This is a genomic window from Bacillus sp. NEAU-CP5 (assembly GCF_026420705.1).
Lineage (GTDB): Bacteria > Bacillota > Bacilli > Bacillales > Bacillaceae > Bacillus > Bacillus velezensis.
In genome coordinates this window covers 57,426-959,803 of the sequence record NZ_JAPMOV010000002.1, presented here as the reverse complement: position 1 = coordinate 959,803, position 902,378 = coordinate 57,426, and the positions used below count along the sequence as shown (strand labels likewise).

Genomic DNA, 902,378 nt, shown 5'->3' with positions numbered 1-902,378 from the left:
CATTCCGCAAGGAAGTAAGATCCCTGAAAGATGATCAGGTTGATAGGTCTGAGGTGGAAGTGTGGCGACACATGGAGCTGACAGATACTAATCGATCGAGGACTTAACCAATTTGAATGTATGCTTACTGTTATCTAGTTTTGAGAGAACACTCTCAATGGTTTGGTGGCGATAGCGAAGAGGTCACACCCGTTCCCATGCCGAACACGGAAGTTAAGCTCTTCAGCGCCGATGGTAGTCGGGGGTTTCCCCCTGTGAGAGTAGGACGCCGCCAAGCCATTACACGCAAGTGTAATATATGGAGGATTAGCTCAGCTGGGAGAGCATCTGCCTTACAAGCAGAGGGTCGGCGGTTCGAGCCCGTCATCCTCCACCATTCCTATCATACATAAGTTGGCTTATTAAGCCGGTGTAGCTCAATTGGTAGAGCAACTGACTTGTAATCAGTAGGTTGGGGGTTCAAGTCCTCTTGCCGGCACCACCTTTATATGTTATACTATATAAGTCTCTTGTAATAAGAGCCATTAGCTCAGTTGGTAGAGCATCTGACTTTTAATCAGAGGGTCGAAGGTTCGAGTCCTTCATGGCTCACCATTTTTTTCTTGCGGATGTGGCGGAATTGGCAGACGCGCTAGAATCAGGCTCTAGTGTCTTTACAGACGTGGGGGTTCAAGTCCCTTCATCCGCATTGCCAAACGCGGAAGTAGTTCAGTGGTAGAACATCACCTTGCCAAGGTGGGGGTCGCGGGTTCGAATCCCGTCTTCCGCTCCAACTATACTATACCATCCATGCCGGGGTGGTGGAATTGGCAGACACACAGGACTTAAAATCCTGCGGTAGGTGACTACCGTGCCGGTTCAAGTCCGGCCCTCGGCACTTATTGTTGCGCCCGTAGCTCAATTGGATAGAGCGTTTGACTACGGATCAAAAGGTTAGGGGTTCGACTCCTCTCGGGCGCGCCATACATACTTTTGAAAACGGGAAGTAGCTCAGCTTGGTAGAGCACATGGTTTGGGACCATGGGGTCGCAGGTTCGAATCCTGTCTTCCCGACCATTTTGGGGCCTTAGCTCAGCTGGGAGAGCGCCTGCTTTGCACGCAGGAGGTCAGCGGTTCGATCCCGCTAGGCTCCACTTGATTTTAATTGTTTTTTGGCGGTGTAGCTCAGCTGGCTAGAGCGTACGGTTCATACCCGTGAGGTCGGGGGTTCGATCCCCTCCGCCGCTACCATTGGACCTTTAGCTCAGTTGGTTAGAGCAGACGGCTCATAACCGTCCGGTCGTAGGTTCGAGTCCTACAAGGTCCACCACTTATACGGAGGAATACCCAAGTCTGGCTGAAGGGATCGGTCTTGAAAACCGACAGGGGTGTCAAAGCCCGCGGGGGTTCGAATCCCTCTTCCTCCGCCATATCTAATTTAATTATCATCGCGGGGTGGAGCAGTTCGGTAGCTCGTCGGGCTCATAACCCGAAGGTCGCAGGTTCAAATCCTGCCCCCGCAACCAAAAAATGGTCCGGTAGTTCAGTTGGTTAGAATGCCTGCCTGTCACGCAGGAGGTCGCGGGTTCGAGTCCCGTCCGGACCGCCATTTATAACAAGGCTCGGTAGCTCAGTTGGTAGAGCAACGGACTGAAAATCCGTGTGTCGGCGGTTCGATTCCGTCCCGAGCCACCATTTAATTTAATATTGTTTTGGCGGTTGTGGCGAAGTGGTTAACGCACCAGATTGTGGCTCTGGCACTCGTGGGTTCGATTCCCATCAATCGCCCCAAACAACATGCGGGTGTAGTTTAGTGGTAAAACCTCAGCCTTCCAAGCTGATGTCGTGGGTTCGATTCCCATCACCCGCTCCATTTTTATATTGTCATGGGCCTGTAGCTCAGCTGGTTAGAGCGCACGCCTGATAAGCGTGAGGTCGGTGGTTCGAGTCCACTCAGGCCCACCATGATGATTTTTCCACAGTAGCTCAGTGGTAGAGCTATCGGCTGTTAACCGATCGGTCGCAGGTTCGAATCCTGCCTGTGGAGCCATATGGAGAAGTACTCAAGTGGCTGAAGAGGCGCCCCTGCTAAGGGTGTAGGTCGTGTAAGCGGCGCGAGGGTTCAAATCCCTCCTTCTCCGCCATAAGGCCCGTTGGTCAAGCGGTTAAGACACCGCCCTTTCACGGCGGTAACACGGGTTCGAATCCCGTACGGGTCATTAAAAAAACCTTGCATACTATGCAAGGTTTTTTCTTATGCGTTCATAGCGTAAATGGTAAAAGACAGGTATGTGGCAAAAGCGCTCCATAATAAATAAGGAACCAGAAGCCAGGCTGAAGCCTTACTGTATTTACCGGCAATGAGCAACAGAATGAGTGTTGTCACCGCCACAAGCAGGCAATCGATAGATGCAGCAAGCAAATTTTTCTTTGTGAATTGAAAATAGCTGAACCCTTGATTCACGATATAATTGATGAGAAGCATCACCCAAAAAGCTTTGGATTCTTTACATGAAAACTTTGCGTATATCAAGGCTGCTGAGAGCGAAATAAGCGCAAACAAAACCGCCCATATGATGCCGATCACTGATCTGCTCGGCGTCCAGTCAGGTTTTTGCAGCGCGTCGTACCATTCCCGGTCGATGGGAAAGAGAAACCCCGCTAAAGAAAACAAGACATATGTAATGATAAATACAATAATCGCACCGATATACTTCTTTTTCATTTGTTCCCTCCGCCATTCAATGTCAATACATTAGTTCCCTTTTTTGGAAATCTTAAACCTTTTAAAAGGTTCATGCACCATTAAGTGTATGAGTTTTCAGTGTGAAAATGCAGCAAACCATTTATTTGTATTCAAAAACCCCGGCAGGCCGGGGTTTTAATCAGCATGAAGATCGCCAAAGGTCGTCATAATTCCTTCTTCGTCCAGTTCCTCTTCATATTTTTCGTGTGCTTTGCTTGGATACACGGAAATGTTTTTTCCGGTAATATCTGTCGCGATAAAGTTTTCATAATCCTCAGCATAGCCGATGTTTTCTTCTGAGTTCATTGTCATATCCCCATAGCTGAGCGGCGGATCCTCTAAATCCTGAGGCGTTTCTGAGTTTCCGTATTCCTCAACATCCTGATAAGCATCTTCACTATCGTAAGCCGCCCGGATTGATTCATCATCATCAAATTCAAACTGTCCGAACGGTGTTTCCTCTTCAATCGGCCTGTCTTTGGAAACGGCATCCTGCGAGGAATATTCCGCCAATGTCGTAGCCGTCGGCAGAGCTTCGAGTCTGTCATAAGGAATGTCCTTGCCGCTGACTTCACATGTGCCGTATGTGCCGTTTTCAATTTGTTTCAGAGAGTAATCAATGTCGCGAAGGTGCTCCCGTTCATGGTCGAGCAGAGCCAGGTCTTTTTCCCGCTCGTATAATTCGGTCGCCTGATCGCCGGGATGATTGTCATAGGAAGACAATTCGCCGGATGACTGATACGGGAATTCATCAGTTAACTGAAATTGGTCATTTTCTTTAAAGCGGCTTAAAATATCATGTCTGGCTTCTTCCAATTCTTTTTTTAAGTGTGTGATCTGTTCGTTTGTAAGCACATCAATCCCTCGTTTCTATGTGATGCTTACTGTTAGTATGAACGCTTTTTCGCAGAAAAATGGTGGATAAAAATAGTCATTTTCCCATGAGGAAGTAAAAGCATACAGTGATTGCCGAGAGTGGGGAAAGAAAATTCAAGTTTGTTTCTTTATTCATTTGCGCAAAAAGGTTTATAATAAGAAATGCAGGCATTTTGTCGTGCTCAAATCTGTGTGTTTGACACAAAGTCATCACAGGTGTATTGTATTAAAAGCATTTAACGGATTATGGAGGAATGTCTCATGGTGACAACGGTGCAGCATACGTTCCGAGAGGAAGCAGATCATGCATTACATAAAGCCAAACAAGTCAACCATGCTGTCTTATTGAGCTATTCAAGACGTATTGCGTCTTTAGACCCTCTATCATTTTTCAAAGACGGAGCAAAAAAATATAAAGGCAAACGATTTTTTTGGTCAGAACCCGGTAGTGAATTAACAATAGTCGGTCTTGGCACAGAAGCGCTGTTCCAATCGAATGAAAAAAATGGAAAGCGTTATCACGACGTTTTTGAACAATGGGAGCGCTTTAAAAAGACGGCTTTTCATATTCATGAAGAAGAAGAGGCGGCGCATACCGCGGTCGGCCCTGTCTTATTCGGCGGTTTTTCATTTAATCCCGCTGAAGAGAGAGGAGACGAATGGAACGGGTTCGAAGAAGGACTGTTCTTTATCCCCTCACTCATGCTGACAAAGACGGCAGATGGTGATTATTTAACCGTCAATCAATGGGCGGCAGACGGTAATCAAGCAGAAGATACGCTGAAACGTCTGAAATCTTTTTCGGGTGCTTTTTCAGTTTCTTCAATCGAGTATGAAGAATATCCTGTTTTAACAAAAGCCGAAGAACTTGATGTGGAAAACTGGCTTGAAGCCATTAAAACAGCAACAAATGATATGAAAGCAAATCAATATGATAAAGTCGTGCTGGCAAGGGAAGTCGTTTTGTCATATGATGGGCCTATTCCGACAGAGAGCGTTGTCCGCAAGCTTTTGAAGGACCAAACGACAAGCTATGTTTTTGCGATTGAGCAGGGAGATAAATGCTTTGTCGGCGCTTCACCGGAACGGCTGATCAAAAAATCCGGCAAAGACGTTATGTCCACCTGTCTGGCAGGTTCAATTAAGCGCGGAGAAAATCAACAAGAAGATGACCGTCTCGGCAAAGAGCTGCTGCATGACGAAAAAAATCTCGCGGAACATGATTTTGTGGTTCAGATGATACACGATTCTTTCTTGTCGAGCTGCAGCGATGTGAAAAAGCCTGCAGGTCCGCAATTATATAAAACAAAAAGTGTTCAGCATCTATATACACCGATCACAGGCCATCTTAAAACGTCCGCTTCGCTGTTTGATTTAATTGAAAAGCTGCATCCCACGCCGGCATTGGGCGGAGCTCCCCAGCAGAAAGCTGTTGAAGTTATCGCTGATATTGAACCGATGACACGCGGATGGTATGCGGCTCCGATCGGCTGGATGGACGGCAGGGAAAACGGAGAATTTGTCGTGGCTATCCGATCAGGGCTGATTGAAGACAAAAGTGCGCGGCTTTTCGCAGGCTGCGGCATTGTTGAAGATTCAGATCCGCAATCAGAATATGAAGAAACACAAATTAAACTAAAGCCGATGATCTCTGCTTTAGGAGGTGAAAGGCTTTGACAAACCCGATTACACATTATATCGGAAGCTTTATTGATGAATTCGCTCTATCGGGTGTCACCGACGCGGTTGTTTGCCCGGGGTCGAGGTCAACTCCCTTGGCGGTTTTGGCGGCGGCCCACCCGGATATTCAAGTCCATATACAGATTGATGAACGATCCGCAGGTTTTTTCGCACTCGGTCTTGCAAAAGCCCACCAGCGTCCGGTGGTGCTGATTTGTACGTCAGGAACGGCAGCGGCTAACTTCTATCCGGCCGTGATTGAAGCTCATTATTCAAGAGTGCCTCTTATTGTCCTGACTGCAGATCGGCCCCATGAATTGAGGGAAGTGGGGGCGCCTCAGGCGATTAACCAGCATTTTCTGTTCGGTAACTTTGTTAAGTTTTTCACAGACTCGGCTCTGCCTGAAGAAAATCCTCAAATGCTGAGCTATATCAGAACATTGGCCGGCAGAGCCGTAAGTGAAGCCGGGAAGCGCCCGATGGGGCCAGTCCATATCAATGTGCCGCTCAGAGAGCCTTTGATGCCGGATTTATCAGCCGGACCTTTTGAAAGAATGAGAAAGGGGCGGCACGTCTCAGTCACAACAGGGATTCAGTCAGCTGATCAAGATTCTCTCTGTCATATTACTGAGCGTCTTGCGGGGACCGAAAGAGGTATGATCGTCTGCGGCGAAATTCACGGTGAAGCAGAAAAGCAGCAAATCATCGCGCTTGCCGAGATGCTTCAGTTCCCGATTTTAGCTGACCCGCTTTCAAACCTCCGAAACGGGGAGCATGATAAGACGCTGATTATTGATGCTTATGACTCGTTTTTAAAAGATGAGGAAATAAAAGAGGCGCTGCGCCCGGACGCTGTGATCCGCTTCGGCCCGATGCCGGTTTCCAAACCGCTCTTTTTATGGCTCAGAGATGATCCTGCCATTGAGCAGTTTATCGTCGATGAAGACGGAGGATGGAGAGATCCCACCCAGGCCGGCGCGCATATGATTCATTGCCATCCGTCTGTGTTTTTGGAAGCGGTCCGTTCAGCTGAAACCGGAAAACGGCCGTCCGGATGGCTTGAGAAATGGCAGTTTGTCAATGAGCGGTTCCGGAGTCATTTACAGGCCGCGAGCATGGATGACTTATCATTTGAAGGAAATGTATATCGTCAGCTTCAGCATCTTGTCCCTGAAGGCAGTTCGATTTTTGTCGGCAACAGCATGCCGATTCGCGACGTGGATACTTTCTTTGAAAAACAAGATCGTTCCTTCCGTGTTTATGCCAACCGCGGCGCTAACGGCATTGACGGGGTTGTCTCCTCGGCTATGGGACTGTGTGAAGGTACAAAAGCTCCTGTCACGCTTGTAATTGGAGATTTATCGTTTTACCATGATTTAAACGGGCTGTTAGCGGCTAAAAAACTTGGAATTCCGCTTACGGTTATTTTAATAAACAATGATGGCGGCGGGATTTTCTCGTTTTTGCCGCAGGCATCTGATAAGACTCATTTTGAAGAACTGTTCGGTACGCCGACGGGCCTTGATTTCCGGCATGCCGCCGCACTGTACGGCGGGACGTATACTTGCCCTGAGACATGGGAAGCATTTAAGGATGCGTATCAGCCGCAGGCGGACAAGCCCGGACTTCATATAATCGAGCTGAAAACAGATCGGACATCAAGAGTTCAATTCCATCGCGATCTGCTGCAGGCCGCAGTGCGGGAAGTGAAAAAAGAATGGAAACTGTAACTGTTAAAACGTCCGACGGCGTGTGCTATCGGGCTGCTGATAGCGGTCACGAATCATCTGAAGCTATTGTTTGTCTGCATGGATTTACGGGCAGCAAAGAATCATGGATGTTTTTACGCGGCATGTTTCCCGGTGAACGAATGGTGATGGTTGACTGCCTGGGTCACGGGGAGACAGACGCGCCTGTGCAAGCGGCAAGGTACAGTGCGAGCCGGCAGGTTGCGGACCTTGCCGCCGTTTTTGATCAATTAAAACTTCACAAAGTGAAACTTATTGGTTATTCTATGGGGGGAAGACTTGCGTATTCCTTTGCACAGGCATTTCCGCATCGGGTGTCAGCGCTTGTTTTGGAAAGTACAACCCCGGGCCTCAGCACGCTTCAGGAACGCAAAAAGCGGATTCAGTCAGACCGGAAGCTTGCTGACTTTATATTGCGGGAAGGTATAACATCGTTTGTCGATTATTGGGAGGGCATTCCGTTGTTTGCCTCGCAGCTTTCTCTGCCGGACAGCGTAAAGGCGTCCATCCGCGCCGGCAGGCTGAAAAATAATCCGTCCGGACTTGCAGGCAGCCTGCTCGGAATGGGGACGGGCTCACAGCCTTCCTGGTGGGAGGCATTACACCGCATCAAGGCGCCCGTCCTGCTCATATGCGGTGAATGGGATGAAAAGTTTTGCGCTATTAATCAAAAGGTGCATAACCTGCTCCCATCAAGTAAAATAGAGGTTGTCAAACAGGCGGGGCACACGGTACATGTGGAACAGCCGCGAATTTTTGGTAAGATAGTAAGTGAGTTTTTATACGGCTTGTAAAGCATAAAGAAAATAGCTTTTCGGCCGGACTCAGGCAAAAATGAAGGAGGTCATATCAATGGCTGCAGAATGGAAAAGTGAACGTCAGTACGATGAAATCCTGTACGAGACGTATAACGGTATTGCAAAAATAACAATTAACCGCCCGGAGGTACATAACGCATTTACTCCTAAGACGGTATCAGAAATGATTGACGCGTTTGCTCGTGCACGTGATGACTCCAATATTGGTGTTATCGTTCTTGCGGGAGCGGGAGATAAAGCATTCTGTTCAGGCGGAGACCAAAAAGTCCGCGGTCACGGCGGATATGTCGGAGACGATCAGATCCCTCGTCTGAATGTGCTTGATCTTCAGCGTTTGATCCGTGTTATTCCTAAACCGGTCGTAGCGATGGTATCAGGCTATGCCATCGGCGGAGGACATGTGCTTCATATCGTCTGTGATTTAACGATTGCGGCCGATAACGCGATTTTCGGCCAAACCGGACCGAAAGTGGGAAGCTTTGATGCCGGTTACGGCTCAGGTTACTTGGCGCGTATCGTCGGACATAAGAAAGCCCGTGAAATCTGGTACCTATGCCGTCAATACAATGCGCAGGAAGCGCTCGACATGGGGCTTGTCAATACAGTTGTCCCATTAGAGAAACTTGAAGAGGAAACAATTAAATGGTGTGAAGAAATGCTTGAGAAAAGCCCTACAGCCCTTCGTTTCCTTAAAGCGGCATTTAACGCTGATACAGACGGCCTCGCCGGAATTCAGCAATTTGCAGGAGATGCAACGCTTCTTTATTACACGACTGACGAAGCGAAAGAAGGCCGTGATTCCTTTAAAGAGAAACGCAGTCCCGATTTCGGTCAGTTCCCTCGTTTTCCGTGATCAGATGACACTACGAAACAGCTTGAGCCGCTCTGGTCCAAGCTGTTTTCTTTTCAAAAAAAGTACTTTTACCTCGGAGATGATAACATGCTGACAGAACAGCCGAATTGGCTCATTCAAAGGGCTCAGCTGACACCAGAGAGAATCGCTCTCATATTTGAAAACAAACAGATGACATTCAGAGAATTATATCATGCTTCTAAACAAATGGCCGCGCGGCTGTCCAAATACTGCTCGCTTAAAAAAGGAGACCGCGCTGCGATTTTGCTTTCTAACAGACCGGAAATGGTTTATGCCGTTCACGCCTGCTTCTTATTAGGGGCGGAAGCTGTGCTGTTGAATACGAAGCTCTCAAAACAGGAACGGTTGTTTCAGCTCGAAGATTCACAGGCAAAGCTTTTATTGACGGAGGACGATTTTTGCCGCGAAGAATATGAATCTGCGGTCGCCACCGCAGATGTGGACGAGCTGCAGGCTGAAGAGGCGGGTGATATGGAGCCAGAAGCTTATGTAACGCTTGATGATACGGCGACTCTTATGTATACGTCAGGAACAACAGGAAGGCCGAAGGGGGTGCAGCAGACTTTCGGTAATCATTATTCCAGCGCTGTATCGTCTGCGCTGAATCTGGGGGTCACGGAGCGGGACCGCTGGCTTATTGCGCTGCCGCTGTTTCATATCAGCGGTCTGTCTGCGCTGTTTAAGTCGGTCATTTACGGCATGCCCGTCGTGCTTCATCAAAAATTTTCTGTCACTGATGTGCTTGACAGCATCAGCTCCCATCAGGTCACGATCATTTCAGCGGTGCAGACCATGCTTTCGGGCCTGCTTGCGGAAACTGAACAATGTCCTGAATCACTGCGCTGCATTTTGCTTGGCGGGGGTCCTGCACCGCTGCCGCTCCTTGAAGAATGCCGTAGGAAACAATTTCCGGTATTCCAATCTTACGGCTTGACTGAAACCTGCTCACAGATTGTCACGCTTTCTCCGGAATTCAGTATGGACAAGCTCGGCTCGGCCGGTAAACCGCTGTTTTCATGCGAAATTAGAATTGAAAAAGACGGAAACCCTTGTGCGCCGTTTGAACACGGTGAAATTACGGTGAAAGGCCCGAATGTAATGAAAGGGTATTACCATCGTGATGACGCAAACCAGGCCGCTTTTCATAATGGATGGTTTAAAACGGGCGATCTTGGCTATTTGGATGATGAAGGGTTTTTATACGTGCTGGACAGGCGGTCGGACCTCATTATTTCAGGCGGAGAGAACATCTACCCGGCAGAAGTGGAAGCGGCGCTGCTTGCCCATCCGGCTGTAGCGGAGGCAGGTGTTTCGGGAGCCGAAGATCCGAAGTGGGGGAAAGTGCCGCATGCTTTTCTCGTGCTGACTTCTTCTGTCAGTTCTGAGGAGCTGACCGCCTTTTGCCGTGAGCGGCTTGCAAAATATAAAATACCGGCTGCTTTTTTCGAGGTTGACGGGCTCCCGCGGAACGCGTCCAATAAACTGATGAGGCATCGGCTGAATGAGCTTCGTAAAGGAGAATTGTCATGATTAAGATTGAAAAAATCACCCTTTATCATGTAAGTATGAGGCTGAAAAAACCGTTTAAAACAAGTATTGAAACGCTGCAGGACCGTAAATTTTTGATCGTGGAAGCGATCGATGAAACCGGGAGAACCGGCTGGGGGGAGGTATCGGCGTTTTCTTCTCCGTGGTATACAGAAGAAACGATTCAGACATGCGCGCATATGCTGAGAGATTTTTTTATCCCGAATATCGTAGGCCGCGAGTTTTTCCATCCGTCAGAAGTGCCTGACAGTCTCGCGCGTTTCAAAGGAAACCGCATGGCAAAAGCGGGGCTTGAATCAGCCGTGTGGGATCTATATGCCAAGAAAAAGGGGATATCTCTCGCAGAAGCCTTAGGGGGAAAAAGAGATAAAGTGCCCGCCGGCGTGGCGGTGGGTCTGGCTTCGGCTGATGAGATGCTTCGGGAAATTGAGCAATACGTAAAAGAAGGTTATCAACGTATAAAAATAAAAATTCAGCCCGGCCATGACGTTGATCTGGTCAGAGCCATCCGCAGCCGTTTTCCGAACGTACCGCTGATGGCGGATGCCAACTCGGCATATGAACTGAAAGACATCAGCAGGCTGAAAGAGTTGGATGAATTCCAGCTCATGATGATAGAACAGCCGCTTCAGGCAGATGATATTGTCGATCACCGCCACCTGCAGAAACACTTGAGAACCGCGGTATGCCTTGATGAAAGCATTTGCTCATATGATGACGCGAGGCGGGCGATTGAGCTTGGGAGCTGTAAAATCATTAACATAAAACCAGCGCGTGTAGGAGGCCTGACAGAGGCTTTAAAAATACATGACTTATGCAGAGAGCATCACATGCCGGTTTGGTGCGGCGGAATGTTTGAAACCGGCATTTCGAGAGCGCAGACAGTCGCGCTCGCTTCGCTGCCGCAATTTACGATACCGGGTGACATTTCCTCATCAGACCGATACTGGGAGGAGGATATTGTCACTCCTGATATCCGTATCGAAGAGGGGTTCATCTCTGTTCCGGACGGTCCCGGACTGGGTGTCGAAGTCAATCAGGAAATAATGAGAAAATACGTCACCCAAATGGACGTTTTTACGACAAACAACTGATAAAAAGACATTTCAGCGAGTTGAGCTGCCTGTATGCTGCTGTTATATTGAAACTGTTCATCATCACCCCTTCCCCAGTTTGAACCGGCTGTATCAGCCGGTTTTTTTAATAGGTGAATGCGATGATTTTTTTATTCTTCAAACAGCGCGCAGGTGTTGCTTTCTGGCTTGGGCCAAGATGTACATCTTGATAAAAAATTATGTGCTTCATGAATGCGATATTGTACTGTCTGCCGCCTATATTTGCCGACGAACCGCCTTTTCGCCATGCTTCTCATCCGCGCGGTTTTCTCCGGCTCAGGGGCTGATTTCAAAAAGGCTTGCGGCGCGGAAATGAAAAAGAGCTGTATAAAACAGCTCTTTTTTTTATAAATCATGCGGTTTAAAGGTTTTGCAATCCGTTTCTTCACTTTTTTCAGCGGTTTCGCCTGTATGGCTGACCACATAAATAGCGTCGGCCGTGCATTTGTTTCCTCTGCCCCAATATGAACAGTTATTGACTTCACACAGAATTTTTTGGTCCATGCTGGCTCCCCTCCAAGATAAAAGGTACGCCATTAGTATGAGCCGCCCTGATTTTTGTTATTCCTCCTGGCGGATATAACGTCTGTCTTTCATAAAGAGCTTCCAGAAGAAATAAAACCCGGGAAACAAAATGATGAAAGCGACGATATACGTCATAAACAGCGCCCTGAAGGTTGCCGGCTCCGTAAATCCTGACATGACCGTAATATCCGGATAAATCATATAAGGAAGATGCGCCCGTCCGTATGCATAGCTTGCCAGAAAGTATTGAAGCGCAATGGCGATCATGGCGATTCTTGGTTTGCCGAGGTTGCGGCCGAAGCGTTTATTCGGCAAAAACAGAGCCACGCCGGCAATGATAAATGTAATGACAGACAGAATGAGCCATGTCTTGTCTTTCATCATCCCCGTATACAGCCAGCCGGCTTCAGAGCGTAATGTCAGCATAATGAAGAAGGCAAAAAGAAGCGACAGCGGCCCTGTTATTAAAGAGCTCCGTCTGTAGATGCGGTACGCATGCTCCTCTTCCGCAACATTTGAAAAATCGGCCAGAAGCAGTGAAGATAAAAATAAAGTGCTTAAAATGGCAAAGCCGATAAACGCATACGCATTAAGGCTTGTAAAGACATTTGCCAAATTCAGGTGATACACGCCGCCCGTCTTATCAATAAATCCTCCGTGTGTGACCGGAAGGACCAAAATCAGCACAGCGGGAATAATGAAGCCCGAAATTCCGGAGATATATCTCATGATTTTTCTTTCCTTCGCCGTATTGGAGAAGACGAGAAAGCCGCTGCGGATGGCTAAAAGCAGCAAAATAATACTCCCCGGGATCAATAAAACGGTTCCCAGCACGAAGGTTGCCCCTGGAAAGAAGCTGAATAGGGCGACAACGATTGCGACGATAAAGACGTTGGTCACTTCCCATGTCGGGGACAAATAACGGTTGGCGATGTTTGTCGCCTTTGTTTGTTCTCTATTTAAATAAATCATCGACCAAAAGCCGGCTCCGAAGTCCATCGTTGCCATGACCGCGTAGATAAACACGAAGCCCCATACGATTGATATCGCAATGAGAGCATCCATGGTAATGTCCATTTCAATTCAGCCCTTTCTATTGTTAGGATTCCGCCGCTTTTACATCCTCCTCAACGGGATGTTTGCGGAAATAATAAAGCAGCACATAAATGACTGCGGCTGCCAAAATGGCGTAAACCACTGTAAACAGGATGAACAGCAAACCGATTGAACCGGTTGTCGTGACGACATCAGACGTTTTCAGGAGATGGTAAATCACCCATGGCTGCCGCCCCGTACAAGCGAATATCCACCCGAATTCAATTCCGATCAGACTGAGCGGTCCTGCGGTTAAAAATAAAATCAAAAGCCAAGTCGGAAAGCTGTCTTTCTTTAAAATTTTTCTCCACACGATGCCGATGATTGAGTACAAAATGAGCAGCATTCCGATGCCGACCATTCCGTTAAACAGTGTATGGATGAATAAAGGCGGCCACTCGTCTTTCGGAAACGCGTTCAATCCTTTGACGACGGTATCAAAGCTGTTTGCAGCCAAAAAGCTTAAAGCCCATGGCACTTCTATCGCCCATTTTACTTTTTCTTCTTTTGCATCAGTAAAACCCCCGATCGCAAGCGGAGCGTGTGATCTAGTTTCAAAAAGCCCTTCTGCGCCCGCAAGCTTCTCAGGCTGGTATTCGTAAAGAAGCTGGGCTGACTCGTGACCGTTTAAAGAGGCAATAATGGAGAATATCCCTCCGATCGTTAAGGCGAGCAGCAGCGCTTTTCGGTGAAAGCGGTATACCTGCTCCTGTTTTCTCGTTCTCAGCATTTTATAAGCCGCAACTGACGCAACGATAAATGCACCGGTCATGAAAGCCGTCAGTACGACATGGCCCGCGGTGGTGAAAAAGCTTGGATTAAAAAACGCTGCCCAAGGTTCGACGTCAGTGATTTTGCCGTTTAAAATTTTAAAGCCGGCCGGCGTTCCTTCAAATGCGTGAACATTTGTGATTAAGACGGCGGATGCCGCGGCGCCGATCAAAACGAAAATAACGGCAATGATGCGCATAGCCGGAGTCAGCCGGTCAGCGGCGTAGACATAAATGGACATAAACAGCGCTTCGATAAAGAAAGCATAAATTTCAATCTGAAACGGGAGGGACATCACCCTGCCGATGACTTCCATGAATCCGGGCCACAAAAGGGCAAGCTGTGTACCCGCGATCGTTCCGGTCGGTATCGCCACGCCGAGCAGAACAGCCTGCGCCTTCGTCCACCTTTTCGCCATAATGGCATAATGCGGATCTTTTGTTTTTTGATAAATCAATTCAGCCATTAAAATCATCAGAGGCAAGCCGACACCAAGCGTCGCAAAAATAATATGAAAGCCCATGGTTGTCCCGAACAGGCTTCTGGCTAACACTAAATCATCCACGATCATAAACCGCCTTTCTAAATTACCGTTTTATGTAATGTGGTTATATTATTTGCTGAAGCGATTAGATTATTCTTCCGATTCCATATATGTGCAGGGTTTAGAAATCAAGGGATCGGGGCATATATGATTGACAAGCGGTTATTTAAGGTTTAAAATAAAACGTAATTATTACGATTTGAGAAAGGGAGATCAGCATGAAAAAAGATATTCATCCGGATAACCATCAGGTGATTTTTCAAGATGTGAACAGCGGCTATCGCTTTTTAAGCCATTCTACGAAAAAATCAGAGGAAACGGCAGAGTGGGAAGACGGAAAGACATACCCGCTGATTAAAGTGGAAGTCAGCTCAGATACGCATCCGTTTTATACAGGCCGCCAAAAATTCAACGAAAAAGGCGGGAGAGTCGAACAGTTCAACAAAAAATACAATATGGGGAAATAAGACAAGCCCAATGGGGCTTGTCTTATTTATTGAGCACTTTGTCATCCGTGCGGGGAGTGACGAAATGACCCGTCTTATGTTATATTGTGAATAAAAAAGCAGAAAGGAAACACCAAGATGAGTCTTCTAAACGATATCATGCAATTTAATGAGCAGTTCACTAAAAACAAAGATTATGAAAAATACCAAACATCTAAATTCCCGGATAAAAAGATGGCGATTTTGTCCTGTATGGACACACGTCTTGTAGAATTGCTTCCGCATGCGATGAACATGCGAAACGGCGATGTGAAAATTATTAAAAGTGCCGGCGCGCTTGTCGCCCACCCGTTCGGAAGCATCATGCGCAGCCTTTTAGTGGCCGTATACGAATTAAACGCTGATGAAGTCTGCGTCATCGGCCACCATGATTGCGGCATGAGCAAAATCAACAGCGAGGATATGCTTGATAAAATTATCGACCGCGGTATTCCGAAAGAGCGGATTGACATGCTGAAGCACTCAGGAGTTGATCTTGATCAATGGCTGAAAAGCTTTGATTCAGTAGAAGCGAGTGTTACAGACAGCGTAAACGTCATTAAACACCATCCGCTATTCCCTGACAATGTGCCGGTGCACGGTCTGGTGATTGATCCTGAAACGGGTAAACTTGATCTGGTGATCGACGGCTACCAGCATATGGACTAATGTTTTTCTTTTTTGTCCGGTACGGGATCAACACCGCCCGGATGAAAAGGGTGGCACTTTAAAATCCGCTTCAGTGTCAGCCATCCGCCTTTTAATGCGCCGTGAGTCTTGACGGCTTCGATTCCGTACTGCGAACAGGTCGGATAAAAGCGGCATGACGGCGGCGTCAGCGGAGAGATGAACTTCTGGTATCCGCGGATTAAAGCAATCATTATGGTTTTCATCAAAATACCACCTTTCTGATGCTAGTATAGAAAAAAAATTTCAGATTGAAAAGCTTCCGCCACAATTCTTATCGGAAAACTGTGTTATAATGGATGCATATTCTGAAAAAAAGGGAGTGCTATTATGCCTTCAGTAGAAAGTTTTGAGCTTGACCATAATGCGGTTGTGGCTCCGTATGTAAGACATTGCGGAGTGCATAAAGTCGGAACAGACGGCGTCGTGAATAAGTTTGACATTCGCTTCTGCCAGCCGAACAAACAGGCGATGAAGCCGGATACGATTCATACGCTTGAGCACTTGCTTGCGTTTACGATTCGCACACATTCTGAGAAATACGATCACTTCGACATCATAGATATCTCACCGATGGGCTGCCAGACAGGCTATTATCTTGTTGTCAGCGGCGAGCCGACAGCGGAAGAAATTGTAGACCTGCTTGACGCTACGCTGAAAGAAGCCATCGATATTACGGAGATTCCGGCGGCCAACGAAAAACAGTGCGGCCAGGCGAAACTTCATGATTTAGAAGGCGCGAAACGTCTGATGCGTTTCTGGCTGTCACAAGATAAAGAAGATTTGCTGAAAGTGTTCGGATAAAAAACAGGCCTTTTTGCTGACATGCAAAAAGGCTTTTTTACATATTTCTAAAAAATGTCACACCTTATGTGTAAGCGTTTGCTAAAATAGAAGCAAACATGAAGGAGTGATGGGATGAAACGGGCTGTATTGGCAGGTATGTGCGGTATGATATTTCTATTATCTTCCTGCGGGGGCAATTCGGACAAAACCTCCGCGGATGAAGAGCCTAAAGCGCTTGAGGTCAAGCTTACAGGACCGGAAACGGCAGCACCGCATGAAAAAGCGGAATACAAGGCGGAGGTTTTTTACGGCGGCAAGCGTGTCACGGATGCGGATGAAGTCATGTTTGAAGTATGGAAAGAAGGAAAAAAAGGCAGCAGCAAAACAAGCAAGGCCAAGGAGGAAAAAGGGGCGTATCACCTGCGGACTGAATTTGATGAAGAGGGTGTGTATACCGTTCAATCCCACGTAACGGCAAAGCAGCAGCATAATATGCCGACTGTAAAAGTGCGTGTCGGGGATGCTGAAGCTGCCGATGATTCCTCCGGCCATGAGGAACAGGCGCATCATCATTAAGGATTTTTTTTATCCGTCAAGCCTTTTGATGCGTCCTCCGGCGGGTCAATCGTATGTTTTACATTATAAGCTCTTACAGTCGACCAGATGGATAAAAGCAGCACGGCGAGCACGATAAGAAAGCCGAAGCTCAGAAGAAGCAGCATGAAATCCCTCCTTTTTAACAAATCATAACATATTTTCCATTCGTAAAATCAAGGGCTAAAAATTTATGTTTTAACACACGATATATAGGGTATATCAATAATAAACCAAAGGAGGAAGATAGGCATGTCAGAAAAACTATTGGATGCAGTCAATAAGCAAGTTGCAAACTGGACGGTCATGTATGTGAAATTACATAACTATCATTGGTACGTCAAAGGGAAGGACTTTTTCACATTGCATGAAAAGTTCGAGGAGCTGTATAACGAAACGGCTACATATATTGATGATCTGGCAGAACGTCTGCTGGCATTAAACGGCAAGCCGATCGGCACAATGACGGAATCATTGAAGACAGCGTCTATAAAAGAAGCGGAAGGCAATGAGAGCGCAGAACAAATGGTACAGAACATTTATGATGATTTCACTGTCATTGCGGAAGAGCTGAAAAGCGGCATGGACCTCGCAGATGAGGTCGGAGACGAAACGACCGGTGATATGCTGCTTGCTATTCACCAGAATATCGAAAAACATAACTGGATGCTGAAAGCGTATTTAGGATAATCAACAAGGGAAGACCGGGGCTGTAAAGCACTCGGTCTTTTATTTGGCTGCCGAAGTGAGGTGTTGTCCATTTTTCTGAAAAATCCAGTCCGTTCCATTCACTTTTCATAGAATAATGTAAGGCCGTTTCTGTGAAAGGATGTTGGATCAAGTGGGCAAAGACTTTGGCATCTTTTCGTTTTTTGCAGTGATCGTGTCGGCAGCGGGGTTTTTCTTCGGAGGTTTTCAGTATTCGTTTCTGATTTTGCTATCGGTCATGGCGATTGAGTTTATCAGTACAAGCTTAAAAGAATCTCTTTTGCAGCAGCTGAGCGCAAGAAAGCTTTTTGCGCGGCTGGTCAAAAAAATCGTGACCCTGGCATTAGTCTCAGTTTGCCATTTTTTTGACCAGCTGCTTCATACCGAAGGCGCCATCCGTAATTTGGCTATCATGTTTTATATCTTATACGAATCGGTTCAGATCGTGATTACGGCAAGCTCGCTGGGCATACCGGTCCCGCAGGTGCTCGTCGATCTATTGGATACCCTGAAAAATAAATTCAAGCGCAAACCGTAACATTTGCTTCAAAGGAGGCTATACTAGCGGGTATGATGGTTTTCCTCTGAATTTTTGATAAAGGGCTTCCGAACAAACGCAACTGTGGTATGATGTATGGAAGATATGAAGGAACGGATTAGAGGGATAAACATGTACGAGTTTAAAGACTATTATCAGAACACTGTTCAGCTCTCCTTTGAACACCAGCCTTTTTCAGACAGCCCGAAGCACGTATGGGTCATATGCCGATACGGAGATAAGTGGCTTTTGACTGAGCACGAAGACCGGGGGTTTGAATTTCCGGGCGGAAAAGTGGAGCCGATGGAATGTGCGGAGGAAGCGGCCCTGCGCGAGGTGAAAGAAGAAACCGGTGCCGCGGTAAGACATCTGAAGTACGTCGGACAGTATAAAGTTCTCGGCAGGGAAAAGGTAATCGTGAAGAATATTTATTTTGCCGATATTGAAAAGCTTGAAAAACAGGCTGACTATTTTGAAACAAAGGGGCCGGTGCTGTTCAGCGAACTGCCGGAGAATCTCCCCCGAAATAAAAAATTCAGTTTCATTATGAAAGATTCGGTGCTTCCGATCAGTCTGAAAAAGCTGAAAGAGGACGGCGTATTTCAATCATAAAAAACGGAGACCCGGCGCTTACGCACGGGTCTTTTTTATAATTTTCCTTTCGTCCATTTTCTTTCTAACAGTTCGACTCCCTGATACATCAATGTCGCAAAAATCGCGATGATCAGAAGGCTTAAGAACACAAGAGTGAAATTGAAGACCTGGAATCCGTAAATGATCATGTAGCCCAGACCTTTTTCGGAAACGAGAAACTCGCCGACGATGACACCGACCCAGGATAAACCGACGTTCACTTTAAGCGCGGAAATAATAGCAGGGGCGCATGCCGGCAGAATGACTTCTTTAAACATGATGCTTCTTTTCGCTCCGAAGGTTTTCATCACCTTAATATAGTTTTCATCCACTTCCTGAAAAGCCGTAAAGACGACGATTGTCGTGATAATGACACTGATGACTGCTCCCATGGCGACAATGCTTGTGAAATTCGGTCCGAGTGCCACGATGAGAATCGGTCCGAGTGCGACCTTCGGCATCGCGTTTAAAATGACGAGGTACGGGTCTAAAACCCGGGCGAGCCTGTTTGACCACCATAACAGAGCGGCGAGGCATGTGCCGAGGAGCGTGCCGAGCAAAAAGCCGAGAACGGTTTCTCCTAAGGTTACGCCGATGTGCGCCGCAAGGGATGCGTCCGCAATCTTTTCAACTAAAAGCCTGCAAACGGCGGAGGGTGAGCTGAAGATTAACGGATCGATCCAGCCCGCCCTGCTCGATATTTCCCATCCGGCAAAAAATACGATGAAAATGGCGGTCTGATACGCACGGATCCGGAGCTTTTCTTTTTGGTGTCTTTTCTTAAACTGCTGATGAAGCTGTTCAATCGTGCCGCTGCTGTTTTTCAAGGGAATTCAGCTCCTTCCATATGGTTTGAAACAGCGGCTGAAAGGCCGGATCCTGACGCGCGTCAAACGGATCTAAAGCCGCGAGCTCCTTAGGCACGGTGAATATTTGGTGGATGGTGCCCGGCTGATTCGAAAATAAATAGATCGTATCGCTCATGGCGATGGCTTCACCGATATCATGGGTGACGAGCACGGCGGTTTTTTGAAAATCCTTTAATGTTCTGAAGACAAGGTTTTCCAAAGAAAGCTTCGTTTGAAAGTCCAGCGCGGAAAACGGTTCATCAAGGAGCAGCAGTCCCGGGTCCGGCGCAAGAGTTCTGGCAAGTGCCGCCCGCTGCCGCATTCCGCCTGACAGCTCTTTCGGGTATTTCTTTTCAACGCCGATTAATCCGAGCTTAGGCAGAAGGCTGAGAACTTCAGCTCTTTTTTCTTCTGTTAATGTTTTTGAAATGTGTAAACCGAGCAGCACGTTTTCCTCAATTGATTTCCAAGGAAATAAATAATCCTGCTGAAGCATATAACCGATTTGGTGTTCTTTATGGTTCGGCACGCTTCCTTCAATCAGCACCCGGCCTTGCGCAGGGGTGATAAGGCCGGCCAGAATGGACAGGAGTGTTGTTTTTCCGCATCCGCTCGGCCCGAGAAAGGAGATGAAATCCCCTTTTTCAATCTGAAAATGTATATCTTTCACGGCAGTTGTTCTTTCTTTCAGCGAGAAATAAGTATGTGTTACATGATCGACATGTAAAAAAGACATTCATGTTCCTCCTATTGTTCTGAGGTGACTTTTTTGGCGATTTTTGTGTTGACGAGTTTGCTGTACGGAATATGTTTCGGGAGCTCTCCTGCTTCATCCATAATAGATTGAAGCTGTTCCCATTCATCCTTTTGCAGAACTGGGTCTGCAGAGAATGACTTTTGTTTTTTATAGCGCTCTATTGATGTTTCGATTATGGCCGGATCGGTATCGGCAAATTCCTTCTGAATCGTTTTTGCGATGTCTTTGGCCGGATGGCTTTCCACCCATTGCTGGGCGCGATAGATGGCGCGGGTGAATTTTTCCGCCGTCTTTTCATTGGTTTTCAAATAACTTTCTTTTGCCATAAAGGTTGTGTATGGCACTTGGCCGGAAGCTTCTCCGAAAGATGCGACGATATGGCCGATGCCTTCTTTTTCAAATTGGGATGCCGTCGGTTCAAACAGCTGCACATAATCACCCGTTCCGGATGCGAATGCGTTGGAAATATTGGCGAAATCAATGTTTTGAACGAGGTTAATGTCTTTTTTCGGCTCTATGTGATTCTTTTTCAGGACGTACTCACCAGCCATTTGGGGCATGCCGCCTTTTCGCTGGCCGAGAAATGTTTTTCCTTTTAAATCGCTCCATTTGAATGATTTCTCATCCTTCCGCGACACGAGAAATGTGCCGTCCGTCTGTGTCAGCTGCGCGAAGTTGATGACCGGATCTTTTGCTCCCTGCGCCTCCACGTAAATGGATGTTTCAGAACCGACCAGCGCGATATCAGACCCGTTTGACAAAAGCGATGTCATCGTTTTGTCTCCGCCCCATGTTGTTTGAAGTGACACTTGGAGCCCTTCTTTTTTAAAGAAACCTTTTGCTTCAGCGACATACATAGGCGTATAGAAGATGGAGTGTGTGACTTCCGCCACCTTTACCTTCGTCAGACTTTCTTCCTGTCTGCAGGCCGGAAGAATGAGCAGGAAAAAGGCGCATATGACAAAAACGCAGCCCGTTTTGAGCCATTTGTTCACGGTGTAACCTCCTTGTTTTAAGCGTTAAAATAACCTTTTCTGCTTTACATATCGTATGATGGGTATAAAAAATGTGTGAGTGCCCATATTCACGTTGGGAAAGAATAAAAAAACTGATGATATAAGGAGGCTCATTGTTTTGCTGGTAGAAAAGAAAAGGTTCCCGTCTCCGAGTCCGCATGTCCGCCTCTTTGCGGTATGCTATGAGTCAGAAGGGCTGAAGGTAAAGGGGCTCCTTGCCGAGCCTGCGGCGCCGGGCACATATGACGGTTTTTTATATTTGCGCGGCGGCATAAAAAATGTCGGCATGGTACGCCCCGGAAGAATCGTTCAATTCGCTTCCCAAGGCTTTGTCGTGTTTGCGCCTTATTACAGAGGCAACCAGGGCGGCGAGGGAAATGAAGATTTTGCGGGAGAGGACAGAGAGGACGCGTTTTCCGCTTTTCGCCTGCTTCGGGAGCATCCGAACGTCAGGGAAGGGCGGGTGCATATTTTCGGTTTTTCCCGGGGCGGAATCATGGGGCTTTTGACCGCGATTGAAATGGGGCATCAAGCGGCTTCGCTCGTATCATGGGGCGGTGTGAGCGATATGGTGCTTACTTATGAAGAGCGGAAGGATATGCGGCGGATGATGAAGCGGGTGATCGGCGGCACGCCGAAAAAGGTGCCGGATGAATACAGATGGCGTTCGCCGTTTGAAAACGCAGACCGCATTCAGGCCCCTGTGCTGCTCATCCATGGAGAGAATGATGAGAATGTTTCGATCGAACACGCCCGGATGATCGAGGACAAGCTGAAAGAGGCGGGGAAACCGGTGGAAACTTGGTATTACAGCGGTTTTACGCATTATTTTCCGCCGCAGGAAAACAGACGCATTGTCCGGCGGCTGGCGGAATGGATGAAGACACGGTAAGATGTCTGATTTATGATATGATAATAAAGAATAAGAGAATGAAAGGGGATTTTCATTTTGGGAATGCCTGTTGAATTTAATACCATGATTGTGACAAAAGGCAATGAAAAACGGATAGAGGAAAATATCTTTTTATTGGAGAAAGAGGGCTACCGCGTCTATCCTCTTGATATTCCGATGGACGTGCGCAAAACGAAAACCGGCGAGAAATCCGGCACCGGCGAGGTCCAAAAGCTCGAATGGGCGAACGGCCGGACAAGCATTACATACAAACTCACGTCGCTTCATTCGACAAACTGAAAAAACAAAAGCCGAGGGCATAAACGCCCTTGGCTTTTTTGATTACACGAGAGGTCCGCCGGCTTTGGCAATCGAGTCTGCATGGGAAAACTTTTTAAAGTTTTCTTTAAACTCATTGGCTAAAAACAGCGCTTTTTCGTTGTATGCTTGTTTATCGCTCCATGTGTTTTCAGGCTGAAGAACTTCATCCGGAACGCCCGGAACATGAACGGGGCTGTGCAGGCCGAAAATGCTGTCTGCCGTCATGTCAGTCTGGTTCAGTCTGCCTTCAATAGCGGCCTTAACCATCGCTCTTGTATACGAAAGTTTCATCCGTTCTCCGACTCCGTACCCTCCGCCGGTCCAGCCTGTGTTGACCAGGAAGACTTGAACGCCGTGTTTGTCGATTTTATGCCCGAGCATTTCGGCATATACATGCGCCGGAAGCGGAAGGAACGGTGAACCGAAGCACGTCGAGAAAGTCGTTTGCGGAGTTGTCACGCCGCGCTCGGTTCCCGCGAGTTTACTGGTGTACCCGCTTAAGAAATGATACATCGCCTGTTCCTTCGTCAGTTTGCTGATCGGAGGAAGCACGCCGAATGCGTCTGCCGTTAAAAAGACGATCGCCTGCGGATGGCCGGCAATGCTCGGCTGCACGATATTGCCGATCATCTCAATCGGATATGCGGCTCTTGTGTTTTCCGTGTAGAAGGAATTGTCGTAATCCGCTTCACCCGTTTTTTCATCAAGCACGACATTCTCAAGAACAGACCCGAAGCGGATCGCACGAAAAATCTGCGGTTCTTTTTCCTCGCTCAGATTGATACATTTAGCGTAACATCCGCCTTCAATGTTGAAAACGCCGGAATCTGACCAGCCGTGCTCGTCATCACCGATCAGTTTGCGGTCCGCATCGGCTGAAAGCGTCGTTTTCCCTGTGCCGGAAAGGCCGAAAAACAGGGCGACATCGCCTTTTTCACCGACGTTGGCTGAGCAATGCATCGGCAGTATATCCTGCTGCGGAAGCAGGAAGTTCATAATGGAGAATATTGATTTTTTCATTTCTCCGGCGTATTCGGTGCCGCCGATTAAAATGACGCGTTTTTCGAAAGAGACAATGATAAATGTTTCCGAATGCGTGCCGTCCGTCTCCGGATCTGCTTTAAAATGCGGAGCCGAGAGAATGGTGAAAGGCTGCGCTTGCGGATCTCTTTCATCCGTCTCCGGTCTGATAAACAGCTGGCGCGCGAATAAATTGTGCCACGCAAATTCATTTACGACCGTAATCGGCAGTCTGTATTTTTCATCCGCTCCCGCGAATCCTTCAAAAACAAACAGTTCATCCCGCTGTTTTAAGTAGCTGACGACTTTGGCGTACAACTTTTCAAACGCCTCTTCAGAAATGGGCTGATTCACCGCGCCCCAATCAATTTGATTTTCTGTGCTTTGTTCACGGACGATAAATTTATCTTTAGGTGACCGGCCTGTATATGCGCCGGTGGTGGCGCGTACGGCACCCGTTGATGTCAGCGTTCCTTCATTTCGGCTGATCACTTTTTCGGTAAGTTTTGGAGCCGATAAATTATGATGCACATTCGGACTTGCAAGTAATGCTTGAAGATCTGCGGTTAAATCAACTAATTTCATAAAAACCTTCCTTTGCCGGTTTATTTGTATTTCGCTGAATGTGGAATTAGTATAACATATATCTGAAAATAGTCTATACTATTTGAGGTTTTTTGTTTGTGTTTTTCCATTGCTTCCCGAAATAAAGGCGCGTAATCGCTTTAATTCATATTGACACTTTCCGCCCTTTTACGATAAGATATTTCATTGAGCGGATACTCTTATCCCGAGCTGGCGGAGGGACAGGCCCGATGAAGCCCAGCAACCGGTTTCTCTGTAAAAAAGCAGGTGAACACACTGTGGGAAACCAAGGTGCTAACCTGATGCAAGGTTTAATATTTTCCTTGAGCGATAAGAGTGAAAGGCACACAGACCAAACCCTTTCCTCGAGTGGAAAAGGTTTTTTTATTTCATAAAATATGCCAATTAACATTCTCTGATATAGTATGACATTGTATTAAGAGGGAGCGAGTTCCGTATCATATGAGAAGGTCTTGCAAAAGATCTTTTTTCAGGAGGAAAAGTGAATGAGTAAAAACCGTCGACTATTTACATCTGAATCTGTTACTGAGGGTCATCCGGACAAAATCTGTGACCAAATTTCTGACAGTATCTTAGATGAGATTTTAAAAAATGACCCGAACGCGCGCGTGGCCTGCGAAACATCTGTAACGACAGGACTTGTGCTGGTAAGCGGAGAGATTACTACATCAACATACGTTGACATTCCGAAAACAGTCCGTGAAACGATTAAAGAAATCGGCTACACACGCGCCAAATATGGATTTGATGCGGAGACTTGCGCTGTTTTAACATCAATTGATGAACAGTCTGCGGATATCGCGATGGGTGTCGATCAGGCTCTTGAAGCGCGTGAAGGCACAATGAGCGATGCTGAAATCGAAGCAATCGGAGCGGGAGACCAAGGCCTGATGTTCGGTTATGCGTGTAACGAAACGAAAGAGCTTATGCCGCTTCCGATCTCTTTGGCGCATAAATTAGCCCGCCGTTTGAGCGAAGTCCGCAAAGAAGACATTCTTCCGTACCTTCGCCCTGACGGCAAAACGCAAGTTACCGTTGAATATGATGAAAACAACAAGCCGGTCCGCATTGACGCGATCGTTATTTCAACTCAGCACCACCCGGAAATTACGCTTGAGCAGATTCAGCGCAATCTGAAAGAGCATGTCATTAACCCTGTCGTGCCTGAGGAACTGATCGATGAAGAGACAAAATACTTCATCAACCCTACGGGACGTTTCGTAATCGGCGGACCTCAAGGTGATGCGGGTCTGACCGGCCGTAAAATCATCGTTGACACATACGGTGGATATGCACGCCACGGCGGCGGTGCATTCTCCGGTAAGGATGCGACGAAGGTAGACCGTTCTGCGGCATACGCTGCGAGATACGTAGCGAAAAACATCGTGGCAGCAGGCCTTGCTGATTCTTGTGAAGTGCAGCTTGCATACGCAATCGGCGTGGCACAGCCTGTTTCTATTTCCATCAATACATTTGATACAGGAAAAGCTTCTGAAGAAAAACTGATCGAAGTCGTACGGAATAACTTCGACCTGAGACCTGCCGGCATTATTAAAATGCTTGATCTGCGCCGCCCGATCTATAAACAGACTGCTGCTTACGGCCATTTCGGACGTCATGATGTGGATCTTCCTTGGGAGCGTACTGACAAGGCGGATGCGCTTCGCAAAGAAGCACTAGGAGAATAATTTTATAGCCGCTTACTTAAGCGGCTTTCCCTTTTTGTAGATGCTGCCATGCTTATTTTTTACATAGCGTGAAACCAATGGCGTAACAAAGCGTCTATAAAAAGGGGGTCCAATTAGAAAATTACACTTATGGAGGCTATACTATGTGTGGATTTGTCGGTGTTTTTAATAAGCATCCATTAACTCAAACCGCAGATCAAGAAGAGCTAATCAAACAAATGAACCAAATGATCGTTCACCGCGGTCCTGACAGCGATGGGTATTATCATGACGAGCACGTCGGATTCGGCTTCAGACGGCTCAGTATTATTGACGTAGAAAACGGCGGACAGCCTTTATCATATGAAGACGAAAAATATTGGATCATTTTTAACGGCGAAATCTATAACTACATTGAATTGAGAGAAGAGCTTGAAGCGAAAGGCTACACTTTCAATACAGATTCCGATACCGAAGTGCTCCTTGCGACATACCGTCATTATAAAGAAGAAGCTGCTTCAAAGCTTCGCGGAATGTTTGCGTTTTTAATCTGGAACAAAGCTGACCGCGTCATGTACGGCGCGAGAGACCCGTTCGGCATTAAACCGCTGTATTACACAACCATCGGGGACAAAGTATATTTTGCATCTGAAAGAAAAAGTTTAATGGCCGCTCAAAACGGCATTGATCTTGATACAGCTTCTTTACAGCAATATATGTCTTTCCAATTCGTTCCTGAACCGAGCACGCTTGACGCTGAAGTGAAAAAAGTCGAGCCGGGCAGCCAGTTTACGATCCGCCCGGAAGGCGACATCGCGTTTAAAACATATTTCAAAGCGAACTTTAAGCCTGTTCAGTCTGATGAAGATAAATTGGTGAAAGAAGTCAGAGACGCAATCTTTGACTCTGTCAAAGTCCACATGAGAAGTGACGTGCCTGTCGGTTCGTTTCTATCCGGCGGTATCGACTCTTCTTTTATCGTCTCAGTTGCGAAAGAATTTCACCCGAGCCTTAAAACATTTTCCGTCGGTTTTGAGCAGCAGGGCTTCAGTGAGGTTGACGTAGCGAAGGAAACGGCTGCCGCGCTCGGGATTGAAAACATCAGCAAAGTCATTTCTCCCGAGGAGTATATGAACGAGCTTCCGAAAATCGTCTGGCACTTTGATGACCCGCTTGCAGATCCGGCGGCGATTCCTTTGTACTTTGTCGCGAAAGAAGCGAAAAAACATGTAACGGTCGCGTTATCCGGGGAAGGCGCGGACGAGCTGTTCGGCGGGTACAATATTTACCGCGAACCGCTTTCGCTTAAACCGTTTGAACGCATTCCGTCCGGTCTGAAAAAAATGCTTCTTCATGTGGCGTCCGTCATGCCTGAAGGAATGAGAGGGAAAAGCCTCTTAGTCCGCGGCTGCACACCGCTTGAGGAGCGCTATATCGGTAATGCGAAGATTTTTGAAGAGCCCGTGAAAAAACAGCTGCTCAAACATTACAATCCAGAGCTTTCATACCGTGATGTCACGAAGCCGTACTTTACGGAAAGCCGTTCATACAGCGACATTAATAAAATGCAGTATGTTGACATCCATACGTGGATGCGCGGCGACATCCTGTTAAAGGCTGACAAAATGACGATGGCCAACTCATTGGAACTGCGCGTGCCGTTCCTTGATAAAGTCGTGTTTGACGTGGCTTCTAAAATTCCGGATGAACTGAAAACGAAAAACGGCACGACGAAATACCTTCTGCGCAAAGCTGCTGAAGGGGTAGTGCCTGATCATGTGCTTAACCGCAAAAAACTCGGCTTCCCTGTGCCGATCCGCCACTGGCTGAAAAATGAAATGAACGAATGGGTTCGCAACATCATTCGTGAAAGTGAAACAGATGCTTATATTGAAAAGGATTATGTCCTTCAGCTTCTGGAAGATCATTGTGCCGACAGAGCGGACAACAGCCGCAAAATCTGGACCGTGCTGATCTTCATGATCTGGCACAGCATCAATGTCGAAAAAAGACTGGTGCCGGAAGAGCTGAATCATCAGCCGAAAGAAGTCATTTTCGTTTAATCCAAAAGGCTTTCGATGTTATCGAAAGCCTTTTTTCTATTGTCTTTTGTAAACCGTCTATTCCGCTCTGTTTTCGACAAAGTATTACGCAATATTCAGAAAAAGGTTATAATAGGACTAATCGGGTAGATTCCGGAAAGTGTTTTCTGGCTATTTCGTCTCGGTTTGTTGTTTCTTTGTCAAAATCAGGGGGAGGGAGAGTTATGCAAAACAAAGAAAAAACGCTTCACCGCGGCTTGGAAGAGCGGCATATCTCGCTTATGTCGTTGGGCGCCGCGATTGGAGTCGGGCTGTTTCTCGGGTCGGCTTCTGCCATAAAGCTTGCCGGGCCGGGGATTTTAGCCGCTTACGCCTGCAGCGGGCTGATTATGTTTTTTATTATGCGGGCATTAGGGGAAATGGCGATTCAAAAGCCTGTAGCCGGCTCATTCAGCCGGTATGCCAGAGATTATCTCGGTCCGCTTGCCGGGTTTTTAACAGGCTGGAATTATTGGTTTTTATGGGTTGTTACCTGCATGGCGGAAATCACCGCAGTTGGCATTTATATGGGCTACTGGTTCCCTGACGTGCCGTCATGGATCTGGGCGCTTTGTGCACTCGTCATTATGACGGCTGTCAACTTTCTGGCGGTCAAAGCGTACGGTGAGCTTGAATTCTGGTTTGCGCTCATTAAAGTCTTGGCGATTCTGTCAATGATCGCGATCGGTCTGGTGATGATCGTATTCGGTCTCGGAAACGGAGGCGTTGCGCTCGGAATCAGCAATTTATGGAGCCACGGCGGCTTTTTCCCGAATGGGATTAAAGGGGTGCTGCTGTCGCTTCAAATGGTCATGTTTGCCTATCTCGGGATTGAGCTGATCGGTGTCACAGCCGGTGAGGTCAAAAATCCGGAAAAATCACTGGCGCGGGCCATAGATACTGTTTTTTGGCGTATTCTCATTTTTTACGTCGGAGCTTTGTTTGTCATTATGTCAATTTATCCGTGGCAGGAAATCGGTTCAGGCGGAAGCCCGTTTGTTTTGACATTTGAAAAAATCGGAATTCCCGCAGCGGCCGGAATCATTAATTTTGTCGTTTTGACGGCGGCTCTTTCTTCCTGCAACAGCGGGATCTTCAGCACGGGGCGCATGCTGTTTAATCTCGCGGAGCAAAATGAAGCCCCGAAAGCATACGGTACGGTCACAAAAGGCGGCGTGCCGGGAAAAGCGGTATTGGTTTCAGCGGGTGCGTTATGCATCGGCGTTCTGCTGAACTACGTGGTGCCGGCGAAAGTGTTTACGTGGGTGACAAGCATTGCGACGTTCGGAGCAATTTGGACATGGTCGATTATTTTGCTTTCCCAAATGAAATACCGTAAAAGTTTACAGCCGGAACAACGGAAAAAACTGAAATATAAAATGCCTTTATACCCTTTTTCCTCATACATCTCACTGGCTTTTCTCGCATTTGTCGTTGTGCTGATGGCTTTTGATGCAGAAACCAGGGTGGCTGTCATCATCGGCCCTGTCTGGTTCGGCATTTTATTAGCAGCCTATTACGGGAAAGGCTTCCACAAAAGAAAACACATAAACCTGGAAAACGGACAGACATTCGCCGAAAAAGCGTAAAAAAAGAGCCCGCTGAAATGGGCTCTTTTTTCATAGGATCGGGTAAAAGGGGGAAGAATAAAACAAATTCCTGAACATTTTGCTACTGTTTCCTGACAATCAGCGGAACGCAAATGGTTATTACTTAAATAATATTTTGAAAAATGGTACAGTAGTAAAACAAAGCTGATCTATTTTTATTTCTCTTGCAGTGTTTTATAGTATCGGCCTTTTTCAACATATTCCGTTCTGATTCTTTCCATGTCCCGTATGTCTTCTTCTGTCAGCCGGCGGATAACCTTTGCGGGCCGGCCGAACGCAAGACAGCCGGGAGGAATGGTTTTGCCCGGAGGAACGAGACTTCCGGCGCCGATAAATGCGCCTTCTCCGATTTCCGCCCCGTCAAGAATGACGGAGCCCATACCGATTAAAGCATTCTTTCTGATGATTGCGCTGTGCAGTGTAACCTGATGGCCGATCGTGACGTCATCTTCAATAAGAAGCGGGCGGTTCGGACTTTGATGCAGACAGCTCAAGTCTTGTATGCTGACTCTTTTTCCGATCCTTGTCGGCGCAACATCCCCCCGGATGACGGCTGAGAACCAAATGCTCGATTGTTCTCCGATCACGACGTCGCCCGTAATGACGGCGTTATCCGCAATGAACGCTTCAGGATGTATGTCAGGCGTAAATTGTTTATAAGGGTAGATTATCATGTCTCATCCTTCTTTCTCTAAATTTATGTAAGAGGTGAACTGCATGTGGACTTGGAAAGCAGACAGGCCCGTCGGTACCATTGTCATTATCCACGGGGCGAGCGAATACCACGGGCGCTATAAATGGCTCGTTGAAATGTGGAGATCTTCCGGATATAACGTGGTGATGGGCGATTTGCCCGGTCAGGGAACGTCGACCCGCGCCAGAGGGCATATTCGCTCTTTCCAAGAATACATTGATGAAGTAGATATATGGATTGATAAAGCGAGAACGCTTGAAGCGCCCGTTTTCCTTTTGGGCCACAGCATGGGCGGACTGATTGCGATAGAATGGTTTAAGCAGCAGAGAAATCCCCGCATTACGGCACTCATTTTATCATCACCTTGTCTGGGTCTGCAAATAAAAGTCAATAAAGTCCTTGATTTTGCGTCTAAAGGACTGAACGTCCTCGCTCCGTCCCTCAGAGTGGATTCCGGCTTATCACCTGATATGGCAACGAGGAATGCGGATATGATTGAAGCGGATCAAAATGATTCTTTATATGTCACGAAGGTATCCGTAAGATGGTACAGAGAGCTTTTAAAAACCATTGATGCCGCTATGGTGCCGACTGATGCGTTTTTAAAGGTGCCGCTTTTGCTTATGCAGGGCGGTGATGACAAAATCGTCGATAAAATGAAGGTCCGCAAATGGTTTTCCGGTGTGGCTTCCCATAATAAATCGTACCGGGAATGGGAAGGGCTTTATCATGAAATTTTTAATGAACCGGAAAGAGAAACTGTGTTTAAGGCGGCAAAAGCCTTTACAGATCAGTATATTTGAATTCGCTGGGGGTGCATATGTTGACAGTACCGGAACATCCTTTTAACCTTATGGCAAAAGTGTATCGGGAAATTTTTCCGCTCGTTCATCAGGAATTGAACATGTGGCGGGAAAAATCAGATTCCATTAAAAATACCGAACTGCGGCAGCAGGCGGCCGCAAGTATCCGCGATAAATCGTTTCATTGTGAAGGCGGCGGCATTTTAGCCCTGCTTTCGGGAGAGCAGAAACAGAAATGCGTGCAATTTATCATCGCGTATCAGACAATCAGTGATTATCTGGACAATCTGTGCGACCGCAGCACCTCGCTTGATCCCGAGGACTTCCGCATGCTTCATCTCTCCATGCGTGACGCGCTGACGGTCGGCGCCGAGGTGCGGCCGTACTATCAGTACAGAGACGAGCGGGATGACGGCGGTTATCTTCATGAGCTGGTGAGAACATGCCAGCGGGTGCTCGGGTCAATAGAACATTACGGTATCATTAAACCTTATTTGCTTGAGCTGTGTGATTATTATTGCGACCTTCAGGTTCATAAGCATGTCGTTGAGCATGAACGCGTGCCGAGGCTTAAAGGCTGGTTTGAGCAGTACCGGTCACAGCTTCCGGAAATGGAGTGGTTTGAGTTCTCGGCCTGCGCCGGATCGACGTTAGGCATTTTCTGTCTCGTTGCTTACTCATTCCAGCCTGATTTTAACGAACATACCGCTGAGAAAATCCGCAGCAGTTATTTTCCGTACATACAAGGGCTGCACATACTGCTCGATTATTTAATTGACCAGGAAGAGGATCTGCTTGAAGGCGATCTGAATTTCTGTACGTATTATCAGTCTCATGAAGAAATGATGCAGAGACTGCAGCATTTTATTGAAAAAGCGGATGAACATTTGCAAGGCATTCCGCATGAAAATTTTCACCGGCTGATCAACAGGGGGCTGCTCGGCGTCTATTTATCTGATGACAAAGTCGCCGGCCAAAAAGAAATGGGCCGCCTCGCGCGAAAGCTGATCAGGGCAAGCGGAAAAACGTCATTTTTCTTTTATATTAACGGAAGAGCCTACCGCAAATTTCAGAAGATGGCTTGGACGAAAAGTTCGTAATGGGTGAACTGCGCCTCTCGTGTAAATCATGACGGCGCAGTTTTTTTATTTATAACGTGAAGAATGAAACATTGTTTGCGCCTGCAGAATATGATACTTTAATTTTATGAAAAAATTAAAGTATTTAGCGGTCATAGCATTACTTTCCATTTCCGGAGGCTGCTCCGTCATCCATGCTTCCGCCGGCTATCATCCTGTCTTGATAGCGCACAGGGGCTCTTCTGCGATTGAGCCGGAACATACAGCTTTGTCTTATGCGCGTGCCATTAAAGACAAAGCAGATTATATTGAGATAGACTTACGGGAGACAAAGGACGGCCATCTGATTGCAATTCACGATAAAACGGTAGATCGGACAACAGATGGTAAAGGGATGACAGATGATCTGTCTTTGGCTCAGATTAAGAAACTGAATGCGGGAAAAGGAGAAAAGATTTTAACATTAGAAGAAATCATACAGAAATTCGGACAAACTGCCAATTACTATATTGAGACAAGAGAAAGCAACGGCAGCCTGATGATGGAAAAGAAACTGATTGACATATTACAAAAACATAAGCTGATTACCAGCCATAAAGCAGTCATTGAGTCTTTTAGCGGGAAGAGCTTAAAGAAAGTTCGATCTATGAATAAAAAAGTTCCTCTTGTTCGATTATTAAAAGATAACGAGGCTGAGGAGATAAATGATAAGCAGCTGCAAACCATCAGAACGTATGCTGATACAGTCGGGCTCAACGCCAAATTGGCAAATGAAGCAGTCGTGAAGCGCATTCATCACAATAAGATGAAAGTGCACGTGTTTTTTGATAAGGAAGACGAGCATACGCTGACGCCTATTATGCTGAAACAAAAAGCAGATGGTATCTTTACAAACAATCCCGCTTATACACGCAGCGTGCTGCAAAACAGTAAATAAAAAGAGACATGCGCATTTTACGCTGTCTCTTTTTTTAACGGTTTCTTTTTTGCCGCAAGGTGCATTGCGAATTTGCCGATCAGCCCGATGACAAAAAATGCAGCAAACCACCAGTAATAGGTTTTCGCGAACTCAAATCCTAAATGTCTTGATAAAATGATGACGAACATCACATAGGGAACACTTGAAAATATGATGCGAAGAATATTCAAACTGCCGCTCCTCCCAGATGTTACACTTAAAAGATGAACTTTTTTCCATTATTTCATAGTAATTGATTTTTCAGAAAAAGTAAACACAAAAAGAGTCGGCCCGCTTATGACAGGCCGATTCTTTATTTGCCGGCAGATTTCTTTTCAATCGCTATAATAAACGGCGGGTCGTTTCGCTGGTTGAGAAAGCCGTAGCTCAGCACGCGCGCTTTTTCCTGATCAAGATTGCTGCAGTACTCCAGTAATGCACTTTTTTCCGTCTTGCCTTCAGGATGCCCGTGGTACACAACGAGAACGATCAGCCCGTGCTCCTTCAGCAGTTCAAGGAGCTGTTCGATCGCGGAAATGGTTGAGTGGCCGTTTGTCGTAATGCTTTTATCTCCGCCGGGCAGATAGCCGAGATTAAACACGGCGCAAGCCACACGACCGTGCGCATCTTCAGGCAGCGATGCCTTTATTTGATCATGGCTCTTATGGTGAAGCGTGACGCGCGGGCCGAAGTCGGCACCGAGCCGCTCCTTCGTTTTAGCCAGTGCGTCCGCTTGAATATCAAAGGCATGGACATGTCCTGTCTCACCGACAAGGCCGGCCAGGAAATATGTATCATGTCCGTTGCCCATCGTCGCGTCAACCGTGATATCACCTTCCTGTGCGGCGGACTTCAGCAATTCTTTACTGAAAGGGAGGATGTGCATCAAGGTCATAGGGCGGTCTCCTCCTCGATCTTTCTGAAGAGCTTCCCTTGATAGCTTCCCCGTGTTTCCAGCTCTTTTTGAATGGCGCCCAGTACTTCCCACTTATTGACGCTCCACATCGGTCCGACCATTAATTCGATCGGCCCGTCTCCCGTAATGCGGTGAACGATCATTTCCGGGGGAATGATTTCGAGCTGATCACATACAAGACTTACATATTCTTCTTGAGAAAGGAACTCCAGCTTTCCTTTTTCATATTGCTTCACCATCGGTGTGCCTTTTAATAAGTGAAGCAGGTGAATTTTAATGCCTTGTACATCCAAATCAGCGACGGCTTTGGCCGTCTCCATCATCATGTCCCTGTTTTCAAGCGGAAGCCCGTTAATGATATGGGAACAAACGCGGATGCCGTGTTTTCTCAGTTTATTGACACCCTCAACATAGCAGTCAAAATCATGGGCGCGGTTGATCAGAAGGGCGGTCCGCTCATGCACGGTCTGCAGCCCGAGTTCAACCCACAAATAGGTCCGCTCATTCAGTTCGGCCAAATATTCCACGACATCGTCCGGCAGGCAGTCCGGACGGGTCGCGATCGACATGCCGACAACGCCGTCAAGCTTGAGGACGGATTCGAATTTTTCACGCAGCTCCTCTACCGGAGCATGCGTATTCGTGAACGCTTGGAAATATGCGATATATTTGCCGTCTTTCCACTTTTCGTGCATGCGGTTTTTGATATCGTGAAATTGCGTGAGTAAGTCATCGGCCCGATTGCCGGCAAAATCGCCGGAGCCCGCCGCGCTGCAGAATGTGCAGCCTCCGTGTGCAACCGTGCCGTCCCGATTCGGGCAGTCAAAACCGCCGTCAAGCGCGACTTTAAACACTTTATGCCCGAAATGCTCCCGCAGATGATAATTTAATGTATGGTACCGTTTTTCCGTATTTGAATAAGGAAAAGGGTTATTCTCGTTCAATGTTCAAAAAGCCTCCCTCACATCAGATGCATCCTAAAATTGTAGCATGAATGATCGAGCGGAACAATGAAACAATTATGGAACGGTCAAGACGTAATATCTACCTGGTTTTTCTGTTGTTGTTTTAAACGTTTTGGAGAAATATCACTGAACAATGCAAAAATAATTCCTAAAATAAGAATTACACTGCCTACTTTGAATGTATTATTAAAACTGTCACTTATTTTTTCATTATATAAATTTGAAATTTTTTTCTGGATAACCATAACTTCCTTCTTTTGAATATTGAAGCTTTTTTGTACTTTTTCTTTATACGAATCCGGGGTTATAGAGAGAATTTCTTCCTCTTTTTTGTTTAATTCAGCAATACTTTTGCTTCGATCGAAACCTTTACTGTCTGAATGCTTTAAGTGAGTTATTATCTCGTTCTTTGCATTTTTATCAAAAACCTGATTGCTTTCCACAATTTTAATGGCTTCTTTTTTCGCAGTAGCTGTGTGATCATTTATATTCATTGTAAGCACAGATGTAAGTATGGCAATGCCTAGCGCTTGTCCAACTGTCCGCATCATATTAAGAATACCCGAGGCAATTCCTACTTTCTCAGGAGGAATAAGCCGTATCCCTGAACTCATTGCCGGTCCTATCACAAGCCCTAAAGCTAAGCCGGTCAAACATAACAGAATAATTACTGGTGTTATAGAAGTGTCGTATCGTATGTATCCATATAAATATGTTGTGATTGTTAAACCTAGCATACCTAGACCCGAAAGCCAAATGCCCCCGAGTTTATCAGATAGCTTTCCAGAAAGTACAGAGGTAAACATAGATGATAGAGCTAATGTAGAAACAATTAACCCCGCTTCTAATTCGGTTTTTCCCATTAAATTCGTGAGGAGTAAAGTAATAATAAGGGTACCGCTTGTTAATCCAAGGCCCTGCATAAAGAGGGTGAAAGAACTGAAACTAAACGTACGTATCTTCAGCATGGATAAGGGAATCATCGGGTTTTTAATTTTAGATTCAATAAAGAAAAACAAACAGAATAATAATACAGAGATTACAAAAAGAGAGATAATTACTGGTGATGACCAGCCTAAGTCAGATACTTTTGCAAAGCCAAAGGTTAAACAGAAGAGAGCTCCGGATAAAATAAGAATCCCCATGTAATCAATTTTTTTGCTCACTGTTTCATCATAACTCTCAGTAATAAAAAATGCTGCTAAAAACAGAGAAATCAGACCTAAAGGAATATTTATGAAGAAGATAGCTTGCCAATTAAAATTTTCAGTTAATAATCCTCCAAGTACAGGTCCTAAAGTAGCTGCTAATCCTGAGAAAGCACCCCAGATTCCAATGATCATTCCTTTTTTATTTTGAGGAACGATGGCCAAAGCAATAGGCATTGTAACAGGTACAATAAAAGCAGCAGATAGTCCCTGAATCACTCTAATTGCGATAAGCATTTCAATTGAAGTGCTCAAACAGGCAATAACTGATGTCAAAATAAAAAGTGCTAATCCAAATATAAAAGCTTTTTTTCTCCCAAAATGGTCTGCCAGTTTTGAGGCACCTACTAATAATACTGCAAAAGCTAAAGTATAACCTGTAGCCACCCAAGCTACTTGAGAAAGGTTGCTCGAAAAGTAATCCAGCATCTTAGGTAAGGCAATATTTACTATAGTGGTGTCCATTACTGAAATGAATGTACCTAATAATAATGCAGATAACATGATTATTTTTTTGAAATTCAATATACTTACATCTCCTTTTAGAAAACGATCTAATTAAAACTTTGACATATGTCTAAAAACATAATAAGAAAAAAAATCATTTGTGTCAATATTATTCATAATATGTTTATTAGACCCAATATATTATAAAATAACAAATGTATTAAGATAACCATTACTTTAAATCTATTAAAATTCCAAATTAATACTTTACAAATAGACAATAATTCCTTATTATTATTTAAAAGTTGGTTTTTCATGGTTTTTTTTGAAAAAGGAGGAGCTAATGACCCATCCAATTAAACTTTTTTGCATTCCGCATGCTGGAGGATTGTCAAGTATTTATAGTGAATGGAGTAACTCAGTTGGACCAGAAATTGAACTAATACCTGTTGAACTAGCAGGAAGAGGCTCTAGATTTTCTGAAAATCCCTACAAAACAATAAATCAGGCTATAGATGATATTACAGAATTAATATTAAGAAAATGTGATAATAAGTGCTATGCGATTTACGGCCATAGTATGGGTGCATATATATCGTATGAAGTAATACTTAAATTAATGAAGCTTACAGATAATCTTCCTCAGCATTTATTTGTATCTGGAAAAGGCGCACCTTATTTAACTAAGGAAACATTTATAAGCGGTCTTCCTGATAAACAAGTTATTCAATGGTTAAACAAATTAGGGGGAATTCCCAAGGATCTTATCGAGAATTACGAACTAATGAAACTATTTCTTCCAGTAATAAGGAATGATTATAAACTAATAGAAAGTTACAACCACAACATCAAAAAAAAATTATCAAATGTTACGTTAACTGTTTTAACGGGCAAGTTTGATGAATCAATAACTATAGGAGAAGTTGAAGGGTGGAAAGAATATTCAGAAAAGGAGGTTGATGTATACCAGATTAGCGGAGGGCATTTTTTTATTAATGAATCCGTTACAGAAGTTATATCAATTATTAAAGATAAATTATTGGTTTAAGTTTAGTATGGAGGTTTTTAACGTGAAAAAATACTTTTGGGCTCCTCATGTTCACTGGAGAAATGAAAATAACCATATTATTATTAATGATTTTCAATTTAGAGGGAAAGTAGTTGAACTTTTTCCTGATATTTATTTTCATTTTCAAAAAGGCATTTCTTTAAGCGAAATATATGTTATTTTTAAAGACTTTAATCCAAAGATTTTAAAAATGTTTCTAAAAGATTTAATACGTAATAGAGTTTTAGTTTGCAATGTAAGCACACCGACAGAGCTTTTCGAAACGCAAAACAAATTTGTTTATCAAGAATATGACGATGAGTTTTTTTTATACAAAGAAAATATAGAATCTTATAAGAAGAAACAATTAACTAGGTTTATGTCAAAGAATACTCTTCAATCAATTGATTTGGAGGAATGCTCAGATTTGCCCTCTTTAGTTCAAAATAGAAAAAGTACTAGGAATTTTGATACTAGTAAAATGATGAAATTTTCTAAGTTTAGTCGGTTGTTAAATGTCTTTAAACAGTCTCCAATTCAAGAGGGTATTAAATATTTCTACCCAAGTGCAGGAGGACTGTATCCTGTCAACATATATTTGTATATTAAAGATGGGAGAGTCGAAAATCTTGAGGAAGGGATATATTTTTATAATCCTCACAGCCACTCTATCAATTTACTTAATAGAGTAAAACTGGCTGAAAAAAAATATCATTATTTTATAAACCACAGTGCATTTAATACTTCGAATTTCTCTATCTTTTTCACCCTTGATTGTGATGTAATCATGCCCAAATATAAGGGTGCGGGGTATTACTATGGTATTCTTGAATGTGGTGTTATGTCAGCTACATTGGCTAATATAGCAGAATATTTTGATGTTGGATCGTGCTCCATAGGAGAAATAGACTTCGATAAAATTAAAGATGAATTTAATTTGAATAGCAATGAAATCTATTTACATTCGGTAGAGGTAGGACTAAAGAATAAGGAGGTAAATCATTGATTAATAACACGCTAGTAACGAGTAATAAATTTAAAGAGATTTCTAACTTTATAATAAAAAAAATTCGTGAATTAAGTAAAGATGATTCAGTTGATTTAAGAACTAATATTTTTGATTATCAAATATCTTCTATTAATATATTAAAATTACTTGGAGCCATTGAAGATACATATAATATAAATATTGAATTTTATGATTATATTGACAACCCAGATGTACTGTCATTTTGTCAAGTTGTTTATGAAAAGTTTCAGTTATTAGATAATGAAAAAGAGTATAATATATTACATTTATTAAACGATGAAGAAAATGCCTATAAAGAATTTGATCTTACAAATGTTCAAGTTGCTTATTTATCTGGAAGAGACAAGCAATTTGAACTGGGGGGAACTTCCACCCATGCTTTTGTAGAATTTGAGGCTGAACTAGATATTGAAAAATTCAATAAAAGTGTTCAAGCTGTGATAGAGCGTCAACACATGCTACGTGCAGTTTTTTTATCAAATGGTAAGCAAAAAATACTTGAACACGTACCGAATTATAAATTAGCTATTCAAGATGTGAGTTATCTTAAAAAATCAGACCAAGAAGACAAAATATTAGAAGCAAGAAAAGTAACTAACGAACGAATCTTCGATCCATACCAATGGCCATTGTTTGAATTTAAAGCTTTAAAAATCAGTGATAAACTATATAGAATATTCTTTGATATCGATATGTTAATAGCAGATGGAGCTAGTATCCAGCTTTTATTTAAAGAGATATCTGAATTGTACAATGGAAAGATTCAAGAGCCTTTAGAAGTATCCTATAGAGATTATATGTTAGTTTATAACAAATTAAAGGGAAATCATAAATATCAGGATGACAAGGAATATTGGTTAAATAAACTTAAAAGTTTTCCTTCAACACCAGCTCTGCCAGTAAAAGTAGATTTAGCATGTATAAAAAAACCTACTTTTAAAAGAAAGAAAAAAATTATTGAGAAAAGAAATTGGAATCAATTTGTGAATTTATGCTCTCGGAAGAATATTAGACCTAGTATACTACTTTTGGCTATTTATTCAAAAGTGTTGTCTAAATGGAGTAATCAGCAAAATATTGCGTTAAACACTACATTATTTAAAAGAAGACCTTTGCACAAGCAGATTAATAACGTTATAGGCGATTTTACAGAAATTATGATATTTGATGTATGCTTCAATAATTTAAATCATTTTTGGGAAGAAGTAAAAAATATTCAGGATAACTTCTTTAAATGCTTATCACATAATGATTTTGATGGAATAGAGTTTACCAGAGAATACTGTGAATTTAATGATATAGATAGAAGGAAAGCTGTTTTTCCGATTGTTTTTACAAGTATGTTATTTGAAAACGAATTAAACTATTTAGATTCTCTAGGAGTTTTTATAGAGAGTATCAGCCAGACATCACAAGTTTATCTGGATCATCAAGTGATAGAGCTCAATGATGGAGTCATGCTTAGTTGGGACTATGTTTCGGAGGCTTTTGAAAATGATGTAATTGAGTCAATGTTTGAGGAATATACCCACATTATTGACCAATTAACGTCCGGTGAGATGATGTCTTCTGAAGACACAGCACTGGAACAAGCAATTACTGATTATAATCAAACTGAGAAGGCTATCAAGCCGGATACTTTATATCACTTGTTTGCGAGACAAACAATAAAAACACCTGAGAATCTTGCGATTGAGTGTCAAGGAAGAGCAGTTACCTATCAAGAGTTACAAGTTATGTCCAACCGCATATCTAGTTTTTTGGAAGAGAAGGGAATTCAGCCAAATGAGTATGTTGGGGTTATTGTTGATCGTGAGATCGAGACAATCGCCAGTATCCTCGCAGTGTTAAAAATTGGAGCTGCCTATATCCCAATTAATCCTGAATTTCCAAAAGAAAGACAATCATATATTGTGAAAGATGGTAATTGTAAAGTTGTATTAACAGCTGAACTGGCAAAAACTATTGTGTCAAGCTATAAAGAGTCTAAAAGAGAAAGTGTGGCAGTGCCGGAACAAATAGCTTATGCGATATACACTTCAGGAAGTACGGGAAAACCTAAAGGTGTAATTATAAAGAATGAGGCTGTAACTAATACTATATTAGACATCAATGAAAAATACAGTGTGAATGAAACAGACCGGTTTATCGGATTATCATCTATGTCCTTTGATTTATCAATATATGATATTTTTGGTGCTTTTTCTGCAGGAGCAACATTAGTAATGATCGAAGATCAGAGAGATATTAAAAAGATTCATGACATCGTAAAAGAGGAAAAAATTACAGTCTGGAACTCCGTTCCCATGATCATGGAAATGTTAGTAAACTATATGGATGAAACAGAAAGCAAATCTAACGCTGGAGTTATTAACTATGACGAGCTTCCTGAATTAAGACTGGTATTATTAAGCGGGGATTGGATACCTGTTCATCTTCCTGAGAGGATTAAGGATCACTTCGTTGAAAGTGAAGTCATAAGCTTAGGCGGGGCTACTGAAGCGTCTATTTGGTCGATTTATTATCCAATTAAAACAGTCAAGGATGAATGGACCAGCATTCCTTACGGCTATCCATTATCAAATCAAACTTACTATGTTTTAAACTATGAAAATGATCCTTGTCCAATCGGAGTGAAAGGTGAACTTTACATAGGGGGAAAAGGCGTAGCAGAAGGCTATTTAAATGATAAAGAAAAAACTGAAGCGTCATTTATTGATCACCCAGATTTCGGAAGAATTTACCGTACGGGGGATATGGGGGTCTTGACGCAAGAGGGTTATATTGAGTTTTTGGGACGGAAAGATCATCAGATTAAAGTTCGTGGATATCGCGTGGAGTTAGGTGAAATAGAAAGTGTAATATTAGAGCACCGACAGGTGAGAAATGCGGTAGTCATTAATCAAAAGGATGCCAGAAATCAAGATGTGTTATATGCGTACGTAGCGGGGCACCAATCCTTACCGCCAACTGATCTGAAAGAGTTTTTAAGCCTGAAAGTGCCGGAATATATGATACCTAGCTATATCGTACAGATTGAAGAGGTTCCTTTAACAAGTAACGGGAAAGTTGATCGTAAAAAACTACTGGCTCTAGACGTTACAGATCAAGCATCGATTGGAAGGAAAATCAAAGAGCCTCGAACAGAAATTGAGAGAGATTTAGTTGATATCTGGAAAAGCGTTCTGAAAACAGACGAAATCAGCATAGATGACAACTTTTTTGAATTAGGCGGCAATTCCATATTGATCATTAATTTAATTACTGCTATTGAGGATCGTTTATTTATTAAATTAGATTTTAAAAATTTTATATCCAACAGTACCATTGAGAAACTAGCAAAAGTAATCAGTGTCTCTGAAAGAAAAAGTAAAACAAATAGTAATGTGATGGAAATTAAAGCTGATATCAAGCATAAAAATACGGAATTCGATTTAACTAACGTTCAAATGGCTTATCTTATGGGAAGAGATAAACAATTTGAACTTGGTGGCACCTCAACGCATGCTTATTTAGAAATTGAGACTGAGCTGAATATTGAAAAACTCAACAAAAGTTTACAAAAAGTAATAGATCATCAAGACATGCTGCGCGCGGTCATTCTTCCGAATGGAAGGCAAAAGATTCTTCAACAAGTCCCTCAGTATGAAATATCTGTACAGGATATTAGTCAATTAAGTGATATAGAACAAGAGAAGAAAATTGCAGAAGAAAGAGACAGAACATCACATCATATCTTTAATCCAAATGAGTGGCCTTTATTTGAATTCAAAGCCTTGAAAATTCAAGGGGATAAACATAGATTATTTTTCGACATCGATATGTTAATAGCTGATGGAGCCAGCATCCAGCTTTTATTTAAACAGATATCTGAATTGTATAATGGAAAAGATGAAATGGTACCATTGGAAATAAGCTATAGAGATTATATGTTAGCATACCAAAAAGTCAAGACCACTCAAAAATATGAAAATGATAAAGCCTATTGGTTAAGTCAGCTCGAAGATTTTCCAAAAGCACCTGCGGTGCCATTAAAAGAAAGATTAGATGCAATAAGCAAGCCAACTTTCAAAAGAAAATCTAAAATAATTGACAAGCTTCTATGGGAAACACTTTGTAAAAAAGCTGCAAGCTATAATATTACACCTGCAATAATATTATTTACAGCCTACGCAAAAGTGTTGTCGAAGTGGAGTAACCAACAAAACTTAGCGGTAAATACAACAGTATTTAATAGACAGCCTCTCCATAAACAAGTTAATGATATAATAGGTGATTTTACATCGCTGATTATGTTAAAAGCGAGTTTTGAGAAAAAAATGAACTTTTGGGAGGAGGCAAAAAAGGTTCAGGTTACTTTCATGGAAGCGCTTGAACATAGAGACTATGATGGAGTTGAATTTATAAGAGAATATGCTAGATATAATAATCTAAAGCACAAAAGTGCGACAATGCCAGTAGTGTTTACCAGTATGTTATTTGGAAACATGTTTAATCTTAATAATAATGATCTATTGAATATTGGTGAGTTAAAAATGGCAGTCAGCCAGACATCACAAGTTTATCTGGATCATCAAGTGATAGAGCTCAATGATGGAGTCATGCTTAGTTGGGACTATGTTTCAGAGGCTTTTGAAAATGACGTAATTGAGTCAATGTTTGAGGAGTATATCTACATTATTGACCAATTAACGTCCGGTGAGATGATGTCTTCTGAAGACACAGCACTGGAACAAGCAATTACTGATTATAATCAAACTGAGAAGGCCATCAAGCCGGATACTTTATATCACTTGTTTGCGAGACAAACAATAAAAACACCTGAGAATATTGCGATTGAGTGTCAAGGAAGAGCAGTTACCTATCAAGAGTTACAAGTTATGTCCAACCGCATATCTAGTTTTTTGGAAGAGAAGGGAATTCAGCCAAATGAGTATGTTGGGGTTATTGTTGATCGTGAGATCGAGACAATCGCCAGTATCCTCGCAGTGTTAAAAATTGGAGCTGCCTATATCCCAATTAATCCTGAATTTCCAAAAGAAAGACAATCATATATTGTGAAAGATGGTAATTGTAAAGTTGTATTAACAGCTGAACTGGCAAAAACTATTGTGTCAAGCTATAAAGAGTCTAAAAGAGAAAGTGTGGCAGTGCCGGAACAAATAGCTTATGCGATATACACTTCAGGAAGTACGGGAAAACCTAAAGGTGTAATTATAAAGAATGAGGCTGTAACTAATACTATATTAGACATCAATGAAAAATACAGTGTGAATGAAACAGACCGGTTTATCGGATTATCATCTATGTCCTTTGATTTATCAATATATGATATTTTTGGTGCTTTTTCTGCAGGAGCAACATTAGTAATGATCGAAGATCAGAGAGATATTAAAAAGATTCATGACATCGTAAAAGAGGAAAAAATTACAGTCTGGAACTCCGTTCCCATGATCATGGAAATGTTAGTAAACTATATGGATGAAACAGAAAGCAAATCTAACGCTGGAGTTATTAACTATGACGAGCTTCCTGAATTAAGACTGGTATTATTAAGCGGGGATTGGATACCTGTTCATCTTCCTGAGAGGATTAAGGATCACTTCGTTGAAAGTGAAGTCATAAGCTTAGGCGGGGCTACTGAAGCGTCTATTTGGTCGATTTATTATCCAATTAAAACAGTCAAGGATGAATGGACCAGCATTCCTTACGGCTATCCATTATCAAATCAAACTTACTATGTTTTAAACTATGAAAATGATCCTTGTCCAATCGGAGTGAAAGGTGAACTTTACATAGGGGGAAAAGGCGTAGCAGAAGGCTATTTAAATGATAAAGAAAAAACTGAAGCGTCATTTATTGATCACCCAGATTTCGGAAGAATTTACCGTACGGGGGATATGGGGGTCTTGACGCAAGAGGGTTATATTGAGTTTTTGGGACGGAAAGATCATCAGATTAAAGTTCGTGGATATCGCGTGGAGTTAGGTGAAATAGAAAGTGTAATATTAGAGCACCGACAGGTGAGAAATGCGGTAGTCATTAATCAAAAGGATGCCAGAAATCAAGATGTGTTATATGCGTACGTAGCGGGGCACCAATCCTTACCGCCAACTGATCTGAAAGAGTTTTTAAGCCTGAAAGTGCCGGAATATATGATACCTAGCTATATCGTACAGATTGAAGAGGTTCCTTTAACAAGTAACGGGAAAGTTGATCGTAAAAAACTACTGGCTCTAGACGTTACAGATCAAGCATCGATTGGAAGGAAAATCAAAGAGCCTCGAACAGAAATTGAGAGAGATTTAGTTGATATCTGGAAAAGCGTTCTGAAAACAGACGAAATCAGCATAGATGACAACTTTTTTGAATTAGGCGGTAATTCAATTTCACTTTCAAATATATACACTAAAATAGAAAAAAAATATTCAGATTTGAATATAGTTGATTTATTCAAGTATCAAAAAATTAGTGAATTATCACATTTTATTAGTGTTATGAAAGAGGAGAATAAGAATTTAAAATTAAAATCAGTAAAATTGCCTCCAAAAATTCTTGCTAATAGAAAAGATAATAAAAATGAAAAGACAATAATTTTAGAAAAACAGTTAAAAATTAAGTTTAACTTAGAAGTAAGTAATAAAGTAATAAATACATTTTTATATTTATTTAGCAACTTTATAGAAAACGATGAATATTATGTATCCCTTTTAAAATCAAGCTATATAGATTTGGAAAAAATAAATATAGAAGAGTATAGTGATTTAACCGAGTTTATAAAAAACATAGAGGAAAATAAGATAAAAAGAAAGACAGTATCCAAAATAAATTTGCGTAGCAACCTGGGTTTAGAGAGAGATAATGCTCATATTAATGTTTTAATAATAGATAAACAAAAAGTCAAAAATAATATTAGCGAATCTTATGAATTTATATTTAGTTATTTAGTTAATGATAACAATATAAATCTCGAATTAATATTTAAAAATAATAAGTTGCGGGAAATCTCAGTAGAAAAGTTTTTTAATACTTATATAAATATTATTTCTGATTTAATATAAAAGTAGAAAGAGCACCTTTTTCAGGTGCTCTAAAAAGGTGAGTGATGTTTTTATGTTTAATGTTTTTGAACAACTAGATAAAAACGAAATTAAGTTCACTAAAAAAGAAATAGAAACCAAAGTCGCTATAATTGGAATAAGCTCGAGATTACCTAAATCAAATAACTTTAGAGATTTTTGGGGTAATTTGGTTAATGGAGTTGATTGTATTGGAGAAATAGATAGCCAGAGAAAAAAGGATTGCGATTATTTTTTTGAGAATAAAGGTATAGATACGAAAAAAATAAACTATCAGCAAATGGCTTTTGTAAACGATGTGGATAAATTTGATTACAAATATTTTAATATTCCTTATCAAGAAGCATCTTTGATGGACCCTCGTCAAAGATTATTTTTAGAGTCAAGTATTCATGCATTATTGGATGCAGGATACCCAGAAAAAAAAGTTAACGGAAGTAATATTGGTGTATACGTTGGTAGCAGTAATAGTGATTCAATATATAATTATGATAAGGTTATATATGATTCATCTATTCGAAATCCTGTAAGTATTGTTAATAATCTTCCTTCAATGATTGCTAGTCGGGTTTCTTATTATTTAGATTTAAAAGGACCTAGTATGACTCTAGATACTTCTTGTTCCTCCTCTCTTGTAGCAGTTCACGAAGCATGTAAAGCTATAATTCATAATGAATGTGAGATGGCTATTGCAGGGGGATGTAACTTAAATCTTATTCCTCTTCAGCATGAAGTAAGGCTCGGCATTGAATCGAGTACTTTTAGAACGAGGGCTTATGACAATGACTCAGATGGAACAGGATTTGGAGAAGGTATTATTACATTTATTTTAAAACCTTTATTCAGTGCTTTAAGAGATAATGATAACATTTATTCTGTGATAGAAGGAAGTAGTGTTAGTAATCAAGGGTTTTCTTTTGGGGTTGCTACTCCAAGCATTGAAGGACAGGAAAACCTTATTTCGGAAAATATTAGCAAGTCCAATATAGATATCAATGACATTTCGTTTATAGAAGGGCATGGAACAGGAACTGCAATTGGAGATGTAATAGAGATAGAAGCAATCAATCGTGCTTTCTCCGAAATTAACAAAAAAAATTATTTGCCTATGGGGTCTGTAAAAAATAATATAGGTCATTTATTAAGTGCATCCGGAGCTGCTGGATTATTAAAAAGCGTGCTTGCATTAAAAAATCAAATGTTTCCCCCAACGATAAATTATAATACTCCTAATAAAAATATAGATTTTAGTAACTCACCTGTGTTTATTAATACTGAGAAAGTAGAGTTACATAAAAAAGAATTGCTGTTAGGATGTATAAGTTCATTTGGTATGAGCGGAACTAATTGCCATATGATTATTTCTAATTACGACAAAAAAAGAACTATTCCAAATGAGGATTGTTTAGAGCCTCAAATATTCACATTTTCTGCAAACGATTTGGATACTTTAACTTTTCTATTAAGTGATTTATATAATTTTCTTCTTGAAGAGAATCTGATGCTACTAAGTGATATTGGATATACATTGAATTGCAGAAGAGATCATTTAGCAAATAGAGTGGCTATAATAGCATCATGTAAGGAAGATTTATTAGAAAAATTAAAAGAAGCATTAAATAAGATTCAACAAGGAAATAAAATTATTAAAGATAGTGAAATTTTTTTTAACGTTAGTGATATAACCTCTAATGTAAAAGAATTGTCTTTAGGAGATGAGTCTCAAGACGATTTAAGGCAAATTTGCAGAAGGTATATTATGGGCGGTGAAATAAGTTGGGACATGTATTATAAAGAACATAATCAAGTTGTTTCTTTGCCTGTTTTCACCTTTAAGAAAACTCGGTGCTGGTATAGTGAAGAAAAAATAGACTTTGTCTTAAATGACGATGTTATTTTAAATGAAAAAGAAAAAATTGTAGTTGAAACATGGGCAAAACTATTTGGCCTAAATAAAATAGACTTTTCTCAAGATATTTACCAAGTAGGTGGAGATTCCTTGAGCTTGGTAAGTATGTATCATGAAATAGAGTCGAAAATACCCAATATTTCATTAGAAGTGTTTATAGAAAAAGAAACATTAAATGAAATTCTAGATTACGTTAATGAAGCATCACAAAAAAATAATGAAACAGATGAATTAATTTTTGAAAAGAATAATTGTAAAGTTTATAAATTCTCGAATGGAATAAATAATTCAAACACGTATTTAATTTGTAATCGTCATAAGAGTATCCTTATTGATTCTGGAGTTAGTTTAGAATATTTAACAGAGTTCTGTGAAAGATTGAAATTGAATCGAATAGATTATATTGTTCTTACACATGCTCACTTTGATCATACTTATTCTGCAAATGAAATAAAAGAAAAATTCAATTGTAATTTCATAATTCATGAAAGAGAAATAAATTTTGCGAGAGATATCATAAATAATGGACTTGCCCTTCTTGGGAAAAGTTTTACGTTTGAAAGCGATGATATCCTAATTAAAGATAAATATACTGTTTTAAACATTGGAGATATTAGCCTCAAGATAATTCTCAGTCCGGGTCATACAACAGGTAGCGTATGCGTGCTTTATGACAAACTTTTATTTACAGGTGATACTATTTTTAAAGATAAAAAAGCAAAACCCGATAAAAAAACAGGAAATGAAGATTATTTAAAGAAATCCATTTCTTATTTAATTAATAATACTGAAGATAATACTATAATATGCCCTGGCCATGAAGATATTGCAACAATTTCATTTGTGAAAAAAAGAATTTATGATTTTTGATTTTATTTTATGAGGTGTTTAGATGTGAAGTTGGTGATTAGTGACAGTGTTTCGGATTTTTTTGATAAGATTTCTTCTCTGCTTTTCTTAAAACACGAAGGATTCTTCAAAGATTATAGCATTAAAATGGGTATAAAATTAGATAATGAATATTTTGTATTACTAGATGATCTTAAAAGAATAAAAGAGTTAGATAATGAGTTTTTAAATTTTTATTTTGGCAGCTTTTGCGACTACAAAGATGTTAGGAATGCAAATATTTTTTGTTTAGCCACAACATTTTTTAAAATACCACAAATTTATACGAAAGGTTTTTTTGAAATTATTGATTATTTGTCTGCAGTTACAGAAGAAGAGATAAGAAAAAATATTTTAGAGTCTCTAATTTATTTACAAGGAGATCTTAAAACCGAAACATCTACCCAACAGTATTTAAATGATAGGGAAAGTTTATTTGAGCTACTTAATAATCTAAATATAAAGCCCGAATACAAGTGGATCATATTTAAGGTAATGAAATCTCCTAAAACTTATGTAGATCAATTTTGCAATAAATTAATGTTGGTGAATGGTTATCTTAACGAGGCGATTTATAATTTAATTAAATTTAGAGATGAGTGGATGAATCAATTAAAAAACATAAATATGGATTTTCCAAAAAAGATAATCAGTACGTTAAAAGGTAAGGAATACTTATCTTGTAATTATATTAATATATATCCAACACTTTTACCTTACACTGCAACTATTACGAAAAGTGAAGATAACATTTATGTTGGACTGGGTTATAAAGTTGATGAAATTTTTGAAAATACATTGGAGAAAGCAGAGATTAATCACATCATTGATTTTTTGAAGCTTTTATCGGATAAAAGTAAGTTCAAGATATTAATCTTACTTAGTCATAAAAAAATGTATGCTAATGAGATTGCTGAACAACTAAATTTAACCAACGCAACGATTTCACACCATATGAGAATTTTGACATTGCAAGGTTTAGTTGAGAGTACGAGAAATCAAAATAAAACATACTATTATCTTAATTCTTCTAAATTTCATTCTCTTCTAAATGGATTATTAGGGAAATTTAAGTCTGCTTTAATTTTAGAGAAAGAGGAGTAAAATTAAGTGTATAAAACAGTTTATGATTTTATAGTTGATGCTGAAAATCGAGATGATAAAGGAATTACATTTATAAATGGATCCGATAATGAAGTATATATTTCTTATGCTCAATTATTTGAAAAATCCAGAAAAGTATTAGGTGTTTTGCAAAAAAAGGGTTTAAAAAAGAAAGATGAACTAATTATACTAATTGAGGATAATGAACAATTTATTAAAGTTTTTTGGGCGTGCATATTAGGTGGAATCATACCTATTCCTTTAAGTGTGGGGTATAATGAAGAGCATAAACAAAAAATACTTCGTATATGGAGTATTCTTAATAATCCTTATTGTATTTCTGATCAAAGAACATTACATTCACTTGAGAAAGTTGCGGATGCAGAAACTTATTCATCAATTGTAAAACACTCAATTTATTTAGATGAAATTAAGAATTCTAATGAAGTGGGTGAATTAATTTCCCCGAAACCAGAAGAAATTGCTTTTATTCAATTCTCTTCTGGTACAACTGGAAATCCTAAAGGTGTAATATTAACACATAAAAATCTTATTACTAATATATCAGCATTAAATGAGGCTTGGGAGACATCGGAATCCGATTCCTCACTAAGCTGGATGCCTTTAACTCATGATATGGGCCTCATTGCTATTCACTTAGCATCAACGTATAAAAAAATTCAACAATATATAATTCCAACCTCCGTTTTTATCCGAAGACCGACTTTGTGGTTATTGAAAACACATCAACACCGTGTTACACAATTATATTCCCCTAACTTTGGATATAAGTTTTTGTTGGATAACTACAAAAAAAATCAAATCTATAACTGGGATTTAACTTGTGTTAGATTATTAGCTAATGGAGCAGAACCGATTTCTACTTCTTTGTGCCAGAGATTTTTAGAGGAAATGAAACAATTCGGATTAAAATATGAAACCCTAAATACTGTATATGGTTTAGCTGAGGCTACAGTTGCTGTTAGTGTCCCAAAATTAGGAAACCCTTTTGTTCCTGTAACCCTTAATAGGGAAGCTTTAGAAGTAGGTCAAAAAATTCAAAAAACTGTTGAAGAAGAAGAGGGAATAACTTTTGTTGAAGTTGGCCCAGCTGTACGTCATTGTTCTTTCCGTATATGTGATTCTAATAATCACGTTCTGGATGATGATTTTATAGGTCATGTGCAAATAAAGGGGGAAAACGTAACGTCTGGGTATTACAATAATGAATCTGCTACCAAAGACGCTATAACTGCAGATGGATGGTTAAATACAGGAGACCTTGGGTTTATACATAATAATAGTTTGGTTATTACCGGAAGAACAAAGGATATCATTATAAAGAATGGCCAAAATTATTATTCACATGATATAGAGAGAGTAGCAGAGAATGTAAAGGATATTGAATTAGGTAATGTTGTGGCATGCGGGGTCCCGAATGAAACAAAGGCGGAAGAAGATATTGTGTTATTTGTAAAATGTAAGAAAAGTTACGATATTACAACAGCAGAGAAGGAATTGAAAAGAGAATTAACAAAACAATTGGGTTTGAATGTACATCAAGTTATACCTGTTAGGAAAATTTTCAAAACTACAAGCGGTAAAGTGCAACGTTCTAAAATGGCGGATTTTTATAAAGAGTTAATTCTGTCTTGATTAAGTTTTACATTTAATCGTATTTTATACCGTTTCTGTCTTGTGTATGAATTACCTGATATTTCTTGTGAGAATTTATTTGGAATAAGAAATACTATTGATATGACATTATCAATAGGAGGACTGTTTAATGGCAACAAGACAATCAGTAGATGAACATCTCCAAAGAAGCGAACAGGCGTATGAATTTGCGAATGAGCAATTTATGACCGCTTCGAAACAAGAGCATTATAATGATAATGAGTACAGTGAAGCGCAAATGATGCTTGAAAACGCCGTGAATGAATTAAACAAGCTGTCATTATCTGCGAATGATCAGCAAAGAGAGCAGCTTTACCGAATGAGATTGCAGCTGCAGACCTTGCAAAACAATATGATTTTGCAGCGTAATTTTGATTACTGACCGCGCCGTTTCAAATGGTTCAGCAAACCTGCCGGAATCCCGGCGGGTTTTTTTGTATTTCTTTTAAAAAAAGAATTGACAATAGGGCGGAGTGTGTTTATTGTATTACGTGTACTACTTGATGTAATACACATAAAACACTCGAAAAATGAAATCGACATATAAATGTTAAGCATAGGGAAGGGGAACTTTCATGAAAAACAAAAGATCCGTAAAACAAGATGTGCCTCTTATTATCGCCGCCTCGGTTTTGGCCAGCAGTCTGTTTGTCGTTCTTGTCGTCATCGGTTTTCAATGGCAGAACATTTAAAGAAAGAGAGCAGCTCGTAAAAGAAAGAAGGGAAGTAAATGATTCAAATCGATCCGAGAAGCTCAACTCCGATTTATGAGCAGATCATACAGCAACTGAAAGAGCTTTGTTTAAAAGGGATCATGAAGCCGGGGGATAAACTTCCTTCTGTCAGGGAATTGGCAACGATCATTATCGCCAATCCGAACACAGTCAGTAAAGCATACAAGGAGCTCGAACGCGATGGTGTCATTGAAACGCTGAGGGGAAGAGGAACGTATATATCGGAGAATGCAAAAACGACATTGGTTGAAGGGAAGATGACGATGATAAAAGAGCAATTGAAACAGCTCATCATCGATGCCCATTACGCGGGAGTTGAGCTGGAGAAGCTGCAGGAATGGATAAAGGAAATCAGCGCTGATGTGAAAGGAGGCAAGGATCATGATTGAATTGCGGAATCTCTCAAAAACGATAGACGGTAAAGAAGTGCTCAAGGATATTTCGCTCACCATCGGAAAGGGGGAAATTTTCGGGCTGCTCGGGCGAAACGGATCAGGGAAAACAACACTGCTCCGGCTCATTCAGCAGATTCTGCTGCCGGATCAAGGGACGGTTTTATTTAATCAGGTGGAAATAAAGCGGCATCCGAAAGTAAAACAGAACATCATTTATATGCCTGTTGAAAATCCTTTTTATGACAAGTATACATATAAACAGCTTGTTGCGATTGTAAGCAGAATCTATCCGAATTTTGATGTGACTTACGCCAATGAGCTGATGAACAGGTACGGCATTCCGGAAACGAAGAAATACCGTGAATTATCGACAGGCCTGAAAAAACAGCTTGCGCTCGTCCTTGCCTTTGCTTCACGCCCGGCACTTATTCTTTTGGATGAACCGACGGACGGAATTGACGCCGTAACGCGTCATGATGTGCTTCAGCTTATGGTGGATGAAGTGGCTGAACGGGAAACGAGCATTCTGATTACTTCACACCGTTTAGAAGATATTGAGCGAATGTGCAACCGGATCGGGTTTTTGGAAGGAAATCAGCTGACGAATGTGATGGACTTGGATGATATGAAGGAAGAGTACATGAAAATCCAAATGGCATTTGAAGAGGACGTCGCCTTGAAGATCAGAGAACAAAACATACCGATTCTCGACCATGCCGGTGTGTTTTATACGGTGCTGATTCAAAAGAACGATGAGAAGAAAAAGAACTTTCTGCAAGAGCTGCAGCCGAAAGTATGGAACGAACTTCCTGTGAACTTAGAAGAAGTCTTCATCGCGAAGTTTGGAGGGAACCGGAGATGGTAGACAGGGGATTGCTGTACAGGGAATGGATGCAGAATCGAACCATTCTCGTGATTGTCGGCCTTTTTTTAGCGGCGGTCAATCCGTTTGAAGTGTTAAATACCTATCTGGTCTATCAAGGCTGTCTTGACACCCCGGAAGCATATTGTAAGTTTTATGTGAATTCTCTGGAAAGCGGAATGCTGAACTTAAACTGGGCGCCCGCTGTGATTTTGGCGGTTTGCTTATTCGGACTGGAGCGCACAAAAGGTACGATTGATACGCTTTTCAGTCTGCCTTATTCCCGCGCTCAGGTGTTTCACACTAAATTTTGGCTCGGGGCGGCGGTCATTACCGGCGCTCAGGTGATCGGCTACGGGCTGGCTGAGCTGCTCATTCTTCTGTTAAAGCCTGAGCGCGTATATTTCTTCCATCATTACAGCGTCGGAGAGATTATTGTGAGTGTTTTGGCTTTTACATTGGTTGCGAGCGCGGGCTGCTTAACGGGGAATACGTTCGCCCAGCTGTTAACGGCGTTTGCCGTGTCGATAGCACCTTACCTGATTATTACGTTGCCGCTGTCCAATGTAGAAGTCATCTTCGGAGTCAGCATATATGAGCTGATGCCGTCAGTCGATGCTTACCTCGAAGTATACAATCTTTTTCAATACTTGAATCCGATCATGTACGTTAATACCGATTGGGTATCTGCCAGCAAGTATATATTAATCATTCCGGCAGTGATGAGCATTGTATTTTATGCCATCGGGTACTTTTGCTATGTCAGGCAGCCGGTGGAACGGAACGGCCGTTTTTTTCTCTGGAGACAGCTTGACCGGCCCATTCAGATTGTGGTGATCATAATCGCCGTTCTCGGTTTTGGCCTGGCGGGGTACTCGACGGGACATACGATGACAGGGTATGTGGCCGGGATGCTGGTCGGAGGAGCGATCGGATTTTTGGTCAGTTATTTTGTGATTTATAAAAAAACGAAGCATGTGTAAGAGAGGAGGACCGGAATGATACCGCGGGGATTGTTGTACACAGAATGGAAAAAAAATCAGTGGTTGTTTTTATGCAGCGGCATTCTTTTAATGGCGGCAAACCCTTTTATGGTTTATAACAACTACTCAACATATCAAGAATGTTTGAATAACCCAGCTCTTCAAGATTGTGAATTCGTTGTCAATTATACGAATGGGTCGCCTCTTTCCTTCAGCTGGGTTGTGAGTGTCATCATTGCTGTCTTCTTATTAGGCTTGGAACGGACAAAGGGAACGATGGATGCCTTGTTAAGCATGCCTTACAGCAGAGGCCAAATCTTTCAGACGAAATTCTGGCTCGGCGGGGCAGTCATTGTTGTTCCTCAGGCGATAGGCTATGGAGCGGCGTCATTGCTGATATCTTTGCTGAAACCGAGCCATACGTACGATTTTGATCATTTTTCAATCGGAATGATTGTCATCAGTTTTATGGCTTACGCCTTGTTAATGGCATCCGGCGCATTAACGGGACAGATATTCGCCCAGCTGTTAACGGCGTTTACAGTAACAGTTCTGCCCTTTTTACTCATCGGTCTGCCGGCCGCGAATTTGGAGGTCGTTTTCGATTTTAGTGTCGGAGATCAATTTTCTTTTATCAGCAGTTATATCGAATCCCGTCTTTTTATATTTGTAACCCCTATTGGATATGTGTTTAACGACTGGATCAGAGAAAGGGATTTGGTTTTAATCATTCCGATTGTGATGAGCCTTGTCTTTTATCTGATCGGTTATGTCAGCTTTCTGAAACACCCGAATGAACGGAACGGCAGATTCTTTCTTTGGAGAAAATTGGACCGTCCGGTGCAGATCTTGGTGATTGCCTTTGCCGTTATGGGTTTCGGCGTTTTCGGATATGGGGTCACAGACACGATGTTCGGCTATTTAGCCGGCATTATCTTCGGCGCGGTTATCGGGTTTTTCATCAGTTATTTTACGGTTTACAGGAAGTCAAAGCATATATAGATCTGTTTGAAAATGAACAGTTTGGAGGAAGGCAAGGTGCCGATTAGCGGTTTGCTTTATAAAGAATGGAAGCAGCGGCAGACGCTGCTGCTTCTTACAGCGGGGTTCTTAGCTATTTTAGGCCCTTTGGCAATTATAAATGAGTATTTTCACTATAAGGATTGTTTGAGTGCGCTTCATCAATATTCAGGTTCAGTTTGTACGTTCAGCATTGATTACAGCAATCGGAATTTGATTGGGCTGCATTTCATTCCTCCGGTTATGATGGGGCTTTTTCTGATAAGAGGAGGCCGGGCTGAAAGGATGTTTACACTGAGTCTTCCGTATTCGAGAAGCCGGATATTTCATACGAAGTTTTTCTTGGGAGCAGCCGTGTTAGCCGGCTCGCAGTTTGTTTCTTACGGAGTATCTGACATATTGTTTCTAGCGCTTAAACCTGACGCTGTCCATCATTTTCAATCGTTCAGCTCAGGGATGCTGGTCATCAGCTTGATGATTTATGCATTAGTGACAGCTGCCGGCACGATAACGGGCAATTTAGCGGCGCAGCTGATCACAGCGTTCACGGTTTCCGTCTTTCCGATCGTGGTTATGACGATTTACCTGTTAAACGCTGAGTTCCTTTTTGGCAGGCAGGCTGTGCCGGATATTGATTTCCCTTGGAGCGGGTTTCTGATCTATTTCATGCCTGCCGCTTACATCCATATATCATGGATGTATTACATGAAACACGCATTGTTAATCTCCGCATTAATGGGATTTTGTTTCTATCTATTCGGCTATGCGAATTTCCTGAAAATGCCGAGTGAACGAAGCGGACATTTTATCCTAAGCAAACACATTGAACGCACCATTCAAGTGCTCGTCATGGTGCTCAGTATGCTGGGAAGTGCGGGGGTATGCGGATATGCTTATAACGGTTCGTATACCGGTTACATATTCGGCATGCTTATCGGCGCGGTTATCGGGTTTTTCATCAGTTATTACTTCATCTATAAAAAAACGAAACAGATATAAGGGGGAGTGGTGTACGTGATAGAAGTACAGCATATTGATCATTCATTTAAAATCGGCAGGAAAGGCAGAGAGAGTGAGGTTCCGGTATTGAAGGATGTCTCTTTGACCGTTGAAAAAGGGGAAATCGCCTGTATCGTCGGGCGGAGCGGTTCCGGAAAATCAACACTTCTGAATTTAATATCCGGGTACATAGCGCCGACGAAGGGCCGTATCGTCATTAACGGCACTGATGTGACGGGCTTCAGTGAAAAAGAGTGGGCGCAGTTCCGCCTCGGGCATTTCGGCTTTATTTTTCAAAGTTTTCAGCTCATTCCAAGTCTGACAACCTATGAAAATGTTGAAATGCCGCTTGCCTTAAAAGGCGTCAAACCGTCTGAACGCAAGCAGAAAGTCGCGGACATGCTGAAACGGGTCGGACTTGAGAATCATGCGAATCATTATCCGAATGAGCTGTCAGGCGGCCAGCAGCAGCGTGTCAGTATCGCAAGAGCCCTGATTTTAAATCCGTCGATTATTTTAGCTGATGAGCCGACGGGAAGCCTTGATTCAGAAACGGAACTTGAGGTGCTTGCATTAATTCAGCAGCTGAACCGGGAGCGCGGGATTACATTTGTCATCATTACGCATGACGATGAAGTCGCTTCGATCGCGCATTCAAAATTCCAGCTGCATGACGGTGTATTAAAAGGGGGCGTTACTGTTGAGATTTAAGGATCAGATTCACTTTATCAGAAGAAATATGAAGAAAAACCGGCTGCGTGTTTTCATGACGGTGCTGGCGACGACAATGGCGTGCGCGTTTTTAGTGGTGCTGGCTTCCGTCGGATTCGGCATCCAAAAAACGATTACAGACATTACGATGAGCCAGCAGATTGTTACGGAAATCAACGTACTCGGCCAAGAAAACGGAAAAGCCGTGAAGAAATCAGACTTGGAAAAGTATAAAAATGTCAAGTCTGTCGTTGAGAGAACACAAGTGTATGAACCGAATAAAGCGTCATTGGGAAACCGAACAAATGAAGATTCAGCCATTGTGCTGACAAACATGAACGATGAAGTCAAAGCCAATATGGAGCTTGATCAGGGAAGGGTCGCCCGTACAGAGAATGAAATCGTGGTCGGCTATGATTTTGCGAAGAACCTATTGACGAAAAAAGAGGCTGACGCTTACGACAAAGAGTTAAAGGATCACCAAGGCGACATGTCGGAGGTGAAAAAACCAAAAGGCTATACGAAAGACCTGCTTAATAAAACGATACAGTTGAGCATCTCCAAAACAAACAAAGACGGAGACGTTGAGAAAACGAAAACGTACGACTTTAAAGTAGTCGGAATTACAAAAAAACCGTCCCAAGATTGGATGGAGGATACAAATATTTTTGTGAGTGATCAATTCAAGAAAGACTTCTCGACATTCTTGGATCTGAAGAATGGAAATGCGGAAAAAAGCATCAATGTGTATGCGGACAAATTCGATCATGTCGATCAGCTTACCCATGACCTCACGGATGACGGCTTTTATGTCAGATCTGTCACTACCGAGCTGAAGGGCGTCAATACCTTTTTCCTCGTCTTTAAAATCGGCCTGATCTTTGTCGGCTTTATCGCCGTCGTGATTTCTGCTATCGGTATTTTCAATACGATGACGATGGCGGTGACGGAACGAACGCAGGAAATCGGGATTATGAAAGCGATCGGCGCAAGCCCGTCCATCATCCGCAGAATGTTCCTGATGGAAAGCGCCTATATCGGGATATTAGGTTCTGTCATCGGGATTATCATTTCTTACGGAGTGAGTTTTGCCGTCAATCTGGCTGTGCCGGTTATCTTGGAAGCGGTAGGGGGAAACACCGGAGCTGAAGATCTTCATTATACCTTCTCCTATATCCCGCTCAGCCTCGTTGTGATCGCAGTTGTCATTTGTGCGGGGGTCGCGGTGATTTCCGGTATGAATCCGGCCCGCAAAGCGACAAAAACCAACGTTCTGACCGCATTAAGAAGAGAACTGTAAAGGAAAAAAAGCCGGCTGGACATCAGCCGGTTTTTCCTCTATTTATCAGAAAAGGGCGGATACCATGTTTCACATTTTGTTAATAGAAGATGATAACACTTTGTTTCACGAGATGAAAGAGAGATTAACGGGCTGGTCATTTGCGGTGCACGGAATAAAAGATTTCAGCCGGGTCATCCGGGAGTTTTCCGAAATCAAGCCTGATTTGGTGATCATTGATGTACAGCTGCCGAAATTTGACGGCTTTCATTGGTGCAGAATGATACGCTCCCAATCAAACGTGCCGATTCTCTTTTTGTCCTCGCGCGATCATCCCGCGGATATGGTCATGTCGATGCAGCTCGGGGCAGATGATTTTATTCAGAAGCCTTTTCACTTTGATGTGTTAATCGCGAAAATACAGGCGGTGTTCCGCCGTGTGCACCAATACGGCACAGAACCGGCGCTGATGAAAAGATGGTGCGGGGCGGTCATTGACACAGAAACCAACACGGTCAGCCGTAAAAACGGTTCGGTCGAGCTGACCAAAAACGAAATGCTGATCTTAAAACTGCTGGCTGAGCAGAAAAATAAAATCGTCAGCCGGGAAGAACTCATCAGAAGCCTATGGAATGATGAGCGTTTCGTCAGTGATAATACGCTGACGGTGAATGTCAACCGGCTGCGGAAAAAACTCGATCAATTAGGCATCGGGAAAATGATTGAAACCAAGGTGGGACAGGGATACATCGCAAAGGAAGAAGACGGTCTTTATGATTAAATCATTTCTGCTCGAAAGAAAAAGCTGGATCGCGATGTTTCTTTTGCAGCAGGCTGTGCTCCTTTTTGCGGCATATATTGATCCGTCTATTCCGTTTTTTTCGGTGCTGTATTTCGTTTACCTGTCGCTTCTTGTGTTTCTTGTATTTCTCTTGTTCCGCTATCGTAAAGAGACCGCCTATTATAAAAGCTTAAGAGAGTGGGACGCCAATTTAGACATGTCTTATCTTAAAGCGCCTGACAGTCCGTTTGAGTCTATCGTTGAAGAAAGCATTGAAGGGCAGACAGAGCAGTTAAGAAAAAGCTCACTTCACCTTCAGGCGGCTTCAGAGCATGAAAAGGACGATCTGATGTCATGGATTCACGAGGTCAAAACACCGCTGACAGCGATGCATCTCATGATTGAGCGTCTTGATGAACAGCCGCTGAAAGCCCCTTTGCTGTATGAATGGCTGCGGATTCACCATCTCCTGGACCAGCAGCTTCATCAGAAACGATTGTCCTTTATTGAAAATGATTTATCATTCCAGCGCGTTCAGCTCAGACCGCTCGTTTTCAAAGAAATTAAAAATCTGCAATCATGGTGCATACAAAAAGGGATCGGATTTGACATTCAGCTTGAATCACCGGGCGTACTCAGTGACGGAAAATGGCTTTCCTTCATCATCAGGCAGCTGTTAAGCAATGCCGTCAAATACAGTGAGGCGGATGACATTACCGTAAAAAGCTATGAACAAAACGGCCGGGTGCATGTGGATATCGAAGACCGCGGCATCGGCATCGAGCCCAAAGATCTTCCGCGCATTTTTGAAAAGGGATTTACCTCGACGCGAATGAGGCGAGATCACGCATCAACGGGGATGGGCCTGTATTTGGCTCAAAAAGCTGCGGCTCCTCTTCTCATCCGGATCAGCGTGCGCTCTGAGCCGGAAAGCGGCACGGTTTTTACCTTGGTGTTTCCGAAACAGAACGATGCCGTCAGCATGTTCAGCATGTGACAAAAGTGTCACATGCTTTTCTCTTTTGTTCGCTTAATCAAACGAAAAAAACGGCTTCTGTTTTTAAAATAAAGGTAACCAATGTAAAAGGAGAATCATAACGCGATGATTTTAGAAGCAGGCAATATCCAAAAAAGCTACGGAAACAAGCTGAATAAACAAGAGGTGCTGAAAGGAATTGATCTTCAGATTCACAAAGGGGAATTCGTCAGCATTATGGGCCCGTCGGGATCAGGGAAAACGACCCTTTTGAATGTGCTTTCCTCCATTGATAAAGTGAGCGCGGGCACCATTAAACTGAATGAGACGGAGATTACATCCATGAAAGAAAAACAGCTTGCCGAATTCAGAAAACGGCATCTCGGCTTTATTTTTCAGGATTATAATTTATTGGACACGCTGACCGTGAAGGAAAACATACTCCTGCCGTTATCCATTACGAAAATGTCTAAGAAAGAGGCGGACCTGCGATTTGCCGAGACGGCAGAGGAGCTTGGGATCTATGATTTGCGACATAAGTATCCGAGTGAAATTTCCGGCGGGCAAAAACAGCGGACGTCTGCCGCAAGAGCTGTTATTCACGAACCGGGCATTATTTTTGCTGATGAGCCGACCGGAGCGCTCGATTCAAAGGCTGCCATGGATTTACTGAATAAACTCAGCCATCTGAATCAAAAACGCCGCGCCACCATTGTGATGGTGACGCATGATCCGGTTGCCGCCAGCTATTCCGGCCGTGTGGTTTTCATTAAAGACGGCCGTGTGTATACACAGCTGAATAAAGGCGGCCAGGACAGACCGGACTTTTTTCAGGATATTATGAAAACGCAAAGTGTATTGGGCGGGGTTCAGGCATGAGTATTCATCATTTGATCTTCCAGAATCTGAAAAAGAATATGAAAAACTATTACCTTTACGTTTTTGCGCTGGTGTTCAGCGCCGCCCTTTATTTCGCATTTGTTACGATGCAATACGATCCGGCGCTTGATGAAATGAAAAGCTCCATAAAAGGAGCGGCGGCAATCCGGGCCGCCTCTGTACTGCTTGTGGCGATCGTGTCGGTATTTCTTTTATACGCTAACACCATTTTTATTAAACGGCGCGGCCGGGAAATCGGCTTATTCCGATTAATCGGCATGACGAAAATGCACATTTTCCGCATACTCAGCACAGAAAATTTCATTTTGTATTTCGGATCGATTTGGATCGGTATTTTTGCCGGCTTTTCTCTTTCGAAATTATGTATGATGATGCTGTTTCATACAGTCGGTGTGAAAGCCTCTGTCTCACTGTTTTTTTCAAGCAAGGCGCTCGTTCAGACGTTAATTGTGTTCGGGGCAATTTACCTGCTGATTATGGTGATGAATTACTTATTTATTAAACGGCAAAGCATTTTGTCTTTATTTAAAACCGCGTCATCGTCAGAAAGCGGCATAAGACGGCTTTCTTGGGTGCAGATGTCGATCGGCGTTGTCGGTATTGCGGCCATTATCGCCGGCTATGCCGTGTCCGCGGATTTATTCGGAGGCAGTTTTACGAGCATGAATGAACTGTTTTCGGCCATGGTGTTTATTCTCGGCTCGGTCATTATCGGAACTTATCTGTTTTATAAAGGTTCGGTCAGCTTTCTGGCAAATCTCATCCGAAAATCAAAAGGCGGGTATCTGAATGTCAGTGAAGTGCTGTCTTTGTCATCCATCATGTTCCGGATGAAGTCAAACGCCGTGCTGCTGACGATTATTACGACTCTTTCGGCGCTGGCAATCGGTTTGCTGTCTTTAAGCTATATTTCGTACTATTCCGCGGAAAAATCGGCTGAGCAAAATACTGCCGCGGACTTTGCGTTTGATAACCAAAAGGAGACTGACTCATTTACCGCTTTATTGAAGAAAAACGGAATTGAACACAAAGTGAAAACAATCAAGACCATTCAAGCCGGTGTCAATATGAAGAACATCATAAACGGCGATATGAAAAGCTTTCAACAAGACCCGTCCAGCTTGGCGCTGCCGATTATAAGCGAGAAAGACGCAGAAGGGACGGAGCTTTCTGACGGAGAAGCCGTGTTTACCGGATATAATGATATGATGAAAAGATTTCTCGACCTGAAAACGTCAGGTTCCATTGATATAAACGGCAAAACGGATAAAATACCGCTGGCGTATAAGGGCTTGAAGAACGACTTCCTCCTGTCATATACATTTACAAGCGGAGGGCTGCCGACCGTTATCGTCACGCAGCAGGTATTTGATCGGATCGAGAAAGATATCGACCCGTCCATTCAGGGAAAATCAAATCGGTTTTTCGGCATTACACTCAAACGTGAAGAGGACATCCAAAAAGCTGATGGCCTGTTTCAGGCGCAGCACTATTCAGATGGCGCGCTTTCGCAATTTGAAACGGCTGACACGCAAAAGAAAAACATGGGGCTGATCATGTTTATTGTCGGCTTTTTGGGATTGACCTTTCTGATCACCTCAGGCTGTATCCTTTATTTTAAACAAATGGGCGAGTGTGAGGATGAGAAGGCTGATTACACGATATTGCGGAAGCTCGGCTTCACAACGGGAGATCTGCTGAAAGGCATCCGCCGGAAGCAGGCGTATCATTTCGGGATTCCGCTCGTTCTCGGGCTGTTCCACAGCTATTTTGCCGTTCAGTCAGGATGGTTTTTATTCGGAACGGAAGTGTGGACGCCGATGATCATCGTCATGGCGCTGTATACGCTGCTGTACTCCATCTTCGGCATGCTGTCGGTGCTATACTATAAAAAGGTCATTCAATCCGCCTTGTAAAACAAGTTGAGGAGCCTCCGCATAAGCGGAGGCTTTTTTTGTATGAATAGAAGAAAGCGATTTTTAAAAGAATAGACATACGTCATTTTTTCGCGCGGGGGAGCCTTATGCAGAAGTATTTTCAATTGAAATCTGAAACAGGGGCCTTTCATCTTTTTTCCAAGGAACACATTTTCACGCTGTTGATCATCGGATTGCTGGGGGCGGGCGTGATCGTATTCCGGAAAAAGCTCAACCACGGCCGGTCGAATTGCGTTTTCCGCTATGTACTGTTCATTCTCCTTGCCGTGTCGCAGATCAGCTATCATATATGGCTGCTATGTCATCATGCCTGGTCGCTGAAAACAGCTCTGCCGCTGCAGCTGAGCGACCTTTCCGTCTATTTGGCGATGCTGATGGTCATGACAAAAAGCAAAAAACTGTTCGCCTTCCTCTATTTTGCCGGTTTGGGCAGCGCTATACAGGCGATGGCAACACCTGATTTAGGGGCGTATTCTTTCCCTCATTTTCGGTACATCGTGTTTTTCGTCTCCCACGGGTGTGTTTTTCTTACCTGTCTATTCATGGCCGCTTCAGAAAGGTACAGGCCGTCGGCGCGCGGGCTGTGGGTATCGGTGCTGATCGTAAATCTGTACGGGGCGTGTGTCTTTTTTATTGATCGTGTGCTGAATGCAAATTACCTATATTTAATGAAAAAGCCGAAGACCGCTTCGCTTCTGAATGTTTTCGGACCTTGGCCGTGGTATCTTCTATCAATGGAAGCGGCGGTGATATTGAGCTTTTTCATTCTGTATATTCCGTTTTGGCTGCTGAGGAAAAGAGCGTGAGGCCGGCCTGTTTTTGTGAATCCAATCATTTGTAATTTTTTCAACATTCGGGCATTATTTTTTTCAGATTCTGATGTTGAAAAAAGACGTCCGCGGCGATAGAATGAATGTGCTATGATAACGTGTTCGATACGGAGCCGCGGCTTGCGGTTTCCGTTTTTTCATGGGGTTTTTTATAGAGAGAGGGGGATCGGTATGCCGCGCGCTTTGAAGATATTAATCATCGGAATGTTTATCAATGTGACGGGCGCATCTTTTTTGTGGCCGCTGAATACGATCTATATTCATAATCATTTAGGGAAATCGCTGACTGTTGCGGGGATTGTTCTGATGCTGAATTCCGGTGCCAGTGTGGCGGGGAATTTATGCGGCGGATTTTTGTTTGATAAAATCGGCGGATTCAAATCCATTATGCTGGGCATTATGATCACATTAGCTAGTCTTCTCGGACTCGTTCTGTTTCACCAATGGCCCGTTTATATTTGGCTGCTCACCGTTGTCGGCTTCGGTTCCGGTATCGTGTTTCCGGCCAGTTATGCCATGGCGGGAGCGGTATGGAAAGAAGGCGGGCGGAGAGCTTTTAATGCGATCTATGTAGCTCAGAACGCAGGTGTCGCCGTGGGCTCGGCACTCGGCGGGATGGTTGCGGCGTACTCGTTTACGTACGTGTTTTTAGCCAATGCTTTGCTGTATGTGCTGTTTTTCCTTATCGTATTTTTCGGGTTTCGAAATATCAAAACCGGAAATGCGAGCCAGGTCTCTGTTCTGGACTACGAGCCTGTCAGCAGCAGAACGAAATTTACGGCGCTTCTCATATTGAGCGGCGGGTATGTTCTCGGGTGGATTGCCTATTCGCAGTGGTCCACAACCGTTGCGTCACATACTCAAAGCATCGGTATGCCGCTTTCATTATACAGTGTGCTTTGGACCGTAAACGGAATATTAATTGTCGCCGGACAGCCTCTCATAGGAGCTGTTCTGAAAAAATGGTCCGGTGCGTTAAAAACGCAGATGGTCATCGGCTTTTGTATTTTTATCGTCTCGTTCGGCGTGCTTCTCAGCGCCAAGCAATTTCCGATGTACCTCACCGCAATGGTGATTTTAACCGTCGGAGAAATGCTTGTCTGGCCTGCCGTGCCTACCATTGCCAATCAGCTTGCGCCTAAGGGGAAAGAAGGGTTTTACCAAGGATTCGTCAACAGTGCGGCGACGGGCGGCAGAATGATCGGGCCGCTCCTTGGCGGCGTGCTGGTTGATCAGTACGGCATGAGCGTGCTGCTGTTGATTCTGATGGTGCTTCTTGTTGTCAGCATCGCAGCGACGGTGCTGTACGACAAACGCCTGAAAACCGTTAATAAACAAAACGTCCAAGTGCGATGACGACATAAAAGAATCCCGCTGTTTCGGCGGGATTTTTTTGTTTATACGACCGGAAGCACATTGACCGCGTCCTTAACGTTTAAATATGTCTTTAATGAAGAAAAGCTGGCATCAAGCTGATTCATTCTCATGGCGAGGGAAGGCTTGATCCCGGTGATAATCAATTCCGTGCCGATTAATTTAAGCAGATGGTGCAATTTGAAAATCCGGTCTGCGGTCTGTTCGTTTACCTCGGCCAGACCTGATAAGTCTATAATTAAGTAATCATCTTTAGATGCGGTTAATATGTCCGTCAAAGTTGTCACGATTGAATCAAATCGTTCTTCCGTTAAGTTTCCCACTAACGGCAAAGCGGAAATGCCGTTTCGGATCGGAACAATCGGCGTTGACAGTGTCGTGATTTCTGCGAGGGAGTCCTCAAGGAGCTTTTCGTATTCTTTCTGCTCTGTAATGTCTTTTTGAAAACCGACAAAATAGAGCTTGTCTTCAACATACAGAGGATCAATGTTGAGTTCATTCCAAAATGGGGTGCCGTCTTTTTTGACATTTTTCAGCCGCACCGTGATCTTTTCTTTCTGGTTTAAGCTCTTTCTTATTTTCGCGACTTGTTGACGGTCGGTTTCTTTGCTTTGCAGAAATCTGCAGTTCTTACCTAATATCTCTTCGGAAGAGTAGCCTGTCATATCCATAAATCCCTGATTTGTATATATGATGGGATTGTCCTCAAGAGAGGGGTCTGTAATCACCACGCCGATGCGTGCGTGATCAAGCGCCTTTTTGATAAGCTCCAGCTGCTCCAGTTTTCCGAATACATTTGAGTCAGCCATGTAAAACCCCCTTTTGGCCGTAAAGCTGTGCGCTTTTTCAGCCGTTGTTTCTCCCCTTTTTAAATGAATCTACAGTAACCGTAGCATAACATATGTTCTGATTCAAGCAGCCGAAGTTTGCAATTTGTCATTCGGGCTTGTCCTCATATACACTGAATATATAAGGGGAAGGCACATCATCGCTAAGTAAGTGACTAGGTCATTGTCACTGGGTGAAAAATGAATCTAATGCATCAAGCTTACCGATCATGTGTTCACATATAATGGAAGAAACAAGCTTTTTACTTTCCTGCTCAATCGCCGGTATGTAGATATCGAATATCATCGTATTCGTAAGGGGGCTGGATGGCCTGAAGTCGCTTTACTAAATAAGGGCTTTAGGAAGGTGATGAAGATGCTGCATCAGGTAATAATTGCTTGTGTAATTGGAGGCATCATGGGGGTTCTCGGTCATGTGAAAAAGAGAGGCAGGCTGGAGAAACCCAGAATGACAAAGCGGTTTATCTATCTCGGTTTTTTGGAAGATGGTTTTATCGGAATGGCTGCTTCCATCTTACTTGTCTTATCCGCTGACCCCGATTCAGGAATTCAACTCGTCATCTTATCCATAATCGCAGGCTACGGCGGAGAAGCTGTTCTCAGGAGCTTTGATTTTGTCAGAGAACAAAACAGTGATTCGGCCGAAGCAAAACCACACCAGCAAAAAAATCCTCCATCAAAATAATATCCCCGCTCATGACCCGTTCTGGGTACATTCCCATTGTATACAAACCTGCTTGCACTTATGAACAGAATTCTATAAAATACAGGTAAGATTACGGTAGCGATAAGAACAGTGAAGAGGAGCAGTAAGAAGCAGATTTTGCAATCAGAGAGTTGACGGCCGGTGCAAGTCAATCAAGTCTGTTTCCGAACTCGCCTCAGAGTTGCAGCGGCAAAACCGCTGACGCATAACTGCGTTAAAAGTATCAAGTGAGTGCGGCTTAAAACCGCGCTAACGAGGGTGGTACCGCGGGAAATAAAAATCTCTCGTCCCTTTTTGGGATGAGGGAGTTTTTTTTAGTTTTAGAATAATCTGAATATAATCTTTCTCATCCCGTCAATACTTGGACTACATACGCCGTATTCAATCAGAAGGAGGTTTTTACGTTGAGTTTTCAGCACGAAAAAATAGAAAAGAAATGGCAGAATTACTGGTTGGATCATAAAACGTTCGCCGTCAGTGAAGAGAATGACAAGCCGAAGTTTTACGCGCTTGACATGTTCCCGTATCCTTCAGGAGCCGGCCTTCATGTCGGACATCCGGAAGGCTATACGGCAACCGATATCCTTTCGCGCATGAGACGCATGCAAGGGTACAACGTGCTTCATCCGATGGGATGGGACGCATTCGGGCTTCCTGCCGAGCAATACGCGCTTGACACGGGGAATGATCCGGCTGAGTTCACAAAACAAAATATAGATAATTTCCGCCGCCAGATCCAATCACTCGGATTTTCTTACGATTGGGATCGTGAAATCAATACGACTGATCCGGACTATTACAAGTGGACGCAGTGGATCTTCACCAAGCTGTACGAAAAAGGGCTCGCTTACGTAGACGAAGTGCCGGTCAACTGGTGCCCGGCGCTCGGAACGGTGCTTGCGAACGAAGAGGTCATTGACGGCAAAAGCGAGCGGGGCGGCCATCCGGTTGAACGCCGTCCGATGAGACAATGGATGCTGAAAATCACCGCTTATGCGGACAGGCTTCTTGAAGATTTAGAAGAACTTGACTGGCCGGAAAGCATTAAAGACATGCAGCGCAACTGGATCGGACGCTCAGAAGGCGCAAACGTGCATTTCGCGATCGACGGCACTGATGACACGTTTACGGTGTTTACGACAAGACCAGACACGCTGTTCGGCGCGGCTTATGCCGTACTGGCTCCTGAGCATGAGCTTGTGGAGGCCATCACGACACCTGAACAAAAAGAAGCGGTAGACGCTTATGTTAAAGAAGTTCAGGCGAAAAGTGACCTGGAACGGACGGATCTTGCGAAAACAAAAACGGGCGTCTTCACAGGCGCATATGCCGTAAACCCTGCAAACGGGGAAAAGCTGCCGATCTGGATAGCGGATTATGTCCTCGCCTCTTACGGAACGGGCGCTGTAATGGCCGTGCCGGCGCATGATGAACGTGATTTTGAATTCGCCAAAGTGTTCAGCCTGCCTGTCAAAGAAGTCGTAAAAGGCGGAAACACGGAAGAAGAAGCGTACACGGGAGACGGAGAGCATGTCAATTCCGGCTTTCTGAACGGACTGAATAAAGCGGAAGCGATTGAAAAAATGATCGCCTGGCTTGAAGAAACGAAAAACGGTGAGAAAAAAGTGACATACCGTCTGCGTGATTGGCTGTTCAGCCGCCAGCGCTATTGGGGCGAGCCGATTCCGGTTATTCATTGGGAAGACGGCACGTCAACAGCCGTTCCGGCGGAAGAGCTGCCGCTGATTCTGCCGAAAACCGATGAAATCAAACCGAGCGGAACAGGTGAATCACCGCTTGCCAACATTAAAGAGTGGGTGGAAGTCACTGATCCTGAAACGGGCAAAAAAGGCAGAAGAGAAACGAACACGATGCCGCAATGGGCGGGAAGCTGCTGGTATTTCCTCCGCTTTATCGACCCGAAAAATCCGGATCAGCTCGCTTCACCTGAGAAACTGGATAAATGGCTGCCCGTTGATATTTACATCGGAGGAGCGGAGCATGCCGTGCTTCACCTTCTGTACGCGCGTTTCTGGCATAAATTCCTCTACGATATCGGTGTCGTGCCGACGAAAGAACCGTTCCAAAAGCTGTATAACCAAGGAATGATTCTCGGGGAAAACAATGAAAAAATGAGTAAATCCCGCGGAAACGTCGTCAATCCGGATGAAATTGTGGCGTCTCACGGAGCAGATACGCTCCGCCTGTACGAAATGTTTATGGGGCCGCTTGATGCATCTATCGCCTGGTCTGAATCAGGCCTTGACGGAGCGCGCCGCTTCCTTGACCGCGTATGGCGTTTGTTTATCGAGGAAAACGGCGAGCTGACGGGCAAAGTGACAGAAGGCGCAGGCGAAACTCTTGAGCGCGTCTATCATGAAACGGTCATGAAAGTGACAGAAAACTTCGAAGCCCTTCGTTTTAACACGGGCATTTCTCAGCTGATGGTCTTCATTAATGAAGCTTACAAAGCGAATGAACTGCCGAAAGACTATATCGAAGGTTTTGTGAAGCTGCTTTCTCCTATTGCGCCGCATTTGGCTGAAGAACTGTGGGAAAAACTCGGCCACGAAGGTTCGATTGCATACGAGGCTTGGCCTGCTTATGACGAATCAAAACTGGTGGATGATGAAGTTGAAATCGTCGTCCAGCTGAACGGAAAAGTGAAAGCGAAATTAATGGTTCCGGCTGATGCTGATAAAGCAGCGTTAGAACAGCTCGCACAAGCTGACGAAAAAGTAAAAGAGCAGCTTGAAGGAAAAACAATCCGGAAAATCATTGCCGTACCGGGCAAGCTTGTCAATATCGTGGCAAACTGACCGGACGAAGCCCCTCTCCTACAGAGAGGGGCTTTTTTATCAGGCCTCTATCATAGAAATTGCACCGCGGGCTTTGGTATACTTAACACCATAAAGATGAATGGGAGTGTCATACATTGAAAATAAATGAAATCAGCACAGCCGCACTGGAAGAAAAATTAAAAGCGGGAGAAGAGCTGTATCTGATTGATGTCAGAGAAGACGAAGAAGTTGCCGAAGGAATGATTCCGCAGGCCGTTCACATCCGCATGGGGGACATCCCTGAGAAGATGGATGCGTTAGACAAGGACAAGGAGTATGTATTTATCTGCCGCTCCGGAAAAAGAAGCATGAACGTTTGTATGTATTTACATGAGCAGGGCTTCCGTACGGTTAATGTTGAAGGCGGCATGCTGGAGTGGGAAGGCGAAACAAAGCCGAAGAAATAACGCTTTGAAGTGAAGAAGAAAAAGGACGTGCGTCTTTTTCTTCTTTTTTTATAAAAAAACGGGAGGCGAATCAGGTGAAACCGATGATCCGCGCGATGAAAACAAACGATATCAAACAGGTCCGGCAAGTCGCAGAACGAAGCTGGCATCATACGTATGAAGGGATTATTCCCGGACACATTCAGGATCAGTTTCTCGAATCCGCCTATCAGGATGAGATGATGGAACGCCGGCTCTTGCATTCTCTGTTCTTTGTGGCAGAAGAAGAGGGGCGAGTGCTCGGTTTTGCAAATGCCACCCCGGTTCAAAAAGACGGAAATGCGGAGCTGACCGCCATCTATATTGACCCGGATTGCCAGGGAAGCGGGATAGGCACGGCACTCCTTAAAGAATGCATCAGGCAGTCCGGCGGGGTAAAAAAGCTTTATGTCCATGCAGAAAAAGAGAACCGCATCGCCTTATCCTTTTATCAAGCGAAAGGGTTTCAATGGGTATGTGAATTTGAAGAAGATTTTAAAGGACACACTTTACAGACGGTCAAACTGGTGCTGAACATATAAAGCGTCCGGCCCGCCCAGGACCGGATCGCGAATGATCAGTGATAAGCCGGAAGCAGGTCTTTGTGCGCTTCAAATAAGTCGTCGCACAAAGAGATGATGTCATTCATGGAAAGCTCGGCGCTTGTATGCGGGTCAAGCATGGCCGCCTGATATACGGCTTCCTTTTTTAATGTAACGGCCGCTTCGATGGTTAAAAGCTGTGTGTTAATGTTTGTTCTGTTGAGCGCCGCGAGCTGCTCCGGAAGTTCGCCGGAATAGCACGGCATAATGTGGTTTTTGACGGCTGTGCAAGGCACTTCAACGACCGCTTTCGCCGGCAGATTCGGTATCAGCCCGGTATTCAGCACATTGCCGCCGAATGTGAACGGACGGCCCGTCTCCATTGCTTCTATAATTCTCGAACCGTATTCTTTCGAGCGTTCATGCGTCAGGTTTTGGTTGTTGATGATGCCGTCTCTCATCGTTTCCCAATTGTTGATTTGTTCCGCGCATCTCCTTGGATATTCATCAAGCGGGATTTGGAGTTCATCTATCAGCTCCGGATACCGGCTTTTTATAAAATACGGATGATATTCGGCATTATGCTCAGATGATTCCGTTACGTAGCAGCCGAATTTATCCATCAGCTCAAACCGCACCATGTCCTTATGTTTCGTCTTTTGTTTTTCGCGTGCCCGTCTTTTAATTTCAGGATATAAATCAATTCCGTCTTTTTTAATCTCCAAAAGCCAAGCCATATGGTTGATGCCGGCAATGCGTTCTTCCGTCCCTTCGTGATCCATGCCGAGTGAGTCAAACAGATCTTTGGTACATGCCTGGACGCTGTGGCACAGGCCGACCGTTTTGACATTTGTATGTCTGAGCATCGCTCCGGTCAGAGAGGCCATCGGATTTGTATAGTTTAACAGCCACGCATCCGGGCAGACCTCTTCCATGTCTTTTGCGATGTCAAATAAAACGGGGATGGTGCGAAGGGAACGGAAAATGCCGCCTATTCCGACGGTATCGGCAATCGTCTGGCGGAGACCGTACCGCTTCGGGATGTCAAAGTCAATGACCGTCGCGGGTTTATAGCCGCCGACCTGAATGGCATTGATCACATAGCCGGCGTGTTTCAGCGCCTGTTTTCGGTCATCGTAGGAGATGATGGATATACTCGTATTGTAGCGGTCTCTCATGTTTTCCAGCATGAGCTGGGATTCTTTCAGCCGTACAGCGTCAATATCATAAAGCGCGAATTCAAACCCGTTTAATGCTTCAGTCAGTAAGCAGTCCCCCAGTACATTTTTTGCGAAAATCGTGCTCCCCGCTCCGATAAACGTAATTTTCTTCAACAGAAATTCCTCCCTTTTCTTCTCAGCCTTTGACCGCCCCGGAGGACAGCCCTGAGATAAAATATTTTTGAAGCGCCAAAAACAAAACGACCATCGGCAGCATCGCCATAATTGCGGCTGCGGCGACTAAGTGAAGATTGTTCGCGTTTTCGCCGAAGAATCCCGCCATGGCCACGGTCAATGTCTGCACCTTTTGATCTTGTAAAAAGAAAATCGCAAATTGGTAATCGTTCCAGATAAACACGCAGGAAATAATGCAGACCGTTGCGGTAATCGGTTTCAACAAAGGAAACACGATTGTATAAAAAGTCCTGATCAATCCCGCGCCGTCCATCCTGGCGGCTTCCTCAAGCTCTTTCGGAATGGAAGAGCGGATAAACCCTGAATATAAGAAAACGGTCAGCGGCATATATGCAGCCGTATTTATGAGAATGGCTGCGGCATGCGTATTGATCAGCCCCGCATCAGCGACCATCTTGTATAAAGGAACCATGGAAGTCAAAGGCGGGATGATCATGATTGAAATCAAAAGGCCGAAGACGATTTTGTTCAGCTTTGTATTTCTTCTTGCGAGAGGGTATGCGGCAAGCGAACCCATGAAAATTAATAAAGCGGCGGAAACGGCTGTAATGATGATCGTGTTCAGAAAGGATTGCCCGAGAGAGGCACGCTCCCATGCTTCACGAAAATTCTGAAATGAAAAGGCGGATGGCAGCGACCATTTTGAACTGTAGTCTCCTTTTGCTTTTAATGACGTGGTCAGCAAAATATAAAAGGGGACAATATGAACGCACGAGATAACGGCAGCCAACAGCGTAAAAATCCGCTTTCGGGCTGTTTTCATGACATTTCCGTCTCCTTTCGCTTGAAATACTTGAGAGCCGAAAAGCTGATGACAAGAATAATAACGGACATAAACACGCCTTGGGCGGCGGCATATCCCGCATCCTGCCGTTTAAAATATAAATCATACATAAACGTCGACATCGATTGAGAGGAATTGCCCGGCCCGCCTGCGGTCAGCGCGAAAATGACATCAAACAGCTTCAGCCCGCCGATGATATTGATGACCATGTTGATGGTGACAGCCGGCATCAATAAAGGCAGGGTGATGGTGAAAAACGGCTGAAGACCTCCCGCGCCATCTATTTTTGCGGCCTCGTAATAATCTTTCGGAATGCTTTGCAGCCCCGCCAAATATACAATCATCGCAATGCCTGCGTATTGATACGTGTTAATCATCACGATAATCCACGGGTTTGCCGCAGGGCTTGCCAAGGCGTTGACAGGACCGATTCCCAGTGCGCCAAGTACATCATTCAGCGCACCCCCGTCATATGAGAAAATAAAATACCAAATGTATCCCATTATCAGCGGACTGATAATGACGGGCAGGTAGACGATCGTTCTTGTGAGCGCCTTCATTTTTAAGCTCTGATTCAAAAGCAGCGCATATAAAAGTCCGAGCATATTCTGAAAAAAAGTGCTTCCGATTCCGTAAAGCAAAGTATTTTTCACAACAAGCCACGTGTCCGGATCTGTTAAAAGCCTTTTATATTGAGTGACTCCCACCCATTGATACGTCTGTGAGAAGCCGTTCCAGTTTGTAAATGTGATAAAAGCGCCTTTGACAAACGGAAAAATCATGAAAATAAATACCGTGGCAAGAGCGGGAACGTACATCCACCATAGTGACGCGGATTTTACCGGCTTTTGATGTTGAAATCCTTGGGTTTCTCTTGCAAGATCACTCATTCTTTTTCAGCTCCCTGTGAATCAGATTGAAGCCGGAGCCGCTTATATTCCCTGCCGAGTTTCGCTGAAATTTCAGCGGGGGTTAAGATATCGGCCATCAGCTCCTGCCCGGCTGTTCCCATCACATCCCACATTCCGTTCGGCAAATAAAGGCGGTCAAAATAAGGCTGCACCTTAATATGCTGATAGCGCTTATAGTCATTTGCGTAGAAAATGTCCGTTTGCACATTCACTAATCCGGCCGGAAGCGAGGTCGCTTCGGCAATTGATTTTGCATGCTCGGGGCGGGCCATAAATGCGATAAACTGTTTCGCTTCTTCAAGCCGTGGGGAATCCTTGAATGCCGCCAGCGTGTAACGTTCGCCTCCGATCCAAACCGGCGCGTCTCCCTTGTGGACGGCCGGGGTCGGTATGATGCCGACTTTTACCTTCGGATTGATTTGAGCGACGTCTTGGCCGAGGGTGCCGCCCTGCAGCGTAAAGGCGATTTTGTTTTGCGCCATCAGTTCAATGAGCTGGGACCGTTTTGCCGTCACGGCATCTATATTGAGCAGGTTTTCCTTTTGCATCTCTTTCAGTTTGTCAGATAAATAGGTGAAGTGTGTCCAGCGGAAGGTTCCGTTTAACAGTTGTTTTTTGTAACGGTGTGCGGGATCTGTGATGAGAAGCGGTGCGGCGAATTGATCGTAATATTGGGCAAAGGAGCTTTTCTCATAGCCGGCAAACCAGAAGGGGGTGACTGTTCCGCCGCTTTTTTCTTTAATCTGTCGCAGTGCCTTCATAAAATCATCCATTGTTTCCGGCGGTTTGATTCCGTATTTTTCCAACAGTGTGCGGTTGTAGGCCAGTCCGTCCTTTGCCTGATTCAGAGGGAAGGCGTATATTCTGCCTTTGGCGTCTTTGAGCATGCTGTTTAAATTCGGATCGAGCCGCTTCGTCCAAGACATGCCGCTGAGGTCGGCGGTATATTCTCCGTAGCGGATTTTGGCCCAGCCGTGTGTGTCGAAAAGGTCGGGCATGTCACCGGCTGCCATTCTGACTCTCATCATATTTTCGTAGTCATTGCCTGGGAAATGAACGTTTACTTGAATGTCCGGATGTTCTTTTTGGAATGAATCAGCCAACTTTCTGAATACGGCGCGTTCGCTGTCTGAGGATATGGTGGAATAGACTGTCAATGTTTTCTGCTTTTCTCCGGCGCCGCTCTGTTCTGCCGAGCAGCCGGGAAGGATCATGCAAGTAAAAGAAAGAAACAAAGCCAGTAAGCGTTTCATCTTTTCCTCCTTTAAATATGATATAAACGCTGCGGGACACGTCACCTCCTTTCTTGTGAGCCGCAGCTTTGTCTGACAATCAATGAAGTGGGGAGCGTCACGGCCAGCGGGACGGTTCTGCCGTTTAAACGGTCGAGAAGCAATTTGACACCCGTCCGGCCCATCTCTTCCGTGTATACTTTTACCGTTGATAACGGCGTGCTGGCGTATTCTGCCTCATCAATTCCGTTGAAGCTGACAACCGCCGTATCGCGCGGGACTTGAAGACCGGCTTCCTGCAAGGCTTTTAAAGCGCCGACAGCCATCGAATCACTTGCGATAAAAAAGGCATCGGGGAGACTTCCGCCTTTGATGGCTTCATTCATCAGCCGGAACCCTTCGTGCATACTGTATTCGCCGATCAGTACATGCTCCGGCTCGGCGCCGGCCATTTGTAAGAAAGCGGTCAGACGCTTATCCTCAATCGTTTTATTGCTGTTTACACCGTCTATGACGGTATGCTCCCGCTCCCGGCCGCCGATATAACCGAGCCGCTGGTAACCGAGCGACAGAAGATGTTCTATCGCCTTTTGCGCTGCGGCATAAAAATCCACGCTGACGGAATCGTAGCGGGCGGGATCGGGGGTGCCGTTAACAAATACCGCGTGCCTGAAAGCGGCGCTGATATTCGTAAGCACCTCGTCTTGCAGGCTGCCGATTATGATCACGCCGTCCAGTTCGTGAAACATATGCTCTTGAAAAGAACCGAGATGGATAGAAGATGTGATAAAAACTTTTTGCCGAAAGCATTCTTCCTCAATGCCTTTTCGGATCGCTGAAAAATAAGGATCCTGCCGTTCTTCTTCGGGTGACAGGCAGCTGACAACGCCGATCAGGGGCGCTGAATCGCTGCGGCTGCGGTTCTTCCGTTTTTTTGCCGACGGCTGATAGCCCAGCTCATCGGCGATCCTCAGAACTTTTTCTCTTGTTTCATCAGTCACGGCTAAAGAGTCATCCTTATTCAAAATTCTCGATACTGTCGCGCTGGATACAGATGCCTGTAAGGCAATATCTTTGAGACGGACCATTTCGCATCTCCTTTTTACTAAATATTTACTAAACAGAAATGACCTGGTTATTGTTAAAGTGATATTATCATACGTTAGTAAGCGTTTTCAACAACTATTTTTGGTCACTTTTAGTAAAAAATCAGTAAAAAAGAAAATCTGTTTTTCTCTATCATATTTCAATTGAACCGGAATAAATTGATAGAGAAAGGAGAGGGTGATGTGCTGAAGATAGCTGTTTTTGATGAGGAGCATGAAAAGGATCTGCAGACTGAAGTCAATACATTTTTAAAGGGGATTTCTGATGAACAGCTCGTTGATATTAAATATACGGTAGCGGCGGCCTGTGATCCTGAAGGTGAGCAGCTTTATTGTTTTTCCGCTCTCATTTTATACCGAAAATAAAAAAGCCCGGACGAAATGCCGGGCTTCTTTGTGCATTATGCTTTTTTGACGCGGGGACTTCTTGGTTTTTGGTATTTCTCCGCTTGTTTGATTCCTTTTCTCTCGCTCGCTAATGACTTGTACAGAGACACGATCATCAGAAGGATCACGACTGAAAAAGGAACCGCGGCGAGAATGGCCGTGTTTTGCAGTGCGGCCAGACCGCCGGAATATAATAATACCGCTGCCACGGCGGACTGGATGATGCCCCAGATGATTTTCACCCGGTTTGACGGGTCTAATGAGCCGTAAGACGTTTGCATTCCAAGCACAAATGTCGCTGAATCCGCTGATGTAATAAAGAATACAGCGATCAGAACAAGCGTTAATACGGATGTTACCATTGTCAGCGGATAGTGGCTGAGTGCGCCGAACAGCATCGTATCCGTTGACATTCCTGCGACATTGAATACGCCTTTCTGCTGAAGATCCATCGCGGATACACCGAAGATCGCAAACCATAAGAAAGCCAATATACAAGGTGTCACCAACACCCCGATTAAAAATTCCCGGATCGTCCGGCCCCTTGATACACGGGCGATAAAAATGCCGACAAACGGCGACCAGGATATCCACCAGGCCCAATAGAAAATGGTCCAGCTGTTAATCCATTCGCGTTTTTGGGGATCATTCGGAGACAAGCGAAAGCTCATCTGCACGATATTTTGGATGTATTGGCCGATAGAATCGGTAAATGAGTTCATAATCAGCACCGTCGGGCCTGCAATGAGCATAAAGATCATTAAAATAGCCGCGAGCGCCATGTTGGTATTGCTTAAGTATTTAATCCCTTTGCCGATTCCGCTCCACGCAGAAATCAAAAATAACACGGTCACGACAGCGATCAGGATCAGCTGAATGGAAAATGTTTTCGGAATGCCGAATAAATAATGCAGACCGCCGTTGATCTGAGTCGCTCCGAGCCCTAAGCTTGTCGCCACACCGACAACGGTCGCAAACACCGCGATACAGTCAATCGCTTTGCCGATCGGCCCGTTTACTTTATCGCCCAAAAGCGGTGTCAGTGTGCTGCTGATCAAACCGGGCGCGTCTTTTCTGAATTGAAAATATGCGATACATAAAGCGACAACCGCATAGATGGCCCAAGCGTGCAGCCCCCAGTGGAAAAATGTGTACCGGAGCGCATCACGAAATGCTTGGGGCGTTTCTGTTTCACCTGAGGGAGAGCTGATGGCGTAATGGCTGATCGGTTCCGCAGCCCCGTAAAATACCAAACCGATTCCCATGCCTGCGCTGAAAAGCATGGCAAACCATGATAATAAGCCGAATTCCGGTTTTTCCCCGGGTTTTCCGAGTTTTATTGTGCCGATCGGACTCACAATGAGAAAGAGACAGAAACCGACAAATATAGAAACGACCAGCAGATAATACCAGCCGAAAGAATCCGTAATAAATTTTTGTGCCGTATCAGTGACTTGCTGCAGGCTGTCAGGAGAAATGGCCCCCCATAAAACCGCAGCGGCTGTGATGACAATCACAATCCAAAAAACACTGGAGATGTTCTTCTTCAAACGTTCTCACCCTCTGACTATTTTTTTCAATACGCCATTTTGTTTTAGTATGGTCGTACGATTGCAGATCAATCCTTTCTTCCTATTCCCTCAATCAGGTGAAACAAAACGCAGAAAACTCTATCATGTTTTTGGTCAATTATCAACGGGGACGCTCAGGTAAGTGCGCTTTAAACCATTTAGAGCGAGCGTGAGAAACGTCCTGCATTCAAACCGGCGAGACGCCCCGTGACAAAGGCTGAAGTGATATTGTAGCCCCCGGTATAGCCGTGAATATCGAGTATTTCTCCGCAAAAATATAAGCCTTCCATTTTTTTTGACGCCATTTGTTTCGGCTCAATCTCTTTTACGGAAACACCTCCGCCTGTGACAAACGCTTTGTCCAAAGAAAGCGTTCCGTCAGCGGCAACCATAAATTGTTTGCAGTCTTTGACAAAAGCCCTGAATTGATCCTTCGGCAATTCCGTAAAGCTTGTCTGCGGATCAAGACCGTTCCGTTCCAGAAGAAAAAGCAGGTACCGTTCCTGCATCCATGGTTTCAGCGCGTTTTTGAGCGCTTTTTTCGGTGCGTCTTTCAGTTCCTTGTGCATCTTTTGAAATAACTCTTCCTCGTTGATGCCGGGAAACAGATCGATGCGGAGTTTGACCTCTGGCTGCTTTTTCAGTTCTTTGACGACAAACTGGCTGCAGCGGAGAATGGCGGGGCCTGACAAGCCGAAATGGGTAAACAGCATGTCCATCACGTGTGTGACGATTGGTTTGCCTTTTTTATTCAGGACGCTGACGGCCGCGTTTCTAAGGGACAGCCCCTGAAGTGTTTTTTGTTTAATAAACGGTTCTGACGACGTAACCGGCACTTCCGTCGGAAAGAGTTCGGTCACGGTATGACCGGCCGCTTCCGCCCACGCATAGCCGTCTCCGGTGCTGCCGGTATGCGGGACTGATTTTCCGCCGACCGCGATAATGACGGCGTCTGCGTTAATGTGTTCGTCATTGTTTGTCGTAATACCCGCTGTCCTGCCGTTCTCGTACCGCACTTCTTTGATTTTTTCATTTGTGCGGATGGTGACATTCAGTTGTTTTAATCGGTTCAAAAGCGCATCGACAACGCTTTGCGCTTTGTCCGTCACCGGGAACATGCGCCCGTGGTCTTCTTCTTTCAGCTGAATGCCGAGTTTTTCAAAAAAGGCGATAATATCTTCATTATTAAATTCGGAAAACGCGCTGTATAAAAAGCGGCCGTTGCCGGGGATGTGTTTGATGATTTCTTCAACGGGGAGGCGGTTGGTCACGTTGCAGCGCCCGCCGCCGGAAATCGCCAGCTTCCGTCCCAGCTTGTTTCCTTTATCGATTAATAATACGTCCGCCCCTTCTTCGCCTGCGGCAATCGCAGCCATTAAACCGGACGGGCCGCCGCCGATCACAATCACGTCATAGTGTTTCATATTTCATCAACAACTTTCTTTTTCACGTATAATAGGCGGAAATGTCCGCTTTCTGCTATTATAGCGAAAGAAAGGGAATCCTTAAACGTATTTTGTTTTTAAAGAGTTTTCCCAAAAAGTTTCCCGCTGTAATTATTACCGTCTAATTGCCCAGTTGTGTTAAAATAGAAAAGTTGAATCTTCGTAGAAAATGGTGATGAGGAAACATGTCAAGCAAATTGTTAAGGGGCACGTTCGTGCTGACGCTCGGCACCTATATATCGCGGATTTTAGGGATGATTTATCTGATCCCGTTCGGAGCGATGGTCGGAGCGACGGGCGGAGCTTTGTTTCAATACGGATATAATCAATATACACTGTTTTTAAACATTGCCACGATGGGATTTCCCGCCGCGGTTTCAAAATTTGTCTCGAAATATAATTCCAAGGGAGACTATGAGACGAGCAGGCGGATGCTGAGAGCGGGAATGTCGGTTATGCTCGTAACCGGGATGATCGCTTTTTCAATTCTTTATATTTCAGCGCCGTTTTTTGCGGAAACATCTCTCGGCGGCACGAGTAACAACGGACTTACGATTGACCACGTCGTTTATGTCATCCGGATGGTCAGTCTGGCACTTTTGGTCGTGCCGATTATGAGTCTTGTGCGCGGTTTTTTCCAAGGTCATCAGATGATGGGGCCGACAGCCGTTTCACAGGTTGTGGAGCAGCTTGCCCGGATCATCTTTTTATTGGGCGCCACGTATTTGATTTTAAGAGTGATCAACGGCGGCCTTGTCATCGCAGTCGGATACGCGACTTTCGCGGCGCTGATCGGATCATTCGGAGGGCTTGTCGTCCTTTATATTTACTGGAATAAGCGGAAGGGCGATCTTCTGGCGATGAAGCCGAATCTCGTCCCGTCTGCAAACTTAAGTTATAAAAAAATGTTCATTGAGCTTTTCAGTTATGCCGCTCCTTACGTATTTGTCGGACTGGCGATTCCTTTGTATTCATATATCGATACGAATACGTTTAATAAAGCGATGATTGCGGCGGGTCATAAAGATATCAGTCAGGACATGCTTGCGATTGTCACCCTTTATGTGCCGAAGCTTGTGATGATCCCGGTTTCTCTGGCGACCGCTTTCGGTCTGACGCTGATTCCGACGATTACTGAATCGTTTACGAGCAGGAATTATAAGCTTTTGAACCAGCAGATTAACCAGACGATGCAAATCATTCTGTTTTTGGTTATTCCCGCTGTTGTCGGGATGTCCGTGTTATCGGGTCCGGCCTATACGTTCTTCTACGGCTCTGAAAGTCTTCGCCCGGATATCGGACAGGATATATTGTTCTGGTACGCGCCTGTCGCGATTCTGTTTTCTCTGTTTACCGTAAACGCCGCGATCCTGCAAGGGATTAATAAGCAGAAATTTGCTGTCGTGAGCCTTTTTATCGGCGTCATTATAAAAGTGGTGCTGAACGTGCCGCTGATCAAGCTGTTTCAGGGAGACGGTGCCATCTTGGCAACGGCGCTCGGTTATATCGCTTCTCTTCTGTACGGTTTTATTATGATTAAGCGCCATGCGGGCTATTCGTATACGGTACTTATAAAACGGGTTATTTTAATCGCAGTCCTGTCCGTCGTGATGGGAGTCGCGGTCAAGCTGACTCAATGGCTGCTCAGTTTCTTTGTAACATACCAAAGCGGCCAGGTGCATGCGGCGATTGTCGTCTTTGTCTGCGCCGCTGTCGGCGGTGCGGTGTACATGTTTGCCGCGTACCGAATCGGATTTTTACAGAAAATGTTTGGAAACCGTCTGCCCCGCGTTTTGAGGAGAGGCAGGCATTCCGCCCATTAAGAATAATGAATAGTCCGCTTATCGCGGGCTTTTCTTTTTAAAGGAGAGGATCAGGATGAGACTTGATAAGCTGCTTGCCAACAGCGGATTCGGCTCAAGAAAAGATGTGAAAAAAATCGTCAAGGCTGGGGCTGTCATGATTGACGGAGAGCCGGCGAAAGATGTGAAAACCCATGTCGATCCGGAAAAACAGGACATCACGGTATACGGAGAGCCGGCAGACTATCGTGAATTTATTTATGTCATGATGAATAAGCCGCAAGGAGTGCTGTCCGCTACAGAAGACAGCCGCCAGCAAACGGTGGTTGATCTGCTGACGCCTGAAGAACAGCGTTTTGAACCGTTTCCGGCGGGACGTCTTGATAAGGATACGGAAGGCTTTTTGCTTCTGACCAATGACGGGCAGCTCGCTCATCGCCTGCTTTCTCCGAAAAAGCATGTGCCCAAAACATATGAGGTCGGGTTAACTTCACCTCTGTCACCGGAAGACATCGTTCATCTGGAAAGAGGCGTCGTCATTGAAGGAGGCTATAAGACGAAGCCGGCAGCCGTTGAAATCATTACAGAAAGCCCGGATGAAACGGTGATTCACTTGACCATTACAGAAGGCAAATATCATCAGGTGAAGCTGATGGCAAAGGCTGTCGGAAATGAAGTGGCTTATTTGAAGCGGCTTTCGATGGGGGCTGTTTCTCTTGACCCGGATCTTAAACCGGGAGAATTCCGCGAGCTGACTGAAGAGGAGCTCGAAACGCTGAGAGGCGCTGAAGTGTAATCGATATCAGAAAAGCCCAAAACAGATTTGTTTTGGGCTTTTTATATAGAGGAACAAAAAACAAGGCAAAGACGCTGCTTTGCCTTGCAGCATGTCAGGCCGAAAAGGGCCTTATGTAATTGTTCGCTTAAGATGTAATTTTCACTTTTTTTCGTGTTGTCTCCCACTTGCCTCGGCTAGGACTATGAACAAGATCATTGTATGCTAACACATTTAAGTCTCGCTGAATGGTTCTAGGTGTAATGCCGAATTCATCAACCAGTTCCTGTGTTGTCACAAGACCTTTTTCCTGGATGAACATGTAAACTGATTTAATCCGAGTCAGCATACGATTTGTTGAAGGTTTCAAAAAACCACTCCCTATCATAAGATCGGATGGACTTGATATACCACAACTTTCGACTCTAAAACTTCGTACGAATAAGCAACAAAGGATGACATTCTGTTTTTTCTCTTTTAACTGCCTCCATTATACACGATATGGACAACATGAATCTAGGAATAAGCGCAGATAATTTTTTCCAAATGGGTGCCGCCTTGGTGCATTACTATGCCCGGTCCGCTTTTATTATTATGGAAACTGAAACTTTTTTTATACATGTCCGTATGAAAACGGGGGAGTGAGAAGTTTGGGAGAATTATTGAATGCAAACATTGTCTGCGCCGGTTATGCTGACAGGCCGAAGGTGATTTCTGATGTATCTCTGTCAGTCAACGCTGGTGAAATTGCCGGTTTAATCGGAGCGAACGGCGCGGGAAAAAGCACAGTGATAAAGGCGGTTCTCGGGCTGTCCCGGGATATAGAAGGCGGTATTGAGTGGAATGATTCATCTTATGCTTACATACCGGAGCGTCCGAGCTTTTACGATGAACTGACGCTTTGGGAGCACCTCGAGCTGACCGGGTCATTGCGGGGTATAGAAGGGGAAGAATGCCGTGAGCGGGCCGAGCGGCTGCTTGAAGAGTTTTCACTGACATCGGTAAAACATGATTTGCCTTCCGGTTTTTCAAAAGGGATGCAGCAAAAATTGATGCTCATACAGGCATTTTTGGCGAAGCCGGATATTTACATCATTGATGAGCCTTTTATCGGACTTGATCCGATCTCAACAAAGCTGTTTACCGACATGCTGATTGCTGAGAAAGAAAGGGGCGCGGGGATTTTGATGTGCACTCATGTTCTGGATACGGCGGAAAAAATCTGCGACCGGTTTTATTTGCTGGATCAGGGCGCTCTGCTTCTTCAAGGCACGTTAGAGGAGCTTCAGGAAAAAACGGGGAGCCGTTCACTGCTGGATTGCTTTTATTCAGCGGTTCGGAGCAGTCAGCGATGACCGGGCGGGCTTTGTTTTTTCAAAGGCTGTTTCATTATTGGCGGTATCAATGGAAGGTGTTTCAGACGGTCATTGATTGGACGGTCGCGCTGTATATCGTTCTTCCCGCTGCCGCATTTGCCGTTTATCAATATGCTGATTGGCTGAACGGCAGGGGGCTTCTTAATGGAGCGGCAGGAGTATTAGGATGGGGCTGGCTGTATGTATTCAGTGCCCTGCTGTTGTGCACGGGTTTTATTCATACCTTTTTGCTGGAAGCGGATCACGTATTTTTGGTGCATGCAAAACATCTGATGCAAAAGCTGAAAAGGTACGCGCTTTTGTATTCGATGTTCCTTTCCCTTATCAAATGGGGTGCGCTTGCCGTATTGTTATTTCCCTTATGGCGCCAGTACGGTGACTGTACCTTACCGGCATATTCAGGTATGTTTTGCTGTCTGTTCGGCTTTCATACCGCGATATTAGCCGTACATCGGCACAGAAAAAACAGCAGGCGGACATTCGGGAATCAGGCGGCGGGCTGGCTGAAAGTGATGGTTCTGATGGCGGGTGCGTTTTTTATGATCGTCTTTGCCGCCGAATGGTATTGGCTTTGGCCGGCGGGATGTATATTGTTCATCTGTTCCGCCCTTTTGACTTGGAAAGGGACGGAGACATTATCAGCCTTTGAGGAAGAAGTGCTTGAGGAGAACAGGCGCAAGCTTTCTTTCGCGGCCTTTGTTTTGATGCTCAGCCATGATGTGCAGCTCCCGAATGGTAAAAATAAAGGGCGGAGCAAGCCGTTTTTATATCCCGGCTCCAAGCACATCTTTACAAAACGGTCGGCGTATACGGCGTGGAAAGAATTGTTCTTTAAAGTGCTGATCCGAAACGGCGGGTATCTCCGGCAGCTTTACCTTTTAACCGCGGCTTTTACGGCTCTTATTCTCGTTCTTCCGCTCTTAATGAAGCCGGCAGTCCTCATTTTATTTGCGATCGTCAGCCGCTATGCCGCGTCGCTTTTATTTGACCGGATCACGGATAAACCGGTTTTAAGCGGTATCAAAAGAGACAGTGATGACTATTTCAGGGCGCGAAACAGCGCATTAACCGTCATCCAAGTCATCTGTTCCGCCTGGTGTCTCATTGCCGCGATTCTTTCCGTTCTTTATATGTGAAAATCCCTTTCCGAAAAGGAAAGGGATTTTTCTTAATGTCCGTTCAAAATAAAAAGCTGAATAAAAAACAATATGGCGAAGATGATGACTAAAGGATGGATTTCGCGCCATTTTTTCTTAGCTGCTTTAACAAGCGGATATGAAATGAAGCCGAGTGCGATTCCGGTTGAAATACTGGATGTTAAAGGCATCGCCAAAATGACGAGAAAGGCCGGGAACGCTTCATCAAGCTCATTCCAGCGGATATTCGATACCGCGCCCATCATCAGGCTGCCGACAATAATCAGAGCCGGTGACGTAATCGCGGACACTTCCGATAAGACGCTGACAAGCGGGCTGAAAAACATGGAAACGGCAAACATAACGGCTATCGTCAGCGCCGTCAGACCCGTTCTTCCGCCGGCCGCCACACCTGCTGAAGATTCAACGAACGCGGTCGTCGGGCTGGTGCCGAAGATGCTTCCCACCGTCGTAGCGGTCGAATCAGCCAAAAGCGCTCTTCTGGCATTCGGCAGCTGATTGTTTTTGATCAATCCCGCTTGTTCGGCGACACCGATCATGGTGCCGGTCGTGTCAAAAATCGTAACGAGAAGAAAAGAAAACACAACGGCGTACAGACCGTGATGCACGACATCCCCGAGGGCACCGAACGGATTTGTGATCAAAAGCCCCTCCGGCAGGTGCGGGAAGGACATGAATCCTTTCGCGAAATGGATCTGCCCGGTCAAAAAGGCAATGACGGCGGTCAGCGCCATTCCGATGAACAGAGCCCCGTTTACATTCAGCACCATCAGTACAATACTGATGATAAGTCCGATAAGCGTTAAAATGACGGCAGGCGAATGAAGATCGCCGAGTGCGACCAGATTAGATTTATCAGCCGTGATGATTCCGGATTGGCGTAAGCCGATAAAAGCGATAAATAAGCCGATGCCGGTCGTAATTCCGTATTTTAAATTGTCCGGAACCGCTTCTATAAGTTGTTTTCTTAAAGGCGTTAACGATAAAATAATAAAGATGACTCCCGCGATAAAAACGGCGCTGAAAGCCGTCTGATACGTAATGCCGCTGCCTGTGCCGACAACGTGAAAGGCAAGATACGCGTTTAAGCCCATGCCGGGGGCAATGGCGATCGGAAAATTCGCAGCGAGAGCCATCCATAAAGTTCCGACAATGGAAGCGATAATCGTCGCGGTGAACACCTGGTCAAACGGAATTCCCGCATTGGAAAGGATCACCGGATTGACGACAATGATATACACCATTGTGAAAAAGGTGGTCAATCCCGCGGTAATTTCTCTTTTTATTGTCGTTTGATGCTTGTCGAGATGAAACATAAGTACCTCCAATGACGAACATTTTTTCAAAACATCATCTATATTATTCGTTTTATCGACATTTTGCAAGTCTTTATCAAGAAAGGGGATTTGTGATGAACTGGGAAGTTGAAGTCATCAGAAACAAAGAAGATCTGATCCGTGACACGCAGAAGTTTTTGCAGATCAACAGCGTAATGGACGAATCGACAGCCGGTCCCGGCCGGCCGTTTGGAGAAGGCGTCAATGCCAGCCTGACGTCACTGCTGGAATTCGGTGAAAAAGAAGGCTTCACCGTAAAGAATCTTGACGGCTATGCGGGCCATATTGAATGGGGAACGGGTGACGAAATCGTCGGCGTTTTGTGCCACGTCGATGTCGTTCCGCCCGGAGACGGCTGGACGAGCGATCCGTTTTCAGCCGATATCAGGGACGGCCGGATATATGCCAGAGGCGCCATAGATGATAAAGGGCCGACAATGGCGGCGTTTTATGCGCTGAAAATCGTCAAAGACATGCAGCTTCCTTTATCCAAACGCGTGAGAATCATCATCGGAACGGATGAAGAAAGTGATTGGAGATGCGTGGATCACTACTTCAAACACGAAAAAATGCCTGACATCGGCTTTGCTCCTGACGCGGATTTTCCGATCATTAACGCGGAAAAAGGAATTATAGATGCGTCACTGCGCATTGCAAAAAGCGCTTCTGACAAAGACGCAAAAAACGGGCTTCTGTCATTCCGTTCAGGACTGCGCTTGAACATGGTGCCGGATGCGGCTGAAGCGGTTATTGAAGGGGACGGTCTTGATGCCGTGCACGCATATTTCAGCAAATGGCTTGAGCAGTCAAAAACACAAGGTGAAGCAGTTTCGGAAAATGGAAAACTGACGCTTCGGGTATACGGAAAATCATGCCACGCGATGGAACCGGATAATGGTGTCAATGCCGGCTTAAAGCTTGCTGAATGCCTTAACGGAACGGAGCTGGATGAAGCCGGAAAGCACTTTGTCAAAACCGTCAGTGACTATTTTTTAAATGATACACGAGGCAAAAAACTGAAAATCGATTGCAGGGATGACATCAGCGGAGAGCTTACATTGAATGTCGGCACCTTTACATACAGAAAGGGTGAGGAAGGAGAACTCGGCATCAACATCCGTTATCCCGTCACTTCAGACAGCAAAGTCATCCGTGATGCTTTTACGTCTGCTGAAGAATTCCGGCTTGAAGAATTTAAAGACAGCAAACCGCACCACGTTTCTGCCGATCATCCGCTCGTAAAGACGCTTCAAAAGGTCTACGAAGGACAGACGGGAAAGAAAGCGGATCTGATTTCAATCGGCGGAGGAACGTATGCGAGATCACTTTCGGCGGGCGTCGCGTTCGGGCCGCTGTTCCCCGGCCGGCCTGACAGCGCGCATCAAAAGGATGAGTATATTGAAATTGATGACCTTCTCCGGTCAACGGCTTTATACGCCGAAGCCATTTATGAGCTTGCCAAGTGATAATAAAAAGGGACGCCGAAAGCGGCATCCCTTTTTATCATTCAAATGACCATAAATCCGTTGATAAATAACGTTCTCCCGTATCGGCCGTCATACAGATGACGATCTGTTCGGAAGGGAGGCGTTTTGCGGTTTCAATGGCGGCGAAGCAGGCGGCGCCTGAAGACGGGCCGACGAGTATACCTTCTTCCCGGGCCAGACGACGTGTTGTCGTATACGCATCTTCATCAGATATTTTCATGATTTCATCGTAAACGTCCTGATTCAGTATGCCGGGAATAAATCCGGGGCTTGTCCCGACAAGCTTATGAGCGCCGGGTTTTCCGCCAGACAGGACGGGAGATCCCGCGGGCTCGGCGACATGAACAATCATATCCGGGAAAAGCTCCCTCAGCGTTTCTCCGGTTCCGGTAATGGTTCCGCCCGTTCCCGCCGTTGCCACAAAAGCACCGAGCGGTCTGTTGAGCTGCTGAACGGCCTGATAGATTTCAATGGCGGTCGTTTTTCGGTGGGCATCTGGATTAGCGCCGTTATCGAATTGCATCGGGATAAAACTTCCCGGAATCTGTTCGGCGAGTTCTTTCGCTTTTTTGATGCTGCCGGGCATTCTTTCCGCCCCTGGTGTTAACACAACCTCCGCGCCGTACGCTTTCAGGAGGTTGATGCGTTCTTTCGTCATCGTGTCAGGCATGACGAGGATTGCCTTGTAGCCGCGCGCCGCCGCGTTCATCGCCAGGCCGATGCCTGTGTTGCCGCTTGTCGGTTCGATTATGACAGAGCCGGGTTTTAAATGCCCGCTGTTTTCCGCTTCAATGATCATATTGTAAGCCGCTCTGTCTTTGACACTGCCGCTCGGGTTAAACGATTCTAATTTTAAATAGACTTGCGCTGCATGTTCTGGCTGAAGGCGATTGAGCTTTACGATCGGTGTGCCGCCGATCAGCTCCGCCGTGCTGTTTACGATTTTCAAGGCCGGCTCATTCCTTTCTGTATAAAACGTTCGGTACATAATATCCTATCATAATGAGCGGAGGGTTCTCCTCTCCGCTTATCCGTTTTATAATAACACCATAACCAAAGAGGGGGAGATCCTCGTATGAGAGCTTCATTGCCGCATTATTTTATCGGCATTCCGATTCCGGCTGACATTGCTGAACCGATTTGGGAAGCAGCCAAAAAGGAGCCGGCGTTATCATTCAAAAAATGGGTGCACCCGCATGACTATCATATTACACTCATTTTTCTCGGAGCCGCGGATGAAGAACGGCTTGCGAAATTATCGTCTCTGCTCGCAGATGCTGCGTCGGCAGCACAGCCGTTTACCGTACAGTTTCAGCATCTGGATATTTTCGGCGACCGCAGACAGCCGAGAGTGCTTCACCTTGAGCCCGAACGGAATGAACTGCTCTTTGATTTGCGGGAAAAAACAAAACAGGCTGTTTTGAAAGCCGGTTTTCAAGTGGAAAAACGGCCTTATCACCCTCATATGACGATGGCGCGGAAGTGGGCGGGAGACCGGCCGTTTCCTGACGATGTGCCGTTTGAAAGCGGCAGGGTGCAAAGTGCCGTCAGCCGGTTTTCACTGTTTCAGACCCATCTTGACCGGTCGCCTAAATACGAAGAAATCGCACAGTTTCAATTGACATAAACAAATATTCGGAGTGGAGAAATCACATGGCACAGATCATCAAAATTCACGACTGCATATCCAGATATGAACTTGATCCATATCATTATATGAACCAGTTTATCCGGCTGAAGAAAGAACGCTGGGAGGCGCTTCTTGAAGCGTTTGACCGGATGACGGAAGAAAAAGAAACGGAAACGGCTGCAGGCGGGGAAACCGATCAAGCGCCGGCCAGGAAAAAATTTTCCTTGAAAAAGAGAAAAGAAGAAAAAACGGCCGATATAAATGAAAAGAGGCACCAATGGTTTGATGAGCCGGAGGGAGAAGAGGCGCTGTTCGGGAATCTTCCGTCTCGAAAGTCTGAGCTCGCGCCTTTTTTCAAAGATCAGCTGTATGACTTTCAATTAAAATGGGCGAGCTCCACGCTTTCTCAAAAGTCTGAGCTTTCGCAGGCGGTCAAAAGGGACAGGATGTTAAAAATGCTGGCTCAAAAGCTGCCCGATTCCTATTTTGTGATGTATCATCCGGTTCTGCAAATTCAGCAGGCGTCCGTCGAACTGAGCATGATCATCATCTCGCCGCTGGAGATTTTCTGCGCCGCTTTTATGGAAGCGGAAGAGGACAGCGTATATATCGGATCAAAACACCGTTTTTGGGAAGAAAGAGGCTCCGGCAGCACGCGCCAAGTATTGAATCCGTCTCTCAGCCTGCACCGGACAGGCTCGGTCGTTTCGCAAATCGTAAAAGAAAAGCAGGCCGACATTCCCGTGCGGAAGCTTTTGCTCAGCAGAACGTCTTATATTGATTACCCGGAGCCGCCGTACGGGCTGGAAATAGCTGATAAACGGACTGCCGCAGAGTGGCTGGAAAAGCAGCAGAAAAATACGGCGCCGATCAAGCACCACCAGCTCAAGGCGGCGAAGGCTCTTTTGTCTTACGGCTTAAGCGATTCAAGCCGGAGACAGGAATGGCTTGATTAAAACGGACGTTTGCCGGCTGTCTCTTCATCTATGAAGCAGGTGAAAACAAACGATGAGTCAATGGTTTTTTATTATTAATCCGGTCTCAGGAGGCGGGCGGGGCCGGCGTGTCTGGAAATCAGTTCAAAAAGAGCTGACCAGGCGCGGGGTCAGCCACCGCTCTTTTTTGACCGGGCATCCCGGACATGCGGAGGTGCTGGCGAGACAGATTTCAATGATGCAGGATCATAAGCTTAAGCGGCTGTTCGTCATCGGCGGTGACGGGACGATGCATGAAGTCATTAACGGACTGAAAGGCACGGATCAGATTGAGCTGACCTTTGTGCCTGCCGGTTCGTACAATGACTTTTCCAAAGGGCTCGGTATTAAGAAGTCGGCGCTTCTCCAAGAAATCAAAAGTCTGCACCGCCCGCTCACACGGAAATTTTTTGCGGGAAGCATCAACTTTTTTCATGACAAAGCGCAATCACTTTATTTTATTAACCACCTGTCTGTCGGCTTCGATGCCTCAGTTTTGAAGGCAGCCGCGAATTTTCCGTTTTCGCGCGTTCTTCGGTTTTTGCGTCTCGGCTTTGTGATTTACCCGCTCGCGCATTTACATACGGCCTCGGGGTTTCAGCCGTTCAGATTTGTTTGCACGGCAGACGGCCAGAGGCGTGAATTCCGCAATGTCTGGTTTGTCATTGCGGCTAATCACCCTTATTACGGAGGCGGCATGAAAGCGGCGCCTTCAGCAAATCCCCGTCAAAACCATTTTGATATTGTCATCGCAGAAAACCTGTCCTTTTTCTCGCTGTATCGTTTTTTATGGGCGATGAGCTTCGGCCGGCATATCAAAATGGACGGAGTGACGATGATAAAGGGGAAGGAATTCGTTTTTGAAACAGATGGGAAAATTCCGTTTCACGCTGACGGCGAGCTGATCGGAACGACGCCGTTTCGGCTTATGCCGGGCGGTACGCCGTTGAAAATAAAAACATAATAAACAAATGAAACCCGTCAAATGTTTCACGGCAAAGAGCGGTTCCGGCATAAATCTTCAGAATTCACAGGTGTTCTTGCTAGTTTTGCTTGACGAAGTTTGTGCTGTAGCGCTAAAATTTATAGGACGGCTATTGATTAGCATATGAGACTCTCAATAGCTGTCTTTTTTATTCTCATGAAATTGTTTATGACAGGACGCTCCGCCAATAGAGAAAGGCTGGAGGCCTATTCTAAAATATTTTAAGAAATGATGGGTTGAACATTGATATGAACTGGTTGGGACAATTACTAGGTAGCGATTGGGAGATCTTCCCCGCCGGAGGAGCTACAGGAGATGCATATTATGCGAAACATAACGGCCAACAGCTTTTTTTAAAACGTAATAGCTCGCCCTTTTTAGCCGTGTTATCCGCCGAAGGCATTGTTCCGAAGCTGGTTTGGACGAAACGGATGGAAAACGGAGACGTCATTACGGCTCAGCATTGGATGGCGGGCAGGGAGCTGAAGGCAAAGGATATGAGCGGACGCCCGGTGGCTGAGCTGCTCCGCAAAATCCACACATCAAAAGCTTTGCTCGACATGCTGAAAAGATTGGGAAAAGAACCGCTTGATCCGGGCGCCCTTTTGTCGCAGCTGAAGCAGGCCGTCTTTGCCGTGCGGCAATTTTCGCCGCTTATTCAGGAAGGCCTTGCTTATTTGGAAGCTCATGTGGATCAGGTGCAATTCGGTGAAAAAGTCGTTTGCCATTGTGATGTGAATCATAATAACTGGCTTCTGTCTGAAGACAACCAGCTGTATTTAATAGATTGGGACGGCGCCATGATAGCCGATCCAGCCATGGATCTCGGCCCTTTATTGTATCATTACGTCGAAGAGCCAGCGTGGGACAGCTGGCTTGGGATGTACGGCATGAAGCTCACGGAAGGGCTTCGGCTGCGGATGGCGTGGTACATGTTATCAGAGACCATCACCTTCATCGCCTGGCACAAATCAAAAGGAAACGACAAAGCGTATCATGATGCCATGGAAGAGCTTCATGCCCTGATGAAGCGGATTGTCAAGTAGTCAGGAGTACGAATCCATCTGCTCCACCCATTGGGACAAATGGTTTTGGTGCTCCTGAATATGCGTGTCGATGGAATCGGCCGTGATGCCGGACTGGCTGTAGCGGTAGACATCCTCGAGCACGTTTTTTATATTTGAATCAAGCCCGGTGTTGGCCATCAGTGATTTGATGACGCGCTCCAGCTGTTCATACTCGGCAACCGTGCCGCAGCAATCCAATTGATGGTCGGCCAATATGTCCTTTAATAACCGGACCTGATGTTCGCTTGTTAAGCCCATGATTCATATACACATCCTTTCTGTGTCATACATTGTGCAAAGCGGTGCGGTTTTATGCATCACATGAGTGTTCCGGACGGGGGAGCCTCTTTTTTTATGCGGCCGGCGCCTTTAAAAGGCGCTTGCGGCTCTTTATGTTTCATGGTATGTTGTTACTCGAAATTATAGATAGAGGTGTCAATCATATGAGAATGCGCCATAAACCTTGGGCGAATGATTTTCTGGCAGAAAACGCTGACATCGCCATCAGTGATCCGGCCCAGTATAAAGGGCGATGGAACACGGTCTTTGGCAATGACAACCCGATCCATATTGAAGTCGGTACGGGAAAAGGGCAGTTCATTTCAGGAATGGCCAAGCAGAATCCGGATATCAACTATATCGGAATTGAGCTGTTTAAAAGCGTCATCGTCACTGCCGTCCAAAAAGTAAAGGACAGCGGGGCTCACAATGTCCGTTTGTTAAATATAGACGCGGAAACAATGAATGACGTATTTGAACGGGGAGAAATCAAGCGCGTATATTTAAACTTTTCTGACCCGTGGCCGAAAAACCGTCACGAAAAGCGCCGTTTAACATTTAAAACGTTCTTGACAAAATACGAAGAAGTGATGGGCGAAACAGGTGAGATTCATTTTAAAACCGATAACCGCGGTTTATTCGAATACTCTCTGAAAAGCTTTTCCGAATACGGCCTGCTTCTGACGGAAGTCAGCCTTGATCTGCACAACAGCGATCCGAAGGGCAATATTATGACAGAATACGAAGAAAAATTCTCCGCGCTCGGCCAGCCGATTTACCGGGCCGAAGTTGAATGGAGAACAAAAGACAGACTCTGATGCGGGAGTCTGTTTTTTTATGCCGCCATTTGCTACCATTACATCAGGAGGGATCAAGATGGAGACATTGAATATTGGGAATATTTCATTAACATGGCTGGACGGCGGTGTAACGCATATGGACGGAGGAGCGATGTTCGGCGTTGTCCCGAAGCCTTTATGGTCGAGAAAATACCCCGTAAATGACAAAAACCAGATTGAATTAAGAACAGACCCGATTCTGATCAGAAAAAACGGCCTGAATATATTGGTTGACGCGGGTATCGGCCGAGGGAAATTCTCTGATAAACAAAAAAGGAATTACGGCGTAACACAGGAGTCCAATCTGAAACAATCTCTTCGTGAACTCGGGCTTTCCTGTGAGGACATTCATATTGCCGCGATGACCCATCTTCATTTTGACCATGCATGCGGCTTGACGGAATACAGCGGAGAGGAGCTTGTCTCTGTTTTCCCGAATGCCCGCATTATCACTTCTGCAACAGAGTGGCGCGAAATGAGAAACCCTAATATCAGATCGAAAAATACATATTGGAGAGAAAATTGGGAGGCGGTACAAGATCAGGTCGAAACCTTTGAGAACGAGTATCAGCTGACAGAAGGCATTACGATGCACCACACCGGCGGCCACAGCGACGGCCACAGCGTCATCGTCTTAGAAGACGAAGGGGAAACGGCTGTGCATTTTGCCGACCTGATGCCGACGAACGCGCATAAAAATCCGTTATGGGTGCTGGCCTATGATGATTATCCGATGACCTCTATTCCAGAAAAGCAGAAATGGCAGACGTTCGCGGCAGAAAAAGACGCCTGGCTGATTTTCTATCACGACGCGATTTACAGAGCGGTAAAATGGGGAGAAGACGGCGAAGTGGCTGCATCTGTCAGACGGGAGAAAAAATAGGCGGATCGATGATTTACCTGTATGAATTTCGGGAATAAAAGCAAACCTAAGACAAATTGCTTTGAAAGGAAGAGACAGGTGAATCAATTTCAAGTGACGAAAGATGGAGAAATCAAAACAACTCTGCGCGGATTAGAAGTGCTTTCTACGCCTTTTTTAAATAAAGGGGTGGCCTTTACACAGGAGGAAAGAGAGGAACTCGGACTCGAGGGGTTTCTGCCGCCGAAAGTATTGACAATCGAAGAGCAGGCGAGGCGGGCCTATGAACAATTCAGTTCGCAGCCTGATGAGCTGAGCAAAAATGTCTACTTGACCGCTCTCCATGATCGGAATGAAACGTTATTTTACAGGCTGTTAAATGATCATTTAGGCGAAATGCTGCCGATCGTCTATACGCCGACCGTCGGCACCGCGATCCAGCGTTACAGCCATGAGTACAGAAAACCCCGCGGTCTGTATTTGTCAATAGATGACCCTGAAGGAATGCGCGCCGCATTTCAGCAGTTCGGAAAAAATGAAAACATTGACTTAATCGTTGCCACAGATGCCGAGGGCATTCTGGGAATCGGTGACTGGGGCGTCGGCGGCATCGCCATTTCTGTCGGAAAACTTGCGGTGTATACGGCGGCGGCCGGAATTGATCCGTCACGAGTGCTTGCGGTCGTGTTGGACGCGGGGACAAATCAGGAAAGCCTCTTAAATGACCCGCTGTATGTCGGAAACCAGCATTCAAGAGTGCGCGGCGAGAAATATGACCGCTTTATTGATGAGTATGTCTCGCTTGTCCGGGAAACATTCCCGAATGCGCTGCTTCATTGGGAGGATTTCGGTACGGCTAACGCCCGCGGCATATTGAAACGGTATAAAGATAAAGTCTGTACGTTTAATGATGACATTCAAGGAACGGGCGCGGTGTCGCTTGCAGCTGTTTTAGCGTGTGCGAAAGCATCAAAAGTGCCTTTAAAAGAGCATAAAGTCGTCGTCTTCGGCGCGGGAACGGCCGGTATCGGAATTGCTGAGCAGCTGCGCGAAGCCATGGTGCATGATGGATTAAGCGAAGATGAATCCTACAGCCATTTTTGGTGTATCGACAGAAACGGATTGTTAACGGATGATATGAAGGACTTGCGTGATTTTCAGGTTCCGTACGCGCGCCCTGCTGATGAAGTGAAAGAGTACGGCCGCAGCGGTGAAGGCGGATCAATTGATCTGGCGGAGACGGTGCGTCAGGCTAAGCCGACGATTCTGATCGGCACATCCACCGTATCAGGCGCATTTACGGAAGAAATCGTCAAAGAAATGGCCTCACATGTCAAACGGCCCGCTATTTTGCCGATGTCAAACCCGACGACATTATCAGAAGCAAAACCTGAAGATTTAATTAAATGGACGGAAGGCCGCGCGCTTGTCACGACGGGAAGTCCATTCCCGCCTGTCGCGTATAACGGCGTTACCTACCATATCGGACAGGCGAACAACGCTCTCGTATTCCCGGGACTCGGGCTCGGAACGATTGTGACAAAAGCAAGGCTCATTACGGACAATATGTTCGTTGCCTGCGCGAATGCCATCGCCGGTATGGTGGACGTCGGCAAGCCGGGGGCGCCGATGCTTCCGAAAGTGGAGGATCTCAGGACGGTATCGGCAACTGTGGCGGTAGCCGTAGCGAAAGCGGCCATTCAGGACGGTGTAGCGGAAACGGAACCCGAGGATCTGATCCAAGCGGTGCAGGACGCGATGTGGCACCCCGTATATAAACGAATTCGGCCGATGTAACCGAATAAAGCCCAAAACGCTGATGGTTTTGGGCTTTATTTTTTGCTTGTCCGGATTATGAGGCGACAGAATCAATGACATCGACAATCTGGCCTGTTTTTGCATTGACCATAACTTCATATTGCTCCAGTTCGCCGAATGCCGAACGTGTCACGCCGGTTTTGTATACCTGGATGGTTTCTCCGTTTACCTGGTAGGGCTCGGGCTCTGTGTAAATCCATGATCCGTCTATCGGCCCGCGCTGTTTAAAAGCCGCTTTCACGATACGGAGCGCTTTTTCTGAAGAGATATAAGGTTTCATCGCATACTTTTTCACTGCGATGGCAGCGCATAATCCGACTCCTGCACCTAAGAGAAAATGACGTAATTTCAATATGAAGCACCTCCAATTATGTCGTAGTTTTTATTATACAGAAGATGCCAGACGGTGTTAAGTAAAGCGGCGGTTTTCCAGCCCATTCAATCTGAGCGCTTGGAAAACGGTTGTTTTTCTAATAAAATAAAAGCATTACATAGAAATGAGGGGAAAATATGAATGAGGAAACGAAAACGCTTTTCCGGACGCTGACGCAGCTTCCCGGCGCACCGGGAAATGAACATCAGGTCCGCTCCTTTATGAAACGGGAGCTTGCGAAATATGCGGATGACATCGTGCAGGACAGACTCGGAAGTGTTTTCGGAGTAAGGCGCGGCGCTGAAGATGCGCCGACCGTTATGGTAGCCGGCCATATGGACGAAGTCGGGTTTATGGTAACGCAGATTACGGATAATGGCATGCTGAGATTTCAGACGCTCGGCGGCTGGTGGAGTCAGGTGCTGCTTGCCCAGCGCGTCGAGGTGCAGACGGATAACGGACCGATTATCGGCGTCATCTCAAGCATCCCGCCCCACATTTTAACAGATGCCCAGCGCGCAAAGCCTATGGAGATCAAAAATATGATGATTGATATCGGTGCCGATGACAGAGAGGACGCGATCAAAATGGGGATCAGACCAGGCCAGCAGATCGTGCCGGTCTGCCCGTTCACCCCGATGGCCAACGAGAAGAAAATATTGTCCAAAGCGTGGGATAACCGCTACGGCTGCGGGTTAAGCATTGAACTATTAAAAGAGCTGCACGGAAAAGACCTGCCGAACAATCTGTACGCCGGGGCCACCGTTCAGGAGGAAGTCGGCCTTAGAGGGGCGCAGACAGCGGCCAATATGATTCAGCCTGATCTCTTCTTCGCGCTTGATGCCAGCCCGGCAAATGATATGAGCGGCGATAAGGAGCTGTTCGGCCGTCTCGGTGAGGGGGTGCTGCTCCGCATTCTCGACAGAACGACGGTCATGCACCGCGGGATGAGAGAGTTCGTCCTTGATATGGCGGAAACGCACAATATCCCTTATCAATATTTCGCTTCAGGCGGGGGAACGGATGCCGGACGGGTTCACATATCAAACAGCGGGGTTCCGTCTGCCGTCATCGGCATTTGTTCAAGATACATTCATACAAATGCCGCTATCATCCATGTCGATGATTATGCCGCGGCGAAAGAAATGCTCATTAAGCTGGTCATGGCGAGTGACAAACAGACGGTCGAAACGATCAGAGAAAATGTGTAAAAAAATAAGCAGGACCGCATAAAGGCGGCCTGCTTATTCTGTTTCAAATAAATAAGAGAGTGCTTTCATCGCTTGATTGACGGTTTCGACCGTGATATTCGCTTTTCCGGAAAGCTCTTTCAGCGGATGATGAAGTTCTTTCGGACGGATGAGAATGAGCGGCTTTCCTTTTGCGATGGCATAAGAAGCATCCATTGCGGTATTCCACTGTTTATATTTCTCGCCAAACAGGGCGATCACAAAATCGGCTTTTTCCATCAGCACCTCTGTACGGAAATTGTTGATATCAGAAGCTCTGGCGTCTTTTAAAACAGAATCGGGCTGCACGCCCATAATCTCTTCTCCGATATTGTCTGAGCGTTCATGGTTTTCCATCGGGCCGACAAACGTAATCGGCAGGTCCAGCGCCGTTGCTTTTTGTTTGATCTCGTCCCGCCAATCACTGTGGATTTCACCCGCTAAATACACGACAAACTGCATCTTTTGCCCCTCCTTATGTACATATTCAGATTTTCGTACGGCTACAAGCAAAATGGTAAACGAAACTTGCTTGATAATGCAAATGAAATATGATAATGATATTGCATATAGTTGGTCTTGCCGTACACAGTCTGGTATGATCCAATTGGACAAACATCAGCATATAAAAAACTCATAATCCAGATGGAGGAATGACAATGAAAAAGATTGAAAGCACGGAAGAATTGCAAAAAGCGGTACAAGACGATTGGGCGGTATTTATGTTTTCAGCGGATTGGTGCCCGGACTGCCGCTTTGTGGAGCCGTTTCTCCCTGAGCTGGAAGCGGACTTTCCTGAATTCACTTATTACTACGTAGACCGCGATCAATTTATTGATACATGCGCGGAATGGGAAATTTACGGTATTCCGAGCTTTGTTGTGTTTAACGGAGGAAAAGAAGTGAACCGCTTCGTCAGCAAAGACCGTAAAACAAAAGAAGAAATTGAGCAATTTTTAACCGATTCCCTTGCTAAAGCATAAAGGAGGCCACGGGCTTTGAAAATGACCTCAAGGAAGCTGGCGGATTTATTAAAACAGCGCCTGCAGCACGAGAACCGATCCTTCTTTTTTGACAGAGAAAAAGACACCCTCCGTGTTGAGGATCAAACGACCAAAAAAGGCATCACATTGGAGCTCCCGCCGATCATTGCGAAGTGGGAGACGAAAAAAGAAGAAGCGATCGACGAAATCGTCTACTATGTGTCAGAAGCAATGGAGGCGATGGAAGGCAGCGGACAGGAGATGTCCGGAAAGGAAGCCGGAATCTATCCGGTCATCCGCTCCACATCATTTCCCGATCAAACGAGCGACGGCATTCCGCTCGTGTATGATGACCATACGGCCGAAACAAGAATCTACTACGCGCTTGACCTCGGTAAGACGTACCGCTTAATTGACAGCCGGATGCTCGAGAAAGAAAACTGGACAAAAGAACGCATCAGGGAGACGGCGTCATTCAATCTCCGCTCTCTTCCTTCGGTCGTGAAACAGGATACGGTTGCGGACAATTATTTTTATTTTTTCAGGGCGAATGACGGCTATGACGCCAGCCGGATTCTCAATGATTCGATTCTTCATGAATACAAGCAGGCCGCTGAAGGCGAATTGGCGATTTCCGTCCCGCATCAGGATGTATTAATACTTGCTGACATTCGAAATGAATCGGGTTATGATATTTTAGGGCAAATGTCCATGAGCTTCTTTGCAAGCGGCACGGTGCCGATTACGGCCCTTTCATTTCTGTATAATGAAGGCAGACTGGAACCTGTGTTTATCATGGCGAAAAGCCGGCCGAAAAAGGATTAGAAAGGATTTTTCTTATGAACGCTTTTTACAATAAAGAAGGTGTGGGAGATACGCTTCTGATCTCTCTTAAAGATGCAGCACGCGAAGAAATCGGCTATGAAAGAGAAGGCGATGTCGTCAGAATCTTTAACAAAGAAACAAAAGAAACGACGGGCTTTAACATTTTTAACGTGTCTTCTTACTTACAGATTGAGGACAACGGCCCCGTCGCTTTGTCTGAGACATTCGTTCAGGATGTGAATGAAATACTGAACAGAAACGGCGTTTCAGAAACGCTGACGGTTGACCTTTCTCCGAAATTTGTTGTCGGTCACGTTGAATCGAAAGAAAAACATCCGAATGCGGATAAACTGAATATCTGCCAAGTGAATGTGGGAGAGGAAACCCTTCAAATCGTTTGCGGCGCGCCGAACGTGGACAAAGGGCAAAAAGTCGTCGTCGCTAAAGTCGGCGCGGTAATGCCGAGCGGGCTTGTGATTAAAGACGCTGAATTAAGAGGCGTTCCGTCAAGCGGCATGATCTGCTCCGCGAAAGAACTCGCTTTGCCGGATGCGCCGGCGGAAAAAGGGATTCTTGTTCTTGAAGACAGCCGCGAGGCCGGCGAAGCATTTCAATTCTAACTCCCATAAATAAGCGCACAGAATCGAATGATGTGAGAGAAAGCCGTTAAGCAGGCCTGCTTAACGGCTTTCTTCAGTTGGGAGCTTAATCTTTTCTGAGCCGCCCGGCAATGGTATACTAAATATCGTCCCAGACTACTAAAAAGGGAGTTAGAGAGTGATTAAACATGAGTTGGCTGAATAAATTTTTTGACTTATTTTTAGGTGAAAAAGAAGAAGAGCATGAACGTGAACCAAACACGCATGCCCAAATCCCGAAACAGCAGATACCGGATCAGCCAGAAGGCAAATTCACGCGCATGGAAGATCCTAAAATATATTACGAATATCCGAAAGGGAATTTCCGCTTCCCCGTCGTTCCGGACGGCTATAAGCGAACGGAGCAAAACCAAAGACAGCGGGAAAGGCACGAACGCCGCCAGCCGTCCCGGGATTATGCCGCCGGGAAGGAGCAAACCGAGCGGAAACAGCATACACATAAAGAGCCCGATACGGTGAAAAAGCCCTTTAAACCGTCATCCATTCCTTCACCGGTTTACGGCTTTCAATCTCAGCACAGCATAAAAAAAGCGCCTATATCCGAAAAGCGGCGTGAAGAGAACGTAACACTGCTGTCAGAGGAGCAATTTGTTCCGACAAAAGCCGGTCAGGAAACCGAAAAAGAGCCCGTCTTCACAACATCCGGCATCACAAAACAGACGAATGACCGGCCAGACCCGTTTGTGAAACAAGAAACGGAAGAAATCCCGGCCTTTAAAAAAGAGAAGCTTCACACCGAGGCTGAGAATGCAAAAGAGCAAGTGTTTGCAGCACCAGAACCGCAGCAGGCTGAAGAGCGGGAGCACACGGAAAGCGCGGAGTCTGCCGGCTTTACAGAAGAACAAGAGCATGAACAAACCCGCCCGCAGCCTATTGAAGAGCCTGAGTATGAAGCATCCCGAACGGCTGAAAACACAGAGGAACAAGCGGCGCCGCAGGAGGAATATCAGGAGCCTGAGCCGGAAAAAGCACTGCCTTTTGAAACCGCAGAAGAACCGGTGTATACATACACAGAACCCGGATATGATGAGGAAGTTCAGCCGCAGTCTGAAGACAAGCCCCAATCAGCTGAAACCGACGCGAAACAGGAAGCAGACTCTCAGCCTGAGTACAATGAAGTCACGCGGCATTCAGACCCCGAGCCTGAACCTGCAAGCATCGAGACGGCCGATGCCCCGTCCCGGCCTGCCGAAGAAAAAACGGAGCATCGCGGACAGCCTCAGCCTGTGAAAAAAGCGGAGCGGCCGAAAGAGCGCAATGTTCCGTTTAACGTCATGATGCTTAAAAGCGATAAACACAAGCAGACGAAGACGCCAGAGGGCGGAGCGAGCTATGTCTTTCCGAATCTGTCGCTTCTGGACGTACCGCCGGCGCAAAGACATGACGACCAATCGTGGATTGAAGAACAGCGCGAGCTTTTAAACGTTACACTGAAAAACTTTAATGTGCGCGCCCAAGTCGTTCATGTCACACAAGGCCCGTCCGTCACACGTTTTGAAGTGCATCCTGAGCCCGGAGTGAAAGTAAACAAAATTACAAACTTAGCAGATGATATTAAACTGAGCCTGTCTGCCAAGGATATTCGGATTGAGGCGCCGATCCCCGGTAAAAACACGATCGGCATTGAAGTTCCGAACCGTGTAAGCAAAGTCGTCGATTTAAGGCAGATGATCAGAAGCGCCGCTTTCAGGACGAATCCGTCTCCGCTTACAGCCGCGCTCGGTGTCGATATTTCCGGAAACCCGGTCGTCATTGATTTGAAAAAGATGCCGCACGGGTTGATAGCGGGTGCGACAGGATCGGGAAAAAGCGTCTGCATCAATACCATTTTGGTCAGTCTGCTTTATAAGGCGGATCCGAGTGATGTCAAAATGCTTCTGATTGATCCGAAAATGGTCGAGCTTGCGCCTTATAACCAAATTCCGCATTTGGTCAGCCCCGTCATCACGGACGCCAAAGCCGCGACCGCCGCGTTAAAATGGGTTGTGGAAGAGATGGAACGGCGATATGAACTGTTTGCCCATTCGGGTGTGAGAGATATCGGCCGCTTTAATGAATTAACCGCCGATCATAAGACAGGCGAAAAGCTCCCGTACCTCGTAGTGGTTATTGATGAGCTTGCCGATTTAATGATGGTCGCGCCGAACGATGTGGAAGAAAGCATTGCCAGAATCGCGCAGAAAGCGAGAGCCTGCGGCATTCATCTGCTTGTCGCGACACAGCGTCCGTCTGTCGATGTCATTACCGGAATGATCAAGGCAAACATACCGACGAGGATTGCATTCTCCGTCTCAAGCCAGGTAGATTCCAGAACGATCATCGACATGGCGGGAGCAGAAAAGCTGCTCGGAAAAGGCGACATGCTGTACTGGGAAAACGGTACCGGAAAACCGGTGCGCCTGCAAGGCAACTTTGTATCCGACAGAGAGATTGACCGCGTCGTCTCTCATGTCAGAAAGCAGCTGCCGCCTTCTTATTTGTTTGAACAGGAAGAACTGATCAGGCAGGGAACCGCCCTCAAGGAAGAAGACGAACTGTTTCCTGAGGCGTGCCAATTCGTCGTGGAGCAAAACAGCGCCAGCACCTCAAGCCTTCAAAGAAGGTTCCGAATCGGTTATAACCGCGCTGCGAGGCTGATTGACATGATGGAAGCCGAAGGCATGATCTCAGAAGCGAAGGGCAGCAAACCCCGTGAAGTGCTGATTACGGCCGCTGACATTGCTCAAGAATAAGAATATCGTTCATTTTTCTCACAAACATGGTATGATAGTGGATGGACCATCAAAACTGCATCACTGTCACGCGCTGAAATATCATGCGGCAGGTTTAATCAAAAAGAAAGTTACAGATACTGACGATAACGTAAAAATAAATGGAAGCGCCGCTGTGCGGGCTTTTTGCCCGCGGCGGTCGCAAAATGAAATGAGCGTCATATACTGGGGAACAGATAGACGTTTGTTGGAGGTACGATTATGACTGTTTATCATTTTGTTGGAATAAAAGGGACAGGTATGAGCCCGCTTGCTCAAATCCTGCATGATACAGGGTATCAGGTGCAGGGATCGGATATCGAGAAGCAGATTTTCACTCAGGCTGCCCTTGAAAAAAGAAATATCCCGATCTATCCGTTCAGCGCCGATAACATCAAACCCGGCTTAACGGTAATCGCCGGAAACGCATTCCCTGATTCTCATCCAGAAATCGCAAAGGCGCTCGCTGAAGGGATTCCTGTCATCAGATATCATAAATTTTTAGCTGAATATATGAAAAAATATACAAGTGTCGCGGTAACGGGCGCACACGGCAAGACGTCCACAACGGGCCTCTTGGCACACGTGATGCAGCAGGCGAAGCCGACTTCGTTTCTTATCGGGGACGGAACGGGCAGAGGAAATGAAAGCAGCGAATACTTTGTATTTGAAGCTTGCGAGTACCGCCGTCATTTCTTAAGCTATCAGCCTGATTATGCGATTATGACGAATATTGATTTTGACCACCCTGATTATTTCGCCAACATTGACGATGTGTTTGATGCTTTCCAAAACATGGCGCTTCAAGTCAACAAAGGCATCATTGCCTGCGGTGATGACGAGTACCTGCCGAAAATTCACGCCAATGTGCCTGTCGTTTATTACGGCACGGGAGAAGAAAACGATTTTCAAGCGAGAAACATCGTAAAAAATACGGAAGGCACGACATTTGACGTCTTTGTCCGCAATACGTTTTACGATACGTTCTACATCCCGGCATACGGCCATCACAATGTCCTCAATTCCTTAGCGGTCATTGCGCTCTGCCACTATGAAGAGATAGACGTGAACATGATTAAGCTCGGACTTGAATCATTCGGCGGCGTCAAACGCAGATTCAATGAAAAAGTGATCGGCAGCCAGGTGCTGATCGACGACTACGCCCACCATCCGACTGAAATCAAAGTCACGATTGAGGCGGCGCGCCAAAAATATCCCGAACGTGAAATCATCGCGGTATTTCAGCCGCATACGTTTACACGGACGCAATCATTCCTTGATGAATTCGCAGAAAGCTTAAGCGCGGCCGATCGCGTGTATCTGTGTGACATTTTCGGTTCTGCCCGCGAGAACGTCGGCAAGCTCACGATCACGGATCTTCAGGAAAAAATCGATAACGCAGAACTCATTGAAGAAAATGACACATCCGTGTTAAAAGCGCATGAAGGCGCAGTGCTGATCTTCATGGGCGCCGGAGACATTCAGAAATATATGAGAGCCTATGAAAACGTCATAGCGTAACGAAAAAGCAGTGGGGCTCTCACTGCTTTTTTGTGCGTGCTGCAAAGGGATTTACCGAGAAACGGAGAAATAGTATACATACAGATCTTTCATATATGTTTATCATTTTAAGAATTGGGTATATACCACTATATCCTGCATTAAGGAGGTATTAGATGATCATCATTCTTTACTTAAGCGTCGCACTCATTGCCGTTGCATTTCTCATCCTCGTCATCTATCTGTCCAAAACATTAAAGTCCGTGCAGATGACCTTAACAAACGTTGCCTCGACTTTAGACGGCCTTGAAGGGCAGATGAAAGGCATTACCGCAGAGACAACCGAGCTGTTACATAAGACAAACCGTCTCGCGGAAGACATTCAGGAAAAATCAGAGAAATTAAATACGGTTGTCCATGCTGTCCAGGAAGTGGGAACTTCCGTCCAGCAGTTTAATACATCCATAAAGCAGGCAGCAGGTTCCGTTACGGCCTCTGTAAGAGAGAATCAGGATAAGATCAGTCAGGTTGTCACCTGGAGCCAGGCCGCTATGGAAATATGGGACAAGTGGAAGCAAAAGAAAAAAACATCGCTTTAATCATAAGAAAAATCCACTAAGGAGGAATCATAATGAGCAAAGATGGAATCAATAGTAAGGATTTTTTAATCGGAACGCTGATCGGGGGAATTATCGGCGCGACAACGGCGTTGTTTCTGGCGCCTAAATCAGGTAAGGAGCTGCGCGACGATCTCGGCAGTCAGGCTTCTGCGTTAAAGGATAAGACGGACAGAATGACGGCCGACGCGAAAGAAAAAGGCTCTCAATATGTCAGCATCGCCAAGGACAAAACATCTAATATCACCCAGCTGGTAGCTGATCAGTCAGGCCAGATTATGAATAAAGTGAAGGATTTAAAAGACCGTTCTAAGAGCACACTAACCGAGAAAGCCGAAGAGACGAGAAGCGAAATGCAGGACACGGCCCAAAGCATCAAGGCCGAAGCGGAAGACGCCGGGGAAAAAGCCGGTCAGGCAAATCGCTGATCTTCAATAAGGAGAGATAACCGACATGACAAAACAGCTGATATCGTCTGAAGAAGAGTTCAAAAGTGCCGCTGAGAAAGAAAACACGCTCGTGTTTTTGAAACACAGCACAACCTGCCCGATCAGCCAAGCCGCGTTTCAGGAGTTTGACGCCTTTGCATCGGCGCATTCGGAAGTGCCTTCTTATTACCTGCAGGTGCAGGACAGCCGGCCGCTTTCAAACTATATCGCCGAGACATACGGCGTGAAACATGAAAGCCCGCAAGTATTCGTCATTGCAAACGGCGAAGTGAAATGGCACGCGTCTCATTCACAAATCACAAAAAACGCAATAGAGCAGCACCTTTCATAATTGCTGGCCGCCGGTTGATACCGGCGGTTTTTTTTTGAAAAAAACTATTGATCATTTCAGCCGGATCATGTAGGATATCAATATATACTGCTTCAACGCATAAAAGCTTAAAAGCGTTTTTGTGATAAAGCCGAATGTGAAAAAATTTATTATTTCATATTCCTATTTTCGCATAACTGTAGTAAGATGCATGTTAACCATTAAAATAAAACATAGCATAGAAGGGATGAAAAAGATGAGCAACAAGGAATTAGAGAGCCTAAGACAGCAGGCAGACGCACTAAACTTAGAAATCCTTAAATTAATCAATGAACGCGGAGCCGTTGTAAAAGAAATCGGTAAAGCAAAGGAAGCACAAGGTGTCAACCGATTTGACCCTGTCAGAGAGCGTACAATGCTTAACCGCATAATTGAAAGCAATGACGGCCCATTTGAAAACTCAACGATCCAACATATTTTCAAAGAAATTTTCAAAGCCGGACTTGAACTTCAAGAAGAGGACCACAGCAAAGCGTTGCTCGTCTCCCGGAAGAAAAAAGCAGAAGATACGATCGTTGACATAAAAGGTGAAAAAATCGGTGACGGCGATCAGAGATTCATCGTCGGACCTTGTGCTGTAGAAAGCTATGAGCAGGTTGCCGAAGTAGCGGCCGCAGCGAAAAAACAAGGCATTAAAATCCTGCGCGGGGGCGCGTTTAAACCCCGCACAAGTCCGTATGATTTCCAAGGTCTCGGCGTAGAAGGCCTGCAAATTCTTAAACGCGTCGCTGATGAATATGACCTCGCGGTGATCAGTGAAATCGTAACGCCCGCACACATTGAGCAAGCGATTGATTACATTGATGTCATTCAGATCGGCGCGCGGAACATGCAAAACTTTGAATTGCTGAAAGCCGCCGGTTCCGTTAAAAAGCCGGTATTGTTAAAACGCGGTCTTGCCGCAACAATTTCAGAGTTCATCAATGCAGCTGAATACATCATGTCACAAGGAAACGACCAAATCATTCTTTGTGAACGCGGAATCAGAACGTACGAAACGGCAACGAGAAACACACTCGACATTTCTGCCGTGCCGATTTTGAAACAGGAAACTCACTTGCCGGTGTTTGTTGACGTCACACACTCAACAGGCCGCCGCGATCTCCTGCTTCCGACAGCAAAAGCGGCGCTTGCGATCGGCGCTGACGGCGTGATGGCCGAAGTTCACCCTGATCCTTCCGTTGCCCTTTCAGACTCTGCGCAGCAGATGGATATACCTGAATTCGAGAAATGGCTGAACGAATTAAAGCCAATGCTGAAAGTAAAAGCATAATACAACGTTCCGCTCTTTAAAGGCCGCCTCGCGCGGCTTTTTTTCGTATCTTCATTTTATTTAATTATAAAATGAAAGTGAACGTTTTCATCACTGGGAAAAACGTGTATAATTTCATGAGAGATATTTAAATTTGATGAATAATGAAAAATAATGTACACTACTGACTTACGCTTACAATCATAAACGACAGAATGCGAAATCGTACGACATTTCTTTACATAAAGTGTTTATGCTATAGATAAGGATAAGTGTATCCAGTAAAAGGAGTGGTTTCAGTGAGCAACATTACGATATACGATGTGGCCAGAGAAGCAAATGTCAGTATGGCGACTGTTTCCCGCGTCGTGAACGGCAACCCGAATGTAAAACCGACGACCAGAAAAAAAGTATTGGAAGCCATTGACCGGCTCGGCTACCGCCCGAACGCGGTGGCAAGAGGGCTTGCAAGCAAAAAAACGACAACGGTCGGCGTCATCATCCCTGATATCTCAAGCATTTTCTACTCTGAACTTGCGCGTGGAATTGAAGATATCGCGACGATGTACAAATATAATATTATATTAAGCAACTCGGACCAAAATCTTGAGAAAGAACTGCATCTGTTAAATACGATGCTTGGCAAACAAGTGGACGGTATCGTATTTATGGGCGGCAACATTACGGACGAGCATGTCGAAGAATTTAAGCGCTCTCCTGTGCCGATCGTCTTGGCGGCATCAGTGGAAGAACAGGGCGAGACGCCTTCTGTCGCCATTGATTATGAACAGGCGATTTATGATGCCGTTAAGCTTTTCATTGATAAAGGGCATCGCGATATTGCATTCGTCTCCGGACCGATGCAAGAGCCGATCAACCGTTCGAAAAAACTGCAAGGGTACAAACGGGCGCTTGAAGAAGCGGCGATTCCGTTTAACGAGCAATTCGTAGCGGAAGGCGATTACACCTATGATTCCGGTATGGAGGCGCTTCAAAGCTTGATGGGCCTTGACCGGAAACCGACGGCGATTCTTTCTGCGACGGATGAAATGGCCCTCGGCATTATCCATGCGGCCCAAGATCAAGGTCTTTCGATACCTGATGATCTTGATATTATCGGTTTTGACAATACGAGATTGAGCCTGATGGTCCGCCCTCAGCTTTCAACAGTCGTGCAGCCTACGTACGATATCGGCGCTGTGGCGATGAGACTTTTGACAAAACTGATGAACAAAGAGCCGGTTGAAGAGCATATCGTCGAATTGCCTCACCGCATCGAATTAAGACAATCAACCAAGTCATAAAAAAACGGAAAAGCAAGCTTCACTCTGAGGGGTGGAATCTTGCTTTTTTACTTGAGTAAGGAGAAGATATGAAACGTTTTGATTATCTGACGCCCGTTGGCTTTATGTTAGGCTGTATTATTGTCGCAATCGGTATTCTGTCAGGGACGGGACTGGCGGGAATCAGTTCATTTTTAGATTTGACTTCTTTTTTAATCGTCACAGGCGGCCTTGCTGCGGCGATCTTTATCAGTTTTCCGCCGAGGGATTTAAAGAAAACCCCTTCTGTTCTGAAACAGGTATTCTCCCGTCAGGATGACAATGTGAAAGAGCTTGTCAGAGTATTTGTCAGCCTTTCGGAGCAGGCGCGCAGGCAGGGGCTGCTGTCTCTGGATGACCAGGCGCGTGAGATCAAGGATCCGTTTTTAAAAAAAGGGCTTTTGCTTGCGATTGACGGCTGGGACGAGGAAACGATCCGGCTGGTGATGGATTCTGAGATCGCCGCGATGGAAGAAAGACACAGAAAAGGAAGACGCGTTTTTGAAAAAGCCGGTGATTTCGCACCCGCCTGGGGAATGATCGGGACGCTCGTCGGACTCGTTCTCATGCTCAAAAACTTAAATGACCCGCATACCCTCGGACCGAACATGGCCGTTGCGCTATTGACGACACTGTACGGAGCGCTGCTTGCCAACTTGGTGTTTATCCCAATCGCGGCAAAGCTTGAAGAAAAAACGGAAAGTGAAATTTTCATCAAACAGGTCATGATCGAAGGGGTTGTCGGCATCCAATCGGGCAAAAACCCCCGCAACCTCGAAAGTCAGCTCGTTGTCTTCAGCTCAAGAGAAGACTGGCGTAAAGGACAGCCTGCGAACAAGAAAAAGGGCGCTGTCCATGAAGCTTAGAAAAGAGCGTTTTGAAAGAAGAAACAAACCGGAACATTCCGGCGGTTCACCGAGATGGATGGTGACGTTCGCTGACTTGATCACGCTCATTCTCGTGTTCTTTATATTGCTTTTTTCGATGTCGCAAATAGACGCGGAAAAATTTCAATCTGCCGTTTCATCGATTCATACAAACGGCAGCGGGGGTGAATCGGCGTCATCAGACAAAGCAAACGAAAATAAAGAACAGGATTTGCTGTTACAAAACGTGAAGACATACATAAAAGCGCATCATTTGAGTTCGAAATTGACGGCGAAGCGCGATGAGCGCGGAGTGGTTCTTGTGCTGCAGGAGGCCGTTCTGTTTCAGACAGGAAAAGCGGATGTGCTGAAAAACGCCGAGCCGGTTCTGCATCAGATCGCGGTGCTTTTAAAGACAATTCCGAATGACATACAGGTAGAAGGCCATACGGACAGCCGCCGGATTTCCACCTATCAATTTCCGTCAAATTGGGAGCTGTCGTCTGCAAGAGCGGCGAGTGTGATCCGGTATTTTACCGCGAATGAAGACTTTTCCGCCAAACGGTTTATCTCTGCCGGGTATGCGGATACGAAACCTGTGAAGGACAACAAAAGTTCCGGACATATGAAAGAAAACCGCCGTGTAGAAATTGTGATCAAAAAAACGACCTCCTCATAAGGTCGTTTTTTATTTTGTTTTATACCGCTGCTCAGACCGGATGGCAAAAAGTGCTTTTTCCACGGTTTGGGCATTTTTTTCTGAAATTTCTTCTTTGCGGGGAATCGGAGGATATAATTGTTCAGGATCACTCCAAAAAGCGGGCAACGTGCATGGGGAGTGCTTTTGCCATTTATCGATCCATTTCTGCGGTATGCACTCCCCGGGATCAATCCCTTTCATCTCAAGCCAAATGCGGCTCCACGCTCTCGGGACGACTCTCCAAATATCGTATCCGCCGCCGCCGACCGCGATCCATCTGCCGCTGCAATATTGATGGGCTAATGAATGAGCGAGCCGCGGGATCTCCTGATAAATGGAGATTGTATTGGACAGGTGTGTCAATGGGTCGTAATAATGGGCGTCGGCACCGTTTTGGGTAAGAATCACATCCGGCTTAAAAAAAGCCGCGATTTCTGAGGCGGCCGTATTGTAAGCGTGAAGAAAGGAATCGTCCTCTGTGAAAGCATCCAGCGGAATGTTAAAAGAATAGCCATAGCCTTGCCCGCTTCCTTTTTCCAGTACCTGTCCCGTCCCGGGAAATAAATAACGCCCGGTCTCGTGAAAAGAAACAGTGCAGACATCAGACCTGTCGTAAAACGTAAATTGAACGCCGTCGCCGTGATGGGCGTCTGTATCAATGTATAACACTTTTGCCCCGTAGTTCTTCTGGATGTATTGGATGGCCACGGCGCTGTCATTATAGATACAAAAGCCTGAGGCCCTGCCGCGGAAGCCGTGGTGAAGGCCGCCTCCTAAATTGCAGGCGTGCCTAGCTTGTCCCGTCATGACATAATCAGCCGCCGTTAAGGTGCCGCCCACCAGAAGTGACGCGGCTTCATGCATGCCGGCAAAAACGGGGGTGTCTTCCGTTCCGAGACCGTAGCTTTCTCCTTCTGCGGCAGGGAGCCGGCCCGCACCCGCTAGTTCCACCGCCTGTATATAATCCTCCGTATGAACGAGAGCCAGCTCTTCTTTAGCGGCCGTGCGCGGTGTGACGATATCTCCTTCGTCAAACGCATCCGCCGCCTGAAGCAGATCGTATGTTAAAAGCACGCGACGCTGATTGAACGGATGTTCCTGATGAAATTGATACGTCTGATAAGAAGGCGAGTAAACAAAAACGCTGTCTCTCATGGCTGATCCCTCAAATGTTTCGGCCATAAGACATTGTATCCGGCTTCTTGAACGGCACGGATAAAAGGGAGCGGATTCATCGTCTTCACCCGGAAGACGAGAATGTTCGACCCGGCGGAATCATGGGGATAGACGAGCACACTCAGGATTTGCAGCTGAAGATCACGGCACATGCAGCTGAGATCAGCAAGGCTTTTTGTCATATCCGTCACCAGGATTTCCACCTGTGACCCCGGCTGGGCCGCGCCTGTCAGGCTGACGAAAGTCCGGAGCACGTCGGTTTTCGTTAAAATGCCCGTCAGCTTATGGTTTACCGTAATCGGCAGACAGCCGATGCCGTGCTCATAAAAGGAAGCGGATATTTCTTCCACAAAGTCAAGCGGATGAGCGCAGATGACATTCCGCTTCATAATGGTCTCCACTTTGTTTGTCAGAAACACGCCGCGTTCCTTTTGTTCAAAGCTGCCGGGGCCGGCCTGTTTAATATCTCTGTCTGTGACAATACCGATGACGTGCAGTTCGTCGTCGATGACAGGGAGATGGCGGATATGATATACCTTCATTTTACGGACGGCTGTTTCAATGGAGTCGTGTTTTGAGACGGTGATGACGTCCCGTTTCATGATTTGTTCTGCAATCATCTTTTTATCCCCTTTGTATGTCAGTCAATACATAAACCGCTGATAAAAACGAAGCCTGTCGAACTGTTCAATTGACTCCTGACTGACGTGCCTGCCGATGCGGGCCATCAGACAATTGGCCGGGTGAGAGCTGATTTCCGGTTCATCCGTTGCGAACCAGACAAGACCCCCGGCATTCATCATCTTTTCCATGATCTTTCTGTATTCCCACACATCTTTTTTCATTCCTTTTAAATCCCAATGCCAGTAATATTCCGTCGTCATGATGATGTACCGTTCCATCTGTTCATCCATCATGCTGACTGTCAGCAACGTTTTTCCGACAGAACAGCCCCTGTAGCCGGGAGCGACCTCGATCGCCCCGAGTTCAAGGAGGTCTTCCATATTTCCGTCAGACCACCGTTCAAGCGGATCAGGATATAAATACGTCACATAGCCGATAATCGTCTGTCCGTCCCTGGCGATAATGATCCGACCTTCAGGAAGCCCGGCGATCTCGATTAACGCTTTGTGCTGTTCATGAGGAAGGCGAAAGGCTGTCAGGCCTTCATGAAACTCATACTGTGCTAGGTCCTCTGGAGGTACGGGCCCTTCTACTAAAAGAGGGCCGGCTGCTGTCTGAATTGATGAAGAATGGTACGTTTTATGATGTTTCACTGATTCACCGCCTGTCGGTTCTTAATAAAAACACATCTCTCTTAAGCATAACAAAATATAAAGCGTTTTCAATAGTGTTGTAATTTATATTTTAAAAATTGAGAAAACTGTGAACATCTACTATAATTAGTCTATAGATAAGCAAAGGGGGATGTTGCATGAATTTGAAAGCGTTGCCGGCGGAAAAGGGGAATTATCATCTGCGAAATTATGAGGAAACGTACCGCAGCTTCGATTGGAAAGAGGTCGAAGCGGAGTTTTCCTGGCATCAGACGGGGAAGCTGAATGCGGCGTACGAAGCGATTGACCGTCATGCCGAATCATTTCGAAAAAACAAAGTAGCGCTGTATTACAAGGACGCGAACCGGGATGAAAAATACACATTTAAAGAAATGATGGAGGAATCGAACCGGGCGGGAAATGTACTGAGACGGTATGGAAACGTGGAAAAAGGGGACCGCGTTTTTATTTTCATGCCGCGTTCGCCGGAGCTTTACTTTATCATGCTCGGCGCAATTAAAATCGGTGCGATCGCCGGTCCTTTATTTGAAGCGTTTATGGAAGGCGCCGTCAAAGACCGCCTCTTGAACAGTCAGGCAAAGGTTGTCGTGACGACACCTGAACTGGCCGAACGGATTCCGGCGGACAGCCTGCCCGACCTCGAGCATATTTTCATTGTCGGCGGCAGCAAAGAAGCGGGAGATAAAATCATCCATTATGATAAAGCCGCTGAGGGAGAAAGCACGAGACTTGATATTGAATGGATGGACAGAAGAGACGGCTACCTGCTTCACTACACATCAGGATCTACCGGAACGCCTAAAGGTGTGCTCCACGTTCATGAAGCCATGATTCAGCAATACCAGACCGGCAAGTGGGTGCTTGATCTTAAAGAAGACGATATTTACTGGTGCACTGCGGACCCGGGCTGGGTGACCGGGACGGTGTACGGGATATTTGCGCCGTGGCTGAACGGAGCGGCGAATGTGATCGTAGGCGGCAGATTCAGTCCGGAAAACTGGTACGGCACGATCGAGAAGCTCGGTGTCAGCGTCTGGTACAGCGCTCCGACGGCTTTCAGAATGCTTATGGGCGCCGGAGATGAAATGGCATCCAAATTTGACCTTACTTCACTTCGTCACGTCCTAAGTGTCGGAGAACCTTTGAACCCCGAGGTCATCAAGTGGGGACATAAAGTATTCGGCAAGCGCATCCACGACACGTGGTGGATGACAGAAACGGGCGGACAGCTCATCTGCAATTATCCTTGCATGGAGATCAAGCCGGGTTCAATGGGAAAACCGATTCCGGGAGTGGAAGCGGCGATCGTTGACAATCAGGGAAATGAGCTTCCGCCGTACCGAATGGGAAATCTCGCCATTAAAAAGGGCTGGCCGTCGATGATGGATTCCATTTGGAACAACAAAGAGAAATATGATTCTTATTTCATGCCGGGCGGCTGGTATGTTTCCGGAGATTCTGCTTATATGGATGAAGACGGTTATTTCTGGTTCCAAGGCAGAGTCGATGATGTCATCATGACATCCGGCGAGCGCGTCGGCCCGTTTGAAGTCGAAAGCAAACTTGTTGAACATCCGGCGATTGCCGAAGCCGGCGTCATCGGAAAGCCGGACCCTGTCCGGGGAGAAATTATTAAAGCGTTTATCGCGCTCAGAGAAGGGCATGAGCCATCCGATCAGCTGAAGGAGGACATTCGCCTCTTTGTAAAACAGGGGCTTGCCGCGCATGCCGCACCGCGGGAAATTGAATTCAAAGATAAACTTCCGAAAACACGGAGCGGAAAGATTATGAGACGTGTGCTGAAGGCGTGGGAGCTGAACCTGCCGGCAGGCGACCTGTCCACAATGGAAGATTAAAGACGGCGTTGACATCGTATCTTATTTATGTTAAAAATGAGTAAGCTTCATACGAAAAGGTTTTGATTGAGACAAGTAGGGTATCTGATTGTTCCAGAGAGCTGATGGCCGGTGAAAATCAGCACATAAGATATGCCGAATACACTCATGAACCGCTTTTGCGAACAAAGCCCTTCCAAGGCTTTCAGTAGTGAAAGAACGGACACGGTCCGTTATCAAAAAGAGTGATAAAAGCTTTTTTATGCTTTTATTAGTAGGGTGGTACCGCGATTATATCGTCCCTTCGTTTTAAACGAAGGGGCGTTTTTTATTTTCATAAACAAAGGAGCAGACAAAATGACTAACTTATTAGAGGATTTATCATTCCGCGGCTTAATCCAGCAAATGACGGATGAAGAAGGACTGAATAAACAGCTGAACGAAGAAAAAATCCGTTTATACTCAGGGTTTGACCCGACGGCTGACAGCCTGCACATCGGACACCTTCTGCCGATATTGACACTGCGCCGCTTCCAGCTTGCAGGCCACCATCCGATTGCGCTTGTAGGCGGCGCGACGGGACTGATCGGCGATCCGAGCGGCAAAAAAGCGGAACGTACGTTAAATACTCAGGATATCGTTGTCGAATGGTCGCAAAAAATTAAAAATCAGCTTTCCCGATTTTTAGATTTCGAGGCCGAAGAAAACCCCGCTGTCATAGCGAACAACTTTGACTGGATCGGAAAGCTGAGCATCATTGAATTTCTCCGTGACGTCGGAAAGAACTTCGGAATCAACTACATGCTTGCGAAAGATACTGTAAGCTCAAGGATTGAAACCGGAATTTCTTACACGGAATTCAGCTACATGATCCTGCAATCCTACGATTTTCTGAATCTGTACAGAGAAAAGAACTGCAAACTCCAAATCGGAGGCAGTGACCAGTGGGGCAACATCACGTCCGGTCTTGAACTGATCAGAAAATCAGAAGAAGAAGGGGCGAAAGCTTTCGGTCTTACCATTCCGCTCGTCACAAAAGCTGACGGCACGAAATTCGGCAAAACGGAAGGCGGCGCCATTTGGCTTGATAAAGAAAAAACATCGCCGTACGAATTCTACCAGTTCTGGATCAATACAGATGACCGCGACGTCGTCAAATATTTAAAATACTTTACTTTCTTATCAAAAGAGGAAATTGAAGCTTATGCTGAAAAAACGGAGACGGCTCCTGAGAAAAGAGAAGCGCAGAAACGTCTCGCTGAAGAGGTGACTGTTCTTGTACACGGCCGCGAAGCGCTTGAGCAGGCCGTTCATATCTCCCAGGCGCTGTTCAGCGGCAATATTAAAGAGCTTTCCGCTCAAGACGTCAAGGTAGGATTTAAAGATGTACCTTCGTTTGAAAAAGACCGCTCTGAAGAACTGTCTTTAGTAGACGTGCTTGTGGAATCTAAATTGTCGCCTTCAAAACGGCAGGCCCGCGAAGACATTCAAAACGGAGCTGTTTACATTAACGGCGAGCGCCAGACGGACATCGGGCATCTTCTGACTGCGGAAGACCGCATTGAAGATCAATTTACCGTACTGCGCCGCGGAAAGAAAAAATACTTCCTGATCACGTACTGAAAATAAAAAGCAGTCCGGCCGCTCAATGCGGCAGGCTGCTTTTTTTATGTTTTGTGAATACTGCACGGGGAAATGAGTACAGTACATAGTATAAGCAAAACAGGGAAGGGGTGCTGCGCCGTGAATTTCATGTTTACCATCGCAAAAGAAAGATTGCAGCGGGATCATTGGGAACAGCAGCAAAGCATAAACGCCGAAGCCAAAGCCGAGGAATCAGAGACGGAAGAAGAAAATCCGACATCATAAAGGGAAATCCTCCATTCTGCGGAATGGAGGATTTTGATTGTCACCATATCAGCCTGACCGCGGCCATCAGCACGACTCCTGTGATGACCGTGATGGATAAGCTTTTTGTCCGCATTGCGCAAAGCAATGTCGGGATGAGAACGATCATTGCTTGCCAATCAAAGGTCAAAGCGCTGTTTGTTTTCACAATCATGCTTTCCGTTACCAGAGCCGTCAAAATGCAAAGCGGAATAAAGGAGAGCCATTTTAAAGCCAATTCAGGCATCTGAATGTTCCGGACAAATATAAACGGAACAATGCGCGGCACGAGTGTAACAACCATGCAGCCGAGTATAATCCAGATCATTTGTGTGCTGATGCTCATTTGTCCGTCACCACCCCGATCGTTGCCACAATCACGGTTGAGGCGATGACCGCGATGTGTGACGGGACGAAATACGATAACAAGACCATAAAAATGATCATATAGAGAATTAAGGAGAGGCTGTGCTTCAGCTTTTCCGAAGCGGACGACTGCAATTGCAGCACAAGCAGCGCCGCAAACATAGCGGGCAAAGCAAAGTCCAGGCCGAGCGCGTAAGGATCAGATATCCATTGTCCGAGAAGCCCGCCCATCACGCAGGAAATAACCCAGCACATGTAAGCGGTTATATTGAGGCCGTTCATCCACTTATCGTATAACCTGCCGTTCTGAGCCGCTTTGTTCACCGCTACCCCGAAAGATTCGTCAGTAAGCAAAGCCCCGAAGCCGATATTTTTCAGCAAAGAGTATTTCGTGAAATACGGCGCGATGGTCAGGCTCAGCAGAAGGTGCCGCAGATTGACGATAAACGTCGTTAAAATAATGGCGGAAATCGGACTCCCGGAAACAAGGAGTGAGCAAATAATAAATTGGGCGGCGCCGGCATAGACACACAAAGATAACAAACAAATTTCAAGAATGCTTAGATGAGAGGCAACGCCAACGATGCCGAAAGCAAAACCGATGCTCATATAGCCCAGCAGCGTAGGCACACAATCCCGCACCCCCTGTAAAAACGTATCGTTCATTTCCCGGGAAACGGCGGTTTTTTGCACTTCTGTGTTAATCATTTTTTATACTCCTTTCATAGAGATTATAATGATAACGACTAATGAAAAAATCAAAGAAAATACGGTTCACATTTAAATGAACCGATTTCCGGTGACGACATGAAATAACGAATGGTTTTGTTTCATCAGGCCTTCAACTTTCTCAGCCCCTACTTCTTTCACAAGCTCCGCGAACATCAGATCGTGCCTCATATATTCCATAGCCACGAGAACGAGAGCGGGATCTTCTGATTTAATGGCCCAGGCATTCGTCTGCGGAGAAAAATTGGCGATTAAGACTTCTTTATTATCTCGGGCAGCTATCGTTAATCTTCCGCCCATCCGTTTCTCCGCCACTTCAGGAGACATATTATGATGTGTCGTATTTCCGAGCTTCACTTCCGGAGGGCCAAACACAATCGAAAAGACGGGCAATTGTTCGGCGGCGCGTTTGTTAGCGGCTTCTTGAATAAAGGGAATCTGCTGTTCCCAGACAGACAGCCACAACTCTTCCTCGGCTTTTTCAATCATATCCTTCATCTCATTGATGACATGATCATTCGTGCTGATGCGGCGGATGACATTCATCTCCTGCTCGCTTTCCAGTGCCAATAACTTTTCCTCAAGGTAGCCGAATGAGCTCTCAAAATCATGCCGGAGCCGGTCGATTAATTCTTTTCCGGCCAGCGGGGCATATGTAACCGGATCAGACGGCACAATATGGACAGCGCCTTTATCAACTAATTTCCCCAATACCTCATAGATCATTGAGCGGGGAACGCCTGACCTTTTGCTGATTTCATATCCGGTAACAGGCGAGTGTTTCAACAAGCCGATATATGCTTTACATTCATATTGAGAAAATCCAAATTTCTGTAATTCTTTCAGAACATCCTCCATAAACATCCTCCGTAGTGGTTATTCATGAAACTACTATAATGTAAGCGGTTATATCTTGTCAATGGGACTTGAGTGCTGAAAGAAAGATGCGCCCGTTTTGTCGCTTTCCAACTTAGTTTATGGCCAGTTACATGTATGGCTTTTGTGAAAAACGTTGCCGTAGACCCACACGAATGCCGTTTGATACGATAAATTCAAGAAGTAAAAAAGAGGAGGATCACGGTGGAAAACACCTCTAAAATCGCTTTTTTATCGGTTATAAGCAATTCCCTGGTCGTCATGCTCAAAATAGTGGTGGGGATAATAACCGGATCTGTCGCGATACTTTCTGAAGCCATTCATTCTTTTTTAGATTTGATCGCCGCCTTCATTGCCTTTATCTCCGTCAGGATTTCAAAAAAGCCGGCTGATACAGGGCATCCGTACGGTCATGGAAAAGTCGAGAATCTGTCGGGGACTATCGAGACGATTCTGATTTTTGCGGCAGGGATTTGGATGATATATGAATGCGTTCAAAAACTGGTCAACCCCGCGCCGGTTCATCTGCCTGTATTGGGAATTGTTGTGATGCTTGCGGGGGCTCTCATTAATTTGATCGTTTCGAAGTTCGTAAAAAGAGAAGCCGAAAAGGTTAATTCCGTGGCAATGAAATCAAATGCCCTGCATTTACTGACTGACGTGTACACATCATTAGGCGTAGCGGCAAGCCTTTTGGTCGTTACCTTAACGGAGTGGTACATACTTGATCCCATTATAGGTATGGTGCTGGCGGTGTATATCATATATGAAGCGTTTAAGTTAATGAAAGAAGCATTCCCGCCGCTGATTGATACCCGTTTGTCGGAAGAGGAAGAAAAAACAATTTTAAAGATTATTGAAACATTTCAACAGGAATTTATTGAAATTCACGATTTTCGTACAAGACGCTCCGGCCCGCAGGAGTATATTGATTTTCACCTGGTCGTAGCCTCTCACGTGACGATTAAAGACGTGCACGACCTGTGTGACCGCATTGAAAGAGATATTACGAATGAATTCAAACAAGCACAGGTAATGATTCACCCCGAGCCGGAGAGCGAGAGGAAGAAATAAATCGATCTTATGTTTGCGTTTGTTCCCGGCAAAATGCCTGCAAAAGGCCCGTTCCCACGGGTCTTTTTGTTGTGTAAATGACCATTTCTCGCTCATATGAGAGAGAAGCTTATACACGTGAGGGGTTCATTTCATACGTTATGTTGTAAAGAAAAAGGGAGGTGAACAGAATTGAACGCTATTTCTGTTAAAGAAATTGAACATGGAGTTGCCGTTGCGGAAAGAGAAGGTTTAGGGGAGTATTTATACCAAGAACCGGTTTCTAAAAAATGTTCGCGCCGTTCCCGCAGCAGAAAACGGACACATCGTTCTCGCAGCAGAAGACGGACGCATCACCGGACACACCGTTCCCGCAGCAGAAGACGGACGCATCACCGGACACACCGTTCCCGCAGCAGAAGACGGACGCATCGCCGGACACACCGTTCCCGCAGCAGAAGACGGACGCATCGCCGGACACACCGTTCCCGCAGCAGACAGTCTCATCAAAAACGCACCCGCAAACGCTGTTTTAAATGCTGACTGCAGACTCTATTACAAGTAACGGAGATCTGCTATAATGGCAAGAGAACTGCATAAAAGATCCAGTATCATCATCTGCGGACACTGAACTGACAACATAGCGCTGTTTGTTCGTGTCCGTTTTTCATGCCAAAAAAGATGCCGGAGGATAAAAAGGAAGGGATGACGCCGAATGAAGCTGAATGAGGATTTTTATAACTCTGCAGGAAAGACAGTCTCTTTGCCAAACATAAGCAGCAAGCTTTTGCATATCACGGACAGCGGGCATATCAGCGTTGACTTCATCAGCATAAGCAGGCTGCGGAAGGCTTCAAAAATCGCGATCTTAGGTGACAGCGTCGCCCGGGGGCTGCGTGCGGAATACGGCTTTGGTGACATTCTGAAAGACCGGACAAACGCTGAAATAACCAATCTGTCTGTCAGCGGCGTTAATATGAGCAACAACGGAAGCGATAACATTTATCAGCAGGCGCTTAAAACAAAGGGACATGATGTCATCATAGTCCAGGGAACAGATGATGATTGGTGCAACCACATTCCCATCGGCACAGATGAAAAGGATATCACCACATTTTACGGAGGCTTCTGCCAAGTGATCCAGCAGCTGCGGAGCGGAAATAAAGGCGCGAGCATCATTGTGGTGACCCCAACGAGACAAGCAAAAATATCAAAAGGAAAAATCGTCCGCCGTGATACTGATAAAAATAAACTGGGCCTGAAGCTGGCTGACTATGTGAAAGCCCAAAAAGAAGCCTGCACACTCCTCTCTGTACCATATGCCGACCTGTTTGACACCGATCTCATCGACCCGTATAATCCCGCTTTCCGCAGCATGTGCATGTCAGAAGGTCTTCATCCGAACGAGAAAGGGCATCAAATCATATTTCAGGAAATCTGCCGGAATTATTATTACTATTATGGGTAACACAGCGCTAACAGATTATTTTCGGCTTTGCTTTTCTAAAAGCTCAATTATTCTTTGAGATGCGTGTTTTTGCGCTCTCAAAAGCGAGACGATATTACCGGTAAAACCGATTAAAATGATAAGCAGCAAAATGATCATCCACATAAGTGAACCTCCCGTCGGGTTTTAAAACATCCTCTCTTTATTTTACTTATTATGGATGGGCCGGAGAATAGGTCTAAACGAACGGTGTTTCTTTAAGAGTCCATAAAAAAGCACAGACTGAACGGGTCTGTGCTTTTTTCTCTTATTTCAGCAGGTTCAATGATTCACGATTAAAGGCTTCCAAATCGTCAGGTGTTCTGCTCGTTACGATGTTATGGCTCACGACGACTTCTTCATCTTTATAATGTGCGCCGGCATTGATTAAGTCTTTGCGGATGCTGCGGAATCCCGTGATATCTTTTCCTTTAAGAAGGTCGGTATCAATCAGCAGCTGCGGGCCGTGGCAGATTGCGAAAACGGGTTTCTGATTTTCCACGAATGCTTTAGTGAATTCACCCGGGCGGTCATCTCCGCGCAGAAGATCCGGTGAAAAGCCTCCGGGAATCAATAACGCATCGAATTCCTTGGCGTCTGCGTCTGAGATCGCTTGATCGATCTTTACTTTCTCACCGTGCTTGCCCGTCACTTCTTTCCCTGCTTCCAAATCTATTGTCACCACACTGTGGCCCGCTTCTTTAAATGCTTCCGCCGGGCTTGTATATTCAATATCCTCAAATTGATCTGTCATCAGAACTGCGATTTTTTTGCTCATACATCATGCCTCCTGTGAGTTTGTATATGACAAGAATATCAGGCGGATTGCCGCCTCACAACGTATTTGCTTGAAGATACGGCATGAAAAAAAGACCCCTCTGAAAAAGAGGAGCCAAAAGGTACGGAGGTCTGCTGAAACTTACGTGTTTAACCTGAGATAAGGCAAGAAATCGAACCAATTACTTTTTGTGTCTTTTTTTATTCTTTTTACACCCGCATTTCCCCGGATCGCCCGGATCAATGACTTCGTGAATTGTTTCCTCCTGATACACGTGGCGGGGAACATAACGGATATGCTCTCTGTTAATGTGTTTGATGGGATGGACGTAAACCACTTCTTTGTCAGTATACTTGTCAGTCACAATATACTTAGGGTCACAGTAATACACTTTCGATTTTTTACCCATTCATCTCACCTCCCGTACTTTATTAAATGCTGAAAAGGGGGATTTTGCATCGGACAAGTACCCCATGGCAAGTCCACAATTTTTCATATGCAATTTCGTTTTTCTGGTTTTTCCTGAATCCGCCTCAAATTGGAATGGCTAACCCTTTTTGAGCGGGGAAATCTATAAAAAAGAATTCAAAAACGATTCTTTTCTCAGGTCAATCGAGATGCATACATCTTTAGGGGGATTTCAGAATGCTCGATGAAAAAACGATTGAAATCATTAAAAGCACAGTGCCGGTCTTAGAAGAGCATGGTGAAGAAATCACAGGCCGGTTTTATGACCTGCTGTTTCAGCATCACCCTGAGCTGCTGAATATCTTTAATCAGACGAATCAAAAGAAAAAAACACAGCGTACGGCCTTGTCGAATGCTGTGATTGCGGCCGCAGCCAATATTGACCGGCTGGAAAACATCGTTCCCGTCGTCAAACAAATCAGCCATAAACACCGGAGTATCGGTGTTAAGCCCGAGCATTACCCAATCGTTGGAAAATACTTGTTAATCGCGATAAAGGATGTGCTAAAAGACGGGGCCGCTCCTGAGGTCATTCAGGCATGGGAAAAAGCATACGGCGTCATTGCAGACGCTTTTATCGGAATTGAGAAGGACATGTACGAACAAGCGGAAACGCAAAAAGGCGGCTGGAAAGACTATAAGGCGTTTACAATTGATAAAAAGGTAAAAGATAGCAAAGAGATAACGTCGTTTTATTTAAAACCGGAAGACGGACAAGTTCTCCCCGAATTCAAAGCGGGGCAGTATATCAGTGTAAAAGTATACATTCCGGACACGGGCTATACGCATATCCGCCAGTACAGCTTATCCGACGTGTCCGGTAAGGATTATTACCGGATTTCCGTGAAAAAAGAAGGGGTTGTTTCCTCATATCTGCATGACCAATTACACGAAAAGGATTCAATTGAGATCAGCGCTCCGGCCGGGGATTTCGTATTAGACCCTGATTCCAAAAAGAATCTGGTTCTCATCAGTGCCGGTGTCGGAATTACTCCGATGATCAGCATGTTAAAGACGGTTGCCAAAACCCAGCCGCAGCGAAACGTTCTCTTTATCCATGCGGCAAGGAGCGGAGAGTATCATGCGTTGCGGCACGAAGCTGAAGAAGCCGCGGAACACTCATCCGTTGACACCCTCTTTATTTACAGCGAGCCGTCCGAACAAGACCGTTCAGAAAACATTCGTTTTCGGGAAGGCCGGATTGACAAACAGCTGTTAGAAGAAGTGATGACAGATAAAGATGCTGATTTTTACCTGTGCGGATCACCGTCGTTCATTAAAGAAATGAAAAAGCTGATTTCTGAATTCAATACACCGCCGGAATCCATTCACTATGAATTATTTGAACCGCAGCTGAGTATGGTGTGACGCAGCAAAATCATAACAAGAAAAGACAGTCTGTTTAACAGACTGTCTTTATATGTTTAAACGTCCTTCTCATTCCAGTCTATAGTATTTTCAAGCAGGTAAATCATATTCAAAGTCGTATTATCCTAAAAAGACAAAGTTTTTTATGTCCCAACATACTTCGGTAGCCGGATGGAAAGGTTCACTTCCTGATACTTCAACTGGAACATTGGCTCCTGCTCTTGCGAATAAAATAGCAATGCTGTATCCAGAGATAATAAATACTCACAGCAAAAAAACAATGCCTTTACCGGCTAAAGCAAATTTCCCGGTTGTACCTGTCGATAAAAGAGAAAAATGAAATAGCAGAACGGATCGAGGTAACTATTCAAGAAGTACATCGACACATACGGTGATCCAAAGTGGAATTGGAGTTCATTCGATATTCACCATGTGCTTCCGCTAAAGTATGGGGGAAAGAATAATTTTAATAATTTGTATCCTCTCCCTCGTGATATGCACCAAAACCTATTAAATCCTTGGTGGGATAAATATTAATAAGTAAGAGGAGGCTCAATGGCAGTTTTTGTTGAAAAAACGCTTCAAGGGCTAAAAGAATTAATTGATGAAAAAGGCCGCTTGAAAATTTTAGGGAATGAAGGAGCTCTTTTAGAAACAGAATGTACTTTCTTTAAAGGTGCAACAGATCTGGAGATTGAGAGTTTTGAGAAGAAAATAAAAGTCTCACTTCCTGAAGATTATAAAACCTTTTTAAAATTGCATAACGGAGCCAGAATATTTGATTTGTTGATTTACGGTGAGAATGTGGGTGGGGGTTTGCATATTCTTAATGTAGAAGAGATTGAAAAGTATATGCAAAATGGTTTTTTAGAGCCTCAGTTTATTCCTGTCGCACATCTGTTAGACGGATGTTATTTGTTAATTGACAACACCAAAATGTCCACAGATCCAAACTATTTATGGTTCCGCGGATTTATTGAGTATTAACCAATGCAACTTAATTTTGAGATATTCTTAGATAGGTATATTTTATCTCAGGGATCAAGTTTTTGGGAATGGAATATCTATACTGCTGAGAATTATTATAGGACTCACCAGGGTGATGAGGATTAACCTTTCCTACAGTTGGGTTGGTTCATTTTTGCTGTTAGACTTCGATTTGAACTTTTAAAAATAGGTTTAATTTGGAAGGCGAACCGATTAATTGGTGTATAGAGGATTTATAAAAAGCGCAGATACTCTGCGCTTTTTATTTAAGTATTTTCCTAATCATTCGCAGCCCGTTTTTGGAAGAAGGATAACGGAAAGCGAAGTCGAAGCGGTTCGTTTGTTTGACGACGCTTTTTTTGTGCGTAAACGTGTTAAAGCTGTCAAATCCGTGATAGCTGCCGATGCCGCTTTCCCCGACGCCGCCGAATGGCAAATACGGTGTCGCGACGTGCATTAACGTATCATTGACACAGCCGCCGCCAAACGACAGATTCTCTAAAACAGTTCGCTCGATTCCTTTGTTTGTTGTGAAGAGATACAGGGCGAGCGGCTTTGGGCGCGATTGGACTTTCTCGATGACTTCCCCGATATCACGGTATGTAAAGAGCGGAAGAATCGGCCCGAAAATCTCCTCCTGCATCACTGGAGAGTCATCCCTCACTTGTTCGAGAATGGTCGGCGCAATTTTATGATGAGCGGGATCAGATTGTCCGCCTGTGAGCGGGACGCCATCATTCAGAAAGCTGAGCAGCCGCTGATAGTGGCGTTCACTGACGATTTTGCCGTACTGCGGATTTTGTTCAGGCTGAGGGCCGTAAAATTCACTGATCGCACGCTTCATTTCTTCTGTGAGCTTCGTTTTGATATCTTGGTGGACAAATAAATAATCCGGTGCGATGCAGGTTTGCCCTGCATTTGTAAATTTCCCGAAGACGATGCGTCTGGCGGCAAGCTGTATATCAGCATCCTTATGGACAATGCAGGGACTTTTGCCGCCGAGCTCCAAGGTAACGGGAATTAATTGTTTGGCGGCGGCCTCCATGACGATTTTTCCCACGGCAACGCTTCCAGTGAAGAAAATATAGTCAAAGGGCTGCTGTAATAACACAGTGCTGACGTCGGGCCCGCCCTCCGCCATAGCGACATAGTCACTCGGAAAAACGCTGCTGATGAGTTTGGAAAGAACAGCGGAAACCGCCGGCGTGTATTCTGACGGTTTAAGAACGACTGTGTTTCCGGCCGCAATGGCTCCAATCAAGGGTGAAAGCGCCAGCTGCAAGGGATAATTCCAAGGCGCAATCACCAAAACGGTTCCATATGGCTCAGGGATAATGATGCTTTTCGAGCCTAGGTGAGTCAGAGGCGTTTTGACTCGTTTCGGTTTGATCCATTTTCCCAGCCGCTTCATCACAAAACTGATTTCCTCCAGTACAATTCCGATTTCTGTCGTGTACGACTCCTGTTCGGATTTATGGAGATCCTGATAGAGAGCGGCTGTTATATCGGCTTCTTGTGTTTTGATGGCTTGTTTCAGCTTTTGCAGCATGTTCAGTCTCGATTCTAGCTGTCTCGTATGCCCCGCCGCAAAATAGGCTTTGTGCTTGCTGACGATAGAGGGGATGCTGTTCATTTCGTCTCTCCTTTTTGTAAGGTATGGTGATTTATTATGTAAAAAATCGCTTCTGCTTGTCAAATGGGGTTTTCTAATGTACATGTAGCTGAAAAGCCAGTAGGCACATAAAAAAAGCCCCGGACAGGGGCTTTTTTAATAAAGAGAGGGAGCATCTGCCCATTATTCTGACAGCCCAAAAGAAAAACCCCGGAAACATTGTCCTCACAACATGTCCGGGGTTTAATCCAATGCTCTTTAAAGAGCGTTTTACTTAACGGGAGTAGAACTCAACGATAAGCGCTTCGTTAATTTCCGGAGCAAGCTCAGAGCGCTCTGGAAGACGAGTGAATGTACCTTCAAGCTTTTCAGCGTCGAAAGTAAGGTACTCAGGAACGAAGTTGTTTACTTCTACAGATTCTTTGATGATAGAAAGGTTTCTTGATTTTTCGCGAACACCGATTGTTTGACCAGGTTTTACTTGGTAAGACGGAATGTCAACGCGGCTTCCGTCAACAAGGATGTGACCGTGGTTAACTAATTGGCGAGCTTGACGGCGAGTGCGCGCAAGACCGAGCTTGTACACAACGTTATCAAGACGTGCATCTAAAAGAATCATGAAGTTTTCGCCGTGTTTACCAGTCATTTTTGCAGCTTTGTCAAACAATGTGCGGAATTGACGTTCGTTTACACCGTACATGTGACGAAGTTTTTGCTTTTCTTGCAATTGCAAACCATATTCTGATAGTTTTTTACGCTGTCCCGGACCGTGGGGACCTGGTGCGTAAGGGCGTTTTTCTAATTCTTTACCTGTACCGCTAAGAGAGATTCCTAAACGGCGAGACAGTTTCCAAGATGGACCTGTATAGCGAGCCATAATGTGACTCCTCCTTTGGTTTTATTTTGTGGAAAATAAAAACCGTCTGTTCGATCCGACCGTGCACATTTTGTTTTCATGTATCCTCGCTCCAGCAGCAGAGAGTTACACGATACACCTTACAGCTAAGGAACAAAATGCAAACACAGAAGCTGAACAAAAAGGCTGCAATATTTCACACAAAGAACATTATATGATTTTTCCCCGCCGCCGTCAACCATTTCTCCATGAAGAGTGCCGGTTTATGATATAATGTACAAAAATGAGTAGTACATGTTTAGGTGATAAAAATGAAAAAACAAACAATTGATGAAGTGACGGCCTTTCATCAGAAAATGCTTTCTTTTTTCTTAACGAAATCTGAATCCGTCTCATTATCCGACTCGCTGTTATGGCTGGCCTCAGCTCTAGAATCCTGCTTTACATCTCTTTCATTGACCCTTTCACCGGCAGAATCAACACGTTTCACCATAAAAACAGAAGATGAACCGCATTATGCTCCGCTGAAAGAGAGTGACGGCCGTTTTATGATCAGGAATCAGACGTCCGGCAGATCCTTTTATCTGCGCTCGGAAGGCGGGCTGCCGATCCCGGAATCATTGCCTGAGATCGTTACTCAGTTTATTAATCAATCTGTGAGACAAAGCGGGCTGTTTGACAAAACGAAGCATCAGCGGAAAATTCACAGAATGACAGAAATGTTCCATTCGCTTTTAGACCAAAATGAGGTTTTGGAAAAACTGCAGGCAAGTTTGAGTACGGCTTTCCGGTCTTTCCGTTTTTCACTGTTTATCACGCAGGATCAGGATACGGACAGACAGCTTCCCGCAAAAGAATTACATATGGACGGAAAAGATGCCGATCCGTCTGCCCAGAAGGTTTATTTATCGGGGAGACTGCTCAGAAAAGGCAGGTCATCTGCTTATCTGCCGATCAAAGGCCAGCAGGGGACTTACGGGGTTCTGAAGACGGAGGGGCTGCAGGATGCCGTTCTTTCGTGCAGTACTCTCAGTGAAATGCTGCTGCTTGCGGGCGCAGCGGGAAAAGCATTTGAAAATGCGCAGCTCTATGAGCAATCGAAAAAAAGCATTGCGAATCTGGAGCTCATTAATGAAACATCGCGCCAGCTGAATCAGCGCCTCAGACTCACTGATACGATGCGGGAGCTCGCCGCTATTATGACCCAATCGTTTCATGCGGAAGAAGTGGCTTTTTTTCATATTGATCATTTTGAGACGCAAAATCTGCTTCCGGGACATACCGCTTTTTTTAAGACAGAACGTGCGAACCCCTATATCAGCATTGTGAAAGAAAAGCTGTTCGAGGGAGAAAAGGGCGTGTTTATCGGCAGCGGAAAGACTGTATTCGGCGAAAACGGCTACGGCTCGCTGATGGCGGTGCCGATGATCGAAAATGACACCGTCTTCGGGTTCGCGATTTTATTGAAAAAGGATTTGTATGCTTTTACGTTTGAAATGTATAAGCTTTTTCAAGCGCTCATTCACCATGCGACATTGGCGGTCACGAACTCCATGCTGCGCGACAGGCTTGAGCATCTTGTTCAGACAGACCAGCTGACGGAGCTGTATTCAAGAACCTATTTGGATGAGAAAATTCAATACAGCATGAAAATTCATAAACGGGGTGTATTCATCCTCGTTGATATCGATAATTTCAAAACCATTAATGATACATACGGTCATCAAACGGGAGATTCGATCCTGATTCAGGTGGCCTCCGTTATGAAAAACCATATTCGTGAGCATGATGTCGCTGCGAGGTGGGGGGGCGAGGAGCTGGCTGTGTATCTGCCGAATATCAACGTGTCATCCGGAGAACGCATCGCTAAAAGGCTTGTTCGCGCCATCCGGGAAAACACCGAGCCGCGCGTGACGATTTCCTGCGGTGTTTCCTGCTGGTCAAAGACAGGCCCGATGCCGTTGAAAATGCTCGTTCAGCAAGCGGACGAGGCGCTTTATATCGCAAAACGGAACGGCAAAAACCGGCTGATCATCCATCAAAACAGCACGACGACATAAAAAAGGAGCCGGCCTGCCGGCCGGGCTCCTTTTTTTATCCTAATCGTTTTTCAAGCGTTTCAACAAACTTTGCTAAATAGGTTTCGTCCGTTTCATCAAAACGGTTTTTCACGGGGCTGTCAATGTCCAGCACACCGATCACTTCACCGTTTACGCGGATCGGGAGGACGATTTCTGACTGGGAAGCCGCGTCACAGGCGATATGTCCCGGGAACGCATTCACATCGGCAATCCGCTGCACGTCGCCATTAGAGTAGGCAGTGCCGCATACGCCTCTGCCGAACGGAATGCGCACACAGGCAGGAAGTCCTTGAAACGGTCCGAGCACGAGCTCGCCCTCTTTAGCGAAGTAAAACCCCGCCCAGTTGACTTCATGTAATGAATGGTATAAAAGCGCTGACGCATTCGCGTAATTTGCGATCGCATCCGTTTCATCCTCTGTCATGGCTTCGAGCTGTTTAAGCAGAAGCTGATAACTTTTTTCTTTATCTCCGGATTGTTTTTCGACATGAAACATGGAAAACCCTCACTTTTTCTATAATATCAAACAAAGTTCCGGCCGTTCTGCCGGCATTTGTCGAGAAGTTCTTACAGGAACGGCGCCTTTCTGCTTGAATTGTTACACATAAAGGGGTGAGCCGTATGAAAGTAAGCACCAAAGACAAAATTATTAACGCCGCTGTCCAGCTGTTTAACCAAAAAGGTTATTCCGGCACGTCCGTCCGTGAAATCGCAAAGTCAGCTGATGTAAATGTTGCGCACATCTCCTACTATTTTAAAGGGAAAGGCGGATTAATGGAACATTTAGTTTCCGAGTTTTACGAAGGCTATACTGAAGCGCTGGAAAAAGCCGCCGTCAGTATGAACGGTGAAGACGCGCAGGAACGCATCCTGCGGGTGATTTTCGATATTTTATCCTATCAGCACGATAACCGTCAATTAACGCGGTTTGTGTACCGGGAAGTGACGATTGATTCCGTGCTGATCAGGGAAATTATGTCTACTTACTTAATGAAAGAAAAATATATTTTCCAGCTGGTGATTGAAGAAGGGCAGTCACGCCACAGACGGCTGACGCTGCCCGTGCCGCATTTTATTCTGCAATTGAAATCCCTCTTGATGATGCCGTATCTTCAGCCCCAATACATTACGGAGGTGCTCTATATGCAGCCTCATGAACCGTACTTTTATAAAAGGTATTTTGAAGAGGTGAAGATCTGGATCGAAAGCGTGTTCCGACGGCCTGATGCGGCGCTTATGAAGTAATGATGCTTTTGTACGTTTCGTAGGAACTGCCGACATCTTCCGCTTGATGGGCGTCCGACCCGAATATGAGCGGGATTTTTTTTTGCTTCGCCGTCCCAGCCATCCAATCCTCCATGTATACTTCCCCGGCAAATTTCTTTCTGAGCCCGGATGTATTCACATCCAGCTCCATTCCGTGTTCTTTCACGGCGTCAAGACAGCGGGCCGCAAGCTCTCTTATTTGAGGTGACATGCTGTAAGGGAAAAGGCGCGCGAATTTTTTGACGAGCGTGATATGGCCGACCCGTTTTGGCTTAAAGGGGCCGAGCGGTGTTACAATGGAAGAATACACAGTTTCATAGTATTGTTCATATACGGCTTCAACGCTTCCGAAGCGGTCGGCAAGCTGCTGAAAGGCGTGCTCGTCAAAATCCAGGCATATATAAGACGGACCGGTCTTCAAAAAATGAACGGATAAAATGCCGTCATCCAGTGAGGGGCCGTACGTGTTCAGAAACGCCGCGGTTTCCTCTTCATACCCTGTGATAAAATCGGTTTCCAGCCCAGTCAGAATGCTGATTTGTCCATCGTATTCCTTTTTCAGGTGTGACAGCCGCTCCAAATAAACCTCCATCTGTCTGAGATCCATCGCGCTGTCCTGAAGCGGTACGGGATCTTGAAATGACGGAGGAAGGGGGGCGTGCTCTGTAAATGTGATCGAGTCAAAGCCTCTTTCCAGGGCCTTTTCGACATATTGTTTCAGCGCATCCTTCGAGCCGTGAGGGCAAAAAGGCGTGTGGATATGAGCGTCTCGTTTTTCCATTTGTGTCACTCCATTAAAAAATTGCAGAATCCTGCCGAAATTATGCAAAAAGTTTTTGATTTCTGATCAAAAAATGTTGGTTACATGGTATCATAATAACAATGAAAACGACAGATTTTCTCAATACATATATTGAAATCTTTCTGAATACATAAAACACCCTGACAGATTAAGAGAACAACAAGGGGGCTCATTATGGAGTTAGTCATCGGATTATTGGTTATACTGCTCGCGCTCTTTGCGGCGGGCTACTTTTTCAGGAAAAAAATTTATACGGAAATTGACCGGCTGGAGTCATGGAAGATTGAAATTTTAAACCGTTCGATAGTGGAAGAAATGTCCAAGATCAAACATCTGAAAATGACCGGAGAGACGGAAGAGTTCTTTGAAAGATGGCGCGAAGAGTGGGATGAAATTGTCACAGCCCATCTGCCGAAAGTAGAAGAGCTCCTTTATGATGCCGAAGAGAACGCCGACAAATACCGGTTTAAAAAAGCGAATCAGGTGCTTGTCCACATCGACGACCTTCTCACTGCAGCCGAATCAAATATAGAAGGCATACTGCGTGAGATCAGCGACCTTGTGACGAGCGAGGAAAAAAGCCGCGGAGAGATTGAACAGGTGCGTGAGCGGTATTCAAAAGCGCGAAAAAACCTTCTGGCGTACAGCCATCTCTACGGAGAGCTTTATAACAGCCTGGAGACGGATCTCGACGAAATCTGGAGCGGCATAAAAGAGTTCGAAGAAGAGACGGAAAGCGGCAATTACATCAAAGCGAGAAAAGTGCTGCTTGAACAGGACCGCAGACTGGATCAGCTTCAGACATACATAGATGACGTTCCGAAACTGCTTGCGGACTGTAAACAGACCGTGCCGAACCAAATTGCCAAGCTGAAAGACGGCTACCGGGAAATGACGGAAAAAGGCTACAAATTGGAGCATATTCAAATCGAAAAAGAGCTGGATACACTCACAAATCAATTGAAACGGGCCGAAAACGCGCTTTTGGAAGAATTGGATGTCGACGAAGCGTCCGCCATTCTTCAGCTGATTGATGAAACCATTCAATCGATGTATGACCAGCTGGAAGGCGAAGTGGAAGCCGGACAGTCCGTATTAAGCAAAATGCCTGAGCTGATCATCGCGTATGAGAAGCTTGAGGAAGAAAAAGACCGCACAAAAACCGAAACGGAGCTCGTCAAGGAAAGCTATCAGCTGACGGCGGGTGAAATCGGCAGACAGCATGCCTTCGAAAAACAGCTGGAAACGATCGGCCGGCTCCTTGAGCAGGCGAGAGAAAAGCTTGATGGTGAGCATGTCGCTTACTCTCTATTGATTGAAGAAGTCGAGGCCATCGAAAAGCAGATGGAAGAGGCTCAGAAAGAACATGCCGAATACCGTGAAAATCTGCAGGCGCTCAGAAAAGAAGAACTGCAGGCGCGGGAAACGCTGATGCATCTTCGGAAAACCATTTCTGACACGGCCCGAATGCTGCAAAAAAGCAACGTGCCGGGAATTCCTGAACAAGTCAAGGACAAGCTCGAGACGGCAAATCATCATATAGAAGAAACCGTCAGCCAATTGGAAGTGCTGCCGCTGAACATGGAGGAAGCCGCCAAACATCTGGCTGAAGCCGAAAAGGCGGTTGAGGAAGTCAGCGAAGAGGCGGAAGATCTTGTGATTCAGGTGAAGCTGATTGAGCGGATCATCCAGTACGGCAACCGCTTCCGAAGCCAGAATCATATTTTATCCGAACAGCTGAAAGAAGCGGAACGGCTGTTTTACGCTTACAGCTATAATGAAGCTTATGAGATGGCGGCAGATGCTGTTGAAAAAGCAGCTCCCGGCGCCGTGAAAAAAATTAAAGCTGATCAATCTGCTTCATAGACGCACAAGCAAAAACTGCACCCTGATGGAAATCAGAGGTGCAGTTTTTTAGTTTCTCACGGAATATAAAAAGCGCCTGCGGCTGATATACGTAAAGCCGCAAGCGCTGAATGTTACGATTTTGCTTTATTTAATTCGATGGGCGGGCTGGTAAAAAACGTGATGATGCAGCCGATGATCGCTCCGGCAATGCCCGGAAGCACCCAGCCGATTCCCATGCTGTAAAGCGGAAGATTTGCGTTTAAGAATGAATCTAATGATCCGAGCGGAATGCCTGCTGCCTTCAAACCGTCCAAGATACTGAACAGCCCCGTTCCGATCAGGCAGGCGATATAGACTTCCCGTCTTTCCTTAAAGATTTTATCAATAAAGGAAAGGACGATAATGACAATCGCCAGCGGGTAAATCGCTGATAAAATAGGAACTGAAAATGCAATAATCTCAGCAAGTCCGAAATTTGAAATCGCCAGACTGAACAGCGTGACAATCGTAACCACCATTTTGTATGATAAAGCGGGAATCAATTTTGAAAAATATTCGCCGCAAGATGTGACAAGCCCGATGCTTGTCGTTAAACACGCAACGGTGATGGCAGAGCCGAGAACGATGTTTCCCAGTGAACCGAACAGGTAATCGGATGAAGCTGATAAAATCTTTGCGCCTTCGCCGAGCGGCCCCACAGCGTCCGTGCTTGTCGCTCCCAAATAGGCCAAAGATAAATAAATGAATGTCAAACCTGCCGCTGCAATCAGACCCGCTTTAATACAAGCGGCCGCGAGCGCTTTACGCTGGGTGACGCCCCTGCTTTTAACAGCGTTGACGACAACGACGCCGAAGACGATTGAGGCGAGCGCGTCCATTGTTTTATAGCCTTCCAAAAATCCTTTGAACACCGGCGTTCCGGAATATGCCTGATGTACGGCGCCCAGTCCGCCCATCGGAGTGACAATGGCTTTTACGACGATGATTAAAATAATACCGAATTTAATAGGAGTCAAAATCTTTCCGACTCTGTCAACGATTTTGGAAGGATTAAGAGCTAAATAATACGTAATAGCAAAAAAGATCAACGTGAAAACAAATAAAGATAATCTTTCCGGAATGCCGCTTAAAAACGGAACTGCACCGATTTCATATGAAACGGTTCCGGTTCTCGGAATCGCGAAAAGCGGCCCGATTGATAAATAAAGCACAACGGTGAAAATAGTCCCGAATACCGGATGAGCTTTATCGGCAAGCCCTTTTGCGTCTTTGCCCGTTAATGCGATGGCGATAATACCCAAAAGCGGCAGACCTACGCCGGTCAGTAAGAAACCGCCCATCGCTTTCCAGACATTATGCCCCGCCGCTTGCCCGAGCTCCGGCGGATATATCATATTTCCTGCCCCGAAAAAAAGTGCGAAAAGCATGAAACCGATAATAACGGTATCTTTGACAGGTAGTGAGTGTTTCATAAAAATCCTCCTAAATACTATGTTGAAATATTCTGTCAATTAATTGTCAGATAATATAACAAGACGAACATTACTTATTATATGGCAATGTACAGAGAAGTCAATACTCGATTTATTGCGAATTTATATTTACTTTTGTTATGGTAGCATAAATATCATACGATGTACCGTTTTCATTAAAGGAGTAAAAAAAATGATATATTTAGACAACAGCTCAACGACCGAGCCGTATGAAGAGGTTTTGGAAGTGTATAAACAGACGAGCAGCCGTTATTTCGGCAACCCTTCGTCTCTGCACCAGTTAGGAACTGAGACGGAACAGCTCCTTGAAGCGGCCGCTCAGCAAATAAAAAAAACCTTGCGTTTAAAAAATTATGATATTGTATTTACATCAGGCGCGACTGAAGCGAATAACGCGGCGTTAAAGGGAGCAGCCTGGGCAAACATGAGTAAAGGAAGACATATCATTGCTTCGGCGATTGAGCATCCTTCTGTGACGGAGACGCTTGATCAGCTGACAGAGCTGTTCGGCTTTGAAGTCACATATCTTCCGGCCGATCAAAACGGCTTCGTTTCTTTGAAAGACGTCAAATCGGCTATCAGGCCGGATACGATAATCGTCAGCGTCATGCATGTCAATAACGAAGTCGGCTCCATTCAGCCCGTAAAGGAAATCGGCGGGTTTTTGAAGCAGCACCGGAATATTCTGTTTCATGTTGATCATGTGCAGGGCATTCATAAAGTTCCTCTGTCTATAGAAGAAGCGGGCATTGACCTTTGCACCGTTTCAGGGCATAAGTTTCACGGCTTAAAAGGAACCGGAGCGCTTATCGTCAAAAAAGGAACGCGGCTCATTCCGCTTATAACGGGCGGCTCGCAGCAAAAAGGCGTCCGCGCCGGAACGGAACACACGGCAGGCGCCGTTTCCCTTGCGAAGGCGATCAATCTTTCCGCGCGTGACATGAACGAGCGGCTTTCTTCCATGGAGGCTGCCAAGAATGCGCTCATGGAAAGGCTGAGCGGGACGGACGGGGTCGTCATCAATACTCCCGCCGAAAACAGCGCGCCGCATATCATTAATTTTTCCGTTCCGGGCGTGAAGGCGGAAGTGCTGCTGCACATGCTTGAGGAAAAAGCAATATATGTCTCCACAACCGCGGCATGTTCGGCAAGAGAGCACAAACCGAGCCGTGTTCTTCTGAAAATGAATAAAGGCGAACAGATTGCATCAAGCAGCATCAGAGTCAGCCTGAACTTCAGCCATACGGCTGACATCACGGAGCCGTTTATGGCCGCGCTGGCGCCGGCTGTTCAAAAACTAAAAAAAATGATGAGGTAGCATATGAATTACGATCATATTTTAATCCGTTTTGGTGAAATATCCACAAAAGGAAAAAACAGACGCAGTTTTATTGAAAGATTAAAACAGAATATCCGCCTGGTATTAAAGGATTATAAAAAAGTAAAATACTTTTCAAACCGGGACCGGATGTCAATTACACTTAATGGAGAAAACCCGGAGGAAATTTGTTCCTTATTAAAGAATATATTCGGCATTCAAAGCTTTAGTCTCGCAATTAAATGCGAAAGCAAGCTGGAAGACATTAAAAAAACGGCTTTAGCCGCGATAGAAGGCGAATATAAACCGGGGAATACGTTTAAGGTAGAGACCAAACGGGCTTACAAGCAGTTTGAATTAGATACGAATGCGATGAACGCTGAAATCGGCGGCCATATTTTGAAAAACACGGATGGATTAACCGTCGATGTGAAACATCCCGATATTCCGCTTCGGATTGAAATCAGGGAGGAAGCGACATTCCTGACTATTCGTAACGAAAAAGGCGCCGGAGGCCTTCCTGTCGGTTCCGCGGGTAAAGCGATGCTGATGCTTTCCGGCGGTTTTGACAGTCCGGTCGCCGGTTTTTACGCGATGAAACGGGGATTATCTGTTGAAGCCGTACATTTCTTCAGTCCGCCGTATACGAGTGAACGTGCAAAGCAGAAAGTCATGGATCTCGCGGGATGCCTCGCAAAGTTCGGCGGCAGTATGACACTTCATATCGTGCCGTTTACAAAGACGCAGGAACTCATCCAAAAACAAATCCCGGAGAACTATACGATGACGGCGACGCGGCGTCTTATGCTGCAAATCGCGGACAGAATCAGAGAAGAACGAAAAGCGCTCGCGATCATTACGGGAGAAAGCCTCGGGCAGGTAGCGAGCCAGACGCTTGAAAGCATGTATGCGATCAATGCCGTGACGGCAACGCCGATTTTGCGCCCTTTAATCGGAATGGACAAAACAGAAATCATCGAGAAATCAAAAGAAATCGGTACGTATGAAACAAGCATTCAGCCGTTTGAGGACTGCTGCACCATCTTTACGCCGCCAAGTCCGAAAACACGCCCGAAAAAAGAAAAAATCGAGCACTTCGAAAGCTTCGTTGATTTTGAACCGCTGATTGCAGAGGCCGCTGCCGGCATCGAAACCATCACTGTTTACTCAGAGCAGGAAGCTCACGATAAGTTTGCCGGCCTGTTTTAAAACTGTATACAATTACCAAAGTTTTTTTGAATGAAGACATGTGTTTTATCACATTCTATACTCACAAGGAGGTGATACACATGTCACAACAATCAAACAGCGGAAACAGCAACCAGCTTTTAGTGCCAGGCGCTGCTCAAGCTATCGACCAAATGAAGTATGAAATCGCTTCTGAATTCGGTGTAAACCTTGGACCGGAAACAACTTCTCGCGCTAACGGTTCTGTCGGTGGAGAAATCACAAAACGTCTTGTCTCTTTTGCTCAGCAAAGCATGGGCGGAAGCAGCCAGCAGCAGTTTTAATCACAACTTCACATAATGGCTAAGAGAGCGGGGAATTCCCCGCTCTTTTTTCATGAGTATAGATAGAAGGCGGGAAGCAATTTATGCATATTTTTATTGTAATGGCCTATGTTTATGTATAATGGGGAAAGAAAGTGAGGAGTTGTTCGTGTTAAAACGAGAAGATTTAATCGCCCCAAAGAACTATAACCTTGTAAATGAAATCGAAAAGTTCAGCCGTTCCAAAGAGAAGAACGCGCTTATATGGGAAGATCAAACAGGCGGCAAGAAAGTCTGGACGTATGAAAAATTGATGGAAGAAACGAATAAAATCGGAGCCCGCCTGAAAGGTCTCGGATTTGAAAAAGGCGATAAGCTGATTGTCATGGTTCCGAGAGTGCTTGAAGCGTATGCCGTTTATTTAGCGATCTTAAAAGCGGGGATGGTCGTCATTCCTTGCTCGGAAATGCTGCGCGCCAAAGACCTTGAATACCGGATCAAACACGCCGAAGTGAAAGGCGCTATCGTTTATCCTTCATTTATAAACGCGTTTGACGAGGTGAATACCGAGCAGCTGGTGACATTGTCAATCGGTGAAAATAATGTCGGCTGGAAAAACCTCCTAACGATTGAAGCGGACGGAGACAGTTTTCAAACAGCTGATACAACAAGAGAAGACATGGCGTTTTTGTCCTATACTTCAGGCACGACCGGCCAGCCTAAAGGCGTTGTACATACACACGGCTGGGCCTTTGCCCATTTAAAAACATCAGCTGGTGCATGGCTGGATATTTCTGAAGACGATACAGTGTGGGCCACCGCGGCGCCCGGCTGGCAGAAATGGGTGTGGAGCCCGCTGCTCGCAATTCTGGGAAGCGGCGCGACAGGAGTCATTTATCACGGCAGATTCAACGCCAAGACGTATTTAGAGCTGCTGGAGCGCCATCAAGTAAATGTCTTCTGCTGTACCCCGACGGAATACCGCCTGATGGCAAAAGTGGAGGAGTTGGACAAATATGATCTTTCTGCCCTTCACAGCGCAGTTTCTGCGGGTGAGCCATTAAACCGGGAAGTCATTGACGTATTCCGGAAGCATTTCGGCATTAAAGTGAGAGACGGATACGGCCAAACGGAGAGCACCCTGTTAGTCGGCGTCCTGAAGGATATGGATATTAAGCCGGGAAGCATGGGCAAACCGACCCCTGGAAATCAAGTGGAGATTATAAACGATAAAGGCGAAATATGCGAAACTGGCGAAACGGGCGATATCGCCGTGCATTTGAGCACACCGGCCTTATTCAAGGAATATTATAAAGATCCTGAAAGAACGAAAAAGCAGATTCGCGGAGATTACTTTCTTACAGGAGACCGCGCGAAAAAAGACGAGGACGGCTACTTTTGGTTTGAGAGCCGCAATGATGACATCATCGTCAGCTCCGGATATACAATCGGGCCTTTTGAAGTAGAGGACGCGCTCGTGAAGCATCCGGAAGTGAAAGAATGTGCCGTCGTGGCGAGCCCGGATGAAATCAGAGGTTCAATCGTAAAAGCTTATGTCGTTTTACAAGACGATGAAAAGCGCAGTGACGAACTTGTCAAGGAACTGCAAAACCACGTAAAAACGATTACGGCGCCTTACAAATATCCGAGAGAAATTGAGTTTGTCGAAAGCCTGCCGAAAACGGCGTCCGCAAAAATCAGACGTGTGGAGCTGAGACAGCGTGAAGAACGGCTGAAGGCTGATAAAAAAGCATAATACAGGATAAAGGGTGAGCGGGGATGAAAGCGATTTGGCACGGCGGTACCATCTATACAATGCTGGACAAGAATCATGTCACTGAAGCCGTTTATACCGAAGAAGGCGTCGTCAGGCAGACGGGCAGCTTCCGGGAGCTCCAAGGAACATACGGTTCGCCTGATACGGAGGAAATCGATTTACATGGAGCTGTCATGTTCCCGGGGTTTACGGACAGTCATATGCATTTAATCGGACACGGGGAAAAACAGCTTCGCCTCGATTTGTCGCAGCTGACGTCAAAAGAAGCGATACTGCGGGCCGCAAAAGAAGCAGAGCGTGAATTGGAAGATGGCGAATGGCTGATCGGCGAAGGCTGGGATGAAAATCTGTTTGAACGGCCGGTTTACGTCACGAAGCATGACCTTGACCCGCTCTTTCCCGACCGCCCCGTCCTGCTGAAGCGGGTATGCCGGCACGCCGCGGCGGTTAATTCGGCCGCATTGCGCGCGGCGGGAATTACAACCGAAACACCTGATCCAAACGGCGGGATTATCGTCCGGGACAGAACCGGTCCGACAGGCCTCCTGCTGGATAAAGCCCAAGAGCTTGTGACACAGGCCCTGCCGCCCGTCTCACTTCACTATGTCAAACGCGCGCTTCAAACGGCGATTACGGACTGCTGGTCAAAAGGCCTGACCGGCGGGCATTCAGAAGATCTGGCATACTACGGAGACGCGTCCGTTCCCGTTGCCGCGTACGAGTCATTAACCGGCAGCGGCCTTTATCCTTTTCGCGCCCATCTGCTCGTACATCACGAAGCCGTCGACAGCTGGAGCGCTCTGGATAAATCGACCGGACCTTATCTGGAATACGGAGCGATGAAAATTTTTGCTGACGGCGCGCTCGGCGGCAGAACCGCTCTATTGAAAAAGCCTTATCACGATGATCCGTCAGTTTCCGGCGTTCAGGTGCATGATGACGAAACCCTTGCCGCTCTTGTTTATAAAGCGAGAGAGAAAGGGATGGAGATCGCCGTGCACGCGATTGGCGACCTTGCATTTGAAAAGGTGCTGGATGTTATCGAAAGATACCCGGCAAAGCCCGGACAGCTAGACAGGCTCATTCATGCGCAAGTATTAGATGACGGATTGATTGAAAGAGCCGCCCGGCTGCCGATCGGACTTGATCTTCAGCCGCATTTTGTGGCCAGTGATTTTCCGTGGGTGATTGACAGGCTCGGAGAAGAGCGGATGAAAACGGCTTTCGCCTGGAAAACACTGCTGTCAAAAGGGCTGCTGTGCGCCGGAGGTTCAGATGCCCCGATAGAACCGGCCGATCCGCTTCTGGGTATTCAATCGGCTGTGCTCCGTACGAGCAAGCAGCACCCGGAAGGTCCGGCCTATTATGAAAAAGAGTGCCTGACCGTGTACGAAGCTATTCAGCTTTACACGGAGGGAAGCGCGGCCATCATCCATAAAGAACATAGCCGCGGCCGTATCGCCCCCGGCTATGATGCCGACTTTACCGTACTCAGCGGTGATCCGTTCAGGACGGACCCGAAAAAGCTTCATGAATTGGAAGCTGTCAAAACCGTCGTCGGCGGCCGTATCGTATATGAAAAAGAGGACAGGCAGTGATGCCCGTCCTCTTTTTTATGATAAAAATGATCGTTTTACTTTTTCCCAGAAAGAGTTGTCTTTCAGTTTCACCGTTTTGATTTTTTTATCGGATAGTGTAATCTCAACCTTTTTGACATTCCGCGTGCTGAGCGCTTCATTATCAAGCCCGATAATCGGATGCTCATTGCCGTCTTGCACCACCTGCAGTGTCAGCTTCCTGTCTGAGCTTAAAATAAACGAAGATCCGAGTGTACGGTATGTGTTGTTGTTCAACGACGCCAGTTCGGATACCTGCATGCAGGAAATCAAAGGATCAACAACGGCGCCTGAAACAGATTTATTGTAGGCGGTGCTGCCCGTCGGGGTGGAAATGATCATCCCGTCTCCTCTGAATGTCTCAAAATGAAGATCATCAATTAACACATCCATCACAAACGTTTTAATAATGCTTGAACGGATGGAAACCTCGTTTAAACAGTGAAAATGATTGCTGCCGTCCACCGTGACGTGAATGAGCGGGTATTTTCTGACCTCAAGCTGTTCCGCGGTCATGCTGGCCGCCATTTTTTCAGGCTCATCGCTGTGAAAATCACAGTACAAATGGGCTTTCCCTTTTTTAGCGATGCCGACATACAGGCAGTCATCACGGAATCCGGTTTTTCTGACGGCTTGCAGAAATGAGCCGTCGCTGCCGATGCTGGCGATAATTCCGGCATCCTCCGGTTGAGCCGCAACTGTAAAACCGTGCGATTCAGCAAGCTGCTTCAAAGAGCTGACTTGTTCTTTTGTTTCGTTGTTTTGTTTGTGGAAAAAATAAACATTGCGGCGAAGATCGGTCATATCCCCATTCCCCTTTGCTGTCATATTTACGTTTTTCTCCCAGCAGGTATTGTGTTAAAATACCTGTGGCAATAGTGTAACATGTTTCCTGTTTATCCGTTAAGGGAAAGCGCTTCATGAAAAAAATGAATCTTTTTTTACGGGGGAACGTACGAATATTGACAGAAAAGGAGGAGAACAAATGAATGCAAAAAGATGGATTGCGCTCGTCATCGCGCTCGGCATTTTCGGCGTATCAGTCATTGCAAGTGTGACCGTCGGGGTGCTGAAGAATATCGGAGATACAGGGTCTGACTTTGCATCACTGACAGATGACACAGAGGAAGTGACGCTGGATAAGGGCAGCCCCGGCAGTAAAATCGCCGTGCTTGAAGTGGACGGCACGATTGAGGATAACGGCGGGTCCGCTGGCCTGCTCAGCTCAGGCGGGTATGATCACAGATCATTTTTAAAACAGGTTGAGCGTGCGAAAGAAGACAAAAGCGTCAAAGGAATTGTGCTGAAAATCAATTCCCCTGGCGGAGGCGTGTACGAAAGCGCGGAAATACATAAAAAACTGGAAGAACTAAAGAAAGAAACGAAGAAACCGATTTATGTATCCATGGGCTCCATGGCGGCATCGGGAGGCTACTATATTTCAACGGCCGCCGATAAAATCTATGCTTCACCGGAAACGCTCACGGGTTCACTGGGCGTCATCATGGAAAGCGTCAATTATTCCAAGCTCGCCGATGAACTCGGCATCAAGTTTGAAACCATTAAAAGCGGCGCGCATAAAGACATTATGTCCCCGACCCGCGACATGACGAAGGAAGAAAGAAAGATCATGCAGACAATGGTCAACGATTCTTATGAAGGATTTGTCAATGTCATTTCAAAAGGCCGGCACATGTCAAAATCTGATGTGAAAAAAATTGCCGACGGCCGTGTCTACGACGGCAGACAAGCGAAAAAAATCGGCCTCGTTGATGAGCTCGGTTTTTACGATGATACGATCAGCGCGATGAAAAAGGACCATAAAAATATGAAAAACGCTTCAGTCATCACATACGAGGAAGGATTCGGATTAGGCTCGCTCTTTTCCATGAGCGCAGCGAAAATGTTTAAAAGCGAAGTTGATTTTCTGAATATGAAAGAACTCATTTCGCAATCCGGTTCGCCGCGGATGATGTATCTCTATGCAAAGTAGGGGGGGAGAAAGAATGGACGCGACTTACGAAGGCTTTCACGGCAAAGAAGAGGGAGCCGAACAACAGAGGGCGCCCGAGCAGGCATATGCGGGCTTTTGGATCAGGTTTTGGGCGTTTCTTCTCGATTGGCTGGTGGTCTGGGGACTTAACCATCTCATCGTTTCACCGATTTTCACGCTGATGAAGCTCCCGGCAACAAGCGGAATGTTTACAATCTCAGCTTATTCCGTCACAACCCTGATCGTCTACCTCGCCTATTTTGTGTTCATGACGAAATGGTTTCATCAGACACTCGGCAAGATGGTCTTCGGGTTAAAGGTCACTTCTTTGACGCCCGGAAAGCCTCTTACTTGGAGCACCGTCATTTTCAGAGAAGCGGTGGGGCGTTATATCGATAAAATCTGGATTCTCTATATCGTCATTGCGTTTACGCCCAAAAAGCAGGGCATTCATGATCTGATCGCCGACACAACGGTGATTCACGAAGCGCTGTACCGAAAATAAAAGCAGTAAACCCGGAATAAACGTCCGGGTTTATTTTTTTTGGTTTTGGCGATAATGCTGCTAAGGAAGTGAAGCTTATGGGATATGCCGCAGCAGCTGTTATTCTCATTCTCATTTTGACCTGGCTGCTTATGAGGATGAAAATTCACCTGACGCTCGAATATCTTCACGATAAAGATAACGACAAACTGACGTTTAAACTCTCGGCCTTATACGGGCTGATCCGTATTAAAAAAACGCTGCCCGTCATTAAAGTAAACAGCGAAGACGCGTCAATTGATGTCAAACAGGACACGAAATCAGAAATGAAAGGTCAGAAAAAAGAGAAGAAAAAAATCACATATGAAGATGTCAAACAGAGCATTCACAGAATAGAAATGATTCTGCACCAAGTTTTTCAGATGCGCCAAATCGGCGCCTCATTTCTTGCGGGAGTCCGTGTTACGAAGTTCGAATGGGTGACGGTTATCGGAATAAAGGACGCCGCCGTTACGGGAATCGCTGCCGGCGGATTGTGGGCCGTAAAGGGAGGCCTTACGGCGATGCTGTATGATCATCTGCGTTTCATACATAAACCGGTGTGCGAAGTCATTCCGTCTTTTCAAGTGCCTGCATCCAAGACGCATTTGCAGTGTATATTCTTTTTTCGTTTTGGACATCTTATAGGTGCAGCTTTCAAATTGCTCAAATACGGGCGGAACGGACTTTCTATCATACGAAAGAAACAGCCGGTTCCGGTTGCTTCAAAGAATGATTCATCAGTTTAAGGAGGAGCGCATATGGCAGACCATCCCATTCAAGGTTTAATGAAAACCGCTATGGAAAATTTAAAAGAAATGATTGACGTGAATACAATCATCGGCGATCCTGTTGAAACGCCTGACGGCAGCGTAATCTTAACGGTTTCAAAGGTCGGATTCGGATTTGCGGCGGGCGGAAGCGAGTTTGGAGGAAAGCCGGCTGAAAAAAGAACCGATGATGATGAAAGAAAAGAGCAGAAGCTCCCGTTCGGCGGCGGAAGCGGCGGCGGAGTATCCATTACGCCGATTGCGTTTCTGATTGTCGGAACAAACGGCGTGCGTATGCTTCATTTGGACGAAAACACCCATCTGATTGATAAACTGTTAGACTCCGCGCCTCAAACGATTGAACGCATCCAGCATATGTTTAAAAAGAATGAAAAAGGCCGGAACCAAAAAAGAACGGATATCGATTTATAACAGAAAAGTTAACTGCCGCCCGCAGTTAGCTTTTTTTACGATGCGGCATAACCTTTGCAGTTTGCATAAAACTCGACTATGATAGAGCTATACATAGATAAAGGGAGGAATCAGAATGGCTGAAATTACATTTAAAGGCGGAGCCGTGACGCTGATCGGACAAGAAGTGAAACCGGGTGACCAAGCTCCTGACTTCACGGTTTTGACAAACGGATTAGAAGAGAAGACATTAGCAGATATGAAAGGGAAAGTAACGATCATATCCGTTATTCCTTCCATCGACACAGGCGTATGTGACGCGCAGACACGCCGCTTCAACGAAGAAGCCGCAAAACTCGGTGATGTGAACGTTTATACAATCAGCGCCGACCTTCCGTTTGCACAAGCGCGCTGGTGCGGAGCGAACGGAATTGATAAAGTTGAAACATTATCGGATCATAAAGAGATGTCATTTGGTGAAGCATTCGGTGTTTACATCAAAGAACTTCGTCTTTTGGCGCGTTCCGTATTCGTCCTTGATCAGGACGGAAAAGTCGTTTACGCGGAATACGTAAGCGAAGCGACAAACCACCCGAATTATGAAAAGCCTATCGAAGCTGCAAAAGCGTTAATCAAGTAAAGAGAGAAAAAGAGCTCCGGGTGCTGCCGCGGAGCTCTTTTCATGGCAAGGAGGAAACAGCATGCAACACGACCATGTCGGTCAGATTTATGAACTTTTAGATGAAGCCGCCCAAGTGATAGCAGAAGGCCTTCAGATTTCTTATATTGAGGGGCTTGCGGAAGCGGGAGAGATGTATTTTCTTGAAAAGGCCGACCAGCTCCCGCTTCAGGAAAAGCAAACCGGCGAGCTTAACAGCCTGCTTGCGAAAGCAGACTTCAGAAAATGGGAGCATGAATGGATCCGCAAGGCGTTCCAGCTCGCCATTTTAAAAGGACTCAAAGATAAGTCCCATCCGAACAGACAGATGACGCCTGATACGATCGGCCTTTTCATCAGTTACCTCGTGAATAAATTTACGGGCGGCCGAAAAGGCCTGACATTGCTGGACCCCGCCTGCGGCACCGGAAATCTTCTGCTGACCGCGGCAAACCAGCTTTCTGACAAAGCGGGAAAAAGCTTCGGCATTGAAATCGACGATGTCCTTCTGAAGATCGCTTATGCTCAGGCGAATCTGCAGGAAAAAGAAATGGAGCTGTTCTGCCAGGACAGTCTTCAGCCGTTATTTATCGAACCGGCCGATGCGGTCATCTGCGATTTGCCGGTCGGCTACTATCCGAATGATGAAGGCGCTGAAGCGTTTGAGCTGAAAGCGGATGAAGGCCACTCTTTTGCTCACCACTTATTTATTGAGCAGAGCGTCAAACATACAAAACCGGGCGGATACTTATTTTTTATGATTCCGAACCATCTGTTTGACAGCGCGCAAAGCGATAAACTGAAGCGGTTTTTTGCGGAAAAAGTGTATATCAACGCCCTTCTTCAGCTGCCGGCTACTATGTTTAAAGACGAAGCGCAGGCAAAGAGCATTTTAATCTTGCAGAAAAAAGGCGAAGACGCAAAGCCGCCGAAACAAGCGCTTTTGGCGAATCTTCCTTCTTTTGCGAACCAGCAGGCGATGCGGGAGATGATGGCAAAATTGGATCAATGGATTCAAACAGAAAAATAATGGCGAAAAAGCAGTGCGAGATGCAAAATCCCGCGCTGCTTTTGCTTTTTAAAATGAATGGAAATCAGGAGGATAACACAAATTAAGGAAAGAAAATAACATTCCGTAAGGCCGTGCCGTCCATTTGGCACAAATAAAATTTATCAGAAAATATCGACTTCATATTGTAAGCGGTGCCAATATGGATGTTGACTTGAAATGCTGAGTTGACAATGTTTAAATGGAAAAGTCAGATATTTTTTGGACCGCAGTTATGGTCTGGGAAAAAAGAACGAACAAACGAAGAAGAATTTTGATAGGAGCGTCATTTATGTCTAAAATTATTGCAATTAACGCAGGAAGCTCATCTTTAAAATTTCAGTTATTCGAAATGCCTTCAGAAAAGGTGCTAACAAAAGGGTTAGTAGAACGGATCGGTATCGCCGACAGCGTTTTCACAATCTCTGTTAACGGCGAAAAAAATACAGAAGTGACAGATATTCCGGATCATGCGGTTGCGGTGAAGATGCTGCTTCACAAGCTGACTGAATTCGGTATTATAAAGGATTTAAATGAAATTGACGGAATCGGCCACCGTGTGGTTCACGGCGGAGAAAAATTCAGCGATTCTGTTTTGCTTACGGATGAAACAATCCGTGAGATTGAAGAGATTTCAGAACTTGCGCCGCTTCATAACCCGGCTAACATCGTCGGCATTAAAGCTTTTAAAGAAGTGCTTCCGGATGTGCCTGCGGTTGCAGTGTTTGATACGGCGTTCCACCAAACGATGCCTGAACAATCTTACCTGTACAGCCTTCCGTACGAATACTACGAGAAATACGGCATCCGCAAATACGGTTTCCACGGCACATCTCATAAATACGTGACACAGCGCGCAGCTGAGCTTCTCGGCCGTCCGATTGAAGACTTGCGTCTGATTTCCTGCCACCTCGGTAACGGCGCAAGTATCGCGGCCGTAGAAGGCGGAAAATCCATTGATACGTCAATGGGCTTCACACCGCTTGCGGGTGTTGCGATGGGAACACGTTCAGGAAACATCGACCCTGCATTGATTCCGTACATTATGGAAAAAACGGATCAGACGGCAGATGAAGTATTAAATACGTTAAATAAAAAGAGCGGACTGCTTGGCGTATCCGGTTTCTCCAGCGACCTCCGCGATATCGTGGAAGCTTCAAAAGAAGGAAACGAAAGAGCGGAAACGGCTCTTGAAGTGTTCGCAAGCAGAATCCATAAATACATCGGTTCTTACGCTGCGAGAATGAGCGGCGTTGACGCGATTATTTTCACTGCGGGTATCGGTGAAAACAGCGTTGAAGTCAGAGAACGCGTGCTTCGCGGCTTAGAATTCATGGGTGTATATTGGGATCCTGCGCTGAACAACGTGCGCGGCGAGGAAGCGTTTATCAGCTACCCTCACTCTCCTGTCAAAGTCATGATCATTCCGACTGACGAAGAGGTCATGATCGCACGCGACGTTGTCCGCCTTGCACAGTAATGATCGAAAAAAGCACATCCTTTAGGGTGTGCTTTTTTATTGAATGCCCCAGAATCAAACGTTACGATATGTTTAATACATAAACGATGAGGTGAAGCAATGAGTGTGCATGAACATAAACAAGAAGCCCCGTCAGCCGTGCGCTGCAAGGTGATTACAGTCAGCGACACGAGAACGAAAGAAACCGACAAAAGCGGGCGCGTCATGATGGAGTTCCTCAGGGAAGCGGGATTTGAAACGGTCGCTTATGACATTGTTAAAGATGAAAAAGATGAATTGCAGAAAGCCGTTTTATCCGGCTGTATGGATGAATATACAGATGCGGTGCTGTTAAACGGAGGGACGGGCATTGCCGAAAGGGATGTCACAATTGAAGCGGTCACGCCGCTGTTTTCAAAAGAACTCCCGGGATTCGGCGAGCTGTTCCGCATGCTGAGCTATACGGAGGACATCGGTTCCGCCGCCATTTTGTCCAGAGCGGCAGCGGGTGTGATCCAAAATACCGCAGTCTTCTGCACGCCCGGCTCCACAGGCGCCGTAAAGCTTGCGATGAGTAAACTGATTATTCCTGAACTGCCTCATGTGCTCCGGGAAATCCGAAAAGATTTATAAATGTATAAAAAGGCTCTGCTCCGCTCAAAAAATTGGGTGGGGTTTTTTTTATAAAAGGCTTGAAAAAACAGAATTTACTTGTTACAGTGTATACATACAAAATGCATTTTTATTAATTAAAACTAATTTTTATACAAAAAGGAGCTTTTAACATGGCAGAACAAAAAAAGGTTGTATTGGCATACTCAGGAGGTCTTGATACTTCTGTAGCGATAAAATGGCTGCAAGAACAGGGATACGATGTTGTTGCCTGCTGCTTAGACGTAGGGGAAGGAAAGGATTTGGCATTCGTTCAGCAAAAAGCGCTGGAAGTAGGCGCCGTAAATTCCTATGTGATTGATGCGAAAGAAGAATTCGCCCGGGAGTACGCGCTCATTTCTATGCAGGCCCATACAATGTATGAAGGCAAGTATCCGCTCGTATCTGCACTATCCCGTCCATTGATCGCGAAAAAACTCGTTGAAGTCGCGGAAAAGGAAAACGCGGTGGCCGTAGCGCACGGCTGCACGGGAAAAGGCAACGATCAGGTTCGTTTCGAAGTATCCATTAAATCATTAAATCCTGATCTGGAGGTCATTGCTCCGGTCCGTGAGTGGCAATGGTCGCGTGAAGAAGAAATCGAATATGCCGCAAGCCGAGGCATTCCGATTCCGATCAATCTTGACAGCCCTTATTCTATCGACCAGAACCTATGGGGACGCGCCAACGAATGCGGTATATTAGAAGACCCGTGGGCGGCGCCGCCTGAAGGGGCATATGACCTGACAGCATCTCTTGAAAACACGCCGGACGTTCCGGAAATCATCGAAATCGCATTTGAAGCCGGTGTTCCGGTTTCAATCGACGGCATAACCTACCCGCTCGCTGATCTAATTCTCAAGCTGAACGAGACTGCCGGAAAACACGGCATCGGCCGGATTGACCATGTGGAAAACCGCCTGGTCGGCATTAAGTCCCGTGAAGTTTACGAGTGCCCGGGCGCGATGACTTTGATTACGGCTCACAAAGAGCTTGAGGATCTGACTTTAGTGAAAGAAGTGGCCCATTTCAAACCGGCAATTGAACAAAAACTGTCTGAAATCATCTATAACGGTTTATGGTTCTCGCCGTTAAAAGACGCGCTGCTTGCATTCCTGAAAGAAACTCAAAAACACGTCACCGGCGTCGTGCGCGTCAAGCTGTTTAAAGGCCATGCCATTGTAGAAGGACGTAAGTCGGAATATTCACTCTATGATGAAAAACTTGCGACATATACAAAAGACGATGCTTTTGACCATCACGCGGCAATCGGTTTCATTGAGCTTTGGGGGCTGCCGACAAAAGTAAACAGCATTGTGAAAAAGAAGGAGCAGATTGAAGCATGAAGAAGCTTTGGGGAGGCCGTTTTCAAAAAACACCGGAAAAGTGGGTCGATGAGTTCGGCGCATCCATCACATTCGACCAAAACTTAGTCAAAGAGGATATTACAGGGTCTCTCGCTCATGCGGCAATGCTGAAAAAATGCGGCATTCTGACGGAAGAAGAAGAAGGCGCCATCCGACAGGGGCTGCAGATCCTCCTGCAAAAAGCAGAGGAAGGAACGCTTGAATTCTCTGTTGATTATGAAGATATCCATTTGAATATTGAAAAAATGCTGATCGAAGAAATCGGACCGCTGGGCGGCAAGCTTCATACCGGCAGAAGCCGGAATGACCAGGTGGCGACCGACATGCATTTGTATTTGAAAGATCATGTCTCACATATCATCGTGCTGATTGAACAGTTCCAAAAAGCGCTGATCGAAAAAGCGGAGGCCAATGTCGAGACCATTCTGCCGGGGTACACCCATTTACAGCGGGCTCAGCCGATTTCTTTCGCCCACCATCTGCTTGCTTATTTTTGGATGCTTGAACGGGATAAAGAGCGTTTTCGCGATGCTATGAAGCGGATTAACATATCGCCGCTCGGATGCGGGGCGCTTGCCGGAACCACGTTTCCGATAGACCGTAACTATTCGGCGGAGCTGCTCGGTTTTGACTCCATTTATGAGAATAGTCTTGACGGAGTCAGTGACAGAGATTTTATTCTCGAGTTTTTAAGCGGCAGCAGCATGCTGATGATGCACCTTTCGCGTTTATCAGAAGAAATCATTCTATGGTGCTCGCAGGAATTCAGATTCATTGAACTGGATGATACGTATGCGACGGGAAGCAGCATGATGCCGCAGAAGAAAAACCCCGACATGGCGGAGCTGATCCGCGGTAAAACCGGACGTGTATACGGTGATATGATGGGGCTTTTCACGATTATGAAAGGGCTCCCGCTCGCTTACAACAAAGACCTGCAGGAAGATAAAGAAGGCATGTTTGACACGGTGAAAACCGTTGAAGGAAGCCTTCAGATTTTCACGGGCATGATTGAAACGATGAAAGTAAACAAAGACATTATGAAACAAGCGACAAAACAAGATTTTTCAAACGCGACGGAACTTGCCGATTATTTAGCTAAAAAAGGCATGCCGTTCAGAGAAGCGCATGAAGTGGTCGGCAAGCTTGTGTACAGCTGCATTGAAAAAGGAATCTATCTAAGTGATATGGCATTTGAAGAATTCCTTCAAGCCAGCAGTCTCTTTGAAAAAGACATCTATACCGTGCTCGATCCGCATCATGCGGTTGAAAAAAGAATGAGCGCCGGCGGAACGGGTTTTCAGCAGGTAGAACAGGCGCTCGTAAAAGCAAAAGCCTGCGCCGGCATTTAATTTGCTGAAATTTCCTTCATATTTTCCCGTCATATCAGACACCCTACATCTATAAAGATGGGAGGTAGAAGGAATGCGCAAAGAACAAGACCGTTACATCTATGATGAAAAAGAAAGTGAAGAAACGGCCAGGCTCATCTCAGCGGCATACGAAAGCGGTTATGTCGGCATGGAGGAAGCCTCTGCTCCTTCAGAAAATTAAGCTGTCTGTAAAGACGGCTTTTTTTTCGTGCGGACGAAGTGCAAAAAAGTGATATTGCCGTTTGTTTATAGTAAAGTAGAGGGAGAAACGTCTTGATTTTATTGAAGCGGCAACGTTGCCTGGGGAGGGTATTCAATGTGCGACATGCTCTAATCACTGCCGGTACAAAGGGATTGGGCCGAAAAGTGACTGAAATGCTTCTGGAAAAAGGCTTTTCTGTCACAGTGAATTACAGACAAGACGAAGAAGCGGTCGCCTGTCTGAAGGCGGATTATCCCGGGTGCCATGACAGATTGCAATTCGTTAAGGGCGATGTAACCCGGAAAGAAGATCTCATGCGGATCGCCGATGCAGCCCTTCAGCGGTTTGGAAGGATTGACATACTGATTAACAATGCCGGGCCGTACATATTTGAGCGCAAAAAGCTTGCCGATTATTCCGATGACGAGTGGTATGACATGCTTGAAGGGAATTTAAGCGCCGTTTTCCATCTGTTTAAAGCGGTTATCCCGGTCATGAGACAGCAGCGGTTCGGCCGAATTATTACATACGGTTTTCAAGGAGCGGACCATGCCCCCGGCTGGCTTCACCGTTCCGCTTTCGGAGCGGCTAAAGTCGGATTGGCTTCGTTAACGAAAACCATTGCGATTGAAGAAGCTGAATCAGGCATTACGGCCAATATGGTCTGTCCGGGTGATATTGTAGGAGATATGAAAGAAGCGTCTATAGAGGAAGCAAGACGGAAAATCGGCAAAGAAAAGACGCCGATCGGCAGGTCCGGAACCGGAGAGGATATTGCGAGAATCATCGCCTTTTTATGTGAAGAAGATTCCGATCTTGTAACCGGAACGGTCATTGAAGCAACAGGCGGGCTGAATGTGATTAACAGGCATCAATCCCTGTAAGTTTTTTCGTTTGTCAAAAAGGGAACTTGATAAATATTAATTTTTTATGAGGTGAAAACAATGAAAGTGACTTATCACGGACATTCTGTCATTCAAGTGGAAACGAAAACCCATAACATTATTTTTGATCCGTTTCTGACCGGAAACAGTCTGACAAATTTGAAACCGGAAGAAGTGAAAGCGGATGTCATCCTGCTTACTCACGGACACAATGATCATGTCGGAGATACAGAGCAGATCGCCAAACAAAACGATGCGCTCGTCATTGCGCCGAACGAGCTGGCCGTTTATCTCGGCTTTAAAGGTTTAAAGGTCCACCCGATGCATATCGGCGGGGCGCGCCAATTTGATTTCGGCAAAGTGAAACTGACACAGGCATTCCACGGATCGGCGGTCACTGATGAAGAAAACAAAACCATTACGTACACGGGGATGCCGGCCGGGATTTTATTGACGATTGACGGCAAAACGATTTTCCACGCCGGGGACACGGCGCTGTTCTCAGATATGAAACTGATCGGGGAACTGAATCACATTGACCTGGCGTTTCTGCCGATCGGTGATAACTTCACCATGGGGCCTGAAGATGCGAAACTCGCGGCTGAGTGGCTGAGAGCGAAACAGGTCGTTCCCGTTCATTACAATACATTTCCCGTCATTGAACAGGACCCTGACGCTTTCGCCGAAAGTCTGCCCGGAGGCGTCGGCAAAGTCATGGCGGCCGGCGAGACCATTGAGCTTGCCTGACATATGTGTCAAAGACCTTCTGAATCAAGCATTCAGAAGGTCTTTTTGTGATGCCGCCTTTTTTCGGGCGTCTCATTGCGAATGAATCCCCCGTACCCTTATAATAAAAGCAGAAGACTGTCCTTAGAGGTGAAACGCTTGGCAACAAAGCATGAACAAATCCTATCATACATAGATTCGCTTCCTGTCGGTGAAAAAATTTCGGTCAGAAGAATTGCGAAAGAAATGAAAGTCAGTGAAGGAACGGCTTACAGAGCCATTAAGGAAGCCGAAAACAAAGGATTCGTTTCCACTATTGAACGTGTGGGGACCATCCGGATTGAACAGAAGAAAAAAGAAAATATTGAAAAGCTGACATACGCCGAGGTCGTCAATGTGATAGACGGCCAGGTGCTCGGCGGAAAAGCCGGTCTGCATAAAACGTTGAATAAGTTTGTGATCGGCGCGATGGAGCTTGACGCGATGATGCGTTACACGGCGGCGGGGAACCTGTTAATCGTCGGGAACCGAATCAACGCCCACCGCCAGGCGCTTGAAGCGGGCGCGGCTGTTTTGGTAACAGGAGGGTTTAATACCGACGACAGCATTATCGAGCTGGCCGATATGCTTGAGCTTCCGATTCTCTCCACGAGCTACGATACCTTTACGGTAGCCGCGATGATCAACCGGGCGATCTATGATCAGCTCATAAAAAAAGAGATTGTGCTCGTGGAAGACATTTTGACGCCCGCAGATCGGACAGTGACGCTGTCCCCTAAGGATAAGCTGGAGAAATGGTACGAAAAAAACTATGAAACCGGACACGGCCGCTTCCCGGTTATCGATCAGCAGATGAAAATCCACGGAATCCTCACATCGAAAGATATCGCGGGGCATGACCGGTCAGTTCCGATTGAAAAAGTAATGACCAAAAACCCTGTCACGGTGATCGGGAAAACATCTGTCGCCTCAGCGGCTCAAATGATGGTTTGGGAAGGAATTGAAGTGCTTCCGGTGACAGACGGGCATCACAAACTGATCGGAATGATCAGCCGCCAGGATGTCTTAAAAGCGCTTCAAATGGTTCAAAAGCAGCCTCAGGTCGGGGAAAAGCTGGATGATATTGTTTCAAGGGGATTTAAAGAAGAGGAAGATGACAAAACGCCGGCCGTTTATCAATATGAAGTTACGCCGCAAATGACCAATCAGCTCGGCACGATTTCTTACGGGGTGTTTACGACGATTTTAACCCAGGCCGCCAGCCGATTTTTACGCTCCCGCAAACGCGGCGAGCTGGTCATTGAAAGCATTACGATTTTCTTCCTGAAGCCCGTACAGATGGAGTCGGTCATTGAAGTGAAACCGCGCATTTTAGAGGCGGGCCGGAAATTCGGGAAAATGGAAGTGGAAGTGTCAAGCCAAAGCGGCATCGTATCAAAAGCGATGCTCATGGTGCAGCTGATGGAGAGAAGTTAAGGGACGCACCCGGGTCCCTTAGCATTCATTATGCGTGGTCCCTCTCCGCTTCTTTTGCATGGATGGGCTCATAATGCTTATAGGCTTTATACCCGGCCCATGCGCTGCCTGCTCCGATTAAAATGAAGACGCCGCCGATGACCAGGGTCAGGACAGAGTGAAACAGAATCATTTGGTTTACTCCGTACAAAAGCACCAGCGCGCCTAATGCCATACTTGATTTAGCCGAAAAACATTCCTTCTCCAGCGCCCGTTTCGTCTGGATTCCTTTTACTTTGTAATACACGTAAAAGCAGGCAGAAAGCCCGATGAGAAAAACAAAAACCAGCATAAATGAAATCCTCCATTATATGAGTTTGCAAAACAGTTTATACCGTTGCTGAAAGATTTTCCTTTTCCATGGATAAAGAGTATGATTAAATGAATAAAAACGAAAAGGAGAAAACGATGAAATCCGAACTGATCAGAACCATATCATTATATGACACCATTATCTTACATAGACATGTGAGGCCTGACCCGGACGCCTACGGTTCACAGTGCGGCCTTACGGAAATCCTGCGGGAAACGTATCCCGAAAAAAATATTTTTGCCGTCGGACAGCCTGAGCCGTCCTTGTCTTTTTTATATTCCCTCGATGAGGTGGATGACGAAACCTATAAAGATGCTCTTGTCATCGTGTGCGACACCGCAAACCAAGGCAGGGTCGACGATCAGCGCTACCATTCCGGCGCAAAGCTCATGAAAATAGACCACCATCCAAATGAAGATCCGTATGGCGATCTGTTATGGGTCGATACGAATGCAAGCTCCGTAAGCGAAATGATCTATGAGCTGTACCTGGAAGGAAAGCAGCACGGCTGGAAACTGAATACGAAAGCAGCTGAGCTGATCTACGCGGGTATCGTCGGTGATACGGGGCGTTTCTTATTCCCGAACACCACAAAAAAGACATTAAAATACGCGGGAGAGCTCATTGAGTTCCCATTTTCATCGTCAGAGCTGTTCAATCAATTGTATGAAACAAAATTAAATGTGGTGAAGCTTAACGGCTTTATTTATCAAAATGTGTCACTGTCTGAAAACGGCGTCGCTTCCGTTTTCATTAAAAAAGACATTTTGGAGACATATGGAACCACCGCTTCTGAAGCGTCGCAGCTTGTCGGAACACTCGGAAATATTTCGGGTATCCGCGCTTGGGTGTTTTTCGTAGAAGAAGACGATCAAATCAGAGTCCGGTTCCGTTCAAAAGGTCCGGTCATCAACGGAATTGCCCGGAAATACAATGGCGGCGGACATCCGCTTGCGGCCGGCGCATCCATCTTCAGCTGGGATGAAACCGATCAGATTCTTGCTGATCTGGAAGAGGTATGTAACGAACACAAGTAGAGGGGAGACCCTCTTTCTTAGTGTTCATCTGTCACGGGGATGAACCAGCAGCCGAAATCAGTCAGGTCTTCGTAGACGCGGAGATTACAGATTTGGAGTTCTTTTTTTATGAGGGAAGCGAGTGTGTCTGTTTCTGCATATGCGGAATAGCCTTGTCTGATTCGGGCTGCATGATCTTTTGCCAAGCGGCGTTCACTAAAAACCTCCATTTTCCCTTCCTCCCTTCAGAATCATTGAAAATGTCTCATCTACAGTTTATAAAAAAGCGGAGAAAAAAGCGACAGGTCTATGGAAATTTTTTAAAAATGACATAATTACGTCGCAAAAGAAATATGAATTTCGACAGACAACCTCGTATAAATCGTCAGTTCCTTTACTTCAGCTTTAAATTCCTTCTCATTTATGGTGTATATTTTGTTTTCGATCGTCCGTTTTAAAAGTTCCTTTGTTTTATACACGCTTTCAATATCCTTTGTGATGACTTCAGAAATATTATCTTTCACTTGTTCCTCAAATTTCATCTTGTCAGGCTGAGCGATTCTGTATTTTTCCCCATTGATCAGCTTCACATCAACACTTTGGATGAGAAGTCTTTGCTTATTATCCTCATTTAATTTATGAAGATCCTTCTGATAGATGGAGATTTGGTTTTTTAAATCCCGCGCGTGCTCACGCTGCTTTTCAATTAACGTCACCTGTTCTTCCTGAAACGTTCCGTATGTAAACAGAAAGAACAGCCAGCTGACGATGGCTCCGCACATCATTCCCGCAAAAAAACGCTGCCATCCCGGTTTTTTATAATACTCGGGAATTCTCATGATGACATATTCTCCTGGGTCAGCCATGAAATAATCAGCCAGCCGGTCTGCGCGCCGCCCATTGCTGAAATAATTAAAAGAAGCTGTTTGAAGATGTCGCGCGTGTTGCCTTCAAACAGCCCCCGCTCGAAACTGTATACCGCGTCAAATGTTCCCCCGATGGCTGCGACAAGCGCCCAGATCTTCAGCCTGTTCGCCAATTTTGTGATCGCTGTCAGCGGAGGCTCGCCTGATAAATAAGCTCCGAGGCCGCCGATCAGCGCGCCGCCGAGCAACACACCGAGGGCGATAAAATAACTGCTGATGAAATTCGCCATAAATCCGGCTTCCTGATCCATATATACACCACCTCACTTTTCTATCATATTGAGCGAAACGGACAAGTATGATGATGAGTCAAAAAAAGAACATTTGTTTCTTAAGAAAACCCGTCTTATAATGTAGAAAGGCAAAATGAACGTATGGGAAAGGAGTGGCGGCATTGTCTTTTGTTCACCTGCAAGTACATAGCGGCTACAGCCTGTTAAACAGCGCCGCTTCTGTAAAAGAGCTTGTTACACAAGCGAAGGAACTCGGATATTCATCATTGGCGCTGACGGACGAAAATGTGATGTACGGCGCCATTGAGTTTTATAAAGCATGCAAATCAAACGGAATTAAACCGATTATCGGTCTGACGGCTTCTATATACACGGACGATACGGAGCTTGAAGCACACCCGCTCATTCTTTTAGCAGAGACAAACACCGGCTATCAGAACCTGGTGAAAATCTCAAGTGCGCTGCAATCCATGGCAAAGGGCGGCATGAAGCGAAAATGGATGAAGAGCTATCGTGAGGGGCTGATCGCCATTACGCCCGGTGAAAACGGCTACATTGAAAGCCTGCTTCAAACCGGGAAGTTTGAAGAAGCGGTCCGGGCTGCCGAAGGATTCCGGGAGCTGTTCGGAGACGGCCGTTTTTATTTAGGGTACCAGCCGTTTAAAGGACATGAGACGTTATCAGAAGAGATTCTCCGCCTGTCAGCCGAAACGGAAATCGCTGTCTGCGCTGCGGGGGATGTCCGTTATATCAAGAAAGAAGATCAAGATGCGTACCGCTGTCTGTGCGCTATTAAAGCCGGAGAGAAGTGGGAGGATCAGAGCGGGGATCTGCCGGACTTATACTTGAGGACGCCTGAAGAAATGGCAGAGCTTTACACGCGGCATCCGGAAGCGATTGAAGCAGCCGCGCGTATCGCCCGGCAATGCCGGGTCGATGTCAGCCTCGGACAGACACAGCTTCCGTCTTTTCCGGCACCGGACGGCAAATCAGCCGATGACTATTTGGCGGAGATCTGTCATGAGGGGCTGCGCCTCCGTTTCGGCACTCCTGATGAGCGCGCTGTCCGCCGGCTTGAATATGAGCTGGACGTCATCAGGCGCATGAAATTCAGTGATTATTTTCTCATCGTATGGGACTTTATGAAGTACGCGCATGAAAAGGGCATTGTGACAGGCCCGGGAAGGGGGTCCGCGGCAGGCTCGCTTGTCGCTTACTCCCTTTTCATTACCGACGTGGATCCGCTTAAACATTCTCTGCTGTTTGAGAGATTTCTTAATCCCGAGCGGATCAGCATGCCGGATATTGATATCGATTTCCCTGATACGAGAAGGGATGAGGTCATTCAGTATGTACAAAATAAGTACGGGGCCATGCACGTCGCCCAGATTATCACCTTCGGGACATTGGCCGCAAAGGCGGCGTTAAGGGATACCGGGAGAGTGTTCGGAATCAGCCCGAAAGAAGCCGACCAGCTTGCCCGCCTGATTCCGTCAAAACCGGGAATGACGCTTGAGGAGGCGAGGCGGCAGTCCGCTCAGCTGAACAGGCGGCTGTCCGAATCCGCCGTTCTTCATAAAGTGTTTCAGATCGCAAGGAAAATTGAAGGTCTTCCGAGACACACGTCAACACACGCGGCCGGGGTCGTTCTCAGTAAAGAGCCGCTTTCGGAAGTTGTGCCTCTTCAAGAAGGACATGACGGCGTGTATTTAACGCAGTATGCGATGGATCACTTGGAAGATCTCGGTCTTTTAAAAATGGACTTTTTAGGTTTGCGCAACCTGACGCTTATTGAATCCATTAAAACGATGATTGAAAAAGAAACGAATACGAAAATTGATTTTTCCGAGATTTCTTATCAGGATGAAAAAACGTTCTCACTATTGTCAAACGGTGATACGACGGGTATTTTCCAGCTGGAATCATCAGGAATGAGAAACGTGCTGAAGCGCCTGAAGCCGTCAAGACTGGAAGACATTGTCGCGGTTAACGCGCTTTACAGGCCGGGACCGATGGAAAATATTCCGTTATTTATCGACCGGAAGCACGGGCGGGCGCGTGTGGAAGTGCCGCACGAGGACGTAAGAAATATTCTCAGTGACACTTACGGCGTCATCGTCTATCAAGAACAGATAATGATGATCGCCTCGCGCATGGCAGGGTTTTCATTAGGTGAAGCGGATCTGCTCAGACGGGCTGTCAGCAAAAAGCAAAAGGACATTCTGGACAGAGAGCGAAGCCATTTTGTTGAAGGGTGCATAAAAAAGGAGTATTCTGTAGTCACTGCAAACGAGGTCTACGATCTGATTGTAAAATTCGCTAACTACGGATTCAACAGAAGCCATGCTGTCGCATACAGCATGATCGGCTATCAGCTCGCCTATTTAAAAGCGCATTATCCGTTATATTTTATGTGCGGGCTGTTGACGAGCGTCATCGGCAATGAGGACAAAATATCGCAATATCTGCATGAAGCGAAGGGGAGCGGGATTCAAGTCCTTCCGCCGTCAATAAACAAAAGCGGTTTTCCGTTTGCGCCGGAAAACGGAGCCGTCAGATACAGTTTGCGGGCCGTTAAAAACGTAGGCGTCTCGGCAGTGAAAGATATTTATAAAGCAAGAACACATAAACCGTTCGAGGATCTTTTCGATTTCTGCTTTCGCGTACCCGCAAAAAGCGTGAATCGGAAAACCATCGAAGCCCTTATATTTTCTGGCGCCATGGACGAATTCAATCAAAATCGCGCCGCCTTGCTGGCCTCCGTTGATGTGGCTTTAGAGCACGCTGAACTTTTTCGTGCAGACGATGACCAAATGGGATTGTTTTTGGAAGAATCGTTCTCCATTAAGCCAAAATATGTAGAGGCTGAGGAATTTCCGCTCGTGGACAAGCTTCGGTTCGAAAAAGAAGCCCTCGGTGTTTATTTCTCAAGCCATCCTTTATCTGCTTTCAGGGATCTCCTGAAAAAAAGGGGGGCGCAAGTGATCACAGCAGCGCGGCAGATGCCGAAGGGGCAGCTGTCAATCGGCGCTTTGCTCGCGGGCATTAAAACGATTCGGACAAAGACAGGTCAGCATATGGCGTTTCTCACATTAAGTGATGAAACGGGAGAAATGGAAGCCGTCGTGTTTCCTGACCAATATAGAAGGCTGTCTCCGCTGTTAAAAGAAGGCGCGCTTTTATTCGCCGCCGGAAAAATGGAAGAGCGTCAGGAGAAGACACAATTCATCATGTCATCCGCCTCTCTTCTTGAGCAGACGGAGGCAGACAGAGCGCCGTCTGTTTACATCAAAATCGAAGGCAGCCGGCACAATCAGGAGTTTTTGGAAAAGATGAAGCGTATTTTACTGGAGCATAAAGGGGAAACCGGCGTTTATCTTTATTATGAAAAAGACAAGCAGACGATCAGGCTGCCGGATACTTTTCATATTCAGGCGGACCATCAGGCGTTATACCGTTTAAAAGAGCTGCTGGGCCGCGAAAACGTCGTGTTAAAATAGTGGTAACAATAATCATTTTGTTATACAATTGAAACAATTGTGCTATCTTATTTAAAGATTCTGAAATTTTTCACCTCCAGCGATTGTACCAGTCTATGCGGCAGAATATATAACAAAGTACTTAAAAGGAGTGTTTAGAATGTCATTAAGAGAAGAAGCGTTACATTTACACAAAGTAAACCAAGGAAAGCTGGAATCAAAAGCAAAGGTAGAAGTCAGAAACGCGGACGACTTAAGCCTTGCCTATTCTCCCGGAGTAGCTGAGCCTTGTAAAGAGATTTATGACGATAAAAACAAAGTATATGATTATACAATGAAGGGGAACATGGTAGCAGTCGTAACAGACGGATCAGCTGTTCTCGGTCTCGGTAATATCGGGCCTGAAGCTTCACTTCCGGTCATGGAAGGGAAAGCGGTGCTGTTCAAAAGTTTCGCGGGCGTGGATGCATTTCCGATCGCGCTTGACACAAACGATGTGGACAAAATCATTGACACTGTGAAGCTGCTTGCACCGACATTCGGCGGTGTCAACCTTGAAGATATTGCGGCGCCAAACTGCTTCATTATCGAAGAGCGCCTGAAAAAAGAAACAAACATTCCGGTTTTCCACGATGATCAGCACGGCACTGCCATCGTAACCGTTGCCGGACTTGTAAACGCGCTGAAATTATCAGGAAAATCCATGTCATCCATTAAAGTTGTGGCAAACGGAGCGGGAGCGGCAGGCATCGCGATCATCAAGCTTCTTTACCATTTCGGCGTACGCGACATCGTAATGTGCGACTCTAAAGGGGCGATTTACGAAGGGCGTCCGGCCGGCATGAACGCAGTGAAAAACGAAGTGGCCAAGTTTACAAACCAAGACCGCAACGACGGTTCCCTGCAGGATGTCATTAAAGATGCAGACGTCTTTATCGGCGTATCAGTCGAAGGCGCGCTGACGAAAGAAATGGTGGAAAGCATGGCGAAAGATCCGATTATCTTCGCAATGGCCAACCCGAATCCGGAAATCATGCCTGAAGACGCGCGCGCAGCCGGCGCAAGCGTAATCGGAACAGGCCGTTCTGATTTCCCGAACCAGGTCAATAACGTTCTGGCATTCCCTGGAATTTTCCGCGGGGCGCTTGACGTTCGCGCGACTCACATCAACGAAGAAATGAAAATTGCTGCGGTTGAAGCGATTGCTTCCCTAGTTTCAGAGGAAGAATTAAGCGCTGATTATGTCATCCCGGCTCCATTTGACAAACGTGTGGCTCCTGCCGTTGCGAAAGCTGTTGCGAAAGCGGCGATGGAAACGGGCGTCGCCAGAATTACGGTCGATCCTGAGGAAGTGGCTGAAAAAACAAGACAGCTCACGGTTATCGGCGAATAATAACACAAAAATGAAATGGCAGCGCGTTGGAAAAAAACAACGCGCTGCTGTTCAATATACGGACTGCTGGCATTTTTTTAAGGGCAGGTCTTAAAAAAATTTCAGCAGAATTCTTATTTCTTTTGAAAACGCTGACAGATAAGGCTGAACAACGCTTTTTACGGTATGAAATCCGTCCGTTTCCGTCTGTTTTGCAGCAAAAAATGTCGAATGGAGGATGACACCGTTTGACAAAAAAAGTACAATAGTTTCGGTAAAGTTATTATTAAGTCTATCTAATCGGAAGACATGCAGTGAAGAGAACCCTTCACAAAAGGGAGGTAATCATTTGTTAAAGGATATATTCACAAAAAAGAAAAAATATGCTTCCGTGCCGTCTGAGCAGGCAAAACATGATGTTCCGGAAGGCATTATGACAAAGTGCTCCAAATGTAAAAAAATCATGCTCACAAAAGAGTTAGATAAAAACCTGCGCGTCTGCATGAACTGCGGGCACCATTTCCCGATGAATGCAAAGCAGCGCATTGAAAGCCTCCTGGATGAAGATTCATTCGAAGAATTCAACCAGGGAATGATATCTGAAAACCCGCTCGGTTTCCCGGAATACTTAGAAAAAATCGAAAAAGACCGTGAGAAAACATCGCTGAATGAAGCGGTGGTTACCGGAAAAGGAACCATCAGCGGATTCCCTGCCGTGATCGCGATCATGGATTCAACATTCCGAATGGGCAGCATGGGTTCGGTTGTCGGCGAAAAAATCACGCTTGCAATTGAAAAAGCAAAAGAGGAAAAAGTCCCGTTTATCATCTTTACCGCTTCCGGCGGCGCACGTATGCAGGAGGGGGTCTTAAGCCTTATGCAAATGGCCAAGACAAGCTCTGCATTAAAACTGTTCAGTGAGGAGCAGGGACTGATTATTTCTGTCATGACCCATCCGACGACAGGCGGCGTATCGGCCAGTTTCGCGTCTCTCGGTGATTATAATTTCGCTGAACCGGGCGCCTTGATCGGATTTGCCGGAAGACGTATTATTGAACAGACGATCGGGGAAAAACTGCCGGAAGATTTCCAGACGGCGGAATTTTTATTAAAGCACGGCCAGCTTGATGCGGTGATTCACCGAAACGACATGAAAGACAAACTCGCATTTCTGCTGGACATGCACCAAACAGGAGGTGAGCATGAGTGGCTGCAAGATTAGAATTTGAAAAACCAGTGATTGAACTGCAGACGAAAATCGCCGAACTGAAAAAATTCACCCAAGATTCGGAGATGGATTTAAGCGCTGAAATCGCAAGGCTTGAAGACCGGCTCAGCAAGCTCCAGGATGAGATTTATAAAAACCTGAAGCCGTGGGACAGAGTGCAGATCGCACGCCTTCCCGACCGGCCGACGACGCTTGATTACATTCAATACCTGTTTACCGACTTTTTTGAGTGTCACGGAGACAGAACATACGGAGATGATGCTGCGATTGTCGGCGGAGTCGCCAAATATCACGGCATGCCGGTCACCGTCATCGGACATCAGCGCGGAAAAGACACGAAAGAAAACCTTGTCCGCAATTTCGGGATGCCTCACCCTGAGGGCTACCGCAAAGCGCTTCGTCTCATGAAGCAGGCGGATAAGTTCAACCGCCCGATTATCTGCTTCATCGATACGAAGGGAGCGTACCCGGGTAAAGCAGCGGAGGAACGGGGACAAAGTGAAGCCATCGCCAAGAACCTGTTCGAGATGGCCGGCCTGACAGTGCCTGTCGTTTGTATCGTCATCGGGGAAGGCGGCAGCGGAGGCGCGCTTGCATTAGGTGTGGGCAACCGCATGCTGATGCTTGAGAACTCGACGTATTCCGTTATTTCTCCTGAAGGAGCCGCGTCCATTTTGTGGAAAGACTCCAGCCTTGCGAAAAAAGCGGCCGAATCCATGAAGATTACTGCGCCCGATTTATTAGAATTAGGAATTATTGATGATATGATTAAAGAAGTGAAGGGCGGAGCTCACCATGATATCAAGCAGCAGGCGGGCTATATTGACGGTATTCTTAAAGAAACGTTAAAATCTCTTCTTCAATTGAACGCCGAAGAATTGATCTCACAGCGCTATGAAAAATATAAAGCAATCGGGAAAGTTTCGGTTGAAGATCAATATATCGGGGTAAACTGAATAGACGTGAAGCCTATGGCTCACGTTTATTTTTTGTGATTTTTGTGATATTCCTTAAATTTTATTTAAAAACAATTTATTTAATTGTATAATAGGTAAGGTTTCATGGGAGCTCAGGCGTCCCTTTTCATTGTTTTAGGGCAATGATCATGATATGTTTAACATATATATGTTGCTGAGGTGAATAGGAAATGAAGCGTATAGGAGTTTTAACGAGCGGCGGGGATTCCCCGGGTATGAACGCTGCGGTGCGCGCGGTTGTGCGGAAAGCTATCTACCACGACGTCGAAGTGTACGGAATTTATAACGGTTATTCAGGATTAATCAGCGGAAAAATAGAGAAACTGGAGCTTGGTTCGGTCGGTGACATCATCCACCGCGGCGGAACAAAGCTGTATACGGCCAGATGTCCTGAATTCAAAACAGTTGAAGGCCGTGAAAAAGGAATCGAAAATTTAAAGAAACTCGGCATTGAAGGTCTTGTCGTCATCGGCGGAGACGGTTCATACATGGGTGCGAAAAAATTAACGGAACACGGGTTTCCGTGTGTGGGTGTACCGGGTACGATAGATAATGACATCCCGGGAACTGATTTTACGATCGGATTTGATACGGCGCTAAACACCGTAATTGATGCGATTGATAAAATCCGTGACACCGCTACGTCTCATGAGCGTACATACGTTATTGAAGTGATGGGGCGCCATGCGGGCGACATTGCTTTATGGGCAGGTCTTGCAGGCGGAGCGGAATCAATTTTAATTCCTGAAGCGGACTACGATATGCAGGAAATTATCGGCCGTTTGAAGAGAGGGCACGACCGCGGCAAAAAACACAGTATCATCATCGTTGCAGAAGGGGTAGGCAGCGGAGTTGAATTCGGAAAACGCATCGAAGAAGAAACGAACCTTGAAACACGGGTATCCGTTTTAGGGCACATCCAGCGCGGCGGATCTCCAAGCGCTTCTGACCGGGTTCTTGCAAGCCGCCTCGGCGCTTACGCGGTTGAGCTTCTGCTTAAAGGAAAAGGCGGACGCTGCGTAGGTATACAAAACAACAAGCTTGTAGACCATGATATTATAGAAATTTTAGAATCAAAACATACTGTTGAACCAAACATGTATCAGCTTTCAAAAGAACTGTCTATTTAAGGCGGAAGAAGCTGAAGATTTCAGAAGGAAGTGAACGAGTTGAAAAAAACAAAAATCGTTTGTACAATCGGTCCGGCCAGTGAAAGTGTAGAAATGCTGACAAAATTGATGGAAGCGGGTATGAACGTTGCTCGTCTGAATTTTTCACACGGTGATTTCGAAGAGCACGGCGCAAGAATCAAAAACATCAGAGAAGCAAGCAAAAAGCTCGGCAAAAACGTGGGGATTCTCCTCGATACGAAAGGTCCGGAAATCCGTACGCACGATATGGAAAACGGCGCGCTTGAGCTTCAGGCGGGAAATGAAATTATCGTTTCTACGAAACAGGTGCTGGGAACGCTTGAAAAATTCTCAGTTTCTTATGAAGGCCTGGCAGACGACGTGTCAGCAGGGTCTATCATCCTGTTGGATGACGGTTTAATCGGATTGGAAGTGCTGGAATCAAATCCGGAAAAACATGAAATCAAAACAAAAATCTTAAACAGCGGCACGCTGAAAAATAAAAAAGGCGTAAACGTTCCCGGCGTCAGCGTCAACCTTCCCGGAATTACTGAAAAAGACGCCAAAGACATCGTATTCGGTATCGAGCAAGGCGTTGATTTTATCGCTGCGTCATTTGTACGCCGTTCTACGGATGTCCTGGAAATCCGCGAACTGCTTGAAGAGCATAACGCGTCTGACATTCAAATCATTCCTAAGATCGAGAACCAGGAAGGCGTGGACAACCTGGATGCGATCCTGGAAGTATCTGACGGCTTAATGGTAGCGCGCGGAGACCTCGGCGTAGAGATTCCGGCTGAAGAAGTGCCGCTCGTGCAAAAAGAAATGATCAAAAAATGCAACGCGCTCGGCAAACCGGTTATTACTGCGACACAAATGCTTGACAGCATGCAGCGCAACCCTCGCCCGACACGCGCTGAAGCAAGTGACGTTGCCAACGCCATTTTCGACGGCACAGATGCTATCATGCTTTCCGGTGAGACGGCTGCGGGACAATATCCTGTCGAGGCGGTTCAAACAATGTTTAACATCGCCACACGCACGGAAGAATCTCTGAACTACAAAGAAATTCTGTCTAAACGCAGAGATCAGGTCGGCATGACGATTACCGATGCGATCGGCCAATCAGTTGCACACACGGCGATCAATCTGAGTGCGGCAGCTATCGTCACCCCTACAGAAAGCGGCCATACGGCGCGTATGATCGCCAAATACCGTCCGCAGGCTCCGATTGTAGCGGTTACGGTCAATGAGTCTGTATCACGCAAACTCGGCCTTGTATTCGGTGTATTCCCGGCAAGCGGCCAAAACGCGACTTCAACCGATGAAATGCTTGAAGACGCGGTTCAAAAATCACTTGACAGCGGCATCGTGAAACGCGGTGATCTGATTGTCATTACAGCTGGTTCTGTCGGTGAATCAGGCACGACGAATCTGATGAAAGTCCACACTGTCGGCAGCATTATCGCAAAAGGACAAGGCATCGGACGCAAATCTGCATTCGGGCCGGTCGTTGTTGCAAAAAATGCAAAAGAAGCTGAACAAAAAATGACAGACGGCGCAGTATTGGTTGCTTCAAGCACTGACCGTGACATGATCGCTTCACTTGAAAAAGCATCAGCGCTCATCACTGAAGAAGGCGGTCTGACAAGCCATGCAGCCGTTGTCGGTTTAAGCTTGGGCATTCCGGTTATCGTCGGTCTGGAGAACGCAACTTCAGTTTTAACAGAAGGACAGGTTATCACAGTTGACGCTGCCCGCGGCGCTGTGTATGAAGGCCGCGCAAGCGTTCTTTAAACAGCTTTAAAAAAGAGAGGGGGGGTTCTCCCTTCTCTTTTGTCTTTAGGCTGATTTTCCTATTCCCATGCGGGCGGTGACGCGCTTTTAGAAGGGCAGGAGGGCAGAAAAATGAGAGTGTTATTCTTACTGTTTATCGTGTGTCCGGCAATTGAAATCAGCTTGTTTCTGCTGGCGGGAAAATGGCTCGGTATTTTTCCGACCTTCCTTCTTATCATTTTGACAGGCGTGTTAGGCGCCTTGGTGGCAAAAAGACAGGGAACCGATGTGTACCATCGGGTGATGCGCGACCTGCAGCACGGCAAAATGCCGGGGGAAGCGCTTCTTGACGGAATATGCGTCTTTTTCGGAGGCCTGCTTTTGATGCTTCCGGGTTTTCTGTCCGATATTGCAGGGGCCTGTCTTCTGATTCCGTTCACTCGGAACCGCATGAAGCCGCTTTTGTTCAAATGGCTGAGAGGAATGTCAAAAAACAAGCGGATCATTATCAAATAAAAACGGCAGCCTTCTTACAGGGCTGCTGTTTTTATTTGGATTGAACAGTAATATAGGCCCATATTTCTTTTAAAGCCCCCGTTGTGATAAAGGCCTGAATGAAAACGAGCAGCGCGGGCCCCGCAGCCAGTCCTAAAATTCCGAACAGTTTAAAGCCGGCAAACAGGGCGATTAAGGTCGCAAGCGGATCAAGTCCGATTGACTTGCTTAAAATTTTCGGCTCCGTCAGCTGGCGCTGAATGAGAACGACAATATATAAAACACCGAGACCGATCGCTTGAGGAAGCTGACCGGCAATGGCCAAATACATAATCCAGGGAACAAAGACCGACCCGGCGCCGAGATACGGGAGAAGGTCCACCAGGCCGATAAAAAAGGCGATGGTTGCCGCATGCTCAATCCCTAGAAGAGAAAGTCCGATAAAGACAATGATCATCGTGAAAAGGATGAGCACGGCCTGCGCCTTAATGAAACCTGCCATCGCTTTTTTCAGCTCTCCCGATACGGCCCTGGCGTTTGCCGAAACCCGTTCCGGAAGAATGGAATAAAGAAGCGCCTTCAGCTTATGCCAGTCCTTTGTCATAAAAAAAGTCGCCAGCATTGCGAAAATGAAGACGGCAGCTGTATTGGGAAGGAAGGCAATCCATTTCGGCACCAGCTCCAAAAGATGTGAAAGCATCAGCCCCGCATTTTTAGCGGCTGTATCACCGAGGGTCTGAATATGCGTCACGATGGATGCCTGCTGATTGGTTTCCAGCCCGTTAAATAGGACGGTCAGCTCGTGGTACAATGGCTGAATGCGGGAAGTGAACAGCTCTTCACAATACGTCATAAAGGCGCTGATATGAGGAGGGAGCGTTTTGGCCAGATAGGCGGTTCCCGAAATGATTTCCGCAACGAGAAATGTCGCCGCGCCAAGAAGAATAAGCAAAAAGAAGACCAGGACAATGACTGTATTGACTGACCGGGGCATCCCCGTCAGTTTGTCCAGCCAGTCAACTACGGGAATGATCGCTGATGACAGAATAAGGGCGATCAGAAACGGATAAGTTAACGGAAATGAGGCGTAACCGGCCGCTAAAGCGCCGCCGGCCGCAGCGAGTACAAACAGCGCGCGGAAAAAAACAGTTGCATAGTGCGGGTTCACATCGATCCTCCTCTCGGTCGGCACGTCCTATTACATTAGTTTATTCGTCAAAAAAAAGGATATGAATACAGATATGATGAAAGAAGGTGCTTTCAGGATGTTTACACAAGCGAATTTATTTTTACTATTATTGCTGGCCATCGCATTGGTAGCCAAAAATCAGTCATTGCTTTTTGCCGTCGGCTTTCTCATTGTGATAAAAGCTGTCGGTCTTGATCAGAAACTATTTCCGGTTATTCAGTCAAAAGGCATCAACTGGGGGGTCACCGTCATTACAATCGCCGTTTTAGTGCCGATTGCCACAGGTGATATCGGTTTTAAACAGCTCGGAGAAGCGATGAAATCATATTATGCGTGGATCGCTCTCGGTGCCGGGATCGCGGTTGCCTTAATCGCCAAAAACGGTCTCACCTTATTGGAAAACGACCCTCATATTACAACGGCGCTGGTCATCGGCACGATACTTGCCGTCGCGCTTTTCGGAGGCGTCGCCGTCGGCCCGTTAATCGGCGCCGGAATCGCCTACTTGGCCATGCAAATCGTTAAAATATTCACTTCGTAAAGTAAAAAAGCGGCGTAAAGCTGCTTTTTTTTTGTGGAGAAAATTAGAGTTTGCACTTGCGCATTTTGTAGTTCAGACAAATGCTATTTGCATTATTGCGATGAATGAAGTGGCTTACCATGTAACAAAGAACTTCGGGATTGACGGCGCACATGGAGCGAAAACAGTGATTGCATTAATTCCAATTGATGAATGGATTAAAAGCTGATGGAATTTATGCGCTGATACCAAAGCAAAACTTGAAGTGTTGTCAAAATAAGCGGAGACCCTTTCCTTCAATTTGAAAGTTTGTTAAATTTATAATGAGAATGAAAAAACACAATTCGGTTGGTAGTCCGGATGCATGATTTAAAATGTCAGTAACCTTCCCCTCCTCGGGATGTCCATCATTCTTCAGTAAATTTAGGAGGAGGGAATCGTTATGAAATTAACGGTTTACTATGATGGTCAGTTTTGGGTAGGAGTCATTGAAGTTGTGAATGATGGGAAATTAAGAGCAATTCGTCATTTGTTTGGACAAGAGCCAAAGGATTCAGAAATAATGCATTTTGTTAATAATCAACTTTTACCGACTCTCTCCCACACTGAACAAGAAGGGGTTTGTGTTAAAGCAAAATCTAAGAAATTAAACCCAAAAAGATTGCAACGACAAGCTTCTAAAGAGATGAAAAATATCGGGATATCAACTAAGGCACAAAAAGCGATAAAACAGGAGCTTGAAGCAAGAAAAGAAAAGAAAAAACAACTGAATAGAAAACAAAGAGAAAAAATAAAGGAACAAAAATATTTAATCAGAAAACAAAAAGCAAAAGAAAAGCATAGGGGCAAATAGTCGGAGAACCCGATGAAGCCCTTCGATTGAAAAGTTGAGCGGCATCAGTTAGTTTCTTCGGACTGATTTAGAGAAAAAGAAGTATAAGTCAGAGCCCTTCTCGAGATGAGGAGGGTTTTTCTGCAATTTATTTAAATTCACTTACATCAGTAAATGAGTCAGTTTCAATTGATGAACGGTTTGATGAGGATATTTACGGCCCGAAAACAGCAAATGCAGTCAAACGATTCCAGTCCATGTACGGCCTGACTGCTGACGGCATTTATGGGCCAAAGACAAAGATGAAAATCAGCGTTAAAGAAACAAGAAAAATTAGATAAAGAACGAAAAAAATTTCTAAATATAGTTGGATTGATATATTATTGAACCCTGCATATGTGATAACAATAGCAGCTTAAAATAGGTGTAACAGGAGGTAGATTACTAAAGAATCTAAGGTTAGTATTTGGGTTTTAATATTTGATTAGGGGGAAAGAATGCTATCACTTAACAGAGCTTTAAAATTACGTGATTTAGAAGTTTTTTGTGTGCTGAAAGATGGTAACATTTTATCTTACGTAATAATTGAAGATACTCGAAAGCCATTTACAGAAGAAGACAAAAAATTAGAACCATTATGTTATATGGACGAAGAAGATATTAATGCGATTTTAAATGTTTTTAAGATTTCAATTGTTAATGATGAAAAATTAAATGAAGATAATTCAATTTTTATAAGATCTTACTTTTCTGAATTTGTTAATCATACAAATTTAACGAATTTTATTATTAAAGAATATGTTCAAAAGGATTTATATAATTACGATGATGAAGATGACATCATTTTCTTTAATAGAATTTTACGTAGTATAGGATCAGATTATGTTATCAAAGAATTTGACGATATAAATTGGATTTATTTATCTCAAGATTGATTTCTTATTTAGATTTTAAAGGAGTACAGAAGATAATTTCTGTACTCCTTTTTAAGGTGAAAAATAGACTTCTAGTTTCTCTTTATAGCATAAATACAATTGACGTAAATCGTAAGTTCAGCACCCGCAAGGGGTGTATACAAGTGCTTTATTATCATGGATGTTCTATTTCCAAAATCGCTATCATTTTTTGTTATTTTCGGTTAATTAGGAAAATTGCGGTATTTTTTCGTTTACAGAAAATAAGAAATTAGTGGAAAATAAATCAAAAGAGGAGGAGGGGAATGAATGCATGGACCAAGTATTACCGTCTTCACATGTAGGCGTTAAAATTAACGAGTGGTACAAGATGATTCGTCAATTTAGTGTGCCAGACGCGGAAATTTTAAAAGCCGAAGTGGAACACGAAATAAAAGAAATGGAAGAAGACGAATATTTACTTATTTATTACTCTCTCATGACTTTTCGTCATCAACTTATGCTGGATTATTTAAACCCAGAAATAAAGTATAGGACTGATAGGCCGACCACCACAGAACTACTTGAGAAGATTGAGAAACCACAAAAAACACTTACCGGCCTCTTAAAATATTACTCACATTTTTTTCGCGGAATGTACGAATTTGATCAGAAGCAGTATGTAGAAGCAATTAATTTTTATCGTAAAGCAGAGATGGAAATTCATCATGTCTCTGATGAAATAGAACAAGCTGAGTTTCATTTTAAGTTGGCAGAGGCTTATTATAATATGAAACAAACGCACGTATCCATGCATCATATTCTAAAAGCGTTAGAAATTTATGATCGAAACCCGCTTTATACCGTCCGAAAAATTCAAAGTTTATTTGTAATTGTGGGTAATTATCTTGATTTTAAACATTACGAAAAAGGATTACAGCATCTTGAGGAAGCCTTGAAGCTTTCGCAAGAATTTGGTCATAAAAGGTTGATTTCCTCTGCTCTTTATAATTTGGGTGAAAGTTATCACTACATGGGACAAGAAGAAAAGGCCGAAGCGTATTTGAGACAAGCAATTGTGATTGGTGAAGAAATGAAATTGAGAACTCTGCCCCATTCATATTATTCACTTTCCATAGTATTATTTAAGCAAAAGAAAACAGCCGCGGCAGGCCAAGCTTTAAAAGAAGGTTTAAAAACAGCAGTAAAATATGACGACAATTTGTTTTGCTTATTAACAGAGTTTTTATATGTTTTATTTGCTGAACCGATTAACAAAGACAGCCTTGTAGAAATTTTAAGTAAGCTTGAAAATATTCATATGTATTCGTATGTCGAAGAGTTGACACTTTTAACAGCAAACTTTTTCAAAGGAATGAAGGACTTTGAAATGGCTACAATTTTTTATGATAAGATGGTGGAGTCTCAACTTCAAATACAGCGGGGGGATTGTTTGTATGAATATTAAAAAAGCAATTTGTTTCTCTGTCTCTGCTTTCGCTATTACGTTCGGTGTAATTGCTTTTGTAGGAAACACGACTCATCTTCATCATAATGCAGCCAAAACTGATAACGAGGTAATACAACTAGCTGCGCGACTGCAAACATGATTTAAAAGATGTGGCCTTTTTAGGGCTGCATCTTTTTTTTTGTCATGTATTTTCGTTTTTTCTCTTTTTAGGCGGGACTGCGGCTGCTGCATTTATAAGCATGGTAACAGGTTATGTGAAGTCCGCAGAAAAATACAAATGGATCGTTATATACACAAAAGCGAAATACGAAGTAACAACAAAGATATATATAAGAAAATTTGAGCCAACTAAAACCAAGACATGGATTTCTGAAGCTGATCCGAACATTGATTCAGTCGAGTAAACAAAATAACCCTCTTCTCCGGTAAAGAAGGAGGGGGAATTTGCGGTGAAGTTGTCGCGCCTGTCCTTTTAAAGTCTCCTCCAAAACTCCCCCAATTGAAAACATGAGAATACATGGTTTTACAAAGCGCCTGAAAGCAAGCGATTAAATTTATCAACGCAAAACCTTGATATATAGGGCTTTTAAAACATTTTTAGTTAAAAGTCTACAAATTAATCAGATTATTGTTTATAATAAGAATAGGCTTAAACTTAAATAAGCTTATAAGAATTTGTTATGTTCCTCTATAAGCATATCGGTTATGTAACCGCAACCAGTGAAATGTAAGCATTTTCTTGAAGGGGAAAGGGAGTGTTTGCATGACTCATTTTAAGTAAGCCGTATGTTTTATATACTCTTTAAAGGGGAATTTTGATTGAAAAGGAGAGGTTGAATATGACAGCAACACGCGGTCTTGAAGGGGTTGTAGCAACAACATCATCTGTAAGCTCTATTATCGACGATACCCTTACATATGTAGGGTACGATATTGACGACTTGACAGAGAATGCAAGTTTTGAAGAAATCATTTATTTGCTGTGGCATCTGCGCCTGCCGAATAAAACGGAACTTGCTGAACTGAAAAAACAGCTTGCGAAAGAAGCTGCCGTTCCACAAGAAATCATTGAGCACTTCAAATCCTATCCCCTCAATAACGTACATCCAATGGCTGCGCTCCGGACGGCGATTTCATTACTCGGTCTGACTGACAGTGAAGCCGATGTTATGAATCCGGAAGCGAACTACAGAAAAGCCATCCGTCTGCAGGCGAAAGTGCCGGGCATTGTCGCCGCTTTCTCAAGAATCCGCAAAGGACTTGATCCTGTTGAACCGAAGGAAGAGTACGGAATCGCGGAGAACTTCCTTTACACCTTAAACGGTGAAGAGCCTTCTCCGATCGAAGTGGAAGCGTTTAACAAAGCGCTCATTCTTCATGCGGATCATGAGCTGAACGCATCAACATTTACGGCGAGAGTATGTGTCGCCACCTTATCCGATATTTACTCAGGCATCACTGCCGCCATCGGCGCTTTAAAAGGACCGCTTCACGGCGGAGCCAATGAAGCCGTCATGAAAATGCTGACAGAAATCGGCGAAGTGGAAAACGCCGAGCCTTATATCCGCAGCAAAATGGAGAAAAAGGAAAAAGTAATGGGCTTCGGACACCGTGTGTATAAGCATGGAGACCCGCGCGCCAAACACCTAAAAGAAATGAGCAAACGCCTGACGAATCTGACGGGTGAAAGCAAATGGTACGACATGTCAATCCGTGTCGAAGAAATCGTGACGTCGGAGAAAAAACTTCCGCCTAACGTTGATTTCTATTCCGCATCTGTATACCACAGTCTCGGCATTGATCACGATCTGTTCACGCCGATCTTTGCGGTCAGCAGAATGTCAGGATGGATCGCCCATATTCTTGAACAGTACGATAACAACCGCCTCATCCGCCCGCGCGCTGACTACACGGGTCCGGATAAGCAGACTTTTGTTCCGATTGATGAAAGAGCCTGATCAAACGGGAGGCTGGTGATTTTCATGTCGTTAGCCTCTTGTTAATCAAGCCCGGATTGGTTTACAATTTTGATAGAATCTTGAGAAAAGTCATTTTATTTTCTATACAAGAAAAATAAAATGTTTTCTAAATATGAATTACATACTGGGAGGTAATATTGTGTCACAAGGTGAAAAAATTACAGTCTCTAATGGAGTATTAAACGTACCAAATAATCCGATTATCCCGTTTATTGAAGGCGACGGCACAGGCCCTGATATTTGGAACGCCGCTTCTAAAGTATTGGAAGCCGCTGTTGAAAAAGCATATAAAGGCGAGAAAAAAATCACGTGGAAAGAAGTTTATGCCGGTGAAAAGGCTTATAATAAAACAGGTGAGTGGCTTCCTGCCGAAACGCTGGAAGACATCAGAGAGTACTTCATCGCCATCAAAGGTCCTCTGACGACACCGGTCGGCGGCGGTATCCGTTCTCTGAACGTGGCGCTGAGACAGGAGCTTGATTTGTTTACGTGCCTGCGCCCTGTCAGATATTTCACGGGAGTGCCTTCCCCGGTCAAACGTCCTGAAGATACGGATATGGTCATTTTCCGCGAGAATACGGAAGATATTTACGCCGGAATTGAGTATGCGAAAGGTTCTGAAGAAGTTGAAAAGCTGATCAGCTTCCTGCAAAATGAAATGGGTGTTAACAAAATCCGTTTCCCTGAAACGTCAGGAATCGGCATCAAACCTGTTTCTGAAGAAGGCACAAGCCGCTTAGTCAGAGCTGCCATTGAGTATGCGATCGAAAACGGCCGTAAGTCTGTCACGCTTGTCCACAAAGGAAACATCATGAAGTTCACTGAAGGGGCATTTAAAAACTGGGGCTACGAGCTTGCCGAAAGAGAATACGGAGATAAAGTATTCACTTGGGCTGAATATGACCGCATTGTCGAAAAAGACGGAAAAGAAGCGGCTGATAAAGCGCAGAGCGAAGCGGAAGCGGCAGGAAAAATCATCGTCAAAGACAGCATCGCTGATATTTTCCTTCAGCAGATCTTAACCCGTCCGAGCGAATTCGACGTCGTGGCGACAATGAACTTAAACGGAGACTATATCTCTGATGCGCTTGCCGCTCAGGTAGGCGGAATCGGAATCGCGCCGGGAGCGAACATCAACTATGAAACAGGGCATGCGATTTTCGAAGCGACTCACGGAACGGCTCCTAAGTATGCCGGCCTTGACAAAGTCAACCCGTCATCCGTCATCCTTTCAGGAGTGCTTCTTCTTGAACACCTGAACTGGAATGAGGCTGCCGACTTGATCATTAAATCTATGGAAAAAACGATTGCTTCAAAAGTAGTAACGTACGATTTTGCTAGATTAATGGACGGTGCAACTGAAGTGAAATGTTCAGAGTTTGGTGAAGAGCTAATCAAAAACATGGACTGAACCTAAAGCAGACTTCTAATGAAGCCAAAAAAGGAGAAGAGAATCATGGGAAAAACACGCAGTAAAGTTTCTGTTATCGGAGCAGGATTTACGGGAGCGACAACAGCCTTTCTTACAGCTCAAAAAGAGCTTGCGGACGTTGTGCTCGTTGATATTCCGCAATTAGAAAACCCGACAAAAGGAAAAGCGCTAGACATGCTCGAAGCAAGTCCGGTCCAAGGATTTGACGCGAAAATCACAGGCACGTCCAACTACGAGGACACAGCCGGTTCTGATATCGTCGTCATCACAGCCGGAATTGCGAGAAAACCGGGCATGAGCCGTGATGATCTCGTATCTACAAACGAAAAAATCATGAGAAGCGTCACACGTGAGATCGTGAAATATTCTCCTGACTGCATTATCGTTGTATTGACAAACCCTGTTGATGCGATGACATATGCGGTGTACAAAGAATCAGGCTTCCCGAAAGAACGCGTCATCGGACAATCCGGAGTGCTTGACACTGCGCGATTCAGAACATTCGTCGCTGAAGAATTAAACCTGTCTGTAAAAGATGTGACCGGTTTTGTTCTTGGCGGACACGGTGACGACATGGTTCCTCTCGTCCGTTATTCCTATGCGGGAGGCATTCCGCTTGAAACGCTTATCCCGAAAGACCGTCTTGATGCGATTGTAGAACGCACAAGAAAAGGCGGCGGGGAAATCGTCAACCTTCTCGGAAACGGAAGCGCCTACTACGCGCCTGCTGCGTCACTGACTGAAATGGTAGAAGCCATTTTGAAAGATCAGCGCCGCGTGCTTCCGACCATCGCTTACTTAGAAGGCGAATACGGTCATGAAGGCATTTACTTAGGCGTACCGACGATTATCGGAGGAAACGGCCTAGAGCAAATCATCGAGCTTGAACTGACAGACTATGAAAAAGCGCAGCTGAGTAAATCAGTTGAATCTGTCAAAAACGTGATGAAAGTATTGTCATAAGAAAAAAGGGAAGGCTTCCGAATCAGAAGCCTTCCTCTTTTTACAATTAATGAAAGCGTTTTCTTTTTCCCTGAGCGATCCTTTCTCTGAAAATGATCAAAAAGGCGAATTGTCTGAACGGGCAGTATTGGATAAAATGAAATCATAAAGTGATATGCAGCACATAAAATAGAGAAAATTGGATGTCGGGGAAAATAGACAGCGGAGGGCGCAGCATGAACAAAAAAATTTTAGTTGTAGATGATGAACAATCTATCGTTACTCTTTTACAGTATAATCTGGAACGGTCCGGCTATGATGTCATTACCGCATCAGACGGCGAAGAGGCTCTGGAGCAGGCAGAGAACGAAAATCCGGATTTAATCGTACTGGATGTCATGCTGCCGAAAGTGGACGGAATCGACGTCTGTAAACAGCTCAGACAGCAGAAAATGATGGTTCCGATCTTAATGCTGACAGCAAAAGATGAGGAGTTTGATAAGGTGCTGGGACTCGAGCTCGGAGCGGATGATTACATGACAAAGCCGTTCAGTCCGCGGGAAGTCACTGCGCGGGTGAAAGCCATTTTAAGAAGGGCTGACATTTCTTCGCTGTCACAAGGCAGAGAAGAGGAAAAGGAGGGGCAGATCCTCATTGGCGAGCTGAAAATTCTTCCGGAGCATTACGAAGCGTACTTTAAGTCAGAACAGCTGGAATTGACGCCTAAAGAATTTGAACTGCTTCTGTATTTGGGAAAACATAAGGGAAGAGTGCTGACGAGAGATCTTCTGCTGAGCGCGGTCTGGAACTATGATTTTGCCGGGGATACCCGGATTGTTGACGTTCATATCAGTCATCTGCGCGACAAAATCGAATCAAATACCAAAAAACCGATCTATATTAAAACAATCAGAGGTTTGGGGTATAAACTGGAGGAGCCAAAAATGAATGAATAAAGTCCGTGTGCGTCTGTTCGCTTTACTCGTTGTATGTATCATATTGGTTTTCAGTGTTCTCGGCCTTTTTTTACAGCAGCTTATTTCTTCATCCGCTGAAGAAAGAACGGCGGATCAGCTGAAAAAGGAATCGGTATACATAGCGGGTCTTCTTGACACCGGCCGAATCGGCAATAAAAGCAATGAAACGGTAATCCGTGACGCCGGCCGCACCCTCGGTATAAACGTCTCCGTGCTCAACGAGAAGGGTGACGCCGTATATCATTCCGGCAGTCATGCTGATGATTCAGCCGTAAAGGAGTTCATTTCTCACAATAAAAGCGAGGAAGCCGTACAGTCGAAAAACAAAGTCATCCGCGGCACTGCCGTAAAAAATGACGCCGGGAAAATTGCGGGGTATGTACTCGTTTCCTCTGAGATCAACGGCGGTTCAAGTGTTACCGGAGAAATGTGGGGCATGCTGGCAGCAAGTCTTTGTACCGCTTTTATCATTATCGTTTTCTTTTATACAAACATGACGTCCCGTTACAAAAAATCAATCGACGCCGCGACAAAGGTGGCGACGGAGCTGTCCAAAGGGAATTACGATGCCCGCTCCTACAGCGGCTACGCAAGGCGGTCGGACCGTCTCGGGCGTGCGATGAACAGCCTGGCGGTCGATTTAATGGAAATGACGAGAACGCAGGATATGCAGCGCGATCGTCTGCTAACCGTTATTGAAAATATCGGATCCGGTCTGATTTTAATAGACGGGAGAGGTTTTATCAATCTCGTGAACCGGTCATACACGAAGCAGTTTCATACAAAGCCTGAACGTCTGCTTCGGCGCCTTTACCATGATGCGTTTGAACATGAGGAGATCATTCGGCTTGTCGAAGACATTTTTATGACGGAGACGAAAAAATGCCAGCTGCTCAGACTTCCCATCAACATTGAGCGGCGCTACTTTGAAGTTGACGGCGTTCCGATCATGGGCCCTGACGATGAATGGAAGGGCATCGTCCTCGTCTTTCACGATATGACGGAAATTAAAAAATTGGAGCAGATGAGAAAGGACTTCGTCGCCAATGTCTCCCATGAACTGAAAACACCGATCACCTCGATTAAAGGATTTACGGAAACACTGTTAGACGGAGCGATGAAAGACGAAAAGGCGCTTTCAGACTTTCTGTCTATCATTCTGAAAGAAAGTGAGCGGCTCCAATCTCTCGTGCAGGATTTATTGGATTTATCCAAGATGGAGCAGCAAAACTTTACGATGCGCGTAGAGTCCTTTGATGCTGCAAAAATTCTGCATGAAATTGAAGCGCTTTTGCGGCATAAGGCTGAGGAAAAAGGCATCAGCTTTCAGCTCGATCTCCCGGAAGAGCCGATTTTTGTGACGGGTGACGCGCACAGGCTGAAGCAGGTATTTTTGAATCTGGCGAACAATGCCCTGACCTACACGCCTGAAAAAGGGACGGTGGGGATTTCGGTACATGTGAAAGAAACCGTTGTCGATATCAAAGTGTCCGATACTGGAATCGGCATTCAGAAGGAAGAGATCCCGCGGATATTTGAGAGATTCTACCGCGTGGATAAAGACAGAAGCCGCAACTCGGGAGGAACCGGGCTCGGCCTCGCCATCGTGAAGCACTTAATAGAAGCCCATGAAGGTAAAATCGAGGTCACAAGCGAGCCGGGACAGGGCACTGTATTTACCGTGACGCTGAAGCGGCAGCCGGAAGCGTGATCAGCTTTACAAAGGATTAACAATTTCTTCATGACCTGTTAAACCTATCTTGTTAGGATATAACAGAACCCCTTCATCCAAGGAGCCAATTTTGACGGCGGGAACGTGTTTTCTTGTTCCCGTCCTTTTTTGCGTTTTCGCAGGGTTCGCTCATTTTCCTTTCAAATTGAACTTTGTTAAAATAAGAGAAGCTGTGAGATTAAAAAATAGAGGAATGACGAGCTTTTGCTCTTAGGAGGATATTGAATGACGGAACGAAAAAAATTAGTGCTTGTCGACGGAAACAGTCTGGCGTACCGGGCGTTTTTTGCATTGCCGCTTTTAAGCAATGAAAAAGGCATCCATACAAATGCCGTATACGGGTTTGCGATGATTTTAATGAAAATGCTGGAAGATGAAAAGCCGACCCACATGCTGGTGGCTTTTGATGCGGGAAAAACCACTTTCCGCCACAGCACGTTTAAAGAATATAAAGGCGGAAGACAAAAAACGCCGCCGGAGCTTTCAGAACAGATGCCGTTCATCCGCGAGCTCCTTGATGCCTACAAAATCAGCCGCTACGAGCTTCCTGAATATGAAGCGGACGATATTATCGGCACCCTTGCCGTATCTGCTGAAAAAGAAGGCTTCGAAGTAAAGGTAGTGTCGGGGGACAAGGACTTAACCCAGCTTGCAACCGGGAAAACGACCGTTGCCATTACGAGAAAAGGCATTACTGACGTGGAAGATTACACGCCGGAGCACGTGGAAGAAAAGTACGGTCTGACCCCTTTGCAAATCATTGATATGAAGGGATTAATGGGGGATTCATCCGATAACATACCGGGCGTCCCCGGCGTCGGAGAAAAAACCGCGATTAAGCTCTTAAAGCAGTTCCATTCGGTTGAGAAACTGCTTGATTCCATTGATGAAGTCAGCGGAAAAAAATTAAAAGAAAAGCTTGAAGAATATAAGGAACAAGCCCTGATGAGCAAAGAGCTGGCGACGATTATGACAAATGCGCCGATTGAAGTCAAGCCCGAAGATTTAGATTACAAAGGGTTTGACCGTGAACAAGTTGTTGCCATTTTTAAAGAACTCGGTTTTAATACGCTTCTTGAGCGGCTCGGTGAAGAAAGCGGGGAAACGGCGGAAGAAAATTTTGAAGACATCAATGTCGAAATGGCAGAAGAAATCACCGAAGATATGCTCGTTTCGCCGTCCGCTTTGGTCGTCGAACAAATCGGTGATAACTATCACGAAGAACCGATCCTCGGCTTTTCCATCGTGAATGAAACAGGTCTTTATTATATTCCAAAAGAAATCGCCATTCAGTCTGAAGCTTTTAAATCTTGGGCTGAAGATGAATCGATGAAAAAATGGGTGTTCGACAGCAAACGTTCCGTCGTCGCTTTGCGCTGGCAGGGAATTGAGCTGAAGGGAACGGAATTTGACGCGCTTCTTGCTGCCTACATTATAAACCCGGGCAATTCGTACGACGATGTCGCGAGCGTAGCGAAAGAATACGGGCTGAATATCGTTTCAAAAGATGAAGCGGTATACGGAAAAGGCGCAAAGCGCGCCGTTCCGGCTGAAAAAGAGCTTGCCGATCATCTCGCGCGGAAAGCGTCTGCCGTTAACAGCCTCCGTGACAAATTGCTTGACGCTTTGGAAGAAAATAATCAGCTTGAGCTTTATGAAGATCTCGAACTCCCGCTTGCGCTTATTCTCGGAGAAATGGAATCAATGGGCGTCAAAGTGGATGTTGAAAGACTGAAGCGAATGGGCGAAGAGCTCAAGGCGAAGCTGAAAGAATATGAAGAAAAAATCCATGACATCGCCGGTGAACCGTTTAACATCAATTCACCAAAACAGCTCGGCGTCATTCTGTTTGAAAAACTCGGCCTGCCGCCAGTAAAGAAAACAAAAACAGGCTATTCCACTTCAGCTGATGTGCTTGAGAAGCTCGCCGACAAACATGATATCGTCGCGTACATTCTGCAATACAGACAAATCGGCAAACTCCAATCGACTTATATTGAAGGGCTGCTGAAGGTCACGCGCAAGGATTCTCATAAGGTGCATACACGGTTCAATCAGGCGTTGACTCAAACCGGACGCCTCAGCTCAACGGACCCGAACCTGCAAAATATTCCGATCCGGCTGGAGGAAGGGCGGAAAATCCGTCAGGCTTTCGTACCGTCCGAACCGGACTGGCTTATTTTCGCCGCCGATTATTCACAAATTGAATTAAGGGTGCTTGCGCATATTTCAAAAGATGAAAATCTGATCGAAGCGTTTACGAATGACATGGACATTCACACAAAAACCGCCATGGACGTGTTTCATGTCAGTGAAGATGAAGTGACACAAGCGATGCGCCGCCAGGCAAAGGCCGTCAATTTCGGCATTGTTTACGGCATCAGTGATTACGGGCTGTCACAAAACCTCGGCATCACCCGGAAAGAAGCGGGCGCTTTTATAGACCGCTATTTGGAGAGCTTCCCGGGCGTCAAGGCATATATGGAAGAATCGGTGCAGGAAGCGAAGCAAAAAGGATATGTCACGACACTTATGCAGCGCCGCCGCTATATTCCTGAGCTGACCAGCCGCAACTTCAACCTGCGGAGCTTTGCGGAACGGACGGCCATGAATACGCCGATTCAGGGAAGCGCCGCCGATATTATTAAAAAAGCCATGATTGACATGGCAGCTGAGCTAAAAGAGAAAAACCTGAAGGCACGATTGCTGCTTCAGGTGCACGATGAATTGATTTTTGAAGCGCCTAAGGAAGAAATTGAAATATTAGAGAAGCTGGTTCCTGAAGTGATGGAACATGCTTTGGCATTAGACGTGCCGCTGAAGGCGGATTATGCTTCAGGGCCGTCTTGGTACGATGCAAAATAAACAGAGAAAAAGGAAGTGATGATTGTGCCGGAATTACCAGAAGTTGAAACGGTCCGGCGCACTCTGACCGGTCTTGTGAAGGGGAAAACGATTGAATCGGCGGATATCAGATGGCCGAATATCATCAAAAAACCCGCCGAGCCGGAGGAATTCGCGCGGCAGATTGCAGGAGAAACAATCCGATCCATCGGAAGAAGGGGAAAGTTTTTGCTTTTCCATCTGGATCATTATGTCATGGTGTCCCACCTTCGGATGGAGGGGAAATACGGTCTTCATCAGGCCGATGAGCCTGACGATAAACATGTGCACGTCGTGTTTCACATGACGGACGGAACACAGCTCCGCTACAGGGATGTCCGGAAATTCGGCACGATGCATTTGTTTGCGCCGGGAGAGGAATTGAATGCATTACCGCTTTCACAGCTCGGACCCGAACCCGATGATGAAGCATTTACCGCTGCTTATTTAAAAGAGCGGCTTGCAAAAACGAACCGCGCGGTGAAAACAGCCCTGCTCGACCAAAAAGCGGTCGTCGGCCTCGGCAATATTTATGTCGATGAAGCTTTATTCCGGGCGCGTATTCATCCTGAGACAAAAGCGAACAGTCTGTCAGACGGGCAGATAAAAACGCTTCATACAGAAATTAAAGACACCCTTCAGGAAGCGATTGACGCGGGCGGGAGCACCGTCCGGTCTTATATCAATTCTCAAGGGGAGATCGGAATGTTTCAGCTCAAACATTACGTATACGGCAAAAAGGATGAGCCGTGCAAAACGTGCGGGACGATGATTTCTAAAATCGTGGTCGGCGGAAGAGGGACGCATTTTTGCGCCCGCTGCCAAAAAAAATCATAAACTGAAGCGGTTCAAGCAGGCGGCAGCAGAATGACTTTTTTCTAACACAGTTGATGACCTTTCTCCATATATATATTGTGATTCACCCAATAGGCATATGTCACAATTGCTGATCAAGAGAAAGGGAGAAACGGATATGGAGATTGTTTCTTTGCTGCTTTTGGCTTTTGCTGTCAGCTTGGACAGTTTTTCAGTCGGGTTTACGTATGGTTTGAGAAAAATGAAAATCCCGTTCAAAGCGATTGCCGTGATCGCTTGCTGTTCAGCCTCTGTGATGTTTATATCCATGCTGATCGGCCATTTTCTGACAAAGATTTTTCCCGTATCCGTCACGGAAAAACTGGGCGGGCTGATCTTAATCGGAATCGGGGCATGGGTCATCTGGCAATTTTTCAAACCGGCTAAAGAGCCGGATTACTTATTGCATGAAAAAACGTTACTTAATCTTGAAGTGAAATCGCTCGGCATCGTGATTCACATTTTGAAAAAACCGACCAGCGCCGATATTGATCAATCCGGAACCATTAACGGAGTCGAGGCGCTTCTGCTCGGTATCGCCTTATCCATTGACGCGTTTGGCGCCGGGCTGGGAGCGGCCATTCTCGGCTTTTCTCCGGTTATGATGAGCGTGACTGTCGGGCTGATGAGCTCGCTGTTTGTTTCACTCGGCATAAACGCGGGGCATTTGCTCTCAAGATGGAATTGGATAGATAAAATGACATTTTTGCCGGGAGTCCTGCTGATTATCATCGGGATTTGGAAAATGTAAGAAGGAGTGGGCTTTTTGAGCTTGGTCATCGGTTTAACGGGAGGCATCGCAAGCGGCAAAAGCACGGTAGCGCGTATGCTGATCGACAAAAAAATAACAGTCATTGATGCGGATGTCATCGCAAAACAGGCGGTGGAAAAAGGAATGCCGGCTTACGGACAAATTGTGGAAGCATTCGGAAAAGACATCCTGCTGGAAAATGGCGATATTGACAGAAAAAAACTCGGTTCTATCGTTTTCACTGACGAACAGAAGCGTCTGAAGCTGAATCAGATCGTTCATCCGGCGGTACGTGCGGAAATGCTGAAACAGCGGGATGAAGCCGTTGCACGAAAAGAGCAGTTCGTCGTTTTGGATATACCGCTTTTGTATGAAAGCGGGCTTGATTATCTTGTCGGCAAGGTGCTCGTCGTCACCGTACCGGCAGACATTCAGCTCAAACGGCTGATGGAGCGGAATTCCCTTACAGAAGAAGAAGCGATGAGCCGGATAACGTCGCAAATGCCTTTAGCGGACAAAACAAAAAAAGCTGACGCCGTCATTGATAACAGCGGCAGTCTTGAATATACAAAGCACCAGCTTGAGGAAGTATTGAGCGGCTGGGCATAAACAAACACCGTTCGGAAAGCCGAACGGTGTTTTTCTGGTTAAAAATCAAAATTGTCAGGGTCCGGACCGACACGGAGGTTTTCGTTCAGATCATCAATCCGCTTCATATCGTCAGCTGACAGTTCGAAATCAAAGACATTTGCATTCTCTTCAATACGGTGTTTTTTAGTTGATTTCGGAATGGTGATGACACCGTTTTGCAAATCCCAGCGCAAAATCACTTGAGCGGCTGATTTGCCGTACTTCTCAGCGATCTCCTGTAAGACGGGATGATCAAGCAGCTGCCCTTGCATCAATGGCGACCACGCTTCAAGCTGAATGCCTTGTTCAGTGCAGAAAGCAAGCAGTTCTTTCTGTGTCAGACGCGGGTGGTACTCCACCTGGTTGATCATCGGCTTGATTTCCGTTTCTTTCATGAGATGTTTCAGATGGTGAATTTGGAAATTGCTGACCCCGATCGCCTTAATGCGTCCATCCTGGTAGAGGGTTTCGAGCGCCCGCCACGCATCGATGTACTTTCCTTCGACAGGCCAATGAATCAAATATAAATCCAAATAATCTAAACCGAGTTTTTCTAAGCTTGTGTCAAACGCTTTTAACGTTTCTTCATATCCTAAATCGGCATTCCACACTTTTGACGTGACAAAAATGTCTTCACGTTTTAATCCCGCTTCTTGCAGTCCTTGGCGGATGCCTTCGCCGACACCCTCTTCATTTCCGTAAATCGCGGCGGTATCGACGCTGCGATAGCCGTGCACCAATGCCGTTTTCACCGCGTTGACGAGTTCCGCGCCTTCCTCTACTTTGAAAACTCCGATGCCGAACCAAGGCATCTCTACTCCGTTATGCAATGTTGCTTTTGCTTGTAAATGTGTTGTCATGTATATATTCCTCCTATTAGTTGTCTGTTGAAACAATCAAAATGCGCTGAAGAAAAACTCACCTCCTTTCAAGAGCAGTGCGATCCCGCTTTTCAAGCTTCCTGCTCCATCCGGTTAATACGACCGCGCTGAGCACCATCAGCGCCCCGATCCAAGCGGTATGAATGATTCCGATTGAGTCTGTAATGATTCCGCCGGCAAACGAGCCGATCGCGATTCCGGCATTGAATGCCGCGATGTTTAAGGCTGATGCTGTATCAACGGCGCTTGGCGCAAAACGTTCACTCAGCATCACGACATATACCTGAAGCCCCGGCACATTCATAAACGCCAACAGCCCCATGAAAATAATGGTGATCAGCCCGGCTGTTTTAAACGGCGCGGTAAAAGTCAGAACAAACAGCACAGCAGCCTGGACAATGAACATATAAAACAAGGCTTTCAGCGGATTCCGGTTTGATAAACGGCCGCCAATCATGTTTCCGATAGCAATCGCAATTCCGTAAATGAGCAGGATGGCCGCGACGGTTTCTTTCTGGAAACCGGTTACCTCCTGAAGAAGCGGAGATAAATACGTAAACACGACAAACGTTCCGCCGTAGCCTAACGCGGTAATAATAAATAAAAGCAATAACCGGCCGTTTGTGACGAGTTTGACCTGCTCGGAAAATGCGGTTTTCGTCCCTTTACGCAAATGTGACGGAACGAGAAGCGCGTTTGTGAGGAATGCGATGATTCCTACCGCCACAATGACGGCAAAGGCAATCCTCCAGCCGAATTGCTGGCCGAGATAGGTGCCGAACGGAACGCCGGTCACCGTAGCCACCGTCAGCCCCGTAAACATAATGGAAATCGCGCTTGCTCTTTTATGCTCCGGCACGATATTGGCGGCGATTGTTGCCCCGATTGACATGAAAATGCCGTGGGAAAACGCCGAAATAACCCGTGCCGCCAGTAAGACGCCGATTGAGGAAGCGCTCGCTGCGAGTGTATTTCCGGCGATAAAAATTAACATCACCCAGAGCAGCAGCGTTTTCCGTGACATGCCGGATGTGAGAGATGTTAAAACCGGCGCGCCGAATGTCACGCCCAGAGCATACATGGAAACGGTAAGCCCCGCCGTTGTCACAGGTATATGCAGATCTTGAGATATAAGCGGCAGCAGCCCGACGCTGATAAATTCGGTTGTGCCGATCGCAAAAGCGCTGACGGCTAATGCCAGCAGCGCTGGTAAATAGCTTTGGCGATGTGAAGACATCTGTTTTCCTCCTTGAACGATAATGTATGGTTGAAATGATGCCGGGTAAACGATATAAGTATAAGAGTACATTCCTTTTCAGCCGGCAAATGTCATTATGATCGATAGAAGTGTCATTGAAAAGAACGTACTTTTAAGTGCCATAGGCACTTTTTAGTTCCTATAGATGAGGAGGAATTACCGTTGCTGAAGAAAAAATACAATATATCCGTAGAGGCGGCGCTTGAAGTGATCGGCGGAAAATGGAAGTGTGTGATCCTCTGCCACCTCATGCGCGGGAAAAAACGGACAAGCGAATTGAAGCGGCTTATGCCGGACATCACCCAGAAGATGCTGACACAGCAATTGCGGGAGCTGGAAGCTGACGGCGTCATCAACCGGATCGTGTACAATCAGGTGCCGCCGAAAGTGGAATACGAGCTGAGTGAATACGGGCACAGTCTGGAAAGAATTTTAAACGCGCTGTGCGACTGGGGCGCGATGCATATTGCTAAACGGTACGGCGAGGTGTCCTCCGTTTTAGAGGACAGCATTTTAAATGACAAATTTAAAGAACCGGGACAAATATAAGAAAAAAGCAGGCAGCCTGAGACGCTGATCCTGCTTTTTTTATGGAAGAAAGATCATTTTATATGCAAAAAAACCGATTGAACAACATATTGATCGGTATAAGGGTGGATTTTTATCAAGTTGTACTGGCGGATTTCTTTTAATGTGTTATACTATATATAAATAAAAGTAAATTAGAGTGGCATATTAAAAAGGGGTGACCTGAGCATGAAGGTAAAAGTAGCAATCAACGGGTTTGGAAGAATCGGAAGAATGGTGTTCAGAAAAGCAATGGAAGATGATCAAATTCAAATAACAGCCATTAATGCAAGCTATCCCCCGGAAACGCTTGCTCATTTGATAAAGTATGACACAATTCACGGCAAATACGATCAAGAAGTTGAGACCTCCGACGACAGTCTGATCGTCAACGGAAAACATATTATGCTGTTCAATCGCCGGGACCCGAGAGAGCTTCCGTGGAAAGAATGCGGAATAGACATCGTCGTAGAGGCAACGGGGAAATTTAATTCAAAAGAAAAAGCAATGAGCCATATTGAAGCAGGGGCGAAAAAAGTTATTTTAACGGCTCCGGGCAAAAATGAAGACGTTACCATTGTCATGGGAGTAAATGAAGAGCAGTTCAATCCCGATGAACATGTCATTATTTCAAATGCATCCTGCACGACAAACTGTCTTGCGCCGGTCGTCAAAGTGCTTGATCAGGAATTCGGGATTGAAAGCGGCCTGATGACGACTGTTCACGCTTACACGAATGATCAAAAAAATATCGACAATCCGCATAAAGATCTGCGGAGGGCGAGAGCGTGCGGAGAATCCATCATTCCGACTTCTACAGGCGCCGCCAAAGCGCTGTCGCTCGTGCTGCCTCATTTGAAAGGAAAACTTCACGGTCTTGCTTTGCGTGTTCCCGTTCCGAATGTGTCATTAGTGGACCTTGTCTGCGATCTGAAAACAGATGTGTCGGCCGAGCAAGTGAACGCCGCTTTCCAAAGAGCCGCAAAAACGTCGATGTACGGAATTCTTGATTATTCGGATGAGCCGCTCGTTTCTTCGGATTATAATACGAATTCACACTCTGCGATCATCGACGGACTGACAACGATGGTGATGGAAGGCCGAAAAGTAAAGGTGCTCGCCTGGTATGACAATGAATGGGGATATTCCTGCCGGGTCGTTGATCTTATCCGTCATGTCGCCGCGCGAATGAAACACCCGTCAGCTGTGTAGACTAAAGATCATGGACATTTGTTAGAAAAAAACCCTTAACGGCATATTCGCAAAAAACACACCTTGCAAAATAAACTTAAACACAGTATACTATCTTTCGTGAACTTCTTGCTCGTGACTGCTTCGGAATTACTTAAAGGGTTAGGACCTCTCCGGACTAACTTTCCCCCGTGGTAAATGGCCGGGTCAGTTCTCGGAAATTCACTTTTTTAATTCTTGTTAAGGGGGGTCCATGATTATGGAAACAATGGGGCGTCACGTCATCTCCGAGCTGTGGGGATGCGATTTTGATAAGCTCAATGACATGGATTTTATTGAAAAAACGTTTGTAAATGCTGCTTTGAAATCAGGAGCTGAAGTGCGCGAGGTCGCATTTCACAAATTTGCACCGCAAGGCGTAAGCGGAGTCGTTATCATCTCTGAGTCACATTTAACGATTCACAGTTTTCCTGAACACGGATATGCAAGCATTGATGTTTATACTTGTGGAGACCTGGATCCTAATGTGGCTGCGGATTACATTGCGGACGCATTACATGCAGATACAAGAGAAAACATTGAAATACCGAGAGGAATGGGGCCTGTACAGATTAAACAGGCACAAGCGAAAGTACTGTAATTTTCAAAACGCAAACACAAGGGAGCTAAGCTGAAAAAGCCATTACGCGCTTTGAAGCTGATGCTCCTTTTCTAATGTAAAAAAACAGCATTGCTTTTTCTTTAAGCATTTTTTTTGTAAAATAGAAAAGATAAGGCCGGTCTATCGGCTCTCCCAACAAATAGGCTCATCCTAGAAACGTTGGCGGGCATTTACCGGAAGCTTGCGAACCGCATTACAGCAACGAAACAGATGGGAGCTGATCCAATTTGAAATGTCCTTCATGCCAGCATAACGGTTCCCGCGTACTTGATTCACGGCCTGCGGACGAAGGGAAATCAATCCGCAGAAGGCGGGAATGCGAAGCCTGCCATTACCGCTTCACTACATTTGAGAAGTTTGAAGAGATGCCTCTGATCGTCGTGAAAAAAGAAGGCGTCCGGGAAGAATTCAGCCGTGAAAAAATGCTGCGCGGGTTAATTAAAGCTTGTGAAAAAAGGCCCGTTCCTTTAAAAACATTGGAAGACATGTGCTTTGACATTGAAAAAGAGCTGAGAAACCAAGGTGTATCTGAAGTCAAAAGCGAACTTGTCGGAGAAATGGTAATGGACCGTCTGGCGAAAATCGATGAGGTGTCTTATGTCCGCTTTGCCTCCGTCTACCGGCAGTTTAAGGATATAAACGTGTTTATCGATGAATTGAAAGATTTAATAAAGAAAGAACGCTGAGAGAGCTAAGAGATTGTGTCTGGCTCTTTTCTCATGAGCAAAATTGGCATTTGATAGATCGCAGAAACGGTGTAAAATGAGAGTAGAAACATATCGGAAGGTTTGAGAATCATGGCTGACTATTGGAATGACGTATTGCCTGTAGATCCTTATACGGTCAAAAGCCGTTCGCTTCTTCAGGATGTCGACAGACAGGTTTTGACACATCTGTACCAGCCGCTGATCGGTTCTTTTGCATTCTCCCTTTATATGACCTTATGGGGGGAGCTTGAGCAGAACCGCTTGTGGGGAGCGGAATCCACGCACAGGCAGCTGATGGGCATGATGCAGTCAAATTTAAAAAAGATTCATCATGAACAGGGAAAGCTTGAAGGAATCGGGCTGCTGAAAGTGTATATCCGGGAGTCCGAGCAAAAAGAGCGGATGTTTATTTATGAGCTGCTGCCCCCGCTCAGACCGAATGATTTCTTTGAAGACGGCATGCTGAATGTCTTTCTTTATAACAGAGTCGGTAAAACGAAATACCAGCAGCTGAGACAATTTTACACGCATCCTTCCGTCGGCGCGGGTGCAAGGGAAATTACCCGTCCGTTTAATCACGCCTTTGCCTCTTTTCAGCCGAGCGAATGGAAAATGACGCCTGATATGGAAGAAGCGATGAAGCTCCCTGAGGACTATGAGACGGCGTCTGTCGGACAAGCGCCTTCCTATACGGTGACGGAGGAAGTGTTTGATTTTGAGCTTTTCATGGCGGGACTGTCAGAAACGATGATACCGCGCAAATCAATCACGCAGGATGTGCGGGAGAGCATTAAAAAGCTTTCATATTTATACGGAATAGATCCTATCTCCATGCAGCACGTCGTCATGACCGCAATTAATGAACAGGATACGATAACGGCCGAAGCGCTGAGGAAAGCGGCCAGCGACTGGTACCAAATTGAAAGAAGCGGGAAGCTTCCGGAACTGATTGATAAAACACAGCCTGTCACCTTGAGAGAAAACCGGACGGAAAAGGACGATTCATTGAACGGCGAACTCATCGCACAGCTTGAGACCATATCACCGAGAAAGCTTCTTCAGGACATTGCGGACGGGACCGAGCCGTCAAAAGCCGACTTGCAGATTATCGCCGATATTATGTTCGAACAAAAGCTTGAGCCCGGCGTCACCAATGTGCTGATTTATTATGTCATGCTGAAAACGGATATGAAGCTGTCCAAAAACTATATCCAAAAAATCGCCGCCCACTGGGCCAGAAAGAAAGTCAAAACGGTACGGGAAGCAATGAAGCTCGCAATAGAAGAGCACAGGCAATATCTTGATTGGGCGGACGGCAAAACAAACGGCGCGGCGCGCGGCAAAAAAACCGTCCGGGAAGAAAAGCGCCCTGATTGGATGAAAGAAGAAGAAACCGGGAAGAAACAAGAACAGCCGGCTCTTTCCGCGCAGGATCTTGAAGAACAGAAGAAAAAAATGATGGAAGAAATGAAAAAACTGAAAAAATACTCTGCCTATTGAGACAGAGAAGCGGGGTGATATTGAATGGAACCGATCAGCCGATCATTAGAAGGCGTGACGAAAAGACCTGACTTTCAAAAACGCCTGGAACGAATGCAGCAGCAAGTCATGGCCGACGAAGACGTCCAGGCTTTTTTGAAGGAACAGAAAGATGTAATCAATCAAAGCATGATTGACAGAGGGTTAAATAAACTGTACGAATTCGTTCAGCAAAGCAAACAGTGCGCCTTCTGTTCGAAAGACAGCCGGACGAACAGCCTGCTTGAAGGCTATCATCCGAAGCTTGTGATCAACGGGCGTTCCATTGATATTGAATATTACGAATGCCCGGAAAAGAGAAAGCTCGACCGACAGAAAAGACAAAAGTCCCTGATGAAGAGCATGTATATCCAGCAGGATCTTCTCGGCGCGACGTTTCAGCAGATCGACATTACCGATCCGAGCAGAGTCGGCATTTTCCAGCATGTGACGGATTTTCTGAAGAGCTATAATGAAACGGGAAAAGGCAAAGGGCTGTACCTGTACGGAAAATTCGGAATCGGAAAGACATTTATTTTAGCCGCCATTGCTAACGAACTGGCGGAAAAAGAGTATTCATCAATGATCGTATATGTTCCCGAATTTGTCAGAGAGCTGAAAAACTCGCTCCAGGATCAGTCGTTGGAGGCGAAACTGAATATGGTAAAAACGACGCCCGTACTGATGCTTGATGACATCGGAGCGGAGTCAATGACAAGCTGGGTCAGGGATGAGGTCATCGGCACCGTGCTTCAGCACAGAATGAGCCAGCAGCTTCCCACTTTCTTCTCGTCTAATTTTTCACCTGACGAGCTGAAGCATCATTTTACGTATTCACAGCGGGGAGAAAAGGAAGAAGTAAAAGCGGCAAGACTGATGGAGCGGATTTTATATTTGGCTTCGCCCATCCGTCTTGACGGGGAAAACCGCCGCCGTTCATGATGCCGGCGTCCAATGGGAAGGATTTGAGGGAATGAGGAATAAGAAGGCTGTCACTTGGGCTGCGGCTGCGGCGGGAGCGGGCCTTTTGCTGTGGGCAAACCGCAAATATCTGAATCTGTCGCCTAAGGAGATCCGGCTGTGGGTATTATCGTTCGGTATTTTTGCGCCGCTTGTGTTTATCGTTATTTCCATCGTCAGGCCTTTTGTGCTGTTTCCCGTATCAATCGTTTCCGTCGCCGGAGGATTGGCGTTCGGCCCGTTTTTCGGCACCGTGTATACGCTGGCGGGCTCAATGGGCGCTGCCGCCGCGTCATTTTTTGCGGCGGGGCTGTTTGCCTTTAATGAGAAAAGCCGTCATGGAAAAATGGAAGCCATTCAAAAGCAGATGAAAACCAATGGCTTCTTTTATATTTTTATCCTGCGCATTCTGCCTGTTAACTTTGATGTGATCAGCTATGCCGCGGGCCTATCGAAAGTCAGGCCGATGACGTATTTTTTGGCGACCGCAGCGGGCATCATTCCGGGGACGATCGTCCTGAATGTGCTCGGCGCGAGCTTTATGTCCGGCAATGTGCTGACCGTACTCTGCGTGATCTGTCTTTACATCGTATTTTTATCGCTTCCCGTTATATTTAAAAAGAAGGTGCGCCATTTGTTCGGCGGTGAAAGCTAACCTTTACGTCTATTTTAAAAACATCCCCCATATACTTGTAACAGATGCCGTAAGGGGGGACAAATATGCTTGAAGTGATCTTTGAAGATGACCACGATACCGCCGCTTTTTTACATCTCATTCAGCAATCGGACGACCGGAGACATTTTATTGTCCGTGAAGGCACAAAAAAAGTCGGAATCGCAAGGTCTGAAACGGCTTTTTGCGTTCAGCGCTTTATTGAGCCGATACTTGTCAGGTTTTTTTTGGAATGCAAAGAAGACGAGCATATGCTTTCGCTTATTGAGGATGCATACTGCTTCACCGATCAGGATGAACAGCAGCAAATCCTTCAGCTTGCACACAGCATTATGGAAGGAGAGTTGGATGATCATCCGTTCGAGCCGAAGAAAGAGCCGCGCACACAGTTTATTTCAGATGCGCTCCGGACGATTTCACTTGATGCGGGTGTTTTTTCCGTGCGTTCGTTTCAGACGTTCCGGCTCGGCAGGTATTATGAGCGGCTCAGAGAATACGCGGAGGCTGCGATAGATGAATACCGGATGGAACAGGAATATCAAAACTTTATCCAGTCTCTGAGAGATTATGTGACATCCAATCCGCCGCGGATGAAGAAAGTCCGCATCGTACATGACCGGGCTTTTACGCTGTGGGAGCTGCGCTATTTGTCAGAACGGGAACAGAAAAAATACATAGACAGACGGTTTGTGCGGGAGCACCCGATGTATATAGATTCCCATCTCCTTGCGCCTCTGATCTCCATTGCGCCTGAGACGGTAGAACTGTATACTGACAAACCGGAGCATATGATGTCCAGAACGATTCAAAACGTGTTTCAGGAGAGGGTGCGCCTTTTTCCGCTGGGCGCGTTTGCAGCCGAGAAGACGGAAGGATAGCCGCACGGACGGCCTTGCGTAAGCGGCAGGGCTGTCTGTGCGAGAAATCAGACGGAAAACCGAGTTGCATTTTTCTCGCAGACATTTTATAATACATAAAAGATTAATGATTGCTACACGTATTGATAAGGACATGAAGCATTGATACCGGCTTTATAAGAGAGGAGAGCCCAGGCTGAAAGCTTTCCAGCTATGGATCATTGTCTTTACCGCCTTTGAACTTCAGCTGTGAACGCCGGAAGAAGCGCCAGTAATAGCTGACGGGAACTCCCGTTACAGAGTTTAGAGCCGCAGGTGCCGAAATAATCGGCCGCGCGGAAAAAAGGGTGGAACCACGATTCCGTTTATTTAACCTCGTCCCTTTCATAGGGGGCGGGGTTTTTGATTTGCATAAAAAAAGGAGTGACGAAGATGTCAGATATGATCAACATCACATTTCCGGACGGAGCGGTAAAGGAATTTCCGAAAGGAACAACAACAGAAGATATCGCGGCATCCATCAGTCCGGGATTAAAGAAAAAGTCTTTAGCCGGAAAACTGAACGGACAGGAAATTGATCTAAGAACGCCGATTCAAGAGGACGGTGCCGTAGAAATCATTACAGAAGGCACAGAAGAAGGTTTGAACATCATGCGGCACAGCACGGCGCATTTATTGGCCCAGGCGATTAAACGCATTTATAAAGATGTGAAATTCGGTGTCGGCCCCGTCATTGAAAACGGGTTCTATTATGACGTTGAAATGGAGCAGGCGCTGACGCCGGATGACCTTCCGAAGATTGAAAAAGAAATGAAACGCATCGTCGGTGAAAATCTGCCGATTATCCGAAAAGAAGTGAGCCGTGATGAAGCAAAAGCCATGTTTGCGGAAATCGGCGATAATCTGAAGCTTGAACTGCTGGATGCCATCCCAGAAGACGAAACGGTCTCCATTTATGAGCAGGGCGAATTTTTTGACCTCTGCCGCGGCGTGCACGTGCCGTCTACAGGCAAAATTAAAGAATTTAAGCTGCTGAGCCTTGCGGGCGCATACTGGCGCGGCGACAGCAAAAACCAAATGCTTCAGCGCATTTACGGCACAGCCTTCTTTAAAAAGGATGACTTGAAAGAGCATTTGCGGATGCTTGAAGAAGCGAAAGAGCGTGACCACCGAAAACTGGGCAAAGAATTAAAATTGTTCGCCAACTCTCAAAAAGTCGGACAAGGCCTGCCGCTCTGGCTGCCGAAAGGCGCAACCATCCGCCGCGTGATCGAGCGCTACATTGTGGATAAAGAGCTGAGCCTCGGTTATGAGCACGTCTATACGCCTGTTCTCGGAAGCAAAGACCTGTACGAAACATCAGGGCACTGGGAACATTATCAGGAGGGCATGTTCCCGCCGATGGAAATGGACAATGAAACACTCGTGCTCCGTCCGATGAACTGTCCTCACCATATGATGATTTACAAACAGGACATTCACAGCTACCGCGAGCTTCCGATCCGCATCGCCGAGCTCGGAACGATGCATCGATATGAAATGTCCGGGGCGCTTTCAGGTCTTCAGCGCGTACGCGGCATGACGTTAAATGACGCGCACATTTTCGTCCGCCCTGACCAGATTAAAGAAGAATTCATCCGCACGGTCCGTTTGATTCAAGACGTATACGAAGACTTCGGCCTGAGTGATTACACATTCCGCCTGTCTTACCGCGATCCTGAAGACACGGAAAAATATTTTGATGATGATGAGATGTGGAACAAAGCGCAATCCATGCTGAAGGCGGCAATGGACGAAATCGGCCATGACTATTATGAAGCGGAAGGCGAAGCGGCGTTTTACGGCCCTAAGCTTGACGTGCAGGTGAAAACGGCGATCGGCAAAGAAGAGACATTGTCAACTGTACAGCTTGACTTCCTTCTTCCGGAACGCTTTGATCTCACTTACGTCGGGGAAGACGGCAAACAGCACCGTCCTGTCGTTATTCACCGCGGCGTCGTGTCAACGATGGAGCGTTTCGTTGCTTTCTTAATCGAAGAGCACAAAGGCGCCCTTCCGACATGGCTTGCGCCGGTGCAATTCCAAGTCATTCCTGTATCACCGTCCGTGCATCTTGACTATGCGAAAAAAGTGCAGGAGCGCCTGCAGCGCGAAGGCCTGCGTGTCGAGCTTGACAGCCGGGACGAGAAAATCGGCTATAAAATCCGTGAAGCGCAAATGCAAAAAATCCCGTACATGCTTGTGGTCGGTGACCAAGAAGCGGAAAACGGCGCGGTAAATGTCCGGAAATACGGCGAGCAGAAATCAGAAACCGTCTCATTGGACGATTTTGTGAAAAAGGCTGTAGCCGAAGCGAAAAAATAATCGGAAATACAAAAAACCCCGTTCATTCAGAATGGGGTTTTTTGCGTATAAAATTATCTTTCTTTTTGTTTCTCTATAATCGCAAACAGCTCGTGAAGATCGCTGATCACGTAATCAGGCGCAATGTCCGTATCATTTTTCTTTTGTGTCCGGTTTACCCAGACTGTCGTAATACCTGCCCGTTTCGCTCCCAATATATCAGTATTGAGGTTATCTCCGACCATAATGGCGTCTTCTTTTTTCAGATTCAGGAGGCCGAGGCAATGTTCGAATATGGAGGCGTCGGGTTTCCCTTTTCCGAAAGCGCCTGAGATGACGATTTCATTAAAATAAGGCGCGAGCTCAGGAACGCCGGCGAGTTTTTCTTTCTGCAGGCTGGGATCGCCGTTTGTCAGCAGAAGCAATTCATAAACACCTTTCAGCTTATCAAGCACCGCAAACGTTTCATCATACACATACGGACGCTGTCTGCGTTCCGCCGCGAAAAACTCCGCCAAATATTCGCCGTAAGCCGCATCGTCTATACCGACGCTTTTTAAGCCGTTCGTCCAGGCGTTTCGTCTGTATTCCGGCGCAATCCGATTCAGCTGTTTAAATCCTTCGCTGACCGGCTCGGAAAAATTCGCCCATAATCCTTCAAACGGATTAATGCCGATCATGACCGTATAAGGATAGGTTTCGTATGACATATACAATTCCCGTGCCGCTTTCCGAACCGCTTCTTCAAATGTATGCGGGTCAAGGCCATATTTTTTTTCCGCTTGTAAACATGTTTCTCTGAATGTTGTTCTGACGCTTTTTTCATCCCATAACAGTGTATCGTCCAAATCAAAAAATACGGCTTTCATGATCTTCTCCTCTTTGTTATATTCTGAAACTCTCTGCCGCAAGGCTCCCGTTTATTCTACAATAGATATATAGACTGTGAAAGATTTGTTTTCAGATGATTTGAAAAAAACAGGCAGGTTTGTGTCAGATTCTGTCTCAGGCTCTAAAACGTGATAAAATAAAATTTGAAAGAACAGGTGAAAAGTATGCTGCATTTGATCATCATGATGCTGGAAAGAGTCGGAATCATCGTCATATTGGGATTTGTTCTGGCTCATACCAGATTGTTCAGACAGGCGCTCCAGCAGCCTGAAAGCTATAAAGGCAAAGCGGTGCTGATTTCAATTTTCTCGCTGTTCAGTATCATCAGCAACTATACGGGAATAGAAATCCAGCGGAATACAATCATGAATAATGACTGGGTGTTTCAAATTAATCCGTCCGGTTCAATTGCCAATACAAGAATTATGGGCGTTGAAATCGGCGGACTCTTAGGCGGCCCGTATGTGGGGATCGGCGTCGGCATACTGGCCGGCCTGCATCGTCTATCACTTGGCGGCGCGACCGCAGTCAGCTGTGCCGTCTCATCCGTTTTAGCGGGCATTTTATCCGGCTGGATCGGACGGTATTTCAGAAAACGCTATGCGATGCCGACACCGCGGGTGGCCGCGCTTGTCGGACTCGGGATGGAATCACTGCAAATGCTGCTCATCCTCTTGATGGCCAAGCCGTTTTCTGATGCTTGGACGCTTGTGAGCATCATCGGCATCCCGATGATATTGGTAAACGGGTCAGGGACTTTTATTTTTCTTTCGATCATTCAGTCGATTATCAGGAAGGAAGAACGGACGAGAGCCCTTGAAACCCATAGGGTGCTGATGATTGCCGATCAGACGCTTCCGTTTTTCCGCCAGGGGCTGAATGAAAGCTCATGCAAAAGCGTCGCCGCCATCATCCACAGGCAAACAGGAACGGACGCGGTATCGCTTACGGATAACGAAAAGATTTTGGCGCACGTCGGCGCGGGTGCCGACCATCATATTCCGTCTGAAAGCCTGATTACCGGATTGTCAAAGCGAGTCATTAAAACGGGTCATATTATGAAAGCGACATCAAAGGAAGAAATTGAATGCACGCACGATCCTTGTCCGCTGCATGCGGCGATTGTATTGCCGCTGACGTCAAACGGCAAAACGATCGGGACGCTGAAAATGTACTTTAAAAGCCCGTCAGGTTTAAGCCGGGTTGAAGAAGAGCTTGCAGAAGGACTCGCCATGCTGTTTTCCACCCAGCTTGAACTCGGCGAGGCGGAACTGCAGAGCAAATTGCTGAAAGACGCAGAAATAAAGGCGCTTCAGGCACAGGTCAATCCGCATTTTCTGTTTAATGCGATCAATACGATTTCTGCTCTTTGCCGTACGGATGTGGAAAAAACCCGAAAGCTTCTGCTGCAGCTCAGCGTCTATTTCCGTTCCAATCTGCAGGGGGCAAGGCAGCTGCTCATCCCGCTTTCTAAAGAACTAAACCATCTGCAGGCATATTTATCATTGGAGCAGGCCCGTTTTCCCGGGAAATATAAAATCAGCCTTGAAATCGAACGCGGTTTGGAGGACATCGAAATTCCTCCTTTTGTGCTGCAGATCCTCGTCGAAAATGCGCTCCGCCATGCATTTTCAAGAAAGCAGGACAGCTGTGCCGTCAATGTCAGCGTGGTATCCGCCGGTCAGTCGGTTTTAATGCGGGTTGGAGATAACGGGCGGGGAATTGATCCGGAATTGCTGTCCGTGCTCGGAAACCGTCCGCTCCCGTCTAAAGAAGGGACGGGAACCGCGCTTTACAATTTAAATCAGCGGCTGATCGGGCTGTTCGGCCCCAAAGCAGCCCTGCGATTGGAAAGTGAGGCCGGCAAAGGTACGGACGTATCATTTGAGCTGCCTTTGAAACTGATGACTAAAGGAGAAGAACATGCTGAAGGTGTTAATCGTTGATGATGAAATGCTGGCAAGAGATGAATTAGCTTATTTGCTGAAACGGACGAATGAAGTAAGTGACATAAACGAAGCAGAAAATATTGAATCCGCTTTTGACAGCATGATGGATCAAAAACCGGATCTGCTGTTTTTGGACGTTGATTTGTCAGGAGAAAACGGATTTGACATTGCCAAACGGCTGAAAAACATGAAAAATCCGCCGGCCGTCGTTTTTGCGACGGCGTATGACCAATTTGCTTTAAAAGCCTTTGAAGTCGACGCGCTCGATTATTTAACGAAGCCTTTTGATGAAGAAAGAGTGCGCCAGACGATCAGAAAGTTTAAAAGAGTGAAGCAGGACAGGGCAGGAGCCGTCTCAGAGCAGCCGTCCGCAGCCGGAGCGCATAAACTGGCTGTATCAGCCGGTGAATCTATTGTCATTTTAGATACGAAGGACATTATTTTCGCCGGCATGGAAGACGGGCACGTTTCCGTCAAAACGTTTGCCGCGTCTTATTCCGTTCATGAAACTTTGGCTGTCATTGAGAAAAAACTGCCTGAGACGGGTTTCTTGAGAGTGCACCGCGCGTTCATCGTGAATACGGAGCATATTACGGAAATTCATCCTTGGTTTAATTCGACGTACAATCTTATCTTAAAAGACGGCTCTAAAATTCCCGTCAGCCGTACATACGCCAAGGACTTAAAAAAGCTGCTTCATATTATATGAGGCGGCTTTTGCATTTCAGCAGCCGTTTTTTGCATTTCAGAATGAATATTCAGCCGTTTATTATGAAAGCGCTTTAAAAATTGATTTCTCTTTTATAATGGACCTAACAAAGAGAAAGAGGTGAAGAAAATGAGTGCGAAAAAAGTGTACGGATTTCTGACACAAGCATTTATTTTTGCCGTAATTATGCTCATATCTAATGGGATTGCAGCGATTGTCCCCATTCCTATACCCGCTTCCGTAGTAGGTTTGGTGTTATTATTTGTCCTCTTATGTCTGAAAGTGATTAAGCTTGAACAAGTAGAAACGCTGGGAACATCATTAACGTCACTGATCGGATTTTTATTTGTCCCGTCGGGCATCTCCGTGATGAATTCACTTGGCGTCATGCAGCAGTACGGCGTGCAGATCGCACTCGTCATCTTACTCGCCACCATCATTCTGTTAGGGGCGACAGGCCTTTTTTCTCAGCTGATCTTGTCTGTCAGCCAAAAACGTCAGAAGACTGCTCCTGAAAAACAAACGGTGCGCCGTTCCAATCAGGAAAAAGAACTTGTGCAGCATTAGGAGGGAAATCGGATGAGTCCATATTTCGGTATTGTCGTTTCACTTGCGGCCTTTGGCATCGGCACGTATTTATTTAAAAAAACGAGAGGCTTTTTCCTCTTCACCCCGCTGTTTGTCGCGATGGTGCTTGGAATCCTTTTTCTGAAGCTCGGCGGTTTTTCATATGAAGATTATAAAAACGGAGGAGACATTATTAAATTCTTCTTGGAGCCCGCAACGATCGCTTTTGCCATCCCTTTATACAAACAGCGTGACAAACTGAAAAAATACTGGTGGCAGATCATGTCTTCTATCATTGTCGGCTCTATCTGCTCAGTCACGATTGTCTATTTGATCGCAAAAGGCATTCATCTTGACGCGGCCGTTATGAAAAGCATGCTTCCGCAGGCGGCGACAACGGCAATTGCCCTTCCGCTGTCAAAAGGAATCGGCGGCATCACCGACATCACCGCTTTTGCCGTTATTTTCAACGCCGTTATCGTCTATGCTCTGGGCGCTTTATTCTTAAAACTGTTTAAAGTAAAGCACCCAATCTCTAAGGGACTGGCTCTCGGCACATCAGGACACGCACTCGGTGTTGCGGTCGGTATTGAGATGGGGGAAGTAGAAGCGGCAATGGCAAGTATCGCGGTTGTCGTCGTAGGAGTGGTGACGGTGCTGGTCATTCCGGTATTCGTTCAGCTCATCGGAGGATAAACCTGGGTCATAGACCCGGGTTTTTTATTGTCCGGCAGCATCTGCGGGCGGCAAAGAACGAAATTTCACATTTTTCCTTGCGCTCACCCCGGCATCGTGTTAAAATGAAAAAGTTGATCCGGAGAAGTCATTCTTGACTAATGATCCGGTATTGTGTAGAATAGTTATTGAATTGAATATAAATCACAAGCAGAGGCACCCGCTTCTCACCTGATTGACACATTCATGTAGTTGGCAGGTTGACCGTACATTTTTATTTATGCAGATGTTCGTAGTGTGGGTGTGTTGTCATGCCCGCACTTTTTGTTTGCCTGCAGAATGCAGTCAAAAAGCGTTGTGAATCAATTCGAAGAAACTATGGAGGTGGCTCATTATTAGCAAAGATCAATTGGTTAATGAGGGTATCCGTGCACGTGAAGTTCGTCTGATCGGACAAAATGGCGATCAGCTCGGCATCAAGTCCCGTCAGGAAGCACTTGAAATCGCCGGCCGCGCAAATCTTGACCTTGTGTTAGTTGCAGCAAATGCAAAACCGCCTGTCTGCCGCATCATGGACTACGGTAAGTTCAGATTCGAGCAGCAGAAAAAGGACAAAGAAGCACGCAAAAATCAAAAAATCATTAACTTAAAAGAAGTTAGATTAAGTCCGACGATCGATGAGCATGACTTTAACACGAAATTGCGCAATGCGATTAAATTCCTTGAAAAAGGCGATAAAGTGAAAGCTTCTATCCGCTTTAAAGGGCGCGCAATCACTCATAAAGAAATCGGCCAGCGCGTATTGGACCGTTTCTCTGAAGCATGTGCGGAAGTTGCGACAGTCGAAACAAAACCAAAAATGGACGGCCGCAGCATGTTCTTAATGCTCGCGCCGAAAAACGAAAAGCAATAAGGAGGAAATCCCATGCCAAAAATGAAAACTCACCGCGGATCTGCTAAACGTTTTAAAAAGACAGGTTCTGGGAAGTTAAAACGTTCTCATGCATACACAAGTCACTTATTCGCCAACAAATCCCAAAAGCAAAAGCGTAAGCTTCGCAAGGGTGCTATTGTAAGCGCAGGAGACTTCAAACGTATCAAACAACAGCTTGCTAACATCAAGTAATCGGACAAGGAACAATTAGGAGGGAAATATAATGCCAAGAGTAAAAGGCGGAACTGTGTCGCGTCAGCGTCGTAAAAAGGTTCTTAAATTAGCAAAAGGTTATTTCGGTTCAAAACATAGATTATACAAAGTAGCAAACCAGCAGGTCATGAAATCAGGAAACTATGCATTCCGTGACCGCCGTCAGAAAAAACGTGATTTCCGTAAGCTTTGGATCACTCGTATCAACGCTGCTGCACGTATGAACGGTCTGTCTTACAGCCGTTTAATGCACGGTCTTAAGCTTTCAGGCATCGAAGTAAACCGCAAAATGCTTGCTGATCTTGCTGTAAACGATCTTACTGCTTTCAATCAGCTTGCTGATGCTGCTAAAGCTCAGTTAGACAAGTAAGTTGAAAAAGCCGCTCTCTTTCCGGGAGCGGTTTTTTACGTAAAGGGTGACAATCAATGGCTCTCTTCATTTACGCCGTATTGATAAACGGATACGGCTTTTGGATCATGGGCGCTGATAAAAGAAGAGCAAAGGCACACCGGTGGAGAATATCAGAGAAACGAATATGGCTCACAGCCGCCATGTTCGGCTCACTCGGCGTATGGATCGGCATGCGCACCTTCAGGCATAAGACGAAACACAAATCCTTTTTATACGGGGTGCCGCTGCTTTTTCTCACTGAAGCCGCCCTTGTGCTGATGTATTTGATGTATAAAACATAAAAAGCAGGAGAGCTTATCGCTCGCCTGCTTTTTTCGCTTTTTTGATGGGCTGGTCCCAATCAATCTTGCAATTCGGATACCGCTCCAATACCTTTTTTTCGACTTCTTCAAAATCACCTGCAGAAAAGCGGTTCAGCTTTTCCGGATTTTCGGTCCATACAAATATTGTATGGATAAACAGCGGATGATCTTTGGAAGGGATATGCTTTTCTCCTTCAAAGAGCACTCCTTTATAAGTAAGCTGGAGATTTTTTCGCGTGTTTTTCTGTTCGTCAATAAAATAAAAATTCTCTTTTGATTGCGCCAGTCTGAGCCTTCTTTTCGGGTTTGCGTAGAATTTGACGCACATGTAAATAAAATAAATAAGAAGTGCAAGCAAGACAATCCTCAATACTGTAATGGCCATATGTGTGAAGGCACCTCCTCACCTTTGTCATGATCTGATGTAATACGAAAAACAAAACAAAAGGTTTCATTTTTTTAAAAGAAATAGATAAAAACATTTACCCGTTTTTCAGGCGAATTAATCGTATGCTTCAGCAATGGTTTTGTATAATAAGAAGGGTAGTGAAAAAAAGGAGGTTTATTGATGACAAAATTAGATGAAACGCTCACCATGCTGAAAGCGTTAACGGATGCAAAGGGGATACCGGGAAATGAGAGAGAAGTAAGACAAGTGATGAAATCATACATAGAACCATTTGCCGATGATGTCACAACAGACCGGCTGGGAAGCTTAATCGCCAAAAAAACCGGCAAAGAAAACGGTCCGAAAATCATGATCTCAGGGCATTTAGACGAAGTCGGTTTTATGGTGACGCAAATCACTGATAAAGGCTTTCTCCGCTTTCAAACCGTCGGCGGCTGGTGGTCTCAGGTCATGCTGGCCCAGCGCGTCACCGTCGTGACAAAAAAAGGGGACATCACGGGGATCATCGGTTCGAAACCGCCTCACATTCTGCCTCCTGACGCCAGAAAAAAAGCCGCCGATATTAAAGAGATGTTCATCGATATCGGGGCGTCCAGCCGTGAAGAAGCAATGGAATGGGGCGTTCTTCCGGGTGACCAGATTGTGCCGTATTTTGAATTTACAGTGATGAACAATGAAAAGCATTTATTGGCGAAAGCATGGGACAACCGTATCGGCTGTGCGATTGCCATCGATGTATTAAAAAATCTGAAAAACAGTGATCACCCCAATGAAGTATACGGGGTCGGAACCGTTCAAGAAGAAGTCGGGCTGCGCGGGGCGAAAACAGCGGCACATACGATCCAGCCTGATATCGCGTTCGGTGTGGATGTCGGAATTGCCGGAGATACACCGGGAATTTCTGAAAAAGAGGCGCAAAGCAAAATCGGCGAAGGGCCGCAAATTATTCTGTATGACGCATCAATGGTATCTCACAAAGGGCTGCGCGACCTTGTCGTGAACACGGCGGAAGAAGCGGGAATTCCGTATCAGTTCGATTCCATTGCCGGAGGGGGCACGGATTCAGGTTCCATTCACTTAACCGCAAACGGAGTGCCGGCGCTGTCCATTACGATCGCGACGCGCTACATTCACACTCATGCCGCTATTTTGCATCGGGATGATTATGAGAATACGGTAAAATTGATCACAGAAGTGATTAAAAAATTAGATCGGGAAACGGTTGACCGTATTACTTATCAATAAAGATACGGAAGAATCTGCTTTTTTAAGCAGATTCTTTTTTTTGTCTGTACAAATATGAACCCTGCGTCTACAATAAGAGAAGACATAGAAAAATCTTACAACACGTTTTTGAAAGCGCTTTAAAAAGGGAGGGTTTACAAATGAAAAACAGATTCAGACGCATGATCCGCTTTTCGTGCGCAGCCGTTACAGCCGGGCTGCTGTTGATGTCTTCATCTCCGGCATCTGCCGCGTTTTGGGGGGCATCAAATGAATTGCTTCACGATCCGACAATGGCGAAGGAAGGAAACACGTGGTACGCTTTCGGAACCGGTTTGGAAGGGGAGAGGGGACTTCGCGTCTTAAAGGCGGGAAGCGGCGGCGTATGGACCGTTCAGAAATCAATTTTTACTTCCCCGCTGTCATGGTGGGGCAATTATGTGCCGAATTACGGGCTGAATCAATGGGCCCCCGATGTTCAATATTTTAACGGAAAGTATTGGCTGTATTATGCCGTTTCTTCATTCGGTAAAAATACCTCCGCGATCGGTCTTGCATCATCTACAAGCCTCAGTTCGGGAAACTGGAAGGACGAAGGGCTCGTCATCCGTTCAACAAGCGCCAATAACTACAATGCAATTGATCCGGAGCTGACAATTGATAAAGACGGAAACCCTTGGCTTGCCTTCGGTTCTTTTTGGAGCGGCATTAAGCTGACAAAGCTTGATAAAAATACAATGAAACCGACGGGATCACTTTATTCCATCGCTGCCCGACCGAATAACGGCGGAGCTTTGGAAGCGCCGGCGATCACCTACCAGAACGGCTACTATTACTTAATGGTGTCGTTTGATAAATGCTGTTCAGGCGTGAATAGTACGTACAAAATCGCTTATGGAAGAAGCAAAAGCATCACCGGCCCATATCTCGATAAAAGCGGGAAAAGCATGTCAGAAGGCGGAGGGACGATTCTTGACTCCGGCAATGACCGCTGGAAAGGCCCGGGCGGTCAAGACATTGTGAACGGGAATATTTTAGTGCGTCATGCGTATGATGCCGAAAACAGCGGAATTCCGAAGATGCTCATCAATGATATCGATTGGAGTTCAGGCTGGCCTTCCTATTAATTGATCAGCCGGGCATGTGTGTCCGGCTTTTTTACTTGCAATAAAAGATTGACAGTTTGATTCCTCCTTAACTATAATAAAATTGTTCGTACAAATAAAAGGATTAAAGTTTTTTAGTTTATATTCATACGTATATTTTTTAAAAAAATGCAAGCGCTTTATTTTGATGGGAAGGGGAAATGAATGTGCTTCAGAACAAAGAATATGAATTTTGGTTTGTAACGGGAAGCCAGCACTTATACGGAGAGGAAACGCTGCAGCTTGTCGATAAACACGCAAAGGGAATATGTGACGGCCTCAGCGGGGTGTCATCAAGATACAAGATCAGGCATAAACCGGTTGTCACGTCATCTGAAACAATCAGAGAGGTTTTGCGGGAAGCGCAGTATCAAGAAAACTGTGCCGGGGTCGTGACGTGGATGCATACATTTTCCCCTGCGAAAATGTGGATTGAAGGTCTTTCCGCTTTTCAAAAGCCGATGCTTCATCTGCATACCCAGTATCATCGCGACATCCCGTGGGAAACGATTGATATGGACTTTATGAACAGCAACCAATCCGCTCACGGAGACCGGGAATACGGATATATCCAGTCAAGAATGGGGCAGACGAGAAAAGTCATCGCAGGCTATTGGGATGATGAGGAAGTCAAACATGACATTTCGCAATGGATGAACACGGCTGCCGCTTGGAATGAAAGCAGGAATATTAAAGTAGCCCGGTTCGGCGACAATATGCGGAATGTGGCGGTTACTGACGGAGACAAAGTCGGCGCCCACATTCAATTCGGCTGGCAGGTTGACGGGTACGGAATCGGCGATCTTACCGAGGTGATGAACAACGTCACCGACGCAGAAATTGAGGCGCTTTATGAGGAATACAACAAATTGTATGTCATCAGCGACGAAACAAAACGGGATGAAGCAAAAGTTGCTTCCATTAAAGAACAGGCGAAAATTGAACTCGGATTAACGGCCTTTCTCGAACGGGGCGGATATACAGCGTTTTCGACCTCGTTTGAAGTTTTGCACGGAATGAAGCAGCTTCCGGGTCTTGCCGTTCAGCGTCTCATGGAAAAAGGGTACGGATTTGCCGGCGAAGGCGATTGGAAAACGGCTGCCCTTGTGCGAATGATGAAAATAATGGCGGACGGAGAACAAACCTCCTTCATGGAAGATTATACGTACCATTTTGAACCGGGGCGTGCGATGATTCTCGGATCACATATGCTTGAAGTATGTCCGACGATCGCCCTTGATCAGCCGAAAATCGAAGTCCATCCTCTCTCAATCGGAGGGAAGGAAGATCCGGCCCGGTTGGTCTTTAACGGAATCGGCGGTTCAGCCATCATCGCCAGCATCATTGATATCGGCGGGCGATTCCGTCTCATTCTGAATGAAGCGGAAGGCAGGGAAATTGATCATGATATGCCGAATCTCCCTGTGGCGCGGGTGCTGTGGAAGCCGGAGCCATCGCTGAAAACAGCTGCGGAAGCATGGATTTTGGCGGGAGGCGCCCATCATACCTGTATGTCCTTCCGGCTTACGGCTGAACAGATGCTTGACTGGGCTGAGATGGCAGGCATTGAAAGTATCTTTATTTCCCGCAATACCGAAATACATGAGCTGAAAAAAGAGCTGAAATGGAATGACGTATTATACCGGCTGGGAGGGAATTAATATGGCGTATACGATTGGTGTTGATTTCGGCACATTGTCCGGCCGGGCGGTGCTTGTCAATGTCCGCACGGGCGAAGAAATCGCGTCTGCGGTAAAAGAATATACTCATGCTGTCATCGACCGCACGCTGCCGAAGACGGGTGAAAAACTTCCTCGGGACTGGGCGCTTCAGCATCCTGCCGATTATATCGAAGTTCTGGAAACGGCGATTCCGAACCTGCTTGAGCAGGCGGGCGCTGATCCAAAAGACGTGATCGGCATAGGAATTGATTTTACCGCCTGCACGATTTTGCCGATAGACGGCGCGGGGCAGCCGCTTTGTATGCTTCAGGAATTTGAACGGGAGCCCCACAGTTATGTGAAGCTGTGGAAGCATCATGCGGCTCAAAAACATGCAGACCGTTTGAACACGATTGCCGAAGACACAAATGAAACATTCCTTAAAAGATACGGCGGTAAAATTTCTTCCGAATGGATGATCCCGAAAATCATGCAAATCGCGGAAGAAGCGCCGCATATATACGAGGCGGCAGATCAGATTGTGGAAGCGGCAGACTGGATCGTCTATCAATTGTGCGGTTCATTGAAGCGAAGCAACTGCACGGCCGGCTACAAAGCAATCTGGAATGAGGAGACGGGGTATCCGCCGGATCATTTTTTCGAAAGGCTTAACTCGTTAATGAAAACGATTACAAAGGATAAATTAAGCGGCTCCATTTATTCAGTCGGGGAAAAAGCAGGAGGTTTGACCGAAAAAATGGCGGAGCTGACCGGGCTTCTGCCGGGGACGGCCGTTGCCGTCGCCAATGTCGACGCTCACGTGTCAGTGCCCGCGGTCGGTATTACAGAGCCGGGGAAAATGCTGATGATCATGGGAACGTCTACCTGCCATGTGCTGCTCGGCGACGAAGAACATATCGTCCCCGGTATGTGCGGGGTCGTCAATAACGGCATCTTGCCCGGATATGCGGGATATGAAGCGGGGCAGTCCTGTGTCGGCGACCACTTTGAATGGTTCGTCAAAACGTGTGTTCCGAGAGATTATGAGAAGGAAGCTGAGGATAAACAAATAGACATTCACGAGTTGCTCAGCAAAAAAGCAGCTGAACTTGTTCCGGGGGAAAGCGGCCTTCTCGCGCTTGACTGGTGGAACGGAAACCGGTCAACCTTGGTGGACGCAGATTTGACGGGCATGATGCTCGGCATGACGCTGCACACGAAGCCGGAAGAAATCTACAGGGCATTGATTGAAGCGACAGCGTTCGGAACGAGGATGATTATCGAAACGTTCCGGGAAAACGGCGTTCCGGTCGAAGAGCTTTACGCAGCCGGAGGAATCGCCGAAAAAAATCCGTTTGTCATGCAGATTTATGCAGACGTCACAAATATGGATATTCAATTATCCGGGTCTCCGCAGGCGCCTGCACTGGGCTCCGCGATTTTCGGAGCGCTCGCCGCGGGACAGGGAAACGGGGGATTCTCCAATATTGCTGAAGCATGTGCGCATATGGGGAAATTAAAAGACGGCTTTTATGCCCCGAACCGGGAAAGAGCTGAGATTTATGACAGCTTATATGCGGAATATAAAGAGCTCGTACACTACTTCGGCAAAGAAAACAATGTCATGAAACGCCTGAAAGCCATTAAAAACCGTGATTTTGCGAAAGGAGGGAGCCGCCATGCTTGAAGCGTTAAAAGAAGAAGTGCTCGCTGCCAACCTGAAGCTTGAGGAACATAACCTTGTCACGTTTACATGGGGGAATGTCAGCGGCATTGACAGAGAGAGCGGGAGAATCGTCATTAAACCGAGCGGTGTCGATTACAGTGAGCTGACCGCTGACAAACTGGTCGTCCTGAATGAGGACGGAGACATTCTCGAAGGCTCGCTGAAACCGTCTTCTGACACGCCGACCCATCTTTATCTGTATAAAGCGTTTCCGGCGATCGGCGGAATCGTTCATACGCATTCCCGCTGGGCGACGAGCTGGGCACAGTCCGGAAGAGACATACCCGCTCTCGGAACGACTCACGCGGATTACTTTGAAAGCGCTATACCCTGCACGAGGGAAATGTATGAAGAAGAAATTGTGAAAGATTACGAATATCATACAGGCAAAGTCATAGCCGAAACCTTTCAAAACGAACCGTATGAACAAAATCCGGGTGTTCTCGTCCACAGCCACGGCCCGTTCTGCTGGGGAACGGATGCGCTGAATGCCCTGCATAACGCCGTTGTGCTCGAAACGGTAGCGGAAATGGCCTACCATTCGCTTATGCTGAACAAACAGCTCAGTCCGATCGACAGAGTGCTGCATGATAAGCATTTTTACAGAAAACACGGGGCGAATGCTTATTATGGCCAAACTTGACGCGGCCGGGTTTCTGATTGATTTAGACGGAACCGTATTCAGGGGGCGGGAGCTGATTGACGGCGCAAAAGAAGCCGTTCATACCCTTCAGTCACTGGGCAAAGCCGTTGTCTTTTTAAGCAACCGCGGCAATCTATCAAGAGCAATGTGCCGAAAGAAACTGCTGGGTGCCGGTATCCGCACGGATGAACGGAGCATCGTGCTGTCCTCCAGTGTGACGGCATCATTTTTAAAGAAGCATTATCCTTTGTCAAAGGTGTGGGTGTTAGGAGAGAAAGGGCTGACTGATGAACTCGCTTTAGCGGGTGTCGCCTTGGCGCAAAACCCGCAGGCGGCTGACTGGCTTGTCATCTCCCTGCATGAAACCGTCACCTACGAAGATCTGAATCTCGCTTTTAAGGCGGCTTCCTCCGGCGCGCGCATCATCGCCACGAACCGGGACCGCTCCTTTCCGAATGAAGGCGGCCATGCCATGGACGTCGCGGGAATGATCGGGGCCATTGAAGCATCCGCCGGAGCAAAAACGGAGCTTGTCATCGGCAAACCGTCTTGGCTGATGGCTGAGGCGGCATGTGAAGCGCTCGGACTTCCCCCTGAGGAATGCGCCATTATCGGAGACAGCCTCGAATCTGATATCGCAATGGGCAGGCTGTACGGAATGAAAAGCGTATTGGTTCTGACGGGGTCGGCCAAACTTGGGGAGCCCCGTCTATATGAACCTGACATCGTCCTTGATTCTATTAAAGACCTGACAGGATTAGCGAAGGAGGGAATCCTTTTATGAAACGTTCTCCTGAGGACATTCAATCCGAGTTTGACAAGGAAGGGGCCAGCCGCTCACCGATTCAAATAGAAGATATCGTGATCGGGGCGAATGCAAAAGAAGAGCTTCTCAGATTTCTGCAAAAAAAATGCTGGAATCATCCGGTCATCGTCTGTGACCGGAACACGTACGAGGCGGCGGGACGTCTGCTTGCGGACGAATTGAGGGCAGGCGGGATCAAAGCGTCAAAAGTCATCATTCCAGAGCATGAAGCCGGGGCCGCCGCGGCTGATGAGAGGACATTGGTCTATACGCTGATCAATCTCGCGGAAGAGACGGATGTCATCATTGCAGCCGGTTCAGGAACGATTCACGATATTACGCGGTTTGCCGCTTATCAGCGCGGATTGCCGTTTATCTCATTCCCCACCGCTCCGTCAGTCGACGGTTTTACATCGGCGGGAGCGCCGCTCATATTAAACGGAATCAAAACGACGATTCAAACGAAAGCGCCGATTGCCTTATTTGCGGATACGAATGTATTACAAGAAGCGCCCCGTTCAATGACAGCCGCGGGCTTCGGAGACATGATCGGAAAAATAACATCACTGGCAGATTGGGAGATTTCCCGCAGGCTTGCGGGTGAGCCGTACTCAGAAGCCGGGGCGAAGCTTGTGAAAGACGCGCTTTGGCAGTGCATTGATCACCGCGCTGACATTGCCATGGGAACGGAGGCCGGCATTCAGATACTGATGGAAGCGCTGATCGTTTCAGGTCTTGTCATGCTTGCGCTTGACCACTCCCGCCCCGCCTCAGGAGGAGAGCATCACATCTCGCATTGGATTGAGATGGAAATGCTGAAGGCAAAACAGCCTCCGATTCTCCACGGTGCGAAGGTCGGCTGTGCGTGCGCGGTGCTGAGTGATATTTACAAAGAACTGGCTTGTCACGAAAAGCTTGCTGAACTGCCGCCGCACTTTCGCGAGGCGATTCAATCTGCATATGAAGGGCTTCCCGACGGCAAAACAATTGCCGGGTGGCTCGCATCTGCGGGAGGTCCCGCCTGTTTCGATGAGATCGGTGTAAAACAGGACCTTGTCAGCGATGCGCTTAAGCATGCGCACACACTGCGAGACCGTTATACCGGTTTAACCATCATAAATGAAAATGCAGCGCTCTTTGCACATCATTTGCATCAATAGCCGCACGGCCTAAAGTGGAAGGGGTAATGACATGAAAAAAACGACCGCTGTATGTTTGGTGCTGATGATGCTCTTCTTGTTTACCGCCGGCTGTTCACAAGAACGGACTGCCGGCCGGCCGGGAGAAACAGAGCTGACGTTTTGGACGTTTAACGGTCTGCACGAACAGTTTTATCAGGAAATGGTCAAAGAATGGAATCAGAAATATCCGGATCGCAAAATCAAGCTGAATACCGTTGTTTATCCTTATGGACAAATGCATGATAATTTATCGGTTTCGCTGATCGCGGGTGAGGGGCTTCCCGATATAGCCGACGTGGAATTAAGCCGGTTCTCGAACTTTCTGAAGGGGAAGGATATCCCGCTTGCCGATCTGACGCCGCTGATTGAAAAAGACCGCGATAAGTTTGTGGAAGCGCGTCTGGCCTTATACAGCAAAAACGGAAAATTGTACGGCCTTGATACACATGTGGGGACGACCGTCATGTTTTACAACATGGATATCATGAAAAAAGCGGGCGTTGATCCCGCCTCCATTAAGACATGGGAAGACTACCGGCGGGCAGGGAAAAAAGTGCGTGAAACCGCTGGGAAACCGATGGGAACGGTTGAAACAAACGACTCCGCCACATTCCTATCCATGATTTCGCAGCAAGGGTCAGGCTACTACAGCAAAAACGGAAAATTGATTCTGAACAGCAAGACGAATACAGACACACTGAATTATGTAAAGGACATGGTAAATGATAAAACCCTTCTGCCGGCTCCCGGCGGCGGCCATCACAGCGAAGAATACTACGGTTTTATGAATCAGGGCGGGGCAGCCTCAGTGCTGATGCCTATTTGGTACATGGGACGGTTTATCGATTATATGCCTGATTTAAAAGGGAAAATGGCGATTTACCCTATGCCGGCCTGGAAAGAAGGCGGTGACAGATCAGCGGGTTTAGGCGGAACAGCCACCGTCGTGCCGAAGCAGGCTGAACATCTGAATCTCGCGAAAGAATTTCTCGGTTTTGCGAAAGGTTCAAAGGAAGGGAACATAAAGCTTTGGACGGTGCTCGGCTTTGACCCGCTCCGCTGGGACGTGTGGGATTCAAAAGAATTGAAGGAGAAAAACAAGTACACGGATTTCTTCCGGAACGGTACGTCAATTTTTTCCTCGCTCCTTGAAATAAAAGATGAGATCAATCCGATTTATCTGCATGAAGACTTCTCTAAAGCGGCTGATCTTGTTGTCAGACAAGTGCTGTTCGATGCGCTGAAGACGCAGGAAAAAACACCTAAGGAAGCCTTGGACGAGGCGGCAGAGCAATTAGAGAAATAGGAGAAGCCGCCCTATTTAACAGTGAAAGCGGGGGAGCTTTTATGAGACCTGTAAAGACAGAGACAGCGCAAACCGTTTCTGCAGTCCGGAAGAAGCCGCGCCGGCGCAATGTGCTGTATTCAAAAAAAGCGGCGCCTTATCTTTTTACGGCGCCATTTATCATTTCGTTTCTCGTTTTCTTTTTGTATCCGATCATCAGCGTGTTTATCATGAGCTTTCAGCGGATACTGCCGGGAGAAATTACATTTGTCGGGTTTTCCAATTATACCGCTCTTCTTAATCCAACCTTTTACACCGCACTGTTTAACACATTGGAATATACCTTCTGGACGCTGATCGTGCTGATTCCAGTGCCGCTTCTTTTGGCGGTGATTCTGAATTCGAAGCTCGTCAGGTTCAGAAATGTGTTTAAATCGGCTCTGTTTGTACCGGCTTTAACATCGACGATCGTAGCGGGAATTATTTTCCGTCTGATGTTCGGAGAAATGAATACGTCGCTTGCAAACGAGCTGATGATGAAGCTTGGCGCATCACCCCAAAACTGGCTCAACAACAAAGGTACCGGCATGTTTTTAATGGTGCTGCTTGCGTCATGGAGGTGGATGGGCATTAACATTCTATACTTTCTGGCCGGATTGCAAAACGTGCCGAAAGAATTGTATGAAGCGGCTGAAATTGACGGGGCGAGTACGTGGAAAAAGTTCCGTCATATTACCCTTCCATTTTTAAAGCCGGTGTCCGTTTATGTGTTAACGATCAGTATTATCGGCGGTTTCAGAATGTTTGAGGAAAGCTATGTGCTTTGGCAGAATAATTCCCCGGGCAATATCGGCCTCACACTTGTCGGTTATTTATATCAGCAGGGGCTTGCATACAACGAAATGGGGTACGGGGCCGCAATCGGAATTGTCCTTTTGCTTGTCATCTTACTAGTCAGCCTTGTTTCACTGAAACTGTCCGGTTCGTTTAAAGGGGAGGGATAAGCGTTGCGTAACAATCACATGTTTTCCGTGTACAGAGTCGCGTTTACCTTGTTTTTTATCATGCTGAGCCTGTTGTATATCTTTCCGATGATCTGTCTATTGCTCGGTTCTTTAAAGCCGTCATCTGAGCTGATGCGCATCGGGCTGAATCTGCGTCTTGATCCGGATGTGATGAGCCTTGATAACTACACCTATTTGTTCAACGGGGGGAGCATTTATTTCAAATGGTTTTTTAACAGCCTGCTGCTCGGCGTTCTCACCACGGTTCTCACGCTGTTTTTTTCCTCTTTGATCGGCTACGGACTCGGTGTCTACGAATTTAAAGGCAGAAATATTATTTTCGTTCTTGTGCTGATCATTATGATGGTGCCTCTTGAAGTGATGATGCTTCCGTTGTTCAAATTGACGGTGGGTCTTCATTTGATCGATTCTTATACGGGGGTGATTCTGCCGTTTATTGTGTCGCCAGTCGCCGTGTTCTTTTTCCGGCAATATGCGCTCGGACTTCCGAAGGATCTGCTTGATTCAGCGAGAATGGACGGCTGCACCGAATTCGGCATTTTCTTCAGAATTATGGCGCCGCTCATGAAACCGGCATTCGGGGCAATGATCATTCTTCAATCTTTAAACAGTTGGAATAACTTTTTATGGCCGCTGATCGTGCTTCGGTCGAAAGAAATGTTTACGCTTCCAATCGGACTTTCAGGGCTGCTGAGTCCGTACGGCAACAACTATGACATGCTGATTTCCGGGTCCGTTTTTGCGATACTGCCGGTGATCATCATATTCTTGTTTTTCCAAAAATACTTCATTTCCGGCCTCACAGTAGGCGGAGTGAAGGGATAGAGAGAGGGAGGAAATAATGAAAAAAGCGGGGATTACAGCAGATAAAGAATATATCATCGGTGAAGTGGACAAACGGATGTACGGATCATTTATAGAACATATGGGCCGGGCGGTGTATGAAGGCATTTATGAGCCCGGACACCCGAAAGCCGACAAGGACGGCTTCAGAACAGACGTGCAGGAGTTAATCAAAGAATTGCAAGTGCCGTTCATCCGCTATCCGGGAGGGAATTTTCTCTCGGGCTACAATTGGGAAGACGGCGTCGGGCCGGTGAAGGACCGCCCGCGGAGGCTTGATTTGGCATGGCAGACGACAGAAACGAACGAAGTGGGGACGAATGAATTTTTAACGTGGGCGAAAAAAGTGAACGCCGAAGTGAATATGGCGGTCAATCTCGGGACGAGAGGGATCGATGCCGCCCGGAACCTCGTCGAATACTGCAACCATCCTGAAGGGTCATACTGGAGCGACTTACGAAAATCGCACGGATATGAAAAACCTTACGGCATCAAAACATGGTGCTTAGGAAATGAGATGGACGGCCCTTGGCAGATCGGTCATAAAACGGCGCATGAATACGGACGGCTCGCCGCTGAAACGGCAAAGGTGATGAAATGGACGGACCCGACGATCGAATTGGTGGCTTGCGGAAGCTCAAACAGCGGCATGCCGTCCTTCATCGAGTGGGAGGCCGAGGTGCTTGAGCATACGTACGAGCATGTGGATTACATCTCACTGCATACGTATTACGGCAACCATGAAAATGATCTTGAAAACTATTTGGCGAAGTCGATGGATTTAGACCATTTTATTAAATCCGTCACAGCCGTATGTGATTATATGAAAGCGAAAAAACGCAGCAAAAAAACGATTCACCTTTCTTTAGATGAATGGAATGTGTGGTATCACTCAAATGAAGCGGATAAAAAAGTGGAGCCATGGATTACGGCCCGGCCGATTCTCGAAGACATCTACAATTTTGAAGATGCACTGTTGATCGGTTCACTGCTGATTACGATGCTGCAGCATGCGGACAGACTAAAGATCGCCTGTCTCGCCCAGCTTGTCAACGTGATTGCGCCTATCATGACTGAAAAGGGCGGAGAAGCATGGAGACAGCCGATCTTTTATCCTTACATGCACGCCTCTGTCTACGGGAGAGGGACTTCAATGAAGCTGCTGGTCACTTCCCCGAAATACGACTCAGCGGATTTTACGGATGTGCCGTATGTTGATGCCGCGGCCGTTTACCATGAAGAGGATGAAGCACTGACCATTTTTGCCGTCAACAAAAGTAAGGAACTGATGGAAACGGAGATAAAGCTGAGAGGGTTTGAAGATTACCGCATTATTGAGCATATCGTGCTGGAGCATCAGGATATGAAAGCGACCAATCAAAAAAACAGAAAAGAAGTTACGCCTCACTCCAACGGGACGTCTTCGGCGAATGCTGAAGGGATAACGGCTCATTTTACTCCGCTGTCCTGGAATGTCATCCGTTTATCAGGAAAATAATGTTCCGAAAAGCCGGGCTTAGCCGCCGGCTTTTTTTTACGCAAAAATCATCTGCTGTTATCTGATAATTGTGATAATATTTAGAAAAAGAGAAAAGGGGCTGGGATTAAATGAATGCGATTACAATCGTCATAGCGTCTATATGTATTTTGGCGATCGCCTATCGGCTTTACGGTACCTTTATGATGGTCAAAGTATTAAAAATCAATGATCAGACACCGACTCCGGCCCATGTGCTTGAGGATGGGAAAGATTATGTGCCGACGAATAAGTGGGTGTCATTCGGCCACCACTTCGCGGCAATCGCCGCTGCCGGCCCGCTTGTCGGACCGATTCTGGCAGCTCAGTTCGGCTATCTGCCCGGGCTTTTATGGCTGTTAATCGGAGCGGTGATCGGAGGAGCCGTGCACGATATTGTCGTATTGTTTGCATCAATGCGGAAAAACGGGAAAACGCTTTCTGAAGTCGCCAAAGAAGAGCTCGGCCCAGTGGCGGGTTTTTGCACGGGTCTCTCGATGCTGTTTATCATTACGATCACGATGGCGGGGCTGTCCATGGTTGTGCTGCACGCGCTTGAGAAAAACCCGTGGGGAACGTTTGCGGTGGGGATTACGATTCCGATCGCGATGGGGGTCGGCCTCTACTATAAAAAAACGGGCAATCTCAAACTCGCATCAACTGTCGGGTTTCTTTTGTTAATGGCCGGTGTTGTCATCGGGCCGTGGCTGCAGACAACGGCTCTCGGGGACATGCTGACACTGGATGCGAAAACGCTTGCAGTGGCGCTTCCTGTTTATGCGTTTTTCGCCGCGGCGCTTCCGGTTTGGCTTTTGCTGGCTCCGCGTGACTATTTAAGCAGTTTTATGAAAATCGGGGTTTTTGCCGCTTTGATCGCAGGCGTCTTTTTCGTCAATCCCGCCATTAAATTCCCGGCCGTAACGGAGTTTATTCACGGCGGAGGGCCGGTGATCGCGGGTCCTGTCTGGCCGTTTATTTCAATAACGATTGCCTGCGGCGCCATTTCGGGCTTTCATGCATTTGTCGGTTCCGGCACAACGCCGAAAATGCTGGATAAATGGAGTGATATAAAGCCGGTTGCTTTCGGAGCGATGCTTGTGGAATGTCTCGTCGGAATTATGGCGCTCATTGCAGCTGCCGCTCTTGAGCCCGCCGACTATTTTGCCATTAACAGCACGCCTGAAATATTCCGCACCCTCGGGATGAATGTCGTCCATTTGCCTGAATTGAGTAAAGAAATCGGGCTCAGTCTGGAAGGAAGAACGGGCGGCGCTGTTACGCTTGCCGTCGGAATGACGTATATCTTTACGGAGATTCCGTTTTTCAGTCATTTGGCTTCATACTTTTTTCAATTCGTCATTATGTTTGAAGCGGTGTTTATTTTAACGGCGATTGATGCGGGAACCCGTGTCGCCCGGTACTTGATTCAAGAGTTTTTCGGAGAGGCCTATAAGCCGCTGAAAAAAACAGACTGGCTGCCGGGCTCGATTTTCTCAAGCGCGCTCGCCTGCCTGCTGTGGGGCTATCTTCTGTATTCGGGCGACATCAGCTCCATTTGGGCGCTGTTCGGCGTATCCAATCAGCTTATGGCGTCTGTCGGCTTAATTATCGGTGCGACCGTCGTATTAAAAATAGCGGATAAGCGGCGCTATATGCTGACATGCTTGATTCCTCTCGCTTATTTGTATGTGACCGTCAACTATGCGGGTTATTGGATGGTGCGGTATGTGTATTTGAACCCCGAAGCGGCGGGATACAACGTGCTGAATGGCGTTTTATCCATTATCATGCTCATTCTCGGGCTTGTGATTATCATTGCGGCTGTGAAAAAATGGGCGAATGTATGGCGTGATCCGAGAGCCAGACTGGAAGCTTCAATACCCGGATAAATCCGCGGCCGTCCGAACATTGCAGTATCATAAAAAAAGCAGAGAGCCGATCGGTCTCTATGCTTTCATCTTATGACAAATCCGCCGCTTCCAAAAGGTAATCCGCCAAATGAACCGCGCGGACACGGCCTGTTAATCCTTCGCGTAAAATGCCGAGCTGCATTTGCAGAAGGCATCCGGGATTGGCTGTCACGATGACGGCCGCCTCCGTTTTTCCGGCGGCTTTCATCTTGCTGTCTAATATTTTCATAGACATCTCTGACTCTGTTATATTATAAATTCCCGCCGACCCGCAGCAGCTGTCGGCCTTTTCCATTTCTCTGTACTCAGCCCCTTTAATGCTTTTCAAAAGCGTGCGCGGTTCCTCTGACGTATGCATCACATTGCGGAGATGGCAGGAGTCCTGATATGTGACGATATGAGGAGACTGCACCCGCAGGTTTTTTTGATGGAACTTCAGATCAACCAGTACGGATGAAAAGTCTTTGAGCTTCCGGACGAATTGTTCAGCACGTTCCGCCCATCCAGGTTCATCTTTCAGTAAATGCGGATATTCCTGAAGAAAGGCGCCGCATCCGCCGGCGTTTGTAATGATATAATCAGCGTCAAGCGCTTCAAAAGCCGCGATATTCCGCTTGGCCAGTTCTTTTCCCATCTCTTTTTCTCCGCTGTGCCCGTGAAGCGCGCCGCAGCACGCCTGGCCGTCCGGAACCGCGATTTCACACCCGGCCGCCTGTAAAAGCGCCGTTGTCGCATGATTTGTCGCTAAAAACATCGTATCCATTAAGCAGCCCGAGAAAAAAGCGGCCCGTTTTTGGACGGGACCCGCGGCAGGAAGAAAACGCGGCCGTTCCTTCATGTCTTTCCGTTTCGGGGCGGGCGGGAGCACTTGTTCCATTGTGCGCAGATGTTCAGGCAAAACGCGCAGCATACCGGTTTTTCTGACGGCGGTCTGCAATCCCGATCTTTGGTATATTCCGAGAAGATTCACGGCTGTCTGCATGCGGTTTTGGTGTGGGAAAAGCCCGGTGAAGGCGGCTTTCCGCAATAGGCGCACGCCCGGCTTATATTTTTTATTTTGATGAATGATATCCCTCGCTTCTTCAAGCAGCTGTCCGTAATTGACCCCTGCCGGACAAACGGGCTCGCATGCCCGGCATCCGAGACACAGCGAAAGTGAGCGCTCGACATCTTCATCAGGCTCGATCAGTCCGTCAGTGACGGCTTTCATCAGGGCGATCCGGCCGCGCGGCGAATGGGATTCTTGAAATCCCGATTCGATATAGGTCGGACAGGAAGGAAGGCAGAAGCCGCAGCGCATACAGTTCAGCAATTCACCTTCATCCATGCGGTTTTTGAATTCTGTTTGAATGTGTTTCTGCTCTTTAGCCGTTGTCATTTCATCACCACCACGCGTTTCCTTGATGAATTGGCGAATATTTTTCCCGGATTCAGCAGATTTTGGGGATCAAGCGCTTGTTTGATCGCTTTCATGGCGGTGATGCCTTCTGTTTTCAGTTTCATTTCTAAATACGGCGCTTTTACGATGCCGACCCCGTGTTCACCCGTTATCGTTCCGCCCAGCTCAATCGCTTTTTCAAAAATGGCGGCAAAAGCTTTTTCGACACGTTCCATCTCCTCTGTATTTCGGATATCGGTGGTGCACGTCGGATGGAGGTTGCCGTCTCCGGCATGGCCGAAGGTGCAGATGGACAAGCCGTATGTTTCTGCAATCTCGTTAATGGCTTTGACCATGCTGGCAATTTGTGATCTCGGCACGGTCGCATCTTCCAGAATCGTTGTCGGTTTCAGCCGGGCAAGGGCTGATAATGCGGACCGTCTGGCCTCTGTAAGCGCGAATGCCTCTTCCTCGGTTTCAGCCGTTTGGACGGATACGGCTGCTCCGTTTTTACAGATGGCTTCGATTTTTTCCATATCTCGTCTGACCGTGTCGATGTCACCGTCCTGTTCGATCAGCAATACCGCTTTTGCGTCGGTCGGAAGCCCGATCTTGGCGTAATCTTCAATGACCTGCAGTGTCGGCTGATCCAGAAATTCGAGTGTCGCCGGAATGATTTTTTCAGCGATAATGGCAGAAACAGATTCCGCAGCCGCTTCAATATGTTCATAGAGTGCAAGCAGTGTTTTTTTCGTTTCCGGCTTCGGAACCAGCTTTAAAGTCGCTTCCGTCACAACGCCGAGCGTCCCTTCTGATCCGACGAAAAGCCGGGTCAGATCATAACCGGCGACATCCTTTGTCAGCTTTCCTCCTGTGCGGATGATATCGCCTGAAGCCAAGACGGCTTCAAGGCCGAGGACATAATCCCGGGTGACGCCGTACTTCAAACCGCGCAGCCCGCCGGAATTTTCATTAATATTCCCGCCGATCGTCGATATTTTCATGCTGCTCGGATCAGGCGGATAAAATAAACCTTTTTGTTCAACCGCACGGATCATATCTTGCGTGATCACGCCCGGCTGGACGGTTGCCGTCAAATTTTCTTCATCGATTTCCAGAATGCGGTTCATATGTTTGAATAAAAGCACAAGCCCGCCTTCAGACGGACATGTGCCGCCGCATAAGTTTGTGCCTGAACCCCTCGGCACGATCGGAATGTCATGCCTGCTGCAAATCGTTAATATACGGGACACGTCATCCGCGCTGCGGGGGGCGATTACCGCATCCGGCATGGCTTGCAGCTGAGGAGCCGCATCATAAGAATACACAAGACGGCCCGCCGCCGAATCATCATAATTCTCCTTCCCGACCGTCCGGATGAACGCTTCTTTTGCCTCTCGTGAAATCATGTTCTCCCAACCTCCCTGATAAGAAAAGCGTTTTCATTTAATTGTAAAGAAAAACGATTCCGCACACTATGGAGAAACATATAAAAAATGATGATATGATTACGTGCTATTTGTATGTTGATCTAAAAAGCGCAGCGCCAAATAAAAAGCTGTTATGTCTTCAGGGCGGTCAAGCTTCATATTTGTCAGTGATTCCAGTTTGGAAAGACGGTAGCGCAATGTATTGATATGAATATGCATGTCGTCGGCGGTGCGCTTTAACGATAATTGCCGGTCGAAAAAGGCGCGCAGCGTATCCAGAAGTTCTTCCCGGCCGAGTACATGCTCGAGAACCCGCCGTGAAAATTCCGACCTCGTGCCGGGTGTGATATCGGCAAGACACATATCCAGTTTTAAATCTTCTTCAAAGACGGCCTGCTTGTCACCGATTCCGGCTGAAAGTGCTTTATCCGCCTGTTCGTATGATTCCGTGAGGCGCTCTCCCGGAACGATCCGTCCGATGCCGGCGGTGACAGGCTGCCCGAAAACGGCGCCGATCTTTTTAATGAGCTGTGTTTTGGAAGCCGAATTTGCTTCATGATTAATGAGAATGCGTTCATTTCCCCAGCGGACAAACAGGTCTTCAGGGCATTCGTACTTCCAGAGCCGCCCGAGCTCCTCCGCTTTATATTGCTCATAACGGCCTTGAATGAGTATGATCCGGCGGTATGCGTGAAGGTCTGCGCCGATGAGCTTTGCTTTTTCTAAAAAGCCCGGAGACCATTCTTTCAGCTGCAGCCAATCAACCATAAAGGATTCAAGCATTCTCGCACGCCACTGCGCTTCTTCCATATGGCGCGTTTCTTTAATAAACAGCTCCGTCATTTTTCTGAGCAATTCTCCGAAAGGCAGGATATCGTCAGGGTCTCCTGTCAGGCCGAATACTCCGATCACTTCATGGCCTGAAAAAACGGGGAGGTTCAGTCCTGCTTTTACGCCCTCGAGCCGTTTTTCATCTTCTTTCGTAATGATGACATTCCGTTTTTCGCGCGCGCAGATCAGTGCGCCTTCATGAAACCATCCGGCGCGCGCCTCGTTGGTGCCCGCGATGATCATCCCTTTTGTATCGGCAATAATCACTTCGCGGCTGTACATATGTTTGACTTCGGCAATCAATTTCTTTGCCAGTTCCGGCTGTAACTGCATGGCGATCCCCCTCGCCATTATTATACAAAAAAAACCGGGTGTCCCATCACCCGGTTCATGTTTATTGCGCAGGTTTTAATCCGCCTTCAAGTGTTTTGAGCATTTCATTTTTTTCTGAGTCCGACGCATGCTGCCAAAGAACTTCGAATAAGACGCCGAGGCCCGGAAGCATTTTTTCTTCACCGCTTTGGATGGCGTCAACGATAGTATGCTCCAGCTGATCCTGGTTATTGCCGGTTACATTGGCAATAACGGCGTTGCGTAAATTAAGATCCATTACAACCGCTCCTTTTTTCTGAATGTGATACGCATATTCTTACCGCGCACGCGGTTTATTATGTGCTGTTCTTAAGATATAATAACAACATGCATGAAAAAAGGAGAGCACAGACATAAAGTGAAACGAATCGACTCTGCAAAAAACCAAAAAGTGAAGGACTGGAAAAAACTTCACACAAAAAAAGAGAGACTTAAAACGAATACATTTCTGATAGAAGGAGAGCATCTGGCAGAAGAAGCGCTCAAATCAAAGGGAACGGTAAAAGAAATTCTCGTAAACGATGAGAGCGCCATCCCGGCCGATCTGGACATGAGCATTCCGTGCTTCGTGCTGAGCGAAGACGCGTTTTCAGCCGTGACGGAAACAGAAACGCCGCAGCGGATCGCCGCGGTCTGCCATATGCCGGATAAGCAGCCTGATCAGCTGAAGCGGCTGCTTCTGATTGATGCCGTGCAGGACCCGGGGAATTTAGGAACAATGATCAGAACGGCAGATGCGGCGGGCATCGACGCCGTTGTCCTTGGTGAGGGAACGGCAGACCCGTACAACGGAAAAACGCTGCGTTCAGCACAAGGATCTCATTTTCATATTCCCATTTTAAAACGTCCGCTTGATGAGTTTACCGCTGAGCTGAAATCACAAGGCGTCGCGATCTACGGCACGGCGCTTGAAAACGGTGCGGCTTATCAAAGCGTGAAGCCTGAAGAATCGTTCGCGTTAATCGTCGGGAACGAGGGGGCGGGAGTGGACGCAGGCCTTCTGCAAAAAACCGATCTCAACCTGTACGTTCCGCTGTACGGACAGGCGGAATCGCTGAATGTGGCGGTAGCGGCCGCCATCCTCGTTTATCATCTCAGAGGATAGGTTGCGAAAAGCCTTGGATTTCACTATAATAGATAGCAATAATGTAAAAACCGTGACAGAGGACGTCAATTTTTGCACACACTGCCTTCCAGGGAGAAAATGCCGCTGACTGAGAGCATTTTTATCGCAGCACAGAAATTGATTTTCACCTCTCGAGTTGTCACCGGGACCGCGCCAAACGCGCGTAAAGGTGAACCGGAACGATCGTTTCCGTTATGTCAATGAAGCTGTCGGCAGATGAAGTCTGCCTTAAAAAGGGTGGTACCGCGGCCACAACTCGTCCCTTCTCTCAAGGGGCGGGTTTTTTTGTTTTCTGAAAAAGGCATAGAACGGTTTGGTTTACATAAAAGGAGGATGCATGATGGAAGAGAAGCTTAAACAGCTTGAACTGGAAGCTGCAGAAAAAGTAGAAGCGGCGGGTTCATTAAAAGAAGTTAACGACATTCGGGTGCAATATCTCGGAAAAAAAGGGCCGATTACAGAAGTTCTCCGCGGCATGGGCAAACTGTCCGCCGAAGAGCGCCCGAAAATGGGAGCGCTCGCCAATGAAGTGAGAGAGCGCATTGCAGCAGCCATTACGGCGAAAAATGAACAGCTTGAACAAGAAGAAATGAATAAAAAACTCAGCAGCCAGACGATTGACGTCACATTGCCGGGCAGTCAGGTAAACATCGGCGGACGCCATCCGCTGACGGTCGTTATTGAAGAAATTGAAGATTTATTTATCGGCATGGGATATACCGTCGAAGAAGGCCCTGAAGTGGAAACGGATTATTACAACTTTGAGGCGCTGAACCTGCCGAAGGAACATCCGGCCCGCGACATGCAGGACAGCTTTTACATTACAGAAGAAATGCTGATGAGAACGCAGACGTCACCGGTGCAGACGCGCACGATGGAAAAGCATAAAGGAAAAGGCCCCGTCAAAATCATTTGTCCCGGTAAAGTGTATCGCCGCGACAACGATGACGCGACACATTCCCATCAATTCATGCAGATCGAGGGTCTCGTCGTCGACCGCAAAATCAGCATGAGCGACCTGAAAGGCACGCTTGAATTGGTCGCCAAAAAAATGTTCGGCCAAGATCGTGAAATCAGGCTCCGTCCGAGCTTTTTCCCATTCACAGAGCCTTCTGTCGAGGTGGATGTGACCTGCTTTAAGTGCGGCGGACAAGGCTGCTCCGTCTGCAAAAAAACAGGCTGGATCGAAATTCTCGGCGCCGGCATGGTTCATCCGAACGTGCTGAAGATGGCCGGATTCAATCCTGAGGAATACCAGGGTTTTGCTTTCGGAATGGGTGTTGAACGTATCGCGATGCTGAAATACGGCATTGAAGATATCCGCCATTTCTATACCAATGATGTCAGATTCATTTCGCAGTTTAAACAGGCGTAAGAGGAGGATACACATGTTTGTTTCTTATAAATGGTTAGAAGATTACGTTGACTTGCAGGGAATCGACCCGGCCGTGCTTGCAGAAAAAATTACGAGAGCCGGTATTGAAGTTGAGGGTATCGAGTATAAAGGGGAGGGCGTAAAAGGCGTTGTCATCGGACACGTGCTTGAGCGCGAACAGCACCCGAATGCCGACAAACTCAACAAATGCCTTGTTGATATCGGTGCGGAGGAACCCGTGCAGATTATCTGCGGCGCCCCGAATGTTGATAAAGGACAGAAGGTTGCCGTTGCAACGGTCGGAGCCGTGCTTCCCGGCAATTTCAAAATTAAAAAAGCCAAGCTGCGCGGCGAAGCGTCTCACGGCATGATCTGTTCCCTTCAGGAGCTCGGCATTGAAAGCAAGCTCGTGGCGAAAGAATATGCGGAAGGCATTTTCGTTTTTCCGAATGATGCTGAAACGGGAGCTGACGCAATGGCGGCCCTTCAGCTTGATGATGCGATTTTAGAATTGGGCTTAACGCCGAACCGCGCCGACGCGATGAACATGCTTGGCGTGGCTTATGAAGTTGCGGCTATCCTCGGCGCAGAGGTAAAGCTTCCGGAGGCTTCATATGAAAAAGCGGCAGAAAAAGCGGCGGATGCTGTTTCCGTTAAGGTTGAAGATACGCAGGCCAATCCGCATTATGCCGCAAAAATCATTAAAAACGTCAAAATCGGCCCGTCTCCGCTTTGGATGCAGACGAAACTGATGAATGCAGGCATCCGCCCGCATAATAACGTCGTGGATATTACAAACTTCGTCCTCCTTGAGTACGGACAGCCGCTTCACGCTTTCGATTACGACCGGTTCGGTTCAAAAGAGGTCGTCGTCAGAAAAGCGGCGGAAAACGAAACCATCGTAACGCTGGATGAACAAGAGCGCAAGCTGTCAAGCAGCCATTTGGTCATCACAAACGGAAAAAAAGCGCAAGCCGTTGCGGGAGTCATGGGCGGAGCTGAGTCTGAAGTCCGCGAAGACACCACTGCGATTTTACTGGAAGCCGCTTATTTCGACGGACAGACCGTCCGCAAAGCGTCGAGAGACCTCGGACTGAGAAGCGAAGCGAGCGCCAGATATGAAAAAGGCATTGATCCGGCCCGCGTTTTGCTGGCGGCTGAACGGGCCTGCAGTCTCATTCAGGCATATGCCGGCGGAGAAGTGCTCTCAGGCACGGTTGAAGAAAACCATCTGAAAATCGAAGCAAACAATATTCACGTGTCTGTTGAAAAAGTGAACGCCGTGCTCGGTATGACAATCGCTAAAGAAGAAATCATCAGCATTTACAAGCGCCTCGGGTTTGCAGTCGGTGAAGCTGAAGACGTTCTCGTCGTAACGGTGCCGTCGCGCCGCGGAGATATTAGAATAGAAGAAGACCTGATTGAAGAAGCGGCGAGATTGTACGGGTATGACAATATTCCGTCCACGCTTCCGGAAACGGCCGGCACGACAGGCGGCTTGACACCGTATCAGGCAAAACGCCGGAAAGTGAGACGTTTCCTTGAAGGAGCGGGTCTTTCACAAGCGACCACTTATTCATTAACGAATGATAAAAAAGCGGCCGCTTTTGCGATCGAAAAATCATTCAACACGATGCTTGCTCTGCCGATGAGCGAAGAAAGAAGCATTCTCAGACACAGCCTTGTGCCGAATCTTCTTGAAGCCGTTTCATACAATCTGGCCAGACAGACTGATTCCGTTGCTTTATATGAAACGGGTTCTGTATTTCTGACGAAAGAAGAAAACACAAAACCGGTTGAAAAAGAACGGGTTGCCGGAGCTGTAACCGGATTGTGGCGCAAAAATTTATGGCAGGGTGAGAAAAAGCCGGTTGATTTCTTCGTCGCCAAAGGAATCGTTGAAGGCCTGCTGCATCAATTGAATGTGTCAGACCGGGTTGAATTTGTCCAGTCAGAACGCAAAAACATGCATCCCGGCCGGACGGCAAACATTCTATTGAACGGTTCGCTTGCCGGATTTATCGGCCAGGTGCATCCGGCAATGGAAAAAGAGCTGGATATCAAAGAAACGTATGTGTTCGAGCTTGATCTGCACGCGCTTCTGACCGAGGAAACAGAACCTGTCGTGTATACGCCGATTCCGAAGTACCCGTCCGTCACGCGCGACATTGCGCTTGTGGCAGATAAAACCGTTACAAGCGGACAGCTCGAAGCTGTGATCAAAGAAGCCGGCGGCGCGCTGCTGAAAGAAGTCACCGTATTTGATGTGTACGAAGGTGAGCATATGGAAGAAGGCAAAAAATCCGTCGCCTTCTCGCTCCAATATGTTAACCCTGAACAAACATTGACAGAAGAAGAAGTGACAAAAGTACATGAAAACGTGCTGAAAGCGCTGGAAGAAACGTATCAGGCCGTATTAAGAGGATAAAGAAAAAGCTTGCAGATCACTCTGCAAGCTTTTTTATTATGACCGCTTCCGTTCAACAAGGCGTTTCGCTTTTTGCGTATTGGCAAAATGAAGTTTGGTGAACGTTCTGAGCGCACCTTCTCCCTTATTGATGATCAGCTTGGCGGCAGCTTCATCGACGTGCGGCCCCGCGCCTTTTGGAATCGTCATCCCAGCCTCACGCGAAAGCTTATCCATTTCAATTAAGAAAGAATATCGCGCAATGATAGAGGCTGCGGCGACGGAAAGATGTATGCTTTCCGCTTTCGTGCTGAAAAACGTTTTTTCTTTTACGATATCCCGTCCGGAAAGATGCTTAAAATAAATGCCGGGCTCTGCGAATTGGTCAATCAAAATCGCTTCCGGTTTAACGCCGTTCATTTTACTCAGCAGATTGGAAATCGCCTGATTATGAAGGAGCGCCTTCATTTTTCCTTGGCTCATGCCTTTTTCCTGCATCTGATTGTATTTTTCGTTTTTTAACACAAGCAGGCTGTAAGGAATGGTTTTAATTAACAGTTTGGCGATTTCAATAATCTGCGGATCTTTTAAATCCTTCGAATCCTTCACACCGAGTTCTTTCATTAAAGAGAGCTTTGATTTGTCGGCGTAGGCGCAGGCAACTGTTATCGGCCCGAAGTAATCGCCTGTTCCGACTTCATCAGAGCCGATCACTGACATGGAGGCAATGCCCGCCGGGGGAGCGTAGAGCGGGTCGGCCGCTTTTTTGACGGTTTTCTTTGCTTTCGGCGCCTCAGCCGTTCCCCAGCGGGCCGCTTCTGTGCCGGCGTTTTTTCCTTGAAAGAGAACCTTGCCCGAGCGGTAGGCTGTAATGGTACAGCCCGGAGGCTTAGCCTGGAAGACGGCGCCCTGCGGAACGGCGGGAGTAAGGGAGCCGGCATAGGATTGTTTCATTTGTTCCATTGCGGAAGCGGATACTTTTATAACAGAATGGGACACGATATAATCTCCTTTTTTGGCACTTTTCACTGTATATACCAGTGTATCATAACAGCCTGAGGCTCGTCTTTCCATTCAAACGATAATCGTGGTATGATAGGAACTAGGATTCTCGCGGAATGGAGGAGAAACGTTGTCTGACGGCAAAAAAACCAAAACGACAGTAAACATTTACGGCCAGCACTTCACCATTATCGGGGAAGAAAGCAAAGCGCACATGCGCCATGTGGCCGGAGTGGTTGATGATAAAATGAGAGAAATCAACGAGAAAAATCCATATCTTGATATAAATAAGCTCGCTGTATTGACTGCGGTCAATGTCGTGCATGATTATATGAAACTGCAAGAAAAATATGAAATACTGGAGCGGCAGCTTAAAGAAAAGGAATGAACACCATATGATAGATATCATCATCTTAGTTTTGCTCTTAATGGGCACATTGCTTGGATTAAAAAGAGGATTTATCCTCCAATTTATATATTTAACGAGTTTCATCCTCTCGATTGCGTTTGCGGCGCTTTTTTACAAAAACCTGGCCCCGCATCTGAGCTTTATACCCGCGCCTGATTTTTCCGGCGGGCAGGCGGCTCTGTCTTTTATTAAAGGAAACGTAGAGACGGCTTATTACAACGCGATCGCGTTTGTCATTTTGTTTATCATCGCAAAGATTCTGCTTCGGATTATCGGAGCGGCGCTTAATATTATCGCCAGCATTCCGGTCATTAAACAGATCAACAAACTGCTGGGCGGGGTGCTCGGATTTCTGGAAGTCTATTTATTTGCGTTTATCCTGTTATACGTCGCATCCGTACTGCCGGTAAGCGCGCTTCAGGATATGCTCGCACAATCGACGCTTGCAAATTTCATCACACATCATACGCCGTATCTGTCAGGGCTCCTGCAAGAACTGTGGGCCCAGTACGGGGCATAAAAAACTTCTCTTGACCGGAGAAGTTTTTTTCAAGCTCTGCGCCAGTTGTGCCGGAGGAGAAAAATTTGTATGATGAAAAGCAGGAAACGACTGGGGGTTAACAGTATGCATAAAAAAGATATCATCAGGCTGCTTGAAACGATTGCGGTCTATATGGAACTGAAAGGGGACAACCCGTTTAAAATATCAGCCTTCCGAAAAGCGGCAGCAGCGCTTGAGCAGGATGACCGCAGCCTGTCGGAAATCGACGACATGATGTCTATATCCGGCATCGGAAAAGGCACTTACGGCGTCATTCGTGAATATATGGAGGAAGGTGTGTCCGGCACGCTTCTCCAATTGCAGAAAGAAGTTCCGGAAGGCTTGGTTCCTCTTTTGAAGCTTCCGGGCCTCGGCGGCAAAAAAATCGCCAAGCTGTATCAGGAACTGGGCGTTCATGACGCGGAATCGCTGAAAGAAGCGTGCGAGCAGCAAAAAGTACAGGGGCTCGCCGGTTTCGGCAAAAAAACGGAGGAGAAAATCCTTCAGGCTCTCGGAGAAGCCGGAAAACAGCCGGAACGTTTTCCGATCGGCTATGCGCTCGGCATTGCTTCAGTAATTGAAGAACATTTGGCCCGGCTGACGGATATTCAGAAATATTCCCGGGCCGGCAGTCTCAGAAGAGCGCGGGAAACCGTAAAAGATCTGGATTACATTATCGCTACAGATCATCCGGAGGCTGTCAGAGAACAGCTTCTTTCCCTCCCGAACGTAAAAGACGTGATAGCGAGCGGGGATACAAAAGTATCAGTCATCCTCACCTTTGAATATGAGACGAGTGTGGATTTCCGGCTTGTGACAGAGGAACAGTTCGCCACCACGCTGCATCATTTTACCGGTTCTAAAGATCACAACATTAAAATGCGCCAGCTGGCGAAAGAGCGCGGTGAACGGATCAGCGAATACGGAGTAGAAACCATAGAAACGGGAGACGTCAAAACATTCCCGAGCGAAGAAGCGTTTTACGCCCACTTCGACTTGCCGTTTATTCCTCCTGAGCTCAGAGAGACCGGGCAGGAGGTCGACACGTACCGGGAAGAAACGGACCTTGTGGAGCATAAAGCGATAAAAGGCGATCTCCACATGCACTCAGCCTGGAGTGACGGCGCTTTTTCCATCAGAGAAATGGCAGAAGCGTGTATGGCAAAAGGCTATCAGTACATGGCGATCACCGACCATTCCCAATATTTAAAGGTAGCCAACGGGTTAACAGCCGAACGGCTCAAAAAACAGGCGGAAGAAATTGACGCGTTAAATGCTGAATTTGAAAATTTTCATATTTTTAAAGGCGTAGAAATGGACATTCTCCCCGACGGTTCGCTCGATTATGATGACAGTGTTCTGTCTGAAATGGATCTTGTCATCGCGTCTATTCATTCAAGCTTCAGCCAGCCGGAGCATGTCATTATGAAACGGCTTGAACAGGCGCTGACGAATAAGCACGTGGACATTATCGCCCACCCGACGGGACGCCTGATCGGCAGACGGGCCGGCTATGAAGTCGACATCGACATGCTGATTGAACTCGCCGCCAAAACAAATACGGCGCTTGAACTGAATGCAAACCCCGCGCGCCTCGATTTGCGGACTGAGCATCTTATCAAAGCAAATGAAAAAGGCGTGACTTTGGTCATTAATACCGATGCCCATAATATCGAGATGCTCGATGATATGAAAACGGGCGTGACCGCTGCGCGCAAAGGGTGGACGGAGACAAAACATGTGTTAAACGCCCGGCCGCTACACGAGGTCAAAGCATTTCTGACGCGCAATGATTAAGTAAGGAGGATCACAAAACCGTGCAGCAAAAAGTGTTATCATCACTTGAATTTCATAAAGTAAAAGAACAGATTACCGCACATGCCGCCTCATCGCTCGGCCGGGAGAAGCTTCTGCAGCTGAAACCTTTGACGGATCTCTCAGACATCCAAAAACAGCTGGATGAAGTCGAAGAAGCATCCGCGGTCATGCGCTTGAGAGGCCATGCTCCGTTCGGCGGCCTGACCGACATAAGATCCGCTTTACGGCGGGCGGAAATCGGCAGTGTGCTGACGCCGGCGGAATTTACCGAATTGTCCGGGCTGCTGTATGCCGTTAAACAAATGAAGCATTTTATCAGCCAAATGACAGAAGACGGCGTCGGCATTCCGCTGATACAAGCCCATGCAGAAGAGCTGATTACATTAGGCGATTTGGAAAGGGAGATTAACTCCTGCATTGATGACCATGGTGAAGTGCTTGATCATGCGTCTCCCGCTTTAAGGGGAATCCGCACGCAGCTCAGGACGCTTGAATCAAGAGTCAGAGACCGGCTTGAATCGATGCTGCGTTCATCTTCCGCTTCTAAAATGCTGTCTGACACCATCGTTACGATTCGGAATGACCGCTTTGTCATCCCGGTCAAACAGGAATACAGATCAAGCTACGGCGGAATTGTCCACGATACATCTTCATCCGGTGCGACACTGTTTATTGAACCGCAGGCGATCGTAGATATGAACAACTCGCTTCAGCAGGCGAAAGTAAAAGAAAAACAGGAAATCGAACGGATTCTCCGAATGCTGACGGAGCATACGGCTGAACACACACAAGAAATCGCTCAAAATGTGGAAGTGCTGCAGACACTGGATTTCATTTTCGCCAAAGCGAGATACGCAAAAGCAATGAAGGCGACAAAACCACTCATGAACGGAGACGGTTTTATCCGGCTGAAAAAAGCGCGCCATCCGCTGCTGCCCCAAGATCAAGTCGTGGCCAACGATATTGAACTGGGCGGAGATTACTCAACGATCGTTATCACGGGACCGAATACGGGCGGTAAAACCGTTACGTTAAAAACACTCGGGCTGCTGACGATAATGGCGCAGGCAGGATTGCACATACCGGCTGATGAAGGATCGGAAGCAGCCGTATTTGACAATGTGTTTGCCGATATCGGCGATGAACAGTCGATCGAACAAAGTCTGAGTACGTTCTCATCCCACATGGTCAATATCGTCAATATTTTAAAAGACGTGTCTGAAAACAGTCTTGTGCTGTTTGATGAACTCGGTGCCGGAACAGATCCGCAGGAAGGAGCGGCGCTTGCCATGAGCATCCTTGACGAAGTTCACCGGACAAACGCCAGAGTGCTTGCGACAACCCATTATCCGGAACTGAAAGCATACGGATATAACAGACAAGGCGTCATGAATGCCAGCGTTGAATTTGACATCGAAACGCTTTCGCCTACTTATAAGCTTCTGATCGGAGTGCCGGGCCGAAGCAACGCATTTGAAATCTCAAGACGCCTTGGGCTTCCGGAGCATATCATCGGCCAGGCTAAGTCAGAAATGACCGCCGAACATAACGAAGTCGATCTGATGATCGCATCGCTTGAAAAAAGCAAAAAAAGAGCGGATGAAGAGCTTTCTGAAACCGAATCAATCAGAAAAGAAGCAGAAAAACTGCACAAAGAGCTTCAGCAGCAAATCATTGAGCTGAACGCCCAAAAAGATAAAATGATGGAAGAAGCCGAGCAGAAAGCTGCGGAAAAACTGGAAGCCGCCGCAAAAGAAGCCGAACAGATCATCCGCGAACTCCGGTCCATCAAGCAAGAACACAGATCCTTTAAGGAACACGAGCTGATTGACGCCAAAAAACGTCTCGGAGACGCGATGCCGGCTTTTGAAAAATCAAAGCAGCCGGAAAGAAAAACAGAGAAAAAACGCGAGCTCAAGCCGGGCGACGAAGTAAAGGTGCTCACATTCGGACAAAAAGGGGCGCTGCTTGAGAAAACCGGCGAGAAAGAATGGAACGTCCAAATCGGCATCCTCAAAATGAAGGTGAAGGAAAAAGATCTTGAGTTTCTCAAATCGGCTCCTGAACCGAAAAAAGAAAAAGCAATCACCGCCATAAAAGGGAAGGATTATCACGTATCCCTTGAACTTGACCTCAGGGGAGAGCGTTACGAAAACGCCCTCAGCCGCGTCGAAAAATATTTAGATGACGCGGTGCTTGCCGGCTATCCGAGAGTGTCCATCATTCACGGAAAAGGCACGGGCGCCCTCCGAAAAGGGGTGCAGGATCTTCTGAAAAACCACCGCAGCGTGAAAAGCTCGCGGTTCGGGGAAGCGGGAGAAGGAGGATCAGGCGTAACGATTGTCGAACTAAAATAAAAAGGGAGTAAACGTCATGAATGCTTTTTGGGAAAATGAGCTTGTTGAAATCGCGGCTTATTACAGTGTAGCCGTCTTGTGTCTCGTCATTTTTCTGACCGTGTTTGAATTGGTGACATCCTATAAAAACTGGGTGGAAATCCAAAAAGGCAATCTTGCGGTGGCAATGGCGACCGGAGGGAAAATTCTCGGTATCGCAAATGTCTTTCAGCACAGCATCGCCCAGCATAATTCGCTTTTGCAAATGATCGGCTGGGGCGTATACGGATTTATTATGCTTTTAATCAGCTATTTTATCTTTGAATTTCTGACGCCCCGGTTTAAAATTGATAAAGAAATTGAAAAAGATAACAGAGCTGTCGGCTTTATTTCATTTGTCATCTCAGTCGGCCTGTCATTTGTGGTGGCCGCCGGGATTTAAGGGGACGGGGAAAAATGGAGAAGCTTGCGAAAGTGCTGCTGTCGGCAGCGGGAATTTTTCTGTTCATCGGACTTATTTATCTGGTCATGACATCTTAATACTGAAAAAAGGCTGCCGAACTGAATCGGCGGCCTTTTTTATTGAGAATACCAGTTTATGCAGGCCGTATCAGAGCAAATGACGGCTTCCCAACTCATGGCGCGGATGACAGACGGCATGTCTTGATCTTCCATGAGAAAGAGTGTCGTAAAAGAATCATATATGCTCATAAAAGCGGCGCGCCGTTTTTCGTCGGCAATGATCATGTCAGCCCGCAACAACCCGCATACATCCGAAGCCGCCGTTTGATTGAGTGAAAATATGCCTTTCTCTTCGACAGGCTCATAATAAGTGCAACGCTTTATGCCTTTTGAACGGAACACATCCAAAAGTCCCGGAATTAAAAATGGTGAAGTGACATCATCGCTCGGCAAGTACAGATCGGGATGAAGCCGATTAAACAGCCTGGCGGATTCTGGATGTGCATATTCATCCCGAAGTGCCATGACAGCGCTCATAAGCGCAATCCGCAAACGGTCATGACGGATTTCCAGGAACGGGTCTGCCCATCGCGTTGATCTCCTCATCACTCGGATACATATGTTCATAAGGCCGTTTGCGCTTTTGCTCTTCCCACCCATCAGGCATCCGGACAAAGGGATGGAGCAAAAAGGCGGCTGACGTAAACGGCTTCGGCAGCTGGCGCAGGATAGGAACTCCTTCTTCAAAATGCAGCGTTTCCAGCAAACTCAACACCTCCTGAAACTCGAAATTTCACATGAAACGCTTTCCAATTCCAATCACCCTTCTGCTATAATAATAGCGTATAGGAAAACAGAAGGGAGAGGTATTATGCAGTCTGAAAAGCCATGGCTTTCTCAATATCCCGAAGAGATTCCGCATGAGCTTGAATTTACTGATCAAACCCTGCCATCCAATCTGACAAACTCCGCAGCTCAATTCCCGAACCACACCGCCATTTATTTTCTCGGAAAAAAACTCACATTCCAAGACGTTCTCACAGATTCGTTAAAGCTAGCCGCTTTTTTACGCAAAACAGGCCTGAAAAAAGGTGACAGAGCCGCCATTATGCTGCCCAATTGTCCGCAGTCGGTCATCGCTTTTTACGGCGTATTGTTTGCCGGGGGCATTGTCGTTCAGACCAATCCTCTCTACACGGAACACGAGCTTGAGTATCAGCTGAAAGACAGTGCGCCGCGCGTGATCATCACCCTCGATATGCTGTTTCCGAAAGTGATAAAAATGAAAACGTTATCACTCGTCGAACGCATTATTACAACGAGTATAAAAGACTTTTTGCCGTTTCCGAAAAATATGCTGTATACGCTCACGCAAAAACAGCAGGTTCATATTGATTATGACGGCTGCGAACAAATTCACAAATTAGCGGATATTTTAAAAAACGAAAGAGCGGAGGAAGCAGAGCCATTTGATATTGACCCTGCGCATGACATCGCCGTGCTTCAATACACGGGCGGAACAACCGGCTATCCGAAAGGTGTCATGCTCACACATCGGAACATTCAGGCCAATACAGAAATGTGCGCCGCCTGGATGTACAAAATGAAAAAGGGAGCCGAAAAGGTGCTCGGCATCGTGCCTTTTTTTCATGTGTACGGATTGACCGCTGTGCTTAATTTTTCCATTATGCAGGGATGTGAAATGATCCTTCTTCCCAAATTCAATCCTTTGGATACCTTGAAAACAATCGACAGGCTGAAGCCGACGGTTTTTCCCGGGGCGCCGACGATTTACATCGGGCTGTTGCATCATCCGGAGCTGAATAAATATGATCTGTCCTCCATTGAAAACTGTCCGAGCGGTTCAGCGGCGCTGCCGGTTGAGGTCAAACAGAAATTTGAAAAAGTGACCGGAGGAAAGCTTGTGGAAGGCTACGGATTATCCGAAGCATCACCGGTTACCCATTCAAACTTCATCTGGGGAAAAAACAAACCCGGCAGCATCGGCTGTCCCTGGCCCAATACCGACGCCGGAATCTATTCAGAAGAAAAAGGCGGGCTTGCGGAGCCGTATGAACACGGCGAGCTGATCGTAAAAGGCCCTCAGATCATGAAAGGGTACTGGAATAAGCAGGAGGAGACGGCGCGTGTCATCAGAGACGGCTGGCTGTTTACCGGAGATATGGGATATATGGATGAGGAAGGATTTTTCTACATCGCCGACAGGAAAAAAGACATCATCATTGCCGGCGGGTACAACATTTACCCCCGAGAGGTGGAAGAGGCGCTTTATGAGCATGAAGCCGTTCAGGAAATCGTCGTAGCGGGCGTTCCTGATTCCTACAGGGGGGAAACGGTGAAAGCATTTATCGTTTTGAAAAAAGGCGCCGAGGCAGATGCCGATGAGCTTGATGCGTTTGCAAGAGAGCGGCTTGCGCCGTACAAAGTCCCGAAGCTTTACGAATTCAGAAAAGAGCTTCCGAAAACGGCCGTCGGAAAAATATTAAGAAGGCGTTTAGTCGAAGAGGAAGATGCTTCCCGTGAAAACAAGGTGCCTTAAAAGAAAAACTTGACAAAATCCGGATTCCTTTTTATCATGAAGTTATGAATGAATAGTCATTCATTTATCGAAGGAAGGAACGATGACATTGAACCAAAAACGGCCAAAGTATATGCAGATTATTGATGCAGCAGTAGAAGTCATAGCGGAAAACGGCTATCACCAATCACAGGTGTCCAAAATCGCCAAGCAGGCCGGCGTTGCGGACGGCACCATCTATTTATATTTCAAAAACAAAGAGGATATACTCATTTCTCTTTTTAAAGAAAAGATGGGCCAGTTCATTGAACGCATGGAAGAAGAAGTGAAAGAAAAAACGACGGCAAAAGAAAAACTCGCTCTCGTTATTAAGCAGCATTTCACACTGCTCGGCAATGACCGCCACCTCGCGATTGTGACCCAGCTTGAGCTCAGACAGTCGAATATCAAGCTGCGCCTGAAAATCAATGATATTTTAAAAGGTTATTTAAACATGCTGGACACCATTTTGACCGAAGGAATCAAGTCGGGGGAATGGAAAGACAATCTCGACGTCCGCCTCGCCCGGCAGATGATATTCGGGACGATAGATGAAACAGTGACAACATGGGTGATGAACGATCAGAAATATGATCTTCCGGATTTGTCAGACAAGGTATTGGAGCTGTTGGTGTCAGGAATTCATCAAAACTAAAGGGGGTTGACGGATGAACAGCCTTTCGATGGCGGTAGAACAATCTGTTGCGGTGATCACCATTAATCATCAGCCGGCCAACGCGCTGTCAGGTGCGGTTTTAGATGAGTTGTCCGGTATGTTCGACCGGTGTGAAACGGATGACAGCGTCAGAAGCATCATCATTCGCGGTGAGGGAAAATTTTTCTCGGCGGGCGCCGATATAAAGGAATTTACGTCGCTTGAAAATCTTGAGCAATCTTCTGCCATGGCGGATAAAGGCCAGCAGCTGATGGAAAGAATTGAAGGGTTTCCGAAGCCCGTTATCGCAGCGATTCACGGCGCTGCGCTCGGCGGCGGTCTTGAGCTAGCCATGGCCTGCCATATCAGAATCGCTACATTGGATGCAAAGCTCGGCCTGCCCGAGCTGAATCTCGGCATTATTCCGGGCTTTGCCGGGACGCAGCGGCTTCCCCGGTACGTCGGTACGGCGAAAGCGCTTGAAATGATCGGCACTTCAGAACCTGTGACCGGAGAAGAAGCGCTCAGCCTCGGCCTTATCACGATAGGCGCCGAACATGAGGAAGAGCTGCTGCAAAAAGCGAAAACGCTCGCGGGCAAGTTTGCGGAAAAAAGCCCGCAGTCGATGGCTTATCTGCTTGAGCTCCTTTATTCAAACAAGATCTATTCTTATGACGGCGGCTTAAAGCTTGAAGCAAAGCGCTTTGGGGAAGCATTTGCATCAGATGACGCAAAAGAAGGCATTCAGGCATTTCTCGAAAAAAGAAAGCCTCAATTCGGTGGGCGAAGATAAAGGGGATAAGATTATGAATCTATTTGTACTGATGAAACGGACGTTTGACACAGAAGAGAAAATCGTCATTGAAGCAGGAAAGATTCAGGAGGACGGGGCCGAATTTATCATTAATCCGTATGATGAATACGCCATTGAAGAAGCCATTCAGCTGAAGGAAGAGCACGGCGGAACCGTTACCGCTGTAACCGTCGGCGGAGAAGATGCGGAGAAAGAACTGAGAACCGCCCTTGCGATGGGCTGTGACCAGGCGGTGTTAATCAATATTGAAGATGATCTGAGCGATCCTGACCAATACTCCATTTCAACTATCTTATATCATTATTTCAAGGACCGGGAATATGATCTGATTCTCGGCGGAAATGTCGCGATTGACGGCGGTTCAGGCCAAGTGGCTCCAAGGCTTGCCGAACTGCTGAACATTCCTTGCGTCACAACGATCACAAAACTGACAATCAGCGGCGATGAAGCTGTGGCAGAGAAAGACAATGAAGGGGATACCGAAATCATTAAAACCTCACTTCCTTTAGTCATCACGGCACAGCAAGGCTTAAACGAGCCGCGCTATCCGTCGCTTCCGGGCATTATGAAGGCGAAGAAAAAACCGCTGGAAGAACTTGAGCTCGATGATCTCGACATTGATGAAGATGAAGCCGCACCGAAGCTCAAAACGATCGAACGTTTTCTGCCGCCGCAAAAAGAAGCGGGCAGACTGATCGAAGGAGAAGCCGCTGAGCAGGCGAAAGAGCTTGTGTCACTGCTGAGAAAAGAAGCCAAAGTCGTATAAACCGATATTAAAGAAACTGGGGGATGTCAGAATGGGAAAAAAAGTGATCGTACTCGGAGAAATTCGTGACGGCGCCTTACGGAACGTCACCTTTGAAGCCATAGCCGCAGGCAAAACCATTTCCGGCGGAGGAGATGTCATCGGCGTACTGATGGGAAAAGGCGCGGCTGATGCAGCACCGGAACTCATTCAGTACGGCGCCGACAAAGTATTTACGGCCGATGCGCCGGGGCTTTCTCAGTATACGGCGGACGGATATGCCGCGGTTCTCGGGGATCTGATCGAAAATGAAAAGCCTGATGCGGTCATTTTCGGCCACACTTCTATGGGAAAAGATTTGTCACCTAAGCTTGCGGCCCGGTTTGAAACGGGGCTGATCTCAGACAGCACGGATGTAAGCGTTACCGGAGACAACATCGTTTTTACAAGACCGATTTATTCGGGCAAAGCCTTTGAACAGGTGATTTCAACCGATCCGTTCATTTTGGCGACAATTCGGCCGAATAATATTCAGGCATTAGAAAAAGACGCGAACCGGACGGGTGATATTGAAGAGCTTGCGGCACCTCCGGCAGATTTGCGGACGGTCATTGAAGAAGTAGTCAAAAAAACGGCGGACGGCGTGGATTTATCAGAAGCGAAAATTATCGTAGCAGGCGGCCGCGGTGTAAAAAGCAAAGATGGATTTGAACCGTTAAAAGAACTTGCCGAGGTGCTCGGAGCAGCGGTGGGCGCTTCACGCGGCGCGTGTGACGCGGACTATTGCGATTATTCCCTTCAAATCGGCCAGACGGGAAAAGTCGTCACGCCGGATTTGTATATCGCCTGCGGAATTTCCGGAGCGATTCAGCACTTGGCGGGCATGTCAAACAGTAAGGTCATCGTTGCCATTAACAAAGACCCGGAAGCAGAAATATTTAAAATAGCGGACTACGGAATTGTCGGCGATTTGTTCGAAGTGGTTCCGCTTCTGACCCAGGAATTTAAAAATGCCAATATTCATTCATAATCAAAACCCTCTGGCTTATTTGTCAGAGGGTTTTGATTTGTGTTAATTAGTTCGGACAAATTATAGATTAATAAAACAACGGATTGACATGTACGAACCAATGTAATAAGCTTTTGTAAAGCGCTTACAAACTTATCCATACAGCATTCATCCCAGATAGATTGTCTCTAGTGCTTTCATTCTTATTAAGGGGAAGGAATGATCAAGTTTGTCTCACAATACGGCAGTCATTCAAACTGATATCACACGGGGAACCATTAATAAAAACATATACGGACATTTCGCGGAACATCTGGGAAGAGGCATATATGAGGGCATCTGGGTCGGAAAAGATTCCGATATTCCGAATACCGGCGGGATCAGGACGGATGTCGCCGACGCCCTCAAACAGCTTCAGATTCCCGTCCTCAGATGGCCGGGCGGCTGTTTTGCAGATGAATACCATTGGGCAAACGGCGTAGGGAAACGCAAAACCATGCTGAATACCCATTGGGGCGGGACGATTGATTCCAATGAATTCGGCACGCACGAGTTTATGATGCTTTGTGAACTGCTCGGCTGCGAACCGTACATCGCCGGAAACGTCGGCAGCGGAACGGTTAAAGAAATGGCTGATTGGATTGAATACATGACGTTTGAAGCGGGCACGCCGATGTCCGACTGGAGAAAAGAAAACGGGCGGGAAAAACCGTGGAAGCTGAAATATTTCGGAATAGGAAATGAGAACTGGGGCTGCGGCGGAAACATGCATCCTGAGTATTATGCCGACCTTTACAGAAACTTTCAAACCTATGTCCGCAATTACAGCGGTAATGAAATCTATAAAATTGCCGGCGGCGCGAATGTCGACGATTACCGCTGGACTGAAACTTTAATGAAAAAAGCCGCTGATCTCATGGACGGGCTGAGCCTTCATTATTACACAATACCGGGCGACTTCTGGAAGGGGAAAGGATCAGCGACGGAGTTTACGGAAGATGAATGGTTCATCACGATGAAAAAAGCGGCGCATATGGATGAATTGATCACAAGGCACAGTGCCATCATGGATCAGTACGATCCCGAAAAAAGAGTCGGGCTGATCATTGATGAATGGGGCACGTGGCTTGATCCTGAGCCGGGCACGAATCCGGGCTTTCTGTATCAGCAGAATACGATCCGTGACGCCCTTGTCGCAGCCACGCATTTTCACATTTTTCATCAGCACGCAGACCGCGTACAGATGGCCAATATCGCGCAAACCGTCAACGTGCTTCAGGCAATGATCCTGACAAAAGGGAAAGAAATGCTGTTGACGCCGACGTATCATGTGTTTGATATGTTTAAGGTGCATCAGGACGCATCTCTTTTGGCGACAGAAACAAAAGCAGCCGGGTACGAAAGGAATGACGGCCGGCTCCCGCAAGTCAGCATTTCAGCGTCCAAACAGCAAAACGGAGACATACATATCAGCATTTGCAATATCGATCATCTGCACAAAGCTGATGTGAAGATTGAACTGCGGGGCATGAAAAAGACAGGGAAGCCTTCGGGAACGATTCTGCACGCGGAAAAAATGAATGCCCATAATACATTGAGCAGTCCGGAAAACGTCAAACCGAAGCCGTTTTCCGGGTTTGCTCAAAAGGGCGGAAAACTTGAGGCGGAGCTTCCTCCGATGGCGGTTGTATTAATCACGCTGCCTGCGGGCACATCTTAAGTTATGAACGCCCGCCGCCCGGTTATAATACACTGTATAAAAAAGATTATTTCCGGCGGGTTCGGGAGAAAATAATATAAGCATTAAATTAGCATGAACGAATGGGAGATGCTATACTAAAAATCATCATTTGACAATTGGAGGAATAACAAAATGGCTATCGTAAAAGCAACTGATCAATCGTTCTCAGCTGAAACAAGTGAAGGTGTCGTATTGGCTGATTTCTGGGCTCCTTGGTGCGGACCTTGTAAAATGATCGCGCCCGTTCTTGAAGAGCTTGATCAAGAAATGGGAGACAAACTGAAAATCGTTAAAATCGACGTGGATGAAAACCAAGAAACTGCCGGTAAATACGGCGTCATGAGCATCCCGACACTTCTCGTATTGAAAGACGGAGAAGTCGTTGAAACATCTGTCGGTTTCAAACCGAAAGAAGCTCTTGAAGAGCTTGTAAACAAACATCTGTAAGCTGAAAGCTTCCGTTACGGCAGGGCGATTCCTTTGAAGGGAATCGCCTTTTTTGATCTTCCAAAAGCTGAGAATGGAGAAAAACAAATGTTCGTGATACACTGAATGGACACGAGAAATGAATGTAAGGAAGGGTAACGTATGAATAAACAACTGAAAGAAAAGCTGACCCTCCTTCCCGATCAGCCGGGCTGTTATTTAATGAAAGACCGTCAAAAAACAGTCATCTACGTGGGAAAAGCGAAAGTCTTGAAAAACAGGGTGAGGTCTTATTTCACCGGTTCTCATGACGCAAAAACCCAACGGCTTGTGACGGAGATTGAGGACTTTGAATATATCGTGACTTCCTCCAATCTTGAAGCGCTTATTTTGGAAATGAATCTGATTAAAAAATACGATCCGAAATACAATGTCATGCTGAAAGATGATAAAACCTATCCCTTTATTAAAATCACCCATGAACGCCATCCGCGGCTGATTGTCACCCGGAATGTCAAAAAAGACAAAGGACGCTATTTCGGCCCGTATCCGAATGTGCAGGCGGCGCGGGAAACGAAAAAACTGCTGGACCGCCTTTACCCGCTCAGGAAATGCTCAAAGCTTCCGGACCGCGTCTGTCTTTATTATCATCTCGGACAATGCCTCGCTCCATGTGTAAAGGATATATCTGAGGAGACAAACCGCGAGATTGTTGAAGACATCACCCGTTTTTTAAAGGGAGGGCATAACGAAATCAAAAAAGAGCTCGAAGCGAAAATGGCAGAGGCGGCGGAAAAGCTTGAATTTGAACGGGCTAAAGAATTCCGCGATCAGCTTGCTCACATCGAATCGACGATGGAGAAGCAGAAAATGACCATGAATGACCTTCTGGACCGCGATGTGTTTGCATATGCCTACGATAAAGGCTGGATGTGCGTCCAAGTCTTTTTCATTCGCCAAGGAAAACTGATCGAACGCGATGTCAGCATGTTTCCGATGTATCAGGAAGCGGACGAAGAGTTTCTGACCTTCATCGGCCAGTTCTATTCCAAAAACAATCACTTTCTGCCTAAGGAAATTCTGGTGCCTGACAGCGTTGACAGGGACATGATCAGCGAGCTGTTGGAAACCGCCGTGCATCAGCCGAAAAAAGGCCCGAAAAAAGAGCTGCTTTTGCTTGCGCACAAAAATGCGAAAATCGCCCTGCGGGAAAAATTCTCGTTAATCGAGCGGGATGAGGAACGGTCAATCGGTGCAGCCGAACGGCTCGGCGAAGCACTGAATATTTACACGCCGCATCGGATTGAAGCGTTTGACAACTCCAATATTCAAGGCACAAACCCCGTATCGGCCATGATTGTCTTTATTGACGGAAAACCGAATAAAAAGGAATACCGCAAATATAAAATTAAAACCGTAACAGGGCCGGATGATTACGGTTCAATGAGGGAAGTCGTCAGAAGAAGGTACACGAGGGTGCTCCGCGAAAACCTTCCCCTGCCGGATTTAATCATCATTGACGGCGGAAAAGGGCAGATTAACGCGGCGCGCGACGTGCTCGAGAATGAGCTCGGCCTTGATGTCCCGGTAGCGGGATTGGCGAAAGATGATAAACACCGAACATCCAACCTTTTGATCGGCGACCCGCTTGAACCGGTGTTTTTGGAGCGGAACAGCCAAGAGTTTTACCTGCTTCAGCGTATTCAGGACGAAGTTCACCGTTTTGCGATCAGCTTTCACAGACAGATCCGGGGAAAAAGCGTCTTTCAATCCGTTCTGGATGATATCCCCGGAATCGGCGAAAAACGCAAAAAAATGCTCTTAAAACATTTCGGATCTGTCAAAAAGATGAAGGAAGCAAGCCTTGACGATATCAAAAAAGCGGGGGTGCCGGCCGCGGCGGCCCAGCTGCTGTTTGAAAAATTAAAAAAATAGTATTGTGCTTTTCTGAAAAATCTGCTAGAATGTGAACTAATTTCATAAGATCGTGTTATATGGTGAAGATAGAGGTGCGAACTTCAATAGTAAGCCTTTGGAGAATGATGGATTCTGCGAAAAAGGCTGAAAGGGGAGCGTCGCCGAAGTGTATCACATCCCATCGGTGTGATTTGCTGGCCTTGCATTGAATAAATGTAAGGCTGTCAAGAATTCATTTTCTTGGAGGGCTATCTCGTTGTTCATAATCAATCGTAATGATATGAAAAAGCAATGAGAGCTATTCCTCTCATTGCTTTTTTTATTGTGGACAAAACGCTCTTTTCTCCTCACCCGCACGAACCAAAATGTAAAGGGTGGTCTAGTATGGGTCTTATCGTACAAAAATTCGGAGGCACTTCCGTCGGCTCTGCCGAAAAAATTCAAAATGCTGCAAATCGCGCCATTGCTGAAAAGCAAAAAGGCCATGATGTCGTAGTCGTCGTTTCGGCAATGGGAAAATCAACCGACGCGCTCGTTAACCTCGCGGCTGAAATCACATCTGAACCAAGCAGACGCGAGATGGATATGCTTTTGTCTACGGGAGAGCAGGTCACGATTTCGCTTTTGGCCATGGCGCTTCAGGAAAAAGGATATGACGCCGTCTCTTATACGGGCTGGCAGGCGGGTGTCCGCACGGAAGCCGTTCACGGTAATGCGAGAATTACGGATATTGATATCACGGCGATTCGTTCGCAGCTTGCAGAAGGCAAAATTACAGTCGTTGCCGGTTTTCAGGGCGTAACGGAAGACGGAGGCATCACGACGCTCGGACGGGGCGGTTCCGATACGACGGCGGTCGCTCTTGCAGCAGCGCTGGAAGCGGATAAATGCGACATTTATACAGATGTTCCGGGCGTATTTACGACAGATCCGCGGTATGTCCGGTCAGCGAGAAAACTGGCGGGAATTTCTTATGATGAAATGCTGGAGCTTGCAAATCTAGGAGCGGGTGTTCTTCACCCGCGGGCGGTTGAGTTCGCGAAAAACTACCAAGTGCCTTTAGAAGTGCGGTCAAGCACAGAACATGAAGCTGGAACATTAATTGAGGAGGAATCATCAATGGAGCAGAATTTAATCGTCAGAGGAATTGCATTTGAAGACCAGATCACGAGGGTGTCCGTTACAGGCCTTGCAAGCGGATTGACAACACTTTCAACAATCTTCACCGCGCTGGCAAAACGAAACATCAACGTTGACATTATTATTCAGACACAGTCGGACGATGGGGAAGCGGATATTTCTTTCTCAGTGAAAACGGAAGATGCCGCGCAAACGGTCGCCGTGCTTGAAGAATATAAAAACGCGCTTGACTATGAAAAAATTGAAACCGAAAGAAAACTGGCGAAAGTCTCTATTGTCGGGTCGGGCATGGTTTCAAATCCCGGCGTCGCCGCGGACATGTTTGCCGTACTGGCGGAAAAAAATGTACAAGTCAAAATGGTAAGCACATCTGAAATAAAAGTGTCAGCGGTTGTCAGCGAAAATGATATGGTGAAAGCGGTCGAAGCGCTTCATGATGCGTTTGAGCTTTCTAAACAGCCGTCTGCCGTGTAAACGGGCAGGCAAAAAGGCGGGACTTGGAGTCACCGCCTTTTTGCAATTATACAGGGTCCTTCATATCCCATTTTACGGTCAGGACGACTTTATCCGCTCTCTTTTTTACCTGTTCATAAGATTCTGCAATCTGATCGTTCATCAATTGAATCTGTTCGGCTATAAAACCGGCTTCAAGCTGAAAACAAGGCTCTTTCTGATGTTTGAGCCTGCTGGATACGAGCGGTCCTTCCAGTTCGAATTCCAGTTCTTGTTTTTTTGATCCTGCGTTTGTCAAAGTTCCCCAGCCGGCTTTTTCAAAAAAGGCGGGGATTTCTTCCCACGATTGAAGAGGAAATTTGCGGGCGAGGCGTTTTCCCGCCCAATACATCATGGATGAATGCTCCGGGCCGAGGATATCCGGAAGCACGATTTCCCGGATTAATTCGTAGCCGTATGCGCTGACGTCGAGTTCAGTTAAAGGTTCTAAAGCTGCTTCATAATTATTCTTCATATTATGTATTCCCCTCTCTCCTTCGTTTATTATAGCTTAAACATGGGGGAGGATTACAGGATGATCCTATAAAACACGCGAAAAAATGTGAGAAAGATATCGCAGGAAAATAAAATTTTCCCTCCAGATAATCAATTCCGAAAATTATAATTTATGTACACGTTTTCTTGACGCCCTTTTGAGGGAGGAGTAAAATGAAATTGTCAATAAATTTTAATAAAGTGCTTACAATTGAAACGAAGTGGGGGCAGAGATTTTAGTACATTTCGCACTTAAATCAAACAGGGGGTAAAGTAATGTCTGGGAACAGAGAGTTTTATTTTCGAAGATTGCATTCCTTGCTCGGTGTTATTCCGGTCGGCATCTTTTTGATCCAGCATTTAGTCGTCAACCAATTTGCCGCAAGGGGAGCGGATGCGTTTAACAAGGCGGCCGGCTTTATGGACAGTCTGCCGTTCAGGTATGCGTTAGAAATTTTTATTATTTTCTTACCTTTAATTTATCATGCGGTTTACGGTGTGTACATAGCATTTACTGCGAAAAACAACGCTGGCCACTACAGTTATTTCAGAAACTGGATGTTTGTGCTTCAGCGTGTCACTGGTATTCTCACCCTTATTTTCGTCAGCTGGCATGTATGGCAGACGCGGGTTGCCGCGCAGATGGGCGCTGAAGTCAACTTCGATATGATGGCGAATATTCTGAGCTCGCCGTTTATGCTCGGTTTTTACATTGTAGGCGTTTTATCGGTCATTTTCCACTTTTCAAACGGCTTATGGTCTTTTGCGGTCACATGGGGGATCACGGTCACGCCGCGTTCACAAAGAATTTCGACTTACGTGACGCTGATTATATTTTTAGCGCTTTCATACGTAGGTTTAAAAGCGATTTTTGCGTTTGTGTAAGAGAACTAGATTACTAGAGGGAGAGGGGCTATCATGAGTCAATCAAGCATTATCGTAGTCGGCGGGGGTCTTGCCGGCCTCATGGCGACAATTAAAGCAGCGGAATCAGGCACGGCCGTTAAATTGTTTTCCATCGTTCCGGTCAAACGCTCTCACTCGGTCTGCGCGCAGGGCGGGATAAACGGAGCTGTCAACACAAAAGGGGAAGGAGACTCTCCGTTTGAGCATTTTGATGACACGGTATACGGAGGCGACTTTTTGGCAAACCAGCCTCCTGTAAAAGCGATGTGTGAAGCGGCGCCGTCCATTATCCACTTATTGGACCGCATGGGGGTTATGTTTAACAGAACGCCGGAAGGGCTCTTGGACTTCCGCCGTTTCGGGGGTACACAGCATCACAGAACCGCTTACGCGGGAGCGACGACGGGTCAGCAGCTTCTTTACGCACTGGACGAGCAGGTGCGCAGATATGAAGTGGCAGGTCTCGTCACAAAATATGAAGGCTGGGAATTCCTCGGCGCCGTTCTTGACGATGAGCGCACGTGCCGCGGTATCGTAGCCCAAAATCTGACCAATATGCAAATCGAGTCATTCCGTTCTGACGCCGTTATTATGGCGACGGGAGGACCCGGAATCGTATTCGGAAAATCAACAAACAGCATGATCAACACGGGATCTGCCGCATCAATCGTTTATCAGCAGGGCGCTTATTATGCAAACGGCGAATTTATCCAAATTCACCCGACAGCAATCCCGGGGGACGATAAACTGCGTCTGATGAGTGAATCGGCGCGCGGCGAGGGCGGAAGAGTCTGGACGTACAAAGACGGAAAACCTTGGTACTTCCTTGAGGAAAAATATCCGGCTTACGGAAACCTCGTGCCGCGGGATATTGCGACACGTGAAATCTTTGACGTGTGCGTGAATCAGAAACTCGGCATCAACGGTGAAAACATGGTGTATCTCGATCTGTCGCACAAAGATCCGAAAGAGCTTGACGTTAAGCTTGGCGGCATTATCGAAATCTATGAAAAATTCATGGGCGATGACCCGCGCAAGCTTCCGATGAAAATTTTCCCTGCCGTTCACTATTCAATGGGCGGACTGTGGGTTGATTATGATCAGATGACAAGCATCCGCGGACTGTTCGCAGCGGGAGAATGTGATTATTCAATGCACGGAGGAAACCGTTTAGGGGCGAACTCTCTGCTTTCCGCCATCTACGGTGGAATGGTGGCCGGACCGAATGCGGTGAAATATGTTTCCGGACTTGAAACATCAGCGGAAGACCTGTCTTCTTCATTATTTGATTCCTATGTGAAAAAAGAAGAAGAAAAATGGGCCGATATTATGAAAATGGACGGCGACGAAAATGCCTACGTGCTTCACCGTGAGCTCGGAGAATGGATGACGGCCAACGTCACGGTGGTCCGCCACAACGACAAGCTTTTGAAAACGGATGACAAAATCCAAGAGCTGATGGAACGCTTTAAGAAAATCAATATCAACGATACGACAAAATGGAGCAACCAAGGGGCGATGTTCACACGCCAGTTCTCCAATATGCTTCAGCTTGCCAGAGTCATCACGCTCGGCGCATATAACCGAAATGAAAGCCGGGGAGCGCACTATAAACCGGATTTCCCTGAAAGAAATGACGATGAGTGGCTCAAAACGACGATGGCTAAACATGCCGGTCCGTTTGAAGCTCCGGAATTTGAATATCAGGATGTCGATGTATCACTGATTGCGCCCCGTAAACGCGACTACTCGAAGAAGAAGGTGGCGAAATAATCATGAGTGAGAAAAAGATACGGTTTATCATTACACGTCAGGATACGCCCGAAAGCGCGCCATACGATGAAGAATTCGAAATCAATTACCGCCCGAATCTGAACGTGATTTCCGCCCTGATGGAAATCCGCAGAAATCCCGTGAATGCAAAAGGAGAGAAAACCACTCCGGTCGCATGGGACATGAACTGTCTTGAAGAAGTATGCGGCGCCTGCTCCATGGTTATCAATGGGAGACCTCGCCAGTCATGCACGGCGCTGATTGATAAGCTGGAACAGCCGATCCGTCTGAAGCCGATGAAAACATTCCCGGTTGTCCGTGACCTTCAGGTTGACCGCAGCAGAATGTTTGATTCACTGAAAAAAGTGAAAGCATGGGTGCCGATTGACGGAACTTACGATTTGGGACCGGGGCCGAGAATGCCGGAAAAACGCCGCCAGTGGGCATATGAATTGTCTAAATGCATGACATGCGGCGTCTGCCTCGAAGCCTGCCCGAACGTCAACAGCAAGTCGAAATTCATGGGGCCTGCCCCGATGTCACAAGTGCGTCTGTTTAACGCCCATCCGACGGGCGCCATGAACAAAGCAGAACGTTTAGAAGCGTTAATGACAGACGGCGGCCTCGGAGATTGCGGGAATTCACAAAACTGTGTTCAATCCTGCCCGAAAGGCATTCCGCTTACGACTTCAATCGCTGCTTTGAACAGAGATACCAATTTACAAGCATTCCGTAATTTCTTCGGAAGCGACAGAGTATAAGAAAGAGAAAAAGAGCCTCTTCCGCACGGGAGAGGTTTTTTTATAAGGAGCTGAAGGTGATGAAACAACCGCAATATATTGATATCCCGTTTGAAGAATGGAGACAGTCGTTTTCTTTCTTTACTGAAGTATCGGTTCGTTTTTCAGAAACGGATATGTTCGGCCATATGAATAATGTAACCCCTTTCATCTATTTTGAAGAAGCCCGGATCGCTTATTTTAAACAGCGAGGCATGACGGCGCAAAACTCGGAAACGATGACGGTCGTCGCAAGCCAGCAGTGCGACTATATGCGTCAGGTGATGCCGTATGAAAATCTGCGGATTTATGTGAAAGCAAGCGCTGCCGGAAATGCGTCCGTCACCCTTCATTACCTTGGAGAAAATGAGTCGGGCCTCCCGTGCTTTACAGGTTCCGTCGTTATGGTTCAAGTGTCGAAGGAAAGCGGCAAAGCGGTCAGCTGGACGGAGCGGGAGAAAGGCATTCTGCTCGCCTGAACGGATAACTATTTCTCTAAGAGACGTCACCTCCGAAGCGCCCTTTACATATGATATCTTGACTATATAAACCCATTCGTTTCAGATTCGCTCTCACCTTAGCAAGGAGGGTTACAATACTTGAAGGAGAAAGATTTTCAATCAAAGCCGCTGCTGACCAAAAGAGAAAGAGAAGTATTCGAATTGCTCGTTCAAGACAAGACAACAAAGGAAATTGCAAGCGAGCTATTTATCAGTGAAAAAACTGTACGGAATCACATTTCAAATGCCATGCAGAAATTAGGTGTGAAAGGGCGTTCGCAAGCTGTTGTCGAGCTTCTTAGAATGGGTGAGCTAGAGCTCTGATTCTTGCCGGTTTTCCTTCTTTTCGAGAAGGAGCCGGTTATTTGCGTTGGCGCCCGGGCTGTTGGGCATGCGGTGAAAATCCCGGTTTTCCTTTTTCTCCGTCAGTCTTGCATTTTCTTAAAAAAAGAAGGAAAATAGACACGGAGCGCATAGCCCAGAAAGATCCTTGAGTGAGGGATGGACAAATGACATCAAAATCTGTAGAGCATGTTGCGGATATCGAAAAATCACTCCGCCATATCGCTGCGATCATTAAACAAAAAGGAAGAGAAATCCTTAACCAATATGCAATTACACCGCCGCAATTCGTGGGGCTTCAATGGCTTTATGAATTGGGGGATATGACAATAGGCGAATTATCAGGCAAAATGTATTTGGCTTGCAGCACGACGACGGATCTGATAGACCGCATGGAAAAAAATAAGCTTGTCGAGCGGGTCAAAGACCCGGCTGACAGACGGGTCGTCAGAATTCATCTTCTCGCTGAAGGAGAGCGCATTATCCAAGAAGTGATTTTGAAAAGACAGGCTTATTTGCGGGATATGTTTGCGACATTTTCCGAAGAAGAAACAGCCGCTTTCGAAAAATCATTATTGAAACTGCAGCATGAAATGAAAAGAAAATGAGGCGATTTTGTTGGAACAGCCGATAGGAGTCATTGATTCCGGGGTTGGCGGGTTAACCGTTGCTAAGGAAATCATGAGACAGCTACCGAAGGAAAATATCATCTATGTGGGAGATACAAAACGCTGCCCGTACGGCCCGCGTCCTGAAGAAGAAGTTCTTCAATACACGTGGGAAATGACCGATTACCTGCTGGAAAACCACCATATCAAAATGCTCGTGATCGCCTGCAATACGGCCACGGCCATTGCCTTGGAGGATATTCAGCGCAAAACGGATATTCCGGTTGTCGGCGTCATTCAGCCGGGTGCAAGAACGGCGATAAAGGTCACGAAAAACCAGCATATCGGCGTCATCGGCACGGTCAATACCATTAAAAGCAGAGCGTATGAGCAGGCGCTGCTCGGATTAAACGCAGAACTTCAAGTTGAGAACACGGCTTGTCCGCTGCTCGTACCGTTTGTGGAAAGCGGACGGTTTCTTCAGGAATCAGCGGAGGAAGCGGTTGAAGCATCGCTTGAGCCTTTAAAAGGTACATCAATTGACACCTTGATTTTAGGATGTACGCATTATCCGATTTTAAAAGATCCGATTCAGAACTATATGGGAGAGCATGTGAAAATCATTTCCTCCGGAGACGAGACGGCGAGAGAAGTGAGCACCATCTTGTCTTATAAAGGTTTGTTAAACCAATCGAAACATGCACCGGAGCATCAATTTCTTACAACGGGAGAGCGGAACGGCTTCGCAAAAATTGCCGAAGACTGGTTCGGCCACGAAATCGGCCATGTCGAGTGCATCTCCCTTCAAGAGCCGGTCAGAAAATAAATAAAAAAACCCGCTGTTTACGGCGGGTTTTTTTGCGCTTCCCGGTCTATTTCCCGGACAGGGCTCGTATACATCATAGTACAAACAGCCTTAGGAGGGAAAAGTATGCTGAAAAAAGGACCTGCAGTCATTGCTGCAACATGTCTTACTTCGGCTTTTGTGTTATCTGGATGCGGTTTGTTTCAATCCGATAAAACAGCCGGGGAAATTGACCCGCCTCAAGACATTTCATATGTAAAGGATGAAGCGGGAATTCAGGCAAAACCAAAGCAGTCAGAGAAAAACGGCACTTCTAAAGCCGACCAGCCGGCCAATACAGTCATGCGAGAGCTGTATCTGATTGATAAAAACGGCTATGTCGCAGCACAGACACTGCCTCTTCCGAACAGTGAGGGAACCGCAAAGCAGGCCCTTGAGTATTTGGTTCAGGGAGGGCCTGTGTCAGAAATCCTGCCGAACGGCTTCAGAGCGGTGCTCCCTGCGGATACGACGGTAAATGTCGATATTAAAAAAGACGGCACTGCCGTCGCTGATTTTTCGAAGGAATTTAAAAACTATAAAAAAGAAGACGAACAAAAAATCCTGCAATCGATTACATGGACGCTTACCCAATTCAGCTCAATAGATAAAGTCAAAATCAGAATCAACGGGCACGAGCTGAAAGAAATGCCTGTGGGCGGCACGCCGATTACGGGCGACTTAAGCAGAAAAGACGGGATTAATATTGAAACGGCCGGAGTGAATGATCTGACAGACACCCACCCGCTGACTGTATATTATCTGGCGGAAACAGAGACGAGCGAATACTACGTGCCTGTCACAAAGCGGATTGACAATTCGGAAACAAATGACATCACCGCTGCCGTTGAACAGCTCGCCGACGGACCGGGCAAAGCAAGCGGGCTTTTGACGGACTTTAATAACGATGTTAAGCTTCTCAGCAAGCCGAAAGTAAAAGACGGCCAGGTTACACTGGACTTTAACAGCTCCATTTACGGAAGCGCCGACGAAAAAACAAAAATGGTGTCATCGGGCGTACTGGACAGCATCGTCCTCACGTTAACCGAACAGCCGTCGATCAAAAGTGTTTCTATAAAAGTAAACGGAAAATCAGAACTGGTGAATGAAAAAGGAGAATCCCTTTCAAAACCTGTTTCGAGGCCGTCACAAGTGAATACGGGTAGTTTTTAATTTGCGATTTTTGATATACTAGTAAAAAAGAGGTTAGCGTTCCGGCTGCCTCTTTCTTTATTCACAATCCGGAACAAAAGGTTTATGTACATATAATCGGAGGTAAAATATGAGACACGACGGAAGACAGCACGATGAGCTGCGCCCTATCACATTTGATTTGGATTTTATCACTCACCCGGAAGGCTCTGTTTTAATTACAGCGGGAAATACGAAGGTCATCTGTAATGCATCTGTGGAAGACCGGGTGCCGCCATTTTTACGCGGCGGAGGAAAAGGCTGGATCACAGCGGAATACAGCATGCTTCCCCGCGCGACGAATCAAAGAACGATAAGAGAATCTTCAAAAGGAAAGGTCTCCGGCAGAACGATGGAAATTCAGCGGCTGATCGGGCGCGCGCTCCGGGCCGTCGTTGATTTGGAGAAGCTCGGCGAACGGACGATCTGGATCGACTGTGACGTCATTCAAGCTGACGGCGGAACAAGAACGGCTTCCATTACCGGCGCCTTCTTGGCAATGGCCATTGCGATCGGCAAACTCGTAAAAAGCGGCGTTATCAAAACCTCTCCTGTGACAGAGTATCTCGCGGCCATTTCTGTCGGGATGGATAAAGAAGAAGGCCTTCTTTTGGATCTGAATTATGAAGAGGATTCGGCGGCTGAAGTCGACATGAATATCATCATGACGGGAAGCGGACGTTTTGTAGAGCTTCAAGGGACGGGCGAAGAAGCCACATTCTCCCGTGAAGATTTAAACGGACTGTTAAGTCTTGCCGAAAAAGGAATCCAGACGCTTATTCAAAAGCAAAAAGAAGTGCTGGGAGAAATATTGCCTGAACTGAAATAAGAAAGAGAGGCCTGATCACCGTGAAAGAAGCCATTATTGCGACACATAATCAGGGAAAAGTGAAAGAATTCAAGGAAATACTCGAACCGAAAGGCTACAGCGTCTCTTCTTTGGCGGAAATCGGATTTACGGAAGAAATTGAAGAAACCGGACATACCTTTGAAGAAAACGCCATCTTAAAAGCGGAAGCCGTGGCAAAAGCCGTAAACAAAATGGTCATTGCAGACGACTCCGGTTTATCGGTGGACAACCTTGGAGGCAGACCGGGCGTTTATTCAGCCCGTTATGCCGGAGAAGCAAAAGATGATAAGGCGAATATGGACAAGGTGCTGTCAGAATTAAAAGGCATCGAAAAAGAGCAGCGCACGGCCCGTTTCCGCTGCGCCCTTGCCGTCAGCATGCCGGGGCAGGAAACAAAAACGGTCGAAGGTCATGTTGAAGGGTATATTGCGGAAGGACCCGAGGGGGATAACGGGTTCGGCTATGATCCCATTTTTATTGTAAAAGATAAAGATAAAACCATGGCCCAGCTGACAAGCGCTGAGAAAAACAAAATCAGCCACAGGGCTGAGGCGCTCAAGAAACTGTCAAAGCTGCTTGATTCATAAGGGGGAGCGTATGCAATGAAAGTGCTGATAATAAGTGACAGTCACGGCCTTGAAGACGAGCTGGAGACGATTGCAAAGCGGCACGAAGACGAAGCGGATCTGATGATTCATTGCGGTGATTCAGAGCTTGACGCCGCACATCCGGCACTCACGCCGTATCACACGGTGAAAGGCAATTGCGACTTTGGCGGCGGATTTCAGGATGAACTCCTTCTGGACGCCGGTTCAAAGAAAATTCTGGCCGTTCACGGGCATCTTCACGGCATTAATCAGTCACTTTTAACTGTTTTTTACCGGGCGGAAGAGCTTGGGGCGGATATCGTCTGCTTCGGCCATTCACATATTGCCGGGAGTGAAGTGCTCCGGGGCAAGCTTTTGATTAATCCGGGCAGCATCCGTCTTCCGAGAGTCCGCAATGTGAAAAGCTATGCCATTCTTACTCTTACAGAAAGAGAAGGCGCCGTGACATTTTACGACGAAACGGGTCGGGAATTGAAGGACTTGGGGAATACAATCAGTTTTTAACAAGTGATGGGGGAGATTTCATTCTTCCCCATCAAAAGTTTTTAAAAAAATATTGACTTATGATTTGAACCTGTATATAATAAATCTTGTCGCTGATACATAAAGCAAAAGCTGTCCCAGTAGCTCAGCTGGATAGAGCAACGGCCTTCTAAGCCGTCGGTCGGGAGTTCGAATCTCTCCTGGGACGTACAGAAAAAGAGCTGGTGACATCAGAGTGAAAACTGATGCCGCTGGCCTTTTTTATCGGATGACTATATTGTCAATTCGCTGATATCATGGTAAAATGATCAGCAGAACAATTTATTTTTCATGTCCCAGTAGCTCAGCCGGATAGAGCAACGGCCTTCTAAGCCGTCGGTCGGGAGTTCGAATCTCTCCTGGGACGTATAAAAAACCTCAAGCCCTGACAATGGGTTTGAGGTTTTTTTGTATTTTATTTTTTATTTTACGAAACAAAAGTTCCGTATTTGATGAAAATTGTAAAGTAATTTTAATATAAATGAAACTTAATGTAATATTTACCGTAATAAATATATGTATAAAGATACTTAAGGCGCCCTTGAGTGATAAATTATCTAATTTATATCATGTGTTTTGTCGATTGATGATAGAAAGACAGCAGGAGGAATTAGCTTTTGAAGTACGCATTTGCATATAAAAATCACAATATAGAAACGATCTTTTGCGGAAAAGACGAGCTGTTTGAGGAACTGAAACAATTTTTAATCACTCAATGCGGTTTAATCATTGTTGAGGTTCAAGGGCTGATTACTATACGGAGCAGGAAATGAATCAATGGAATGACCGTTATACTCTGTGAATATGAAAAGAAACCGGCCGTGTGAGACCGGTTTTTGTATCATCTGAATCCGCTCGGAGCGCTGAAGCCCCCGGCATGGCCGCTGAAACCGCCTCCGAGCGCGCCGGGATGGACCCCTGCGCCGAGGCTTCCGCCGACGTCACTGAAGGTTTGGCCGTAGTACCCGGATGTATAAGGGTACGGAACGAATTGCTGTCCGGCGAATGACAGCGTGCTTTGCGGGGTCTGCTGTCCGTATCCGGATGACGGGAATCCCTGCTGAAAAGAAGGGCCGCCTTGATATGGTGCTGTATGCATCGGGGCCGGAGGATAGTAAGACTGCGGTGGTAAGACCGGTAAAGGCGGAAATCCAGGAGGCAGGCCCTGCATGCCTGATAACATCTTATTCATGACATCACTCATTTCTTACGAGATAAGAACAGTGTATGCGTAAGTCTGTATAAAGAGCCTGTTCAATCGAACGGAATATCTGACAAGCATGCCGGAAGGACAGAGAAAAATCGTGTAATAAAATGTGACATATTCGTATATGAACGGAAAAATTTCATGTAATCTTGAGAGATTAATAAAAAAATGATAAAAACTTTTAATATTTACAGATCCCTTTGTACCAGTAATGAAAGCGTATACAAAGTAGATTGATTAATCTAAATTATCTAATAATTATAAAAATGCTGTTGACACTGTCTGCAAACGGGCGTAATATGAGTTCAAACAAAAATAAATAAATGATTCACGCTAAAAAGAAAAATCATAAAACACTGAAAAAACAAACAAATAAAGGTTCTTTTTTAATAAAAGAGCTGCCATAATAAAAAGCGCAGAAGAGGATAAGTAGCTTTGCTGAAGTTTTTCACAGAGAGCCGGTAACGCTGAGAGCCGGTAAAACAAATCAAAGTGAACTCCCCTCAGAGTGCCGGTCTGAAATATGAAGAGTAGGACTCGGCCGAGTGAACGCAATGTTTACTCGTTATCAAAACGGATATTCATTATCCAAGAGACGGTCTGCATATGACCGTAAACAAGGGTGGTACCGCGGAGAGCAAAGCCTTTTCGCCCCTTTTGGCTATCGCATGAAATGCTTGGCTGAATGTGGGTGGGAAGGCTTTTTTATTTGCGTCAGCCGGCGCTGCGTTTTATGAATTGGATTTTAGAAGGGAACATTGAAAAGGAGGAACTGAAAATGGGCACAAATGTACAGGCGGATTCTTTGTCTGCCGATTGTACAAAAACAATGAACGGGGCTCTGATGCTGATTGAATCATTAAAGAAAGAAAATGTCGAGATGATCTTCGGCTATCCGGGGGGAGCCGTCCTTCCGATTTACGATAAACTGTATCAATCAGGGCTGGTCCACATCCTGCCCCGCCACGAGCAAGGCGCGATTCACGCGGCAGAAGGGTATGCGCGAATCTCCGGAAAGCCGGGGGTTGTGATTGCAACCTCAGGACCCGGCGCGACAAATTTAGTTACCGGTCTTGCGGATGCGATGATTGATTCACTGCCGCTCGTAGTGTTTACCGGGCAGGTGGCCACTTCGGTCATCGGCAGCGACGCTTTCCAGGAAGCCGACATTTTAGGAATTACGATGCCGATTACGAAACACAGCTACCAAGTCCGCCGTCCGGAAGATCTCCCCCGTGTAATTAAAGAGGCGTTCCATATCGCCACGACGGGAAGACCGGGCCCGGTATTAATTGATATACCGAAGGATGTCGCAGCATTTGAAGGAGAGTTCAGATATGATCATGAGATCAGCCTTCCGGGTTATCAGCCGGTAAAAGAGCCTAACTATCTGCAGATTCGAAAGCTCGTAGAAGCTGTCAGCAGTGCGAAAAAGCCGGTTATTTTAGCCGGAGCGGGTGTTTTGCACGGTAAAGCTTCAGAAGATTTAAAAAATTATGTTGAACAGCAGCAAATTCCGGTAGCGCACACGCTTCTCGGTCTGGGCGGTTTCCCGGCAGACCATCCTCTATTTCTGGGAATGGCGGGGATGCACGGCACATACACAGCGAACATGGCGCTTTACCACTGTGATTTGTTGATCAGCATCGGAGCGCGGTTCGATGATCGTGTGACCGGAAATCTGCAGCATTTTGCAAAATCGGCCAAAGTAGCGCATATCGATATTGATCCTGCTGAAATCGGAAAAATTATTGAAACGCAGATTCCGGTGGTCGGCGACAGTAAAATCGTCCTTCAGGAATTATTGAAGCAAAACGGAAAACAGGGACAGACAGAGGAATGGAAACAGCAGCTTTCAGAATGGAAAGAAGAATATCCGCTTTGGTATACAGACAACAGAGAAGAGGGCTTGAAACCCCAAAAGCTGATTGAGTATATTCACCAATTCACAAACGGAGAGGCGATTGTGGCGACGGATGTCGGCCAGCACCAGATGTGGGCGGCTCAGTTTTATCCTTTCCGAAAGGCTGATAAGTGGGTGACCTCGGGGGGGCTCGGCACAATGGGCTTCGGCCTTCCGGCGGCTATCGGAGCACAGCTGGCTGACCGTAACGCCACGGTCGTTGCCATCCTCGGAGACGGCGGTTTTCAGATGACCCTTCAGGAATTAGATGTCATCCGGCAGCTGAATCTTCCTGTCAAAGTGGTTATCTTGAACAACGAATGTCTGGGCATGGTCAGACAGTGGCAGGAAATCTTCTATGAAGAACGCTACTCTGAATCCAAATTCTCGGCGCAGCCTGACTTTGTCAAATTGTCAGAAGCCTACGGCATTAAAGGCATCCGGATTTCATCGGAAGAAGAGGCGGAAGAAGAGCTTAAAAAGGCGCTTTCATCAAAAGAACCGGCCGTTATTGACGTCCGGGTCGCCAAAAGCGAAAAAGTATTCCCGATGATTGCGCCGGGTAAAGGACTTCATGAAATGGTGGGGGTGAAACCTTGAAACGCATTATCACATTAACGGTGGTCAACCGCTCGGGAGTATTAAACCGGATCACCGGCCTGTTTACAAAAAGACACTATAATATCGAAAGCATCACTGTAGGCCACACGGAAACAAGCGGTGTTTCAAGGATTACATTTGTCGTCCATGTGGAAGGCGAAAATGACGTAGAGCAGCTGACAAAGCAGCTTAACAAACAAATTGACGTCCTGAAAGTGACGGATATTACAAACCAATCGATTGTACAGCGTGAGCTGGCATTAATCAGAGTTGTTTCCGCACCGTCGGCCAGAACGGAAATCAATGGAATCATTGAGCCGTTCAGAGCTTCCGTCGTTGATGTCTCAAGAGACAGCATCGTCGTTCAGGTTACCGGCGAATCTAATAAAATCGAAGCGCTCATAGAGCTTCTCAAACCTTACGGCATTAAAGAAATCGCGAGAACGGGCACAACGGCTTTTGCGAGGGGAACCCAGCAGAAGGCGTCATCCAATAAAACAATTTCAATTGTATAACACAAAAAAGGGAGAGATTAAAATGGTAAAAGTATATTATAACGGTGATATCAAAGAGAACGTATTGGCGGGTAAAAAAGTAGCGATTATCGGTTACGGTTCACAAGGTCATGCACACGCGCTGAACTTAAAAGAAAGCGGAATTGATGTCATTGTCGGCGTCAGACAAGGAAAATCATTTACACAGGCCCAAGAAGACGGTCATAAAGTCTTTTCGGTAAGAGAAGCGGCTGCCCAGGCTGATATCATTATGGTTCTTCTTCCGGATGAACAGCAGCAAAAAGTATATGAAGCTGAAATCAAAGATGAATTGACGGCGGGCAAGTCATTGGTATTCGCACACGGATTTAACGTCCATTTCCATCAGATCGTGCCTCCTGCTGATGTGGATGTATTCCTTGTCGCCCCTAAAGGACCGGGACACCTTGTCAGAAGAACATATGAACAAGGCGCGGGCGTACCGGCATTGTTTGCCATCTACCAGGATGTATCAGGCGAAGCGAAAGATACGGCTCTTGCTTATGCAAAAGGAATCGGCGGAGCGCGTGCGGGCGTTCTTGAAACAACATTTAAGGAAGAAACGGAAACGGATTTGTTCGGTGAGCAGGCTGTTCTGTGCGGAGGTTTAACGGCGCTTGTCAAAGCGGGTTTTGAAACGCTGACAGAAGCCGGATACCAGCCTGAACTCGCATACTTCGAGTGTCTGCACGAACTGAAGCTGATCGTAGACTTGATGTATGAAGAAGGATTGGCGGGCATGAGATACTCTATCTCCGATACGGCTCAATGGGGAGATTTTGTATCAGGACCGCGTGTAGTCGATGCGAAGGTAAAAGAATCGATGAAACAAATATTAACAGATATTCAAAACGGTACATTCGCAAAAGAATGGATCGTGGAAAACCAAGTGAACCGTCCTCGTTTCAATGCGATCAATGCAAGTGAAAACGAGCATCAGATTGAAAAGGTCGGCAGACAGCTTCGTGAAATGATGCCGTTTGTCAAACAAGGCAAAAAGAAGGAAGCGGTGGTCTCCGTTGCGCAAAATTAATGTTTTCGACACGACCCTTCGTGACGGTGAACAATCCCCCGGGGTCAACCTCAATTCCCGGGAGAAACTGGCGATAGCCAAGCAGCTTGAAAGACTCGGGGTGGACATTATTGAAGCGGGATTTCCCGCTTCATCCCGAGGTGATTTTTTAGCCGTGCAGGAAATCGCAAGAACGATTAAAAATTGTTCGGTAACAGGGCTTGCCCGATCTGTCAAAGGTGACATCGACGCAGCCTGGGAAGCGCTGAAAGACGGGGCCAGCCCGCGGATTCACATCTTTATCGCCACCTCTGACATTCATCTGAAGCATAAGCTGAAAATGACGCGGGAAGAGGTTAAGGAAAAAGCGGTTGAAATGGTGAAGTATGCAAAAGAACGCTTTCCGATCGTTCAATGGTCAGCAGAAGACGCATGCCGCACAGAACTTCCGTTTCTGGCTGAAATCGTAGAAAAAGTGATTGATGCCGGCGCGAGCGTCATCAACCTGCCGGACACTGTAGGTTACCTGACGCCGGCTGAATACGGAAACATCTTTAAATATATGAAGGAACACGTTCCGAATATCAGCCGGGTAAAGCTCTCAGCCCATTGCCACGATGATCTCGGAATGGCGGTTGCCAACTCACTTTCAGCAATTGAGAACGGCGCTGATCAAATTGAATGCGCCATTAACGGCATAGGAGAAAGAGCCGGGAACGCCGCGCTAGAGGAAATCGCCGTTGCGCTTCATGTCAGAAATGACGCGCATCAAGCCGATTCATCTCTCAATCTTCATGAATTGAAGCGGACGAGTGATCTTGTCAGCAAACTGACGGGTATGGCCGTTCCCCGCAACAAAGCAATCGTCGGAGATAACGCTTTCGCACATGAGTCCGGCATTCACCAAGACGGTTTCCTGAAAGAAAAATCAACATATGAAATCATTTCACCGGAACTTGTCGGCGTGACTGCTGATGCACTTGTACTCGGAAAGCATTCCGGGCGCCACGCGTTCAAAGACCGCCTGAATACGCTTGGATTCCAGTTTGATAGTGATGAAATCAATAAATATTTTACGATGTTTAAAGAACTGACCGAAAAGAAAAAAGAAATCACTGATGATGACTTGATTTCTCTTATTTTAGAAGAAAAAGTGACGGACAAAAAAATCGGCTATGAATTTTTGTCTCTGCAAGTGCATTACGGGACGTCTCAGGTGCCGACTGCAACAGTCTCTTTGAAAAATCAGGAAAACGAACAGCTGATGCAAGAGGCGGCAACGGGGGCGGGCAGCGTAGAAGCCGTTTATAATACGCTCGGGCGCTGCATCGATAAAAATATTGAACTGACAGACTACCGCATCCAATCCAACCGGAAAGGCGAAGACGCGCTGGCTCAGGTTTACGTCAGAGTGACCGTGAACGGAAAAGAATCATCAGGGCGGGGAATCGCGCAGGATGTTCTGGAAGCTTCTGCAAAAGCATATTTGAACGCCGTGAACCGGCAATTGGTGCTGGATTGCAATATAGACGGATTAAAGAGACAGACTGCGGTCGGCTCGTAATAGAAAGGAGAACGTTTGATTTGAAAAAACGCATTGCTTTGCTTCCCGGTGACGGAATCGGACCGGAAGTGGCGGAATCAGCGGCAGATGTATTGAAAAGCGTTGCCGAACAATTCGGACATGAATTTGAATTTGAAAACGGACTGATCGGGGGAGCGGCCATTGACGCCCATCAAAACCCCCTTCCTGAGGAGACGGTGGCTCTTTGTGAAAGATCCGACGCCATCCTGCTCGGGGCAGTCGGCGGACCGAAATGGGACCAAAATCCTCCGGAGCTCAGACCGGAAAAAGGCCTGCTCGGCATCAGAAAAAAACTCGGCCTGTTTGCCAATCTGCGTCCCGTGACCGTATTTGAAAGCCTGTCTGAGGCGTCTCCGCTGAAAAAAGAATATATCAGCGGCGTCGACTTTGTAATCGTCAGGGAACTGACGGGCGGCCTCTATTTCGGAGAACCGAGCAGACAGTATGTCAATGAAGCGGGAGAAAAGGAAGCGGTCGATACCCTTTTTTATAAGAAAGAAGAAATCGAACGCGTTGTCAGAGAAGCCTTTAGGATGGCTGCCGGCAGAAAAGGAAAAGTGACGTCCGTTGATAAGGCGAATGTGCTTTCTTCAAGCAGGCTGTGGCGTGAAACAGCGGATGAAATCGCAAAAGAATTTCCTGATGTGACGCTTGAACATATGCTTGTCGATAATGCCGCGATGCAGCTCATCTACGCTCCGAGCCAATTTGACGTCATCGTAACTGAGAATATGTTCGGCGATATTTTAAGCGATGAAGCCTCCATGCTGACAGGCTCGCTCGGCATGCTGCCGTCAGCCAGTTTATCAAGTTCAGGTCTTCACTTGTTTGAACCCGTGCATGGATCTGCGCCTGACATCGCCGGTAAAGGGATGGCCAATCCGTTTGCGGCGATTTTATCAGCGGCGATGCTTTTGAGAACATCATTCGGGCTTGAAAACGAAGCGCAGGCGGTGGAAAAGGCGGTCGCAAAGGTGCTTGCAGACGGCAGTCGTACACGTGATATCGCCCGGGACGGCCAATATGCCGGAACGCATGACATTACTGAAAAAGTAAAAGCCGCATTAGCCGGCTCGAATACAAAATCTATAGTGTGACGCTTTAAAGAAAGCGGTCTTAGTTCATAGGTAGAGGGAGGAAACAAAGATGATGCCTCGAACAATCATCGAAAAGATTTGGGATCGGCATGTTGTAAAAAGCGGTGAAGGAAAACCCGACCTTCTCTATATTGATCTGCACCTAATTCATGAGGTGACGTCTCCTCAGGCGTTTGAAGGGTTAAGGCAGAAGGGAAGAAAGGTCAGACGGCCGCAGAACACATTCGCGACGATGGACCACAATATTCCGACCGTCAACCGTTTTGACATTAAAGATGAAGTCGCAAAGCGCCAAGTAACCGCGCTTGAACGGAATTGCGAGGAGTTCGGCGTCCGTCTTGCGGATCTTCATAGTGCAGACCAGGGAATCGTTCACGTAGTCGGGCCTGAGCTTGGTCTGACACTTCCGGGGAAAACGATCGTTTGCGGAGACAGCCATACATCGACTCACGGCGCGTTCGGAGCGCTTGCCTTCGGTATCGGCACAAGTGAGGTGGAACATGTTCTCTCCACACAGACATTATGGCAGCAACGGCCGAAAACGCTTGAAATCCGCGTTGACGGAACGCTCCAAAAAGGAGTGACCGCGAAGGATGTCATCTTGTCGGTCATCGGAAAATACGGGGTGAAATTCGGTACTGGATATGTCATTGAATACACCGGGGAAGTATTCAGAAACATGTCTATGGACGAACGCATGACCGTCTGCAATATGTCAATAGAAGCGGGAGCACGGGCGGGACTGATCGCTCCTGATGACACGACGATCGAATATTGTAAAAACCGTAAATACGCGCCAAAAGGCGAGGAATTTGAAAAAGCCGCCGCAGAATGGAAAGCGTTAAAAACCGATCCGGGGGCCGTATACGATCATTCCATCGTGTTAGACGGCAGCGAGATTTCTCCAATGGTAACATGGGGCGTCAATCCCGGCATGGTTCTCCCGGTCGATGCCCAAATACCGGCGCCGGAAACGATTGATTCTGAAGACGGTAAAAAAGAAGCCATCCGCGCGTACGAATACATGGGAATCTCACCGAATCAAAAAATTGAAGATATTAAAGTCGAGCATGTGTTTATCGGCTCCTGTACAAATTCGCGGATGACCGATCTTCGCCAGGCTGCGAATATGATCAAAGGCCGAAAAGTCGCCGACAGCGTCAGAGCCATTGTGGTGCCGGGTTCTCAAAGCGTGAAACAGCAGGCCGAAGAAGAAGGGTTGCACCGCGTGTTTCTCGAGGCCGGCTTTGAATGGAGAGAATCAGGCTGCAGCATGTGCCTCAGTATGAACAATGATGTCGTGCCTGAAGGGGAACGATGCGCTTCCACTTCCAACCGTAACTTCGAAGGCAGACAGGGAAAAGGCGCGAGAACACACCTTGTCAGTCCGGCGATGGCGGCAATGGCGGCCATTCACGGGCATTTCGTCGATGTAAGAAAGTTTTATCAAGAAAAAACAGTTGTGTAAGGAGTGCGCGAAAAGATGGAACCTTTAAAAACGCATACGGGAAAAGCGGCCGTCTTAAACCGGATCAACGTCGATACGGACCAGATTATTCCGAAACAGTTTTTGAAAAGAATTGAAAGAACCGGATACGGCAGATTCGCGTTTTTTGATTGGAGATACCTTGAAAACGGTGAGCCTGATCCTGAATTTGAATTAAACCGCAAAGTCTATGAAGGCGCGTCCATATTAATTGCCGGAGAGAATTTCGGCTGCGGATCATCCCGTGAGCACGCTCCTTGGGCGCTGGATGATTACGGCTTCAAAATCATCATTGCTCCGTCATTTGCCGATATTTTTCATCAAAATTGTTTTAAAAACGGTATGCTTCCCATCCGTATGCCGTATGATCAGTGGAAAAAACTCGCCGGTCAATATGAAAATCAGTCTCTTAACATGACGGTTGATTTGGAAAACCAGCTCATTCACGACAGTGAAGGAAAAGAGATTTCATTTGAAGTCGATCCTCACTGGAAGGAAATGCTGATTAACGGTTATGATGAAATTTCATTAACGCTTCTGCTGGAGGACGACATTCAGCAGTTTGAATCGAAAAGAAGTTCTTGGCTTCAAGCCTGAAAAAAGCCGACCGGCATCTGTCCGGCGGCTTTTTTCACCGTGCGCACCATCCTTTCTTGTGTTTCCTGACGCGTGTTGATACACTTGAAAAAAATAGCGCCTGAAAGGAAATAAAGTATGACGCATGACAAGAAAAAAGCTGATATCATTCCTTTCCCCCGTCTGAAAGAACGCTTGGTTGATAAAGGGATGGCCGCCATGAAGGATAAACAGTATCAGGAGGCCCTCGAACTGTTCTCAGAGGCGGTAAGCCACGGCGATACCGAGTCCGACGTACATTTAGGCATGGCGATTTGTTTTCTGGAACTCGGGGAATTGGAAGAAGCAAAACAAGTTTGTGAGAAAATGCTGAATGAAGGGTACGGCCATTATTTCACCGTACTGCAGGTGTACATGACCATTTTAATTCAGCTGAAACAATATGAAGAAGTCAAAAGCACGATTGAAGCTGTGCTGGAAGAAAACCAGCTGCCCGCAGAAAGTGCGGAGCAATTCTACCGGCTGCTCGAATTCAGCCGCAAAATGACCGATCCCGACCAGCAGGATGAAGCGTGGGAGGAGGAATACGAGGACATTCTTGATGCGGAAAAAGTGCTGAACAGCCCCGCTGAACAAATGAATCTGATTCATTCTCTCAAAGACCGCAATATTGCAAAATACACGGGTCTCTTAAAAACGATTCTTCAAGATCCGGGCGCACATCCGCTTATCAAGACGATGATTTTGACGCTGATGGCGGAGCATGACTACAGCAAGCCGGTTCATATTACAAAATTCGGCGATTCAATGACCGCGGTTCCGAGTGAAACGGTTCAGCCTGATGCGGCTCCGGTTTTGCATCGCGTTCTCCGGGTGCTTGATGAAACGCTCGGCAATGAAAACCCTACATTATACGCTGCCGTCGAGGAGCTGTGGAGAAGGCATCTGTACGTCCTGCACCCTTTTATGCCGAAGTTTTTGAACGCAGATTTATGGGCGGCGGCGCTTCATAAGGTCGGTTACGAGATGCACGGCATTGACATTGAGCCGGAGGAACTTCATATGATGTACGAGTTTGACAGCCGCGAACTTGAAGAAGCCTGCACGATGATTAAGGATATTGAAGAAATTTCTTATTTGTAAATCACACCATATAGTTGAAAGCGGTAGGCGTTATGTTATAATATAGTGGTTGTATTTATGTATAGCGGTTTAACTGAAATGAGAATTACGGTTGGACAGGCTGCCAGTTCATTACATAATGATTCTGATTCAAAGCGGTTTTTTCTTTGACAAAGCCGCGGATTGCTTTAGAATGGAAGACCGACACAACCTGAATAGATTTTTGGAGGGAAACACATGTCTGTAAAATGGGAAAAACAAGAAGGCAACGAAGGCGTATTAACGGTTGAAGTTGATGCGGATACGTTCAAAACAGCTCTTGATGATGCATTTAAAAAAGTAGTAAAACAGGTTTCTATTCCTGGATTCCGCAAAGGGAAAGTTCCCCGCGGTTTATTCGAACAGCGTTTCGGCGTTGAAGCTCTTTACCAGGATGCTTTAGATATTTTACTTCCTGTAGAATACCCTAAAGCGGTTGAAGAAGCCGGCATTGAGCCTGTAGACCGCCCTGAAATCGATGTTGAAAAAATCGAAAAAGGCGAAAGCTTGATTTTCACTGCAAAAGTGACTGTGAAACCGGAAGTGAAACTTGGCGACTACAAAGGCTTAGGAATCGAAAAAGATGACACTGCCGTTACTGACGAAGATGTACAAAACGAACTTAAAGCGCTTCAAGAGCGTCAGGCTGAGCTTGTCGTGAAAGAAGAAGGCGCTGTTGAAAACGGCGATACAGTCGTTCTTGACTTCGAAGGTTTCGTTGACGGCGAAGCGTTTGAAGGCGGAAAAGCTGAGAACTACTCACTTGAAGTAGGATCAGGTTCATTCATCCCGGGCTTCGAAGAGCAGTTAACAGGCCTTGAAGCAGGCGCTGAAAAGGATGTTGAAGTAACATTCCCTGAAGAGTACCACGCTGAAGAGCTTGCTGGAAAACCAGCTGTTTTCAAAGTGAAAATTCATGAAATCAAAGCGAAAGAGCTTCCTGAGCTTAACGACGAATTCGCAAAAGACATTGACGAAGAAGTTGAAACGCTTGCTGAATTAACTGAGAAAACAAAAAAACGCCTTGAAGAAGCAAAAGAAAACGAAGCTGACGCTAAATTGCGTGAAGAGCTTGTTCTGAAAGCATCTGAAAACGCTGAAGCTGATGTTCCTCAAGCGATGATCGACACTGAGCTTGACCGCATGCTGAAAGAATTCGAACAGCGTCTGCAAATGCAAGGCATGAACCTTGAGCTTTACACTCAATTCTCAGGCCAAGACGAAAACGCGTTAAAAGAGCAAATGAAAGAAGATGCCGCAAAACGCGTAAAATCAAACCTGACTCTTGAAGCGATCGCTCAAGCTGAAAACCTTGAAGTAACAGACGAAGAAGTTGAAGCTGAGCTGACTAAAATGGCTGAAGCTTACAACATGCCGGTTGAAAACATCAAGCAGGCAATCGGTTCAACTGACGCGATGAAAGAAGATTTAAAAGTTCGAAAAGCAATTGATTTTCTTGTAGAAAACCGTTAATATGGTTCATAATAATAGACATAATAAAACAGGGCGCGATTAATTCGTGCCTTGTTTTGTACAATTATGATATAACTCTTTTTCTTGGGGCAAGATAGTCATTGCCGGGCTGTTTTTCGTCATACATATAGAATGTGCAAGTGCGAAACACATTGTTACCGTCTTACTGGAAAGTATGGTAAAATGCAATACATACTCGATCGTAGCAAGAACCGTTTTCTTTTGCCCTTCAGGTAAAAGAAAAAGTGAGACAAGATTAAGGGGTGAAAGAATGTTTAAATTCAACGAGGAAAAAGGACAATTGAAATGCTCGTTCTGCGGAAAAACGCAAGATCAGGTTCGTAAGCTGGTTGCAGGACCGGGTGTATATATATGTGACGAATGTATTGAGCTCTGTACAGAAATCGTAGAGGAAGAGCTTGGTACGGAAGAAGAAGTCGAATTTAAAGACGTTCCGAAGCCGCAGGAAATCCGCGAGATTCTGAATGAATATGTCATCGGACAGGATCAGGCGAAGAAATCACTTGCGGTTGCGGTATACAACCATTACAAACGCATCAATTCCAACAGTAAAGTGGATGATGTCGAGCTTTCTAAAAGTAATATTTCTTTAATCGGACCGACTGGAAGCGGGAAAACACTTCTTGCCCAGACGCTTGCCCGTATTCTGAACGTGCCGTTTGCGATCGCGGACGCTACATCTCTGACTGAAGCCGGATATGTCGGTGAGGACGTAGAAAACATCCTCCTCAAGCTGATTCAGGCAGCAGACTATGATGTGGAAAAAGCAGAAAAAGGCATTATTTATATCGATGAAATCGATAAAGTAGCGCGAAAATCTGAAAACCCGTCTATTACACGCGACGTATCAGGCGAAGGTGTTCAGCAGGCGCTGCTGAAAATTCTTGAAGGAACGGTTGCAAGCGTGCCGCCTCAAGGAGGACGCAAACATCCTCATCAGGAGTTCATCCAGATCGATACGACGAACATTCTGTTCATTTGCGGCGGTGCATTTGACGGCATTGAACAAATCATCAAACGCCGTCTCGGACAAAAAGTCATCGGTTTCGGCTCAGATAATAAAGCGGCAGACCTGGAAAAAGAAGAACTGCTTTCTAAAGTTCTTCCGGAAGACTTGCTCCGTTTCGGGCTGATTCCTGAATTCATCGGCCGTCTTCCTGTCATTGCAAGCCTTGAGCAGCTTGACGAAACGGCACTGGTCGAAATTCTGACTAAACCGAAAAACGCACTCGTCAAACAATACCAGAAAATGTTAGAACTTGATGATGTCGAGCTTGAATTTGAAGACGAGGCATTATCTGAAATTGCGAAAAAAGCGATCGAGCGAAAAACAGGCGCACGCGGCCTGCGTTCTATCATTGAAGGCATCATGCTTGACGTCATGTTTGATCTGCCGTCCCGCGATGATATTGAAAAATGTGTCATTACCGGAGCGACAGTCGCAGACGGTGAAGCACCGCGTCTTGTATTAAAAGACGGCACAGTTGTCGGCCAAGATAAAACATCAGCATAACATGACAAAACCTCCTGACTCGAATTGATCAGGAGGTTTTTTTCTTGTCCTGACCCTTCTGAAAATGTTTATTCCGGGCTTTGCTGGGAGATACTAGCGGACAGAGGAATGAATTGGATACATAAATCGTTTTTTCAGGAGGGACCAGCATGAGTTGGACAGGGATCGCATTATTTGTACAGCTGTTTTTCGGGATAGTCATCGGATTATATTTTTGGAATCTGCTCAAAAACCAGCGTACACAAAAAGTGACGATAGATAAAGAATCAAAAAAAGAAATGGAACAGCTGCGCAAAATGCGCGCCATCAGTTTATCAGAACCCTTATCAGAAAAGGTGCGGCCGAAAAGTTTTCAGGACATTGTCGGTCAGGAAGACGGAATTAAAGCGTTAAAAGCAGCGCTTTGCGGACCGAACCCGCAGCACGTCATTATTTACGGTCCTCCGGGAGTCGGAAAAACGGCTGCGGCGCGGCTGGTATTGGAAGAAGCGAAAAAACATAAACAGTCACCGTTTCAAAAGCAGGCTGTTTTTGTTGAACTTGATGCGACGACCGCGCGGTTTGATGAACGGGGGATTGCCGATCCGCTTATCGGTTCAGTGCATGATCCGATTTATCAGGGAGCGGGTGCGATGGGCCAAGCAGGCATTCCGCAGCCGAAACAGGGGGCTGTGACCCATGCTCACGGCGGGGTATTGTTTATTGATGAAATCGGCGAGCTTCATCCGATTCAGATGAATAAAATGCTGAAGGTGCTTGAAGATCGAAAAGTATTTTTAGACAGTGCGTATTACAGTGAAGAAAATACGCAAATACCGAATCACATTCATGATATTTTTCAAAATGGGCTTCCGGCAGATTTCCGTTTGATCGGAGCGACAACGAGAATGCCGAATGAAATTCCGCCGGCCATCCGTTCGCGCTGTCTTGAAGTATTTTTCCGCGAGCTGGAAAAGGATGAACTTAAAATCGTTGCGAAAAAAGCAGCCGACAAAATTCAGAAAGAGATTTCTGACGAAGCTCTCAGTGTGCTGACCACATATACGAGAAACGGACGTGAAGCCGTCAATATGATCCAGATCGCCGCCGGCATGGCGGTGACTGAGGACAGACAAGAAATTACGACAGAAGATATAGAATGGGTTGTTCATTCCAGTCAGCTTACACCTAAAAATGAGCAGAAAATCGCCGATGAACCGCAAGTCGGCATCGTGAACGGACTTGCTGTCTACGGGCCGAACAGCGGCGCATTGCTGGAAATCGAAGTGAATGTCACACCTGCGCAGGACAAAGGAAGCCTGAATATCACGGGAATTGCAGAGGAAGAAAGCATCGGCAGCCAATCGAAGTCGATCCGCCGCAAAAGCATGGCGAAGGGATCTGTGGAAAATGTTCTGACGGTTCTGCGCACAATGGGCATCAAACCTTCAGACTATGACATTCACGTCAATTTTCCTGGCGGAGGCCCGATTGACGGACCTTCAGCAGGTATCGCGATGGCCGCAGGGATTTTTTCTGCGATTCACCGCATCCCGATCGACCATACAGTGGCGATGACGGGAGAAATCAGCCTGACGGGGCTTGTCAAACCGATCGGCGGCGTCATTCCGAAAATTAAAGCCGCAAAACAGGCCGGAGCAAAAACGGTCATTATCCCATATGAAAATCAGCAGTCCATTCTGAAACGAATAGACGGAATCACCATTAAAGCGGTAAAAACGTTCCAGGAAGTGCTGGACGTCATATTGGTTGACCCTCCTTCAGAACAAAAACCGTTTGATATCCAAATGAATAAAGAATCCGTATAAACCCCATTTTTATAATGGGGTTTTTTTATGGAGGACATCTTTTCCTTTTTCAGAACAGAAAGAAAGGGTATACTACGAAGAGACTGTTTTATATACAGGGCAGGCGGATAAGCCGATTTTGCCCGATCCCGGAATTGTACAACGATGAAAAAGTTGTATTATAATGGTTCATACTAAAGTCACGGAGGTGTCAGTCACATGGCAGAAGATACAAAACGCAGCATCCCGCTCCTCCCTTTAAGAGGCTTATTGGTATACCCGACAATGGTTTTACATTTAGATGTAGGCCGTGACAAGTCGGTTCAGGCTCTTGAACAGGCAATGATGCATGATCATATGATTTTTTTAGCCACTCAGCAGGATATTTCGATAGACGAACCGGGTGAAGAGGATATTTTCGCCGTCGGCACTTATACAAAAATTAAACAGATGCTGAAGCTGCCCAACGGTACGATCAGAGTGCTTGTAGAAGGAATTCAGCGGGCGCAGATCCTTGAATACACCGAGCTCGAAGATTATACTTCGGTCGATATACAGCTGATGCATGAGGATGATTCAAAAGACGTGGAAGACGAAGCGCTTATGCGGACGCTGCTGGACCATTTTGACCAGTACATAAAAATTTCTAAAAAAATCTCCGCAGAAACGTATGCGGCTGTGACTGATATTGAAGAGCCCGGCAGAATGGCGGATATCGTCGCTTCTCATCTCCCGCTGAAATTAAAGGACAAGCAGGACATTTTAGAAACGGCGGATATTAAAGAACGTCTGAATAAAGTCATCCGTTCCATTCATAATGAAAAAGAAGTGCTGGAGATTGAGAAAAAAATCGGTCAGCGCGTCAAACGTTCGATGGAACGCACTCAAAAGGAATACTACTTGCGTGAACAGATGAAAGCCATTCAGAAGGAGCTTGGCGACAAAGAAGGAAAAACCGGCGAAGTTCAGTCGCTCACGGAAAAGATAGAAAAAGCAGGCATGCCTGAGCGTGTCAAAGAAACGGCGCTTAAGGAATTAAGCCGTTACGAAAAAGTGCCGTCAAGCTCAGCGGAAAGCTCTGTTATCCGCAACTATATTGACTGGCTCATCGCCCTTCCGTGGTCGGATGAAACAGAAGATAAACTTGATATTAAAAAAGCCGGGGAAATCTTAGATAAAGAGCACCACGGCTTAGAGAAAGTGAAAGAGCGGATTTTGGAGTATTTGGCCGTGAAACAGCTGACGAAAACGCTGAAAGGGCCGATTCTTTGTCTGGCCGGACCTCCGGGAGTCGGTAAAACATCTCTTGCAAAATCAATCAGTACGAGCATGGGGCGCCGTTTTGTGAGAATTTCACTGGGCGGAGTGCGCGATGAGTCTGAAATCCGCGGGCACCGGCGCACATACGTCGGAGCGATGCCGGGCCGTATTATACAGGGGATGAAAAAAGCCGGCAAACAAAATCCGGTCTTTCTCCTGGATGAGATCGACAAAATGTCGTCTGATTTCAGAGGCGATCCGTCTTCGGCGATGCTTGAGGTGCTGGATCCGGAACAAAACAGCACATTCAGCGACCACTATATTGAAGAGACGTTCGATTTATCGAAAGTGCTGTTTATCGCGACTGCGAATAACCTTGCTTCCATACCGGGACCTCTCAGAGACAGAATGGAGATTATCAGCCTGTCAGGCTACACTGAAAACGAAAAGCTGGAGATCGTGAAAGACCACCTGCTTCCGAAACAAATCAAAGAGCACGGGCTCACAAAGAGCAACCTGCAGATTCGGGATCAGGCGATTACGGACATCATCCGCTACTATACGAGGGAAGCCGGCGTGAGAACGCTTGAACGCCAGATTGCCGCCATTTGCCGAAAGGCTGCAAAAGCCATTGTGTCTGAGGAGAGAAAACGCATTACCGTTACAGAGAAAAATCTGGCCGACTATCTCGGAAAACGGATATTCAGATACGGACAGGCGGAAACCGAAGATCAAATCGGGGTTGTCACGGGGCTTGCGTATACGACGGTCGGCGGAGATACGCTGTCAATCGAAGTGTCATTGTCACCGGGAAAAGGAAAGCTGATTCTGACCGGGAAGCTTGGAGATGTCATGCGGGAATCAGCGCAGGCCGCTTTCAGTTATGTCCGCTCGAAAGCGGAACAGTTCGGAATCGACCCGAAATTCCATGAGAAGTATGACATTCATATCCATGTCCCTGAAGGAGCGGTGCCGAAAGACGGCCCTTCTGCCGGAATTACGATGGCCACGGCGCTCGTTTCAGCATTAACGGACCGTGCGGTAAAACGCGAAGTCGGTATGACGGGAGAAATCACGCTGCGGGGCCGCGTGCTTCCGATCGGCGGACTGAAAGAAAAGGCGCTCGGTGCGCACAGAGCGGGCCTGACTACTATTATTGCGCCTAAAGATAACGAAAAAGATATAGAGGATATTCCAGAAAGCGTCAGAGAAGGACTGAAGTTTATATTCGTTTCTCACCTGGATGACGTTTTGGAACATGCCTTAGTAGGAGAGAAGAAATGAAAGTCACAAAGTCAGAAATCGTGATCAGCGCGGTCAAACCCGAACAGTACCCTAATGGGGGGCTTCCGGAAATCGCGCTGGCGGGAAGATCAAATGTAGGAAAGTCATCTTTTATCAATTCATTAATCAATCGGAAAAACTTGGCCAGAACGTCATCAAAACCGGGGAAAACACAGACCCTAAACTTTTACATCATCAATGATGAATTGCATTTTGTCGACGTTCCAGGGTACGGATTTGCGAAAGTTTCCAAAAGTGAGCGGGAAGCATGGGGGAGAATGATTGAAACCTATATGACGACCCGCGAAGAGCTGAAAGCCTGCGTGCAGATTGTCGACCTCAGACACGCGCCGTCTGCTGAAGACGTGAACATGTATGAATTCCTGAAGTATTACGGCATTCCCGTCATCGTTATCGCGACAAAAGCGGATAAAATTCCAAAAGGAAAATGGGACAAGCACTTAAAGGTTGTCAAACAGACGCTTGATATGGATCCTGAAGATGAGCTGATTTTATTTTCCTCTGAAACGAAAAAAGGCAAAGATGAAGCATGGGGAGCCATTAAAAAAATGATCAGCCGGTAATGAAAAACCCAAAACGCAGTGCGTTTTGGGTTTTATCGTATAGTTTTGTTCCGCTTGATAAACAATAATAAAAGGCTGATTCCGATGAAAACATACGGCCAGTATGTTTTGAAGTGTTCCGTCGGAATATGGACGGACTCCAGCCATGCCGTAATTTGTTTAAAGAAGTATAAAAAGAGGGAAAAACCAATCATGGCAACCGCTTCGTATACATATTCTTTTCTGGCTGCCGCAAATAAGGAGAATCCGAAGACGAAGAGAATCATTTCAAAATCTCCCGGCCACCATGAGAGCTCAGGTTTGGCGAAAAAGTGTAAACCTATGCCGAAAAGAAGCATGCCGATCAGGACGTGAGGCCCGGCCGCTTCCTTTTTGCCCTGGTACGAGAGCATGGCGCCCAAGAGCATAAGGAGCACCGGCCATTCCCCCTGATTCGCAAACAGGTGAACCTGTCCGCTCTGAAGCCATGCGAATAATGAAGCGGCAAGCAGAAGTCCCGGTAATAAAATTGATGTTTTTTTCATCCTGTCACCTACCCGCAGTAAAGGATTTTTAGTATGATGATTACAGTGGAAACGAGCTTTTTATACTATAGCACAACATTTTTGAAATCTGTTCACATTTTTTTCGAAGAAACTATGTTATAATCATTCTAAATAATAAATTCTATGTTAGAATGATTATAAATAAATTGCGATGTACGGGGGTGCATGAAAGCGATGCATATTCTTGTTGTGGGAGTAGATTATAAATCCGCCCCTATTGAAATACGCGAAAAAATAAGTTTTCAGCCGGATGAGCTTGCAGAAGCGATGCTCCGTTTAAAAGAAGAAAAAAGCGTTCTTGAAAACATTATCGTGTCAACCTGCAACCGCACCGAAATATATGCGGTGGTCGACCAGCTTCATACCGGCCGTTATTATATAAAGACATTTTTATCCGAATGGTTCTCGCTGCCGAAAGAAGAGCTGTCTCCGTTTCTGAAATTTTATGAGAGCGACGCGGCGATCGAGCATTTATTCCGTGTGGCGTGCGGCTTGGATTCCATGGTCATCGGAGAAACGCAAATACTCGGCCAGGTCCGCTCGAGCTTTAAAACGGCGCAGGCAGAAAAGACGATCGGCACCATTTTCAATGAGCTGTTTAAACAGGCGGTGACCGTCGGCAAACGCACGCATGCCGAAACCGATATCGGCGCCAATGCCGTTTCCGTCAGTTACGCCGCCGTTGAACTCGCGAAAAAAATCTTCGGCTCATTGTCAAATAAGCACATTTTGATTCTCGGTGCGGGAAAAATGGGCGAGCTCGCCGCAGAAAACCTGCACGGTCAGGGCATCGGCAAAGTAACGGTCATCAACAGAACGTTTTTGAAGGCAAAAGCGCTTGCTGACCGTTTCTCCGGAGAAGCGCGCAGCTTAAACCAGCTTGAACATGCACTTGCTGAAGCTGATATTTTAATCAGTTCGACAGGCGCAAGTGATTTCGTCGTGTCTAAAGAAATGATGGAGAGAGCGGGCAGACAGCGGAAAGGCCGTCCGTTATTTATGGTGGATATCGCTGTGCCGAGAGATCTCGATCCGGCGCTGAACGATCTTGAAGGTGTTTTTTTGTATGATATTGATGACCTTGAAGGAATCGTTGAAGCCAACTTACAAGAACGCCGTGAAACCGCTGAAAAAGTCGAGCTGTTTATTGAAGCGGCAATTGTTGAGTTTAAGCAGTGGCTTAATACGCTCGGCGTTGTGCCGGTCATTTCGGCGCTGCGTGAAAAGGCGCTGTCCATCCAGTCCGATACGATGCAGAGCATTGAGCGTAAGCTGCCTCATCTGACGGTAAGAGAGAAAAAACTTCTCAGCAAACATACGAAAAGCATCATTAACCAAATGCTGCGCGACCCGATTCTGAAAGCGAAAGAGCTTGCGGCTGAAGCGGATTCAGATGAAAAGCTGAAGCTGTTTATGCAGATTTTCGATATTGAGGAAGAGGCCGGCCGCCAGCTGGACAAAAGCCTGGATAACCGCCAGACGGTTCATTCGTTTCAAAAGGCAGAAGCAAAAACGGGCTTACGTCCGCTTGTAAGTGAGTGAGGGCTGTATGATTGATACAGCAATGGCAAGACTTAATGAAGCGACAATTGTTATTTATGCAGTAAGCGTCCTTTTTTACTTTATAGATTTTCTTCAACACAACCGGAAGGCTGGGAAAATGGCCTTCTGGTTGCTTTCTATTGTCTGGACTCTGCAAACCGTCTATCTTTCTTATTTCATGTGGCAGACGGGCAGATTTCCGGTCTTGAATATTACAGAGGCCCTTTACTTTTATGCGTGGGTGCTTGTCACGCTCTCACTTGTGGTCACGCAGATTCTGCGGGTTGATTTTATCGTGTTTTTCACGAATGTCATCGGTTTCTCGATGATTGCGATCCATACGTTTTCACCGACGGATCAGCATTCGGCCGCTTTTTCCGGCCAGCTGGTCTCAGAGCTTTTGGTCATTCATATTACAATGGCGATTCTGTCTTACGGCGCTTTTTCCCTTTCTTTTGTTTTTTCGCTTCTTTATCAGTTTCAATATTCTTTATTAAAGAAGAAAAAGTGGGGAAAATGGCTGTTGAGAATTGAAGATTTGTCAAAACTTGATTATATGGCTTACGTTTTAAATGTCATCGGGGTTCCGATGCTGCTGTTGAGCCTGATATTAGGCGTGATCTGGGCGTATGTGTCGCTGGAAACGCTGTACTGGTTTGATTCAAAAGTGCTCGGTTCGTTTATTGTGCTGCTTTTATACAGCTACTATTTATATATCAGAATGATTAAGGAACTGCAGGGAAAAGTGGCGGCGTTATGGAATTCAGCATGTTTTCTCGTGCTGATGATTAATTACTTCCTGCTCGGAAGCCTGTCGCAATTCCATTGGTTCAGTTAACGCACGCGCCCAAACAGATTCGGGAGGAAAGAAAATGAGAACGATTAAGGTAGGTTCCAGACGGAGCAAACTGGCTATGACCCAGACAAAATGGGTGATTAACAAATTGAAGGAATTGAACCCTTCCTATAACTTTGAAATCCGGGAGATTGTCACAAAAGGCGACCGCATCCTCGATGTTACGCTGTCAAAAGTGGGCGGCAAAGGTTTGTTTGTCAAAGAGATTGAACAGGCGCTGCTGCATCAGGAGATTGATATGGCGGTTCACAGCATGAAAGACATGCCCGCCGTTTTGCCTGAGGGTCTTGTCATAGGCTGCATACCGAAACGTGAGGATCCGCGTGATGCGCTGATTTCAAAAGGGCATCAAAAGCTGGACGACATAAAAGAAGGGGGCATCATCGGCACCAGCAGTTTAAGAAGAAGCGCCCAGATTCTTGCTGAACGCCCTGATCTTACAATTAAGTGGATCAGAGGCAATATCGATACGAGACTTCAAAAGCTTGAAACGGAAGATTACGATGCTATTATTTTAGCGGCTGCGGGGCTTTCGAGAATGGGCTGGAAAGATGATGTCGTATCTGAATTTCTCGAACCGGACCGCTGTCTGCCTGCGGTCGGCCAAGGCGCTCTTGCCATTGAATGCAGAGAGTCGGATGAGGAGCTTTTGAAGCTGTTTGCGCAATTTACCGATGAGTATACGCAGCGCACGGTGGCAGCCGAACGGGCTTTCTTACACGCGATGGAAGGCGGCTGCCAAGTGCCGATAGCCGGGTATGCGTCCGTCAATGACCGGGATGAGGTTGAATTGGTCGGTCTTGTCGCGTCTCCGGACGGAAAGACGATTTATAAAGAAACAGCGGCGGGACATGATCCGGAAGAAATCGGAAAACGCTGTGCGGCGATGATGTCTGAAAAAGGAGCCAAAGCATTAATCGACAGTGTAAAACAGGAGCTCGATCAGGATGGCAAATGACCTTCCTTTACAAGGAAAGACCGTGCTTGTCACCCGGAACAAAAGACAGGCCGCACCGTTCCGAAAAAAAGTGGAGGCGCTTGGCGGAACGGCTGTTTCCGCTTCGCTGATCGCTTTTCAGGAAGCGCTCCCGGATGAATGTGCGGACAGTCTCCGGGAAGACCTTTCTGAGCCGGGATGGCTTGTGTTTACAAGCGTAAACGGTGTCCGGTTCTTTTTTTCCTATCTTGATCGGCACGGTCTTGCGCTTTCGGGACGGAAAAAAATCGCAGCCGTCGGTGAAAAGACTGCGCGCGCCCTGAAAGAGCGGGGAGCCCGGACGGATGCGATGCCTGACGAGTATGTGGCGGAATGTCTGGCTGATACTTTAAAACGGCACGCATCAGCTGCCGAACCCATTTCAGTGATAAAGGGCAATTTATCACGCGATGTCATAAAAGCGGAGCTTGAGCCGCTTGGCTATCAAATAAGGGAATGGGTGTTATACAATACCATTCAGGATGAAAAAGGCATGGACGAGCTGAGACGGGCTGCATCCCGCTCTCATTTTGATTTTATTACGTTTACCAGCTCATCGGCGGTCCATACGTTTATGCACGCGGTCGGAGACGGAGAACAAGCGTGGAAAAACAGCGGTGCGAGCTATATCAGCATCGGCCCTTTGACAGAGAAAGCGCTCTTGGAATACGGGATCTCATCCCATGTGCCTGACACTTATACGATTGAAGGCATGCTGGACGTCATGTGCAGCATGTCGGGAAAGGATTGATAATGATGAATCAAACATTTAACAGACACCGCCGTTTGCGCGCGAACGCTGCGATGAGAGATTTAGTAAAAGAAACACGTCTTCACCCCTCAGATTTTATTTACCCGTTATTTGTCGTTGAAGGGCTCGAAGGAAAAAAAGAAGTTCCTTCTATGCCGGGGGTTTATCATGTATCACTCGATTTGTTAAAGGATGAAATGGCTGAGCTGATATCGCTCGGCATTAAGTCGGTCATCGTTTTCGGCGTGCCGGAAGAAAAAGACGCCTGCGGAACCCAGGCTTTTCATGATCACGGCATTGTGCAGAAAGGGATTGCTGAAATTAAAAAGCATTATCCTGAAATGATCGTAATCGCTGATACATGCCTCTGTGAATACACGGATCACGGCCATTGCGGCGTCGTGAGAGACGGAGAAATCTTAAATGACGAGTCGCTTGAGCTGCTGGCGCAGACAGCCGTCAGCCAGGCCAAAGCCGGCGCTGACATCATCGCTCCTTCAAATATGATGGACGGTTTTGTCACAGTGATCAGGGAAGCGCTCGACAAAGAAGGATTCACGAATATTCCGATCATGTCTTATGCCGTGAAATATTCAAGTGAATTTTACGGTCCGTTCCGCGACGCGGCTGACAGCACGCCGCAGTTCGGAGACCGAAAAACATATCAGATGGATCCGGCCAACCGCTTGGAAGCGCTCCGTGAGGCTGAATCAGACGCGGCAGAAGGCGCTGACTTTTTAATTGTCAAACCGTCTATGTCATACTTAGATATTATGCGTGATGTGAAAAACCGCCATCACCTGCCGCTGGTCGCATATAATGTGAGCGGGGAGTATTCCATGGTGAAAGCGGCAGCCCAAAACGGCTGGATTAAAGAAAAAGAAATGGTGCTGGAAATTCTAACGAGCATGAAACGTGCAGGAGCCGATCTGATTATGACGTATCATGCAAAAGACGCAGCAAAATGGCTTGCTGAGTAACGATTTCATTTGACGGGAGCTGAGACAGATGAGAAGCTATGAAAAATCAAAAGCCGCTTTTAAAGAAGCGCAGAAACTGATGCCGGGCGGAGTGAACAGCCCGGTGCGCGCGTTTAAATCAGTTGATATGGACCCGATCTTTATGCAGCGCGGAAAAGGATCGAAAATTTTTGATATTGACGGCAATGAATATATCGACTACGTCCTGAGCTGGGGGCCGCTCATTTTGGGCCACACGAACGACCGGGTCGTTGAAAGCCTGAAAAAAGTAGCCGAGAACGGGACAAGTTTCGGGGCATCTACTGAAGTGGAAAACGAACTGGCCAAATTGGTCATTGACCGTGTGCCGTCTGTTGAAATCGTGCGGATGGTCAGCTCCGGCACAGAGGCGACAATGAGCGCCCTGCGTCTGGCAAGAGGATATACCGGTCGCAACAAAATTTTGAAATTCGAAGGCTGTTACCACGGCCATGGTGATTCGCTGCTGATCAAAGCGGGATCCGGAGTGGCGACACTCGGCCTGCCGGACAGCCCGGGCGTGCCGGAAGGAATAGCAATGAATACGATTACCGTTCCATACAACGACTTGGAAAGCGTTGCACTCGCATTCCGGGAGTACGGTGAAGATATTGCCGGGGTCATTGTTGAACCGGTAGCAGGCAATATGGGCGTTGTTCCGCCGCAGGAAGGCTTTTTACAAGGACTTCGCGACATTACGGAACAGTATGGCGCGCTGCTCATTTTTGACGAGGTCATGACCGGTTTTCGCGTGGATTATAACTGTGCGCAAGGGTATTTCGGCGTGACGCCTGACTTAACGTGTCTCGGTAAAGTCATCGGCGGCGGTCTTCCTGTCGGTGCGTATGGCGGAAAAGCTGACATTATGGAACGAATCGCGCCGAGCGGTCCGATCTACCAGGCGGGAACATTGTCAGGAAATCCGCTTGCCATGACAGCGGGACTTGAGACGTTACAGCAGCTCACACCTGAATCTTACCAAGAATTTGTGAAAAAAGGCGATATGCTTGAAGAAGGCATTTCAAAAGCAGCTGAAGCACATGGCATTCCGCACACGTTTAACCGGGCGGGTTCAATGATCGGCTTCTTTTTCACAAATGAGCCTGTCATTAACTATGAAGCAGCCAAATCTTCTGATTTAAAGCTGTTCGCCAAATATTATAAAGGGATGGCTGACGCAGGCGTATTTCTGCCGCCGTCTCAATTTGAAGGATTGTTTCTCTCCACTGCGCATACAATGGAGGATATTGAAAATACCATTCAAGCCGCTGAGAAAGTGTTCCAGGCGATCAGCCGCTGATACAGAAAAGCCGATGCAAGCAAGACTTGTATCGGCTTTTTTCAATGCCTCCATTATCATATTTCCCCGGATTGCGGCATACACCTTTAGTGACATCTAATTGTATGGATTAGATGAAAGGAGGATATGAACTTGCCGCATAATCACCGATTGCAATTTTCTGTTGAAGAATCAATCTGTTTCCAAAAAGGACAGGAAGTTTCTGAATTACTTTCGATTTCATTAGACCCTGACATCAGGGTGCAGGAAGTAAATGATTATGTCTCAATTAAAGGATCATTAGAACTTACTGGCGAGTACAACATAGATCACAGCAGTCATTTTGAAGAGCTTGATAGGGAACTGAGGCATGTAGAGGAAGTGAGGGCGAGGGAGGATGGCACGGCCGAGCTCATTCATTGTTTCCCGGTGGACATCACGATTCCGAAAAATAAAGTGAGCCACCTCAATGATGTTTTCGTATTTATCGATGCCTTTGATTATCAGCTGACGGATTCAAGGATCTTAACCATTCAAGCTGATTTGGCAATTGAAGGGCTGCTTGAGGAATCCGAGCCAAAAGAGCCGGAGATCCCTTTGTACGTGGCGCCTGAATTTGCCAGAGAAGAAATGATCAATCTTGCCGGACATCATTCTGAGGACGAAAACGAACCAGAACTAATGATACGCCATGAGCCTGAAATACCTTTGACTGTATCAGAAGAAGCAGCACAAGAAACCGAGAAGAACGAGGAAGAAATCCCGCCTTTAATCAGGCTGGAGGAAGAAGAGCAGGAAGCAGCCCCGATTCTGAGGGAACGGGAAGAAGAAGAGCAGGAAGCAGCCCTGATTTTGAGGGAGCGGGAAGAAGAAGAGCAGGAGACTGCCCCGATTCTGAGGGAACGGGAAGAAGAAGAGCAAGAAACTGCCCCGATTTTGAGGGAGCAGGAAGAAGAAGAGCAGGAAGCTGCTCCGATTCTGAGGGAACGGGAAGAAGAAGAGCAGGAAGCAGCCCCGATTCTGAGAGAGCAGGAAGAAGAAGAAGAGGAGACTGCCCCGATTCTGAGGGAGCGGGAAGAAGAAGAGCAGGAAACTGCCCCGATTCTGAGGGAACGGGAAGAAGAAGAGCAAGAAACTGCCCCGATTCTGAGGGAGCAGGAAGAGGTGCCGAAACCTGTTTCCTTTACTGAGCCTCCTCCTCCTGTTTCCTTCCAACACGAAGAAAAGCCGGAAGAAGCTGAGGAGCCTGCAATCATGTCGGCTGTGAGGAATGAACCTGCATTTGAGGATGATTCAGCAGAAGTGCAGGAAGAGCCAAAAGATGATAACGAGCCGGTTTTCCCTGCGTTCACTCTGACTCCGCATGCAGAAAAACCAAAAATTGCGGAACAGCCCTTCCTTCATAAAGAAGAGCAGCCAGAGGCCGAGCCGCTTCTCCGTCAGAGCGATCATGAGGCGTCAGAAGACGAAGATGAGCCTGCGGTTTTTCAAGAAGAGCAGGCGCCCGTTTATCGCGAGTTCGTTCCGGAACAGCAGGAAGAGGAGTTTTACAGCGCTCCTAAGCTGCTTGAAGAAGAGGCTCAGGATGAAGAAGGGTTTGAAATTGAGGTAAGGAAGATGGCGCCGCCGGAGGAGGAAACCGGGAAGCCTCTCGATTTGTCTTTTCAGTTTTCCAAACTGCCGCCTGAGGAGCCGGCGCAAGCTGAACAGCCTGAGCCGCTTAAGCCTGAAAGAAATAATGAAGAAGCGGCACCGGGAACCGAGCAGAAGGAAAATGACAACTCTCATTACTTGACAAAATTATTTACAAGGGAAGAAGAAAAGTTTTCAAGAATGAAAATTTGTATCGTACAGCAGCAAGATACTATCGACCGGGTGTGTGAACGATATGACATAACATCCCAGCAGCTCATCAGAACGAATGCTTTATCGTTTGATGACGAGCTTGAAGAAGGTCAGCTTCTGTATATACCTGAATATAATAACAGCCATGCGTAAGCACAAAGAGGCCGTAAAAATGTGGTGAATGGAATGGAAGCAGTCCAATCAGTGCTTCAGGAATACGGGCTGGCGGCTGAGTATATTGAGCCTGTCAGCCCGCATGTTTGGAAGGTCTACTCAAACTACGGCATTTTTGCTTTGAAACAGCTCAAGCCGGCCCGCAGCAGTGAATTTACGGATCTTATGATTGAGATTGAGGAGAAAGGCTACCGATCATTTGTGCCGATCTGCCGCACGTATGCCGGCGATTTTTTTGCGGGAAGACAGACGGAGAATTCTTATTATTTAATGCCTTGGCTTCAGTACGATCAGGAAGAGGAACGGGATCAAAAACATGTTTACCTTTTTAAAGAGGTCGCGAAGCTCCATTCTGCGACTGTGCGGGACATCCAAATCCGGACTGAAGATATCAGCGGCTTTTATGAAGCAACGAAAAGAGATTGGGAAAATGATAAGCTTGTCTATGAACAATTCGCCGACCGGGCGGAAAAAGAGTGGTATCTTTCACCTTTTGAACTGCAGGCTGTTACGTATCTTACAGAAACGGTTTCCGCCGTCAATTTTGCTCTGGAACGTCTGGAAGAATGGTTTGACGCGGCAAAGGATCATGACAAGACGAGAGCGGTGATCAACCACGGCAGCTTATCGAGCCGCCACTTTCTGTATAATGATGCGGGATCGGGCTTTTTCACGAATTTCGAGAAAGCTGCGCTGGGCCCTCCGCAAAATGACCTGCTCGGCTTTTACTCCAGAATGTTCAGAAGCTATCCGAAAGCATGCCCGGAGTGTCTGGACTGGTTTTATACGTATCACAAATCATTCCCGCTCCGTGAAGCGGAAATCAGCCTGTTTCTCAGCTATATGGCTTATCCGTCCGCCATGTACAAAGTGCTGAAACGGTATCAGACCGGCCAAAGGGGCTCTGAAAAAGAAGAGTGCACGCAATTATTAAGAGCGTTTTGGCAGATGAAAAATGTTGAGCCTTTTCTCATGAAGGTTCATCAGATTGAGCGGGAGAAAAAAATAAAAGCGGAAAACGAGTCCTCTTCATAACGGGACTCGTTTTTTTATATCCATTCCAAATGCAGGGCGCACGCTAAAAACAGCAGGATGGCAAGCAGCAGGACATCAAAAGTCGTCGGAAAGAAAATCGTCCTGATCCCCTGAAAGATCGTAATCGGGATAATGACTTGCACGGATACAAGGCGGACCTGTCTGGCCCACTGGGGGAGCGAATAAGAATTGAATTTTTTTCTCACGGGCAATTCCTCCTCACATTCGCCTTTCTATGTATCGTATGTAAGGGAAAGGGCGGGGTGCATGCCCATTTATGTATGACGGCAGCGGTTTTTGGAAAAGATGATTGACGAATCAAAAACACTTTTACTATAATAAAGAACATAATAAATAAGATCATGAGCTGATATAAATACACCTGCTTTGAACGGGAAGAGTACAAGAAAGACGCATGAAGAGAGAGAAGCTACTGTGCTGAAAGGCTTCTTATGCCGTCTCATTGGAAGGTCGCCCGGGAGCATAATTTCTTGAACATACAGTAGAGAAATTCGGGCCGCACCCGTTATCCGTTTAAGTGCATGAACAAATCTGTTCATGAAAAAAGGTGGTACCGCGAAAGAGCTTTTCGTCCTTTATCAGGATGAAGGCTCTTTTTTAGTTGCTCAGCCATTTCTAAACATGCTGGAGGGTTATCATGGATACAAACGAACAAACAATGCCGACAAAATATGATCCGTCTGCGATTGAAAAAGGCCGCTATGATTTTTGGCTGAAAGGAAAATATTTTGAAGCGGGCGGCGATCAAACGAAACAGCCGTATTCTGTCGTCATTCCGCCGCCGAACGTGACGGGCAGGCTGCACCTAGGACATGCGTGGGATACGACGCTGCAAGATATCGTTACGCGTATGAAACGCATGCAGGGCTATGACGTGCTCTGGCTTCCGGGCATGGACCACGCCGGCATCGCCACTCAGGCAAAAGTCGAAGCGAAACTCCGCGAACAGGGCACAAGCCGTTATGACCTCGGCCGTGAAAAGTTTTTAGAAGAAACGTGGAAGTGGAAAGAAGAGTATGCTGATTTCATCCGCAGCCAATGGGCCAAGATGGGACTCGGACTCGATTATTCGCGCGAACGTTTTACTCTTGATGAAGGGCTGAACAAAGCCGTGCGGGAAGTATTCGTCAAGCTGTACAAAAAAGGCTTGATTTACAGAGGCGAATATATCATCAACTGGGACCCTGCCACAAAAACGGCTTTATCCGATATTGAAGTGATTTACAAAGACGTACAGGGCGCGTTTTATCATTTGCGCTATCCGTTAGCAGACGGTTCAGGCTCAATTGAAATCGCGACCACCCGTCCGGAAACGATGCTTGGCGACACGGCTGTCGCGGTTCATCCTGAAGATGAGCGCTACAAGCACTTAATCGGCAAAACGGTGATTCTGCCGATTACAAACCGCGAAATTCCGATCGTCGGCGATGATTATGTTGATATGGAATTCGGATCAGGCGCCGTTAAAATCACGCCTGCCCATGACCCGAATGACTTTGAACTCGGAAACCGCCACAATTTAGAGCGGATTCTCGTCATGAATGAAGACGGAACAATGAATGAAAAAGCGCTGCAATATAACGGCATGGATCGGTTTGAATGCCGCAAAAAACTCGTCAAAGATCTTCAGGAATCCGGTGTTCTCTTTAAAATCGAAGACCATATGCATTCTGTCGGACATAGTGAGAGAAGCGGCGCCGTTGTTGAGCCGTACCTGTCCACGCAATGGTTTGTCAAAATGCAGCCGCTGGCCGATGCTGCGGTTGACCTTCAGTCAAAAGAAGAGAAAGTTCACTTCGTTCCTGACCGTTTCGAGAAAACGTACCTGCACTGGATGGAAAATATCCGTGATTGGTGTATTTCCCGTCAGCTGTGGTGGGGCCACCGCATCCCGGCTTGGTATCATAAAGAAACAAAAGAAGTGTACGTCGGCCTTGAGGCGCCTGAGGACAGCGAAAATTGGGAACAGGATTCAGACGTGCTTGATACATGGTTCAGCTCCGCGCTTTGGCCGTTTTCTACAATGGGCTGGCCTGATGAAAACGCTGAAGACTTTAAGCGGTATTACTCAACCGATGTTCTTGTGACGGGATATGACATCATTTTCTTCTGGGTATCCCGGATGATTTTCCAAGGTCTTGAGTTTACCGGTGAGCGTCCGTTCAAAGACGTGCTGATTCACGGCTTAATCCGTGACGAGCAGGGCAGAAAAATGAGTAAATCCCTTGGGAACGGCGTGGACCCGATGGATGTCATCGACAAGTACGGAGCGGATTCACTGCGCTATTTCCTGGCAACCGGAAGTTCACCGGGACAGGATCTCCGTTTCAGCTATGAAAAAGTGGAATCCACATGGAACTTCGCAAATAAAATTTGGAACGCCTCCCGTTTTGCATTAATGAACATGGACGGCATGACGTATGACGAGCTTGATCTGTCCGGTGAAAAATCAGTTGCTGATAAGTGGATCCTCACAAGACTGAATGAAACGATAGAAGACGTAACACAGCTTGCGGATCGTTATGAATTCGGCGAAGTCGGACGCCACCTGTACAACTTTATCTGGGACGATGTGTGCGACTGGTATATCGAAATGGCGAAGCTTCCGCTGTACGGGGAAGATGAAGCGGCGAAGAAAACAACCCGTTCTGTTCTGGCATACGTGCTTGACCAGACGATGCGTCTTCTTCACCCGTTTATGCCATTCTTAACGGAAGAAATCTGGCAGCACCTTCCTCATGAAGGCGAGTCAATCACGATCAGCTCTTGGCCGGTTCCGGTGCCGGAGCATACGGATAAAGAGGCAGCGGCGGATATGAAACTGCTCGTTGAATTAATCCGTTCTGTCCGCAATATCCGGAGCGAAGTCAACACGCCGATGAGCAAGCAGGTTGAGCTTTACATTAAAACAGCTACCGAAGACATTGCCGGCCGCCTGGAAAAGAACCGTTCTTACGTTGAACGCTTTACGAATCCGAGCACGCTGAAAATCGGGACGGATATCACTGCGGCAGACAAAGCGATGACAGCGGTCGTCACCGGAGCGGAAGTCATTCTGCCGCTTGAAGGGCTGATTAACATTGATGAGGAGATCGCCCGTCTGCAAAAAGAATTCGACAAGCTGACAAAAGAGGTCGAACGCGTTCAGAAAAAACTCGGCAACGAAGGGTTCATTAAAAAAGCTCCTGAACATGTCATTGAAGAAGAACGCGGAAAAGAGAAAGACTACACGGCAAAACGCGAAGCTGTCCGGCAGCGGATTGCAGAGCTGAAAGGCTGATAAAACAGCGGGGCGGTTTCCTAAGAAACCGCCTTGTCGTATAAAAGAGGGGATTTCATTGTTTAATACGTACAAAGAAGCGATCAGCTGGATTCACGGCAGGCTCAAGTTCGGCGTTAAGCCGGGCCTTCTCCGTATGGAAAAGCTGATGGAAAAACTGGAACACCCGGAAAAGAACATTCGCGCTATTCATGTGGCGGGCACAAATGGCAAAGGATCGACCGTCGCTTTTATCCGTTCCGTGCTTCAAGAAGCCGGTTATACGGTCGGTACGTTCACATCGCCTTACATTATTACGTTTAATGAGCGTATCAGCGTCAACGGCATGCCGATTTCTGATGAGGAATGGAGAACGCTCGTTAATGACATAAAACCGATAGTCGATGAGCTTGATAAGACCGATGCCGGAACGGTGACAGAATTTGAAATCATTACAGCGTGTGCATTTTTATATTTTGCGAAGCGGGCTGATATCGATTTTGTTATTTTTGAAGCGGGGCTCGGCGGCACATTTGATTCAACCAATATTGTGAAACCGCTCCTGTCGGTCATTACAAGTATCGGACATGACCATATGGCGATTTTAGGCAATACCATCGAGGAGATCGCCGGGCAGAAAGCCGGTATCATTAAAAATTCTATTCCGGTTATTACGGGCGTCAATCAGCCGGAAGCACTCGGCGTTATTGAAGCAGAAACCGAAAAAAAGCAGGCTCCGTATCAGTCACTATATAAAACGTGCAGACTGTTTAATGAAGCGGCGCTTCCGTCCGGTGAAAGCTTTTCGCTGGAAACGGAAACGAAATGCTATGAAAACATTCAAACGTCGCTGATCGGCATTCACCAAAGGCAGAATGCGGCATTGGCGATATTGGCCGCTGAATGGATGAATCGTCTGGGTGCCGCAGCCATTTCTGAAGAAGCAATGCGAAACGGCCTGAAAAAAGCATCGTGGCCGGGCCGGTTTGAACGTCTTCAAAGCCGCCCTTTAGTGTTTGCGGACGGCGCACATAACGAAGAAGGCGTTGACACACTGACAGAAACGATCAGGCAGCGCTTTGCTGGTAAAAACGTCCATGTCGTATTCAGCGCATTAAAAGACAAACCGTATCAGGAAATGATTAAAAAGCTTGAAAACGAAGCGGACTCTATTCACTTTGTATCATTTGACTTTCCGCGTGCTTCAAGCGCCGAAGCCCTTTATAACGCAAGCAGTCTAGCGGATAAGAGCTTCGATGAGAACCCGGACAGTGTGAAAGAATGGATAGATCAAAAAGACGGGGCGGATGATGTCATCATCATTACCGGTTCCTTATATTTTATTTCAGAAATGAGAAAGCGGCTTATCTGACAGCCCCTCGGATGCCCGGCAGACCCTTTTCAGGTTTTGCCGGGTGTTTTTATGCTGAAAATATATTTTCAGCCATTTCAGTCATGGTGTTTTTCTTTGCTATAATCTGAGCCAGATTGATAGTAAAGGTGTGGTCTGAGTGCTTTTGATTCTGTTTTTTCTCGGTTTGATTTTCGGTTCTTTTTTTTATACAGCAGCGTGCCGTATCCCGCTTCGAATCTCGGTTATTTCGCCGCGTTCAGCCTGTTCGTTTTGCCGCTTGCCGCTCTCCTGGGGGGAGCTTGTGCCCGTCGTTTCCTATATTCTGCAAAGAGGCAGATGCAGAAACTGCCGTGCAAAGCTGTCGGTTATGTATCCGGCGGCGGAATGCTGGACGGCGTGTTTATTCACGGCTGCAGGCATTCATTTCGGTTTCTCAAAAGAACTGTTAGTCGCGCTGTTATTTCTGTCTCTGCTCATGATTGTTACTATGACGGATCTGCAATATATGCTGATTCCTGACAAAGTTCTGCTGTTTTTTCTTCCGCTTTTCATCGCCGGCCGTATGTTTTCTCCGCTGGACACGTGGTATGCAGGGTTTGCCGGAGCCGTTTGCGGATTTTTTCTGCTTGTTTTTATCATGTTTGTCAGTAAAGGAGGCATCGGCGCAGGTGATGTGAAACTGTTTGGGGTGATCGGCCTGACGCTCGGCGTGAAGCTCGTGCTCATTGCATTCTTTCTTTCCGTTATGATCGGAGCCGTATACGGCATGTGCGCCGCAGCCCGGGGCAGGCTTGGTAAAAAGCAGCCATTTCCGTTTGCGCCGGCCATCTCAGCCGGGAGCGCTTTGAGTTATTTATACGGTGAAGAGCTGTTTTCGTTTTACATCAAGCTCGCTTCAGGCGGGGCTTGAAAAATTTGGCGAACGTTTTTTGGACAAGACGACAAAAGTCTTGTTCTTTTTTTTTACGCCTATGCTAAAGTGTGAACCATGATCAGCTCAAGGTACGGCCAAGACGAATGCAAGGGGGAAGAGACGTTGAAAAAAAGGAAGAGCAAAAAGCACAGCAAAGCCAAAAACAATGCTCTTAAAGTAACCATTAACGGACAAGAAGAAACGATGTATGGACAAGATGATGTGAAAGAAGGCGGGGAGAAAACCGTCACATTTTCAAATTGGGAAGAAACAAAAAAGGCGGAACAGGAGACCGCCGCATCCCATGAAGATCCGAAAGAAGAAGATTTCAATTGGGACCATGAGAAGAATTCTGAGGTATTTGAAGATGACCCGAAAGTCGTTCCGCCATACAAGAAGAAAAAAACCGGCCCTCATTTTCCGAAAAAGAAGCAGCCGTCTTCTCCAGTTAAAAAAGCGGTCACGACAATTGCCGTTGCGGCTGTTTTAGGCACCGGGCTCGGCCTTGTCGCCTTAAATATGTCGGGAAGTAAAGAAGCCGCCGCTCCGGCATCAGCTGACAAAGGTTCACAAGGGCAGACGGCGAAAGCGGGAGATGTTTCTAAAGACAAATCTGAAACAGCCGGCACAGGAGATGCGGAATCTTCAGAGGGAAACTATAAAACATATGCGGTGCAGGCCGGAAAATTTTCATCAGAAAAAGGAGCGCAAACGCTTGTTGACCAGCTGACTGAAAAAGGATACTCGGCCGTCTCTCTGGCAAAAGAAGACGGATACACATACGTGATCGCCGGGCTTGCAGCGGAAAAAACCTTATCACAGCAATTGGGCCAGACGCTGATAGACCATGATTTTGAGGCTTGGGGCGGAAAAGAGCTCAGCTTTGCGGTCGATTCAGGACTGGAAGACTCTTTTAAACAAGCATCCGAGCTCTCCGCCAAAGCGATTACCGGCAAAGATCTTTCAAAAACGGAAGTGGCTGAAGCGGCAAAAGCGGCAGACGGTGCAGACGCCGCTGACAAAAAGCAGAAAGAGGCCGTGCTTCAAGCGCTGAAAGAACTGGAAACGTCGGGTTCAGAATCCGGCTGGAAAGCCCAAAAAGAGCTTTTAAGTGTTGTAAAATAGTATCTTATTTCCCGTCATCCGGCGGGATTTTTTATTTTGTCATCAAAAAGTTATTTTTCTGAAATTGTGGTTGCCCGTTAGATTTGATAGGATAGACAAGTATCTTTTTTTCTTAAGCAAACCCTGAAAGGATGACAACCATGACAAAACGCTTAATACTCGCATCACAATCTCCGCGAAGAAAAGAACTCCTTAATCTTCTTCAGATTCCTTACAGCATTATTGCAAGCCGCACAGAAGAAAAATTAAATCGAAACCTTTCGCCGGAAGAAAACGTCCAATGTTTGGCCGAGCAAAAAGCTGGTGCTGTATTGGCCGAAAATCCCGATGCAGTCGTTATCGGGGCTGACACGATGGTGTGCATAGACGGCGAATGCCTCGGCAAACCGCATGACAGAGAAGAAGCGGCACACATGCTGCGGAGGCTTTCCGGCCGAAGCCATCAAGTCATTACGGCGGTCAGCATTCAGACGCATGACCGGAAAGAAACGTTCTGTGACACGACGGAAGTGACGTTTTGGCCGCTCAGTGAAGACGACATACAGCTCTACATTGAAACAAAAGAACCGATGGATAAAGCAGGTGCATACGGCATCCAAGGAAAAGGCGCGCTTTTAGTGAAAAAAATAGACGGTGATTTTTATTCTGTCGTCGGGCTTCCTGTCGCTAAAACAATGAGAGCCTTGAAAGAATTTAATATAAAAGCTTGATGTTCAAACCGGGAAGGGGAACAAGGAGGGGTTGATCATCCGTGATCTGCCGTTAAAATTAAGAGATTTCCCCGAAAAAGAAAAACCGAGAGAGCGGCTTCTGCACTTCGGAGCCGAACATCTCTCTAACAATGAATTGCTCGCCATCCTGCTGCGGACGGGAACGAAACATGAGTCCGTCATGAACCTCGCTCACCGGCTGCTGCGGACGTTTGACGGGCTGCGACTGTTAAAAGGCGCCTCTGCCCAGGAGCTTTCCAGCATTCCGGGAATCGGCACGGTGAAAGCCGTTCAGATTCTAGCCGCAATTGAGCTGGGGAGCCGCATTCATAAGACATCCGCCGGGGAGCATTGCGTCATCCGCTCTCCGGAAGACGGGGCGAAGTATGTGATGGAGGATATGCGCTTTTTATCCCAGGAGCATTTTGTCTGTTTATATTTAAATACCAAAAATCAAGTCATTCATAAACGCACCGTTTTTATCGGAAGTCTGAATTCATCTATTGTCCACCCGCGGGAGGTGTTTAAAGAAGCTTTCAAACGATCCGCCGCGTCCTTCATTTGTGTTCACAATCATCCTTCAGGAGATCCTACACCGAGCAGGGAAGATATAGAGGTAACCAGGCGGCTTTTTGAGTGCGGAAATTTAATCGGCATCGAGCTGCTGGATCATTTGGTCATTGGTGACAAAAAATTTGTGAGTTTAAAGGAAAAAGGATATTTGTAACACTTTTTTTTTCGTTGATTTAAGATATAATAGATTTTATGAGTTTTTCCCTTTAGGGTATTTTTGCTTTAAGAAAGGAAGATACATACATATGTTCGGAATTGGTACAAGAGACCTTGGTATAGATTTGGGAACCGCGAATACGCTTGTGTTTGTTAAAGGAAAAGGAATTGTAGTGAGAGAGCCGTCTGTCGTTGCTCTGCAAACGGATACGAAGTCCATCGTTGCGGTCGGTAACGATGCGAAAAACATGATCGGAAGAACTCCGGGCAACGTGGTTGCGCTCCGTCCGATGAAAGACGGCGTTATCGCTGACTATGAAACAACTGCGACAATGATGAAATACTACATTAATCAGGCTGTGAAAAATAAAGGATTGTTTGCGAGAAAGCCTTACGTTATGGTGTGTGTGCCGTCAGGTATTACGGCCGTTGAAGAACGGGCGGTCATCGACGCGACAAGACAAGCGGGCGCACGTGACGCTTATCCGATTGAAGAACCGTTTGCGGCAGCAATCGGCGCGAATCTTCCGGTATGGGAGCCGACGGGCAGCATGGTCGTTGATATCGGCGGCGGAACAACTGAAGTGGCGATCATTTCTTTAGGCGGCATTGTTACGTCTCAGTCAATCCGCGTAGCCGGTGACGAAATGGACGACTCAATCATCAGCTATATCAGAAAAACATATAATCTGATGATCGGTGACCGTACGGCGGAAGCTATTAAAATGGAAATCGGTTCAGCAGAAACCGGTGAAGAAAATGCGTCAATGGAAATCCGCGGCCGCGATCTTCTGACAGGTCTGCCGAAAACGATCGAAATCACGGGAACGGAAATTGCAAATGCACTGCGTGATACAGTTCTCTCAATCGTTGACGCGGTGAAGAGCACGCTTGAAAAAACACCGCCTGAGCTGGCCGCTGATATTATGGACAGAGGTATTGTATTAACAGGGGGAGGCGCCCTGCTGCGCAATCTCGACAAAGTCATCAGCGACGAAACGAAAATGCCTGTTCTTATCGCTGAAGATCCGCTGGATTGTGTTGCGATCGGCACTGGAAAAGCACTGGAGCACATCCATCTTTTCAAAGGAAAAACAAGATAATCAGGAGTTAAATAGAAGAGGTGTATCACGATGCCGAACAAACGGTTAATGCTATTACTTCTGTGTATTATCATATTGGTGGCTATGATTGGATTCTCGCTGAAGAACGGCCGTAATACCACCTGGCCTGAAAAGCTGATCGGTGATACGACGGGAGTATTTCAAAACATTTTTCACACGCCTGCCGAATATTTTGCAGGGTTCTTCGGGGACATAAAAGACCTGAAAAACACGTACAAGGAAAACGAACGCTTAAGACAAAAGCTGGACGGACAGACACAATATGAAGCGAAGCTCCAAGAACTCAAAGATGAAAACAAGAAGCTGCGTGATGAACTCGGACATGTCAAATCAATTTCCGACTATGATCCGATTTTAGCGACCGTTATCGCCAGAAACCCTGATCAATGGTACAAGCAGATCATGATCAATAAGGGAACGAAGCAGAAAGTGGCCAAAGACATGGCTGTCACGAACGAAAAGGGTGCGCTGGTCGGGAAGATCAAAAGCAGCGGACTCAACAGTTTCACATCCGCCGTTCAGCTGCTGAGCGATGTTGACCGCAATAACAGAGTGGCCACCAAAATCTCCGGCAAAAAGGGAAGCAAAGGCTACGGTTTAATTGAAGGGTATGATAAAAAGAAACAGACTCTGAAAATGACCATCCTTGAGCCGGATGAAAAACGCGAAGTGAAAAAAGGCGACCTCGTGGAGACATCCGGAACGGGCGGCGTATTTCCTCAAGGGCTGACGGTCGGGGAAGTGACCGATGTAGAATCAGATGCTTACGGCCTGACGAAAATCGCTTACGTGAAACCGGCTGCCGACCTGTACGATCTTGACCATGTCATCGTCGTGAACCGAAGCGTAGCAACAGGGGAGGAAGGATCGTGAAACGTTTCCTTCTCCCTTTGATTATGATTTTGGTCTTTTGTGCGGAAAGCATCTATACCGATCTGGTGCGTTTTCCTTTCGTCTCCGTTGAGCAGCAGGTCGTTCCGCATTTTCTTTTACTTGCGCTGATTTTTATGTCCGCTTATATCAACCAAAAGCATGCGGTGATCTACGGTTTGATTTTCGGATTTCTTTATGACATCAATTATACGGGTGTTTTAGGCGTTTATATGTTTGGTTTTGCCGGTTTATGCTATCTGGCGGCCAAAGCGTTTAAAGTGCTTCAGACAAACGCCCTGATGGTCATTTTGGTCGCGGTGCTGAGCGTATGCGTGCTTGAATTTTACGTTTACGGCATTCAGACGTTAATCCGCAGCGGCACAATGACGTTTAACGATTTTGTCATTCAGCGGTTCTTGCCGACCGCTTTGCTGAATATTGCGGGAGCCGTTATATTAGTCCTGCCCTTCAGGCTGTTTTATATAAGTCTGAAGAAAGAATTAAGAGATGAGTAAAAAGGATTTTATCTTTTTTTGACGAAAAGAGTATGTTGTTGAGGTGAACATTGATGAAGACCAAAAAGCAGCAATATGTAACAATAAAAGGAACAAAAAACGGCTTAACATTGCATCTGGATGATGCGTGTTCTTTTGATGAGCTTCTCGATGGTCTTCAAAACATGCTGTCGATTGAACAATATACTGATGGCAAAGGCCAAAAAATCAGTGTTCATATTAAACTCGGGCATCGGTATCTGTATCAGGAACAGGCAGAGCAGCTGACTGATCTGATCGCGTCAAAGAAAGATTTAGTCGTGCATTCAATTGACAGTGAAGTCATCGCCAAAAAAGAAGCGCAGCGGATGAAAGAGGAGCAGGAAATTGTTTCTGTTTCCAAAATCGTCCGTTCGGGCCAGGTGCTTCACGTGACGGGAGATTTGCTTTTAATCGGAGATGTGAATCCCGGCGGTACGATCAGAGCCGGAGGAAATATATTTGTTCTCGGTTCATTAAAAGGGATTGCCCACGCGGGTTATAACGGAAATAACCGGGCTGTGATCGCCGCATCCGAAATGATGCCGACACAATTGAGGATCAATCACGTGTTAAATCGCTCCCCAGACCACATTCAAAAAGGGAACGACATGGAATGTGCTTATTTAGATACTGACGGAAATATGGTCATTGAACGCCTTCAGCAATTGGCTCATTTAAGACCTGATCTAACAAGGCTTGAGGGAGGAATGTGAAATTGGGTGAGGCTATCGTAATAACTTCGGGAAAAGGCGGAGTAGGTAAAACAACAACATCTGCAAACCTCGGTACCGCCTTAGCCATTTTAGGGAAGCGCGTCTGTTTGGTAGATACAGATATCGGACTGCGCAACCTTGATGTCGTAATGGGTCTTGAAAACAGAATTATTTACGACTTAGTAGATGTAATTGAAGGCAGATGCAAGACGCATCAGGCGCTTGTCAAAGACAAACGTTTTGATGATCTGCTTCATTTAATGCCGGCTGCCCAGACAAGCGACAAGACGGCTGTTGTCCCTGAGCAGATCAAATCGCTTGTACAGGAGCTTAAGCAGGAATTTGATTATGTCATTATTGATTGTCCGGCCGGAATTGAACAAGGCTATAAAAATGCCGTCTCCGGAGCTGATAAGGCGATTGTTGTGACGACGCCGGAAATATCAGCGGTGCGGGACGCTGACCGCATTATCGGACTTTTGGAGCAGGAAGATATCGAACCGCCGCGCCTTATCGTGAACCGCATCAGAAATCACCTGGTGAAAAACGGTGACACGATGGATGTGGATGAAGTTGTTCATCATCTTTCTATTGATCTTCTCGGAATCGTTGCTGACGATGATGAAGTGATCAGGGCTTCAAATATCGGCGAACCGATTGCCATGAATTCCAAAAACCGCGCCAGCATTGCGTACCGCAATATCGCCCGGCGCATTTTAGGAGAATCAGTTCCTTTGCAGGTGCTTGAAGAGCAGCAAAAAGGGATGATGGCGAAAATCAAGTCATTTTTCGGCGTGCGTTCATAATATATACCAGAATACAAAGATCTGATGAAGCCCAGCTTATCAGGTCTTTTTTGTTTTTCAAGAGCGCATATTTGCAATGGACAAGACATAGGATGTACAAACCCAACGATTGCAAAGGATGATGGCGATGAGTCACAGAGCTGATGAAATTAGAAAAAGACTGGCCAAAAGAAGAAAACAGCGGCCTGAATCAAAACGGACTTTCGTTCAAAACGCCCAAACGCAGAATTTTCCCGCGTGGCAGACGGTCAAGGAGCAGGAAAAGCACAAGCTTCTACCGGACTACGAATATCAAACGGAACACCCGCCCGAATTTAACGGACGGCATCCATTGATCAGCGCTCATTCAATTATTTTAAAATGCCTGCTGGCCGCCTGTCTCGTACTGATCTCCGCTATTGCCTATAAAACTGACAAACAGCCGCTGAGTCAGATCAAACCGGCGATCGCACAAACCTTTCAAAAAGAATTTCAGTTTGCTGCCGTAAGCAATTGGTTCGTATCTTCCTTCGGAAACCCGCTCGCTTTTCTTACGCCGGGAACGAAAAAGAAGGACGGTCAGGTGGCGGTCAGTCAGGATATGGCCGTTCCTGCCGCGGGGAAAATCCAGCAGGACTTTCAAAATAACGGAGAAGGCGTCGTCGTCGAAACTGCCAGTGAAGCCATTGACAGCGTAAAAGAAGGCTACATTATGGAAGTGAGCAAAGATAAAAAAACAGGCCTGACGGTGAAGGTGCAGCATGCCGACAATACAAGCAGCATTTACGGCCGGCTAAAAGATGTTAACGTTTCATTGTACGACTTTGTCGATAAAGGGAAAAAGATCGGTTCGATCAAGCTCAACGATAAAAGTAAAGGCCAGTACTATTTCGCGATCCAGGATGGCGATAAATTCATAGATCCGATCCAGGTGATCACTTTTGATGAATAAATGGCTCAGCCTCCTTTTCAAAGTTCATGTCCATCCTTTTCTTTGGATTATCATGGGGCTTGGTCTTATGACGGGGCACATCAAAGCGCTGCTGTGTCTTTTGCTGGTCGTATCCGTTCATGAGCTGGGGCATGCTGCTCTGGCTGTGTTTTTTTCGTGGCGCATTAAACGAATCTTTCTGCTCCCTTTCGGCGGGACGGTTGAGGTGGAGGAGCACGGAAACCGGCCGCTTAAAGAGGAATTTGCGGTCATCCTGGCGGGCCCGCTTCAGCATGTGTGGCTTCAGGCGGCAGCCTGGCTCTTTTTCATGTCAGGTTTTGCAAGTGAGCAGACATTTGAGATGTTTACCTTTTATAATCTCTCCATTCTTTTCATCAATCTTTTGCCGATCTGGCCGCTTGACGGCGGAAAGTTTGTGTTTTTATACTTCTCCAAACAAATGGCTTTTCAAAAAGCGCATCTCCTCAGCCTGCAGACATCGGCCGTTTCCGCGCTTTTGCTCTGCTGCTGGATTGTGCTGGCCGTCCCCCTTCAGGTCAGCGCATGGGTGCTGTTCGTCTTTCTCGCCGCTTCTTTATGGGATGAATACCGGAAGCGGCACTATATTCAGCTGAGGTTTCTTTTGGAGAGATACTACGGCAAAAACCGCGATGTTGCCATGCTGCATCCTTTGACGGTCGCGGCCGATGCCAAAGTAAAGCATGTCATGGCCGAATTCAAACGGGGATGCAAGCACCCCATTATCATTGAAAAAGCCGGCGAAAAGCTCAGCCAACTCGATGAAAATGAAGTGCTTCATGCGTATTTTGCCGATAAACGGACAGATTCCTCTATGGAAGACCTGCTGCTGCCTTACTAGAAATAGATTGACATATCCTTTTGGTTCTGATATATTTTTTAATGTTATGGATGTAGCACCAATGCTACAACCGCTCGGGACAGGTGATAAGAGCTTTAAAGCCCCCTGTTGCTGGCGAGTCTTAGTCTAATAGGAGGTGCAGAGAATGTACGCAATCATTAAAACAGGCGGAAAACAAATCAAAGTTGAAGAAGGTCAAACTGTTTACATCGAAAAACTTGCTGCTGAAGCAGGTGAAACAGTGACGTTTGAAGACGTATTGTTTGTTGGCGGAGACAGCGTGAAAGTCGGCAACCCAACAGTTGCAGGCGCGACAGTTACAGCTAAAGTTGAAAAACAAGGCCGTGCGAAAAAAATCACTGTTTTCCGTTACAAGCCAAAGAAAAATGTTCATAAAAAACAAGGTCATCGTCAGCCTTATACTAAATTGACAATCGAAAAAATCAACGCGTAAGCATGATTGAGGCAACAATTCGAAGATCCCGGAATGACGGGGGCATTTTGTCCTTTGAAATGACGGGACATGCCGATTTTGCTGAACATGGACGAGATCTCGTATGCGCCGGGGTCACAGCTGTCGTTTTCGGAGCGGTCAATGCGGTTATCGCGCTGGCTCCTCTCGAACCGATTCTTGATATAGGCGAGGACGGGGGTTATTTCTACTTTGAATTCCCTGAAGCCGCTGATCAGGAAGCTTTGCAAAAAGCGCAGCTGCTGATTGAAGGCATGATTGTTTCTCTTGAAACGATCGAGCGGGATTACAGTGAACACTTACGGTTGACTGCAAACCAAATATAGGAGGTGAGTTACATGCTTAGATTAGATCTTCAGTTTTTCGCTTCTAAAAAAGGTGTAGGTTCTACAAAGAACGGACGTGACTCTGAATCTAAACGTTTAGGCGCTAAACGTGCAGACGGTCAATTCGTAACAGGCGGATCTATCCTTTACCGTCAACGCGGAACGAAAATCTACCCAGGTGAAAACGTGGGCCGCGGAGGAGATGACACTCTTTTTGCTAAAATCGACGGAACTGTTAAATTCGAACGTTTCGGCCGTGACCGCAAAAAAGTGAGCGTATATCCTGTAGCTCAATAATGACACAAAAAACTCCGGTCGTTGACTGGAGTTTTTTTTGCAGTAAGCGGAGTAACATCAAGAATGAAAAGCAGAGGATGCGTGAGTGAACCCCGCCTTGAATGAGGACATCAGCTTCCCATACCCACTGGATATGTTCCCCAAGCAGTGATACCAAAAATGTTTCTGCCTGGCATCCGCATTGTATGCGATCCGAAAAAGGAACATGATGAACCAGGAAAAACAAGTGTTTTTTTAACAAAGCCTTCTCTGTTATAATTCATAGTACACACTTATCAAGACTCCTAAAAAGAAATTAAACGATTGGGAGTGCGAAAATGAAGGATGTATCGAAGAAACAAGAAGAACCTGTAAGCGATGCGGCTCTGATCAATGAGCTGATCCAATTAATGGGCCATTTCCGTCATGATTGGATGAATAAGCTGCAGCTGATAAAAGGAAACTTAAGTTTGCAGAAGTATGACAGGGTCGTTGAAATTATTGACGAAATGGTCATAGATGCAAAGCACGAATCAAAGCTCTCAAACCTGAAAGCCCCGCACTTGGCGTTTGACTTTCTTACATTTAATTGGAAGTCCCGTTATATGAGACTCGAATACGAAGTGCTCGGAGAAATTAAAGATTTATCGGCATATGATCAAAAGCTGTCGAACCTGATGAGAAAACTGTTTCATCTGTTCGGTCTGGCAGTAAGCAATGAAAGTGAAAATCATCTGACCGTATCGCTGCAGACGGATCACCCTGACAGACAGCTTATTGTATATCTCGATTTTCATGGAACGATTGCAAATGCAGATGTGTTTGATGAATTTCGCAAATCCCGGTATGAGGACTTTGATGTCATGCAATTTGAGCTGACCGGCCATGAATGTGTGGCCGAAATTGGAATGAACTAGCGGTTTTTTACTGTTTAGAACGGAGGATATTATGTTTGTAGATCAGGTGAAAGTATATGTAAAAGGCGGCGACGGCGGTAACGGAATGGTTGCGTTCCGCCGTGAAAAATATGTCCCGAAAGGCGGGCCTGCCGGCGGTGACGGAGGTAATGGAGGCGACGTCGTTTTTGAGGTTGATGAAGGACTGCGCACGCTCATGGACTTCCGGTACCAGCGGCATTTCAAAGCGATACGCGGCGAGCACGGCATGTCTAAAAACCAGCACGGCAGAAATGCGGACGATATGGTTGTTAAAGTTCCGCCCGGCACAGTCGTAACGGATGACGATACAAAACAGGTCATTGCCGATCTGACTGAGCACGGGCAGCGCGCCGTCATCGCAAAAGGCGGACGCGGCGGACGCGGAAATACCCGCTTTGCGACACCGGCCAATCCGGCACCGCAGCTGTCAGAGCACGGAGAGCCCGGAAAAGAGCGCTATATCGTGCTTGAACTGAAAGTGCTTGCAGACGTAGGTCTCGTCGGCTTCCCGAGCGTCGGAAAATCTACGCTTCTGTCTGTCGTTTCATCGGCAAAGCCGAAAATCGCCGATTATCATTTTACAACGCTTGTTCCGAATCTGGGCATGGTGGAAACGGATGACGGAAGAAGCTTCGTCATGGCGGATTTGCCCGGTTTGATTGAAGGAGCGCATGAAGGAGTCGGCTTAGGCCACCAATTTCTCCGCCATATCGAACGGACGCGTGTCATCGTTCACGTCATTGACATGTCAGCGATCGAAGGCCGCGATCCGTATGAGGATTATGTGACCATTAATCAGGAGCTCAGTGAATATAATCTGCGGCTGACGGAGCGTCCGCAAATTATCGTTGCGAATAAAATGGACATGCCCGAAGCGGCTGAAAATCTTAAAGCATTTAAAGAAAAGCTTCAGGATGACCATCCTGTCTTCCCGATCAGCGCGGTGACGAGAGAAGGGCTCCGCGATCTTCTGTTTGAAGTCGCCAACCAGCTGGAAACAACGCCTGAATTCCCGCTGTATGATGAAGAAGAACTGGCGGAAAACCGCGTAATGTACACGATGGAAGACGAAGAAATTCCATTTAACATTACCCGTGATCCGGACGGCGCGTTTGTGCTTTCAGGTGACAGTCTGGAACGGCTCTTTAAAATGACTGACTTCTCCCGTGACGAATCCGTCAAGCGTTTTGCAAGACAGATGCGCGGTATGGGCGTTGATGAAGCGCTCAGAGAACGCGGTGCTAAAGACGGCGATATCATCCGGCTTCTGGAATTTGAATTTGAATTTATTGATTAAAAAAACGGAGAGCTTGCGATGCAGGCTCTCTGATGTAAAAGGGAGGGGTGCAGGTGAAAGAAGAGACATTTTATTTAGTGCGTGAAGACGTTCTGCCTGATGCGATGCGGAAAACCCTTGAAGTCAAAAAGCTGCTGGACAGAAAAAAGGCTGAATCGGTTGCAGATGCCGTGCAGAAAGTTGATTTAAGCAGAAGCGCTTTTTACAAATACCGAGATGCGGTTTTCCCTTTTTACACGATGGTTAAAGAACAAATAATCACACTTTTCTTTCATTTGGAGGATCGGTCAGGCGCGTTATCCCAGCTTTTGCAGGCGGTGGCTGACTCAGGAAGCAACGTGCTTTCCATTCACCAGACGATTCCGCTTCAGGGCAGGGCGAATGTCACGCTCTCAATCAGTACGTCCGCAATGGAAGAAAACATTCATACGTTAATGAATAAACTGAGAAAATTTGATTTTATAGAAAAAGTTGAGATCTTAGGGTCAGGCGCGTAAGGAGAGAAGAGACATGAAAGTCGGTTATTTAGGGCCAGAAGCCACATTTACACATCTAGCAGTCAGTTCCTGCTTTCAAAACAGCGTGACACAAGCACCTTATCAAACAATACCGGCATGCATGGATGCGGCGGTTGCGGGAGAAGTTGATCTTGCATTTGTTCCTTTGGAAAACGCGCTGGAGGGCTCGGTTAACTTAACGATTGACTATTTGATTCATGAGCAGCCTCTTGCGATCGTGGGGGAAATGACGCTGCCGATTCACCAGCATCTGCTCGTTCACCCTTCGAGAGAAAATGAGTGGAAAAAGCTTGAGAAAATTTATTCTCATTCCCATGCGATTGCGCAATGCCACAAATTTCTTCACCGGCATTTTTCGTCCGTTCCTTATGAGTATGCGAAGTCAACAGGTGCGGCTGCCAAGTATGTCAGTGAGCATTCGGACCTTCCGATCGGCGTGATTGCAAATGAAATGGCCGCCGCTACATACGGATTGAGCATCGTGAAGCGGGATATACAGGATTATCAGGACAACCACACGAGATTTGTCATTCTTTCACCTGAAAAAGACGTCTCATTCGAAGTGAATGCGAAACTGTCTTCACGGCCGAAAACGACGATGATGGTAACGCTTCCCCAAGATGACCAATCAGGTGCGCTGCACAGGGTGCTGTCCGCTTTTTCATGGAGAAACCTGAATTTATCAAAGATCGAATCGCGCCCGACAAAAACGGGTCTCGGCAACTATTTCTTTATTATTGATATTGAACAGGCGATGGATCAGGTTCTCATTCCCGGTGCCGTTCAAGAGATGGAAGCCCTCGGCTGCCGGGTCAAGCTTCTGGGAACATATCAATCCTATTCGATATAAAAAAAGCCCTTCAGGGGGCTTTTTTTTAATCTTTTATTAAAATACCCGCGTCGTCCAGCGCTTGGCAGGCTTGGTCAATCCGCTCTTTTGTCGGGGCGCTTAACGTATGGAGGTGCACGCCTTCGGTCAGCTGTGAAAGGTAAGCGGCATTTGTCGAGTTAATGTGATCCATGAATTGTTTGACTTCTTTCCGTGTGCTGACTCTTATGGCGGCGGTTAAATCGCCGTATACGGGGTGTTCAATAATGACGTCCTTTATGGTGACGCCTTCATCGACAATGAGTTCAAGCTCTTCTTCCGTCCGCTCCGGGCCGTGCAGACAGGCGACAATCCGTTCGGCGTTATTTCCGCCGCCGGCATTCATGCTGATGTATAAGTAGCCTTGGCTCGTCGCGATAATCGGCTCGTTTTTTGCTTTCAAGAGTGATATGTCCTGCACGATCACCTGTCTTGAGACATTTGCTTTTTTAGCCAATTCGCCTCCTGTTAATGGCGAGCCGGCTTCTTTCAGCCAATGAAGCAGCATGTCGCGTCTTTTCTCCCCAGTAAGCTTCGTTCCTTCTGTCAAATTGCTGATTCTCCTTTCTTTTGCTCCCATAGCGCCGTAAATGTATGTATCAGCATATCGAGCTGTTCACATGTTGTTTCGTTTCCGAATGAGATCCGGAAAAACTGCCGCGCTTCCCGTTCGGTTTTTCTCAGCGCCTTCATAGCTGAAGAAGGGCCGTGGCTGCCGGCGGAACATGCGCTCCCGGTTGAGATGCAAATATCGTTACGATTACATTCTAACATAATATATTGTCCTTCAAAGGAGTGAAAAAAACACCCGACAATGTGGGGCAGGCATTCACCGCCGGTTTCTTCCTCTGAAAATGAAATGGGGAGGCCTTGACGCCGAATTTGGTCATACAAATAATTCCTCAGCCTGTCAGCATGCTCACGGTGTTCCTCCATATGTTTCACTGCATACTCCGCAGCGGCGGTAAAAGCGCCGATGGCCGGCACATTCACCGTACCGGGCCTGAACCCGTTTTCATGCACGGTATGCGGATAAACCGGGTTCCAGCTGACACCGGGCCGAATGTAAACAGCCCCGGTGCCTTTCGGGCCGTATACTTTATGACCGGAGACGGAAAGGGCGTCGATTCCCGCCTGATCCGCATCAATCGGCAGTTTGCCGAAACTTTGAACACAATCGCAATGAAGCAAAATGTTTCTCTGGTGAAGAAAAGCGGCCAGACGATTCACAGGCTGGATGAGGCCGGTTTCTGAATTGGCGTGCTGTATGGAAACGAGCCCCGTGTCAGGACGGATATGAGCCGCCAGTATGTCCTCGGTTATAAGGCCGTTTTCGTCTGGATATATGATGGTGACATCAATTCCCCGATCAGCTAAAAACGCCGCGGCATTATGGATCGAATGGTGTTCCAATGCGGTCGTAATAAAATGTTTTTTGTAATCGGGGAGACCGTCCAGCAATGATTGGACGGCCAGGATGTTCGCTTCCGTTCCGCCGCTTGTAAAGTAAATGCCGTCTGCCGCTCCGCCGATCAATTTTCCTGCAGAATGTCTGCAATATTCCAGCACGTCCGCCGCTCTTCCTCCGGCGTCATGAAGGCTGCTTGCATTGCCGTATACCTCTGTGCTGAGATGCTGAAAGACTTTCGCGGCTTCTTTGCTTAAAGGCGCTCCCGCCGCGTAATCAAGATAAATCATACAGCCCGTCTCCTATCCGTTTATGTTAAAAAAAAGCTTGAGTTTATTTTATCGTTGTGTAAATATAGGTGTCAAGACAGGTGTAAATAACAGGAGGGTGATGTATGTCTGAAAAAACAATTATCGTCATTGGTTCGGGGACGGCGGCCCTTGCCTGTGCTTCCTCATTTCCTCCGTCATACCAAGTGACCGTCATCACAAAGAGAAGCGTAACGAACAGCAATTCGCATTATGCTCAAGGCGGGATTGCTGTTTCATACGCAAAAGATGACTCTATAGAATCCCATGTGAACGATACACTGTATGCGGGATGCGGACACAATGACGTGACAGCCGTGCGGCATTTGCTGAAAAGCGGGCAGAGCATGATAAACAGGCTGATAGAAGGCCATTTCCCTTTTGATACGAAGTCGGACGGAACGTTTTGTTTCGGCAGGGAAGGCGCTCATTCCAAAAGGAGGATTCTGCACGCCGGGGGAGATGCGACCGGACGGATGTTGGTTGAGTTTCTGGTTCAGCAGCTGAGGGACGGCATACGGATCATTGAACACGAGACGGTTGTTGATCTGCTGATTGAACACGGACGATGCGCAGGCGTTGCTGTAATGGATGCTTCAGGCGCTGTTTCTTACAGAAGAGCGGATTGTGTAGTGCTTGCATCAGGCGGCTGCGGCAGTCTGTACCAATATCACACAAATGATTCCGCCATAACGGGAGACGGCATCGCTCTTGCCTTCCGCGCTGGAGCTGAGATCACGGATATGGAGTTCACCCAGTTCCACCCGACCCTCCTTGTGAAAAACGGGACTGTGTACGGCCTGATTTCTGAAGCAGTGAGAGGAGAAGGCGGATATTTAGCGGATCGCTTCGGACGCAGGATCATGGCTGGCAGACACGCGCTAGAAGATTTGGCGCCCCGGGATGTGGTTTCACGGGCGATTTATGAAGAAATGATGAAAGAAAATCCTGTTTTTATAAATTGCAGCCGAATAGCCGATTTTAAGAAACGTTTTCCGACCATAACAGGTATTTGTCAAACAGCCGGTGTTGATCTTGAAAGCGGGATTCCTGTAGCACCCGGAATGCATTTTTTAATGGGCGGAGTAAAAGCCGATACATGGGGGAAAACGTCCGTGCCTGATTTGTACGCCATAGGCGAGACCGCCTGCACAGGATTGCACGGGGCGAACCGCCTTGCGAGCAACTCACTGCTGGAAGCGCTGGCAAGCGGGCAACGATGTGCTGAACATATCACTCAAACACCGTTAAACGGAAGATATAAAAAAACCCCGAAGAAATCTGACGTCATCTTAGAAGTGCCGGACACAACGCTTCATGTGCTCCAAGCCAAAATGACAACCGGAGCGGGCATCGTCAGGGATAAAGAAAACATGCAGGCGCTGGCATCCTGGCTTAACAACGTATCTGTGCGTCATATAAATGTGAAGGATATCACAATAGAACAAGCCGAGCTATCCTGCTTATGGAAGACTGCGCAACTTGTTGTGACCTCAGCCCTTATTCGGGAAGAAAGCAGGGGCGCTCATTTTCGCGCTGATTTTCCCGGGACGGAGAAAGAGTGGCACGGAAAACAAATCATTCATTCAACATCTGGAACAGTTATCAGTAAAAACGAAAGGATTGGGGAACTATGGACATTCTGCAGCTGAAACAAATGCTGACTCATTTTTTTCAGGAAGATATCGGAACGGGTGATGCGACGTCACAAGCGATTTTTTCTGATCAGCAATGTAAAGCGCGAATCATCGCAAAAACAGACGGCGTGTTTGCCGGAGAAGCCGTTATCGGTGAAGGATGGAAGCTTTTACACGATGACATCCGCATCCGCTCCCTGAAAAAAGACGGAGAACGGATGAAAAAAGGAGACGTGCTCGCTGAAATGGAAGGCCAGGCGGCGGCTCTTCTTACGGGGGAGCGGGTCATTCTGAATCTCATACAAAGAATGTCAGGCATTGCGACAATGACGGATGAGGCCAAAAGGCGTCTTGATGATCCGTCCATTAAGATTTGTGATACGAGAAAAACGACACCCGGGCTCAGAATGCTGGAAAAATACGCCGTTCGGGTCGGAGGCGGCTTTAATCATCGCTTCGGCTTATATGACGGCATCATGATAAAAGATAATCATATTGCCGCCTGCGGATCGATAAAGGCGGCCGTGGAGCGGGCAAGAAAAACGGCGGGGCAGATGCTTGCGGTGGAAGTCGAAATCGAATCCGAACAGCAGCTGCTCGAGGCAATAGAAGCGGGCGCAGACGTTATTATGTTTGACAACTGTCCGCCTGAGTCCGTCCGGCGTTTTGCAGCCATGACACCGGGACATATCAAAACGGAAGCATCCGGAGGCATAACGCTCGACACATTGCCCGCTTATAAAGGAACGGGCGTCCAATATATTTCACTCGGATTTCTGACTCATTCAGTAAAAAGCGCCGACATCAGCATGGATGTTGAGGCTGCGGAACAGGGGGATTTTTAAGATGTCTATTTTTGACGTGCTAACTGCATCAGCCGAAATGATGCCGAGCCATTATAAAGACATGAGCACCGGAGAAATGGAAAAGCGGGTCGCCGCCATTAAACGGGCTTTCGGAAAGCGTCTGTTCATTCCGGGGCATCACTATCAAAAAGACGAAGTAATACAATTCGCCGATACGGCAGGTGACTCCCTGCAGCTTGCTCAAGTGGCAGAAAAAAATAAAGAGGCGGAATATATTGTGTTTTGCGGCGTGCATTTTATGGCGGAAACCGCTGATATGCTGACTGATGATAACCAAACCGTCATTTTGCCCGACATGCGCGCCGGATGCTCGATGGCTGATATGGCAGATATTCAGCAGACGGACAAAGCATGGCAAGAGCTTCAAGAACTGTACGGTAACACCATCATTCCGTTAACATATGTTAACTCGACGGCGGAAATTAAAGCATTCGTCGGACGGCACGGGGGAGCGACCGTCACCTCTTCGAATGCCCGGAGTGTGCTGAAATGGGCTTTTAAACAAAAAGAGAGAATTTTATTTTTGCCGGATCAGCATTTAGGCAGAAATACGGCCTATGACCTCGGCATTCCGCTGACAGAAATGGCTGTATGGGACCCGGTGCAGAACCGATTGCTTACTGACCATCCGGAAAACATTAAGGTTATCCTTTGGAAAGGGCATTGCTCCGTACACGAAAAGTTTACAGCGGAAAATATTTCTCAGCTGCGGCAGCGGGATTCCGGCATCCGCATTATTGTTCATCCGGAATGTTCGCGGGAAGTGGTCTCGCTCAGTGACGACAGCGGGTCTACCAAATACATTATTGATACGATCGAACAGGCTGAACCGGGAAGCAAATGGGCGATCGGCACGGAAATGAATCTTGTTCAGCGCCTCATTCAATCGCATCCGGATAAACAGATTGAATCATTGAATCCCGATATGTGTCCGTGTCTGACAATGAACAGAATCGACCTGCCGCATTTATTGTGGTCGCTTGAGCAGCTTGAAAAAGGCGAGCCGAAGGGTGTCATTAAAGTTCCGGAAGCGGTTCGGGAAGAAGCGCTTCGTGCTTTGAACAGAATGCTGAGTCATACGTAATTATAAAAAATTCCCCTCCTTCCCAAAATTTTTTATCATCATGCCCAGTCCACCGGCATATAGTGTGAAGAAACGTATTGTAATGACAAATGTACCGTTCACGTTTTGTGCATAGGAGGGGAAAACGTTGAAAATTCATATCGTTCAAAAAGGCGATTCGCTCTGGAAAATAGCTGAAAAATACGGAGTTGATCTTGAAGAGCTAAAAAAACTGAATCATCAGCTTAGCAATCCAGACTTAATTATGCCTGGAATGAAGATAAAGGTGCCTTCAGAAGCCGTTCCGGTCAGAAAAGAACCTAAGGCCGGCTTCGGAACGTCTGCGCATAAGCATGAGCATCCATATGCAAAAGAAAAACCGAAATCAGTTGTGGACATTGAAGACACCATACCGGAAGAACCAAAGCCGTCAATTCCGTATGTGCCGCCAATCCCTGAAAAGCATGAAAATGTGCTGCCGGAAGCTGATATGAACCAATATTACCCGTCCAATCAGCTGTTTCAGCCGTGGTCGCCTCCTAAGCCGGAGGAACCGGTGACACATTTTGTCGAGCCGAAAGAAAAAGAGCATGACAATAACATTCCACAACAGGAGGAAATGATCAACATGGAAAACGCGAATTACCCGAATATGCCAAAGGCGCCTGAAGCCGGAAAGATGGAAGAAGAAAACGCCGCTTATCATCTGCCGAACATGCCAAACATTCCGAATGTCCCGTTTCCGAATATGCCGGCCGTTGAACCGCCTTTTATGCATTACCCGATGCCGTGCATGCCTTGTCCTTGTCCGGTTCCGGTGACACCGATGCTGCCGGGTTCGGGACTATGCCACCCTTGCTTCCCGGTAGGCGGAGGTTTCGGCGGTTTTGGAGGAGGTTTCGGAGGCTTTCCGGTAATGCCGATGCCGTTACCGTATGGATTCCATCATCCGGGATTTGGGCCGCAAGCGGGTTACGGTGAATATGAAAACCAGGCCCATGAAAATGCAGAGCATTATGATGGTTCTGCATCTGGTTTCGGCGGTGCTCCTTACGGTCAAATGCCGTATTACGGCGGATATTCGTCACATTACGCAAACGTGCCTCATCATGATGGAAAATATAAGGATGATGATTGCGGCTGCCATGATTCACATCACCACCACCATCATCACCACGGTTCACATCATCATGGTTCACATCATCATCACGCAAATATGCCTGTGCAGCCGTATCCGAATATGGGCGCAAGTGCCGGCTATTTTATGCCTTATGGCGGAGCAAATCCCAATGCCGCGCCGAATCAGCCGAGTCCAAATCAAGTATTCGGACGGCCGGAAGAAGAAGAAGATTAATGTTTCGGGACGATGTATGTCGTTCCTTTTTTTATGTCCAACTGAGGAATGGACATAACTGACAAGCTTAAACCCGCCGTCGGCCGCACATCCTAAACATGAGCGGAAAACGCTCAAACAGCGATGAATCCACGGGGGGTTTTTCCATTGGGTAAAAAACTGATGACGATCGCGGGCGTTTTAGCCGTGACGGCAAGCTTAACGGCATGCGGAGCAAATAATGCCATGAATGACGGACGCTACAATCAGTCAACACGTCCGGTCGGATATTATTCGAATGATAATGGTAACGGCAGAGGCCAGTACGGAATGGACCATCAAGGACCCGTTTCTGAAATGATGGAAAACCGAAACGGCCGTCATAATACGACAAACGTGTCCGACCAGTACGCGCCTAATGACGGGGTTCCGTTAACGACGGACGGCACATATAACGGCCGAAATGTCAATACGCCGCCGGCAGCAATGTCTTATAATGGGTATGACAACGCCGAAAACATCAGGTTGGCGGCAAAAGTTGCAAACCGCGTGAAAAAAGTAAAAGGCGTACAGGATAGTCAGGTCATCGTGACTGACACGAGAGTCGTCATTGCCGTCAGAACAAATCATCCTTTTACGAAAAATGATGATAAACATGTCAAACATGCGGCCAAAAAATTCGCGGACGGCCGTACAATTCAAGTGTTTACCGACAACGCTACTTTTACAAAGCTGCAAGACATGAACAGAAACAGCCGTTAAACGGACTGCCGGATGATTTCATCCGGCAGTATTTTTATGGATAAAGCTTCATCATTTCTTTACATATTCTTAAAACGCTCTTTATATTGCAGTGTTAACATAAAAGTAATAAAACGTAACGGAGGGGCCGGGATGAAAAAAACGGAGCATGACAAAAGCCGCGGAGCAAAAACTGTGTATCTGACCGTAAGGGGATACCGGCTCAAACTGACGCCCGGACAAATGAAACTGATTTCAGCCGGCCGGGCATAATCATCGGGGCAGCCCTCATATAGAGGCTGCTTTTTTTCGGCCTGAAACAGACAAATGAAAGAAAACGATTAAGCACCGGCATCTTTGGTCAAACTAGCATCAAGAGTTTGATTGAATAAAGAGGTGTTATTGGTGAAACGAATTTGCGGTGCGCGTCTATTGTTTATGCTTATCTTATCAGCTGCAGTCCTGATTTGCGGAGGAAAAGGCGCATACGGGGCGGAGGTCGAGCATTACGGGCCGCTTCGGGTGCATGTCCAGCTGGAAAAGGTCTATCTTGACGGTGATGTCGGCATTGAACATACGGATGAAACCGTTTTAGCGATGGAGGATTTTTGGGCCGCATACTCCGGCTGGACGCTCGTTGAGCAGAAAAAAGGCTTCGTCCTTTTCCGTAAGCATGTTGATGACATTTCTCCGCTCAGTAAGGTTAACGGTTATATCGGCGTCACGGACGGAGGCGTCATCTCCACTTTTCACGGCCGTCCCGGATCGCTGGCCGAGCCGATTCAGTCTTTCTTTCAGATTGATATAGAAAGGCTGGAAAGCCGATTGCAAAAGCACTTGGAACACGGCATACCGTACAGGACAAAAGCGGAGTTTGAGAGCGTGATCGATCATATTAAGACTTACAGCGGCTGACTTTGACGCAAGACATGTGACACATGTCTTTTTTTTTCTGAATGGAAGGTGTCAAAGCGAACATACGTTAACTTTTCTATAAGACTTTGGCTGTTTTTGTGTTACAATGATAAGCAGTCAAAGAGGTGAATAGGTGTGATTGAATTCGTGAAGGGGACGATTGATTACGTATCTCCCCAATACATCGTGATTGAAAACGGCGGAATCGGCTATCAGGTCTTCACTCCGAATCCGTTTATTTATAAGGTAAGCAATCAAGAGACCATTTTTACGTATCATCATATAAAAGAAGACGCCTTTTCTTTGTACGGTTTTTCAACCCGGGAAGAAAAAGCGCTTTTCACAAAGCTGCTGAACGTCACCGGCATCGGGCCTAAAGGGGCGCTCGCCATCCTCGGTTCAGGTGATCCCGGAGCTGTCATCGAAGCGATCGAACAGGAAGATGAAGCCTTTTTGGTGAAATTTCCGGGTGTGGGCAAAAAAACGGCGCGGCAGATTATTCTTGATTTGAAAGGCAAACTGGCCGACGTCGTGCCTGAAATGATTGACAACCTGTTCAATCATGAAGCGCGCATTGAAAAACAAGAGGCTGAAACGGCGCTTGACGAGGCGCTTGAAGCGCTCCGGGTTCTCGGCTACGCCGAAAAAGAAATTAAAAAAGTGCTTCCTCACTTAAAAGAGGAAACGGCGCTTTCAACAGATCAATATGTGAAAAAAGCATTGCAAAAATTATTAAAGTAAGGTGATGTTCATGGATGAACGGCTCGTTTCAAGTGAAGCAGACAGCCATGAATCAATAATCGAGCAAAGCCTCAGGCCGCAGAATCTCGCCCAGTATATCGGCCAAAAGAAGGTGAAAGAAAATCTGCGCGTGTTTATCGATGCGGCGAAAATGAGGCAGGAAACGCTGGACCACGTTCTTTTATATGGGCCTCCGGGTCTCGGGAAAACAACGCTTGCGTCTATCGTGGCCAATGAGATGGGTGTGGAGATGCGGACGACGTCAGGTCCCGCCATCGAAAGACCGGGAGATTTGGCAGCCATTTTGACGGCGCTCGAACCAGGGGATGTGCTGTTTATAGACGAAATTCACAGGCTGAACCGCTCAATTGAGGAAGTGCTGTACCCGGCGATGGAGGATTTCTGCCTTGATATCGTCATTGGAAAAGGCCCGTCCGCCCGCTCCGTCCGTCTCGACCTTCCCCCTTTTACGCTTGTAGGAGCTACGACAAGGGTCGGATTATTGACCGCACCGCTCAGAGACCGGTTCGGGGTGCTGTCGCGCCTTGAATACTATACGCAGGAAGAGCTGACAGATATCGTGTCAAGAACGGCTGACGTTTTTGAAGTGGATATCGAAGAAGCTCCGGCTCTGGAAATCGCCAGACGGTCAAGGGGTACGCCGCGGGTTGCAAACCGGCTTCTCAGAAGGGTGAGAGATTTTGCCCAGGTGCTCGGCGACAGCCGCATCACGGAAGAAATCGCTCACGATGCGCTCGAACGTCTTCAAGTCGATGCGCTCGGCCTCGATCATATCGACCATAAGCTGCTGATGGGCATGATCGAAAAATTCAGCGGCGGTCCTGTCGGCCTTGATACGATTTCCGCGACAATCGGCGAAGAACCGCATACAATAGAGGATGTGTACGAACCGTATCTGCTGCAGATCGGATTTCTCCAGAGGACGCCGAGGGGACGGGTCGTGACTCCCGCTGTGTATGAACATTTTCGATTGGAGGCGCCCGCCCGTGACTGACTTTCCGAAGGTTCTCATGGTTCTCGGTGCCGTTTTGCTTATTGCCGGCGCAGTCTGGCACTTTGTCGGAAGGCTGCCCGGAGATATTTTCGTTAAGAAGGGAAATGTTACATTTTTCTTTCCCGTTGTCACTTGTATTGTGATCAGTGTGATACTATCCATTCTGCTTAATTTTTTCGGCAGAATGAAATAACAATAGACAGAATAAAGGTGAAATGATGAAAGTCGATTTATTTGATTTTGAACTGCCTGAACGCCTCATTGCCCAAGTGCCGCTGAAAGAGCGTGACGCATCGCGGCTGATGGTGCTCGACAAACAGACGGGCGGGCTGACGGACAGTTCATTTAAAGAGATTGTAAGCTTTTTTAATGAAGGGGATTGCCTCGTCTTGAACAATACCCGTGTGCTGCCTGCAAGATTATTCGGCACAAAAGAAGATACGGGAGCGAAAGTGGAGCTTCTGTTATTAAAACAGGAAGAAAATGACACATGGGAAACGCTCGTAAAGCCGGCGAAACGCGTAAAAAAAGGAACGGTCCTGACATTTGGCGACGGCCGGCTGACAGCGGTCTGCACGGAGGAGCTTGATCACGGAGGCAGAAAAATAGAATTCCGGTATGAGGGGATTTTTTACGAAGTGCTTGAATCACTCGGTGAAATGCCGCTGCCTCCTTATATTAAAGAGCAGCTTGATGATAAAGAACGGTATCAGACCGTCTTTTCAAAAGAAATCGGATCTGCCGCAGCTCCGACGGCCGGACTTCATTTTACGGAAGAGATTCTGGACGAGCTGAAGCAAAAGGGTGTGCGGATTGAATTTATCACACTTCATGTGGGACTCGGCACATTCCGCCCGGTCAGTGCGGATGATGTGGAAGAGCATAACATGCACGCTGAATTTTATGAAATGACGGAAGAAACCGCCGCCTCTTTAAACGAGGTCAGAAAGGCGGGTGGGCGCATTGTGTCGGTCGGGACGACATCAACGCGCACCCTGGAAACCATTGCCGGCGAGCATGACGGCGTATTTACAGCTTCAAGCGGCTGGACGTCCATCTTCATTTATCCGGGATATGAATTTAAAGCGATTGACGGCATGATCACCAATTTTCATCTGCCGAAATCTTCGCTTATTATGCTCGTTTCTGCGCTTGCCGGCAGAGAGCATGTTCTTTCCGCCTACCGTCATGCGGTAGAAGAGGAATATCGTTTCTTCAGCTTTGGCGACGCCATGCTGATTATCTAATTTGAATGACAGGAGGCCTCATACAAAGTGGCTGAACAACCGATACGTTATGAATTTATAAAGGAATGCAAACAAACGGGAGCGCGCCTGGGCAGAGTCCATACGCCCCACGGCTCCTTTGAGACGCCTGTATTTATGCCGGTCGGCACGCTTGCTACGGTAAAGACGATGTCTCCGGACGAGCTGAAATCTATGGATGCGGGCATTATTTTAAGCAATACGTACCATTTATGGCTCCGTCCGGGACATGACATTGTAAAAGAAGCGGGCGGGCTTCATAAGTTTATGAACTGGGACCGCGCGATTTTAACGGATTCCGGCGGTTTTCAGGTCTTTTCATTGAGCAAGTTTCGTAATATAGAAGAAGAAGGCGTTCATTTCCGCAATCACTTAAACGGAGACAAGCTGTTTTTATCTCCGGAAAAAGCGATGGAAATTCAAAACGCCCTCGGCTCTGATATCATGATGGCGTTTGATGAGTGTCCGCCGTATCCGGCAGAGTATGATTACATGAAACGTTCTGTGGAACGGACCAGCCGCTGGGCGGAACGCTGCCTGGAGGCGCACGGGCGCTCAGATGAGCAGGGGCTGTTCGGAATCGTACAGGGCGGAGAATACGAAGATCTGCGGACACAAAGTGCAAAAGACTTGGTTTCGCTTGATTTTCCGGGTTATGCCATAGGCGGATTATCTGTCGGCGAGCCGAAGCACGTCATGAACCGAGTGCTTGAGTTTACAACTCCGCTTTTACCGAAGGACAAGCCGAGATATTTAATGGGTGTGGGTTCACCGGATGCCTTAATTGACGGCGCCATCCGCGGCGTGGATATGTTTGACTGCGTACTGCCGACCCGGATTGCCCGAAACGGCACGGTGTTTACGAATGAAGGGCGTCTGAATATGAAAAACGCCAAATATGAGCGTGATTTCCGTCCGATTGACGAAGAGTGCAGCTGCCATACATGCCAAAATTACTCCCGCGCTTACATCAGACATTTGATCCGCTGTAATGAAACGTTTGGAATTCGATTAACAACTTACCATAACCTTCATTTTCTGTTACACTTAATGGAGCAGGTCAGACAAGCCATCCGGGAGGATCGTCTTGGTGATTTCCGAGAAGAGTTCTTTGAGCGTTACGGCTATAATAAGCCAAATGCGAAAAGCTTCTAAATAAAACCATTCTTGAAAGGAGGGAAACAGATGGGTACTTTAGGCACAATCGTTCCTATTATTTTAATGTTTGCAGTGCTTTATTTCCTGCTCATCCGTCCGCAGCAAAAGCAGCAGAAGGCCGTACGCCAGATGCAGGAAGAGCTGAAAAAAGGGGATACAGTGGTGACAATCGGAGGATTGCACGGCACTGTTGATTCAATTGATGAAAGCAAGGTCGTCATTAAAACAGGTGATAACACCCGTTTAACATTTGACCGCCGCGCAATCAGAGAAGCTTCCGCTGAATAACAGCGAAGCTCATACATACAAAAAAAAGAGCGGAGAATCCGCTCTTTTTTTATTACGCTGATCTGCTTCCTTTCAAATTCACTCCGAAAATGCCTCCCAGCATGCTGACTCCCAAAAAGCCGAGATGAAACAAAAGCTGACCGGATGTAAACGTTTTTCCGAACCCTAAATATTGAAACAGCAAGATGATTAATGAAAAACAGACGGCGGTTAACGCTCCGATCATCCAGCCTTTTTCCTTCGCTTTGCCGCCCGATATAAAACCGCCCGCAAATAAAGAAAGAAAGGAAAGCGCGGTGATCAGCCAGCTGAAAGATGACTCTTCCATTGAGGTAACCGTCAGTAAAAGCGAAATCGCCAAACTCGTAAGAAGCATCACCGCAAAGATAGCCACTAAGCCGTACAAGACGCCTCTTCCCACTTGTTTCGTTTCTTCCATTTTTATCTCCTCTCCGCCCTGCGGCCTGATATATGACAAGCCGGAGCCCGTCTTTTTCTAAATGTATTCTCTGAATGTTCGAATTAGACGTAAATGCATGATGTTCAGCCCTTTTCTTACATAATTCAGAGCCGGTGGCAAATGCTATGACCGTTGGAGGTGCGATATGGAAGATATTTTCATTATTACGTTTCGTACGATTGTGCTTTATTTTATCATTCTTGTGATTTTCAGACTGATGGGAAAACGGGAAATCGGAGAACTGAGCATTTTAGACCTTGTCGTCTCCATTATGATTGCCGAGATTGCCGTATTGGCAATTGAAAATGTAAAAGATAAGCTTTTGCATACAATTGTGCCGATTGTCGTTTTAATGATTATTCAAGTAAGCCTTGCTTTTATTTCGCTCAAAAGCCAAAAAATACGGCAGCTGCTTGACGGAAAACCCACCATTATTATAAAACAGGGAAAAATTGATGAACGGGCGATGAGATCGCAGCGCTACAATTTTGACGATCTTCTTATGCAGCTGAGGGAGAATAACATCGATAGAATCTCTGACGTGTCATACGCCATTTTGGAGTCTTCGGGCAAACTGTCGATCGTCAAAAAGAAAAACAATAAGGATAAGCAGATGGAAACATCGCTTATCGTTGACGGGGTCATTCAGAACGAGCATCTGGACAGAATCGGGAAAGATAAACACTGGCTCGAAAAAAATTTAGCAAAAAGAGGATATCGCGATCTTTCGGTTATATCATTCTGCACGTTTACGGACGGCGCTTTTTTTATTGATCTTAAAGATGAAAAAGGGGAGCCATAAATGGGTTTTACCGCGTCACGAACTTGCCGATGACCGGAATCCGGATCAGCTCTTCCCTTTTAATCAGCCTGAATAACAGAAGAAGCGCAATGTACAAAATCGCGGTCATTGCAATCCAGCCTGTGAGATTAACAGCCTCTGACCCTGAAAAATGAACGGCGTGCTTGATGATGCGGCTGACATAACCGCAAATGAATATAACGGCAAAACAGAGCGCGTATTCTTTTATTTTAATGCTGATCGGAAGCACCTTGCTTACGGTGGCCGCATGCAGCAGGGTGACAAGGACCATCCCCGTTACAATCGCAAGTGCGGCGCCCATGATGCCCAATGAAGGCCTGGTCGCCAAAACAAAAATCAGGCCAGTTTTGACAGCGGCGCCGATAAAACTGTTCATCATGGCGGCCCCGGCTAAATTGAGAGCCTGCAGCACCGCCTGAAGGGGCCCCTGAAAATAGTAAAGCAGAAAAAACGGCGCCATCACTTTAACAAATACCGCTGCATTAGTTGATCCGTACATGACGGACATCAGTTCATCAGCGAAAGAGAATAAAATAACCACCGAAATGCCTCCGCTTAAAAGACACAGCCTCATCGCCTGTTCCAGACGGTATTCGACAACTTGCAGCTTTTTTTGCTCCATTCCTTCACTGATCGCAGGAACAAGCGCCGTTGACAGAGAATAGGTTATAAAGCTGGGCAGCGTCAAAACCGTCATGGCAAATCCGGTCAGCTCCCCGTACTGGCTGGTAGCGGCAGCGGTGGCCACTCCTGCAATCGCAAGGCTCTGCGCGACGACAATAGGTTCAAAAAACCAAGATAAATTTCCGATGAAGCGGCTTCCGGTTGTCGGGAGCGACACGCTCATCAGCTGGCGGAAGGTTTCTTTTCCATTTGCAATCGACTTGAAAAATTGTTTTCTGATTCTGATTGTTTTATTTGCTTTAAAACAAATGAATAAATAAATAAGAGAGGCAAGCTCCCCGATGACAGACGAAATCATAGCTCCGGCTGCGGCATATTCAATCCCGTACGGCAGAAACACCGTCGTGCAGACCGCGACAAGTGAAATCCGCACGATCTGCTCAAGCACTTGGGAAAACGCCAGCGGATTCATATTCTGCCTGCCCTGAAAGTAACCGCGCAGCACGCTGGAGATCGCAATAATCGGCACGACGGGCGTAATCGCCAGAAGCGGGTAAACCGTGCGCTGATCCGTCAGCATCGTTTCGGACATAATCGGCGCAAAGCATAAAAACAGCGGCGTGAAGATGAGACTTAATATTCCGGTGACGGTAAGCGACATCACTAAAATGTGTTTCATTTTCTGCCGGTCCCCCCGCGCGCTTGCTTCAGCGACAAGTTTGCTGATGGCAACGGGGAGGCCGAATTGAGTCAAAGTGGTGGCCAAGAAAAATGTCGGGGCAGCCATCATGTATAAACCGACCCCTTCTTCACCGATAAACCGGGCGATAACCACCCGGTTGACAAAGCCGAGCATTCTCGTAATCATCCCGGCTGCGATGAGAATAAGAGTGCCCCTTAAAAAAGTCTGTTTTGCCATTTTATAAACCCCTGCCTTCTCAAACTACCTGGAATCATATACAATAAAGATATGCGCCGATGTCGTCCGAGCATGACAAGTCTTCGAGAAAAATGGAAAAAGGAGCGAGCGCCCAGTGGAGAAACATCCCGCCGAAATGTACAAAGATCATTTGCGGCCTTTCTTGTACAGTAAACTTGAAGAGTTCAAAATCCTCGGATACGATGATGTTGAGCACGAGAGTTTATGGTCATACTTAATACATAAAAAGTGGAAACAGAAAAAGGAACTGCCGCTGTATGAATTGGCCGGTCATATTTTATCAGTTAAAATTGGCGATTTTATGAACTATGCAACCGTCGAAGCTTTTAAGTCGTCTAATTGGCTGGAAAGCGATGAGGGTCAGGAAGCTTTAGATGAACTGCTGAGATAATGATTTGACGGCATAGGTTTAAGGAGGAAATACATAATGAAAAAAGGACGCTTGATTGCGTTTTTCCTGATCGTATTATTGATCGGCACAGGGCTGGGGTATTTTACAAAACCGGCTGCCAATAATATTACGTTAGGATTGGATTTACGCGGCGGGTTTGAAGTTCTGTACGATGTGCAGCCCGTCAAAAAAGGCGATAAAATCACAAAAGACGTGCTCGTCAGCACGGTGCAGGCGCTGAACCGCCGGGCTAACGTTCTCGGCGTAAGCGAGCCGAACATTCAGATTGAAGGAAATAACCGCATCCGCGTACAGCTGGCGGGCGTCACGAATCAGAACAGGGCGCGCGAAATTCTGTCAACGGAAGCGCAGCTCTCGTTCAGGGATACGAATGATAAAGAGCTGTTAAACGGCTCTGATCTCGTGGAAAACGGCGCGAAGCAAACCTTTGATCCGACGACGAACGAACCGATTGTCAGCGTTAAGCTGAAGGATGCGGATAAGTTCGGAGAAGTGACGAAAAAAGTCAAGAAAATGGCGCCTAATAATCAGCTTGTGATCTGGCTTGATTACCAAAAAGGCGATTCATTTAAAAAAGAAGTCGGCAAAAAACATCCGAAATATGTATCCGCTCCGAATGTGAGCCAGGAATTAAACACGAAGGATGTCACGATTGAAGGTCAATTCACCGTTCAAAAAGCGAAGGACTTGGCCAATATTTTAAACGCGGGCGCGCTGCCTGTGAAACTGACCGAAAAATACTCTACTTCAGTAGGGGCGCAATTCGGACAGCAGGCTTTGCATGATACGGTAGAGGCCGGCATCATCGGTATTGCAATTGTTTTCTTATTTATGCTGCTTTATTACAGACTGCCTGGACTCATAGCGGTAATTACGCTTTCTGTATACGTGTATATTACGCTTCAAGTGTTCGACTGGATGCAGGCGGTGCTGACGCTTCCGGGTATTGCGGCGCTCATTTTGGGTGTCGGGATGGCGGTTGACGCCAACATCATCACCTATGAACGGATAAAAGAAGAACTGAAACTCGGCAAATCCGTCCGCTCAGCTTTCCGTTCAGGGAACAGACGGTCATTCGCGACGATTTTCGATGCGAACATCACAACGATCATCGCAGCGGTCGTGCTCTTTATTTTCGGGACAAGCTCTGTAAAAGGGTTTGCGACGATGCTGATTCTGTCAATTCTGACAAGCTTTATTACAGCTGTCTTTCTTTCAAGATTCCTGCTCTCCCTTCTTGTGGAAAGCAGATGGCTTGACCGGAAAAAAGGCTGGTTCGGCGTCAAGAAAAAACATATTATGGACATTCAAAAAACGGATGAAAATACTGAACCGCATACGGCATTCCAAAAATGGGATTTCACGAGCAAGCGAAAATATTTCTTTATTTTCTCAAGCGCTGTAACCATTGCGGGAATTATCATCTTACTGGTCTTTAAGCTCAACCTGGGAATCGATTTTGCAAGCGGTGCGCGGATTGACGTGCAGAGCAATCATGCATTGACGGCGCAGCAGGTTGAAAAAGACTTTGACTCTCTCGGCATGGAACCGGAAAACATCGTGCTTTCTGGTAAAGAGAACCATGTTGCCGCGGCCCGGTTTGTCGGAGAGCCATCTAAAGAAAAAATCGCTGAAATCAAAACGTACTTTAAGGACAAATACGGATCTGAGCCGAACGTCAGCACGGTATCGCCGACAGTCGGAAAAGAACTGGCCCGTAATGCCTTATATGCCGTCGCCATTGCATCAATCGGCATTATTATTTACGTGTCAATCCGTTTCGAGTACAGAATGGCTGTCGCCGCAATTGTATCCCTGCTGTATGACGCTTTCTTTATCGTCGCGTTTTTCAGCATTACCAGGCTGGAGGTCGATGTCACCTTTATCGCCGCTATTCTCACCATAATCGGTTACTCGATAAATGATACGATCGTTACATTTGACCGGATACGTGAGCAGATGAAAAAACGTAAGCCGAAGTCATTTGCCGATCTGGAACATATCGTGAATCTGAGCTTGCAGCAAACCTTTACACGTTCGATCAATACGGTCTTGACCGTTGTGATTGTTGTCGTCGTGCTGCTCATTTTGGGCTCATCGTCAATTACAAACTTCTCCGTCGCTTTATTGGTCGGTTTATTGACGGGCGTTTATTCCTCTCTTTACATCGCCGCGCAGCTGTGGCTTGTATGGAAAGGTAAAGAATTTAAAGGGAAAAAATCAATCGAAGAGTAAAATGGGAACAGGCTGTCTTGCAGAAGGCAGCCTGTTTTTTCAGGCCGCATTGAACTTAAAACCTGCATTTGCTATAATGACATACGCTTACATAATCAATCATCATTGTAAAAACATGTAGGAGGGTTCTTATGAACGTTCGTGAGTCGGAGCTTCCGGGCATCGGCCAGAAAGTAGAAGTCATTACGAAAAATCACGATAAAATCAGTATTATTCTTCATGATGACGGCAGAAAAGAGCTCTATTACTTCGATGAGAATGATCATGACGAATGCTTGGCATCCGTTGAATTTAACGACGAAGAGGCGAGGCAGATTTCCGCTATTTTAGGCGGGATGACGTATAAGCCGAAAGCGCTGGAATCTGTGGAAGTCGCGCTTGATGACCTCGTCATTGAGTGGTTTAAAGCCGAATCTCATGCACCGGCTGTCAGCCGTACAATCGGAGATTTGGAGACCAAGAAACATTACAACGTCCAGATTATTGCGATCGTAAAGAAAAACCGGCAAAAACAGCTGAGTCCCGGCATTGATACCGTAATTGAAGCAGGGGACACCCTCGTCATATCGGGAGAAAGAAGCGGACTGAAAAAGCTGATCCGCGAGCAGTTAACGGCCCGGATTTCCTGAGACCGGGGTTTACTCCCGGGAAAATGGGGGAAAAGATAAGAATGAACAATTGGGGGCAGACGCATGAATAAACAATGGACTATTATATTCGCTTTACTATTTACTTTGATTGTCGCCATCTTTGCTGTCATTAACGTGCGGGCGGTTGAGGTTGATTATCTGTTCGGAACCGCTGAATGGCCGCTGATTTTAGTCATTTTAGGCTCTGTGTTAATGGGAGCGCTGATCGTGTTTTCAGCCGGTATCTTTCAAGTGATGAAACTGAAGCGCGAAATTAAAATGCTGCGGAAAGAAAACAGATCCGCAGGTGAATTGACGGCTGATTCGGACGGCCAAAAAACAGCCGCGCCGCCGGAAAAAATGCTTGAAGAGAAAAAAGGATCAGAATAACATTTGAAACCCCTCAGCCCGCTCTAGTATAATAGGGTGGTTGAGGGGTGAATTTATGTTAGCGTCAAAAATGCGCTGGGAAATCCAGCAGCCGGATCAGGAAAAAGTCAAATCACTCACAGAACAATTGGACATAACACCTCTTGTGGCATCACTGCTTGTAAAAAGAGGTTTTGATACTGCCGAAAGCGCAAGGCTGTTTTTACATACAAAGGATGCAGACTTTTATGACCCGTATGAATTAAAGGGAATGCGGGAAGCAGTTGATCGGATAAAACTGGCGGTTTCTCAAGGGGAACCGATTATGATTTACGGAGATTACGATGCGGACGGCGTTACAAGCACGTCGGTGATGCTGACGGCACTCAGACAGCTGTCGGCGGACGTTGACTTTTATATTCCCGACCGTTTTACAGAAGGCTACGGCCCGAATGAACAAGCTTTCCGCTCCATAAAAGAGCGGGGATTTTCGCTGATCATTACAGTGGATACGGGAATCGCCGCCGTCCATGAAGCTGAAGTCGCAAAAGAGCTGGGCTTAGACGTCATTATTACCGACCACCATGAGCCGGGACCCGAGCTTCCTGACGTATTTGCGATCATCCACCCGAAGCAGCCGGGATGCGGCTATCCGTTTAAAGAATTGGCCGGCGTCGGTGTGGCGTTTAAGCTTGCCCACGCGCTTACGGGTTCTTTGCCGGAAGCTATGCTGGACTTGGCGGCAATCGGTACGGTTGCAGATCTGGTGCCTCTTCATGATGAAAACAGATTAATTGCGTCACTCGGGATCGAAAGGCTTCGGACGACAAATCGGCCGGGCCTCAAAGCTCTGATCAAGCTTTCCGGCGGAGATATCGGACAAGCTGATGAGGAAACGATCGGATTTCAGGTCGCGCCGAGGCTCAATGCCGTCGGAAGAATAGAACAGGCCGATCCCGCCGTGCACCTGCTGATGACTGAAGATCAGTTTGAAGCGGAGGAACTGGCTTCGGATATTGACCGGCTGAATAAAGAGCGGCAGAAAATGGTGAAAACCATGACCGAAGAGGCTGTTGAAATGGTTCAGCAGCAAGGCGGAAACCCGTCTGCCATTGTAGTGGCAAAAGCCGGCTGGAATCCGGGAGTCGTCGGTATTGTCGCATCGAAGCTGGCTGAACGTTTTTACCGGCCCGCTGTTGTGCTTGGGATAGATGAGGAGCAGGGAATCGCTAAAGGGTCGGCGCGAAGCATCAGAGGCTTCAACCTGTTTACGAGCCTTTCACAGTGCAGAGACATTCTTCCTCATTTTGGCGGGCATCCGATGGCGGCAGGAATGACGTTGAAGGCTGAAGATGTGGCGGAATTAAGGGACAGGCTGAATCAAATGGCTGAAGAAACCCTTACGGAAGAGGATTTTATTCCCGTTCAGGAGGTTGATCTTGTCTGCGGCGTTGAAGACATAACCGTTGAAAGCATTACAGAATTGAATATGCTGTCGCCGTTCGGCATGCTTAACCCTAAACCGCATGTGATGGTGAAAAATGCCGTGCTTGATGATGTGCGCCTGATCGGAGCGAATAAAAACCACGTGAAAATGACGGTGAAAAGTGACTCCGCCGTCCTTGACTGCGTCGGCTTTAACAAAGGAGAGCTTGAAGCCGGAGTTGTCCCCGGATCAACGATTTCCATTGTCGGCGAGATGTCCATTAATGAATGGAACAACAGAAAGAAGCCCCAGCTGATGATTAAAGATGCTGCGGTGCCGGAATGGCAGCTTTTTGATATCAGGGGCAAGCGGACGTGGGAAGACACGGTCACCGCGCTGCCGAAGGAAAAACGGGTGCTCATCAGCTTTAACGAAAAAACCGCTCAGAAGCTCCGTGAAAAAGAGCTGTCGGGCGAGCTTGCCGGGATCACATCGGAATCCGAGGCGAAAGCTCTCCAGCTTGACGGAAAATATGCCGTTTTTCTGGATGTGCCGCCGTCAGCGGATCGTCTGCAGCATTTGCTTGACGGAAAGAAGCCGGAACGGATTTATTTTGTTTTTATCAATCATGAAGAACATTTCCTGTCCTCATTTCCATCGCGGAATGATTTCAAGTGGTTTTATGCATTTCTCTTGAAAAGGGGCGCTTTTGACTTCGGCAAGCATGGTTCAGAGCTTGCGAGACACAGAGGATGGTCAATTGACACAATCAATTTCATGACAAAGGTGTTTTTTGATCTCGGTTTTGTTAAAATAGAAGATGGTGTGCTGTCTGTCGTGAGCGGCGCGAAAAAACGCGACCTGGCAGATTCGCAAACCTATCAGGTAAAACAGCAGCTGATGGAATTAGACCAGAAGCTCAATTATTCCGCAGCCCATGAGCTGAAGGAATGGCTGAATAAGCTGATGAACCAAGGTTCAGAAGCTTATGAAAGTACGAGGAGGACATAGAACAGATGGATCTTAAAAAATACGTAACAATTGTGCCCGATTACCCGAAAGAAGGCGTACAATTTAAAGATATTACGACATTGATGGACAAAGGCGACGTATACCGTTACGCCACTGACCAAATTGTTGAATATGCAAAAGAAAAAGAAATTGATTTAGTTGTCGGGCCTGAAGCGCGCGGCTTTATTATCGGCTGTCCGGTTGCATACGCTCTCGGAGTCGGCTTTGCGCCGGTTCGGAAAGAAGGAAAACTTCCGCGTGAGGTCATTAAAGTCGATTACGGTTTGGAGTACGGAAAAGACGTACTGACAATTCATAAAGATGCGATTCTGCCGGGACAGCGCGTGCTGATTACTGATGACTTGCTTGCAACAGGCGGCACGATCGAAGCAACGATTAAGCTAGTCGAAGAGCTGGGCGGCGTCGTAGCCGGTATTGCGTTCTTAATCGAGCTTTCTTACCTTGACGGCAGAGACAAGCTTGACGATTACGATATTTTAACATTAATGAAATATTAACCGCATATGGAAAAAAGCACTCGTGTCAGGGTGCTTTTTTCCTATTATTTCATCATCCTGACAGATTCTTTAGGTGTTTTGAACTTCTGCCCTTTACATCTCTCGTTTTTTTCTTGATAATAAACTAATACAGTTTACATTTAAAAAAGGTGATTCCATGGCGAACGAACAAGTATTGACTGCCGAGCAAGTAATAGATAAAGCGCGCACTTATCTGCCGGAGGAGCAGATTGCGTTTGTTGAGAAAGCTTACCTGTATGCGCAAAACGCGCATCGCGAACAGTACCGCAAATCAGGTGAGCCGTACATCATTCATCCGATTCAGGTGGCGGGGATCCTCGTCGATCTGGAAATGGACCCTTCCACAATTGCGGGCGGATTTCTGCATGACGTGGTAGAGGACACGGATGTCACCCTCGACGACCTGAAGGAAGCATTTTCTGAAGAAGTGGCGATGCTTGTCGACGGCGTGACGAAGCTCGGTAAAATTAAGTATAAATCTCAAGAGGAGCAGCAGGCGGAAAACCATCGAAAAATGTTTGTCGCTATGGCTCAGGATATCAGAGTCATATTGATCAAGCTGGCGGATCGCCTTCACAATATGCGGACGTTAAAGCATCTTCCGCAGGAAAAGCAGCGGAGAATTTCAAATGAGACGCTGGAAATTTTCGCTCCGCTGGCCCATCGGCTCGGGATTTCTAAAATCAAATGGGAGCTTGAAGACACCGCTCTCCGTTATTTGAATCCTCAGCAATATTACAGAATCGTCAACCTCATGAAGAAAAAGCGCGCGGAACGCGAACTTTATGTCGAAGAGGTTGTCAATGAAGTGAAAAAACGCGTCGAAGAAGTGAATATCAAAGCGGACTTTTCAGGACGTCCGAAGCACATCTACAGCATTTACCGCAAGATGGCGCTGCAAAATAAACAGTTCAATGAAATATATGATCTGCTCGCCGTCCGTATTCTTGTCGGAAGCATTAAAGACTGCTACGCCGTACTCGGCATTATTCATACGTGCTGGAAGCCGATGCCGGGCAGATTCAAAGATTATATTGCAATGCCTAAGCCGAATATGTATCAGTCGCTGCATACGACCGTAATCGGGCCTAAAGGCGATCCGCTGGAAGTGCAGATCAGAACGTTTGAGATGCATGAGATCGCTGAATACGGGGTGGCCGCACACTGGGCATATAAAGAAGGCAAGGCTGCAAACGAAGAAGCGACATTTGAGAAAAAACTGTCCTGGTTCCGTGAAATTCTGGAATTCCAAAACGAGTCTACCGATGCGGAAGAATTTATGGAATCGCTGAAAATCGATCTGTTTTCTGACATGGTATACGTATTTACGCCAAAAGGCGATGTCATTGAACTGCCGTCAGGCTCTGTGCCGATTGATTTTTCCTACAGAATCCACTCGGAGATCGGCAACAAAACAATCGGGGCGAAAGTGAACGGAAAAATGGTGACGCTTGACCATAAGCTCCGGACGGGCGACATCGTCGAGATTCTGACGTCCAAGCATTCATACGGTCCGAGTCAAGACTGGGTCAAACTGGCGCAGACGTCCCAGGCGAAACATAAAATCCGCCAATTCTTTAAGAAACAGCGCCGTGAAGAAAACGTCGAAAAAGGCCGTGAGCTTGTCGAGAAAGAAATTAAAAATCTTGATTTTGAAGTGAAAGATGTTTTAACACTCGAAAATCTTCAAAAAGTTGCCGACAAGTTCAATTTCTCAAATGAAGAGGATATGTACGCGGCGGTCGGGTATAACGGCATTACCGCTCTTCAGGTGGCCAACAGGCTCACCGAAAAAGAACGGAAGCTGCGTGACCAGGAAGAGCAGGAAAAAATCGTTCAGGAAGTCACTTCCGAGCCGAAACATTATCCGCAAGGGAGAAAACGGGAAGCGGGTGTGCGCGTAAAAGGCATTGACAACCTTCTCGTCCGCTTGTCGAAATGCTGCAACCCGGTGCCTGGCGACCATATTGTCGGTTTTATTACAAAAGGCCGCGGTGTATCCGTTCACCGGGATGACTGTCCGAACGTCAAAACGAATGAAGCGCAGGAACGTCTGATCCCCGTTGAATGGGAGCATGAATCACAGGTTCAAAGACGCAAAGAATATAACGTTGAGATTGAGATTTTGGGGTATGACCGTCTCGGGCTTTTAAATGAGGTGCTCCAAGCCGTAAATGAGACGAAAACCAACATCTCCTCTGTCTCCGGCAAATCCGACCGCAATAAAGTCGCTACGATTCATATGGCGATTTTTATTCAAAACATCAACCATCTGCATAAAGTGGTCGAGCGGATTAAGCAGATCAGAGACATCTATTCAGTCCGGCGGGTAATGAACTAAAAGGAGCTTGCTATGAAATTAGTTGTTCAGCGTGTAACAGAAGCAAGTGTGACGGTTGACGGCGCTGTCGCCGGCCGGATCGGACCCGGCATTATGGCGCTTGTCGGCATCACTCATGAAGATACAGAAGAAGATGCCGTTTACTTGGCGGATAAAATCGTGAATCTCCGGATTTTTGATGATGAAAGCGGCAAGATGAATTTATCGCTTTTGGATACGGGCGGGGAGATTTTATCCGTTTCCCAGTTTACGCTTTACGGCGAAACGAAGAAAGGGAGACGCCCGAATTTTATGAATGCGGCTAAACCGGATCAGGCAGTGCTCCTTTATGAAAAGTGGAACGAACTCCTTCGGGAAAAAGGAGTCAAAGTGGAAACCGGAATATTCGGAGCCATGATGGATGTTCAGCTGACGAATTCCGGGCCGATTACATTGATTATGGATTCTAAACAATAAAAAAGCTGCCGTTCGGCAGCTTTTTTTATGATTGAAAATAATGTTCCAATCCGCTTTCAATTCCGTCTGTCACTTTTTCCTGATAAGAGCCGCTATGTATGATTGTTTCTTCTTGCGGTTGGCTGAGATAGCCGAGCTCATACAGCATGGCAGGCCGTTTATTTTCCCTCAGGACGTAATAATCGCCAAACAGAACGCCGCGATCCGGGATAGGGGAACGCTTCACTACTTCAGAATGGACGTCTGAGGCAAGCTGGCGATCCTTAGACGGACTGTAATAATAAGCCGTGCTTCCCCGCGTTGACGTATCGGCATAGCTGTCATAGTGAATGCTGATAAAGGCATCCGCATTCCGGTAATGAGAGGTTGAAACCCTGGCCTGCAGGCTGATAAAAGTATCATCCTGTCTGGTGATATACACGTTTGCACCGGATGCCCGCAATTTTTGGGCCAGCAGCTTAGCGGTTTTAATGGTTACGTTTTTTTCAAACTTTCCGGAGTAGCCGATCGTTCCGCTGTCTTTTCCTCCGTGTCCGGGATCAACGACGATCGTTTTGTTTTTAAGTGAGCCGCTGCCGCCTGACGTGTTGGGAGAAGGTGCTTCACCTGTTTCCTCACCGCTTTTTGACGTTTGTACGACCCAGTTTGCCACATATGCGGTTTGTCCGTTTTCAAGCCGGACTTCATACCATTTGCCGCTTGAGCCGACAATCGGGTAGGCTGCGCCTTTATCTGCTCTTTTTACGATAGAAGCGGAAGTCGAGGCCGAGCTCCTTAAGTTGGTGCCGCCGTACACAATATACGCTTTTTTCGAGGAGCCTGAGCCCGCAGAACCGTCTCCCGAGCCGGATGCGCTGTCCGATGAGTCAGAATCCTTTATGATGTAGTGGCTTGCTGCCCAGCCTTTTTGCCCGTTTGCTTCAATTTTCAGCCAGCCGTGGTCTTCACTTAAGATGGAAACCTTTGTTCCGCGTGATAATTTAGTCATAATCGCTGAATCATGTGATGCTGCACTTCTGACATTCAATGAAGAAACGCCGACCGTCCCGTTTTTTGACCCGCTCCGGGCCGAAGTTGCTTTCGTATCCGATCCGCCGCTGTTCGCGGTGACGTATTCGGAAGAAACCCATCCGGTTGTGCCTTGATAAGAAATGTTCACCCATCCGCTGTTCTTGTCCAGCGCGGATGCATGTGCGCCTTGCGGAAGTTTGCCGATGACTTCATATGATGTCCCCGGGCCTTTTCTGATGCGGAGGTCAGGATCGGTCGAAGTGACCGTTCCGCTTGTTGCGGATGAATTGTCTGCTCCCCCGGCTGTTTTTGATATCAGCCAGGAAACGACCCATCCGGTTTTACCGGGGCTCAGCTGAAGCTGCACCCAGTCTCCCTCTTCTTTAGCGATCGGGTATCTTTCCCCTTTTTTTACTTCAGCCTTAATTCCATAGCTCAGGCCGGGACCGCCTCTGACATTGATCTTGTCTGTCGCGATGACCGCTTCTCCCTCTGCGGCGATTGCGGTGTGGAATGACGGAAGAAGCGCTGTGATGATGACGCCGCATAAAATAAGAGCAAGAGTTCTCTTCTTCATGGCTGTCCTCCTTTCTGAACTAACTAAAATACATTCTTGTATAATATCGTATTTTCCTTGCTGAATGTTAAATAAAAATAAAATGGTTTGTTTATACTAGTCATAAATACAGCGAAAAGGTGTGCAAATCATGAAATATCAACCAAAAATGGGACGCGCGCTGCACGATGCGGAAGGAAATCTGCATTTCAGTGATCAGAGCGATAGAGAAAAGGCGGGTTTTCTTGAAGAGACGGCGACGGAGTTCGGTCTCTTATCGAAAGAAGCGGTCGCAAGGAAAAACAGACGGAATAAAACTTGACAGGGGAGTGCAATCCCATTATTATAATAGAAATTGATGTACATAAGTCATGATAACGATTTTGAACCGATAATGGAGAAGAGTAGGTCAGAATGCATGGAGAAGAGAGGAACCGCCCCGGGCTGAAAGCGGATCCGCACTGCATCTTTCTCGAAACAACACTCCGGAGGTTCCCTGCTGAACGCTTTTGTAAGTCATTAGGCAGCGGACGTGAACCTGCGTTAAAGGTCAGAGCGGGGATGCTTCGGCATTCCAACTAGGGTGGCACCACGGGTATAACTCTCGTCCCTACTATACATGTATAGTAGGAGCGGGAGTTTTTTTATTTGAAGAAAGACATTAAGGAGGCCTGTAACATGGCATATCACATTCCAAGAGGCACACAGGACATACTGCCGGGTGAATCAGACAGATGGCAGTTCGTCGAACAAATTATGAGGGAGACGTGCCGCACTTATCAATATAAAGAAATCCGCACGCCGATCTTCGAACATACGGAATTGTTCGCAAGAGGCGTCGGTGAGTCTACAGATATCGTGCAGAAAGAAATGTACACGTTTGAAGACCGTAAAGGGAGAAGCCTGACGCTTCGGCCGGAAGGAACAGCCGCCGCAGTCCGCGCGTTCAATGAAAATAAATTATTTGCGAACCCGGTGCAGCCGACGAAGCTTTATTATGTCGGACCGATGTTCCGTTACGAACGTCCGCAGACGGGGCGTTTCCGCCAGTTCTATCAATTCGGAATTGAAGCGATCGGCTCCAAAGATCCGGCCGTGGATGCAGAAGTCATTGCGCTTGCGATGAGTATTTACCGTAAAGCCGGTTTGAAACATGTCAAGCTTGTGCTGAACAGCCTTGGTGACCAGGAGAGCCGCAAATCCTACCGGGAAGCGCTCGTCAAACATTTTGAACCGCGCATCGGAGAATTTTGCTCGGACTGCCAGTCGCGTCTGCACACAAACCCGCTCAGAATTCTTGACTGTAAGAAAGATAGAGAGCATGAACTGATGAAAACGGCTCCGTCCATTCTTGATTACTTAAATGAAGAATCAGCCGCTTATTTTGAGAAAGTAAAACAATACTTAAACCATCTCGGCATCCCGTTCGAAATAGATCCGAACCTTGTCAGAGGGCTTGATTATTATAACCATACCGCTTTTGAAATTATGAGCAATGCCGAAGGATTCGGAGCGATTACAACCCTTGCCGGCGGGGGCCGCTATGACGGGCTTGTTGAACAGATCGGCGGACCTGAAGCGCCGGGTATCGGATTTGCGATGAGCATCGAACGTCTGCTGGCAGCCATTGACGCTGAGAAAACAGAGCTTCCCGTCAATCAGGGGATTGACTGCTACATCGTGACGCTCGGAGAAAAAGCGAAGGATTATTCCGTTTCCCTCGTGTACAAACTGAGAGAAGCGGGCATCTCAAGTGAAATCGATTATGAAAATAAAAAGATGAAGGGCCAATTCAAAACGGCTGACCGTCTCGGCGCACGTTTTATTGCGATTTTAGGGGAAGATGAGCTTGCCCAGAATAAAATCAATGTAAAAGATGCGGAAACAGGAGAGCAGCGTGAAGTGGTGTTAGACGAGCTGATACAAGTGTTAAAGGCAGATCAAAAGCAGTGAAGGAGAGGAACGCTATGTTTGGAAGAACGTATTATTGTGGCGAGATAACTGAAAAAGCGATTGGCGAAACCGTCAAACTGAAAGGGTGGGTGCAGAAGCGGCGCGATCTCGGCGGCTTGATTTTCATTGATTTGCGTGACCGCTCGGGTATTGTGCAAGTCGTGTTCAACCCTGACGTATCGAAGGAAGCCCTTGCCGCAGCGGAAGCAATCAGAAACGAATATGTGCTTGATATCGAAGGCACGGTTTCTGCCCGTGAAGAAGGCACGGTGAATCCCAACCTGAAAACCGGTAAAATTGAAATTAAAGCTGAAGCGGTAACGGTGCTCAGTACGGCGAAAACGCCTCCGTTTCCGATCAGTGACCAGGCGGCTGACGTTTCTGAAGACGTCCGGTTAAAACACCGCTATTTGGATTTGCGCCGCCCGGCGATGTTTCAAACATTGCAAATGCGCCATCAAGTCACAAAATCCATCCGCCATTTCTTGGATGAAAACGGATTTCTTGATATTGAAACACCGATTTTAACAAAAAGCTCTCCCGAAGGCGCCCGTGATTACTTAGTGCCGAGCCGGGTGCATGAAGGAGAATTTTACGCCCTGCCGCAATCGCCGCAGATTTTTAAACAGCTTCTGATGGTGTCTGGCTTTGAACGGTATTATCAAGTGGCCCGCTGCTTCCGCGATGAAGACTTGCGTGCAGACCGCCAGCCGGAATTTACGCAGATTGATATCGAAATGTCCTTTATGAGTCAAGAGGACATCATGGCTCTGGCGGAAGAGATGATGGCGAAAGTCATGCTTGAAACAAAAGGTGTTGAAGTACCGCTGCCGCTTCCGCGAATGACATATGAAGAAGCGATGAACAGCTACGGTTCCGACAAGCCTGACACCCGCTTCGGCATGCTGCTGACGGACGTGTCAGACATAGTGAAAGATACTGAATTTAAGGTGTTCTCATCAGCCGTGGCAAACGGCGGCGTTGTAAAAGCGATCAATGTCAAAGGCGCTGCCGGCGACTATTCCAGAAAAGATATCGATGCGCTCGGCGTTTTTGCCGGAAATTACGGCGCGAAAGGTCTCGCTTGGGTGAAAGTTGAAGCTGACGGCGTAAAAGGCCCGATTGCGAAATTCTTTGATGAAGAGAAGCAGGCAAAACTGGCTGAAGCGCTTGATGCTTCTGAAGGCGATCTGCTCCTGTTCGGCGCTGATAAGTTTGAGGTTGTGGCTCAATCCCTCGGCGCGCTTCGCTTAAAGCTCGGCAAAGAACGCGGCCTGATTGACGAAAGCCTCTTCAACTTCCTGTGGGTTGTGGACTGGCCGTTACTGGAGCATGACGAGGAAGAAGGCCGTTTCTATGCGGCTCACCACCCGTTTACAATGCCTGTCCGTGAAGATCTTGACCTGATTGAAACGGCGCCTGAAGATATGAAAGCGCAGGCTTACGACCTTGTCTTAAACGGCTATGAACTCGGCGGAGGCTCAATCCGTATTTTTGAAAAAGACGTTCAGGAAAAAATGTTCGGGCTTCTCGGCTTTACAAAAGAAGAAGCGGAGGAGGAATTCGGATACCTTCTTGAAGCCTTTGAATACGGCGCCCCTCCGCACGGCGGAATCGCGCTCGGCTTAGACCGTTTGGTTATGCTTCTTGCAGGACGCACAAACTTAAGAGATACGATCGCTTTCCCGAAAACGGCAAGCGCAAGCTGCCTTCTTACGGAAGCGCCCGGCGAAGTGAGCGACGCCCAGCTTGAAGAACTTCACCTTTCTGTCAAAAGAAAAGTGAAACAGTAAAGATCAGCAGTTTGTTTCTTGAAAATCAAAATCTGCTGTGATATGATTTTGACAAGTTAAATAAAGTCCTGATGTGTTAGTTGTACACCTAGTTTTGACCGAACATTTTTTTGATTTGGGAGCCCGTATTTTTAAATGGCGTACATGCCTCTTTTCATTCGTTAAGAGGACTTACAAGATTTAAAAAAGGGCACCCACCTGCTGAGAGCGGGTTCAAAACGAAGGAAAGCTGCAACGGCACAATTGGGACTTTATTTTTTGTGCGCTAAAACCAGCGGCTTTTTGACAAGCCGAGTTTATAAAACCAGAATGTGGAGTGAGGTTCTTGTTACATCAGTTTTCCAGAAATGAGCTAGCGATTGGAAAAGAAGGGCTGGACACGTTAAAAAACAGCACGGTGGCCGTTCTCGGCGTCGGCGGAGTCGGTTCATTCGCAGCCGAAGCATTGGCGAGGTCCGGAGTGGGGCGGATCGTGCTTGTCGATAAAGATGATGTTGACATTACAAACGTAAACCGCCAGCTGCATGCGCTCTTGTCGACGGTGGGACAGCCGAAAACAGACTTGATGAAAGCACGGATCGCGGATATTAATCCGGATTGCGATGTCGTCGCCTTAAAAATGTTTTATACAGAAGAGACATATGAGCAGTTCTTTGAGTATCCGCTTGATTACGTCATTGACGCGTCGGATACGATTCATTATAAAATTCATCTGATGAAAGAATGTCTGAAACGGAATGTTCCGCTGATTTCAAGCATGGGAGCGGCGAATAAAACAGACCCGACACGCTTTCAGATTGCTGATATTTCAAAAACCCATACCGATCCGATTGCCAAAGTCGTCCGCACAAGGCTTCGCAAAGAGGGCATTAAAAAAGGCGTACAGGTCATTTTTTCTGATGAAAGCCCGATCGTCATCCGTGAAGACGTCAGAAAAGAAGTCGGGAATGATGAAGCGAAAATCCGCAAAGCGCAAATGCCGCCGTCTTCCAACGCCTGGGTTCCGTCAGTGGCCGGTCTGATTATGGGCGGACATGTTGTCATGGAGCTCTTAAAGGACATCGACATTAAACGGGTTAAAGATAAATAAAAAGAAAAACAGCCTTCTTCAGGAAAGGCTGTTTTTTATTTGAATCCGCCGTTTACACGAAAGATTTTGGCCGGTATCAAAAAAGACAAGAACACATAGGGTGTCCTTGTCCGGTTATTTTTTCTGCTTCATCAGTTTTTCATACACTTGCTTTATGGCTGCTTCAAATTTCCCCGTTTGTTTCGGTTTATAGTATTGCTTGTTTTTTAACGGATCAGGCAAATATTGCTGTTCGACCCATCCGTTCTCGAAATCGTGAGGATATTGATAGCCGATCCCGCGTCCCAGCTCTTGGGCCCCTTTATAGTGGGCGTCTTTTAAATGTTTCGGCACATCGCCGATTTTACCCGTCCTGATGTCTTTGAGCGCCTCATCAACGGCTGAGATGGCGGAGTTTGATTTTGGCGAGAGGCATAATTCGATTACCGCATTGGCCAGCGGAATTCTCGCTTCCGGAAAGCCGATCCGTTCTGCGGTCTGAATCGCGCTCAGCACCCGGGGGCCTGCCTGCGGGCTTGCGAGGCCGATATCTTCATAGGCGATCACGAGAAGCCTTCTTGATATGCTTTCAAGATCGCCGGCTTCGATCAGACGGGCCAGATAATGAAGGGCGGCGTTTGCGTCCGAGCCTCGGATCGATTTTTGGAAGGCGGATAAGACGTCATAATGCGCATCGCCGTTTTTATCATGAGTATAGCTTTTTTTCTGCAGACATTCTTCCGCTGTTTCCCGTGTAATCCGGACCGTGCCGTCGCTTGATTCCTTTGTGGAGAGCACGGCAAGCTCCAGTGCGTTCAAAGCGGAGCGGACGTCTCCCCCGCACCCTTGTGCGAAATGATCCATCGCGTCGTCGTCCACCGAAACGCTGTAAGAACCGAGTCCTCGGTGTTCATCTGTGAGCGCTCTTTTCAATGCCTGCTTGATCAGATCGGGTGTTAACGGTTCAAGCTCAAATATCTGGGTTCGGCTTCTGATGGCCGGGTTAATGGCATGATAAGGGTTGGCGGTCGTTGCGCCGATTAAAATAATCATGCCGTTTTCTAAATAGGGCAGCAGAAAATCCTGCTTTCCCTTATCAAGCCTGTGCACTTCGTCAAGGATTAAAATGACCTGGCCTGACATTTTCGCTTCCTGTACGACAATCTCCATGTCTTTTTTATTATGAATGACGGCATTCAATTTCCTGAATGCGATGCTTGTCGATCCTGCGATCGCTGTGGCGATGGATGTTTTTCCGATGCCCGGCGGTCCGTACAGGATCATGGATGATAAGTGCTTTGCACGCACCATTCTGCCGATGATTTTATCTTCTTTGACCAAATGTTCCTGGCCGATAATGTCTTCAATATTGGCAGGCCGCATCCGATACGCCAGTGGTTTCATGAACATCTCTCCTTACATATACAGGGTAACGGAAAACGGACGATTAGAAAAGCGAATTGCGGCGGGCCCCGTGTTTCAATGAAAATTAGGATAAGTTATGTTATAATAACAGTTGGTCTATAAGATACTAAACAGATTATTCATATCCATTTACTTGTATAAATTAACAATTAGAATTGACTGGGGTGTTCATATTGAAAATATCGACAAAGGGAAGATACGGGCTCACCATTATGATTGAATTGGCGAAAAAGCACGGAGACGGTCCGACGTCGCTCAAAAGCATCGCCCAAACAAACAGCCTTTCTGAGCATTACTTGGAACAGCTTGTATCACCGCTTAGAAACGCCGGACTCGTAAAAAGCATCAGAGGCGCTTACGGGGGTTACGTGCTCGGGGGCCAGCCTGAAGAGATAACGGCCGGAGATATTATCAGAGTGCTGGAAGGGCCGATCAGCCCGGTAGAAGTGCTTGAGGATGAAGAGCCTGCCAAGCGGGAGTTATGGATCCGCATCCGCGACGCTGTAAAAGACGTGCTGGACAGCACGACGTTAGAAGACCTTGCGAGCTACACGGACGGCGAGCAGGAAGCTTATATGTTCTATATTTAAACCAGAGGTGTACAGACAATGGAACGGATTTATTTAGATCATGCCGCGACTTCCCCGATGGATGAGCGTGTGCTCGAAGAGATGAAGCCCCATTTCTTCGGCAGTTTCGGCAACCCGTCAAGCATTCATTCATTCGGGAGAGAATCCCGGAAATGGGTCGATGAAGCGAGAGCGGACATCGCGCGCGAAATCAGTGCGAAAGAACAGGAAATTATTTTCACAAGCGGCGGCACGGAGGCTGATAATTTAGCGATTTTCGGAACGGCTGCCGCCCGGAAGAATGAAGGAAAGCATATCATTACGACCGCTGTTGAGCATCATGCTGTATTGCACGCCTGCGAAAAGCTGGAAGAAGACGGCTTTGAGGTGACATACCTCATCCCCGGCCCTTCAGGACGGATCAGTGCAAATCAGGTGAAAGAAGCGCTCCGTGATGATACAATCCTTGTTACCGTCATGTATGGCAATAACGAAGTCGGTACCATTCAGCCGATTGACGAAATCGGAGAGCTGTTAAGCGGGCATCAGGCCTATTTTCACACAGATGCCGTCCAGGCATTCGGTTATATGCCGATTGACGTGAAAAAAAGCAGAATTGACATGCTGTCTGTTTCCGGTCACAAGCTTAACGGGCCTAAAGGGACAGGCTTTTTATATGTAAATCAAGAGGTGAAGCTGTCACCGATTCTTCTCGGGGGAGAGCAGGAACGAAAGCGCCGCGCGGGGACGGAAAATGTACCGGGCATCGCCGGCTTAAAAGAAGCGGTCGTCCTTTCAAACCGTGAGAGGGAAGAGAAAACAGCGAAGTATAGGGAGTTTAAGAACATCATCATGAGTACGCTGGAAAAATCCGGCGTCACAGCGGAGGTGAACGGAGATGCCGAGAAATGCCTGCCTCATATTTTAAACCTTTACTTTCCCGGTGTGCCGGTGGAAGCGCTGCTGGTCAATCTTGACATGGAAGGCATTGCCGTCTCCAGCGGATCTGCTTGTACAGCGGGATCCGTTCTTCCGTCCCATGTGCTTACGGCCATGTTCGGAAGTGAGAGCGGCAGGCTGACTTCGTCAATCCGCCTCAGCTTCGGCCTCGGCAATACGGCGGAACAAATCGAAACAGCCGCCGAAAAGCTTGCCGCCGTCGTTAAACGGCTTGCTTAAAACGGCGGACTTACGTTTTTAATGGAGTGAATGCAAATGGAAAAACGGCCGGAGGATACAAGAGTCGTAGTCGGCATGTCCGGCGGCGTGGACTCTTCCGTGGCGGCCCTTCTGCTGAAGGAGCAGGGCTACGATGTAATCGGAATCTTTATGAAAAACTGGGATGATACGGACGAAAACGGTTTTTGCACGGCGACGGAAGATTATGAAGACGTCATCCGGGTCTGCAACCAGATCGGAATTCCGTATTATGCCGTCAATTTTGAAAAGCAATATTGGGAAAAGGTATTTCAATATTTCCTTGATGAATATAAAGCCGGAAGAACCCCCAATCCGGATGTCATGTGCAATAAAGAAATTAAGTTTAAGGCTTTCTTGGATCATGCTCTGTCACTCGGCGCGGATTATCTTGCGACGGGCCATTACGCCCGCGTGGACAGAAGCGCAGGTACAGTGCGCATGCTCCGCGGCCTGGATGAAAACAAGGACCAGACTTATTTTCTGAATCAGCTCAATCAGGAACAGCTCAGCAAAGTCATGTTCCCGATCGGTGATCTGCAAAAAAGCCGCGTGCGGGAAATCGCCAAAGAAGCGGAACTTGCGACAGCTGCGAAAAAAGACAGCACGGGAATCTGCTTTATCGGCGAACGCAACTTCAAAACGTTTCTCAGCCAATATCTCCCCGCTCAGCCGGGCGATATGATGACAATGGACGGAGAAGTAAAAGGGCGTCATGACGGTCTGATGTATTATACAATCGGACAGCGCCACGGTCTTGGAATTGGCGGAAGCGGCGAGCCGTGGTTCGCCGTCGGTAAAGATCTTGAAAAAAACATTCTGTATGTTGATCAAGGATTCCATAATCCGCTTCTGTATTCCGATAAGATCACGGCGACAAATGTCAGCTGGACGCGTCCCGGTCTGATGGGCGGCGGCGAAATGACATGCACGGCGAAATTCCGCTACCGTCAGGAAGATCACAAAGTAACGGTGAAAATGACGGGTGATGATGAAGCGGTAGTCATTTTTGACGGGCAGGTACGCGCAGTTACGCCGGGACAAGCCGTCGTTTTTTATGACGGAGAAGAGTGCCTCGGCGGCGGAACGATAGATGACGTCTATAAAGACGAAACAAAATTGTGGTACGTATAATACATGTAAAAAACCTCAACTCGCATGTTGGGGTTTTTTAGCGAAAGGAAGTTAAAAATGGATTATAATAAAATCGGGATTGACGCCATGCAAGAGGGCGATTTTGAAAAAGCGGCAGAGGCTTTTACGAAAGCGATTGAGGAAAACGGGCAAGATCCGGTGCCGTATATCAACTTCGCAAATCTGCTTTCTTCTGTGAACGAACTCGAACGGGCGCTTGCATTCTATAACAGAGCGCTCGAATTGGACAATTCGGCGGCAGCCGCTTATTACGGTGCGGGAAACGTATATGTGATGAAAGAATCGTTTTCCGAAGCGAAGGATATGTTTGAAAAAGCGCTTCGCTCCGGAATGGAAAACGGAGATTTGTTTTATATGCTGGGGACCGTTCTCGTTAAATTAGAGCGGCCGAAGCTTGCACTGCCGTATTTGCAGCGTGCCGTTGAATTAAACGAAAATGACACGGAAGCACGCTTCCAGTTCGGAATGTGTCTCGCAAACGAAGAAATGCTGGATGAAGCTCTGGCGCAGTTTGAGACGGTGATCGAGCAGGACCCAAGCCACGCGGACGCATTTTATAATGCTGGGGTCGCTTACGCGTACAAAGAAAATCGTGAAAAGGCGCTTGAGATGCTGGAAGGCGCAATCGGCATACAGCCTGATCATATGCTTGCGCTTCATGCGAAACAGCTTATCACCCAGTCATAACAAAAGGAGGGAAGGCTCGTGGATCAGCTGAACATCGAAGAACAGCCGTATGTAAAAGGCGTCATTCATACGGTCATTTATCACAATGACACCAACCTGTATACAGTGCTGAAAGTCAAAGTTGCAGAAACGTCTGAGGCGATCGAAGACAAGGTCGTATCCGTAACGGGCTACTTCCCTCTGCTGCAAGAAGATGAGACCTACACATTTTACGGAAAAACCGCCACGCATCCTAAGTTCGGCCTGCAATTTCAGGCTGAACACTTTAAAAAAGAAATTCCGACCACAAAAGAAGGGATCATTCATTACTTATCAAGTGATCTGTTTGAAGGAATCGGAAAAAAAACGGCGGAAGAAATCGTCAAAAAGCTCGGAGACGGCGCGCTCAATAAAATTCTGACGGATGCGTCGGTGCTTTACGATGTGCCGAAAATGTCGAAAAAGAAAGCGGATAAGCTTGCCGGAGAGCTGCAGCGGCATCAGGGGCTTGAGCAGATTATGATCTCTCTGAACCAATACGGTTTCGGGCCCCAGCTATCAATGAAAATATATCAGGCCTACGAAACGGAAACCCTGGAGAAAATTCAGGAAAATCCTTATCAGCTTGTAAAAGACGTTGAAGGCATAGGCTTTGTGAAAGCTGACGAGCTGGGCGGAAAAATGGGTCTGTCAGGAAACCACCCGGAGCGGATCAAAGCGGCAATCTTATATACGATTGAATCGACCTGTCTTTCAGAAGGCCATACGTACATAGAGACAAAGCAGCTGATTATCAATACGCAAACGCTCCTGAATCAGTCAGCTGAAGGCGGCCGCGTCACGGAAATGGATGCGGCTGACGGCATCATCGCCCTCGGGGAGAGTAAGGATATAGTCATTGAAGGAGAGCGCTGCTATTTTCCGTCCTTGTTTTACGCCGAACAAAATGTCGCAAAACGCGTGCTCGACATTGCGGCTCAGACGGAGTATGCCGATCAATTTCCTGAATCGGAATTTCTGCTTGCACTCGGTGAACTGGAAGAACGGATGAATGTTCAATACGCACCAAGCCAAAAGGATGCCATTCAAAAAGCGCTGTCTTCACCGATGCTTTTACTGACCGGAGGACCTGGGACGGGGAAAACGACCGTTATTAAAGGAATCGTGGAATTATACAGTGAACTGCACGGAGTATCGCTTGACCCCGGTGATTATAAAAAAGACGAGGCGTTTCCGGTGCTGCTTGCCGCGCCGACGGGAAGAGCCGCAAAACGGATGAGCGAATCTACGGGTCTGCCGGCTGTTACGATTCACAGGCTGCTCGGCTGGAATGGCGCTGAAGGCTTTACCTACAATGAAGATCAGCCGATTGAAGGGAAACTGATCATTATAGACGAAGCGAGCATGCTCGATATCTGGCTCGCCAGCCATTTGTTTAAGGCGCTTCCTAAGCACATTCAGCTCATTGTCGTCGGTGATGAAGACCAGCTTCCTTCAGTAGGACCGGGGCAGGTGCTCAGAGACCTTTTAGCTTCTGAGGTGCTGCCGACCGTGCGCCTGACAGATATTTACCGTCAGGCTGAAGGATCATCCATTGTGGAACTTGCGCATGATATGAAAAAAGGACTGCTTCCAAAGGGGCTGACCGCGCCGACAAAGGACCGCTCATTTATCCGCTGTAATTCTTCACAGATTAAAGAAGTCGTGGATCAGGTCGTCTCGAACGCTTTAAAAAAGGGGTATACCTCCAGGGATATTCAAGTGCTTGCCCCGATGTACAGGGGAAAAGCGGGAATTAACGAGCTGAATATGCTTCTTCAAGACATCATGAATCCGCCGAAAGAAAAAAGGCGGGAGCTGAAATTCGGTGATGTCGTCTACAGGACGGGCGATAAAATATTACAGCTTGTCAACCAGCCGGAAAACAATGTGTTTAACGGCGATATCGGCGAAATCGTGTCCATTTTTTATGCCAAAGAAAATACGGAAAAAGAAGACATGGTCGTCGTCTCGTTTGACGGCAACGAAATCACCTTTACGAAAAAGGATTTCAGCCAGTTTACCCACGCTTACTGCTGTTCCATTCATAAGTCGCAGGGAAGCGAATTCCCTATTGTCGTCCTGCCTATCGTCAAAGGCTACTATCGAATGCTCAGGAGAAATCTGCTTTATACCGCCATAACAAGGGCGAAAAAATTTCTGATTCTTTGCGGAGAAGAAGAAGCGCTTGAATGGGGCGTCAAAAACAATGATGCCACCGTCAGACAGACGTCGCTTAAAAACAGGCTCACAGAGCAGACTGAAGAGATGGATGCAGAACTGGCCGCCCTGCAAAAAGAGCTGCCGTTCAGTGTATATGATGCAAACATCGGAATGGAAGGCATCACGCCGTTTGACTTTATGGAAGAAAAAGCGTAAATAAAACCCGGAGCATAAACATGCGCCGGGTTTTCGCCTGTGGAAGTCATTTCAAAGTATGCTGCCCGGCTTCTTGGCAAAACCTATACGTGTTCAACAAAAGGTGGTTGATCACACTTTGAGAACATGCCATGCAGCTGAAGGACGAACAGTATATGACGAAAACGGGCGCAGTCTCGGGATGATATCGGATGTATGTTTCTCTCTGGACGGCCGGTTTCTCGGTTTCGTGTTGGAGCAGAAACGCCTGTTTCACAACCGCCATCTTTTTTTAGAGGCAAGTGATATAAAAGAGATGGAACAAGAAGCCGTAGCTGCCGGTCATGCTCATTTGCAGCCTTTGCCGAAGAGCTGTTTCACCTTTGAACAGATTAAGATGCAGCCGGTGAAATCGCCCGATGGTGAAATGTTCGGTTTGCTGGAAGATGTATACTTTTGTTTGGACAAGGGCATAATCGTAGCATATGAACTCTCGGACGGCTTCTTTTCAGATCTGGCTGGCAGACGCCAAGTGCGCCGCGCCGCCGATACGCTTATTGAAGCGGGGAAAGAAGGCATCGTCCTGAACGGATAAGAGGTGTAGTCTGTGCTTGTATGTCCGAACTGCAAAAGTAAAGATATCGGCAAAATCGGCGTAAACCAATACTATTGCTGGGGCTGCTTCATTGAGCTGACGGTGGCCAAAGGCAAAATTGCGACACATCAAGTAGAGGAAGACGGCACATTAAGCAGTCTTGATGATTTGTTTTCTGAAGACGAACGCAGTATCAATTTTTAAAGTTGAAAGGAGATACGCGCGATGGGCAGAACAATGACCTCTCTGTTGGCTTTAGGAGCTGGAGCCGTTATGTATCGTATGGCTTCTCAGTCCGATATGCTGAATAAAAAAGGTATGAAACGGATGAGAAGACGAGTCATGAAAATGTTTTAAGCAGAAAAAAGGATACTTCTCCGGAAGTATCCTTTTTACGTTTGTCTCGTTTCCAGCCGTCTGGCCGCGATAGACAGGCTGTAATTGACCGCGAAATACATCAGGGCCGCCAGCAGAAAGATCGGGAAAAAATATCCCCCGTCAGCGCTTTGTCCGTTTAAAATCTGCGCGTTATGAATCAGTTCGGGCAGAGCGATGACGACCGCAAGTGACGTATCCTTTAATAAAGAAATAAACTGGCTCACAATCGGAGGAACCATACGCCTGAGCGCCTGCGGCATGACGACGAGAAAAAGAGTTTGCGTGTACGTCAGTCCTGAAGAACGCGCAGCTTCAATCTGTCCTTTGTCAACGGATTGCAAACCGCTTCTGATGATTTCTGACAGCATGGCAGATTCAAAAATCGTAAGCGCCGTGATGGCGGCCGCGGTAATTTCCAGTTTGATCCCGATTTCCGGAAGGGCAAAAAACGTAAAGAAAATGATTAATAACAGCGGCAGGTTGCGGATGGTTTCCACAATGGCCGCTATACTGCCCGAGACGATAGGGATTTTCGCATAGCGCAAAGTGCCGGCGGCAAGCCCGAAAATAAAACTCAGGACAATGGAGATCAGCGCAACATAAAGTGTGACCAAAAAGCCGTCCCATAAAAACAGCAGATGGTCAGGTGTATAGGCGCCGCTAAAATCCATGTTTTTCACTCTCCTTTTCTAATAACTCTTTCCGAGACGTCTTTCCAAATAGTGAACCCCGATGCTGAGCGGGATCGTTAATATCAAATAAAAAAGCGCGACGAAAATATAGACATCAAACACGACAAGAGTGCTTGAGGAAACGAGATCCGCCTGATACATCAAATCGAGTCCCGCCACCACTCCGAGTATTGATGAGTTTTTGACAAGGTTGAGAAATTGGTTTCCGAGCGGCGGAATCACGATTTTTACGGCCTGAGGAAGAATGACGTATCTCATCGCCTGACTGTAGGTGAAGCCTGACGATCTGGCCGCTTCCATCTGCCCTTTGGAGACAGTCTGAATTCCGGCTCTGATGGCTTCTGCGATAAAGGCGGACGTATAAATCGTAAGCGCAATCGTTCCCGCCTGAAAGCCGTCCAGTCTCAGCCCGGCGTTCGGAAGTCCGAAATAAAAAACGAATGTGATGAGGAGAAGCGGGATGTTCCGGATAAATTCCACATACGCAGTGCCGATCCATTGAAGGGGTTTGAAAGCCGTGATTCTCATGACTGCGATCAGAACGCCCAGCGCAAAACTGCCTGCCAGCGCGACGAAGCTCGCAAGCAATGTGTGCAGGAAACCGTCCATATACATATCGAAGTTTTCCGTTAAAATTGAAAAGTTCATCTATGTCACTCCTTATAAAACGGGGATGAGCATAGCTGCTCATCCCGCGGTCCTTTCTATTTTGCCGGTTCTTCTTTAATCCATTTTTTATAGATTTTTTCGTACCTGCCGTCGGCTTTCATTTTTTTCAAAGAGGCGTTGATTTCCTTGATGAGTCCGGATTGGCCTTTTTTGACGGCGATTCCGTAAGGTTCATCGGTGAAGGTTTCGCCTGTCAGCTGATATTGTTTATTTTCATCTGCCATGCCGTATAAAATCGCATTATCGGTTGTGAGCGCATCTCCCTGTCCCGCTTTTAGCGCAGTGAACGCTTCGGCGTAATTTTCAAATTCCAGCACTGAGGCGTCAGGCGCTTTTTCTCTGATGTTTTGTGAGGAAGTAGAGCCTTTTACCGCCAATACTTTTGAGCCTTTTCCCAGGTCTTCGGTGCTTTTGATGCTGCTTCCTTTTTTGACGAGCAGGGATTGCCCGGCTTCAAAATAAACATCTGAGAAATCAACTTCTTTTTTCCGCTCATCCGTTATCGTCATCGTGGCGGTGATGGCATCGATATCGCCGTTTTGCAGCATCGGAATTCTCGTTTTTGACGTCACTTCTTTAAATTCCGCTTTCTTCTCATCCCCCAGAATATCTTTTGCGAGCTGTTTTGAGATATCAATATCGAAGCCTTCAATATCACCAGAGCTTGGGTTTTTCAGCCCGAATAACCTCGTGTCGGTTTTGACGCCGAAGATGATTTTGTCTCTGTCTTTAATAGAGGCTAACGTGTCTTTTCCCGTTCCTTTTGAATCCCCGGACGTTTCTTTCCCTCCGCAGGCTGCCAGCATAAAGATGGCCAGCAGTGATATCAATCCGAATGACAACCATTTTGTTACGCGTGACATAAGCGCTCCTCCGTTTCTTTTCAGTGATTTAAAATACGGCTTAAGAATAAACGCGCCCTCTCTTCACGGGGGCTTTCGTAAAATTCAGCCGGTGCAGCTTCTTCTAAGATGGCTCCGCCGTCGATAAACACGATGCGGTCCGCCACTTCTTTTGCGAATCCCATTTCATGTGTGACGACTGCCATGGTCATGCCTTCCTTTGCGAGTGTTTTCATGACATCCAGCACTTCCCCGATCATTTCCGGATCAAGCGCGGATGTGGGTTCATCAAACAGCATAATTTCGGGCTTCATCGCAAGCCCCCTGGCGATGGCGACACGCTGCTGCTGGCCGCCCGAAAGCTGTGAAGGATAAGCGTCCGCTTTTTCCGGTATACCGACTTTTTTCAAATAGTATAAGGCCGTTTCTTTTGCTTCTTCTTTTGATTGCTTAAGCACTTTGATCGGTGCGAGCATGATGTTTTGCAGAACGGTTTTGTGCGGGTACAGATGAAAATGCTGAAACACCATGCCGATATTGCGGCGGACCTTATTTATATCCGTTTTCTTGTCATGGATGGAGACGCCGTTTACCGTTAAGGCGCCTCCATCAACTGTTTCCAGCTGATTAATGCAGCGGAGAAGCGTGCTTTTTCCCGATCCTGAAGGTCCGATGATAACGACGACTTCCCCTTTTTTAATGTGCAGATTAATGTTTTTCAGCACGTGGAAATGTCCGTAGTGCTTATTTACATCCTGAAATGAAATCATGGCCATCCTCCTTAAAAAAACATGAGTCATATTGACTGGACAGTTTTTGAAATCCTTTAACACATTACGATGGTTATACAGATTTTTATGAATATTATTTAGATTATTTCGTAATTTCTGATAATTATTTCCGTCAAGAGGTCTGCGTCATAAGGCGGAGTTTATGAAACGGGAATAATTCCGGCTTTCTGTCAAAAGATAAAGCAAGAGGTGAAACGTCATGCTTCAAAAACCGCTGCAGCTCTTAATGTGGACGGCTGTATGTCTGCTCGTTTTGTTAACAGTGTATGTCTTTTGCATGCTCGATATGTTATGGTCTCCCATTTGGCTTGTTATAAAATCTCTCTTTATTCCTATATTCATCGCAGTATTTATTGCTTATCTTTTACTTCCGATTACTGAATGGCTTCATAGAAAAGGGATGCCTAGAACTTTAAGCCTGCTTCTGATTTATTGCCTGTTTTTCGGCGGAATCGGCTGGGGGGTTTATAAAGGGGTTCCTGTTTTAATTGAACAGCTGCAGGATCTGTCTGAGAGCATTCCCGGTCTTGCCAAAAACTACAACAGTATGCTGAAGCATCTGCATAATCACACGGATCATTGGCCTGACGGCATGCACCATCGGATGGACAAAATGATTCAGCAGACAGAAACGTTTCTTGCCGGCACGATTGAAAGCACGATCAGAAGCATCCGTTTCGTGCTTGATTATATCCTGATCGCGGCGACGATTCCTTTTCTCGTGTTCTATATGGTGAAGGATATAGACGTCATGAAAAAGACAGTCTGGTATTTGACGCCGAAGTCCTGGAGAAAAAGGGGGAGTGAATTTCTGCGGGATGTGGACGACTCTCTCGGTGATTACATCCGCGGTCAGCTTCTCGTTTGTTTTTTGCTCGGGTTAATAGCCGGCGTTTCATTTTGGCTGTTCGGGCTTCCTTACCCGCTGATTTTGGGTCTTGCCATCGGGATTACGAATGTCATCCCGTATTTCGGTCCGTTTATCGGCGCTGTACCGGCGCTGCTCCTTTCGCTGGCGATTTCTGCTAAAGCTGTGATCATCGTAATCGTCACCATTTTTATTCTGCAATTTATAGAAGGAAACATTTTGAGCCCGCTTATTGTCGGGCGCAGTCTCAGAATGCACCCCGTCGTGATCATGCTGGCGCTCCTTGCCGGGGGAGAGCTCGCGGGCATTCCCGGCATGATTCTCGCTGTACCGGCGGCAGCCGTTTTAAAAGTGACGGCCATACACTTTTTGCGGATCAGGACGGAACATTGACATTCGGGTTCTGCTTGTCTATAATTTCGAGTAGAATACATACGAATCTCGAGTGACGGATATGAGTACGCCGAAGCCCTGTTTAAGAGAGAAGCTCCGATACGCTGAAAGGAGCTTCAGCAGAAGATCGGCGGAAGCTAATCCTGAGTGCAGTTAAAGGCTGCCGCAGTCCTGCGTTACGGGATGAAAGGTGACAGGCCTTTTTCGGCCTGTAATCAGGGTGGTACCGCGAGACAGCTCTCGTCCCTGTGTGAACGCATGGTTTGCATAGGGAGAGAGCTTTTTTGCTGTCGCAAAAGAGAATTTCGGGTAGTGATAAGGAGGAATATAGATGAAACACTTAACTTCTGCTGAAGTGCGTCAAATGTTTTTAGATTTTTTTAAAGAAAAAGGCCATGCCGTTGAACCGAGCGCCTCATTGGTTCCGCATGAAGATCCGTCTTTATTATGGATCAACAGCGGCGTTGCGACGCTGAAAAAATACTTTGACGGCCGCGTTGTGCCGGAGAATCCGAGAATTGTAAACGCGCAAAAATCAATCCGAACAAATGATATTGAAAATGTGGGGAAAACGGCGCGCCACCACACGTTCTTTGAGATGCTCGGAAACTTTTCCATCGGTGATTATTTTAAAGAAGAAGCCATCACGTGGGCATGGGAGTTTTTAACGAGCGAAAAGTGGATCGGCTTTGATCCGGAGCTGCTGTCTGTAACGGTTCACCCTGAGGATGAAGAAGCTTATACGCTATGGGCGGAAAAAATCGGCGTTCCGGAAGAAAGAATCATTCGTCTGGAAGGGAACTTCTGGGATATCGGCGAAGGCCCGAGCGGACCGAATACGGAAATTTTCTATGACCGCGGCGAGAAATACGGCAATGACCCGTCAGATTCTGAATTGTATCCGGGCGGCGAAAATGATCGTTATCTTGAAGTATGGAACCTGGTATTCTCAGAGTTCAACCACAACCCGGACGGCACGTACACACCGCTTCCGAAGAAAAACATTGATACGGGCATGGGGCTTGAACGGATGGTCTCCGTGATTCAGGACGTCCCGACAAACTTTGACACTGATTTGTTTATGCCGATTATTGAAGCAACAGAGCGCATTTCCGGAGATGCTTACGGAAAGGATGCAGTGAAGGATACGGCCTTTAAAGTGATCGCCGATCATATCAGAACGGTCGCATTTGCGGTAAGCGACGGAGCTCTGCCGTCAAATGAAGGGCGCGGGTATGTACTGAGACGCCTCTTGCGCCGGGCAGTGCGATACGCGAAAACCATCGGTATCAGCCGTCCGTTTATGTACGAGCTGGTACCGACTGTTGCAGGAATTATGGACGCTTTCTATCCGGAGGTGAAAGAAAAGCAAGAGTTTATCGCCAAAGTCATCAAAACGGAGGAAGAGCGATTCCACGAAACATTAAACGAAGGTCTGGCCATTTTATCCGACGTGATAAAGAAAGAGAAGGAAAAAGGCAGCGGCATCATCTCCGGAAAAGACGTATTCAAACTGTACGATACGTACGGATTCCCGGTTGAATTAACGGAGGAATACGCGGAAGATGAGCAAATGAAAGTTGACCATAAAGGCTTTGAAGCCGAAATGGAAAAACAGCGTGAACGGGCGAGAAATGCGCGCCAAGATGTAGGAAGCATGCAGGTTCAGGGCGGGGCATTGCGCGACATTACCGCAGAAAGCACATTTGTCGGCTACAGTGCCGTAAAAGCTGAAGCGAAGGTGATCGAGCTCCTTCAAGACGGGCAATTAATCAGTGAGGCGCATGAAGGGGATACCGTCCAAATCCTTCTTGACAAAACGCCTTTCTATGCTGAAAGCGGCGGACAGATCGGTGACAGAGGAGTGCTGAGAAGCGAGCAGGCTGTCGTAACCATTAAAGACGTGAAAAAAGCTCCGAACGGTCAGCATGTACACGAAGGCACGGTGGCTAGCGGCACGATTCAAAAAGGCGCAAGCGTGACGGCTGAAGTTGAAGATCAAATGAGAAGCGGCGTGGTGAAAAACCATACGGCAACCCATCTTCTGCACCAGGCGCTGAAAGACGTTCTCGGCACACATGTCAACCAAGCGGGTTCACTCGTTACCGAAAATCGCCTGCGTTTTGACTTCTCTCATTTCGGTCAAGTGACGAAAGAAGAACTTGAACGCATTGAAGGAATCGTCAACGAAAAAATCTGGGAGAGCATTCCGGTAGCGATTGATTTGAAACCGATCAATGAAGCGAAAGAAATGGGCGCAATGGCCCTATTCGGCGAGAAATACGGCGATATCGTCCGCGTCGTACAAGTCGGAGATTACAGCCTTGAGCTTTGCGGCGGATGCCATGTCACGAATACGGCAGAAATCGGTCTGTTTAAAATCGTATCCGAATCAGGGATCGGCGCAGGGACGCGAAGAATCGAAGCCGTAACAGGAAAAGGCGCTTATCAGGAAATGAACAGCCAGCTCAGCCTTCTGCAGCATGCTGCGGACGAGCTGAAATCAAACGTAAAAGACGTACCGAAGCGAATTCAGTCTCTTCAAGCGGAGCTGAAGGAAGCGCAAAGAGAAAATGAATCATTGCTCAGCAAACTTGGCAATGTGGAAGCCGGAGCCATTCTGTCTAAAGTAAAAGACATCGGCGGCGTAAAAGTGCTGGCTGAAAAAGTAAATGCGAAAGACATGAACCACCTTCGCACTATGGTGGATGATCTGAAAGCGAAGCTCGGTTCTGCAGTCATCATTCTCGGCGCCGTGCAAAATGAGAAAGTCAACCTTTCAGCAGGCGTGACGAAAGACCTGATCGAAAAAGGCCTTCATGCCGGCAAAATGGTCAAACAAGCGGCTGAAGTCTGCGGAGGAGGAGGCGGAGGCCGTCCGGACATGGCGCAGGCCGGCGGAAAGCAGCCTGAAAAATTGGAAGAGGCGCTGGCATCTGCGGAAGATTGGATAAAATCCGTTTTATAATCCTTTCAACTAGTGTAGAATGATGATAAGATGAGGACCTCAGGCTGAACTTTGCCTGCGAATTTGGGAAAGAGGTGCAAAACGGTGAGCTCGTTTGATAAAACGATGAAATTTAATTTCTCCGATGATTCTGCTGAAACAAACGTCGAAGAAGTGCTGAATACGGTATATGATGCGCTTCAGGAAAAGGGGTACAATCCTATCAACCAGATTGTCGGATACTTGCTGTCTGGAGATCCTGCATACATTCCTAGGCATCGCGACGCCCGGAACTTAATTCGCAAACTGGAACGTGACGAATTAATTGAGGAATTGGTAAAATCCTATCTAGAACAGCATAAAGAGGCGTAAATACATTCATGAGAATATTGGGACTTGATCTTGGAACGAAAACACTCGGCGTAGCTTTAAGCGATGAAATGGGCTGGACCGCTCAGGGCATTGAGACGATAAAAATAAACGAGGCTGAAGGAGATTACGGTCTGGACCGTTTATCCGAGCTGATGAAAGACTATAATGTAGAGAAGATCGTGCTCGGTTTTCCGAAAAACATGAACGGGACGATCGGTCCGAGAGGCGAAGCCAGCCAAACATTTGCGAAACTGCTTGAAACAGCGTACAATGTCCCTGTTGTGCTGTGGGACGAGCGTCTGACGACGATGGCGGCTGAAAAAATGCTGATCGCGGCTGACGTCAGCAGGCAAAAACGAAAAAAAGTCATTGATAAAATGGCGGCTGTCATGATCCTTCAAGGATATCTGGACAGTTTAAACTAAGAGGTGAAAAGAAATGGAACACGGCGAAAAACACATTACAATTGTCGATGATCAAGGCAACGAACAGCTTTGCGAAGTGCTGTTCACATTTGAAAACGACACATTTAACAAATCTTACGTACTTTATTATCCGATTGATGCTCAAGACGATGATGAAATCGAAATTCACGCTTCAAGTTTCGAACCGAACGAAAACGGTGAAGACGGCGAACTGATGCCGATTGAAACCGATGAAGAGTGGGAAATGATCGAAGAAACGCTGAACACGTTTTTAGCGGAAGAAGACGAAGAATAAAATGAACGGAAAAAGCCGGAGCGCATATGCGCTTCGGCTTTTTTTTGTAATAAATTGCCGAATGCACATGAATCATGTAGTATAAGAGCTGTTGGGAGGAAAATACTTGTATGAATATCAATCAGACTAAAAATTCATTTCCGCGTAAAAACAAAAAAACGACGATAATACTGTCCTCCGTGATCGCTCTGCTTATCATCATTTGCGGTGCTTTTTTCTATGGGAAATCTCTGCTGTCCCCGGTTGACAAAGGCAGCAAAACGGCAGTCAATATTAATATTCCGAGCGGTTCTTCCGTTTCGGCAATCGCTGAAATTCTTGAGGATCAGCATGTCATCAAAAGCAAAAAAGCATTTCAGCTGTATGTGAAGTATAAAGGCGCTTCCGGGTTTCAGGCGGGATTTTACCACCTGAATAAAGGAATGGATGCGGATGCGATTATCAAAAAACTGACCGCGGGATCAACGGGATATGCCTTTCAGATCTCCGTTCCTGAAGGAAAACAGCTTACACAGATTGCGGATGCGATCGCAAAAGAAACATCATATTCAAAAGAAGAGATCATGGCGAAACTGGATGACAAAACATTCATCGGCAAACTGAAAAAACAGTTTCCTGATACGATAACGGACGCGCTTTCAAACAAGAAGCTCAAGCATCCGCTCGAAGGCTATCTGTATCCGGCCACATATCCGTTTAATGATCCGGATGCATCGCTTGACACGATTTTGACGGCAATGGTTCAGGAAACAAACAACCGTATCGAAACGTATAAATCTGAACTTGAAAAAAAGAAACTTTCCGTCCATAACGCTCTGACGATGGCATCGCTTATTGAAGAAGAAGCCACCGCCAAAGCCGACCGTCACAAAATCGCCAGCGTTTTTTACAATAGGCTCGAAGAAAAAATGCCGCTGCAGACTGACCCGACGGTATTATATGCGGCCGGTAAGCATAAAAGCCGGGTCTACTACAAAGACCTGAAAATTGATTCTCCGTTTAATACGTATAAACATAAGGGGCTGCCGCCGGGACCGATTGCAAATGCCGGTGATTCATCATGGGAAGCGGCTCTCCGCCCTGACAAAACGGATTATCTTTATTTCCTTGCAAAATCAAACGGCGAGGTCGTTTTCACCAAAACATTAAAAGACCATAATAAAGCGAAGGAAAAGTATATTTCCAAAAAAGACAGCGAATAAAAGGAGGGCAAAAGCTCTCCTTTTATTCCATTCTGAAAGGTTTTATGATAAAATATATCGGGTTGTTTACTTATGGATAAAGAAGTGTCTTAAGAGAGTGTCCCCGCGGATTCGTCAGGGGCACTCCTTTTTAGAACGGAGGCTGTTTGCCGTGAATGATCGGTATGAACAAATAAACGAGTATATAAACGCGATGCTGAAGCCTCGGCCTGATAAAGTGAAAAAGCTTGAAGCCTATGCAAAGGAGCACCATGTTCCGATTATGGAAGAAGCGGGCATTGAAGTGCTGCTTCAAATGCTGTCGATTCAACAGGCGAAAAACATTTTGGAAATCGGCGCGGCAATCGGATATTCCGCCATACGGATGGCGCTTGAGCTTCCGGATGCGAATATTTACACGATTGAACGGGACGACAAACGCTATGAAGAAGCTGTGAACAATATAAAAGACTTTGAAATGGAAAACCGGATTCACGTAATGCACGGGGATGCGCTGGAACTTTCTGAGTCTGTCCGTGTCACGGCTCCTTATGATGCCATTTTTATCGACGCGGCCAAAGGCCAGTACACGAACTTTTTTGAGCTCTATGAACCGATGCTTGCGCCGGATGGAGTCATTTTTACGGACAATGTTCTGTTTAAAGGGCTGGTGGCACAAAATCACTCGGACATTGAGCCGAAAAGAAGACGGAAGCTTGTTGAAAAAATTGATCAATATAACCAATGGCTGATGGACCGGCCTGACTATCAAACGGTCATACTGCCGGTCGGAGACGGCATCGCCATCAGTAAAAAGAAGAGGTGAAGGATCATGAAAAAACCTGAACTTTTGGTGACTCCGACTTCTGTACAGGATATTCTTCCGCTCATTCAAGCGGGCGCAACGGCCCTGTTAGTCGGAGAACAGAGATACGGCCTGAGACTGGCCGGTGAATTTTCAAGAGAAGATATAAAAGAAGCCGTAAAAACAGCTCATCAGGAAGGCGCGAAAGTGTACGCCGCCGTCAATGCTATTTTTCACAACGAAAAAGTGGACGAGCTGAACGGCTATCTTGCCTTTTTGCAGGAGGCCGGCGTTGATGCGGCTGTTTTCGGTGATCCGGCCGTTTTAATGGCGGCGCGTGAAGCGGCTCCCGAGCTTAAACTGCACTGGAGCACGGAAACAACGGGAACCAACTACTATTCCTGCAATTACTGGGGACGCAAAGGGGCACGGCGGGCAGTGCTGGCTAAGGAATTAAATATGGACAGCATCATTGACATAAAAGAAAACGCCGAAGTGGAAATTGAAATTCAAATCCACGGCATGACGTGCATGTTCCAATCGAAGCGTTCTTTAGTGGGCCATTACTTCGAATACCAGGGTAAAGTCATGGACATCGAACAGAAGAAAAAAGAAGCGGGGATGTTTCTGCATGACAAGGAACGGGGCAATAAATACCCGATTTTTGAAGATGAAAACGGCACGCACATCATGAGCCCGAACGATGTGTGCATGATTGATGAATTAGAGGACCTGATGGACGCCGGCATCGATTCTTTTAAAATCGACGGAGTTTTGAAGTCTCCTGAATACTTAACTGAAGTGACCCGCATGTACAGAGAAGCAATCGATTTGTGCTTCGAGAGCCGAGAGACATACGAAGAGAAAAAAGAGAGCTGGATAGAGCGGATTGAAAGCATTCAGCCTGTGAACAGAAGCATCGACACAGGATTCTTCTTTAAAGAAACGGTCTATTAAAAAGGAGGGTGCAACGGATGACAGCCGTAAATCAAACCATTTCCAAAGTCGTAAACGGAAAACGCGTCATTACGAAAAAACCTGAACTCCTTGCTCCGGCAGGAAACCTTGAAAAATTAAAAATTGCCGTTCATTACGGAGCGGACGCGGTTTTTATCGGAGGACAGGAATACGGACTCCGCTCAAATGCGGATAACTTCTCAATAGAAGAAATCGCAGAGGGCGTAGAATTTGCCAAAAAATACGGGGCGAAAATATATGTGACAACAAACATTTTCGCCCATAATGAAAATATGGACGGTCTGGAAGAATACTTAAAAGCGTTGGGAGACGCAAAAGTTGCCGGAATTATCGTCGCTGATCCGCTGATTATTGAAACATGCCGGAGAGTGGCCCCGGACGTAGAAATTCACCTCAGCACACAGCAGTCCCTTTCCAACTGGAAAGCGGTGCAGTTCTGGAAAGAAGAAGGGCTTGACCGCGTGGTGCTTGCCCGTGAAACGAGCGGACTGGAAATTAAAGAAATGAAGGAAAAGGTGGATATTGAAATTGAAACCTTTATCCACGGCGCCATGTGTATTGCTTATTCAGGCCGATGCGTGCTGAGCAATCACATGACAGCCCGGGATTCCAACCGCGGCGGCTGCTGTCAGTCCTGCCGCTGGGATTATGACCTGTATCAGACAGACGGTGCAAACGCGGTCGCGCTCTATGGCGAAGAAGACGCTCCGTTTGCGATGAGCCCGAAAGATTTAAAATTGATTGAATCCATTCCGCAAATGATCGAGATGGGCATCGACAGCCTGAAAATTGAAGGCCGGATGAAATCAATTCATTACGTTGCGACGGTTGTCAGCGTGTATCGCAAAGTCATCGACGCATACTGCGCTGATCCTGAGAACTTTGTCATTCAAAAAGAATGGCTGGATGAGCTGGACAAATGTGCAAACCGGGATACCGCGCCTGCTTTCTTTGAAGGCACGCCCGGGTATGAAGAGCAGATGTTCGGTGAACACGGAAAGAAAACAACATTTGATTTTGCCGGTCTCGTGCTCGCGTATAACGAGGAAACTCAAATGGTGACGCTCCAGCAGCGCAATTTCTTTAAACAAGGTGACGAAGTGGAATTTTTCGGTCCTGAAATCGACAATTTCACATTCACAATCGGCACTATTTGGGACGAAGACGGAAACGAGCTTGATGCTGCCCGCCATCCCCTGCAAATCGTTACATTTAAAGTAGACAAAAAGATTTATCCGAGCAACATGATGAGAAAGGGGAAGTAATCACCAATGGGTAAGAGTCCTGTAGTTATAGGCATCGCAGGAGGTTCCGGATCAGGAAAAACAAGCGTCACCCGTTCCATCTATGAACAGTTTAAAGGACACTCGATTTTAATGATCCAGCAAGACCTTTATTATAAAGACCAAAGCCATCTTCCGTTTGAAGAAAGGCTGAACACAAACTATGATCACCCGCTCGCATTTGATAATGACTATTTAATCGAGCATATTCAAGAGCTTTTGAATTACCGGCCGATAGAAAAGCCGATTTATGATTATAAACTGCATACGCGATCTGAGGAAACCATTCCGGTTGAGCCGAAGGATGTCATTATTCTGGAAGGCATTCTCGTTCTCGAAGATAAAAGGCTTCGCGACCTCATGGATATGAAACTTTATGTCGACACGGACGCGGATCTCCGTATCATCAGACGGATTATGAGAGATATTAACGAAAGAGGCCGTTCAATCGATTCTGTCATTGAGCAGTATGTGTCCGTCGTCAGACCGATGCACAATCAGTTTGTTGAACCGACGAAACGCTACGCGGACATCATTATTCCGGAAGGCGGGCAAAACCACGTCGCGATTGATCTGATGGTCACGAAGATTCAAACGATCCTTGAACAAAATGCAATTTTGTAATACCATAGCATAGACATAAATAACTCAGACCATATTATGTATAGGCTGGAAGGGAATGAGACAGTTCCCTTCTTTCCCTGTTTATAAACCGAAACATTTGCAGAAAACACATATTCAGTTTAAGATAAACAGTACCTATATGGGAGAGAAGAACGAGGACTGCCCTGTGTTCTCATTCTTGATTTTTTCGTTTATGCTCTCATACATAATCACACGTTATTGTTGAGGGACAACCACCAAGGAGTGAAGGAACATGGCACAAGAAAAAGTTTTTCCGATGACTCACGAAGGAAAACAAAAACTTGAACAAGAATTAGAGCAATTGAAAACGGTTAAACGTAAAGAAGTAGTAGAACGCATTAAAATCGCAAGAAGCTTCGGAGATCTGTCAGAGAACTCTGAGTATGATTCCGCAAAAGAAGAACAGGCATTTGTGGAAGGGCGCATCACGACGCTTGAAAACATGATCCGCAATGCGAAGATCATCGAGGACGACGGCGGTTCAAATGTAGTCGGTTTGGGAAAAACCGTATCATTCATCGAATTGCCGGACGGTGAAGAAGAATCTTACACGATTGTCGGAAGCGCTGAAGCTGATCCGTTTGAAGGGAAAATTTCAAACGACTCGCCAATCGCCAAAAGCCTGCTCGGCAGAAAAGTGGACGAAGAAGTGACAGTTCAGACGCCGGGCGGAGAAATGCTCGTGAAAATTGTGAAAATTTCATAAGATCCGTTTAACAATGAAACACCTCGTCCAAAATGTGGATGAGGTGTTTTTATGATCGTATCAAAAAGGCTGAAAGCGGCCGTGATTTGTTTTCTGCTCGTGTTTTTCTTTCTGCTTGCGAGGCTGGCTGAAATTCAGCTGTTTTTCACAGAATCTTTTTCAAAATCCAATATTAATCTGATTCAGGAGAGCGTCAAGCAGCGGACGGAAGAAGTCCTTATTTCAGACGGACGCGGCTCTTTTCTTGATCGGAACGGCAAAGAACTGACCGGAAAAAAGCAGCCTGCCGTCATACTGTTTCCCTTTCTCGTGACGCAGGATTGGCCGGTTGACCGGGTATCAGACATTCTCGGAATGAAACAGGGGGAGCTCAGGCAGCTGCTCACGGAAGCAAAAAAACCGGTGATCCTGAACAGCAGAAAAATAAAACATTTGACGAAACAATCCGTGTCAAATATCAATTCTTTGAAATATCCCGGCATTTACGGCGTATATATGAAAGACAGCAAAGAAACAAACATAGCCGCTCATTTGTTTGGCGCGACAAACCAGGACCCTGAGCTTTTGAAAAAGAAATACCCCGGCAGGAAGGAACTGCCGATCACGGCAAAAATCGGGACAAGCGGGATGGAGCGGACGTTTGATGAGTTTTTACTTGCGGATCAGGACACAAAACTTTTGTATCATGTCGACGGAAGGGGAAACCCTTTATTCGGAATGGACGTCAAATATACGGCTGAAGCAAACGCGTTTTATCCGCTGCAAGTCAAAACCTCCATCGACCGCAATATTCAAAAAGCAATGGAAGATGTATTGAAAGACCGCGGGTTAAAAAAGGGGGGAGCCGTCCTTTTAGACATTGAAAAAAGCAGTGTGCTCGGAATGGTCTCTAAGCCTGACGCCGACATGTCAAAGCAGCAGACATTGCAAAATTACATGCTGACGCCGATTTATCCGGGATCAGTATTTAAAACGGTGATCGCCGCAGCCGCAATAGAACAAAACGAAGTGAAGCCGGGCACATCCTTTAACTGCAATCTCAACCTGTACGGAGAGCCGGGGGATGACAAAGGCACGCTCAGTTTTGGAGAAAGCTTTGCCCAAAGCTGCAATTATACGTTTACAAGTCTTGCGGAAAAATTGATCAAAAAAGATGATTCCGTTATTGAAAACATGGCGGAAAAACTCGGTCTCACCCAGCGGGCGGGCTGGGAAGGCAAGCTGTACCGGGAAGACCGATTCAGGCAGCTGTATAATGAAAAAAGCGGGGTCATTTGGGGAGATGACAAAGACAAAACCGTAAAAAAAGCCGTCGCACAGACGGCGATCGGGCAAAAAAACGTGAAAGTCACGCCTCTTGAAGTCGCCAATATGATGGCGGCGATCGCGCGCGGCGGTGAAAAAAAACAAGTCAAAATCGCGGACAAAATTGAATACAAAAACAAAACGACGATGGCGTCATTCAAAGATCAGCCGTTAAAAGGGGAAAACATCGACAAATATACGGCGCAGCAGCTTCAAAAAATTCTCAGAGAAGTCGTCACCTCACCGAAAGGAACCGGCCGAAGGTTTCAGGATCTGCCGTATGAGATAGCAGGCAAATCGGGAACGGCCCAGACGGGAATGTTCACAAAAGAAAAACAGACGCTTTACCACAAATGGTTTGCGGGATACTTTCCCGCGGACAAGCCGAAATACGCTCTCGTGGTGCTGCACATGGACACGCCGGGGGATAAGGCTCTGACAAATACAGTGTTTTATGATATTGTTAAAAAGGTACATGAAAATGAAATAAATCAGACATAGAACAACCGCTCAGCCCATGTTAAAATATATGCTGAGCAAGAGGGATAAAGGAGTGCAGAATGATTGAGCAATAAACAATCTCGTTTTGAAAACCGTGATAAGCGCAGAAAAGCAAATATGGTGCTTAACATTTTAATTGCTATCGTATCTATTCTTATTGTCGTCGTTGCCGTCAGCCTCTTCATCAACAGTCCGTCGGGCGACGTGAGCGAAAAAGCGGACACGAGCCAGAAGCAGGAAACACCTGCATCAGGCAAGACGAAGCAGACATCGGATGAAGACATAAAAGACAGCAAAAAAGATACGGCATCAGACGATGACAAAAAAGATAAACAGGATAAGGACACATCTGATTCATCTTCAGACTCTGACAGCAAAAAAGACGATGATTCATCGAAAAGTGATGACAGCAGCAAAAAAGACTCTGATTCAAGCGATCCTTTTAAAGGCGCAAAAATAACAGAGGGCGGTTCATCAAGCGATGTCGAGAAAACAATTGTTAACCCAAAATGGAAAGCGGTCGGCACAAAGCAGACGGGAGAACATGCGGCGACGTATGACTCAAGCTCTGAAGACTGGGCCGAAATGCTTGACGCCATCTCTTACGCAACGGGCGTGTCAAAAGATCACATGACAGTGCTATGGCTCGGAAACAATGGAAGTCCGCAAGATGCGAAGGGTAAAGTTTTAGACAAAACGAACGGCAAAAAGTATCAGGTCACCATCACTTGGAAAGACAAAAAAGGCTGGAAGCCGACAAAAGTAGAAACCTTAAAATAACCGCAAAAAAGCAGCTGATTATTCAGCTGCTTTTTTCTGTCATACGTCAGCTGAAAAATGCACCGACGCGCTGTAAAGGATTCTGCCGTCAACGGCCGTCACCTGATGGGATACGGAACGGACGCGAAGCATAATCGCCTGGTTGTTTTCAATCTGAACGTTTATTTTCTTTTCAAGCTCCTGCAAAGATGCCGCTTCGAAAAATTCTACTTTATCTTTGATTAAATCCAATTGAAAATTCATCAGTATAGATCCTCCTGATTTTTCTTCTGAGTCAATGAAAGTATAAGCCTTTCTGCCGTAATTGCGCAATAATCCCAGAGTATTTTAGTACCCTTCCATTCTTTTTTGTGATAGGATAGGAACTGTTCCACGATTAATCCATACTATACTCATAGGAATTATAAAATATGGAGAGTGAAAAATATGGGCCGTGAATTTATTCCTTTATTTGAAGATTGGGCAGCGACTTATGACGCCACAGTGCACGGGGCTGACAAACAATATGCTGCTGTTTTTAAAGGATATGATAATATTCTTGACAGCATTGTCGCACTTTCAGGTTCAAACGTTTTAGAGTTCGGACCGGGAACGGGGAACTTAACGGCGAAATTAGCCGCCGCGGACAAAAAGGTGTTTGGTGTAGAACCGTCTCCGTCAATGAGAAAACTGGCGGCTGACAAGCTTTCTGACAAAGCCGTGTTCAGTGACGGAGATTTTCTGGAGTTTCCCGCTCCGCCTTTTCAAATAGATACCATCGTCAGCTCGTACGCCTTTCATCATTTAACCGATGAAGAAAAGCGAACGGCTGTAAAGCAGTATGGCGCAATCCTTCAGAAGCATGATAAAATAGTGTTTGCCGATACTGTCTTTAAAGATCATGAAGCTTATGATGAAGCCATTCAAAAAGCAAGCCGAAACGGCTATCATCAATTAGCGGACGATTTAAAGACGGAACATTATCCGACACTCGCGACAATGAAAAACATCTTTTCAGAAGAGGGATTTGCCGCGCGGTTTACGCAGCAAAATGACTTTGTCTGGATAATGGAGGCGATTAAACGGTAAATCGAAGGGATTGTGTATAAATGAAACTGGCAGTCATCGGAGCAATGGAAGAGGAAGTTACGATTTTAAGAAGCAAACTGAAAGACGCAAAACAAGAGATGATCGCTCACTGTGAGTTTACAACTGGCAGCTATGAAGGCGTCGAAGTCATCTTGCTGAAATCAGGTATCGGGAAAGTCAACGCGGCGATCAGCACGACGCTTCTGCTTGACCGTTTCAAACCTGATTATGTGATTAACACAGGCTCAGCGGGCGGTTTTCATCATACATTGAATGTAGGCGACGTCGTCATCTCAACAGATGTCCGCCATCATGACGTGGATGTGACGGCGTTTGACTATGAATACGGACAGGTGCCGGGTCTTCCGGCAGCATACAAAGCTGATGAAAAGCTGATCAGCATTACTGAGGAAGCGGTTTCTGAACTGAACGGCATTCAAGTCGCCAAAGGCACAATCGCAACGGGAGATTCTTTTATGAATGATCCGAAGCGGGTTGAAGACGTACGCGCCAAATTTGCGGATTTGTACGCGGTTGAGATGGAAGCTGCGGCTGTCGCACAGGTGTGCCACCAGTTCAAAACGCCTTTTGTTGTCATCAGAGCTTTATCTGATATTGCCGGAAAAGAATCTGACGTTTCATTTGATAAATTTTTAGAACAGGCTGCCGTTCATTCAACTGAGCTTGTCCTGAATGTCATCAAACGAATTCACTAAGCGGGGGATTCTCGTTCTCCTCCGCTTTTCCAGGAGGAGGACTAATATTGAACGTGATAACAGATATTACAGAACTGATCGGAAATACACCGCTGCTCCGTCTCAAGCATTTTGATATACCGGAGGGAACAGCGGTTTATGCTAAGCTTGAGATGATGAATCCGGGCGGAAGCATTAAAGACAGGCTGGGCGGGATGCTCATTGAAGATGCGCTTCGCACTGGAAAGGTGAAACCGGGCGGCGTTATCATTGAGGCGACTGCCGGAAACACCGGGATCGGACTCGCTCTGTGCGCCAGAAAGCATCAGCTTCGCGCCGTTTTTTGCGTCCCGGAGCATTTCAGCAGAGAAAAGCAGCAAATTATGAAAGCTCTAGGGGCGGACATCGTGCATACGCCGAGAGAAGAAGGCATGCAGGGAGCCATTCGAAAAGCGATTGAACTGGAGAGAGAGATTAATAATTCTTATGCCGTTCTGCAATTTAAAAACCGAGTAAATCCATTGACTTACTATAAAACGATCGGGCCCGAAATATGGAACGCGCTCGGCGGGGATATCCACGCTTTTGTCGCAGGAGCTGGTTCCGGCGGCACTTTTGCCGGTACGGCAGCTTATTTAAAAGAGAAAAATCCTGCCGTCAAAACGGTGATCGTTGAACCGGAAGGCTCGATCCTGAATGGCGGAGAGCCGCATGCCCATAAAACGGAAGGCATCGGCATGGAGTTTATCCCGGATTATATGGATGAGAACCATTTTGACGCCATTTACACGGTGGAAGACGATACGGCGTTTTTGCTTGTCAGAGAAGCGGCCGAGAAAGAAGGCCTCTTAATCGGAAGCTCTTCAGGGGCGGCTCTTTATGCAGCGCTTGAAGAAGCGAAAAAAGCGCCCGCCGGATCAAATATTGTCACTATTTTCCCTGACGGCAGCGATCGATATATAAGCAAAAACATTTTTCAAGGAGGTCAGTAAGATGAAGAAAAAAACGCTGATGGTGCACGGAGGAATTACGGGAGATGAAAAAACAGGAGCGGTTTCCGTACCGATTTATCAAGTAAGCACGTACCGGCAGCCGAAAGCGGGCGAGCACACGGGTTATGAATATTCAAGAACGGCCAATCCGACGCGGACGGCGCTTGAAAGCTTAATTGCGGAGCTTGAAGGCGGCGCGGCGGGATATGCGTTCGGCTCAGGCATGGCTGCGATTACTGCCGTCATGATGCTGTTTGACAGCGGCGATCATGTTATTTTGACGGATGATGTATACGGCGGCACTTACAGGGTGATGACAGGTGTGCTGAACCGCTTCGGCATTGAAGCGGACTTTGTCGATACGAGCAGCAAAGAAAAAGTCCAAAAAGCCATCCGCCCGAATACGAAAGCCATTTATATCGAAACACCGACAAACCCGCTATTGAAAGTGACTGACCTCAAACTGATGTCTGACATCGCAAAAGAAGCGGGCGTATTGCTTATCGTCGATAATACGTTTTACACGCCGTATTTCCAGCAGCCGCTCAGCTTCGGCGCGGACATCGTGCTGCACAGCGCGACAAAATATCTCGGCGGCCACAGCGATGTCGTCGGCGGCTTAGTCGTCACGGCTGATAAAGAGCTCGGTGAAAAGCTTCATTACGTGCAAAACTCAACAGGCGGCGTTTTAGGACCGCAGGATTCATGGCTCTTAATGAGAGGCATTAAAACACTGGGACTCAGAATGGATGCCATCAATCACAGCGCCGGGAAAATCGCCGAGCTGCTTGAAGCGCATGATGCCGTTCAAACGCTCTATTATCCGGGATCAGCGAAACATCCGGGCCATGAGCTGACAAAAGCGCAAAGCTCCGGTTTCGGCGGAATGATTTCCTTTGATGTCGGCAGCAGCGAACGCGTCGACGCGTTTTTAGAAAAATTGAACCTGTTTACGATCGCGGAAAGTTTAGGAGCGGTTGAAAGCTTAATCTCCGTGCCGTCCAGAATGACGCACGCTTCGATCCCGCGCGACCGCCGGCTTGCGCTTGGCATTACCGACGGGCTCGTGCGGATCTCAGTCGGTATTGAGGATACTGAAGATTTAACGGCGGATGTGAAACAGGCGCTTGATTCACTTTTATAAAGAATGGATAGATTTACATTCTCTGTCGGCTGTCAGCTTGTATTATAATGTTGGTAGACTATAAAACTGGCAGGTGACCTTATATGGAGAAGAAAAGACTGAAATCACTACTAGAAGATTTTAAGCATTACGCATTTATTCTGCTTGCAGTCAGCACCTTCATTTATATCGGCGCGGTTCTTCCCGGACAAGGGCTGACTGCGGGCCAGAAAATGCTGATGTTTGTAACGGATTGTGTATTTTTAGCGGGCGCTTATTTCTGCGTTGACCGTTCACTTATTTATAAAAAGAGGCTGGAAGAGGCCGATGAATAAAAAAAGCCATTGTCTTTTGACAATGGCTTTTTCATTTCTTATTCAGACGGGGTTTCACGTAATTCTTTTCCCATTCCTTTTAAAAACTGCAGCCCGAAGCCGAGCGCGCGGTTAATATCAGGATCACTGACGGCTTTCATCAGTTCAAACATACTGACTTTCCTGTCCTCTTTTAAAAATCTTTGCGCCTGATCCGTCCCGGCCATGGCGCTTTCTAAAAGTCTGCCCATAAATTCGGGATCAGCTTTTGACAGCGCGCCTCCCGCGGCCATCATCGTATTCAGGAGATTGGTGACAGGTTCCCGGGAAATCTGTCCGAGTGCGATTTTGGCAATCTCCTCTTTTGCCTGGAGCATATAGCCGGCGGCATCAAAAATGCCCAAGCTATTCAGCTCTGCCATGATGGACATCGTTTTCGCGACGGCTTCTTCATTTTCTGCGAGAAGCGTCTTCAGCTCTTCCAGTTTTTCAGCTTTCAGCTGTTCCTCTGTTTTCGTTTCTTTTTGAATTTCAGTAATTGGGCTTGCCATAATGTTTCCTCCTTTCCTTAATCAGTTAAGTGCACATAGCCCGGACGGTTCCATTTTCGCTGAGCTTCCACACCGTTTTGCGGATGACGTTTTTTGTTCCGCGGATTCGTTTTCGGAAGCGGCGGAGTATCACAGGAACCGAGCACTTCCATGCGGACTTTTGTCTGCTTGTAGGCAGGTGTATGTGTCCGTGAATCATACGCAGGCCCGGTCAGGAAATTAATCGCAGAATCTTTATCTGTAGAGTTCATCGGCAGATAAAGCTCATTTGCGCGGACGCGGTCTGTCACAAGCGCGTTCAATTTAACCGCTCCAAAAGGAGAGACGAGCCGGATCATTGTCCCGTCGCAAATTCCGCGTTCAGCCGCGAGCTCCGGCGATACTTCAACAAATACATCCGGAACTTTAGACTGAATGCCTTTTGACTTGTTTGTCATGTTTCCTTCGTGGAAATGTTCAAGCATCCGTCCGTTGTTAATATGCAGGTCATATTCTTCAGGGAATACAGCAGGCTCCACCCAATCGCTCAGCGCAAAACGGGCTTTTTTGTCCGGGAAGTTAAAGCCGTCTTCATAAAGAAGCGGAGTGCTTTCTCCCGTAAAGCTTCCCCACAGGAAGCTGTTCCAGCCGCTAAGGACGTCGTAGCTTGCTTTTCCGAACAGCGGAGAAAGGCTCGCCATTTCTGAGAAAATGTCGCTAGGATGCGTGTAATTCCAATCAGCGCCTAAACGTTTGGCGACTTCCTGAATAATCCACCAGTCGGGTTTTGCATCGCCGAGTGTCGGAAGCGCCTGATACAATCTTTGCACACGCCGCTCTGTGTTTGTAAATGTTCCGTCTTTTTCAAGAGATGGAACCGCAGGCAGGATGACATCCGCGTATTGCGCCGTTCTTGAAAGGAAAATATCCTGCACAACAAAGAAATCAAGGCTGGATAAAATGTCATGAACATGGTTGGCGTTTGAATCGACGAGCGCCATATCTTCACCGACGAGATACATGGCTTTCATGTTTCCTTCTTCAATCGCATGGAGCATTTCAATATTATCAAGACCCGGCTTGCCGTCAATTTCAACACCGTAAGCTTTTTCGAATTTAGCGCGTGCCGCATCATCGGTAATATGCTGATATCCCGGAAGCCAGCCTGGAAGAGTTCCCATATCGCAAGCGCCTTGAACGTTGTTATGTCCCCGCAGCGGATAGGCTCCGGCGCCCGGACGGCGGTAGTTTCCTGTGGCAAGCAGCAGGTTGGAAATCGCCGCTGATGTATCAGAGCCGCCTGTATTCTGGGTTACGCCCATGCCCCAAAGAACACAAGTGCCGTCAGCATCACGAATCATTTCGGCAATACGGATGATCGTATCCTGAGAAAGTCCGGTGATGCGCTCCGCATATTCCAATGTGTATTTTTCCAGCGTTTCTTTATAATCATCAAAGTAGTTGACATTTTCATCAATAAACGCTTGATCGTGCCAGCCTTGGTCAATCATATATTTCGTTACTGCCATGAGCCAGACCTGGTCAGTCCCTTGTTTCGGGCTGATAAAGAGGTCGGACCGTTCAGCCATTTCATTTCTGCGCAGATCGGCCACAATCAGTTTTTGGCCGTGCAGTTTATGGGCGCGTTTCACGCGTGTGGCCAGAACCGGATGTCCTTCCGCCGGATTGGCGCCGACGATGAGCACGAGGCCCGCTTTTGCGATATCTTTAATTGTGCCGGCGTCTCCGCCCATACCGACGGTGCGGAATAAGCCGTCCGTTGCCGGTGACTGGCAGTAGCGTGAGCAGTTATCCACGTTGTTGGTTTCAAATACTTGGCGCGCTAATTTTTGGATGACATAGTTGTCTTCATTCGTAATTTTAGAAGAAGAAATAAAGCCGACAGAACCATTTCCGTGTTCGGCCTTGATCGAACCGAGTCTTGAAGCGACAAGATCAAGAGCTTCTTCCCATGACGATTCAACAAATGCGCCGTTTTTCCGGATGAGCGGTTTTGTAATCCGTTCTTCCGAATTCACGAAGTCCCAGCCGAATTTCCCTTTCACACAAGTGGAAATCGCGTTAACCGGAGCATCGGAAACAGGCTGAATTTTAAGGATGTCACGGCCTTTTGTCCATACTTCAAAAGAGCATCCGACGCCGCAGAACGTGCAGACTGTTTTTGTTTTTTTCGTCCGTTTATCGCGCATAGCCGCTTCCACTTCTGACACGGCGAAGATGCTTGTATAGTCGGGTTCAACATTTTTTACTAAATCAATCATCGGTTCCATGACATCTTCTTTTATTCCTGTCATAAATCCGGCTTGGCCGAGCATTGATTTTTCCATCAGTGCGTTACAAGGGCAGACAGTGACACACTGGCCGCAGCTGACGCAGGATGATTCATTAATGGCGACGCCTTCATCCCAAATGACCCGCGGGCGGTCGCGCTCCCAATCAATTGAAAGGGTCTCATTCACCTGAAGGTTTTGACACACTTCCACACACTGGCCGCAGGCGATGCATTGGTTCGGATCATAGCGGTAAAACGGGTGAGACATATCAACCGCGCACTTTGAATCATCTTTCGGCGTATACGGATATTTCTGATGCTCAATTCCCATCATTTCCGCTGTATTATGCAATGTGCAGTTGCCGTTGTTGTTATCGCATACCGTACAGTAAAGCAGGTGATTCTCGAGCAGGCGGTCCATGGCCTCTGTCTGAGCCTCTTTTACCCTTCCCGACGTAAGCGAGATGGACATCCCGTTTTCTGCAGCCGTGGAACAAGAGCGCTGCAATTTCCCGTCTACTTCAACAATACAGGTGTCACATGTTTGAATCGGATCCACTTCCGGTACATGGCATATTTGCGGAATCTCAATTCCGTTTTGGTTTAAAATATCTAAAATCTTAGACCCCTCTGGTGCTTCATACTCCGTGCCGTCAATTTTGACACGGATAGACTGAACGTCTGTCACTTCCAATTCCCCTCCATCTTGTAAACTCGAAAAAAAGCCATGCACATAGATACCGGCCTCCTGTCCGGAGAACGGTATAAATACGCATGGCGGAATAGTTCACTAGCAAGTCTTACTAACAGACCAATCCTATTTGTATAAAACGATAGACTCATAACACGTTTCCTATTACAAATCCATCTTCACTGCTTTTATTATAAGGTGATATTTATTATAATACAATACGAAAGGAAAACTTTAACCAGGTGAAATGTCACAAAGGGGAACCGGGAATGTCTTTCATAGGCTAAAATCGGAGGGGACAATATGTCTAAAAAAATTCATGAATTTAACGATATTATCCGGAAATTGCGCAAAGAATTATTTGGAAAGGGGCCTGAACGAATTCACACCGTTTTTGTGGATAACATGGCGGTATCTACACTTTACGGCAATCTAAGCGCAAGTGAGCAGTTTATCGCACGCACGCCTGAAGGAAGAGAAATGGTTCATGCGGCGCGAACCAGCTTAATTCAGGAGCTGTATTCAAAACAAACGCCTGACGGAATGGAAGAGCTCATCGGAGCAAAGCTTGTGCATCTGTTTTCTGATATAAAAATAGAGGAAAATATTGCCGTATCGGTGTTTGTCTTTGACCGCTCAATTGAAGAGCATAAAGAAGAAATCAAAAGCTGACAATATTCAATTGACACGAAATTGTCACATTTGATATGATATGAACTGCCAGCAGTGGCCTAAGGACGATTTTTTATGGAATTTGTGCATGATCTGTACATATTCTATACCGCATATTTTCATTCTGCTTGATATTGTTGTATGGGTATGCATACAAGTTAGGCAGCATTCAAACCCCGTTTTTTCAGACGGGTTAGTTGAATGCTGCCTTTTTTGTTAGGCGTCTTTGGAAACTGCGGGCTGAAATGATAAATGGAGGGGTTATTATGGCTTTTCGTAAACCGGACGAAATAGCGGAGCTTGCGGTCGAATCAGGGGTAAAAAAGGTGCATTCACCGCTTTCAGCACTGATTGTATTAGGATTTTTGGGAGGAGCGTTTATCGCACTCGGTTATTTGCTTGATATCCGTGTCATCGGCGACCTTCCGAAAGAATGGGGAAGCCTGTCGAGTTTAATCGGGGCGTCCGTGTTTCCTATCGGATTGGTGCTCGTCGTTCTTGCCGGCGCGGAGCTGATTACGGGAAATATGATGTCGGTATCCATGGCGCTGTTTTCCAGAAGAATATCCGCCGGTGCATTAGTGAAAAATTGGGTGATCGTGACGTTGATGAATCTTGTCGGCGCACTGTTTGTCGCTTACTTTTTCGGACATGTTGTCGGATTAACCGAAACAGGACCGTATTTGGAAAAAACGATTGCGGTCGCACAAGGCAAATTGGATATGCCGTTTGGAAAAGTCATTGTTTCGGCGATCGGCTGTAACTGGCTTGTCTGTTTGGCCGTCTGGCTTTCTTTCGGCGCAGAAGACGGAGCCGGAAAAATCGCGGGTATATGGTTTCCGATTATGGCGTTTGTCGCAATTGGTTTTCAGCACGTTGTAGCCAATATGTTTATCATCCCGGCTGCGATTTTTGCAGGTTCTTTTTCGTGGGGTGATCTGATTGGCAATCTCATTCCGGCCTTTATCGGGAATGTCATCGGCGGGGCAGTGTTTGTCGGCCTTATTTATTTTATTGCATATTCAAAAAAAGATCAGAAAAAGCAAGGGATGAAAAGAGTTTCCTGAGGTAAGAAAGATGCCGGAAAACACGGACAATTGAAGCGGAATGCCAGCACATTTTCCGTCCAAATCTTGAAAAAAATGTTTACAAAATGGAAGTTGGTGGATATACTTACAAAGTAAGAAAAAAGCAAAGGGAGGTTGAATCACATGACGACGTTAAACGGCAATCAAAATCTACAATTGAACCGATTCAGCCTGTGGAAGAGTTCGTGTCCTTCCTTAACCTCTGCCCGTCAAGCACGTTAATTTCGGAGTATCAGGACATTCGCAGCTCCCCGCAGGGAAAGAAGCACCGTCTTCTTTTGTCTGCGGATTTAGTCTGCCCGCAGCGCATATGAACTTTGCTGCGGGTTATTTTCGCTTGTGCGGATATTGAAAGGGGGTGAGCGATAATGACCATTAATCTTTTCTTTTTAACACTGACCATTTCAAAGCGTTTTAAAAGTGCGGAAGAGTATGAACGAGAACAGCAGGTCGAAGAGTTTTATAATGAAGCGAAAGAACGCCAGCTGAAACATTTTTATATGAACTAACGGACACGAAGGGCCAAAACGGAGGAGAAGGAGGAGATTATCATGTTCAGAATTGAACTGCTGAATCATTACACAATGGAGAAGGACCAGGTTTAGCGAGGATGTTGCTGTCACGTCGCAGACGGCCTGCATACCATGGTAAAGAAAGAAAAATTGGTAAGCGGGTGATAGCATGCAAGGCGGTCAGAACAGAATTCCATCCATCGGGCACGGGTATGCGTCAATGCCCCATTCATTTAAACACGGCTACGGCAACCCGTACCGCCGGCAGAGAATGGCGGCGCTTTCCCGGCAGACAAGATATATAGCACCGTATTATTGGTACTAGAGCAGGCGGAAAACCTACGTTTTCCGTCTTTTTTTTATGAAAACAAATATAAATTTCAAATAAATCGAAACGTTCATGAAGAGAAGTGCGTCTAGTTAGTACCTCATACTAATACGAGGTAATATTATTTCTGAATAATAAATCACAGGAATGGAAAAGCGGGTGTTATACAATGTTGCAACATACATCTTCAGCATTAAAACGAATGCGCGCGAAATACTTTGCTGCATCAGAACCGGCAGAGTCAGTCATTCAGCAAATCTTGATGGACATACAGGAATACGACCGCATTTTGGAAATCGGGACCGGAAACGGCTCAATGTTTAAACAAATCATCGGACAGCTTGAAAAGGGCAGTCTTAAAAGCATAGAAGCATCGAAACGTAAAATACGGAAAACACAGCGCGCAAACCGTTCGGTTATAAAAGCCGGGCTCGGAAACATTCAGCAGGGAAGGCCGGAAAGCATACCGTTCCGCGACCGCAGCTTTCATAAAGTCTTCTCATTACATACTGCTGAAACAGTCAGCGATTACCGGACAGCATGTAAAGAAGTGTACCGCGTTCTTCAAATTGACGGGTGTTTCTATATGGTTTTGAAACCTTCGCGGATGAGTGAGAAGGATGTGATTGGGGTGCTCTATGATCAGCATTTCAGAGACATTTCAGTTGTCAGCAGAGATTCATTCCATTTTATTACTGCCATTAAATAGAATATTTCTTGGGAAATAAAAAGAGCTGCTTAAGTCACTGCAGCTCTTTTTGTGAAATTGGGCATATTTCCTTATTTTTGGTTATTTCACATATATTTTATATTAAAAAAAGTTTTTTTCTTATACAATGGTAATCAGATGACCGTACATTTTAAATATTTTGAACAAACGGAATGAATATTCATTCCGCATTTAGAAAGGGGGATGAAATGACAGCTTCAAACAAGGTTGAACTCATTATGAAAGCGTCGCTTACTTTGTTTACAGATAGAGGATTTGACGCCACGACGATTCCGATGATTGCCGCTCAGGCCGATGTCGGAACCGGCACAATTTACCGTTACTTTGACAGTAAAGAGACACTTGTGAACGTACTGTATCAGGAAAGTGCGCAGCGTTTTATGAAAAAAGTCAAAACAGACTTTCAGGGGATATCTGTAAGAGAAGGGTTTCATCACCTGTTTTATTGTCTGATTGATTTTACGAAGGAAAGTGAGTATGCATTGTTTTTTCTTGAAACGAATAAGGACGCCTACTTTCTGAATGAAACGAGCCGTAAGCTTCTTGATGAAATAACACAGATGCTTGACGTCTTTTTTCAGCGCGGCAAGTCTGAAGGCGTGCTCCGCAATCTGCCGTCCAATGTGCTGATGGCGCTGCTGCTCGGGGCATATCTCAAACTCTATCAGCTTGTCCGGACGGGAAGCGTCGAAATAACAAAACCGTTTCTGAAAGAATTGGAACAATGTTCTTGGGATGCCATCAGAACTCATTAATTATACGCCGAAGGAAGGAAGATCGATATGAAACAGCTAAGCGCTATACCGCAGCCGAAAACATACGGGCCTCTGAAAAATCTCCCTCACTTGGAAAAAGAAAAACTGTCACAATCGCTTTGGAAAATTGCCGAAGAATACGGCCCGATCTTTCGTTTTGAATTTCCGAGCTCTGTCGGGGTCTTCGTATCAGGCCGCGAGCTCGCGGCAGAAGTCTGTGATGAAAAGCGATTTGACAAAAATCTCAGCAAAGCCTTGCTGAAAGTCCGTGAGTTTGGCGGTGACGGACTATTTACGAGCTGGACTCACGAAAAGAACTGGCAGAAAGCGCATCGGATTTTATTGCCGAGCTTCAGCCAGAAGGCGATGAAAGGCTATCATTCAATGATGCTGGATATTGCCATGCAGCTCGTGCAGAAGTGGAGCAGATTAAATCCGAATGAAGAAATTGACGTTGCCGAAGATATGACGCGCCTGACGCTGGATACAATCGGCCTGTGCGGATTTCATTACCGCTTTAACAGCTTTTACCGCGACACACAGCATCCTTTTATCACAAGTATGCTTCGTGCGCTGCAGGAGGCAATGCGCCAATCGCAGAGACACAGCCTGCAGGACAAGCTGATGATCAAAACGCGACATCAGTTCCAGCAGGATATTGAAGAGATGAATTCGCTTGTAGACCGGATCATCGCTGAGCGGAGGGAAAATCCGGATGAGAATCTGTCTGACCTTTTAGCATTGATGCTTGAAGCGAAAGACCCTGTAACGGGGGAAAGGCTGGATGATGAAAATATCCGTTATCAAATCATTACCTTTTTGATCGCTGGGCATGAAACCACAAGCGGGCTGCTTTCTTTTGCGATATACTGCCTGCTGAAAAATAAAGATAAATTGAAAAAAGCTGTTCAGGAAGCCGAGCGGGTGCTGACGGGAGAGACCCCTGAATATAAGCAGATTCAGCAGCTGACATATATCCGCATGGTGCTAAACGAGACTTTGCGGCTGTATCCGACTGCCCCGGCATTTTCTCTGTACGCGAAGGAAGATACGGTTCTCGGCGGGAAATATCCGATTGCGAAGGGACAGCCGGTGACGATTCTGACTCCGCAGCTGCACCGGGATAAAAGCGCGTGGGGAGAAGATGCCGAGTCATTCCGCCCGGAAAGGTTCAGTGATCCCGCGGCAATTCCGGCTGATGCATATAAGCCGTTCGGAAACGGACAGCGAGCATGCATCGGGATGCAGTTTGCCCTTCAGGAAGCGACAATGGTGCTCGGCCTTGTCCTGAAACACTTTGAACTGATTGATCATACCGATTATGAGCTTACGATTAAAGAAGCTCTAACCATTAAGCCCGGTGATTTTAAAATCCGTGTGAAAAACAAGGACGTGTCCAATCATCAGCCCGTACAAAACCATAAAGCTGAAGGAAGCGGTCACAAAGAAGAAACGAAAGAAATCCCGTCCCACGGAACGCCGCTTCTCATTCTTTACGGATCAAATTTAGGAACTGCGGAAGGAATCGCGGAAGAGCTGGCTGATATCGGAAGAAGCAAAGGATTTTCAACTGAAACCGGCCCGCTCGATGATTATGCCGGGAAACTGCCTGTAAAAGGCGCGGTCGTTATTGTTACGGCTTCTTATAACGGGGCGCCGCCTGATAATGCGGCGGGTTTTGTGAAATGGATGGAAACCCTTGAAGATCAGGAATTAAAGGGTGTTTCTTACGCCGTTTTCGGCTGCGGAGACCGCAACTGGGCCGCCACTTACCAGAGGATCCCCCGCCTGATAGACAAAGTGCTTGAAGAAAAAGGGGCAAAACGGCTGACCTCTATCGGGGAGGGCGACAATGCCGATGATTTTGAGTACAGTCAGGAAGCCTGGGAAGACTCATTCTGGAAGGACATCATGAAGGCTTTTCATATAGAGGCCGCTCCAAAACAGACAAACAAATCACAGTTATCAATCGAATACGTAAGTGAAGCAGCCGAGACGCCGATTGCCAAAACGTACAAAGCATTTGAGGCGGAAGTCATCACAAACAAAGAGCTTCATACCGAAAGCAGCAAGCGCTCAGTCCGGCATATTGAGCTGCGTCTCCCCGAAACAGAAACGTATCAGGAAGGAGATCATCTCGGGGTGCTTCCGCAAAACAGCGGGGAACTGATCAGCCGTGTCATTCGCCGATTCGGTCTTGATCCGAACCAGCACTTTAAGATCAAGGGCCGGCAGCTGCCTCATCTGCCGATGGACCGGCCGGTTAATGCGCCGGAGCTTTTGGCGACCTATGTAGAGCTGCAGGAGCCGGCAACGAGAGCCCAGCTTCGCGAACTTGCCGCACATACCGTATGCCCGCCGCACCAAAAAGAATTGGAGCATCTTTATTCTGATGATGCGGCATATAAAGAAAACGTGCTGAAAAAACGAATGACCATGCTGGATCTGCTGGAAGATTATCCTGCATGTGAACTGCCGTTTGAGCGCTTTTTAGAACTTCTGCCGTCCTTAAAGGCGCGCTATTATTCAATCTCAAGCTCACCGAAGGCAACCAGCGGGGAGCTCAGTATCACGGTCGGCGTTGTGACGGCTCCGGCATGGAGCGGCCGTGGGGAATACCGGGGCGTGGCTTCGAACTATTTAGCCGGATTACAAAAAGGCGATTCTGCCGTCTGTTTCATTCGCTCGCCGCAGTCGGGTTTTGCATTGCCTGAAAATCCGAAAACGCCTCTCATTATGGTCGGAGCAGGCACAGGAATTGCGCCGTTCAGGGGATTTATCCAGGCACGCGCTGCCGAAAAAATGTCCGGTAACATCCTGGGCGAAGCTCATTTATACTTCGGCTGCCGGCATCCTGAAGAAGACGATCTGTACAAAAATGAATTCGACCATGCGGAGAAAAACGGCCTTGTCACCGTGCACCGGGCGTATTCCAGATTAGATCAGGACTGTAAAGTTTACGTACAGGATGTTCTGCTTCGCGAGGCTGAACAAATTATTGCTCTTCTTGACCAAGGCGGCCATCTCTATATATGCGGTGACGGAAGCAAAATGGCTCCGGCCGTGGAAAATGTACTGCTTCAGGCGTATGAAAAGGTGCATAACACTGATTCAAAAGTTTCCTTGGAGTGGCTTGAACAGCTGCAGGCGGAAGGAAGATATGCGAAAGATGTTTGGGCAGGTATGTAATAGAAGAGTGAGACAACTGAAGAATGTTTTTTAATTGAAGAAAGCCGGCACGATATTTGAAATCTACTGAATCAAAAGGAATAGTTATAGGGAGTATCGTGCCGGCCTTATCTTTAGTATCGGACAAAAGGCACAAATCTTTAATGTTTTTATTGATTTACATGCAGGCGGCTATGTCCCTTTTTTCTGAATTCCGCCAGAAATAAAACCGGATAAGACAGCAAAAGCAAAACCGAAATAAATGAAATGATACCGATCCAATGAAAATGCGTCCAAAAGAAACCGCCGCAAGACCCGGCCACACTTGAACCGATATAGTATGCAAGCAGATATAATGAAGAGGCTTGCGCGCGATGATCACCGGCTGCGCGGCCGACCCAGGCGCTTGCGATCGAATGCGCGCCGAAAAAGCCGAAGGTAAAGACGGCAATCCCCGCGATTTTAAGCGCAAGCTGGGGCAAAAGTGTCACCGCTGCGCCGGCAAGCATAACAAAAATCGCAATCTTAATCATTTTCGCGCTTCCGAAAAGATCTGCTTTTTTCCCCATATAGACCGAGCTGAACGTTCCCGCGAGATAGACAATAAAAATAAAACCGATCACAGTCTGCGACAAATGATAAGGAGCCGCCATTAAATGAAAGCCGATATAATTATATAATGTCACAAAACTCCCCATTAATATAAATCCCAGAGATATTAACAAAAGCAGCCGTTTGCGGTGCAGGACCGCTCCGTATTCCTTACATGCCGCTTTTACGCCCGCATGCCGCTCAGATGAATGGCGCGGAGCCGGAAGAAAACGCCAAAACAAATAGCTTAATACAATAGAAAGAATGCCGATGATGGCAAGCGCCGGCCGCCAGCCGAATACATCGGTCAGAAGCCCCGTTAACAGCCTGCCGCTCATTCCCCCGATGCTTGTGCCGCTGATATACAAGCCCATCATTTTCCCCAGGCCCTTCGGATCAAACTCCTCGCCTACATATGTCATAGCGACAGCCGGAACGCCTGCCAGGAAAATACCGAGCAGCCCCCTCATCGCCAAAAGCGCCGGAAAAGCCGGACTGAACGCTGTTAATAAACCTAAAACAGAAGTAGCTGTTAACGACAGCACCATTAATTTTTTTCTGCCGAATCCGTCAGACAACGAAGCGGCGGCCAATAATGAAAATGCCAAAACGGCTGTTGAGATGGATAAAGTTAAGCTGGCAGCCGCAGCGGAAATATGAAACTCTTCCGAAAACAAAGGCATAAGCGGCTGTGTCGTGTAAAGCGTGGCGAATGTCACAAAGCCGCTGATAAACAGAGCCAAGCTGGCCTTTCTGTAAGCCTTTGTATGAGGCTGGATAAACGTCATGAATGTCCCTCTTTTCTCACTGTTGGTTATATATGTATCGTACGCTTTTCATTTCAATGTGTCTAATTTATAATAACTATAGAATTAATGCGTGTAGATTATGAAGAAAGGGGAGAAGGAGAAAATGGAGCTTCATCAAATTGACAACTTCATTGCGGCGGCAGCTCATCAGCATTTCACAAATGCGGCAAAAGAAAGAATGATTTCTCAGCCGGCATTAAGCCGATCGATTATCAGGCTCGAAGAAGAATTAGGCGCGCCGTTATTTTACAGAGAGACAAAAGCGGTCCGGCTGACAAGGCACGGAGAGCAGTTCTTAATAAAAGCAAAACAAGCGAGACGAGCTCTAAATGAAGGCGTTGAACAAGTGAAAAAGAATATGAGCCTGGAACACGGCGAAATATCTGTATCATTTCTTCATACGCTCGGGCTGCGCTTAATGCCTCAGCTGATTGCCGAATTTAAAAAGCTATACCCAAACGTGACCTTCCGGCTTTATCAAGGCGCAAATGAAACGCTTCGCAAAATGGTGGAAACGGGAGATGCGGATATCTGTCTCAGCTCCCCGCCGCTTCCCAGCGAGCTTTTACAATGGACGGTGCTGGAGAAAGAGCCTCTTTACGCGGTGCTTCCCGAGAACCACCCGCTTGCAGGAAATAAAAGCATTCAAATGAAAGAGATGCAGGACGAGGATTTTGTGGGTTTTAAACCGGGATACGGGCTGAGATATATGTTTGATCTGATGTGCCGGGATTTGAATATACACCCGCATCTCGCATTTGAAGGAGAGGAAGTGTCAACCATATTAGGACTGACCGCCGCGGGTCTGGGGGCTGCAGTGCTGCCGAAAACCGCGGAGCATTCATACTTTCCGGTCGTTTTTCTTCCGGTTGCAGATTACCAATGCGAACGCACCATAGCGTTAGCCCAGCTGAAAAACCATGCTCTCTCTCCCGCTGCTGAGCGTTTTAAACAGTTTGCACTTGAGTATTACAAAGCACGCAACTGAGCGGTCATTTTATTAAAATCGAAGTTGAAAATAAAGCAGAAAGAAATACAGAAAACGGAGGAAAACCATGGCGAAAAAAACAGTGAAAACAAATGCTGTCCGTATCATTGAGCAGCAAAACATTCCCTATGAGCTATTAGGTTACAAAACAGAAGGGGGACAGCCCGCAGACGGTCTTTCCGTTTCACAAAAAATCGGATACGCTGCCGAATATGTTTATAAAACCTTAGTGGCATCTGCAGGAACTGACCGTTATTACGTCTTTGTCGTTCCCGTTGCAAAAGAACTGAATCTGAAAAAGGCTGCGAAGGCGGCAGGTGAGAAGAAAATAGAAATGATTGCCATGAAGGACCTTTTGGGAGTAACCGGCTATATGCGCGGCGGCTGCTCTCCGATCGGCATGAAAAAAAGGTTTCCGACTTTTATTGATAGATCCGCTGAAACACTGGAGTTTATGATTGTCAGTGCGGGGAAAATCGGAATGCAGCTGAAAGCAGCGCCTCAAGATTTAGCCGAAGCAAGCGGGGCGGTATTTACAGACATTGTATAAATGTCCGATGAATCTAATGGAATACACGTGTCAAGGGAGAATGATAATGAAAAATAGATATGAAAACTTGAATGGCGTGAAGAATGAACATGGATTCAGGGACATGTGGAAATGGATGAAAGAACGAAGAGAGAAAAGCAAAGACTTAAGCGAGAACATTCCGAAAGCGGTCACTAGGGATGTCCGTGATGTTGCCGTCAATCGGACGGAAACCGCCGTAACATGGATCGGCCATTCTTCATTTCTGATCCAAATACAGGGGCTTAACATAATGACCGACCCTGTATGGGCGCGGCGGATGGGTTTTCAAAAACGGCTGACAGAGCCGGGATATGAATTGAGCGAACTGCCCGACATTGATGCCGTGCTCATTTCACACGGGCATTATGACCATCTTGATTTTCCGAGTATAAAAAAACTGAGAGGAAACCCGGATTTTTACGTGCCTGCGGGATTGAAAAAGCTGTTCAACAAAAAAGGCCGCAAAAAGGTCCATGAAATGAATTGGTGGGATCGTTTTGAGATGCGGGGGGTGAATATATCATTTGTTCCGGCCCAGCACTGGACACGGAGAACGCTTTGGGATACCGATACCTCTCATTGGGGAGGCTGGGTCATAGAAAGCGAAAACGGCGAGTCCATCTATTTTGCAGGAGATACAGGCTATTTTGAAGGCTTTAAAGAAATCGGAGAGAGGTTTCGTATTAAGGCGGCCCTGATGCCGATCGGGGCATACGAACCGGAATGGTTTATGCAAGTGTCACATATCAATCCGGAAGACGCCGTGAAAGCGTTTTTGGAGCTGAAGGCTGACAGCTTCATTCCCATGCATTACGGGGCATTCCGGCTTGCTGATGATACAGGACCGGAAGCATTAAGCAGACTGCACGGCGAGTGGGATCGGCTTGCATTACCTCCTGAAAACCTGAAAGCATTAGCGCTTGGCGAAACATTTTGGCTGTAACAGCAGGGTTTCGCTGCCGACACCAATCGTTTAAAGACGATTGGTGTTTTATTGTCAATCAAAGGTGAATTGTCTCTGTATAAAACATGATTTTTCCGGAACCTGCGGTAAAAAACAAAACTTTTTACTCATTTGTTTCACTATAAAATGAAAACGGTTTCGTATGCGCAGTATATTTAACCTATCACAATTGCTCCAGCAGAAACGGACAGGAAGGATAGAAAAACAGATGAAATACATGAATTCAAGGCAGAAAAAGATTTTGTATCTGTTGTTATCTGAACCTGATGACTACTTAGTTGTGCAAGATTTTGCAGACAGGGTCCGCTGTTCTGAAAAAACGATCAGGAATGATTTGAAAACGATTGAAGATTTCCTGAATGAACATGCTCAAGCTCAGCTGATCCGCAAACCGGGATTAGGCGTCTATTTACATATATCTGAACAGGAAAGGTCACGGTTAAGCCGGCAAATTTATAATGAGCACTTTACATGCAGGCACAAGACCGATGAAGAAAGAATACTTCACATCGCTTATGATTTATTAATGAATTCAAAACCCGTTTCTGCAAAAGAAATTGCCGCACAGCATTTTGTAAACAGAGCTTCCATTAAAAAGGATGTAAGTGCGGTTGAAGAGTGGCTGAAGCGATTTGATCTCACGCTGGTTTCTAAACAGCGGCTCGGCTTAAAGATTGAAGGGGACGAAAAAAACAAAAGAAAAGCATTGGCGCGAATTTCAGATTTGATTGATAATACGGAGTTTACAAGCCAATTTATAAAAAGTAAGTTTTTAAGTCATGAAGCGGACTTTGTGAGAAAAGAAATCAAGTTATTACAAAAAAACCATTCTATCTATTTTACGGATGAAACATTTGAAAGTTTGCTGCTGCATACATTGCTGACTATCCGCCGTATCAAAATGAAACAGCCGGTCGCCATTTCTGCAAGACAGCTGGACGCGGTAAAAAAGAAGAAAGAATATGAATGGACACTGGCTTGTTTAAAACGGCTTGAGCCGGTATTTGCCATACGGTTTCCTGAGGAAGAAGCCGTCTATTTAACTTTACATATAATAGGCGGGAAAGTCCGCTATCCATCACAGCAAGAAAAGAAGCTTGATCTTGAAGATTCTGAGCTTTCCAAAGTCGTCAGGCATTTGATCAATCGTGTTTCAGAACTGCAAAAGCTGGATTTTCATAAAGACCAGGAACTGATCAACGGATTGAACATTCATCTCGATCCGGTGTTGAAGCGGCTGAGCTATGATCTCTCTGTTTCAAACCCCATGCTTCACGACATCAAAAAAATGTACCCTTATTTGTTTCATCTTATCATTGACGTTTTAGAAGACATCAATCAAACATTTGATCTCTGTATTCCTGAAGAAGAGGCGGCATATTTGACGCTGCATTTTCAGGCAGCGATCGAACGGCTGCGCCGAAGCAGTCATAACCCTAAAAGGACGATCATCGTCTGCCATATGGGCATTGGCATGTCGCAATTGCTGCGGACTAAAATTGAACGCAAATTTCATCACATTACGGTAAAAGACTGTATCGCAAAAGCGGAGCTGACAGAGTATATCAAAAAGCATAAAGATATAGATTTCGTCATTTCTACGATAGGGCTTGGAAATGTAACGATCCCTCATATTGTCGTATCACCGCTTTTGGAGTCTGCTGATGAAAAGAAGCTCAGCGCATTTATGCAACAGCTTGATACATCACACCGCCGGGAGCAAAAAACGTTTAAAATGCTGAACGACACGACTCCGTTTCTCGTTTTTTTACAGCAAGAGACAGAGCACCGTTATCAGGTTATTGAAAAGCTGGCGCAGGCTTTGTATGAAAAAGGCTATGTAGAAAAAGAGTATGGCATTCATGCAGTAATGAGAGAAAAAATGTCGGCGACAAATATCGGGGCGGGTATTGCTATCCCTCACGCGAACTCTAAATATATCAAACAATCAGCCATTGCAATCGCCACCTTAAAAGAGCCGATTGAGTGGGGGACGGAAAAGGTGTCGCTCGTTTTTATGCTTGCCGTCAAACACGAAGATCAAAACAAGGTAAAGCAATTATTCAGTGAGCTTTCCTATCTTAGCGAGCAGCCGGCATTTATTCAAAAACTGACGGAAGAAAAAAATGTAATGACGTTTTTATCGTATTTAAACTATTAAAAGCAGGGAATGGCTCCCTGCTTTTTTTCTGTTTATAGGGAAAAATGCCGTTATTTCCGGAACTTATGGTAAAAAAACGCGCTTATCACAGGCTGATTTCAGTATAAAGTTGAGACAAGATCTTGAAATTCAGACTGCAAAGGAGGATTTATATGAAACTGTTAGCGATTACATCATGTCCGAACGGCATTGCCCATACGTATATGGCTGCTGAAAATTTACAAAAAGCAGCCGGCAGATTAGGCGTTGAGATCAAAGTGGAAACCCAGGGCGGAATCGGGGTGGAAAATAGGCTGACCGAAGAGGAAATCCGGGAAGCAGACGCAATCATTATCGCGGCGGACCGTTCGGTGAACAAAGACCGATTCGCGGGAAAAAAGCTGCTGGCCGTCGGGGTTCAGGAAGGCATCCGCAAACCGGAAGAATTAATTCAAAAAGCGCTTAGCGGTGAAGTGCCGGTCTATCAATCTGCTTCAAAAGCTGAATCCGCAAGTCAGCAGGGCAAAAAACAAAACCCGATTTACCGTCATTTAATGAACGGCGTTTCTTTTATGGTTCCTTTCATTGTCGTCGGCGGATTATTGATTGCGGTTGCATTGACGCTTGGAGGAGAAAAAACACCAAAGGGCTTAGTCATTCCGGACGAGTCTTTTTGGAAAACGATTGAACAGATCGGCAGTGCTTCTTTTTCATTCATGATCCCGATTTTAGCCGGGTACATCGCGTTCAGCATCGCTGATAAGCCGGGTCTTGTCCCCGGAATGATCGGCGGATATATTGCGGCATCCGGCAGCTTTTACGACAGTGCAAGCGGCGCAGGATTCCTCGGAGGAATCATTGCGGGATTTTTGGCGGGATATGCGGCGCTTGGAATCAAAAAATGTAAAGTTCCTAAAGCAATACAGCCGATTATGCCGATCATTATTATTCCGGTGTTTGCCTCACTGATCGTCGGTTTGGCGTTTGTATTTCTGATCGGCGCCCCCGTAGCTCATATTTTCGCATCATTAACAGTTTGGCTTGCGGGAATGAAAGGTTCGAGCTCAATTCTTCTGGCATTGATTTTAGGAGCGATGATCTCCTTTGATATGGGAGGACCCGTAAACAAGGTGGCCTTTCTTTTCGGATCGGCAATGATCGGAGAAGGAAATTATGAAATTATGGGCCCGATTGCCGTTTCCATTTGTATACCGCCGATAGGGCTTGGGATTGCAACGTTTTTAGGAAAAAGAAAATTCGCCGCCGCAGAAAGAGAAATGGGAAAAGCTTCATTTACGATGGGCCTATTCGGTATCACGGAAGGGGCCATTCCATTTGCGGCCCAAGACCCCCTTCGAGTGATCCCGAGTATTATGGCGGGTTCTATGACCGGCTCGGTGATAGCGATGATCGGCCATGTGGGGGACAGAGTGGCACACGGCGGCCCCATCGTTGCTGTACTTGGAGCAGTAGATCATGTACTGATGTTTTTTATCGCTGTAACAGCAGGCTCTCTTGTCACCGCTCTGTTGGTTAATGTACTGAAGAAAGATATGGCGAAATCCCCCGCGCCCGGCGAGGTGCTGCCGTCTGCCGCACCAAATGAAGCTGCAGCGGCAAAAGAAACAAAGGAACCATCTCAGGCTGACAGCCGAAAAGCCGGGATGACCGAAATCAAAAAACTGACTGACATTATCAGTACGGACTTGATTGAACCGCATTTATCCGGCGAAACGAGGGATGACATTATCGATGAAATGATCGAGAAAATGTCCCGTAAAGGTATGCTGCTGTCTGACAGCGGATTTAAGCAGGCCATTTTGAGCCGGGAACAGCAGGGAACCACGGCGATAGGTATGAATATCGCCATTCCGCACGGAAAGTCTGAAGCCGTCAAAACGCCGGGTGTCGCATTCGGAATAAGACGTTCGGGTGTTGACTGGAACAGCCTTGATGGTTCTGATGCAAAACTGATTTTTATGATTGCCGTACCGAAGGAAAGCGGCGGAAATCAGCATCTGAAAATATTGCAGATGTTATCCCGAAAACTGATGGATGACAGCTATCGGGAAAGGCTGCTCGCCGTTCAGACAAAAGAAGAGGCGTATGAGCTTCTGGAAGAAATCGAATAAAGCGGGGGATGATCATGTCTACTGAACCGATATTTTTCAATCCGGTTTTCAAAGAAAGAATTTGGGGAGGCGCCGCCCTGCGTGATTTTCACTATAATATTCCGTCCGAGCGGACAGGGGAGTGCTGGGCCTTCGCCGCTCATCAAAATGGACAGAGCACAGTTCGAAACGGCATGTATAAAGGATGTACGCTCGGTGAATTGTGGGAGCATCACAGAGATTTATTCGGAAACCTAGAAGGAGACCGTTTTCCTCTTCTTACAAAAATTTTGGACGCGGACCAAGACCTTTCCGTTCAGGTGCATCCGAATGATGACTTTGCCAAAATGCATGAAAACGGGGAACTTGGAAAAACCGAATGCTGGTATATCATTGATTGTGCAAAAGAGGCGGAGATCATTTTCGGCCACAACGCAACAACAAAAGAAGAACTGATATCCATGATTGAGGGCGGAGAATGGGACGGGCTCCTGAACAGAGTTAAGGTAAAGCCGGGAGATTTCTTCTTTGTCCCAAGCGGCACCGTTCACGCGATTGGAAAGGGCACACTTATTTTAGAGACGCAGCAAAATTCAGATACGACTTACAGATTGTATGATTACGGAAGAAAAGATGCGGAAGGCAGGATGCGCGAGCTCCATCTGGAAAAAAGTATAGACGTGATAGACATTCCATCTGTCCGTGAACGGCCGACCGTTCAATATAAACAAACAGATGATCTGCTGGCAGCTGTTTTAATAGAATGTCCTTATTTTTCAGTCGAAAAGTGGGTTGTAAAAGGTGAAGCAAATCTATTCCAGCATCATCCCTTCCTTCTTGTCAGCGTGATCGAAGGAGACGGAATAATGATTGCAGGCGGGCATGAATATCCCTTTAGAAAAGGAGATCATATTCTCCTGCCTTCCGGTTTGGGAGAATATAAACTGGCAGGCCATGCAAATTGTATTGTGTCTCATCTGTGATCCTCAAAACCCTTCTCTTGCATCAGAGAAGGGTTTCTCATCACTTTTGCAAAAATACCGAAATTTCCTGCGTATCAGTGGTTCGTTCCTGAATTTATTCTCTCAATTTGTATATCTCCCGAGCCATCGATTCAAGTATGTACATAGCGGGGATTTGGGTGGTGACATTCGCATTTTCAACCCATTCTTCCGTCACGTAATATGAAATATTCACATCGGACATTTTGGCAATGGTTGAATGTTTATGATTTGTAATACTGATGACCCGGCTGCCTTCTTGTTTTAGCTGATTCAGATGAGTCACCGTAGAATCTCCTTCACCTGAAACCGATAATGCGATCGTGATGCTGTTATGACGGAAATGGGAATGGGCCGGAAAGTAAGGATCTTTAATATACATTGAAAGTTTCCCTAAGCACGAAAAATATCTGGCTCCGTATTCGGCGAGAATTCCCGAACTTCCCACTCCGATAAAAATGACGCTTTCTGCATCGGCCGCAAGGGCTGCTGCTTCCTTCAGCTTTTCTTCCATCCCTCCGCTTACTGTTCTTTCAAAAAACTCGGCAACGGAATGGTGGGGACTCTTTAAAATCGTTTTTTTATTTGCCTCCGTATACATTTTCAGCTTCACCTTAAACTCCGAAAACCCTTCACAGTTTATTTTTTTGCAGAAACGTAAAATAGAAGCCGTAGATACATGGGTTTCATTTGCCAATTCACGGATTCGCATATAGACGACTTTCTCGCTGTTTTGGGAGATGTAGTTGTATAAAGAAGTTTCAAGCTCGTTAAATGAAGCAATCATTTCGTGTGTGAACATGCAGGGGGATTCTCCTTTTTATGAGAATGGTGAATGTACATCTAATCGTAACATATCATTTTTAAAAGAAACATAGTGTTATATTTATGTGACAAATCACTTTTTGTGTCATTCAAAACAAGACGTCAGCCAATGATTTACGGCGCAAAACAACTGCGGATATAATTCGTTCATACGCTTTATGCGTGATCTCTTCAAGGGTCTCTGACAAAAGCGGCCGAAAAAAGGAGGACAATATGAGTATCAAACTGATAGCGGTTGATATGGACGGAACGTTTTTGAATGATGAAATGGCATATAACAAAGAGCGTTTTATGAATCAGTATCGTGAATTAAAAGCGCAGGGAATTAAATTTGCCGTAGCAAGCGGAAACCAATATGCGCAGCTTACATCCTTTTTTCCGGAGATCGAAAGTGAAATCGCTTTCGTTGCCGAGAATGGCGCTTTCGTCGTGAATGCCGGAGAAGAATTATTCGCGGGTAACATGTCTGAAGACACTATAAAAGCAGTGATCTGTGCTTTAGAGCAGTATGAGGTGAAAAACGTCATTGTCTGCGGAAAAAAAAGCGCGTATATTCATGAAAATGCCAGTGAAGATGAATATCTGCATGCCAGTAAGTATTATTATGTGTTAAAAAGGGTGCCGCATTTTGAAAACATCGATGATCACATTTTGAAATTTTCCATCAGCTTTCCCGCCGAACATTGTTCCGCACTTCTGAGCCATTTAAAAAACGCAATCGGGTCTTTCGTTACGCCTGTATCAAGCGGGCACGGTGACATAGATCTGATCATACCGGGGCTTCATAAAGCAAGCGGGATTAAGCTTCTCCAGAAACAATGGGGGATAAATGATGAAGAATGCGCGGCCTTCGGAGACAGCGGCAATGATTTGGAGATGGTGTCTGCCGTGAAATACGGAGTCGCTATGGATAATGCGCAGGAAAGCATTAAACAGGCTGCCGCGTATATCACGCAATCAAACAATGAAGAAGGGGTCTTAAATGCGATTGATTCCATTCTCAAATGTGAAAAACCCTTTGTCTGAAAAAGACATTTTAACTGCGGAGGTGCTGAACGATGATTAAATTAGTGATTACGGATTTAGACGGCACATTTTTAAATAATCAAGGCGATTTTGACAGAACGTTATTTGAAAAGACAAAACGAGTAATGGAGGAACAGCATGTCGCTTTCGCCATCTGCACCGGGAAGCAGTGTGAAAGGGTGGAAGCTTTATTCGGAGAAGACGCGAAAGATTTTTGGATTTTAGGAGACAGTGCCACACGTATAAAAAAGAACGGCAAATTCGTATATGAATCTTTGATCAGCAATGATGCGGGACTGTCAATTATAGGCGCTTTAGAAAAAATCAGCTGCGGGCATAGCATTATCGCATGCACAAAAAATGGCGCGATCGTAAAAGAAAATCTGTCTGAAAGTGAGATGAAATATGTAAATGCCTCTTATGCACATGTAACGAAAATAACTGATTTTACTGAGATAAAAGACGATTTTATCAAGATTACGGTTCATGATCCCGACGCCAACTGTCCGGAAACGAGAGAAAAGCTGCATGAATTTTTTCACCAATTATATATCGTAGCATCAGAGGATACCTGGATGGACATATCAAATATCGGAATACATAAAGGAACAACAGTACAAGAACTGCAGCGATTATTAGGGGTTTCGGCTGATGAAACAATGGCGTTCGGAGACGGCCGCAATGACAAAGAATTGATGGAAGCGGCATCCTACAGCTTTGCGGTTAAGAATGCCATTGACGAAATAAAAGATGCGGCGCACTTTGTCATCAAATCAAATGAGGATAGCAGCGTCATGCATACGATTATGAGAATATTAGCGCTGCAAAAACAATGATGGGCTAAAATCAATGCGGCAGGACTTACTAGGGAAAGAAAAAGCGGGCTATTCTCAGACTTTAATTCACTCCTGATTTACCTAAAATATGTTAAAAATGAATAAATATCTATATTTGACTCGATGACATTGGTATAATATGTATAAAATGAATGAAACGGCATAATATCAAGATGAAAAAAATCACTTCATATCAGACAAAAAGTAGGAACTTCCTCGTTTTTAAATAAATTGTGAGGTGTTTGTATTAGCCCGCTGTTGAGTCCCGCGTATATCATTCTTATTTTTCTTCCGGCAGCTTCTTTTCTGTTAGGGATATTAGGGTATTTCATCTTTAAAAAAGTATGGATGATGGTTGTTATTGTCTTCATTTTGTCCTTGATATTCATGTTTATTGTAATAGGTGCCGAGCCGACATTTTTTATTTGGGTGGCTATGATGACGGGGAGCTGTTTTGTCTCCGGTTCAATCACTAAGACGATATGGACTTTTGCAAAGAGAAAATATTAGACAGAAGAATCCTGCTTGAACAGCTATCCTTTTTTTGTCGATTGAAGAAAAAGAAGTATAGAGTTATCTGTTATGCTTCTGTTGAGAATGTCTGTCTTCGTTTTGTTCTTTTTTAACTAAACGGAGCACTATAATTGAACTGTAGATACATAGAAAAACAAAAAAAGATAAGGAGGATTTTTATGTTTCAAACCTTAGACCATTTTTTGAAATCTTGGGAGTTCGAAGCCGATGCGACACAGAAACTGCTGAATCATCTGACTGATGAATCGCTTAAACAAGAAATCACTTCACAACATTGGACTTTAGGCCGTATTGCATGGCATACTGTCGCGGCCATTCACATCATTACCTCAAACACAGATTTAACGTTTCACGCTCCGGCTGAAGATTATCCTGTTCCTGCATCGGCGCGGTTTATTGCTGAGAGTTATCATCAAGCCAGTAATGCATTTGTACAGGCGTTAAAAACGCAATGGACTGACGATACACTTCAAGAATGTGTCAACTTTATTGGTCAGCAATTGCCGAATGGTTCACTTTTGCTGTTTTTAATTCAACATCAAAATCATCATCGAGGACAAATGACTGTCCTTATGAGACAAGCAGGTTTACCTGTTCCGGGTATTTATGGTCCGGCAAAAGAGGAATGGACAACATTTGGTTTGGAAGCTCCGAAATAGGATGTTGTTGTAAGGGCTCGGATGAATAGATGATACCAATCGATGTTGGTATCTTTTTTGTTTTTTAGCGTTATTAAACCGGTATCCATGACATGCCGCCGAATCAACAGTTCAAAAGATGTAAATTAAAAGGTCAATAAATGCAGAAAGGTGATTATGATGATAACTAAAATGACGCGATTCAATATGAAAGACTTCAATAAACCAAACGAACCTTTCGTTGTTTCAGGGAGAATCATCCCTTCATTTGAGGACAATGTTTGGACATATACAGAGGAGAAATTTGCTGAACCTTATGTCAAAAAATATGACGATGAAGACATTGATGTCAGTTATATTGAAGAAGAGGATAAAGCTGTCTTTTTTTATTACGCAGAGACCGACTGTGTCGGCCGGAGTAAGCTTCGTTCTAATTGGAATGGATACGCACTGATTGAAGACATTGCCGTTGCAAAAGATTATAGAAAAACTGGTGTCGGGACGGCTTTATTACATAAAGCGATTGAGTGGGCAAAGGAGAATCATTTATGCGGTCTTATGCTTGAAACACAAGATATTAATGTTTCAGCTTGTCATTTTTATGCCAAAAATAACTTTGTCATAGGAGCGGTCGATACAATGCTTTATTCCAATTTTTCAACAGCAAATGAAATTGCGGTTTTTTGGTACTGTAAATTTTAAAGATAACAGTATTTGATGTTTCGTCATTTAGCGGGTGTGTGTCGCGAAGTATTCAAAACATCGGCTTGAGGATTTATAATAAGGTATATCAATCAATGCAGGGGGAGTTATGGATGAAGTGCAAAAAAATGAACAGGGTCCAATTAAAAGAGGGAAGCGTATCAATGGCCCTATAAACTGCGTCTGCCCTCATTAATGGAGGGAAAGTTGTGAATACGCCTTATTCACAGTCAGCTTTACGGCACAACCAAGTGTTCATTTGGCTTTGTGTTCTGTCATTTTTCAGCGTATTCAATGAAATGGTTTTGAACGTCTCGCTGCCTGATATCGCCAACGATTTTCATAAACTGCCAGCGAGTGCAAACTGGGTGAACACGGCCTTTATGTTAACCTTTTCCATCGGAACTGCTCTGTATGGGAAGTTATCAGATCAACTGGGCATCAAAAAGCTGCTCCTATTTGGAATTATGGTAAATGGCTTCGGATCGATCATTGGATTTGTCGGACACTCTTTCTTTCCTGTACTCATTCTGGCCCGATTTATTCAAGGGGCTGGTGCAGCCGCATTCCCGGCTCTTGTGATGGTTGCAGTAATACGCTATATTCCGAAAGAAAACAGGGGTAAAGCATTTGGTCTGATCGGGTCGCTGGTGGCAATGGGGGAAGGCGCCGGACCAGCTATTGGCGGAATGATCGCTCATTATATTCACTGGTCATATTTGCTGCTTATTCCGACAGCAACAGTTATCACCGTTCCATTCCTGATGAAATTGCTGGAAAAGGAAGAAAGAATCAGCGGGCGCTTTGATATGACGGGGATTATATTAATGTCTGCAGGCATCGTATTTTTGCTGCTGTTTACAACGTCATATAGAATGTCTTTTCTGATCATCAGTATTCTAGCTTTCCTGATATTTGTGAAACATATTAGGAAAACTCAAAATCCCTTTGTTGACCCTGCACTGGGGAAAAATGTCTTGTTTATGATGGGCGCCCTTTGCGGAGGCCTGATATTCGGCACTGCAGCAGGATTTGTGTCTATGGTTCCTTATATGATGAAAGATGTTCACCATTTAAGTACTGCGGCAATTGGAAGCGGGATTATGTTCCCCGGGACAATGAGCGTCATCATCTTCGGTTACATTGGAGGATGGCTTGTTGATCGGAAAGGTTCTTTATATGTGCTGACCATTGGGATTGCATTGATGTCTTCCAGTTTTTTAATCGCTGCCTTTTTCATAGATGCGGCACCTTGGCTCATGACCGTTATAATCGTTTTTGTTTTTGGGGGGCTCTCCTTCACAAAAACGGTTATATCTACAATTGTGTCTGGCAGTTTGAAACAAAAGGAAGCCGGCGCCGGAATGAGTCTGCTTAATTTTACAAGCTTTTTATCAGAAGGGACGGGTATTTCGATTGCAGGCGGTTTATTATCGATCCGCTTGCTGAATCAAAGGCTGCTGCCTGTTAACGCTGATCATTCCGCTTATTTGTACAGTAATATGCTCATTCTTTTTGCAGGAATCGTTGTTATGAGCTGGCTGGTAACCGTGAATGTCTATAAACGTTCGCGAAGAAATGACTAAAAGGGAAAAGGATCAAACTTGATAGAAGTTTTGATCCTTTTTTTGAGGAGCTTCCTTATTCCGAAACCTTTTGGCGATCAATGAAAGGGGAGTTAAAGTGAATTACATTTATAAGAAAAAGGAAAAGAAAACTGGAAATTGTATCATTTCAATCAGAGATAAATGGGAGAATGCACTTATTGAGTTTGAACAAAAAAATAATCAAATTGAGATTATGATCAATTATCGTAACGAGAAAACAACCAAGTTTTCACTGCCAATCGAGACTTTTGAGAAAGTGTACGAGGATATTAAAATAGGCCGGAGAGAAAAGTTAATTATTCTGTTTGAAAATGACCATGAAGTTCGTAAGCAGTATGGTTTTAACACGCATTTGGATTCCCTTGGCATAGTAAAGGTTTTTGGGGATTTATATTAAAATAATAGTAAGAACCTTGTGCAGCGGACAGGGAGTTTCGTTGCTTTATAAGGAGAGGGAACTATGAAAAAAAATATTCACATACTGGGAGCCTCCGGAGTCGGAACTTCAACATTGGGTGTTGCATTATCAAAGCATTTGCCTCATACGCATCTTGATACTGATGATTACTATTGGACAGATAAATTCACTAAGAAAAGAGAAATTCCTGAAAGAAGAAAGTTGCTTGAAAAAGACTTGACAATAAATGAGAAATGGATTCTTTCTGGCGCAGTTTGCGGCTGGGGCGATGATCTAAAAAGTTATTTTGACCTTGTCATCTTCTTATGGATTCCGCAAGATATACGGCTTGAGAGATTAAGGCAGAGGGAATTTCAGCGTTATGGAAACGAAGTGTTAGCCGGCGGCAGTAAATATGAACAATCAAAAACATTTTTAGAGTGGGCTTCTTTATATGATAATGCCGGAATGGAAGTTAGAAGCAAAGCTTTACACGAACATTGGATGGCAGATTTATCTTGTCCATTGCTAAAAATTGAAGGAGATTACTCAGTCAATGAAAGAGTTGATCGTGTCTTGGATTATCTGAATTCAAACTAACGGATGGAGATAACTGCAAAATCCAAAAGTCAAAGGCAGTTCCGGCCATTTTAACGGAGCTGTTTTTTTATACCGCTTTCAGTTTCTCTGTTGTGAAGTGATTTATTTTCGGCAGCATCCCACAATAGAGAAGTGATTTGTTCTTCGTTAAGTTCTCCATTTCATTTTCAGACCAAATTCAAGCCCTCTCATAACGAGAAGGGCTTTCCGCCTTTTAATACTTTCTCCTCAAAAAGAAGGGGAAGGCTTTATCCGTTTATCCCTCGTATCGTTTATTAATCAACTCTGTAAACATAGGGAATTATTGGTTAACTTAGAATTTTTTCGATCCAAACAAATATCTTTAAAAAAGTTACCGGCAACTTTCTGCGGCATATCGCAGTGTTCAATTGTTTAGTCCTTTTTTTTCATAATCTTTACAAATCTGAAAAAGTCATCATCATCCGGCAGGGGCTTGTCATCTTCGCGTCCATTGCGATGCATATGCGGATCAGAGTGATGTTCATTGTAGAACTCTACGATATGGAATCCGCACTTATTCACATAGAAGTTGATATTTCGCTTTTCAAAATAAGGTGTCACGGTTTCCCAAAGCACAGTATCCGGATACTGTGCTTCTATGGCTTTCCAAGCAGAAAGACCAATCCCCTGGCTGTGATGTTCTGGAGATACATAGAATAAATCTAGCGAATTATGATGTGTTTCGCTGTTGATACGTACTACTGCACCACCTACCTTCTCACCATCCCGAAGAATATGATATACGACTGCTCCGGGAGCGTCGAAAGACTCCTGAACATCATTGTCCGATGGAATCGGTCCATCTTCGCAATCACCGAACGTTTCAATCACGGCGATCGCAAAGGCTTCTTGTAATTTTTTTTGGAATTCTGGCAGATCAGATTCCTTTGCTGGTTTCAGAATAACTTTTGGTTCCTTTTTTGTTTTCATGATTGCTCACTCCCTCAGTTGCTGAAATAACGAGCCCAGTCGTTCAGTAAAACATTCCAGCTGCTCTGCCGCTTTTTCTTCCGCGGTAAATTTGGCGTTAAAATACTTCAAAAGCTTTCTCCTGTCTTTTTGTATGATGTCTTTTTCTTTGTTTCCTTGGAAAACAAGCTGCATGTAACTCTTATTTACTATCGTTCACTGCCGTATTAAGTGTGGTACGCGGGATTTGCAATCATTCTCAAACTTTACCTGCGAAAAGTTGCAAAAATAGTCGAATGTGGCGCCTTTGCCTATGAACATGCGTAAAAGATTCAAATTCGATCATGAGCAATGCACATTGAGTAAACTCCGGTGAATTTATTAGCCCAAAGAAACCTAAATGATATGAAAATAACTAGTATATATATCAAATCTGTCCGTTTAATGCCCACTCTCTCAACAACTAATTTGAAGTCATGCAATCTGTGCAAAGGGGTTATTTCGGAATTGATTTTTCCGAATGCAGCGGAGTCGCTTTGGGACTTCCGTTTACATTGCCGTACGTCAGCTTGCGCCATATCAATTCCATCGGACCGTACTTAAACCGTTTCAACCACAATGTACTAAAGCTCATAAGCACGAAGTACACGGCCAGACTGAACATGAACGTGCCGGCGGATTGAATATGATCGGCAAGCCCGAATCCGTACCTGAGGAACAGAACTGTTCCAATGATAGAGTGAAGCAGATAACAGGTCAATGACATCCGTCCGACTTTGGTGAATATCATCATAGGGCCTCGCAGCTGAGGAACGTATAGAAACAGCATTGCAAAAGTGCTCATATAAAACATACTTCCGGTTAAGCCGCCATTTTGACCCAAGACAGAGGAAATGTCCTTCCACAGCATATTCTCAGAAAGATTAAACATGTCTAGTAATATACTGCTTTGTGTTATTAGAAAAGCGATTGTGCTGATGATCCAGATACGCTTCCATATGAACTTTTTTGCTTCCATGTCTTTGAAAAATTCCATCTTAACAAAGTACACGCCCAGCAGAAACATGAGAAACATGGAATAGATCATAGAGAAAGAGCCAGCCGCCATCGTGACCATATCTGTCCACCGAGTGCTGATGGATTCCATGTAGGTAAGGCTTGTGTGGCTAAACAAAGTAAACTCTGAAAAATTCGGGTTTTTTGACCCTGCAGTATTGATGACATTGTACAACATTGTGAAAACAGGAGTCAGGAATTGAAACACGATAAGTGCGATAATCCATCTAAGTACCGTTTTGGCCGTGCGTTGATAGAAGGCGAGTAACAGGAAGCCGCTTACGGCGTAAAAGGTCAATATGTCACCGACCCAAACAAATGTGATGTGCAAAATGCCAAATCCCAACAGGATAGATAACCTACGGGCAAACAGCTTGTTGGGACTATCTACCTTCTGCGCGGCTCGATCCATAAAGATCATAAACCCAACTCCGAACAAGAAGGAGAATAATGTAACGAATTTCCCTTCGGCAAACCAGGAAACCAGATTGTGCAGGACGTCATCGGAGGCCATTTCGAATCCCTTTACTGAATCTACGATCAGAAAATAGTTGACAATAATAATGCCAAGCAAGGCAAATCCACGTACGATATCCAGAAAATGAACCCGTTCCCGCAGACTCACTGGTTGCCCGCGTTCTTCTTTTTGTACAATCATATCAATACTCCTTTCCCATTTACCATTGCAATGTGCAGTGCGGATCTGAAAAACTCGAGCCTTACAATGGATAAATATAAAGACAGAATCTTAACAATTTATGAAGGTTCATCATTTTTTTAAAAATGTGACAAAATTGTGGCGGACATCAGCTTTCATAAACTGTTAAGATTTACGTAGTATCTTATAACGTACGTTACTTATGAATGATATATAGTAAGGTCACACGAGAAATAACATCAAGAATCATGAGGTGAAAGAGGCATGACCCATCGAATATTAGTCGTAGAGGATGATCATGATATTGGTGATCTTTTGGAGGAATCCCTTATGCGAGCAGGCTACGAGGTGCTAAGAGCCAAGGATGGAAAGCGAGCATTGCAACTTGTGAATGATTCGCTTGATTTGGTTATTTTGGATATTATGATGCCAGGCATTTCGGGAATCGAAACCTGTCAGCACATCAGGGAAACCTCTAACGTCCCAATTCTGTTTCTGACGGCCAGATCGAGTACACTCGATAAAACTGAGGGATTACTCGCCGGCGGCGATGATTATATGACTAAACCCTTCTCGGAAGAGGAACTTCACGCTAGAGTGATTGCCCAATTACGCAGATATACAATCTATCAGGAAAAGAAGGAACAGGAAGAAACATTTCTTATCGGGGGCAAACTGAGAGTGAGCGAAGAATTTAATGAGGTTTGGAAAGAGGAGCAGCAAATCAAGCTGTCAGATCTGGAATATCGTATCCTGAAACTTTTGATGAGCAAACGCAACAAAATATTTTCTGCTCAAAATATATATGAGAGTGTGTGGGGACAGCCTTACTTTTACTGTTCTAACAATACGGTGATGGTGCATATTCGGAAACTGCGCTCCAAAATTGAGGATGATCCGGCACGTCCGGTTTATATAAAAACTGAATGGGGAAGAGGATATCGATTTGGCACATCGTAAATTCACGCTAACCAAAAAACTGGCTTTGCTGATCATGGTTGCTGCGATTGTGAGCGGTGTGATCTTTCTGACGTTGCAAAAGATTACAGATGATCTGATCGAGGGATATCTGAGTTCGGATGAGTATTATCACAAGGAGTCAGCGAGATACATTCAAAAATTCAGTCAGTACGTTTCAGAAAATGGGTTGTCTACATCGGATAGAAAAGCGTTTGGCGAGTGGGTCAAAAAAGAAAATTACATTAACCTCACCATATTCAAGGATCAGGAGCTGCAATATGATTCCGTTTATTCCGAATCCGATTATGGAAAAGAAAAGCTGACTCAGTATGCTCAAAATCATTCACATCCTGTCAAGTTCAGCGATGGTGAAGGACGAGTCATTATCGACGGTTTCTACTCTTCCCGATATTATGATCTGGCCTTTACATTGGATTTGCTCGGTGCAACCCTCATCTTTTTAATCATTGTTCTCTTGGGCATTCGCCAAAGTCTTCGCTACCTTAAAACGCTTCACCAAGAGATTCATATTCTTGAAGGGGGCCAGCTGGACTACGAGATGACGATAAAAGGGCATGATGAATTAGCGATGATTGCAAAGAGCATTGAGGATCTGCGGAAAGCTTTCTTGGACAAACTTAAAGCGATCGAGGAATTGCAAGCAGAGAGCCGCAGCCTGGTTACCGAAATGTCGCACGATATGCGCACACCGCTGACGTCGCTGATCATGAATCTGGAGTTTGCCAAAAAAGAAGGGGGCGAAGCGGGTGCCAGCAAAGATAGTTATGTAGCCAATGCTTATGGTAAAGCACTGCAATTAAAAAACTTGTCTGACAATCTGTTTGCATACTTCCTGCTGAATAAGGAACATGGGGCCGACCTGGAGACCGTTGCAGTGAAAGAAGTGATCTACGATCTAATATCAGATCAGATTGCTATCCTTCATCAGGAGCATTTCCGGGTCCATATTTCAGGCGAGTTTCCGGAAACCTATATTAACGTGAATTTGGAGGAGCTTGGTCGTGTATTTGATAATGTGATGTCAAACTTATTTAAATACGCAGATCCGGAAGAAGAAATCAGCATCACGTTTGTATCGGATCAAGAAATATTTGAGATTCATATTAGCAATACGATTAAACTTGCGGATGTAACGCCGGAAAGCAACGGACTCGGTGAAAGAAGCATTGCGCGAATGATGTCGCGCATGCAGGGGCAGTTTCACAGTATACAAAAGAATTCCAAGTACTGCATCGTGCTGCGATTTTGGAACAGAAAGATGTAGGCTGCGGATCAAAACGACGAAAATATTGAAATAGGAGACAACAAGATGAGATTTTCCAACAATTTTAAAAAGGCGCCTTACCTGTTACAAGCGCTTCTCAATGTCTGCCTGTTCTTCCTGGCGATAGCCTTAAGCGGACTTCTGATCAGCGAGACATGGTACATTGTGCAATTCGTATACAAGTCACTGTTCAACAAAGTGGACAGCTATTATGAGATGCTTGGGGAACTGCTTATATTCTTCATGTATTTTGAGTTCATTGCTTTGATTATCAAATACTTCAAATCAGACTTTCATTTCCCGCTTCGCTACTTTATTTATATTGGCATCACGGCTGTCATTCGTTTGATAATCATCGATCATGATCAGGCGATCTCAACGTTCTGGTGGGCGATGGCCATTCTTGCAATGATTTGTGCATTCTTTATTGTCAATAGACGAAATTCTGTTGTTGAACATTAATAAATTAGTTCACTTTATACCGATACGCCACTGAAATGTCCTATGACTTACTTGAATACTGAATAGGTGTAAAAAGCGGTTATTCATACGGATTGAAAAAGAAGAACACGCAGCAGATTCACTTGCTCTTGTTGGGGGCAAGTGTTGACAACCCTATTACTGGTTTAATTAAAGAAGGAGTATAAAACCTGTATCAATGGTGTTACTAGATATCTGCGACACAGGTTTTATATGTAGGTAACTAATATTCTTATATATGTAACATTGCATTTTTTATTATGCAATAGTTCACTCTATTTCTGCTTTCAATTTCTCGAACCACTCTAAATTAACCAAGTGATGTGAACGGGAATTTTCGTTCATACGGCGAAAGTAATTGATTGTGCCGGGAATTTCTTGAGTGATGGACAGGTATTCGTCAAGGAGCTCGATTCGAGTTTTAGTCTGATCGATTTGTGATTGGATCAGATCCAGTAATTTACTTTTGTCGAATTCATCGGCAAAGAGTAACGCCCCATAAAATTGCAGGTTCACATATTCCGATTTGGTGCCGTATTTGATCATTAATTTTTCAAATTCTGCCCTTCCCGAATCTGTGACGTTAAAGTGACGGATTTCACGCCCGCTGGTTGAGGGTTTCTGCTGAATCTGTTCAATCAAACACTTTTCTTCAAGTTGCTGCAGATTGTAATAAAATGAACCTTTCGTGAAGTTAACAATGTATTTGTAATGACGTTTTTCCATTAAAGCCAGAAGTTCATAGCCGTGAGCTCCGGGGTTTTGGATGAGTAAGCCAAGGATAAGTAAGGGAATCATGGTTTCATCACCTTCGCCATCCGCGCCTCAAATTCCGCGTACGTGATTTTACCCGAAGCCAAATCCATACTATGAAGGTAAATCTGTTCTGTTTTAGAATAGTCACCATTCACTTTCAGTGATTGCTCCTCTCCCGAAATGGGTTTCAGGATATGGTGCTTTTCCGAAAAAGCCTCGAAATAGCGGTAACCGAATTTGCGTTGTGAAACTGCGTCAAAATGAATGCCATCAGGATTCGCAGTCAGACCTGCCGCAGTAACAAAATAACAATTCTGTTGTTCATTAGCAAAATGCAGCAATTGTTCATTAACCTGTCGAAATTCAGTCGCGTGCTGTCCAAAACCAGTCTTCCCAAGAAAGTCACCAAGCCCTCCAATAATCAACGGTACCTCATCAAGTTTCAACTCGTTTCTTAGCGTCTCGATGATAAGAGTTAATTTCTCGTAATAAGTTTCATGCAGCGAACGATAACTGTCACTCTCACCTTGGTGCCAAAGGATTCCGCAAATTTGACTGGACTGGAGGGCGAAGCGGGCTTCGGACAAAGCATGCTGAAAAAGGATGCCTTCCGGATGCCAGTCATTCAATGAACTGCCGCCTTCCGCACAAGGGATCAAGCCAATTTCTTCATCGGGATGAGCTTTCGACCAAGCATCTGCAAAAGATGCCGCCAAGCCAACGCCGGAAACCGGACGGTCGTAATTAATCGGCTCTGTCATCATCTGCCACTGTCCATTGCGCAGCATTTTTATTTTTTCATTATAGATAGGGTCTACTTCATTCAAAAATCCACGGCCCGCCATATTCGACTGCCCCAACATTAAAAAAGACTTTATCATTTAATTTTTCACTTCTTTACATCAATATTTTAGTCTAATTAGACTATAGTCAATTCAGCTTGTCTTGTAAAGTTTCAACTAGGTTTTATTTTTATTATTAGTATGTATGAAAAACAAACTAACATTGAAAATTTGGTGGATGTATTTGAGAATTAGCAAGTTCTTTTGCTTTAGGTCTTGATAAACAATGAAAAAACAACAAAAACCCTGTCATGTAAGGGTTCCTATGAGGTTCAAAATCATTTTTCGTAGGAAATACATTCAATGATAGGGGGAGCCCAAATGAAATGGATTGTTAAAAAGGGAGGGCTATGTTGAAGGGATTAAATATCAATAAAAAATTATTAAAAAGGTTAACGATTGTACTAATTCTATTCATTTGTTATGTTTTATTTTTAAATCCTGAAGTTATACTTGAGGAGCAATGTCCTAAAATGCAGAAAAAGCCGGGATGTCAGATCCGGCTTTTCGCTCACTTTCCCTTCTTCTTCCGCTTCTCCTTTTCCGCTCGATAAAACTCATGGAACATCTTCATCAATGCGCGTTTTTCAATCCGCGACACATAACTCCTTGAAATGCCGAGCTCCTTTGCGATCTCGCGCTGCGTTTTTTCTTTTTTTAAATCAAGCCCGAAGCGGCCGACGATGACTTCTTTTTCGCGGTCGTCTAAAATGTCGATATATTTTTTGACCTTTTCAAGTTCCATGTTGAGCTGAATAGTGTCGATCACATCTTCGCTTTCCGACTTGAGGACATCGATCAGGCTTATTTCATTCCCTTCTTTATCCTGGCCGATCGGATCATGAAGGGAGACGTCTTTTTTCGTTTTTTTCAATGCGCGCAGATGCATTAAAATCTCATTTTCAATACATCGTGCGGCATATGTGGCAAGCTTCGTGCCTTTTCCGGCTGAGTAGCTTTCAATTCCTTTGATCAGCCCGATTGTACCGATGGAGATCAGATCTTCTGCGTCCTCTCCCGTGTTTTCGAATTTTTTCACAATATGGGCGACTAAACGGAGATTATGTTCGATCAGCATGTTCCGGGCGTGTTCATCTCCTTCAGCCATAAGGTCTAAGTATTTTTTCTCCTCATTACTTGAGAGCGGTTGTGGAAAGGCATTATTTTTCACGTATGATACTAAAAACACAAGTTCTTTCACAATAAACCCGAGCGCTGCAAAAACACCTGTCACCGTCCTCACCTCCACAAAGTTATGTAGGCAATCGCCTATATGTAACTGTATGTGTCGGTAGGGCTGTTTGTGTCTGTACAGGGAAATTAATCAAAATCGGGTTTTATTTCTTACAGCCTCTTGATTTTTGCTGATTGAGCCTGTATATTGTTAAAAAAAGTAAGGGTGAAAACAATATAACCGAAAAGCGCTGAAGAGACGAGTAGACAGATATCATTCATGACAGAGAGCTCCGGGAGCTGTGAAGGAGTATGAATGGATGTGTTGAAACAAACCTCTTAGCTTCGCATCGGAATCATGCAACACGAGGATGATGCGGCGGATACTCCTGTTACCGAGTAAGCTTTGTACCCGGCAAGGCCGGCACCAAACCGAATTGAGGTGGCATAGCGGGCTGTTTCCCGTCCTCAAGACTTTATTGTCTTGAGGGCGTTTTTTATTTCTAAGGGAGGGATAAGATGAAAAACCTGAAGTCTTGGCGGTACCCGATGCTTCTGTTAACCGGAATCGGGATAGCAAATATTGGTGAATGGATTTATTTTTTGTCTCTTAATCTTATTGTCTTAAAAGAAACGGGGTCTGCTTTTGCGGTTTCCATCCTTTATTTAATCAGGCCTGCGGCTGTTTTGATGACAAATGGGTGGGCGGGGAGCATCATCGACCGGTGCAACAAACGGAATATGATGATGTCGCTTGATTTCATCCGGGCTGCATTCATTGCCGTTCTGCCGCTGATGTTTACTGCACGGTCTTTATTTTCCGTTTATTGTATCGTATTTTTGATTCAAATGGCCAATGCGATGTTTCGTCCGTGTTCCATGGCGTATGTGACGATGCTTATCCCGGCTGAAAGGAGAAAACGATTCAATTCACTAAGGGCTTTGTCGGAATCAGGGGCTTTTCTCCTCGGACCGGCTGCGGCCGGGCTGCTTTTTATTGCCGGCACGCCGATTTTTGCGATTTGGGTGAATGCGGCGGCTTTAGTGCTGTCCGGTTTCATTACGATGATGCTGCCGAACCTTGAAAATGGGCCTCACGTACATTCTCCCGCACAGAAGCTTTCTTTGGCAATATACAAAGAAGATTGGAAGCTCGTCTATCGCTTCAGCCGAACAGCGCGTAACGTCATGATCATTTATTTTTTATTCAGTCTGGTCATGACCGTTATGCCATCAGCGCTTGATTCGCTTGAAGCCGCTTTTGCAAAAGAGGTTCTTCAGCTGACTGATGCCGATTACGGTTTTCTCGTCAGTGTCTCAGGGGCAGGCATTATTGCGGGAGCGCTTGTCAATGTGTTCTTTAATAAAAAAATGCCGGCTTCTTTATTGATGGGAATGGGCTCTTTATTCACAGCGGCCGGATATATGATTTATGCGTTTTCTGACGTTTTTTGGACGGCTGCTTTCGGATTTTTCCTTCTCGCTTTTTTTCTGGCGTTTGCCAATACAGGCTTTCTGACGTTTTATCAAAAGAATGTTCCGGTGGACATCATGGGAAGAGTGGGGAGCTTTTATTCATTAGTCGAAGCTATCTTCATTATAGTGGTAACGGCGTTTTTCGGAGCGGCTTCTGTCAGTTCTTCCGTCCGCGGCATTGTCATCGCAGGCGCTGCTGTTATGCTGGCGTTGGCAGCCGTTTTATGCTCGTTCTTATTTGCGGCCGCAAAAAGGAGGACTTCTGATGTATTTCAAGCGGATCAATTTAAACAAACATAAAGAGACGGCCGTTTCATTTCGTGAGGATTCGTTTTTCGTCAGCTTTGGCACGGCGGATCATTTTAATAAGGATGAATATCTCAGGTGGCTGTCATCCCAAATCAAATGCTTTCCCGACGGTTTTATGCTGCTTTTTCATAACGGGCAGCCGATCGGACAGCTTTAAGCTTCCATCAAATTTTACCGCAGCCAAAAAATCGGTTATGTGCACCTTTACTATATTGCTGAGCAGCAGAGGGGAAGGGGGTGCGGAACGAAACTGCATCAATACGTGAGTCAGTTTTTCAGAGCGGCTTTGTCATTTTATAGAAAGAAAAATATGGTAGTGGTCGGTTCAGAATGAGAGGAGCCGTACCGCCGGAATAGGGGGCGGTACGCGCTTCATTTTTTCGTTGTTTTTAAAAGTCCGGGAAACTTCTTATAAATGACCGCCATTAAGACGAGCATATACATTCCGTAAATCCCGAAAGACAGCAGTTTGTTGCTTGTAAATGAAGCGCCTGCGACCGTCACGATCACAATGTTCGGAATTTTGCCGAGCACCGACGCAGAAAAAAAGATCGGCCATCGGATATTACTCAGCCCGCAGACGGTATTCATGGCAAGCGACGGTATAATCGGAATCAGCCGCCCGAAAAGCACCGCCGTAAACGCGTGCTGATGAAATGAATCTTCATATTGGGCCGCGGCCGGGTAAGCCAGCAGCTTTTTTCTGGCCCAGTCTCTGAATCCGTACCGGACGAGAAAAAACAATGCCATTGTTCCGAGCATCGCGCCTGACAATGTAATCCACACCCCGTTTACAATCCCGAAAACCGCTCCGTTTAAGGCCGCGATAATGGCGAATGGAACGATCGGAAAAAATACGTCAGCTGCGACCAGAAGGATACTCATAAGCACGGCGTACATGCCGCCCGCGCGAATCATGCTGAGCCAGACGTCTTTTTGCATAAAGCCGATCATCACGACAGCAATGATGACGGCAAGACTGAATCCCTTTTTTATCATCTGCACGTTCACCTCTTTTTCAAATAGTATACAGCACAAATCTATCTCCTTCTATTAAAATAAGCTGTCCGATAAGCGTATTTGATTTATCAGCATTTGCCGTTTGATGAGAAACGGCTGGCACCCGGGTTTGGACAAAAACAAGCGGGAAGCGGGTGATGTGCATCATTTGATGCAGAGAATGATTTTTTATAAAAGGGGACACGTTAACAGTAGTGTTTACTGGAGGTGTAAACGTTGAGATGCTTTCATCTGATCATCATGATATGCGTCCTCACGAGTCTCACTGCCGTGTCCGCCGATGCGAAATCTTTAAAAAGAAGTGACATGGAGAAAACGGGAAACGTGTACTGGGATATAAGGTCTGAAAAAAAGAAACTATCTTTAACCTTCGATGACGGCCCCCATCCTGTCTATACGGAGGCTGTGTTAGACGTGCTGAAACAGCACAATGTTAAAGCAACCTTTTTTTGTGTCGGGAGCCGTATAGACAAATACCCCATAACGGCAAAACGCATCGTTGAAGAAGGGCATGAAATCGGCAACCATACGATGAACCATGTTTATTTTCACCGACTGAAACGCAAAGACATTTTACAAGAGCTTCACAGCTCAGCGCATCATATCACATCGCTGCAGCCGGAAGGGGACAAGTTATTCCGCCCGCCGGGAGGGTCGCTGAATCATACGGCTTTCAAAAGCATCTTAAAAGAGGGCTATCATATCATCATGTGGTCATGGAACCAAGATCCGAGGGACTGGAAAAGGCCCGGGAAAGGAAAAATCGTCAGGCACGTTGTTTCACATGCCAGAGATGGAGATATCGTTCTTCTGCATGATGGCGGAGGAAACCGGCGCCAGACGGTTGAGGCTTTGAAAGAAATCATTCCCAAGCTGAAAAAGCAGGGCTACACGTTTGTTAAGGTTTCGGATTTGATCGGACAGGATTCCGGTCCTTTTCATATCCAGTAAAGAGAGCGCCGCGTTGAAAGCCGCCAAAGAGATGTGTACCATAGGAGGTAAGGTTTGGGGGGGAGAGAAAATGAAGTTTGCTGTTCTTTTTATTACGATAATCTGTCTGTTATCAGGATGCGCCGCGGGCAAAGAAAAAAGTGTTGTCGCATTCGGCGACAGCAATACGCGCGGTTCCAACTGGGATTATCGTGATTATCCGAAGGCGCAGCAGTGGGTAAACATATTAAAGACAGCGGAACGCGGCCGTCTTACGGTTATAAATGCGGGAATAGGCGGCCAGACGACTGAGGATGCGCGCCTGCGCTTTCAAAGCGACGTGCTGGAGCGTAAGCCCCAATATTTATTTATCATGTTCGGGACAAATGATGCGGGCATTTTGACGGGCGATCAGCCGCGGGTATCAAAGAAACGGTTTAAAGAAAACCTGACTTATTTCATAAACGAAAGCAGAAATCACGGCATAAAGCCGATTTTAATGACGTGCATCCCGGTTATAGAAGGAAACGGAACGCATCATCTCTATTACTATTCGAGATATAAAGCCTCAGCCTTTAAAGAAAAAGGCGGTGCGAGAAAATGGCATAATTCCTATAACAGCGTTACGAGGCAGGTTGCAGCTGAGTTGAAAGTGCCGCTGGTGGATAACTGGAAACACTTTATACGCGCGGACGGCGGCAAAGATACAGACCGGGCGCTGATCCAATCCGGACTGATAGATCCTTCCGGAAATCATATGACGCCAAAAGGCGCCAGAATCTTAATTGAAGGCATAAAAAATGGGCGGGTTTTGGAACGCTGACGCCGTCAGCTGCCTAAACCGTTTTGCTTCTGCTTCATAGGCTGTAGAAAAAACATCTTTTTGGAGGCGATTGCTATGAACCGCGGTTTCCCTCCGCAACATCCTGTATGCCCGCCTCCTCGGGTGAATGCGGGGTACTGGTACGCATTTTTTGTTGTGCTGCTCGTCGTCATTCTCGTCCTGGGCGGTCTGTATTGGTTCAATATATAGCAGCCGTCCTCTTAAACACCTCTATTTTAGGGGTGTTTTTTGTTGAAAGTGGTAGTAATGCGCATAACCGAAGTGATATAATATCAGTCATCTGAGTAAAAAAAGGAAATTCGCCCGGGAACTTTTTTCTGTTTAAGAAGAAACGGAAATAATGTGTCCGAGCGATCTTCTTTTGATTTCGTTTTCAATTAACTCGATAAATTCACGGCTCAAATTCATTTCATTGGCTTTGAAATAAGATTCTATTAGTAATTCATCAGAAAGCTTTCTCATGCCGGGGACCCAATTAATGGGAGTGGCACCTCCTTACAATTGTAATCAATCATCAGACGCAAGCATATGATGGAAGGTTGCGTTTCAATCATGGTGAGGTTATCTTTAATCTACCATGAAATACAAATAAGAACAATCGTTCTGTTATCCACACTCGTAAGTGGATAACTTGTTAGTATCTTGTTTATAATCTGGATAAATCCGGATGTAATAAGAGTGGATAATGTGTGTAATTTTATCCACAACTGGTGAAGAAACCCAATTTTTGTCGAAATTTTTTTACTGTGTCCGACTTTGTTTTTAAATCTGACAGGTTTCGACATATAGATGATAGAAAGAAAAGGAAGGGTGCGGGTTTTGTTAAAAAAGTTTTTTTTACCTGACGAATTTGTGAAAAATATATTTCATATCACACCGGAAAAGCTCAAAGAACGCAATGTGAAAGGGATTATTACAGACCTTGACAACACGCTTGTGGAGTGGGACAGACCGAGTGCGACACCTCGATTAATCGAGTGGTTTGAAGAAATGAAGGAGCACGGCATTAAAGTCACGATCGTCTCCAATAATAATGAACGAAGAGTGAAATTATTCTCGGAGCCGCTTGGCATACCGTTTATTTATAAGGCAAGAAAACCGATGGGGCGCGCCTTTAAAAGAGCCGTCAGCAGCATGGATCTGAAAAAAGAAGACTGTGTGGTCATCGGCGATCAGCTGCTTACTGATGTTCTCGGCGGAAACAGAAACGGGTATCATACGATCCTCGTCGTGCCTGTCGCTTCCTCTGACGGAGTCATGACGCGCTTTAACCGCCGGATTGAACGGAGAATATTGAGTTCTTTGAAACGTAAAGGCCATATTCAGTGGGAGGATTAGAAATGGAAAAGGTTGTTTGCATCGGCTGCGGAGTAACGATCCAAACCGAGGATAAACAAGGTCTCGGATACGCGCCAAAGGCATCTCTCACAAAGGAGAATGTCATCTGCCAGCGCTGCTTCAGACTGAAAAATTACAATGAAATTCAAGATGTTTCATTAACGGATGATGACTTTTTAAATATCTTGCACACAATCGGCGATACTGACTCTCTTATTGTCAAAGTCGTTGATATTTTTGATTTTAACGGAAGCTGGATAAACGGGCTGAACCGCTTTGTCGGCGGTAATCCGATCATTCTTGTCGGTAATAAGGCCGATATCCTGCCGAAATCCGTAAAACGGGAACGGCTCGTTCAATGGATGAAACGCGAAGCGAAAGAATACGGCTTAAAACCCCTTGATGTCTTTTTAATCAGCGCTTCCCGCGGACAAGGGATGAAAGAAGTCATTGACGCCATTGAACATTACCGCGAAGGCCGCGATGTGTATGTGGTGGGCTGTACCAATGTCGGCAAATCCACATTTATCAACCGGATTATTAAAGAGGTCTCAGGGGAAGAGAATATTATTACTACCTCTCAATTTCCGGGCACGACGCTTGATGCGATTGAAATCCCGCTTGATGACGGATCTGCGCTTTATGATACGCCGGGAATCATTAACCATCACCAGATGGCGCATTACGTGGACAAGCGTGACTTAAAGGTGCTGACACCGAAAAAAGAACTGAAGCCGCGCACTTTTCAGCTGAATGAAAAACAAACGCTTTATTTCGGCGGGCTTGCCCGGTTTGACTATGTATCAGGCGATAAAACGGCGTTTGTCTGCTATATGCCGAATGAATTGATGATTCACAGAACAAAGCTTGAAAATGCTGATGCCTTATACGAAAAGCATGCGGGAGAACTGCTTACCCCGCCCGGAAAAGATCATTTGGATGAATTTCCGGAGCTTACACCCCATACGTTTTCGATTAAAGAAGGAAAGACGGATATCGTTTTTTCCGGTCTCGGCTGGGTCACGGTGCAGCAAGCAGATAAAAAAATAACGGCATACGCTCCGAAAGGCGTACACGTATTTGTCCGCCGTTCATTAATATAGAGAGAAGGGGAGAGGGAGCATGAAACAATTGTACGGAGTAATCGGAAATCCGATCGGGCATTCAATGTCACCCGATATTCATAACGCGGCTTTGCAAGATAAGAACATCAACGGGCAGTATTTTGCGTTTCAGGTGGAACCTCATCATCTCAAGGACGCCGTTAACGGAATCAAGGCGCTTGGCATCTGCGGAGTGAACGTCACAGTCCCGCATAAAGTCGCGATCATGGAGCATCTGGATGAAATACATGAAAGCGCGAAAGTACTCGGGGCCGTAAATACCGTCAAAAGAGAGGGAGACAGGCTCATCGGGTATAATACTGACGGAGATGGGTTTTATAAATCCTTAGTCAAAGTATTGGACAAACCGATATCAGAGCTCTCCATCCTTATGATTGGGGCGGGAGGAGCGGCAAGAGCGATTTTTACGACGATCGTCCGCAGAGAGCCGAAACAATTTGACGTTTGCAACCGCACGCCGGAAAAAGCAGAAAGTCTGATTGCGGCTGCTCCCTCTTTTCAGCAGAAACGCGTCCTTACTTTAAAAGAAGCTGAAAATCAGCTTGAACAATATGACGTCATTATTCATACAACATCTGTCGGCATGTATCCGAAAACGGATGCCGTGCCGCTCTCATTGGAACGGGCCAAAACGGGCGCCATCGTTTGTGATATCGTATACAACCCGATTCAAACGGCGTTCTTAAAAGAAGCTGAAAAAAGAGGTTTAACAACCCTTGACGGTGTCGGCATGTTTGTGGAACAGGCCGCACTGTCTTTCAAGCTGTGGACGGAACAAGAGCCTGACAGCGGCTTAATGAGAGCAATTGTTGAAGGAAAACTAGGAGGAACACAATGTTAACAGGAAAACAAAAACGGTTTTTGCGTTCACAAGCGCATCATTTAACGCCTATTTTTCAAGTGGGAAAAGGCGGAGTCAACGAAAACATGGTGAAACAGATTGCCGAGGCTTTAGAAGCAAGAGAGCTGATTAAAGTCAGCGTGCTTCAAAACTGCGAAGACGATAAAAATGATGTCGCAGAAGCCCTTGTGAAAGGCACCCGCTCACAATTGGTGCAGACGATCGGAAATACGATCGTATTGTATAAGGAGTCAAAGGAAAATAAACAAATCGAGCTTCCGTAAGGTGGTTGACATGAAGAAAATCGGAATATTCGGGGGCACATTTGACCCTCCGCACAACGGACATCTTCTGATGGCTAATGAAGTCCTTCATCAGGCGGAGCTCGATGAGATTTGGTTTATGCCCAATAAAATCCCTCCGCATAAGCAGAATGAAGACTTTACAGACAGCCGGCACCGGGTGGAGATGCTGAAGCTTGCCATCAGCTCGAATTCCGGCTTTAAGCTTGAGCTTGCGGAAATGGATCGGAAAGGCCCTTCTTATACCTATGATACTGTCCGTTTACTGAAGGAGCGGCACCCGAACGACAAGCTTTTCTTTATTATCGGGGCGGATATGATTGAATATCTGCCGAAATGGTACAAACTGGACGAACTGCTCACGCTCATTCAATTTATCGGAGTGCGGCGCCCGGGGTATCATATTGAGACCCCGTACCCGCTGCTTTTTGCCGACGTTCCGGAATTTGACGTTTCGTCAACGATGCTGAGAGAACGTCTCAAAGCAAAAAAGCCGACGCAATACTTAATGCCGGATAAAGTGAGGCAGTATATAGAGGAGAATGATTTATATGAATCGTGAGGAAGCACTTGCCTGCGTCAAAGAACAGCTGACCGAGCATCGCTACATCCACACAATCGGCGTGACAGATACGGCGGTTATTCTCGCAGGCCGGTTCGGAGCAGACCCGAAAAAAGCGGAAATGGCGGCCATTTTTCATGATTATGCGAAATTCCGGCCGAAAGAAGAAATGAAGCAGATCATCGTGCGGGAAAAAATGCCGGCTGAGCTCTTGGATTACAACGCCGAGCTGTGGCATGCCCCTGTGGGAGCGTATCTGGCTGAGAAAGAAGCGGGGATCACTGATCCTGAGATCTTGGATGCAATCCGCTATCACACGTCAGGGCGTCCCGGAATGACCCTTTTAGACAAAGTCATTTACGTTGCGGATTACATTGAACCCGGCCGCCATTTTCCCGGAGTGGAAGAGGTGCGTCGTCTGGCGGAAACAGATCTGAACGAAGCGCTCATACAAGCAATGAAAAATACAATGATATTTCTGATGAAAAAAAACCAGCCGGTCTTTCCGGAGACGTTTGCAACCTATAATTGGCTGGTGTCTCAAAATTGACAGGAGGAATTTGAAGAATGAATCAAGCTTCCGTATTAAAAATCGCGGCAAAAGCATGCGACGATAAACGTGCAGAAGATATTTTAGCGCTGGACATGGAAGGAATCTCACTTATAGCGGATTACTTTTTAATCTGCCACGGGAATTCTGATAAGCAGGTTCAGGCAATTGCGCGTGAAATTAAAGATCAGGCAGAAGAAAACGGCATTGATGTCAAAAAGATGGAAGGGTTTGATGAGGCCCGCTGGATTTTAGTTGATCTCGGCGACGTCATTGTCCACGTTTTCCATAAAGATGAAAGAAGCTACTACAATCTTGAAAAGCTATGGGGCGACGCGCCGCTCGCAGAGCTTGAGCTCGGCTTGAACTCATGATTTACCAAGGCTTCGCCGGCGTATATGACGAGTTAATGTCACATGCGCCGTATGATGAATGGGCGGGCTGGATCGAAGCATCTCTTCCGGAAAAGGGAAGGGTGCTTGATCTTGCCTGCGGAACCGGAGAAATATCCATCAGGCTTGCTGAAAAAGGCTGCGAAGTCACGGGGATTGATTTGAGTGAAGATATGCTGAGCTGTGCCCAGCAGAAAAAAACGGGAAAGCCGATTCTTTTTCTCCAGCAGGATATGAGAGAGCTTTCCGGTTTTGAAGAACAGTTTGATGCCGTTGTCATCTGCTGTGATTCCCTTAATTACTTAAAAACGAAAAATGATGTCTTAAGCACCTTCAAAAGTGTTTTTCAAGTTTTGAAGGAGGGCGGCCTGCTTCTGTTTGACGTCCATTCCCCATTTAAAATGACGGAGCTTTTTCCGGACAGCACCCATGCGGATCAGGATGAGCAGATTAGCTATATTTGGCAAAGCTTTGCCGGCGATGAAGAGCTTTCTGTCATCCATGATATGTCCTTTTTCGTATGGAACGGACAATCTTATGACCGTTATGACGAGACGCATGAGCAAAAAACATTTTACATTGAAGAATATGAACAAATGCTTGCAGAGACCGGATTTGAACTGAAGAAGGTGACGGCTGATTTTACAGACCGGCCTCCTTCAACAGAGTCTGAACGTCTTTTCTTCACGGCAGGCAAACCAAAAACCATCGTTTAAACGGAACGATGGTTTTTAAAATGCATTTTTTGCGATTGGTGCGCTAAAGTACTTTATGGCATACTCAGTTACACGTGAAATTGCTTCTTCACTAACGATATATCTTCATCGTATTTGTCATGTGTACGCTGAAAGACACGGTTGAACATATCCTGAACACCGCTTTCGAGAGCCTTCAGTCCTTCCCCGGTGACGCCGCCTTTTACGCATACTTTTTCCTGCAAGGCGGGAAGCGTGTAATGCCCTGTTTCCAGAAGCTTTCCGAGACCGACAAGCATTTCCGTCGACATAATTACGGCTTCTTCTTTGGTGATGTCCGTTTCTTCCACTGCCGCGTCAATAAAGCGCTGAACGAGATAACTCATAAAAGCGGGCCCACAGCTGACAATGTCTGACGCCGCTCTTGTAATGCCGCTGCTGATTTCCACAGGTTTTGAAATATGAGTGAACAGCGTTTGAATATCCGCTTTTGCAGACTCGCTGCAGCTTTTGCCGAACGTAACAAGCGAGACGCCGGCCAAGGCGCGGTTCGTAATGCTCGGAATGACGCGGGCCGTCTGACACGGAACCGTATGTTCAATCTGATCCGTCTGAACGGGACTGGTAATGGAGATTAAAATGTGATCTTTCCGTAAATGCGGTGTGAGTTTCTTCAGCAAAGGATATATATCCAGCGGTTTTACACAAATGAATATTATTTCATTTTCCTGTACGAGCTTTTCCTGATCCTCGGTGACATGGATGCCGCTGAAACGTTCTTTTAGTTTTAATGCTTTTTCGATTGTTCTGTTTGTGATGGTGATATGTGAGGGATCGGCAGCGTTTGATTCGATAAACGATTCAATCAGGATCGTTCCCATGTTTCCGGTGCCGATAAAGCCTATTTTCAATGAATTCCCCTCCTTTTTCCCTTAATCCTCTAAACCTTATGCGGGGAGGCAATGCAATATGACGAAAGCGATGATGACGGAGCGGCTGCGGCGGAACCTGAAAATTCTGGGCGCTTGTCTTGTAGCAGGGGCGGTTTTTATCTGCATTTGGCTGTTTCGTTCTGAAAAGGAAGAGCCGGTCAAACAGCAGTCCGTGCTCGGCCAAACAGCCTCAGCATCCGTCGCGGACAAAAAAGACACCACAGACGACAAGATTATGATTGATGTGAAAGGCGCGGTCCGAAATCCCGGCGTGTATGAAATGAAAGCGGGAGACAGAGTGACGCAAGCCATTGAAAAAGCCGGCGGTCTGAAGAAAAAGGCGGATGAATTGAAAGTTAATTTAGCAGAGCAGCTGCAGGACGGGACGATTGTTTATATTCCGAGTGAAGGCGAAGAGGAGAATCGCCCGAAAACAGCAGCGGGTGAAAAGGAGAATGCAGCTGTCAATATCAATACGGCATCTCTGGACGAACTTCAGGTGATTTCCGGGGTGGGGCAGAAAAAAGCGGAAGCGATTATCGCCTACCGAGAAGAAAAAGGACGGTTTCAGACTGCTGAAGATTTGATGAATGTATCAGGCTTTGGAGAAAAGTCATTTGAGCGGATAAAAACTTCCATTACGGTAAAGTGAATTGACGGTTCTGCTTAAATCTATGTAAACTTAGAAAAGCAACAAGACTTTTTGGAGGGAACACTTGTGGAACGAATCTCATGGAATCAATATTTTATGGCGCAAAGCCATTTGCTGGCGCTGAGAAGCACATGTCCGAGACTGTCAGTCGGGGCAACCGTAGTCAGAGATAAGCGGATGATTGCCGGCGGATACAACGGCTCAATCGCCGGCGGCGTCCATTGCGCTGATGAAGGATGTCTTTTAATAGATAATCATTGCCAGCGGACCATACATGCAGAGATGAATGCGATTCTGCAATGTTCTAAGTTCGGTGTTCCGACGGAGGGCGCCGAAATTTATGTGACGCATTATCCTTGTATTCAATGCTGCAAATCAATTATCCAGGCAGGCATCAAAACGGTTTATTATGCCGAAGATTACAAAACACAGCCTTATGCAAAAGAGCTGTTCAGCCAAGCCGGAGTCAAGGTGGAGCAGGTCGAACTTGATGAAATGATCATCGATCTGAAAAACCGCGAAAAATTGTCTTTTGTAGCAGGTCTGATTCAGCAATTATCTGATGCGGGGGTTAAGGCAGATGAACTGAAAAAAATTCATGAACAGGCCAATGAGCTGTTTACCAGTTACGTATAAATGAAATATAAATACCTTCTTCTGCCTCTGGCGGCGGTTTCTGCAACTGCGGGAATTGCCGCCGCTCATGTCTTCTGGGTTCTGCTCCTTTTTCTTCTGTATCTTCTCTTTATTATTGTAAAAACAAAGCAGCATGCTCCGGTTATCGTCTGCCTCGTTTCTTTTTGTCTTTATTTCTTTCTTTATACGGTTTGTGACGCTGCGAATGTAACGCGTTATCAGGCCGGCAGTTATACTGAACAGGCCGTCATCACTAATATTCCGAAAGTTGACGGAGCGAAAATATCAGCTGTTATCCGTACACATGACAAGGAAAAATGGGCGGCTTCGTACAAAATCCGGTCACTTGAGGAAAAGAGACTCATTGAACAGCTCGAACCGGGGATGCGCTGCACGTTTACAGGCTCTCTGGAACAGCCTGCACATGCGACGGTTCCCGGAGGTTTTGATTATAAGGAATATCTTTACACTCAGCAAATTCACTGGTTATTTTCCGTGACTTCCATTCAGCAGTGTGAAAAATCCAAACAGCCGCTGTTTAAACTGCTGAACATCAGAAAAAATTTGATTTCGATCATTCGGAATCATGTGCCTGAATCTTCCGCCGGAATTGTTGAAGCGCTGACCTTAGGTGAAAGATTTTCTATAGGGGACGATATACTGAGTGCATATCAAAATTTGGGAGTCGTTCATTTAATGGCGATTTCCGGAATGCATGTCGGTCTTATTACGGCGGGATTATTTTATGCTCTGATCAGAATCGGGCTGACAAGAGAAAAAGCGGGAATTTTGCTGCTGCTGTTTTTGCCGGTGTATACGCTGCTGAGCGGTGCCGCCCCATCCGTATTGCGCGCATCCCTCATGCTGGGATTTTATATCGCCGGAACTCTTGTTAAACGCGGCATTCATTCCTCTGCTGCATTGTCCCTGTCTTATCTGCTGCTCCTGCTGTTTAATCCTTACTTCCTTTGGCAGGCGGGCTTCCAGCTTTCCTTTGCGGTAAGCGCTTCTTTAATTCTGTCATCCTCCATTTTAAAGAAAGCGGGGAAAAGCAGACTTGCCGGGCTTGCGATGGCTTCATTTATTGCAGAACTCAGCTCACTTCCGTTTCTTCTCTATCATTTTCAGCAGATTTCACTTGTCAGTTTTCCGATGAATATGGTGATGGTGCCATTTTATACGTTATTTGTCATTCCGGTTTCTGTCATCGGTTTCCTTCTTCTTTTACTTTCGAGGCAGATGGGAGAATGTTTGTTTGATATGTTCAACCTTGTGATGAAGCCTGTGCATGATTTCATTACATATGCGGCATCCGTTGATTTATTTACTATGATTGTGTCAAAGCCTGACTTTGTTTCCCTTCTTCTGCTTGCGGTTTCCGTTTTTACGCTTTTTGCGGCTTTGGAAAAGGGAGGTTTTTTAAAACTCAGGAAATCGGCTCTTTTTTTCTGCGCGGTTTTGGCTTATTTAATATGCCGTCCGTATTTCAGTCCATGGGGAGAAGCGGATATGCTTGATATCGGGCAGGGAGACTCACTGTTTATAAGCGCGCCGCACCGCAAAGGGACTGTAATGGTTGATACAGGGGGAGTGATTGCTTATCCCGGAGAATCATGGAAAGAAAAACGCCACCCGTATTCTATCGGCGAGAAGGTTTTGATTCCGTTTTTAAACGGAAAAGGGGTGAAAAAGCTGGATGCGCTGATTTTAACCCATGCGGATCAAGATCACATCGGAGAAGCCGGAGTGTTAATCAAAAATCATAGAGTCAAACGGTTAATTGTCCCCGTGGGATTCGTAAAAGAACCGAAAGATCAGAACATATTAAATATGGCGAAAGAAAACAACATTCCCGTTGCCGAAGCAAAGCGGGGCGACACCATTACAGCCGGTGATCTTCAGTTTCAGGTGCTGTCTCCGGAGTCGTCTGACGGAAGGAGTAAAAATGATTCGTCACTGGTGCTTTGGACGGTTTTAGGCGGAGTGAGCTGGCTTTTGACGGGAGATTTAGAATCGGACGGCGAAACGGAAGTGCTGAAAACGTATCCGAAACTGAAGGCTGATATATTGAAGGCGGGTCATCACGGCAGCAAAAGCTCTACGAGTGAAGCCTTTTTGAAACAGCTTCAGCCGGAAGCAGCGCTGATTTCAGCAGGAAAAGAGAATCGATACCATCATCCGCATGAAGAAGTGCTGGATCGTTTGAAGGCGTACTCTGTCAATGTGCTTCGCACCGATGTCAGCGGAACGATTCAATACAGATTTAAAAAAGGCGCCGGAACGTTTTCCGTCTTCCCTCCATATGATATAGAAGAAACCAGGGCGCAAGAAGTAAAAAAGACTGCCGATTGACAGCAGCCCGGAATGCGGCTAAGAGCCGATAAGATGGATGGCTGTTGCCATCACGAACAAAAAGGCGAAAAATCCGAAGGACACGACAAAACCGACAGCTGAGTCAACAGCATCATTTCGTTTGCTTTGAACGTTTTTTTCAAAATCATTCAATTTCATCCCTCCTGACTTCCCTAAGTATACTGGAATTGTTTTGAAAAATCTAGAAGTGATGGTAACGTTTTCTGTTCTTGTGATTATCGCCTTTTTACAAGCAGACCCGGGAGCTTGTGAATCAGGCGTTTATTATAAATGAGGAAGCTGTCCTTAAAGCTTCCTCTTTACTATTTGCCGAACTCAATTTAGGATAGAAGGGGATCAAGAAAGAGAGGAAGTCATACGATCATGGTATTTGATGTTTGGAAAGCCCTGAAAAAAGGGGATGTCCGCTCCGTTTATTGCTTATACGGAAAAGAAACGTATCTGCTCCAAGAGACTGTCAGCCGGATCAGACAAGCTGTCGTTGATGAGGAGACAAAGGATTTTAACCTGTCTGTTTTTGATCTTGAAGAAGATCCGCTTGACCAGGCCGTAACCGATGCGGAAACGTTTCCGTTTATGGGGGAGAAGCGGCTGGTCATCGTAAAAAATCCGTCTTTTTTAACAGGGGAAAAAAAGAAAGAAAAAATAGAGCATAATACAGCCGCTCTGGAGACTTATCTGAAGGAGCCTGCACCTTACACTGTCTTTGTGATTGTGGCTCCGTATGAGAAACTGGACGAACGGAAAAAGCTGACGAAAGCGCTGAAGCAAAAAGCCCTTATGATTGAAGCTAAGGAGCTGAATGCAAAGGAGACGACTGATTTTACGATTAATCTGGCGAAATCCGAAAATAAAACGATCGATACAGAAGCTGCCGAGCATTTGGTTCTGCTTGCAAACGGCCATCTGTCTTCCATATATCAGGAAATACAAAAACTCTCCGCCTACACCGGTGACAGACATGAGATCACGCTTGAAGATGTCCGGGAGCTCGTCGCAAGAAGTTTGGAGCAGAATATTTTTGAGCTGATCAACAAAATCGTGAACCGAAAACGGACGGAAAGTCTTCAAATATTTTATGATCTTTTAAAACAAAACGAAGAACCGATCAAAATTATGGCGCTGATCGCTAACCAATTCCGTCTGATTATGCAGACGAAGTATTTTGCAGGACAAGGATACGGCCAAAAGCAAATCGCTTCCAACTTAAAGGTGCACCCCTTCCGGGTAAAGCTGGCGATGGATCAGGCGAGGCTTTTTTCTGAAGAAGAGCTGCGGCGTATTATAGAAAGACTCGCAGTGATGGATTATGAAATGAAAACGGGGAAAAAGGACAAGCAGCTCTTGCTGGAGCTCTTTCTCCTTGAGCTTCTCCGGACTGAATGAAAAAAACGATCCCCGTTAAAGGGATCGTTTTTGTATTATGCAGAAAGTCCGTTCACTTGTTTCGCAAGTCTAGATTTGTATCGAGCTGCGGCATTTTTGTGTACAAGACCTGTTTTCACTGCTTTATCAATGCGTTTCGCTGCTTCAGAAAGAGCAGTTTTCGCTTTATCCGCTTCGTTATTAGCAACAGAAGCTTCAACTTGTTTGATTGCAGTACGCATAGCAGATTTGATTGTCGCGTTATGAGCGCGGCGTTCGTTGTTTGTTTTTGTACGTTTAATCGCTGATTTAATGTTTGGCATGTGTTTCACCTCCTAAGATACAACCTGTAGCACAGTGTCTTAAGGTTAAATCTTCTTCACAATAGAACAAATTGTATTCTATCAAACAGAACTTTAGATTGCAATATAAATGTAAAGTATTTTTCGTTGATGGGTAAATTCGCATGATTCGTTTTGTAAATGGCCACACTATGTACCACGATGATTGAAGGAGGTCTTCCCTGTGAAAAACAACGAACTGGATGTCAATCAATTTCTGATACGGACGGATTTAGCGGTAGAAACGAAACAGGCGGTAAAAGACGGACAAGCCGGTCAGAAAAAAGAAATAAACGGGTTTATTGAAAAAGAACGCGACAAGGGCGGCATTAAAGTCAGAACCGTCGATATTACCAAAGAAGGCGCCGAGCTATCGGGGAAAAAGCAGGGGCGCTATGTCACGATCGAGGCTCAAGGGGTTCGGGAACACGACTCTGAGATGCAGGAAAAAGTAACGGAAGTGTTTGCCGAGGAATTTTCCGCCTATCTGTCGGCATTAAAGATTCCAAAGGATGCAAGCTGTTTGATCGTCGGTCTGGGCAACTGGAATGTGACGCCGGATGCGCTCGGCCCTCTCGTGACCGAAAACCTTCTTGTGACAAGGCATTTGTTCAGGCTTCAGCCAGAAAACGTACAGGAAGGGTACAGGCCGGTCAGCGCGCTTGCTCCCGGTGTGATGGGATTAACGGGAATTGAAACGAGCGATATTATTCAAGGGGTGATCAAAGAATCAAAGCCGGATTTTGTGATTGCGGTAGACGCTCTTGCGGCAAGAGCCGTTGAAAGGGTGAACACGACCATCCAATTTTCTGATACGGGCATTCACCCGGGATCAGGCGTCGGCAATAAGAGAAAAGAATTAAGCAAGGAAACGCTCGGCATTCCCGTCATCGCAATCGGGGTACCGACTGTTGTTGATGCGGTTACGATCGCAAGCGATACGGTGGATTATATATTAAAACATTTCGGCAGAGAGATGAAAGATGACAGCCCGTCAAGATCTCTGGTGCCCGCCGGAATGAACTTCGGCAAAAAGAAGGTGCTGACAGACGAAGACCTTCCCGGAGAAAAAGAACGCCAATCCTTTCTCGGTATTGTCGGCACGCTGGACGAAAACGAAAAACGCCAGCTGATTCACGAAGTGCTTTCTCCGCTCGGCCATAATCTGATGGTCACGCCGAAGGAGATTGACACCTTTATTGATGATATGGCGAACGTACTTGCAAACGGGTTAAACACCGCCCTTCATGAAAAAGTGTCACAAGATAACAAAGGTTCTTATAATCATTAAAATGGTTCTACCTCTTCTAGCTTGTTCATAGAGTAATTACTAGACAAGCGCTGGAGGGATTCAAATCATGAGAAAAAAACGCAGAAACCGTCAAATTGTCGTTGCAGTAAACGGTGGAAATGCGCTCAAGGGCATGTTTTTGTTTATGACAAGCCTTATCGTTATTTTCGTATTATCGGGTGTGCTCACATCGCTTCGCCCTGAACTGAGGCTTTCTTCGGATTCTCTTCACGGAATTGCCGGAGAACTTCCGGGTGACGCATTTGCACACCTCCTCGGCATGGAAAATCATTATTTCGCCTCAGAGCTTCCTGAAAAAGACTCTTTTCAGCTGTCCCGGCTTTCCTTGAAACTGGCGACAAGCATTAATATGGAAGACCCGCGGAGTTTCTTGGGACGTGAGCTGCCGGGATTTGCCCAATACGATACGGAGATCCTTCTGGCGGGGCAGGGGACGGATTATACGAATATGCCGGCTGAATCTCCGCCGCCGTCAAAGGTGATGGAAAAAGAAAAAGAAGTGAACCTGGCAGAAATCGAAAACAAAACGAAAAAAGAAGAAACGGCGCCGCCGAAACATTCAACAGGCAGCAAAAAAGTCGTTTTTATTTACCACACTCATAATACCGAATCCTATCTCCCTCTGTTAAAAGGAGAAACAAATCCGGATAACGCCCGCCATTCGAAGGCCAATGTCACGCTTGTCGGAGAAATGTTCGGAAAAGCGCTGGAAGCGCAAGGCGTAGGAGCGGACGTAGATAAAACCGACATTCAGGGCCGCCTGAACAAAGACGGTTTAAATTATGCGCGAAGCTATGATGAATCAAGGCCGGTCGTAAAAAGCGCGCTCGCCAAAAATAAAAACCTGCAATATACCATAGACATTCACCGGGATTCCCGCCGCAAAAAAAATACGACAGCCGACATCAAAGGAAAAAGCTATGCCAGAGTCGCCATCGTCGTCGGCAAAAAAAGCGCTAATTTTGAAGAAAACTATAAACTCGCAAGTGAACTTCATAAGCTCATGGAGAAAAAATACCCCGGCTTAAGCGTCGGTGTTTTATCAAAAGGCTCTCCGGGAGATAATGGAGTATACAACCAAGATTTAAACGACCGGTCGCTTCTGTTGGAATTCGGGGGCGTGGATAACAATCTTGAAGAACTGAGGCGCGCATCAGATGCCGTGGCCGATGTGTTCAGCGAACTGTACTGGGATGCAGAAAAGGTCAGCTCGCAATCAGGAGAGAAGAAAAAACAATAGAAATCAGGTGATTCGAATGATCCGTTTTACCGGCAAATGCCTGCTGATCGCCATTGTCATGTTTTTCGGCGTTTTGTTCGGCATGCAGCAGGCAAACAGCGGAATGCTTGATATGAAAGGATACAAAGATCCCTCCTTAAAAGGAGCGTTCACGCTCGGCGGAGGAGAAGGACAGGAAAAAGAAGCTTCCATTTTGGGGCAAACCGTTACGGCGAAAGATCTGGAAGAAAAACAAAAACAGCTGGAACAGGCGGAAACCTTCAACTTGTTTTCAAAAGCCGGGGAAACCCTTTCAAATACCGTGACGGACTCGGCGCAGGCGATGTATGAGTGGGTTTCGAAACTGAACCGTTAGCATTGATGAAGAGAAAAGCGGATGATTCCTTAAAGGAAGCTTTTCTCTTTCTTGTTTTAATTGAATGTTTACAATCCTATTGATATAATCTAAGCTAGTGTATTTTGCGTTTAATAGTAGGAGTGATAGATTGTGACAGATAAAGAAAAGCGTTTAGAGAGGCAGTCAAGAATCCGGAATTTCTCCATCATCGCCCACATAGACCACGGCAAATCGACCTTGGCGGATCGGATTTTAGAAAAAACATCGGCGATCACCCAGCGGGAAATGAAAGAACAATTGCTTGATTCAATGGACCTTGAACGCGAACGGGGAATTACCATCAAATTAAATTCCGTTCAGCTGAAATATAAAGCAAAAGACGGAGAAGAATATATATTCCATCTCATCGACACGCCCGGACACGTCGACTTTACATATGAAGTATCGCGAAGCCTGGCTGCCTGTGAAGGCGCGATTCTCGTTGTTGATGCGGCTCAGGGAATAGAAGCGCAGACATTGGCGAACGTCTATCTGGCGCTTGATAATGATCTTGAGATTCTTCCTGTCATTAATAAAATCGATCTCCCGAGCGCAGAGCCAGAACGTGTGCGTCAAGAGGTTGAGGACGTTATCGGCCTTGACGCTTCAGACGCCGTCCTCGCTTCAGCGAAAGCGGGCATCGGCATCGAAGACATTTTAGAACAGATCGTAGAAAAAGTGCCGGCTCCCGCGGGAGACCCGGAAGCTCCGCTGAAAGCGCTCATCTTTGACTCGCTTTATGACGCGTACCGCGGAGTCGTCGCGTATATCAGAGTCGTAGAAGGAACGGTCAAACCGGGCCAGAAAATTAAAATGATGGCAACCGGAAAAGAGTTTGAAGTGACAGAAGTCGGTGTGTTCACGCCGAAAGCAACTCTGACAGATGAACTGACTGTCGGCGATGTAGGCTTTTTAACTGCTGCGATCAAAAATGTCGGTGACACACGCGTCGGTGATACGATAACAAGCGCGGCCAATCAGGCTGCCGAAGCATTGCCTGGATATCGCAAGCTGAACCCGATGGTGTATTGCGGTTTGTATCCGATCGATACGGCCAAATACAATGATTTAAGGGAAGCTCTTGAAAAACTTGAGTTGAATGACTCATCGCTTCAATATGAAGCAGAGACATCCCAAGCGCTCGGATTCGGTTTCCGCTGCGGCTTTTTAGGAATGCTTCACATGGAGATCATTCAAGAGCGGATTGAACGGGAATTTAAAATTGATCTTATTACGACCGCGCCGAGCGTTATTTATGACGTATATATGACGGACGGCGAAAAGGTCATCGTGGATAACCCGTCAAACATGCCTGATCCCCAAAAAATAGAGCGGGTGGAAGAACCTTATGTCAAAGCGACAATGATGGTGCCGAACGATTATGTCGGTGCGGTGATGGAGCTTTGCCAAGGAAAACGCGGCAATTTTATCGACATGCAATATTTAGACGCAAATCGTGTCAGCATTGTCTATGACATGCCATTAGCGGAAATCGTATATGAATTTTTTGATCAGCTGAAATCAAGCACAAAAGGCTACGCGTCCTTTGATTACGAACTGATCGGCTACAAACCGTCTAAACTTGTCAAGATGGACATTATGCTGAACGGAGAAAAAATCGACGCCCTTTCATTTATCGTGCATCGCGATTACGCGTACGAACGCGGAAAAGTAATTGTGGAAAAACTGAAAGAGCTTATTCCGCGCCAGCACTTTGAAGTACCGATTCAAGCAGCGATCGGCCAGAAAATCGTGGCCCGCTCTACCATTAAAGCGATGCGTAAAAACGTATTGGCTAAATGTTACGGCGGAGACATCTCGAGGAAACGGAAGCTTCTTGAAAAACAAAAAGAAGGAAAACGCCGGATGAAGCAGGTCGGCTCAGTAGAAGTGCCGCAGGAAGCGTTTATGGCCGTTCTTAAAATGGATGACAGCCCGAAAAAATAACGGAAGCCGCCGCAGTCCCGCACTGCGGCTTCTTTCTGTAAAGAAGAAGGTGTTTCAAAATGAAATCAGCTTATATTCATATCCCGTTTTGTGAGCATATCTGCCACTATTGCGATTTCAATAAATATTTTATTCAGAGCCAGCCTGTCGATGAGTACTTAAACTCACTCGAAAAGGAAATGATAAATACAATAGAACGGACGGGACGCCCTGATCTCCGTACGATTTTTATCGGGGGAGGCACGCCGACATCGCTCTCACCCGTCCAGCTGGAAAAATTGATGGATTCCATTCACCGCGTGCTGAAGCCTTCTGACGGACTCATAGAATTTGCCGCGGAAGCGAATCCGGATGATTTGTCCCCGGAAAAATTAAAAATTATGAAAAATGCCGGTGTCAACCGGCTGAGCTTCGGTGTTCAAACCTTTGAAGATGAGCTTTTACAAAAAATCGGCAGAGTGCATAAACAAAAGGACGTATTCACTTCCTTTGAACGTGCGAGGGCTCTCGGCTTTGACAACATCAGTCTCGATTTGATGTTCGGCCTGCCGGGTCAGACGCTGGCCGATCTTGACAATTCCGTCAAAACGGCTTTGTCTCTTGATGCGGAGCACTATTCCGTTTACTCGCTGATCGTAGAGCCGAAAACGGTGTTTTATAATTTAATGCAAAAAGGCCGCCTGCATCTCCCGGCGCAAGAACAAGAGGCCGAGATGTATGAAACGGTCATGAGGCAGATGAGTGAAGCGGGCATCCGTCAATACGAGATCAGTAACTTTGCAAAGCCCGGATACGAGTCGCAGCATAATCTGACGTATTGGAGCAATGAAGAGTATTTCGGTTTTGGCGCAGGCGCTCACGGATATATCAGCGGCACGCGCACCGTCAACGCCGGGCCTGTGAAACATTACATGCAGCTCATCGAAGAAAAGGGGCTGCCTTACCGTGACACGCACAAGGTGACACGTGAGGAGCAGATTGAAGAAGAAATGTTCCTCGGTCTCAGAAAAATGTCCGGCGTACAAAAGCAAGCTTTTCTCGATAAATTCGGACGCTCGGTCGACGAACTGTTTCCCGATGTTCTCAAAGATTTAACCGAAAAAGGCCTGATCTGTGACGCGGAAGAATCGGTTGCATTAACGCATGAGGGCAAATTATTAGGAAATGAGGTTTTTGGCGCTTTTTTGGGTGAGTTATAATTGACATTTTTCTTTTGGTTTGTTACTTTTGATATAGAATTAGCACTCGCTGACCTTGAGTGCTAACAGGGGTGATGATGATGTTAACAAATCGTCAGCTGTTGATCCTGCAAGTGATCATTAATGATTTTATACAATCAGCGCAGCCTGTAGGATCAAGAACTCTTTCAAAAAAAGACGAGATTACATTCAGCTCTGCAACGATCAGAAACGAGATGGCTGACTTGGAGGAATTGGGCTTTATTGAAAAAACCCATTCATCCTCAGGACGGATTCCGTCGGAAAAAGGGTACAGGTATTATGTCGATCATTTGCTGTCACCCGTCAAGCTGACAAAAACCGATCTGGATTTAATTCACTCGATATTTAAAGAAAAAATCTTCGAGCTGGAAAAAACAGTCCAAAAATCAGCGCAAATCCTGTCCGATCTGACAAACTACACATCGATTGTCCTCGGGCCGACGCTGAGCGAGAACTATCTTAAACAGATTCAAATCGTTCCGATCCAGCCGGATAAGGCGGTCGCCATCCTCGTCACGAACACGGGGCATGTCGAAAACCGCACCATCAATTTCCCGGCTAAAGTAGATTTGGCCGATATTGAAAAACTGGTCAATATATTAAACGATCGATTAGCGGGCGTGCCAATGGACGAACTGAATGAGCGCATTTTCAAAGAGGTTGTCACCTATTTAAGGCAGCATATCGCCAACTATGACAGCATACTTGAATCGCTTCGCTCCACATTCCATCCGGCGGCCCACGTTGAGAAATTGTTTTTCGGCGGAAAGATCAACATGCTGAATCAGCCGGAATTCCATGATATTGAAAGGGTCCGCTCGCTCTTATCTTTAATTGAAAAAGAGCAGGATGTTCTGAAGCTATTTCAGTCATCAAAAGCCGGGATTTCAATCAAAATCGGGAAAGAAAACGACTACGAAGAAATGGAAAACTGCAGTTTAATCACGGCCACCTATACAGTTGATACGAAACAGATCGGATCAATCGCGATTATCGGGCCGACGCGCATGAATTATTCAAGAGTCGTCAGCCTGCTGCAGCACGTGACTTCGGACTTGTCAAAAGCATTCACAAGTTTGTATGATGAATAAGGGAATTTTGGCAATCATTTTCAGTCATCTTTTTACAGCATTTGAGGGAGGTGAACACAATGTCAGAAGAAAAACAAACCGCAGAACAGGTTGAAGCAGCAGAACAAGAAGAAGTGACAGAACAGGCAGAACAAGCCGCTTCACAAGAGCAGCATGAAGAAACGGCAGGTCAGGAAAAAGCCCTTCAGCACCAAATTGATGAATTGCAGGGTTTGCTTGATGAAAAAGAAAACAAGCTTTTGCGTGTTCAAGCAGACTTTGAAAACTATAAACGACGCAGCCGCCTTGAAATGGAAGCTGCTCAGAAATACCGTTCTCAAAACGTCGTAACGGAAATCCTTCCGGCTCTCGACAACTTTGAACGGGCGTTACAGGTAGAAGCTGAAAGCGAGCAGACAAAAAGCTTGCTGCAAGGTATGGAAATGGTCCGCCGCCAGCTGATGGACGCACTTGAAAAAGAAGGCGTAGAAGCCATCGAAGCTGTCGGTCAGGAATTTGATCCGAACCTTCACCAAGCTGTCATGCAGGTGGAAGATGAAAACTTCGGCAGCAATATTGTTATCGAAGAACTGCAAAAAGGCTACAAACTGAAGGATCGCGTCATCCGTCCTTCAATGGTAAAAGTGAATCAATAACTACATAGCAGGAGGTAATTCAAAGTGAGTAAAGTAATCGGAATTGACTTGGGTACGACAAACTCATGTGTGGCAGTGCTTGAAGGCGGAGAGCCTACAGTCATCGCCAACGCTGAAGGAAACCGTACGACTCCGTCAGTCGTTGCATTTAAAAACGGCGAGCGCCAAGTAGGGGAAGTGGCGAAACGCCAATCAATCACAAATCCTAACACAATCATGTCTGTTAAACGCCATATGGGTACTGACTATAAAGTGGAAATTGAAGGAAAAGACTACACGCCTCAAGAAGTGTCAGCTATTATCCTTCAGCATCTGAAAGCATATGCTGAAAGCTACCTCGGCGAAACAGTTTCAAAAGCCGTTATCACGGTTCCTGCATACTTCAACGATGCTGAGCGCCAAGCGACAAAAGATGCCGGTAAAATCGCCGGTCTTGAAGTAGAGCGTATTATCAACGAGCCGACTGCAGCAGCGCTTGCATACGGACTTGATAAAACGGACGAAGACCAAACAATTCTTGTTTACGACCTTGGCGGCGGTACGTTTGACGTATCTGTTCTTGAACTTGGCGACGGCGTGTTTGAAGTCCGTTCAACTGCCGGTGACAACCGTCTTGGCGGGGACGACTTTGACCAAGTCATCATCGATCATCTCGTAGCAGAATTCAAAAAAGAAAACGGCATTGATCTTTCAAAAGACAAAATGGCGCTTCAGCGTTTGAAAGATGCGGCTGAGAAAGCGAAAAAAGATCTTTCCGGCGTATCATCCACACAAATTTCTTTACCATTTATCACGGCGGGAGAAGCAGGTCCTCTTCACCTTGAGCTGACACTGACCCGCGCTAAATTCGAAGAGCTTTCCGCTCACCTTGTTGAGCGCACAATGGCTCCTGTCCGTCAGGCTCTTCAAGATGCGGATCTTTCTGCAAGCGAAATCGATAAAGTTATCCTTGTCGGCGGATCAACACGTATTCCTGCCGTACAGGAAGCAATCAAAAAAGAAACGGGTAAAGAAGCGCATAAAGGCGTAAACCCTGATGAAGTTGTAGCGCTGGGTGCAGCGATTCAAGGCGGCGTCATCACGGGAGACGTAAAAGACGTTGTACTTCTTGACGTTACACCGCTTTCTCTCGGTATTGAAACAATGGGCGGCGTGTTCACAAAACTGATCGACCGCAACACGACAATTCCGACGAGCAAGTCTCAAGTATTCTCAACTGCAGCTGACAACCAAACGGCTGTTGACATTCACGTGCTTCAAGGTGAGCGCCCGATGTCTGCCGACAACAAAACGCTCGGCCGCTTCCAGCTTACTGATATCCCGCCTGCACCGCGCGGCGTACCGCAAATCGAAGTTTCTTTCGATATTGACAAAAACGGTATCGTAAACGTAAGAGCGAAAGATTTAGGCACAGGAAAAGAACAAAACATTACAATCAAATCTTCTTCAGGTCTTTCTGATGATGAGATCGAACGCATGGTAAAAGAAGCGGAAGAAAACGCTGACGCTGATGCGAAGAGAAAAGAAGAAATCGAAGTCCGCAACGAAGCTGACCAGCTTGTGTTCCAAACGGAAAAAACATTAAAAGATCTGGAAGGCAAAGTGGACGAAGAGCAAGTGAAAAAAGCAAACGACGCGAAAGACGCGCTGAAAGCCGCTATCGAGAAAAACGAAATTGAAGACATCAAAGCGAAAAAAGATGAACTTCAAACAATCGTTCAAGAGCTTTCTATGAAGCTTTACGAAGAAGCGGCGAAAGCGCAGCAGGCTGAAGGCGGAGCAAACGCTGAAGGCAAAAAAGCGGACGACAACGTTGTCGATGCGGAATACGAAGAAGTAAAAGACGACGAAACGAAAAAATAAGTTCTTTCCCGCATAGGCTATAGGCGGAAGAACACACAGCATATTCTGATTCAACAGACAGAAAGTCAAAGTCAGGCATCTCTTGGCTTTGACTTTTTTTCTTGCCCGGGATAAAAGGAATTGAAAAAACATAATTCAAAATGATACAATCTAATTTATGTGAGAAATTCGGGAGAGTGAAGCGAGATGAGTAAGCGTGATTACTATGAAGTGCTTGGGGTAAGTAAGAGCGCTTCAAAGGATGAAATCAAAAAAGCCTATCGGAAGCTTTCAAAAAAATATCATCCTGATATCAATAAAGAATCCGGAGCAGATGAAAAATTCAAAGAGGTAAAAGAAGCGTACGAAGCGCTCTCAGACGACCAAAAACGCGCTCAATATGACCAATTCGGCCATACAGACCCTAACCAGGGATTCGGCGGCGGTTTCGGAGGCGGCGGAGACTTCGGCGGCTTCGGTTTCGATGACATTTTCTCAAGCATCTTCGGAGGCGGCACGAGACGCCGTGACCCGAATGCGCCGCGGCAAGGCGCGGATCTGCAGTATACAATGACCCTGTCATTTGAAGACGCGGCTTTCGGAAAAGAAACGATCATTGAAATTCCGCGCGAAGAGAATTGCGAAACATGTAAAGGGTCTGGCGCGAAGCCGGGAACAAAGCCGGATACGTGCTCGCACTGTGGAGGTTCAGGTCAGCTGAACGTCGAACAGAACACGCCGTTTGGCAAAGTGGTTAACCGAAGAGTCTGCCACCACTGTGAAGGAACAGGAAAAATCATCAAAAACAAGTGTTCTGACTGCGGCGGCACGGGCAAAGTGAAAAAACGGAAAAAAATCAATGTCACGATTCCTGCCGGTGTGGATGACGGACAGCAGCTGCGCGTTCCGGGCCAAGGTGAACCGGGCGTAAACGGAGGGCCTGCGGGAGATCTGTTTGTCGTATTCCATGTGCGCGCCCACGAGTTCTTTGAGCGCGACGGAGACGATATTTATTGCGAAATGCCGTTAACGTTTGCCCAAGCGGCACTCGGAGACGAAGTGGAAGTGCCGACGCTTCACGGAAAAGTGAAATTGAAAATACCTGCCGGCACACAAACAGGCACGAAATTCAGATTAAGAGGCAAAGGCGTTCAGAACGTCCGGGGCTACGGACAAGGCGACCAGCACATTGTCGTCCGCGTCGTCACACCGACGAATCTGACAGACAAACAAAAAGACATCATCCGCGAGTTCGCTGAAGTCAGCGGAAACCTGCCGGATGAACAAGAAATGAGTTTCTTTGACAAAGTAAAACGCGCATTTAAAGGCGAGTAATGATTGGATAGGAGTTGGTAGTTTTGAAATGGTCCGAAATCAGCATTCACACAACACATGAAGCGGTCGAACCCATCTCAAATATTTTGCATGAAGCTGGTGCGAGCGGGGTTGTCATCGAAGATCCGCTTGATTTAATGAAAGAGCGTGAGAATGTTTACGGGGAAATCTACCAGCTCGACCCCAATGATTACCCCGATGAGGGTGTCATTGTCAAAGCGTATCTGCCGATCAACAGTTTCCTCGGCGAAACGGTGGACGGCATTAAAGAGACGATTAATAATCTGCTTTTGTACGACATTGATTTGGGCAGAAACAAAATCACCATTTCTGAAGTGAATGAAGAAGAATGGGCGACAGCTTGGAAAAAGTATTATCATCCTGTGAAAATTTCTGAAAAGTTCACGATCGTTCCCACATGGGAAACGTATACACCTGTTCATACAGATGAACTGATTATCGAAATGGATCCGGGTATGGCATTCGGTACGGGAACGCATCCGACAACAGTTCTGTGCATTCAGGCGCTTGAGCGTATCGTTCAAAAAGGCGACCGTATCATTGATGTCGGCACCGGTTCAGGAATTTTAAGCATCGCGGCCGCCATGCTTGAGGCCGAATCGGTTCATGCGTATGACCTTGATCCGGTCGCTGTTGAAAGCGCGCGTCTGAATGTGAAATTGAACAAAGTGAGTGATACGGCCGAAGTGAAGCAGAACAATTTGTTAGACGGCATCACGGGCGAACATGATGTCATTGTCGCAAATATTTTGGCGGAAGTGATTCTCCGCTTTACATCACAGGCGTACGACCTGCTCAAAGACGGAGGCCATTTTATTACTTCAGGCATTATCGGCCAGAAAAAACAGGAAGTAAAAGAAGCGTTGGAAAAAGCCGGCTTTACCATCATAGAAATTCTGTCTATGGAAGATTGGGTCAGCATCATCGCAAAAAAATAACAGTTAGTAGGTGTCACAGCGTATGCAACGATATTTTATCGAGCTCACGAAGCAGGAGATGGACGAAACTCCTGATTTTCAAATCACGGGGGAAGACGTCCACCACATAGCGAACGTCATGAGAATGAGTGCGGGAGACCGGATTATCTGCTGTTCGAAAGACGGCCATGAAGCGTTATGCCTGCTTAAAGAGGTTTCTAAAGATCATATATCATGCAGCATTGCTGAGTGGACGGGTGAAAACCGTGAACTGCCTTTGAAGATCAGGATCGCAAGCGGCCTCCCGAAAGGCGATAAGCTTGAATGGATTATCCAAAAAGGGACCGAGCTGGGGGCAAGTATGTTCATCCCTTTTCAAGGCGCCAGATCCGTCGTTAAGTTAGACGACAAAAAGGCAAAGAAAAAACGGGAGAGATGGGCGAAAATCGCGAAGGAAGCGGCGGAGCAATCGTACCGCAATGAAATTCCCGAAGTGAAAACCGTTCATACGTTCCGGCAGCTGCTTGAAATGGCGGAGAATGTCGATAAATGTGTCGTTGCATACGAGGAGTCATCAAAGCAGGGAGAAACGGGCGCTTTCGCCGCGGAGCTCAAAAGCCTTCCGCAAGGTTCGTCTCTTTTAATCGTATTCGGCCCTGAAGGCGGTCTGACCGAGTCTGAAGTTCATCAGCTTTCAGAAAAAGGCGCCGTCTTATGCGGCCTCGGACCGAGAATTTTACGGACTGAAACTGCGCCTCTTTACGCGTTAAGCGCAGTTTCCTATCATACAGAGTTATTAAGAGGTGATCAGTAATGGCAACTGTTGCTTTTCATACCCTTGGCTGCAAGGTCAACCATTATGAAACAGAAGCAATCTGGCAGCTGTTTAAAGATGCGGGTTATGAACGAAAAGAATTCGAACAGACAGCAGATGTATATGTCATTAATACATGTACGGTAACAAACACGGGAGATAAAAAAAGCCGTCAAGTCATCAGACGGGCGATCCGCCAAAATCCTGACGGCGTCATCTGCGTAACAGGGTGCTATGCGCAAACCTCTCCGGCAGAAATTATGGCCATCCCGGGTGTTGACATCGTCGTCGGCACGCAGGATCGTGAAAAAATGCTCGGTTACATTGAGCAGTATAGGGAAGAGCGTCAGCCGATCAACGGCGTCGGCAATATTATGAAAGCACGCGTGTTTGAAGAGCTGGATGTTCCCGCTTTTACTGACCGCACAAGAGCGTCGTTAAAAATCCAAGAGGGCTGCAACAACTTCTGTACGTTCTGCATTATCCCTTGGGCGCGCGGCCTGCTTCGTTCCCGCGATCCGGAAGAAGTCATTAAACAGGCACAGCAGCTGGTGGATGCCGGCTATAAAGAAATCGTCCTGACGGGGATTCATACGGGCGGCTACGGCGAAGATATGAAAGATTATAATTTCGCCAAGCTTCTCCGCGAGCTGGATACGCGTGTAGAAGGACTGAAGCGGATCAGAATTTCATCTATTGAAGCAAGCCAAATCACTGATGAAGTAATTGAAGTGCTGGATGCGTCTGATAAAATCGTCCGTCACCTTCATATCCCGATTCAGTCAGGATCAAACACCGTTCTGAAACGGATGAGACGCAAATATACGATGGAATTTTTCGCGGACCGTTTAAATAAGCTGAAAGAAGCGCTGCCGGGTCTTGCCGTCACATCTGATGTCATCGTCGGTTTCCCGGGTGAAACGGAAGAAGAATTTATGGAAACATATCGATTCATTAAGGAACATAAGTTTTCAGAGCTTCACGTATTCCCTTACAGCAAACGCACCGGAACACCTGCGGCCAGAATGGAAGACCAGGTTGACGAGAACGTGAAAAACGAACGGGTGCATAAGCTGATCGCGCTGTCAGACCAGCTTGCCAAAGAATACGCCTCCGATTATGAAGGAGAGGTTCTGGAAATCATTCCGGAAGAGGCGTTTAAAGAGTCTGATGAAGACGGCATGTTCGTCGGCTATACGGACAATTACATGAAAGTCGTCTTCAAAGGCACGGAAGATCTAATCGGCAAACTTGTCAAAGTCAAAATTCAAAAAGCGGGCTATCCGTATAACGAAGGACAATTCGTCCGTGTCGTTGAGGATGAAATGACCCGAAACATGCGCATGTCTTCATAACATATTTAAAAAAACCGGTGCCTTCCCGCATCGGTTTTTTTACGGTTTCGGAGGAATCAGCCTGTCAATCAGCCGGTAAAACAAATGTGTGAACGGCAGAAACAATAGGGCGGTGACTACGTTAAATAACAGGCTGAAATGCGCAATCATCTGCGCGGGATCATCAGACAGGCGCTCCGTAAAACCTGCTGATGCGGACAGGAAGGGAAATACGAGCAGCACGCCGAGAATATTAAACACAACGTGAGCACCGGCGGTCTGTCTGGCGGCATAACCGCCTGAAACAGCAGCCATGACGGCCGTGACGCATGTCCCGATATTAGATCCCAGAACGACGCTGACCGCTTGTTCAATGCCGATCACCCCTTCGTTCATAAAACTCATCAAAATGCCGATGCAGACGGAGCTTGAATGAATGATTGCCGTCAATATCATACCGATAAAAAGAGCGGACCAGCTCGAATCATTCACATGTCGCAAAACCTCCGCCCCCGCCTTCATTTCTGTCAGCGGAACGGCGAGCCGGCTGAAGCATGTGATGCAAAAAAAGATGATGCCGAGACCGAGGAAGCTTATGCCGATCTGCCTGAACGGATATTTACGGAGGAGGATAAACACAAGGCCTCCGATAAAAAGCACCCAAATGAGCACATCCATCTTTATGGCTAAAAACTCCGTCGTAAACGTGGAGCCGACATTCGTGCCGAGAATCATCGGAATGGTCCGTTTAAAAGATAAAGCGCCTGCGCTGACAAAGCCGATGACAATGACCATGAAGGCTGAGCTGCTCTGAAGAAAACCAGTGAACACGATGCTTATGAGAAAAGCTTTCAAAGGGTGGTCGGTAAATAAGAGCAGGCTTTTCTCAATTTTTGAATACGTTAATGCGATCAGCCCCTGCCTGAGCAGGCTCATTCCGAGTAAAAAAACCAGGATAAGTGCGGTAAAGAGAATCAGTATCATCAAACGAAACACCCCTTTCCATCATTATATAGACAAGCAGCCTTATTCATGACGGAAAAGTGAGCTCGCTTAGTTGACCTGACTGATGGCTTATATTATAATGTCAAAGTACATGTTTATATATGTATCTTTTTAAAGGTAGTCGATTGGTGTATTCGGAGGGAGGGAAAGAGAATGTCAAAAACGGTCGTTAGAAAAAACGAATCGCTTGAAGATGCTCTTCGTCGCTTCAAACGCAGTGTATCAAAGACAGGTACTTTGCAAGAAGCAAGAAAGCGCGAATTTTATGAAAAACCTAGCGTAAAGCGCAAGAAAAAGTCAGAAGCTGCTAGAAAACGCAAATTCTAAAAGAGGGTGGATTTATGAGTCTTCTTGAGCGACTTAACCAAGATATGAAGCTGTATATGAAAAGCCGTGAGAAAGACAAACTGACTGTCGTTCGAATGGTGAAAGCTTCACTTCAAAACGAAGCAATTAAGCTTAAGAAAGACAGTTTGACCGAGGATGAGGAACTTACTGTCCTATCTCGTGAACTTAAGCAACGTAAAGACTCCCTCCATGAATTTTCAAACGCTAATCGTTTAGATTTAGTAGATAAAGTTCAAAAAGAGCTGGACATTTTAGAAGTTTATTTACCGAAGCAGCTCTCTGAAGAAGAGCTGCAGACAATCGTAAATGAAACCATCGCTGAAGTCGGTGCGAGCTCCAAAGCGGACATGGGCAAAGTGATGAGTGCTATTATGCCTAAAGTAAAAGGTAAAGCTGACGGAAGCGTAATTAACAGACTTGTCAGCAGTCAATTATCTTAATTGACAAGAAAAAAGACATCTTTCCTTGAGAGATGTCTTTTTTTATACATAAAAAAATGAAACTAAAGTACATTTGTTACGTATATAAAGAAGAACGAAACGGGAAGGAGGGTATATTTGCCTTGTTCCGAAAAAAAACCGGAATTGCTGTTGCTCTATTGGGCTTATTTGTATTATCTTTATTAGGGGTTCAATTGAACGCGAAAGCTGATCACCCATCGGTTTATGTCATCCCGGTTGAGAAAAATGTCGAACAGGGGCTCGCCTCGTTTTTATCGCGTTCTTTCAAAGAAGCGAAGGAGTCCGGCGCGTCACACATTATTCTTGACATCAATACACCGGGAGGCGCCGTTCAATCAGCCTTGGATATTGCGGATATCATCGGCCGCGCGGATGTGCCTGTTACCGCTTACGTTAATAAACGGGCGCTTTCTGCCGGAGCGTATATAGCGCTTCAGGCAGATGAAATCTATATGGCGCCGGGCGGAAAAATGGGTGCCGCAGCCATCATCGACGGAAAAGGAAACGCGGCAGACAAAAAGGCCCAATCACTGTGGCATGCAGAAATGGAGGACGCAGCGGTTAAAAACAATCGAAATCCGAAATACGCCCTAGCCATGGCAGATCCCGCCATCAATGCAAAGGAAGCGGGCGCCCCAAAGGGAAAACTGCTGACACTGACAGCTGAAAAAGCCAAGGAAGTCGGATATTCGGAGGGCACGGTTTCAGACCTTGATGCTCTATATACAAAGCTCGGTTTTGACAAAGCGGATGTTCACCATGCAGAAGAAGGTTTCGTCGGCAAACTGGGCCGATGGCTGACAAATCCGTTTGTTGTCCCCGTCTTATTAACGCTTGCTTTGCTTGGTTTGACCATTGAATTGTTCTCGCCGGGCCTCGGGATACCGGGTGCCGTCGGACTGACGGCCATGCTGCTGTTTTTCACCGGGCATATCGCTGCCGGATTCGCCGGCTATGACAGCGTATTCTTATTTTGCGCGGGCTTGGTTTTTATCCTTTTAGAGATATTCCTGCCCGGAGGCATAATCGGTCTTATCGGTATTGCAGGCGTCATCGCGAGCCTCTTTCTCGCTGCGGGCAGCTTTACCGTAATGGCGGTTTCTCTCTTGATCGCCATTGCTGTGTCTATTACAGCCTTTATCATATTAACAAGGGTGTTGGGGAAACGAATGAAATTCTTTAAAAAATTAATATTAACTGATTCAACAAGCACGGAGAGCGGTTATGTTTCAAATCAGAACCGGACGGAGCTGTTGGGAAAAGTCGGCATTACCGCTACAGCCCTCAGACCGTCAGGCACCGTCATTATTGATGATGAACGTCTGGATGTCGTCTCGGAAGGATCATTCACTGAAAAAGACAGACAGGTGAAAGTAGTGAAAGCGGAAGGCTCACGCATTGTCGTGAGAGAAATATAGATGATAACCTTGAGGAGGAATTAGATGGAACTGTCAAGTTTGGCGATTTTAGCATTAGTTGCTGCTGCCATTATTGTGTTAGCCATATTCTTCACCTTTGTACCGGTGATGCTATGGATTTCCGCGCTTGCGGCAGGAGTCAGAATCAGCATTTTCACTTTGGTCGGGATGAGGCTGCGGCGCGTCATACCAAGCCGCGTTGTCAATCCGTTAATTAAAGCGCACAAAGCCGGCCTTGCCGCAACAACAAATCAGCTCGAAAGCCATTATCTGGCCGGAGGTAATGTCGACAGGGTGGTCAATGCCCTGATTGCGGCACAGCGCGCCAATATTGAGCTGACATTTGAACGCTGTGCAGCCATTGACCTGGCCGGGCGTGACGTATTGGAAGCCGTACAGATGAGCGTCAACCCGAAGGTCATTGAAACACCGTTTATCGCGGGTGTCGCCATGGACGGAATTGAAGTAAAAGCAAAAGCCAGAATCACGGTAAGAGCCAATATTGAGCGCCTTGTCGGAGGAGCGGGAGAAGAGACGATTGTCGCCCGTGTCGGAGAAGGGATTGTCTCGACAATCGGTTCTTCACACAATCATAAAAAAGTACTTGAAAACCCTGATATGATTTCGCAGACCGTACTTGGCAAAGGGCTGGATTCAGGCACCGCATTTGAAATTCTTTCGATTGACATCGCCGACGTTGATATCGGCAAAAACATCGGAGCGATTCTTCAGACGGATCAGGCAGAAGCAGATAAAAACATTGCGCAGGCCAAAGCCGAAGAGCGCCGCGCCATGGCGGTCGCCCAAGAGCAGGAAATGCGCGCTCGCGTAGAAGAAATGCGTGCGAAAGTCGTGGAAGCAGAAGCCGAAGTGCCGCTTGCGATGGCAGAAGCGTTGCGTGAAGGAAACATCGGCGTCATGGACTATATGAACATAAAAAATATCGACGCGGATACGGACATGAGGGATTCTATCGGCAAGCTGACGAATGACCAGCAAGATGAAGACCAACAATAACCTCTCTATTAAGGAGGGAGCCGCTATATGCACGAGATTCTGACAAATCCGCTCGTCATTGCCGCCGTCATCGGCATTATATCGGCAATATTCGGCAAGAAAAACAAAGATGAAAAACGGCCGCCGGGTACACGTCCCGAAAATCAGGCAAAAAAGCAGGATCAAAAACAGCCGCAGAAAGAGCATAAGCCGGAAGCGGAAGAATTGCCTGCCGTTTCAGAAGAGAACCCTTTTGAGCAAAAAAGAAGGGAAGCTGAAAAGCGCCTAGCGGAGACGGAGCAGATGTTTAACGGGCTTGAACATAAGCTGGCATCCCCACGCGCACGAAACGCGTCTCTGAAGAAGTCAGCCCTCAAAATAAATAAAGAAACTGCGGTCCAAGGCATTATATTCAGTGAGGTTTTGGGGCCGCCCCGTGCAAAAAAACCGCACCGGACCATGCGGAACATCGGTAAAAAATAAAGTGTTAGAACCCCTTTTCAAATCATACATATGAGATGAAAGGGGGTTCTTTTTTTATGGGGCAAAGAAAGAATCGTGTAAAGGCATGGCTGACAAGAGCATTGGAAATTCCCCCGGACGTTATGATGGATCTGCCTCGTATTACGATGGTCGGCAGACTTCATATCTACATAGAGAATCACAGAGGCCTCCTGCTGTTCAGCGAAGAAGAAGTCAGGCTGATGCTCAAGCAGGGGCAGTGTATCATATCAGGAAAAAACTTGGTCATTAAGGCAATCCTTCCTGAGGAAATCCTTTTGGAAGGCACGATAGATCACGTACGATATGTCGATTCATAAAGCCGGGGGGAAATAATGTGAAAAACAAATGGCTGTCATTTTTTTCGGGTAAAGTCCAAATGGAAGTCAAAGGAAAAGGAATTGAACGGCTGCTGAATGAATGCACGAGAAACGGAATCGCCATCTTTGCGGTGAAAAAAAAGCAAGACTGTGTTCTGCTGATGATTCAGCTTCAAGATGTACATGCTTTCAGAAGAGTCATCAGAAAACATGAATGCAAAGCAAGCTTTACAAAAAGAAAGGGTCTTCCCTTTCTGCTTCTCAAATCAAAATTAAACCTGGGCTTCACTGCGGGATTTGTGATATTTTTTGTTATATTGTTTCTTTTGTCCAACATGATTTGGGAAATTGATATTAAAGGGGCCAAGCCAGAAACCGAGCATCAGATGGTAAAACACCTTGAAGAAATCGGTGTGAAAAAAGGCCGTTTGCAATTTTTAATGATGACGCCGGAGAAAATTCAAAAATCATTAACAAACGGTATCGATAATATTACGTGGGTCGGTGTGGAATTGAACGGGACAGCCCTTCATATGAAAGTGGTCGAAAAAAACGAACCGACAAAAGAAAAGTACGTGAGCCCCCGCCATATCGTTGCCAAAAAGAAGGCGGTCATCAAAAGGATGTTCGTGCAAAAGGGGCAGCCGATGGCTTTTGTGAACGATCATGTTGACAAAGGACAGCTCCTTGTCTCAGGACTGATCGGAAATGAAGACCGGAAAGTCGCCTCAAAAGCGGAAATTTACGGAGAAACATGGTACAAGTCAGAAGTAACCGTGCCTCTTGAAACATCATTTACGCTATATACGGGTAAAGTAAGGACGAAGCACAAGCTGTCTTTCGGATCATGGGGCGTGCCTTTTTGGGGCTTTGAATTTAATGAGAAGCCGTTGAAACATCCGAAAACAGAGGAAGAAAAGCATCCGTTTCAATTTCTGGGGATGAAGCTTCCGGTTTCTTACGTTCAAGAACAGACAAGAGAAAGTGAAACATCCGTGCGGACTTATACGAAAGGCGAAGCGGTTCAGGCCGGTATCAAAATGGGAAGACAAGATGTAGAAAAGCGATTAAACGGCAGCGGAGAGGTGGAAAGTGAAAAAGTTTTGCACCAATCCGTTGAGAATGGTAAAGTAAAGTTGATTATTCTCTACCAAGTTATAGAAGATATCGTTCAAACCACACCTATTGTTCAGGGAGACTAAAGAATGGCAGAACATTTACTTGCGATTAATCACAAACTGAAAAGCCCGGACGAAGCACTTTCTTTGTTCGGCAGCCAAGATGCTTTTTTACATTTAATGGAGAAGGATCTGGGCATTAGCCTCATCACACGCGGTGAAACCATTTACGTTTCTGGGAATGATGAAACATTTGAGATCGCTGACAGATTATTGGGCTCGCTCCTTACTTTAATTCGCAAGGGGATCGAGATTTCGGAACGTGATGTGCTGTATGCCGTGAAAATGGCAAAAAAAGATGAACTGGACTATTTTGAAAGCATGTATGAAGAGGAAATAACGAAAACGGCAAAAGGCAAACCGATCCGTGTCAAAACCATCGGCCAAAGAGAGTATGTGGCGGCGATGAAGAAAAACGACATGGTGTTCGGCATCGGGCCGGCGGGAACCGGTAAAACTTATTTGGCGGTCGTAAAAGCGGTGCATGCTTTAAAAAACGGCCACATTAAAAAAATCATTTTAACAAGACCCGCTGTGGAAGCCGGCGAGAGCCTCGGCTTTCTGCCCGGAGATTTAAAGGAAAAAGTAGATCCTTATCTGCGCCCGCTGTATGACGCGCTCCATGATGTGCTCGGAAGCGACCATACGGAGCGTCTTTTGGAAAGAGGGGTTATCGAAATCGCCCCGCTTGCCTATATGAGAGGGCGGACGCTTGACGACGCGTATGTGATTCTTGATGAAGCCCAGAATACCACTCCCGCTCAAATGAAAATGTTTTTGACGAGATTGGGTTTTGGCTCTAAAATGATCATTACGGGCGACGTAAGCCAAATTGACCTGCCGAAAGGCGTCACATCGGGACTTGCAGTAGCGAAGGACATGCTGAAGGACGTAAACGGCATCTCCGTGATTGAACTTGACCAGACAGATGTGGTCAGGCATCCGCTTGTTGCAAAAATTATTGAAGCTTATGATAAGCAAAAGTAATGCAAAAATGACCCGATCTCCCGTTATCGGGTCATTTTTATATGATGTGTTCCTGATGTTTCAGGGAGGAGGTTCTTGTTTTGAAAAAGAAGGGAAAGGGCAAAAGCGCCCGGGAACGGTTCCGCAGTTTCAGACATGCCCGCTCAGCCCATGTGCTGCTGTACCTGCTGCTTTCAGCGATCATGTTTGGTTTGCTCTTTATTCATGTAAAACCTGAATCACTTAATTTGGATTTGTTTGCAGTCAGTGATAAGACGATTTACGCGCCCGCCACAGTGGAAGATCAGCAGGCGACGGAATCGAAAAAGCAGGCGGCCGAAGATGCGGTGGAAGATCAATACACTCTGAAAAAAGGCTATACCGACAACCGGCTTGACCTGATCACTTCCATTTTTGACAGCATCGGCGAAGTGAAAAAAGATGCGGAAAAAGACAAAAAGTCACCTTCGGAAAAATCACTGGTAAAATCGGTGAAAAACAAGCTGACACAGGATGTCAATGAATCCGTCTCGGAAGATGCCATTAAATCGCTTCTCCATGCAAACAATGAAGATTTCTCATTTGTGAGGGATTCCGTCATTACCGCGGTGAATACGGTGATGAGCAGTGAAATTCCTTCTGAAAAGCTTGCTGAAGCGAAGGATAAGGTCGCAAAAGAGCTGAAAAGCGCTTCTGTGCCGTCAAAATATTTAGCGGCTGCGACTGAAATCGGAAAATACGCGGTCATCCCGAATTACGTATTTGATCCGAAAGCGACCGATGAAAAACGCCAGGAAGCGTCAGACAGCGTCCAGCCGGTACAGATCAAACAGGGACAGGTTCTCGTGGAAGAGAATGATCTGATCGACCGGGAAGTATACAGGAAGCTTGAACTGACGGGTCTTTTGAATAATTCCAACCTGTTAAAACCGATCAGCGGTCTGCTTCTGATGATCGGTCTGTTTATCGCCACGCTTGTCTACTATTTTGAGAAACAGCAGCAGGAGCTTAAGCTGAAAAATAAATCTCTTTTGCTGTTTTCTATCATTACAACGCTTATTCTCGTCATTATGGAAGTCGTCAGTCTCTTTCAGAAGATTGAATACACCAATATCGGTTATCTTGTGCCGATCGCCGCCGGCGCGATTTTAATCAGGCTGCTGCTCAATGAAAGGCTCGCCATTTTAGGAAGCATCATTCTGGCGATCTGCGGCAGTATGATGTTTAATCAGGGTGTGACGGGAACATTTAATTACGTCATCGGCATTTACTATTTAATCAGCAGCATTTCAGGCATTCTGTTTTTGGGAAAACATAATGCGAGATCAAAAATATTGCAGACGGGACTGTTCGTCTCATTTATTAATATGATTATCGTGCTGTCGCTATTATTAATACAAAATACGGCGCTGTCACCGGTTGAAATCGGAACGCTGATGCTGATGGGGGTCGTCTCGGGACTTGCTTCATCCGTTTTGATTATCGGTCTGATGCCGTTTTTTGAGACGGGATTCGGCATTCTTTCAACAATGAGGCTGATTGAACTGTCTAATCCGAATCATCCCCTGCTTCGAAAGATTTTAACGGAAACACCCGGTACATATCATCACAGCGTCATGGTGGCAAATCTGTCGGAAGCGGCTTGTGAAGCCGTAGGGGCAAACGGTCTTTTAGCACGGGTCGGAGCGTATTATCACGATCTCGGCAAAACGAAACGTCCGCAATATTTTATTGAAAATCAGATGAATATGGATAATCCGCATGACAAGCTGTCTCCGCAGCTCAGCAAAAATATCATAATCGCACATACGACAGACGGTGCGAATATGCTCAGAAGCTATAAGTTTCCGAAAGAGCTTGTGGATATCGCGGAGCAGCATCACGGAACGTCCCTTTTGAAATTCTTTTATTATAAAGCGAAAGAAAAGGGCGACCAGATTACAGAGAAAGAGTTCCGCTACCCGGGGCCGAAGCCTCAATCGAAAGAAGCGGCTATTATCTCAGTGGCCGACAGCGTTGAAGCCGCCGTCCGTTCCATGCATAATCCCAATCCCGAGCGGATCGAAAAACTGGTGCGGGGAATTATATCCGATAAGCTTCAGGACGGACAATTCTCAGAATGTGATCTCACGTTCCGAGAACTGGATACGATCGCAAAAACACTATGTGCGACTTTAAAAGGAATTTTCCACTCCCGGATTGAATATCCGGAGGCTACGAAGAAGGTGAAATAAATGGGTTTACTCATAGATATTGTTGATGAAACGAACAGCGTCTCAGCTGATGCGCTCCAAGAAGTGGAGAAGCTGCTCCAATTCGCGGCGGAAAAAGAAGGCGTTCAGGATCAGGCTGAAGTATCGGTCACGATTGTGACAAATGAGGAAATCAGAGAAATCAACAGAGACTACCGGGGAAAAGACACTCCGACTGATGTCATTTCGTTTGCGCTTGAGGAAGAAGGCGAAGACGAGGTTGAAATCGTAGGCGCCGACATGCCGCCTGTTTTAGGAGATATTATCATCAGCGCAGACAGAACGAAAGAGCAAGCGGAAGAGTACGGCCATTCATTTATGAGAGAGCTCGGTTTTCTGGCCGTCCACGGCTTTTTGCATTTGCTTGGCTATGATCACATGACAAAAGAAGAAGAGGAAGAAATGTTTTCAAAGCAAAAGGATTTGCTGGATGAGTATGGACTCACGAGATCATAAAAACGAGTGGAGCAGGTTCCTGAAGAGCTTTGTCCATGCATGGAGGGGAATCTGGAAAACGGCGCGGTCAGAGCGGAATTTTCAATTTCATATTACCGCGGCCTGCGCCGTTATCGTTTGCGGTTTTCTCACTGGGCTGAGCACAGCCGAATGGGCCGTTGTTTTGGTGCTGATCGGAGGGATGCTTGCTTTGGAGCTTTTAAATACGGCGATAGAGCATGTTGTGGATTTAGTTACCGATCAGTATCACCCGCTCGCAAAAGCGGCAAAGGACGCGGCCGCCGGAGCCGTTTGCGTCTTTGCCGTGATATCGTGTATCATTGGTTTACTCATCTTCTTGCCGAAGATATGTTAGCAGAAGATTCTTACAATTATTTTACATTGCCAAAAATGGGCGTGAAAAACCAATCATAATTATGTAAAATAAAAGTGACAGCGGTATCATACAGGATAAAGGTAAGAGAGGAATTAAGTACACATGAACAGACAAGAATTGATTGCAGAAGCATTAAAAGCGCGGGACACAGCGTATGTGCCGTATTCAAATTTCAGAGTGGGAGCCGCTCTTCTTACCAAAGACGGAAAAGTGTACAGAGGCTGCAACATTGAAAATGCGGCATACAGCATGTGCAACTGTGCTGAACGCACGGCGATATTCAAAGCTGTTTCCGAGGGGGATACGGAATTTGCGATGCTCGCCGTGGCTGCGGATACTCCGGGACCGGTTTCGCCGTGCGGAGCCTGCAGGCAAGTAATTTCCGAGCTGTGCTCAAAGGATATGCTTGTTATTCTGACCAACTTACAAGGACAAATAAAAGAAATGACTGCGGAAGAATTATTGCCGGGCGCATTTTCATCGGAGGATTTACATGACGAACGAAAGCTTTAAATCAGGATTTGTATCTATCATCGGAAGACCGAACGTAGGAAAGTCTACCTTTTTAAACAGGGTCATCGGTCAAAAGATCGCCATCATGAGCGACAAACCCCAGACGACAAGAAATAAAGTCCAAGGGGTGCTGACAACCGGCACGTCGCAGACCATTTTCATTGATACACCGGGCATTCACAAACCAAAGCACAAGCTTGGCGACTTTATGATGAAAGTGGCCCAGAATACGCTGAAAGAAGTTGACTTGGTGTTATTTATGATTAACGCCGAAGAAGGGTACGGAAAAGGCGACGAGTTTATCATTGAAAAGCTCGGACAGACGTCCACGCCGGTCTTTCTGATCGTAAACAAAATTGATAAGATCCACCCTGACCAGCTGCTTCTTTTAATTGATGAGTACCGTACGCGCTATCCGTTTAAGGAAATCGTGCCGATCTCAGCTTTGGAAGGGAACAACGTCGAAACCCTTCTCGCGCAGATTGAAGCGTATTTACCGGAAGGGCCTCAGTTCTATCCGAGCGATCAGGTGACTGACCATCCCGAGCGGTTCATTATTTCTGAACTGATCAGGGAAAAGGTGCTCCATCTGACAAGGGAAGAAGTGCCGCACAGCATCGCTGTCGCCATCGAGTCCATTAAAGGGCAGGAAAACGGCTCCGTCCATGTCGCCGCCACCATTGTGGTCGAGCGGGATTCTCAAAAAGGCATTGTCATCGGCAAAAAAGGAGCGCTTCTGAAAGAAGTCGGCAAAAGAGCGCGGGCTGATATTGAAGCTCTTTTGGGCTCACGCGTTTACCTGGAATTATGGGTGAAGGTGCAGAAGGACTGGCGGAATAAAATGTCTCAGCTGCGTGATTTTGGCTTTAAAGAGGATGAATATTAATTCATCTAAGGCGCATGCCTGAGGTGTGAGATTACCTCACAGAAGCAGGGATTCGTTAGCAAAATTTGTTTAACATGAAAAGGAGGACATCAGGTCAAGATAAGGGTAAGAATTTGGATTGCAAAGCTAGTTTAATGATGAAAGGTGGGTTTTTTGTGTTGAATTTTACCTGGAACGTATTTTCTCAAACAGGAAGTGTTGATACGTACCTTCTTTTTAAAGAACTGGAAAAAGAGAACCTGGAAAGACCCGAAGAACCGGAAGATGAGCTAGCCCGAATTGATTTTCCAATTTTGTAAACCTCTTGGCCCCTCCCGTTGTTGGAAGGTGCGGAAATGCTGACTAAATGTGAAGGAATCGTGCTCCGTACGAATGACTACGGGGAGACGAATAAAATCGTGACATTGCTGACGAGGGAACACGGCAAAATCGGCGTCATGGCAAGGGGCGCCAGGAAGTCAGCCAGCCGGCTGTCAGCAGTCAGCCAGCCGTTTTTGTACGGGTCATTTTTAATGCAAAGAACATCCGGACTCGGCACGCTCCAGCAGGGTGAAATGATTCTCAGCATGAGAACGATCAGAGAAGATTTATTTTTGACGGCGTATGCCGCTTTTATCGCTGAACTCACTGACAAAGGAACGGAAGAGAAGAAACCGAACCCCTATTTATTCGAATTGATTCTCGAATCCTTTAAGAGGCTGAATGACGGGACTGACCCGGACGTGATCACCTTCATCGTGCAGATGAAAATGCTCGGCGTCATGGGGCTGTATCCGGAGCTGAATCATTGTGTCCACTGCAAAAGCGGGGAAGGGACGTTTCATTTTTCGATAAGAGATAACGGGTTTATCTGCCACCGCTGCTTTGAAAAGGATCCGTACAGAGTTCCGATTTCGCCGCAAACGGCAAGGCTGCTAAGGCTTTTTTATTACTTTGATATCGGAAGGCTCGGCAGCGTCTCGTTAAAACAGGAAACCAAAAACGAACTTAAACGGGTCATTGATCTGTATTACGAGGAATATTCAGGACTTTATTTAAAGTCAAAACGGTTTTTAGATCAGATGGAAAGCATGAAGAACCTTTTGGATGAAAACAAAAGTTGACATTCTGCCCATCTTTTTATATGATCATTTATTATAAAATATGTTGCAGTGACAGAAAGAAGTACTTGCGTCCAACTCATACAAGCGACCTTAGGGCAGTGTAAGCTAAGGATGAGCGCGCAACGAAAGGCATTCTCGAGCAACCCTTTAAAAAGAGGCTGAGTGATTCACATCCTCAGCAACTAGGGTGGAACCGCGGGAGAACTCTCGTCCCTATGTTTGCGGCCGGCAAGCATAGAGACGGGAGTTTTTTGGTTGCCGCCGCACTTGTAAAAGAATGGAGAAAGTGGAGGTGCTTGAAATGAACATTCAAGATATGATTTTAACCTTGCAGAAGCACTGGTCGAATGAAGGCTGTGTGCTCATGCAGTCGTATGATGTGGAGAAAGGCGCAGGCACAATGAGCCCGTATACATTTTTACGAAGCATCGGGCCGGAACCGTGGAGAGTGGCTTACGTTGAGCCGTCCAGACGACCTGCGGACGGACGGTACGGTGAAAACCCGAACAGGCTCTATCAGCATCACCAATTCCAAGTCATTATCAAGCCGTCGCCTGATAACATTCAAGAGCTTTACCTTGATTCATTGCGTGCGCTCGGCATTGACCCGCTTGAACATGATATCCGTTTCGTAGAAGACAACTGGGAAAACCCGTCTTTAGGCTGTGCAGGTCTCGGCTGGGAAGTATGGCTTGACGGGATGGAAATTACTCAGTTTACATACTTCCAGCAGGTGGGCGGAATTGAATGTAAACCGGTATCCGTTGAAATCACATATGGTATTGAACGTCTCGCGTCATATATTCAGGATAAAGAAAACGTCTTTGATCTTGAATGGACGTCAGGATTTACTGTGAAAGATTTATTTATGATGGCTGAATATGAGCATTCCGTTTATACTTTTGAAACATCTGACGTGGATATGCTTTTCCATTTGTTCAGCACCTATGAAAAAGAAGCGATCAGACAAATGGATAACGGGCTCGTGCATCCGGCCTATGATTATGTGCTGAAATGCTCTCACACATTTAATCTGCTCGATGCAAAAGGCGCGATCTCGGTGACAGAGCGGACGGGTTATATCGGCCGTGTCCGCAACTTAGCGAGAAAAGTGGCAAAAACGTATTATGAAGAACGGGAAAAATTAGGGTTCCCAATGCTTAAAGAGGAGGGCTCTTCCCATGAGTAAACAAGACTTGCTTTTAGAGATCGGACTCGAGGAAATGCCGGCGCGGTTTTTACATGACAGCATGGTGCAGCTCGGTGAAAAGCTGACCGGCTGGCTGGCTGAAAAAAATATCGCCCACGGCGAAGTGAAACTTTTTAATACGCCGAGACGTCTGGCAGTATATATAAAAGACGTAGCAGAAAAACAGGCTGATATTCAGGAAGAAGCAAAAGGCCCGGCGAAAAAAATCGCTCAGGATGCTGACGGAAACTGGACAAAAGCCGCTATCGGATTTTCAAAAGGCCAAGGCGCCGGAGTGAATGACCTTTATATAAAAGATGTAAACGGCACGGAATATGTCTTCGTTCAAAAATTCCAGGCAGGACAAGAGACGAAGACACTTTTACCGCAGCTGGAAAATTTGATTGCCGGATTGCATTTTCCGAAAAACATGCGCTGGGGCACGCAGGATCTGCGCTATATCCGTCCGATCAAATGGATTGCCGCCCTCTTTGGAAAAGACGTCATTCCGTTTGAAATCACAAATGTCGAGACGGGCCGGAACACGCAGGGACACCGCTTTCTCGGCCAAGAAGTATCCGTTGATGCACCGGCATCATACGAAAAGCTGCTGAAAGAACAAAGCGTCATTGCTGACCCGAAAGAACGCAAACAAATGATCCAAACCCAGCTGGACGCGCTTGCGGCCGAGAAGAAATGGAATATTCCGATCGATGAGGACCTGCTGAACGAAGTCAACCATCTGGTGGAATACCCGACAGCGCTTTACGGATCTTTTGAATCCGAATTTCTTTCTATCCCTGAAGAAGTGCTTGTAACAACAATGAAAGAGCATCAGCGCTACTTCCCGGTAAAAGATGAAAACGGGAATCTGCTGCCTCATTTTATTACGGTAAGAAACGGGAACAGCCATGCAATTGAAAATGTTGCCCGCGGAAACGAGAAAGTGCTGAGAGCAAGGCTTTCAGATGCTGCGTTCTTCTACAAAGAAGACCAAAAGCTGAACATTGATGAAAACGTGAAGAAACTGGAAAATATCGTTTTCCATGAAGAGCTCGGCTCCCTTGGAGATAAAGTAAGAAGAGTGGCCGCCATTGCGGGCAAACTTGCCGTCCGCCTGAAAGCGGATGAACAGACGCAAAAACTTGTGAAGCGCGCCGCAGAAATTTCTAAATTTGACCTGGTTACACATATGATCTATGAGTTCCCTGAGCTTCAAGGCGTAATGGGAGAAAAATATGCGCGCATGCTCGGTGAAGATGATGCCGTCGCTGCCGCTGTCAATGAGCACTATATGCCGAGAGCGGCCGGGGGAGAAGTGCCTTCAACCTTTACCGGCGCGGTCGTGGCGTTAGCTGATAAACTGGACACGATTGCTTCCTTCTTCAGCATTGACGTAATTCCGACAGGTTCTCAAGATCCGTACGGATTGCGCCGTCAGGCAAGCGGCATCGTTTCCATTCTGATCGATCGCAATTGGGGCATTTCGTTTAAAGAGCTGCTGTCATTGACAGAAACGGAAAAAGAAAATGAGCTCCTCGATTTCTTTACACAGCGCCTGAAATACGTCTTAAACGCTGAAGACATCCGTCATGACGTTATTGAAGCCGTTCTGGACAGCACAGAGCTTGAGCCGTATGCAGCCGTTCATAAGGCAAGAGTGCTTGAGAAGCACCTTGGCACACCCGGCTTTAAAGAAACGGCTGAATCACTCGGCCGGGTCATCTCCATCAGCAAAAAAGGCGAGAGCCGCGATGTCAAGCCGGATCTGTTTGAAAATGAACAGGAGAAAAAGCTGTTTGACGCTTATCAAAAAACAAAAGACAGTGTCGCGGAAAGCTTTGCCTCCAAAAACTATGAACAGGCGCTTGCCGTGCTCAGCGGATTAAAGGAGCCGATCGAAGACTACTTTAATCACACGATGGTAAATGCGGACGATGAAACATTAAAAACCAACCGTTTAGCGCAAATGACCGCTCTTGCAGATGTGATCAAGTCTTTTGCTAATATGAATCATCTTATTGTAAAATAAAGAAAAAGACGGTTGCTGTGTGATCGGCAATCGTCTTTTCCCCTTTTACATAAACATCACAGAATGAAAACATAGATAAAGAAACCCTTCCATAAAGGTGGTGAGTACGATCGAATTAAATAAACGGCAAGAACAAATTTTACAGATTGTAAAGGAAAACGGCCCGATTACCGGAGAGCATATCGCAGAACAGCTCAATTTAACGAGGGCTACGCTGCGGCCGGACTTGGCCATACTCACCATGTCAGGCTTCTTAGAGGCCCGTCCGCGGGTCGGTTATTTTTATACGGGGAAAACGGGAAATCAGCTGCTTGCGGATAAACTGAAAAAGCTGCAAGTGAAAGATTTTCAATCGATCCCTGTTGTCATCAATGAGAATGTCTCGGTATACGATGCCATCTGCACCATGTTTTTAGAAGATGTCGGCACGTTATTTGTCGTAGATCGTGATGCTGTCTTAGTCGGTGTGCTGTCACGCAAAGATTTGCTGCGGGCGAGCATCGGCCAGCAGGAACTTGCCTCAATACCGGTTCATATTATCATGACAAGAATGCCGAATATCGCCGTCTGCCGGCGTGACGATTATGTGATGGACATCGCCAAGTATTTAATTGAAAAACAGATCGATGCCCTTCCCGTTATTAAAGATACGGATAAAGGCTTTGAGGTCATCGGCCGGTTTACCAAAACGAATATGACTAAGATACTTGTCAGTTTATCAGAAAATGAAATCATATAAGCTTGAAAACTAACGGGGGGATAACATGGACAATCGCATCATTTATGTAGTATCAGACTCAGTCGGAGAAACCGCCGAACTCGTTGTAAAAGCCTCGCTCAGCCAGTTTAACGGCTCAGCCGATGATACGCATATCAGAAGAATACCTTATGTGGAAGATATCGGCACCATTAATGAAGTCGTGTCTCTCGCCAAAGCGGACGGCGGCATTATTTGTTTTACGCTCGTTGTTCCTGAAATGCGCAAATACCTGGTTGAACAAGCGGAAAAAGCGAATGTGCTGTATTACGATATTATCGGTCCGCTCATCGATAAAATGGAATCAGCTTACGGTCTGACCGCCAAATATGAACCGGGCCGCGTCCGCCAGCTTGATGAAGATTATTTCAAAAAGGTCGAGGCGATCGAGTTTGCCGTCAAATATGACGATGGCAGGGATCCAAGAGGCATTTTAAAAGCCGATATCATCCTGCTCGGAGTATCCAGAACGTCTAAAACCCCATTATCACAATATCTTGCCCATAAGCGTCTGAAAGTGGCCAATGTGCCGATCGTTCCTGAGGTCGATCCGCCGGAAGAACTGTTCAGCGTTGATCCGAAAAAATGCATCGGCTTAAAAATCAGCCCTGATAAACTGAACCATATACGAAAAGAACGGTTAAAATCTCTCGGCTTAAATGACAAAGCCATTTACGCCAATATCAACAGAATTAAAGAAGAGCTGGAGTATTTTGAGAAAATCGTGGACCGGATCGGCTGCCAAGTCGTTGACGTTTCGAATAAAGCGGTCGAGGAAACAGCGAACATCATTCATCATCTCAAAACAAAGGGCCGATAACTCAGGACGCTTTATCCTGGGTTTTTGGGTATGCAAATAGGGAATAAACAAAAAGGATGGCATCTTCACGAAGTTTGTATTATAATAAAAAATTGTGATAAAATGTTTATTTTTAGGTTTAAGCTTCGTGTGATACGAATAAACTATTATGGGTAAGATGTCAAGAATAACTCCCGGAAATTTTTCGACAAAGCTCAAAATAGATCCGCAGTCATGGAGCATATGCGATTTCGCTTGTTTTTATGCAGGAGATTGATGGAGGGATGGAGAATTAGTCTTCTAAATGAAAAAGAAAAGACGATTTTTGTCGATGCAGACGCATGCCCCGTAAAAGAGGAAATAATGCTCATTGCATCGCAATACAGCGTTCGGGTTATTTTCGTCGCATCATTTGAACACTACCAGCTTTCCAGAAGCAAAGACGAGAACTGGGTATACGTTGATCCTCATAAAGAAGCGGCAGATTTATATATCGCAAACCATGTGAGATCGGGAGACGTCGTAGTCACGCAGGATATCGGTTTAGCCTCTCTTTTGCTGAACAGAAATATTGCCGTCTTATCGGAAAGGGGCCGTTCTTATACTGAAGACACGATTGACTTCGCTCTGATGAGCCGTCATATGTCAGGCAAAATGAGAAGAAGCGGCATTCATTCCAAAGGACCTAAAAAATTAAATAAAGAAGATCGGAATCGATTTGTTACCCTGCTTAAAAAAATCCTGTCGAATGATGAAGGGATTTCAAATCAAAGCATCGAATAATGTACGACGGAGTGTTATAAGATGGGAAACCGCATACCAGATGAAGTAGTTAATCAGGTGCAGCAGTCAGCAGACATTGTTGAAGTCATAGGTGATTATGTCCAATTGAAAAAGCAAGGCCGCAACTACTTTGGGCTCTGTCCGTTTCACGGGGAAAACACGCCCTCGTTTTCCGTCTCCAGCGATAAGCAGATCTTTCATTGCTTCGGATGCGGTGCGGGCGGGAACGTTTTCTCTTTCTTACGGCAGATGGAAGGCTATTCATTTACGGAAGCTGTTTCTCACCTTGCGGATAAATATCAGATTGATTTCCCTGATGATATAACGATTCACTCTGCATCCAGGCCTGAATCTTCCGGAGAGCAGAAGATGGCGGAAGCCCACGAGCTTCTGAAGAAATTTTACCATCATTTGCTAATAAATACAAAGGAAGGCCAGGAAGCGTTAGATTACCTTTTATCAAGGGGTTTTACGAAAGAGCTCATAGATGAGTTTGAAATCGGCTACGCGCTGGATTCCTGGGATTTCATGACGAAATTCTTGAAAAAGCGCGGTTTTGAGGAAGAACTGATGGAAAAAGCGGGTCTGCTGATCAGAAGGGAAGACGGCAGCGGGTATTTTGACCGTTTCAGAAACAGAATTATGTTTCCCATTCATGATCACCACGGAGCCGTGGCGGCTTTTTCAGGAAGGGCGCTCGGAAGCCAGCAGCCGAAATATATGAACAGCCCGGAAACGCCGCTGTTTCATAAATCTAAGCTGCTGTATAACTTTCATAAGGCGCGCCTGCCGATCAGGAAAGAGGAGAGAGCCGTTCTGTTTGAAGGATTCGCTGACGTCATATCCGCCGTCAGCTCAGGCGTAAAAGAAAGTATCGCCACAATGGGGACGTCGCTCACCGAAGAACATGTGAAAATCCTCAGAAGAAATGTTCAGGAGGTCATTCTCTGCTACGATTCAGATAAAGCCGGGTACGAAGCTACGCTGAAAGCGGCCGGCCTGCTCCAGAAAGCCGATTGTAAGGTAAGAGTAAGCATGCTGCCTGACGGGCTTGATCCTGATGATTATATCAGAACCCGGGGCGGAGAAAAATTCCGGACCGATATCATTGATGCAAGCGTTACGGTCATGGCTTTTAAAATGCAGTATTTCCGCAAAGGGAAAAACTTATCTGACGAAGGAGACCGGCTCGCTTACATGAAAGAGGTGCTGAAAGAAATCAGCGCTCTTTCCGGGTCGCTTGAGCAGGAAATGTATGTGAAGCAGCTCGCCTCGGAATTTTCTCTTTCGGTAGAGTCTTTGACGGAACAGCTTTCCATCTACGCCAGACAAAACGCCCCCGGCGACAAAAACGCCGAACCGCAGACAAGACGGGCCAGGGTGACGACAAAAGCGAAACGGCGCCGTCTCCGTCCCGCCTATGAGAACGCGGAAAGACTTCTGCTCGCTCATATGCTGAGAGACCGAAACGTCATAAAGAAAGTGATTGAGCGTGTCGGCTTTGAATTTAACATTGACGGACATCGTGCGCTGGCAGCATACCTGTACGCTGTATATGAAGAGGGGGCTGACATGACGCCGCAGCATCTTATGGCGAGAATGCAGGATGAGGAAATCAGCCAGCTGCTTTCAGATATAGGGATGCTCCAAGTAAACGAGGAGCTCTCAGAGGCCGAGTTATCCGATTACGTAAAAAAAGTGTTGGATCACCGAAAATGGTCAATGATAAAGGAAAAAGAAGCAGAAAGAGCGGATGCGGAGAGGCAGAAAGACTTCGTGAAAGCTGCGTCTCTGGCTCAAGAAATTGTTGCATTGAACCGATCATTAAAGTAACACCAAAAAGAGGCTTGCGTTCTGATTGGCAATGATTCCTTGCGGAGGAGCAAATAGATCGCTTAACCTCATCATGAATTGTCATTTATTATCCGCAGCCCTGCATGCTGAAAAAGAGAGAAGGCTTCCGGGGCGGATAAGAAACATACCGCTTTTAGAATTCGTTGCAAGCTTTGGAAGGAGGGATCCATAATGGCTGATAAACAAACCCACGAAACAGAAACAGAACTTACATTAGACCAGGTAAAAGAGCAGCTTACTGAAACTGGAAAAAAACGTGGCGTTTTAACATATGAAGAAATTGCTGAACGCATGTCCAGCTTTGAAATTGAATCAGACCAAATGGATGAGTATTATGAATTTTTAGGAGAACAAGGTGTTGAATTAATTAGTGAAAATGAAGAAACGGAAGATCCTAATATTCAACAGCTTGCCAAAGCCGAAGAAGAATTTGACCTTAATGACCTCAGCGTACCGCCTGGTGTAAAGATCAATGATCCAGTCCGCATGTACCTTAAGGAAATCGGACGGGTAAATCTTCTTTCTGCTAAAGAAGAAATCACCTACGCTCAAAAAATTGAAGAGGGTGACGAGGAATCTAAACGCAGACTGGCTGAAGCAAACCTTCGTTTAGTTGTCAGCATTGCTAAACGGTATGTCGGCCGCGGCATGCTTTTCTTAGACTTGATCCAAGAAGGAAACATGGGTCTCATGAAAGCAGTCGAGAAGTTTGACTACCGTAAAGGATATAAATTCAGTACGTATGCGACTTGGTGGATCAGACAGGCGATTACACGCGCCATCGCTGACCAGGCGAGAACAATCCGTATCCCGGTTCACATGGTGGAAACCATCAACAAATTAATCCGGGTGCAGCGTCAGCTTCTTCAGGATCTTGGCAGAGAGCCGACACCGGAAGAGATTGCTGAAGACATGGATCTGACGCCTGAAAAAGTCCGTGAAATATTAAAAATTGCTCAAGAGCCTGTTTCTTTAGAAACGCCGATCGGTGAAGAAGACGACTCACATCTCGGTGACTTCATCGAAGACCAGGAAGCGACATCTCCGTCGGATCATGCGGCATATGAGCTTTTAAAAGAACAGCTGGAAGATGTGCTGGATACGTTGACAGATCGTGAAGAAAACGTGCTGCGTCTCCGTTTCGGTCTGGATGACGGGCGCACAAGAACTTTGGAAGAAGTCGGCAAAGTGTTTGGAGTAACGAGAGAGCGTATTCGCCAAATTGAAGCAAAAGCGCTTCGCAAATTGAGACATCCGAGCAGAAGCAAACGTCTGAAGGATTTTCTCGAATAGAATGGAACGGGTCTTTTTGATCCGTTCTTTTTTATGTATAAGATATATGGATAATATACCTTTATTTTACTGGATAAGCATATGTTTTGCAAATGAGTTCGGAAAAAATGCGGCATGTCCTGAAAGGGGGAAAATGAGATAAGTTTATTTATATTCTTTATTGTAAGCGTATACAATTCATTATACAATAGAATAAAGATAATTTTGTGATAAACAAAACAGTTATTTTGCTTTTTGTATAAATTGTGAAATCAATGAAATTGCTGAGCAAGACCATTTACTTTTTGTAAAAATAAGTTAGAATTAGAAGTGTTTACATAGGGGGAGAATGAAAAAGGGGGATGGAGATATGAAGTGGAATCCGCTGATTCCTTTTTTGCTCATTGCAGTGCTGGGAATAGGGCTGACTTTCTTTTTAGCTGTAAAAGGCAATGGAGATGCGCATCAGATCGCAAGCGGCGGTGAAAGCAAAAATGCCGAGAAGGAAACTGCAAACGCTTCACCTGAAGAGATTTATAAAGCGAACTGCATCACCTGTCACGGGGAAAACTATGAAGGTGTGTCAGGGCCGAACTTAAAAGGCGTCGGCAAAAGAAAAGATGTCGCTGAGATTAAAACAAAAATTGAAAAAGGCGGCAACGGGATGCCCGCGGGCCTTGTGCCGGCCGAAAAGCTGGATGGCATGGCAAAATGGGTTTCTGACATTAAATAAAGCTTTACCGGTCCCTATATAAAAGACATATGAAAAACTCTATCCGCCGCTTGGATTCCGGGCGGTTTTTTTATATGATAGTAAAGGAAAAAGAACCTGAGAAAAGTTGTGATATTGTGAATGAAATGAAGTTATCTAAAAGATTGCAGTCTGTGGCGGAATATATCCCTCCGGGTGCCCTGGTTGCTGATATCGGGTCAGACCACGCGTATCTTCCTTGCTATGCCGTTTTGAATCATTTGGCAAGCCGGGCAATCGCCGGTGAAATTACAGACGGACCGTTTCTATCCGCCAAACAGCAGGTGGAAAAACTGGACTTAAGCACTCTTATCTCCGTAAGGAAAGGTGACGGGCTGAGCGTCCTTGAAAAAGGAGAAGCCGGCGCCATTACAATCGCCGGCATGGGCGGAGCGCTGATCGCTCATATTTTGGAGTCCGGAAAAACGAAATTGACGGGGCGTGAACGGCTGATTCTGCAGCCGAATATTCATGCCGTTCATATAAGAGAGTGGCTGTATCAGGAAGGCTATGAACTGCTTGATGAAGTGATTCTCGAAGAAGACGGAAAGTGTTATGAAATCCTCGTTGCGGAAACTGGCGACCGTGATGCGCCGTATCGGAACGTGCCGATGGCTGCCGGAATGCTTGCGGGTCCGTTTTTATTAAAAGAGAGGAATGAAGTGTTTCTTCGGAAATGGAGCCAGGAACTTAAGCATACTGAACAAATTTATGAACAGATCAGCCGCAGCGCAAAGCATGAAAACCATGAAAAATTAGCTGAATTGAAAGAGCGGATTTCTCTGCTGAAGGAGGTAATCGGACATGCCTAAACATGTAAACGGACAGGAAATCATCCAGCTGTTTGAACAATTTTCACCGAAGGCTTTTGCGGTGGAAGGAGATAAAATCGGCCTGCAGATCGGTACATTGAATAAGCCGGTGAAAAATGTCATGGTGACATTGGATGTTCTTGAACAAACGGTAGATGAAGCCATTGAGAAAAAAGTTGACTTAATTATCGCCCACCACCCGCCGATTTTTCGGCCGCTTAAACAGATCACCACTGATCAGCCTGGCGGAAGACTGATTGAGAAATGTATAAAGCATGATATTGCCGTATATGCGGCTCATACGAATCTTGATGTAGCGGACGGCGGTGTGAACGATCTCCTTGCCGAAGCTCTGGGCCTGACAGACACAGAGGTGCTCGTCCCGACATATTCGGATCCGCTGAAAAAGCTTGCCGTATATGTTCCGAAAGACTATGAAGAAGCTGTAAGAACTGCACTTGGCAACGCCGGAGCGGGACATATCGGCAATTACAGCCATTGCGCGTTCTCCTCTGAGGGAATCGGCAGCTTTAAGCCGCTGGATGGGGCAGAACCGTTTATCGGACAGACGGGAGAACTGGAGCTCGTCCATGAAGTGAGACTTGAGACCGTTTTTCCGGCAAGTATGGAGAGAACCGTCGTAAAAGCGCTGAAAAAAAGCCATCCGTATGAAGAGGTGGCATATGATATTTATCCGGTGGAGCAGTCTCCGCTTGAAAAAGGGCTCGGCCGCATCGGAAAACTTCAGCAAGACATGACGCTTGAAGAGTTTGCGCTGTTTGTGAAAGAAAAGTTTGACGTTAACGGAGTCCGGATGGTCGGAGAGCGAAACAGCAAGGTGAAAAAAGTCGCGGTTCTTGGCGGTGACGGAAATAAATATATTTATCAGGCAAAGCGGAAGGGTGCAGATGTTTACGTGACGGGCGATCTTTATTTCCATGTAGCGCATGATGCGATGATGATGGGATTAAACGTCGTAGACCCGGGGCATTATGCTGAAAAGATCATGAGAAAAGGCACGGCTGAGAAGCTTACGGCAATGGCCGGAGAGAAAAACTATGATGTGCGCATTTTCGCTTCCGAAACAGATACAAACCCATTTACCTTCTTATAAAAAAACTGAGGCCCCGGGCCTCAGTTTTTTATTTTTACTTTCGGAAGGATTTTTTTAAGTGGCACACTGTGTTCAAGCTGCCATGTCGATTCATCGTTGTGGTCAAACTGCTCTAAAAAGCGGATGACTTCCTTTGTAATCGGTGTCGGTGTTGATGCGCCTGCGGTAACGGCGACGGTATTGACGTCTTTCAGCCATTCGAGCTTCAGTTCACTGATGTCTCCGATTCGGTAGGCTTTTGTTCCGGCGATTTCTTCTGACACTTGAGCCAGTCTGTTGGAGTTATTGCTTTTCGGATCACCGACAACAATGGTTAAGTCCGCTTTTTTTGCCTGCTCTGATACAGCTTCTTGACGAACCTGTGTGGCCAGGCAGATTTCCTGATGGTATTCCACGTACGGGTACTTTTCTTTGACTGATTCCATAATATCGTGGACGTCCCACTGGGACATTGTCGTTTGGTTTGTAACGATTAATTTCTCAGCCTGAATATCGAGATTTCTCACGTCTTCCTCTGTTTCAACGAGATGAACGATTTCAGGAGCGACGCCGACGGCTCCTTCAGGCTCGGGGTGGCCTTTTTTACCGATGTATATGACGTGATAACCTTCAGCTTTTACTTTTCGGATTAAGTCATGTGTTTTCGTGACGTCCGGGCATGTGGCGTCAATCGTAACAAGCCCTTTTTCCTCAGCGGCTTTTCTTACTTCCGGAGATACCCCGTGAGCCGTGAAAATAACGGTTCCTTTTTCCACCTGCTTTAAAATCTCCAGACGGTTTGTGCCGTCAAGCGTGTAAATGCCGTCTTCCTCAAACGCATCTGTGACATGCTTATTATGAACAATCATTCCCAGTATATATATAGGTCTTGGCAGTGTTTTATCGAGTGACGCGTTTTTGGCTATGACCATGGCATCAACAACGCCGTAACAGTAGCCGCGCGGCGATATTTTGATAACGTCCAATGTAGATGTCCTCCTATCAAAAGTGAGTGTAGAGGCAATATAAAAAGCCGTAGTTAAACGGCTCAAATCTTGCATTCTTCTGATCTCATTATAGCTAATCTTTCGTGAGATATCAAAGAATGTTAAATATATAATTTCGGCTTTGATCTGCCCGATGTTCTTTTTGGACGCGGCTGTTCCGCTGAGTCTGCCTGTGCGGCGTCTTTTTCTTTTGAAGCGGATGCTTTTTCAGACGTCTTCTTTGATGTTTTGGATGAGGCGTCTGATTTGTTTTCATCTTCTGTTTCATCTGTTTCATCTGTTTTTTCAGCTTCATCCTTTTTGTTCTGTTCGTCTGTTTCTTTCGTCTCGTCAGATTCATTCTCGTCATCACTGCTGCTTAATTGGCTGTAAAGCTTCATCATGGCGGGCAGACTCCGTACTAAAGGACCGTACTGCTGAATCATCGGCGTAACCTGCTGCGCCACGCCGAGCACCTTCTGAACGTTGCCGAGCATGCTCGACAGGGATGCCGGACTTGCCAGGTTCTGTATTCCCTGCAGTCCTGCACCTGCTCCTCCGCTGGCCGCCGCCGGTGCCGACGCGGCAGCGCTTCCTCCTCCTGAACCGGGTAAAAAACGGGAAAGCATCCCTTTTAAGCCCCCTCCGCCGCCCGTGCCTGCGTTTCTCAGGCCCGCTCCGGCAATCTGCTGCTGAGGGAAAAGCTGCCGTCCCTGCTGCATTAGCTGCCGTCCCGGCAATGACGGTCTTCCTCCCATCATCATACGCGGATTCATAAACGGCCGTCCCTGCTGCGCCATATTTCTCATCGGCTGCTGTGGAAACATACTTGTACCTCCTTTCTGTCTCTCTGCTATTACAATATGCATCGGAGGGGGCATTTGCTTTTCTGTCTCGAAAACAGGATTCCCCCAAGACATGGTGTTTTTAAGTAAAATCGGTTATAATGTGATGATGGACACAGAATGTGCCGCTTTAAGGAGCTGGGAAAAATGAAAGAAACTAAATTTGATGGATACAACTTAAAACCGTTTATTATAGATGCAGTTCACCGCCTTGGTTTTTATGAACCGACAGATATTCAAAAGCGTCTGATACCTGCCGTACTGAAAAACGAAAGCGTGATCGGGCAGTCCCAGACGGGGACGGGGAAAACCCACGCCTATTTATTGCCAATTTTGAATCGGATTGATCCGGGTTCTGATACGGTACAGGCCGTTATCACGGCGCCGACGAGAGAGCTTGCCAATCAGATTCATCAGGAAGCGCTCAAAATCACACAGGGTGCGGAAGATGAGCCGATCCGGACAAAATGCTTCATCGGCGGGACGGACAAGCAAAAATCAATTGATAAGCTGAAAACACAGCCTCATCTCGTCGTCGGAACGCCGGGCCGGATCGCGGATCTGATTAAGGCGCAGGCATTGAACGTCTATAAAGCGCAGTCTCTCGTCATTGACGAAGCTGATCTGATGCTTGATATGGGCTTTTTAGAAGACGTTGATTATATCGGATCGCGTATGCCGGAAGAACTGCAGATGCTTGTGTTCTCAGCTACGATTCCGGAAAAGCTGAAGCCGTTTTTGAAAAAGTATATGGAAAATCCGAAGTACGCGCATGTTGAGCCGAAAAGAATCACAGCCGAAAAGATTGAACATGTGTTGGTTCCTTCTAAACAGCGTGATAAAGACAAACTGCTTTTTGATATGATGTCTCATCTGAATCCTTATCTGGGCATTGTGTTTGCAAATACGAAAAACACGGCTGACCATATTGCGAAATACCTGACTGAAAAAGGAATGAGGGTCGGTCTTCTGCACGGGGGATTAACGCCGCGTGAGCGCAAAAAGGTAATGAAGCAGATTAATGATCTGGAATTCACTTATGTCATTGCGACAGACCTTGCGGCTAGAGGAATTGACATTAAAGGCGTAAGCCACGTCATCAACTACGAGCTTCCGGACGATTTGGATTTTTATGTTCACCGTGTCGGAAGAACTGCACGCGCCGGTTCATCAGGCCAAGCACTGACCATTTATGAGCTTTCTGACGAAGATGCGCTCGCAAGACTTGAAAAGATGGGCATTGTGTTTGACTATGCGGAGCTTGTAAACGGGGAATGGAAGAAAGGCGATGACCGCCACCGCCGTAAAAATCGCAAAAAGACGGCAAATGAGGCTGACCAAATTGCGAAACGCCTCGTAAAAAAGCCGAAAAAAGTAAAGCCGGGCTATAAAAAGAAAATGAGCTACGAAATGGAAAAAATTAAAAAGAAGCAGAGAAGAAACCAATCTAACAGAGGAAAGTAGGGGGAATCGGGTTGCTGAAAATAGGTTCACACGTCTCAATGAGCGGAAAACATATGCTCCTTGCCGCAAGCAAGGAAGCTGTTTCGTACGGGGCGAATACATTTATGATCTATACGGGCGCTCCCCAAAACACGCGCCGCAAAAAAATTGAAGACTTGAATATTGAAGCGGGCCGCGCCCATATGAAGGAAAACGGTATCGACGAGATTGTCGTGCATGCGCCGTACATCATTAACATCGGAAATACGACAAATCCGGCAACATTTGAGCTGGGCGTTGATTTTCTGCGTTCTGAAATTGAAAGAACGGCAGCGATCGGCGCGAGACAGATCGTGCTTCATCCAGGGGCGCATGTCGGAGCCGGAGCTGAAACGGGCATCAAAAAAATCATTGAAGGTTTAAACGAAGTGATTGTTCCCGGGCAAAACGTGCAGATTGCGCTGGAGACAATGGCGGGCAAAGGATCAGAATGCGGGAGAAGCTTTGAAGAGCTGGCCGAGATCATTGCGGGAGTCACGCATAATGAACATCTATCCGTCTGCTTTGACACTTGCCACACCCATGACGCCGGGTATGATGTCGCTAATGATTTTGACGGTGTTCTTAACGAGTTTGATAAAATCGTCGGCATCGATCGGATAAAAGTCCTTCATGTGAACGACAGTAAAAATATTAAAGGCGCCCGGAAAGACCGCCATGAAAATATCGGGTTCGGAGAGATCGGTTTTGACGCTCTGCAGTACATCGTTCATCACGAGCAGCTTGCCGATATTCCGAAAATCCTCGAAACACCGTATGTAGGCGAAGACAAGAAAAATAAGAAGCCGCCGTACCGTTTTGAAATCGAAATGCTGAAAGAAAAACAGTTTGATAAGGAGCTTCTTGAAAAAATATCAGCTCAATAAGAAAGAAAGGAGGGGCGGGTGTCCCTCCTTTCTTACCCTGAGAATTGATTGAAAAGTTCGTCAACTTTCCGCGCCGTTTCTTTTGAGGTTATCGTTTCCACTTTTTTCAGCAGGCGCAGCCGCTCCTGTTCATCAAAAATATTGATGTTTTTTCCGTGCATCAGAGCCGCTACCTCAGCCGCTTGACTTCTTGTAATGCTGATCCCGTATTGCTTGGAATATTTCAGCAGATCGTCCGCAGTGACTTGATTGAGCCGCTGCAAAATAATTCTTTGTATTAAAATCATCGATACTTTCACCTCTTTAGACATAATGTATTGAGCAGATCATTAAAATGTTACAGCTTTTAATGGTAAAATAAAGTTGCTTACTGTTTAAAATAGTTATTATAGGAAAGGAGATTTTATGACCCCAAATAAACAGCATAAAAGAGAATCATTTTTACACTTTATCTTCAGGGTCATTATGATTCTGATCGGGGCGGGTTCAGCCGCCGTAAGTATTGAATTGTTTCTGGTCCCTAATAATTTTATCGACGGAGGCATTATCGGTGTTTCATTAATTTTAGACCACCTCTTTATGTCCAATCCCCTCCTCAATTTTGCCTTATTCGTTGTGTTACTCAACATTCCATTTATGATTTTCGGATATAAATATATCGGAAAAACATTTCTCATCTCTACTGTTATCGGAATCGTCGGTTTAGCGCTGATTGAATCCTCATTGCACCATGTGGAGGCCATTACGACCCAGCCTATTTTGGCGACGGTATTCGGGGGGCTTTTGCTCGGTTTCGGGGTAGGCCTTGTCATCCGAAACGGAGGCTCGATGGACGGTACTGAAATCCTCGGTATCCTTCTCACGAAAAAGCTGCCCTTTTCAGTCGGGGAATTCGTTATGCTCATCAATGTGTTTATTTTCATTTGGGCCGGTTTTGTGTTCGGTCCGGAGCAGGCAATGTATTCTTTCATGACTTATTATATTGCCATGAAAACGATTGACGCCGTCATCCAGGGGCTTGATGAAACAAAAGCGGTCATTATTGTTGCAGAGCAATATGCTGAGATCTCAGATGCTATATTGCACCGGCTTGGGCGGGGAACCACCAAACTTCAGGGTAAAGGCGGATATACGGATGAAACCAAAGAAGTCATTTACGCGGTCGTGACAAGGCTTGAAGTGACTAAATTGAAATCCATTGTGTTTGAAATTGATAAAAACGCCTTTATTACGATCATGAATACCCATGAAACGAGGGGCGGTAAGTTCAAAACCGCGATTCACTAGGCTTTCATTTACTTTTCATCATTTTATAGGTATAATTTGATACATCATAAGAAAATGGCCTGCTGTTCAGACAGCTGCCATTTTCTTTTTGGAGCGATACCGTGTTGTAAAGGGGAGGTCCTCATGAACGTACAAGAAGCGTTGAACCTGCTGAAAGAAAAAGGGTATAAATATACGAGTAAGCGAGAAGACATGCTGCAGCTTTTTGCTGATTCTGATAAATATCTGACCGCCAAAAACGTGCTTGCCGCATTAAATGACGACTATCCGGGTCTGAGCTTTGATACCATATACAGAAATCTTTCGTTATATGAAGAACTCGGCATTTTGGAAACGACGGAGCTTTCCGGAGAAAAACTGTTCCGTTTTACATGCTCTTATACCCATCATCATCACCATTTTATCTGTTTAACCTGCGGGAAAACGAAGGAAATTGAGTCCTGTCCGATGGATAAGCTGCACGATGATTTGGAAGGGTATGAAATCAGCGGCCATAAGTTTGAAATTTACGGCACCTGTCCGGCGTGCCGATAAAAAACCTCCTGCTTATACAGGAGGTTTTTTTCAGCTTTTGACATGCTGAAAGCTATGTTTGTTTTTATTAATCCAGGCGACGGCTTCAAGCCAATTCTGCACCCTGATAATATTGGAATCGATGGGGAGCTGATTATATGGGGAGTTAAAAAGGATAACCGGAATGCCTGCTTCTTTTGCGATCATTGTCGCATTGCCGTGGTGATCTTCGAAAAATAAATCAATGCCGTGTTTTTTGACGGCTTCCACTTTGTGATGGCCTCCGACAAGCTCAATGTGATCGTAATGAATGTCCCGGTTTGCAAACCAGTCCAGCGTAACATCTTCTAAGTGGCCGCGTCTTGCCGTAATGTAGATCAGACGGTGCTCTTCTTTCAGTCCGTCCAGTGCCTGCTTGGCAAATTCCGCGAGCTTCGCTTCTTTATATATGGCTGCTTCATGAACGTTCATCCATTCCCAAAATTCCTCGTCTGTAATGTTCAAAAGCTTCGTCAGATCATAATCAGTCATATCATCCAAGGTAATGGAAAGATGAAATGAGCGGTTTAAATAAGGGACAAATGTATCCTGTGCCGTAACTGTGCCGTCAATATCTATACCTAACCGTAACATGTCCACACTCCTATAAATTCATCCCTTCAAGTGTAACATAAACAATTAACAATACCAGAAAAGTTTAGCAAACATGAATCCGTAAAAAACGCGGAAACTAAAAAAGCTCCTTTCATAAAAGAAAAAGGGGGAATTGAAGGTGGCATACGATTACGAAAATCGAAAAGGCAACGACTACTATGTGGATCATGGATCGGAAGGAACCGATATCACGCGTGATGTTTATTCAGAAGAAACAGCGGCCGAAATTTCAGAGCCATATCGTGCTTCTGACCGGGCAGCAGACCGTGATGATAACCGGGACGGAGTAAGTGAAGGCCGGGGGATAGGGTATGCAGCATTGGCTATTTCTATCATTTCCCTGTTTGTGCTCCCTGTTTTATTAGGGGCATGCGGCATTATCGTCGGCTATATCGCCAGAAGAAGAGGAGCAGGCGCTTTAGGCGGATGGGCGATGGGAATCGGTATTGTTTCCCTTGTCCTCGGCATCTTCATTACACCGTTTTTTTAACACAACGCAAAAAAAAGCTTGGCGGAATATCCGTCAAGCTTTTTGTGTTTCTTGTTCTGCTTTTGCTTTTTCCGCTTCAAGCTTTGCGTAGTGTTCTTCTGCCAGCTTGTCGATTTCTTTTTTCAGCTCTTCGACCATGGTTTCTTCAGGGACTTTGCGGACGATTTGGCCTTTGCGGAAAAGAAGTCCTTCGCCGCGCGCGCCGGCAATCCCGATATCAGCTTCTCTTGCTTCGCCCGGTCCGTTAACGGCACATCCGAGAACGGCTACTTTAATCGGCGCTTTGACTTTAGAAATGTATTCTTCCACTTCATTTGCGATGCTGATGAGATCAATTTCGATCCGTCCGCATGTCGGGCATGAAATAAGCGTAGCCGCGTTTGAAGCAAGACCGAATGATTTCAGCAGTTCTCTGGCTACTTTTACTTCTTCAACCGGGTCGGCGCTCAGAGAGATCCGGAGCGTGTTTCCGATTCCTTTGCTTAAAATCGCTCCGAGTCCGGCCGCGCTTTTTACCGTTCCGGCAAACAGCGTGCCCGATTCTGTAATTCCGAGGTGGAGCGGATAATCAAATGCTTTTGATGCTTTTTCGTATGCTTCTATGGCTAGATTGACGTCAGACGCTTTCATGCTGACGATGATGTCGTGAAAGTCAAGGTCTTCCAGGATTTTGATATGATGAAGCGCACTCTCAACCATCCCGTCAGCAGTCGGATAGCCGTATTTTTCTAAAATGCGTTTTTCCAAAGAACCCGCGTTTACGCCGATCCGGATCGGAATTCCTTTTTCCTTCGCTGCTTTTACGACGGCTTCCACTTTTTCGCGGCGGCCGATGTTTCCCGGGTTGATTCTGATTTTGTCGGCCCCGCCCTCAATTGCTTTTAATGCAAGCTTGTAGTCAAAATGAATATCGACAACGAGAGGGATGGAAATTTGTTTTTTGATGTCGGCAATCGCGTTAGCGGCGCGTTCGTCCGGACATGCCACCCGGACAATTTGGCAGCCGGCTTCGGCTAAACGGTTGATTTCCGCAACTGTTGCTTCTACGTCGTGTGTTTTGGTCGTCGTCATACTCTGAATGACGACTTCGTTATTTCCGCCTATTGTTAAAGGTCCCACTTTGACGGGACGCGTTTTTGTACGATGTGTGATTTCACTCACTTGTCAATCGCTCCTTAATTGTAGTTACCGCTTTTGCAGGCTGAGCCTTTTACATGTCAGGCAACTTCTATTTACATGTTATATTGTAACAGTGTATTTGCCGAACTGACAAGAAATTAACGTTTAATTGCGGTAGACGGGGAATTTATAAGCGGTGCCTGCCTGAATTGCGTTTGCTTTTACATTCGGATTCAGCGCTTCAAAATCTTGCGCAATATCATCTGGCGCTTTATGTGCGCCGACTATCGACATCACCGTATCGCCTTTTTTGACCGTAACCGTTCTGTATGAAGATTCCTGTCGGGCTGGCTGTGCCGCCGCTGCGTATGCTGGAAGGTCTTGAGAAGGGATCGTGCCGATTTTAAGATCGTAAAAGATAATGAATATCACAAATAAACTGCCGAATACAAAAGTAAGCCGCTTCATTCCAACCGCCTCCCGCATACATTTTTACTTCATTGTATGCTTGTCCCATTTTGTTCATGACAAAAAAGAAGACCGCCGGGGGCAGTCTTTGTTACACAGCTGTTTTTCTTGGCGGTATCTCTTTTAAGACGAGGAAAAGGATGATAAAGTTTACAAACCAATTCACTAAAAATTCACTCGGCACTGTAATAACAAGCGCTCGCATGATCGTAAAGAATATGGTCGAAAGTGTAATGGAATAAGCCGAAAGCTTCCAGAGCTGCTGGTAATTCAATGTCTTTCTTTGCGCATTTTTCAATATCAGGCCGATGACGGCGAGAAATGATACTTCAATGAATTTTCCGGCCGCTGTCATGATGAACAGCAAAACGGACAGGACGGTGACGATCATTGTTTTATTTTGGTTTAATGCTGATATGATTTCTTTTTTTGTGATATCAGCAGGCATCAGCGAATAATTCATTTCTGTCGCCTGTCCGTCTACAGCAAGCACCATTTTATTTTTCAAAATGCCGATCGCATTTTGTTTCGCCGCTATTTGTTTCGCGCCGTAAGCATCTGTCGGATCAAACACGATGACAAAGCCGTTCGCTTCCGTTTCCTTAGAGGCGGACGCTTTCGTTTGCAATTCTCCGTTTGAAATGCTGAAATCAGGGAAATCTTTCTTTAACACGGTTTTGAAACCGTTCATTGAGTTTACGGTGCCGGAGCAAAGGTAATAAGCGCTTGGCAGCGTAAAAAGGACAGACAGCAAAAATACATAAAGGATCGCTTTTCCTATCCCCTGAAACCGTGTTTTTGCAATATCCGCCGGAGAGTATGTACTTTTCAATAAAGCCGTAAATATGTTCAACATCTTCACTTCCTAGCCTAAACTGGTATATGTTGCTTATTGTATCGTTCACAGGGGATGAACACAAGTGAGAGTATTTAAAGCGGTGATAAGGAATCATACATAATAAGATAAAGCGGGAAGCTGTGATCGCCCGCAAAACAAAGGAGGGTGTTTTTGTCATGAGTGTTTTGTATTGGCTGATTATCATTGCGGTCTTCGTCATTGCTTTTATCGGGCTTGTATATCCGGTGATTCCAAGCGTTATTTTTATTGTGGCCGGTTTTCTTCTCTACGGATTTTTGTTTTCCTTCAGTCCTTATTCTTACCTGTTTTGGCTCATTGAGGCGGTATTTGCGGCCGTTTTATTCGCAGCTGACTATGTGTCAAATTTACTTGGCGTTAAAAGGTACGGAGGAAGCAGGGCGGCAATCTGGGGAAGCACGATCGGATTATTGATCGGGCCCTTCGTTATTCCCGTGGCGGGCATTATATTAGGACCGTTTATCGGTGCTCTCTGCGCTGAGGTGTTTGTTCATCAAAAGGATATCAAGTCCGCGGCAAAAGTGGGGCTCGGCTCGTTAATCGGCTTTTTAACAAGCGTCGCGGCAAAAGGCGTCATTCAGCTCTTTATGATCGGATATTTCTTATGGACGGTGCTTTAGAAAGGTTTAATTTCGGCCGTGAACGGATAAAGTGTAATATGTCTGCTGGAATCGCCGGATTGTGAGCTTTTTCATTGATTACCACGCTTTCTTTTGTTACATTGAGATTAGAAAAGTTCGCGTTAAGCGGCATTTCAGTACATATATTTAAAGGAGGAAAAAATTATGGCTTACAAACTTCCAGAATTGCCTTACGCTTATGATGCTTTAGAACCTCATATCGATAAGGAAACAATGACGATTCACCATACGAAGCACCATAACACATACGTGACAAACCTCAACAAAGCGATCGAAGGATCAGCGCTTGCAGAGAAATCTGTAGATGAGCTTGTTGCTGATTTGAACGCAGTGCCGGAGGACATCCGCACGGCAGTCCGCAACAATGGCGGCGGACATGCAAACCACTCTTTATTCTGGACTCTTTTATCTCCGAACGGCGGAGGCGAACCGACTGGTGAGCTTGCTGAAGAGATCAAAAGCACGTTCGGAAGCTTCGATCAATTCAAAGAAAAATTCGCGGCAGCAGCTGCAGGCCGTTTCGGTTCAGGCTGGGCTTGGCTCGTTGTAAACAACGGCAAACTTGAAATTACAAGCACGCCAAACCAAGATTCACCGCTTTCAGAGGGTAAAACACCTGTTCTCGGTCTTGATGTTTGGGAGCACGCTTACTACCTGAACTACCAAAACCGCCGTCCTGATTACATTTCAGCTTTCTGGAATGTTGTGAACTGGGATGAAGTTGCCCGTCTTTACAGCGAAGCAAAATAATTGAGTTGAATGATCACAAGGTCTCCCGCGGGAGGCCTTGTTTTTTTATTGACTTTGATTCCTTTTACATATCTCAGTTTGAGTGAGACAAACTAATGTGTAGTAAAGGGGAGTCAATGATGAGCAAAATAAAAAAAATTATCGGCGACATCGAAATAAATAAAGGGCTGCTGCTGCTATTGACGATTGGCGGCCTTTACTCATTGGGCATCGCGCTGTCAAATACATTTGTCAACGTGTATTTGTGGAAGCAGTCGGGAAAATTTATTGATTTGGCCATATACAATTTGTCGGTCGTAACGATGCAGCCGATTACCTTTCTGCTGGCTGGCCGGCTGGCTAAAAAAATTGACAGGGTGTTTATTCTCAGGTTCGGCGTTATCTTTTTGGCCGCTTTTTATTTAAGTGTGCTGCTTGCCGGAGAAACTGCGGCTTCCCGTCTCGTTTTGATAGGGGCCGTGCTCGGAGTTGGATACGGCTTTTACTGGCTGGCTTTTAATGTGCTGACTTTCGAAATCACGGAACCGGAAACGAGAGATTTTTTTAACGGGTTTTTAGGCATTTTGTCTTCATCGGCGGGCATGATCGGTCCGATTGTGGCCGGATATGTCATTTCAAGACTTGAAAACAATACGGGTTATACAATCATTTTCAGCCTGTCGCTCGGCTTATTTGCCCTTGCCGTGGTCATGAGCTTTTTTCTGAAGCGGAGGGAGTCGAAAGGCCGGTTTATGCTGAAAAAAGTTTTTGATGAGCGCCACACGAATCTGAATTGGCGCCGGATTACCAACGCGCACTTTTTTCAAGGCTTGAGAGAAGGGATTTTTGTTTTTTTAATCAGCGTATTTGTATTCATTGCGACAAACAGTGAGCTGGCGCTCGGAACATTCGGCCTCGTCAATTCCGCGGTTTCTTTTTTTGCTTATTATTTTGCATCAAGGCTCATCAAAAAAAGAGCGCGGAAAAAGGCGATTCTTATCGGCGGATTGATCTTGTACGGCGCCCTGTTTCTCATCATTTTTAAAATGAGCTTCACGACGCTCCTTTTGTACGGAGTGTTTATTGCGATCGGCTATCCAGTTCTGCTCGTGCCGTATGTCTCGCTTACATATGATGTGATAGGCCGGGCGCGGCTTGCCAGAAAAGCCAGAATTGAATACATCGTGCTCAGGGAGTTATTTTTAAATGCGGGCCGGATCGTTTCCATCCTTTGTTTCCTTGTAATCGTTACATTGTTCAAGGAAAAAGTGGGAATACCGGCGGCGCTCGTGCTGCTCGGAGCCGGCCATCCGCTGATTTATTACTTTATAAAAGACATCAAACTGGATACGGAAACTTCTGATGAAACAGTAGAAGAAGACCGACAAAAACAGGCGGCGGAACCGAATTTTATAAAAGGAGAAAGATAAAAGGGTTATCTGTAGAAAAATATCGAAAAAACCTTTAGAATGAAAAATGGCACCTGAACAGAAGGTGTCATTTCTTTCTGTAAATAAGAAAAGGTGATGTCATGAGGAGAAATAAAAAGAAAATAGCTGTAAACAAAGAAAAGAAAAAATCACTGCCGATCCGGCTTAATTTTTTGTTTTTGGCCGCGTTTCTTATTTTCACTTGGATTATCGTCGAGCTTGGCATCAAGCAGATCGTTCAGGGTGATGATTATAAAAACGCCGCCAATAAGCAAGAGGAGTCTGATGTCAGCACGGCGGTTCCGAGAGGGAAAATATACGACCGGAACCTAAATCCCATCGTAACGAATAAAGCATTAAATGCGATTACATATACACGTTCAGCCTCAACCACCCAGGCACAGCGTTTAAAAATCGCAAAAAAACTGTCGGGTATGATTAAGGTAAGCACCAAAAAGGTGACTGAGCGGGATAAAAAAGACTATTGGATGTTAACGAGGCCTGATGAAGCGAAAAAACTGATTACGGCCGAAGAAAAGCAAAAAGCTGAAGACAAAAAACTGTCTGACGATGATTTATATCAGCTTCAGCTGAAACGCATCACAGACAAACAGCTGAATGAGCTCACTTCAAAAGACATGCAGATCCTTGCGATTAAAAGGCAGATGGATTCAGGCTACTCACTGACGCCTCAATACATCAAAAATGAAGGGGTGTCGGCAAAAGAAATGGCCGTCGTCAGCGAACATTTAGATGAACTGCCGGGAGTTGACGTGACGTCTGACTGGGAACGGTCTTATCCTTATAAAAGCCTGATCCGGACATTGCTCGGCAGTGTATCCAGTTCGAACGAAGGTCTTCCGTCCAACCTGCTGGATCACTATCTGTCACTCGGCTACAGCCGGAATGACAGGGTCGGAAAAAGCTATTTAGAATATCAATATGAAAGCCTGCTGCAGGGCCAAAAAGAGAAAGTGCAGAACTTAACCGACTCATCCGGAAATGTCACGGGCAGCAAAGTGATTTCAAAAGGACAGGCCGGCAAAGACCTTGTTTTATCCATTGATATGGACCTGCAGAAATCCGTTGAAAAAATCATTGAGAAAAATTTAAAATCGGCAAAAGCGAGACCGAGCACGAAGCTTCTTGATCGGGCCTTCGTCGTCATGATGAACCCGAAAAACGGAGAAGTGCTGACGATGGCCGGCAAACAGATTACGAATGACCATGGAAAGTACAAAATTAATGATTATGCCCTCGGCGCAATGACTTCCTCCTACGCAATGGGATCGGCGGTCAAAGGAGCGACGGTGTTGACCGGACTGCAGACGGGCGCGATTAATTTGAACACCGTTTTTCAGGATGAACCTATGTATTTCAAGGGAAGTAAAAACCCGAAAAAATCATGGACGAATTTAGGTCCCGTAGATATCGAAAAAGCGCTTCAGGAATCATCAAACGTGTTCATGTTCAAAACGGCGATTGCTGTCGGTAAAGGGGAGTACAAAAAAGGCCAGTCCCTGCCGCTTGATATGAAGGCATTCGATACTTTCAGATACTACTTCAATCAGTTCGGACTCGGAGTTAAGACGGGAATTGATCTCCCGAATGAAGCGACCGGGTACCAAGGATCACAGCGAATTTCCGGTCTTCTGTTAGACTTTGCCATCGGACAGTATGATACGTTTACACCGCTGCAAATGGCGCAGTATGTATCTACAATCGCCAATGGAGGCTATCGTTTGAAGCCTCAGCTTGTAAAAGAGGTCAGGCAGCCTGATTCGAAAAAAGGAATCGGAGCCGTTGTAGAGTCTGTTCAGCCCCAAGTACTGAACAAGATTGATATGAATAATGCAGATATTAAAGAAGTGCAGGCGGGTTTCAGACGCGTCATGACAAAAGGGACAGCCGCAACTGATTTTGCGACGGCGACATACAGTCCTGCCGGTAAAACGGGTACGGCGCAATCTTTCTATGACGGTCCGGACAAATCAGAGACGGGTGAAGGAACGTATAATACGACTCTTGTCGCTTATGCACCTGCGGATAACCCGGAAGTGGCTATTTCTGTAGTCGTTCCTTGGGCCTATATTGATTACAGCGATCGATATTCGATTACGAATGATATAGGGAGAGCAGCTCTGGACAAATACTTTGAGCTGAAAAAGAAACAAGAAGATAATAATACGAAGCAGAAAAACGAAGATAAAATTCAGGAAGACGCTGAAAACGGCAATACAAACAACTAATAGAAAAACGCTCACAATCTGTGAGCGTTTTTTTTTTATACAAAAAAACATCCGGATTTACAAAACCTTAACACTTGATTTATACGCATTTTACAAGAACCCTTTACTCTAGACCTGTAGGACAAATTACACATTAAATGCAGGGGGAATTCAGGAAATGAAAAAAAACAAATGGATGCTTATGCTTCTGATGGCTGCTGTTATGATTGTTGCTGCAGCATGCGGAAATGCAAAGGAAAGCGGCAAGACAGACAGTCAATCTGCAAGTGAGGATAAAAAAGCATCAGGTTCTTTAACCATTTCTGGTTCATCAGCCATGCAGCCGTTAGTACTGGCAGCGGCGGAAAAGTTTATGGAAAAACATCCGGATGCTGATGTGCAGGTGCAAGCGGGAGGTTCAGGAACAGGTCTTTCGCAAGTGTCTGAAGGGGCAGTGCAAATCGGCAACTCAGATGTCTTTGCTGAAGAAAAGGAAGGCATTGATGCAAAAGCCCTAAAAGACCACCGAGTAGCGGTAGTGGCGATGGCGGCTGCGGTCAACCCCGGTGCGGGCGTAAAGGATATAACCAAAAAACAGCTGACAGACGTCTTTACAGGAAAAATTAAAAACTGGAAAGAGCTTGGCGGTAAAGATCAAAAAATTACACTTGTGAACCGTCCTGATTCATCAGGAACACGCGCTACGTTCGTCAAATACGCGCTTGACGGAGCAGATCCTGCTGAGGGCATTACAGAGGATTCCTCCAATACAGTCAAAAAAATCATTGCGGAAACGCCGGGAGCTATCGGTTATCTGGCATTCTCTTATATAAACGATGACAAAGTAACGCCTTTATCGATCGGAGGCATCAAACCGGAAGAGAAAAACGTCGTCACAGGCGAGTATCCGATTTGGGCTTACGAGCACTCTTATACGAAAGGTGAAGCGTCAGGCCTTACAAAAACGTTTCTTGACTATATGAACAGCGATGAAGTACAGAAAAGTATCGTAAAAGATCAAGGCTACATTCCGATCTCTGATATGAAAGTCACACGTGACGCAAACGGCAAGCAAAGCTGAGGGGAGGGCGGGCTCCCCGCCTCTTCTTCTTTATAGGAGTGTAAACAAATGATAAATCACAGAGAAAAAGAGTCTGTAAGCGAACGCTTAATAAGCTCAAAACAAAACAGGCAAATGGATGAAGTCCGCGGAAGGGTGATTGTGTCTGTGTGTGCCGCGATTATCATTGCGGCATCAGCGGCGATCACAATTTTTCTCGGCATTAAGGGGCTGCAATCTTTTTTTGTAAATGGTGTAAGCCCGATTGAGTTCTTAACAGGTCTGAATTGGAATCCAACCCAGGCAAAACCTGAGTTCGGCGCGCTGCCTTTTATTTTCGGATCATTTGCGGTCACGGTTCTGTCGGCTCTGATCGCAGCGCCCCTCGGTATTGCGGGTGCCGTGTTTATGACGGAAATTGCGCCGACTTGGGGAAAAAAGGTGCTGCAGCCGGTAATTGAGCTGCTTGTCGGCATTCCGTCCGTCGTTTATGGATTCATAGGTCTTACAGTATTGGTTCCGTTTATCGGCTCTTTTAAATCAAGCGGAACGGGTCACAGCCTTCTGGCGGGGACGATCGTACTCTCGGTAATGATTCTGCCGACTGTTACATCGATTTCCGCTGATGCGCTTGCGTCACTTCCGAAACATCTTCGCGACGGTTCATACGCGCTTGGTGCGACGAGGTGGCAGACAATCAGAAAGGTGCTTATCCCGGCGGCGTTTCCGACATTGCTGACCGCCGTCGTGCTCGGGATGGCAAGAGCGTTCGGAGAAGCACTCGCCGTACAGATGGTTATCGGAAATACAAAGCTTCTGCCGGAAAGCCTGCTTGATACGGCGGGAACATTAACGACGATTATTACGTTAAACATGGGCCATACCACATACGGCAGTATTGAAAATAATACGTTATGGTCTATGGGGCTTGTTCTTCTTATCATGTCGTTTCTGTTTATATTGCTCATACGCTACTTGTCATCTAGGAGGAAAGTGTAATGAACCGGAAAATAACGGATAAATTGGCCACCGGTGTATTCGGGTTATGCGCCGCTGTAATCGCGGCGATTTTGGCAGGATTGTTTTTGTACATTCTTATTCACGGCGTCTCTGAAATCTCCTTGCATTTTCTTACGTCAAAATCGAGCGCCATTGCCTCAGGCGGCGGAATACGGGATCAGCTTTTTAACTCCTTTTACATTCTGTTTATCACCATGCTGATCACGATACCGCTTGGTGTGGGGGGCGGCGTCTTTATGGCTGAATATGCGCCCAAAAATAAAATCACTGATTTTATCAGAACGTGTATTGAGGTGCTGTCTTCGCTTCCGTCCATTGTCATCGGGATGTTCGGCATGCTGATGTTTGTAAACCTGACCGGATGGGGCTACACGATTATCGGAGGCGCGCTCGCATTAACGGTCTTTAACCTTCCCGTTATGGTCCGGGTGACAGAAGGCGCGCTCACTGCAGTTCCTAAGGAGCTGAAAGAAGCTTCTCTCGCTTTAGGTGTATCGAGATGGCATACCGTCAAAACGGTGCTGATTCCGAGTGCGATTCCTTCGATTTTAACCGGAGCCATTCTCGCATCAGGAAGAGTATTCGGAGAAGCGGCCGCATTGTTATTTACAGCAGGATTGACAACGCCGCGGCTGAATTTTACGGATTTGAACCCGTTTTCTGAAGCATCTCCTTTCAACATTTTCAGGCCGGCTGAGACGCTGGCGGTTCATATATGGAGTGTCAATACGCAGGGAATCATCCCTGACGCCGAAGCGATTGCAAACGGCGGCTCGGCGGTGCTGGTGATTTCGGTGCTCTTGTTTAACCTTTGTGCAAGATGGCTCGGATCTGTCATTTATAAAAAGCTTACGGCAAATTAATCGGAAAGAGGCGAAAACATGATTGACCACATCATCAGGGAACATGCGGAACAGACAAAGTGTTCGCCGGAGTCTTCAATTTTGGAAGTGAAGCATTTATCAATTTATTATGGTGACAAACAAGCGGTTAAAGATGTAAACATGAATATTGAAAAACATGCGGTGACGGCTCTGATCGGTCCGTCCGGCTGCGGGAAATCAACATTTTTGAGACAGATTAACAGAATGAACGATGCCATTCCTTCGGCAAGAAGCGAGGGAGAGATCCTTTATGAAGGGCTGAATATTTTGGGGGAAGCGATTAATATCGTGTCTCTCAGACGGGAGATCGGTATGGTGTTTCAAAAACCGAATCCGTTTCCGAAATCCATTTACAATAACATCACACATGCGCTGAAGTATGCGGGTGAACGCAGGAAAGCCGTTTTGGATGATGCGGTCGAAGAAAGCTTAACGAAGGCGGCGCTTTGGGATGAAGTCAAAGACCGGCTTCATTCATCGGCTCTGTCGTTATCAGGCGGCCAGCAGCAGCGCCTTTGCATCGCCCGTACGCTTGCGATGAAACCTGCCGTACTTCTTTTAGATGAACCCGCTTCAGCTCTGGACCCTATTTCAAACGCCAGAATCGAGACGCTTTTGACAGAACTGAAAAAAGATTATTCGATTATTATCGTTACGCATAACATGCAGCAGGCGCTGAGGGTGTCTGACCGAACGGCTTTCTTTTTAAACGGGGAAGTGGTGGAATACGGGCAGACAGAACAAATTTTTACGAGTCCTAAAGCGCAAAAGACAGATGATTACATTAACGGAAAGTTCGGATAGGGGGAAGGACTGTGAGCCTTGTGAAGGAAGCGGTGCACACACAGAATTTATTTGATATTCACGGCATGAACGTATGGTACGGAGCCCATCAGGCTTTAAAAGACATTACGATCGGTTTTGAGGAGCGGAAGGTAACTGCGATCATCGGTCCGTCCGGCTGCGGGAAATCCACTTTTATTAAAACATTAAACTTAATGCTGCAAATGGCCCCGAATGTCAAAGTGACAGGCGACATGATCTATAACGGGCGCAATCTGCTGAAAGAAAAGACGGATGCGGCAGAATTAAGAAAACAGATCGGTATGGTGTTTCAAAAAGGCAATCCGTTTCCCCAGTCGATATTTGAGAATGTCGTGTACGGTCCGAGAATTCACGGCGAAAAAAATAAAAAGAAACTGCTTGAAATCGCCGAGGAATCTTTAAAGGCAGCTGCGCTCTGGGATGAAGTGAAAGACCGCCTTCACCAGCAGGCGCTTTCACTGTCAGGCGGTCAGCAGCAGCGGCTGTGCATCGCAAGGGCGCTCGCCACAAAACCGGACGTCCTTCTGATGGATGAACCGACGTCTGCTCTTGATCCCGTGTCCACGCGGAAAATAGAAGAGCTGATTTTGACATTGAAAGAAAAGTATACAATTGTCATTGTGACGCACAACATGCAGCAGGCTGCGAGGGTCTCTGATCAAACCGCGTTTTTCTATATGGGCGAACTGGTAGAGTGGGGGGATACGGGCAAAATATTTTCTCAGCCGGATCATCAAAAAACACATGATTATATCACCGGAAAATTCGGATGAAAAAAACGGGCCCGGCCATTGACCGGGTCCGTTTTATACTGTCTATTAAAAAAGCCTGCCGGCCGTATCCATCTGAATGGACGATGCCTGCAAGCTTTTTTAGCGGGTTAATGTTTTGACGATTTTTTTAAAGCTCATATCTGAGTCGACTTTGAAATGGCCGGCGCGGATTTCTTTATGGTAGCCTGCGTCAATGACGTAATCATTAAAGTCCTTCGCTGAAGGAATAATCCCTTCTTTTTCAAGAATGGATGACACATCAGCAGTGCTCATTCCGTCTTTAATCGTCAGTTTGTATGTTACTTTTTTCTTTTTGGCGTCTGTGTTTTGGTCGTTGTTTAACGATTTTTCTTTAGAATCAAGCAGTTTTTGATAGTCATCCCGGTTGACGGAGACTTTTTGCTGATCGTCGAGGTAGCTGTTTACTTCTTTTTCTGTCAATGCTGTTTTTTCGGTTTTAACGGCGGCTGCCTGGTCATGGTCAGTCAAGTAGAAGACAGCGGCGAGGACGGCCGTCGCTAAAATCATGCCTGCTGCAAAAGCCTGAATGCCCCGTTTTGTCATACGAGCACCTTCTCATTATCTTTAATAATGGTATTGACGTCCTCGACAGACACGTGCTCCGCTTTTGCGATGGCTTCCGCAGACATTCCGTTGTTATATTTTGAAATGATTTGTTTGGCGATTTTTTGATTAATGCCGCTGCTTTTGGCTTTGCGGATCACGAGGTTGGTTTCCAGCAATTCTTCTTCAAGCACCGTCATTTTCTTTTTCAGCTTGTAAATTTCCTGCATAGCGGAAAGCTGAAGCGTTTCAAGCTCCTGTTCTACATCTTTCATCGGATCTCTTTGAGAATATGAGAATGCAATAAGCGCTATACTGACGATAAACAACGCAATAATAGCAATTTCCACGTTTCATCACCTTCTATTATTAATTTGCCCTTCTTTTTTATACCATAAAACGCCGCCATTCTAAAGGAAATAGAGAAAAAAACGGAATTTTGTCGGGAAATCTTTTTTATTCGGGGAGCAAACGGTTATTTCTCTATAGATTTCGCATCAGAAAGCCCTTTTTTGTCCTGTTTCGTCATATTTTCCCTTCATCTGACGCAAGCTCATTCAGAGGATCAGAAGCGTAAACTGATGTTTTCTGCACTTAAACAACATTTCATGTAAATCACTCTAGCATTCCGTCCATTATAGTGGTATTATATATAAGTCTGAATAAGTAAATGATATTTAGTTTGGAGGGAAAATAATGCGCGTTAATATTACTTTGGCTTGCACTGAATGTGGTGAGCGTAACTATATTTCTAAAAAGAACAAACGCAACAATCCGGACCGCGTTGAATTTAAAAAATATTGCCCACGTGATAAAAAATCTACGTTACACCGTGAAACAAAATAAGCTGTTTAAAACAGCGGAAAAAGCTGGAGCTTTCAATAAAGTTCTGGCTTTTTTGTCTTTCAGGGAGGTTTGAGAAACGTGAAAGCGCAAATCAGAACCGATATAAAAGCAAAGCTTTCTGACATGACAGAAAGTGAATGGGAGAAAAAATGCCGCAGCATGCGTGAAACGCTGTTTTCTTTAAAAGAATGGAAACAGGCCCGCGTGATCGCCGTTACCATCTCGACACGCCTGGAAATTCCGACACGGCCGATTATTGAACAGGCCTGGAAAGAGAAAAAACAAGTCTGTATCCCAAAATGCTTTCCGCAGACGGGAGCGATGGAGTTCCGTACATTTTCTGCGTATGATCAGCTGGAAACCGTATATGCGGGCCTCAGTGAACCGATCGAGAGCCTGACGGAAAAAGCCGCCCAAAATGACATTGACCTTGTGATTGTGCCAGGCGTGGCTTTTGACCGGGAAGGCTTCAGAATCGGATACGGCGGAGGATATTATGATCGGTACCTGTCCGGTTATAAAGGCCGTACCGTGTCGCTTCTCTTTGACTGCCAGCTGACAGACCGCATTCCCCGCATGCCCCACGATATTCCGGTCGATATGATCGTGACTGAATCTGAAACCATCGCTTAATCGCATAAAAAACTTCTTGCACCGGAATAATTCTCGCTGTTTGACAAACGATAGGGGCAGGAGGGATAAGATGAAAAAATTGTTGATCTACTCATTATGCGCCGTATCTGTTTTAGCCGTTTACCAAAACCGCTACCGTCTGATGAACAGCGTGCTCAGCCAGCCGGGGATCAGACGGTCATTCATTCATTTCTTTTTAAAAATACCGTTTATCAGAAACAAATTCATTCAGCAGGCATTTTAAACAAATCCCGTTTTTCAGCGGGATTTTTTGCATAAGAAAACCTGCCGGTAAAAAACGGCAGGTTTTCTCGTATTGTCAGCTTTTTTTCAGGAAACCGAGCAGAATTGAGATCATAGGAGAAATGTACAGAAAAAAGGTAAACGGCAGGTAGTCGATGACGGAAACCCCTAATGCGCTTGCCATAAAAGCGCCGCTTACTCCCCAGGGAATCAGCGGGTTGATCAATGTTCCGCCGTCCTCAAGCGACCGCGCAAGGTGAATCCGCTTAATGCTGAGCTTGTCATATAAAGGTTTATAAGATTGACCCGGAATTAAAATCGACAAATACTGCTCACCTGTCGCAAGGTTTACGCCTATACTTGAGAAGACGGTCGCCATGACAAGACGTCCTTTCGTATGCACGCCTTTTATCAATCCTTGAAGCAGCGCCGCGATCAGGCCCGTTTTTTCCATCAGGCCGCCGAGCGCAAAGGCGATCATGATCAGAGAGACTGAACCCATCATCGATTGGAGCCCGCCTCTGTTGATAATGCTGGCCACAGCCTGGTCGCCGGTTTTAAACGCTGTCCCGCTTTGCAGGGCGGATATAAATCCTTGAATGCTGCTGTCAGGAATAAAAACAGCAGTCAGAAGCCCTGCGGAAATAATACCGGCGGTAAGCACCGGAATCACGGAAACCCGTCTCACAGCTAAAATGATCACCAACAGAGGTGAAAGAAGCGACCAAGGCGTAACGTGCACGGCCTCTTTCATTCCGGAAATGACAGCCTCAATATTTTGCGTTGAAGCGGCATTTATTGAAACCGATGAACCGAGAATATAAAAAAGAACAATCGTGATCAGCAGTGCCGGAACGGTAGTGCCCATCATATGGCGAATATGCTTAAAAATCGGAATTTCGCCGATTCCGGCGGCAAAATTCGTCGTGTCGGACATCGGTGACATTTTATCACCGAAACAAGCCCCGCAAATGACTGCTCCCGCCGTCCATTCGAGCGGAACTCCCGCCGCGCTTGCTACCCCTAACAGCGCGACGCCGATTGTACTGACAGTTGTCAGACTTGAGCCGACAAGCGTGCTGATGATCATGCAGGAAAATAATGCGGTCAAAAGCAGTTGACTCGGCTGTATAATTGACAAAGCGTAAACGGTGACGGTGGGAATGGCGCCGCTGTACATCCAGGCGCCGATCAGCACACCGATCAAAGCCAGCACGATAATCGGCTGCACACCGTTTTTCAATCCGCTGACAATTCCTTTTTCAAGACTGTCCCACGAGAAACCGAGCCACAAACCTGCCAGAGACAGAATAATGACGCAAAAGAACAGCGGCATATGCGGCTCTGTATGAAAGAAAAACAGGCAGGAAATAATGACTGCTAACATCAAGACAAATAAACTGATGGCTGAGATGAACGTCAGCCTTTTTTCTTGTTTCAAAACAACACCCCATCAAACTTTAATCCTTTTGTGCTTTTGGGCACGAAAGTATTGTAACAGAAAAACGCATAAATGAGTGTTTTTTTACAATTATGAATATACAATTTATGAAAATGACACAAGGATATTTTCTCCAATCGTTTTTTGCTTGACGCCCGGATCAGTGATGAAATACGCTTATATTAAGAAGAATAGAAATGGTGAAGCAGATGAATTCATTTTATGACGTGCAGCAGCTGTTTAAGTCATTCGGACATATCGTTTATTTCGGTGACAGACAAGCCGAAATTGACTTTATGAAAGATGAATTAAAGGAAATGTACTTGTCAAACGTGATTGAAAGAGAATTATGGCAAAAAGCCGCCGGAGTTCTTCAGAGAGAATCGGAGCGGATCAAAGGCAGATAACACAGCAGGATTTTAATAAGAAAAGGAGATTATTATGGAAGATACATGGTTTGCGGGGATTGATCTTGGCGGAACAACCATCAAGCTGGCCTTTATCAACATGTACGGTGAAATTCAGCATAAATGGGAAGTTCCGACCGATAAATCAGGAAACACAATTACGGTCACGATCGCCAAAGCGCTTGACCAGAAGCTGGAAGAACTGAACAAGCCGAAACGGATCGTAAAATGGATCGGAATGGGAGCGCCCGGACCCGTGGAAATGACGACGGGGATGGTCTATGAGACGACAAATATGGGGTGGAAAAACTATCCGCTGAAAGACCATCTCGAGGCGGAAACGGGTATTCCGGCCGTCATTGAAAACGATGCCAATATCGCAGCGCTCGGAGAAATGTGGAAGGGTGCAGGTGACGGGGCTAAAGATGTCATTTTAGTGACGCTCGGAACCGGAGTCGGCGGAGGCATCATCGTCAACGGAGAAATCGTTCACGGCAAAAACGGGGCCGGCGGAGAAATCGGTCATATTTGCAGTATTCCGGAAGGAGGAGCTCCGTGCAACTGCGGAAAATCCGGCTGCATCGAAACGATTGCGTCCGCAACCGGCATCGTCCGCATCGCGAAAGAAAAGCTTGCGGCGGTTTCCGACTCTTCGCTCTTACAAGTGCGCGATCTGACAGCACGTGACGTGTTCGAAGCGGCTAAACAGCAGGATAAGACAGCGCTTGAAGTCGTCGATTATGTCGCAAAACATTTAGGCCTCGTGCTCGGAAATCTGGCAAGCGCCATGAATCCGACGAAAATCGTGCTCGGCGGAGGCGTCTCCAAAGCGGGTGAAATCCTGCGGTCAAAAGTGGAAGAGACTTTCAAAATCACCGCGTTCCCGCGTTCTGCGGAAGCGGCCGATATTTCGATTGCGGCACTTGGAAATGACGCCGGAGTCATCGGCGGGGCGTGGATTGCCAAAAATGAATGGCTCAAACATCAAAACTGCTGAAGAAAGTCAGCCTGCCCATATCGCGGGCGGCTTTCTTTTTTTATCTCCCCAGTCATATAGTTTTTAAAAAAGGGGGATGAACATGGCGGGAATTCGTGTCAAACCTGAATTGAAACAGCATATGAAAGATATTGCAAAGGTGCTTTCAATTGATGAAAAACTGTTGAAAGCCGCTGATAAAACGGCGGAAAACGATGAATTATTTTGTCCCGGCTTTGCCGTGAGCGGGCAGTCAGAGGGTCCGCCGCTTGAGACGCTGAGCGGGCTTTCGCGATACATCCGGCACTGTGAAAGGATTCTTTCCGCTGATCAATGGGTGAAGGAAGAAAAGGTGTACGGCTCCGAATCGGTTTATGAAGAAATTGAGAAAATAACGGATGTCTTTCCGTTTGTCACGTGCCGTAAAATCGGCAGTTCCGTATTGGGAAAGCCGCTTTATGAGCTGAAAATAGGTGCGGATACGGCTGAAAGAAAAGTCCATGTAAACGCCTCATTTCATGCCAATGAATGGATCACCACCTCGGTCGCGCTTAAATGGTGTAAAGAATATTGCGCGGCATTATGCGAAAATAAAACCGTTTTCGGGCACTCTGCGCTTGATATATTCAGCCTGACATCATTGTCATTCGTTCCGCTCGTAAATCCCGACGGTGTTGATCTCGTACTTTACGGATGTGAAGATTTATCAGAAAAAAATGAATTTCTTAATCGATTAAATGAACACCGCCCGGATTTCCGCGAATGGAAGGCAAATATAAACGGTGTGGATTTAAATAAACATTTCCCATCCAATTGGGATATTGAACAGAGGCGCAAACCGAAAGCCCCTTCATACCGTGATTTTCCGGGGACGGCGCCGCTCACTGAACCGGAGGCGCAGGCGATGCACCGGCTGATAACGGAGCAGCCGCCTGACCGGCTGATCGCTCTTCATACGCAAGGAGAAGAGATTTATTGGGGATACGAAGAATGTGAACCGGAGCAATCATCCCGGATGATTCGGGAGTTTGAAGCGATAAGCGGAAACCGCTATCAAGGCGTTAAAACCATTGACAGCCATGCGGGTTTTAGGGATTGGTTTATACAGCAGTATGGAAAAGAGGGCTATACCATTGAGCTCGGGAAGGGAAAAAACCCTTTGCCTTTTCATCAGTTTGCTGATATTTATCAAGCGACGGAAGGTATTTTGTGGAGGTCGCTTGTTTTTTGAGACATCTGTGAAATTTCTCATTTGTTTACATAAACAAATATGGGACAATAGAAAAGAATGGAGGGAAGGCTGGTGAGATACTTGGTTTGTGTTCTGCTGTCCGCATTCGTTCTGTGTTTAGCGGCCTGTGAACCATCTCATCAGCAGCAAGACACAGGCGTTTCGGCAAAATCGGCAGAACAGAAAATCGTTCCGCTCAGTAAAAAGGAAGCGGAGAAAACGGAAGGATGGCTGGATAACAGAACGATCCTGTATACAGCACATCATCAGCTGATGAAATATGATCTTTTCAGCGGAAAATCCGAACGGCTCTATGAAACAAAGGGCAATATTGTCAATGTAAAGATCAGCCGGAAAAAACAGCTGATTCTCGTACAGGTGACAAGCAGCGGTCAGACTGAGCTTGTGCTTATGAACAAGCAGGGGAAAAGACTTTATCACAAAGCCTTTAACTCTTATGAACTGGAGACGGCTTGGAATCCGTATGACCCGTATCAAATGATGATTACCGTTTTTACTGAAACATGGGATTTCACTGCCTATACGGCCGATATGAACAACGGCATTTTAAAAAAGAGTCCCGTTCAGGCTCCTTTTGTCCATTGGACCTCCACTGATGAATTCCAATATATCAAGCAAGGAAAAACGGAGGAAGAGGGTCCTTTATATTCTTATGACTTGCAGACAAAAAAAGAAAAAAGAGTGCTTCATCACGTCATCTGGGCCGATTCCCGCCCGGGCATGACGATTGCCGTCAGACAAACGGATCAATCGGACGGAGACGGCGAGTTCCTTTTCCAAAAGCCGGCATCCGTGACGCACCGCTTTCCTCTCCAAAAAAAGTATCAGAGCTTTGCGCCGATGGAATATGATTACGATCAGACACACAAGCGGTTTTACATATTTAAGCCTGAAGGCCGCTCTTACAATCTGATCAGCTTTGACTTAGGAGACGAACGGGAGCGGACGGTGCTCAAAAACACGGAAATGGAGCCGATTCAGATCTCTCCGAACGGGGAATACGCTTTATACGGCTTTACGTATGACCGTCTGATTTCACTGAAAACAGGCATGACAGAACCAATCATAACAAATGAAAAAGGAGTTTGAACCAAATGGCAATTGCAGATGTGACAATCATTCCGATCGGAACAAAAACACCGAGCGTCAGTGAGTATGTAGCGGATGTGCAAAACATTTTGGAGGGTTACAAAGCTGCCGGCAAGATCAAATTTCAGCTCACGCCGATGAACACTTTGATTGAAGGTGAGCTGAGCGACTTATTCGCAGTCATTCAGGACATTCACGAAGCCCCGTTCCAAAAAGGGCTGCACAGAGTGGCGACAAATATCCGCATTGATGACAGACGTGATAAAGAAACGACACTGGAGAGCAAAATCAAAAGTGTCAGCAAACATTTGCAGCAATAAAAAATAAGCCTGTATCCATTGGATACAGGCTTTTAATGTGCAGTCGGATAGCCGCTGGTTACAACGGTCATTACGGTAAACCAGCCAAACACGCCCAGCGTGGCGGCGGCTAACAAAAATCCCAGGATATTTCTCTGTCTGACAGCCCGCAGGACTCCTAATACAGCTAATAATGCGACAAGGCCGAAGATTACAACAAGTAACATCATGCTCCTCCTTTGTCATTGGAACCTGAAAATCTTTCCATTTCATTTTAACCGTTTTCATTTTGTTTGTCGATAGCGTTTTCCCGGCCGCATTCATTGAATCTTCCGCAGAAAACCTTCATAATAAGGGCATATACATAAAGAGGTGATGAAAGTGAAATGGAGACGAATGCCGGCCGGTCCGATTCAGGCAAACGCGTATTTTCTTGTCAGTGAGGATCAGTCCTGTCTTATTTTTGATCCGGGCGGAGAAGCGGACAAAATCAACAATTACATAAAAGAAAACAATCTGAAGCCGCTGGCCATCTTACTGACGCACGCCCATTTTGACCATATCGGCGCGCTTGACGAAGTAAGAGACAGATGGGATGTTCCCGTATATCTTCACAAAAATGAAGAAAAGTGGCTGGAGGACTCTTCCTTAAACGGATCAGGCATATTGCGGGGCATCGCCGTAACGGCACGGCCCGCCGAACGGCTGATTGAAGGCGACGGCATATTGGACATCGGGCCTTTCCATTTGGAGACATTGTTTACGCCGGGACATTCACCGGGAAGCGTTTCTTATTATGTGAAGGACGCGGATCTGGTGATTTCAGGTGATGTGCTCTTTCAGGGAGGCATCGGCCGCACTGATTTACACGGCGGAAGTCAGGACGTATTGCTTGATTCCATTCATCAAAAACTGCTCACGCTTCCCGGATATACACTTGTGTTAAGCGGGCACGGGCCGGAAACGGATATTCAGACAGAGCAGGAGCGAAACCCGTTTATCAATGGTTTTTCACTGTAAATGAAAAAAGACAGACCATAATCGGTCTGTCTTTTTCTGTCAGTGGGTTCCGCCGCCCGGTGTCATAATAAAAATAGAGTAATATGTAAATCCGGCGAAAAATACGGTTAAGTAAGCTCCGAAAATATAAATATACATCCGCTCAGTCAGATTCAAATAAGAAAGAAATACGAAAAAGATCGTCTGTCCAAAAAACAAAAGTGAAGCGTCTTTCATGCCCCCTAAAAAAAACATGACTGCAAATATCCCCGTCCAAAATCCTAACACCCGGAACATGCGATTCATTCCTTATCCCCTCCCGAGAGTCTATCTGAAGTTTATTATAATAGATCGGCACTCGAAATGTAAACATTTTCATGATTATATTTATTGTGGAATTTATGTCTTTCCCTGTGTTTTATATCTTATGCCGCCCTCTGAAAAAGATCCGAAAAATCTTTTTGAAATATGTTTAATGAAAAAAAGTTCAGGGTACTTATGTTAACAAAGAGACGGATTATCCGAGGGAGGAATTTTTAAAAATGAAAGAACTTATTTTTTATTCATACCCGAGCTGCACATCATGCCGAAAAACGAAACATTGGTTAAAAGCCCACAATGTTGACTTTCAAGAGCGCCATCTATTCAGGGAGACACCGACAATTGATGAATTGAAGCAGATCTTATCATTAACGACTGAAGGAATTGATGAAATATTGGCGACGAGAAGTCAAACATTTAAAAATCTCAACCTGAACATTGAAGAAATGACTGTAAATGAAGTGCTGAAGCTTTTGACTGAGAAGCCGAAACTGCTGCGGCGTCCGATTCTGATCGATCGAAATAAGCTCGTTATCGGATACAATCCAGGAGAACTGATGAAGCTGACGAAGAAAAAAACGGTACATCAATCTGTATCATAAGAGAAAAACGAAGATCCGCTGATCAAAATTTATCAGCTAATCTTCGTTTTTTGCGGTTGCGGGACTGGGCTAGCTGGATTCGAACCAACGATCACGGAGTCAAAGTCCATTGCCTTACCGCTTGGCTATAGCCCATCGGATGTAATTACAGTATGTGCGTCCGGCGCCGATTTATACATACAAAGGAATTTGAATGGAGGAGACCCGTGAAACATTTGAGTGAAACATTATCTCGAACCTTAATTGAAGAATCAGGTGAAATCACACGCCAGTGGCTGCTCATACCAAAATCGGGGCGGCCTACAGATGATCAGAAAGCGGAAATGCAGCACCGTCTGTTAATTGAAATCGTTGCCGGCATTTTATCGGAAAAAGACGGCGGGGAAGAGGAGCTGACAAAATGGGCGCTTCAGTTCGCAAGGGACCGGGCCGTCCATGAAGTACCGGTCTATGAAAGCGTCACGAGCTTTAAAGAATTCCGGAGATTGGTCTGGAACCGCATACAGACGTGCTGTGAAACAATGTCTGAGAAGCCTGGGGCGAATGCGGTATTCCATTGGGGAGAGAAGCTGAACAAAGCAATTGACCATATGATTGAAGTATTTACAGAGGAATATTATAAAGTGACGGTTACACAATTAAACGCCCAAAAAGAAATGATTAACGAACTAAGTGCGCCGATTATGCCGATTGCCGACGGTATTGGAATTTTGCCGCTCGTCGGCGAAATTGACACCTACCGGGCAAAAATGATTTTGGAATCGGTGCTTGACCAATGTTCTTCACTCCGTCTTTCTTATTTATTTTTAGATATATCAGGTGTGCCGATTGTGGATACGATGGTCGCTTATCAGATTTTTAAAGTGATTGACAGCACAAAACTTCTTGGCATAGAAACGACAATCTCAGGCATCAGGCCGGAAATCGCGCAGACCGTCGTGAAGCTCGGCATCGATTTTTCTCAGGTGAAAACGGAGCAGAGTCTGGCGAAAGCGCTGGCAAAAAACGGATTTATCGTAAAAGAATCATTAAGATGATAAAAAGCTGAATGGCCGGGAGGGATTTCTCCCTCAGCTATTCAGCTTTGTCAGCTTCAATCGTAATGATATGATGGCTGTCGATTTCTTTTACCGTAAATGTGTAGCCTTCAAAATCAATGGTGCTTCCGGGCTTCGCGTCAATATGCTGAGTAAGAAACCAGCCTCCGAGTGTATCGACTTGATCAGCCGTAATCTCTGTTCCGAGTAAATCATTGACGTCACTGATCAGCAATTTGGCGTTCAGGAGATAGCGGTTCTTCCCAAGCTTTTGAACGGAAGGTGTTTCGTCCGTATCAAATTCGTCGCGGATTTCGCCGACGATCTCTTCAATGATATCTTCCGCCGTTACTAATCCCGCGGTTCCGCCGTACTCATCAATGAGAATGGCCATATGGGCGTGTTCCCGCTGCATTTTAACGAATAATTGATAAATCGGAATCGTCTCAATCACATGGATCGCCGGCTGGATGTAAGGGCTGAGTTCGTGTTTTGTAAACGCCGCTCCTTCTGACAGGAATCTGAATAAAACTTCTTTAATATTGATGATGCCGACTACATGATCTTTATCTCCTTTTACTACGGGATACCGGGTATATTTATTTGTTTTGATAATGTCCCGGAGCATATGTCCCGATCCGCTGTCTAACGGCAGGCTCACCATTTCATTCCGGGGCACCATAATTTCTTTGGCAGTGCGCTTATCAAATGTAAAAATGTTATTTACGTAATGCAGCTCGCTTTTTTTGATCATGCCGCTTCGATAGCTTTCGGCAAGGAGCACCCGCAATTCCTCTTCCGTATAAGCCATTTCATGTTCGGAAGCAGGCTTCAAGCCGAACATGGCTGTAATCAGGCGTGCGGAATGATTGAGCAGCCAGATGAACGGAAACATTAACTTATAAAACAAAATCATCGGTCTGGCAGATAAAAGTGTAATCCGCTCGGCTTTTTGGATAGCAAAACTTTTCGGGGCGAGTTCGCCGATGACGACATTCACATATGTAACCAGCAGAAAGGCGATGATTAATGACAGGACTTGGGCAACCGCTTCGTGAACTCCGGTTTTTAAAAATAACGGCTGAAGCATTGCTTTGACTGTCGGTTCACCCAGCCAGCCGATCCCCAAAGCGGTGACGGTGATGCCCAATTGGCACGCCGATAAATATTCATCGAGGTGTGTAATGACATGCTTGGCTGCTTTTGCTCCTTTTACATTTTCCTCAATGAGCTGATTAATGCGGGAGCGCCTTGCTTTAACGATTGAAAACTCTATGGCGACAAAACACGCCGTTAATAAAATAAATAGTACGATGGCAGATAGTTTGATGATATACAATGTAACGCCTTCCGCGAAGGAAGGCTTGCACCTCCCTTTTTTCGGAATAATACCACTGTAGAAAGCTGCTCAAACATCGAGCCTGGTTTAGCCCGCCTCATTTACGGTAATAAAACAAGAAAGCGATACTGGAGGATGACAAGAGATGAAGGTACATTCGGGAGCGGACTGGCTGTGGTACCAGCTCGGTCCGCATGAAAAAACGGAAGCGAAAAAAATGATCCATCACAATCACTGGCCGCAATGCGAAAAGTGGTTTGAACATGAAAATCATATAAACTTTCTGCGCTCAGATACAAATGATCAGAATAATGAAGCGGTTTTCGGTTCTTTAATCTATCATCAAGGATTAGATGATGAAAAAAACCATACCGTATTTCACTTTTATATTACGAGAGACTTCTTTTTTACAATTAATTTTGATTTTTCGCTGCTGCGCGGTGTAAAAGAAAAGCATGCCACACAGCAGATTCAAACCTGTGAAAATCCGATTGAAGGCTTTTTTGTTCTGCTGGGAGAGCTGATGAATTCCTATCTGATCGGACTGGATGAATTTGAAGTCAAGCAGCGGACGCTGAAATGGCAGATTCATGATGACAACAGCAAAGGAATCTTGGAAAATGTGCATAAACTGCGCCATGAGCTGTTCATTTGGAAAGGCCTTACACTGGGGGCTAAAAAAGTGGAAATGGCTTTAAAAGAAGCTTTTCTCCCGAAAAATGACAGGCAGAAAGATTACCTGAGAGCTCATCAAAAGATGGAAAGAGGAATTACATATATCAATGAGTTTGATCAGGAATTGAGCAATCTGCTGCACGCCGAGGAAGTCATTACCTCCCAAAGAGGAAATGAAATTGTGAAAGCCTTGACGATCTTTACAACTCTCTTTACACCGATGACGGCGCTTGGAGCTCTCTGGGGGATGAACTTTGATAACATGCCGGAGCTTCATTGGAAATATGCGTATATTTGTTCCATCGTGCTCATTATTGTATCAACCCTGCTGATTTATATTTATCTGCGGCAGAAAGGCTGGACTGGGGACATTTTGAGGGAGCATCAAAAAAAATATTTGCGGAAAGAAAAGAAACGCTAAGAAGAGCAGGCAAACGCCTGCTTTTTTTGATGGCTGGATGAAAATGGCCGAATGGTTCCCGATTTCATTCGGTAAATCAAAGTCAGGGGGCTTATTTTTTATTTTTTTACGTTTTACACACTGTAAAACGCATAATCTCTCCTTTGCCGGCTTTTGTGTATCTGATTTACAATACGTGCGGAAGGAGGGAAGTCTTGTGAAAAATATTGAAACATACAGCAGGAACATCATAAACGAGGCCTATACGGCAAGGGCTTCAGATATACACATTGTGCCGAGAGAAAAGGATGCTTTCATTCATTTTCGCATCGGCCATGCTCTTGTGAAAAAAAGAGTCTTAAAAAAAGAGGAATGCGTAAGGCTTATTTCTCATTTTAAGTTTTTATCGGCCATGGATATAGGAGAAAGACGTAAGCCGCAAAACGGGTCATTGTCTCTGCCGCTTCCGACGGAAACCGTTCATTTGAGAATGTCAACCTTGCCGACAATGAATGATGAAAGTCTTGTCATCAGGCTTTTGCCTAAGCGGCAGATTCCCCCTCTGGATAAATTGTCCTTATTTCGGGGAGCGGGCGCCGCATTATTGTCCTTTCTGAAGCATTCGCACGGCCTGCTTCTGTTTACCGGCCCCACCGGATCTGGAAAAACGACCACTCTTTACTCTCTTGTCAACTATGCAAAAAGGCATTTCAACCGGCGTATTGTCACGCTTGAAGACCCCGTAGAAACAAGAGATGAGGATGTGTTGCAAGTTCAGGTGAATGAAAAAGCCGGAGTCACATATTCCGCCGGTTTAAAAGCGATTTTAAGACATGATCCCGATATGATCATCTTAGGGGAAATCAGGGATGCCGAGACGGCTGAAATCGCAGTCCGCGCGGCCATGACGGGACACCTCGTTCTTTCAAGCCTGCATACAAGAGATGCTAAGGGCGCCATATACAGGCTGCTGGAGTTTGGCGTGAACATGACAGAAATTGAACAAACCGTCATTGCTATTGCCGCTCAGCGTCTGGTTGATTTAACATGTCCGTTCTGCAAAGAGCAAAACTGTTCCGTGTACTGCCGGATGTACAGGCAGACACGCCGTGCGGGCATTTATGAATTGCTCTACGGGAAAAACCTCACCCAATGCTTTCAGGAAGCAAAGGGAGAGCACGCCAATTTTCAATATCAGACGCTCCGCAGGCTGATCAGAAAAGGAATCGCGCTCGGCTATGTCACGACCGACAATTACGATCGGTGGGTGTATCATGAAGCGGATTAAACGAACCTGGCCGTTGAAGGATCAAGCGGCTTTTTTGAAAAGGCTCGGTGAAATGACGGAAAAAGGATACAGTCTGATTGAAGGGCTAAGACTGCTGAAACTCCAGCTGCATAAACGTCAGCTTGCAGAGCTGACGGACGGAATCCGCCGGCTGAGGGAAGGTGATGCGTTTTACCAAGTGCTTGAGGCACTGTCTTTTCACAAAGAAGCCGTCTCTATCTGCTATTTCGCTGAGAAACACGGGGAATTGCCGGGGGCGATGAAACAAAGCGGCGACTTGTTACAGAGAAAGCTCATGCAGACGAATCAAATCAAAAAAATGCTCCGGTATCCGATGTTTTTAATATCTTCCGTCTGTGTCATGTTTTATATCCTGCAAAGTTTAATCATTCCGCAGTTTTCTGGGATTTATCAATCAATGAATATGAATACATCCGGTGCGACTGCTTTGATCTTTGCGTTTTTTCGGCATTTTCATGAAGCCTGCGCACTGGCGCTGTCCGCCGCTTTCTGCTTGTTTTTGTACGTTTGGTTCTTATGTAAGAAAAAATCCCCGCAAGATAAAATGCTGATTGTTGTGAAAATACCACTATTAGGAAAAGCGGCCGTTCTTTTTAACAGCTACTTTTTCTCTTTACAGCTCAGCAGTCTTCTGAAATCCGGCCTTTCTATCTATGACAGCTTAACAGTTTTTAAAGAACAATCTTTTCTGCCTTTTTATCGTGAAGAAGCAGAGATGCTCATTACACGTCTGAAAGCCGGAGAAACCATAGAATCCGTTCTTTCCGGGCATCCGTGTTATGAAAAAGATCTTGCGGCTGCAGTCAGCCACGGACAGGCAAACGGCCTGCTTCACCGCGAACTTTATACGTACAGCCAGTTTATGATGGAGCGTCTTGAACAAAACGCGGCGAAGTATACCGGCATTCTCCAGCCTGTCATTTACGGTGTTGTGGCCGGTATGATTTTAATTGTCTACATGTCAATGCTGATGCCGATGTACCAGATGATGAACCAAATGTAAGGGAGTGCTTCGTCTGAAAAATCAAGATGGATTTACTTTAATTGAAATGCTGATCGTTTTATTTATCGTTTCCATTCTGCTTTTAATTACCATTCCTAACGTTACAAAACATAATCAAAGCATTCAGCATAAAGGCTGTGAAGGACTGCAGAATATGGTGAAAGCCCAAGTGACGGCGTACGAAATCGATCATGAAGGTAAAATGCCGGATATGAACGATTTACAATCAGAGGGGTATATCAAAAAGAATACAGCCTGCCCGAATGGTAAACAGATCTTAATTAGTGGCGGAGAAGTTACTGTTGAACAATAACAGGCGGACAGAAAATGGGTTTACCCTTCTTGAAAGCCTGATTGTGTTAAGCCTGGCGTCCGTCCTGCTGACGGTTTTGTTCACGACGGTTCCGCCGGTCTGCACCCACCTTGCCGTGCGGCAAAAAACAGAACAGCTCCAAAAAGATATTCAGCTTGCTCAGGAAACGGCTATCGCAGAACATAAAAGAACAAAAATCACTTTTCTTCCAAAAGAGCATAAATACAAACTGCAGTCAGGCGGAAGGATTGTCGAGCGTTCTTTTGATTCGCTTCATATTACACTTGTGACTTTACCGGAGAGCCTTGAATTTAACGAAAAAGGCCATCCGAATTCGGGAGGAAAGATTCAATTGAAGAGCGCCGGGTTCACCTATGAGATAACAGTTTACTTAGGGAGCGGAAATGTCCATGCTAAACGGAAATAAGGGGTTCTCTACTATTGAAACACTATCAGCAATGGCCATTTGGCTGTGCCTTATGACGTCTATCATTCCGGTCTGGACGGACATGCTGACAGATGGTCTGAAAATAGAAGATCGCCAGGAAGCGTACCAGCTTCTTCAGAAACATATCAGCACTTATATGATGACCGGAAAAAAGCCGCCGTCTCCCGATGTGAAGTGGAAGGAGGATGGTGAGTATTACAAAGTGTGTGCGGCTGACCGCAGCGAAAAAGAAATGTGCCTCAGTATTCTCAAAACAGACTGGCTTTACGCTTCTTAATGTTTTGTTCTCCTTAGCAGTCTGTCTTTTCCTATCAGGAACCCTGGGCCCGATTTTACATCTGTTTTTATCAAACCGGGCCAATAACGGCGGATTAGACAGCAGGGAGCATCAAATTGCCGTTCAGCAGATCATGAACGAATGTAAACAGGCCGAGACTGTGAAGCCGGCGGACGGCGGACGGGCGTTAGCATGCCGGAAAACAGGAGGCGAAGAAGTGCGTTTTGAAATTTATCATAAGATGATAAGGAAAAGAGTAAACGGAAAAGGCCACGTGCCGATCCTGCAAAACGCGGCATCATTAACGGCTGATGTGAAAAACGGCCTGATCTTATTAGAGATCTCAAGCGTTGCAGGTAAAAAGAATCAGGCGGTCATTCCGGTTTACAGCTCTTTTAAAGGTGATTAAATGTACAAATCTGACGGTTTTATATATCCCGCGGTTCTGTTTGTTTCTGCCGCAGTTTTACTTGTCATCAGCTATACTTCATCTGATTTCATCACCCGAAAAACATTTGCAAAAGAGGCAGGGGAGTACTGGATCGGAGAGAACCTGCTCCAAAACGGCGCGCTGCTGTCAAGCCGTCATATGGCACAGGGACAAAAGGCCCGAACTGGTACACAGCGTTTTCCGTATGGCACCGTTTCTTTTCACATCACGGGGAGTGATCGCCGGGAAACGGTTCAGGTTATAATTCAGACGGAAACCACGACAGGTACGAGACGGGAGGCTCACCTTTTGTTCGATCAGAAGAAGAAACAGCTGATTCAATGGACGGAAGTATAAAAAAGAGGCGGCGGGACAACACTTCATAGTAAAGACAGCACTATGAGGTGAGAGCCGTGAAAACAAATGATTATGTAAAATATATGACTGAGCAATTCGTTAAATATTTCGATACGCCGAAACAGGAACGGAGAGAGCGAAAAGAAGTGCGGAAAGAAAAGAAAGTGCCGGCTTCTCAGCACTGGTTCGGAATATTGCCGTACAGTTTTAAGCTGTGGATGCAGCGGAAAAAATAAAGTTGAATCACACGAAAGGTCCTCCTGATACAGGAGGGCCTTATTGGTATTCCTCAATGACGGCAATTTTATTTACCTTTTGGCTGTAGGGATTAAAAGAAATCGTAACAAACACGCCAAATTCTTTTGCGCCATCCCGCAATGTCAAGTGGTATTGCTTGACTGCTTCGTCCGTTCTTTTCCGATCCCACACCTTTTGAATAAATAACGTTTGGGCGAGCGGATATCTTTTTTTAGCTTCTTTTTCTGCTAACTTTTCCCATTTTGATTGATGGTGAACAGCATAATAAGGCACCGTTTCCGCCTGAGCTGTTCCTGAAACCCCGAAAACAAGAAGAGAAAGGCAAATCAGACTTTGTTTGATCATCATTCTTCGTCCTTTCGCTGTATATACTTTCCATTTTGTTCTAAGCACCTCGTTATTTTCTCACGTTTTATTAGAAAAAATTCCAAAAAGGTGTGTAATTTGAAGCAAAACGATGTTTTTGAAAGATACCATTCTTAAAAACGAACAATTTGACCGATTTTGACATTTTTCAAGACGATAATCCTTGATTATACTTTGTTCATACAGTTCTTTAAAGAGAACGGTTGTCATATTTATTAACAGTTTTACAGGGGGTAAGGCATGTTCCGATTGTTGCGAATGGAAAAAAAGGGCAAGGTGAGATGGCGGATGATGCTATTTTTACGGCTTTCGTTCATTTTTTGCCTGTCTGTGACGATATGTGCTCACTTCACAGGTGATACAAGTTCCTCCTTCAATGATGTGAAAAGCTTCAGTCTCCCGGTTCAAACGTGCGGAGATTTTCAATATACGGATGACGATTGCCGTTATGACGAACGCTGGGATCAAAGTGATTTACATATAACAAATCAAACTGATACGTCAGGCACCGTGTGTGCGCCGCTTCAACTCTATGCCGAGCTGGAGAATAAGGGAAAAGAGCGGACTGTTTCTGACTGGAAATGGGAGCTCCATAAAATCGCTTCTCAGCAGCAGCCTTTACGAAACGGCAATGTTGTGGATAAAGGGCTTATTACTGATAAAAAAAGCAAAACGATTTATAAAATTGAGTCAAAGCGGTCTTTGAAGCCGGGCATATACGCATTCAAGGTTTACAAGCCTGAAGGGTATCCGGCGGACGAAGAAAAATTTGAGTGGTCAAAACCGATGAAACTCGTCAAATGCCGGGAACAGGCGACCGTTTCCGATCTAAATAAAACGGAGAAAGAGCCGGCAGAGCCGGTAAAAGAAAGCGGGGAAGAACATGAAAAAAACGCTGAAACTGATCAGTAATATTTTGTATGCCGTCATCTTCAGCTTGATTATTGTGCTGACGTTAACGGTGATTTCGACCCGGGCTTCCGGGGGTGAGCCGGCCATCTTCGGCTACACGCTGAAATCCGTGCTGTCGGGTTCAATGGACCCGGAATTTAAGACGGGTTCGCTCATAGCGGTAAAGAAAATTTCTGACGTGAATGACTTAGAAAAAGGGGATGTGATCACCTTTACGCAAGATGACGGAACAGCCGTCACACACAGAATAATCGGGATCACAAAAAAGGACGGGAACCTGCTGTTTGAGACAAAAGGGGATCATAATGCCGCCCCGGATGCCGCACCCGTTCAAGCTGAAAAAGTGGCGGCCCAGTATACGGGATATCAGCTTCCGTATGCCGGATATGTCATCCATTTGGCAAGCCAGCCGATCGGAACGGCGATTCTGTTAATCGTTCCCGGCGTCATGCTTTTGATTTACTCCATAACAGTCATTGTCAGCGCCCTTCGCGATATTGAGCGGAAAACGAAAGCGCTGGAAGAACATGCGAAAAAGGGAACCATCTCTACATGAATACGGTTGCAACCTGGCGACAGGATTTGATAACAAAACTAAAAAGTAAGGGGAGAGTACAAACATGGGTATGAAAAAGAAATTAAGCTTGGGCGTTGCCTCAGCCGCACTCGGTTTAGCATTAGTAGGAGGAGGCACATGGGCCGCATTTAATGATGTGAAGTCGACAGACGCTACATTTGCATCAGGAACACTTGATTTATCGGCCAAAGAACAATCAGCCAATGTCAATTTGTCAAACTTAAAACCAGGCGATAAATTGACGAAAGATTTCGAATTCAGAAACAACGGTTCACTTGCCATTAAAGAAGTGCTGATGGCTTTGAATTTTACTGACTTTAAAGGAGCAAAGAAAGGAAATGAATCTGCGGAGGATTTCCTCAGTCAGTTTGAAATTACGGTTCTGACAGTCGGTAAAGAAGGGGGCAACGGCTATCCTAAAAATATCATTTTGAAGGCGGCCAGCCTGAAAGACTTATACTTAATGTCAACAAAACAGGATAAAGCAGCTGCCGAAGCGATCAGCAAGCACATTGATCCGAAATTCTTGAGTGAGAGCGGAAAAGTCAATGTAGCAACCATTAACGGCAAAACAGCTCCTGAGTACGACGGAGTTCCGAAAACGCCTGCTGATTATGATCAGGTGAGAATGGAAATCAAATTTAAAAATGACACCGCTAAAACTGCGGACGGATTAAGTGTGCAAAACAAGTTCCAAGGCAATGCGATTTCTCTTCAATTCTCTTTTGAAGCAACGCAATGGAACGGCTTGACCATTACGAAAGATCATACGGATAAAGACGGTTACGTCAAGGAAAATGAAAAGGCTCACAGTGAGGATAAAAACTAATCCGAAAGTCGGACAGTTAAAAGAGGAGTTGTGCACATATGGCGGCACTACTCCTCTTTTTGCGCTTTTCTCCATTTTTGATAATCTAAAAATTCACGAAATTGTTTTTTTGATACCCCGGATGTCATTGCATCGCGAACTAATTTCTCCCATTCACTATCTAATTGACCATCGTATTCGGTTTCATGTTTTTCATCAAGTAAAGTATGAACCGAGACGTCCAGAACAGCGGAGACTTTTTCGAGAAATTGAATGGAGGGGTTCGTCTGTAAATTTCGTTCTATTGAGCTTAAATAAGACTTCGCTACCCCAGCTTTTTCAGCTAGTTCTGATAGTGAGTAGCCTTTTTCTTTTCGGTATTGTTTAATACGCTGGCCAATCAATGTCATCACCTTCCTTGTGATATTATAGCACATTCAGAAAGGATTTACGGTATGACTTCTGGCTGCCTGGATATGTTGAGAAGACTTTTTATTCGAAAGCAGGTATTTGCGTATTTCTTCTAGGCTGATATTTGCTTTTTGGGCTTCTAATATCAGCTCAACCCATTCCTTATCTAATTGCGAAAATTCCATTTTTGCATTTTTCATGCATTTTCTCCTCCTAAAATACTTGTTTATGTATTTCAGCCAATCCGCCCATGACCTTTTCTTTACATGTCTGGAAGTGATTCATCGCATGCGAAACGCCAGAAATTTTTTCTATATACTTTTATTATAATATAGAATTTCCAGAAAAAACGGGAAAGGTGTCGAATGGATAACGCTTATCCAGAAAAATTACTTTGCAGGAAAAATAAACCGCCGTTTTCGATCTGAATGTGAATTTTCGGCTGATATAAGGCTTTCAGCGCTTGTTTTTCCAAATGGTATTCCTCAGGTTTTTCCTCTGTCTGCTCATAAAACTGATCGAGCAGCCTGAGGTCCTTTTTCCATCTGGCGATCGCGCTGTCAGCCCAGGCTGACGGCTCTTTGGCGGCAGCGTCTTTTAAGTAATGCTCCATCCTTTTAATCCCGCTTTCCGGCTTAATCATCGGCGATATGGTAAAGCAATAGTCTGATATTTGCGAGGTCAGCGGAAGCGGTGCAAGCTTCTGCTGAAACCCTTCTATAATGGTTCCAGAAACAAGATGCAGGCCTAAAGACAAAAGTCTGTCTTTTTTCATGTCGGATTGGTATGAAATCACTACATTTAATCCAAGCCAGGGCTGAAGCGGAACTCTGGCTCCGGCTGATACAATTTTCTCATATATTCTTGTAAATCTCCCATTTTGTTTAACTGCTTGAAAGATTTGAAAGAGGCGCGGGGCTCCAAAGTAAATAAATTCGCCGTCCATATCCTCCGGAGCCGTTTCTTTATCAGTGATGAACGTAATCTTCATCGGGTTCGGTTCGCCGCCCGTTTTTTCACGCCAATGCCAATAAAACGGGCGGTTCATAATTTGTTTGTCCATCTCGACCGTCAACTGAACCGTCATAAAACCCGGCCCGTGTTCTGTAATCGGACAGTGGTTCGCTTCAAAAAAGCGCAGTAAAAATTCGTGAACCCCCTGCTGTCTCATGTCGCGCTTCCTCCTTTTAGATTAAGATCCTTTTTTTCTGGCGGGCTTTTCCGTACCGTACGACAGAAAAGAGGTGAGATTGTCCATTTTGATTCTCATTTCTTCCTCTGTCAGCGAATGGCATAAAATATCATGCAAATGGTCTTCGAAATTGCTCACTTTGATTTTTGTTAAGATGTCATCTAATTCTCCGACGACATTTTCAAATAAATGAATTTTGTCATACAGAAGTTTTAAGATATGCTCTTCCACCGTATGTTTTGTCGCCATATTGTAGATATGGACATCTCTTTCCTGACCGAGTCTGTGAATCCTTCCGATTCTTTGTTCAAGCCGCATCGGGTTCCACGGGAGGTCATAATTGATAATATGGTTGCAGAATTGCAGGTTGATCCCTTCGCCTCCGGCTTCTGTAGCGATCAGCACTTGCACTTTGCCGCGGAAGAGGTCCTTCATCCAGTCTTTTTTTCCGCGTTTAAATCCGCCTCTGAACGGAACGGAGCTTATGCCGTTCTGCTGAAGGAACCATTGCAGGTAAATCTGTGTCGCCCTGTATTCAGTGAAAATAATGACTTTATCATTAATCTTTTGGATCAAGTCAACAACTTGAATCGCTTTTGAGTTTTGCGTGACTTGATTAATGCGGTCCATTAAATTAGCGATCGTCTGATCATCGAATGCGGGCGCTTGTTTGTCTTTTTGGTCAAGCATTTTTTTGAGCGTCATATACACGGCTTCCCTGCTTGAACAGCACTCTCTTTGCAGCGTCATAATGGAAAATGCGCTGGCGGGCTTTTCCGTGCCGTTTTTCAGTGCGACGATGTCATCGTAAAGCGCCTGTTCCGTCGGTGAAAAGGTGATCGGCACTGTTTCCACATGGCGCTTCGTCCATGTAAGGCCGGTGTCGCTCCGCGTGTTGCGGATCATTACCTTATTGACGAGCTCTTTCAAATGCTCATGAGCGTCAATCCCGTCCTTCCGATTGAAGGTTTCTTGAAATCCGCTTTCGTTTCCTAAATGGCCGGGTTTTAACAGTGACACTAAATTGAAGATTTCTTCGATTCGGTTTTGAATCGGCGTCGCCGTCAGAAGCAGGCAGTATTTCTTCACAAGACTTCTCGCAAATTCATAATTTTTCGTTTTGCTGTTTTTGAGCTTGTGCGCCTCGTCAATAATGACGAGATCATACGGAATAGAAAGCACAATGTCTTTGTGAGGGGAGCGTTTGGCCGTATCAATAGAAGAAACGACGATATCGCACTGTTCCCACACATAGCTTTTTTTCTGTTCAACAGCGGGTATTAAAAACTTCTCCTGAAGCTCTTTCACCCACTGGGAAACGAGTGATGCCGGCACAAGAATCAGGATTTTTTTGGCCAGCCCGCGAATCATATATTCTTTTAAAATCAGGCCCGCTTCCACCGTTTTTCCGAGCCCCACTTCATCAGCCAAAATCGCCTTGCCGTTCATTTTTTCAACGACTTTCTGCGCGACCTCAAGCTGATGGGGAAGCGGAGTGAAATCGGGAAGGTATAAAGGAGCCCTCAATCCTTCAAATTCAGGAATGGCAAGGGTCTGCTGGACTTCGGCCGACAATTTGTACATCTCCCAATTTGACCAGGGACCGTCCGTTTTCAGCCGCTCAGAAAACTCTCCCGGCCAGTTTGCATCAAATATGATCTCTGCTGTCATATGTAACAAAACCGCCTTTCTTTTAAAAAACTGATTTATCATAATTTTTGTTGCCGGACGTAAGTGAGGGTGGTAGGATATAAGTAATGATTTCACTAAAAGATATTGCTTTAGTATGTCCATAAAATTGGTAAATATGAGCGAATGACAGCAAGGGGAGAGACTCGGACGAAAGATGGGCGTCCGGGCGCCGAAGGAGCAAACTGCGGAGTGAATCTCTCAGGCAAAAGAACTCTTGCTCGACGCAACTCTGGAGAGTGTCTGCGTTTAGAAGAAGCAGGCCACCAAAGGGGACGTCTTTATGATATGTTCATAAAGTAAACTTTCAGGTGCCGGGACAGAGAAACCTTCATTTTCATGAGGTGTTTCTCTGTCCTTTTTTATATGTTTTTACAATGCGCCAATGACTGAAGGGGGAAGATGATGCTGAAACGAACACCGCTTTATGACGTGTATAAAGAATACGGCGGAAAAACAATTGATTTTGGAGGATGGGAGCTGCCGGTTCAATTTTCTTCTATTAAAGAGGAGCATGAAGCCGTCCGCACAAAAGCGGGCCTGTTTGATGTGTCCCATATGGGGGAAGTCGAAGTATCCGGTAAAGACGCCCTGTCTTTTCTCCAAAAAATGATGACAAATGACGTTGCCGATTTAAAGCCGGGAAACGCGCTCTATACCGCCATGTGTTATCCTGACGGCGGTACGGTCGATGACTTGCTGATCTATCAGAAAAGCGAGAGCTGTTATCTGCTCGTGATTAACGCGTCTAATATTGAAAAAGACATCGCTTGGCTGACGGAACATACGGAAGGCGATGTCACGCTGACGAATCAGTCTGACGGGATTTCACTGCTTGCCGTTCAGGGGCCGAATGCTCAGTCGGTTCTTGCGAAGCTGACTGAATGTGATTTGTCCTCCTTAAAGCCGTTTACGTTTATTGATGGGGCGGACGTTGCCGGACGACAAGTCCTGCTTTCAAGAACAGGCTATACCGGTGAAGACGGGTTTGAGTTATATTGCCGCAATGAAGATGCAGTTCATCTATTTAAGGAGATACTTGCAGCGGGAGAGCATGAAGGCCTCGTTCCGTGCGGCCTCGGCGCCCGTGATACGCTGAGATTTGAAGCGAAGCTTGCTTTATACGGTCAGGAATTGACGAAAGATATTACACCGATTGAAGCCGGAATCGGATTTGCCGTGAAACACAAGAAAGATTCCGATTTTTTCGGGAAATCAGTATTGCGCGAACAGAAAGAAAAAGGAGCCCCGCGAAAGCTGGTCGGACTTGAGATGATTGAAAAAGGGATTCCGAGACACGGGTACGCCGTGAAAAAAGACGGTGTTCCGATCGGTGAAGTCACGACAGGCACGCAATCTCCGACTTTAAAGAAAAATATCGGCCTTGCCTTAATCAAAACGGAATTCAGTGAAGTCGGAACGGAAGTAGAAGTGGAAATCCGTAAAAAAACGGTAAAAGCGAAGATTGTCCGCACACCGTTTTATAAACGTCCAAAACAGAGCTGAAAAAGGAGAGTCATATGAAGCATCGATATTTGCCCGCGACAGAACAGGATAAAAAAGAAATGCTGAAAGCCATCGGCGCAGAAACAATTGATGAACTGTTTGCCGATATTCCGGAAAATGTACGGTTTCAAAAAGACTACCAAATTAAACAAGCAAAGTCAGAAACTGAGCTGACGAGAGAGCTGACGAAGCTTGCGGCGAAAAATAAAGACGCTGTTACATATGCATCTTTTCTGGGGGCAGGAGTGTACGATCACTACCAGCCGATTATCGTCGATCATGTGATATCCCGATCAGAGTTTTACACGGCATATACACCTTACCAGCCTGAAATCTCACAAGGAGAGCTGCAGGCGATTTTTGAATTTCAAACGATGATCTGTGAATTAACGGGAATGGATATCGCAAACTCCTCTATGTACGACGGGGGAACGGCGCTGGCGGAAGCGGCGATGCTTGCGTCAGGCCATACGAAAAAGAAAAAAATCGTCATTTCCGCAGCCGTTCATCCGGAATCGCGGGATGTTTTGAAAACATACGCAAAGGGCCAATATATTGAGGTTGTAGAGGTGCCTGCGAAAAACGGCGCCACAGATCTTGAAGCATTGGAACATGCCGTTTGTGATGAAACGGCCGCCGTGATCGTCCAGTATCCGAACTTCTTCGGACAAATCGAGCCGTTAAAGGACATTGAGCCGCTCGCACATAAAGGAAACAGCCAGCTGATTGTTTCTTCAAACCCGCTCGCGCTCGGTATTTTGACACCGCCCGGGGCATACGGAGCTGATATCGTCGTCGGGGACGCGCAGCCTTTCGGCATACCTGCGGCGTTCGGCGGCCCGCACTGCGGCTATTTTGCAGTAACGAAAAAACTGATGAGAAAGGTGCCGGGCCGGCTTGTCGGCCAAACGGAGGATGAAAACGGGCGAAGAGGTTTTGTTCTCACTCTTCAGGCGCGCGAGCAGCATATCAGAAGAGACAAAGCCACGTCTAACATTTGTTCAAATCAGGCGCTGAATGCTTTAGCGGCTTCAGTCGCGATGACGGCGCTCGGAAAAAACGGCGTCAAAGACATGGCCCGCCAAAATATATTGAAAGCTGATTACGCGAGACGCCAAGCGGAAAAAGCCGGCTTACACGTAGCATTTGACGGCCCGATATTTAATGAATTTGCCGTCAGGCTGAATCTTCCCGTCAAGGAAGCAAACCGGCGGCTCCTGCAAGACGGCATCATCGGCGGATATGACTTAGGCCTTGCGTTTCCGGAACTGAATCAGCATATGCTCATTGCCGTCACAGAGCTGAGAACAAAAGAAGAGATCGATTCGCTTATTGCGGGATTGGGGGATCAACATGAATAATCAAGATCAGGCGCTTATTTTTGAAATGTCCCGCGAAGGGCGTGTCGGTTACAGCCTTCCGGAGCTTGATGTGCCGGAAACAGAGCTTGAAAGCCTTCTTCCCGGTGACTATATCCGCGATGAAGACGCAAAGCTGCCGGAAGTATCAGAGCTCGATATTATGCGGCATTATACCGCTCTTTCTAGGAGAAACCACGGAGTTGATTCAGGCTTTTATCCGCTCGGCTCCTGTACGATGAAATACAATCCGAAATTAAATGAAAAAATTGCCCGGTTCGCAGGTTTTTCCGCTATTCATCCGCTTCAGGACGAGGATACTGTTCAGGGGGCGCTTGAGCTTTTATACGATTTAAGCGGACACTTGGAGGAGATTACGGGCATGGACGAGGTAACGCTGCAGCCTGCGGCGGGCGCTCACGGCGAATGGACCGGCCTGATGATGATCCGCGCCTATCACGAAGCGCGGGGAGACTTCGGACGGACGAAGGTGATTGTCCCTGATTCAGCCCACGGTACGAATCCGGCATCCGCCACGGTCGCCGGTTTTGAAACGATTACCGTCAAGTCAAATGAGCACGGGCTGGTTGACATTGAAGATTTGAAAAGAGCGGTAAATGAAGAAACAGCGGCGCTGATGCTGACGAATCCGAACACCCTCGGGTTATTTGAGGAAAACATTACGGAAATGGCTGAAATCGTCCATCAGGCCGGCGGAAAGCTTTATTATGACGGAGCGAATTTAAATGCCGTGTTAAGTAAAGCAAGACCGGGAGATATGGGATTTGACGTCGTTCACCTTAATCTGCATAAAACATTTACCGGGCCGCACGGCGGGGGAGGACCTGGCTCAGGGCCGGTCGGAGTGAAAAAAGAATTCATTCCGTATCTGCCGAAACCCGTTCTCACGAAAAAAGAGGGCCGTTTGACTTTTGACTATGACCGGCCGCAGTCGATCGGGCGCGTAAAACCTTATTACGGCAACTTCGGCATTAATGTCAGAGCCTACACGTATATCCGTTCCATGGGGCCTGACGGCTTAAAAGCCGTGACCGAACACGCGGTTTTAAATGCAAATTATATGATGAGAAGACTCGCGCCTTATTATGATCTCCCGTATGACCGTCATTGCAAGCATGAATTTGTGTTATCGGGAAGAAGGCAGAAAAAGCTTGGCGTACGAACGCTTGATATTGCCAAACGGCTTTTGGATTTCGGCTATCATCCGCCGACTGTATATTTTCCTCTCAATGTTGAAGAAAGCATCATGATCGAACCGACGGAAACGGAATCAAAGGAAACGCTTGATGCGTTTATAGATGCCATGATTCAAATTGCGCGGGAAGCGGAGGAATCGCCTGAAATCGTTCAGGAGGCGCCGCATACAACAGTTGTCAAAAGAATGGATGAAACCAAGGCGGCAAGAAAGCCGGTTTTAAAGTACGAACATACACCTGACATCAGCCGCTGACACGGTGTAAAAAAAGAGCTTCCGTATAAAACGGACAGCTCTTTTTTATGATTAGTTTTTTGCTTTAATTTTTCCGCCCCATTTTTTAAATCCGCCTTTCAGGTTGTAAATGTCTTTACAGCCGTGTTTGCGGAGCGTCTGTGCCGCGCGTCCGCTGCGGACATTGTTTTGGCAGTACAGATAAACGGGTTTATCAGGACGGATTTCACTTTTGCGCTGTTTCAGCTGTGACAGCGGAATGTTGCGCGCGCCGAGAATATGGCCGCCTTCAAATTCATTCGGTTCACGGACGTCAATCAGCTGCGCTTTTCTGTAGCCCGCGCGGAATTCCTCTTCCGTAAGTGTTTTCATTAAACGCTGCTGGTAAAAATACGACACGATCATATAAACGATAAACGCCGCAACAATAATTAAAGCAATCATATTAGACAATGCGATTCTACTCCTTTAGCTTATAAAATAAAACCCTGCTTCCTGAAAACAAGGCTTACCGGACGTTTTGGGACAAATACTATTATAGTAAAGCATGAAGCGATTGTCATCCTTAATGAAACGAAATATTTTTCATTTTCAAGGCAGTTTGTTAAACTGATTTTATTAAAACGATAAAGAAGGGTTCAGTGTATGGAAAAAGAAACATGGCGGTTTATTGACTCAGGGAATGAAAGCCCGGCATTTAACATGGCGCTGGATGAAGCGCTTTTATATTGGCACAGCCAAAAAAAAATTCCTCCGGTGATCCGTTTTTACGGCTGGAATCCGGCAACTTTGTCTGTCGGGTATTTTCAAAATATTAAGAAGGAAATTAACTTTGACGCAGTACATAAACACGGCCTCGGGTTTGTCAGAAGACCGACAGGCGGACGGGGTGTTCTGCATGATAAAGAATTGACATACAGCGTAATCGTTTCAGAGGATCACCCGGAAATGCCGGCCACGGTGACAGAGGCGTACCGGGTGATTTCAGAAGGTATTCTGCAGGGATTCAGAAACCTTGGACTTGATGCCTGCTTTGCGATTCCGCGAACGGAGAAAGAAAAAGAAAGCTTGAAAAATCCGCGCTCGTCCGTCTGCTTTGATGCGCCTTCGTGGTATGAACTGGTCGTCGAAGGACGGAAAGTTGCCGGAAGCGCACAGACACGCCAAAAAGGCGTCATTCTTCAGCACGGTTCCATCCTGCTTGACATTGATGAGGATAAGCTGTTTGATCTGTTTTTATATCCGAGCGACAGAGTCCGTGAACGCATGCAGCGGAATTTCAAAAACAAAGCGGTAGCCATCAACGCCTTAGCGCCGAAACGGGTAACGATGGATGAGGCCAGAATCGCTTTTAAAGCCGGTTTTGAGGAAGGGCTGAACATTCATCTTGAGCCTTACACACTCACGTCTGAAGAGCTTGCATTTGTCAATGAGCTGGCTGAGACGAAATACGCGTCTGATGAATGGAATTATAAGCGCTGATAAGGCTTGACAGACCGGAAGCATCCTTGTTTTTTCATGACCGTTAGTGTAAACTTGTAATGGTTTATAAAGTTAAGGTGCTTTTTGGGAGGGTTACTTATGACAACACCAAGTATGGAAGATTATATTGAACAGATTTATATGCTGATAGAAGAAAAAGGATATGCACGGGTTTCTGATATCGCGGAAGCTTTGGCAGTCCACCCCTCCTCTGTAACGAAAATGGTTCAAAAACTAGATAAAGACGAGTATTTGATTTATGAAAAATATCGCGGGCTCGTATTGACGTCAAAAGGCAAAAAGATCGGCAAACGGCTCGTATACAGACACGAATTGCTTGAGCAGTTTTTAAGAATCATTGGTGTTGATGAAGAGAAGATTTACAATGATGTTGAAGGAATCGAACATCATCTGAGCTGGAACAGCATTGACCGTATCGGCGACCTCGTTCAGTATTTCGAAGATGACGAAAGCCGGAAAAAAGAATTGAAATCCGTACAGAAAAAAACCGAAAATCCCGGTGAATAAAGGGCAGCCCGAAATGGGGCGCCCTTTTTTTAATGTCTTCATTCTTTGGTCTATTTCGCCCAGCCGTTTCTTAAAATAATAATACACCTTGAGATGGAAGGGAGAGGGCGCGCTATGCAGATTGACGGCGTATTTTCGGGCGGGGGGATAAAAGGGGTGGCGCTTGCCGGCGCTTATGAAGCGCTGGAAGAAAAGGGCTTTCGCTTTGAAAGGCTCGCCGGAACAAGCGCCGGCGCAATTATTGCTGCATTTATCGCTGCGGGCTATACGAGCAGAGAGGTTCATTCCATCATAGACGAGGTGGACGGAAGGCAATTGCTTGATCAGAGATACTCATTCCTCCCGCTGAAAATCCTGCGGTGGGTATCGATATATTGGCGCCTCGGACTATACAGAGGCGATATGCTGGAAAAATGGATTGCGGATAAATTAAAAGCGAAGGGCATCATCGCGTTCGGCGATTTGAAAAAAGGCTCGCTCCGTCTCATCGCTTCAGATCTGACGAACGGAACGATGATCGTGCTTCCTGACGATCTTCCCCGCTACGGATTAAATCCGGAGATGTTCCCGGTTGCCAGAGCCGTCAGAATGAGCTGCAGCATTCCTTATTTTTTTGAACCGATAAAACTGAAGACCGAAAAAGGCACCTCGACGGTCGTTGACGGCGGCGTGTTAAGCAATTTCCCGATTTGGCTGTATTCAAAAGAACGCAAACGGCCGGTCATCGGAATTTCGCTTTCGCCCAACGAAAAAGAGCGCCCGAAAAAATCAATCCGCAACGCTTTTGAGCTGTTCGGGGCTTTGTTTGAAACGATGAAAGACGCTCATGATGCCAGGCATATCGCGACAAAGTACGAACAGAATATTATTTTTATTCCGGTGGAACATGTGATGGCGACGGAGTTTCATCTCACACCGCAAAAAAAACTAGCTCTCATTGAGCTAGGAAAAAGCAGAACAGAGCAATTTTTGAAGCAATGGAGCTATTAAAAAAGCGCTCTGTTTTTCTTTTTATTCTTTTTACCTTCTATGACGGTAAGCTGGGTCTGGCTTTTTTTCTTAAGAATCATCGGCTTCGGTCTGCTGCTGCTCGGCACGCTCCGCAAATGGCTGACCCGGCCTCTGTGTCCGGCGCGGTGCTTCGCTTTTTGCTCCTTCATTCGGAGCCGCGATTGTCTGGCCGCTTTTGTGAAAGCGGTTCCATCACGGCCGGTGCGGCGGTTCAGGACCGTCCTCACGATAAAATAAATAATGATGCCTGCGATAATAACGGTGATCGCTCTTGAAATCATCTGCCCGGGGTTGGTTACCGCCGCATAAATGAAACCGAATGCGCCAAGCGCTATCAATACAGCAAAAAAAGGTTGTACACGATGATTCATAACTGCCCACCTCCAAAATAATAACGGTAACGGTTCAGATTACGTTGTGAGACGGCTTTTCGCTCTGTTCTGAAATGTCTTCCAGTCTGAGAAGCTCGTTAAAGCTTTCTATGGCAACCTCGACCTGGTCATCCGCCGGTTCCTTTGTCGTTAAAAGCTGCAGCCACAGGCCGGGATAACCGAGCACTTTCAAAACGGGGATATTCCGCACTTTGTTCGTCAGCTGGAGCACTTCAAAGGAGATGCCGAGAACGACCGGTATAAGCGCAATCCTGTCTAAAATCCGCACCCAAAGCGGATCTGTCGGAACGAGTAAATAGATGAACATGCCGACAATGATCGTAAATAAAATAAAGCTTGAACCGCAACGGTAATGAAGCCGTGACTGTTTCTGAACATTTTCTATTGTAATTGGCAAATTCTGTTCATAACAGTTTATGACCTTATGTTCGGCTCCATGATATTGAAACACTCTTTTAATTAACGGCGTCATTGATAAAAAATAAATGTAGCCGAGAAGCAGAATAAGCTTAAACAGACTTTCGATTCCGATCTGCGCGGCGTCTGAGGAAAATACGGGCCTTACAAGCTCCGCTAAGAAGACCGGGACGAGCGTAAAAACGAATTTGCTGAACAAAAACGACAGAACGCCGATCACCGCCAGGCTGAAAAACATCGATAAGCCCGAACCCTTCTTATCTTCCTGCTCCAGCTTGGCGTCATCTTGAGGATCAAGCCCGTAACGTTCGCTGGAAAAGTTTAAATGCTTTGTGCCGTTGGCGCTCGCCTCAATGATGGCGACGATTCCCCGCAAAAAAGGAATCTTTTTTAAAGCCGAAAGCTTGGCGTTCGGCACTCTCGGAAGCTTGAAAAAATCAATGCTTCCGTCATTCCTCCGGATGGCGGTAACATAATTTTTTCTGCCGCCGAACATGACTCCTTCAACGACAGCCTGCCCGCCGTATGCAGGGGGCGTTTTTTGTTTGGACATTGTTTATCAACCTGCCTGTTTTCTTAGGATTTACTAACCATTTCCTTTCACTCTATTGTACAGGAAACCTCGGTAAACCTCTAGTTAGACAGCCGGAAAATCAATGCTTTTTCTACATGCAGTATACCCCGTTTTTTTAGAATTTACTCATTGAATGAAAATATGGCGCAGCTTTTTATGACTTTTCAATTTTGGGGCAGTCTATGACTGGAGGTGCCATGATGACAAGCGAAAAACATTCAGAACAGGAAGAAAAAAAGAAGCAGGATGATGATCAGCAGCCTGTTTCATTTACCGGCAGAATTTGCGGTATAGGATTTGCCGGCGGTGTATTTTGGAGTTTGATCGGCTATCTCGGGTATGTCTTTCATTTTTCAGAGATCAGCCCCAACATGATTCTTCAGCCGTTTATGATCGGAGAATGGAAAAAACAATGGCTCGGCACGATGGTCAGCATCGTTGTCATCGGGTTGATTTCAATTGCCGGAGCGTTCATTTATTTCGTGTGCCTGAAGCGTTTTAAAACCATGTGGCCGGGGATGGTGTACGGCATCATTTTATGGTGTGCGGTTTTTTTCTTATTCAATCCGATTTTCGAAGATGTGAAATCCGTCACTGAATTGAAATCAGATACAATCGTGACGACGCTTTGCCTTTACATTCTGTACGGTTTGTTTGTCGGCTACTCAATTTCCTTCAACTACAATGAACTTACGTCAGACAAGCTTGCAAGGGCGCTTGGCAACAAGTGAATAAGTGTATAATCCCTGTCCGGTATGGTAAAATGTTCACGAGAAGTGAACATTTTTTATGCTGAAAACCGAGCGGGGATGCTCCCGCGTTGTCAGGCGGCAGTCAAGAATCGGCGAGGAGGAGAAAGGGAATGAAACTTGAGAAATTGCGAAATCTTTTCGGTCAGCTGGATATAGACGGAATGCTTGTGACAAGCTCCGCCAATCTGCAGTATATGACGGGATTTACGGGTTCGTCAGGCCTTGCGGTCATATCGAAAGAACGTGCGGCATTTATCACGGATTTCCGTTACACCGAGCAGGCGAAGACGCAAGTGAAGGGTTTTGACATTATCGAGCACGGCGGAAGCTTAATCCAAACGGCTGCGGATACGATTCTTGAGTACGGCATTAAAAAACTCGGCTTCGAGCAAAACAGCATGACGTACGGAACATATGCATCCTACCAAGCTGTGCTGCAGGAAGCGGAGATGGTTCCCGTCGCGGATTCCGTTGAAAAGTTGCGCTTGATTAAGTCAAGTGAAGAGATTAAGATATTAGAGGAAGCTGCGAAGATTGCGGATGATGCGTTTGAACATATTCTGACGTTTATCAAACCGGGCATCTCAGAGATTTCAGTTGCAAACGAGCTTGAATTTTATATGAGACGTCAAGGAGCAGACGGCTCTTCCTTTGATATGATCGTCGCCTCGGGAGTCAGATCCAGCCTTCCCCACGGAGTGGCAAGCGGCAAATTGATTGAAAAGGGAGACTTGGTCACGCTCGATTTCGGCGCTTATTATAAAGGCTATTGTTCTGATATCACACGCACCGTCGCGGTCGGAGAGCCAAGTGATAAACTGAAAGAGATTTATCAGGTCGTATACGATGCCCAAGCGCTTGGTGTCTTGCATATTAAACCCGGCATGACGGGAAAAGAAGCGGACGCCCTGACGAGGGATCACATCACCGCAAAAGGCTACGGACAGTATTTCGGCCATTCGACAGGACACGGGTTCGGAATGGAAGTCCATGAATCACCGGGGCTGTCTTTCAGGTCATCGGCCGTTCTTGAGCCGGGCATGGCGGTAACGGTCGAGCCGGGCATATACATACCGGATGTTGGGGGCGCAAGAATCGAAGATGATATCATCATCACTGAGGACGGCAACCGGACAATTACGCATTCCCCTAAAGAATTAATTATTTTGTGATCGGAATATAGGAGGACATCAAACATGATTTCAGTTAACGATTTTCGTACAGGACTAACGATTGAAGTAGACGGCGGCATTTGGCGCGTCGTTGACTTCCAGCACGTAAAGCCGGGAAAAGGAGCGGCATTTGTCCGTTCTAAATTGCGTAACCTGCGCACGGGCGCTATTCAGGAGAAAACATTCCGTGCAGGTGAAAAAGTCGCGAAAGCGCAAATCGAAACAAAAACGATGCAGTATCTTTATGCCAACGGCGATCAGCACGTGTTCATGGATACAAGCTCATATGAACAGCTTGAATTGAACGAAAACCAAATCGAAGAAGAATTAAAATATCTTCTGGAAAATATGTCTGTGCACATCATGATGTATCAGTCTGAAACGCTCGGTATTGAACTGCCGAACACAGTTGAACTGAAAGTTGTTGAAACAGAGCCGGGAATTAAAGGCGACACGGCGTCAGGCGGCACAAAACCTGCCAAAACGGAAACAGGTCTTGTCGTAAACGTACCGTTCTTCGTGAACGAAGGCGATACGCTAGTTGTAAATACATCAGACGGCTCTTACGTGTCAAGAGCGTAGTCAAAGAAATTCGGAGTCTGCTCCTTTTACGGGGCAGGCTTTTTTTGCGTTCTGCCTCAGAATCTTTCTTCTATATGAAAATAGTGAGACTACTTCCGTCAGCTAGAGCATATAGTGTAACAAAATGCTTGAAGTTGGGGGATTGCAATGAAATTTTTGTTTGGTTCAATCAATTCTACTGTTTTAACGATGGCCGGTTTACGAGTTTTGTCCTCGCTCATTGAATTATCGGCCGCTATTATCATGCTTTTGACAAACGACATCAGAAAAGCGGTTGTGGTGAATAGTATTTTGGCAATCGTCGGGCCGCTGATCTTTATCATCACGATGACGATCGGCATTTATCAGATTGCCGGACAGCTCTCATATGCAAAATTAATATTGATTTTTGCGGGAGTGGTGCTGATTTTGGCCGGTGTGCATAAATAGAGGGCGGGGTGTCATAAAGTCTGTCCCGGATCATACATTTTAAAGAAGCCAATCGGTAAAAAAGGAGGAGACTCTATTGAATGAAATTACAGAGGTTCTCCCTGAATTATTGAGAGATGCCATCTCCGCCGTGCCCGAAGAAGCGAGGCGGGATACAGAAGAAATCAGAATCCGCGTCGACAGGCCGGTTGAATTGATCCGAAAAGGACAACCTTTGTATTTGTCATATGTGTGCACGGCCGGCGACGCACAGCTGATCCTCAGCCGGCTCAGCAATTACAGTATGTACACGCTGGAAGAAGAGCTGAAAAAAGGATACATCACAATCAGAGGAGGCCACCGTGTGGGGCTGGCCGGAAGAGTCATCGTCGAAAACGGAGCTGTCAAAGGACTCCGGGATATTACTTCTTTTAATATCCGAATCGCCCGGGAGAAGCTGGGAATCGCAGAACCGCTCATTCCTTTCTTATGGAAAGAAAACTGGCTGAACACGCTGATCATCGGTCCTCCGCAAACGGGGAAAACGACCTTGCTTCGTGATTTGGCCCGGCTTTCCAGCACCGGATCAAAACGCATTCCGGCGAAAAAGACAGGTATCGTAGATGAACGGTCGGAAATTGCCGGCTGCCTGCGGGGCATTCCCCAGCACAGTTTCGGCCGCAGAATCGATGTCCTTGATGCTTGTCCGAAGGCGGAAGGGCTGATGATGATGATTCGCTCTATGAGTCCTGATGTCATAATTGTGGATGAAATCGGGAGAATGGAAGACTCACAAGCGCTGCTGGAGGCGCTCCATGCGGGCGTATCTGTTATCGTATCTGCGCACGGGTGGGACATGAAAGACTTGGTAAAGAGGCCGTCGCTGAAAATGCTTTGGGAGGAAAACGTGTTTGACCGGTATGTTGAACTGTCAAGGCGCCGCGGTCCGGGAACGATCAGCAGGATGTACGGAAAGGACGGGGAACCTGTTCCGCATGCTGAAAGCGTGATGACATGCTGAAGCTTTTGGGTGCCGTGTTTATTCTGACAGCGACGACATGGACGGGATTTGAGATCGCCAAAATGTATATTGAAAGGCCGAGGCAGATCCGCCAGCTGCGCGCGGCGCTCCAATCGCTTGAAGCGGAAATCATGTTCGGGCATACACCGCTGCATACCGCCTCGGGACAAATTGCCGCACAGCTTTCCAAACCTGTATCGTTACTGTTTCAAGCTTTCAGCAGAAGGCTTGAGCAGGGAAGTGATTCCGCCAAAACGGCTTGGGAACAGAGCTTGAAACATAACTGGCCTTCCATGGCGATGAAAAAAAGCGAATATGATGTGCTGAAGCAATTCGGAGAGACGCTCGGGCTCCATGACCGTGTTTCTCAGCAGAAACATATCAAGCTTGCGCTTACACATTTGGAAGCGGCGGAAGCGGATGCCGGACGGGCGCAGGCGAAAAATGAAAAAATGGTGAAAAGCTTAGGATTTTTAGCCGGACTGTTACTCATTCTTCTATTGATGTAAACATGAGGGGAGCAAACATAAAATGGGAGTCGACGTAAATGTCATTTTTCAAATCGCCGGAGTCGGTATCGTGGTTGCGTTTCTGCACACCATACTTGATCAAATGGGAAAAAAAGAATACGCCCAGTGGGTGACGCTGCTTGGCTTTATCTATATTTTATTTATGGTGGCGACGATTGTCGATGACCTGTTCAAAAAGATCAAAGCTGTGTTTCTATTCCAAGGATAGGGGGGCTTACAGATTGAGATTGTTCAAATTGTAGGTTTAGGCCTGATCGCCACATTTCTCTCCCTGATCGTAAAAGAACAGAAACCGACTTTCGCGTTTATGATTGTCGTCTTCAGCGGCTGCGTGATCTTTCTTTATCTCATCGACCAGATTTACGACATTATCAGAATGATAGAAAAAATAGCCGTCAATGCAAATGTCAATATGGTCTATGTGGAAACCATTTTAAAAATTATCGGCATCGCCTACATCGCTGAATTCGGAGCGCAGCTTACAAAGGATGCGGGCCAGGGAGCAATTGCTTCGAAAATAGAGCTGGCCGGAAAAATTTTGATACTGGTAATGGCCGTGCCGATACTCACCGTCATTATTGAAACGATTCTCGGACTTATTCCTTCATGATCATAATAAAATGGAAAGGGGGGCACAAAAAATGAAGCGCTTTCGGTGGGCGGGAGCTTTTTTGTTCATCCTCTTATTTTTTCAGACTGAATGTGTACAAGCTGCCGGAACAGACGGTGCGTCGCAGGAAACCGCAGTTCACCAAGAATCCGCTGATGAAGTGGCGAAAAAGCAGGCCGAAGCGCTGAAAACAGAAGGCATCGGAAAGTTTTGGGACGACATCATGACAGAATACGGCGGTCTTCTGCCTGAAAGCCAAAAGGGAAGCATCATCGACTTTATTAACGGTGAAAAAACGTTCTCACCGGAGGCATGGCTGAAGGCTTTATTTTCATACTTGTTTCATGAAGTGCTCGCAAACGGAAAGCTTCTGGGAACTTTGATTCTTCTTACCATTTTTTGTGTCATTCTGCAGCTCCTGCAAAATGCGTTCCAGCAGAGCACCGTCAGCAAAGTGGCTTATGCAATCGTCTACATGGTGCTGATTATTCTCGCTTTAAACAGCTTTCATGTTGCCGTCAATTATGCCAGTGAAGCGATCCAGACGATGACAAGCTTCATTCTCGCGCTCATCCCGCTTTTACTCGCGCTTTTGGCGTCTTCCGGGGGAGCCGTCTCCGCAGCTTTTTTTCACCCCGTTATTTTATTTCTGATGAATACGAGCGGCCTTCTCATTCAAAACATCGTCATGCCGCTTATCTTCCTGTCAGCGATTTTAAGCATCGTCAGCACGATGACGGATCAATATAAAGTCACGCAGCTTGCCAATCTGCTCAGAAATATCGCGATCGGCGCGCTTGCCGTATTCCTCACCGTGTTTCTCGGCGTCATCTCCGTACAGGGGGCTTCGGCTGCCGTGACGGACGGGATTACGCTCAGGACTGCAAAATTTATAACAGGCAATTTTATTCCCGTGCTCGGCCGGATGTTTACGGATGCGACGGATACGGTCATCAGCGCCTCGCTCCTATTAAAAAACACTGTGGGAATCCTCGGAGTCGGAATTTTGATCTGCATCTCCGCGTTTCCGGCGATCAAAGTGCTCTCGCTCGCTTTTATTTATAAGCTCGCGGCCGCTATTTTGCAGCCGCTCGGAGGCGGGCCCGTCATTACGTGTCTCGGTGTCATCAGCAGAAGCGTACTGTATATTTTCGCGGCGCTCGCCATTGTCTCTCTCATGTTTTTCCTCAGCATCACAGTCATTATTACAGCAGGCAACCTCACCATGATGATGAAATAAAGGAGGCCCATTGGATATGAGCTTTTTAACAGAATGGCTGACAAGCATTATTTTATTTATCTTATTCGCCATCGTCATCGACATGCTGCTGCCCAGCTCCAGTATGCAAAAATACGCAAAGATGGTTGTCAGTCTGCTGTTAATCATTGTCATGCTCAACCCGATATTCAAACTTTTCAAAACAGACCCGGAAATCATCTTCGATTATTTGACAAAACAAGAGCAATCTCAATCCGCTGATATAAAAAATCAAATCAAATCAGAAAAAAAAGAAATACAAGCATCAAACCGCGCATATGTTTTAGAAGAAATGGCTGTCCAACTAAAAAAGAAAGCGGAGGAGATGTTCAGTCATGACGAATACAAAATAGACGACATCCGCCTTAAAGCGGAAGAACAGGTTCGTTCAGAAGAAGATGTAAAAACGATCAGCGTGTATATGGCCCCATCTTCTGAAAAAACCGTGCAAACCGTCGCACCGATCGACATCCGCACAGACCGCAAATACGAACCGGAAGGCGCAGCCGACAAAAAAGAGGCCGCAGACATCAAAGAAAAACTTGCGGATATATGGGAAATCGGCAGTGAGAAAATTACGGTTTATATGGAAGGCGGGGAGAAAAACGGCCATGAATAAAAACGGACTATGGACCATACTCAAAAAACAGCTGATGATCGGACAGGCGAAAGACGGAGAAAAACCAAAACTGACAAAATATCATTACTTTCTGTTCGTATTTGTGCTCGGGGTATCTTTTATGCTGGTCAGCCAGCTGTTCTCTTCACCGGAGAAAACCGGGAAGGACCAAACGGCGCAGACCGTCATGTCCGGCCGAACGGAAGACAAAAGCGGGCAAAAAAGCGCACCCGTTTTTAAGGCATCGAAAGACGGCAGCGCCAAAACCACGATCGATGATTACGAAAGAGACTATGAAAACCAGCTGAAAGAAATCCTTGAAACAATTATCGGCGTGGAGGATGTCTCAATTGTCGTAAACGTAGACGCAACATCTTTGAAAGTGTTTGAGAAAAATAAAACGAAAAAAGACACCACCACTGAAGAAACCGATAAAGAAGGCGGCAAAAGAAGCGTAACCGATCAAACCTCTGAAGAACAAATTGTCATGATTCGAAACGGGGACCAGGAAACCCCGGTCGTCGTCCAGACGAAAAAGCCCGATATCCGCGGTGTACTCGTTGTCGCTCAGGGAGTGGACAACGTTCAAATAAAAAAAACCATCATTGATGCCGTCACAAGGGTGCTTGATGTTCCGAGCTACCGTGTAGCGGTTGCCCCTAAAAAAATCAAGGAGGATTCATAAATCATGCTGAAAAAACAAACGGTTTGGCTTTTAACAATGCTCAGTCTCGTCGTGGTATTAAGTGTTTATTATATTATGTCGCCGGAAAGCAAAAATGCCGTGCAGATGAAAAGCGAAAAAAGCAGCGGAGAAGTCGCCGCTGAAAAAACGCCGGCTCCTGAAACGAAAGATAAGAGCGGAAGCGGTACGGAAAAAGAAGACGGAACAAAAGGAACGAAAGATTCTAAAGGCACAAAAGAGGATAAAGAAACATCAGCCGAAGCATCGGACAAAGACGGATCGGTCGCCACAGAAACAGCTGATGAAAACTTATTTACCGCATACCGTATGGAACTTGAAGACGCAAGAAGCAAAGAAAGGGAACAGTTAAACAGCATTGTTTCAAGCGATGATGCGACCGCAAAGGAAAAAAGCGAAGCCTACGATAAAATGACGGCGCTGAGCAATGCTGAAGGGACGGAAAAACAGCTGGAAACGCTGATTAAAACACAAGGCTACAAAGATGCGCTCGTGGATGCTGAAGGAGACAAAATCAACATTACCGTCATGTCTGACAAACATTCAAACGCAAAAGCTTCCGCTATCATTGACCTGGTGGAAAAAGAAATCAAGACGATGAAAGACGTCGCCGTCACGTTTGAACCGACAAAGTAAGAGACCTGAACCGCCCGCACCCGCTGCGGGCTTTTCTGATGTCATTTTAGATCAGTGTTGAATTTACACAAGCGCTCCTGTAAGATAAACATAGTATGTACTTTTAGTAGCAACCCATAAATTTCTATTTTTTATACATAGGAGTGGAAACTGATGTTAAAAATCAACGAAATTCACGAACTGATAAAAAGAATCGATGAATCTTCCATCGACGAATTTGTTTACGAAATTGAAGGCGTAAGCCTCAAACTGAAAAAAAATGAAGCGCCGGCAGTGAATGTAACGGGACAAGCCCAAGCCGTTCCCGCCGCTTACGCACCTGCTCCGCAGGCTGCAAAACCGGAAGCGCGTGAAGCCGCTCCTGCTCAGGAAGCGCCGAAACAAGACGAAAACCTGCACAAAATTACGTCTCCGATGGTCGGAACGTTTTATGCTTCTTCATCGCCGGAAGCCGGCCCTTACGTAAACCAAGGTTCAAAAGTGAGCGAAAATACAGTTGTTTGTATCGTAGAAGCAATGAAACTCTTTAACGAGATTGAAGCCGAAGTAAAAGGAGAAATCGTTGAAGTGTTAGTTGAAAACGGCCAGCTGGTCGAATACGGACAACCTCTATTTCTTGTAAAAGCTGAGTAAGGAGACCTGCTATTATGATTAAAAAGCTATTGATCGCCAACCGAGGAGAAATCGCCGTCAGAATCATCCGGGCCTGCAAAGAGATGGGCATTGAAACTGTAGCCGTTTATTCTGAGGCAGATAAAGACGCCCTGCATGTCCAAATGGCCGATGAGGCTTTTTGTATCGGGCCGAAAACATCGAAAGAAAGCTATTTAAATGTAACGAACATCGTCAGCGTCGCAAAGCTGACCGGCACGGATGCGATTCATCCGGGATACGGATTTTTAGCTGAAAACGCCGACTTTGCCGAGCTGTGCGAGGAATTAAACGTAACGTTTGTCGGCCCTACGGCTGACGCCATTTCAAAAATGGGAACAAAAGATATCGCGCGCGACACGATGCAGCTGGCGGGCGTGCCGATTGTGCCCGGTTCAAAAGGAATCATAAAAAATACAGAAGAAGCGGTTTCGCTTGCAGGTGAAATTGGGTATCCTGTCATTATAAAAGCCACTGCGGGCGGAGGCGGAAAAGGCATCCGGGTCGCACGCACAGAAGAAGAACTGATCAAAGGCATTGAGATTACCCAGCAGGAAGCCGCTACGGCATTCGGAAATCCGGGTGTGTACATCGAGAAGTACATAGAAGATTTCCGCCATGTTGAAATTCAGGTGCTTGCGGATAATTACGGAAACACGATCCATCTCGGAGAGCGTGACTGTTCTATCCAAAGACGTCTGCAAAAACTTCTTGAAGAGTCACCGTCACCTGCGCTTGATTCTGAAATCAGGGAGCAGATGGGTGAAGCAGCGGTAAAAGCAGCGAAGGCCGTCGGTTACACGGGAGCCGGCACAGTAGAATTCATTTATGACTACAGAGAACAGCGCTACTACTTCATGGAAATGAACACGCGTATTCAAGTAGAGCACCCTGTCACAGAAATGGTGACGGGAACGGATCTGATCAAAGAACAGATCAAAGTGGCATCCGGACAGGAGCTTTCGCTCAGACAGGAAGACGTTGAATTTAACGGCTGGGCGATTGAATGCCGCATCAACGCTGAAAATCCTGCGAAAAACTTCATGCCTTCACCCGGTAAAATTAACATGTACCTGCCGCCGGGCGGACTCGGTGTACGCGTGGATTCAGCCGCATATCCCGGCTACTCGATCCCGCCGTACTATGACAGTATGATTGCTAAAGTCATCACATACGGAACAACGCGTGATGAGGCAGTCGCACGGATGAAACGCGCGCTGAGCGAATTCGTGATTGAAGGTATTGAAACGACGATTCCGTTCCATTTGAAACTGCTTGAACACGAAACATTTGTCAGCGGAGAGTTTAATACAAAGTTTTTAGAAACATATGATGTAATGGGCTCATAATTTTTGCGGGAGGTGAATTGAATGGAAGACAACAGTGTGCTTAAAATGGATCATGATGAGGCTCATTTAGGCAAGGTTGAAATTGCTCCTGAAGTCATTGAAGTCATTGCCGGCATCGCCTCTTCCGAAGTTGAAGGAGTTGCTGAAATGCGCGGCAATTTCGCCACGGGCGTCGTAGAACGCTTCGGCAAAATCAATCACGGCAAAGGCGTAAAGGTCGATTTAGCCGATGACGGGATTACCATCGACGTCTATTGCGTCGTTCAATTCGGGATCTCGATCCCGAAAGTGGCGGCAAGCGTTCAGGAGAATATCCGCCAAACCTTATTAAACATGACGTCTCTGACCATTAATGAAATCAATATTCATATCGTCGGCATTCAATTTGACACGAAAGCCCAAGAAGTCGAAATCGACGAAGAAATGTAATGAGCGTATAAAAACCAAGGGGATGGGCAGCCCTTTGGTTTTTTATACGTTTCCCGTCATTTCAGGCATGAAGAAAGCCGGCTTACAAACGGCAGCCGAGTTTCTTCATGCTGTGAAATCCGAATGAAATTAATAAGGTTTGTGAAAATATTCGGCATTAGGGTGAAAAAACCTAAATTTCGACATGCGATTGAGAAAAAAATATGTTATGATCTCTTTAAGCTTAACGACAAGCGGATAAAGCGGATCTGAAGGAGAAAGAAAATGAAAAGAAGAACAGCTAGAGAAAAAGCTTTGCAGGCACTTTTTCAGATTGATGTCAGCGATATTGCACCGAACGATGCCATTGAGCACGCGCTTGATGGTGAAAAAACAGATGCCTTCTTTGAACAGCTGGTGTACGGAGTGATCGAACATCAGGTTCAGCTTGATGAAATGATTTCCGGCCATCTCGTCAATTGGAAGCTTGACCGGATTGCAAACGTAGACCGCGCGATCCTGCGTCTGGCGGTGTATGAAATGGTTTATTCTGACGACATTCCTGCTAACGTGTCATTAAACGAAGCGATCGAGCTGGCAAAACGGTTCGGCGACGATAAAGCTGCAAAATTCGTAAACGGGGTTCTTTCTAACATTAAAACTGATATCGAATCATAGGAGGAAAGAAAATGACTGCAACAATCATCGACGGAAAAGAAACGGCTAAAGAAAAACGCGAACAATTGGCAAAAGAAGTAGAAGAGCTGAAAGCACAAGGCGTAGTGCCTGGATTGGCGGTCATTTTAATCGGAGACGATCCCGCTTCTGTTTCATATGTGACAGGCAAGAAAAAAGCCGCTGAAACAATGGGAATGAAATTTAAGCTTGACCGCTTTGACTCAAGCTTAACCGAGGCGGAGCTTTTAACAGTGATTGATCAGTATAATCAAAATCCGGAATTCCACGGCATTCTCGTCCAGCTGCCGCTCCCGGATCATATTTCTGAAAAAGCCGTAATCGAGCGGATCTCCCCTGATAAGGATGTTGACGGTTTCCACCCTCTCAACGTCGGGAAAATGCTGCTTGGCGAAGATACATTTCTTCCATGCACGCCGCACGGAATTGTCGAGTTATTAAAAAAGACGAACGTAGATCTTTCCGGCAAAGAAGTTGTTGTAGTCGGACGAAGCAATATTGTCGGTAAACCGGTCGGCCAGCTGCTGCTGAACGAAAACGCGACCGTCACATATTGCCATTCCCGCACGAAAAATATGTCTGAGCATACGAAAAAAGCAGATATTCTTGTGGTAGCGGTCGGTAAAGCGAACTTCATCAAAGCTGATCAAATCAAAGAGGGCGCCATTGTCATTGATGTCGGCGTCAACCGTCTCGAAAGCGGAAAACTCTGCGGAGACGTTCAGTTTGATGAAGCGAAAGAAAAAGCATCTTTCATTACGCCGGTGCCGGGCGGAGTAGGTCCGATGACCATCACAATGCTTGCGCATAATACTGTTAAATCTGCCAGACGTACGTTATCATAGATAACCGGAGACAGTCACAAAAAGTGTGACAATGAGCACGATACCCGCTTCTTAAGGCTCCTTTCAGCCAGAGCGGGTTTTCTTAGTTTAGGGCAAAAAGCCTTTATGAAAGGAGTGCAGGATGTGAGTGAAGCGGCATATGTCACGGTTTCCGCGCTTACCAAATACATTAAACGAAAATTCGATGTGGACCCTCATCTTGAAGACATTTGGATTAAGGGTGAGCTCTCCAATGTTAAAATCCATACGAGAGGCCACATCTATTTTACATTAAAAGATGAGCATGCCCGCATGCAGGCCGTCATGTTTCAGAGGCAAAGTTCGAGGCTTGCGTTTAAGCCCGAAGACGGAATGAAGGTCATCGTAAGAGGCGGCATCTCCGTCTATGAACCGAGCGGAAGCTATCAGCTGTACGCGAAAGAAATGCAGCCGGACGGTGTGGGGGCGCTCTACTTAGCATATGAAGAATTAAAGAAAAAACTTGCCGGCGAAGGGTTGTTTGATGACCGGCATAAGCAGGCCATCCCCGCTTTTCCGGCCACGATCGGGGTCGTCACGTCACCGACGGGAGCAGCCGTCAGAGACGTCATTACCACACTCAAAAGAAGATACCCCCTTGTGAAAGTCATTGTGCTTCCCGCGCTCGTTCAAGGTGAAAATGCCAGCAGATCGATTGTGAAGCGCATTGAAGAAGCCAATGCACAAAAAATGTGTGACGTCCTGATCGTCGGAAGGGGAGGGGGTTCGATCGAAGAATTGTGGGCATTTAACGAAGAAATCGTGGCCCGGGCGATTTTTGCTTCCGCCATTCCGATTATATCAGCCGTCGGACATGAAACAGATTTTACAATCAGTGATTTCGTCGCGGATATCCGGGCGGCAACGCCGACAGGAGCGGCAGAAATCGCCGTCCCCCACACGACGGACTTAATGGAACGGACAAAAACGGCGGAAGTCCGCCTGACAAGAGCGATGCAGCAGCATATCAGCAAGAAAAAAGAACGGGTTCAATCGCTCCAGTCATCCTACGCGTTCCGTTTTCCGAAACGATTGTATACCCAAAAAGAACAGCAGTTTGACCTTTTGTATCAGCAGTTCCAATCACAGCTCACAGGGCTTACGGACATGAAACAAAGGCAGCTGGAGCGGAATACGTACAGATTAACGGCGCTCCACCCTGAAACCCAGCTGAAACAGGCGAAAAAACGGTACGAGGAGCGCTCAAATCAGCTCGCCCGAAGCATGAATGTCCAGCTGAAGCAGCTTCATTCGCAGTTTCAGACGGTTCTTGGTAAACTGAATGCATTAAGTCCCCTTCAGGTGATGGAGAGAGGATACAGTCTGGCCTATAAAGACAAAGAGCTGATCAAAAGCGTTGATCAAGTGGAACAAAATGATACGCTAGAAGTAAAGATGACAGACGGCGTTCTGACGTGTGAAGTATTGCAAAAGAGAGGCGAACGAAAATGACAGAAACCAAAAAAAGTGAAGAGCTGACATTTGAAGAGGCGATGAAAGGCCTTGAAGGCATTGTGGCAAAGCTTGAAGAAGGAGACGTGCCGCTGGAGCAGGCGATTAATTATTTTCAGGAAGGGATGGCCCTTTCAAAAATGTGCCATGAAAAGCTTCAGCATGTCGAAAAGCAAATGGACTTTATTTTAAAAGATAACGGAGAACTTGCACCTTTCAGCGTTCAGGAGGAAGACGAAGGTGACAAATAAACTGGACGCATTTTTAGCATCGCGCAAACAACTGATTGAACAGCAGCTTTCTTTGTATACAGAACGGCTTGCGATGCCGGAAACCCTCAAAAAATCTATGCTGTATTCTTTGGAAGCGGGCGGTAAGAGGCTGCGCCCCCTCGTCGTCTTAGCCGTTCTGAATGCTTACGGAAAAGATGAAAAGGACGGGATTCCGGTCGGATGCGCTGTCGAAATGATTCATACGTATTCCTTAATCCATGATGATCTTCCTTGCATGGACGATGATGATCTGCGCCGGGGAAAGCCCACAAACCATAAAGTCTTCGGAGAAGCGGCGGCCGTATTGGCCGGAGACGGGCTTCTGACAGAAAGCTTTAAATTGATCACATCTCATGTGTCTGAGGCGGTTTCAGCAGAAAAACGGCTTCGTCTCGTCGATGAGCTGATCAGTGCAGCGGGAACGGAAGGAATGGTCGGCGGGCAGGCTGCCGACATGGAAGCGGAACAAAAGCAGGTAACGCTTGAGGAGCTGGAATCCATCCACGAGCGGAAAACGGCCAAGCTCCTCGGTTTTTCCGTGATGGCGGGCGCCATTTTGGCAGATGCGCCGGAGGATGAAGTCGAAAAGCTCCGTCTGTTCAGCAGCCATATCGGCATCGGGTTTCAAATCAGAGACGACATCCTTGATATTGAAGGTCATGAGGAGAAGATCGGCAAACCGGTCGGCTCAGACACGTCGAACGAAAAATCAACGTATCCGTCGCTTTTAACACTTGAAGGCGCGAAAGAGAAGCTTGCGTATCATATCAGTGAGGCGAAACAGATCATCAGCGGCCTTTCTCTTCAGAAGGAATTGCTGCATGACCTCTGTGATTTAATCGCGGCGAGAGATCATTAAAAACGGTCCTGATTTGAAGGGGCTGCCGCTCCTATGGTAAAATGTAAGCAGTTTCGATGAAAATACAAAGGGAGTCTTTTTCTTTTTTCAAAAAGACACTGTTTAATTTGCAGAAATTCATGCTGAAAGTGAGTTGATCCGCTTTGGATCTTTTATCAATACAGGACCCGTCATTTCTTAAAAAGATGTCAATTGAACAGCTGGAAGAGCTGAGTGAGGAGATCCGCAATTTCCTCATCACATCGCTGTCTGCCTCTGGCGGCCATATTGGGCCGAACCTCGGGGTTGTCGAGCTGACAATTGCGCTTCACAAAGAATTTGACAGTCCGAAAGATAAATTTTTATGGGATGTCGGACATCAGTCCTATGTTCATAAACTGTTAACCGGACGCGGCAAGGAGTTTGAAACCTTGCGCCAATATAAAGGGCTTTGCGGTTTCCCGAAACGCAGCGAAAGCGAACATGACGTATGGGAAACAGGCCACAGCTCAACCTCGCTCTCAGGCGCGATGGGAATGGCTGCCGCCCGTGATATTAAAGGATCGAAAGAATATATCATCCCGATTATCGGAGACGGCGCTTTAACCGGAGGAATGGCGCTTGAAGCGCTGAACCATATCGGTGATGAGAAAAAAGACATGATCGTCATCCTGAATGATAATGAGATGAGCATTGCGCCGAACGTCGGGGCGATTCATTCTATGCTGGGACGGCTTCGCACGGCTGGCAAATATCAATGGGTAAAAGACGAGCTTGAATATTTATTTAAGCGCATCCCGGCCGTCGGCGGAAAATTGGCCGCCACAGCTGAACGTATAAAAGACAGCTTAAAATATATGCTGGTGTCAGGCATGTTTTTTGAAGAGCTGGGCTTTACGTATTTAGGCCCGGTTGACGGTCATTCTTACCACGAACTGTTTGAAAACCTGCAATACGCCAAAAAAACGAAAGGCCCTGTCCTTTTACATGTCATTACGAAAAAGGGCAAAGGCTATAAACCGGCTGAGACCGACACAATCGGCACATGGCACGGAACGGGGCCGTACAAAATCAATACGGGTGATTTCGTCAAGCCGAAAGCCGCGGCGCCTTCATGGAGCGGACTTGTCAGCGGCACCGTGCAGGAGCTGGCGCGTGAGGATGACAGAATTGTCGCGATTACACCGGCTATGCCGGTCGGCTCTAAACTGGAAGGATTTGCGAAAGAATTCCCTGAACGCATGTTTGATGTCGGAATCGCAGAACAGCATGCGGCGACGATGGCGGCTGGAATGGCGCTCCAAGGCATGAAGCCGTTTCTTGCGATTTATTCGACCTTTTTGCAGCGGGCGTACGATCAGGTCGTCCATGACATCTGCCGTCAAAACGCGAATGTATTTATCGGCATTGACCGCGCCGGTTTGGTCGGCGCTGACGGGGAAACGCATCAAGGCGTTTTTGACATCGCCTTTTTGCGGCATATACCGAACCTCGTTTTAATGATGCCGAAGGATGAAAATGAAGGCCGCCATATGGTCAATACAGCCCTTTCCTACGAGGAAGGTCCGATTGCGATGCGCTTCCCGCGCGGAAACGGACTCGGCGTAAAGATGGATAAAGAGCTGAAAACCATTCCGATCGGAACATGGGAAGTGCTCCGTCCCGGAAAAGACGCGGTCATTTTAACATTCGGTACGACCATTGAAATGGCGCTGGAAGCGGCTGAAGAACTGCAAAAAGAAGGCCTGTCCGTGCGTGTCGTGAATGCGCGGTTCATAAAACCGATTGATCAACAAATGATGAAGGCCATTCTTAATGATGGTCTGCCGATTTTAACGATAGAAGAAGCCGTGCTTGAAGGCGGATTCGGCAGCACGATTCTCGAATTCGCTCATGACCTCGGCATGTATCATACACCGATTGACAGAATGGGCATCCCAGACCGGTTTATTGAGCACGGCAGCGTAACCGCCCTGCTTGAAGAAATCGGTCTCACGAAGGCTGAGGTTATGAACCGGATAAAACTGCTGATGCCCCCGAAGACACATAAAGGAATTGGATCATGACAGCAAAAAAAGAACGATTAGATGTACTTCTTGTAGAAAAAGGCCTTGCGGAAACGCGGGAAAAAGCGAAACGCGCCATTATGGCGGGCATCGTATACTCAAATGAAAACCGATTGGACAAACCGGGTGAAAAAATCGCCCGGGATCTTCCGTTAACGGTAAAAGGAAACCCTCTTAAATACGTCAGCAGAGGCGGATTAAAGCTTGAAAAAGCCTTGGAAGTGTTTCCTGTCTCGGTAAAAGGCAAAACGATGATTGACATCGGCTCGTCTACAGGGGGATTCACGGATTGCGCCCTCCAAAACGGAGCCGAGCGGTCCTACGCAGTGGATGTCGGCTATAATCAGCTTGCTTGGAAGCTCAGACAGGACGAGAGGGTCGTCGTCATGGAACGGACGAATTTCCGCTATTCCGAGCCTTCCGATTTCACAGAGGGTTTGCCGGAATTTGCGACAATCGATGTTTCTTTCATCTCACTCCGCCTCATTCTGCCGGTTTTAAAAACGCTGCTTGTACCGGGGAGCGATTGTATTGCACTGGTAAAGCCGCAATTTGAAGCCGGACGGGAATCCGTCGGAAAAAAAGGCATTGTCAGAGATCCCGGCGTTCATACTGACGTTCTCCGCCGCATGAATCAATTTGCCGCTTCTGAAGGATATACAGTGAAAGGACTGTCCTTCTCACCGATTACAGGGGGAGACGGCAATATTGAGTTTCTGCTTCATTTGGAATGGGGCGGAGAAGACGGAAACGGCGCTGAACTGCCGGAAGAAGACATTCTCCGTACCGTCCGCGAAGCACATGAAACATTAAAAGCCAAAAAGACAGATGTACCGGAATAATAGGGGGCTATTATTCCTTTTTTCTGCCATCATGTACTTTTTATCAAGAAGCGGTTAACATAATGACAAGAACAGCTTGAAAACAGAGGTGCTTACATGACAAAAGGCCAAAGGCATATAAAAATCAGAGAGCTTATTACAAGCCATGAGATTGAAACGCAGGATGACTTAGTTGACATGCTGAGAGAAGAAGGATATAAGGTAACTCAGGCGACTGTCTCCAGAGACATTAAAGAGCTGCATCTCGTAAAGGTGCCGACGAACAACGGCTCCTACAAATACAGCCTGCCGGCGGATCAGCGGTTCAATCCGCTGTCAAAACTGAAGCGTTCATTAATGGATGCGTTCGTAAAAATTGACTCAGCAAGCCATATGATCGTATTAAAAACGATGCCGGGGAATGCTCAGGCAATCGGCGCTCTGATGGATAATCTCGAATGGGAAGAAATCATGGGCACGATCTGCGGAGATGACACGATCTTAATCATCTGCAGGACGCCTGAAGATACGGAGGGCGTTCAAAGCCGTCTTTTGGAGCTGCTGTAGCGTAATTATCAGATAAAAGGTGGAATGCTGTTTGTTAGCTGAACTATCAATAAAAAACTTTGCCATTATAGAGGAACTGACGATTTCGTTTGAACGGGGGCTCACCGTCCTGACGGGAGAAACAGGGGCCGGCAAGTCAATTATTATAGACGCCGTTTCCTTATTAGTCGGCGGCCGCGGCTCGTCTGAATTTGTCCGTTACGGTGAAACAAAGGCCGAGCTTGAAGGACTGTTTCTTTTGGACAGCGGTCATCCCGTTTTTGATGTATGCCGTGAGCAGGGAATAGACGCATCTGATGACATGATTGTCATGAGAAGGGACATCAATGCCGGAGGAAAAAGCGTCTGCCGTGTCAACGGAAAATTAGTGACGATTGCGGCTTTAAGGGAAATCGGCAGACTTTTATTAGATATTCACGGACAGCATGATAACCAGCTGTTAATGGAAGATGACAAACACTTGGAGCTTTTGGACAGGTTTGCGGGCGCTGAGGCCGAATCCGCGCTTCAGGCTTACCATGAAGGCTATGAGCGTTATATGAAGCTGCTCAAAAAAGTGAAGAAGCTGTCAGAAAGCGAGCAGGAAATGGCGCATCGGTTAGACCTGATTCAATTTCAGCTTGAAGAAATCGAGTCGGCGAAGCTTGAATTGAATGAAGACGACCTTCTTCAGGAAGAGCGGAAGCAGATATCCAACTTTGAAAAAATTTATGAATCATTGCAAAACGCCTATAATGCGCTCCGCAGCGAGCAGGGGGGGCTTGACTGGGTCGGAATGGCCTCTGCCCAGCTTGAAGATATTTCGGATATCAATGAACCGCTGCAAAAGCTGTCAGAAAGTGTGTCAAGTTCTTATTATCTGCTGGAGGATGCAACCTTTCAGATGCGCAATCTGTTAGATGATCTGGAATATGACCCGGAACGGCTGAATTTTATTGAAACCCGTTTAAATGAGATCAAACAGCTGAAGCGCAAATACGGAGCGACGGTAGAAGACATTTTGGAATACGGCTCCAAAATAGAAGAGGAAATCGATCAAATCGAGAACCGCGACAGCCACCTTGAAGCGCTGAAGAGGGAATTGGAGTCGGTCGGCAAAGATGTGGCCGTAGAAGCCGCCAATTTATCAAAAATCAGAAAAGCTTGGGCTAAGAAACTGGCAGAAGCGATTCATCAGGAATTAAAAAGTCTGTATATGGGCAAATCAACGTTTGATACGGAATTTCTCGTGAAAACTGATCCGTCAGCCAGTGAAGCACCGGTTGTTAACGGGCAGCCTGTGCAGCTTACCCAAAAGGGGATTGACCTTGTGAAGTTTTTAATTTCAACAAACACCGGTGAGCCTTTAAAACCGCTGTCAAAGGTCGCTTCCGGAGGCGAGCTTTCAAGGGTGATGCTGGCGATGAAGAGTATTTTTTCTTCCCAGCAGGATGTCACCTCCATCATCTTTGACGAAGTGGACACCGGTGTAAGCGGGCGGGTTGCCCAAGCCATCGCGGAAAAAATCCATAAAGTATCGACCGGTTCACAGGTGCTCTGCATTACACACCTGCCGCAGGTTGCCGCCATGGCGGATACGCACCTTCTGATCGCAAAAGAATTCAAAGACGGCCGGACGACAACGCATGTCACGCCGCTTTCCAAACAGGACAAGGTAGCGGAAATCGGCCGCATGATTGCGGGCGTTGAAGTGACCGATCTGACAAAACGGCATGCACAAGAGCTTCTAAAACAGGCCGGACAGGTAAAAACGACAGGATAAGCTGCTGATACAGGCAGCTTATTTTTTTGTTCCATTTCTCTAACAGTGTATCCAATGTTTTTCTTCGTATGCCGGTTATAAATCAAGCGCAGGAAGGCAAAAGTATAGATGTAGCAGAAAAAGAAAGTGGTGTGGGATAGGAGCGAGGAGAGTGAAGGAATGAATGCACGATAACATGAGGAAAGCAATAGGTGTAATTCTCCTTGTTTCTTTACTAAGTGTAGGCTTTTTTAAGCCATTTAAAGAATATTTACTGATACCGTCAGAAATGAGCGTCTTTGAAAACCAGACACAGGCCGTTCCGGTCAATGCATCAATAAGCGCTGAAAAGGGCGAATTATCAGAAGCCTTTACGCTGAAAGAAGAGTACGGCCATGCAAACATAACAGGGCAAACACAAGGCCGGTCAGAAGTAGTATATGATCTTGCCGGGTTTCCCATTAAAAAAACAAAAGTGCGTGTCCTTCCAGAATTGAAGGTCATTCCGGGCGGACAGTCCATCGGTGTAAAACTGCATTCAGTCGGTGTTTTGGTCGTCGGCTTTCACCAGGTGATGACAAAGGATGGGAAAAAGTCTCCGGGAGAACAAGCGGGAATTGAATCTGGCGACATCATTATTAAAATGAACGGACATAAAATTGAAAAAATGAGCGACATCGCCCCGTTTATTCAAAAAGCGGGCAAAACCGGTGAATCTTTGGATTTATTGGTGAAACGCGATAAGCAAAAAATCAAAACAAAGCTGATTCCGACAAAGGACGAAGCCGAGGGGAAATATCGAATCGGCCTTTATATCCGCGATTCGGCAGCCGGCATCGGCACCATGACATTTTTTGAACCAAAAACAAAAAAATACGGCGCATTGGGCCACGTCATCTCTGATATGGATACAAAAAAACCGATTGTTGTAGAAGACGGAGAAATCGTCCGTTCAACTGTAACATCGATTGAAAAAGGAAAAGGCGGCAATCCCGGCGAAAAACTGGCAAGGTTTTCGTCAGAACGGAAAACGATCGGCGATATTAACCGCAACAGCCCGTTCGGCATTTTCGGGACACTGCATCAGTCGATTAAAAACAACATTTCCGACAAAGCGCTTCCGATTGCTTTGTCAAATGAAGTAAAAAAAGGACCTGCGCAAATGCTGACGGTTATTGAAAACGATAAAGTAGAGAAATTTGATATTGAAATCGTCAGCACCACACCGCAAAAATTCCCGGCGACAAAGGGAATGGTGTTGAAAGTGACAGATCCGAAACTGCTGAAAAGAACCGGCGGAATCGTTCAGGGGATGAGCGGAAGCCCGATCATCCAGAACGGAAAGGTCGTCGGAGCCGTAACCCACGTATTTGTCAATGATCCGACAAGCGGCTACGGCGTTCATATCGAATGGATGCTGTCTGAAGCGGGTGTTGATGTTTACGGGAAAGACAAAGCAAGCTGACTGCCGGATGATCCGGCAGTTTTTTTATGTGATGCGTTCTTCACTTCTTTCCGGGATTCATGTAAAATAAGACATGAAGATTTTTCGACAAATTCACGTTTCCTGATTTGTCAAACTTAATTTTTAGTCGAAAAACCTAGAAAATGCTAGAAAAACAAAGATATACCACTATTATTGGTAAATATGGATTTTTTAAAAGGGGAAGTAGTGGTTTTGTCGAATGTAACATATAGCAGTCAAATGGGTTGCGTCCTGTTAATACATTGGGGGAGGAAGAAACGTGGAGAAAATTAAAGTTTGTGTTGCTGATGATAATCGAGAGCTTGTAAGCCTGTTGAGTGAATATATAGAGGGACAGGATGATATGGAAGTGATCGGCGTTGCTTATAACGGACAGGAATGTCTTTCGTTGTTTAAAGATAAGAATCCCGATGTGCTCGTTTTAGACATTATCATGCCGCATCTGGACGGACTTGCGGTTTTGGAGCGTCTGCGGGAATCAGAGCTCGAGAAGCAGCCGAACGTCATCATGCTGACGGCATTCGGTCAGGAAGACGTAACGAAAAAAGCCGTCGATTTAGGCGCGTCCTATTTTATCCTGAAGCCGTTTGATATGGAAAACCTTGTCGGCCATATCCGCCAGGTAAGCGGAAATGTCAGCAGTGTCACACACCGTGCGCCGTCTGCGCAAAGCAGCATTATCCGCAGCCAGCCGGAGCCGAAGCGGAAAAATCTCGATGCCAGCATTACAAGCATTATCCATGAGATCGGTGTGCCTGCCCATATCAAAGGCTATCTTTATTTGCGTGAAGCCATTTCCATGGTGTATAACGATATTGAACTCCTCGGCAGCATCACAAAAGTCCTTTATCCCGACATCGCCAAAAAATTCAACACGACCGCAAGCCGTGTAGAACGGGCCATCCGCCACGCCATTGAAGTCGCATGGAGCAGGGGAAATATTGATTCCATTTCCTCACTGTTCGGATATACGGTAAGCATGACAAAAGCAAAACCAACCAACTCGGAATTCATCGCGATGGTTGCTGACAAGCTGAGATTGGAGCATAAAGCAAGTTAACCGTTAATAAACCTTTGGTATTACTAGGGTTAAAGCGTTATACATTTATTGTGAAATGAAGTATCTTGACCGAAAAAACTGCTTTTTTAACCGAAAAATATTCCGCTTGTTTACCGAAAGACATTTTCCTTTATTGGTATGTAAATTTACTGATAAGAGGGGGTGTCTTTTTTTGTAACTTTCAGATATGGAACTTCATATGGATCACTTCATGTTGTATTGTTCCACCAAAATTGATTCATGAACAAACATTGCGGCTATTAGTTTCGTACATGTTAGAAGAATTTCAGATTGAGGAAGTTGTCAAAGTTAAGCCCACACATATTAGACAGAAAGCGAAAAATATACGTAGTTTCTAGTGAGATATCGAAAAAAGTCAATCATCCCGACCAGATAGAAACGATTATAATAAGCCTGTAAGCGACACTCCTGTGGCAAATTACTTGCGGAATAAAAGTATTCTTTAACTATTTGTACAACGTAGGCTACTTGCGTGTGTAGGCTTGTATAAAAGGAATTCTAGCGATTCAATAGGGGCGATACAAAACGGAAACCTTAGCTTGATATACAATCAAGTGTTTATTTAGAATTGTCTATTTCTTATGATTGATGTTATTTTTTTATCGTCTCTCGTAAGATGAACGATTTTTTGTTCAAGCCGTTGTCCTCCTTTCAACCAATCAAGCAAAAATCAAAACCTAAAATCAAGTGCTTGAAACCATAAATACAAGAAAAAGACTAACACATAATTACAACAATTATTCATAATGAGAGTTGTGCTATAATTGAGGATAGATTTTTTTCTTGTAGGGGGATAATATGAAGAACGTTGTAGAAAATGCAGTAAGAAAACTGGCTGAAACATATGCAGAAAAACTAAATAAACAAGTGTTAAAACGCGTAAAGGATATGGAAAAAGATAATAAGTCACACTACTTAATTTATCAAGTCTTAAAAGTCACCTTAGAAGAAGGGGAATTGATTGACATTTACCAAAATAAGGGGCGTTTCCTTTACAAGTATGCTGGTTCATTTTTAGAGGAAGCTGCGATACTTTGTTTTGAATATAAGTTCGGTGAAGATACATTGAAAAAGGTGAAAATACCCAACACAATTGGGCAACGACCTAAAACATTTGAAATAGATTGCCTTGTTGGTGAAAATGCGTATGAGATAAAATGGAGAGACGCTACGACAGATGGAGACCATATTACTAAAGAACATACCCGTATGCAAGTTATCAAAGAGGCAGGATATACGCCAAATCGAATTATGTTTTATTATCCAAATAGAACGCAAGCTATTCGTATTCAACAAACATTAGAAACCTTATATCAAGGTGCAGAAGGACATTACTATTATGGTGACTCTGCATGGGATTACATTTATAAAGTAACAGACATTGATTTAAAAGGAATACTAACTAAAATAGCGGAGGAAAATCTAGCAAGTAAGGAGTAATAATTATATGTCAATTTTCTTAGGGGACTGCTTAGAACAACTGAAGAATATACCTGATGAAACGGTAGACCTAATTTATTTAGACCCGCCATTTTATACTCAAAAGACTCAAAAACTAAGGGCTAGAGACAACTTAAAAGAATACTCTTTCGACGATAGTTGGGAATCAATACAAGAATACTTCAACTTTATTAAAGATAGGTTATTAGAGTGTCATAGAGTTCTAAAGAAGTCAGGTAGCATATTCTTACATTGTGATAAATCAGCTTCGCACTATTTAAGAGTAGCGTTAGATGAAGTTTTTGGAATGGATAAATTTCGAAGTGAAATAATTTGGGCTTATAAACGTTGGTCAAACTCTAAGGTTGGATTATTAAATAATCATCAAACTATTTATTTTTATAGCAAATCCAAGAAGTTTAAGTTTAATACGATATATACTGATTATTCAGCGACAACTAATATTGACCAAATACTGCAAGACAGGGTGCGAAACGAAAACGCAAAGTCAGTCTATAAACTAGACGAGAATGGTAAACCTATTATAGGAAAAGAGAAAAAAGGTGTTCCACTATCAGACGTTTGGAATATTCCGTTCTTGAACCCTAAAGCAAAAGAAAGAACGGGTTATCCCACTCAAAAACCAATCCTATTACTTGAACAAATATTGAAGGTTGCAACTGATGAAGGAGACGTTGTATTGGACCCGTTTTGTGGAAGTGGTACAACTCTTGTAACGGCAGACATTATGAATCGACAATATATAGGGATAGATATTTCAGAGGATGCAATTGAATTAACGAAACAACGGCTAGATAATCCTATTAAAACTAATTCTCACTTACTTAAAAAGGGAGAACAAGAGTACCTTACCAAGACAGAGGAAGAACTAGCAATATTAAATAGCGTTGGTGCAAGACCGGTTCAAAGGAATAAAGGAATAGATGGTTTCCTTAAAGAGTATTACGAGGAAAAGCCAGTACCTATAAAAATCCAAAAGGCAGGAGAAACCCTAGAGGAAGCTATTGATAAACTAATAACCGCAAGTAAAAAAAGAGATTGTGTTTTAAAAATTTTAATTAGAACCAATAGGGATTCAAATCAACTTATTCAATTGAATGATTTTCAAAACGAAAATCTTCTAATTATTGATAGTTATGATTTTGTGATTAAAAGCAAATTGGAGAATGGACTATTTAGTGAAAACTTAATATAGTTCTTTTCGTATTATAGAGAACCAAGTGTGTAATTGCTTCGGTTCTTCTTTTTTGTTTTAAATGAAGTAGCCGGTTAATCAAAGTCCATTCCAGTACATAATTATTCCTCCTTTATCTCACGTAATTCCATATGCAGATTGAACATAACGGAAAGTGACGCTGTGTTTTTCGGCTACCTTTGACCAATTACTGTGTTTTGAATGTTCTTTAAAATCTTTTGGCAAACCTTTATTACTTAAATCGACCTTGTTAGGATTCTTTTACTTATTCCGTTAACTCCTATAATTTGTTTTGTTGTTTACAATAGTTGCGGAACTGGAAGGCGATTCGTGACACGGTTAAAAACCTTGTCTTTTTTCGTTTAAATACCGAATATTTTCGTTAGGACAATAAAAAAACCTTTTTATTGACATTTTTACGTTTGAATTATTTAAATAAGAATTGTTAGTGATTAAAACGCTATAAACTTCAAAAATTCATACCTTAAATAAACGAAACGTAAAAAAACCTTAATATAACAATGGAGACACTGTCTGCATGACAAAAGCAAAACCAACCAATTCAGAATTCATCGCGATGGTTGCTGACAAGCTGAGATTGGAGCATAAAGCTTCGTAACAAAGCTTTTGGCTAAATGCCTTTTTCGCGCCTTCTTTTCCGTGCATGAACGCGGAAGAGAAGGCGTTTTGAAATTTTGCTGACGAAAACAATGGGAATCACTCACGCCGTTACTTGTTCTATACATAAATGCGGGATCTATGACGTCTACACGTATAATACCGGAGCTGATATTTTAATGATTTTGCCGTCTCTGAAATAAAAGCGGGGGACGCGGCGGCTTAACACAGATAAGACTTCGTAGCTGATCGTACCGAGCATTTCGGCAATTTCATCAACGGAAATCTCGGCTCCTTGTTGTTTACCGTAGATGACGACTTCTTCTCCTTGTTTGCCCTCATTCTCACCTAAACTGACCATGATCATATCCATTGTCACTCTCCCCGCCACCGGCACCCGTCTGCCGCGGTGCAGAATAAACCCGCGGTTGGACAGGGCGCGGGAGTAACCGTCAGCATAGCCGATCGGAATCGTCGCGATGATTTCACCCGGTTCGGCGATATATGTGGCACCATAACTGACGGTCCGGGGCTCTGTCGCCATGGCCTTCACATAAGCAATACGCGCCTTTAAACTTAGTGCGGGTGTGAGATCCACGAGGTTCAGTTCCTTTATCGAGGCGGACGGATATAAACCATATAACCCAATGCCTAAACGGATCATGTCGGCGCTGAATTCCGGGAATGCGATAGCGGCGGCTGTATTGCACATATGCACGGTAGGCAGCGTAATGTCTTGATTTTTTAAAAAGCTGAGAAAGCTGATAAACTTTTCGTGTTGCAGCATCGTCAGCTCAGTGTCCGGTTCATCCGCTGTTGAAAAATGTGTAAAGATGCCATCCCATGACAGGTATGTACTCGACTTGAGCGCTTTCACCACTGCTAAAAGATCTTCTTCCGTACGCACACCCAGCCGGCCCATTCCGGTATCCACATTGATATGAATGGACAGCCGTTTCGAATCTGCTTCTTTTTCCAATATCCGATTCGCTTTTTTGATCCAGCTGACCTGAAACGCTGATAATGTTATGTTCCAAACGGCAGATTTTTTCACACAGCTGAGAGCTGTGAAGCCGAGCACAAGAATAGGTGCCGTAATTCCCGCTCTCCGTAACACAATTCCCTCTTCGACACTGGCGACAGCGAGTTCGCTCGCCCCGCTTTCCAGTGCCTGCCGCGCTACTTCCACAGAGCCGTGGCCATAAGCGTTCGCTTTTACGACGGCCATAATTTTAGACGTATTCGGAATATGGCGGCGGATCGCCCGTACGTTCTTTTTTATCGCATCAAGGTCGACTTCAATCCAAACTTCCCGGCAAAGTTTTTTCATCACGATTCCTTCTTTCCTTAATGAGTTTCAGTACTCATGCTTTCAATCTGCATTCTATTCACCTTGAACTGAAATCATTCAAAACAAGGGAAGGTGATCGCTGATGTTTAAAGATCAAGGTTTCAGGAAATCAGTGCGCCTGCTTTATTTATGCTGAAAGGGCTGCATGGCAGCCCTTAAATTGACTTTACAATATTCTGATCTGAAAATTGATGTTCAAACATTTTGGAGTGGCTCACAGCATTGTTTTGAATGACAATGCCGATATTTCCCCCTCCGGCACCGAAAACGGTTTTTGATGCAGTCAGCGGACTGATGGATATGGCGCCGCCAACATTGACAACTCCGTTTCCTGATACGTTGTTTATCGTAATCGGGCAACCGCTCATTCTATTTTTTCTCCTTTCTCTCACAGTCTACTAACTATATGTACGCTGTGATATGGAATAAGATTAAACAAAACGGCAAAAAGAATCCGGCTGCTGCCAGCCGGAAAGGGAGGGGAATGGAGATGTCATAGTGTTTTCGTTACATTTTGATCAGAGTATTGAGAGCTTGAAGATTGAGATGTACTGGATTGATTCATTTGCAGGACCATCCCTGTATTTCCCCCACCTGAGCCGTAGACGGTTTTTGATACGGTTAAAGGACTTATCGAAAACGCACCGCCGACATTGACAACCCCGTTTCCGGAAAGACTGTTAATCGTAATAGGAAAACCAGCCATCATATACGGTCTCCTTTCTATTAATCTATTTACTATATGTACGCTGTGTGTTAGAAATAGGAGTAAACAAAGCGGTAAAAACTTGTGAATCAAAAAAACTGCCGGACATCCGGCAGTTTTTTTAGTCTACTTTTCAAACGGCACCCAGCCGCCTGTATTCTGAATCATTTCCCATAACGGTTCAGGAAGTCGGTATTTCTCAATTTCAGATGCTTGAATGGCTTTTTCGATTTCCTGTTCGCGGCCTTCTTTGACCAGCACCGCCCATTCGGGGTTAATCAAAATGACACGTCCCAGAGCCACCAGCGGAATTCCGCTTTCTAATACAGCAAGCGCTTCCTCCGCGGTATAGATGGAACCGACGGCCATCAGCGGCACTTTATGGCCGACGCGTTCGTTTAATAAATCCATCCGGGTCCGTGAAGTATCCGCTCCGCGGCGGGCTTTGGAATTGACATCCATCAGTGAAATATGCAGATAATCCAAGTTCTCTTCTGCAAGCGCGCCGGCGAGCATGAATGTTTCTTTCATTGTAAGCCCCGGTGTTTCCGGCTCTTCCGGTGACAGGCGGTAGCCGAGAACGAATGGATTTTCAGCGTGTGTATCAATTGCCCGTTTGACAGCGTCAACGACTGCAAGCGGGAACGCAAGGCGCTTTTCATCGCTTCCGCCCCAGCGGTCTGTGCGCCGGTTTGTTTTCGGTGAATAAAATTGGTGAATCAGGTACCCGTTTGCCCCGTGAATTTCAACACCGTCAAAGCCGGCTTCAATCGCTCTGCGTGTCGCCTCGCCGAATGCTTTCACGATGTGCTCAATTTCTTGTTCGGTGAGAGCCCGGGACGTTTGTCTCCCATCTTCTTCTGAGCCGCTCGGACTGACGACGTCGTTGTTTGGCACGAGTTCAGGAGGGCATTCCAATCCTCCGTGGTGAATCTGCACAACGGCTTTCGCTCCTTGAGACTGGATCGCCCGAGCGAGTTTTTTCAAGCCGGGAATGTGAGAATCATCATAGATGCCGGGCTGGCCTGGAAACGCTTTGCCGTCCGGCGTTACGTTTGCACATGCCGTAATGACCATGCCCATTTCTTTTGAACGGGGAGTAATGTAGCTTAATTCACGGTCGGAAATCGTTCCGTCATCATTTGATGAATAGTGTGTCATCGGCGCGACTGAAATACGGTTTGGTATGGTGACGCCGCTTTCGAACGTAAAAGGTTCAAACAGCGGTTTATAAGTTTGCTTCATCATTTCGCCTTCTTCCTTAGGAGTTTAACTCGTCCGTATTCTAGCTTATGTTTTAATTGTGTGCAATTATTTTGCTTGTTCTTCTTCCAGAGATTATGACCGGCTGAACCATTTAAACGAATGAAACGGTTTTCTCCGTTCCTTTTCAGGATCTTTATATCCTCCTGAAATTTGATGGCCGATCGAGCTGAATATGACAGCGGCGGCGAAGAGGAGAATGATTTTTTTCATATGCATATCTTCTTTCTTATCTTTCACAAGGTTATTTATAAGCATACGCTTGTGCGAAAAAACCGTCAATTTGTTTTTATTTATTCTTTTTTCCACTTTCCTGCGGCGAATATCGTTCCGATCTGAATCACAACACTTAACAGAGCGCACACTGCCACAACTGTGTTGCTGTCCATAGAAGACACCCTCCTTTTTGTTAGGTTGATGTATCATATGACAGCTGTCTCTGTTTTGACAAAACCGTAATGCGGTGTTTCATATTTTTCAACACAAAAAGGGCGCTTTTTTAAGCGCCTTTACTTTTTTTTCAGCCGGTTCAAAGCGATTTGAACGGCGATGGCGTCATCCAGGTAGCCGATCGGAAACATGTAATCCGGAATGACGTCGGTCGCTAAAATATAATACAGCAGCGCGCTCCCGAGAATCGCGCGGTCTTCAGCCGGTGTTGATTCATCCATATACTGATGATGCATGTTTTTCAAATGATCAATAAAAGGGCCGACGCTTTCTTCATTGTCCATTTTCTTTTGAAACTCATCGCAAATCAGGCGATGGCCCTGCTGGGTTTTGGCATATTGTTCATATCTGGTCAGTTCGCGCTCAATTTGCTCCCGGGAAAAAGGCTGATCAAACATCTCGGCCATATTCAGCATATCCTGAATCGCGTGCATCGGGTCTTGCGGCGCAGCTTCTTTTTCATGGCCGATGTCTATGCCTGACGCCTCAAGCAATTCCTCCAGCGGAGTGCGGAGATGTTTTGAAAATTCCTGAAGATGCTTTAAATTGGCCTTCTGCTTGCCGTTTATAATCCGGGAGATGGTGGCCGTATCAATGTTTGTTAAGGCGCCGAGTTTTCTCATGGAGAGCGAGTGCTTATCAAGCAGTGATTTTAAAAGGGGCCCCAGTGTTTTATTTTTATTTTCTGTCAAGGGTGTCACCTCGTTTCCGCCGGAATGATGATCATTAATCAATAATTTTTGCAGAAAAGGTACCTTTTCTGTGCTGCTGAATAGGATAGTGTAGATTCAACGGCACAACATGTTGAAAAGACATCAAAGAATGGAGAGAAACGAACATGGCTTGGTTATTGATTTTAGGTTTGGCAGTGTCCTCGAGCATTGATAATTTAGGAGTGGGGATGTCATACGGCATCAGAAAAATCAAAATATCGCATGCGTCGAATATGATGATCGCTTTTATCTGTTTTGTATTCAGTTATATCGGAATTTATTTCGGCAAATGGATTTCAGCCGTTTTACCGGGCTTTCTTCCTGTATTGCTGGCGGCGTTTATTTTATCTGTCATCGGTATCCGCATCATTCTGCTGGCTGTGCCGAGAAAAACAGCGCGTGTTGGCGCGTCAGGAAAAAAAGGCCGTTTTGCCGGTCTGCTGCAAAATCCGGAGGCAGCGGATGCCGACGGTTCGGGAGAAATCGGTATATTGGAATCCATGGTTCTCGGGGTGGCCGTATCCGCAAATGCGCTGACCAACGGATTAAGCGCGGGTTTGATCGGGCTTTCTCCCGCTGCCATTTCCATTACTGCGGCGGTCGGAAGCTTTTTGACCATATGGATCGGCTGCTCGCTTGGAAAAAAAGCCGCGTCATTGCGCATCGGTTCTTTTCACGTCGGACAGTTCAGCACGGTGCTGAGCGGAGTGATTATTCTCATCATTGCCGCCAATACGCTGCTCTTTTAAGTTGTCCCGTTCATTTTATGAAAAGCTCAAAATAAATATGAATGTTTCTATTCGGGAGAGCGCATGATGCGGCTCTTTTTTTTGCCGATCTGATATTTTTTCAAAATGAACAGAAAGTCGTCCGTTTCCGTTAAATTCTGCATATTCGGCCTTCAGACAGAACCTTTTTCATAGACTGATCAGCTTGTTTTCTTTCTAAGTTCAGGTAAACAGCAGGTCAGATAGCCTTCATTCCAAATATGGAAAAGCGCTGGAGGAATGGAGGCTCCCTTTACAAATCGGCCATTCTGTTCAAAGATAAAGCCGAATGAGAAAACGTGAGGTGATCTGTGTGAAGTCTGTCATACTTCTGATCTTCACCGCATGGCTGCTATCAGGCTGCGAGTATACCGCGGAGGCTGATGCGGCGCCGTCATTTACACAGGAAGGAACATTTATAAAAGCGGCCGGAAACGATACGATCGCGGTCGAAATTGACGGAGAAAGGCAAGAGGTGAAGGTGCCGTTCGCTAAGCGGTTTGAATGTCAGTCCCTGCCTGAACATACGGCGGTGCAAATCACCTATAAAAAAGAGAGCAACGGACAATTACGGCTTGAGGAACTGAAAAAAGAAACAGATATGTGAAAACGGGGAGGAAAAAACGTGGGTTTACTGACAAAAAGCGCTGCTGCCTTCGGTGCCGCTCTGCTTCTGCTTGCGCCGTCTGCTTATGCAGCTGAACCTTTGCAAGGGAAAACCATTTATATCGATGCCGGACATGGCGGAGAAGACAGCGGGGCCGGCGGAAATGGACTGCTTGAGAAAAACATCAATTTAGCGGTGTCAAACAAGGTGATCGCCAAATTGGAGACAGAAGGCGCAAAACCTGTTGCTTCAAGGACTGACGATACTTTTTTACGTTTGGACGAGCGGGTGGCGAAAGCAAGCGCCAGCCAATCCGATTTATTCGTCAGCCTCCATACGAATTCAGCCGTCTCAACGGCATCGGGCACGGAAACGTATTTTAATTCGACATATGAAGGAGCAGACAGCGAAAGGCTTGCTTCCGACATCCAGCAGCAGCTTGTCACGTCTTTAGGGATGAGGGACAGAGGCGTAAAAGAAGCTCCTTTTTATGTCATTACATATTCAAAGATGCCGAGTGTGCTGGCTGAATTAGGTTTTATCACAAATCCTCAAGATGCGGACAAGCTGAAAAGCGATAACGGCCAAGAGCACGCCGCGGACGCCGTTGTAAACGGAATCGAAACCTATTACAGCGGACGGTAATTATAAAATATGTGTAAATAGCGCCCTCCTTATGTGCATAACGATTATAATAGAGAAAACCGATGACAAACACCTGAGGTGACACATATGACGAATATTTTTGCCCACCGGGGGGCGTCGGGCGACTGCCCTGAAAATACAATGCCCGCATTCAAAAAAGCGATTGAGGACGGGGCTGACGGAATTGAACTTGATGTACAGATGACAAAAGACGGCCGGATCGTGGTCATTCACGATGAAACCCTCGACCGCACGACGTCTTTGAAAGGATTTGTGAAAGATACGGCGTATGACAAAATCAGAACCGCCGATGCCGCCGGAAAATGGAAAGATTCTTTTAAAGGAGTCAGAATTCCGCTTTTGTCAGATGTGCTGCGTTTTGCGGAACGTGCTGATTTTCTGATAAACATTGAGCTGAAAAACAGTGTATTCCGTTACGAAGGAATGGAAGAAGAAGTGATTAAAAAAGTCAGATATTACGGACTGGAAAAGCGCGTTATTTTTTCTTCATTTAATCATGAGAGTCTCGCGGTTTGCCACGCCCTGGCGCCTGAAATTGAACGGGCGGTGCTGACAATGGATGTGCTGTACCGGCCTGAACGGTATCTTGCCGCCATTCCCGCTTCGGGTTATCATCCGAAGCTCGGTACGCCTGCGGTCAGCGCTGAAGTGATCAAACATCTTGCAAAACACCAAGCGGCGCTCCGTCCGTTCACCGTCAATCGTCCTGAGGATATGAAGCAGCTGATGAAAGCGGGAGCAGACGCAATTTTTACCGATTATCCAAAGCTGGCTGTTTCTATAAAAGAAGAATGCCGCAGCTGAGAAGACTGTTCAGACAGTCTTCTTTTTTTTATGGGCGGGAAAAGGCGGTGCACTCATAACTCGGTCAGCCGGTTCATATATTGTAACAGGGCGTTTTGTGTAAGCGTTATCTTTTATCTTATTGAAAGTGAGGCAAAATTGTGGGAAAAACGGTTATCGTCAGTGCGGCAAGAACGCCGTTCGGAAAATTTGGCGGCGCATTAAAAGAGGTAAAGGCAGCCGAGCTTGGCGGCATTGCCATAAAAGAAGCAATCAAGCGCGCCGCTATCAGTGAAAGCGAAGCGGAAGGAGCGGTGATGGGAATGGTCGTCCAGGCGGGTGCCGGGCAGATTCCGGCACGGCAGGCTGCAAGATATGCCGGGCTTCCGTGGTCCGTTCCGGCTGAAACCATTAATAAGGTCTGTGCATCAGGGCTCAGGGCCGTTACCATCTGTGATCAAATGATCCGGGCGAAAGATGCGAACGTGCTGATTGCAGGCGGAATGGAAAGCATGAGCAACATTCCGTACGCCATTCCGGCCGGCCGCTGGGGTGTGAGGATGGGGGACGGGGTGTTTCAGGATTTAATGGTTCATGACGGGCTGACCTGTGCGTTCGACCAGGTGCATATGGCTGTCCACGGAAGCACTGCGGCCAAAAAGTACGGCATTTCCCGGGATGAACAGGATCATTACGCTCTTTTGAGCCAGAAACGTGCGGCAGAGGCGGCTGAAGCGGGCAACTTGCGTGAAGAAATTGTCCCCGTCACCTGGACCGGCAAAAAAGGCAAACAGCATACTGTTGAAGCGGATGAGGGGCTGCGTCCTGATACGAGCCTTAAGCAGCTTGCAGCGCTCAAGCCAATTTTTACAGCCGACGGAACGGTTACAGCCGGAAACGCTCCCGGTGTAAATGACGGGGCCGGAGCATTTGTGCTGATGTCAGAGGAAAAAGCCGCAAAGCAGCATGTCAGGCCGCTCGCAGCGATACTTGGCTTTGCGTCAGTCGGACTGGAAGCGTCCGAGCTGGCAAGCGCGCCGGGAGAGGCCATCAGCCGGCTCTTGACAAAAACCGGACTGTCCGTTGACGATATTGATTTGTTTGAAGTAAATGAAGCATTTGCGTCCGTCGTGCTGGTGAGTGAAAAAATAGCCGGGTTCAGCCGGGAAAAAGTGAATGTAAACGGAGGGGCAATCGCGTTCGGCCACCCGATCGGCGCAAGCGGAGCGAGAATCATCATGAGTTTAATATACGAATTAAAGCGTCGCGGAGGGGGTTTAGGCGTAGCTGCTATATGCAGCGGAGCGGCTCAAGGAGATGCCGTCCTGCTTGAGGTGTACTGATCAAAGGAGGGAGCGCCGGATGAAGATGAAAACAATCATGGTCGCAGGTGCGGGTCAGATGGGAGCAGGCATCGCGCAGACGGCTGCAGAAGCCGGGTTTGCCGTCAAGTTATACGATTGGGAGCCGGAAACGGTAACAAAAGGTCTTCATCGCATAAAGACAAACCTGGAGAAAGAGCAGGCAAAAGGACGGAAGTCACAGCAGGAGACAGATGCCGTTTTCAGCCGTATTTCCCCGGCAGAACTCACAGAAGCGGAAGATGCTGATTTTATAATTGAAGCCATTGCCGAAAACAAAAAAGCAAAAGCAGAATTGTTTGACACACTAGATAAAATCTGTCCCCCTCATGCCGTATTGGCAAGCAATACGTCTTCTCTTCCCATTACGGAGCTTGCCGCGGCCACAAAAAGGCCTGAAAAAGTAATCGGCATGCATTTTATGAATCCGGTTCCTGTCATGGAGCTTGTCGAAGTCATCAGAGGACTCGCCACATCGGAAGAAACGGCGGAAACAGTAAAGAAGCTTGCCGTCCGGATGAATAAAACCCCTGTCGAAGTCAATGACTTCCCGGGCTTTATATCTAATCGCATATTAATGCCGATGATTAACGAAGCCGTTTATTGCCTTTACGAAGGAGCAGCTTCAAAGGAAGCGATTGATGCGGTGATGAAGCTCGGCATGCGGCACCCGATGGGTCCTTTAACATTAGCTGACTTCATCGGGCTGGATACGTGCCTTTCCATTATGGAGGTTCTCTATGCGGGGCTCGGAGATCCGAAATACCGCCCATGCCCTCTGCTCAGAAAATATGTCAGCGCCGGCTGGCTCGGCAAAAAAAGCGGGCGCGGTTTTTATGAGTACGGCAGATGACGTAAAGATCATGAGGGGAGACGGCAGCTATGCATTTTACAGAAGAGCACATCATGATGAGAAAAATGGTGCGTGATTTTGCCCGCAAGGAAATCGCGCCGGTGGTTGAGCTCATGGAATCAACAGATGAATTTCCGGAGCGGCTGATTAAAAAAATGGGCGAAGCGGGATTGATGGGCATTCCTGTCCCGGAAACTTACGGCGGGGCGGGTGCTGATACAACATCTTACATTTTAGCGATTCATGAAATATCAAAAGTCAGCGCGGCCGTCGGCGTCATTTTGTCCGTCCACACATCAGTAGGGACAATCCCGATTTTGCATTTCGGGACAGAAGCCCAAAAACAAGCGTATATTCCGAAGCTGGCAGCGGCCGAATATATTGGGGCATTTGCGCTTACTGAGCCTCAATCCGGATCTGATGCGGGAAGCCTGAAAACAACGGCCGTGCGAAAAGGCGGTTCATATATTCTGAACGGTTCAAAAATCTTTATTACAAACGGCGGAGCGGCAGATCTGTATCTGACATTCGCCATAACCGATCCGGGTAAGGGGAGAAAGGGAATTTCAGCGTTTATCGTTGAGAAAAACACACCCGGTTTTTCTATCGGAAAAAAAGAAAAAAAGCTCGGATTGTTAGGTTCCAATACTGTCGAATTGCAGTTTGACCAAGCGGAAATTCCGATTGAAAACCGGCTCGGCGAAGAGGGCGAGGGCTTTTCAATCGCCATGAAAAACCTTGACGTCGGACGGATCGGTATAGCGGCTCAGGCGCTCGGGATTATCGAAGCGGCGCTCGGCTGCTCGGTGGAGTACGCCAAAACCCGCAGCCAGTTCGGCAGACCCATCGCTTCGAATCAGGCCGTTTCATTTAAATTATCTGACATGGCGACGAATGCGGAAGCTGCCAAATTATTGGTCTATCATGCTGCTGATCTGTATCAGCGAGGGCTTCCGTGCGGAAAAGAAGCATCTATGGCGAAGCAATTCGCGTCCGATGCGGCGATGAAAGCGGCGGTGGAGGCTGTGCAGATTCACGGCGGTTACGGCTATATGAAAGAGTATCCCGCGGAGCGTTTATTTCGGGATGCGAAAGTTACGCAAATTTATGAAGGAACCAATGAGATTCAAAGGCTGATTATTTCTAAGTATCTTCTTCAATAAAAAGTGCGCAAAGGAGCGAAACCATGGAATCTTATTCTCCCGGTTTAGATGGCGTCATTGCGGTGGAAACGGGGATTTCTTTCCTGGATACACAGCAGGGCAGTATTTTAATCAAAGGCCACGATCTGATTGAGCTTTCTAAAACGGCCGGCTATATGGACATTGTTCATCTCTTATTGGAAGACAGACTTCCTGATGCGAAAGAGAAGGCAACGCTTGAAGAAGACGTTCGGCGCGGCGGACACCTTCCCGAGGAAATCTTGCACATATGCCGTCTGCTGCCCGAACATACTCACCCGATGGACGGACTGAGGACGGGTTTGTCCGCGCTTGGAGGCTTTGACAAGGACATCGATGACCGTTCATCTTCCGTAAATCAGCACCGTGTACGCGGACTGATAGGCAAAATGCCGAATCTGACGGTCAACAGCTATCGAGTCATCAACGGGCTGGAGCCTTTGGCGCCGGTCGGAACCTTATCATACAGCGCAAACTTTTTATATATGATTACCGGAAAAACGCCGTCATCTTTGGAAGAAGAAATCTTCGACCGGTCGCTTCTTTTATACAGTGAGCATGAATTGCCGAACTCAACGTTTACGGCCCGTGTCATCGCTTCGACGCAATCGGATATTTACGGCGCTCTGACCGGAGCCGTCGCCTCGCTTAAGGGAAATCTTCACGGCGGCGCGAACGAAGCGGTTATGTACATGCTTGAGGAAGCGAAGGATACAGACGGGTTTACACAATTATTAACTCAAAAACTCGCAAACAAAGAAAAAATCATGGGTTTCGGCCACCGTGTCTACATGAAAAAAATGGACCCGAGGGCGCTCATGATGAAAGAAGCGTTAAAAAAGCTGTCTGATCTTTCAGGTGATTTCCGTCTTTATAATATGTGTGAAGCCGGCGAAACCGTCATGAGGGAGAAAAAAGGCCTTTATCCGAATTTAGATTACTACGCAGCGCCGGTCTATTACATGCTCGGCATCCCAATACCGCTGTACACGCCTATATTCTTCAGCGCACGCACGGTCGGCCTGTGTGCCCACGTCATTGAACAGCACAGCCGAAACCGGCTTTTCCGCCCGCGTGTCCGCTATACCGGAGCGCGCCTGTAAACAGATGAGAAAGGAAGATGAAAACATGACAGAACCCCGCCGAATGGACGCTGTAATCGAAGAGATTTCTGACTACGTGCTCCATCAGGAGATTGACAGTTCAGAAGCTTTCGCTACGGCAGGACATGTGCTTCTTGATACGATAGGCTGCGGAATTTTGGCGCTCAGCTATCCCGAATGTACAAAGCTGCTCGGCCCGATTGTCCCGGGAACCTCCGTGCCCAACGGCAGCAGAGTCCCGGGCACGCCTTTTGTTTTAGACCCGGTCACGGCTGCTTTTAATATCGGCTGTATCAACAGGTGGCTCGATTATAATGATACGTGGCTTGCGGCGGAATGGGGTCATCCGTCTGATAATCTCGGGGGCATATTGGCTTGTGCGGATTATATATCCAGAGTGCGGATTTCAGAAGGGAAAGAACCGCTTACCGTGCGCGATGTGCTTTGCGCAATGATCAAAGCGCACGAAATTCAAGGGATTCTCGCTTTGGAAAACAGCTTAAACAGAGTGGGGCTTGACCATGTGCTGTTTGTGAAAGTGGCGACTGCGGCTGTTTGCGCGCAAATGCTGGGCGGCTCAAAAGAGGAAATCAATAACGCCGTATCTCATGCCTGGATTGATAATTCAAGCCTCAGAACGTACCGTCATGCGCCGAATACCGGATCACGCAAATCATGGGCGGCCGGAGACGCGACGAGCAGAGGGGTATATTTGGCCCTTATGGCGCACAAAGGTGAAATGGGGTACCCGACGGCTCTGACCGCATCTGGGTGGGGATTTCAAGACGTATTGTTTAACCGGCAGGAAATAAAGCTTGCCCGCCCGCTTGGGTCTTATGTGATGGAGAATGTTCTGTTTAAAGTATCCTACCCGGCTGAATTCCATGCCCAGACAGCGGCGGAATGCGCGGTCCGGCTTCATCCGGAGGTGAAAGACCGCATCGAAGACATTGATAGGATCACGATTATGACGCATGAGTCGGCAATCCGGATTATCGATAAAAAAGGGCCGCTTCACAATCCGGCTGACCGGGATCACTGCCTCCAGTACATTACGGCAATCGGGCTGCTTTTCGGAGATATCACGGCGGATCATTATGAAGAGGAAACGGCGTCTGACCCGCGAATTGATACATTGCGGAGCAAAATGGAGGTGACGGAACACAAAGCGTACTCAAAAGATTACTTAGACCCGAATAAGCGATCCATATCAAATGCCGTACAGGTGCATTTTACAGACGGCACGGCTACGGGACGGATTGAATGTGAATACCCGCTCGGGCACCGGTTCCGCAGAAAAGAAGCCGTTCCGAAGATTCTTGCCAAGTTTTCAGCAAACATCAGCACTCATTTTTCATTGAAGCAGCAGCGTAAAATCGAAGAGGCCTGCGAACATAGCGGCCGAATGCAGAAGCTCAGCGTCAGTGAATTTATGGACTTATTTCTCGTATAAAATAGGAGGGTGACAAACATGACGTGGATCGTCAGCAAGCAGTCGTCTCAAGAGGAGCTTGCAGAGCGGTTCCGTACGCTGATGGCAGCGCCGGATCTATTGCAGATCCCCGGCGCTCACGATGCGATGGCCGCTCTTATCGCCAAAAAAACGGGGTTTTCGGCTCTTTATTTATCAGGCGCGGCTTACACGGCGAGCAGAGGGCTGCCCGATTTAGGGATCATCACGTCGGCGGAAATGGCTGAACGGGTTAAAGATCTGGTCCGCTCGTCTGATCTGCCCGTCCTTGTCGATATTGACACGGGTTTCGGAGGAGTGCTGAATGCCGCCCGGACGGCGAAAGAAATGTATGAAGCGCGCGCGGCCGCCGTCCAGATGGAGGATCAGCGCCTGCCGAAAAAATGCGGACATCTGAATGGGAAGCAGCTCGTGCCGATTGAAGAAATGGCGCAAAAAATCCAAGCGGTCAAGCGGGCCGCGCCGACTCTTCTTGTTGTTGCGAGAACAGACGCCAGACAGCAGGAAGGACTGGAGGGGGCATTAAAAAGGGCGTCCGCTTATATAAAAGCGGGTGCTGACGCTGTTTTTCCGGAAGCGCTCCAATCCGAAAGTGAATTCAGAGCGTTTTCCAAACAAATCAGTGTGCCGATTCTCGCAAACATGACTGAATTCGGAAAAACGCCGTATTACAGTGCTGATGAATTTTCCGATATGGGCTGTCAGATGGTCATTTACCCGGTCACGTCACTCAGAACGGCGGCCAAGGCTTTTGAGCGTATTTTCCGCCTTCTGAAAGAAGAAGGCTCGCAAAAAGAGGGGCTTTCGGATATGCAGACGAGAAAAGAATTATATGAAACGATCGCTTACGATGACTATGAAGAACTGGATCAATCCATTGCCAAAACAATACTGCCGGACGACTGAAAAAGCCCTTTTTTTGCAAGGGCTTTTTTTACAGCTTTTTTTTCCTGAACCGCGGGCTGACTTGATTGCGTTTCCGATCTCTGTACAGAATAAACCCGGCCAGAACATAAAGGCCGAACAAAAAAAACGCCAATCCGGCCGCCCCCTGAAGAAAAAGGGACGGAAACGGGGAAAACGCATGCCCAAACAATGCATCTCTCATCAGCTTAATGCCGAGCGCCGCGACAGCGCCGGGGAGGACCAGAATCAAAAGCGCAACAAGCCGGCTCATATTCAGAAAACCCCTTTACGATATGTTTTCCTTTATTGTCCAATCGAAAAAATATTTTGTCAAGAGATCAAAACGTGGTAACATAGGGGTTGTGCAAATTATTGCAACGGGAAATACAGGTGTGCAAATTTTTTCATATAAAGGGGTATCGGGATGCAGAAGGTGCTGATTATAGGTGCTGGTAAAGGAGGCACGGCGCTCCTACAGATTTTGATGAAAACAAAGCTGATCCGGATTATTGCGGTGGTTGATCAAGATCCGGAGGCGCAAGGGCTGCAAGAAGCCCGGAAATATGGAATTGCAACCTCATCAGATTGGAAACCCTACATAACTGAAGATATAGATATTATCATCCATACAACAGGCGATAAAGCGGTCATGGATGAGCTGCTCCATGAAAAAAAAGAACAAACCATCGTCATGCCGGGAAAATTGGCGTACATGGTGTTTCAGCTGATGGAGGAAAAACAGCAGCTTATCCAAATGCTGAAGTCGCAGACGTATAAGCATGACCGGATTTTTAATTCAACGCACGACGGCATGATTTTTATAGACGTCAACGAAACGATCATTTTATTTAATCAGATGGCAGAAAAAATGGTCGGCCAAAAACGGGAGGATGTCATCGGCCGCCAAATTAAAGATGTAGTGCCGAACACAAAGCTGCCGCGGATTCTGGAAACGAGAGAGCCGGAATATAACCAGAAGCAGCTTCTCGGAAAGCACCTGCAGATTGTCACGACAAGACTGCCGATCATTGATGAAGGCGGAAAACTTCTCGGCGCGTTATGCGTGTTTAAAGACATCACCGACGCAGTTGAACTGGCGGAAGAGGTCACGAACTTAAAACAAATCCGCACCATGCTTGAAGCGATTATACAATCATCAGACGAGGCCATTTCTGTCGTTGATGAAAACGGCATCGGAATGTTAATCAACAAAGCGTATACAAAAATGACCGGGCTGTCAGAAAGCGAAGTCATCGGAAAACCCGCTTCCACCGATATCTCAGAAGGGGAAAGCATGCACCTGAAAGTATTGGGGACAAGGCGGCCCGTGCGGGGTGTGAGAATGAAGGTCGGCCCCAATAAAAAGGATGTTATCGTAAATGTTGCCCCCGTTATTGTGGACGGTATTTTAAAAGGCAGCGTCGGCGTCATTCACGATGTGTCAGAAATTAAAACGCTGACTGCTGAGCTGAATCGGGCGCGCCAGATCATCCGCACGCTTGAAGCGAAATACACGTTTGACGACATTATCGGCAAGAGTGAACAAATGCTCGTCGCCCTTGAACAGGCGAAGCTCGGGGCGAAAACGCCGGCGACGATTCTGCTGCGGGGAGAATCCGGCACAGGAAAAGAACTTTTCGCCCACGCCATCCATAATGAAAGCGACCGAAAATACAATAAGTTCATTCGGGTCAATTGTGCGGCCCTGTCTGAATCCCTGCTAGAATCCGAGCTTTTCGGCTATGAGGAAGGCGCGTTTACGGGCGCGAGGCGCGGGGGCAAAAAAGGACTTTTTGAGGAAGCGAATAACGGCAGCATTTTCTTAGATGAAATCGGAGAGCTGACCCAAAGCACCCAGGCAAAGCTGCTCAGAGTTCTGCAAGAAAAAGAAATTATCAGAGTCGGCGGCGCTAAAGCGATTTCTGTCAATGTCAGAATTATCGCAGCGACAAACGTCAATATCGAAAAGGCCATGGCGGAAGGCGCGTTCCGTGAAGATCTGTATTACCGGATTAACCGCTATCCGATCTCAATCCCGCCGCTTCGGCAGCGCAAAGAAGATATTGAAGCGCTGAGCATTCGGCTCATTGAAAAAATCAATCAGGATTACGGCCGCAATGTAAAGGGGCTCACGCCGAACGCGCTGCGAGCTTTATCAGCCTACAGCTGGCCGGGAAACGTCCGGGAGCTTGAAAATGTTCTCGGACGGGCAATGATATTTTTAGAGCCGCACATGGAACGGATCGAACAGCAGCATCTGCCTGTTTTTGAATCAGAACTGAATGAAAAAAACGGCACCCAAAGTGATTTTCCGGATGTGGAAGGGGAAAAGCTGTCTCAGGCTGTTGAAAAATTTGAAGCGCATGTCATTCAAAAAACGCTTGAAAAGCATAAATTCAACCGAACCAAAACGGCAAAAGCGCTTGGTGTCAGCATTCGGAATCTGTACTACAAAATGGACAAGTACGGCCTTGCAAATGACGGCATGCAATAAATTGCAGAGAAAGCGCAAACAGCTGCATGTTTTCTTGGGAAAAAGCCGGAATAAACCCTCCCGCATATTTGGCACGGAACTTGCATTGTTAAAAGCGGATTCGCACAAGGAAGGTGGTACAAAATGAAGCTGAGAGACCTAGTTGAAAAAGCCGCGGCAAAAAACGCAAAAACCATTGCAGTGGCCCACGCAGCAGATAAAGAAGTGATCCAGGCCGTCAAAATGGCGGCAGAACACTTGTCGGCACGATTTTTACTGACGGGTGACAGCGGAAAGCTGAAAGAGCTCCTGGCAAATGAGCCGAAGTTCAATGCTGAAATCATCCACGCCGATTCACCCGAAGAATCTGCGGCAAAAGCAGTGCGCGCAGTGCGTGAACAAGAGGCGGACGTTTTAATGAAAGGGAATCTCCCGAGCTCAACTCTTCTGAAATCGGTTTTAAACCGCCATGAAGGGCTTCGTTCAAAAAGGGTGTTGTCACATGTAGCCGTTTTTGAGGTGCCGGACTATGACCGGCTGATGTATGTGACTGATTCAGCGCTGAACATTGCCCCGTCTCTTGAAGAGCTCGGGCATATTCTGCAAAATGCGGTTCACGTTGCACATTCAGTAGGGAACCCTATGCCGAAAGCCGCAGTCCTTGCCGCTATTGAAACGGTTAATCCGAAAATGGAGGCGACCCTGAACGCGGCTGCGATCGTCCAGATGTGCAACAGAGGACAGATTACCGGCTGCATTGCGGACGGACCGCTTGCTTTGGATAATGCCGTATCCCAAGCGGCTGCGCTGCAAAAAGGGATTTCCGGAAGCGTAGCGGGCCAGGCGGATATTCTCTTGGTTCCTTCAATCGAGGCCGGAAATATGCTTTATAAGTCAATGATTTATTTTGCGAAAGCAAATGTTGCTGCCGTCATCGCCGGTGCAAAAGCGCCGATCGCATTAACGAGCAGAGCGGATACCGCAGAAAATAAACTGTATTCAATTGCGCTTGCGATTTGCGCATCACAAGAACAGTAGGAGGAACGAACCTATGGAAATTTTTAAATATATGGAGACTTATGATTACGAACAATTGGTATTCTGCCAAGATGAACAATCCGGATTAAAAGCGATCATCGCGATTCATGATACGACGCTCGGCCCAGCACTCGGCGGAACAAGAATGTGGACATATGACAGTGAAGAAGCGGCGATTGAAGATGCACTAAGACTCGCAAAAGGCATGACTTATAAAAATGCGGCTGCCGGTTTAAACTTAGGCGGCGGGAAAACCGTTATTATCGGAGACCCGCGCAAAGATAAAAATGAAGAAATGTTCCGCGCGTTCGGGCGCTACATCCAAGGCTTAAACGGAAGGTATATTACGGCGGAAGACGTCGGCACAACCGTTGAAGATATGGACATCATTCATGATGAAACAGACTATGTAACCGGAATTTCTCCGGCATTCGGTTCATCAGGAAATCCGTCCCCGGTTACGGCATACGGCGTCTACAAAGGGATGAAAGCCGCAGCGAAAGCGGCGTTTGGCACTGATTCACTGGAAGGTAAAACAATTGCCGTGCAAGGCGTGGGAAATGTGGCTTACAATCTATGCCGCCACCTTCACGAAGAAGGCGCTTCTTTAATCGTAACGGATATCAATAAAGAATCTGTTAAACGTGCCGTTGAGGACTTCGGCGCCCGCGCAGTTGATCCCGACGACATTTACTCACAGGCGTGCGATATTTATGCCCCATGTGCTCTCGGCGCCGTCATTAACGATGACACGATTAAACAGCTGAAGGCGAAAGTCATTGCGGGAGCGGCCAATAACCAGCTGAAAGAAACACGTCACGGCGATACCATTCATGAAATGGGAATCGTATACGCTCCGGATTATGTCATCAATGCAGGCGGCGTCATCAATGTGGCCGATGAGCTTTACGGCTACAATGCTGAGCGGGCTTTGAAAAAGGTTGAAGGCATCTATGCAAACATTGAGCGGGTGCTCGATATTTCCGCGCGTGACGGCATTCCGACATACTTAGCGGCTGACCGTCTGGCTGAGGAACGAATTGAGCGCATGCGCCGTTCAAGAAGCCAGTTTCTGCAAAACGGCCAAAGTATATTAAGCAGACGATAGGAATTTGATCTGGAGGTATGAAAATGTTCGAAAAGGAAAAACGCATTCTCATTCTGAATCCAGGCTCAACATCAACGAAAATCGGTGTCTTTCACAATGAACGCTGTATCTTTGAAAAGACGCTGCGGCATCCCGAAGAAGAGCTGAAAACATTTAACAGCATTATCGACCAATACGAATTTCGAAAAATAAGCATTCTTGAGTCTTTGCACGAACAGGGCATCAACATTTCAAAGTTCGATGCCGTTTGTGCCAGGGGCGGCCTGCTCAGACCGATTGAGGGCGGCACATATGAAGTAAATGACGCCATGATCACTGATTTGAAAAACGGCTACAACGGCCAGCATGCTTCTAATCTGGGCGGAATTATTGCCAGGGAAATAGCTGACGGATTAAATATCCCCGCGTATATCGTCGATCCGGTCGTGGTGGATGAGATGACTCCGCTCGCTAAAGTATCAGGAATGCCTGAAATCAAGCGGAAAAGCATTTTCCATGCTTTGAATCAAAAAGCTGTTGCCCGTCAGGCGGCGGCGTCCCTCGGCAAACGGTATGAACAGATGAAGATGATCGTCACTCATATGGGCGGCGGCACCACAGTCGGTGTCCATGATTGCGGACGGGTGACGGATGTCAACAACGGGCTTCACGGAGAAGGACCCTTCAGCCCGGAGCGCGCGGGAACCGTTCCGGCGGGTGATTTGGTGGAAATGTGTTTTTCCGGCAAGTATTCAAAAGCCGATATGATGAAAAAACTTGTCGGCACGGGCGGACTCTCCGGCTACCTGGGAACAACGGACGCAGTGAAGGTGGAAAAACGCATTCAGGCCGGAGATGAAAACGCGCGTCTCATTTATGACGCAATGGCTTATCAAGTAGCAAAAGAAATCGGGGCGGCAAGCGCCGTTTTAAAAGGAAAAGTAGACATTATCGTCCTGACGGGCGGATTGGCGTACGGGAAAAGTTTCGTATCCGCCATCAGATCGTACATAGATTGGATTTCGGATGTACTGGTGTACCCGGGAGAAAATGAACTGCAATCTCTCGCGCAAGGCGCGCTTCGGGTTTTAGCCGGTGAGGAGCAGTCAAAGCAATATCAGATCGGCGAAGGAGTGAAAACAAATGGCGACTGAGTATGATGTGGTCATTCTGGGCGGCGGCACGGGCGGTTATGTAGCCGCCATCAGAGCGGCCCAGCTCGGCTTAAAAACGGCCGTTGTAGAAAAAGAAAAGCTCGGCGGAACATGCCTGCATAAAGGATGTATCCCGAGTAAGGCGCTGTTAAGAAGCGCGGAAGTGTACCGAACCGCAAAGGAAGCGGCAGCATTCGGCATTGAAACGGAAGGTGTCTCCCTCCGCTTTGACAGCGTGCAAAAACGAAAGCAGGGAATCGTTGACCGGCTGGCCGGCGGTGTCGCCCACTTGATGAAAAAGGGGAAGATTGATGTATTCAACGGGTACGGACGTATGCTCGGCCCTTCCATCTTCTCACCTCTTCCCGGTACGGTTTCCGTCGAATACGCAAATGGTGAAGAAAACGACATGCTGATACCGAAACAATTGATTATCGCAACCGGTTCAAGGCCGAAAATGCTGCCGGGTTTAGAAGCAGACGGTACATATATTCTGACATCAGATGAAGCGTTAGAGCTTGAACGTCTGCCCCAATCCATGATGATCGTCGGCGGCGGTGTCATCGGAATTGAATGGGCATCCATGCTGAACGATTTCGGCGTCAATATCACTGTGATTGAATATGCGGACCGCATTTTGCCGACGGAAGACCGTGATATTTCAAGCGAGATGGAAAAACTGTTAACGAAAAAAGGAATTAAGATCGTGACGGGTGCGAAAGTGCTTTCGGATACATTGGAAAAAGCGGACGGCGTTTCAATTGCCGCTGAAAAGAATGGAAAAAAAGAAACGTATCACGCGGAACAAATGCTTGTTTCCATCGGCCGCCAGCCGAACATTGAAGGGATCGGGCTTGAAAACACGGATATTGAAGCGGAAAACGGTTCTATCATCGTGAACGAAGCCGGGCAGACGAAGGAATCACACATTTATGCGATCGGTGATGTTGTCGGCGGGCTACAGCTTGCGCATGTGGCCTCCCGTGAGGGCATCATTGCCGTTGAGCATATGGCGGGTCTTAATCCGGCTCCGCTTGATGCCGCTCTTGTGCCGAAATGTATTTATTCAAATCCGGAAGCGGCGAGCGTCGGTCTGACAGAAGAGGAAGCTCTTCGAAAAGGGCATGACCTGAAGATCGGGAAGTTTCCGTTCATGGCGATCGGAAAGGCTCTTGTATACGGAGAAAGCGACGGCTTTGTCAAAATCGTCGCCGATCGGAATACAGATGATATTCTCGGTGTTCATATGATCGGCCCGCACGTCACCGATATGATCTCTGAAGCAGGGCTTGCCAAGGTGCTCGACGCGACGCCTTGGGAAATCGGCCAATCCATACATCCGCATCCGTCGCTGTCAGAAGCGATTGGAGAAGCTGCGCTAGCCGCAGACGGAAACGCGATTCATTTTTAAAAGGAAAGAAGGAGGGGTTTGAATGACTACAAACCGCCATCAAGCATTAGGGCTCTCTGACGAAGAAGCCGTTGAAATGTATAGAACCATGCTGTTAGCCAGAAAAATCGACGAAAGAATGTGGCTCTTAAACCGCTCGGGCAAAATTCCGTTCGTTGTTTCATGTCAAGGACAGGAAGCGGCACAAGTAGGCGCGGCCTATGCCTTAAACCGTGATACCGACTATGTGCTTCCGTACTATAGAGATATAGGGGTTGTGCTTGCATTCGGTATGACTGCAAAGGATTTGATGATGTCGGGTTTTGCGAAAGCAGCTGACCCGAACTCAGGCGGAAGGCAGATGCCGGGCCACTTCGGGCAAAAGGAAAACAGAATCGTAACGGGCTCATCCCCTGTTACGACGCAGGTTCCTCATGCAGTCGGAATCGCGCTTGCGGGACGCATGGATAAAAAGGATATCGTCTCTTTTGTTACCTTTGGAGAAGGATCTTCCAACCAGGGGGATTTTCACGAAGGGGCAAACTTTGCCGCCGTGTATAAACTGCCGGTCATTTTCATGTGTGAAAACAATAAGTATGCCATTTCTGTCCCGTATGACAAACAGGTGGCGTGCGAGAAAATATCCGACCGGGCGGCAGGCTACGGCATGCCGGGAGTCACTGTTGACGGAAACGACCTGCTGGAAGTTTACCGGGTCGTAAAAGAAGCGCGCGAACGGGCGTCTAAAGGCGAAGGCCCTACATTAATAGAAACGGTTTCCTACCGTTTGACGCCGCATTCCAGCGATGACGACGACAGCAGCTACAGAGAACGCGAAGAAGTAGAAGAAGCGAAGAAACAAGATCCGCTTCTTTTATACAAAGCATACTTGCAAGAAGCCGGGCTTCTGGGTGAAGAAGAAGAAAAGACCATGCTGGATGACATCATGGCTATCGTAAACGAAGCGACAGACGAAGCGGAGAAAGCGCCATACGCATCTCCTGAATCAACGCTTGATCACGTTTATGCGAAGTAGGGAGGAATACTTATGTCTGTAATGTCTTATATTGACAGTATTAATGCAGCAATGAAAGAAGAAATGGAAAGAGATCCGCGCGTGTTTGTTCTTGGGGAAGACGTCGGGAGAAAAGGCGGCGTGTTTAAAGCCACGGCGGGTCTCTATGAACAGTTCGGAGAAGAGCGGGTGATGGATACGCCGCTTGCTGAATCAGCGATTGCCGGTGTCGGGATCGGCGCCGCGATGTACGGCATGCGCCCGATTGCCGAGATGCAGTTTGCCGATTTCATTCTGCCTGCGGTCAACCAAATCATTTCAGAAGCGGCAAAAATACGCTACCGTTCAAACAATGATTGGAGCTGTCCGATGGTCATCAGAGCGCCTTACGGCGGCGGCGTGCACGGCGCGTTGTATCATTCCCAATCTGTGGAGGCCATTTTTGCCAACCAGCCGGGCCTTAAAATTGTCATGCCTTCAACTCCTTATGACGCAAAAGGGCTGTTGAAAGCTGCAGTCCGTGACGAAGATCCGGTGCTGTTTTTCGAACATAAGAGGGCGTACCGTCTGATTAAAGGCGAAGTCCCTGCGGATGATTACGTCCTTCCGATCGGAAAGGCGGATGTAAAACGCGAAGGCAGCGACATTACTGTTATTACGTACGGATTATGCGTCCATTTTGCTCTGCAGGCTGCCGAGCGTCTTGAAAAAGACGGAATTTCCGCGCACGTATTAGACTTGCGTACGGTTTATCCGTTAGATAAAGAAGCCATCATTGAAGCCGCGTCTAAAACGGGAAAAGTATTGCTGATCACAGAAGATACGAAAGAAGGCGGCATTATGAGCGAAGTCGCCGCCATTATTTCTGAAAACTGCTTATTTGATTTAGACGCGCCGATCAAGCGGCTTGCAGGTCCTGATGTTCCGGCAATGCCTTATGCGCCGGCAATGGAAAAATACTTCATGATGAATCCTGACAAAGCAGAAGCCGCGATGAGAGAATTAGCGGAGTTTTAAAGACGTAAGGAGGTTTTTGACATGGCGATTGAAAAAATGGCTATGCCTCAGCTCGGAGAGAGCGTGACGGAAGGGACGATCAGCAAGTGGCTGGTATCTCCCGGTGATCAAGTGAATAAATATGACCCCATCGCGGAGGTCATGACAGATAAAGTGAATGCGGAGGTGCCGTCTTCTTTTACCGGTACGATTACAGAACTTGTAGGAGAAGAAGGCCAGACTCTTGCAGTCGGCGAGATCATCTGCAAAATTGAAACAGAAGAAACGGAAACGGAAGAGGCGCCGAAGCGGGAAGAAGAGCAGAATACCCCTTCAGACACTGATGCAAACCGTCAAGGTAAAGACCAGTCAAATAAAGCGCGTTATTCGCCGGCCGTGCTCAGATTAGCGGGAGAACACGGCATTCAGCTTGAAGAAGTTGAAGGAACGGGTGCAGGCGGAAGAATTACGCGAAAAGACATTCAAAAAATCATTGATTCGGGAATGCAGCAGAAGTCGGAAGCACCGGCGCCGGCTGCCGTTCAAACAACGCAACAAGCGCCGAAACAACAGCAAAAACAAGCACCGGCACCAGCTCTGTCAGCCGGTGATATTGAAATTCCGGTTACAGGCGTCAGAAAAGCCATCGCCGCCAATATGCATAAAAGCAAAACAGAAATTCCGCATGCCTGGACGATGATGGAAGTCGACGTCACGAACATGACGGCGTACAGAAACAGCATTAAAGACTCATTTAAACAGAAAGAAGGCTTTAATTTAACATTTTTCGCTTTCTTTGTAAAAGCGGCGGCGCAGGCTCTCAAGGAGTTCCCGCAGATGAACAGCATGTGGGCGGGAGACAAAATCGTCCAAAAGAAAGACATCAACATCTCCATTGCCGTTGCCACGGAAGATTCGCTGTTTGTTCCGGTTATTAAGCATGCTGATGAAAAAACGATTAAAGGCATAGCCAGAGAAATAACGGATCTTGCGAAAAAAGTGAGAAACGGAAAACTTACTGCGGAAGATATGCAGGGCGGCACATTTACCGTCAATAACACGGGATCTTTCGGCTCAGTTCAATCTATGGGCATTATCAACCATCCGCAGGCGGCGATTCTTCAGGTAGAATCTATCGTCAAACGTCCGGTTGTCATGAATAACGGGATGATCGCCGTTCGTGATATGGTTAATCTTTGCCTGTCTTTAGATCACAGGGTGCTCGACGGGCTCGTGTGCGGCCGATTCCTAGGACGCGTCAAAGAGATCTTAGAAAACATTGATGAACATACTTCCGTCTATTAAAAAAACTCCTTTTGCCCGGGCGGCAAAAGGAGCTTTTTTTATTTTTATTGTGAATTCTCGGGAACAAGCATAGTGAGATGATGTTTTTTCACTTCGATCGTACAAGGTGTTGTTCCGTATACCTCGCCATCTGTATCCGCGTCCATTTCACGTCCGGTTTCGATTTCAATTCTGGAGGCCTGAATATAGGACAGCTCCCCTTTGAAATCATCAAATGAACCCTGCTCCATCGTCATCAGCTCCCGCAACGCGGCAAGGCTTGTGTTGCGGCAGATTAACACATCGGCTAAGCCGTCCCGGAGGCTGGCATCAGGCAGGGGAACTCTGTTTGTCCCGATATAATGCCCGTTCATGACAAGCACCATTACGGCTTCGTCTTCTTTCACCTCGCCGTCAATCGTCAATTTGACAGGAAACGGGTTCGCGCTTGTCATCGTCCGCAAGGCGCTCGTGAAGTAGCTGATTTTACCAAGCCATGCTTTTTCAGTTTCATTGATATGGCTTGATGCTTCGGTGATCAGTCCGATGCCCCAGAAGTTCAGAAAATAGCCGTCATCCGTTTTACAGACGTCAATCATCCGTTTATGTCCGGCCGCGAGCGCTTCAGCGGCCTTTTGAAGGTTTTGCGGGATGCCGAGCGCCCGGGAGAAATCGTTGCACGTTCCTCCCGGCAAAATGCCGACAGCGGGTCTGTGATCAAGCTTGCTGATGCTGTTGATGCATTGATGCACAGTGCCGTCTCCGCCTAAAATATATAAATGGTCAACTGAACTGTCGAGATTTTCACAATACTGACGGGCATCCTCCTGATGTTTGGTCGGTTTAATCAAAAGTTCATCAGCTGATTGGGCCAAAATGGGGACGACCGTGCCGAGCGTTTTATCAATCTGTTTTTGACCGGCGTTTCCGTTATAAATTAAAACTGCTTTCCGTTGGCTCATATGACTGCTCCTTTATTTCAGACAATCTCCTTACCAAGTTTCCCGTTTTTAAAGGGTCATAAACTTACATCGAGAACATAAAAGGGACAAAAAACAATTGGATATGAGCGGTGTCATTTGCCGATAGGGAGGTTCCTTGCTATCATAAGAAGAGATGATCAAAAAGGAGAGGTCCCAGTTGAATATGGATTTTAATTTATTTATGAATGATGTCGTGCGTCAAGCCCGCCAGGAAATCACGGCCGCCGGGTATACAGAGCTGAAAACCGCTGAGGAAGTGGACAAAGCGCTTTCGAAAAAAGGAACGACACTCGTCATGGTCAACTCTGTGTGCGGATGCGCAGGCGGTATTGCACGGCCTGCCGCGTACCATTCCGTACATTACGATAAACGCCCGGATCAGCTTGTGACAGTATTTGCCGGACAGGATAAAGAAGCGACAGCCAAAGCGAGAGAATACTTTGAAGGCTATCCGCCGTCCTCCCCGTCATTTGCCATTTTAAAAGACGGTAAAATCATGAAAATGGTGGAACGCCATGAAATTGAAGGCCATGAGCCGATGGCCGTCGTCACAAAACTGCAGGAAGCATTTGAAGAATATTGTGAAGAAGTATAAGTGAAAGAAAAACCCCGGAGCCAAGCGCTTGCGGGGTTTTTTTATATGGAATCTGTATAAATATAAATATTTATACATCGGCGTTCAGCTGTCACTAATCTGAAAAACAATGACTATAATAAACACAGAAAGGAAAATATATTTTTCAAAAATAGTATTGCATCACAATTAAAAAGTGTTTAAAATACAAGTTAACGAATAAATATTCAAATTTAAGAGATCAGTAGATATGGGGGAAATGAATCATGAAGAAATGGCTGTTGGTATTAGCTGCCGCATGTATCACCTTTGCGCTGTCCGCCTGCGGATCAGGCAATTCAGGCTCAGAAGGCGGAAAGATCAAGCTGATTATGGGTACATCGGCTGACTATAAACCATTTGAATATAAAGACGGCGATCAGATCACCGGGTTTGACGTTGATCTGGCAAAAGCTCTGGGCAAAAAGACCGGCTATGACGTTGAGGTGCAGGACATGGACTTCAACAGCCTGATTACAGCCTTGAAGTCCAAGCAGGTAGATATGATTTTATCTGGAATGACACCTACGCCGGAACGGAAAAAGCAAGTTGATTTTTCTGATATTTATTATACTGCTAACAATATGATCGTTACGAAAAAGGGAAGCAGCATTAAATCCCTGAATGATCTGAAAGGCAAAACCGTCGGTGTTCAGCTCGGCTCCATTCAAGAGGAAAAAGGCAAGAAGCTCGCTTCGAAATACGGTTTTCAGCTCGAAGACCGCAACCGGATCTCAGACTTAACCGAAGAGATCAAATCCGGGCGTTTTGATGCCGCGATTATCGAAGACATCGTAGCACAAGGCTATTTCAGTTCAAATAACGATCTGCAGGGCTTTGCGTCAGCAGATGCGAAATCAGACGAATCGGGCTCCGCGATTGCGTTCCGCAAAGACAGTGATCTGACAGCGAAGTTCAACAAAGCGCTGAAAGAAATGGAGAAAAACGGAGAAATCGAAAAACTGAAGAAAAAATGGTTCACCAACGAGAAATAAAAGAAAGCTCAACTTTTCGTTGAGCTTTTTATCTTGAATAAAGACAAAGGAGATCACACGTATGAATTTGGATTTCTCAGCGACAATCCCCCAAATTCCTTTTATATTGGAAGGCCTTGCGGTCACATTGAAAATTGTGCTCGTTTCAGCGGTCATCGGTCTTGTATTAGGCATCGTGCTCAGCTTATTTAAAATCAGCACGATCAGTCCGCTGAAATGGATTGCAGATTTTTATACTTCGATATTCCGCGGCACGCCGCTCGTGCTGCAGCTGATGATCATCTATTTCGGTATGCCGCAGCTCCTTGGCTTTCAGATCGATCAATTTTGGGCGGCGGTCACCGCATTATCGCTCAATTCAGCCGCTTACGTCTCTGAAATTATCAGAGCGGGAATCAACGCAATTGACAAAGGACAAAAAGAGGCTGCCGTCGCTCTCGGCGTGCCGTACGGAAAAATGATGAAAGATCTGCTGCTGCCGCAGGCGTTTAAAAACATTTCTCCGGCTATTATTAACGAATTAATCACCTTAACGAAAGAATCGGCGATCGTCACAGTTATCGGTCTTGGCGACATTATGAGACGGGCCTACCAGTCTGGCGCCGCAACATACAACTATTTAGAACCTCTTATTGTGGCGGGCTTAATCTATTACGTGCTCGTTTTGATCTTAGCATTCATCGGAAAAGGCGTAGAAAGGAAGCTGAAAGCTAATGATTAAGGTCGACAACCTGTCAAAATCATTCGGGAAACATGAAGTACTGAAAAACATTTCAACACAGATCGAAGAAGGGGAAGTCGTCGCTGTCATCGGCCCTTCCGGTTCCGGCAAATCAACGTTTCTGCGCTGCTTAAATCTTCTGGAAACCCCGAGCGGCGGAACGATTGCCATTAAAGAAAACGAAATTACCGCCTCTAAAACGAATAAACTGAAAGTGCGGGAAAATATCGGCATGGTATTTCAGCATTTTCATTTGTTTCCTCATAAAACGGTGCTTGAAAATATCACATACGCGCCGGTCAGTGTGAAGAAAGAGTCTAAACAGGAGGCGGAGGAAAAGGCGTGCGCTCTCCTTGAAAAAGTCGGACTGCTTGACAAACGGAACGACTATCCGAACCGTTTGTCAGGCGGACAGAAGCAGCGGGTCGCCATCGCGCGGGCGCTTGCCATGAATCCTGACATCATGCTGTTTGATGAACCGACCTCGGCTCTTGACCCGGAAATGGTCAAAGAAGTTCTTGAGGTGATGAAAGAGCTTGCGCAGACGGGCATGACGATGGTGATCGTAACGCACGAAATGGGGTTTGCCAAAGAAGTCGCAGACCGCGTATTATTTATGGATGAAGGGACGATCGTGGAAGACGGGCAGCCGGAAGAATTTTTTCTTTCTCCGAAGTCAAAAAGAGCACAGGACTTTTTAGAAAAAATATTATAAAATATAACTGGAAGAAAAGAAGAAGGGTGCTCTTCTTCTTTTTTTTGAGAAAGAAACAAACAGAATGGAGCAAGCAATGTTTAAAATCGGTTACCGCACACTAAAGACCGCACTTGGAACGGCGCTGGCCATTTATTTAGCCCAGCTGTTGCATCTGCAAAACTTCGCATCCGCAGGAATCATCACCATATTGTGCATCCAGATTACGCAAAAGCGGTCGCTTCAGGCCTCGTGGGCCCGATTTGCCGCCTGTTTATTGGCAATCGTCTTCTCATATGTCTTTTTCGGGCTGATCGGCTATTACCCGTTTGCGATCGGAATATTGCTGGTGCTGTTCATTCCGACTACAGTCGTTTTAAGAATAAACGAAGGGATCGTCACCAGCTCAGTAATCATTCTTCATTTATATATGTCCGGCGGCATTACGATGGCGTTTATCTGGAATGAGTTCCAGCTGATTACCGTAGGTATCGGCGTCGCGCTGTTAATGAATCTGTATATGCCGAGCCTCGACAGAAAACTCGCGGCGTACCGGAAAAAAATCGAGGACAACTTTTCCGTCATCTTCGCCGAAATCGAACGGTATTTGTTAACTGGTGAGCAAGATTGGTCGGGGAAGGAAATACCGGAGACGCATCAGATGATTCAAGAGGCGAAAAACCTCGCCTATCGGGACGTGCAGAATCATATTTTGCGCCATGAAAATCTCTACTATCATTATTTTAAGATGAGACAGAAACAATTTGAAATCATTGAACGGCTGCTGCCGAAGATTACCTCTATTTCAATAACGGTGGAGCAGGGCAAAATAATCGCCCATTTCATCCATGAATTAAGGGAAGCCATTCATCCCGGCAATACTGCTCATAAATTTTTAAAAAGACTTGCAGAAATGAGAACGGAATTTGAAGAAATGCCGCTCCCGGCAACGCGCGAGGAGTTTGAAGCGCGGGCGGCTTTGTTCCACCTCCTCGGTGAGATGGAACAATATCTCGTGATTAAAAGTTATTTCAAAGGCATCAAGCTGTAAAAAACATATGGATCAATCGCATGAGTCCTCCTTTCATTGGTCATTCTAATGAAAAAAGGAGGGGAGCCCATGCGATTTTTTTTATTGTCAGCCGCCCTGCTGCTGTCTCCGCTTTGGCCGCTTGGCGCAAACCCTTTGCCGGGTGACCCTTATATTATCGTCAATAAAGCCACAAATGCGCTTGCTGTTGTGAAGGATAACCGAATAGAAGGCATTTATCAGGTGGCGACGGGAAAAACGGATGATTTGACGCCTGAAGGAGAATTTACGGTAACGGTCAAAGCCGTCAATCCGTATTACCGAAAGAAAAATGTAGAGGGAGGCGCGCCGGAAAACCCGCTCGGCGTCCGCTGGATCGGCTTTGACGCGAAAGGAACCGACGGCAGGATATACGGCATTCACGGAACAAACAGAGAAGAGCTGATCGGGGGGTTTGTGTCAAACGGCTGCATCCGTATGAAAAACCGGGATGTCATCCGTATTTTCCGGATTATCCCTCCCGGAACGAAAGTATTGATTACAAAAGAAAACCGCTCATTCGAGGACATTGCAATAGAGCGGAAAGCCCTCATAAAAAAGCAGGAAACCCCCTTGCAATGAGGCGCCTGCTTTTTTACCGCAAATACATCATAATGCCTGAGAGGAGGGTTGAAAGTATAAATACGCCCAAAATGACGATGACGGCGCTTTTCATAAATTTTTGAGACATTGTTTCACTCCTTAAGATTACTGTCTATCATTTTAACGTGTTTCGCTTGTATGAACAAGCCATATCCTATGATGGAAAGCAGGTGGCCGCGCTATGAAAAAACTTGATCATGTCGGCATTGCCGTCAGCTCTATTGAAGCTGCGAGAGGATTTTACGAACGGATGCTCGGGCTTACGTATATGGGAGACGAGCTGGTAAGCGGCCAAAATGTGAGAGTTGCTTTTTTAGAAGCGGGATGCACAAAGCTTGAGCTGATTGAGCCGCTGTCGGACGCGTCTCCCGTCAGCTCTTTTTTACAGAAAAGAGGCGAAGGGCTGCATCATTTGGCATTCCGCTGCGCCGATATGAAGGAAACGATCAAGGAGCTTGAAGCATGCCGCATGACTTTGATCCATCATGAACTGCAAAACGGAGCGGGCGGGAAGAAGATCGCATTTCTCTCTCCAAAAGAGGCGAACGGGGTCCTGATTGAGCTTTGTGAAACAATTGAAAAAGGAGAAACTCAAGATGAGCATGAGTGATCATATCAGACACTTAAACGAAAGACGTTCCTTTTTAACAAACGGCGGCGGAGCGGAAAAAAATGAAAAACAGCACAAAAAAGGCAAGCTAACGGCAAGAGAAAGAATTGATTATTTATTGGACGAAGACAGTTTTTCAGAGCTGCAGCCGTTTGCCAAAAGCCGCATGCCCGGGTGCCGGAATGCTCCGGGAGACGGCGTCGTTACCGGATACGGCACAATTGACGGACGGCCCGTGTATTTGTTTGCCCATGACTTTACCGTACTCGGCGGGACGCTCGGCGAGACGCATGCGGAAAAAATCGCGGCGGTAATGGATCTGGCGGCGAAAAATAAAACTCCGATCATCGGGCTGAACGACTCAGGTGGTGCGAGAATTCAAGAGGGTGTGGTATCATTAAATGGATACGGTCATATCTTTAGGCGCAACGTCCTTTACTCGGGAGTGATTCCGCAAATTTCTGTCATCCTTGGGCCGTGTGCCGGCGGTGCTGTTTATTCACCCGCATTGACGGATTTTGTGATTATGGCGGAACATACGTCGCACATGTTTATTACAGGCCCGAAAGTCATTGAACAGGTTACGGGTGAACAGATTGACGCGGAAAGTTTAGGCGGTGCGGGAATACATAATGTGATAAGCGGTAATGCCCACTATTCCGCACGAACGGAAAAAGAGGCTCTTTCCGCTGTGAAAACCCTGCTTTCTTATCTCCCGCACGGCGGACAGACGGCATTGCCCGTTAAAAAGGAAGACGCCAGACCGTTATTAAACACCCTCGTTCCCGCGGACAGTTCGAAACCTTACGATGTGTTACAGGTAATAAAAGAACTGGCGGATGACGGAACGTTTTTTGACATTCAGCCGTATTTTTCCAAAAACATTGCTGTCGGTTTTCTGAAACTCGGACGGCGTACAGTCGGTGTTGTCGCAAACCAGCCGAAACACTTGGCGGGGAGCCTCACGATTGATGCCGCTGACAAAGCGTCGAGATTCATCCGTTTTTGCGACGCGTTTCATATTCCGTTATTGACGATCGCTGATGTTCCTGGATTTCTTCCGGGCCTTCAGCAGGAGCATGCGGGAATCATCCGTCACGGAGCAAAATTGCTGTATGCTTTTGCCGAAGCGACGGTGCCGAAAGTGACGCTCATCATCAGAAAAGCCTACGGAGGCGCCTATGTCGCCATGAATTCGAAAGGGCTCGGGGCAGATCTTGTATTCGCCTGGCCCAATGCGGAAATCGCCGTGATGGGAGCGGAAGGCGCGGCGTCAATTTTATACAGCAGAGACATACAGGCTTCTGACGACCCGGAGAAAACGAAGCGCGAAAAAAAAGCCATATACGAAAAGGAAAACGCCGGTCCGTATAAAGCGGCGGCCTGCGGAATGGTGGATGATATCATCCGGCCGGAAGACTCGAGGAAAAAATTGATTCAGGCATTTGACATGCTTGCGCATAAGGAAGAGGAAAGACCGAAAAAAAAGCACGGTAATATACCGCTTTAAACGGAGGGAACTGAAAATGGTAAACGAAAAACGTCTGCTTGAAGAATTTCTTGAACTCGTTCAAATTGATTCAGAGACAAAACATGAAGCGGAAATCAGCAAGGTGCTCAAACAAAAATTCACTGATTTAGGATTGAGCGTAAAAGAAGATGATACAAAAGAAGTGACGGGGCATGGCGCCGGCAACTTAATCTGTACGTTAAAGGGCACAAAAGATGCGGATACGATTTATTTCACATCGCACATGGACACGGTTGTCCCCGGCAAAGGCGTTAAGCCGATTGTGGAAGACGGCTATGTAAAATCCGACGGCACGACGATTCTCGGCGCTGATGATAAGACGGGTCTTGCCGCAATGTTTGAAGCCATTAAAGTGCTGAAAGAACAAAACATCGAGCACGGCACCATTGAATTCATTATCACGGCCGGAGAAGAATCGGGATTAGTCGGGGCAAAAGCAATGGATCGTTCAGACATTACCGCGAAATACGGTTTTGCGCTTGATTCAGACGGAAAAGTCGGCAACATTATTGTAGCCGCGCCGACACAAGCGAAAGTGAGAGCAACCATTTTCGGGAAAACGGCTCATGCGGGGGTAGAACCGGAAAAAGGCATCTCCGCGATTACAATCGCGTCAAAAGCAATCTCAAAAATGCCGCTCGGCCGTATTGATAAAGAAACAACGGCTAATATCGGACGTTTCGAAGGCGGAACGCAAACCAATATCGTCTGCGACCAGGTTGATATTCTGGCTGAAGCGCGTTCATTAGTGCCTGAAAAAATGGAAGCGCAAGTGCAGAAAATGAAAGAAGCTTTCGAATCTGCTGCAGCTGAGATGGGGGGCCGCGCGGAAGTGGACATCGCGGTCATGTATCCGGGTTTCAAATATCAGGACGGCGATCAGGTTGTGGAAGTCGCAAAAAAAGCGGCGGCAAAAATCGGCCGGCCGAGCGAACTTCAGACAAGCGGCGGCGGAAGTGACGCAAACGTCATTGCCGGCCACGGCATTCCGACAGTCAACCTGTCAGTAGGCTATGAACAAATCCATACGAAAAATGAGAAAATGCCGATTGAAGAGCTCGTCAAAACGGCGGAAATGGTCGTTGCCATTATCGAAACAGCGGCCAACTAAAAACGAAGCACCCAATTTGGGTGCTTTTTTCATTCTTCATGATAATTGGCTTAAAGCCTTGCAGATACAAGAAAAAAACCCTGCCGGATAGGTTTCGGGCAGGGTTTCAGTATTATGATTTGGCGGGCTCCGCCTGAGCCGCAGCTTGTTTCTTTTTATGATGCGTCTGCTGTAAAAGTACATTCTGCACTGTCAAAAACAGTCCGCTTGTAAACCAGTAAAGCGGCAGCGCAGCCGGTACGTTAAGTGAAAAAATGGTCATCATGACAGGGAAAATAAAGACCATGATTTTTGCTGACTGCATCGCGGCCGGATTTTGAGCAGCCGGTGAATATTTCTCGTTTAATTTTTGGGAAATATAAGCCTGTAAGAAATACATGGCCCCCGCGCACAGTGATACAAGAATATCAGAATGCCCTAAGCTGAACCACAGAAATGAGTGTGAAGCGATTTCCGGCGTTGAGCGGATGGCGTAATAAAAACCGATCAAAATCGGGAATTGCACCAGCATTGGAAGACATCCCATTGCCATCGGATTCAGATTGTGCTCACGGTAAAGCTTCATCATTTCCATTTGCAGTTCTTTTTGTTTTTCCGCATCTTTCGTTTTTTTTATTTTAGCCTGAATGCTGTCGACCTGCGGTTTGATCACAGCCATTTTTTCCTGGAACACCCGCTGTTTCTTAAATTGGTTCACAAACAAAGGCAATACAACGATCCGGACGATAATCGTCACCAGAATAATCGACAGTCCGTACTCACCGTGGAACAGGCCCGCCACACCTTTTAAAAGTGCCGAAAACGGCTCGATCAGGTAATCGTGGAAAAAACCGATATTCCCAAGGCCTCCCGTCTGAGTCTGAGATGTCGCCGCAAAAGCCGAGCGGCCTGTGCACAGTACGATAAAAAACAATCCGAATGCGATCCATTTTTGATATGTTTTAGACAATTATGTCTCCTCCTTTTTATCTTCACTTGCCGTTATAAAAGGAGGAAGCTGACATCTTCATCATCATTCGCCGGTGAATTCATGCGGATGACTTTACGTATCCAAGTTGTAATGCGATGATATATAATAATAAGAAAGTCTGTTCGGTTCAGCTGAACGACTGCTTGATGTTCATCTATTCGTTTCGTTCTCCAATGCTCTCCTGCGCGGCGCTCACGCAAAAGAAAAGCGATGCCGATCGCGGTCAGAGCGGGAAGAATAATTGTGAAAAAATCGACTAAAAATAAAAAGTCATTCATTGACTCAAGAATCATTTTATCACATCCATTCAGCTCTTATTTTACTACATATATATAAGGTTGTCTATGAAAGGAAAGGAGGCGCCGGGAGTGGCCGGAAAAGGGAGAATTATATTTCATATCGATATGAACAGTTTTTATGCCTCCGTAGAAATGGCGTATGATCCGTCTTTAAGAGGAAAACCTATCGCCGTTGCCGGAAACGTGAAGGAACGGAAAGGAATCATCGTCACCTGCAGCTACGAAGCGAGAGCGCGGGGCGTAAAGACCACCATGCCGGTGTGGCGGGCAAAACGCCTCTGTCCGGAACTCATCGTCGTGCCTCCGAATTTTGACCGCTACCGGAGTTCATCAAAAGAAATGTTCAGCATTCTGAGGGAGTATACGGATTTAGTCGAGCCTGTTTCTATTGATGAAGGATACATGGATATTACGGACACACCGCACAGACACAGGGCGTATGAGACAGCAGAAGACATTCAGGCGAGACTGCAAAAAGAGCTTTTGCTTCCGTCAAGCATCGGCATCGCCCCGAATAAATTTCTCGCCAAAATGGCGTCTGACATGAAAAAACCGCTCGGCATCACCATTTTAAGAAAAAGAGAGCTGCCGGACGTCTTATGGCCTCTTCCGATTGAAGAGATGCACGGTATAGGAACGAAAACTGCGGAAAAAATAAAAACGCTCGGCATCAAAACGATCGGTGATTTGGCAAAAGGAGATGAACATGCGCTGAAAACGCTTCTCGGCATAAACGGCCCGAGGCTGAAGGATAAAGCGAACGGCATCCATCCTGCAGAAGTCAATCCCGAGCGGATTTATGAATTTAAAAGCGTCGGCAACTCATCCACCCTGTCGCATGATTCGGCTGACTGGGATGAATTAACGGGCGTGTTTGACCGGCTCGCGCTGTCTGTGAGCGAACGGCTCCAGCGTAAGGAGGTCATGGCCTGCCGGCTGTTCATCATGATTCGGTATGCGGATTGGAAAACAGTCACAAGAAGCATGACCCTCAGCAATCCGGCTGATCAGAAAAAAGACATCATGGAAGCGGCGATGGAACTGTTTGACAAGCACTGGAACCAAAACCCGGTAAGGCTTCTCGGCATCACCGGAACGGAACTGGTCGAAAAACAGCAGGCGTATAAACAGCTTGATCTGTTTTCATTCAAGGAGGACGCAAAGGATGAGCCGATTTTTCAGATGATGAACGAGCTGAATGAAAAATACGGCCAAAACCTGATCAGAAAAGGCGCCGTTATAAAAAAAGAAGAAAGCAAAACAAGGGGAACGAGCTTTAACAGAGACTTTTTCCAGGATGAAAAGAAAAGGTGAATAACTTGAAAAAAGGGGTTATGTATGATAATTTCTTTAGTATAAATATCATTTTATTTTAATTTAAATTTTAAAATGGTTAAACGTTTGAAGAAGGGACGTTAGAATATGTCAAAACAACAAATCGGAGTTATCGGTCTTGCGGTAATGGGTAAAAATCTGGCTCTTAACATCGAAAGCCGGGGATTTTCTGTGTCTGTATACAACAGATCAAGCAGCAAAACGGAAGAGTTTTTAGAAGAGGCAAAAGGCAAAAATGTTGTCGGTACATACAGCATTGAGGAGTTTGTCCAGTCTCTTGAAACACCCCGTAAAATTTTATTAATGGTTAAAGCGGGAACTGCAACGGATGCGACGATTCAATCTCTTCTTCCTCATCTGGAAAAAGACGATATTTTGATTGACGGCGGAAATACATACTATAAAGATACACAGCGCCGGAACAAAGAGCTTGCCGAAAGCGGCATTCACTTTATCGGAACGGGTGTATCAGGCGGTGAAGAGGGAGCGCTGAAAGGGCCTTCTATTATGCCGGGCGGCCAAAAGGAAGCGCATGAACTCGTGAAACCGATTCTAGAAGCCATTTCTGCTAAAGTGGACGGAGAAGCTTGTACGACATACATCGGCCCGGACGGAGCGGGGCACTATGTTAAAATGGTGCACAACGGTATCGAATACGGTGACATGCAGCTGATCTCTGAGTCATATTTCATTTTGAAACAGGTGCTCGGATTGTCTGCCGAAGAGCTTCACGAAGTATTCGCTGAGTGGAACAAAGGAGAGCTTGACAGCTATCTGATCGAAATCACGGCTGACATTTTCACTAAAAAAGATGAAGAAACGGGCAAACCGCTTGTTGACGTCATCCTTGATAAAGCAGGCCAAAAAGGAACGGGTAAATGGACAAGCCAAAGTGCTCTTGACTTAGGCGTGCCGCTGCCGATTATCACTGAATCTGTTTTTGCGCGTTTCATTTCCGCAATGAAAGAAGAGCGTGTGAAAGCAAGCAGCCTTCTGTCCGGGCCAGACGTTAAGCCGGTCACTGAAAATAAAGAAGAGCTGATTGAAGCGGTCAGAAAAGCGCTCTTCATGAGTAAAATCTGTTCTTACGCACAAGGCTTCGCCCAAATGAAAGCCGCGTCTGAAGAATATAACTGGGATCTGAAATACGGTGAAATCGCGATGATTTTCCGCGGCGGCTGTATCATCCGCGCGGCGTTCCTGCAAAAGATCAAAGACGCATATGACCGTGAACCGGAGCTTGACAACCTGCTGTTAGACAGCTACTTCAAAAACATTGCAGAAAGCTACCAAGGCGCCCTTCGCCAAGTGATTTCACTTGCCGTAGCCCAAGGCGTGCCGGTACCTTCGTTCTCAAGCGCACTTGCGTATTACGACAGCTACCGTACGGCAGTGCTTCCTGCAAACTTGATTCAAGCGCAGCGTGATTACTTCGGCGCGCATACGTATGAACGCACAGATAAAGAAGGCATTTTCCATACTGAATGGATGAAGTAATGAAGAAGCCCCCGCAGTTATTGCGGGGGCTTTTCTGATATCAAAAACCGCGGGCCGTCATGAACGGCGCCGCGGTTTTTTGATGTTTTCTTATATATTCCACCAGTGGAGACCGTCTTTTTCAAGAAGATCGTCCGAAGCTTTCGGTCCCATTGACCCGGCTTCATAATTCGGAGAAAGGGTTTTGTCGGCTGCCCACGTTTCGGAAATCGCATCGACGAAATTCCATGAAAGCGCCACTTCGTCCCAATGGGCAAAGTTTGTCGCATCACCGAGCAGACAGTCATGGATTAATTTTTCATAGGCTTCCGGTGTGTTCATTTCATCACTGCAGTTGCTGCAGTAATCCAGCTTAATCGGCTGAGCATGAGCGGCTCCGCCTAATTTTTTAGCGTTCAGATATAAAGTGATGCCTTCATCCGGCTGAATATGGATGACAAGCAGGTTCGGATTTACATTCGTTTCATTGCCGTAATAAAGGTTCATCGGAATGTCTTTAAATTGAACGACGATTTTCGTTGATTTTTCTTTCATCCGTTTCCCTGTGCGGATATAAAACGGAACGCCGGCCCAGCGGAAGTTATCGATTAACAGCTTTCCGGACACGAATGTTTCCGTATTGGAATCCGGTGCTACATTTTGCTCATCTGTATAGCTCGGTACAGCGTTTCCGTCAATCGTTCCCGCTTGGTATTGTCCGCGGACGAAGTAGTCGCTCACTTCGTTTGGAGCGACAGGGCGGAGAGCTCTCAGCACCTTCACTTTTTCGCTGCGGATTTCTTCCGTGTTCAGTTTAATCGGCGGTTCCATCGCCAAGAGGGCGACCATTTGTAAAATATGGTTTTGAACCATATCACGGAGTGCGCCTGATTTCTCGTAATATCTCGCACGATCCTCAACGCCGAGATCCTCACTTGACGTAATCTGGATGTTTGAGATGTAGCGGTTATTCCACAGCGGCTCAAACAGCGCATTCGCAAACCGGATGACTTCGATATTTTGAACCATTTGTTTGCCTAAGTAATGGTCGATCCGGTAAATTTGATCTTCCGTGAAAGCTTCGCGTATTTCTTTGTTAAGCTCTTTCGCACTCGGCAGGTCATGGCCGAACGGTTTTTCAATTACGAGACGGGACCAGCCATTTGTCGCTGTGACACCTTCGTTTTTAAGTGATTTTGCGATAGTGCCGAAAAACTCAGGAGCCATCGCCAAGTAAAACATTCTGTTGTTCGGGATTTCATATGTATGTTCAAGCTGATCAAGCAGGACATTCAGCTCCTGATAGGAACCCGGATTCGTTACATCAAACGGATGGTAATAAAAATGAGATGTGAAATCGTCTATGTCTTTTTGCCCGGCAGAAGAAACAGACGTTTTAACGGTTTCCCGGAGGTCCTCGTTTGACCAAGGTCTTCTTCCAACACCTACAACTGCAAACTCTTCACCAATTTGACCATTTTTATATAAACGGTGAATGGAAGGGTAAAGTTTTCGTTTTGCCAAATCCCCTGTGGCACCAAATATTACAATTACTGCTTTTGGTTTGTCGTTTGTTTTCACTTAGAGTACCTCACTTTATCTGAAGCATGGTTTAAAACCCCGCATATTTCCTTCATTTTAAATCTAAAATTCGTTGAAAGCAAACATTTCAGCCTGTTTTTTGCGGTTTGCGGAAAAAAATTAATCAGGCCGGAGAAGGCCCGGGTGAATTCACATTTTCAGCCTGATCCTGTATCCTTAGTAGTACAAAGATCTAGGAGGAAGCATTGTGGAATTATTATTTTTAGGGACGGGGGCCGGCATGCCGGCCAAGGCGAGAAACGTAACGTCCGTCGCGCTGAAGCTTCTTGAAGAAAGGCGTTCCGTATGGCTGTTTGATTGCGGAGAAGCCACTCAGCATCAGATATTACATACAACAATCAAACCGAGGAAAATTGAGAAGATTTTCATCACCCACCTTCACGGCGACCATGTTTACGGTCTTCCGGGTCTGTTGGGGAGCCGTTCATTTCAGGGCGGTGAAGAAGAGCTGACGATTTACGGGCCAAAAGGCATTAAAGCCTTTATCGAAACAAGCCTGAACGTGACGGCGACTCATCTGACGTATCCTCTTACCGTACATGAAATCGAAGAGGGGACGGTTTTTGAAGATGAGCAATTCATTGTTACCGCAGCATCCGTCATTCACGGCGTGGAAGCGTTCGGCTACCGGGTTCAGGAAAAGGATATTCCCGGCGCATTGCAGGCCGGCAGATTAAAAGAAATGAATATCCCGCCCGGACCCGTCTATCAGAAAATCAAAAAAGGCGAAACGGTCACACTTGACGATGGCAGAATCATTAACGGGCGGGATTTTTTGGAACCCCCGAAAAAAGGGAGAATCGTCGCTTTTTCCGGGGATACGAGGGCATCAGAGCGGGTAACGGAGCTGGCGCGCAATGCGGATGTGCTTGTTCATGAAGCGACGTTTGCCAAGGAAGATGCAAAGCTCGCACATAATTATTATCACGCGACGACAGAACAGGCTGCGCAAACGGCAAAAAAAGCAGGCGCCAAACAGCTGATCTTAACTCATATCAGCGCAAGGTATCAGGGTGAATCGCCGATAGAGCGTCTCGAACATGAGGCGAAAGCGGTATTTGAAAACAGTAAGATCGGATTTGACTTCATGGAGGTCACTGTGGAGCGGTCTTAAAAAATGAACGCTTGACATTTTTTTCTGGTGAGATATAATAAAACGTAATAATTACGATTTGTATAAGGGGTGAAAATGAAGCGTGTAAATGTTACATTGGCCTGTACAGAGACAGGGGACAGAAATTATATTACGACGAAGAACAAACGGACGAATCCGGACCGGTTAGAAATGAAAAAGTATTCCCCCCGGTTGAAAAAGTATACGTTGCATCGTGAGACAAAATAGATCACGATAACAAAAGCCATTGTGCCGTTGCACAATGGCTTTTGTTTTATCAGTTTACCGCCTGATAGGCAGGGGCATTCATTTGCTGGCGCACCGCGCACCAAACATCATAAATGGCAAGGTGGACGATGTGCGGTTCATCGTGGTGAATGGCATGAGAACTGTTTTTGGCCTGAATCCATCCGCTTTGATAAGAGACATCAAGCATGCTTCTGTGCAGTTTCACCCATTGTTCATGAGCGTGCTTTAAGCGCTCATCCCGCTCTCCCGATGATAAAATCAACAGCGGCATATCGCCAAAATGAATCTGCTGATGCTTGATCTGACGAAGGCTCGTCAAAAATTCCGCGTGTGATCCTTCCAATATGAACTGTTTCAAATAGGCGGCTTTCATTTCTTCGGGAAGAAGCGGAAGCACTTTCGTCTCCTGATCCTCAGAAACCGGATCAAGCATCACCATCCCGAGAATATCCCGGCGGTTCCGGCTCGCCCAAAGTCTGCTGATAATCGCGCCGTATGAATGCGAGACGACAAGATAAGGAGGCTTGACGCCGGCCTTCAGAAGAAGAGTGTTTAATTCCTGTACCATGTGGTCCGCCGTTCTCTTGTTTCGGCTTTGTCCGCTTTTGCCGATTCCGGCTCTGTCATATGTGAAAACCCCAAATTCTTCATCTATGTCAGCGAGTAATGATGTCCATGTTTCAGAAGAAGTGCCGTAGCCGGCTTCAAAGACGATCGTCACTTCGCCGGCGCCTTTACGGTGTTTCGTATAAAACGGACACCCGTCAATCAGATATGTCCTTTCCATCCATGCTGCTTTCATTGGAGTCATCCCCTCTAATTGGTTCTATAGGGAAGACGGAGAAGCTTCGGCAATCGTTTCTCAAAAAATAAAAAAAGAGACAGCCGGATCGAAAAACTCCGGCTGTCACTTCATCACCAAGCTCTGTCGTATTGAACCGGTGACGGTATTTCAGTATTCAGCTGCTTCGCTGCACTCCTTGCAAAGTGCGGATCGCGCAGAAGTTCTCTCGCGACAAAAATAAGGTCAGCGCGGTTGTTTTGCAGAATTTCTTCCGCCATTGTTCCCGTCGTTATCAAACCGACGGCGCCTGTTGCAATTTCGGCCTGTTCACGGATTTTCTCCGCGAAGCTCACTTGGTAGCCTGGGAAGACGTTAATATCAGCTTGAACGAGTGCGCCTGAGCTGCAATCAATGAGGTCGACTCCCTGTTCTTTCATCCACTTCGCAAAACCGATATGATCCGCAATGTCCAGCCCTTTGTCTGTATAATCCGATGCAGAAATACGGACAAATAACGGGCCGTCCCAGACTTCCTTGACGGCTTCAATGGTCTCGCCTAAGAAGCGGTAGCGATTTTCATGTGAGCCTCCGTATTCGTCTGTACGGTGATTGGACAGAGGGGACAAAAATTCGTGCATTAAGTAGCCGTGTGCGGCATGAAGTTCAATAATGTCAAAGCCGGCTTCTTTCGCGCGCGCCGCTGCCTGTTTGAATTCCTGAATGGTTTCTTTAATTTGTTCTGTCGTCATTTCAGCCGGTGTTTTGGACTGCTCGTCGAACGGAATAGCTGACGGAGCGTAAATGTCTCCCTCAAGCTCAGCTTTACGTCCGGCGTGCGCAAGCTGAATGCCGATTTTAGATCCTTGCGCTTTCACTTGTTCCGTCAGTTTGGCAAAACCTTCGATATGATCATCGCTCCAAATGCCTAAATCCTGATCGGAAATGCGCCCCTGCGGATTAACGGCTGTCGCTTCAACGATAATCAGGCCGACCTGGCCGATTGCACGCGATATATAGTGCGCCATATGAAAAGGCTGCAGTTTTCCGTCCTTCTCATGTGAGGAATACATGCACATCGGTGCCATAACAATACGGTTTTTGATCGTTACATCTTTAACGGTCCATGGTGTAAATAATTTTCTGGCCATTTATTTCGCCTCCCGGAATGTTTGTAGACATTAATTATAACAACTCATGATCATTCAGTCATATAAACTGCTCACGACTGAGCGCATTGTTATTATTGTTCTGGAAGGGCATTTTTTTATACACATCGGTGCCGTATCTTCATAACAGGTATTTACAGCCGATCATATAGCAAATATAGATGAGAAACGCACCGATGACTGCGTGGCCACCTTTGAACCAGTTTGTCAGGATGAAAATACTGCTGATGAAGATCACTGCGCCGAAGGCACCGAATATTCCGTTTTTTTGAGCGGCTCTGAAATCGTCGGGGCTCATATTTTTCAGCTGCAAGTGAATATTCAGTAGCGTCATGATTGGCAGCAATGTGATAACGCCTGATAAAAATAAGTATTTCGACTTGCTTAAATACGCGGCGGCCACCATAACGGTGCCGCCGATAAAAAACTGAATGAGAAAACTCATGCTGAAACGCTCACCTTCTGTTTGTTATCAAGTATAATGATGGAGACATTGCCATTTTATTTTTGATTGATGTATAAGTAAACTAAATATAACTAATGCATTGGATAATAAAGAATGATATCTGGGAGATGAAGCCGGTTGGATTTAAAGAAGCATTTAGCCTTTATTAAAACGGTTGAAAGCGGCAGCCTGACCCAAGCCGCTGCCATATTGAATTACACACAGCCGAACATCAGCCAAATGATCAGTAAATTAGAGGAAGAGTACGGTTTTCCGCTTTTGATCAGACAGCGGCATGGGGTGAGACCCACCGCAAATGGCTTGAAAGTGTTACATATTATGAAGGAAATTCAAAAAAACTATGAAAAACTGTCTGAAACCGTTGATAATATTAATGGGTTAGAAAGAGGGGAAGTCCGGCTCGGCACTGTTACGAGCGTGGCGGTAAAATGGCTGCCGAAAATTTTGAGGGAATTTCATGAGCTGTATCCTTCCATTAAGGTGCATTTGTTTGAAGGAAATTCTACTGAACTGGAAGAATGGCTGAAAGATGACCGGATTGATGCGGCGATCGGGACATCCCACAGCGAGAAGTGGCATTTTTACCCGTTGGCCGAGGATCCGATTGTAGCGGTGATGAGCCCGCAGCATGAATTGGCGCAATGTGAAACGGTTCCGTTACATGTCATGGAGTCCGTCAAATGTATCGTGCCTTATCCGGAGACACATTTTGATGTGCTGAAAGTGCTGAAGGAAGAAAAGATTACGCCGCGGGTCGCTTATCAAATCAGAGGGGATGAAGCGATTATTGCAATGGTGCGGAACAATCTGGGGATCAGCATCTTGCCGCAGCTTTTGGTGAATGATTGTGATGTGCTCATCAAACGGTTCGACCGGTATGTCTCCAGGCAGCTCGGCATTTTGACAGCTCATGCAAAGGAGACGCAGACACCTTCTGTCCAGAAACTGATTCAATGCATACAAGAATGGGTTGCGGTCCATCAGGCTTCTGTCTGAAGAAGCCTGATGTGCGTTTAAGCCGGTTCAGGATAATAGACCAGCATAAAATATGTCACCGATTCATCCGAGGAATTAAAATAACTGTGCGGCATCGCCCGAAGTCAGCACATATTTTTCGTCATGAAGCTCAACCGTCAATTCACCGCTCTTGATTAGAATGTATCTTCCCCTAAATGTGATTTTTGCCTCTTGGGCGCAGCACGGCTTCAGGTCAACTATGCCTTGAAAACAAAAAGTCTGGGGTTATTTTGGTGTCGGGCTTTCGTCTGTTTATATAAAAAGGGCATCAACGGCACATGCTGTTGATGCTTTTTTTTGAAATGCTAGGGTTTGGAGAGCACTTCAATTCCGACGTTGACCATTTTGTCCAGTCCCATAAAAGACAGGCAGATTTTGGCGCGTCTTTTTCTTTTATCGATCTTTTTAATAATGCCTTCCATTCCTTTAAGAGGCCCTGAGGCAACGGTTACTTTTGAATTTTCAATATAGACTTTTGAATAATCTACAATGTCTCCTTCTCCGATCAGCCTGATAATAGGGAGGATTTCTTCATCCTTAATTGTCGTGAAATAGGTTTTACGCTCTTTGGAATAATATGCGCCGTTATTCACGATTCTGCATGAAATGGGGAGTTCTTTGATTTTATGAAATGTCCGCTCTGTCATCTTCGTTTTAAACAGAACATATCCCGGAAACATCTTTTTGAGTGCCTCGTATTTGATTCCGGCTTTTCGTTCTGTGACTTTTTTCTTGGGTATGATTGAGTAGAGAGCCTGCTCATCAAACTGCAGACGCAGAAATTTTTGCACTGCTTCTTCTTTTCCCGACTCTACAAAAAGTGCGTACCATTTCATGACTGGATCCTCCTTAGAATAATAAGAAATTATTATACAAAGAAAGTATTTAATGGATAGTATTTAAAGTGATTAAAAATTTTTCTAATTCGTCTTTTTTTTACATAATATATGAAAATGAAAAATAAGTATAGACCCAATTGACAGAGAAGCGATGAAATTTTCTTTGACATGAAAAGGGTTCAGGGAATTATCTGACATTTATCCCGAAACAATTATGCCGACTGTCCACCGAATATAAAACTGTGGAATAAATGTCAGAAAATAACGAAATAAAGCCTTGACATTATTATCTATAAATTGATATTATTCTCTTTAAATAGCAACTATTTGTTAAATTTATTAAATTGATGTAAAGCACCTATTAAATTTCAATCGCTGTTTCGGCACGTTGAAGAGGAAATAGGGATTATAAAAATGATTGTAGTGTATATATCTACATATACATGATAAGGGAGAAGTGTGCCGTCATGGCTGTTTTCGGGCATATTGGCACTGCAGCTTGTCATGCGAAACATTCAGTAAACAAGCAATATGTTTTAATATAAATTATGTTAGAAAAGGAAAACACAATGCGTTTGCGATTTTTAAACCTGTGCTGAATCGCAAACGCGTTTGTGTTTTTATTTTTATGCCGGTGTTTACACCAGTCAATATATGAAATAAGAGACGTTTTTGTATGGAGATCCACATGTGATGTACAAAATTGGCGATGCGGAAAGGATGAGGATAAGATGCTTACGTTTGTGTTCCCGGGGCAGGGTTCTCAATTTAAAGGAATGGGAGCCGGACTGTTTGATGAATTTCAAGATCTGACACGTCAGGCTGATGACATATTAGGCTACTCTATAGAAGAATTGTGTCTGGAGGATCCGAATCACCAGCTGGGGAAAACGCAATTTACCCAGCCGGCGTTATATACGGTGAGTGCACTCAGTTATTTAAAGAAAATGAAAGAGTCGGGGAGAGAGCCTGATTACGCCGCAGGGCACAGTTTAGGAGAATATAATGCGTTATTTGCGGCCGGCTGCTTTGATTTTGAGACCGGTTTGCAGCTTGTAAAAAAAAGAGGAGAGCTCATGAGCAAGGCAGCTCCCGGAGGCATGGCGGCGGTTTTGGGGTTTACGGCTGAACAAGTAAAAGAGGTTCTATCCGATTATCATCTGACCGGCATTGATATCGCTAACCACAATTCACCTTCGCAAATTGTGATCGCCGGAACGAAACAAGACATTGAAAAAGCGGGCCCCGTCTTTGAAAAAGCCGGCGTGAGAATGTACCTTCCTTTAAATGTGAGCGGCGCCTTCCATTCCCGCTATATGAAAGATGCTGAAAAAGAGTTCGCGGATTATTTAGAAAGAACGGCGTTTTTGCCTCTTCGTTTTCCGGTGATCTCAAATCTTCATGCCGCACCTTATAAGAATGATGAAATCAAAACAAATCTGACTTTGCAAATGACCAATCAGGTAAAGTGGACGGACACGATACGCCGTCTGATGGGACTTGAAAATAATGAAATTGCAGAAGTTGGGCCCGGGGAAGTGCTGACAAAACTGACGCGTCAGATTAAAAAAGATGCCGTCCCATTACCTATGCCGAAAGAAGAGTCTGATACTGCTGATGTTAAAGCATCGGCAGCTGATCCGCAAAAAACGGCGGGAATGAGATTAGGGAACGAAGATTTTAAAAAAGATTATAACATCCAATATGCTTACATGACGGGCTCCATGTACAGGGGAATTGCTTCGGAACAGATGGTCATTAAAGCGGCAAAAGCGGGAATGCTGGGCTTTTTCGGAACGGGCGGATTGAGTATCGAACGGATCGGACAGGCCATCGGAACCATCCGGTCTGCACTGCGGCAAGGGGAAACATTCGGAATGAATCTTCTTCATCATATGATGTCACCTGACAAGGAAGTCAGAATGATAGATTTATATTTGAAAAACGGCATTCATCTTATTGAAGCATCGGCATTTATGGGCATAACCCCCGCTCTCGTTATATACAGGGCAAAGGGATTAAGCAGGAATCATGACGGATCGGTGTCAGTTCAAAATAGAATCATCGCGAAAGTATCCCGGCCTGAAGTCGCTGAGGCATTTCTGAATCCGGCTCCGGCTCATGTGCTGGAAAGACTTGTGTCTGATAATCGGCTGACAGCCGGGGAAGCGGCGCTTGCAAAAGAAATTCCGATGGCTGATGACATTTGCGTTGAAGCGGATTCAGGAGGGCATACCGACCAAGGGATTCCGTATACATTAATGCCTGCCATGATCAGACTCAGAGACCGCATGATGGAGAAGCACGGTTATGCGAAAAAAGTAAGAATCGGCGCAGCCGGCGGCATCGGCACTCCGGAAGCGGCTGCTGCGGCGTTTCTGCTCGGCGCCGAATTTATCGGAACCGGTTCTATTAATCAATGCACGGTCGAAGCCGGGACAAGTGATTCAGTGAAAGATCTGCTTCAGGAAGCGAACGTGCAGGATACGTCATACGCTCCCGCGGGAGATATGTTTGAAGCGGGAGCAAGGGTGCAGGTGCTGAAAAAAGGACTGTTTTTCCCGGCAAGAGCCAATAAACTCTTTGACTTGTACAGACAATACAATTCTTTAGATGAAATAGATGAAAAAACGAAAACATTAATTGAAGAAAAGTATTTCCAGCGCGGTTTTGAAGAAGTGTATGAGCAGCTGAAACGTGATAAATCTCCTGAACAGATCGCCAAAGCCGAACAGAATCCGAAACACAAAATGGCGATGGTATTTAAATGGTATTTTTCTCATACGACGAGGCTCGCTCTGGAAGGAAAAAGCGAAAGTAAAATAGATTACCAAATTCATTGCGGCCCTGCGCTCGGCGCGTTTAATCAGTGGGTGAAAGGAACCCCGCTTGAAAATTGGAGAAACAGGCATGTCGATCTGATCGGCAAACAGCTCATGGAAGAAACAGCCGGCCTTCTTGCGCAAAGGCTGGTATCGATTACAGGCTGAGTATGACCAGCCATTACATTTTTTCTGCGGAGGACAGACCATGCTGATTGAAAATCATGAATTAACGATGAGCCATGTCGGGTTAGGGAATTTGAATGAGTACGCGCTGCTGCTGTTATTCGGCAACGCACACAGTCACCATTTAACGGACGGAACGGGATTCCGGCCTGATCAGATGGCCGATCACCAAGGGCTGATTTTGTATCCGGCTTATTTTATGACACATCTCAAAGTTCCTTCAGATAAGCCTCTTGATCAGTACCGATTATGGGACGAGGTTTCCGTCGGAGTCGATATCTCCCGGTTTGGAGAAACCATATTAGAATCTGATTATTTGTTCGGGCCGAAAGGAGCGGTCAGCTCTGATAAAAGCGAGTGGGACCGGGGACGGTTTCCTTCTATGAAAGCCAATAGTTTAATTGTCGTCGACGTCACACAAACAGAAGGTTCGACCCGCAAAGTCTCAGCGCCTAAGGCTGAATGCATTGCGGAACTTTCTAAGCTAGCCAAGCCGCCTTACGCGCTGATGCGGTCAAAGAAAATCAGAACGGACGCCTTCGGTATGAAGCCGGGCAATATCAAAACAGCAGACCCCGTTTCATATCGGGTTCCTGTTGATCAGGATGCTGCGCCCGGGCATGCCATGGTGTTTGCGAAATTCAGCAAGATAATGGATGCGGCGGAATTTGAATGGATGACGCGCCGGTCGAAGCCGGGTTTTCCGGTTTCAATCGCGCGGCATTTATTTTTGCTTGAAAGAGAGACGTATTATTACGGAAATTGTTTTGCAGATGAAGAGCTTGATATTTATATGACGGGACACATTGAAGAATGCGATCCCGACTTTCACGGTGAGTCCCTCGGTATGATCTCAGTGGCGAAAATCAGCTATCAGATTGAAGTCTATATGAAAAGAAATCATACATTGCTGGCCATTTCCAAGGTGGATAAGCTGCTGGCGGTGCCGACCTCTTCACAAGATCATATTCCGGATTATAAACGGGTCATCAGAAGTTTATAAAATGAAGAATGGAGCTGAAAGCAAATGGAACAAACCAAGGAAATGAAGCAGATCATCGCTCAAATCATTCAGGACATTCAAGAACAGCAGTCATATCGGGCCGTCGAAGCGGGAGATGATGTGAGAGTCATAGAGGATCTGGGCTTCTCATCACTGGATATCGCTCAATTAGTCGCACAGATGGAGATGGAAACCGGAGTAGATCCTTTTTCCCAAGGAGAAACGATTTCCAGCATTACAACCGTCGGCAGCATTTGTGATATTTATCAAAAATATATGGACAGTGCACAATCATGAAAACAGAAAGCGGGGGAGATATCAGCTGGGTGACTGATAAGCTTAGGGAAACGCAAGACAGTGAGTTTCTCATTTTTAAAGGGCAGACTTTTACGTATGATGATTTGCTGACACGAATCAGCTTTTTTCAGAAAGAACTTAAACAAAACGGAATACGTGAAGGAGAATGTGTGGCGCTTATCGGGGATTATTCCCCGAACGCCATTTTTTTGCTGATGGCGCTTTTGTTAAACCGAAATATCGTTGTCCCTCTCAGCAATGAATCAAGGGAAAAGCATCTCGATATGTTTGAAGACGCGAAAGTGAATCAAATCATTGAAATAAATGAAAATGACAGCTGGACGCTTCGTGAAGGTTCTGAAAGCGCCTCTCACCCTCTGCTTGATGACCTGCGCGAGAGAGGGGAATCAGGCATTATTATTTTCACATCGGGAACCTCCGGCAAAAGCAAAGCATCCGTGTTAAGCGCCGGCCGGCTGCTTGAAAAATACAAAACGGCGAAGAGAAAACCGCTGCGTACGCTCATTTTTCTGAAATTAGATCATATCGGCGGCATTAATACGCTGTTTGCGATTCTGTTTAACGGGGGAACGATCGTCACATCAGACAGCAGAACGCCGGAGTCCGTTTATCAGGCGGTCGACAAACATGCTGTCCAAGTGCTCCCCGCCACCCCGACCTTTTTAAACATGCTGCTGATGTCCAAGGCGGATGCCGGCTATAACCTCTCTTCACTCCGGCTGATCACTTACGGCACAGAACCGATGCCGCAATCAACGCTGCGCGGCATCCACCGGATGTTTCCGGATGTACGGCTGAAACAAACATACGGATTAACTGAACTGGGTATATTCTCAACGAAATCAAAAGACAGCCAATCCACTTGGATGAAAGTAGGCGGCGCCGGAACAGAGACCAAAATTACCGGAGGCACGCTTTGGGTCCGTTCTGAGTCGGCGATGCTCGGCTATTTAAACGCACCGTCACCTTTCGATGAAGACGGCTGGTATGACACCGGTGACCAGGTGGAAACAGACGGCGAATATATAAGAATCCTTGGAAGAAAGAGTGAAATCATTAATGTGGGCGGAGAGAAAGTGTTTCCGGCAGAGGTGGAAAGCGTCTTTCTAGAGATACCGAATGTCCGGGATGTTCTCATAACGGGCAGAAAAAATCCGATTACGGGCGAGATTGTCGCGGCAGAGGCCGTGCTTGAAAAAGAGGAAGATATCAAATCTTTCAGAAAGCGGGCCGTAGCTCATTGCAAACAGAAGCTGCAGCCATATCAGATACCGCAAATCATCTCTGTTACAGATCGGAAACTGTCTAATGATCGATTTAAAAAAATAAGAAACGTGTAAAACAGGAGGCAAATATGAATAACGGAAAAGTAGCGGTCGTCAGCGGAGGAAGCCGGGGGCTGGGAAAAGCGATTGTACAGACGCTTTTGGATGAGGATTACAAAGTAGCCGCTTTCAGCCGCAGTGAATCTGATTTTATTAACACATTGAGAGAGTGTGAAAAGTACCGCGGCCGCTTTTATTGGGAAGCGGCGGATGCGGCGGATGATGCCGCCATGAAACAGTTTGTTCTTCAAGTATACCGCAAGTTTTCCAGAATAGACGGCTTGGTCAATAACGCCGGTTTGAACCTTGATCAGCTGTTGCCCCTGACCAATGATGAAGACATTGACCGCATACTCAATCTGAATATCGGTTCAGTCATCAAGCTGACCCGAAACGTTTCCCGTGTCATGCTGAAACAAAATTCCGGTTCAATCGTTAACATAAGCTCCATTATCGGCTCAAGAGGATTTAAAGGCACTTCAGTCTACAGCGCATCCAAAGCGGCTCTTGACGGCTTGACGCGAAGCCTGGCCAGGGAGCTCGGGTCTAAAGGAATCCGTGTCAATTCACTTGCGCCCGGTTTTGTGGACACCGATATGACGAAAAATATGCCGGAAAAACAAAAATCGCAGATTATCAGAAGGACGCCGATGGGACGTTTAGGCGAAACAGACGATATGACCGGACTCGTTCGTTTCCTGCTTTCTCCTGAATCGTCCTTTATGACCGGACAGACAATGGCCATAGACGGCGGATTAACTTGTTAAAGCACAGAAAAATTCTTTTGTACAAGGGATGGTATCCTCATGAAATGTATTAACGAATTTTTAAGAACGGTAATAGCGCAAAAGCTGGGTGCCGAGGTGACCGAAGCGGAAGATAAAACCGCTTTTTTTACTCTTGGCGTGACGTCTCTCATCAGTGAAGAAATCATGACCATATTGCATAAAGAATTTACCGGCCTTTCTGAAACGCTGCTTTTTGAATATCCGAACATTGAGAAATTGAGTGAGTTTTTAAGTGCGCAGAAACGAAATCCCGAAAGCGTTCTTGAATTCACAGAAACGGAGCCTGATACGGGAAGCCGGCAGGAAGAAGAATTGCTTCCTGTACAGGCGGCTGAAAAGGTACCTGAACCGGGAACAGGCGGGAGCTCTGATATTGCGGTTATCGGAATGAGCGGGATGTTTCCGAAAGCGGAAAACCAGCATGATTTTTGGGACAATTTAATGGAAAATAAAGATTGTGTCTCCGAAATCCCAGAGGACAGATGGGACAGCTCTTATTACTCGGAAGAGAAAACGGCAGAATACGCGTCATACAGTAAATGGGGAGGTTTTATTGATCATCCGGATCAATTTGACCCGCTGTTTTTTTCTGTTTCCCCGTGGGAAGCTGATTTAATGGACCCTCAGCAAAAATTGTATGTCACGTGCTGCTGGGAAGCGATGGAGGATGCCGGTTACGGGAACCCGGCGGCGAGGCCGACGGATCAAATCGGGGTATTCGCCGGAGTGACCTGGAATGAATATTCATTAATTGCACACGAAGAAGGTTTCCTCAAAGATCAGTACAAAGGCCCCGGCTCCTTATATTGGGGCATTCCGAACCGGGTTTCTTATTTCCTTGATCTCCATGGCCCGAGCATTGCTGTTGATACGGCGTGTTCTTCATCGCTTGTCGCCGTCCATCAGGCTTGTCAGGCCATTATGTCGGGCGACTGTGAAATGGCGCTTGCCGGAGGCGTCAACCTCAGCTTACATCCGCAAAAATACATGTTTTTAAGCCAATCGCATTTTCTGTCTTCTGAAGGAAAATGCCGCAGTTTCGGTGAAGGCGGAGACGGTTACGTGCCCGGCGAAGGCGCGGGAGCCGTTTTGTTAAAACCATTGAAAAAAGCGATTGCGGACAAAGACCACATCTACGGTGTCATTAAGGGGTCCGCCACTAATCACGGCGGCAAAACGACCGGGTATACGGTGCCGAATCCGGAAGCGCACCGGGACCTGATTTTATCCGCTATAAACAGAGCCGCGGTAAGTCCGGCGGATATCAGCTACATTGAAGCTCACGGAACCGGCACGGCGCTCGGCGATCCGATTGAGATACGCGGACTGTCTATGGCATTTGATAAACAGACCGATGAGAAAAATGACTGCGGAATCGGCTCGGTGAAATCCAATATCGGACATTTGGAAGCGGCTGCAGGGATCGCCGGTTTAATCAAGGTGCTTTTAAGCATGAAACATGAAACGCTTCCCGCCAGTCTGCACTCCGAGGAACTGAACCGCAAGATTTCTTTTTCTGATTCGCCATTTTATGTCGTCCGAAACAACCGGCCGTGGCCGGCTGAAGGAGATAAACCGAGAATCGCCGCAATCAGTTCATTCGGCGCAGGAGGCTCTAATGCCCATCTGATCGTAGGTGCTTATCAGCCAAAACGGCAAGCGGACGGGAATACTGAGCAAAAACCGCATGCCGTCGTATTAAGCGCACATTCCGAACAGCAGCTGAAAGAATATGCCGGGAAATTGAGCTCCTTTCTTGCCCGATTGGAAAACTCGCCTTCTGCCGGCGGATATAGTCTGGAAAATATCGCTGCCACCTTATTGTCAGGCAGAGAGCCTTTCTCCTTCCGGCTTGCTGTCATTGCATCATCCCTTTCTGAGCTGAAACAGCGATTGGACGGATTTGTAAGCGGTCACAGCGACGGCAGGCATATGTACTTCGGAAAAGCGTCACCCGGGCGGCCGGACGTTTCAGGCCAGTCCGTATCAGATCCTGAGAAATTTGCCGCGCTGTGGGTGAAAGGCCTTCAAGGTTGCAAAAAGCCGAAAACGCCGTATCAGAAAGTTCCGCTTCCTACGTATCCGTTTTTAAAGGAAACGTCCTGGCTGACTGATCAAAAAAAGCGGTATACAAAAAAGCCCCAAAATACCAAAAGGCGTGAAGCGCTGCATCCTCTGCTTGATGAGAATGTTTCATCCGCCCGGAAAGGGACGTTTCAAAAGATATTTTCCAAGGATGAATATTTCTTTAAAGATCATTTAGTGAACGAAAAATATGTGCTTCCCGGAGTCTGTCATCTGGAAATGGCGGCATACGGCGCGGCATTGTGGGGAGAACGCCCGGTCGTCTCTCTTCAAAGTGTGTGGTACATGGAGCCGATTGTGACAGGGACAGACCCAAGATCCGTCATGATAGAGTTTGAAGCAGAAAAAGAGCGTATAAGCTATGTCATTAAAGAAAAAGGAGCGGACGGCGCTCTCTTTTCGCAAGGAGAAGTGATTTGTAAAGAAAAAGGAGTGTCTTTTGAGGCCCCGGTCTTTCAGCTCCCGGCGCCATTTGCGCAGAGAACGGAGCCGAAAGACATCTATCACTCGTTCTCTGAGGCGGGAATCGTGCAAAAGGACAGTTTTCAGGTCATCCGCGAATTCTCTTATACAGAAAGGAAAGCACTGGCCAAATTAACGCTCCCGTCACACTTGGAAGCCGATTTTAAACAGTACATCCTACATCCGTCCTTAATGGATGGCGCTGTTCAAACCGCAATGGCGCATGTGCTGCAATTTCAAAAAGAGCCTGCGCTTATCGTACCGTTTTCCTTCGGAGAAATACTGCTGCTTGAACCGTTAGCGAAAACCGTATTTGTGCATGCGGAGGTAAAAGCGGCCTCCGTTCACCAATTTGATCTGCATATTTGTGATGAGCGCGGCGTGCTGTTGGCGGCAGTGAAAGATTTTATCATAAAAGAGGTGCAGGAAAGCGCCGGCTTTAACCAAAAAGCCGGCCTCACGCCGAAGAAAAGCCGTGAAACGGAATTGCTTATGACACCGGTTTGGAACACCGTCACCATTCCGGAAACCGGCATGCCTTTCATGCGTGAAGAAAAAATAATCGTCATCGGGGCCGGGCTGGATTTTCAGCAGGCTTTGAAAGAGATGTATTCCGATGTCCGTTTTCCGGACATCACTTCTTTGGACAGCGCGGAACAAATGGCTGAAACACTGAAAGCGCAAGGTTCTTTTCAACACATGATATGGGCGGCGCCGGATCATCCCGTTCCATCCGTTTATGATGCGGATACGGCCGACGGACAGGAGCACGGGGTCATGCAGCTTTTCCGGCTGATAAAAGCGCTTCTGCTTCTGAATTTTGACACGGCACAACTATCATTGACAATCTGCACGTTTCAAGCACAGCCGATTCATGAACATGATGAGGTCAATCCCAGTCATGCAAGCATACACGGATTAGCGGGGTCGCTCGCAAAAGAATACAGCAATTGGAGCATCCGGCTTCTTGATTTGGAATCTCAAAGGGGATACCGGCATCTTCCCGATGTCTTCTCTTTACCGGCGGACCCCGAGGGAAACCCGTGGGTCTTTCGTGCAGGTCAGTGGCACCGCCAGCAATTGGCCGTCTGCCGGCCTCATACAGATGAGCCTTCATTATACCGGCACGGCGGGGTTTATGTGATTATCGGCGGGGCAGGCGGAATAGGAGAAGTATGGACTGAATATATGATTCAGACCTATCGGGCAAAAATTGTCTGGATCGGGAGAAGGAAAAAAGATACACAGATTGAAAGAAAGCTGAAAAGACTTGCGGCTTTAGGTCCCGCACCGCAATATTTCAGCGCGGATGCTGCGGATTATGACTCTCTCAAACGGGCGTATGACACCATTGTGAAGGAAAATGGAAAGGTCCGCGGAATCATTCATTCCGCCATCGTGTTATCAGACCGAAGTTTTGCCAATATGGAAGAGGAGCAGTTCCGCGCTTCACTTTCTGCAAAAACTGATGTCAGCTTGCAGATTGCCCGGGTAGCTGAAGGGGAACCACTGGATTTCTTGTTGTTTTTCTCTTCGATGATGTCGTTTCAAAAAGCGCCGGGACAGAGCAATTATGCCGCCGGGTGCACGTTTAAAGACGCTTTTGCTAAGCGGATCTCACAGAAAGCGCCGTATGCTGTAAAAGTTGTCAATTGGGGCTTTTGGGGAAGTGTCGGCGTCGTCGCTTCAGAACAATACCGGAAACGGATGGAGCGGGACGGAATCGCTTCTATTGAGGCGCCCGAAGCGATGAAAACGCTGGAAACCCTGCTTTCCGGACCTCATGACCAGCTGGCGCTGATCAAAACGACAGATCCGGTTTTTATGAAAGACGATCTGAAAGAACAAGTAACGGTTTATCCGGAAAAGATTCCTTCCGCACTCGGACAATTAGCGGTTAACATCACGCACAATGACGAAGCTGAGCAGTTAAAAGCATCAAGTTTCATGAGCTGCATGAGAGAGATGGAATCCCTTATTGAAAAAATGCTTGTATCAACCCTTTATGAGATGGGAGCCGGTCTTGATCAGGCTTTGCCGTTATTTCAATCGGCTGCCGGCATAACGGAACAATACAGCAGATGGCTGAAAGAGAGCTTTGTCCTCCTGAATAAATTAGCGCTTGCTCCGGAAAAAACGGATTTAGGGCAGGTGTGGGAGGAATGGGAGCGGAAAAAAGAGACTTGGCTGCGCCAGAAAGACATGAGGGCGCATGTCAGATTGGCAGAAGAGACATTGCGTGTGCTTCCAGACATTTTAACCGGTAAGCTTCCGGCAACGGAAGTGATGTTCCCTGACTCCTCCTTCCGTCTTGTGGAAGGCATTTACCGCAATAATATCATTTCTGATTTTTTCAATGACAAGCTTGCTGACACATTGATTGCAGTTCTGCGGGAACGTCTGGAAAAAGACCCGCAGGCGAAAATCCGCATTTTAGAAATCGGAGCCGGAACGGGCGGGACGAGCGCCGCGGTCATGAGAAAATTGAAACCGTATGAAGCGCATATTGCCGAATATTGTTTCACGGATATTTCTAAAGCATTTCTTTTACATGCAGAAGACATATTCGGTCCGGAATATCCTTATGTCACTTATAAAATATTCAACGCTGAGCAGCCGGTATCAACAGAAGCGCCGGACATCGGCACATATGACGCAGTGATCGCGACCAATGTGCTTCATGCGACAAAAAATATCCGCTCTGCGCTGCGCCATGCGAAAGCAATGCTGCAAAAAAACGGCCAGCTGTTTTTAAATGAGATCAACAGCCGCACCATATTCAACCATGTGACGTTCGGCCTTCTTGAAGGCTGGTGGCTGTATGAGGATCATGATTTACGGATTCCGGGCTGTCCGGGGGTTGAGCCGGCCGGCTGGGCGGAAGCGCTTTCGCTTGAAGGATTCGTCCATCCTCTGTTTCCGGCTGAAGCCGCACACGACTTAGGCCAGCAGATTATAGCGGCTGAAAGTGACGGAACGGTCAGGCTTGCCCTCCCGCAGGCGTCAGAAGAGAAGCCGGAGCGCCGTCCGTATGACGCAGATGGTCTTTCGGATGATACTTTGCATTTCAGCCTGAGAGAAAAAAGCGTTGAACTGATGAAGAAGGTCATCGGTGAAGCGCTTAAAGTGCCGGCGCATCGTCTTTTATCCCATGAACCTTTAACCGCATACGGATTGGATTCCATACTGGTCGTCAGACTGACCAACGCGTTAAAAGACGTCTTCGGTTCTGTCAGCAGCACTTTGTTTTTTGAATATCAAACCATTGATGAGCTTGCTGATTACTTTCTGTCTTCCCGTAAAGAAGCGCTCGAGCGGCAATTCGGGAATGGACGGGCTCATCCCGAAAACGCCGGACGGGTGCAGGCTCCCGCAGAAAGCGCCGCGCCGATGCCAAACGTAAGGGAACGGGGCATCACATATCTGACGGAATTAATAGGAAAAACGCTGAAGATTCCGAGCGGGAGAATGGATCCGTCGGTTTCCTTAACCGCATACGGTTTGGATTCTATTCTGGTCGTCAGGCTCACGAATGCTTTTCGTAACGTGTTTGACCAAATGACCAGCACCCTCTTTTTTGAATATCAGACGATAGAAGAAATCGCGGATTACCTGCTTCTTTCTCAGCGGGGAGCATTTATGAAAGCGATGGGTGTGCGTGAGGAGCAGCTGTCTGATCACACAGATAACCTGAATGTAAAACAAAACAAGATTCCTCAAAACGAGGAAGGCAGCAGGACGAACGGAGATCCCTATATCCGGGATATCGCTGTCATCGGTCTGTCAGGCCGGTATCCGGGCGCCGATCACGTTGATGAGCTGTGGGAAAATGTAAAAGCCGGCAGGCATTCTATTACTGAAGTGCCGAAAGATCGCTGGGACTGGAAAACGTTTTATAACGAGGAACGCGGAAAATGGGGGTCCATTTATTCAAAATGGGGCGGTTTTCTTGATGACATTGATAAATTTGATCCGCTGTTTTTCCGTATATCTCCCGCGGAAGCTGAAAGGATGGATCCGCAGGAAAGGTTGTTTCTGCAGACTGCTTATTCAAGCATTGAAGATGCGGGGTACACCCCGGCCACGCTTTGTGACAGCCGGAAAATCGGAGTCTTTGTCGGTGTGATGAACAGCAATTATCCGACAGTCCCCAGCGACTGGTCTATCGCAAACAGAGTATCGTTTTTGTTCAATTTCCAAGGGCCGAGTATGGCTGTGGATACAGCATGCTCTTCTTCTTTAACAGCTATCCATCTCGCCGCAGAAAGCCTGCGGAGCGGAATGAGTGAAACAGCGATTGCCGGCGGAGTCAATCTTATCGTTGATCCGGCCCACTATGAGCGGCTGTCCGCTTTTTCAATGCTGTCTCCCGGTGATAAATGCAAATCTTTCGGAGACAGTGCGGACGGTTTTGTTGACGGTGAAGGAGTAGGGGCGATTGTGTTAAAGCCGCTTGCTCAAGCGGAGAAAGACGGCGATCATATTTACGGCGTTATTAAAGGAAGCATGCTGAACGCAGCAGGCAGGACAAACGCTTATATGGTGCCGAATCCGAAAGCGCAGTTTGATCTGATCGCAGAGACGTTGAAACGGACAGACATTCACCCGAGAACGGTCAGTTACTTGGAAGCCCACGGAACGGGCACTGCGCTCGGTGATCCGATTGAAATCGACGGTTTAACGAAAGCTTTTCGCCTGACAACAGAAGACAGGCAGTTTTGTTCCATCGGTTCCATTAAATCAAATATCGGACATTTAGAAAGCGCTGCCGGGATTGCGGGAATCACCAAACTGCTTCTGCAATTGAAACATAAGAGGATTGCCCCTTCATTGCATGCGGCGGAATTGAATCCGAATATTGAGTTTGAGCACACTCCGTTTTTCGTACAGCAAAAAGAAACGGAATGGAAACGACCTGTCTTGAATATCACGGGTGAAATGAAGGAATATCCGAGAATTGCCGGCATTTCTTCGTTTGGAGCAGGAGGTTCAAACGCACATGTCATCATTCAGGAATATGTGCCGTCTGAGAGCCTGAAACCAATGGAAAACGTGCTCGTTTCTCCGCAAAAACCGGCTGTTATTATTTTATCAGCGCGAAATGAGCAGCAATTGTCAGAGCGCGCCCGCCAGCTTCTGGATGATGTCATAAGAAAAAAACGTTCTGACGGGGATTTGGCCAAGATCGCTTACACGCTTCAGGAGGGAAGAGAACCGATGGCTGAGCGGCTTGCATTTACGGCCGAGTCGATAGAAGAACTGAAAATGAAGCTTATGAGTTTCTCAAACGATCATAATATCGAACATGCTCATATCTGGCGGGGCAGGACAGCCAAACATCATTCATTGGCGGCTTCGCTCACTTCTGATGAAGATATGGCGCTTACTATAAATGCCTGGCTGAAAAAAGGGAAATACGGAAAGCTGCTTGACCTTTGGGTTAAAGGACTTGACGTCGATTGGTCAGCTCTTTATCAGCGCAACCCGGGCCGGATCAGTCTCCCGGCCTACCCTTTTGCCAAAGACCGATATTGGGTGACAAAAGCTGATGTGTCACTTGACAAAACAGGCTCAGCGGAAAGTGAGAAAGCAGCCAGACTTCACCCGCTGCTTCACGCGAATACATCGACTTTTACCGCCCAGCGCTTTACTTCTCTTTTTTCAGGGCATGAACCGTTTTTTGCCGATCATATCGTCAATGGAAAACCGGTGCTTCCGGGCGCGGCTGCTTTAGAAATGGCCCGGGCCGCCGTTACGCTTGCCGCTGAAGACTTGCCGGGCGGGAAAGAGGTTGTCCGACTCAAACAGATCGTTTGGCTCCGTCCGGTGACGGCGCTTTCTGAAGGAGTGACGCTTCATGTGAAGCTTCAGCCGGAAGAAAACGAAGACATCGCTTTTGAAGCGTATGCCGAAGGGGAAGAGCCGCTTGTCTTTTTCCAGGGGAAGGCCGTGCTCGAAGAGACGGAGCGTGCTCCTGTACTCGATGTGGAAGCGGTTCAGGCGCGCTGCGGCGGTCGTCACTTGTCAAAGGCTGAGTGCTATGAAGCATTCGACAGCCTCGGCATCACCTACGGACCGTCGCATCAGGCGCTTGACGCCGTCTATGCCGGAAGCGGAGAAGTGCTCGCGAAGCTCATTCTTCCGCCGTCCGCCCGCGAGGAAAAGGAGCCGTTCATTCTGCATCCAAGCATGCTGGACGCCGCCCTTCAGGCTTCTATCGGTCTCGTGCTCTCAGACGGTTCCGCGTCCGGACGGCCGTTTCTGCCGTTTGCCCTCCAGGATATGCAGGTGTTTTCTGCGTGCCGTGAGACGATGTGGGCGGTGCTTTCCTCAGCGGAAGGCGCCTATCATATTGAGCTGTGTGATGAAAACGGCGAGGTATGTGTCCGATTGACGGGGCTCACCGCCCGTTTTCTGAAAGAGGAAACGGAGGAAAAACCGCTCTTGCTTCAGCCAAAGTGGCAGGAATCACCGCCGGGTGAAGGCGGCGGACAAGAAGAGTCTTTCAGATACGTGACGCTGTATGGCGGAATGAACGCTGAGGACTTAAGCGGCGCCGTATGTGCGGCTGACGGCGAAGGTCCGATTGAAGACCGTTATGACGCCTGCGCGGCGGAGCTGTCAGCGATCGTCACGCGTCTTATCAAAGAAAAACAGAAGAAAAAAACGCTGATCCAGCTTCTTGTCCCCGACAGGGGGGAAGACAATGTATTGGCGGGGCTGGCCGCTTTCCTGAAAACGGCTCACCTTGAACATCCGAAGCTGTACGGCCAAGTCATCCAAGCCGATCCGGACGAGTCAGCATCATCGCTTCTTGCCAAGCTGAAAGAAAACCGGGCGCATCCTGAACAAGCGGAAATCCGTTATGAAGACGGCAAACGTCTCGTCAGAAACTGGCGTCATCTGCCGGCCTCTCAAAGCGGCGCCGTTCCGTGGAAAGACGAAGGGGTCTACCTCCTCACCGGGGGAGCGGGCGGCATCGGCCTGATTTTCGCTGAAGAAATAGCCTCTCGCGTCAAAAACGCCGTCCTCGTATTAACGGGGAGGGCAGAAGTGCTTGATGAAGAGCGCTCCGCCCGCTTACGGCGCTTGGAAGCGTCAGGCGCCCGCGTATTGTATCAACCGGTTGACGTGACAGACAGGGCGGCGGTCATCGCCCTCGTCCGCGGCATACAGGAGGAGCACGGAACACTCGACGGGATCATTCACGGCGCAGGCGTGATCGCTGACAACTACATTCTGAACCAGACAGAAAACGAACGGAAGACCGTCATGGCGCCGAAGGTGAAAGGGCTTATCAATCTTGATGAAGCAGCGAAAGATGTGCGGCTGGACTTTTTCATCCTGTTTTCTTCCTTGGCGGGAGGCATGGGAAATCCGGGGCAGGCCGGTTATGCGGCAGCCAACGCATTTATGGATGTTTATGCAGCCCGCCGGAACCGTCTCGTGCGGGACAACAAGCGGAGCGGGCAGACCCTGTCCGTCAACTGGCCGCTTTGGGAAGAAGGAGGTATGCGCGTGGACAAAGAGACCGAACGGCTGATGTACGAACAGACCGGAATGAAAGCCATGCGATCGGCGTCAGGCATCCAAGCGCTTTACGCCGCTTTTGCCTCCGGAGAACACCAGGTCATGGTGGCAGAGGGCGACGAAAAACGGATTCGAAAAAACCTGATGCCTGAAACGCCGGAACCGTCCAATAGCATTCATGTGTCAAGGAAGACGCCCGTCCATATGCCGAATAAAGTACAAGCGGAACTCAAACATATGATATCAGGCATTCTGAAGGTGAAAGAAGACGAGATAGATGCTGAATCAGAGATGAGAGATTATGGCTTTGATTCGGTTTCATTCACGCAGTTTGCAAATGAACTAAATAAAACGTATGGGCTTGAACTGACACCGGCCGTATTTTTTGAATACCCGACAGTCTTTAGTTTTGCCCAATACTTGCTGACGGAACATCCGGATACATTCGGCTCACAGGCAGAAACAGAAACGGAGAAACCGGTTGTGCGTAAAAAAATGAAGACGGAGCCATTCTCGATTCAGTCCCGCCTTCCTAAAACAAAAACCGCAGCTGCACCTGAGCCCGTGGCGATAATCGGAATCAGCTGTGCATTTCCAATGGCTGAAAATCCGGAAATGTTTTGGGAGAATTTAGCCGGAGAAAAGGACTGCATTTCTGAAATACCGCCGGAGCGCTGGGACTGGAGACAGTATTACGGAGATCCGCAGAAAGATAAAAATGCGAGCAATGTAAAGTGGGGCGGCTTCATTGATGAAACCGCTCAATTTGATCCGTTATTTTTCGGTATTTCTCCGCATGAAGCCGAAATGATGGATCCTCAGCAAAGGCTTTTAATGATGCATGTATGGAAAGCGATTGAAGATGCCGGCTGCTCTGCCAAAAGCCTGTCAGGTACAAATACAGGCATCTTTGCAGGCACGACAAACAGCGGTTACGCCCAGGAAGCTTCAAAGTTCCATATAGAGATTGAGGGTTCTTCCGCCGCCGGAACGGTTCCGTCAATCGGTCCGAACCGCATGAGCTATTTTCTGAATATACATGGGCCGAGCGAACCGATAGAAACCGCCTGTTCAAGCTCATTGGTCGCTGTTCACCGTGCGGTCAGGGCAATTCAGGCCGGAGACTGCGGCATCGCGATTGCAGGAGGCGTCAATGCTATTGTGTCGCCGGATATGCATATCAGCTTTAATAAAGCGGGAATGCTCAGTGAAGACGGGCGCTGCAAAACATTTTCCGATCAAGCGGACGGGTATGTCAGAGCTGAAGGTGCCGGCATGATTGTTTTGAAAACATTATCCGATGCGGAACGTGACGGCGACCGTATTTATGCCGTTATTCGCGGAACGGCGGAAAATCATGGCGGAAGGGCGGCTTCCCTTACATCGCCGAATCCGAAAGCACAGACAGAAGTCATGATAAAAGCGTATCAGCAAGCGAACATCGACCCCCGTACAGTGAGTTATATTGAAGCCCACGGCACGGGAACGGCGCTCGGAGATCCGATAGAAATCAACGGACTCAAAGCGGCTTTTGCAGCGCTTTATCAGAAAGCCGGAGTAACGGCACCCGATCAGCCTCATTGCGGCCTCGGTTCCGTCAAAACGAATATCGGCCACACAGAGCTTGCCGCCGGCATGGCCGGGCTTTTAAAAATTATTTTGCAGATGCAGCACAAAACGCTTGTTAAAAGTCTGCATTGTGAAACCGTTAATCCGTATATCAGCCTCGACGGCAGCCCGTTTTATTTCGTCCGCGACACTCAGCCGTGGAAAGCGGCGACTGATGATAGCGGAAATGAACTGCCGCGGAGAGCGGGTGTCAGCTCGTTCGGATTTGGCGGTGTCAACGCTCATGTCGTGCTCGAAGAATATGTTTCTCCTGTTGAAGAGAAACAATGGACGTCCGGTGAACTTCAGCCGTCCTTATTCATTCTCTCGGCAAAGACGGCGGAACAGCTGAAGGAACGTGCGGAACAGCTGAGCAGATATTTGGAAAAGACACATTCAGCTGACGGAACTTTTGAGGGTATCGCTTATACGCTTCAGCTTGGCCGGGATGAAATGGAAGAGCGCCTTGCCGTCATTGCTGAAACAAAAGAAGAGCTTACGAACGCGCTGAATGATTTCCTCAGCGGCAAGGAGGCGGGGCAGAATTTCTTTACAGGCCGGAACAAAGCGATGAAACAGCTGTTTACAGAGATGACGGACAATACAGAAATGAGCGGGACCATAGATCAATGGATTGAAGCAGGAAAGTATGCAATGCTTGCAAAATTATGGGTGCAAGGCTTGCATGTCGACTGGAATAAATTATATCCGGACGAAAGGCCAAAAAAAGTCAGCCTGCCCGTCTATCCTTTTGCGAAAACACATTGCTGGATACCGCACAGAGCGCAGCATATAAGGCACCGGGAGACTTATGAGACTGATATGTCCCCGCTTGAGACTTATGAACACCTGCTTGATGAATTGGAGAGAAACGAAATAAGCATAGAAGCCGCTGTAAAAAGAACGATCGGTTTTTACAGGGATTAGCGTAATGGAGGAAACCATATGAAAGAGTTTCTGCACCGGGTTTTTTCTGACGTCAAAAATAAAAAAATGACAAAACAGGATGCGATCGGCATTTTGCGCGATTATGATATGCGGATGGGACTTCGCCAAGCGGATTCCCTTCATCCGCTTGCTCAGCAGCATATTTCCGATGAAACGGGACTGGGATTCTCGGCAGCTTTCAGCGGCCGGGAATTTTTTCTCGCTGATGTTTCTTTACAGCGTAAAAAGCTTATGCCCGGAGAACTTCTTTTGGAAATGGCGAGAGCTGCGGCTGTTTTGACAGTAAAGGAGACTGAGGCTGTCCGGCTGACACATATCGTGTGGTCAAAGCCCATTCTGACTGAGGCTGAACCGTTCCATATCGAAATCAGGCTGATACCCGCAGAGGGTGAAGCCAAAAGGTTCGAGATTTACAATCCATTTTCTGCCGATTTCAGTCCTCATGATGTGTACAGCCAAGGGGCGATTCAGCCAGTTGATGCTGCGCCTGGCATGCTGGATATCAGCCGCTTGAAGGAAAACAGCGGCTTCCTGATGGATCAGCAGCAAATTGAAGCCATCACTCAGAACGATACCGTTCAATATAGTGAGCACATGAAAGGAATTGAGCGTATTTACGCCTCAGCAGGGCGGATGCTGGCAGACATATCAATTCCATTGACAAACCAAAAAGAATCCGCCCGATTCGGCCTCCCTCCCTGTGTGATGCAAAGTGTGACAGAGGCATGCGCGCTGCTTGGCGGCAAAGAATATAAAACGCTCGCCCCGGTTTCATTGGACGAGCTTTTGTTTTATGAACCTTGTCCTGACAAGGTATGGGCCGAGATACAAGAGAAGGCGGGGAGCTTTTATATTGATTTATGTGACGAAGAAGGAAAAATATGGGCTTCCCTGTCGGGGTTGAAGCTGCAGCCTGTCATCAAGACGGGCGCTCCCGGAAAAACCAATGCCGAACACCGCAGTGAACGTTTGTATGAACAAACGCTTCTTCAGCTCAAAACGCTTTTTGGCCTGACTACAAAAATTGCTGTTTCCAACATCGATACTGAAGAGCCGCTGGAAACCTACGGAATCGACTCAGTCACTGTGACGAAATTGAACCGCGAATTGTCTCTGCTTTTCGGTGACCTTTCCAAAACAGTTTTTTACGAATATAAGACACTGGGCTCCCTGGCAGCTCACTTTGTCACGGATTACCCAAAAGAATGCCGAAAGTGGACAAATGATGATGACCACCGTTCAGGCATATCAGAACAGGTTTTGGTAAATGAAGATTTTCCGGTGCTTCCGTCGTTTATCAAGCGAAAGAAACGGCCTTTTTTATCCAATGAGAACCAGACAAAAGAAGGGATTGCGATTATCGGAGTCAGCGGACGTTATCCGCAAGCTGAAACACTTGAAGCGTACTGGGATAACTTAGCTGCCGGAAAAGACTGTGTGACGGAAATTCCCGAAGAGCGCTGGGAAAAGGACAAATACTACAATCCTGATCCCGAAACGGCCGTGAAAGAAGGGAAAAGTTACAGTAAGCGGGGCGGGTTTCTGAAAGATGCCGCTTTCTTTGATCCGCTGTTTTTTCAAATTTCACCCCGTGATGCTTTGAATATGGACCCGCAGGAGCGTCTCTTTATTGAAATGTGCTGGCAGGTGCTGGAGGATGCCGGTTATACGAAGGAACAGCTTGAGAATCTGTATAACGGCCGGGTCGGCGTTTTTGCGGGCATTACGAAAAACGGGTACGGAATGTACTGGAAAAACGGCGGCACCCTGCAGCCGAAAACGTCGTTCAGTTCAGCGGCCAACAGAGTTTCCTATTTTCTTAATCTGAAAGGGCCGAGCATGCCGGTCGACACGATGTGCTCATCTTCGCTGACTGCAATCCATGAAGCGTGTGAAAACATCCTTCGCGGCGAATGCGACATGGCGATTGCCGGCGGTGTGAATGTGTATACGCATCCTTCGGCTTATGCGGAGCTCAGCGCCTATCGAATGCTTTCAAAAGACGGATCGTGCAAAAGTTTCGGTGAAGGCGGGGACGGATTTGTTCCCGGTGAAGGCGTCGGGGCCGTGCTGTTAAAGCCGCTGTCAAAAGCGATGGCTGATAAGGACCATATTTACGGTGTGATTCGCGGCACTCATATTAATCACGGAGGCAGAACAAACGGGTATACAGTGCCGAGTCCGAGCGCCCAGGCTGACGTGATTTCCGGTGCGCTTGATAAATCAGGAATACATCCGCGGATGATCAGCTGTATCGAAGCCCACGGCACGGGCACTGAACTCGGAGATCCGATCGAGATTGACGGTTTGACCCGCGCATTTCAAACGAAAACGTCAGATAAAGGTTTTTGCGCCATCAGCTCAGTTAAATCCAATATCGGGCATTTGGAAGCCGCGGCAGGCATTGCCGGTGTAACGAAACTGCTGCTTCAGTTTCAAAAACGCAAGCTGGCTCCCTCATTACATTGCCGGAAATTGAATCCGAATATTGCATTCGACCGGACGCCGTTTGTGGTGCAGCGTGAATTGGCAGACTGGAAACGGCCGGTCATTGAGGAAAACGGAGCGCAGAAAGAGATTCCGAGAATCGCGGGCATCTCTTCTTTTGGCGCGGGCGGGGCAAATGCCCACATATTGATAGAAGAATATATTGAATCTGATAGGGAGATTTCCGAGCCATTCACAGATGAAGATCCCGCAGTCATTTTATTATCCGCCAAACAGGAGGCCAGCCTGAAGCAGCGGGCGCAGCAGCTTCTTCAAGCGATCAGAAAAAATGACGTCACAGACCGCAGTCTCCGGGATGCGGCTTACACCCTTCAAACCGGAAGAGAAGCGATGGAAGAACGTGCGGCGTTTATCGTGACGTCGACAGAGCAGTTAGCGGAAAAACTGCAGCGTTTTATTGACGGCGGGACAGACGGCTGCTTCAGGGGAAAAAGCAAACAGTATAAAGACATTCTAGCCGTTTTTAAGGATGAAGATATGCAGGAAGCCGTCCGTAAATGGATGAAAAGAAAAAAATTCGCGAAGCTTCTGGAACTTTGGGTAAAAGGGCTGAAGATTGATTGGTCAGAGCTTTATAACGGCAGCCTGCCGCACCGCATCAGCCTTCCCGGTTATCCATTTATAAAGGATCGGTATTGGCCGGACGATGCAGCGCCGGACAATGTTCGTGATGCTGAAACACATTCTGAAACATTGCGTGAAACCCGCTTTTTACAGAAAAGCTGGGCAGAAAGCAGCAGTGTTCAGGTTAAGGAAGTGCGGGGCGTCATCGGAATAGCCGCCGATCCCCAGACAGGAAATTTGGCCGTTGAGCTGTCCCGTTATTTCCCCGAGTCTGAAATCATTGAAGCTGCATCACCGGAAATATCCGGGGACGCGGCCCGGTTTGGCGGTCTGATTGATGTGACCGGATGCGGGACGGAAATCAATCATGATGATGACGGCTGGATTCATCGTCTGCAGTCTCTCATTGACAACAGAAACCGCGGCCGAAAGCTTCAGCTGCTTTGTGTGACAAAGGGGCTTGAACCTTTTGCAAATGAAACGATAAATCTCTCAGGTGCAAAAAAGGCCGGATTGTACCGGATGCTCCAAAGTGAGTATAAGGATATCCGCTCGCGGCATATGGATGCAGAACGGACTGCCGAAGATCCTGAGCTGGCAAACCAGATCGCAGAGGAGTTTTTTCGCGATTCTGAAGAAATCGAAGTGTGTTACAGAAACGGTGTGCGCTATCACGCGCGGTTAAAAGAAACAAACAGCTTAGCAGAAAAAGAATTTTCATTTCCGAAAGACCATGTGCTCTGGATCACCGGAGGGACCCGGGGACTCGGATATTTATTCGCCCGGCATTTTGCCGAACGATACGGAGTCACGAAACTCGTGCTTACAGGAAAAGAAACCATGCCGCCGAAAGCGGAGTGGGATGATCATATCAAACGGAATTCCCCGTTTTCTGAAAAAGTGAGAAGAATCAGAGAGCTCGAACAAAAAGGTGTCCGAACGGAAGTGCTGTCTGTATCTTCCGGCCCTGAATATGAGCAGGCCGTCAGCCGGGTGAAAGAGGAGATGGGACCGATAGGAGGCGTGATACACGCAGCGGGAGCCGTAGATCTCGATCATCCGGCCTTTATCCGTAAAACCAGAGAACAGATGATGCCCGTGGTTGAGCCTAAAACAGACGGACTGGACCTGTTGTATCAAGCGCTGCACAAGGAGCCTCTCCGGTTTTTTGCGCTGTTTTCTTCAGTGTCCGGCGTGATGCCGGAATTAGGAGCGGGACAAAGCGATTATGCCATGGCTAACGCCTATATGGATTATTTTGCGGCCGCAAAAGGTTTCCCGGTGCTGAGCATTCAATGGCCGAGCTGGAAAGAAACGGGTATGGGCGAATCAAAAAGCCGGGCCTATCTGAAAAGCGGTTTAAAGAGCATCACTGACAGAGAAGGGCTGAGCCTGTTTGATGCCATCATGGCAGGCGATTGCGGATCTGTTATTATGCCGGCCGTCATTCACCCGGAAAAATGGGAGCCTGACCGTCTGCTGCTTTCATCCGGCCTTACTGAAACAAAGCAACAGGAACAGGCCGATACAGAAAGTGTTGAGGAGTGGCTGACGGGCATTTGCTGCCGGGAATTAAGACTGGAGCCGTCAAGATTTGAATCTGATACACCGTTTCAAGATTACGGAGCCGATTCCATCATGCTTGCCCAAGTGTCCAGAGCGATCGGAAAGAGGATCAAAGCTGACCTTGACCCGGCGGTGCTGTATGAATACCCTACGGTTGCTGCGCTGGCCGGATGGCTTGAAACAGCATATCCGGAAATCAAAGCTGCCGTTTCAAAACCGGTTCAGCCTGTAATCCCAGACGTTCCGAAACAAACAGCAGCCGCTGTTATTCAGCCTTCTGGTGCTAGAGCGGCGCAAGACATCGCTGTTGTCGGAATGTCCTGCCGTTTTCCGGGAGCTGAATCAATTGAAGCTTATTGGAAACTGCTGTCTGAAGGAACGTCGGCCATTCAAAGGGTGCCGAAAGAGCGCTGGAAAACGGAGAAGGCGGATTATGCGGGCCTTTTAAAAAATGTAACGCATTTTGACCCGGAGTTTTTCCTTATTCCCGAAGAAGACATCAGGGCAATGGATATCCAGTCCTTTCTTATATTAGAAGAGGCGCTTCATCTGTTCAGAGACAGCGGTTACTCTTTACAAGAAATGAAAGGCAGGTCAGCCGGTGTCTATTTAGGAGGACGCGGCGGCAGTATGCCTGACGAAAACCGTCTGAAGCATGCAAAAAATCCGATAGTCGCTGCCGGCCCGAATTACTTAGCGGCCAATCTTTCTCAGTTCTTTGATTTGAAGGGGCCGAGTCTTGTTTTGGATACGGCCTGTTCTTCAGCGCTTGTCGGTATGAATATGGCGATACAGGCGCTTTCTTGCGGTGAAATCGACTCAGCGGTGGTCGGGGGAGTCAGTCTGCTGGAATCCGGTCAAACCCACCGGATGTTCGAACTTCGCAATCTGTTAAGCGAAGAGCCTGCGTTTCATATTTTTGACCGCCGCGCCGGCGGCATCGTATTGGGAGAAGGCGTCGGAATGGTGTATTTAAAAACAGCGGCCCAGGCTGTAAAAGACGGGGACCGGATTCATGCGGTCATTAAAGGCATTTCCGTAAACAATGACGGCAGAACCGCGGGGCCTGCCACACCGAATATACAGGCGCAGAAAGAAGTGATGGCCAAGGCGCTTGCCAAAAGCGGCAGAAAAGCGGAGGATATCAGCTACATTGAAGCAAACGGTTCAGGCTCTGAAGTAACCGATCTTTTGGAACTGAGGGCGATTGAAGCGGTCTACCGTATGCAAAACAGCGCGCCTTGCGAATTGGGGTCGATGAAGCCGAATATCGGACACCCGTTATGCGCTGAAGGGATTGCCGGATTTATTAAAACAGTGCTTATGCTCTCGCGCCGAATGCGTGTGCCTTTCCTTTCGGGCAAAGAGCCGATGACGCATTACGATCTGTCCGCCTCGCCGTTTTATTTTTCGCACGCTCTGCGTGAATGGACGGATTCACAGCGGATTGCCGCCGTCAGCAGTTTCGCTGACGGAGGGACGAATGCCCATGTCATAGTGGAAGCCTGGGAGCAAGAGGCGTATACCCCGGTCAGAAAGCCTTTGCCGAGACAGGAATTAAAACGCCGGCCTATTCGTCCGGACAAAGCCGAAAGCCTGCATGAAAACGCACATAAGTCCCGTCCGAATACGTTTTGGAAACAAATGAAGACTTACTGATTGCGCTGAAAATTGAACGTCGATATGGAGGAAGTTCATATGCAAGAGCAGCTTCTTATTAACAATCAGCATCCCGTCCTGAAACATCATAAAGCCTATGGAAAGGAACTGCTGCCGGGTCTGGCTTATATTGACCTGATCTATCAGACTTTCAGAGAAAACGGTTTTTTTCATGCCGGCCTTGAACTCAGGCACTTATCGATTTTTCACCCTTTAGCTCCTGAACAGGGAGAATCAATCCTGCTTTCCGTTGATTGTACAGAGAACGTCGAAGGGCAGTGGAAGGTAGAGGTGAAAGGGCGAAAACAAGGTGACGAAGCAGCAGAGACAAAGGTATATGCCGCGGCGCAAATGCATTCCGTCAAGCCCGCCGGCTTCCAAGAAAGCGTCCGGATGGATGCCGTAAAACAAACGGCGGCAGAAATACCGCTTGAGGACATTTACGCGGAATGCAGGGATCAAGAACTGGTTCATTCAGGAATGATGAAAGGCTGCGGAAGCGTCTACCAAACTGAAAAAGAGATTTATATTGATCTGTCGGTGCAAAAGGATCAGCTGGAACATGCAGAAGAGACGATGTTTCATCCCGCATTGATAGATGCGAGCAGCATCGGCTCCAATGTATATCTCGCTCCTTTGACGAGGGAGGAGGGGCAATTATTTCTGCCGCTGTTTTATGAATCGTTTTATTGCGCCGAATTGCTGCAGACAACATGTATCACCAAGATAAAAAAAGAATCCGTCACCCGTAAGAAAGATCTCGTTTACGTGACAATGGAGTTTTTCAATGAGGAAGGCAGAAAAGTCGGCGAACTGAAAAACTTCGCCAATAAACTGGTGAGGGACCCGGAACTGATCAATCAGAAACGGCAAAAGAAAGAACCTGACGGGCGGAATGCCGTCCCGGCTCCGCAAGCGGAACCGGCGCCTTCTGAGCCCCGCCGTGCGGAGGCTTCCGCCGGCCTTACTGAACAGTGCATCCTTTATTTAAAAGAATTGCTTGCCGCCCGATTGAACAAACCTGTGAAAGAGATTGACCCGGATATCGGCTACTATGAAATGGGGCTGGATTCTCCGGGGCTGTTGGACATGGTAAAGGAAATTGAACAAAAAATCGGAACGCAGCTTCTGCCGACACTGTTATTTGAATACACGACAATCGCGGAATTGGCGGGATATTTGTGCGAACATTACGGAGCCGGTTTCGGCCATGCTCAAAGCGGGCCTTCAAGTGCTGAGCCTTTGCACCGGGAAAAAAAGAGGACGACCCAAAACCGCGTGAAAAAATCGGCGTCAGCCGGAACGCAGAATGGAGATATTGCGATTGTCGGGATGGCGGGACGGTACCCCGGCGCCAAAAATCTTCGTGAATTTTGGACAAATTTAAAAAATGGAGAAAACAGCGTAACGGAAGTGCCTCGTTCCCGCTGGGATACGAGGACATATGAGCATTTGCGATCGCCGTCCGGCAAGCCGATTTCCAAATGGGGCGGTTTTATAGACGATCCGGATTGTTTTGACGCGAAATTTTTCCGGATTTCTCCGCGAGAGGCAGAAGCTAAAGATCCGCAAGAACGATTGTTTTTAGAAACATGCTGGGAAACGATTGAGGATGCGGGCTACACCCCGGAAACAATCGTTCAGCCGAAAGGGCCGAATAAGAGAATGAACGTCGGTGTGTTTGCCGGGGTGATGCATATGGATTATTCTCTCGCCGGCGCTGAAGCTGCGGCCAAAGGGCTGGTCTTTCCTTATCCCTTGAACTATGCGCCGATCGCAAACCGGGTTTCATATTTTTGCAATTTTCACGGGCCGAGCATGGCGGTTGACACGGTGTGTTCGTCATCTCTGACGGCCGTCCATATGGCGGCGGAAAGTCTGAGACGCGGTGAATGTGAAGCAGCTCTTGCCGGAGGCGTCAATTTATCATTGCACCCGACAAAATATATCACATACGGCTTGATGGATATGCATTCGAGTGACGGACTGTGCCGCACGTTCGGCGAAGGAGGCACGGGCTATGTCTCAGCTGACGGCATCGGAGCCGTGCTGCTGAAGCCGCTTCACAAAGCCGAAGAAGATAAGGATCATATTTATGCGGTGATAAAAGGCAGCGCCGTCAATCACGTGGGGACCGTCAGCGGGATTACCGTGCCGAGCCCCGTGGCGCAGGGGGATATGATAGCTGAATGCCTTGAAAAGACGGAGATCGATCCCCGGACGATTTCTTATGTGGAAGCGCACGGAACCGGAACTTCTTTAGGAGATCCGATTGAAATACAAGGTCTTGTTAAAGCTTACCGCACGTTTACGGAGGATCGGCAATTTTGTGCGATCGGTTCCGTTAAATCGAATATCGGACATGCGGAATCAGCCGCCGGGATCAGCGGGCTTCATAAAACGGTTTTGCAGCTGTTTCACAAAACGCTTGTCCCTTCTTTGCACTCAGAGACGATTAATCCGTATCTCCGTTTAGAGGACTCGCCATTTTACGTGCAGCAAAAAACCGAGCCATGGAAAAAGCCGGCGTATACAGAGAACGGCATTGAACATTCCTGTCCGAGACGCGCAGGCATCAGTTCATTCGGGGCGACGGGGTCAAACGTTCATCTCATTTTAGAAGAGTACAGGCCTAAAAACCCCGGTATTACGGAGAATCAAGAGAAACCGTATATCGTGCCTCTGTCAGCGAAAAATCCGGAGCGGCTGAAGGAATACGCTGCCCGCCTGCTGATGTTTCTCAAAGATAAAGCGCTTGAAGGAAGCGGGCCGCTTCCTGACAAAAGAGATACAATGCAAAATCAGCTGGAAAATGCGTTACGCAGCGTTCTGGCGGATGTTCTGCATGTAGAGGCCGGCACGGTAGATGATGAACAGGATTGGAAGGAATTCGGCTTGGATGTCATGCAGCTGACACAGTTTTCTGAGCTGATGACGGATCAATACGGGCTGGCAATAGACATGACTGATCTCATACAGCATACTTCCGTCCGGACTTTAGCAGAATGTCTTACAAACGATGAGAAACATAAGAATATTCTTTCCGGTCTTTTCGGTCAGTCGGGCTTAGATAAGCAGCCTGATGAATCTTTTTCCATGCGGTCACTGGCGTATACGCTGCAAACGGGACGGATGGCAATGGAAGAACGGCTTGTTTTTTTAGTGAACGATCAAGCAGACCTGATCAGGAAATTAACTGAATTTACAGAACAAAAACGGCAGATTGACGGCTGCTTTCAAGGGCGGTCTGATAGCGGAACGGAAATCAGGGGTTTCCTGAATGATGATCAGGATACGGAGGAGCTGATCCGAAAATGGATGGACAGCGGCACTTACAAAAAACTTGCGGAGCTGTGGTCAAAAGGATTTGAGATAGACTGGACGCGGCTGTATCAGGAGGAGAAACCGCGCAGGATGAGTCTGCCGACGTACCCGTTTGCAAAGGAACGATATTGGATACCGGAGCCCGATCATCCCGTCACTTCCGTAAATACAGAAAGCAGGCTTCACCCGCTGCTTCACCGCAATACATCAGATTTGCTAGAACAAAAATTCAGTACGATACTGAACGGAGATGAATTCTTCTTAGCCGATCATATCGTCCGAAACAAGCGTGTTCTCCCCGGGGCGGCTTATCTTGAAATGGCGAGAGCTGCGGCTGAACTGGCTGCCGCGCCGTTAGCCGCTGGATACACGGCTAAAACCGGCATTTCGCTGCGGTATATCAGCTGGATACGCCAGGCCGTTCATAAAAAAGAGCCGCTGCGTATGACGACAGGGCTTTCTTTGGAGGATAACGGCAATGTGTCATTTCAAGTGTACAGCAATGAAAACGATTCAGACATTTATTGTGAAGGCAGTGCTGTGATTGAGCCGCTGTCTGAGGCGCCGGTTTTGCATATTGAACAGCTGAAAGCGCGATGCCGCAAAAAAGTGCTGTCAAAAGAAGACTGCTATGCGGCGTTTGCAAAGGCGGAAATTGTATACGGACCTTCACATCAAGGAATTGATCATATTTATTGCGGGGAGAAAGAAGCCTTGGCTAAATTGGTGCTCCCTGCTTCCGTTTCTGATGAGGCTGAACAGTTTGTGCTCCATCCGAGTCTGATTGATTCTGCTTTTCAGGCGGCCATCGGCGTTATGAATGAAGATCAAGCGGGTTATCCTGAGCAGCCGTTAATGCCTTTTGAATTGCATGAACTGACCGTTTTTCATCCGTGCAGTCCAAACATGTGGGCGGCCGTATTTGTGACGCATGAAACACCGGCCGTACGAAGAATGGACATTGATATATGTGATGAGCGCGGCAATGTGTGTGTAAGGATAAAAGGATTTTCTGCCCGAATGGCCGAAAGTGCGCCGGCCGTAACCGATAATAAGCAATACGATCTGCCGGGTAACCTTACCGGAGCCGTCAAACTGATGCAGGTATGGGACGCGGAACCGATAGACAACCAAACCGGCTTCCACATTTCTGAAGCAAAAGCTGTCATCATAGGCGGTACAGACGGGCAGGCGGACGCGGTTTTACGATTGTTTCCTAAAGCTGTGCGATTTGATATCGGCCAAAGTGCTTCCGTTGAAGTGATATCTGATCGGCTCCGCCGTCTCGGTGAGGTTCAGCATATGATCTGGTTTGCCCCTCAGCCGGCTGATTCTGACAGCCATGATCAAAAAAGCGGGGTGCTGCAAATTTTCAGAGCGGCCAAAGCTCTTATCGGTCTCGGGTATGGAAAAGAGCAGCTCGGGATGACGGTGATTACGCACCAAGCACAGCCTATCACCCAATATGATGAGGTGCGTCCCGCTCATTCCGGTGTGCACGGTTTTGTCGGGTCTCTCGCTAAAGAACATCCGAGCTGGCACATCCGTCTGGCCGATCTTGAAGACGGGGGGGATTTCCCCGCAGAAGACATATTCAGCCTGCCCCGCGACCGTACGGGTAAAGCGTGGGTGCACAGACATCAGGAATGGTACAGGCCTCAATTGCTTCCGGTCCAAAGCGGGCCGTCTGAAAGTGTTCCTTACCGCTATGGAGGCGTATATGTCATCATCGGCGGTGCGGGAGGCATCGGCGAGGTTTGGACAGATTATATGGTGACGACGTATAAAGCCCGAGTCGTCTGGATCGGGAGGCGGCCGCTGGACAGCCGGATACGCCAAAAAATAGACCGGTACCGGTCATCAGGCCCGGCTCCCGAATATATAGCCGCAGATGCTTCTGATCTTCCATCGCTTCAGCGCGCCTATGAACAGATTAAAAACACATACGGCACCATCAGCGGCGTCGTTCATTCAGCGATGGTATTTGCGAATGAAAGCGTAAAAGATATGGAAGAATCACAGTTTCACGCCGGCCTTGCGGCGAAAGTGGATATTTCCGTCAACATTGCCGAAGTATTTGCGAAAGAGTCTTTAGACTTTATTCTCTTTTTCTCTTCGGTTATTTCATATATTAAGAATCCGAATCAAAGTCATTATGCGGCGGGGTGCGCATTTAAAGACGCATTTGCCCATGAGCTTTCCGGACGGCTGTCATGCCGGGTCAAAGTGATGAACTGGGGTTATTGGGAGCGGGCTGACAATCACATTTCTGAAGAGTTTGACAGACTGAGTGCAATCGGTCTCGGGCTGATCAGCCGGGCGGAAGGGATGCAGGCGCTGGAAACTCTGCTGACGCAGCCGATCTCCCGTATGGGGCTGATGAAGCTGACCAAGCCGATTCCGATCGAGGGAATGAACCCTCATGAATTTGTGACTATCTGATTGCCTGTCAAAATGACGGAGCAAATTTAATTTTCTTAGGAGGATAAGGTTTTGGGTAAGGGAGACAAACAAAAAGACCGTACACAGTTATCCTTAAGAACAGAAATAAGCAATCAAATGAAAGAATTGAATCGGCTTTTGCTGCAAGTGCTGCGGGTGACGCTGCGTTCAATGGGTCTGACCGGCGAAGCGCCGGCGGCTTCCTGTCTGCCTTTATATGAGCGCTGGCTGGAAGAAAGCATCCGTCTTTTAGACAGCGATTTTAAAAGCGATGAAACGGCCGCGGTTTGGGAAGAGTGGCATAAGAAGAAAAACGAATGGCTGAAAGATCCGGATATGAAAGCGCAGGCTCTGCTGGCGGATACCGTCATTCAAGCTTTGCCTGACATTTTAACAGGCAAAATAAAAGCCACTGACGTGATGTTTCCCGATTCCTCAATGGAGCTTGTTGAAGGAATCTATAAGCATAACATTCTCGCTGATTATTACAACGATGTGCTGGCAAATGAAGCGTGTATTTATGTGGAAAATGTAATTAAAAACAATCCTGAGGCAAACATCCGTCTGCTGGAGATCGGAGCGGGCACCGGCGGAACGAGCAGCACACTGTTTAAAAAGCTCCGCCCCTATCAAAACCATATTCAGGAATACTGTTATACCGACTTGTCAAAAGCTTTTTTAATGCATGCCGAAAAGGAATACGGCGCGGACAATCCGTATTTGACGTATCAGCTGTTTAATGTGGAGCAGCCTGCGGCGGGCCAGGGATTACATCTGAGAACCTACGATATCGCTATTGCCGCAAACGTGCTGCATGCCACCAAAAACATCCGGAAAACCTTACGGACGGCAAAAGCCGTATTGAAAAAGGACGGTTTGCTGCTCGTTAATGAACTGGGCGGGCATACGCCGTTTACACATGTTACATTCGGCTTATTAGAGGGCTGGTGGCTGTACGAAGACGAGGCGCTGCGGATTCCGGGGTGCCCCGGTCTTTATCCGGAAACATGGAAATCCGTTTTAATGGCTGAAGGCTTTCATTCCATTCAATTTCCGGCTGAAAACGAACGTCTGCACACCCAGCAGATTATCACGGCAAAAAGCAACGGAGTCATCAGGCAGAGCAGGGAAGCTTACACCGCGCAAAAGCGCCAATCAAACGTACCGCAAACATCCTCTGATCGTCAGCTCCCCATCAAACAAGCGGGAGAGGGGCTTTCGGAAAAGACAGCGGCTTTTCTGATAAGGGCTGCGGCAAAAGTATTAAAAATGCCGGCAGAAGAGATAAATCCGCTGGCTCCTCTGGATGAATACGGCATTGACTCTATTCTGATCGTTCAGCTGACGAATGAGCTGCGGGATCTCGTCCCTGATATCAGCAGCACGCTGTTTTTTGAATACCGGACGATAGAAGAGCTTGCCGTATACTTGGCTGAAACGAAGGAGCGCGAACTGCATGCACGATTTTCTGAAGAAGTCCGTCATACTGAAGCGGCATCATCCGGCTCTTTGCTTGAAAAAAGCACAGAGTATCTGAAACAGATCGTCAGCGCCATCTTAAAGATGCCGATTGAGGACGTTCAAGCCCATACGCCCCTTGAAGAATACGGAATCGATTCCATCTTAATCGTACAGCTGACCAACCGCGTGCGGGAAGACGTACCTGATATCAGCAGCACTTTGTTCTTCGAGTATCCGACAATCGGCGGATTAGCGGAATATCTCGTCAGCTCAAGACAGGATGATATGGCTGGGATTTTCAAGACAAATAAAGAAGCCAAAAAGGCGCCGCACACATTACAGAAAAAGCAAAGCCGCAAAAAAAGCGCCGGATTGACGAAGCGCCAAGCGGCATCTTTTTCTGAAAAAACGCCGCCCGCTTCCGAACCGCCGTCAAAACACCTTGAAGTGGCAATTGTCGGTCTTGCCGGACGGTACCCCGGAGCTGAAAATGTTAATGAGTTCTGGGAACGGTTAAAGACCGGTGAACACGGAATCACCGAAATTCCGAAAGACCGCTGGGATTGGCGGGACTACTATGATGAGACAAAAGGTAAGGAAGGCCGGATGTATACGAAGTGGGGCGGCTTTTTAACAGATATTGATAAATTTGATCCGCTGTTTTTTAAAATCTCCCCGAAAGAAGCGGAGCGCATGGACCCGCAGGAGAGACTGTTTCTGGAAACCGCTTATGCGGCCCTTGAGGATGCCGGATATACCCCTGATTCACTATGCGCCGGTAAAAAGGTTGGTGTCTTTGCGGGTGTCATGAACGGCAACTATCCGACAGGAGCCCACTACCACTTTATCCCGAACCGCGTATCCTATGTGTTTGATTTTCACGGTCCGAGCATCGCGGTCGATACCGCCTGCTCCTCATCCTTAACCGCCATTCATCTCGCCGCAGAAAGCATCAGAACAGGTGCATCTGAATGCGCGATTGCCGGCGGCGTAAACCTGATTACAGACCCGGTTCATTATATCGGACTTTCTTCTATGAGAATGCTGTCACCGTCAAACGCGTGCAAAGCATTCGGTGATAAGGCTGACGGGTTTGTTGACGGAGAGGGTGTCGGCTGTATCGTGTTAAAGCCGTTGAAGAAGGCTGTTGAAGATCATGATCATATATACGGTGTCATTAAAGGAAGCGCTCTGAACGCCGGCGGCAAAACGAACGGGTTCACCGTTCCGAATCCGAATGCACAAGGAGAAGTGATCGCAGAGGCGATGGAGCGGGCAGGTATTGATCCGAGAGCAATCAGCTATCTGGAAGCCCACGGCACCGGCACTTCCTTGGGAGATCCGATTGAAATCGCAGGGTTAACCAAGGCTTTCCGACGCTATACGGATGCAAAGCAATTTTGTTCCATCGGTTCTGTTAAATCCAATATCGGACACCTGGAAAGTGCGGCGGGCATTGCTGCGGTCACCAAAATTCTTCTTCAGATGAAACACGGATATCTGGTGCCGTCGCTGCATTCAAAGCAGCTGAACCCGGAAATTGATTTTGAAACTTCTCCTTTTATCGTGCAGCAGAAAACGGCGGAATGGAGACGGCCGGTCATAGAATCTGAAGGGGTAACACGGGAATATCCGAGAATCGCGGGTACATCTTCTTTCGGAGCGGGCGGTGCAAATGCCCACCTGCTGATAAAAGAGTATGAACCGGCTGAAATGAGTCCGGCAGACACCGGCCGTCCGGCGCTTTTTGTTTTATCGGCAAAAGATAAAGACCGCTTGCGCGAGCGGGCTCTGTTGCTGTCGGATGCCGCCGGAAACGGAACAATTACAGATGCGAACCTGCTTGACGCGGCATTTACCCTTCAAGTCGGCAGGGTCCCGATGGAAGAACGGCTGGCGATGACAGCGGACTCTGTTTCTGAATTGGAACAGAAGCTGACTGCTTTTCTGAATAATGCTGGTTCCGTAAGCGGGGTGTTTACAGGCCGGGGTGATAGTGCTGTCACGGAGACGGAAGGCACAGTCAGTGATTGGATGGAAAAACGTCAATTTGACAGTCTTTTGAATGCCTGGGTTCACGGGACGCCCGTCGATTGGGCATCTTTATATAAAGGCGCGCTGCCGCATCGTATCAGTCTGCCGTCTTATCCATTTGCAAAAGAAAGCTACTGGATGAAGCGGGAAGAACCAAAAACAGGAACAACTGAATATGTGCATCCTTTCCTGCATGAAAATACGTCAACCTTGGCGGAGCAAAGCTATCATACATCTTTTACAGGCCGGGAACACGTTTTCCAGAATGTGAGCGGGGAGCGGGTTCTGTCGGCAGCCGTTTATTTAGAAATGGCGCTTGCGGCTTATCATCATGCGGCAGACAGCTCTGAAGAAAAAGAGATATGGATCCGAACGGCGGCATGGACTGACCCGATTACCGGCGGACATCACGGTGCGGGCGTCAATCTCTCCCTTCTGTCTGAAGACGAGGAAGGCATCCATTATGAAATATACAGTGACGAAGAGAAGCTGCATCATTATGGAATCATCGGACAAGGGAACATACAGCCATCCCGCGTGCTGGATATTGCCTCCTTACAAAAAGACTGCCGCCCGCTGTCATTCGATTATGAAACACCAGGCACGTCAGGTGTAACGATCAGTAAGGAGTTCCGCACCGTTGAAAAGCTTTATGCGGGAGAAAATGCGGTTTGGGCGAAGCTTGCTCTTATAGATGAAAGCGGCCGTAATCCGGGATATCATATACCGCCGGAATTTCTGGACGCAGCTTTTCATGTCCTGGCAAAAACGGAGCCGTCAGTCCATATCGTGCCTGAAGCGGTTGAAGAACTGCGCGTCATGCGTCCGTGCTCATCCGGCATGTGGATGTATATTAATAAAAAGAATCAAACCGGCTGTGACATTCAATTTTGTGACGAAACCGGCACTGTCTGCGCAGAAATCAAAGGGATAAGAATGAGACAGCCGTCTCAGCAGGATCACGGGCAAGAGGAACAATCCGAGATGATGATATTTGAAGAAATGTGGACGCAGCAGCCTTTGAAGAAATCCATTCATGAAGAGCTGAAAACGGTCATCTGTTTTCTTACGGGAGAAGCTGCCAGAAAGCATGCTTATCAGTCTTTACAATCCCTTTATCCGGGAGCCGGCGTGTTTTTTATTTCACAGGGTGAGGAAACTCAAAAGCTTTCAAACACGCATTATCAAATTAAAATCACTGACGGACAAGCATATCAAGAAACGTTTCGGCATATTGAAACGGCTGCAGGCAAAGCGGATGCCATTTTGTATGGATGGCCGCTTGAAGATGAAAAGGCCGTGAAAGACTATTCCCTTCTGTATCATGTGATCCGCGCAGCTGCTTCTTTGCGTTTTAAACCGAGGCGAATCCTACTTTCCGCTCAGTGCGGGACCGATACCGATATCAGTTACGCCGAGTCATGGATCGGGCTTGAACGGTCGCTGAAACTGATCTTGCCGGAGACGGATACGGCCGCGGTTTATTTTGGACAAAAAGGACCGTTAGAAAAACTGATCCATAACGTATGTGAAGAACTTCGCAGCGAGTCGTTCCGCAGTGTCATGTACAGTGGGGAAATCCGTCACGTCATGGAAATGAAGCAGACGGATATTGCCCCTGTTGAGAAGCGTGTGATAAAAAGCGGGAAAACGTACTTGATTACCGGCGGATGCGGGGGATTAGGCTTGTTATTTGCCGGATATTTCGCTGGAAAAGGACCGGTTACGCTCATTTTGACGGGGAGATCAGCGGCAGGCGGCCCGGTGCTGAACAAGATAAAGAGATTGGAAGAATCAGGCGCCAAGGTGTTTTACGTGCAGGCGGATGCCGCAGATCAGGCTCAGATGGAGAAAGGTTTGCAAGAAGCGAAAGAGAAAGGATGCGGGCCGATTCACGGTGTCATTCACGCTGCAGGTCTTCAAGGCACTGAAAGCATTCTGGAGAAAGATCTGCAAACCTTTCAGCAAGTCTTATCGCCAAAAGCGGACGGCACCGCGGTGTTAGATCAGGTTCTGTCACGGGAGCCGCTTGACTTCTTCTGTTGTTTCTCTTCTTCTTCAGCGATTTTAGGAGACTTCGGTTCTTGTGACTACGCAATGGGGAACCGCTTCCAAATGGCTTTTGTCCGTCATCGGGATAAACTTGTGAGCCTCGGACTCAGAAGCGGCAAGTCACTTGCAATCAATTGGCCGCTTTGGAAAGAAGGGGGGATGCATGTCGGCACGGCGGAAAGCACCGATATGTACTTAAAATCAAGCGGACAGCGTTATTTATACACAGAGGAAGGACTCGACGCTTTTGAAACATTGTTAGTCCAGCCGTCCAGCCAGTATCTCGTCCTGGCCGGTTTTCCGTCGAGGGCCAAACGCTTCCTGCAGATAGATCAAGGCGAACGGCCGATTTCGGGTTCTGTAAACAGGAACGTCCCGTTTTCAGGAAGGCGGAGTGAAATGAAAGGCTTTACACTGGAAGAATGCGTAAGCTGGGATGTGAAAGAACTGGCGGCGGGGCTTTTGAAAATAGACAAGAACAGACTGACGGCCGCTGACAATCTGGCTGATTTCGGCTTTGATTCTATCAGTTTGGCGGAATTCGCCTCTTCTTTGTCCGCTCATTACGGAATTGAAGTGACACCGGCCCTGTTTTTCGGACATTCCACACTGGAGAAGGTCGTCCGCTATTTTCTGACGGAACACAAGTCCGTCATGGAGCATGTCTATGAAGAAAAGAAACCTGAATCCGCAGATCAATCTGTCTTTGAAAAGGCAGGAACGGAAAAGCGAAAGAAGCAGAGGAGAAGAAATAAGCTGAACGCCGGAACCGATGGCAGTCAGGCAGCTGATTCCATTGCCATTATCGGCATGAGCGGCCGATTTCCTCAGGCGCGCACGGCGGACGAGCTGTGGGACATTCTGTTTCAGGAAAAGGATGTTGTCGCACCGGTCGCAAAAAAAGGTTTCACAAGTTCAAAATGGAAACTCGGCGCTGTACCGGGGGCGGACGAATTCGACCCTTTATTTTTTGAAATATCGCCGAGGGAAGCTGAAACGATGGATCCGAAACAGCGGCTGCTTCTTCAGGAAGCGTGGAGGGCCCTTGAGGACGCCGGCTACGGCGCCAGTCACATCAGGCAGCAGACGATCGGTATGTTTGTGGGGGCGGAAGAAGGAGATTATCACCTTTTAACACGGGACAAAGGCAATGTCACGTCTCATCATAACGGTATTTTGGCGGCGCGGCTGGCTTATCACTTGAATTTATCAGGTCCTGTGATGGCGATAAATACAGCATGTTCTTCGGGACTCGTTTCTGTCCATCAGGCGGTATTAAGCCTGCAGAATAAAGAGTGCACAACAGCTGTTGCGGCCGGGGTGAATATCATGAATACCCCGGACTTTTTTGAAACGATAGATAAAGCCGGAATGCTGTCGGAAAACGGGAAATGCTTCGCGTTTGATAAAAGGGCTGACGGCATGGTTCCGGGGGAAGCGGCTGCGGCGGTTGTTCTGAAGCCGTTGAGAGAGGCGGAAGCGGATGGTGATCCGATTTACGGGGTGATTCGGGCGAGCGGCATCAATTATGATGGGAAAACAAACGGAATTACCGCTCCGAGCGGCGTCGCGCAGACCCGGCTGCTTACTTCCGTTTATGACCGGGGCCGTATCAACCCTGAAGATATCGAATATATCGTCACACACGGCACAGGTACAAAACTCGGTGATCCGGTGGAAATTAACGCGCTTTATGACGCATTTTCTGCCTATACAAACGAAGAAGCATTTTGCGCACTCACATCAATTAAAACCAATATCGGCCACACGTTTGCCGCGTCAGGCATTGTCAGTTTGATCAGTCTTTTACAGGCGTTCTCCCGTGAAATGATTCCCGCCAGTCTGCATTGCAGCGGGGAAAACCGCTATATCAACTGGGAGAAGAGTCCTTTTTATGTGAATAAAACGGGTAAACCGTGGCCTTCTCTGCCGGGTAAAAACCGAATGGGGGCAGTCAGCGCATTCGGGATGAGCGGAACAAACGCCCATGTCGTTATGGAAAGCTATAAGCGCAGCGCTTCACCTCATCCGGATGCCCCTGCATATTTACTGACTTTGTCTGCAAAAACAAAGGAGGCCCTTCAGGAAAAAATCGAAGATATGATCACTTGGGCGGAAAATGGCGGACTGAAAAAAAATGATCTGGCCCAGCTCAGCTATACGTTGTTAAAAGGACGGCATCACTTTAACCATCGCGCCGCCATCGTGGTTCAAGATGCTGATGACGCAGTGTATGTATGGCAGCAGGCAAAGCTTAATGAACATCATCCTTATGTGTTTTCGGGAAAAGTACCGCTGCACTTTACAGGCCGTCAGCATATTCAGGAGCACATAATAGAAGTGCTCGGCAAGTGCAGTGCCTCATATTCTGACCATAGAAAGTATCAGGAGCTGTTATGCGTGCTGGCAGATTTTTATTGTCAAGGTTATGAAATCGAAGGGGACTTGCTTTATGGCGGACCTATGCTGCGAATCGGCAATCTGCCGGGCTACCCGTTTGGCAGGCAGACGTATTGGGCGTCCGATCGTCTTCAGAGAGAGCTTGAAAGCCGGAATTCAGCTGAACGTGAAAAGCTTCACCCGCTGCTCCATACGAATACATCGACCTTTACCGCCCAGCGCTTTACTTCTGTTTTTTCTGGGCATGAACCGTTTTTTGCCGATCATATCGTCAATGGAAAACCGGTGCTTCCGGGCGCTGCTGCTTTAGAAATGGCCCGGGCCGCCGTTACACTTGCCGCTGAAGACTTGCCGGGCGGGAAAGCGGGTGTCCGGCTCAAACAGATCGTTTGGCTCCGGCCGGTGACGGCGCTTTCTGAGGGAGTGACGCTTCATGTAAGACTTCAGCCGGAAGAAAACGGAGACATCGCTTTTGAGGCGTATGCCGAAGGGGAAGAGCCGCTTGTCTTTTTCCAGGGAAAGGCCGTGCTCGAAGAGACGGAGCGTGCTCCTGTTCTCGATGTGGAAGCGGTTCAGGCGCGCTGCGGCGGCCGGCGTATGTCAAAGGCTGAGTGCTATGAAGCATTCGACAGCCTCGGCATCACCTACGGACCGTCTCATCAGGCGCTTGACGCCGTCTATGCCGGAAGCGGAGAAGTGCTCGCGAAGCTCACTCTTCCGCCGTCCGCCCGCGAGGAAAAGGAGCCGTTCATCCTGCATCCGAGCATGCTGGACGCCGCCCTTCAGGCTTCTATCGGTCTCGTGCTCTCAGACGGTTCCGCGTCCGGACGGCCGTTCCTGCCGTTTGCCCTTCAGGATATGCAGGTGTTTTCTGCGTGCCGTGAGACGATGTGGGCGGTGCTTTCCTCAAAGGACGGCGCCTATCATATTGAGCTGTGTGATGAAAACGGCGAGGTATGTGTCCGATTGACGGGGCTCACCGCCCGTTTTCTGGAAGAGGAAACGGAGGAAAAACCGCTCTTGCTTCAGCCAAAGTGGCAGGAATCACCGCCGGGTGAAGGCGGCGGACAAGAAGAGTCTTTCAGATACGTGACGCTGTATGGCGGAATGAACGCTGAGGACTTAAGCGGCGCCGTATGTGCGGCTGACGGCGAAGGTCCGATTGAAGACCGTTATGACGCCTGCGCGGCGGAGCTGTCAGCGATCGTCACGCGTCTTATCAAAGAAAAACAGAAGAAAAAAACGCTGATCCAGCTTCTTGTCCCCGACAGGGGGGAAGACAATGTATTGGCGGGGCTGGCCGCTTTCCTGAAAACGGCTCACCTTGAACATCCGAAGCTGTACGGCCAAGTCATCCAAGCTGATCCGGACGAGTCAGCATCATCGCTTCTTGCCAAGCTGAAAGAAAACCGGGCGCATCCTGAACAAGCGGAAATCCGTTATGAAGACGGCAAACGTCTCGTCAGAAACTGGCGTCATCTGCCGGCGCCTCAAAGCGCCGCCGTTCCGTGGAAAGACGAAGGGGTCTACCTCCTCACCGGGGGAGCGGGCGGCATCGGCCTGATTTTCGCTGAAGAAATAGCCTCCCGCGTCAAAAACGCCGTCCTCGTATTAACGGGAAGGGCGGAAGCGCTTGATAAAGACCGCTCCGCCCGCTTACGGCGCTTGGAAGCGTCGGGCGCCCGCGTATTGTATCAACCGGTTGACGTGACAGACAGGGCGGCGGTCATCGCCCTCGTCCGCGGCATACAGGAGGAGCACGGAACACTCGACGGGATCATTCACGGCGCAGGCGTGATCGCTGACAACTACATTCTGAACCAGACAGAAAACGAACGGAAGACCGTCATGGCGCCGAAGGTGAAAGGGCTTATCAATCTTGATGAAGCAGCGAAAGATGTGCGGCTGGACTTTTTCATTCTGTTTTCTTCCTTGGCGGGAGGCATGGGAAATCCGGGGCAGGCCGGTTATGCGGCAGCCAACGCATTTATGGATGTTTATGCAGCCCGCCGGAACCGTCTCGTGCGGGACAACGAGCGGAGCGGGCAGACCCTGTCTGTCAACTGGCCGCTTTGGGAAGAAGGAGGTATGCGCGTGGACAAAGAGACCGAACTGCTGATGTATGAACAGACCGGGATGAAAGCCATGCGATCGGCCTCAGGCATCCAAGCGCTTTACGCGGCTTTTGCCTCCGGAGAACACCAGGTTATGGTGGCAGAAGGCGACGAAAAACGGATTCGCAGGCATATTTTCGATCTGGGCGAAGAACAAAGCGCCGCCGGACAAGCTCCGGCAGTGGCAGATGCAAGAGATCTGAAAGATCAGGTTCAAGAGAAACTAAAGCGGCATGTATCAGATCTTTTAAAGGTAAGCATGAAAGATATTGAGGCTGACAGCGAACTGACGGAATACGGATTTGATTCGATCATCTTCACTGAATTTACAAATCTATTAAATCGGACTTATCAGCTTGAGCTCAGCCCGACTATCTTCTTTGAATTTCCGACATTGCGCAAACTGAGCGGCCATTTGATATCTGAATGGAAAGAAGCATTCAGCGGCTTAGAAAGAGAGAGTTTAAAAACCGCTCCAAAAGCCGGAATAAGAAAAGCTGAAGCTCCGGCGGCCGTTCATGTCAAGCGGGAAACGCCCGTATCCGTAAAAGGAAAATCAGAAGAAAAAACCGAACCGATAGCCATTATCGGAATCAGCGGTATTTTTCCGCAGGCGAAAGACATAGATGAATTCTGGACACGTTTACAAAAAGGGGAGCATTGCATCACAGAAATTCCCCGAGATCGCTGGGATTGGCGCGAATATTACGGCGATCCGGCAGCGGACGCAAATAAAACGTCAATTAAATGGGGCGGTTTTATAGATGGTATCGCCGGGTTTGACCCGCTGTTTTTCGGGATATCTCCGAAAGAAGCTGAAATGATGGATCCTCAGCAGCGTCTATTAATGATGTATGTGTGGAAAGCCATTGAAGACGCGGGGTACTCAGCAAAACGGATTGCCGGAACAAAAACCGGTATTTTCACCGGCACATTGGGAAGCGGATATCAAACCTTAATCAATAAGGCGGGTCTTCCTGTCGAGGGGTATACGATGACCGGAATCGTGCCGTCCGTCGGGCCGAACCGGATGAGTTATTTTCTTGATATTCACGGGCCGAGCGAGCCGGTAGAAACCGCTTGTTCAAGCTCTTTAGTCGCCATTCACCGCGCGGTAAAAGCCATTGAAACGGGAGATTGTGATATGGCGGTCGCAGGGGGCGTCAACACGATCGTCACGCCTGAAGGGCATATCGGTTTTCAAAAAGCAGGCATGCTTAGTGAAGACGGGCGCTGCAAAGCATTTTCCGATCAGGCTGACGGTTATGTCAGAGGAGAAGGTGCCGGCATGATTGTCTTGAAAAAGCTTTCAGAGGCTGAGCGTGACAGGGATCACATCTACGGCCTCATCCGCGGTACAGCGGAAAATCACGGCGGACGCTCAGCGTCACTTACCGCGCCGAATCCGCAGGCTCAGACGGATGTGCTGAAAAGCGCTTATCAAAAAGCCGGTATTCACCCGTCAACCATCACTTATGTAGAAGCGCACGGAACAGGGACGGCACTCGGCGATCCGATTGAAATCAATGCATTGAAAAAAGCTTTCCAAACAGACGGGGCTCCGGGCGGATATTGCGGGATAGGCTCAGTGAAGACAAATATCGGACATTTGGAGCTCGCAGCAGGTATTGCGGGCGTTATCAAAGTATTGATGCAGCTGAAACATCGGACGCTCGCCAAAAGTCTGCATTGCGAGAACATCAATCCCCATATCAAATTGAAGGACAGCCCGTTTTACATTGTGACAGAAACAAAGGAGTGGGAAGCGCTGCGTGATGAAAACGGCCGGGTCCTGCCCCGCCGGGCGGGTGTAAGCTCATTCGGTTTCGGAGGTGTCAATGCGCATATCGTTATTGAAGAATACATGGGCAAAAGTGAGACGGAACAGCAGGAAACCCGTGAGAAAGCGTCATCTCTTTTTGTTTTGTCGGCTAAAAATGAAGAGCGGCTGAAAGAAAGAGCGCGTCTCCTTCGCGATTTTATCCAAAACGGATCATCCCGCCATATCGATCTTGCAGATGCCGCATACACACTGCAGACCGGACGGGATGCGATGGAAGCGAGGCTGGGAATCATTGCAGGCTCCGCAGAGGAACTGACTGAAAAATTGAACGCGTTTCTGTTGGGAAAAAACAGTGAAGATATCATCAGCGGCCGTAAAAAACGCGAGAATAACACGATTTCCATGTTCTCAGACGATGAAGACGCTGCTGACCTCGTCAGCGCCTGGCTTGAGAAAAAGAAATACAGGAAAGTGCTGCAGCTCTGGGCAAACGGATTTGACACGGATTGGGAGCATCTGTATACGGACAGTAAGCCGCGCCGCATCAGCCTGCCCTCCTATCCGTTCAGAGCCGACCGCTATTGGGTGCCGAAACGGGGGCAGCTGCCGCTTTCGAATCAAAAAACAGTAGTATTGCAAAAAACATGGGAACCTTGCGAGGCAGTGTCTTCACCCGAGCCGTTCAACAGCAAAATAGCGCTCATCGTCTCTGATGATACAAAAGACCTTGCCGCCGAGGTGAAAAAACAGCTGAATGATGCTGACATTGTGCAGGAAAATCAGCTCATCTCTTTCTTACAGGGTCCGAACGCGGCTATCTATTCCGGGTTTATTGACTTCACCGGCTGTGGCTCCCGACAAAAGCGGCAGGACATCAGCTGGGTGGCATCGCTGCAGCAGCTGATTGAATACGGCCGCGGACAAGAAAAGATGAAAATGCTTTATCTTACAAAAGGGCTTGAATCCTTCAAAAATAAGGCTGCCGCTACGCATGGTATTGAAAAAGCGGGGCTTTATCGCATGCTGCGGCATGAATACAGCCATATTCTCACCTGTCACGCCGATATTGATCCTGAAGAGCCGCTGGAGCAGACAGCCGCTTTTATTAAACAAGAAATTGAATCAGACTTAACGGAATCTGCTGTTTGCTGCAGGGACGGCATGCGCTTCAGCTATGTTCTTCGGCAGACTGATCAGATTGAACCAGAAGCCGTGCAAACAGACCGGACTGTGTTTCCAAAAGACGCCGTCCTGATGATAACCGGAGGAACGCGCGGACTCGGCGCTTTATGCGCCAAGCACTTCGTTTCCGCATACGGTGTGAAGAAACTGCTTTTGACAGGCAGAAAGGAGCTGCCGCCGAAAACCGAGTGGGATCTTGAGCAGACAGACCCTGTCGTTTCGGAAAAAATACAGCTTATCCGGCAGCTGGAATCACAAGGCGTAAAAGTGTGCGTCTCAGCAGTTGATCTGACGGATAAGCAGGCAGTCGGACGGCTTATAAAAGAGGTAACCTCAACGCTCGGACCTGTCGGAGGCATTCTGCATTGCGCGGGAATTGCGGACCGTGAAAACCCTGCTTTTCTCCGCAAATCCAAAGACAGTATCGCGCGGGTGCTCGCGCCGAAAGCAGACGGCCTTCACAGTCTGTATGAGAGTGTAAAGGATGATGCGCCGGCATTTTTCGTCCTGTTTTCATCTGTCTCGGCAGCCGTCCCGATTCTTGCGGCGGGTCAGAGCGATTATGCGATGGCTAATTCTTATATGGACTATTTTGCAGAAAACAATGAGAGCGGCATCATCAGCATACAATGGCCGGCATGGGATGAGACGGGCATGAGCAGGGATATAAAAAGCGGGATTTATGAGCAAACGGGATTGCTGCGGCACTCTGACGCGGAAGGTCTCAAGATGCTTGATTACATTTTAAGAGAAAGACCCGGAGCTGTCGTGCTGCCGTCACAAGTGAAACATGATTGGGACATCAAAGCGCTGGAAAATGCCAAGCCAGCCGCCCATAAAGAAATGAGAACAGCTTCCAAACCTCCTGAAACAAAAAAACGGGAACATAACCGGATTGATATTCAATCTTGGCTGAGGTCGCTTTTGGCAAAAGAGCTGAGTATCGATGAAACGCATATGGATATCGATGTGCCTTTTCAGGAATACGGAATGGATTCTATCTTTCTGGCGCAAGTACTGACAAAGATTGATCAAAAACTGCCGTCCGTTTCAATTGATCCGACTGTCCTTCTGGAACACCCTACCATAGAACAGCTCGCGGATTATTTAGCCGCACATTGTCCGGAAGCTTTTTCGGCAGATGCAGCAGTTTCCGCGGAGAAGGTCCCTTTGCGGAAGACGCCGAAACGGAGCAAAAAAACGGCAGATAAGCCCGGGAAACGGGGAAAGGTTGCGATCATCGGCATAGCCTGTCATTTTCCGAAAGCGGGGGATATAAAAGAATTTTGGAAGAATCTCCGCAGCGGAACGGATGCCGTCATTGAAGTTCCGCCGGACAGATGGAACGCCGGGGAACACTATCAGCCGGGTGAATATCAAGAGGGAAAAAGCATCAGTAAATGGGGCGGTTTTATTCACGATATTGATCAATTTGACCCGGAGTATTTTAATATTTCAGAAACGCTGGCACCGATGATAGACCCGCTGCAAAGGCAGTGGCTCGAGGTGAGCGCGGAAGCTTTAGCCGATGCCGGTTATCAAAAAGAGGATCTCTGGGGCCGCCGTATCGGCGTTTTTGCCGGTGCAAGGGCAGGTGCGTTTCATCAGAAATTTCAATATTTGCAAAAAGACGCGATTATTGGCGCGGGACAAAATTTTATTACCGCACACATGGCGCACATTTATAACTTTACAGGGCCCAACCTGGTCGTAGATACAGCTTGCTCCAGTTCGCTTACGGCAATTCATTTGGCCGTGCAGGCTATTCAAAATGGAGAAGCGGAAGCGGCCTTTGCGGGCGGGGTTGACATTTTGCTTGATGAAAAACCTTTTCTTACAATGAGCGCGGCGAGAATCTTATCGCCAAACGGCCGTTCAAAATCTTTCGATGCCGATGCGGACGGAACAGGAATCGGAGAGGGCTGCGGTGTGCTGATGCTGAAGCCGCTCGAAAAAGCGATAGAAGACGAAGATAAAATATACGGCGTTATTGACGGCTCTGCGATTAATAATGACGGCAGCACAATGGGCGTGACGACGCCGAATCCCCGGGCGCAGCAGGACTTGATTGAGCAGGCGGTTCAATCAGCGGAAATCGAGCCGGACACCATGACATACGTAGAGACGCACGGAACCGGTACATTGATCGGCGACCCGATTGAATTAAAAGGATTAACCAATGTCTTGTCTGCTTATTCCGATGAAAAACAATTTTGCGGTGTAGGAAGCGTCAAAAGCAATATCGGCCACTTGCTGAGTGCGGCGGGCGCGGCGGGAATCATCAAAGTTTTGCTGGCGATTGCCAATGAAGAACTGCCGCCGACTTTGCATTGCCATAAACCGAACCCCCGCTTTCAATTTAATGATTCTCCGCTTTATCCTGTGCTTGAGCTGAAGCGGTGGAACGGAAAAAAAGAGATACTCAGGGCCGGGGTCAGCGCGTTCGGTTTGGGCGGGAATAATGCCCATATCATTGTCAGCAACGAAGGAATACCGAAAGAGCGAAAAGCGGCCATGGAACCGAAAGGCGGCCAGACAGTATACCGAAAACAGCGGTATTGGCCTGAAAAAGCACAGTTGCCCGAAGCGGAAGAAAATGAGGCGGGCACAGAAGCAATGTTTGAAATAAGCGAGGTGTGATAGATTGGCAGTTGCCACCGATCAAGTCAAAACGTTCCTGCAGAAAATCAGCCATACGAATTATATCGTCCGGGATCATCGCGTTCATCAAATCCGCGTTCTCCCGGGCGTGACTTTAATAGATATGCTGTATCGGCTCGCCGCCGGGTACCTCGGTGAACGGCCTATAGAATTAAGACAGATTATTTTTAAGCAGCCTGTTGTAACATCTGAAGAGTTTGATAAACACCTGTATGTGACCTTTACGCCGGCGCGTGACAGCTGGAAAGTTGAGATCACTAGCGAAAAAGCAAAAAACGGCACACCGCTTGGCGGAAACCGGGATGAGAATATGGAATGCCAGCTTTATTTGCAAGAAGACACGCCCCGGGCAAAAGAACTGAATATTGAAGCGTTCATGAAAAACGCAAGCCGAAAATGGGACATGCATGACATTTACGGAATTGCAAGAAGAAGCCATATTGAACATGGCGAGTTTATGAAAAATGAAGGGGCCGTTTATCAGCTTCAGGATAAAGAAGAATTAATGGAGCTCACTCTGAGTGATTTGGCTGAAGGATTCCGGGAGAAATTTAAGGCGCATCCGGCTTTTTTAGATGCGTCCACCCTTGCCGGCTCTTCCTTTGCATTGTCGGCCCAAAAGCAAAATGACACACCTTATATTCCTTTTATGATCAATCGTTTTTGCATGTATCAGCCGTTTCCGAAAACGATTTACACTTATTCTGCGAAAAACAGCCGCACTGAAAGCGGCGTATCAGACAGCGAACCTGATGTTTATTCGGCCGACTTCACGATTTACGACAGGGCAGGGAACGTATTGGCCGAATGTGAGAAACTGACAGTAAAAAGGGTCAGACAAGCGAATATGATTACCCATCTGATAGACAAAGAGAAGCCGCCTCAGCAGAACAGAAGCGGCCGTGGAGAGCCCGAAAGTCCTGTGGCCGCAGAAGACGTGCCTGAACAGCAAACGCCGGAACAAAACATGGTGACTTACATAAAGTCGGAAATCGCCAGGCTGATCAATCGTCCGGCACAGGATATTGATGTGAGGAAAGGCTTTTATGATATGGGGCTTGACTCGGCGCATTTGCTGAAGCTTGTAAGGATATTAGAGCAGACTTTTCAGCAGCAGTTTTATCCGACACTGCTTTTTGAATATTCATCTGTCCGCCGCCTTGCGGATTACCTTATCAATGAAGCGGGCTGTGTGCTGAAAGATTCGGCCGAAGAACGGCATACATCAGATGCTGACATCGCTGATGAGGTTCTGTTTTTTGAACCCGTCTGGAAAGATCATCCGCTGGAAACGGCGGTGCAGAACGGGCAAAAACACACCCGTCATCTCATTATCGCTGCCGATGCAGGACCCCGTCTCACCGGTGAACTCGGCGCACATTGCCCGGAAGCGGAAGTGATAGAACTGAAAAGGGAGCATGAGGTTGCAGATGAGCAGTTTGAAGCAGATGCCGAGCGCATATTTCGTATGCTCAAACGGGAACTGACAGACCATCCGAAAGAACATACATTGATTCAGCTTGTATGCGCCGTTGAGAATGGAGCGGCATTGTCTTCCGCTCTCGGGGCTATGCTGAAAACGGCACATCTGGAAAATCCGGCTCTTCGCACTCAGGTGATCACCTTCTGTGACAAGAATGAGAGATTGCCAAGTGAGACGGCCGCAATGATAAGAACTGAAGCAGACTGCTCTTATGCAGGCTGCACAGACATTCGGTATAAAGACAATATGCGGCAGATCAGATTGTTCGAACGTATTGAGAAACTGGACGGGCAGACACAGTCTCCTTGGAAACAAAACGGCGTATATGTCATTACAGGAGGTCTCGGCGGTCTTGGATTTCTGCTTGCCCGTCACCTTGCAGAAAAAGAAAAGGTGAAGCTCGCACTCATCGGCCGTTCGCCGGAACAGTCTGAGAAGATCAGCAGACTGAAAGCATTGGGCGCAGAAGTTCTTTACGTTCAAGCGGACATCGGCAATAAAGCCGAGACAGAGCGGGCATTTGCTCAGATTACAGAAACCTTCGGCCGGCTGACGGGTATTTTTCATTGTGCCGGTGTTTTAAAAGATCAATTTATCATCCAAAAAGACAGTTCTGACTTGAAGCAGGTGTTCCTGCCGAAAATCAGCGGCCTGATTCATGCCGACGAAGCTTCACGGCATGAACCGCTTGAATTTTTCGCCGTATTTTCCTCATTCTCGGCGTTGGCCGGAAATGCGGGCCAGACAGATTATGCCGCAGCGAACGCTTTTATGGATGAATATATGAAATATCGCGATTGCAAAGCGGAAAAAGGCGAACGGACCGGGGCTTCTATGACGATCAACTGGCCGCTTTGGGAAGATGGCGGCATGCAGGTTGACAGCTTGATGAAAGAGATCATGAATGATGCAACCGGCACCAGCCCGCTTCCGGCCGGGGAAGGGATGGCTTCACTTGAATATATGCTGCGTCTCGGCAAGCTGCAATCTGTTATTTTATACGGGAAGGAGCCCGCTGTAACTGAAAGCATGGGCCGATTGGGTCCAAAGGGAGACAAGAACGGATCTTCATTATCCAACGCAGCTGTCAAGAGAAGAAGCCGAAAACAAGAGAGACACACAGAAGAGCACGATATTGCGGTAATCGGATTGGCGGGAAGATACCCGCAGGCGGGAAGCATCGATGAATTTTACAAAAATCTGCGCTCAGGTAAAGACTGTATCACAACAATGCCGAAAGACAGATGGAAAGGTTATTCTTTCTCATATGAAGCAGATCAGTTCTACCGTTACGGAGGATTTTTAGATCGCATAGACAGCTTTGATCCGCTGTTTTTCAATCTGACTCCGCGCCAGGCTGAAATGATGGACCCGCAGGCGCGGCTGTTTTTAGAGACGGCTTGGGAAGCTTGTGAAGATGCCGGTTTTTATCAGGACAGAACGGCGCGCGGGCCATCTTCACAAAAGAGAAAACGCGTCGGGGTATTCGCAGGTGTGTTTTGGAGCCATTATGAGCTGTTCGGGGCTGAAATTACACAGCGGGGCACACCGCTGTCTATGGGCGTGACGCCTGCCTCTGTTCCGAATATCGTGTCTCACTGCCTGAACTTTACAGGGCCGTCAATGGCTGTTGATACGATGTGCTCTTCTTCGCTCACATCCATACATTTGGCATGTGAAAGCATTAAAAGGGGGGAGTGCGAATTCGCCATTGCCGGCGGTGTGAATGCGGTCACACACCCGCATAAATATGCGTTTTTGGCGAATGCCGGATTTCTGTCTTCAGAAGGCATCTGCAAAAGCTTCGCCGACGGCGGTGACGGCTATGTGCCGGGAGAAGGCGTCGGCGCGGTGTTACTGACAACCGTTCAAGAAGCGGAAAGAATGGGCTGTCCGATATATGGCGTCATAAAAGGCTCCGCTTTAAACCATGTCGGAAAAACATCCGGTTTGACAGTGCCTGATCCGGCATCACAGGCGGAAGTCATTACAGATTCCTTTCAGAGTGCCGGCATTGATCCGGAGACACTGAGCTATATTGAAGCTCACGGAACAGGCACGTCTTTGGGTGATCCGATTGAAATTGAAGGGCTGAGCCGCGCTTTCCGCAAATGGACAAACAAGAAGCGGTTTTGCGCCATTGGCTCTGCTAAATCAAATATCGGCCATTTAGAAGGAGCGGCCGGAATCGCCGGATTAACAAAGGTGCTTTTGCAGCTGAAGCATGGAGAAATCTTTCCGTCATTGCACACGGACACGCTGAATCCCCATATTCCGTTTCCGGACACGCCGTTTTATGTGGCGGACCGACTGGAAGAATGGGAACGGCCGTCACATTCTGACCAGCCGAGAAGAGCGGGTTTAAGTTCTTTTGGCGCCAGCGGGAGCAATGCCCATTTTGTCATAGAAGAATATCTGCCGCCGCAGGCTGAAAAGAAATCGGTAAATATACGGGAAGACGAGCCGGTTCTGTTTCTGCTTTCGGCAAAAAATGAAGAACGCCTATTAGAATATGTCAAACGGTATGACCGCTTTTTACGGGAAAAAGAAGTCAACCTTAAAGACCTGGCCTACACGCTTCAAACAGGCAGAGAAGCGATGCCTGAACGGCTGGCATTGATCGTTACATCCGTTTGCGGCCTTCAAGCGAAACTGAAGGATGTGCTTGAACGGAAAACAGAAATTGAAGGATGTTTCCGCGGACGTGCTCAAGATGATATTTCATCAAGTGGAATGGCCGGGCTGCTGAAAAACAAGCAATATTCCAGATTGCTCACTGAGTGGGCAAAAGGAGCCGCCGTTGACTGGAGCCTGTTATACGAAGGAGAGAAGCCGAAACGGGTCAGCCTTCCTGTATATCCGTTCGCGAAGGAGCGGTATTGGGTGCCTGTGCCCGCGGATATCCGGAAACAGACAGACGAACCGGCGGAAAACCAAAAGATCATTCTTCAAAAAGACTGGAAGCAGCAAGATCCGGCGGAATCTGAAGCATTATCAGGAACAGTAATGATACTTGCAACTGATAAGACGAGCCGATTGGCCGATGCTCTTTTTAAAGGAAACGGCCATATTGAAACGATCTGCTTCATCCATCAGGCAAAAGACGGCGCCGATTATTACGCCGATTATTACTCCGCCGCATCGGGGCGAAACCTTTACGGCAGAGTGCGGGAGTCTCTTCAAAACAAACAGATACTCGGGGTCGTCGACATAACCGCATATGACGCGGAATATGAACGGCAGGAAGAGATAGAACACGGAAAGCTTGCCTTTTTACAGCAGGCTCTTGAATCATTCCGTCATAGCGGCGCTGTGTTCAGCCAAGTGACACACCGCCTCCAGCCTTTCAAGGAAAGTAAACCTCTGATGCAAGGGGCGAAAACGGCGGGGCTGTACCGGATGCTGGGCGCTGAGTATGCCAACATTCATTCTTTTACGATAGATAGCGATTGTGAGATTGAGCATACAGAAGAATTAAGCAGACAGATTGAGACTGAATTTTTACAGCCGCGGGCCAAAAGCGTCAGTGAATGCTGCTACAGGCTGAATCGCCGTTATGTGCCGTTTCTGAAGCAGGGTATGAATGTTTCGGCGGCGCCTGAGCTTTCCTATTCGTCTGATGATGTGCTGTTAATAACGGGCGGATCGCGCGGGATCGGCGCAATTGCGGCGGAGCATGCCGTTTCACGCGGATGCAGGAAACTGGTCATCATGGGGCGGGAGCCGCTTCCCGATTCCTCAGAGTGGGCAGACATGAAAAAGGACGGCATTCTCCCGGAAAAAGCCGAGCGGATGCAGAGGTTAGCCGAGCGGGGCGCGGAGATCCGTTATTACAGCGTTTCTCTTACGGATCAAAAGGGGCTCCGGAACATGACGGACAGTATCCGCGGTACGATGGGATCGATTACCGGCGTTTTTCATTGCGCGGGTTCAATGGGAGAACACCCCGCTTTTTATAACAAAACCGAAACTGAAATCGAAAGCGTTTGCACGCCGAAAGTAACAGGGCTTCGCGGTCTCTATGAAGCTGTTCAGAATGAGCCGCTGTCGTTTTTTATTTTGTTCTCATCCGTTTCGGGCCTGATCCCTTCGCTTGCTGCGGGGCAAAGTGACTACGCGATGGCTAATTCGTTTATGGACTCTTTTGCAAATCATCAAGCAGGTAAAGGGAACGTGTTTGTTAAAGCCGTTCAATGGCCCGTCTGGAAAGAAACCGGCATGGCTGAAGGCCTGCCGGAAACACCTGCTTATCAAAAATCAGGACTTTCCAGGCTGTCTGCCAAAGACGGACTGAAGTTTTTAGATTACATCATTTTAAACGGACAAAGCTGCGGAATTCCTTGTGTTCCAGAAGACAGTGAGACTGATTTTGGTGATCTTCTGAAGGTGAAGAAATCTGAAGCTCCCGTGAAAAAAAGCAGTGCCGGTGACCAAAAGGTGAAGGATATGATTCGTCAATGGGTGCGCACCGTCTTTAGTGAAGAACTGAAAATGACGGATGAGCAGATAAAAGATGATATGCCGTTTGATGAATACGGGATTGACTCAATACTCTTTGCGGAATTGGTTCAATCACTGCAAAAACGGATCAGCATAAAGTTAACACCGTCCTTAATGCTTCAATATCAAACGATTACAGAAATGGTTGACTATTTCGCAGCGCATCATGAAGCCGATTTTGTGACAAAAGAAAATGGTTTCGTTCAAGACAGGGACGTACAGCTTGATTTAACCGCCACTGCTGAAGAGAGAACATCCATGAAGCCGAAAGCGGATACCGAAGATGATATTGCCGTCGTCGGCATGTCCTGCCGTTTTCCGGGGGCGGGCGGAACGGATGCTTTTTGGGAGCTGCTGATGAAAGGAAACACCGCCATCCGGCCTGTCCCCGCAACGCGCTGGCATGCAACAGCACATGCAAAGGATTATGCGGGGTGGATTGATGATATCGACATGTTTGATGCGGGCTTTTTCGGCATCTCTGAAAAAGACGCGGCAATTATGGACCCGCAGGCGCGGATCATATTAGAAGAAGCGGTTCATTCCGTTTATGATGCCGGGTACGGCCAAAAGGATTTATCGGGCAGGAAAGTCGGCGTGTACATCGGCGGCAGGGCGCAGCCTTCAGCCGGTATGGAACATATCCTGCAGGCGCCTAACCCGATTTTGGGGGCGGGGCAAAACTATTTGGCGGCCAACATTTCACGATTTTTGAATGTCACAGGGCCGAGCCTTGTCGTGGATACAGCATGTTCCTCAGGGCTGATCGGGCTGTCCTTTGCAAAAGACGCCCTTTTGGCCGGAAGAATTGACGCGGCCTTAGTCGGTTCGGTGAGTCTGCTCTTATCTCCGTCCGCGCACCGGTTATTCGGAGCGCGCCATATTTTAAATGAGAACGGCGTGTTTCATATATTCGACCGTGAATCAGCGGGAGAAGTGCTCGGAGAAGGAGCGGGGGCGGTTTTTATCAAACGATTGAGCGATGCGGTGCGGGACGGAGACCGTATTTACGGCGTCATAAAAGCCGTCTCGGTAAACAATGACGGCCGGACGCTCGGTCCCGGTTCACCGAATATAAGAGCGCAGAGAGACGCCATTCAAACTGCGCTTGACATGGCGGAAAAGTCGCCCGAAGACATTGGATATATAGAAGTGAACGGAGGCGGTTCCCCAATCGTTGATTCGGTGGAAATCAAGGCGCTCTCAGATGTCTATCAGCTGAACCGGAAAACGCTTCTGCCCTGCCGGATCGGATCGGTGAAACCGAATGTAGGGCATTTGCTTCTGTCTTCAGGTCTTGCGGGCTTCATCCGATGTGTGCTGAGCGTCTATCATAAGCGGATTCCGCCTTTCTTATCAGCGCGTGAGCCATTTGAACATTATGACTTTGAAGCGTCGCGTATTCATTTTAATCGTGAACCCGTTGATTGGCATTCAGAGAAGAAACCCCGCGTCGCAGCTCAGAGTTCATTTCCTGACGGCGGGACAAATGCTCATATCCTCGTTGAAGAATACAGAGGTGAAAGGCAGCGGGAACATCACCGGGCGCCTCAGCCGCCGGAATTCAGAAAAAAACACTACCCGCTTTTGGGCGGCTGGAACAGCACGGAGAATGAAGCGGAAAAAACAAGTAATGAAAAAACGGACATTGCGGATCTTTTAAAGAAATATGAGAAAAAAGCAGAGACAAGCACTGCACCTGCGGACTCGTTTTGGCAGGTGACAACGTGACGTTTTTAAAAGGGGACTAACCATGAAAAAAACAGTGAATCTGCGCCTGACGGCAGAACATCCCATTATGAAAAACCATCTTGTTCACGGCGAATCTGTCATGCCTGGTCTGGCCTATATTGATATGCTGTATCAGCTGGCAAAGCAAAGCCTTGATCTTTCATTCCGTTCCATCTGTCTGAAACGGGTGACCATTTATCATCCTTTATCAGTGAAACGGTCAGAGCGGCTTGATGTGAGTGTCATATTCAGTAAAGAAAAGGAGTTCTGGACTGCCTCGATTTGCGGGGCGGATTCCGGGACGGTTTTCTTATCAGCGGAGGTGCATGAAGGGGTTTTCTCATCAGATAGGCGCCTTGACGCAGGGGAGAAAAAACAACAAGCCGCACTTCCATCAGTCTCTTTGCATACGGTTTACGAAGACGCGAGAAGCCGCGGACTGTCGCATGACGGGCTGATGAAGCCGGAGGGAGAGATCTATGCAAATGAAGAGGAATGTTTCCTTGATATTCGGCAGTCTGATTCATGCCAGGATAATCTCCCCGGCGCTCTCTTTCACCCCGCGCTGATGGACGGTGCCGCCATGGCCTCCGGCGTATTGCAGACAGCTGCAGGCGCCGGTTTGTTTTTACCGATTTATTATGATTCGTTTATTGCCGCTGAAACCGTTACGGAGCGCTGTTACGCGGTGATTTCGAAAAAGTCCGGCACGCCGTCTGAAATGGTGAAAATGGATATTGACTTTTACAACCCCAGCGGTGCGCATATTGCTTCACTGCTCGGCCTGACAGCCAAAAAGGTGCGGACAGATCGGCAGCTGACACCAGGCATTCAGCAGATGGAGGAAACCTTATACCGCATTTTCTCAACATACGTAGGCCGTCCTGTCACAAGAAATGATGCGCACACCGTGTTTTTTGAATTAGGTCTTGAATCGTCACAGCTTCTGGCCATTATTAAAGACATCGAAGAGGCGTTTGATCTGCGGCTGAATCCGACTCTTTTATTTGAATGCAGCAGTATATCCGAGCTGCTTGAAGACATAAAAACAAAAGGAACAGATGAATCTTCCGGCCTTGTCGCGAATGCAGCACCGGTCTCTGAAACGCAATCAGGCAGTCAGACATTTACTTTCTATGAACATGAAGCATTCCTTCAGGATCATCTGGTTTTCGGCAAACCGGCACTGATGGGTGTAGTGTATCCGTGTCTGGTGCTTGAAACATCCGGAACGTCTCATTCCGACACGTATCCCGCCGAGCTGAAAGATATCCGTTTTACGGGCGGGCCCGTCACGCTGGAGACGGGAGAGGCCGCACATATTGACATTTCATTTGCGGCAGAAAAGAGTGCCGAACGCTTTACCGCAAGCTGCTCTGTCTCCGGTAAAGAAAGCCGGAAGACGTGTGCTGAAGGAGAAATAATCAGATATACAGAGGCACCCGTAAAAAAATCATATGACGTTGAACAAATGAAGGCGCATGCACAAAAGGTAGCGCCGGATGTTATTTCCCGTCTGTACGATTCGGTTGCCGGCTTCACGATAGGCCCGATGCTGAAAACGGTAACGGCGGGATACAAAATGAGTGAGAGCTCCTTTTTATTGCAGCTGGACTTATCAGGGAAAAAAGAGAAAGGCGATCTGCATCACTTTGCATTTGACCCGCTTATATTGAATTCTTGTTATATGTCGCTCGGTGAAGAAGAGTTGCAGCTGAAAAAGCGGATTCACGTCCCGCTCATGATTGAGAGGCTGACGCTTTACGGACCTGTCATGTCTGATACTGTCTATGTGGTGAATACAATCAAACATAAAAAAGATGGATTTCTCTCATTTGACGCCGCAGTCCTCAGCCATACCGGAGAACAGCTGGCGGAATTGAAAAACGCGTCTGTGAAAGAAGTGCTTCAGCCAAATCGGCTTGAAAATGCGTCTTTTGCCCCGTCCGGGAATCAAAGCCGTCAGAAAACGAAAGGAAACCCGCTGGATATTGCCATTGTCGGAATTTCCGGCAAGTATCCGCAGGCCGATGATATCAATGCGTTTTGGGAAAATCTCAAACAAGGAAAGGATTGTATTACCGAAATTCCGAAAGACCGCTGGAAATGGGAACATTACTTTTCCGAGGACCGTACGGCGCCGGGAGCGATCTACAGCAAATGGGGCGGATTCATTGACGGGATCGCCGATTTTGATCCTGAGTTCTTTAAGATTTCCCCCCGTGAAGCGGAACACCTTGATCCTCAGGAACGGCTGTTTTTAATGCATGCGTGGATGGCGATGGAGGATGCGGGATATACGAGGACATCACCTGAACTGGGCCGTCAGGTAGGTGTGTATGCCGGTGTCATGTATCAGGAATACCCGCTATTCGCGGCTGAAGCGGGAGTGAAAGGACGGCATATCGGGCTCCCCGGCGGGATTTCATCCATTGCTAACCGTGTCTCCTATTTTTGTGATTTTCAAGGGCCGAGCATTTCGGTCGATACGATGTGTTCGGGTTCTCTGACTTCATTGTACATGGCGTGCCGGGATCTGCGGGATCATCGGATTCGCGCGGCGCTTGCCGGCGGAGTGAATCTCACCGTTCATCCTAACAAGTACTTCATGCTGAGCCAGGGGCAGTTCATCTCATCTAAAGGACACTGCGGGAGTTTCGGCGCCGGGGGTGACGGCTATATTCCGGCAGAAGGTGTCGGGGTGCTGCTTCTTAAGCGATTAGAAGACGCCGTACAAGACGGAGATCGGATTTACGGCGTCATTAAAGGAGCTGCCATTAATCACGGCGGGAGAGCGAGCGGTTACACCGTACCGAACCCCAAGGCGCAGAGCGAAGTCATTTCTCAAGCTTTACAGGAAGCGGGGGTATCTCCGGGCCAGATCAGCTATGTGGAAGCGCACGGGACAGGGACAAAATTAGGCGATCCGATTGAAATCCGGGCTTTAACCGATGCATTCGGTGATGTTCCTGAAACATGTCTCATCGGGTCTGTCAAATCAAATATCGGTCATGGGGAATCAGCAGCAGGCATCGCCGCTGTCACAAAAGTGCTGCTGCAGATGAAGCACAAACAAATCGCCCCATCTTTGCATGCGGATGTTTTAAATCCGAATATCCAATTTGACGAAGGGCCGTTTTCCGTCTGCCGGGAATTAACAGATTGGAAACGGATTGCTGCAGACGGAGAAGAACAGCCGCTCAGGGCGGGGATCAGCAGCTTTGGTGCGGGCGGTTCTAACGCGCATATCATTATTGAAGAATATGAGGCTCCTGTCAAACAAGCAATCAGCAGCCAAGAGCCGGCTGTCATTCTGCTGTCTGCGAAAAATGGGGAGCGTCTGACAGAATATGCGGAGCGCCTTCTTGCTTTTCTTCAAAAGAAGCATACGGATAAGCCGGACTTATTTGATGTCGCGTACACTTTACAAGCGGGGCGGGAAGCGATGGATGAGCGGCTGGCTCTCATTGCGGACTCCCTTAAGGAGCTGGAGGACAAGCTCAGATCGTACTTGGAAAATGAAAACGCACCGCATCTTTACAGGGGGCGGGCGAAGCGAAATCATGAGACAGTGGCTGTGTTTGAATCTGATGAAGATTTGCAGGAAGCCATGGTCAAATGGCTGAAAAAGAGAAAGTACGGTCATTTGCTGAACATGTGGGTGCAGGGAGTCGATGTGGACTGGAACTTGTTATATTCGGGACAAAAACCCCGGAGAATCAGCCTTCCCGCCTATCCGTTTGCAAAGGTCAGATGCTGGATTCAAGATGAAGCCGAGGCGGTTTCAAAAAGGGATGACGGCAAAACGGTGATCCATCCGCTGCTTCATGAAAACACATCCGATCTGTGGGAGCTGAAATTCACATCCGTTTTTACCGGACGGGAATTCTTTTTCACTGACCACACAGTCAATGGGGAGAAGGTGCTCCCGGGAGCCGCCGTGATCGAAATGGCCAGGGCGGCCGTTGAGCGTGCCGCATGCGCTGTGCCGGACGGACGTAAAGGACTGTATTTGAAAGATCTCATATGGATGAGGCCTGTCGTTCATAAGGGGACGGATGTAGAAGTCCATATCAGCCTTATCCTTAAGGAAAATGAAGACATTGAATTTACGATTTACAGCCTATCGGAAGAACCCGGGGGAGAACGGATTTTATACAGTAAAGGCACCGCGGTATCAGGAGAGATAGCAGCGGTTCCGTCAGTTCACTTAGAGGGCTGGCTGTCCGGCTGCAGCCAATCGGTTATGACGTCTGATGAGGTTTATCAGGCTTTCCGGCATGCGGGTATGATATACGGGCCGAGCCATCAAGGAATTGATCAGCTGATGATCGGAGAGAGGGGCGCTGCAGCCCGGCTGTCGCTGCCGGAATCGGCAGACAGTACCGCCGATCAGTTTGTCATCCACCCGAGTCTTTTAGATGCCGCGTTTCAGGCGTCACTGGGTGCCGGTTCAGATACTGCCGGAGGCACTCCGATGCTGCCGTTTTCCCTGAGGCAGGCAGAAATATTTCAGCCGACTCAGAAAAAGATGTGGGCGCTTGTCCGCAAACAGAGCGATCGGTCAGATAACGGAGCGCTGACGCTGGATATTGATTTATGTGATGAAAACGGCGCTGTTTGTATGAGATTAACAGGATTTTCCTGCCGGGCTGTCCGGCAGACAAACCAAACCGAAAGCAAACGGCAGGAAGTACAGACGGCGATGCTTGCCCCTGTTTGGGACAAAACTTTCTTTTCCCTGGAAGAAAATCGAGCGGTTGATCAGGAACAATTGCTGATCATCGGAAAGCCGGGAAATACCATAAAGGCTGCGGCAAAAATGTGGCCCCGCGCCCATCTGGCGGAGACGCCGGAGCATTCAAGCGAGCAAACATTACGTGAATTGACAGCCGGATATCAGGATATCCGCCATTTCTTATGGATTGCGCCGGATCGTTTCGCACCCGCATCCGTCAGTCAGGAAATGCTTGATGAGCAGGAGAATGGGGTGATCCAATGTTTCCGTTTCATCAAAGCGCTGCTGTCACTCGGGTATGGAAACCGAAACATCAGCTTTACGGCGGTCACCCGGCAGACACAGTCCGTGTATCCGGGTGATCTGCCGCAGCCTGAGCATGCAGGTGTACACGGTTTGATCGGTTCATTGGCAAAAGAATATCCGAACTGGGACATCAGGCTGATTGATGCAGAAGAAGACAGTGATTCGTCTGAAATGAAAGACATCTGGCGCCTCCCTCCAGATCCGGACGGAAATGCTGCCGCGTACCGTAACGGAGCTTGGCACAAGCAAAAAACAGTCCGGGTGCTGACAAGTTCCGCTCCGCGTATGTCGTACAGAGAAGGCGGCGTTTATGCTGTCATCGGCGGAGCGGGCGGCATCGGAGAAGCATGGAGCAAATACATGATCACCCGTTACAAGGCACGGATGATATGGATCGGCAGGCGGCCGAAGGATCAGGAGATTCAGAGCAAAATAGACAGGCTGGCGCTATCAGGCCCCGCGCCGCATTATATACAGGCTGATGCTCAAGATGCCGCAGCGCTTAAGGCTGCCGTCCGTTCCGTAAGAGAGCAATACGGCAATATAACGGGAGTCATCCATTCCGCGATAACGCTTGCCGACAAAAGTATGGCGAATATGGATGAAGCTTCTTTCAGAAACGCTTTTTCAGCTAAGGTGAATACGAGCGTCCGAATGATCGAAGCTTTTAAGGGAGAACCGCTTGATTTTGTGCTGTTTTTCTCATCCGTTAATTCTTTCACAAAAAATGCCGGGCAAAGCAACTATGCGGCAGGGTGTACATTTCAAGACGCCTTTGCCCGCCATATCGCTTCCTTGCTTGATTGTGAAGTGAAAGTCATGAATTGGGGATATTGGGGCAGTCTGGGCGTTGTATCAGACCCGTCTTACAGAAAACGGATGGAGGCGTCAGGGATCGGTTCTATTGAACCCGATGAAGCAATGGAGGCGCTGGAAGTCTTACTATCAGAACCGTTCAGCCAAGCGGCATTCATCAAAGCTGCTCCGCACGGCTTAGCCGCGCTGACGGATCAAGATGCAATATCGGTTGTATCCGGCCCGAAGCCTTCATTTATGGAAAGCGTCAAGCGGCAAAATCCGGATCGGAATGAACGGCTTGAGACTTTAAAACGAGAAATGGAGTTGCGCATATGAACAGCCTTCTTTGCAAACTGCTCTTTTACCAATTACAGTCAATCGGGTTTTTCAGCGAGCCTGTCACTACAGCTGCAGCATCCATGCGGAGCGCCGGCGTGATCGGCACATACGGCAGATGGCTGGAAGAAAGCCTGAATCTATTAAAAGAAAACGGATATATCGCGTATGACGGATACACGATCACCCTCCTCACGGATCAGCGTCCGGACGGCCGCACAGTCTGGAATGAGTGGAATGCCCATAAACGCCTGCTTCCCAATGGGGAGCTTGCGCAAGCTGAATTGGCTGAGGCGACGATAAAAGCGATGCCTTCCATTTTAAAAGGAGAACGTCCGGCTACGGATATCGTATTTCCCGATTCATCAATGCGGCTCGTTGAAGGTGTTTATAAGCATAATCCTGTCGCGGATTATTTTAATGAAGTGTTAGCAGGTTCCGCGGCCGCTTACTTGAAAGCCTATCTTACAGAACACCCCGATGCCCGCATCAGGCTGATAGAAGTAGGGGCCGGGACGGGCGGAACGAGCGCCATGTTGTTTACAAAACTGCAACCATTTGCAAAACAGATTGCGGAATATTGTTATACGGACGTTTCTAAAGCTTTTTTAATGCATGCCGAACAGGAATACGGACCTGATGTGCCGTATTTGACAACGGCCTTGTTTAATGCGGAGGAGCCTTGCGAATCACAAAATATCAAAACGGGTGTTTACGATATTGTCATCGCCGCCAATGTGCTTCACGCCACTAAAAATATCGGTTTGACACTGCGCCGTCTGAAAGCGCTTCTGAAATACAACGGGATGATTCTGATAAACGAAATCAGCGATCGTTCTGTTTTTACCCATTTAACCTTCGGGCTGCTTGACGGCTGGTGGTCCTATGAGGATGCTGAGCTTCGGATTCCGGGAAGTCCCGGCTTATATCCAAAATCGTGGGAGCGTGTGCTGCATTCGGAAGGATACAGAGCGGTTTGTTTCCCTGCTGAAACGGCTCATGATTTAGGTCAGCAGATTATCGCAGCTGAGAGTGACGGACTCGTCCGGATGCAAGGGATCAGAGACGGCAGAAAGCCATACGCCGCCCCGGCCGAAGTTTTCCGAAAGCCCGCACAGCCTGTTCCCCGCAGCCGCGCGCCAGAGGAGCATCAAGCTGTTAAGGCTGATGGGGAATCGGTCGCTTCCCATGTCCGCTCAGTCATCAAAACAAGTATTGCCGATGTATTAAAAATGAAAGAAGAGGATATTCAGGAAGAACTGAATTTCTCTGAATACGGCATTGATTCCATTTTGGCCGTCAATGTGATTAACGAGATTAATAAGCGTTTGAATCTTACACTGCAGACAACGATTTTATTTGATTACTATCATGTGAAACTGCTGACCGGTTATATCTCGGAAGAATACGAAACCATCATAGCCTCTTCTCTGGAGACCGAAAGAGCGAAAATCCGCCCGGCGCTTCAGGAAGAACGGCCTGCTGAAAAACCTCTGCAGACGGAAAGAAAGGAAAACGGTTATCAGAAACCGAAACAAGAACGTATGCCGCCTTCTTTCGCAAAGTCCGATGACTCGGGAATGTTCCGGGTTGTGATTGACCGTCCGGGCGGCATTGAAGATCTGACGATCGCCCGCAGTGAAGTGCCCGAGACAAAAGATGACGAAGTTCAAATAGCCGTCCGCGCCTTTTCTTTAAACTTCGGAGACTTGCTTTGTGTCAGAGGGCTGTACCCGACGATGCCGCCTTATCCGTTCACTCCGGGATTTGAAGCAAGCGGCGTCGTGATCAAGACAGGGAGGCATGTAACATCTGTCATTCCAGGTGATGAAGTGATTGTCGGCATGGGAGAGGAATTTGGATCTCAGGCGAATCTCATCACATGTAAAGAACATCAAGTCTATCATAAACCGGCCCGGCTGACCTTTGAAGAAGCATGCGCTCTTCCCACCGTGGCGGTGACAATGATAGACGCCTTCCGGAAAGCCGGACTTAAAAAAGGCGAAAAAATATTAATTCAGACCGCGACGGGAGGAACGGGGCTGATCGCGGTGCAAATGGCCCGGCATATCGGCGCGGAAATATATGCAACGGCCGGATCACAGAAAAAAATTGAGTATTTGCATTCGCTCGGGGTCCACAATACCATTTGCTATTTAGAAGAAGATTTTGAAACGGAAATCATGCGAATGACCGGCGGCCGTGGGGTGGATGTTGTCATTAATACCCTGGCCGGTGATGCCATGCAAAAAGGAATGAATTGCCTGGCGCCGGGCGGAAGATATATCGAAATTGCCATGACTGCGCTGAAATCCGCTAAATCAGTCGACTTGTCCGTCCTTCATAACAATCAATCGTTTCACAGCGTGGATTTGCGGAAGCTGTCCCTTCAAAATCCGGATCAGGTCAAGGATTATCAATTGGAACTGCAGCGGCTGGCGGAAGAGGGCGTCATTCAGCCTGTCATCTCAAAAATCTTTTCCTTTGAAGACATAAAAGAAGCGTATCACTGTCTGGATGACCGCGGAAATATCGGGAAAATCGTCATCAGCGTTTCTGAGCCGTATCAAATGACGTACCGCCCCGAACAAAAGGATCCGGCCGATACAGTAAAATCAGCAGCTGTGTTACCTGAAAAAGAACCGATCGCGATTATCGGGATGAGCGGGCGGTTTGCTGAATCGGAGAATGTCCATGAGTTTTGGGAACACTTAGCCGCCGGACGGGATCTGATTAAAAAAGCAGACAGATGGGATGTCTCTGACAGCCAATGCCAGTATGGCAGTTTTATAGAGGACATTGAATGTTTTGACCCCGTTTTCTTTCATATATCGGGACGTGAAGCGACCTATATGGACCCTCAGCAGAGGCTGTTTTTGGAAGAATCTTGGAAAGCGCTTGAAGATGCGGGATATGCGGGAGACTCGGTAAGAGGCCGGGAATGCGGCGTGTATGCCGGCTCCTGCGGCGGAGATTACCAGGCCATTTTTAAACAGCAGGGGCCCGCGCAAGCTTTTTGGGGCAATCATAATTCCGTCACTCCGGCAAGGATCGCCTATCACCTTAATTTACAAGGTCCGGCGATCACTGTTGATACGGCATGTTCCAGTTCGCTGACAGCCATTCATTTGGCATGTCAGGGGCTCTGGACGAAAGAAACGGAAATGGCGGTGGCGGGCGGGGTTTTCATTCAATCCACTCCCGCTTTTTATCAGTCGTCAAATAAGGCGAATATGCTGTCACCGACCGGACGCTGCCATACGTTTGATCAAAGCGCGGACGGGTTCGTTCCGGGGGAAGGCGTGGGAGCGGTGGTGCTGAAACGTCTTAGCGACGCCGTTAGTGACGGAGACCATGTGTACGGCGTCATAAAAGGCTCTGCAATGAATCAGGACGGCGCTACAAACGGAATCACCGCACCAAGCGCGCTTTCTCAAGAACGATTGGAACGGCATGTCTATGATACTTTTCACATTGATCCGGAAACCATTCAAATGGTGGAAGCTCACGGAACGGGCACTGCACTGGGCGACCCGATCGAATTTGGCGCCTTAACGCGCGCTTTCCGCCGCTATACGGATAAAAAAGGATATTGCGCCATCGGCTCTGTAAAAACCAATCTCGGACATGCCGCTGCGGCCGCGGGGATGGCCGGACTGTTTAAAATCCTGCTGTCGCTGAAGCATCAGCAGATTCCGGCTTCCCTCCATTTTCACCAAGCCAATCAGCATATTCAATTTGCGGACAGCCCGTTTTTTGTGAATGAAAAGCTGATACCGTGGGAACGGAATCCGAATGCACCGCGCAGAGCCGCCATCAGTTCATTCGGATTCAGCGGAACAAATGCCCATCTTGTGATTGAAGAGGCGCCGCAAACTGTGCGCCGGTCACCGGCAAAACCGGCCTGCCTCATTCCTTTATCTGCGCGGACGGAGCGTCAGCTGGAAATTCAGGCAGAACGCCTGCTGGATTCACTCAGCAAGAACAAAGACAGCGATCTGGGAAATATAAGTTATACGCTCCTGCTCGGCAGAAAGCATCTACATCACCGGTTTGCCTGTATCGTAAGCAGTGCGGACGAACTGAAGCGGGTATTATCGGAGTGGCTTGTAAAAAGAGAGCTTCCGGGTGTGTTTGTGTCCAATTTGAAGGATCAGAAGCCGGCAGAAGAAGCCGGAATGAAAACATTCGGAATGGAATGCATTGAACAGTGCCGCTCGGCGGCTTCGCCCGCACAGTACAGAGAAAGCCTGGCACATATCGCTGACCTTTTTTGCAGAGGGTATGATCTTCCTTTTACACGGCTTTTTGACGGAGGGCAATATTATAAAACGCCGCTTCCTGCCTACCCGTTTTTAAAAGAAAGGTATTGGGCGGCTGATGTAAACAGTTCTTTACCAGGTCAAGCCATGAAAAAGTCTGAAACGCAAACCGTTCTCCCGTCTTCGCCGCAGCCTGAACATGAAGGGCTGCTTTCTCTGACTCCTTTAACTGAGATCGAAATGAGAGCGTTTGAACCGGAGATATTGCAAAAACCGATCGTGTTACAGCCTTTGGATGGTACTGTTTCTGTCCAGCAGCCAGAAAAAGCCGTTTTCGAAGACAATAGAACATTGCTTGAAGAATTGAGGATAAGCCTGGCAGATATTTTATTTTTGTCACCGGAAGATATTGATGCTGATGAGCCTTTCATCGACATGGGGCTTGACTCCATTATCGGGGTTGAATGGATACAAACAGTAAATAAAACGCACCACACTGAGATTACTGCCAATAAGGTGTATGAACACCCGACGCTTAAGGAGCTTGCGGAATATATAGCGGGGCAAATAAAGAAACCCGAGTATGCTGAAGCGGAGGAAACAGCGGTACGTCCGCAAATCCCGGAAGCAGAAACTCCCCTTGCCGGCATCTCTGACGGCACTTTGCGCAAAGAGCTCAAAGAAAGCCTTGCGGACATCCTGTTTCTGAAGCCGGAAGATATTGATGAGCATGAGGCATTCATTGATATGGGGCTGGATTCTATTATCGGTGTGGAATGGGTTCAGTCCATTAATAAAGCCTATCAAGCGTCTATTACGGCAAATCTGGTCTATGAATATCCGACAATCGCAACATTAGCCGGGTATCTGACCGGTTCTGTCCAAAAAGACACTGAGGAAGTACATGGGGAACATACGAAACAAAACGATATATCAGAAGAGGCAGATGATCAAGAACCGCCCGAGCTGATCTGTCTTAACCCGGGTGGAAAGGGAAGACCGATTTTCTGGTTTCATTCCGCGCTGGGGGCAGTGGAGCTGTACCAGCCCGTTGCCGAACGGACCGGGCGTCCTTTTTACGGAATTCAGGCAAGAGGATGGATGACAGAACGGGAACCGATCCGCGGTATTAAAAACATGGCCGAGTATTACGTTAAGCTCATACGTACCGTGCAGCCCCGGGGTCCTTACGATGTAGGCGGCTATTCATTAGGGGGCATGCTCGCTTATGAAGTCACACGGCAATTGCAGCTGGCTGGAGAAACCGTTGAGTCAATCGTCATGCTCGACTCCTTTGACTCAGCGGGTGCGAGGGAAATAAACATTCCTGATGAATTATTTGATAAAAATATGATGCTGCAGACGGTGAACATGGCTTTATTTGCACCGATCTATCAACATCCGGAACGCATATCTGAAACCTTGATTCATCGTGATGAACTGAATGCCGATCTTCATGAAGACATATTTTTAGAGCAATTAATAGCAAAAGCCAAACAGCGGGGGTTAACGAAGACGGACGCGTTGGTGAAAAATCTGATCAGGCAGAATATAAATGTTCAGGACGCTTACGAAATCACTGATTACGAACTCCTGCCGCTTCCGGATCCGAACGGGGTGACATGCTATTATTTCCGAAATAAAAACGGTATTTTCTTGGGTGAGCTTGATCCGTATTTTACAATCAGGGCTGATATTTTATCCGCTGATTTTGTCAACTATTGGAGCCAGTGGGAAGAGCATATGACAAACATCGCCATCATGGATGTGGCGGTATCCAACCATATGACGTTATTGGCTGAAGACAGCGCAGCCGAAACGATTTCTGAATTTTGCGGCGTTTTATATTCGGCAGACGGAATGACAGAACACAGCTTCCTGCAGCTGCAGGAAAAGATACTGAATGTGCATGGTGAGATGCTGAAGCAGCCCGCCAAAACAAGACCGTAAATTCACATATCCGCCCGCCGGGTTTACTCGTAAGCTTCGGCGGGTCATTTCAAATCTTGATCACATCTTGGAGGAATGAAAATGACCAGTTTAACAAAAATCAGACAGCAGCAGCCGTACAAGTGGTACCAAACGATGAGAGAAACCTCTCCCGTTCATTACAATGAAAAGGAAGATTGCTGGGAAATCTTCAACTATGATGAAGTGAAGCGGGTGATTTCTGACTACAGTCATTTTTCTTCCGATCATAAATACTTAAGTGCGGACAAACAGGAAAAAATGATTCGGCATATTAACAAAGACAGCCTTTTGAAAATGGACCCGCCTGAACACACCGTCTTCAGAAAATTGGTCAATCAGCCGTTCATGCCGAAATCGGTTGAGACTCTTGCACCGCGCATAGCCGCTATCGCTGATGACCTGCTTCGGGCCGTCCGTTCAAAAGGCAGGATGGACATTATTGAAGATTACGCATTTCCGCTTCCGATTATCGTGATCGCAGAGCTTCTAGGATTCCCTCCGAAAGACAGAGATATCTTTAAAAGCTGGGTCGACCAAAGCCAGAATGTAAAAGATGAAAAGAAAATGAATGAAGTGCAAAAGCAGATGATCGGATACTTCATGCAGTTTATTTTACAGCGGAGAAAACAGCCGCAAAATGATTTAATCAGCCATTTAATTTCAGCTGATTTAGACGGAGAGCCGCTGTCAGACAAGCAATTAATCGGTTTTTGCGGCTTGTTGATTGTCGCGGGGCACGTAACGACGGAAAATGTGATCGGAAATTCATTTCTCAGTCTCAAGGAGTTCCCGCACATTCTGCCCAGGCTGCTTGAAAATAAGGCGCTCCTTCCTGACTTTATTGAGGAAGTCATCCGCCTCAGACCTTCCATTCAGCGGGTAACCCGCTACACCGCGGTTGAGAGCGAGATTGGCGGAAAAACGATTCCGGCCGGAGAAAAAGTGTATGCGTGGATTGGATCGGCGAACAGAGATGAAAAGAAGTTTGAAAATGCCGATCAGATTGACTTGGGACGAAAGCCGAATCAGCATCTGTCATTCGGTCAGGGCAGCCATTATTGTTTAGGAGCGCCGCTGGCCCGGCTTGAAGCGAAAATCGCGCTTTCCCACTTTTTTGAACAGATGCCCGCATGGCGTTTTACTGAGGATCAAGAGCCGAATCTGGTTCCGAGCCCTGTATTTCACGGCGTTGACAGGCTGCTTGTTGAGTTTTGAACGGAAAAATAAAAGAGGCTTCCACATGAATCCTCTTTACTCTGGGGGCTTGGAGAAATGAATGTAGGAATCGAAGCAATGAACGTGTTTGGCGGAACCGCGTATGTAGACGTCATGGAGCTTGCGGAACATCGGAACTTGGATAAAAAAAGGTTTGAGAACCTGCTGATGAAAGAAAAAGTGGTGGCGCTTCCGTTTGAAGATCCGATTACGTTCGCCGTAAATGCCGCAAAACCGATTATCGACTCTCTGTCAGAAGAGGAACGGAATCAGATTGAAATGGTCATCACCTGTACGGAATCCGGGATTGATTTTGGCAAATCCATCAGTACATACGTCCATGATTATTTGCAGCTGAAGCGGAATTGCCGGTTATTTGAGGTGAAACAGGCTTGCTATTCTTTAACGGCCGGGTTTCAAATGGGCGTGAATTTTATCTTATCGCAAACATCGCCGGGAGCGAAAGCGCTCATCATCGGAACGGATATTTCCCGCTTTTTAGTGGCTGAAGGCGGTGACGCGTTGACGGAGGAATGGTCCTATGCCGAACCGAGTGCGGGGGCGGGAGCTGTGGCGCTTTTAGTCAGCAGCACCCCTCATGTCTTTTTGCTTGATCAAGGCGCAAGCGGGTATTACGGGTATGAAGTCATGGATACCTGCCGCCCGATTCCGGATAGTGAAGCGGGGGATGCTGATCTGTCGCTCATGTCTTATTTGGACTGCTGTGAAAAATCATTTCAGGAATACGGAAAGCGTGTGAGCGGGGCGGATTATAAGAATACATTTCAATACCTTTCTTTTCATACTCCGTTTGGCGGAATGGTAAAAGGAGCGCATCGGACGATGATGAGAAAATTGGCAAAGGCTAAGCCGCAAGACATTGAAGCGGATTTTCAGCAACGCGTGCTGCCTGGGATTCAATACTGTCAGCGCGTCGGCAACATCATGGGAGCCACCGTATTTTTATCTCTTGCCAGCACGATTGATAACGGCTCTTTTGAAACGCCGAAACGCGTCGGCTGTTTTTCATACGGTTCGGGCTGCTGCTCTGAATTTTACAGCGGTGTCGTTATGCCGCAAAGCCGTACGCGGCAGAATCAATTTCAGATCAGCCGGCATTTGGATGAACGCGTCCGTTTATCGATGGCTGATTATGACCGGCTGCTCCAAGACAGCGGCATCGTAAAATTCGGCACAAGAAATGCCGCGCCCGCAGCAGACATCCCGAATGCGCATCAAGGAAAAACGCGATTGGTGCTGACTGAAATAAAAGAGTTTCACAGAAAGTATGAATGGACGACTTAATATCAGAAACACTCAGAGCCGGCAAGGCTTGAGTATTTTTAAAGAAACGGAGAATAAACATGAATCCAATGATTGATGTACAGGAAACAGAACCGGGCATTGTGCAGGTCACAATGCAGGATACGGCCGGGAAAAACGGGCTGTCAGAAGAGTTTGTCAGAGAGCTGCACCGGGTATTCCAAGACATCAATGCCCATCCGTCCTATAAAACCGTCCTTCTGACGGGTTACGGAAATTATTTCTGCACGGGAGGAACGCAGGAGGGGCTTTTGACCATTCAGAGCGGAAAGCTCCAATTTACAGATTTAAAGCTTCACAGTCTTTTATTGGATTGCAGGATTCCCGTGATTTCCGTCATGCAGGGGCATGCGATCGGAGCCGGCTTTACGATCGGTCTGAGCTCGGATTTCGTGATTTTAAGCAGAGAGAGTTTTTATTCTTGTAATTATATGAAGTACGGATTTACACCGGGAATGGGCGCGACGTATATTGTGCCTGAAAAGCTGGGAATTGTCCTCGGGGAAGAAATGCTGTTTACGGCCGCGAACTTCAGCGGCGCCGCTCTGGAAAAACGGGGAGTTCCGTTTGAAGTGCTGCCGAAAAAAGACGCCCTTCAAAGAGGCCGCGAATTAGCCCGGCTGCTGGCGGATAAACCGAGAGCCTCACTGGTTGCGCTGAAAACCAATGTGACCGCACGGATCAAAAGAGAGCTGACAAAAGCGGTTGAGGAAGAGGTGAACATGCACGAAGCCACATTCCATCTTCCTGAAGTAAAAGAGAGAATCAGCCGCTTATACGGCAGTTAAACAGAATGAAAAAAGCATGGGAAGCCCCATGCTTTATCACTGGTCCGTCTTTTGCAGAACGGGGCTTGCGAATTGTTCTTTAATTTCGGCGCTCCGGGCTGCGGTTTCTGCGATGCAGTGCATGATGGCTTCTTCAAAGCGGCGCTCGTCTAATGCGCGAAGGCCTGCTTCAGTCGTGCCGCCCGGGCTTGTGATTTCCTTGCGCAGGCGTTCAGGCCGTTTGCTGCTTGTTCTGAGCATTTCCGTCGCCCCGGCCATGGTTTGTAAAATCAGCTCTTTTGCCGATTCTTCCGGCAGGCCGGCTTGAAGGGCGGCTTTTTCCATTGCTTCGACATACCGGTACACATAGGCGGGACCGCTTCCGGCAATGGCTGTGACGGCGTCAAGGTGTTTTTCTTCAAAGCGCGTCGCTTCTCCGATTGTTTCCAGAAGCTCTTTTGCCGTCCGGATTTCAGCTTCACTCGCCTCGGAGCTTGCGGAAAAACCGGTCGCCGATTGCTGAATGGCCGCGGATGTATTCGGCATCGCCCGGATGATGGTGAGCTTTCTGCCGAAATATTGCTGAATCGTGTGAATCGTCAGCCCTGCGATGACAGAAATCACAAGCTGATCTTTCACGTATTCGCGAATGTTCTCAATGCTTTCTGCCGCATCTTTCGGTTTAAAGGCGAGAACGATAATGTCGGTGTTGCTGAAAAACTCTTCTTTATCCCGGCACGGTTTCACTCCGTACGTTTTTTGGAGCTCTTCAAGCCGGCTGTCATTTGACCGGTTTGTCATATATATATGTCCGGGGGCTGTCATTCCGCTTTGCAGCAGTCCGTTCACCATTGCTTCCGCCATTGATCCGGCCCCGATAAAACCGATTTTCTTCATATAATTCCTCCTTCTTTTCAAAACACAAAAAAACCTTCCCGTCAAAAAGGACGAAAAGGTTTCGCGGTACCACCTTACATTAGCACGAATCAGCCGTGCTCAGCTCAAATCCCGTAACGAGGGGATACGTTTAGGTTTTCCTAACCGCTCTGAGGGCAGGTTCTGTAAACAAGAGGGCCGCAATGTCTTTCAGCCGGGGACATTGCTCTCTGCTGCCGTTGTTTATATACTAGTTCCTCGTCATCGCGTTCCGTGTTTTCTAGTTTGTTGTTCATTATGCTATGCGCAAGAGCGGGATGTCAATCTTTTTTTCCGATATGCGGCAATAATGACACAGTGAAAAGAAAACGCTAAAATATGATTATTCAGGAATGAAAAGAACGAAGGAGCGTAAACATGGCAGCGAGAAAGATCATTCCGATACGTGTGCCGACTCCGTTTGCAGTCGGCGACGTTATCGTTTATTTAGTAAAAGATGAAGCCTTAACCCTTATTGATTGCGGCCCGAATACAAAGGAAGCGGCTGAATCGCTCTCATTGCAGCTTAAGGAACACGGGGTTTCTGCGGCGGATATAGAACAGGTGGTGCTCACTCATCATCACGCAGATCATTCAGGTCTGCTGCACCTTTTTCCTGAGGATACGGAAGTGATCGGGCATCCGCTGAATGACAGATACATTACTCAGGATCAGTCGTATATCGCCCGGCAGGAGGACTTTTTTCTATCGCTTATGACTGAAATGGACGTTCCCCTGACGCCTGAAGACATACATAAAACAGTTAAGCTGTCATACTTATTTTCTGCAAACCGTCCGTTAACGAAAACAGTGAGGGAAGGCGGAAAAATCGACGGGCTTAACGGCTGGACGGTGCTCGAAATCCCGGGTCATGCCGCTTCTCACATTGCGCTCTACCATGAAAAAAGCGGTGAAATGTTCAGCGGCGATCTGCTTTTGTCCAACAGCTCCACCAATCCGATTCTGGAAGCTCCGGAAAAGGGGAGCGTGCGCGCGGCCCCGATGCTCGACTACTTGAACTCAATGAAGCGGCTGTATGACGTAAACCCGTCCTTTTTATATCCGGGACACGGCGATCTGCTGACAGACGTAAAGCCTGCTTTTGACAGGCGGCTTGAAAAACAGAGAAACCGGTCGGAATATGTGCTGCGCCTGTTGTCAGAGGAAACGCTGACGGCTTTCCAGGTATGCCGGCGGCTGTTTCCGGCTGTGTATGAAAATGAATTGTTTTTAACGATGTCAGAAACGATCGGCCATCTTGACGTGCTGGCCGCCGAAGGGAAGGTTGTATCCTTTCAGTCGGGGAACACTCTGAAGTTTAAAGCTGTGAAGGGGTGAAGGAAATGGGCAGATTAACGGATAAGCGGATTTGGATCACCGGAGCATCCGGCGGACTCGGAGAACGGCTTGCATATTCCTGCGCGGCAGAAGGGGCTCATGTTTTTTTATCCGCCAGGCGGGAGGACCGCTTGCAGGAAGTGAAAAAGACGATTACCGCGCGCGGCGGACAGTGTGATGTCATCCCGTTTGACGTCCGGCATGCAGAAGAGGCTGAAAACGTAAGGCGTTTGATCGGTCATGTAGACGTATTAATCAACAACGCCGGCTTCGGCATTTTTGAAACGGCCGCTGATTCATCTTTGGATGATATGAAGGCAATGTTTGAAGTCAACGTCTTCGGATTAATCGCCTGTACGAAGGCCTGTCTTCCTGTGATGCTTCATGCGAAAAGCGGCCATATTATCAATATCGCCTCACAGGCCGGCAAATTGGCGACGCCGAAATCAAGCCTTTATTCCGCAACGAAGCACGCCGTGTTAGGGTATTCCAACGCGCTGCGGCTTGAGCTGGCCGGTACGGGTGTAGCCGTGACAACGGTTAATCCCGGTCCGATCAAAACAGACTTCTTTACAATTGCAGATAAAGAGGGCGGTTATGTGAAAAGCGTCGGCAGATGGATGCTTGATGCCGACCATGTGGCAGAGCGCATTACATCCGTGATTCTGACGGATAAACGGGAAATGAATCTTCCGCGATGGATGAGCCTCGGGACGAAGCTGTATCAGCTTTTCCCATCGTTTACAGAAAAACTGGCCGGCCGCGCATTAAAGAAAAAGTAACAAGGGGGAAAAAGGAATGTCCGATCGGGATATACACAAGGCATTGATGGCAGAGCCTTTAGTCGGGCAAATGGCGGAGGCGCGTGAGGTATTTTGGATCAATCCGCATAAAACCGATGATCCAGTAAAGCATGGCGCTGAATGGAAAAAGGAGATTGCCGAAGCGGAAGAAAGGCTGCGCCGGTTTGCGCCTTATATCGCGTCGGCTTTTCCGGAGACGGGAGCGGAGGGAGGCCTCATTGAATCTCCGCTTGTCTTGATTAATGAAATGAAGAAGCATCTGGAACACAGCGCCGCTCAGGCTTTCCCCGGGCGTTTGCTTTTGAAATGCGACGACGAACTTCCGATTTCCGGTTCTATTAAAGCGCGCGGCGGGATTTATGAAGTGCTGAAGCATGCCGAAGACCTCGCGGTAAAAGCGGGAATGCTCTCAGCAGACGACGATTACAGCATATTGACTGAAGAACGGTTTACCGCTTTTTTCTCAAAATACTCTATAGCTGTCGGCTCTACGGGCAATTTAGGTCTGAGTATCGGCATAATCGGCGCGAAGCTCGGCTTTTGTGTGACCGTTCATATGTCCAGTGACGCAAAGCAGTGGAAAAAGGAGCTGCTCCGGGAAAAGGGGGTTCGCGTCATCGAATATGAAGCAGACTACAGTCTGGCTGTCAAAGAGGGGCGCATGCAGGCGAAGCAGGACCCTTATTGTTATTTTATTGATGATGAGCATTCCCGGGATCTGTTTTTGGGGTATGCCGTTGCGGGAAGCCGTGTGAAAAAGCAGCTCGATCAAATGAACATAAAGCCTGATGCAGATGAACCGCTTTTCGTTTATTTGCCGTGCGGGGTCGGAGGAGGCCCGGGCGGCGTCGCGCTTGCGCTAAAGCTGATCTATGGCGAGCATGTCCATATTTTTTTCGGTGAGCCGACGCATTCACCGTGTATGCTGTTAGGACTGTTTTCCGGCTTGCATGACGGAATCAGCGTGCAGGATATCGGTCTTGATAATCAAACGGCCGCCGACGGACTCGCGGTGGGAAGGCCGTCCGGACTGGCCGGCCCTCTGATGGAACCTATACTCAGCGGCTGTTATACCGCCGATGACGGCACGCTTTTTTCGCTGCTTTATCAATTAAGGGCGGCCGAGAATAAGAGCCTTGAACCCTCTGCACTCGCCGGACTGGCCGGAGCCGTCAAGGTCGTTCAGACCGAAGCCGGAAACCGTTATATAAAAGAACGGGGGCTTGAGATGGAAAATGCCGTGCACCTTGTGTGGAGCACCGGCGGAAGCATGGTTCCGGAGGAGGAAATGGAAGAGTACAGCCGGATCGGTTCCTCATTTTTGAAAAAAATGGGCAGACAGTGAAGCGGTTTTCCGTTACAATCTTTGTAAGCGTTTGTTTTTTTATCGGAAAGCCATACAGAGAGATTGGTGTGAATTGTGAAAAGTAAAGAATTGAACTTACATACATTGTATACGCAGCATAGCCGCGAGTCGTGGGCCGGATTCGGCGGCCATCTTTCCATTGCCGTTTCAGAGGAAGAAGCCAAGGCCGTAGAAGGGCTGAATGACTACCTGTCGGTGGAAGAAGTAGAAACGATTTACATTCCGCTTGTGCGCCTGCTCCATCTTCATGTCACGTCTGCCGCAAGACGGAATCAGCATGTCAATGTGTTTCTGAAGCATCCGCATTCAGCGAAAATCCCGTTTATCATCGGAATCGCGGGCAGCGTCGCCGTCGGCAAAAGCACGACGGCGAGAATTTTGCAAAAGCTTCTTTCCCGTCTGCCGGACAGGCCGAAGGTGAGCCTGGTGACAACCGACGGTTTTTTGTATCCGACAGCGGAATTAAAAAGGAAAAACCTTCTGTCCAGAAAGGGATTCCCGGAAAGCTACGACGTGAAAGCGCTGCTTGAATTTCTGAACGATATAAAGTCAGGGAAAGAGAGAGTGGAGGCGCCCGTATATTCCCATCTTACCTATGACAGGGAAGAGGGCGCCGTCGAGGTTGTCGAAGGTGCGGATATCGTTATTATCGAAGGAATCAATGTCCTGCAGTCGCCGACCTTAGAGGACGACAGGGAAGATCCGCGGATTTTTGTATCCGATTTCTTTGATTTTTCGATCTATGTGGATGCCGAAGAAAGCCGGATTTTCACGTGGTATTTGGAGCGTTTCCGCCTCTTAAGAGAAACCGCTTTTCAGGATCCGGCTTCTTATTTTCATAAATTTAAGGATTTGTCTGATGCAGAAGCGGATACCATGGCCGCCTCCATTTGGGAGAGCGTCAACCGGCCGAATCTGTATGAAAATATCCTGCCGACAAAATTCAGATCGGATTTGATTTTGAGAAAAGGTGACGGTCATAAAGTTGAAGAGGTGCTGGTAAGGCGGGTGTGATGTGAGGAGGAAGCGAATATTATGATGCATCATATTGAATTGTATGTATCTGACTTGAAAGCCTCCGCCCGGTTTTGGGGATGGTTTTTAGGTGAGCTCGGTTATAGGGAATTTCAAAATTGGGACTCCGGCATCAGCTGGAAAAACGCAGGATTTTATGTTGTGCTTGTACAGACAGAGGAGCGTTTTTTAACACCGGAGTACCACAGATGCCGGGTCGGGCTGAACCATCTGGCTTTTCATGCTGCATCAAGAGAGCAGGTTGACGAGATGACAGAAAAGCTGCTTGCCAGAGGATGCCCCGTGCTTTACAGGGACCGCCATCCATATGCAGGCGGAAGCACGCATTACGCCGTATACACGGAGGATCCGGATCGGATAAAAGTGGAGCTCGTTGCTTCTGCTTCTGAATGAACTATAACTTTTCGTTTTTTTCTTCGCGCAGCGCGTCGAGTTTCTTTTCGATTCTGTCCAATTGTATGCGGCGCTGCTTCAAGCTTCTGAATACGTATATCACGGCAAACAGGAAAACCGCGGCTGCAATAAATGAAATCAATTGAAAAATGACATCACCGATGTTCATCTTTTTTACCTCCGTGTGCGGCGGGCTTCTTCAGCCCGCCGTTTTTTCATTTTGACCGATGTGAAGACATGGGGGATGAATCATTTCTCTCCTAGCCCTGTTTTTTTCTGAGAATGAATAGTTTCTGCATGTGGCTTATGACCACTTTTGCGGCCGCATATCCCGGAATGGCCAGCAGCATCCCGGCAATTCCTGAGAATTTGCCGGCGGCAAGCAGAAGAAAAATAATGGTCAGCGGGTGAATGTCCAGCTTCCGTCCCATAATTTGCGGGGAAATCAGCTGGCTTTCAAGCTGCTGGACAATGACGACGACCGTAATCACCAGCACCGCCTCGGTCGGTGAATCGAACAATCCGACAATGACTCCGGGAAATGTGCCGATCCAAGGCCCGATAAACGGAATCAGGTTTGTCACCATGGCGAACGCGCCCAGAACGAGCGGATAATCGAGCCCGATTATAAAATAGCCGATTGTGACGAGAACGCCGACACAAAAACTGACGAGCAGCTGTCCTTGTATGTATGAACTGAGAGCTTCATCCATGTCCTGAAGGATTTGTTTTCCTTCTTTTTGATGTTTTTCCGGAAGAAGCCGCAGCAGTCGCCGGGGGGCTTTGTTTCCTTCTTTTAACATGTAATACAGCGCAAACGGAATAATGGCGGTGGTGATGGCGGCATTGGCAGCCGTACCGGCCAGGCTGCTGAGAGAATCAGCGATTGAACCGGAATAATTTGCGGCTTTGTCCGCTAATTTTTTAAAGGAATCCCCATGCTGAAGCCGGGAAAACCATTTGCTGTCCTGAAGATGCCCGATCCAATTTTCAGCTTTTGCGGAAAGCTCCGGAATATGATCTGTGAAGGCTGTAAACTGTTTTTGAACGGCAGGGCCCGCCGTATAAAGGAAGAGGACAAAAAGGCCGGCTGTTCCCGCATAAATCGTTAAAATCGCGATTCCTTCGGGCAGCTTTAATTTCGCATGCAGCAGTCTGACGAGCGGGCGGCACAAATAGTAAAGGACGCCCGATAATACAATAGGCGGAAACAAGGTTTTAACCGTAATCACAACAGGCTGGAACAAAAAGTCTATTAATGTTCCGAGATAAATGATGAGAAATAACAGAAGAACGGCATAGCCGATCCTGAAATAAGGCCCGATAGGCATATCCTGCACCACGCAATCTTTAGGGTTTACTCTCGGACGTTTCCCTTATCGCCCGGTGCATAAACGTCCGTGTCAGGAAAACTGCCCCTGATTGGTGACGTAATCGTAGATAATATCTTCTACATGGGCATGAAGATCCTCATCGGGTTCTTCATTCCTTCTTTCTTCTAAAGCTTTTTTTAAACTCTGTTTTTCATAGGGGCTCAGCGGATCTGTCGACACATTCCGTCCATACTGGCGGAGGGCTTGTCCCAGCATTTTTTCTATAAATTGATCCATCATATATTCTCCTATTCTTGTCATTCATCTTTATTCTACTAAATATCATGTGATCCTCCCACTCTTCTATCATATTTTCTGTCAGGCCGGGGTAGGATTTTTATTCCGATTCAGCTGAGAGAATACGATGAAACGGCAGCGTTAACACATCTTCATCGTTTATGATTTTTAAACGTTTTTCGTCATGCCTCACTTGTTTTACCCATCCCCAAAAGCGGCGGGGGCCGTGTGCTGAAGCATAGGTGACCGAGATGGCCCTGTCTTCTTCAATCGACGCCGCAATGATGCGGTTCATGTCGTTCAGTTGCTCTTCGCTCAGTTCCGGAGGCCGGAATTCCCGTTCTTTTCGTTTTTTTGCAAGCAGCTGCTCCCGATGTTCGGGCAGCATCATCCGGCTTGATTCCCACATGACATTATACCCGGGTGTTAATTTGTTCGGATTCATGTATATCACCTCAAATTATTTGTAGTGCCCGCCGATTTTTTCAGCCCGGTGAAAGGCTTGGCCGGCCTCTGTCAGTGAAGCGGCATGGAGGAGCGACGCAGGGCCGTACCGCTCATGAATATCATCCAATACTTTGCCGAGACTGATCTTTTTTTCCTGGGCATCGAACAGGCTCAGCTGAACATAATCACAAGGCTCCAGCTGGGAAAGGGAGACGCCGGCGCTGCGGACGGGCTCACCGTTCCAATGCTCTTTGAAGAGCTTGACCGCCGCTTTAAAAATATCCATTCCGAAATTAGTCGGAGAGATCAGCTTTCTCTGTCTGTGAAAACCTGAAGGGAATTCAAAATCAGCGCCTCTGATGCTGACCGAAACCGTATGGCCGATGTATTGTTTGAAACGGGCGCGGCGGGCCACTTCTTCGCTTAACTCCAGCAGCACGACTTTAATATCCTCAAAGCGGCTGTAGTCTCTCGGGAGGGTCATGTTATGGCCGATCGCTTTTTGCCGGCTGTGCGTGTTGACGGTGACCGGAGAGGGATCGATGCCGCGGGCTGTCCGCTGAAGCAATTCGCCGTTAATGCCCCAGCGTTTTTTCAGCAATTCGGCGGGGTGCCCGGCAAGCCCGCCGATTGTGCTGATGCCCATCCGTCTTAAATGATGCTCCATCCGTTTTCCGATGCCGAATAATTTTCCGACCGGCAGCGGCCACAGATCCTGCCTGATATTTGACATATCCAATCTGTGGATGCCGGATGCGTTTTTTTTGGCAAAATGGTCGCAAGCCATTTTCGCGAGCGCCTTATTCGGCCCGATGCCGACACGGGCATAAATTCCGAATTCACGCATAATCGCTTGCTGAATGCTTTCGGCAATTGTAAAAGGATCACCGAACAGCCGCCTGCTTCCGGTCACGTCGAGAAACTGCTCATCGATGGAGTAGGGTTCTACAAGATCGGTATACCGTTCAAACAGTTCGGTAATCATGACGGATACATCAATATACCGCTGCATCCGCGGACGGACAATAACGGCGTCGGGACATTTGGCCTGCGCTTCCCACAGCCGTTCGGCATTTTTTACGCCGTATCGTTTGGCGAGCGGACAAGCCGCAAGCACGACGCCGCTGCGTCTTTCGGGATCTCCCGAGACAATCACGGGCCGGCTTTTGAGATGAGGCGCTTCCGCTTTTTCCACAGACGCATAAAACGATTGCATATCAACGAGAAGAATATCAGCCATAAAAAAACCTCCGGGAACGTTTGTTCTGTTTTTCATTGTACCCGAACAATGATCACGTTTATACTGGTAAATCATTCCCCGGCTGGAAGACGTGCTGATTCGTTTGCTTGAAAAGAAATCATTTACAATTGCAAACAACCCACATATAATTTTTTATATTCCAATGAGAAGAGCTGACATTCATTTTGCCGGACGAAAAGGAGAGTCAATCGATAATGGATATTCGAACAATTACCTCTGAAGACTATGAAATGGTTACGTCTGTTTTGAATGAATGGTGGGGCGGCAGGCAGATGAAAGACAAACTGCCGCGCTTGTTTTTTGAACATTTTCAGGACACAAGCTTTATCACGTACGGGCCGGAGGGGATGACCGGTTTTTTAATCGGTTTTCAGTCACAATCAGACCCTGAGACAGCCTACATTCATTTTTCGGGTGTGCATCCGGATTTCAGAAAAATGCAAATTGGAAAACAGCTCTACGACCGATTTATGGAGACGGTGAAGAAAAGGGGCTGCACAAAAGTCAATTGCGTGACGGCGCCTGTCAATAAAGTATCAATCGCTTATCATACAAAATTAGGCTTTGAAGTTGAAAAAGGAACCAAAACCGTAAACGGAATCCCTGTTTTTGCGAATTATGACGGTCCGGGAGAAGACCGGATTCTGTTTGTGAAATATATGTAGAGGGGGATGAATATGGGTTTTTTAGCTGACACGCCCAAACCGCCCTATTATGCGGTCATTTTTTCATCAATAAAGGGAAAATATGATGAGGAATATGAACATACGGCAGAGCGCATGATGAATTTGGCAGGCGGACAGCCGGGCTTTTTAGGCGCGGAAAGCGTCCGGGAGGAAAACGGCTGCGGCATCACGGTTTCCTACTGGGACAGCCTGGAGGCGATTAAAAGGTGGAAAGATCATACTGACCACCAGGCGGCAAAACAAAAAGGAAAAAGCGCCTGGTATGAAGCGTACGCGGTCCGCATTACGAAGACGGAGTCACAGCGGATGTTTGCGTCAAAAGGGGCGGAAGATTGATTACATTTTTACAGCATACACAAGAACAGACCGCGCGGGAAATTGCGGCGGTTCAGCGCTGCTCTTATCAAAAAGAAGCCGAGCTGATCGGCTTTTTCGGCATTCCCGCCCTGCATGAAACACCCGATGATATACAGCGGTCACGGGAGACGTTTGCCGGTTTCAAGGAAAAAGATCAGCTTGCAGGCGTCATTTCGTATGAAAAAAAGGGATATGACCTTGTCATATGCAGGCTGACAGTGCACCCGTCCGGCTTTCGGAAAGGAATCGGACGGGCGCTTATTCAATTTGTGATAGATCAAAACCGGGACGCCCAAAAAATAGAGGCGGCTACCGCCAGCCAAAACGTTCCGGCAGTCTCTCTCTATTTAAAAACCGGGTTCACAGAAGCCGGACAGATAGAGACGCCGGAAGGGCTGACCCTCTCGTTTTTTCATCTTTATCCGAAGAGGAAAGCGGAAGTTGTTCCGTACAAGCCGGAATGGAAAGAAATGTTTGAAAGAGAGAAGACGGACTTGATCCGAATCTTCGGCCCAGCACTTCATTCTGTCAGCCACATCGGCAGCACCTCCATCCCGCAGATGGCCGCCAAACCCGTCATCGATATACTGGCGGAGGTCAAAGATATTTCGGACGCTGACCGATTCAGTCCGCAGCTGGAAGCACTGGGCTATGAGGCGAAAGGGGAAAACGGGATAGAGGGCCGGCGTTTCTTTCAAAAAGGCGGCAGCAAGCGCACACACCACGTCCACATATACGAAACAGGCCATCCGGACGTGAAGCGTCATCTGCTGTTCCGGGATTACCTCACCGCAAAGCCTGAAAAAGCGGCTCAATACATGGAACTTAAACGGCACCTCGCTGAGACATACCCATACGATATGGCAAAGTATAGTGAAGGGAAAAATGACTGGATCAAGGCGGCTGAACAAGAGGCAAAGGACTGGGAGAGCGGGCTGCTGTAAAGAAAGCAGAAACAATGCATACAGCGGCTCGGTATGCTACAATGGCGAAAATGAAAAACGGAGGATCATCTATGCAAATACATGTGACGGATGCGGCGAAACACACACTTCAGCAGGCGATGGACGCCAACCCGGGGAAAAAAGCGCAGCTCCGCTATGACGCAGAAGGCTGCGGGTGCGCGGTGAGCGGTGTGCCGACCATCTGGCTGGCGGACGAATTAACGGGACAATGCGAAGCCATTGAAACCAACGGACTTCCGCTTTACATCCAGACCTCACAAAAAGTGTTTTTTGACGAGGAAATGACAATCGATTACAATGAAAAGGCAAAAACGCTCGTCTTAAAAAGCCCGGCAGAGATGCTGAGCCCGAGAATGAGCATATTAGTAAAGCAGGGAGAAACGGAAAGTGAATCAAAAGCTGAAAGCCATTAAACAGACGGCACAGCATAAAACGTGGGTATCCTTTCTGAACAACAACCACCCGTACAGTCTGCTGCACTGGTCCATCGGAGGCGCTGAATCCGTTCAGAAGGATGTCTGGCTGCTTCAGGATGAGATGACCTTCAAAGCGCAGGAGTTTACGACAATCGACCTCGCCATTGACTGGATCGGAGAAAATATGGACGGGATTACCGACGTTTTATGACGGGAAAGCGAAAGAACCAGCATACGTTCTTTCGCTTTTTTACGTTTGCGTCATGGTATCTAAAAAGGTTTGAACGGCTTTACGGTAGCTCTCCGGATTTTTGGTGTACGACATGGCATGCCCGCCCGATTCGGCCAGATAGAGCATCTTAGGGCCGCGTTTTCTGCGGTGCAACAATTCGGAAGAAGCGGAAGGTATATAATCATCTTCCTTACTGTGAATAAACAGCACGGGCTGCCGGATTCGGCTGATAACCGATAGAGGCGATACATCACGGATACGGTATCCTTCTCTCATCCGCAAAAAGAAATCAGCCAAAGGCAGAAGCGGCCACGGAGGCAGCCGGAACTCCCGCTTCAGTCTGTAGGCGAGCTGATCGCGAAAGCTTGCGAACGGACAGTCCGCAATATAAAAATCAGCGCCGTTTTCATCCTGATGCCCGCCCGCGTATAATAAGGCCGTCACCGCTCCCATCGATTCGCCGTGTATGCCGATTTGACCGACGTCTCCGGTTTTGTGTCTCACCCAATTCACGGCTTCTTCCAAATCATCTTTTTCAAAATAGCCGTAGCTCGTCGTTCTGCCGCCGCTTTTTCCGTGCCCGCGGTGGTCATATACGAGCACATTCCAGCCTAAATCTAAAAATAAATCCATGTATTTCAATGAATTGAACGAATTTACGGTAACGCCGTGACAAATAATCATGGAGTTTGCCGTATGATGCGGGGCGACGTAAAAGCCTTTGATCTCATACCCGTGGCGTGACAGGATGACGGCCTCTTCTTTTTCCATGGCCTGGAAGGAATCAAATCTGTCATGCCCGTCCGCCGTTTCTTTTTTCATGATTTCTTCATCCGTCTTTTTCTTCATAAACATAATCAGATTCGTAAAAGCGAATCCGGCAGCCAAAAAGACTGCGCAAGCCGAACCGAACACCGCCAGCCATTTTTTCACACAGGTGCCCTCCTTTAATATGAAAAATCCTCCCTCCGGCTTTTCAGGACCGTGAACGTTGCCGGCCTCCGGCGCTCCGTGGTACACTTGCCTCACCATATTCAGATACGGGGGGCGTAATGATGAAAAAGCAGCTGCCTAAAGAAAAACACAGCTTAAAAGACGATCTGGAGGAAGATCTGAAGGCCAGGCTTTTGCAAATGAAAAGTGAGCTGAAGGAAGAAGACGAGAAAAAACAGGCGCAGCAAAAGGCGGAACAAATCAGAAAACGAAAAGAAAAAGAAAAACATAAAAGCTTTGAAGAGCTGCTGAACGAAAGCAGTCTCGATTGGCACAAATATAAATAAACCGGCATCTGAAAAGGTGCCGGTTTTATTGTTTAAGAACGATGGGCTTCGTATACGTCCCGTTTTGTATGGTATTGCAGGGCTTTGATTTCCTGGCTGCTTAAACGCCGGGCCTCTGCAGCCGAACAGTTTTCTCTCAGCTGCTCAAGTGAGCTGGCTCCGGTGATGACAGAAGCGACGGCCGGCTGTGACAGTAAGTATTGAAGGGAAAGCTCCGTCATGCTCAAGTCAGGTGCGGCAGCGCTGATCGCTTTTTTAGTTTCTTCCAGTTCCGCAAAAGAATATGTTAAATAGCCGTTCTCTTTTACGCTTGCGGCTGCTTGATCAAGCGGTTTTTCCGTAAGAAGCCCTTTAGCGACAGGCCCTCTCGCGACGACGCTGATTCCGTTCTCCTCTAAAAGGGGAAGCCACTCCTCGGGACGCCGGTCCAGCAGGCTGTATTGCATCATAACGCTGGTGATATTTGATTTTTTCACATATTCTTTAATGACATTCGGACGAATCGAGGAAATGCCGTAATACCGGATGACGCCTTCCTGTTTTAAGTCCTCAAACGCTTCGATCGTTTCGTCAATATGATCTTCCATCGTGCCGCCATGCAGCTGATAAAGGTCGATATAGTCCGTTTTCAGCCGGCGCAGGCTGTTTTTGACCGCTTCTTTTATGTATCCTTTGGAAGCGTCCCAATGCCAGCCGTCTTTATCATCATTCCAGCGGTTTCCGGCTTTCGTGGCTAAAATGATGTCGTGCCTGCGGTTTTTGACGGCCTCCCCGACAATTTCCTCATTTCTGCCGAAATCATAAAGATCAGCGGTATCTAAATAATTGATTCCAAGCTCGATCGCTTCATCCAAAATAGACAGCGCTTCAGCTTTATCCGTGCCCAGCGACATACAGCCGAGCCCGATTTCGCTTATTTCTAAATCAGAATGTCCCAGTGTGCGTTTTCTCATCGTTTCGCTCCTTTTTATAGTCTTTTATTGACCGTAATATAAAGGCGCGAAGTTTTCAACTGTTAAGGCCCGGTGATCCAATCTCCGACATAGCGGAATGTCCGTCCGTATTCTTTCAGTTTAGCCCGCACTTCCCACGCCTTTCCGACCAATACGATACTTTTATCCTTCCGATACACCTTCAATCGAAAAGCACCTCCTTCTCATGCATGTATGATAAAATATATGAGGCATAATAGAGAGACAGAACGGGAGATGACATGATGAAACATTTAGAAGAAAAAACACTTGCGAAAAAAAAGCTGTATGACGGGAAAGTCATAGATCTTTACTTAGAGGATGTAGAGCTCCCGAACGGAAAAACAAGCAAGCGGGAAATCGTCAAACATCCGGGAGCGGTGGCCGTACTTGCGGTGACCGAGGAAGGAAAAATCATTTTGGTGAACCAGTTCAGAAAGCCGCTGGAACGGACAATCGTTGAAATTCCGGCCGGTAAGCTTGAAAAGGGAGAAGAGCCGGAACATACGGCGTTAAGAGAGCTCGAGGAAGAAACGGGATATACGGCGGAAACCTTGACGAAAATCACCGCTTTTTATACATCACCCGGGTTTGCTGATGAAATCGTGCATCTCTTTCTTGCGGAAGGGCTTTCGCCGCTGGAAGAAAAGCGCGAACTGGATGAGGATGAATTTGTCGAAGTCATGCAGGTCACGCTTGAAGAGGCCGTGAAGCTGATTGAATCCCGCAGGGTGTATGACGCAAAAACGGCGTACGCGATTCAGTATCTCCAGCTGAAAGAAGCGCTGAAGGAAAAATGATGAAAACCATCTATGCCGATCTGCATATTCATATCGGCCGCACCTATACGGGAAAACCGGTCAAAATCACCGGGGCCAAAACGTTGACGCTGCATCGGATTTTAGAAGAGGCCAGTGAGGGGAAGGGAATTGAACTATTGGGCATCATCGACTGCCATTCCCCGGAAGTCATAGAAGAAATCGAGCGCGGAATTGATGAAGGCAGATACCGTGAGCTGAAAGAAGGCGGCATCCGGTATCGGAATACGACGCTTCTGTTGGGCAGTGAGCTTGAAATCTATGATCACACATGCCGCGGGCCGATTCACGTTCTCGTCTTTATGCCGTCTCTTGCCGAAATGAAGATGTTTTCTGAGTGGCTCGCAAAAAGGCTTAAAAATATCCATCTCAGCTCCCAGCGTATTTATGAAACCGGTTTGAATCTTCAAAGGAAAACAAAGCAATTGGGCGGGCTGTTTATTCCCGCCCATATGTTCACCCCGCATAAAAGCCTGTACGGAAAAGGGGTCATATCTTCTTTGACAGAAGTTTTCGACCCGGCGCTCATTGACGCGGCGGAACTCGGGTTAAGCTGTGACACCGACATGGCTTCGCGGGTAACAGAACTTGATCCGTATACATTTTTAACAAATTCTGATGCGCATTCCTTAGGAAAAATCGGCAGAGAATATAATGAAATGCTTCTTAAAGAAGCGAATTTCACGGAATTTTCGCTGGCTTTAAAAGGGAAGGACGGAAGAAAAATCACGGCGAATTACGGGCTGAACCCGAAGCTCGGGAAGTATTACCGGACGGCTTGCGACCGCTGCGGCGGCCCGGTTGAAAAAGGAGCTTCCGCCTGTCCGGAGTGCGGGGGGAAAACAATGACAAAAGGGGTCAGTGAACGGCTGGAGGAACTGAGCGGCCCGAAAAAAAGCCGCGTGCCGCGGCCGCCGTATATTCATCAGATCCCGCTGCAGTTCATTCCGGGGGTCGGGCCGAAAACGTTAGACAAACTGAAGCGGGCTTTCGGGACGGAGATGGCGATTCTTCATCAGGCGCAAGAAGAGGAATTGGCGCGTGTCGTCCAGCCTAAAATAGCGGCTGTCATTCATAAAGCGCGCACCGGGCAGCTCGTCCTTGAGGCCGGGGGCGGAGGGACGTACGGCAGAATCAAGCCGTAAAAGCCGGATTTTAGCGGAGCTCCTCCTGCACCTTCTTTTTCGTGCGGACAAACGCAATCAATTCGATGATTTCATCCTGATTCAGCGGCTGTCCGTCAACGGTCAGTGTGCCGCGGCCTTGTGCGGCGTTTGTTAATTCGATGGTCTGGGCAAACGGCTCCGCCTTTTTTTCAGTGCGCCCGAGTAAATCGTCGCACGTCGTGTCAAACAGATCGGCAAGCGTGCCCAGCGCCTCGAATGACGGACGCCGGTATCCTGATTCATACCCGGCGTACGTGCTTTTGGCGATGCCGAGACGGTCAGCCGTATATTGAAGAGACCAATTTTTCTTTTTTCTCAGTTCAGTTAAACGATCTAAATTCATATTCAAAACCGCTCCTTTTCACTTGAGCAAATTATATCATATCGATATGCAAAAGTGTACGCGAATTGAATAATAATCACTTGATTAATTTCATTCGTCTGTCTATAATTTGATTAAAAGTATGCGAAAAGCGAATGCTTAACACATCTTGAGAAATGGATGAAGAGGTGCAGGGTATGAAAAAATTATTGCTGTTAACAACCGGAGGAACAATCGCCTCAGTCGAAGGAGAAAACGGGCTTGCACCCGGGGTGAAAGCAGACGAATTGTTAACCTACGTATCAAAACTTGATAACGATTACACGATGGAAACCCATTCGTTAATGAACATCGACAGCACAAATATGCAGCCTGAATACTGGGCCGAAATCGCAAATGCTGTCAAAGAAAAATATGACGCATATGACGGGTTCGTCATTACGCACGGGACAGACACAATGGCTTATACATCAGCGGCACTGTCTTATATGCTTCAGCATGCTGATAAACCGATCGTCATTACGGGTTCGCAAATCCCGATTACATTTCAAAAAACCGATGCCAAAAAAAATATCACGGACGCGATCCGCTTCGCATGTGAAGGGGTGGGCGGCGTATACGTCGTATTTGACGGCAGAGTCATTCAAGGCACACGCGCCATTAAATTAAGAACGAAAAGCTATGATGCATTTGAGAGCATTAACTATCCGTATATCGCGTTTATTACCGAAAACGGAATTGAATACAACAAACAAGTGCACATGCCAAAAGACGATGCTTTTACGGTCAATACTTCACTTTGCACGGACGTGTGCCTGCTCAAGCTACACCCGGGGCTGAAACCGGAAATGTTTGACGCATTAAAGGGCATGTACAAAGGAATCGTCATTGAAAGCTACGGCAGCGGCGGCGTGCCGTTTGAAGGAAGAGACATTCTCGCCAAAGTCAATGAAATGATTGAAAGCGGCATTGTCGTCGTCATTACGACACAATGTCTTGAAGAAGGAGAGGACATGAGCGTCTATGAAGTCGGCCGAAGAGTCAATCAAGATCTCATTATCCGCTCCAGAAATATGAACACGGAAGCCATCGTGCCGAAATTAATGTGGGCGCTCGGCCAGTCTCACAACTTGGCTGAAGTCAAAAACATTATGGAGACACCGATCGCAGACGACGTTGTACTGTAAAAACATGACTACCACAAAGAGAAAGTAGGGTTTTAGCATGACAAACGCGCAAAAAGAATATCGTCAGGAAAAAGATTTCCTCGGAGAAAAACAAATTGAAGCTGATGTGTATTACGGAATACAAACGCTGCGCGCGAAAGAAAACTTTCCGATTACCGGATACCGCATCCACGAAGAAATGATTAATGCGCTCGCCATCGTCAAAAAAGCGGCGGCGCTTGCCAACATGGATGTAAAACGGCTGTATGAAGGAATCGGAAATGCGATTGTACAGGCCGCAGATGAAATTCTTGAGGGAAAATGGCATGACCAATTTATCGTCGATCCGATCCAAGGGGGAGCCGGAACGTCCATGAACATGAATGCCAACGAAGTAATCGGCAACAGGGCTCTTGAAATCATGGGGCATAAAAAAGGTGAATACATTCACCTCAGCCCGAACACACACGTCAACATGTCACAATCGACGAACGACGTGTTCCCGACGGCAATCCATATTTCAACCTTGAAACTTTTGGATAAGCTCCTTGATACGATGGCGCATATGCTCAGTGTCTTTAAAGATAAAGCGAAACAATTTGATTCTGTCATTAAAATGGGGCGCACACACCTTCAGGACGCTGTGCCGATCCGTCTCGGACAGGAATTTGAAGCATACAGCCGCGTGCTTGAGCGTGACATAAAGCGAATTAAACAATCCCGCCAGCATCTGTATGAAGTAAACATGGGGGCAACGGCCGTAGGTACGGGGCTTAACGCCGACCCGCGCTACATAGAACAGGTTGTGAAGCACCTGGCTGACATCAGCGGACTGCCGCTTGTCGGCGCCGGCCATTTGGTTGACGCCACACAAAACACTGATGCGTATACGGAAGTTTCAGCCGCGTTGAAAGTATGCATGATGAACATGTCGAAAATCGCCAACGATCTGCGCTTAATGGCTTCAGGTCCGCGCGCGGGACTTGCGGAAATTTCACTGCCCGCCCGTCAGCCGGGATCATCCATTATGCCTGGGAAAGTCAACCCTGTAATGGCAGAGCTGATCAACCAAATCGCCTTCCAGGTCATCGGGAATGACAATACGATCTGCCTCGCTTCAGAAGCGGGCCAGCTGGAGCTTAACGTAATGGAGCCGGTACTCGTATTTAACCTGCTTCAATCCATCAGCATCATGAATAACGGGTTCCGTTCATTTACCGATCATTGTCTGGCGGGAATTGAAGCCAACGAAAAACGTCTGAAGCAATACGTGGAAAAAAGCGTCGGCGTCATTACAGCGGTCAATCCGCACCTCGGGTATGAAGCGGCTGCGCGAATTGCCCGTGAAGCAATCATGACGGGGCAATCTGTAAGAGATCTTTGCCTTCAAAATGATGTACTGACAGAAGAAGAATTGGATATCATTTTGAATCCGTATGAAATGACAAAACCGGGAATTGCCGGAAAAGATCTATTAGAAAAATAAATTTTAAAGCAACAACAGCCGCCTTTTCACGTTTTTTAGTGAATAGGCGGTTGCCATACAAAGGGATGAGGCAGTATAGTATAATTTGTTATATCATTTGATGAAAGCGTTTTAGCTTTTTTCTTCTAGGGGGATTTTCTTGTGAAAGAGGCCAGATTGCCAAATTTATTGGAAATTATTATCTTATTATTCGGGTTTTTAGCACTTGTCTTATCGTTCACAGTGTTTTTAGACCTGCCGATCCAGCTAGCTCTATTAATATCCTGGTTTTTCGCTATTATTCTCGGAGTCAGGCTGGGATATTCATATAAAGACTTGCAGGCTTCGATTGTCACCGGGATATCAAACGGTCTTGAGGCGGTATTGATTCTCGTTTCGGTCGGTGCGCTCATCGGGACATGGATTGCCGGCGGCGTTGTGCCGACGTTAATTTATTATGGTTTAGAGTTTATTAATCCTCATGTTTTCCTTCTGGCTACACTGGTTATTTGTTCCGTTATGTCCGTTGCGACCGGAACGTCGTGGGGAACCGTGGGAACCGCGGGAATCGCCATGATTGCCATCGGAGAGGGAATGGGTATACCGCTTCCGATCGTAGCGGGAGCCGTTTTGTCCGGCGCTTACTTCGGAGACAAGCTTTCACCGCTGTCTGACAGTACGGTGCTTGCCTCCACGCTTTCTAAGGTGGATGTGCTGTCACACGTCAGAGCGATGATGTATCTGTCAATTCCGTCCTATATTATTACGGCCATTCTATTTACCGTAACGGGATTTATATACGGCGGAAAAAATATTGATCTCGACAAAGTAGAATTTTTAAAATCTTCATTGCAGAAAACGTTTGACATTCATATATGGATGCTCATTCCGGCTGTTGTCGTCGTTGTCCTTCTGATTTTGAAAAAGCCGTCTATGCCCGTTATTATCATCGGTGCTTTGCTTGGCGCAATCTGGGCTTCCGTCTTTCAGGGAATGAATTTTGCCAGTGCCATCGCGACTGCTTATAATGGTTTTTCTATTAAAACGGACGTCGAATTTTTAAACGGCCTGTTAAACCGCGGAGGCATTACCGGTATGCTGGATACGTTAGTCGTTATCCTGTTCGGTCTCGGTTTTGGAGGAATTCTTGAGAAGCTCGGCGTATTAAAAGTGATTGTCTCAACTTTTGAGAAAAAGCTGACCACACCGGGAAATGTAACGCTTTCGACATTGATCGTCGCCCTTTTAGGAAACATTTTCGGCTGTGCGATGTACGTGTCATTGATTCTGACGCCGAAAATCATGGAGAACAGTTATGATAAACTGAAACTTGACAGAAGAGTTTTATCCCGGAACGCAGAGGTGGGCGGCACGCTTACTTCAGGGATGGTGCCGTGGTCTGATAACGGCATCTATATGGCCGGCATTCTCGGCGTATCCACATTTTCTTATCTGCCGTTCATGTGGCTCAGTTTTGTATCTATCGGACTGGCAATATTGTACGGATACACGGGGAAATTCATTTGGTACACGAAAGAAAAATCCTTGCAATCTCAAAAATTGGGTTAGGAGGTTCATTTCATGATTACAAAGCATATGATTCGGACGTTAATGATTGAAACGCCGACTGTTCCCGGAAATCTCGGAAAAGTGGCAACCGCCATCGGAGTGATGGGCGGAGATATCGGGGAAGTTGAAACCGTTAAAGTCGGCCCGAACTACACAATGCGCAACATTACGGTGCAGGCTGAAAATGAAGAGCAGCTGCAGGAAATCATTCAAGCCATTGAAGCTCTCGGTGAAGGCATCCGGCTTCATACAGTCTCAGATGAAGTGCTCTCTGCTCATGAAGGCGGCAAAATTCAGATGAAAAGCAAAATGCCGATCCGGACATTGGCTGAGCTTGGCCGTGTTTATACGCCGGGTGTCGCCGATGTGTGCAGACTGATTGAAAACGAGCCAGAAAAAGCGTCCATCTATACGACAATCAGCAATTCTGTCGCCATTGTCACCGACGGCACGGCGATTCTCGGCCTCGGCAATATCGGCTCTGTCGCCGGAATGCCCGTAATGGAAGGAAAAGCCGCGCTTTTTGACCAGCTGGCGGGTATCAGCGGAATTCCGATTTTGCTCGATACCTCTGATCCGGAAGAAATCATTCGCACGGTAAAACATATTTCTCCGGGGTTCAGCGGAATTCTGCTTGAAGATATCGGTTCGCCCCACTGCTTTGACATTGAAGACCGCCTTAAAGAAGAACTGGACATTCCGGTTATGCACGATGACCAGCACGGCACGGCGGTCGTCACGCTCGCCGCCGCCATTTCCGCTTGTAAAAGCGCCGGTCTTGATTTAAAAGAAGCGAAGGTCGGTCAGATCGGTCTCGGCGCGGCAGGCGTCGCCATCTGCCGCATGTTTATGGCATACGGAGTCAAAGCGGTCTGCGGAACGGACAAGTCAGAAGACGCAATGAACCGCCTCGCTCAGTACGGAGGTCAGCCGCTTGGAAGCATCAAAGAATTAATGGACACGTGTGACATTGTGATCAGCACCACAGGAGTTCCGGGTCTCATTAAAAAAGAGGATGTCAGAAAAGGACATGTCATTCTGGCCTTATCTAATCCGAAGCCGGAGATTGAACCGGAAGAGGCATTACAAGCCGGAGCCGCTTATGCAGCTGACGGCCGTTCGGTCAATAATGTTCTCGGCTTCCCGGGGATTTTCCGCGGCGCGCTGAACGCCAAAAGCAAGAAAATCGACCATGAAATGCTTGTGGCGGCCGCAGAAGCCATCGCCTCTTGCACAAAACACGGCGATCTCGTGCCTCAGCCTTTGGATGCGGACGTGCATCAGGCCGTATCAGCAGCCGTAGAACGGGCCGCGGCAGGAAAATAAACAACTCTTACAGTACCGGACATGTGCCGGTGCTGTTTTTTTATCATGAATAGGAAGCGGAATTCTTAGGCAGGCTAACGATAGCAAAAGACGGAATAAAGAGGTGTCGATGTGGATTATTTTCCGCTGATCCATACAAATATTTGGGATGCTGTGATCGGCGTGCCGGTCGTCTTATGCGTCACACAGCTGATCAAAGTGTTCTGCCGGGTTCCGGGCATATTCGTTCCCACGATTGCCCTTGCTGCCGGAAATGTTGTGTCTATCGTTTTCGGTCACCATGAACACGTGTATGCGGGGATTTTTATGGGGTTTTTTTACGGATACGCCGCAATGGGGAGCTATTCATCTGCGAAAACGTCTCTGCGCGCTTACCGGTCGAAACATGAGCCGTATTCATGAACACATCTGGATTTTTTTGTTATGATAAAGAAAAGGGAAAAAGGAGCGATTGGCACATGGCGAAGAGCAAAACGAAAAAAATGCGGGAGCATCTCAAAAGAAACGGGATGCGTGACGCAGTCCTGTCAAGGGGGACGGCGCCGTCTTTCAGCACCCATGAAAGAGTGACGAAAACCAAAAAAGACAGGCTTGAAAGAATAAAGCATAAAAAAAGGAACCCCTATGATCACCGGAGTGATGACGGGGGTTCTTTTTTTATGCCCGAATCTCGCGCCTTTCTATGATTTCTCTGTCATGTTTTCTCTTTTCTTTCATACAATCTACTAAATCAAGTCAATAGATTAGCGGGAGGAAAGCGGTATGAGAAAACAATCGTACAAAGAACTGTTTTTTCGCCATGTAAAGGATCATCTGTCACTTTATATATTTGTGTTCGTCTTGTTTTTGATGGGGGTCATTTTCGGGGCGATCATCGTCAACAGCATGACCATCACGCAGAAAGAAGATTTGTATTACTATTTAAGCAAGTTTTTCGGACAGCTGTCTGACGGAAAACATGCCGGCGCTTCAGAAATGTTTTGGCAGGCCGTCTTTCATGATGTAAAATATTTGGGGCTGATGTGGATTCTCGGTATTTCCGTGATCGGTCTTCCGGTTATTTTCATTATGGTGTTTTTGAAAGGAATCGTCGTCGGCTTCACGGTCGGTTTTTTAGTGAATCAAATGGGGATGAACGGGTTTTTCCTGTCTTTTATTTCGGTTCTGCCGCAAAACATCGTTCTCATTCCGGCATATCTTATCATGGGGACATGCTCCATCGCTTTTTCACTGAAACTGATCCGGCAGCTGTTTGTCAAACGCAGCCTTCATGACGCGCCGATCCAATGGTTCGGACGCTACGCCTTCGTGCTGATTCTCATCGTTTTCTTCTCGGTCATCGCCTCGCTGCTCGAGGCGTACGTGTCTCCGCTGTTTATGGAAAAGCTGTCATCACGCATATTTTAGAATGATTATCACAAAATAATACTTTTATTTATCAGTTTATAATAATTATAGTTGGAACTCTGCGCGTATTTTGTTATAATGAGTCATGGAATGCGGCGTAGGAGGGAAAGACATGGAAAACCGTATTGATCGAATTAAAAAGCAGCTGCACTCGTCAAGCTACAAGCTTACGCCACAGCGGGAAGCAACGGTAAGAGTGCTGCTTGAAAACGAAGAAGACCATTTAAGCGCAGAAGATGTATACCTCCTCGTAAAAGAGAAATCTCCTGAAATTGGTCTCGCTACAGTATACCGTACATTAGAATTATTAACAGAATTAAAAGTCGTTGATAAAATTAACTTCGGGGACGGCGTATCCCGCTACGACCTTCGCAAAGAAGGCGCGGCTCACTTTCATCACCATTTGGTGTGCATGGAGTGCGGAGCCGTCGATGAAATTGAAGAAGATCTGCTTGAAGACGTTGAAGAAGTGATTGAACGTGATTGGAAATTTAAAATTAAAGATCATAGATTGACTTTTCACGGAATCTGCCACCGCTGCCGCGGGGATGAAACAGAGTAAAAGCCTACGAACCTTTTCTGCCAGGAAAGGGTTTTTTGCTGTTTTTATGTATAAAAGCCTTTGAAATTGGCATAAGGTGTACTAACAGCCGCCAAAAGAAAGGGTCGATCGAAAGATGGGCAGATTCCTAAAAACAGCCGCGGATACGATCAAAGTGTTTATTCTGTTCACAGGTTTTACCGCGCTGTTCTATTATGCTATGATATGGGTGAATTCAGAGTATGAAAACTATCATCGGTACGATAAACCGGAAGGCTCCGCCGTCAAAGTGGCCAAAACGGAACATGAGGAGAAAGACGGCTGGTTCGGCCGATTGATCTTTTTTTACCAAAACGGGGAGTAGATCAAGAGTGAAGGATCAAATTAAGGATTTCATCCATTATGTGAGGGTTGAAAGAGGGCTGTCCCAAAATACGATGATGTCCTATGAGCGTGATCTGAAAAGTTATTCTCTCTTCTTAACTGAAAGCCTTCAGATCACTTCATGGAATGATGTGACCCGTCTTCATATTATTCAATATTTAAAGCATATAAAGGACTCCGGGAAATCCGGCAAGACGTCTGCGAGGCATTTGGCGTCAATCCGGTCTTTTCATCAATTTCTGTTAAGGGAAAAAGCCGCGGATAAAGATCCTTCGGTACATATTGAAACACAAAAAACAGAGCGGACGCTTCCGAAAGTATTGGCGCTTCACGAAGTTGAGCGATTATTGGACACGCCTAAGCTTGACAGCCCGTTCGGTCTCAGGGATAAAGCCATGCTTGAACTGCTGTACGCGACCGGCATCAGGGTCAGCGAGATGATCGAGCTGAAATTATCCGACGTCCATTTGACGATGGGATTTATCCGCTGCTTCGGAAAAGGGCGGAAAGAGCGGATTGTGCCGATTGGTGAAGCCGCTTCTCATGCGATAGAAGCATACATTGAAAAAGCCAGAGGGAAATTATTAAAGAAAAACGTAACCGAAGCGCTTTTTCTGAATCATCACGGCAGGCAGATCAGCCGTCAAGGTTTTTGGAAAAACCTGAAAAAAATCGCACTTGAAGCGGGGATTAAAAAAGAGCTGACACCGCACACGCTTCGGCACTCTTTTGCAACGCACCTGCTCGAAAACGGCGCGGATCTGCGCGCCGTGCAGGAGATGCTCGGACATGCCGATATTTCCACGACGCAAATTTATACGCATGTGACGAAAACAAGGCTGAAGGACGTGTACAAACAGTATCATCCGCGCGCTTAGGAGCCGCTGCCAGAGGGGCCGCGGCTTTTTTGCCGGATTGGCGGAATACAGAGAAGGTTCTAATTATTTGAATCGGCATTGTCAACAAGAATGTAAACGGTTTATACTTGAGTTGTCTGACCTCTGTAAGCTACAATGGACAGATGGAAGAAAAGGAGGTTTTTATGATGTCTGAATACAAATATAACCGGGTATTTTTGATCGTAATGGATTCTGTCGGAATCGGTGAAGCGCCGGACGCCGCCGATTTTAATGATATAGGCGCAAATACGCTCGGACACATCGCAGAGCACATGAACGGCTTACATATGCCCCATATGGCGCAGCTCGGTCTCGGACTGATCGGAGACATTAAGGGCGTGGAAAAAACGGAGCACCCTCTTGCGTACTACGGAAAAATGCAGGAGGCGTCAAACGGGAAAGATACGATGACGGGACACTGGGAGATTATGGGCCTCTACATTGAAAAACCGTTTAAAGTGTTCCCGGAAGGATTTCCGGATGAACTTCTTCAGGAACTTGAGCGGCGTTCAGGGCGGAAAATCATCGGCAATAAGCCGGCTTCAGGCACGGCGATTCTGGACGAGCTCGGAAAAGAACATATGGAAACGGGTGCGCTGATCGTTTATACATCAGCAGATTCCGTCCTGCAGATTGCGGCTCACGAAGATGTCGTTCCGCTTGACGAACTGTACAGCATCTGTGAAACGGCCAGAGAACTGACGCTTGATCCGAAATACATGGTCGGCCGGATTATCGCAAGACCGTTCGTCGGAGAACCGGGGAGCTTCAAACGCACGCCGAACCGTCATGATTATGCGCTCAAACCGTTCGGCCGCACGGTAATGAACGGAATGAAAGACAGCGGATTAGACGTCATTTCCATCGGCAAAATTTCTGATATTTATGACGGAGAAGGCATTACATCTTCCCGCCGCACGGTATCTAATATGGACGGCATGGACAAAGTGATTGAAACGCTCGGTGAAGAGTTCACCGGCCTGAGCTTTGCCAATCTCGTTGATTTTGACGCGCTGTACGGACACCGCCGCGATCCGGAAGGGTACGGAAAAGCGCTCGAGGAATTCGACGCGAGGCTTCCGGAAGTGTTTGAAAAAATGAAAGAAGACGATCTGCTTATCATCACTGCGGATCACGGCAATGATCCTGTCCATCACGGCACGGATCACACGAGGGAGTATGTGCCGCTTCTTGTGTACAGCAAAAAGCACAAACACACTGAACAGCTGCCGCTTGCGGATACATTTGCCGATATCGGGGCAACCATTGCGGATAATTTCAAAACGGAAAAGCCGGAATACGGAAAAAGCTTTTTATCAAGATTACAGTAGGGGGACTTTTTTTGAAACAAAAGATCGAACGTGCTGCTGCATTTATTAAAGAACACGTGAAAGAAACACCAAAGATCGGTCTGATTTTAGGGTCAGGGCTCGGCGTATTGGCCGATGAAATTGAAGGGGCTGTCAAGCTTACATATGAAACGATCCCTGATTTTCCGGTCTCAACGGTAGAAGGCCATGCCGGCCAGCTTGTGATGGGAACGCTTGAAGGTGTGCAGGTCATCGCGATGCAGGGCCGCTTTCATTACTATGAAGGCTACTCAATGGATCAGGTCACATTTCCCGTCCGCGTGATGAAGGCGCTCGGCGTTGAATCCCTTGTCGTGACGAATGCAGCCGGCGGTATCAACACTGAATTCCGCGCCGGCGATCTGATGATTATTACAGACCACATCAACTTTACGGGCACCAACCCGTTAATCGGGCCGAACGAAGCTGAATTCGGACCGAGATTCCCGGACATGTCAGAAGCCTATGACAAAGAGCTGTCAAGCTTGGCTGAAAAAACGGCCGATGAGCTGGGCATTCCTGTTCAAAAAGGGGTGTATACAGCTGTTACGGGGCCGTCTTACGAAACGCCTGCTGAGGTTCGGTTTTTAAGAACGATGGGTTCTGACGCTGTCGGCATGTCGACCGTGCCGGAAGTCATCGTCGCCAACCACGCGGGGATGCGCGTGCTCGGCATCTCATGCATTTCCAACGCGGCGGCAGGTATTCTTGACCAGCCGTTATCCCATGAAGAAGTAATGGAAATGACGGAAAAAGTAAAAGGCGGCTTTTTGAAGCTTGTAAAAGCCGTAGTCGCACGATCTCAAAAATAAGTCAGCATCAGTCAGCTGTTTCTTCGGAAGCAGCTGTTTTTTTATGCCCTCAACACGAAACATTTTCCAGATGAGGCGTATAAAACCACCGGATTTGGAAAAAATAAAAAGGATTATGAAATGGAGGGCTTTGGAGATGAAACGTCTTATATCCACTTTGTTGATTGGCATTTTATTAACGGCATCAGCACCGTCCGCTTTTGCAAAGCCGGACGGAAAACATACATCGGAGCTCGCTCATGAAGCCAAAAGCGCCGTGCTGATTGAACGCGATACGGGAAGCATTCTTTATAACAAGAACAGCAGGGAGCGTCTGGCGCCGGCAAGCATGACAAAAATCATGACCATGCTTTTAATCATGGAAGCGCTTGACAAAGGGAAAATAAAGATGAGCGATAAAGTCAGGACGAGTGAACATGCTGCGTCCATGGGCGGATCACAGATTTTCCTTGAACCCGGAGAAGAAATGACGGTAAAAGAAATGCTCAAAGGAATTGCGATAGCTTCCGGAAATGACGCATCTGTCGCAATGGCGGAGTATATCGCCGGTTCAGAAGAGGATTTCGTCAGCCGGATGAACAAAAAAGCAAAAGAATTGGGATTGAAAGATACCTCCTTCAAAAACCCGACGGGACTGCCCGAAAAAGACCATTACAGCTCTGCTTATGATATGGCGAAAATGGCGAAGGAATTATTAAAGTATGATAAAATCACTCAATTTACGGGAACGTATGAGGATTATTTAAGAGAAAATACAGACAAAAAGTTCTGGCTCGTCAATACAAACCGGCTGATCAAATTTTATCCGGGTGTAGACGGCGTGAAGACGGGCTTTACAGGCGAAGCGAAGTATTGTTTAACCGCCACCGCTAAAAAAGGAAATATGAGGGTCATTGCTGTCGTTTTCGGAGCCAGCACCCCGAAAGAAAGAAATGCCCAAGTGACCAAAATGCTTGATTACGCCTTCAGCCAGTTCAAAACACACCCGCTGTACAAACGGGATCAAATCGTCGGAACGGTAAAAGTGATAAAAGGAAAAAAGAAACTGATCAAGCTGACCACATCTGAGCCGATTTCTCTTCTGGCCAAAAAGGGAGAGAACATGGACAAAGTAAAAAAAGAAGTGAAAATCAACGGCAATGTAACGGCTCCGGTTAAAAAAGGAGAGGTGCTCGGCAGCCTCGTTCTGAAAAAAGACGGAAAGGTGCTCGTTGAAAGCCCGGTCACGGCAAAAGACGACATGGAAAAAGCGGGTTTTCTCACTTTTCTGAAGCGGACGATGGGAGATTGGACAAAATTTAAATAATCGTGGCGAACGGACACTAGTTTTGTCATAGTGAAGGAATTGCTTTCCCGAAAATCGAAACACTCATTATCCGATCATATCAAGGAGGAATGAGCATGAGCCTTGGAATTGACTTTCATGTCAAAGAATCCGTGCTTTGTATTCGATTAACAGGTGAACTCGACCATCATACGGCAGAATCATTAAAACAAAAGGTTACTGAATCGCTGGAGGCTGACGGCATCCGTCACATCGTGCTGAACCTTGAAGATCTTACCTTCATGGACAGCTCCGGCCTCGGCGTGATTTTAGGGCGTTATAAACAAATTAAACAGCTCGGCGGAGAAATGGTCGTGTGCGCGATTTCGCCCGCGGTGAGACGTCTGTTTGACATGTCCGGCCTGTTTAAAATCATCAGGTTCGAACAATCAGAACAAAAAGCGCTTTTAACGTTGGGGGTGGCATCATGAAAAACGAGATGCATCTTGAATTTTCAGCCCTCAGTCAGAACGAATCGTTTGCGCGCGTAACAGTTGCTTCTTTTATCGCACAGCTCGACCCGACGATGGATGAGCTGACGGAAATCAAGACCGTCGTATCAGAAGCGGTAACAAACGCAATCATCCACGGCTATGAAGAAAATTGCGACGGAAAGGTGTACATCTCTGTTACGCTGGAGGATCATGTCGTCTATCTGACCATACGTGATGAAGGCCTCGGGATCACGGATCTTGAGGAAGCGCGCCAGCCGCTCTTTACGACAAAACCCGAGCTTGAGCGCTCCGGAATGGGCTTTACCATTATGGAAAACTTCATGGATGATGTCACGATTGATTCCTCGCCGGAGATGGGAACGACGATACGCTTAACAAAACACCTATCAAAAAGCAAAGCGCTTTGTAATTAAGGAGATTTGTTATGGATGTGGAGGTTAAGAAAAACAGCAAAAACGCGCAGCTCAAGGACCATGAAGTCAAAGAATTAATCAAAAAGAGCCAAGAGGGCGACCAGCAGGCAAGAGACCTCCTCATAGAAAAAAACATGCGTCTTGTGTGGTCCGTCGTTCAAAGGTTCTTAAACAGAGGCTATGAGCCGGACGATCTGTTTCAGATCGGCTGTATCGGATTGTTAAAATCCGTTGATAAATTCGATTTGTCCTATGATGTCCGTTTTTCAACTTATGCCGTGCCGATGATTATCGGAGAAATCCAGCGCTTCATCCGCGATGACGGAACCGTCAAAGTATCAAGGTCTTTAAAAGAGCTCGGCAATAAAATACGCCGGGCGAAAGATGAACTGTCAAAAACATACGGAAGAGTGCCGACCGTCCAGGAAATCGCGGATCATTTAGAAATTGATGCGGAGGATGTGGTGCTTGCGCAGGAAGCGGTGCGGGCGCCTTCATCCATTCATGAGACCGTGTATGAAAATGACGGAGACCCGATCACCCTGCTTGATCAGATCGCCGATCATTCAGAAGAGAAGTGGTTTGACAAAATCGCTCTCAAGGAAGCGATCAGTGATTTGGAAGAACGGGAAAAACTCATTGTCTATCTGAGATATTATAAAGATCAGACACAGTCGGAAGTAGCCGAACGGCTCGGGATTTCCCAAGTCCAGGTATCGAGGCTGGAGAAAAAAATATTAAAGCAGATTAAAGTGCAGATGGATCATACGGAAAGCTGACCTTTTACGGGCCGGCTTTTTTTATTTGTGCATCGGTGGTAATTTATGGTCTTTTGCCGCTGATGAATGAGAACAAAAGTGAACCACATACTACATATATAACCACCCGAAAGATGGTGATGCAAGATGGAAAGACGAATATTTCTCAGACTTCGCCACCGCGTGAAGGCTCATACCGGAGATATCATCACAATCGGCGACGCCGCGCAGATCGCGGGACAGCAAAAGCTGAAAAAAAAACTGTCGGCACTGCCGCTGTATAAGGTCACGAAAAAAGACAAAAATATCGTCGTGCTGGACATCATAAAAGTGCTGAAAACCATTCATACCGCTTTTCCCGCGCTTGATGTACAGACCGTCGGCGGCGCTGAAACGATAGTGGAAATCCATTACCAAAAAAAGCAGCTGTCAGCCGTTTTATTCGTCGGTGTCTGGCTCCTGCTTTTTATCGGTTCATGTCTTGCCATTATGAATTTTCATGAAGATGTCAGTATGAGAGAAGTTCATATCGCCTTATATGAAATCATAACGGGCGAACGGAATGAATATCCGTATCTGCTTCAGATTCCATACAGCATCGGCCTCGGTCTCGGTATGATCGTCTTTTTTAATCACATCTTCAAAAAACGCCTGAATGAAGAGCCAAGCCCGCTGGAAGTCGAGATGTTTAATTATCAGCTTGATCTCGATCACTATGTCGCAATGCACGAAAATGAAGAGACGATGAAAGATCTGCATGATCGTTAGCATTCTTTTCGTTATATTTGTCGGGCTTGGCGGAGGGCTGACCGTGGGTGCGGGCTTTGTGGCTTTTTTAACCGTTATGGGAATCGTCCCCCGCCTTATGCAGCTGACAAAAACAATGCGCTTTGTACAGGCCTACGAAGGAGCTGTTATTTCAGGAGCTGTGTTCGGCGGCTGGGAAACCTTAAATATGAATCATTTTTTTTTATCTGAATGGCTGGCCGTTCCGGTCGGGCTTTTGGCCGGCATGTTTGTCGGCATGCTGGCCGCCGCGCTTACAGAAGTGCTGAATGTGCTTCCCATTCTTGCCAAACGGATCGGCTTCGGCAGCAAAATCATCATATTGCTGATGGCCATTGTGTTCGGCAAAATAGCCGGCTCTTTATTTCATTGGCTGTATTTTATCCATCATTCATAAGGAGGAAACGACGTGACAAACTTAAAAGAAAATTACAAAACAAAAGTGAAAGACTATCAGCCGAAACCGCCATATGTTTGGAATTGCGTCAAAGCCTTTCTGATCGGCGGTTTGATCTGTCTGATCGGGCAGGCTCTTCAAGACTTTTACATCCACTTTTTTAATTTCAATGAAAAAACAGCGGGCAACCCGACGTCCGCCACTCTTATTTTAATTTCCGCCCTTTTGACCGGATTCGGTATTTATGACAGACTCGGGCAGTTTGCCGGAGCGGGTTCAGCCGTGCCGGTGACGGGTTTTGCAAACAGTATGACAAGCGCCGCTCTGGAACACAGAAGTGAAGGACTCGTGCTCGGGGTAGCGACAAACATGTTTAAATTGGCGGGAAACGTCATTGTATTCGGCGTCGTGGCAGCCTATATCGTAGGTCTGATACGGTTTGCTTGTGAAAAACTGTTTTCGTAGGAGGAGAAAAAATGAAATTGACCGGAAAGCAAACCTGGGTATTTGAAAACCCGTTATTTGTAAATTCGGCGGGGACGGCCGCCGGACCGAAAGAAAAAGACGGCCCGCTCGGTTCGCTGTTTGATAAGACATACGATGAAATGCACTGCAATCAGAAAAACTGGGAAATGGCGGAACGTCAGTTAATGGAAGATGCCATCAACTCCGCTTTGCAAAAACAGAATTTGAAAAAGAGCGATATTGATTTGTTACTCGCGGGGGACCTTTTAAATCAAAATGTGACCGCCAACTACGTCGCCAGACATCTGAAAATTCCGTTCCTCTGTCTGTTCGGCGCCTGTTCGACTTCAATGGAAACGATTGCCGTCGCATCCGCGCTCATTGACGGCGGTTTTGCGAACCGGGCGATCGCAGCCACGAGCAGCCATAACGCGACGGCAGAACGGCAATTCCGCAATCCGACGGAGTATGGCGGGCAAAAACCGGATACCGCCACTTCAACGGTCACGGGGGGCGGGGCGGTCATCATCAGCCAAAACCCTTCTGATATCAAGATTACAAGCGCAACAGTGGGAAAAGTAAGCGACCTCGGAATAACAGATCCGTTCGATATGGGATCCGCCATGGCGCCCGCTGCCGCCGACACAATCAAACAGCACCTGCAGGACTTAAACCGCACGGCGGATGATTATGATCTGATTTTAACGGGTGACCTTTCAGGCGTCGGATCGCCGATCGTGAAAGATTTGCTCAAAGAAGAAGGCTATCCTGTGGGAACGAAACACGATGACTGCGGTCTTCTCATCTATACGCCGGACCAGCAGGTGTTTGCGGGCGGAAGCGGCTGCGCCTGCTCTGCGCTTGTTACGTACACACATATTTTTAATCAATTAAAAGCAGGGACTCTAAACAGGGTACTCGTTGTCGCGACAGGAGCGCTTTTAAGTCCGACAATGATCCAGCAGAAGGAAACCATTCCGACCATCGCGCACGGTGTGGTATTTGAGCGGGCGGGAGGTGCATCATAAATGGAATATCTGTTGGCTTTTGTTTGCGGGGGAATCATATGCATTATCGGTCAGCTGCTGCTTGACATTTTTAAACTGACACCCGCCCATGTGATGACAACTTTTGTCGTCATCGGCGCCTTGTTAGATGGGTTCGGAATATATGACAAATTTATCGAATTCGCGGGTGCGGGCGCGACGGTTCCCATCGTCAGCTTCGGTCACAGCTTATTGCACGGCGCCATGCATCAAGCTCACGAGCATGGATTTATCGGGATCGCCATGGGGATTTTTGAACTTACTTCCGCCGGTATATCTTCAGCGATTTTATTCGCATTTCTTGTAGCCGTTATTTTTAAACCGAAAGGATAATGTCTGATGACGAAACGGAAGGTCATTCTTGTGACAGACGGGGACGTATACGCCGCCAAAACAATTGAATATGCCGCGGAAAAAGCAGGCGGTCGGTGTATTTCCCAATCAAAGGGCAATCCGTCAACGAGAAGCGGGCCCGAACTTGTTCAGCTGATTAAAGCCGCGCCGAATGACCCGGTGTTTGTCATGTTTGACGATTCAGGCCTGCAAGGGGAAGGGCCGGGCGAAACGGCGCTGAAATATGTCGCCTCACATCAGGACGTTGAAGTGCTGGGGGTGATTGCGGTCGCTTCTAAGACCCATCAGGCTGAATGGACGAAAGTCGATGTCTCCATTGACCGTGATGGAGAAGTGACGGAGTTTGGCGTCGATAAAACCGGAATGAGAGAAATGGACGAGCACAGAATGAACGGAGATACGGTGTATTGTCTGGATAAATTGGACGTTCCCCTCATTGTGGGCATCGGCGACATAGGAAAGATGGGGAGAAAAGATGACATATCCAAAGGCTCGCCGATCACGATGAAGGCGGTCGAATTCATTTTAGAAAGGAGCGAAAGCCATGCCGGAAAAACCGGAAAACATGATCAAGGTGTACCGGGATCCTGGAAAAAATGAACAATTTTTTAAAGACCGCGTCGGTATGGGAACGAGCTATGATGTCGGCGTCCGCAAAGTTCGAGTATTAGACCGGGAAGTTCAGATTTACTTTGTCAACGGATTAACCGATACTTTGTTTATCGTTCATTTAATGGAACAGCTCGTCGACATCAATAATTATGACGAGAATGCGGATGAAGCGATTGACGTTGTTGAAAACAGGCTTGTCAATCAGCAGGTCCAAAAAGTCAAAACGCTCGACGAAGTAACGGATCAGGTGCTTTCCGGACTTATCGCCGTTATCGTTGAAGACGCGGGCTTCGCCTTTATCGTTGACGTCAGAAGTTACCCCGGACGCACACCTGAAGAACCGGATACGGAAAAGGTCGTCCGCGGAGCAAGAGACGGTTTTATCGAAAATATCGTCATTAATACAGCATTGATAAGAAGACGAATCAGGGACGAAAGGCTCCGCGTCAAAATTACGAAAGTCGGCGAGCGCTCTAAGACCGATCTTGCCATTGTGTATATAGAGGACATCGCGGATCCGGACCTTGTCAGCATCGTCGAAAACGAAGTGAATGCGATTGACATTGACGGATTGACGATGGCTGATAAAACGGTGGAAGAATTCATCGTCAAACAGGGCTACAACCCGTTTCCGATGGTCAGATACACGGAGCGGCCGGATGTGGCCGCCAATCACATTTTGGAAGGGCACGTCATCATCGTCGTTGATACGTCACCGAGCGTGATCATAACGCCGACAACGATTTTTCACCATGTTCAGCATGCGGAAGAATACAGGCAGGCGCCTTCAGTGGGAACATTTTTAAGATGGATCAGGTTCTTCGGTATTATCGCTTCAACGGTCCTGCTTCCGATCTGGTTCCTCTTTGTTCTTGAACCGTCTCTTCTGCCTGAAAGATTGGATTTTATCGGTTTAAATAAAAATACGCATATCCCGATCATTCTGCAAATCTTTTTGGCCGATTTGGGGATTGAGTTTCTCAGGATGGCCGCGATCCATACGCCGACCGCTTTATCCACCGCCATGGGTCTGATTGCGGCGGTGCTGATCGGTCAAATCGCCATAGCGGTGGGGCTGTTTTCAGCAGAAGTGATTCTGTACGTATCGATCGCCGCCATCGGATCATTTACCACGCCGAGCTATGAGCTCAGTCTCGCCAATAAAATGATACGCCTCATCTTAATGGTTCTCGTGGCCATTTTCCAAGTGAAAGGCTTTGTGATAGGCTTTACATTGCTGCTGATCATAATGGCGAATATCCGCTCGTTTCACACGCCGTATTTATGGCCGTTTTTACCGTTTAACGGCAAGGCGCTGTGGCAGGTGCTCGTCCGGACGACAGTGCCGGGAGCCAAAGTCAGGCCGAGCATTGTTCACCCGAAAGACCGTCAAAGGCAGCCAAGCGGTTCATAATCGCATTGAAACCGACAGAAGATTATGATATTGTATGTCTTAACTTATACGGGACTTGTATAAGGACAGCTCAAAAGAAGCTGTCCTTTTCACCCATATGCGGATCAGAAAGAGGGAATGAGCATTGTTCTTACATGGCACAAGCAGACAAAACAAACTAGGTCATTTGGAAATCGGAGGTGTGGACGCGCTGTATTTAGCGGAGCATTACGGCACGCCTCTTTATGTTTACGATGTGGCTTTAATACGTGAGCGCGCTAAAAGCTTTAAACAGGCATTCATTGACGCGGATTTAAAGGCGCAGGTCGCGTACGCGAGCAAGGCGTTTTCTTCCGTTGCGATGATACAGCTCGCTGAGCAGGAGGGGCTCTCATTGGACGTTGTATCCGGCGGAGAGCTGTTTACGGCGGTTGCGGCTGGTTTTCCGGCTGACAGGATTCACTTTCACGGCAATAACAAAAGCGAAGAAGAGTTGAAAATGGCGCTCGATCATCAAATCGGCTGCATCGTCGTTGATAATTTTCATGAAATATCCTTGCTTGCGGAACTGTGCCGCAAATCAGGGCGCACAATGGATGTGCTTCTGCGCATCACTCCGGGGGTAGAGGCGCATACGCATGATTATATTACGACGGGACAGGAAGATTCCAAATTCGGTTTTGATCTGCATAACGGGCAAATAGAAAAGGCGATTGAACAAGTATTACAGTCAGACCATATCCGCCTTCTCGGTGTTCACTGCCACATCGGATCACAAATTTTTGATACGGCGGGCTTTGTGCTGGCCGCAGAAAAAATCTTCGCAAAACTGAATGAATGGAGAGAATCATTCGGCTTTGTCTCTGAAGTGCTGAATTTAGGGGGCGGCTTTGGCATCCGCTACACGGAGGAGGATGAACCTCTTCATCCCGCCGTTTATGTGGAAAAAATTATCGAAGCGGTAAAAGAAAACGCAGCGCTGCACGCTTTTGACATTCCGGAAATTTGGATTGAACCGGGACGCTCGCTCGTCGGAGACGCCGGAACGACGCTTTATACCATCGGTTCGCAAAAAGAAGTGCCCGGCATCCGTAAATATGCAGCGGTTGACGGGGGCATGAGCGATAATATCCGTCCTGCGCTGTATCAGGCGAAATATGAAGCCGTATCGGCAAACAGAATCGGAGAACACCACGACAAAACGGTATCCATCGCGGGTAAGTGCTGTGAAAGCGGTGATATGCTCATTTGGGATATAGATCTTCCGGAAGTGAAAGAAGGCGATCTTCTCGCCGTTTTCTGCACGGGAGCGTACGGATACAGCATGGCTAACAACTACAACCGCATTCCGCGTCCCGCCGTCGTTTTTGTGGAAGACGGCGAAGCGCATCTTGTCATTAGAAGGGAAACTTATGAAGACATTGTAAAACTGGATCTGCCGTTTAAGACGGGGGTCAAACAATAAATAAAAAAGAGACCGGAACAATGGCGTCCGGTCTCTTTTTGCATTCAGCTGTTAGAACTTGATCCGCTGTCTCCTGTAAATACAGACACGATCGCATTCCAAATCGAAGCGAAGAAATCAATGACTTTTTGAACAAAGCTTTTGCCTTCATCGGATTGAATGAACTTCGTGATTTTGTCTTTTGCCTTATCGAGCTGGCTGCCGACTTGGCCCCAATCAATCTTGGCATTTTTCATTTTATTAAACAATGAAACGAGCTGGTCTTTTTGAGCGTCAGTCAGTGTAATGTTAAGGGTTGAAGCCGCATCATCGACCTTTTTCTCGATTCCTTCTTTTGTATCGGGCACACCGTTTTTCGCGAAATCATCTTTAATGTTTGCGATGAGCGCGGAGGCGTTTTTATCCCCGATTTTATCCCCGAGATCTGATGTCGTAACAAGCTCTTGGTTGGCGACCTGTTTTACATCTTCTGAAATCGCTTTGTCTGATGAGACTTCATATGCCTTGATGATTCCCGTTAATGCTGCGGTGCCTGATACCTCAAACGGCGCCGTCACGTATACTTTCGCATCTTTCACTCCTGCTGTCATCAGGGCGTTTAAGTACATTTCATCCGTGATGGAATCGATATTATGGGTCTTAACGTCAAGACCGGACCCTTTCTTTGCCACCGTGATGGATGATGAAGAGATGGCTCTTGTGCCGATTTGGGCATTCGATATATATTTTCCCAGATATTCATGTTCTTCTTTATTCGTGACCGTCACTTTTGTCGCGTTATCAGGGACATTTAATTCGTCAAGCACTTTCTGACGGTTTTCGTTTGACAGATCCGCCCCCAGTGTGACGATGACATCTCCGACTGCGGCATCGGCCAGGCTGATTTTCGGTATTGTGCACAATACAACGGCCGCCGCCAGCAATCCAATCCACATTTTTTTCAAAGCGGTTAACCTCCTTCTTTTCACAAATGCCGTTTTGAAGCGGTTTGTGAGGGCCTGCGTGAAGCAGTTCCGATACATAGACGGCTGTGAAGCTGTTCTGGTTTCATTTTCTTTCTGCGGAAGCGGGGAGATTCGTTTTCCGGCTGAAGGTGTGGTATAATAGCCGCGAAAAGAAGAGCAGAGGCCTCTTCCTTCAAAAGAATATCAAAAAGAAAGCCGGCTTACAATTGAAATTCATATTGAAGAAGGCTTTGACAAAAAACAATACGGAAGTAGGAATGAGAATGAAAACTGGTTACATCGAAATGGAAAACGGCAGCAGAATCGAATTTGAACTTTATCCGAATGAAGCGCCTAATACAGTCGCTAACTTTGAAAACCTGGCGAATACGGGCTTTTATGACGGCGTTATTTTCCACCGCGTGATTCCGGGCTTTGTCAGCCAAGGCGGAGATCCGACTGGGACAGGCATGGGCGGAAGCGGAAAAACGATCAAATGTGAAACAGAAGGCAATCCGCATAAGCACGAAGCCGGTTCTTTATCAATGGCGCATGCCGGTAAAGACACGGGTTCAAGCCAATTCTTCATCGTACATGAGCCGCAGCCGCATTTAAACGGCGTTCATACTGTATTCGGAAAAGTGACAAGCGGTTTAGAGCATGCGAAAAACATGTCTAACGGAGACAAAATGAAAGAAATCCGTGTAGAAGGATAATGACGGAAAACCCGCCTTTTTCAGGCGGGTTTTTTTATGTATATGAAAATTCTCATGTGTAAATCATGAAAAAATACATATATGAACGATAGCAGTTCCTCTGGTATAGTGAAAAAGACCGATTACAACAATGAAAAGAGGTAGAAACGTTGGTTCAATTGGCAACCGTTTTATTTGTCATCATTATTCTCGCACTTATTATTTGGTTCAGGGTGAAAAAGGGAAACAGGCCGATTAAAGGCGGCGGCTTCGGCATCATTCTCCCGCTTTTGATTATCGCCGTCATTTTTACATTCAGCATCAGCCAGCTCATGAATATCCCGGGAAAGCCGTTTCATTTTCCCGCTCTTTGGGAGCTCGCCATCGCCGGACTGTTAGGCGCGGTATTCGGTGTCATCATGCTGTCGCAAACCGCCTATGAAATCCGGGAAGACGGCTTTGTTTACTCCAAGCGGAATAAAAACTTTAAATATGTCATTATCGCGATTATTGCGATCCGTATCGTGCTCAGCCAATATTTCAAAAACATTGACGCGGCGGAATTCGCCGTTTTAACGATGGAACTTGCTTTTGTGTATTTGTGCATTTGGCGGATCGGAAGCTTCGTGAAATACCGTAAAATCAGCAGATCCGGCTTATAAAATGAAAAAAATGGATGAGGTGCGGGGCTTATTTGCCCTCTGTGCAGGGATTCATGGTAAAATAAAAACGACCATGGCTAATGGGAGGAAATCACTTGAAATCAGAAAAAGAAAAAACTTCTAAAAAAAGCGCCGTACTTGATTGGGCGAAAGCCATTATCATCGCTGTCGTTCTGGCACTGCTCATCCGAAACTTTTTATTTGCCCCTTATCTCGTTGATGGAAGATCAATGGATCCGACGCTGCATGACCGCGAGAGAATCTTTGTCAATATGACGGTCAAATACATAAGCGACTTCAAACGCGACCAGATCGTCGTTCTGAACGGAGAAAATGAGCACTATGTCAAACGGATTATCGGACTCCCCGGCGACACGGTGCAAATGAAAAACGATCAGCTGTACATCAACGGCAAAAAAGTGTCCGAACCGTATTTAGCGGCAAACAAGCACAAGGCGAAGCAAGGCGGCTATGACCGGCTGACAGAAGACTTCGGCCCGGTGAAGGTGCCGGACGACAAATATTTCGTCATGGGTGATAACCGCAGAGAATCTATGGACAGCCGCAACGGCCTCGGTCTTTTTACGAAAAAACAAATAGCGGGCACATCAAAATTCGTCTTCTTCCCGTTTAACGAAATTCGCAAGACGAAATAAACCGTACAGGCAGTTTTCTTCATGAGGAAAACTGCTTTTTTTATATAAATTTATCTTTCCACCCTCAAAAACAGAACATAAATTCGTATATCTATTTAATAGATAGAAAGTTTTACAGATACATGAAACATCTTCCCTTTATGAAACGTTATATGAATAACTCACGCAGGGAAGAACGGTTTTCTATTCATGAACAAAAGGAATATGACATAGTAATGAATAGATTGATACGGGCTGGAGGTAGAAAAATGGGAAGAATTAAAACAAAAGCAGCCATTTTACTTGTACTGCTGCTGTTATTAGCGGGCGGTTATATGGTCATAAACGATATTGAACTGAAAGACGTGCCGACTGCAATCGGACAAACCCTGTCCCAGGAAAAAGAAGAATATACAGTCAAAACATATAAAATTACGAAAATCGAAGGAACTGAGTACCACGGTACGGCAGAAAACGGCACAAAAATTATTTTTAACGGCGACAAGCTGAAGCAGGATCTCTCCGATGTGAAAAAGGGAGATAAGATTAAAGCGTATTTCAGCAAATCAAACCGGATTGACGGCTTATTGAAGGTCGTCAAAGTGAACGAATAAATAAAGGCGCCTTTTATGGGAAAAGGGCGCTTTTTATTTTTCTGAATAATTAGGTGCAAATTCATTGCGCCTGCCGCAAAGGATGTTATAATAGCGGATAAGGACAAAAAAATATTGATTGTATCCTTCGGGGCTGGGTGAAAATCCCGACCGGCGGTAATAAGGCGCTTTGCGCTTTACAGCCCGTGACCCGTATGCATCTGTATACGGTGGATTCAGTGAAAAGCTGAAGCCGACAGTGAAAGTCTGGATGGGAGAAGGATGAGAGAAGCTATGCAAAAAATAAACTTACTGTATAGTCTTATTTCCTATGGATTAAAACTGGCAAAGCCCCGAACTGTGTAAACATTCGGGGCTTTTTTGACGCCAAATTGCGTGGAAGAAGGGAGGGATAACGATGGAAGAATATTATATGAATACGGCAATAGAACTTGCCAGACGCGGTGAAGGACAGACACAGTCCAATCCTCTTGTCGGCGCTGTCGTCGTCAAAAACGAACAGATCGTCGGAATGGGCGCCCATTTGCAATACGGAGAAGCGCATGCCGAGGTTCACGCGATTAATATGGCCGGCAGACACGCAAAAGGCGCCGATTTGTATGTGACGCTGGAGCCTTGCAGCCATTACGGAAAAACACCGCCATGCGCCGAACTGATAATAAAGTCGGGGATAAAAAGGGTGTTCATCGCTGTAAAAGATCCGAATCCGCTTGTAGCCGGAAAAGGCATCGGAATGCTGGAAGCAGCGGGCATCGAAGTGAAAACCGGACTTCTCAGGCAGCAGGCAGAAGAGCTGAATAAAATGTTTCTTCACTTCATGCGGACCGGACTTCCGTATGTCACCTTGAAAGCGGCCGCGAGCCTTGACGGGAAAACAGCGACTGAAACCGGTGACAGCAAATGGATTACATCAGAGGCGGCAAGGCTTGATGCCCAGCAATACAGGAAATCGCATCAAAGCATTCTTGTCGGAGCAGGCACAGTCAAAGCTGATAATCCGAGCCTGACCTGCAGGCTTCCCGATGCGGTGAAGCAGCCGGTCAGAGTGATTCTCGATACAAAGCTGACCATTCCTGAAACGGCAAATGTGCTCACTGACGGCGCTGCGCCGACATGGATATTTACGGCCAAAGGTGCAGACGTGCAAAAGAAAGACCGGCTGACCGCACTCGGAATAAAAGTTATTCCGCTGGAAACAGACCGCATTCACGTCCCTGAGGTGCTCAGCATTCTTGCTGAAAACGGCATAATGTCCGTTTATGTGGAAGGCGGAGCATCCGTACACGGAAGTTTTGTCAAGGAAGGCTGTTTCCAAGAGCTTCATTTCTATTTCGCCCCTAAATTAATCGGAGGAACGCTTGCTCCCAGCTTGATCTCCGGTGAAGGTTTTCAATCAATGAAAGATGTCCCCCATTTACAATTCACACAAATCACCCAAATCGGGCCGGATATAAAACTGACGGCCATACCTAAAGATGGAAAGGATGGTGACGATGTTTACAGGAATCGTTGAAGAAACAGGCACGATCCAAGCAATCAAAAAGACAGGCCTTTCCATGGCATTAACCATCGCCGCTTCAAAAGTGACAAGTGATGTGAAACTTGGCGACAGCATTGCGGTAAACGGCATCTGCCTGACCGTAACCGGATTTTCTGACAATCAATTTACGGTTGATGTCATGCCGGAAACAGTGAAAGCCACTTCGCTGAACGGCTTGTCAAAAGGCAGTAAAGTAAACCTGGAAAGAGCGATGTCCGCCAACGGACGGTTCGGCGGCCACTTTGTATCAGGGCATGTGGACGGAACGGCGGAAATTACGCGGATCGAGAAAAAAAGCAACGCGGTCTATTACGATTTAAAACTTTCGCCGGAATTGACAAAAACGCTCGTATTGAAAGGTTCAATTACGGTAGACGGCGTGAGCCTGACGATTTTCGGTTTATCAGACGAAAGCGTAACGGTATCCATCATTCCGCATACCATCTCAGAAACGATTTTTCAGACGAAAACAGTCGGATCGACCGTAAATATTGAGTGTGACATGATCGGCAAATACTTATACCGCTTTTTGCACAAAACAGAACAAACGAAAAGCAATCAAACTATCACGGAAGCCTTTTTAAGCGAGAACGGCTTTTAGAAAGGAAGATCGATATGTTTCATCCGATAGAAGAGGCGTTAGAGGCGCTGAAAAAAGGTGAAGTCATCATTGTTGTCGATGATGAAGACAGAGAAAACGAAGGAGATTTCGTAGCGCTAGCTGAGCATGCCACGCCGGAAGTGGTTAATTTTATGGCGACCCATGGGAGAGGCCTGATCTGCACGCCGCTGTCTGAAGACATCGCCGGCCGGCTGGATCTTCACCCGATGGTTGATCATAATACGGACTCACATGAGACCGCGTTTACGGTCAGTATTGACCACAGGCTGACAAAAACGGGCATCAGCGCGCAGGAACGATCCTTTACCATTCAGGCGCTGTTGAACGAAGAATCTGTGTCTGACGATTTTCAGCGTCCGGGCCACATTTTCCCCTTAATCGCAAAAAAAGGAGGCGTCCTGAAGCGGGCCGGCCATACGGAAGCAGCCGTTGATCTTGCAAAAGCCTGCGGATCTCAGGGAGCGGGCGTCATTTGTGAAATTATGAATGAAGACGGCACAATGGCCAGAGTGCCGGAGTTAGCCGAAATCGCCGAACGCCACCAGCTGAAAATGATTACGATAAAAGACTTAATAGAGTACCGTTACAACATTACGGCACTTGTGAACAGAGAAGTTGATATTACGCTGCCGACTGACTTCGGCACGTTTAGAGTTTACGGATATACAAACGAGGTTGACGGAAAAGAACATCTCGCCTTTGTCATGGGGGACGTCCCGTTTAACAGCGAACCCGTTCTTGTCAGAGTGCACTCAGAATGCCTGACGGGCGATGTGTTTGCATCCCATCGCTGTGATTGCGGACCTCAGCTTCATGCCGCGCTTGCGCAAATTGCTGAAGAAGGCCGCGGCGTTCTATTGTATTTGCGCCAGGAAGGCAGAGGAATCGGTTTAATCAATAAGCTGAAGGCGTACCGATTGCAGGAACAAGGGTATGACACGGTTGAAGCGAACGAAGCGCTCGGCTTTCTGCCTGATCTGCGCAACTACGGCATCGGCGCCCAGATTCTCCGCGACTTAGGGGTTCAGCATATGAAACTTTTAACCAATAACCCCCGGAAAATCGCCGGCCTTGAAGGATACGGTCTCAGCATTTCAGAACGGGTGCCGCTTCAAATGGAAGCGAGTGAGCATAACAAGCAATATTTACAGACCAAAATGAAAAAACTTGGACATCTGCTTCATTTCTAAAAACAAATCTCACAAAAAAGGATGGATAACATATGAATATCATACAAGGAAACCTAGTAGGAACAGGTCTTAAAATCGGAATCGTCGTCGGCAGATTTAATGAATTTATAACGAGCAAGCTGTTAAGCGGAGCGGAAGACACGTTGCTTCGCCACGGTGTAGAATCAAACGACATTGACGTCGCTTGGGTGCCGGGAGCGTTTGAAATCCCGTTTGCGGCAAAGAAAATGGCGGAAACGAAAAAATACGATGCCGTCATTACGCTCGGCACGGTTATCAGAGGAGCGACAACGCATTATGACTATGTCTGCAATGAAGCGGCAAAAGGCATTGCCCAGGCGGGAACGGCGACGGGCGTCCCGGTTATCTTCGGCATCGTGACGACTGAAACCATTGAGCAGGCCATCGAACGAGCCGGAACAAAAGCCGGAAATAAGGGAGCGGATTGCGCGGTATCTGCCATTGAAATGGCAAACTTAAACCGTTCATTTGAATAATTTGTTGAAAAGCGTTTAAAACAGCGGCGAAAATGATATAATGTGAGGAAACGGATCGCCTTTATGTATCCGTTTGATAGGACATGAATGGACATTTTGGATATAGAGGGGTTTTTATGTTAATTCGTTATAAAAAATCGTTTGAAAAGATTGCGATGGGTCTTCTGTCATTTATGCCGAATGAAAAAGATCTCAAGCAGCTTCAGCAGACAATAAAGGACTATGAAACGGATACTGGCCGCCAGCTCTTTCTTTGGAAAGAGGATGAAGATATCGTCGGAGCGATCGGAGTCGAAAAAAAGGACTCAGAAGTTGAAATCCGGCATATCAGCGTGAATCCTTCTTACCGCCATCAAGGAATCGGAAAGCAAATGATGGACGCCTTAAAACGTCTGTTCAAAACGGAGGCACTCGTTCCGAATGAATTAACGCAAAGCTTTTTTGAACGCTGTCAACATCAAAAAGATCAGGATATCTCATATAATAACTGACAAATGCTCCCGGAATCTTCACGGTTTCGGGAGCTGTTTTGATATAGAAAAAGCAGGGCTGACCGTCAGCCTCTGCTTTTTTTTCTTCTCTCAATTTCCCGTTCGCGTTCCTTAATGACATCCGTCCTGTCCCGCAGGCGGTGTTTATGAATAAGAAAGGTATCTGATACGCCGTCTTGCCCCCATGTATAGCCCTTTCGGCGGCATTCGGCAAGACATGCTTCTTTCAGGGCTTCATCTGTAATCGGCAGCATAACACTTCTGTAAGGCAGGCCCGCTTCTATATCGTCTGACAGCGTTTCTATCAGCTCAATCAGTTTCGGATGGCTGAGACCGAGAGAACAGACCGCCTGCTTTTCAGACCGCAGAATACGTAAGCTGTTGGCAATCAGCCGTTTCGCCCCGGCTTCATTTCCCCTGCGCTGGTGATACAGAGCGACGGCAAGCTGAATCAGGCCGACCCAATGAATGCTCCGCTTTTCAGCCGGGCTTTCTTTCCAATATTCCTCTAACAGTTCATGACACTCAAAATAATCTCTTGATGCGTGAAATTCGGCCAAAAAGCCGATATAAGCTTTAGGATACAAGCCGCTTCCTCCTTTTATGCTAAAACCAGTGTACCACAGCGCTATGAAAAGGAAAAAAGAGCGGCTTGGTGCCTGAAGCCTGAGGAACTAGCAGATGTAAGATGCTCCTACGACAACGAGCAAAATAAACAGAACGACAATTAATGCAAAACCTCCGCCGAAACAAGCTCCGCTCATGTGAAATCAGCCTCCCTTTGTTTCAAGTTTACACGGCTATCATATGTGCATCCACCTTTAAAGGTATAGGCGTATATCTTCTTTTTCAGTATTTTCTAAATAACGGAGGACGTATATAAAAGTATTGGACGAGAGCATTTCGGTGGATTATACTAAAGGGTAGCCAGTTTTTCCGGCAATGAGAGTGATATTGAAAATGGTGAGATAATGGTAGAATATCAAGTGAAAATTGATACGTTTGAAGGCCCATTGGACCTGCTGCTTCATCTGATTAACCGTCTTGAAATCGACATATACGACATACCCGTGGCAACCATTACTGAACAATATTTATTATATGTACATACAATGCAAGAGCTTGAACTTGATGTCGCCAGTGAATATCTGGTCATGGCGGCGACGCTTCTCAGCATTAAAAGCAGAATGCTGCTTCCGAAACAAGAGGAAGAGCTGTTTGAAGACGAAATGCTTGAAGAAGAAGACCCTCGGGACGAGCTGATTGAAAAGCTGATTGAGTATAGAAAGTATAAAACCGCTGCGAAGGATTTAAAAGAGCGGGAAGAAGAAAGACAAAAGTCATTTACAAAGCCGCCGAGTGATTTAAGTGAGTATGCAAAAGAAATCAAACAGACCGAGCAGAAACTGTCGGTGACCGTTTATGACATGATCGGCGCGTTTCAAAAGGTGCTTCAGCGTAAAAAAATCACGCGGCCGAAAGAAACGACCATTACAAGGCAGGAAATACCGATTGAAGACAGAATGAACGAAATCGTAAAAAGCTTAAAAACGGCGGGGAGAAGAATAAACTTCACAGAGCTTTTTCCTTCTCGGCAAAAGGACCATCTCGTCGTGACGTTTTTAGCAGTCCTGGAACTGATGAAAAATCAGCAGATTATCATTGAACAGGAAGAAAACTTTTCAGATATATACATTACGGGGAGTGAATCCATTCATGGCGCTTGATATCGTGAATTGGAAAGCGATTGTGGAAGCCCTGCTGTATGCGGCGGGTGATGAAGGGCTGACCAAAAAGCAATTGGTGACGGTGCTTGAAATAGAAGAAGCGGAACTGGCCGGAATCATGGAAGAAGTGGCCGCTCAGTACAAGGAAGACGACAGAGGCATCGAGCTTACCGAATATGCGGATACGTATATGCTTGGAACGAAAAAAGAATTCGTGCCTTATTTGAAAAAACTAATCGAAGTGCCGTCAAAAGGGCTGTCACAGGCTTCTTTGGAAGTGCTGGCGATCGTCTCGTACAAGCAGCCGATCACACGGGCGGAAATTGAAGATATCCGGGGCGTGAAGTCTGAACGGATTCTGCACAGCCTCGTGTCAAAAGCGCTGCTGTGTGAGGTGGGCCGCGCCGACGGTCCCGGCCGGGCGATTTTATACGGCACGACACCGGTATTTCTTGAACAATTCGGCTTAAAAACTTTGGAGGAGCTCCCGCCGCTTCCTGAAAATGCGGAGGAAGACGTTCTCCAGGAGGAAGCCGATTTATTCTTTGAAAACTTCAACCAAACTTTTGAGGATATTAAATAATAATCGTTTTTCATCATACGATAGTAGGGAAAGGCCATTGATGAATGACGCAAATGACGACGTACAAGAGAGGAAGGAAACGGACGGAAATGGGAAATTCGATTGTGAGGGCCCATACTGAAGAAACTGGTGAATTTTTAGCCGAGGTTGTCACGATGGTCAGCAGCTATTTAAATCATACAACATTGCCGGAGATGCGGGCTCAAGGAGAGGCGGATGAGGCATACTGCCGCGACGTGCTCAGTGTGCTGAGGAGGATGACCGTCTTTTGCGAAGGCGCCCAGGAAGCCTGCAGGCGGCTTTTAATGCAGGAGCCGTTTCATGAGGTGAGAGCGGAAAAAACGCTGTATAAAGTGTATCATCAGTGCGTGGAAGAGTTTTTCATGCCGAAAAAGGATACATGGTACGAAAACAGCCGCGCCGCTTATACAGGCCAAAGCGCGATTGAATTCTACCAGCAAGTGCCGGACTCGCTGCGGAGCCTTCTGCTTTCGCTCAGCAGTGAATTTCTGCGCATGCGGGAAGAATTGGCGCAATATGAAGCATCAGGCTCAAATATGGCATCAGTCAGATAAAAACTCTTCCTTTTGGGAGAGTTTTTTTATGTGAAAGTGACGCAATTGGTATTCATAAGTCATGGACATGCGCATAAACTTGTACAAACCCACAACAAGGACGTGAGCATTCATGCGCTTTTTCAAAAAAGCTGCCGTATTTCTTTTGACTTTTGTTATTCTTTTTTCCATTACAGACGGCAATACGGCACATGCCCAAATACATGTCAGCGCAAAAAGCGCGATTATAATCGACGGAGCATCTGGCAGGGTGTTATTCGCCAAGGATGAACATCATAAGCGGCGGATTGCAAGCATTACGAAAATCATGACGGCGGTGCTGGCGATTGAATCAGGGAAGATGGAAGAGACCGTGACGGTTTCCCCGAATGCCGTAAAAACGGAAGGCTCAGCCATTTATCTTCAGCCGGGACAAAAAGTGAAGCTGAAAGATCTCGTATACGGGCTTATGCTGAGATCAGGAAATGACGCCGCTGCAGCAATAGCTGAATATGTCGGCGGAAGCCTTGACGGTTTTGTATTTATGATGAACAAAAAAGCCGAGCAAATCGGGATGGAAAATACAAAATTTCAAAATCCGCACGGACTGGACGACCATGAAAATTTATATTCAACGGCGTATGACATGGCGCTTTTGACTAAATACGCGATGAAAATCAAGGAATACCGGACCGTTTCAGGCACAAAAGTGTATAAGGCGGAAACGATGGACCGGGTATGGAAAAATAAAAACAAGCTTCTCACAGGGCTCTACCGTTACAGCACAGGCGGAAAAACAGGTTACACAAAAATCGCGAAACGGACGCTCGTCTCGACGGCCTCAAAAGACGGTACGGATCTCATCGCGGTCACCATAAATGATCCGGATGATTGGGATGATCATATGAATATGTTTAATTATGTCTTTGATCACTATAAAACCTATGTCGTCGCCAAAAAAGGCGGCATTCCGAAGCTGAAAAAGACGTTTTACGGAAAGCGCGCTTTTATTGCCCGGGATGTCAAATATTTGTTAAAAGAGGATGAAATCGACGATGTAAAAATCCGCACAACCTTAATAAAACCGAAAAAAGCCTGGAAAAAGGACGCCTCTCTCATTCCTGATGTCGTCGGCCGGATGACTGTTATGCATGATGGGAAAGTGATCGCCAAGATTCCCGTCTATTATGAAAACGAGCGCCATAAAAAACCGAAAAAGCATTTCATTGAGACGTTTACGAGCCTGTTTATGAGCGCGGCGGGCGGTTCGTCATGGTCAATTTAATCTGGGTATGTCTGACGGTAATCGGACTTGTCTTTGCGATGTTTAACGGTACCTTGCAGGATGTGAATGAAGCCGTTTTTAAAGGAGCGAAAGAAGCGGTTACGATCTCGTTCGGATTAATGAGCGTTCTCGTGTTCTGGCTCGGCCTGATGAAAATAGCCGAGCAGTCCGGCCTTTTGGATATATTCAGCAGAATGTGCCGCCCGTTTATTTCTAAGCTGTTTCCCGATATTCCCCCTGATCATCCGGCGATGGGATACATCTTATCAAATCTCATGGCAAACTTTTTCGGACTGGGAAATGCGGCGACACCGCTCGGCATTAAAGCCATGGAGCAGATGAAAAAGCTGAATGGAGGTAAGTCTGAGGCCAGCCGTTCCATGATTACCTTTTTGGCGGTAAATACTTCGAGTATTACATTGATACCGACAACCGTCATTGCCGTGCGCATGGCTTACTCGGCGAAATCACCGACCGATATCGTCGGGCCGACCATCTTAGCGACTTTAATTTCGGGAATCGGCGCGATTTTCATTGACCGCTACTTCTGGTACCGCCGCAAAAGAAAAGGGAGGTAAGCGAATGGAAATGGTGAATTGGCTGTCTTTAGCCATGATTCCGATTATTATCGCCGGTATATTGATATACGGCACGATCAAAAAAGTACCGACGTATGAATCATTCGTTGAAGGCGGAAAAGAAGGAATTGAGATTGCGTTTTCCATCATTCCCTATTTGGTCGGGATGCTGGTGGCGATTACCGTATTCCGGGCCTCGGGCGCGCTGGATTTTGTCATGGGGCTGTGCAAGCCTTTCTTTACAGCGATCGGCATTCCCGCAGAAGTTGTGCCGCTTGCTCTGATCCGCCCGATTTCGGGGACGGCGGCGCTCGGCATGACGACAGATCTGATCGCCGTGTACGGGCCTGATTCATTTATCGGCAGGCTGGCTTCGGTCATGCAGGGATCGACTGACACGACGCTGTATGTCCTGACGGTGTATTTCGGGGCGGTCGGCATCAAAAAAATGGGGGATGCTTTAAAGGTTGGTCTTCTTGCTGATTTGATCGGGGTGGTTGCATCAATCATCATAGTTACGTTATTATTTGGAAGCGCCTGAAATCAGGCGCTTTTTATATATCAAAATAACTCTCCTTGAAAAAGCTTGTTTGTTCAAGGGGAAAAAAGTAAGATTATACTTGAGGTGAACGACATGGAAAGACTGCAAAAAGTTATTGCTCATGCCGGCGTGGCATCACGCAGAAAGGCGGAAGAGCTGATAAAAGAAGGAAAAGTAAAGGTGAATGGAAAAGTAATAACAGAGCTCGGCGTAAAAGTGACCGGTTCTGATCAGATTGAAGTAAACGGATTAAAGGTGGAGCGGGAAGAACCCGTGTACTTTCTGCTTTATAAACCGAGAGGAGTGATCTCAGCAGCTGATGACGACAAAGGGCGGAAAGTGGTGACCGACTTTTTCAAAGAAGTGCCGCAGCGCATTTATCCGATCGGCAGGCTTGATTATGATACGAGCGGACTTTTATTGCTGACAAATGACGGCGAGTTTGCCAACAAACTCATGCATCCGAAATACGAAATTGATAAGACGTACGTCGCCAAAGTGAAGGGGATTCCTTCCAAGGAACTTCTGAGAAAGCTTGAGCGCGGCATTCAGCTTGAAGAAGGCAAGACGGCGCCGGCCAGAGCGAAAATGCTTTCCCTGGACAAAAGAAAGCAGACGAGCATCATTCAGCTGACGATTCATGAAGGACGGAACAGACAGGTCCGCCGCATGTTCGAGGCGATCGGTCATGACGTGCTGAAACTAAAACGTGAAGAATACGCATTTTTAGATTTAAGAGGCCTGCGCACAGGAGATGCAAGAGAATTGTCGCCGCATGAGGTGAAAAGGCTGCGGGCTTTAGCTGAACACGGTAAAAACGCTTTCTAATTTTCACATAACCTTCAAAAATTACAAAACGTGTTGATGATATAATTGAATGGATTTGCAGGCAGGGGAGGGGAGCAGTGTACAATGAACAAAAAACGGCGGCGTTTATTCATTCGGACCGGCATCCTTCTCATCTTACTCTGCGCGCTCGGATATACCATCTATAATGCTGTTTACACAAACGGCGAGCGTATATCTGAGGGGTCCAAAGCCCCGAATTTCGCGCTGAAAGATACAGAGGGCAGACTCATAGAACTGAGTCAGTTAAAAGGAAAAGGCGTTTTTCTGAATTTCTGGGGAACGTGGTGCGAGCCGTGCAAGCAGGAATTTCCCTATATGGAGAATCAATACAAGCATTTTAAAGACCTCGGTGTCGAGGTGGTTGCGGTAAATGTCGGCGAATCAAAAATTGCAGTACATAATTTTATGAAAACATACGGCGTCAATTTCCCGGTTGCGCTCGATACTGACCGGCAAGTGCTGGACGCGTACGGCGTATCACCTATTCCGACGACATTTTTGATCAATCCCGACGGAAAAGTCGTGAAAGTGGTGACCGGCACGATGACAGAACGCATGGTTCATGACTATATGAATTTAATTAAGCCGGAGGCGTCTTCATGAAAAAGGTCAAATGTGAATGCGGGCACGTGAATCCAGCCGGGACGGTTTTATGCGAGTCGTGCGGGAAGCCGCTTGATGATCAAAAATCGCCGCTTGCCGATATGCGGTACGACGGCAGCGCAAGGCGTTCGCAAACATATAACAAAACAATCGTCGATAAGGTATGGAACTTCTTTTCTTCCGTAAAAGTCGGAATATGGCTGATCGTCATTACTCTGGCGGCGTCTGCTTTCGGCACGGTTTTTCCGCAGGAAGCTTATCTGCCGCCGGGCGCCCAGCCGGATACATATTATGAACAGCAGTACGGCATAATCGGCCAAATGTATTATCTGCTGGGATTTCATCACCTGTACGGCTCATGGTGGTATATGCTCCTGATCGCATCCATTGGCATATCACTGGTCATCTGCAGCCTGGATCGGGTGATTCCTTTGTACAGGGCGCTGAAAAATCAAGGAGTTCGGCGGAATCCGGTCTTTTTGCAGAGGCAGCGTCTATACAGCCGGACAGAAACCGAGCTGAGCGGTGATGCGGCTGATAGCCTCAGAACACGATTGAAAAAAAAGCATTATAGAGTGCGAGAACAAGAGGGAAGCATTCTGGCGGAAAAAGGCCGTTTTTCAAGGTGGGGGCCCTACGTCAATCATATCGGTCTGATCATTTTTCTGATCGGAGCCATGCTGAGATTTGTACCCGGTATGTATGTCGATGAAACGCTCTGGGTCCGTGAAGGCGAAACCGCTCAGATCCCCGGCACTGACGGCAAGTATTACTTAAAAAACAACCGGTTCACGATGCAGACATATAACAAAGACACTGAGAAAAAAGTATTCGCCGACGCCATTGACAGAGCCGGAAACGGCAAAGTCGCCAAATCCTTCACAACGGACGCGGTTTTGTACAAGAGGGAAGGCGACATTGTATTCGGCGAAAAGCCGAAGCTTAAAAGAGTCAAAGAAAACAATATCCGCGTCAATGAACCGCTGCGTTTTGACTCCTATTCTGTGTATCAGGTGGACTATAAAGAAAACCAGCTCGATCAGATGGTATTTCAGCTGATCGACCAAAAAACAAAACAGTCATTCGGCAAACTGAAGATCAATCTTCTTGATCCCGACACGGACTATGATCTTGGTAACGGTTACAAAGTGCAGATCGCCAGTTATCTTCCTGATTTTTATTTTAACAAGGACGGAGAACCGAGCACGAAAACGAAGGTTCCTAACAATCCGGCTTTTGTCTTTAAAATCACGGCTCCTGACAAGCCGAAAGGGGAGAAAAGTTTTGTTGCGATTCAGCAGACTGTTGAAGGTTCCGAAAGTAACAAGTACAAATTAAAATTCGACCATGTGGAAACGAAAAACATTACAGGACTCACCGTCAGAAAAGACTTAACCTTATGGGTGCTTGCCGTCGGCGGCGCGATCTTTATGATCGGCGTCATTCAAGGAATGTACTGGCAGCACAGAAGGATCTGGATCAAAACAGGTGATCATGAAGTGCTTGTGGCGGGACATACGAACAAAAACTGGTTCGGTCTGAAAAAGGATATCGAATTTGTTCTTAGCGGGACCGGGATTCAAGAGCCGGCCGATCAAAAAGAATTGGCCAAAAATCAGGCCTAGTGAAAAAGGAGTGGTGTCATGGCGGAGCTGAGCGCAAATTTTCTTTATGCTGCCTTTTTGATTTATTTAATTGCCGTCCCGGTTTTCGGCGGCGCCATCCGGGGAACAAAAGGTGCTAAGGACGGTAAGGGCCGCTGGTCGGCTATCGGAATCACGTTAACCATTTTCGGATTTCTTTGTCATCTCGGCTACTTCATTGCGAGATGGTCGGCAAGCGGACATGCGCCTGTCAGCAATATGTTTGAATTTACGACGTCATTCGGCATGATGCTTGTTCTCGCTTTTATTATTATTTACTTTATTTACAGACTGCCTTCATTAGGCATGTTCACATTGTCTATCGCGCTTTTGCTTATCGCATATGCAAGCATGTTTCCGACAGACATCACGCCGCTTATTCCGTCACTGCAGAGCAATTGGCTGTACATTCACGTCACGACGGCGGCGCTCGGGCAGGCGATTCTTGCGATCAGTTTTGTAGCCGGCGTCATTTTCCTGTTAAAGCATGTCGACCAATCCAGACCGGGCAAAAAAACGTTCTGGCTTGAAGTCATCATGTTTATACTCGTGACGACCGTGGCATTTATCGCCGTCACGTCGGCATTCCGGCTGGCGGACTACAAAGCTGAATTTAATTGGGTGGATAAAAAAGAAGCCAAAAGCGTCATGATATATGATATGCCTGCGCTTGTCGGCCCGCATGAGGGAGAACTGCTTACGGAAGGCGCAATGAAGCCGCTTATTGAGCTTCCGGCCATTTTTTCAGGCAGAAAGGTCAATACGGTGATCTGGTCGTTTGGCGCAGGTCTCGTTTTATACGGTGCGCTCAGGCTGATATTCAGAAAGAGAATCAGCGCTCTTATCAGCCCGCTCGTCAAAAATGTGAATCTGGACTTGGTCGATGAAGTCGGCTACCGCGCTGTTTCCATCGGTTTTCCGGTATTCACACTCGGCGCGCTTGTGTTTGCGATGATTTGGGCGCAGCTTGCATGGACGCGTTTTTGGGGCTGGGACCCGAAGGAAGTATGGGCGCTGATCACCTTTTTATTTTACGCAGCGTATTTGCACTTGCGGCTGTCAAGAGGCTGGCATGGCGAAAAGTCCGCGTGGCTTGCCGTCATCGGCTTCGCCATTATTATGTTTAACTTAATTTTTGTGAATCTCGTGCTTGCCGGACTTCATTCGTACGCATAGATGCAAAAAGCCGATACAGTTCTCAAGCTGCCGCACAGTTTGTTAAAATGAAAGTAACAGAAGGAAAGCAGGGGGAAAACGATGGATCAAACAAATGAAACTAAAATATTAGTAGTAGATGATGAAGCCAGAATTCGACGCCTTTTAAGAATGTACCTTGAACGGGAAAACTATGTGATTGAAGAAGCGGAAAACGGCGACGAGGCCATTAAAATGGGGCTGGCATCAGATTATGATCTGGTGCTCTTGGATTTAATGATGCCGGGAACGGACGGAATCGAAGTATGCCGGCAGCTCAGAGAAAAAAAAGCGACGCCGATTATCATGCTGACGGCAAAAGGGGAAGAAGCCAACCGCGTCCAGGGGTTTGAAGCGGGTACGGACGATTATATCGTCAAGCCTTTCAGCCCGAGAGAAGTGGTGCTTCGGGTAAAGGCGCTTTTAAGAAGGGCTTCCCAAACATCTTATCTGACAGCAAATACCCCGACAAAAAATGTGCTCGTCTTTTCGCATCTATCCATTGATCACGATGCTCACAGGGTGACTGCGGACGGCACGGAGGTGAGCCTGACGCCGAAGGAATATGAACTGCTGTACTTTCTGGCGAAAACACCGGACAAAGTGTACGACAGGGAAAAGCTTTTAAAAGAAGTGTGGCAGTATGAATTTTTCGGAGACCTCAGAACGGTGGACACCCATGTCAAACGGCTCCGTGAAAAATTAAATAAAGTGTCCCCGGGAGCGGCGAAAAAAATCGTCACCGTATGGGGAGTCGGATACAAATTTGAGGTAGGCGCTGAATGAAGTTTTGGAAAAGCGTAGTAGGAAAGCTTTGGTTTACCATTCTTTCACTCGTGTTAATTGTTTTATTTATTTTAACGGTGCTGCTTCTGGAATTTATAGAAAACTACCACGTTGAAGAAGCGGAAAAAGATTTAACGCAGCTTGCCGATAAAATTGCGGTCATAATAGAAAATCATGAAGACCAGCCGCTTGCCAGATCCATCACGTGGGAACTGGCGGACAATTTAACGAGCATCGCGATCATTCAGGATGATAAGCATGTCTGGTATTCGCCCAATGACGATAATCATTTATCCTCTATTACATTAGAGCAGATCAAACATGACCGGGATCTGCACAAGGCGCTGACAGACCGCAAAAAAGTAAGCAAACGCGCGGTCCCCAACAATGCCGGTTCGGATAACGAACGGCTGATCGTCGGAGTGCCGTATGAAAAAGACGGCAAAAAAGGCATGGTCTTTTTATCCCAATCGCTGCTTGCCGTCAAAGATACGACGAAACATACAACACGCTATATTTTTCTTGCGGCGGGCATTGCCATCGTCCTGACAACGTTTTTCGCGTTCTTTTTATCCAGCAGGGTGACATATCCCCTTCGGAAAATGCGGGAAGGCGCCCAAGACTTGGCGAAAGGAAAGTTTGATACAAAAATTCCGATTCTGACCCAAGATGAAATCGGGGAACTGGCCATTGCCTTTAATCAGATGGGACGGCAGCTCAATTTTCATATTAACGCGCTGAATCAGGAAAAAGAACAGCTGTCCAATATTTTAAGCAGTATGGCAGACGGAGTCATCACCATAAATATTGACGGCACCATTTTGGTGACCAACCCGCCGGCCGAACGTTTTCTGCAGGCATGGTATTATGAGCAGAACATGAACATTAAAGAAGGAGACAACCTTCCCCCTGAAGCAAAAGAGCTATTTCAAAATGCAGTGAACACGGAAAAAGAGCAAATGATTGAAATGACGCTTCAAGGAAGGTCATGGGTTTTATTGATGTCGCCTCTTTATGCGGAATCACACGTCCGCGGCGCCGTGGCCGTGCTCCGTGATATGACCGAAGAGCGCAGGCTCGATAAATTGCGTGAAGACTTCATTGCCAATGTCAGTCATGAGCTCAGAACCCCGATTTCTATGCTGCAGGGATACAGTGAAGCAATAGTGGACGACATTGCAAGCACCGAAGAGGAGAAAAAAGAAATCGCGCAGATCATTTATGATGAATCTCTTCGCATGGGCCGGCTCGTCAATGATTTGCTGGATTTGGCCAGAATGGAATCCGGACATACGGGCCTGCACTATGAAACGGTAAACCTGCATGAATTTCTGGAGAAGATCTCCCGCAAATTTTCCGGGGTAGCGAAGGAAAAAGGCGTTTCGCTCACAGAAGACATCTCGGTGTCTCAGCCGGAGTGTGTCTTTGACGAAGATAAAATGGAACAGGTGTTTACCAACCTTATAGATAATGCGCTGCGCCACACGGAGTCAGGCGGAAGCGTTCATATCGCGGCTCAGACCGTAAAAGACGGGCTGAAAATCGATATCAAAGATTCCGGCTCGGGAATACCGGAAGAGGACCTGCCTTTTATTTTTGAACGTTTTTATAAAGCGGACAAAGCAAGAACAAGAGGCAGGGCGGGGACCGGACTCGGACTCGCCATCGTAAAAAATATCGTGGAAGCCCACGGCGGCTCAATTGCGGTTCACAGCAGCATCGACAAAGGGACGACGTTTACATTTTATATTCCGACAAAAGTGCAGGATGACGTCTGAAATTGACGAACAATCTTGTTCCATACGAAACACCCGCATGTTCTGCGGGTGTTTTTTATTTGTTTCTCCTTTAAAAATTTAAGAATATGTTAATATAAATTCCCTTCCAAATTCCAGTTTCTCGTAATATAGTTGTAATGTAACTTTTCAACGCATTTTTACGACAAAAAAGTGAACGGAGGGGTTTCCCATGGAAGAAACCTTTCAGATATTATATGATGCATACCATCAAGATTTATATCAATTTTTATTTTATATGGTAAAAGATAAGTCGCAGGCTGAAGATTTGACGCAGGAAGTGTATATCCGCGTCTTGAATTCCTATCATACATTTGAAGGAAGAAGCAGTGAAAAAACATGGCTGTTATCCATCGCACGCCATGTGGCGATTGACTGGTTCCGCAAGCAGCAGACGATCAGACAGCGTATTATGGGTACGTTTGATTGGGATACACAAGATGTCAGAGATCAGCATTTGCTCCCGGACGAACTCGCCGTACAGCATGAAAACGTCCGGGAAATTTATACCGCGCTTGATCATTGCACCATTGATCAAAGAGCTGTTATTATCTTGAGATTTATTCAGGGATATTCCATTCAGGAAACAGCCGCCGCTCTCCGCTTCTCGGAAAGCAAAGTCAAAACGACCCAACACAGAGGGCTCAAAATACTTCGGAAACAGATGGAGCTTTTGAGGGAGGAGCTAATGGATGATGAAGTCATATTGGAACGAAGAAAGAGTAGAGGAGTTGTTAAGACAACTTCCGGCGGTTAGAGATCATCGTTCACCCGAGGCCATTTACCGGAATATTGAAACAGGTAAACCGTACAGGAAAAAACCGGCCCGAAGCTGGATCGGCCCCGCCGCAGCCGGCGTCTGCGCATTGTGCACCGCTCTGATTATATCTCCTCATCTGATGACAAACAAATCTTCCGGTGATCTAACCGCTGACAGCCGCCAGACTGAAAAAGCCAGTCAGTCAGCTTCTGTCAAGCCGCCGGATCAGAAGACGTTCGTCGTCTCAAACCAAAACAAAAACAATTACATTACCTTGGCATTTGCCGATTCAGAAACATCCGCCGTCATTCCGGTCAGTTTTGAAAAAAAGAAGCCGGATGAATCGGTTTCAGAGGCTTTATCCGAAGCGGAAAACCTAGAAGTGCCCGAATCCTTCCTGTCTGTGCCGAACCTTTTGGACGGTGTGCAGGTAACGGCGGATAAGAAGGACTTGCTTGTGCAGGTAAACGGACGGTTCTCTATCGAATCAGTTGCCGATGCTGACTTATTGAAAAAGATGCTGAAAGAGACTTTGACATGGAGTCCTTACGAGCGGATTAAATTGAAAAAGGTTCAAAACGGAGCCGGACAGGATTTTTATAAATCTTACGGCATTTCCGCTGAGATGTCCGTACATAAACAGACAAACCGGGCGTATTTTTCTTACAGCGACAGTCTGGGACAAGAGTATCTCATCCCGTCTGAACAAACCTATTATTCAGTATATCAGGCTATTGACGGGATGAAGACAACAGACGGAGGCTCACAGACCGCGAGCATTATAGAAGCAGATGCGATTGCATCGGTATCGGAAAGGAAAGACGGTGAGCAGCTGCGGATTCAATTGTCCGAAAAACATACGGTTGAAGATTCGCTGGAAGGGATTTTAATGATCGAAGGGCTTCTGTTAACTGCGAAGGAATTCGGTTATTCTGAGGTGCTGTTCACACATGCGCATACAAAGAAAATCGGTAATTATGATGTGACAAAACCTATCGCTGTGCCTGCCGCGCCTAATCCGCTTCCAAGCCATTAAACGTAAAAAACCCAAAACATATGAATGTTTTGGGTTTTTTGTTGGTTACGGAAGGTCAATCAGTTTAACGGAAACAATATCCTGAATTGAAGTCAGCTCATTGACGACTTTATCATCTAAATGTTTATCAAAAGAAAGCATCATAATGGCTTCTCCGCCTTTTTCTTTACGGCCTACCTGCATGGTAGCGATATTGATATCGTTATCGCCGAGGATGCGTCCGACGCGTCCGATTACACCAGTCGTATCCTGGTGCTGGATATAAACGAGGTGGCCGGCAGGATTTAAGTCAATATTAAAGCCGTTCAGTTCAACGATTCGTTCACCGAAGTGAGGGATATACGTAGCCGTTAACGTAAATGTGCTCCGGTCTCCGGTTACTTTTACGCTGATGCAGTTATCATATCCTGATTCATTGGAGGAAATCTTCTCGCTGAAGCTGATTCCGCGTTCTTTTGCTACACCGCCGGCGTTCACTTCATTGACCGTTGAGTCTACACGCGGTTTTAAGAAACCGGACAGCAGGCTTTTTGTAATAAATGATGTTTCAAGTTTGGCGATGGTGCCTTCATATTGAATCGCAACATCTTTGACGGGTTCCTTCATACATTGTGACACGAGACTTCCGATTTTATCGGCAATTTGGTGATAAGGCTGGATTTTTTTGAATTCATCTTTCGTCATCGCAGGCAGATTGATCGCTGACATGACAGGCAGACCTTTTGCAAACTGCAGCACTTCTTCAGAAACCTGTGCCGCGACATTCAGCTGTGCTTCTTTCGTTGAAGCGCCTAAGTGAGGTGTGGCGATCACCAGCGGATGGTCGGGAAGCTTTGATTCAACTGGCGGTTCCACTTCAAACACGTCAAGGGCAGCGCCTGCGACATGGCCGCTTTCCAGCGCTTCCAAAAGCGCCGCTTCATCAATAATGCCGCCTCTTGCGCAGTTGATAAGACGGACGCCTTTTTTCGTTTTGGCAATGGTTTCTCTGTTAAGCAGTCCTTTTGTTTCCTTTGTTAAAGGCGTGTGGACGGTAATGATATCCGCGCTTTCAAGCACTTCTTCGAATGTCCGGCTGTTTACGCCGATTTTGCCGGCTCTCTCTTCGGTTAAGAAAGGATCGAATACATGAACCGTCATACCGAACGCTCTGGCGCGCTGGGCAATCTCGCTTCCGATCCGCCCCAGACCGACAATGCCTAAAGTCTTTCCGCAGAGCTCCGCCCCGACAAAAGCCGTCCGGTTCCATTCTCTTGATTTTACTGAGATATTGGCTTGCGGAATGTGTCTCATTAATGAAGAAATCATCGCGAATGTATGCTCTGCCGTTGAAATGGTGTTTCCATTCGGCGCGTTTATCACGATAACCCCATGTTTTGTGGCCTCATCAATGTCGATGTTGTCTACGCCGACACCGGCTCTGCCGACGATTTTTAAAGAGGTCATTTTTTTAAACAATTCTTCGGTTACTTTCGTGGCACTGCGGACTAACAGGGCATCAAAGGTATGTAATTCATCTTCTGCATCCGCGACGTTTTTTTGAACAATTTCTATAAAGTCTGATTCCATCAGCGGCTTTAAGCCGTCATTGCTCATCTTATCTGAGACCAAAACTCGAAACATTGTTAGATTTCCTCCTAGTTTAGCTGACTAAATATCTGATAATTTATCATATTCTCAATAGAGTGTCAATGTGTATTGACGCAGTAAAGGAGAAAAGGAAACCGCTGAATCAGCTTAAATTGGGCTTCCCCAATATTTTATTTAAATTTGAGCATTTCTCTATACAATTGCAATTTGATCATATATAATGTGAATAAATTCATAAGATCAATCTTCGGGGCAGGGTGAAATTCCCTACCGGCGGTGATGAGCATCATGCTCTAAGCCCGCGAGCTGCTTCGGCGGCAGGATCCGGTGAGATTCCGGAGCCGACAGTACAGTCTGGATGGGAGAAGATGGAGGTTCAGCAGACGTTTTGATGCTTATATCAAACGTTTCTTTGCCAAGCCTTAGTAAGCTCCCGCTTTTTAACAAAAGCGGTTTTTTTATTGGGGCGCAAAAGAACCTTTCCTCTTTTCGAGAGATTTGATCGAAAAGGAGAGAGCATTGTGAAAGTAAAAAAATTAGTTGTCATCAGTATGCTTAGCAGTATTGCTTTTGTGCTTATGCTGTTAAATTTCCCGTTTCCGGGTCTGCCGGATTATTTGAAGATTGATTTCAGTGACGTTCCTGCAATTATCGCCATTTTGGTTTACGGGCCTGCGGCGGGAATTGCGGTTGAAGCGATTAAAAATATTCTGCAGTATATCATTCAAGGAAGCATGGCCGGCGTGCCTGTCGGGCAGGCAGCCAATTTTATCGCGGGAACGCTGTTTATTCTGCCGACGGCGTTTATGTTTAAAAAGCTTAATTCTGCAAAAGGTCTTGCGGTGAGCCTGCTGGCCGGAACCGCGGCGATGACCGTGCTGATGAGTATTTTGAACTATATTCTTATCCTGCCCGCGTATACTTGGTTTTTACATTCACCGGCACTGTCAAACAGCCAGTTAAAAACGGCGGTTGTCGCAGGAATTCTGCCGTTTAACATTGTAAAAGGCATTATCATCACCATCGTCTTTACGTTCATCTTTACGAAGCTGAAACCTTGGATTGAACAAAAACGCAGCATCCAAACACAATAAGGATTGAAAGCGTCCGCTCTGTGAAAACAGCCGGACGCTTTTTTGTTTGTGCTGATCGGCAAAAAATAAGACTCCGGCCGATAACAGCCGGAGTCTTATTCAGGACGAAAAAGCTCCTCTCACGGGGAGGGCTTTTTTATTCGTATTTCAGCGGGTCGCCTTCGAACGGTTCATCCGCAACTTTGATTGAATCAGTAGGGCATCCTTCAAATGCGTCAATCATATCTTCTTCCAGAACTTCCGGAACTTCGACGACGCCTTTATTTTCGTCAAGCGTAACGAACGCAATGCCTTCATCATCATAATCATAAATGTCTGGTGCCGCAGCTCCGCAGGCGCCGCATGCAATACACGTATCTTTATCTACAATTGTGTACTTTGCCATGAATAAAACCTCCCAGATTGTTCGTGTTGGAACAAATGGTTTACCTTATATATTTTTAAATATAACACCTATTCCTCTTACTTATTGTAATGATGTTAGTGTCAAATTTCAACAGAAAAATGATTGAGAATGCTTATCACATAAGGGATTCTCTTTAGCACTTCCCCCTAAAAGATGACTTTAAACGTCAAATTTATATGAAAATCTGTTAAAATAAAAAGAACCAAAAAACGAAACTTGTCACAGAAGAAATGTAGGTGTGTTTAGATTGGCGATAAACTACTTTGATACCGTGGTTCTCGACTGTCTGGACAAAATAGACGGCGAACGGACTCCGAGTGCTGTGTTTCATTTATTAAAAGGAAAAAAGTCGTCTCAAACCATTCAGGATGCCGGCTTATTTCAGATCGCTAAATATTTCGGCATGGCTTCACAGTGTGAACGCGGCGATATTGCGGCTTCTTTGCATAAACTCACCGAGAGCTCATACATCACAGCCGGAAAAGAAGAGGGAACGTGGAAAGTGACTGCGCGCGGCGTTCAAAGGCTTGAACGGGCGTTTGCCGAGCGGCCTTGGCCGAAGCACTGCCACGGCGCGAATTATCAAACGCCTGCCGTCACCCTGTGGAGGCGGCTTTCCCTGCTCATTCAAGTCCTGTCAAACAAAGAGCATCAATGCAGTCAATATATCCCGGTTACCAACGATGTGCAGACGCTGAGATGGGTCAAACGGTTCATGCGGAAAAACAGAGATGCTAAAGAGCTTTCCGTCCAAATGCATGACGCGCTGTTTCAGCTTCTGCAAGGCGTAAGTGAACGGCAGGCGCTAATTTTTGTCTATTCTTTAACTTCATTCAACAGAATCGGCAAAACGAATAAGCAGCTCGCTCTCCAGCTGAACGAAGATGAATGGTATGTGTCCGTCCAGTTTTGGGGAGCGGTACATTATGTTATTCAATCGCTTCCGCAATGTGCATATCCCGCTCTGCGCGAGCTGTTGTCCGATCTGCAGGCGGAAAGTGCGCTGACACAGTCTGCCAGAAAAACCTTTGAGCTGTTGGAAAAAGGGTTTCCGATTGAACGGATCGCCGCGGTCAGAAATTTAAAAACCGCCACAATCGAAGATCATATCGTAGAAATATCATTGCATCAGCCTGCATTTTTTATAGAACAGTATCTTTCTGAAGAGGAACAGCGTATGATAACGGCATTTGCAAAACAGCATCAAACGAATAAAATTAAACGGATTCGCGAAGGAATGCAGATGCGCTTCAGCTATTTCCAGATCAGGCTGGCGCTGGCAAAGACGGTGAATCAGCATGACTGAGCTGCATAAAGCTTTATCCAAGTATTTTGGTTTGCATTCCTTTAAAAAAGGGCAGGAAGAGATTATGACTAGCGTGCTCCAAAAAAAAGATACGATCGCCATGCTTCCGACCGGCGGGGGAAAATCATTATGCTATCAGCTCCCGGGTTACATGATGGACGGGCTGGTGCTGATTATTTCGCCGCTCCTATCATTAATGGAAGATCAGGTGCAGCAGCTGAAAGCGAAAGGAGAAAAGCGGGTTGCTGCATTAAACAGCATGCTGAATTCCGCAGAGCGGCATTTTATTCTCAGCAATATCAGCAGGTATAAATTTCTCTATATGTCCCCTGAAGCCCTTTCTTCACCTTATGTACTGAACCGTTTAAAAAACGTTCCGGTCAGTTTATTTGTTATTGATGAGGCTCACTGCATATCAGAATGGGGACATGATTTCAGACCTGATTATTCGAAGCTCGGGCCTTTCAGGCAGTCACTCGGAAAGCCGCCTGTATTGGCGCTGACCGCAACAGCGACAAAAGAAACGCTCAGAGACGTGACGGATGTGCTCGGACTTGAGCATGCGGTGCGTCATCTTTATTCAGTCAACCGGCCGAATATTCTCCTGGCGGCAGAACATTTGGCGGATAATGCCGAGAAAATAAGCAGGCTCACGGAGCTTGCCGAAAAGCTTGAAGGCCCGGGTATCATATATTGTCCGACCAGGAAATGGGCGGAAGAGCTTGCGGCTGAGCTGAATGAAAAAACGGGAAAGCGGACGGATTATTATCACGGCGGAATGGATACAGGGGACAGAATCTTGATCCAGCAGCAATTTATCCATAACCAGCTTGATTGCATCTGCTGTACCAATGCGTTCGGCATGGGTGTGGATAAGTCAGATATCCGCTTTGTCATTCACTTTTATCCTCCCCAAACGGCTGAGGCCTTTATGCAGGAAATCGGCAGAGCGGGACGCGACGGCAGCCCGAGTGTCAGTATTTTGCTGAGGGCGCCCGGCGATACCGAGCTTCAGCAGCAGATTATTCAGACAGAAAGCCTGTCTGATTATGACCTGGAAGGTATTCTGGCCGTCATACGGGATGCCGGTACGGGTGATGAACGAAAGCTTCGGGACGTTCTGATCAATAAGGGCGTCCAGGAAACACAGGCGCGAACGGCCGTCCATCTGTATCTGCAAGGAAAAACAACAAAAGAGCAGCTGCAGGAAGAACTGACATACCGCGTGGAAAAGAAGCTGCGTAAAATGAATCGTTTTTCGGCGTTATTAGAGCGGAAAGAATGTATAAGAGAAGCGCTGCTGTCTTATTTTGATGAACCGTATGAGCCTGAAGGTCAAACCGGACAATGCTGCAGCAGCTGCGGACTTGATCTGGCTCCGTACGAGCAAAAAGGAGAACGTAAAAATATGGAACGGTTTGAAGATTGGAAGCTGGAATTAGGCCGGATTTTCGGTTCAGAGTCTGCGGGTGAGTTCAGCTGAGACGGCAAAGCGAATTGATCCGGCAGCTCTCAGACCGGGAGATTGTGATGCAGCTGTATGCCACCCAATTGCTCATATTGGCGGTTTCAGCTGTTATCGGCTTTTTCTTTTTTACCGACATTCACGATTTTTTAAAGCTGTGGCATATACGTGACGATAATATCATATGGTACGGTGTAACTCTTGCTGTCCTTGTCATTATTGCCGATCTTGCGGTGATGAAATGGTGTCCTTCGCATTTATATGATGACGGCGGCATTAATGTATTGCTTTTTAAGAACAGGCCGGTTTTACACATTTTGTTTTTGACGCTTCTCATTTCGTTCAGCGAAGAGATTTTGTTCAGAGGCGTTCTGCAGACACATATCGGCTTATGGGCCGCCAGCTTCATTTTTACCGTGCTTCATTTCAGATACTTGGCGAAGTGGCTTCTGTTTATGATGGTTGCGGGCATCAGTCTTTTGCTGGGGCTTATCTATGAATGGACCGGCAATTTATTCGTTCCGGTTACAGCGCATTTTATTATTGATGCGGTATTTGCCTGTCAGATCCGTTTTCAATATGTTAGGAGGGGTTTGCATGACGGAAATGTCAAGAGTTGAAAGAAGAAAAGCTCAGCTGCGTGCCGAGCAGCAGGTTGCCGCGGCCGCGGATGAACAAATTGAATATCTTGAAGACAGCCTCCCGACAAGACAATCTGTAAAAGAGGAGCGTAAAAAAAAGGAAGAGCAGGTAAAGGAAAAAACCAAAACAAAAACGCCGCTGTTCACTTTTCTGACCGTCCTGTTCATTATCGTAACAATCGGTGTCTTTTTCGGTCTTCTTTATATGACGAACAGCAGCAGATTTGACCCGAAGGACTATGAAGATGTCTTCATAGACCACAGTGAAAGCGCGCCTGCCGTTATTCCGAAAGGCGCTCAGAAAGAAACGTCAGAAACCGCTCTTTTAGAACAACCGAAAAAAAAGTCTGACGACAAAGATAAGAAAGAAGCGGCTGCACCTGAAAAAACGAAAGAAAAACCAAGTGAAAAAACACCTAAAAAAACGGAAACGCCCTCAGAAAAACAAGTAAAGCCGACAGACACCGAATACGCGGAGACAAAACAGCAGTCTCCGCCGGCTGTCCGTGAAAAAGCGGCTCCGGCTGCCGCGAGTGATCAAGCCGGGACTGTCCCGAAAAATGTGCGGACCGTACAGCATACTGTACAGCCGAAAGAAACGCTTTACCGCATTTCAATGAAATATTATAAAAGCCGGGCGGGCGAAGAGAAAATCCGCAGCTACAACGGATTAAACGGAAACGACGTGTACACCGGCCAGGTTCTGAACATTCCGCTGTCTGATTAAAATAAATGCATGTTTTCACCGCGTTTTTCATATAGTGTACCAATGAAAACGGACAAGGTGTGAAGCGCATGGATTCTTTATGGAAGCAATTAGACCGATTTGCTGACGGACCGACGAAACAAATGCTTCAGGCACTGGTGAAACGGAAATTAAAATACGAAAATTATGCCGCACAATGCCGAAGATGGCAGTGGGCGTCCCTCGTTTGTTTTTCCCTGATGTGCATACTGCTGATGTTTAAAAGCTTTAATGCCCCCCAAGCCTCTCCGCAGCTGGTTCTGCAGGAAATATTAGGCCATACGGTTTACTTGTGCTGGATTATGGCTTCCGCTTTTGCGTATTGCACTTCTTATTATTTTAAAAAAAAGGAAGAAAAAGCTGAGGGTGAATTTCATAAATTGAGATGTGAAATTATCCAAAAAAGCACGGATTTATGGCCCCAGCCTGAAAAATGGAGAGCGAGAGAATCTGTTTTTCACTTGATGAAACATCGGTATGATATCAATCTTTATTTTGAAAGCAAATAAAATGAGGCGTTTTCCGGAAAGGATAGAAACGTCTTTTTTTGTTTGTCCGTCTAATGTAAGACAATGACAGAATGGAGAGTGCGTTTATGAAGCTTACAGCGGGAATTCTCGGCTCATTGGCGGGAGCGGCTGCGGTTATGGCGGCCGTTATGTACAAAACGGCAAACGGCAGCCATCTGAAAACACATACATTTACGCTTGATAAAATGAAGGGGATGAAGCCGCTCACCATCTTTTTTATATCTGACGTGCACCGCCGTTTAATTGATGAAAAGCTTCTCCGCGAAGCGGCAGGTTATAAGCCGGATGCCGTTTTGCTCGGCGGTGATTTGGCGGAGGGCGGAGTTCCTTACGCCAGAATTGAAGAAAACATCAAACGTCTGACGGCTCTAGCGCCTGTCATGTATGTGTGGGGGAATAACGATTACGAGGTCAGCCAGCAAAAACTGCTCTCTCTTTTACGGGCATATAAAGTGATCCCGCTGAGAAATGAATCGGTTCAGTTTGCTTATAAAGGGGAAACCGTTACGATCTGCGGCGTGGATGATATCAGGATGATGATGGATGATTACGATTCTGCAATCAGATATACGGATGCTGACAAAGTAAACCTCCTGCTTTGCCATAACCCGGACATCCATGAGCAGATGAGGGAGTCAGACGGGATTGACGCTGTGTTCAGCGGCCATACGCATGGCGGCCAAATCCGTTTCGGCCGGTTCGGGCCGTACGAATTGGGCGGGACGGGAACGGTAAAAAAAGCGCATTACCTGATCAGCAACGGCTACGGGACGACAAAAGTTCCGCTGAGGCTCGGGGCGAAACCGGAGACGCATATGATTACGCTGTGCGGACCGGATGAGCCGTCTTCCTGAAACAAACCCGGCCGCGGTGATAAAAAACGGCATTCTGCTTGTCTTCCCGCTGTACACGGTGTAAACTGATAACAAATTAAGAACCTATGACTCATTTATTCATATACTGTGTTATATGATTTGTGTGCAAGAAGAGGCAGGAGGGAACATTATGCGGCTTGAGCGTCTGAACTATAATAAGATTAAAATCTTTTTAACCCTCGACGATCTGACTGATCGGGGACTGACAAAAGAAGACCTCTGGAAGGACTCATTTAAAGTCCACCAGTTATTTAAAGATATGATGAATGAAGCAAATACAGAGCTCGGCTTTGAAGCGAATGGTCCGATCGCGGTGGAAGTATATTCTCTTCAGGCACAAGGCATGGTTGTGATTGTAACGAAAAATCATGACGCGGACGCAGAAGATGACGAATATGACGATGATTATATCGAGATGCAGGTCAAACTTGACGAAAGCCCGGATATTATTTATCAGTTCCATTCGTTTGAAGATATCATTCAGCTTGCCGGAAGCCTTCACCGAATCGGGATTACCGGCGGCACCGTCTACCACTATGAGAACCAATACTATGTAAGCCTTGAAGACCTCGGCTCCCGTTCCGCCGAAGGCGTCATCGCGGTGCTGGCTGAATACGGACACCCGGCGACAATTACGATTTACAGGCTCCATGAGTACGGAAAACTCATCATGGACGGCAATGCTGTGGAGACCATCCAGAAACATTTTTCATAAAAAAGATTTGAAACGGCAGCTGTTTTCAGCGGCCGTCTTTTTTTAAGCGAAATAATGGAAAAATCATTGTCTTTCTTCTATGCACGGAGATATTGAAGGTGTATACTAGTCACTGAAAGGGAGCATGAGAGAAACAGAAGATTTTAGGAGGTTAACTCAAATGGCAGCCGATCGATTCACCGGTCATAATGAAGAAGACAAACATGATGTATTAAAATCAACCCAAACCGTAATACATAAAGCTCTGGAAAAATTGGGGTATCCAGAAGAAGTGTATGAACTGCTGAAAGAGCCGCTCAGATTATTAACGGTTAAAATTCCTGTTCGGATGGATGACGGGTCTGTGAAAATATTTACAGGCTATCGTGCGCAGCACAATGATTCCGTAGGTCCGACAAAAGGCGGCATTCGTTTTCACCCGAATGTAACTGAAAAAGAGGTGAAAGCACTTTCCATCTGGATGAGTTTAAAATGCGGAATTATTGATCTTCCTTATGGCGGTGGTAAAGGCGGAATTGTTTGTGATCCGAGAAATATGTCATTCAGAGAGCTTGAAAGACTAAGCAGGGGATATGTCAGAGCAATCAGTCAGATTGTCGGACCGACTAAAGACGTCCCGGCACCTGACGTATTTACAAACTCACAGATTATGGCTTGGATGATGGATGAATATTCAAGAATTGATGAATTTAACTCACCCGGCTTTATTACGGGAAAACCGCTTGTACTCGGCGGATCCCACGGCAGGGAATCAGCGACGGCAAAAGGCGTCACCATCTGCATAAAAGAAGCGGCCAAGAAAAAAGGTCTCGATATTCAGAACGCGCGCGTCGTCGTACAAGGATTCGGAAACGCGGGCAGCTATCTGGCCAAGTTTATGCATGACGCCGGCGCGAAAGTTGTCGGAATTTCTGACGCGTACGGAGGTCTTTACGATCCGGACGGTCTTGATATTGATTATCTGCTTGACCGCAGAGACAGCTTCGGAACGGTGACGAAACTTTTCAATGACACCATTACGAATCAGGAGCTGCTTGAGCTGGACTGTGATATACTTGTCCCGGCGGCGATCGAAAACCAAATTACAGAAGAAAACGCTGACCGCATCAAAGCGAAAATCGTTGTAGAAGCGGCAAACGGACCGACGACACTGGAAGGAACGAAAATCCTGACAGACAAAGGAACGCTGCTGGTTCCCGATGTTCTGGCGAGCGCCGGCGGTGTAACGGTTTCTTATTTCGAATGGGTTCAAAATAACCAGGGCTTCTACTGGAGTGAAGAAGAAGTCGAGGAAAAACTGGAAAATATGATGATAAAATCGTTTAATAATATTTATGAAATGTCCCAAAACCGCCGGATTGACATGAGGCTTGCGGCTTACATGGTCGGCGTGCGGAAAATGGCGGAGGCTTCGCGTTTCAGAGGCTGGATATAAACCAATCGTTTGCATAAACAAAAAAAATCTCCTATGATAATATAGGAGATTTTTTATATGAGTGGAAACTTATGATGGAAATGCCAATCGCAGGAGTTGAAGGACATGACAGAAGAAAAAGCAATTATAATAGGCGGAGGTCCTTGCGGATTATCGGCGGCTATACATCTGAAGCAAATTGGCGTGAACGCGCTTGTGATCGAAAAAGGGAATGTCGTAAACAGCATTTATAACTATCCGACCCACCAAACTTTTTTCAGTTCAAGTGAAAAATTGGAGATCGGCGATGTCGCCTTTATTACGGAAAACAGAAAACCGGTCCGAATACAGGCTCTCTCTTACTACAGAGAGGTTGTCAGAAGAAAAGAGCTGCGCGTAAACGCCTTTGAAACAGTGGAGCGCGTAACGAAACAGGAAGACGGCCGTTTTCTTGTAGAAACATCAAAAGACCGCTACCTCACTCCGTTTTGTATCATTGCGACAGGATATTATGATCATCCGAATTATATGAACATACCGGGTGAAGGGCTTCCTAAGGTATTTCATTACTTTAAAGAAGGCCATCCTTATTTTGATAAAGATGTTGCTGTGATCGGCGGGAAAAACTCAAGTGTGGACGCGGCTTTGGAACTCGTGAAGTCCGGTGCGCGCGTCACGGTGCTCTACAGAGGACATGAGTACTCCCCGAGCATCAAGCCGTGGATTCTGCCTGAGTTTGAGGCCCTCGTCAGAAACGGCACAATCCGGATGGAATTCGGCGCTTGTCTTGAAGAAGTGACGGAAGATGAAATCATTTTCCGCTCCGGCCGAAATGAGACGGTCCGGCTGAAAAACGATTTCGTATTTGCCATGACGGGATACCATCCCGATCACGGTTTCCTCGAAAAAATCGGTGTGCGGATTGATGCTGAATCAGGCCGGCCGTTTTTCCGGGAAGAAACGATGGAAACAAATGTTGACGGTGTTTTTATCGCCGGAGTCATTGCGGCTGGAAATAACGCCAACGAAATTTTTATCGAGAACGGCCGTTTTCACGGCGGCTTGATCGCAAACGAAATATCAAAACGGCTGGGTAGAGAGAGCATATGATCATTCATATGCTCTTTTTTTTAAAAATTGAAAGATGTAAAAAAATGAACAACATGGTACGATAGATATAGGAATATAAAGGAAAGAGGTTGCCTGATGTTTGCAATCATCTCTGCAGGAATTGCTCCCGGCATTGCGCTGTTAAGCTATTTTTATTTAAAAGACCAGTATGACAATGAACCCGTACATATGGTGCTGAGGTCTTTTTTTCTCGGGGTTGTCCTTGTGTTTCCGACCATGTTTATCCAATATGTTCTTGAAAAAGAGCATGTGGGGGGAGGAAGCTTTTTCGTTTCGTTTTTGTCTTCGGGATTTCTGGAAGAATCGGTGAAATGGTTCGTTCTGATGATCAGTGTGTATCCGCATGCTCATTTTGATGAGCATTATGACGGAATCGTTTACGGGGCCAGTGTGTCTTTAGGATTTGCCACGCTTGAAAATATTCTGTATTTATTCGGCCACGGCGTTGAGCATGCTTTCATAAGGGCGCTTCTGCCGGTCTCCTGCCATGCGCTGATCGGAGTGATTATGGGATTTTATCTCGGAAAAGCCCGCTTTTCGCAGAAAAAAGCCCGTGTCAAATGGCTTGTGATTTCGCTGGCTGTGCCTTCATGTCTGCACGGTTCTTACGATTTTATTCTTACCGCCCTCAATCATTGGGTATATTATATGCTGCCGTTTATGCTGTTTTTATGGTGGTTCGGGCTGCGAAAGGCAAAAAAAGCACGCTCCGTTAATATGATCCAAGTGTGAAGAAACCGCGCGTCGCGTGCGGTTTCTTTTTTTATGCCTTGACGAGGGATAAGAAGGAAACGTGCATAAAAATAACCTCGTGACAGACAATACGGGTACACTTTAAATTTTGCAGTAGGAGGCTTGAAGAGATGAAGTGCAAAGGAGCCTTTATGGCATGTCTCATTCTATTTTCTTTCGCCGCCGCTTTCTTCGATCATCATGAAACGGTTCATGCGTTTTCAAATCAAGTGATTCAAAGAGGCGCGACGGGTGATGATGTTATAGAATTGCAGGCCCGTCTTCAATATAACGGATTTTATAACGGGAAAATCGATGGTGTTTACGGCTGGACCACATACTGGGCCGTGAGGAATTTTCAGGAGAAATTCGGCATGAAGCCGGTTGACGGCCTCGTCGGCGCGAAAACCAAACAGGTGCTGATCTCTAAATCAAAATATTACCGTGAATATGTAATGGAGCAGATCCAAAAAGGGAATACGTTCACTCATTATGGCAACGTCCCATTGGAAAACCAAACAAAACCGAGAGCCGGAACGCAGAAGCCGGCTGCGGGAACGAATAAGCCTGCTCAAAAGCCGCAAAACAATACAGGCGGTCAGTCAAATCAAAAGCAAAATACGACAGCGGCCAATATGCCTGGCGGTTTCTCAAACAACGACATCAATCTTTTGGCGCAGGCTGTGTACGGGGAAGCACGCGGTGAGCCGTTTGAAGGACAGGTTGCCATCGCCGCGGTTATTTTAAACCGTATTAAAAGCCCGTTATTTCCGAATACGGTGGCCGGCGTCATTTTCGAACCGCTCGCGTTTACCGCCGTTGCCGACGGCCAAATATACATGCAGCCGAATGAAAGAGCAAAAGAAGCGGTTCTTGATGCGATCAACGGCTGGGATCCTTCTGAAAACGCGATTTATTATTTCAATCCTGATACGGCGACAAGCAAATGGATTTGGGGACGTCCGCAGATAAAAAGAATCGGAAAACACATTTTCTGTGAGTAAAAGTACGCAAAATGAGGTGTTAACATGATTAGAGGAATTATTATCGCTGTTCTCGGTGTCGTGATCGCCGCAACCGGATATTGGGGATATAAAGAGCATCAGGAAAAAGATGCGGTCCTTCTGCACGCGGAAAATAATTATCAAAGGGCTTTTCATGAACTGACGTACCATGTTGATCAGCTTCACGACAAAATCGGGACGACGCTTGCGATGAACAGTAAAAAATCTCTGTCTCCGGCGCTCATTGATGTATGGAGAATAACTTCTGAAGCTCATAACAATGTGAGCCAGCTGCCCTTGACTCTTATGCCTTTTAATAAGACGGAGGAGTTTTTATCCAACATAGGAGATTTCAGCTATAAAACATCCGTCCGGGATTTAGACCAAAAACCGCTTGATAAGAAAGAATATACAACACTGAACAGCCTGTACAAACAGGCGGAGAACATTCAAAACCAGCTCCGCAGCGTTCAGCATCTCGTCATGAGCAAAAATTTACGGTGGATGGATGTTGAGATGGCGCTCGCCTCTGACAAAAAACAAAGCGATAATACGATCGTCGACAGCTTTAAAACGGTCGAAAAAAATGTAGGCGCTTTTTCTGAAGACAGCATCAGCCCCACATTTACGGGAGCAAATACAGAACGAAAAGGTTTTACGCATCTGAAAGGAAAACAAATTACGGAAAAAGAAGCGGTCAAAATCGCACAACGGTTTGCGCCTGATCATAATTATTCAATTAAAGTGGTCAAAAGCGGCAGGAAGACGAATCGGGACGTATACAGCATCCGCATGAAAGACGCCGACAACAAGTCTTTTATCTATATGGATATTACCCAAAAAGGCGGACATCCGGTCTATTTGATTCAAAAACGGGCCGTGAAGAAACAAAAGATCAGCCTCAATGAAGCATCTAACCGGGCCGTCGCGTTTTTAAAGAAAAATGGATATGAAACAAAAGGCCTCGAAATTGATGAAAGCGCGCAATATAATAACATCGGCGTCTTTTCTTTTATCCCCGTGGAGAAAAATGTCCGCATTTATCCGGAAGCCATCCGAATGAAAGTGGCGCTGGATGATGGTGAAGTCGTCGGTTTTTCCGCGCGTGATTACCTGGCGGCGCACCGCACGAGAACGATTCCGGCTCCCGCTTTGTCAGCTGATGAAGCGAAAGCGAAGCTGAATAAAAATGTTGAAGTGCGGGAGACGCGGCAGGCGCTGATCACGAATGAGCTCGGTCAGGAAGTGCTTTGCTACGAAATGCTCGGGACGATCGGGAAAGACACGTATCAAATGTTCATTAATGCGGACGACGGAAAAGAGGAAAAAATAGAAAAGTTAAAAAGTGCAGAACCTATATATAAAGACCTATAAAAATAAAGGAGGAAAGGACTAAAAGTCTTTTCCTTTTTTTCGTTACATGCTTTAATAAAAGCATAAATAATGAAAGAGTGAAGGCCCATGATAGCTGTCGGAGATTATATTTGGATTGAATACATAGAGAACAATGAACCCAAAAAAGCGAGGAGCAAAGCAGTAAGCGTTGAAAACGGCGAACTGCACATCTCATATCCCGTCGATCTGGATTCGGGACGGACGGTCTTTTTGCATAAAGGATTGGAAATAACAGCGGAATTTATGGGGGATGGCCAAGTGCCGTATCAATTTAAAAGCATAATCAAAGGAAAGAAAAAAGACCCCATCCCGATGATCGGATTGGACATCCCTCCTCAGGAGGAAATGAAGCGGATTCAAAGACGCCGATACGTCCGTGCAGACGCAGTATTGGATGTATCCGTCAAAATGGAAGCGAAAAAAACCGCTTTCCAAACGGTTTCCTCTAATATCAGCGCCGGCGGAATCGCTGTTGTGATGCCTGGGCATATTTCCGCGGAACCAGGTGAAAAGCTGTATGTCTCATTTTCTCTTCCCGGCAAGGAAAATACGGCGGATATTACTGCTGAGGCTGTTACCCAGCGGATTTTTTATGATGAAAAGGCGGATAAACAAAAAATGACGCTTGAATTTACAGAAATCGTCCCCGCAGCGCAGCAGCTTTTACTCCAATATTGCATGCGCGCAGCTGCAGCAGAGAAGAAACAGTCTGTCGGAATAAACAACAGCGCACTTTTCCATACTAATCCTAATGGAGGTGCGCGTGTATGAAAACGTTTGAACGTCTGCTGGTCAAATTGGTCTGCATTCAGCTTATCATTTTGGGCGCGGTGCAATTTTTGCTTCATTATCAGCCTATTGAACCTTATATTTCGAAAGCTGTGAAATATGAGGGAGTTGATAAAATGGAGAAAAAAGAATGGATTGAAACGGTAAAGCGGTAAATCAGCTCAATTTTTTCGCCCCTTTTCCGGCAGTTCATGATACAATCCATAGAGGAGTAAAGAGCAAGGAGAGAGATTATGGACAAGAAATTATCAATTGCGATCGACGGGCCGGCCGCTGCCGGAAAAAGCACCGTTGCTAAAATAGTGGCTGAGAAAAAATCATATGTGTACATTGATACAGGAGCGATGTATCGTGCCATTACATATACGGCGCTCAAGCAGAATGCCGATTTAACTGATGAAGCCGCGCTTACAGAGCTGCTGAAGCGTACGGAAATTGAGCTTGTATCCGCTCCGGAAGGACAAATCGTTCTGGTAAACGGAGAAGATGTGACAGATGAAATCCGAAAAGACGAAGTCAGCAACCAAGTATCAATCGCCGCCAAGCATAAAGGCGTCAGAGAAGAAATGGTCAAAAGACAGCAGCAGCTCGGACAAAAAGGCGGTGTCGTCATGGACGGCCGTGATATCGGTACTCACGTGCTGCCTGATGCCGAAGTGAAAATTTTTCTGCTCGCGTCCGTAGAGGAAAGAGCGAAGCGCCGATATGAAGAGAATAAGAAAAAAGGCTATGACGTGAATTACGAGACGCTCATTGAAGAAATTGCCAGACGCGACAAGCTCGATTCAGAGAGGGAAGTTTCCCCGTTGCGCAAAGCGGAAGACGCGATTGAAATCGATACGACGTCACTCAGCATTGCCGAAGTCGCGGGAAAAATTCTGGAGATCGTCGAACAGAAATCACGTTAACTTCGGGCGGAGCGCTTTATAATTTTTTTCGAAAGACAAGATGTTATTGCTTGACAAACCAGTCCATTTATTAGAAGTTAATACTAATAAAACTTTTTATTGATCATTCAAAATCTTTTTGGATGATTCTTTAATACATATTCGGCTGAAAAGCGGACATTCACATGTTCAGCTTTCAAACCGTATTAATTAAGCTGTGTAGGTTTGGACCAAGGAGGTTATTCAAATGACAGAGGAAATGAATCAAATTGATGTTCAAGTGCCAGAGGTTGGAGATGTAGTAAAAGGGATTGTGACAAAGGTAGAGGACAAGCATGTAGATGTCGAAATTGTCAATGTCAAACAGTCCGGAATCATTCCAATCAGTGAATTATCAAGTCTTCATGTAGAGAAAGCATCGGATGTCGTAAAAGTTGACGACGAGCTTGACCTGAAAGTAACAAAAGTGGAAGACGATGCTTTGATTTTATCTAAACGTGCCGTTGATGCTGACCGCGCTTGGGAAGACCTTGAAAAAAAATTCGACACAAAAGAAGTGTTTGAAGCTGAAGTGAAAGATGTGGTGAAAGGCGGTCTCGTCGTTGATATCGGCGTTCGCGGCTTCATTCCCGCATCACTTGTCGAAGCTCATTTCGTCGAGGATTTCACTGACTATAAAGGGAAAACCCTCTCTCTTATCGTCGTTGAACTCGACCGTGATAAAAACCGGGTGATTCTGTCACACCGGGCTGTAGTGGAAAAAGAACAGACAGCCAAAAAGCATGATTTTCTCCAAACGCTTGAGGTTGGAAGCGTGCTTGAAGGAAAAGTGCAGCGTCTGACTGATTTCGGCGCATTTGTCGACATCGGCGGAATTGACGGGCTTGTTCATATTTCGCAGCTGTCTCATTCACACGTCGAAAAACCGTCTGACGTGGTGGAAGAAGGTCAGGACGTAAAAGTGAAAGTACTGTCCGTAGACCGCGATAACGAGCGTATTTCTTTATCTATTAAAGAAACGCTGCCGGGACCTTGGAGCCAGGTCGGCGAAAAGGTAAAACAGGGAGATGTGCTTGAAGGAAAAGTGCAGCGCCTTGTAAGCTTCGGCGCCTTCGTTGAAATTCTTCCGGGCGTGGAAGGACTTGTGCACATTTCGCAAATTTCCAATAAACATATCGGAACGCCGCATGAAGTGCTTGAAGAAGGACAGACTGTTAAAGTGAAAGTGCTTGACGTAAACGAAAGCGAAGAGCGCATTTCCTTAAGCATGCGTGAGCTTGAAGAAGCGCCGAAAGCCGATCAGGAGGACTTCCGCCAATACCAGGCGAAAGAAGAGCCGAGCACCGGCTTCCAGCTTGGCGATTTAATCGGAGACAAGCTTAATAAATTAAAATAAATTGGTGATAAAACGTGACACGAGCAGAACGAAAAAGAGAACATATAAATCATGCGCTGTCTACCGGCCAAAACCGGGAAACGGGGCTTGATGATATTACGTTTGTTCATGTCAGCCTACCGAACCTAGCATTGGAAAAAGTGGATATATCAACGAAAATCGGCGGACTCACTAGCAGTTCGCCGATTTTTATCAATGCGATGACAGGCGGCGGCGGACAGCTTACATACGAAATTAACAGATCGCTGGCAAGAGCTGCGCGCAAAGCCGGCATGCCGCTGGCTGTCGGTTCGCAAATGTCAGCTTTAAAAGATCCCTCTGAACGGTGTTCTTACGAGATCGTCAGAAAAGAGAATCCGGACGGGCTGATATTTGCCAATTTAGGCAGCGAGGCGGATGCCGAGCAGGCGAAAAGGGCAGTTGATATGATTCAAGCAGATGCCCTCCAGATACATTTAAATGTGATTCAGGAGATCGTCATGCCAGAGGGTGACAGAAGCTTTACTGGTGCTCTCGGCCGTATTGAGCGGATTGCGGCGGAAGCGGGAGTGCCCGTTTTTGTCAAAGAAGTCGGCTTCGGAATGAGCAGGGAATCGGCACGGCAGTTATTTGATGCTGGCGCAGCAGCAGTTGATGCCGGCGGATACGGCGGTACGAATTTCTCTAAGATTGAAAATATGCGCAGAGAGAAGGCGCTTCAATTTTTTAATACGTGGGGAATTTCCACTGCCGCAAGCTTAGCGGAAATCCACTCGCTCTCCGCTGATCAATCAATTATCGCATCCGGCGGGCTGCAAAGCGCCCTGGATGTCGCCAAATCGATTGCCCTCGGCGCTTCCAGCGCGGGAATGGCGGGCACTTTCCTGAAAGCTCTCACCTCTAAAGGAGAAGAGGGCCTGTTTGACGAGATGATGGCGCTTTTGCAAGAGCTGAAAATGATTATGACCGTCCTCGGATGCCAATCGGTTGCCCAATTGCAAAAGGCGCCTTTGGTCATAAAAGGTGACACACATCACTGGCTTTCTGAACGGGGGATTGACACGTCCCGTTTCAGCAGACGTTAAAAGGCATGCGGACCCGCATGCCTTTTTCTGTTTTTTACGATTTTCTTTTTCGGAATTCCCCGTTTTGCTCAAGGCTTGTCGCTCCTTTATGGTGAATCGAATCATCGCGATCAGATTCCACCCGGCGGGAGGCTTTCAGTTTTTTCTCCTGTCTGTCTTTTCCCATCCTTATCCGCTCCTTTCAGGTATATTGGTTTAAAAAATGCGTTCCCGCTCCATACTGATCAGAGGAGGAGCGATTATGGAACCGTTTTATTATTACTGGTCAATGTGGTTTTTATGGATACTTGCGACTTTTATTTTTGCTAAAACAAAAAGCCGTTTTTACGTATCAGTCTTTATTTTGACTAATATGATGGCAAGCATACATCAGATTACGGCTTATTTTACGCTGAACGCGGCATATGTCATGTTTTTTGCTGCGGCATTTGTTTATGCGGGAAGCCTCGGCATGCATAAACGGCTCCGTAATATTGTGATTCATCTGACGGCGGCTGCGGCGTACGGCTTTATTTTTCTTTTTGCATTATATGATCCTGTTTGGTTTATCATAAAACCTGAATGGGCGGCGGTTATACTGCTTACCGTTATTACGCTTTCCGTTGAGGGGCGGTTCCCTGAGAGGCTTTGTCTTTTTGTTCTCGGCATGTGCCAGGGGGAGCTGTTGTATGCTGCGGTCATCCGCAACATTGCGGGTGCGGCAGCCGTCGGAGATTATAAGTGGCTTTCAGGCTGTTCGGCGGGAGTGATTCTGCTCGTCGGGCTGACTACATATGAACAGCTTGCGGCGCGCATCAGCCAAAAAAGCAAAAAGCAGGGCAAAGGAGCGACAAAAATGTCTTGAAAACAGACGGAGACTGTTACATGAATGCGAAACATTTTGAAGAATACATTGTGATCTCAGTGAAAACTGATATAATAAATGAGTTAAGCCCTTCTGTTTGAAGGGTTCTTTTCATAGCGAAGATGATTTTTAATAACCGGTTGAACAATTTTTTGTGAAAATGTAAGCGGCTGGATTGAAAGGAAGGGTACTATGGGTAAACCTGTCGTAGCCATTGTCGGAAGACCGAATGTGGGAAAATCCACAATCTTTAACCGGATTGCGGGTGAAAGAATTTCAATAGTAGAAGATACCCCCGGAGTGACGCGGGACCGGATATACAGTTCGGCGGAATGGCTGAATTATGATTTTAACCTGATTGATACGGGCGGAATTGATATCGGAGACGAACCGTTTCTGACACAGATCCGCCAGCAGGCTGAAATCGCCATGGACGAGGCTGATGTGATCATCTTTATGGTGAACGGCCGCGAAGGTGTGACGTCTGCTGATGAAGAAGTGGCAAAAATACTGTACCGGACGAAAAAACCGGTCGTATTAGCCGTTAATAAATTAGATAATACCGAAATGAGAGCGAACATCTATGACTTTTATGCGCTCGGCTTTGGAGAACCGTATCCGATTTCGGGCACACACGGTTTAGGATTGGGAGATTTGCTCGATGCTTGTGCCGAGCATTTTAAAAACATTCCGGAGACGAAGTACAGTGATGATGTCGTTCAATTCTGCCTGATCGGCCGCCCGAATGTCGGAAAATCATCCCTTGTCAATGCGATGCTCGGCGAAGAGCGGGTTATCGTGAGCAACGTAGCCGGAACGACTAGAGACGCAGTGGATACGGCGTTCACCTACAATCAGCAGGAATTTGTAATCGTTGACACGGCGGGAATGAGAAAAAAGGGTAAAGTATATGAAACAACAGAAAAATACAGTGTGCTTCGGGCGTTAAAAGCCATTGACCGCTCAGACGTCGTCGGCGTTGTGCTGAATGCAGAAGAAGGCATCCTTGAACAGGACAAGCGGATCGCCGGATACGCCCATGAAGCCGGGAAAGCCGTCGTTATTATCGTAAACAAATGGGATGCCGTTGATAAAGACGAGCGCACGATGAAAGAATTTGAACAGAATATTCGGGAACATTTCCAATTTCTCGATTATGCACCGGTGCTGTTTATGTCGGCACTGACGACAAAGCGGATTCATACACTCATGCCTGCGATTATTAAAGCGAGTGAAAACCACTCTCTCCGCGTGCAGACAAATGTCTTAAATGATGTCATCATGGATGCGGTCGCCATGAATCCGACTCCGACGCACAACGGCTCCCGTCTGAAAATTTACTATGCGACTCAAGTCGCTGTTAAGCCGCCGAGCTTCGTTGTTTTTGTCAACGATCCGGAATTGATGCATTTTTCTTATGAACGCTTTTTAGAAAACCGAATCCGGGACGCTTTCGGATTTGAAGGTACGCCAATTAAAATATTTGCAAGAGCAAGAAAATAAAAAGGTGTGATACAGAGATGAAAAAAGTGGCAATGCTTGGAGCGGGAAGCTGGGGCACTGCACTTTCTTTAGTGCTGGCTGATAACGGACATCAAGTCATGATGTGGGGACACCGTGCCGAATTGATCGATCAAATCAACGAACTGCATGAAAACAAAGATTACCTGCCGGGGGTGGAGCTATCAAGTTCTATCATCGGTACAGCTGATTTAAGCGAGGCTTTAAAAGGAGCTGACTTCATCATTGTGGCAGTTCCGACAAAAGCCATTCGGGAAGTGCTGAAAAAGGCTCTGCCGTACATCCCGAAACAATCGATTTTTGTTCATGTCAGCAAGGGAATTGAGCCGGATTCGCTTCTCCGCATTTCAGAATTAATGGAAGAGGAGCTGCCTGAGGAGTACAGAAAAGACATCGTCGTGCTTTCAGGGCCGAGCCACGCTGAGGAAGTCGGATTAAGACACCCGACGACTGTTACATCATCTTCAAAAAATATCAAGGCTGCAGAAGCGGTTCAGGATTTATTCATGAACCAGCATTTCCGCGTCTATACCAATCCGGATATGATCGGTGTGGAAATAGGGGGAGCGTTAAAGAATATCATCGCTCTTGCAGCGGGGATTACAGACGGATTGGGATACGGAGATAATGCAAAAGCGGCCTTAATCACCCGAGGTCTTGCTGAAATCGCCAGACTCGGCACAAAGATGGGCGGAAATCCGCTCACCTTTTCCGGCCTGACCGGCGTAGGCGATTTAATCGTGACGTGTACAAGCGTTCATTCCCGAAACTGGCGCGCCGGCAACCTGCTCGGCAAAGGATATAAGCTGGAAGCTGTCCTGGATAAGATGGGGATGGTTGTTGAAGGCGTGCGGACGACGAAAGCTGCGTATCAGCTGTCTCAAAAATACCAAGTGAAAATGCCGATCACAGAGGCGCTTCATCAAGTATTATTTAACGGGCAGAAGGTAGAAACGGCCGTAGAATCCTTAATGGCCAGAGTGAAAACCCATGAGATGGAAGACTTGGTCAACACATTCGAAAACCGGGTGAAGTGACAATACCATGCCGTCAGCATATTCTGAAGTGACGAAAGTCCAAAACGCAGAACTCTCCGGCTGAAATCGCTTAAAACATTTGCTGATTTAGGCAGAAGAGGATGCAGACGTATGCATCTGCGCATACTATAGCATCGAAGTCCAAGAGAGTGTATCTCAGACGTACAGGTGAATATAGTCAACTTGACTGAAGCAAAGTCCCCCTCTTTGCTTCAGTTTTTTTGTTTTTCAATAGATGGAAAACCTGTTGATCTTTTCAACATTTGTATATTAAAATGAAATATAACGCTTACAATGATGGGACGGGGGGCACGAACGTGAGTGTGGCATTGATGAAAATGTGGTTTGCGCTTGGTGCTATGGGATTAATGTTTGTTGCAGTGGCCTCTATTTATGTCAGCAGGTACAAAGTGAAAAACAAACTGATAAAAGCAGCGGTTTCTTCACTCGCTTATGCCTGCATGGTCATCTCGGGATTGATCGTGTTAATGGTCGTTTTCAGCGGGCCTGTCAATGAATAAAGCAAAAAGGGGGCGCGGAATGCATAAGTTAAAAATGGCCGTCATAACGGCAATGGCGGTGCTCCTGCTGTCCGGCTGTCTGTACCCTGAAGCGGAAAAAACTGAAAATAAAGTATCTTACAAACATCAGCTTCAGCAGGTGCAAGCGGCAGTGGATGAATTTAAAAAGGCGAACGGCGGACTTCTGCCGATTCAGACAAAAGATATGAAAACACCGCTCTATCAAAAATATCCGATAGATTTTAAGCGGCTCGCGCCCAGATACATAGAGGAGCCGCCGGCCTCAGCTTATGAAAGCGGGGGAATGTACCAATACGTGCTTGTCGATGTGGAACATAAGCCGACCGTCAAGCTGGTCGATCTCCAAATGGCGGAAGCAATCCGCGACATGAAGCTGCGTGTCAAAATGTATCAGGAAAAGCATACATATCCTCCCTATGAGGACGCCGTTTCAAAAGGGCTGTTCACTTTAAATAAAAAAAAGCTCGGCACGAAAGACTCTCCTTCAGTCAAAAGTCCGGTTTCAGGCACGTCTCTGCCGCTTTTAATCGGTGCTGACGGAGAAATCTATGCCGACTATCGCGTCGATCTCGCCCGCTGCCTGAAGGAAAACAAAAAGAAAATCAAACCGGGCGCGGAAATTCAAGATATTTTATGGAAAGAGACTCCTTTCGTCCCGGCCTTTTCAGTCACATACACCGTAAATGAAAAACAGGAACCCGTTTTTTTAGAAAGTCAAACGAAACAGGAATGAACCTTTTTCCCGCGCATACAAATAGGGAGAAAGGTTTTTTTGATTTTGATAGAAAAGACTGCCTGAAAATTTTCTAAAGATGTCATATTGAAATAGGACAACGTCATACACATATAGTGTCCTGTATTTGATTGGAGAATGGTGAATGAAAAATGATAAGGATAGGAAGTCCGGGAGGGGATCACTTGGAAAAGGTCGATATTTTCAAGGATATCGCTGAACGAACAGGGGGCGATATATACTTAGGAGTCGTTGGCGCTGTCCGTACAGGGAAATCTACATTCATTAAAAAATTTATGGAGCTCGTGGTGCTCCCGAATATCAGCAATGAGGCCGATCGAGCGCGGGCGCAGGATGAGCTTCCGCAAAGCGCAGCAGGAAAAACGATAATGACCACAGAACCAAAATTTGTCCCGAATCAAGCCATGTCCGTTCATGTCGCGGAAGGACTTGATGTCAACATCCGTCTTGTGGATTGTGTGGGATATACGGTTCCCGGGGCGAAGGGATATGAGGATGAAAACGGCCCGAGAATGATCAATACACCTTGGTACGAAGAACCGATTCCCTTTCATGAGGCAGCGGAAATCGGTACGAGAAAAGTCATCCAGGAACACTCCACAATCGGGGTCGTCATTACGACAGACGGCTCAATCGGCGATATTGCGCGGGGCGATTACGTGGAAGCGGAAGAAAGAGTCATCGACGAGCTGAAGGAAGTCGGCAAACCGTTTATTATGGTCATCAACTCGGTAAAACCGTACCACCCGGAAACAGAAGCGCTCAGAGCTGAATTAAGCGCGAAATATGATATTCCCGTCCTCGCCATGAGTGTTGAAAGCATGCGGGAAACAGATGTGTTAAGCGTCCTCAGAGAAGCGCTTTACGAGTTCCCTGTGCTGGAAGTCAATGTCAACCTTCCGAGCTGGGTCATGGTGCTGAAAGAAAATCACTGGCTCAGAGAGAGCTACCAGGAATCAGTGAAAGAAACCGTAAAAGATATTAAACGCCTGCGCGATGTCGACCGGGTTGTCGGCCACTTCAGTGAATTTGAGTTTATTGAAAGCGCCGGTCTGGCCGGAATCGAACTTGGCCAGGGTGTCGCAGAAATTGATTTGTATGCGCCGGATCATTTATATGACCAGATTTTAAAAGAAGTTGTCGGTGTTGAAATCCGCGGGAAAGACCACCTGCTTGAATTAATGCAGGACTTCGCCCACGCGAAAAAAGAATATGATCAGGTATCAGATGCGCTGAAAATGGTGAAACAGACCGGCTACGGCATTGCCGCCCCGGCCTTAGCCGATATGAGCCTTGATGAACCGGAAATCATCAGACAGGGATCAAGGTTCGGAGTAAGGCTCAAAGCGGTCGCTCCGTCCATTCATATGATCAAAGTGGATGTGGAAAGTGAATTCGCGCCGATCATCGGGACGGAAAAACAAAGTGAAGAACTTGTCCGTTACTTAATGCAGGACTTTGAAGATGATCCGCTTTCTATCTGGAACTCCGATATTTTCGGCAGATCATTGAGCTCTATCGTAAGAGAAGGAATCTCCGCAAAACTGTCACTCATGCCGGAAAATGCGAGATATAAACTGAAAGAAACGCTGGAGAGAATTATTAACGAAGGCTCAGGCGGCCTGATCGCCATTATTTTGTAAGCTGAAGGACCTCTTCCTGAAACGGGGGGTCTTTTTTTATTCTTTTTAGATACTGGAAATCAATCAAGGATTAGGAGGAAAAAAGCAAAAAAAGGAATATTTGTTCGGTAAAACACGTGAAAACCTTGACGAGCAAGGGATTGAGGCTTTAAAATGCTTGATATGGCTTTTTATATGTGTTACTCTACATACAGAAAATCTTCACTTTGTTGGACAAACATTCCTCAAAGTGTCTGTTTTCTTTTGAAAAGCCGTTTACTTGTCTGTTCTTCCCTGCTTTGATTTTTTATCAGACAGGTTTAGAATCAGGCTGAACTGTGAAGAAATGATAATAAACTGCTGATTTGATACCCTTTTGGGAGGAGGTGAAAGGCATGAACAAGACAGAACTAATCAATGCGGTTGCTGAAGCAAGCGAATTGTCTAAAAAAGACGCTACAAAAGCAGTTGATTCTGTTTTTGATACGATTTTAGATGCACTTAAAAACGGTGATAAAATCCAACTGATCGGTTTCGGTAACTTTGAGGTGCGCGAGCGCTCTGCACGTAAAGGACGTAACCCGCAAACTGGTGAAGAAATCGAAATCCCTGCAAGCAAGGTACCTGCTTTCAAACCAGGTAAAGCTCTTAAAGACGCTGTTGCAGGAAAATAATTGTGAATATAGATCGTGTATGCATCTGATACATACACTTTGTTTCTTCACAGAAAAGCCCCTTGATAAAGGGGCTTTTCATATTTAAGCAGCCTCGGTCACCGGGCAGGACTTTCGTTTTGCTTTTGGCGCGGCAAATGTGCTAGAATCGAAATTAAATGTATTCAATGGTGGAGGACACAGACAATGAAAGAAGTTAATAAAGAACAGATTGAACAGGCGGTTCGCCAGATTTTAGAGGCGATTGGAGAAGACCCGGACCGGGAAGGGCTTTTAGATACGCCGAAACGCGTGGCGAAAATGTACGCGGAAGTATTCTCGGGATTAAATGAAGACCCGAAAGAACACTTTAAAACCGTTTTCGGAGAAGACCATGAGGAGCTTGTTCTTGTAAAAGATATCGCGTTTCATTCCATGTGTGAACATCACCTTGTTCCTTTTTACGGAAAAGCGCATATTGCCTACATTCCGCGCGGCGGCAAAGTGACGGGCCTGAGTAAATTGGCGCGGGCGGTGGAAGCCGTCTCAAAACGCCCGCAGCTGCAGGAGCGCATCACTTCAACGATTGCAGAAAGCATCGTAGAGACCTTAGATCCCCACGGCGTCATGGTTGTCGTCGAGGCTGAGCATATGTGCATGACAATGAGGGGCGTAAGAAAGCCAGGTGCAAAAACAGTGACTTCCGCTGTAAGAGGTATTTTTAAAGATGACGCAGCGGCGCGTTCCGAAGTGTTAGAACATATTAAACGTGCGGATTAATAATGATAGAGGGTGCAGATATGAATTCAAAGCATTCAAGTGATTTTGTCGTCATTAAAGCGGTCGAGGACGGCGTGAACGTCATCGGTTTAACGAGAGGAACGGATACGAAATTTCACCATTCCGAAAAACTGGACAAAGGCGAAGTGATTATCGCTCAGTTTACTGAGCATACCTCTGCCATCAAAGTGAGAGGCAACGCCCTCATCCAGACCGCTTACGGAGAAATGAACAGCGAAAAAAAATAAGCCGGCTGTTTCCCGCTTTTGCCAAATGCCCGCAAACGGCGGGAGAATACAGCCAATTTCTTTTTTTTATGCTATAATGATACCTGCGTATAATAATGACGAGTAAATCTCATACATATTAGAATAAATGTGAATTTGGGGACAAGGGTGATATTTTTGCAAGACATCTACGGAACTTTAGCGAATCTAAATATGAAATTAAAACAAAAGCTGTCTCATCCTTATTTAGCGAAACATATTTCTGCGCCTAAAATCGATGAGGATAAGCTTCTTCTTTTTCACGCTTTGTTTGAAGAGGCGGACATTAAGAACAACGACAGAGAAAATTACATAGTAACTGCGATGCTTGTCCAAAGCGCCCTTGATACCCACGATGAAGTGACAACAGCCAGAGCGTTAAAGCGAGACGAAAATAAAAACCGGCAGCTCACCGTGCTTGCCGGCGACTATTTCAGCGGACTGTATTATTCGCTTTTATCTGAAATGAAGGATATCTATATGATTCGGACGCTCGCTACGGCAATTAAAGAAATCAATGAGCATAAAATCCGTCTGTACGATCGGTCTGTCAATGACTTGAATCAATTGATCGAAAGCATGGCGATTGTGGAAGCGGCCCTGTTTCACAGAGTGTCAGACCACTTTAATCTTCCGCGCTGGAAAGAGCTGGCGAGTGATTTTTTTGTATATAAGCGGCTGATGAACGGCAATGCTATATTTCTCGATGTCATCGGCAATATTGTAAAGTCAGGGAAATCAAAGGCTGACATAATGGAAGATAGCTTCCGAAAGGCAAAGCAAAGCATTGAAACGCTGCTGCCGCTCAATTCACCAATCCAAAACCTCATGCTGAACCGGCTTAAAGCGATCAGCCAGGACAAAACATATCATCAGAAAGTGGAAGAAGGGTAATCAACATGCAGGAGTCAAAAGAACAGCGCGTACACGGCGTGTTTGAAAAAATCTATAAAAATTATGACCAAATGAACTCTGTTATCAGTTTTCAGCAGCATAAAAAGTGGCGCGATAAAACGATGCAGATCATGAATGTAAAAGAAGGCGCAAAAGCGCTTGATGTCTGCTGCGGAACGGCTGACTGGACGATTGCCCTCGCAGAAGCGGCCGGAAAAAGCGGCGAAATCAAAGGACTGGATTTCAGCAAAAATATGCTGAGCATCGGTGAGAAAAAAGTGAAAGAGGGCGGTTACAGCCAAATTGAGCTTTTGCACGGAAATGCGATGGAGCTTCCTTTCGCTGATGATTCTTTTGATTTTGTCACCATCGGCTTCGGGCTGCGAAACGTTCCCGACTATCTGACCGTGCTGAAAGAAATGCGGCGGGTCGTCAAACCGGGCGGGCAGGTCGTATGTCTGGAAACATCCCAGCCGGAAATGTTCGGATTCAGACAGGCATATTTTCTTTATTTTAAATACATCATGCCTTTCTTCGGAAAAATGTTTGCGAAGAGCTATAAAGAATATTCTTGGCTTCAAGAATCGGCAAGAGAATTTCCCGGTATGAAAGAACTTGCGCGTCTGTTTGAAGAAGCGGGCCTGACGAATGTCAAATACCATTCGTTTACCGGCGGAGTGGCCGCTACGCATATCGGTTGGAAATGATGAATATACAGATGTTTGGGTGAATGATATGAAATTTAAAATGGCCTATTCTTTTTTAAATGACGATATTGATGTGATCGAAAGGGAGCTTGAGCAAACGGTGCGGTCAGACTATCCCTTGCTGAGTGAAGCCGGGCTCCACCTGCTCCAGGCGGGCGGCAAGCGGATCCGCCCTGTTTTCGTATTGCTTTCCGGCATGTTCGGCGACTATGACATTAATAAAATAAAATATGTTGCGGTGACGCTGGAAATGATTCATATGGCGTCCCTCGTGCATGACGACGTCATTGATGACGCCGAGCTGCGGAGGGGAAAACCGACCATCAAAGCCAAGTGGGACAACCGCATCGCCATGTATACCGGTGATTATATGCTTGCGGGCTCACTTGAGATGATGACGAGATTGGATGAGCCGAAAGCCCACCGGATCCTGTCCAAAACCATCGTAGAAGTATGCCTCGGAGAAATTGAACAGATCAGAGATAAATACAATATGGAGCAAAACCTCAGAACCTATTTGCGCCGCATCAAACGGAAAACGGCTCTTCTCATTGCCGTCAGCTGCCAGCTCGGCGCCATCGCTTCGGGAGCTGATGAGAAGATTCACAAAGCATTATATTGGTTCGGCTATTACGTGGGCATGTCCTATCAGATTATTGACGACATTCTTGATTTCACTTCAACGGAAGAGGAACTGGGAAAACCGGTCGGAGGGGATCTGCTGCAAGGAAATGTCACTCTGCCCGTTTTGTATGCACTCCGTCAGCCTGAATTGAAAAATCAGCTGAAATTAATTAACAGTGAAACAACACAGGAGCAGCTCGCCCCCATTATTGAAAATATTAAACGCACAGACGCGATAGAAAAATCAATGGCCGTCAGTGACAGGTACTTAAAAAAAGCGTTTGAAAAACTGAACACACTGCCGAGAGGACGTGCGCGCTCATCATTGGCCGCCATCGCCAAATATATCGGCAAACGGAAATTTTAAATTCCTTTTACGAACAAGATGTGAACATTCTCCGCCCTGGATTGATTAATTGTCAGAAAGATGTTACGATTTCGGTGTGCAACTTGAAAGCCTATACATAATGATGGGGTGGAGAATCTTATGGAAAAAACTTTTATCATGGTAAAACCGGACGGCGTACAGCGCCAGCTGATCGGAGAGATTTTATCCAGATTTGAGCGTAAGGGCTTACAATTGGCAGGAGCCAAGCTAATGCAAGTTTCAGAACAGATGGCTGAAAACCATTATGCTGAACATAAAGGGAAGCCGTTTTTCGGCGAGCTTGTGGAATTCATTACATCAGGACCCGTATTTGCAATGGTATGGGAAGGGGAAAATGTAGTAGAGATCACAAGACAGCTGATCGGAAAAACGAACCCGAAAGATGCACTGCCCGGCACAATCCGCGGTGACTACGGCATGTTTGTCGGCAAAAATATCATTCACGGTTCAGACTCCTTAGAAAGCGCTGAGAGGGAAATTCACATTTTCTTTAAACAGGAAGAGCTTGTACCGTATCAAAAATTAATGGCCGACTGGGTGTACTAAACCGTCAGCCTTTCTTTTTCTCGTATTATGAAAAGGTTTACATCATTTATGAAAGACAGAGGCTGCGCTGCCCTGTCTTTTCGTTTCTCACAAATCAGCCCGCGGGCTGATTTTTTTATTGAAATCGTACAATTTCGACAGAAAACAGGCTATACTAGGACAAAAGACAGCGAGATTGGGAGAGAAGCAATGGAGCCTTACGACATTTTTATCACCAAGTGGAAACAAATAACCGGCGTTGATTTATCTTTATACAAAGAAGCACAGATGAAAAGGCGGCTGACGTCCCTTTATGAAAAGAAGGGGTTCAGAGATTTTCAGGAATTTGCCGCCGCTTTGGAAAAGGACAAGCTTTTATTAAACGAAACATTGGACAGAATGACGATCAATGTTTCTGAATTTTACCGAAATTATAAACGGTGGGAAGTTCTTGAAACCTCAATTCTCCCATTAATAAAGCATAACAAACCGTTAAAAATATGGAGTGCGGCCTGTTCAACGGGAGAGGAGCCCTATACTTTGGCGATGATTCTCAATCAGCAGACGGGACTGGCCGGATTTGAAATATTGGCGACAGATATTGATGAAAAGGCGCTAAGCAAAGCCAAGCGGGGCATCTATCAGGAACGCTCGCTGCAAGAGGTGCCGGCTTCCGTGAAAAGCCGTTATTTCACCAAGCAGGCTGACAACAGTTATCAAGTAAAACAAGAGATTCAGAAAAACATCCGGTTTAAGCGGCACAACCTGCTTGCCGACAGCTATGAACAGGATTTTGATCTGATTGTCTGTCGCAACGTCTTTATTTATTTTACTGAAAAAGCAAAAGAAGAGCTGTATGTGAAAATGGCGGGCAGTCTGAAAAAGAACGGAATTCTGTTTGTCGGCAGTACAGAACAGATTTTCAGCCCGGAAAAATTCGGCCTTGAGAGCACTGATACATTTTTTTATCAAAAAAGATAGAAGACATTTAATGAAAACTTGTGGTATAGTTTTACTTAAAAGCGTTAATGCGATGAAGGGAGAAGAAAGAAATGAGATACTTAACAGCCGGAGAATCACACGGTCCGCAGCTGACGACAATTATAGAAGGTGTGCCTGCGGGGCTTTATATAACTGAAGAAGACATTAATTTTGAGCTTGCCAGACGTCAAAAAGGGCACGGCCGCGGACGCCGCATGCAGATTGAAACGGACAGAGCGAAGATCACAAGCGGCGTGCGGCATGCCCGGACACTCGGTTCACCGATCGCGCTCGTTGTAGAAAATAAAGACTGGACTCACTGGACAAAAATCATGGGCGCCGCACCGATTACAGAAGAAGAAGAAAGTGAAATGAAACGCCAGATTTCAAGACCGAGACCGGGACACGCAGATTTGAACGGTGCTATTAAGTATAATCACCGTGATATGAGAAATGTGTTAGAACGATCTTCCGCGCGTGAGACAACGGTTCGCGTGGCTGCCGGAGCCGTCGCTAAAAAGATTTTAGCGGAGCTTGGCATTAAAGTCGCCGGACATGTCCTGCAAATCGGCAGCGTAAAAGCAGAGAAAACCGATTACACATCCATTGAGGATCTCAAACGGGTAACGGAAGAATCACCGGTCAGATGCTACGATGAAGAAGCAGGCCGTCAAATGATGGCAGCCATTGATGAAGCGAAGGCAAACGGCGACTCGATCGGCGGAATCGTTGAAGTGATCGTCGAAGGTATGCCGGTCGGTGTCGGAAGCTATGTCCACTATGACCGTAAGCTGGACAGCAAGCTCGCTGCTGCCGTTCTGTCGATTAACGCGTTTAAAGGCGTAGAGTTCGGCATCGGTTTTGAAGCGGCCGGCAAAAACGGCAGTGAAGTTCATGATGAAATCGTATGGGATGAAGAGAAAGGCTATACACGAGCCACAAACAGGCTCGGAGGATTAGAAGGCGGTATGACGACGGGAATGCCGATTGTCGTCCGCGGCGTTATGAAACCGATCCCTACTTTGTACAAGCCGCTGAAAAGCGTCGACATTGAAACGAAAGAACCGTTTACAGCGAGCATTGAACGTTCAGACAGCTGCGCGGTTCCGGCAGCAAGCGTAGTGGCTGAAGCAGCAGTGGCCTGGGAAATCGCAAATGCAGTCGTCGAACAATTCGGGCTTGACCAGATCGACCGCATTAAAGAAAATGTTGAAAACATGAAAAAACTATCGAGGGAATTCTGATGAAAGAGCTTGAGGTTCGGACAGCTTCCTCCGCATATCCCGTGTATATCGGTGAAGGCATAAGGAAACAGGCCGCTGCCCTTTTGTCTTCACTGAACAGGCCGCTGACAAAGATCCTTCTCATCATCGATGCTGAAGTTGACCGGCTTTACGGTGATGAGATGTTCCGGCTTTTAAACGAAACATGGCCCGTGAAAAAAGTGATCGTTCCAAGCGGAGAAGAAGCGAAGTCTCTAAAAGAGTATGAACGGATTCAAACGGAAGCGATCGCTTTCCATATGGACCGCTCCTCATGTATGATCGCCTTCGGAGGCGGCGTGACGGGTGATTTGGCCGGCTTTTGCGCAGCAACTTTTATGCGCGGAATTGATTTCATTCAAATGCCGACGACACTGCTTGCCCATGACAGCGCGGTCGGCGGCAAGGTGGCCGTCAACCATAAACTCGGAAAGAACTTAATCGGCGCGTTTTATCAGCCGAAAGCGGTGATTTACGATACGGAGCTACTGAAAACCCTGCCGGAACAAGAGCTGAGATCGGGTATGGCTGAAGTGATCAAACACGCGTTTATCGCCGATCATGCTTTTTTAGAAAAACTTCTCACGTTTGACACGTTGCAAGGACTGACAAGCGCTGAGCTGAATGAAATGATTTATAAAGGAATTTCAATCAAATCGGCCGTCGTGCGTGAGGACGAAAAGGAAGAGGGGATAAGAGCTTTTCTGAATTTCGGCCATACGCTCGGCCATGCCGTTGAGGCGGAATACGGCTACGGCCGGATTACACATGGAGATGCGGTCGCCCTCGGCATGCAGTTTGCCCTTTACGTGAGTGAACAGGTTGCGGGTTGCAAGATGAACAGGAAAGAACTCACACAATGGCTGATTGGGCTCGGCTACCCGGGAAGCATCAGACAAGATATTGAAACGCCGGTTCTCTCCGCCCGGATGATGAATGATAAAAAAACGCGCGGAGGCATGACACAGTTCATCGTGTTAAAAGAATTAGGCGAAGCGCGGGACTGCATGCTTTCAAAAGATGAGCTCGAAAATTTGCTGAACAAATGGCGAATGGAGGAAACAGCATGATGATACGCGGCATTCGCGGAGCAACAACGGTGGAACAAGACACCGAACAAGAAATTTTAGAAAAAACACAGCAGCTGCTTGAAAAAATCATTGAACAAAATGGATGCAAGCCGGAAGACGTTGTACAGATCCTGTTATCCGCCACGCCTGATATCCATTCCGTATTTCCGGCAAAAGCGGTCCGCCGCCTTTCCGGGTGGCAGTACGTCCCGGTGACGTGCATGCAGGAAATGGATGTCACCGGCGCTCTGCAAAAGTGTATCCGTGTCCTGATGACGGTTCAGACGGATACGCCTCAGGATGAAATCAAGCATGTCTATTTAGAAAAAGCCGTTGTGTTAAGGCCGGATTTATCATTGACAAAAAATACTGACATGTAATACGATAAACAAAGCTTAGAAATACACAAGAGTGTGTATAGAGCTGGTAAGTAAGATATTGAACAGTTGAGTTTAGAATAGGGTAGCAGAGAATGAGTTTAGCTGAGCTGAGATAAACACGTTTTTATTCTGCCCAAAAGAAGCCTTTCTTTTGGGTTTATTTCTTATACGCAAGACTCCTCTCACTCTTCATCTCATTCTCCTTACCGTAAGGAGGAGAATCATGAATTTACAATCGGATGTTTCTTTATTTTTAAAGGACAGTCTGACACACTGCACCATTCCAATCGCAGAGACTTTTACGGTCGACACGATCACACCCATTCAGATGGTTGAAAAACTGGACAGAAACATTACGTATCTTTTAGAAAGCAAGGATGAGTCGTCAAGCTGGTCGAGATACTCTTTTATCGGCCTCGATCCTTTTATCACGATTAAAGAGAGTCATAACACATTCACTGCCGCTGATCCAAACGGGCATACGCTGTTTGAAGGCGGAGAATTAAAAGCCGTGCTTGATTGGATGAATGAGAGCTTCCGCATTAAAACACCTGAGCTTGATATCCCATTTTCGGGAGGGGCGGTCGGTTATCTGAGCTATGACATGATTCCTTTGATTGAGCCTTCCGTGCCAAGCCACGCGAAAGTAACAGATTTCGAAAAATGCATGCTGTTTGTCTGCCGGAAAATCATCGCGTACGACCACGAAACGAAACAAGTGCATTTCATTCAGTATGCGGAGCTTAACGGCCGGGAGACGGAGGAAGAAAAGCGGGCCGTTTTTAAAGAAAATTGCGCGGAGCTTCGTAAGCTTATCGGTATTTTGACAGAATCGAAAGATATGAAAGAGCCGTTTTTTTCTAAAGAAACGTTTGACACGCCAAGTTTTGCCGATGTGACATCCAATTATACGAAAGAAGAGTTTATGGCCGGTGTTAATAAACTGAAAGAATATATAAAAGCGGGAGACATTTTTCAAGGGGTGCTTTCGCAAAAGTTTGACATCCCGGTATCCAGGCATTCATTTGAGCTGTACAGGGTGCTCCGCATCGTCAATCCTTCACCTTATATGTACTATATCAAACTGCCTGACAGAGACATTGTTGGGAGTTCGCCTGAACGTCTGATCCGCGTGCATGACAGGCACCTGGAAATTCATCCGATTGCCGGAACGAGAAGAAGGGGCGCCGGAAACGAAGAGGACGAACGCCTGAAAAAAGAGCTGATGAATGACGAAAAAGAAAAAGCTGAACATTACATGCTTGTCGATCTTGCGCGCAATGACATCGGCAGAGTTGCGGAGTACGGTTCCGTAGCCGTTCCGGAATTCACAAAGGTCGTTTCTTTTTCACATGTGATGCACATCATCTCTGTTGTAACCGGCCGTTTAAAGCAGGGCATCCATCCCGTTGACGCGCTGATGTCGGCATTCCCGGCAGGAACACTCACGGGCGCTCCGAAAATCCGCGCGATGCAGCTTTTAAATGAATTAGAACCGACTTCCAGAGAAACCTACGGCGGATGTATCGCTTATATCGGATTTGACGGGTCAATTGATTCGTGTATTACCATCCGCACCATGAGTGTCAAAAACGGTACGGCGTCGGTGCAGGCGGGCGCGGGAATAGTCGCCGATTCCGTCCCGGAAGCCGAATATGAAGAGAGCTGTAACAAAGCGGGGGCGCTTTTAAAAACGATTCAAATCGCAGAAGACATCTTTTCTGGCGGGGAGGAGAAGACGGATGAACAAATTTCTGCAATCGTGCGTTAATGGCCGTACGCTGAAAACCGGAGAAGCCGAAAAGCTGATGGAAATGATGATGAACGGGGACATGTCGCAGTCTGAGATCGGCGGGATTTTATCGGTATTAGCCCACCGAGGTGAAACGGCGGAGGAGCTTGCCGGATTTGTAAAAGTGATGCGGGCGCGGGCACAGACATCAGGTGGCTTGGCGGATGTCGTTGATACGTGCGGAACAGGCGGAGACGGGATTTCTACGTTTAACATATCCACGGCAGCGGCAATTACAGCTTCTGCCGCCGGAGCTAAAGTTGCCAAGCACGGAAATCGCTCCGTTTCGTCTAAAAGCGGCAGCGCGGATGTGCTGGAAAAGCTGGGGGTTTCCATTCAAGCCACTCCAGACAGCGTCAAACGCAGCATTGAAATGAAACAAATGGGGTTTTTGTTTGCGCCGCTGTTTCATTCGTCAATGAAGCACGTCGCCGCCGCAAGAAAAGAGCTTGGCTTCCGAACCGTATTTAATCTGCTGGGCCCGCTCAGCAACCCGCTGCAGGTGAAGCGGCAGGTGATCGGCGTCTATTCATTTGATAAAGCGCGCCTGATGGCAAGCGCTCTGGAACAATTTGATGTCAGACACGTCATGCTTGTGTCGGCCCGTGACGGATTAGATGAATTGTCCATCTCAGCACCGACCGATATCATTGAACTGAAAAACGGTGAACGTCTGGAATATTCCGTTTCACCTGAACAATTCGGTTTTACAGAAGGTTCACTAAAGGATATTCAAGTGAGTTCATCGGAAGAAAGCGCGCTCCTCATTCAGAATATTTTTGCAAATAAAGCTCCGTCATCCGCTCTGCATATTACCGCCTTAAATGCGGGCGCGGCCATTTATACGGCAGGTCTTGCAAACGATCTGAAAGAAGGAACGAAAACCGCCTTAGAAGCGATTCAAAACGGAGATGCCAAAAGGCAGCTCGAACGTCTGAAACAGAAAGAGGAAGAAATGTATGCTTGATCAAATCATTCAGCAGAAAAAAGAAGAAATCAAATCCATCGTGCTGCCGGAAACCTGTCAAATTGAACGGAGATCCTTTAAAAAAGCGCTCCTGAACCCGAACCGTTTTATCGGGCTGATTGCCGAAGTGAAAAAAGCTTCGCCGTCTAAAGGATTGATTAAAGAGCATTTTGTTCCGGAAACGATTGCGGCGGATTATGAAGCGGCTAAAGCCGACGCCCTTTCGGTTCTCACGGATACCCGTTTTTTTCAGGGGAGAAATCAATTTCTGACAGATGTTAAACAAACCGTGTCTCTTCCCGTGCTGAGAAAAGATTTTATTATTGATTCCCTTCAGGTGGAGGAATCGTTCAGGATCGGCGCCGATGCCATTCTGCTGATCGGGGAAGCGCTGGAACCTTCAGAGCTTCATGAGCTTTATCTGGAAGCCCGCGAGAAGGGCATGGACGTTCTCGTTGAAATCCATGATGAAACTGTGCTTGAACGGATTTTACAAGTGTTTCAGCCGGACATTCTCGGCATAAACAACCGGGACTTAAAAACGTTCCGTACTTCTGTTTCGCAAACGGAAAAAATAGCGCAACTTGTACCGGACGGCTGCCTGCTGGTCAGTGAAAGCGGCATCGGTTCTTTGGCTGACCTGCAATTCGTCAACAAGCACGGGGCGCAGGCTGTATTGGTCGGAGAATCCTTAATGAGAGAGGATTCGCAGCAAAAGGCGATCTGCGGACTGTTCGGGGAGTGACGATATGAAAAAGCCTGAGTTAAAGTACTGCGGAATACGATCGAAGCGTGATTACGAACTTGCGGCAGCTTCAGAAGCGGACTATCTGGGATTTATTTTTGCCGCAAGCAAACGGAGAGTAACGCCGGATGAGGTCCGGAAATGGAAAGAGCAGGTTCGGACAGACAAGAAACATGTCGGAGTATTTGTAAATGAAACGATAGAAAACATTGCGCAAATCGCCTCTGATCTGGCACTTGACGCCATCCAGCTTCACGGTGATGAATCGCCTGAGGATGCCCGCCGCCTCCGCCCGGTTGTGCGCTCGGAGATATGGAAAGCGCTCCATCACGGGGAAGGGACGCTTCGTCAGATGACTCAATTTGCACCTGCTGTCGACGGCTATGTCATTGATTCTTCAGTAAAAGGAATGAGAGGCGGCACGGGAATCGCGTTTTCATGGGCCCGTGTCCCCTTGTACCGAAAGCAGGCTCAAAATGCAAACAAGCGCTGTTTTATCGCGGGCGGCGTTAATCCTGGAACGATTACAGGCTTACTGAGATCGCGTCCGTGCGGTATAGATCTTGCCAGCGGAATTGAAAAAAACGGACAAAAGGATCAAACACTGATCCGGCTTTTAGAAGAAAGGATGAATCACTATGTATCCATATCCAAATGAAATCGGAAGATACGGCGAATTCGGCGGCAAATTTGTCCCTGAAACATTGATGCGGCCCCTTGAGGAAATCGAAACGGCTTTCACAGAATTAAAGAATGATCCCGTTTTCCATGCCGAATATAAAAAGCTATTGTTTGATTACTCCGGAAGACCGACCGCATTAACGTTCGCAGACAGGGTGTCAGAGTATTTGGGAGGGGCGAAAATCTATCTGAAAAGAGAAGATTTAAACCATACCGGCTCTCATAAAATTAACAACGCGTTAGGTCAGATTCTGCTTGCCAAAAAGATGGGCAAAACGAAAATCATCGCCGAAACCGGTGCGGGACAGCACGGTGTGGCTGCCGCGACAGCCGCCGCAAAATTCGGCTTTAAGTGTACGGTTTTTATGGGTGAAGAAGACGTTGCGCGCCAGTCGCTGAACGTATTCCGGATGAAACTGCTCGGCGCGGAAGTGGTGCCGGTCACAAGCGGAAACGGCACGCTGAAAGATGCGACGAATGAGGCAATCAGGTATTGGGTCCAGCATTGTGAAGATCATTTCTATCTTATCGGTTCTGTAGTGGGTCCGCATCCATATCCGTATATCGTTCGCGAATTTCAGAAAATCATCGGCGAGGAAGCGAAAGAGCAGCTCCGCCGGGTTGAAGGAACGCTCCCGGATAAGGTTGTTGCATGTGTCGGCGGCGGAAGCAATGCGATGGGCATTTTTCAGGCCTTTTTAGACGAAGATACTGAGCTGATCGGCGCCGAGGCTGCCGGAAAAGGAATTGATACACCGCTGCATGCGGCAACGATCGCAAAAGGGACGCTCGGGGTGATTCACGGTTCAATGACCTATTTAATACAAGATCAATACGGGCAGATTATCGAACCGTATTCTATTTCAGCAGGCCTTGATTACCCGGGGATCGGCCCTGAGCACGCCTATCTGCATAAAAGCGGCCGTGTAACGTACGAAAGCGTGACAGACGATGAAGCGATTGCCGCGTTACGTCTGCTTTCTGAAACAGAAGGTATTCTTCCGGCTATTGAATCTGCCCACGCTCTGGCAAAAGCGTTTGAAATGGCAAAAGACATGGATAAAGACAAAATCATTCTCGTCAGTTTGTCGGGAAGAGGAGATAAAGATGTTCATACGCTGATGAATGTTTTGGAAAAGGGGGTGGAGACACATGTTTAATCTGCGAGATTCTGAAAAATTATTTATCCCTTTTATTACAGCTGGCGATCCGCTTCCTGACATTTCTGTTGAGCTGGCAATATCATTGCAGAATGCAGGCGCTTCTGCCCTTGAAATCGGCGTTCCTTACACAGATCCGCTTGCGGACGGACCCGTCATACAACGGGCTTCAAAACGGGCTCTGGAAAACGGAATGAATATCGTAAAAGCAATTGAACTTGGCGGCAAAATGAAAAAAAACGGCGTTCATATTCCAATTATCCTCTTTACGTATTATAATCCTGTGTTACAATTAGAAAAAGAATACTTTTTCGCTTTACTGCGGGAAAACGACATAGACGGTCTGCTTGTACCCGACCTTCCATTAGAGGAAAGCGCCCTTTTGCAAATGACATGCAAAAAGGAGAACATCGCTTATATCTCACTGGTTGCGCCGACAAGTGAAGACCGTTTGAAAATAATTACTGAACAGGCCAGCGGCTTTGTGTATTGTGTATCCTCTTTAGGAGTGACGGGCGTACGCAGCGAATTCGATCCGTCTGTATACTCTTTCATACGTAAGGTGAAAGAATTCAGCTCTGTTCCGGTGGCGGTCGGTTTTGGCATTTCAAACCGCAAACAGGTTGACGGGATGAATGAAATATCTGACGGTGTCGTTGTCGGCAGCGCGCTTGTCAAAAAAGTTGAAGAGCTTAAAACAAAGCTTGTGAATCCCGGAACAAGAGCTGATGCGCTTCTTGAATTTGAAGAATACGCAAAGACGTTCGGACGACTGTACAGTGTAAAATGAGGTGACTGGATTTGCAGATTAAAGAACAGCTGCGGCAGCTGAAACCGTATCAGCCGGGCAAACCAATAGAAGAAGTGAAAATGGAATACGGGCTTGAGAAAGTAGTAAAACTCGCTTCTAACGAAAATCCGTTCGGCTGTTCACAGGCCGCTAAAGATGCGCTGCATCAGGAGATTGAGCAGCTTGCGCTGTATCCCGACGGTTACAGTGCCGCTTTGAGAACGCGGCTCAGTGAGCATCTGCAGGTCAGTGAATCTTCTATCATTTTCGGCAACGGCTCTGATGAGCTTGTGCAGATTATCTGCCGTTCTTTATTAAATGATCAGGCAAACACGATTACCGCCGCCCCGACTTTCCCGCAATACAGACACAATGCGGTGATTGAAGGCGCTGAGGTGCGCGAGGTGCCGCTCCGCAGTGACGGCGCTCATGATTTGGATCGGATGCTGGAAGCAATTGACGGCAAGACGAAAGTCATATGGGTATGCAACCCCAATAATCCGACGGGGACATATACTTCTGAGCAAGAGCTAATCGCCTTTTTAAACAGAGTTCCCGAGCATATACTCGTTGTACTTGATGAAGCGTACTACGAGTATGTCACGGCGGAAGATTACCCAGAAAGCATTCCGCTTTTAAAGCAATATGCGAATGTCATGATCCTCCGCACCTTCTCTAAAGCGTACGGACTTGCCGCGCTGCGCGTCGGATACGGCATTGCGGACGAAGCGCTGATCCGCCAGATTGAACCGGCGAGAGAGCCATTCAATACGAGCAGAATCGGTCAGGCTTCGGCACTGGCAGCGCTTGATGACCAGACATTTATTCAGGAATGCGTCGAGAAAAATAAAGCAGGCCTTAAGCAGTATTATGATTTTGCGGAAACTCACGGATTAACTTGTTATCCTTCACAAACCAACTTTGTGCTCATTGATTTTAACCGCCCGGCGGATGAACTGTTCCAAGCCCTGTTGGAAAAAGGATATATCGTCCGCTCAGGACAGGCGCTCGGATTTCCGACAGCGTTAAGGATTACGGTCGGTACGAAAGAGCAGAATGAGGAAATTCTCACAATTTTAGCTGAAATATTATAAGAGGTGATCAAGCATCACCTCTTTGCTCTATTAAAATAGTTGAAAAAGGAAATGAGTGAAATGAAGGATACTATATTGCTTGCGGGGATCGGGCTGATCGGCGGATCGATCGCATTGGCCATCAAAAAGGAGCATCCGCATAAACGGATTATCGGTGTGGATATTTCGGAAGAACAGCTCACTGCCGCGCTGAAGCTCGGAATTATTGACGAACGGGCCGGTTCATTTACGGAAGGTGTGCAGCAAGCGTCTGTTGTCATTATCGCCACGCCTGTCGCCCAAACGCTGAAAATGCTCGATGTGCTGGCCGCATCAGACATCACCCATGAACTCCTGATTACGGATGTGGGCAGCACGAAACAGAAAGTCGTCAGCTACGCCGACAAAGTGCTCCCGGCTCACTATCAATTTGTCGGCGGCCATCCGATGGCGGGATCTCATAAATCCGGGGCCGCTGCCGCGAAAGAATTTTTATTCGAAAATGCGTTTTACATTCTAACACCCGGAAAATCAACTTCTAAAGAGTCAGTAATGCATCTGAAGGAACTCTTGAAAGCGGCAAACGCCCACTTTGTGGAGATGACCCCAGAGGAGCATGACGGCGTAACGAGCGTCATCAGCCATTTCCCTCATATCGTTGCTGCAAGCCTCGTACATCAGGCTCATCATGCTGAAGAAGATTATCCGTTTTTGAAACGTTTCGCAGCCGGCGGTTTTCGGGACATCACCAGGATCGCCTCAAGCAGTCCGGCGATGTGGAGGGACATACTTCTTCATAACAAAGATAAACTGCTTGACCGCTTCAAAGAATGGAAACGGGAGATTGACACGATCGAATCTTATGTAGAAAATGAAGATGCGGACAGCCTGTTCGGATATTTTAAAAAAGCGAAAGATTATCGCGACGGTCTGCCGCTCCGTCAAAAAGGAGCGATCCCGTCCTTTTATGACCTTTATGTCGATGTTCCCGATCATCCGGGGGTCATTTCGGAAATTACGGCGATATTGGCAGAAGAAAAAATCAGTATCACCAACATCCGCATTATCGAAACAAGAGAAGATATTAACGGAATTCTCAGAATCAGTTTCCAGACTGATGATGACCGGAAGCGCGCGGAAACCTGCATTCAATCCCGCGCCAAATATGACACATTTTACGCTGACTGAGGTGGAAAACATTGAAAAGAGAAAAAGTGACGTCTTTAAACGGTGAAATTCATATTCCGGGGGATAAATCCATCTCCCACCGTTCTGTTATGTTCGGAGCGCTCGCGGAAGGAACGACAACGGTAAAAAACTTTTTGCCCGGAGCCGATTGTCTGAGCACCATTGCCTGCTTCAGAAAAATGGGTGTCTCCATTGAACAAAACGGAAGTGATGTAACGATATACGGGAAGGGCATTGACGCACTTTGTGAGCCTGACAGCCTTCTTGATGTCGGAAATTCCGGCACGACCATCCGCCTGATGCTCGGCATTTTAGCCGGACGCCCATTTCACAGTACGGTAGCGGGCGACGAAAGTATTGCAAAGCGCCCGATGAAGAGGGTGACGGAGCCTTTAAAACAGATGGGAGCCGCGATTGACGGAAGAGCGGACGGAGGATTTACGCCTTTATCCGTAAGAGGCGGACAATTGAAAGGCATTGATTACGTCTCCCCTGTTGCAAGCGCGCAGATCAAATCCGCCGTGCTGCTTGCCGGATTGCAGGCTGAAGGGACGACGACCGTCACTGAGCCTCATAAATCAAGAGACCATACGGAACGGATGCTGAACGCTTTTGGCGCCGAGCTTGCGGAAACGGAGACGAGCGCTTCCGTAACGGGCGGTCAGAAGCTCCGGGGAGCTGATATTTTCGTGCCCGGCGATATTTCTTCAGCGGCCTTTTTCCTCGCGGCAGGCGCTGTCGTTCCCGGAAGCCGGATTGTGCTGAAAAATGTAGGCCTGAACCCGACACGCACGGGAATGATTGATGTCTTAAAGCAAATGGGAGCTTCACTTGAAGTGATTCCTTCAGAAGCGGACAGCGCGGAGCCTTACGGAGACCTGGTTATTGAAACTTCAGATCTGAAAGCGGCAGAAATCGGCGGAGAAATCATTCCCCGGTTAATTGACGAGATCCCGATTATCGCCCTTTTGGCAACGCAGGCTGAAGGCACAACTGTCATTAAAGACGCTGCGGAGCTGAAGGTGAAGGAAACGAACCGGATCGACACCGTCGTATCAGAGCTCCGGAAAATCGGCGCAGACATTGAACCGACTGAAGACGGCATGAAAATACACGGCAAAAAAACGCTTGCGGGCGGAGCCGATGTGTCAAGCCACGGCGACCACCGCATCGGCATGATGCTCGGTATCGCTTCATGCCTGACAGAAGAGCCGATTGATATCCGTGATACTGAGGCGATCCATGTCTCATATCCGACATTTTTTGAGCATTTAGATCAATTAGCCAAAAAAGCCTGAAGACGATTCTTCGGGCTTTTTTCTTCATGTGTCATAAAATCTTGGGCATTGACATAGCTTGTCTTAAACAGAAAATAACAGAAAGGGGGAATGCGTTTTCGTTACAGAAACAGCCGGAACAAATTGTGCTGTCTGCGTATAAAGATGCCGTCCCCTTTTTTGCCGTTTTCCTCTTAACTATTTTCTGATAAACTATAATGCCGGGTGAAGCATCTTATTTGCGGGCAGGCCCTGTCTGAATTATGATAAGAATAACCCGAATAAAAACCCTTTTCATTGGTTGATGAGGTATAGGAAAAGAAAGGACCGGTCTGATTTGAATACATTGATTCAAGAAGCCATAAAATTAGTTGAAGCAGGTGAAACCGAAAAGGGACTCAAAGCGCTTTCAAAAGCTGAAACGCAGCTTCATGACGAAGACAAAGCCATTGCAGCCCAGCTCTACTATGAATGGGGAAACGCCGAAAAAGCGTTAGCGCTGATCAGTGATCTGCATGACCTTTATCCGGATGAGTCTGAGCTGACGAATTTTTACGCCGAATTGTTAATAGATATTGATAAAGAAGAAAAAGCTCTTGAGGTGCTGGAGACAATTTCTCCGGAAGACCCGTCTTACGCGGAAAGCCTTCTTTTAATGGCTGATCTGTATCAGATGCAGGGCTTATTTGAAGTAAGTGAGCAAAAGCTGTTACAGGCGAAAGCGATGTTACAAGATGAACCTGTTATTGATTTCGCTCTGGGGGAATTATACTTCACTCAGGGATCATACGCAAAAGCCGTTCCTTACTATGAAGAGACGGCAAAAGAACGGCACGAAATCGGCGGCGTAAATGTTCATCAGAGGCTGGCTGAGTCATTGAGCGCGGCGGGTGAATTTGAGGAAGCGATTTCATGGTATGAAAAAGCGGCGGCAGAACATACAGAACCGAATACGATTTTCGGGTACGGGTTCACAGCCTATCAGGCGGGAATGGTCAAAACAGCCATCAAGCAGCTGTCTGATTTAAAAGGGCTTGATCCTTCCTATTCATCGCTTTATATGCCGCTTGCAAAAAGCTACGAGGCAGAAGGCATGTATGAAGATGCATTAAAAACCGCTAAAGAAGGTATTACTTACGATGAATACAATAAAGAGCTCTTTCTCTATGCGGCGAAAATGGCGTTAAAGCTCGGCAACGCAGAAGAAGGCAAAAAGCTTCTTCAGGAAGCGCTGGCGCTCGATCCGGGTTACGTAGAAGCGCTCCATACGCTTTTAGCCGTCTATCATAAAGAAGAAAGCTTTGAAGAGATTATTGATCTGATTCAGGAAGTCCGCGGCTACGGAGAAGAAGATCCGAAATACAATTGGTATTTGGCGGGTGCCTATACAGGCCTTGAGCAATACGCTGAAGCGAAAAAAAGCTTCGAAGCTGCGTATCTCCATTATCAGGATGATCGGGATTTCTTATATGAATACGCTCACTTCTTATTGGAAGAGGGTCTCCAGAAAGAAGCGCTGCCGCTTTTAAAACAAGTGCTTTCAATGGATGGAACAAACGAAGAGCTTGAAGAAACAATCTTACGGATAGAGGATGAATTTTTAAGATAAGCAGGATTTTGGACCATGCTTGCTGAATGTATAAGTGATGTCAGATTATACGATCGATAGAGGAGGGAATTACATGCAGACCCCTGTTTCTGTCAATGAAAAAAAGGATTTTATCCGTTGGTTTTTAAATCATTATCAGCTTAAACGCCGGGAGTGCGTCTGGATTTTAAATTATTTAATGAGTCATGATTCATTAATGGAAAAAGTCCATTTTGTAGAACAAGCCGAATTTTGCCCGAGAGGCATTATCATGTCTACTCATTGCGTTGATGAGGTGCCGTTTAGGTTTTACAAAGAAAATGTCATGACCACGGACGCGGAAAAATCTTTTCACGACATCCGGTTAAATAAACAGCAGGATTTATTTATCCAGCTGAATTTCCGTTCGGCCTACAGCTCACCGGAATATGCCGCTGTTCTTGAATCAAATCCGCATCTGCCGAAAGACCTGTTTGAAAATAAACAGGATCAGGGGATGGCTGAAAAAATATTAGAACATGCCATTTCCACTTTCCAGCGGGAAAAGCTGCTTAAAGATATCGACGAGGCGCTGGACCGCCACGACAAAGAAACATTTGAAAAGCTTTCCCGCCAATTGAATCAGCTCACATAAATGACAGCCTTGCAGAATATGCAAGGCTTGTTGCGTAAAGAGGAGGAACGAGACATGAGATGGAGGGCCGCTGATGCCGATGCCTATTTACAATCTGTGGATTACATTGATACCGCTGTCATTCCGTTAATTTCCATAACGTCTTCAGGAGGCTTAAAAGAGGCCGTTGAACAGGGGGAAAGCACTCAATTGCTTTCTGAAGAGCTTGAGCGCCAATTGAAGGGACGGGTATATTTATTCCCCTCTTATACATATGTTGATATAGACCAATCACAAATCGCCCTGCTTCAAAAACTCAAAGAAGAGGTGATGACCAACTTCCGGCACGCCTTGTTCCTGACGGCAGACGAAAAATGGAAGGATTCTGAAATAGGGTCTGATGTCATATACATACCTGCCGTTCCGTTTGAACATATGAAAGACTCTTTAAAGAGAAAAATAGCGGATGACAAGTGCGGAGGAATTTTGAACGTTTTGTTACAGAAGTGGAACAATTCTTAAAAACTCCATACATCCCGCAAAACACCCGTTTTGCCTCTGTTGACCTTGCTGAAAGATTCATATATTATGAGGGTGTCAAATCTCTGAATTATTTTCTATTTTAGTTAATTTTTGGTCAATCTTTAGGGGGGGAAGAGATGGGCGGAAAACAAGATATATCAAGAAGACAATTTTTAAACTATGCGCTCACCGGCGTGGGGGGATTTATGGCCGCCAGTGCGCTTATGCCCATGGTCCGTTTTGCGCTGGACCCGGTATTAAAACCGACGGGAGATCAAAAAATGGTGCAGGTTGTCAGTGTGGATGAGCTGACGAAGGAGCCGAAGCGGTTTGACTTTAAAATTCATCAAGTCGACGCCTGGTACGAATCGGAAGAATCCAGGTCAGCCTGGGTTTACAAGCATGGTGATGAAATTATAGCGCTTTCTCCGATCTGTAAACATTTGGGCTGCACCGTAAACTGGAACAATGATCCTAAAAATCCGAACAAATTCTTTTGTCCCTGCCATTACGGGCTGTATGAAAAAGACGGCACGAACGTTCCGGGCACGCCGCCGCTCGCGCCTCTTGACCGTTATGAGCAAAAAGTAAAGGACGGCTTTTTGTATCTTGGAAAAGCAAAGCCTAGGGGGGAAGGGTGACATGCTGAATAAAATTTATGACTGGGTGGATGAACGTCTCGATATTACGCCGATGTGGCGGGATATCGCCGACCATGAAGTGCCGGAACATGTAAATCCCGCTCACCATTTCTCGGCTTTTGTCTATTGTTTCGGCGGTTTGACGTTTTTTGTAACCGTTATCCAAGTGCTGTCCGGGATGTTTTTAACGATGTATTATGTGCCGGATATAAAAAACGCGTGGGAATCTGTGTATTATTTGCAGAATGAAGTCGCTTTCGGGCAGATTGTAAGGGGTATGCACCATTGGGGCGCAAGTTTAGTCATTGTGATGATGTTTTTACATACGCTGCGGGTTTTCTTTCAGGGAGCTTATAAAAAGCCTCGGGAATTGAACTGGATCGTCGGTGTTCTGATCTTTTTTGTGATGCTCGGTCTCGGTTTTACAGGGTATCTGCTTCCATGGGATATGAAGGCGCTGTTTGCGACAAAGGTAGGTCTTCAGATTGCGGAGGCGACGCCATTGATCGGAGCGCAGGTGAAAACTCTTCTTGCCGGCCACCACGATATTGTCGGCGCCCAAACGCTGACGAGATTTTTTGCGATTCACGTATTTTTTCTCCCTGCCGCTTTGTTTGCGCTCATGGGCGCCCACTTTGTCATGATCCGCAAGCAGGGAATTTCAGGACCGCTTTAATACAAATCTGATATAAAAGGGAGGGGATGACATGCACCGGGGGAAAGGAATGAAGTTTGTAGGAGATTCAAGGATACCGGCTGAAAAAAAACCGAATATACCGAAAGACTATTCAGAGTATCCTGGAAAGACAGAGGCGTTTTGGCCGAACTTCCTGCTGAAAGAATGGATGGTCGGGGCCGTTTTCCTCGTCGGATTTCTCGTTTTAACGATTGTGCACGAGCCGCCTTTGGAACGGGTGGCGGACCCGACGGATACAGGGTATATTCCGCTGCCGGATTGGTATTTTCTATTTTTATACCAGCTATTAAAATATGAATATGCCGCAGGGAGCTACACCGTTATCGGCGCGATGATTATACCGGGTCTTGCCTTCGGGTCGCTGCTTTTGGCTCCGTTTCTCGACAGGGGGTCTGAAAGAAGGCCGTGGAAGCGTCCGGTTGCGGTCGGCATGATGCTTTTGGCGCTTTGCGCTACGGTCTTTTTAACGTGGCAGTCAGTCGCGACGCATGACTGGGCGAAGGCGGAGGAGCAAGGGAAAATCAAAAAAGAAGCCGCCATTGATACTGAATCAGACGGTTATAAGGTATTTAAAGAACAAGGCTGTATATCCTGTCACGGGGATAATCTTCAAGGCGGAAGCGCCGGTCCGTCCCTGGTCGATAACGGGCTGAGCCCGGAAGAAATTAAAAAAATTGCCGTCAAAGGGAAAGGGCAGATGCCAGCCGGTATTTTTAAAGGGAATGACAAACAGCTTGATCAGCTGGCGAAGTTCATTTCTGAAACGACAGCGAAATAACGTATTGTGAAGTAGACAATAGCAGGATATACTTTTATGAAAAGAGCTGACCGGATGTCAGCTTTTTTTGCATGATACATACTTTTTACGGACTGAGAGTTGATGGTATGAGGTGGATTTCTTATCTTTTAGGGTTGCGCGGCATGCTTCTGCTTGTTCTTGCCGTTAATTTTATCGGTACGGTGTACGGCTATTATTGGTATGTGCCGCAGCTTGCGGACACGCCGTTCCGATTTCTGATATTTGTGCCTGACAGCCCGACGGCGACGTTTTTCTTCCTGTTCGTGCTTCTGGCTTTTCTCATGGGAAGAAATGCGCCGCTGTTTGAAGCGCTGGCTCTTGTAACCCTTATAAAATACGGGCTGTGGGCGGTCGGAATGAATGTCTTTGTGCTGGTCAAAATGGGGCAGATGCCTTGGGAAGGGTACATGCTGATTGCTTCACATTTTGCCATGGCCGTTCAAGGCGTTTTATACAGCCCGTATTTTCGGTTCCGGTTATGGCATCTTGCCGTTGCCGCTGTTTGGACGCTTCATAATGATGTCATTGATTATCTTTTCGGCATGATGCCCCGCTACTCAATGCTCAATGACTATATGCAAGTAATCGGCTATGCTACATTCTGGCTGAGCATATTTTCACTCGGCCTTGCATACTATTTGGTGATTTCCAAAAGACGGATAAAGCTTGACTTACACTGATAGAATCTTGGTCTAACCTTGTCCCGCTCCTCATATTCTGTAAAGAGAAGGAGTGGGAGGGACCTCTATGAAACGAAAGCTGACGATCTGTCTTTTACTTGCTCTTATGTGTTTCATCACAACTGCCAAAGCTGAAGATGAGGGCGGTCTCAAGGAACTGAACGACCTTTCGGATACCGTTTTCCAGATGACGCGGCATTCGCAGTATGATGAGGCTCTGCAAGTGCTTGGCTACTTTAAGAAAAAAATGACACACGTAAACTCACTGAGCGGCGCCGAAGTCAGGCAGGTGACTCTGGGTTTCAATGATTTAGTGCGCGTTCTGAAACAGGCAGACGCCTCAGATACCGAAAAAATCCGGGCTGCCGCCCAGTTCAGGTTGGTAATGGATGCGATGGAAGACCACTCCGATCCGCTGTGGGGTTCGCTTGAAAGACCGATTATGGCGACATTCAGCGCCTTAAAAGAAGATGTCAGCGGAAACGGAAGTGAAAATTTCAATGAAAAGTGGAATGAATTTATATCATTATATGATTTAATTTATCCCAGCCTGACAATGGATGTGTCGGCCGGCCAGCTTGATACGGTGGCGAAACATATCGAGGTGATTGAGCAGGACGGGTTTCAGCAGATGACAAAAGGAACAAAGCTTGAGCGTCTGACGCTCCTGCAGCAGGATTTAAAGCGGGTTTTTGACAAGGTGGAGCGGGATGACGCTGACCCTTCGCTGCTCTGGGTCATTCTGACAACAGGCGGTATCATTATTACTGCGCTGACATATGTCGGCTACCGAAAATACAGAGCGGAAAAAAAGAAAGAGAAAAAGCGTGAGTATCCTAAGTCTAAATAAACAGAAATTGCTGTAAAGGAGCTAAGTCAGTGAAAAAACTCATCCAGCAATTGGCTTCAAAACACCTCCCGCAGCCGGTCAGAGGCAGAAAAGGGGCGACTGACGAAGGACCGCGAAACCTCGCGCGTGACTTCCAGAATCCTGACATGCTCGTTCCGCCCTCAACGGATGCAGGAACGGTTCAAAACTTGAAATTCTCATTTTCTGATACGCATATGAGGCTTGAAGACGGCGGATGGTCCAGAGAGGTGACTGTCAGGGAACTGCCGGTATCCAAAAACATCGCGGCGGTGAACATGAGACTGAAACCGGGAGCTGTGCGGGAGCTTCATTGGCATAAAGAAGCCGAATGGGGATATGTGATTAACGGAGAAGTCCGTTTAACTGCGGTTGATCAAAATGGGCGGAATTTTATTGATAACGTAAGTGAAGGGGATCTGTGGTATTTTCCTTCCGGCATTCCTCATTCCATTCAAGGGATGGAACGGGGCAGTGAGTTTTTGCTTGTCTTTGATGACGGCTCTTTTTCAGAAAACAGCACCTTTTCAGTAACGGACTGGTTTGCCCATACCCCGCGCAGCGTGCTGGAGGCGAACTTCGGTGTTCCCGGATATGACTTGGCCTACATTCACAAGAAAGAGCGTTACATGTTTCAGCTGGAACCGCCTCCCCCTATTGAGCAGGCAGCAGTTTCTTCCCCGGAAGGCACCGTTTTGGAGCCGTTCAGCTACAAGCTTTCCCGGCAGGAGCCCCTTGTTACCAGCGGGGGAAGAGTAAAGATTGTCGATTCAAAAACGTTTAAGGTGTCAAAAACGATTGCCGCAGCTCTTGTGGAGGTCGAACCCGGAGGCATGAGAGAATTGCATTGGCATCCGAATACGGATGAGTGGCAGTATTATCTTTCAGGAGAAGCGAAAATGACGGTGTTTGCGGCGGAAGGAAGAGCGCGGACATTTAACTATCAAGCGGGTGACGTAGGATATGTTCCTTTTGCAATGGGACATTATGTTCAGAATACCGGTGACACCGTGCTTCGATTTCTGGAAATCTTCAAAAGCGACCGTTTCGAAGACGTCTCTTTAAACCAATGGCTGGCACTGACGCCGCAGCGCTTCGTCGAGCAGACGCTCAATGTCAGTCCGGCATTCGCCCGCCGATTGAAAAAGAAAAAATCACCGGTTGTCAAATGGAAACACGAACAGTAAAGGCGGCAAAAGCCGCCTTTTTATTATCGTCTGATCGGATTTTTATTTTCGTCAAGCGTAAATCCTTCGCCGAGCACATCATGGACGTCGCTTACTGCAACAAAGGCGTGCGGGTCAACGGAAGTGATGACGCTTTTCAAAAGCACAATTTCGTTTTTCGGAACGACGCAGTAAAGAACGTCCCTGTCTTCTTTTGTATATGATCCCTGTCCTTTTAAAACGGTGACGCCGCGCTCCATCTCTTCAATGATTTTTTGCTGAATCAAATCGTTCTTCGAAGAAATAATCGTTGCCCCTTTTGCGGCATAGCCGCCTTCCTGGATAAAATCAATCAATCTCGCAGCGACAAAAACGGCTACAAGCGTGTACATCGCTTCCTTGTAAGAAAGATACGTAAACAAAGAAAGCAAAATGACACAGGCGTCAAAGGCAAACATCGTCCGGCCCATCGGGATTCCGAAAAATTTGTTGATCAGCCTGGCGATGATATCGACCCCGCCCGTCGTGCCGCCGTATTTAAAAATAATGCCGAGACCCGCGCCGATAAATACACCGGCGAATAAGGCGGCCAGCGCTAAATCATGGGACAGCGGCATATGAATTTCGTAGCGCTGAAAAACACTCAGAAAAACAGAAAGAGAGACGGTGCCGATCAGGGTATAGACAAACATCGTCCGGCCGAGCATACGCCAGCCGATGAAAAAGATAGGAATGTTCAATACCAGGTTGGAAATAGAAGGGCTGATGTGGAATAACGCATATAAAAGCAGCGTAATGCCGGTAAATCCGCCTTCCGCCAAATTGTTCTGCATATTAAAGTGAACCAGTCCGAATGAAAAAACAGCGGCGCCGATTAAAATAAAGCAAATGTTTTTGATTCTGATTTCTCCAAGCATTGCATCAAACCCCTTTTCCTTCCATAAGATTGCGTAAATATTATAGTGGATACAAAAGAAAACAGCAAACTGCCGTTTTTAACATTTGTCAAATGTACTTGAATTAGCTAACATGGAAGAGATGACAGGAGGTATTCGCACAGTGAGTGACAAAACGATGAAAGACTTACAAGCTGAGGTCGATGAATATATCGGCCAATTCAAAGAAGGCTATTTCAGCCCGCTTGCCATGATGGCCCGTCTCACGGAAGAACTGGGCGAACTTGCAAGAGAAGTCAACCATTATTATGGGGAAAAGCCGAAGAAAACGACGGAAAATGAGAAAAGCATGGAAGAGGAAATGGGCGATGTGCTGTTCGTCCTGATCTGCCTCGCCAACTCCCTTGATATTTCATTGGAGGAAGCTCATAACCGCGTCATGCATAAATTTAATACACGTGATAAAGACCGCTGGACTAGAAAAGAAGAAGGAAAGTAGGAGAAACCATGTCAAATGAAACCATTAAAGTCGTCATTGCCGGACCGAGAGGCAGAATGGGCCAGGAGGCCGTAAAACTTGCCGTCCGCACGCCTCATTTTGAGCTTGTCGGCGCCATTGACCATACATACGATCAGCAAACATTGCGGGAAGTGATGTCAGCTGATTCAGACGCTCTTATTTATACGGATATCCGCGCATGTTTCCAAGAAACAAAACCGGATGTGCTGATCGATTTGACAACGCCTGAAATCGGCAAAAAACATACGAAAGCCGCTCTTGAACACGGCGTCCGCCCCGTTGTGGGAACGACCGGATTTTCTGAAGCCGATTTAGAGGAACTTCAAGCCTTGACTGAAGAGAAAGGAATCGGCGCCATCATCGCTCCGAACTTTGCATTGGGCGCGGTGCTGATGATGAAGTTCTCACAAATGGCCGCCAACTATTTTGAAGATGTAGAAATCATTGAGCTTCATCATGATCAAAAGCTGGATGCCCCGAGCGGAACGGCGCTGAAAACAGCGGAAATGATCTCAAGCGTCCGTACAGAAAAGCAGCAGGGCCATCCTGATGAAAAAGAAATTCTGCCGGGCGCCCGCGGTGCTGAATTAAACGGCATCCGCCTTCACAGCGTGCGTCTGCCGGGCCTTATCGCCCACCAGGAAGTCATGTTCGGCATGGACGGCCAGACGCTGAAACTGCGCCATGACTCCTATAACCGGGCTTCCTTTATGTCAGGAGTGAAGCTGTCAGTGGAGCAAGTGATGAAAATCGACCAGCTTGTATACGGACTCGAAAATATTATCGACTGAATCGGCAAGGGGGAGAACATCAAATGAAAATTGCTTTGATTGCTCACGATAAAAAAAAGCAGGATATGGTTCAGTTTACGACCGCATATAAAGATATACTGAGCCATCATGAGTTATACGCGACAGGTACGACAGGCCTGAAAATCCAGGAATCGACCGGATTGTCTGTTGAACGTTTTCAATCCGGCCCGCTCGGCGGAGATCAGCAAATCGGCGCATTGATTGCAGCAAATGCCCTGGATCTCGTCATTTTTCTGCGCGATCCATTAACTGCGCAGCCTCACGAACCGGATGTCTCGGCGCTGATCCGGCTGTGTGACGTATACGCGATCCCGCTTGCCACAAATATGGGAACAGCGGAAATCCTTGTCCGGACGCTGGACGGCGGGGCATTTGATTTCCGCAATCTTGTGCGCGGAGGAGAGCCGAATGTCTGAACACGTTGATATTCTGGCGTTCGGCGCCCATAGTGATGATGTCGAGATCGGTATGGGCGGCACGATCGCAAAATTTACGGCTCAAGGAAAAACCGCGGTGATATGCGATTTGACCGAGGCCGAACTATCATCCAACGGAACGGTAGGGATAAGAAAAGAAGAAGCGGCAGAGGCGGCACGAATTCTCGGCGTAAAAGAGAGAATCCAGCTTACGCTTCCCGACCGCGGGCTTTTGAAAAGTGAGGACGGCATCCGCCGGATTGTCAGTGTCATCAGAGCCTGCCGGCCGAAAACCGTTTTCATGCCTTATCCGAAAGACCGCCATCCTGACCACGGCAATGCGGCGGCTTTGGTCGAAGAGGCGGTGTTCTCGGCGGGAATTCATAAATACAGAGATCACCAAGAACTGCCGGCTCATAAGGCTCAGCGCGTATACTATTATATGATCAACGGGTTTCACCGTCCGGACTTTGTAATCGACATAACGGAAACCATCGATCTGAAAAAAGAAAGCCTGCACGCCTATCAAAGCCAGTTTATTCCTACGGCGCAGTCAGTGAACACACCGCTGACCAACGGTTATATCGAAATGGTGGAAGCGCGGGAAAGACTGTATGGCAAAGAAGCCGGGACGGGGTATGCCGAAGGCTTCTTTTCAAAACAGCTTCCCGTTTTGAATGATGATGTTTTTGGGGGCGGACAATGAGACCATTAAAAATAGGGATTACATGCTACCCGAGTGTCGGAGGCTCGGGTATTATTGCGACGGAACTCGGCAAGCTGCTTGCGGAAAAAGGGCACCAGGTTCATTTCATCACATCAAGCATCCCGTTCAGATTAAATACATATCATCCGAATATTCATTTTCATGAGGTGGAAGTCAACCAATACGCGGTATTTAAATATCCGCCTTATGACCTTACGCTGGCGAGCAAAATCGCCGAGGTTGCCGCGAGGGAAAATCTTGATATCATTCACGCGCACTATGCGCTGCCGCATGCGGTATGCGCTTATCTCGCCAAACAGATGCTCAAGCGCGACATCGGCATCGTGACGACGCTTCACGGTACAGACATCACCGTTTTAGGATATGATCCGTCATTAAAAGATTTAATCCGTTTTGCCATCGAAGCGTCTGACAGAGTGACTGCGGTATCAACCGCGCTTGCTGGAGAAACATATGACTTAATCAAGCCGGATAAAAAAATTGAGACCATCTACAACTTTATTGATGAACGTGTTTATCTTAAGAAAAATACAGAGAGTATAAAAGAGAAACATGGCATTTTGCCGGATGAAAAGGTCGTCATCCATGTTTCGAACTTCAGAAAGGTAAAACGTGTTAAAGATGTCATCCGCGTTTTCCGTAATATCGCAGCCAAAACAAAGGCGAAGCTCCTGCTTGTCGGCGACGGGCCGGAAAAGTGCGTCGCTTGGCAGCTTGTTGAAAAATACGGACTGCAGGATCAAGTGCTGCTCCTCGGAAATCAGGACAGGGTGGAAGAGCTGTATTCCATTAGCGATCTTAAGCTTCTTCTGTCTGAAAAAGAAAGTTTCGGACTCGTCCTCCTTGAGGCGATGGCCTGCGGCGTGCCGTGCATCGGAACAAATATCGGCGGAATCCCGGAAGTGATTAAAGATCAAGTAAGCGGTTTTCTGGTGGAAGTCGGCGATATTCAGGCGGCATCTGAAAAAGCGCTTGCCGTTTTAGAAGATAAACAGCTCAGTAAACGATTGACTGATCATGCGCTGAAAATGGTGGAGACCGCCTTTTCTTCGCAAAGAATCGTCAGTCAGTATGAACGGATTTATGACGAATTGGCAGGACCGGAGTGATCTTATGGAACAGGAATTTGTCAATGCCCTCCCCATCCTTCATCACCTGATGAAGGCGGGCCATCAGGCGTACTTTGTCGGGGGAGCCGTCAGAGACAGCTATATGAAACGAAAAATAGGTGATGTGGACATCGCAACCAGCGCTTCGCCGAATGAGGTGGAGCGTCTCTTTAAGCGGACTGTCGATGTAGGAAAAGAGCACGGCACCGTCATCGTCCTGTGGGAAGATGAAACCTATGAAGTCACCACTTTTCGTGCCGAATCAGAATATAAGGATTACCGGCGCCCTGAAGCTGTGCGGTTCATCACTTCTTTATCAGAAGACTTAAAGCGGAGAGACTTAACGATTAATGCGATGGCGATGTCTGCCGAAGGAGAGCTGCTTGATTATTTCGGAGGCGCACATGATATCGGACAAAAGCTGATCCGAACGGTGGGTAACCCTGAAGACCGTTTTCGGGAAGACGCTCTGCGGATGATGAGAGCCGTCCGCTTTATGAGTCAGCTCGGTTTTCTGTTAGAAAAAGAAACAAGAGAGGCCATCATGAAAGACAGGGAGCTTTTGGCACATGTATCAGTAGAACGAAAGACCGTCGAGTTTGAAAAGCTGCTGCAGGGCGTTTCCTCACAAGAAGCGATTCAAACGATGGTGCAAACAGGTCTGATACAAGAGCTGCCCGGCCTTTCCGGTTATGAGCAGCAAATGCTTGAAGCAAGCGGATTTCCGTTTTCTTCTTTAGATGCACGCGAAGAACGCTGGGCAGCGCTGTTATTGCTTCTCGGTCTTTGCCCGAAAAGCGCCGAGGCGTTTTTAAAACAATGGAAACTGCCGGGAAAAGTCATAAAAAAAGCGGTGCAAATCATAAGCGTTTATCCGGTGCAGCTGGAAGTGGAAGCGATGTACCGGGCGGGAGAGGCGCTGTTTTCAGCCGTTAAAATCGGGATGCTGAAAAAGCATAAGACGATTGATGAACAAAAGCTGAAAGAGGTTCAGAGCCTGTATGAGCAGCTGCCGATCAAAAGCCTTCGAGACCTCGACATTTCAGGCGCTGATCTGATGGAGCTCAGAAACCGCCGCGCGGGTAAATGGGTGGCCGAAGAACTTCGCCGGATCGAAGAAGCGGTATTGGCAGGGAAGCTCCCTAACCGAAAACATGACATAAAGGAGTGGCTCGGATCATGGGATCAACATTAAGAACCCGATTAATTGATTTATTTTCTGAGGCGGGTGACGGCTTTATCTCCGGGCAGAAAATAAGTGACGCGCTCGGCTGCTCGAGAACCGCCGTTTGGAAACATATAGAGGAGCTCCGCAAAGAGGGCTATGAGGTTGAGGCGGTCAGACGAAAAGGGTACAGGCTCATTAAAAAACCGGGGAAACTCAGTGAATCCGAAATCCGTTTCGGGCTGAAAACAGAGGTTTTGGGCAAACAGCTTCATTACCGGGACGTCCTGCCGTCCACCCAAAAAACCGCTCATGAACTTGCCAATGACGGCGCGCCGGAAGGAACGCTCGTAGTCGCCGATAAACAAACGGCTGGCAGAGGAAGAATGGCCAGAGTATGGCATTCACAGGAGGGAAACGGGATTTGGATGAGCCTCATTCTGAGACCCGACGTTCCTTTGCAAAAAACGCCGCAGCTCACCCTGTTATCTGCCGTTGCGGTCGTACAGGCCATCGAGGCTTTTACAGGTGTACAGCCCGCCATTAAATGGCCGAATGATTTAATGATTCACGGCAAAAAAGCCGTCGGGATTTTAACTGAGCTGCAGGCGGAAGAAGACCGTGTCCGTTCGGTTATTCTCGGGATCGGCATCAACGTGAACCAGCAGGAAACCGATTTTCCCGGCGAGCTTCAGGACATTGCGACGAGCCTGAGCATGGCAGCCGGCGAAAAAATTGACAGAGCGGGTCTGATACAAGAGATTTTGCTGACTTTTGAAAAACGCTATCAGGATTACTTGAACCACGGCTTTACACCGATCAAGCTGCTATGGGAAAGCTATGCGGTCGGACTGGGGAATGAGCTCAGAGCGAGAACGCTGCAAGGGACGTTTTACGGGAAATCGCTCGGCATTGATGATGAGGGAGTTCTTCTCTTGGAAACGAAAGACGGCATAAAGAAGATATATTCTGCCGATATTGAGCTCAATTAATCTTAGTTGGTACAAGCCTCGTGAATTTGGTATACTTCCTATGGGCAGTATCATAATGAACTGCACCTGATCAGCAGAACAGAGATTACGAAAAGTCTGCCTTGATCCAAAAAGGACTGGGACAGAGGGATGACATTCGCCGAACGTTAAACAAGTGGGAATCCTTCTTATTTTACAGAAGGCTTTTTTGCTTGCGAAGAATTGGCGGCTCATCTCCTCACCGTTTAGAGGAGGAGAAACAGAATGAAAACAAAACTGGATTTCATGAAAATGAAGGAAAATGGAGAGCCGATCGTGATGCTGACCGCTTACGATTATCCGCAGGCAAAGCTTGCGGAACAGGCGGGAGTCGACATGATTTTAGTCGGGGATTCGCTCGGAATGGTCGTGCTCGGACTCGATTCAACAGTCGGCGTAACGGTCAGTGACATGATTCACCATACAAAAGCGGTAAAACGCGGTGCGAAAAATACGTTTATCGTAACTGACATGCCGTTTATGTCTTACCACCTTTCAAAAGAAGATACAATGAAAAACGCCGCGGCCATTATTCAGGAAAGCGGCGCGGACGCGTTAAAGCTTGAAGGCGGAGACGGCGTTTTCGAATCCATCCGCGCGCTGACTCTCGGCGGAATTCCCGTCGTCAGCCATTTAGGCCTCACACCGCAGTCTGTCGGCGTATTAGGCGGATATAAAGTGCAGGGGAAAGATGAGCAAAGCGCGAAAAAGCTCATTGAAGACAGCATCAAATGCGAGCAGGCGGGAGCGATGATGCTCGTGCTTGAATGCGTGCCTGCTGAACTGACTGCTAAAATAAAAGAAGAAGTATCCATTCCTGTCATCGGAATCGGAGCCGGTTCAAAAGCGGACGGCCAAGTCCTTGTCTATCATGACGTCGTCGGCCACGGCGTGGACAGAACACCGAAGTTCGTGAAGCAATACGCCAAAATCGACGGCACGATTGAGTCGGCCCTCAGCGATTACGTCCGTGATGTGAAAGAACGGGTTTTCCCGGAAGAAAAGCATTCCTTTCAGATAAATCAAACTGTGCTGCAAGGCTTGTACGGAGGAAAGTAAGCGATGAAACAACTGACAGAAACTCAACAGCTGAAAGAATTGATTGCACAATACCGCTCAGAAGGCCGGACGATCGGATTCGTCCCGACAATGGGTTTTCTTCATGAAGGACATCTGACGCTGGTTGAAAAAGCAAGCAAAGAAAACGATATTGTCGTGATGAGCATCTTTGTCAATCCGACTCAATTCGGACCGGGCGAGGATTACGAGGCATATCCGCGAGATTTAAAGCGCGATGCCCGGCTTGCAGAACAGGCGGGGGCAGATGTTTTGTTTGCGCCGTCTCCAAGTGATATGTATAAAGGCGAGCAAAATGTTGCCGTGCAAGTGAAAAGGAGAACTGACGTGTTGTGCGGCGCCTCCCGTGTCGGCCATTTTGACGGAGTGGCCACTGTGCTGACGAAGTTTTTCAATCTCGTTAAACCGACCCGCGCTTACTTCGGCCTGAAAGATGCCCAGCAGGCAGCGGTTGTGGACGGATTGATTGAGGATTTCTTTATGGATATCGAATTGGTTGCAGTGGACACGGTCAGAGAAGAAGACGGACTTGCCAAAAGCTCTCGCAACGTCTATCTGACTGAGCAGGAACGCAAAGAAGCGCCGATGATCTATAAAGCATTGCAGCAAGGTGCCGAACTGATCAGAGACGGTGAAAGAAATCCGGAAACCGTTATAAAAACCGTCACCGATATCATCGAAAACACAAGCGGCGTCATTGATTATGCCGAACTGTACGCTTATCCGGAGCTGACTCCGCTTAAAACATTAAACGGCAAGGTCATTCTGGCCTGCGCCGTCCAATTTTCTAAAGCCAGACTGATTGATAATATCATTATTGATATTGATGAATGGGAGAGATCATAATATGTACCGCACTATGATGGCCGGAAAACTGCACCGCGCTACCGTGACGGAAGCCAATTTAAACTATGTCGGCAGCATTACGATTGATGAAGATCTTTTAGATGCCGTCGGAATGCTCGCTAATGAAAAAGTTCAGATTGTGAATAATAACAACGGAGCGAGACTTGAAACGTATATTATTCCCGGTAAGCGGGGGAGCGGCGTCATCTGTTTAAACGGAGCAGCCGCCCGTCTCGTCCAAGAAGGAGATAAAGTCATTATTATTTCTTATCAAATGATGTCTGATCAGGAAGCAAAAAGCCATCAGCCGAAGGTGGCTGTTCTGGATGATCAGAATAAAATCGAGCAGATGCTGGGCCAGGAGCCGGCACACACGATTTTGTAAAAGAGCCCCCTTCATGGGGGTTTTCTTTTAAGATTTAGGGGCAAAAGCTGTTTTTCCGCTCCATTTCTCAACAAAACGTGTTACACTTTTCTCGTATGCAAGAATTGAGGTGTCCATTTTAATGAACAAACAACGGTTCGTTGTCATAGATGTCGAAACAACAGGAAATTCGCCGAAAAAGGGCGATAAAATCATTCAAATCGCAGCGGTTGTCATTGAAAATGGACAAATAACTGAGCGGTTTTCAAAATATATCAATCCGAATCAGGTCATTCCGCCGTTTATTGAACAGCTGACCGGAATTTCGTCCGGAATGGTTGAAAATGAACTGCCGTTTGAAGCGGTCGCAGAGGAGATTTTTCATCTGCTTGACGGCGCGTATTTTGTTGCCCACAATATTCATTTCGACCTCGGATTTGTCCGGCATGAACTGAGCGAAGCGGGATATGAGCTGCCGGATTGTGAAGTGCTTGATACGGTTGAGCTTTCGCGTATTGTTTTCCCGGGGTTTGAAGGATATAAGCTCGGTGAGTTGTGCGCGGAGCTGAATATTGTTCATGACCGCCCTCACCGCGCAGACAGCGATGCGGAGGTTACGGGACTGGTCTTTTTAGACATTTTACATAAACTGAAACATTTGCCTTTACCGACATTAAAGCAGCTTAGAAGGCTTTCACAGCATTTTATCAGCGATTTGACGCTGCTTTTGGATTCTTTTATACATGAAAGCAGGCCGGCGGAAGAAAAGAGCTGCATTCCATACGCCTCTTTTTCAATTAAAGAGCCCGATCACATTCCGGTTTCCCGTCCGGTGAATGCGGCCATTGACCTTGAAAAGTGGAACGAAGAAAAAGAACAGATCTTATCCGGCATCCTCCCCCGCTATGAAAAGCGGAAAGGGCAGCTTTCGATGATGGATGAAGTGCTTGGCGCCTTCCGCAATCGGGAGCATGCGCTGATTGAAGCGGCGCCCGGCATCGGAAAAACGATCGGTTATCTCGTTCCGGCTGTTTTATTTGCCAAAGCGGAGCAGACTCCCGTGATTATCAGCACGTACTCTACTCTTTTGCAGCAGCAGATCGTGTCTAAAGATCTTCCGCTTTTGGAGCGTATGTTTCCTTGGCCGGTCAAAGCCGCTATTTTAAAAGGGAAATCACATTATCTGTGCCTGCCTAAGTTTGAACATATTCTGCATGAGGAAGATGACAACTATGATGCGGTTTTGACGAAAGCGCAGCTTCTCGTCTGGCTGACGGAGACTGAAACGGGCGACGCCGCTGAGCTGAATCTTCCATCAGGCGGCAGATTGCTGTGGGAGCGCATGGCTTACGATGAGAATTCTTTTTTTAAAAAAGGGAAGGACTCGGCTGCCGGGTTTTATGAACGGGCTAAAGAAAAAGCGCAGGCCGCAGATCTGATTATCACAAACCATGCTTTGCTGTTTTCAGATCAAAGCAGTGAAACGAAAAAACTGCCTGCAAGCGGAACAATCATCATTGATGAAGCGCATCATTTCGAACGCGCTGCCAGCGAGCACCTGGGGAAGAGAGCTTCATACATCGGACTGCACACAAAGCTCAGCCGAATCGGAACCTTAAAGGAACACGGACTGTTAAAGCGGATGAGAAAACTGTTTTATACGTATGAACTGCCGGCGGAAAGTTTTTTTGACGCCGATGAGTGGATGAAGCATATTCAATCGGAAAGCGACGCATTTTTCAGTTCAGTGCATTCTTTTGTCAAACGAAGAAAACCTAAAGACGATCTGAACCGTCTCGTCTATAGTCTCAATCATAAAAGCCAGGATAAAGGGTTTCACATGATAACGGACGGAGCGGAGCGGCTTTGCGCGATGCTGGATCAGCTGCTTGACATGTTTTCAGTACAGGAGAAACTGTTACATCAAAAGCTTGAACAGATGAAAAGCGGAGCGGCTTTTTTAGCGGCCGAATATGTAAAGTGTATCAGGGCGCTGAAAGAATATCGTGATACGTTCAGCAGGCTGCTGTTTGAAAATGATGAGAAAGAAGCCGTTTGGGTTGAAATTGATGCGAAGGGCGCAAAAAATGCTGTCAGCATCTATGCGCAGCCTTTGGAGCCCGGTGAAATGCTTGCAGACCAGTTTTTCGCCCGCAAAAAAAGCGTTGTGCTCACATCAGCGACTTTAATGGTGGAGCAGTCTTTTCAATTTATGATTGAAAGGCTCGGACTTGCGGATTTTTATCCGCGCACCAAAAGCATCCCGTCTCCTTTTTCTTACGATGATCAGATGAACGTCATCATTCCGAAAGAGATGAAATCCGTTAAATATGACGGAGAGCGGGAAGTCATTGAGCATATTGCCAAGTATGCAGAAATCATGTCAAAGGGAAAACAGCCGAAGATCCTTGTCCTGTTTACGTCTCATGATATGCTGAAAAAAGTGTATCAGGAACTGAAACTCAGTATGGAGATCTCAGGCATTCAGCTTCTCGCCCAAGGTATTTCGGGCGGGAGTCCCGGTAAATTAATGAAAACCTTTAAAACGGCAAGCCGGGCGATTTTGCTCGGGACGAATCATTTCTGGGAAGGCGTTGATTTTCCGGGGGATGAATTGTCAACCGTCATGATCGCAAGACTTCCTTTCAGGGCGCCTGACAATCCGCTTCATGCCGCAAAATGCGAATTTGCCAAGAAGCAGGGGAAAAATCCGTTTCAGACGATTTCCCTGCCTGAGGCCGTGTTAACGTTCAGACAGGGGGTCGGGCGCCTGCTCCGTACGGCGGGAGACAAGGGAACGATCGTTCTTTTAGATCAGCGTGTAAAAACGGCGGGATACGGACGGCTGTTTCTTGAAGCGCTCCCGACTTCATCTCTTTTGGAACTGACGGATGCCGAAATGGCGGCTTATGTCAGCCAAACGGAATAAAAGCCGCATAAACGCGGCTTTCGTGGTGTGGGATGAGGAATTGTTTTTATAGTAAAAGCGGGTTCATGCCGCCTTGTGATTTTATTATGCCGCGGGCGCATCCCGTTATGACTAACAAAATTTGTTCGACCGATGGAGGGTATAAAAATGGAAAGCAAAATTGAAATTCTGTCAACGATTAATGTGGAGCATTCAGATGATTTATATAAAATTGTCGATACATTAAACCGGACTTTGAAACGGGACAATCTGATGTTCGGCCTTGCACTAGACGAAGAAAATCAAAATGAAGCGGTCTTCACCATTTATCGCACATAGGTGAAAAAGATGAGAAAAAAAGCATTAATATTTACAGCCGTATTTGGTATTATTTTTTTAGCAGTTCTTTTATTTTCGGCCAGCATTTTTAAATCTGCAATGGCCCAAAAAGAAGAAGGCCATGAAACAGCTGCCGCAGCCGCTAAAGAAAAAACGCAGCTGACAGATGCTGAGAAAGTGGAGACCTTTGTCGGCAAACAGAAATATTATGTTGTTACCGGAACGGATAAACATGGAAAAGATATGTATGTATGGGTTCCGGCCGACAAAAAAGCAAAAATTCTCTCAAAAAAAGCCAGTGATGGCATTTCAAGCGGCAAGGCTGCCAAGATCGTTCGGGACGAAGGGCTTGTTTCCAAGCTGAATGGCGTTCACCCGGCGAGAGAAAACAATGTTCCGTTATGGGAAGTGACCTATATCAACAAAAACGGGCAGTATAGCTTTAGCTATGTGGACTTTACAAGCGGCAAGATTCTCAAAAACATCACACCGTGAGACGTATTAGGGGGAGTTCAAGTTGAAATTGGCAAAAAGAGTATCCGCATTAACACCGTCTGCAACACTTGCAATTACTGCAAAAGCGAAAGAGCTGAAAGCAGAAGGCCATGATGTCATCGGCCTCGGAGCAGGAGAACCGGATTTTAATACGCCTCAGCACATTATAGATGCCGCGGTGCGTTCCATGAATGAAGGCCATACGAAATATACGCCTTCAGGCGGTCTGCCGGCGCTGAAAGACAGTATCGCAAAAAAATTCAAAAACGACCAGGGGATTGAATATAAGCCGTCAGAAATCATTGTCTGCACCGGCGCGAAACACGCTCTGTATACATTATTTCAGGTTATTCTCGATGAAGGGGACGAAGTGATTATACCGACTCCTTACTGGGTCAGCTACCCTGAGCAGGTGAAACTGGCAGGGGGGCGTCCCGTCTATGCAGAAGGGCTGGAATCCAATCAGTTTAAAATTTCACCGGAGCAGCTGAAGCAGGCTATCACTGAGAAAACAAAAGCGCTCATTATCAATTCACCGAGCAACCCGACAGGTGTTATGTATACGAAAGAAGAGCTTGCGGAACTCGGAAAAGTGTGTCTGGAGCATGGCATTCTGATCGTTTCTGACGAGATTTATGAGAAGCTTACATACGGAGGAAAAAAACACGTCTCAATCGCACAGCTTTCAGATGAATTGAAAGAGCAGACGATCATCATTAACGGCGTGTCGAAATCTCACAGCATGACGGGCTGGAGGATCGGCTATGCGGCGGGTTCGGAGACGATTATTAAAGCGATGACGAGCCTTGCGAGCCACAGCACATCAAATCCGACGTCTATCGCTCAATACGGCGCTATTGCGGCCTATAACGGTCCGGCTGAGCCGCTGGAAGAGATGAGACAGGCATTTGAGCACAGACTGAACACCATTTACGCTCAGCTCAGTGAAATTCCCGGATTCACCTGTGTCAAGCCTGAAGGGGCGTTTTACTTGTTTCCTAACGCCAAAGCGGCCGCAGAAAACTGCGGATTCAAAGATGTCGATGAATATGTCAAGGCGCTTCTGGAAGAAGAAAAAGTCGCCATCGTGCCGGGCTCGGGTTTCGGTTCACCGGACAACGTCCGCTTATCTTACGCAACGTCACTCGATCTTTTAGAAGAAGCGGTCGAAAGAATCCGCCGCTTCACGGAAAAACACAGCTGATTCTGAAAAAGCGGCTTTTAAAGCCGCTTTTCACTTGCATTGACCCCGTTAGAGTAGAACGGGTATAATAAAGTGATGAAAAAAGAGATTCAGGCAGATTCCTGAATGTCTTTCTTGTTCTGGAGGGAAAGAGTTTGAAAACAACAATCAACCAAGTGTATAAACACACAGGCGAGGAAGTAACGATTGGAGCTTGGGTCGCTAATAAACGCTCAAGCGGTAAAATCGCATTTTTACAGCTGAGAGACGGTACAGGCTTCATTCAGGGAGTTGTCGTTAAAGCTGAAGTAGAAGAAGACATCTTCCAAATCGCGAAATCAGTGACACAGGAAACGTCACTTTATGTAAAAGGAATTGTGAAAGAGGACGAGCGTTCACCGCTCGGCTATGAGCTTGCTGTTACATCCATTGAAGTCATTCACGAAGCGACTGATTATCCGATTACGCCTAAAGAGCACGGTACGGAATTCTTAATGGATCACAGACATTTATGGCTCCGTTCGAAACGCCAGCACGCAATTATGAAAATCCGCAACGAAATCATTCGTGCGACTTATGAATTTTTCAACAAAGAAGGCTTCGTGAAAGTTGATCCGCCGATTTTGACGGGAAGCGCTCCCGAAGGCACGACTGAGCTGTTCGCGACGAAATATTTTGATGAAGACGCCTTCCTGTCTCAAAGCGGCCAGCTGTATATGGAAGCAGCTGCAATGGCGCTCGGAAAAGTATTCTCTTTCGGACCGACGTTCAGAGCGGAAAAATCAAAAACGAAACGCCATCTCATCGAATTCTGGATGATTGAGCCTGAAATGGCATTTGTTGAATTTGAAGAAAACCTTGAAGTTCAGGAGAATTATGTTGCATACATCGTACAAAGTGTGCTGGAACATTGTAAGATCGAGCTGAACACATTAGGAAGAGACACATCGAAGCTTGAACAAATCAAAGCGCCATTCCCGCGCATTACGTACGATAAAGCGATTGAATTCCTGAAAGAAAAAGGCTTTGACGATATTGAGTGGGGAGATGACTTCGGTGCGCCGCATGAAACAGCGATCGCAGAAAGCTATGACAAACCGGTGTTTATCACTCATTACCCGACGTCATTAAAACCGTTTTATATGCAGCCTGCCAAAGATCGTGACGATGTCGTGTTATGTGCCGACTTAATTGCTCCGGAAGGCTACGGGGAAATCATCGGCGGTTCAGAACGCGTTCATGATATGGATTTATTGGAAGAAAGATTAAAAGAACACGGTCTGGATTCAGATGCTTACAAATGGTATGCTGAACTCAGACAATACGGTTCTGTTCCGCACTCCGGCTTCGGCCTTGGACTTGAGCGGACAGTGGCTTGGATCAGCGGAGCGCCTCACGTGCGTGAAACGATTCCGTTCCCGAGACTTCTGAACCGTCTGTATCCGTAATAGTTTTAAAAAACGAAGTCTCCTGCAAGGGAGACTTTTTCTAAGTAAAGGGGAAAGCTCCCGGAGATAACCTTTTACAGTAAGAGGTGTAAGGATGAAAAAACAGCAATTTATAGATATGCAGGAACTCGGCATTTCAAGCATTCCCAACCTGCTGCTGACACATTACCGGCAGCTCGGGCTGAATGAAACCGAATTGATTCTGCTTTTGAAGATTAAAATGCATTTGGAAAAGGGCTCTTATTTTCCGACGCCGTTTGAACTTCAATCAGGCATGTCCATCTCTGCTGAAGAATGTACGAGCTGCCTGAGAATGTTTATTCAAAAAGGTTTTCTGTTTATTGAAGAATGTGAAGACCATAACGGCATAAAGTTTGAAAAATATTCTCTGCAGCCGTTATGGGCGAAGCTGTATGATTACATGCAGCATTCTCAAAATGAAACGCAGGAAAGAACGTCAGAAAGAGAACAAAAAAGCCTGTATACCATCTTTGAAGAAGAGTTCGGAAGACCGCTGTCGCCCCTTGAATGCGAGACGCTGGCCATATGGCAGGATCAGGATCAGCATGATGCGATTCTGATTAAACACGCCTTAAAAGAAGCCGTTTTATCGGGAAAACTCAGTTTTCGCTATATTGACCGGATTTTATTTGAATGGAAAAAGAACGGCTTCAAAACGGTTGAGCAGGCGAAGGCGCACAGCCAAAAATTCCGTCGTGTTCAAACGAAACAAAATGATCCGCAAAAAGAGTATACGAGGCAGGTGCCTTTTTACAATTGGCTGGAACAATAACATGAGAAGGGGAGAAACGTGTTAAATTTAAAGCAGATTGAATGTTGTCTTGAAAAAATCGGCGATATGTTTCCGCACGCAGAATGTGAACTTGTCCATTCAAATCCTTTCGAATTGGTTGTGGCAGTCGCATTATCCGCGCAATGTACGGACGCTCTCGTCAACAGAGTGACAAAAACGCTATTTCAAAAATATAAACGGCCCGAAGATTATCTTGCCGTATCGCTGGAAGAACTCCAGCAGGATATTAAATCAATCGGCCTGTACCGTAATAAAGCCAAAAATATTCAAAAGCTGAGCAAAATGATCATCGAAGAGTACGGCGGAGAAGTGCCGAAAGACCGGGATGAGCTTGTGAATCTGCCGGGTGTCGGACGGAAAACGGCAAATGTGGTCGTGTCTGTTGCTTTCGGCGTACCTGCGATCGCAGTAGACACTCATGTGGAGCGTGTCTCTAAACGGCTCGGTATCTGCCGCTGGAAGGACTCTGTTTTGGAGGTAGAGAAAACATTAATGAAAAAAGTGCCGAAAGAGGATTGGTCTGTTACGCATCACAGATTAATATTTTTCGGCAGGTATCATTGTAAAGCGCAATCTCCCCGCTGTGCGGAATGTCCTTTGCTTCCGCTATGCAGAGAAGGGCAGAAGCGTGACAAAAAAGGGCTGGTGAAACGGTGACGGCGATTGACATTCTGGCAGGATATGAAACATACCTGCGCAGCCTTACGGACTTGGAAAGCCTTGAGATCAAAACGGCGCTGCGCCGCCATCCGCTGTATATGGATTTCAGCGGTCAGCCAACCGTGCAGCCATGGAGGGAAAGGGGCGAATATGTCCCGTTTCTGTTTCAGATTTGGAATGAAACGAAAGAAACGCTGCTTCCCGTTTTTCAAACAAGAAAATCGAGATGTGATCAAAATGACATGCTGAAGGGAATTGCCTGTCTGATTGCCGCTTTTCACTGGACGGCAGGGGAGCGGGTCACATCACTCGATTGGTCTTTGCTTGAAACAAAGCATTTTCCCGCCGAACCGATCAATTGGGCGGAGCGAATGGCGTTTATTTTAACAAAACCGACTCAATATCACTCGTTTATTCAGCTTGATGAATTGATGACGGAGATGAAGAAACAATATCATAAATATGAAGCCATGAACAAATGTTAAAAACCTCCTTTTCTCATAAGGAGGTTTTTTTGTATGAAAAAAATCCTTCACCTGTTTGAGGTGAAGGATTTCTTCCGCTAATGAGCGGGGTTTGACTGGATGGTTGACGAATTGGACTGCCCATTGATATTTGAAGATGAGTCTTTGTTTTTGTCCGTTTGACCGCTGTCAGGTTTATTTGAGCCGTCTGAACCGGAATCGGAATCATTATCAGAGCCGTTATCTTGCTGTCCGTTGTTATCCGTCCCGTTGCCGGGCTGATTCTGATTGTTGTTATCTGTTTGATCCTTATCGGATTGATCCTGATTTTTATCCGGGTCATCAGTTGGTGTTTGATCCGATCCGTCAGACGTATCTGTCTGATTGTCATCTGTGTTTGAATCATCGGTTTGCGTCTTGTCTTTGTCTTTATCTTCATCAGACTTCTGTTCGTCGTCAGTCGCTTTATCTTTATCCACATCGTCTTCTTCATCTTTCGGGACTTTGAAAGAAGCTGATGCCGTATCGCTTTTTCCGTCATCGTTTTCCGCTGTCACCTGGAAGCTGTATGTGGAGCCTAGCGTGACATCTGAGACGACGGCTTCTTTTGCCGAACTGTTTTGAATGTCACTGTAGCTTCCGCCGTCAACGGATTGTTTGACATTGAATGTTGCATCACCGTCATAATTCCAGCTTAAGGTTAATGATTTTTTATCTTTGTCGTATTTCACTTGCAATCCTGTCGGTTTATCGGCTTTTTCTTTCGTGTACGTTTTAGAAACGGCAGTTGGCTGCGTTCCTTTCACGAAGTACTCCGTCACTTTTTTATCATCCGGCGTATTCGGTCCGGCTAAAGCGGCAGGGTTCGAGCCTTTCTCAACCGTTTCTTTGACGACGCTGTCAGGCTGCTTGAAGCTTCCTTTACCGTCATCAACGTATGAGATCAGCTTTTGGAAAATACGTTTTGCGACTTGCTGGTCAGCAGAAGACAGTGATTTCTTGCCTGCTTTGTTGCCAGACTCAACTCCGGTCCAAACCGCCGCAGTATATTGAGGGGTATAGCCGACAAACCATGAGTCTGGGACTCCGCCTTGTGCGATATTATATTTTTGAATATCCTCTTTAGTAAAGTTGGTCGTACCCGTTTTACCGGCGACTTCCACGTTCGGTACTTGAGCTAATCTGCCTGTTCCTGACTGCACGACTGTTTTGAGCATATCTGTAACCATGAACGCCGTGTAGTCGCTCATAGCACTTTTCGGTTTCGGTGTTAAATCAAGCTTAGTGCCGTCATTAAATTCAATCGATGTGACCGCGTGCGGTTCATTGTACGTTCCGTTATTTCCGAAAGCGCTGTAGGCGCCCGCCATTGTCATGGTAGATACACCGCGGTTATCCTCACCAAATCCTCCGATCGAATAAGATTCGGTTACACTCTCTTTGTTTAATCCTAGTCCTAAGTCATTTGCGAAGTCGACGGCATTATCTTTACCTGCTGCTTGGAATGCCTTCAGAGCCGGAATATTACGTGAGTCTGAGAGGGCCTCTCGCATTGATATCTGGCCTCTGTATCTATTGTCATAATCATGGATCGGGGTGCCGTTAGAGTACGTATAAGCCGAATCATCAATCTGCTCATACGTCGACCATTTTTTATTTTCAATGACCGGGCCGTAATCAAGAATAGGTTTTATCGTTGAACCGGGCTGGGTTTTACCTTGTGTTGCATAATTGAATCCCCCGGTAGTTCTGTTCCGTCCTGCTCCGATGGCGCGGATTTCTCCGTTTGTCGTATCAAGGAGGGTGACGCCGCCCTGCATGCCTTCGGTAAATCCGGCTGTATCGCCGTTCATCAATTGATCAAGATAATCTTGTGCTTTCGTATCAAGAGTCGTGTAAATTTTCAGTCCGTCAGTTGAAATATCGACGTCTTTCTTTTCTTTTGTCTCAATTTCTTTCATAACTTCTTCGACAAAAGCGCTGTATTTATTTGTGTCCTTTTTATCGTATTCCTTTTGGCTGACGACGCCTTCATCTTTCATGGACACTTTCTTTGCTTTTTGGTATTCAGAATTTGAAATGAATCCTTGTTTTTCCATTAAGCTGAGAACAATGTTCCGGCGTTTTTCGGAAGCCTTGGGGTTTTTAACCGGGTTATATCCGGTCGGGCTTTGCGGCATTCCGGCAAGCGTCGCCGCCTGTTCAACCGTAAGCTTGCTCAAGTCTTTTACGCCGAAGAATTCTTCAGCCGCTTTACCGACGCCGTAGGCACGCGGTGAGAAATAAATTCTGTTTAAATACATTTCTAAGATTTCATCTTTAGAATAATGGCGCTCCAGCTGCAGTGAAAGCCACACTTCCTGTGCTTTCCGTTTAATCGTTTTCTGGTGGGTCAAAAGCGAGTTTTTCACAACCTGCTGGGTGATTGTGCTTCCTCCCTCTGAACCGAATCCATCCGTAAAGTTGGCGACCAAGGCGCCTCCGATCCGGATCGGGTCTATACCGTGGTGCTTATAAAAACGGGCGTCTTCAGTTGCGATAAATGCTTCTTTCACAACATCGGGTATATCCTTAATCGGGACGTAGGTTCGTTTTTCACCGCCCACTTCCGCGATTTCTTTGCCGTTTTTATCGTAAATCGTTGAAGAGTAAGGCGTTTTCAGCTTGGCTTCGTCCAAAGACGGCGCGCCGGAAACCAAAACGGCAAATGCCGCCGCTCCGCCGACTATGCCAAGGACAAACAGAATAACCAAGGACAGCACAATCTTTTTGAATAAACCGCCTTTACGCTGTTTCTTGCCTTTTTTCGGTGAAGAGGGCTTAGTGCTTTTCGTCTGCCTTGCCTTACGGCGTTCTTCACGGCTCGTAAATTGATCTGACATAACATCTCAACCTTTCGTTTATCAACCTTTCGCTCAGTCTACTGTTCCTGCGAAAAATAAAGCTGTTCAATAATACTAATATAATCAATTCTCGGTGAGTATCCAAGGGAAATCGGAAAGGAAGCATCTTCTAATTCGTCTTTGCGAATTGATTTTCTGCCATTGTTCTCCTTTCTCTCCCAAAAGACAAACAGCTTGTCGGCTTCGAGGAAATAAACCTTTCCGAAAGCGGATATAATAACAAAACAAATGCCGTCTTGCCTGACCACCTGCTTCATATGTTCAATCTGATGATCATGAAAATTCTGCAGGGGAAATGCCGTTTTGTTTTTTGTTTCTTTTGCCTCAAAATCAATGTAGCGTCCTTTATAAATGCCGTTGTAGTCGGTTGTGGAAGACTGTTTAAAATAAGCTTCCTTAATGACTGCGGCGCTTCTTTTCGGATAGTGGACGTTTACAATCTGGACGGGTGTCGGCTTTTTGTGAATGACAGCAATTTGGTTAGCCAGATAATACTTATTCGTTTCATTCAGATCGTCTTCGAGGGTCATGCCGCGATTACTGTATGAATGAGACCGTTTCTGGCTGTTTTGGGATGAAACCGTTTTGTTCGGCTGAAAAGTTTTTCCATTCGGGTACCGAATCACTTTTTCCATCCTCCTTATCAAACTAATAGTGACGGAAGTGAATGAACGTGCATAAACGACAGACCGTAACCGCCATTCTTCGCCTGATCGAAAAAGAGACGAAAATAAAAAATGCTGATAATATTTCCCGGACGAATGCCTATAAAGCATATTATGACCGCCATCCTGAGATCAAGTGGCCGCTTTTGGCATCCTTTGTGTCCCGCAATGCGGGCTGGTCGATGACTGATTTAAGAGGCGTCCTTTATCAGGAGGGCCTTGACAGCAGTCAGAAAAACTGGTTTTTCCTTTCGTATGAAAGGGCGAATTGGCTGATTTTTTCTGATGCCTATCCTCAGCTTCTGGTCTACCAGTGGTCAAAACAAATCGGCGAACCTCTATTCCGTCATCTTCCTTATTTCCGCGTCTCGGCTTTTATGCAGGAAGAATGGTTCCGCTTTTGGCGTGACGGAGATACGGAACGGCTCATGTATGCTCTTATTATAAATGAACAAAACACTATCCAAGCACCTATTATACAAAATCCTTCGTTTAAAAAGAATGTTTTTGGCACGATTCCTTTTTATTTAAGTGATTGGTTTCACTTTAATACGGTGATATTCCCTTCATTTAACGGACATTTATACGGAATTTCCGTTAAACGGTTTTCAAAAACCGAAGAGAGAATTACGCTCGGAAAACAGCTGGCCCGCCTTCTGTTCAGCCCTGATCTTCACGCTTCTTTTTACCGTTTTCTTGATACCGTTCCTCATACCGGTTCACGCTTTGATATGGAGAAAATGATCGGCATCAAAAAAAGAACATCACCGATGCTGAGGACAACCTATCCCATTGTTGCCCACCCATTAGACGGCGAAAAGGCGGATTGGTTTCAAAAAAGGTTAAGAAAAGGGGCTTTCTTACAGGAGAAAATGCCGAAACAGCTTGAACTGACGGACTGGTACTTCCAGAAAAGACGGGAGCTCCATGCGCTCTTCGCAGTTAAAGAGTGGCTGAAGAAATGAAAAAGCCCGAAACCGTTCGCTGGGGTTTCGGGCTGCTGATGTGTTACGTGGAAGGGCGGTTTGGGCCGCCTAATTTTTTATCAAGCGTATCAGTCGTTTTTGCTTCGGTTTTTTGCTGTTTACCTGCATTTTTCGGTCTCGTTTTCATACGGCACCTCCTCAACTGTATCGTTTGCATTAACGTGCCGGTTCATACAAAGTTTGCGGCACTTTTTTGTCGAAAGGCACGCCTTTTAGGATAATCTCTGTTTGTTTGCCGAACTGCTTCTAGTTTTGTCATGTGCAGAGGAGAGCGGTATGAAAACGAGAATTATATTCTAAAGAGACGCAAGTGATAAAAGGGAGGAACATGAATGTCTGTTTACACGAGCAAGGCTGATATTCTCCGTCTGCTTTCTGATATCGAAATCCGGATTTCTGCTGCTGAAAAGACGCTTACCCAAGCAGTCAGATCCTGTCAGGCGGAAGCTGAAGAAATCAGGCAGGAGAAACTTTCCCGCCTTGAGGAAGAGGCGCGGGAGCTTCATGTTTGTATTGATGACCTGTTTTTGGCTGACCGGCGTAAAAAGGATTTGCCGAGAGCCTGCCGGATCAGCTGATTTTATGCAAAAACTTTGGTACCATATGTACTGAGGTGAGTCCGTTTGCAGACACAGTCGTTATTGGAGCTGACAGAACAAATGATAGAGGCGGTTCTGGAAGCCGAAAAAAGGTATCAGGATGGAAAAGAGTCAGGCTGTTCATATGATTTTTTTGAGATTATTAAACCCGATGTTGGAAAAAGAGACCGGCTTTGCGCGCTTTGGACAGAAGCAGCGCTTGCGTTTATTCAGGAAAACCGTCCGAAATACGTTCATCACGCACAAATTCAGGCCGTTACAGAAAATTTCGGAGAGCTGATGCTCCAATCATATGTTCATCATATTCATAAAAAAAGATACAGGGATTTAACTGAATCTGTTTTATATACGCTTCGTATATTAAGGGATGAAATTGAAAAAGAAGGCAGCTGAAAACGGCTGCCTTCTTTTATATAAAGGGGTCGGGTATGTTATTCATACGCCGGGTTTTCTGCTCCACTTGCTTCGAGAACCTTCATACTGTTTCGAAATTCGGTTGCGGTGAGATGGCCTTGAATATAGAGGAATTTTGCAAAGTCCATCAGTTTATCTGCACAATCTGTTTCATATTTTTTCACTTCAGCAAAACGCTTTCTTAAGTATGATACGTTCATAATGGTGCATCCCCTCTCATGTATGTTGAGATTATGGTAACATAACGATTCGACTTTTTTCTGTTTTTAAAAAATTAAGACTTTCGACAGCATTTGACAAAGATCAGAATCTCCGAAAGCACATAACCAAGGCGGAATTCATACATATATAGCAGAAACTTAGTGAGAGACAAGGGGGAATGTCATATGCAATGGAGAGCGCAGCCATATCAAAATATGTACCAGCAGCCGGCGGGATATTTCTACCCGCAGCAGATACAGCCGCTGCAGCAGCCGAGTCCGCAGCAGATACAGCCATTACAGCCGCCGTATCCGCAGCAGATACAGCCATTGCCGCCGCCGCCATATCATCAGCAAGGGCAGTACCCGCAGCAATTTTATCCGAATCAGGAATACGGTCATATGCAGCAGCCGTTTGCTCCCCCTCCTCCTCAGGCAGGCATGCCCGGGGGACAGCCGGGGTTTGTGAATCCTTACCCCGTTCCCAGACCGAATCAGCAGCAGTCTTCCCAATTCTCAGGCATACTCTCCCAGTTTAAAAAAACGAACGGACAGTTTGACTTTAATAAAATGATGGATACAACGGGGCAGATGGTAAGCGCCGTAAATCAGGTCGGATCGCTGGTGAAAGGCCTCACCAGTATCTTCAAATAAAAAGCATGAATGATATCCATCATTCATGCTTATTTTTTAGGGAAAAAGAGGGTAAGCGTCTGTTCATTCCAGGATGTTTCCATATCTTCTTCACTCACCTTATACGGGAGGACAACGGTTCTTGTCATGCTTGAAGACACATGGGATGAATGAGCCTGTTTATGATCGTAGCGGATTGTAACGTGAAGGTAGCACCCTTTCGTTTCCACCAGCATATCCCCGTCACGGAACGTCTCGGGGACGCCGATATCAACCGCGAGGCCCGTCGGCTCTTCTCTGACGTCAATCGTCACTTGCGCTTCAGTAAAAGCCGAATTGACAAGGTGCTGAAAACCCTGCATCAATTCTGCGAAAGGACCTGAGTGAAAAAATTGGTCCATCGCATGGCTGATGATGTCCTCATTTCTTTGCGGATCAAGTTTATCGTTTTGTGATTGATCCATATGACCACCGCCTTTTTACAAACAGACTATGCGATGTTATGCCGTATGGTTAAGAATTGAAGGAAAAAAGAAAGTATGGTTAAATAGTGGAGAATAAACTGGTAACGGATTCACATTTAGGAAGGGGAGCACAACACATTGCTGAAAAAATTATTCGGATTGGGAGACAGCCGGAAAAAGCCGGCCGAGGAAGTGATTTTTTCTCCGGCTGACGGAGCGGTGATGGATTTGGCTTCAGTGCCGGATCCCGTATTTTCACAAAAAATGATGGGGGACGGGATCGCCGTCGAGCCTGCAAACGGAGACATTGTTTCACCGGTTGAGGGAGAAGTGATTCAGCTGTTCCATACAAAACATGCTGTCGGCATCCGCACCCTTTCCGGAGCGGAACTTTTGATACATGTCGGTTTGGATACCGTCAATATGAACGGCGAAGGCTTTGAAGCGCATGTAAAAGAAGGAGACAAAGTGAAAACAGGCGATCTGCTTTTAACGTGCCGGCTGGATTTAATAAAAGAAAAAGCAAGCAGCACCGTCATCCCTATGGTGATTATGAATGGCGATGCCGCAGAACCTTTGCAATTTGCAGGCGCAAATGAAGCGAAAAAAGGACAAACAGAGCTTTTTACGATAAAAATGAAGTAGGCAGGGGCTGATTCCCTGCTTTTTTTCTTGTGCAGGATTTTCATCTAGCCAGGCAAACAAATATTCGGTAAACTGTACCTCATAAAGAGGTGTGAACGATGAAGAAAAAATCACTGAACGAACTGATTCAGGAATTAAAAAATCATGAAAATATTGTGCATTGGCATGAAGAGGAACCGCGGGAGGCGAAAACCATGCCGATGCCGGAGCAAGTAGATCCGAACATTCGGGCGGCTCTCGAAAAGAGGGGGATCGAGCGGCTCTTTACACATCAATACTCCGCTTTTCAGACGGTTCAAAACGGAGAAAGCATTGTAGCTGTCACACCGACGGCCTCCGGAAAAACACTGTGCTATAATCTTCCGGTTCTTCAGTCTATCGCGGAAGATGCCTCAAGCCGCGCGCTTTATTTATTTCCGACAAAGGCGCTCGCGCAGGATCAAAAAAGCGAGCTGAACGAAATCATAGACGAGACGGGCATGGACATTAAAAGCTTCACCTATGACGGAGATACGTCTCCGGCCATCAGGCAGAAAGTCAGAAAGGCCGGGCATATTGTGATTACAAATCCCGATATGCTTCATTCAGCCATTCTTCCCCACCATACAAAATGGGTGAGTCTGTTTGAAAACCTGAAATATATCGTCATTGATGAATTACATACGTACCGGGGCGTATTCGGCAGCCATGTGGCGAACGTCATCCGCCGTTTAATGAGAATCTGCGCTTTTTACGGAAGCAAGCCGTCATTTATCTGCACATCCGCCACAATCGCCAATCCGAGGGAGTTGGCGGAGCAGCTGACGGGAAAATCTGTGCGCCTGATTGACGACAACGGAGCCCCGGCCGGAAGAAAGCACTTTGCTTTTTACAATCCTCCGATTGTAAATAAACCGCTGCATATTCGAAAAAGCGCCACCGTGGAAGTGAACGAACTTGCCAAAACTTTTTTAAAAAATAAGATCCAGACGATTGTTTTTGCCAGAAGCCGTGTCCGGGTTGAAATTATTTTAAGCCACATTCAGGAGATCGTAAAAAAAGAAATCGGCTCGAAGTCTGTCAGAGGCTATCGCGGCGGATATCTTCCGAAAGAAAGAAGAGAAATAGAGCGGGGGTTAAGAGACGGCAGCATTCTCGGCGTTGTCAGCACAAACGCGCTGGAGCTCGGCGTTGATATCGGCCAGCTTCAGGTCTGCGTGATGACGGGGTACCCGGGCAGTGTCGCGAGCGCATGGCAGCAGGCGGGCCGGGCCGGACGGCGGCAGGGAGAGGCGCTTATCGTGATGGTGGCGAACTCTGATCCGATTGACCAATATATTGTGCGCCATCCTGATTATTTCTTTAAACGCTCGCCTGAATCTGCAAGGATTAATCCCGATAATCTCATTATACTGGTCGATCACCTGAAATGCGCCGCGTATGAGCTGCCTTTCAGAGCCGATGAAACATTCGGAGAAAATGATGCAAGAGACATTCTTGAGTATTTAGAGGAAGAAGGGGTGCTTCACGAAAACCGCGAACGCTACCACTGGGCGAGCGAATCTTTTCCCGCCTCCAACATCAGTCTCCGTTCGGCGTCACAGGAAAACGTGGTCATTGTTGACCGGTCAGAGACGGCTGATGTAAAAATCATCGGAGAAATGGACCGCTTCAGCGCGATGACGCTTCTTCATGATGAAGCGATTTATCTTCATGAAGGGGTGCAGTACCAGGTTGAAAAGCTTGATTGGGACCATAAAAAAGCGTACGTGCGAAAGGTCGATGTCGAATATTATACAGATGCCAATTTAGCGGTGCAGCTGAAAGTGCTGGACATTGACAGAACGGACAGCAGAAAGAAAACGGCCTTACATTTCGGCGATGTAACCGTGAACGCACTTCCGACAATATTTAAAAAAATTAAAATGACGACATTTGAAAATATAGGATCAGGGCCGATTCATCTTCCAGAAGAAGAACTGCATACCAGTGCTGCGTGGCTTGAATTGAAAGAGACGGATTCGGAGATCGGCGAAAAAACGCTTGAACAGCTGCTTTTAGGCATTGCCCACGTCCTGCAGCATATCGTGCCTGTATACGTCATGTGCGACCGAAATGACGTGCATGTCGTGCCGCAAATCAAAGCCGCACATACCGGACTTCCGACAATCTTTCTGTATGATCATTATCCGGGCGGAATCGGACTTGCTGATGAAGTATATAAGCGATTTGATGAAATCAATGAAGGGGCTGAGCGCCTGATCAGACAATGTCCATGTCAAGACGGATGTCCTTCCTGCATCGGTTCCGAAATAGAAGGAATAGATGCAAAGAAAGCGATACTCCGGCTCTTGAATTACGTGTAAAAGAAAAGGGGGACGAAAGATGTCCTTGAAAAATAAATTAAAGCGGATGAAAAACCACCTGAATGTGCCGGAAGCTGAAAAAAAGCCGGCAGCTTCACAACTTTCGGTCCCGGATATTCAAGTCCCATTTAGAGAAGAATGGGAGGCATTCGGAGTGAAGCCTTTCTTTTTTGAGGATGAATACTGTCTTATCCGTGAAACCGTCTATCCGCTTTCGCACCGTCACGGACGGTACAGCTTCAGTGAACTTGATGACGTCATGGCATTATGGAATAAAGGCGGTTTGACACATACTTTATCAGCAGAAGGATACGAAAAAAGCCAGCTGTTCTTCTTTGATACTGAAACGACCGGCCTCGGCGGCGGGGCCGGCAATATGATCTTTTTGCTCGGTCATGCAAGAGTGTATGAAGACCGTGTCGCGGTTAAACAGCATCTGCTTCCTAAACCGGGAAACGAGACGGCTCTTTACAAAAGCTTTTTAAGTGAGGTTGACATTACGTCTCTTGTTACGTATAACGGAAAAGCCTTTGACTGGCCGCAGGTAAAAACTAGGCATACATTGCTGCGGGACAGGCTTCCGAAACTTCCTGCCTTCGGTCACTTTGATCTTCTGCACGGGGCGAGACGGCTTTGGAAACATAAATTAGAGCGTGTATCGCTTTCAGCGGTTGAAAATGAAGAGCTTGCTTTTAAAAGGGACGAAGACACACCTGGTTATTTGGCGCCGATGCTGTATTTTCAATTTTTAAAGGCGGAGGACCCGGCTCTTTTAAAGGGAGTGCTCTCACATAATGAACAAGATGTGCTTTCCCTCATCGCTCTTTACATCCATATGTCAAAAAAGATTTTTGCATCTTCTGATCAAACGTCAGAACGTCAGGAAGCATACGCCATGGCGAAATGGTTTATCGCTCATAAAGAAACCGATCGGGCTGTTTCACAGCTGGAAGCGCTGCAAGGCAAAGCCTTTGAAGATTCGGATCGGGCCCTTTTTGACTTAGCAATGCTTTATAAAAAACAAAACCGCAGGCAAGACGCCGTGCCCCTTTGGGAGAAACTGACGGGCTCTGCTCTTCACATATGCAGACACCAATCAGCGGTAGAGCTGGCGATCTATTTTGAACATCACGCAAAAGATTACAAAAAAGCGCTGCAGGTCGCGCAGCAGGCGGCAGAAGACGGGGAAATATCGGAAAAAGAAGCCGAGAAGCTCCATGTGAGAATTGCCCGGCTCAAGAGGAAATATTCCTCTTGAAATATTGCCCGGGAAAGCGCAAAAGCCGAGCTGTTTCGCCAAAAATATTTTTTTCTGAATCCGCATCGATTTTGTTGTAGAATGGTGCCGCATCTTGTAAAATAGCGTTAGTTATTTATAGGGGAGAGTTGGTATGTATAAAGGTGTTTTTTACTTGTTCTTTGTCGTGGTTTTTTTGATTGCGTTTGTATTTTCGAATTTTAAAGACAGTTTGCTGACGCACTTTTAAATTGGGTGATTGAATTAGAACATGTACCCTCTTTTCTTCATAACCTAACAGTGTAATAAAAGTTAATGGAGAGGGGATTTAGCATGTTTCATCATCATTGTTGCAGACCAAACGTGATGCCGCCGATTGTCCATCCGACTCATTGCTGTGAACACCATTGCTTTTCTAACACGGTTGTGCCGCATATTCATCCGCAACATACAACTAACGTAAATCACCACAACTTTGAGCACGTTCATTACTATCCGCACACTTTTTCAAATGTTGACCCGACAACTCACCAGCATTTTCAGTGCGGAAGCCCTTGCTGCGATCATTAGTATTGAACGCTTAAGCAAGATCGGTTAGGATATCAGCAAATCAAAATGGGGCCCGATGGGGAGCCCCATTTTTTAAGCAGGTGATCAATTGAAAGTATTAGCCGTAACAGGATACAAGCCGTTTGAACTCGGGATTTTTAAACAGGATGACCGGGCGCTTGTTTATATAAAAAAGGCGATAGAAACGAGACTCAGAAGCTTTATTGACGAAGGCTTGGAATGGATTCTCATATCCGGACAGCTGGGGACTGAGCTTTGGGCGGCAGAAACGGCGTACGATCTCAGAGAAGAGTATCCGGAATTAAAGGTTGCCGTTATCACACCTTTCTACGGCCAGGAGGAAAAGTGGAAGGATCCGAATAAAGAAATGTATGAAGCGGTGCTTGCTCAGGCAGATTATGAGGAGAGCCTGACGCATCGGCCGTACGAAAGTCCGCTCCAATTCCGGCAGAAAAACGCGTTCTTTATTGAAAAGTCAGATGCGCTTTTGCTTTTATATGATCCTGAAATGGAAGGATCGCCGAAATATATGCTGCAGCAGGCAGAAAAACGCCGTGAAACAGACGGATATCCGATTTATTCGATTACGATGGATGATCTCCGTGCCGCCGTTGAAGAAGAAGATTTCTTTACATAACACGTCAGAGAATATTTGACAACGGGACGTGTTTCTGAATAAAATATAACATGATGATTCACGATATGAGGTGAAAAAGATGCTTGCTGATAAAGTAAAGCTTTCTGCGAAAGACATTTTGGAAAAAGAATTTAAAACAGGCGTTAGAGGTTACAGACAAGAAGACGTTGACAAATTTTTAGATATGATTATTAAGGATTATGAAACCTTTCATCAAGAAATTGAAGAACTGCAGCAAGAAAATCTGCAGCTGAAAAAACAGCTTGAAGAAGCAAGCAAAAAACAGCCGGTGCAGTCCAATACAACCAACTTTGACATTCTGAAAAGGCTGTCCAACCTTGAGAAGCATGTATTCGGCAGCAAACTTTATGACGAATAAGGCAGAAGCACTTGTCAAATGAGACAAGTTGCTTTATAATGAACAAGTGTTCTTAACGTTCGGGTAATCGCTGCAGATCTTTGAATCTGTAGAGGAAAGTCCATGCTCGCACGGTGCTGAGATGCCCGTAGTGTTCGTGCCTAGCGAAGAAATAAGCTAGGGCAGCCTTGATAGGCTGACGGCAGGAAAAAAGCCTACGTCTCCGGATATGGCTGAGTATCCTTGAAAGTGCCACAGTGACGAAGTCTCATCAGAAATGGTGAGAGTGGAACGCGGTAAACCCCTCGAGCGAGAAACCCAAATTTTGGTAGGGGAACCTTCTTGAAGGAATTGAACAGATAGAAGGACAGAATGCTTTCTGTAGATAGATGATTGCCGCCTGAGTACGAGGTGATGAGCCGATTGCAGTACGACGGAACAAAACATGGCTTACAGAACGTTAAACATTATTGATATGACAAATTAGAGCTCTCCTTTAAAGGGGAGCTTTTATCTTGAATGAAACGAAAGCTTAAAAAGAGACAGGGTGATACGATGAAGAAGTACACACTAATAGCGACGGCGCCGATGGGAATCGAAGCGATCGTCGCCAAAGAAGTGCGTGATTTAGGTTATGAATGCAAAGTAGACAACGGAAAAGTCATTTTTGAAGGAGATGCGCTTGCGATCTGCCGCGCTAACTTATGGCTGCGGACGGCTGACCGCATCAAGGTACAGGTCGCCGAGTTTCAGGCGAAAACGTTTGATGAGCTGTTTGAAAAAACAAAAGCGATTGACTGGCACGCGTACATTCCGGAAAACGCCAAGTTCCCCGTTATCGGAAAGTCCGTGAAATCAGTGCTTGCCAGTGTGCCTGACTGCCAGCGGATCGTCAAAAAGGCGATAGCGGAAAAGCTGAAACTGCAATCAGGAAAACAAAATGAATGGATTGAAGAAACGGGCCCTGAGTATAAGGTGGAGATTTCCCTTTTAAAAGATAAAGCCGTACTTACACTGGATTCATCAGGAACAGGCCTTCACAAAAGAGGATACAGGGTTGATCAGGGAGGAGCTCCGATTAAAGAGACGCTCGCTGCCGCGTTAATTCAGTTAACCAACTGGACGCCTGACCGTCCGTTCGTTGATCCGTTCTGCGGTTCCGGCACGATCGCCATCGAAGCCGCTTTAATCGGGCAAAACATTGCTCCCGGTTTTAACCGTGATTTTGTTTCAGAGGACTGGGAATGGATCGGAAAAGAACTGTGGGACAAGGCGCGTCTTGAAGTGGAAGAAAAGGCGAACTATGATCAGCCGCTGCAGATCTTTGCCAGTGATGTGGATCACCGGATGGTAAACATCGCCAAAGAAAACGCAGAAGAAGCGGGACTTGGTGACCTGATCGAATGCAAACAAATGCGGGTGCAGGATTTTACGACGAAACTCGAATACGGCGTAATCGTCGGAAACCCTCCGTACGGCGAACGGCTCGGCGAAAAAAGGGAAGTCGAGCAGATGTATAAAGAAATGGGCCGGGCATTTGAATCTCTTGATACATGGTCTGTCTACATGTTAACGTCAAATGAACAATTTGAAGAGGTCTACGGAAGAAAAGCAACCAAAAAACGGAAGCTCTTTAACGGTTTTATCAAAACGGATTATTATCAGTACTGGGCTAAAGTGCGGCCGCAGCGGAAAAAGCCGCAACAAAGAGAAGACGCCTGAAACAGCGTCTTCTCCGGCATCTTTACGTTTTATTCTGCCATTACCAGCGGTGCGCTTTTGCGTTGCTCCGTAAAATAATGTTGGTCTGGGACATTTCGGTGTGGCCGTTCACTTGCGATTTAGAGCGTTTCGGCCGCGTCCAATTGTGATGAAACAATTCAGAATGCTGATCTAATCGATCTTTATAACTCATGTAACCATCACTCCCGGATAGAATAATTTTGTGAAGATGGATATTCAATCGAATATCTGTTGTAGTTTGTGCAGGTCAGGTGCGGATCATTCAGAATGGCATGTATAGAAAGTGAAGCATCGGCATAGAATGATGATTATTTCTATTTGAGAGGTGATCTTATTTTATGCTGAACAGCGAGCACTTCAGTAAAATACAAAAGGCGTTAGACGCAACTGCTTTCCGGTTGGAGGAAGCCGGAGCGGAGTTCGGTCCTTCCGCCATGACACACGCACAGGAAGAACTTGAAAATGCGGTAAAACATACACATTCAACAGACCATCCGTTCCTATGTACACATATCATTAACCGGAAATGATAATGGCAAAAACTTGGCGAGGCCAAGTTTTTTTATTGTATTGAAAAGGGTTAAATGATATTATAGATGGTCTGAATGCCGAATAGTTAGGGGTTGGAGTTGGGTGACAACATCACGTTTGCCTTTTGCTTTAACAAAAGAAAAGAATTTTTATGAAGAATTGAACAATTGGATTGGTGACGTGTTTTACGATATCCTTCCCGAGAAAGGCTTTGACCTTCGGGATGAGCAGGTATTTATGGCGTTTCAGCTTGAACGGGCATTTAAAGAGAAAAAGGTCATGTTCGCTGAGGCAGGAGTCGGTACGGGGAAAACGCTGGTGTATCTGCTGTTTGCCATCAGCTATGCCAGATATACTGGTAAACCGGCCATTATCGCATGCGCCGATGAAACGTTAATTGAACAGCTTGTCAAAAAAGAAGGCGACATTTCCAAGCTGACAGAACATTTGGATCTGCAGATTGATACACGGCTGTCCAAATCCCATGAGCAGTATCTGTGTCTGAAAAAGCTGGAGAAAACGATGCAGCGTTCTGATGATGAAAAGTGGCTGGATCTTTATGAGTCGCTGCCTTCATTCGTACACGAATCACAAGCGATGCAGCGCTTTTATCCGTACGGCGACCGCAAACAGTACGCTGATCTGACGAATGAAGAGTGGGCAGGCGTCAGCTATGATTCCTTCCAAGATTGTTTAACATGTGATATGAGACATAGATGCGGTTTAACACTTTCAAGAGATCATTACAGAAAATCAACGGATCTGATTGTTTGCTCCCATGATTTCTACATGGAACATGTATGGACGGAAGAATCACGCAAAAGGGAAGGACAGCTGCCGCTTTTGCCGGATCACAGCGCCGTCGTGTTTGATGAAGGACATTTGCTGGAATTCGCCGCGCAAAAAGCGTTAACCTATCGCGTGAAGCAGTCGACGCTCGAGCTGTTTTTAGAGCGCCTGCTTCAAAATGACATCAGAGAGGAATTCGCCGAACTGATTGAAGATGCCCTTGCCGCAAACGATGAGTTTTTCTATGTGCTGTCAGAGGAATCGAAGGAAATCGCCGGCTCTCACCGATTGGACATCCAAAACGATCAGCGTGTTAAGCGTGCGGCTGACGAATTGTGCCGTCTGCTCGATAAAATCGGCGAGGCGCTCGTATTTGAATCGGAAATGTATACGATCGATAAGTACGAGCTGTCAGTTGTAGAAGAATACGTCGAACAAATGGCATATTCTCTGTCGCTGTATCAAAAGGATGCCATCAGCTGGCTTGAAACGCGGGATACAGACTCAACGTTTGTCGTTATGCCGAGAACAGTAGCCGAAGTTTTGGGAGAAAAGGTCTTTTCTAAAAAGATCCCTTATATTTTCTCATCGGCCACTCTTTCTGAGGGCGGTTCATTTGATTATATCGCTGACAGCCTCGGAATCCGTGATCCTTTATCATTCACCGTTGAATCTCCGTACGATTACGAGGAGCAAATGTCTGTTGCGCTTTACGGTGACATGACGTCTGAGCAGAAAACAGCCGAAACGATTGAAACCATTAAGAAGAATGAAGGACGCACCCTCGTTCTTTTCCCTTCCTTTGAAGACATGAAGGAATTTAAAGAACAGGCTGCCGCGTGGGAGCTGCCGTATCCGATATACTACGAAGGTGATGAAGAGATCAGCAGTCTGGTCGAAAAATTCCAGCGGGATGAAGAATCCGTGCTTTGTTCCGTCCACTTATGGGAAGGTCTTGACATTCCAGGTGACTCGCTCCGGAATGTGACCATTTGGGCATTGCCGTATCCGCCTCATGATCCCGTGTTTACCGCAAAGCGGAACGGAGCGAAAAAAGATCCGTTTGAGGAAGTTGATCTGCCGTACATGCTCTTGAGAGTCCGGCAGGGAATCGGCCGCCTCATCCGTTCTAATCAGGACAGCGGAACCATATCCATTTATGCGGGCGGAGAAAGTGAACGGGTCCTGGCCGAAGTCAAAAAGATCTTGCCTGTTACACCGAAAATCGTATAAAACACAAAAGCTGCAGGATTCTTATCCTGCGGCTTTTTTAAATCCGGGAAGTTGACTTTATCACGGCATTCCATTAGCCTGTAATTGATAGTGAAAAGGGAGGGGAATGGATATGGATTTACATACATATGAAAAAGAGTTTTTTAATCTGTTAAAAAGAGTATCCCACTATGTCGAAGCCATTGCACTTATGCACTGGGACTTAAGAACGGGAGCCCCGAAAAAAGGCTCTGATGACCGGGCGGAAAGCATCGGACAGCTGTCGGCTGACGTTTTTCAAATCCAGACATCCGACCGGATGAAAGAACTGATCGACATCCTTCTCGTGCATGCCGAAGAGCTCTCTGAAGATACAGTGAAAGCGGCGGAACTTGCGAAAAAAGATTATGATCATAATAAAAAAATTCCTGAAGATGAGTATAAAGAATATGTCATTTTAACATCGAAAGCTGAAACGGCTTGGGAGGATGCAAAGGCGGCCTCTGATTTCTCTATGTTTGCTCCGTACCTTGAGAAGCTGATTAATTTTAATAAGCGGTTTATTTCGTATTGGGGCTATGAAGATCACCCATACAATGCATTGCTCGATATTTTCGAACCGGGTGTTACGGTAAAGGTGCTGGATCAGCTGTTTTCTGAATTGAAGGAAGCGATCATTCCGCTTATCAAAAAAGTGACGGCATCCGGCAATAAACCGGACACAGCCTTTATCACAAAAACATTTCCGAAAGAACAGCAAAGAGACCTCTCCTTGTATTTCTTAAAAGAGTTCGGGTATGATTTTGACGGCGGCCGCCTGGACGAGACGGTGCATCCGTTTGCGACGACAATCAACCGGGGCGATGTACGGGTGACGACCAGATATGACGAAAACGATTTCCGCACGGCGATTTTCGGAACGATTCATGAATGCGGGCATGCGATCTACGAGCAGAATATTGACGAAGCGCTGAGCGGAACGAACTTATCTGACGGTGCATCCATGGGAATTCATGAATCCCAATCGTTATTTTATGAAAACTTTATCGCCAGAAATCAACATTTCTGGACCGCCTATTATGAAAAAATGGTTGAGGCTTCGCCTGATCAATTTCAAGATGTGAATAGAGAGGACTTTGTACGCGCCGTAAATGAGGCGAAACCGACATTTATCCGAATTGAAGCCGATGAGCTGACATATCCGCTTCATATTATTATCCGTTATGAAATTGAAAAAGCAATTTTCAGCAATGAAGTGACAGTGGAAGAACTGCCTGCATTGTGGAATCAAAAATATCATGATTATTTAGGCATTACGCCGCCATCTGACGCAAAAGGCATTTTGCAGGACGTACATTGGGCGGGCGGCGATTTCGGCTATTTCCCTTCCTATGCGCTCGGATATATGTATGCGGCACAGCTGAAGCATACCATGCTTGACGATCTGCCTGAATTTGACCAATTAATAGAACGGGGCGATTTTGAGCCGATTAAACAATGGCTGACAGAAAAGGTTCATCAGCACGGAAGACGCAAAATGCCGCTTGACATCATAAAAGATGCAACGGGAGAAGAGCTGAACGTTCAATATCTCATTGAGTATCTCGTCGGCAAATATTCAAATTTATATTTATAAACGAAACGCCCGGCATACACCGGGCGTTTTTCTAAAAATTCTAAAAACACGAATAATCGAAACCGATTCTTTGTAAAAGTTCGGAAATATTCAAATTTCACTATGCAAAAGAAGTGTATCTTGTTATAATTTGATTAATATCATACAAACACTCATATAATCGCGTGGATATGGCACGCAAGTTTCTACCGGTCACCGTAAATGTCCGACTATGAGTGAGCAATGGAACGGCTTTATTCGGCCGTTGCGTGTAGATCATTCGGCATTGCTTGCTCTTTTTTTGGAGAGCGGGCAATGCTTTTTTTTATTTTTTATAAGCGGGGGTAATCATTGTGGAAGCATTAAAACGAAAAATAGCAGAAGACGGAATCGTTCTTTCTGATCAAGTGCTGAAAGTGGATTCTTTTTTAAACCATCAAATTGATCCGGTTCTCATGCAGCAGATCGGCCGGGAATTTGCGCGCCGTTTTGAAAAAGACGAGATAACCAAAATCGTCACAATTGAATCTTCGGGTATCGCCCCTGCGGTGATGGCTGGCCTTGAACTCGGCGTTCCCGTCATCTTTGCGAGAAAAAGGAAGTCTCTCACATTAACGGATGATCTGCTGACGGCATCCGTCTATTCTTTCACGAAAAAAACAGAAAGTCAGATTGCAATCTCCGGAAATCATCTGTCGAAAGATGACCGCGTGTTAATCATTGACGACTTTTTAGCGAACGGACAGGCGGCAGAAGGACTTTTATCCATCGTAAAACAAGCAGGCGCAGCGGTTTGCGGGATCGGAATCGTCATTGAAAAGTCATTTCAGCCGGGAAGAGATGAGCTGGTGAAAAAAGGATGCCGGGTCGAATCGCTGGCGAGAATTCAATCGCTTGAAGACGGAAAAGTGACATTTGTACAGGAGGTCCGTTCATGAAAAACGGCTATGCCAAAACACTTTCCCTCGGTATCCAGCACGTGCTTGCCATGTATGCCGGCGCCGTCGTCGTTCCCTTAATTGTAGGAGCGGCATTGGGACTGAACGCAGAACAGCTGACATATCTCGTATCAATTGACATTTTTATGTGCGGGGCGGCTACGCTGCTTCAAGTATGGAGGAATAAATTTTTCGGCATCGGCTTGCCTGTTGTGCTCGGCTGTACGTTCACCGCGGTAGCGCCGATTATTTCGATCGGTAAGGAATACGGGATTTCAGCCATTTACGGAAGCATTTTGGCATCGGGTCTGCTTGTCATTCTGCTGTCGTTTTTCTTTGGTAAGCTCGTATCGTTTTTCCCGCCTGTCGTAACCGGATCTGTCGTGACGATTATCGGGATGACCTTAATGCCGGTCGCGATGAATCATATTGCCGGCGGGGAAGGCAGCAAGGATTTCGGTGATCCGGCTAACCTTGCCCTCGGATTTACGGTGCTCGTCATCATCGTGCTGCTTTATCGGTTTACAAAAGGATTTTTGAAATCCATTTCGATTTTAATCGGCATTGTCATCGGGACGGCCATCGCATATTTTATGGGAAAAGTGCAATTTGACAATGTGGCGAATGCTGATGCCATTCAAATGATTAAACCGTTTTACTTCGGGACGCCGACATTTCATGCGGCACCGATTATTACGATGTCCATCGTTGCCATTGTCAGCCTTGTTGAGTCAACAGGCGTCTATTTCGCTCTCGGTGACCTGACAAACCGGCGCCTGTCTGAACGTGATTTAGCAAAAGGCTACCGCGCGGAAGGCCTGGCGGTATTCATCAGCGGCATTTTTAATGCTTTTCCGTACACGGCTTATTCCCAAAACGTCGGCCTCGTGCAGCTGACAGGAATTAAGAAAAACGCGGTTATCGGTGTCACGGGCGCACTTTTAATGCTCTTCGGCCTTTTTCCGAAAATCGCAGCCTTCACGACCATCATCCCGTCTTCGGTACTGGGAGGCGCGATGGTGGCCATGTTCGGCATGGTCATTTCCTACGGCATTAAAATGCTCAGTCAAATTGACTTTAAAAAGCAGGAAAACCTTCTGATCGTCGCGTGTTCGGTCGGATTGGGACTCGGTGTAACCGTCGTTCCCGATATGTTTAAGCACCTGCCGTCTTACTTAAATCTGCTGACCACAAACGGAATCGTCGCCGGAAGCTTTACCGCCGTCCTTTTGAATATTATTTATAATATGATTCCTAAAACGAAAAAAACCCTTGATGTGACAAGGGTTCAAGAGGGTTAGATATCTGTTTTCTTTAAAATAACATCTTATTTTATCCAGATCGAGGATGCTTCCGAAAGTTGCTGAACTTTTTGTGAGGCATCCTCTTTTTTTATTAGTTTCATTGTTTGAAAAGAAACAAATTGAGTGATGAGCTTCCACCTTATTTCGCCGAAAAACCGTCCCGAACTATATGTACGTGAACGAGTATCTTGTGCACGAATTCTTACAAAAGAGAGTAAAAGAAGGGAAAGCCCCTTCTTTTAATTAATCCATCCTTCAAAAGTTGCGCGATAGAACCCTTCGATTATCTCTACTTTCTTAAGGTAATATGTAACACCATTCTTAACAGTTGTATTTGGAATATCCCATCTATGAAGGTAATCCATTGTAAAAGAATCTTTGGTCGCTTGTGTCGAAATTTTTGTTTGAGTTGAGTCGATATTTGTATTACCAGGGCTAGATGCAAAAGCAGGGGCAGCGGAAACGAGTAAAGCGAGAGACAAGGCAGAACCAGTTAAAACTTTTTTTAATTTCATTTTTAACACTCCTTTATTTTTTAATACACTTGTATTATTACATACAATACAAAAATAACCAAGGGTTTTTTTGTTAATATTTTGTGAGCGTGAATTTAGTTAGGGGCAATCCTTTCATTCACTGTTGCGGCTTATGTCAGGATATTGATAAGTATATAGAGAAAAAGAGTTGAATATTGCTGGCCTCTGGTGAACTTTGGAACTTTAGATATTTCAATGCTTTTCCAACGGGGAAGATGTGATAGTAATTTAATCAATTGTACAAAAGTAAAAACTTTATTTAAAATGTTATAAATACGAAATTTAATATAGGAGGTTATCTGATGGCAGAAAAGAAAAAAGCTTTAATCATTGTGGATGTACAAAAAGCCTTTGATGATAAAAAGTGGGGAGAACGAAATAACGTAAAGGCGGAAGAAAATATCAGCAAAATACTGAAATTATGGAGAGAAAAAGGATGGACAGTCATATACATACAACATACTTCTGATAAACCTGGTTCTTTATTTTATCCAAAAAATGAGGGGGTTGCTATAAAGGAAATCGTTAAACCTATGGATAAAGAAGTCATTATAACCAAGAAAGTAAACAGCAGCTTTATTGGGACTAATCTAGAAGAGCTTTTAAAAGCAAATGATATAACAACTGTCGTAATCACTGGCTTGACTACGCCGCACTGTGTTTCAACAACCACAAGGATGAGCGGTAATTTAGGATTTGATACATACCTGATTTCAGATGCAACAGCAGCCTTCGGAATGAGAGATCAAAATGATACATATTATGATGCAGAGACTATTCACAATATATCTCTGGCCACGTTGCATGATGAATTTGCCACAATATTAACGACTGATCAATTAATCAATGATTTTATAAAAATAAACTGACTAACATTATGGCTAAGGGCGGCGGTGGATATAGGCGGCTGAAAAGCATATTCAGGCGCATACAAGGACCTCTCGAAAAATACGGGGATTACCGACTCTTTTCATCGTCGCAATATCGATTGAAAAAGGCATCTGCTTCAGATGCTTTTTTTGTTTCTTGTAAACCGGTTTTGATCGGCGGTTAACGGTCTGATTCGGCGAATAACAAAAGGCTTTACTAATCAGCGAATTATTCAAGATTTTTTGGTTTGTGCTGGGTCTGGTGACTTTTGATTTCCTCGAATATATTGGCTTGATCATCTTTTTGAGGCTGAGGCTCTTTGTTAAGACATTTTGGATCGATCACTTTTTTAAGGTCTTTGATGGTTAAAGGCTTACAGTCATCTTTTAATTCGTAGCCTAATTGTCCGTTAGCTTCTAAAGTGGCATATTTAATTGTATTTATATTTGAAATGCCAAGAAGCCTTAAACGCATTTCGAGTTGATCTGCTGTCAGTCTCAGCTTCTTTAAGTTTTCTATATTGAGTTGGCCGTCTTCTATAACGAATTTAGATTTTCCGGTTAAAAAAGATTCAATCCAGTTTACTTTTACTTGAAACCACTCCATTAAAATCAAAGCGCTAAAAAGGATAGACGCAGCGATTAATGTTTTCAATAAACTGGTTTCTAAAATGGGGTGAACGATAATCGTACCGATTGAAATCATCACCATTGTCTGTGCAATGGTCATTTGTGCAATGGATTTTCTCCCTGAAATTCTCAGTAAAATCATTCCGAATGCAATTATAATTAATTCTTCCCAAGCAAATCTCATGTTATCACCCTGGATTGTGTTTTATCAAAAATAAAAGAGCAAGTAAGAGGTTTTATGGGGTACTTGCTCACGAAAAATTATTGCCCTTACATTTAATTTTATTCATTTTAGGTGTTTTCCTAACTGGAGAAACTATTCTGCGAGGGTGAATTCATTTCGGAATCTCCAATACAAGAGGCGGCGGTGAATATTGGTGGCTGAAAAGCACACCAAGGAGTATAAGGAGTGCGTAAGGCATGAAATAGAAGAACCTTGCCCAGAAATACGAGTGAGTTGTCAATTAATACAATTAAGTCATAGGAAAAGCGGCATGGTTGGGAACAAAAAAGGATGCATACTGAGACATCCTGCTAAAATGCATTGAGGAACAACGGTCTGCTGCTGAGACAGAGCTTGAAATACGGTTGCTTGGAATCGCCGCACAACGCTCTTCGTTGATCATGGTATTTAGGAGGTTAGTAGGGAAAACAATTATGAAAAAAGGGATGAGAGAAAAATCTCTTATCCCTTAGATAATCTTAAAACCAACCTTGGTATTCACCGGTCCATGTGCCATCACTGTTCTGCTTGGCATCTTTTAAATAGTATTTAACTCCAGCAAATACTGTTACATTAAGAAGTTCTCCACGTGTATTAGCATTGATGTATATAGTTTTTAACACTGCCTGAGGAGCTGCCGTTTTATGACTCCCGCCATCTGCAGTCGGGCTTGCTGCAAAAGCAGGAGCAGCAGAAACAAGTAAAGCAAGTGATAGAGCTGAACCGGTTAAAACTTTTTTTAATTTCATTTAAAACACTCCCTTTTTTTATTTGATACAACTGTATTATATAACTGTATGTAAAATTTGTCCATATAAACTTATGTTAACTTTTTGTGAATATAAGAAAGTATTCTCCCCCATGAGTTTTATTAACTCGTACCATCTTATTTTAAGCCTCCAGAGTAAGGCATCATCATATGACGTCAAAACTGTTGTATGATACTAGGGAAATCATTTTTAGTCGAAATGAGGAGTTGCATGACTTTTACGGAACGGGCGGTAGCCATTATCAAACAGATACCTGAAGGAAAAGTGATGACGTATGGTCAAATTGCCGAACTTGCGGGAAGTCCGCGGGGAGCGAGGCAGGTTGTGCGGATTCTTCACTCCATGAGTAAAAAGCATCGTCTTCCTTGGCACAGGGTCATCAATGCAAAGGGCGAAATCGGATTGAGAGACGAAGAGATGTTTTCTGTACAGAAGCTGTCTCTTGAAGCTGAGGGGGTAGCGGTCACGTCAGACGGACGGATCGATCTCAATTTATACGTCCATGATCCGAATATGTAAAAAAACCTGCCGTATATCGGCAGGTTTTTCAGTTATATGCTGCTAGCCGGCCAGAAAGGTTTTGCCGGATATAAGGCCATTCCTCCCGAAGGATGGAGTAGTAGGCAGTATCTCTGAGGCCGCCGTCGACAGCCGGAATATGCGCGCGGCGGATTCCTTCAAATTGGGCACCGATCCGCAAAATCGCAGTTCGTGAGCGCTGGTTGCGAACATCGGTTTTCAGCGTAACCCTGACAGCTTGCCGCGCGTCAAACGCATGGGTCAGCAACAGAAGTTTACATTCCGTATTGACACCGGTCCGCTGCACGGCAGAGGCATACCATGTGCTGCCGATCTCACACACTTCCGGAGCTGCGTCCGCCGGCCGCGTAAACACTTCCGCCTCCATAAACCGCGTGCTTCCGACGATTCGGTCTGTTTCAATACTCCGTACTGCAAATGGCAATGCAAGTCCTTTTTCATAATCGGAAAGCGCGCGCTCAATATAACGCTTTGTTTCTTCGATTCCGTCAGGAACATGGGTGTAAGCGTAAGTCGTCCTATTTTCTGAAGCAGCTTCACAAAGTGCCTGAGTGTGATCAATCGTCATCGGCTCTAACTGAACGAGTGACCCTTTAAGAAGGACGGGCTTCAGCATTCTTATCACAACCTTTTTTTATGAATGGATCAAGTATAGTCGAACGGTTTATCATTCAAAAGAGCCAATTTTAAATTAAAATGGCGGGTCAATGAAATCCTCGATTCACACTTATGCATACATTCAGGAAAAAAGCGGAAACCTTTATGTGAAGAGGTGATGGTCATGGCATATGTGTTATCGGTCGGAACGAGCATTCCGAAGTATCATGTCTCGCAAGAAACGGCGGCGGATTTTGCGAGAGGGATGTTTGCCGATTCATTTAAGGATATTGACCGGCTGTTAAAAGCCTTTCAAAACGGTGAAATTGAATCAAGGCAGTTTGTCCGGCCGATTGAATGGTATAAAACGGCACGGGGTTTTTCAGAAAAAAACCGGCTGTATACGGAAGAAACCGTCAAGCATAGTGCGGATGCGGCACTTGATTGTTTAACAAACCCGGATTGTTTAACAAATCCCTTTCCATATGAAAAAGTGGATGCGATCTTTTTTATTTCCAGCACCGGGCTTTCGACACCCAGCATTGAAGCGAAAGTGATGAATCAGCTTCCGTTTTCTGCGAAAACAAAACGGATACCGATCTGGGGTTTAGGATGCGCGGGCGGAGCGGCCGGCCTGTCCAGGGCGTACGAATACTGCCGCGCGTATCCTGAAGCATACGTGCTTGTCATCGCGGCTGAACTCTGCAGCTTAACGTTTCAGCCGAACGACAAGTCAAAAAGCAACTTAATCGGAACTTCCCTGTTTGCGGACGGAATTGCCGCAGTACTAATCGGAGGAGAAAAGGCGAACCGAAACGAAGTCAAACAGCCGCTTCTTCCGCGGATATTCGCCACTCAATCGGTGATGATGCCGGATGCGGAAGATGTGATGGGCTGGGAATTCACCGACAGCGGTTTTCAAGTCATTTTTTCAAGAGATATTCCCACCCTGGTTTCACAGTGGCTGAAGGACAATGTTGATGAATTTTTATTTGAATATGGCGTCAGTCCTCACGACATTAAAACCTTTCTTGCCCATCCCGGCGGGAAAAAGGTCATTGACGCCTATTTAACGAGTCTTTCAATGGACACCGGGCAGCTTGCGGCATCTCGGAAGGTGCTGCAAAAACACGGGAACATGTCTTCCGCAACTATTTTTCATGTGATAAAAGAACAGTTGCTCCACGGACAGCAGAAAGAAAACGAAAAAGGGCTGATCGGCGCTCTCGGGCCGGGATTTTCGTCTGAGCTTTTGCTGTTCAGCTGGGAAAAGGGGGCCTCTTAATGTTTTGGCTGTTTATCATGCTGCTTGCGGCCCAGCGAATTGCGGAGATGATCGTGGCCCGGCGCAATGAGCAAAAGGTGAAAAAGCAAGGCGCAGTCGAATACGGAGAAGGACATTATCACTTTCTCGTCCTGATGCACGTGCTCTTTTTTGTCTCTCTTACAGCTGAGGTGGCGGCGTTTCAAAAAACGCCTTCTCCAAGGTGGACCGCCATTATATGTATTATTTTATTTGTACAAGGGATCAGGTATTGGGCGCTATTATCATTAGGGCGGTATTGGAATACGAAAATCCTTGTCGTGCCGGATGCGGAGCTTGTCAGAAAGGGGCCGTATAAGTGGATGAAACACCCGAACTACGCGGTCGTCATCTTAGAATTTATTTTTCTGCCGCTGTTATACGGAGCGTATTGGACACTGTTTCTCTTTTCGATTCTCAATGCCTGCATGCTCACTGTGAGGATTCGCGCCGAAGAGAAAGCGCTAGAAGAAAACACCGCAAAATAGAGATTGAAAATCATTCTCACTCATGATAAGATGTAAATGTGAAAATGATTCTCATTCAAGGTGGTGCCGAAAATGACTATGTTATTTTTATTTGCAGCCGTTTGTACATACAGTGTTTTAATTGGTTTCGTATTGAAAAAAGTTTCGAATAAATCGATGTCTTCATAAACATCTGCGGTTTTTCCTGCCGCGGGTGTTTTTTCTTTATCAGCTGCCGATATCGGCGGCTTTTTTGCGTTTCCTGAAGAAAAGTGAGCCATTCTTGTGTAAAATGGGGGAGAGGTTTTTTTCAGAGCTTTCTAAAAATGAAAAACGTCATTTGATGCGACAGACACAAAGGGGTAAAGACACATGACAGAAGAAGAACGCCATAACAGGGAGATTTTCAGCAGAACGGGTGCCTTATACGCACAATTTTTGGATCATCAGGATAAAAAACGGGCCGATCAGCTCGCGGCCATTATGAAAAAAGCGGCTGATGAAGAGGTTTATATCGCGTTCACCGGGCATTATTCGGCCGGAAAGTCCTCTTTATTAAACACATTGCTCGGTGAAGACATACTGCCGACAAGCCCGATTCCCACAAGCGCCAACCTCGTTGTCATCCGGCACGGTGAAGATAAAGTCGTGCTTCATACGACGGACGGGGCTTATGCAGAAATTAAAGGAAGTTACGATAAAGAACAAGTGCAGCAATTCTGTAAAGACGGTGAGCAAATTGAAACGGTGGAAGTCTATGCCGGCTTTAAGGAGTCAGAGCCTTATGCGGCCTACATCGACACACCGGGAATTGATTCGACGGACGAAGCGCATTTTTTATCGGCGGCTTCGGTCCTGCATCAGGCTGACACTTTATTTTACGTCGTTCATTATAATCACGTTCATTCAGAAGAAAATATGCTGTTTCTCAGCTCCATCAAAGACCGTATTCCGAATTTGTTTCTGATCGTCAACCAAATTGACAGACATGATGAAACTGAAACGAAGTTTGAAGAGTACCGCAGGCAGGTGGAAGATATGCTTGAAGGCGCGGGAATACCGAAAGAATCGCTTTTCTTTACGTCTGTCACTGAGCCTGACCATCCTTTAAACGGCATGGAACAGCTGAAAAAACATCTGCAGAAGCTGAAACAGCAGGCAAAAACAAATTTATGGTCCTTAACGGAGAGAAAAGTTGCACACTTAGTCAAAGAGCATACAGAGATGCTCGTAAAAGATGATAAAAACGGCAGCGGAGAGCAGTTTGACAAACAAGAAGCACTTGTCCGTTCTGTTGAAGGTGAGCTTAAAAAAGCCGTTCAACAGGCTGAAACAGCAGAGAAAGACATCAGAAAAGACGTGCAGAACATATTGCAAAACGCTAATCTGACACCCTTTGAGATGAGGGAGCTTGCATCTGCTTATATTGAATCACAGCAGCCCTCATTTAAAACCGGATTATTCTTTTCAAAAGCGAAAACGGCTCAGGAGAAAGAAAGAAGGCGTGCTGAATTTTTTGCCGCTATTAAAAATAGAACGGAAGGGGAAGCGGATTGGCATATTATCGACACATTTACAAAAGCGGCCAAGCGGTATGAAGCGGATTCGGACGAACTGATCAAGAAAATCCAGGCGTACCGCACACCGCTTTCTGATGATATCACCGCTCAGGCCCTTAAGCAGGGAGCGGCCTTTTCATCTGAATACGTATTAACTTATACGAAAGACCTTGCTGAAATGATCAGAAGGGAAGCCAAAAGACAGACAGCGGAACTCATTGAGGAGCTGACCGCTTATGTTCAGACAAAAAACGGACCGCTCATTGAGAACTTGAAAAACCGGCTCGAAAAAGAAAAGAAAATAAGGGATGAGCTCGCGCAATCGGCAAAAGAAGAACGCAATGCCTTGGAAAAAGCAGCCCAAGTCCGCGCTTTGTGGGAAGAAGAATTGACCTGTGATACGGGAAGCGGCGACTGGTATACGCGAAAAAAACGCCTTGCAAAAGCGCCCGTCCAAAAGAAACCAAAAGAGGCTGTACAGCATGAAGTAAGCAAGCCCGAAAAAAATGCGATGAAGGAACTTTCTATAAAAGAGCAGACTGATCGGTTCTATGAACTTGCCGGGATTCTTGAGTCCTCGAGCATATTAGGAAAACAGGCAGAAGCCTTTCGAAGCAGGATTGATCGGCTTGAAAACCGCCAGTTTACCTTGGCGTTATTCGGCGGATTCAGTTCCGGTAAATCATCATTTGCAAATGCGCTTGTCGGTGAATACGTGCTTCCGTCATCACCGACGCCCACAACGGCTACGATCAACAAAATAACGAAACCGCAAGACGGCAAACCGCATAAATCTGCGGAGATCGTTTTTAAAACGGAGGAGGAGCTGGACGCTGAAATGCTTCAGCTGACTGAGCTGAAAGATGCTGATGTAAAAGGGCGTTCACTGAAAGAGAGATGGAACTATGCCATTAAAAAGGGAAAAGTTCCGGATGAACTCATCCCGGTGATTCACACGATGCTGCAGGCGTTTGATACGTACGAAGAACAGATCCGTCAAAGGCTGACACTGACGGTGCCGGTTGAAGATTTAAAACCGTACGCAGCCGAAGAAAAAACGGCCTGCTGCGTAAAAGAAGTCACCGTGTATTATGATTCGCCTCTCACGCAAAAAGGCATCACTATTGTTGATACGCCGGGAGCAAGCAGTATAAACAAGCGCCATACGGAGCTTGCCTTTCAATATATAAAAGATGCTGACGCGTTCTTTTATATGACGTACTATCAGCATTCTTTTTCAAAAGGAGACAGGTCTTTTCTGAAGAAACTCGGCCTCGTCAAAGAATCATTCGGCATGGATAAAATGTTTTTTGTCATTAACGCCGCCGATCTGGCCAAAACCGAAAGCGAGCTGGAAACCGTCAAAGACTATGTCCGCTCAGAACTCTCAAAAGAGGGAATTAACCAGCCGAAATTATATCATGTCTCAAGTAAAGAAGAGCTTGCGGGTAAAAAAGAAGCTTTTTATAACAGGTTCTCTGATGTAAGAACCGGGCTTGAGCACTTTATTGAAGAAGATGTAATGAGGGCGAGCTGCGCCCAGCTGAAAACAGAGGCGGACAAATTGTGCGATATGGTGGAACAGCTTCACGAATCTCTTCACCAGTCGGCAGAAGAAAAAGAGAAAAAGAAACAGCGTCTGGAGTCTTCCTATGAAAAAGCTCTCGCTGACATTTCAAAGCGCCGTACGTCTGAGGTCATCATTCGAAAAGTGATGAAAGATACGGAAGAACAGCTCTATCACATTAAACATCGCCTGACGTTTTATGCGAATGATATGCTGAAAACCGCCTTCCATCCGGGCCTTCAAAACGGTGATTGGAAACAAAATATATCAGCGGCGCTGAATGAAGCGCTCAAGGAATTCCGTTTTGAATATATTCAAGAGCTGAAAACGCTCGATATCCGGATGACCGGTTTTATTGAGCGCCATATGACTGAGGAATGGATGGAAAACTGTCAGAAGAAGCTTATGGAAGACGGAGATTTCTCCATTTATGTCAGCGGTGAAAACGAATTTGCCGTCCAGCTGAAAGAGGTCGCTCCGGTCATTGACGTCTCAGCATTCTCACATCACGTAAAGGAAGTTAAATCACCGAAGCAGTTTTTTGAACAGAACGGAAAAGCAGCGTTTGTAGAAGGGCTCAGGCTCAGCCTGCAAAAAGTGACAGAAAAGTGGCTTGAACAGGAGAAAGAAAGCCTTTCAGAGCGATATACTGAGCAGGTGCGCCGTCTGCAAGAAGACATGGCGGATAAAAGCCTGTCCCAGATCCGCGAGCAGCGGGACACTTATTTACAAGGTCTTGCGGAAAATACGAGTGCAAGGGAAATTGAACACCTTTACGAAGCCGAAAAAGCATGGAAAAAGAAAGATGAAATGCTGAAAATTTAAAAATCCGGTTGGCGGGCAGATAACAGTCGTGGTAGACTAAAATGAAAAAAGCGAGATGAAACCTTTTATGTCAGAAGTCCATAAAGCAATTTCAGCACATTCCGCAAAACAGCATCAGCATGTCAAAACATTTGTACAGCTTGATTATGAGCGTGAACAGGCCATTGAAGAAGCCATTGTAAAATGCAGACAGAATAAACCGTTCACGACAGATGCCATCAATGGCATCACCGCAAAAATGAACCAGCTGGCGAAAAAGGGCATCGTGCCGCAAAGACGATTCGTAAGTGAAGAGATGGTGAAAGAATTCGTCAGCAGACAGTAATGGATGAACCTGCCGCGTGTGTCATCAGCGCTTGCTGTACATACTATCCGTATCTTCTCTAAAGGGGGATATGACCATGGGCAGAACAAAACTGGGAAACAGAAATGCTCAGCAGAATAACAATGCCAAAAAGAAAAACGGCTTCGGACAGAAATTTGATTCTTATGCCGGCCGTGAAGCTGAAAAGCTGATGGCAAGCAATAAAAGACACGGTGAGTAAACGTGACGGCAGCATCTTCCAAATGGGGGGATGCTGTTTTTTTACCGCCTTCTTTGGTAAAATAGGAACATTGAATAAAAAGGAGTATCGATATATGAATAATAAATTACTGCTCGTTGACGGCATGGCGCTTTTGTTCCGCTCGTTTTTCGCGACGGCCGTTCATCGCAATTTTATGATAAATGAAAACGGAATTCCCACAAACGGAGTCAACGGTTTTTTAAAGCATCTTATTACGGCGGTTGATACGTTTCAGCCCACACATGTTGTCTGCTGCTGGGATATGGGAAGCAAAACGTACCGTAATGATTTGTTTCAAGATTATAAAGCCAACAGAAGCGAACCGCCGCTAGAGCTGATTCCGCAATTTGATCTAGCGAAAGAAGCAGCGCGAGAGCTCGGTTTTTTAAACATCGGCATAAAAGGCTATGAGGCGGATGACTGTATCGGTACGCTTTCTGCTCTATTTTCCGGGGAAGCGGAAATTACGATTGTAACGGGTGATAAAGATCTGCTTCAATTGCTGAATGAACAAGTTCAGGTGGCTCTGCTGCAAAAGGGTATCGGCAATTATAAGGTATATACAGATGAGATATTCAGAGAAGAAACGGGAGTTCCGCCAAAAGCGCTGATTGACATTAAGGCGCTGATGGGAGACACGAGCGATAACTATCCCGGCGTTAAAGGGATCGGGGAAAAAACGGCGTACAAGCTGATCCGTGAATATCAAAACATAGACCGCTTATTAGAAAGCCTCGCTCTCTTGCCGAAGGGCCAGCAAACGAAAATTCAGCAAAGCTTGAAAGAATTGGAGCTGTCAAGGCAGCTTGCTGAAATACATTGCGAGGTGCCGTTAGTCTGTACGCTTGAAGAAGCGCTTTTTTCATTGAAGATGGAAGAGGCGGCATTCATGCTCAGACGTCATCAGATAAAAGGAATTGAAAGGATGCTCGAAAAGCTGAACGCCAGAGAGATCAGCTGATCCCTCTAGCGTTTAGTATTGCTTTTTTTTGCGTTGTTTTCAAGGGCTGATTTCGGGTCTTTATGCGCATTTCCTTCCATATTTCCTTGAGGATTCACGCCCCCGGTCAGCCTGCCTTTATTTTCTTTTCTCATAGCTGTTCACCTCATTTGTAGGATGAACAGTGAGACGCAATTTCATTCCGGTTATTTATTCAGCCGAATCGCTTTTTTTGCGAGCTGATCGGCTGTTTGGTTTTGTCTGCCGGGAATCCACTTAATGAAAAACAATGGAAACCCGGCCTTTAAGCGGGTGATTTCGTCAACAAACGGCTGGAAAGCCTTGTTTTTAACCGCTTCAAGATCTGCGGCCCGCTCCACGATATCCGAATCCGTCCGGAATGACACGGACTCAAATCCGCGGGCGGCACACAGCTTCATTCCTTCAATTAAAGCGAGAAATTCAGCTTCCTGATTTGAATGGTCGCCGATCGGAATTGAGAAAGATTCTGTTTTCCCGTCATGTTTAATAAAAATACCGATACCGGACGGGCCCGGGTTTCCGGCGCTTGCACCGTCTACATAAATTTCAGCGGGCATCATCCGTCACTCTCCATTCGGTGTCATTCGTTTTGCCGCATACGCATAAGGGACAGAAATGAGTGATACCGCAAATTTAATCAGGTAAGTTGAAATGAAGATGCTGAACCATACTCCCGCGGAATAAACGCCGATAAAGGCCACGGCAGTGAAGATAAATGTATCCAGCAGCTGGCTGAGCGCCGTGCTTCCGCTGTTTCTGAGCCAGAGAAGCCTATCTGAAGGAAAGATTCTCCGAATGGCTGAATATACATAAACATCTATCGTTTGGCTGAAAATAAAAGCCAAGAGGCTTCCGAGCGCAACACGCGGCAGAAAACCGAAAATCGTCTCAAGGGCCGGCTGTGCGATATCTGACGCAGCCGGTTTATATAAAAGAGCTCCCTGCATGGCGCATGTCAAAGCGAGCAGAGTGGAAAACCCGAGCCAGACAGCTTTGCGCGCTTCCCTGGGACCGTATTTTTCATTCAGCACATCTGTTGCGAAGAAAACGGTGCCGTACATGATATTTCCCAGTGTCGCCGTAAGCCCGAACAGCTCGACTGTTTTGACAACCTGCAAGTTGGCGCACACCGTGGCGAAACCGATCCATACGAATAGGCCCGTTTTGCCAAATCCTTTATAAAACAGAAGAACAATGATAAAATGAATGACCGCAAATAAGATCCATAACACATCGTTAAACAAAACCTGCTGACTTCCTTTCAATTTGAGAATGGTTTGATTATAGCACACGCCCGTCAACTAATGAATGGTAAGGTGATTTCAATGAATCTTAAGCCGTATATCGAAATAGAAGCAAAAGGAACAGGCCCTGTCGCGTTTTTTTCCGAAGATTGGCTGACCGTTCCGAAAGCGCGCATGCTTGCAAGAGAAGTCAGCCGCTTTCCTTATATAAAAGACATTTATTTTGAGGATGAAAAAGGCGCGAGCTGGACGCTTAAAGAATTAGAAAAGCTTACTGAAGAGCTTGCGGACGAACCTGACGACATTACAGTGTATTTCGACGGCGGCTTTGACAAAACAAGCGGACGCGCCGGACTCGGAATTGTCGTGTATTATTCTCTCGGCGGCAAGCGGCACCGCATACGGAAAAACAAAAGCTTAACGCTTCAGACGAACAATGAGGCGGAATATGCCGCTTTGTACGAAGCCCTTAAGGAAGTGCAGGAACTTGGCGCAAGCAGAAATTCAATCACGATAAGAGGGGATTCCCTCGTCGTTTTACATCAGCTTGACGGCAGCTGGCCGTGCTATGATGAAACGCAAAACGAATGGCTGGATAAAATTGAAGCGCTGCTCGAATCCTTAAAGCTGACACCGACATATGAAACCGTAAACCGAAAGGAAAATCAAGAAGCGGATGACCTTGCCAGAAAAATTCTCTTGGACCGGCAGATTGAAAGCCGCATAACATTAGAAGGTAACGGAGATGACTGATATTGGATAAAAAAAGCATTTATAAAGAATTGACTGAGCTTCAGGATGAATATTGCAAAGACTGTTTCGTAAAAAAGCATTTTCGCAAAGAGTTTGGAAAAACGCACGCTCATTCTTTCTGCATCAACCAATGCACGGTGGGGGAGAAGCTGAAAGCCTACGGCAAGGTGCTGACAAATCAATAAAAAATAAAACCGCAGTTTCTGCGGTTTTATTTTTCGAATTCATCGAGCTGATGCTGGCAATCGTCGAGAAGCATTTGCTGCTTTTGCAGAAAATCCTGGTCGAGAGCTTGCAGTTCACTGGATTGTGACATCGTTCTGGCATCCTGAATCGCCTGGTAAGCAGATTCCACCAAAGTTGAATTTTGGCCCCGGGTAGCCGCTCCCGTTGTTTTCTGGGCCGTTTCTACCGCTAATTCAAGCTGGCGTTTATCCGTCAGTCCGTTTGGAAAAAATTCAGAGTCCATTAAAAAACACCTCCGCAAATAGTTTGGAGATTTTTTTTAGAAATATGTACGGAAAATAGAAAAAATATATAAAATGAGCCGATATAACTATTGAACCTGATTAATTAGGGCTTAATTACTATTATTCAGGGTATCTTGGGAGAGAAGGGAAAAACCAGCCGTGAATGATAATGATTTAAAAACAATCCTTCAGCAGACATTTAAAGAAATATACGGTGATTTGGGAAGTTTAGCGGAAATGGCGAAAAAAGGAATGCCGTCAATGGAGAAACAAATTGAAGAAATCGAGCAGCGCTGCAAGCAGAATCTTGTCGCAATTGAGATTCAGACGGCAATCAAATAGGAGAGGCATACGCCTCTCCTCTATTTGTGTCATCTGATCAACATGTATTGAGTTTAGAGTTTTACAACATTAGAAGCTTGAGGTCCACGATTACCTTCGACAATTTCAAAAGAAACTTCTTGTCCTTCTTCTAATGATTTGTATCCGTCTCCTTCGATAGCAGTGAAGTGAACAAATACGTCGTCTCCGCCTTCAACTTCGATGAAGCCGAATCCTTTTTCGTTATTGAACCATTTTACTTTACCGTTTTGCATATTGCTTAATTCCTCCTAGTACTGTAGCACCTTCGTGCTAAAAAAAATTTTGTCATCATTCAACCGTACGTATGTTTACGTTGTTAAATGATGGTTCAACTATACACCATATGGGAGCGGGCGTCAAGCGGCCGCTCTCTATTTTTCATCTTTATTTTTCCAGTGCCAAAGCTTATCCGGAAAAAAACAAAAAGCACACGAATCTGTCCGTGTGCTTTTCTCTTACGATAATGCCATATCCGCCTTTTCGGCCATCAGTTCAGATTCTTTTATAATGTCCTGCAAAATGACTTCAGAGGAGTTAGGGAGGTGAAGGCTTTTAATATTGTCCTTCATCCGGTTCAGCTTCTCCTCATCCGCGAGAAGGGAGGTGACAGACTCTAAAATTTCTTCGTGGCGGTTGACCACGACAGCCGCACCGCGATCTTCAAAGAAAATGGCGTTTTCCTTTTCCTGTCCGGGAACCGGTTTGTACAAAATAACGGGTACGCCGATCGCCGTCGCTTCCGTCAGTGTGATGCCGCCCGGTTTCGTAATCATGCAGTCCGTAATACGGAACAGCTCGTCAATTCTTTCTACATAGCCCAGTACTTTCAGCCGGTCGGCATTGTCACCTTCCAAGCTGCTGAGGGATTCTTTCAGCGAGCTGTTTTTGCCGCATACCACCACAACCTGCACCTGATCGTCATGAACGAGATTTTCGCACAGTTCTTTTACGTTTTTCAGCACACCATGCGCTCCCGCCATAATAAGAAGAACTTTTTTGTCGGGAGAGAGATTGTATTTTTTATAAATCGGCTCTTTCGGCATCGATTCCTCGAATTGAGGCCTGATGGGAATGCCCGTGATCTTTACGTTGTTCGGGTGAGTGCCGATTTCAATCAGTTTTTCCTTCACGTAATCTGTGGCGACATAATATTTATCAACATTTTCATGAACCCAGATTTTGTGAAGGCAGAAATCGGTCATAACGTTGAACGTCGGGATCACTTTTCCGGTTCTCCGTCTGTATTCCGGTACGACAATCATCGGAAATGTATTGATAATAATGTCCGGCTTATGCTCTTCGACGAGCTGGCCTAAACGTTTATTTCCCATTTTAAAATAAATATTGAATTTGCGTTTATTATAGATTTTGTCAACTCCGTAATAAAACAAACGATAAAACTGTTTCCCGATTGAGAAGCTTTTTAAATAAAGGTATTGAGTAACCTCTGAAACAATCGGATTTGACTCTTGATACAAATTGGAAACCGTCACATCTAAGCCGAGACGCAGACATTGTTCGTAGAGCGTTTTGGCCACTTGAACATGCCCGTTTCCATAATTTGCAGTCAAAATTAATACTTTTTTATTGGTATTCAAGTAAATTCACCTCAATGTAATCAACAACAAGCAAGCTTCATGCATCGTAAGGAGTTATTGTCTATAGATAAACATAACACAAGTGCATCATTTTATAATAAGCGCGGCAACATATTTAAACTAAATTTAATTGATATGTTCCATTATTTTAAAGTTTTGTTATACGCATACTGAATCAAGAGTATTTTATCATATTTTTGTCACCGTATCACTTAAAACAAAAATTAATCCCATTCATACGGGGTTTCCTGATATACGTAATAATTCAGCCAATTCATAAACAATAACGTTGCATGAGCTTTCCAGCGGTTAACAGGTTCTTTCCCGCCGGGCGCAAAATAGTGCTTAGGAGCTTCTACGTTTGAAAGATTTCTCTCTATGTCTCTCTCATACTCCTGAAGTAACGTATCGGTATCATATTCAGGATGACCCGTTAAGAAAATCTGTTTTTCGTCTTTTGAAACGATTAAACAGACCCCCGCTTCCTCTGAAACGCTGAGCACATCCAGATCCGAAGCCGATTGCAGCTGCTCCGTATTAATATCTGTATGCCGTGAGTGGGGCACATAGTATAGCTCGTCAAATCCTCTTACCAATCTCTCATGTTTTTTAAGAACGGTATGCTCAAACACACCGAAGATTTTTTTCGGCAGCTCCACTTTCTCAATGCCGTAATGATAGTATAAACCGGCTTGAGCGCCCCAGCAGATATGGAGGGTTGAAGTGACGTTCGTTTTGCTCCATTCCATGATTTCCTTCAATTCTTCCCAGTAAGAAACATCTTCAAACGGCAGGTGCTCAATCGGAGCCCCGGTAATAATCATTCCGTCAAACCGTTTATGGCGGATGCTGGAAAAATCCGTATAAAATTCATCCAGATGCTGCCTTGCCGTATTTTTTGGAGTATGTGTGCTCGGAATTAAGAACGTAAAGTGAACTTGTAAAGGTGAATTCCCAAGCATCCTGAGGAGCTGGGTTTCCGTTTGGATTTTTTTCGGCATCAGATTTAAAATCACGATCTTCTGCGGCCGGATATCCTGATGAAAAGCCCGGCTTTCATCCATTACAAAGATGTGTTCACTTTCAAGCACCTGCTTAGCGGGCAGGTGATTTGGTATATTAATAGGCAACATGCCACCTCCGTTATTCCCCGTTAATTTTCTTCATTATAGAAATTTTTAAGCCATTTTTCAATCCATCCCGGCGTAATAAACCGCATTTAACGCATAATGACAAGGATAAAAGCGGCAAATGGGCATAAATTCGGAGCGGCTCTTTATTATGACGGGTAAAGAGCCGTTTGGTTCCTCGAAAAAAACGTTTTCCGTTAAGTGGAAGGAAAAAGCGGTTTCCGTTTGTTTTGCAGTGTAAAACAGGTAAAATAAATGAAGAATGTAAAAAGGAGGGCCGCAGATGACAATTTACGATATAAACGTACGGACCATAACAGGCGAAGACATGACGCTATCGGCTTACAGAGGTAAGGTGATGATCATTGTGAATACAGCAAGCAAATGCGGGTTCACATCCCAGCTCAAGCAGCTTCAGGAGCTCTATGATACATATCGGGAGGAAGGTCTTGAAATATTGGGATTTCCCTGCAACCAATTCATGAACCAAGAACCTGGAAACGAAGCTGAAATTCAAGAGTTCTGTGTGAAAAACTACGGAGTCACATTCCCGATGTTTGCGAAAGTTGATGTCAATGGAGCAGACGCTCATCCTCTCTTCACATATCTGACGGAACAGGCGAAGGGGATGCTCGGCACAAAAGCGGTCAAATGGAATTTCACTAAGTTTATCGTGGACCGAAACGGTGAAGTCACCGGGCGTTTTTCACCGAACGTCAACCCAAAAGAGCTTGAAGATACGGTGCAGAGGCTTTTGGCCCGATAAGAGGTGATACGGTGAACGAAAAAGAGCAGCTGGAAAGCGTCAGGAATTGGGTCAGAGAAAAGCTTATTAATGAACGGACGGGTCATGACTGGCTTCATATTTCCCGGGTCGCAACACTTTCTGTTTATATGGCAAAAGAAGAAGGCGCCGACTTATTTATCACTGAGACGGCCGCGCTGGTTCATGATCTGATTGACGCCAAGCTCGAAAAAAGCGAAAGGCTGACGGCAGGCGAAGTGACAGAACGGCTGGCTGCTTTCAACATCGCGGCTGGCTCCATTCAGGAGATCGCGGATATTATCACGAGAATGTCATTCAGACACAGGGAACTGCTGAAAAAGCGGCCGCTTTCATTGGAGGGGAAAGTTGTTCAGGATGCAGACATGCTTGATGCGATCGGCGCAGCGGGCATCGGCAGGGCTTTTATGTTTGCCGGCGCGAAGGGTCACCCGATGTACGGAACTCAAACAAGTGTGCTGGCCCATATAGAGGATAAATTAATCAAGCTTAAAGGCTTAATGAATACAAAAGCGGGGGCCGGTTTAGCAGAGGAGCGGCATCAATTTCTTTTGCAGTTCGCCGCCCGTATCCAAAAAGAGGCCGGCATTTGCAAAAGCTGAGCGGCGCAATAGAACGCTTGTGCCGACTATGTTAGAATAAGTGTCAGATTGCGCATAGGAGGACCAATATGAAGATTAAATCAATAGAACCGACGCCGAGTCCGAACACGATGAAAGTGATTTTGACTGAAGAGCTTCCGGCAGGGAAAAGCAACAATTACAAGCCCGATCAGGCAGATGATGCTCCGGCTGTCGTACGTGATATTTTAAACATTGAAGGAGTAAAGGGCGTTTATCACGTTGCCGATTTCCTGGCTGTGGAGAGAAACGCCCGTTTTGACTGGAAGGAAATTCTGCCTCAGGTCCGTTCCGCCTTCGGAATGGAACATACGGAGCAGTCTGAGAGCCGTTCTGAACAGGAATCGTTCGGTGAAGTGAAGGTTTTCGTACAAATGTTCAGCGGAATCCCGATGCAGGTCAAATTGACGGACGGCGAACGTGAAGAGCGCTTCGGCCTTCCGGAACGTTTCCAAGAAGCCATCTTAAAGCTGCGTTCCGAAGCTTCAAATGTTGTATTTGAGCGGGCCTGGAAAGAACAAGGCGTGCGCTTCGGGGATTTTACCGAAATCGGACACGATGTCACAGAAGAGCTTCAGGCCGCCTACAGTGATGAGCGGCTCAAACGTCTGACAGAAGCAGCCGCACAGCAAAAGGGTGAGGCCAAACCGGCAGTGCAGCGGAAAGCTTATAAAGTGACATTGGAGATGCTTGATGATGAAGACTGGAAACAGCGCTATGCCCATCTTGAGCAAATGGATCCGGATGAAGACGATTTACCAGTATTGGAAAAGGCGCTGCATGATCCGAAGACTTCGATCAGAAGACAAGCCGTCGTTTATTTGGGAATGATCGAAAAACCGTCTGTGCTTCCGCTGTTATACAAAGCGCTTGAAGACAAAACGGTGACGGTCAGAAGGACGGCGGGTGACTGTCTGTCGGATCTCGGCGATGCGAGCGCCATCCCGGCCATGATGAAATCGCTCAGTGACTCAAGTAAGCTCGTGCGCTGGCGCGCGGCCATGTTTTTATATGAAGTCGGCGATGAAAGCGCGCTGGAAGCATTAAAAGCGGCGGAAGACGATCCGGAATTCGAAGTCAGCCTGCAAGTCAAAATGGCGATTGAACGGATTGAGCACGGAGAAGAGGCGAAAGGTTCAGTCTGGAAACAGATGACTGAAAGCAGAAAAAAAGAACAGTTATAACAAAAAGGTGCGCCATGCACCTTTTTTATTTGAATTCACTTTTTATAAAAATTATTTAGAATATTGTTGAAAAATGATTCAAAACTCTATATAGTAAGTACAATATTAATTGTTGGAGGGTTTTTATCGAAATACAGAAAGAATAGAAAAGCGAGACAGGGCAAAGACACTGTAAAATTTGCAGAACACGCCCTAGAATAAACTGAAAATTTTAAAAATAATGCACAGTCTAAAAACAGTAGGGGGATCACCATGGCAGAATTACGCAGCAACATGATCACACAGGGAATTGACAGAGCGCCGCACCGCAGCCTTCTTCGCGCTGCCGGCGTAAAAGAAGAAGACTTCGGCAAGCCGTTTATCGCGGTCTGTAATTCATACATCGATATCGTTCCCGGGCATGTTCACCTGCAGGAATTTGGAAAAATCGTAAAAGAAGCAATCAGGGAAGCGGGCGGTGTGCCTTTTGAATTTAACACGATCGGAGTAGATGACGGAATCGCGATGGGGCATATCGGCATGAGATATTCGCTGCCGAGCCGCGAAATCATTGCCGATTCAGTTGAAACGGTCGTCTCGGCTCACTGGTTTGACGGAATGGTCTGCATTCCGAACTGCGACAAAATTACGCCGGGAATGCTGATGGCGGCTATGCGGATTAATATTCCGACCATTTTTGTCAGCGGGGGGCCGATGGCAGCCGGCCGCACAAGCGACGGCCGCAAAATTTCGCTTTCTTCAGTATTTGAAGGCGTCGGCGCATATCAAGCCGGGAAAATCGGTGAAAGCGACCTGCAGGAGCTGGAACAGTTCGGCTGCCCGACGTGCGGATCTTGTTCGGGCATGTTTACGGCAAACTCCATGAACTGTCTGTCTGAAGCGCTCGGTCTGGCGCTTCCTGGAAACGGGACAATTCTAGCAACTTCACCGGAGAGAAGAGAGTTTGTGAAGAAATCAGCGGCCCAATTGATGGAGACCATCAAAAAAGACATTAAGCCGCGCGATATCGTCACCGAAAAAGCGATTGACAACGCATTTGCGTTAGACATGGCTCTCGGCGGCTCAACCAACACTGTGCTTCATACGCTTGCGCTTGCCAATGAAGCTGGGGTTGAGTACTCTTTAGAACGCATTAACGAAGTGGCTGAACGAGTGCCTCACATATCGAAATTGGCGCCGGCCTCGGACGTCTTCATTGAGGATCTTCACGAAGCGGGCGGAGTCTCGGCGGCCCTTAATGAATTGGCGAAAAAAGAAGGAGCGCTTCATCTTGACGCGCTGACTGTAACAGGCCGCACACTCGGAGAAACAATTGCGGGTCATGAAGTAAAGGATTATGACGTGATTCATCCGATTGACAATCCGTTTACCGAAAAAGGCGGTTTGGCCGTCCTATTTGGGAATCTGGCTCCGGACGGCGCCATTATTAAAACAGGCGGCGTACAGGACGGGATTACAAGACATGAAGGGCCCGCTGTCGTCTTTGATTCCCAGGAAGCCGCGCTTGAAGGCATTATAAACCGCAAAGTAAAAGAAGGAGATGTTGTCATTATCCGTTATGAAGGGCCAAAGGGCGGCCCGGGCATGCCGGAGATGCTCGCTCCGACGTCTCAAATTGTCGGAATGGGGCTTGGCCCGAAAGTAGCGCTTATTACAGACGGCCGTTTTTCAGGAGCGTCCCGGGGCCTTTCAATCGGTCACGTATCGCCTGAAGCGGCTGAAGGCGGCCCGCTCGCATTCGTAGAAAACGGCGACCATGTCATCGTTGACATAGAAAAACGGATTTTGGACGTACAAGTGCCTGAAGAAGAATGGGAAAAACGCAAGGCCGAATGGAAAGGCTTCGAGCCGAAAGTAAAAACAGGATATCTAGCCCGGTATTCCAAACTCGTAACAAGCGCCAATACAGGCGGAATCATGAAAATATAAAACAGAGGCCTGAACAATTGAATTCCGGCCCCCTCTATAGTATCCTTGACTTCATATAAGGATTTTAGAGGGGGCTTTTTTATGTCAATGGCTTATGAAGAATATATGCGCCAGCTGGTCGTGCCGATGCGCCGTGAGCTGACGGGTGCGGGTTTTCAGGAATTAACGACTGCTGAAGAAGTAGAAAGCTTTATGGAACAGGCAGAGGGCACGACATTGGTCGTTGTCAACTCCGTGTGCGGCTGTGCAGCCGGTCTTGCCCGTCCGGCTGCGACTCAGGCTGTTTTACAGCATGAAAAAGCGCCTGATCATACGGTTACCGTATTTGCCGGTCAAGATAAAGACGCAACAGCAAAAATGCGTGAATATTTTACGGGGCAGGAACCTTCCTCGCCTTCAATGGCGCTGTTAAAAGGGAAAGAGGTCGTTCATTTTATTCCCCGCCACGAAATCGAAGGGCATAACATGGAGGAAATTATGAAAAATCTGACGGATGCCTTCGATGCGCACTGCTGAAATGCCCGAATTCCGGGCATTTTCTTTTTGGAGAAAAAAATGATCACAACGAGTTACAGACCAAGCGAATATACGATACACACAGCGCAGTCACTCAGTGTCAAGCTGGGTGACACTTACTGCAGCCGCAATAAACAGCCCATTGAAAAAATGCTGGAACGAGCGGCTGGCGATCTTTTAGTCATCGGAAAGGAACGGTTCGAACTTTACACGAAGCAAGGGGAGAAGTTCTTTTTTCACCCGAATACAGCGATGTTCCGCACAAAGCGGTTTTTGAGAGGGGAAGCCGAGCCGTTGTTAAAAGCAGCCGGATTACGCGAAGGGGATTCCTTTTTAGATTGTACGCTCGGCCTGGCATCCGATGCGATTTTGGCAAGCCTGGCAGTCGGAAAAAGCGGACAAGTCATCGGCCTGGAGAAAAACAAGCTTGTCTCATTGCTTGTAGAAACAGGACTTCAAACGTGGGAAACCGGAATGGAGCAGCTCCAAACCGCCATGAAACGCATTCAGGTCAAACATGCCGACTGCGCCGATTATTTGCGGGAGCTTCCTGATTCATCGGTAGATGTCATTTATTTTGACCCGATGTTTCACGAACCTGTTGAAACGTCAGACGGCATTGCACCGCTCCGCGCGCTGGCAGAAGAGGGTTTTAACGAAGAGTGCATCACGCAAGCCGTCCGGGCGGCGAAAAAATGCGTAGTGCTTAAAGACCATTGGAAAAGCCCGCGGTTTGAACGATACGGCTTCAAGGTGCTGAAAAGAAAGACGGCGCTTTTCCACTTTGGTGTCATCCATGTGAGCTCATGATATCATGGGCTTCTTTTTCGTTAATCAGTGATTTCCATAACGACAAAATAAAGCAGTGTGAGAAGTGATACAGTCGCAAATAAAGCGTTAATCATCCCATCCCCTCCTTTTTCTCCTTCTTATTGTAAGCGGTTTATCCGCTCGGTCACAGTTACCAATTTCCCATATTGCATGATAATACGCTGCCGGACATGACGCCGCGCTTTCATCTATGCTAAAATAAAGGAAAAGAGGACAATAAAACAGAGGGGAACAATCTGTCATGAAATTGTGGATGAAAAAGACCCTTGTGGTTCTGTTTACCATTGTAACGTTCGGACTCGTGTCTCCTCCGGCTGCTTTGATGACAGACAAGCCTTCAGGACAGTCGAGCAGTCTTGAGCAGAATGATTACACCGCTTTTTATGATGAACACGCCCTGCCGGGAGAAGAGAAGGCAGGGCGGGAGCCTGAATTACTGTTTCAATCGTATCAGCAGCAGCTTCTCGGTGATGCTGAAAATCAATCATTTTTAAAATTCGGCAGCAAAATCTCTCCGGTCATTGAAGATGATTACAGAAGTGAAATTCTGCCGAAAATCGAAGATGTGATCACAGGACATTTGGCCAAGTTTCAAGATGATGAAGCGTATCAGGATGTGGTTATTTCCAGCAAACCGTCAGCCGGAAAAACTGAAAAAATTTTTCATGTGTATAACAGGCTGACGGGTGAAGATCTTTTAAGGTTCCACGTCCGCCGGGATCATCCTCCGCAAGACGGCTACTGGTTTAATTTTCATTACCATACCGCTGAAGACGGATTTCAATCACATCATGAGCTCGGCAGCATTTACTGGGACCGCAATACGCCGCCTGACTGGATGAGCGTGTAATAGCGAGAAGAAATAAAAAAATCATTTCTGAGAAATTTTGCAGAAATGATTTTTTATTGTGTTACACTACTAAAAGACTACTTTAAAAGGATGAAAAAAATGAAACAATATAAAGATTTGTGCCGTCATGTGTTAGAAAACGGAGAAAAAAAAGGAGACCGTACGGGAACGGGTACGATCAGCACGTTCGGCTACCAAATGCGGTTTAACCTTCAGGAAGGTTTCCCGATGCTTACGACGAAAAAGCTCCATTTTAAGTCCATCGCGCATGAGCTGCTTTGGTTTTTAAAAGGAGATACGAATGTCCGCTACCTTCAGGAAAACGGAGTCCGCATCTGGAACGAATGGGCGGATGAAAACGGAGAACTCGGACCGGTTTACGGTTCTCAATGGCGTTCATGGCGCGGAGCGGACGGCGAGACCATTGATCAAATCTCCCGGCTGATTCACGACATCAAGACAAACCCGAATTCCAGACGTTTAATCGTCAGCGCCTGGAATGTCGGCGAAATTGATCATATGGCGCTTCCGCCTTGCCACTGCCTGTTTCAGTTTTATGTCGCGGACGGAAAACTGTCGTGCCAGCTTTATCAGCGCTCAGCGGATGTCTTTCTCGGCGTGCCGTTTAATATTGCGTCTTATGCGCTTTTAACAATGATGATCGCGCATGTGACGGGGCTTGAACCGGGTGAGTTTGTTCATACATTCGGAGACGTCCACATTTACCAAAACCATATGGAGCAGGTGAATTTGCAGCTGACAAGGGATGTCCGTCCGCTGCCGAAACTGCGGTTTGCGCGAAATGTTGATTCTATTTTTGATTTTACGTTTGAAGACTTTATCATTGAGGATTATGACCCGCATCCGCACATAAAAGGAGCTGTCAGCGTATGATTTCGTTTATTTTTGCGATGGATGAAAACCGGCTGATCGGAAAAGATAACGATCTGCCTTGGCACCTTCCCGATGATCTCGCATATTTCAAAAAAGTGACGACGGGTCACACCATTGTAATGGGGCGGAAAACGTTTGAATCAATCGGACGCCCGCTTCCGAACCGGCGTAACATCGTTGTAACCTCACGGGACGAATCTTTATTCCCGGGCTGTATTACTGCCGACTCGGCTGAGGAAGTGCTCAAGCTGATCCCGGCAGATGAAGAATGCTTTGTGATCGGCGGCGCCCAGCTGTACAGTGCGCTCTTTCCTTATGCGGATAGACTCTACATGACAAAAATTCACCATGTCTTTGAAGGAGACCGTTTTTTTCCGGAATTTAATGAAGCTGAATGGGAATTGACATCCCGCAAACAGGGAGTAAAAGATGAAAAAAACCCTTACGATTATGAGTACCTTGTATACGAGAAAAAGAATTGATTTAAGCAGGGGGACAAGAATTGATTCGTTACGGCTGCCTTGTGATGTACGTTGTATTTATGTTCATGAAAAATATTCAGGAATATATCAATCAAAAAGAGCTTGACCCGCGGCTTTCTTTTCAAAAACAGATGAGGCTGGTGTATGAGAGGCCGAAAGCCTTTATGAGAGGCTGCATTGACGTGTCGGGATCGGCAATCGGCATTCATCATGATCAGCCGATACCGGACGGCCCCGTATTGTATGTGCATCCCAGATTGCGCCCGGCTGATCTGCTGCTGCTTGCGGGACATCTTGAAGAGCCGGCTGGTTTTATCGCTGGCGAGAAAGCTTTCCGGATGCCGTTTCTCGGGAAATGGCTGCGGCTGATGGGTATCATTTGTGACGGAGACAGCCGGGATGCCGTGTTTCAGGAGGCGGAAGTCCGTCTGCAAAAAGGGCAAAGCCTGATTCTGTCCGAAGACGGCAAAATCAATCCGGAGGAACTGGCTCTTCGTTTCGATCTCCCGATTGTGCCCGTCAGCACTTCGGGAACAGACCGGCTGCTGAGGGGCAGATTACTGAAACGGCTGAAACCGGCTGACATTGAATTACATATAAAGCCCGCTTATTATCCGGCCGGTCAGAAACGGCTCCGTGCATAAAAAAAGCACAGTCTCTATAGAGAGGCTGTGCTTTTTTATTTCAGATAAAGGGAACTTTGACGCAATAAAACAAAATACAGAAAAACATCGAGGCGCTGCCGCCTAAAACAAAACTGTGCCAAATGGCGTGATGATACGGAACCTTTCTCCAAATATAAAATATTGTGCCGGCGGAATACAATAAGCCGCCGAAAAGAAGAAGGCCGAAACCGGGGCCTGACAGCGAAGCGTACAGCGGTTTAATGGCGACGATGATCAGCCAGCCCATCAATAAATAGACAAGCGTTGAAAAAATGATAAACCGCTTCACGAAAAAGATTTTAAACACGATGCCTCCGATGGCAAGCGACCAAACAATAATTAAAAGGGTCAGACCGAGCGCCCCTTTAAGGGGTCCTAATAAAAATGGCGTATATGTTCCGGCTATTAATACGTATATCGCGGAATGATCCACAATTTCAAGAATGTCTTTCGTTTTTTTATGCTGAATGCTGTGCAAAAGAGTCGAGCTGAGATACAGCAGCAGCATTGAAGCGCCAAAGATTGAAAAGCTGACGATGTCTGTCGGCGAGCCGTATTTCACCGCGAAGATAATGAGAAAAATAAGCGCCGGAATCGACAGCAATACACCGATTCCGTGTGTGACGGCATTTGCGATTTCTTCTTTTATTGTGAACAATCAAATGTCCTCCTTTTTAAAGGATTTGTTTTTGCAGTGACTGCAAAAAGCTCAACCCTTCTAATGTAATTTTTGTTCCTGCGCGTCCTCGGCCTTTTGTCACATAGTGCATCTTTTCTAAGTAATCAAGCCTGTTTCTGACCTGCTGGGGCGATAATGTCATTGTGCTGTTTTCGCTTAATTCGGATATGCTCCGTCTGCTGGCGGGTTCGCCCTTTGTATTTAAGTCTTTAATTGATTCCAAAATAAACAAAAACTCTTCTTTCTCCATCAATGTCAGCCGTTTTTCTTTTTTCTTAGCTGTTTTCGCTTTCTGGCTGTTTTTGATATACAGCGGGACATCATCGGGATAAATCGTGCTGCCGGATGCTGCCGCGGCCATATAGTACGCCGCATTTTGAAGTTCTCTGATGTTGCCGTTAAAGGTGTGCCGCTCAAACAGCGGATAAACGGACGGATCGATATGAACATGCTGCCCCGTGGCTGACAGCATATGCTGCAAAAGAAGCGGTATATCGCTTTTTCGTTCAGATAAAGCAGGGAGCGGAAGGCATAACACGTGAAGCCTGTAAAATAAATCTTGGCTGAACGTATTTTCTGCGCCGGTATCGCCAAGATCCGCCGTGCTGCTTGCAATGATGCGGGCGGAAATTCCGGCGTCCAGCTCGGAAAGAAGGCGGGTCTGTACCGAGAGCGGCATGTCTCCGATTTCATATAAGAATAATGTTCCGCGGCGGGCCCTGTTTAATGCACCTTCAGCGCTGAACAGTTCATATTCGAGCCGATCTTCGTTTTGGCTGCAGTGAACGGTAATAAATAGTTCGCTGTTTCTGCGGGATTTATGATGGATCGCTCTGGCCATTTGTTTTTTTCCGGTTCCGACTTCACCTGTTATGAAGACCGGCAAATCAGATAAGGCAAATTGCGAGGCCAATCGTTTCGCTTCTAAAAAGGTTTGATGTTCGCCGGCCAGCTGATAAAAAGGATCAGTTTGTTCAATTACATTCATGAATTGGCTCCTTTTGGTTCTAATTGGTTTAAGTATAACACGTTTGTGCGATCGAAAATATCTTTTTCTCTTGTATCGGTTCATTTATTTTTATTTACAAAATTAAAATAATTATCTTATTGTTTGAATATTCATGTTATAATGGCATATTAAATAGGGATTTAAATAAGAAAGGACTCTGTAAATGAAACCGTTGCTTAAAGAAGACTCTCTCATCCAGGTAAAAGACATTTTAAAAGCGCACCAAAATGTAAAGGACGTTGTGATACATACGCCTTTGCAGAGGAATGACAGACTTTCTGAGAGGTATGGCTGCAATATCTATTTGAAAAGGGAAGACCTGCAGGTGGTCAGATCATTTAAGCTCAGAGGGGCTTATAATAAAATGAGGCAGCTCTCAAAAGAGCAGACTGAAAACGGAATTGTATGCGCAAGTGCGGGAAACCATGCGCAGGGGGTTGCGTTTTCATGCAAACACCTCGGCATTCACGGCAAGATTTTTATGCCGTCAACCACACCGAGACAGAAAGTATCCCAAGTGGAACTGTTCGGAAAAGAATTTGTTGAAATCATATTGACGGGTGACACTTTCGATGATGCGTATAAAAGTTCTGCGGAATGCTGTGAAAAAGAAAACCGCACGTTTATTCATCCGTTTGACGATCCCGATGTCATTGCCGGACAGGGAACGGCTGCCATCGAAATTTTAAATGACATTGACGTTGAACCGCATTTTCTTTTTGCAAGCGTAGGGGGAGGGGGACTCCTGTCCGGGCTCGGCACGTACATGAAAAACATCTCGCCGGATACAAAAATCATAGCGGTAGAGCCGAAGGGCGCAGCCTCCTATTTTGAATCGAAAAAAGCCGGACAAGTGGTTGAACTTGAGAAAATTGATAAATTTGTCGATGGGGCGGCCGTAAAAAAAATCGGCGCCGAAACCTTTCAAACGCTCGAAACCGTCGTCGATGACGTTGTGCTTGTCCCGGAAGGAAAAGTGTGCAGCACGATTCTCGAATTATATAATCAATGCGCCATCGTAGCGGAGCCGGCGGGTGCATTGTCCGTGTCAGCACTTGATCTGTACAAGGAAGAGATTAAAGGGAAAAACGTCATCTGCATGGTCAGCGGAGGGAATAACGACATCGGCAGAATGCAGGAGATGAAGGAACGCTCCATGATTTACGAGGGACTGCAGCATTATTTTATCGTTAATTTCCCGCAAAGGGCGGGAGCGCTTCGCGAATACCTTGATGAAGTGCTCGGGCCTGATGATGACATCACCCGGTTTGAATACACGAAAAAAAATAACAAAAGCAGCGGCCCCGCATTGGTCGGCATTGAGCTCAAGCATCGGGAAGATTACGGTGCGCTCATTGCCCGGATGAATCAAAAAGGATTTCATTACGTAGAGGTGAATAAAGATCAGGATCTGTTCCACCTGTTAATCTGACTTTTTTTAGAACGGCCGCGCAAAATGACAGACACGCTTTCTCAGATTGTATATAATAAAAAGAAAACAATCGAAAAAGAAGGATTGATATCTTGTTACTCAAAAGCCTAGAGTTCAAACGACAGGACGGGATTCAGGTAAAAGTGACAGAAATACCGGTTGTCACGGAAGGTGAACATTATTTTTTTCAAATTCATCAGCACCTTGAGCTTTATTTGAGAGAGGTTTTTGCTTCACAAAGTGTGAGAACAGTGTATTCATTCCGACAATATGTCAAGCGCCGTATGAAGTGGAAAGATTACGAGGCCGTTTTCAACCAAGAGATTTTAAAACACAACGCATAACGGTGCATATTCCTTAGCGCCTTCCTTTTGATAAGGGAGGGTGCGGGAATTTTTTTGTGATGAATGTTGTAAGCGTTTTATCCATGGGGGGAATGGAAATGAAAAAAATGAAAATCTTCGCTGCCGTCTTTTGTTTGCTGCTCTTGTGCGCGTGCGGGGGGAAAACGATAAAAGACCCGCTGAACTATCAGATTGAACCGTTTTCATATCAGAATCAAGACGGAAAAACAGTGTCACTGAAAAGCCTGAAGGGGCATGTCTGGATTGCCGACTTTATGTTTACAAATTGTAATACGGTCTGCCCGCCGATGACGGCGCACATGACCGAACTGCAAAAAAAACTGAAGGCTGAGAACCTGGACGTGCGGATTGTGTCGTTCAGTGTAGATCCTGAAAATGATAAGCCGAAACAGCTGAAAGCATTTGCTGCCAAATATCCGCTTTCGCTTCGCAACTGGGATTTTCTGACCGGTTACAGCCAAAAGGACATTGAAGATTTTGCGCTGAACAGCTTTAAAGCAATCGTCAAAAAGCCGGAGGGAGAGGACCAGGTCATACATCAAACCTCTTTTTATTTAGTCGGACCTGACGGCAAGGTGCTTAAAGATTATGACGGTGTGCAGAAGGTTCCGTATGATGATATCCTCTCAGATGTCAAAGCGGCTGAGGAGCTCAAGTAAACTGGCAGATTAGACATTTTCAAAACTGAAAAAACATGTTACACTTTCCACTAGTAGACGGGGAAGGAGCAACCAGATTGAAGCTGCGAATGTTCTCATTGATCGCCGGACTGGCTTTGCTTTTATCAGCTTGTTCTGTCCAGCGCACCGGTTCTGACACTGAAGAACCGAAAACGAAAGATCATATTGTCATAGCTGCGGTCGGTGATTCATTGACTGAAGGAGTAGGAGATCCTGACGGTTCAGGATACGTCGGCAGGGCAGCGGAGTCTCTTAAGAAAAAGGGACATGTGAAAACGGTAGATATTAAAAATTATGCGGTGCAGGGTGACAAAACGTCGGACCTGCTGGAAAAGCTTGATAATAAAAAAGTTCAGAAATCATTAAAGAGCGCCGACTATATCTTTTTTACCATCGGCGGCAATGACTTAATGAAGGTGCTCCGCCAGAATATGATGCAGCTGACGGTTCAGCCGTTCCAAAAGGAAGAGAAACCTTTTGAAAAACGGTTCAAGGCGATCGTTTCAAAAATCCGCAAATATAACAAAAACGCAGAGCTGGTGTATGTCAGCATGTATAATCCATTCACGTTTACGCTGCCTGAATTAAAAGAAATTAATGGGGTTGTAACGGATTGGAACAAGATCGCCGCAAAAGAGCTGGAAAAAGATCCTCACGCCGCCGCGGTGAATGTTGAAGACTTGTTCAGTCAAAAAAGCGGCAGCAGACGGATTTCAAAGGATGATGATTTTCATCCGAACGCAAAAGGGTATGCACTCATCGCCGATCGATTATACGGCATCATTGAAAAACAAGGATTACCAGCAGAATAGGGTGAAATGATGAAAAAGTGGAAATCGCTGTTTTTTGTTCTTCTCGCACTCAATGTGATTGCCGCCGCGGTAATTGTGACATTATTGGTTATGCCGGGAGAGCAGGCGAAAATACAAGATCAGACAAAAAGTGAGTACGGCTTTCATATCACAAGCTCTAAAGAATCTCTTGCCAGGTTTGTGAATGCGTACTTAAAAGAGAAGGCATCGAATCAGCTTGACTACAAAGTGGACATCAATAACGATGTGCACGTGGCTGGTAAAATTAAAGCATTCTCAACCTCCATTAATGCGGTCGTCACATTTGAACCGTCCGTACAGGAGAACGGAGATGTGGTTTTGAAAGTGACGAAGTTTTCATTAGGCGAATTAAGCCTGCCGATCAGCTTTGTGCTGAATTATATGGACAGCTTTTATGAACTCCCGTCATTTGTGCACGTTCATTCCGGGGATAAAAGCATCGAGATCCGTCTGTCAGAAATGCCTTTAGACAACGGCATGTATGTAAAAGCGGATAAAATCAATCTCGACACGGATGAAATTGAATTTTCCTATTATCATCCGAAACAATAAGTTTTCATGAAAAAAACACAGATCCTTTCAGGGATTTGTGTTTTTTCGTGTCAGCGTTTTTTGTCTAGCTTGCTGAACAGTTTGATTAACGTTGCAAGCTCTTCATCAGAGTAGCAGTCAAACCGTTTAAAAAAGTATTCTGTTTTTTTCTGGTTGAAATGATCGACAATTTTCTCCCCGGCTTCCGTAATATGGATTCTGATAATTCGTCTGTCCTCTTTAGAACGGATGCGGGTGATCCATTCCTTTTCTACTAAAGCGTCGGTCACTGCGGTAATGTGGCTTGCGGAAACCTCAAGAATAGGGGCAAATTCCGTTACTTTTTTAGGTCCTTGTTCACTGAGAATCCGCAAAATGGTGAATTCGTTCCTGGACAGCTCTTTATCTAGAATTTCATTAACTTCATTTCTGATTTGTTTAAACACTTTTCGAAGCAAAGCTTCCATATCATACATCATTTGTGTCCTTACTTTCAAATCATGAACCTCCAATATGTAGTCAGCGTGGCATTCGTTTAGCTTCCCCTGAAAGCAGAATTATTTTTATTCTGTTTATACATGCTATAATATAATAATACCACGTATGAACAAAGGAGGGCACCCGTATGTCAGAAAAAAAAGAAATCGCCACATTTGCAGGCGGCTGTTTTTGGTGCATGGTGAAGCCGTTTGACGAACAGCCCGGGATTGAAAAGGTGGTGTCCGGCTATACAGGAGGTCATACTGAGAATCCGACTTACGAAGAAGTGTGCAGTGAAACGACCGGACACAGAGAAGCCGTTCAAATCACATTTCAACCTGACATTTATCCGTATGAAAAGCTTGTCGAGCTGTTTTGGCAGCAGATCGACCCGACTGATGCAGGCGGCCAGTTTGCAGACCGCGGAAGTTCATATCGGGCGGCGATATATTACCATAATGATGAACAAAAACAAATCGCTGAAGCCTCAAAAAAACAGCTTGAAGAAAGCGGCATATTTAAAAAGCCGATCGTGACAGACATTTTAAAGGCTGAGCCTTTTTATGAAGCGGAAGGCTATCATCAGCACTTTTATAAGAAAAATCCTGATCACTACGGGCGCTACCGTGTAGGTTCCGGACGTCAAGGCTTTCTGGATGAGCATTGGAGGGACAGATAAGATGGCTTTTAATAAAGAAGAAAAAATCAAATCATTAAACCGCATGCAATATGAAGTCACACAAAATAACGGAACGGAGCCGCCGTTTCAAAATGAATTCTGGGATCACAAAGAAGAGGGGCTGTATGTTGATATCGTATCGGGAAAGCCCTTGTTTACTTCTCTGGATAAATTCGATTCTCATTGCGGCTGGCCCAGTTTTACAAAACCGATTGAGGAAGAAGAGGTTGACGAAAAACTGGACACAAGCCACGGGATGATCCGGACGGAAGTGAGAAGCAAAACAGCGGATTCCCACTTAGGCCATGTATTTAATGACGGCCCGGGGCCAAGCGGTCTCCGATATTGCATTAACTCTGCGGCACTCCGGTTTATTCCGAAAGACAAGCTGAAGGAAGAGGGCTATGAAGCCTGCCTGCATTTATTTGAAAAATAGAGCTCAGCAATGAGGCCTGCCTATCAGACAGGCCTTTTTTCTATGTTTTTTTTTCTTCATGTAATCGTTCAATAATCTTTACGATTGTGTCTTTTGTGATGAGCGGCGCTTGATCGGATTGATATCTGGGGAGATTGACCTTCCGAAATTCCGGATGTTTGGCGGGGTCGGGCAATATCGCGTAAAGATTGCCCCATTCATATAAAGATTCCGTCTCATGAGGAGAGGTCAGTTCTTCATGAAGCTTCTCACCGGGACGTTTTCCCACTTCAACAGCGGCGGGGCGCGGCAGCCCGTGCCGGGACGCATATTCCTCAAACCCGTGAAGCAGTTCTTCGAGCCTCAGGGACTCCATTTTAAAAATAAACGTTTCTCCGCCCTTTGTAATCGCCGCAGATTGCAGGGTGAGCGTTGCGGCATCATCAATCGACATAAAAAACCTCGTCATGTTTTTATCTGTAATGGTGAGCGGACCGCCTGCCATCAACTGCTCAAATAAAATAGGAATAACGGAACCGCGTGAACCTAGCACATTGCCGAAGCGGACCGAACAAAATACCGTACCGCGGTTTTGAACATGATGATTCGCCTGATGAAACAGCTTCTCGGACAACAGCTTCGTAGCTCCCATTGTGTTTACCGGGGAAACGGCTTTATCGGTTTTTTAAGGTATTTACTGTATTGTGAGGGACTATCAGTGACGGTGAGGTCGAAAACGAAAAATTAAACCTCAGGATAGGGGTGATTTCAAACTGAGCCGGAATTGGCCCTTTTCTTTTTTGTGTCATAGTAACGATAACTTCTTTGAAGACCATTCTTAATAGCGAGTTCTTTTTTTCTGTGCTTGATTCAATGTGATATTGATCAATTATCTTATTTATGTTGTTTCTGACTGTATTACTGTCTATTTCTGATTGCGCTTCTTGGGTTCCATTGAGCTCATGCTTGGCAATCTGGAGTTCTTTAAATTCTTCATCTAAAACAGCTTTTCTCTTCAAAAAAAGTTCATCAGTGTAAATGCCGCTCTCATATTTCTCGAAGATAAAATTCTCTTTGTTTTTTAACTCTTGTTCTTTTTGTGAGAGATGTTCAGACATTTGCTTTTTTGTTTTCACATTACTATTTACGTCTTCGTATTTAGAAATCATTGAAATGATATGTTTTGTTAAAGTCTTATTATCTAAGTTGCTTAAAGAAGAGAGGTAATCCAGAATGGCATTTTCAACATCGTTATATCTCACATAAGTGCATTTATTCTTTTTGCAAGTGAGTGATTTAACGTGATATACACTTTCCGTGCCGTTTTTGTTTTCTCGCGTTCGCCTAGTTTCGTATTTAGATAATGGTTCACCGCACTTAGAACAAGTGCATACGCCTGCCAATTCACTTAATTCCAATGCGTTTTTATTAGGCAGCAGGGGGACTTTGTTTGCAATTTTCTCTTGTGATTGTTGAAATTGTTCTTGATCTATTATAGGGGCATGTGCATCCGATACTACAATTTGTTCCTTTTCAGGTCTAATTGTTCGTTTACCGTCTTTTGTTTTTTCTCTAACCTTATATTTAACAGTTCCGATATACGCTTCGTTTTGCAGAATTGCTTTAATTGTGTATTGATTCCAGCGCTTTTTTCCTGATGGAGTCGGTATTTGTAATTTTGTTAAGTGAGAAGCAATCGCTGTATAACTATAATCTTTTCCATTCAACCCATTTAAAAAGAGGTTAAAGATGAATTGAACGACTTTTGCTTTTTCTTCGACTGGGACTAGTTTGGATGTTTTTTTGTTTAACCGGTATCCATAAGGCGCTAGCCCGGAAATCCATTTCCCTTGTGCCGCATATGTGTATTTAGCGCCTGTCATACGCTCTCTGGTCATTTCAAATTCTTCTCTGGCCATAAACAATTCAAAACGAATCTGACGCATGTCTGCAGGATTTCGAGGGTCATAAACTTTATATGGTGTAATGATAATCAATCGCTTGCTTTGAAGAAGGTTAACAATTTGTCCCGCATCACTGTAGCTCCCGCGGCTGAGTCTTGTTATTTCTTTAACAGCAATTGCCTGGTACTTGCCTTCCTCGAGGTCTTTAAGACATTCTTTAAAAACGGGGCGGCCCTCAATGCTTTCCCCTGACCCGATTTCCATTTTTAATTCATAGGGGATTTCAATCGACTTCAGTATTTTATTCATGAGTTCATTTTGTTCCGTTAGCGTATCTTCGCCTGTTCTTTTTTCCCGCTCCATATCCTGACGAGAGCGTCTAAGATACCCTAAAATATTTGTAATGTTGTAAGAATGAACGATGTTTTTTAACTCCAAAAAATCAGCACCTCCTCTTTATTGTATTTACTGTAAAAAGAGAAGTATTCGTACAATATTCTGTCTGACATTGAATACGAAAATAACCTAATATATTGTAAGGATTGTATTGTTTGAATATTGATCTATTCTAATCGGATTCATTTTTTAATTAAACGCCGACTTTAATTAACAGGGTTTTTATTTTGTTCATTTAATCCTCATATGGCAGCGCTTATGAGCAACTATAACTTGAAAACTAAATAAAATAATGGTTTTATCCATAAACAAAGAACTTAAAACGGTGGGGGAAATATCAAAGGAACTTAATATCCCAGACTGGGGTATTCTGAATCTATTTAAGGCAAAAAAAGTGGACAAGCTTTCTTACTCTGAATTGTCAAAGAGGAGGAGAGCAAAAGACTTTGATCTGCTATACGATCTGCATTTCAACAAAAAAATGAGCCTAAAAGAAATTGGCCGGAAATATAATTTTCGCCTCCCTACATCCGTCAAGTTTTTAAGGATCAAGGAATTGAGCACTTGGCGTTTAAAAATCAGAATAAGAATTAAAGAAATTAACGGATACGTTAATTCTAAAAACATCTAAGACTGTTTTTGAGAACAGTCTTTTTTATGTAGTAAAAATAGCTTAAATTGTGAATGAATATTTGATCACCGTAGTGATTTCTGAACAGTTTCAAATGTAGGACCACCTTACCTTTTTTAAACTAATATAATAAAAACAGGGAAAAATATTAGTATTTTATGGTATTGTGGTCAATGTGTTGAACAATAAAATTAGGGATAAAGGAGAGTTCAAATTGAAAAGTCTATTTGCTAAAATTCTTTTGATGTTGCTTGCAGCCGTTATAGCCATCCCTACTGTTGGAGCTTCGGCCTCAGAAGTGCAAAAAGCGAGTGTTTCTAAACAGGACGTGCAATTTACTTATAATCCTACCGAGCTTCAAAAACTAGCTAAAGAATACTCAGTCCCACCAGTTAAAGAAAAAGGCATTTTAAATGCTGCTGAAGAATTAAAAGGTCTCGAAAATGGTAACTCACAAGATCAAATGAGTACTATGGGAGCTAAAAGCGCCGCAGCTAAAGAAGCGATTAAGGTTATTAGAGGACTAGCGAATAATGCTTGGGCAAAAGACATTTTAGGTACAATGTTTGGAAAGTCCACGGTAAACAAGATTATTAAAAACACAAACAAAATTTGTAAGGTTCTCGAAGATATAACCGGGGCTCCTAAAGAGGTTGCTGCTATGGCAAGAAAACAAATTCCACCAGCTATTAAAGGTGCAGTTGGCGCAGGAGTTGCTGAAACAATTGGCATGGCAGTAGAATATATCATCCTTGCTGCAGATTATCTTGTTCTTTAAATACTAAAATTAAAGGTGATAACATGACTGGAAATCGTTTTGTAGACTGGTGTAACGAAAATAACCTAAATTCTGAAGACGAAACTTTTCTCGTCCAGTTGTCAGGTGCATTTTGTAATTATGAAAATGATAAAGCGAAAGAAATGAATAAACAACTATTCATTAACCGATACGGTGAAGAGCTTGGAATTAGCTCCATTAAAGGAGATAATCGATCAGAATATGAAGAAATTATTCGTACTTATGAAAAGAATAATTACAAGCAGAACGAAATTAATATAGATGAACTGCTTCAGGCATTATTTGAGACAGAGATGATGTTATCTTTAAAAGAAAAGTTTTGATAAAATCCTAATTGATGTATCATAGGGGTTTAATCAGCCACTATAGGCCACAGAGTCCCTCACACGCTCTGTGGTTTTTTTGTTTAGATTGAATGTATCCAAATAAAAAAAGAAGCCCCAGAGGACTTCAAAATAATTAATTCTTCTCACATGCAAAGTTGTCATTATCCCGATCCATTTTAGATGTATAAGCAGGGTGAGTGCTTGGTACGCCATGCGGATATTTCTTTCTCAGCTCTGTGCAGTTTGCAAAGTGTTCTGTTCCTCCAGCAGAAGGGGAGGCTTGTGCAGAGTTAGAAGAGCTGCTTGATGCTGAACTGCTTGAGTTCGATTTATGTGTCTCGGATTGGTGTGTTGTAACTGACTTTTGAGCCGGCTTAGATACACTTACTGATTTCTTCGGTTTCGTTACGCAGCCATTAAATCCTTTATCAGTCGCATATCCATTCTTACTCCAAATCTTCAAGTCTTTATCTTTCGCAGCTTGCTCATCTTTCTTATACGTGTCTAAATACTTCGTGTTTGGCTCATATACATAAGCTACTCGTGCTAATCCTTCTTTAAGCAGTGTTTCTTGTACTGATTTGCCATCTGCATAAACGTAAGCCAGCATTCTCCCATACTTGTCTGTACGATCTCCTTTATCAAACTCCAGTTGAAGTTTTCCCTTGTTAACCAGCTGTTTGTTTCTTGCTGAAGCATCCTCACCATATGGTTGTACGCAAGAGTTTGGCCTCTTAGTTTTAGGCGTGTCAACAAGTAAATAACGAACAGTTTTGACTTCGCCTTTATAGTTAACTTTAATCGTATTCCCATCAACTGTTCTGTTAAGTGTTACATCGACCAGCTTTTTCTTTTTGTCAGACGCCTTTTTATCCGAGGAATCCTTCTTTGAAGCATTTTCGGCTTTTTCATTGTTGTCATTATTGCTTTTGTCGTTTGATTGAGTGTCTGCCTTTGTCTCTTTTGCATCCTTTTCTTCTTGCTGCGTTGTTTTAGCTTTATCTGAATCTGTTTTATCTGTAGAAGCAGAATCAGATCCACACGCAGCCAAAGAAAAGCTTAGAGATAATGCGCCAATGCCTAATAACCATTTCTTCAATGTAATTCCCCCAATTTGTTTGTTCTGTCTCTATATCGGACAAACCTTCCTAATTATAAATATAAAACCAAAGATTGTAAATTGTGTTTTGGTATTTTAGGACACTCAAATACAGTTATGTGGTAAAATTTAGTGGCCTAAACACCTTAGAGGAGGGAAATTTAAATGGAAGAAGGAAAGTTAATTCGCATGACTCTTGATGGGATAAAGGAAGCTGTTTCTAAATACGGAACTTTTCCTATGCTCCAACATGGAGGGCATGTCATGGAAGATGCTGCTTTTCAATTCAGAGACCCAGCCAGTCCTCAAGAAATTAATAGTTTAGAAAAGATGTTAGGGGTAACTTTGCCCAATGATTATAAAGAGTTCCTTTTCAATCACAATGGAATGGAAATGTTTAATGGTATTGAGCTTCTTAGTACAGAAGGGATAATTGAATTTAATGAAGTTCAAGACTTCCCTAAGGGATATGTCCTAATTGGGTACCATTATGATGGCAGGTATGTTATTGATGTAAACAGATCAAATAAGGGATTAGGATATATGTTGTATCTGGATTCAATTGATAATATTGAAGATACGGTATATTTAGACTCTAACTTTGAGATATGGTTTGACATGTTGGTGTCATCAAACGGAACTAAATATTGGGAAGTAAAGCCTAAAATTAAAGAATATTATAAATATGTTTCAGAATAGAGAGTTTAGATAAGACCAAGTGGAAAGGAGACAGATATGAAGGTATTTGAAGCATCCTCGTTAATCTCAGCCGCAGAAAAGCGGGCAAAACAATACGATCAGATTAGAGAACAATTTATCAATCTCAGAAAAGCGTTTCAGGGAATGGCTGACTTAGACGACAGTGAGTTTTCAGGCAAAGGCGCAGACAACATTAAAGCATTCTTTCAAGATCACGCCGGTGTCACAGACAGCTGGCTTGATCTGATCGATATGAAAATTGCTTTTCTTAACAGTATTTCAGGAAAAGTAGCTGATGCCGGATTGGCCGATTCGTTTGTGGAAGAGTCATTTTTAGAACACGAGCTGATTCATGCGAAGAATAAATCAAAAGCCATCATGCAGGAGCAACGCAATGAAATGAAAGGTATCCTTGATGAAATCAGCGATATCATTCATCTTGATGTTTTCTCTACAGAAGATGTCGATCAAAAGCTGGATTCAGCAGACAAAAAACGGGATAAGACCATACATAAACTCGGAAAGCTTGATCACGATCTAACGAAAGAATACGCAGAAACCGAAGCGAATGAGCATTTCATCCAAGCTGACTTTCAACAGCTTCAAAATGCCACGGGTAAGGGAAAAAATGCAACACCACTTCACTATAACGCCAAGGCGTACAGAGAAAGTGACATACATAAGAAAAAAGGCGAGATTGCGAGACATGCGGATGCTTATTTGACGATTAAGAAGGAAGAAGCGAAAGAGCGGGAAATCAAGGATCTGAAGAAAAAGCTCGCTGACGGTGTGACCGATCCGGATGAATACTTGGAAATTGCGAAGAAGATCGGTTACGAGAATCTTGAACCTTCCCAACAGCAATATGTGATGCAGCTTGAACAAGCAAAACAGCTGGAAGAAGCCGGAGAAGTGACTTGGGATATTTTAAAAGGAGCCGGCGTCGGTCTATATGATGTCGGGAAAGACACGGTAACCGGTTTATGGGACTTCATAACCGATCCAGGAGAAACCCTGTTAGCGCTGGGGAATGCAGTACTTCATCCAGTTAAAACATATGATGCTGTTTCAGCAGCAATCGAGGAATCGTATCAACAAGATATGGTAAATGGAGATGCGTATTCCAGATCAAGATGGGTGACATATGCAATTGGTTCAGCAGCTGTGGCTGTCGTCGGAACGAAAGGTGCAGGAGCCGTTAACAAAGCTGATGCGGTGGGGAAGGTCATAAACAAGGCAGGACAGGCAGGGAAGAAAATTAAAGACGTTAAGATTGCAGATTTGCTTCCTTATAAGTCTAAGTATGATCTTGCTCTGGCGGGTGACGTACCATACAATGTAGTGGATGGAGCAAACTTAAAAAATCAACTAATGAGTTTTGCTAAAAGGTCAGATAAAGAAGTAGAACCTTTCGATGTTGTTGATTATAGACCGAGTAACAGTCCCTTAGAGAATCATCACGGTGTAATGGACGTATGGGCTAAACACAATGTTCCGAATTATGTGAGTAGAGGGAGTAACACACCAACAGTAGCTTTAACTAAGGAACAACACAACGCTACCAAGAAAGTATATAGAGAATGGTTGTTCGAAAAAACAGGGAAGAAAGTAGGCGGCAAAGTAAATTGGAAAGAAGTATCCCCCAGGGAAATACAAGAACTTACTGAGAAGATGTTTGATGCTGCTAATGTTCCTAAAAAAGCGAGACAGCTATATTATAACGCATTTAATCAATACAACTTTAGAAAGTAGGTGCGGACTTGAGCATTGATATGTTAATCAAGAAGATTGCTTCCACATCAGACTGCCGGCTGTTTGAAGCTGATGGTCTCCCGACAATAGACGAGAAGCATCAACTACCAAGAGATGTTAGTGAATTTTATGAGCAATGTGGCGGAGCAGTTTTATTTGAAAATGCGGATTATCCAATATATATAGTAAGTCCACAAGAGTTTAAATTGGCTAATCCCGTTATTGTTGGGGAACTTTGTGAAGAAGATATTTCATCCGATTGGTATATTGTTTGCACGGATGGAAAAGGAGAATACCTAACAATTGACTTAAACGAGGAGCGAAAAGGAAAATGCTATGACAGCTTTTTTGATCGACATGGAATAGTCGGCGAAACACAGGTGATAGCAAGTTCATTTACAGATTTAGTACAGCGACTGCTTGAGAATAAGGGTAAACATTGGTATTGGTTAAGAGATGATTATATATCACTAGGCGATGCGTATGATGGCGTAGAAATTGAATAATCTATTAAACAAAAGTATTGCAATTGTTCAGTGCTAAAAATGTGCAATGCGGAGAGGATTATATGAGCTTCTATAATATCAAACAAAAGTTGAAAGATTTTTCAATTTATGCAAAAACAGATCCTAGCATTAATACAAATGAACAACTCAAAGAAATTGAAAGAAATATAGGTAATCAATTGCCTTCCGACTATAAGGATTTTTTGAAGGGATATGGAGGCTGTTATTTAGAAAGTAAAAAAACAACAGATGAAGTTGAGTACGACGTTTGCTACAAACCTATAGAGAAAGATCCTTGGATGGGTAAGGAAGATGATACACAATTACTAGAGAGCTTCTATGGTTTAGCTAACGATCATAACAGTCTCCAAAAAGCAATCAATACTTCTAGGAATATTATTCCTATAGCAAGCTCGGCAGGTGGTAATGAAATATGTATGGACATCGACAATGAAAAAGTTTTGTTTTGGGATCACGAATTAAGTCAGCCTGATAAAGACTTTTTCCTAATTGCCAATTCGTTTGAGGAGTTTATCCTAAGTTTAGTAGACGAACCAATTGAAACGGATGATAGTGACAGTGATGTGGAAATTGAGATTTTAGACAATGACTTTGGAAAATTGCTCTTTGGTAAGGACAATTAGCTTTTATTTTTAGGAAAAGTATTGCAAAGTTAAGCTCTCAGAAAGAGAGCTTTTTATTTTCGATAGAAACTAATTATAAAAAGGGAGAGAGGTTATGGATTCGTACCAAATAAAGAAATTAAAATCCGAAGAATACAATAAGTGTAATAATATTTGGGACATGGAAAAGAAAAAGAAAATGGCTAAGGTGTTTTATGACGAATTAGTAAGCGGAAACAGAATTACTTTTATTTACTTCAGTGAATGACGAGTTTATAGGAGAAGGATCGTTAGTTTTTCAAAACAATGACCCAGATTATACCATTCCGGATAAACGCATTTATCTATCTCGTATGATTGTTAAAGAAGGATATCGAAATTGTGGGATAGGTGGTATTATTGTTGATTATTTGATTGATTATGCTAAACAATTTGGATATGAGGAAATAACACTCGGTGCAGATACAGATAACTTAAACGCAAGGTATCTATATGAAAAGAAGGGTTTTACAACCGTATTATTTCTTGGTGAAGATGAATATGGTGAATATGTAAAACTCCTAAAAGTATTAAAATAAAATTCCCGAGATTATGGTGAATGTGTGGGAGGTTACTTTCACAAACGATGATAGACGGTAACTTAATCTAATCTAATCTAATTAGATCGTTATTAAGATGCGGATTAGCATTTATCCTCTCAAAACCAACCCGTACTGAACTAGGATACAGTTGGCTGAGGAATTATTTTTCCATGTATTGTATTTTATGGTATTCTTGAAATGAAAGGAGGAGACAATGAAAAAGAAATTAATTGGGGTCTTGATCATTGTTTGTTTTTCTGTGTTCATGTATGGCGCAGTTACACATTCTTTTAAAAATCAAAAATCCACTGAGGAAGTATTAGAAAGTGCATGGGATGAATTTGGCTTATTTAGCTTTGGAATTGGAGAAACAGACCCAGTCATATCAATTGGTATGGATAAAACAAAAAATGAAGAAGAATTACGGCGCTATCTAAACGACAATTTATCTGAGGAAGCTAAAGAAAAATATAAAGTTAAAATCATTAAAAAGGATATCAATCTTTTAGAAGAACAACATGAAAAGTATTTAGAAAGTGTTGAAGCATTGATACATTAAAGCTTTGTATCGGCTCTAAATAAAATAACGGTGATATCCAATAAACAAAAGTTTTGTAAACATTCCAATTATTTCATTTAATCTGTTATAATCAAACTGTGAAATACAAACTGGTTATATTACTATTTCTTTAATAAGAAATGCATAAAATGCTTGTTCGATGTGGTTTCATGATAGACCTAACCCTTCAGGTTTCCAGCTCAAGGGAGGTCTATTTCTTATTGAACTTTTTATCATTTACTTTCAGTTCATTTCCATTGGTGTCGACATTATAGGCTTTTACGGAAATATCCTCTCCTTGATACCAAAAAGCAAATGGATTGGACAATTGATGTTCCTTAATGGTGTTGTTTTTTAATGTGTAATAATATGGTTCATGTTCAGCTAACAAGACGATATCGTCTGAAGAGGGGGTTTTTTTCTGGATATATGGTATATCCGGTACCTTAAAGTATCGTTTATTGAATTTTTCTCCTTGTGATGTGGATATGAGTACGCTTTTCTTGATGAGTGGATTTGAATAGATAAAAAAGATTTTATCCTCGGTTGGATTAATTTTAGAAGTACGTACAGAGTGTTCACCTTTATTTATAAAGAATGCATTGATCAACAATATTACTATTACACCAATTAGAACTCCTGAAATCCCATATAAAACATAAGACTTTTTTATATAACGCTCCTTATCTTTTACATAAAATAAAAAGACACTTGCAGAATAAATCTGCAAGTAAATTAAATGATTAGGAGCAGACAGTTTTTGATGAGCGGTCAATATCCAGATGTGACAAGTGCTTCTCCATTACTTGTTTAGGTCTGTTCCTTTTGTATTTTTGTATGATTGCCACACAAGTTTAGAGCAATACTATTTATTTGTGCTTTTTTTGGTTGCAGCCACTGAATAAGGCTTACCTGTTTTACTACTAGCATATCTCTGGGCCTTTACCTTATCATAGATATCTGCGCCCTTAACATACTGTTTCTTTTTGCTTTTGAATCGCTTACTCCAGTTGTTCTGATAATTCCTTACCCCTTTTCCGGCCCATGCTTCCATAATCCTTGAATTATCGCTTTGCACAATAGCATCGTGACCGTGCCTCCAGCTGGAAGTGCTATTATCATATGTTGTAAGTATATCTCCAACTTTACCCATTTTCCCAGAGGCATATGTCTTATTTCTTTCGCCTACAATTTGTTTATATTCATCAGGGTTTTCTTTTTTTAAAAGTTCAAGTTCTTCTTCGATATTTGGATCAACTTCTGGATAATTCTTAGCTTTTTCTGTATCGATGTCTGCTTGTGCAAGTTCTTGCTGAATTTCAGGCGAGGAGAGATCGAGGGTGTCTTCGCTATCATCAGAAGTAGCATTAATAGAGTAAGCGGTACCGATTGTTAACAAAGTGGTCATTAGAAAAATAGTAATCTTCATCTTCATTTTTAAAATCTCCTTTCAAGAAAATATGGTTATGTACCCAATGTGTTGCACGAAATCTCCTCTCTATTTCCTAGACTAGGTACAGTTAATTTATATAATTAATTACATTTATTAACAATATTTAAATAAATTGCCAAGGGCGATTTAAGGTTTTAAGTTTTTTACCAACAATTACATCGAACGATTGTTCCTGTTTATATTGAATAAAGAACGTTTGTTCCGTTAATGTTAGATCAATAAAGGAGTGATTCAAAATGCTTAGAGATCGAGGAACAATCAAATGGACTTCCATGATGCTTCCAGAACATTTAACGCAACTAAAACAGGACTTATTAGAAGTTTCAAAAATGGAGAAGCCATCTTTAGATGAACAACAAATTGAGGAGATTGACATCTTGGTTTCTGAAGCAATGGCATTGAATAAAGAACTAAAGTTTAAGCTCTTTAAAGAAGGGGTTGCCGAGGATTTAATCGGTACAGTTCAATATCTCAATTACGAACAACACAAATTACATGTAAAAGATCATCGCGATCAAACCGTATACATCACCATGAATGACATCATAGGAGTTGCTTACAATGATTGATTACTCACAGTTTCCACGTAAAAATATACTTTGTGTAGATATGAAATCCTTTTATGCTTCAGTTTCAGCTGTAACAATGGGATTGAATCCAATGACATGTTACCTCGCTGTAGTTGGAAACACGGATAGACAGGGAAGTGTCGTCTTAGCAGCATCTCCTGCACTTAAAAAAGATTATGGAATCAAGACTGTTCCCGGTTATTTGAGATTCCAGATGATCCGAGAATTCACATAGTAAACCCGCAAATGAAACTTTTCATCAGAGTTTCAACTGAAATCACTAAATTGTTTTACAGGTTCGTTCCTGAAACATGTGTACACACGTACTCAATTGATGAATCTTTTTTAGATGCAGGAAAAGAAAATCCTGAAGTCATGGCAGAAGCAATTCAGAGCAGTATGAAGAGAGAGTTTGGCTTAGTTTGTACTGTTGTTGGTATTGGTGACAATATGCTGCTGAGTAAGTTAGCTCTTGATTTAGAGAGCAAGAAAACAAAGAATGGGATAGCACGATGGAGATATGAAGATGTTCCTAAAAAGCTTTGGTGTGTTTATCCGTTATCTGAAATGTGGGGAATAGGAGGGAGGATGGAGAGGAATTTAAACCGGATGGGGATTTCAACTGTTGGTCAATTAGCTAAATATCCACTAGAGCTGCTTGAAAAACGCTTCGGCATCATGGGCAATCAGCTTTATTATCATGCTCATGGAATCGACCTTTCTGAAATTGGAGCTCCTTTAATGCAGGGACAAATAAGCTATGGGAAAAGCCAGATATTACTTAGGGATTATACGAAAAAAGAGGATATCAAGGCCGTTCTATTGGAGATTTGTGAAGAGGTTGCGCGAAGAGCGCGGACACATAATAAAGCAGGACGTACCATCAGCTTGGGAATCGGTTACTGTAAAGATGAGTTCTGCGGCGGCTTTCATAGAGCTAAAACGATTGATTTACCTACAAATATCACAATGGATATTTATCGATATTGCTTGAGGCTTTTTGATAAATTCTATACAGGCAAAACGGTACGAAGTGTTTCAGTTACCTTATCCAATATTGAAGACGATGTAAATCAACAATTAAGTATTGTTTGAAAAGGACAATGAGAAGAGAAGAAAGCTTGGATTTGTTATGGACGGGATAAGAAATAAATACGGATCAAAAGCGATCTTACGAGCTGTTTCTTATACACCTGGAGGCACAGCATTGTATAGAGCAGGATTGACAGGTGGACATAAAAGTTGATGTCTTAATTACTTGAATCGGTAGTATACTAAAAATATTTTTAAGGGAAAATGAGTTGGAATAAAAAATTCCACAAAATGACTTTACAAATATCGGATATTAGACTATTATATTATTGAATAATCTGATTATTCAATATGTTGATGAAGGAGGGGGAATAATGGAGGAAATTCAAAATGTTTCACAAGTTGAACTGGAAGAAACTTGCTATGATTGGGAAATGAATTAGGAAATATGAGGGGTAACAAACTTAGGTGTTACCCCTTCATTTAAAAAGGGGTGATGAGATTGTCTCTTTTAAATAAACAATATGAAATGTTCAGATGTGCAATAGATAAAACATATTTCCAAAAGTATAAAGAGCATAATGAATTTGACTGGGTGAATTTTGATTATTTTAGAAAGTTACATTACAGTAAGCGAACAATTAGATTTAACCACGTCTTTCCACAAACAAAAAAAGAAATAGAAAATTGGGATTTGTTGGTGAATGATTTCTGCGAAAAAAATATATACAGGGGACAAAGGCTTGAAAAAGACATAAGAAGTTTCTTGAAATTTCTTGCGGAGAAACATGGAGATGGAAGCTTTGTTTTTCAACTAGCTAGACATGAATTTAATATATATAAAGTGGCTGCTGGAAATGAAAATGGTGTCTTAGATCAATTTAACTACCCGATTACTGAGGTAAAAGATCAGCATAATTCAAAATCTGAAAAATATGATTATTTATATTTGAAAGAAAAAAAGAATGTTAGAGTATTCAAAATTCAACATTTCGTGTCTAAGTGGGTAAAAATATACAAAGCAGTTCAATGTGTCGAAAAATCATGGGAATTAATACATAAACATTTAAACACTGATGAAAAAGAACAGTTAAATTCTGCAATAAAAAGTTTCAAAAACTTAAGTTTATTAGATATATGGAAGCGAGAGCATGCCAGTGATTAAATCCAATAATATTAAAAATAGAATTGTGATAGCGGGTGCTATTGATAGCTTAGGTGCTTCTATTGTATGGACTGGTTTGCCACTATATGCATATTCGATTACTGGTTCTTTTTTATATACCTCGTCATTATTCTTCACTACAGCTATAGCTCGTATAATTGCAACCTTTTTAGGAGGTTACTTGGCTGACGTATCCTCGAGCAAAAAAATAATGATAAGGTGTCTATCTATAAATTGGATTTGCTATTTATTTTTATTTTCGGGATTATTCTTTAAATTCACCTGGATTATATTTCCGGTAATGTTGATATCACAAGGTTTAAGTACGATTTCAAACATGAATCAAAACCTATGGTTTAATTCACTTTGCTCCAAAGAGACATTAGCTTCAGAAATTAGTGGAAGAAATTCTTGGTTTTTGGTTAGCAAGACTACAGGATTTTCTCTAGGGCCTCTTATTTATAATTATCTTAATGCATATTCTTTATTAATCAATTTGGTTACTATAATTTTCGCCATCTCTTTAATTTCCAGTATAAAAAACAAAGGTTATGTAAGTGTAGCAAGGAAAAAAGATAACATTTTTAATTCCTTTAAAGAAGTTTACAGGAATCAATTGTTGAAAAGATTAAATATAATCGAAATATTGAATGGATTAACCTTTCCGGTTTTAACAAGTTTATCAATATATATCCTCCAAAAGAATTTAGACGCATCTTCTATTACTATTTCATCGTTTTGGTTTATTGGGGGCGTAGGGGCTGTTGCAGCTAATATAGCTTTATCAAGATTAAAACTGTTTAAGTTGAAATACGTTTATTTGTTCGTAATTAGTTTTAGTCTCATTATAGGTGGATTAATGCTAATGACAGTAGCGAATGTTCCCTTAGTTTATTTAATCGGATTTTCTTTATTCACACTTGGCACACCTATTATAAACAACCTACTAAGATCAAAGGTTTTTATTCACGCTCCAAAAGATATGAAAGGTAAAATAACATCTGTTATAACCTCTTCGTCAGATCTAGGTACTGTATTAGCTTTATCAATTTCATGGATTATTGTTGAAAAATTTGGCGCGATTTCTTTTATGTTCTTTGTCATTGGAACTAGTGTATTTAGAATATGTTTATTCTTCTTTACTCTTCATAAAGTGGAGAGCAGTATGGAAGTGAGGGGATAATGCTTGCTTATTTGTAAAGGTGTCGGCTTGAGTTTTCGCCAAACATTTTTTGACGAATTGGATATAATAAAAAAAGATGTTGATTTCTTAGAGATAATATCAGAAAGATACTTCAGTGAAAAGAATATAGAAGAACTTAAGGTTCTTGCTAAACAATTTCCATTAATTCCACATGGACTATCTCTTTCTATAGGTACTTATGAAAGGCTACCTAAAAAGAAGGAAAAGCAGATTTCTAATTTGTTAACAGAATTAAAGACAGATAGTTATACAGATCATTTAGCATTAAGTAGTGTAAAGGATATTGAGTTACTTGATTTTTTTCCGGCTATGTATAAGGATGAAACTTTAGAGTTCTTAAAAAATAAACACAAACAATTAAAAGAAAATAGTTTGAATAATTTATATTTGGAGAATATAACATACACCTTCAATTGGCATAACAATGATTACACAGAGTTGGATTTTTGGTGCAAGGTTTTAAATGAAACAGAAATAGGAATGCTATTAGATGTATCAAACCTATATATAAATAGCGTCAATCACAAATATGATCCGTATGCTTTTTTTGACAGACTTCCCAAAGATAAAATAAATTATTTGCATGTTGCTGGATTTATTAGCAATAAGTACGGATTTTTAATTGATTCACACTCTGAACCCGTTGACTCTGAAGTATGGAAACTTGCTGAATATATAATTAAAAAAGCACCAGTGCAAGGTGTTATCCTAGAAAGGGATCTGAATTGTAATAATTATCATGATGTACAAAATGATATAAAAATTATTAAGTCATTATTTTAAAAAAACGCTCCCCTTCTCCTTTGAGAGGTAGGAGCGTTTAACTGTTAAATTGCTTTCAGTGAGGCAAGCCACTCATCTAATGTTCCTGAGAAACCTTGTTGAACGGCTAATTCATATGCTGATTTTCCATCTTTACCGGCAGCACCAGTAGCTCCTTTAGCTCCAGTATTGCCTTTTTCACCTTTTAGTGAAGCTAACCATTCCTCTACAGTTCCTGAAAAACCATTGTCCACTGCAATATCATAAGCAGATTTCCCAGTGACAATTGAGACATTAACCATTGGATTGAAGAAACTCATTTATGCGCCCCCAAAAAGTTATATATTATTCCTGACTCGGAAATTTTAAAGCTTGTGATAGGTGAATCATGAGCGTCCATTTGAAAGCCTTGCCCAGCTCTTAAATAGATAGGATCACCACTATTGATTGATACGTGGCATTCCTGATCATTCGAAAAGCTGAATTTATAGAAAGAATATTTAATCGTCCATGTTGCAGGTGGGGAAGGGATTACTTCATGGTTAGACTCTGACTTCTCAAGCATTGGACTCCCGATATATCCAGATCCTATTTGCATGACCAACAATCATTCCTTTCTTCTTAAAAATGAAAAAAAGGGGAGATAAACTCCCCGATTAGGCGGTGATCCCCCTAAGATAGATATCACTGCTGAGTATTATGTGGTTGCCTTTGCTAAAGCTTTTGGAGGCAGGCCCATAATCTCAAGGTGCGATAGCAAAAGTTTTGAAGGGGAAACTCGTTGGATCGTTGATCATCATAACTTAATACCACTAAATTAAGATAAAACAACAATTTCAGATGAATGTAATCAGAGTATAATTAGACAACAATTACGAAATGGGTGAGTTAATGGATTCTAAAATTAATCAACTTGAAAAAGAAAACTTATTATTAAATCAACAGCTACAGAAAATAAAAAGGGAGAAATCTGATACAACTTAATCAAGAAATTGATTCGGCAGTTAGGATGGTAAGGGATTACAGGGAAAAGTCAATTGAAGACATTAATCAGTTGGATAAAGTTTATCAAGCCTTAGTTAAAATTGCAAAAATGAAAGTGAGCGAATTTAAGTCCGATGACAATTACAAGAATCTTTCAGAAGCAATAAGGATTTCACAAGGCATTATACATAAATCCTCTCACGATATGGTTTCAACCGACAGGAGAAAGGATTTCATGAAAGCTACTATTGAATTAAATCCTAAGCCTATTGGAAATCCGATAAATGAAAATAATAAAGCTGATTTCAAATAAAACAGCAGTTTTAAAGAGAGTTAACAGATAGAGTATCATGCTATAATATTGAATTAATTAGAAGTAGTGTTTAGTAAGAGAAAAATATTTAGGGCGGGAAGAGATTGGATAACTATGAGTCTAACATAAATATACTTAATGAGATTGATAAAAGATTAAGGAGATTTAATTTTAATTCTAAACTTGAATTATTAAGAGTGTTACATCATGCTACATCTGTAATTAATCCTAATGATGATTTTTTAATCAGTCTATTGCCTAATAATATATTAAGAAAACAAATTAGAGGTAACATATATAATCATGAACTAGCATATCTCTCCTTAGCCTCTATAATAGGGAAAGAGTGGGGGGGATATACGCCAGATATTAGTTATAATGATTTAGTGAAAGTAATTAAGTTATATCGAGAATATAATATTCCATTTAAGCATAAAGATGATTTGAATTTGTCTGATCAGGAATTATTGTCACAATTTTCTGTGAGAGTCGGTTTGCAACAATTTATTTATCAGAGGCATCCTTTTAAAAGTTTCTATAGGTATCACTATCTGTTTAATTATGAAAGCCCTGAAATTAATGTTAAAAAAATTTTTCTTGAATTGTTTGGTTATGAGTATGAAGATTATTTATTATTCTCTTGGGCTTTATATAATTTTTCCTCGAAATACTGGGAAATTGATAAAGATAATTTTATTAGAACACTTGGGGAAATTTTCCGATTTTCTGAAACAAAAGTGAAAACTTTAATAAATACCTTTTTAATTAATAGAGAAGAATTTATAGTTTTGTATGAACAATTTGCAACAATTGATCCAAAAATGAAAGTCTATGATTTCAACCCATTACTAATGAAACCGATTGTAACCTCAAATGGCTCTGACCTTTTATTTCCAATGCCTTTTTCAATTTTCATAGCTGTTACAGAGGGGATGTATCAACAAATTTGCACTGCAAAAGGTTTGGAATTCAAAAGTGCTTTTGGAAAACACCCTTACGAAGATTACATAGAACATATTTTAAAACTTCATAATTATCTTTATATAAAAGAGTTTGTGTATAGATTTCAAAAGAACAATTTAAGATCCCCTGATTTTATGTTAGTTAAAAATAATCACGTTATCTTTATTGAATTAAAAGCAAGAGTACCCATGATAAGTTTAAGAACAACAAATTATACAAAATATAAAGAAGAGCTTAAAACTTCACTTGGTGCTGCACTTGCTCAGTGTTTTAAAAAGGAAGGTCATCTAAAAAGCGGCTTTATAAACCATGAAAAGTTACCTAAAAATATTTCGCGAATTTCACATATTGCTATTACACTTGAAGAATTTAATATTGCAGATGAAACTGGACTCGAAGAAGCAATAAAGGAAAATGGTGGAGTGCTTAGTGACTCTTCTTACCATGTTATGAGCACAGGAACATTAGAATCAATATTAGAAGAAGACACAAGGGATATTTTTCAATATTGTATCGATAGAGAAGAAGCTGGAACAACCAATAGGCACTTATCAGATGGAGATGTAAAAAGAGAAAAGTTAACTTCCACAAGAGATCAAAATTTAATGGAACTCATTGTGAAAAAGAATAATCTAATTTCTAAATAAAAACACCATTTCATGCTAAACAGGATTCGGGCTGCCTACATAAGAACAGCCCTTGCAGTTAGCTCGCAATCCTTGTTTTGACTGGTTTGTTTTTCTTGATATTACGTAATTTAAGAGCGGATTTTTCCACTATTCTGTACGAAAGAAATGCGGATGCAGCAGTAACAGCAATTAGGGCTATGATCAGCGGGTAATCAGACAATGTTTTATTAATTCCAGTGTATAAGAAGATGTTGATGATCACCATGTGCCATATGAAAATCCCCATACTGATATCATCTAACCGGTTCAGCTGCCACAATATCTTCGGCCCATTGTACCCGAACCAAATGATTGCATAGCTCAGGGGGACAAACCATAAAAAGCTCCATAATGTGCTGTTTATTGAACTAAGGTGTAAAAGGTCAATTTTAAAGAATAAAAATAAAGTAACAGACGATAAAAATAAAACAATATGCTGCGGTGACTTACTCCATGCCTTTGCCCAGAAGATACCCAAAGTGAAGTAAAACATCTGTGGCAGGAAAGAATGTAAGTACAGGTTACCGATCAAACTGTCAGGCGAGTACTTCAATGTTATAAAAGAAACCAACACACTGAAAGCGGAAACAGCAAAAGAGCAAAGAATCATATTTTGGAATCCGAAGCGTTTATAAAACCAATAAATTGCGGGTAACACCAGGTAAAAGCTAATCTGAACAGGAATTGTCCAAAGTGAATCGTTAAGGCGACCTGTGCCAATGTGATGGAATATGTCAGGGAAGTATTGAGGGTATAACACAAAATTGCTAAGAAGCCATGTCCAGTACTCTTTAGTAGTGAATACTGTTAATGAAAGAGCTCCTAGAACAATTAACAGGATGGTGGAAGCAATACCATAGGCGTAAATTGCGGGTGCGATCCTGATAATTCGGCTCCAATAAAAATCCGTTACAATATTTCCTTTAAGCTTGGATCTCTCATAAGAAGTGAAAAGAAAAAATGCGCTTAGAAAAAAGAAGATTGATATGCCGGTGTGAAATATTGCTTTACTCTCTGGAGTATAGCCAAAGACAGAAATGTTTAGATCTCTTGTAGCATGACCAATAAGCACACAGAGAGCAGCAAACAGCCTGATAACAAAGAAACAGTTAGAATGTTTTACGTTCATTAAAAGAACCTCTTTCCTATACCATATGGCGAATAAGCAGTAAGGTTGCCTATAAGCAGTGATGATTATATCATAAAAATGGAAGACTTGTTCTTAAATATGAACTAAAATAAATATTTTTGTTCTCAATAAGGTATATTTGTGTGGTACAGGGAGGTATAGATACTTATAAATACATGTAGATATTCATAGATACGTGTATATCTAGCTATATCATAGAGAATATAGGAAAATCGAGAAGCTTCTGCCTGTTCTTTCACCTTTATTTCAAATATAGTATAATTTTGGAAAAGGGGGAGAGGAAATGAAAAAGCTAATCTTTTTGGTTGTGATTTGCATTGGTTTTATATTGAGTTTTAACACACCAAGTGCTGAGGCGAAGCTTACATTAGACTACAAAAACGTGAATTTTCACATGAGTGAGGATTCAGAGAGTTTTTCAATGGCAGATTATTTTGATCGGAACTATGATCGCACTTGGCTCTTCTACAAATTCACAATTAGCAATGCTGAGGGGTGTACTCTAAATATGAAAATCAGTAGGATAACTCTTGCTGGCTGGGTATTCCCACGTAGTGAAAAGCAGTTTGTAGGGAACTATGCCGACTATACTGCTGCAGATCGAGTAGAGGGAGATGCAAATCGTAATCATGTGTTAGAGATTACAAAGAATCCAGGCTGCGGAGATGTGTGGATTAAAGGTATTTATGGATTTGAACATGAAGATTTATTTGATTGGTAAGCTTTATACATAGTCAAGGTATATCCTTGACCTTTTTTATGGATATAATGATAATTTAAAGTGATCATACATAATGAATGCGAGGTAGTAATTTTGATTAAATCAAATTTAAAGCCAATATTAGACGAAAGGAATATCAGTATTCGAAAGCTGTCCAATGAAATTGACCATGGTTTTAACACAGTTAGGAAGCTGTATCACGATGAAATGGAGCGGTATCCAAGGGATCTGTTGGATAAAGTCTGTACATATTTAGACATTGAGCTGCATGAGCTGTTGATTTACAAAAAAGATCAACAGGGTTGTTACAGTTACTGAGGAATATAGAACTCATTATAATTTAAGTGACGGTATTAGAAGATGTAGATGAATTCTCTTATTGCCTTGATACAAACAAAATGGAAAACGACGAATGTCCAATAATTGTTTGGGCAAATGAAGCCGGTTATGGTGACAAGGTTGCAGATAACTTTCTGCAATTTTTCTTGGAAGAGCTTGAAGAAGCAAAAGAAAATTGGGAAGAGGACGAAGATTGGGACGATTAAGTAGAAGTATTGCAAAGTTAAGCTCTCTTTTTGAGAGCTTTTTTTGTATGAAATAATGAAATAAGATACTGTTGATTGAAAAGAAACTGTTTTTCCATCTATTATATTTGAATGAAGCTAACCATTCAAAAGTGATGAATATTCAAGGCGGGAGTAAGGGAAATTAACAAAAAAATGTGAGGGAATGTAGATGAAACGATTTATCTTGGTTATACCTTTATTGGCTGCTGTTATTGCCTCTCCAACTCAAATGAAAGCAAGTCCAATGCCTTGTAGTGCAGTACTCGAACCGGTGAATCAAAAACTGAAAAATGCGAAGGGTGCGGCACTAATCTATAAAGTGCAGTTATACCCGCCAAGTGCTGCAAGAACGAATATGAGTATTCTTGCTGTCCACCTTCCTCCACCATCTTCTTATGGAAGCTATGACGGTTATGAAGGATTTGCCTCCAAAACAGGGGAAATCAGTTGGCGATTTAAACTATATCCGACTCCCAAGGGAGAGAGTCCTAATTGGGCTGGAAGGGTTGATTCCATATCAGCTGAAATGACAAATGTTAAAGTGCAAGTGCGCCTTTCAAATTCTAAGACACAAAAGTTGGGACCGAGTGTATTAACAAACAATGTTCAATCTTGCTATTAGAAATGTAGAGCTCTTATCAAAGAGAGCAATGCGACTGGATCTTTTGTAAATTGTCAAAAAGGTAATTGATCGAGAAATTCTGGTGAAAAATGAAGAAGAGTCCATTAAGATGGAATGTCTGGAGTCAATTCATCATTTGATAGAAGAGAGCCGGCAAAAATCGATATTGCGTTTGATTTTGTACATAGAAAGACGGCATAAAAAGAAATGGTTAGCTAAAAAAAGGCAAAGAGTCAACGCTCTTTACCATCAGGTGTTTTCCTTAAGCGGTCTGCAATATGCTTAATTAAATTCAGCGCAGCAGTCACTAATCCAATAACTAAAACAATTTCAAGTAAGAGGATAAATCCAAAATTTAAACCGCGACTTTCAAAGTAATCATCGGTAAAAAAGAGCAATTGATAAATTCCAAGCATTAGCACAATAAAGGAAGTGCCTATAATCGCCAGAGACTTTTTAGAGAACTCCTTAGTATGGTTGAAATTATAAACCAATAAGAACAAAAATAGACAAGCCATGGCGATCTTATGAGTCAATGAATCACTTGCTGAGAACCCTTGCACAAGTAAGGAGATAATTAATCCGGTCATTCCGATTATTTTGTTCAATATATCACCTGCTTTGTATAAGTATGACCTTAGATGTCAGCTTACCAATTAAAGGTGATATTCTCAACATAATGCAGTTTAAACTTAACTTAAAATCGTAATTTTAAGAACAAATTTAGAGTGGATCATGACATGCTGTTTATTATGCTGTAAACAAACGCAACAATAAATAATGGATAAGAGATAATAGCAATTAGTTTTGAAGATTTGCTCTTTTTTTCAAATGTGTATATTAGTGCAAATCCTAAAAAGAATATTGTGACAAACCAAGAAGAATAGGACGGGTACAATGCAATAAGTAAGACAATAAGAGTGGATAACGCAAAAGAAGAGTTTAGCGTTATTTTCTGATCGTTTTTCAAATAAACCGCCTCCTTACACATATTCCCCCCATATAAAAACACTTAAACATTATATTAAGTCAGCATGATTAAATGATAAACATTTTACGTAAAGAACAAGATAAAGCAATCCGGCATTTCAAGGACAAGCTGAACATGTCTGAAAAACTGTACATATCCTTAGTTAATGTAAACTGCTTATAGATAAGCAAAATGATTAAGCGGAAAGGCTGTATAGACTTATAGGACCTTATATAAACATTAGATCGCTTAAAGAAGGTGATGTGGTTGATCAGCCAATTGAATATTTCATGATGCAATTGTGCGGTTCTATAATGGTGAAGACCTCGCCGTGTTCCATTTGTCTAGGGGGGGAATTTGTTTAAATTCATAAACATGAGGCGTTTTAGTCTGTCATTTCCTAAAACAGTGTTTTATTCTTGTTACAAATATGCAAGAAGGGCGGTTTGAACTTGTATAGAGTGTTTATAATGCTGTTAATTTTGTTATGTATAACATTAGGGTGTCAAAATCAACATAACAAACATTTTATGGAGGCTGAGCAAACTATGGTCGGCTATGTCATTTTAAAAAGAGAGAATCAAGCAATTCTCATACCTAATGAAAAAGCTGATGTTAAAGACTATGAAAATCTTAGTGAAAAAGAGATTATTGAAAAGTATAGATCGGATATAGTATTACTGGGACTTAGTCAACTTAACAATAAAGATGACTTGAGCAAAGGACAAAAAATTCGTATTTGGTATAAAAAATTAAATGAATCTTCACCTCCAAAAACAAACATCTCAAAGTTTGAAAGTATTTAGTACATATTCTGTAATTCCTAGGAATACCGCTGAAAAAACTGAAGCGGCATATTGAACAGAAATAATGTCTTCAAACCTTACCTCATTCGCGGTGGCTTAATCCTGCCCCAAGATTTATTTGACGATTGTTGACTCAGGTGCAGAGAAGGCACATGCCAAGAACACATTTTTGAATTACTGGGCACCTTGAATAAAACCAGCATTCCCGTATTCATATGCGAAGAGATCTGTCTGAACGCTGGATAAGTTAACCATACATTTGAACAAGCTTGCGAGGCTTTGATAAAGAAAGAACAGTCAAGAGACGAACCATTACATACATATAATACTCCTGTGAAAGCGGGGGTGTAGTTTTGGAACCTTACCAACGTTATGAGGAATTAAAGAAGAAAACAATAAAGGTTGTCCATAAAGATAATTACAGTATCCGCTATATAGATCAGGATGAAGCGAGTAATGACTTAGATGAATTTTATAAACAATTTGCTCAGCATTTATTGGAGGCTGCTTTGGAAAGGAGTGCAGAGTAAGCTTCTTTTTTTGATTTGTTTGTAGTAAGTATCTTAATAAACGGCTTTATCGGTACTGATATTAATCACATGCGTCACCTCTTGCAGCAAAGCGGCTTCGGCGACATTTTGTCCGCCGATAAGGTTGGTTTGAATGGCTTCAAAGGGATTATCCTCACATGTCGGAACCTGCTTCAGCGCAGCTGTGTGAAAGACAATATCAACACCTTTCATCACTTGGTTGACTCTTCTGTAGTCACGAACATCGCCGAGCACAAACGACAGTCTTTGTTCATCCGCGTATTTTTGTTTCATCACATATTGTTTGCTGTCATCTTTGCTGAACACAATGACTTCTTTAGGGGTTAAGAGCAAAAGGCGTTTTACTATTTGGCTTCCGATTGATCCTGTCCCGCCTGTGACGAGAACAGTTTTATCGTGAAAAAACGGTTGTAGCTCTACTGCTTGCTGTTTAGGCATGGCTTATCCTCCAACTCTCGTTTCTCTACCATGCATCATATGTTGAACAATTTCAGCGAGTTAATGAAAGAAACCAATAAATCAAAAATTAGAGAAAAACATTAATCTGATGCGCTTTATATCGCTTTACCCGATTAATAGAATAGAAATCACAAATAAAACATTGTACTTAATGTTCATTTTAAATATTTGCTCATGTCAATTCTTTCTCTTCATAAATTCTCACATGCGGACAATCTTCACAAAAACTTAACACTGAACTTCCTGTATGTATTTTACAATTAAAGTACACTTTCATAAAAGGAGGAAGGAAAATGAATCATTCAAAAACACTTTTGTTAACCGCGGCAGCCGGATTGATGCTCACATGCGGTGCGGTTTCTTCCCAGGCCAAGCATAAGCTGTCTGATCCTTATCATTTTACCGTGAATGCGGCGGCGGAAACGGAGCCGGTTGATACAGCAGGTGATGCAGCTGATGATCCTGCGATTTGGCTGGATCCCAAGAATCCTCAGAACAGCAAATTGATCACAACCAATAAAAAATCAGGCTTAGTCGTGTACAGCCTAGAGGGAAAGATGCTTCATTCCTATCCTACCGGGAAGCTGAACAATGTTGATATCCGCTATGATTTTCCGTTGAACGGAAAAAAAGTTGATATTGCGGCGGCATCCAATCGGTCTGAAGGAAAGAATACCATTGAGATTTACGCCAGCGACGGAAAAAACGGCACATTACAAAGCATTACGGATCCAGACCGCCCGATTGCATCAGCAATTGATGAAGTATACGGTTTCAGCTTGTACCACAGTCAAAAAACAGGAAAATATTACGCGATGGTGACAGGGAAAGAAGGCGAATTTGAACAATACGAATTAAATGCTGATAAAAATGGATACATATCCGGCAAAAAGGTAAGGGCGTTTAAAATGAATTCTCAGACAGAAGGGATGGCAACAGACGACGAATACGGCAGTCTTTATATCGCAGAAGAAGATGAGGCCATCTGGAAGTTCAGCGCTGAGCCGGACGGCGGCAGTAACGGAACGGTTATCGATCGTGCCGACGGCAGGCATTTAACCCCTGATATTGAAGGACTGACGATTTACTACGCTGCTGACGGGAAAGGTTATTTGCTTGCATCAAGCCAGGGTAACAGCAGCTACGCGATTTATGAAAGACAGGGACAGAACAAATATGTTGCGGACTTTCAGATAACAGACGGGCCTGAGACAGACGGCACAAGCGATACAGACGGAATTGACGTTCTGGGTTTCGGGCTGGGACCTGAATATCCGTTCGGCCTTTTTGTCGCACAGGACGGAGAAAATATAGATCACGACCAAAAGGCCAATCAAAATTTTAAAATGGTGCCATGGGAAAGAATCGCTGATAAAATCGGCTTTCACCCGCAGGTCAATAAACAGGTTGACCCGAGAAAACTGACTGACAGAAGCGGAAAATAAACATGAAAAAAGCAGCTTATCCAAGCTGCTTTTTGATGTGAAGAGCGTTTCATGAGAAAGTCTTGGAACGGATAGCCGCAAGCACAGCCGGAATCTGGTCATACGTGTACGCCGGGACTGTCTCTTGATAATTAAGCGCCGCGGTTTGTTTACGTTCACCCGGGTTTGTCATATAAAAATGGATCTTATCCGCAAAATCCGCAAGCCCGCTGTAAGAAACAAAGGATGAAAACGGGGGCGCGGGAGAAAGGTCTGTCAGCTGAAAGGCCTGACAAGCCGCAATGTCTAAGCTTCTCGTATTTAAACTGATATTTTCGATGCCGCGTCCGTTCTGATTGAGCGCAAACCGATAAGAACGGTGAGGGTTTAAGACCACGTCTGCGCTGTTGTAATATAATGCGGCACGTTCGGGTGCAATCCATTCATCCATTACGAGCACATTTTGCTGCCTGGCGATTTTTTTAGGCAGATGTCTGCGCCATCCCTTCCCGATAATACGAAGCGTATACGGAAGCTTTGCCGCTGCTTTCACCAGTTCAACGCGGTTCGGATACGGGTATCCGATCAGAAGCAGATTTGTGTGAAGAGAGGCTTCAGCAGGTTGTTTCTTAAAAAGCCGCTGATTAACGGGGATCGGTACATAATATACGTGCTGTAAGCCCATTTGCCGATAAGCATCAAGCGCGTTTTGTTCTATCGTCAAAACGGCATCGGCGAAAGGGGCGATTGTCATGCTCACATCGAAATAAAAAGGATCCTCCGTCATCCATAGATAAACGGGAATCTGTTCTGTCTTCAGCCATTGAAGCCATTCAGACGGAATACGGTCTCCCGTCATCATCAGACTGATGTCTGGTTTGAATGCCCGTATACTGCGGATGGTATCTTCCTCAAACTCAGAAACAGAAAAAAAGCGGACGGAAGACTGTAAAAAGCCTTCCTCGATCCAGCGGTCAAAATACGTGTATATGCCTTTATATCCTGAACGGATATATAAAACGTTCATATGCTGTTACGAAGTGAACGTGACACTTTCAACTTTGTCGACGTCAAGCAATGTTGTAGCAGAGCCTGCCGGTGTAACGGAATTTTCCTGCGTAACAAAAACGATTCCGTGAATTTCGTCAAAGGCAACAAATTGAACCGGGCCGATCATGTCTCCTGAATCCATCACAATGCTGATGACAGTGCCGGGCTGAATTCTTGCAAAAATCCATCTCGCCGCTAATGAAATACCGCTTCCCAATACAGATTGTGCGCTGAGACTGTCTTTCGCCGCTGCTTCATCTACTTTTGCATCAATTGCCGATTCCAATAAATCTTTTACTTTGTTTTCCACATTATCTCCTCCATCTGTGCCGCCAGATAAAGCGCTGTTGTCAAATACAGGGGCTAAAAGAGTTTTCAATAACGCCTTTTTAAGCTCCAAACGATCCTCGCTCATGCGAACATACACCTCCTTTAACAATTTCAACCTCACGTTTATTCATATTCCTGATTGAAGAGATTGGTATAAGTCGAATGCCGTTTTGCTTGTGTTTTTTTCAATATTTAATCAAACAGCTGAATTTTCGAATCAGGCTTTGTTTGCCTATGCGGATTGTAAGAGTATGACATACGTTGTATAGATTAAAAAATGAAGGAGAGGAATACTTTGGATTCAGAAGAAACTGTAAAACACGGGGGTTTTGAGGAGGAATTTCAGCTCGTACTGCTTCTTCTTCTTTTGTTATCCCGTCAGCCGTCCGGAGATCATTCAGATTTGCGGCGTCAGCTTGTAATGGCAAAAGAGCTTGGGGTTCCTGTATCACGCGTCAATCTGATTAACGGCAGCACACTGCAAAACGTAATTGTCAAAGAAGTGCTGTCAGATTTGGCCGTTTTTCAAAATCCGCTCAATAATACGAGATCAAACGTCGCGATTTCAAGCATCGTCAGCTGGGGTGCTTTTTAATAACGGATATCAGGCTCTGTCTCTTTCGGAGCCGTTTTTTACGTTTTACAGAAGGGGTGACGGGATGGAAAAGAAGATCTCAATTATCTTAACGAGTTACAACAAACCGGATCTTGTGAAACAGGCGATTGAAAGTGTTTTGCATCAGACCTACAGCAATTGGGAGCTGTTTGTGATGGATGATCATTCAAATGAAGAAACCTCGGCTGCCATCAGTACGTATATAAAAGATCCTCGCATATATTATGACAACAGTTTTATCAATCCTGCCGAACGGCTGAAGTCGACCCGGTATGCCGTTTTGATTAATGATGCGCTTTCACGGGCTAAAGGCGAATACATCACTTATTTGACAGACGACACCGTATTTCATCCGGATAGGCTCAGCCGCATGGCGGAAGCGCTTAATCAATGCAGCGGGTTTGATGCCGTCTATTCCAGCCAGAAGGTGATACATGTAAACGGGCGCGGAACAGAACAATTTCACTTCTATCGTTTTGCTGAAGAGGTGCTTGATCAGGCCGCTTTTCTCGTTGATCACTGTTCAGTGATGCACCGGAGATCATTGCTTGAGCGTGTGAAAGAGAAGTTCGGCAGCTTTTGGGATGAAGATGTTATACATTGGAATCACGGAGACTCTGTTTTTTGGAGCAGGCTCAACACATTTACATCATTTCTGCCGATAAAAGAAGTGTTGGATACGACCTATAAAACACCTCACTCATTTCAGAACACGTATCAATCGCTTCCGTCTGTCCTGATCGATGGGTCTTTTGTAAAGGGGACGGATCAGAAAGTATATCAGCTTGACCGAAATAAAAGGAAGCCTGTAAACGAGCGCTGGCACATGTTATATGAAGGGCGAACCGTCGTCATTCCGGATCCGTTTTTATTTCAATATGAGGAAGAGAACTCCGTCAGTATTCCGAATTTTCAGCTCGTCAGGGATCAGTTTCATGTTTATTTTATAGAAGACGGGGAGAAAAGGCTGGTTGATCATAGCGCATTTCGCTTTTACCGATTTAAACGGCATGACATCCCGGCTTTAGAACGGGACGAAATACAAGCGCTTCCGGACGGCCTGCCGATCAGCCGGGGGACATCGGGCTGTATTCAACATCTGCCCGGGAGAATGCTGTTTCGCATTGAACGGGAATTTTATGTTTATTTGAGAGGGGTTCTCCATCCGATCAGTCATGACGTAGCCAAACGCTTTTTTGTGAATCAGAAGGCGATACCCATTTCCTTTCAGCAAATTAAACAATTACCAATTGGAATGCCGTTCTATCCGGTGTACGATGAAATTATGAGAAATCTCAATATAACAAAAGGTTGAGAGATGCAGTCGGATGTGTAAGGAAAAGGAGAGCTTTTATGACCGATCAATTTGATAAAACCGAGAAGCAGTATATAGAGCTTACTTCCGGCATTCAGAGGTTCGAGCATTTCAGTGTATATACGGACCCTTTTTTGCCGCAGATTTTTTCGCATAACTTTGTTCAGCTGCACCGTACATTTCCGTTAGACAAACTGCTGCCGTTTTTTTCGTCCGTTCCGGGCATGCTTCAAGCCAATTATATTCATGTGAAAGCGGCTCCGGAGCACGCGTTTCCGCTTCTTCTGAAACAAACTCTGGTAAAGCAGGGCTGCGTAGTGGAAGATGAGCTGTTTTTTGCAAGGAAACTGGAAAATGGGGATCTGCAGGCCGGACACCCGCTCACTGCTTGGGGGACGGAAAAAAGCCTCGCCGACGGGTCGTCTATTATGAACATCTATGATGCCCTTTACATTGGCGAGGCGGCGGCCGAACAAAAGCTTGAGCGGAAATATCCTTTGTATAAGGACGGAACGGTTATGCTTGTCGTGTGCTACAGCGACGCCTCGCAAACGATTCCGATCGGCTGCGGAGAGCTTTTCATCAACAAAGCAGATAAAACCGCAAAAATAGAAGAAGTCGCAATTCTGGATCAATTCCAACGAAAAGGCTACGGATCGATATTGATGAATGAGCTGATGGCGGCGGCAAAGCTGAACGGCATGGAAACCGTATACCTTGTGACGTCCGGGATGGACGGTGTAAACCGCTTTTATGAAAAACTCGGCTTCAAAAGATTTCGGCGCGTGCATACAATTTTTCATTATTTTCTTACATAGTTGGGCATTCGCATAAACCAATTGGGAGTTGGCCCGCATACAATGCCGTATATCGTAAGAAGAAAGGATGATTTGCGTATGTACGGATACGGATATGGCTACGGTTGCGGCAGTTTTGGCTATGGTTACGGGCACGGCGGCTGCGGAGGCGGAACCAGCACTTTTGTGCTGATTGTGGTATTGTTTATTTTATTAATCATCGTCGGTGCGGCTTTTATTTGTTAGACTGAAAAAAATCCTATAATGAAAATCAGCCTGCAGAGAACATCACTTTCTGCAGGCTTTTTGTTATTTCCATGCTGAAAAAATCAGCTTGAAAAACATTTTAATACACATTACCTTCTGGAAAAGGGGGCGAAAATGTGAACATAACGATTGAAGAATTACCTGAATCAAGAATTGCTTATTTCCGAAATATCGGAGAGTATGGCGAAAAGCAAAACAAAGAACTGATGGAGTCATTTAAAAACTGGGCGCAATTGAATGGTCTGCTTGATCATTCTGTCATTTTAGGAATTCCGCAAGACCATCCGAATCGTACTCCTAAAGAGAAATGCCGTTATGATGTTTGTCTTGTTATCAATCAAGACCATGTGCCTGAACCAGCCCGGATCGGTACATTTTCCGGAGGGAAGTACGCTGTCTTCTTGCTTGATCACACAAAAGAGGCAGTCAGTGGATTTTGGAATACTGTTTTTTCTGAGATCGAAAAAAATAATTTATCAATCAGAGAACAGCCCATTATCGAAAGGTATACTTTACAAAAGGTGAATCATCATTTGTGTGAAATAATGATTCCCATACAGTAAAGAAGACGGGAATTTTCCGCCTTCTGCTTATACTGATTCAGATCAAAAATGATGTGATGATGAGCTGAGCAAAGAATAAAATCAACAATAGGAATAGAATTTCCAGAACGCTCTTCAGGCTGTCGGGACATCTCCGGCAGCCTGTTTTACAGAAAGGTATTTTCTGCAAAAAACTTTCTGAAGGATAAGAATGCGGTTATTCATCTGTTCATACAATGAAGCAAATGGGTTTTCGAGGTGGAAAGATATGGGGAGCTATTTAATCAAACCGGAGCTTGACGGGAATTATCCGTCAGTCAGTCATGGAAAGGGATCATATGTGTATGATCAGGAGGGGAACAAGTATCTTGACGGAGCATCGGGGGCGGTCACTTGCAATATCGGCCACGGCACGGAGGATATTATACAAGCTTTAAAAGAGCAGCTTGACTCCGTTTCGTTTGTGTACCGCTCGCAATTCACCAGTACTCCGGCAGAAGAACTGGCTTTATTTCTGGCCGATCATCTGCCGGGCGGGCTGAATTGGTCATTTTTTGTAAACAGCGGCTCAGAGGCAGTCGAAACAGCGATGAAAATGGCCGTTCAATATTGGCAGGAAAAAGGGCAATACCAAAAATCCGTCTTCCTATCAAGATGGGGCAGTTACCACGGCATTACTTTGGGAGCGCTTTCATTATCGGGGTTCTACGAACGGAGATATCGCTTCACCCAGCTGCTCGAACGGTTTCCGGCCGTTTCAGCACCTAATATGTATCGTTCTGAGCTGCAGGGAGAGGAATTTGTGAAAGCTGCGGCGGCTGAACTGGAAACGGCTGTTCAACGGATCGGTTCCTCATTTATCGCGGGATTTGTTGCAGAGCCGATTGTCGGAGCAGCCGGGGCAGCCATCACTCCGCCGGCAGGTTATTATGAAGCGCTTGAGGAGGTCTGCCGCCGGCACGGTATTTTGTTTATCGCGGATGAAGTCATGACGGGGCTCGGGAGAACAGGGCGGATGCTTGCTTCTGAGCATTGGGGGATCGCACCTGATATCGCGGTGCTCGGAAAAGGGTTAGGCGCCGGTTACGCTCCGATAGCGGCAGCCGTTGCGTCTGATGACATCATTGAAACGATCAAGCGGGGCTCCGGGGTCATTATGAGCGGACACACGTACAGTGCCAATCCATACTGTGCAAGAGCGGCGCTTGAAGTGCTTCGCTATGTTAAGAAACACGAGCTGCTTCGGCAGTCAGAGGAAAAAGGCGTAATGCTGAAGCGGAAATTAGAAGAAATCAAAGAGCGCAGCGGGGTGATCGGGGATGTCCGCGGTAAAGGCCTCCTGATCGGGGTTGAATTCGTTAAGGATAAAACGACGAAGGACATTTTTTCGAAAAAACAGGGCTTCACCGAAAAAATCATTAAAGCGGCAAAAAAACGGGGCCTGCTTATCTACCCTGCAAAGCCCGGCATTGACAGCGGAGAAGGAGACGCCGTCATCATTGCCCCGCCGTTCACGATTTCATATGCCGAGCTGGATGAGCTGTCAGATCTATTTTCCCAGGCCGCAGAAGAAGTTGAAAAAATGATGAAGAAGGATTGAGCTGATATGTCTATTTTTCATAAAAAAATCGATATTCATGAAGCAATTGCCGATGTCAAGGACGAATCTGTCATTATGTTCGGCGGTTTTGGGGGAGTGGGTTCACCTCCGTCATTAATCGAAGCGATTTTGGAGAGCGGCGTTAAAGAGCTGACTGTCATCTGCAATGATGCCGGATTTCCGGAAATCGGCATCGGCCCGCTTATCGTTCATAAGCGGGTGAAAAGGCTGATTGCTTCCCATATCGGCTCAAATCCTGTCGCGGGCAGACAAATGACTGACGGAGCGCTTGAGGTGGAATTTTCGCCGCAAGGGACGCTTGCTGAACGGATTCGCGCAGGCGGAGCGGGGCTAGGCGGTATTTTAACTGATATCGGCATTGATAACGCAACCGTTTGTGAAAACAAAGAAACCGTAACGATTGACGGAAAGTCCTATTTAGTTGAAAAAGCGCTGACGGCTGATTTCGCTTTTGTGTCCGCACATACTGCTGATGAATTCGGGAATCTGACGTTTGACAAAACGGCGCGCAACATGAACCCTCTGATGGCTGCGGCGGCCGAAAGAACATTTGCTGAGGCGGCAGAGATTGTGCCTGCCGGCGAACTTGACAGCGAGCATATTGTAACGCCGGGCGTTTTCGTGGAGGGTGTCGTGCAAAGTGAAGGAGTGAAGTGGAGATGGGCTTGGGAATAGCGGAAAGAGAGAGTATCGCGAGGCGGGCCGCCAGTGAAATTACCTCAGGTATGATTGTCAACCTGGGGATCGGCATTCCTTCTTTAGTGCCGAACTTTCTGCCGGCCGGCATGGAGGTAATGCTGCAGGCGGAAAACGGCGTCCTTGGGATCGGCGGCAGTCCGGAGCGCGGAGAGGAGGATGAGCTTTTATGCAATGCGGCCGGGTTTCCTGTCAGTACAGTTAAGGGTGCTTCCTATTTTGATTCAGCTCTGTCTTTTGCCATGATCAGAAAAGGGCTGATAGATATTACCATTTTAGGCGCGCTCCAAGTCAGCAGGACAGGTGATCTCGCCAATTGGCTCGTGCCGGGAAAAAAAGTGCCCGGAATGGGCGGGGCGATGGAGCTTGCCCAAGGCGCGAAAAAAGTGGTTGTCGTCATGAGCCACACCGATCAGAAAGGCCGGCCGAAGCTGGTCGAAAGCTGTTCATTGCCGCTTACAGCAGCGGGCTGTGCAGATCTCATCATTACAGAGAAAGCCGTCATCAGCATAGATGATGGGGCTTTTGTTCTTGAGGAACTGCTGAATGGCACGACCATAGACGATGTCATTCAAACAACGGATGCCGAAATCAGATTGGGAGAATGTTTTCTTAAAAGGGGGTCTGTCCATGGATCAATTAGAAAAGAAAGTCACTGAGTGGGCGGAAGAAAACACAGCAAAAGCGGTAAGCCTGCTGAAACGGCTGATCGGGGAAAAAAGCACATTCGGCCATGAATTTAACGCACAGGCAGTCGTTTTAGAAAAACTGAGACAGTTCGACATGGATATTGATGTATGGGAGCCGAGTGTCAAACATTTGAAAGAGCATGCTTATTTTGTATCGGAACGTGAAGACTTCCATGAAAGCCCGAATATCACAGCCGTAAAGAAAGGGGCCGGGGGCGGAAGATCACTGATACTGAACGGACATATTGATGTTGTCCCGGAAGGAAATCCCGCCGCATGGACGTATGAACCGTTTACCGCTGTTGAAAAGGACGGCAAAGTTTACGGCCGCGGGTCAACGGATATGAAAGGCGGCAATACAGCCCTCTTGTTTGCGTTAGAAGCGCTTGAAGCCTGCGGGATTACATTAAAAGGAGATGTTCTGTTTCAAAGTGTCATAGATGAAGAGTGCGGCGGCGCGGGAACACTGGCGGCTGTTATGAGGGGCTACAAGGCTGACGGGGCGCTTATTCCCGAACCGACTAATTTAAAGCTGTTTGTTAAGCAGCAAGGGTCTATGTGGTTCCGCATTACGGTAAGGGGATTGTCCGCACACGGCGGCACCCGCTATGAAGGGGTGAGCGCCATTGAAAAAAGCCTGCATGTCATCACAGCCATTAAAGAGCTTGAACACGTCCGCAACGCCCGTATCACAGACCCGCTTTATCGGGACGTTCCGATTCCGGTTCCCATTAATATCGGCATCGTCCAAGGGGGAACGTGGCCGTCATCGGTAGCTGACCGTGTGGTGATAGAAGGCAGGTGCGGAATAGCTCCGGATGAAACGCCCGAAGCAGTAAAAGAAGAGCTGGCAAGCTGGCTGAAAGATTTGGAGTACCGGGATGAATGGTTTAAACACCACCCGGCGGAAATAGAATGGTTTGGGGCTCAGTGGCTTCCGAATGATCTCCCGGATGAGCATCCGCTGATTTCCGCTCTGGAATCTTCTTTTGAGAAAATGAAAGGGGCAAAACCGGTTCGAGAAGCGTCCCCGTGGGGAACGGACGGAGGGCTTTTGCAGCACGCGGGACAGACGCCGGTCATCGTCTTCGGTCCTGGAGAAGTCAAGGCGGCGCATCAGGCGAATGAATACATTGAAATCCGGGCGTTAATCGATGCCGTCAAAATCATTTCTCTTTTTATCATGGAATGGTGCGGGGTGGCAGATGGGGGTGATGGAGCTGATAAAGGAACTGAGGGCTGAAAAGGGAGCGGCCGAGATTGATGCAGACCGTTTCAATGAGCGGCTCAGAGTCATTCGTTATGACGGGCAGATTACGGCGCTTATTCCGGCCGTTTTGGCAGAAGCAAAGCAAGAAGGAGCCCAAAAGGTAATTTTCTTTGCCAAGCGCGGCGATGAGCCGGAATTTGTCAAGCATCTTTTTATTGTTGAGGGTGTCATAGACGGGTATTACAACGGGCATGAGGCTGTTGTGATGGTGCGCTATTTAGCAGAGGAACGGAGACGGTCAGATTCATATGTATCAGAAGATTCGACTGTTGACCGTTTATATGAGACACCGCGGCGGGGACTGACTCAGACAGAGAGCACGCTGATGTTCAGAAAAGCGGACGAAGATGATGCAGACCGTTTAACGCACTTATATAAACATGTTTTTCTTACCTATCCGACTCCTGTCTTTAATCCCCTATATATTAAAAAAACAATGAGAGAAAACACCATCTATTATGCCGCATTCGATCAGGATCTTCTCATTGGGGCGGCAAGCGCAGATATCAATCCGGTATTGGGGCACGCTGAAATGACCGATTGCGCGGTTCTGTCAGATTACAGGGGGAACTCCGTAACAGCATACTTGTTTAAAGCGTTGGAGCAGGAACTCGCGGGCCGGGGAATCATTCATCTTTTTTCCTTGGCCCGTGCAGCGTCTTACGGGATGAATGCCGTTTTGTACCATGCGGGATACGGCTACAGAGGCAGGCTTGTGAACAACTGCCGCATTTCAGAAGGGCTCGAAAATATGAATATATGGTGTAAGACTTTACGTTTGGCCATTCATAAGGAGGAATTCGTTTGACAAACAAATGGTTTCAGCCGAAGCGTCATTGGAAGGAGATTGAATTGTGGAAAGATGTGCCGGAAGAAAAGTGGAATGATTGGCTGTGGCAGCTCACCCATACTGTAAGAACCGTCGATGACCTGAAAAAAGTCATTCATTTGACCGAAGAGGAAGAAGAAGGCGTCAGGATGTCTGTAAAAACCATTCCCCTGAACATTACGCCTTATTATGCTTCTTTAATGGATCCCGATAACCCGAGATGTCCGATCCGCATGCAGTCCGTGCCACTGTCAGAAGAAATGCACAAAACGAAATATGACCTTGAAGATCCGCTGTTTGAAGATGAAGATTCACCGGTTCCCGGTCTTACGCACCGCTATCCCGACCGCGTTCTTTTTCTGGTGACAAATCAATGCTCGATGTATTGCCGATATTGCACCAGAAGGCGTTTTTCCGGACAGATCGGAATGGGGGTGCCGAAAAAACAGCTTGATGCGGCCATCGCTTACATCCGGGAAACGCCGGAAATCCGTGACTGCCTGATTTCCGGCGGAGACGGGCTTTTAATTAACGATCAGATTCTGGAATATATTTTGAAAAACCTGCGCGACATTCCCCACCTTGAAATTATCCGGATCGGAACGAGAGCGCCCGTCGTATTTCCGCAGCGGATAACGGATAACCTTTGTGAGATTTTGAAAAAATATCATCCGGTCTGGCTGAACACTCATTTTAATACGAGCATCGAACTGACGGAAGAATCGGTTGCGGCGTGTGAAAAGCTCGTTAACGCAGGTGTTCCGGTCGGTAACCAGGCCGTTATTTTAGCAGGCATTAACGATTCGGTGCCGATTATGAAAAAACTCATGCATGATTTAGTGAAAATCCGCGTGCGTCCGTATTATATTTATCAATGTGATTTGTCAGAGGGAATCGGCCATTTCAGAGCGCCTGTGTCAAAAGGGCTGGAAATCATTGAAGGACTGAGGGGCCACACAACGGGCTTTGCCGTGCCGACCTTTGTCGTCGACGCCCCGGGCGGAGGCGGTAAAATCGCCCTGCAGCCGAACTACTTGCTCTCCCAAAGTCCGGAGAAAGTTGTGATCAGAAACTTCGAAGGGGTGATTACATCTTATCCCGAGCCGGAAAACTATATCCCGAATCAAGCCGACGACTATTTTGAATCTGTTTTTCCGGGAACGATGGCCAAACACGAGCCGGTCGGACTGAGCGCCATTTTCGCGGACAAAGAGGTTTCGTTCACACCGGAAAATGTATCGAGGATCGACAGGAGGAAAACGTTTACATCAAACCCTGATCATGAAACGCTGAAAGACCGCAGGGAAAAGAGAGATGAATTGAAAGAAAAGAAATTTATTGCACAGCAAAAGAAAGAGCAAAAAGCAGGATCGGAAGTCGGAGGTGAATCGCCGTGAAGCCATGCGAGTGGTGCGGCAATCAGAAGGCGTCAGCTTGTCAGGCGGCTGTGTACTGGGAGCTTCCTGACGGTACGAGGGCCATAGAAATTACAGAAACACCCGCATTCGCCTGTTCCTCCTGCGGCATGACTTATCAGGAGGAAGCGGTCATAGCGGAAATCGAAAATCAGCTTTTTTTAGTCGATGCAAAAAAATTACCGGAAACACTCACATATCAAGAGCTGATGGAGACAGAACGGATCTTGAAACGGAATTATTTTGACTTCTCCTAGTCTTCTTTTGTTGTAATTTCACACTTGAATTGTATAATAGTACAACAAAAGACAGTCATCAGGAGGGGAAACCCATGAAATCCTTTTATCACTATTTGATGAAATACAGGCATCCCAAGCCGCAGGACGCAATCAGCCAGTTTGCGAATCAGGCATACGAAGATCACGGCTTTCCGAAAACGTCAAGCGATTATCACGAGCTCAGTTCTTATTTAGAACTGAGCGCCGACTATTTAGAAACGATGGCGACATTTGATGAAGCTTGGGAAAAATATGAGACCGAGGTGCATCACGCCTGACGAAAAACCGCACATTGTGCGGTTTTTTTTCTGTTGAAATGACTCGCTTATGAGGTGCCGTATGATCAAATCCCGCAACGCCGTCCGTTTTGATCAGCACGTAAACACATCTTCCTGACGGCACGTATCATAAGGCAGTAGAATGTATAGCTGCAGAGTTCACCGGATCAGGCCTGCTGACGGCGGGGTCCTGGGTAAGGAGCCTCTTTTCACGGAGAAATAATCAAACTTTTAAATGAAGTGAGGGGAATCAAATGATCCATTAGGTAAGACTGATGAGGCACTGACGTTTGGACGGAATAGGGGATTTTATGTGACAAGGTTGAAGCGGATTGAAGTTGTGCCTTGCAAATATGCAGCCGGAATTGGATCTCCCTACACCTTCGATGATGTGTTTCACGGCAAATCTTGAACATCACGGCGGTGATATTGTCAATATGCCTTCGGGCCGGGTGTTTACCTTTGCGTCATAGAGAAAAAACAAAAACTCATTCAAAATAGGCGCGTTTTGTCTCAGCACTGTTACTGCAGTCGATCGAGAGCGAAATGTCATCGGACGCTTCTGTTACGGTAAGTGAAAAAACGCACAAGCATGTTGCGGTTTTTGCCATTTTGAACAGGTGCAGAAATAGATATTTCCTGTGGTTTTCATGCCCATGCGAAATGATGGCGGCCGGCATACGATAGCGTATGACAGTCCGCGGCAAGGGGGAGACAGCATGAAGCCAGATAAACCGAAATTTCAAGTGGGAGACATCGTGGTCGTCGTGATGTACGGAACCGTCGGCACCATTACGAAGGTTCATCAAATTGATAAACATTATCTTTACGAAGTCAATCATAATGAAGTGCTTTATTTTGAATCGTCCATCCAGCTTTATAAAGATTATGAGGGCGTGATCGTCGATATGGAAAAATTGGATATTGAATATGAATTTCTGATCGGCGACGTAGTATATGTAAAGGACTACGGAAAGGAATTATTCCGTGTCATCGGCCACAGAACTGAAATATGGAGATATTTAGAGGATGGCTGGGAGGATATTATTTATGAGCTGACTCGGCTGAAAGACGGAGAGTGGCTTGAAACGGAGGAAGAGGATCTCACGCTGGTTCTGAGAAAATATGAAATGGATCAGTTTGTGCATCAGCTGCTGTTTGTCCACTATGTTGGGGAAGCATCTCATGAGATCGGCGAGGATACCGTCGCGTCTGCTCTTCTTCAGTTTGAAGGCGATGCTGATGATCCCGATACCCTGCATGTGCTGGCGGTATCGATTGTAGATGAGCTGCTTGATATTTATAACGATTATAAGATTCTTTATCATTTGTTCGGTGACGAAGAATATAAAGATATGATGAATTTTGTGCTGGAAAGCCTGCGGGAGCATTTCAGCTAGCCGGCAAAAAAACGGACGGTGACATATAAAAACCAGGGCAGACAGCCGGCAAAGATTACAAACGACATTCCTTTCAGCACTTTTTCCAATACGACATCAAATCCATCTCCGTCCAATAAAGCCATCATTTTCGTCATCATCTTTTCTCCCTCCGGGGCTTGTTTTTTAAAAGTATATGAGCGGACAAAACGTTTAGAACTTTCGGGTATAATTTGAACGGTTTTTTCATAAAACATAAAAAAGGAGGCGGTGTTTGCATGAAAGAAATAGATCTTGTGATTGACACAGAAGAAATAGCTGATTATTTTTACAGTCAGCTTGCTATGCGCGGGTACATACCGAGTGAAGAGGAAATCTTCGAAATAGCCGACATCACCTTTGATTATTTATTAGAAAAATGTATGATAGACGAAGAGCTTGATGAAGACTGAAACTGCGGAACCGAAGTGAAAAAGCTTCGGTTTTTTCAATCAGCTCGGGAGAATGAAACATGGGGGGAAAACGTTGTACAAGCCAGCAAGTCTTTTCGCATTGTTTATTCTGCTCGCAGCAGCGATCCGGATAGAAGCCGTCCGGGTTTTTGATGAGCGTGTGATAGAAGCGGCTGTCAGGATCAGGGCTGCCTGGCTGAATGAATTGATGTTATGGATAACGGAGCTCGGCACGACCGCGGTGCTTTTGCCGCTTCTTCTTTTGACAGGCGCGGCTCTGTATATGTACAAAAAAACGCCGGATGTTGTTTTTTTGCCGCTTCTCTTTCTCATTGAACGGATTGTAAACATAAAAATAAAAGAATTGATTGAAAGAGCCAGACCCGCTTTTGAACCGCTCGTCCATGAAACCTCATACAGTTTTCCGAGCGGCCACTCCATGAATTCGGCAGTGGTGTATCCCGTCATCGCTTACTTTTTGATCAAGCATGTTCCGTTTTTCACGAAAAGAAAACGGGCCGTCACCGTCTTTACCGGAGTTCTCGTCATTCTGATCGGACTCAGCAGAATTTATTTGGGCGCGCATTTTCCGACGGATGTCCTTGCCGGATTCAGTCTCGGACTTTGCCTCGTTTCGCTTTTTGCGCTCTTTGACGAAAAGTATCATCTGTTTCGACAAAAATAGAGACAGGAGAAATGAGAAAAAACGCTAATACTATTAAGAAATAAGAGGGAGGGATCTTGATGCTGTTATCGCTGCCCGTGTTTAAAAAAAAGACTTGCGCCTATGATGTGACGATTTTTCAAACACCCCGCTACGGCGAGAAAAAGGGATACAGGGTCGTCTATCGGACAGAGTTGGCCGCTGACAATCATCAAGACGCACTGGAAAGGGCATTTTCTGTTTTTAATGTGCCTGATACGGTCCCAAACGACTATCAAGCCAGATTCATAGCGACCGGAGATGTCATACTCATAGACGAAGGAAGAAAAGGAAAGACCTATTACAGGCTTAACCCTGCGGGATGGAGCAAAATTAACCGGCTGCTCGTCCAGCCGAGGTAAGACGGGGCCGGCTGAATCTTCAGCCGGCTTCCGTATTGTCTGGGAAAGACAGTGTTAAGGCTTCCGTTTAGCGGCGGAATGCTCTTTTCCATGCGCTTCATCAGCTGCAATGACGTCTGAAACGGGCACGTGATTGTTCTTTTTCTGGCCGGTCACCCGGTTGCGCTGTTTTTTGCCCATTATGTTCACTCCTTTTTCTTTAGGCTTGTCATCCCGCATATTCTGCCCAAGATCGCCCTGATCATGCTGATGATTGTCTCTTACCGTTATTCAGTGTACAATGGGTGGGAGTTTGAATAGGCAGGAGGAAAAGGAAATGAGTGTACATATAAACGCAGAAAAAGGCCAAATTGCGGATACAGTGCTTTTGCCGGGAGACCCGCTCCGAGCGAAATTTATTGCGGAAACTTATCTTGAAAATGTGGAATGCTATAATGAAGTCAGAGGAATGTACGGATTTACGGGTACATATAACGGCAAAAAAGTATCAGTCCAAGGCACAGGCATGGGTGTTCCGTCTATCTCTATTTATGTGAATGAACTGATTCAAAGCTATGATGTTCAAAACTTAATCAGAGTCGGCTCATGCGGAGCCATCCGTAATGACGTGAAGGTGCGTGACGTGATTTTGGCTATGACGTCTTCAACGGATTCACAGATGAACCGTGTCGCCTTCGGCAGTGTAGATTATGCTCCTTGCGCAGACTTCGAACTGCTTCATAAAGCGTACCAGGAAGCGCAAAAAAACAATCTTCCTGTAGCGGTCGGAAGCGTATTCACCGCCGATCAGTTTTACAATGAAGACTCCCAAATCGAAAAGCTTGCCAGATACGGCGTTCTCGGCGTAGAGATGGAAACGACTGCTTTATATACGCTTGCCGCTAAATACGGCAAAAAAGCGCTGTCTATCCTGACTGTAAGCGATCACGTGTTAACGGGAGAAGAAACAACGGCAGAAGAGCGTCAAACGACTTTTCATGATATGATTAAACTGGCGCTGCATACTGTATCGTAAACTTGAGATGAGGGTTATGCTGATTAAAGCAGCCCTCTTCTTTATGCATCGCCCTGATTCAAAAAAAGAAAGGTAAGTGTAAAATGAAGAAATCCACTAAATGGTTTTCGCTCGCTGCCGCTCTCAGCGTAACCGCAATCGTGGGAACCGGCTGCAGCATTTCAGGCGGCGACAGCCACAAGGACACAAAAACAGCAGCTGAAACAAAACAATCAGATGACACATCAAGCAAAAAAACAACGAAGGCAGAAAACAGCGGTTTTGTATTGGAGAGCAAATATTTTAATGATATTAAAGAAGTGAACGGGCTTGAGACCATTCAAAACCCGACAAATACCCTTGCGCTCGTGAATAAGACATACACGCTGCCGGGAGATTATAAACCGAATGATCTCGTGATCCCGAAAGTCGAATTTTCTTTTACTGAGAAAATCGAGAAACGATATATCCGCAAACCTGCCGCCGATGCTTTGGCGGAACTATTCAGCGCAGGGAAAAAAGAAGGTTATGACCTGGTTGCCGTTTCGGGATACCGCTCTTATGACAGACAGAAAGTTATTTTCGATAATGAAGTCAGTCTGAAAGGTGAAAAAAAGGCGAAAGAAGCCGTCGCATACCCAGGGCAAAGCGAACACCAGACGGGGCTGGCAATGGACATTTCCAGCAAAAGCAACGGATATGAGCTGAATGAAGCGTTCGGAAACACGGCAGACGGCAAATGGGTGAAAGACCATGCGTATGAATACGGCTTTATCATCCGCTATCCTAAAGGCAAAGAAAATGTCACAAAGTATGAGTATGAACCATGGCATTTACGCTATGTAGGCAAAAAAGCGGCAAAAGCCATCCATGACCATCAATTAACGCTTGAAGAATATTTTAATGAAGTAAAGAAAGTGTAATAAGAAGAAGCCCGCTTGAAAAATAGAAAGCGGGCTTTCTTTATTACCAGAAGAGTAAACCTCCAAGCGCAAATCCGGTAATCAAACCAAGGCCGATACCGTAGGCTGCTCCCCAGCCTCCCCAGCCTCCCCAATAGCCGAACCCGTATCCTCTGTGACGGCCGCCGACAGGGGCGATATACACTTTGCTGTTAGTCACCCGTACGATTCTTCCGACGTGGACTCTGCCGTTTCGTTCTGTAATTCTTGCTACTTTTCCCTGGTGCTGCCGGCAAAGATGATAATAGTTTTGCATCTTTTCTCCTCCTATCCAACCTATCTTTCTATGTCAGCTTATGATAGAGTGCGGTAAAAAGGTTGGACGAAAACAGGAGGACAATCGCCGTTTTACTTGTAAGCGACAAAAGCGCAGTGTCCCATATATTCACGGTACGTCTGCATAAGCTCGTAATGAGCCGTCAGCGTATCGTAGTGAACCGGCTGAATAACGGGCGATAAATCCATTTCTGTAGTCGGCTCCTGCGCGTTGTTTTCATAGACAGCGGGAATGAAATCCGCTTTCTGAAAGCCTTGCTGAAGCAATCTCTGTTTCCATGCCGTTTCATCCTGCAATACGGTAAAACCGTAGAAGTCTTTTATCTGCGTGATGGCGTTTTCCGGCATGGGCTTTTGTAAAGCAGCTTCAATGCCGATCAGCATACCCCCGGGTTTAAGGACCCGCAGGATTTCAGACAGCGATGAATCAAGATTTGAAAAGGTGAGAACTGATTCGGAAAGAACGGCGGAAAATTGATTTTCAGCAAACGGAAGCCGCTCAAGCTCCGCCAAATAGCCCGGAATGGTTAAGCCTTCAGCGGCAAATCGTTTTGCTGCTTTTTCAAGCATAAGGGGATCCTTATCAACACAGGTGACGGGGTACAGCAGGTGGCCGAGATAAGCGGCCGTCTGTCCCGTTCCGCAGCCGGCGTCAAGAATCGGTTCGCCAGGAGGAGGAGCCGCTTTTGTGAGAACGGCTTTGGAAAAAGCGAGCCCGCCGGGGTGAGCCCCTCCGACTCCGAATAAGGACAGCATTTCTAAATATTTGCTCAAAGGCCGAATCCTCCTTTTTTCCTCAGCATATGTTGAGAGAAAAGCATAGGTTTGGGTAAACGGGAAAGAAGGGCGCCTCACGTTTGAAGTTGACGAATGAGCGTTCGTCTATGATAATAATGTAAGAATAAAAAGGTGGTGTTTTCTTGAAGCGGCAATTTAAACTGTTTTTTATTATATTGATCACTGCGGTCGCAGCCTCGGCGCTTACGCTGTTTATCACGGGCAATACGACCATTTTCGGACAAGGCTCGGCTGCTTTGACGAACAGCAAATTTGAGAAATTCAATAAAGCCTACGAGCAGATTAAAAGTGATTACTATCAAAAAACAGATGACAGCAAATTAGTAGACGGAGCGATAAAAGGCATGATCAGTTCCCTGGATGATCCATATTCTTCTTATATGGACCCGCAGGAAGGAAAGTCTTTTGAAGAAACAATTTCCGCTTCGTTTGAAGGCATCGGCGCACAAGTGGAAGAAAAGGACGGCAGCATCCTGATCGTATCGCCGATTAAAGGGTCACCCGCGGAAAAAGCGGGGGTTAAACCGAATGACCAGATCTTGAAGGTCAACGGCAAAAGCGTTAAAGGCCTTAATGTAAACGAAGCCGTCGCATTAATCCGCGGCAAAAAGGGAACAAACGTCAAGCTTGTGCTGCACAGAGCGGGTGTCGGCGATCTGAACCTGTCGATCAAACGTGACACCATCCCGGTTGAAACGGTGTACTCTGAAATGAAAAAAGGAGACATCGGCGAAATTCAAATCACATCCTTCTCCGAATCGACGGCAAAAGAGCTGAATTCAGCCATTGACAGCCTCGAAAAACAAGGAGCGAAAGGATACATTCTCGATTTAAGGGGCAACCCGGGCGGACTGATGGATGAAGCCATCAAAATGAGCAACATGTTTATCGATAAAGGTAAAAATATCATGCAGGTCGAATACAAAGACGGCACGAAAGAGGTCATGAAAGCGACGAAAGAGCGCAAAGTGACAAAACCGACAGTCGTCCTTGTCAATGACGGCACCGCGAGCGCCGCGGAAATCATGTCGGCTGCGCTGCATGAATCATCGGGCATTCCGCTGATCGGCGAAAAAACGTTCGGAAAAGGAACCGTGCAGACGGCAAAAGATTACAGCGACGGTTCTACCGTTAAACTGACAATCGCTAAATGGCTGACAGCGGACGGAGAGTGGATTCATAAAAAAGGCATCAAACCGCAATATCAGGTTAAGCTTCCTGAATATGCGAACCTGCCGTATTTAGATGCGAAAAAAACATACAAATACGGGGATTCCGGAACCACCGTCACCAATGCGCAAAAAATGCTGAAAGCGCTGGGGTACAGCGTGAAAGTAAACGGCACGTATGATAAAGCATTTGAACAAGCCGTTAAACAATTCCAAGCAAAAGAGAAACTGAAACAAACAGGCATTGTAACGGGAGACACAACGGCAAAATTGATGACGGATCTGCAAAAACAGCTTGCGGACAACGATACACAAATGAAAAAAGCCGTTGAAACATTAAATAAGAATATGAAATAGTAAAAAACACCCGATGCGTCGCTCGCGCATTGGGTGTTTTCTGTTTGCGAAAAGCCCGTCTTATGTCGTTTCCTGTTCAAAAAGGTGGCTGTTCGCCTGAATGAAAAACTGTGATTGCTCATAGTGATAGGTGACTTTTGAGTAGTCAAACGGCTGGCCGTTGGTTAAATGAAAAATCGTTTCAACGCAAAGCTTAGGCGCTCCTGTAAACAGACCTAAGTACTCCGCTTCTTCTTCATTTAACATCCCCGCGTACAGATATAAATCTGAAAAACCGCGCTTTAACCCGAGACCTTCTCGAATATAATCAAATATTGATTCTGCCACGATCTCTTTATTCAAATACGTAATAATCGATTTGTTGTAAAATGACTCTTCGATACACAATGTCAGCCCGTCAATATATCGGATTCGCTTGACATAATACACGTCGCCGTCAAGCGGCATATTCAGATTTTGGGCAGCCTCAGGCGTGGGTTTTCTCACTTCCAGCGCTAATAATTTGGAAGTGACATTAAAATCTTCAAGTGATTCTTTAAATCCCTGATTAGAAAGCAGACTGATATACCCTTTTCTTTTATTCCGTCTGACAAAAATGCCGCTTCCCCTCACTTGAAACACAATCCCCTTTTTTTCTAATAAATCTAAGGACTTGGTGATCGTGCTTTTGCTCACGTTAAACCGGGTCATTAAGGTTTGCAGCACAGGCAGTTTATCCCCCTGCTGCAGCTGATGTTCTTCTATGTATTTTTCAATATCTATCGCGATTTGCTGGTATTTTAACATATACATTCCTCATTCATTTATTGTCCCGCTTCTTTCAGAATTATAGCATAATCGTTTTTAAAAGCCATTTCGTAAATTAACTATAATTGTTTATGTATTGATAAATTATACCGGTACAATTATAATATAAACGTATAATATGAAAATAAAGGCAGGATTTCTTCTACACTTGCGAAGCGGATGCTTGAAGCGGCTGCAGTGCATTTATTCGGCATGCAAGCCGCAGTCAAATAAAGGAGGATATAAACGATGGGGACATTGCCAAAAGATTTTTTATGGGGAGGCGCTCTGGCCGCCCACCAATTTGAAGGGGGATGGAATAAAGGCGGCAAGGGGCCGAGTGTAGTGGACGTCATGACGGCAGGCGCGCATGGTGTGCCCCGGAAAATAACAGATACAATTGAAGAGCGGGAATTTTATCCGAATCATGAAGCGATCGATTTTTATCATCGTTATAAAGAAGACATCGCGTTATTCAGCGAGCTGGGTCTGAAATGTTTAAGAACGTCCATCGGCTGGAGCAGAATTTTTCCTAAAGGTGATGAAGCCGAGCCCAATGAGGAAGGATTGGCTTTTTACGACCGGGTGTTTGATGAATTGCTGAAACATGGGATTGAACCGGTAATCACGCTGTCACATTTTGAGATGCCGCTCCATTTGGCGAGGGAATATGGCGGTTTCAGAAACAGAAAAACAGTCGGATTTTTTGTAAAATTCGCTGAAGTGTGTTTTGAACGCTATAAACATAAGGTGAAGTATTGGATGACGTTTAACGAAATCAATAATAAGATGGATGTGAATAATCCGATCTTTTTATGGACGAACTCGGGCGTCGCCGTCAAAGAAAACGAAAACGCAAAAGAAGTCATGTATCAGGCCGGCCATCACGAACTGCTGGCAAGCGCATTGGCTGTTTCGAAGGGAAGGAAAATCAATCCCGAGTTCAGGATCGGCGCCATGGTATCACATGTTCCGATTTACCCGTACTCATCTCATCCCGATGATGTGATGCTGGCTGAAGAAACGATGAGACAGCGTTTTTTCTTCCCGGACGTGCAGGTTCGCGGATATTATCCAAGCTATGCGTTAAAAGAATTTGAAAGAGAGGGCTATCAGATACACTTTGAAGACGGTGATGAAGAGATTTTGAAAAACGGCCGAGTGGACTACCTCGGATTCAGCTATTACATGTCTACAACCGTAAAAAGTGATGTATCAAACGATAATACCGGGGATGTCGTAAACGGAGGATTGCCAAACGGCGTGGACAATCCTTATATTACAGCGAGTGATTGGGGCTGGGCGATTGACCCGACCGGTTTACGGTACACATTAAACCGCTTATACGACCGCTATCAGATTCCATTATTTATCGTGGAAAACGGATTCGGCGCCATCGACACATTAGAAGAGGACGGTTCAATTCATGACACAGCAAGAATTGAATATTTATCGTCACATATAAAAGCTTTGAAAACAGCAATCACATATGATGGTGTGGATGTAATGGGCTATACACCATGGGGAATTATTGATATCGTGTCATTTACAACCGGAGAAATGAAAAAACGCTACGGCATGATTTATGTTGATCGGGATAATGAAGGCAACGGTTCAATGAGGCGGCTTAAGAAAGACTCATTTGAATGGTATAAAAAAGTGATTGAAACAAACGGTTCATATGTATCCTAAAGGTGTAAAAAGGGAAGGCTTCACCGTCGTGTGAAGCCTGCTTTTTATCAGTAATTTTGAAAACGCATTCATTTAAGCGGGAAGGAGGTGACTGTCCGGCTTTTCATTTAGAATCGCTTATAAAAATAAGGAAAGGGATGGTGGTTCATGTTTTTTAAAAAAGGTCTGCACATGACGCTGGTTTTTCTTATGTTTTTCTTTTTCATATCAAGCAGCATGGAAACCGAAGTGTATGCGGCTGATCAGAGGGCTTCAGACAAAAACAAAGTAAGGGTGTGGTTCAGTTCTGAAAAAGATCCGGCTTCCCGTACGTGGTATGACGGGCCGCTGGAAGTGAAATACGCCTTAGACGAACAAACACCGCTTACATTGACAAAAAAGAAGGCTTCTGACTCCGCCGCTGTGTATATTGATCCGTCGCGCCGCTATCAAAGTGTGTTAGGTGTAGGATCGTCCCTGGAAGAATCCACAATCCATAATTTATCAAAAATGACACCCGCAAAAAGAAAGGAAGTGCTGAAAAAACTGGTTGATCCCAAAGATGGTATCGGCATGGACGTTATGCGCATAACGATCGGGACATCTGATTTTACGGCACAGGAATTTTATACGTATGACGATATGCCTGAAGGCCAAACAGATCCTAAGCTCCGTCATTTCTCGATCCAAAAGGATATTGATTTACACATTACAGCAACCATCAAGGAAGCGCTGGCGATAAATCCGGAACTGAAAATCATCGCCTCGCCGTGGAGCCCGCCGGCTTGGATGAAAACGAATGAAAACCTCAAGCGGGGAAAGCTGAAAGATAAATATATCGGCGAACTGGCCGTTTACTTCCGCAAATTTATTGAGGCGTACGAAAAGCAGGGAATTCCGATTTATGCCATGACCCTTCAAAATGAACCTTTGCTGGAAATCGACTATCCGAGCATGTTTATGCCGCCGTCTCAGCAGCGCAAACTGGCACTGGCCTTAAAAAAAGAAATGAAAAAACACGTAATTGACACGAAAATTTGGATTTATGATCACAATGCGAGCGGGGCGTGGAACTATATTCCGCCGATTTTAGATGATAAAAAAGGAAACCGGGCGGCAGACGGCATCGCTTTTCACGATTATGACGGTGACCTTTCCGTCATGTCGGAAATCGGAAAGAGATATCCTGATCAATCTATTCACTTAACGGAGCGGTCTGTCTGGGGGACGGCAGGGGCGGACCGGATCGCGCAGTATTTCCGCAACGGCGCGTCGAGCTACAATGCGTGGGTGACGATGCTCGACAGTCAAATCAAGACGCATCATTGGATAGGCACCCCAGACCCGACGCTGTTTATTCAGGATGCTAAAAACCCTGACCGCTATTGGAATATCCCGATCTTTCATATGACAGGCAACTTTTCAAAATTTATCGACCGGGGAGCAAAGCGGATAGAAAGTAATTACGGCTCCAAAAACACAGTCTCGAATGTATCGTTCCTTAATCCTGATCAATCCATTGTGACAGTCGTAATCAACCAGACATCCGCCGAACAAAAATTCCATGTCGTTTCAGAAAATCGGCAGTTTGAAGCTGTCATCCCGGCTAAAACTGTGGCTACCTACAAATGGAAGTGAAAAAAGTAAAAAACCGGCACATTTACGTGCCGGCTTCTTTCTGTTAAGCGCCTTTTTGGTTCAGTTGATCAGAAGGAGCTTTATTGAATAAACCGTCTTTGACGGCGTTTGAAGCCGCTTTTTTTACAAAAAACGGGTTAAGGATAATAACGGCTGCCATGTTAGCGGTCAAACCCCAAAAGCCTTCATATATACCGTGGGCGGATTGGGTGATATTTACCGTGAATGTCACGATAAGACCGACGAGAAGACCGATAATTGTCGCTTCTTTCGTTTGATTCTTCCAAAACAGACTGACGGCGATAGCCGGAAAGATCTGAACCATGCCGGAAACACCGAGAAGCTGAAGGGTAACGAGCGCAGTCGGGAACAGCATGCCGAATAAAAGCGCGAGCCCAATGACGACAAATACCATTGAACGGGTGATCATCGTCAGCTTGCTTGGTGACACATTCGGGTGAATCAAATCCCGATATAAGTTATTCGCAAATAAGTTTGATGCCCCGATGGCCATGATAGAGCAGGGAATCAATGACGCAAGGGCAATCGTGGAGTAAGCAAAGCCCTGCGCGACTCCGCCGTAAGACGTTTGAATCAGCTTCAATAAAGCGAGCCGCGGATTGGTATCTTCCGGCAGGACAAGAAACGCGATAAAGCCGAGAAAAATAACAAGAATCAAAACAATATTATAAAGCGGCAGAAACATGCTGTTTTTGCGGACGGCATCTGCGCTTTTTGCCGTAAATACGCCGGTTGCCGCATGCGCCCACATAAAGAGCGCCAGCGCAGATACGATCGAAGCTGTGATAAACCAAGGAATTCCTTTCGGCCCCGAATCCGGGATCGTCAGCATTTGCGGCGCTTTTTCAGCCAGAGTGTGAATCATCGGCGTCCAGCCGTGAAAATGGATCAGCGGGAGTGAGACGACCATAAACAGCATAATCACCCACACCAGAATGTCTTTAATAATCGCCGTAAAGGTCGGCCCTTTAATTCCGCTGAAAAAAGTATACAGCGCTACAAGAATAAAAGAGATGATGACGACCATATTGACATTAATGACACCCGTTCCGGCCACCTGAAGCGTATCTTGAATTCCGCTCAGCTGGAGACAAATATAAGGAATGAGCATAAGAACGCCGACAATGGCGACAAGACTGGCCAAAAGTTTACTGTCAAAACGCTCACGGGCATAATCGGCAAGTGTCGTTAATTTGTGTATTTTTGCCACTTTCCACAGCTTCGGCAGAAAGAAATAGGCGATAAAATACGCCAAAACAGAATACGGGATTGCAAAAAAAGCAACGCTTCCCCCTGTGTAGGCTGTGCTTGTTAAGCCTAAAAACGTATAAGCCGTATAAAGATCCGCGCCGACTAAAAACCAGACGAGGAGCCCCCCGAACCGTCTGCCGCCGACAGACCATTCCTCAACAGAAGTGCGTGATGATTTGTCTCTCCCGGCTATAAAGCCGATGCAGACAACGGTTAAAACGATGATGGCTGTAATGATCAATGCTGTTATATTTGCGGGCATCAGTCCAGTCCTCCTTGTTTCTTCTGCAGCCTATAAATAAGAAACGAACATAATGGAGTGACTGCGATCCATAAAAGCAGCCAGAAATGAAAAAAAGGCAGCCCGATAATGATCGGATGAACCCGATTAGCGGCTGACAGCAGGGCCAGCTGGCTGAAAGGGATTAAGATGAGAACGAAAATTAGTGCTTTTCTGACCATTTACTTTCCTCCTGAAACTTGATAATGCTCCTTATCATAGCAGGTGTCAGATAAGATCACAAGATATTTTTCAGAAAAAAAAGAATTCTATTACTTTTTTAACTGAAAGACTTTAGTTGCATCTTCATTCATATTAAATTAGAATAGTTAATATCTCGAAATCAAGATATTTAGGAGTGAATACGTTGGATACACAAGGATTGCACCATGTTACCGCATTTGCAAAAGATCCTGCTGAAAATCTTCGGTTTTATACTGAAGTGCTGGGTTTGCGGCTCGTTAAAAAAACCGTTAATTTTGACGACCCGGCCACTTATCACTTTTATTTCGGCAACCAAAACGGAGAGCCGGGCACGATCATTACATTTTTCCCTTTTCAGGGAAGCCGCCCGGGAACCGTGGGAAAAGGGCAGGCCGGAAGAATTTATTTCTCCGTGCCGAAAGGAGCACTCGCGTTTTGGAAGCGCCGGCTTGAAGAAAACGGCTTGTCTGTAAAAGAACAGATCATGCTGTCTGAACAAGTGCTTCTCTTTAATGATACAGAAGACCTGCCGCTTGCCATAATGGAAGATGAAAGAAACGGACAGAGTGAATGGACTCCTTCGGGCATTACTGAAAAAGAAGCGATCACAGGCATGAGAGGTGTTCTTCTGTACTCGTACCGTCCTGAAGCAACCATTCAATTTCTCATAGAACGCTTCGGTTATTCAAAGACAGGAGAAGAACATCAGATTGTCAGGCTGCAATCGGAGGCGCGGATCGGACATATTATAGATGTTGACCTTGCGCCGAAAGAAACAGGTATCGGCGGTTACGGGACAGTTCATCATGTCGCTTTCCGCACTAGTGAAAAAGAGCAGGCGGAGTGGAAGGATATTCTTGCTGATTCTCATCTTGCTTCATCTGACATTCTTGACAGGTCTTACTTCACATCAATTTATTTCAGGGAAAGCGGCGGCATTTTATTTGAAATGGCAACCGATGAACCGGGCTTTATGACGGATGAATCCTTTGAAAATCTCGGAACAGAGCTGAAGCTTCCGGAATGGCTGGAAGAGCATCGCAGCCAGATTACAGCTGTTCTGCCCAAAATGGAGAAAGGAGAATGATGATGAAACATGTGTTTGAACAGGGAACGTCAGAAAATGTTCTGCTGCTTTTGCACGGAACGGGAGGAAATGAACATGATCTTCTGTCGCTCGGACGTTTTATCGATCCGAACGCAAGTCTGCTCGGGGTCAGAGGATCAGTGTCGGAAAACGGCATGCCCCGTTTTTTTAAGCGGCTGAAAGAAGGCGTATTTGACGAGAAAGATTTAATTGAACGGACGGAAGAATTAAAGAATTTTATTGAGGAAGCGGCGCAAATGTACGGATTCAGCAGAGAAAACGTGATTGCTGCCGGCTATTCAAACGGCGCCAATATTGCAGCAAGTCTTTTGTTTCATTATAAGGATGTACTGAAAGGAGCGGTTCTGCATCATCCGATGGTGCCGATACGCGGAGTGAAGCTGCCTGATATGGAAGGGCTGCCTGTGTTTATCGGTGCGGGAAAACGCGATCCCCTATGTACAAAAGAAGAATCGGAGGAGCTTTATCAGTATCTGACAGCTGCTCATGCATCCGTTGCTCTTGAATGGCAAGAGGGCGGTCATCAGCTCACACAGCAGGAAGCAGAGCAGGCACGAACCTGGTACAGTGAGCGATTCCTATAAAAAACCCTTAGTCTGCTTAAGCGGACTAAGGGTTTCTTTCATCTTACAGCCAAGTTGACACTTTAGATACAGGCAGCCGGTTGCTTTTATGCGCCGGCTTAACGGCTTTACCGATTGAAATCAGCATGACGGGCACGAAACGCTCGCTCACGTCAAATTCCTTAACGAATTGCTCTTTATTGAATCCGCCGATCGCGCAAGTGTCGTAGCCTTTTGCTTTAGCGGCAAGCATCAGCTGCATCGCTGCTAAAGAAGCGTTTAAAAATGCTGAATCACGGGCAAACTGATCATTTTGGTATGCACCGTTAATCTGGCCTAAAAGCGTTTGTTTAATCTCTTCTGTGATATTGCCTTGCTCAGCCAGTTCAGCATAAACGTCTTCACCATTTTCATTTGCTTTTAAGTCGCCTAATACGGCAATAACTGCTGATGAATCAATAATCTGTTTTTGATTAAAAGCAACCGGAAGCAGGGCAGCTTTTGCTTCATCACTGTGAAAGACTTGAAAATGCCAATGCTGAAGGTTCCAGGCGGAAGGCGCTTGCGTAGTGATTTCAAGGAGTTCTGTTAATTCCTCTTTTGTAATGACCGCGTCTTTATCGTATTCTTTAACAGATGCGCGTTCTTTTAAAACGTCTAATACGGATGTCATCATGTTTCCTCCTTCGGATAAACGTGTTATCATAATAGAAAAGTTAGAAGCTTACTAAATGTAACTCGGAAACTAATTTTAATGGATCACAAAAAACTTGTCAATTCATAGATGAAGGGATGAACTCACGTGGGATATACAATGTGTCCTAAAATGGAATCCGCTTTTTCCCTTTTGGGAAAGCGCTGGAACGGCCTCATTATCCATGTACTGATGGACGGGCCGAAACGATTTAAAGATATGACCGAAACGATACCGACAATCAGCCAAAAAATGCTCGCGGAGCGGCTCAAAGAGCTGGAACAAAATGAAATCGTCGAGCGTCAGGTGCTGCCTGAAACACCTGTCAAAGTCATTTATAAACTGACTGATAAAGGCTTGGCCCTGCAAGCCGTTTTTCAGGAAATGCAAAAATGGGCAGACAGTTTTTGCGAGCCCGGGGGATCTGCCAACGACACATGTGATGAATAACAAAGGCTGCCCAAGGCAGCCTTTTCTTAATGATAATGTTTACTCGTTATAAAAACCATTAATATCAAAATTGTTCAGATTGAGATTCAAGCCTTTTAATTGCTTTAATAAAGCATCAAATGTAAGGAAATAATCATTTTTACATTCCGCCGGGACATCATTTGGAGAAAATAGTTTCATTCCTCCCTCAATCCACTGTTTCCGGTATAACTGAAATGCTGCTTCAATTAAATGATCAGGCGTTACAATAAACCCTAGGCTTACGTCATGGTCTTCGCTGTAACCGAATTCAAACCCGCAGCAGGGGCAAATATCAAATGTTTTTTGATATTCGCCGTTATAAACGGGACTTGTCTCTAATCCTTTAAATCCGCATATCAAACAAGGGTACAACTCACTAACCAACATATATCCCTCTTTTATTCAGTTTGCAATCATTCAGAACAAGCGGGGAGGCCTTTTACAGTTTCCCGGTTAAAAACTGAGCCTCACCAAGCCCGAAGCTCCAATCGGCGTTCCCGTTTTCCGTAATGGAAATCATGACGTCCTCGGGTGATATGCCGCATTCTGTTTCAAGCTGATCAGCCATCAGTTGATATAACGTTTCTTTTTGATGTTCGGTGCGCGCTTTGCTGACAATGCTGATGATGACAAGATCTTTGCTTCTTTTGAAACCGAGCCCGGTATCTTCAATGATAAGCTCATGAGGCCGATGCTGGTGAACGATCTGATAACGGTCCGTTACAGGGACGTCAAAAGCTTTAACCATGGCGTAATGGGCGGTATCCAGTAATTTTTTTAATGCTGCGTCATCCCGGCCTTCAATAACGTCAAAACGAAGTAATGGCATATTTTATTCCCCCTGATGGTTTTATATCATGTCGCAACTTGTAAAAAAGTATAACAGTTAATCAAAATGTAATCAAATTATAACCAAAATATTTATGCATTAATGCAATATCAGAGAGAGGCACATGTTGTTACAATCGCCCAATCAATTTCCTCATTTTATGAATACGCTTAAGAATAGGCAGACATAAAGGAGGAAAAACATGTACCCTCGTCATGCATTGTATAGCGGGAATTTCGGTCCTGCCGGATTTCCGGCGAGAAGTCCTTTTTTGTTCGGCGCTCCTTTATTCGGCGGATTTTTAGGCGGTCTTCTCGGAGGCGTGATTGCCACAGGTTTTACAAGACCCCGCTATCCGTACGGGTTCGCCGGTTACGGATACGGAGGCGTCCCATACGGCGGTTTCGGGCCGGGAGCCGGCGGTTATCCGCCATTTTATTAAAGAAAAAACGGCCTGCATCGCGCGGGCCGTTTTTTTTATCTTAAAATCTCCACTTCCGATAGATTGTAGTCTTCCTGTTTTGAAAACATAACTTCAATCATCCCGTCTTTATAGACTGCTTTTGTTCCTTTTCGTTTGACGAGGCTCGGAAGGACGATTTCTTTTTTTCCTTCTCCCAGACTGCTGTTCTCTACAACGAGGCTGTGTGACGTATGCTTAATCCTGATACGGTCGAGTTCTTCTTGTTCGGCGGGAATTTTCGCAAAAACATGATCGGATGTTTCAAAAAGGTCAATTTCCGGCTTGGGCGGTTCCGCTTCGACCGGATCGGCCTTTTTGGACATTGGGTCGCGAAAAGGGAACTGTCCGGCATAACCGGCGCCGAATACGCTTTCCATCACTCGGTTGACATATGTCTCGACATCTTTCGGATCAGCATTTTTAAACGTTTCTTTAGAGAACTGATTTTGGAAGGGAAAATATCTGTTCCAATCAAACACGGCATCTCACCCTTTCTTAACGGACAACATAGTATATGCCCGCCGGAAGCTTCCCGTGATATAATATAATCTGTTTACAGAAAGGAAGGGGAAGGCCGTGCAAGGGAATAACGCAAGAAAAGGAATCATTTATACCGCTTGTTCTTTCGCCATGTGGGGGCTGTTTCCGGTCTATTGGAAACTTCTTGAACAAATACCCGCATTGGACATTTTAGCTCACCGGATTTTATGGTCATTTGTTTTCATGTGTGTGCTTTTAACTGTGCTTAAGAAGTGGAAAACCGGATGGCGTGAACTGCGTCTTTTGAAATCGGAAGGGGGCCTGCTGGCGCTTTTTTTCGCTTCCGTTTTAATTTCCGTTAATTGGTTTGTGTACATATGGGCCGTCAATCACGGCTTTTTGCTTGAAGCAAGTCTCGGGTATTACATTAATCCGCTCGTTTCCGTTCTTTTGGGCATCCTATTCTTAAAAGAAAAGCTTAACAAGATGCAAACAGCAGCCGTTTCTATTGCCGGGGCGGCCGTGATCATATCTGCGTTTCAATATGGCGCGGTTCCTTATATCGCATTGCTGCTTGCATTCAGCTTCGGCCTGTACGGCTTATGCAAAAAAAGAACCCGCATGTCCAGCACGATGGGACTGACGCTGGAGACGCTTTTGATTACCCCGGCTGCACTTATTTATTTAGGATATACAGCTGACGGGAGCACTTCCGGGTCCTTGGGGGCAGGAACATGGGCGCTCCTATTTTTCGCAGGCGTATTTACGGCCTTGCCGCTGTTGCTGTTTGCAGAGGGGGCAAAGCGTCTGCCGCTGTATCAAGTCGGCATTTTGCAATATATAGCGCCGACCATTACCCTTATGCTCGGCGTATTTGTGTATCATGAACCGTTTTCCGGGCAAAAAGCGTTTACCTTCATTTGTATATGGGCAGCATTGCTTTTGTTTACCTTTTCACAGATCAAATGGAAGCGGCCGATAAAAAGCCGCTAAGCCTTTCGCTTTCCAGCGATAGCTTAAATTATGTATAATCATTACGAGTATGTAAAGGAGCTGTACAATGGGCACTGATAAAGACATAGCAAAAGCCTATCAGGCACTGTGGAATAACCGCACTCTCCCGGCTTCAACCCTTGAAGAAGCGGAGAAGGCAATTGATCTTGAACTGCTTGATCAAAGAACACATCCGAGGCTCCGGAAGACACCCGAGGAAAAGTTTGCTCTGGCGGTGCAGCGAATTGTAGATTCCCGGCTGCGGCCGATTGAGAAATATGAATTGGTTGAACTACATACGAAGCGTTTGCAATTTTTAAAAGAAGAAAGAGGGGAGCAGCTATGAAAGCGATCATAAAAGAAGATGTGCAAACTTCTTTAGAGCGATATGCCGATCGTCCTGTATATATCCATTTGGAAACAACGACCGGTTCTTATTCAGCGCATCTGAATGAGAAAAACATGACGGTTGTAGCCTATATACGCAATGCAAAAGTGACGTACCATCAGGCGAAAATCAAAGGAAACGGCCCGTACCGCGTCGGTTTGAAAACAGAAGAGGGCTGGATTTACGCAGAAGGTTTAACTGAGTATACAGTAGATGACGAAGACCGCTTGTTAATGGCAGGGCATCTGCCGGGCGGAAAATTGGCGATTTCGCTTCAAATCAGCGAAAAGCCGTTTACAGTTTAAAGAAAAGGGTGAAAATCATGAAAGAACATGTACTCGTCATCCTGCCTCACCCTGATGATGAATCATACGGAGTGGCAGGGCTGATTGCTTTACACAGACAAAAAGATATTCCCGTTACGTATGCATGCGCAACGCTTGGCGAAATGGGCCGGAACATGGGAGATCCTTTTTTCGCGAACCGTGAAACACTGCCGCTGTTAAGAAAACAAGAGCTGATCGACGCATGCAAAGCAATGGACGTTACTGACCTGAGAATGCTCGGGCTTCGTGATAAAACACTTGAATTTGAAGATGACGAGTGGCTCGCGGATATGATGGAAGAGATTATCGACGATGTAAAACCGAGTCTGATTGTTACATTCTATCCGGAGCACGGCGTCCATCCGGATCATGATGCATGCGGCGAAGCGGTTATCAGAGCGCTTTACAGAAAGAAAAAAGAGGACCGCCCGCGCACGCTTTGCATGGCAATCACCCGCAACAGGGAGGAAGCCGTCGGCAAGCCTGATGTCATTCTTGATATTAAAGAGGTTGCTGATATTAAAATGAATGCATTAAAAGCGCACCGCACCCAAACGGAAGGCATGCTGAGAGAGCTGGAAGAAAAAATAAAAAATAACGAGCCGGTTCTTCAGACATGGTTTGAAGAAGAAGTGTATTGGACATATCCGTGGAAAGACTGATAAAAAAAGGGATAAGGCTGAAATGCCTTATCCCTTTTTTTGTGTCAGATCGGAGGCGATCGCTTCCGCAAGCGAAGACCGTATTGATAAATTTGAAAAACTCAGTCCGAGCTGCACCGCGGTTTGGGCGATTTCAGGACGAATTCCGGATAATGTCGCTTTCACGCCGAGCATTCCGAGTGATTCAATTAAGGTGAAAAGCTGTTGGGCAACCATCGTATCGATCATGGCTACGCCCGATAAATCAATGTACAGCTGCGTGATGCGCTTCTCTGAACACTGGTGCAGCGTATTCTCCAAAATCATTTTGGCTCTTGCCGTGTCAATATCCCCGATCAGCGGCAGCAGTCCGACATTATCAAAAAGCACAATTACCGGCGAGCTCAGCTCGGTGATCAATTCTTTTTGCGCTTCAAGCTGAATGTTTGTGTTTTTATACATTTCCTCTATGAAAATATGAATCACCACATCAAACGATTTAATCAGCGTATGGAATATATCTTCGGCATCTTCTTCTGTCAAGGTGTCTGAATGAAGTCTGGTAAACTGCTTGACATGGCCGACATACAAATCACGAACTCTGATAAACTCGCGAATAATATAATGGATGGGCGTTTTTAAATGTTCTTCATCCCGTGCGGCTTCAAACGCCCACTTTTCCAATGCTGCTGTATATACTTCCTTCTCTTCAGAAAAAATCCGATTGAGCTGATAATTAAACGCCAGATTTTGTTTTTTCAGATTCGTGAGTACAGCCGGGTCAGTAGAAGCATAAACAGAATCAGGATCCGTATCATGAAGGGTATCAAACCATGTCTGACTGATGTCCTCCGCCCGTTCAGTTAAATAATCGTACAGCAGTTTATGTTTTGGCATTGCTGCTCCTCCTTTATGAAATCATCATTTTTTTTACATAATGCTTTTGCAGCTTCATCAGTCTGAAGAATAAACCGACAGCACCTGCGGCAAGTCCTGCAATTAACCCGATCCAATAGCCGTATGCCCCGAGGCCCGTATAAGTGCCGACTGCGTAACCGACCGGAAGCCCGATAATCCAATACGACACAAAAGCCGCGCCGAGTGTATAGTTGACATCCTTATATCCTCTCAGAGCGCCTTGTATCGGAGCTGCTACGGCATCAGAAAGCTGGAAAAACAGCGCATAGATTAAAAAGTGCTGTGTCAACATGAGCACCGCCGGATCTGATGTATACATTCCGGCGATTTGCGGTCTGAACAGTAAAATGAAACCAGCCGTGCATAAAGAAAAACTAAGCGCCATCACGATCCCGATATAGCTGTATGAGCGGGCATCTCTATAGCGATTTGCGCCTGCTTCAAAGCCGACCAAAATGGTCATAGCCATGGATACGCTGAGCGGCAGCATATACAAGAGGGAAGCAAAATTCATTGCCGCTTGGTGGGCTGCAATCGTCACCGTCTGAAAATGGCTCATAAGCAGTGTGACAGCCGCAAAAATGCTCGTTTCAAAAAATACCGCAAAACCGATAGGCAAACCGATTTTCAAAAGCTTTCTGCATTCAGACGGAGAAAAACGGTACAGTTTCCGAAATACAGAGAACTCGGCAAACGGCCCAAATCTGCAGACGATAAAAAAGCTGATGGCGCAAATACACCAATAAGTCAGGGCGGAAGCGAGCCCCGCACCGACTCCGCCCAATGCCGGCATGTTGAATTTCCCGAAAATAAATACATAATTTAAAACAAAATTAATAGGCAATGAGCAAAGCGTAATAAGCATTGTGACTCGCGTTTTGCCGAGTGCATCAATAAACGAGCGCAAAACGGTGTACACAAACAAAGGAAAAATACCGAGGGATAAAAAGCCTAAAAAGTGTTTGGCGATCGTCCGGACACGAGGTTCCAGCCCCAAATGTCCCAAGATCATATCAACGGTGAAAAAGCCGATCAGGATAACCGCCGCACTGAGGACGGCCGCTACATAAACGGCCTGGATGACGGAAAACGGCACTTCCTTTTGTCTGCCGGCTCCAAACAGCTGCGAAACAACGGGCGTAACGGCCATTAATATTCCTGCAAGGCCCGTATAAACCGGCGTCCACAGGCTTGAACCGATTGCAACCCCGGCTAAATCGGCAGCGCTCACTTTCCCTGACATCACCGTATCCAAAAAGGTGATCAGGGAAAGGCCCGCCTGTGTGATTAAAATCGGAATGAAGATATGTAACAGCTGTCTGACCTTTTGGCCGATCGTGTTCGTTTCTCTCAAGTTAGGTTCCCCGTTTCTTTATTTTAACGAGAGAAATTATAACATTTTATGTATAAAAAGCAATGAAAGCCGGCCTACTCTTTTTTATCCGGTTTCGGCTTTTTAAACATCTTGGCATAAATGAATGAAAGTGAAATGACCCCTAAAAAGGTGCAGATATATTGCATCAGCCGTGCGAATTCCATATGATGTGCGCCTCCTTTCATGATTATGGTGCACACAGCGGCGCATATCCATGCGCGCGATGCAGAAAATAAGGGAAAGGAGCTGATGTGACATGCGCCACACTCAAATGACGGAAAGCGCGTTTACCGCTGCCGTTCAAACGTATTTGAAACAAATTACAGAGGATGCCGGAATGATACTGCGGACATTGGATGAAAAAGACCAATGCCTTCTTTGCGAATTAGATGAACTGGGACATACGTTTCAGGAAATGCAGGCTGTCGCTTCGTCGTTTTACCTGCAGACATATATCGAACATTTTACGCCTTCCTATACAGAGCTGGCGAGGGCCGTGCAGCATCTGGCTGAAGAAAAGCACGGAGCGCTGATTGTGATCGAACGTGCAGATCCGCTGGACGGAATAATACAAAAAGGGACCAGCCTGCATGCCGAGATCAGTGCAGCTTTAATTGAGAGTATTTTTTATCCCGGCAATCCGCTTCATGACGGAGCCATATTGGTCAGAGAAAACCGGGTTGTATCAGCAGCCAATGTGCTTCCGCTCACAACAAAACATGTCGATCTCAAATACGGGACGCGCCACAGGGCCGCAATGGGACTTTCGGCCGTGACTGATGCACTCGTGCTCGTTGTTTCAGAAGAAACGGGAAAAATGTCCTTTGCTAAAGACGGCGGACTGTATCCGCTTGTTTCTCCGCGGGCGCTTCATGCGAAATAATAAGAAAATGGGAATATTGTACCCATTTAATATTAATAAGGTGAACATCTTTACCTTTTTCTGTATTGATGTTATCGTTTAAATATACATAAAATTTAAAAGAATAGGGAGTGGAAAGATGGCAAATGTATTGATGATCGGCTTTCCGGGAGAAGGCCATATCAATCCGTCTTTAGGCGTCGTAAAAGAACTGAAGGCAAAAGGGGAACATGTCGTATATTACGGCGTGAAGGAATATGAGAACAAAATCGCGTCAAGCGGAGCGGAATTCCGTGAATATGAAGATTTCCGAAAAGATGAATTCGGAAAAAACGCAACGGGTGATGAACAGCGGGACGCTACCGAGTTTTTGCTATTAATGATTGAGACTTCCAAAAAAGCCGCACTCCGTATTCTTGAGGAAGTAAAAGATGAATCCTACGACTACATCCTGTATGATCATCATTTTCTGGCAGGAAGGCTCGTGAGAAACCAGCTGAAACTGCCGGCATATTCACTTTGTACGACATTTGCAATGAATGAAGCATTTATTAAAGAAGTGTTTTCAAATACAAACCTTGTTTCAGAGGAATCATCTCATTATCCGGCTTATACCGAAGCGGTCAGCCGGCTCAATGAAGAATTCAGCGCAGACATTAAAACGCCGTATGATATTTTCTCAAATGACGGCAGAAAAACCATCGTATTTACTTCAAGAGCGTTTCAGCCGAAAGAAGAAGAGTTTGGCGATTCTTATCTCTTTGTCGGCCCGTCCATTACCGAAAGAGCGGCGGCTCAAGATTTCCCGTTTGAACAGCTTGAAGGAGAAAACGTCCTGTTTATTTCCATGGGCACGATTTTTAACAATCAGAAGGAATTGTTTAATAAATGCTTAAAAGCGGTCAGAAACTTTAACGGAAAAGCCGTCATGTCAATCGGCAAACATCTTGATCCGGCGGAGCTTGATGAAATTCCTGAGAATGTCATTGTCAAGCCTTATGTTCCGCAGCTTGAGATCCTGAAGAGAGCGGACTTATTTATCACTCACGGCGGAATGAACAGTACGAGCGAAGGGCTTTACTACAAAACCCCGATGATCGTCATTCCGATGGGCGCAGATCAGTTCGCTGTCGGAAGCCAAGTGGAAAACACGGGCGCGGGCAAGATGTTTAAAAAAGAAGATGTAACAGCGGAACTGCTCACTGAAGCAATAAAAGAATTGAGCGAAAATCCTGAATATCGGACAAAAGCTTCTGAAATCGGAGAATCCCTGAAAGCGGCCGGCGGAGCACAGCGTGCAGCGGAATTGATAGCAGAAGACGTGAAAACTGCCGAGACCCGGGTTCTGTAATCAGCCGTCACCCGCTTCCTAAAGGAAGCGGGCTTTTTTTGATTGTTTTTCGGGAGGATTTTTCACGCCGTAAAGAGAATTGTATGAAAAACAGACAAGAAAGGTGGAATGTCGCGGAAAAAAGCCATGTTATGAAAATGATTCCAAAGTCTTTTGTGAAAAGTTCTCAATTTATGTAAAATGTGTGGCATTGGTGATGATCTAAGGCCAAATGAATCGGAATTAATGTCGACTTCTGAATGAATCCTGCATAACAGGCGGCGTCCAAAGAAAAGGAACGTCCCTTTCAGCAATGATAAATAGGAGGTTTTTCGTTATATGAAGAAAAAAATCGCAGCCGGTCTGGCTGTATCTGCTGTAATGACTTCAACCTTCGCCGTGCATCCCGCTGAAGCAAAAACCATTCAAGTAAAAAGCGGCGACTCTCTTTGGAAGCTTTCCCGGCAATATCATACAAGTATTTCAGCCCTGCAGGCGGAAAACAAACTGAAATCAACGATACTCCACCCAGGACAGCGGCTGCACATTCCCGACGGCAGCGGCAAAACCGGACAAAAGGGAAAACGAAGCACAGGTGCTTACACAGTTACATACGGAGACTCATTATGGGTGATCGCAAAAAAATACAAAATGAGCGTTTCTGAGCTGAGAAGCCTGAACCGTTTGAGTTCAGATGTCATCTATCCGGGCCAAAAACTGAAAATTAAAGGGTCTGCCGGCGGCACGGACGGAGGCGGCAGACAGACAAAGCCTGATAAAGGCGCATCAGGGACTTACACTGTGAAGCCGGGTGACTCGCTGTGGAAAATTGCCAATCAAACCGGCATCACCATCGCCGAACTGAAAAAGCTGAATCAATTAACATCAGACATGCTGTATCCGAATCAAGTGTTAAAGATCAAAGGTTCTTCACATAACGGAAACAGCGGCAAAACACCGCCATCTCATTCAAACCCTTCTGAGAAGCCATCCACTTACAAAGTAAAAGCAGGCGATTCCCTCTGGAAAATTGCTAATCGGTTCGGCATCACCGCTCAGCTCATCAGAGAAAAAAATAAATTGACAACTGATGTGCTTCAAATCGGACAAGTTCTGGTGATTAACGGAACAGGAAAAACAGAAGATCCTGTGCGGCAGCCGGATAACAAACCGACAAAGCCAAACAAGCCGAATACTCCCGAACCTCCGGTGACAGGGTCAAAGATTGACAGAATGATAGGAGAGGCGAAAAAACATGTCGGCGTTCCTTACCGCTGGGGAGGCAATACGCCTGCGGGCTTCGATTGCAGCGGTTACATCTATTACCTTTTAAATAAGGTAAGCTCTGTTTCCCGTCTGAGCACGGCCGGATATTGGAATACGATGAAACATATCAGCCAGCCGTCAGCAGGCGACTTTGTCTTCTTTACGACATATAAAGCGGGTCCTTCTCATATGGGAATGTATTTAGGCGGAGGAAATTTTATTCACGCAAGCTCCTCCGGGGTTGAAATTTCAAACTTAAGCAACCCATATTGGAAAAAAGCGTATTTAGGAGCGCGCAGTTATTTTTAAAAAAAGCCTTTCGGGGCTTTTTTTGTTTACCATTTTCACGTTTTGACAAGACTGATGGGTAAAAAAACAAGGGGGAGGAAGCATGAATCGTCTCTTGCTTTTTCTCATGCTCGCATCAATTACGCTTTGCGGCTGCGGGGGGAGACCCGCTCCTGTTCCGCCCAAAAAACATGGGGAAAGCCGCGCATTGGAAGCATCTGCATACCGTGAGCATGCCGGACTCATCAATCAAAAAGGAAAAACGATCGGATATATTGAAGTGAGGGAATCTGATGATGAAGGGTCAGACATTCATATATCAGCGGGGCATCTGCCGCCCGGCACTTCTCTCGGATTTCATATTTATGAAAAAGGGACTTGTCAGGCACCTGATTTCGAATCAGCCGGGGGACCGTTCAACCCTTTGAACAAAGAACACGGCTTCAACAATCCGATGGGTCATCACGCCGGGGATCTCCCTAATCTTGAAGTGGGGGCTGACGGTAAAGTGGATGTCATTATGAACGCGCCGCAAACTTCATTAAAAGAAGGGAGCAGACTCAGCCTGCTCGACCGGGACGGAAGTGCGTTCGTCATTCATGAACATACGGACGATTATTTGACAAACCCGAGCGGAAATTCCGGAGCCAGACTCGCCTGCGCTCCCCTGACAAAAAGCGCCCGCAGGGAATGAGCCCTTTTGTATTGAGTATACAAGGGCTTTTTTAGTATACTCGGTTATGGAATACAAATGGAAAGGAAACATCACCTATGACTTCAGAATTACAGCACCTATCACTTCCGGAAGATATACAAAACAAACTGCAGGCTTATCAAAATCATCCCGTTTCCCAAGAATTCCGGGATTTAATCGGATCATCAGGCTATGAAGCCGAAGATAAAGCGATTGTATTCGATGCCGTCATCGCTTTGACAATGGGAAAAAATATCTTATTAAAAGGACCGACGGGTTCAGGGAAAACAAAATTGGCGGAAACGCTTTCGAATTATTTTCATAAACCGATGCACAGCGTCAACTGCTCCGTAGACCTCGATGCAGAAGCGCTTGTCGGCTATAAAACGATTGAAAATGAACAGGGACAGGCGACAATTGAATTCGTTCCCGGACCTGTAACAACCGCAATGAACGAAGGACATTTTTTATACATTGACGAAATCAATATGGCAAAGCCTGAAACCCTTCCGATTCTAAACGGCGTGCTTGATTACAGAAAAATGATGACAAATCCCTTTACAGGAGAAGTGATTAAGGCAAGCGAAGGATTCGGTGTTATCGCCGCGATTAATGAAGGCTATGTCGGCACCGTTCCGCTGAACGAAGCCCTTAAAAACCGTTTTGTCATCATTGATGTTCCGTATATTAAAGGAAGCCTTCTGAAACAGGTGCTGACCTCTCAGTCTGTCTTAAAAGATGAGAAATTAATTGAGCGTTTTATGACGCTGTCTTCTGATTTAATCGCACAAGCGCATAACGGACAAGTGTCAGAAGAAGCGGCGTCCATCAGGGCTCTCATTGATACGTGCGACTTGGCTGCGTACATCCCGCCGAAACGGGCGATTGAAAGAGGCATCGTGGAAAAACTTGACGACGACAGGGAAAAAGCCGCTGTCAGAAATATTGCAGAAACGCTGTTCGAATGAGGGACATACAATGAAGTTTATCAAATTTAATGACAGCACGATTGATTCGTTTTTGTTCATGATGCTGACTGACCTGGCCAAAACACTGACCAGAAGCAGTGAAGTTGAAGTGGAATATGGCGTGCAGTCTTACTACAATCCCTTTGAAAAGAAAATTTACATGAGCCACTTTTGGAAAGACCGATCAGCCGGGGATATGGAAGCCGGCCTGAAAAGTGATGTCTATTTGCGCGCTGTCGGAACACGCAGCAGCTCATTTCGGGAATTTGCGGGGTTTTTAAATGACGTTCACCGGCACTTTACCCGCCAAAGCTTTGCCAAGCAGCTGTTTATGCTGCTTGAGGATATCAGAATTGAAGAGCTGATCAAAAAAGAACGGCCGGGAACGAAACGTGTTTTTCAGAAGCGGAGGGAGATGTACAGGAAATATTTCACGACGCAGCTGACATTGAATTTAGAACGGAGCATTTTCACCGACGCTTTGTATTGCGCGATGTTTGTCAAGCTGACGGCTGAGTCTCCGCTTGAAGGCATTCCTTCCATGCATGAACATATTGATATGATGATACCGTATATTGAACGTCAGCTCATTCGGGTGTATGAGGCGGATTCTACGGAACAAATTGCAAGAATAACGGAAGACCTCATGGAAGGCCTTGATGAAGTGCTTGAGAAAGATATGCTGAACACGTACTTTTTTCTGCCGGAACTTGATTACGAAAAAGCGGCTGAAGAGCCTTTATTCGAAAGCGTAAAAAAAGCGCCTTCGTTAAGTGACGATCTCACGCTCCCTGAGTCTTCCGACGGAGATGAAGAAATCCTTGAAGAGAAAATGAATACGTGGCACCGGGAAACCGAAGCGCCGTCAAAAAGTTTCCTTCAATTTGATATTGAGCACGGCGCGAAATCAGATCTTGGGAAAGACGCGGCCAGAGAAGGCGATGACGGTGACCAGGCGCTCGGCTCCGTTCAAGGTTCCGCACGTCAGACGAAAAGAGAGGATTACTCCAAACTGGAAGCGCTTGAATCCATTCAGGATGAACATGAGGGCGCTGGGCTGGCTGACGGAAAAGAAAACAAATTTGCCTTCCCGGTTTATCAAACGCCTCATAAAGCGTCTCCTGAAGAGGAGCAGTCTTATAAAGAACAGGCAAAAACGATAGAATCATATCAAAAACGCCTGAAGCAGATGATACAAAAAACACTTGAGCACAAAAAAACGCTCCCGCGGACCGACCTTCACGCAGGCCGGCTGAATCGCAAACTGATCCGCTATTTTACGGAGCGGAACCCGCGCCTTTTCTATAAAAAGCAGGACCCGTCTTCAGACATTGACGCCGTTTTTACATTGCTTGTCGATTGTTCGGCCAGCATGTTCGACAAAATGGATGAAACCAAAAGAGGGATCGTTCTTTTTCATGAAGCCTTGAAATCAGTGTCCGTACCGCACCAGATCGTCGGATTTTGGGAGGATACGAACGAAGCGACCGAAACGAGCCAGCCGAATTTCTTCAATACCGTCATTCCGTTTGAAGAGTCGCTGCTGCAGGCGGCGGGTCCGCTGATCATGCAGCTTGCGCCTGAAGAAGATAACAGAGACGGATACGCCATCAGACAAATGACGAAACAGCTGATGAGGCGGAGTGAGGCGCAAAAATTTTTAATCGTGTTTTCAGACGGAGAGCCGGCAGCATTCGGATACGAACAAAACGGCATCGTCGATACGAGCGAGGCTGTCATCGAAGCGAGAAAAAAAGGGATAGAAGTCATAAATGTTTTTCTGTCCAATACTGCGATAGAAGAATCACAGATGAAAACCATTCAGGATATGTACGGAAAGTACAGTATTTTTGTTCCGGATGTCGATCAGCTGCCCGATGTGCTGTATCCGCTCTTGAAAAAACTGCTTCATAAAAGCATAGGATAGGCTTTTTCCTATGCTTTTTCGCTTTTTATTTTAAAATGATTTAATTTTTTCGGTATTGATCTGTTTTTTTTACTATTTTGTGAACAATCAAGGTAGAATCCAAACGCAATCAGTGGTAAAATATCCTTGGAAGCGTTTTTATTACATAATTTTGGGCACAGCGTTCAAAAGTTATTTCAAGATAGTGAATTGATCACTTGATTATCTAGGTTGGGGGTAATATTCAAATGTTTCAAAATAATATGAAACAAAGAATGAATTGGGAAGATTTTTACGGACCGAACCTCGGCTATGCACTGGAGCTGTACGACCAATATGCTGAAGATCCAGACAGCATTGATCCGGATCTGAAAGACATGTTTGACGAACTCGGCGCTCCGCCAAGCCAAATAAAAGAGGCATCGGGAACAAAGGAACAGGGACGCGTCACCGCAGATCTGATTCAAAAGATCGCAGCAGCAGTTAAACTTGCAGAAGATATTCGAACCTATGGCCATCTGAACGCTTCCGTCAATCCGCTCAGAAAGGATCCGAAAAAGAGCGAGCTCTTTCCGTTATCCGAGTATGGGCTTACAGAAGAAGAAATGAAAGCAATACCCGCGTCTGTCATCTGTAAAGACGCACCTGCCAATATAACAAACGGCTTAGAAGCCATCCAGCATTTACGCAATACCTATAAAAGAACCATCTCCTTCGAGTTTGACCATGTGCATGATTTCGAAGAGCGCGCATGGATTACAAAAATGGTCGAATCCGGAGAACTGTTCCGGAAAAATTCACCGGAAAAACTGTCAGCCGTTTTAGAAAGACTGACGGAAGTAGAAGGATTTGAACAATTTTTACACCGGACATTCGTCGGTCAGAAGCGTTTCTCAATTGAGGGGTTAGACGCGCTTGTGCCGGTTCTTGACGACATTATCGCCCAGTCTGTGAAATCGGGCACAACCAATGTCAATATCGGGATGGCGCACAGAGGCCGTTTAAATGTGCTTGCGCATGTGCTCGGCAAACCGTATGAGATTATTTTCTCAGAATTCCAGCACGCGCCGAATAAAGACCTTGTGCCGTCTGAAGGATCGACCGGCATCAGCTACGGCTGGACGGGCGATGTAAAATATCACCTCGGTGCAGACAGACAGCTTCAGGATGCTGAAACCAAAAGCGCGCGGATTACGCTTGCAAATAACCCGAGCCACTTGGAATTCATCAATCCGATTGTTGAAGGAAGCACGCGGGCGGCACAGGAAACAAGAACGCAAAAGGGGTACCCGGTTCAAGACGAAACAAAATCGCTCGCCATTTTAATTCACGGTGACGCAGCGTTTCCGGGAGAAGGCATTGTCGCCGAGACGCTGAACTTAAGCTCTCTGAAAGGCTATCAGGTCGGCGGGGCCATTCATATCATCGCCAATAATATGATCGGCTTTACAACTGAAAGCGATGAATCACGATCCACGAAATATGCCAGTGATTTGGCGAAGGGCTATGAAATTCCGATCGTTCACGTCAACGCGGATGATCCGGAAGCATGCCTGTCAGCCGTTAAATTTGCGGTTGAATACCGGAAGCGGTTCAATAAAGATTTCTTAATCGATTTAATCGGGTACAGACGGTACGGCCACAATGAAATGGATGAGCCGTCAACGACACAGCCGATGCTGTATGACGCCGTCAGAAAACACCCGACTGTCAAGCGGATCTTTGCGGAAAAACTCGTAAGTGAAGGTCTGATCAGCGAGGAAAAAGCGCAAAACATCGAAACGGCAGTGACAAAACGAATTGAAGACGCCTATAAAAAGGTGCCCGCCAAAAAAGAAGACGCCGTACGGGAAATTGAATTGCCGGAACCAGTGTCCAACGGTTTTCCAGACGTTGACACAGCCATTGACTTTGATGTTCTCCGCAAGCTGAACGGCGAACTTATCAACTGGCCGGAATCTTTTAACGTGTTCGGCAAGCTGAAAAGAATCCTGGAAAGACGTGCAAAAGCGTTTGATGATGACCGTAAAGTTGAATGGTCATTGGCTGAATCGCTTGCGTTTGCTTCCATTTTGAAAGACGGCACGCCGATCCGGCTGACCGGACAGGATTCAGAGCGCGGAACGTTCGCTCAAAGAAACCTTGTGCTGCATGACAGCGAAACAGGAGAAGAATTTGTTGCCCTCCATCACTTAGACGACTGCGCTGCTTCATTTACGGTGCATAACAGCCCGCTCTCTGAAGGATCGGTTCTCGGCTTTGAATATGGATACAACGTGTATTCGCCTGAAACGCTCGTGATGTGGGAGGCGCAATACGGGGACTTTGCCAATGCGGCTCAAGTCTATTTTGATCAATTCATATCTGCAGGACGGGCAAAATGGGGACAAAAATCAGGACTGGTCATGCTGCTGCCTCACGGTTACGAAGGGCAGGGCCCTGAACACTCCAGCGGCCGCGTCGAGCGGTTCCTGCAGCTGGCGGCGGAAAACAACTGGACGGTGGCCAACCTGACAAGTGCGGCTCAGTATTTCCATATTTTAAGAAGACAAGCGAAAATGCTGCTTCGTGAGGAAATCCGCCCGCTTGTGATCATGACGCCGAAGAGCCTGCTGCGCAACCCGAATACGGTATCTGAAGTGCAGGAACTGAGCGAAAGCAGATTCAAGCCTGTCTATGAGCAGTCCGGTCTTTCCCATGCTTACGAAAAAGTGACTCGCGTCGTATTATCAAGCGGAAAAGTGTCAATTGATATCAGCGATCACTTCAACAAAATGGAAGGCGATAAGGATTGGCTTCATATTGCCAGAATCGAACAGCTGTATCCGTTCCCGGCAAAAGATACGAAGGAGCTTTTCGCCAAACTGCCGAACCTGCAAGAGATCGTTTGGGTTCAGGAAGAGCCGCAGAACATGGGGGCATGGAGTTATATCAGCCCGTATCTGACGGAAATCGCGCCAAAAGGAGTAAATGTCCAATACATCGGCCGAAGAAGACGATCCAGTCCCGCAGAAGGAGATCCGACAGTCCACAAAAAAGAACAGGAACGCATTGTATCTGATAGCTTGACTCGCAAAAACTAAGGGGGAAATGAAAAAATGGCGGAAATTAAGGTACCTGAATTAGCAGAATCAATCTCAGAAGGAACGATAGCCCAATGGTTAAAGCAGCCCGGTGATTATGTAGAACAGGGTGAGTACTTGCTTGAACTGGAGACGGACAAAGTAAATGTTGAATTGACAGCAGAAGAATCGGGTGTTCTAAAAGAGGTATTGAAAGATTCGGGTGATACCGTCCAAGTAGGAGAAATTATCGGTACCATTACAGAAGGCGCTGGCGAAAGTTCTGCACCCGCCCCTTCAGAAAGTGCTCCAGCCAATGAACAAACGAAAGAGGAAGCAAAAGCTGAACCTGCTGCACAAGAAGTCAGCCAGGAAGCACAATCAGAAGCGAAATCCAGAACGGTAGCGTCTCCGGCTGCACGCAAGCTGGCAAGGGAAAAAGGAATTGATCTATCACAAATTCCGACGGGAGACCCGCTCGGCCGCGTGCGCAAACAAGATGTGGAAGCTTATGAAAAACCGGCTTCAAAACCTGCGGCACAGCCGAAACAGCAGGCTCAAAAAACACAGCAAAGCTTTGACAAACCTGTCGAAGTGCAAAAAATGTCCCGCCGCAGACAGACGATCGCGAAACGATTGGTTGAAGTGCAGCAGACTTCTGCGATGCTGACTACATTTAACGAAGTTGACATGACGGCCGTTATGAATCTAAGAAAACGCCGCAAAGACCAATTCCTTGAGCAAAACGATGTAAAACTCGGTTTCATGTCGTTCTTTACAAAAGCCGTCGTGGCAGCATTGAAAAAATTCCCGCTCCTTAACGCTGAAATTCAAGGCGATGAGCTGATCGTGAAAAAATTCTATGACATCGGTATCGCTGTCGCGGCTGAAGAAGGGCTTGTCGTCCCAGTCGTGCGTGACGCTGACCGCCTGACGTTTGCCGGCATTGAAAGAGAGATCGGCGAACTTGCGAAAAAAGCGCGAAACAATAAATTAACATTAGGTGAGCTGCAAGGAGGCTCCTTCACGATCACAAACGGAGGTACATTCGGATCGCTTATGTCAACACCGATCCTAAACAGCCCTCAGGTTGGGATCTTAGGTATGCACAAAATTCAGCTGCGCCCAGTAGCGATTGATGCGGAGCGCTCTGAAAACCGTCCGATGATGTACATCGCTTTATCATACGATCACAGAATCGTAGATGGTAAAGAAGCGGTCGGATTCCTTGTCACCATTAAAAACCTGCTTGAAGATCCGGAACAGCTGTTGCTGGAAGGATAATTTGAGACAGACAAAAAGTACACTGCCCTTACAAGCAGTGTACTTTTTTTATTGAGAGAAGGGGAGAATGTATATGAAAAGCTGTTATCCGCTTGAGATCGAATTTGAATATAATGAAGAATTGCATTCTATCACTCCGGTTCTTCTGCAAGACGAACATGACACGATATTAATAGACTGCGGATATCCCGGTTTTACAAACCATCTTCAACACGCTGCTGCCCGGCATGGTATGTCGCTTCATTCATTGACAAAAATCATTGTAACGCATCACGACATAGACCATATCGGCTCACTCGCTGCATTACACCGTTTGCATCCGGATATCAGCGTGACAGTACATGAGCGTGAAGCGCCGTATATTGACGGCTCTAAAAAATCTTTACGGCTTGAGCAGGCTGAATCAACGTTTTGTTCATTGTCAGAGGATGCAAAGCCTTATGCAAAACAGTTCATCCGCTCGCTTCAATCAGTCGAATCGGCTCCAGTTCACCGGACAGTTACTGACGGCGAGCTGCTGCCTTGGTGCGGAGGCATTCGCGTTGTAGCCACGCCGGGTCATACACCCGGCCATATCAGTCTTTATCTGCCTGCCGAAAAAACTATGGTCACAGGTGATGCGGTCGTCATTGAAGACGGAAAGCTGAACCTTGCTAATCCTAGCTATACGTTACATATGGATGATGCGGTCCGTTCTGTGCGGCGGCTGCTCGATTACGATATCCGCCAATTGATTTGTTATCATGGAGGTCTATTTCAGGGGGATGTGAAAAAAGCGCTTTTGCGTCTGTTTCGTGATCTGCAGAATAAAAAAGGATAGGAGCGGCCAGCCTATCCTATCCTTGTTCAGTTATGAAAACGGAATCTTTGCCGTTTCTTCTTCTTCGGTGCTGTTTTTCTCTTTTTTCTTAGACCAGTAGGTGGCAAGAACAGACCCCGACAGATTGTGCCATATGCTGAAAATTGCGCTCGGCACGGCTGACAAAGGGGAGAAATGCGCTGTCGCAAGCGCTGCACCCAGTCCGGAGTTTTGCATTCCGACTTCGATCGCAATCGCTTTTTGTGAAGCATAATCCATTTTGAACAGCTTTGCAGTCAGGAATCCTAACAAATATCCGATTCCGTTATGTAAGATGACGACAGACACAATCAGCAGTCCTGATTGAAGCAAATGCTCACGATTTACGCTGACGACAGAGGATACAATCGCTACGATGCCGATTACCGACACGAGAGGAAGCGCGTGCACGGCTTGTCCGACCTGTTTTTTGAAGAACAGCTTCACAATCACCCCGAGAACGATCGGCAAAAGTACGGCTTGCATAACGGAAACAAACAGTGAACCGAAAGAAACGGGGAGCCACTCTTTCGCAAACAGCATAATAAGTGCCGGCGTTACAATAGGAGCAAGCAATGTTGAGATCGTGGTGACCGCAACAGAAAGCGCCGTATTGCCTTTCGCCAAAAACGTCATGACGTTTGATGCCGTACCGCCCGGACAGCATCCGACCAGAATGACGCCCGCGGCGATTTCTGCGGGGAGGCGGAGCCCGATTGATAAACAGAAAGCCGTAAGCGGCATAATCGTAAACTGGCAAGCGACTCCGATCACCACATGCCAAGGCTTTCTGATTAATTCTTTAAAATCGTCTGCTTGAAGAGTAAGCCCCATCCCAAACATAATAATACCAAGGAAAATCGTCATATAAGAACTGATCCAAGAAAACAAATCAGGGCAGGCGAATCCTAAACCGGCAAAGACGATAACCCACAAGCCAAAGGTTTGGCCTGCAAACCCGCTTATTTTTTTCAGCCATTCCATAAACACAGCTCCTTTTACATTCAATCAATCAGTCAGAAAATATGACTGACTTTTCTGTATTCCATTATAAATAATTTTCTGAATAATTCAATATTAAATATAAGTTTTCAATAAAATTATTATGTAAACTAACATCTTCTTGACTATTCAGACATATATTCTTACAATTGATTTTTATACTGAAATGAATTGGGAGTGCTGAAGTGAAAGAAGCTAATCAATGGTCATCTAAGCTGGGATTTATTTTAGCTACGGCCGGCTCTGCAATCGGGCTCGGCGCAATATGGAAGTTCCCTTACGTAGCGGGAACCAGCGGAGGCGGCGCTTTTCTGCTTGTTTTTATTTTATTTACTGTTTTAATCGGACTGCCGCTTTTGCTTGCTGAATTTATTATCGGCAGAAAAACACAAAAAAACGCCGTTGAATCCTATAAGGCGCTCGCGCCGGGGAAAAAGTGGCACTGGATCGGATATCTCGGAATCATTACGTGTTTTATTCTATTATCCTTCTACAGCGTAGTGGGGGGATGGATATTAATCTACATTATAAAAGGCTTTACAGGCGGCTTATCGCTTTCTTCGGGATTTGATACGTTATTTATCGACACCATTTCAAATCCTTATGCAGCCGTTTTCGGCCAGCTGCTGTTTATCGTGCTGACGATTTTAGTTGTGGCAAAAGGGGTGAGCAGCGGAATCGAAAAGGTAAGCCAGGTGCTGATGCCGGCTCTGTTTATTCTGTTTATTCTTTTAATGATCCGCTCCGTTACGCTGCATGATGCAGCGAAGGGATTAAAATTCTTCTTCATGCCTGATTTTGGCGCGATGGATGCTAATACCATTTTATATGCGATGGGACAATCATTTTTCTCGTTAAGCGTCGGAGTGTCCGTAATGGTTACATACAGCGCATATTTAGAAAAAGAAGAAAATATTCTTCAATCCGCCGTGTCGGTGACGGTATTAAATGTCCTTGTTGCCGTGATGGCGGGAGTGGCGATTTTTCCGGCGGTGTTTGCATTCGGCCTCAAGCCGGATCAAGGCCCGCAGCTTTTATTTAACGTGCTGCCGACCGTCTTTAACCAAATGCCGTTGGGCATCGTGTTTTTACTCGCCTTTTTGCTGCTGTTTTTATTTGCGACGCTGACATCGGCTTTTTCAATGCTTGAAATTTTAGTTGCTGTTTTGTCAAAAGGCGATTCGGCAAAACGGAAGCGGTATGCATGGATCGGGGGACTTGCTATATTTATTGTCGGGGTCCCTTCGGCGCTGTCGTACGGAATTTTGAGTGATATTTCTATTTTTCACCGCAGTATTTTTGACGCTGCGGATTTTCTGGTCAGCAATGTCTTAATGCCGCTGGGCGCGCTTTTAATTGCCGTTTTCGTACCGCTGAAAATTCCGAAACAGATGCTGTTTGACGAACTGAAAAGCGGTTCCGGTATAAAACGAAAATGGTTTGCAGTCTGGCTCCTATTAATCCGTTATGTGGCTCCTGTAGCCATTATTATCGTTTTTCTGCACGTGCTTGGTATTTTTTAAGCCAAAAGAAGCAGGCCCCCGTTCAAGACGGGGGCTTTTTTAATAAAGCGGCCATATCACGCGGTGCGCTTGTTCGAACCGTTTCTCCGCCTCCCGCCAATCAACGACATTCCACCATTGATCCACGTAAGCCGCGCGGTCGTTTTTATATTGTAAATAATAAGCGTGTTCCCACACATCCAGCGGAAGCAAAGGAATGACGTCCCACTGGCTGTAGAGCTGATGCTTCTCAGCGGCCAAAATCTCCAGCCGTCCGGCGCGCGGCGCCCAGACTAGGATAGCCCAGCCGACTCCTTCGACTTTTTTCGCCGCTTGAGAAAATTGCTCTTTAAAAGCGGAATAGCTTCCGAATGACACATCAATCATTTGAAAGAGCGCACCCGTCGGCCGTCTTTTTCCGTTTGGATTCATCGAAAACCAGAAAATACTGTGCAAATAATGGCCCGCGCCGTGAAACGCCAATTGCCGCTCCCAATGCGCCACTAAGTCGTACTGTTTCGTCTGTCTCGCTTTTTTGAGCTCCAGTTCTGCTTTATTCAGACCGTCAACATAGCTCTGATGGTGTTTGGTATGGTGGAGTTTCATAATCTCTCTTGAAATATACGGTTCCAGTGCGGAATAACTGTAAGGCAGTTTAGGGAGGACATGCTTGCCGATCGGCACATAAGCTCTGCGCTCATCCGGCTCTTCGGGTTCAGTAATGTCCCGGTAAAGTGCCGATGCCTGTTCGTACCATTCCGCCTCCGTTAATCCATCATCCTGAAGGGTGTGAAAAATCCGGTCGATTTGTGCCGCGAAGCGATCGAACCGGCCTTGCTGAATGACTTGTTCCTTCAAGGTTTCACACCAATTCAGCATCTCGGTTTGATAAGCGTGCCGTTTCATTTTTCTTCCTCCTTTTCACTCACTTTCATAAAAGTGCTGAGCGCAAGCAAAGAAAACACATACGGGTAGCTGTGATACCTGATGTAAAACTGCTTCGGCAGGCCGATTCCGGTCGGATAGCTGAAAGCGGCGCCTTCGTAATGCCGGTTTTCAATAAGAAAAGATATGCCTTTTGTGACGGCTTGATGATGAGTTTTTTCGTATTGCAGCAAAGCTTCGACCGCCCAAGCCGTCTGTACAAGCGTCCCGTAAGAAAGCGGAACATAGGTTTTCTCTTCTGCGCTTTTACAGGATTCTCCCCAGCTTCCGTCCTCGTTTTGAATGGATTTCAGCCAGCGGATCGCTTTTTTCACGGCCGGGTGGTTTTGGCTCACGCCGCAAGCCTTCATCCCTGTCAGCGCCGCCCATGTGCCGTAAATATAGCAGACACCCCATCTGCCGTACCACGATCCG

At 46.2% G+C, this 902,378-nt stretch carries 894 protein-coding genes, 24 tRNA genes, 2 rRNA genes, 2 other RNA genes, 16 pseudogenes, 6 riboswitches and 8 other annotated features (1 of these 952 only partly in view); of the genes and pseudogenes, 742 read left to right on the top strand and 196 right to left on the bottom strand.

Annotation, left to right across the window (positions count from 1 at the left end; genetic code table 11):
- From OTK50_RS10010 to OTK50_RS09900, 23 genes are all read left to right on the top strand, one after another.
- Window positions 1–111: ribosomal RNA gene (locus tag OTK50_RS10010) — 23S ribosomal RNA — on the top strand; the annotation flags it as partial.
- A 50-nt stretch (window positions 112–161) separates the two neighbouring features.
- Window positions 162–277 (top strand): 5S ribosomal RNA (gene rrf, locus OTK50_RS10005).
- A gap of 23 nt (window positions 278–300) precedes the next feature.
- Window positions 301–376, top strand: a tRNA-Val gene (locus OTK50_RS10000).
- 29 nt (window positions 377–405) lie between these two features.
- Window positions 406–481: transfer RNA gene (locus OTK50_RS09995), tRNA-Thr, on the top strand.
- A 37-nt stretch (window positions 482–518) separates the two neighbouring features.
- Window positions 519–594 (top strand) — tRNA-Lys (locus OTK50_RS09990).
- A gap of 10 nt (window positions 595–604) precedes the next feature.
- Window positions 605–688: transfer RNA gene (locus tag OTK50_RS09985), tRNA-Leu, on the top strand.
- A 9-nt stretch (window positions 689–697) separates the two neighbouring features.
- Window positions 698–772, top strand: a tRNA-Gly gene (locus OTK50_RS09980).
- A gap of 19 nt (window positions 773–791) precedes the next feature.
- Window positions 792–877: transfer RNA gene (locus OTK50_RS09975), tRNA-Leu, on the top strand.
- 9 nt (window positions 878–886) lie between these two features.
- Window positions 887–963 (top strand) — tRNA-Arg (locus OTK50_RS09970).
- A gap of 16 nt (window positions 964–979) precedes the next feature.
- A tRNA-Pro gene (locus OTK50_RS09965) sits at window positions 980–1,056 on the top strand.
- A gap of 4 nt (window positions 1,057–1,060) precedes the next feature.
- Window positions 1,061–1,133: transfer RNA gene (locus tag OTK50_RS09960), tRNA-Ala, on the top strand.
- A 20-nt stretch (window positions 1,134–1,153) separates the two neighbouring features.
- Window positions 1,154–1,230: transfer RNA gene (locus OTK50_RS09955), tRNA-Met, on the top strand.
- A 2-nt stretch (window positions 1,231–1,232) separates the two neighbouring features.
- Window positions 1,233–1,309: transfer RNA gene (locus OTK50_RS09950), tRNA-Ile, on the top strand.
- 7 nt (window positions 1,310–1,316) lie between these two features.
- Window positions 1,317–1,409 (top strand) — tRNA-Ser (locus OTK50_RS09945).
- A gap of 19 nt (window positions 1,410–1,428) precedes the next feature.
- Window positions 1,429–1,505, top strand: a tRNA-Met gene (locus tag OTK50_RS09940).
- Between the two features lie 6 nt (window positions 1,506–1,511).
- Window positions 1,512–1,588 (top strand) — tRNA-Asp (locus OTK50_RS09935).
- A gap of 10 nt (window positions 1,589–1,598) precedes the next feature.
- A tRNA-Phe gene (locus OTK50_RS09930) sits at window positions 1,599–1,674 on the top strand.
- A gap of 20 nt (window positions 1,675–1,694) precedes the next feature.
- Window positions 1,695–1,770: transfer RNA gene (locus tag OTK50_RS09925), tRNA-His, on the top strand.
- 8 nt (window positions 1,771–1,778) lie between these two features.
- Window positions 1,779–1,852 (top strand) — tRNA-Gly (locus tag OTK50_RS09920).
- Window positions 1,853–1,867: 15 nt separating this feature from the next.
- A tRNA-Ile gene (locus OTK50_RS09915) sits at window positions 1,868–1,944 on the top strand.
- Between the two features lie 10 nt (window positions 1,945–1,954).
- A tRNA-Asn gene (locus OTK50_RS09910) sits at window positions 1,955–2,029 on the top strand.
- A gap of 3 nt (window positions 2,030–2,032) precedes the next feature.
- Window positions 2,033–2,123, top strand: a tRNA-Ser gene (locus tag OTK50_RS09905).
- 3 nt (window positions 2,124–2,126) lie between these two features.
- Window positions 2,127–2,198, top strand: a tRNA-Glu gene (locus tag OTK50_RS09900).
- A 35-nt stretch (window positions 2,199–2,233) separates the two neighbouring features.
- Here the strand turns inward: OTK50_RS09900 and OTK50_RS09895 are convergent.
- Window positions 2,234–2,704, bottom strand: a complete 471-nt coding sequence (locus OTK50_RS09895; RefSeq protein WP_224223758.1) for a TspO/MBR family protein — start codon at window positions 2,702–2,704, stop codon at window positions 2,234–2,236.
- A gap of 156 nt (window positions 2,705–2,860) precedes the next feature.
- On the bottom strand, window positions 2,861–3,580 hold the full coding sequence (locus OTK50_RS09890; protein WP_088461209.1) for a TraR/DksA C4-type zinc finger protein: 720 nt from the start codon (window positions 3,578–3,580) through the stop codon (window positions 2,861–2,863).
- A 282-nt stretch (window positions 3,581–3,862) separates the two neighbouring features.
- On the opposite strand from OTK50_RS09890, the gene OTK50_RS09885 reads away from it, so the two are divergent.
- The 6 genes from OTK50_RS09885 to menC all read left to right on the top strand — a co-directional run bounded on the left by OTK50_RS09885 (window position 3,863) and on the right by menC (window position 11,363).
- On the top strand, window positions 3,863–5,278 hold the full coding sequence (locus OTK50_RS09885; RefSeq protein WP_224223757.1) for an isochorismate synthase: 1,416 nt from the start codon (window positions 3,863–3,865) through the stop codon (window positions 5,276–5,278).
- On the top strand, window positions 5,275–7,011 hold the full coding sequence (menD, locus tag OTK50_RS09880) for a 2-succinyl-5-enolpyruvyl-6-hydroxy-3-cyclohexene-1-carboxylic-acid synthase (protein ID WP_224223756.1): 1,737 nt from the start codon (window positions 5,275–5,277) through the stop codon (window positions 7,009–7,011). Before OTK50_RS09885 ends, menD begins: the two co-directional genes overlap by 4 nt.
- Window positions 6,999–7,823 carry a 2-succinyl-6-hydroxy-2,4-cyclohexadiene-1-carboxylate synthase gene (menH, locus tag OTK50_RS09875; RefSeq protein WP_224223755.1) on the top strand — a complete coding sequence of 275 codons (825 nt, stop codon included), beginning with the start codon at window positions 6,999–7,001 and terminating at the stop codon, window positions 7,821–7,823. Before menD ends, menH begins: the two co-directional genes overlap by 13 nt.
- A gap of 58 nt (window positions 7,824–7,881) precedes the next feature.
- Window positions 7,882–8,700: a 1,4-dihydroxy-2-naphthoyl-CoA synthase gene (menB, locus tag OTK50_RS09870; protein WP_007408846.1), complete on the top strand. Its 819-nt coding sequence runs from the start codon at window positions 7,882–7,884 to the stop codon at window positions 8,698–8,700.
- 87 nt (window positions 8,701–8,787) lie between these two features.
- The gene (locus tag OTK50_RS09865; protein ID WP_045208572.1) at window positions 8,788–10,251 is read left to right on the top strand and encodes an o-succinylbenzoate--CoA ligase; all 1,464 of its coding nucleotides are present in this window, start codon (window positions 8,788–8,790) and stop codon (window positions 10,249–10,251) included.
- A complete protein-coding gene (menC, locus tag OTK50_RS09860; protein WP_072589489.1) occupies window positions 10,248–11,363 on the top strand; it encodes an o-succinylbenzoate synthase in 1,116 nt (371 codons plus the stop codon). Before OTK50_RS09865 ends, menC begins: the two co-directional genes overlap by 4 nt.
- 366 nt (window positions 11,364–11,729) lie before the next feature.
- On the opposite strand, the gene OTK50_RS09855 is transcribed toward menC, so the two are convergent.
- From OTK50_RS09855 to OTK50_RS09845, 3 genes are read right to left on the bottom strand one after another with little or no spacing between them, the layout of a single operon-like run.
- Window positions 11,730–11,888 carry a DUF1540 domain-containing protein gene (locus OTK50_RS09855; protein ID WP_007408842.1) on the bottom strand — a complete coding sequence of 53 codons (159 nt, stop codon included), beginning with the start codon at window positions 11,886–11,888 and terminating at the stop codon, window positions 11,730–11,732.
- 57 nt (window positions 11,889–11,945) lie between these two features.
- Entirely contained in the window at window positions 11,946–12,986 is a 1,041-nt protein-coding gene (locus tag OTK50_RS09850; RefSeq protein WP_044801515.1) for a cytochrome d ubiquinol oxidase subunit II, read from the bottom strand.
- Window positions 12,987–13,008: 22 nt separating this feature from the next.
- Window positions 13,009–14,340, bottom strand: coding sequence for a cytochrome ubiquinol oxidase subunit I (locus tag OTK50_RS09845; RefSeq protein ID WP_003152226.1), 1,332 nt, complete (start codon window positions 14,338–14,340; stop codon window positions 13,009–13,011).
- A 197-nt stretch (window positions 14,341–14,537) separates the two neighbouring features.
- Between OTK50_RS09845 and OTK50_RS09840 the strand changes: the two genes are divergently transcribed.
- Complete coding sequence (locus tag OTK50_RS09840) at window positions 14,538–14,786, top strand: type B 50S ribosomal protein L31 (RefSeq protein ID WP_007613295.1); 249 nt, start codon at window positions 14,538–14,540, stop codon at window positions 14,784–14,786.
- A 117-nt stretch (window positions 14,787–14,903) separates the two neighbouring features.
- Complete coding sequence (locus OTK50_RS09835) at window positions 14,904–15,473, top strand: beta-class carbonic anhydrase (RefSeq protein ID WP_003152233.1); 570 nt, start codon at window positions 14,904–14,906, stop codon at window positions 15,471–15,473.
- Here OTK50_RS09835 and yidD read toward each other — a convergent pair.
- Complete coding sequence (yidD, locus tag OTK50_RS09830) at window positions 15,470–15,697, bottom strand: membrane protein insertion efficiency factor YidD (RefSeq protein ID WP_007613292.1); 228 nt, start codon at window positions 15,695–15,697, stop codon at window positions 15,470–15,472. The genes OTK50_RS09835 and yidD overlap by 4 nt on opposite strands.
- A 124-nt stretch (window positions 15,698–15,821) precedes the next feature.
- Here yidD and OTK50_RS09825 point away from each other — a divergent pair, with 124 nt between their 5' ends.
- Together OTK50_RS09825 and OTK50_RS09820 are read left to right on the top strand one after the other, a co-directional pair.
- Window positions 15,822–16,295, top strand: coding sequence for an S-ribosylhomocysteine lyase (locus OTK50_RS09825; RefSeq protein ID WP_003152237.1), 474 nt, complete (start codon window positions 15,822–15,824; stop codon window positions 16,293–16,295).
- A gap of 114 nt (window positions 16,296–16,409) precedes the next feature.
- On the top strand, window positions 16,410–16,853 hold the full coding sequence (locus tag OTK50_RS09820; RefSeq protein WP_224223754.1) for a FixH family protein: 444 nt from the start codon (window positions 16,410–16,412) through the stop codon (window positions 16,851–16,853).
- Here OTK50_RS09820 and ytzI read toward each other — a convergent pair.
- Window positions 16,850–16,999, bottom strand: a complete 150-nt coding sequence (gene ytzI, locus OTK50_RS09815; RefSeq protein WP_007408836.1) for a YtzI protein — start codon at window positions 16,997–16,999, stop codon at window positions 16,850–16,852. The two genes, OTK50_RS09820 and ytzI, sit on opposite strands and share 4 nt — an antisense overlap.
- A gap of 124 nt (window positions 17,000–17,123) precedes the next feature.
- Here ytzI and OTK50_RS09810 point away from each other — a divergent pair, with 124 nt between their 5' ends.
- The 3 genes from OTK50_RS09810 (at window position 17,124) to ytkD (ending at window position 18,729) form a co-directional block, all read left to right on the top strand.
- Window positions 17,124–17,561 (top strand): Dps family protein, encoded by a 438-nt coding sequence (locus tag OTK50_RS09810; RefSeq protein ID WP_101670300.1) that lies wholly within the window; start codon window positions 17,124–17,126, stop codon window positions 17,559–17,561.
- A 151-nt stretch (window positions 17,562–17,712) separates the two neighbouring features.
- Entirely contained in the window at window positions 17,713–18,117 is a 405-nt protein-coding gene (locus OTK50_RS09805; protein ID WP_007408834.1) for a phage holin family protein, read from the top strand.
- A 132-nt stretch (window positions 18,118–18,249) separates the two neighbouring features.
- On the top strand, window positions 18,250–18,729 hold the full coding sequence (gene ytkD, locus OTK50_RS09800) for an RNA deprotection pyrophosphohydrolase (RefSeq protein ID WP_003152244.1): 480 nt from the start codon (window positions 18,250–18,252) through the stop codon (window positions 18,727–18,729).
- A 35-nt stretch (window positions 18,730–18,764) separates the two neighbouring features.
- On the opposite strand, the gene OTK50_RS09795 is transcribed toward ytkD, so the two are convergent.
- Genes OTK50_RS09795 through OTK50_RS09785 form a run of 3 tightly spaced genes read right to left on the bottom strand, consistent with a single transcriptional unit; the run spans window position 18,765 to window position 21,350 of the window.
- Window positions 18,765–19,577, bottom strand: a complete 813-nt coding sequence (locus tag OTK50_RS09795) for an ABC transporter permease (protein ID WP_224223753.1) — start codon at window positions 19,575–19,577, stop codon at window positions 18,765–18,767.
- The gene (locus OTK50_RS09790) at window positions 19,552–20,334 is read right to left on the bottom strand and encodes an ABC transporter ATP-binding protein (protein WP_082998872.1); all 783 of its coding nucleotides are present in this window, start codon (window positions 20,332–20,334) and stop codon (window positions 19,552–19,554) included. Before OTK50_RS09790 ends, OTK50_RS09795 begins: the two co-directional genes overlap by 26 nt.
- A gap of 11 nt (window positions 20,335–20,345) precedes the next feature.
- A complete protein-coding gene (locus tag OTK50_RS09785; RefSeq protein ID WP_038459582.1) occupies window positions 20,346–21,350 on the bottom strand; it encodes an ABC transporter substrate-binding protein in 1,005 nt (334 codons plus the stop codon).
- Window positions 21,351–21,489: 139 nt separating this feature from the next.
- On the opposite strand from OTK50_RS09785, the gene OTK50_RS09780 reads away from it, so the two are divergent.
- Window positions 21,490–22,263 carry an alpha/beta hydrolase family protein gene (locus OTK50_RS09780; protein WP_105937413.1) on the top strand — a complete coding sequence of 258 codons (774 nt, stop codon included), beginning with the start codon at window positions 21,490–21,492 and terminating at the stop codon, window positions 22,261–22,263.
- 57 nt (window positions 22,264–22,320) lie between these two features.
- Window positions 22,321–22,563 (top strand): DUF2584 domain-containing protein, encoded by a 243-nt coding sequence (locus OTK50_RS09775; protein WP_224223752.1) that lies wholly within the window; start codon window positions 22,321–22,323, stop codon window positions 22,561–22,563.
- A 42-nt stretch (window positions 22,564–22,605) separates the two neighbouring features.
- Here the strand turns inward: OTK50_RS09775 and pckA are convergent, their stop codons facing one another.
- The gene (pckA, locus tag OTK50_RS09770; RefSeq protein ID WP_224223751.1) at window positions 22,606–24,189 is read right to left on the bottom strand and encodes a phosphoenolpyruvate carboxykinase (ATP); all 1,584 of its coding nucleotides are present in this window, start codon (window positions 24,187–24,189) and stop codon (window positions 22,606–22,608) included.
- Window positions 24,190–24,386: 197 nt separating this feature from the next.
- A riboswitch (SAM riboswitch) is annotated at window positions 24,387–24,526 on the top strand.
- Between the two features lie 169 nt (window positions 24,527–24,695).
- Here pckA and metK point away from each other — a divergent pair.
- The 3 genes from metK (at window position 24,696) to alaP (ending at window position 29,547) form a co-directional block, all read left to right on the top strand.
- The gene (metK, locus tag OTK50_RS09765) at window positions 24,696–25,898 is read left to right on the top strand and encodes a methionine adenosyltransferase (protein ID WP_003152253.1); all 1,203 of its coding nucleotides are present in this window, start codon (window positions 24,696–24,698) and stop codon (window positions 25,896–25,898) included.
- Window positions 25,899–26,041: 143 nt separating this feature from the next.
- A complete protein-coding gene (gene asnB, locus OTK50_RS09760; RefSeq protein ID WP_003152255.1) occupies window positions 26,042–27,940 on the top strand; it encodes an asparagine synthase (glutamine-hydrolyzing) in 1,899 nt (632 codons plus the stop codon).
- Window positions 27,941–28,143: 203 nt separating this feature from the next.
- On the top strand, window positions 28,144–29,547 hold the full coding sequence (alaP, locus tag OTK50_RS09755) for an alanine permease AlaP (protein WP_038459578.1): 1,404 nt from the start codon (window positions 28,144–28,146) through the stop codon (window positions 29,545–29,547).
- A gap of 176 nt (window positions 29,548–29,723) precedes the next feature.
- Here the strand turns inward: alaP and OTK50_RS09750 are convergent, their stop codons facing one another.
- Window positions 29,724–30,239, bottom strand: coding sequence for a gamma carbonic anhydrase family protein (locus tag OTK50_RS09750; protein WP_029326247.1), 516 nt, complete (start codon window positions 30,237–30,239; stop codon window positions 29,724–29,726).
- Window positions 30,240–30,285: 46 nt separating this feature from the next.
- On the opposite strand from OTK50_RS09750, the gene OTK50_RS09745 reads away from it, so the two are divergent.
- The 3 genes from OTK50_RS09745 to OTK50_RS09735 all read left to right on the top strand — a co-directional run bounded on the left by OTK50_RS09745 (window position 30,286) and on the right by OTK50_RS09735 (window position 33,081).
- The gene (locus tag OTK50_RS09745) at window positions 30,286–31,065 is read left to right on the top strand and encodes an alpha/beta hydrolase (RefSeq protein ID WP_003152261.1); all 780 of its coding nucleotides are present in this window, start codon (window positions 30,286–30,288) and stop codon (window positions 31,063–31,065) included.
- Window positions 31,066–31,085: 20 nt separating this feature from the next.
- Window positions 31,086–32,165 carry a tetraprenyl-beta-curcumene synthase family protein gene (locus OTK50_RS09740; RefSeq protein WP_025285155.1) on the top strand — a complete coding sequence of 360 codons (1,080 nt, stop codon included), beginning with the start codon at window positions 31,086–31,088 and terminating at the stop codon, window positions 32,163–32,165.
- A gap of 106 nt (window positions 32,166–32,271) precedes the next feature.
- Window positions 32,272–33,081 (top strand): glycerophosphodiester phosphodiesterase family protein, encoded by an 810-nt coding sequence (locus tag OTK50_RS09735; protein WP_130571800.1) that lies wholly within the window; start codon window positions 32,272–32,274, stop codon window positions 33,079–33,081.
- A 17-nt stretch (window positions 33,082–33,098) separates the two neighbouring features.
- On the opposite strand, the gene OTK50_RS09730 is transcribed toward OTK50_RS09735, so the two are convergent.
- The 4 genes from OTK50_RS09730 to OTK50_RS09715 all read right to left on the bottom strand — a co-directional run bounded on the left by OTK50_RS09730 (window position 33,099) and on the right by OTK50_RS09715 (window position 36,716).
- Window positions 33,099–33,293 carry a hypothetical protein gene (locus tag OTK50_RS09730; protein WP_003152265.1) on the bottom strand — a complete coding sequence of 65 codons (195 nt, stop codon included), beginning with the start codon at window positions 33,291–33,293 and terminating at the stop codon, window positions 33,099–33,101.
- A gap of 122 nt (window positions 33,294–33,415) precedes the next feature.
- Window positions 33,416–33,997: a tRNA (mnm(5)s(2)U34)-methyltransferase gene (locus OTK50_RS09725; RefSeq protein WP_130571799.1), complete on the bottom strand. Its 582-nt coding sequence runs from the start codon at window positions 33,995–33,997 to the stop codon at window positions 33,416–33,418.
- On the bottom strand, window positions 33,994–34,962 hold the full coding sequence (locus OTK50_RS09720; protein ID WP_105937417.1) for a TIGR01212 family radical SAM protein: 969 nt from the start codon (window positions 34,960–34,962) through the stop codon (window positions 33,994–33,996). Before OTK50_RS09720 ends, OTK50_RS09725 begins: the two co-directional genes overlap by 4 nt.
- 86 nt (window positions 34,963–35,048) lie before the next feature.
- Entirely contained in the window at window positions 35,049–36,716 is a 1,668-nt protein-coding gene (locus tag OTK50_RS09715) for an MFS transporter (protein ID WP_224223750.1), read from the bottom strand.
- 265 nt (window positions 36,717–36,981) lie between these two features.
- On the opposite strand from OTK50_RS09715, the gene OTK50_RS09710 reads away from it, so the two are divergent.
- The 20 genes from OTK50_RS09710 (at window position 36,982) to OTK50_RS09610 (ending at window position 65,136) form a co-directional block, all read left to right on the top strand.
- On the top strand, window positions 36,982–37,686 hold the full coding sequence (locus OTK50_RS09710; protein WP_088461197.1) for a thioesterase II family protein: 705 nt from the start codon (window positions 36,982–36,984) through the stop codon (window positions 37,684–37,686).
- A 22-nt stretch (window positions 37,687–37,708) separates the two neighbouring features.
- A complete protein-coding gene (locus tag OTK50_RS09705) occupies window positions 37,709–38,692 on the top strand; it encodes a SagB/ThcOx family dehydrogenase (protein ID WP_169042624.1) in 984 nt (327 codons plus the stop codon).
- Entirely contained in the window at window positions 38,689–45,777 is a 7,089-nt protein-coding gene (locus tag OTK50_RS09700; protein WP_266121858.1) for a non-ribosomal peptide synthetase, read from the top strand. Before OTK50_RS09705 ends, OTK50_RS09700 begins: the two co-directional genes overlap by 4 nt.
- Window positions 45,778–45,814: 37 nt before the next feature.
- The gene (locus OTK50_RS09695) at window positions 45,815–48,574 is read left to right on the top strand and encodes a beta-ketoacyl synthase N-terminal-like domain-containing protein (protein WP_130570677.1); all 2,760 of its coding nucleotides are present in this window, start codon (window positions 45,815–45,817) and stop codon (window positions 48,572–48,574) included.
- Window positions 48,575–48,583: 9 nt separating this feature from the next.
- Window positions 48,584–49,696 (top strand): ArsR/SmtB family transcription factor, encoded by a 1,113-nt coding sequence (locus OTK50_RS09690; RefSeq protein WP_088461237.1) that lies wholly within the window; start codon window positions 48,584–48,586, stop codon window positions 49,694–49,696.
- Between the two features lie 6 nt (window positions 49,697–49,702).
- Complete coding sequence (locus OTK50_RS09685) at window positions 49,703–51,352, top strand: AMP-binding protein (protein WP_130570678.1); 1,650 nt, start codon at window positions 49,703–49,705, stop codon at window positions 51,350–51,352.
- 130 nt (window positions 51,353–51,482) lie between these two features.
- A complete protein-coding gene (locus OTK50_RS09680) occupies window positions 51,483–51,755 on the top strand; it encodes a YtzC family protein (protein ID WP_003152272.1) in 273 nt (90 codons plus the stop codon).
- 348 nt (window positions 51,756–52,103) lie between these two features.
- Entirely contained in the window at window positions 52,104–52,496 is a 393-nt protein-coding gene (ytrA, locus tag OTK50_RS09670) for a GntR family transcriptional regulator YtrA (RefSeq protein ID WP_003152275.1), read from the top strand.
- Window positions 52,489–53,367 (top strand): ABC transporter ATP-binding protein, encoded by an 879-nt coding sequence (locus OTK50_RS09665; RefSeq protein ID WP_003152276.1) that lies wholly within the window; start codon window positions 52,489–52,491, stop codon window positions 53,365–53,367. Before ytrA ends, OTK50_RS09665 begins: the two co-directional genes overlap by 8 nt.
- On the top strand, window positions 53,361–54,347 hold the full coding sequence (locus OTK50_RS09660) for an ABC transporter permease subunit (protein WP_088461239.1): 987 nt from the start codon (window positions 53,361–53,363) through the stop codon (window positions 54,345–54,347). Before OTK50_RS09665 ends, OTK50_RS09660 begins: the two co-directional genes overlap by 7 nt.
- Window positions 54,348–54,362: 15 nt before the next feature.
- Window positions 54,363–55,349, top strand: a complete 987-nt coding sequence (locus tag OTK50_RS09655) for an ABC transporter permease (RefSeq protein WP_224223748.1) — start codon at window positions 54,363–54,365, stop codon at window positions 55,347–55,349.
- Window positions 55,350–55,385: 36 nt separating this feature from the next.
- Entirely contained in the window at window positions 55,386–56,366 is a 981-nt protein-coding gene (locus OTK50_RS09650) for an ABC transporter permease (RefSeq protein ID WP_224223747.1), read from the top strand.
- A gap of 15 nt (window positions 56,367–56,381) precedes the next feature.
- The gene (locus OTK50_RS09645; protein ID WP_007408816.1) at window positions 56,382–57,077 is read left to right on the top strand and encodes an ABC transporter ATP-binding protein; all 696 of its coding nucleotides are present in this window, start codon (window positions 56,382–56,384) and stop codon (window positions 57,075–57,077) included.
- A complete protein-coding gene (locus OTK50_RS09640; protein ID WP_224223746.1) occupies window positions 57,067–58,377 on the top strand; it encodes an ABC transporter permease in 1,311 nt (436 codons plus the stop codon). Before OTK50_RS09645 ends, OTK50_RS09640 begins: the two co-directional genes overlap by 11 nt.
- 64 nt (window positions 58,378–58,441) lie before the next feature.
- A complete protein-coding gene (locus OTK50_RS09635; RefSeq protein WP_014418686.1) occupies window positions 58,442–59,137 on the top strand; it encodes a response regulator transcription factor in 696 nt (231 codons plus the stop codon).
- On the top strand, window positions 59,130–60,134 hold the full coding sequence (locus OTK50_RS09630) for a sensor histidine kinase (protein ID WP_224223745.1): 1,005 nt from the start codon (window positions 59,130–59,132) through the stop codon (window positions 60,132–60,134). The genes OTK50_RS09635 and OTK50_RS09630 overlap by 8 nt, the downstream gene beginning before the upstream one ends.
- A 105-nt stretch (window positions 60,135–60,239) precedes the next feature.
- Window positions 60,240–60,992 carry an ABC transporter ATP-binding protein gene (locus OTK50_RS09625; protein WP_224223744.1) on the top strand — a complete coding sequence of 251 codons (753 nt, stop codon included), beginning with the start codon at window positions 60,240–60,242 and terminating at the stop codon, window positions 60,990–60,992.
- On the top strand, window positions 60,989–62,929 hold the full coding sequence (locus OTK50_RS09620) for an FtsX-like permease family protein (protein WP_224223743.1): 1,941 nt from the start codon (window positions 60,989–60,991) through the stop codon (window positions 62,927–62,929). The genes OTK50_RS09625 and OTK50_RS09620 overlap by 4 nt, the downstream gene beginning before the upstream one ends.
- Before the next feature lie 107 nt (window positions 62,930–63,036).
- Window positions 63,037–63,756: a TIGR02206 family membrane protein gene (locus OTK50_RS09615; protein ID WP_044801530.1), complete on the top strand. Its 720-nt coding sequence runs from the start codon at window positions 63,037–63,039 to the stop codon at window positions 63,754–63,756.
- Window positions 63,757–63,951: 195 nt separating this feature from the next.
- Window positions 63,952–65,136, top strand: coding sequence for an MDR family MFS transporter (locus OTK50_RS09610; RefSeq protein ID WP_045208546.1), 1,185 nt, complete (start codon window positions 63,952–63,954; stop codon window positions 65,134–65,136).
- A gap of 41 nt (window positions 65,137–65,177) precedes the next feature.
- On the opposite strand, the gene OTK50_RS09605 is transcribed toward OTK50_RS09610, so the two are convergent.
- Complete coding sequence (locus OTK50_RS09605; RefSeq protein WP_022553638.1) at window positions 65,178–65,963, bottom strand: PAS domain-containing protein; 786 nt, start codon at window positions 65,961–65,963, stop codon at window positions 65,178–65,180.
- Window positions 65,964–66,351: 388 nt separating this feature from the next.
- Here OTK50_RS09605 and OTK50_RS09600 point away from each other — a divergent pair, with 388 nt between their 5' ends.
- The 4 genes from OTK50_RS09600 to OTK50_RS09585 all read left to right on the top strand — a co-directional run bounded on the left by OTK50_RS09600 (window position 66,352) and on the right by OTK50_RS09585 (window position 70,515).
- Window positions 66,352–66,687: a DUF4257 domain-containing protein gene (locus OTK50_RS09600; RefSeq protein ID WP_015418038.1), complete on the top strand. Its 336-nt coding sequence runs from the start codon at window positions 66,352–66,354 to the stop codon at window positions 66,685–66,687.
- 102 nt (window positions 66,688–66,789) lie between these two features.
- Window positions 66,790–67,003: a binding site (T-box leader), on the top strand.
- A gap of 109 nt (window positions 67,004–67,112) precedes the next feature.
- A complete protein-coding gene (gene leuS, locus OTK50_RS09595) occupies window positions 67,113–69,527 on the top strand; it encodes a leucine--tRNA ligase (protein WP_007613214.1) in 2,415 nt (804 codons plus the stop codon).
- Between the two features lie 116 nt (window positions 69,528–69,643).
- Window positions 69,644–69,955, top strand: a complete 312-nt coding sequence (locus OTK50_RS09590) for a rhodanese-like domain-containing protein (RefSeq protein WP_007613212.1) — start codon at window positions 69,644–69,646, stop codon at window positions 69,953–69,955.
- An 83-nt stretch (window positions 69,956–70,038) separates the two neighbouring features.
- Complete coding sequence (locus tag OTK50_RS09585) at window positions 70,039–70,515, top strand: GNAT family N-acetyltransferase (RefSeq protein ID WP_130571245.1); 477 nt, start codon at window positions 70,039–70,041, stop codon at window positions 70,513–70,515.
- A gap of 35 nt (window positions 70,516–70,550) precedes the next feature.
- On the opposite strand, the gene melA is transcribed toward OTK50_RS09585, so the two are convergent.
- From melA to OTK50_RS09560, 5 genes are read right to left on the bottom strand one after another with little or no spacing between them, the layout of a single operon-like run.
- The gene (gene melA / locus OTK50_RS09580; protein WP_224223742.1) at window positions 70,551–71,849 is read right to left on the bottom strand and encodes an alpha-galactosidase MelA; all 1,299 of its coding nucleotides are present in this window, start codon (window positions 71,847–71,849) and stop codon (window positions 70,551–70,553) included.
- A 22-nt stretch (window positions 71,850–71,871) separates the two neighbouring features.
- Window positions 71,872–72,693, bottom strand: coding sequence for a carbohydrate ABC transporter permease (locus OTK50_RS09575; protein WP_224223741.1), 822 nt, complete (start codon window positions 72,691–72,693; stop codon window positions 71,872–71,874).
- Window positions 72,690–73,604, bottom strand: coding sequence for a carbohydrate ABC transporter permease (locus OTK50_RS09570; RefSeq protein ID WP_224223740.1), 915 nt, complete (start codon window positions 73,602–73,604; stop codon window positions 72,690–72,692). The genes OTK50_RS09575 and OTK50_RS09570 overlap by 4 nt, the downstream gene beginning before the upstream one ends.
- Complete coding sequence (locus OTK50_RS09565) at window positions 73,601–74,878, bottom strand: ABC transporter substrate-binding protein (protein WP_082998857.1); 1,278 nt, start codon at window positions 74,876–74,878, stop codon at window positions 73,601–73,603. Before OTK50_RS09565 ends, OTK50_RS09570 begins: the two co-directional genes overlap by 4 nt.
- A 41-nt stretch (window positions 74,879–74,919) precedes the next feature.
- Window positions 74,920–75,945 carry a LacI family DNA-binding transcriptional regulator gene (locus OTK50_RS09560; RefSeq protein ID WP_130570685.1) on the bottom strand — a complete coding sequence of 342 codons (1,026 nt, stop codon included), beginning with the start codon at window positions 75,943–75,945 and terminating at the stop codon, window positions 74,920–74,922.
- A 201-nt stretch (window positions 75,946–76,146) separates the two neighbouring features.
- On the opposite strand from OTK50_RS09560, the gene OTK50_RS09555 reads away from it, so the two are divergent.
- Window positions 76,147–76,329 carry a sporulation protein Cse60 gene (locus OTK50_RS09555; RefSeq protein WP_003152309.1) on the top strand — a complete coding sequence of 61 codons (183 nt, stop codon included), beginning with the start codon at window positions 76,147–76,149 and terminating at the stop codon, window positions 76,327–76,329.
- 35 nt (window positions 76,330–76,364) lie between these two features.
- Here OTK50_RS09555 and opuD read toward each other — a convergent pair whose 3' ends face one another.
- Window positions 76,365–77,900, bottom strand: a complete 1,536-nt coding sequence (opuD, locus tag OTK50_RS09550; RefSeq protein WP_007613202.1) for a glycine betaine transporter OpuD — start codon at window positions 77,898–77,900, stop codon at window positions 76,365–76,367.
- A 179-nt stretch (window positions 77,901–78,079) separates the two neighbouring features.
- Window positions 78,080–79,345: an NAD(P)/FAD-dependent oxidoreductase gene (locus OTK50_RS09545; protein ID WP_101670318.1), complete on the bottom strand. Its 1,266-nt coding sequence runs from the start codon at window positions 79,343–79,345 to the stop codon at window positions 78,080–78,082.
- A gap of 206 nt (window positions 79,346–79,551) precedes the next feature.
- On the opposite strand from OTK50_RS09545, the gene OTK50_RS09540 reads away from it, so the two are divergent.
- Window positions 79,552–81,189 (top strand): putative polysaccharide biosynthesis protein, encoded by a 1,638-nt coding sequence (locus OTK50_RS09540; protein ID WP_003152313.1) that lies wholly within the window; start codon window positions 79,552–79,554, stop codon window positions 81,187–81,189.
- 55 nt (window positions 81,190–81,244) lie between these two features.
- Window positions 81,245–81,964 carry a pseudouridine synthase gene (locus OTK50_RS09535; RefSeq protein WP_224223739.1) on the top strand — a complete coding sequence of 240 codons (720 nt, stop codon included), beginning with the start codon at window positions 81,245–81,247 and terminating at the stop codon, window positions 81,962–81,964.
- Between the two features lie 127 nt (window positions 81,965–82,091).
- On the opposite strand, the gene OTK50_RS09530 is transcribed toward OTK50_RS09535, so the two are convergent.
- The gene (locus tag OTK50_RS09530; protein WP_003152337.1) at window positions 82,092–82,313 is read right to left on the bottom strand and encodes a DeoR family transcriptional regulator; all 222 of its coding nucleotides are present in this window, start codon (window positions 82,311–82,313) and stop codon (window positions 82,092–82,094) included.
- Between the two features lie 280 nt (window positions 82,314–82,593).
- Here OTK50_RS09530 and OTK50_RS09525 point away from each other — a divergent pair, with 280 nt between their 5' ends.
- Complete coding sequence (locus tag OTK50_RS09525; RefSeq protein ID WP_044801536.1) at window positions 82,594–83,298, top strand: ABC transporter ATP-binding protein; 705 nt, start codon at window positions 82,594–82,596, stop codon at window positions 83,296–83,298.
- Window positions 83,295–84,455: an ABC transporter permease gene (locus OTK50_RS09520; RefSeq protein WP_130570689.1), complete on the top strand. Its 1,161-nt coding sequence runs from the start codon at window positions 83,295–83,297 to the stop codon at window positions 84,453–84,455. The genes OTK50_RS09525 and OTK50_RS09520 overlap by 4 nt, the downstream gene beginning before the upstream one ends.
- Before the next feature lie 32 nt (window positions 84,456–84,487).
- Here the strand turns inward: OTK50_RS09520 and OTK50_RS09515 are convergent, their stop codons facing one another.
- Window positions 84,488–85,792 (bottom strand): NCS2 family permease, encoded by a 1,305-nt coding sequence (locus OTK50_RS09515; RefSeq protein WP_221663853.1) that lies wholly within the window; start codon window positions 85,790–85,792, stop codon window positions 84,488–84,490.
- A gap of 95 nt (window positions 85,793–85,887) precedes the next feature.
- On the opposite strand from OTK50_RS09515, the gene pepV reads away from it, so the two are divergent.
- Window positions 85,888–87,279 carry a dipeptidase PepV gene (pepV, locus tag OTK50_RS09510; protein WP_032871669.1) on the top strand — a complete coding sequence of 464 codons (1,392 nt, stop codon included), beginning with the start codon at window positions 85,888–85,890 and terminating at the stop codon, window positions 87,277–87,279.
- A gap of 37 nt (window positions 87,280–87,316) precedes the next feature.
- Here pepV and cysK read toward each other — a convergent pair whose 3' ends face one another.
- Window positions 87,317–88,288 carry a cysteine synthase A gene (gene cysK, locus OTK50_RS09505; RefSeq protein ID WP_095352847.1) on the bottom strand — a complete coding sequence of 324 codons (972 nt, stop codon included), beginning with the start codon at window positions 88,286–88,288 and terminating at the stop codon, window positions 87,317–87,319.
- A gap of 87 nt (window positions 88,289–88,375) precedes the next feature.
- On the opposite strand from cysK, the gene thpR reads away from it, so the two are divergent.
- From thpR to OTK50_RS09485, 4 genes are all read left to right on the top strand, one after another.
- Window positions 88,376–88,927 carry an RNA 2',3'-cyclic phosphodiesterase gene (gene thpR / locus OTK50_RS09500; RefSeq protein WP_088461252.1) on the top strand — a complete coding sequence of 184 codons (552 nt, stop codon included), beginning with the start codon at window positions 88,376–88,378 and terminating at the stop codon, window positions 88,925–88,927.
- Between the two features lie 26 nt (window positions 88,928–88,953).
- The gene (locus OTK50_RS09495) at window positions 88,954–89,886 is read left to right on the top strand and encodes a hypothetical protein (RefSeq protein ID WP_088461253.1); all 933 of its coding nucleotides are present in this window, start codon (window positions 88,954–88,956) and stop codon (window positions 89,884–89,886) included.
- A 52-nt stretch (window positions 89,887–89,938) separates the two neighbouring features.
- Complete coding sequence (locus OTK50_RS09490) at window positions 89,939–90,868, top strand: YegS/Rv2252/BmrU family lipid kinase (RefSeq protein ID WP_038459537.1); 930 nt, start codon at window positions 89,939–89,941, stop codon at window positions 90,866–90,868.
- Window positions 90,869–91,137: 269 nt separating this feature from the next.
- Complete coding sequence (locus tag OTK50_RS09485; protein ID WP_003152355.1) at window positions 91,138–91,935, top strand: phosphotransferase family protein; 798 nt, start codon at window positions 91,138–91,140, stop codon at window positions 91,933–91,935.
- On the opposite strand, the gene OTK50_RS09480 is transcribed toward OTK50_RS09485, so the two are convergent.
- A complete protein-coding gene (locus tag OTK50_RS09480; protein WP_003152357.1) occupies window positions 91,936–92,214 on the bottom strand; it encodes a YtzH-like family protein in 279 nt (92 codons plus the stop codon). It lies immediately after the preceding gene.
- Window positions 92,215–92,399: 185 nt separating this feature from the next.
- On the opposite strand from OTK50_RS09480, the gene trmB reads away from it, so the two are divergent.
- From trmB to OTK50_RS09465, 3 genes are all read left to right on the top strand, one after another.
- Entirely contained in the window at window positions 92,400–93,053 is a 654-nt protein-coding gene (gene trmB, locus OTK50_RS09475; protein ID WP_224223737.1) for a tRNA (guanosine(46)-N7)-methyltransferase TrmB, read from the top strand.
- 58 nt (window positions 93,054–93,111) lie between these two features.
- Complete coding sequence (locus OTK50_RS09470; RefSeq protein ID WP_224223736.1) at window positions 93,112–93,957, top strand: YtnP family quorum-quenching lactonase; 846 nt, start codon at window positions 93,112–93,114, stop codon at window positions 93,955–93,957.
- 78 nt (window positions 93,958–94,035) lie between these two features.
- Window positions 94,036–95,733 carry an NAD-dependent malic enzyme gene (locus tag OTK50_RS09465; protein WP_224223735.1) on the top strand — a complete coding sequence of 566 codons (1,698 nt, stop codon included), beginning with the start codon at window positions 94,036–94,038 and terminating at the stop codon, window positions 95,731–95,733.
- A gap of 55 nt (window positions 95,734–95,788) precedes the next feature.
- On the opposite strand, the gene OTK50_RS09460 is transcribed toward OTK50_RS09465, so the two are convergent.
- Window positions 95,789–96,106 (bottom strand): PepSY domain-containing protein, encoded by a 318-nt coding sequence (locus OTK50_RS09460; protein ID WP_003152366.1) that lies wholly within the window; start codon window positions 96,104–96,106, stop codon window positions 95,789–95,791.
- 158 nt (window positions 96,107–96,264) lie between these two features.
- On the opposite strand from OTK50_RS09460, the gene OTK50_RS09455 reads away from it, so the two are divergent.
- Window positions 96,265–97,338, top strand: a complete 1,074-nt coding sequence (locus OTK50_RS09455; protein WP_101670327.1) for a M42 family metallopeptidase — start codon at window positions 96,265–96,267, stop codon at window positions 97,336–97,338.
- A gap of 33 nt (window positions 97,339–97,371) precedes the next feature.
- Here OTK50_RS09455 and OTK50_RS09450 read toward each other — a convergent pair whose 3' ends face one another.
- A complete protein-coding gene (locus OTK50_RS09450; protein WP_014418659.1) occupies window positions 97,372–97,818 on the bottom strand; it encodes a YtoQ family protein in 447 nt (148 codons plus the stop codon).
- Between the two features lie 197 nt (window positions 97,819–98,015).
- Between OTK50_RS09450 and OTK50_RS09445 the strand changes: the two genes are divergently transcribed.
- From OTK50_RS09445 to motS, 12 genes are all read left to right on the top strand, one after another.
- The gene (locus OTK50_RS09445; protein WP_003152373.1) at window positions 98,016–98,339 is read left to right on the top strand and encodes a thioredoxin family protein; all 324 of its coding nucleotides are present in this window, start codon (window positions 98,016–98,018) and stop codon (window positions 98,337–98,339) included.
- A 15-nt stretch (window positions 98,340–98,354) separates the two neighbouring features.
- Window positions 98,355–99,164, top strand: coding sequence for a DUF1444 domain-containing protein (locus OTK50_RS09440; protein ID WP_012118213.1), 810 nt, complete (start codon window positions 98,355–98,357; stop codon window positions 99,162–99,164).
- Window positions 99,165–99,178: 14 nt separating this feature from the next.
- Window positions 99,179–99,784 (top strand): YtpR family tRNA-binding protein, encoded by a 606-nt coding sequence (gene ytpR, locus OTK50_RS09435; RefSeq protein WP_003152375.1) that lies wholly within the window; start codon window positions 99,179–99,181, stop codon window positions 99,782–99,784.
- 167 nt (window positions 99,785–99,951) lie between these two features.
- Window positions 99,952–102,555 carry a DNA translocase FtsK gene (locus tag OTK50_RS09430; RefSeq protein ID WP_224223734.1) on the top strand — a complete coding sequence of 868 codons (2,604 nt, stop codon included), beginning with the start codon at window positions 99,952–99,954 and terminating at the stop codon, window positions 102,553–102,555.
- A 240-nt stretch (window positions 102,556–102,795) separates the two neighbouring features.
- Entirely contained in the window at window positions 102,796–104,094 is a 1,299-nt protein-coding gene (gene murC / locus OTK50_RS09425; RefSeq protein ID WP_032873626.1) for a UDP-N-acetylmuramate--L-alanine ligase, read from the top strand.
- 155 nt (window positions 104,095–104,249) lie between these two features.
- The gene (locus OTK50_RS09420; protein WP_007408777.1) at window positions 104,250–104,672 is read left to right on the top strand and encodes a DUF948 domain-containing protein; all 423 of its coding nucleotides are present in this window, start codon (window positions 104,250–104,252) and stop codon (window positions 104,670–104,672) included.
- Window positions 104,673–104,704: 32 nt separating this feature from the next.
- Window positions 104,705–105,118, top strand: a complete 414-nt coding sequence (locus OTK50_RS09415; protein WP_003152380.1) for a YtxH domain-containing protein — start codon at window positions 104,705–104,707, stop codon at window positions 105,116–105,118.
- A gap of 25 nt (window positions 105,119–105,143) precedes the next feature.
- Complete coding sequence (gene ytxJ, locus OTK50_RS09410) at window positions 105,144–105,470, top strand: bacillithiol system redox-active protein YtxJ (RefSeq protein WP_221663852.1); 327 nt, start codon at window positions 105,144–105,146, stop codon at window positions 105,468–105,470.
- Window positions 105,471–105,705: 235 nt separating this feature from the next.
- A complete protein-coding gene (locus OTK50_RS09405) occupies window positions 105,706–106,782 on the top strand; it encodes a bifunctional 3-deoxy-7-phosphoheptulonate synthase/chorismate mutase (RefSeq protein WP_003152383.1) in 1,077 nt (358 codons plus the stop codon).
- 278 nt (window positions 106,783–107,060) lie between these two features.
- On the top strand, window positions 107,061–108,065 hold the full coding sequence (gene ccpA / locus OTK50_RS09400; RefSeq protein WP_003152385.1) for a catabolite control protein A: 1,005 nt from the start codon (window positions 107,061–107,063) through the stop codon (window positions 108,063–108,065).
- Window positions 108,066–108,133: 68 nt separating this feature from the next.
- On the top strand, window positions 108,134–108,949 hold the full coding sequence (gene motP, locus OTK50_RS09395; protein ID WP_007408775.1) for a flagellar motor protein MotP: 816 nt from the start codon (window positions 108,134–108,136) through the stop codon (window positions 108,947–108,949).
- On the top strand, window positions 108,939–109,628 hold the full coding sequence (motS, locus tag OTK50_RS09390; RefSeq protein WP_221663850.1) for a flagellar motor protein MotS: 690 nt from the start codon (window positions 108,939–108,941) through the stop codon (window positions 109,626–109,628). Before motP ends, motS begins: the two co-directional genes overlap by 11 nt.
- A 9-nt stretch (window positions 109,629–109,637) precedes the next feature.
- Here the strand turns inward: motS and OTK50_RS09385 are convergent, their stop codons facing one another.
- From OTK50_RS09385 to OTK50_RS09375, 3 genes are read right to left on the bottom strand one after another with little or no spacing between them, the layout of a single operon-like run.
- Complete coding sequence (locus tag OTK50_RS09385) at window positions 109,638–110,804, bottom strand: acetoin utilization protein AcuC (protein ID WP_038459523.1); 1,167 nt, start codon at window positions 110,802–110,804, stop codon at window positions 109,638–109,640.
- Window positions 110,801–111,445: an acetoin utilization AcuB family protein gene (locus OTK50_RS09380; protein ID WP_082998841.1), complete on the bottom strand. Its 645-nt coding sequence runs from the start codon at window positions 111,443–111,445 to the stop codon at window positions 110,801–110,803. Before OTK50_RS09380 ends, OTK50_RS09385 begins: the two co-directional genes overlap by 4 nt.
- Before the next feature lie 24 nt (window positions 111,446–111,469).
- Window positions 111,470–112,102, bottom strand: coding sequence for a GNAT family N-acetyltransferase (locus OTK50_RS09375; RefSeq protein WP_015240397.1), 633 nt, complete (start codon window positions 112,100–112,102; stop codon window positions 111,470–111,472).
- A 158-nt stretch (window positions 112,103–112,260) separates the two neighbouring features.
- On the opposite strand from OTK50_RS09375, the gene acsA reads away from it, so the two are divergent.
- The 3 genes from acsA (at window position 112,261) to sr7p (ending at window position 115,827) form a co-directional block, all read left to right on the top strand.
- On the top strand, window positions 112,261–113,979 hold the full coding sequence (acsA, locus tag OTK50_RS09370; RefSeq protein ID WP_014418650.1) for an acetate--CoA ligase: 1,719 nt from the start codon (window positions 112,261–112,263) through the stop codon (window positions 113,977–113,979).
- A 53-nt stretch (window positions 113,980–114,032) separates the two neighbouring features.
- Window positions 114,033–114,265: a binding site (T-box leader), on the top strand.
- A 50-nt stretch (window positions 114,266–114,315) separates the two neighbouring features.
- Window positions 114,316–115,581, top strand: a complete 1,266-nt coding sequence (gene tyrS, locus OTK50_RS09365; RefSeq protein WP_221663846.1) for a tyrosine--tRNA ligase — start codon at window positions 114,316–114,318, stop codon at window positions 115,579–115,581.
- Window positions 115,582–115,701: 120 nt separating this feature from the next.
- Window positions 115,702–115,827, top strand: coding sequence for a small protein SR7P (gene sr7p / locus OTK50_RS09360; protein WP_007408768.1), 126 nt, complete (start codon window positions 115,702–115,704; stop codon window positions 115,825–115,827).
- A gap of 40 nt (window positions 115,828–115,867) precedes the next feature.
- On the opposite strand, the gene OTK50_RS09355 is transcribed toward sr7p, so the two are convergent.
- The 3 genes from OTK50_RS09355 to OTK50_RS09345 form a co-directional block, all read right to left on the bottom strand.
- Window positions 115,868–116,191, bottom strand: coding sequence for an AzlD domain-containing protein (locus OTK50_RS09355; protein ID WP_007613145.1), 324 nt, complete (start codon window positions 116,189–116,191; stop codon window positions 115,868–115,870).
- Window positions 116,188–116,919, bottom strand: coding sequence for an AzlC family ABC transporter permease (locus tag OTK50_RS09350; protein WP_007613144.1), 732 nt, complete (start codon window positions 116,917–116,919; stop codon window positions 116,188–116,190). The genes OTK50_RS09355 and OTK50_RS09350 overlap by 4 nt, the downstream gene beginning before the upstream one ends.
- 72 nt (window positions 116,920–116,991) lie before the next feature.
- Window positions 116,992–117,798: a TrmB family transcriptional regulator gene (locus OTK50_RS09345; RefSeq protein ID WP_044801551.1), complete on the bottom strand. Its 807-nt coding sequence runs from the start codon at window positions 117,796–117,798 to the stop codon at window positions 116,992–116,994.
- Window positions 117,799–118,020: 222 nt separating this feature from the next.
- Here OTK50_RS09345 and OTK50_RS09340 point away from each other — a divergent pair, with 222 nt between their 5' ends.
- The 4 genes and pseudogenes from OTK50_RS09340 (at window position 118,021) to OTK50_RS09330 (ending at window position 120,337) form a co-directional block, all read left to right on the top strand.
- Window positions 118,021–118,890, top strand: a complete 870-nt coding sequence (locus OTK50_RS09340; protein WP_007408764.1) for a cation diffusion facilitator family transporter — start codon at window positions 118,021–118,023, stop codon at window positions 118,888–118,890.
- A 171-nt stretch (window positions 118,891–119,061) separates the two neighbouring features.
- Window positions 119,062–119,112 (top strand): annotated as a pseudogene (locus OTK50_RS19935) (hypothetical protein); the annotation flags it as partial.
- A 47-nt stretch (window positions 119,113–119,159) separates the two neighbouring features.
- Window positions 119,160–119,405: a hypothetical protein gene (locus tag OTK50_RS09335; RefSeq protein ID WP_038459514.1), complete on the top strand. Its 246-nt coding sequence runs from the start codon at window positions 119,160–119,162 to the stop codon at window positions 119,403–119,405.
- A 179-nt stretch (window positions 119,406–119,584) separates the two neighbouring features.
- Window positions 119,585–120,337 (top strand): SGNH/GDSL hydrolase family protein, encoded by a 753-nt coding sequence (locus OTK50_RS09330; RefSeq protein ID WP_007613140.1) that lies wholly within the window; start codon window positions 119,585–119,587, stop codon window positions 120,335–120,337.
- 15 nt (window positions 120,338–120,352) lie between these two features.
- On the opposite strand, the gene OTK50_RS09325 is transcribed toward OTK50_RS09330, so the two are convergent.
- The 3 genes from OTK50_RS09325 to OTK50_RS09315 all read right to left on the bottom strand — a co-directional run bounded on the left by OTK50_RS09325 (window position 120,353) and on the right by OTK50_RS09315 (window position 121,542).
- Window positions 120,353–120,481: a hypothetical protein gene (locus OTK50_RS09325; protein WP_007408761.1), complete on the bottom strand. Its 129-nt coding sequence runs from the start codon at window positions 120,479–120,481 to the stop codon at window positions 120,353–120,355.
- Window positions 120,482–120,623: 142 nt separating this feature from the next.
- Complete coding sequence (locus OTK50_RS09320; protein ID WP_007408760.1) at window positions 120,624–121,133, bottom strand: type 1 glutamine amidotransferase domain-containing protein; 510 nt, start codon at window positions 121,131–121,133, stop codon at window positions 120,624–120,626.
- Between the two features lie 181 nt (window positions 121,134–121,314).
- On the bottom strand, window positions 121,315–121,542 hold the full coding sequence (locus tag OTK50_RS09315; protein ID WP_007613133.1) for a hypothetical protein: 228 nt from the start codon (window positions 121,540–121,542) through the stop codon (window positions 121,315–121,317).
- A 236-nt stretch (window positions 121,543–121,778) separates the two neighbouring features.
- Here OTK50_RS09315 and hmpA point away from each other — a divergent pair, with 236 nt between their 5' ends.
- Together hmpA and OTK50_RS09305 are read left to right on the top strand one after the other, a co-directional pair.
- Window positions 121,779–122,969 carry an NO-inducible flavohemoprotein gene (gene hmpA, locus OTK50_RS09310; protein ID WP_221663844.1) on the top strand — a complete coding sequence of 397 codons (1,191 nt, stop codon included), beginning with the start codon at window positions 121,779–121,781 and terminating at the stop codon, window positions 122,967–122,969.
- Between the two features lie 555 nt (window positions 122,970–123,524).
- A pseudogene (locus tag OTK50_RS09305) lies at window positions 123,525–124,082 on the top strand (SMI1/KNR4 family protein).
- Between the two features lie 136 nt (window positions 124,083–124,218).
- Here OTK50_RS09305 and OTK50_RS09300 read toward each other — a convergent pair.
- Both OTK50_RS09300 and rpsD read right to left on the bottom strand, forming a co-directional pair.
- The gene (locus tag OTK50_RS09300; protein ID WP_224223733.1) at window positions 124,219–125,589 is read right to left on the bottom strand and encodes an aldehyde dehydrogenase; all 1,371 of its coding nucleotides are present in this window, start codon (window positions 125,587–125,589) and stop codon (window positions 124,219–124,221) included.
- Window positions 125,590–125,842: 253 nt separating this feature from the next.
- Window positions 125,843–126,445 carry a 30S ribosomal protein S4 gene (gene rpsD / locus OTK50_RS09295; protein WP_003152406.1) on the bottom strand — a complete coding sequence of 201 codons (603 nt, stop codon included), beginning with the start codon at window positions 126,443–126,445 and terminating at the stop codon, window positions 125,843–125,845.
- A 290-nt stretch (window positions 126,446–126,735) separates the two neighbouring features.
- Here rpsD and OTK50_RS09290 point away from each other — a divergent pair, with 290 nt between their 5' ends.
- Window positions 126,736–128,484 carry a sensor domain-containing diguanylate cyclase gene (locus tag OTK50_RS09290; protein ID WP_224223732.1) on the top strand — a complete coding sequence of 583 codons (1,749 nt, stop codon included), beginning with the start codon at window positions 126,736–126,738 and terminating at the stop codon, window positions 128,482–128,484.
- 34 nt (window positions 128,485–128,518) lie between these two features.
- Here the strand turns inward: OTK50_RS09290 and OTK50_RS09285 are convergent, their stop codons facing one another.
- Window positions 128,519–129,001 carry a GAF domain-containing protein gene (locus OTK50_RS09285; protein ID WP_007408037.1) on the bottom strand — a complete coding sequence of 161 codons (483 nt, stop codon included), beginning with the start codon at window positions 128,999–129,001 and terminating at the stop codon, window positions 128,519–128,521.
- Window positions 129,002–129,126: 125 nt separating this feature from the next.
- Here OTK50_RS09285 and refZ point away from each other — a divergent pair, with 125 nt between their 5' ends.
- Window positions 129,127–129,750 (top strand): forespore capture DNA-binding protein RefZ, encoded by a 624-nt coding sequence (gene refZ / locus OTK50_RS09280; protein WP_007408038.1) that lies wholly within the window; start codon window positions 129,127–129,129, stop codon window positions 129,748–129,750.
- On the opposite strand, the gene hisJ is transcribed toward refZ, so the two are convergent.
- Entirely contained in the window at window positions 129,740–130,552 is an 813-nt protein-coding gene (hisJ, locus tag OTK50_RS09275) for a histidinol-phosphatase HisJ (RefSeq protein ID WP_224223731.1), read from the bottom strand. The genes refZ and hisJ overlap by 11 nt on opposite strands.
- A 195-nt stretch (window positions 130,553–130,747) precedes the next feature.
- Here hisJ and ezrA point away from each other — a divergent pair, with 195 nt between their 5' ends.
- Entirely contained in the window at window positions 130,748–132,439 is a 1,692-nt protein-coding gene (ezrA, locus tag OTK50_RS09270; RefSeq protein WP_007613114.1) for a septation ring formation regulator EzrA, read from the top strand.
- Between the two features lie 113 nt (window positions 132,440–132,552).
- Here the strand turns inward: ezrA and brnQ are convergent, their stop codons facing one another.
- Window positions 132,553–133,893 carry a branched-chain amino acid transport system II carrier protein gene (gene brnQ / locus OTK50_RS09265; protein ID WP_045208494.1) on the bottom strand — a complete coding sequence of 447 codons (1,341 nt, stop codon included), beginning with the start codon at window positions 133,891–133,893 and terminating at the stop codon, window positions 132,553–132,555.
- 193 nt (window positions 133,894–134,086) lie between these two features.
- On the opposite strand from brnQ, the gene OTK50_RS09260 reads away from it, so the two are divergent.
- From OTK50_RS09260 to OTK50_RS09240, 5 genes are all read left to right on the top strand, one after another.
- The gene (locus tag OTK50_RS09260; protein WP_045208492.1) at window positions 134,087–135,232 is read left to right on the top strand and encodes a cysteine desulfurase family protein; all 1,146 of its coding nucleotides are present in this window, start codon (window positions 134,087–134,089) and stop codon (window positions 135,230–135,232) included.
- 3 nt (window positions 135,233–135,235) lie between these two features.
- Entirely contained in the window at window positions 135,236–136,441 is a 1,206-nt protein-coding gene (thiI, locus tag OTK50_RS09255; RefSeq protein WP_007408042.1) for a tRNA uracil 4-sulfurtransferase ThiI, read from the top strand.
- A gap of 80 nt (window positions 136,442–136,521) precedes the next feature.
- Entirely contained in the window at window positions 136,522–136,743 is a 222-nt protein-coding gene (locus OTK50_RS09250) for an alpha/beta-type small acid-soluble spore protein (RefSeq protein ID WP_007408043.1), read from the top strand.
- A 148-nt stretch (window positions 136,744–136,891) separates the two neighbouring features.
- Complete coding sequence (gene mbcS / locus OTK50_RS09245; RefSeq protein ID WP_012118182.1) at window positions 136,892–138,478, top strand: acyl-CoA synthetase MbcS; 1,587 nt, start codon at window positions 136,892–136,894, stop codon at window positions 138,476–138,478.
- Between the two features lie 23 nt (window positions 138,479–138,501).
- Window positions 138,502–140,097, top strand: coding sequence for an amidohydrolase (locus tag OTK50_RS09240; protein WP_224223730.1), 1,596 nt, complete (start codon window positions 138,502–138,504; stop codon window positions 140,095–140,097).
- A 15-nt stretch (window positions 140,098–140,112) separates the two neighbouring features.
- On the opposite strand, the gene OTK50_RS09235 is transcribed toward OTK50_RS09240, so the two are convergent.
- The gene (locus tag OTK50_RS09235; RefSeq protein ID WP_015240378.1) at window positions 140,113–140,919 is read right to left on the bottom strand and encodes an NAD kinase; all 807 of its coding nucleotides are present in this window, start codon (window positions 140,917–140,919) and stop codon (window positions 140,113–140,115) included.
- Between the two features lie 181 nt (window positions 140,920–141,100).
- On the opposite strand from OTK50_RS09235, the gene sppA reads away from it, so the two are divergent.
- The 14 genes from sppA to OTK50_RS09165 all read left to right on the top strand — a co-directional run bounded on the left by sppA (window position 141,101) and on the right by OTK50_RS09165 (window position 153,656).
- On the top strand, window positions 141,101–142,108 hold the full coding sequence (gene sppA / locus OTK50_RS09230; RefSeq protein WP_038459492.1) for a signal peptide peptidase SppA: 1,008 nt from the start codon (window positions 141,101–141,103) through the stop codon (window positions 142,106–142,108).
- Window positions 142,109–142,121: 13 nt separating this feature from the next.
- A complete protein-coding gene (locus OTK50_RS09225; protein WP_044801564.1) occupies window positions 142,122–142,613 on the top strand; it encodes an RDD family protein in 492 nt (163 codons plus the stop codon).
- A 77-nt stretch (window positions 142,614–142,690) separates the two neighbouring features.
- Window positions 142,691–143,380, top strand: a complete 690-nt coding sequence (locus tag OTK50_RS09220; RefSeq protein WP_224223729.1) for a DUF2953 domain-containing protein — start codon at window positions 142,691–142,693, stop codon at window positions 143,378–143,380.
- A 12-nt stretch (window positions 143,381–143,392) separates the two neighbouring features.
- Window positions 143,393–143,833 (top strand): GerW family sporulation protein, encoded by a 441-nt coding sequence (ytfJ, locus tag OTK50_RS09215; protein WP_003152423.1) that lies wholly within the window; start codon window positions 143,393–143,395, stop codon window positions 143,831–143,833.
- A gap of 115 nt (window positions 143,834–143,948) precedes the next feature.
- Window positions 143,949–144,452: a thiol peroxidase gene (tpx, locus tag OTK50_RS09210; RefSeq protein ID WP_007408050.1), complete on the top strand. Its 504-nt coding sequence runs from the start codon at window positions 143,949–143,951 to the stop codon at window positions 144,450–144,452.
- 61 nt (window positions 144,453–144,513) lie between these two features.
- Window positions 144,514–145,500: a class I SAM-dependent methyltransferase gene (locus tag OTK50_RS09205; RefSeq protein WP_130570710.1), complete on the top strand. Its 987-nt coding sequence runs from the start codon at window positions 144,514–144,516 to the stop codon at window positions 145,498–145,500.
- Window positions 145,501–145,810: 310 nt separating this feature from the next.
- Window positions 145,811–146,998, top strand: a complete 1,188-nt coding sequence (locus OTK50_RS09200; protein WP_029326031.1) for an acetate kinase — start codon at window positions 145,811–145,813, stop codon at window positions 146,996–146,998.
- A 99-nt stretch (window positions 146,999–147,097) separates the two neighbouring features.
- A complete protein-coding gene (locus OTK50_RS09195; RefSeq protein WP_038459486.1) occupies window positions 147,098–147,610 on the top strand; it encodes a MogA/MoaB family molybdenum cofactor biosynthesis protein in 513 nt (170 codons plus the stop codon).
- Window positions 147,611–147,762: 152 nt separating this feature from the next.
- Window positions 147,763–148,974 (top strand): argininosuccinate synthase, encoded by a 1,212-nt coding sequence (locus OTK50_RS09190; RefSeq protein ID WP_038459484.1) that lies wholly within the window; start codon window positions 147,763–147,765, stop codon window positions 148,972–148,974.
- The gene (argH, locus tag OTK50_RS09185) at window positions 148,971–150,347 is read left to right on the top strand and encodes an argininosuccinate lyase (RefSeq protein ID WP_045208452.1); all 1,377 of its coding nucleotides are present in this window, start codon (window positions 148,971–148,973) and stop codon (window positions 150,345–150,347) included. Before OTK50_RS09190 ends, argH begins: the two co-directional genes overlap by 4 nt.
- A 73-nt stretch (window positions 150,348–150,420) precedes the next feature.
- A complete protein-coding gene (locus OTK50_RS09180; protein ID WP_257993795.1) occupies window positions 150,421–150,549 on the top strand; it encodes a hypothetical protein in 129 nt (42 codons plus the stop codon).
- Window positions 150,550–150,686: 137 nt separating this feature from the next.
- The gene (locus tag OTK50_RS09175) at window positions 150,687–151,454 is read left to right on the top strand and encodes an SDR family oxidoreductase (protein WP_017418355.1); all 768 of its coding nucleotides are present in this window, start codon (window positions 150,687–150,689) and stop codon (window positions 151,452–151,454) included.
- Between the two features lie 60 nt (window positions 151,455–151,514).
- Window positions 151,515–152,201, top strand: a complete 687-nt coding sequence (locus tag OTK50_RS09170) for a metal-dependent hydrolase (protein WP_007613083.1) — start codon at window positions 151,515–151,517, stop codon at window positions 152,199–152,201.
- Between the two features lie 138 nt (window positions 152,202–152,339).
- A complete protein-coding gene (locus tag OTK50_RS09165) occupies window positions 152,340–153,656 on the top strand; it encodes a CBS domain-containing protein (RefSeq protein ID WP_007408058.1) in 1,317 nt (438 codons plus the stop codon).
- 28 nt (window positions 153,657–153,684) lie between these two features.
- Here the strand turns inward: OTK50_RS09165 and OTK50_RS09160 are convergent, their stop codons facing one another.
- Window positions 153,685–153,987, bottom strand: a complete 303-nt coding sequence (locus OTK50_RS09160; RefSeq protein WP_003152434.1) for a YtpI family protein — start codon at window positions 153,985–153,987, stop codon at window positions 153,685–153,687.
- 116 nt (window positions 153,988–154,103) lie between these two features.
- Here OTK50_RS09160 and OTK50_RS09155 point away from each other — a divergent pair, with 116 nt between their 5' ends.
- On the top strand, window positions 154,104–155,045 hold the full coding sequence (locus OTK50_RS09155; protein ID WP_003152435.1) for a DHH family phosphoesterase: 942 nt from the start codon (window positions 154,104–154,106) through the stop codon (window positions 155,043–155,045).
- A 17-nt stretch (window positions 155,046–155,062) separates the two neighbouring features.
- Here the strand turns inward: OTK50_RS09155 and OTK50_RS09150 are convergent, their stop codons facing one another.
- The 3 genes from OTK50_RS09150 to OTK50_RS09140 all read right to left on the bottom strand — a co-directional run bounded on the left by OTK50_RS09150 (window position 155,063) and on the right by OTK50_RS09140 (window position 156,201).
- Window positions 155,063–155,254 (bottom strand): hypothetical protein, encoded by a 192-nt coding sequence (locus tag OTK50_RS09150; RefSeq protein WP_007408061.1) that lies wholly within the window; start codon window positions 155,252–155,254, stop codon window positions 155,063–155,065.
- Window positions 155,255–155,359: 105 nt separating this feature from the next.
- Window positions 155,360–155,863: a sporulation membrane protein YtrI gene (gene ytrI / locus OTK50_RS09145; RefSeq protein ID WP_007408062.1), complete on the bottom strand. Its 504-nt coding sequence runs from the start codon at window positions 155,861–155,863 to the stop codon at window positions 155,360–155,362.
- Entirely contained in the window at window positions 155,860–156,201 is a 342-nt protein-coding gene (locus OTK50_RS09140) for a YtrH family sporulation protein (RefSeq protein WP_003152438.1), read from the bottom strand. Before OTK50_RS09140 ends, ytrI begins: the two co-directional genes overlap by 4 nt.
- 143 nt (window positions 156,202–156,344) lie before the next feature.
- Here OTK50_RS09140 and dnaE point away from each other — a divergent pair, with 143 nt between their 5' ends.
- The 7 genes from dnaE to OTK50_RS09105 all read left to right on the top strand — a co-directional run bounded on the left by dnaE (window position 156,345) and on the right by OTK50_RS09105 (window position 166,661).
- Window positions 156,345–159,683: a DNA polymerase III subunit alpha gene (dnaE, locus tag OTK50_RS09135; RefSeq protein WP_224223728.1), complete on the top strand. Its 3,339-nt coding sequence runs from the start codon at window positions 156,345–156,347 to the stop codon at window positions 159,681–159,683.
- A gap of 139 nt (window positions 159,684–159,822) precedes the next feature.
- Complete coding sequence (locus tag OTK50_RS09130) at window positions 159,823–161,055, top strand: NAD(P)-dependent malic enzyme (RefSeq protein WP_007613079.1); 1,233 nt, start codon at window positions 159,823–159,825, stop codon at window positions 161,053–161,055.
- Window positions 161,056–161,383: 328 nt separating this feature from the next.
- Window positions 161,384–162,256: an acetyl-CoA carboxylase, carboxyltransferase subunit beta gene (accD, locus tag OTK50_RS09125; RefSeq protein WP_007613077.1), complete on the top strand. Its 873-nt coding sequence runs from the start codon at window positions 161,384–161,386 to the stop codon at window positions 162,254–162,256.
- Window positions 162,241–163,218, top strand: a complete 978-nt coding sequence (gene accA / locus OTK50_RS09120) for an acetyl-CoA carboxylase carboxyl transferase subunit alpha (protein ID WP_025285100.1) — start codon at window positions 162,241–162,243, stop codon at window positions 163,216–163,218. Before accD ends, accA begins: the two co-directional genes overlap by 16 nt.
- Before the next feature lie 191 nt (window positions 163,219–163,409).
- On the top strand, window positions 163,410–164,369 hold the full coding sequence (pfkA, locus tag OTK50_RS09115; RefSeq protein WP_007408068.1) for a 6-phosphofructokinase: 960 nt from the start codon (window positions 163,410–163,412) through the stop codon (window positions 164,367–164,369).
- Between the two features lie 39 nt (window positions 164,370–164,408).
- Complete coding sequence (gene pyk / locus OTK50_RS09110) at window positions 164,409–166,166, top strand: pyruvate kinase (RefSeq protein ID WP_007613076.1); 1,758 nt, start codon at window positions 164,409–164,411, stop codon at window positions 166,164–166,166.
- A 111-nt stretch (window positions 166,167–166,277) separates the two neighbouring features.
- Window positions 166,278–166,661 (top strand): FxsA family protein, encoded by a 384-nt coding sequence (locus OTK50_RS09105; RefSeq protein ID WP_224223727.1) that lies wholly within the window; start codon window positions 166,278–166,280, stop codon window positions 166,659–166,661.
- A 31-nt stretch (window positions 166,662–166,692) separates the two neighbouring features.
- Here the strand turns inward: OTK50_RS09105 and ytvI are convergent, their stop codons facing one another.
- Window positions 166,693–167,808, bottom strand: a complete 1,116-nt coding sequence (ytvI, locus tag OTK50_RS09100; RefSeq protein WP_088461273.1) for a sporulation integral membrane protein YtvI — start codon at window positions 167,806–167,808, stop codon at window positions 166,693–166,695.
- Between the two features lie 97 nt (window positions 167,809–167,905).
- On the opposite strand from ytvI, the gene OTK50_RS09095 reads away from it, so the two are divergent.
- The 15 genes from OTK50_RS09095 to coaE all read left to right on the top strand — a co-directional run bounded on the left by OTK50_RS09095 (window position 167,906) and on the right by coaE (window position 183,705).
- Window positions 167,906–168,370, top strand: a complete 465-nt coding sequence (locus OTK50_RS09095) for a DUF441 domain-containing protein (protein WP_003152447.1) — start codon at window positions 167,906–167,908, stop codon at window positions 168,368–168,370.
- A gap of 421 nt (window positions 168,371–168,791) precedes the next feature.
- Entirely contained in the window at window positions 168,792–169,202 is a 411-nt protein-coding gene (locus OTK50_RS09090; protein ID WP_017418345.1) for a YjdF family protein, read from the top strand.
- A gap of 83 nt (window positions 169,203–169,285) precedes the next feature.
- Window positions 169,286–169,522 (top strand): peptidoglycan-binding domain-containing protein, encoded by a 237-nt coding sequence (locus OTK50_RS09085; protein ID WP_262926993.1) that lies wholly within the window; start codon window positions 169,286–169,288, stop codon window positions 169,520–169,522.
- Window positions 169,523–169,678: 156 nt separating this feature from the next.
- On the top strand, window positions 169,679–170,116 hold the full coding sequence (locus OTK50_RS09080; RefSeq protein ID WP_088461274.1) for a terpene synthase: 438 nt from the start codon (window positions 169,679–169,681) through the stop codon (window positions 170,114–170,116).
- Window positions 170,117–170,408: 292 nt separating this feature from the next.
- On the top strand, window positions 170,409–171,542 hold the full coding sequence (locus tag OTK50_RS09075) for a Rap family tetratricopeptide repeat protein (protein ID WP_014418617.1): 1,134 nt from the start codon (window positions 170,409–170,411) through the stop codon (window positions 171,540–171,542).
- The gene (locus tag OTK50_RS09070; protein WP_017418344.1) at window positions 171,532–171,684 is read left to right on the top strand and encodes a hypothetical protein; all 153 of its coding nucleotides are present in this window, start codon (window positions 171,532–171,534) and stop codon (window positions 171,682–171,684) included. The genes OTK50_RS09075 and OTK50_RS09070 overlap by 11 nt, the downstream gene beginning before the upstream one ends.
- A 700-nt stretch (window positions 171,685–172,384) precedes the next feature.
- The gene (gene citZ, locus OTK50_RS09065; protein WP_007613059.1) at window positions 172,385–173,503 is read left to right on the top strand and encodes a citrate synthase; all 1,119 of its coding nucleotides are present in this window, start codon (window positions 172,385–172,387) and stop codon (window positions 173,501–173,503) included.
- 160 nt (window positions 173,504–173,663) lie between these two features.
- Entirely contained in the window at window positions 173,664–174,935 is a 1,272-nt protein-coding gene (gene icd, locus OTK50_RS09060; RefSeq protein ID WP_003152454.1) for an NADP-dependent isocitrate dehydrogenase, read from the top strand.
- Between the two features lie 45 nt (window positions 174,936–174,980).
- A complete protein-coding gene (gene mdh / locus OTK50_RS09055) occupies window positions 174,981–175,919 on the top strand; it encodes a malate dehydrogenase (protein WP_003152455.1) in 939 nt (312 codons plus the stop codon).
- A 215-nt stretch (window positions 175,920–176,134) separates the two neighbouring features.
- Window positions 176,135–176,854, top strand: coding sequence for a response regulator transcription factor (locus OTK50_RS09050; RefSeq protein WP_130570715.1), 720 nt, complete (start codon window positions 176,135–176,137; stop codon window positions 176,852–176,854).
- Window positions 176,847–178,586 carry a two-component system histidine kinase PnpS gene (pnpS, locus tag OTK50_RS09045; protein ID WP_032873702.1) on the top strand — a complete coding sequence of 580 codons (1,740 nt, stop codon included), beginning with the start codon at window positions 176,847–176,849 and terminating at the stop codon, window positions 178,584–178,586. The genes OTK50_RS09050 and pnpS overlap by 8 nt, the downstream gene beginning before the upstream one ends.
- 246 nt (window positions 178,587–178,832) lie before the next feature.
- Window positions 178,833–181,472: a DNA polymerase I gene (gene polA, locus OTK50_RS09040; protein ID WP_224223726.1), complete on the top strand. Its 2,640-nt coding sequence runs from the start codon at window positions 178,833–178,835 to the stop codon at window positions 181,470–181,472.
- Between the two features lie 24 nt (window positions 181,473–181,496).
- Window positions 181,497–182,327, top strand: coding sequence for a DNA-formamidopyrimidine glycosylase (mutM, locus tag OTK50_RS09035; protein ID WP_015417984.1), 831 nt, complete (start codon window positions 181,497–181,499; stop codon window positions 182,325–182,327).
- Between the two features lie 136 nt (window positions 182,328–182,463).
- Window positions 182,464–183,096 (top strand): sporulation membrane protein YtaF, encoded by a 633-nt coding sequence (ytaF, locus tag OTK50_RS09030; RefSeq protein ID WP_003152461.1) that lies wholly within the window; start codon window positions 182,464–182,466, stop codon window positions 183,094–183,096.
- Window positions 183,097–183,111: 15 nt separating this feature from the next.
- Window positions 183,112–183,705, top strand: a complete 594-nt coding sequence (gene coaE, locus OTK50_RS09025; protein WP_032873708.1) for a dephospho-CoA kinase — start codon at window positions 183,112–183,114, stop codon at window positions 183,703–183,705.
- Between the two features lie 38 nt (window positions 183,706–183,743).
- Here coaE and OTK50_RS09020 read toward each other — a convergent pair whose 3' ends face one another.
- Together OTK50_RS09020 and OTK50_RS09015 are read right to left on the bottom strand one after the other, a co-directional pair.
- The gene (locus tag OTK50_RS09020; protein WP_044801578.1) at window positions 183,744–184,586 is read right to left on the bottom strand and encodes an aldo/keto reductase; all 843 of its coding nucleotides are present in this window, start codon (window positions 184,584–184,586) and stop codon (window positions 183,744–183,746) included.
- Between the two features lie 58 nt (window positions 184,587–184,644).
- Window positions 184,645–185,844, bottom strand: a complete 1,200-nt coding sequence (locus tag OTK50_RS09015) for an MFS transporter (RefSeq protein WP_014305559.1) — start codon at window positions 185,842–185,844, stop codon at window positions 184,645–184,647.
- A gap of 183 nt (window positions 185,845–186,027) precedes the next feature.
- On the opposite strand from OTK50_RS09015, the gene OTK50_RS09010 reads away from it, so the two are divergent.
- From OTK50_RS09010 to thrS, 9 genes are all read left to right on the top strand, one after another.
- The gene (locus tag OTK50_RS09010; RefSeq protein WP_003152469.1) at window positions 186,028–186,414 is read left to right on the top strand and encodes a winged helix-turn-helix transcriptional regulator; all 387 of its coding nucleotides are present in this window, start codon (window positions 186,028–186,030) and stop codon (window positions 186,412–186,414) included.
- Between the two features lie 207 nt (window positions 186,415–186,621).
- A complete protein-coding gene (locus OTK50_RS09005; RefSeq protein WP_045208430.1) occupies window positions 186,622–187,644 on the top strand; it encodes a glyceraldehyde-3-phosphate dehydrogenase in 1,023 nt (340 codons plus the stop codon).
- 238 nt (window positions 187,645–187,882) lie between these two features.
- Complete coding sequence (gene speD, locus OTK50_RS09000) at window positions 187,883–188,263, top strand: adenosylmethionine decarboxylase (RefSeq protein ID WP_003152471.1); 381 nt, start codon at window positions 187,883–187,885, stop codon at window positions 188,261–188,263.
- A 248-nt stretch (window positions 188,264–188,511) separates the two neighbouring features.
- A complete protein-coding gene (gene nrdR, locus OTK50_RS08995) occupies window positions 188,512–188,970 on the top strand; it encodes a transcriptional regulator NrdR (protein WP_003152473.1) in 459 nt (152 codons plus the stop codon).
- Between the two features lie 111 nt (window positions 188,971–189,081).
- Window positions 189,082–190,491, top strand: coding sequence for a replication initiation and membrane attachment family protein (locus OTK50_RS08990; RefSeq protein ID WP_012118158.1), 1,410 nt, complete (start codon window positions 189,082–189,084; stop codon window positions 190,489–190,491).
- A gap of 24 nt (window positions 190,492–190,515) precedes the next feature.
- Window positions 190,516–191,451: a primosomal protein DnaI gene (gene dnaI / locus OTK50_RS08985; RefSeq protein ID WP_032873717.1), complete on the top strand. Its 936-nt coding sequence runs from the start codon at window positions 190,516–190,518 to the stop codon at window positions 191,449–191,451.
- Between the two features lie 31 nt (window positions 191,452–191,482).
- Complete coding sequence (locus OTK50_RS08980; protein WP_266121857.1) at window positions 191,483–192,124, top strand: TVP38/TMEM64 family protein; 642 nt, start codon at window positions 191,483–191,485, stop codon at window positions 192,122–192,124.
- Window positions 192,125–192,189: 65 nt separating this feature from the next.
- Entirely contained in the window at window positions 192,190–193,020 is an 831-nt protein-coding gene (ytxC, locus tag OTK50_RS08975; RefSeq protein WP_045208428.1) for a putative sporulation protein YtxC, read from the top strand.
- A 411-nt stretch (window positions 193,021–193,431) separates the two neighbouring features.
- Window positions 193,432–195,363 carry a threonine--tRNA ligase gene (gene thrS, locus OTK50_RS08970; protein ID WP_007613029.1) on the top strand — a complete coding sequence of 644 codons (1,932 nt, stop codon included), beginning with the start codon at window positions 193,432–193,434 and terminating at the stop codon, window positions 195,361–195,363.
- A 53-nt stretch (window positions 195,364–195,416) separates the two neighbouring features.
- Here thrS and OTK50_RS08965 read toward each other — a convergent pair whose 3' ends face one another.
- The gene (locus OTK50_RS08965) at window positions 195,417–196,211 is read right to left on the bottom strand and encodes an HAD family hydrolase (protein ID WP_014418604.1); all 795 of its coding nucleotides are present in this window, start codon (window positions 196,209–196,211) and stop codon (window positions 195,417–195,419) included.
- Between the two features lie 186 nt (window positions 196,212–196,397).
- Between OTK50_RS08965 and OTK50_RS08960 the strand changes: the two genes are divergently transcribed.
- From OTK50_RS08960 to OTK50_RS08925, 8 genes are all read left to right on the top strand, one after another.
- On the top strand, window positions 196,398–198,179 hold the full coding sequence (locus tag OTK50_RS08960; protein ID WP_045208426.1) for a sensor histidine kinase: 1,782 nt from the start codon (window positions 196,398–196,400) through the stop codon (window positions 198,177–198,179).
- A complete protein-coding gene (locus OTK50_RS08955) occupies window positions 198,157–198,891 on the top strand; it encodes a LytR/AlgR family response regulator transcription factor (protein ID WP_007613024.1) in 735 nt (244 codons plus the stop codon). Before OTK50_RS08960 ends, OTK50_RS08955 begins: the two co-directional genes overlap by 23 nt.
- 129 nt (window positions 198,892–199,020) lie before the next feature.
- Window positions 199,021–199,458: an antiholin-like murein hydrolase modulator LrgA gene (lrgA, locus tag OTK50_RS08950; RefSeq protein WP_007613022.1), complete on the top strand. Its 438-nt coding sequence runs from the start codon at window positions 199,021–199,023 to the stop codon at window positions 199,456–199,458.
- A gap of 12 nt (window positions 199,459–199,470) precedes the next feature.
- On the top strand, window positions 199,471–200,154 hold the full coding sequence (lrgB, locus tag OTK50_RS08945; RefSeq protein WP_007613020.1) for an antiholin-like protein LrgB: 684 nt from the start codon (window positions 199,471–199,473) through the stop codon (window positions 200,152–200,154).
- A gap of 181 nt (window positions 200,155–200,335) precedes the next feature.
- Window positions 200,336–200,466, top strand: a sequence feature (ribosomal protein L20 leader region).
- Between the two features lie 58 nt (window positions 200,467–200,524).
- Complete coding sequence (gene infC, locus OTK50_RS08940; protein WP_071543361.1) at window positions 200,525–201,046, top strand: translation initiation factor IF-3; 522 nt, start codon at window positions 200,525–200,527, stop codon at window positions 201,044–201,046.
- A gap of 12 nt (window positions 201,047–201,058) precedes the next feature.
- Window positions 201,059–201,259, top strand: coding sequence for a 50S ribosomal protein L35 (gene rpmI / locus OTK50_RS08935; RefSeq protein WP_003152493.1), 201 nt, complete (start codon window positions 201,059–201,061; stop codon window positions 201,257–201,259).
- Window positions 201,260–201,290: 31 nt separating this feature from the next.
- Window positions 201,291–201,650: a 50S ribosomal protein L20 gene (gene rplT / locus OTK50_RS08930; protein WP_007613019.1), complete on the top strand. Its 360-nt coding sequence runs from the start codon at window positions 201,291–201,293 to the stop codon at window positions 201,648–201,650.
- 56 nt (window positions 201,651–201,706) lie between these two features.
- A complete protein-coding gene (locus OTK50_RS08925; protein WP_007613018.1) occupies window positions 201,707–201,973 on the top strand; it encodes a DUF1294 domain-containing protein in 267 nt (88 codons plus the stop codon).
- Between the two features lie 13 nt (window positions 201,974–201,986).
- Here OTK50_RS08925 and OTK50_RS08920 read toward each other — a convergent pair whose 3' ends face one another.
- Window positions 201,987–202,379 (bottom strand): hypothetical protein, encoded by a 393-nt coding sequence (locus OTK50_RS08920; protein WP_003152498.1) that lies wholly within the window; start codon window positions 202,377–202,379, stop codon window positions 201,987–201,989.
- A 183-nt stretch (window positions 202,380–202,562) separates the two neighbouring features.
- Here OTK50_RS08920 and OTK50_RS08915 point away from each other — a divergent pair, with 183 nt between their 5' ends.
- From OTK50_RS08915 to cstA, 12 genes are all read left to right on the top strand, one after another.
- Window positions 202,563–203,648 carry a M42 family metallopeptidase gene (locus tag OTK50_RS08915; protein WP_007408096.1) on the top strand — a complete coding sequence of 362 codons (1,086 nt, stop codon included), beginning with the start codon at window positions 202,563–202,565 and terminating at the stop codon, window positions 203,646–203,648.
- 140 nt (window positions 203,649–203,788) lie between these two features.
- Complete coding sequence (locus tag OTK50_RS08910) at window positions 203,789–204,754, top strand: glycoside hydrolase family 43 protein (protein WP_015387871.1); 966 nt, start codon at window positions 203,789–203,791, stop codon at window positions 204,752–204,754.
- Window positions 204,755–204,939: 185 nt separating this feature from the next.
- Window positions 204,940–206,433 carry an L-arabinose isomerase gene (araA, locus tag OTK50_RS08905; protein WP_045208423.1) on the top strand — a complete coding sequence of 498 codons (1,494 nt, stop codon included), beginning with the start codon at window positions 204,940–204,942 and terminating at the stop codon, window positions 206,431–206,433.
- Between the two features lies 1 nt (window position 206,434).
- Window positions 206,435–208,120 carry a ribulokinase gene (gene araB, locus OTK50_RS08900; protein WP_224223725.1) on the top strand — a complete coding sequence of 562 codons (1,686 nt, stop codon included), beginning with the start codon at window positions 206,435–206,437 and terminating at the stop codon, window positions 208,118–208,120.
- Window positions 208,113–208,802: an L-ribulose-5-phosphate 4-epimerase gene (araD, locus tag OTK50_RS08895; protein WP_003152509.1), complete on the top strand. Its 690-nt coding sequence runs from the start codon at window positions 208,113–208,115 to the stop codon at window positions 208,800–208,802. The genes araB and araD overlap by 8 nt, the downstream gene beginning before the upstream one ends.
- Window positions 208,780–209,586 (top strand): HAD-IIA family hydrolase, encoded by an 807-nt coding sequence (locus OTK50_RS08890; protein WP_396021785.1) that lies wholly within the window; start codon window positions 208,780–208,782, stop codon window positions 209,584–209,586. Before araD ends, OTK50_RS08890 begins: the two co-directional genes overlap by 23 nt.
- Entirely contained in the window at window positions 209,583–210,767 is a 1,185-nt protein-coding gene (locus OTK50_RS08885; protein ID WP_224223724.1) for a sn-glycerol-1-phosphate dehydrogenase, read from the top strand. Before OTK50_RS08890 ends, OTK50_RS08885 begins: the two co-directional genes overlap by 4 nt.
- 31 nt (window positions 210,768–210,798) lie before the next feature.
- Complete coding sequence (locus OTK50_RS08880) at window positions 210,799–212,094, top strand: ABC transporter substrate-binding protein (protein WP_224223723.1); 1,296 nt, start codon at window positions 210,799–210,801, stop codon at window positions 212,092–212,094.
- A 41-nt stretch (window positions 212,095–212,135) separates the two neighbouring features.
- On the top strand, window positions 212,136–213,077 hold the full coding sequence (locus OTK50_RS08875; RefSeq protein WP_007408105.1) for a carbohydrate ABC transporter permease: 942 nt from the start codon (window positions 212,136–212,138) through the stop codon (window positions 213,075–213,077).
- Between the two features lie 18 nt (window positions 213,078–213,095).
- Window positions 213,096–213,923 carry a carbohydrate ABC transporter permease gene (locus tag OTK50_RS08870; RefSeq protein ID WP_007612991.1) on the top strand — a complete coding sequence of 276 codons (828 nt, stop codon included), beginning with the start codon at window positions 213,096–213,098 and terminating at the stop codon, window positions 213,921–213,923.
- Window positions 213,924–213,939: 16 nt separating this feature from the next.
- A complete protein-coding gene (locus OTK50_RS08865; RefSeq protein ID WP_012118142.1) occupies window positions 213,940–215,439 on the top strand; it encodes an alpha-N-arabinofuranosidase in 1,500 nt (499 codons plus the stop codon).
- Window positions 215,440–215,549: 110 nt separating this feature from the next.
- Window positions 215,550–217,346, top strand: coding sequence for a carbon starvation protein CstA (cstA, locus tag OTK50_RS08860; protein ID WP_221663835.1), 1,797 nt, complete (start codon window positions 215,550–215,552; stop codon window positions 217,344–217,346).
- A gap of 70 nt (window positions 217,347–217,416) precedes the next feature.
- On the opposite strand, the gene OTK50_RS08855 is transcribed toward cstA, so the two are convergent.
- The 4 genes from OTK50_RS08855 to sspI form a co-directional block, all read right to left on the bottom strand.
- Window positions 217,417–218,745: a (Fe-S)-binding protein gene (locus tag OTK50_RS08855; RefSeq protein ID WP_221663834.1), complete on the bottom strand. Its 1,329-nt coding sequence runs from the start codon at window positions 218,743–218,745 to the stop codon at window positions 217,417–217,419.
- Entirely contained in the window at window positions 218,742–220,154 is a 1,413-nt protein-coding gene (gene glcD, locus OTK50_RS08850) for a glycolate oxidase subunit GlcD (protein ID WP_015417962.1), read from the bottom strand. Before glcD ends, OTK50_RS08855 begins: the two co-directional genes overlap by 4 nt.
- A 99-nt stretch (window positions 220,155–220,253) precedes the next feature.
- Window positions 220,254–221,339 (bottom strand): CdaR family transcriptional regulator, encoded by a 1,086-nt coding sequence (locus OTK50_RS08845; RefSeq protein ID WP_110085484.1) that lies wholly within the window; start codon window positions 221,337–221,339, stop codon window positions 220,254–220,256.
- A 61-nt stretch (window positions 221,340–221,400) separates the two neighbouring features.
- Window positions 221,401–221,616 (bottom strand): small acid-soluble spore protein SspI, encoded by a 216-nt coding sequence (gene sspI / locus OTK50_RS08840; RefSeq protein WP_003152527.1) that lies wholly within the window; start codon window positions 221,614–221,616, stop codon window positions 221,401–221,403.
- 120 nt (window positions 221,617–221,736) lie between these two features.
- On the opposite strand from sspI, the gene OTK50_RS08835 reads away from it, so the two are divergent.
- From OTK50_RS08835 to pheT, 3 genes are all read left to right on the top strand, one after another.
- On the top strand, window positions 221,737–222,483 hold the full coding sequence (locus OTK50_RS08835) for a TrmH family RNA methyltransferase (RefSeq protein ID WP_110085485.1): 747 nt from the start codon (window positions 221,737–221,739) through the stop codon (window positions 222,481–222,483).
- A gap of 361 nt (window positions 222,484–222,844) precedes the next feature.
- Window positions 222,845–223,879, top strand: coding sequence for a phenylalanine--tRNA ligase subunit alpha (pheS, locus tag OTK50_RS08830; RefSeq protein WP_003152530.1), 1,035 nt, complete (start codon window positions 222,845–222,847; stop codon window positions 223,877–223,879).
- A 13-nt stretch (window positions 223,880–223,892) separates the two neighbouring features.
- Entirely contained in the window at window positions 223,893–226,307 is a 2,415-nt protein-coding gene (gene pheT / locus OTK50_RS08825; RefSeq protein ID WP_012118137.1) for a phenylalanine--tRNA ligase subunit beta, read from the top strand.
- 36 nt (window positions 226,308–226,343) lie between these two features.
- Here pheT and rnhC read toward each other — a convergent pair whose 3' ends face one another.
- On the bottom strand, window positions 226,344–227,285 hold the full coding sequence (gene rnhC, locus OTK50_RS08820; RefSeq protein WP_110085486.1) for a ribonuclease HIII: 942 nt from the start codon (window positions 227,283–227,285) through the stop codon (window positions 226,344–226,346).
- A gap of 133 nt (window positions 227,286–227,418) precedes the next feature.
- Here rnhC and zapA point away from each other — a divergent pair, with 133 nt between their 5' ends.
- From zapA to OTK50_RS08795, 5 genes are all read left to right on the top strand, one after another.
- Window positions 227,419–227,676 carry a cell division protein ZapA gene (gene zapA / locus OTK50_RS08815; RefSeq protein WP_007408114.1) on the top strand — a complete coding sequence of 86 codons (258 nt, stop codon included), beginning with the start codon at window positions 227,419–227,421 and terminating at the stop codon, window positions 227,674–227,676.
- Between the two features lie 7 nt (window positions 227,677–227,683).
- Window positions 227,684–228,217: a CvpA family protein gene (locus OTK50_RS08810; RefSeq protein WP_110085487.1), complete on the top strand. Its 534-nt coding sequence runs from the start codon at window positions 227,684–227,686 to the stop codon at window positions 228,215–228,217.
- Between the two features lie 105 nt (window positions 228,218–228,322).
- Window positions 228,323–230,035, top strand: a complete 1,713-nt coding sequence (gene polX, locus OTK50_RS08805; protein WP_110085489.1) for a DNA polymerase/3'-5' exonuclease PolX — start codon at window positions 228,323–228,325, stop codon at window positions 230,033–230,035.
- Between the two features lie 20 nt (window positions 230,036–230,055).
- A complete protein-coding gene (locus OTK50_RS08800) occupies window positions 230,056–232,413 on the top strand; it encodes an endonuclease MutS2 (protein WP_045208402.1) in 2,358 nt (785 codons plus the stop codon).
- 16 nt (window positions 232,414–232,429) lie between these two features.
- Complete coding sequence (locus OTK50_RS08795) at window positions 232,430–232,834, top strand: DUF350 domain-containing protein (RefSeq protein WP_003152541.1); 405 nt, start codon at window positions 232,430–232,432, stop codon at window positions 232,832–232,834.
- 137 nt (window positions 232,835–232,971) lie between these two features.
- Here OTK50_RS08795 and OTK50_RS08790 read toward each other — a convergent pair whose 3' ends face one another.
- Window positions 232,972–233,391: a DUF2711 family protein gene (locus OTK50_RS08790; protein WP_253272843.1), complete on the bottom strand. Its 420-nt coding sequence runs from the start codon at window positions 233,389–233,391 to the stop codon at window positions 232,972–232,974.
- 19 nt (window positions 233,392–233,410) lie between these two features.
- Window positions 233,411–233,620 carry a DUF2711 family protein gene (locus OTK50_RS08785; protein ID WP_045208400.1) on the bottom strand — a complete coding sequence of 70 codons (210 nt, stop codon included), beginning with the start codon at window positions 233,618–233,620 and terminating at the stop codon, window positions 233,411–233,413.
- Between the two features lie 105 nt (window positions 233,621–233,725).
- Between OTK50_RS08785 and OTK50_RS08780 the strand changes: the two genes are divergently transcribed.
- From OTK50_RS08780 to OTK50_RS08740, 9 genes are all read left to right on the top strand, one after another.
- On the top strand, window positions 233,726–235,414 hold the full coding sequence (locus tag OTK50_RS08780) for an AMP-binding protein (protein ID WP_045208398.1): 1,689 nt from the start codon (window positions 233,726–233,728) through the stop codon (window positions 235,412–235,414).
- Between the two features lie 88 nt (window positions 235,415–235,502).
- The gene (locus OTK50_RS08775; protein ID WP_007408119.1) at window positions 235,503–236,087 is read left to right on the top strand and encodes a TetR/AcrR family transcriptional regulator; all 585 of its coding nucleotides are present in this window, start codon (window positions 235,503–235,505) and stop codon (window positions 236,085–236,087) included.
- Window positions 236,088–236,100: 13 nt separating this feature from the next.
- The gene (locus tag OTK50_RS08770) at window positions 236,101–236,880 is read left to right on the top strand and encodes an enoyl-CoA hydratase (RefSeq protein WP_045208396.1); all 780 of its coding nucleotides are present in this window, start codon (window positions 236,101–236,103) and stop codon (window positions 236,878–236,880) included.
- A gap of 13 nt (window positions 236,881–236,893) precedes the next feature.
- Window positions 236,894–237,667: an electron transfer flavoprotein subunit beta/FixA family protein gene (locus OTK50_RS08765; protein WP_007612949.1), complete on the top strand. Its 774-nt coding sequence runs from the start codon at window positions 236,894–236,896 to the stop codon at window positions 237,665–237,667.
- A gap of 31 nt (window positions 237,668–237,698) precedes the next feature.
- On the top strand, window positions 237,699–238,676 hold the full coding sequence (locus OTK50_RS08760) for an electron transfer flavoprotein subunit alpha/FixB family protein (protein WP_032873765.1): 978 nt from the start codon (window positions 237,699–237,701) through the stop codon (window positions 238,674–238,676).
- Between the two features lie 208 nt (window positions 238,677–238,884).
- On the top strand, window positions 238,885–240,375 hold the full coding sequence (locus OTK50_RS08755; protein ID WP_045208394.1) for an alpha-N-arabinofuranosidase: 1,491 nt from the start codon (window positions 238,885–238,887) through the stop codon (window positions 240,373–240,375).
- 153 nt (window positions 240,376–240,528) lie between these two features.
- On the top strand, window positions 240,529–240,843 hold the full coding sequence (gene trxA, locus OTK50_RS08750; protein WP_003152560.1) for a thioredoxin: 315 nt from the start codon (window positions 240,529–240,531) through the stop codon (window positions 240,841–240,843).
- 141 nt (window positions 240,844–240,984) lie between these two features.
- Window positions 240,985–242,757: an excinuclease ABC subunit UvrC gene (gene uvrC / locus OTK50_RS08745; protein WP_045208392.1), complete on the top strand. Its 1,773-nt coding sequence runs from the start codon at window positions 240,985–240,987 to the stop codon at window positions 242,755–242,757.
- Window positions 242,758–242,818: 61 nt separating this feature from the next.
- A riboswitch (Lysine riboswitch) is annotated at window positions 242,819–242,998 on the top strand.
- Window positions 242,999–243,123: 125 nt separating this feature from the next.
- The gene (locus tag OTK50_RS08740; RefSeq protein WP_032873773.1) at window positions 243,124–244,353 is read left to right on the top strand and encodes an aspartate kinase; all 1,230 of its coding nucleotides are present in this window, start codon (window positions 243,124–243,126) and stop codon (window positions 244,351–244,353) included.
- Window positions 244,354–244,399: 46 nt separating this feature from the next.
- Here the strand turns inward: OTK50_RS08740 and OTK50_RS08735 are convergent, their stop codons facing one another.
- On the bottom strand, window positions 244,400–244,846 hold the full coding sequence (locus tag OTK50_RS08735) for a YslB family protein (RefSeq protein WP_007612940.1): 447 nt from the start codon (window positions 244,844–244,846) through the stop codon (window positions 244,400–244,402).
- 296 nt (window positions 244,847–245,142) lie between these two features.
- Between OTK50_RS08735 and sdhC the strand changes: the two genes are divergently transcribed.
- The 14 genes and pseudogenes from sdhC (at window position 245,143) to OTK50_RS08665 (ending at window position 254,591) form a co-directional block, all read left to right on the top strand.
- Entirely contained in the window at window positions 245,143–245,751 is a 609-nt protein-coding gene (gene sdhC, locus OTK50_RS08730) for a succinate dehydrogenase cytochrome B558 (RefSeq protein WP_038459406.1), read from the top strand.
- A gap of 33 nt (window positions 245,752–245,784) precedes the next feature.
- Complete coding sequence (sdhA, locus tag OTK50_RS08725; protein WP_003152573.1) at window positions 245,785–247,545, top strand: succinate dehydrogenase flavoprotein subunit; 1,761 nt, start codon at window positions 245,785–245,787, stop codon at window positions 247,543–247,545.
- A 2-nt stretch (window positions 247,546–247,547) separates the two neighbouring features.
- On the top strand, window positions 247,548–248,306 hold the full coding sequence (gene sdhB, locus OTK50_RS08720) for a succinate dehydrogenase iron-sulfur subunit (protein WP_003152575.1): 759 nt from the start codon (window positions 247,548–247,550) through the stop codon (window positions 248,304–248,306).
- Window positions 248,307–248,365: 59 nt separating this feature from the next.
- On the top strand, window positions 248,366–248,803 hold the full coding sequence (locus OTK50_RS08715; RefSeq protein WP_007612938.1) for an acyl-CoA thioesterase: 438 nt from the start codon (window positions 248,366–248,368) through the stop codon (window positions 248,801–248,803).
- 120 nt (window positions 248,804–248,923) lie between these two features.
- Window positions 248,924–249,148, top strand: a complete 225-nt coding sequence (gene gerE / locus OTK50_RS08710; protein WP_003152579.1) for a spore germination transcription factor GerE — start codon at window positions 248,924–248,926, stop codon at window positions 249,146–249,148.
- Between the two features lie 185 nt (window positions 249,149–249,333).
- Window positions 249,334–249,774: a MarR family winged helix-turn-helix transcriptional regulator gene (locus tag OTK50_RS08705; RefSeq protein WP_003152580.1), complete on the top strand. Its 441-nt coding sequence runs from the start codon at window positions 249,334–249,336 to the stop codon at window positions 249,772–249,774.
- 7 nt (window positions 249,775–249,781) lie between these two features.
- Window positions 249,782–250,600, top strand: coding sequence for a glutamate racemase (racE, locus tag OTK50_RS08700; protein WP_012118125.1), 819 nt, complete (start codon window positions 249,782–249,784; stop codon window positions 250,598–250,600).
- Between the two features lie 105 nt (window positions 250,601–250,705).
- Complete coding sequence (locus OTK50_RS08695; protein ID WP_014418573.1) at window positions 250,706–251,791, top strand: GerMN domain-containing protein; 1,086 nt, start codon at window positions 250,706–250,708, stop codon at window positions 251,789–251,791.
- A 109-nt stretch (window positions 251,792–251,900) separates the two neighbouring features.
- Entirely contained in the window at window positions 251,901–252,638 is a 738-nt protein-coding gene (gene rph, locus OTK50_RS08690) for a ribonuclease PH (protein WP_224223720.1), read from the top strand.
- 11 nt (window positions 252,639–252,649) lie between these two features.
- Complete coding sequence (locus tag OTK50_RS08685) at window positions 252,650–253,246, top strand: XTP/dITP diphosphatase (protein ID WP_087920775.1); 597 nt, start codon at window positions 252,650–252,652, stop codon at window positions 253,244–253,246.
- A 15-nt stretch (window positions 253,247–253,261) separates the two neighbouring features.
- Window positions 253,262–253,771 carry a YfcE family phosphodiesterase gene (locus tag OTK50_RS08680; protein WP_224223719.1) on the top strand — a complete coding sequence of 170 codons (510 nt, stop codon included), beginning with the start codon at window positions 253,262–253,264 and terminating at the stop codon, window positions 253,769–253,771.
- Between the two features lie 113 nt (window positions 253,772–253,884).
- Window positions 253,885–253,958, top strand: a tRNA-Arg gene (locus OTK50_RS08675).
- Between the two features lie 124 nt (window positions 253,959–254,082).
- Window positions 254,083–254,156: transfer RNA gene (locus OTK50_RS08670), tRNA-Arg, on the top strand.
- Window positions 254,157–254,406: 250 nt separating this feature from the next.
- Window positions 254,407–254,591: pseudogene (locus tag OTK50_RS08665) on the top strand (hypothetical protein).
- A 39-nt stretch (window positions 254,592–254,630) separates the two neighbouring features.
- Here the strand turns inward: OTK50_RS08665 and OTK50_RS08660 are convergent.
- Window positions 254,631–254,981, bottom strand: a complete 351-nt coding sequence (locus OTK50_RS08660; RefSeq protein ID WP_044801606.1) for a hypothetical protein — start codon at window positions 254,979–254,981, stop codon at window positions 254,631–254,633.
- A gap of 422 nt (window positions 254,982–255,403) precedes the next feature.
- Window positions 255,404–255,655: a binding site (T-box leader), on the top strand.
- Between the two features lie 119 nt (window positions 255,656–255,774).
- Here OTK50_RS08660 and ilvB point away from each other — a divergent pair.
- The 13 genes from ilvB to yihA all read left to right on the top strand — a co-directional run bounded on the left by ilvB (window position 255,775) and on the right by yihA (window position 272,871).
- A complete protein-coding gene (ilvB, locus tag OTK50_RS08655) occupies window positions 255,775–257,499 on the top strand; it encodes an acetolactate synthase large subunit (RefSeq protein WP_224223718.1) in 1,725 nt (574 codons plus the stop codon).
- Window positions 257,496–258,014, top strand: a complete 519-nt coding sequence (gene ilvN / locus OTK50_RS08650; RefSeq protein WP_045208389.1) for an acetolactate synthase small subunit — start codon at window positions 257,496–257,498, stop codon at window positions 258,012–258,014. Before ilvB ends, ilvN begins: the two co-directional genes overlap by 4 nt.
- Window positions 258,015–258,036: 22 nt before the next feature.
- Window positions 258,037–259,065, top strand: coding sequence for a ketol-acid reductoisomerase (gene ilvC, locus OTK50_RS08645; protein WP_045208388.1), 1,029 nt, complete (start codon window positions 258,037–258,039; stop codon window positions 259,063–259,065).
- Entirely contained in the window at window positions 259,052–260,608 is a 1,557-nt protein-coding gene (locus OTK50_RS08640; protein WP_007612906.1) for a 2-isopropylmalate synthase, read from the top strand. Before ilvC ends, OTK50_RS08640 begins: the two co-directional genes overlap by 14 nt.
- Window positions 260,609–260,628: 20 nt before the next feature.
- Window positions 260,629–261,726, top strand: a complete 1,098-nt coding sequence (leuB, locus tag OTK50_RS08635; RefSeq protein ID WP_007612905.1) for a 3-isopropylmalate dehydrogenase — start codon at window positions 260,629–260,631, stop codon at window positions 261,724–261,726.
- Window positions 261,727–261,775: 49 nt separating this feature from the next.
- Window positions 261,776–263,194 (top strand): 3-isopropylmalate dehydratase large subunit, encoded by a 1,419-nt coding sequence (leuC, locus tag OTK50_RS08630; protein WP_101670112.1) that lies wholly within the window; start codon window positions 261,776–261,778, stop codon window positions 263,192–263,194.
- Window positions 263,195–263,209: 15 nt separating this feature from the next.
- The gene (gene leuD, locus OTK50_RS08625) at window positions 263,210–263,809 is read left to right on the top strand and encodes a 3-isopropylmalate dehydratase small subunit (RefSeq protein WP_007408146.1); all 600 of its coding nucleotides are present in this window, start codon (window positions 263,210–263,212) and stop codon (window positions 263,807–263,809) included.
- A gap of 117 nt (window positions 263,810–263,926) precedes the next feature.
- Window positions 263,927–264,931, top strand: a complete 1,005-nt coding sequence (gene ddcA, locus OTK50_RS08620) for a DNA damage checkpoint antagonist DdcA (RefSeq protein ID WP_025285063.1) — start codon at window positions 263,927–263,929, stop codon at window positions 264,929–264,931.
- A gap of 216 nt (window positions 264,932–265,147) precedes the next feature.
- Window positions 265,148–266,422 carry a trigger factor gene (gene tig, locus OTK50_RS08615; RefSeq protein WP_003152618.1) on the top strand — a complete coding sequence of 425 codons (1,275 nt, stop codon included), beginning with the start codon at window positions 265,148–265,150 and terminating at the stop codon, window positions 266,420–266,422.
- 271 nt (window positions 266,423–266,693) lie between these two features.
- Complete coding sequence (clpX, locus tag OTK50_RS08610) at window positions 266,694–267,956, top strand: ATP-dependent protease ATP-binding subunit ClpX (protein WP_007612899.1); 1,263 nt, start codon at window positions 266,694–266,696, stop codon at window positions 267,954–267,956.
- A 149-nt stretch (window positions 267,957–268,105) separates the two neighbouring features.
- On the top strand, window positions 268,106–269,764 hold the full coding sequence (lonB, locus tag OTK50_RS08605; protein WP_007612897.1) for an ATP-dependent protease LonB: 1,659 nt from the start codon (window positions 268,106–268,108) through the stop codon (window positions 269,762–269,764).
- 198 nt (window positions 269,765–269,962) lie between these two features.
- Window positions 269,963–272,287: an endopeptidase La gene (gene lon, locus OTK50_RS08600; protein ID WP_224223717.1), complete on the top strand. Its 2,325-nt coding sequence runs from the start codon at window positions 269,963–269,965 to the stop codon at window positions 272,285–272,287.
- A complete protein-coding gene (yihA, locus tag OTK50_RS08595) occupies window positions 272,284–272,871 on the top strand; it encodes a ribosome biogenesis GTP-binding protein YihA/YsxC (RefSeq protein WP_007612895.1) in 588 nt (195 codons plus the stop codon). The genes lon and yihA overlap by 4 nt, the downstream gene beginning before the upstream one ends.
- A gap of 32 nt (window positions 272,872–272,903) precedes the next feature.
- Here yihA and OTK50_RS08590 read toward each other — a convergent pair whose 3' ends face one another.
- Window positions 272,904–273,395 (bottom strand): hypothetical protein, encoded by a 492-nt coding sequence (locus OTK50_RS08590; RefSeq protein ID WP_032873795.1) that lies wholly within the window; start codon window positions 273,393–273,395, stop codon window positions 272,904–272,906.
- Between the two features lie 195 nt (window positions 273,396–273,590).
- Between OTK50_RS08590 and hemA the strand changes: the two genes are divergently transcribed.
- From hemA to ysxE, 8 genes are all read left to right on the top strand, one after another.
- Window positions 273,591–274,958: a glutamyl-tRNA reductase gene (gene hemA / locus OTK50_RS08585; protein WP_003152628.1), complete on the top strand. Its 1,368-nt coding sequence runs from the start codon at window positions 273,591–273,593 to the stop codon at window positions 274,956–274,958.
- A gap of 7 nt (window positions 274,959–274,965) precedes the next feature.
- On the top strand, window positions 274,966–275,796 hold the full coding sequence (locus tag OTK50_RS08580; protein WP_007408154.1) for a cytochrome c biogenesis protein: 831 nt from the start codon (window positions 274,966–274,968) through the stop codon (window positions 275,794–275,796).
- Between the two features lie 34 nt (window positions 275,797–275,830).
- A complete protein-coding gene (gene hemC, locus OTK50_RS08575) occupies window positions 275,831–276,772 on the top strand; it encodes a hydroxymethylbilane synthase (RefSeq protein ID WP_007408155.1) in 942 nt (313 codons plus the stop codon).
- Complete coding sequence (locus tag OTK50_RS08570) at window positions 276,762–277,541, top strand: uroporphyrinogen-III synthase (protein WP_224223716.1); 780 nt, start codon at window positions 276,762–276,764, stop codon at window positions 277,539–277,541. Before hemC ends, OTK50_RS08570 begins: the two co-directional genes overlap by 11 nt.
- Before the next feature lie 5 nt (window positions 277,542–277,546).
- Window positions 277,547–278,521, top strand: coding sequence for a porphobilinogen synthase (gene hemB / locus OTK50_RS08565; RefSeq protein WP_029326045.1), 975 nt, complete (start codon window positions 277,547–277,549; stop codon window positions 278,519–278,521).
- A 28-nt stretch (window positions 278,522–278,549) separates the two neighbouring features.
- Window positions 278,550–279,839, top strand: coding sequence for a glutamate-1-semialdehyde 2,1-aminomutase (gene hemL, locus OTK50_RS08560; RefSeq protein WP_032873800.1), 1,290 nt, complete (start codon window positions 278,550–278,552; stop codon window positions 279,837–279,839).
- A 132-nt stretch (window positions 279,840–279,971) separates the two neighbouring features.
- Window positions 279,972–281,816: a LysM peptidoglycan-binding domain-containing protein gene (locus OTK50_RS08555; protein ID WP_224223715.1), complete on the top strand. Its 1,845-nt coding sequence runs from the start codon at window positions 279,972–279,974 to the stop codon at window positions 281,814–281,816.
- Window positions 281,817–281,849: 33 nt separating this feature from the next.
- On the top strand, window positions 281,850–282,872 hold the full coding sequence (ysxE, locus tag OTK50_RS08550) for a spore coat protein YsxE (protein ID WP_012118110.1): 1,023 nt from the start codon (window positions 281,850–281,852) through the stop codon (window positions 282,870–282,872).
- Between the two features lie 14 nt (window positions 282,873–282,886).
- Here ysxE and OTK50_RS08545 read toward each other — a convergent pair whose 3' ends face one another.
- Window positions 282,887–283,078, bottom strand: coding sequence for a hypothetical protein (locus OTK50_RS08545; protein WP_003152639.1), 192 nt, complete (start codon window positions 283,076–283,078; stop codon window positions 282,887–282,889).
- A gap of 172 nt (window positions 283,079–283,250) precedes the next feature.
- Window positions 283,251–283,472: a binding site (T-box leader), on the top strand.
- Window positions 283,473–283,530: 58 nt separating this feature from the next.
- Here OTK50_RS08545 and OTK50_RS08540 point away from each other — a divergent pair.
- The 20 genes from OTK50_RS08540 to pheA all read left to right on the top strand — a co-directional run bounded on the left by OTK50_RS08540 (window position 283,531) and on the right by pheA (window position 301,502).
- Window positions 283,531–286,173, top strand: coding sequence for a valine--tRNA ligase (locus tag OTK50_RS08540; RefSeq protein ID WP_020956152.1), 2,643 nt, complete (start codon window positions 283,531–283,533; stop codon window positions 286,171–286,173).
- A gap of 58 nt (window positions 286,174–286,231) precedes the next feature.
- Window positions 286,232–287,524 (top strand): bifunctional folylpolyglutamate synthase/dihydrofolate synthase, encoded by a 1,293-nt coding sequence (locus tag OTK50_RS08535; protein WP_224223714.1) that lies wholly within the window; start codon window positions 286,232–286,234, stop codon window positions 287,522–287,524.
- Window positions 287,525–287,663: 139 nt separating this feature from the next.
- Window positions 287,664–288,416: a prepilin peptidase gene (locus OTK50_RS08530; RefSeq protein WP_130570744.1), complete on the top strand. Its 753-nt coding sequence runs from the start codon at window positions 287,664–287,666 to the stop codon at window positions 288,414–288,416.
- Window positions 288,417–288,542: 126 nt separating this feature from the next.
- The gene (locus OTK50_RS08525) at window positions 288,543–289,544 is read left to right on the top strand and encodes an SPOR domain-containing protein (protein WP_224223713.1); all 1,002 of its coding nucleotides are present in this window, start codon (window positions 288,543–288,545) and stop codon (window positions 289,542–289,544) included.
- Between the two features lie 140 nt (window positions 289,545–289,684).
- Window positions 289,685–290,254 carry a Maf family protein gene (locus OTK50_RS08520; RefSeq protein ID WP_012118105.1) on the top strand — a complete coding sequence of 190 codons (570 nt, stop codon included), beginning with the start codon at window positions 289,685–289,687 and terminating at the stop codon, window positions 290,252–290,254.
- Between the two features lie 31 nt (window positions 290,255–290,285).
- Window positions 290,286–290,981: a RadC family protein gene (gene radC, locus OTK50_RS08515; protein WP_007408165.1), complete on the top strand. Its 696-nt coding sequence runs from the start codon at window positions 290,286–290,288 to the stop codon at window positions 290,979–290,981.
- Window positions 290,982–291,072: 91 nt separating this feature from the next.
- A complete protein-coding gene (gene mreB, locus OTK50_RS08510) occupies window positions 291,073–292,086 on the top strand; it encodes a cell shape-determining protein MreB (protein ID WP_003152647.1) in 1,014 nt (337 codons plus the stop codon).
- A gap of 30 nt (window positions 292,087–292,116) precedes the next feature.
- On the top strand, window positions 292,117–292,980 hold the full coding sequence (mreC, locus tag OTK50_RS08505) for a rod shape-determining protein MreC (RefSeq protein ID WP_007408166.1): 864 nt from the start codon (window positions 292,117–292,119) through the stop codon (window positions 292,978–292,980).
- Window positions 292,977–293,495, top strand: a complete 519-nt coding sequence (gene mreD, locus OTK50_RS08500) for a rod shape-determining protein MreD (RefSeq protein ID WP_007408167.1) — start codon at window positions 292,977–292,979, stop codon at window positions 293,493–293,495. Before mreC ends, mreD begins: the two co-directional genes overlap by 4 nt.
- Before the next feature lie 53 nt (window positions 293,496–293,548).
- Window positions 293,549–294,229, top strand: a complete 681-nt coding sequence (gene minC, locus OTK50_RS08495; RefSeq protein ID WP_044801618.1) for a septum site-determining protein MinC — start codon at window positions 293,549–293,551, stop codon at window positions 294,227–294,229.
- Between the two features lie 2 nt (window positions 294,230–294,231).
- Window positions 294,232–295,035, top strand: coding sequence for a septum site-determining protein MinD (minD, locus tag OTK50_RS08490; RefSeq protein WP_003152655.1), 804 nt, complete (start codon window positions 294,232–294,234; stop codon window positions 295,033–295,035).
- A gap of 127 nt (window positions 295,036–295,162) precedes the next feature.
- A complete protein-coding gene (locus OTK50_RS08485; RefSeq protein WP_007408168.1) occupies window positions 295,163–295,966 on the top strand; it encodes a M23 family metallopeptidase in 804 nt (267 codons plus the stop codon).
- A complete protein-coding gene (locus tag OTK50_RS08480) occupies window positions 295,959–296,825 on the top strand; it encodes a M50 family metallopeptidase (RefSeq protein ID WP_103526720.1) in 867 nt (288 codons plus the stop codon). Before OTK50_RS08485 ends, OTK50_RS08480 begins: the two co-directional genes overlap by 8 nt.
- A gap of 58 nt (window positions 296,826–296,883) precedes the next feature.
- Window positions 296,884–296,957, top strand: a sequence feature (ribosomal protein L21 leader region).
- Between the two features lie 13 nt (window positions 296,958–296,970).
- Window positions 296,971–297,279 (top strand): 50S ribosomal protein L21, encoded by a 309-nt coding sequence (gene rplU / locus OTK50_RS08475; protein WP_003152660.1) that lies wholly within the window; start codon window positions 296,971–296,973, stop codon window positions 297,277–297,279.
- 2 nt (window positions 297,280–297,281) lie between these two features.
- Window positions 297,282–297,623 (top strand): ribosomal-processing cysteine protease Prp, encoded by a 342-nt coding sequence (locus tag OTK50_RS08470; RefSeq protein ID WP_012118103.1) that lies wholly within the window; start codon window positions 297,282–297,284, stop codon window positions 297,621–297,623.
- Between the two features lie 12 nt (window positions 297,624–297,635).
- Window positions 297,636–297,920, top strand: a complete 285-nt coding sequence (rpmA, locus tag OTK50_RS08465) for a 50S ribosomal protein L27 (RefSeq protein ID WP_003152662.1) — start codon at window positions 297,636–297,638, stop codon at window positions 297,918–297,920.
- A gap of 317 nt (window positions 297,921–298,237) precedes the next feature.
- On the top strand, window positions 298,238–298,816 hold the full coding sequence (locus OTK50_RS08460; protein ID WP_032873815.1) for a sporulation initiation phosphotransferase B: 579 nt from the start codon (window positions 298,238–298,240) through the stop codon (window positions 298,814–298,816).
- A 31-nt stretch (window positions 298,817–298,847) separates the two neighbouring features.
- Complete coding sequence (obgE, locus tag OTK50_RS08455) at window positions 298,848–300,134, top strand: GTPase ObgE (RefSeq protein WP_032873818.1); 1,287 nt, start codon at window positions 298,848–298,850, stop codon at window positions 300,132–300,134.
- 53 nt (window positions 300,135–300,187) lie between these two features.
- Complete coding sequence (thrR, locus tag OTK50_RS08450; RefSeq protein WP_007408173.1) at window positions 300,188–300,631, top strand: transcriptional regulator ThrR; 444 nt, start codon at window positions 300,188–300,190, stop codon at window positions 300,629–300,631.
- Window positions 300,632–300,644: 13 nt separating this feature from the next.
- A complete protein-coding gene (gene pheA, locus OTK50_RS08445; protein WP_003152668.1) occupies window positions 300,645–301,502 on the top strand; it encodes a prephenate dehydratase in 858 nt (285 codons plus the stop codon).
- A gap of 25 nt (window positions 301,503–301,527) precedes the next feature.
- Here pheA and OTK50_RS08440 read toward each other — a convergent pair whose 3' ends face one another.
- Together OTK50_RS08440 and OTK50_RS08435 are read right to left on the bottom strand one after the other, a co-directional pair.
- Window positions 301,528–302,070, bottom strand: a complete 543-nt coding sequence (locus OTK50_RS08440) for a transcription repressor NadR (RefSeq protein WP_038459375.1) — start codon at window positions 302,068–302,070, stop codon at window positions 301,528–301,530.
- Entirely contained in the window at window positions 302,067–303,218 is a 1,152-nt protein-coding gene (locus OTK50_RS08435; protein WP_224223712.1) for an IscS subfamily cysteine desulfurase, read from the bottom strand. Before OTK50_RS08435 ends, OTK50_RS08440 begins: the two co-directional genes overlap by 4 nt.
- A gap of 104 nt (window positions 303,219–303,322) precedes the next feature.
- Here OTK50_RS08435 and nadB point away from each other — a divergent pair, with 104 nt between their 5' ends.
- From nadB to yajC, 13 genes are all read left to right on the top strand, one after another.
- On the top strand, window positions 303,323–304,888 hold the full coding sequence (nadB, locus tag OTK50_RS08430) for an L-aspartate oxidase (RefSeq protein WP_224223711.1): 1,566 nt from the start codon (window positions 303,323–303,325) through the stop codon (window positions 304,886–304,888).
- Window positions 304,870–305,718, top strand: a complete 849-nt coding sequence (gene nadC / locus OTK50_RS08425) for a carboxylating nicotinate-nucleotide diphosphorylase (protein WP_224223710.1) — start codon at window positions 304,870–304,872, stop codon at window positions 305,716–305,718. The genes nadB and nadC overlap by 19 nt, the downstream gene beginning before the upstream one ends.
- Before the next feature lies 1 nt (window position 305,719).
- Window positions 305,720–306,823 carry a quinolinate synthase NadA gene (gene nadA, locus OTK50_RS08420; protein WP_072589414.1) on the top strand — a complete coding sequence of 368 codons (1,104 nt, stop codon included), beginning with the start codon at window positions 305,720–305,722 and terminating at the stop codon, window positions 306,821–306,823.
- Between the two features lie 127 nt (window positions 306,824–306,950).
- Window positions 306,951–308,156 carry a SafA/ExsA family spore coat assembly protein gene (safA, locus tag OTK50_RS08415; protein WP_044801624.1) on the top strand — a complete coding sequence of 402 codons (1,206 nt, stop codon included), beginning with the start codon at window positions 306,951–306,953 and terminating at the stop codon, window positions 308,154–308,156.
- A 147-nt stretch (window positions 308,157–308,303) separates the two neighbouring features.
- Window positions 308,304–308,897 (top strand): YhcN/YlaJ family sporulation lipoprotein, encoded by a 594-nt coding sequence (locus OTK50_RS08410; RefSeq protein WP_014721606.1) that lies wholly within the window; start codon window positions 308,304–308,306, stop codon window positions 308,895–308,897.
- Between the two features lie 132 nt (window positions 308,898–309,029).
- A complete protein-coding gene (locus OTK50_RS19930; RefSeq protein WP_007612850.1) occupies window positions 309,030–309,149 on the top strand; it encodes a hypothetical protein in 120 nt (39 codons plus the stop codon).
- A gap of 132 nt (window positions 309,150–309,281) precedes the next feature.
- Window positions 309,282–309,791, top strand: a complete 510-nt coding sequence (locus tag OTK50_RS08405) for an intercompartmental signaling factor BofC (protein WP_129093754.1) — start codon at window positions 309,282–309,284, stop codon at window positions 309,789–309,791.
- A 135-nt stretch (window positions 309,792–309,926) separates the two neighbouring features.
- Window positions 309,927–310,532 (top strand): Holliday junction branch migration protein RuvA, encoded by a 606-nt coding sequence (ruvA, locus tag OTK50_RS08400; protein ID WP_003152683.1) that lies wholly within the window; start codon window positions 309,927–309,929, stop codon window positions 310,530–310,532.
- Window positions 310,533–310,542: 10 nt separating this feature from the next.
- Window positions 310,543–311,547: a Holliday junction branch migration DNA helicase RuvB gene (ruvB, locus tag OTK50_RS08395; RefSeq protein ID WP_003152685.1), complete on the top strand. Its 1,005-nt coding sequence runs from the start codon at window positions 310,543–310,545 to the stop codon at window positions 311,545–311,547.
- Entirely contained in the window at window positions 311,540–311,740 is a 201-nt protein-coding gene (locus OTK50_RS08390; RefSeq protein WP_003152687.1) for a DUF2905 domain-containing protein, read from the top strand. The genes ruvB and OTK50_RS08390 overlap by 8 nt, the downstream gene beginning before the upstream one ends.
- Window positions 311,741–311,765: 25 nt before the next feature.
- On the top strand, window positions 311,766–312,794 hold the full coding sequence (gene queA, locus OTK50_RS08385) for a tRNA preQ1(34) S-adenosylmethionine ribosyltransferase-isomerase QueA (RefSeq protein WP_029326052.1): 1,029 nt from the start codon (window positions 311,766–311,768) through the stop codon (window positions 312,792–312,794).
- 27 nt (window positions 312,795–312,821) lie between these two features.
- Window positions 312,822–313,967 carry a tRNA guanosine(34) transglycosylase Tgt gene (gene tgt / locus OTK50_RS08380; RefSeq protein ID WP_014305500.1) on the top strand — a complete coding sequence of 382 codons (1,146 nt, stop codon included), beginning with the start codon at window positions 312,822–312,824 and terminating at the stop codon, window positions 313,965–313,967.
- Between the two features lie 30 nt (window positions 313,968–313,997).
- Window positions 313,998–314,258, top strand: coding sequence for a preprotein translocase subunit YajC (gene yajC / locus OTK50_RS08375; protein ID WP_007408187.1), 261 nt, complete (start codon window positions 313,998–314,000; stop codon window positions 314,256–314,258).
- A gap of 52 nt (window positions 314,259–314,310) precedes the next feature.
- Here yajC and OTK50_RS08370 read toward each other — a convergent pair whose 3' ends face one another.
- Entirely contained in the window at window positions 314,311–314,697 is a 387-nt protein-coding gene (locus OTK50_RS08370) for a TIGR04086 family membrane protein (RefSeq protein ID WP_003152697.1), read from the bottom strand.
- A 166-nt stretch (window positions 314,698–314,863) separates the two neighbouring features.
- Between OTK50_RS08370 and OTK50_RS08365 the strand changes: the two genes are divergently transcribed.
- Window positions 314,864–315,520 carry a DUF421 domain-containing protein gene (locus OTK50_RS08365; protein ID WP_003152699.1) on the top strand — a complete coding sequence of 219 codons (657 nt, stop codon included), beginning with the start codon at window positions 314,864–314,866 and terminating at the stop codon, window positions 315,518–315,520.
- 7 nt (window positions 315,521–315,527) lie between these two features.
- Here OTK50_RS08365 and spoVB read toward each other — a convergent pair whose 3' ends face one another.
- The gene (spoVB, locus tag OTK50_RS08360; RefSeq protein WP_007408188.1) at window positions 315,528–317,084 is read right to left on the bottom strand and encodes a stage V sporulation protein B; all 1,557 of its coding nucleotides are present in this window, start codon (window positions 317,082–317,084) and stop codon (window positions 315,528–315,530) included.
- 115 nt (window positions 317,085–317,199) lie between these two features.
- Between spoVB and OTK50_RS08355 the strand changes: the two genes are divergently transcribed.
- From OTK50_RS08355 to dtd, 8 genes are all read left to right on the top strand, one after another.
- On the top strand, window positions 317,200–317,496 hold the full coding sequence (locus tag OTK50_RS08355) for a post-transcriptional regulator (protein WP_224223709.1): 297 nt from the start codon (window positions 317,200–317,202) through the stop codon (window positions 317,494–317,496).
- Window positions 317,497–317,532: 36 nt separating this feature from the next.
- A complete protein-coding gene (gene secDF, locus OTK50_RS08350; RefSeq protein WP_032873841.1) occupies window positions 317,533–319,752 on the top strand; it encodes a protein translocase subunit SecDF in 2,220 nt (739 codons plus the stop codon).
- Between the two features lie 131 nt (window positions 319,753–319,883).
- The gene (locus OTK50_RS08345; RefSeq protein ID WP_045208359.1) at window positions 319,884–320,381 is read left to right on the top strand and encodes a cation:proton antiporter regulatory subunit; all 498 of its coding nucleotides are present in this window, start codon (window positions 319,884–319,886) and stop codon (window positions 320,379–320,381) included.
- Between the two features lie 63 nt (window positions 320,382–320,444).
- Entirely contained in the window at window positions 320,445–320,771 is a 327-nt protein-coding gene (locus tag OTK50_RS08340) for a LapA family protein (RefSeq protein ID WP_224223708.1), read from the top strand.
- A gap of 55 nt (window positions 320,772–320,826) precedes the next feature.
- Complete coding sequence (gene recJ, locus OTK50_RS08335; protein WP_224223707.1) at window positions 320,827–323,187, top strand: single-stranded-DNA-specific exonuclease RecJ; 2,361 nt, start codon at window positions 320,827–320,829, stop codon at window positions 323,185–323,187.
- Between the two features lie 5 nt (window positions 323,188–323,192).
- Window positions 323,193–323,705 (top strand): adenine phosphoribosyltransferase, encoded by a 513-nt coding sequence (locus tag OTK50_RS08330; protein ID WP_003152714.1) that lies wholly within the window; start codon window positions 323,193–323,195, stop codon window positions 323,703–323,705.
- A gap of 157 nt (window positions 323,706–323,862) precedes the next feature.
- Window positions 323,863–326,067, top strand: coding sequence for a GTP diphosphokinase (gene relA / locus OTK50_RS08325; protein ID WP_003152716.1), 2,205 nt, complete (start codon window positions 323,863–323,865; stop codon window positions 326,065–326,067).
- Between the two features lie 12 nt (window positions 326,068–326,079).
- Entirely contained in the window at window positions 326,080–326,523 is a 444-nt protein-coding gene (gene dtd / locus OTK50_RS08320) for a D-aminoacyl-tRNA deacylase (protein WP_032873847.1), read from the top strand.
- 25 nt (window positions 326,524–326,548) lie between these two features.
- Here dtd and OTK50_RS08315 read toward each other — a convergent pair whose 3' ends face one another.
- Window positions 326,549–328,111, bottom strand: coding sequence for an SH3 domain-containing protein (locus tag OTK50_RS08315; protein WP_224223706.1), 1,563 nt, complete (start codon window positions 328,109–328,111; stop codon window positions 326,549–326,551).
- Between the two features lie 130 nt (window positions 328,112–328,241).
- Here OTK50_RS08315 and OTK50_RS08310 point away from each other — a divergent pair, with 130 nt between their 5' ends.
- The 5 genes from OTK50_RS08310 to OTK50_RS08290 all read left to right on the top strand — a co-directional run bounded on the left by OTK50_RS08310 (window position 328,242) and on the right by OTK50_RS08290 (window position 332,926).
- A complete protein-coding gene (locus tag OTK50_RS08310; RefSeq protein ID WP_003152722.1) occupies window positions 328,242–328,412 on the top strand; it encodes a YrzK family protein in 171 nt (56 codons plus the stop codon).
- 60 nt (window positions 328,413–328,472) lie between these two features.
- Window positions 328,473–328,705, top strand: a binding site (T-box leader).
- Between the two features lie 63 nt (window positions 328,706–328,768).
- Complete coding sequence (gene hisS / locus OTK50_RS08305) at window positions 328,769–330,043, top strand: histidine--tRNA ligase (RefSeq protein WP_224223705.1); 1,275 nt, start codon at window positions 328,769–328,771, stop codon at window positions 330,041–330,043.
- Window positions 330,044–330,057: 14 nt separating this feature from the next.
- Window positions 330,058–331,836, top strand: coding sequence for an aspartate--tRNA ligase (gene aspS / locus OTK50_RS08300; protein ID WP_007408199.1), 1,779 nt, complete (start codon window positions 330,058–330,060; stop codon window positions 331,834–331,836).
- A gap of 62 nt (window positions 331,837–331,898) precedes the next feature.
- A non-coding RNA gene (gene ssrS / locus OTK50_RS08295) (6S RNA) lies at window positions 331,899–332,090 on the top strand.
- A gap of 71 nt (window positions 332,091–332,161) precedes the next feature.
- A complete protein-coding gene (locus tag OTK50_RS08290; protein WP_012118080.1) occupies window positions 332,162–332,926 on the top strand; it encodes a ThiF family adenylyltransferase in 765 nt (254 codons plus the stop codon).
- Between the two features lie 114 nt (window positions 332,927–333,040).
- Here OTK50_RS08290 and OTK50_RS08285 read toward each other — a convergent pair whose 3' ends face one another.
- Entirely contained in the window at window positions 333,041–334,309 is a 1,269-nt protein-coding gene (locus OTK50_RS08285; protein ID WP_029326053.1) for a replication-associated recombination protein A, read from the bottom strand.
- A gap of 194 nt (window positions 334,310–334,503) precedes the next feature.
- On the opposite strand from OTK50_RS08285, the gene cymR reads away from it, so the two are divergent.
- From cymR to OTK50_RS08245, 8 genes are all read left to right on the top strand, one after another.
- Window positions 334,504–334,920 carry a cysteine metabolism transcriptional regulator CymR gene (cymR, locus tag OTK50_RS08280; RefSeq protein ID WP_003152730.1) on the top strand — a complete coding sequence of 139 codons (417 nt, stop codon included), beginning with the start codon at window positions 334,504–334,506 and terminating at the stop codon, window positions 334,918–334,920.
- Between the two features lie 18 nt (window positions 334,921–334,938).
- Window positions 334,939–336,078, top strand: coding sequence for a cysteine desulfurase family protein (locus tag OTK50_RS08275; protein WP_082998785.1), 1,140 nt, complete (start codon window positions 334,939–334,941; stop codon window positions 336,076–336,078).
- Between the two features lie 36 nt (window positions 336,079–336,114).
- On the top strand, window positions 336,115–337,230 hold the full coding sequence (mnmA, locus tag OTK50_RS08270; RefSeq protein ID WP_224223704.1) for a tRNA 2-thiouridine(34) synthase MnmA: 1,116 nt from the start codon (window positions 336,115–336,117) through the stop codon (window positions 337,228–337,230).
- Between the two features lie 87 nt (window positions 337,231–337,317).
- Complete coding sequence (locus tag OTK50_RS08265) at window positions 337,318–337,938, top strand: tetratricopeptide repeat protein (protein WP_088461189.1); 621 nt, start codon at window positions 337,318–337,320, stop codon at window positions 337,936–337,938.
- An 18-nt stretch (window positions 337,939–337,956) separates the two neighbouring features.
- Window positions 337,957–340,335, top strand: coding sequence for an ATP-dependent RecD-like DNA helicase (locus tag OTK50_RS08260; RefSeq protein ID WP_020956138.1), 2,379 nt, complete (start codon window positions 337,957–337,959; stop codon window positions 340,333–340,335).
- 118 nt (window positions 340,336–340,453) lie between these two features.
- Window positions 340,454–340,909 (top strand): PRC-barrel domain-containing protein, encoded by a 456-nt coding sequence (locus tag OTK50_RS08255; RefSeq protein ID WP_044801637.1) that lies wholly within the window; start codon window positions 340,454–340,456, stop codon window positions 340,907–340,909.
- A gap of 12 nt (window positions 340,910–340,921) precedes the next feature.
- Window positions 340,922–341,113 carry a hypothetical protein gene (locus tag OTK50_RS08250; RefSeq protein ID WP_003152738.1) on the top strand — a complete coding sequence of 64 codons (192 nt, stop codon included), beginning with the start codon at window positions 340,922–340,924 and terminating at the stop codon, window positions 341,111–341,113.
- 21 nt (window positions 341,114–341,134) lie between these two features.
- Window positions 341,135–341,266, top strand: coding sequence for a YrzQ family protein (locus tag OTK50_RS08245; RefSeq protein ID WP_003152741.1), 132 nt, complete (start codon window positions 341,135–341,137; stop codon window positions 341,264–341,266).
- A gap of 35 nt (window positions 341,267–341,301) precedes the next feature.
- Here the strand turns inward: OTK50_RS08245 and OTK50_RS08240 are convergent, their stop codons facing one another.
- The 4 genes from OTK50_RS08240 to OTK50_RS08225 are packed head-to-tail and all read right to left on the bottom strand — an operon-like array spanning window position 341,302 to window position 344,260.
- On the bottom strand, window positions 341,302–341,958 hold the full coding sequence (locus OTK50_RS08240; protein WP_224223703.1) for an amino acid ABC transporter permease: 657 nt from the start codon (window positions 341,956–341,958) through the stop codon (window positions 341,302–341,304).
- Between the two features lie 18 nt (window positions 341,959–341,976).
- Window positions 341,977–342,627, bottom strand: a complete 651-nt coding sequence (locus tag OTK50_RS08235; RefSeq protein ID WP_007612807.1) for an amino acid ABC transporter permease — start codon at window positions 342,625–342,627, stop codon at window positions 341,977–341,979.
- Window positions 342,628–342,683: 56 nt separating this feature from the next.
- Window positions 342,684–343,511 (bottom strand): transporter substrate-binding domain-containing protein, encoded by an 828-nt coding sequence (locus OTK50_RS08230; RefSeq protein WP_224223702.1) that lies wholly within the window; start codon window positions 343,509–343,511, stop codon window positions 342,684–342,686.
- Window positions 343,512–343,531: 20 nt separating this feature from the next.
- Window positions 343,532–344,260 (bottom strand): amino acid ABC transporter ATP-binding protein, encoded by a 729-nt coding sequence (locus OTK50_RS08225; RefSeq protein ID WP_007408209.1) that lies wholly within the window; start codon window positions 344,258–344,260, stop codon window positions 343,532–343,534.
- Window positions 344,261–344,480: 220 nt separating this feature from the next.
- On the opposite strand from OTK50_RS08225, the gene OTK50_RS08220 reads away from it, so the two are divergent.
- The 13 genes from OTK50_RS08220 (at window position 344,481) to OTK50_RS08160 (ending at window position 357,765) form a co-directional block, all read left to right on the top strand.
- Window positions 344,481–345,542, top strand: a complete 1,062-nt coding sequence (locus OTK50_RS08220) for an AI-2E family transporter (protein ID WP_007612803.1) — start codon at window positions 344,481–344,483, stop codon at window positions 345,540–345,542.
- 43 nt (window positions 345,543–345,585) lie between these two features.
- Window positions 345,586–345,793: a binding site (T-box leader), on the top strand.
- Window positions 345,794–345,873: 80 nt separating this feature from the next.
- Window positions 345,874–348,510, top strand: a complete 2,637-nt coding sequence (alaS, locus tag OTK50_RS08215; protein ID WP_224223701.1) for an alanine--tRNA ligase — start codon at window positions 345,874–345,876, stop codon at window positions 348,508–348,510.
- 84 nt (window positions 348,511–348,594) lie between these two features.
- Window positions 348,595–348,861: an IreB family regulatory phosphoprotein gene (locus tag OTK50_RS08210; RefSeq protein ID WP_012118070.1), complete on the top strand. Its 267-nt coding sequence runs from the start codon at window positions 348,595–348,597 to the stop codon at window positions 348,859–348,861.
- 8 nt (window positions 348,862–348,869) lie between these two features.
- Window positions 348,870–349,286 (top strand): Holliday junction resolvase RuvX, encoded by a 417-nt coding sequence (gene ruvX, locus OTK50_RS08205; protein ID WP_003152750.1) that lies wholly within the window; start codon window positions 348,870–348,872, stop codon window positions 349,284–349,286.
- A 13-nt stretch (window positions 349,287–349,299) separates the two neighbouring features.
- Window positions 349,300–349,581 (top strand): DUF1292 domain-containing protein, encoded by a 282-nt coding sequence (locus tag OTK50_RS08200; protein WP_003152751.1) that lies wholly within the window; start codon window positions 349,300–349,302, stop codon window positions 349,579–349,581.
- A 110-nt stretch (window positions 349,582–349,691) separates the two neighbouring features.
- Entirely contained in the window at window positions 349,692–350,783 is a 1,092-nt protein-coding gene (gene mltG / locus OTK50_RS08195) for an endolytic transglycosylase MltG (RefSeq protein ID WP_045208333.1), read from the top strand.
- Between the two features lie 151 nt (window positions 350,784–350,934).
- Window positions 350,935–351,588, top strand: a complete 654-nt coding sequence (locus tag OTK50_RS08190) for an O-methyltransferase (protein ID WP_007612793.1) — start codon at window positions 350,935–350,937, stop codon at window positions 351,586–351,588.
- A 6-nt stretch (window positions 351,589–351,594) separates the two neighbouring features.
- Window positions 351,595–352,524 (top strand): peptidase U32 family protein, encoded by a 930-nt coding sequence (locus tag OTK50_RS08185; RefSeq protein ID WP_007408214.1) that lies wholly within the window; start codon window positions 351,595–351,597, stop codon window positions 352,522–352,524.
- 17 nt (window positions 352,525–352,541) lie between these two features.
- Entirely contained in the window at window positions 352,542–353,810 is a 1,269-nt protein-coding gene (locus tag OTK50_RS08180) for a peptidase U32 family protein (RefSeq protein ID WP_007612788.1), read from the top strand.
- 6 nt (window positions 353,811–353,816) lie between these two features.
- Complete coding sequence (gene udk, locus OTK50_RS08175; protein WP_003152763.1) at window positions 353,817–354,452, top strand: uridine kinase; 636 nt, start codon at window positions 353,817–353,819, stop codon at window positions 354,450–354,452.
- A 253-nt stretch (window positions 354,453–354,705) separates the two neighbouring features.
- Entirely contained in the window at window positions 354,706–355,179 is a 474-nt protein-coding gene (greA, locus tag OTK50_RS08170) for a transcription elongation factor GreA (protein WP_003152766.1), read from the top strand.
- 51 nt (window positions 355,180–355,230) lie between these two features.
- A complete protein-coding gene (locus OTK50_RS08165) occupies window positions 355,231–356,985 on the top strand; it encodes a peptidoglycan D,D-transpeptidase FtsI family protein (protein ID WP_224223700.1) in 1,755 nt (584 codons plus the stop codon).
- A gap of 63 nt (window positions 356,986–357,048) precedes the next feature.
- Complete coding sequence (locus OTK50_RS08160; RefSeq protein ID WP_014418462.1) at window positions 357,049–357,765, top strand: YrrS family protein; 717 nt, start codon at window positions 357,049–357,051, stop codon at window positions 357,763–357,765.
- Window positions 357,766–357,804: 39 nt separating this feature from the next.
- Here the strand turns inward: OTK50_RS08160 and OTK50_RS08155 are convergent, their stop codons facing one another.
- Window positions 357,805–358,008 carry a YrzA family protein gene (locus OTK50_RS08155; RefSeq protein WP_003152771.1) on the bottom strand — a complete coding sequence of 68 codons (204 nt, stop codon included), beginning with the start codon at window positions 358,006–358,008 and terminating at the stop codon, window positions 357,805–357,807.
- Between the two features lie 183 nt (window positions 358,009–358,191).
- Here OTK50_RS08155 and OTK50_RS08150 point away from each other — a divergent pair, with 183 nt between their 5' ends.
- From OTK50_RS08150 to OTK50_RS08130, 5 genes are all read left to right on the top strand, one after another.
- A complete protein-coding gene (locus OTK50_RS08150) occupies window positions 358,192–358,833 on the top strand; it encodes a class I SAM-dependent methyltransferase (protein ID WP_224223699.1) in 642 nt (213 codons plus the stop codon).
- Between the two features lie 20 nt (window positions 358,834–358,853).
- Window positions 358,854–359,549: a 5'-methylthioadenosine/S-adenosylhomocysteine nucleosidase gene (gene mtnN / locus OTK50_RS08145; RefSeq protein WP_003152774.1), complete on the top strand. Its 696-nt coding sequence runs from the start codon at window positions 358,854–358,856 to the stop codon at window positions 359,547–359,549.
- A 47-nt stretch (window positions 359,550–359,596) separates the two neighbouring features.
- Window positions 359,597–360,520, top strand: coding sequence for an O-acetylserine dependent cystathionine beta-synthase (locus OTK50_RS08140; RefSeq protein WP_224223698.1), 924 nt, complete (start codon window positions 359,597–359,599; stop codon window positions 360,518–360,520).
- A 1-nt stretch (window position 360,521) separates the two neighbouring features.
- Window positions 360,522–361,664, top strand: coding sequence for a bifunctional cystathionine gamma-lyase/homocysteine desulfhydrase (locus tag OTK50_RS08135; RefSeq protein ID WP_088461160.1), 1,143 nt, complete (start codon window positions 360,522–360,524; stop codon window positions 361,662–361,664).
- A gap of 83 nt (window positions 361,665–361,747) precedes the next feature.
- The gene (locus tag OTK50_RS08130; protein ID WP_224223697.1) at window positions 361,748–361,978 is read left to right on the top strand and encodes a YrhC family protein; all 231 of its coding nucleotides are present in this window, start codon (window positions 361,748–361,750) and stop codon (window positions 361,976–361,978) included.
- 38 nt (window positions 361,979–362,016) lie between these two features.
- Here the strand turns inward: OTK50_RS08130 and OTK50_RS08125 are convergent, their stop codons facing one another.
- Complete coding sequence (locus OTK50_RS08125) at window positions 362,017–362,508, bottom strand: DUF1641 domain-containing protein (RefSeq protein WP_130570754.1); 492 nt, start codon at window positions 362,506–362,508, stop codon at window positions 362,017–362,019.
- Window positions 362,509–362,525: 17 nt separating this feature from the next.
- Window positions 362,526–365,468 (bottom strand): formate dehydrogenase subunit alpha, encoded by a 2,943-nt coding sequence (gene fdhF, locus OTK50_RS08120; protein ID WP_224223696.1) that lies wholly within the window; start codon window positions 365,466–365,468, stop codon window positions 362,526–362,528.
- A gap of 306 nt (window positions 365,469–365,774) precedes the next feature.
- On the opposite strand from fdhF, the gene OTK50_RS08115 reads away from it, so the two are divergent.
- From OTK50_RS08115 to OTK50_RS08085, 7 genes are all read left to right on the top strand, one after another.
- Complete coding sequence (locus OTK50_RS08115) at window positions 365,775–366,143, top strand: DUF2294 domain-containing protein (protein WP_007408224.1); 369 nt, start codon at window positions 365,775–365,777, stop codon at window positions 366,141–366,143.
- A gap of 266 nt (window positions 366,144–366,409) precedes the next feature.
- Entirely contained in the window at window positions 366,410–367,210 is an 801-nt protein-coding gene (locus tag OTK50_RS08110) for a formate/nitrite transporter family protein (RefSeq protein ID WP_007408225.1), read from the top strand.
- 389 nt (window positions 367,211–367,599) lie between these two features.
- Window positions 367,600–367,740 carry a YrzI family small protein gene (locus tag OTK50_RS08105; RefSeq protein ID WP_003152787.1) on the top strand — a complete coding sequence of 47 codons (141 nt, stop codon included), beginning with the start codon at window positions 367,600–367,602 and terminating at the stop codon, window positions 367,738–367,740.
- Window positions 367,741–367,912: 172 nt separating this feature from the next.
- Complete coding sequence (locus OTK50_RS08100; RefSeq protein WP_007408227.1) at window positions 367,913–368,068, top strand: hypothetical protein; 156 nt, start codon at window positions 367,913–367,915, stop codon at window positions 368,066–368,068.
- A gap of 172 nt (window positions 368,069–368,240) precedes the next feature.
- Window positions 368,241–368,780 (top strand): class I SAM-dependent methyltransferase, encoded by a 540-nt coding sequence (locus tag OTK50_RS08095; RefSeq protein WP_224223695.1) that lies wholly within the window; start codon window positions 368,241–368,243, stop codon window positions 368,778–368,780.
- A gap of 209 nt (window positions 368,781–368,989) precedes the next feature.
- Window positions 368,990–369,556, top strand: a complete 567-nt coding sequence (locus tag OTK50_RS08090) for a TetR/AcrR family transcriptional regulator (protein ID WP_014418456.1) — start codon at window positions 368,990–368,992, stop codon at window positions 369,554–369,556.
- 27 nt (window positions 369,557–369,583) lie between these two features.
- On the top strand, window positions 369,584–372,745 hold the full coding sequence (locus OTK50_RS08085; protein ID WP_224223694.1) for a bifunctional cytochrome P450/NADPH--P450 reductase: 3,162 nt from the start codon (window positions 369,584–369,586) through the stop codon (window positions 372,743–372,745).
- 149 nt (window positions 372,746–372,894) lie between these two features.
- Here OTK50_RS08085 and OTK50_RS08080 read toward each other — a convergent pair whose 3' ends face one another.
- On the bottom strand, window positions 372,895–374,103 hold the full coding sequence (locus tag OTK50_RS08080) for an MFS transporter (protein WP_224223693.1): 1,209 nt from the start codon (window positions 374,101–374,103) through the stop codon (window positions 372,895–372,897).
- A gap of 124 nt (window positions 374,104–374,227) precedes the next feature.
- Here OTK50_RS08080 and OTK50_RS08075 point away from each other — a divergent pair, with 124 nt between their 5' ends.
- The 6 genes from OTK50_RS08075 to manA all read left to right on the top strand — a co-directional run bounded on the left by OTK50_RS08075 (window position 374,228) and on the right by manA (window position 381,881).
- On the top strand, window positions 374,228–375,112 hold the full coding sequence (locus tag OTK50_RS08075; RefSeq protein WP_015240269.1) for a LysR family transcriptional regulator: 885 nt from the start codon (window positions 374,228–374,230) through the stop codon (window positions 375,110–375,112).
- Window positions 375,113–375,179: 67 nt separating this feature from the next.
- A complete protein-coding gene (ybaK, locus tag OTK50_RS08070) occupies window positions 375,180–375,662 on the top strand; it encodes a Cys-tRNA(Pro) deacylase (protein WP_012118054.1) in 483 nt (160 codons plus the stop codon).
- A gap of 46 nt (window positions 375,663–375,708) precedes the next feature.
- Window positions 375,709–376,626 carry an MBL fold metallo-hydrolase gene (locus OTK50_RS08065; RefSeq protein ID WP_224223692.1) on the top strand — a complete coding sequence of 306 codons (918 nt, stop codon included), beginning with the start codon at window positions 375,709–375,711 and terminating at the stop codon, window positions 376,624–376,626.
- A gap of 229 nt (window positions 376,627–376,855) precedes the next feature.
- Window positions 376,856–378,808 carry a BglG family transcription antiterminator gene (locus tag OTK50_RS08060; protein WP_224223691.1) on the top strand — a complete coding sequence of 651 codons (1,953 nt, stop codon included), beginning with the start codon at window positions 376,856–376,858 and terminating at the stop codon, window positions 378,806–378,808.
- A 152-nt stretch (window positions 378,809–378,960) separates the two neighbouring features.
- Entirely contained in the window at window positions 378,961–380,919 is a 1,959-nt protein-coding gene (locus tag OTK50_RS08055; RefSeq protein ID WP_038459306.1) for a fructose-specific PTS transporter subunit EIIC, read from the top strand.
- Window positions 380,920–380,933: 14 nt separating this feature from the next.
- Window positions 380,934–381,881, top strand: a complete 948-nt coding sequence (gene manA / locus OTK50_RS08050) for a mannose-6-phosphate isomerase, class I (protein WP_224223690.1) — start codon at window positions 380,934–380,936, stop codon at window positions 381,879–381,881.
- Between the two features lie 94 nt (window positions 381,882–381,975).
- Here manA and OTK50_RS08045 read toward each other — a convergent pair whose 3' ends face one another.
- Entirely contained in the window at window positions 381,976–382,701 is a 726-nt protein-coding gene (locus OTK50_RS08045) for a MurR/RpiR family transcriptional regulator (RefSeq protein ID WP_007612737.1), read from the bottom strand.
- A 236-nt stretch (window positions 382,702–382,937) separates the two neighbouring features.
- Between OTK50_RS08045 and OTK50_RS08040 the strand changes: the two genes are divergently transcribed.
- The 9 genes and pseudogenes from OTK50_RS08040 (at window position 382,938) to OTK50_RS08005 (ending at window position 389,064) form a co-directional block, all read left to right on the top strand.
- Complete coding sequence (locus tag OTK50_RS08040; RefSeq protein ID WP_266121856.1) at window positions 382,938–383,750, top strand: Cof-type HAD-IIB family hydrolase; 813 nt, start codon at window positions 382,938–382,940, stop codon at window positions 383,748–383,750.
- Window positions 383,751–383,782: 32 nt separating this feature from the next.
- Window positions 383,783–384,586 carry an HAD-IIB family hydrolase gene (locus OTK50_RS08035; protein ID WP_266121855.1) on the top strand — a complete coding sequence of 268 codons (804 nt, stop codon included), beginning with the start codon at window positions 383,783–383,785 and terminating at the stop codon, window positions 384,584–384,586.
- 258 nt (window positions 384,587–384,844) lie between these two features.
- Entirely contained in the window at window positions 384,845–385,096 is a 252-nt protein-coding gene (locus OTK50_RS08030; protein ID WP_025285029.1) for a DUF2651 family protein, read from the top strand.
- A 182-nt stretch (window positions 385,097–385,278) separates the two neighbouring features.
- Window positions 385,279–385,779 (top strand): DinB family protein, encoded by a 501-nt coding sequence (locus OTK50_RS08025; protein ID WP_014418445.1) that lies wholly within the window; start codon window positions 385,279–385,281, stop codon window positions 385,777–385,779.
- A gap of 159 nt (window positions 385,780–385,938) precedes the next feature.
- Window positions 385,939–386,460 (top strand): streptothricin N-acetyltransferase SatA, encoded by a 522-nt coding sequence (gene satA / locus OTK50_RS08020; RefSeq protein WP_224223686.1) that lies wholly within the window; start codon window positions 385,939–385,941, stop codon window positions 386,458–386,460.
- Between the two features lie 113 nt (window positions 386,461–386,573).
- A complete protein-coding gene (locus OTK50_RS19925; RefSeq protein ID WP_134816631.1) occupies window positions 386,574–386,636 on the top strand; it encodes a tetracycline resistance efflux system leader peptide in 63 nt (20 codons plus the stop codon).
- Between the two features lie 33 nt (window positions 386,637–386,669).
- Window positions 386,670–388,046, top strand: coding sequence for a Tet(L)/Tet(K)/Tet(45) family tetracycline efflux MFS transporter (gene tet / locus OTK50_RS08015; protein WP_045208309.1), 1,377 nt, complete (start codon window positions 386,670–386,672; stop codon window positions 388,044–388,046).
- A 97-nt stretch (window positions 388,047–388,143) separates the two neighbouring features.
- Window positions 388,144–388,356, top strand: a pseudogene (locus OTK50_RS08010) (hypothetical protein); the annotation flags it as partial.
- Window positions 388,357–388,527: 171 nt separating this feature from the next.
- Window positions 388,528–389,064 carry an AAA family ATPase gene (locus OTK50_RS08005; RefSeq protein WP_038459287.1) on the top strand — a complete coding sequence of 179 codons (537 nt, stop codon included), beginning with the start codon at window positions 388,528–388,530 and terminating at the stop codon, window positions 389,062–389,064.
- Window positions 389,065–389,457: 393 nt separating this feature from the next.
- Here the strand turns inward: OTK50_RS08005 and OTK50_RS08000 are convergent, their stop codons facing one another.
- The 3 genes from OTK50_RS08000 to OTK50_RS07990 form a co-directional block, all read right to left on the bottom strand.
- Complete coding sequence (locus OTK50_RS08000) at window positions 389,458–390,015, bottom strand: GNAT family N-acetyltransferase (RefSeq protein WP_045208308.1); 558 nt, start codon at window positions 390,013–390,015, stop codon at window positions 389,458–389,460.
- Between the two features lie 311 nt (window positions 390,016–390,326).
- A complete protein-coding gene (locus tag OTK50_RS07995) occupies window positions 390,327–390,572 on the bottom strand; it encodes a hypothetical protein (protein WP_129192912.1) in 246 nt (81 codons plus the stop codon).
- A complete protein-coding gene (locus OTK50_RS07990; RefSeq protein WP_045208306.1) occupies window positions 390,491–391,708 on the bottom strand; it encodes a DUF418 domain-containing protein in 1,218 nt (405 codons plus the stop codon). The genes OTK50_RS07995 and OTK50_RS07990 overlap by 82 nt, the downstream gene beginning before the upstream one ends.
- A 264-nt stretch (window positions 391,709–391,972) precedes the next feature.
- On the opposite strand from OTK50_RS07990, the gene yrkP reads away from it, so the two are divergent.
- The 3 genes from yrkP to psiE are packed head-to-tail and all read left to right on the top strand — an operon-like array spanning window position 391,973 to window position 394,415.
- Window positions 391,973–392,668, top strand: coding sequence for a two-component response regulator YrkP (gene yrkP, locus OTK50_RS07985; RefSeq protein WP_015417875.1), 696 nt, complete (start codon window positions 391,973–391,975; stop codon window positions 392,666–392,668).
- Entirely contained in the window at window positions 392,655–393,953 is a 1,299-nt protein-coding gene (gene yrkQ / locus OTK50_RS07980; RefSeq protein ID WP_224223685.1) for a two-component system sensor histidine kinase YrkQ, read from the top strand. Before yrkP ends, yrkQ begins: the two co-directional genes overlap by 14 nt.
- Window positions 393,954–393,998: 45 nt before the next feature.
- Window positions 393,999–394,415, top strand: coding sequence for a phosphate-starvation-inducible protein PsiE (gene psiE / locus OTK50_RS07975; protein WP_012118039.1), 417 nt, complete (start codon window positions 393,999–394,001; stop codon window positions 394,413–394,415).
- A gap of 288 nt (window positions 394,416–394,703) precedes the next feature.
- Here psiE and OTK50_RS07970 read toward each other — a convergent pair whose 3' ends face one another.
- The 3 genes from OTK50_RS07970 to sigK form a co-directional block, all read right to left on the bottom strand.
- Window positions 394,704–395,231: a PadR family transcriptional regulator gene (locus OTK50_RS07970; protein ID WP_224223684.1), complete on the bottom strand. Its 528-nt coding sequence runs from the start codon at window positions 395,229–395,231 to the stop codon at window positions 394,704–394,706.
- The gene (locus OTK50_RS07965) at window positions 395,228–396,070 is read right to left on the bottom strand and encodes a sialate O-acetylesterase (protein ID WP_224223683.1); all 843 of its coding nucleotides are present in this window, start codon (window positions 396,068–396,070) and stop codon (window positions 395,228–395,230) included. Before OTK50_RS07965 ends, OTK50_RS07970 begins: the two co-directional genes overlap by 4 nt.
- A 472-nt stretch (window positions 396,071–396,542) precedes the next feature.
- Window positions 396,543–397,265, bottom strand: a complete 723-nt coding sequence (sigK, locus tag OTK50_RS07960) for an RNA polymerase sporulation sigma factor SigK (protein ID WP_029326062.1) — start codon at window positions 397,263–397,265, stop codon at window positions 396,543–396,545.
- A gap of 458 nt (window positions 397,266–397,723) precedes the next feature.
- Here sigK and OTK50_RS07955 point away from each other — a divergent pair, with 458 nt between their 5' ends.
- From OTK50_RS07955 to OTK50_RS19855, 3 genes are read left to right on the top strand one after another with little or no spacing between them, the layout of a single operon-like run.
- Window positions 397,724–398,980, top strand: coding sequence for an MFS transporter (locus OTK50_RS07955; protein WP_224223682.1), 1,257 nt, complete (start codon window positions 397,724–397,726; stop codon window positions 398,978–398,980).
- A complete protein-coding gene (locus tag OTK50_RS07950; RefSeq protein WP_224223681.1) occupies window positions 398,946–399,146 on the top strand; it encodes a hypothetical protein in 201 nt (66 codons plus the stop codon). The genes OTK50_RS07955 and OTK50_RS07950 overlap by 35 nt, the downstream gene beginning before the upstream one ends.
- Window positions 399,147–399,185: 39 nt before the next feature.
- The gene (locus tag OTK50_RS19855; RefSeq protein ID WP_323135091.1) at window positions 399,186–399,323 is read left to right on the top strand and encodes a hypothetical protein; all 138 of its coding nucleotides are present in this window, start codon (window positions 399,186–399,188) and stop codon (window positions 399,321–399,323) included.
- 38 nt (window positions 399,324–399,361) lie between these two features.
- Here the strand turns inward: OTK50_RS19855 and OTK50_RS07945 are convergent, their stop codons facing one another.
- Window positions 399,362–399,988, bottom strand: coding sequence for a TVP38/TMEM64 family protein (locus OTK50_RS07945; RefSeq protein ID WP_012118035.1), 627 nt, complete (start codon window positions 399,986–399,988; stop codon window positions 399,362–399,364).
- Between the two features lie 237 nt (window positions 399,989–400,225).
- Here OTK50_RS07945 and OTK50_RS07940 point away from each other — a divergent pair, with 237 nt between their 5' ends.
- The 3 genes from OTK50_RS07940 (at window position 400,226) to OTK50_RS07930 (ending at window position 401,972) form a co-directional block, all read left to right on the top strand.
- Window positions 400,226–400,960 carry a polysaccharide deacetylase family protein gene (locus tag OTK50_RS07940; RefSeq protein ID WP_007612700.1) on the top strand — a complete coding sequence of 245 codons (735 nt, stop codon included), beginning with the start codon at window positions 400,226–400,228 and terminating at the stop codon, window positions 400,958–400,960.
- A 70-nt stretch (window positions 400,961–401,030) separates the two neighbouring features.
- The gene (locus tag OTK50_RS07935; RefSeq protein WP_045208461.1) at window positions 401,031–401,762 is read left to right on the top strand and encodes an SGNH/GDSL hydrolase family protein; all 732 of its coding nucleotides are present in this window, start codon (window positions 401,031–401,033) and stop codon (window positions 401,760–401,762) included.
- A 75-nt stretch (window positions 401,763–401,837) separates the two neighbouring features.
- Window positions 401,838–401,972 (top strand): hypothetical protein, encoded by a 135-nt coding sequence (locus OTK50_RS07930; protein WP_254894354.1) that lies wholly within the window; start codon window positions 401,838–401,840, stop codon window positions 401,970–401,972.
- Between the two features lie 132 nt (window positions 401,973–402,104).
- On the opposite strand, the gene OTK50_RS07925 is transcribed toward OTK50_RS07930, so the two are convergent.
- A complete protein-coding gene (locus OTK50_RS07925; RefSeq protein ID WP_003152850.1) occupies window positions 402,105–402,245 on the bottom strand; it encodes a sporulation histidine kinase inhibitor Sda in 141 nt (46 codons plus the stop codon).
- 357 nt (window positions 402,246–402,602) lie between these two features.
- Here OTK50_RS07925 and OTK50_RS07920 point away from each other — a divergent pair, with 357 nt between their 5' ends.
- The 8 genes from OTK50_RS07920 to OTK50_RS07885 are packed head-to-tail and all read left to right on the top strand — an operon-like array spanning window position 402,603 to window position 407,608.
- A complete protein-coding gene (locus OTK50_RS07920) occupies window positions 402,603–403,121 on the top strand; it encodes a YqeG family HAD IIIA-type phosphatase (RefSeq protein ID WP_007408254.1) in 519 nt (172 codons plus the stop codon).
- A 2-nt stretch (window positions 403,122–403,123) separates the two neighbouring features.
- On the top strand, window positions 403,124–404,224 hold the full coding sequence (gene yqeH, locus OTK50_RS07915) for a ribosome biogenesis GTPase YqeH (protein WP_033574151.1): 1,101 nt from the start codon (window positions 403,124–403,126) through the stop codon (window positions 404,222–404,224).
- A gap of 19 nt (window positions 404,225–404,243) precedes the next feature.
- A complete protein-coding gene (aroE, locus tag OTK50_RS07910) occupies window positions 404,244–405,086 on the top strand; it encodes a shikimate dehydrogenase (RefSeq protein WP_032873946.1) in 843 nt (280 codons plus the stop codon).
- On the top strand, window positions 405,080–405,370 hold the full coding sequence (gene yhbY / locus OTK50_RS07905) for a ribosome assembly RNA-binding protein YhbY (protein WP_045208288.1): 291 nt from the start codon (window positions 405,080–405,082) through the stop codon (window positions 405,368–405,370). The genes aroE and yhbY overlap by 7 nt, the downstream gene beginning before the upstream one ends.
- A 10-nt stretch (window positions 405,371–405,380) precedes the next feature.
- On the top strand, window positions 405,381–405,950 hold the full coding sequence (locus tag OTK50_RS07900) for a nicotinate-nucleotide adenylyltransferase (protein ID WP_007408258.1): 570 nt from the start codon (window positions 405,381–405,383) through the stop codon (window positions 405,948–405,950).
- A complete protein-coding gene (yqeK, locus tag OTK50_RS07895; RefSeq protein WP_014418422.1) occupies window positions 405,940–406,500 on the top strand; it encodes a bis(5'-nucleosyl)-tetraphosphatase (symmetrical) YqeK in 561 nt (186 codons plus the stop codon). The genes OTK50_RS07900 and yqeK overlap by 11 nt, the downstream gene beginning before the upstream one ends.
- Before the next feature lie 17 nt (window positions 406,501–406,517).
- Window positions 406,518–406,874 carry a ribosome silencing factor gene (rsfS, locus tag OTK50_RS07890; protein ID WP_007408260.1) on the top strand — a complete coding sequence of 119 codons (357 nt, stop codon included), beginning with the start codon at window positions 406,518–406,520 and terminating at the stop codon, window positions 406,872–406,874.
- Entirely contained in the window at window positions 406,871–407,608 is a 738-nt protein-coding gene (locus OTK50_RS07885; RefSeq protein WP_015417856.1) for a class I SAM-dependent DNA methyltransferase, read from the top strand. The genes rsfS and OTK50_RS07885 overlap by 4 nt, the downstream gene beginning before the upstream one ends.
- A 68-nt stretch (window positions 407,609–407,676) precedes the next feature.
- On the opposite strand, the gene comER is transcribed toward OTK50_RS07885, so the two are convergent.
- Window positions 407,677–408,498 (bottom strand): late competence protein ComER, encoded by an 822-nt coding sequence (gene comER / locus OTK50_RS07880; RefSeq protein WP_012118027.1) that lies wholly within the window; start codon window positions 408,496–408,498, stop codon window positions 407,677–407,679.
- Window positions 408,499–408,556: 58 nt separating this feature from the next.
- On the opposite strand from comER, the gene OTK50_RS07875 reads away from it, so the two are divergent.
- From OTK50_RS07875 to OTK50_RS07865, 3 genes are all read left to right on the top strand, one after another.
- Window positions 408,557–409,171: a helix-hairpin-helix domain-containing protein gene (locus OTK50_RS07875; protein WP_045208286.1), complete on the top strand. Its 615-nt coding sequence runs from the start codon at window positions 408,557–408,559 to the stop codon at window positions 409,169–409,171.
- Window positions 409,172–409,237: 66 nt separating this feature from the next.
- The gene (locus OTK50_RS07870; protein WP_003152868.1) at window positions 409,238–409,807 is read left to right on the top strand and encodes a ComE operon protein 2; all 570 of its coding nucleotides are present in this window, start codon (window positions 409,238–409,240) and stop codon (window positions 409,805–409,807) included.
- Window positions 409,808–412,159 (top strand): DNA internalization-related competence protein ComEC/Rec2, encoded by a 2,352-nt coding sequence (locus OTK50_RS07865; protein WP_045208284.1) that lies wholly within the window; start codon window positions 409,808–409,810, stop codon window positions 412,157–412,159.
- Window positions 412,160–412,177: 18 nt separating this feature from the next.
- Here OTK50_RS07865 and OTK50_RS07860 read toward each other — a convergent pair whose 3' ends face one another.
- Window positions 412,178–412,312, bottom strand: a complete 135-nt coding sequence (locus OTK50_RS07860) for a YqzM family protein (protein WP_003152870.1) — start codon at window positions 412,310–412,312, stop codon at window positions 412,178–412,180.
- 40 nt (window positions 412,313–412,352) lie between these two features.
- Between OTK50_RS07860 and OTK50_RS07855 the strand changes: the two are divergent.
- Both OTK50_RS07855 and holA read left to right on the top strand, forming a co-directional pair.
- A pseudogene (locus OTK50_RS07855) lies at window positions 412,353–412,504 on the top strand (hypothetical protein).
- Between the two features lie 39 nt (window positions 412,505–412,543).
- Window positions 412,544–413,585, top strand: a pseudogene (gene holA / locus OTK50_RS07850) (DNA polymerase III subunit delta).
- 16 nt (window positions 413,586–413,601) lie between these two features.
- On the opposite strand, the gene rpsT reads toward holA, so the two are convergent.
- Window positions 413,602–413,868 carry a 30S ribosomal protein S20 gene (rpsT, locus tag OTK50_RS07845; RefSeq protein WP_003152876.1) on the bottom strand — a complete coding sequence of 89 codons (267 nt, stop codon included), beginning with the start codon at window positions 413,866–413,868 and terminating at the stop codon, window positions 413,602–413,604.
- Window positions 413,869–414,070: 202 nt separating this feature from the next.
- Here rpsT and gpr point away from each other — a divergent pair, with 202 nt between their 5' ends.
- The 12 genes from gpr to mtaB all read left to right on the top strand — a co-directional run bounded on the left by gpr (window position 414,071) and on the right by mtaB (window position 427,991).
- A complete protein-coding gene (gene gpr / locus OTK50_RS07840) occupies window positions 414,071–415,177 on the top strand; it encodes a GPR endopeptidase (protein ID WP_014418417.1) in 1,107 nt (368 codons plus the stop codon).
- Window positions 415,178–415,244: 67 nt separating this feature from the next.
- A complete protein-coding gene (gene spoIIP / locus OTK50_RS07835) occupies window positions 415,245–416,438 on the top strand; it encodes a stage II sporulation protein P (protein ID WP_082998763.1) in 1,194 nt (397 codons plus the stop codon).
- Between the two features lie 16 nt (window positions 416,439–416,454).
- Window positions 416,455–416,793, top strand: a complete 339-nt coding sequence (locus OTK50_RS07830) for a YqxA family protein (RefSeq protein WP_007408270.1) — start codon at window positions 416,455–416,457, stop codon at window positions 416,791–416,793.
- A gap of 132 nt (window positions 416,794–416,925) precedes the next feature.
- The gene (gene lepA, locus OTK50_RS07825) at window positions 416,926–418,761 is read left to right on the top strand and encodes a translation elongation factor 4 (protein ID WP_224223680.1); all 1,836 of its coding nucleotides are present in this window, start codon (window positions 416,926–416,928) and stop codon (window positions 418,759–418,761) included.
- A 59-nt stretch (window positions 418,762–418,820) separates the two neighbouring features.
- Window positions 418,821–419,960, top strand: a complete 1,140-nt coding sequence (gene hemW, locus OTK50_RS07820; RefSeq protein WP_038459254.1) for a radical SAM family heme chaperone HemW — start codon at window positions 418,821–418,823, stop codon at window positions 419,958–419,960.
- An 80-nt stretch (window positions 419,961–420,040) separates the two neighbouring features.
- Window positions 420,041–421,072: a heat-inducible transcriptional repressor HrcA gene (hrcA, locus tag OTK50_RS07815; protein WP_003152889.1), complete on the top strand. Its 1,032-nt coding sequence runs from the start codon at window positions 420,041–420,043 to the stop codon at window positions 421,070–421,072.
- 59 nt (window positions 421,073–421,131) lie between these two features.
- The gene (gene grpE, locus OTK50_RS07810) at window positions 421,132–421,707 is read left to right on the top strand and encodes a nucleotide exchange factor GrpE (protein WP_007612669.1); all 576 of its coding nucleotides are present in this window, start codon (window positions 421,132–421,134) and stop codon (window positions 421,705–421,707) included.
- 24 nt (window positions 421,708–421,731) lie between these two features.
- Window positions 421,732–423,570 carry a molecular chaperone DnaK gene (gene dnaK, locus OTK50_RS07805; RefSeq protein ID WP_007408273.1) on the top strand — a complete coding sequence of 613 codons (1,839 nt, stop codon included), beginning with the start codon at window positions 421,732–421,734 and terminating at the stop codon, window positions 423,568–423,570.
- A 186-nt stretch (window positions 423,571–423,756) separates the two neighbouring features.
- Window positions 423,757–424,884: a molecular chaperone DnaJ gene (gene dnaJ, locus OTK50_RS07800; RefSeq protein WP_003152895.1), complete on the top strand. Its 1,128-nt coding sequence runs from the start codon at window positions 423,757–423,759 to the stop codon at window positions 424,882–424,884.
- Window positions 424,885–424,907: 23 nt separating this feature from the next.
- Complete coding sequence (gene prmA / locus OTK50_RS07795) at window positions 424,908–425,843, top strand: 50S ribosomal protein L11 methyltransferase (protein ID WP_014418413.1); 936 nt, start codon at window positions 424,908–424,910, stop codon at window positions 425,841–425,843.
- Window positions 425,844–425,865: 22 nt separating this feature from the next.
- Complete coding sequence (locus OTK50_RS07790; protein ID WP_007408275.1) at window positions 425,866–426,636, top strand: 16S rRNA (uracil(1498)-N(3))-methyltransferase; 771 nt, start codon at window positions 425,866–425,868, stop codon at window positions 426,634–426,636.
- Window positions 426,636–427,991 carry a tRNA (N(6)-L-threonylcarbamoyladenosine(37)-C(2))-methylthiotransferase MtaB gene (gene mtaB, locus OTK50_RS07785; protein WP_045208275.1) on the top strand — a complete coding sequence of 452 codons (1,356 nt, stop codon included), beginning with the start codon at window positions 426,636–426,638 and terminating at the stop codon, window positions 427,989–427,991. The genes OTK50_RS07790 and mtaB overlap by 1 nt, the downstream gene beginning before the upstream one ends.
- A gap of 39 nt (window positions 427,992–428,030) precedes the next feature.
- Here mtaB and OTK50_RS07780 read toward each other — a convergent pair whose 3' ends face one another.
- Window positions 428,031–428,957, bottom strand: coding sequence for a Na/Pi symporter (locus OTK50_RS07780; protein ID WP_007408277.1), 927 nt, complete (start codon window positions 428,955–428,957; stop codon window positions 428,031–428,033).
- Between the two features lie 171 nt (window positions 428,958–429,128).
- Here OTK50_RS07780 and rpsU point away from each other — a divergent pair, with 171 nt between their 5' ends.
- From rpsU to OTK50_RS07655, 25 genes and pseudogenes are all read left to right on the top strand, one after another.
- Complete coding sequence (gene rpsU / locus OTK50_RS07775) at window positions 429,129–429,302, top strand: 30S ribosomal protein S21 (protein WP_003152957.1); 174 nt, start codon at window positions 429,129–429,131, stop codon at window positions 429,300–429,302.
- Window positions 429,303–429,316: 14 nt separating this feature from the next.
- Window positions 429,317–429,763: a GatB/YqeY domain-containing protein gene (locus tag OTK50_RS07770; protein ID WP_007408278.1), complete on the top strand. Its 447-nt coding sequence runs from the start codon at window positions 429,317–429,319 to the stop codon at window positions 429,761–429,763.
- Between the two features lie 122 nt (window positions 429,764–429,885).
- Window positions 429,886–431,202, top strand: a complete 1,317-nt coding sequence (locus OTK50_RS07765; protein WP_044802536.1) for an NfeD family protein — start codon at window positions 429,886–429,888, stop codon at window positions 431,200–431,202.
- 24 nt (window positions 431,203–431,226) lie between these two features.
- Window positions 431,227–432,219: a flotillin-like protein FloA gene (gene floA / locus OTK50_RS07760; RefSeq protein ID WP_044802537.1), complete on the top strand. Its 993-nt coding sequence runs from the start codon at window positions 431,227–431,229 to the stop codon at window positions 432,217–432,219.
- A gap of 27 nt (window positions 432,220–432,246) precedes the next feature.
- Window positions 432,247–432,681, top strand: a complete 435-nt coding sequence (locus OTK50_RS07755; RefSeq protein WP_007612661.1) for a hypothetical protein — start codon at window positions 432,247–432,249, stop codon at window positions 432,679–432,681.
- Window positions 432,682–432,737: 56 nt separating this feature from the next.
- Complete coding sequence (gene yqfC, locus OTK50_RS07750; protein WP_003152966.1) at window positions 432,738–433,019, top strand: sporulation protein YqfC; 282 nt, start codon at window positions 432,738–432,740, stop codon at window positions 433,017–433,019.
- Window positions 433,020–433,036: 17 nt separating this feature from the next.
- Window positions 433,037–434,261, top strand: a pseudogene (gene yqfD, locus OTK50_RS07745) (sporulation protein YqfD).
- A complete protein-coding gene (locus OTK50_RS07740) occupies window positions 434,225–435,184 on the top strand; it encodes a PhoH family protein (protein WP_044802538.1) in 960 nt (319 codons plus the stop codon). Before yqfD ends, OTK50_RS07740 begins: the two are co-directional and overlap by 37 nt.
- Window positions 435,185–435,264: 80 nt before the next feature.
- Window positions 435,265–437,397: an HD family phosphohydrolase gene (locus OTK50_RS07735; RefSeq protein WP_007408284.1), complete on the top strand. Its 2,133-nt coding sequence runs from the start codon at window positions 435,265–435,267 to the stop codon at window positions 437,395–437,397.
- Window positions 437,398–437,871 carry an rRNA maturation RNase YbeY gene (ybeY, locus tag OTK50_RS07730; RefSeq protein ID WP_003152973.1) on the top strand — a complete coding sequence of 158 codons (474 nt, stop codon included), beginning with the start codon at window positions 437,398–437,400 and terminating at the stop codon, window positions 437,869–437,871.
- Window positions 437,852–438,226, top strand: coding sequence for a diacylglycerol kinase family protein (locus tag OTK50_RS07725; protein ID WP_003152974.1), 375 nt, complete (start codon window positions 437,852–437,854; stop codon window positions 438,224–438,226). The genes ybeY and OTK50_RS07725 overlap by 20 nt, the downstream gene beginning before the upstream one ends.
- A gap of 123 nt (window positions 438,227–438,349) precedes the next feature.
- Window positions 438,350–438,760, top strand: coding sequence for a cytidine deaminase (locus OTK50_RS07720; protein WP_003152976.1), 411 nt, complete (start codon window positions 438,350–438,352; stop codon window positions 438,758–438,760).
- Entirely contained in the window at window positions 438,741–439,646 is a 906-nt protein-coding gene (gene era / locus OTK50_RS07715) for a GTPase Era (RefSeq protein WP_007408285.1), read from the top strand. Before OTK50_RS07720 ends, era begins: the two co-directional genes overlap by 20 nt.
- 155 nt (window positions 439,647–439,801) lie before the next feature.
- Complete coding sequence (locus OTK50_RS07710; protein ID WP_007408286.1) at window positions 439,802–439,945, top strand: YqzL family protein; 144 nt, start codon at window positions 439,802–439,804, stop codon at window positions 439,943–439,945.
- 36 nt (window positions 439,946–439,981) lie between these two features.
- Complete coding sequence (gene recO, locus OTK50_RS07705) at window positions 439,982–440,749, top strand: DNA repair protein RecO (protein ID WP_044802539.1); 768 nt, start codon at window positions 439,982–439,984, stop codon at window positions 440,747–440,749.
- A 301-nt stretch (window positions 440,750–441,050) separates the two neighbouring features.
- Complete coding sequence (gene glyQ / locus OTK50_RS07700) at window positions 441,051–441,938, top strand: glycine--tRNA ligase subunit alpha (protein WP_003152984.1); 888 nt, start codon at window positions 441,051–441,053, stop codon at window positions 441,936–441,938.
- Complete coding sequence (gene glyS, locus OTK50_RS07695) at window positions 441,931–443,970, top strand: glycine--tRNA ligase subunit beta (protein WP_224223679.1); 2,040 nt, start codon at window positions 441,931–441,933, stop codon at window positions 443,968–443,970. Before glyQ ends, glyS begins: the two co-directional genes overlap by 8 nt.
- Before the next feature lie 100 nt (window positions 443,971–444,070).
- Complete coding sequence (gene ccpN / locus OTK50_RS07690) at window positions 444,071–444,709, top strand: transcriptional regulator CcpN (protein WP_003152989.1); 639 nt, start codon at window positions 444,071–444,073, stop codon at window positions 444,707–444,709.
- Window positions 444,710–444,734: 25 nt separating this feature from the next.
- The gene (locus OTK50_RS07685; RefSeq protein WP_003152991.1) at window positions 444,735–445,547 is read left to right on the top strand and encodes a pyruvate, water dikinase regulatory protein; all 813 of its coding nucleotides are present in this window, start codon (window positions 444,735–444,737) and stop codon (window positions 445,545–445,547) included.
- Window positions 445,548–445,802: 255 nt separating this feature from the next.
- Window positions 445,803–446,309 (top strand): YaiI/YqxD family protein, encoded by a 507-nt coding sequence (locus tag OTK50_RS07680; RefSeq protein ID WP_007612647.1) that lies wholly within the window; start codon window positions 445,803–445,805, stop codon window positions 446,307–446,309.
- A gap of 21 nt (window positions 446,310–446,330) precedes the next feature.
- Window positions 446,331–448,142, top strand: coding sequence for a DNA primase (gene dnaG, locus OTK50_RS07675; protein WP_007408290.1), 1,812 nt, complete (start codon window positions 446,331–446,333; stop codon window positions 448,140–448,142).
- 192 nt (window positions 448,143–448,334) lie between these two features.
- Window positions 448,335–449,456, top strand: coding sequence for an RNA polymerase sigma factor RpoD (rpoD, locus tag OTK50_RS07670; protein WP_003152998.1), 1,122 nt, complete (start codon window positions 448,335–448,337; stop codon window positions 449,454–449,456).
- A gap of 349 nt (window positions 449,457–449,805) precedes the next feature.
- On the top strand, window positions 449,806–450,168 hold the full coding sequence (cccA, locus tag OTK50_RS07665) for a cytochrome c550 (protein WP_224223678.1): 363 nt from the start codon (window positions 449,806–449,808) through the stop codon (window positions 450,166–450,168).
- Between the two features lie 125 nt (window positions 450,169–450,293).
- Window positions 450,294–450,998: a tRNA (adenine(22)-N(1))-methyltransferase gene (locus tag OTK50_RS07660; RefSeq protein WP_224224357.1), complete on the top strand. Its 705-nt coding sequence runs from the start codon at window positions 450,294–450,296 to the stop codon at window positions 450,996–450,998.
- A complete protein-coding gene (locus tag OTK50_RS07655; RefSeq protein ID WP_014418401.1) occupies window positions 450,991–452,112 on the top strand; it encodes a Nif3-like dinuclear metal center hexameric protein in 1,122 nt (373 codons plus the stop codon). The genes OTK50_RS07660 and OTK50_RS07655 overlap by 8 nt, the downstream gene beginning before the upstream one ends.
- Window positions 452,113–452,132: 20 nt before the next feature.
- Here the strand turns inward: OTK50_RS07655 and OTK50_RS07650 are convergent, their stop codons facing one another.
- Entirely contained in the window at window positions 452,133–453,077 is a 945-nt protein-coding gene (locus OTK50_RS07650) for a 4-hydroxy-3-methylbut-2-enyl diphosphate reductase (RefSeq protein ID WP_012118007.1), read from the bottom strand.
- A 122-nt stretch (window positions 453,078–453,199) separates the two neighbouring features.
- Window positions 453,200–453,904, bottom strand: a complete 705-nt coding sequence (gene vrrA / locus OTK50_RS07645; protein WP_043021624.1) for a VrrA/YqfQ family protein — start codon at window positions 453,902–453,904, stop codon at window positions 453,200–453,202.
- 165 nt (window positions 453,905–454,069) lie between these two features.
- Here vrrA and OTK50_RS07640 point away from each other — a divergent pair, with 165 nt between their 5' ends.
- Window positions 454,070–455,386, top strand: a complete 1,317-nt coding sequence (locus OTK50_RS07640) for a DEAD/DEAH box helicase (RefSeq protein ID WP_015240227.1) — start codon at window positions 454,070–454,072, stop codon at window positions 455,384–455,386.
- A gap of 11 nt (window positions 455,387–455,397) precedes the next feature.
- Entirely contained in the window at window positions 455,398–456,291 is an 894-nt protein-coding gene (locus tag OTK50_RS07635) for a deoxyribonuclease IV (RefSeq protein WP_012118004.1), read from the top strand.
- Between the two features lie 32 nt (window positions 456,292–456,323).
- Here OTK50_RS07635 and OTK50_RS07630 read toward each other — a convergent pair whose 3' ends face one another.
- Window positions 456,324–456,578 carry a DUF2624 domain-containing protein gene (locus OTK50_RS07630; protein WP_003153013.1) on the bottom strand — a complete coding sequence of 85 codons (255 nt, stop codon included), beginning with the start codon at window positions 456,576–456,578 and terminating at the stop codon, window positions 456,324–456,326.
- Window positions 456,579–456,696: 118 nt separating this feature from the next.
- Between OTK50_RS07630 and OTK50_RS07625 the strand changes: the two genes are divergently transcribed.
- Together OTK50_RS07625 and OTK50_RS07620 are read left to right on the top strand one after the other, a co-directional pair.
- Entirely contained in the window at window positions 456,697–457,578 is an 882-nt protein-coding gene (locus OTK50_RS07625) for a YitT family protein (protein WP_007408296.1), read from the top strand.
- Window positions 457,579–457,701: 123 nt separating this feature from the next.
- A complete protein-coding gene (locus tag OTK50_RS07620; protein WP_003153018.1) occupies window positions 457,702–458,112 on the top strand; it encodes a Fur family transcriptional regulator in 411 nt (136 codons plus the stop codon).
- A 30-nt stretch (window positions 458,113–458,142) separates the two neighbouring features.
- Here the strand turns inward: OTK50_RS07620 and OTK50_RS07615 are convergent, their stop codons facing one another.
- The gene (locus OTK50_RS07615) at window positions 458,143–458,724 is read right to left on the bottom strand and encodes a nucleotidase (protein ID WP_007408297.1); all 582 of its coding nucleotides are present in this window, start codon (window positions 458,722–458,724) and stop codon (window positions 458,143–458,145) included.
- A 133-nt stretch (window positions 458,725–458,857) separates the two neighbouring features.
- Between OTK50_RS07615 and OTK50_RS07610 the strand changes: the two genes are divergently transcribed.
- The gene (locus tag OTK50_RS07610; RefSeq protein WP_087920773.1) at window positions 458,858–459,235 is read left to right on the top strand and encodes a DUF308 domain-containing protein; all 378 of its coding nucleotides are present in this window, start codon (window positions 458,858–458,860) and stop codon (window positions 459,233–459,235) included.
- A 33-nt stretch (window positions 459,236–459,268) separates the two neighbouring features.
- Here OTK50_RS07610 and ispG read toward each other — a convergent pair whose 3' ends face one another.
- From ispG to OTK50_RS07595, 3 genes are all read right to left on the bottom strand, one after another.
- Window positions 459,269–460,387 (bottom strand): flavodoxin-dependent (E)-4-hydroxy-3-methylbut-2-enyl-diphosphate synthase, encoded by a 1,119-nt coding sequence (ispG, locus tag OTK50_RS07605; protein WP_169510269.1) that lies wholly within the window; start codon window positions 460,385–460,387, stop codon window positions 459,269–459,271.
- 132 nt (window positions 460,388–460,519) lie between these two features.
- Entirely contained in the window at window positions 460,520–460,822 is a 303-nt protein-coding gene (locus OTK50_RS07600) for a LysM peptidoglycan-binding domain-containing protein (protein ID WP_007408299.1), read from the bottom strand.
- A gap of 91 nt (window positions 460,823–460,913) precedes the next feature.
- Window positions 460,914–461,678, bottom strand: coding sequence for a DUF1189 domain-containing protein (locus OTK50_RS07595; protein ID WP_014418394.1), 765 nt, complete (start codon window positions 461,676–461,678; stop codon window positions 460,914–460,916).
- 158 nt (window positions 461,679–461,836) lie between these two features.
- On the opposite strand from OTK50_RS07595, the gene OTK50_RS07590 reads away from it, so the two are divergent.
- The 9 genes from OTK50_RS07590 to pstB (OTK50_RS07550) all read left to right on the top strand — a co-directional run bounded on the left by OTK50_RS07590 (window position 461,837) and on the right by pstB (OTK50_RS07550) (window position 471,289).
- On the top strand, window positions 461,837–462,319 hold the full coding sequence (locus OTK50_RS07590; RefSeq protein WP_015240226.1) for a DUF456 domain-containing protein: 483 nt from the start codon (window positions 461,837–461,839) through the stop codon (window positions 462,317–462,319).
- A 165-nt stretch (window positions 462,320–462,484) separates the two neighbouring features.
- Entirely contained in the window at window positions 462,485–463,090 is a 606-nt protein-coding gene (gene sodA / locus OTK50_RS07585) for a superoxide dismutase SodA (RefSeq protein WP_003153025.1), read from the top strand.
- Window positions 463,091–463,209: 119 nt separating this feature from the next.
- On the top strand, window positions 463,210–464,499 hold the full coding sequence (locus OTK50_RS07580) for an MFS transporter (RefSeq protein ID WP_007612614.1): 1,290 nt from the start codon (window positions 463,210–463,212) through the stop codon (window positions 464,497–464,499).
- 101 nt (window positions 464,500–464,600) lie between these two features.
- Window positions 464,601–466,748 (top strand): penicillin-binding protein 2A, encoded by a 2,148-nt coding sequence (gene pbpA / locus OTK50_RS07575; protein WP_038459214.1) that lies wholly within the window; start codon window positions 464,601–464,603, stop codon window positions 466,746–466,748.
- 157 nt (window positions 466,749–466,905) lie between these two features.
- Window positions 466,906–467,808, top strand: a complete 903-nt coding sequence (locus tag OTK50_RS07570) for a phosphate ABC transporter substrate-binding protein (protein WP_007408304.1) — start codon at window positions 466,906–466,908, stop codon at window positions 467,806–467,808.
- A gap of 48 nt (window positions 467,809–467,856) precedes the next feature.
- Window positions 467,857–468,786: a phosphate ABC transporter permease subunit PstC gene (gene pstC, locus OTK50_RS07565; RefSeq protein WP_224223676.1), complete on the top strand. Its 930-nt coding sequence runs from the start codon at window positions 467,857–467,859 to the stop codon at window positions 468,784–468,786.
- Window positions 468,786–469,670, top strand: coding sequence for a phosphate ABC transporter permease PstA (pstA, locus tag OTK50_RS07560; protein WP_224223675.1), 885 nt, complete (start codon window positions 468,786–468,788; stop codon window positions 469,668–469,670). The genes pstC and pstA overlap by 1 nt, the downstream gene beginning before the upstream one ends.
- Before the next feature lie 18 nt (window positions 469,671–469,688).
- On the top strand, window positions 469,689–470,495 hold the full coding sequence (pstB, locus tag OTK50_RS07555; protein WP_224223674.1) for a phosphate ABC transporter ATP-binding protein PstB: 807 nt from the start codon (window positions 469,689–469,691) through the stop codon (window positions 470,493–470,495).
- Window positions 470,496–470,506: 11 nt separating this feature from the next.
- The gene (pstB, locus tag OTK50_RS07550) at window positions 470,507–471,289 is read left to right on the top strand and encodes a phosphate ABC transporter ATP-binding protein PstB (RefSeq protein ID WP_003153040.1); all 783 of its coding nucleotides are present in this window, start codon (window positions 470,507–470,509) and stop codon (window positions 471,287–471,289) included.
- A gap of 99 nt (window positions 471,290–471,388) precedes the next feature.
- Here the strand turns inward: pstB (OTK50_RS07550) and OTK50_RS07545 are convergent, their stop codons facing one another.
- On the bottom strand, window positions 471,389–471,853 hold the full coding sequence (locus tag OTK50_RS07545; protein WP_007408308.1) for an endolytic transglycosylase MltG: 465 nt from the start codon (window positions 471,851–471,853) through the stop codon (window positions 471,389–471,391).
- Window positions 471,850–472,203 carry a hypothetical protein gene (locus tag OTK50_RS07540; protein WP_003153047.1) on the bottom strand — a complete coding sequence of 118 codons (354 nt, stop codon included), beginning with the start codon at window positions 472,201–472,203 and terminating at the stop codon, window positions 471,850–471,852. Before OTK50_RS07540 ends, OTK50_RS07545 begins: the two co-directional genes overlap by 4 nt.
- Before the next feature lie 346 nt (window positions 472,204–472,549).
- On the opposite strand from OTK50_RS07540, the gene rpmG (OTK50_RS07535) reads away from it, so the two are divergent.
- The 3 genes from rpmG (OTK50_RS07535) (at window position 472,550) to OTK50_RS07525 (ending at window position 473,576) form a co-directional block, all read left to right on the top strand.
- A complete protein-coding gene (gene rpmG, locus OTK50_RS07535; RefSeq protein WP_003153056.1) occupies window positions 472,550–472,699 on the top strand; it encodes a 50S ribosomal protein L33 in 150 nt (49 codons plus the stop codon).
- Window positions 472,700–472,777: 78 nt separating this feature from the next.
- Window positions 472,778–473,332: a 5-formyltetrahydrofolate cyclo-ligase gene (locus OTK50_RS07530; protein WP_038459203.1), complete on the top strand. Its 555-nt coding sequence runs from the start codon at window positions 472,778–472,780 to the stop codon at window positions 473,330–473,332.
- Between the two features lie 70 nt (window positions 473,333–473,402).
- The gene (locus OTK50_RS07525; protein ID WP_007408311.1) at window positions 473,403–473,576 is read left to right on the top strand and encodes a hypothetical protein; all 174 of its coding nucleotides are present in this window, start codon (window positions 473,403–473,405) and stop codon (window positions 473,574–473,576) included.
- A 75-nt stretch (window positions 473,577–473,651) separates the two neighbouring features.
- Here the strand turns inward: OTK50_RS07525 and nhaC (OTK50_RS07520) are convergent, their stop codons facing one another.
- Window positions 473,652–475,016 (bottom strand): Na+/H+ antiporter NhaC, encoded by a 1,365-nt coding sequence (gene nhaC / locus OTK50_RS07520; RefSeq protein WP_022552955.1) that lies wholly within the window; start codon window positions 475,014–475,016, stop codon window positions 473,652–473,654.
- Window positions 475,017–475,213: 197 nt separating this feature from the next.
- Between nhaC (OTK50_RS07520) and OTK50_RS07515 the strand changes: the two genes are divergently transcribed.
- From OTK50_RS07515 to OTK50_RS07495, 5 genes are all read left to right on the top strand, one after another.
- Window positions 475,214–475,423 carry a YqgQ family protein gene (locus tag OTK50_RS07515; RefSeq protein WP_007612586.1) on the top strand — a complete coding sequence of 70 codons (210 nt, stop codon included), beginning with the start codon at window positions 475,214–475,216 and terminating at the stop codon, window positions 475,421–475,423.
- A 34-nt stretch (window positions 475,424–475,457) separates the two neighbouring features.
- Complete coding sequence (gene glcK, locus OTK50_RS07510) at window positions 475,458–476,420, top strand: glucose kinase GlcK (protein ID WP_003153068.1); 963 nt, start codon at window positions 475,458–475,460, stop codon at window positions 476,418–476,420.
- A gap of 82 nt (window positions 476,421–476,502) precedes the next feature.
- Window positions 476,503–477,630, top strand: a complete 1,128-nt coding sequence (locus tag OTK50_RS07505) for a M14 family metallocarboxypeptidase (protein WP_007408314.1) — start codon at window positions 476,503–476,505, stop codon at window positions 477,628–477,630.
- A gap of 72 nt (window positions 477,631–477,702) precedes the next feature.
- Window positions 477,703–478,740 carry a hypothetical protein gene (locus tag OTK50_RS07500; protein ID WP_020956082.1) on the top strand — a complete coding sequence of 346 codons (1,038 nt, stop codon included), beginning with the start codon at window positions 477,703–477,705 and terminating at the stop codon, window positions 478,738–478,740.
- A 5-nt stretch (window positions 478,741–478,745) separates the two neighbouring features.
- Window positions 478,746–479,060, top strand: coding sequence for an MTH1187 family thiamine-binding protein (locus tag OTK50_RS07495; RefSeq protein ID WP_003153073.1), 315 nt, complete (start codon window positions 478,746–478,748; stop codon window positions 479,058–479,060).
- A 32-nt stretch (window positions 479,061–479,092) separates the two neighbouring features.
- On the opposite strand, the gene OTK50_RS07490 is transcribed toward OTK50_RS07495, so the two are convergent.
- Window positions 479,093–479,266 (bottom strand): DUF2759 domain-containing protein, encoded by a 174-nt coding sequence (locus OTK50_RS07490; protein ID WP_003153076.1) that lies wholly within the window; start codon window positions 479,264–479,266, stop codon window positions 479,093–479,095.
- A 154-nt stretch (window positions 479,267–479,420) separates the two neighbouring features.
- On the opposite strand from OTK50_RS07490, the gene OTK50_RS07485 reads away from it, so the two are divergent.
- Window positions 479,421–480,059 carry an MBL fold metallo-hydrolase gene (locus OTK50_RS07485; protein ID WP_012117988.1) on the top strand — a complete coding sequence of 213 codons (639 nt, stop codon included), beginning with the start codon at window positions 479,421–479,423 and terminating at the stop codon, window positions 480,057–480,059.
- A 39-nt stretch (window positions 480,060–480,098) separates the two neighbouring features.
- Here OTK50_RS07485 and OTK50_RS07480 read toward each other — a convergent pair whose 3' ends face one another.
- The gene (locus OTK50_RS07480) at window positions 480,099–480,344 is read right to left on the bottom strand and encodes a DUF2626 domain-containing protein (protein WP_003153078.1); all 246 of its coding nucleotides are present in this window, start codon (window positions 480,342–480,344) and stop codon (window positions 480,099–480,101) included.
- Between the two features lie 236 nt (window positions 480,345–480,580).
- Between OTK50_RS07480 and OTK50_RS07475 the strand changes: the two genes are divergently transcribed.
- Window positions 480,581–480,961, top strand: coding sequence for a Spx/MgsR family RNA polymerase-binding regulatory protein (locus OTK50_RS07475; RefSeq protein ID WP_003153079.1), 381 nt, complete (start codon window positions 480,581–480,583; stop codon window positions 480,959–480,961).
- 64 nt (window positions 480,962–481,025) lie between these two features.
- Here OTK50_RS07475 and OTK50_RS07470 read toward each other — a convergent pair.
- Window positions 481,026–481,096: transfer RNA gene (locus OTK50_RS07470), tRNA-Gln, on the bottom strand.
- 71 nt (window positions 481,097–481,167) lie between these two features.
- Between OTK50_RS07470 and OTK50_RS07465 the strand changes: the two genes are divergently transcribed.
- Window positions 481,168–481,998, top strand: a complete 831-nt coding sequence (locus OTK50_RS07465; protein ID WP_015240214.1) for an STAS domain-containing protein — start codon at window positions 481,168–481,170, stop codon at window positions 481,996–481,998.
- Window positions 481,999–482,035: 37 nt separating this feature from the next.
- Here OTK50_RS07465 and OTK50_RS07460 read toward each other — a convergent pair whose 3' ends face one another.
- Window positions 482,036–483,337, bottom strand: coding sequence for a hemolysin family protein (locus OTK50_RS07460; protein WP_020956081.1), 1,302 nt, complete (start codon window positions 483,335–483,337; stop codon window positions 482,036–482,038).
- Window positions 483,338–483,482: 145 nt separating this feature from the next.
- Between OTK50_RS07460 and OTK50_RS07455 the strand changes: the two genes are divergently transcribed.
- The 9 genes from OTK50_RS07455 to OTK50_RS07415 all read left to right on the top strand — a co-directional run bounded on the left by OTK50_RS07455 (window position 483,483) and on the right by OTK50_RS07415 (window position 488,785).
- A complete protein-coding gene (locus tag OTK50_RS07455) occupies window positions 483,483–484,433 on the top strand; it encodes a magnesium transporter CorA family protein (RefSeq protein WP_007408319.1) in 951 nt (316 codons plus the stop codon).
- A gap of 196 nt (window positions 484,434–484,629) precedes the next feature.
- The gene (gene comGA / locus OTK50_RS07450) at window positions 484,630–485,700 is read left to right on the top strand and encodes a competence type IV pilus ATPase ComGA (RefSeq protein ID WP_038459186.1); all 1,071 of its coding nucleotides are present in this window, start codon (window positions 484,630–484,632) and stop codon (window positions 485,698–485,700) included.
- A complete protein-coding gene (gene comGB, locus OTK50_RS07445; protein WP_266121854.1) occupies window positions 485,687–486,724 on the top strand; it encodes a competence type IV pilus assembly protein ComGB in 1,038 nt (345 codons plus the stop codon). The genes comGA and comGB overlap by 14 nt, the downstream gene beginning before the upstream one ends.
- Window positions 486,725–486,728: 4 nt before the next feature.
- Window positions 486,729–487,037, top strand: coding sequence for a competence type IV pilus major pilin ComGC (gene comGC, locus OTK50_RS07440; protein ID WP_003153087.1), 309 nt, complete (start codon window positions 486,729–486,731; stop codon window positions 487,035–487,037).
- Window positions 487,027–487,464, top strand: a complete 438-nt coding sequence (gene comGD / locus OTK50_RS07435) for a competence type IV pilus minor pilin ComGD (protein ID WP_007612572.1) — start codon at window positions 487,027–487,029, stop codon at window positions 487,462–487,464. The genes comGC and comGD overlap by 11 nt, the downstream gene beginning before the upstream one ends.
- Window positions 487,448–487,762 carry a competence type IV pilus minor pilin ComGE gene (comGE, locus tag OTK50_RS07430; RefSeq protein ID WP_266121853.1) on the top strand — a complete coding sequence of 105 codons (315 nt, stop codon included), beginning with the start codon at window positions 487,448–487,450 and terminating at the stop codon, window positions 487,760–487,762. Before comGD ends, comGE begins: the two co-directional genes overlap by 17 nt.
- Entirely contained in the window at window positions 487,671–488,171 is a 501-nt protein-coding gene (gene comGF, locus OTK50_RS07425) for a competence type IV pilus minor pilin ComGF (RefSeq protein ID WP_266121852.1), read from the top strand. The genes comGE and comGF overlap by 92 nt, the downstream gene beginning before the upstream one ends.
- Entirely contained in the window at window positions 488,172–488,549 is a 378-nt protein-coding gene (gene comGG / locus OTK50_RS07420) for a competence type IV pilus minor pilin ComGG (protein WP_266121851.1), read from the top strand. It begins immediately after the preceding gene.
- 56 nt (window positions 488,550–488,605) lie between these two features.
- The gene (locus OTK50_RS07415; RefSeq protein ID WP_003153093.1) at window positions 488,606–488,785 is read left to right on the top strand and encodes a YqzE family protein; all 180 of its coding nucleotides are present in this window, start codon (window positions 488,606–488,608) and stop codon (window positions 488,783–488,785) included.
- A 40-nt stretch (window positions 488,786–488,825) separates the two neighbouring features.
- Here OTK50_RS07415 and OTK50_RS07410 read toward each other — a convergent pair whose 3' ends face one another.
- Complete coding sequence (locus OTK50_RS07410; protein WP_038459175.1) at window positions 488,826–489,155, bottom strand: DUF3889 domain-containing protein; 330 nt, start codon at window positions 489,153–489,155, stop codon at window positions 488,826–488,828.
- Between the two features lie 258 nt (window positions 489,156–489,413).
- Between OTK50_RS07410 and tapA the strand changes: the two genes are divergently transcribed.
- The 3 genes from tapA (at window position 489,414) to tasA (ending at window position 491,491) form a co-directional block, all read left to right on the top strand.
- Window positions 489,414–490,085: an amyloid fiber anchoring/assembly protein TapA gene (gene tapA, locus OTK50_RS07405; protein WP_266121850.1), complete on the top strand. Its 672-nt coding sequence runs from the start codon at window positions 489,414–489,416 to the stop codon at window positions 490,083–490,085.
- Window positions 490,057–490,641 carry a signal peptidase I SipW gene (sipW, locus tag OTK50_RS07400; protein ID WP_015240205.1) on the top strand — a complete coding sequence of 195 codons (585 nt, stop codon included), beginning with the start codon at window positions 490,057–490,059 and terminating at the stop codon, window positions 490,639–490,641. Before tapA ends, sipW begins: the two co-directional genes overlap by 29 nt.
- A gap of 64 nt (window positions 490,642–490,705) precedes the next feature.
- Window positions 490,706–491,491, top strand: coding sequence for a biofilm matrix protein TasA (gene tasA / locus OTK50_RS07395; RefSeq protein ID WP_044802563.1), 786 nt, complete (start codon window positions 490,706–490,708; stop codon window positions 491,489–491,491).
- Window positions 491,492–491,538: 47 nt separating this feature from the next.
- On the opposite strand, the gene sinR is transcribed toward tasA, so the two are convergent.
- From sinR to OTK50_RS07375, 4 genes are all read right to left on the bottom strand, one after another.
- The gene (sinR, locus tag OTK50_RS07390; protein ID WP_003153104.1) at window positions 491,539–491,874 is read right to left on the bottom strand and encodes a transcriptional regulator SinR; all 336 of its coding nucleotides are present in this window, start codon (window positions 491,872–491,874) and stop codon (window positions 491,539–491,541) included.
- A 33-nt stretch (window positions 491,875–491,907) separates the two neighbouring features.
- Complete coding sequence (sinI, locus tag OTK50_RS07385) at window positions 491,908–492,081, bottom strand: anti-repressor SinI (protein ID WP_007612543.1); 174 nt, start codon at window positions 492,079–492,081, stop codon at window positions 491,908–491,910.
- A 176-nt stretch (window positions 492,082–492,257) separates the two neighbouring features.
- Window positions 492,258–493,052 carry a YqhG family protein gene (locus OTK50_RS07380; RefSeq protein WP_221663819.1) on the bottom strand — a complete coding sequence of 265 codons (795 nt, stop codon included), beginning with the start codon at window positions 493,050–493,052 and terminating at the stop codon, window positions 492,258–492,260.
- Window positions 493,053–493,073: 21 nt separating this feature from the next.
- Window positions 493,074–494,744: a DEAD/DEAH box helicase gene (locus OTK50_RS07375; RefSeq protein ID WP_038459170.1), complete on the bottom strand. Its 1,671-nt coding sequence runs from the start codon at window positions 494,742–494,744 to the stop codon at window positions 493,074–493,076.
- 144 nt (window positions 494,745–494,888) lie between these two features.
- A riboswitch (glycine riboswitch) is annotated at window positions 494,889–494,989 on the top strand.
- Window positions 494,990–495,167: 178 nt separating this feature from the next.
- On the opposite strand from OTK50_RS07375, the gene gcvT reads away from it, so the two are divergent.
- Genes gcvT through gcvPB form a run of 3 tightly spaced genes read left to right on the top strand, consistent with a single transcriptional unit; the run spans window position 495,168 to window position 499,097 of the window.
- Window positions 495,168–496,268, top strand: coding sequence for a glycine cleavage system aminomethyltransferase GcvT (gcvT, locus tag OTK50_RS07370; RefSeq protein WP_045208234.1), 1,101 nt, complete (start codon window positions 495,168–495,170; stop codon window positions 496,266–496,268).
- Window positions 496,269–496,282: 14 nt separating this feature from the next.
- Window positions 496,283–497,629, top strand: a complete 1,347-nt coding sequence (gene gcvPA / locus OTK50_RS07365) for an aminomethyl-transferring glycine dehydrogenase subunit GcvPA (RefSeq protein WP_221663816.1) — start codon at window positions 496,283–496,285, stop codon at window positions 497,627–497,629.
- Window positions 497,622–499,097 carry an aminomethyl-transferring glycine dehydrogenase subunit GcvPB gene (gcvPB, locus tag OTK50_RS07360; RefSeq protein ID WP_221663815.1) on the top strand — a complete coding sequence of 492 codons (1,476 nt, stop codon included), beginning with the start codon at window positions 497,622–497,624 and terminating at the stop codon, window positions 499,095–499,097. Before gcvPA ends, gcvPB begins: the two co-directional genes overlap by 8 nt.
- A 51-nt stretch (window positions 499,098–499,148) precedes the next feature.
- On the opposite strand, the gene OTK50_RS07355 is transcribed toward gcvPB, so the two are convergent.
- Window positions 499,149–499,529 carry a rhodanese-like domain-containing protein gene (locus tag OTK50_RS07355; RefSeq protein ID WP_007408335.1) on the bottom strand — a complete coding sequence of 127 codons (381 nt, stop codon included), beginning with the start codon at window positions 499,527–499,529 and terminating at the stop codon, window positions 499,149–499,151.
- Between the two features lie 192 nt (window positions 499,530–499,721).
- On the opposite strand from OTK50_RS07355, the gene OTK50_RS07350 reads away from it, so the two are divergent.
- The 3 genes from OTK50_RS07350 to OTK50_RS07340 all read left to right on the top strand — a co-directional run bounded on the left by OTK50_RS07350 (window position 499,722) and on the right by OTK50_RS07340 (window position 502,076).
- Window positions 499,722–500,558 (top strand): lipoate--protein ligase family protein, encoded by an 837-nt coding sequence (locus OTK50_RS07350; RefSeq protein ID WP_003153114.1) that lies wholly within the window; start codon window positions 499,722–499,724, stop codon window positions 500,556–500,558.
- Window positions 500,559–500,657: 99 nt separating this feature from the next.
- Complete coding sequence (gene mntR / locus OTK50_RS07345; RefSeq protein WP_007408338.1) at window positions 500,658–501,086, top strand: transcriptional regulator MntR; 429 nt, start codon at window positions 500,658–500,660, stop codon at window positions 501,084–501,086.
- Between the two features lie 114 nt (window positions 501,087–501,200).
- Window positions 501,201–502,076, top strand: a complete 876-nt coding sequence (locus OTK50_RS07340; RefSeq protein ID WP_012117971.1) for a patatin-like phospholipase family protein — start codon at window positions 501,201–501,203, stop codon at window positions 502,074–502,076.
- Here the strand turns inward: OTK50_RS07340 and OTK50_RS07335 are convergent.
- Together OTK50_RS07335 and OTK50_RS07330 are read right to left on the bottom strand one after the other, a co-directional pair.
- Window positions 502,073–502,468, bottom strand: a complete 396-nt coding sequence (locus OTK50_RS07335; protein ID WP_221663814.1) for an SA1362 family protein — start codon at window positions 502,466–502,468, stop codon at window positions 502,073–502,075. The genes OTK50_RS07340 and OTK50_RS07335 overlap by 4 nt on opposite strands.
- 34 nt (window positions 502,469–502,502) lie before the next feature.
- Window positions 502,503–503,459 (bottom strand): DUF1385 domain-containing protein, encoded by a 957-nt coding sequence (locus OTK50_RS07330; protein WP_064107142.1) that lies wholly within the window; start codon window positions 503,457–503,459, stop codon window positions 502,503–502,505.
- A 221-nt stretch (window positions 503,460–503,680) separates the two neighbouring features.
- Here OTK50_RS07330 and OTK50_RS07325 point away from each other — a divergent pair, with 221 nt between their 5' ends.
- From OTK50_RS07325 to OTK50_RS07185, 29 genes and pseudogenes are all read left to right on the top strand, one after another.
- Window positions 503,681–504,211: a YqhR family membrane protein gene (locus OTK50_RS07325; protein ID WP_060562606.1), complete on the top strand. Its 531-nt coding sequence runs from the start codon at window positions 503,681–503,683 to the stop codon at window positions 504,209–504,211.
- A gap of 131 nt (window positions 504,212–504,342) precedes the next feature.
- A complete protein-coding gene (locus OTK50_RS07320; protein WP_007612522.1) occupies window positions 504,343–505,404 on the top strand; it encodes a M24 family metallopeptidase in 1,062 nt (353 codons plus the stop codon).
- A 24-nt stretch (window positions 505,405–505,428) separates the two neighbouring features.
- Window positions 505,429–505,986 carry an elongation factor P gene (gene efp, locus OTK50_RS07315; protein ID WP_003153123.1) on the top strand — a complete coding sequence of 186 codons (558 nt, stop codon included), beginning with the start codon at window positions 505,429–505,431 and terminating at the stop codon, window positions 505,984–505,986.
- Window positions 505,987–506,133: 147 nt separating this feature from the next.
- Window positions 506,134–506,415, top strand: a complete 282-nt coding sequence (locus tag OTK50_RS07310) for a YqhV family protein (protein WP_003153124.1) — start codon at window positions 506,134–506,136, stop codon at window positions 506,413–506,415.
- Window positions 506,416–506,491: 76 nt separating this feature from the next.
- Window positions 506,492–507,415, top strand: coding sequence for a stage III sporulation protein AA (gene spoIIIAA / locus OTK50_RS07305; RefSeq protein WP_221663812.1), 924 nt, complete (start codon window positions 506,492–506,494; stop codon window positions 507,413–507,415).
- A complete protein-coding gene (gene spoIIIAB, locus OTK50_RS07300; RefSeq protein ID WP_032874046.1) occupies window positions 507,409–507,924 on the top strand; it encodes a stage III sporulation protein SpoIIIAB in 516 nt (171 codons plus the stop codon). The genes spoIIIAA and spoIIIAB overlap by 7 nt, the downstream gene beginning before the upstream one ends.
- Window positions 507,925–507,946: 22 nt before the next feature.
- Window positions 507,947–508,153 (top strand): stage III sporulation protein AC, encoded by a 207-nt coding sequence (gene spoIIIAC / locus OTK50_RS07295; RefSeq protein ID WP_003153142.1) that lies wholly within the window; start codon window positions 507,947–507,949, stop codon window positions 508,151–508,153.
- 12 nt (window positions 508,154–508,165) lie between these two features.
- A complete protein-coding gene (gene spoIIIAD / locus OTK50_RS07290; protein ID WP_071392571.1) occupies window positions 508,166–508,555 on the top strand; it encodes a stage III sporulation protein AD in 390 nt (129 codons plus the stop codon).
- A 31-nt stretch (window positions 508,556–508,586) separates the two neighbouring features.
- On the top strand, window positions 508,587–509,795 hold the full coding sequence (gene spoIIIAE, locus OTK50_RS07285) for a stage III sporulation protein AE (RefSeq protein ID WP_003153145.1): 1,209 nt from the start codon (window positions 508,587–508,589) through the stop codon (window positions 509,793–509,795).
- 16 nt (window positions 509,796–509,811) lie between these two features.
- The gene (gene spoIIIAF, locus OTK50_RS07280) at window positions 509,812–510,432 is read left to right on the top strand and encodes a stage III sporulation protein AF (protein WP_044802570.1); all 621 of its coding nucleotides are present in this window, start codon (window positions 509,812–509,814) and stop codon (window positions 510,430–510,432) included.
- Window positions 510,425–511,117 carry a stage III sporulation protein AG gene (gene spoIIIAG / locus OTK50_RS07275; protein ID WP_014418358.1) on the top strand — a complete coding sequence of 231 codons (693 nt, stop codon included), beginning with the start codon at window positions 510,425–510,427 and terminating at the stop codon, window positions 511,115–511,117. Before spoIIIAF ends, spoIIIAG begins: the two co-directional genes overlap by 8 nt.
- Window positions 511,118–511,120: 3 nt before the next feature.
- Window positions 511,121–511,771 (top strand): SpoIIIAH-like family protein, encoded by a 651-nt coding sequence (locus OTK50_RS07270; protein ID WP_130570798.1) that lies wholly within the window; start codon window positions 511,121–511,123, stop codon window positions 511,769–511,771.
- A gap of 153 nt (window positions 511,772–511,924) precedes the next feature.
- A complete protein-coding gene (gene accB, locus OTK50_RS07265; protein ID WP_007612510.1) occupies window positions 511,925–512,404 on the top strand; it encodes an acetyl-CoA carboxylase biotin carboxyl carrier protein in 480 nt (159 codons plus the stop codon).
- Window positions 512,405–512,418: 14 nt separating this feature from the next.
- Complete coding sequence (accC, locus tag OTK50_RS07260) at window positions 512,419–513,771, top strand: acetyl-CoA carboxylase biotin carboxylase subunit (RefSeq protein ID WP_007612508.1); 1,353 nt, start codon at window positions 512,419–512,421, stop codon at window positions 513,769–513,771.
- A 21-nt stretch (window positions 513,772–513,792) separates the two neighbouring features.
- A complete protein-coding gene (locus OTK50_RS07255; RefSeq protein ID WP_224223671.1) occupies window positions 513,793–514,200 on the top strand; it encodes an Asp23/Gls24 family envelope stress response protein in 408 nt (135 codons plus the stop codon).
- Between the two features lie 264 nt (window positions 514,201–514,464).
- Window positions 514,465–514,857 carry a transcription antitermination factor NusB gene (gene nusB / locus OTK50_RS07250; protein ID WP_007408349.1) on the top strand — a complete coding sequence of 131 codons (393 nt, stop codon included), beginning with the start codon at window positions 514,465–514,467 and terminating at the stop codon, window positions 514,855–514,857.
- Between the two features lie 11 nt (window positions 514,858–514,868).
- Window positions 514,869–515,720, top strand: a complete 852-nt coding sequence (gene folD, locus OTK50_RS07245) for a bifunctional methylenetetrahydrofolate dehydrogenase/methenyltetrahydrofolate cyclohydrolase FolD (protein ID WP_007408350.1) — start codon at window positions 514,869–514,871, stop codon at window positions 515,718–515,720.
- Window positions 515,721–515,843: 123 nt separating this feature from the next.
- Complete coding sequence (xseA, locus tag OTK50_RS07240) at window positions 515,844–517,190, top strand: exodeoxyribonuclease VII large subunit (RefSeq protein WP_015388015.1); 1,347 nt, start codon at window positions 515,844–515,846, stop codon at window positions 517,188–517,190.
- A complete protein-coding gene (locus OTK50_RS07235) occupies window positions 517,187–517,441 on the top strand; it encodes an exodeoxyribonuclease VII small subunit (RefSeq protein WP_007408352.1) in 255 nt (84 codons plus the stop codon). The genes xseA and OTK50_RS07235 overlap by 4 nt, the downstream gene beginning before the upstream one ends.
- Window positions 517,431–518,321: a polyprenyl synthetase family protein gene (locus tag OTK50_RS07230; RefSeq protein WP_224223670.1), complete on the top strand. Its 891-nt coding sequence runs from the start codon at window positions 517,431–517,433 to the stop codon at window positions 518,319–518,321. The genes OTK50_RS07235 and OTK50_RS07230 overlap by 11 nt, the downstream gene beginning before the upstream one ends.
- Window positions 518,322–518,464: 143 nt before the next feature.
- A complete protein-coding gene (gene dxs, locus OTK50_RS07225; RefSeq protein ID WP_044802571.1) occupies window positions 518,465–520,366 on the top strand; it encodes a 1-deoxy-D-xylulose-5-phosphate synthase in 1,902 nt (633 codons plus the stop codon).
- Window positions 520,363–521,208 (top strand): TlyA family RNA methyltransferase, encoded by an 846-nt coding sequence (locus OTK50_RS07220; protein ID WP_007612503.1) that lies wholly within the window; start codon window positions 520,363–520,365, stop codon window positions 521,206–521,208. Before dxs ends, OTK50_RS07220 begins: the two co-directional genes overlap by 4 nt.
- A gap of 96 nt (window positions 521,209–521,304) precedes the next feature.
- Window positions 521,305–521,754: a transcriptional regulator AhrC/ArgR gene (ahrC, locus tag OTK50_RS07215; protein WP_003153173.1), complete on the top strand. Its 450-nt coding sequence runs from the start codon at window positions 521,305–521,307 to the stop codon at window positions 521,752–521,754.
- Window positions 521,755–521,785: 31 nt separating this feature from the next.
- Window positions 521,786–523,516: a DNA repair protein RecN gene (recN, locus tag OTK50_RS07210; protein WP_224223669.1), complete on the top strand. Its 1,731-nt coding sequence runs from the start codon at window positions 521,786–521,788 to the stop codon at window positions 523,514–523,516.
- 163 nt (window positions 523,517–523,679) lie between these two features.
- On the top strand, window positions 523,680–524,960 hold the full coding sequence (gene spoIVB / locus OTK50_RS07205) for a SpoIVB peptidase (protein WP_224223668.1): 1,281 nt from the start codon (window positions 523,680–523,682) through the stop codon (window positions 524,958–524,960).
- 280 nt (window positions 524,961–525,240) lie between these two features.
- Window positions 525,241–526,041 carry a sporulation transcription factor Spo0A gene (gene spo0A, locus OTK50_RS07200; protein WP_003153177.1) on the top strand — a complete coding sequence of 267 codons (801 nt, stop codon included), beginning with the start codon at window positions 525,241–525,243 and terminating at the stop codon, window positions 526,039–526,041.
- Between the two features lie 819 nt (window positions 526,042–526,860).
- The gene (locus tag OTK50_RS07195; protein WP_224223667.1) at window positions 526,861–527,502 is read left to right on the top strand and encodes an ApaLI family restriction endonuclease; all 642 of its coding nucleotides are present in this window, start codon (window positions 526,861–526,863) and stop codon (window positions 527,500–527,502) included.
- Between the two features lie 7 nt (window positions 527,503–527,509).
- Window positions 527,510–528,718 (top strand): DNA-methyltransferase, encoded by a 1,209-nt coding sequence (locus OTK50_RS07190; RefSeq protein ID WP_224223666.1) that lies wholly within the window; start codon window positions 527,510–527,512, stop codon window positions 528,716–528,718.
- 523 nt (window positions 528,719–529,241) lie between these two features.
- Window positions 529,242–529,337, top strand: a pseudogene (locus OTK50_RS07185) (hypothetical protein); the annotation flags it as partial.
- Window positions 529,338–529,484: 147 nt separating this feature from the next.
- Here the strand turns inward: OTK50_RS07185 and alr are convergent.
- The 6 genes from alr to OTK50_RS07155 all read right to left on the bottom strand — a co-directional run bounded on the left by alr (window position 529,485) and on the right by OTK50_RS07155 (window position 533,798).
- Window positions 529,485–530,666 (bottom strand): alanine racemase, encoded by a 1,182-nt coding sequence (gene alr / locus OTK50_RS07180; protein ID WP_038459148.1) that lies wholly within the window; start codon window positions 530,664–530,666, stop codon window positions 529,485–529,487.
- A 176-nt stretch (window positions 530,667–530,842) separates the two neighbouring features.
- Window positions 530,843–531,055, bottom strand: coding sequence for a spore germination protein (locus OTK50_RS07175; protein ID WP_038459145.1), 213 nt, complete (start codon window positions 531,053–531,055; stop codon window positions 530,843–530,845).
- Window positions 531,056–531,180: 125 nt separating this feature from the next.
- The gene (locus OTK50_RS07170) at window positions 531,181–531,393 is read right to left on the bottom strand and encodes a spore germination protein (protein ID WP_007408362.1); all 213 of its coding nucleotides are present in this window, start codon (window positions 531,391–531,393) and stop codon (window positions 531,181–531,183) included.
- A gap of 126 nt (window positions 531,394–531,519) precedes the next feature.
- The gene (locus OTK50_RS07165; RefSeq protein ID WP_224223665.1) at window positions 531,520–532,638 is read right to left on the bottom strand and encodes an NADH-dependent flavin oxidoreductase; all 1,119 of its coding nucleotides are present in this window, start codon (window positions 532,636–532,638) and stop codon (window positions 531,520–531,522) included.
- Between the two features lie 93 nt (window positions 532,639–532,731).
- Window positions 532,732–532,869, bottom strand: a complete 138-nt coding sequence (locus tag OTK50_RS07160) for a hypothetical protein (protein WP_014470646.1) — start codon at window positions 532,867–532,869, stop codon at window positions 532,732–532,734.
- A gap of 296 nt (window positions 532,870–533,165) precedes the next feature.
- Window positions 533,166–533,798, bottom strand: a complete 633-nt coding sequence (locus OTK50_RS07155) for a helix-turn-helix domain-containing protein (RefSeq protein ID WP_014418348.1) — start codon at window positions 533,796–533,798, stop codon at window positions 533,166–533,168.
- A 146-nt stretch (window positions 533,799–533,944) separates the two neighbouring features.
- On the opposite strand from OTK50_RS07155, the gene ytaF (OTK50_RS07150) reads away from it, so the two are divergent.
- The 10 genes from ytaF (OTK50_RS07150) to prpB all read left to right on the top strand — a co-directional run bounded on the left by ytaF (OTK50_RS07150) (window position 533,945) and on the right by prpB (window position 543,517).
- Complete coding sequence (ytaF, locus tag OTK50_RS07150) at window positions 533,945–534,568, top strand: sporulation membrane protein YtaF (protein WP_007408366.1); 624 nt, start codon at window positions 533,945–533,947, stop codon at window positions 534,566–534,568.
- Between the two features lie 307 nt (window positions 534,569–534,875).
- Window positions 534,876–535,193 carry a hypothetical protein gene (locus OTK50_RS07145; protein WP_014721488.1) on the top strand — a complete coding sequence of 106 codons (318 nt, stop codon included), beginning with the start codon at window positions 534,876–534,878 and terminating at the stop codon, window positions 535,191–535,193.
- 18 nt (window positions 535,194–535,211) lie between these two features.
- A complete protein-coding gene (locus OTK50_RS07140; RefSeq protein ID WP_007612483.1) occupies window positions 535,212–535,838 on the top strand; it encodes an N-acetylmuramoyl-L-alanine amidase family protein in 627 nt (208 codons plus the stop codon).
- Between the two features lie 87 nt (window positions 535,839–535,925).
- Window positions 535,926–536,663: a glycerophosphodiester phosphodiesterase gene (locus tag OTK50_RS07135; RefSeq protein ID WP_032874064.1), complete on the top strand. Its 738-nt coding sequence runs from the start codon at window positions 535,926–535,928 to the stop codon at window positions 536,661–536,663.
- 140 nt (window positions 536,664–536,803) lie between these two features.
- Window positions 536,804–537,985 carry an acetyl-CoA C-acetyltransferase gene (locus tag OTK50_RS07130; protein WP_224223664.1) on the top strand — a complete coding sequence of 394 codons (1,182 nt, stop codon included), beginning with the start codon at window positions 536,804–536,806 and terminating at the stop codon, window positions 537,983–537,985.
- A 19-nt stretch (window positions 537,986–538,004) separates the two neighbouring features.
- Complete coding sequence (locus OTK50_RS07125) at window positions 538,005–538,856, top strand: 3-hydroxybutyryl-CoA dehydrogenase (RefSeq protein WP_038459139.1); 852 nt, start codon at window positions 538,005–538,007, stop codon at window positions 538,854–538,856.
- 29 nt (window positions 538,857–538,885) lie between these two features.
- Window positions 538,886–540,019 carry an acyl-CoA dehydrogenase gene (locus OTK50_RS07120; protein WP_224223663.1) on the top strand — a complete coding sequence of 378 codons (1,134 nt, stop codon included), beginning with the start codon at window positions 538,886–538,888 and terminating at the stop codon, window positions 540,017–540,019.
- Between the two features lie 23 nt (window positions 540,020–540,042).
- Window positions 540,043–541,140, top strand: coding sequence for a citrate synthase (gene mmgD, locus OTK50_RS07115; protein WP_224223662.1), 1,098 nt, complete (start codon window positions 540,043–540,045; stop codon window positions 541,138–541,140).
- Between the two features lie 25 nt (window positions 541,141–541,165).
- Entirely contained in the window at window positions 541,166–542,593 is a 1,428-nt protein-coding gene (locus OTK50_RS07110; RefSeq protein ID WP_176212303.1) for a bifunctional 2-methylcitrate dehydratase/aconitate hydratase, read from the top strand.
- 18 nt (window positions 542,594–542,611) lie between these two features.
- Complete coding sequence (gene prpB, locus OTK50_RS07105; protein WP_015417790.1) at window positions 542,612–543,517, top strand: methylisocitrate lyase; 906 nt, start codon at window positions 542,612–542,614, stop codon at window positions 543,515–543,517.
- Window positions 543,518–543,545: 28 nt separating this feature from the next.
- Here the strand turns inward: prpB and OTK50_RS07100 are convergent, their stop codons facing one another.
- Window positions 543,546–543,788, bottom strand: coding sequence for a DUF2627 domain-containing protein (locus tag OTK50_RS07100; RefSeq protein WP_007408378.1), 243 nt, complete (start codon window positions 543,786–543,788; stop codon window positions 543,546–543,548).
- A gap of 153 nt (window positions 543,789–543,941) precedes the next feature.
- Here OTK50_RS07100 and OTK50_RS07095 point away from each other — a divergent pair, with 153 nt between their 5' ends.
- From OTK50_RS07095 to OTK50_RS07060, 8 genes are all read left to right on the top strand, one after another.
- Window positions 543,942–546,011: a sigma-54 interaction domain-containing protein gene (locus OTK50_RS07095; RefSeq protein ID WP_224223661.1), complete on the top strand. Its 2,070-nt coding sequence runs from the start codon at window positions 543,942–543,944 to the stop codon at window positions 546,009–546,011.
- A 123-nt stretch (window positions 546,012–546,134) separates the two neighbouring features.
- Entirely contained in the window at window positions 546,135–547,028 is an 894-nt protein-coding gene (gene yqiS, locus OTK50_RS07090; RefSeq protein WP_015417787.1) for a phosphate butyryltransferase, read from the top strand.
- 13 nt (window positions 547,029–547,041) lie between these two features.
- A complete protein-coding gene (gene bcd / locus OTK50_RS07085) occupies window positions 547,042–548,136 on the top strand; it encodes a branched-chain amino acid dehydrogenase (protein ID WP_007612452.1) in 1,095 nt (364 codons plus the stop codon).
- 17 nt (window positions 548,137–548,153) lie between these two features.
- Window positions 548,154–549,269 (top strand): butyrate kinase, encoded by a 1,116-nt coding sequence (gene buk / locus OTK50_RS07080; protein WP_014721483.1) that lies wholly within the window; start codon window positions 548,154–548,156, stop codon window positions 549,267–549,269.
- Window positions 549,259–550,680, top strand: a complete 1,422-nt coding sequence (gene lpdA / locus OTK50_RS07075) for a dihydrolipoyl dehydrogenase (protein ID WP_224223660.1) — start codon at window positions 549,259–549,261, stop codon at window positions 550,678–550,680. The genes buk and lpdA overlap by 11 nt, the downstream gene beginning before the upstream one ends.
- Before the next feature lie 22 nt (window positions 550,681–550,702).
- Entirely contained in the window at window positions 550,703–551,695 is a 993-nt protein-coding gene (locus OTK50_RS07070) for a thiamine pyrophosphate-dependent dehydrogenase E1 component subunit alpha (protein WP_032874085.1), read from the top strand.
- 12 nt (window positions 551,696–551,707) lie between these two features.
- Window positions 551,708–552,691: a 3-methyl-2-oxobutanoate dehydrogenase subunit beta gene (bfmBAB, locus tag OTK50_RS07065; protein WP_032874088.1), complete on the top strand. Its 984-nt coding sequence runs from the start codon at window positions 551,708–551,710 to the stop codon at window positions 552,689–552,691.
- Window positions 552,692–552,712: 21 nt separating this feature from the next.
- The gene (locus OTK50_RS07060; RefSeq protein WP_101669849.1) at window positions 552,713–553,975 is read left to right on the top strand and encodes a dihydrolipoamide acetyltransferase family protein; all 1,263 of its coding nucleotides are present in this window, start codon (window positions 552,713–552,715) and stop codon (window positions 553,973–553,975) included.
- A 44-nt stretch (window positions 553,976–554,019) separates the two neighbouring features.
- Here the strand turns inward: OTK50_RS07060 and OTK50_RS07055 are convergent, their stop codons facing one another.
- Complete coding sequence (locus OTK50_RS07055; protein WP_038459118.1) at window positions 554,020–554,916, bottom strand: YegS/Rv2252/BmrU family lipid kinase; 897 nt, start codon at window positions 554,914–554,916, stop codon at window positions 554,020–554,022.
- 178 nt (window positions 554,917–555,094) lie between these two features.
- On the opposite strand from OTK50_RS07055, the gene brxB reads away from it, so the two are divergent.
- The 6 genes from brxB (at window position 555,095) to OTK50_RS07025 (ending at window position 559,611) form a co-directional block, all read left to right on the top strand.
- Window positions 555,095–555,532 (top strand): bacilliredoxin BrxB, encoded by a 438-nt coding sequence (gene brxB, locus OTK50_RS07050; RefSeq protein ID WP_101669850.1) that lies wholly within the window; start codon window positions 555,095–555,097, stop codon window positions 555,530–555,532.
- Window positions 555,533–555,777: 245 nt separating this feature from the next.
- A complete protein-coding gene (locus OTK50_RS07045; protein WP_224223659.1) occupies window positions 555,778–556,545 on the top strand; it encodes a transporter substrate-binding domain-containing protein in 768 nt (255 codons plus the stop codon).
- Between the two features lie 61 nt (window positions 556,546–556,606).
- Window positions 556,607–557,266, top strand: a complete 660-nt coding sequence (locus tag OTK50_RS07040) for an amino acid ABC transporter permease (protein WP_003153227.1) — start codon at window positions 556,607–556,609, stop codon at window positions 557,264–557,266.
- On the top strand, window positions 557,259–557,981 hold the full coding sequence (locus tag OTK50_RS07035) for an amino acid ABC transporter ATP-binding protein (protein WP_045208196.1): 723 nt from the start codon (window positions 557,259–557,261) through the stop codon (window positions 557,979–557,981). The genes OTK50_RS07040 and OTK50_RS07035 overlap by 8 nt, the downstream gene beginning before the upstream one ends.
- Before the next feature lie 76 nt (window positions 557,982–558,057).
- A complete protein-coding gene (locus OTK50_RS07030; protein ID WP_032874154.1) occupies window positions 558,058–559,011 on the top strand; it encodes an aromatic acid exporter family protein in 954 nt (317 codons plus the stop codon).
- A 69-nt stretch (window positions 559,012–559,080) separates the two neighbouring features.
- Window positions 559,081–559,611: a L,D-transpeptidase gene (locus OTK50_RS07025; protein ID WP_003153233.1), complete on the top strand. Its 531-nt coding sequence runs from the start codon at window positions 559,081–559,083 to the stop codon at window positions 559,609–559,611.
- 13 nt (window positions 559,612–559,624) lie between these two features.
- Here the strand turns inward: OTK50_RS07025 and prli42 are convergent, their stop codons facing one another.
- On the bottom strand, window positions 559,625–559,720 hold the full coding sequence (gene prli42, locus OTK50_RS07020) for a stressosome-associated protein Prli42 (protein ID WP_007408390.1): 96 nt from the start codon (window positions 559,718–559,720) through the stop codon (window positions 559,625–559,627).
- Window positions 559,721–559,813: 93 nt separating this feature from the next.
- On the opposite strand from prli42, the gene mce reads away from it, so the two are divergent.
- Genes mce through OTK50_RS07005 form a run of 3 tightly spaced genes read left to right on the top strand, consistent with a single transcriptional unit; the run spans window position 559,814 to window position 562,884 of the window.
- Complete coding sequence (gene mce / locus OTK50_RS07015) at window positions 559,814–560,242, top strand: methylmalonyl-CoA epimerase (protein WP_088461101.1); 429 nt, start codon at window positions 559,814–559,816, stop codon at window positions 560,240–560,242.
- On the top strand, window positions 560,229–561,752 hold the full coding sequence (locus OTK50_RS07010) for an acyl-CoA carboxylase subunit beta (RefSeq protein ID WP_396021775.1): 1,524 nt from the start codon (window positions 560,229–560,231) through the stop codon (window positions 561,750–561,752). Before mce ends, OTK50_RS07010 begins: the two co-directional genes overlap by 14 nt.
- Window positions 561,753–561,768: 16 nt before the next feature.
- On the top strand, window positions 561,769–562,884 hold the full coding sequence (locus OTK50_RS07005) for a tripeptidase T (protein ID WP_003153237.1): 1,116 nt from the start codon (window positions 561,769–561,771) through the stop codon (window positions 562,882–562,884).
- Between the two features lie 112 nt (window positions 562,885–562,996).
- Here the strand turns inward: OTK50_RS07005 and OTK50_RS07000 are convergent, their stop codons facing one another.
- On the bottom strand, window positions 562,997–563,833 hold the full coding sequence (locus OTK50_RS07000) for a membrane protein insertase YidC (protein ID WP_224223658.1): 837 nt from the start codon (window positions 563,831–563,833) through the stop codon (window positions 562,997–562,999).
- 32 nt (window positions 563,834–563,865) lie between these two features.
- Complete coding sequence (locus tag OTK50_RS06995) at window positions 563,866–564,147, bottom strand: hypothetical protein (RefSeq protein WP_003153239.1); 282 nt, start codon at window positions 564,145–564,147, stop codon at window positions 563,866–563,868.
- Between the two features lie 75 nt (window positions 564,148–564,222).
- Between OTK50_RS06995 and OTK50_RS06990 the strand changes: the two genes are divergently transcribed.
- Both OTK50_RS06990 and gndA read left to right on the top strand, forming a co-directional pair.
- Window positions 564,223–565,467: a DNA polymerase IV gene (locus tag OTK50_RS06990; protein ID WP_029973901.1), complete on the top strand. Its 1,245-nt coding sequence runs from the start codon at window positions 564,223–564,225 to the stop codon at window positions 565,465–565,467.
- Between the two features lie 108 nt (window positions 565,468–565,575).
- The gene (gndA, locus tag OTK50_RS06985; protein ID WP_007408395.1) at window positions 565,576–566,985 is read left to right on the top strand and encodes an NADP-dependent phosphogluconate dehydrogenase; all 1,410 of its coding nucleotides are present in this window, start codon (window positions 565,576–565,578) and stop codon (window positions 566,983–566,985) included.
- A gap of 90 nt (window positions 566,986–567,075) precedes the next feature.
- Here the strand turns inward: gndA and zwf are convergent, their stop codons facing one another.
- Complete coding sequence (gene zwf / locus OTK50_RS06980) at window positions 567,076–568,545, bottom strand: glucose-6-phosphate dehydrogenase (protein ID WP_045208191.1); 1,470 nt, start codon at window positions 568,543–568,545, stop codon at window positions 567,076–567,078.
- Window positions 568,546–568,753: 208 nt separating this feature from the next.
- Between zwf and rnz the strand changes: the two genes are divergently transcribed.
- Both rnz and rpmG (OTK50_RS06970) read left to right on the top strand, forming a co-directional pair.
- A complete protein-coding gene (gene rnz, locus OTK50_RS06975) occupies window positions 568,754–569,680 on the top strand; it encodes a ribonuclease Z (RefSeq protein ID WP_224223657.1) in 927 nt (308 codons plus the stop codon).
- Between the two features lie 75 nt (window positions 569,681–569,755).
- A complete protein-coding gene (gene rpmG / locus OTK50_RS06970) occupies window positions 569,756–569,908 on the top strand; it encodes a 50S ribosomal protein L33 (protein WP_266121849.1) in 153 nt (50 codons plus the stop codon).
- Window positions 569,909–569,957: 49 nt separating this feature from the next.
- Here the strand turns inward: rpmG (OTK50_RS06970) and OTK50_RS06965 are convergent, their stop codons facing one another.
- The 3 genes from OTK50_RS06965 to OTK50_RS06955 form a co-directional block, all read right to left on the bottom strand.
- On the bottom strand, window positions 569,958–570,731 hold the full coding sequence (locus OTK50_RS06965; RefSeq protein ID WP_038459097.1) for an alpha/beta fold hydrolase: 774 nt from the start codon (window positions 570,729–570,731) through the stop codon (window positions 569,958–569,960).
- A gap of 113 nt (window positions 570,732–570,844) precedes the next feature.
- Entirely contained in the window at window positions 570,845–571,861 is a 1,017-nt protein-coding gene (gene namA, locus OTK50_RS06960; RefSeq protein ID WP_003153250.1) for an NADPH dehydrogenase NamA, read from the bottom strand.
- A 139-nt stretch (window positions 571,862–572,000) separates the two neighbouring features.
- Window positions 572,001–572,324 (bottom strand): GlpM family protein, encoded by a 324-nt coding sequence (locus tag OTK50_RS06955; RefSeq protein WP_053284913.1) that lies wholly within the window; start codon window positions 572,322–572,324, stop codon window positions 572,001–572,003.
- A gap of 138 nt (window positions 572,325–572,462) precedes the next feature.
- Between OTK50_RS06955 and OTK50_RS06950 the strand changes: the two genes are divergently transcribed.
- Window positions 572,463–573,341, top strand: coding sequence for a LysR family transcriptional regulator (locus tag OTK50_RS06950; RefSeq protein WP_082998715.1), 879 nt, complete (start codon window positions 572,463–572,465; stop codon window positions 573,339–573,341).
- Between the two features lie 326 nt (window positions 573,342–573,667).
- Here the strand turns inward: OTK50_RS06950 and loaP are convergent, their stop codons facing one another.
- On the bottom strand, window positions 573,668–574,198 hold the full coding sequence (gene loaP / locus OTK50_RS06945) for an antiterminator LoaP (protein ID WP_007612427.1): 531 nt from the start codon (window positions 574,196–574,198) through the stop codon (window positions 573,668–573,670).
- A 734-nt stretch (window positions 574,199–574,932) separates the two neighbouring features.
- Here loaP and fabD point away from each other — a divergent pair.
- The 15 genes from fabD to OTK50_RS06870 all read left to right on the top strand — a co-directional run bounded on the left by fabD (window position 574,933) and on the right by OTK50_RS06870 (window position 644,477).
- Window positions 574,933–577,191 carry an ACP S-malonyltransferase gene (gene fabD, locus OTK50_RS06940; RefSeq protein WP_221663811.1) on the top strand — a complete coding sequence of 753 codons (2,259 nt, stop codon included), beginning with the start codon at window positions 574,933–574,935 and terminating at the stop codon, window positions 577,189–577,191.
- Between the two features lie 40 nt (window positions 577,192–577,231).
- Window positions 577,232–578,212, top strand: coding sequence for an LnmK family bifunctional acyltransferase/decarboxylase (locus OTK50_RS06935; RefSeq protein ID WP_082998712.1), 981 nt, complete (start codon window positions 577,232–577,234; stop codon window positions 578,210–578,212).
- A 24-nt stretch (window positions 578,213–578,236) separates the two neighbouring features.
- Window positions 578,237–578,509 (top strand): acyl carrier protein, encoded by a 273-nt coding sequence (locus tag OTK50_RS06930; protein WP_003153264.1) that lies wholly within the window; start codon window positions 578,237–578,239, stop codon window positions 578,507–578,509.
- A complete protein-coding gene (locus OTK50_RS06925) occupies window positions 578,506–579,870 on the top strand; it encodes a long-chain fatty acid--CoA ligase (protein WP_140957450.1) in 1,365 nt (454 codons plus the stop codon). The genes OTK50_RS06930 and OTK50_RS06925 overlap by 4 nt, the downstream gene beginning before the upstream one ends.
- Before the next feature lie 14 nt (window positions 579,871–579,884).
- The gene (locus OTK50_RS06920) at window positions 579,885–580,622 is read left to right on the top strand and encodes an SDR family NAD(P)-dependent oxidoreductase (RefSeq protein WP_082998709.1); all 738 of its coding nucleotides are present in this window, start codon (window positions 579,885–579,887) and stop codon (window positions 580,620–580,622) included.
- 39 nt (window positions 580,623–580,661) lie between these two features.
- Entirely contained in the window at window positions 580,662–593,255 is a 12,594-nt protein-coding gene (locus tag OTK50_RS06915) for a type I polyketide synthase (RefSeq protein ID WP_266121848.1), read from the top strand.
- Between the two features lie 18 nt (window positions 593,256–593,273).
- Window positions 593,274–599,573, top strand: coding sequence for a type I polyketide synthase (locus OTK50_RS06910; RefSeq protein WP_221663805.1), 6,300 nt, complete (start codon window positions 593,274–593,276; stop codon window positions 599,571–599,573).
- A gap of 39 nt (window positions 599,574–599,612) precedes the next feature.
- Entirely contained in the window at window positions 599,613–605,339 is a 5,727-nt protein-coding gene (locus OTK50_RS06905) for a type I polyketide synthase (RefSeq protein ID WP_239033975.1), read from the top strand.
- 51 nt (window positions 605,340–605,390) lie between these two features.
- Entirely contained in the window at window positions 605,391–621,005 is a 15,615-nt protein-coding gene (locus tag OTK50_RS06900) for an SDR family NAD(P)-dependent oxidoreductase (protein WP_224223653.1), read from the top strand.
- A gap of 4 nt (window positions 621,006–621,009) precedes the next feature.
- Window positions 621,010–628,740, top strand: a complete 7,731-nt coding sequence (locus tag OTK50_RS06895; RefSeq protein ID WP_239033976.1) for an SDR family NAD(P)-dependent oxidoreductase — start codon at window positions 621,010–621,012, stop codon at window positions 628,738–628,740.
- Between the two features lie 22 nt (window positions 628,741–628,762).
- Window positions 628,763–634,918 carry a type I polyketide synthase gene (locus tag OTK50_RS06890; protein WP_266121847.1) on the top strand — a complete coding sequence of 2,052 codons (6,156 nt, stop codon included), beginning with the start codon at window positions 628,763–628,765 and terminating at the stop codon, window positions 634,916–634,918.
- Complete coding sequence (locus OTK50_RS06885; RefSeq protein ID WP_266121846.1) at window positions 634,915–641,130, top strand: beta-ketoacyl synthase N-terminal-like domain-containing protein; 6,216 nt, start codon at window positions 634,915–634,917, stop codon at window positions 641,128–641,130. The genes OTK50_RS06890 and OTK50_RS06885 overlap by 4 nt, the downstream gene beginning before the upstream one ends.
- Before the next feature lie 81 nt (window positions 641,131–641,211).
- Window positions 641,212–642,366: a cytochrome P450 gene (locus OTK50_RS06880; RefSeq protein ID WP_130570830.1), complete on the top strand. Its 1,155-nt coding sequence runs from the start codon at window positions 641,212–641,214 to the stop codon at window positions 642,364–642,366.
- Between the two features lie 57 nt (window positions 642,367–642,423).
- Window positions 642,424–643,671, top strand: a complete 1,248-nt coding sequence (locus OTK50_RS06875) for a hydroxymethylglutaryl-CoA synthase family protein (RefSeq protein WP_044802111.1) — start codon at window positions 642,424–642,426, stop codon at window positions 643,669–643,671.
- A gap of 59 nt (window positions 643,672–643,730) precedes the next feature.
- The gene (locus OTK50_RS06870; protein ID WP_014305356.1) at window positions 643,731–644,477 is read left to right on the top strand and encodes a polyketide synthase; all 747 of its coding nucleotides are present in this window, start codon (window positions 643,731–643,733) and stop codon (window positions 644,475–644,477) included.
- Window positions 644,478–644,513: 36 nt separating this feature from the next.
- Here OTK50_RS06870 and proC read toward each other — a convergent pair whose 3' ends face one another.
- Window positions 644,514–645,353, bottom strand: coding sequence for a pyrroline-5-carboxylate reductase (gene proC, locus OTK50_RS06865; protein WP_130570831.1), 840 nt, complete (start codon window positions 645,351–645,353; stop codon window positions 644,514–644,516).
- A 396-nt stretch (window positions 645,354–645,749) separates the two neighbouring features.
- Between proC and OTK50_RS06860 the strand changes: the two genes are divergently transcribed.
- From OTK50_RS06860 to OTK50_RS06840, 5 genes are all read left to right on the top strand, one after another.
- Window positions 645,750–646,709: an MBL fold metallo-hydrolase gene (locus tag OTK50_RS06860; protein ID WP_130570832.1), complete on the top strand. Its 960-nt coding sequence runs from the start codon at window positions 645,750–645,752 to the stop codon at window positions 646,707–646,709.
- A 5-nt stretch (window positions 646,710–646,714) separates the two neighbouring features.
- Window positions 646,715–647,491 (top strand): SDR family NAD(P)-dependent oxidoreductase, encoded by a 777-nt coding sequence (locus OTK50_RS06855; RefSeq protein ID WP_017418085.1) that lies wholly within the window; start codon window positions 646,715–646,717, stop codon window positions 647,489–647,491.
- 16 nt (window positions 647,492–647,507) lie between these two features.
- Window positions 647,508–648,857 (top strand): D-serine ammonia-lyase, encoded by a 1,350-nt coding sequence (gene dsdA, locus OTK50_RS06850; protein WP_266121845.1) that lies wholly within the window; start codon window positions 647,508–647,510, stop codon window positions 648,855–648,857.
- A 75-nt stretch (window positions 648,858–648,932) separates the two neighbouring features.
- Window positions 648,933–649,892 (top strand): type I pantothenate kinase, encoded by a 960-nt coding sequence (coaA, locus tag OTK50_RS06845; RefSeq protein WP_003153290.1) that lies wholly within the window; start codon window positions 648,933–648,935, stop codon window positions 649,890–649,892.
- Window positions 649,893–649,916: 24 nt separating this feature from the next.
- A complete protein-coding gene (locus OTK50_RS06840) occupies window positions 649,917–650,306 on the top strand; it encodes a VOC family protein (protein WP_029326115.1) in 390 nt (129 codons plus the stop codon).
- A 1-nt stretch (window position 650,307) separates the two neighbouring features.
- Here the strand turns inward: OTK50_RS06840 and OTK50_RS06835 are convergent, their stop codons facing one another.
- The 5 genes from OTK50_RS06835 to OTK50_RS06815 form a co-directional block, all read right to left on the bottom strand.
- Window positions 650,308–650,475, bottom strand: a complete 168-nt coding sequence (locus OTK50_RS06835; protein WP_007612383.1) for a DUF4083 family protein — start codon at window positions 650,473–650,475, stop codon at window positions 650,308–650,310.
- A 91-nt stretch (window positions 650,476–650,566) separates the two neighbouring features.
- On the bottom strand, window positions 650,567–651,637 hold the full coding sequence (locus OTK50_RS06830) for an AI-2E family transporter (protein WP_239033979.1): 1,071 nt from the start codon (window positions 651,635–651,637) through the stop codon (window positions 650,567–650,569).
- A 72-nt stretch (window positions 651,638–651,709) separates the two neighbouring features.
- On the bottom strand, window positions 651,710–651,916 hold the full coding sequence (locus OTK50_RS06825; protein WP_003153294.1) for a YqzH family protein: 207 nt from the start codon (window positions 651,914–651,916) through the stop codon (window positions 651,710–651,712).
- A 100-nt stretch (window positions 651,917–652,016) separates the two neighbouring features.
- On the bottom strand, window positions 652,017–652,361 hold the full coding sequence (locus OTK50_RS06820) for a YolD-like family protein (protein WP_101669875.1): 345 nt from the start codon (window positions 652,359–652,361) through the stop codon (window positions 652,017–652,019).
- 15 nt (window positions 652,362–652,376) lie between these two features.
- A complete protein-coding gene (locus OTK50_RS06815; RefSeq protein ID WP_239033980.1) occupies window positions 652,377–653,603 on the bottom strand; it encodes a DNA polymerase IV in 1,227 nt (408 codons plus the stop codon).
- A gap of 215 nt (window positions 653,604–653,818) precedes the next feature.
- On the opposite strand from OTK50_RS06815, the gene OTK50_RS06810 reads away from it, so the two are divergent.
- From OTK50_RS06810 to OTK50_RS06790, 5 genes are all read left to right on the top strand, one after another.
- Window positions 653,819–654,289 (top strand): GNAT family N-acetyltransferase, encoded by a 471-nt coding sequence (locus tag OTK50_RS06810; RefSeq protein WP_003153297.1) that lies wholly within the window; start codon window positions 653,819–653,821, stop codon window positions 654,287–654,289.
- 12 nt (window positions 654,290–654,301) lie between these two features.
- Window positions 654,302–654,646: an antibiotic biosynthesis monooxygenase family protein gene (locus OTK50_RS06805; protein WP_007409393.1), complete on the top strand. Its 345-nt coding sequence runs from the start codon at window positions 654,302–654,304 to the stop codon at window positions 654,644–654,646.
- Window positions 654,643–655,611 carry a GNAT family N-acetyltransferase gene (locus OTK50_RS06800; protein ID WP_224223648.1) on the top strand — a complete coding sequence of 323 codons (969 nt, stop codon included), beginning with the start codon at window positions 654,643–654,645 and terminating at the stop codon, window positions 655,609–655,611. Before OTK50_RS06805 ends, OTK50_RS06800 begins: the two co-directional genes overlap by 4 nt.
- A 71-nt stretch (window positions 655,612–655,682) precedes the next feature.
- Complete coding sequence (locus OTK50_RS06795; protein WP_014305346.1) at window positions 655,683–656,045, top strand: iron-sulfur cluster biosynthesis family protein; 363 nt, start codon at window positions 655,683–655,685, stop codon at window positions 656,043–656,045.
- Entirely contained in the window at window positions 656,020–656,259 is a 240-nt protein-coding gene (locus OTK50_RS06790; RefSeq protein WP_003153307.1) for a DUF2552 family protein, read from the top strand. The genes OTK50_RS06795 and OTK50_RS06790 overlap by 26 nt, the downstream gene beginning before the upstream one ends.
- A 39-nt stretch (window positions 656,260–656,298) precedes the next feature.
- Here the strand turns inward: OTK50_RS06790 and OTK50_RS06785 are convergent, their stop codons facing one another.
- Complete coding sequence (locus OTK50_RS06785) at window positions 656,299–657,213, bottom strand: alpha/beta hydrolase (RefSeq protein WP_224223647.1); 915 nt, start codon at window positions 657,211–657,213, stop codon at window positions 656,299–656,301.
- 122 nt (window positions 657,214–657,335) lie between these two features.
- On the opposite strand from OTK50_RS06785, the gene OTK50_RS06780 reads away from it, so the two are divergent.
- Window positions 657,336–657,560 carry a YqkE family protein gene (locus OTK50_RS06780; RefSeq protein WP_007409396.1) on the top strand — a complete coding sequence of 75 codons (225 nt, stop codon included), beginning with the start codon at window positions 657,336–657,338 and terminating at the stop codon, window positions 657,558–657,560.
- A gap of 32 nt (window positions 657,561–657,592) precedes the next feature.
- Here the strand turns inward: OTK50_RS06780 and OTK50_RS06775 are convergent, their stop codons facing one another.
- Both OTK50_RS06775 and mciZ read right to left on the bottom strand, forming a co-directional pair.
- Complete coding sequence (locus OTK50_RS06775; protein ID WP_156734839.1) at window positions 657,593–658,513, bottom strand: aldo/keto reductase; 921 nt, start codon at window positions 658,511–658,513, stop codon at window positions 657,593–657,595.
- A 62-nt stretch (window positions 658,514–658,575) separates the two neighbouring features.
- Window positions 658,576–658,698, bottom strand: coding sequence for a Z-ring formation inhibitor MciZ (mciZ, locus tag OTK50_RS06770; RefSeq protein ID WP_003153315.1), 123 nt, complete (start codon window positions 658,696–658,698; stop codon window positions 658,576–658,578).
- A 78-nt stretch (window positions 658,699–658,776) separates the two neighbouring features.
- Between mciZ and OTK50_RS06765 the strand changes: the two genes are divergently transcribed.
- Window positions 658,777–659,331, top strand: a complete 555-nt coding sequence (locus tag OTK50_RS06765) for an NUDIX hydrolase (RefSeq protein ID WP_003153317.1) — start codon at window positions 658,777–658,779, stop codon at window positions 659,329–659,331.
- Window positions 659,331–660,494, top strand: coding sequence for a TIGR00375 family protein (locus tag OTK50_RS06760; RefSeq protein WP_266121844.1), 1,164 nt, complete (start codon window positions 659,331–659,333; stop codon window positions 660,492–660,494). The genes OTK50_RS06765 and OTK50_RS06760 overlap by 1 nt, the downstream gene beginning before the upstream one ends.
- A 10-nt stretch (window positions 660,495–660,504) precedes the next feature.
- Here the strand turns inward: OTK50_RS06760 and OTK50_RS06755 are convergent, their stop codons facing one another.
- Window positions 660,505–660,858 (bottom strand): helix-turn-helix domain-containing protein, encoded by a 354-nt coding sequence (locus OTK50_RS06755; RefSeq protein WP_007409399.1) that lies wholly within the window; start codon window positions 660,856–660,858, stop codon window positions 660,505–660,507.
- A 176-nt stretch (window positions 660,859–661,034) separates the two neighbouring features.
- Between OTK50_RS06755 and OTK50_RS06750 the strand changes: the two genes are divergently transcribed.
- The 24 genes from OTK50_RS06750 to lysA all read left to right on the top strand — a co-directional run bounded on the left by OTK50_RS06750 (window position 661,035) and on the right by lysA (window position 681,223).
- Window positions 661,035–662,024, top strand: a complete 990-nt coding sequence (locus OTK50_RS06750; RefSeq protein WP_003153321.1) for a type I asparaginase — start codon at window positions 661,035–661,037, stop codon at window positions 662,022–662,024.
- A 37-nt stretch (window positions 662,025–662,061) separates the two neighbouring features.
- Window positions 662,062–663,489: an aspartate ammonia-lyase gene (aspA, locus tag OTK50_RS06745; protein ID WP_003153322.1), complete on the top strand. Its 1,428-nt coding sequence runs from the start codon at window positions 662,062–662,064 to the stop codon at window positions 663,487–663,489.
- Window positions 663,490–663,630: 141 nt separating this feature from the next.
- Window positions 663,631–665,037, top strand: coding sequence for a Na+/H+ antiporter NhaC (nhaC, locus tag OTK50_RS06740; protein WP_266121843.1), 1,407 nt, complete (start codon window positions 663,631–663,633; stop codon window positions 665,035–665,037).
- A gap of 12 nt (window positions 665,038–665,049) precedes the next feature.
- Complete coding sequence (locus OTK50_RS06735) at window positions 665,050–666,363, top strand: NAD-dependent malic enzyme (protein ID WP_007409402.1); 1,314 nt, start codon at window positions 665,050–665,052, stop codon at window positions 666,361–666,363.
- A 111-nt stretch (window positions 666,364–666,474) separates the two neighbouring features.
- A complete protein-coding gene (locus OTK50_RS06730) occupies window positions 666,475–666,765 on the top strand; it encodes a hypothetical protein (RefSeq protein ID WP_003153325.1) in 291 nt (96 codons plus the stop codon).
- 56 nt (window positions 666,766–666,821) lie between these two features.
- Window positions 666,822–667,049 (top strand): hypothetical protein, encoded by a 228-nt coding sequence (locus OTK50_RS06725; RefSeq protein ID WP_012117898.1) that lies wholly within the window; start codon window positions 666,822–666,824, stop codon window positions 667,047–667,049.
- Window positions 667,050–667,125: 76 nt separating this feature from the next.
- Window positions 667,126–667,770 carry a stage II sporulation protein M gene (gene spoIIM, locus OTK50_RS06720; protein WP_007409404.1) on the top strand — a complete coding sequence of 215 codons (645 nt, stop codon included), beginning with the start codon at window positions 667,126–667,128 and terminating at the stop codon, window positions 667,768–667,770.
- A 112-nt stretch (window positions 667,771–667,882) separates the two neighbouring features.
- Window positions 667,883–668,332 carry a ferric iron uptake transcriptional regulator gene (gene fur, locus OTK50_RS06715; RefSeq protein WP_003153330.1) on the top strand — a complete coding sequence of 150 codons (450 nt, stop codon included), beginning with the start codon at window positions 667,883–667,885 and terminating at the stop codon, window positions 668,330–668,332.
- A gap of 115 nt (window positions 668,333–668,447) precedes the next feature.
- Complete coding sequence (locus tag OTK50_RS06710) at window positions 668,448–668,675, top strand: YqzK family protein (protein WP_003153331.1); 228 nt, start codon at window positions 668,448–668,450, stop codon at window positions 668,673–668,675.
- A gap of 7 nt (window positions 668,676–668,682) precedes the next feature.
- On the top strand, window positions 668,683–669,573 hold the full coding sequence (gene xerD, locus OTK50_RS06705) for a site-specific tyrosine recombinase XerD (RefSeq protein WP_130570840.1): 891 nt from the start codon (window positions 668,683–668,685) through the stop codon (window positions 669,571–669,573).
- Window positions 669,574–669,740: 167 nt separating this feature from the next.
- Entirely contained in the window at window positions 669,741–670,925 is a 1,185-nt protein-coding gene (deoB, locus tag OTK50_RS06700) for a phosphopentomutase (RefSeq protein ID WP_015417748.1), read from the top strand.
- A gap of 11 nt (window positions 670,926–670,936) precedes the next feature.
- Entirely contained in the window at window positions 670,937–671,755 is an 819-nt protein-coding gene (locus OTK50_RS06695) for a purine-nucleoside phosphorylase (protein ID WP_007612343.1), read from the top strand.
- A 136-nt stretch (window positions 671,756–671,891) separates the two neighbouring features.
- The gene (locus tag OTK50_RS06690) at window positions 671,892–673,061 is read left to right on the top strand and encodes a D-alanyl-D-alanine carboxypeptidase family protein (RefSeq protein WP_029973633.1); all 1,170 of its coding nucleotides are present in this window, start codon (window positions 671,892–671,894) and stop codon (window positions 673,059–673,061) included.
- Between the two features lie 95 nt (window positions 673,062–673,156).
- Window positions 673,157–673,510: an anti-sigma F factor antagonist gene (gene spoIIAA / locus OTK50_RS06685; RefSeq protein WP_007409411.1), complete on the top strand. Its 354-nt coding sequence runs from the start codon at window positions 673,157–673,159 to the stop codon at window positions 673,508–673,510.
- A complete protein-coding gene (gene spoIIAB, locus OTK50_RS06680; RefSeq protein ID WP_003153347.1) occupies window positions 673,507–673,947 on the top strand; it encodes an anti-sigma F factor in 441 nt (146 codons plus the stop codon). The genes spoIIAA and spoIIAB overlap by 4 nt, the downstream gene beginning before the upstream one ends.
- A gap of 11 nt (window positions 673,948–673,958) precedes the next feature.
- Window positions 673,959–674,726 (top strand): RNA polymerase sporulation sigma factor SigF, encoded by a 768-nt coding sequence (gene sigF, locus OTK50_RS06675; RefSeq protein ID WP_003153348.1) that lies wholly within the window; start codon window positions 673,959–673,961, stop codon window positions 674,724–674,726.
- A 126-nt stretch (window positions 674,727–674,852) separates the two neighbouring features.
- Window positions 674,853–675,473: a stage V sporulation protein AA gene (locus OTK50_RS06670; RefSeq protein WP_007409412.1), complete on the top strand. Its 621-nt coding sequence runs from the start codon at window positions 674,853–674,855 to the stop codon at window positions 675,471–675,473.
- Window positions 675,463–675,888 (top strand): stage V sporulation protein AB, encoded by a 426-nt coding sequence (locus tag OTK50_RS06665; protein WP_029326122.1) that lies wholly within the window; start codon window positions 675,463–675,465, stop codon window positions 675,886–675,888. Before OTK50_RS06670 ends, OTK50_RS06665 begins: the two co-directional genes overlap by 11 nt.
- A gap of 12 nt (window positions 675,889–675,900) precedes the next feature.
- Window positions 675,901–676,353 carry a stage V sporulation protein AC gene (gene spoVAC, locus OTK50_RS06660; RefSeq protein ID WP_007612334.1) on the top strand — a complete coding sequence of 151 codons (453 nt, stop codon included), beginning with the start codon at window positions 675,901–675,903 and terminating at the stop codon, window positions 676,351–676,353.
- Between the two features lie 11 nt (window positions 676,354–676,364).
- Window positions 676,365–677,381, top strand: coding sequence for a stage V sporulation protein AD (gene spoVAD / locus OTK50_RS06655; RefSeq protein ID WP_044802121.1), 1,017 nt, complete (start codon window positions 676,365–676,367; stop codon window positions 677,379–677,381).
- Entirely contained in the window at window positions 677,382–677,732 is a 351-nt protein-coding gene (gene spoVAE, locus OTK50_RS06650) for a stage V sporulation protein AE (RefSeq protein WP_007409415.1), read from the top strand. It begins immediately after the preceding gene.
- Window positions 677,733–677,735: 3 nt separating this feature from the next.
- Window positions 677,736–678,353, top strand: a complete 618-nt coding sequence (locus tag OTK50_RS06645; protein ID WP_130570843.1) for a stage V sporulation protein AE — start codon at window positions 677,736–677,738, stop codon at window positions 678,351–678,353.
- A complete protein-coding gene (locus OTK50_RS06640; RefSeq protein WP_224223645.1) occupies window positions 678,298–679,779 on the top strand; it encodes a spore germination protein in 1,482 nt (493 codons plus the stop codon). The genes OTK50_RS06645 and OTK50_RS06640 overlap by 56 nt, the downstream gene beginning before the upstream one ends.
- 124 nt (window positions 679,780–679,903) lie before the next feature.
- Window positions 679,904–681,223, top strand: a complete 1,320-nt coding sequence (gene lysA / locus OTK50_RS06635) for a diaminopimelate decarboxylase (RefSeq protein ID WP_130570845.1) — start codon at window positions 679,904–679,906, stop codon at window positions 681,221–681,223.
- 44 nt (window positions 681,224–681,267) lie between these two features.
- Here lysA and OTK50_RS06630 read toward each other — a convergent pair whose 3' ends face one another.
- Window positions 681,268–682,167, bottom strand: a complete 900-nt coding sequence (locus OTK50_RS06630) for a DUF1002 domain-containing protein (RefSeq protein WP_082998695.1) — start codon at window positions 682,165–682,167, stop codon at window positions 681,268–681,270.
- Between the two features lie 284 nt (window positions 682,168–682,451).
- On the opposite strand from OTK50_RS06630, the gene OTK50_RS06625 reads away from it, so the two are divergent.
- The 9 genes from OTK50_RS06625 (at window position 682,452) to ribT (ending at window position 689,113) form a co-directional block, all read left to right on the top strand.
- Window positions 682,452–682,883, top strand: a complete 432-nt coding sequence (locus OTK50_RS06625) for a peptidylprolyl isomerase (RefSeq protein WP_003153363.1) — start codon at window positions 682,452–682,454, stop codon at window positions 682,881–682,883.
- Window positions 682,884–683,032: 149 nt separating this feature from the next.
- A complete protein-coding gene (locus OTK50_RS06620; RefSeq protein WP_015240128.1) occupies window positions 683,033–683,524 on the top strand; it encodes a CcdC protein domain-containing protein in 492 nt (163 codons plus the stop codon).
- Between the two features lie 80 nt (window positions 683,525–683,604).
- A complete protein-coding gene (gene lepB, locus OTK50_RS06615; protein WP_224223644.1) occupies window positions 683,605–684,180 on the top strand; it encodes a signal peptidase I in 576 nt (191 codons plus the stop codon).
- A gap of 248 nt (window positions 684,181–684,428) precedes the next feature.
- Window positions 684,429–684,773 (top strand): hypothetical protein, encoded by a 345-nt coding sequence (locus OTK50_RS06610; protein WP_007409423.1) that lies wholly within the window; start codon window positions 684,429–684,431, stop codon window positions 684,771–684,773.
- A gap of 119 nt (window positions 684,774–684,892) precedes the next feature.
- Window positions 684,893–685,039, top strand: a riboswitch (FMN riboswitch).
- A gap of 131 nt (window positions 685,040–685,170) precedes the next feature.
- Window positions 685,171–686,286, top strand: coding sequence for a bifunctional diaminohydroxyphosphoribosylaminopyrimidine deaminase/5-amino-6-(5-phosphoribosylamino)uracil reductase RibD (ribD, locus tag OTK50_RS06605; protein WP_105937563.1), 1,116 nt, complete (start codon window positions 685,171–685,173; stop codon window positions 686,284–686,286).
- A complete protein-coding gene (gene ribE, locus OTK50_RS06600; RefSeq protein WP_007409425.1) occupies window positions 686,267–686,914 on the top strand; it encodes a riboflavin synthase in 648 nt (215 codons plus the stop codon). The genes ribD and ribE (OTK50_RS06600) overlap by 20 nt, the downstream gene beginning before the upstream one ends.
- Window positions 686,915–686,928: 14 nt before the next feature.
- Window positions 686,929–688,125 (top strand): bifunctional 3,4-dihydroxy-2-butanone-4-phosphate synthase/GTP cyclohydrolase II, encoded by a 1,197-nt coding sequence (locus tag OTK50_RS06595; protein WP_007612309.1) that lies wholly within the window; start codon window positions 686,929–686,931, stop codon window positions 688,123–688,125.
- A gap of 32 nt (window positions 688,126–688,157) precedes the next feature.
- Entirely contained in the window at window positions 688,158–688,622 is a 465-nt protein-coding gene (gene ribE / locus OTK50_RS06590; protein ID WP_003153372.1) for a 6,7-dimethyl-8-ribityllumazine synthase, read from the top strand.
- A 116-nt stretch (window positions 688,623–688,738) separates the two neighbouring features.
- Window positions 688,739–689,113 (top strand): GNAT family N-acetyltransferase RibT, encoded by a 375-nt coding sequence (ribT, locus tag OTK50_RS06585; RefSeq protein WP_015240122.1) that lies wholly within the window; start codon window positions 688,739–688,741, stop codon window positions 689,111–689,113.
- Window positions 689,114–689,178: 65 nt separating this feature from the next.
- On the opposite strand, the gene OTK50_RS06580 is transcribed toward ribT, so the two are convergent.
- Together OTK50_RS06580 and OTK50_RS06575 are read right to left on the bottom strand one after the other, a co-directional pair.
- Window positions 689,179–689,700, bottom strand: a complete 522-nt coding sequence (locus OTK50_RS06580) for a DUF309 domain-containing protein (RefSeq protein WP_003153375.1) — start codon at window positions 689,698–689,700, stop codon at window positions 689,179–689,181.
- Window positions 689,701–689,787: 87 nt separating this feature from the next.
- Window positions 689,788–689,877, bottom strand: a complete 90-nt coding sequence (locus OTK50_RS06575) for a YjcZ family sporulation protein (protein WP_003153376.1) — start codon at window positions 689,875–689,877, stop codon at window positions 689,788–689,790.
- A gap of 207 nt (window positions 689,878–690,084) precedes the next feature.
- Here OTK50_RS06575 and OTK50_RS06570 point away from each other — a divergent pair, with 207 nt between their 5' ends.
- From OTK50_RS06570 to OTK50_RS06505, 14 genes are all read left to right on the top strand, one after another.
- A complete protein-coding gene (locus tag OTK50_RS06570) occupies window positions 690,085–690,840 on the top strand; it encodes a segregation/condensation protein A (protein ID WP_007409427.1) in 756 nt (251 codons plus the stop codon).
- The gene (scpB, locus tag OTK50_RS06565) at window positions 690,830–691,423 is read left to right on the top strand and encodes an SMC-Scp complex subunit ScpB (protein ID WP_007409428.1); all 594 of its coding nucleotides are present in this window, start codon (window positions 690,830–690,832) and stop codon (window positions 691,421–691,423) included. The genes OTK50_RS06570 and scpB overlap by 11 nt, the downstream gene beginning before the upstream one ends.
- A gap of 89 nt (window positions 691,424–691,512) precedes the next feature.
- Window positions 691,513–691,998: a DUF3907 family protein gene (locus OTK50_RS06560; protein ID WP_003153380.1), complete on the top strand. Its 486-nt coding sequence runs from the start codon at window positions 691,513–691,515 to the stop codon at window positions 691,996–691,998.
- A gap of 112 nt (window positions 691,999–692,110) precedes the next feature.
- Window positions 692,111–693,262, top strand: a complete 1,152-nt coding sequence (locus tag OTK50_RS06555) for a D-alanyl-D-alanine carboxypeptidase family protein (RefSeq protein WP_044802131.1) — start codon at window positions 692,111–692,113, stop codon at window positions 693,260–693,262.
- Window positions 693,250–693,840, top strand: a complete 591-nt coding sequence (locus OTK50_RS06550; protein WP_003153385.1) for a nucleoside recognition domain-containing protein — start codon at window positions 693,250–693,252, stop codon at window positions 693,838–693,840. Before OTK50_RS06555 ends, OTK50_RS06550 begins: the two co-directional genes overlap by 13 nt.
- A gap of 4 nt (window positions 693,841–693,844) precedes the next feature.
- Window positions 693,845–694,381, top strand: coding sequence for a spore maturation protein SpmB (spmB, locus tag OTK50_RS06545; RefSeq protein WP_015240119.1), 537 nt, complete (start codon window positions 693,845–693,847; stop codon window positions 694,379–694,381).
- A 93-nt stretch (window positions 694,382–694,474) separates the two neighbouring features.
- Complete coding sequence (gene rluB / locus OTK50_RS06540; RefSeq protein WP_007612296.1) at window positions 694,475–695,209, top strand: 23S rRNA pseudouridine(2605) synthase RluB; 735 nt, start codon at window positions 694,475–694,477, stop codon at window positions 695,207–695,209.
- An 84-nt stretch (window positions 695,210–695,293) separates the two neighbouring features.
- Complete coding sequence (gene resA / locus OTK50_RS06535; RefSeq protein ID WP_003153391.1) at window positions 695,294–695,833, top strand: thiol-disulfide oxidoreductase ResA; 540 nt, start codon at window positions 695,294–695,296, stop codon at window positions 695,831–695,833.
- Window positions 695,830–697,458 (top strand): cytochrome c biogenesis protein ResB, encoded by a 1,629-nt coding sequence (resB, locus tag OTK50_RS06530; protein WP_044802134.1) that lies wholly within the window; start codon window positions 695,830–695,832, stop codon window positions 697,456–697,458. Before resA ends, resB begins: the two co-directional genes overlap by 4 nt.
- Before the next feature lie 18 nt (window positions 697,459–697,476).
- Window positions 697,477–698,652, top strand: a complete 1,176-nt coding sequence (ccsB, locus tag OTK50_RS06525; RefSeq protein ID WP_007409434.1) for a c-type cytochrome biogenesis protein CcsB — start codon at window positions 697,477–697,479, stop codon at window positions 698,650–698,652.
- An 81-nt stretch (window positions 698,653–698,733) separates the two neighbouring features.
- A complete protein-coding gene (gene resD / locus OTK50_RS06520) occupies window positions 698,734–699,456 on the top strand; it encodes a DNA-binding response regulator ResD (RefSeq protein WP_003153397.1) in 723 nt (240 codons plus the stop codon).
- A complete protein-coding gene (locus OTK50_RS06515; RefSeq protein ID WP_007409435.1) occupies window positions 699,453–701,234 on the top strand; it encodes an ATP-binding protein in 1,782 nt (593 codons plus the stop codon). Before resD ends, OTK50_RS06515 begins: the two co-directional genes overlap by 4 nt.
- Window positions 701,235–701,424: 190 nt before the next feature.
- A complete protein-coding gene (sigX, locus tag OTK50_RS06510; RefSeq protein ID WP_003153399.1) occupies window positions 701,425–702,009 on the top strand; it encodes an RNA polymerase sigma factor SigX in 585 nt (194 codons plus the stop codon).
- Complete coding sequence (locus OTK50_RS06505) at window positions 701,984–703,048, top strand: sugar dehydratase (RefSeq protein ID WP_224224355.1); 1,065 nt, start codon at window positions 701,984–701,986, stop codon at window positions 703,046–703,048. The genes sigX and OTK50_RS06505 overlap by 26 nt, the downstream gene beginning before the upstream one ends.
- 45 nt (window positions 703,049–703,093) lie before the next feature.
- Here OTK50_RS06505 and serA read toward each other — a convergent pair whose 3' ends face one another.
- Complete coding sequence (serA, locus tag OTK50_RS06500) at window positions 703,094–704,671, bottom strand: phosphoglycerate dehydrogenase (RefSeq protein ID WP_224223643.1); 1,578 nt, start codon at window positions 704,669–704,671, stop codon at window positions 703,094–703,096.
- Between the two features lie 206 nt (window positions 704,672–704,877).
- Window positions 704,878–705,012: riboswitch (FMN riboswitch) on the top strand.
- Window positions 705,013–705,159: 147 nt separating this feature from the next.
- Here serA and OTK50_RS06495 point away from each other — a divergent pair.
- Window positions 705,160–705,732 carry an ECF transporter S component gene (locus OTK50_RS06495; RefSeq protein ID WP_003153402.1) on the top strand — a complete coding sequence of 191 codons (573 nt, stop codon included), beginning with the start codon at window positions 705,160–705,162 and terminating at the stop codon, window positions 705,730–705,732.
- Window positions 705,733–705,868: 136 nt separating this feature from the next.
- Here the strand turns inward: OTK50_RS06495 and OTK50_RS06490 are convergent, their stop codons facing one another.
- Window positions 705,869–706,117, bottom strand: coding sequence for a ferredoxin (locus OTK50_RS06490; protein WP_003153403.1), 249 nt, complete (start codon window positions 706,115–706,117; stop codon window positions 705,869–705,871).
- Window positions 706,118–706,385: 268 nt separating this feature from the next.
- Between OTK50_RS06490 and OTK50_RS06485 the strand changes: the two genes are divergently transcribed.
- The 17 genes and pseudogenes from OTK50_RS06485 to fni all read left to right on the top strand — a co-directional run bounded on the left by OTK50_RS06485 (window position 706,386) and on the right by fni (window position 722,227).
- A complete protein-coding gene (locus OTK50_RS06485) occupies window positions 706,386–707,444 on the top strand; it encodes a helix-turn-helix domain-containing protein (RefSeq protein WP_007612279.1) in 1,059 nt (352 codons plus the stop codon).
- Entirely contained in the window at window positions 707,437–708,927 is a 1,491-nt protein-coding gene (locus OTK50_RS06480) for a RecQ family ATP-dependent DNA helicase (protein WP_224223642.1), read from the top strand. The genes OTK50_RS06485 and OTK50_RS06480 overlap by 8 nt, the downstream gene beginning before the upstream one ends.
- Window positions 708,928–708,941: 14 nt before the next feature.
- Window positions 708,942–709,529 (top strand): CPBP family intramembrane glutamic endopeptidase, encoded by a 588-nt coding sequence (locus OTK50_RS06475; protein ID WP_079891835.1) that lies wholly within the window; start codon window positions 708,942–708,944, stop codon window positions 709,527–709,529.
- Window positions 709,507–710,277 (top strand): LysM peptidoglycan-binding domain-containing protein, encoded by a 771-nt coding sequence (locus OTK50_RS06470; RefSeq protein WP_082998688.1) that lies wholly within the window; start codon window positions 709,507–709,509, stop codon window positions 710,275–710,277. The genes OTK50_RS06475 and OTK50_RS06470 overlap by 23 nt, the downstream gene beginning before the upstream one ends.
- Before the next feature lie 68 nt (window positions 710,278–710,345).
- The gene (locus tag OTK50_RS06465; protein WP_045208062.1) at window positions 710,346–710,804 is read left to right on the top strand and encodes a YpbF family protein; all 459 of its coding nucleotides are present in this window, start codon (window positions 710,346–710,348) and stop codon (window positions 710,802–710,804) included.
- Between the two features lie 86 nt (window positions 710,805–710,890).
- Entirely contained in the window at window positions 710,891–711,679 is a 789-nt protein-coding gene (locus tag OTK50_RS06460; protein ID WP_032873245.1) for a metallophosphoesterase, read from the top strand.
- Window positions 711,680–711,830: 151 nt separating this feature from the next.
- Window positions 711,831–712,415, top strand: coding sequence for a genetic competence negative regulator (locus tag OTK50_RS06455; RefSeq protein WP_003153412.1), 585 nt, complete (start codon window positions 711,831–711,833; stop codon window positions 712,413–712,415).
- A gap of 160 nt (window positions 712,416–712,575) precedes the next feature.
- Complete coding sequence (gudB, locus tag OTK50_RS06450; protein WP_003153413.1) at window positions 712,576–713,850, top strand: NAD-specific glutamate dehydrogenase; 1,275 nt, start codon at window positions 712,576–712,578, stop codon at window positions 713,848–713,850.
- Between the two features lie 105 nt (window positions 713,851–713,955).
- Window positions 713,956–714,939 (top strand): YpdA family putative bacillithiol disulfide reductase, encoded by a 984-nt coding sequence (locus tag OTK50_RS06445; protein WP_014418270.1) that lies wholly within the window; start codon window positions 713,956–713,958, stop codon window positions 714,937–714,939.
- A gap of 96 nt (window positions 714,940–715,035) precedes the next feature.
- Window positions 715,036–715,692 carry a glutamic-type intramembrane protease PrsW gene (prsW, locus tag OTK50_RS06440; protein ID WP_003153415.1) on the top strand — a complete coding sequence of 219 codons (657 nt, stop codon included), beginning with the start codon at window positions 715,036–715,038 and terminating at the stop codon, window positions 715,690–715,692.
- A gap of 131 nt (window positions 715,693–715,823) precedes the next feature.
- Entirely contained in the window at window positions 715,824–716,696 is an 873-nt protein-coding gene (sleB, locus tag OTK50_RS06435; protein WP_007612266.1) for a spore cortex-lytic enzyme, read from the top strand.
- A gap of 24 nt (window positions 716,697–716,720) precedes the next feature.
- Window positions 716,721–718,070, top strand: coding sequence for a germination protein YpeB (gene ypeB / locus OTK50_RS06430; RefSeq protein ID WP_044802142.1), 1,350 nt, complete (start codon window positions 716,721–716,723; stop codon window positions 718,068–718,070).
- Window positions 718,071–718,157: 87 nt separating this feature from the next.
- A pseudogene (locus OTK50_RS06425) lies at window positions 718,158–718,812 on the top strand (flagellar brake protein).
- Window positions 718,813–718,858: 46 nt separating this feature from the next.
- Window positions 718,859–719,035 carry a YpfB family protein gene (locus OTK50_RS06420; protein ID WP_003153420.1) on the top strand — a complete coding sequence of 59 codons (177 nt, stop codon included), beginning with the start codon at window positions 718,859–718,861 and terminating at the stop codon, window positions 719,033–719,035.
- A gap of 78 nt (window positions 719,036–719,113) precedes the next feature.
- The gene (gene cmk, locus OTK50_RS06415) at window positions 719,114–719,788 is read left to right on the top strand and encodes a (d)CMP kinase (RefSeq protein ID WP_088461060.1); all 675 of its coding nucleotides are present in this window, start codon (window positions 719,114–719,116) and stop codon (window positions 719,786–719,788) included.
- A 226-nt stretch (window positions 719,789–720,014) separates the two neighbouring features.
- On the top strand, window positions 720,015–721,163 hold the full coding sequence (gene rpsA / locus OTK50_RS06410) for a 30S ribosomal protein S1 (protein WP_007612259.1): 1,149 nt from the start codon (window positions 720,015–720,017) through the stop codon (window positions 721,161–721,163).
- A 14-nt stretch (window positions 721,164–721,177) separates the two neighbouring features.
- Window positions 721,178–722,227 carry a type 2 isopentenyl-diphosphate Delta-isomerase gene (gene fni, locus OTK50_RS06405; RefSeq protein ID WP_063094910.1) on the top strand — a complete coding sequence of 350 codons (1,050 nt, stop codon included), beginning with the start codon at window positions 721,178–721,180 and terminating at the stop codon, window positions 722,225–722,227.
- A gap of 34 nt (window positions 722,228–722,261) precedes the next feature.
- On the opposite strand, the gene OTK50_RS06400 is transcribed toward fni, so the two are convergent.
- Complete coding sequence (locus OTK50_RS06400; protein WP_003153429.1) at window positions 722,262–722,393, bottom strand: YpzI family protein; 132 nt, start codon at window positions 722,391–722,393, stop codon at window positions 722,262–722,264.
- A 75-nt stretch (window positions 722,394–722,468) separates the two neighbouring features.
- Here OTK50_RS06400 and OTK50_RS06395 point away from each other — a divergent pair, with 75 nt between their 5' ends.
- The 35 genes from OTK50_RS06395 (at window position 722,469) to OTK50_RS06225 (ending at window position 754,345) form a co-directional block, all read left to right on the top strand.
- Window positions 722,469–723,071 (top strand): hypothetical protein, encoded by a 603-nt coding sequence (locus tag OTK50_RS06395; protein ID WP_012117870.1) that lies wholly within the window; start codon window positions 722,469–722,471, stop codon window positions 723,069–723,071.
- A gap of 192 nt (window positions 723,072–723,263) precedes the next feature.
- Window positions 723,264–724,574 (top strand): ribosome biogenesis GTPase Der, encoded by a 1,311-nt coding sequence (gene der, locus OTK50_RS06390; RefSeq protein WP_003153433.1) that lies wholly within the window; start codon window positions 723,264–723,266, stop codon window positions 724,572–724,574.
- A gap of 17 nt (window positions 724,575–724,591) precedes the next feature.
- Window positions 724,592–725,629 carry an NAD(P)H-dependent glycerol-3-phosphate dehydrogenase gene (locus OTK50_RS06385; RefSeq protein ID WP_003153434.1) on the top strand — a complete coding sequence of 346 codons (1,038 nt, stop codon included), beginning with the start codon at window positions 724,592–724,594 and terminating at the stop codon, window positions 725,627–725,629.
- A 317-nt stretch (window positions 725,630–725,946) separates the two neighbouring features.
- Complete coding sequence (locus OTK50_RS06380) at window positions 725,947–726,150, top strand: DUF2768 domain-containing protein (RefSeq protein ID WP_003153435.1); 204 nt, start codon at window positions 725,947–725,949, stop codon at window positions 726,148–726,150.
- Window positions 726,151–726,169: 19 nt separating this feature from the next.
- Window positions 726,170–726,904, top strand: coding sequence for a hypothetical protein (locus OTK50_RS06375; RefSeq protein WP_100001537.1), 735 nt, complete (start codon window positions 726,170–726,172; stop codon window positions 726,902–726,904).
- 185 nt (window positions 726,905–727,089) lie between these two features.
- Window positions 727,090–728,568: a stage IV sporulation protein A gene (spoIVA, locus tag OTK50_RS06370; protein ID WP_007409454.1), complete on the top strand. Its 1,479-nt coding sequence runs from the start codon at window positions 727,090–727,092 to the stop codon at window positions 728,566–728,568.
- Between the two features lie 374 nt (window positions 728,569–728,942).
- Window positions 728,943–729,221, top strand: a complete 279-nt coding sequence (gene hbs / locus OTK50_RS06365; RefSeq protein WP_003153447.1) for a non-specific DNA-binding protein Hbs — start codon at window positions 728,943–728,945, stop codon at window positions 729,219–729,221.
- A 186-nt stretch (window positions 729,222–729,407) separates the two neighbouring features.
- Window positions 729,408–729,980 carry a GTP cyclohydrolase I FolE gene (folE, locus tag OTK50_RS06360; RefSeq protein WP_003153448.1) on the top strand — a complete coding sequence of 191 codons (573 nt, stop codon included), beginning with the start codon at window positions 729,408–729,410 and terminating at the stop codon, window positions 729,978–729,980.
- A 20-nt stretch (window positions 729,981–730,000) separates the two neighbouring features.
- The gene (mtrB, locus tag OTK50_RS06355; RefSeq protein ID WP_003153449.1) at window positions 730,001–730,228 is read left to right on the top strand and encodes a trp RNA-binding attenuation protein MtrB; all 228 of its coding nucleotides are present in this window, start codon (window positions 730,001–730,003) and stop codon (window positions 730,226–730,228) included.
- Window positions 730,229–730,384: 156 nt separating this feature from the next.
- Window positions 730,385–731,140, top strand: a complete 756-nt coding sequence (gene hepS, locus OTK50_RS06350; protein WP_015240105.1) for a heptaprenyl diphosphate synthase component 1 — start codon at window positions 730,385–730,387, stop codon at window positions 731,138–731,140.
- A 5-nt stretch (window positions 731,141–731,145) separates the two neighbouring features.
- Window positions 731,146–731,847, top strand: a complete 702-nt coding sequence (gene menG, locus OTK50_RS06345; RefSeq protein WP_003153453.1) for a demethylmenaquinone methyltransferase — start codon at window positions 731,146–731,148, stop codon at window positions 731,845–731,847.
- Between the two features lie 28 nt (window positions 731,848–731,875).
- Window positions 731,876–732,838 (top strand): heptaprenyl diphosphate synthase component II, encoded by a 963-nt coding sequence (hepT, locus tag OTK50_RS06340; protein ID WP_003153454.1) that lies wholly within the window; start codon window positions 731,876–731,878, stop codon window positions 732,836–732,838.
- A 120-nt stretch (window positions 732,839–732,958) separates the two neighbouring features.
- Complete coding sequence (gene ndk / locus OTK50_RS06335) at window positions 732,959–733,405, top strand: nucleoside-diphosphate kinase (protein WP_007409456.1); 447 nt, start codon at window positions 732,959–732,961, stop codon at window positions 733,403–733,405.
- Between the two features lie 189 nt (window positions 733,406–733,594).
- The gene (locus tag OTK50_RS06330; protein WP_025284932.1) at window positions 733,595–734,365 is read left to right on the top strand and encodes a protein-glutamate O-methyltransferase; all 771 of its coding nucleotides are present in this window, start codon (window positions 733,595–733,597) and stop codon (window positions 734,363–734,365) included.
- 71 nt (window positions 734,366–734,436) lie between these two features.
- A complete protein-coding gene (gene aroC / locus OTK50_RS06325) occupies window positions 734,437–735,609 on the top strand; it encodes a chorismate synthase (protein WP_003153459.1) in 1,173 nt (390 codons plus the stop codon).
- Window positions 735,609–736,697, top strand: coding sequence for a 3-dehydroquinate synthase (gene aroB, locus OTK50_RS06320; protein ID WP_015417725.1), 1,089 nt, complete (start codon window positions 735,609–735,611; stop codon window positions 736,695–736,697). The genes aroC and aroB overlap by 1 nt, the downstream gene beginning before the upstream one ends.
- The gene (gene aroH, locus OTK50_RS06315) at window positions 736,694–737,077 is read left to right on the top strand and encodes a chorismate mutase (protein WP_003153463.1); all 384 of its coding nucleotides are present in this window, start codon (window positions 736,694–736,696) and stop codon (window positions 737,075–737,077) included. The genes aroB and aroH overlap by 4 nt, the downstream gene beginning before the upstream one ends.
- A gap of 223 nt (window positions 737,078–737,300) precedes the next feature.
- Complete coding sequence (trpE, locus tag OTK50_RS06310) at window positions 737,301–738,848, top strand: anthranilate synthase component I (RefSeq protein ID WP_224223639.1); 1,548 nt, start codon at window positions 737,301–737,303, stop codon at window positions 738,846–738,848.
- Window positions 738,820–739,836, top strand: a complete 1,017-nt coding sequence (trpD, locus tag OTK50_RS06305; RefSeq protein ID WP_015240102.1) for an anthranilate phosphoribosyltransferase — start codon at window positions 738,820–738,822, stop codon at window positions 739,834–739,836. Before trpE ends, trpD begins: the two co-directional genes overlap by 29 nt.
- Window positions 739,829–740,581, top strand: coding sequence for an indole-3-glycerol phosphate synthase TrpC (gene trpC / locus OTK50_RS06300; protein ID WP_224223638.1), 753 nt, complete (start codon window positions 739,829–739,831; stop codon window positions 740,579–740,581). The genes trpD and trpC overlap by 8 nt, the downstream gene beginning before the upstream one ends.
- Before the next feature lie 4 nt (window positions 740,582–740,585).
- Window positions 740,586–741,239, top strand: a complete 654-nt coding sequence (locus OTK50_RS06295) for a phosphoribosylanthranilate isomerase (RefSeq protein ID WP_044802150.1) — start codon at window positions 740,586–740,588, stop codon at window positions 741,237–741,239.
- The gene (trpB, locus tag OTK50_RS06290; RefSeq protein ID WP_224223637.1) at window positions 741,220–742,422 is read left to right on the top strand and encodes a tryptophan synthase subunit beta; all 1,203 of its coding nucleotides are present in this window, start codon (window positions 741,220–741,222) and stop codon (window positions 742,420–742,422) included. The genes OTK50_RS06295 and trpB overlap by 20 nt, the downstream gene beginning before the upstream one ends.
- The gene (trpA, locus tag OTK50_RS06285) at window positions 742,415–743,212 is read left to right on the top strand and encodes a tryptophan synthase subunit alpha (RefSeq protein ID WP_014418254.1); all 798 of its coding nucleotides are present in this window, start codon (window positions 742,415–742,417) and stop codon (window positions 743,210–743,212) included. The genes trpB and trpA overlap by 8 nt, the downstream gene beginning before the upstream one ends.
- A gap of 11 nt (window positions 743,213–743,223) precedes the next feature.
- Complete coding sequence (hisC, locus tag OTK50_RS06280; RefSeq protein WP_007612228.1) at window positions 743,224–744,306, top strand: histidinol-phosphate transaminase; 1,083 nt, start codon at window positions 743,224–743,226, stop codon at window positions 744,304–744,306.
- 51 nt (window positions 744,307–744,357) lie between these two features.
- Window positions 744,358–745,473: a prephenate dehydrogenase gene (locus OTK50_RS06275; protein ID WP_041482260.1), complete on the top strand. Its 1,116-nt coding sequence runs from the start codon at window positions 744,358–744,360 to the stop codon at window positions 745,471–745,473.
- An 11-nt stretch (window positions 745,474–745,484) separates the two neighbouring features.
- On the top strand, window positions 745,485–746,771 hold the full coding sequence (gene aroA, locus OTK50_RS06270; protein WP_065180552.1) for a 3-phosphoshikimate 1-carboxyvinyltransferase: 1,287 nt from the start codon (window positions 745,485–745,487) through the stop codon (window positions 746,769–746,771).
- A 316-nt stretch (window positions 746,772–747,087) separates the two neighbouring features.
- Window positions 747,088–748,359 carry a tetratricopeptide repeat protein gene (locus OTK50_RS06265; protein ID WP_130570863.1) on the top strand — a complete coding sequence of 424 codons (1,272 nt, stop codon included), beginning with the start codon at window positions 747,088–747,090 and terminating at the stop codon, window positions 748,357–748,359.
- Between the two features lie 73 nt (window positions 748,360–748,432).
- Window positions 748,433–748,972: a ReoY family proteolytic degradation factor gene (locus OTK50_RS06260; protein WP_003153482.1), complete on the top strand. Its 540-nt coding sequence runs from the start codon at window positions 748,433–748,435 to the stop codon at window positions 748,970–748,972.
- 54 nt (window positions 748,973–749,026) lie between these two features.
- Window positions 749,027–749,473, top strand: coding sequence for a YpiF family protein (locus tag OTK50_RS06255; RefSeq protein WP_224223636.1), 447 nt, complete (start codon window positions 749,027–749,029; stop codon window positions 749,471–749,473).
- A 137-nt stretch (window positions 749,474–749,610) separates the two neighbouring features.
- A complete protein-coding gene (locus tag OTK50_RS06250) occupies window positions 749,611–750,114 on the top strand; it encodes a ubiquinol-cytochrome c reductase iron-sulfur subunit (RefSeq protein ID WP_003153484.1) in 504 nt (167 codons plus the stop codon).
- A 1-nt stretch (window position 750,115) separates the two neighbouring features.
- A complete protein-coding gene (gene qcrB / locus OTK50_RS06245; RefSeq protein ID WP_003153485.1) occupies window positions 750,116–750,790 on the top strand; it encodes a menaquinol-cytochrome c reductase cytochrome b subunit in 675 nt (224 codons plus the stop codon).
- Window positions 750,791–750,821: 31 nt separating this feature from the next.
- Window positions 750,822–751,589 carry a menaquinol-cytochrome c reductase cytochrome b/c subunit gene (locus OTK50_RS06240; protein WP_007409471.1) on the top strand — a complete coding sequence of 256 codons (768 nt, stop codon included), beginning with the start codon at window positions 750,822–750,824 and terminating at the stop codon, window positions 751,587–751,589.
- A gap of 107 nt (window positions 751,590–751,696) precedes the next feature.
- Window positions 751,697–752,290 carry a DUF1405 domain-containing protein gene (locus OTK50_RS06235; RefSeq protein ID WP_045208040.1) on the top strand — a complete coding sequence of 198 codons (594 nt, stop codon included), beginning with the start codon at window positions 751,697–751,699 and terminating at the stop codon, window positions 752,288–752,290.
- 67 nt (window positions 752,291–752,357) lie between these two features.
- On the top strand, window positions 752,358–753,140 hold the full coding sequence (gene ypjB, locus OTK50_RS06230; protein ID WP_007612217.1) for a sporulation protein YpjB: 783 nt from the start codon (window positions 752,358–752,360) through the stop codon (window positions 753,138–753,140).
- Window positions 753,141–753,169: 29 nt separating this feature from the next.
- Entirely contained in the window at window positions 753,170–754,345 is a 1,176-nt protein-coding gene (locus OTK50_RS06225) for an oxalate decarboxylase family bicupin (RefSeq protein ID WP_101669897.1), read from the top strand.
- A 23-nt stretch (window positions 754,346–754,368) separates the two neighbouring features.
- On the opposite strand, the gene OTK50_RS06220 is transcribed toward OTK50_RS06225, so the two are convergent.
- Complete coding sequence (locus OTK50_RS06220; RefSeq protein ID WP_003153493.1) at window positions 754,369–755,241, bottom strand: YitT family protein; 873 nt, start codon at window positions 755,239–755,241, stop codon at window positions 754,369–754,371.
- Window positions 755,242–755,383: 142 nt separating this feature from the next.
- On the opposite strand from OTK50_RS06220, the gene OTK50_RS06215 reads away from it, so the two are divergent.
- From OTK50_RS06215 to OTK50_RS06130, 18 genes are all read left to right on the top strand, one after another.
- A complete protein-coding gene (locus OTK50_RS06215; protein WP_003153495.1) occupies window positions 755,384–755,719 on the top strand; it encodes a nucleotide pyrophosphohydrolase in 336 nt (111 codons plus the stop codon).
- 8 nt (window positions 755,720–755,727) lie between these two features.
- Complete coding sequence (gene dapB, locus OTK50_RS06210) at window positions 755,728–756,531, top strand: 4-hydroxy-tetrahydrodipicolinate reductase (protein WP_003153497.1); 804 nt, start codon at window positions 755,728–755,730, stop codon at window positions 756,529–756,531.
- A 23-nt stretch (window positions 756,532–756,554) separates the two neighbouring features.
- A complete protein-coding gene (gene mgsA / locus OTK50_RS06205; protein WP_064115553.1) occupies window positions 756,555–756,968 on the top strand; it encodes a methylglyoxal synthase in 414 nt (137 codons plus the stop codon).
- A complete protein-coding gene (gene bshB1 / locus OTK50_RS06200) occupies window positions 756,961–757,674 on the top strand; it encodes a bacillithiol biosynthesis deacetylase BshB1 (RefSeq protein ID WP_003153501.1) in 714 nt (237 codons plus the stop codon). Before mgsA ends, bshB1 begins: the two co-directional genes overlap by 8 nt.
- Window positions 757,671–758,804, top strand: a complete 1,134-nt coding sequence (gene bshA / locus OTK50_RS06195) for an N-acetyl-alpha-D-glucosaminyl L-malate synthase BshA (protein WP_015240093.1) — start codon at window positions 757,671–757,673, stop codon at window positions 758,802–758,804. Before bshB1 ends, bshA begins: the two co-directional genes overlap by 4 nt.
- A gap of 4 nt (window positions 758,805–758,808) precedes the next feature.
- The gene (locus tag OTK50_RS06190; protein ID WP_224223635.1) at window positions 758,809–759,999 is read left to right on the top strand and encodes a CCA tRNA nucleotidyltransferase; all 1,191 of its coding nucleotides are present in this window, start codon (window positions 758,809–758,811) and stop codon (window positions 759,997–759,999) included.
- Window positions 759,984–760,961, top strand: coding sequence for a bifunctional biotin--[acetyl-CoA-carboxylase] synthetase/biotin operon repressor (locus tag OTK50_RS06185; RefSeq protein ID WP_045208030.1), 978 nt, complete (start codon window positions 759,984–759,986; stop codon window positions 760,959–760,961). Before OTK50_RS06190 ends, OTK50_RS06185 begins: the two co-directional genes overlap by 16 nt.
- A 243-nt stretch (window positions 760,962–761,204) precedes the next feature.
- Entirely contained in the window at window positions 761,205–762,038 is an 834-nt protein-coding gene (gene panB / locus OTK50_RS06180) for a 3-methyl-2-oxobutanoate hydroxymethyltransferase (protein WP_007612211.1), read from the top strand.
- Window positions 762,039–762,041: 3 nt separating this feature from the next.
- A complete protein-coding gene (panC, locus tag OTK50_RS06175; RefSeq protein WP_032873270.1) occupies window positions 762,042–762,902 on the top strand; it encodes a pantoate--beta-alanine ligase in 861 nt (286 codons plus the stop codon).
- Between the two features lies 1 nt (window position 762,903).
- Window positions 762,904–763,287 (top strand): aspartate 1-decarboxylase, encoded by a 384-nt coding sequence (panD, locus tag OTK50_RS06170; protein WP_003153510.1) that lies wholly within the window; start codon window positions 762,904–762,906, stop codon window positions 763,285–763,287.
- Between the two features lie 121 nt (window positions 763,288–763,408).
- Window positions 763,409–766,195 carry an ATP-dependent DNA helicase DinG gene (gene dinG, locus OTK50_RS06165; protein ID WP_224223634.1) on the top strand — a complete coding sequence of 929 codons (2,787 nt, stop codon included), beginning with the start codon at window positions 763,409–763,411 and terminating at the stop codon, window positions 766,193–766,195.
- A 147-nt stretch (window positions 766,196–766,342) separates the two neighbouring features.
- A complete protein-coding gene (locus tag OTK50_RS06160; RefSeq protein ID WP_003153512.1) occupies window positions 766,343–766,513 on the top strand; it encodes a YpmA family protein in 171 nt (56 codons plus the stop codon).
- A 9-nt stretch (window positions 766,514–766,522) separates the two neighbouring features.
- The gene (gene tseB / locus OTK50_RS06155) at window positions 766,523–767,008 is read left to right on the top strand and encodes a cell wall elongation/penicillin-binding protein regulator TseB (RefSeq protein WP_045208026.1); all 486 of its coding nucleotides are present in this window, start codon (window positions 766,523–766,525) and stop codon (window positions 767,006–767,008) included.
- Between the two features lie 22 nt (window positions 767,009–767,030).
- On the top strand, window positions 767,031–768,212 hold the full coding sequence (locus OTK50_RS06150) for a pyridoxal phosphate-dependent aminotransferase (RefSeq protein WP_007612190.1): 1,182 nt from the start codon (window positions 767,031–767,033) through the stop codon (window positions 768,210–768,212).
- A gap of 134 nt (window positions 768,213–768,346) precedes the next feature.
- A complete protein-coding gene (gene asnS / locus OTK50_RS06145) occupies window positions 768,347–769,639 on the top strand; it encodes an asparagine--tRNA ligase (protein ID WP_003153515.1) in 1,293 nt (430 codons plus the stop codon).
- A gap of 94 nt (window positions 769,640–769,733) precedes the next feature.
- On the top strand, window positions 769,734–770,432 hold the full coding sequence (dnaD, locus tag OTK50_RS06140) for a DNA replication protein DnaD (RefSeq protein ID WP_003153516.1): 699 nt from the start codon (window positions 769,734–769,736) through the stop codon (window positions 770,430–770,432).
- An 18-nt stretch (window positions 770,433–770,450) separates the two neighbouring features.
- On the top strand, window positions 770,451–771,110 hold the full coding sequence (gene nth, locus OTK50_RS06135; RefSeq protein WP_224223633.1) for an endonuclease III: 660 nt from the start codon (window positions 770,451–770,453) through the stop codon (window positions 771,108–771,110).
- Window positions 771,107–771,598, top strand: coding sequence for a YpoC family protein (locus OTK50_RS06130; protein ID WP_224223632.1), 492 nt, complete (start codon window positions 771,107–771,109; stop codon window positions 771,596–771,598). Before nth ends, OTK50_RS06130 begins: the two co-directional genes overlap by 4 nt.
- 77 nt (window positions 771,599–771,675) lie before the next feature.
- On the opposite strand, the gene OTK50_RS06125 is transcribed toward OTK50_RS06130, so the two are convergent.
- Window positions 771,676–774,459, bottom strand: a complete 2,784-nt coding sequence (locus OTK50_RS06125) for a PBP1A family penicillin-binding protein (protein ID WP_239033983.1) — start codon at window positions 774,457–774,459, stop codon at window positions 771,676–771,678.
- Between the two features lie 38 nt (window positions 774,460–774,497).
- Entirely contained in the window at window positions 774,498–775,106 is a 609-nt protein-coding gene (gene recU / locus OTK50_RS06120; protein ID WP_012117837.1) for a Holliday junction resolvase RecU, read from the bottom strand.
- A 41-nt stretch (window positions 775,107–775,147) separates the two neighbouring features.
- On the opposite strand from recU, the gene OTK50_RS06115 reads away from it, so the two are divergent.
- Entirely contained in the window at window positions 775,148–776,110 is a 963-nt protein-coding gene (locus tag OTK50_RS06115) for a DUF2515 domain-containing protein (RefSeq protein ID WP_044802164.1), read from the top strand.
- Window positions 776,111–776,153: 43 nt separating this feature from the next.
- On the opposite strand, the gene sspM is transcribed toward OTK50_RS06115, so the two are convergent.
- On the bottom strand, window positions 776,154–776,258 hold the full coding sequence (gene sspM / locus OTK50_RS06110) for an acid-soluble spore protein SspM (protein WP_003153525.1): 105 nt from the start codon (window positions 776,256–776,258) through the stop codon (window positions 776,154–776,156).
- Between the two features lie 205 nt (window positions 776,259–776,463).
- Between sspM and OTK50_RS06105 the strand changes: the two genes are divergently transcribed.
- Both OTK50_RS06105 and OTK50_RS06100 read left to right on the top strand, forming a co-directional pair.
- A complete protein-coding gene (locus OTK50_RS06105) occupies window positions 776,464–776,709 on the top strand; it encodes a DUF5446 family protein (RefSeq protein WP_014418233.1) in 246 nt (81 codons plus the stop codon).
- Window positions 776,710–776,754: 45 nt separating this feature from the next.
- Complete coding sequence (locus tag OTK50_RS06100; protein WP_239033984.1) at window positions 776,755–777,123, top strand: YppE family protein; 369 nt, start codon at window positions 776,755–776,757, stop codon at window positions 777,121–777,123.
- A gap of 38 nt (window positions 777,124–777,161) precedes the next feature.
- On the opposite strand, the gene OTK50_RS06095 is transcribed toward OTK50_RS06100, so the two are convergent.
- The gene (locus tag OTK50_RS06095) at window positions 777,162–777,344 is read right to left on the bottom strand and encodes a YppF family protein (protein WP_003153532.1); all 183 of its coding nucleotides are present in this window, start codon (window positions 777,342–777,344) and stop codon (window positions 777,162–777,164) included.
- 186 nt (window positions 777,345–777,530) lie between these two features.
- Here OTK50_RS06095 and OTK50_RS06090 point away from each other — a divergent pair, with 186 nt between their 5' ends.
- Complete coding sequence (locus OTK50_RS06090) at window positions 777,531–777,998, top strand: YppG family protein (RefSeq protein WP_239033985.1); 468 nt, start codon at window positions 777,531–777,533, stop codon at window positions 777,996–777,998.
- A 29-nt stretch (window positions 777,999–778,027) separates the two neighbouring features.
- Here the strand turns inward: OTK50_RS06090 and OTK50_RS06085 are convergent, their stop codons facing one another.
- Complete coding sequence (locus OTK50_RS06085; RefSeq protein ID WP_007612169.1) at window positions 778,028–778,441, bottom strand: Hsp20/alpha crystallin family protein; 414 nt, start codon at window positions 778,439–778,441, stop codon at window positions 778,028–778,030.
- A 138-nt stretch (window positions 778,442–778,579) separates the two neighbouring features.
- On the opposite strand from OTK50_RS06085, the gene OTK50_RS06080 reads away from it, so the two are divergent.
- The 9 genes and pseudogenes from OTK50_RS06080 (at window position 778,580) to OTK50_RS06040 (ending at window position 785,955) form a co-directional block, all read left to right on the top strand.
- Entirely contained in the window at window positions 778,580–779,086 is a 507-nt protein-coding gene (locus OTK50_RS06080; RefSeq protein WP_012117833.1) for a PTS sugar transporter subunit IIA, read from the top strand.
- A 98-nt stretch (window positions 779,087–779,184) separates the two neighbouring features.
- Window positions 779,185–781,431, top strand: coding sequence for a DEAD/DEAH box helicase (locus OTK50_RS06075; protein ID WP_224182279.1), 2,247 nt, complete (start codon window positions 779,185–779,187; stop codon window positions 781,429–781,431).
- 19 nt (window positions 781,432–781,450) lie between these two features.
- On the top strand, window positions 781,451–782,689 hold the full coding sequence (locus OTK50_RS06070) for a ribonuclease H-like domain-containing protein (protein ID WP_224223630.1): 1,239 nt from the start codon (window positions 781,451–781,453) through the stop codon (window positions 782,687–782,689).
- 121 nt (window positions 782,690–782,810) lie between these two features.
- Window positions 782,811–782,918, top strand: a pseudogene (locus OTK50_RS06065) (hypothetical protein); the annotation flags it as partial.
- Window positions 782,919–783,001: 83 nt separating this feature from the next.
- Complete coding sequence (cotD, locus tag OTK50_RS06060) at window positions 783,002–783,238, top strand: spore coat protein CotD (RefSeq protein ID WP_003153539.1); 237 nt, start codon at window positions 783,002–783,004, stop codon at window positions 783,236–783,238.
- An 88-nt stretch (window positions 783,239–783,326) separates the two neighbouring features.
- Entirely contained in the window at window positions 783,327–783,875 is a 549-nt protein-coding gene (locus OTK50_RS06055; protein ID WP_038458945.1) for a DUF1273 domain-containing protein, read from the top strand.
- Between the two features lie 79 nt (window positions 783,876–783,954).
- A complete protein-coding gene (gene gpsB, locus OTK50_RS06050) occupies window positions 783,955–784,254 on the top strand; it encodes a cell division regulator GpsB (RefSeq protein ID WP_003153541.1) in 300 nt (99 codons plus the stop codon).
- Window positions 784,255–784,309: 55 nt separating this feature from the next.
- Window positions 784,310–784,691: RNase P RNA component class B (gene rnpB, locus OTK50_RS06045), an RNA gene on the top strand.
- Between the two features lie 97 nt (window positions 784,692–784,788).
- Window positions 784,789–785,955, top strand: a complete 1,167-nt coding sequence (locus OTK50_RS06040) for a THUMP domain-containing class I SAM-dependent RNA methyltransferase (protein ID WP_082998883.1) — start codon at window positions 784,789–784,791, stop codon at window positions 785,953–785,955.
- Between the two features lie 40 nt (window positions 785,956–785,995).
- Here the strand turns inward: OTK50_RS06040 and OTK50_RS06035 are convergent, their stop codons facing one another.
- Window positions 785,996–786,148 carry a YpzG family protein gene (locus tag OTK50_RS06035; RefSeq protein ID WP_003153548.1) on the bottom strand — a complete coding sequence of 51 codons (153 nt, stop codon included), beginning with the start codon at window positions 786,146–786,148 and terminating at the stop codon, window positions 785,996–785,998.
- A 166-nt stretch (window positions 786,149–786,314) separates the two neighbouring features.
- On the opposite strand from OTK50_RS06035, the gene OTK50_RS06030 reads away from it, so the two are divergent.
- The 5 genes from OTK50_RS06030 (at window position 786,315) to pbuX (ending at window position 792,362) form a co-directional block, all read left to right on the top strand.
- Window positions 786,315–786,506: a hypothetical protein gene (locus tag OTK50_RS06030; RefSeq protein WP_003153550.1), complete on the top strand. Its 192-nt coding sequence runs from the start codon at window positions 786,315–786,317 to the stop codon at window positions 786,504–786,506.
- A 103-nt stretch (window positions 786,507–786,609) separates the two neighbouring features.
- A complete protein-coding gene (locus OTK50_RS06025; protein ID WP_044802168.1) occupies window positions 786,610–788,529 on the top strand; it encodes an ATP-dependent DNA helicase in 1,920 nt (639 codons plus the stop codon).
- Window positions 788,530–788,641: 112 nt separating this feature from the next.
- On the top strand, window positions 788,642–790,144 hold the full coding sequence (locus OTK50_RS06020) for a carboxypeptidase M32 (RefSeq protein WP_088461038.1): 1,503 nt from the start codon (window positions 788,642–788,644) through the stop codon (window positions 790,142–790,144).
- A 132-nt stretch (window positions 790,145–790,276) separates the two neighbouring features.
- Window positions 790,277–790,376, top strand: a riboswitch (purine riboswitch).
- Between the two features lie 100 nt (window positions 790,377–790,476).
- Window positions 790,477–791,061: a xanthine phosphoribosyltransferase gene (xpt, locus tag OTK50_RS06015; RefSeq protein WP_012117825.1), complete on the top strand. Its 585-nt coding sequence runs from the start codon at window positions 790,477–790,479 to the stop codon at window positions 791,059–791,061.
- Window positions 791,058–792,362: a xanthine permease PbuX gene (pbuX, locus tag OTK50_RS06010; RefSeq protein WP_021494222.1), complete on the top strand. Its 1,305-nt coding sequence runs from the start codon at window positions 791,058–791,060 to the stop codon at window positions 792,360–792,362. The genes xpt and pbuX overlap by 4 nt, the downstream gene beginning before the upstream one ends.
- 242 nt (window positions 792,363–792,604) lie before the next feature.
- Here pbuX and OTK50_RS06005 read toward each other — a convergent pair whose 3' ends face one another.
- The gene (locus tag OTK50_RS06005; protein ID WP_007612144.1) at window positions 792,605–792,880 is read right to left on the bottom strand and encodes a hypothetical protein; all 276 of its coding nucleotides are present in this window, start codon (window positions 792,878–792,880) and stop codon (window positions 792,605–792,607) included.
- A 323-nt stretch (window positions 792,881–793,203) separates the two neighbouring features.
- On the opposite strand from OTK50_RS06005, the gene OTK50_RS06000 reads away from it, so the two are divergent.
- Window positions 793,204–793,770: a cysteine hydrolase family protein gene (locus tag OTK50_RS06000; RefSeq protein WP_224223629.1), complete on the top strand. Its 567-nt coding sequence runs from the start codon at window positions 793,204–793,206 to the stop codon at window positions 793,768–793,770.
- 229 nt (window positions 793,771–793,999) lie between these two features.
- On the opposite strand, the gene OTK50_RS05995 is transcribed toward OTK50_RS06000, so the two are convergent.
- Both OTK50_RS05995 and OTK50_RS05990 read right to left on the bottom strand, forming a co-directional pair.
- Window positions 794,000–794,584: a DUF421 domain-containing protein gene (locus OTK50_RS05995; RefSeq protein ID WP_082998659.1), complete on the bottom strand. Its 585-nt coding sequence runs from the start codon at window positions 794,582–794,584 to the stop codon at window positions 794,000–794,002.
- A gap of 518 nt (window positions 794,585–795,102) precedes the next feature.
- On the bottom strand, window positions 795,103–795,372 hold the full coding sequence (locus OTK50_RS05990; protein ID WP_039063248.1) for a hypothetical protein: 270 nt from the start codon (window positions 795,370–795,372) through the stop codon (window positions 795,103–795,105).
- 231 nt (window positions 795,373–795,603) lie between these two features.
- Between OTK50_RS05990 and OTK50_RS05985 the strand changes: the two genes are divergently transcribed.
- Window positions 795,604–795,912 carry an MGMT family protein gene (locus tag OTK50_RS05985; protein ID WP_224223628.1) on the top strand — a complete coding sequence of 103 codons (309 nt, stop codon included), beginning with the start codon at window positions 795,604–795,606 and terminating at the stop codon, window positions 795,910–795,912.
- 28 nt (window positions 795,913–795,940) lie between these two features.
- Here the strand turns inward: OTK50_RS05985 and OTK50_RS05980 are convergent, their stop codons facing one another.
- Window positions 795,941–796,549 carry a GNAT family N-acetyltransferase gene (locus tag OTK50_RS05980; protein WP_224223627.1) on the bottom strand — a complete coding sequence of 203 codons (609 nt, stop codon included), beginning with the start codon at window positions 796,547–796,549 and terminating at the stop codon, window positions 795,941–795,943.
- A gap of 165 nt (window positions 796,550–796,714) precedes the next feature.
- Here OTK50_RS05980 and OTK50_RS05975 point away from each other — a divergent pair, with 165 nt between their 5' ends.
- The 7 genes from OTK50_RS05975 (at window position 796,715) to OTK50_RS05945 (ending at window position 803,778) form a co-directional block, all read left to right on the top strand.
- Window positions 796,715–797,815 (top strand): type III polyketide synthase, encoded by a 1,101-nt coding sequence (locus OTK50_RS05975; RefSeq protein WP_266121842.1) that lies wholly within the window; start codon window positions 796,715–796,717, stop codon window positions 797,813–797,815.
- Entirely contained in the window at window positions 797,815–798,321 is a 507-nt protein-coding gene (locus tag OTK50_RS05970; protein WP_224223625.1) for an isoprenylcysteine carboxyl methyltransferase family protein, read from the top strand. Before OTK50_RS05975 ends, OTK50_RS05970 begins: the two co-directional genes overlap by 1 nt.
- A 72-nt stretch (window positions 798,322–798,393) precedes the next feature.
- Window positions 798,394–798,489, top strand: coding sequence for a Fur-regulated basic protein FbpC (fbpC, locus tag OTK50_RS05965; protein ID WP_025284905.1), 96 nt, complete (start codon window positions 798,394–798,396; stop codon window positions 798,487–798,489).
- 183 nt (window positions 798,490–798,672) lie between these two features.
- The gene (locus OTK50_RS05960; protein ID WP_266121841.1) at window positions 798,673–802,251 is read left to right on the top strand and encodes a dynamin family protein; all 3,579 of its coding nucleotides are present in this window, start codon (window positions 798,673–798,675) and stop codon (window positions 802,249–802,251) included.
- A gap of 67 nt (window positions 802,252–802,318) precedes the next feature.
- On the top strand, window positions 802,319–802,576 hold the full coding sequence (locus OTK50_RS05955) for a YpbS family protein (RefSeq protein ID WP_012117818.1): 258 nt from the start codon (window positions 802,319–802,321) through the stop codon (window positions 802,574–802,576).
- A 76-nt stretch (window positions 802,577–802,652) separates the two neighbouring features.
- Window positions 802,653–802,796, top strand: a complete 144-nt coding sequence (locus OTK50_RS05950) for a hypothetical protein (protein WP_003153570.1) — start codon at window positions 802,653–802,655, stop codon at window positions 802,794–802,796.
- 94 nt (window positions 802,797–802,890) lie between these two features.
- A complete protein-coding gene (locus OTK50_RS05945) occupies window positions 802,891–803,778 on the top strand; it encodes a 5'-3' exonuclease (protein ID WP_224223623.1) in 888 nt (295 codons plus the stop codon).
- 5 nt (window positions 803,779–803,783) lie between these two features.
- Here OTK50_RS05945 and sspL read toward each other — a convergent pair whose 3' ends face one another.
- From sspL to OTK50_RS05930, 3 genes are read right to left on the bottom strand one after another with little or no spacing between them, the layout of a single operon-like run.
- Complete coding sequence (gene sspL, locus OTK50_RS05940) at window positions 803,784–803,912, bottom strand: small, acid-soluble spore protein L (RefSeq protein WP_003153575.1); 129 nt, start codon at window positions 803,910–803,912, stop codon at window positions 803,784–803,786.
- A 51-nt stretch (window positions 803,913–803,963) separates the two neighbouring features.
- The gene (locus OTK50_RS05935) at window positions 803,964–804,356 is read right to left on the bottom strand and encodes a reverse transcriptase-like protein (protein ID WP_174737814.1); all 393 of its coding nucleotides are present in this window, start codon (window positions 804,354–804,356) and stop codon (window positions 803,964–803,966) included.
- Between the two features lie 6 nt (window positions 804,357–804,362).
- On the bottom strand, window positions 804,363–805,043 hold the full coding sequence (locus OTK50_RS05930; protein ID WP_012117815.1) for a queuosine precursor transporter: 681 nt from the start codon (window positions 805,041–805,043) through the stop codon (window positions 804,363–804,365).
- Between the two features lie 81 nt (window positions 805,044–805,124).
- Between OTK50_RS05930 and OTK50_RS05925 the strand changes: the two genes are divergently transcribed.
- Both OTK50_RS05925 and OTK50_RS05920 read left to right on the top strand, forming a co-directional pair.
- Entirely contained in the window at window positions 805,125–805,796 is a 672-nt protein-coding gene (locus OTK50_RS05925) for a ribonuclease H family protein (protein WP_224223622.1), read from the top strand.
- A gap of 2 nt (window positions 805,797–805,798) precedes the next feature.
- Window positions 805,799–805,981: a zinc-finger domain-containing protein gene (locus OTK50_RS05920; RefSeq protein WP_003153581.1), complete on the top strand. Its 183-nt coding sequence runs from the start codon at window positions 805,799–805,801 to the stop codon at window positions 805,979–805,981.
- A gap of 26 nt (window positions 805,982–806,007) precedes the next feature.
- Here the strand turns inward: OTK50_RS05920 and OTK50_RS05915 are convergent, their stop codons facing one another.
- A complete protein-coding gene (locus OTK50_RS05915) occupies window positions 806,008–806,265 on the bottom strand; it encodes a DUF2564 family protein (RefSeq protein ID WP_224223621.1) in 258 nt (85 codons plus the stop codon).
- A gap of 160 nt (window positions 806,266–806,425) precedes the next feature.
- Here OTK50_RS05915 and OTK50_RS05910 point away from each other — a divergent pair, with 160 nt between their 5' ends.
- Window positions 806,426–806,608: a hypothetical protein gene (locus OTK50_RS05910; protein WP_003153585.1), complete on the top strand. Its 183-nt coding sequence runs from the start codon at window positions 806,426–806,428 to the stop codon at window positions 806,606–806,608.
- A 53-nt stretch (window positions 806,609–806,661) separates the two neighbouring features.
- On the opposite strand, the gene cspD is transcribed toward OTK50_RS05910, so the two are convergent.
- The 4 genes and pseudogenes from cspD to metA form a co-directional block, all read right to left on the bottom strand.
- Window positions 806,662–806,862: a cold-shock protein CspD gene (gene cspD / locus OTK50_RS05905; protein WP_003230776.1), complete on the bottom strand. Its 201-nt coding sequence runs from the start codon at window positions 806,860–806,862 to the stop codon at window positions 806,662–806,664.
- A gap of 15 nt (window positions 806,863–806,877) precedes the next feature.
- Window positions 806,878–806,989 (bottom strand): annotated as a pseudogene (locus OTK50_RS05900) (hypothetical protein); the annotation flags it as partial.
- A gap of 95 nt (window positions 806,990–807,084) precedes the next feature.
- Window positions 807,085–808,227 (bottom strand): diglucosyl diacylglycerol synthase, encoded by a 1,143-nt coding sequence (locus OTK50_RS05895; RefSeq protein WP_032873307.1) that lies wholly within the window; start codon window positions 808,225–808,227, stop codon window positions 807,085–807,087.
- A 224-nt stretch (window positions 808,228–808,451) separates the two neighbouring features.
- Window positions 808,452–809,357 (bottom strand): homoserine O-acetyltransferase MetA, encoded by a 906-nt coding sequence (gene metA / locus OTK50_RS05890; protein ID WP_003153608.1) that lies wholly within the window; start codon window positions 809,355–809,357, stop codon window positions 808,452–808,454.
- A gap of 283 nt (window positions 809,358–809,640) precedes the next feature.
- On the opposite strand from metA, the gene OTK50_RS05885 reads away from it, so the two are divergent.
- From OTK50_RS05885 to OTK50_RS05840, 10 genes are all read left to right on the top strand, one after another.
- Window positions 809,641–810,123 carry a glutathione peroxidase gene (locus OTK50_RS05885; protein WP_007409521.1) on the top strand — a complete coding sequence of 161 codons (483 nt, stop codon included), beginning with the start codon at window positions 809,641–809,643 and terminating at the stop codon, window positions 810,121–810,123.
- A gap of 11 nt (window positions 810,124–810,134) precedes the next feature.
- Window positions 810,135–810,743 (top strand): HD domain-containing protein, encoded by a 609-nt coding sequence (locus OTK50_RS05880; protein ID WP_044802178.1) that lies wholly within the window; start codon window positions 810,135–810,137, stop codon window positions 810,741–810,743.
- Between the two features lie 68 nt (window positions 810,744–810,811).
- Entirely contained in the window at window positions 810,812–811,945 is a 1,134-nt protein-coding gene (locus OTK50_RS05875; protein ID WP_032873313.1) for a conserved virulence factor C family protein, read from the top strand.
- Window positions 811,946–812,197: 252 nt separating this feature from the next.
- Window positions 812,198–813,874, top strand: a complete 1,677-nt coding sequence (gene ilvD, locus OTK50_RS05870) for a dihydroxy-acid dehydratase (protein WP_239033989.1) — start codon at window positions 812,198–812,200, stop codon at window positions 813,872–813,874.
- A gap of 81 nt (window positions 813,875–813,955) precedes the next feature.
- The gene (locus tag OTK50_RS05865) at window positions 813,956–814,390 is read left to right on the top strand and encodes a BrxA/BrxB family bacilliredoxin (RefSeq protein ID WP_224223620.1); all 435 of its coding nucleotides are present in this window, start codon (window positions 813,956–813,958) and stop codon (window positions 814,388–814,390) included.
- Window positions 814,391–814,429: 39 nt separating this feature from the next.
- Entirely contained in the window at window positions 814,430–815,200 is a 771-nt protein-coding gene (locus tag OTK50_RS05860; protein WP_224223619.1) for a class I SAM-dependent methyltransferase, read from the top strand.
- 262 nt (window positions 815,201–815,462) lie between these two features.
- Window positions 815,463–816,071, top strand: coding sequence for a YpjP family protein (locus OTK50_RS05855; protein ID WP_007409526.1), 609 nt, complete (start codon window positions 815,463–815,465; stop codon window positions 816,069–816,071).
- Between the two features lie 99 nt (window positions 816,072–816,170).
- Entirely contained in the window at window positions 816,171–816,965 is a 795-nt protein-coding gene (locus tag OTK50_RS05850; protein WP_239033990.1) for a thymidylate synthase, read from the top strand.
- The gene (locus OTK50_RS05845; RefSeq protein ID WP_007409527.1) at window positions 816,962–817,447 is read left to right on the top strand and encodes a dihydrofolate reductase; all 486 of its coding nucleotides are present in this window, start codon (window positions 816,962–816,964) and stop codon (window positions 817,445–817,447) included. The genes OTK50_RS05850 and OTK50_RS05845 overlap by 4 nt, the downstream gene beginning before the upstream one ends.
- A gap of 20 nt (window positions 817,448–817,467) precedes the next feature.
- Window positions 817,468–818,091: a lysophospholipid acyltransferase family protein gene (locus OTK50_RS05840; RefSeq protein WP_044802184.1), complete on the top strand. Its 624-nt coding sequence runs from the start codon at window positions 817,468–817,470 to the stop codon at window positions 818,089–818,091.
- 40 nt (window positions 818,092–818,131) lie between these two features.
- Here the strand turns inward: OTK50_RS05840 and trhA are convergent, their stop codons facing one another.
- Both trhA and OTK50_RS05830 read right to left on the bottom strand, forming a co-directional pair.
- Window positions 818,132–818,770: a PAQR family membrane homeostasis protein TrhA gene (gene trhA, locus OTK50_RS05835; protein WP_007612091.1), complete on the bottom strand. Its 639-nt coding sequence runs from the start codon at window positions 818,768–818,770 to the stop codon at window positions 818,132–818,134.
- Window positions 818,771–818,786: 16 nt separating this feature from the next.
- On the bottom strand, window positions 818,787–819,779 hold the full coding sequence (locus tag OTK50_RS05830; protein ID WP_224223618.1) for a sigma-54-dependent transcriptional regulator: 993 nt from the start codon (window positions 819,777–819,779) through the stop codon (window positions 818,787–818,789).
- A gap of 184 nt (window positions 819,780–819,963) precedes the next feature.
- Between OTK50_RS05830 and ilvA the strand changes: the two genes are divergently transcribed.
- The 5 genes from ilvA (at window position 819,964) to OTK50_RS05805 (ending at window position 823,662) form a co-directional block, all read left to right on the top strand.
- Window positions 819,964–821,232 carry a threonine ammonia-lyase IlvA gene (gene ilvA / locus OTK50_RS05825; RefSeq protein ID WP_224223617.1) on the top strand — a complete coding sequence of 423 codons (1,269 nt, stop codon included), beginning with the start codon at window positions 819,964–819,966 and terminating at the stop codon, window positions 821,230–821,232.
- A 92-nt stretch (window positions 821,233–821,324) separates the two neighbouring features.
- The gene (locus OTK50_RS05820) at window positions 821,325–821,576 is read left to right on the top strand and encodes a DUF2535 family protein (RefSeq protein ID WP_007409532.1); all 252 of its coding nucleotides are present in this window, start codon (window positions 821,325–821,327) and stop codon (window positions 821,574–821,576) included.
- A gap of 98 nt (window positions 821,577–821,674) precedes the next feature.
- Entirely contained in the window at window positions 821,675–822,256 is a 582-nt protein-coding gene (locus OTK50_RS05815; protein ID WP_224223616.1) for an SCO family protein, read from the top strand.
- A gap of 77 nt (window positions 822,257–822,333) precedes the next feature.
- Window positions 822,334–823,089 carry an SGNH/GDSL hydrolase family protein gene (locus tag OTK50_RS05810; RefSeq protein WP_224223615.1) on the top strand — a complete coding sequence of 252 codons (756 nt, stop codon included), beginning with the start codon at window positions 822,334–822,336 and terminating at the stop codon, window positions 823,087–823,089.
- A gap of 9 nt (window positions 823,090–823,098) precedes the next feature.
- A complete protein-coding gene (locus OTK50_RS05805) occupies window positions 823,099–823,662 on the top strand; it encodes a YpmS family protein (protein WP_029326139.1) in 564 nt (187 codons plus the stop codon).
- A gap of 50 nt (window positions 823,663–823,712) precedes the next feature.
- Here OTK50_RS05805 and OTK50_RS05800 read toward each other — a convergent pair whose 3' ends face one another.
- On the bottom strand, window positions 823,713–824,138 hold the full coding sequence (locus OTK50_RS05800; RefSeq protein ID WP_003153639.1) for a MarR family transcriptional regulator: 426 nt from the start codon (window positions 824,136–824,138) through the stop codon (window positions 823,713–823,715).
- A 128-nt stretch (window positions 824,139–824,266) separates the two neighbouring features.
- Between OTK50_RS05800 and msrA the strand changes: the two genes are divergently transcribed.
- Complete coding sequence (gene msrA / locus OTK50_RS05795; protein ID WP_003153641.1) at window positions 824,267–824,800, top strand: peptide-methionine (S)-S-oxide reductase MsrA; 534 nt, start codon at window positions 824,267–824,269, stop codon at window positions 824,798–824,800.
- A gap of 1 nt (window position 824,801) precedes the next feature.
- Complete coding sequence (gene msrB / locus OTK50_RS05790) at window positions 824,802–825,236, top strand: peptide-methionine (R)-S-oxide reductase MsrB (RefSeq protein ID WP_007409536.1); 435 nt, start codon at window positions 824,802–824,804, stop codon at window positions 825,234–825,236.
- Between the two features lie 40 nt (window positions 825,237–825,276).
- Here the strand turns inward: msrB and OTK50_RS05785 are convergent.
- Together OTK50_RS05785 and OTK50_RS05780 are read right to left on the bottom strand one after the other, a co-directional pair.
- Window positions 825,277–825,897 (bottom strand): annotated as a pseudogene (locus OTK50_RS05785) (polysaccharide biosynthesis protein); the annotation flags it as partial.
- Window positions 825,873–827,557 (bottom strand): annotated as a pseudogene (locus OTK50_RS05780) (recombinase family protein). The pseudogenes OTK50_RS05785 and OTK50_RS05780, both read right to left, overlap by 25 nt.
- Window positions 827,558–828,360: 803 nt before the next feature.
- Here OTK50_RS05780 and OTK50_RS05775 point away from each other — a divergent pair.
- Window positions 828,361–828,924: a hypothetical protein gene (locus OTK50_RS05775; RefSeq protein WP_064505233.1), complete on the top strand. Its 564-nt coding sequence runs from the start codon at window positions 828,361–828,363 to the stop codon at window positions 828,922–828,924.
- Window positions 828,925–828,947: 23 nt separating this feature from the next.
- A complete protein-coding gene (locus OTK50_RS05770; protein WP_021493967.1) occupies window positions 828,948–829,268 on the top strand; it encodes a hypothetical protein in 321 nt (106 codons plus the stop codon).
- Window positions 829,269–829,404: 136 nt separating this feature from the next.
- Here the strand turns inward: OTK50_RS05770 and OTK50_RS05765 are convergent, their stop codons facing one another.
- Window positions 829,405–830,370 (bottom strand): thermonuclease family protein, encoded by a 966-nt coding sequence (locus OTK50_RS05765; protein WP_224223614.1) that lies wholly within the window; start codon window positions 830,368–830,370, stop codon window positions 829,405–829,407.
- A gap of 264 nt (window positions 830,371–830,634) precedes the next feature.
- Here OTK50_RS05765 and OTK50_RS05760 point away from each other — a divergent pair, with 264 nt between their 5' ends.
- From OTK50_RS05760 to OTK50_RS05735, 6 genes are all read left to right on the top strand, one after another.
- A complete protein-coding gene (locus OTK50_RS05760; protein ID WP_224182301.1) occupies window positions 830,635–831,069 on the top strand; it encodes an SMI1/KNR4 family protein in 435 nt (144 codons plus the stop codon).
- A 36-nt stretch (window positions 831,070–831,105) separates the two neighbouring features.
- Window positions 831,106–832,821 carry a T7SS effector LXG polymorphic toxin gene (locus OTK50_RS05755; RefSeq protein WP_224223613.1) on the top strand — a complete coding sequence of 572 codons (1,716 nt, stop codon included), beginning with the start codon at window positions 831,106–831,108 and terminating at the stop codon, window positions 832,819–832,821.
- An 8-nt stretch (window positions 832,822–832,829) separates the two neighbouring features.
- Window positions 832,830–833,327: an SMI1/KNR4 family protein gene (locus tag OTK50_RS05750; protein WP_224223612.1), complete on the top strand. Its 498-nt coding sequence runs from the start codon at window positions 832,830–832,832 to the stop codon at window positions 833,325–833,327.
- A 62-nt stretch (window positions 833,328–833,389) separates the two neighbouring features.
- Window positions 833,390–833,971, top strand: a complete 582-nt coding sequence (locus tag OTK50_RS05745; protein ID WP_224223611.1) for an SMI1/KNR4 family protein — start codon at window positions 833,390–833,392, stop codon at window positions 833,969–833,971.
- Window positions 833,972–834,210: 239 nt separating this feature from the next.
- A complete protein-coding gene (locus OTK50_RS05740; RefSeq protein ID WP_223198287.1) occupies window positions 834,211–834,528 on the top strand; it encodes a GNAT family N-acetyltransferase in 318 nt (105 codons plus the stop codon).
- Window positions 834,529–834,745: 217 nt separating this feature from the next.
- Window positions 834,746–835,090 carry a hypothetical protein gene (locus OTK50_RS05735; RefSeq protein ID WP_224223610.1) on the top strand — a complete coding sequence of 115 codons (345 nt, stop codon included), beginning with the start codon at window positions 834,746–834,748 and terminating at the stop codon, window positions 835,088–835,090.
- 214 nt (window positions 835,091–835,304) lie between these two features.
- Here the strand turns inward: OTK50_RS05735 and OTK50_RS05730 are convergent.
- Both OTK50_RS05730 and OTK50_RS05725 read right to left on the bottom strand, forming a co-directional pair.
- Window positions 835,305–835,763 (bottom strand): annotated as a pseudogene (locus OTK50_RS05730) (hypothetical protein); the annotation flags it as partial.
- 192 nt (window positions 835,764–835,955) lie between these two features.
- On the bottom strand, window positions 835,956–836,525 hold the full coding sequence (locus OTK50_RS05725; RefSeq protein WP_224223609.1) for a hypothetical protein: 570 nt from the start codon (window positions 836,523–836,525) through the stop codon (window positions 835,956–835,958).
- Window positions 836,526–836,779: 254 nt separating this feature from the next.
- On the opposite strand from OTK50_RS05725, the gene OTK50_RS05720 reads away from it, so the two are divergent.
- The 5 genes and pseudogenes from OTK50_RS05720 to OTK50_RS05700 all read left to right on the top strand — a co-directional run bounded on the left by OTK50_RS05720 (window position 836,780) and on the right by OTK50_RS05700 (window position 841,296).
- Window positions 836,780–837,112, top strand: a complete 333-nt coding sequence (locus OTK50_RS05720; protein ID WP_224223608.1) for a YolD-like family protein — start codon at window positions 836,780–836,782, stop codon at window positions 837,110–837,112.
- A pseudogene (locus tag OTK50_RS05715) lies at window positions 837,105–838,358 on the top strand (DNA polymerase thumb domain-containing protein). The gene OTK50_RS05720 and the pseudogene OTK50_RS05715 overlap by 8 nt, the downstream one beginning before the upstream one ends.
- A gap of 282 nt (window positions 838,359–838,640) precedes the next feature.
- Entirely contained in the window at window positions 838,641–839,309 is a 669-nt protein-coding gene (locus OTK50_RS05710; protein WP_224223607.1) for a hypothetical protein, read from the top strand.
- On the top strand, window positions 839,296–840,492 hold the full coding sequence (locus tag OTK50_RS05705) for an MFS transporter (RefSeq protein ID WP_224223606.1): 1,197 nt from the start codon (window positions 839,296–839,298) through the stop codon (window positions 840,490–840,492). Before OTK50_RS05710 ends, OTK50_RS05705 begins: the two co-directional genes overlap by 14 nt.
- Before the next feature lie 3 nt (window positions 840,493–840,495).
- Window positions 840,496–841,296, top strand: coding sequence for a DUF692 domain-containing protein (locus OTK50_RS05700; protein ID WP_104843398.1), 801 nt, complete (start codon window positions 840,496–840,498; stop codon window positions 841,294–841,296).
- Between the two features lie 44 nt (window positions 841,297–841,340).
- On the opposite strand, the gene OTK50_RS05695 is transcribed toward OTK50_RS05700, so the two are convergent.
- Window positions 841,341–841,595 (bottom strand): hypothetical protein, encoded by a 255-nt coding sequence (locus OTK50_RS05695; protein ID WP_224223605.1) that lies wholly within the window; start codon window positions 841,593–841,595, stop codon window positions 841,341–841,343.
- Window positions 841,596–842,329: 734 nt separating this feature from the next.
- Here OTK50_RS05695 and OTK50_RS05690 point away from each other — a divergent pair.
- Window positions 842,330–842,572 carry a hypothetical protein gene (locus OTK50_RS05690; protein WP_123768420.1) on the top strand — a complete coding sequence of 81 codons (243 nt, stop codon included), beginning with the start codon at window positions 842,330–842,332 and terminating at the stop codon, window positions 842,570–842,572.
- A 104-nt stretch (window positions 842,573–842,676) separates the two neighbouring features.
- On the top strand, window positions 842,677–844,182 hold the full coding sequence (locus OTK50_RS05685) for a hypothetical protein (RefSeq protein WP_224223604.1): 1,506 nt from the start codon (window positions 842,677–842,679) through the stop codon (window positions 844,180–844,182).
- A gap of 58 nt (window positions 844,183–844,240) precedes the next feature.
- Here OTK50_RS05685 and OTK50_RS05680 read toward each other — a convergent pair whose 3' ends face one another.
- Window positions 844,241–845,332, bottom strand: a complete 1,092-nt coding sequence (locus tag OTK50_RS05680) for an acyltransferase family protein (RefSeq protein WP_224223603.1) — start codon at window positions 845,330–845,332, stop codon at window positions 844,241–844,243.
- A gap of 304 nt (window positions 845,333–845,636) precedes the next feature.
- On the opposite strand from OTK50_RS05680, the gene OTK50_RS05675 reads away from it, so the two are divergent.
- The 4 genes and pseudogenes from OTK50_RS05675 to OTK50_RS05660 all read left to right on the top strand — a co-directional run bounded on the left by OTK50_RS05675 (window position 845,637) and on the right by OTK50_RS05660 (window position 847,262).
- The gene (locus OTK50_RS05675; RefSeq protein ID WP_224223602.1) at window positions 845,637–846,074 is read left to right on the top strand and encodes a hypothetical protein; all 438 of its coding nucleotides are present in this window, start codon (window positions 845,637–845,639) and stop codon (window positions 846,072–846,074) included.
- Between the two features lie 93 nt (window positions 846,075–846,167).
- Window positions 846,168–846,392: a helix-turn-helix domain-containing protein gene (locus OTK50_RS05670; RefSeq protein WP_224223601.1), complete on the top strand. Its 225-nt coding sequence runs from the start codon at window positions 846,168–846,170 to the stop codon at window positions 846,390–846,392.
- Window positions 846,376–846,619: pseudogene (locus OTK50_RS05665) on the top strand (SMI1/KNR4 family protein); the annotation flags it as partial. The gene OTK50_RS05670 and the pseudogene OTK50_RS05665, both read left to right, overlap by 17 nt.
- Before the next feature lie 190 nt (window positions 846,620–846,809).
- Window positions 846,810–847,262: a hypothetical protein gene (locus OTK50_RS05660; RefSeq protein ID WP_239033992.1), complete on the top strand. Its 453-nt coding sequence runs from the start codon at window positions 846,810–846,812 to the stop codon at window positions 847,260–847,262.
- A 233-nt stretch (window positions 847,263–847,495) separates the two neighbouring features.
- On the opposite strand, the gene OTK50_RS05655 is transcribed toward OTK50_RS05660, so the two are convergent.
- Together OTK50_RS05655 and OTK50_RS05650 are read right to left on the bottom strand one after the other, a co-directional pair.
- Window positions 847,496–847,870 (bottom strand): YoqO family protein, encoded by a 375-nt coding sequence (locus OTK50_RS05655; protein WP_032866266.1) that lies wholly within the window; start codon window positions 847,868–847,870, stop codon window positions 847,496–847,498.
- Window positions 847,871–847,995: 125 nt separating this feature from the next.
- Entirely contained in the window at window positions 847,996–848,232 is a 237-nt protein-coding gene (locus OTK50_RS05650) for a hypothetical protein (RefSeq protein ID WP_032866265.1), read from the bottom strand.
- Between the two features lie 548 nt (window positions 848,233–848,780).
- Between OTK50_RS05650 and OTK50_RS05645 the strand changes: the two genes are divergently transcribed.
- Both OTK50_RS05645 and sprB read left to right on the top strand, forming a co-directional pair.
- Window positions 848,781–849,038, top strand: coding sequence for a DUF3221 domain-containing protein (locus OTK50_RS05645; protein ID WP_237436502.1), 258 nt, complete (start codon window positions 848,781–848,783; stop codon window positions 849,036–849,038).
- Between the two features lie 353 nt (window positions 849,039–849,391).
- Window positions 849,392–849,568 (top strand): recombination directionality factor SprB, encoded by a 177-nt coding sequence (gene sprB / locus OTK50_RS05640; RefSeq protein ID WP_007612049.1) that lies wholly within the window; start codon window positions 849,392–849,394, stop codon window positions 849,566–849,568.
- Window positions 849,569–849,601: 33 nt separating this feature from the next.
- Here the strand turns inward: sprB and OTK50_RS05635 are convergent, their stop codons facing one another.
- Complete coding sequence (locus OTK50_RS05635) at window positions 849,602–850,027, bottom strand: SDR family NAD(P)-dependent oxidoreductase (RefSeq protein ID WP_003153663.1); 426 nt, start codon at window positions 850,025–850,027, stop codon at window positions 849,602–849,604.
- A 314-nt stretch (window positions 850,028–850,341) separates the two neighbouring features.
- On the opposite strand from OTK50_RS05635, the gene phyC reads away from it, so the two are divergent.
- On the top strand, window positions 850,342–851,493 hold the full coding sequence (phyC, locus tag OTK50_RS05630) for a 3-phytase (protein WP_224223600.1): 1,152 nt from the start codon (window positions 850,342–850,344) through the stop codon (window positions 851,491–851,493).
- Between the two features lie 49 nt (window positions 851,494–851,542).
- Here phyC and OTK50_RS05625 read toward each other — a convergent pair whose 3' ends face one another.
- Both OTK50_RS05625 and OTK50_RS05620 read right to left on the bottom strand, forming a co-directional pair.
- On the bottom strand, window positions 851,543–852,499 hold the full coding sequence (locus OTK50_RS05625; protein WP_020955955.1) for a CgeB family protein: 957 nt from the start codon (window positions 852,497–852,499) through the stop codon (window positions 851,543–851,545).
- 6 nt (window positions 852,500–852,505) lie between these two features.
- Entirely contained in the window at window positions 852,506–852,937 is a 432-nt protein-coding gene (locus OTK50_RS05620; RefSeq protein ID WP_031379006.1) for a hypothetical protein, read from the bottom strand.
- Between the two features lie 210 nt (window positions 852,938–853,147).
- Between OTK50_RS05620 and cgeC the strand changes: the two genes are divergently transcribed.
- The 14 genes from cgeC to OTK50_RS05545 all read left to right on the top strand — a co-directional run bounded on the left by cgeC (window position 853,148) and on the right by OTK50_RS05545 (window position 864,865).
- Entirely contained in the window at window positions 853,148–853,447 is a 300-nt protein-coding gene (cgeC, locus tag OTK50_RS05615) for a spore maturation protein CgeC (RefSeq protein ID WP_007407929.1), read from the top strand.
- Window positions 853,448–853,511: 64 nt separating this feature from the next.
- A complete protein-coding gene (locus tag OTK50_RS05610) occupies window positions 853,512–854,783 on the top strand; it encodes a glycosyltransferase family 2 protein (protein ID WP_239033993.1) in 1,272 nt (423 codons plus the stop codon).
- A gap of 38 nt (window positions 854,784–854,821) precedes the next feature.
- Entirely contained in the window at window positions 854,822–855,601 is a 780-nt protein-coding gene (locus tag OTK50_RS05605) for a GNAT family N-acetyltransferase (RefSeq protein WP_038458805.1), read from the top strand.
- A 78-nt stretch (window positions 855,602–855,679) separates the two neighbouring features.
- Window positions 855,680–855,826, top strand: coding sequence for a YjcZ family sporulation protein (locus OTK50_RS05600; protein WP_014418145.1), 147 nt, complete (start codon window positions 855,680–855,682; stop codon window positions 855,824–855,826).
- A 137-nt stretch (window positions 855,827–855,963) separates the two neighbouring features.
- Window positions 855,964–856,410, top strand: a complete 447-nt coding sequence (locus OTK50_RS05595) for an AraC family transcriptional regulator (RefSeq protein WP_266121840.1) — start codon at window positions 855,964–855,966, stop codon at window positions 856,408–856,410.
- A gap of 247 nt (window positions 856,411–856,657) precedes the next feature.
- Window positions 856,658–857,989 carry an aspartate aminotransferase family protein gene (locus OTK50_RS05590; protein ID WP_224223599.1) on the top strand — a complete coding sequence of 444 codons (1,332 nt, stop codon included), beginning with the start codon at window positions 856,658–856,660 and terminating at the stop codon, window positions 857,987–857,989.
- A 6-nt stretch (window positions 857,990–857,995) separates the two neighbouring features.
- Entirely contained in the window at window positions 857,996–858,685 is a 690-nt protein-coding gene (locus OTK50_RS05585) for a CoA transferase subunit A (RefSeq protein WP_012117777.1), read from the top strand.
- Window positions 858,670–859,365 carry a 3-oxoacid CoA-transferase subunit B gene (locus tag OTK50_RS05580; protein ID WP_007612023.1) on the top strand — a complete coding sequence of 232 codons (696 nt, stop codon included), beginning with the start codon at window positions 858,670–858,672 and terminating at the stop codon, window positions 859,363–859,365. Before OTK50_RS05585 ends, OTK50_RS05580 begins: the two co-directional genes overlap by 16 nt.
- Window positions 859,331–860,638 carry a peptidase gene (locus OTK50_RS05575; protein ID WP_224224353.1) on the top strand — a complete coding sequence of 436 codons (1,308 nt, stop codon included), beginning with the start codon at window positions 859,331–859,333 and terminating at the stop codon, window positions 860,636–860,638. Before OTK50_RS05580 ends, OTK50_RS05575 begins: the two co-directional genes overlap by 35 nt.
- Entirely contained in the window at window positions 860,601–861,473 is an 873-nt protein-coding gene (ablB, locus tag OTK50_RS05570) for a putative beta-lysine N-acetyltransferase (RefSeq protein WP_224223598.1), read from the top strand. Before OTK50_RS05575 ends, ablB begins: the two co-directional genes overlap by 38 nt.
- Window positions 861,470–862,891, top strand: coding sequence for a lysine 2,3-aminomutase (ablA, locus tag OTK50_RS05565; RefSeq protein ID WP_044802197.1), 1,422 nt, complete (start codon window positions 861,470–861,472; stop codon window positions 862,889–862,891). Before ablB ends, ablA begins: the two co-directional genes overlap by 4 nt.
- On the top strand, window positions 862,888–863,166 hold the full coding sequence (locus OTK50_RS05560; protein ID WP_020955949.1) for a YokU family protein: 279 nt from the start codon (window positions 862,888–862,890) through the stop codon (window positions 863,164–863,166). Before ablA ends, OTK50_RS05560 begins: the two co-directional genes overlap by 4 nt.
- Before the next feature lie 74 nt (window positions 863,167–863,240).
- Window positions 863,241–863,465 carry a YozE family protein gene (locus tag OTK50_RS05555; protein ID WP_007407941.1) on the top strand — a complete coding sequence of 75 codons (225 nt, stop codon included), beginning with the start codon at window positions 863,241–863,243 and terminating at the stop codon, window positions 863,463–863,465.
- Between the two features lie 719 nt (window positions 863,466–864,184).
- Window positions 864,185–864,865 carry a hypothetical protein gene (locus OTK50_RS05545; protein ID WP_014418138.1) on the top strand — a complete coding sequence of 227 codons (681 nt, stop codon included), beginning with the start codon at window positions 864,185–864,187 and terminating at the stop codon, window positions 864,863–864,865.
- Here OTK50_RS05545 and OTK50_RS05540 read toward each other — a convergent pair.
- On the bottom strand, window positions 864,862–865,005 hold the full coding sequence (locus OTK50_RS05540; RefSeq protein WP_032866258.1) for a hypothetical protein: 144 nt from the start codon (window positions 865,003–865,005) through the stop codon (window positions 864,862–864,864). The two genes, OTK50_RS05545 and OTK50_RS05540, sit on opposite strands and share 4 nt — an antisense overlap.
- 117 nt (window positions 865,006–865,122) lie before the next feature.
- Between OTK50_RS05540 and OTK50_RS05535 the strand changes: the two genes are divergently transcribed.
- The 3 genes from OTK50_RS05535 to OTK50_RS05525 all read left to right on the top strand — a co-directional run bounded on the left by OTK50_RS05535 (window position 865,123) and on the right by OTK50_RS05525 (window position 866,361).
- Window positions 865,123–865,296, top strand: a complete 174-nt coding sequence (locus OTK50_RS05535) for a YozD family protein (RefSeq protein ID WP_003153696.1) — start codon at window positions 865,123–865,125, stop codon at window positions 865,294–865,296.
- Between the two features lie 73 nt (window positions 865,297–865,369).
- Window positions 865,370–865,981, top strand: coding sequence for a phosphatase PAP2 family protein (locus OTK50_RS05530; protein ID WP_224223597.1), 612 nt, complete (start codon window positions 865,370–865,372; stop codon window positions 865,979–865,981).
- 59 nt (window positions 865,982–866,040) lie between these two features.
- Window positions 866,041–866,361 carry a YodL domain-containing protein gene (locus OTK50_RS05525; protein ID WP_003153700.1) on the top strand — a complete coding sequence of 107 codons (321 nt, stop codon included), beginning with the start codon at window positions 866,041–866,043 and terminating at the stop codon, window positions 866,359–866,361.
- Window positions 866,362–866,415: 54 nt separating this feature from the next.
- Here the strand turns inward: OTK50_RS05525 and OTK50_RS05520 are convergent, their stop codons facing one another.
- Entirely contained in the window at window positions 866,416–866,541 is a 126-nt protein-coding gene (locus tag OTK50_RS05520; RefSeq protein ID WP_003153701.1) for a hypothetical protein, read from the bottom strand.
- 136 nt (window positions 866,542–866,677) lie between these two features.
- Between OTK50_RS05520 and deoD the strand changes: the two genes are divergently transcribed.
- Together deoD and OTK50_RS05510 are read left to right on the top strand one after the other, a co-directional pair.
- Window positions 866,678–867,376 carry a purine-nucleoside phosphorylase gene (deoD, locus tag OTK50_RS05515; protein ID WP_003153702.1) on the top strand — a complete coding sequence of 233 codons (699 nt, stop codon included), beginning with the start codon at window positions 866,678–866,680 and terminating at the stop codon, window positions 867,374–867,376.
- A gap of 83 nt (window positions 867,377–867,459) precedes the next feature.
- Complete coding sequence (locus OTK50_RS05510) at window positions 867,460–868,278, top strand: M15 family metallopeptidase (RefSeq protein ID WP_105937615.1); 819 nt, start codon at window positions 867,460–867,462, stop codon at window positions 868,276–868,278.
- A gap of 43 nt (window positions 868,279–868,321) precedes the next feature.
- Here OTK50_RS05510 and OTK50_RS05505 read toward each other — a convergent pair whose 3' ends face one another.
- Both OTK50_RS05505 and OTK50_RS05500 read right to left on the bottom strand, forming a co-directional pair.
- The gene (locus tag OTK50_RS05505; RefSeq protein ID WP_007612011.1) at window positions 868,322–868,573 is read right to left on the bottom strand and encodes a hypothetical protein; all 252 of its coding nucleotides are present in this window, start codon (window positions 868,571–868,573) and stop codon (window positions 868,322–868,324) included.
- 92 nt (window positions 868,574–868,665) lie between these two features.
- Entirely contained in the window at window positions 868,666–869,367 is a 702-nt protein-coding gene (locus OTK50_RS05500) for a class I SAM-dependent methyltransferase (RefSeq protein ID WP_007407947.1), read from the bottom strand.
- Window positions 869,368–869,513: 146 nt separating this feature from the next.
- On the opposite strand from OTK50_RS05500, the gene OTK50_RS05495 reads away from it, so the two are divergent.
- Window positions 869,514–870,917 carry a S41 family peptidase gene (locus tag OTK50_RS05495; protein ID WP_007612009.1) on the top strand — a complete coding sequence of 468 codons (1,404 nt, stop codon included), beginning with the start codon at window positions 869,514–869,516 and terminating at the stop codon, window positions 870,915–870,917.
- A gap of 60 nt (window positions 870,918–870,977) precedes the next feature.
- On the opposite strand, the gene OTK50_RS05490 is transcribed toward OTK50_RS05495, so the two are convergent.
- Window positions 870,978–871,703 carry a GntR family transcriptional regulator gene (locus OTK50_RS05490; protein WP_105937616.1) on the bottom strand — a complete coding sequence of 242 codons (726 nt, stop codon included), beginning with the start codon at window positions 871,701–871,703 and terminating at the stop codon, window positions 870,978–870,980.
- A gap of 249 nt (window positions 871,704–871,952) precedes the next feature.
- Here OTK50_RS05490 and bglA point away from each other — a divergent pair, with 249 nt between their 5' ends.
- Window positions 871,953–873,395, top strand: coding sequence for a 6-phospho-beta-glucosidase BglA (gene bglA / locus OTK50_RS05485; RefSeq protein ID WP_224223596.1), 1,443 nt, complete (start codon window positions 871,953–871,955; stop codon window positions 873,393–873,395).
- Window positions 873,396–873,542: 147 nt separating this feature from the next.
- The gene (locus tag OTK50_RS05480; RefSeq protein ID WP_224223595.1) at window positions 873,543–875,012 is read left to right on the top strand and encodes a glycoside hydrolase family 30 protein; all 1,470 of its coding nucleotides are present in this window, start codon (window positions 873,543–873,545) and stop codon (window positions 875,010–875,012) included.
- Between the two features lie 43 nt (window positions 875,013–875,055).
- On the opposite strand, the gene OTK50_RS05475 is transcribed toward OTK50_RS05480, so the two are convergent.
- A complete protein-coding gene (locus OTK50_RS05475; RefSeq protein WP_007612001.1) occupies window positions 875,056–876,546 on the bottom strand; it encodes a sodium:solute symporter family protein in 1,491 nt (496 codons plus the stop codon).
- Entirely contained in the window at window positions 876,546–876,746 is a 201-nt protein-coding gene (locus OTK50_RS05470; RefSeq protein ID WP_007612000.1) for a DUF3311 domain-containing protein, read from the bottom strand. The genes OTK50_RS05475 and OTK50_RS05470 overlap by 1 nt, the downstream gene beginning before the upstream one ends.
- A 185-nt stretch (window positions 876,747–876,931) precedes the next feature.
- On the opposite strand from OTK50_RS05470, the gene OTK50_RS05465 reads away from it, so the two are divergent.
- Together OTK50_RS05465 and OTK50_RS05460 are read left to right on the top strand one after the other, a co-directional pair.
- A complete protein-coding gene (locus tag OTK50_RS05465; RefSeq protein ID WP_224223594.1) occupies window positions 876,932–877,855 on the top strand; it encodes a ring-cleaving dioxygenase in 924 nt (307 codons plus the stop codon).
- A 2-nt stretch (window positions 877,856–877,857) separates the two neighbouring features.
- Window positions 877,858–878,460, top strand: a complete 603-nt coding sequence (locus tag OTK50_RS05460) for an alpha/beta hydrolase (protein ID WP_224223593.1) — start codon at window positions 877,858–877,860, stop codon at window positions 878,458–878,460.
- Window positions 878,461–878,503: 43 nt separating this feature from the next.
- Here the strand turns inward: OTK50_RS05460 and OTK50_RS05455 are convergent, their stop codons facing one another.
- Entirely contained in the window at window positions 878,504–879,112 is a 609-nt protein-coding gene (locus OTK50_RS05455; RefSeq protein WP_003153727.1) for a nitroreductase family protein, read from the bottom strand.
- A gap of 129 nt (window positions 879,113–879,241) precedes the next feature.
- Between OTK50_RS05455 and OTK50_RS05450 the strand changes: the two genes are divergently transcribed.
- Complete coding sequence (locus tag OTK50_RS05450; protein WP_012117759.1) at window positions 879,242–879,583, top strand: winged helix-turn-helix transcriptional regulator; 342 nt, start codon at window positions 879,242–879,244, stop codon at window positions 879,581–879,583.
- Window positions 879,584–879,622: 39 nt separating this feature from the next.
- Here the strand turns inward: OTK50_RS05450 and OTK50_RS05445 are convergent, their stop codons facing one another.
- Both OTK50_RS05445 and OTK50_RS05440 read right to left on the bottom strand, forming a co-directional pair.
- A complete protein-coding gene (locus OTK50_RS05445) occupies window positions 879,623–879,991 on the bottom strand; it encodes a hypothetical protein (RefSeq protein ID WP_174737578.1) in 369 nt (122 codons plus the stop codon).
- A gap of 52 nt (window positions 879,992–880,043) precedes the next feature.
- Window positions 880,044–880,433 carry a tautomerase family protein gene (locus tag OTK50_RS05440; RefSeq protein ID WP_007611992.1) on the bottom strand — a complete coding sequence of 130 codons (390 nt, stop codon included), beginning with the start codon at window positions 880,431–880,433 and terminating at the stop codon, window positions 880,044–880,046.
- A 202-nt stretch (window positions 880,434–880,635) separates the two neighbouring features.
- Here OTK50_RS05440 and OTK50_RS05435 point away from each other — a divergent pair, with 202 nt between their 5' ends.
- The gene (locus OTK50_RS05435) at window positions 880,636–880,875 is read left to right on the top strand and encodes a hypothetical protein (RefSeq protein WP_224223592.1); all 240 of its coding nucleotides are present in this window, start codon (window positions 880,636–880,638) and stop codon (window positions 880,873–880,875) included.
- A gap of 35 nt (window positions 880,876–880,910) precedes the next feature.
- Here the strand turns inward: OTK50_RS05435 and OTK50_RS05430 are convergent, their stop codons facing one another.
- Window positions 880,911–881,375 carry a hypothetical protein gene (locus OTK50_RS05430; protein WP_003153738.1) on the bottom strand — a complete coding sequence of 155 codons (465 nt, stop codon included), beginning with the start codon at window positions 881,373–881,375 and terminating at the stop codon, window positions 880,911–880,913.
- Window positions 881,376–881,472: 97 nt separating this feature from the next.
- Here OTK50_RS05430 and rarD point away from each other — a divergent pair, with 97 nt between their 5' ends.
- From rarD to bshB2, 4 genes are all read left to right on the top strand, one after another.
- Window positions 881,473–882,369 carry an EamA family transporter RarD gene (rarD, locus tag OTK50_RS05425; RefSeq protein WP_029326150.1) on the top strand — a complete coding sequence of 299 codons (897 nt, stop codon included), beginning with the start codon at window positions 881,473–881,475 and terminating at the stop codon, window positions 882,367–882,369.
- 67 nt (window positions 882,370–882,436) lie between these two features.
- Complete coding sequence (locus tag OTK50_RS05420; protein WP_007611981.1) at window positions 882,437–882,715, top strand: hypothetical protein; 279 nt, start codon at window positions 882,437–882,439, stop codon at window positions 882,713–882,715.
- Complete coding sequence (locus OTK50_RS05415) at window positions 882,712–883,062, top strand: YojF family protein (protein ID WP_007611980.1); 351 nt, start codon at window positions 882,712–882,714, stop codon at window positions 883,060–883,062. The genes OTK50_RS05420 and OTK50_RS05415 overlap by 4 nt, the downstream gene beginning before the upstream one ends.
- Before the next feature lie 17 nt (window positions 883,063–883,079).
- Window positions 883,080–883,745, top strand: a complete 666-nt coding sequence (bshB2, locus tag OTK50_RS05410) for a bacillithiol biosynthesis deacetylase BshB2 (RefSeq protein ID WP_007407961.1) — start codon at window positions 883,080–883,082, stop codon at window positions 883,743–883,745.
- Between the two features lie 27 nt (window positions 883,746–883,772).
- Here the strand turns inward: bshB2 and OTK50_RS05405 are convergent, their stop codons facing one another.
- Together OTK50_RS05405 and OTK50_RS05400 are read right to left on the bottom strand one after the other, a co-directional pair.
- Complete coding sequence (locus OTK50_RS05405) at window positions 883,773–884,621, bottom strand: STAS domain-containing protein (protein ID WP_007611979.1); 849 nt, start codon at window positions 884,619–884,621, stop codon at window positions 883,773–883,775.
- Window positions 884,622–884,634: 13 nt separating this feature from the next.
- Entirely contained in the window at window positions 884,635–885,996 is a 1,362-nt protein-coding gene (locus OTK50_RS05400; RefSeq protein WP_224223591.1) for an MATE family efflux transporter, read from the bottom strand.
- A 277-nt stretch (window positions 885,997–886,273) separates the two neighbouring features.
- On the opposite strand from OTK50_RS05400, the gene cdaS reads away from it, so the two are divergent.
- The 9 genes from cdaS to OTK50_RS05355 all read left to right on the top strand — a co-directional run bounded on the left by cdaS (window position 886,274) and on the right by OTK50_RS05355 (window position 898,497).
- Complete coding sequence (gene cdaS / locus OTK50_RS05395) at window positions 886,274–886,900, top strand: sporulation-specific diadenylate cyclase CdaS (RefSeq protein ID WP_224223590.1); 627 nt, start codon at window positions 886,274–886,276, stop codon at window positions 886,898–886,900.
- A 118-nt stretch (window positions 886,901–887,018) separates the two neighbouring features.
- The gene (locus OTK50_RS05390) at window positions 887,019–888,230 is read left to right on the top strand and encodes a macrolide family glycosyltransferase (RefSeq protein WP_130570895.1); all 1,212 of its coding nucleotides are present in this window, start codon (window positions 887,019–887,021) and stop codon (window positions 888,228–888,230) included.
- Between the two features lie 318 nt (window positions 888,231–888,548).
- Complete coding sequence (locus tag OTK50_RS05385) at window positions 888,549–889,784, top strand: LysM peptidoglycan-binding domain-containing protein (RefSeq protein WP_224223589.1); 1,236 nt, start codon at window positions 888,549–888,551, stop codon at window positions 889,782–889,784.
- A gap of 82 nt (window positions 889,785–889,866) precedes the next feature.
- Window positions 889,867–890,457, top strand: coding sequence for a superoxide dismutase family protein (locus OTK50_RS05380; protein WP_044802212.1), 591 nt, complete (start codon window positions 889,867–889,869; stop codon window positions 890,455–890,457).
- A gap of 77 nt (window positions 890,458–890,534) precedes the next feature.
- Window positions 890,535–891,425, top strand: a complete 891-nt coding sequence (locus OTK50_RS05375; RefSeq protein ID WP_003153758.1) for an AAA family ATPase — start codon at window positions 890,535–890,537, stop codon at window positions 891,423–891,425.
- A gap of 10 nt (window positions 891,426–891,435) precedes the next feature.
- Window positions 891,436–893,352, top strand: a complete 1,917-nt coding sequence (locus tag OTK50_RS05370) for a vWA domain-containing protein (protein ID WP_044802214.1) — start codon at window positions 891,436–891,438, stop codon at window positions 893,350–893,352.
- 227 nt (window positions 893,353–893,579) lie between these two features.
- Entirely contained in the window at window positions 893,580–896,414 is a 2,835-nt protein-coding gene (gene sucA / locus OTK50_RS05365) for a 2-oxoglutarate dehydrogenase E1 component (RefSeq protein WP_224223588.1), read from the top strand.
- 15 nt (window positions 896,415–896,429) lie between these two features.
- Window positions 896,430–897,677: a 2-oxoglutarate dehydrogenase complex dihydrolipoyllysine-residue succinyltransferase gene (gene odhB, locus OTK50_RS05360; protein ID WP_003153764.1), complete on the top strand. Its 1,248-nt coding sequence runs from the start codon at window positions 896,430–896,432 to the stop codon at window positions 897,675–897,677.
- A gap of 73 nt (window positions 897,678–897,750) precedes the next feature.
- Window positions 897,751–898,497 carry an MBL fold metallo-hydrolase gene (locus OTK50_RS05355; protein ID WP_130570898.1) on the top strand — a complete coding sequence of 249 codons (747 nt, stop codon included), beginning with the start codon at window positions 897,751–897,753 and terminating at the stop codon, window positions 898,495–898,497.
- A 30-nt stretch (window positions 898,498–898,527) separates the two neighbouring features.
- Here OTK50_RS05355 and OTK50_RS05350 read toward each other — a convergent pair whose 3' ends face one another.
- Window positions 898,528–899,499, bottom strand: coding sequence for a bile acid:sodium symporter family transporter (locus tag OTK50_RS05350; RefSeq protein WP_130570899.1), 972 nt, complete (start codon window positions 899,497–899,499; stop codon window positions 898,528–898,530).
- Window positions 899,500–899,702: 203 nt separating this feature from the next.
- Here OTK50_RS05350 and OTK50_RS05345 point away from each other — a divergent pair, with 203 nt between their 5' ends.
- Window positions 899,703–901,040 carry a sodium-dependent transporter gene (locus tag OTK50_RS05345; protein ID WP_224223586.1) on the top strand — a complete coding sequence of 446 codons (1,338 nt, stop codon included), beginning with the start codon at window positions 899,703–899,705 and terminating at the stop codon, window positions 901,038–901,040.
- 39 nt (window positions 901,041–901,079) lie between these two features.
- Here the strand turns inward: OTK50_RS05345 and OTK50_RS05340 are convergent, their stop codons facing one another.
- Window positions 901,080–901,925, bottom strand: coding sequence for a superoxide dismutase (locus OTK50_RS05340; protein ID WP_007611962.1), 846 nt, complete (start codon window positions 901,923–901,925; stop codon window positions 901,080–901,082).
- Window positions 901,922–902,378: the final stretch of a prenyltransferase/squalene oxidase repeat-containing protein gene (locus tag OTK50_RS05335; RefSeq protein WP_224223585.1), read on the bottom strand. Its footprint extends 1,427 nt past the window's final position; the window shows 457 of its 1,884 coding nt (coding positions 1,428–1,884); its start codon lies off the right edge, out of view; its stop codon occupies window positions 901,922–901,924. Before OTK50_RS05335 ends, OTK50_RS05340 begins: the two co-directional genes overlap by 4 nt.

Excerpts from the sequence above, each read along its gene's own strand:
- OTK50_RS07235 (WP_007408352.1), top strand. The coding sequence starts at position 517,187 with ATGACAGAAACCAAAAAAAGTGAAGAGCTGACATTTGAAGAGGCGATG.
- OTK50_RS09850 (WP_044801515.1), bottom strand. The coding sequence starts at position 12,986 with ATGGACATTACCATGGATGCTCTCATTGCGATATCAATCGTATGGGGC.
- OTK50_RS07380 (WP_221663819.1), bottom strand. The coding sequence starts at position 493,052 with ATGAGACAGCAGGGGGTTCACGAATTTTTACTGCGCTTTTTTGAAGCG.
- OTK50_RS05955 (WP_012117818.1), top strand. The coding sequence starts at position 802,319 with ATGTCAGAAGTCCATAAAGCAATTTCAGCACATTCCGCAAAACAGCAT.
- OTK50_RS08715 (WP_007612938.1), top strand. The coding sequence starts at position 248,366 with ATGAAACAACCGCAATATATTGATATCCCGTTTGAAGAATGGAGACAG.
- OTK50_RS07175 (WP_038459145.1), bottom strand. The coding sequence starts at position 531,055 with ATGAGCGGTTGCCCGATTACGATAAACAACGTATCAGGAAACGGAGTT.
- ytfJ (WP_003152423.1), top strand. The coding sequence starts at position 143,393 with ATGGCAGACCATCCCATTCAAGGTTTAATGAAAACCGCTATGGAAAAT.
- sodA (WP_003153025.1), top strand. The coding sequence starts at position 462,485 with ATGGCTTACAAACTTCCAGAATTGCCTTACGCTTATGATGCTTTAGAA.
- OTK50_RS05625 (WP_020955955.1), bottom strand. The coding sequence starts at position 852,499 with ATGAACGTTTTATATATCCGTTCAGGATATAAAGGCATATACACGTAT.
- OTK50_RS08765 (WP_007612949.1), top strand. The coding sequence starts at position 236,894 with ATGAATCTATTTGTACTGATGAAACGGACGTTTGACACAGAAGAGAAA.
- rluB (WP_007612296.1), top strand. The coding sequence starts at position 694,475 with ATGGAAAGACTGCAAAAAGTTATTGCTCATGCCGGCGTGGCATCACGC.
- hisJ (WP_224223731.1), bottom strand. The coding sequence starts at position 130,552 with ATGGAAAAACGAGACGCTCATATCCACACGCCTTTTTGCCCTCACGGC.
- OTK50_RS09840 (WP_007613295.1), top strand. The coding sequence starts at position 14,538 with ATGAAAAAAGATATTCATCCGGATAACCATCAGGTGATTTTTCAAGAT.
- OTK50_RS06885 (WP_266121846.1), top strand. The coding sequence starts at position 634,915 with ATGAACAGCCTTCTTTGCAAACTGCTCTTTTACCAATTACAGTCAATC.
- OTK50_RS06555 (WP_044802131.1), top strand. The coding sequence starts at position 692,111 with ATGCGCTTTTTCAAAAAAGCTGCCGTATTTCTTTTGACTTTTGTTATT.
- OTK50_RS05710 (WP_224223607.1), top strand. The coding sequence starts at position 838,641 with ATGAGATTGTCTCTTTTAAATAAACAATATGAAATGTTCAGATGTGCA.
- comGE (WP_266121853.1), top strand. The coding sequence starts at position 487,448 with ATGCTAAACGGAAATAAGGGGTTCTCTACTATTGAAACACTATCAGCA.
- OTK50_RS09560 (WP_130570685.1), bottom strand. The coding sequence starts at position 75,945 with ATGGTCCGTCTCAAAGATATTGCCTTACAGGCATCTGTATCCAGCGCG.
- OTK50_RS07350 (WP_003153114.1), top strand. The coding sequence starts at position 499,722 with ATGGAAAAAGAAACATGGCGGTTTATTGACTCAGGGAATGAAAGCCCG.
- dinG (WP_224223634.1), top strand. The coding sequence starts at position 763,409 with ATGAACAAACAACGGTTCGTTGTCATAGATGTCGAAACAACAGGAAAT.
- sigF (WP_003153348.1), top strand. The coding sequence starts at position 673,959 with ATGGATGTGGAGGTTAAGAAAAACAGCAAAAACGCGCAGCTCAAGGAC.
- OTK50_RS07475 (WP_003153079.1), top strand. The coding sequence starts at position 480,581 with ATGAAAGAACTTATTTTTTATTCATACCCGAGCTGCACATCATGCCGA.
- OTK50_RS07195 (WP_224223667.1), top strand. The coding sequence starts at position 526,861 with ATGAAGAACGTTGTAGAAAATGCAGTAAGAAAACTGGCTGAAACATAT.
- hemC (WP_007408155.1), top strand. The coding sequence starts at position 275,831 with ATGAGAACGATTAAGGTAGGTTCCAGACGGAGCAAACTGGCTATGACC.
- OTK50_RS06275 (WP_041482260.1), top strand. The coding sequence starts at position 744,358 with ATGAGTGAAATGAAGGATACTATATTGCTTGCGGGGATCGGGCTGATC.
- OTK50_RS07040 (WP_003153227.1), top strand. The coding sequence starts at position 556,607 with ATGAATTTGGATTTCTCAGCGACAATCCCCCAAATTCCTTTTATATTG.
- OTK50_RS06035 (WP_003153548.1), bottom strand. The coding sequence starts at position 786,148 with ATGAGTTATAAAGATCGATTAGATCAGCATTCTGAATTGTTTCATCAC.
- OTK50_RS05970 (WP_224223625.1), top strand. The coding sequence starts at position 797,815 with ATGTTTTGGCTGTTTATCATGCTGCTTGCGGCCCAGCGAATTGCGGAG.
- OTK50_RS09095 (WP_003152447.1), top strand. The coding sequence starts at position 167,906 with ATGTTTACACAAGCGAATTTATTTTTACTATTATTGCTGGCCATCGCA.
- menG (WP_003153453.1), top strand. The coding sequence starts at position 731,146 with ATGCAGGAGTCAAAAGAACAGCGCGTACACGGCGTGTTTGAAAAAATC.
- OTK50_RS06930 (WP_003153264.1), top strand. The coding sequence starts at position 578,237 with ATGGAACAAACCAAGGAAATGAAGCAGATCATCGCTCAAATCATTCAG.
- OTK50_RS05680 (WP_224223603.1), bottom strand. The coding sequence starts at position 845,332 with ATGAACGTAAAACATTCTAACTGTTTCTTTGTTATCAGGCTGTTTGCT.
- hepT (WP_003153454.1), top strand. The coding sequence starts at position 731,876 with ATGAAATTTAAAATGGCCTATTCTTTTTTAAATGACGATATTGATGTG.
- yrkP (WP_015417875.1), top strand. The coding sequence starts at position 391,973 with ATGACCCATCGAATATTAGTCGTAGAGGATGATCATGATATTGGTGAT.
- OTK50_RS05695 (WP_224223605.1), bottom strand. The coding sequence starts at position 841,595 with ATGAGTTTCTTCAATCCAATGGTTAATGTCTCAATTGTCACTGGGAAA.
- OTK50_RS08955 (WP_007613024.1), top strand. The coding sequence starts at position 198,157 with ATGCTGAAGGTGTTAATCGTTGATGATGAAATGCTGGCAAGAGATGAA.
- thrS (WP_007613029.1), top strand. The coding sequence starts at position 193,432 with ATGTCAGATATGATCAACATCACATTTCCGGACGGAGCGGTAAAGGAA.
- OTK50_RS09195 (WP_038459486.1), top strand. The coding sequence starts at position 147,098 with ATGAGTGTGCATGAACATAAACAAGAAGCCCCGTCAGCCGTGCGCTGC.
- mreC (WP_007408166.1), top strand. The coding sequence starts at position 292,117 with ATGCCGAACAAACGGTTAATGCTATTACTTCTGTGTATTATCATATTG.
- tapA (WP_266121850.1), top strand. The coding sequence starts at position 489,414 with ATGTTCCGATTGTTGCGAATGGAAAAAAAGGGCAAGGTGAGATGGCGG.
- pheS (WP_003152530.1), top strand. The coding sequence starts at position 222,845 with ATGGAAGAGAAGCTTAAACAGCTTGAACTGGAAGCTGCAGAAAAAGTA.
- bshA (WP_015240093.1), top strand. The coding sequence starts at position 757,671 with ATGAGACCATTAAAAATAGGGATTACATGCTACCCGAGTGTCGGAGGC.
- sdhA (WP_003152573.1), top strand. The coding sequence starts at position 245,785 with ATGAGTCAATCAAGCATTATCGTAGTCGGCGGGGGTCTTGCCGGCCTC.
- greA (WP_003152766.1), top strand. The coding sequence starts at position 354,706 with ATGGCACAAGAAAAAGTTTTTCCGATGACTCACGAAGGAAAACAAAAA.
- OTK50_RS08960 (WP_045208426.1), top strand. The coding sequence starts at position 196,398 with ATGCTGCATTTGATCATCATGATGCTGGAAAGAGTCGGAATCATCGTC.
- OTK50_RS07955 (WP_224223682.1), top strand. The coding sequence starts at position 397,724 with ATGAAAAACCTGAAGTCTTGGCGGTACCCGATGCTTCTGTTAACCGGA.
- obgE (WP_032873818.1), top strand. The coding sequence starts at position 298,848 with ATGTTTGTAGATCAGGTGAAAGTATATGTAAAAGGCGGCGACGGCGGT.
- OTK50_RS09605 (WP_022553638.1), bottom strand. The coding sequence starts at position 65,963 with ATGGCTGACTCAAATGTATTCGGAAAACTGGAGCAGCTGGAGCTTATC.
- OTK50_RS05960 (WP_266121841.1), top strand. The coding sequence starts at position 798,673 with ATGACAGAAGAAGAACGCCATAACAGGGAGATTTTCAGCAGAACGGGT.
- OTK50_RS05845 (WP_007409527.1), top strand. The coding sequence starts at position 816,962 with ATGATTTCGTTTATTTTTGCGATGGATGAAAACCGGCTGATCGGAAAA.
- OTK50_RS09630 (WP_224223745.1), top strand. The coding sequence starts at position 59,130 with ATGATTAAATCATTTCTGCTCGAAAGAAAAAGCTGGATCGCGATGTTT.
- OTK50_RS07160 (WP_014470646.1), bottom strand. The coding sequence starts at position 532,869 with ATGAAAAAAATCATTCTCCTCTTCGCCGCCGCTGTCATATTCAGCTCG.
- OTK50_RS07270 (WP_130570798.1), top strand. The coding sequence starts at position 511,121 with ATGCTGAAAAAACAAACGGTTTGGCTTTTAACAATGCTCAGTCTCGTC.
- sigX (WP_003153399.1), top strand. The coding sequence starts at position 701,425 with ATGGAAGAAACCTTTCAGATATTATATGATGCATACCATCAAGATTTA.
- loaP (WP_007612427.1), bottom strand. The coding sequence starts at position 574,198 with ATGAAATGGTACGCACTTTTTGTAGAGTCGGGAAAAGAAGAAGCAGTG.
- OTK50_RS06595 (WP_007612309.1), top strand. The coding sequence starts at position 686,929 with ATGTTTCATCCGATAGAAGAGGCGTTAGAGGCGCTGAAAAAAGGTGAA.
- spoIIAA (WP_007409411.1), top strand. The coding sequence starts at position 673,157 with ATGAGCCTTGGAATTGACTTTCATGTCAAAGAATCCGTGCTTTGTATT.
- OTK50_RS08520 (WP_012118105.1), top strand. The coding sequence starts at position 289,685 with ATGACAAAACGCTTAATACTCGCATCACAATCTCCGCGAAGAAAAGAA.
- OTK50_RS05915 (WP_224223621.1), bottom strand. The coding sequence starts at position 806,265 with ATGGACTCTGAATTTTTTCCAAACGGACTGACGGATAAACGCCAGCTT.
- scpB (WP_007409428.1), top strand. The coding sequence starts at position 690,830 with ATGGCGCTTGATATCGTGAATTGGAAAGCGATTGTGGAAGCCCTGCTG.
- OTK50_RS06085 (WP_007612169.1), bottom strand. The coding sequence starts at position 778,441 with ATGGATCAATCACAAAACGATAAACTTGATCCGCAAAGAAATGAGGAC.
- pheT (WP_012118137.1), top strand. The coding sequence starts at position 223,893 with ATGTTTGTTTCTTATAAATGGTTAGAAGATTACGTTGACTTGCAGGGA.
- OTK50_RS05475 (WP_007612001.1), bottom strand. The coding sequence starts at position 876,546 with ATGCCCGCAAATATAACAGCATTGATCATTACAGCCATCATCGTTTTA.
- OTK50_RS05415 (WP_007611980.1), top strand. The coding sequence starts at position 882,712 with ATGAAAGCGATCATAAAAGAAGATGTGCAAACTTCTTTAGAGCGATAT.
- OTK50_RS05815 (WP_224223616.1), top strand. The coding sequence starts at position 821,675 with ATGAAAAAAATGAAAATCTTCGCTGCCGTCTTTTGTTTGCTGCTCTTG.
- OTK50_RS05405 (WP_007611979.1), bottom strand. The coding sequence starts at position 884,621 with ATGCCAAAACATAAACTGCTGTACGATTATTTAACTGAACGGGCGGAG.
- OTK50_RS08230 (WP_224223702.1), bottom strand. The coding sequence starts at position 343,511 with ATGTCACGCGTAACAAAATGGTTGTCATTCGGATTGATATCACTGCTG.
- rpmA (WP_003152662.1), top strand. The coding sequence starts at position 297,636 with ATGCTTAGATTAGATCTTCAGTTTTTCGCTTCTAAAAAAGGTGTAGGT.
- ribE (WP_003153372.1), top strand. The coding sequence starts at position 688,158 with ATGAATATCATACAAGGAAACCTAGTAGGAACAGGTCTTAAAATCGGA.
- ilvC (WP_045208388.1), top strand. The coding sequence starts at position 258,037 with ATGGTAAAAGTATATTATAACGGTGATATCAAAGAGAACGTATTGGCG.
- OTK50_RS05580 (WP_007612023.1), top strand. The coding sequence starts at position 858,670 with ATGGGCTTGGGAATAGCGGAAAGAGAGAGTATCGCGAGGCGGGCCGCC.
- deoB (WP_015417748.1), top strand. The coding sequence starts at position 669,741 with ATGTCTGAATACAAATATAACCGGGTATTTTTGATCGTAATGGATTCT.
- ilvD (WP_239033989.1), top strand. The coding sequence starts at position 812,198 with ATGGCAGAATTACGCAGCAACATGATCACACAGGGAATTGACAGAGCG.
- nusB (WP_007408349.1), top strand. The coding sequence starts at position 514,465 with ATGAAAAGAAGAACAGCTAGAGAAAAAGCTTTGCAGGCACTTTTTCAG.
- rplU (WP_003152660.1), top strand. The coding sequence starts at position 296,971 with ATGTACGCAATCATTAAAACAGGCGGAAAACAAATCAAAGTTGAAGAA.
- OTK50_RS06810 (WP_003153297.1), top strand. The coding sequence starts at position 653,819 with ATGGATATTCGAACAATTACCTCTGAAGACTATGAAATGGTTACGTCT.
- hbs (WP_003153447.1), top strand. The coding sequence starts at position 728,943 with ATGAACAAGACAGAACTAATCAATGCGGTTGCTGAAGCAAGCGAATTG.
- mtrB (WP_003153449.1), top strand. The coding sequence starts at position 730,001 with ATGAATTCAAAGCATTCAAGTGATTTTGTCGTCATTAAAGCGGTCGAG.
- OTK50_RS08060 (WP_224223691.1), top strand. The coding sequence starts at position 376,856 with ATGAAATACATGAATTCAAGGCAGAAAAAGATTTTGTATCTGTTGTTA.
- OTK50_RS05620 (WP_031379006.1), bottom strand. The coding sequence starts at position 852,937 with ATGAGCGAGGATCGTTTGGAGCTTAAAAAGGCGTTATTGAAAACTCTT.
- OTK50_RS09515 (WP_221663853.1), bottom strand. The coding sequence starts at position 85,792 with ATGTTTCATCTCGACAAGCATCAAACGACAATAAAAAGAGAAATTACC.
- OTK50_RS05975 (WP_266121842.1), top strand. The coding sequence starts at position 796,715 with ATGGCATATGTGTTATCGGTCGGAACGAGCATTCCGAAGTATCATGTC.
- nadB (WP_224223711.1), top strand. The coding sequence starts at position 303,323 with ATGTCTGAAAAAACAATTATCGTCATTGGTTCGGGGACGGCGGCCCTT.
- glyS (WP_224223679.1), top strand. The coding sequence starts at position 441,931 with ATGAGTAAACAAGACTTGCTTTTAGAGATCGGACTCGAGGAAATGCCG.
- OTK50_RS07655 (WP_014418401.1), top strand. The coding sequence starts at position 450,991 with ATGCCTAAACATGTAAACGGACAGGAAATCATCCAGCTGTTTGAACAA.
- glcK (WP_003153068.1), top strand. The coding sequence starts at position 475,458 with ATGGAAGATACATGGTTTGCGGGGATTGATCTTGGCGGAACAACCATC.
- glcD (WP_015417962.1), bottom strand. The coding sequence starts at position 220,154 with ATGATTTCACGAGAGGCAAAAGAAGCGTTCATCCGGACGGTCGGGAAG.
- vrrA (WP_043021624.1), bottom strand. The coding sequence starts at position 453,904 with ATGTTTCCACAGCAGCCGATGAGAAATATGGCGCAGCAGGGACGGCCG.
- OTK50_RS06825 (WP_003153294.1), bottom strand. The coding sequence starts at position 651,916 with ATGGATCAATTTATAGAAAAAATGCTGGGACAAGCCCTCCGCCAGTAT.
- OTK50_RS05355 (WP_130570898.1), top strand. The coding sequence starts at position 897,751 with ATGAAAAGCTGTTATCCGCTTGAGATCGAATTTGAATATAATGAAGAA.
- OTK50_RS06830 (WP_239033979.1), bottom strand. The coding sequence starts at position 651,637 with ATGCCTATCGGGCCTTATTTCAGGATCGGCTATGCCGTTCTTCTGTTA.
- OTK50_RS07190 (WP_224223666.1), top strand. The coding sequence starts at position 527,510 with ATGTCAATTTTCTTAGGGGACTGCTTAGAACAACTGAAGAATATACCT.
- odhB (WP_003153764.1), top strand. The coding sequence starts at position 896,430 with ATGGCGGAAATTAAGGTACCTGAATTAGCAGAATCAATCTCAGAAGGA.
- OTK50_RS07595 (WP_014418394.1), bottom strand. The coding sequence starts at position 461,678 with ATGTTGAACATATTTACGGCTTTATTGAAAAGTACATACTCTCCGGCG.
- OTK50_RS08920 (WP_003152498.1), bottom strand. The coding sequence starts at position 202,379 with ATGGCCATTACAGTATTGAGGATTGTCTTGCTTGCACTTCTTATTTAT.
- polA (WP_224223726.1), top strand. The coding sequence starts at position 178,833 with ATGACGGAACGAAAAAAATTAGTGCTTGTCGACGGAAACAGTCTGGCG.
- gudB (WP_003153413.1), top strand. The coding sequence starts at position 712,576 with ATGGCAGCCGATCGATTCACCGGTCATAATGAAGAAGACAAACATGAT.
- OTK50_RS07790 (WP_007408275.1), top strand. The coding sequence starts at position 425,866 with ATGCAACGATATTTTATCGAGCTCACGAAGCAGGAGATGGACGAAACT.
- OTK50_RS08845 (WP_110085484.1), bottom strand. The coding sequence starts at position 221,339 with ATGCAGTTACAGCCGGAACTGGCAAAGAAATTGATTGCCGAAGTCAAA.
- OTK50_RS09470 (WP_224223736.1), top strand. The coding sequence starts at position 93,112 with ATGGAGACATTGAATATTGGGAATATTTCATTAACATGGCTGGACGGC.
- OTK50_RS07165 (WP_224223665.1), bottom strand. The coding sequence starts at position 532,638 with ATGAAGCAAACTTATAAACCGCTGTTTGAACCTTTTACGTTCGAAAGC.
- menH (WP_224223755.1), top strand. The coding sequence starts at position 6,999 with ATGGAAACTGTAACTGTTAAAACGTCCGACGGCGTGTGCTATCGGGCT.
- accC (WP_007612508.1), top strand. The coding sequence starts at position 512,419 with ATGATTAAAAAGCTATTGATCGCCAACCGAGGAGAAATCGCCGTCAGA.
- trpB (WP_224223637.1), top strand. The coding sequence starts at position 741,220 with ATGTATCCATATCCAAATGAAATCGGAAGATACGGCGAATTCGGCGGC.
- OTK50_RS09450 (WP_014418659.1), bottom strand. The coding sequence starts at position 97,818 with ATGCAGTTTGTCGTGTATTTAGCGGGTGAAATCCACAGTGATTGGCGG.
- OTK50_RS07110 (WP_176212303.1), top strand. The coding sequence starts at position 541,166 with ATGACAGAACCCCGCCGAATGGACGCTGTAATCGAAGAGATTTCTGAC.
- hisS (WP_224223705.1), top strand. The coding sequence starts at position 328,769 with ATGGCATATCACATTCCAAGAGGCACACAGGACATACTGCCGGGTGAA.
- ytkD (WP_003152244.1), top strand. The coding sequence starts at position 18,250 with ATGTACGAGTTTAAAGACTATTATCAGAACACTGTTCAGCTCTCCTTT.
- spoIVB (WP_224223668.1), top strand. The coding sequence starts at position 523,680 with ATGCACGATAACATGAGGAAAGCAATAGGTGTAATTCTCCTTGTTTCT.
- OTK50_RS07060 (WP_101669849.1), top strand. The coding sequence starts at position 552,713 with ATGGCGATTGAAAAAATGGCTATGCCTCAGCTCGGAGAGAGCGTGACG.
- OTK50_RS09790 (WP_082998872.1), bottom strand. The coding sequence starts at position 20,334 with ATGTCTTTTTTACATGTCGATCATGTAACACATACTTATTTCTCGCTG.
- prsW (WP_003153415.1), top strand. The coding sequence starts at position 715,036 with ATGTTTGCAATCATCTCTGCAGGAATTGCTCCCGGCATTGCGCTGTTA.
- OTK50_RS09105 (WP_224223727.1), top strand. The coding sequence starts at position 166,278 with ATGAGAGTGTTATTCTTACTGTTTATCGTGTGTCCGGCAATTGAAATC.
- phyC (WP_224223600.1), top strand. The coding sequence starts at position 850,342 with ATGAATCATTCAAAAACACTTTTGTTAACCGCGGCAGCCGGATTGATG.
- fbpC (WP_025284905.1), top strand. The coding sequence starts at position 798,394 with ATGACTATGTTATTTTTATTTGCAGCCGTTTGTACATACAGTGTTTTA.
- OTK50_RS07830 (WP_007408270.1), top strand. The coding sequence starts at position 416,455 with ATGATCCGTTTTACCGGCAAATGCCTGCTGATCGCCATTGTCATGTTT.
- OTK50_RS09140 (WP_003152438.1), bottom strand. The coding sequence starts at position 156,201 with ATGGATCAGGAAGCCGGATTTATGGCGAATTTCATCAGCAGTTATTTT.
- OTK50_RS06040 (WP_082998883.1), top strand. The coding sequence starts at position 784,789 with ATGAAGAAGTACACACTAATAGCGACGGCGCCGATGGGAATCGAAGCG.
- OTK50_RS06805 (WP_007409393.1), top strand. The coding sequence starts at position 654,302 with ATGGGTTTTTTAGCTGACACGCCCAAACCGCCCTATTATGCGGTCATT.
- OTK50_RS07095 (WP_224223661.1), top strand. The coding sequence starts at position 543,942 with ATGCAGAAGGTGCTGATTATAGGTGCTGGTAAAGGAGGCACGGCGCTC.
- pstA (WP_224223675.1), top strand. The coding sequence starts at position 468,786 with ATGAACCGGAAAATAACGGATAAATTGGCCACCGGTGTATTCGGGTTA.
- OTK50_RS06470 (WP_082998688.1), top strand. The coding sequence starts at position 709,507 with ATGACGGAAATGTCAAGAGTTGAAAGAAGAAAAGCTCAGCTGCGTGCC.
- thiI (WP_007408042.1), top strand. The coding sequence starts at position 135,236 with ATGAATTACGATCATATTTTAATCCGTTTTGGTGAAATATCCACAAAA.
- OTK50_RS09835 (WP_003152233.1), top strand. The coding sequence starts at position 14,904 with ATGAGTCTTCTAAACGATATCATGCAATTTAATGAGCAGTTCACTAAA.
- OTK50_RS09570 (WP_224223740.1), bottom strand. The coding sequence starts at position 73,604 with ATGAGTGATCTTGCAAGAGAAACCCAAGGATTTCAACATCAAAAGCCG.
- dnaI (WP_032873717.1), top strand. The coding sequence starts at position 190,516 with ATGGAACCGATCAGCCGATCATTAGAAGGCGTGACGAAAAGACCTGAC.
- OTK50_RS07865 (WP_045208284.1), top strand. The coding sequence starts at position 409,808 with ATGAAATATAAATACCTTCTTCTGCCTCTGGCGGCGGTTTCTGCAACT.
- OTK50_RS05860 (WP_224223619.1), top strand. The coding sequence starts at position 814,430 with ATGATCACAACGAGTTACAGACCAAGCGAATATACGATACACACAGCG.
- ablB (WP_224223598.1), top strand. The coding sequence starts at position 860,601 with ATGGGGGTGATGGAGCTGATAAAGGAACTGAGGGCTGAAAAGGGAGCG.
- OTK50_RS08925 (WP_007613018.1), top strand. The coding sequence starts at position 201,707 with ATGGCTCTCTTCATTTACGCCGTATTGATAAACGGATACGGCTTTTGG.
- OTK50_RS05755 (WP_224223613.1), top strand. The coding sequence starts at position 831,106 with ATGAAGGTATTTGAAGCATCCTCGTTAATCTCAGCCGCAGAAAAGCGG.
- OTK50_RS07545 (WP_007408308.1), bottom strand. The coding sequence starts at position 471,853 with ATGACAAAACGGGGCATTCAGGCTTTTGCAGCAGGCATGATTTTAGCG.
- OTK50_RS08185 (WP_007408214.1), top strand. The coding sequence starts at position 351,595 with ATGAAAAAACCTGAACTTTTGGTGACTCCGACTTCTGTACAGGATATT.
- OTK50_RS09205 (WP_130570710.1), top strand. The coding sequence starts at position 144,514 with ATGCAACACGACCATGTCGGTCAGATTTATGAACTTTTAGATGAAGCC.
- OTK50_RS08760 (WP_032873765.1), top strand. The coding sequence starts at position 237,699 with ATGGGAAAAAAAGTGATCGTACTCGGAGAAATTCGTGACGGCGCCTTA.
- dnaD (WP_003153516.1), top strand. The coding sequence starts at position 769,734 with ATGAAAAAACAGCAATTTATAGATATGCAGGAACTCGGCATTTCAAGC.
- OTK50_RS09330 (WP_007613140.1), top strand. The coding sequence starts at position 119,585 with ATGAAGCTGAATGAGGATTTTTATAACTCTGCAGGAAAGACAGTCTCT.
- OTK50_RS09090 (WP_017418345.1), top strand. The coding sequence starts at position 168,792 with ATGAAATTAACGGTTTACTATGATGGTCAGTTTTGGGTAGGAGTCATT.
- yqeH (WP_033574151.1), top strand. The coding sequence starts at position 403,124 with ATGGAAAAGGTTGTTTGCATCGGCTGCGGAGTAACGATCCAAACCGAG.
- OTK50_RS09480 (WP_003152357.1), bottom strand. The coding sequence starts at position 92,214 with ATGGGCTTAACAAGCGAACATCAGGTCCGGTTATTAAAGGACATATTG.
- OTK50_RS09150 (WP_007408061.1), bottom strand. The coding sequence starts at position 155,254 with ATGGAGGTTTTTAGTGAACGCCGCTTGGCAAAAGATCATGCAGCCCGA.
- ytaF (WP_007408366.1), top strand. The coding sequence starts at position 533,945 with ATGGCTTGGTTATTGATTTTAGGTTTGGCAGTGTCCTCGAGCATTGAT.
- OTK50_RS06185 (WP_045208030.1), top strand. The coding sequence starts at position 759,984 with ATGGGATCAACATTAAGAACCCGATTAATTGATTTATTTTCTGAGGCG.
- OTK50_RS09325 (WP_007408761.1), bottom strand. The coding sequence starts at position 120,481 with ATGTGGATGATCATTTTGCTGCTTATCATTTTAATCGGTTTTACCGGT.
- OTK50_RS06400 (WP_003153429.1), bottom strand. The coding sequence starts at position 722,393 with ATGGGAAAAGACAGACAGGAGAAAAAACTGAAAGCCTCCCGCCGGGTG.
- uvrC (WP_045208392.1), top strand. The coding sequence starts at position 240,985 with ATGAATAAACAACTGAAAGAAAAGCTGACCCTCCTTCCCGATCAGCCG.
- cmk (WP_088461060.1), top strand. The coding sequence starts at position 719,114 with ATGGACAAGAAATTATCAATTGCGATCGACGGGCCGGCCGCTGCCGGA.
- aroE (WP_032873946.1), top strand. The coding sequence starts at position 404,244 with ATGAAACAATTGTACGGAGTAATCGGAAATCCGATCGGGCATTCAATG.
- OTK50_RS06465 (WP_045208062.1), top strand. The coding sequence starts at position 710,346 with ATGGATTCTTTATGGAAGCAATTAGACCGATTTGCTGACGGACCGACG.
- spoIIAB (WP_003153347.1), top strand. The coding sequence starts at position 673,507 with ATGAAAAACGAGATGCATCTTGAATTTTCAGCCCTCAGTCAGAACGAA.
- prli42 (WP_007408390.1), bottom strand. The coding sequence starts at position 559,720 with ATGTCTCAAAAATTTATGAAAAGCGCCGTCATCGTCATTTTGGGCGTA.
- OTK50_RS08180 (WP_007612788.1), top strand. The coding sequence starts at position 352,542 with ATGACAGCCGTAAATCAAACCATTTCCAAAGTCGTAAACGGAAAACGC.
- OTK50_RS06610 (WP_007409423.1), top strand. The coding sequence starts at position 684,429 with ATGGGAAGAATTAAAACAAAAGCAGCCATTTTACTTGTACTGCTGCTG.
- yqeK (WP_014418422.1), top strand. The coding sequence starts at position 405,940 with ATGAATCGTGAGGAAGCACTTGCCTGCGTCAAAGAACAGCTGACCGAG.
- gpsB (WP_003153541.1), top strand. The coding sequence starts at position 783,955 with ATGCTTGCTGATAAAGTAAAGCTTTCTGCGAAAGACATTTTGGAAAAA.
- folD (WP_007408350.1), top strand. The coding sequence starts at position 514,869 with ATGACTGCAACAATCATCGACGGAAAAGAAACGGCTAAAGAAAAACGC.
- OTK50_RS07525 (WP_007408311.1), top strand. The coding sequence starts at position 473,403 with ATGAAAAAATTGTTGATCTACTCATTATGCGCCGTATCTGTTTTAGCC.
- aroH (WP_003153463.1), top strand. The coding sequence starts at position 736,694 with ATGATGATACGCGGCATTCGCGGAGCAACAACGGTGGAACAAGACACC.
- OTK50_RS05545 (WP_014418138.1), top strand. The coding sequence starts at position 864,185 with ATGAAGCCAGATAAACCGAAATTTCAAGTGGGAGACATCGTGGTCGTC.
- proC (WP_130570831.1), bottom strand. The coding sequence starts at position 645,353 with ATGAAGAAAATCGGTTTTATCGGGGCCGGATCAATGGCGGAAGCAATG.
- lrgB (WP_007613020.1), top strand. The coding sequence starts at position 199,471 with ATGAGTCCATATTTCGGTATTGTCGTTTCACTTGCGGCCTTTGGCATC.
- fur (WP_003153330.1), top strand. The coding sequence starts at position 667,883 with ATGGAAAACCGTATTGATCGAATTAAAAAGCAGCTGCACTCGTCAAGC.
- lpdA (WP_224223660.1), top strand. The coding sequence starts at position 549,259 with ATGGCGACTGAGTATGATGTGGTCATTCTGGGCGGCGGCACGGGCGGT.
- OTK50_RS08590 (WP_032873795.1), bottom strand. The coding sequence starts at position 273,395 with ATGAAAAAAACATCAATTTTATTACCGGGACTTCTGCTTGCCGCTTCA.
- OTK50_RS08965 (WP_014418604.1), bottom strand. The coding sequence starts at position 196,211 with ATGAAAGCCGTATTTTTTGATTTGGACGATACACTGTTATGGGATGAA.
- OTK50_RS08660 (WP_044801606.1), bottom strand. The coding sequence starts at position 254,981 with ATGAATAAGATGTTATCAGGCATGCAGGGCCTGCCTCCTGGATTTCCG.
- floA (WP_044802537.1), top strand. The coding sequence starts at position 431,227 with ATGGAACTGTCAAGTTTGGCGATTTTAGCATTAGTTGCTGCTGCCATT.
- OTK50_RS09260 (WP_045208492.1), top strand. The coding sequence starts at position 134,087 with ATGATATATTTAGACAACAGCTCAACGACCGAGCCGTATGAAGAGGTT.
- OTK50_RS06095 (WP_003153532.1), bottom strand. The coding sequence starts at position 777,344 with ATGAACGTATCATACTTAAGAAAGCGTTTTGCTGAAGTGAAAAAATAT.
- ndk (WP_007409456.1), top strand. The coding sequence starts at position 732,959 with ATGGAAAAAACTTTTATCATGGTAAAACCGGACGGCGTACAGCGCCAG.
- OTK50_RS06550 (WP_003153385.1), top strand. The coding sequence starts at position 693,250 with ATGGTCAATTTAATCTGGGTATGTCTGACGGTAATCGGACTTGTCTTT.
- OTK50_RS05460 (WP_224223593.1), top strand. The coding sequence starts at position 877,858 with ATGAAACATGTGTTTGAACAGGGAACGTCAGAAAATGTTCTGCTGCTT.
- OTK50_RS08310 (WP_003152722.1), top strand. The coding sequence starts at position 328,242 with ATGAAATATCAACCAAAAATGGGACGCGCGCTGCACGATGCGGAAGGA.
- OTK50_RS06870 (WP_014305356.1), top strand. The coding sequence starts at position 643,731 with ATGAATCCAATGATTGATGTACAGGAAACAGAACCGGGCATTGTGCAG.
- ytxC (WP_045208428.1), top strand. The coding sequence starts at position 192,190 with ATGCTTGAAGTGATCTTTGAAGATGACCACGATACCGCCGCTTTTTTA.
- OTK50_RS08005 (WP_038459287.1), top strand. The coding sequence starts at position 388,528 with ATGAAAAAAAATATTCACATACTGGGAGCCTCCGGAGTCGGAACTTCA.
- OTK50_RS06070 (WP_224223630.1), top strand. The coding sequence starts at position 781,451 with ATGTCCTTGAAAAATAAATTAAAGCGGATGAAAAACCACCTGAATGTG.
- OTK50_RS05770 (WP_021493967.1), top strand. The coding sequence starts at position 828,948 with ATGACTGGAAATCGTTTTGTAGACTGGTGTAACGAAAATAACCTAAAT.
- OTK50_RS05805 (WP_029326139.1), top strand. The coding sequence starts at position 823,099 with ATGAAAAAGTGGAAATCGCTGTTTTTTGTTCTTCTCGCACTCAATGTG.
- OTK50_RS06665 (WP_029326122.1), top strand. The coding sequence starts at position 675,463 with ATGATCGTTAGCATTCTTTTCGTTATATTTGTCGGGCTTGGCGGAGGG.
- ybeY (WP_003152973.1), top strand. The coding sequence starts at position 437,398 with ATGGGTTTACTCATAGATATTGTTGATGAAACGAACAGCGTCTCAGCT.
- OTK50_RS09865 (WP_045208572.1), top strand. The coding sequence starts at position 8,788 with ATGCTGACAGAACAGCCGAATTGGCTCATTCAAAGGGCTCAGCTGACA.
- OTK50_RS07615 (WP_007408297.1), bottom strand. The coding sequence starts at position 458,724 with ATGTTACGGTTAGGTATAGATATTGACGGCACAGTTACGGCACAGGAT.
- acsA (WP_014418650.1), top strand. The coding sequence starts at position 112,261 with ATGAATTTGAAAGCGTTGCCGGCGGAAAAGGGGAATTATCATCTGCGA.
- alaP (WP_038459578.1), top strand. The coding sequence starts at position 28,144 with ATGCAAAACAAAGAAAAAACGCTTCACCGCGGCTTGGAAGAGCGGCAT.
- OTK50_RS08580 (WP_007408154.1), top strand. The coding sequence starts at position 274,966 with ATGATTGATACAGCAATGGCAAGACTTAATGAAGCGACAATTGTTATT.
- OTK50_RS09420 (WP_007408777.1), top strand. The coding sequence starts at position 104,250 with ATGATCATCATTCTTTACTTAAGCGTCGCACTCATTGCCGTTGCATTT.
- manA (WP_224223690.1), top strand. The coding sequence starts at position 380,934 with ATGTCTACTGAACCGATATTTTTCAATCCGGTTTTCAAAGAAAGAATT.
- OTK50_RS08705 (WP_003152580.1), top strand. The coding sequence starts at position 249,334 with ATGACATCAAAATCTGTAGAGCATGTTGCGGATATCGAAAAATCACTC.
- OTK50_RS07325 (WP_060562606.1), top strand. The coding sequence starts at position 503,681 with ATGACAAGCGAAAAACATTCAGAACAGGAAGAAAAAAAGAAGCAGGAT.
- OTK50_RS09680 (WP_003152272.1), top strand. The coding sequence starts at position 51,483 with ATGGCAACAAGACAATCAGTAGATGAACATCTCCAAAGAAGCGAACAG.
- hemL (WP_032873800.1), top strand. The coding sequence starts at position 278,550 with ATGAGAAGCTATGAAAAATCAAAAGCCGCTTTTAAAGAAGCGCAGAAA.
- araB (WP_224223725.1), top strand. The coding sequence starts at position 206,435 with ATGGCGTATACGATTGGTGTTGATTTCGGCACATTGTCCGGCCGGGCG.
- sleB (WP_007612266.1), top strand. The coding sequence starts at position 715,824 with ATGAAGTGCAAAGGAGCCTTTATGGCATGTCTCATTCTATTTTCTTTC.
- OTK50_RS09350 (WP_007613144.1), bottom strand. The coding sequence starts at position 116,919 with ATGATTAACACAGAAGTGCAAAAAACCGCCGTTTCCCGGGAAATGAAC.
- OTK50_RS06925 (WP_140957450.1), top strand. The coding sequence starts at position 578,506 with ATGAAAACAGAAAGCGGGGGAGATATCAGCTGGGTGACTGATAAGCTT.
- OTK50_RS06005 (WP_007612144.1), bottom strand. The coding sequence starts at position 792,880 with ATGAAATTAAAAAAAGTTTTAACTGGTTCTGCCTTGTCTCTCGCTTTA.
- OTK50_RS07990 (WP_045208306.1), bottom strand. The coding sequence starts at position 391,708 with ATGATTGTACAAAAAGAAGAACGCGGGCAACCAGTGAGTCTGCGGGAA.
- dnaG (WP_007408290.1), top strand. The coding sequence starts at position 446,331 with ATGGGAAACCGCATACCAGATGAAGTAGTTAATCAGGTGCAGCAGTCA.
- mnmA (WP_224223704.1), top strand. The coding sequence starts at position 336,115 with ATGGAAAAACGGCCGGAGGATACAAGAGTCGTAGTCGGCATGTCCGGC.
- OTK50_RS09050 (WP_130570715.1), top strand. The coding sequence starts at position 176,135 with ATGAACAAAAAAATTTTAGTTGTAGATGATGAACAATCTATCGTTACT.
- OTK50_RS09430 (WP_224223734.1), top strand. The coding sequence starts at position 99,952 with ATGAGTTGGCTGAATAAATTTTTTGACTTATTTTTAGGTGAAAAAGAA.
- pnpS (WP_032873702.1), top strand. The coding sequence starts at position 176,847 with ATGAATAAAGTCCGTGTGCGTCTGTTCGCTTTACTCGTTGTATGTATC.
- trpE (WP_224223639.1), top strand. The coding sequence starts at position 737,301 with ATGAATTTACAATCGGATGTTTCTTTATTTTTAAAGGACAGTCTGACA.
- rpsA (WP_007612259.1), top strand. The coding sequence starts at position 720,015 with ATGACAGAGGAAATGAATCAAATTGATGTTCAAGTGCCAGAGGTTGGA.
- OTK50_RS05600 (WP_014418145.1), top strand. The coding sequence starts at position 855,680 with ATGTACGGATACGGATATGGCTACGGTTGCGGCAGTTTTGGCTATGGT.
- OTK50_RS09190 (WP_038459484.1), top strand. The coding sequence starts at position 147,763 with ATGGCAGAACAAAAAAAGGTTGTATTGGCATACTCAGGAGGTCTTGAT.
- bfmBAB (WP_032874088.1), top strand. The coding sequence starts at position 551,708 with ATGTCTGTAATGTCTTATATTGACAGTATTAATGCAGCAATGAAAGAA.
- OTK50_RS06750 (WP_003153321.1), top strand. The coding sequence starts at position 661,035 with ATGAAAAAATTATTGCTGTTAACAACCGGAGGAACAATCGCCTCAGTC.
- OTK50_RS09660 (WP_088461239.1), top strand. The coding sequence starts at position 53,361 with ATGGTAGACAGGGGATTGCTGTACAGGGAATGGATGCAGAATCGAACC.
- OTK50_RS05660 (WP_239033992.1), top strand. The coding sequence starts at position 846,810 with ATGAAACGATTTATCTTGGTTATACCTTTATTGGCTGCTGTTATTGCC.
- argH (WP_045208452.1), top strand. The coding sequence starts at position 148,971 with ATGAAGAAGCTTTGGGGAGGCCGTTTTCAAAAAACACCGGAAAAGTGG.
- clpX (WP_007612899.1), top strand. The coding sequence starts at position 266,694 with ATGTTTAAATTCAACGAGGAAAAAGGACAATTGAAATGCTCGTTCTGC.
- OTK50_RS08100 (WP_007408227.1), top strand. The coding sequence starts at position 367,913 with ATGCAAGGCGGTCAGAACAGAATTCCATCCATCGGGCACGGGTATGCG.
- OTK50_RS06735 (WP_007409402.1), top strand. The coding sequence starts at position 665,050 with ATGATTACAAAGCATATGATTCGGACGTTAATGATTGAAACGCCGACT.
- OTK50_RS08340 (WP_224223708.1), top strand. The coding sequence starts at position 320,445 with ATGAATAAACAATGGACTATTATATTCGCTTTACTATTTACTTTGATT.
- grpE (WP_007612669.1), top strand. The coding sequence starts at position 421,132 with ATGTCAGAAGAAAAACAAACCGCAGAACAGGTTGAAGCAGCAGAACAA.
- OTK50_RS09170 (WP_007613083.1), top strand. The coding sequence starts at position 151,515 with ATGAAAGTGACTTATCACGGACATTCTGTCATTCAAGTGGAAACGAAA.
- mltG (WP_045208333.1), top strand. The coding sequence starts at position 349,692 with ATGAATATCAATCAGACTAAAAATTCATTTCCGCGTAAAAACAAAAAA.
- OTK50_RS05590 (WP_224223599.1), top strand. The coding sequence starts at position 856,658 with ATGGGGAGCTATTTAATCAAACCGGAGCTTGACGGGAATTATCCGTCA.
- gcvPA (WP_221663816.1), top strand. The coding sequence starts at position 496,283 with ATGAAGCATCGATATTTGCCCGCGACAGAACAGGATAAAAAAGAAATG.
- OTK50_RS09745 (WP_003152261.1), top strand. The coding sequence starts at position 30,286 with ATGTGGACTTGGAAAGCAGACAGGCCCGTCGGTACCATTGTCATTATC.
- yajC (WP_007408187.1), top strand. The coding sequence starts at position 313,998 with ATGGGTACTTTAGGCACAATCGTTCCTATTATTTTAATGTTTGCAGTG.
- OTK50_RS05760 (WP_224182301.1), top strand. The coding sequence starts at position 830,635 with ATGGAAGATGCTGCTTTTCAATTCAGAGACCCAGCCAGTCCTCAAGAA.
- OTK50_RS08090 (WP_014418456.1), top strand. The coding sequence starts at position 368,990 with ATGACAGCTTCAAACAAGGTTGAACTCATTATGAAAGCGTCGCTTACT.
- hemA (WP_003152628.1), top strand. The coding sequence starts at position 273,591 with ATGCATATTCTTGTTGTGGGAGTAGATTATAAATCCGCCCCTATTGAA.
- OTK50_RS07255 (WP_224223671.1), top strand. The coding sequence starts at position 513,793 with ATGGAAGACAACAGTGTGCTTAAAATGGATCATGATGAGGCTCATTTA.
- OTK50_RS08220 (WP_007612803.1), top strand. The coding sequence starts at position 344,481 with ATGCTTCAAAAACCGCTGCAGCTCTTAATGTGGACGGCTGTATGTCTG.
- OTK50_RS08740 (WP_032873773.1), top strand. The coding sequence starts at position 243,124 with ATGGGTCTTATCGTACAAAAATTCGGAGGCACTTCCGTCGGCTCTGCC.
- OTK50_RS08245 (WP_003152741.1), top strand. The coding sequence starts at position 341,135 with ATGGGCAGAACAATGACCTCTCTGTTGGCTTTAGGAGCTGGAGCCGTT.
- OTK50_RS06640 (WP_224223645.1), top strand. The coding sequence starts at position 678,298 with ATGCCGGAAAAACCGGAAAACATGATCAAGGTGTACCGGGATCCTGGA.
- OTK50_RS05980 (WP_224223627.1), bottom strand. The coding sequence starts at position 796,549 with ATGCTGAAGCCCGTCCTTCTTAAAGGGTCACTCGTTCAGTTAGAGCCG.
- OTK50_RS05440 (WP_007611992.1), bottom strand. The coding sequence starts at position 880,433 with ATGCCATTACTTCGTTTTGACGTTATTGAAGGCCGGGATGACGCAGCA.
- OTK50_RS08460 (WP_032873815.1), top strand. The coding sequence starts at position 298,238 with ATGAAGGATGTATCGAAGAAACAAGAAGAACCTGTAAGCGATGCGGCT.
- thpR (WP_088461252.1), top strand. The coding sequence starts at position 88,376 with ATGAGAGCTTCATTGCCGCATTATTTTATCGGCATTCCGATTCCGGCT.
- resA (WP_003153391.1), top strand. The coding sequence starts at position 695,294 with ATGAACAAAAAACGGCGGCGTTTATTCATTCGGACCGGCATCCTTCTC.
- pheA (WP_003152668.1), top strand. The coding sequence starts at position 300,645 with ATGAAAGTCGGTTATTTAGGGCCAGAAGCCACATTTACACATCTAGCA.
- OTK50_RS06755 (WP_007409399.1), bottom strand. The coding sequence starts at position 660,858 with ATGAATTTAGATCGTTTAACTGAACTGAGAAAAAAGAAAAATTGGTCT.
- OTK50_RS09315 (WP_007613133.1), bottom strand. The coding sequence starts at position 121,542 with ATGGGTAAAAAATCGAAAGTGTATTACTGTGACCCTAAGTATATTGTG.
- OTK50_RS05520 (WP_003153701.1), bottom strand. The coding sequence starts at position 866,541 with ATGGGCAAAAAACAGCGCAACCGGGTGACCGGCCAGAAAAAGAACAAT.
- OTK50_RS07630 (WP_003153013.1), bottom strand. The coding sequence starts at position 456,578 with ATGATTTTAATACAAAGAATTATTTTGCAGCGGCTCAATCAAGTCACT.
- ysxE (WP_012118110.1), top strand. The coding sequence starts at position 281,850 with ATGGAAGCAGTCCAATCAGTGCTTCAGGAATACGGGCTGGCGGCTGAG.
- OTK50_RS08365 (WP_003152699.1), top strand. The coding sequence starts at position 314,864 with ATGGAAGATATTTTCATTATTACGTTTCGTACGATTGTGCTTTATTTT.
- ybaK (WP_012118054.1), top strand. The coding sequence starts at position 375,180 with ATGGCGAAAAAAACAGTGAAAACAAATGCTGTCCGTATCATTGAGCAG.
- sinI (WP_007612543.1), bottom strand. The coding sequence starts at position 492,081 with ATGAAAAATGCAAAAATGGAATTTTCGCAATTAGATAAGGAATGGGTT.
- OTK50_RS09575 (WP_224223741.1), bottom strand. The coding sequence starts at position 72,693 with ATGAAAACAGCCCGAAAGCGGATTTTTACGCTGTTGGCTGCCGTTATC.
- spoIIIAB (WP_032874046.1), top strand. The coding sequence starts at position 507,409 with ATGCTGAAGCTTTTGGGTGCCGTGTTTATTCTGACAGCGACGACATGG.
- resD (WP_003153397.1), top strand. The coding sequence starts at position 698,734 with ATGGATCAAACAAATGAAACTAAAATATTAGTAGTAGATGATGAAGCC.
- OTK50_RS08540 (WP_020956152.1), top strand. The coding sequence starts at position 283,531 with ATGGATACAAACGAACAAACAATGCCGACAAAATATGATCCGTCTGCG.
- spoIIP (WP_082998763.1), top strand. The coding sequence starts at position 415,245 with ATGAGAAAAAAACGCAGAAACCGTCAAATTGTCGTTGCAGTAAACGGT.
- OTK50_RS08110 (WP_007408225.1), top strand. The coding sequence starts at position 366,410 with ATGGCTTTTCGTAAACCGGACGAAATAGCGGAGCTTGCGGTCGAATCA.
- OTK50_RS09240 (WP_224223730.1), top strand. The coding sequence starts at position 138,502 with ATGAAAGCGATTTGGCACGGCGGTACCATCTATACAATGCTGGACAAG.
- OTK50_RS09820 (WP_224223754.1), top strand. The coding sequence starts at position 16,410 with ATGAAACGGGCTGTATTGGCAGGTATGTGCGGTATGATATTTCTATTA.
- OTK50_RS06115 (WP_044802164.1), top strand. The coding sequence starts at position 775,148 with ATGAACGTGCATAAACGACAGACCGTAACCGCCATTCTTCGCCTGATC.
- OTK50_RS09455 (WP_101670327.1), top strand. The coding sequence starts at position 96,265 with ATGAATGAGGAAACGAAAACGCTTTTCCGGACGCTGACGCAGCTTCCC.
- OTK50_RS07220 (WP_007612503.1), top strand. The coding sequence starts at position 520,363 with ATGACAGCAAAAAAAGAACGATTAGATGTACTTCTTGTAGAAAAAGGC.
- OTK50_RS09020 (WP_044801578.1), bottom strand. The coding sequence starts at position 184,586 with ATGACAACACATTTACAAGCAAAAGCAACATTGCATAACGGAGTAGAG.
- OTK50_RS09345 (WP_044801551.1), bottom strand. The coding sequence starts at position 117,798 with ATGGAGGATGTTCTGAAAGAATTACAGAAATTTGGATTTTCTCAATAT.
- OTK50_RS09225 (WP_044801564.1), top strand. The coding sequence starts at position 142,122 with ATGGACGCGACTTACGAAGGCTTTCACGGCAAAGAAGAGGGAGCCGAA.
- gndA (WP_007408395.1), top strand. The coding sequence starts at position 565,576 with ATGTCAAAACAACAAATCGGAGTTATCGGTCTTGCGGTAATGGGTAAA.
- mreB (WP_003152647.1), top strand. The coding sequence starts at position 291,073 with ATGTTCGGAATTGGTACAAGAGACCTTGGTATAGATTTGGGAACCGCG.
- OTK50_RS05950 (WP_003153570.1), top strand. The coding sequence starts at position 802,653 with ATGGGCAGAACAAAACTGGGAAACAGAAATGCTCAGCAGAATAACAAT.
- OTK50_RS08165 (WP_224223700.1), top strand. The coding sequence starts at position 355,231 with ATGATCGTATCAAAAAGGCTGAAAGCGGCCGTGATTTGTTTTCTGCTC.
- OTK50_RS08370 (WP_003152697.1), bottom strand. The coding sequence starts at position 314,697 with ATGGAAGAAACGAAACAAGTGGGAAGAGGCGTCTTGTACGGCTTAGTG.
- OTK50_RS07740 (WP_044802538.1), top strand. The coding sequence starts at position 434,225 with ATGGCAGAACATTTACTTGCGATTAATCACAAACTGAAAAGCCCGGAC.
- OTK50_RS05605 (WP_038458805.1), top strand. The coding sequence starts at position 854,822 with ATGACCGATCAATTTGATAAAACCGAGAAGCAGTATATAGAGCTTACT.
- sdhB (WP_003152575.1), top strand. The coding sequence starts at position 247,548 with ATGAGTGAGAAAAAGATACGGTTTATCATTACACGTCAGGATACGCCC.
- menB (WP_007408846.1), top strand. The coding sequence starts at position 7,882 with ATGGCTGCAGAATGGAAAAGTGAACGTCAGTACGATGAAATCCTGTAC.
- OTK50_RS08000 (WP_045208308.1), bottom strand. The coding sequence starts at position 390,015 with ATGAAAACAAAAAAGGAACCAAAAGTTATTCTGAAACCAGCAAAGGAA.
- OTK50_RS09335 (WP_038459514.1), top strand. The coding sequence starts at position 119,160 with ATGTTCGCGCCGTTCCCGCAGCAGAAAACGGACACATCGTTCTCGCAG.
- aspS (WP_007408199.1), top strand. The coding sequence starts at position 330,058 with ATGTTTGGAAGAACGTATTATTGTGGCGAGATAACTGAAAAAGCGATT.
- OTK50_RS07100 (WP_007408378.1), bottom strand. The coding sequence starts at position 543,788 with ATGAGCCGGCTTGTTGCGCTTTTGATTCTGGTCCTCCCCGGCGCTGTC.
- OTK50_RS08240 (WP_224223703.1), bottom strand. The coding sequence starts at position 341,958 with ATGGATTTTAGCGGCGCCTATACACCTGACCATCTGCTGTTTTTATGG.
- spoVAE (WP_007409415.1), top strand. The coding sequence starts at position 677,382 with ATGGAATATCTGTTGGCTTTTGTTTGCGGGGGAATCATATGCATTATC.
- OTK50_RS07570 (WP_007408304.1), top strand. The coding sequence starts at position 466,906 with ATGAAAAAAAACAAATGGATGCTTATGCTTCTGATGGCTGCTGTTATG.
- OTK50_RS06815 (WP_239033980.1), bottom strand. The coding sequence starts at position 653,603 with ATGGCTGATATTCTTCTCGTTGATATGCAATCGTTTTATGCGTCTGTG.
- OTK50_RS08880 (WP_224223723.1), top strand. The coding sequence starts at position 210,799 with ATGAAAAAAACGACCGCTGTATGTTTGGTGCTGATGATGCTCTTCTTG.
- glyQ (WP_003152984.1), top strand. The coding sequence starts at position 441,051 with ATGAACATTCAAGATATGATTTTAACCTTGCAGAAGCACTGGTCGAAT.
- OTK50_RS05935 (WP_174737814.1), bottom strand. The coding sequence starts at position 804,356 with ATGCCCGCTGAAATTTATGTAGACGGTGCAAGCGCCGGAAACCCGGGC.
- rpsD (WP_003152406.1), bottom strand. The coding sequence starts at position 126,445 with ATGGCTCGCTATACAGGTCCATCTTGGAAACTGTCTCGCCGTTTAGGA.
- OTK50_RS07680 (WP_007612647.1), top strand. The coding sequence starts at position 445,803 with ATGGAGGGATGGAGAATTAGTCTTCTAAATGAAAAAGAAAAGACGATT.
- mntR (WP_007408338.1), top strand. The coding sequence starts at position 500,658 with ATGACAACACCAAGTATGGAAGATTATATTGAACAGATTTATATGCTG.
- OTK50_RS07055 (WP_038459118.1), bottom strand. The coding sequence starts at position 554,916 with ATGAGCCAACGGAAAGCAGTTTTAATTTATAACGGAAACGCCGGTCAA.
- OTK50_RS08855 (WP_221663834.1), bottom strand. The coding sequence starts at position 218,745 with ATGACAACGGCTAAAGAGCAGAAACACATTCAAACAGAATTCAAAAAC.
- OTK50_RS08875 (WP_007408105.1), top strand. The coding sequence starts at position 212,136 with ATGAGACCTGTAAAGACAGAGACAGCGCAAACCGTTTCTGCAGTCCGG.
- hemW (WP_038459254.1), top strand. The coding sequence starts at position 418,821 with ATGAAATCAGCTTATATTCATATCCCGTTTTGTGAGCATATCTGCCAC.
- OTK50_RS08345 (WP_045208359.1), top strand. The coding sequence starts at position 319,884 with ATGAACGTTCGTGAGTCGGAGCTTCCGGGCATCGGCCAGAAAGTAGAA.
- OTK50_RS07035 (WP_045208196.1), top strand. The coding sequence starts at position 557,259 with ATGATTAAGGTCGACAACCTGTCAAAATCATTCGGGAAACATGAAGTA.
- aroB (WP_015417725.1), top strand. The coding sequence starts at position 735,609 with ATGAAAGAGCTTGAGGTTCGGACAGCTTCCTCCGCATATCCCGTGTAT.
- OTK50_RS08115 (WP_007408224.1), top strand. The coding sequence starts at position 365,775 with ATGTCTAAAAAAATTCATGAATTTAACGATATTATCCGGAAATTGCGC.
- OTK50_RS07995 (WP_129192912.1), bottom strand. The coding sequence starts at position 390,572 with ATGGCGCAAGCTGACGTACGGCAATGTAAACGGAAGTCCCAAAGCGAC.
- spoIIIAF (WP_044802570.1), top strand. The coding sequence starts at position 509,812 with ATGAGCTTTTTAACAGAATGGCTGACAAGCATTATTTTATTTATCTTA.
- OTK50_RS06160 (WP_003153512.1), top strand. The coding sequence starts at position 766,343 with ATGGAAAGCAAAATTGAAATTCTGTCAACGATTAATGTGGAGCATTCA.
- OTK50_RS05645 (WP_237436502.1), top strand. The coding sequence starts at position 848,781 with ATGGTCGGCTATGTCATTTTAAAAAGAGAGAATCAAGCAATTCTCATA.
- OTK50_RS06775 (WP_156734839.1), bottom strand. The coding sequence starts at position 658,513 with ATGAGAAAACGCACACTGGGACATTCTGATTTAGAAATAAGCGAAATC.
- comGB (WP_266121854.1), top strand. The coding sequence starts at position 485,687 with ATGAAGCGGATTAAACGAACCTGGCCGTTGAAGGATCAAGCGGCTTTT.
- motS (WP_221663850.1), top strand. The coding sequence starts at position 108,939 with ATGAAGCTTAGAAAAGAGCGTTTTGAAAGAAGAAACAAACCGGAACAT.
- OTK50_RS06075 (WP_224182279.1), top strand. The coding sequence starts at position 779,185 with ATGAAGAAAAAATCACTGAACGAACTGATTCAGGAATTAAAAAATCAT.
- OTK50_RS07875 (WP_045208286.1), top strand. The coding sequence starts at position 408,557 with ATGACGAAAGCGATGATGACGGAGCGGCTGCGGCGGAACCTGAAAATT.
- OTK50_RS06710 (WP_003153331.1), top strand. The coding sequence starts at position 668,448 with ATGGGCAGATTCCTAAAAACAGCCGCGGATACGATCAAAGTGTTTATT.
- ytrA (WP_003152275.1), top strand. The coding sequence starts at position 52,104 with ATGATTCAAATCGATCCGAGAAGCTCAACTCCGATTTATGAGCAGATC.
- alr (WP_038459148.1), bottom strand. The coding sequence starts at position 530,666 with ATGAAAAAACTTTGCCGGGAAGTTTGGATTGAAGTCGACCTTGATGCG.
- OTK50_RS06375 (WP_100001537.1), top strand. The coding sequence starts at position 726,170 with ATGCATAAGTTAAAAATGGCCGTCATAACGGCAATGGCGGTGCTCCTG.
- OTK50_RS06765 (WP_003153317.1), top strand. The coding sequence starts at position 658,777 with ATGAAACATTTAGAAGAAAAAACACTTGCGAAAAAAAAGCTGTATGAC.
- OTK50_RS09585 (WP_130571245.1), top strand. The coding sequence starts at position 70,039 with ATGATCCGCGCGATGAAAACAAACGATATCAAACAGGTCCGGCAAGTC.
- OTK50_RS07320 (WP_007612522.1), top strand. The coding sequence starts at position 504,343 with ATGAAACTTGAGAAATTGCGAAATCTTTTCGGTCAGCTGGATATAGAC.
- ypjB (WP_007612217.1), top strand. The coding sequence starts at position 752,358 with ATGAAACGAAAGCTGACGATCTGTCTTTTACTTGCTCTTATGTGTTTC.
- OTK50_RS07045 (WP_224223659.1), top strand. The coding sequence starts at position 555,778 with ATGAAGAAATGGCTGTTGGTATTAGCTGCCGCATGTATCACCTTTGCG.
- mgsA (WP_064115553.1), top strand. The coding sequence starts at position 756,555 with ATGAAAATTGCTTTGATTGCTCACGATAAAAAAAAGCAGGATATGGTT.
- serA (WP_224223643.1), bottom strand. The coding sequence starts at position 704,671 with ATGTTTCGAGTTTTGGTCTCAGATAAGATGAGCAATGACGGCTTAAAG.
- mtnN (WP_003152774.1), top strand. The coding sequence starts at position 358,854 with ATGAAACTGGCAGTCATCGGAGCAATGGAAGAGGAAGTTACGATTTTA.
- OTK50_RS08125 (WP_130570754.1), bottom strand. The coding sequence starts at position 362,508 with ATGGCAAGCCCAATTACTGAAATTCAAAAAGAAACGAAAACAGAGGAA.
- der (WP_003153433.1), top strand. The coding sequence starts at position 723,264 with ATGGGTAAACCTGTCGTAGCCATTGTCGGAAGACCGAATGTGGGAAAA.
- yidD (WP_007613292.1), bottom strand. The coding sequence starts at position 15,697 with ATGAAAACCATAATGATTGCTTTAATCCGCGGATACCAGAAGTTCATC.
- OTK50_RS08915 (WP_007408096.1), top strand. The coding sequence starts at position 202,563 with ATGACAAAATTAGATGAAACGCTCACCATGCTGAAAGCGTTAACGGAT.
- OTK50_RS06670 (WP_007409412.1), top strand. The coding sequence starts at position 674,853 with ATGGAAAGACGAATATTTCTCAGACTTCGCCACCGCGTGAAGGCTCAT.
- cysK (WP_095352847.1), bottom strand. The coding sequence starts at position 88,288 with ATGTACCGAACGTTTTATACAGAAAGGAATGAGCCGGCCTTGAAAATC.
- OTK50_RS08485 (WP_007408168.1), top strand. The coding sequence starts at position 295,163 with ATGAGTCACAGAGCTGATGAAATTAGAAAAAGACTGGCCAAAAGAAGA.
- OTK50_RS08330 (WP_003152714.1), top strand. The coding sequence starts at position 323,193 with ATGGATCTTAAAAAATACGTAACAATTGTGCCCGATTACCCGAAAGAA.
- OTK50_RS07580 (WP_007612614.1), top strand. The coding sequence starts at position 463,210 with ATGAGCAAAATAAAAAAAATTATCGGCGACATCGAAATAAATAAAGGG.
- pckA (WP_224223751.1), bottom strand. The coding sequence starts at position 24,189 with ATGAAATTAGTTGATTTAACCGCAGATCTTCAAGCATTACTTGCAAGT.
- OTK50_RS06090 (WP_239033985.1), top strand. The coding sequence starts at position 777,531 with ATGCAATGGAGAGCGCAGCCATATCAAAATATGTACCAGCAGCCGGCG.
- OTK50_RS05705 (WP_224223606.1), top strand. The coding sequence starts at position 839,296 with ATGCCAGTGATTAAATCCAATAATATTAAAAATAGAATTGTGATAGCG.
- OTK50_RS06455 (WP_003153412.1), top strand. The coding sequence starts at position 711,831 with ATGCGGCTTGAGCGTCTGAACTATAATAAGATTAAAATCTTTTTAACC.
- yqfC (WP_003152966.1), top strand. The coding sequence starts at position 432,738 with ATGGGGCAAAGAAAGAATCGTGTAAAGGCATGGCTGACAAGAGCATTG.
- OTK50_RS09405 (WP_003152383.1), top strand. The coding sequence starts at position 105,706 with ATGAGCAACAAGGAATTAGAGAGCCTAAGACAGCAGGCAGACGCACTA.
- OTK50_RS09655 (WP_224223748.1), top strand. The coding sequence starts at position 54,363 with ATGATACCGCGGGGATTGTTGTACACAGAATGGAAAAAAAATCAGTGG.
- OTK50_RS08435 (WP_224223712.1), bottom strand. The coding sequence starts at position 303,218 with ATGATTTATCTTGATTACGCGGCGGGAGCGCCTTTAAGCAAAGAAGCC.
- OTK50_RS06295 (WP_044802150.1), top strand. The coding sequence starts at position 740,586 with ATGAAAAAGCCTGAGTTAAAGTACTGCGGAATACGATCGAAGCGTGAT.
- OTK50_RS09385 (WP_038459523.1), bottom strand. The coding sequence starts at position 110,804 with ATGAGAGACAGCGTTTTTGTTTACTCGCCTTCTTATCAGACGTATCAA.
- OTK50_RS06260 (WP_003153482.1), top strand. The coding sequence starts at position 748,433 with ATGCAGACCCCTGTTTCTGTCAATGAAAAAAAGGATTTTATCCGTTGG.
- OTK50_RS09600 (WP_015418038.1), top strand. The coding sequence starts at position 66,352 with ATGAAGATGCTGCATCAGGTAATAATTGCTTGTGTAATTGGAGGCATC.
- yhbY (WP_045208288.1), top strand. The coding sequence starts at position 405,080 with ATGTTAACAGGAAAACAAAAACGGTTTTTGCGTTCACAAGCGCATCAT.
- OTK50_RS06480 (WP_224223642.1), top strand. The coding sequence starts at position 707,437 with ATGACTGAGCTGCATAAAGCTTTATCCAAGTATTTTGGTTTGCATTCC.
- rpmG (WP_003153056.1), top strand. The coding sequence starts at position 472,550 with ATGCGCGTTAATATTACTTTGGCTTGCACTGAATGTGGTGAGCGTAAC.
- folE (WP_003153448.1), top strand. The coding sequence starts at position 729,408 with ATGAAAGAAGTTAATAAAGAACAGATTGAACAGGCGGTTCGCCAGATT.
- namA (WP_003153250.1), bottom strand. The coding sequence starts at position 571,861 with ATGGCCAGAAAATTATTTACACCATGGACCGTTAAAGATGTAACGATC.
- trpA (WP_014418254.1), top strand. The coding sequence starts at position 742,415 with ATGTTTAATCTGCGAGATTCTGAAAAATTATTTATCCCTTTTATTACA.
- rpmG (WP_266121849.1), top strand. The coding sequence starts at position 569,756 with ATGAAGCGTGTAAATGTTACATTGGCCTGTACAGAGACAGGGGACAGA.
- araD (WP_003152509.1), top strand. The coding sequence starts at position 208,113 with ATGCTTGAAGCGTTAAAAGAAGAAGTGCTCGCTGCCAACCTGAAGCTT.
- OTK50_RS08265 (WP_088461189.1), top strand. The coding sequence starts at position 337,318 with ATGCAAGAGGGCGATTTTGAAAAAGCGGCAGAGGCTTTTACGAAAGCG.
- OTK50_RS09080 (WP_088461274.1), top strand. The coding sequence starts at position 169,679 with ATGCTATCACTTAACAGAGCTTTAAAATTACGTGATTTAGAAGTTTTT.
- OTK50_RS08055 (WP_038459306.1), top strand. The coding sequence starts at position 378,961 with ATGAAACTGTTAGCGATTACATCATGTCCGAACGGCATTGCCCATACG.
- bglA (WP_224223596.1), top strand. The coding sequence starts at position 871,953 with ATGGGGACATTGCCAAAAGATTTTTTATGGGGAGGCGCTCTGGCCGCC.
- bshB2 (WP_007407961.1), top strand. The coding sequence starts at position 883,080 with ATGAAAGAACATGTACTCGTCATCCTGCCTCACCCTGATGATGAATCA.
- OTK50_RS06820 (WP_101669875.1), bottom strand. The coding sequence starts at position 652,361 with ATGAATCCGAACAAATTAACACCCGGGTATAATGTCATGTGGGAATCA.
- leuD (WP_007408146.1), top strand. The coding sequence starts at position 263,210 with ATGGAACCTTTAAAAACGCATACGGGAAAAGCGGCCGTCTTAAACCGG.
- OTK50_RS09565 (WP_082998857.1), bottom strand. The coding sequence starts at position 74,878 with ATGAAACGCTTACTGGCTTTGTTTCTTTCTTTTACTTGCATGATCCTT.
- ribT (WP_015240122.1), top strand. The coding sequence starts at position 688,739 with ATGTTAATTCGTTATAAAAAATCGTTTGAAAAGATTGCGATGGGTCTT.
- OTK50_RS08135 (WP_088461160.1), top strand. The coding sequence starts at position 360,522 with ATGAAGAAAAAAACGCTGATGGTGCACGGAGGAATTACGGGAGATGAA.
- panD (WP_003153510.1), top strand. The coding sequence starts at position 762,904 with ATGTACCGCACTATGATGGCCGGAAAACTGCACCGCGCTACCGTGACG.
- OTK50_RS05445 (WP_174737578.1), bottom strand. The coding sequence starts at position 879,991 with ATGTTGGTTAGTGAGTTGTACCCTTGTTTGATATGCGGATTTAAAGGA.
- OTK50_RS07030 (WP_032874154.1), top strand. The coding sequence starts at position 558,058 with ATGTTTAAAATCGGTTACCGCACACTAAAGACCGCACTTGGAACGGCG.
- OTK50_RS05490 (WP_105937616.1), bottom strand. The coding sequence starts at position 871,703 with ATGTTAAAATACCAGCAAATCGCGATAGATATTGAAAAATACATAGAA.
- OTK50_RS07495 (WP_003153073.1), top strand. The coding sequence starts at position 478,746 with ATGGCAATTGCAGATGTGACAATCATTCCGATCGGAACAAAAACACCG.
- OTK50_RS06860 (WP_130570832.1), top strand. The coding sequence starts at position 645,750 with ATGGCAGCGAGAAAGATCATTCCGATACGTGTGCCGACTCCGTTTGCA.
- OTK50_RS05555 (WP_007407941.1), top strand. The coding sequence starts at position 863,241 with ATGAAATCCTTTTATCACTATTTGATGAAATACAGGCATCCCAAGCCG.
- OTK50_RS07490 (WP_003153076.1), bottom strand. The coding sequence starts at position 479,266 with ATGTTACTTGTTGTAATCTTCGGCCTTGTCGCATTATTAGCTGTATTA.
- OTK50_RS09535 (WP_224223739.1), top strand. The coding sequence starts at position 81,245 with ATGAGACTTGATAAGCTGCTTGCCAACAGCGGATTCGGCTCAAGAAAA.
- ribE (WP_007409425.1), top strand. The coding sequence starts at position 686,267 with ATGTTTACAGGAATCGTTGAAGAAACAGGCACGATCCAAGCAATCAAA.
- rsfS (WP_007408260.1), top strand. The coding sequence starts at position 406,518 with ATGAATCAAGCTTCCGTATTAAAAATCGCGGCAAAAGCATGCGACGAT.
- OTK50_RS05510 (WP_105937615.1), top strand. The coding sequence starts at position 867,460 with ATGAAGAAATCCACTAAATGGTTTTCGCTCGCTGCCGCTCTCAGCGTA.
- OTK50_RS09620 (WP_224223743.1), top strand. The coding sequence starts at position 60,989 with ATGAGTATTCATCATTTGATCTTCCAGAATCTGAAAAAGAATATGAAA.
- OTK50_RS06445 (WP_014418270.1), top strand. The coding sequence starts at position 713,956 with ATGACAGAAGAAAAAGCAATTATAATAGGCGGAGGTCCTTGCGGATTA.
- OTK50_RS08885 (WP_224223724.1), top strand. The coding sequence starts at position 209,583 with ATGAAACGTTCTCCTGAGGACATTCAATCCGAGTTTGACAAGGAAGGG.
- OTK50_RS08075 (WP_015240269.1), top strand. The coding sequence starts at position 374,228 with ATGGAGCTTCATCAAATTGACAACTTCATTGCGGCGGCAGCTCATCAG.
- leuC (WP_101670112.1), top strand. The coding sequence starts at position 261,776 with ATGATGCCTCGAACAATCATCGAAAAGATTTGGGATCGGCATGTTGTA.
- sspL (WP_003153575.1), bottom strand. The coding sequence starts at position 803,912 with ATGAGAAAAGAAAATAAAGGCAGGCTGACCGGGGGCGTGAATCCTCAA.
- polX (WP_110085489.1), top strand. The coding sequence starts at position 228,323 with ATGCATAAAAAAGATATCATCAGGCTGCTTGAAACGATTGCGGTCTAT.
- spoVAD (WP_044802121.1), top strand. The coding sequence starts at position 676,365 with ATGAAATTGACCGGAAAGCAAACCTGGGTATTTGAAAACCCGTTATTT.
- gcvPB (WP_221663815.1), top strand. The coding sequence starts at position 497,622 with ATGAATAATCAAGATCAGGCGCTTATTTTTGAAATGTCCCGCGAAGGG.
- msrB (WP_007409536.1), top strand. The coding sequence starts at position 824,802 with ATGGCTTTTAATAAAGAAGAAAAAATCAAATCATTAAACCGCATGCAA.
- OTK50_RS06690 (WP_029973633.1), top strand. The coding sequence starts at position 671,892 with ATGAAACGTCTTATATCCACTTTGTTGATTGGCATTTTATTAACGGCA.
- OTK50_RS09725 (WP_130571799.1), bottom strand. The coding sequence starts at position 33,997 with ATGACCTTGATGCACATCCTCCCTTTCAGTAAAGAATTGCTGAAGTCC.
- OTK50_RS09235 (WP_015240378.1), bottom strand. The coding sequence starts at position 140,919 with ATGACCGATCTTCGCCGCAATGTTTATTTTTTCCACAAACAAAACAAC.
- asnB (WP_003152255.1), top strand. The coding sequence starts at position 26,042 with ATGTGTGGATTTGTCGGTGTTTTTAATAAGCATCCATTAACTCAAACC.
- OTK50_RS05745 (WP_224223611.1), top strand. The coding sequence starts at position 833,390 with ATGAGCTTCTATAATATCAAACAAAAGTTGAAAGATTTTTCAATTTAT.
- OTK50_RS06910 (WP_221663805.1), top strand. The coding sequence starts at position 593,274 with ATGAAAGAGTTTCTGCACCGGGTTTTTTCTGACGTCAAAAATAAAAAA.
- yihA (WP_007612895.1), top strand. The coding sequence starts at position 272,284 with ATGAAAGTCACAAAGTCAGAAATCGTGATCAGCGCGGTCAAACCCGAA.
- spoIIIAE (WP_003153145.1), top strand. The coding sequence starts at position 508,587 with ATGAAGCGCTTTCGGTGGGCGGGAGCTTTTTTGTTCATCCTCTTATTT.
- OTK50_RS05340 (WP_007611962.1), bottom strand. The coding sequence starts at position 901,925 with ATGAAACGGCACGCTTATCAAACCGAGATGCTGAATTGGTGTGAAACC.
- sdhC (WP_038459406.1), top strand. The coding sequence starts at position 245,143 with ATGTCTGGGAACAGAGAGTTTTATTTTCGAAGATTGCATTCCTTGCTC.
- OTK50_RS05435 (WP_224223592.1), top strand. The coding sequence starts at position 880,636 with ATGTACCCTCGTCATGCATTGTATAGCGGGAATTTCGGTCCTGCCGGA.
- OTK50_RS06420 (WP_003153420.1), top strand. The coding sequence starts at position 718,859 with ATGAAAACGTTTGAACGTCTGCTGGTCAAATTGGTCTGCATTCAGCTT.
- OTK50_RS07005 (WP_003153237.1), top strand. The coding sequence starts at position 561,769 with ATGGTAAACGAAAAACGTCTGCTTGAAGAATTTCTTGAACTCGTTCAA.
- OTK50_RS09290 (WP_224223732.1), top strand. The coding sequence starts at position 126,736 with ATGAAAAAACAAACAATTGATGAAGTGACGGCCTTTCATCAGAAAATG.
- OTK50_RS07685 (WP_003152991.1), top strand. The coding sequence starts at position 444,735 with ATGGACAATCGCATCATTTATGTAGTATCAGACTCAGTCGGAGAAACC.
- OTK50_RS08225 (WP_007408209.1), bottom strand. The coding sequence starts at position 344,260 with ATGATTTCATTTCAGGATGTAAATAAGCACTACGGACATTTCCACGTG.
- rpoD (WP_003152998.1), top strand. The coding sequence starts at position 448,335 with ATGGCTGATAAACAAACCCACGAAACAGAAACAGAACTTACATTAGAC.
- refZ (WP_007408038.1), top strand. The coding sequence starts at position 129,127 with ATGAAAGTAAGCACCAAAGACAAAATTATTAACGCCGCTGTCCAGCTG.
- tig (WP_003152618.1), top strand. The coding sequence starts at position 265,148 with ATGTCTGTAAAATGGGAAAAACAAGAAGGCAACGAAGGCGTATTAACG.
- pfkA (WP_007408068.1), top strand. The coding sequence starts at position 163,410 with ATGAAGCGTATAGGAGTTTTAACGAGCGGCGGGGATTCCCCGGGTATG.
- citZ (WP_007613059.1), top strand. The coding sequence starts at position 172,385 with ATGACAGCAACACGCGGTCTTGAAGGGGTTGTAGCAACAACATCATCT.
- spoIIIAC (WP_003153142.1), top strand. The coding sequence starts at position 507,947 with ATGGGAGTCGACGTAAATGTCATTTTTCAAATCGCCGGAGTCGGTATC.
- OTK50_RS05855 (WP_007409526.1), top strand. The coding sequence starts at position 815,463 with ATGAAATTGTGGATGAAAAAGACCCTTGTGGTTCTGTTTACCATTGTA.
- trpD (WP_015240102.1), top strand. The coding sequence starts at position 738,820 with ATGAACAAATTTCTGCAATCGTGCGTTAATGGCCGTACGCTGAAAACC.
- OTK50_RS08025 (WP_014418445.1), top strand. The coding sequence starts at position 385,279 with ATGTTTCAAACCTTAGACCATTTTTTGAAATCTTGGGAGTTCGAAGCC.
- OTK50_RS05985 (WP_224223628.1), top strand. The coding sequence starts at position 795,604 with ATGACTTTTACGGAACGGGCGGTAGCCATTATCAAACAGATACCTGAA.
- OTK50_RS08865 (WP_012118142.1), top strand. The coding sequence starts at position 213,940 with ATGAAAAAAGCGGGGATTACAGCAGATAAAGAATATATCATCGGTGAA.
- hemB (WP_029326045.1), top strand. The coding sequence starts at position 277,547 with ATGAATCAAACATTTAACAGACACCGCCGTTTGCGCGCGAACGCTGCG.
- OTK50_RS09250 (WP_007408043.1), top strand. The coding sequence starts at position 136,522 with ATGTCACAACAATCAAACAGCGGAAACAGCAACCAGCTTTTAGTGCCA.
- OTK50_RS08735 (WP_007612940.1), bottom strand. The coding sequence starts at position 244,846 with ATGAAGAATAATTATGAAGCAGCTTTAGAACCTTTAACTGAACTCGAC.
- ilvA (WP_224223617.1), top strand. The coding sequence starts at position 819,964 with ATGAAACCGTTGCTTAAAGAAGACTCTCTCATCCAGGTAAAAGACATT.
- OTK50_RS06395 (WP_012117870.1), top strand. The coding sequence starts at position 722,469 with ATGGAACCGTTTTATTATTACTGGTCAATGTGGTTTTTATGGATACTT.
- OTK50_RS08150 (WP_224223699.1), top strand. The coding sequence starts at position 358,192 with ATGGGCCGTGAATTTATTCCTTTATTTGAAGATTGGGCAGCGACTTAT.
- sppA (WP_038459492.1), top strand. The coding sequence starts at position 141,101 with ATGAATGCAAAAAGATGGATTGCGCTCGTCATCGCGCTCGGCATTTTC.
- OTK50_RS05380 (WP_044802212.1), top strand. The coding sequence starts at position 889,867 with ATGAATCGTCTCTTGCTTTTTCTCATGCTCGCATCAATTACGCTTTGC.
- OTK50_RS06220 (WP_003153493.1), bottom strand. The coding sequence starts at position 755,241 with ATGCTTGGAGAAATCAGAATCAAAAACATTTGCTTTATTTTAATCGGC.
- mdh (WP_003152455.1), top strand. The coding sequence starts at position 174,981 with ATGGGAAAAACACGCAGTAAAGTTTCTGTTATCGGAGCAGGATTTACG.
- OTK50_RS08080 (WP_224223693.1), bottom strand. The coding sequence starts at position 374,103 with ATGACGTTTATCCAGCCTCATACAAAGGCTTACAGAAAGGCCAGCTTG.
- tpx (WP_007408050.1), top strand. The coding sequence starts at position 143,949 with ATGGCTGAAATTACATTTAAAGGCGGAGCCGTGACGCTGATCGGACAA.
- ccsB (WP_007409434.1), top strand. The coding sequence starts at position 697,477 with ATGGCGGAGCTGAGCGCAAATTTTCTTTATGCTGCCTTTTTGATTTAT.
- ezrA (WP_007613114.1), top strand. The coding sequence starts at position 130,748 with ATGGAGTTAGTCATCGGATTATTGGTTATACTGCTCGCGCTCTTTGCG.
- OTK50_RS06515 (WP_007409435.1), top strand. The coding sequence starts at position 699,453 with ATGAAGTTTTGGAAAAGCGTAGTAGGAAAGCTTTGGTTTACCATTCTT.
- OTK50_RS05865 (WP_224223620.1), top strand. The coding sequence starts at position 813,956 with ATGTCAATGGCTTATGAAGAATATATGCGCCAGCTGGTCGTGCCGATG.
- spmB (WP_015240119.1), top strand. The coding sequence starts at position 693,845 with ATGGAAATGGTGAATTGGCTGTCTTTAGCCATGATTCCGATTATTATC.
- OTK50_RS06190 (WP_224223635.1), top strand. The coding sequence starts at position 758,809 with ATGGAACAGGAATTTGTCAATGCCCTCCCCATCCTTCATCACCTGATG.
- OTK50_RS06935 (WP_082998712.1), top strand. The coding sequence starts at position 577,232 with ATGCTGATTGAAAATCATGAATTAACGATGAGCCATGTCGGGTTAGGG.
- gcvT (WP_045208234.1), top strand. The coding sequence starts at position 495,168 with ATGCTGAAACGAACACCGCTTTATGACGTGTATAAAGAATACGGCGGA.
- OTK50_RS09380 (WP_082998841.1), bottom strand. The coding sequence starts at position 111,445 with ATGATTGCAGAACAAATCATGAAACGGGACGTCATCACCGTCTCAAAA.
- OTK50_RS09690 (WP_088461237.1), top strand. The coding sequence starts at position 48,584 with ATGAGGTGTTTAGATGTGAAGTTGGTGATTAGTGACAGTGTTTCGGAT.
- brnQ (WP_045208494.1), bottom strand. The coding sequence starts at position 133,893 with ATGAAACACTCACTACCTGTCAAAGATACCGTTATTATCGGTTTCATG.
- buk (WP_014721483.1), top strand. The coding sequence starts at position 548,154 with ATGAAAATGTTCGAAAAGGAAAAACGCATTCTCATTCTGAATCCAGGC.
- udk (WP_003152763.1), top strand. The coding sequence starts at position 353,817 with ATGGGTAAGAGTCCTGTAGTTATAGGCATCGCAGGAGGTTCCGGATCA.
- trmB (WP_224223737.1), top strand. The coding sequence starts at position 92,400 with ATGAGAATGCGCCATAAACCTTGGGCGAATGATTTTCTGGCAGAAAAC.
- OTK50_RS05390 (WP_130570895.1), top strand. The coding sequence starts at position 887,019 with ATGGCAAATGTATTGATGATCGGCTTTCCGGGAGAAGGCCATATCAAT.
- OTK50_RS07505 (WP_007408314.1), top strand. The coding sequence starts at position 476,503 with ATGGCGGGAATTCGTGTCAAACCTGAATTGAAACAGCATATGAAAGAT.
- OTK50_RS09075 (WP_014418617.1), top strand. The coding sequence starts at position 170,409 with ATGGACCAAGTATTACCGTCTTCACATGTAGGCGTTAAAATTAACGAG.
- OTK50_RS09180 (WP_257993795.1), top strand. The coding sequence starts at position 150,421 with ATGCGCAAAGAACAAGACCGTTACATCTATGATGAAAAAGAAAGTGAA.
- metK (WP_003152253.1), top strand. The coding sequence starts at position 24,696 with ATGAGTAAAAACCGTCGACTATTTACATCTGAATCTGTTACTGAGGGT.
- rpsT (WP_003152876.1), bottom strand. The coding sequence starts at position 413,868 with ATGCCAAACATTAAATCAGCGATTAAACGTACAAAAACAAACAACGAA.
- OTK50_RS07515 (WP_007612586.1), top strand. The coding sequence starts at position 475,214 with ATGGTGAAGCAGATGAATTCATTTTATGACGTGCAGCAGCTGTTTAAG.
- OTK50_RS07640 (WP_015240227.1), top strand. The coding sequence starts at position 454,070 with ATGAAAGAAACTAAATTTGATGGATACAACTTAAAACCGTTTATTATA.
- OTK50_RS09895 (WP_224223758.1), bottom strand. The coding sequence starts at position 2,704 with ATGAAAAAGAAGTATATCGGTGCGATTATTGTATTTATCATTACATAT.
- OTK50_RS09495 (WP_088461253.1), top strand. The coding sequence starts at position 88,954 with ATGGCACAGATCATCAAAATTCACGACTGCATATCCAGATATGAACTT.
- OTK50_RS09155 (WP_003152435.1), top strand. The coding sequence starts at position 154,104 with ATGAAATCCGAACTGATCAGAACCATATCATTATATGACACCATTATC.
- OTK50_RS06855 (WP_017418085.1), top strand. The coding sequence starts at position 646,715 with ATGGGCAGATTAACGGATAAGCGGATTTGGATCACCGGAGCATCCGGC.
- OTK50_RS09355 (WP_007613145.1), bottom strand. The coding sequence starts at position 116,191 with ATGAGCATCAGCACACAAATGATCTGGATTATACTCGGCTGCATGGTT.
- OTK50_RS09625 (WP_224223744.1), top strand. The coding sequence starts at position 60,240 with ATGATTTTAGAAGCAGGCAATATCCAAAAAAGCTACGGAAACAAGCTG.
- tasA (WP_044802563.1), top strand. The coding sequence starts at position 490,706 with ATGGGTATGAAAAAGAAATTAAGCTTGGGCGTTGCCTCAGCCGCACTC.
- OTK50_RS08285 (WP_029326053.1), bottom strand. The coding sequence starts at position 334,309 with ATGAAACCACTGGCGTATCGGATGCGGCCTGCCAATATTGAAGACATT.
- sucA (WP_224223588.1), top strand. The coding sequence starts at position 893,580 with ATGTTTCAAAATAATATGAAACAAAGAATGAATTGGGAAGATTTTTAC.
- spoVB (WP_007408188.1), bottom strand. The coding sequence starts at position 317,084 with ATGGCAAAACAGACTTTTTTAAGGGGCACTCTTATTCTCATCGCAGCC.
- OTK50_RS06105 (WP_014418233.1), top strand. The coding sequence starts at position 776,464 with ATGTCTGTTTACACGAGCAAGGCTGATATTCTCCGTCTGCTTTCTGAT.
- bcd (WP_007612452.1), top strand. The coding sequence starts at position 547,042 with ATGGAAATTTTTAAATATATGGAGACTTATGATTACGAACAATTGGTA.
- OTK50_RS09735 (WP_130571800.1), top strand. The coding sequence starts at position 32,272 with ATGAAAAAATTAAAGTATTTAGCGGTCATAGCATTACTTTCCATTTCC.
- OTK50_RS05480 (WP_224223595.1), top strand. The coding sequence starts at position 873,543 with ATGTTTTTTAAAAAAGGTCTGCACATGACGCTGGTTTTTCTTATGTTT.
- prpB (WP_015417790.1), top strand. The coding sequence starts at position 542,612 with ATGACGTGGATCGTCAGCAAGCAGTCGTCTCAAGAGGAGCTTGCAGAG.
- OTK50_RS07330 (WP_064107142.1), bottom strand. The coding sequence starts at position 503,459 with ATGTCCAAACAAAAAACGCCCCCTGCATACGGCGGGCAGGCTGTCGTT.
- OTK50_RS05370 (WP_044802214.1), top strand. The coding sequence starts at position 891,436 with ATGAAGTTTATCAAATTTAATGACAGCACGATTGATTCGTTTTTGTTC.
- OTK50_RS06235 (WP_045208040.1), top strand. The coding sequence starts at position 751,697 with ATGAGGTGGATTTCTTATCTTTTAGGGTTGCGCGGCATGCTTCTGCTT.
- OTK50_RS07725 (WP_003152974.1), top strand. The coding sequence starts at position 437,852 with ATGGACTCACGAGATCATAAAAACGAGTGGAGCAGGTTCCTGAAGAGC.
- OTK50_RS06915 (WP_266121848.1), top strand. The coding sequence starts at position 580,662 with ATGAAATGTATTAACGAATTTTTAAGAACGGTAATAGCGCAAAAGCTG.
- OTK50_RS05925 (WP_224223622.1), top strand. The coding sequence starts at position 805,125 with ATGAATCTTAAGCCGTATATCGAAATAGAAGCAAAAGGAACAGGCCCT.
- OTK50_RS05350 (WP_130570899.1), bottom strand. The coding sequence starts at position 899,499 with ATGGAATGGCTGAAAAAAATAAGCGGGTTTGCAGGCCAAACCTTTGGC.
- OTK50_RS08980 (WP_266121857.1), top strand. The coding sequence starts at position 191,483 with ATGAGGAATAAGAAGGCTGTCACTTGGGCTGCGGCTGCGGCGGGAGCG.
- OTK50_RS07375 (WP_038459170.1), bottom strand. The coding sequence starts at position 494,744 with ATGACAGCAGAGATCATATTTGATGCAAACTGGCCGGGAGAGTTTTCT.
- nadC (WP_224223710.1), top strand. The coding sequence starts at position 304,870 with ATGGACATTCTGCAGCTGAAACAAATGCTGACTCATTTTTTTCAGGAA.
- OTK50_RS07660 (WP_224224357.1), top strand. The coding sequence starts at position 450,294 with ATGAAGTTATCTAAAAGATTGCAGTCTGTGGCGGAATATATCCCTCCG.
- msrA (WP_003153641.1), top strand. The coding sequence starts at position 824,267 with ATGTCAGAAAAAAAAGAAATCGCCACATTTGCAGGCGGCTGTTTTTGG.
- OTK50_RS07335 (WP_221663814.1), bottom strand. The coding sequence starts at position 502,468 with ATGAATCATCGTGTACAACCTTTTTTTGCTGTATTGATAGCGCTTGGC.
- pstB (WP_224223674.1), top strand. The coding sequence starts at position 469,689 with ATGATTGACCACATCATCAGGGAACATGCGGAACAGACAAAGTGTTCG.
- qcrB (WP_003153485.1), top strand. The coding sequence starts at position 750,116 with ATGCTGAATAAAATTTATGACTGGGTGGATGAACGTCTCGATATTACG.
- OTK50_RS09825 (WP_003152237.1), top strand. The coding sequence starts at position 15,822 with ATGCCTTCAGTAGAAAGTTTTGAGCTTGACCATAATGCGGTTGTGGCT.
- OTK50_RS07620 (WP_003153018.1), top strand. The coding sequence starts at position 457,702 with ATGAACGTACAAGAAGCGTTGAACCTGCTGAAAGAAAAAGGGTATAAA.
- pbpA (WP_038459214.1), top strand. The coding sequence starts at position 464,601 with ATGAGGAGAAATAAAAAGAAAATAGCTGTAAACAAAGAAAAGAAAAAA.
- trxA (WP_003152560.1), top strand. The coding sequence starts at position 240,529 with ATGGCTATCGTAAAAGCAACTGATCAATCGTTCTCAGCTGAAACAAGT.
- rpsU (WP_003152957.1), top strand. The coding sequence starts at position 429,129 with ATGTCAAAAACGGTCGTTAGAAAAAACGAATCGCTTGAAGATGCTCTT.
- OTK50_RS06560 (WP_003153380.1), top strand. The coding sequence starts at position 691,513 with ATGGGAAATTCGATTGTGAGGGCCCATACTGAAGAAACTGGTGAATTT.
- OTK50_RS07885 (WP_015417856.1), top strand. The coding sequence starts at position 406,871 with ATGATTTACCAAGGCTTCGCCGGCGTATATGACGAGTTAATGTCACAT.
- lrgA (WP_007613022.1), top strand. The coding sequence starts at position 199,021 with ATGAGTGCGAAAAAAGTGTACGGATTTCTGACACAAGCATTTATTTTT.
- OTK50_RS09520 (WP_130570689.1), top strand. The coding sequence starts at position 83,295 with ATGACCGGGCGGGCTTTGTTTTTTCAAAGGCTGTTTCATTATTGGCGG.
- OTK50_RS09610 (WP_045208546.1), top strand. The coding sequence starts at position 63,952 with ATGCCGCGCGCTTTGAAGATATTAATCATCGGAATGTTTATCAATGTG.
- OTK50_RS06905 (WP_239033975.1), top strand. The coding sequence starts at position 599,613 with ATGCAAGAGCAGCTTCTTATTAACAATCAGCATCCCGTCCTGAAACAT.
- OTK50_RS08780 (WP_045208398.1), top strand. The coding sequence starts at position 233,726 with ATGCAGTCTGAAAAGCCATGGCTTTCTCAATATCCCGAAGAGATTCCG.
- OTK50_RS08040 (WP_266121856.1), top strand. The coding sequence starts at position 382,938 with ATGAGTATCAAACTGATAGCGGTTGATATGGACGGAACGTTTTTGAAT.
- mce (WP_088461101.1), top strand. The coding sequence starts at position 559,814 with ATGAAAAAACTTGATCATGTCGGCATTGCCGTCAGCTCTATTGAAGCT.
- OTK50_RS05990 (WP_039063248.1), bottom strand. The coding sequence starts at position 795,372 with ATGAAATTAAAAAAAGTTTTAACCGGTTCAGCTCTATCACTTGCTTTA.
- aroC (WP_003153459.1), top strand. The coding sequence starts at position 734,437 with ATGAGATACTTAACAGCCGGAGAATCACACGGTCCGCAGCTGACGACA.
- ytzI (WP_007408836.1), bottom strand. The coding sequence starts at position 16,999 with ATGCTGCTTCTTCTGAGCTTCGGCTTTCTTATCGTGCTCGCCGTGCTG.
- OTK50_RS08130 (WP_224223697.1), top strand. The coding sequence starts at position 361,748 with ATGGAGAAGAAAAGACTGAAATCACTACTAGAAGATTTTAAGCATTAC.
- OTK50_RS08470 (WP_012118103.1), top strand. The coding sequence starts at position 297,282 with ATGATTGAGGCAACAATTCGAAGATCCCGGAATGACGGGGGCATTTTG.
- OTK50_RS05725 (WP_224223609.1), bottom strand. The coding sequence starts at position 836,525 with ATGAAGATGAAGATTACTATTTTTCTAATGACCACTTTGTTAACAATC.
- OTK50_RS07925 (WP_003152850.1), bottom strand. The coding sequence starts at position 402,245 with ATGAGAAAGCTTTCTGATGAATTACTAATAGAATCTTATTTCAAAGCC.
- OTK50_RS08890 (WP_396021785.1), top strand. The coding sequence starts at position 208,780 with ATGCTTATTATGGCCAAACTTGACGCGGCCGGGTTTCTGATTGATTTA.
- OTK50_RS09885 (WP_224223757.1), top strand. The coding sequence starts at position 3,863 with ATGGTGACAACGGTGCAGCATACGTTCCGAGAGGAAGCAGATCATGCA.
- OTK50_RS08085 (WP_224223694.1), top strand. The coding sequence starts at position 369,584 with ATGAAACAGCTAAGCGCTATACCGCAGCCGAAAACATACGGGCCTCTG.
- mtaB (WP_045208275.1), top strand. The coding sequence starts at position 426,636 with ATGGCAACTGTTGCTTTTCATACCCTTGGCTGCAAGGTCAACCATTAT.
- cccA (WP_224223678.1), top strand. The coding sequence starts at position 449,806 with ATGAAGTGGAATCCGCTGATTCCTTTTTTGCTCATTGCAGTGCTGGGA.
- OTK50_RS08235 (WP_007612807.1), bottom strand. The coding sequence starts at position 342,627 with ATGAACTTTTCAATTTTAACGGAAAACTTCGATATGTATATGGACGGT.
- OTK50_RS09070 (WP_017418344.1), top strand. The coding sequence starts at position 171,532 with ATGAATATTAAAAAAGCAATTTGTTTCTCTGTCTCTGCTTTCGCTATT.
- OTK50_RS05535 (WP_003153696.1), top strand. The coding sequence starts at position 865,123 with ATGAAAGAAATAGATCTTGTGATTGACACAGAAGAAATAGCTGATTAT.
- OTK50_RS05885 (WP_007409521.1), top strand. The coding sequence starts at position 809,641 with ATGACAATTTACGATATAAACGTACGGACCATAACAGGCGAAGACATG.
- spoIIM (WP_007409404.1), top strand. The coding sequence starts at position 667,126 with ATGAGAAAACAATCGTACAAAGAACTGTTTTTTCGCCATGTAAAGGAT.
- speD (WP_003152471.1), top strand. The coding sequence starts at position 187,883 with ATGGAAACAATGGGGCGTCACGTCATCTCCGAGCTGTGGGGATGCGAT.
- OTK50_RS07170 (WP_007408362.1), bottom strand. The coding sequence starts at position 531,393 with ATGGCTGGTTTTCCTATTACGATTAACAGTCTTTCCGGAAACGGGGTT.
- OTK50_RS09445 (WP_003152373.1), top strand. The coding sequence starts at position 98,016 with ATGAAAAAGATTGAAAGCACGGAAGAATTGCAAAAAGCGGTACAAGAC.
- trpC (WP_224223638.1), top strand. The coding sequence starts at position 739,829 with ATGCTTGATCAAATCATTCAGCAGAAAAAAGAAGAAATCAAATCCATC.
- lonB (WP_007612897.1), top strand. The coding sequence starts at position 268,106 with ATGAGTTGGACAGGGATCGCATTATTTGTACAGCTGTTTTTCGGGATA.
- rph (WP_224223720.1), top strand. The coding sequence starts at position 251,901 with ATGAGACACGACGGAAGACAGCACGATGAGCTGCGCCCTATCACATTT.
- ribD (WP_105937563.1), top strand. The coding sequence starts at position 685,171 with ATGGAAGAATATTATATGAATACGGCAATAGAACTTGCCAGACGCGGT.
- OTK50_RS05720 (WP_224223608.1), top strand. The coding sequence starts at position 836,780 with ATGCTTAGAGATCGAGGAACAATCAAATGGACTTCCATGATGCTTCCA.
- OTK50_RS07310 (WP_003153124.1), top strand. The coding sequence starts at position 506,134 with ATGAAATTTTTGTTTGGTTCAATCAATTCTACTGTTTTAACGATGGCC.
- OTK50_RS09485 (WP_003152355.1), top strand. The coding sequence starts at position 91,138 with ATGAACTGGTTGGGACAATTACTAGGTAGCGATTGGGAGATCTTCCCC.
- motP (WP_007408775.1), top strand. The coding sequence starts at position 108,134 with ATGAAACGTTTTGATTATCTGACGCCCGTTGGCTTTATGTTAGGCTGT.
- accB (WP_007612510.1), top strand. The coding sequence starts at position 511,925 with ATGTTAAAAATCAACGAAATTCACGAACTGATAAAAAGAATCGATGAA.
- OTK50_RS07930 (WP_254894354.1), top strand. The coding sequence starts at position 401,838 with ATGAACCGCGGTTTCCCTCCGCAACATCCTGTATGCCCGCCTCCTCGG.
- OTK50_RS06460 (WP_032873245.1), top strand. The coding sequence starts at position 710,891 with ATGAAGCTTACAGCGGGAATTCTCGGCTCATTGGCGGGAGCGGCTGCG.
- OTK50_RS07720 (WP_003152976.1), top strand. The coding sequence starts at position 438,350 with ATGAACAGACAAGAATTGATTGCAGAAGCATTAAAAGCGCGGGACACA.
- dnaJ (WP_003152895.1), top strand. The coding sequence starts at position 423,757 with ATGAGTAAGCGTGATTACTATGAAGTGCTTGGGGTAAGTAAGAGCGCT.
- sipW (WP_015240205.1), top strand. The coding sequence starts at position 490,057 with ATGAAAAAAACGCTGAAACTGATCAGTAATATTTTGTATGCCGTCATC.
- OTK50_RS05830 (WP_224223618.1), bottom strand. The coding sequence starts at position 819,779 with ATGAATGTAATTGAACAAACTGATCCTTTTTATCAGCTGGCCGGCGAA.
- OTK50_RS07625 (WP_007408296.1), top strand. The coding sequence starts at position 456,697 with ATGACCCCAAATAAACAGCATAAAAGAGAATCATTTTTACACTTTATC.
- OTK50_RS05675 (WP_224223602.1), top strand. The coding sequence starts at position 845,637 with ATGAAAAAGCTAATCTTTTTGGTTGTGATTTGCATTGGTTTTATATTG.
- OTK50_RS09810 (WP_101670300.1), top strand. The coding sequence starts at position 17,124 with ATGTCAGAAAAACTATTGGATGCAGTCAATAAGCAAGTTGCAAACTGG.
- OTK50_RS08990 (WP_012118158.1), top strand. The coding sequence starts at position 189,082 with ATGGCTGACTATTGGAATGACGTATTGCCTGTAGATCCTTATACGGTC.
- OTK50_RS07965 (WP_224223683.1), bottom strand. The coding sequence starts at position 396,070 with ATGATAAAGTCTTTTTTAATGTTGGGGCAGTCGAATATGGCGGGCCGT.
- OTK50_RS06840 (WP_029326115.1), top strand. The coding sequence starts at position 649,917 with ATGCATCATATTGAATTGTATGTATCTGACTTGAAAGCCTCCGCCCGG.
- OTK50_RS09300 (WP_224223733.1), bottom strand. The coding sequence starts at position 125,589 with ATGAACAGCATCCCCTCTATCGTCAGCAAGCACAAAGCCTATTTTGCG.
- OTK50_RS06570 (WP_007409427.1), top strand. The coding sequence starts at position 690,085 with ATGGTAGAATATCAAGTGAAAATTGATACGTTTGAAGGCCCATTGGAC.
- pbuX (WP_021494222.1), top strand. The coding sequence starts at position 791,058 with ATGAAAAACGGCTATGCCAAAACACTTTCCCTCGGTATCCAGCACGTG.
- OTK50_RS09615 (WP_044801530.1), top strand. The coding sequence starts at position 63,037 with ATGCAGAAGTATTTTCAATTGAAATCTGAAACAGGGGCCTTTCATCTT.
- OTK50_RS09710 (WP_088461197.1), top strand. The coding sequence starts at position 36,982 with ATGACCCATCCAATTAAACTTTTTTGCATTCCGCATGCTGGAGGATTG.
- rplT (WP_007613019.1), top strand. The coding sequence starts at position 201,291 with ATGCCAAGAGTAAAAGGCGGAACTGTGTCGCGTCAGCGTCGTAAAAAG.
- OTK50_RS07125 (WP_038459139.1), top strand. The coding sequence starts at position 538,005 with ATGAAGATGAAAACAATCATGGTCGCAGGTGCGGGTCAGATGGGAGCA.
- recJ (WP_224223707.1), top strand. The coding sequence starts at position 320,827 with ATGTTAGCGTCAAAAATGCGCTGGGAAATCCAGCAGCCGGATCAGGAA.
- OTK50_RS05635 (WP_003153663.1), bottom strand. The coding sequence starts at position 850,027 with ATGCCTAAACAGCAAGCAGTAGAGCTACAACCGTTTTTTCACGATAAA.
- OTK50_RS19930 (WP_007612850.1), top strand. The coding sequence starts at position 309,030 with ATGAAAAAAACGGAGCATGACAAAAGCCGCGGAGCAAAAACTGTGTAT.
- OTK50_RS06760 (WP_266121844.1), top strand. The coding sequence starts at position 659,331 with ATGAAAACCATCTATGCCGATCTGCATATTCATATCGGCCGCACCTAT.
- ilvB (WP_224223718.1), top strand. The coding sequence starts at position 255,775 with ATGGGCACAAATGTACAGGCGGATTCTTTGTCTGCCGATTGTACAAAA.
- lepB (WP_224223644.1), top strand. The coding sequence starts at position 683,605 with ATGGGAGGAAATCACTTGAAATCAGAAAAAGAAAAAACTTCTAAAAAA.
- OTK50_RS08045 (WP_007612737.1), bottom strand. The coding sequence starts at position 382,701 with ATGTTCACACACGAAATGATTGCTTCATTTAACGAGCTTGAAACTTCT.
- OTK50_RS09200 (WP_029326031.1), top strand. The coding sequence starts at position 145,811 with ATGTCTAAAATTATTGCAATTAACGCAGGAAGCTCATCTTTAAAATTT.
- OTK50_RS09415 (WP_003152380.1), top strand. The coding sequence starts at position 104,705 with ATGAGCAAAGATGGAATCAATAGTAAGGATTTTTTAATCGGAACGCTG.
- OTK50_RS06965 (WP_038459097.1), bottom strand. The coding sequence starts at position 570,731 with ATGAAAGCAGCATGGATGGAAAGGACATATCTGATTGACGGGTGTCCG.
- recO (WP_044802539.1), top strand. The coding sequence starts at position 439,982 with ATGCTGACTAAATGTGAAGGAATCGTGCTCCGTACGAATGACTACGGG.
- mmgD (WP_224223662.1), top strand. The coding sequence starts at position 540,043 with ATGGAATCTTATTCTCCCGGTTTAGATGGCGTCATTGCGGTGGAAACG.
- bshB1 (WP_003153501.1), top strand. The coding sequence starts at position 756,961 with ATGTCTGAACACGTTGATATTCTGGCGTTCGGCGCCCATAGTGATGAT.
- OTK50_RS07135 (WP_032874064.1), top strand. The coding sequence starts at position 535,926 with ATGACGAATATTTTTGCCCACCGGGGGGCGTCGGGCGACTGCCCTGAA.
- OTK50_RS05850 (WP_239033990.1), top strand. The coding sequence starts at position 816,171 with ATGAAACAATATAAAGATTTGTGCCGTCATGTGTTAGAAAACGGAGAA.
- OTK50_RS06000 (WP_224223629.1), top strand. The coding sequence starts at position 793,204 with ATGGCAGAAAAGAAAAAAGCTTTAATCATTGTGGATGTACAAAAAGCC.
- OTK50_RS08910 (WP_015387871.1), top strand. The coding sequence starts at position 203,789 with ATGAAAAACAGATTCAGACGCATGATCCGCTTTTCGTGCGCAGCCGTT.
- dtd (WP_032873847.1), top strand. The coding sequence starts at position 326,080 with ATGAAATTAGTTGTTCAGCGTGTAACAGAAGCAAGTGTGACGGTTGAC.
- OTK50_RS05735 (WP_224223610.1), top strand. The coding sequence starts at position 834,746 with ATGAAAAAGAAATTAATTGGGGTCTTGATCATTGTTTGTTTTTCTGTG.
- OTK50_RS05875 (WP_032873313.1), top strand. The coding sequence starts at position 810,812 with ATGAAGATTAAATCAATAGAACCGACGCCGAGTCCGAACACGATGAAA.
- OTK50_RS06625 (WP_003153363.1), top strand. The coding sequence starts at position 682,452 with ATGAAAACTGGTTACATCGAAATGGAAAACGGCAGCAGAATCGAATTT.
- comGG (WP_266121851.1), top strand. The coding sequence starts at position 488,172 with ATGTACAAATCTGACGGTTTTATATATCCCGCGGTTCTGTTTGTTTCT.
- OTK50_RS08790 (WP_253272843.1), bottom strand. The coding sequence starts at position 233,391 with ATGAGCGCTGTCATGGCACTTCGGGATGAATATGCACATCCAGAATCC.
- OTK50_RS08810 (WP_110085487.1), top strand. The coding sequence starts at position 227,684 with ATGATAGATATCATCATCTTAGTTTTGCTCTTAATGGGCACATTGCTT.
- OTK50_RS08695 (WP_014418573.1), top strand. The coding sequence starts at position 250,706 with ATGCTGAAAAAAGGACCTGCAGTCATTGCTGCAACATGTCTTACTTCG.
- OTK50_RS07025 (WP_003153233.1), top strand. The coding sequence starts at position 559,081 with ATGCGATTTTTTTTATTGTCAGCCGCCCTGCTGCTGTCTCCGCTTTGG.
- OTK50_RS06890 (WP_266121847.1), top strand. The coding sequence starts at position 628,763 with ATGAAAAAAACAGTGAATCTGCGCCTGACGGCAGAACATCCCATTATG.
- cotD (WP_003153539.1), top strand. The coding sequence starts at position 783,002 with ATGTTTCATCATCATTGTTGCAGACCAAACGTGATGCCGCCGATTGTC.
- OTK50_RS06780 (WP_007409396.1), top strand. The coding sequence starts at position 657,336 with ATGAAAAAGCAGCTGCCTAAAGAAAAACACAGCTTAAAAGACGATCTG.
- OTK50_RS09130 (WP_007613079.1), top strand. The coding sequence starts at position 159,823 with ATGTCATTAAGAGAAGAAGCGTTACATTTACACAAAGTAAACCAAGGA.
- OTK50_RS06330 (WP_025284932.1), top strand. The coding sequence starts at position 733,595 with ATGGAGCCTTACGACATTTTTATCACCAAGTGGAAACAAATAACCGGC.
- OTK50_RS08315 (WP_224223706.1), bottom strand. The coding sequence starts at position 328,111 with ATGAAGAAGAGAACTCTTGCTCTTATTTTATGCGGCGTCATCATCACA.
- rpmI (WP_003152493.1), top strand. The coding sequence starts at position 201,059 with ATGCCAAAAATGAAAACTCACCGCGGATCTGCTAAACGTTTTAAAAAG.
- ddcA (WP_025285063.1), top strand. The coding sequence starts at position 263,927 with ATGACGCATGACAAGAAAAAAGCTGATATCATTCCTTTCCCCCGTCTG.
- pepV (WP_032871669.1), top strand. The coding sequence starts at position 85,888 with ATGAACTGGGAAGTTGAAGTCATCAGAAACAAAGAAGATCTGATCCGT.
- ytrI (WP_007408062.1), bottom strand. The coding sequence starts at position 155,863 with ATGAGAATTCCCGAGTATTATAAAAAACCGGGATGGCAGCGTTTTTTT.
- OTK50_RS08155 (WP_003152771.1), bottom strand. The coding sequence starts at position 358,008 with ATGAATTTTCAATTGGATTTAATCAAAGATAAAGTAGAATTTTTCGAA.
- OTK50_RS07900 (WP_007408258.1), top strand. The coding sequence starts at position 405,381 with ATGAAGAAAATCGGAATATTCGGGGGCACATTTGACCCTCCGCACAAC.
- OTK50_RS07010 (WP_396021775.1), top strand. The coding sequence starts at position 560,229 with ATGAGCATGAGTGATCATATCAGACACTTAAACGAAAGACGTTCCTTT.
- OTK50_RS06920 (WP_082998709.1), top strand. The coding sequence starts at position 579,885 with ATGAATAACGGAAAAGTAGCGGTCGTCAGCGGAGGAAGCCGGGGGCTG.
- OTK50_RS06795 (WP_014305346.1), top strand. The coding sequence starts at position 655,683 with ATGCAAATACATGTGACGGATGCGGCGAAACACACACTTCAGCAGGCG.
- OTK50_RS06880 (WP_130570830.1), top strand. The coding sequence starts at position 641,212 with ATGACCAGTTTAACAAAAATCAGACAGCAGCAGCCGTACAAGTGGTAC.
- lon (WP_224223717.1), top strand. The coding sequence starts at position 269,963 with ATGGCAGAAGATACAAAACGCAGCATCCCGCTCCTCCCTTTAAGAGGC.
- psiE (WP_012118039.1), top strand. The coding sequence starts at position 393,999 with ATGAGATTTTCCAACAATTTTAAAAAGGCGCCTTACCTGTTACAAGCG.
- OTK50_RS07600 (WP_007408299.1), bottom strand. The coding sequence starts at position 460,822 with ATGAAGCGGCTTACTTTTGTATTCGGCAGTTTATTTGTGATATTCATT.
- OTK50_RS09855 (WP_007408842.1), bottom strand. The coding sequence starts at position 11,888 with ATGGACCAAAAAATTCTGTGTGAAGTCAATAACTGTTCATATTGGGGC.
- OTK50_RS07770 (WP_007408278.1), top strand. The coding sequence starts at position 429,317 with ATGAGTCTTCTTGAGCGACTTAACCAAGATATGAAGCTGTATATGAAA.
- OTK50_RS08680 (WP_224223719.1), top strand. The coding sequence starts at position 253,262 with ATGAAAGTGCTGATAATAAGTGACAGTCACGGCCTTGAAGACGAGCTG.
- OTK50_RS09635 (WP_014418686.1), top strand. The coding sequence starts at position 58,442 with ATGTTTCACATTTTGTTAATAGAAGATGATAACACTTTGTTTCACGAG.
- OTK50_RS06995 (WP_003153239.1), bottom strand. The coding sequence starts at position 564,147 with ATGATTCTTGAGTCAATGAATGACTTTTTATTTTTAGTCGATTTTTTC.
- cdaS (WP_224223590.1), top strand. The coding sequence starts at position 886,274 with ATGCGCCACACTCAAATGACGGAAAGCGCGTTTACCGCTGCCGTTCAA.
- OTK50_RS06125 (WP_239033983.1), bottom strand. The coding sequence starts at position 774,459 with ATGTCAGATCAATTTACGAGCCGTGAAGAACGCCGTAAGGCAAGGCAG.
- OTK50_RS07455 (WP_007408319.1), top strand. The coding sequence starts at position 483,483 with ATGAAGGTACATTCGGGAGCGGACTGGCTGTGGTACCAGCTCGGTCCG.
- minC (WP_044801618.1), top strand. The coding sequence starts at position 293,549 with ATGAAGACCAAAAAGCAGCAATATGTAACAATAAAAGGAACAAAAAAC.
- ruvB (WP_003152685.1), top strand. The coding sequence starts at position 310,543 with ATGGATGAACGGCTCGTTTCAAGTGAAGCAGACAGCCATGAATCAATA.
- hmpA (WP_221663844.1), top strand. The coding sequence starts at position 121,779 with ATGCTCGATGAAAAAACGATTGAAATCATTAAAAGCACAGTGCCGGTC.
- OTK50_RS08480 (WP_103526720.1), top strand. The coding sequence starts at position 295,959 with ATGAATAAATGGCTCAGCCTCCTTTTCAAAGTTCATGTCCATCCTTTT.
- OTK50_RS08035 (WP_266121855.1), top strand. The coding sequence starts at position 383,783 with ATGATTAAATTAGTGATTACGGATTTAGACGGCACATTTTTAAATAAT.
- tyrS (WP_221663846.1), top strand. The coding sequence starts at position 114,316 with ATGACTAACTTATTAGAGGATTTATCATTCCGCGGCTTAATCCAGCAA.
- OTK50_RS09545 (WP_101670318.1), bottom strand. The coding sequence starts at position 79,345 with ATGAAACACTATGACGTGATTGTGATCGGCGGCGGCCCGTCCGGTTTA.
- relA (WP_003152716.1), top strand. The coding sequence starts at position 323,863 with ATGGCGAACGAACAAGTATTGACTGCCGAGCAAGTAATAGATAAAGCG.
- resB (WP_044802134.1), top strand. The coding sequence starts at position 695,830 with ATGAAAAAGGTCAAATGTGAATGCGGGCACGTGAATCCAGCCGGGACG.
- OTK50_RS08770 (WP_045208396.1), top strand. The coding sequence starts at position 236,101 with ATGAACAGCCTTTCGATGGCGGTAGAACAATCTGTTGCGGTGATCACC.
- sspI (WP_003152527.1), bottom strand. The coding sequence starts at position 221,616 with ATGGATCTTAATTTACGCAACGCCGTTATTGCCAATGTAACCGGCAAT.
- OTK50_RS07145 (WP_014721488.1), top strand. The coding sequence starts at position 534,876 with ATGAGAAAACGTGAGGTGATCTGTGTGAAGTCTGTCATACTTCTGATC.
- OTK50_RS09160 (WP_003152434.1), bottom strand. The coding sequence starts at position 153,987 with ATGCTGGTTTTTGTTTTTCTCATCGGGCTTTCTGCCTGCTTTTACGTG.
- OTK50_RS09540 (WP_003152313.1), top strand. The coding sequence starts at position 79,552 with ATGTCAAGCAAATTGTTAAGGGGCACGTTCGTGCTGACGCTCGGCACC.
- dsdA (WP_266121845.1), top strand. The coding sequence starts at position 647,508 with ATGTCCGATCGGGATATACACAAGGCATTGATGGCAGAGCCTTTAGTC.
- yqiS (WP_015417787.1), top strand. The coding sequence starts at position 546,135 with ATGAAGCTGAGAGACCTAGTTGAAAAAGCCGCGGCAAAAAACGCAAAA.
- OTK50_RS06955 (WP_053284913.1), bottom strand. The coding sequence starts at position 572,324 with ATGAGTTTTCTCATTCAGTTTTTTATCGGCGGCACCGTTATGGTGGCC.
- OTK50_RS09220 (WP_224223729.1), top strand. The coding sequence starts at position 142,691 with ATGGGATATGCCGCAGCAGCTGTTATTCTCATTCTCATTTTGACCTGG.
- aspA (WP_003153322.1), top strand. The coding sequence starts at position 662,062 with ATGACAAACGCGCAAAAAGAATATCGTCAGGAAAAAGATTTCCTCGGA.
- OTK50_RS05375 (WP_003153758.1), top strand. The coding sequence starts at position 890,535 with ATGACTTCAGAATTACAGCACCTATCACTTCCGGAAGATATACAAAAC.
- ruvX (WP_003152750.1), top strand. The coding sequence starts at position 348,870 with ATGAGAATATTGGGACTTGATCTTGGAACGAAAACACTCGGCGTAGCT.
- secDF (WP_032873841.1), top strand. The coding sequence starts at position 317,533 with ATGAAAAAAGGACGCTTGATTGCGTTTTTCCTGATCGTATTATTGATC.
- hrcA (WP_003152889.1), top strand. The coding sequence starts at position 420,041 with ATGTTAACAAATCGTCAGCTGTTGATCCTGCAAGTGATCATTAATGAT.
- OTK50_RS05455 (WP_003153727.1), bottom strand. The coding sequence starts at position 879,112 with ATGACATCCGTATTAGACGTTTTAAAAGAACGCGCATCTGTTAAAGAA.
- OTK50_RS06490 (WP_003153403.1), bottom strand. The coding sequence starts at position 706,117 with ATGGCAAAGTACACAATTGTAGATAAAGATACGTGTATTGCATGCGGC.
- OTK50_RS06030 (WP_003153550.1), top strand. The coding sequence starts at position 786,315 with ATGCTGAACAGCGAGCACTTCAGTAAAATACAAAAGGCGTTAGACGCA.
- OTK50_RS05585 (WP_012117777.1), top strand. The coding sequence starts at position 857,996 with ATGTCTATTTTTCATAAAAAAATCGATATTCATGAAGCAATTGCCGAT.
- OTK50_RS08105 (WP_003152787.1), top strand. The coding sequence starts at position 367,600 with ATGACCATTAATCTTTTCTTTTTAACACTGACCATTTCAAAGCGTTTT.
- OTK50_RS09005 (WP_045208430.1), top strand. The coding sequence starts at position 186,622 with ATGAAGGTAAAAGTAGCAATCAACGGGTTTGGAAGAATCGGAAGAATG.
- sspM (WP_003153525.1), bottom strand. The coding sequence starts at position 776,258 with ATGAAAACGAGACCGAAAAATGCAGGTAAACAGCAAAAAACCGAAGCA.
- OTK50_RS07340 (WP_012117971.1), top strand. The coding sequence starts at position 501,201 with ATGCAGATTGACGGCGTATTTTCGGGCGGGGGGATAAAAGGGGTGGCG.
- OTK50_RS07410 (WP_038459175.1), bottom strand. The coding sequence starts at position 489,155 with ATGATGATCAAACAAAGTCTGATTTGCCTTTCTCTTCTTGTTTTCGGG.
- tseB (WP_045208026.1), top strand. The coding sequence starts at position 766,523 with ATGAGAAAAAAAGCATTAATATTTACAGCCGTATTTGGTATTATTTTT.
- OTK50_RS08570 (WP_224223716.1), top strand. The coding sequence starts at position 276,762 with ATGGCAAATGACCTTCCTTTACAAGGAAAGACCGTGCTTGTCACCCGG.
- OTK50_RS05540 (WP_032866258.1), bottom strand. The coding sequence starts at position 865,005 with ATGATGACGAAAATGATGGCTTTATTGGACGGAGATGGATTTGATGTC.
- ytaF (WP_003152461.1), top strand. The coding sequence starts at position 182,464 with ATGGAGATTGTTTCTTTGCTGCTTTTGGCTTTTGCTGTCAGCTTGGAC.
- OTK50_RS06835 (WP_007612383.1), bottom strand. The coding sequence starts at position 650,475 with ATGAACATCGGTGATGTCATTTTTCAATTGATTTCATTTATTGCAGCC.
- OTK50_RS05525 (WP_003153700.1), top strand. The coding sequence starts at position 866,041 with ATGCTGTTATCGCTGCCCGTGTTTAAAAAAAAGACTTGCGCCTATGAT.
- comGF (WP_266121852.1), top strand. The coding sequence starts at position 487,671 with ATGGTGAGTATTACAAAGTGTGTGCGGCTGACCGCAGCGAAAAAGAAA.
- OTK50_RS09665 (WP_003152276.1), top strand. The coding sequence starts at position 52,489 with ATGATTGAATTGCGGAATCTCTCAAAAACGATAGACGGTAAAGAAGTG.
- OTK50_RS05995 (WP_082998659.1), bottom strand. The coding sequence starts at position 794,584 with ATGAGATTTGCTTGGGAAGAATTAATTATAATTGCATTCGGAATGATT.
- spoIIIAG (WP_014418358.1), top strand. The coding sequence starts at position 510,425 with ATGAATAAAAACGGACTATGGACCATACTCAAAAAACAGCTGATGATC.
- OTK50_RS07945 (WP_012118035.1), bottom strand. The coding sequence starts at position 399,988 with ATGATAAAAAAGGGATTCAGTCTTGCCGTCATCATTGCTGTCGTGATG.
- ahrC (WP_003153173.1), top strand. The coding sequence starts at position 521,305 with ATGACAAAAGGCCAAAGGCATATAAAAATCAGAGAGCTTATTACAAGC.
- OTK50_RS06575 (WP_003153376.1), bottom strand. The coding sequence starts at position 689,877 with ATGAGCGGAGCTTGTTTCGGCGGAGGTTTTGCATTAATTGTCGTTCTG.
- pstC (WP_224223676.1), top strand. The coding sequence starts at position 467,857 with ATGATAAATCACAGAGAAAAAGAGTCTGTAAGCGAACGCTTAATAAGC.
- OTK50_RS08095 (WP_224223695.1), top strand. The coding sequence starts at position 368,241 with ATGTTGCAACATACATCTTCAGCATTAAAACGAATGCGCGCGAAATAC.
- OTK50_RS09490 (WP_038459537.1), top strand. The coding sequence starts at position 89,939 with ATGAGTCAATGGTTTTTTATTATTAATCCGGTCTCAGGAGGCGGGCGG.
- panC (WP_032873270.1), top strand. The coding sequence starts at position 762,042 with ATGAAACAACTGACAGAAACTCAACAGCTGAAAGAATTGATTGCACAA.
- queA (WP_029326052.1), top strand. The coding sequence starts at position 311,766 with ATGAAAGTCGATTTATTTGATTTTGAACTGCCTGAACGCCTCATTGCC.
- ytxJ (WP_221663852.1), top strand. The coding sequence starts at position 105,144 with ATGACAAAACAGCTGATATCGTCTGAAGAAGAGTTCAAAAGTGCCGCT.
- OTK50_RS09320 (WP_007408760.1), bottom strand. The coding sequence starts at position 121,133 with ATGAGCAAAAAAATCGCAGTTCTGATGACAGATCAATTTGAGGATATT.
- OTK50_RS05385 (WP_224223589.1), top strand. The coding sequence starts at position 888,549 with ATGAAGAAAAAAATCGCAGCCGGTCTGGCTGTATCTGCTGTAATGACT.
- era (WP_007408285.1), top strand. The coding sequence starts at position 438,741 with ATGACGAACGAAAGCTTTAAATCAGGATTTGTATCTATCATCGGAAGA.
- OTK50_RS07070 (WP_032874085.1), top strand. The coding sequence starts at position 550,703 with ATGACTACAAACCGCCATCAAGCATTAGGGCTCTCTGACGAAGAAGCC.
- efp (WP_003153123.1), top strand. The coding sequence starts at position 505,429 with ATGATTTCAGTTAACGATTTTCGTACAGGACTAACGATTGAAGTAGAC.
- OTK50_RS08200 (WP_003152751.1), top strand. The coding sequence starts at position 349,300 with ATGGAACACGGCGAAAAACACATTACAATTGTCGATGATCAAGGCAAC.
- OTK50_RS05505 (WP_007612011.1), bottom strand. The coding sequence starts at position 868,573 with ATGCAAAACTATTATCATCTTTGCCGGCAGCACCAGGGAAAAGTAGCA.
- OTK50_RS07120 (WP_224223663.1), top strand. The coding sequence starts at position 538,886 with ATGCATTTTACAGAAGAGCACATCATGATGAGAAAAATGGTGCGTGAT.
- satA (WP_224223686.1), top strand. The coding sequence starts at position 385,939 with ATGATAACTAAAATGACGCGATTCAATATGAAAGACTTCAATAAACCA.
- OTK50_RS09285 (WP_007408037.1), bottom strand. The coding sequence starts at position 129,001 with ATGTTTCATGTCGAAAAACAATCCGGAGATAAAGAAAAAAGTTATCAG.
- OTK50_RS07590 (WP_015240226.1), top strand. The coding sequence starts at position 461,837 with ATGAGTGTTTTGTATTGGCTGATTATCATTGCGGTCTTCGTCATTGCT.
- alaS (WP_224223701.1), top strand. The coding sequence starts at position 345,874 with ATGAAACACTTAACTTCTGCTGAAGTGCGTCAAATGTTTTTAGATTTT.
- OTK50_RS06255 (WP_224223636.1), top strand. The coding sequence starts at position 749,027 with ATGAGATGGAGGGCCGCTGATGCCGATGCCTATTTACAATCTGTGGAT.
- panB (WP_007612211.1), top strand. The coding sequence starts at position 761,205 with ATGAAAACAAAACTGGATTTCATGAAAATGAAGGAAAATGGAGAGCCG.
- fabD (WP_221663811.1), top strand. The coding sequence starts at position 574,933 with ATGCTTACGTTTGTGTTCCCGGGGCAGGGTTCTCAATTTAAAGGAATG.
- ypeB (WP_044802142.1), top strand. The coding sequence starts at position 716,721 with ATGATTAGAGGAATTATTATCGCTGTTCTCGGTGTCGTGATCGCCGCA.
- OTK50_RS07935 (WP_045208461.1), top strand. The coding sequence starts at position 401,031 with ATGAAGTTTGCTGTTCTTTTTATTACGATAATCTGTCTGTTATCAGGA.
- OTK50_RS06240 (WP_007409471.1), top strand. The coding sequence starts at position 750,822 with ATGCACCGGGGGAAAGGAATGAAGTTTGTAGGAGATTCAAGGATACCG.
- OTK50_RS07755 (WP_007612661.1), top strand. The coding sequence starts at position 432,247 with ATGCACGAGATTCTGACAAATCCGCTCGTCATTGCCGCCGTCATCGGC.
- OTK50_RS05470 (WP_007612000.1), bottom strand. The coding sequence starts at position 876,746 with ATGGTCAGAAAAGCACTAATTTTCGTTCTCATCTTAATCCCTTTCAGC.
- menC (WP_072589489.1), top strand. The coding sequence starts at position 10,248 with ATGATTAAGATTGAAAAAATCACCCTTTATCATGTAAGTATGAGGCTG.
- cstA (WP_221663835.1), top strand. The coding sequence starts at position 215,550 with ATGAATGCGATTACAATCGTCATAGCGTCTATATGTATTTTGGCGATC.
- OTK50_RS08795 (WP_003152541.1), top strand. The coding sequence starts at position 232,430 with ATGAATGCTTTTTGGGAAAATGAGCTTGTTGAAATCGCGGCTTATTAC.
- OTK50_RS08275 (WP_082998785.1), top strand. The coding sequence starts at position 334,939 with ATGGAACGGATTTATTTAGATCATGCCGCGACTTCCCCGATGGATGAG.
- dapB (WP_003153497.1), top strand. The coding sequence starts at position 755,728 with ATGTCAAATGAAACCATTAAAGTCGTCATTGCCGGACCGAGAGGCAGA.
- murC (WP_032873626.1), top strand. The coding sequence starts at position 102,796 with ATGACTGTTTATCATTTTGTTGGAATAAAAGGGACAGGTATGAGCCCG.
- OTK50_RS05945 (WP_224223623.1), top strand. The coding sequence starts at position 802,891 with ATGAATAATAAATTACTGCTCGTTGACGGCATGGCGCTTTTGTTCCGC.
- OTK50_RS07970 (WP_224223684.1), bottom strand. The coding sequence starts at position 395,231 with ATGATTCCCTTACTTATCCTTGGCTTACTCATCCAAAACCCCGGAGCT.
- OTK50_RS06875 (WP_044802111.1), top strand. The coding sequence starts at position 642,424 with ATGAATGTAGGAATCGAAGCAATGAACGTGTTTGGCGGAACCGCGTAT.
- OTK50_RS07480 (WP_003153078.1), bottom strand. The coding sequence starts at position 480,344 with ATGAATCGCATGTTCCGGGTGTTAGGATTTTGGACGGGGATATTTGCA.
- ytpR (WP_003152375.1), top strand. The coding sequence starts at position 99,179 with ATGAACGCTTTTTACAATAAAGAAGGTGTGGGAGATACGCTTCTGATC.
- OTK50_RS05420 (WP_007611981.1), top strand. The coding sequence starts at position 882,437 with ATGGGCACTGATAAAGACATAGCAAAAGCCTATCAGGCACTGTGGAAT.
- OTK50_RS06020 (WP_088461038.1), top strand. The coding sequence starts at position 788,642 with ATGGATTTACATACATATGAAAAAGAGTTTTTTAATCTGTTAAAAAGA.
- OTK50_RS08065 (WP_224223692.1), top strand. The coding sequence starts at position 375,709 with ATGAAAAATAGATATGAAAACTTGAATGGCGTGAAGAATGAACATGGA.
- nadA (WP_072589414.1), top strand. The coding sequence starts at position 305,720 with ATGTCTATTTTTGACGTGCTAACTGCATCAGCCGAAATGATGCCGAGC.
- OTK50_RS06385 (WP_003153434.1), top strand. The coding sequence starts at position 724,592 with ATGAAAAAAGTGGCAATGCTTGGAGCGGGAAGCTGGGGCACTGCACTT.
- OTK50_RS05610 (WP_239033993.1), top strand. The coding sequence starts at position 853,512 with ATGGAAAAGAAGATCTCAATTATCTTAACGAGTTACAACAAACCGGAT.
- OTK50_RS06725 (WP_012117898.1), top strand. The coding sequence starts at position 666,822 with ATGGCGAAGAGCAAAACGAAAAAAATGCGGGAGCATCTCAAAAGAAAC.
- OTK50_RS06250 (WP_003153484.1), top strand. The coding sequence starts at position 749,611 with ATGGGCGGAAAACAAGATATATCAAGAAGACAATTTTTAAACTATGCG.
- deoD (WP_003153702.1), top strand. The coding sequence starts at position 866,678 with ATGAGTGTACATATAAACGCAGAAAAAGGCCAAATTGCGGATACAGTG.
- OTK50_RS09015 (WP_014305559.1), bottom strand. The coding sequence starts at position 185,844 with ATGTCTTCACATCGCCAAAGCTATTTACCAGCGCTGCTGGCATTAGCC.
- OTK50_RS08870 (WP_007612991.1), top strand. The coding sequence starts at position 213,096 with ATGTTTTCCGTGTACAGAGTCGCGTTTACCTTGTTTTTTATCATGCTG.
- OTK50_RS07950 (WP_224223681.1), top strand. The coding sequence starts at position 398,946 with ATGTATTTCAAGCGGATCAATTTAAACAAACATAAAGAGACGGCCGTT.
- cspD (WP_003230776.1), bottom strand. The coding sequence starts at position 806,862 with ATGCAAAACGGTAAAGTAAAATGGTTCAATAACGAAAAAGGATTCGGC.